Raw genomic sequence first — 922,746 nt, 5'->3', positions numbered from 1 at the left:
TGACCACCAGTAAACGGGATAGACCAGCACCAGCGCATTAGCACGGTTTAGCCGCTGCTGTTCGGCCAGCGCATCAGCAGGTAATGGCGAGCCATGTTTAAACTGCTCGTAGTCAGCCAGGCTGAAACACGGATCGAACTGCTCCGCAGCGAGGTTGACCTGCTCAAAAGTATGTGTGCCGCTGGCGGCAACGCCCTGGGCCACCTGTGAAGCTATCGCCTGGGTATGTGACTGACTATCGGGATGGGCAGAAACGATCAGTGCGTGCATATCAATGACCTCATTTTCAGGTTACCTACCAACAGTAAGTTACTAATGGTAGGTTAATGGCGCACGTCTGGCAAGTCCGTTTCTGGCTGGCTTTAGCTTTGCAGATAGAATAAGCGCCAGCGCGATCTTTGATGGACTTCAAACAATCATAATTCCCTATGACCGGGCGTAAAATTTTTGTTGCACGCCGTTATCACTTATTTCACGATGGTAGAACGTTCTAATAAAACGTTCTACTTACAATAACAGCGCGTTTTTAGCGCAGGTAACGGCCTTAACCCGGGGAAGAAAATGAGTGTGATATCAGGGTTTGTGAAGTCGCTGTCTAAGCTTTCTATGATTGGGCGCGCATTGATGCTGCCTATCTCTCTGTTGCCCGCCGCCGGGCTGCTGCTGGCGTTCGGGGATAAGTTTCACTTACCGCTAATGATGAATGCGGGCGGGGTGATTTTCGATAACCTGCCGCTGCTGTTTGCTATTGGCTCCGCCGTGGGGCTGGCTTCTGAATCAGGGATTGCTGCACTCTCGGCTGCCGTCTCGGTGTTTATTACCAATATGACGATCGGCACCGTATTGTCGATTACCCCGGAAATGGCTGCACAGGGCGGAAAGTATGCAATGGTGGTCGGCATTCCTACGCTGCAAATGGGTGTATTCGGCGGCCTGCTGTGCGGCATTCTGGCAGCCTGGTGCTACAACCGTTTTCACACCATCCAGTTGCCGGAGTTTCTCGGCTTTTTCTCAGGCAAACGCTTTGTCGCTATTGCCACCGCGTTTCTCTCTTTCCTGCTGGGTCTGCTGTTGCCTTATATCTGGCAATATATTCAGTCCGGTATTGATGCGCTGTCGCTAGTGGTCAACGGCGATAACCAGGCAGCGTCGACGTTTATTTTCGGGCTGGTGGAACGTGCGCTGATCCCGCTTGGGCTGCATCATATCTGGTATCCCTCTTTCTGGTATTCGTTCGGGGATTACACGACCCAGGCGGGGCAAGTTATTCATGGCGACCAGACCATCTGGTTTAAAATGCTGGAAGAGGGCACGAAATCTTTTAGCAGCGATACTTACCAGAATGCCGGTAAATTCATGCAGGGCGAATTCCCGTTAATGTTGTTTGCACTGCCGGCGGCCTGCCTGGCGATGTACCATGAGGCGCAAACCAAAAACAAAAAAATCGCTGCGGGGATCCTGTTCTCCGCTGCACTGACCTGCTTCCTGACCGGGATTACCGAACCGGTTGAATTTACCTTTATTTTTGTCGCGCCGATCCTCTATGTGTTTAACGCAGTGATGGCCGGGTTCTCCTATATGTGTATGTATCTGATGCATGCGCATATCGCCAAATCTTTCTCTGCCGGGCTGATTGACTATATTTCGTTTGGCATCCTGCCCTCGTTTAACGGGTATCAGACTAACTTCCTTAATGCCATCATCATCGGGGTGCCGATGGGGCTGATTTACTACGTTACTTTCCGCTTTGTGATCCGCCGTTTTGATATCAAAACCCCGGGTCGGGCAGATGTCACTGCCGATGCCAGTGATAAAACAGACGACGAACTGGCTACGGAGATCATTGCTCTGCTGGGCGGCGCGCGCAATATTGATTCCGTGGGCGCCTGCATTACTCGTCTGCGTCTTGAAGTTGCCCAGGGCGGGCAGGTGGATAAAGATGGGCTGAACGCACTGGGGGCGCGTGGCGTGGTATTTGTCGGTGAGAGAGGCATTCAGGTGATCTTTGGCTCACGGGCGCAGTTTATCGCCCAGAAAATGTCTCTGATGCTGGGCAAATAAGCGAGGCGGGCAGTAAAAAAAGCCTCCTGACTTTTCTCAGGAGGCTTTACTCTGGCGGATAAGCCGCACCTTCAGGGAGAAAATGTGAAAAGGGTTAGCATCGTTGAGGTCGCTAAACAGGCTGGCGTGTCGGTTTCAACCGTCTCGCTGGTGCTGCGTCAGAAAGGAAAAATTTCCGCTGCCACCATAGCGCGGGTGCATGAAGCGATGAGTGCGCTGGGCTATGTGCATAATGTGGCCGCCGCCAATCTGCGCGCCAATACTTCCAACCTGATTGGCCTGATTGTGCCTGATTTCAGCGACAGCTTTGCTGTTAAAGTGATGGCGAGTATCGTGCAGGAGCTGGAACGCCAGCACTATATGGTATTTCTGCGACAGCCACAGGATGAAGGCGACGCGCTTGAGCGTTGTCTGCTCTCCTTCAAACAGCAGGGCGTCGCGGGGGTGATCTATCTGGCATCAGATGTCACTGCCGCCTTGCTGCCGGAAAAGATCCGTTGCTGTGCGCTGCCGCTGGTGGTGGTTTCGCAATCCCTGCAACAGGATGGCTGTAATTTAGTGATGCGAGATAACCGGCAGGCAGCCTCCCTGGCTACCCGCTATCTGATTGAACGCGGACACCGTAATATCGCCTATATCGGCGGCACGGAGAACGATCGGATTCGCCAGCAGCGTCTGTTGGGTTTTAGCAGCGCCCTGGCACAGTACGGGATGGCGCTTCGGGAGACATTAACGCCCGCCTGCGCTGAAAGTACCCAGGCGGCAAGCCAGGTAACGCGTCATCTGCTGGAGAATAACAACACGATTACAGCGCTGCTCTGTCATTCACCCAATGCGATGATTGGCAGTATCAGCGCCATTTATCAAGTTGGTCGTACGCCTGGCAAAGATGTGTTTCTCACGCAACAGGTGGCGCTGCTCGGCTTCGAAGATATGCTGCATGTTAACCTTACCTCGCCATCCTTCACCTATGTCTCCTCTGCCAGCGAAGAGACAGGCCGACAGGCCGCTGCCCTGATCTTGCGCAAGCTGAGCGAGCCGGATCTCCCTCCGCAACGCATCACGCTTTCCGGCCAACTGGTGGTGCGGGAATCAGCATAAAGCCAAAACAGACGGAAGGTTTCCAGGGCGTTGGCGTCAGGCGTGTTATCTCACCGGTCAGCATCTCGATCTGCACGCTTTATAAGCAGTTTGGTTCGCATAAATCAGAAGCGTGGCGTTCTGACAGCACCAGAGAGAAAATGGTGTTTTTTCAGGGTGATAGTCTTTTGAACTTCACTTCAAAAGGAAGAGATCATGACCACGCTTCGTCTGCCTTATTTCAAACTCTCTAACGACGCTTATATGGGCCTTGTTTCCACTAAAAAAGCGTTAGAAAAAAGCTCTCTGGGAAAGGTGCTTATTGAGTTTATCTATCTGCGCGTTTCTCAAATGAACGGCTGTGCCTTCTGTCTTGAAATGCATGCGAAATCACTGCGGGAATCGGGAGTAGAGAACGCTAAGATTGATGCGCTTGCCGGATGGCGCGTCAGCCACCACTTCGATGATAAAGAAAAAGCCGCGTTGCAATGGGCAGAAGCGCTGGTCAGGGTTGATGAGACATTTGCCTCTGATAACGACTTTGAACCGCTCAATAAGTTTTTTACCGACGTTGAAATTTCCGATCTCACTTTCGCCGTTTCGCTTATGTCAGCCTTTAACCGGCTTGCCATAGGAATGAGACAGTAAACAAGCCTCAACGGATCAGCTTCACTTATGTGCGGCTGATCGGCACGCTATTTTTAGCGCTACACAAGGGTAAACAGGCAATAAACCGCTTTTATTCACCTGCTAAAAGCCATCCCCTCCGATGTTTTATTTCCCGCAATAGTAAGGAAAATCTGAATATTCCTGTTTTTTCTCTGCGTAATCTTTTGAAATTACTGGATATTATCTTCAAGTTTTCACCATGTGATCTGAGTAGGTTTACTTGATTTTGCTTATATTTCAATCTGTATCTTTAGATTGCGTGATGTTTTGACATGGCGGATGGCTGAAGCCTTTCAGAGGTTGCTATGACGATAAAGAAACGCTTTTTCGATATCCTTGTTGCCTCATTTTGTTTGCTCCTGCTCATGCCGTTTATGTTAATCACGGCGTTAATTCTGTGGCTAACAGGCATGAAACCCTTGTTTAGCCATCCCAGAATGGGGCAGGGCGGCAAAATCTTTTACTGCCTGAAATTTACCTCCATGCTGCCGATGGAGAAAGTTTCTGCTGCTGAACAGGCGCGTATCCGGCATGAGCTGCAGCTCTACAGCGTGGTAAAAAACGATCCGCGCGTCACCCGTTTCGGCGCCTACATCCGTAAAACCAGCATCGATGAACTTCCGCAGTTTATTAATGTACTTCGGGGCGATATGTCGGTTATCGGACCGCGTCCCATCGCGGCCTACGAAAAAGATAAATATGGGCGCAGTTACCGCTATTACTGTTCCGTAAAACCCGGCATTACCGGCCTGTGGCAGGTATCAGGGCGAGACGATCTGCCTTATCACCGTCGCGTGGCGATTGATCGCTATTACAGCCGCCGCCGTCGCGCCCGGATGGATATCTATATTTTTCTGAAGACGTTCGGCGTGGTGGCCGGTATGAAAGGGGTGAACTGATCATGGAACAGCTTTTTTCTTACCGACGCTGGCTGATCATCAGCCCGCACGCTGATGATGCAGAGTTGGGCTGCGGCGGCAGCATCGCCAGAGCTATCGACGCCGGTATTGAGGTGCATATTGCGGTGGTGATACTGAAAGGAGAAACCCATCTGCGTGGGCAGCGTTATGTTCCTGCTTCCCAGCGCCATCAGGAGCTGGCCGCCGCTATGAACAGCGCCGGAGCGCACTATTCCGTGCTGAATTTTGTTAACGAGGGGGAGTGCTTCGATCTGGCCTCTTCAAGCCAGTCAGCCTGTGTTCAGCAGCTGGATACGCTTATTGAAGACATTCAGCCTGAGCTGCTGCTGCTGCCGGTTCCCTCGTTTCATCAGGAGCATCAGTGGGTTTATAACTGCTGCATTGCCGCTACACGTCCTACCAAAAACCAACGCTCGCTGCGCCTGATCGCCGCGTATGAGTATCCGGCTGCCGGGTGGGGCAACTCCTCATCCTGGGACAGTTCGCGTGGCGCGCTCTATATCAATATCAGCGATTATTTAGCGGCGAAACTGGCGATGCTGGCAGAACATCAGTCGCAGATGTCTGCGACAAAAAATGCGCTCATCTCACTTGATGGCGTAAAGCGACTGGCATCATTTCGGGGCGTTGAAGCGGGATACGATTATGCAGAGATGCTTTATCTTATGCGCGGATGGATTGATTGATAAATCTTTCTGACCGCAGGCTGGAAAGCGCATCGCCGCTTAACGGCTGAGGAAAAGCGGCGCGCTGGTCACTGAACAATAGGGTTTACGCCTGCTCCAGCACGGAAAGTGCGCGAGCAACTTCGCTGCGATCGCGATCAGAAAGCGAAAGCAGCAGATGTGGCCGGCAGTCATGGTCGGCCAGGCGCAGGATGCTGACGGCGGGGGTTATCATAAAAGCCGGGTGATTCAGGCCGTTAATTGCGGCCTGAGCGCCAGACGGGCCTGCCGCCTATGGCTTAATGACCCGCCATCAGTTTTTCTACCTCTTCCGGTTTATCATGTATTCCGAAACGTTCAACGAGGGCACGGGTTGCCGCGTTCATTCCCTGAATCTGCACCTTCTTTCCTTCGCGATGGAACTTAATCACCACGCGGTCCAGCGCGCTTACTGAGGTAATGTCCCAAAAGTGGGCGTGCGTTACGTCAATCACCACACGTTCAATCGCCTCGTGGAAGTCGAAATGGTTGGTGAAGCGGTCAGATGAGGCAAAAAATACCTGCCCGCTGACGATATAGGTGCGGGTATCCTCCCTTAGCGATGAGTTAATCACCATAAAATGGGCCACTTTCGTGGCAAAGTTCAGCGCGGCAATCAGCACCCCGGCCAGAACGCCAAACGCCAGATTATGCGTAGCCACGACCACCGCTACGGTGGCCAGCATCACCACGTTGGTCGAGAGCGGATGTCGCCGCAGATCGGTAATTGAACGCCACGAAAACGTGCTGATGGAAACCATAATCATTACCGCGACCAGCGCCGCCATCGGTATCTGCGCCACCCAGTCACGTAAAAAGACAATCAGGCAGAGCAGCATCACGCCAGCGGTGAGTGTGGAAAGGCGTCCGCGCCCGCCGGATTTCACGTTGATAACGGATTGCCCAATCATTGCGCAACCCGCCATGCCGCCGATAAATGAGGTGCAGATATTGGCAATGCCCTGTGCCTTGCACTCGCGGTTCTTATCGCTTGGCGTGTCCGTCATGTCGTCCACGATAGTGGCCGTCATCATGGACTCCAGCAGTCCTACCACGGCGAGCCCCGCAGAGTAAGGCAGGATAATCAGCAGAGTATTGAGGTTAAAAGGTATATCCGGGATAAGGAATACCGGCAGGCTGTCGGGCAGTTTGCCCATGTCGCCTACGGTGCGGACATCCAGATGCAACCACAGGGAAATAGCGGTCAGCACCACGATACAAACCAGCGGCGAAGGGAGGGTTTTATTGAGACAGGGAAAGAGATAAATGATGCCAAGACCGGCGGCGGTCAGGGCATAAACGTGCCAGGTAACGTTGGTCAGTTCTGGCAACTGTGCCAGGAATATCAGAATCGCCAGCGCGTTGACAAAACCGGTCACCACCGAGCGCGACACGTAGCGCATCAGGCTACCAAGCCGCAGATAGCCGGCGGCAAGTTGCAGGACGCCGGTTAGCACCGAGGCAGCAAGTAAATATTGCAGGCCATGATCTTTCACCAGCGTCACCATCAGCAGCGCCATGGCTCCGGTTGATGATGAAATCATTGCCGGGCGACCGCCGAAGAAGGCCATAACAAGAGGAATACAGAACGCGGAGTAAAGTCCGACCTGTGGGTCTACACCCGCGATGACAGAAAAAGCGATCGCTTCAGGAATAAGCGCGAGCGCGACAACAATACCAGCCAGTACGTCGCCACGGACGTTACCCAGCCAGTCCTTACGCGTCGAGGACAGCAACATAGTCTTTTCTCAATTTTTGAATGCAGTCAGCCCGAGAGGGCAAAATTTTATGTACAAAAAAGCACATCCGCAGACGGGATGTTTTTGTGTGCGACTGAAGCTACTCAGTGCGACAGAGAGGGAGATAACTCAGGGTGGCGTAATACGCATAATGTTTTTTAAAACTCCTTTACGGCGGCGTGTGCACCTTCAGGAACCAAAATGCCTGCGGAATCGGTATGCAGGGCAGGCGATGAAAGTTAGCTGGCTGTCAAAAATCAGAAACGTCAAACCAGAACCGCGTTTAACTTTACACAAAATTTCCACAGGATCAATCAAATGATAACCCAAAATCGCTACGGGTATTCTTTTTCTCAGCGTGCTGACCCGTACAGCTATATTTATTAGCCATAATTTCAAACACAGCCAAGATAGGCTCTAAGCATTGATGGCATGAAGTACCACCAAACCGGGAAAACGAATAGCAGGTGGCCTACCTCAGACAACTCTGCCGATAAAGACATAGCAGACTGGCAATATGACCAGTCAACTTTTTCTGTCAGGAGGGGAGCAAGTGATATTTTATTTTCCCATAATGGAATACTCCTTAATTTATATGTCCAGGTTACATAATATTAAAGGGAAATACGCTTTTATAAAATATCACAATGATGTCGCTCTCCGTTCTCGCCAGGATGATAACCGGAGGGCGAGCATAATATAGTTAACAACGACTTCCCTGATTCCTAAGACATCTCCTCTTCAGATGCACGATATATATGGCGCGTCCATCCACCTAAAATTAAGCAGGTGGCAAGCAGAATGAAAATAGCTATGCTAAAAACCACAAAAAATGCCTTAAGAAAAGCCTCTTCTGCCAAATTACGTAATTTCTCACCCTGTGAGGAAGCCATCTCCTGAGCAAGCAGTAGGGCACCATCAATGCTGTCTTTTGCGCTAGCGGGTATAGAAGGGACCCCAGACATAAAATGCATATATACCGCAGACATAAAGCCCCCTAACAAAGCAATACCAATAGCACCACCTAATTCATAAGATACGCCCTCTACCGAAGCGGCGGTGCCAGCGCTGCTTTCCGGTGAGTTCAACATGATAGCCGTCGAGGCTGCAGTCATTGCACCTCCTAACCCTGCGCCCACGATGGAAAGCGATATGATTGACAACCACAGGCCAGCATCATAATAAAACAGATAAACTGCCGCGCCTGCTGCTGAAATGAGTAGTGTGCAAAGGATTGCTCTTATTGAGCCTGTATAAGGAATAATATAGCCAATTACGGGGCCTATGAAAAAGGATGCCAGAGGTAGCGGTAAAATATACAGCCCGGCCCGTAAAGGTGACATGTCCAGAATAAGCTGAAGACGCTGCGTTATTGCCAGCTCAATGCCTGTAAGAGATGCTGAAGCAATTAAAGCTGTAATAACCCCCGCACTGAATAGACGACTTTTAAATATTGCTATGTTTAACATAGGTGCAGGGGAGATTTTTTGGCTGTGAATAAACTTAGCGGTCATTACTGCCCCGACGGCACCTGCCACAAGAAAGTGGCTCAGTTGCGGGTCGGGTTTGCTGAATTCTTTCATCGCATACACCAATCCGGTCATCCCCAGCAGAATCTGGCCAGCCGCGATAAAATCAAAAACACGGGTTGGATTGGCCGTAACAGGCGGAATGAGCTTAACGGAGAAAAGCAGTGTAATAAGGACAACAGGAACATTTATGAGAAAGACGGATCCCCACCAAAAATATTCAAGCAGTATACCGCCCACAACCGGACCCAGAGCTGCACCGCCTGATGCTACAGCGGCCCATACGCCGATGGCAAAAGAGCGTTCGGCAGGATCGTTAAATGTCTTACGTACGATAGATAAGGTGGCAGGCATCATGGCCGATGCGCCAATGCCAAGTAATACTCTGGCTATAATCAATAGCTCCGGAGAGGGAGCAAAGGCCGCTATAACTGAAGCCAGGCCAAAAATGATCAATCCGGCATTAAAAAACAGATGTGCACCGTATCGGTCGCACAACGCGCCCATACTGATAAGTAGTCCAGCCATGGTCAACGGATAAGAATTTACTATCCAAAGCTTCTGGTTAGCCGAGGCCATTAGATCGTGGGTTAAACGTGGCAGTGCCGTATAAAGTACTGTCATGTCGATAACAACAAGCAACATCGCGCCAGAAATCACAGCCAGCACTAACCAACGAAACGATGAGATCATCTTGGTTCTCCCAAAACGCTTGTGTAAATGTTTGTTGTGCGTCATAGCCTTAATGAAGAAAGGATAATGACCGTAAAATTTTCCTCCCTTTAATCATTTGCTGGTAACCCGGGAGCAAATCAGGCATTTATCTCTGTTATAGACGGCGCACCGGAAAGGTGCGCCTCAAAACATTAAGCTGGCCTTTTTTTGGTAAATCTGGCGACAACGCTCATTACAGCAAAGTAAAAGAGCGGTACGAAGAAGATCGCGAGTAGAGTACCGCTGATCATGCCACCAAATACGCCGGTACCGATCGCATGCTGCGTTTCTGCGCTGGCTCCACTTGCAAGCATCAATGGCACAACGCCCAGCGTGAATGCCAATGATGTCATAAGTATCGGACGTAAACGCATTCTGGCAGCTTCCAGTGCCGCTTCGGTCAAACTTTTGCCCTCTTCATGAAGCTGTTTAGCAAATTCCACAATCAGAATGGCGTTTTTAGCTGAAAGTCCAATAATGGTAATCATACCCACTTTGAAAAAGACATCATTGGGCATGTCTCTTATCAGTACAGCCAGTACGGCACCCAGCAGACCAAGCGGTACAACCAGCATGACAGATAGTGGGACAGACCAGCTTTCATACAGTGCAGCTAGCACCAGAAATACCACCAGCATCGAAATAGCCATCAGCGCCGTGGCTTCTGACGCAGATTGTTGCTCCTGAAGCGACAATCCTGTCCATTCAATTGCGAAGCCCTCTGGCAATTGAGAGGCAAGCTGTTCCATTTCCTTAATCGCATCACCGCTTGAATATCCTTGTGCAGCATTGCCGGTGATTTTGACAGCCTGGTAGCCTTTGTAGCGCACCAGCTGCAGTGGTGAGGTTTCCCACTTGGCTTGAACAAACTCAGAAAGCGGAACCATCCCTCCACTACCATTACGGACATAGAGTTTTAAAATATCATTGAGTTGCATACGGTAAGGTGCATCAGCCTGCACAATGACCTGCTGCATCCTGTCAGCATTAGGGAAATCATTCACATAAAGTGAGCCAATCGCCCCTGATAAGGTCTGGCTGATTTCATCAAATGATACGCCTAGCGCAAAGGCCTTTTGTCGGTCAATTTGCAGATTGATTACCTGACCATCTGGCAGACCATCTACATAGACGCCCTCTACGATCTTACTTTTAGACGCCAACTCCAGCAGTTGATTTTGTGCTTCAGTTAGGGCGGCATAACCTTTCCCGGCTCTGTCTTCAAGACGGAGTGCAAAACCCGAAGAGTTGCCTAATTCATCAATAGCGGGTGGCATCAGGCTAAAGACATCGCCTTCAGGTACACCGCGCATCATATCCTGCACCCGAGCAGCCTCTGAGCCTGCTGTTGCACCGTTTCGTTGCCCCCAGTCTTTCAGGGTGGTGAACGCCATGGCGGAGTTCGGGCCCGAGCCTGCAAAGCTAAAACCCAGGATCGACAAATTCGCTTCTATTCCCGGACGTCCCAGTACACCATTTTCAAATGATTTCACTACTTCCAGAGTACGTTCGGTTGTAGCATCAGAAGGTAACTGAATAGAGGTCAGAAAATATCCCTGATCTTCCTCCGGCAGAAAAGCGGAAGGAACATTTTTCATCGTAAAGAACAGTACCAGGCATAACACCGCATAAACAGCCAGTGCACGACCGGTTCTTTTTAGCAGCCAGCCAACGCGAGACTCGTAACGATCGGTGAGCGCTGCGAATTTACGATTGAACCAGCCGAAAAAGCCTTTCTTCTCATGTGCTCCCTGCGCAACGGGCTTCAGCAGAGTGGCACATAATGCCGGGGTCAGGCTGAGCGCGAGGAAAGCAGAAAAAAGAATGGATACAGCCATGGACAGCGTGAACTGGCGATAAATTGCGCCGACAGAGCCGCTTGCCAAAGCCATCGGAATAAATACTGCGCTGAGCACCAGGGTAATACCGATCACGGCCCCGGTTATCTCTTTCATTGCTTTCTGAGTAGCTTCTTTAGGTGGCAGCCCCTCTTCGGCCATGATGCGCTCGACATTCTCAACCACAACGATAGCGTCATCGACGATGATACCAATAGCCAGCACCATGCCAAACATAGTCAGAACGTTGATGGAAAACCCTGCCATTAACATGACAGTAAAGGTTCCGAGCAATGCAATAGGGGCCACAATAGCAGGTATAAAAGTGTACCGGACATTCTGTAAAAACAGATACATCACAAGGAACACCAGTACCATCGCCTCTATAAAAGTATGCACAACTTTTTCAATGGAAATTTTAACAAAGGGCGCAGTATTAAACGGAATGGTGTAATGCATACCCGTCGGCATCGCTTTGCTCAGCTCTTCCAACCGTGCCGTGATTTGCCCGGCGGTCTGAACCGCATTAGCGCCAGGCGCTAGCTGCACGGCCGCGCCAGTAGAGACCCGACCATTCTCCCGGGTTGAATAGGCGTAGGTTTGTGGCCCCAGTTCAATCCTCGCTACGTCTGCGAGCCTCACCCTTGAGCCGTCACGGTTAGAACGCAGTGTAATATTGCCGAATTCCTCTGGCGAACCAAGCTGCCCTGTTACCGTCAAAGGGTAAGATACACGTTGACCAGGTAATGCCGGAGCATCCCCTGTACGACCAGGAGAGATCTGGGCGTTCTCAGCGCTAATAGCCTGACTGATATCGCTAATGGTGAGGTTATACTGCGTCAGCTTAAACGGATCGACCCAGATGCGCATTGCTTTCTCGGCACCGAAAAGTTGCACCCTGCCCACGCCGCTTACCCTCCGCAGCTCTTCAGTGATATTACGTGCAAAGTAGTCGCTCAGATCGCTTTCTGAAAATGAACCTTCATCAGAAGAGAGACCAACCACCATCAAAAAGCTGGATGAAGAAGCTTCAACGTTCAGCCCGTTCTGGCGTACCACCTGTGGCAGACGTGGTTCAACCACTTTGATGCGGTTCTGTACATCAACCTGCGCCAGTTCCGGGTCGGTACCTGGAGTAAACGTTACCGTAATGGTAGCCATACCCGAAGTATCACTTGAGGACTCAAAATAGAGCAGATTTTTGACTGAAGAAAGCTCACGTTCAATCAGTGCGACAACGTTATTATTCATTGTCTCCGGTGTTGAACCCGGGTAGGTTGCATAAATGTTAACAGAAGGCGGTGCAACCGAAGGGTAGCGCGCAACGGGAAGTTTTGGAATCGCAATGAGCCCAAAAAGTATTATAAAAACCGCGATCACCCAGGCGAATACGGGGCGGTTAATAAAAAACTGTGGCATGAGGTATCCTGTTTAAAATAAATTCCGGTTTTAAATATGTGTCGTCTTAGTGTCGGCCTGTATCGGAATACCTTCCTGCAACCTTTCGGCACCCTGCACCACTAATCGATCTCCGGCTTGCAGCCCTTTGCGAACAAAATAATTACCTTTCAGAACTTCTCCCAGCTCTACCTCAGTTGAGCGAGCTTTACCTGCATCATCAATCCATACGCGGGTCTTACCATTTATACGTAGCACGGCTTCCTGTGGGATTAACAGACCACCAGGGCTCAACTGCCGTGATAGTTTTGCCTGCACATACATTCCGGGCAGAAGAGTTTTGTCTGAATTATTCACGCGCAACCTCATGACCACATCGCCAGTTCCGGGATCGACACTCACGCCTGTAAACAGAAGGCTGGCACTGTTAGTCAATACATCTCCTGTTGCAGATATGACTTCTGCCTGAATCGGCAGTCCTTCTGTGGTGAGCTGGTTATGCTTAACAGGTAGCTGTGAAAGCTCCGCTGCGGGCTGGCGTACATCCACATATACGGAATCAATCTGTTGCAATGTCGCCATCGCCTGACTGTCACTGGCGCTGACCAGCGCTCCCTCGGTAACAAAGTTCTGATCGACGCGTCCATCAATAGGCGCCCTGACCGTCGCATAAGAAAGATCGAGCTTCTTACGCTCCAGAACAGCACGGGCCTCTGATACAGCCGCACTGGCCTGTGCTGTTACCGAGGCTGCATCCTCATAGTCTTGTTGACTGATAGCTCCGGTGCCACGTAGCTTTGCGAGGCGTGTGCTCCGTGACTTGAGCTGCTGGTGGCTGGCCTGCGCTTTCTCAAGTGCCGCCGCTGCACTGTTAACTTCAGCCTGGAAGGGGGCTGGGTCAATCTGGAAAAGCGGCTGGCCGGCTTTTATCTCACTTCCCTGGTTAAACAGCATGCTGGTAATAATCCCACTGACCTGAGGCCGGATTTGCGCCGTGCGCAACGCTGCGACCCGACCGGGATAAAGCTTTTCAAGAACAACAGGCTGCTCAGTTAGCACCTTTACGGCAACTACAGCCGGTGCTACTTCGGTCTCCACCTGGGATTCACTATCAGCATCACAGCCTGATAAACTGACAAGCATGAACAACAGTAATAACTTTGTAACGCTTCTGGTAAACATATCAACCCTGTTAACGTGTTTTTGATGGAGGAGAATGCTGTTAAATTCATTATAAAATCATTATATTGAGGTTTTATGGAGTTCGTGTGGAGATGGTGTGGAGCGTAAAAGAAAACAGGCCTGAAGCGAGGGAACATGAACACAATTAAATTGTTGTTGGCAGAAGATGAAGATGAGATAGCAGATATTCTTGGTGCTTATCTTCAAAAGGAAAATTTTGAAGTTATTCATGCGAAAGATGGACTTGAGGCCATTTCTTTTTTTAAAAAAGGGGACATCGCGTTCGTTATCCTGGATATCAAAATGCCCGCCATGGACGGATGGCAAGTATTGAATGAAATACGAAAAACGTCTGACGTGCCGGTCATGATGCTAACCGCGCTTGATGCCGATATTGACAAGATTCATGCTTTACGGAGCGGTGCCGATGATTATATTGTTAAGCCTTTCAACGCAGTGGAAGTGGTAGCCAGAGTTCACGTGATTCTACGCCGTATGGCTTTTTACGACATAAGTAAAAGCACAGGCCACTATAGTACCCGGAATATCATGTTAGACGTTACCAGTCATCAGGTAAAAATAAAAAAAACCAATGTTGATATCGGCGATAAACTGACTTTAACGGAATTCAAAATCCTGCAACATTTAATTCGTTATCCCAAGCGTGTTTTTTCACGCCAGGAATTAATAGAATATTGTCTTCCCGAGGGAGATGTTAGTGAGCGCACCGTTGACAGTCACATCAGTAAACTCCGAAAAAAAATTGAGCAGGCTGGTTTACAGGCTGTTCCTGAAAGTATACGTGGCTTTGGCTACCGGTTAGGGGACTAATATGGCTCAGGCAGGTATTCGCTACCAACTTTTTATTCTGACTACTAAAGTAGCTTTGAGCACTATCGTTTTATTATCCGCCGTTTATAGTATTTATATTTATTTTTTTTCCGACCTCGGGGACAGGTATAGCTGGATCCCATCAACACATGATTGGGCTTTAACAGTGATTGCGGGCTTGTTCTCTTCGGCAATAGCGCTATTTTTTGCATGGCGCTTTGCAAGAAAAATTATTTTGCCCCTTAATGCGCTTGCTTATAGCGCAAGGCGTATTGCTGAAGGCCGCCTGGACGAGCGCGCCGTTCATAATATGCATGAAATAAGAGAAGCGGGCTTAATGATCGATGACTTCAACCTTATGGCAGATAAGCTTGAGGTTATGTCTAATGATATGAAAAAGTGGAATGCGGCAATAGCGCATGAATTAAGAACGCCTGTTACTGTTCTCAAGGGAAGGATACAGGGGATGTCTGAAGGCATCTTTGATACAGAAAAAAAACAGTTTGATATATTACTTCGTCAGACAGAAGCTTTGTCAAGGCTCATAGACGATCTGCGTGTACTCAGTCTTTCCGACAGTGGTCAGCTTTATCTTTATAAAGAAACACTCCACCTTCAGGAAGTGATTATTTATTGTGTGGAGGCATTCAGAGATAAGCTCAGTGCACATGGGATTGAGCCGGTTATTGAAGCGGAAGAAGTTATCTGTTTTGCAGATGAAATCCGTATCCGGCAAATATTATCTGCGTTGCTCAGTAATGTCTGTAAATATGCTTCTCCTGGCGTAGTGATGGTGACTTGTCGCGCTGAGAATCATCAAATTGTTTTAACAGTTGAAGATGAAGGACCCGGTATAAGTGATAATGAGAGAGGCAGTGTTTTCGAAGCTTTTTTCCGGGCAGAGAAAGACCGAATACTTAAGCCTGATGGCACAGGTTTAGGCCTGGCGGTTGTGTACGCTATCGCCCGTGCGCATGGCGGAAAAGCGGCTTGTCGCCGAAGCAATCTGGGCGGAACCTGTATTGAAGTCGTTTTTACAGGAAACACTGAAAATTAAAGACACATATTGTAAACCAAATCCGCGATGAATTCGGAGCCGCTTTTTGAACCCGTTCCGCAAACATCTGAATAAAGATAATTGAAGCAGAACAACAAGGTTCGAGTCGGCAGCAGTGTTTCTCCGCTGAGATAACAATTAGCGTATTTGTTCAATAAAAGCATTAATATCAGTCACCGCTTCGCTGCGTTTTTCCGGTGTGAATTTGATGAGTAGATTATCAGAGTAACCATTGAGTAGGGCACTCAACTGGCGGGTGATACGAACAGTGTCAACGTCCCCAAAGGTGCCAGCGGCTTTTCCTTCATTGATTATTTTAGTGATAAATCTATCCCATTTTAGGGTGAGCGACTCTGCCAAATCAGCAAAGGCTGCATTATGCGCGGCCATTTGCCAGAGTGAGCTGTATAACTGCCAGACGGCATCAGGGGAATCGGGCAGATAGTTATCAATCAGGGCGTTGAGCTTTTCAGCAGGTGTCCTGTCTGTTATAGACGCAGAAAACGCTGCCAGGTCGCTTTCAAGATAATGGCTCAACGCCGCGATACAGAGCGCCTGCCAGTCACTGAAATAATAATAAATATGACTCCGGGAAAGGCCGAGAGCCTCGGTGACATCACGCGTCGAAACTTTTTCAACCCCTCGCTCAATGAACAGGGCAATCGCGCCATTCAGAATGCGTTGCTTTAACACTTCTTTTGATTCTTTCATCATTAGTTTCCATTGACACTATGGCGTTGCTCAAATAGACTGCCGTTAAATTTTGAGCAGTCGCTCAAGGTTAATCTTACCAGAATTGCAGGATATGAAAACCTCAAAAATAGCGCCGCCCGTTTCCCGTAGTGCCGCCCAGACGCTGAAGCTGCTTGGACGTCGTCACAGCAAGAAACTTATCCTAACATTACTGCTTGTGGTCGCAGAAAATGTTACCTATCTTCTTTATCCTCTGCTGGCAGGTTTCGCCATAAATGCCATCGTTGCCGGAAAAGCATGGCATGCAGTGTTTTATGCCATGATGGTTTTTACCATGTGGGTTATCAGCGCCGCCCGGCGTACGGTAGATACGCGTACTTTTGCCAGAATCTATGCAGAACTGGCGGTGCCGATTATTCTTGCTCAGCGCCGTGAAAATCATAACCCTTCGGTGATAGCGGCTCGTGTTGCTTTATCACGCGAATTTGTTGATTTTTTTGAGAAGCATTTACCGGTATTAATTACCTCTCTGGCCTCTATCGCTGGAGCAGCTATTATGCTACTGGCTATTGAGTTTTGGACCGGCATGGCATGCCTGGCAATTTTGTTATTTTTTGCTTTTTTTCTTCCGGGGTATACCCGCAAAAATGAAGCGTTATTCGTCAGGCTTAATAACCGACTTGAGAAAGAGGTGGATTTTGTCAACAGCGCCCCCACCATTTCGCTTATCCGACATTATGGTACACTGGCTCGCTTGCGTATTCGTCTGTCCGATCGTGAAGCGCTGGGTTATCTTTCAATCGGTGCCGTGTCAGCGCTACTGTTCGCTATGACAATCCTCGCGATGTCATTTCGCGGTGGTATTGACGCAGGACATATTTATTCCGTCATAACCTATATGTGGATGTTTGCAATGAGCCTGGATGATGGTCCTCAACTGCTGGAGAAATACTCCCAGCTCAAAGATATCGGGAAAAGGGTTAATACGGATTTGGTTTAAGATCCAGACTAACGCTGTCTGGAAAATACCCTGCAGTCGCCAGCTGCTTGTAGTGAGCTGTTTTCTGGCTTAAAAGCGCTGCGATATGAAGTTATGCTTTTCAGATATAAAAGGCTCCACATTATATATCGTTTAACCGTATATAGTGTGGAGTAAGAATTAAGCGTGCCAGGTAAGTTGTACCGTGAGCAGGGCGGTCAGATTAGACAGTAACTAAAAAATAAGGATGTACAGGCCAAGCCGTTTTTTACAGGAAATTAGTTTTTACTAAGAAAAATAGGGTTTAAGTGGGTAAACCTTCCAGCCTGTAAAATCAATTGCATTTTATGTGGTTTTTAAAGGGGTTATTTCAATGAGTACCCAGATGTTCTTAATCGCTACTTTCTAAATAAGCCTGATTAGGCGCTTTAATAACGTCGTTTTTGTCAGTAAATAGATCACTCTTTGACAGTTTCAGGCTACCACTGGAAATAAGACTGCCTTTATTGAACCAGCAGCAGCGGCATTTATCCAAATGTCAGATTAGGTTTTTTCCTGTTGGGACTGCAGGAAATGTTTTACTGCCCCCAGCATGCCGGAATCATTGCCGTAGGTGGCTGTATCCACCTGCACATCAAGATCAAACCACGCCAGATGATAGCGCAGCTCTTCCAGAAAGCTTTCCCGCTCGGTAATGCCACCGCCAAGGAAAATACATTCAGGGTTGAAAACGTGCGCAAGATTGTAGATGCCACCACAAAGATCCTGATAAAAATTCATCACTAATCGACTGCAAATCGGATCGTTATTATCGTAGCGGGCGAATATCTCTTCGCCGGTGATCTCTTCCTGCTTTTGACCCGTGTGCATACTGTAGTTTTGCGTCAGCACGCGCATCGTGCAGGTGGTGTTCATGGTATAGTGGCGAACATTCTCGCTGCCTGGTCGAGTGCTGAGCAGCGAACCGAATTCACCGGCGCGACACTGCTTGCCACGGACCAGCGCATTGTTGCAGAAGATCGCGCCGCCAACGCCGGTGCCGATGGTCATCATTAAAAAGTCAGACATCTCCTGCGCTTTACCCAGCCAGCGCTCCGCCAGTAACGCACAGTTGGCATCATTTTCTACGCTGACGGGCAGCGGCGTTTTTCCCTGCAACCACTCACCAAGATGGAAATCATCAAAATCGCGGATAGCGCCGCCCATCGCAATATAACCGCTGTCCGGATCCACATAGCCGGGCGTACTCACGGCTACGCCTTCACAGTCGGCATGTCGAGCCAGCCAGGTCAGCACACCATCCAGTATCTCTTTGCCGGAGTGGTTCATAATATCTTTTTTATCGCGCGCGACTATTTCGCCTTTATCGGTAACAATGCCCATTGTTAATGATGTGCCGCCGATATCAAACGCCGCTATTTTCACGTCATTTTCTCCTCTGGTTTTTAAAATATAAACATGAGTATAGGCCCGTCATGCGCAAGGCGATGTTCTGAGGTGTATGCGGCGGCGGATTCTTTTAAGATAGGCCACTATCGGTTGTTACTGGAGAAGGTTTGATGAGCGCATTTGAAACGCTGTTTAAGCAGGGGAAAAATACCGCAGAGTTTATTGCTAGCGGCACGCCGGAGCAGATCGCCGATCTGCAGCGCTGGCAGGCGATGCTGGAAAGCCAGAGTGAAGCGGTAGAAAAGGCGCTTGCGCCTGCACAACAGGCGGCAGGGCGCTTCCGGCTGCTGGTGGCGGCCGAGATGTGGTGTCCGGACTGTCATCGCAACATTCCGCCAATGGCGCTGCTGTGCCAGCGACTGCCTGACATCGAAATGGCGATTATCACTCGTGATGAGGCGCAGCCTTTTATTGAACTGCTGGGGGTGGATAAGGTGAAAATCCCGATGGCCGTGGTGCTGGATGAGGCTTTTACGCCGTTAGGCGTCTTTATCGAGCGGCCTGACTCGGTGGTGAATGGCGACGCGGAGCAGCTTGAGGCTTATCGTCGCGGCGAGCTGTTAGCAGAAACTATCAGTGATATCAGCGCTATTATCGCAGCGTAAAAACAGGACAGAGCCTCGATACATTTTCTGTGTACAGTACAGAGGCAGGCTACAATAAGCTAAGAATATAAGACAAAGCTGAACGGGGGAACACCGAGCCGGATTATCCCCCGTTTCAGTACTCGTAAATTTTGCCGTTAACGCTTTAATATCCTTTCTCCTGAAGGTGCAGATGATCAGCAGGAGATAAACAATTACTCACTGAAACTCTCTTGCTGGCAGAAATGCCTATTATTAGGTTTAATAAAAAACAATATAAAACAGTGAGTTATAACATTACAGAATTGTAATAACCTTCGTGTTTTAGCTGTGATAACTTCCAGGTAACAAAAATTAAACTTCCTGAACGGTAAGTATAACTTGTACTTGCGTTATGGAGAGACACCTTGTTTTGAGGTGACATGAATGTGCTGGAGTTGAGTCATGCAGCTTAAAAGTTCACGACGTAATTTCATTAAAGGCATTACTGCCGCCGGTATTGTCGGCGGCCTGGGGCTGCGATCCTTCGATGCGTTTTCGGCGGTAAGCCTGATGCCTTCCCGTACGCTTACCGGCAGCGATTTTGATCTTTTTATCGGTGAAACGATGCTCAATATCACCGGTAAAACCCGTTACGCAAAAACCATTAATGCCGGCCTGCCGGGGCCGCTGTTGCGCTGGAAGGAAGGCGATACTGTTACGTTACGGGTTAAAAACCACCTGTCCGAAACCACCTCTATTCACTGGCATGGCCTTATTTTGCCGGCAAATATGGATGGCGTGCCGGGGCTCAGTTTTCATGGCATTGAGCCGGACGAGACCTATGTTTACTCCTTTCAGGTAAAGCAGAACGGAACATACTGGTATCACAGCCATTCCGGCCTGCAGGAGCAGGAAGGCGTTTATGGTCCGATTATCATCGAAGCGGCTCAGCCTGAGCCCTTCGTCTGGGACAGCGAACATATTGTGATGCTGACCGACTGGTCTGATGAAAAAGCCTCAGACATTCTCGCAAAACTGAAAAAGCAGTCAGATTATTACAATTTCGCCAAACCCACCGTTAGCGACTTTTTCCGCGATGCCAGGGAAAAAGGTCTCGGCAACACGTTAGCCGATCGGAAGATGTGGGCAGAGATGAAAATGAACCCGACGGATCTGGCTGATGTCAGTGGTGCCACCTATACCTATCTTATGAATGGCCAGGGGCCGGGTAAAAACTGGACTGGTCTGTTCCGCAAAGGGGAAAAAGTACGTCTGCGTTTCATTAACGGTTCAGCCATGAGCTATTTTGACGTGCGCATTCCCGGCCTGAAAATGACGGTGGTGGCTGCTGATGGACAGTATGTCACGCCTGTCTCTGTTGATGAATTCCGCATCGCCGCTGCTGAAACCTACGATGTTATTGTGGAACCGGTTGACGATGCCTACACCATTTTTGCCCAGTCCATGGACCGGAGCGGCTACGCGCGTGGCACACTCGCGGTTCGTGAAGGGCTCTCTGCACCGGTTCCGGTACCCGATCCGCGTCCCTGGCTGACCATGGACGATATGGGTATGGGCGACATGGATCATGGCAGTATGGATCACAGCCAGATGCAGAGCATGGACCACGGCACGATGGATCACAGCCAGATGCAGAGCATGGATCACGGCGCAATGGATCATAGCCAGATGCAGAGCATGGACCACGGCAGCATGAACCCTGGCCAGATGCAGCAACATCCCGCGAGCGAAACAGATAATCCTCTGGTCGACATGCAGGCCATGATGCCGACGGCAAAATTAAGCGATCCGGGCATCGGGCTGCGTAATAACGGCAGAAAGGTACTGACGTATGCCGATCTGAAAAGCACCTTTGAGGATCCGGATGGCCGTGAACCGTCACGCACTATCGAACTGCATCTTACCGGGCATATGGAAAAATTTGCCTGGTCATTCAACGGCATTAAATTCTCAGATTCGGAACCGGTCACGCTCCGCTACGGCGAACGTGTGCGTATTGTGCTGGTTAACGACACCATGATGACGCACCCCATTCACCTGCACGGTATGTGGAGCGATCTGGAGGATGAGCAGGGCAATTTCCTGGTGCGTAAACATACCATTGATATGCCGCCGGGAAGCCGTCGCAGCTACCGTGTGACGGCGGATGCGCTCGGGCGCTGGGCTTATCACTGTCATCTTCTTTTCCATATGGAAACCGGCATGTTCCGTGAAGTCCGGGTAATTGAGTGAGGTGGTGATGATGCCAGTTTCAGGGTGGAGTGATATGACAAAGAATTTTTCACGTTCAGCGGCAGGGCTGGCGATTTGGTCGGTGATTGCCGGGACCCCCTCTGCGCCCGCTTACGCAGCCCAGACCGATCCGTCTCAGCCTATGCAGCACAACATGTCGGGAATGGACCACTCTGCGATGCAGGGCATGGACCATTCGGCGATGGAAGGAATGGCGTCGATGTCGGGTATGGAAGCGATGGAATCCATGCAGCCTGCTGCACCCACGCAAAGCCGCACCCCCATTCCGCCGATTACGGAAGCTGACCGGAAAGCGGCGTTCCCGGATGTTCATGGTCATGAAGTTCATGACAGGAGCGTAAATTACTTTCTGCTTGCCGATCGGCTGGAATGGCAGAAGAACAGTGATCCCGGCGGTTTCAACTGGAACCTGAGCGGTTGGGTAGGGGGAGATATTGATCGGCTTTGGATACGCAGCGAAGGCGAAACCAGCGACGGTAAAACGGAATCGGCAGAAGTTCAGGCTCTGTGGGGACATGCCGTTACGCCCTGGTGGGATGTGGTTGCCGGTGTCCGTCAGGATTTTAAGCCCGGAAAACCACAGACCTGGCTTGCAGCCGGTTTTCAGGGAATGGCGCTCTATAACTTTGAAACGGAGCTGACGGCTTTTGCCGGAGAGCAGGGGCGTACCGCGCTGAGGCTGGAGGCGGATTACGATGTTCTGCTGACTAATCGTCTTATTTTGCAGCCCTCTCTGGAAGCCAATATTTATGGCAAAGATGACGACGCGCGCGAAACCGGCAAGGGGCTGTCCAGTACCGAATTAGCATTGCGTCTTCGCTACGAAGTGAAACGTGAGTTCGCCCCTTACGTGGGGGGTTCCTGGAGCCAGCTCTACGGCAATACCGCCGATATGGCTGCCCGTGAGGGTGAAAAAGATAACGAAGTGCGTTTCCTTCTCGGGGCTCGCATGTGGTTCTGATGCCGTTAATTCAAACAAAGCAGGTATTTATTATGAAACGTACTTATGCTGGCTACTTTATCGCTGTTGCTGCTTCTGTGGTTGCTTTTGCTGCACAGGCTCATCCGGAACTGGCTTCTTCCGTACCTGCGGACAAAGCTGAGGTAACGGCACCTGCAAAAGTGGAACTCCATTTTACTGAGGATCTGGTCACTAAATTCTCCGGTGCGCGCCTTGTGATGACTGCCATGCCGGGCATGGCTTCCCATGCGCCTATGCCGGTTGCAACTAAAGTATCAGCAGGCAGCGATGCGAAAACAATGGTTATCACGCCGGTAAAACCCTTGCCTGCCGGAACCTATAAAGTGGAGTGGCGGGCGGTATCCTCTGATACCCATCCCCGTACCGGGAACTACAGCTTCACTGTGAAGTAATCTCATGAACGATCAGCTTTTGATTGCTATCCGGTTTCTGCTTTATCTTGATCTCATGGTTCTTTTTGGCCTGCCCTTATTTGAGATGTACGGGGTGAAAGGCGCTCTAAAGAAACCGGTGTCTTTGTTCAGCGGCTGGTCGTTCTGCTTTACGCTCATCTCTGCGGGTATTGTTCTCTCGCTGGCGAATATGCTGCTTGTTGCCCAGTCGATGAGCGGCGTCAGTCATCCCGGTGAGTTAACCCTGCATATTATGAAAATGGTTGTCGGGGAAACCGCAGTCGGTATGAGCTGGGTGATCCGGCTCGTTGCGCTGGTCATGGCCTTTATGGGCCTCAGCCTGCGGATAAAATATACCAGGCTTTCATGTTATATGCTGGTCCTGTCTGGCGGCACGGCGCTGGCGACCCTGGCATGGGGCGGACATGCGGCCATGAACGACGGTGTCCGCTATTACCTGCATCTGCTAAGCGATATTATCCACCTGTTCGCGGCGGGAGCCTGGGTAGGCGCGCTGGCGGCCTTTAGCCTGCTATTGTGTAACGAAAAAGCAGAAGAAGCTGACTATGCCCGGCAACTGGCCGATGCGCTAACGGGGTTCGCCCGCACGGGAACCCTCATTGTGCTGAGCATTGTGATTACCGCCGTGGTTAATGTCTTATTTATCGTTGAAAAACCCCTGACTACCTTACCAGGGAGCGACTATGGGCTGTTGTTGCTGATTAAAACCCTGCTGTTTTGCCTGCTGCTGCTGCTGGCTGCGCTTAATCGCTTTCGGCTTGCCCCGGCGCTGAAAAATGCGCTGCTTCAGGGCCACCATAAAGCAAGCATTATCCTGATGCGTAAAAGCATTATCACGGAATTTACCCTATCGATACTGATACTGGCCATCGTCGCCTGGCTCGGCACATTGTCGCCCGGTAGCGGTATGGCGTAACCCCCAAACGCAGCCCCAGGAAAACCGCATCATGACCACCATGCTGATTGTCGAGGATGAACTGAAAACCGGGACCTACCTGAAGCAGGGACTTCAGGAGGCAGGATATGAGGTGACGCTGGTGCATGACGGACGTCAGGGGCTGGAGCATATCCTGCAACAGCGTTACGATCTGATTATTCTGGATGTCATGCTGCCATCAATGGATGGCTGGGATATTCTGCGACAAATGCGAATGGCCTGCCACGAAGAACCGGTGCTGTTTCTGACCGCCAGAGATAATGTCAGCGAGAAGATTAAAGGTCTCGATCTGGGCGCGGATGACTATCTGCTTAAACCCTTCGATTTTGCCGAGCTGTTGGCCCGTGTCCGCATGCTGCTCAGGCGCAACCGCATGCAGGCTTCCGGGACACACCGCATTGCCGATCTGTTTATGGATGTTGCTCGCCGAAGCGTGAGCCGCTCCGGCAAAAAAATTCATCTCTCCTCAAAAGAGTTTGTGCTGCTTGAGCTGCTGTTACAGCGAACCGGAGAGGTATTGCCGAGAAGCCTGATTTCTTCCCTGGTCTGGAATATTAATTTTGACAGCGATACCAATGTGATTGATGTCGCAGTCAGGCGGCTTCGCAGCAAGGTGGATGATGACTTTACGCCAAAGCTTATTCATACCGTAAGGGGAATTGGTTATGTCCTGGAGATACGCGAAGATTGAAACGTAACGGCTCCCTGACCTCACGGCTGAGCATGATATTTGCGGGCGTGATGATGTCCGTCTGGCTGCTTTCCAGCGTCCTGCTGGTGGCCGCTCTGAGCAGCTATTTTCGCCATCAGGATGCCTCGTTATTAACCGGCAAGCTTGAACTGGTCACTGAACTGCTTGAAGGGGAAGTACATGCCGGAAGGCTCGACAGCGCGTCGCTTGCACGCAAGCTTGCGGATGCCATGGTCGGTCACAGCGGGCTCTATCTTTCCGTTAAAACCTCTGATAATCAGATACTGGCTGATTACGCCTCATCTGGTTTTCAGGTTCCGCAGCAACGCTTTGCCGACGAAGCCGCCCGTCCGGAGACGCTGCAAACCGTAGAGAAACAGGGGGGACGGTATCATGTGTTGGTCAGAAAAATCAGTGCCCGCGACGCTGGCAGACAAAGCGACGTGCTGATCACAGCCGCTTATGATACCGGTTTTCATGATGCGTTTATCGGTCAGCTTAAAAGGTGGCTGGTCTGGTTTAACCTCGCCCTGATTTTTATTTCGGTATTTCTGGGCTGGCTGGTTACCCGTATGGGGCTGAGACCCCTGAATGAAATAAACCGGCTGGCCTCGGCGATCACCATTAATAACCTCAGCGAACGCCTTCCCGCGCATGATCTGCCAGCGGAGCTGAAGGCGACGGTAGCTGAATTCAACAGCATGCTTGAGCGGCTGGAAAATTCATTTCGTCGCCTCTCTGAGTTGTCATCTGATATTGCCCATGAGCTGCGCACGCCCGTCAGTAACCTGATGATGCAGACCCAGGTCGCCCTGTCCCGGGAGCGCGATGCGGAAAGTTATCGGGAGGTGCTTTTTTCAAATCTGGAAGAGCTAAGTCGGCTTGCCAGAATGAGCAGTGATATGCTTTTTCTGGCGAAATCAGAGAACGGGCTGATGCCTCTGGAAAAGCAGCGCGTTTCCCTTAACGCAGAACTGGCAGAACTTATCGACTTTTTCGAACCGCTGGCTGGCGACAGCGATAAAACCCTGTTACTGCAGGGGGAAGCCGCCGTCAAAGGCGATCGTCTGATGCTGCGTCGTGCGTTGAGCAATCTGCTGGCCAACGCCATAAAATATTCTTTACCCGCTTCAGCCATTAGCGTGCTGGTGGAACAGAAAGCGGGAGCGGTATTGGTACAGTTTTCTAACCCTACAGAAAATCTCTCTCAGGAAAACCTGGGGCGGCTTTTTGACCGGTTTTATCGTGGCGACGCCTCACGGCAGCATAATACGGATGGTGCCGGGCTGGGGCTGTCCATCACGCGCGCGATTTTACTGGCGCATGATGGCGATCTGCAGGTTGCCATGAAGGATAACGTCATTACGTTCACGGCTATTATTCCGGCGTCAGTCACCGCTCAGCAGCCATCGGATTAACTTGCAGAAAAACTAACTGACTGAAAAATAACCGTGGCATAAAGTGGAAAGTCTTTTGCTACTGCGCTTTGCTACACTCTCAGCTGGATCCCTAACGCAATCTGAGGTGAATTAGTGAAAATCAAGAGCTATGCAGCGATGGAAGCCGGTCAGGCTTTAGAACTCTATGAATATGAAGCAGCATCGCTGAGCGCCGAAGATGTTGAAGTCGAAGTGGAATACTGTGGCGTTTGTCATTCTGATTTGTCAATGATCGATAACGAGTGGGGCGTTTCTCAATATCCCGTGATCGCCGGTCATGAGGTGATTGGGCGCGTTTCCGCACTGGGCGAGGCGGCTAAAAACAAAGGCCTTTCCGTTGGTCAGCGCGTGGGCATTGGCTGGACGGCGAAAAGCTGCGAACACTGCGACGCCTGCATCACCGGCGATCAGGTCAACTGCCTGAACGGCATCGTGCCGACCATCGCTAACAAAGGCGGCTTTGCCGAGAAGCTGCGCGCTAACTGGCAATGGGTGATTCCGCTGCCGGAGAAACTGGATCCGGCATCAGCCGGTCCGCTGCTGTGTGCCGGCATCACGGTTTTCAAACCGCTGCTGATGCATAACATCACCGCCACCAGCCGCGTCGGAGTAATCGGCATCGGCGGCCTGGGCCATATTGCGATTAAAATCCTGCATGCAATGGGCGCAGAAGTGACCGCATTCAGCTCAACGCCGGAGAAAAAACAGTCGATTCTTGATATGGGTGCGGATCATGTGGTCAACAGCCGCGATCCGGCAGCGCTGGAAAAACTGGCCGGTCAGTTTGATCTGATCCTCAGCACCGTGGCGGTGGATCTCGACTGGCAGCCGTACTTTGCAGCGCTGGCACCGCGCGGTAAATTCCATACCGTGGGCGCGGTGATGAAACCTTTCGACGTACCGTCGTTCAGCCTGATTCTGGGTGACCGCGCGGTAACCGGTTCTTCCACCGGTTCGCCGGGCCAGCTGCGTACACTGCTGAAGCTGGCGTCGCGCACCGATATCGCGCCGAAAGTGGAGTTTTTCCCGATGTCGAAAATCAATGAAGCGCTGGATCACGTGCGCGCCGGTAAGGCGAATTATCGCGTGGTGCTGAAAGCAGATTTTTAATCTGCCAGCGCGCATAAAGATAAGTCAGGCGGCGAGATCATCTCGCCGCCTTTTTTTCGATCAGGATTCAATGCTGGTTTGCCAGGACTGGCGCGCCCGCGCCTGACGACGACGCAGCGTCAGCCGCCAGAAAACGGCCAGCAGGATAAACCAGACAGGCATGGCGCAAAGCGCCGCACGCGTATCGGCATCGAAAACCATAATCACCAGTGAAAACAGGAAAAACAGTAGCGTCAACCAGCACATCGCCCGGCCGCCCGGCATTTTAAACGTTGACTGCTGATGTAACTCCGGCTGACGCCGACGGTAAACCAGATAGGCCACCAGAATCATTCCCCAGCTGTAGATCACCAGAATCGCCGCCAGCGTGGAAACAATGGTGAACAGCGTCATGACGTTGGGCGTCAGAAACAGCAGCAGCGTGCCGCTCAGCATACAGAAGCAGGAGAACAGCAGGCTGCGCACCGGTATCGCCGTAACGCGCGACAGGATGCGGAACTGGCGATGCGCATGTTTTTCCACCGACAAGCCATACAGCATGCGGGTACTGGAATAGACGCCACTGTTGGCAGAGGACATGGCGGACGTGAGCGCAACAAAGTTAATCAGCGCGGCGGCGGCGGGCAGGCCCGCTTTATCAAACAGCGTGACAAACGGGCTGGTTTCTGGCGAAACGTGCTGCCAGGAGGTGACGGCAATAATCACCACCATCGATAGCACATAAAAAATAATAATGCGTAGCGGAATGGCCCGGATGGCGCGTGGCAGGATCTTTTCCGGCGTTTTGGTTTCCGCCGTCATGGTGCCGAGCAGCTCAATGCCGGTATAGGAAAAAATAGCGATCTGAAAGCCGGCAAAGAAGCCGACCACGCCGTGCGGCATAAACACTGCCGGATCGGTCAGATTGCCCACCGAGGCTTGCACGCCGTCCGGCGATGTCCAGCCGGTGGCGATCATCCACATGCCGGTAAGGATCAGCGCAATAATGGCGATAACCTTGATGATGGCAAACCAGAACTCCGCTTCACCAAACATTTTGACCGACAGCAGGTTAAACGCAAACAGCAGCGCCAGCGCAAACAGCGCCGGGATCCAGGGCGACAGCGTCGGTAACCAGTACTGCACATAGCCGCCGCACACCACCACATCGGCGATGCAGGTCACCACCCAGCTTAGCCAGTATGACCAGCCGAGAAAGAAGCTTGCTTTCGGCCCCAGATAATCGGATACAAAATCTGCGAATGAACGGTAATCCAGCCGGGTAAGCAGCACTTCGCCCATGGCCCGCATCACCATATACATAAAAAAGCCGACCACGATATAGGTGATCAGAATGGAGGTGCCGGAAACGGCAATGGTTTTACCTGCGCCCATAAACAGGCCGGTGCCGATCGCGCCGCCGAGAGAGATCAGCTGGATATGTCGTTCGCTCAGGCCGCGTTGTAAGGTCTGCGGGGCACTCTGTTCATTGCCCGATGGTCTCGATCGCGGTGGTTGTTTTGCGGTCATGGCTTCTCCTCTTATAACGGCTGACCATGAAGTAAATTCCGATTGCAGACAAACGCACCCCCTCCCCGTAACGACGCAGGGATCAGGCGCTCAGCGCGCCAGGAACAGGGCAGGCTTGTCTGGATAATGAACGGTATTCAGCGGACTACAGGCAGCCTCATTTTCAACATTTTGAAAACGATAGCGATTTCTGATTCGCGAAAGAATCAGCCGGTACAACAGCAGCTGGCGGGTTAATGCTGGCTGGCAAATTTTACATTGTCAACTCTGTAAAATAACGAAAATTTAACTTTTTGATCGCTTTCAACTTTCTGAAAAGTCAGGAAAAATCTTTTTTATGCACAAATAGTGCATAATAAATGCATAAAGTCCGCATCCTTATGGCAACCAATAAAAGTAACTAATTATTCATCTCTGTTGCGATTGCTTTACGCAAAAACAATTTTTTCCATCGGACTGAAAAATCTATCGCCGATAATTAATGGTAAATTCATTAACGCATAGTGATATGCAGGTCATTTCCACGGTTAAACAATATAAATAACTTTGTTCAAAAAGGTTTGTTATGGAAAAGCTATCTTACGCGTCAGAAAGCGGTACATCGGCCTGGAACACCTACCTTCAGCAAATCGATCGCGTTGCCCCTTATCTGGGCGATTTGTCGCGCTGGATCGATACGCTGCGCCATCCGAAACGTGCCCTGATCGTTGATATTCCCCTGCAGATGGATGACGGAACCATCCGCCATTTTGAAGGCTTTCGTGTTCAGCACAATCTTTCCCGGGGTCCGGGTAAGGGCGGTATTCGCTACCATCCTGACGTGGATCTGAATGAAGTCATGGCCCTCTCCGCCTGGATGACTATTAAATGTGCCGCAGTGAACCTGCCTTACGGCGGGGCGAAAGGCGGCATTCGCGTCGATCCGTTCTCGCTGTCCGAGGGAGAACTGGAACGCCTGACTCGCCGCTATACCAGTGAAATCGGTCTGATTATCGGGCCGCAGCGCGACATTCCGGCACCGGATGTGGGCACCAACGGTAAAGTGATGGCATGGATGATGGATACCTATTCCATGAACCACGGCACCACCATTACCGGCGTGGTGACCGGCAAACCGATTCATCTCGGCGGCTCGTTGGGTCGTGAAAAAGCGACCGGACGCGGCGTATTTGTTACCGGTCGTGAAGTCGCAGGGCGCGCCGGTATTGAAATCGAAGGCGCAAAAATTGCCGTGCAGGGCTTTGGTAACGTCGGCAGCGAAGCGGCTCGTCTGTTTGCGGAAGCGGGCGCGCGCGTGGTGGTGATCCAGGATCATACCGCTACGCTGTTTAATGCGGACGGAATTGATCTGCACGCGCTCAGCGAGTGGCAGCTCAGCCACAAACAGATCGCCGGTTTCCCTGGCGCCCAGAAAATCAATAGCGAAGATTTCTGGACCACCAAAATGGATATTCTGATCCCGGCGGCGCTGGAAGGGCAGATCACGCGCGAACGTGCAGAGAAGCTTAGCTGCAAACTGGTGCTGGAAGGGGCGAATGGCCCAACCTATCCTGATGCGGATGATATTCTTAAGGCGCGCGGCATTACCGTGGTGCCGGATGTTATCTGTAACGCAGGCGGGGTAACGGTCAGCTACTTTGAATGGGTGCAGGATATGGCGAGCTTCTTCTGGAGCGAAGAAGAGATCAATGCGCGTATGGACAAGATCATGACCGAAGCGATGGTGCATGTCTGGGATAAAGCGATAGAGAAAGAATGTACGCTGCGTACCGCTGCCTATATCGTTGCCTGCGAACGTATCCTGATGGCGCGTAAAGATCGCGGTATCTATCCAGGCTAAGTCGCTGGTCACGGCGTGTTGCGCTGTGAACAGAGCAGGCCCGGCGCAATACAGAGGCTACGGGCCTGCGGTTAACCTCTCGCATCAGCTGGTCTGGCTGGTGCGTTTCCGATTCTGTGTGGTGTATTTGCGTCCTGCTCTGGCGCGGCTTAACGTATGCGTAAACAGCATGACATCTTCACGCAGCCAGACGCGAACGGAAAGTGGCGCATGATTCAGCGACTCAGGCAGCGATACGCCGTCAATGGTGCCGCGATTACAGATAGCGCGAATCAGTTCGGTCTCTTTGATACCCGCATACCGGGCAAACTCCGGGGCGGTAAAATGTTGGCGTGCCATACAGTCTCCTTAAGCCTGCTTTGAATAATGGTTAATAAAATTTAGCTTAAGGTTATTTTTTATCCTTTTTTCTGGCGGAATTATTGATCCATGTCAGAAAGTACGAAACTCTAAAGTAAAGTTTTCTTACCGTTTCGCTTGTTTAATCAGAGGGTTATTAGCGGCGTAACAGCACGCGGTAATAATGTTAGCCTCTAAGCCAGGCAAAGCCTGCTTCAGGTAATCTGCAAGATTGCACCAGGGGTTTTTAACATCTGAAACAGCTGCTGCTGGCTGGCGTCTGAAACCTCCTGCGTATCCCAGCCGTGCCGCCAGGTCAGGTGATGGATATGACCCAGCTGACGCCACAGCGCAATAGCAGAAGCGGCCAGTGAGCAGCTTTCATCGCTTTGCAGGCATTCAAACGTGGTATGGCTCTCTTCATCCAGGGCGTTAATAAACACATGCGTGGCCTCGGCGGGAATCACGACCCGCAGATCCTCCAGCATATCTGCGCTGACGGAAGCGGAAAGACGCAGGATAAATGACGCTGAATTCACGGTTACCTCTCTGATAAGCATCTGGTTACCAGAATGGTACGCCAGCAGCGTGAAGCGCGCGCGGTTTTCTTGCGGGTAAATGCAGCAGAAGGCGGTCCGGAAACAGGAAAATCATCAGCCCTGACAGAGCAGGGCTGAAAGGATTATTTGGCCGCGTAGGCTTCGGTAGAGATAGTCAGCGTAACGTCATCGCTAACGGCTGGAATATACTGCTTCAGATTAAAATCGGAACGTTTTACCGTTGCCGTGGCGTCAAAGCCAATCGCCTGCTTTTTCAGCATGGGATGTTCTCCCTGCTTGTTCAGCGTGGCGTGCAGCGTGACCGGACGGGTAACGCCTTTAAGCGTCAAATCGCCCTGTACCTCATAGCGGTTGTTGCCTTTGCTGATAACGCGCGTGCTGCGGAAGGTCGCTGTGGGATAAGTGCCGGTATTAAAATATTGATCGCCTTTGAATTCGGTGGTCAGCGCCTCAACATGGGTATCAATATTGGTCAGGGGCAGCGTCACGTCGACTTTTGATTTTTCCGGATTCGCGCTGTCGAAAACCAGCGTGCCGCTGGTGCCGGAAATATCAGCGGTCGGATGAGAAAAACCAAAATGCGACCAGCTCATTACCACGGAGGTATGCTCCGGGTTCAGCTGATAGGTCTGCGCCTCAGCATGGCTGAACTGCGCCCAAAGGCCCAGGCTTAACACCAGCGGCGTGGCAATTTTTTTCATGCTCAACATAACGACAATCCTGCAATCACTAAAAAGGAATTTAAGTGTGGTCGCTGACGACAAGAACCGAAAGCAAAGATAATTGTTTTTGTTTTTCAAATAATTTGAAGAAAATCAGCGAGGCAGGCGATGCGGCATAAGAAAGACCCACCAGCGGCGGGTCTTGCACAGGGTCGAAAGCCCCATGTCTCTTGTCAGCCCTTCGGTAATTCAGGGAAGGGCGAATTAACGGCCAGGGCCGCCTTGATGGAATCCACCGCCATGACCGCCGCCCGGGCCGCCCCAGCCAGGGCCCCACCAGACACAGCCGCTTAATGATGCGGTCAGCATGACCGCCGTTAATAACATAAACACTTTTTTCATGATTACCTCCAGCAAGTGCGCGCGATTCTAAGATAAAAAAATGTGCCTTAAACCAGGCGACCCGCTGATTTTCACTTTCCTGACATTTTGCTGCGTTTTTCCTGCGACACAGGCGAAAAGGCCTTTGCTGCCAGGTTTTGCTATATTTAAAAAAAGAGACAGGAGGCAAGAATGGACGTGAATATTGAAAAACATCAGATGGCTAACGGCGAGTATGAGTATCGTGCCAGCTGTGAACAGCCGGGCTACCGCTTTACGCTTATTGGTAAAGGAAAAAACGCGACAGAAGCGGACAATAACCTGCGACAGAATCTTGAAGAGATGAAAACGCGTCTTGATGAAATTATTGAGATCAGCAAGGTTTCCGCCTGACGGTTAACCTTCCGTTTATGCAGCAACATTCGCTAACCGCAGGCCGGGCCGTATAACGCTGCCCGGCCTGTTTTGGTAATGAGCGCAGCGGAAATATTTGAGGCCGCTTTAATAATCCTGGCGATAAAAATAACTCTTATTTCGCTGAGCTATTTCTCTGAGGGACACAATGAAATCCGGTTATAATAATGCGTCCACAATTAGCGCCGCACCGGCAAAAAAAGTTCTCTAATGTTGCGCCTGTTTTGCCGATATAGCTAAAGACGGTGCTAAGGTCGTTTTAATCCAGAACCTGCAGTAAATTCGAAATGATTCGTTATTCCCTGTCAGGATGAGCGGGTAATGCTGGCTTCTCGGAACCTATTTTTCCGGAGAAAAGCCCTTGTCCACAAAGAGCATACGCACTTCCTGGTTCGACCCCGATCTGCAGGCTGCGACCAGCGCAACCAGCAGCAGTTACTATTCCAGTGCGCCCACTGTGCATTACAGCTCCAGCCAGGCTGCGGTTCAGCTCACTCGCAGCGGGCTGAGCTGGAATGTATATCAGGTCTATAACAAGCCGTTGGAAATCAGTTTCGCTTTTCCCGATAACCTTACGAGCACGCCATACGGTGATAAAGGCATTGTTACCTTTAACAGCGAACAGCAAGCGGCGGCGCTGAAATCGCTGCAGTCCTGGGCCGATGTGGCGAACATAAAATTTACGCAGGTGAGCAGCGGCGCCCGGTTAACCTTTGCCAACTATACGCAGTATGCCAATGGTCAGCAGGCGGACGATCAGGCGTATGCTTATCTGCCGGGCGGCAGCCGGGCGGCGGGTACGATGTGGTTCAATTACAATATGGCCAATAACCGCTCACCGGAACATTATGAGTATGGACGCCTGACGCTGACCCATGAACTAGGACATGCTCTTGGCCTGAGCCATCCTGGTGACTATAACAGCGGCACCGGAGAGATCTCTTATAGCGCCAGCGCTCCTTATATAGAGGATTCGCGTCAGTACACCTTAATGAGTTACTGGAGTGAAACCAACACCGGCGCTAATTTTTACGGGCACTATGCGGCTTCGCCGCTGCTGCATGACATTGCTGCTATTCAGCGTCTGTATGGCGCTAACATGACCACGCTGACGGGCAATACCGTGTATGGCTTCGGTTCGAATACCGGACGAGACTATTACACTGCACTCAGCAGCAGCGATGTGCTGATCTTTTCTGTCTGGGATGCAGGCGGCAACGATACGCTGAACTTTTCCGGCTACCGGCAGAATCAGCGGATTAACCTTAATGCAGAGACGTTTTCCAACGTGGGCGGGCTGATTGGCAACGTCTCTGTCGCGCTCGGCGTGGTAATTGAAAACGCCATTGCCGGCACCGGTCACGATACGCTGATTGGCAACGCGGTCGCTAACGGCCTGCGCGGCAACGCTGGCAACGATACGCTGTACGGTAACGATGGCAACGACACGTTGTATGGCGACAGCGGCAGCGATCGACTCTACGGCGGCAACGGCAACGATGTGCTGTATGGCGGTCTCGATATCGACACGCTGTACGGCGATAGCGGACTCGATCGTTTATACGGCAATGACGGCAACGATCTGCTGTATGGCGCGCTCGGTAACGATACGTTGTACGGGGAAAACGGTAACGATCGTCTGTTTGGCGGCGAGGGTGATGACCTGCTGTATGGCGCAAACGGCATTGATACGCTGTACGGGGAAAACGGCCATGACCGGATGTACGGCGGTGAGGGCGACGATCTGCTGTACGGCAATAACGGCAACGACCGTCTGTATGGCGAAAACGGCCACGATCGTCTGTTTGGCGGCGAGGGTGATGACCTGCTGTACGGCAACAACGGCAACGATCGGCTGTACGGGGAAAATGGTCACGATCGTCTGTATGGCGGCGAAAGCAACGATCTGCTGTACGGCGGCAGCGGCAACGATACGCTATATGGTGAAAACGGCATCGACCGGCTGGAAGGCGGAGCAGGAGCCGATCATTTATATGGCGGTGGCGGGGCGGATAAGCTCTACGGCGGCGCAGGTAACGATCGGTTTATCTTCACCAGCGCGAAAGATTCCCTGTCTGGACTGCGTGATTTAATCGGTGACTTCACCAGCGGCAGTGACAAAATCGACCTGTCAGCGCTGGACAGCCACGCATATCCGCTGCGCTTCGCCTCAAAGTTCACCGGCAGGCTGGGCGAAATGCAGATGACATGGGATGTCACTAACCATCTGACGCATTTAAAGCTGAATCTGTCAGGAGATATGCAGCCGGATATGATCATTGATATTGCGGCGCGCCCTAATATGCATATTGATTTTATTGTTTAGAAAGCAGCCAGGCCTGCGCTGCCGTTCGGGCTGAATAGCATCCATCTGCTACGCTTAGAGGGAGATAAATTTTTTTAGCGTAAAAATGGAGGATGCATGGGACTGTTAAGCTTTGTGAAAGACGCAGGAGAAAAACTGTGGGATACGGTAACGCATAACTCACAGGAACAGGATGCAAAGCTCAAAGAGCATCTACAGAAAACCGGGGTGCCGGATGCCGATAAGGTGCAGGTCGCGGTAAAAGATGGTCAGGCAACGGTAACCGGCGAAGGTTTGAGCCAGGAAGCAAAAGAGAAAATTCTGGTGGCGATCGGTAACGTAGCCGGAATCAGCGGCGTTGATGACAAGGTAGCAGTGTCACAACCCGCCACGGAAAGCCGTTTTTATACCGTGAAGAAAGGCGATACCCTGAGCGCTATCTCGAAAGAGATGTATGGCAACCCCAACGAATACAATAAGATTTTTGAGGCCAACAAGCCGATGCTGAGCAGCCCCGATAAGATCTATCCGGGTCAAACGCTGCGTATTCCGCAATAACGGTTCAGTCCCGCCTTGCGGCGGGCTACTATTGACATTTACTTGTAGATAGCCCGGGTTTGAAACATAAACAACGGGGACCATTCGGTCCCCGTTGTTTATTCCTGGACGACTGGCCGGTCAGGGCGCAAATACCGCCCGCAGGCAGCCATCTTCCTTGTGTTTAAACATCTCATAGCCGCGTGGTGCCTCTTCCAGCGAGAAGCGGTGGGTCGCCATAAACGCGGGGTTCAGTTCACCTTTCGCCACATGATCAAGCAGCCGATGCATATAACGCTGACCATGCTGCTGTGCGGTGCGGATTGTCAGGCTTTTATTAATCATCAGTCCCAGCGGAAACTTATCCATCACGCCGTAAACGCCCAGAATCGAAATATTACCGCCTTTGCGGCAGGAGTAGAGCGCCTGGCGCAGCGCAGCGCCTACGTCCGTTTGCAAGTGCAGCAGCTGTTTAGTGCGATCGTAAACCTGCGTCAGGCCTTCACCGCGCGCCTCCATTCCTACAGCATCAATACAGCTATCCGGGCCGCGTCCGCCGGTCAGCTCCAGCAGCGCCTCATGGATATCCGCCTTGCTGTAATCCAGGGTAATGGCACCGGCATAATCGCGCGCCATCGCCAGTCGTTCCGGGAAACGGTCAATCGCGATCACCTGATGCGCGCCCATAAGCCAGGCGCTCTGCATCGCCATCAGCCCCACGCCGCCGCAGCCCCAAACCGCCACGGTATCGCCAGGATGAATATTACAGAAATCCGCGCCCATGTAGCCGGTAGGGGCGGCGTCCGATAAAAACAGCGCCTGTTCGTCGCTGACCGTCTCCGGTACCACAAAGCAGTCATTATCGGCGAAAGGAACGCGCACATATTCAGCATGAGAACCGGCATAGCCGCCGAAGGCGTGGCTGTAGGCGTAAATCCCGGCGGTTGCGTGTCCCAGTACCGGTTCGCCTTGTTCCCAGTGTGGATTAGTATTATCACAGCAGGAAGGCAGTTCATGCTGACAATACCAACAGGAGCCACAGGAGATAAAAGAGGGCACCACCACCCGATCGCCGCGCCTGATATTTTTAACCGCGCTGCCGACCTCCACCACTTCACCCATAAATTCATGACCAAGAATATCGCCTTCGCGCATGGTCGGGATCAGGCCATCAATAACGTGCAAGTCGGAACCACAGGTGGTGGTTAAGCCTACTTTGATAATCGCATCATGCGGATTCAGCAAAGCGGGATCTGCCACGCTTTCTACCCGTAAGTCATTGACGCCGTTCCAGCATAAAGCTCGCATTACGCCTCCTTATCTTTTCGTTCTGTATGACGGCCCGCTGGCTGCCCGTCAAGGCTGGGGATCTCTCCGGTTTCGGCCAGGCTCTTAAAGCGGTGCAGCGCCTTGCTGAGCTGCTCTTTGGGAAACAGATCGAGCAGCGTAGTCACTTTTTTACCCAGCGCGCCGCCCGGTGGGTTAAAGCGCAGCGTCAGCGTCAGCTCGGTGCCCCATTCGCCAGGTGCAGGGCGAAACTGCAGCATGCCTTCGTTCGGTACGTCGGCACCGTCCAGCGATTCCCAGGCGATAACCACGCCCGGCTGTTGTTCAACAATCCGGCTGCGCCAGCGAAAGCTTTTTTTCAGCGGCCCCTTAACTTCCCAGTCGGCGTCGGTATCATCGATCACCGTTATCTGGGCAAAGTGAGCCATAATTTGCGGCAGTGTGGCGGGATCGCGCCATAACGCATAGAGCTGATCGGCAGGTTTGCCGATGGTGATCCAGCGGCGCAGCTGGGTTTCGTGGGCGTCATGGGTGCCCTTAGCGTGAACTTTCTTACTCACAAAACCTCCGGTTGTTAACAGCGGTTGTGATGCAGTCAGGAAGGGGAAGGAACGGCGTCGCGTATCCCAAATAACTTGCCCCCGCGCCGAAAGCCAGCGCAGGGGCAGATATCAGAACAGATGGAAATGGTGGCGCAGGCTGAAAATGCTCCAGTAGATGGCGGAAGCAACCAGGTACGCCCAGCAGCCCCAGTAGGCTACCGGTTCGCGTTTACTTTTCTCTTTCGGCAAATTCACAAACAAATAGAACGCAGAGGCGATCAGCGCAATAAAGTAAAATATTTTCAATTTACTCTCCTTTTTCCTTGGCTACTCTGAGCATAGCGTTGTAAAAGCTATAGCACAGAAGCGCAAAGAAGGAGAAATAAACGGCAGAAATCACCCGGCAAAGATGAGGCGAAATAATGGTTTACTGTTGTAACCATCTCTCCAGCGCGGTGGCTTTCATCGGTGCCGAGCAGTAAAAACCCTGCACTTCATCACAGCCCAGCGACTGCAGCTGTTCATAGGTTTCTTTATCCTCAACGCCCTCAGCCAGTACCACGTAATCCAGATCCTTCAGCATACTTATCACGTTACGGACAATAATGCCGCTGGCGGTATCATGCTGGAGACGGCTAATCAGAGAGCGATCCAGTTTAATGACATCAATCGGAATGCGCCGCAGATAGCTGATATTGCTGTAGCCAGAGCCGAAGTCATCCAGCGAAATCTTAAAGCCGCGCAGCTTCAGCATATCGAAACCGTGCAGCGCGTTGGGGCTGGCGTGGATCTCTTCCGTTTCCAGGCATTCAATACCTAAATATTCTGGCGTCAAACCGCAGCGCAGCAGCCGCTCTTCCTGGCGATCGGCAAAGTCGGGACGGCAAATATCGGAGACGCTCACGTTAACCGACACCGGCAGATGAATGCCTTTTTGCGCCCAGCGCTGCAGCTGCCTGATGGCGCTATCCAGCACCCAGTCTGTCAGCTCCGCCATCAGGCTGGTGCCGGCCGCCAGTGGAATAAAGCGGCCGGGCGGGATCTCGCCTTCAACAGGATGATTCCAGCGCAGCAGCGCCTCCAGACCCACGGTTTTGCCGGTGTGCAGGCAAATTTTCGGTTGATAAACCAGGTAAAGGCCGTAGCGTCCGCGCACTGCCCGCGCCAGATCGTTTAGCCGCTGAAACTCCTGATTCCGTCTTTGATCGTTTTCGCTATCGAACAGCTGGAAGAGATTTTGTTGGGCGATCGCCTCATGTAACGCGCTGAGCGCACGGCGCATCGCCTCCAGCGGCGGCAGGGTTCGGGGAGAAAACTGCACTTCTCCCACACGAACCTGTAAATCGATGGTAATGGTATCGCCGAGACAGGCGTTAATGCCGCCCAGCTTTTCGCTGCAGAGTTTGCTGTCCATTCCCTCTTCGCTGTGAGTTAACAGCGCAAAGCGGCCATGATTAATCAGGTAGAGCATCGGCTCTTTGTCGTGAAGGCTCAGCCGCTGATACAGCACCCGGGTTAACTCATGCAGCAGCCCCTCAGACGCGGCAATCCCCAATGAGCGCGACACATCGAAAATGTGCTGCGGATCGATACAGTCAATCATTAACAGACGCCACTGCTGATCGGGCAGCATGTCGGCACTTAATTCCAGATCGCGCAGTAAACGCTGACGATTGGGCAGGCCGGTAACGGTATCGATATAACCATTGGCATACCAGGCGTCGAGAAAGGCGGCGGCGAGGCGCGCTAATGTCGCCAGCGTTATCTGCTGCTCTTCGCTGAACGTGCGCGGCTGCGTATCAGTGACGCACAGCGTGCCGATGATGTCATCTTCACCGGAGATCAGCGGCGCGCCAGCGTAAAAGCGGATAAAGGGTGCGCCGCGCGTGAGCGGATGCTGCTCAAATCGCGGGTCTTGCCAGGTGTCAGGGCAAATCAGTAGGCGTTCGCACTGTATGGTATGACGGCAGAACGCATGCTGTAGCGAGGTTTCCATTAATGGAAACATCTGCGGCGCTTTAATGTACTGGCGCTCTTCATCAAGAATCGAAACGTAGCAGCTGGGAATGCCTAACAGCTGGCTGGTGAGTAACGTGAACTGACTAAGAATTTCATCCCGGCAGCGGTCATTTTTTTTCAGCAGTTCCAGTGCTGCACGCCTTTTGCTATTTAATGGTTGTAATGGGCTAAGCATGATTGTTCGCCTGGCGTCGGAACGAAAAATTAAAAGGGAATGATTATACTTAGCGAAGTATCGGCGCGTGCGGCCTTTGCTTTAGTTTTACTTTTGGGCCAGGTTCAGAAAAGAGGAGCAAGTAATGAAACGTGATGCACTAAGCGAAGATGATTATGACGAGGTTTGTCGGGTGATTGGCGATGCGGCAATCGTGTTATCGGAAAACGGCCTGAATACCGAGCGCGAAACGCTCGCCAGTTTGCTCTGGCAAACGCGCCAGCGCCGCCAGGATAGCGACCGGGACGAACAGAAAGTACTGGAGCATGCGATCCGGCTGATTAAGCCCTGAATCGCATCCGGATTATCTCTGTCGCGGCGGCAACGAGGGAAATTCTGTCACCAGGAAGTGACGCAGATGATCCAGACACCATTCGGCATCCTCGCTGTGCTGACAGCAAAAGGCGAGGGTGATTTTCTTGCTGTGTACGCCGCCCATCTCCAGTTCAGACCAGCTCCACTTTAGCGCGGAACGCGCATAGCTCACCATCGCACCATCGTTAATGTGATGATCGATCTCCTGTTTCGCCAGATACGCCCAAAAATAGTCATCCAGACTCACGGCATCCACCGTTAACGAGGCGGGTAAACCCGGGCGAAAGGTAAAATCCACATAGCCGCCGATCCCGCTTTCCAGACGTCGATAATCACAACCCAGCGTCATAAACAGTCCATCCTGCAAATTCACCTCTTCCAGCAGGCGTCGCAGGTTAGGAGAGCGTTTGGCTTCCTCAATCTCATCAATGCGCTGTGTCTCCTGCGTTAAATCGATACCGCCATAATTAATGCTGCCGTCGCTGTAATTTTCATGCGGATAGGGAAAGCTAATGAAGCGGTCGTGCTGTGTATCCTGTTCCATGCTGATATCTCATTCAGTTGAGCTTAGCGTTAGCTGTGGCGGATGACTTCCCGCAGGTCCAGGTAATCATCTGATCCTGTTGCGGATCGATAAGGCGAAACTGTTTATCAGAAATACGCTGGGCCAGATAACCCTCTTTAGTGACCGCTGCCGGGATGTAGCGGGTGCGATCGGTAGAATGGAGCGGTCCGCTTTCCACTTTGACGTCATCAGTAGCCACGCTAAACGAACTCACCAGATCGAACACGGTGCCGTGGGTAACATGACCTTCCTGACCGTAAATCGAGGCGACTTTGCCGGGACACTCAACGCCCTGCGGGCCGGAAGAGCAGGCAGCCAGCAAAAAGGGAAGCGTGAACATCATCACTCGCAGCATATGCATTGCCTTTTTATCTTATCGCTTTTCCTGCCCAATAAAACAGGACCGGCGCAGCAGTGCGCTACGCTTTCAACAGCATAGCATTCACCCGAAGAAATGATGGAATTCAGCCTTGCTGTTTCAACTGGACCAGTGAAAAAAAATGACTTAACTTGGTTTGGCGCAATAAATTTGGCAAACTGTGCGCCCTATCACGAAAGGGAAAAGCGGAATGAAAGAAGAAGAAGCCAGTCTGATGCTGATTCGCCATGCTATCGATAACCTGCCGCAGCCGCAGAAGGAGCGGGTAGAGCGCTGTATTGGCAGAATAAAAGAGACGTTGCGCGAGTATGAGGAAGAGGATGCTGGGCTGGCGTTGATGCTGGTGGCAGCGGAAATTGCCGCAGAGTAAAAAAATTGTGGCACAAATTTTGAGCGGATCTGAAAGCTGCACCATGCGGCGTTATTCCCGCCGGTGAATTCAGCGATTCATCTCTTTCACCAGCCAGGCGTGGATCACCGTAACAATATAGCGCTGCTGTTCGGCGCTTAGCGGTTGATGTGCGGCGATTCGATGCCACTTTTCCAGACAGCCACGGCAGCAGGTTGCGGTGGCATGCTGCGCAATAAACACCGGGTGCCCACGCATGGGCGTCTGCTTGCCATCGTTACGCGGCTCGGCAGCGGCAAGACGCTGGGCAATAAAATCCGCCGCATGGCGGTCAATCACCTCGGGGCCTTTTTCCAGGCAATATTGCCGCTCCTTATTGCCCAGCCGAAAGCGACGACGAAAAGTCGACGCGTCCAGGCGTTGAAACAACCGATCAAGTTCAGACATACATCGCTCCTGTTCACCGCATCGATGTTAATGGCATGACCCGCGTTGTCAAATCAACAGCTAACAGGGCGTCTGACAGCATTTTCAGTACCGGCTTGCGCCAGATCATCTCTTCCGTTCGCATTTCTGGCGATGTCAGGCTATGCATATTAAGGCAATATTTTGTGTAATTACGCTGAGGATGCATGCGTTATGAGAAAATTATTACTGGCGGCAGGATTGCTTACGCTGTTTACATCGTCTGCCCGGAGCGAAACTGAATTTCAAATCACCTGTCCGGGCAGGGCGGTGATGACCATCTCACGTGCACAGCACGGCCTGACCACGCTGATGTGGCCGCAGCGCCATTTCCAGGTCGCCTCGGGTCAGGTGCGACATACGCTGGAAAATGGTGCGAAGGTCGCCATTACTCGTTTTCGCAATGGCGATCGGTTGATCATTAATCAGAGCAGCGGCAAGGTCTGGTTTGCCTATCGCAATACCAATAAGCTGCTGCCCTGTAGCCGTAGCGTTAAACGCGAAGTAGAAGCGATCACCCTGGAGCGGTTTGACGATCGCGGTCATATTGATTCTTAACGCTCTGCTTCCGACGCTGCGTGGGCAGATAATACCGGATGACCGCTGATGCGCAGGCTGGCCTGGCCGCTCGCCACGCTCAGCGTGCCCTGCGCGCCCAGCGGCAGCGTTACCGTCGCCTGGTCATGACCAAAATCGAGCCCGTCGACGATCGGCAGACCGCTAAGCTCGCGCATGCGCTGCCACACGGTTGGAAAGCCGAAGCCGTTATCATAGTCGGAAAGTTTACAGCCGGTGAAGCTGCCAATAATAATCGCCCGCTGGCGCGCCAGGATACCGCACTGATGCAGCTGCAGCAGCATGCGCTCGGTGCGAAACGGATGCTCATTTACATCCTCGATCACCAAAATGCCGTCATCAATATCCGGCATCCACGGCGTGCCGATCAGCGTCATGATCATGGCCAGGTTGCCACCCCATAGCGTGCCGCTCAGCGTCGGCAATGTCGGCGTACTGCTTGCCCAGGTCAGGGTAAACACAGGCGACGTTAACGCCTGCCAGAAGTGGTTCCAGCTAAATTCAGACAACTCCGGCGTGCCAAAATTGCCGCACAGCATCGGCCCGCTGAAAGTGATCAACCCAGACTGCGCCAGCAGCGCCAGCTGCAGCGCGGTAAAATCGCTATGACCGCACAACGCGACCGGCTTGCCCTGTAGCTGTTGTCGCAGGCCGGCGTAATCGATCTGGTCCATTAACCGCGTCACGCCATAACCGCCGCGCACCGCCAGAACAATATCAGGCAGCAGGCTGAGCCGGGCCAGCGCGTTGATATCCTGCAGGCGTTCGGCGTCGCTGCCAGCGAAGCGCTGAAAACGGCGACCGGTTACCGTCTGATTGGTTACCTGATGTCCCGCCTGTTGCAGTCGCTGGATACCCAGCGCGGCGGCAGGCTGATTATGGCAGTAACCGGACGGCGCGATCAGATGGATAGTACGAGGCGTATGCGGGTTCATTAACGGGACTCCTGTTGTTTATCGTCCTGCAGTCCAACTGCGTGATGATGACGAAAAGCGTGACTAAAGTCATCATTTGTCACACTTTATTCAGCAATTCAGATAAGCGGTAATTTTTAAAAGCGAACCGCTAAGTAAGATGGGCGCAGCAATTAGGCTTCGAGGAACCCTACAGCGTGAAAATCAGGATGCTGGTGCTATCGGCACTATTACTGGCAGGCTGTGCCAGTAAAACCACCAACCATACTGCCCAGGAGCGGCAAACGCCCTTAACCAAAGCCGCGCCAGCACACGTTTCGCAAACCTGGTCGATGTTTACGGAAAACGCCGCCAGCCATTATGGCGTTGACGAGCGCTTAATCAGCGCGATTATCAGCGTTGAATCGGGTGGCAATCCTGATGCGGTAAGCCGCTCGAATGCCGTTGGCCTGATGCAAATCAAAGCCTCGACCGCCGGACGTGAAGTCTATCGTGCACAGGGACGTCATGGACAACCTTCAACGCGCGAGCTGCGCGATCCGGCAAAAAACATTGATATCGGCACCGCCTATATCCGTCTGCTACAGCAGCGGGCATTGGCGGGCATTCGTGACCCGGAAACGCTGCGTTACGCCACGATTGTCTCTTATGCTAATGGCGCAGGTGCACTGTTGCGCACCTTTTCGCGTGACCGCGATCGGGCTATCGCCATGATTAATGAGATGTCGCCGGACGAGTTTCGACGCCATGTGCAGACCAGACATCCGGCTGCACAGGCGCCGCGTTACCTGTGGAAAGTGAATACCGTTTATCGCACCATCTGAGGCTGACGGTCAGCCTGCTGGTTATCCTCATCCTCGTTAGACGCCTTTTCCGCCATGTTGAGTTCCGGCAATGTCCCGCCGGTAAACTGAACGTGGCGGATCGGGAAGGCGAAATGCACATCCAGTTCGGCCAGACGCTCCATCAGCTGCAGGTTTATCTCCTGCTGAATATCCATATATTTGTTGTAGTCGGCATCGGTAACAAAATAGATCACTTCATAAGTCAGCTGGGAAACATCAAACGATAAGAAGTGCGCGCGGTCGAAACGGGTTTGTTCAACGCCCTCAATAATCTCTTTAACGATACCGCCAATTTTACGCGCTTTCTCTGCTGGCGTGTTATAGCTGATGCCAAAGCGAAACTGGATGCGGCGTTCCTGCATACGCTTATAGTTGTGAATGGTTTGCTGTAACAGCACCGCGTTAGCGCAAACGATCTGTTCACCGCTGAGGCTGCGAATGCGGGTCGTCTTCAGGCCGATATGCTCAATGGAGCCGGCAATATCGCCGAAAACAATAAAGTCGCCGATTTCAAACGGCTTATCCAGCCCGATAGCCAGCGAGGCGAAAACATCGCTCAGCACGGTTTGAATCGCCAGCGCGACCGCAATACCGCCTACCCCTAAGCTGGCGACCAGCGCAGTAATGTTGACGCCCATGTTTGACAGGATCGCCAGCATCATAATCGCCCAGATAAATATCCGCAGCATAATGCCCAGGATCACCATGGTGACCGGGTTACGCACATGTGTGGGATCGCGCAGCATATTTCTCAGCCACAGGCGGACGCCGCAGTCCAGCCACAGCGCGAACTGCAGCATCAGGGCGATAAACCAGCCGTGAGAAATGTTGCTTTGCCAGGTGGCAGGCAGCTCGATAAATTTAATCGCAATCAGCAGGGAAAAGATAAACAGCAGCAGGCGGCTGGTGGTGCGCAACATCTCAACGGCGATGTTATAAAAGCGCGAGCGGTGATCGTTTTCAAAACGTCCAAGACGGGAGCTGATAAAGCCAATCAGCGAGCGCAGCAACCAGTAAATAATAAATGTGCCGGCAACAACGATAACCGTATTGAACCAGAACGTTTGGTTAAACAGCAGTGACAGATTCCGGTCGGAAAATAGAGTTTCCATCAGGGGAGCTTCTCCTTACGGTTGATTGAGTGGCCTGAAATCAACACTAAGCCTGGCTCAGGCGGATGTCCTTTGCCAGGCGAGAGAAGAAGCACCCTTTAACGAAAGCGCATCGCTTTTTCACGCGCAACGCGTTCAAGAGAGAAAATAATTTGCTGTAGTTGACGCTCCTGCGCGGCGCTCAGCGAGGCAAAACTAAAGCTCAGACGCGGCGTTGAAACCGTCTCATTTTTACTGCTCACGGTAGTGCGGGTGCCCACGTGCAGCAGCTGAGCATCTACCTGAAGCTCGCCATATTCGCCCATATCCAACCGCATGCTGCGCCAGAGATCTCCGCAGACAAGGTTTTCCGGCATGTCGCCTTCCACCAGTACGCCAATGCCGCCCAGGGAAATATCCTGCAAGCGGAAACGCGCCTTGCCGCCTTCAGGCCAGCTGGCATGACAGTAAAAAAGCGGGTCCAGCGGGGCACTAATCCGAAAATATTCACGACGCTGGATCTGCAACAGTTCAGACGGCAGCGGGGTGCTGAAAGCGGGCAGGCCGCCAAAATGCGTCTCGTGCAATTGCTCCAGACTGAATTCGACTTTTGCCCCTTTCATTTCCGCAGTAATGGTCAGGCTGCGCATCTCCAGCGTGACCTGATTATCATAATCGTTACTGCCGTAATCGATTACCAGCAGCTCTTTATCAACGGACAGGATACGGCTAATAAACTGGCCGCGCGCATGGGAAACCATGATCGGCGTACCGTCACGTTCGATGTCGCGCAATACGCCTAACACCGCCAGCGTGCCACGTTTGTAATACTGCTCATTGTCAGGCTCTTTCACTTACTTTCCCGTCCCGGTCTGTTTCCAGATATTTCTGTAATACGCGTTATCTGCTGTTTATCGGCACTGCAACGTAGAAATTTATAGCAGTCGTTGCTTTTTTGGGTAAAAAAACTGCAAAAAGTTATCTCTGAAATCACATAGTTAGAAACCTGTCCTATACTTGTTGCCAGAAGTGTGATGAACAGGTCAGCCGCTCACCGATCTCAGGAGGACTGGGTATGTTTTCGAAAAAAGAAACGCGCGACAGTCTGGAATATGCGCAGGACCGTACACGCGAAGCAGGCAGTGAACTGTGTCGTGAAATGAACAACGTAACGCATCAGGCGTGTACGTATGTAAGAAGTAACCCCTGGGCAGGCGTCGGTGCCGGTGCCGTAGTGGGTCTCATTGTTGGTATGTTAATTAGCCGTAAATAAGAAGGAGTTACAGATGGGAATTCTGTCATGGATCATTTTTGGTTTAATCGCCGGTATTATCGCTAAATGGGTCATGCCGGGTAAAGATGGTGGTGGTATCATTATTACCATTATTCTGGGCATCATCGGTGCCGTAGTCGGCGGCTGGATCAGTACCTTCTTTGGCTTCGGCCGCGTTGATGGCTTCAATTTCGGCAGCTTTGTGGTCGCGGTGATCGGTGCCATCCTGGTGCTGTTTATTTATCGCAAGGTTCGTCATTAAGCTTTAAATACAAAAAGGAGGCTAACGCCTCCTTTTTTTATGTCTGCGATTCCACGTTTTTCATTGGTGTATGCTGTATCAGCGCAAAGGGCTTTCCAGCCAATTCGCCTGCGCCAGTACCCTTAGCAAGCCGACACAGCGTCGCGCCGTCAGAAATCGTAGCCGACGGTGGCGGTAACAGTCCGCTCCGCACCCCAGTAGCAGTTGCCGGTACCGTAACAGGCGGCAACATATTTACGATCGGTGAGGTTATTGGCAGCCACCTGTACCCATGCGCCTTTCAGCTGATGATTCCATACACCCAGATCCGCTTTTACCGAAGCATCAAACAGGGTAACGGAAGGTATGCGGCGGGTATTCGCATTATCCGCCCACTGTTTACCGATATAGCGTACGCCCGCGCCTGCGCTGATGCCGTAATCGAACTGATAATGGCCCCACAGCGATGCCATCTGGTTAGGCGTAATGTAAGGCGTATGCCCATCATTACCATCTACCGTTTCTTTATAACGGACATGGTTAAGCGTATAGCCTGCAATGGTACTCAGGCGAGGCGTAAGCTGATTACGCGCCTCCAGCTCAAGCCCTTGCGAATGGACTTTACCGGCGGGTTCATAATAGCCCAGGTTAACGTTACGGTTAGCCACATCGTTTTGCGTCAAATCATAGGCAGCAATACTATAAAGATCGCTGGTGCCTGGCGGCTGATACTTTAACCCGGCTTCGTACTGTTCTGATGTGGAGGGCTTCAGCAGTTGGCGCGTGTTCTGACCGCTAAATGCCGTTGGCGTAATCCCCTGGCTCCAGCTGATATAGGGCGAAAGGCCATTATCGAACGCATAGAGTAACGAGCTACGGGCGCTGATATAGTCGTCCTGGCGGCGATCCGTATCGCTGCCATTGGTAACAATACGATCATAACGACCAGACAGGTTCAGATGCCACTTATCCCATACCATTTCATCTTGCAGATAAGCGCCGGTTTGGTAATAGCGATGGATCAGCGTGTTATAATTCCGGTCAAACGCATTCAACGTGGTTGTATAGTTTTTTGCATCCAGGGATCCTATGATGCCGAGGTAAGGCAGTTCAGAAATGTTATTTTTATAACGATGATATTCCACACCCATCAGCAAGGTATGGGCAAGCGCGCCGGTAGTGAAATCTGCTTGTAGCTGATTATCAATGGCAAAGGCATCCAGCGAAGAGCGAGAGGAGGAGATACCTTGTTTAAGCGTATTAGTGTTGCCTATCCAGCCGGATTGATAAAGCTGATCGATCTCGACATTCGAATGGGTATAACTTGCATTTGAGCGAAATGCCCAGGTATCGTTAAAGCGATGCGAGAAAGCGTAGCTATAAATCTGTTCACGACGTTTATATTGGTTCGGTGCGCCAGGGCCATCATTAAAACCGGAGCTGAGTTTATAACCGTTGTGTTCATATAAAGAACCATCGGCCGGTACTGAGCCGTGGAAACCACCAGACGGATCTTTCTGCAGATAGGCTTTAAGTAATAATGAGGTATCGCTATCAGGCTGCCATAACAGGGATGGCGAAATAGCGTAGCGTTCTTCGCGCGCATGATCGTATTGCGTATCGCTTTTACGCGTCATACCGGTGAGACGCCAGGCCCACTGATTATTAATGGCATTGGTATAATCAAACGCGGCACCGTTTGTTTCCTGCGTGCCGGTGCTGAGGCGGAAATGACCTTCCTGATTAAATTGCGGAAGTTTGCTGGTCATATTCACTAACCCGCCGGGAATCGTCTGACCATAGGTAGCGGAAGAGGGGCCTTTAATAATATCGACGCGTTCAATAAACCAGGGATCGATTTGCAAAATGTTGTGACTGTTACTGTCACTCATTACGCGCAAACCATCGAGGAAGGTGTTATTGACGTCAGTACCGTGGAAACCGCGCAGGGAAATAGTATCGAAGCGGCTGGCACCACCGGCAAAGTTAGTAAACGCGCCTGGCGTGTAATTTAACGCCTGATTTATATTTATCGCGCCCTGATCTTCCATCTGCTGGCGCGTTACCACCGAAACAGACTGACCGGTAGTAATCAGCGGCTGATCGGTTTTAGTCGCGCCTTTACTGGTTTTAACGGTATAGCCTGAGGTCGGCGAATCGGCAGTTTCAGCAGGTTGCGCAGTGACCGTCAGCGTCTCTTCCGCGATAGATAAGCCCGGGACGGTGAGCGCCAGTGAACAAAGCAGCGCAGAACGTTTCAGGTTAAAAGGCATTCCCATGTGATATCCCTTAAACAGAGTCGAAAAGGCCGCCCGGTAACGGAACGCGGCCAGAGGCAATGTAAGATCATGTAACTGAAAAGACTAATGAGAATTATTATCTTTATCGGTTGACGATTCAAGATGTAATTTATCTGATTATTTCCAGATAATTTGTGAGGATTCAGGGGATTAAAAGGCGAGGACTGGCAGCCCGGCGGTTGCCGGGCTGCCAAAGTTTACTGTGATTTTTTCATATCGCTCACGTTATTACAGGTGACATCTTTCGGGCAGTACATATCCATCAGCTTAAGAGTAACGCCATTGGTCCAGCCAAAGCCGTCCTGCAACGGATATTCACCGCCGCCGCCGCCGCCAAGGTTACCTTCCACCACATATTTCTCCACCAGCTTGTGCTCGCGGTCATAGGTGGCCTGAACGTTATCAAGGAAGCGCATCCCAATCTCTTTCGCCAGCGTCTGTTTGCCGTAGTGATTCAGACCTTCCACCGCGACCCACTGCAGCGGTGCCCAGCCGTTTGGGGCGTCCCACTGCTGACCATTATGCACATTGGTGGTCACCAGACCGCCCGCCTTGACCAACTGTTTTTCAACGGCGGCGGCGGTTTTTGTCGCCTGCTCGTCGCTGGCAACCTGCATATAGAGCGGGAACAGCGCGGCGGCAGTCAGCTGCGTGCGCACGCTGCTGCGTTTCCAGTCATAGTCGGCATACCAGCCGCCTTCCGCATTCCATAAATAGCGATTAATTGCCGCCTGACGTTTTTCCGCCAGTTCCGCATAGCGTTGGCTGTCGCTCTGCTTGTCCGCAACTTTACTGGCGCGTTCCAACGTTTTTTCCAGATGGAACAGCAGGGCGTTCAGATCAACCGGAACAATTTCGGTGGTGCGGATAGTGGAAAGATCTTTCGGGTCGTCAAACCAGCGCGAGCTGAAATCCCAGCCAGACGCCGCGCCGGAGCGCAGATCGCGATAGAGTTCCGCTTTATTGCGCTGTTTGGCTTTTTCCGCCGTGGCGATGTCATCCATATAAGATTCGGTGCGCGGCACATCGCGTGCGTCCCAGTAACGGTTCAGAACGGTGCCATCTTTCAGCTTCACGACGCGCTTGCTGGCATTACCGGCCGCCACGCTTTGGGCGTCCGCCATCCAGTATTGATACTCTTTTTGCAACTGCGGCAGATATTTACTGTAAGTGTTTTCACCGGCGTGCTGCGCCAGCAAATCAACCATCAGGCTAAAAAACGGCGGCTGCGAGCGGCTCAGATAGTAGCTGCGGTTGCCGTTGGGAATGTGGCCATATTTATCCAGCTCATGAGCAAAGTTATCAACCATATTCTGAACGCGGTCCCAGTGGCCGCTTTCCGCCAGACCCAGCATGGTGAAATAGCTGTCCCAGTAGTAAATTTCGCGGAAACGACCGCCCGGCACCACATAAGGTTTTGGCAACGGCAGCAGGGAATCATATTGATTTACTTTATCCGTAGTGCGCGTCAGCACCGGCCACAGGCCGTCGATATGCTCGCGCAGGCTTTGTCCCGCTGGCGGCACATAGGCTTCGCCTTTGCCCGGCAGGGTGAAATTAGCATCGACAAAGCGGCGTAAATCAAAATTGCGCTGGTTTTTTTGCATTTGCCAGTCAGCCAGAATGGACGCCGGATCAAATTTCGGCACCGCATCGGCAAAGGTTTTCTGATCCGGGAAGAACTTCGCTGACTGAACTGCATGATAAAGCGGCCCCAGGCGCACATCCGGCGGCTGCGGTGCCTGAGTCAGCAGGCGTTGATCGTCCGCCGCCTGTGCATAAAAAGATCCCGTTGCCAGCGCGCCGGTAATCAGTAAAGGCAATAACAGTGCGCCTTTCCATTGAGAAGGTACGGCCTTTTTCATCAGTATTCTCCTTGTCCAGACCCGACATGGCCTGTAAGTGTTTGACCATTCAAAAAACTTTAGACGAAATTAAAGAGTTTGCCTGGCGTGAAGTCGGGAAATGTGAGTTGGATTAGGGTTTTAACTTGTACGCCAGGGGTGAGGCGTTACGGGTCTGTTCAGCGGCTGGCTAATCAATAAGCGGTTGATTTTACCCCTGTTAAAGGTTAAAAATTTTTAACTATTGTATCGTGCAGGTTGATTTTTACCTGATACTCGCCCTTGCGGAGAAAGAGATGTCCGTCACGGATTCACTGTTTGCCTTTTCATTTGCCGCATTGCTGTTAACGCTGACACCCGGGCTGGACACAGCACTTATTTTGCGTACTGCAACGGTTGAGGGCAGGAAAAAAGCATTCCAGGCGGCAACTGGCATCAATACCGGCTGTTTTATCTGGGGAGCACTGGTGGCATTGGGACTGGGGGCGTTGCTGGCGGCATCTGAAATAGCTTATAACTTGCTGAAATGGTGTGGCGCGGCCTGGTTATGCTGGTTAGGAATAGGACTCATATTTAAGCCGCGAAGAAAATTGGTCACCTCAGACACGACGAATCCGATTGCAACAAATTGGTTTGTAAAAGGGATGCTGGGTAATGTACTGAATCCCAAAATAGGCGTTTTTTACGTCTCATTTCTGCCGCAGTTTATACCTGCCGGACACTCCCCGGTGCTGTGGACATTCCTGCTGGTATCCATCCATATTGTTATCGGTACGCTGTGGTCAGCGGTATTGATAACGGGAACGCGTTTCGCGTCCGGAATATTAAGAAAACCACGGTTTGTCCAGTGGATGGATCGCGCTACCGGCACCCTTTTTATATTGTTTGCAGCAAAACTGGCGCTGAGTCACCGCTAGCTATTTTTTGGTGGTTTAACGCGGGAAAACGTTCTTCCCCTTACAACCTAAAAGGAGCAAAAAATGATCGTCAGAACCTGGTACGGATATGTCCCGCTCAAACATGCAGACGGTTTCGCCAGATATCTGCAAAAAACCGGCGTTGAGCATTCAACATCAGCACACCATTCACTCCGTTTCTGCCCTGTAGCATGTTCCCGGTCGCCAGCCTGTGGCGCTGACCTGCCTGCGCTATTTCTTATCCTGCTTCTTATGATACTCAATGTAGCCAGACTTCAACTTGCTCAAAGGCTCTATATTTAAAGCAGCCAGGAGAGCCTTGCGTAGGGGGCTCAGTTTTTTATCGGTAATAAATTAAAAACAAAGTGAGGTATCAATGTTAAGCGAGAGGCAAAACGAGCTGGTTAAAGCCACAGTACCGGTACTAAAAGAGAACGGAGAGGCGTTAACGGATTATTTCTATAAGCGCATGTTAAAAAATAATCCTCACCTGAAAGAAACCTTCAACATGGGACATCAACGCAGCGGCGCGCAGGCTAAAGCGCTGGCGGGAGCGGTGCTGGCTTATGCCGAAAATATTGACGATCCCTCGGTATTGATGCCGGTTGTTGAGCTGATTTGCCATAAACATGTCAGCCTGAATATACAGGCTCCCGATTATAATATTGTTGGTGAGAATCTACTGCATTCCATCAGCGAAGTGCTTAACATCCCGATGGATGATGAGCTTATCACCGCCTGGGGCGTGGCCTATCAACAGCTGGCTGACATCTTTATTGCAACTGAAAAGCAACTGTACGAAGAGCGTAAAAATACCATCGGAAGCTGGACCGGCTGGCGAAACTTTATCGTGGATAAAAAGATAAAGGAGAGCGAGGAAATTACTTCGTTTTATCTGGTTCCGCAGGATGGCGGGCCGCTACCTGCTTACAAGCCCGGCCAATATATTACCTTACGGGTAGAGGTTGCGGCGTTGGGTATTAAACAGCCTCGCCAGTACAGTTTGTCCAGCAGCCCCTCTGACCCTTATCTGCGTATCTCGGTTAAGCGCGAAGATCCCCGTACGGAAGGTCAGGATCCGGGTTACGTTTCTTCCACGCTGCATGACGCTGTTAACGAAGGCAGCGTGGTTGAGCTCAGCGCTCCGGCAGGCAACTTTTATTTGCTGAATCCGGATGCCGTTAATGTGCTGATCAGCGCGGGCGTTGGGCTGACGCCAATGATCTCTATGGTTAATCATCTGCTGGCTGAACACACCGATCCCAATGTTAATCCCGCGCTACATGAAGAAAACCAAGCCAGTAATACAGCGTATCGGACGCTGAAAAAAGATATCTATTTTATTCACGCCGCCCGTAGTTCTGAAGTGCATGCGTTGCGTAAAGAGCTGGAAAACCTGGCCAGCCAGAACGACAACCTGCATGTTTTTATTGCCTATGAGAATGTAAAAGAGAGCGAGGTGGCGGGCAAAGATTATCATATGCAGGGAAGGCTGGATTTAAAGGCACTTCCTGTTGGGTATCTGCCCAAAGAGGCGGATTACTATTTATGCGGGCCGATTCCGTTTATGCAGGAGCAGTATCGCGCTTTGATTGCGTTGGGGATCCCGCAGGATAAAATATATAGCGAGGCCTTTGGCACCGGCGGGCTGCATTTATAGCGCCTCGCTGCGTGCTTTATGCGCACAAAAAAAGCCTGAACGTTCACTCAGGCTTTATGCCAATAAAAAAGCCTGAACGTTCACTCAGGCTCTCTCATGAAATATGGCGGTGAGAGGGGGATTGACTCGCTTCGCTCGCCCTGCGGGCAGCCTGTGGCTGTCCAACCGGCTTTGCCGGTTGTCGAACCCGGCGGGGCTTCTCATCACCCCTCTCTGTGGTGCTCTATGCATACAAAAAAGCCTGAACTTTCGCTCAGGCTCTCTCATGAAATATGGCGGTGAGAGGGGGATTGACTCGCTTCGCTCGCCCTGCGGGCAGCCTGTGGCTGTCCAACCGGCTTTGCCGGTTGTCGAACCCGGCGGGGCTTCTCATCACCCCTCTCTGTGGTGCTCTATGCATACAAAAAAGCCTGAACTTTCGCTCAGGCTCTCTTATGAAATATGGCGGTGAGAGGGGGATTCGAACCCCCGATACGTTGCCGTATACACACTTTCCAGGCGTGCTCCTTCAGCCACTCGGACACCTCACCATATTGTCGTCAACAGGCACACTGCTGACCGGCGCTAATGTAGGGATTTTGCCGCGGCGCGTCAATCAACTTTCTGCGCTAAATGATGCGTTTAGTCAGTTTTAAACCACTTCGGCGCGAAAATAAGCGAAAAGCAGGGCAATGAACCCGAATAGCATAAATCATACTGCATAATCAGGGCTGGAGATGCATACTGATGCGCAATTTATGCTTAAAAATCACTGAGGTCAGCTTGAACAATCCAACCAAAGCGCAACCACAGGGGGTTCCGGCTGGAACCAGGGCGCTGTTCTTTATTCAAATTTTCGCAACGCTCGGCTTCGCCGTGCTTTACTCCACGCTGGTGCTCTATGCCACCAAACGCCTCGGCTTCAGCGAAGCGCAGGCCAATGCCACCATGGGCGTTTTCGGCGCATTCAACTACGGTTTGCACCTTTTCGGTGGCTACCTGGGCGGGCGTTTCCTCAGTAACCGTAATTTGTTCGTGCTGGGCATGGTATTACAGGTCATCGGGTGCTGGGTGCTGTCAGGTGAAAGCGCGCAGGGGCTTTACTGGGGGCTGGCGATGTTCCTTACCGGCAGCGGGCTGAATGTCACCTGTATCAATATGATGCTGACCCAGCGCTTTACGCCTGACGATCAACGCCGCGAAAGCGCGTTTTTATGGAACTACGCCGGGATGAACCTGGGGTTCTTTATCGGCTTCACCGGCGCAGGTTATTTTCAGCTTGGCGAGCATTATCAGGCGCTGTTCCTGTTTGCTACCGTGGGTAACGCGCTGGCTATTGTTATCAGCCTGCTGCGCTGGAAAATTCTGGCGGATATTGATACGCCGCTGCTGCATGCCAGCCCGCGTCAATACTGGTTGCGAATGGCAATCGGCCTGGCGGTACTGGTCGTGTTGGTGCCGGTTATTCGCATCATGCTGACGCACGCCGATTTTACCGGCTCTTTTGTTATTGCGCTGGGCGTGCTGATCTTCCTGCTGCTGTGTATTACTACGCTACGCCATCGACCGCGTCACGAGCAGCGCCGCATGTCAGCTTATCTGCTGCTGGCGTTAGGCTCGCTGGTTTTCTGGATGCTTTATCAGCTGGCGCCGATGGGGCTGATGCTGTTCGTAGAACACAACATTAACCTCAACCTCTGGGGAGTGCGTATTGCACCGCAGTGGGTGCAAAACATTAACACGCTGGTGATCGTCATCGGCGGGCCACTGTTGGCCATTGCCTTTAACCGTCTGCGTCAGCGCGGCTGGCGCATCGATATTCCGCTACAGTTTGCCTGCTCGCTGTTCTGTATCGGACTGGGCATGCTGGTTCTGCCGCTGGGCATTATGCTGGCGGGGGGCGACGGCATGGTGGCTTTCAAATGGATCTTCTTCAGCTACCTGCTGCAAAGCATCGGCGAGCTGCTGATTTCGCCAATCGGTTACGCGATGATCGGCAAACTGGCCCCGACGCGCTATCAGGGCATTATGATGGGCTGCTGGATGATGGTCACCGGTGTCGCATCGGTACTGGCGGGCTATGTTTCCGCACTGATGCCGGAAAACAGCGGCAGTAGCGCGCTGCTAACCAATCCTGGCTACAGCCATATCTTCAGCCTGCTGGGCTGGGGCGCAGCGGCGGTTGGTCTGGTGATGCTGTTGCTTATGCCGCTGCTGCGCAGATTGATTCAGTCAACCGCGCCGCAGGCGTAATCGTTTTCAGGCCCGCCCGCCGTGGCGGGCCATACTCTGCAATTTTTTCTTGCCAGCGCCTCCAATTTCCCCGAGCCTTGAGTGAAATAAAAACAAAGGAGGCTCTATGGACATCATTTTTTACCATCCCACCTTTAGCCCGGAAAAATGGCAGCAGGGCCTGCAACAGCAGCTTCCGCAGGCGCGGCTGCGGCTCTGGCAGCCGGGCGACAACGATCACGCCGACTATGCGCTGATGCGCTTCGCGCCAGTTGAAATGCTGCAGGGACGTCGCGGACTAAAGGCAATTTTTGCCATTGGCGCAGGCGTGGATGATATTCTTGGCCTGTTAAAACAGCATCCGGATATGATCGATCCGGCGGTACCGCTGTTCCGTCTGGAGGATACCGGCATGGGCCTGCAAATGCAGGAGTATGCGGTACACACCGTGCTGGGCTGGTTTCGCCGCTTCGACGACTACCGCTTACAGCAGCAGCAGGCGCTCTGGCAGCCGTTGCGCAATTACAAGCGCGAAAACTTTACCATCGGCATTATGGGCGCGGGCGTGCTGGGGCTGAGCGTGGCGGAAAGCCTGAAGCCCTGGGGTTTTCCGCTGCGCTGCTGGAGCCGCTCGCCAAAGCAGCTGACAGGAATTGAAAGCTTTCATGGCGCTGAGCAGATGGCAGACTTTCTTTCCGGCACTCAGGTATTGATTAACCTGTTGCCCAACACGCCGCAAACCCAGGGGATCATCAACCGTGCGCTGCTTGACCAGCTTAATGATGGCGCTTTTGTCATGAATCTGGCGCGCGGGGCGCATGTGGTGGAAGAAGATCTGCTGGCGGCGCTGAATGACAATAAAATCAAGGGCGCAGCGCTGGATGTTTTTGTTAATGAGCCGCTGTCGCCGGATCATCCGTTCTGGCTTCATCCGCGCGTCACGCTGACGCCGCATAATGCCGCGGTAACCCTGCAGGATGAAGCGATACGCTTTATCGCCAGCGCGATTGCGCAACTGGAAGCGGGGCAGCAGCCCGAAGGCCGTGTTGATCTGACGCGCGGTTATTAACTGTAACGATTACGATGGCAGGGCGCGGCCCTTGCCCAATCTCAAGGAGAAGGCCTTAAATGTATCCTGTTGATTTACATATGCACACTGTGGCCAGCACCCACGCATACAGTACGCTGCATGACTATATCGCTGCCGCAAAACAGAACGGCATCAAACTGTTCGCCATTACCGATCATGGCCCCGATATGGCCGATGCGCCGCACTACTGGCACTTTATCAATATGCATGTCTGGCCGCGCGTGGTGGATGGCGTGGGCATTTTGCGCGGCATCGAAGCGAATATTAAAAACACCGCCGGCGAGATCGACTGCACCGGACGCATGCTGGATGCGACGGATTTAGTGGTGGCCGGTTTTCATGAGCCGGTGTTTGCTCCGCAGGATAAAGCGACCCATACCGAAGCGATGATCGCCACTATGGCCAGCGGCAATGTGCATATTATCAGTCATCCCGGCAACCCGAAGTTTCCGGTCGATATTCCGGCGATTGCCGAAGCAGCGGCGAAATATCAGGTGGCGCTGGAGATTAACAACTCTTCCTTTACCCACTCGCGCCCCGGCAGCGAGCCGAACTGTCGCGCTATCGCCGCAGCGGTAAAAGAGGCGGGCGGATGGCTGGCGTTTGGTTCCGATTCCCATACCGCTTTTACCCTGGGAAATTTTGAACATTGCCTGCGTATTGCGCGCGAGGTGGATTTTCCGGAGGAACGCGTGTTAAATGTCACGCCGCGCCGCCTGCTTGATTTTCTGGAAATGCGGGGCGGGAAGCCTCTCGACGCGTTTGCTGACTTTTAACGGCGGCGTCTTAACCTCTGAACGGACTGAAAGTAATGAATGAGTTTTCCATCATCTGCCGCGTGCTTGGCTCGCTGTTTAATCGTCAGCCGCAGGATCCGCTGCTGGTGCCGCTGTTCACGCTGATCCGTGAAGGCAAACTGCAACAGAACTGGCCGCTGGAGCAGGATGAGCTGCTGACACGTCTGCAACAGCATGCCGAACCACAGGCGCTGGCCGCCGATTACAATGCGCTGTTTGTCGGCAGCGACTGCAGCGTGCCGCCTTATGGCTCGCAGTGGCAGGATGGTCCGGCAGAGGCAGAGGTACGTGCTTTTTTACAACAGCGCGGTATGCCGCTGAGCGATGCGCCAGCCGATCACTTTGGCGCGTTACTGCTGGCGGCCTCCTGGCTGGAAGATCAGGCGCAGGAAGATGAGATTCAGGCGCAGATCGCACTGTTTGATGAGTATCTGCTGCCCTGGTGCGGCGCGTTTCTCGGCAAGGTTGAAGCGCACGCCACCAGCGGCTTTTACCGTACGCTGGCAGCATTAAGCCGCGAAGCGCTGCAGGCAATGCGTGAAGAGCTGGCAGAAGCGGAAGAGGAAGCAGAACAAGAGGGCGAAGACGGAGCGTAATTACGCATCGTTGCTGTTTTCTGGTCAGGCCCTTTACCTGCGGTTAAAACGCAGTAGGTACCGGCACGGCAAAACCAAACCGCTACCGGTCTGGCAACCAGTTGGCGGAGGCTGAACCCAGCGGGCTGCCGCTGCGTGACCAGAGCAGCGGAGTGCCGGGCAGCCACAGCGGCGGTCGCAGCCGGTAACCTATGCCCAGCGGGGTGAGTTCCAGCGTATCGCTTTCATCGTGCGGCTGCGTCGGGCCTGGGCCAATCGCTGCTGTGTTGGCTGCGTAAGGATGTGAAGTCAGCAGATGCGCAGTGCGTGCCAGAGAGAGCCGGGCCGTTATGCCGGAGCGATGCGCGACGCGTCGGCGCATGCCTTCCAGCACGGCTGCCGCCATCAGATAACCCGTTGCATGATCCAGCGCCTGGACCGGCAGGGGAGATGGCGCATCGGCAGCCTGCCAGCGCTGGCCCGCATCGGCGATGCCGCAGGCCATCTGCACCAGACTGTCGTAACCGCGTCGATTGCGCCAGGGGCCGCTCCAGCCCCAGGCGTTCAGGCTGACATCCACCAGTCCGGGCGCTAACTGTTGCCGACGTGCATTGTCGTAACCCAGTTTTTCCAGCGCATCGGCGCGATAGCCATGCACCAGCACATCTGCCTGTGCCAGCAGCTGTTCAAACTGCTGTCGCCCCTGCGCGCTTTTTAAATCGAGCCGGGCGCAGCGTTTGCCCTGCATCATCTCCTCTTCCAGCGAAGGCTCCTCCCAGTCAGGGGGATCGAGACGCAGCACCTCAGCGCCCAGCCCGGCCAGAAAACGAGTGGCCACCGGCCCGGCGATGACGCGCGTTAAATCCAGCACTTTAACGCCCCGTAACGGGCGTGCGATCGGAAGAGGCCATGCGGGCGGCGCACCCTGCGTCTGCGTTTCCCAGGCGATTAGCGGCTCCTGCGCCACGCATTTCCCCTGTGGGTGCTGCTGCCATTCAGCCAAAGTGCGCATCTGTGCAGCACAGCCGCCGGCATCAATGATGGCCCGCTCAAGCGTCTGTTTTTGCCAGCCGGCAACCACTTTTGCCAGCGCCACACGGTCCGTCTGTTTTCCCAGCACGCGCTCCATCGCCTGACGGTGATGCGGCGCATTAGTATGCAAACGGATCCAGCCGTCAGCGGTGGCGTAGTCACCTGAGAAAACATCCCAGGCGGCAGGTAGCGGGCGATTTATCGGACGAAAAGTGCGCTGGAACCAGCGTGAGGCGAGACGGATATCAACCGTGACCTTTTCAGGATTGCCAACCAGGCCAGCGGCGGACTGCGCCGCCAGCGCCATGCTGGTGGCGGCAAGTTCACTGACCGGAAAAGCTGATGCAAAGGCTTCATATCCCTGCAGGATCATGGGTGGGGGCAAGGTTTCTCCCTTTAGAGCATGCCACAGCTGCTGCCAGAAAAGTGCCGCCAGGTTGCTATCCATATCCTTCTCCCTCAGTTCTTTCTCTCTTTCACCTTAGCAATGGATGGACTTTTTTTCCTGTTATGGCTGACGCTTACGTCGTAGCGGCAAACGGGGGAAGCGGGCATGCATACGTAAACGACGGATATTGATTACTGCGATAGCGGTGCCACAAATAACCAGCAGCGAGCCGATAATTTTAAACATATTCATGCTGTCGCCCAGCACCAGCACGCCCATAATCACGGCCAGCACCGGCGTCAGCAGCGAATAGGGCATCAGCAGGTTGACGTTATATTTTTTCAGCAGCGCATACCAGAGCGAATAGGCCACAACGGAAGAGGCGATAGCGCTATACAAAATGCCGAACCAGCCCCGCCATGAAGCGTGCAAGAGCGCGTCAATCTGATGCGCTTCGGTCAGCCATGAGGTTACGCCTACGATGGGGATTGCCATAAACGACAGCCAGCCGGTCATGGTTAACGGTTTGATTGGCGGCGCTTTTTTGACAATCAGGTTGCTGATAGCCCAGCCGCATGCGCTGGTCAGCAGCAGCGCCAGCACCCACCAGTTGGGGATCGTTGGGCTGCCGGTCAAGACCACCACGCCGCTAAGAGAGATAGCGATGCCAAATAATTGCATCAGCGTTAACTTCTCTTTCAGGATCACCCAGGCGAGCAACATGGCAATCGGCGTGCCCAGCTGTACCAGCACCGCGCCGGTACCGGCATCGGTGTAGCTGATACCGACAAACAGCAGGGAAAAATGCATAAAACCAAAGGTAAATGCCAGCGCCGCCAGCCAGGGCAACTGGGCACGGGTGATACGGGTAAAGGGGATCAGAACCAGCGCGACGACCACGAAGCGCATAAAGGTCATAAATAACGGCGGCAGATCCAGCAGGCCCCATTTAATGGCCACGTTATTAAATGCCCAAATGGAGACGACCATCAACACCAGAAAAAAATGACGCAGAGCCACAACACCATCCTTAATTGTCTGCAATAAATCATTAACTATCATGACAGGTATCGACACACAGACAAGCCTTAGCGCGGCGGTTTTCTTTGCCTGCTTATTATCAGCCCGCACTCAAGTCTCAGAAAAAGTTATGAGACAGCCCTCAACAGAGCTGCAATACTGTGCAACCGAAACGCTCCCGTAACAGGAAAAGGATTCGGTATGACCTGCACGCAGCACCCTCTTGCAATTATCCAGCTTGAACGGCCCCCCGCTTTTCGGTCTGGCTCTCCCATCGTCAGACGGTGCTGATGCCGCCGCCCGGCGCGCGCGTGCTGGCCCGCTCCGACGGCGATGATTGCCAGATCATTCGTACGGACCGCATGCGCTATCGGTGCAGTTTCATCCCGAATTTGACGCACACATTATGCAGGCCTGTTTGCCGGAGGGCGCGGATTTTAATCCTGCCGCTCAGCCGGATACCCATCAGCCACGCCTGATTTTACAGCGTTTCTGGCAAAGCCTGCGCCAGCGTGAGCAGCTTAGCGCCTGAGGCGCTGAATCTTTCCGCCGCGCTCACACTTTTCTCCTGTGGCAACTGACAAAGCTGTTGCACTCGGCCATGTTAATAAATGGTTACTTGTTTGTTAGCTGACACCACAGGAGAATCGGTATGCGCTATGCCTGGCCCGGATATAAAGATTCGCTGATAACGCTGCAGCAGCGCTATGGCAACTACATCAACGGTGAATTTGTTGCGCCGGTTAGCGGCGACTATTTCACAAATACATCGCCGGTCGACGGCTCGGTTATCGGCGAATTTCCGCGCTCCGGCCAGCAGGATATTGAAAATGCGCTGGACGCGGCGCATGCCGCTGCCGATCGCTGGGGTAAAACCTCGGTACAGATACGCTCTCAGCTGCTGCTGAAAATTGCTGACCGTCTGGAACAGAACCTGGAGCGCCTTGCGGTACATGAGACCTGGGACAATGGCAAACCGGTGCGTGAGACCCTGGCGGCCGATCTGCCGCTGGCGGTGGATCACTTTCGCTATTTTGCCGGTTGTATTCGTGCGCAGGAGGGCACGGCGGCGGAGATTGATGAGCATACCGCCGCCTACCATATTCACGAGCCGCTGGGCGTGGTTGGACAGATTATCCCGTGGAATTTCCCGCTACTGATGGCGGCCTGGAAACTGGCACCGGCACTGGCGGCCGGTAACTGCGTGGTGCTGAAGCCTGCCGAGCAGACGCCGCTGTCGATCACGCTTTTTGCTGAGCTGGTGGGCGATCTGTTGCCGCCGGGCGTGCTGAACGTGGTACACGGTTTTGGTCGCGAGGCGGGCGAAGCGCTGGCGGGCAATCCGCGTATCGCTAAAATCGCCTTTACCGGTTCTACTGCAACCGGCACCCATATTCTGGAGCTGGCGGCGAAAAACCTGATCCCGTCCACGGTGGAACTGGGCGGTAAATCGCCTAACATCTTCTTTGAAGATATTATGCAGGCGGAGCCTTCTTTTATTGAGAAAGCGGCAGAAGGTGTGGTACTGGGCTTTCTTAATCAGGGCGAAGTGTGTACCTGTCCATCGCGCGCGCTGATTCAGGAATCGATTTACGAGCCGTTTATCGCAGCGGTGATGGCGCGGATAAAAACCATTCGACGCGGCGATCCGCTCGATACCGAGACGATGATCGGCGCGCAGGCTTCGCAGCAGCAGTTTGATAAAATTCTCTCTTATCTGGATATCGCGCAGCAAGAGGGCGCAGAGATCCTGACGGGTGGCGGCATTGAGCCAACTGAAGGGCAACTGCAAAGCGGTTACTATATACAGCCAACGCTGTTGAAAGGCAGTAATAGTATGCGAGTGTTTCAGGAGGAGATCTTCGGACCGGTTGTGGGCATTACCACCTTCAAAGATGAGGCGGAAGCCATCGCTATTGCCAACGATTCCATTTACGGTCTCGGCGCAGGCGTCTGGACGCGCGATATTAACCGCGCCTGGCGCGTCGGACGCGCCATCAAAGCGGGTCGCGTCTGGACTAACTGCTATCATCTTTATCCGGCGCACGCGGCGTTCGGCGGTTATAAAAAATCGGGTATTGGTCGTGAAACCCACAAAATGATGCTCGATCATTATCAGCAGACCAAAAACCTGCTGGTGAGCTACAGCATTGAGCCGCTGGGCTTTTTCTGACTTTGCCTTCCCGCCTCAGGGGCGTTCCACGCCCCTTTTTATCCTTTGATGCCAATTTTTGCAGGCCTGGTTCCCGACGATCTATGCTTAGCTTTTATCGTAACGCAACGGGACGTCTATGACCGTAGGGATTTTGCTGCTGGCAGCTGGAGAAAGTACGCGCTATCGCGCCGCCTGCGGTCGCCATAAGCTGCTGGAGCCGATAGAGGGCGAACCAATGCTGGCGCGCAGCTACCGTATCGCCAGAGAAAGCGGCCTGCCGGTGGCGGTGGTGCTCAGACCAGAGCCGCTGGCGCTGCGGCGCTGCATTGGCGGCGCACGCCAGATTATCCTGCCGAGCACGGGCATCGCCAGCTCTGTCGCCGCCGGGGTAAAGGCAACGGCACATTGGCATGGCTGGCTGATTATGCTGGCGGATATGCCGTGGCTGAGTCCGGCAACGCTACAGCAGACGGCAGAGGCGCTGAAAGAACATCAGCGGGTGCGTGCCTGCTGGCAAGGTCAGCCAGGTCATCCGGTGGGCTTTAGCCAGGAGTGTTATGCGCAGCTGGTGACGTTAAGCGGCGAAACGGCAGCGCGTGAGCTGTTAGCGCAGCATGACGTTTATCTGCTGGCGACGCAGGACAGGGGCGCGGTACGTGATGTCGATCTGCCGTCAATGCTGTCGGGAGAGGGATAATGCAGTCACTTGATCAACAGGTTATTGACCGCGCGCTGCAGTGGCATCTGCAGGGAGAGTGCGTCTGGCTCTGTACCGTATTGCACAGCTGGGGATCGGCGCCGCGCGCGCCCGGTGCGCTGCTGGTGGCAAATCAGCAGGGACAATTTTGCGGGTCGCTCTCCGGTGGCTGTATTGAAGAGGATTTTCTTGCGCGCTTACAGCAGGGAACTTTTAACGCAGCCAGCCAGATAGTGCGCTACGGTGAAGGCGGGCTGGCAACATCCACCCGGCTGCCGTGCGGCGGGGTGCTGGATGTGCTGATTGAACGGCTGCTGCCGGACGCAGCCAGCCTGAACCATCTCCGCCGTCTGCAGCAGGCGCTGGCGGGCGGCGATCGGCTGCGCAAGCAGATTGTAATAGGGCAGAGCGCACAGCTGGAAACCGAGAGCGACCGCGTGCCGCGCGCATTGTGCTATGACCATGACAGCGTATCGTTATCAGTAGGCAGCGTGCCGACGCTGCTGCTGGCAGGCTATTCAGCGGTAGCCGGTGAATGCCTGCGCCTGGCGCTGATGCTGGGCATGCAGGTTATTGTGTGTGAACATCGTGATGCCTTCTGGCAACAGCTTCAGGAGCACCATTTACCGCAGCCGCATTTGCGCTGTATCAGTCAGCACCCGGCGCGCTATCTGGAGCTGCACGGCGCAAGCGATCAAACCGCGGTGATCTGCGCCACGCACGATCCGCGTGTGGATGATCTGGCGCTGCTGGAGGCGGTAAATACGCCCGCTTTTTATCTGGGAGCCATGGGATCCGCCAGCAACAGCCAACAGCGGCTGGCGCGTCTGCGTCGGATCGGTGAGCTGGATGAAAGCGCGTTACAACGTATTCATGCCCCCATTGGCCTGCCGATCGGCAGTAAAACACCCACGGAGATCGCGTTGGCGATTATGGCCGATATCGTACGTGTCAAAAATGGGCGTTGATTATTCGCAGCTTACTGTTAGTTACTTTCTGATGTTTCAGAAACGCATAGCGATCATAATAAGAACATACGGCCAGCACGGCGCTGTTTGAGTTAACGACGTCAGCATATAAACCACGCTCTCATGAAAACGATAAGAGAAATATCGGAAAAAAAGCCGCTTACCCTGTTGATTTGGCGTAATGGTCCGATATTACTATGCTTAAAAGGATGCATTTTCACTGGAGAGAACTGATGTCAGTAAGCCGTAGCCTGTTTGACGAGCGTGATGAAACGCTGGATGCTCTTGAGGAAAGCCTGATTGCAGTGAACTTGCCGGGACGACAGCCGCTTCATCTGAGCGACAAAGAACGTTTCCCTGCGCTGATGAGCGAACATTACAGCGCGCTGCGCGATCCGCTTTATGACAGCGATGAGCGGGTGTTCTGGCGTTAACATCCCGCTGCGGATGAATATATTCCGTTAACTTTTAGGCAGGAGAAGCGGCCTCGCGCTTCTCCTGCTGTTTCGTTATAGCGCGGTGGTTTTGAAAATCGCCACACTGCGGCTGAGCTGTGACGCCTGATCCTCCAGCGCCGCCGCAGCGGAAGCGGCCTGTTCCACCAGCGTAGCGTTCTGCTGCGTGACCTCATCCATCTGTGTAACTGCCAGACCGACATGTTCAATACCGTTTGCCTGCTCACTGGAAGCCTGGGAAATCTCAGTCATGATCTCAGAAACACGCTGGATGGAAGTCACGATATCTTTCATCGTAATGCCAGCATCGGCGACCAGCGAGGTGCCTTCGGTTACACGTTCTGAAGATTGATGGATTAGCTGCTTGATCTCTTTCGCTGCGGTTGCACTGCGCTGGGCCAGTGCGCGCACCTCGCTGGCAACTACCGCAAAGCCGCGCCCCTGTTCGCCTGCACGTGCGGCTTCCACAGCGGCATTCAGCGCCAGGATGTTGGTCTGGAAGGCGATGCCTTCAATGGTGCTGATAATATCCACGATATGCTGTGAACTTTCTGCAATCGCTGACATGGTGACGACGACCTGATCTACGACTTCGCCACCGCGTAGCGCCACCTGCGACGCATCGCTGGCCAGTGTGCTGGCATGCCGGGCATTAGAGGTATTCTGCCGCACCGTAGCGGTCAGCTGCTCCATACTGGCCGATGTCTCCTCCAGCGACGCTGCCTGCTGCTCGGTGCGGCTGGAGAGATCGATATTGCCTGTCGCCACCTCTTTCGCTGCGTTATCAATTGAGGCCGACGCATTTTGAATATCAGAGACCACGCGCATCAGTTGTGCCTGCATCGATGCCAGCGCGTTAATCAGTACGCCGGTTTCATCACGCGAGTTTGCAGAAAGCGGAGTCGTCAGATCGCCGGTGGCAATTGCCTGAGCGGCATCCACTGCGCGTTGTAATGGAAGGGTGATTGCGCGCGTCAGCACATAGCCCAGCGTTATGGCAATAGTTAAGCCGAACAGTGCACCAAAAATCAGCGTCAGCGTGGTTTGCGATGTGATTGAATCCACGGCGGCCTGGTGTTGCTTAACCAGTACCTGCTCTGCTCCAGCGAATTCATTGATAATGGCGCGCATGTTATCCATCTCCGCTTTACCGGTATTGGCTTCAAACGCCTCAATAAATGCCTGCCCGGTCAAGGTACCGGCATCGGCGGCGCGACGGTTTTCCAGTAGGCGTGCGGCAAAATCGCTTTTCCAGGTCTTCTCAAATTCCAACAGACGATCCAGACGTTGCTGCTGGACAGGGTTATCCGACGTTAACTGGCGGGCCTTTTCCAGATGCTGCAGGAATACCTTTTGCCCGTCCGCATACGGCTGCAACATATCTTCTTTGCCATTAAGGGCATAACCGCGCAGGCCGGTCTCCATATTAATCAGGCTCTCAACCAGCCCCCGGCTTTCATCAATAACCTGCCAGGTATGCACGTTCCAGCTATTTGCTGTGACGATACGCGAAAAGTTTAAGTAAAAAGTCGCGCAGATAACTAACATCACTGCGACAACCGCCCCGAAAGCCAGAATAAACTTTCGCTTGATAGTTAAATTTCTAAACATGTGTTATTACCTGCGAACAGAGGTCAGTCCAGTTGAAGTGTTATTGTTGCTTAAGCATCGGCGGGGAAAGCGAAACCTTTAGCAGGTATACATAAGAAAGGTGCATGTTTTTTTTGCGGCTGTATTCGGCTGATCATCGATGCTATCGCGCCGAGAAAAAATCACAACGCAGGCTGGATGAGAGGGCAGGGTGATAAAATCAAATCCATGCACAAGCGCATTAGGGGCGTCGCTATTTTTACTGTTGACGCTGCCGATCTTGGCGAAGTAAGCAGCGTGGGAATAGTGCTGTGCTGTAGACGCAGGCGTCAGAAATGTAAAATATTCAAAAGGATTTCTGATAAATTCATGGATGAAATGCTGGCTATTCTGCAGGTCATCAAAGAGAGATTCTCTGTTCTGTTATGCGCTGATAATTAAGCGCCAGAGCGACAAGGCGATTTGAAAATCCCCATTCGTTGTCATACCAGGCAAGGGTTTTGACCATATTGCCACCGATAACCAGCGTTGACAGCCCGTCAATAAGCGATGAACGCGGATCGCCCTGATGATTAACCATCAATGCTACGCTGCCCATGGCTTGCCTCCATGGCCGCCGGCAGCGTGCCCAGCATAGAGCAGGTGAGCCAGCGTTTTGCTGTCTGTCAGATTGTTTATCGCCACAATCTGCAGCGCCGGGTTGCCCAGTGCTGCGCGTAGTACGTTGCGCCCGATCCTGCCAAATCCATTAATACCGATTCTGACCATGATAACCCCTTGTCTGTTGTCCCGGGTGGCGCGCAGAGAAGAAGAAGCGGCAACCTGTTTTGGGTGTGTTTTTCTGAGAATGATGTTAAAAAAATAAATCTTTTAACAAAATATTATGAGTATGCTGGCGCGACTGCCCGGTCGCCTTGCAGCATTAAGTCTGTCTTTCACAGGAGCGTCGCGTGTCTGTTAACATCCCTCAGCATTTAATTCCCTCCGATCCGCGTTTTGGCTGTGGCCCTTCATTAATTCGCCTGGAAGATCTGGCCCGCCTGCAACAGCAAGGGCCGCATCTGTTAGGCACCAGTCATCGCAAAGAGCCGGTAAAAGCGTTATGTCGGGAAATTCAGGATAACCTGCGCAGCTATTTAAATGTTCCTCAGGACTACAGCATCGTGCTGGGGAACGGTGGCGCGACGCTATTGTTTGATATGGTTGGACTTGGGCTGGTGAAAAAGCGCATCGTTCATCATGTCTGTGGCGAGTTCTCTGATAAATGGTTTAACGCTTCCCGACGTATTCCCTGGATCGAGGCGGAAAAGCGCCAGGTAGAAAATGGGCAGGGCAATGTGATGACGCAAGGCGAAGGCGCAGACGTTGTTGCCGTTACGCTGAACGAAACCTCTACCGGCGTAATGAATACCCTTTTGCCGGACGTTGATGAGCACTGCCTGCTGGCGGTAGATGCCACCAGCGGCGCGGGACAGGTAGCCTGCGATATTTCCCGTACCGATCTCTTTTTCTTCTCTCCACAAAAGGTTTTCGCCAGCGAAGGAGGGCTGTTTGTGGCCTTGCTGTCGCCGAAAGCGAAAGCCCGTATCGCGGAGGTCGCCGCGGATCGTGAGCGCTATATTCCGGTTTTTGCCGACTGGCGGCTGGCGCTGAGTAACAGCGAGCAGGCGCAAACTTATAATACGCCAGCCGTGGTAACGCTATGGCTGTTTGCTGAGCAGGTTAAGCGGATGAATGCGCTGGGATTCGCGCAGGTAGAGCAGCAGGCAAAAGAGAAGGCCGAGTGGATCTATCAATGGGCGCAGACGCATAACAGCTTATCCTGCTATGTAGCGGATCCGCGGGCGCGTTCAACCACGGTGGCGACCATCGACGTTGCCGATTCGGTTGACGTAAGCAAGCTGACAGCCTGGCTGGAACAGCGGCAGCTGGTTTATGGTATTGATGGCTACCGGGCGCTGGGCCGTAACCAGCTACGCATTGCGCTATTTCATAATATTTCGCTGGAGGATTTGAAAAAGCTTACGGCGTTAATCGATTATCTGATCGACTGCGGGGGATTTGCCGCATAAAAAATGCGCCCGCAGGCGCATCATGCTTAGTGCAGGCAGCACTGCTTATATTTTTTACCACTGCCGCAGAAACAGGGATCGTTGCGGCCTGGCTTTTGCTCGGTGACGATTGGCTGCTGCGGCGCAGGCACCGCTTCCGGCTGGGCGATCCAGTAATCGTGCAGCGCCAGCGCAGCAGGGCGAATGGCGGCAAATCGCGCTTCCATCTCTTCCGGGGAAAGGTTTTCCAGCTGCGGGAAATTTTCCTCTTTACCGTGCAGGGCGATGGCTTCCAGCGCAGGTTGTAAATCTTCCGGCAGCGTTGACCAGTCGCTCAGCGCCACGCCGCGCATATAGCCAAAGCACCACTCTTCCACCACGGTGAAATCCTGGCCTTCGGTTTCACGTACGCCAAACAATGGATCGAACTGCTCGGGAAAATCCGCAAGACGATCGGCAATATCGTTCATATGCTGGAAGCAGAGCTCCATAAAGCGGTTCATTTCACGCTCGTTGCTCCATTTCGGAATGCGCTTCTCACCGCCCCAGAGCGCTACCAGCCATTGGGCTGGCTCAATGGTTTTCGGACCGGAAAGCACGGCGGTCAGCAGGCCATCCAGCTCGGCAACATCCACGATTGACTCCTCGCTGCCATATTTATCCAGCATTTCGTCAAGCCATTGCAGCTCTTTCTCGGTCAATGGGCCTTCTTTCATACTGTTGCCTCCTGGGCGCTTAGATTTAAAACCGCAGCAGTGTACACGCTTATCCGCTCAGCTTAGCTATAAATATGACAACTGGCCTGGCGAGGCGGCGAGGGAATCAGGCGTCGGGTTTATTTTTGCCATTATTTTACGACGGCACTAACCAGCATCTATGCCTGCTTTTTGCAACAAGAACGTTGAAAGTGATTTTGCGATCTGTTTCGGAAACCCCGGCAACTCGTGAGTGGCTTTTCCTTTATCCGACCCGTTCGTATTCTGATAAATTTTACTGAAATTAACAGGCTACTTTGCAGCACTGGCTATTATGATCCAGGATTATTACTTACCAGACAACAATCAGGGTAAGGGGGAAAATATATGTCAGAAAAATACCGCAGCTGTATTGAAGCCTGTTATATCTGCGCCGCAACGTGTGATTACTGTGCCACGTCATGTTTGAAGGAGGCGGATGTCGATATGATGCGTGAATGTATCCGCTCGGACATGCAGTGTGCCGCCATCTGTCGTCTGGCCGCGCAGTTTATGACGCTTGAAAGTGAATTCTCTGCTGAACTCTGCAACCTCTGCGCTGATATCTGTCAGAAATGCGGCGATGAATGCGCGAAACATGAGCACGACCATTGTAAAAAGTGTGCCGAAGCCTGTCACCGGTGTGCCGAAGAATGCAGAAAAATGGCCGCCTGATAATGCGGGGGCCAGAGAGCTGACTGGATACGCCTTTCTGATATTCAACGTAAAGCGTTTCTTTTGGGCAGAAGACACCCCGGCTCTGTGAGATACGCCAGACATTTGCGCCAACTGAGCAAGGTTGCTTACGCATAAAATCTGACTGATCTCTTTTCACTGTCCCGACAACAATCCTGTTCCGCACCGGAAAGAGAGACTGGTTTTATAAAGGTTGTTGAAATCCTGTATTTCAGGCCAGCTGCCATCTAAAAAATACTCCTTCTAATGGAGCGGCTTCTTGCTCTTCCGATGCTGCCGAACGGCAGGAGCGTGCTGATTTCGGTGCTCTTTTTTTAACTCAGGGACGGGCATATAACAGCGGTGGGTTTGACTCCACCCCGGTGGGCTTTACAGGCAGCGCTGCGATTTATACCCCTGGCCGCCATGTCGTGGCAAAACAGGGGCGGGCTGCTGCTTTGTTCATGAACGGGCTATCTGGCTGAAGAGGGACTCAAATGCTGAACATTGCAGCAATCTTTTTGTGTATTACTGCTCTACTGGCGTATCTCAACCGGCGTTATGTTGGGCTGCCGTCGGCTATCGGCGTTATGGCCATTGCGCTGGTCATTTCCCTGTTTAATATGCTCGCCGACACGTTGGGAATCCCTGTTTTACGGACGCTTGAGCAATCTCTGGTTGAATCCGTAGATTTTTCCGAGCTGCTGATGCAGGGGATGCTGTCACTGTTACTGTTTGCCGGCGCTTTACATGTGGATCTGCATAAGCTGCGTGCCTACCGGTGGCAGGTGGCTTCACTTGCCATTATCGGCACGGCATTCTCAACCGTCATCATTGGCGTGTGTTTATGGGGAATTCTTACGCTCACCAGCCTGCAACTGCCTTTCGCTTATTGCCTGATTTTTGGGGCATTAATTTCACCTACTGACCCGATTGCCGTGATTGGTATTTTGCGTTCTGCCGGGGCACCCAAAAATGTTGAGCTCGTTATGTCAGGCGAATCGCTCTTTAACGATGGGGTCAGCGTGGTTTTGTTTTCACTGATTCTCTCCATGATTACCAGCGCTGAAGCCCCCGGCATTACGGAAGCTATGACTCTTCTTATCAGGGAGGCGGGGGGTGGGGCCCTGTTGGGCGGGGGTGTTGGTTACATTATTTATTTAATGCTCAAAAGCATCGACAGCTATCAGGAGGAAGTGCTGCTTACCCTGGCTGCGGTACTGGGCGGCTATGCGCTGGCTACGTACCTCGAAGTATCAGGGCCGCTGGCTATGGTAGTCATGGGGCTTATCATTGGGAATCAGGGCCGCTCAAACGCAATGTCAGAAGAGACGGAACGCCATATTGATATGTTCTGGGAGCTTATTGACGAGATACTCAATGCCGTGCTGTTTGTGCTGATTGGTCTGGAGGTGATATTGATTCATTTTACCCATAAGCTTCTGGGCGTGGCATGCATAGTTATTCTTCTGACGCTTTTTACCCGGCTACTGACTGTGGGCCTACCTATCGGCCTGTTTAACCGTATTTTCAGGTTGCCGAAGGGGGCATGGGCGGTGCTGACCTGGGGTGGGTTACGTGGCGGTATCTCAGTGGCATTAGCGCTTTCCCTGCCGACAGGGGAGCATCGCGACACCGTCGTGTCGCTTACCTATCTTGTCGTAGTATTTTCAATACTTGTTCAGGGTATGTCCGTTGGGAAGCTTGCCCGTCGCATTATACGACCAGATTAAGTTTTATAATGGCAATGCTGCATCACCTGAAAAAATGAGTTGCAGTTAACCCTATATGGCTAAGCGCCCGTACCCACAGACCCGGGAATTTCCTTTAATTAATGTAACTACCGGAGAAATAATGGAAGGGATATTTTTCAGTAGCGGCTCTGCGCTTGTTCGCACGCTGATTATTGGCATTCTTGCTTACGTTAACCTCATCATATTGCTGCGCCTGTCAGGTCGGCGTACGCTGTCTAAAATGAACGCGTTCGATCTGGTGGTTACGGTGGCACTGGGGTCAACGTACGCTACGGTCTTGCTTAACCGCAACGTGTCTCTTGCCCAGGGGACGCTCGCGTTTGCCCTGCTGATTGTGTTGCAGTATGGAGTCACCTGGTCCAGCGTCAGAGCTGGTTGGTTCCGCAAGCTGGTAACCGGTGAGCCAGCCTTATTATTCTATCAGGGCCATTTTCTTACCCAGGCGATGCGGTCGTCCCGTGTAACAAAAGACGAAGTCCGTTCAGCTATCCGGGCAGGGGGCTTTGCTGCCCTGGAAGACATCGAAGCGGTGGTGCTGGAAACAGACGGGAGCTTTAGTATCGTCAGGTCTGGGGCGGAAGGCCGTTCCGCGCTTTCTGACGTCACCATACAGAACTCCGATGACTGAATTTTCAACCAGCGCCGTTTAGCACGAAGTGGCAAGGCTGAGGGAGCGTTCGATCTGCAAAAACGGACACCACACTCACGTTGTATCCGTTTCAAAATACCCTCAGCGGGAACTACTCATTGCCCCATTGATTCAGGAATGTGGCTATCTCATCAATACGCGCTTCATCGATACCGGCTTCATCAGCGATCTCTTTCTGCGCATCCTCACTGATCTCTTCGTTATTCATTAAGCGCGTAATCAGCAGTTGAAAATAGTGCGCCAGAGGATCGCGTTCTGCGTCGCTCACCGCCCTGGCCGTTTCCGTCGAATACTCATCCACGATGTCATAAAATTTAAGCGGTATTTCTTTGTTCATAAAAGATCCTCAGGGACTGTGTTCGGTGTCAGTTGCTGTTTGCATCGTCTGGCCTGAATAATATCATTCTTGTTGGGTTTTTTGGTCATCCAGTCGGGGCAGGGCGTTAAGGCGATCGGTTTTATGCCGGGAGCGGGCTGATGGCTGGCGAAGGTGATAAAAGAGTTGGCTATCACGGCGCACACAGGCCGATAGCCAGTGTTGAAATTCTGCTTAAGCATGGCGCAAAATTTCAACACCGGGTCAGTACGCGTTATTTCAAACCTTGAGCAGCTTCACTGTGGCATCTATGTCTATTTCATCTTCCGAGAAGATTAACGTGGTTCCCTGAAAGGTAGTGATTGCCAGTTTTTTCAGTGAACGCATCTCACCAGGCTGCGCCGCTGATTTCGGCCTGATGCTTCTCATCAGTACGCCCACAGACAGTACGGGGCTTTCTTTATCGATGCGGGTATCGGCAGGCACTTCTTCGCTGTAAACCAGGTAGGATTTGATTGAGGTAAGCTTAACGCGCTCGCCTGCAATATAGAGATATTTACTTTCCGGTAAGACTTTTACCGCATATGCTGACAAGCCCTTGCTGTTGGTGGTGGGCTCGAAAGTTACCGCCGCATCTTTCTTTATCAGTTCAGGGTTGGCGACCTTGATCACATGAAAATAACGATTCTCGCCGTTTTCATCTTTGATAAATCCAAAACCTTTATCCTGAAACCACGTTGTGATTGTTCCGTTCATCGCCATTACCGCCTGATTAATCGTTTATCTACTGACTTTTTGCAGCGCGCAGTGTAAAGCACATTGCCTGCGCAGACCATGTCTTTGGTTTAAGTCTGGATGATAAATTTCAGGTATGCGAGGGGATAGCCTGGTAAAAGAGTCAGCGACACAGAGTGGAATTATATGGAAGAAGCGGAGTACCTCTGCGGACGTATCTGCATCATGAATCAAGGGGAAATCCTGACGCAGGGCAGCATGACGCAGCTGTTGAAAAAACATTGCGATGGTGAAGTGGTTGAGTGCCGTACTGCGCAGCCTCAAAGGCTGGAAGCCATCAGGAAGCATGCTCAGGTACTGGAATACAACGTTAATGAGAAGGAAGGCAGAGTGAGTATGCTTATTGTAAATGCATCCAGCTTTATCAGTTATTTACTGGCCTTTACGCAGAAAGAGGGCGTGGAAATCGGTGAGCTGGTGGTGCGCAAAAAAACGCTTGATGATCTTTTTATGTCGCTGGCGGGGAGAGGCTTTCATGAATAATGCCCTGTTTAACCTGATGCTCACGCAGTTTCGGCAATATATACGCGAACCGCAAATCCTGTTCTGGTCGTTCGGGTTTCCGCTGTTGCTGGTGTGGTTGCTGGGGCTTTCTTTTTCTTCGCAAGACATTCCGGAACGGCGTATTGGCGTTGTGTTACCGCAGGATCGCGCCGCCGCCGCCGCCCAGGTTCGCCAGTGGAGCGAGCAGCTGTCTGCTAACCCGCATCAATTATCCGGCGTTATCAATTTGCCTGAGGTTAAACGTCAACATCTGATAAAGGTGACTTATCGCGTAAGCTATTATCAGAATCGTGATGAGGTGATACTGGCGCTTAAACGCGGCGACATTCAAATGTTTGTGGAAGCGACGCAACCAAAAGAGGGGGATAACGCCGAGCCAAAGCGGATTTACTATCTTGATCCGCAGGATAACGAAGCGATGCTGTCATATTATTTATTGAATGAGAAAGAAAAGGGCGCGCAACAGCCGCAGGATAATAATCTTTCGGTGCTGGAAACCGCAGGGCTACGATACGTTGACTTTTTGGTGCCTGGGCTGCTGGCGATGGCGATCATGGAAACCTGTCTGATTGCCGTCGGCTGGGCGCTGGTGGAAAAACGTATTACCCGCGTGACGCGGCAGATGTGTATTACGCCAATGCGTAAATCGACCTTTTTGCTGGCACATATCGGCGCCTGTTTCCTGATTAACTTTATCGAAATTTTGATTATCAACCTGTTTGCCCGCGTCTATTTTGATGTGGAAATTCAGGGATCTTTTAACGCGTTTCTGCTGCTGCTGTTTGCAGGCAATGTCTGTTTCTCTGGGATGGCTGTATTAGCTTCTTCAAGAGCGATGAAAGCGCAAACGGCCAACGGTCTGCTTGAAGTGACTATTCTGATTCAGGTTTTGCTCTCTGGCATCTTTTTCAGTTATAAAAATTTCCCGCACTGGATGGCTTCCATTATTGAATATCTGCCATTAACTGTTTTGGCGGATGCGATGAGGAAGGTGTTTATTGAAGGCGCGCATGTGCAGCTGGTGATGCCTGCTACGTTGATGCTGTTGGGTTTTGGCTTGATTACCTTTATTATCGGAATGAGAATTTTCCGTTGGTATTAAAAAGAGGCGGGGCTTTCCCGCCTTCTCTATTACTGGCAGTCACGGTGCTGCCAGGCAAACTGCTGCTGATCCTGTAAAAAACCAGGGTAAAAAATGGTTCGTGGAAAAAACAGCCCCTTGTACCCGCTTTTTACGAAAGACTCCTCGGTGCTTTTTTCCAGCATAGAGTGTGTGGCCTGAGGATAGCGTTTTATTTCCAGTTTATTCGCCCGGTTTAAATATTGACGGTATACTTGTTCAGTATTGTTAATATCGACATTGATATCTTTACCACCGAGCGCCAAAAATACCGGAGAGCGTATAGCGTTAAGATCCTGCGTGGCATCGGCACGATAATTTTTATGCACGAAATGCCAGCGCTCGGCAGTAAAGTCGGCGGCGTCACCCTGTGTTTTCTGATACTGCTCAAAAGAAGCATTATTATTAAGTAGCGATAACACCTGCCGGTCGCGCTTTAATTCCATATCGATTTCATGCTGCGAGCGGCCTTGTTGTTTCATGCTGGCGATAGTATTATAGCGACCCTGTTGCAGCCAATTAATTGCAGGGGAAACCGCGATCATAAAACAGAGATCAGGATATCTGACCGCAACTTTTGGCATAACCCAGCCTCCCTGGCTGGCGGCCCATAGCGCGATGCGCTGGCCATCCAACTGCGGCTGGCCTTTTATCCAGTGAATAGCTGCCACTACTTCATCGGCACGATCATCCATGCTTTGCTGCAACCAGTTACCGGGTGCGCCGCCAACGCCAGGCTTATTCCATGACAAGGAGGCGAAGCCTGAACGCGCCAGCGCTTCCCAGATCGGCCGGTAAAAGCCACCATGCGTTGCGTTGATGGGGCCATCGCCATGGATAAATATAACCACACCGGGTTTTCCATCCGCCAGCGGATGGCGTGGCATCGCCAGAATAGCATCAAGATTATTTGGCTGGTGAGAAATAGTGATGCTCTTTTCATTAAGCTGATAACTATTCTGATAGAGAATAATAGCCAGCACGGTTGAGCTTATGGCCAGAGTGCCTATCGTCTTCCTTTTTAATAAAAACCGCCTGATCAGTTTCATTGCTTTTATCTTAGGGGGAATGTAAAGGTACATTAATAAAAGCCATTAATCAGGTCAAGTACAAAGCGCCTTTGCACAGCAGTCAGAAATTAATTAATATTTAACGTTTTAATGCTTGCATTTAGCAATTTGCTGCGTACCCTGACTGGCGCAAGCCTTCCTGAACAGGTATACCGACCTGCCGAGAGGAAAGGTAACTTCTACTGAGCAGGATCATTATAAGCCAGGGGGGGGCGTCGCCCTATAAATGACGGTGCGCTTAACGCCTACCGGATAAAAGTTTTCTTAACGCGTACAGAACAACGGAAGTAAGGTATCCAGATGCATGCGTAAATCGTATGCGTAACGATTGGCATCACCTGGTTAGCGTTCATCGGGATATTCGGATATATATAAGAGGTCGCCAGCCGGTCAAGGATCATAATGGCGAGCCCAGCAGCTATTAATAAAATATAAGCCAGCGGTAATTCCTTTTTTTACGTGCAAACAGCGATAACGTGTAAATAACATAAAGCAGAAGAATAAAATTAATGCCTGTTGCAATAAATAAATAGCTCGGTTGAGCAATTGACAGTTGACCTAACGTTTCCAGTCCGGTTTTTAACGTAACGGACAGAGAGGTGAAATAACCGTAGGAGACTAAAATCATATTGAGCTATGGCAGATATAGTAGGCCGCCTATTTTCCGGTACTGCTTTTGTTCACATTCAGGGCTGGCTACCCTGAGCGCCCTGGAACATCACCCCGACGGGCTTACCGCGAGTTTCCAATGCCATTTCCAGCGCTTTCATGGTGAGTCTGCTGTCTGGCGAGAACGACATTGCCCGGCCCACTGGTTTTCTTGCGAACAGGTCGAGAACAACGGCGAGGTACGCCCAGCGCTTACCCGTCCAGATATAGGTCACATCACCGCACCACACCACACCTGGTTTGGCTCTGTTACGGCGAACTGCCGCTCAAGGTGATTAGGGATAGCAACATGTTCATGACCACCACGCTTGTACTGGTGAGTTGGCTGCTGGCAACTCACCAGCCCCAGCTCTTTCATTAGCCTGCCTGCGAGCCAGCGCCCCATCTGGCAGCCTCTCTGGGTTGCCATTGTGGCGATGCTTCTTGCTCCGGCCGAACCGTGACTGATGCCATGCAGCTCAAGTACCTGACTTCGTAACATAGCCGTCTGCCGTCTGGTTTTTCAGGACGGTTTTTTCCAGTATTTATAGCTGCTGCGATGAACCCCGAACACATGGCAGAGAGTGGCCACAGGATAGCGCGCCCTGAGTTTCCCGATTATCGAGAACGGTTCAGGGAGTCTGACATCAAGAGCGCGGTAGCCTTTTTTAATATTTCGTTTTCCATTTCAATACGTTGTAACTTTTTCTTCAGTTCACGTATTTCGATTTGTTCCGGTGTTATCGGAGAGGCTTTTGGTGTATTGCCCTGACGCTCTTCACGCAGTTGCATGACCCATTTTGTCATCGTGGAAAGACCGACATCCATAGCCTTAGCGGCATCAGAGACGGTGTGGTTTTGATCGACAACCAACTGTACTCATTTAGAATGAAGATGGAAGTCTAATGTACTCACCTATGTACTCAATTTTCACTGCGCTTCTACGATATCACCTGAGACGATATGAAATGAAAAATCCACACAAGTGCGTGGATTTAATGGTTTTCTTTTATTGTTATGAGATTTAATAAAACCTCATGAGACAACAGATTTTATTTAGACGTTGAACAGGAAGTTCATCACATCGCCATCTTTAACGATATACTCTTTGCCTTCTGAACGCATCTTGCCGGCTTCTTTCGCGCCCTGTTCACCTTTGTAGGTAATAAAATCTTCAAAAGCGATGGTCTGCGCGCGGATAAAGCCTTTTTCAAAGTCAGTATGGATCTTACCGGCCGCCTGCGGCGCGGTGGCCCCGACAGGAATCGTCCAGGCGCGTACTTCTTTTACGCCTGCGGTGAAATAGGTCTGCAGATTCAGCAGCGCATAGCCGGCACGAATAACACGGTTCAGGCCCGGCTCTTCCAGACCCAGCTCCGCCATAAACTCGGCGCGCTCGTCATCTTCCAGCTCGGCGATATCAGATTCAACGGCGGCGCAAACCGGCACGACCACAGAACCTTCCTGTTCAGCGATAGCGCGTACCTGATCCAGATAAGGGTTATTCTCGAAGCCATCTTCATTCACGTTAGCGATGTACATGGTTGGCTTCAGCGTCAGGAAGCTCAGATAGCGGATCGCCGCTTTCTCTTCTTCATCCAGCGACAGGGCGCGCAGCATACCAGCATTTTCCAGGTGCGGCAGACACTTCTCCAGCACCGCCTGCTCCAGTTTGGCGTCTTTATCGCCGCCTTTGGCTTTTTTCTGTATGCGCTGCAGGGCACGTTCACAGGTATCCAGGTCGGAAAGCGCCAGCTCAGTATTAATGACGTCAATATCTTCCGCCGGGTTTACTTTGCCGGAAACATGAATGATATTATCGTTTTCAAAGCAGCGGACTACGTGGCCAATCGCTTCGGTTTCACGAATATTTGTCAGGAACTGGTTACCCAGGCCTTCACCTTTGGATGCCCCTTTTACCAGACCAGCAATATCAACAAATTCCATTGTGGTCGGGATAATACGCTGCGGCTTAACAATTTCCGCCAGCTGGTCGAGACGTGAATCAGGCATTGGCACCACGCCGGTATTAGGCTCAATGGTACAGAACGGGAAATTTGCTGCTTCGATGCCCGCTTTGGTTAACGCATTGAACAGAGTGGATTTACCCACGTTAGGCAGGCCCACGATACCGCATTTGAATCCCATGTTTGAATCACCTTAATTGCTGAGATAACCGGACAATAACCGTTGCCGGTAATGACATGAAAAATTTGCCGCTATTATACACGTAATTATGGCCCGGATGCGGCTGATTTCATCCTGAGCCAGTGGGAAAACGCGTTTTAAAACTGCAATTGTGCTGATTGTTGCTGATAATAAGAACGAGGCGTAACGAGAAGCGAGAGGCGCAACCAGTTTTCTATGATCAAGCTGCAACAGCCGCTGGAAATAATGTGCGATGTGCTGCATACGCCTGCTGGTCGTATCGTTGCGCTTGATCTGCACTATGATGAGCCGCATTCGGCCGCCTATCGTAGCGTAGTTGGTCGCCTGAAGCTGGAATCCCTCTCTACGGCGCAGCGGGAAGAGATGCTCATCCACCAACTGCTGAGCCTGGAAAGCATGTCCGCCTTGCTGCGTCAGCGCCAGTGGCTTTGTTGTATTACGCTCGATTTTGCGCTGGCGCAGCGGGTTACCGAATCGGCTTTTATACGCCATGCCCTACAACATCTGCCTTTTTTACGGCTGTCGTTATCTGAAGCTTTTCCCAACCTGCATGATGGCATCGATAATCCGTTAATCAGAACGCTGTCTGAGCAGATGAATATCTTATGGCTGAGCGATCTTGGCGCTGGCTACGCTAATCTGAATGCGGTGCAAAGCCATATTTTCGAGGCGGTGAGGCTGGACCGACGTTTTTTCGCCGAAAATGTGCATAAATCGATATTTATCGTGCTGCTGCGACAGATAATGCAAATGACTAACCGGCTGATTGTGGATGGGGTAGAAGACGAGGCGCAGCGGGTCATGCTGGAGCAGCAGGGCGTTTGGGCTTTGCAGAACTACCTGTACGCGCCGCTGCCGCTCAGCAAAATCGGTGACCTGCCGGATTAACGCAGCAGGTGTAACCTTAACTCGCTTTATAGCTATGCAGCCGGTTCATCGCCTTCAGCAAGTCATCTTTTAACCAGACTTCTGTACAGCGAGCTGCCTCATCAACCGCATTATCGATCAGCGTTTGCTCAGAGGTGGGCGGTTTACCCAGCACAAAACCCACCACCTTATTGCGATCGCCCGGATGACCAATACCAATGCGCAGGCGATGAAAGTTGGGATTATTGCCCAGTTTGCTGATGATATCTTTCAGCCCGTTATGGCCGCCATGTCCGCCGCCCAGCTTGAACTTCGCTACGCCTGGCGGGAGATCCAACTCATCATGGGCCACCAGAATCTCTTCAGGGGCAATGCGATAAAAGGTCGCCATCGCCGCCACCGCTTTACCGCTCAGGTTCATAAAGGTGGTTGGCACCAGCAGGCGCACATCTTTCCCCGCCACGTTAAGTCGTGCGGTATAGCCAAAAAACTTACTCTCTTCTTTCAGGGACTGATTATGGCGCTCTGCGAGTAAATCCACATACCAGGCACCGGCATTGTGGCGCGTTGCGGCGTATTCGGCGCCAGGGTTGGCAAGGCCAACAATCAGCTTAATCTCACTCACGGGGGTCTTTCCTGCTAAAAACCGAAGGGCGATAGTGTAGCGGCCTGCTGACAAGAATACAAAGCGGGTGAGGCTTTTAGTTACGGTAGTAAATAATATGTTTTCTATATAAATACAGACGGTTATCAATAAATTTTATCGAACAGTAGTTAAAATGTGTGATCGTGCGCCCAACGGGCAGTTGGGTCATCTCCTAAGCTTAGGGTGGTTTAACAGTATGTGCTGTGCAGCCAAAAAAAGGAGGCAGGGGATGAAACGTAAAAACGCAATGATTGCAGGTAATGGTTTGATGGGGCTGGGGTTACTGACCATGATTGCAGGCATCGGCTATGCGGTACTAAACCAGCTGCCGCAGCTCCAGTTGCCTCCAATGCTAACGCCTTTCGCGATCCTGAGTATTTTTATTGGCGCACTGTTGTGGCTGGTGGGCGCACGTATTAGCGGACGTGAAAAAGTGGCCGATAAGTATTACTGGCTGCGTCACTGTGGCGATCAACGTTGCCGTCGTGCCTCTCATCAACGCCCCCATAGCCATTAAAGGTTAAGGTTCACCAGCGTCGCGCTCTGCGGCGCTGTGGTTTTTATCTCAATACGGTTGCGTCCACCCGCTTTAGCTTCATAAAGCGCTTTATCCGCCATCATCATCAATGACGAAAAGCTGTGGGTTTTGCCAGCCGCAATGCCGATACTTACCGTGTATTCAATATTATCCGGGCGAGAAACCATCGCCAGGAGCCGAATCTCTTCACATAAACTCCGCGCTTTCTCTACATCACCGACAAAAAGTGCGGCAAATTCCTCACCGCCCAGTCGGGAAAAGGTACATTCTGCGGGCAAAACTTTCTCTACGACGCGGCAAAAATCCAGCAGCACCCGATCGCCCTGATTATGGCCATACCGGTCGTTGATGCTTTTGAAATGATCCAGATCGAAGACCATGGCGACCAGAGGAAGCTGTTTCTGCATGCTTTTTTTCTCAGCAAGCCCCGCCTGGGCAAATAACGCACGGCGGTTCCAGACGCTGGTTAGGGGATCGCGTAACGAAGCCTGTTTATAGCGTATCTGCGTGCGCTCATTTACCATTGCCAGAATAGTGAATGTCAGGCCAATCACAAACAGCGTTGATTCCAGGATAACGTAGCTGGAAAACGGGCTATGTCCCATCGCATTGTGAGCGGAGGAGCCGCTGTCGAAACACATGCGCGAGAGATGAAACACCAGATGAAAGCAGAGCAGGAGCTGAGCTGGCCAGAAAGTGATCTGCAGGCAGGCGCGTGAACGGACCAGCATAATAATCAATGCAACGGTATAGCTGATGCACAGCAGGCAGCTCACCATAATGCGCTTTGGTATCGAGTAATAAAATGAAGGAAAACAGCAGAGCAGCGCCCAAAGCAGCGCACCAAACAGCCAGCTAATCCCGGGGCGAAACCCGGAAAACACGCGAAAGGCGTTCAGCCACATGCCATAGGCCAGCATCACTAACGTGTTGCCCACCGCCACCGGCAGGAACAGAAGACCATGATTACGCAGGCTGCCGAGCCATACCGAGATCATCATGGCGATAATTGCCACGGTGGTGAAGCCCAGCACGCGATCGTACTGCGCGCCGCTCCAGGCAAAAATCATAATTATGCTCAGAAAGCCCAGCACATAGAGTTCACAGATAAACAGTGTGTAGACATCAAGTGCCATAACGCGCTTCCCTATAAAAAAACCGCAGCAAAATATCATGACTCGCCGGTTGTAAAAAGCGCTTAACGCAGCGGTAAAAGAAATGCCATGAACTTTACGCGCTTTGCTGATTATCGATCGTGGAATTAGCTATAGGTGCCACAGGCTTATCAACAGATAGCGGCAGGACGGGAGAGTATAAAAAAAACCGGGCCTGAGCCCGGTTTTTATCATTTTAGCGATTAATGTTCAAACATCGCAGAGATAGACTCTTCATTGCTAATGCGGCGAATCGCTTCAGCCAGCATGCCTGAAAGGGTCAGGGTACGCACATTAGGCAGCGCCTTGATCTCGTCAGCCAGTGGGATGGTATCGCAAACCACGACTTCATCGATCACTGAGTGACGCAGGTTTTCCGCTGCGTTGCCCGAAAAGATCGGATGCGTTGCATAGGCGAAAACACGTTTAGCGCCGCGCTCTTTCAGCGCTTCAGCTGCTTTGCACAGCGTGCCGCCGGTATCGATCATATCGTCAACCAGTACGCAGTCGCGGCCTGCCACGTCACCAATAATATGCATAACCTGAGAAACGTTAGCGCGCGGACGACGTTTATCAATAATGGCCATATCGGTATCGTTAAGCAGCTTGGCGATAGCACGGGCGCGAACGACGCCGCCGATATCCGGGGAAACCACAATCGGATTCTCCAGACCAATCTGCAGCATATCTTCCAGTAAAATTGGGCTACCGAATACGTTATCAACCGGAACGTCGAAGAAGCCCTGGATCTGTTCTGCGTGCAGGTCCACTGTCAGCACACGGTCAACGCCGACGCTGGAAAGGAAGTCCGCAACCACTTTAGCGGTAATCGGCACGCGCGCTGAACGAACGCGACGGTCCTGACGAGCATAGCCAAAGTAGGGGATTACAGCGGTAATACGACCAGCAGAAGCGCGACGCAGCGCGTCTACCATTACAACCAGCTCCATCAGGTTGTCATTGGTAGGGGCACAGGTGGACTGGATGATGAAAATATCGCCACCGCGTACATTTTCGTTGATTTGTACGCTCACTTCACCATCACTGAAACGACCGACGGCGGCGTCGCCCAGGCTGGTGTAAAGGCGGTTGGCAATACGTTGTGCTAGTTCCGGGGTGGCGTTACCAGCAAAAAGCTTCATATCAGGCACGAGAAGAACCTCAGGCTTTGCGTCCAGAGAATGCACACAGGCGAACGGCAACGGGCGCGCTATATCCGTCGCATGCGTGCATACGGGTGTATTAAAGCGTTCTGTGCAGCGTCAGGAACAGGGTGACACTGTCACATTACGCCAGGTGCCCTGAAAGAATGCGGTGAAGAGGCGAAAGGTTTACGCCTTGCGCCACGAATCCCTGCATCCAGTTCGGGGCCAGCTCAAGCACCTGACGGGCTGCGGACTCGGTGTCGAATTCTGCAAACACACAAGCGCCGGTTCCTGTCAGGCGCGACGGCGCGTATTCTAGCAGCCAGGAAACAAGCGCATCAACCTCGCGAAAACGTTTTCTTACGACTGCCTCACAATCATTGCTGAAAGGAGCCTGTAACAGCGCATCAAATGAGCGTACCGGTGAATTACGCATCAGTTCAGGATCGTTAAACACCAGCGGCGTAGAAACGGCAACGCCAGGGTGCGCCACCAGATACCATTTCTCTGCCGGTGCGACAGGCTGTAACGCTTCGCCCACCCCTTCGGCAAAGGCGGCATGACCGCGCACAAAAACCGGAACATCGGCACCCAGCTGCAGACCCAGCGCGCAAAGCGTTTCATTTTCCAGCCCGGTATTCCACAGGTGATTAAGCGCCACCAGCACTGTTGCAGCATTGGAAGAACCGCCGCCCAGCCCGCCGCCCATTGGCAAACGCTTGTCGATAGCGATATCTGCACCAGCCTGCGCCGGCAGCGTGCCGCGATCGGCAGCGGCGCGCATCAACAGTCGGGCGGCGCGCACAATCAGGTTATCTTCATGCGCTACGCCGGGAACCGGTGTTAATAAACGGAGCTCGCCATGGGTCTGCGGTGTGATCCGCAGACTGTCGCCATAATCAAGAAACTGAAACAGCGTCTGCAGATTATGGTAGCCGTCAGGGCGACGGCCAGTGATATAGAGAAACAGGTTTAGCTTCGCCGGGGCGGGCCAGGTGGTAATCATTGTACAGTCCAGCTATCCATGCGCAGTTTAATACGTTTATCGCCTTGTTTTAGCTCAATGCTGGCAGGCAACGCCGGGTTAACCTTGTGGTCATAGCCCTGAATGGTAACGTCCCACTGCTGCCCGTTGCGGCTGTAGCTCAGCGTGCGCAGTTGATATTGATCGTCCAGGGTGAAATCGGTGGCATCGCCCGGCAGGCCGAGCATCCACTGACGCAGGTTCGCCAGCGGGATATCCATGCCGGTCAGCTGTGAGATCATTTTTTCAGCATCGTTGCTGACGTAGCGTTTGCCTTTATTATCCACTAACTGCACCGTTGCGCCCTGCGCATCCAGCTGCAGTTCGGTGCTGCCGAGCGGGTTGGTCAGCAACAGACGATAGCGGTCAGAGGCAGTTTGCTGCCAGTTAAAGCGCGCATAAACTTTTTGCTGGTCAGAAAGCCAGGCAAAAGCGCCGCGCGTTTGATACTGGGTGATTTTTTGTACTGCCTGCTGGTGTTGCTGCCACTGCAATGAGGTAGGACTTTGACCGGGGCCTTGAGGTTTATTGATGGTACAGGCCGCCAGCAATACGCTGGCAAGGGGAAGCAGCCGCAACGAGCGGCGGGTAAACAGATCAAACACCGGGTCATCTCCTCAAACACACTTTTTAGAGCTAAACGAGTAACGCTAATCATTCACTGGTTACCCGTCAACGTGGAATTATCGAAATTCAGTCTTATCAGCTATATCTTATTACAGTCATAGTCTTTGTATGGCTTTTCATGATCTCCCGCATCTTGTAGAATGCGCCTCATAAAACCCCAACAACATTGGGATAACCCGATCTGATTCACCATGACGCTGCTGGCCCTCGGAATAAATCATAAAACGGCACCTGTTGCCTTACGCGAAAGAGTTACCTTCTCGCCGGATACGCTGGATGAGGCTTTAAACAGCCTGCTGGCGCAGCCGATGGTGCAGGGGGGCGTTGTGCTGTCTACCTGTAACCGCACAGAACTCTATCTTAGCGTAGAGCAGCAGGAAAACCTGCATGAACGTCTGGTGCAATGGTTGTGTGAATATCATAACCTGCGCGAAGACGAAGTGCGCAAAAGCCTCTACTGGCATCATGACAATGAGGCGGTCAGCCATCTGATGCGCGTCGCCAGCGGACTGGATTCGCTGGTGCTTGGCGAACCCCAGATCCTCGGTCAGGTGAAAAAAGCCTTTGCCGATTCCCAGCGCGGCCATTCGCTCTCCAGCGAACTGGAGCGCATGTTTCAGAAAACATTCTCTGTTGCCAAACGGGTGCGCACCGAAACCGATATCGGCGCCAGCGCCGTCTCTGTTGCCTTTGCTGCCTGTACCCTGGCTCGCCAGATTTTTGAATCGCTCTCTACGGTTAACGTATTGTTGGTCGGCGCGGGAGAAACCATCGAGCTGGCGGCGCGTCACCTGCGCGAACACCATGTAAAAAAACTGATGATCGCCAACCGTACCCGTGAGCGCGCCCAGCTGCTGGCGAATGAGGTTGGCGCAGAAGTGATCGGCCTGGCGGATATCGATAGCCGTCTGGCGGAGGCGGATATTATTATCAGCTCCACCGCCAGCCCGCTGCCGATTATCGGACGCGGTATGGTGGAGCGGGCGCTGAAGGCGCGGCGCAATCAGCCGATGCTGCTGGTGGATATCGCCGTACCGCGCGATGTCGAGCCGGAAGTTGGCAAGCTCGCAAATGCTTATCTTTACAGCGTCGATGATCTGCAGGCGATTATTGAAAATAATATGGCCCAGCGGAAGGCGGCGGCCGTACAGGCCGAAACCATCGTTGCGCAGGAAAGCAGTGAATTTATGGCCTGGCTGCGCGCGCAAAGCGCGGTTGAGACCATTCGCGATTATCGTGAACAGGCGGCGCAGATACGCGCTGAGCTGGAAGCGAAAGCGCTGGCCGCGTTGCAGCAGGGCGCGGATGCGCAGGAAGTGCTGCATGATCTGGCCCACAAGCTAACCAACCGGTTGATTCACGCCCCTACTAAATCCCTGCAGCAGGCTGCACGCGACGGCGATGGCGAACGCCTGCAGATCCTGCGTGACAGCCTCGGGCTGGACTAGAACAATCCCACACCAATACAGGGTAAATCATACCAGATGAAGACTTCTATTGTTGCCAAACTGGAAGCCTTGCAGGAGCGCCACGAAGAAGTGGAAGCGATGCTTGGCGATGCCAGCGTCATCGCCGAGCAGGAGCGTTTCCGTGCGCTGTCGCGCGAATATGCCCAGCTTACCGACGTCAGCCAATGCTTCCGTCAGTGGCAGCAGGTGCAGGAAGATATCGCCACCGCCGAGCAGATGCTTAGCGACGCGGAAATGCGCGACATGGCAATGGACGAACTGAAAATCGCCCGCGCGCAGAGCGAAGAGCTGGAACAACAGCTGCAGGTGCTGCTGTTGCCGAAAGATCCCGACGACGAGCGCGATTGCTTTGTTGAAATACGCGCAGGCGCGGGCGGGGACGAAGCGGCTATTTTTGCCGGCGATCTGTTCCGCATGTATAGCCGCTTCGCGGAATCGCGGCGCTGGCGCGTTGAGGTGATCAGCGCAAACGAAGGCGAACATGGCGGTTATAAAGAGATGATCGCGCGCGTTAGCGGCGAAGGCGCTTATGGTCGGCTGAAGTTTGAGTCGGGCGGGCATCGCGTGCAGCGCGTACCGGAAACCGAATCTCAGGGCCGTATCCACACTTCCGCCTGTACCGTTGCGGTGATGCCGGAGCTGCCGGAAGCGGAGCTGCCCGATATTAATCCGTCCGATTTAAAAATTGATACTTTCCGCTCGTCGGGCGCGGGTGGTCAGCACGTTAACACCACCGATTCGGCTATCCGTATCACCCACTTGCCTACCGGCATCGTGGTGGAGTGTCAGGACGAACGTTCCCAACATAAAAACAAGGCCAAGGCGCTGTCGGTATTGGGCGCGCGTATCCATGCGGCGGAAATGGCCCGCCGTCACGAGCAGGAAGCCTCCACGCGTCGCAATTTGTTAGGCAGCGGCGACCGCTCCGATCGTATCCGGACCTATAACTTCCCGCAGGGACGTGTGACCGACCATCGTATCAACCTGACGATCTACCGCCTGGATGAGGTGATGGAAGGTAAGTTGGATAGCCTGATCGAACCGATTGTGCAGGAGCATCAGGCGGATCAGCTGGCTGCGCTTGCCGGGCAGGATTAATGGATATTCGCAGTTGGTTAAAAGCCGCCTGCGCCACGCTGTGCGGCGGCGAAAGTCCAAAGCGCGATGCCGAAGTGCTGCTCTGTTTTGTCACGGGAAAATCGCGCAGCTGGCTGATGGCCTTTGATGAGACACCGCTGGATGCGGCGCAGCTGGCGCAGCTCAATGCCCTGATCGCCCGGCGGGCCCGTGGCGAGCCGGTTGCGCATCTCACCGGCGAGCGCGAGTTCTGGTCGCTGCCGCTTACCGTTTCGCCGGTTACCTTAATTCCCCGTCCCGATACCGAAATTCTGGTGGAGCAGGCGCTGGCGCGTCTGCCTGATTGCGCCGTGGATATTCTCGATCTCGGCACCGGCACCGGCGCGGTGGCGCTGGCCATCGCCAGCGAGCGGCCCGATTGCCGGATTACTGGCGTGGATCGGGTGGCGGATGCGGTGGCGCTGGCGCAGCACAATGCGCAAAAGCTGCAGATCGCCAACGTCACCTTTTTGCTCAGCGACTGGTTTAGCGCGCTGAACGATCAAAAATTTGCGCTGATTGTCAGCAATCCCCCCTATATTGATGCCGCCGATGCGCACTTACAGCAGGGCGATGTACGCTTTGAGCCGCTCAGCGCACTGGTGGCACAGGAGCAGGGGCTGGCCGATATCCGACATATTGCCCATGCGGCACGGCATTATCTGCTGCCGGACGGGGCGATAATGCTGGAGCATGGCTGGCAACAGGGTGAGGCAGTGCGTACTATCCTCTCTGCTCAGGATTATCAGAACGTAAAAACCTGCCAGGACTATGCGGGTCACGATCGGGTGACGATCGCCAATTATTAAACAGGGAGATCATGATGGCTGCTTATTATGGCGTAATTAAACATTTCCATTTGCTCACCGTCGCCGTCACGGTGCTGCTGTTTATTCTGCGTTTTTTCTGGCTGCAACGCGGCTCAGCCATGATGTCGCAGCGCTGGGTGCGTATCGTGCCGCATATCAATGATACGCTGTTGTTTATTAGCGGGATAAGCCTGGTAATGATTACCCACTTCTATCCGTTTACGCCGCAGGGTTCCTGGCTGACGGAAAAGCTGTTTGGCGTTATTATCTATGTCGCCCTGGGCGTTGTGGCTTTTGGCCGTCGCCCGCGTGAGGCTAAAGTACGCTGGATTGCCTTTATCGTGGCGCTGGCAGTGCTGGGCATCATTATTAAGCTGGCCGTAACCAAACTGCCGCTTTTGGGGATTGTATGACATCAGTAACAAATATCGATTTTAGCGAAGCGCCGCTATGTGAAGCGGTAATCGCCACCTCGCGCGCTATCCGCCATGACTTTCCGGCAGATGCGGTTAACGCACAGCTGCAGGCGCTGGTAGAGGAAGCGCGGGACTACGTTTCAACGGTACAGGGGCCTGACTTTCAGCTGGAGAAGCTGCTGGAGCTGTTTTATAAAAAGTGGAAGTTTGGCGGTGCCAGCGGCGTCTACAAGCTTTCCGATGTGCTCTGGCTGGATAACGTATTGAATACGCGCCGGGGAACGGCGGTATCGCTCGGCGTGGTGCTGTTGCATATCGCGCATCAGCTGGAGCTGCCGCTGATGCCGGTAATTTTCCCGACGCAGCTGATTTTACGCGCCGACTGGATGGATGGCGAAATGTGGCTGATCAACCCTTTTAACGGTGACACGCTCAGCGAACATACGCTGGAAGTCTGGCTGAAAGGCAATATCAGCCCAACGGCAGAGCTGTACGACGAGGATCTGGATGAGGCGGAGTCATCAACCGTTATCCGCAAAATGCTGGATACGTTGAAAACCGCGCTGATGGAAGAGAAGCATATGGAGCTGGCGCTCAACGTCTGCAACCTGCTGCTGGAAATCGATCCGGACGACCCGTATGAAATTCGCGACCGTGGCCTGATCTACGCGCAGCTCGATTGTGAACACGTTGCCCTGACCGATCTGATCTATTTTGTTGAGCAGTGCCCGGAAGATCCGGTCAGCGAAATGATTAAAGTCCAGATCCATGCAATTGAACAGAAACAGGTGACGCTGCACTAAGCGGCGTAAGCCATTCAATGAAAAAAGGCGAAGGCATGAAAGAAAAAGTTGTCAGTATCGGTGATATTCAGGTCGCTAACGATCTGCCGTTTGTACTCTTTGGTGGAATGAACGTACTGGAGTCGCGCGATCTGGCGATGCGCATCTGCGAACACTACGTGACCGTGACCAATAAGTTGGGCATCCCTTACGTTTTCAAAGCCTCTTTCGATAAAGCTAACCGCTCATCCATTCACTCTTACCGTGGCCCAGGCCTGGAAGAGGGAATGAAGATTTTCCAGGAGCTGAAGCAAACGTTCGGCGTGAAAATCATTACCGACGTGCACGAAGCGTCACAGGCGCAGCCGGTTGCAGATGTGGTAGATGTGATTCAGCTGCCTGCATTCCTGGCGCGTCAGACCGATCTGGTTGAAGCGATGGCTAAAACCGGCGCGGTAATCAACGTGAAGAAGCCGCAGTTTGTCAGCCCGGGTCAGATGGGTAATATCGTCGAGAAGTTTGCCGAAGGCGGTAACGACAAGGTTATCCTGTGCGATCGCGGCGCCAACTTTGGTTATGACAACCTGGTTGTAGATATGCTGGGCTTCAATGTCATGAAGCGCGTCTCTAACAACAGCCCGGTGATCTTCGATGTAACCCATGCGCTGCAAACGCGCGATCCGTTTGGCGCTGCGTCCGGCGGTCGTCGTGCGCAGGTGGCAGAACTGGCGCGCGCCGGCATGGCGGTGGGCATCGCTGGTCTGTTTATCGAAGCGCATCCGGATCCGGCTAATGCGAAATGCGACGGTCCGTCCGCGCTGCCGCTGGACAAGCTGGAACCTTTCCTGGTGCAGATGAAAGCCATCGATGACCTGGTAAAAAGCTTCCCGGAGCTGGACACCAGCAAGTAATTGCCAGGCGTTCAGGATCAAAAAAGCAGCGGCCAAACCGCTGCTTTTTTATTGCTGCTGTTACGCGCTGGTGAGCGCCCGGACTACAGCATAATTGTCATCAGATAGCCGATAAATAACGCCAGATGCGCGCAGCCGTTCAATACATTGGTACGGCCGGTAGAGAACGAGATGTTACACAGGATCAGCACCGCGCCCATCATCACCATATGCGGCGGCTCCAGGCCAAAAATTAGCTCTTGTCCGGTCAGTGCGGCGATCAGCGTTACCGCAGGCACCGTGAGTGAGATGGTCGCCAGCACCGAACCAAAAAAGAGATTCATGGCGCGCTGCACCTGATTTGCCAGCACCGCTCTGATCGCGCCTAAACCTTCCGGCGATAAAATTAATAATGCGATCAGGAAACCGGTGAACTGTTTCGGCGCATCCAGCTCCGTCAGCAAATGTTCCAGCGGCCCGGCGTTCATTTTGGTTACGGTGATCACCGCTACAAGATGAATCACCAGCCAGACAGCGTGCCACAGGCTGCTGTGCGCGGAAGGTTTGCCATGATGCGGATCGTCATCATCGCCTTCATCCTCATGCTCATAAATAAACAGGCTCTGATGCGTTTTGGTCTGGATCAGCAGGAAAACGCCATACATGGCGGCAGAAATGGCGGAAATAATCAGTGCCTGAGTGGTGGTGAAATTGCCGTTCGGCAGGGCGTTAGGAAACACCAGCACCAGAATCGCCAGCGGGAAAATGGCAATCAGATACTGTTTCACACCGGCGAGGTTAACGTACTGCGTGGCAAATTTACGTCCGCCCAGCAGCAGTGCAAAACCCACCAGCCCGGCAGTGACAATCATAATGATCGAATAGAGCGTATCGCGCATCAGCGCAGGCGCTGCGTTGCCGGTTGCCATTAGGGCAGAAATTAAGCTGACCTCCAGAATCACCACTGACAGGCTCAGGATCAGTGAGCCGTAGGGTTCCCCCAGCCGGTGCGCCAGCACATCCGCGTGACGCACGACGCTAAATGCGCTACAGAGGATCCCCACCAGCGCTAACAGATTAATTGAAACAACCAGCGGCATCGTATCTGCGTTACCGTACAGCCACAACACGGCCAGCGCAGCCAGAGGAAAAAAGAGTGAGTATTCGGTATGGCGGGTTTTCTTGCTGTCATGCATACCCATAGGCAATATTATTCTCCTGTCTTAACGGTGCATCCCTTGTTACAGAAACCCAATGGTGAGCCTCTAAAGATTAAACGCTGTTATGTTTTTTACCAGCGCCCACAGTGTAATGACTCTGAATAAATGCGCATTGTTTTTTACTTTCTTTTACTTGTTCTCACAAATGGCATGATAAAGGGCGTTTTTAAATGATTTCCCTTTAAAGCACTTCTTTATCAGCTAGTTAAATTATTGTTAGGCAAAATAAATAAAACCTTTTCAGCGGGGAAGAGCCATGAAATCGGTATTTATGGCAGTTCTGCTGTGGAAAAAATCCGCGAGCGCTGGTCTGGACAGTTTGCGCAAAAAACAATGCCAGGCCACACTTAAACTCACTCATACAGGAGGAAATATGCCTTATAAAACCACAGCTTCACTGCCGGACAACGTAAAAAACGTTCTGCCTGCCCATGCTCAGGAAATTTATCAGGCAGCTTTCAACAGCGCCTGGGATGAATATAAGGATAAAAAGCAACGCCATGACGATGAATCACGGGAGGAAGTCGCGCATAAGGTGGCATGGGCAGCGGTAAAAAATAAATATGAAAAGGGCGATGACGATAAGTGGCATCCCAAAAAGTAGGCTAAGCGCCGGGTACGCCGCGCCGCGCGCCCGGCCCGCATCGGCTGCACTCTGCTTCCCGCCGTGAGTCGCATCAACTGCTGAAAAAATTCCCCTTAAATCCCTCAAGACTTGCGCTAAGCCGCCGATGCTTTTTATAACATCGTACTCTTATGTGATCGGCTTCACGCTTGCAAGCGCTGGCGGAAATGAATAAGGTCTTTTTAATCCTGACGAAACCACAGCGAAGCTATCGGCAACGAAATAAAAGCGGTTCGACAGAGGAAAGAAAGGTAAGGCTAAGGAGGTAAGGTTGTTAACACGCGAATTCTTATTAAAAGCAGACTGTAAAACCGCTTTTGGCGAAATTGAGGAGTCGCTGTTATGGACCTGTGAACAGCGCGCGGCATCGCTGGCAGCGACGCTGGCCTGTCGGCCTGATAACAGTCCGGTATGGATCTTTGGTTACGGCTCCCTGATGTGGAATCCGGTTTTTGAAGCGGAAGAGGTGGCGGCGGCGACGCTGCACGGCTGGCACCGCGCTTTTTGCCTGCGGCTAACGGTGGGACGCGGAACGGCACAGCAGCCCGGACGGATGCTGGCGTTAAAAGAGGGCGGCATTACCAGCGGGCTTGCTTTTCGGCTACCCAACGATCGCCTGCATGAAGAGCTGGAGCTGTTGTGGAAGCGGGAAATGGTGACCGGCTGCTATTTACCCAGCTGGCGCGAACTGACGTTGAAAGATGGCCGTCGCGTCACGGCGCTGGTATTTATTATGGATCCGCGGCATCCCCTGTATGAAGCGGACACCTGCTCAAAGACTATCGCGCCGCTGATTGCACATGCCAGCGGGCCGCTGGGCACCAATGCACAGTATCTGTTTTCCCTGGCGCAGGAGCTGCATCAGCGCGGTATGGAAGATACCGCGCTGTCCGATCTTGCCAGGCAGGTGCGCGAACTTCAGGTCTCGCATCACAGCTTACAGGGCTAGCCTGACAGATTATTTGCTGCGCGCCGGATTAATGAGCCAGGTGCCGGCGCGATTAATCTCCAGCTGCTGGCTGTGTACGCTATCCTCCTGATGCACTTCAATCAGATAACGGCCTGCGGCCAGGTTAAGCGCCGCATAGCCGTTATTGCTCGGCTTCACGTCCAGCGTTTCTCCGTTCAGGCTGACCGTTTCATTACTGCGCAAGCGGAGATAAACCGTGGCCATTGTCGGCCCGCTGCCCTGCGGCTGCTGTTGCGCCGCATCGGTTGTCGTGTTGCTCTCACGGGCGGTGCTGGTCTGCCTATTGCCGCCGCTGTTCACCAGAACGGCGATAGCGATCACCGCCAGCAACGCGCCGCCGCTCAACAAAATTAACGGCAGCGAAACACGACGCGGCGTGCGCGGCGTTAATGGCTCGGCGCTGGAGGCACCATGATTGACTGCCAGCACTACCGGCTCCGGCGTGGTGGCTGCTTCCGGCTCTTTCTCCTGAACCGCATTTACGGCGCTGACCAGCTGCTGTACATCGCTGACCGGCAGGGAAATAAGCGTCGCCAGCTCATCAACGGACTGCGGACGATCGGAGGGCTTCATCATCAGAGCGCGATCCACGGCATGCAGCAACGACAGGGAATAACCTGCGGGCTGACGCTGCGCCAGCGGCTGATAGTGGTCCTCGATACAGCGCACCACGCTGGCTGGCGGCGGGCTGCCGGTTATCAGCGTATGTAGCACCGCGCCCAACGCATAAATGTCGGTCCAGGGGCCCTGTTCGCTATCGGTCTCTTCGCTGTACTGCTCGATGGGCGCGAAGCCAGGCTTCAGCATGATCTCCGTTTCGTCAGAAAGGTTACCGATCTCTTTGCGCGCCGAGCCAAAATCAAGCAGTACCGGCAGCTGGTTATCCTGGATTTGAATATTATCCAGCGCAATATCACGATGCAGATAGCCCGCCTGATGAATGGTGCCAATTGCGCCAAACAGCGGAGGCAGCAGCTGACGTATCCACTCTTCATTAATGGTATCGGGATGCTGATGTTGCCACGCTTTTAACGACATGCCGCTATACCAGAGCGTGCCCATATAGGCGGTGCCGTTCTCTTCCCAGAAACGCAGCACATGCAGCAGTCCGGGATGGTTAAAGCGCGCCAGCAGACGCGCCTCCTGAATAAAACTGCTCAGCCCGGCGTTGTACAGCTTGCCGAATCGCTCGCTGCGCAGGCCAAGCGAAAGATCGTCATTGCGTATCGCCAGCGACGCCGGCATATACTCTTTAATGGCGATGGTGCGCTCCAGCAAATGATCCCACGCGCGGTAGACAATGCCGAAACCGCCGCCGCCAATCACATCCTTGATTTCAAATTCATTGAATCGATGACCCGCCGGGAGGGCGCCAGCCACCATATTCTGTTCTTCATTTGCCGACATAGTTACCACTCTCTGAGCGTTTACGGCCTGTTTACTGCAGGCACGCGCCTGCGTTTAATTTAAGGTGCGGTATGCGCCAATCGCCGGATCGGCGAGGTCGGGATGCAGCGCATCCACCAGCATAACGTTTATCTTTTGTTTGGCGGGCAGCATACCGGACCAAGTTTTGCGCACCGCGTTCACCCGCGCCCGGACCGCCGTAAGGTCCTGGGCCGTGCTTTTATCCATTTTTATCAGCAGCGTGCCGCTGAACTGCCACACATGAAGATGATTATCAAAAGGCAGGATCAGCCAGCTATCTTCCGCGCTGGTATTGGTCACCACCATGCGCTGGTTATTGATATTTACCATGCTTAGCGTGGCGTTGTCCGGCTTCAGACCGATCAGCGGATAACCCTGCCAGAAATTCACTGTGACCGGCTCGCTTTTGCCGTTGTTCACCAGCGTTAGCTCGCTGGCGCCCTCCAGCCAGCCCTCGGTCGAGCAGCTCAGGTTGCGATTATCGGGAATAAACATCGACTGACCGTTATCGTCCCACCAGGTGCGGAAATGGCAGCCGCCCGGCAGTTCGAAGTGCTGTAGCGGCTCCGTGTTGGCGGGGCGAGAGAGATCGAGCGGAGCAGCATTATTGGCGTTTGCCGTCGCGGTTGCATCAGCGGTAACGATGGGCCGCCAGTTTTGTGCTTTCACTGCGGTTCCGCTGGCCAGCGCCGCACCCTGGCTATCCATCATCTCCCACGGCAGCTCCTGCAATTTTCCACACTGATTAGCCAGCAGGGTACCGACGCGGGGCAAAAAGGAGGTTAACACCGTGGAATCTTTGCTTTCGCCGGAAACAATGCGCAGATGCAGCGTTTCCTTACACCAGTCCTGCGGCGCATTGCTGGCGACATTATCAATAAACACCTCCAGTGCCATGCTGGGGGAGTAAACCACGCGATAATTCTCGGCGTTGGCGGCGGAGGCCACGAAAAGCGCCATAACGCCATGCAGCCAAATAACTGCTTTATGGCCAGTCACCCCGGCGCGCAGGGCATGGTGGCAGAGGCGTAATGCGCCCCGCGTTACAGTTAACGCAGAACAATCTGTCAGGAACGACGTTGTGTGCGTGTTTACCATCGGGCCGGACACCCGGCGCAGGCACTTGGTCAGCAATTTCATAACGCTCCTTGAAATTAATCGCGAGGCGGCAACAGGCGTGCCGAATCAGCCAGCGACTGTAATAATGTCGTCTCCTGCGGCGACCCGACCCAAATGGCGATGGCGCTCAGGTTATCGTTTTTGCGGGCCCGGTCGATGGCCTGCTGCATCAGCGTTAACCACTCCTCGCAGCTGTTTACCATGCGCAGCGCCTGCTCCATTTCAGCGGTGGCCAGATGAAGCCAAAAGCCATCGCTGCACACTAAAAAGGCATCGCCATCCTCCAGCGTAATCACCTCGCTGTGGCTGACCTCGCGCATCGCTTCTGCCCCGAGCGCATTATAAAGTAAATTACTGTTAATGCCGGTATTTTCATAACCTGCATCCTTCATTCGCTGCGCCAGACTGTGGTCGTGCGTCACCTGTTTCAGGTAGCCACGGCGGAAATGATAAATGCGGCTATCCCCAGCGTGCGCCCACCATGCCAGCTGTTGAGTCCGGTCAATAAACAGCGCGGCGAGGGTAGTGCTCATGCGCTGTAATTTCGGATTTATCTGCTGTGCTTCGCGGATAGCGCGATCGCTTTTTTCAATTGCCTGATAGCTCGCCTGAACGGTGAATGCCGGAAGCGAACTCAGCGTATCCAGTAGCGTATCGCAGGCGATGCGCGCCGCCTGTTCGCCGCCGGGCAGACCGGCCACGCCATCGCACACCGCAAAGCAGGCGTTTTGTTCAGTCAGCAGATGGCCTACCCGATCCTGATTGTTCGTGCGCTCGCCCTGTTGCGAGGTAATGGCAAAGGCGATATTCATTCGTTCTCCGTTCGCGTCTGAGAGTCTTTGTACTGATTCACTTCCATGTCATAGGCGTGCAAAAAGGCTTCGCCGAACAGAGAGTGAAAATCATCCTCCAGCTCGCCGGCGGTGCGCTGGTAGCTGCGCATAAAATAGTCCCACAGCGCCGCTTTACGATGCGCGGTAAAAGGCATTTTTGGCAGTTGTCCATCCTGACGCGCATTCTCTTCCAGCCGCTGCGGATTAAATGACTGCAGCATGGCGGCGATAATCGCCCGGATCCCGGCGATCATACCGAGCTGATGCGCCTGTAAATCCACCAGCGCATCGCGAACCGCCTGTTCTGGCTGCATAAAGCCTGGCATCTGGCTCTGGTACATCTGCATCAGCACCGTTTTGCCCGACGGTAAAATTTTAAAGGGATTGTTGGCTTCATTCAGGATCATGGTCATTTCAGCCTTAACCCCGCGCTTAAGAATCGAGCGCGAAGAGAGCAGAGCAACAGTACCCTGAGAAAACAGGCTCAGCATGCGGCCCGTCATCCGCATCTGCTCTTCAGTCAATGCATCCTTGCCATGATTATCCAGCCCCATCCCATCCAACAGCGCCTGAATCAGCCGACCATCGCTGCATGGCTGCACGCCTTCAGCGCCTTCTGCCTGCTCGCTGCGGTCGCGCGGCAGCGGGTCGATATCCAGCCGTGCGCCGCTGTGCGCGTTTGTCCGGCTGGAAGCGCTGTCGCTCGCGGCAACGGGCTCCAGCGTGGAGGTCACCAGCGGAGAATAATCATAGTGCGCCATCCCCAGCGGATCGGAGCTCTGTGCGTTTTGCTGAAACAGCGAGAGCGGATCAAAGCTGCTGGCCAGATTCTCGCTGACGATATCATGGCGCGGATCGCGCACATCAATTTGATACTCGCCGATGGTCAGGGTATCGCCGTGCTGCAGCAGAACCTGACTGTCGCGATCCAGCGGGCGTCCATTTAACACCACGCTGGTGACGCTGCCGTGATTGGTTAATCGACATTCACCCTGCGCTGAAACATGAACCACCGCCTGCAGGCGGGAAATGGCACGCGCTTCATCCGGCAGGACTAAATCATTGTCCTGACTGCGGCCAATGGTCCCGCCGGGGGGTAAAAAGTCGACCGTCTGATAGGGCACGCCTGTCTGTTGCACAATGGTAAATCGCATGATGATTCCTGCATCAAAAGTCGGGACAAAAGGCACTACTCAAACATCGGTGGATAAAGACCGTTACGTCCCGGCTGCGCACCTGCGGCCGGGTTAAACAGCAGGGAAAAAAGCTGCGCGTTTAAAATGCCGCTGTGCTTGTGCGTGGCGTGAGGGAACCCGTCACAGCGGTTACTCCACCAGTAGCTGATAAAATGTTGTGGGTTAAAGCGATCGGCGACTTCGCGCCAGCTTAAGGTGCAGGGCAGATCCTGATAACCGATCACGTCCATAATAGCGGAGCGTTGTTTTTCTGGCACTGGCAGCGGGGGCAGCGCCAGCAGGTTTTGCTCCAGCGTATCGACCGGCTGCGATTCGCGTACCGCCTGCAGTAAACAGCCGCCCAGTTGACGATACCAGTCGCCGGCGATAATCAACTGCGCCGGATGCCACTGTTCAGGGGTAAAGGTTTTTACCGCCACCAGCGGCCAGCTGCGGCCTACGCGATCGCGGGAGGGCAGCAGGCAGCCCATCTGGATGCGCTGGAAACCGGGCGTGACTGGAATAATAAAGTTCCACACTGGTGCACGCTGAAAGGCTTCCGCCGTCACCTTTTGCTGGTGCCACTGGGTGATACCCTGCTGAAACCAGTTGGACCAGCCGGTGACCAGGCTATCCGACAGCCGACGCTGCAGGAAATCGCCGGTAACCGGTAGCTTGCCATACCAGCCCGGAGCTAATTTCTCCGCCATAACCGTTTCCTCACTGATGCCGATTGCCCGCTCGCTGCGTTGTTTCTGCGGACGCGATCACAAACTGACTGCCGTCCGGCGTTGAGTCCGCCAGACTGGCTGCCAGCTTGCGCATAATTAATGCGTTGTCGCGAGCGAAAGGCGACGACTGTATCTGCCGATCCAGCAGTTGGCTAAGATGCCAGTCAAGCTGCTGAAGATCGTGCGTGGTGACGTTCGCCGGCAGGGTACGCTGTAAGTTCTGCATCAACCAGCCGCGCAGGAATTCGCCGTCATAATTGCGCGGCTGATAAAGCATCTGATAGGCGCGCAGGGCATTACGGCTAAATTCGCTGTCATTACCTTTATCACTGCCTAAAATGCGCGTGATTTCCTGCGCCACGCGTGGCAGCAGCAACGATTTCAGGGCGTTCTGATAGAGTACCCCAGCGGCGTCGCTAACCTGATCGCCGCGATAGAGTCCGGCCCGCATACTGAGCGGCGGATTATCCAGGGAAAAACGCTCTACCTGCGGCAACTTCACCAGGCTATTCAAATAGGGTAGCAGATCGAAAATGGTGCCGGCGTTTTGCCGGGCAAGTTCCTCGCCCTGATGTGTCAACGGCGGGACGCGCTGTGCAATCTGCTGAAGATAGTGCTGGTTTTGCAGATAGCTGGTAAACCAGAGCCCGCAGGCCAGCAACAGCCCGGCGGCCATCGCGCCATAGGCGGTCCAGTGCAGCAGGCGATTACGGTCTTCCCAGCGGCTATCGCTGCCGGCCAGCCCGCTTTCTTCAAAGATCAGGTCGCTCAGCAAGTGGCGGATAAAATAACTTTGCCCTTTGTTACCGGGAATGGGCGCGGCACGGTTCACGCTGTCCCAGGCGGCAATAGAGTGTTCGCCGGTGCGCGGCAACTGTAGTTTACGCGTCAGCTGCCCCATAATGCGATCGAACGGCAGGCCTTCCTGCGTGCCGCTGGTAAAGAACAGGCCGCGCGGCGACCAGGCAACCGCGCCGCCGACCGGCGAAAAAACAATATCCAGGTACTCTGCCAGAAGCGGACGCAGCGAGGCGAACTCCTGCGGGAACAGGAAGCAATCGGCGCGCTGCATCAGCTCGTTCTGCTGTTCCATGCGGTGCGCCACGTCGCGCTGTAGCTGCTGCTGCAACAGGGTAAACTGCTGCTCGAAATGGCCACTAAGCGGCGTGCTGCCGTCGCGGTGCGCCTCCCAGGGGAAGGTAAAGCCCCAGATGCGGTCGCGCTGCTGCTTATCCAGCGTGGCGAAATAGCCCATAAAGCCTTTCAGCAGATCGGTTTTTGTCACCATGATATAGACCGGAAACGCAATGCCGGTCTGCTGATGCAGTTCATGCATGCGTTGCCGCAGGGCGGTGGCCTGGGCATAACGCGCTTCGGCAGCATCGCTGAGCAGATCGGCGACGCTTATCGTCATGATTACGCCGTTGATCGGCTGACGCGCCCGAAAGCGTTTCAGCAGGGCGATAAACGTTTGCCATTCGCTGGCGTCGCGGGCGCGCTGGCTCTCCTGCAGGGTATAACGTCCTGCGGTATCCAGCAGGACGGCGCGATCGGTAAACCACCAGTCGCAGTGGCGCGTGCCGCCGATGCCGCGCACGGCGCTTTTGCCGAGGCTATCAGTTAATGGAAACTCCAGACCAGAGTTCAGCAAGGCGGTGGTTTTACCGGCGCCAGGCGCGCCGACAATCATGTACCACGGCAGCTGATAGAGCCACGGCGCGCTGTAGCGCTGCCAGCGGCTGCCATGACGCTTACGGCCAAACTGCGTTTTTTTCAGCAGAGTAATGGCTTCGTTAAAGCGCTCGGTCAGCATGCTTTCCGTTGCCTGTTGCTCTGCCGGGTCAAGCATCGCCTGCTGCTGCAGGTTCGTCAGTAGACGATTATTGAACCAGGCGTTATACAGTCGGGGGATCAGCTGCATCAGGATCCAGAAAAAATAGGCGAGCCCAATCACCAGCTGGCGATTAAACACCGGCTCCAGCGGGCGCGCATCGTTAATGACCAACAGCGGGCCAACAATCCAGATCAGGCAGGCAAAGGCGCTAATGCCGATAAAGCCCCAGGCCAGACGACTGACAAGCAACGGGGGCCATGCTTTCTTCATTACGGCTTCTCCTTTTGCGCAGGGTTCACCGGCGCGGCGAACAGCGTAATTTCGATACGTCGATTACGGGCGCGATTTTCTTCACTGTCGTTCGGCAGGAGCGGATCGCTATCGCCGCGTCCCTCCGCCTTGATCTGATGTCCGGCGGTGAGTTGCTGATTCAGCAGGGCGGCGATGGTTTTCGCCCGTGCCAGAGAAAATTCATAGCTCGACGGAAAACGATTAGTGCGCGGCACGCGGTTATCGGTATAGGCGGAAACCAGCAGAGTGCCTTTAATATCCTGTACCGCGTCGGCGACACGCATCAGCAACGCGCGCCCTGAGCTATTCAGCGCGGTGGCACCCGGTTCGAAAAGTTTATCGGAGGAAAGAATAATTTTACTGCCAAAAGCACCATCACTGACTTCCAACTGACCTGCGGCCAGCACATCGCTTAAGCGCTGGCGTAAATTGAGTAGCGACTGCGGCGTCGCCGCGCCGCGTGACAGCGTCACTTCAGGCAACGGTGCCTGATAGATAGCGCGCAGCACCGGTTCAGCCTGGCTGCCCAGCCGCCAGTTAAGGCCGCTATAAATCAGCCCGGCAATTAAGGCGGTAATCAGCAAACAGCTCCAGATCGGCACCGGCGGTCGCCAGAACTGGCTGGAGAGCGGCCTGGCCTCAACCGTCACGCTGGTGGGGGTATTCTGATCCTGCCGGGTTTCGGCAATCAGTTGTCCAAGGCGAGTGCGCAGAGTATCGCGCTGTTGACGGCCATTTTCGATGCCGCGATAGCGGCCTTCATAGCCCAGCAGCAGACAATAGTGGATCACTTCCAGCAGCGCCAGATGCTGGGCCGGATTTTGCGACAGGCGGGAGAGCAGCTGAAAAAACTTCTCGCCGCCCCAGCTTTCGTTATGGAAGGTCACCAGCAGGCCGTTGCCCGACCAGACGCCACGAATGCCCCAGGGCGTCTGTGCTGCCGCTTCGTCCAGCGTGCTGCAAAGACAGTAGCGGGCGCCGATAATGGTTTCAAACGGCAACCCGGCCTGCTTGCAGCGGTTTTCAAACTGACGCACTTCTTCCACCAGTTGCAGGCGCAGCCCGGCCGGATCGTCATGCGTGGCAGCCATACGAATATGCACAATGGTATTCAACAGCGGGGAGGCCGCTGCCAGTAATATATTATCCGTGCTCGTGTTGTGTGCTTCACGGGCAGCATCTACAGGCGTCATTGAATCACATTATTCCAGACCGAAAATATCCCATTTTCAGCAGTAACCGGGAGTTCCTGCCGGGTTATGCACCGGCAGGCGTAGTTTAATCAAGGATCCAGGTAGCGGTATTGGCTTTGCGACAGGCTTTACTGGCGCCGCCGACATCTACACAGACTTGCTTAGTGGCGCGGCGTGGACGCGGACGATCGTTGCGCAGCGTCTGCTCATAACGATCGCTGGGCACGCCCGCTTTCATCGGCACATAGCCGATAAGCTGCGTATCATCAGGCTCGGCGATGGCCAGCCAGTTATTTTCCACCTTGCCCAGCACCTGGAAAGGCTTGCCGTTTTCCAGATAGCGCACCACTTTGCCGCCGTAGTCGGGCGTGGTCATCACCGAAGCGTTGTACAGCGCGCGATAGCTTTCATCAATCGGCGTAAACTCGCCGGGCGCACTGACCGCATGACGATGGACCAGCGTCATGCCGTTGACGGTGCTGCTAACCAGCGTGTCGTCATTGACGGGCGGTGCAGGTGGTTTACAGCCAGCAACGGTCATAACAGCGAGTAATGTCAGCGCGAAACGAATTTTCACTTTGATCCTCACGATCTCATCAGATTATCTGGACAAAAGCCAGAGCGTGTAGCGCAGAGACGCGACGGGCAAACCTGATGCTTGCCGAAATTTGACGCGGCTGGCTGGAAAAATTGCTCAGATTTACAGAAAGATAAAACCAGGCTCAGTCTACCTGACACTTTTGAGATTTCAAACCATTGCGCGAGTCTGTTTCTCATGTTACTTGCGCGCCGTGCGTCACCTTAGCGGCATCGCCCGACGGCAGCGTCAGAACATTATCTGGCAAGTATAGACAGCAAAGCAGGCGCGGCGCAGGCTTAATGCAACGCGCGAAAAAAGAAAGGGCAGAGGGAAAGGGATATCGCCCGACAGCGCGCATGCACCGCCAGGCGAACTCTTTCAGAATTTACAGACGGAAGTGGCCTGCAGTATCGGCCAGCTCGTTAGCCTGAAACTTCAGCGCGCCGGCAGCGGCGGTAGATTGCACCACCAGTTCGGCATTCTGTTGCACCATTTCATCCAGTTTGCCAATAGCCAGATGTACGCCCTGAATGCCGTGCAGCTGCGTTTCACTGGCCAGCGTAATACCTTCCATGATTTCAGAAACGCTGGCCACATTGCTGACGATATCATCCATGCTTTCGCCCGCCATGCGGACATAGTGTGAGCCGGTCGCCACGCTCTGCGTGGTGCTGTCGATCAGGGTTTTAATCTCTTTCGCCGCTTGCGCGCTGCGCTGCGCCAGATTACGCACTTCACCGGCGACCACGGCAAAACCACGTCCTTGTTCACCGGCGCGCGCGGCCTCGACCGCAGCGTTAAGCGCCAGAATATTGGTCTGGAAGGCGATGCCGTCGATCACGCTGATAATATCGCCAATTTTACCCGATGCCTGTTCAATGGTTTCCATGGTGGCGATCACGCTGGAGACCACTTCGCCGCCACGTCGCGCGGCTTCAGAAGCGGAGGCCGCCTGCTGATTCGCCTGCATTGCCGACTGGGTTGATTCGGTTACCGACTGGCTAATCGCATCCATCGCGCTGACCGTTTCGCGCAGGTTATTCGCTGCCTGCTCGGTACGCCCGGAGAGATCGGCGTTGCCGCTGGCGATCTCATTGGCGGCAACCTGCACTGAGGCGCTGGCGTCGCGCAACTGCGTCATCACCGTAGCCAGCTTATCGGTAAAGGCGTTAAAGGCGCTGGCGATTTGCGAGACTTCATCATTGCCGTTGACCGGCAGGCGCTGGGTCAGGTCGTTATCGCCAGAGCTGATCGCATGCATCGCATCACGAATCGACAGCAGGCGACGCATCAGCGCGCCAATCAGCAGACCGATTACCAGTGCGGCGACCAGCACCAGTAGGATCAGCGAAACCGCGGAGGCAGAAAGCAGCGAATGCATACCGGCGTACGCTTCCGCACGATCCAGCGCAACCACCAGATACCAGTCGGTGCCGCTAACCGGTTTCGCCAGCAGCAGCTTGTCCACGCCGCTCAGCTGTGCTGCCACCGGCGTGTCGCTGCGCAGCAGGGCGGGTACGTCAAGGTCGGGCAGCAGATTTTTCACCGGTTTCAGCGCCATATCCGCATCGCTGGTGGTCACAATCATGCCGTTTTTATCGATCAGCAGGCCGCTGCTGGCGGGCGTAGGGTGAATAGAGCCAACGTTTGCGACAACGCTATCCATGGCCACATCGCCGGAGAGCACCGCCTGCAGCGTACCGTTCTCTGTTACCGGAATGGCGAAAGCCACCACCAGCTTACCGCTGGTGACATCGACATAGGGCGGCGTCACGATCGGTTTTCCGGCTGCCTGCGCCTGCAAATACCACGGACGCCCCGTTGGATCAAAGTCAGGGGGAATGCCGGTCGCATCGGAAAATTTCGCTATTTTGCTGGCGTAGCCGGCATAAACGTTAGTAAAGCCGCCCGCAGCCGCCACCTGGCGGAACGCCGGGACCGGATCGGCCTCCAGCGCCACCGGCTGCAGCGAGGCGATCATGGTGGACTTGCTGTTAACCCATTCGGCAATCGCGGCATTATGGCTGTCGGCTACCGCTTCCAGCGTGCTGGTAATGGCCTGCTGATTATATTTTTCCGTTACCAGATAGTTCAGCGTGGCGTTGATTATCAACGCCACCACCACGCAGGCGGTAGTAATAGCAACAATACGGGCACGAATTGAAGAAAGCATGGTGGAGCCTCATGAAACCGAGATCAGTTCTTACGGTATCGGTTATCAGCCTCAACAACTTGAGACTGATGCGTGAAATATAAGCAAAACCTATCGCTTCCCTGATGCGATAAGCGGCACGTACTTTGCTTGATCCTGAGCGGGATAAGGTTAACGGGGCGGTTGATAATGCAAAACACCACCGATTATGCCTGGCGTTACTGGTCAGCGTCACGGGAAAGCGAGCGGTTAGCGTTACAGGAATTGTTAAATAGCGAGGCGCTACTCGATGCGATTAGCGCTTTAATTCACGCCCTCCAGCGCGAACGCGGCATCTCTACGCTCTGGCTCTGCCGCGACAGCGATTTAACGTTGCCGCAGCTGATCAGGCGGCAAGATGAAGTTGATAAGGCGCTGAGCGGCATGCTGACGCAGTTGCCGGAGCCGGAAAAGCGGGCCGCCGCCAGCGGTTTTTATGGGCGCGTGGCACTGACGCTACAGGCGTTAAGCGGGCTGACGGCGCTACGTAAAGAGGTGCTGCGCCATCAGCTGCCCTATAACGCGGCAATAGAGCAGTACAGCGAACTGATACGGCATCTGCTGCATTTGATATTCGAGGCGGCGGATAACGCCAGCCACAGCATGTCACGAGCGTTGCTGGCGCTGTTCAGCTTTATGCAGGGCAAAGAGCTGGCCGGGCAGGAGCGGGCAATCGGCGCGGCGGGCTTTGCCGCCGGCGCGTTCAGTAAAGCGGATCGTCAGCAGCTGGTGACGCTGCTGGAGAGTCAGGATCGCAGCTTCAGCACCTTTTGCCAGTTTGCCGACGAGCAGAGTCTGCAGGCCTGGCACGCCATCGCTGAAGCGGGACAGGAGACAGAAAAGCTGCGGCGCATCGCCTGTAGCGGGATGAGCACGCGCGGTGCTGATGCGCAGCGCTGGTTTCAGCTGCTCAGTGAGCGGCTGGATGGCATGAAGCAGACAGAACAGCTGCTCCGGCAGCAGGTCATGCGCACCTGTCGTGATGGCATTGCCCAGCTGGAAACGGCAAATGCCGCGCCGCTATGGGAAGCATGTCGGCAGCCGTCAGGCTACAGCCTGTATGTCACCAACACCCCCTGGCTGGAGGAGGGCGGCATGCTGGACGCAGCGGGGATTGCGCCGCAGCTGGGACGTTCGCTGCTGACGCTGATAGAGAATCAGGCTCAGCGCCTGCAGGCGCAAGACGATGAGCTGGCAGCGATGCACGCCACGCTGACGGAGCGTAAGCAGATCGACCGGGCCAAAGCGCTGTTGATGCAGCATTACCAGTGCGATGAGCAACAGGCATGGCATACGCTGCGCAAAATGGCCATGGATCAAAATAAGCGGGTCGGTGAAATTGCGCGGGCGTTGACAGAGGTTGCTGCCGTGTTCTCGCTACCTCATACCAGGTAGCTGCACAATCAGCGTGCGTAACATGTCACACCAGAGTGCGCCGCCTGGCGCTCACCCTCCTAAAGCCGCCTGCGGAGCGCATTTAAAAGCTGGCACGTCGCTTGCAGTAACCTAACACAATGGATGCATTTGTTTCGCCAACGGCGGTGAAACGAGTGCTTTGGATAAAGGCGTCCGCTCGCAGGCTTTCACTCCCTGCGATGGACGCCTTTTTTTATCTCTTTTATCAGGAAACACAAAATGAGCAACGCGCGTTTTATGTCGTCACGTCGCTGTTTTCTCGTTGGCAGCGCGCTGGCGGCGGGCAGTGTCCTGGTGCCGGGATTAGGCAGCGCGGTCTGGGCTGCAGGTTCTGACGCGCCGGAAAAGCCGCTGGTGCGCGTGGGCTTTATCCCGCTTACCGACTGCGCCCCGGTGATTATGGCGGCCCTGAAAGGGTTCGATAAAAAGCATGGCATCAACCTGCAGCCGTCGAAAGAGGCGAGCTGGGCGGCGGTGCGCGACAAACTCGCCTCCGGCGAACTGGATGCCGCACACGCGTTGTACAGCATGATCTATGGACTGCATCTCGGCATTGCCGGTAAGCAACAGGCGATGGCGAATTTAATGACGCTGAACAACAACGGCCAGGCGATCACGCTCTCCAGCCAGCTCAGGCAACAGGGCGTCCACGACGGCAACAGCCTGCAAAAGCGGGTAGCCGCCAGCGAACCGGGCACTTATCGCTTCGCGCATACCTTTCCCACCGGCACCCATGCCATGTGGCTTTACTACTGGCTGGCCAGCGTGGGTATCGACCCCTTCCGCGATCTGCGTCTGCTGGTGGTGCCGCCGCCACAGATGGTGATGAATATGAAAATCGGCAACATGAGCGGCTTCTGTGTGGGCGAGCCGTGGAACCAGCGCGCCATCAGCGAGCAGGTTGGCTATACCGCCGTCACCAGCCAGCAGGTCTGGCCGGATCATCCGGAAAAAATCCTCGCCACGCGCGCGCAGTGGGTACAGGACAACCCCAACACCGCCCGTGCCCTGACCGCTGCGGTGCTGGAGGCTGCCCGCTGGATCGATGCCTCAGAGGATAACCGGCGGGAAACCGCACGGGCGATAGCCGGGCGCGCCTGTCTCAATACCCGGGCGGAGAGCATTACCGGAAGAATGCTGGGCGAGTATCAGGATGGTCTGGGCCGTCGCTGGCAGGACGCGCACGGCATGCAATTTTTCCGCGACGGCGAAGTGAGTTTCCCCTGGCTGTCGGATGGCATGTGGTTTTTAACCCAGCTACAGCGCTGGGGCCTGCTGAAGCAGCAGCCCGATTACCAGGCGGTAGCGCGCGCCATCAACCGCACCGACATTTATCGTCAGGCTGCCAGCGCGGTGGGCAATATTTCGGTGCCGCAGAGTGAGATGCGCCGCAGCACGCTGATCGACGGCAACGTTTGGGATGGCAGCAATCCTGCCGCCTGGGCCAATGATTTCGCCATTAAACGCCGAGGAGAACCCGCATGAAGAACAAAGCTCAGATCGTACCGCGCGCAGAAACCGCGCCTGCGGTAGCGGAAGTGATCGTCTTGCCGCCCGCATTGCCGCGTCCCCGGCGGCGTCGCTGGTCGCTTAACGCGCTGCTGAAGCGGCTGATCCCGTTGTGCTGCGGCCTGCTGCTGCTGCTCGGCATCTGGCAGATTGCGGCGCTGAACAGCAACGGCTTTCCCACGCCGCTGGCTACCGGGCAGGCGGCGCTAACGCTGTTTGCCCATCCTTTTTATAACGGCGGCCCTAACGATCAGGGGATCGGCTGGAACATTATCGCCTCTCTGACGCGTGTTGCGGTGGGCTTTGGGCTGGCGGCGCTGGTGGGGATCCCGGCAGGTTTTCTGATTGGGCGCTTTCGCTTTCTGGCGCAGATGTTTAATCCGCTGATTGCGCTACTGCGCCCGGTCAGCCCGCTGGCCTGGCTGCCGATTGGTCTGCTGCTGTTTCAACGCGCCGAACCCGCCTCCAGCTGGACCATTTTTATCTGCTCCATCTGGCCGATGATCATCAATACCGCCGAAGGCGTGCAGCGTATCCCACAGGATTATCTCAACGTGGCGCGGGTACTGAAGCTCTCTGAATGGACCATCCTGCGCAAAATCCTGTTTCCGGCGGTGCTGCCTGCGGTACTGACCGGGGTGCGCCTCTCAATTGGCATCGCCTGGCTGGTGATCGTCGCGGCAGAAATGCTGACTGGCGGCCTGGGCATCGGCTTCTGGATCTGGAACGAATGGAACAACCTCAACGTAGAAAACATTCTGATCGCCATTTTTATTATCGGCGTGGTGGGTCTGCTGCTGGAGCAGGGACTCATGCTGCTGGCGCGTCGTTTTAGCTGGGAAAAATAGGGGAGTACGCCATGCAAAATATTATTCAGGTGCAGAGTGTCAGCCAGCGCTTTCATACTTCTGAGGGCGAATTTCTGGCGCTGGATAACGTCTCTTTTAACGTGCGCGCCGGAGAGACGCTGAGTCTGATCGGCCACTCTGGCTGCGGTAAATCAACTCTGCTTAACCTTATCGCCGGACTGACGCTGCCCAGCGATGGCGTACTGCTGTGTGATAACCGTGAGATTGCCGGTCCTGGCCCGGAGCGGGCGATGGTGTTTCAGAATCACTCGCTGCTGCCGTGGCTCACAGCGCAGGAGAATGTGGCGCTGGCGGTAGATCACCTCTTTCAACACAGCATGAACCGGGCGGAGCGACGGGAGTGGATTGAGCATAACCTGGCGCGGGTGCAGATGAGTCATGCAGCCCATAAACGACCGGCAGCACTGTCAGGCGGCATGAAACAGCGTATTGGCATTGCCCGCGCGCTGGCGATGAAACCGCGCGTCCTGCTGATGGATGAGCCCTTTGGCGCGCTGGACGCCCTGACGCGCGCCCATTTGCAGGATAGCGTGATGCGTATTCAGCAGGAGCTGAACACCACCATTGTGCTGATAACCCATGACGTTGACGAGGCGGTGCTGCTGTCGGATCGGGTACTGATGATGACTAACGGCCCGGCGGCGACGCTGGGCGAAATCCTGACCATCGATCTGCCACGTCCGCGTTCGCGCGTGGCGCTGGCGGACGAACCGCGCTATCACCAGCTGCGTCAGCAGATCCTGCATTTCCTGTATGAAAAACAGTGCCACGCGGCCTGAGGAGTCAGCAATGCCTGAACATCTGGTGGTTATCGGTAACGGCATGGCGGGAATGCGGATGGTGGAAACCCTGCTGCAGCTGGCGCCCGGACGCTATCGCATCACGGTGATCGGCAGCGAGGCGCAGGGCAATTACAACCGTATCCAGCTTTCGCCGGTGCTGGGCGGTGAAAAAAGCTTTCAGGAGACGCTTATCCACGCGCCGGAATGGTATCAGCAGCAGGGCATTCGCCTGCTGGCAGGAGAGAAAGTGCTGGCGGTAGATGTGCAACAGCACCAGCTAACCACGGAACAGCGCAGGCTGAACTGGGATCGTTTGGTATTTGCCACCGGTGCCGAGCCGCGCCTGCCCGCGATCCCCGGCATTGAACAACCCCATGTCGGCGGCTTTCGCACAGTGCGAGACGTGGAGCGGATGCTGGCGCTGGACGGGCCGGTGGTGGTGCTGGGCGGCGGCCTGTTAGGGATAGAGGCCGCCGCGGCGCTGCGTTTGCGCGGTCGCGACGTCACGCTGGTGCATCGTCATCGCTGGCTGCTGGATCGCCAGCTGGATGAAACCGCTGGCGGCCTGCTGGCACAGGCGCTGACGCAGCGTGGCATCCGCTGCCGTCCTGGCGCAGGCATTGAAGGTATTCATCGTGACACCGTCACCTTAACCAGCGGGGAAACGCTGCCTGCCGCCAATGTGGTTATCGCCATCGGTGTGCAGCCCGCTGTCGCCGTGGCACGTAAAGCCGGTATTCCCTGCGCTCAGGGCATTCTGGTGGATAGCCAGCTGCGCAGCGCGCTTCCGGGCATCTGGGCGCTGGGTGAATGTTGTGAAATTAACGGGGAAACGTTTGGCCTGCTGGCACCGTGCCTGGCACAGGCAGAAGTCCTGGCGCATCAGCTGGCCAATATGCCCATTGCTGATTTTCACCATCAGGCGCAGGGCACCCGATTAAAAGTCACCGGCATCGACATCTTTAGCGTTGGCGAGACCGGCAGCGCGCCCGGCAGCCGTTCGCTGACCGCCAGCGATCCGCTCAGCCAGCACTATCGTCGGCTGGTGCTGCGTGACGGCAAACTCACCGGCGCGATCCTTTATGGCGATACCTCAGCGGCAGCCTCGCTGCTGCAACATCTGCAACGCAGCGCTCCCGTTACTGAGGGCGCGCTGTTTGGCTTCACCTATCCCCACAGGCAGCCTGAGGCTGCGGAGAGTAAAGCGATGAACAAACCGGTTATGGTGGTAATAGGTCACGGCATGGTTGGCCACTATTTTCTTGAACAGTTGGTAAATAAGCAGCTGCATTTGCGCTATCAGCTGGTGGTTTATGGCGAAGAGCCGCACAGCGCCTACGATCGCGTACACCTTTCCGACTACTTCTCCGGGCGCGATGCGCAGGCGCTGTCGCTGGTAAGTGAAGATTTTTTTATCCGACATGATATTGAGTTACGTTGTCACGAAAAGGTCACCCATATTGACCGCCAGCGCCGCTGCGTACGCGACAGCAGCGGACGTGAGATGGCGTGGGATAGGCTGGTACTCGCCACCGGCTCTTACGCCTTCGTACCGCCGATTCCGGGCTTCGACGCAGACAACTGCTTTGTCTATCGTACCTTAACCGATCTGGATGCGATCAGGGCACGCGCTGCCAGTGCCCGCCGCGGCGTGGTGATCGGCGGCGGTCTGCTGGGGCTGGAAGCGGCCAATGCGCTGAAAACCCTGGGCCTGGAAACGCATGTGGTGGAGTTTGCCCCGCGTCTGATGGCGGTGCAGCTGGATGAGGGTGGCGCGCAGATGCTGCGGCGTAAAATCGAAGCGTTGGGCGTTACGGTGCATACCGCCACCGAAACGCGTGAAATTGAAACGCTGGCGGATGGCTCGCTACAGCTGCATTTTGCCGATGGCGGTACGCTGCAGAGCGATCTGGTGCTGTTTTCCGCCGGTATTCGCCCGCGTGATGAACTGGCACGCGAGGCGGGCCTCACGCTGGGGCCGCGCGGGGGCATCGTGATCGACGACGGCTGTCGCACCAGCGATCCGGACATTGCGGCGATTGGCGAATGTGCGCTGTGGCAGGGGCAGATATTTGGCCTGGTTGCGCCTGGCTATCAGATGGCGCGCGTGCTGGCCAGCACTCTGGCAGATGAACCGGCCGCCTTCACCGGCGCGGATATGAGCACCAAACTAAAGCTATTGGGCGTGGAAGTTGCCTCGCTGGGCGATGCGCATGGGCGCAGCGAAGGCAGTCAAAGCTACCACTGGATCAATGGCCCGCAGGAGATTTACAAGAAAATTGTGGTCTCCGCCGATGGCAAACGGCTGCTGGGGGCGGTGCTGGTAGGCGACAGCAGCGAATACAGCGAGCTGCAACAGATGATGCTGAATGCTATTCCGCTGCCGCCTCAGCCGGAAAGCCTGATCCTGCCGCGCACGTCTGGTGCGCCAACAAAAGCGTTGGGCGTAGCGGCGCTGCCGGAGAGTGCGCAAATTTGCTCCTGCCATAACGTCAGCAAAGGCGATATTTGCCATGCGGTCAGCAACGGCTGCGGGGACATGGCCTCATTGAAAAGCGGTACCAAAGCCGCCACCGGCTGCGGCGGCTGTAGCGCGCTGGTCAAACAGGTGATGGAACATCAGCTGGCGGCACAGGGCGTTGAGGTCAGGAAAGATGTCTGCGAACATTTCGCCTGGTCGCGTCAGCAGCTTTATCATCTGGTACGCGTGGGCCGGATCAAAACGTTCGAACAGCTGCTGGCACAGCATGGCCGTGGTCACGGCTGTGAAATCTGCAAGCCGCTGGCCGCCTCGATTTTCGCCTCATGCTGGAACGATTATCTGCTGAAACCGCAGCACTTGCCCCTTCAGGAGACCAACGATCGCTACTTCGCCAATATACAGAAAGATGGCAGCTACTCGGTGGTGCCGCGTATTCCCGGCGGCGAGATTACGCCGCAGGGGCTGATTGCCATCGGTCAGGTTGCTGAGCGCTTTAATCTCTACAGTAAAATCACCGGCGGTCAGCGCATCGATCTGTTTGGCGCGGCGCTGGATCAACTGCCCGCCATCTGGCAGGCGCTGCTTGATGCCGGATTTGAAACCGGCCACGCCTATGGAAAGTCGCTGCGAACGGTTAAATCGTGCGTCGGCAGCAGCTGGTGCCGCTATGGCGTGCAGGACTCTACCGGCTTCGCCATCCAGCTGGAGAATCGCTATAAGGGGCTGCGCGCGCCGCATAAAATTAAAATGGCGGTGTCCGGCTGTACCCGCGAATGCGCTGAGGCGCAGAGCAAGGATATTGGCGTCATTGCCACGGAAAACGGCTGGAATTTGTACGTTTGCGGCAACGGCGGCATGAAGCCGCGCCATGCCGATCTCTTTGCCAGCGATCTGGACGAGCAGACCTTAATCCGCTATGTGGATCGCCTGCTGATGTTCTATATCCGCACCGCCGATCGCCTGCAGCGCACCAGCGTCTGGATGGATAACCTGGAGGGCGGGCTGGAATACCTGCATGAAGTGGTTATCCACGATAGTCTGGGGATTGGGGCGGAGCTGGAGCAGGAGATGCAGCAGATTGTCGACAGCTGGCAGTGCGAATGGCGCACCACACTGGCGTCGCCGGATCGGCTGCGGCTGTTTCGCGCCACGCTGAACAGCGACGAGCCGGATGAAACGCTACAGTGGCAGCGGGAGCGCGGCCAAATCCGCCCGGCAACCGCGCCGCAGAGCGTGACGTTACCCCTGCCGCAAGAGCCCTGGAGCGATATCTGCACGCTGGAGGCGATTCCGCCGCAGGCGGGCATCGGCGCGCGGCTGGGCGGTCAGCGTATTGCGCTGTTCCGTTTTGGCGATGTGATTTATGTGCTGGATGATAATGAACCCGGCACCAACGCCAGCGTAATGTCGCGTGGTATTTTGGGCGATGTTGCCGGTGAGCCGATAGTGATCTCACCGCTTTATAAACAGCGTTTTCGCCTGCGTGACGGCATCGCGCTTGATGGCGCAGATTTGCAACTGCGCTGCTGGCCGGTGCGTATTGTAGCCGGACGGGTGCTGGTCGGCAGCGAGCCGCTGGCAGTGGGTAAGCTGAGCGTGGCGGAGGCATCATGAAAACCACCTGTCCTTACTGCGGCGTCGGCTGCGGCGTAGAGGTCAGGGCGGACGTGCAGGGCTGGCAGGTCAGCGGTGACCTGCAGCATCCGGCCAATGCGGGGCGTCTGTGCGTGAAGGGCGCGGCGCTGGCCGAAACGCTCATCCCGGCGGGCCGCCTGCTGTGGCCGCTGGTGGACGGGCGGCGCGTCTCCTGGCAGAGCGCGCTGGATAGCGTCGCCGAACGGTTACAGAAGATCATTCAGCAGCATGGTCCCAACGCCGTGGCGTTTTACGCTTCCGGCCAGCTGCTGACCGAGGATTACTACGTTGCCAATAAACTGATGAAAGGGTTTATCGGCAGCGGCAATATCGACACCAACTCGCGTCTCTGTATGGCTTCGGCGGTAACCGGCTACAAGCGTGCGCTGGGGGCCGATGCGGTTCCCTGCTGCTATGAGGATTTCGCCCGCGCGGAGGTTATCGTTCTGGTTGGCTCCAATGCGGCCTGGACACATCCCGTGGCGTATCAGCGGCTGGTGCAGGCGAAGCAGCAGAATCCGGCGCTGCGCGTGGTGGTTATCGATCCGCGCCGCAGCGCCAGCTGCGATCTGGCCGATCTCCACCTGCCGCTCGCGCCGGGCAGCGACAGCGCGCTGTTTAACGGGTTGCTACACTGGCTGGCGCAGGGCGGCTACGGTGACAGCGCTATGCAACCGCACCTGGATCAGGTGCCGGAAACCCTGGCGGCCGCAGCCGAGTGGACATCTGAACGTGTGGCCCAAACCTGTGAGCTGCCGCAGCAGGATATCCAGGCGTTTTATCGCCTGTTTGCAGCGCATCAACGGGTATTAACGCTGTGGTGCATGGGCATTAATCAGTCTTCCAGCGGCAGCGACAAGTGTAATGCGATTCTGAATGCGCATCTGTTTAGCGGCAAGATCGGGCAGCCTGGCAGCGGTCCTTTTTCTCTGACCGGCCAGCCCAACGCCATGGGCGGACGCGAAGTCGGCGGGCTGGCAAATCAGCTGGCGGCGCAAATGGACTTCACTCCGGAAAACAGCGATCGACTAAAACGCTTCTGGCAGAGCGAGCGGGTTGCGACGCAGCCAGGCCTGAAGGCGGTGGAGCTGTTTCAGGCGATTGGGCGTGGCGAGGTGAAAGCAGTCTGGATTATGGGTACCAACCCGGCGGTCTCGCTGTCGGACGGCAACGCCGTGGCGCAGGCGTTGCAGCGCTGCGAGCTGGTGATTGTCTCTGACGTTATGCGCGCCACCGATACCAACGCCTTTGCCGATATTCTGCTGCCGGCCCAGGCCTGGGGTGAGAAAAACGGCACGGTGACCAACTCTGAACGCCGCATTTCACGTCAGCGCGCCTTTATATCGCCGCAGGGCGAAGCGCGTCCTGACTGGTGGATGCTGGCGCAGGTCGCGCAGCGATTGGGATACGGCACCGCGTTCAGCTGGCAGCATCCGGCGGAAATATTTCGTGAGCATGCCGCACTTTCCGGCTTTGAAAATCAGGGACGGCGCGCCTTTGATATCAGCGGACTGGCGCAGCTCAGCAACAATGAATGGGACGATCTGCAGCCGCTGCAGTGGCCGGTCAACGGTGACTATCCGCAGGGGTGCGCCCGGCTGTTTGCTACACGCCGCTTTTATCATCCCGACGGCAAGGCGCGCCTGCTGCCGGTAACGCCTGCCGGACCGCGCGTTGTCGTGAGCCGCAGCTGGCCGTTAATGATGAACACCGGCCGTATCCGCGACCAGTGGCATACCATGACGCGTACCGGACTGGTGCCGCGTCTGCTGCAACATTATTCTGAACCCTTTGTGGCACTGCATCCTGATGATGCGCTGCGCTATGGCATCTGGCCCGATGCGCTGGTGCGTATTCAGTCGCGGCATGGCTGGATGCTGACGCGCGCTATCCTGACGGAAGATCAAACGCCGGGCACGCTGTTTGTACCGATGCACTGGAATCAACAGTATAGCGCCGAGGGCAATGTGGATCGGCTGGTGGCGCCCTGGCGCTGCGAACACTCCGGTCAGCCGGAGAGCAAACAGACCCCGGTACGCATTCAGCCCTGGCAGAGTGACTGGCAGGGCACACTGTTTCTACGTGACAACGTCACGCCAGCGGCCGTTAACTGGTGGTGCCGCATACCGGTAGCAGACGGCATTGCCCGCTTTTCACTGGCACACCAGGGCGACCCACGTCGCTGGCTGCAGACAATGTTAAAGCCGGAATGGACGCTACAGCAGGCGGGCGATGAACAGGCTTTTTATCACCTGATTGCCTGGCATCGGGGCGAGGTTCAGCTCGCCTTCTATGCCGCTGCGCGCCGTCCGGTAACGGATGATGCCCTGATTGCCACCGCTTTTCAGCAGCCGCCCGCTTCGTCAGCGTCACGCTTTGCGCTGTTGGCGGGGCGCGCCATGCTGGAAGAAGCGCGTGGCAAAACCCTCTGCAGCTGCTTTGGCATTGGCGAACAGCAGATTACCGCTGCGATCCGTCAGGGCGCGTTAAGCTGTGCGGCGCTGGGGCAGCAGCTGAAGTGTGGTACCAACTGTGGCTCCTGCCTGCCGGAGCTGAAAAAACTTATTGAACAACATGCCCCTCAGCAGGCTGAGGCGGTAAGCGGGAGGTCAGCATGACACAACGGTTACCTGCACTGAACAGGCTTTTAAGCGGCGGCATTAACCAGGCGCAGGGCAGCGTCTGGCTGGTGGGCGCGGGGCCGGGTGATGCCGAACTGCTGACGCTGAAGGCGCTGCGGTTGCTCGGCGAGGCGGACGTGGTGGTTTACGATCGGCTGGTCAGCGAAGAGGTGCTGGCACTGATCCCCACCGACACGCTGGCGCTTGACGTCGGTAAAACGCCGGGTTTTCACGGCATGAAACAGCATCAGATTAGCCAGCTGCTGGTGGATTTAGCCCGCAGCGGACGCAAGGTCGTGAGGCTGAAGGGGGGCGATCCCTTTATTTTTGGCCGTGGCGGAGAGGAGATGCAGCAGCTGCAGGCGGCGGGCATCGCCTGTGATGTTGTGCCGGGCATCACGGCTGCGACCGGCTGTGCCGCCGCCTGCGGTATCCCGCTGACGCACCGGGACATGGCGCAGTCGGTACGCTTTATTACCGGTCACGGCAAAGAGGGCAAGCCGCACCTTGCCTGGGAGAGCTTACAGGATGCCAGCCAGACGCTGGTGTTCTATATGGGACTGACCTGGGGCGCGGAACTCAGTAGTCAGCTGCGTCAGCACGGACGCGCTGCTGACACCCCGGTTGCGGTGATTGAGCGCGGCACGCGGCATGACCAGCGCGTATTGATCACGACGCTGGCCCAGCTGCCGATGACCATCACGCACTATCAGCCACTGTCGCCTTCGCTCATTATTGTGGGTGAGGTGGTAAGGCTCTATCGTGCCTCTCAGGCGGCAGAAGCAGCACCATGCACGACAGGGGCTTCAGGGTGAGATTCGCGCTCATAACAGCGCGCTTTTCAGACTAATGACGCGTCGGGAAAATCATGATCCAGCTCACAATTATGCTAAGCTAAAGGCTTATTCACGCTGATTACGGCCACCCATGATGACAGCTTAAGTTAACCCCGACGCCGCTATGTTATTAATACACCGAGTTACCTTATCCACATTTTTGCTGCTGTTGCCCGGCACGCTGTTACTGAGCCGCGATGCCCATGCTTTTCAGCCGGAAAGCAGGGTGCCCGACGCCCCCTTTAACGATCCTGCGCGCTTTAGCGCTGTACAGGAGAGCCTTCCCAGCCTTGGCGGCGATGTGTCGTCAGAAGATGCCTTCACCACGCGCCTGGCGCAGATCGCCAAAAGCATCGGCGAAGCCAGTAACAGCTCCAGCGACGCAAACTTTGGCCAACAGGCGGGAGTCTGGGCGTTTAATCATTTGCGCGATGAGGTTACCGGACGACTGGTGGATGAGGGGCAGTCGCTGCTTTCTCCTTATGGCACGGCGCAGCTTTCGCTGCAGGTAGATATGGAGGGTAATTTTAATGGCAGTGGCGGCCAGTTGCTCACTCCCTGGCAGGATAACTATCACTATTTAACCTTTTCGCAGCTGGGCGTCACGCAAACCAGCGATGGGCTGGTGGGCAGTGCCGGACTGGGGCAGCGCTGGGTAGCGGACAACTGGCTACTCGGCTATAACGCGCTGGTGGATCGCCAATTCGATTCAGGTTTACAGCGCGCCTCGCTCGGTACCGAGGCCTGGAGCGATTTTCTGCGCCTCTCGGCAAATTACTATGCGCCGCTTAGCGGCTGGCGTAACAGCAGTGTTCTTCAACAAAACCGCATGGCGCGCGGCTACGATATTACTACCCAGGGCTATCTGCCGTTTTATCGCCAGCTGGGCGTTTCGGTAACCTGGGAGCAATACCTGGGGGATCAGGTGGCGCTGTTTAATAACGGCAGCCTGGAGAAAAACCCGGTTGCGGTGAAAGTCGGGGTCAACTATACCCCGGTGCCGCTGTTGACCTTTACCGCCTCGCATAAAGAGGGTGAAAGCGGCCAGTCGCAGGATCAGCTGGGCATGCGTATCAACTATCGCCCCGGCGTGGCGCTGAGCAAGCAGCTCTCCGCCGATAACGTCGCCGAGGCACGATCGCTGCGCGGCAGCCGTTACGATTTGGTTGAGCGCAATACCACGCCGGTACTGGAGTTCCGCCAGCGTAAAACGCTATCGGTATTTTTGGCGACGCCGCCCTGGCAGCTGAGTTCAGGTGAAGCGCTGGCGCTGAAACTTCAGATTCGCGCTGCCAATGACATTACTGCTGTGAGCTGGCAGGGCGATACGCAGGCGCTGAGCCTGACGCCGCCGCCGGACAATCGCAGCCCACATGGATGGACAGTGATTATGCCCGCCTGGGATAACTCGCCCGGAGCCAGCAATCAGTATCGCTTGTCGGTAACGCTGGAAGACAGCAAGCAGCAGCGCGTAACCTCTAACTGGATCACGCTGCAGGTCACGCCACCGATGACGCTGCAGACGCCCGCCGCAGACCGCTTCGACGTAATGCAGGCCGCACCGTAGCGCAGGAAGCCTGTATGAACTTTAATGCAGGCTACGTCCAGCTTAAAGCGCAGGGGCAGGCAGTGCGTTAGTGCGTTAGCTTTACGCAGACCACTCCTAACGTAAAGCACAGGGCGTTCAGGCAGAAGAGTAAAGCGTCCCGCGCCATGAAGGGCGCGGGACGAGCTGTCAGGGATGACGTTTTTTGCGTCTTTACGATCGGCCTGAACGCCCTGTGCAGGCACTGCGCTAACAGGCGACACCCCGCACTAACAGGCTATCAATGCGTTTTCAAACCGGCAGCGGACATCAGCACGCGGAACAGACTGGCCACCACAAACAGCGCAAGCACGCTGCCGCCCCAGATAATCACCATCCACAGCAACCGGCGCCACAGCGGCTGCTTCGTGGTTTTCCCGGTCATGCGTTGAATTGCCATCGCATACTCCTGTTAATGGTAACCCTGATTCGGATCGATCTTGCCGCGGAATACATAATAGCTCCAGAAGGTATACACCAGAATCAGCGGGATAATAAACAGCGCGCCAACCAGCATAAAGCCCTGGCTCTCCGGCGGCGCAGAGGCCGCGCGGAACGTAATATCCGGCGGGATCAGATTTGGCCAAATACTGATCCCCAGCCCGCTAAAGCCCAGGAACACCAGCGCCAGCGTCAGAATAAAAGGCGCATAGTGCGCATCCGGCAGCCAGGCGTTACGCCACAGCGCCCATGACACCAGCAACACCAAAACCGGCACCGGCAGGAAGAAAAACAGATTCGGCGTGGTAAACCAGCGGTCAGCAATCGACTGATGCGTCAGCGGCGTCCAGATGCTGACAATCGCCATTACTACCAGCAGCGCCAGCAGCAGCGGACGCGCCAGTTTACGCATGGTTTGCAGCAGATGGCCTTCCGTCTTGATAATCAGCCAGCTGGCACCCAGCAGCGCATAGGACACCACCAGACCCAGCCCACAGAACAGACTGAATGGGGTAATCCAGTCGAACACGCTGCCGCTCCATTCTCGTCCCTGCACCGGGAAACCGTTCAGGAACGCCCCCAGCACCACGCCCTGCGCAAAGGTCGCGATAAAAGAACCGGCGATAAAGGACTTATCCCAGAAGCCGCGATGCGACACCGTGGCCTTAAAGCGGAACTCAAAGGCGACGCCACGAAAAATCAGCCCGATCAGCATAATCGTCAGCGGCACCGCCAGCGCATCCAGAATCACCGAGTAGGCCAGCGGGAAAGCGCCGAAGAGCCCTGCACCTCCCATCACCAGCCAGGTCTCGTTGCCGTCCCAGACTGGCGCAACGGTATTCATCATTACGTCGCGGTCTTTAGTCTCGCGCACCATCGGATAGAGCAAACCGATGCCAAGGTCAAAGCCATCCATCACCACGTACATCAGAATGCTAAACACAATGATGATGAACCAGATCAGCGGAAGATCGATACCCATTATTTAATTCCTCCCAGTTCATCTTTCTTGGGCTCATCCAGCGACTCATCGGCGGCAGAGAGCGGACGGGCTGGCGTACGAGGCGTGCCCGGACCACCGTGCATCGCATGATCCACAAATGGCTGCGGCCCGCGCGCGACCAGTTTCAGCAGATAAACCAGACCCACGCCAAACACCGAGGCGTAAACCAGAATAAAGGCCAGCAGGCTTATCGACATATGCAGCGTACCGTGACTGGAAACCGCATCGCGGGTACGCATCAGCCCGTACACCACCCACGGCTGACGGCCAATTTCAGTGGTAAACCAGCCGGCCAGGATCGCCAGCAGACCGGATGGCCCCATCAGTAGCACAAAACGGTGGAACAGGCGCTGATCGTACAGCCGCTTACGCAGGCGCAGCACCAGGCTCCAGACGCCTGCCAGAATCATCAACAGGCCCAGCGCCACCATAATGCGGAACGACCAGAAAATAATGGTGGAATTAGGACGATCTTCCGGCGGAAAGCTTTTCAGCGCCGGGATCTGTTTGGTCATACTGTGGGTCAGGATAATACTGCCCAGCACCGGTATCTCTACCGCATACTTTGTCTCTTCCGCCTCCATATCGGGCAGGCCAAACAGAATCAGCGGCGTCGGCTCGCCAGGGGTATTCTCCCAGTGACCTTCAATCGCCGCGATTTTAGCTGGCTGATGCTCCAGCGTATTCAGGCCGTGCGCATCGCCAATACCGGCCTGGATAGGTGCAACAATCAGCGCCATCCACATCGCCATCGAGAACATCCGTTTAACTGCCGGGCTCTTGTTACCGCGCAACAGATGCCACGCGCCCGATGCGCCGACAAAAAAGGCGGTGGAGAGGAAGGCGGCGGTTGTCATATGCAGCAGACGATAAGGGAAAGAGGGATTAAAAATCACTTTAAACCAGTCAGCCGGGATCAGCTGGCCGTTAAGCACCTCATAGCCCTGCGGCGTATGCATAAAACTGTTGGAGGCGAGGATCCAGAAGGTCGACATCAGCGTCCCCAGCGCCACCATGCAGGTAGAGAAGAAATGCAGTCCCGGCCCCACGCGATTCCAGCCAAACATCATTACGCCAAGGAAGCCCGCTTCCAGGAAGAAGGCGGTCAGCACTTCATAGGTCAACAGCGGGCCGGTAATGCTGCCCGCATAGGCGGAGAACCCGCTCCAGTTGGTCCCGAACTGGTAAGCCATGACCAGGCCGGAAACCACACCCATACCAAAATTCACTGCAAAAATTTTCAACCAGAAATGATACAGGTCGCGCCAGGTGTTATTGCGGGTTTTCAGCCATAACGCTTCCAGCACCATCAGAAAACTGGCAAGACCAATGGTAATTGCAGGAAAAATTATGTGAAAAGAGACCGTAAACGCAAATTGTATCCTTGCCAGTTCGAATGCGTCTAAACCGAACATAGCCACCTCGAGATGTTCATTATTAAGCGTCCAAAGAGAAAGTCCTTGCTGATAACACAACAAGTGTAGAAGAGGGTGCAGTGAACCACAGAAATGATAGCTATAACAGAAACAGAAAATAGAAAATAACCTATAACAGTCAGGGCGCGTTGTGCACTGTTTTGATGCGCTTCGCCTTTTTACTGTGCCTGTTATGCCCTGTTTTAACAGCAAATGTTATTCAGGATCACAAAAGCAATATTTTATTTCATCGCTGCATAATTCCGCTGTTTGATCTGTCGTTTATGCCGCAGCCTCAGATATTTATTCACTATTTATGCATTTAGTGTGAATAGCATCGAATCGTAAGTGATTGATTTGCGGTTGATGAACCTGTTTTATGCATTTTTAACGCTGGCTGGCACACAGCATGCAATCTAGAGTAGAGCTGCAATGAATCATTTCATTAACATAATTTAAACTTTTGATTCGCCCACGGGTGATGCTATGAGGCCGCTATGCAACAGTCAGTTTCTCGTCAGGATTTCGATCGCTGGATGGTTCCCGCTTATTCTCCTGCCAGCTTTGTGCCGGATCGTGCGGAAGGCTCAATGCTGTGGGATCAAAACGGTAAGGAATATGTCGATTTCGCCGGTGGTATTGCCGTTAATGCGCTGGGCCATGCGCATCCCGAACTTCAGCAGGCGCTGCAGCAGCAGGCGGCCAGACTCTGGCACACCGGCAACGGCTATACCAATGCGCCAATTTTGCGTCTGGCGAAACAGCTGATTGATGCCACTTTTGCCGAGCGGGTGTTTTTCTGTAACTCCGGTGCCGAGGCGAACGAAGCGGCGCTGAAGCTGGCGCGTAAGTATGCTCACGACCATTTCGGGCCGGAAAAAAGCAACATTATCGCTTTCAAAAATGCCTTTCATGGCCGCACGCTGTTTACCGTCTCGGCAGGCGGTCAGCCCGCCTATTCCAAAGATTTCGCGCCGCTGCCGGGCGGGATTGATCATGCGGTATTCAACGATCTTGATTCGGTAGCGAGCCTGATCAATGACCATACTGCAGCGGTCATCGTTGAGCCCATCCAGGGAGAAGGCGGTGTGCTGCCTGCTGAACCGGCTTTTCTGCGTGGGTTGCGCGAACTGTGCGATCGCCATAACGCGTTGCTGATTTTTGATGAAGTGCAGAGCGGCGTGGGCCGCACCGGCTCGCTTTACGCCTATATGCATTATGGCGTGACGCCGGATGTGCTGAGCACGGCCAAAGCGCTGGGCGGCGGTTTCCCGATTGGCGCAATGTTAACCACAGAGAAGCTGGGCGCGGCGCTGAACGTTGGCAGCCACGGCACCACCTATGGCGGTAACCCGCTGGCGGGCGCGGTTGGCGGCAAAGTCATGGAACTGGTTAATCGTCCGGAGGTGCTGGAGGGCGTACATCTGCGCCATCGCTGGTTTACCGATGGTTTGAATGCCATTAACCAGCGCCTGCATCTGTTTAAAGAGATCCGCGGGCTCGGCCTGCTGATTGGCTGTGTATTAAATGAAGACTTTAGCGGCAAGGCGAAACAGTTCAGCCTGGCGGCGGCGGACGAGGGCGTGATGGTGCTGATTGCAGGCGCTAACGTGGTGCGCTTTGCGCCGTCGCTGATTATCAGCGAGCAGGATGTTAAAGAGGGGCTGGCCCGCTTTGAACGCGCCTGCGAGTCGGTTATTAAAGGAGCGTCGTGATGATGTATATTCGCCCCGTAGAGCGTGACGATCTGCCGCAGCTGATGGCGCTGGCGGGTAAAACCGGCGGCGGTCTGACCTCGCTGCCCGCCGACAGCAAAACGCTGGCGGCGCGCATTGAGCGCTCGATCCAGACCTGGCAGGATACGCTGCCGCGCGCCCAGCAGGGCTACGTTTTTGTGCTGGCCGACAGTGATACCCACCAGGCCTGTGGTATTTGCGCCATTGAGGTGGCGGTAGGGCTGGAGGATCCCTGGTATAACTTCCGCGTCGGCACCCAGGTACACGCCTCGAAAGAGCTGGACGTGTATAACAGCCTTGCCACGCTGTCGCTGTGCAACGATCACACCGGCAGCAGCGAACTCTGTACGCTGTTTCTCGACCCTGAACGTCGTGACGGTAAAAACGGCTATCTGCTGTCAAAATCTCGCTTCTTGTTTATCGCCGCCTTCCGCGAACGCTTTATGGATAAAGTGGTGGCCGAAATGCGCGGCGTCAGCGATGAGCAGGGACGCTCGCCATTCTGGGACAGCGTTGGCAGCCACTTTTTCTCTATGGACTTTACCCAGGCCGATTTTCTGAGCGGCACCGGACAGAAAGCCTTTATCGCCGAGCTGATGCCCAAGCATCCTTTATATGTTCACTATCTGTCGGCAGAGGCGCAGGCGGTAATCGGGCAGGTTCATCCGCAAACCGCGCCAGCCCGCGCAGTGCTGGAGGCCGAGGGTTTCCGCTATCAAAATTACGTGGATATCTTTGACGGCGGCCCTACGCTGGAGTGCGACATTGAACATATCCGGGCGGTACGCAAGAGCCGTCTGGTGACCGTCAGGGCGATCGATCAGGAGGCGTCCGCTGCTGATACGCTGCCGCTCTGCCTGGTCAGCAACGATAACTACTATCATTATCGCGTTCTGCTGTTGCCTGCCGATCCCAACAGCGGACAGATACGCATCCCGGCCGCCGCCGCCGAAATTTTACGCTGTCAGCCCGGCGATACGTTGCGGGCCGTGCCACTTTGTAGCGAGGAGAAAAAAGCATGACGCACTGTATCAATGGAGAATGGCTGAGCGGCCAGGGTGAAAGCCTGAGTAAAAACGATCCGGTGGATGGCGCGCTGCTGTGGCAGGGCAACGCTGCTGATGAACAGCAGGTGGCCGCCGCCTGCGCTGCGGCACGCGCCGCGTTTCCCGCCTGGGCGCGCCAGCCGTTCGCTGCTCGTCAGGCAATTGCAGAAAATTTTGCGGCTCAGCTGGAACAGCATAAAAACGATCTGAGCGAAACCATCGCCCGTGAAACCGGCAAGCCGCGCTGGGAGGCGCTGACTGAAGTGCAGGCGATGATCAATAAAGTCGCCATCTCCGTTAAGGCTTACCATGAGCGTACCGGTACGCATCAGCAGGCGGAGAGCGCACTACGCCACCGTCCGCATGGCGTGCTGGCGGTGTTTGGCCCTTACAATTTCCCCGGTCATCTGCCGAATGGGCATATCGTTCCTGCCTTGCTGGCGGGCAACAGCGTGGTGTTTAAGCCCAGCGAGCTGACGCCGCTGACCGCAGAAAAGACCATGCGACTGTGGCTGGAAGCGGGCATGCCGCCGGGCGTGCTGAACCTGGTGCAGGGCGCCCGCAGCGTTGGTCAGGCGCTGGCGCAGCAGCCGCAGATTGACGGCGTGCTGTTTACCGGTAGCGCCAGCACTGGCTATCAGCTGCATCGGCAGTTTGCCGGTCAGCCGGAAAAAATGCTGGCGCTGGAGATGGGCGGGAATAACGCTCTGATCGTAGAGGATGTGGCCGACATTGACGCGGCCGTGCATATTGCCGTGCAGTCCGCCTTTATTACCGCCGGGCAGCGCTGTACCTGCGCGCGTCGGCTGCTGGTGAAGCGCGGCGCGGAAGGCGACGCGTTCCTGCAACGTCTGGTGGAAGTGACGCAGCAGCTGCGCATCGGGCGCTGGAATGATGAGCCGCAGCCGTTTATGGGCAGCGTGATTTCGCCGCAGGCCGCCGGACATATTTATCAGGAGTGGCAGAAGCGCATTGCAGCAGGCGGTAAGCCGCTGCTGAAAATGCGCTGGCCAGCGCGTGACAGCGCGCTGCTGACGCCGGGGATTATCGATCTCACCGGCGTCAGTAACGTGGCGGATGAAGAGGTGTTCGGGCCGCTGCTGGCGGTGGTGCGCTACGACAGCTTTGAGCAGGCGATAGCGCTGGCGAACGCAACCCGCTACGGTCTGTCGTGCGGGCTGATCTCGCCGCAGCGGGAGAAATTTGACCAGCTGCTGATTGAGGCGCGCGCGGGCATTGTTAACTGGAACAAGCCGCTGACCGGCGCGGCCAGCACCGCACCCTTTGGCGGTATTGGCGCTTCCGGCAACCATCGCGCCAGCGCCTGGTACGCCGCCGACTACTGTGCCTGGCCGTTGGCTTCGCTGGAAACGCCCGATCTTACCCTGCCTGCGACGCTGTCGCCAGGTCTTGACTTCAGCCAGCCGGAGACGCGCTCATGAAAGCCAGAGAAGTGAATTTTGATGGGCTGGTGGGGCTGACCCATCACTATGCGGGCCTGTCGTTTGGTAATGAAGCCTCGACGCGTCATCAGCATCAGCTCTCTAACCCCTGGCTGGCGGCAAAGCAGGGGCTGCTAAAAATGAAGGCGCTGGCGGATGCCGGTTTCGCGCAGGGTGTGATCCCGCCGCACGAACGGCCCCATCTGCCGATGCTGCGTCGGCTGGGCTTTAGCGGCAGCGATGCGCAGGTGCTGGCTAAAGCGGCACGGCAGGCGCCGCAGCTGCTCTCGGCGGTGAGTTCCGCCTCTGCCATGTGGGTGGCGAATGCCGCCACGGTTTCGCCTTCTGCCGACAGCGCCGACGGCAAAACGCATTTCACCGTGGCGAACCTGAACAATAAATTTCACCGGGCCATTGAGTCGCAGACCACCGGCGCGCTGCTGCGCGCGATTTTCCGCGACGAACGCTACTTCGCTCATCACTCTGCACTGCCGCAGGTGGCGCTGCTGGGAGATGAGGGTGCCGCTAACCATAATCGTTTTGGCGGCGACTACGGTGAGCCGGGCGTGCAGCTGTTTGTCTATGGTCGCGAAGAGAGTCATGGCGGCCTGGTACCGGCGCGCTATCCAGCGCGCCAGACGCGCGAGGCCAGCGAAGCGGTGGCCAGGCTGCATCAGCTCGATCCGGCCCGCACGCTGTTTGTGCAGCAGAACCCGGCGGTAATCGATCAGGGCGTTTTCCATAATGATGTTATTGCCGTCAGCAACCAGCGCGTGCTGTTTTGCCATCAGCTGGCGTTTCTGCATCAGGATAAGCTCCTGACGGATTTAAGCGAAAGAGTGCCCGGCTTTACGCCAGTTATTGTGCCGGACAATCGCGTGTCGGTGACGGACGCGGTCGCCACATATCTGTTTAATAGTCAGCTACTGAGCCGGGACGATGGTACTATGCTGCTGATACTGCCGCAGGAGGCACGTCAGCATAGCGGCGTCTGGCAATATCTCACGGAGCTGGTGGAGAGCGGCGGGCCGATTCGCGAACTAAAAGTGTTCGATCTGCGCGAAAGCATGAACAATGGCGGCGGTCCGGCCTGTCTGCGTTTGCGCGTGGCGCTTAACGCTACCGAACAGCAGGCGGTTAACCCGGCGGTGATGATGAACGATCAATTGTTCGCCACGCTTAACCAGTGGGTCGATCGTCACTACCGCGATCGGCTTACTCAGGCCGATTTGGCCGATCCGCAATTACTGATCGAAGGGCGCGAAGCACTGGATGAGCTGACGCGTTTGCTAGACTTAGGAAGTGTTTACCCATTCCAGCAGGAATAAAGGCCCGACGGCGCGATGGTTTCGCGTCGTCGGTTTCCCGCGTCACAGGAGATTTCATGCAGGATTTGTTACAGCAAACGCTTTCCGGCAACCCGCCGACAATAACCAGTGGGACATTGCCAAATCTACACTGGCGATGGCTGGATGAGGGGATCCTTGAGCTGACCCCGCTGGTACAGGCTCAACAGGCCGTGGTTATTTCAGCCGGTATTCATGGTAATGAGACCGCGCCGGTTGAGATTCTGAATGCAATAGTGACCCGGCTGTTACAGGGGGAATTACCGCTGACGGTGCGGCTGCTGGTCTTGCTCGGCAACCCGCCTGCGTTGCGCGCCGGAGAACGCTATCTGCGCTGTGATTTAAACCGGCTGTTCGGCGGACGCTGGCAGCAGTTTGAAAATTGTCCTGAAGCGCAGCGCGCTTTATGCCTGGAGCAGGCGCTGGAGACATTCTGGCAGGCCGGGGCGCATCAGGAGACGCGCTGGCATCTTGATCTGCATACCGCGATCCGCGGCTCTTATCATACGCGCTTCGGCGTGTTGCCGTTCAGTACGCAGCCCTGGCCTGAGGATTTTTTGCACTGGCTGGCGGCGGCGGGCATGGAGGCGCTGGTGTTTCATCGCGCGCCAGGCGGCACCTTCAGCCATTACAGCAGCGAGCATTTTCAGGCTGCCAGCTGTACGCTGGAGCTGGGCAAGGCATTGCCGTTCGGTCATAACGATCTGGCACAGTTTCAGGCAGCGCAGCAGGCGCTGACATCATTGATCGCTGGCGAACCGCTGCCGGAAGCTACCGTGACACCGCGTCGTTATCGGGTTACGCAGCAGATAACACGTAACAGCGAGTATTTTCAGTTGCACATGAGCCCGCAGACGCTGAACTTCACTGCTTTTCCGCAGGGCACGCTGCTGGCGGAAGATGGTAAAACACGTTATTTCGTGCAGCAGGCGCAAGAGTATGTTCTGTTTCCCAATCCCAACGTTGCCCCTGGCCTGCGTGCCGGTTTAATGCTGGTGGAAGATAATGCTCATAACGCGGCGCTGAGCGGTGACGCGGCGGCGCAGCAATAGCCAAAGCGGCCCAGACTGACCGGGCCGTAGATACCGCGCTACGCCAGCGCGCGTAGCCTGGTTACGCTCTGTTGACGTACAAACAGCGCCAGCATCGCAATTCCGGTGAGCGCCAGTGCGCTGGCCAGCAGGAAGGCGGAAGAGTAGCCCCCGCCAAACTGGATCAGAAAGCCGGTGATCGCCGGAGAGAGGATCCCCGCCAGGTTTGCCAGTAAATGAACAAAACCACCCGCCGTGCCGATGCGTTCCGCCGGAACAATATCCTGCAACAGAGACCAGCACGCCTGCGGCGTCATATAGGCAAACACGCTGGCGAGCGTGATCAACGCCACGGCGAAGATGATGTTGTCAGTCCAGGCGGTAAACATTACGCTGACTCCCGCAACCGCCAGCCCGGCGAAAATCACCAGCTTGCGTGACAACAAAAAATTCCCGGTACGCCGGTAGATAGCATCAGAGATCAACCCCCCGCCAATAAAGCCTGCCGTTGCGCCCAGCCACGGCAGAATGCCGATCAGACTCATGCTTTTAATATCCAGATGCTGGTAATCGGTCAGATAGCTCGGCAGCCAGGAGAGGAAAAAGAACTGAATATAGTTAAAGCAGAAAAAAGCGGCGGCCACGCCCAATACCGGCAGCGAGAACACGTAGCGCCAGATGCCTGCGGGACGGGTTCCTGCTTCAGCGATGCGGGTAGCGGGGCGGTGCGCTTTAATCAGATGACGTTCAGCGTCGCTAACGCGCGGATGATCTTCCGGCTTATCCCGGAACAGCCACAGCCAGAAGCCCAGCCAGACAAAACCCAGTAGCGCAATCGCCACAAAGGAGAGGCGCCAGCCGAAATGCAGCCCCACCAGACCCACTATCGGAGCCGCCACCGCAGCGCCCAAAGGCTGCCCGGCATTGGTAAAGCCCACCGCGCGACCAGTTTCCTTACGTGGAAACCAGTTGGAGATCGATTTATTGGTGGTGGTGCCCATCGGACCTTCGCCAATCCCGAATAGCACACGCATGATCAGCAAATGGGTGAAGTTGCCCGCCAGCGCGGTAGCGCCGCAAAACAGTGACCAGACTGCTGCCGCCCAGCCAAATACCCGTCGCGGTCCAAAGCGATCCGCAGCCCAGCCGCCTAAAAAGCAGAACAGACAGTAGCCAATAAAAAAGCAGCTAAACAGGATGCCCATCTGCGCATCGTCAATATGCAGATCTTTTTTTACCAGCGGAGCCATAACCGATAAGGCTGCCCGATCGAGATAGTTCAACATTCCGGCAAAAAACAGAAGCAGAGCAACAACGCTGCGGTAATTTTTAAACATGACGGGTTCCCTCCATATCGATTTGCAAATGGCTGACGGTATGCTGTTTCATTACCTGCACATCAGGCGTAAAGCCCAGCCCCGGTGCGTCCGGGAGCACAAGGGTCGGCGAAAAGGCGAGCTGAGGATAGAGTGGGGAGGCGAAACGGATAAACGGCACTTCCAGCTGAACCTCGTCGGGCAGCGCTGCCACAATATGCGCCGTCGCCAGCAGCCCGGCGCCGTAATAGAAGCAGTGGGGAACGACCTTTACCCGATGCTTGTTCGCCCGTTGAATTACGCGTAGCAGCGCGCTAATACCGCCTACTTTCGCTACGCTGGGCTGAGCCACATCGATGGCGGCGTTGTTAAACAGCTCGGCGAAACCCCACTCGCCGCAGGCATTCTCTCCTGCGGCGATCGGCATTCCCGCACTGCGCACCCTTGCCAGACCATGCGCATCCTCTGGTGGCCAGACCGGCTCTTCCAGCCAGCCCAGCTTCAGCTCCGTGAGTTGCACCGCACGCAGGCTGGCTTCTTCCACCGTCCAGGGGCAGTTTACATCGACCATCAGCGTCGCTTCTGGCGGCAGGGCGGCGCGGGCTGCGGCAATCGCCGCATACTCGGTTTCATGCAGCTTCAGAGTACGGAACCCCGCCTGCCAGGCGCGCATGACCTGACGGGCAACCTCTTCCGGCTGGTTGTTATAGCTGACCAGGCTGGCGTAGAGGCCAATTTGCTGACGGCGAGCCCCCAGCAGCTGCCACAGAGGTTGAGCAAGCTGCTGTCCCAGCAGATCCCATAGCGCGATATCGATGGCTGACAGGCCAAAGCGCACCGGCCCGCCGCGACCAAAACCATGCAGCGCCTTTTCCGCCTCTGCCATTAGCGCCTCCAGCGCGGCACGGCTCTGTGGAACTGGTTTGCCTAAAAAGCAGGGGATCACCAGCTGCTGTAGAGCCTGAAGCGTCACCGGGTTGGCGAGATGGCCAAAAGCCTCGCCCCAGCCGTGGATGCCGCTGCTGGTTTCTATGCGCACCAGCAGCGTTTCCATCTGTTTAAGAGCCGGCGAGGCGGCGTTCCATGCGGTTTCCTGATCTGTCGCCGTGGGACGATCGCTGTCAAAAGGGAGGCTGAGGCGTATTACCTCAATGCTTGTTATTTTCATGCCATACACCTTAAAAGTAGGGGAAATAAGAGAGAGAGAGGCGTTTTAAAATATTTTTCAGCATTAACTGGAATTAACCGACAACAGTATAAAAAACAGGCGGGGCGGGGGCACTGTACAGGCGCATGAAGTTAGGGCGAGGAAACAGCATATCTTTTGGCAAATGAATAAGCGCTCGCGCGGCAGCTCACAAAAACAGCGCAGGAAAAATCTTCCCACAGGCGTTAACTTTTTCTTTCCTCTATTCTGTGCTCAGGGTTACACTTCTCCACTATTCCCTCTTTTTTCCGCATAGTGTCATATTCTTTTGCAATTCTTCACCCTAATCTTCTTATTCTCTCCAGGATTGCTGCATCTTTATCTTCTATGCTTTCAGGGCTTTACTCAGACTCTGAGTACTTGACGTTTGGTGTCGTAGACTCATTTCCGTAGCAGCGACATCAGCTGTCGTCATAAAACTGATAAGTAAGGACAATACAATGCGTAAACTCACCTCTATTTTGGTAGCATCGGCTCTGGCTTTCGGTGCGGCGACCGTTGCTCACGCAGCAGATGAGATCACCCCGCCGCCGGCAGGCAGCGAGCAGGCGATGCATCATAAAGGTCCGATGGGACATGGCCCGATGGGGATGTTCAAAAATCTGAACCTGACAGATGCGCAGAAACAGCAGATGCGTGACATCATGAAAGATGCCCGCAAAGATATGAAACGTCCGTCACTGGAAGAGCGCCGCGCTAATCACGCGATTATCGCCGCCGATAGTTTCGACCGCAGCAAAGCGGAAGCGCAGGCTGAGAAAATGACCGCCAATGCGAAAGAAAACGCTCTGGCGATGATGGAAACGCAGAACAAACTGTATAACGTGCTGACGCCGGAGCAGAAAAAGCAGTACAACGCTAATTTTGAGAAACGTCTGACTGAAAAGCCGATGCGTGACGGTAAGATGGCTCCACCGCCAGCTGACGAATAATCGCCGCGCGGAGTAATTCCTGAGACCGCCGACGTTGTCCATGGCCTTGTGCCGTGGGCAGCGTCGGCGGTTTTTTTATCAGAAGGTGCCGGTGCCGCCGTCAGAGCACCAGACCTGACCTGAAGAAAAGCTGCTTTCCGCTGAGGCCAGCGTGACATAGAGCGGGGCGATCTCAACCGGCTGCCCCGGTCGACCAAACGGCGCTTCCTCGCCAAATTTCATCACTTTTTCCATCGGCTGACCGCCGCTGGATTGTAATGGCGTCCAGTAAGGACCCGGCGCAACGGCATTGACCCGAATCCCTTTTTCCGCCACCTGTTTTGCCAGTGCTTTGGTAAAGGCAATAATCGCTGCTTTGGTTTGCGCGTAGTCCAGCAGGATAGCGCTGGGTTTGCCTGCCTGCACCGAAGAGGTATTGACAATGGCTGAGCCCGGCTTCAGATGCGCCATTGCCGCTTTGGTGATCCAGAACATCGCGTAGACGTTGGTTTTGAAAGTTTTGTCGAACGACTCGGTGGTCAGATCGGTAATCGACTCCACATACTGCTGTCGGCCAGCATTGTTCACCAGGATGTCCAGCCCGCCAAGCTGCGTTGCCGCATCGTTAACCAGCTTCTGACAAAAAGCCTCATCGGTAATATCGCCAGGGATAGCAACCGCTTTACGGCCCGCCGCCTGAATCAGATCGATGACCTCTTTGGCATCCGACTCTTCTTCCGGCAGATAGTTAATTGCGACATCGGCACCTTCACGCGCGTAGGCAATCGCCACGGCACGGCCAATACCGGAATCGCCGCCGGTGATCAGCGCTTTGCGGCCGGTGAGACGTCCGCTGCCACGGTAGCTTTCTTCACCGTGATCGGGGCGCGGCACCATTTTACTGGCCAGGCCCGGCGGATCCTGCGGCTGGCGTTCAAAAGGGGGTTTGGGAAAAGCGTCGAGCGGATTTTTACCAGTTAGCGGCGGAACGTTGTTTGGGGCTGCACCGGCGCTGCCGCTTTCCGCTGCGCTGGCGCTGCCCGCCATAGCCATACCGGTAACCGCCATGCTGCCCATCAGGCCGCCAACCACCTGGCGACGAGAAAACTTACTGTGATCGTGTTGAGACATGTGTTCTCCTTTCCATCAGTAAAGTGTCTAACAAACGGCGACACAACTGATTAAAAGGTAGACGCAAATCACAGTTCATGCGAAGCGGTGCCGGGATCAGAGCGGGATAATCGGATATTTTCCGCTCAGCATCGGGCGGCAAAGATATTTGTAGCCGTCATTATCAAAGCCCTTCGGCGGACTGGTGAGACTTTTCGCCTCGTCGAGGTGGCTGACGGAGCCAAGGTAGAACCAGTTATGGATAATGTGCATCTGCGTTTCCTGCGGGCCTTCCTCCACCAGCGCGACGGCACCCGGCCACGGCCAGCACACTACGCGGACTTTCTCCAGCGCGGCCAGCAATCGCTGGTGATGATCGCTCACCGACTCTTTGCCACAGCAGGCGCCAGCACAGCGTTTCAGGCTGGCACGGAAACAGGCGCGATTTTTACTGTGGCTTTCCAGCCCCAGCAGGCCATAACAGAGCTGATGTTCATCGGCGACAGACTTGAGCGTCTCCTGCGCCGCACGGCGGCTGGAATAGAGCCCAAACAGGTTAGGCGAGGCGGAGAAATCGAGATCGCGCGCATAAACAATGGCGGGCTGAGAGAGGCCGTCCCATTGAAGCGAACAGAGCTGCCGGTTGCGCCGCAGCCGTTTGTTGAACAACGGCTGTTGATTTTTGATCATCTGTGCTTCCAGCAGCAGCGCCCCCAGCTCGCCGGCGGTGGTTATCCAGCTCAGACGGCGCGTCAGGCGCAGCATTTTTGCCTCATCCGGCGTGCGGAAATGTGACATTACCCGCGTACGCAAGTTAATGCTTTTGCCGATATAGAGCGGCATAACGTCGCTGTCGCCGTGAAACGTATAGACGCCGGGCAGCTTCGGAATGTCGGCCAGGAATGAGCGAAGATGATCGGGATATTCATAAATGGCCGCCGCTTCAAATTCAAGGCGGTGGCTGGCAGCACGTCTTACCACAGGTGACTCCGTTTACTGGTTGCATATCCAGTCTATCAGCCGGGGCGGAAATTGAACAGCGCAAAAAAACGGCGCATTGCAGGTTTTATCATCGCCCGTAGAAGGGAGTCAGATTGAGCCACCTGCGCATATTGCAAACATAATGGGTAGCCTGGCCGGGCAAACGGAAGTTACGAAAAGGCTGAGCGGGGCGGAAAGAGAGAGAGAGCCAAAAGCGAGCAGGCCGCATGCGGCAGTCTGCCCGCAGAGCGATTATTTTTTCCAGTAATCGTCAAAAACGGTGACCGGCAGGCGACGCTTATGCTCGGTTTTCAGATACCAGCCTTCTATCGTTTTGGCGGCAGATTCATCGATCTGCTGGCCTTCAAGATAGGCATCGATTTGACCATAGCTAACGCCCAGCGCCACTTCATCCAGCAGGCCCGGGCGATCGTCTTCCAGATCTGCCGTTGGGTGTTTGAGATAGAGGTGCTGCGGGCAGCCCAGCTCTTTTAGCAGCATTTTGCCCTGGCCTTTGGTCAGGCGATGCAGCGGGTTAATATCAGTGCCGCCGTCGCCATATTTGGTAAAGAAGCCGGTAACCGCTTCAGCCGCATGGTCGGTACCCACCACCAGGCCCTGGGTCATGCCGGCGATGCTGTATTGCGCCTTCATACGTTCGCGCGCTTTTTCATTGCCGCGTACAAAATCGCTAAGCTCAATACCTGCCTCTTTCAGCGCGCGCTCGCTGGCCTGCACTGCTTCTTTGATGTTTACCACCAGCGTACGATCGGGCTGAATAAAATCGAGCGCATCCTGACAATCTTTTTCATCCGCCTGCACGCCGTACGGCAGACGCACGGCAATAAACTGATAGGCGCTGTTACCGGTTTCTTCGCGCAGTTCGCTGATAGCCAGCTGGCTCAATTTGCCGCAGAGGGTAGAATCCTGACCGCCGCTGATGCCCAGCACCAGGGTTTTTAAAAAGGGATGGGCTTTCAGATAGGATTTCAAAAACTCAACGCTGGTACGAATTTCCTCTCTGGCATCGATCGTCGGCTTGACATCCAGCGCCTTAATTATTTCCTGCTGCAGTGACATAAACCACTCCTTAAATCAGTAGCCTGATGGCTCGTTGCGAATGCGTATCTGTTAAAGCTAACGTGCATCAGGCAAAACGACAAGCGGGTTTGCGCCTGAGAAATGTTCAGGCGCGGTTAATTCAGACAGTTTGCGGTTTTTTTGCCAGCAGGATAAAGGTTGTGATTGCCAACACATAACAGCCAAAGATGGTAAAGGTCATGGTTAATACCGAGGTGCCGCCCAGGCCGGTAACCGGCACGCTGATCGCCCCAAGGGTAAACATGGTGACGCCAATCACCGCCGAGGCGCTGCCTGCGCGTTTGCCCTGGCTTTGCATCGCCAGCGATGCGGCGGTAACGGAGATGACGCCATTGCTGGCCACGGTAAAGAACAATGCCACCAGCACCAGCGGCAGCGCTGCGCCGGTGAGACCGGTTAAAACCAGACTGGTGGAAGCCATAAACGCCAGCATCAGACCGCCTTTCAGCACGCGATATTCACCCCACAGCGGACAGAGGCGGGCGCTGGTTTGTGATGCGATAATCAGCCCCAGCCCGTTCAGCGCAAAGCAGAAGCTGAACGCCTGCGGCGACAGGCCGTAGATCTGCTGCAGCACAAAAGGCGATGCGCCGATATAAGCGAACATCCCGGACATCATAAACCCCTGCGTCAGGCAGAACCCCATAAAGGGACGATGGGTGACCACTTTGCCCAGAGCTCCCCAGGCAGAGAGCAGGGAGCCATGGCTACGCTGCTCAGGCGGCAGGGTTTCATGCAGCTTAACGCGCACCATAATCAGCAGCAGCAGCGGGATCAGCGCCAGCACCATAAATAGCCCGCGCCAGTCAAGGACAGCCATCAACGCGCCGCCCATCACCGGTGCGGCAATCGGGGCCAGACCATTCACCAGCATCAGCAAAGCAAAAAAGCGCGTTAAATCGTGTCCGCTATACATGTCGCGGGCAATAGCGCGTGACAGGACCGCGCCGCCAGCGCCAGCCAGCCCTTCAAACAGGCGCGCCAGTAATAGCTGGTCGATGTTTTGCGCCAGCGCGCAGCCTACCGAAGCAATAATCAACAGGATCAGCGACAGATTCAGCGGTCGCAGACGGCCCATTTTATCGCTGAGCGGGCCAAACAGTAACTGTCCTACGCCCAGCCCAAGCAGACCGGCAGTGAGGCTTAGCTGCGCGGTAGCAGTGGGCGTGTTCAGGTCTGCAGCCAGGTCAGGCAACGCCGGCAGATAAAGATCGATGCATAGCGGCCCTAACGCCGCCAGCAGGCCAAGGCTTATCGCATAGCCAATAGGGTTACGATGGGTTGATGTCATGTTGTTTTTATCTCCCTGTCTAAAACGGTGTGGCATGTTGTGCATTTATTGCGCAGACCTCTGCGGACTGCACTATCGCTGCGGGGGCAGGCGGCGCGATTATACGGTTTTACGCCTGGTTTCCCCACGGTTTCGCCGGGCAATGATTTCGCCGGGCAATGACCCTTGCGCAACGCTAAATCGGAGTCGGCTGAAAACCAACAAATCTGCGGCATAAATTTGATAAATCAGTAGTTGTGTTCCAGGATTACTTCACATGGACAATGAATGAGGAACATAAAGATGAAAAAACTCACAGGATTTATTGGTGCTGCAGTGGCTTTAGCGGTGTTATCTGGCTGTACCGCTTACGATCGTGCTGAAAGTTTCGTTACTCAGCCCGTCGTGAAGGATGTGAAAAAAGGCATGACGCGTGAACAGGTTCGTCAGGTAGCTGGCCCGGCGTCTACTGAAATCACCATGGTACACGCGCGCGGTACCTGTCAGACTTATGTACTGGGCGAGCGTGACGGCAAACCGCAGACCTATTTTGTCAGCTATAACGACACAGGTCGCGTGATGAACTACGGCTTCCAGAGCTGTAAAGAGTACGATACCGATCCGCAGGCCAATCAGTAAGGTCTGAACGAAATTAGCAGGGGCGGCCTAAGGCCGCCCCTGCTGTTTCTGCTTTCTGTTTATCTTGATGGTTGTTCCATCAGACAGGGCCGCTGCACAACAGACTTTCCTGCGTCCTATATTATCCCGGTCTATAGCCCCGGCGGACGCGGTACCTCAAGATATTCCCCGTCAATATTGCGTTCATAGTAGTGCCCATCCTGCACATAATAGCGTCGCCCGTTGTAGTCAAGCGCATGCATGCTGTTGTCGAGCGTAACGCGTTCTGCAGGCGGTTTTACTACCACGCAGTTTTCTCCCTGGCGTTGGTAATAGGTGCCGTTGAGTAAGTAGTAAGTGAGGCCGCCAATCAACACGGCGGTTGCCGCCTCTGGCAGGAAGCTAAAGGGGGCCGGACGTCCCCAGCCGGGACCGCCGCCGCCATGGTGCCAGCCCGGGTCCGGTTCGCCTGGATGGGCCAGGGCAATAACCGGTGTGGTTAGCGTCAGGGCAAGTAGCGATGCGATAACCTTTTTCATGATAATTCTCCTGCATTAACTCACAGCAGAATCGATCTAAACGTGGGAATAAACAAGCGGGAAAGGGGGGATTTAGCGCATGGTTACTATGCTTAACGCTTCCTTAACGTGGCGGGCTAAATAGCCCGCCAACGGCATCAGGCTGGTACGCTTAGCGCTTTCTGGCTGCGAGACCAGATACGGTGCGCGCCGAGAGAAGCGATAAACTCGCTCATCAGTACTCCTTCGGCTTTCACATCCTCAACCAGTCCTTCTTCAGGCTCATCGTCGCCCAGGCCAAACTGCGCTTTGAAACGGCGAGCATCGCCGCTCAGGCCGATAACCTTCAGATGTTTATAAGCCTCCAGCAGATAATAGCGCGCATCGCCGCTCAGCAGCAGCGCATCAATATTACCGTCCGGCACAATCACCGCATCCACCGTAACCGAAGGCAGGCCGCTGAAGGTGCCGTCAATCGGCAGGCTGGAGCCATCATCGGCACGCACCTGTCCCATATGCGAGGCCAGTAGCCTGGCGTGCACGCCGTGCGCTTTCAACTCCTGCAAAATCGCCAGCACGTCGGCCGCTTTCACGCCGTCGCTCACCAGCAGAGCAACCTGACGGCCTTTGATATTGCCGTTCGAGATGGCATACAGGCTCAGGCTGGCATCCTTTTTCAGGCCGTTAACATCTTTAGGCGGCGCGGTATGCAGTTTTTCATCCGACAGTGCAATGCCCAGATTCTGCGCCACGCCGTGCGCCAGCGACACATCAATATGCAGCAGATGATCCACGACGCGCTCGCGAATATAGGCACGCGCGACTTTACCCAGCTCGAAAGAGAAGGCTTCAATAATATGCTGCTGCTCAATTGGCGTCTGGCTTAGCCAGAACAGACGCGGCTGGGAATAGTATTCGCCGAACGATGGGCTGCGCTCACGTACCTTGTGGCCTTCGATGCGCTCCTGATAACTTTCAAAACCGCCACGGCGCGGCTGCGGCGGCGTTTCGCGCGGCCAGTTATCGTTGATAGAGTTCGGTTCATAGTTCGCAGGATTAGTATCAATATCCATGCGATGCATGCCCTGGCGCTGGAAGTTATGGTAAGGGCAGACCGGGCGGTTAATAGGAATTTCATGGAAATTCGGACCGCCAAGGCGACTGATTTGCGTATCGGTATAGGAAAAGAGGCGACCCTGCAGCAGCGGATCGTTAGTAAAGTCGAGTCCCGGCACAATATGGCCCGGATGGAAGGCAACCTGCTCGGTTTCGGCAAAGAAATTATCCGGGTTGCGGTTCAGCACCATTTTACCGATCAGCTCTACCGGTACCAGCTCTTCAGGGATCAGCTTGGTGGCATCCAGCAGATCAAAATCAAACTTAAATTCGTCCGCTTCCGGGATCAGCTGCACGCCGAGTTCATATTCCGGATAATCGCCTGCCTCAATCGCTTCCCACAGATCGCGGCGATGGAAATCAGGGTCGCGGCCGGTCAGCTTTTGCGCTTCGTCCCACAGCAGCGACGCTTTGCCTGCCACCGGCTTCCAGTGGAAACGGACAAAGGTTGCTTTACCTTCTGCGTTAATCATACGGAAAGTATGAATGCCAAACCCTTCCATGGTGCGATAGCTGCGCGGAATACCGCGATCGGACATTGCCCACATCACGTTATGCAGCGTTTCCGGCTGCAGCGAAACGTAATCCCAGAAGGTATCGTGCGCGCTTTGTCCCTGCGGGATTTCATTATGCGGTTCGGGTTTCACCGCATGGACAAAGTCAGGAAATTTATGCGCATCCTGAATAAAGAACACCGGCGTATTATTGCCCACCAGGTCAAACACGCCTTCCTGCGTATAAAATTTGGTGGCGAAGCCGCGAATATCCCGCACGGTATCGGCGGAACCGGCGCTGCCCTGAACCGTGGAGAAACGGACAAAGACCGGGGTGACCTGACTGGGATCGCGCAGGAAATCCGCTTTGGTGATGTCGCTCATGGAGCGATAGGGCTGGAAATAGCCGTGCGCCGCTGAACCGCGCGCATGCACGATACGCTCAGGAATACGTTCATGGTCAAAATGCGTGATTTTTTCACGCATGATGAAATCTTCCAGCAGCGTCGGTCCGCGCGTTCCCGCCTTCAGTGAGTTTTGATCGTTGGCGATGCGCGTCCCCTGATTGGTGGTCAGCGGAAAGTTCTCACCGCCTTTGCGGTGCGCGTCCAGCTGATCGAGTTTGGCGTTACGCGTGGTGGGCGACTTGAGGCTTCCCGGCGCCGTAGGCTGTTTGCCTGGCGGCGTCGGTTCGGAAGAGGGTTGATGCGATCCATCCGCTGGGGCTAAAGAATCCAGACCTGGCCTGGCGGATTCGGGGCCTGTAGCCGGTGCGCTGTGGCTCAGCTCCTTATTATCGGTTTCTTTCGACATTAGCATTGCTCCTGTTGATGTCGTTTAAGGCTCCATTAACTATAGAACAGCACATTAGGTACGCCTGGAATTTCCGGGATTTTGTGTTATAGCGCATTAAGGCGGTTGAAAAGAAAATGTCTTCAGGCGAGCCACAGAGAAAAAAATAAGGGCCGGAAAATCCGGCCCTTAAGAGGTTTGTCCGACCTGAACGCAGCAGGCTCAGGTTCACTGTCAGGGCACAGCGGCGTTAGCGATGTGCCAGTTCGCTATGATCCTCGCTATTAAGCAGCGCCTTGTCTGTCTGGCGCAGCCAGCGGCTGGTGAGGGAACCGGCCGTCATTGAACCATTAACGTTCAGTGCGGTGCGGCCCATATCGATCAGCGGCTCAATAGAGATAAGCAGGGCAGCCAGAGTAACCGGAAGCCCCATCGCCGGCAGTACCAGCAGCGCGGCAAAGGTCGCACCGCCGCCGACGCCCGCCACACCGGCTGAGCTCAGCGTCACGATACCAACCAGCGTGGCGATCCATACCGGATCCAGCGGGTTGATGCCCATGGTCGGCGCAACCATTACTGCCAGCATAGTAGGATAAAGACCGGCACAGCCGTTCTGTCCGATAGTGGCACCGAATGAGGCGGAGAAGCTGGCGATAGATTCCGGCACGCCGAGACGCTGGGTCTGTGCTTCCACGTTAAGCGGAATAGAAGCGGCGCTGGAGCGGCTGGTAAAGGCAAAGGTGATCACTGGCCAGACCTTACGGAAAAAGCGCAGCGGATTAATGCCGTTAACCGACAGCAGCAGGGCATGTACGCCAAACATAATCGCCAGGCCCAGATATGAGGCCACCACAAAGCCGCCGAGCTTGATGATATCCTGCAGGTTAGAGCTGGCCACCACCTTGGTCATCAGCGCCAGCACGCCATATGGCGTCAGCTTCATAATCAGGCGAACCAGCTTCATTACCCACAGCTGTAAAACCTCAATCGCTTTCAGGACGCGCTCACCTTTTTCCCGGTCATCCTTTAACAACTGCAAGGCGGCAACGCCAAGGAAAGCGGCAAAAATCACCACGCTGATAATGGAGGTGGGGTTAGCACCGGCCAGATCGGCAAAGGGATTTTTCGGGATAAAAGAGAGCAGCATTTGCGGCGCGCTGAGATCGGCAACTTTACCCGCATAGTTAGACTGAATGGCCGACAGACGAGCCGTTTCCTGCACGCCCTGCACCAGACCTTCGGCGGTCAGACCAAACAGGGTAGTGACAAATACCCCGACCAGCGCCGCGATAGCGGTGGTAAACAGCAGGACGCCAATGGTCAGCGCGCTGATTTTTCCCAATGCGGAGGCGTTATGCAAACGCGCCACGGCGCTGAGAATAGAGACAAATACCAGCGGCATCACGATCATCTGCAGCAGCTGAACGTAACCGTTGCCTACCACGTTAAACCAGCTAATCGACTCTTTCAGTACCGCTGCGTTGTCTCCGTAGATCAGATGCAGCGCCAGGCCAAACAGCACGCCAATGACCAGACCCACCAATACTTTTTTCGACAGGCTCCAGCCCTGGCGGCCAAGCCGGGATAACACCACCAGCAGGACGATAAACGTCAAAATATTCAAAATAAGCGGAACATTCATTTTTTTTCTCCATGAGATTACCCCACCGCCGCGTTAAAACGCAGCCTGTGGGGTCGGAAGAAGTGTTTTTATCGGCGCAGTGTGTTGCGCAATGGGCGAAATGGTATCAGGTCAGCACCTGACGCCATTAGATCCGAATGGAATGGGTTATAACTTTTTGTCTGATTTTGTATGCAAATGCAGCAGGCGCTTAGTTCAACAGACGATCGATGCCCGTCTGTACATTATTCATTACGCGGGCAGGCCAGCCGTCCGCACCGAACTGGGGCATGCCAGGCGGAAACCATAACGCCCCGGCAACCAGCGCCAGGCAGAACAGACGTTCCAGCTGGTTGCCTGATTTTGTGTTTAATAGCGGCAGTCGAAAGCGCCAGCGGCATGGCCACAACAGCGGCACGCCAGCGGGCGTGAGCATATCAGCCGCAATATGACTGAGATAGCCTAATACCATGCCGTGCATGGCATCGCCCGGCAACGGCGAACCGTGCGGCAGATTAAACTGTAGCAGCACGATGCCGCCCAGCACCGCCAGTAAACTATGGGTAAAGCCCCGATGCCCGAACGCCCGCGCAATGGGCTGGGAAATCCAGCGAAAACGCTGCCCAAGGGTTGAGCGGGGATGATCGATATCAGGCAGCAGGCAGGTCAGCAGAACCGCCGGAATAATATGCCACCAGTCGCCGTTAGCCAGCTCTGGCGTAAGCTCAGCGCGCTTGGCAAAAATAGCGCTGGCAATGGCGAAAATAACGTGGCCTTCGGCCGTCATGGAGATAACCTGGATACATAACTGTCAATGTATCCAGTATAGGGGATTTATACAGTAGAATGGAAGTTGTGACGCTGTAACCAAAAGTGAATACCGGACAGAGCCAGGCCCTGTCCGGTAACCATTAGCGTGCCAGCCAGCCGCCGTCAACCGCCAGCGTATAGCCGTTAACATAATCAGAAGCGGATGAAGCCAGGAATACGACCGGCCCCATCATATCGTCCGGTTTACCCCAGCGTCCGGCCGGAATACGGCCAAGAATTTCCTGACTGCGACCTTCATCGTTACGTAGCTGCTCGGTGTTGTTGGTTGCCATATAGCCCGGTGCGATGGCGTTAACATTAATGTTATGCGCCGCCCACTCATTGGCCATCAACCGCGTCAGGCCCATTACCGCGCTTTTAGACGCGGTATAAGATGGCACCCGAATTCCGCCCTGGAAAGAGAGCATGGAGGCGATATTGATGATTTTGCCGCCGTTGCCCTGACTGATAAACTGACGCGCCACCGCCTGCGAGAGGAAGAATACCGTTTTGCTGTTGATATTCATCACGTCATCCCAGTTCTGCTCGCTGAATTCAATCGCGTCCTGGCGGCGAATAATACCGGCGTTGTTAACTAAAATATCGATACGACCAAAGGCGGCAACCGCCTGTTGCACCACTTGCGGGATGCAGCTGCTGTCCATCAAATTGGCATTGATGTTGATAAAGCGGCGGCCGGTAGCTTCCACCAGCGCGGGCGTGTCATCCGCGCCAGAGTGGTTAACGCCGACGATATCACAGCCCGCCTGCGCCAGCCCTACAGCCATTCCCTGACCCAGACCCGTATTACAGCCGGTAATCAGCGCCACTTTTCCTTCGAGGTTAAATGCATTCAGTATCATTTTTTGCTTCCTGTAATCGTCGTTAACGCAGTTCACTGACTTTGACGTGATCCATATCGTCAAAGACCTGATTTTCACCCACCATGCCCCAGATAAAGGTATAGCGTTTGGTGCCGACGCCGGCATGAATCGACCAGCTCGGCGAAATTACCGCCTGCTCGTTATGCACCAGCAGATGACGCGTTTCCTGCGGCTGACCCATCATATGAAACACGGCGGTTTCCTCATCCATATCGAAGTAAAAGTAAACTTCCATACGGCGTTCGTGGGTATGGCAGGGCATGGTGTTCCACAGGCTGCCTTCTTCGAGTTTGGTCAGGCCCATGGTGAGCTGGCAGGTTGGTAACACATCCGGCACGATAAATTTATTAATGGTGCGGCGGTTGCTGGTGGCGGGATCGCCCAGCGTGGCAGTCGAGGCCTCTTCCAGGGTGATTTTTTTATCCGGGTAACGCGTATGGGCCGGGGCGCTGTTGTAATAAAATTTAGCGGGCTGGCTGGCATCTACGCTTTTAAACACCACCGACTGCGCGCCCATGCCCACATAGAGCGCCTGCTGGTTACCAATTTCCCAGGCTTTGCCATCAACTTCAATCAGGCCCGGCCCGCCAATATTGATCACGCCCAGTTCGCGGCGTTCCAGAAAATAACTCACACCCAGTTGCTTACCCACTTCGCTGCCGATAGTGACGCTTTCACGCACCGGCATTACGCCGCCGACGATAATGCGGTCGATATGGCTGTAGGTCATGGTGTAGTTGTCAGCCGTGAATATGTTCTCAATAAGAAATTCGCGGCGTAAGCCAGCCGTATCAAGCTGACGGGCATGGTCGCTATGGATGCTTTGACGAACTTGCATGTCGATGCCTCTCTGAGGTTAGAACCTATAAATCAGGAATACGCTTGTCGTTAACAGAATCATAGGCAGGTCGGCATGCGAATTCAATAAAAATGAAATGGTGTTTTATTTATTTTGCACGTCGGATCATATTTGCGGAAAAAACAGTGGGGCTAAAGCAGGGCGTGGCAGCGATCGGAGACCAGCAGCAGAGTCAAAGTGACAGGGCGCAAAGGAAATAGCCTGCCTGCAAAGCGCAGGCAGGGTAAAAGTCAGTAGCCCTTTAACTGCTGGGCAGTGAGCTGTAACAGCGAATCCAGCTTAACGTCCGCCAGCGCCCAACGCCCATCGCTGCGATATTCAGCTGCGGGAACCACGACCGAGCGCATACGCGCCGCTTTAGTGGCAATCATGCCGTTAAAGGAATCTTCCAGCGTGACGCAGTTTAACGGATCCACGCCGAGACGTGCCGCGGCATCCAGATAGACCTGCGGATGCGGTTTGCTGTAGGGTAGCGCCTCGGCGGAGACCAGCACCTCGAAATAGTCGCGCAGATTAAACAGTGCCAGTACTTTTTCCAGCATATGCAGCGGTGAGGCGGAAGCCAGACCGATTTTTAAACCCTCAGACCGGCAGAGCTGCAGCGCCTGCTCCACGCCCGGCAACAGCGGTTTCTTCTCTTCCACCAGATTGATGGCGCGGGTAATGATGCGGTCGGTAACCTCCTGCTGGCTGGGTCCATTCCACGGCAGCGTTTCGAACCACATGCGCACCACCTGATCGATACGCAGGCCCAGCGTATCCGGCAGTTCGCTACGGCGCGACAGATCAACATCCAGCGTGGCGAATACATCCATTTCCGCCTGATCCCATAAGGGTTCAGAATCAATCAGCAAACCGTCCATATCAAATATCGCGGCCAGTACAGGTCGGGTGTAGGTCATACAAGGCTCCATTTTCACATTTTGTCTTTAACATAGCATGAAGCTTTCCAGCAGGCATGGTGGGACTCACAGGATAAAATAGTTAGCAGCGCTTTTTTCCAGGCGCTTTTCCCTGACAGCGGGTAGACTTACTGCCAGACAACAGGTGCAAGGAGAAACCATGACTTATCAACAGGCTGGCCGTGTTGCCATTATCAAACGCGTGGCTGGCTGGATTATTTTTCTACCGGCGCTGGTTTCCACGTTGGTATCGCTAATGAATTTTATGTTCACGCACAGCGAAAAGCGGCCCGGCATTGATGCAGTGCTGCTCGATTTTATTCACGTGATGATCGATATGATCCGTTTCAATACGCCGTTTCTTGGTTTTTTCTGGCGTAATTCGCCGGTGCCCGACTTTAATGCGGGTGGCAATATCGGTTTCTGGCTTATCTATATCCTGATTTTTGTGGGTCTGGCGCTGCAGGCATCGGGCGCACGTATGTGGCGTCAGTCGCGCCATATAAAAGAAGGGCTCGAAGATATGCTGATCCTGGAACAGGTAAAAGGTGAGGAAGGGCGCAGCCGACAGCAGCTGGAGGAAAAAATCGTGGTGCCACGGCACACTATTTTCCTGCAAATCTTCCCGCTCTATGTGTTGCCGATCGTTATCGCCCTGGCAGGCTACTTTGTACTGTCAGTAACCGGTTTTATCTGAACAGCGTAACGGGCCTGAACAATGATCGCTTCAGGCCCGATTTTTCTGTTGCTCATCCCGTTCCAGCAGCAGGCCCACCGCGCGCTGCGCCTCACTTAGCCAGGCACCGCCAAACACATTGGCGCGGTTGAGCAGGTAATAAAGCTGATAAACTGGCTGACGCTGTGGATAATCCTCCGGCAGCGGCCATTCCGACTGATAACCTGCCAGAATGTTTTCCGGAAAAGCAGGATAGCGGGAAAGCATCGCCAGATCGCATTCACGATCGCCCCAGTAGCAGGCGGGATCGTAGATCCACGGTCCGCTTTCGCTGCCCGCGCAGTTAGTGGGCCATAAATCGCCGTGCAACAGCGAGGGCTGAGGATGATGAGTCGCCAGTGCGCGCTGAACGCAATCGATAATCAACTCGGTATTACCGTACAAAATGCCTTTCTCCGCCGCCAGCTGGAGCTGCCAGCCTATCCGCTGCTCGGAAAAGAAGCGCGACCAGCGACGCACCCAGACATTGGGCTGAGGCGTAGTGGTAATATTATTGTCGAAATCAAGACCGAAATGGGGCTGTTCGCTCCACTGATGCAGGCGGGCAAGCTGCTGCCCCAGCTGAAAGGCGCTGGCTTCATCCAGCGAACGCGGCTCAATATATTCCAGAAGCAGAAAACTGTAATCGCGATCGCTACCGATGCCATACACTTTCGGCACGCGTACCGTCTGGCTGCGTGCCAGCAGCGCCAGCTGATCCGCTTCGGCGGTAAAGGCGCTCAGCATCTCCTGCGTATTGCACTTCATAAAGAGTTGATGTTCGCCATAGCGAATTTGCCAGGCAGCATGAACTTCACCGGCAGGCAGCTCCGTGCGCTGGGTAATTTCCGCATGTCCTAATTGTTCATTCAACAGACGACTTATGGCTGACCACATGGGGTTATCCTCATTCTCGCTGTGTAATGACAGAGCATAAAATCGGCGCCAACGCGCGGCTCGCTCTTCAGGCGTTAAGGGCGGTTCTGCTGGATATAATCCACAAAGGTTTGTACCTCCACCTCCGGCTCACTCTCCAGCGCGACTTCGCCGAGGCTGATGGCTTGCTGACGGATCTCATCAGCGCTTTTAGCGCTGACGATGCCGTAACTGTTGGTACCCAGCTCGTGCGTATGGCCCTCATCATCCTGCAGAGTAGCGCTAAAACCGCTGTTAGTCATCGCGCTGTTGAGTTCAAGACCGGCAGCCAGCCCCTTGTCCTGGTAACGAAAGGTAACAACATACCGGGTCACACTTGATGGGCTCATATTCACCTCGTTGTTCCCGAAAGAATTTTCAGCTTAGACCATCACTGCCAAAGCGGCGAATCAGTAACAAAACAGGTTTGATAATGCGATTAATTATCATTATTATCATGGCGCTAACCTTTTGAATAATAGTTGAACAGGCACCGTCTGTGACAAGGAGAACGATGTGCATCGCGCAATAAAATTTTCTGCCTCGGTTGTTATGCTGGCAGCTTCCGCATCGGCCGTAGCAACCACTTATCCCGTTACCCTGACTGATTTCGATGGGCAGAAAATCACCCTGGCTAAGGAGCCGCAGCGAATCGTGGTTCAGGACGGACGCGATATTCTTGCGCTGGCGCTGCTCGATCGCGCGGATCCTTTTCAGCGCGTCGTGGCCTGGAATAACCTGTTAAAGAAAAGCGACGGGCAAACCTGGCAACTGATGCTGGGCAAATGGCCGCAGGCTGAGCATATTACCGATATGGGCTTCAGCGATAAGGGTGAGGTAAATCTTGAAAGCGTTATCGCCCAGCGGCCAGATTTAATGATTGCACAGCTGCGCTCAAAACCGTCGTTAACCCAGACCGGCGTGCTGGCAAAGCTTAAGCAGTTGAATATTCCGGTGCTGTTTATCGATACCTTTAAAAACCCGGTAAAGGATGCGCCAGCCAGCGTAACGCTGTTGGGTGAGGCGCTTAATCGCGAGCAGGAAGCGCAGCAGTACACCGATTTTTATCAGCAGCACTACCAGGCAATTCAGGATAAGGTGCGGACGGTTTCCCCGAAACCGCGCGTCTTTATTGAAGCCAAAGCCGGGCTGGCCGGGCTGGAATCGTGCTGCTTTACCCACGGCCATGTTGGCTGGGGTTCTATGGTGGAAGCGGTCGGCGCGACCAATATTGGCTCAGAGCTGCTGCCGGGTGCAACTGGCGAGGTATCGCTGGAGAAGGTGATCGCCATGAAACCGGACGCCTATATCGTGTCGGGTTCACAGTGGGCAAGCAAAAATAATGCGGCCGTGCCGTTCGGCTATGGCGTAACGCAGCAGCAGGTTGATGTGGCATTTAATAAAATGAAACAGCGCCCGGGCTTTGCACAGTTACAGCCAGTGAAAGAAGGGCATTTTTATGGCGTTTATCATAATTTCTATAATCACCCATGGAATATTGTGGGTATTGAATATCTGGCGAAATTTATTTATCCACAGGCATTCGCTCAGCTTGATCCTGCCAACAGCTGGCATGAAATCGTCACGCGTTTTACTACCATCCCGGAAGGCCAGGGCGTATTAGGCTCGGCGGCTCCACAAAAGTAACTGCGGTTTTAAGCACGCTTTTCGGCGTGCTTTTCTTTGATAACAAAGGGAAATAAATATTTTTCCAGCCGTGCTGCGTTTCGCCTGATTACCCTTTATAATGCGCGCCGTTAATAAGAAAATTCCAATTCATGACATCTTTTCCTTTGGATGCTTAGGTATTCACGCTGTTTAACGCCTGTTTACAATATTTACGGTAAGTGACGTTGATTGCAGCGTAAAACCCTTCAGACTCTCCCTTTTTTAAACTGTCGTACGGATCACAATAAATGAATTTGCTTAATAAGTTTTCTGCTGCGCTATTACTTTCTGCGGGCGCTTTCTGTCATCAGGCCATGGCTGATAACACCGTATTTACCGTTATGGATGACCCCTCTACCGCTAAAAAAACCTTTGAAGGCAATGCGGCGGCGGGTTATTTAGCACAGACGGGAAACACCAAAAGTTCTTCATTAACCGCACAGACCAATATGACTTGGTATCAGCCGAATACCGCGTACAGCCTGTGGGGCAACGCAGCCAACACGTCTTCTAACGATGAGCGTTCTTCCGAAACCTATCAGGTAGGTGGACGTACACGTTATAACATGACCGACCATGACTATCTGTTCGGTCAGGCCAGCTGGCTTAGCGATCGTTTTAACGGCTATGATTCGCGTGATGTGCTGGCTGCCGGTTACGGTCGTCAAATCCTGAACGGCCCGGTGCATTCGCTGCGTGTGGAATTCGGTCCGGGCGTACGCTATGACGATTTCCATGACGGCGGACATGAAACGCAGGGACTGGGCTACGGTGCGATGAGCTATCAGTGGCAGATGACCGATACCACTAAGTTTATTCAGGGTGCCTCGGTGTTGAGCAGCTTTAATGACAACACCACGGTTAACTCTGAGACCGGCCTGCAGGTAGCAATTAACGCGCACTTTGCACTGAAGGTGACCTATAACGTGACCTGGAATAACAATCCGCCAGAGTCTGCGCCGGATCATACCGATACCAAAACGCAGGTTCTGCTCTCCTACGCGATGTAAAACCGGTTTTACTGCGTGTGATAACAAAGGGCTGCCAGAGGCAGCCCTTAAATATTCTCAGGCATGGCTGTCTTTACCGGTAAAGGCGCTGATGGGTTTGTCCGGTACCGGTTGCTCCATCGCGGTAGCGAACGCCTTTAAGCCGGCGACCAGCGGCATCACCGCATGCCACAGGCTCTCATCGTGCAGCAACTTCCAGGTGCCGCTGACGCCGGGTGCAACCTCATGGTGCTGTTGGGTTTCAGCGTGCTGGTTCACTGCGTTTAAGGCTGATTTCACCGCGTAAACCGTTTTATGAAACTGCCCTGGCGGAATATCAGACAGCGCCATCAGCAATACTGAAAGGTTTTGCATCGCATTCTGCGAGCCCGGTTTGTTTAATCCCTCTACCAGAACTTTGGCAATCTGCGTGTTGGCTGAAACCATATCGTTGGCCAGACGCAAAAAACCGTGATGGTGCAGGCTGTGCAGTAGCTCATGCAACGCATCGTGTGCATCAGGTTCGGTTTTGGGTGGCGGGACATCATAATTTATCGGTTCAGCCATTAAAATTTCTCCGGATGTTGGGTGTGTTCAGGGGGAAGGGTATAACCCTCTTGCTGCCATTTGATTTCGATCGGCAGTCGGGTTTGCGGCGTGCGGCTGCCGTAGCGGAAGTTTTGATGCGGCAACGGCTCGGCCAGCGGTGGGTGCGCCAGCTTAACCATTTTTACCGCAATCTCTTTATAGGCCGGAGTGTTTACATCTGGATCGTGGTGGTCGCCGGTCAGACCATTAACGCCCGGCTTGCCATGGTGGATCGGCATAAACAGCACGTTGCCCGCGACACGATCGCTGACAATCACCGGCACCTCAATTGCGTTACGGCGCGATGCGATGCTCACCCAGTCGCCCTGCTGGAGTTGGCGCGCCTCGGCCAGCTGTGGACTGATCTCCACAAAGCCGTTTGGCGAAAGCGAAAACATACGGTCGCCGCGTCCGGTCTGGTTGGTGGACTGAAAATGCTCCAGCATCCGGCCATTGTTTAACCAGAGATCGTATTCGTCATCTGGCGCCTCCTGCGGCGGCTGCCAGTGAATGGGATAGAGTACCGCTTTGCCGTCGGGAAATTTAAAACCGTCGGTATAGAGCAGCGGGGTGCTGCTGCCGTCCGGCTTCACCGGCCACAGCTGAGACCGCCAGCCGCTGAGCTGCTGATAATCCACCCCAGCGAAGATATCGGCGATGCGTGCGGCTTCGGCCATGATCTCACCCGGATGGGTATAATTCCAGGGATAACCCAGCCGGGCGGCGAGATCGGTAAGAATACGCCAGTCGGGCAGGCTGTCGCCCAGCGGCGGCATCACCTCGTAAAAACGCTGGATGCGGCGCTCGGTATTAACATAGGTTCCCTCTTTTTCTACGCTGGGGCAGCCCGGCAGCACCACATCGGCAAAGGCCGCGGTGCGGCTCATAAAGATATCCTGCACCACCATAAACTCCAGCTTACTGAACGCCTCATGCACCCTGGTGGAGTTTGCATCGGAAAAGGCGGTTTCCTCACCAATGATATACATCGCTTTTAACGCGCCCTGATGCGCGTGTTCGATCATTAAATAATTATCCGCTCCCGCCTGGTCTGAGAGCGTTTCTGGCGTAACGCCCCAGGCATGAGCCCACTTCTCCCGCACCGCAGGGTCGGTAACCTTTTCGTAGCCCGGATAAATATTGCTCAGACAGCCGAAGTCGCTGGCACCCTGCACATTATTATGTCCGCGCATCGGATAGCCGCCGGTGCCTGGCCGACCATAATTGCCGGTAACCAGCAGCAGGTTCGAGAGAGCGGTGCTGGTATCCGCGCCGTGGCTGTGCTGGGTAATGCCCATGGCCCACAGGATAGAGACCCGTTCCGCCTGGCCGATCATTTCCGCCGCGCTAATCATCTCTTCAACGCTCAGGCCGGTCTGCTCGCTGACCTCGTTCAGGGTAAAAGGCGCCAGCGAGGCGCGGTACTCCTCCAGCTGGTTGACCTTTCCGGCAAGAAACGCCGCATCAGCATAGTTATGTTCAAACATATAACGGGACATGGCCGAGGCCCACAGGCTGTCGCTGCCGGGTTTGATGCGCAGGTACAGATCGGCACGCTCGGCCATTTCATGTTTGCGCGGATCCACCACCAGCAGTTTTTGTCTGTGATGTTTTTGCGCGGCCTTGATGCGCGAGGCGATAACCGGATGGTTTTCCGCCAGGTTGCTGCCGACAATCACGATTAAATCAGCTTTTTGCAGATCCTCTATCGTGCCTGCGTCGCCGCCATAACCCACGGTGCGGAACAGTCCTTCGGTCGCCGGGTTCTGGCAGTAACGCGAAGAGTTATCGACATTGTTGGTGCCAAAAATCAGGCGGGCAATTTTCTGCGTCAGGTAAGCTTCTTCATTACTGCCTTTGCTGGAACCGATAAACCCGATACTGTCGCCGCCGTGCTGCGTGGCGATGGTTTTGAGCCGTTGTGCGACGAGATCCAGCGCCTCATCCCAGCTGGCCGGACGAAAGCGCCCGTTTTCACGGATCAGCGGTGTGGTCAGTCGTTGCGGACTGTTCACGAAATCCCAGCCAAATTTGCCTTTCAGGCAGGTTGAAATGCCGTTTACCGGCGCATCCGCCACCGGCTGAACTTTCAGGATATGGCGATCGCGCGTCCACATTTCGAAGCTGCAGCCGACGCCGCAATAGGTGCAGACGGTTTTGGTTTTTTTGATCTCTTTCTGCCGCATCGCCATATCTATCAGCGAAACGCCGGTAACAGGCTGCGCGCCAATGGTGTTTTCCAGCGACTTCACTAACTCAATCATGGGGCGTTTGAGATCTTCCGGCATTGCGGTAAAAGGCCCGGCGTCAGGCTGCATGGTTTTTTCCAGCAGTGCGTTACAGGGACAAACGGTAACGCAGTGGCCGCAGCTGACGCAGCTGGATCCAGCAATTTCGGTGCCGCCATCCCACAATACGCGCGGATGTTCCGCACCGTAGTCAATAGAGAGCGTTTCATTGACCTCAACGTTCTGACACGCCTCTACACAGCGCCCACACAGAATGCACTGATCGGGATCATAGGTGTAGAAAGGGTTACTTTCATCTTTGAGATAAGGTTTACGTTGATAGGGATAGTACTGAATAGGGATACGCATATCGGCGACGGTATTATGCAGCGTGCAGTCGCCGGTATTGTGTTCGCACAGGGTACAGTAGAGTTCGTGACGCGCCAGCAGTCGATCCATGCCTTCTTCCTGCGCGGCTTTCGCTTCAGGCTGATGGCTGGAAATCTCCATGCCATCCCAGGTTCGCAACGTACAGCCGCGCACCAGCTCACCCTGATATTCAACCCAGCAGACATCGCACGATTGCAGCGGAGGCAGGGCAGGGTGATAACAGACGTGCGGCAAGATTTTTTCCTGGGCTTGTAAAAAATCAATCAGAGGCTGGTCAGCTTCACCGCTCAGGTATTCGCCGTTGTAAATAATGGTGCAGGTGTTCTGGCTCATCAGGCGCTCTCATAAGGCAATGCATCATGACCACTTCCTGTGTGCTTTCCCTGTTTTCGTAAAGTTATGTCATTGAAGGTAGACCCTGACGCTATTCCCGGCAAAAGGGCTGTGATAAAAAACCTGATTTCAAATGATAAAAATTATTTCAAACAGTGGCGCGCCTGCGGTTGCTGCCTACGCTTTAAAGTAAGGCTGGCTAAAGCGGGAGGGCCTTATCATGAGTGAAGTTATGTCATTACTGTCCGGGGGCTGGAGTTGGATACTGGGAGGGCTGGCGCTTATTGCCGGGCTTGCCGGCTCTTACTTTGGTGGAAAAAAAATTGGCAAGACGCAAGAGAAGGCTCGCGGGGATGTGGCAGCGGCAGAGCTGCAAACCCAACAGGCTGAGGCGATTGCAAAAAAACAGGCGGATAATATTAAGGTGGCTAAGCATGTGGAAACGTCTAACGCTACTGTCAGTGACGCTGCTGCTCGTGACAAGCTGCACCGGTCGAAGTACAACGTCGATGATTGACCGCGCCAGCGTCGATTCATCCTGTACGTTATTTCAGCCTATCTATACGCATGGCAAAGATGCCGAGGTGATGGACGTTCGCACGATACGCGCGATCAATACGCATAATGAGCTGTGGGACAGGCTCTGCAGTGAAGAAAAACAGTAAGGAGAACCTTTTCCTGAATGTGCTAACGGCCCGCTGATGCGGGCCGCTTTCTTTTGTAGGTCACGGCAAACACCTGTTTAACATCATCCCTTTAGCGTGTAAGATGTCCGCTCTTCAACTCTTACCCGGCCGGGCACTTCTGCATCTTGTCCCTGGCTGCGTACCAAATTAACAACTGTGGGTTAGTTTTGGCCGGTAATCCGTTGAAAATTAACTTCTAACCAATGTTTGCATGTAATCTTTCGTGTGGGTTACCACTGCAATTAAGGATATGAAATGCCTGTAATTACCCTTCCTGACGGCAGTCAGCGCAGCTTTGACCGACCTGTTAGCGTGATGGATATTGCGCAAGATATCGGTCCAGGGCTGGCAAAAGCCTGTATCGCCGGTCGCGTTAATGGCGAACTGGTGGATGCGGTTGATCCAATCGCCGAAGATGCCAGCGTTGCTATTATCACCGCTAAAGATGACGCAGGTCTGGAGATTATCCGCCACTCCTGCGCGCATCTGCTAGGTCACGCCATGAAACAGCTCTGGCCCAACGCGAAAATGGCTATCGGTCCGGTTATTGATAACGGTTTCTATTACGATGTCGACCTCGATCATACTCTGACGCAGGAAGATCTCGATCGGCTGGAAAAGCGCATGCATGAGCTGGCCGAAACGAACTATGACGTCGTTAAGAAAAAAGTCAGCTGGCAGGAAGCGCGTGACGTCTTTGCCGCACGCGGTGAAAACTATAAAACCACCATTCTTGATGAGAATATCAGCCATGACGATCGTCCTGGTCTGTATCACCATGAAGAATATGTCGATATGTGCCGTGGGCCGCACGTGCCTAATATGCGTTTCTGCCATCACTTTAAACTGCAGAAAATTGCGGGCGCTTACTGGCGTGGCGACAGCAGCAATAAAATGCTGCAGCGTATTTATGGCACCGCATGGGCGGATAAAAAGCAGCTGAACGCTTATCTGCAGCGTCTGGAAGAGGCGGCCAAGCGTGACCATCGTAAGATCGGTAAGCAGCTTGATCTCTATCATATGCAGGAAGAAGCGCCGGGTATGGTATTCTGGCACAACGATGGCTGGACTATTTTCCGTGAGCTTGAAACTTTTGTTCGCAGTAAGCTGAAAGAGTACCAGTACCAGGAAGTTAAAGGTCCGTTCATGATGGACCGCGTCCTGTGGGAAAAAACCGGCCACTGGGAAAACTATAAAGAAGCGATGTTTACCACCGCTTCTGAGAACCGTGAATACTGCATTAAGCCGATGAATTGTCCCGGCCACGTGCAGATTTTCAATCAGGGTCTAAAATCATACCGCGACCTGCCATTACGTATGGCGGAGTTCGGCAGCTGCCACCGTAACGAGCCTTCCGGCGCGTTGCATGGTCTGATGCGTGTGCGCGGCTTTACCCAGGACGACGCCCATATCTTCTGTACGGAAGAGCAGGTGCGTGCTGAGGTTAACAGCTGCATTAAGATGGTGTACGACATGTACAGCACCTTCGGTTTTGAAAAAATCGTGGTGAAGCTGTCTACCCGTCCGGAAAAACGCATCGGCAGCGATGAATTATGGGATCGTGCTGAAACGGATCTGGCTGCGGCGCTGGAAGAGAACGCGATTCCGTTCGAATACCAGCCGGGCGAGGGCGCATTCTACGGTCCTAAAATTGAATTCACCCTGCATGACTGCCTGGATCGTCCATGGCAGTGTGGTACCGTACAGCTCGATTTCTCATTGCCGAGCCGTCTGAGTGCCTCTTATGTAGGTGAAAATAACGAACGACAGGTGCCGGTGATGATTCACCGTGCTATTCTGGGTTCAATGGAACGCTTTATCGGTATTCTCACTGAAGAATACGCCGGTTTTTATCCAACCTGGCTGGCACCGGTACAAGCGGTGGTGATGAATATCACCGACGGGCAGTCTGATTATGTCAACGAATTAACGCGAAAATTACAGAATGCGGGCATTCGTGTAAAAGCAGACTTGAGAAACGAGAAGATTGGCTTTAAAATCCGCGAGCACACATTGCGTCGCGTCCCTTATATGTTGGTTTGCGGTGATAAAGAGGTAGAAGCCGGTAAAGTGGCTGTACGTACCCGCCGCGGTAAAGACCTTGGGTCCATGGACGTGGATGTGCTGATCGAGAAGCTGCAGCAAGAAATACGCAGCCGCAATCTTCATCAATTGGAGGAATAAGGTATTAAAGGCGGAAAACGAGTTCAACCGACGCGTCCCAATCGTATTAACGGTGAAATCCGTGCTACCGAGGTGCGTCTGACTGGCGTCGAAGGCGAGCAGCTTGGTATTGTTAGTTTACGCGAAGCTATTGAAAAAGCTGAAGAAGCAGGTGTTGATTTAGTTGAAATCAGCCCTAACGCCGAACCGCCGGTTTGTCGTATAATGGATTACGGCAAGTTCCTCTATGAAAAGAGTAAGTCTTCTAAGGAACAGAAGAAGAAGCAGAAAGTTATCCAGGTGAAGGAAATTAAATTCCGCCCTGGTACCGATGAAGGCGACTATCAGGTCAAACTACGCAACCTGATTCGTTTTCTGGAAGAAGGCGATAAAGCCAAAATCACCCTGCGTTTTCGCGGTCGTGAGATGGCGCACCAACAGATCGGTATGGAAGTGCTTAACCGCGTGAAAGAAGATCTGAGTGAACTGGCAGTAGTTGAATCTTTCCCTTCGAAGATTGAAGGCCGCCAGATGATCATGGTGCTCGCACCCAAGAAGAAACAGTAGGCTTTCAAGTAATAATGTCGCGCAGCGTTCGCGCTGTGCGATTTTATTCGCCTGTCTGGTTCATTTTATTAACAATGCGAAGTGGATATTTTATAAATGCCTAAGATTAAAACTGTCCGTGGCGCGGCTAAACGCTTTAAAAAAACCGGTAAAGGTGGCTTTAAGCACAAGCACGCGAACCTGCGTCATATCCTGACCAAAAAATCAACCAAGCGTAAACGTCACCTGCGCCCGAAAGCCATGGTGTCTAAAGGCGATCTGGGTCTGGTTATTGCCTGCCTGCCGTACGCATAAGTTAATTTTTTCAATCAGAATATAGAACAGGAGAGCTCAAATGGCTCGTGTAAAACGTGGTGTAATTGCTCGCGCACGTCACAAAAAAATCTTAAAACAAGCTAAAGGCTACTACGGTGCACGTTCACGTGTTTACCGCGTTGCCTTCCAGGCTGTTATCAAAGCTGGTCAGTATGCTTACCGCGACCGTCGTCAGCGTAAGCGTCAGTTCCGTCAGCTGTGGATTGCGCGTATCAACGCTGCAGCGCGTCAGAACGGTATCTCTTACAGCCGTTTCATCAATGGCCTGAAAAAAGCGTCCATTGAAATTGACCGTAAAATCCTGGCCGACATCGCCGTATTCGACAAAGTGGCTTTCACTGCACTGGTTGAAAAAGCGAAATCAGCTCTGGCGTAAGTCAGATGGAAGAGGGAGCGTGCTCCCTCTTTTATTTTATGTAACCGTAGCAAAAGATTGACTTTTCCGCCTGCTGGCATTTCAATAGAGCCGTCTAACGCAAGCGACAAGGTAAACCAAGCATGCACGCTATTTTTCGTTTCTTTTTTTACTTTAGCACCTGAATTTTGGGGGCTTGTGCGCGAAAAAAGAAACGAAAAATCGCACTGAAAGCCTCCCTCGTGGAGGCTTTTTTATTTTCCGCGAACTGATATGGACTTCTGGTCCCCACCTGAAACAGCCCGGCCTTAGGCTGGAAGAAGAGGAAACAATGTCCCATCTCGCAGAGCTGGTTGCCAACGCCAGGGCAGCCATTGAACATGCGCAGGATGTTGCGGCGTTAGATAACGTCCGCGTCGAATATCTGGGCAAAAAAGGGCATCTGACCCTGCAGATGACCACCCTGCGCGAACTGCCGGCCGAAGAGCGTCCTGCGGCAGGCGCGGTGATTAACGAAGCCAAACAGCAGGTGCAGGAAGCGCTTAACGTGCGTAAAGACGCGCTGGAATCCGCCGCGCTAAACGCGCGTCTGGCTGCAGAAACCATCGATGTTTCCCTGCCCGGACGTCGGGTAGAAAACGGTGGCCTGCATCCGGTAACCCGTACCATCAATCGCATTGAAGACTTTTTTGGCGAGCTGGGTTTTGCTGTAGTTACCGGACCGGAAATCGAAGATGATTATCATAACTTCGATGCGCTGAACATTCCGGGTCACCACCCGGCCCGCGCCGATCATGACACCTTCTGGTTTGACGCCACGCGCCTGCTGCGTACCCAGACTTCTGGCGTACAGATCCGCACCATGAAAAACCAGCAGCCGCCGATTCGCATTATCGCGCCGGGCCGCGTTTACCGTAACGACTACGACCAAACGCATACGCCGATGTTCCATCAGATGGAAGGCCTGATTGTCGATAAAGATATCAGCTTCACCAATCTGAAGGGCACGCTGCACGATTTCTTGCGTAACTTCTTTGAAGAAGATTTGCAGATCCGCTTCCGTCCTTCCTATTTCCCGTTCACCGAGCCATCTGCGGAAGTGGATGTCATGGGTAAAAACGGCAAATGGCTGGAAGTGCTGGGCTGCGGCATGGTGCATCCAAACGTGCTGCGCAATGTCGGCATCGATCCGGAAGTCTATTCTGGCTTCGCTTTCGGCATGGGTATGGAACGTCTGACCATGCTGCGTTATGGCGTGACCGATCTGCGCGCTTTCTTCGAAAACGATCTTCGTTTCCTCAAACAGTTTAAATAAGGGCAGGTTATCCAATGAAATTCAGTGAACTCTGGTTACGCGAATGGGTAAATCCGGCTCTTGACAGTGCGGCCCTGGCGGAACAAATCACCATGGCTGGTCTGGAAGTTGACGGCATTGAGCCGGTCGCCGGCGCTTTCCATGGCGTAGTGGTTGGCGAAGTGGTCGAATGCGGTCAGCATCCGAACGCCGATAAACTGCGCGTAACCAAGGTCAACGTCGGCGGCGATCGCCTGCTGGATATCGTCTGCGGTGCGCCAAACTGCCGTCAGGGGCTGAAAGTGGCCGTGGCCACCGTCGGGGCCGTGCTGCCGGGCGATTTTAAAATCAAAGCGGCGAAACTGCGCGGTGAGCCGTCGGAGGGCATGCTCTGTTCTTTCTCTGAGCTGGGCATCAGCGATGATCACAACGGCATTATCGAACTGCCTGCGGACGCGCCGATTGGCACCGATATCCGTGAATATCTGCAGCTGAACGATAACAGCATCGAAATCAGTATCACGCCAAACCGTGCCGACTGCTTTGGCATTATCGGTATCGCACGTGACGTCGCGGTGCTAAATAGCCTGCCGCTCAACGCGCCGGAAATGGTTGCGGTGCCAGCGACCATCAGCGATACGCTGCCGATTCGCGTAGACGCCACCGATGCCTGTCCGCGCTATCTGAGCCGGGTGGTCAAAAATATCAATGTGAAGGCGGCCACGCCGTTGTGGATGAAAGAGAAGCTGCGTCGCTGCGGCATCCGCTCTATCGATCCGGTGGTAGACGTGACCAACTATGTGCTGCTGGAGCTGGGTCAGCCGATGCACGCCTTCGATCTGGATTGCATTGATGGCGGCATTGTGGTGCGCATGGCGCAGCAGGATGAAGCGCTGACGCTGCTTGATGGCAATGAAGTGAAGCTGAACAGCGACACGCTGGTGATTGCTGACCATCATAAACCGCTGGCAATGGGTGGCATCTTTGGCGGCGAGCATTCAGGCGTGAATGAAGAGACCACAAACGTGCTGCTGGAATGCGCCTGGTTTGCGCCGCTGGCGATTGCCGGCCGCGCACGTCGCCACGGTTTGCATACCGATGCCTCCCATCGCTATGAGCGCGGCGTCGATCCGACCCTGCAGCAACAGGCAATGGAGCGCGCGACGCGCCTGCTGCTGGATATTTGCGGCGGTGAAGCGGGCCCGGTTGTGGATACCAGCGCGCAGGATAAGCTGCCGGTACGCGCCACCATCACGCTGCGTCGTGAGAAGCTGGATCGACTGATTGGTCATCCTATTGCCGATGCGCAGGTTACCGATATTCTGCAGCGTCTGGGCTGTGAAGTAAGCGTAAGCGAAGGCGAATGGCGCGCGATAGCACCGGGCTGGCGCTTTGATATGGCGATTGAAGAAGATCTGGTTGAAGAAGTCGCGCGCGTTTACGGCTATAACAACATCCCGGACGTGCCGGTTAAAGCCTCGCTGGTGATGACGCAGCATCGTGAAGCGTCGCTGTCGCTAAGGCGCGTAAAAAATCTGCTGGTGGATAAAGGTTACCAGGAAGCCATTACCTACAGCTTTGTCGATCCCAAAGTGCAGGCTCTGCTGCACCCTGGCGAAGAAGCGCTGCTCCTGCCCAGCCCCATCTCCAGTGATATGTCTGCGATGCGTCTCTCGTTGTGGACCGGTCTGCTCTCTGCCGTGGTCTATAACCAGAACCGCCAGCAGAGCCGTGTACGCCTGTTTGAAAGCGGATTACGCTTTGTGCCAGATACTCAAGCAGATTTAGGTATCCGCCAGGATGTTATGCTGGCTGGCGTACTGAGCGGTAACCGCTACGAAGAGCATTGGGACCTGGCGCGTCAGACCGTCGACTTCTATGATTTAAAAGGTGATTTGGAATCGGTACTGGAACTGACCGGTAAACTGGATGCCATTGAATTTCGTGCCGAAGCTAATCCGGCCCTGCATCCGGGGCAAAGCGCAGCGATCTATTTACAGGGTGAACGCATCGGATTTATCGGTGTGGTGCATCCGGAGCTGGAACGCAAGCTGGATCTCAATGGCCGCACCTTAGTGTTTGAACTGCTTTGGAATAAGGTTGCAGACCGCGTCCTGCCTGATGCGCGCGAGATTTCGCGCTTTCCGGCAAACCGTCGCGATATCGCCGTTGTGGTGGCTGAAACGGTTCCCGCAGCAGATATCATTGCGGAGTGTAAGAAAGTTGGCGCAAATCAGATAGTTGGCGTAAACTTGTTTGACGTGTACCGTGGTAAGGGTGTAAACGAAGGTTTTAAGAGCCTTGCGATAAGCCTGATTTTGCAAGATACCAGCCGGACACTCGAAGAAGACGAGATTGCCGCAACCGTCGCCAACTGCGTTGCGGCATTAAAAGAGCGATTCCAGGCAACCTTGAGGGATTGAACCTATGGCGCTTACAAAAGCTGATATGTCGGAATACCTGTTTGAAAAGCTGGGGCTGAGTAAACGGGATGCCAAAGAGCTGGTTGAACTGTTTTTTGAAGAGGTAAGAAGAGCTTTGGAAAACGGCGAGCAGGTCAAACTGTCTGGATTTGGCAATTTTGATCTTCGCGATAAAAATCAACGGCCGGGGCGTAACCCGAAAACCGGTGAAGATATCCCTATCACCGCGCGTCGTGTGGTGACATTTCGTCCTGGACAAAAGCTGAAAAGCCGCGTCGAGAACGCTTCCCCTAAAAACAGCTGATCTGTCAGCACCATAAAGGCCGCCTCGTGCGGCCTTTTTTATGGGTGTTTTACCGGCTGCTTCATCAGCACGGATTTTCCGCCTTTTCCATAAAGTCACCACAATGTAAGGAATGCGTAAGGCGCGGGAAAATAAGCCGAAAATCGGCTCAGGCTGATAGTGACAGCTACCTGATCACAGGTATAAACAGGGGATGAAACATGATGAGGTTACCCCGATGAACATAAAAAAATTACTTCCAGGTATCGTGCTGAGCATCGTGGCGGCGCTGCCCGTTGTCGCCAGCGCTGACGTTTCGTTTGATCTGACACCTGCTGGCGTAACGATCCATATTGGCGATCGCGATCATCGAGGCTACTACTGGGATGGTTATGACTGGCGAGCTCCAAAATGGTGGCAGGAGCATCATGGACGTCATATTGGCGAGAAGGGGCCGCGCGGCTACTGGAATGGCAACGGGTGGCAGCCACATCGACCTGAAGCGCATCAGCAGCAACCCGTGCGTAAAAAGCCGGTTACGCATCATCAGGAACCGGCACGCGATCGCCCGACGGCGCACCGTGACGCATCCGGTAGCGATCGACTGGCCGCAGATCAGCAGGCTCATGGCGCAGCAGGCCATCGTCCCGATTTCCAGCCGCACGGTTAAGCACATTATGCCGGACGACTGTGTCCGGCTTTTCTTATTCCTTTCTTTTTCTGCCTTAGCCACTACAATCAAATCTCTGTTTTCCTTATAAAACTATAGCTATGTCGCTGCTAACTGAACTCTCCCGTCAGGCGGATCGTCGCGCTTATCGCTGGCTGGTCTGGCTGAGCGCTATGCTGCTGGGCGTTACGCTGGTAAGCCTGTGCGCGGGAGAGACGTGGATTCTGCCTGACCGCTGGCTAAGCGAGGAGGGCAAGCTGTTTGTCTGGCAACTGCGTCTGCCGCGCACGCTGAGTGTGTTGCTGGTTGGCGCCTCGCTGGCAACGGCGGGGTGCGTAATGCAGGCGCTGTTTGAAAACCCGCTGGCGGAACCCGGCCTGCTTGGCGTATCAAACGGCGCGGGGCTCGGCCTTGTGCTGTGTGTGCTGCTGGGAAATGGCGATTTCTGGGCGTTCAGCCTGGCAGCCATTGCCGGTGCGCTGCTGGTCACGCTGATCCTGCTGCGTTTTGCCCGTCGTCATCTTTCTAACAGCCGACTGCTGTTAGCGGGCATTGCGCTGGGGATTATCTGTAGTGCGGCGATGACCTGGGTGGTTTATTTCAGCAGTAATCTCGATCTGCGACAGCTGATGTACTGGATGATGGGCGGCTTTAGCGGCATTGACTGGCGCTACCGCTGGCTGATGCTGGCGCTGCTGCCGGTGCTGATCTGGCTGAGTGGGCAGGCGAAAATTCTGAATCTACTGGCACTGGGCGAAACCAGCGCCCGTCAGCTTGGCCTGTCACTTTATCTCTGGCGCAACCTGCTGGTGGTGGCGATTGGCTGGTTGGTTGGTGTTAGCGTAGCGCTGGCCGGGGCAATTGGCTTTATTGGGCTGGTGGTGCCGCATTTGCTGCGGCTGAACGGGCTCACCGATCATCGTATGCTGCTGCCCGCCAGCGCACTGGCCGGGGCCGCCGTATTGCTTGCTGCCGATATCATTGCCAGACTGATACTTACCGCAGCGGAATTGCCCATTGGCGTTGTCACCGCTACGCTGGGGGCGCCGCTGTTTATTTGGTTATTACTCACTCAGCACCGTTAAGGGCTGTACCACACACCGAAACAGGAAACGCGCATGAGCATTTATGATACTGAACTGGTTATGCTGGATGGTAAACGCACCACGCTGGGACAATGGAAAGGCGATGTACTGCTGATAGTTAACGTCGCTTCTCAGTGTGGACTGACGCCACAGTATAAAGAGCTGGAGAACCTGCAGCGCGCCTGGAATAAGTCCGGCTTTAACGTGCTCGGTTTTCCGTGCAACGCCTTTCTTGGTCAGGAGCCAGGCAGTAATGAAGAGATCAGGGAGTTTTGCGACACCAACTACGGTATCAGCTTCCCGATGTTCAGCAAGATCGAAGTGAACGGTCCTGAGCGTCATCCGCTGTATCAGCAACTGATCGCCGCCTGCCCTGAAGCGGTCGAGCCAGAAAACAGCGGCTTCTATGAGCGTATGGCAAGTAAAGGACGTGCGCCGAAAGAAAAGGGCGATATTTTATGGAATTTTGAAAAGTTCCTCGTGGGGCGCAACGGTGAAGTGGTACAGCGTTTCGCGCCGGATATGACGCCGGAAGATCCTATTGTGATGGAAAGCATCAAGCTCGCGCTGGCAAAATAATGTTGTTGTCCATTGAGCAGGCGACCGTCCCGGGACGCCTGCAGGCTTTTAGTGCCCAGGTGAAAAGCGGCGATCTGGTTCATCTGCTTGGTCCCAATGGTGCCGGTAAAAGCTCCTTGTTAGCGCGTCTGGCCGGGCTGTTACCAGGCGCAGGCGTGGTGCGTCTTATCGGTAGGCCGCTGGAGGGGTGGCCGCGGGCGGCGCTGGCGAGACGGCGTGCCTGGCTACCACAGCAGCAGCAACAGTTGGGGCAGATGGCGGTTTTCCACTATTTACAGCAACATCTGATCGGGGCAAAACCCGGTCAGGATATGCTGCTGTCACGTCTGCTGGCTGCTTTTCAACTGCATGATAAGCTTACGCGTTCGTTAAGCCAGCTTTCCGGCGGTGAATGGCAGCGCGTCAGGCTTATGGCGGTATTGCTACAGGTTTGGCCGTGCGTCGCGCAGCCGGCAACGCTGCTGCTACTGGATGAGCCTTACGCCGGTCTGGACGTGGTGCAGCAGCAGGCGCTGGATCGCGAGTTAACCGCTTTTTGCGAGGCGGGCGGCGCGGTGATCACCAGCGGTCACGATGTTAACCATAGCCTGCGTCATGCGCGCGACGTATGGCTGATGCAACAGGGTAAAGTTATCCGCCAGGGACGGGCTGAGGCGGTCCTGCAGCCTGATACGCTGCGTATGCTGTATGGGCTGACGTTTCGTAAGCTACAGTCGGAAGGAGAAAGCTGGTTAGTGGCTGAAGAGGCGCGCTGAGAAGATTGCCAGCGTCAGGACTTACCGTTACAGTTAGCCCGGCTCCGCTCATACAGGATGGACTCAGGTTATGCGAATCGGTGTATTACTTTTGCTTAGTGTATTGCTTGTCGGCTGTAGTCATCATGCGCCACCGCCTAATGCGCGACTTTCTGATTCAGTTACCGTTATTGCCGAGCTGAACGATCAGCTAAGCCGCTGGCAGGGTACGCCCTATCGTTACGGTGGCCTGAGCCGCAGAGGTATCGACTGCTCTGGATTTGTTTATCTGACATTTCGCGATCGCTTTAATTTACAACTGCCGCGCAGTACACGCGACCAGAGCGATACCGGCACGCGCATCGATAAAGATCAGTTACTGCCGGGAGATTTGGTCTTTTTTAAGACTGGCCGTGGTGAGAATGGTCTGCACGTAGGCATTTATGACAGTGATAAAAGGTTTATCCATGCCTCTACCAGCAAAGGGGTAATCCGCTCTTCACTGGATAACAGTTACTGGCAAAAAGTATTTTGGCAGGCGCGAAGAATTTAAGATTAACCTGTTGAAAAAGCATCAATCGATTCAGAAAATGCTCATTTAATCAGCGCTTAAAATATGGAATGATATACCGGTAATGCAAATCGACAATGAATGAAATTTCAGCTTTACATAAGCAGTCTTTTTAATTGCTCAGTAAGTAAGATATTCCCGAAAACAACGAGAATGATCACTAAATCTTATTTATTTGGCTGATTCAGCGTAGAGAAACATAAGCGGTCATAAAGGTAAATTTGCGTTATATAGTTTAGTATCAGTAGTTTACTGCGTTAAAAGAAGCAGGGGCGGGCATTACTTATCATTAAATATACTATTGATTGTAATATTTCCTTGGTATAGGATGCGCGAATTGCCACTTTTTTATGGCTAAAAAAATGACAACAACAGTTTTTGCTGATTATTTTATTCATACAGCCTTCAACCCTGTTTATGCTTTAAATGGCCGATTACTTGCCGTAGATTTGCTATCCAGCTTTACACATACTTCTCTTAATGTTGTTGTGCCGCAGGATATTCTGTTACCTCAGTTCGACGGCGAACAGCGCTTGCAAACCTTACAAAAGCAGATCAGCGTTATTGAGCAGTATCACGACTTTTTCCTGCGGAATAATGTTGCAGTAATTTTGAACGTGGATGAAGAGATGGTTGAAACCCTTTTATCCAGCGAGTTTTTGCTACGTAAATTGCGACCGCTGCAGGCGCTGGAATTAGGGCTGAGTGAGAGTTTTCCTAACTTCAGGGCGGGAAAAGATAATCCGTTATTAAGCAGCCTGAACGATAATTTTAAATTAACCCTGACTAATTTTGGCTCAGGCAAAGCGCCTGCAAAAGCGGTTTACGATAATTTGTTTCATCGCATCCGGCTGGATAAATATTTTTTGCAGCAGACGCTGAAGCGCGCCTCATATCATTCCATGTTAAAGGCGATCGTTTATCAGGTAAGCGATCACTGCCAGCAATTTATCGTATCGGGCATTGACGATCTCACTACCCTGGAAAAAGTCGCCCCATTCGCCTTTACCGGTATGCAGGGCGCGCTGTTCCCCCCGGTTCCAGACAGCGAGCTGGCCGCTCTGATGGAGCCACCTCACGGCTTTTCTGACGGTCAATGCTGATAAACCCACGCGGTTTTCTGTTTACCACGGCATAACAGGGTTACACTTAAACTCTACTGCGGTAAACGGAGGCAGCATGGAGTTTAATAACACCTGGCATAACGAACTAAGCGGATTTTATACCGCGCTGAAGCCAACACCGCTGAAACAGGCCCGCCTGCTTTATCATAGCGAGGCGCTGGCGCGCGAGCTGGAACTGGATGAAAGCTGGTTCAACCAGGAAAATACCGGCGTCTGGAGCGGTGAAACGCTGTTACCTGGCATGCAACCGCTGGCGCAGGTCTATAGCGGCCATCAGTTTGGCGTCTGGGCCGGGCAGCTGGGCGATGGTCGCGGCATTCTGCTGGGCGAGCAGCAGCTGAGCGATGGCAGAAAATTTGACTGGCACCTAAAGGGAGCAGGCTTAACCCCATATTCACGTATGGGAGACGGGCGCGCTGTGTTACGTTCAACCGTGCGTGAGTTTCTCGCCTCTGAAGCCCTGCATCATTTAGGCATTCCCACCAGCCGGGCGCTGACCATTGTGACCAGCGATGATCCTGTTTACCGTGAAACCAAAGAGCGCGGGGCGATGCTGTTGCGCGTGGCAGAAAGCCATGCGCGCTTTGGTCATTTCGAACACTTCTTTTATCACGGCGAACCGGAAAAAGTACGCCAGCTGGCAGACTACCTCATCCATCATCACTGGCCGTCACTGGCGTCAGAGCCGGATCGCTATCTGCTGTGGTTTAGCGATGTGGTGGAGCGCACAGCACGCCTTATCGCCGCCTGGCAAAGCGTGGGCTTCGCTCATGGAGTGATGAATACCGATAATATGTCGATTCTGGGCCTGACGCTGGATTATGGGCCCTACGGTTTTCTGGATGACTATCAGCCTGGCTTTATTTGCAATCATTCGGATTATCAGGGACGTTACGCCTTTGATAATCAGCCGATGATCGGTTTATGGAATCTTAACCGGCTGGCGCATGCGCTGTCGGATCTGATGACTACCGAACAGCTTAAGCAGGCACTGAGTCTCTACGAGCCGGCATTAATGACGGCATGGGGCGAAAGAATGCGCGCGAAGCTGGGCTTTTTAATGCCGCAGGCGGAAGATAACGAGCTGTTGACCGGATTGCTGGCGTTAATGAGCCAGGAAGGGAGTGATTATACCCGCACCTTCCGTATGCTAAGCGAGACGCAGCAGCAGGAGAGCCGCTCACCGCTGCGTGACGAGTTTATCGATCGTGCCGCGTTTGACCAGTGGTATCAGCGCTATCAGCAGCGCTTATTAAAAGATGAGTGCAGCGATGCTGAACGCCAGCAGCGAATGAAAGCGGCGAACCCGGCGGTTGTTTTACGTAACTATCTGGCGCAGCAGGCGATTGAAGGCGCGGAACGCGATGACATCACCATGCTGCGACATCTGCATCAGGCGTTGTGTAATCCGTTCAGCGATGCGCCAGAATATGCTGATTTAACCCGACGTCCGCCGGATGAAGGTAAGAAAATCTCGGTAAGCTGTTCCAGCTAATCGCAGGGTGTCAGCGGATCTGGTACGGAGGTTCACTGCACTGAACTCAGGGCGCGGTGAGTGCAGGCAGAAAAGTAAAGCGGCCCGCGTCATAGAGGGCGCGGGCCGGAGAGCTGTTTTGCGTGTTTACGCTCGGCCTGTACTCCCGGGGCCGGTGCCGATTTTTTAACTAAAAGCGGCTGTCGACTGCATCGGCGAGCTGTGCCAGGACCGCTTCGCTATCTTCCCAGCTAAGACAGGGATCGGTAATGGACTGACCATAAGTGAGTGGCTGTCCGCTTACCACTGGCTGATTGCCTTCCTGCAAAAAGCTTTCAATCATCACCCCGGCAATGGCGCGCGATCCGTCACGGATCTGCTGCGCTACCGATGCAGCTACGTCACGCTGGCGGCGATGCTGCTTCAGACAGTTGCCGTGGCTGAAATCCACAACCAGATGCTCTGGCAGATCAAAGGCACGCAGGCTGGCGACCGCATCAGCAATATCCTGTGCATGGTAGTTTGGCACTTTTCCACCGCGCATAATGATATGGCCGGAAGGATTACCGCTGGTCTGATAAATGGTCATCTGGCCATGCTTGTCAGGCGAAAGGAACATATGGCTTACCCGTGCCGCCCGGATGGCATCGACGGCAATGCGCGTATTGCCATCGGTACCGTTTTTAAAACCAACCGGGCAGGAGAGGGCGGAGGCCATTTCACGATGGATCTGGCTTTCCGTGGTGCGCGCGCCAATTGCCCCCCAGCTTACTAAATCGGCGATAAACTGGCCGATCACCATATCAAGAAACTCTGTCGCGGTAGGCAGGTCCAGCGCATTGATATCCAGCAGAAGCTTACGCGCGATAGCAAGCCCTTCATTAACACGAAACGAGCCGTCAAGATCGGGGTCGGAAATCAGCCCTTTCCAGCCAACAACGGTACGGGGCTTTTCAAAATAGGTGCGCATCACGATTTCAAGGCGGGAATGATATTTATCATGCAGCGCCTTAAGTTTAGCGGCATATTCCAGCGCGGCGCGCGGGTCGTGTAGCGAGCAGGGGCCTATAATCACCAGCAGGCGCGCATCCTCGCCAGAAAGAATGCGCGCAATGCGCTGGCGCGCCGAGGTGACATTCGCAGCAATAGCTTCGCTTATCGGATATTGCTCTGCCAGCGCTGCGGGCGTCACCAGCGTATCGATGCGAGCAGTACGCAGTTCATCAGTTTTGTTCATTGAGATCTCAAAATAATGTCTTCACAGCGGCAGAAGTACCGGGAAGTGATGGCGATCACAATAAACCAACCAGCAGTAAATTCAACCGTCCGGAAGGGGTAAAAGCGTGTTTTGCAGCACAATACGCGCCGGATTCTGGCCTAATACATCCGGCGGCTCAGCCCCATAATATCGAGAATTTTGGTGGCGATTTCTTCAACCGAATAGTTAGTGCTGTTGAGATAGCGTATTTGATGCGAGCGAAACAGCGCCTCCACTTCCCCTACTTCCAGCCGACACTGACGCATCGAAGCGTAGCGTGTGTTCTCGGCGCGCTCCTGACGAATCGCCGCCAGCCGCTCCGGATCGATTGTTAAGCCGAACAGTTTGTGCTGGAAGGGCTTCAGGGCAGGCGGCAGCTTCAGATTATCCATATCATCGGCGATAAAGGGATAATTTGCGGCGCGCACGCCAAACTGCATGGCAAGATAGAGGCTGGTTGGCGTTTTACCGCAGCGGGAAACGCCCAGCAAAATCACCTGCGCCTCATCCAGACCGCGAAGTGAAATGCCATCATCATGCGCCAGGGTATAGTCGATAGCGGCGATACGCGCGTCATACTTGCCCAGATTACTGGCCGTCAGACCGTGGGTACGGTGCGCCACCGGCGCAGGCGCGATGCCCAATTCCTGCTGTAGCGGTGCAACCAGCGCCTGCACTATATCCTGACAAAAGCCGTCGCTCTGTAGAATAATGTCGCGCACTTCCGGCAGTACAATAGAAAAAAACACTAAAGGGCGTAAGCCGCTTTGCTGATAAATGGCGTTGATCTGTGCTTTCACCGCCTGGGCGCGCTGCACGTTTTCAACAAAAGGCAGGGTAAAACTATTGGCCATTACCGGAAACTGCGACATAACCGCATGTCCCAGCACCTCTGCGGTGATGGCGGTGCCGTCAGAGATATAAAAAACGCTGCGTTCTGCCGTCATACTTATTCTCTCTTATCCAGGGTTAACCGAGCCTGACAGATAATCGCAGCGAAAATCAAGCGGGAAGTTCGTATAATTATTGAAATTAATTTTTCAAAAATAGTTAATATGAATATTTTATTCTTTCTGGGTTTTATCCCGTACCGAAAGCATAAGAAAATGAAATGGCGTTCCTGTTTTCATTTATCGACAGGGCGGAACACAACAAACAAATGGATAAAAACAGGATTGTAGCGTTGCGCAACGGAATAAATAAGGTTAAGCGATTACATTAATTTATCCCGATGAAATGTTTGGGTTTTTTATAAAATAATATTGTTGCGCAAACGCACTATTATAGGCGGAGTTTTCTTAAAAATCTTTTTTTACTCTGCTTTAACGATTCAACACTTTCGCTTTTACATTCTGCTGTGCCAGGCTGAATAAGCGTTATCAGCGCTATTTTTCCGTGTGCCCCTCAAATTTATCATAAAAGGATTGTCCCAATGTCCAATCAAGGCGAAATGCCGCTAGTGCTCTGGTATAGCCAGTTAGGCATGAACGATGTTGATCGCGTGGGAGGAAAGAATGCCTCTCTCGGTGAAATGATTACTAACCTGTCGTCGCTTGGCGTATCCGTTCCAAACGGTTTTGCGACCACCTCGGAAGCCTTCAATCAATTTCTCGATCAGAGCGGCGTTAACCAGCGTATTTATGCCTTGCTGGATGAAACCGACATTGATGATGTGGATGAACTGGCGAAAGCGGGTAAACAGATCCGTCAGTGGATTGTGGAGACCCCTTTTCAGCCGGCGCTGGAAGAGGCCATACGCGAAGCCTATCAGCAACTCTCGGCAGATGATGACGAGGCCTCGTTCGCCGTGCGATCTTCAGCGACCGCTGAGGATATGCCGGATGCCTCATTCGCCGGTCAGCAGGAAACCTTCCTTAACGTCCAGGGTATTGATGCCGTCATGGTGGCGGTAAAACATGTTTACGCGTCGCTGTTTAATGACCGCGCCATCTCTTATCGTGTGCATCAGGGCTACGATCATCGTGGCGTGGCGCTCTCCGCTGGCGTACAGCGCATGGTGCGTTCCGATGAGGCCGCTTCCGGCGTAATGTTTACCATTGATACGGAATCGGGCTTTGATCAGGTGGTCTTTATTACCGCCGCCTGGGGGCTGGGCGAAATGGTGGTGCAGGGCGCAGTTAACCCGGATGAATTTTATGTGCATAAGCCGACGCTGCAGGCTAACCGTCCCGCCATTGTGCGCCGTAATATGGGCTCAAAAAAAATTCGCATGGTCTATGCCGATTCGCAGGAGCACGGTGAACAGGTAAAAATCGAAGACGTACCGCAACAGGATCGCGATCGTTTCTGCCTCAGTGATGACGAAGTACAGGCGCTGGCGCATCAGGCGCTGCAAATTGAGAAACATTATAAGCGTCCAATGGATATTGAGTGGGCGAAAGATGGCCATACCGGCAAGCTCTATATCGTTCAGGCGCGTCCGGAAACTGTGCGCTCTAACGGGCAGGTCATGGAACGTTATACGCTACAGGGCAAAGGCAAGATTGTGGTCGAGGGACGTGCAATTGGTCATCGCATTGGCGCCGGTGAAGTAAAAGTCATTCACGATATCAGCGAAATGAATCGCATTCAGAAGGGCGATGTGCTGGTCACCGATATGACCGACCCGGACTGGGAGCCGATTATGAAAAAAGCGGCAGCGATCGTCACGAACCGTGGCGGGCGCACCTGCCATGCGGCCATCATTGCCCGCGAACTGGGTATCCCGGCAGTAGTAGGCTGCGGCGACGCTACCGATCGACTGAAGGATGGTCATAAGGTTACCGTTTCCTGCGCCGAGGGCGATACCGGTTATGTTTACGACGACCTGCTCGACTTTGAAGTAAAAAGTTCGCAGGTGGATAAAATGCCTGATCTGCCGCTCAAAATCATGATGAACGTAGGTAACCCGGATCGGGCTTTTGATTTTGCCTGTCTGCCTAACGAAGGGGTGGGCCTGGCGCGTCTGGAATTTATTATTAACCGCATGATCGGCGTGCATCCAAAAGCGCTGCTGGAGTTCGACCAGCAGACGCCGGAGCTGCAGCAGAAAATCCGCGAACTCATGAAAGGTTTCGACGATCCGGTCGAGTTCTATGTCGGGCGTCTGACGGAAGGGATCGCCACGTTGGGTGCCGCTTTTGCGCCGAAGCGCGTGATTGTGCGGCTGTCGGACTTTAAATCTAACGAATATGCCAATCTGGTTGGCGGCGAACGCTATGAGCCGGAAGAGGAAAACCCGATGCTGGGCTTCCGAGGTGCCGGACGCTACGTGGCAGATCGCTTCCGCGACTGCTTTGCGCTGGAATGCCAGGCCGTTAAACGCGTGCGCAATGAGATGGGGCTGACCAACGTCGAAATTATGATCCCGTTTGTACGTACCGTTGCGCAGGCGGAAGCGGTTATTGAGGAACTGGCGCGTCAGGGACTCAAGCGCGGCGAAAACGGCCTGAAGATTATTATGATGTGCGAAATCCCCTCTAATGCGCTGCTGGCGGAGCAGTTCCTGGAGCATTTCGACGGCTTCTCTATTGGCTCAAATGATATGACGCAGCTGACGCTGGGGTTAGACCGCGATTCCGGCGTGGTTTCCGAACTGTTCGACGAACGTAACGAAGCGGTAAAAGCGCTGCTGTCGATGGCAATTCGCGCCGCCAAAAAGCAGGGGAAATATGTGGGTATTTGTGGTCAGGGGCCATCCGATCATCAGGACTTTGCCGCCTGGCTGATGGAGGAGGGTATCGACAGCCTGTCGCTTAACCCTGATACGGTGGTTCAGACCTGGCTAAGCCTTGCAGAAATAAAGTAAAAGATCCCTTAATAATGTTACTTAACGATAAAGGCCGGAATTTTCCGGCCTTTTTACTCGAAAAAAGCATAAAAAAAAGCCCATCACATGGGATGGGCAAAGACTACACACAGCAATTCTTCACTTTACTCAGGGGAAAAAGGTTGTTTAAAAATCATAGGTTTGATCCTAAACATGGCACTCATAGTATTCAGCTACAGCTTGCCAGTCTTTAAGAATCCTCTTATTAGTTAATCATGCGTTACATTAAATGCGCCACTTTACTCTTTTAAGGCCCGAAAACAGTGCCAGTGGTAATCAGTTTCACGCAGGCACTACCTCATAAGATATAAAGCAGGGTAAATATTAAGAAGATTTAATATTATTCCGGGGGATTTACACAGGGGGAAAAGCCGGGCAGCGCTAAATGCCCGGCGGGAGGGTTAATTTGTGGTTGTGGTGTTCTTTACATCTTCTTCATGTTCAGCCAGTTCCTCTACCACATCTTCAGGATCTTCTTGCGGCATTGGTGCTTCATGCACCCAAACAGTGACCAGACGATAGGAGACTGCCAGTACCACCGGCCCAATAAACAGACCAATCATGCCAAAAGCCACCAGGCCGCCGATAACGCCGGAAAGGATCAAAATCATGGGTAAATCTGCGCCCATGCGGATCAGCACCGGACGCAGCACATTATCTAGCGTACCGACCACGCAGCTCCAGACCAGCAGCACTGTGCCCCATGTGGTATCGCCGCTCCAGTAAAGCCAGATAATCGCCGGGATAAGTACTGGTAGTGGCCCCGCCTGCACCAGACAAAACAGAATCATCAGCACCGTCAGCAGTGTGGCATAAGGTATCCCGGCTACGGCCAGGCCGATGCCACCCAGCACGCCCTGCACCAGTGCCGTAACCACGACGCCCAGCGCGACCGCACGAATCGCCTGTCCGGCAAGCAGCACCGATGCATCGCCCCGGCGACCGGCCAGACGGAAAGCGAAGTGGCGAATGCCGTCGCCCACCTGCTCGCCGCGCCAGTAAAGCAGCACGCTGAACAGCAGCATCAGGCCGAGATGCAGCAAAAATCGGCCAAAATGGCCCGCCTGAGAGACAAAAAAGCCGGTGGTGCGTCCAATATAAGGCTGTACTTTTGTCATCACTGCGCCGCCGCCGCCGTCCAGCAGCAGGTGATAGCTGTGATAGAGTTTTTCACCAATCAGCGGCACCTCATTCAGCCAGGTCAGCTGAGGAGGATGAAGGTTTCCTGAGGTCGCCCAGGCGACCACTGGCCCGGTATTATCGATCAGGCTATTTACCAGCAGCGCGACGGGAATAATGAACAGCAGAAGCAGGATAAGCGTCATAGCGATAATCGCCAGCGTACGTCGTCCCCAAAGCAGAGCCTGTAGCTTGATCATTAACGGCCAGGTGGCAATAACCACCATCGCAGCCCAGGCAAATCCCAAAATAAATGGCTGCACTACCCAGAAGCAGGCAACGATCATCAGCAGGATGAACATCAAAGAGAAGAGAATCTGGGTTAAATCCATATCCTGTTGCAGTTTTCTCATACGAAAAAAGGATCCTTAATTTACGCCTTGCGATTATGAACAGCCCATTGCCGCTCAGCCCATAATAATGCGTGATTTCTTTACGTTGCGACAGAGTTAAGCGCCGGAAGTTTTTACGTTTCCTGAAAAAACAGCGGGGCATAAAAAAATGTGATACAACGAGATTTCGCAGATAAAACAGCAAGCGCAAACGATACACAACATTTGGTCACCCGATAATGATCCCACAGATTTCTCAGGCGCCAGGCCTCGTGCAACTGGTGCTTTCATTTTTGGACACGCTTAAGCAACAAGGCTTTACCGGCGATACGGCCACCAGCTATGCCGATCGTTTAACCATGTCGACCGATAACAGTATTTATCAGCTGTTACCGGATGCCGTGCTTTTTCCTCGCTCTACCGCTGATGTCGCTCTGTTAGCCAGAGTGGCGGCGATGCCGCAGTTTTCCCGCCTGATTTTTACTCCGCGTGGCGGCGGCACCGGCACGAATGGTCAGTCGCTAAATCAGGGCATCGTGGTTGATATGTCGCGCTATATGAACCGAATCCTGGAGATCAATCCAGAGCAGGGCTGGGTGCGGGTTGAGGCGGGCGTGATAAAAGATCAGCTCAATGCCTTTCTTAAGCCTTACGGCTACTTTTTCTCGCCGGAGCTGTCAACCAGCAACCGCGCCACGCTGGGCGGCATGATTAATACGGATGCTTCCGGTCAGGGCTCGCTGGTATACGGCAAAACCTCCGATCATGTGCTGGGGCTGCGGGCGGTGGTGCTGGGCGGTGATATTATCGATACGCGCGCCATGCCGGTTGCACTGGCAGAACAGCTGGCCGCTGAGCAGACAACGGAAGGGCGTATCTATCACACTGTGCTGTCACGCTGCCGCCAGCAGCGCGATCTGATTACGGAAAAATTCCCGCCGCTGAACCGTTTTCTCACTGGTTACGATTTACGTCATGTATTAAGCGACGATCTGCAGACGTTCGATTTGACCCGCATTCTGTGCGGGGCTGAAGGCACGCTGGCCTTTATCAGTGAAGCCCGTCTGAATATTACGCCGCTGCCTGCGGTGCGGCGTTTAGTGAATATCAAGTATGACTCGTTTGATTCGGCGTTACGTAATGCGCCTTTAATGGTAGAAGCCAAAGCGCTGTCGGTAGAGACCGTTGATTCAAAAGTGCTGAATCTGGCGCGTGAGGATATTGTCTGGCATTCGGTTCGCGAATTAATTACCGATGTGCCGGGCAAAGAGATGCTCGGCATTAATATTGTGGAATTCGCCGGAGACGATCCTCAGCTGATCGACACCCAGCTAACGGCCCTGTGCCAGCGTCTCGATGCGCTGATGGCGCAGCAGCAGGGCGGCGTGATCGGCTATCAGCTTTGTAACGATATCGATGCCATCGAGCGCATCTACAATATGCGTAAAAAAGCGGTAGGCCTGTTGGGCAATGCCAAAGGACGCGCCAAGCCCATTCCGTTTGTGGAAGATACCGCCGTGCCGCCAGAGCATCTGGCGGACTATATTACCGAGTTTCGCACCTTGCTGGATAATCACGGCCTGAATTACGGCATGTTTGGTCATGTGGATGCGGGCGTGCTGCATGTGCGGCCTGCGCTGGATATGTGCGATCCGCAGCAGGAGATGCTGATGAAGCAGATCTCCGATGAGGTCGTGGCGCTGACGGCGCGCTATGGCGGCCTGCTGTGGGGAGAACACGGCAAAGGGTTCCGTGCGCAATATAGCCCTGCCTTTTTTGGCGAAACGCTGTATGAAGAGCTGCGCCGGATCAAAGCGGCCTTCGATCCCGCCAACCGCCTTAACCCAGGCAAGATCTGTACGCCCACTGGCGTCGATGAGCCAATGATGCAGGTCGATGGTGTGAAACGCGGCTATTATGACCGTCAGATCCCGCTGGCGGTGCGTAACGAGTGGCGTGGCGCGATGGAGTGCAACGGCAACGGCCTGTGCTTTAATTTTGATGTGCGCAGCCCGATGTGTCCCTCGATGAAAATTACCCGCGACCGCATCCATTCGCCGAAAGGGCGCGCCACGTTGACGCGTGAATGGCTGCGTTTGCTGGCGGAGAAGGGTATCGATCCGCTGACGCTGGAGCAGCAGATCCCGGAATCGGCTATTAGCCTGCGGGGGTTAATCGCCCGCACCCGCAACAGCTGGTATGCGCGTAAAGGTGAATATGACTTTTCGCATGAGGTGAAAGAGGCGATGTCAGGCTGTCTCGCCTGTAAAGCCTGTTCAACGCAGTGCCCAATCAAAATCGATGTGCCGGCCTTCCGCTCGCGCTTTTTGCAGCTTTATCACACGCGTTACCTGCGCCCGCTCAGCGATCATCTGGTGGCGGCGGTAGAAAGCTATGCGCCGGTGATGGCGCGCGCGCCGCGCACCTTTAATTTCTTCCTGCGCCAGCCCTGGCTGAGGACTTTGAGCCAGCGTCATATCGGTATGGTTGATTTGCCGCTGCTTTCTTCACCAACGCTAAAACAACAGCTGGCGGGCCATAGGGCGGCGACCACCACGCTGGAACAGCTGGAGAGGCTCGACGCTGCACAGCGGGAAAAAACGGTGCTGGTGGTTCAGGATCCCTTTACCAGCTATTACGAAGCGCAGGTAGTGGCGGACTTTGTGCGCCTGATTGAAAAACTGGGTTATCAGCCGGTACTGCTGCCGTTTTCGCCTAACGGCAAAGCGCAGCATATAAAAGGCTTCCTGAAACGCTTCGCCCGCACCGCACAGAAAACGGCAGATTTCCTTAACCGGCTGGCGCGTTTGGGGATGCCGATGGTCGGCGTCGATCCTGCGCTGGTGCTGTGTTACCGCGATGAGTATCAGCAGACGCTGGGCGATAAACGCGGCGATTTCCACGTTCAGCTGGTGCATGAGTGGCTGCATCAGGCGCTGTCGTCGCGCGCCATACAGCCACCTGGTGGCGAAGCCTGGTATCTGTTTGCCCACTGTACCGAGGTCACTACGCTGCCCGCAACGCCGAATCAGTGGGCCGCTATATTTGCGCGCTTTGGTGCGCGCCTGGAAAATATCAACGTGGGCTGCTGCGGCATGGCGGGTACCTACGGGCATGAGGCGAAGAACCTGGATAACTCGCTGGGCATTTATGAGCTTTCCTGGCATCCACAGTTGCAAAAACTGCCGCGTCAACGCTGCCTGGCCACCGGCTATTCCTGTCGTAGCCAGGTTAAACGTATCGAAGGCAATGGGATGCGTCACCCGCTGCAGGCGCTGTTGGAGTTAATATAATGGCGATCTGGCAACGACAGGCCACCCTCGAGCAGATCAACGCACAGAGCGAAGGCTGTATGGTAGGGCATTTAGGCATCCGCTTTACGGCGCTGCATGATGACGGCCTGGAGGCGGTGATGCCGGTGGATGCGCGTACGCGTCAGCCGTTTGGGCTGCTGCACGGCGGTGCTTCCGCCGTACTGGCGGAAACGTTAGGCTCAATGGCGGGTTATCTCTGCACGCAGGAGGATGACATGCTGGTGGGCCTGGAAATCAATGCCAACCATCTGCATGCGGTACGTGAGGGCGAGGTGCGGGGCCGCTGTCGGCCACTGCATCTTGGCCGCATGCATCAGGTCTGGCAGATTGACATTTATGATGATGAAAACCGTCTTTGTTGCAGTTCCCGGCTCACCACGTCAGTAAGGCCTGACGCAGCCAGAAACTGAGATTTACCAGATCCAGCCAGCATGCCTGACGAAATCGCTTTGCAGAACGGTGGCCTTTTCCCAGTCACCGCTCATTGTCAGGTGCTGGCAGAGTTTAGTCAGCGTATGGCGTGCCAGCTGGCACGCCTGCATACGGAACAGCCGTTCCCGTTGGCTATTGTTCACCTCCTGCAGCAGCCGATGATGAAGTTTTCCCAGCGCATGAAGATAACTTTGCTCATCGCCATTGAGCTGGCAGAGTTCGGCCATATCTAAACAGGTATCATTGAAATTACGAAGCTGATCGAGGGAGCAATCGGGACGGTTCAGTTTGGCCTGCGCCAGATAAAAATCCACCGTCATATCACGCACGGCAAATTTATATTCATCGATTTTATGCTGTAGCCAGGCATTAACGGAGAGGTTCATGCTTTACCTGAGATGTGTTAATGATAATCATTATCATAATAAAATTGCTGCAGGTTGCAATGGCGCGGCGGAAGAATTTATCGATTAATGCTTCCTGTTGATAAAATCGGCAATAGCAATCCCAACCTTCTTATACAAGCGTAAAATAGCTGGTGGAGCAGGTTAACTCAGGTAGCACTTTTTAAATGAATGATTTTAAAATATTATTCCCCACCAACAGGCGCGTTATGATGGTCTGCGCAATCTGGTCTGGCAGGGACTATCCTTAGTTAATGGGCCTTAAAACGTCAATTTTGCGCTTATCCCTGCAAAACAAGAGGTTGAAGCAATTATCATTATCACTAACATAGTGGGATAAGCCTGTAAGGCATCGCATCGCGAGGTAATAAACAATGCAATCTGCAAATCCGGCCTCTTTCTCTCCAGATGATTTTATCTGGAAGGGTTTGACCCTTACTGACAGCGCAGCGCAGCAAATCAAGGCGCTTACCGCTAACGATCCGCAAGTGTTAGGACTCCGGCTGGGCGTAAAACAGTCCGGCTGTGCGGGGTTCGGCTATACCATGGACCTGGTGAAAGAGCCTGTAGCAGACGATCTGCTGTTTACTCATCAGGGCGCAACGCTGTACGTGCCGCTTCAGGCGATGCCCCTTATTGACGGTACGCAGGTAGATTTCGTTCGCGAAGGCCTGAATCAGGTATTTAAATTTAATAATCCTAAAGCTCAACACGCCTGCGGTTGTGGTGAGAGCTTTGGCGTTGAGTAATAGTGCTATGTCCCGAAACAGTGAAGCATCAGACGACGTACAAATCTGGGAAGGCGGCCGCAAAAATTATAAAGAAGGCTTCTTTACCCAACTGCAAACCGATGAGCTGGCGCACGGCATCAGCGAAGAGGTGGTGCGTGCCATTTCCGCGAAGCGCAACGAGCCGGAGTGGATGCTGGAGTTCCGCCTGAAAGCCTATGAAGCCTGGCTGCAAATGGAAGAGCCGCACTGGCTGAAAGCCCATTACGACAAGCTGGATTATCAGGATTACAGCTATTACTCGGCGCCTTCCTGCGGCAACTGCGATGACAGCTGTGCGTCAGAGCCGGGTGCGCAGCAAACCTCCGGCGGTCAGGCAAGCAGCAGCTACCTGACGCAGGAAGTCGAAAAAGCGTTCGAACAGCTCGGCGTACCGGTGCGTGAAGGGAAAGAGGTGGCGGTCGACGCCATTTTTGACTCGGTATCGGTAGCCACCACCTATCGCCATAAACTGGCGGAGCAGGGCATTATTTTCTGCTCATTTGGCGAAGCTATTCAGGAACATCCGGAACTGGTAAAGAAATATCTTGGTACCGTGGTGCCGCATAACGATAACTTCTTTGCCGCGCTGAACTCGGCTGTGGCCTCAGACGGCACCTTTGTTTATATCCCGAAAGGGGTGCGCTGCCCGATGGAGCTTTCCACCTATTTCCGCATCAACGCGGCGAAAACCGGACAATTCGAGCGCACAATTCTGATCGCTGATGAAGAGAGCTACGTCAGCTATATCGAGGGCTGCTCCGCGCCGGTACGTGACACCTATCAGCTGCATGCGGCGGTGGTGGAAGTGATCATTCATAAAAACGCCGAAGTGAAATACTCTACGGTACAGAACTGGTTCCCGGGCGGCGAAGGGGAAGGCGGTATTCTGAACTTTGTGACCAAGCGCGCGCTGTGCGAAGGCGAGGGCAGCAAAATGTCCTGGACGCAATCGGAAACCGGCTCTGCAATTACCTGGAAATATCCAAGCGTGATCCTGCGCGGCGATAACTCTATCGGTGAGTTCTATTCTGTCGCGCTGACCAGCGGTCGCCAGCAGGCGGATACCGGCACCAAGATGATCCATATTGGTAAAAACACCAAATCGACCATCATCTCCAAAGGGATCTCCGCCGGTAAGAGCCAGAACACCTATCGTGGACTGGTAAAGATTATGCCAACCGCCACCAACGCGCGTAACTTTACCCAGTGTGATTCCATGCTGATAGGCCCGGACTGCGGGGCGCATACCTTCCCGTATGTTGAGACGCGTAACAACACCGCGCAGCTGGAGCATGAAGCCACCACCTCACGTATTGGCGAAGATCAGCTTTTCTACTGCCTGCAGCGTGGGATCAGCGAAGAGGATGCGATCTCCATGATTGTTAATGGTTTCTGTAAAGATGTCTTCTCTGAACTGCCGCTGGAATTTGCCGTTGAGGCGCAAAAGCTGTTGGCCATTAGTCTGGAACACAGCGTTGGCTAATGCCAGCGCGATGCATCGTTGCCTGTGGGCAAGCGAAGGATAAAACATGTTAAGCATTAAAGATTTACAGGTAAACATCGAAGATAAGGCCATTCTGCGCGGACTCGATCTTGAAATAAAGCCGGGTGAAGTTCATGCGATCATGGGACCTAACGGCTCCGGTAAGAGCACGCTTTCCGCGACTCTGGCAGGTCGCGAAGAGTATGAAGTGGTTGGCGGCTCGGTGGATTTCAAAGGTAAAGATCTGCTGGAGCTGTCGCCGGAAGATCGCGCGGGCGAAGGCATCTTTATGGCTTTCCAGTATCCGGTGGAAATCCCCGGCGTCAGCAATCAGTTTTTCCTGCAAACCGCTGTTAATGCGGTACGTAAATATCGTCAACAGGAAGAGCTGGACCGTTTCGATTTTCAGGACTTTATCGAAGAAAAAATCGAACTGCTGAAAATGCCGGAAGATTTGTTGACCCGCTCGGTTAACGTTGGCTTTTCCGGCGGCGAAAAGAAACGTAACGATATTCTGCAGATGGCGGCGCTGGAGCCGGACCTGTGCATTCTGGATGAAACCGACTCCGGTCTGGACATCGATGCGTTGAAAATTGTCTCTAACGGCGTGAACTCGCTGCGAGATGGCAAACGCGCCTTTATTATTGTTACGCACTATCAGCGTATTCTGGACTATATCAAGCCGGACTATGTTCATGTGCTTTATCAGGGCAAAATTGTGAAATCTGGCGACTTTACGCTGGTTAAACAGCTGGAGGAGCAAGGCTATGGCTGGCTTACCGACCAGGAGTGAAAACGCGCTGCAGCAGTGGCACCATCTGTTTGAGTCGCGCGGCGACGTGCGCTCGCTACAGGCACAGCAGCACTGGCAGCAGCTGATGCGGCTGGGATTGCCGACCCGCAAGCATGAAAACTGGAAATATACGCCGCTGGACGAGCTGCTCAGCCAGCAGTTTGTATTGCCTGAAGCGTCCGCGCTCACGGCTGAAGATGTTACTCGCCTGGCGCTGCCGCTGGACGCAGTGCGCCTGGTGTTTGTTGACGGGCATTTTAATGCTGCGCTGAGCGATACTCAGTTCGATCATTTTGAGGTGCAGGTAGCCAGCGCGGCGGAAAGACGCAATTTCGCCACTCCCGTGCAGCCGGAGGTGTTTCTGCACCTGACCGAGAGCCTGGCCGAGCAGGCGACCATGCTGCGCCTGCCGCGTGGCAAAGCGGCTGCACGTCCGCTCTATTTGCTGCATATCAGCAGCGGTCGGGCAGAACAGCAGCTGAATACGGTGCATTACCGTCATCATTTGCAGATTGATGAGGGTGCTGAAGCGCAGGTAATTGAACATTACGTTAGCCTGGATGCGCAGCCGCATTTTACCGGCGCTCGTCTGACCATGACGGTTGGTGACAATGCACAGCTGACGCATACCAAACTTTCGTTTGAGAATGCCGCCAGCTTCCATTTTGCGCATAACGATATCGTGACCGGGCGCGATGCGCGCGTCAGCAGCCACAGCTTCCTGCTGGGCGCTGGCCTGAGTCGTCACAATACCAGCGCGCAGCTGAACGGCGAAAATAGCGACCTCTCTATCAACAGCCTGGTGCTGCCGGTAGACAAAGAGGTATGCGATACCCGCACTTACCTTGAGCACAACAAAGGCTACTGTCAGAGCCGTCAGCTGCATAAAACCATCGTGCGCGATCGCGCCCGTGCGGTATTTAACGGCATGATCAAGGTGGCTCAGCATGCGCTGAAAACGGATGGTCAGATGACCAACAACAACCTGCTGTTGGGGCGTCTGGCGGAAGTGGATACCAAGCCGCAGCTGGAAATCTATGCCGATGACGTTAAATGCAGCCATGGCGCTACCGTGGGACGCATTGACGAAGAACAGATGTTCTACCTGCGCGCGCGCGGCATTAGCGAAGAAGCGGCGCAACGTATGATCGTCTACGCCTTTGCTGCGGAACTTACAGAAGCGATTGACGATGAAACGCTGAAAGATTTTGTTCAGCAGCGCATCGCGCAACGTTTTCCCGGAGGCATTCAATGAGTTTTGATCTCGCACGCGTCAGGGCCGATTTCCCGATTCTGGCACGCGAGGTCAACGGACAGCCGTTGGCCTACCTTGACAGCGCGGCCAGCGCGCAAAAACCGCTGGCGGTGATTAACGCGGAAAGTCATTTCTACCAGCACGGCTATGCGGCGGTTCACCGAGGGATCCATACCCTCAGCGCTGCCGCCACGACGGATATGGAAAACGTGCGCGCCCAGGCGGCGCGTTTTCTTAATGCTGCCTCGCCGGAAGAGATTGTTTTCGTTAAAGGCACCACAGAAGGCATCAATCTGGTCGCCCACAGCTGGGGCGGCAGTCAGCTGCAGCCAGGCGACAATATTATTATCACTGCTATGGAGCATCACGCGAATATCGTGCCGTGGCAGATGGTGGCTGCCCGTACCGGCGCTACCATTCGTGTATTGCCGCTGACGGCGGATGGGGAGCTGGATAGCTCGCAGCTCGCTTCGCTGATTGACAGTAAAACGCGTTTGCTGGCGGTGACGCACGTTTCCAACGTGCTGGGCACCGTTAACCCGGTTAAAGAGCTGGTTGCGCAGGCGAAAGCGGCAGGGCTGGTGACGCTGGTGGATGGCGCGCAGGCCGTGATGCACCAGCGGGTAGATGTGCAGGACATTGACTGCGACTTCTATCTGTTCTCCGGGCATAAAATCTACGGGCCGACCGGCATTGGTATTCTGTATGGCCGCTATGCGCAGCTGTCAGCGCTGCCACCGTGGGAAGGCGGCGGCGCGATGATTGAGCACGTGGTGCTGCCGGAAGGCACAACCTACGCCAAAGCGCCCTGGAGCCTCGAGGCGGGCACGCCTAATACCGGCGGTATTATTGGACTGGGCGCTGCGCTCGCCTATGTGGAAGCGCTGGGGCTGGATAATATTCAGGCCCGTGAACAGGCGCTGATGCGTTATGCGCTGGATAAGCTGGCGTCGGTACCTGAGCTGACCATTTACGGGCCGCAGACGCGCGCCGGGGTGATCGCATTCAATCTTGGCAACCATCACGCCTATGATGTGGGCAGTTTCCTCGATCAGTACGGGATTGCTATTCGTACCGGTCACCACTGCGCAATGCCACTGATGAAGCACTATGGCGTTCCTGCTATGTGTCGCGCATCGTTCGCCATGTATAATAGCGAAGAAGAGGCCGATCGGCTTGCCGCTGGGCTGACACGTATTCATCGCTTGCTGGGAGGCTAAGCCATCCGGCGGGCAAGGGAGGAAGGAATGGCGATACTGCCAGAGAAAGAGAAGCTGGTGCGCAATTTTAATCGCTGCGCCAACTGGGAAGAGAAGTACCTGTATGTGATTGAACTGGGAGGGAAGCTGCCAGAATTGTCTGATTCCTTCCACCAGCCGGAATACAGCGTTTCCGGCTGTCAGAGCCAGGTCTGGATTGTCATGCAGCAGGGCACCGACGGTACCGTCGAACTGCTGGGCGATAGCGATGCGGCCATTGTTAAAGGCTTGATTGCGATTGTATTTAGTCTTTATCAGGGCATGACGCCGCAGCAGATTGTAGAATTTGATGTGCGTCCCTGGTTTGAACAACTGGCATTAACGCAGCACCTTACTCCGTCCCGTTCTCAGGGGCTGGAAGCCATGATCCGCACTATCCGCGCCCGCGCGCAGAGGCTCTGCTAAGCTACACTTCTCTCACACCCCGTTACGGTTAGCGGGGTGCGTTATTCATCACGAGAGAAGCCTACATGAACGCTCACCTTCCTTTTGCCGGCTGGTTGATATGCGCCGCGCTCTTTGTACCGCGCCTGGTCAGCGCCACTGAATATCCTTTGCCTGCCGAAAACAGCCGCCTGATTGGCGAAAACACCACGGCGCAGGTGCCGAACGATAAGCGGCCGCTGGAGTCGATTGCCGCGCGCTATCAGGTCGGTCTGTTAAATATGCTGGAAGCGAATCCCGGTACCGATCCCTGGCTGCCTGCCGCAGGCAGCGAGCTTACCATCCCTCATCAGATGCTGCTGCCCGATACCAAACGCGAGGGCATCGTGGTCAATCTGGCGGAGCTGCGTCTTTATTACTATCCGAAAGGGGAAAACAAGGTGATTGTCTATCCGATCGGCATCGGCCAGCAGGGGATTATGACCCCTTCGATGGTTACCCGCATTAGCCAAAAAATTCCTGGCCCAACCTGGACGCCAACCCCCAATATCCGCAAGCGCTACGCGCAGGAAGGGGTGAAACTGCCAGCCGTGTTTCCCGCCGGGCCTGATAATCCAATGGGACTGTTTGCGCTGCGTCTGGCCTGGGGTAGCGGTCACTATCTGATTCACGGCACTAACGCTGATTTCGGCATTGGCATGCGCGTCAGCTCAGGCTGTATTCGTCTGCGGCCTGATGATATCGAGACCCTGTTTAACAGCGTGTCGGAGAATACGCGGGTGCAGATTGTCAACCAACCGGTGAAGTACGCTATTGAACCCGACGGTAAGCGCTATATTGAAGTACATCAGCCGTTATCGCGTAATGAGCAGGATGACCCACAAACAATGCCGCTGCCGCTTAGCAAAGCGCTGAAGCGTTTTATCAACAGCAGCGAGAGCGATAAAGCGATCATCGAGGCGGCGTTAAAACGACGTTCAGGCATGCCGGTACTGGTTAACCTTGGCGAAGCGGTAAACCATGACCAGATAGCGCCGCAGAATGCACTGGAAAGCGCGCAGGAGCATGAGACGGGTCAAGAGAACGCTACGATGGGGAAAAGCTGAGAGGCACTTACAGCGGGCTGTTCAGAAAGCACAAAAAAAATGGTGCCCATTGGGCACCATTTTTATTACACCAGTACTCTTACTTACGGTAAGAATGAGCCTGGTTGTCCAGACGCTGGTTAGCACGAGCTGCGTCATCTTTAGCAGCCTGTACGTCAGAACGCATTGCGTTCACGTCGTTGCTCAGCTGGTCAACTTTCGCGTTCAGAGTCTGAACGTCGCTTGACAGCTGGTCGATTTTAGCATTGCTGGAGCAACCAGCCAGCAGAGTTGAACCCAGAATTACCGCGCCCAGTACCAGTTTAGTACGATTCATTATTTATACCCTCTAGATTGAGTTAATCTCCATGTAGCGTTACAAGTATTACACAAAGTTTTTTGGTATGAGAATAAATTTTTGATGAGAACATGCTTATTTTTACTCGTTCGCTCAAAGAAACATCTGTTAAGCCAATAATGCCAAAAAATAAGTTAAAACAGTCAGATTTAATTGATTTTATCTTGCCTGAAAGGCAGATTTTATTGTTATTTTCAATTGGAATTTTTGGAAATAACCGTTACGACAAAATAAAAAAGCGCCTTACGGCGCTTTTATCTGCAGGGCTGTGATTATTTACAGTACATGTACAGAAGCAGTATTTGTTGTTCCGCTTGGTACCAGGGCACCTGAGACCATTACCACCACATCACCTTTCTGGCCGTAACCGCTCTCCAGCGCGATTTCTTTACCAATACGGTAGAAATCATCGGTAGAGGCGATCTCATTCACCACGCGCGCTTCAATGCCTTTGCTCAGCAGCAGCTGGCGTGCAGTGATTTCATTGGTGGTTAACGCCAGAATGGTGGCATCAGGGAAGTACTTACGCACCGACTTCGCGGATTTACCGCCTTCGGTCGCAACCACAATCAACGGGGCTTCCAGTTTCTCAGCGGTCTCAACTGCGCCGCGACATACCGCTTCGGTGATACGCAGTTTGCGGTTGTCGTTCAGCGTATCAATGCGTGATTTCATTACGCGATCGGTACGTTCGCAGATGGTCGCCATAATGCGTACCGATTCCAGCGGGTATTTACCTTTAGCACTTTCACCAGAGAGCATGACCGCATCGGTACCGTCAAGAATGGCGTTCGCCACGTCGCCGGCTTCCGCACGGGTAGGGCGTGGGTTTTTGATCATGGAATCAAGCATCTGAGTGGCGGTGATAACCACTTTGCGTGCTTTATTACATTTCTTGATCATCATTTTCTGCGCGAAAATCACCTCTTCAACCGGGATTTCTACGCCAAGGTCGCCACGGGCAACCATGATGCCGTCAGAAGCATCCAGGATCTCATCAAAGTTATTGAGGCCTTCCTGGTTCTCAATTTTAGAGATGATCTGGATATGCTCGCCGCCGTGCTTTTTCAGATGCTCACGAATTTCCAGCACGTCTGAACGCTTACGAATAAAGGAGGCTGCAACGAAATCCACACCCTGTTCGCAACCGAAAATCAGATCGCGTTTATCTTTCTCAGCCAGCGCAGGCAGCTGAATGGAAACGCCCGGCAGGTTAACGCCTTTGTTTTCACCCAGATCGCCATTGTTCAGCACGGTACAAACCACGCTGTTTTCAGTGACTTCAGTGACTTCCATACCGATCAGGCCATCGTCGACCAGTACGGTATTACCGATTTTCAGATCGGCAGCAAAACCAGCGTAAGTCACGGCAACGCGCTCGCTGTTGCCAATCACGGACTGATCGGTGGTGAAGGTGAACGTCTGGCCCGCTTTCAGCGAAACATCGTTACCGCCTTCCAGTTTCATGGTGCGAATTTCCGGACCTTTGGTATCCAGCAGGATAGCTGCCTGATGACCCGTTTTTTGCATAACCGCGCGGATATTGGCGATACGACGACCATGCTCTTCGTAGTCACCGTGAGAGAAATTCAGACGCATAACATTCATGCCCGCTTCCAGCAGGTTGGTTAGCATCTCTTCTGATTCAGTTTTCGGGCCGATGGTACAAACGATCTTGGTCTTTTTCATGACAAGTTATCTGTAAGTTGTGATGGATGATTAAGGTTTGAGGTCGATGCCTGGTGCATCGGGGAAATATTCATGCTCAGTGAGCGGACTGCGATACAAACTAAGAATAGGTGACAGATATGAAGCGTGCAGAGGAAGTTGAGCGATGATGTTCCGTGGCCCCTGTGGGCGAGTTGCGCAACTGGTTGTGAGTGTAGGTAAGGGCACGTCAATTGGCTGAAACCATTCAAGTGAAACACCGAAGGATAGTATAGACGCTAAGTATACGAAAACCAATCAAAAAGGGTGGAAGCAGCTGGTGCAAGATCAAGGAAAGTGACGTTGCGGCAACTGTATTTTGCCTTTGCGCGGGGCGGAATTAGCGATAGCGATCGTCTCGGGCATCCAGACAGAATGCCGGTTGTATACCAGGAAAGTTCTGATATGGCGGATTTTTATTAAGGCAGAATTGGCTGATAAAAAACTTTTTTTAACGGGATAAATTATGAATAAAATTACACCTGCTGTAGGCCGTACAGATAAAAAACCGGCGTAAACAGAACAAGGCTGATGAGAGAAACAGAGAAAAGGGAGAATACAAGAGAGTGGTGCGTTCTAATGGACTCGAACCATCGACCCCCACCATGTCAAGGTGGTGCTCTAACCAACTGAGCTAAGAACGCAGCGTAATTTTTGGTGCGTCCGAGTGGACTCGAACCACCGACCCCCACCATGTCAAGGTGGTGCTCTAACCAACTGAGCTACGGACGCACTTTGGTGCGTTCTAATGGACTCGAACCATCGACCCCCACCATGTCAAGGTGGTGCTCTAACCAACTGAGCTAAGAACGCATCTGCCGTCTTGGGTGACGGCGGGGACGAATATTAGCGACACTGCTCACCGCTGGCAAGCAGAAACATGCAATTTTCTGCGCAACTGCCCATCAACTGTGCGACCCGCCGTTTTTTTAGACGCGGCGGGCGTTTAACTTAATGCGCCGCACGGCTCAGGATCAGTTCAGCCGGTAATTTTTGCAGTCGGCGAATGCGCCACAGCATCATTACTGCCGCTGAGGTTAACCCAAGAATAAAACCGCACCAGAAGCCTGCCGGGCCCATAGGCGGCACAATCCAGTCGGTCAGCGCCAGCAGATAGCCGCTGGGTAAGCCAACCACCCAGTAAGCCACCAGCGTAATAAAGAAGATCGAGCGCGTATCCTTATAACCACGCAAGATACCGCTGCCGATCACCTGAATGGAATCAGAGAACTGATAGAGGGCGGCCAGCATCATGAGCTGCGCGGCCAGCGCAACGACCTGCGGATTATCATTATAGAGCAGGGCAATCTGCTCTCTGAAGGTAACCGTAAACAATGCCGTCGCGGCAGCCATCATGATGCCCACGCCCTGACCGGCCCAGGCCGCGACTTTTGCCGCATCGACCGAACCCTGCCCAAGGCGGAAGCCGACGCGAATGGTTGTTGCTACCCCCAGCGAAAGCGGAAGGACGAACATCAATGAACTAAAGTTAAGCGCAATCTGATGACCGGCAACATTAACGATGCCCAGTGGAGAAACCAGTAGGGCGACCACGGCAAACAGGGTAACTTCAAAAAACAGCGCCAGCGCAACCGGCAGGCCGAGACGGGTTAGCCGCGACAGAATCGTCCAGTCTGGGGCGCTGAAGTAGCCGGGCAGGGTAATATCGCGCATGGAGCGCGCCCGACGCACCCACAACCGCATAATGATAAACATCACCCAGTAAACCGATGCCGTTGCAACACCACAGCCAACCCCGCCTAAGGCGGGCATGCCCAGATGGCCATAAATAAACACGTAGTTAACCGGAATATTGACCAGTAAACCGATAAAGCCCATCACCATGCCGGGTTTGGTTTTTGATAATCCTTCGCACTGGTTACGGGCGACCTGAAAAAACAGATAGCCCGGCGCGCCCCACAGCAGCGCACGCAGATAACCCACCGCCTTATCAGCTAAAGCGGGATCAATATCGTGCATTGCATGGATCATATAACCGGCATTCCACAGCACAATCATAATCAGCACCGAGACCATCGCCGCCAGCCAGTAAGCCTGACGCACCTGACTGGCGATGCGTTCACGATGTCCGGAACCGTTAAGCTGCGCCACCACCGGCGTTAAGGCTAAAATAAGTCCGTGACCAAACAGGATAGCGGGCAGCCAGATTGAGGTGCCGACTGCAACGGCGGCCATATCGGTCGCGCTAACCGATCCCGCCATAATGGTATCGACAAAACCCATAGCTGTTTGCGCAACCTGCGCCAGAATAACCGGAATGGCAAGAGCCAGTAATTGACGCGCTTCTGTCACATACTTCTGCACGTATACACCTTTTTATGTTTTAAGAAATGGATAGATAGTGTCCAGAGGAACAGGATAATTAAGAATAGATAATGATGCACAACGCTGGTGCAGGATCATAACCACATCAGACGGTGAAGGAAACCGCATTTTATGGTACCGGGGTGGCGCTTTTCACGCTTCTGCCGGCCTGCTCTGCGTTGGAGAGTATGTTAATATCAGCAAAAACTCACTGAGGCCGATCTATGTTTACCGGAATTGTGCAGGGCACCGCAGAGGTGGTTGCCATTGAAGAAAAAACTAACTTTCGCACTCATATTGTTAAAATGCCGCAGGCGTTATTACCGGGTTTGGAGCTGGGCGCGTCGGTAGCGCATAACGGTTGCTGTCTGACCGTAACGGAAATTAATGGCGATCGGGTCAGCTTCGATTTGGTAAAAGAGACGTTACGCATTACTAATCTTGGCGATTTGCAGCCGGGCGATACGGTAAATATTGAACGCGCGGCGAAGTTTAGCGACGAAATTGGCGGTCATTTGATGTCCGGTCATATTATGACCACGGCAGAAATCAGCAAAATCATTAATGCGGAAAATAACCGTGAGATCTGGTTTAAACCGCAGGACAGTACGCTACTGAAATATATCCTTCACAAAGGTTTTATCGGCATTGATGGTATCAGCCTGACCGTAGGCGATGTCACTAAAACTAAATTTTGCGTCCATCTTATTCCTGAGACGTTGATGCGTACCACGCTGGGCGCAAAAAGGCTGGGGCAGCGGGTCAATATTGAAATCGATCCGCATACGCAGGCGATTGTGGATACGGTGGAACGCGTACTGGCGCAACGTGATGCGGCGCTGGCGACCAGGCTGCAAAACAACGCGGAATAAGCTGGCACACCATAAAAAAACAGGCAACCGGGTTGCCTGTTTTTTTATTTGCCCGGCATACCGTTAATGGGGTACGCGTAATCCGCCTTCGATGCCGCGACTAAATAGCACCTGCCATAGCTGAATATCACGTGCACGAAACGCGCCAGCACAGGCGTTAAGGTAATAGGTGAACATGCGTTTAAAACGCTCGCCATATTTCTCCGCAAGCTGTGGCCACGCCGCGAGAAAACGCTCATACCATGCCATTAACGTAGTATCGTAATCAGCGCCAAAATTATGCCAGTCTTCCATAATAAAATGCGGTTCGCTGGCTTCGGCAATATGACGTACCGACGGCAAACAGCCATTGGGGAAAATATATTTATCAATCCAGGGATCAACATCCATATTGGTTTTAATCGCGCCAATGGTATGCAGCAGGAACAGACCATCCGGTTTGAGATTGCGATCGACCACGTTGAAATAGGTGGCATAGTTTTTAGGGCCAACATGCTCAAACATGCCGACCGAAACGATCCGATCGTACTGGTTATCTAAGTCGCGGTAATCCTGCAGCAAAATGTTCACGTCCAGCCCTTCGCAGCGCAGCTGGGCCATTTTCTGCTGTTCGGCAGAAATCGTGACGCCATCAACCGTGACGCCATAATGACGCGCGGCAAACTCAGCCAGCCCGCCCCAGCCGCAGCCAATATCCAGCAGCTTCATGCCCGGTTTCAGCGCAAGCTTTCCGCAGATCATTTTTAGCTTCGCCTGCTGCGCCTCTTCCAGCGTTTGGGCGGTTTTCCAGTAGCCGCAAGAGTATTGCATGAAGGGATCAAGCATCAGCGAAAAAAGATCGTTGCCTAAATCGTAGTGCTCCTTGCCTACCATCCAGGCGCGTTTTTTTGACTGTAGATTGGTCAGGCGCGCTGCTGCAATCCGCAAGGTATCTTTAAAATGATGAGGGAGTTGTTGATCCAATTTGTGTTTCAGCACGCGATGGAAAAACATATCAAGGCGTTCGCAATCCCACCAGGCGTCCATATAACTTTCGCCCAGGCCAAGGGATCCCTCCTGTAAAACCCGTTTAAAAAAGTCAGGATTCTTTACCTGAATATCCCAGGGGCGGTTACCGTTGATTTCAATATCAGCCATCTCCAGCATTTCATGGACGATACGATACCAATGGTTTTCCTCCAGGTTCACTTCTTCTATGCACGATGAACTCATAGCTTCTCCATCACCTGTGTGATACGAACCTGAGAAAGAGAATAGTCAATTTCTCAGGATTGTGAGAAATCTCACGGAAGACCGTGTGCCAGATATCCGACGTTAAACAGAGGATTGAAACTGAATGAAAGCCCGGCCAGGCACGACATTGTCGCCTGAAAAGCGCAGGATGACCGGGAAAAAACACGCTGATTATTATAAGTCACTGCCTTGCAAGGAGTATATGCTCCCGCAAGGCAATATACAACGGCTAATAGTTAGGTTGCTAACTATGCCTGAAGCCGCGAGGTTTAATCGCTAAGATCAGCGCTGGCGCTCTTTTTTGTGTCCGCAGCGCTGTGGCGCGCAACGTACTGTAAAGCGTAACCCACCACCACCAGCAGAATGGTCGACAGCATAACCGTGCTGGTGGTCAATAATGGATGAGTCAGCCAGGATGAGACGGCCAGGCTGGCGAAAAAACAGAGACCCAGCTGTAAACAGTTCTGCAGCGCTGCCGCTTTACCTGTGTCATCCGGAAAAGGCAGCAGGGCGTTAGCCACCACGATGGGATAAATCGCGCCATTTGCCAGCGCCATGCCGCAAAAAGGAATCAATAAACCCCAGAGCGTAACCTGACCGCTAATCGATACCATAAACAGCGCCGCAACGCTTAGCGCGTAAAAAACCAGCAGGAAGGGCAGGAGCGTACGACCGCTACGGCGCTGCAGCGCCGAACGGCAGCCAAAGCCGCCGGCCAGAAACGCGACGGTTTGCGGAAGATAGCTCAGGCCAATATCGGCAGGCGTGAGGCCAAGATCGTGCAGAATAAAGGGCGAACCGGTCAGCCAGGCGAAAAAGCTGGCGGAACAGGCAGCATAAATCAGCACGTTGCCGCTATAAATACGAGACGTCAGCAGGCGGAAAAAACCGCTGCGTTGCCGCGATGGATCGGAAGCGGGCGCGGTTTTTTTCAGGTTTGCCGTGGCGAACAGCAGCGGTAGCGTAACCAGAAACAGCGCCAGAAAAATCGCGCGCCATGAAAAATGGCTGAGGAGCCAGGCGCCCAGCAGCGGCGCCAGCGCCGGCGACAGGGCTACCAGTGGCATAATGGTGGCAAAAACCCGATTCGCCTGTGCGCCCCGATAGCGATCAACCACCAGCGCCTGCCAGCTTACCGCCGCCGCGCAGACACCCACCGCCTGAATAAAGCGCAGGGTCAACATCTGCCAGGTGGCATCCGCCCACAGCATGCCTGCGCAGCCCAGCGCAAACAGCGTAAGGCCCAACAGCAATATTGGCCGACGACCATAACGATCGGAGAGCGGCCCCCACAAAAGCTGAGCGCAGGCAAAGCCGCCTAAAAAAACGGTCAGGCTGGCACTAATCACGCCAGCGGAAGTGTGAAAACTCGCCTGCATGGCAGTAAATGCAGGCAGATACATATCGGTGGCCAGAAAACCCAGCGTGCTGAGTAGCGCCAGATAGAGCATAAATCCTTTTGAAGCAGACATCTCTTTCTCATTTATAAGCAGGTGAACAGACGGCGCGAGGGTAAAGGATGTTTTTCTGAATGTGAAACGCTAAAATTTGCCGATTGATATCAAAATTTTTGCAGGCAAAAAATGTGGTCTGAATATGCACTGGAAGTGGTGGATGCTGTCGCACGCAATGGCAGCTTTTCCGCCGCCGCCGAAGAGTTACATCGCGTACCCTCCGCTATCAGCTATACGGTTCGTCAGCTGGAATCCTGGCTGGCGGTGCCGCTTTTCGAACGGCGTCATCGGGACGTGGTATTAACAGAGGCGGGAGAGCTTTTTATTCGTGAAGGGCGGGCTGTTATCAAAAAAATGCTAGCCACGCGCCGCCAGTGCCAGCAGGTAGCGAACGGCTGGCGCGGGCAGTTAAGCATTGCTGTGGATCGCATCGTTAAGCCGCAGCGTACCCGCCAGCTGGTGCTGGATTTTTACCGACATTTTCCGGATATGGAGCTGCTGATCACGCCGGAGGTTTTCAACGGCGTCTGGGATGCGCTGGCGGATGAACGGGTTGATGTGGCGATCGGCGCAACACAGGCGATCCCGGTGGGAGGGCGCTTCGCCTTCCGCGATATGGGCGCGCTGAACTGGCGTTGTGTGGTTAGCGTTGATCATCCTTTAGCCAGCATCACCACCGCGCTACAGGAGGATGATATTCGCCCGTGGCCGTCGCTGGTGCTGGAAGATACTTCCCGCGCGTTGCCCCGGCGCACGACCTGGACGCTGGATAATCAGCGTCGGCTGGTGGTGCCGGACTGGGAAAGCGCGTTTGATTGCCTGCGTGCCGGCCTGTGCGTGGGCATGGTTCCCGGTCATTTTGCCGCGCCGCTGCTTAAAGCCCGGCAGCTAACGGAGCTGAGGCTGCCGGTGCCTTTCCCCGACAGCTTCTGTTGCGTCAGCTGGTCAGAGCAAAGCGCTTCACCTGCGCTGCGCTGGTTACTGGACTATCTTGGCGATACGGAAACAATCAACCGGGAATGGCTGCGTGAAGAGTAGTAGGCTCAGAAAAGGAGGTTTTCTGAGCCATCACATTAACGACGGTAGTCGCGGAAAGGGCCGTCGGCGACGGAGCGACGTTCAATCAGCGTGGGATGAACCTCTATGGTTTGCGGCTCTTCGCGTTTGCTGGTAATTCTGTCCAGCAGCATATCAAAGGCGGTTTCGCCCAGCTGCTCTTTGGGCTGGTGGACGGTGGTCAGCGCCGGGGTAAAATAGCGAGCGTTGCGCACATTATCGTAACCGATAACCGAAATATCCTGCGGCACGCGCAGCCCCATTTCATCTGCTGCGCAAATCGCGCCCATTGCCATAATATCCCCGCCGCAGAACACGGCGGTAGGGCGCTGCTTTTGCGCCAGAATTTGCTGCATGGCGCGATAGCCCGACTCAGGTTCAAAGTCACCCTGTACAATCCACTCTTCGCGTACCGGGATATTAGCCTCATTCAGCGCTTTTACAAAGCCGGCAAAACGTCCGCTACCGGTATTGCGCTCCATCTGGCCTGGGATCACGCCGATGTCGCGATGACCGCGCTCAATCAAATAGCGCCCGGCAAGATAGCCGCCTTCGAAAGCGTTATCCAGCACGGTATCGGTAAAATCGCCGCGGGATTCGCCCCAGTCCATGACCACCATGGGAATATTGCGGTTTTCCTCAAGCATTTTCAGCAGTGCTTCAGGATACTCTGAACACATCACCAGCAGGCCATCCACGCGCTTTTGCGCCATCATTGACAGATAAGCCTGCTGTTTTTGCAGATCGTTATGGGCGTTGCCCAAAATCAGGGTATAGCCACTGGCGAAACAGCGCGTTTCTACCGCTTCAATAATTTCAGCAAAATAGGGCGCTTCACTGGAGGTTGCCAGCAGACCGATCGATTTAGTGTGGTTAACCTTCAGGCTGCGTGCGACTGCACTGGGCGAATAGTGTAGTTCTTTGATGGCTGCCCACACGGCCTCACGGGTTTCTTCCGCGACAAAACGGGTTTTATTGATGACGTGCGATACCGTGGTGGTGGAAACGCCGGCACGCTTCGCGACATCTTTGATTGTTGCCATTAAAAAGATACTCCTGCGCCTATCCTAATAGTTTGATAAGGCTAATGTTAATCGTTTGCGTCCACATGGCGTTATTCAGCGCGCGTTGAGGTTGTCATTATGCGGGCTGAGGTACGTCTGACAGGCGGGACGTCTTTAAAAAAGGGTGCCAACGGTTGTTTTTTGTCGTTGCGCAACGCAAGGCGGGGATTCTACCAAGCTGGCGCAAAGAAAACGAGATTTTTACCAGGGAGTATGGGAAAATCTATACCGTTACATTTTATGTGGGTAAAGGAGAGACCAGATGAGCACCGATTTGAAACTATCAATAGGCACCACAGTCATGGCATTGCTGATGATTATGGCGTTTAGTTTCACTGCCGTTATGCACTGAGCGTTGCGCAATAAAAAAAGCCTGTCTCATGACAGGCTTTTTTTATTGCGCAACGCGTTAGCGAATGGTGCGCGGCGTCATAACGCGGCGCGCGCCGACATAGTGCCGCTGCCAGTAATCATCACTAAGCTGGCTAATCTGGATATCTTTACCGGTACGCGGCGACTGGATAAAACGACCATTGCCCAGATAGACGCCAACGTGATCGGCTGCGCCACGGTTATTGATGCGGAAAAACACCAGATCGCCTTTTTCCAGCGCTTCACGATTAATGGGCGCTGCATCTCGCAGATGATACATCTCATTCGCGGTGCGGGGGATCTTGAATTTTACCACATCTTTATAGGCATACCAGACCAGACCGCTGCAGTCGAAGCCGGTATGGGGTGAAGTGCCTCCCCATAAATAGGGCTTCCCTAACTGGCTCATCAGTTTGTTCATCGCGGTTTCACGCGCTTTTTGATAGCGTTCACGGTGCGCCTTGCTCATCTCCAGCGGCCCGCGCCTGGTCGCTGCCGTTTTCTTATCGCCACGCTGGCGACCATAGCGCTGCGTGCCTTTTTTGCTGCTGCTTTTCTTGAAGCTGCTTTTTTTCACGCTGGCGGTTTTCACCGATGCGCGGCTTTTCTTTACGCTGGCGGCGGCAACGGCGGCCGGCTTGCTTTTTTTCTTTACCTTGTTTTTTTCAACGCTGGCCGTACGGGTTTTTTTACTGGTTGTTTTTACCGTCCGACGCTTGCGGCGGTCATCGTCACGGGCGGCTTTTTTATCAACTTTATGCTGACTGGCCTTTACCGGGGCCTGCGGTGAGGCATGGGCAACGTTGAAAAACAGTTGAGCTATAGCCAGCATAAAAAGCGTAATCAATAAACGCATGGTGTGGTTACACTCAAAGCGCAGTGATAGCGCAAGGTTAATCTTATTTCTGCCACATAGGGCAGACTCCTGGTGGGCAATTCTAATCGAACTTTTTCCGAAAAGATAAAGCCTTTTTTAATCAAATAAACTTTAAATGCATACAGATGTAAAAATAAGCATAGTCAGGTGCTTATCTCAGCGAATTTATTGCCAGGTATTAATCGTCGCTGCGGAAAGCGCCCAGGCTGGTGTTATTTTGGCCTGATAAACCGGTACAATAACCTGCATTATTTAACCTTACAGAAAATGTCGTTTTCAGCAACCCGCTACAGTCGCTACAATCAATAGACACGAAGCATGCTATTTAAGGAAGGCAATTATGAGTACTGTTGAAAAAATTCAACGCCAGATCGCAGAAAATCCGATTCTGCTCTATATGAAAGGCTCGCCAAAGTTACCAAGCTGCGGCTTTTCTGCGCAAACGGTCCAGGCGCTTTCTGCCTGCGGTGAGCGCTTCGCCTATGTGGATATCCTGCAAAATCCTGACATTCGTGCTGAACTGCCGAAATATGCTAACTGGCCGACTTTCCCGCAGCTGTGGGTAGATGGCGAGCTGGTTGGCGGTTGCGATATCGTAATCGAAATGTTCCAGCGCGGCGAACTGCAGACGTTGATCAAAGAAACTGCCGAAAAATATAAAGAAGCGGAATAAGCTGTTATCCCGCATTAAATCACGAAGGGCGCCTCAGGCGCCCTTTTTTTATGGCTGCTTAACGCTTATTCGCTGTCGCTGATTTCTGCATCGACAGGTTGTTCATCCACGGGCTGCTCATCGGCCACCGGCAGCGGCGGCCAGCCGCCCAGACGTTTCCAGCGGTTGACCAGTTCGCAAAACAGTTCGGCAGTGCGCTCGGTATCATACAGCGCCGAGTGCGCCTGACTGGCGTCAAAAGCGACGCCCGCCGCCTTACAGGCTTTCGCCAGCACCGTCTGGCCGACCACCAGCCCGCTCAGGGCGGCGGTATCGAAGGTGGCGAAAGGATGAAAAGGATTACGCTTTAATGCAGTACGTTCGGCGGCAGCCATCATAAAGCTGTGATCGAAATTGGCGTTATGCGCCACGACGATAGCCCGATTGCAGCCCTGATCTTTCATGCCTTTACGCACCTGCTTAAAGATAGCGTGCAGCGCATCGTATTCGCTAACCGCGCCGCGCAGCGGATTATCAGGATCGATACCATTGAACGCCAGCGCCTCCGGATGCAGAATCGCGCCCTCAAAAGGCTCTACGTGAAAATGCAGCGTCTGGTCAAGCTGTAACCAACCCTCTTCATCCATTTTCAATGTAACGGCGGCAATTTCCAGCAGTGCATCGGTTTTGGCATTAAATCCGGCGCTTTCAATATCAATCACTACCGGATAAAACCCGCGGAAGCGGTCAGATAAAGCGTTCAGTTGTTTCGATTCAGACATCAGGATCTCATTGGCGAAAAAATGCAGCGCGCATTATGGCAAATTTCCACAGGGGTTGCAGCAGCGGGAAAAAGCAGGGCGCCACCAGGCGCCCTGAAAAACTTAGTTGCCGAGGCCATGCCCGGCGTGTTGATTTTCAATCAGTTCGATTTTATAACCGTCCGGATCTTCTACAAAGGCGATAATGGTGCTGCCGCCTTTCACCGGGCCAGCTTCTCGGGTCACCTTACCACCAGCCTGACGAATTCTTTCGCAGGTGGCGGCAACATCGTCTACCCCAAGCGCGATATGACCATAGGCGTTGCCGAGGTCATATTGATCAACGCCCCAGTTATAGGTCAGCTCAATCACTGCGCCTTCGCTTTCGTCGGTGTAGCCTACAAACGCCAGGTTGTATTTATATTCCTGGTTTTCGCTTTCACGCAGCAGACGCATGCCCAGCACACGGGTGTAAAAATCAAGTGAGCGCTGCATATCGCCAACGCGCAGCATAGTATGAAGTAAGCGCATAATAGTCTCCAAAAGGGTGTCATCATCCGATGACGGTCAAAAAAGCTTAGTATAGCCGTCTGTGGCCAACCGGGAGTGCCGGCCAATAATGAGTAGACCGGTCTTCTTGAAAACAGGTTTTTTTATTAACTTTCCGGCAAGAGCTGTAAAATTGCCTGGAACGCATGGGTTAACGCACTGCCATCGCGCCCTATTTTGCTCTGCAGACTGGCGCCCAGCCAGAGAGAATAGAGCGTTTGCGCCATAGCCTCAGGCGGGCAGGGAAGGTGAACTTCACCCTGCAAAACGGCGGTGCGCAGCGTCGTGGCCAGAATTGCTATCTGAGCTGCGGCACCCTGTTCCAGCGCCACTCTCATCTCTTCTGACAGGTCGCAAACCTCGGCGGATATTTTAACCGCCAGGCAGTTTTCAATATGACCGGTTTCATGAAAACGTTGTTCCGCCTGACGATAATAGTCAAGCAGACGCTGGCGCGGCAGCACAGGTGAATCGAACCAGGTCAGCATGCTACGTTGCACAGCGCTAAAATAGCGCTCAAGCATGGCGATGCCAAAAGCTTCCTTGGATCGAAAATAGTGATAAAACGATCCCTTCGGCACGCAGGCCTGACTGAGCAATTCATTCAGGCCCATGCCGGTAAAGCCACGTTGCAAACAGAGCTGCTCGCCAATAGCGAGCAGCTGTTCACGAGTATCATGTCGGATCGATTTACTCATAGGGCTCAGGGTAATAGACCAGTTGGTCTAATGCAACCCTAATGCGCCTGACAGACCTTAAGCAAGTCAAGACGGGGCTGATACAATGCAGTCTCAATGTTGACCATGCCGAGCAGCGTATGGAAAACATTATCCTGTGAAACCGCATCCTGCTGCGCATGCTGGCGCAGACAGGACTCATCAACGCCATAAGTTCGGGCATAATCGGAAGAGAGCCATAGCAGGAAAGGTATATGCGTCTGCTGGCTGGGAGCAAACAGATAAGGCGTGCCGTGCAGATACATACCGCGTTCGCCCAGTGATTCGCCATGATCCGAAAGATAGATCAGCGCCACATTAAAACGATCCTGATAAGACTTTAACAGATCGATGGTATCGCTCAGCATGGCGTCGGTGTAAAGCAGCGAATTATCATAGGTGTTTACTAACGCCTGATGATCGCAATCCTGGATTTGTTTACTGTCGCAGGTAGGAGTGAACTGCCGCATAGCCGACGGATAACGTAAATAGTAAGCGGGGCCGTGGCTGCCCATTTGATGCAGTACAATCACCGAGTCATCCTTCAGACTATCAATATAATGCGATAAACGGTGCAGCAGAACCTCATCCAGGCAGTAGTCGCTGCGGCAAATATCCGTGAGTTTCCATAAGGTCATATCGGTGTGTGGAATACGGTTGCAGGCGCCTTTACAGCCGCCATCGTTCTCGCGCCACATTACATTGACGCCAGCATGTGCCAGGACATCCATCAGCCCTTCCTGATGTCGCGCCAGGTTAGCGTTATATTGCGAACGCGGCATGCCTGAAAACATACAGGGCACGGAAATAGCGGTTTCTGTTCCGCATGAGCTGGCGTGCGGATAGTAAATGACCTGCTGCTGTTTCAGTTTGGGATTGGTCTCACGGCTGTAGCCACCGAGTGAAAAGTTCTCCGCACGCGCCGTTTCGCCCAGCACAAAAATAACCAGCGTCTTTTTCCCGGCTGCTTTGACCAGTGGGCCTTTATGAGCGTCCTGACCAATGCGCACCAGATCTTGATTACCCTGCAACCAGCGGTCGTCGGCATAGTGCATTACGCCGCTGACTACGTTCACTGGCGTTACCATTTTCACCAGCCCTTTGTTATTGCGAAACAAAGAGGCGTAGTCTTTATACATCAGCGCCGCTATCAGCAAAATCATCAGGATAGAGCCGACACACCATAACGCCCGTTTCGCCAGCGTAAACCACCACGGGCGCGTCCGCGTGATGCGGGTGGCACTTATCACTAATGCAGGTATCACGCCCAGTAACAGCAGCCAGAGCATGTAGCGCAGGCTAAGCAGGGCAGAGGCCTCCTGTAAATCTGTCTCAAAAACGTTTTGCACCATATTGGTGTCAATAACCGTACCGAAGCTATACATAAAGTAATTTGCCGCCGCGCCGCATAACAGCAAAATAATCAGCAGCGGCTTTTGGATCCAGGGCAACGCCAACAGATTAAAAATCAGCATAAAAGCGCAAAACAGCACCACTGGAATGGTGGCGAGGAACAGATAATCGTGCAGACGGAGAAGAGGCGTTTTTTCTGCCGCACGAATAATAAACTGCGCGTTAAGAATAAAAGTAAAAAACAGGGCGCAACCAATAAGAAACACAGAGTCATTACAGCGTATTTTTTTCAGCATCTGCATAATCAAAATAAAAGTGGAAGAGTTTCGCGCAGACTATTTTAAAAACCTTAGTAAAACCTTAACGTGGACTAACAAAGGCGCCGCTATCCCCCCGCAAGTCACAGATGCTGGCTTATTGGCAGATAACATGAATTTTCTGAACAGGCTTGCGCTCCAGCCAGAAGCTGTCTTGAATGAAAGAAGACAATGACTCAGGAGGCGATGTGGCAGAGCAGCTTGAATTTTTCCCGGTGCCAAGCCCGTGCCGCGGTATTTGTCAGTCCGATGAACGCGGATACTGTCGTGGCTGCCTGCGCAGCCGTGAAGAGCGTTTTAACTGGATGAAATACAGCGATGCGCGCAAGCGCGAAGTGTTGCGCCTTTGTCGGCAGCGCTGGTTACGGCTGCATCGCAGCGAAAAACCCTCTTCACCTGAAGAACCCCAACAACCGTCACTGTTTTGATATCTTTCCCTTTTTTTCTCTGACGCCAGCGTATACTGCGGCCTAAAAACGTTAGTCGCAAAGGTGAAAAAATGACAGAACGAGTGCGTATCGCGCCGCAGGGGCCAGAATTTTCCCGTTTGGTGATGGGCTACTGGCGGTTGATGGAGTGGCAAATGTCCGCGCAGCAGCTGACAGGCTTTATTGAGCAGCATCTGGCGTTGGGCATTACCACCGTGGATCATGCGGATATTTATGGTGATTATCAGTGTGAAGCCGCTTTTGGTGCGGCGCTGCGCCTGCAGCCTTCGCTACGTCACCAACTGGAACTGGTAACCAAGTGCGGCATCGCCACTACTGCCAGACCAGAAAATGCGCTGGGCCACTATATTACTGATAGCGACCACATTATCCGCAGCGCAGAAACCTCCTTACGCCATTTCTCTACCGATTATCTCGATCTGCTGCTGATTCATCGTCCCGATCCGTTAATGGATGCGGACGAAGTGGCGGAAGCTTTTAGCGCGCTGCATCAGAGCGGTAAAGTGCGCCATTTCGGCGTATCCAATTTCACGCCAGCGCAATTTGCACTGTTGCAGTCACGCTTACCCTTTACGCTGGCGACTAACCAGGTGGAAATTTCTCCGCTTTGTCAGGATACGCTATTGGACGGCACGCTCGATCAATGTCAGCAACTGCGCATTAAACCCATGGCCTGGTCCTGTCTCGGCGGGGGACGGCTGTTCAGCGAAGATAAGTTTGCGCCGCTGCGTGCTGAGCTACAGACCGTTGTCGAAGAAACGGGGGCCGAATCGCCGGATCAGGTGGTTTATGCCTGGATTATGCGTCTGCCCTCTGTGCCGCTGCCGGTTATTGGTTCGGGTAAAATAGAGCGGGTGCGCGCCGCACAAAAGGCCGCTTCATTGCAGCTTAGCCGCCAACAGTGGTTCCGTATTCGAAAAGCTGCGCTGGGTTATGATGTGCCGTAAAGAAACGCAAAAAAATGCTGCATTGTTCAGCTTATACGTGATTTTCAGCCAGGCTGGAAAGGTAAGCTGACATTAATCTGCAGGAGGTTAGATGAAATATTACGGCTTGGCAGCGTTAACGCTGCTGGTATGTGGCTACGCACAGGCAGCTAGCGAAGAGGTGACGCTGCATAGCGTAACCAAAGAGGGCGTCGGCGCGGTTGTCGGCACGGTAACGATTGACGAAACGGCCTATGGCTTAACCTTTACGCCTAATCTCAAACGGCTACCGCCGGGCATTCATGGTTTCCATGTTCATGCCAAAGGCAGCTGTGAACCTGCCACTACCGACGGCAAAACGGTGCCGGCGGGCGCGGCGGGCGGCCACTTTGATCCGCAGAACAGCGGTAGTCACCTGGGGCCATGGGGGGAAGGTCATCTGGGCGATCTCCCGGCGCTGTATGCTAACGCCGACGGTGATGCCACCTATCCCGTACTGGCACCGCGTCTGAAAAAAATCAGTGACATTTCCGGTAAGGCGCTGATGGTGCATGCGGGCGGCGATAACCACAGCGATCACCCACAGCCTCTGGGCGGCGGTGGCGCGCGTTACGCCTGCGGCATTATTAAGTAAGCTTTGGTTGATATTGCTATGCCTGATTTTGGGATCGGGCAGATTTTATGTCGAACCTGGGTTCTGTTGCGGTAAAACACGCCAGGTTTACCGCACGATAGCCTGAACAGCCTACTTTATCGACCCTTTGAGACGATACCCATTGATGTAACTGCCTGTCCCGGCATGATGACCGGGACGCACGCATCTGAATGCGCCGTGCGTGACGGTAAAATAACTCTTCATTTGGGCGTCTAACGCCCCGATCGGCTACAGCAAAGCCATCCTGGGCGATCAAGGCAAATGGATGAGCTGATACAGTACCGGCCAGTCACGCAGATCATTCTGACTTCCGCGTTGACGGTACTTAACTGAACCACAGCGTCTGGTCGGCCAGGTGAAAATCTGAAAAACATTGCTAAACAGCAGGATAGGCCAAACAAGCGATCCCTATTCACACAGAGATGCAAGGTGTTGAAATCAGAAACCAACGCCCGTTACACAGCGTGCTGAATTTGTATTTTGCCCGTTAAACTCGCAGAATAGACTAAAATCACGCTTGATTGCTAGCAAGCTAATTATAAGGAGATGAAATTGGATACGCCATTAGGAACGGATTTAGCACGCTTAGTGCGCATCTGGCGTGCGCTGATCGATCAACGTCTTAAACCGCTGGAACTGACGCAAACGCATTGGGTTACGTTGCATAATATCCATCAATTACCCCCGCATCAGTCACAAATTCAGCTGGCTAAAGCTATCGGCATTGAACAGCCTTCGCTGGTGCGTACCCTCGATCAGCTGGAAGAGAAGGGGTTGATTATGCGCTGTACCTGCGCTAACGACCGCCGGGCGAAACGCATCAAGCTAACGAAAGCGGCGGAGCCGGTTATCCAGCAGGTGGAACATGTTATTGACGCCACGCGTGATGATATTTTAGCGGGTATTTCGAAGCGCGAAGTTGAGCAGCTGATTACGCTTATTGCCCGTCTGGAAAAAAATATTGCCGAACTGCAAAAGAAAAGCGAGTGACAGGCGATAAAAAACCGACGCGACGCGTCGGTTTTTTGCGCAACAGGATTTAACGCGGAGAAACGGTCACCTGGCTGCCGTTTGAGGCAAGCACCACGCGCTGGCCCACAGAATAGCGGCTGGCAGCCTGTTTCTGTACCACCATAATGGTGTTGCCGTCATCCTTACGAATTTCCAGCTCGACGCCGTCCGCTTTATTCATCGCGCCCTGAACGCCCTGACCAGCCACGCCGCCCAGCACTGCGCCGCCTGCGGTCGCCAGACTACGGCCAGTGCCGCCGCCCACCGTATTACCCAGGAAGCCGCCCAGCACCGCGCCACCGATAGCGCCGATAACGTTACTGTCATCACCACCCTGAATTTTAACCGGGCGAACGGATACCAGCGTCCCGTAACTTACGCTTTGCACCTGTTTAGCTTCGTTAGCGCTGTACACGTCACCGGAAAGCGTATCCGTGTTAGCACAGCCTGCCAGCGTCATGCCTGCCAGCGCCACAACTAATAAACGCTTCATCATTATAAAGCTCCTTTCATGATTGTTGACTGCACTGTAAAGCAGCCACAGATGACCTAATTATACGGCAGAACCTACGCCTGTTTTAAAATAGTGAAAAAAAGACGAGGGCTGAGCATAGACCGTATCAGATAAACAAAGATTCAATTACGCCAGCAAAAAATCATGCCTGAATGTAAAAGCGTCGGGTCGTACATGAAAAACAACAATTAATCATAGAATTACCCAGCCTTTTTTGCCAGGCTGAGAGCTGTTTGAATTCTCTTCCAGAGCGGAAGTAAGGTCAGTTGATGAAATCGGGACGCTATATTGGCGTAATGTCCGGCACCAGCCTGGATGGCGTGGATGTGGTGTTAGCCGCGATTGATGAACGAATGGTGGCGCAACAGGCGAGCTATTGTCATCCGGTGCCGCAGGCGATACGCCAGCAGCTGTTGGCGATCAATCAGGGGCAAACCCTGACGTTGTCGCAGCTGGGGCAGCTGGATACCCGTCTTGGCCGCCTGTTTGCGGAGGCGGTATTAACGTTAATGAAACAGCAAAACCTGAGCGCCGATGATATCACCGCCATCGGCTGTCATGGCCAGACGGTATGGCATGAGCCCTATGGCGATGCGCCCAGTACGCTGCAAATTGGCGACAATAACCAGATTGCCGCTGCGACCGGCATTACCGTAGTCGGCGATTTCCGTCGGCGCGATATGGCGCTGGGCGGACAGGGTGCGCCGCTGGTGCCCGCTTTTCATCAGGCGCTGCTGATGCATCCGCAAGAGCGTCGCATGGTATTAAACATTGGCGGCATTGCGAATCTTTCGGTGCTGATCCCTGGCAGAGCGCCGGGCGGGTACGATACCGGCCCTGGCAATATGCTGATGGATGCCTGGATTTGGCGTCATCGTGGTCTGCCTTATGATAAGGATGGCGCATGGGCAGGCAGCGGAAAGGTCATTCTGCCGTTACTCAAGCAGATGCTGAGCGACGGCTGGTTTGCGCTGCCGGCACCGAAAAGCACCGGCAGAGAGTATTTCAATTTCGGCTGGATCGAAAAGCAACTAAGCCATTTCCCGGGCCTGGCTGCGCAGGATGTACAGGCTACGCTGCTGGAGCTGACGGCGATGACCATCAGCGAACAGGTGCAACTGAGCGGTGGCTGCGATCGCCTGTTGGTATGCGGCGGCGGGTGCCGTAATCCGACGCTGATGGCGCGTCTGGCGGCTTTATTAGCAGGTACGGAAGTCTCAACCACGGATAAAGTCGGCATCAATGGCGATGATATGGAAGGGCTGGCTTTCGCCTGGCTGGCTTTCCGCACGCTATCAGGATTGCCAGGTAATTTGCCGTCGGTTACCGGCGCTCGCGAAGCCAGCATACTGGGCGCTATCTATCCGGCCAATCGGCCACCGCTGTGAGGTATCGTAAGGAGATCGCATGCACAAGTATCTGATACTGATTCCGATCATGCTGCTTTCCGGCTGTGGCCTGTTTGGCAAACATCAGCCGCAAGAGCAGACGTTACACTATCTGTGTGGCACGCTGCCGCTGACGGTTAAAATCGCGCAACAGCAGGCGCATTTTATTATGGACGGCCAGCCGCTCACGCTGACTGAGCAGCAATCCGCTTCCGGCGTGATTTACAGCGACGGTACCTACCGTTTCTGGTCAAAGGGCAACAGTGCGTTTATCGAGCGTAATCAGCGCATTATTGTCAATGATTGCCAGCTGCAGCACGCGCCTGCGCGTTGAATATTATCAGGGTGAATAGCACAATAGCGGCACCCTATTGCTATGGTTGGATCCGGTTATGAGTGACAATGAGAGTTTGCAACAGATAGCCCATTTGCGCCGTGAATATACCCGCGGCGGTCTGCGTCGTAAGGATCTGCCTGAGCAGCCGCTGGCCTTATTTGAACAGTGGCTGCGTCAGGCGTGCGATGCCCGGCTGCCCGATCCCACCGCGATGTGCGTGGCGACGGTTGATGCGCAGGGTCAGCCTTATCAACGCATTGTGTTGCTTAAGCATTACGATGAGCGCGGCATGATTTTTTATACCAACCTGGGCAGCCGTAAGGCGCAGCAGCTGGCTGAAAATCCGCGCGTGAGTTTGCTGTTTCCCTGGCATTTTCTGGAGCGTCAGGTGATGGTGCTGGGCCAGGTAGAAAAGCTGTCGACGCTGGAGGTGGTGAAATATTTCCACAGCCGTCCGCGTGATAGCCAAATTGGTGCCTGGGTTTCGCAGCAGTCCAGCCGCATTTCAGCGCGCGGGGTACTGGAAAGTAAATTTCTTGAGCTGAAACAGAAATTCAGTCAGGGCGAGGTGCCGCTGCCCAGTTTCTGGGGCGGATTTCGCATAAAAATCGACGCAATGGAGTTCTGGCAGGGCGGCGAGAACCGGCTGCACGATCGCTTTTTCTATCAGCGCGACGGCGAGCGCTGGAAAATCGATCGGCTGGCGCCCTGATTCACTAAATATCCGCCTGAGGCGCTGGCGCTGGCGACAGCAGCGCTTTATTCTATAGGCCTTCATTTCTCCGCACGTCAGCGGAAAGCTGTGTACCAGCATAGGTGCAGTCGTTACAACATGGAGTCTTTAATGACCAGCAGTAACCTGATTAAACAATTGCAAGAGCGGGGCCTGATCGCCCAGGTAACGGACGAGGATGCGTTAGCAGAGAGACTGGCGCAAGGGCCAATCGCTCTCTATTGCGGCTTTGATCCCACTGCCGATAGCTTGCATTTGGGCCATCTGGTACCTTTGCTTTGTCTGAAACGCTTCCAGGATGCGGGACATAAACCGGTTGCGCTGGTGGGCGGAGCCACCGGTCTGATTGGCGATCCCAGCTTTAAAGCGGCAGAGCGCAAGCTGAACACGACTGAAACCGTAAATGAATGGGTAGATAAAATCCGCAAACAGGTCGCCCCGTTCCTGGATTTCGACTGTGGTGAAAACAGCGCTATTGCGGCCAACAACTACGACTGGTTCGGCAGCATGAACGTGCTGACTTTCCTGCGTGATATTGGCAAACACTTCTCTGTTAACCAGATGATTAACAAAGAGGCGGTGAAGCAGCGTCTGAATCGCGAAGATCAGGGCATCTCCTTTACCGAGTTCTCCTACAATCTGCTGCAGGGTTACGATTTTGCCTGCCTGAACGAACGCTACGGCGTGGCGCTGCAGATTGGCGGCTCCGATCAGTGGGGTAACATCACTTCCGGCATCGATTTGACGCGTCGTCTGCATCAAAATCAGGTGTTTGGCCTGACCGTACCGTTGATCACCAAGTCTGACGGCACGAAATTTGGCAAAACGGAAGGCGGCGCGGTATGGCTGGACGCCGCGAAAACCAGCCCGTACAAATTCTATCAGTTCTGGATCAACACCGCCGATGCGGACGTTTATCGCTTCCTGAAATTCTTCACCTTTATGAGCATTGAAGAGATCAATGCGCTGGAAGAAGAAGATAAAAACAGCGGCAAAGCGCCGCGCGCTCAGTATGTGCTGGCTGAACAGGTTACCCGTCTGGTGCATGGCGAAGAGGGGCTGACTGCGGCGCAGCGTATCACGCAAAGCCTCTTCTCCGGCAGCCTGAGCGAGATGACCGAAGCAGATTTCGCACAGCTGGCGCAGGACGGCATGCCGACCATTACGCTGGAGGCCGACGCCGATCTGCAGCAGGCGCTGGTTAATGCGGAACTGGTGCCGTCCCGCGGCCAGGCGCGCACCATGATCAATTCTAACGCGGTTACGGTTAACGGTGAAAAACAGTCTGATGCGGAATACCGCTTCAGCGACAGCGACAGGTTGTTTGGTCGTTATACCTTGCTGCGTCGCGGTAAGAAGCACTATTGTCTGGTGTGCTGGAAATAAAGATAAAAGGCCGGTTCGACCGGCCTTATTTTTTGGCAGGGCTGTGCAAGGTTTAACATGAAAAATATTCTCGCTATTCAGTCTCACGTAGTTTTTGGTCATGCCGGCAACAGCGCGGCGGAATTCCCGATGCGTCGTATGGGCGCGAACGTCTGGCCGTTAAATACCGTTCAGTTTTCCAACCATACGCAATACGGGCACTGGACCGGCACCGTTATGCCGGCTTCACATCTGACCGATATCGTGAAGGGCATTGCCAATATCGATCGCTTAAAAACCTGCGATGCGGTGCTGAGCGGCTATCTCGGGTCTGCCGAGCAGGGTGAACAGATTCTGGAGATTGTACGCCAGGTCAAACAGGCCAATCCCGACGCCTGGTACTTCTGCGATCCGGTGATGGGACATCCGGAAAAGGGCTGCATCGTGGCACCGGGCGTGGCGGAGTTTCACTGCAAAGCGTCGCTGCCTGCCAGCGATATCATTGCGCCGAACCTGCTGGAGCTGGAGATGCTCAGCGGCAGCAGCGTGACATCAGTCGATGAGGCGGTGACAGTGTCACGCAAGCTGATTGCGCAAGGGCCAAAAATTGTGCTGGTTAAACATCTGGCGCGCGCCGGACGTCGCAGCGATCGTTTTGAGATGCTGCTGGTTACGGCCCAGGAAGCCTGGCATATCAGCCGTCCCCTGATCGATTTTGGCGTCAGACAGCCGGTAGGCGTTGGCGATTTAACCAGCGGCTTACTGCTGGTGAATTTGTTAAAGGGCGAAACGCTGAAGCAGTCGCTGGAGCATATCACCGCAGCGGTGTATGAGGTGATGCTGAAAACCCATGAGATGGGCGAATATGAACTACAGCTGGTGGCGGCCCAGGATTTGATTGCGCAACCACAGCAGCATTTTGTCGCTGAGAAACTTTAAGCGGCCAACAGACGAAAAAGAAAAATAGCGGGACGCGACAGCGTCCCGTTCGATATCAGGCCAGGCCTTCCGCTTTCAATGCGGCAATCACGGCGGGTCGTTCAGCCACGCGCGCCTGCCAGGCCGACAACGCTTCCAGCGTGCTCAGGTCTAGCTGCACCGCGTTTGCCCAGCGCAAGACAACAAAGAGATAGGCATCCGCCACGCTAAAGCGCGAACCCACCAGCCACTGTTTATCCTGCAGCTCATCATTAACGTAGCGGAATTTGCGATCCAGCTGCTGACGCTGTTGCACCTTAACCTCTTCTGGCGTATCGGGGCGGAACAGCGGGGTAAAGCCTTTATGCAGCTCAGTGGCGATATAGTTCAGCCATTCCAGCGTATGGTAGCGTGTCAGGCTTCCGGCTGGCGCCAGCAACTGACGATCGGGCTTTAAATCGGCCAGATATTGTACAATAGCCGGGCCTTCAGTGAGCAGCGTGCCATCATCCAGTTCCAGGGCCGGAACCTGCCCCTTGGGATTGATCTGCCAATAGTCTTCGCCGCGCTCGGTTTTTTTGCTGGCTAAATCGACATTCACCTGGGTGAAATCAAGGCCGCACTCGCGCAGGATGATATGGGGAGAGAGGGAACAGGCACCGGCTTTACTGAACAGTTTCATACAATGCTCCTTGTTGCATGCGGGGGTGAGCCTCATCCTACTGCGGGCTTTGGCAAATGTCAGCGTAAAAAAACAATAAAAAAAGCCGTCACGAGGACGGCTTTTTTATGCATCACACCAGCCGCTTATGGCTGTTTAGGTGCATCATGATCGATAGTCATGCGGTTCAGGATCGGCGCGGTCAGCAGCATCAGCACGGCGATAACTGCGGTGGCGATACCGATCTTCTGGAACACATCGCTGTAGATTTGCAGCGACTGCAGCGGATCGTTGATGCCTTCCGGGACTGCCATCAGGTTAGCAACCTTACCGGCAATCATGGCGGCACCAGCGGTGGTCAGGAACCAGGAGCCCATAATAAAGCCCATCAGACGCTGCGGCACCAGTTGAGCAACCATTGCCAGACCCAGTCCGGAAATCATCAGTTCACCGATACTTTGCAGCCCATAGCTCAGGATCAGCCAGCTAACGGATACGATGCCTAACTGATTGGCGAAGCTTGCGCCCAGCGGCAGCACCAGGAAGGCACCAGAGCAAAGCACCATACCAATAGCAAACTTATGCGGCATCGGCAGGCGGTCGCCCATTTTGTTATAGACGGCGGCCAGGATTGGGCTGGCTACCATGATCCAGAACGGGTTCAGCGCCTGATACTGCTCAGGTTCAAAAGCAATGCCCAGAATACTGTGTTCTACGTTACGAATGGCGAAGAAGTTAAGCGAGGTCGGCATCTGCATATAGAGTACGAAAAACACAATCGCTTCGACCATCAGCAGGAAAGCAACAATCATGCGGCGACGCGCCGCGCCTTTCAAGGCGAATGCTTCTTTCGCGAAGACCAGCAGAATGCCCAGCGCAATCACGCCCAGGACGATGCGGGCAATAAACTGATTATGCAGCAGCCAGGTGGCGATAGAAATAAGCACCACTACGCCGACCAGCGTTACCAGCAGTTTACCGATATTCAGCGGCGCGAAATCGGGTTTAGAACCATAGTCTTTCACCATTTTCTGACACAGCAGGAAGTTAATAACCGTGATTGCCAGGCCGACCACGGAAAGGGCAAAGGCCACGCTCCAGCCGTAGCGCGCCGCCAGCCATGGCGTCAGCATCATTGAAACCAGCGAGCCCACGTTGATCGACATATAAAACATGGTGAAAGCGCCGTCGATACGCGGGTCATCTTTGTCATAGCAGGTGGAAAGCAGCGAAGATGGGTTAGCTTTAAACAGGCCGCTACCCATGGCGATGGTAGCCATGCCGATATAGACCATTGACACATCATGCCCTGACCAGGCAATCAGGCTGTAACCTACCGCCAGCACCAGCGCACCAAGCACGATCACACGTTTGGTGCCGAGCACTTTATCCCCCAGCCAGCCGCCGATAGCGGTCAGGCCGTAAACCAGCGCGCTGAACGATGAGAAAAGCGTGATGGAGTCAGATTCGGACATACCCAGCTGTTTAACCAGATAGACCGCCATAATGGCTTGCAGACCGTAGTAACCGAAACGTTCCCAAAGTTCGATAGAAAAGATCAGATAAAACGCTTTTGGTTGTTTGAACGCATTAAGGCTTGCCGCCTTGTCAGTGTGTTTGTTTGCTGTAGACACTGTTACCTCTGTTGTTTCAACCTGATTTTCATCAGGAAATAAGACTGCGTCGCTGGCGAAACCTGCGCGCGGTTCTGTAATAAAATCTGAAAAAACGGCGGTTAATTTCTCTTATCCCGCCACGAGTGGCAAGTGTTTTTTTATTTGCTATCCCAGCCTTAGCGCATAGGGTTAACAGCAAGAGTTAAGCGTGTTAAATAGTGTTAAGTACTATTTGGTAATTTATTGACGGAACAATATGTCATTTTAACCTGAGGGGCAGGGCTGAAGGGCGATTGTTTTCTGGTAACGCTATTAACCTTATGACACGCAAAAATTCACTAAAAACGCAGAATAAATCGCTAATAAAACGCTTTTAGTGAAAATTTTATCAATGTTTATAGAGGGTTGCACAACGGTGGAAATTAAGCAGCTTCAAGATGTGAACGGGATCACAATTTAACCGATTAATTCAGGATTCAAAATAAGTGGTGATGAATTAATAAACTATAAAAGCCGGGCATAACACTATTATGCCCGGCTAAAGATACAGATTAGCGAATTAAATGCAGGAACTGCAGATGTCGCTCATAGTGATCCAGAATATCGTTAATTATCTGCTCTTCGGTATAACCCACCAGGTCATATTCCTGGCTGCCCTCCCATAAATGGACTTCTGCACGATAATAGCGGCTGGCAGTAGGTAAATTACCGCCGCGACGCATAAAGGACGGGGTGCTGTAACCCTGCATCTGCACGCCGTATACAAAAGGCGCTTCCTCGCCGTGTTCGACGCGAATGCTCATTGAAAAATCCTGCGGCGACAGATCGCTTTCCACCTGTAAACCTTTCTCTTCCAGGACCTCAACGACCTTACTCAGCGCCGGACGCGCCGTCTCATCCATAAAACGATAAACCATATCGCGTCCCGGATAAGAGATAGCCCGGTTCAGGCGTCGACGCCAGCTGCTGGTATGGCCCGGACGATAACGCCCGTTAAGCAGCGGTGAGGCAATGGCCAACGAGCGGCTGCGATCGCGCTGTTTTTCATGATGCAGCGCACGATACATCGCCACCACAAACAGCACCAGTACCAGAGAAAAGGGCAAGGCGCTCAGCACCACTGCGGTTTGCAACGAGGTATAGTCGCCGGCAAACAGCAGAGAAAGCGTGAGCATACAGACCGCCGCTGCCCAGAAAATTCGCAGCCAGTTGGGCGCATCGCTGCTGCTGTCGCCGGTGCAGGAGAGATTAGCCACCACCAGCGCGCCGGAGTCGGCTGAGGTTACAAAAAAGATAAAGCAGATGGCTACCGCCAGCACAATAAGCGGCGTCGCCAGCGGATAGCTGGAGAGCATATGGTAAACCGCCATCGCCGGCTCGCTCAGAGCAATATCGCCCAGCTGTTTCATTCCATGCTGGAAGAAACTCAGCGCGCTGTTGCCGAATACCGACAGCCAGGCCAGCGTAAAGCCCATCGGGATCAGCAGCACGCCAATAACAAATTCGCGCAGAGTACGGCCACGGGAAATACGCGCGATAAACATGCCGACAAACGGCGACCATGCAATCCACCAGGCCCAGTAAAACACCGTCCAGCTGCCCAGCCAGCGCTCTTTACCACTATTGCCGTAGGCGTAGAGATCGAAAGTTTTACGCGGCAGGCTGGTAAAATAGTCGCCGAAGTTTTGCACCAGCGTGTTCAGCAGATGGCTTGTTGGTCCGGCAAACAGCACAAAAAAGAACATCAGCAGTGCCAGCAGCATATTCAGCTCCGACATCCGACGAATGCCTTTATCGACGCCGCTGACGGCGGAAAGGGTCGCAGCACCCATTACCACTACAATCAGAATCACCTGCATAGTATGACTCTGCGCGATGCCGGTTAAAAAGCTAATGCCGGAATTAATCTGCATTACGCCGATGCCCAGACTGGTTGCCAGGCCAAACATAGTGCCGACGATGCCGAATATGTCGACCGCATGGCCCACAGGGCCGTTGATACGATCGCCAATCAGCGGATAAAACGCGGATCGCAGCGCCAGCGGCAAATTATGACGATAGGCAAAATAGGCCAACGCCATCGCCACCAGCGTATAAATGCCCCAGCCGTGCAAACCCCAGTGCATCATGGTCAGCACCATGCCGTCGCGCGCCGCCTGGGCGGAGCCTGCAACCCCTTCCGGCGGCAGCAGCAGGTGATCCAGCGGCTCTGAAGCGCCAAAAAACAGCAACTCGGAACCGATGCCGGCGGAAAATAGCATCGCTGCCCAGCTGCCATAGCTGAAATCGGGCGTCGCGTGATCCGGGCCCAGTTTGATATCGCCATAGCGGGAAAGGGCGACAAACAGCACAAAGCCCAGATAAAAAGCCACCACCAGCATGTAATACCAGCCGAAGGTGGCGGAAGCCCAGGTTTGCGCCTTACCCAGTATCAGGCTCGCCTGTTCAGGAAAGGCGAGTACGCAAGAGGAAAAAAGCACAATGATCAGCGCAGCGCCATAAAACACTGCGCGGTTAAGCGTAACGGATTGAATGGTATCTCGGTCTTGTGACCCCGGCATGCAAGCTCCCCATCAAATTAAGTGAATCATCCCTGCCTGAAAGCCCCTGTAAAGTTCAAGGTTTTGTTATCCATTTGTTATAGATAGTAGGTTTTATTGATTGAACGTTCAATATAAAAAAGCTAGCCTATAGAGACTTTAGTGGTGAAAAGTGACAGCACGATGCCAAAAGTCGGAATGAAAGCCATACGCCAGGCGCAGCTAATCAAAGCGACCCTGACGGTAATCGATCGGGTAGGATTGGCGGAAGCCAGCATTGCGGTTATTGCCAAAGAGGCGGGTGTCTCGACCGGCATCGTCAGCCACTATTTTGGCGACAAAAATGGCCTGCTGGACGCCTGCATGCGGCAGATACTGGCCGATCTCTACCTGGCGGTAGAGCGACAAAGACGTCAGGTGCCGGATACGCCGGAGGCGCAGATACGCGCCATCATCGACGGCAACTTTGACCTTTCGCAGGTTGATGCTCCGGTATTAAAAACCTGGCTGGTGTTCTGGACGAACAGTTTGCATCAGCCCAGGCTACAGCGCCTGCAAAGCATCAACGATCGGCGGCTGTGGTCGAATCTGACCGCTCAGTTTGCCCGCGCCATGCCGCGCGAGCAGGCGCGAGCGGCGGGCAGCAGCATGGCGGCAATTATTGACGGATTGTGGCTGCGCATGACGTTATCGTCAGAGTCCATCGAAGATGGGCTCCGACGGGCCCGAACGCTCTGTTATCAGAATCTCGCGCTCTGGCTACGGTCGCCGGAGCAGAACCCGCATTAACAGGAGGAATCATGGCTGAACGCCGCGGAAACTATATTAACGGTTGCGAAGAGCAGGGTCAGGGCGCAATTTTTACCAGCGTCAACCCCGCTAACGGCAAGGTGCTGGCGGAAATCAGCGCCGCCAGCCGTGAGGATGTGGATCGCGCCGTGGCCAGCGCCCAGGCTGGACAGCGTATCTGGCGCAGCTATACGCCGGTTGAGCGTAGTCGCGTGTTGCTGAAGGCGGTTGCGCTGCTGCGGGAACGCAATCAGGCACTGGCTGAGCTGGAAACTGCCGACACCGGTAAGCCGATTAGCGAAACGGCCGCTGTGGATATTGTGACCGGCGCTGATGTGCTGGAGTATTACGCAGGCCTGGCGCCTGCGTTGCAGGGTGAGCAGATCCCGCTGCGCGACAGCGCGCTGGTGTACACCCGCCGCGAGCCGCTGGGCGTCTGCGCCGGGATTGGCGCATGGAACTATCCGATTCAGATCGCGCTCTGGAAAAGCGCGCCCGCGCTGGCTGCCGGTAATGCGATGGTGTTTAAACCCAGCGAGGTCACGCCCTTAAGCGCGCTGGAACTGGCCAAAATCTATAGCGAAGCGGGCCTGCCGGACGGCGTATTTAACGTGGTGCAGGGGGCTGCCGAGGTCGGTCAGGCGCTGAGCCAGCATCCCGACATCGAAAAAATCTCGTTTACCGGTGAAGTGAACACCGGCAAACGAGTGATGGCGGATGCGGCGCTGGCGAACCTGAAAGAGGTCACCATGGAGCTGGGCGGTAAGTCACCGCTGATTGTGTTTGATGACGCTGACCTGGAGCGCGCCGTTGATGGCGCCATGATGGCCAATTTTTATAGCAGCGGTCAGGTTTGTACCAACGGCACGCGCGTTTTCGTTCAGCGCTCACTGCTGTCGGCATTTGAACAGCGTCTGCTGGAGAAAATGGCCCGTATTAAAACCGGCGACCCGCGCGATCCGGCGGTGAATTTCGGTCCGCTGGTCAGCGCACAGCACTGTGAAAAAGTGGTCTCTTACCTGCAGCTGGGCAAAGAGGAGGGCGCGCGCCTGCTGGCGGGCGGGCAGCGCATTACGGAAGGCGAGTTGGCTGCGGGTTACTACGTAGAACCCACGGTATTCAGCGACTGTGATGATGAGATGCGCATCGTACAGGAAGAGATCTTCGGCCCGGTTATGAGCATTCTGGTCTTTGACCACGAAGACGAGGTGATTCAGCGTGCTAACGCCACCGGCTACGGTCTGGCGGGCGGCATTTTTACCCAGTCGCTGAACCGGGCACACCGCGTGATCCATCAGCTGGAAGCAGGCATCTGCTGGGTTAACAGCTGGGGAGAGTCCCCGGCCCCGATGCCGGTTGGCGGCTATAAGCAGTCTGGCGTAGGTCGTGAAAACGGCATCGATACGCTGCAGCACTATACCCGCACCAAATCCGTGCTGATTGAGCTGGGCGACTACCCGTCAGCGTTTTAATGCATACACCGGCGGCGCAGGCCGCCGGATTCTGGAGGTTTAATGCAGGAATTTGATTACATTATTATTGGTGCTGGTTCAGCGGGAAATGTGCTGGCGACGCGCCTTACCGAGGATGCTGACGTATCGGTACTGTTACTGGAAGCAGGCGGACGCGATCACCGCTGGGACTTCCGTACCCAAATGCCAGCCGCTTTGGCTTATCCGTTACAGGGTAAACGCTATAACTGGGCCTACGAAACCGATCCTGAACCCCATATGAACCATCGCCGGATGGAGTGTGGACGCGGCAAAGGGCTGGGCGGCTCCTCGTTAATCAACGGTATGTGTTACATTCGCGGCAACGCGCTGGATTACGATGGCTGGGCAAAAAAATCGGGGCTGGAGAGCTGGTCTTATCTGCACTGTTTGCCCTATTTCCGCCGGGCGGAAAAGCGTGATATCGGCGAAAACGACTATCATGGCGGCGAAGGCTATCTGAGCGTAACCACGCCGAAAACCGGCAATAATCCGCTTTATCGCGCCTTTATCGAGGCGGCAAAACAGGCAGGACACCCTGAAACCGACGATCTGAACGGCTATCGCCAGGAGGGTTTCGGGCCGATGGATCGCACCGTTACGCCACAGGGACGTCGCTCCAGCACCGCGCGCGGCTATCTTGACGTGGCAAAACAGCGTTCAAACCTGACGATTATTACCCATGCGCAAACCGATCGTATTCTGTTTGAGGGTAAAACCGCCAGCGGCGTAACCTGGCTGCGCAAGGGCGCGCGTCAGCAGGCCCGCGCACGGCGAGAAGTGTTGCTGTGCGCGGGCGCCATCGCCTCGCCGCAGATCCTGCAGCGCTCCGGCGTGGGGCCGGAAGAGTGGCTGCGCGAACTGGATATTGATGTAGTGCATGCGCTGCCGGGCGTAGGGCGTAATCTGCAGGATCATCTGGAAATCTATATGCAGTTTCGCTGTAAAGAGCCCATTTCTCTCTATCCCGCACTGAAATGGTGGAACCAGCCGGCAATCGGTGCCGAGTGGCTGCTGAAAGGAACCGGCATCGGCGCCAGCAATCAGTTTGAAGCGGGCGGTTTTATCCGCAGCGATAAACATCCGGAATGGCCGGATCTGCAATATCACTTCCTGCCAGTGGCAATTAACTATAACGGCAGCAGCCCGGTTAAAGAGCATGGTTTCCAGGCGCACGTCGGGCCGATGCGTTCCATGAGCCGCGGGCGTATTAAACTCAAGTCAAAAGATCCTTATGACGCGCCGTCAATCTTTTTCAACTATATGTCAGAAAAGCGCGACTGGGTGGAGTTTCGCGCGGCGGTGCGGCTGACGCGCGAGATCATGCGTCAGCCGGCGCTTGAGCCCTACTGTGGCGCGGAAATCCAGCCGGGCATCGCAGTGCAGAGCGACGATCAGATCGACGCCTTTATCCGCGAGCATGCGGAAACTGCTTACCACCCCTGCGGCAGCTGCGCGATGGGTTACGGTGAAATGGACGTGGTAGACAGTGAAGGACGGGTACATGGTCTGCAGCGGTTGCGCGTAGTGGATGCCTCGATCATGCCGCAAATCACCACCGGTAACCTGAACGCGCCAACGGTAATGATCGCTGAAAAAATCTCCGACTTGATCCGTGGCAAACAGCCGCTCACGCCATCGCAGGCGGACTATTACCGCCTGCAGCGCGAACAGGAAATAGCCGAGGCGGATGCGCAGGAAAGCGCGTAAGCAAAGCCGGCCAGCATCACCGGGCCAGTCAGTTCAGGCTGACTGGCCTTTTTTATAAAGAAGAAAGCGGTCAGGCATCCTGTACTCAGGAAGCCCGCTCTCCAGTAAACCCGATTGCAATGCCTGCCTGTCAGCAGGTGATTTGGCACAAAACACAACGTTTCAGAGCTCGACTTTCTCTTTATATTCGCACAGATCTTCAATCAGGCAGGAGCCGCAGCGCGGTTTACGGGCAATGCAGGTATAACGTCCGTGTAAAATCAGCCAGTGGTGGCAATCCACTTTAAATTCAGCGGGCACCACTTTTAGCAGCTTCTCTTCTACCTGCTCAACGTTCTTGCCAGGCGCAAAATTGGTACGGTTACAGACGCGGAAAATATGGGTATCCACGGCGATTGTCGGCCAGCCAAAGGCGGTGTTCAGCACCACGTTGGCGGTTTTACGCCCAACGCCGGGCAGGGCTTCCAGCGCGGCGCGATCTTCCGGCACTTCGCCATTATGCTGCTCCAGCAGTATGCGGCAGGTCTTGATCACGTTTTCCGCTTTGCTGTTAAACAGGCCGATGGTTTTAATGTACTGCTTTACGCCCTCGACGCCGAGCTCCAGCATCCCTGCGGGCGTATTGGCGACCGGATAGAGCTTCGCCGTTGCCTTATTGACGCTGACATCGGTGGCCTGCGCCGAGAGCAGCACCGCAATCAGCAGCTCAAAAGGGGAGTTAAACTGTAGCTCGGTTGTGGGATGAGGATTGTTATCCCGCAGTCGTGACAGAATCTGATAGCGTTTTTCTTTATTCACACCGCTTTCCCGGCTGGTTCCTGTGCAAGGCTCTGCTGCGCGGCGGCACGCGCCTTCAATTTCTGATCGATGATATATTTGGCCGCCAGCAGCATACCGAGGCCAATAAAGGCGCCCGGTGGCAGCATCGCCAGCAGCATTGGCGAATCGAAATGTACGACTTCGATGCGCAACACTTTCGCCCAACTGCCCAGCAGCTGATCGGCACCGTTAAAAATTGTACCGTTGCCAATAATTTCACGCAGGCAGCCCAGCACGAACATCGCGCAGGTGGCACCCATACCGATGGCAAAGCCATCCAGCGCCGACAGCGGCACAGAACTTTTTGAGGCGACCGCCTCCGCGCGTCCCACTACAATGCAGTTGGTAACAATCAGCGGGATAAAGATCCCCAGCGACTGATACAGGCCGTAAGCGTAAGCGTTAATCAGCATCTGCACACAGCTCACCACCGAGGCGATGATCATAACGTAAATAGGAATACGGATTTCCGACGGCACCCAGCGGCGCGAGGCGGAGATAGCGCTGTTGGTGATGGTCAGCACCAGCGTGGTCGCCAGCCCCAGCCCCAGCGCGTTGGTAGCAGTGGAGGTCACGGCCAGCAGCGGGCAGAGGCCCAGCAGCTGCACCAGCGAAGAGTTGTTCTTCCACAGGCCGCCGATTAATAAATTTTTAGCTTCACTCATTAGCGTCTCCACAAACGGGTAGCGCAGAAATTTTTTCTGGCAGAGTTTCTATAAGCAGCGTAGCGCGTTTAGCCGCGTTAACCACTGCACGTGGGGTAATGGTCGCGCCGGTAAACTGATCGAAATCACCGCCATCTTTCTTTACCGCGAAATGGGTATCCTGTGCGCCGTTCAGTTGCACGTCACTAAAAGCCGTGATCCAGTCGGAAATGCGCAGATCGATTTTATCGCCCAGGCCTGGCGTTTCATGATGTTCAACCACCCGTACGCCCAGTACTTTGCCATGGAAATCGGCGCCAACCAGCATCTGGATCGCGCCGGAATAGCCGTCTGGCGCGGTGGTTTCCAGCGCTGCTGCGACCGGGCGATCGTCTTTACGCGCCACGTATAAACGGTGGGGCTTGTCATTGCCTAACGCGCTATCGGTGACAACGTAACATTCATCCTGCATTACGTTATTATATTTTTCAGGCGGCACCACCTGATCCAGCAGGATTTTTTGCTGCACTGCGGTTTGGTGAGCAATAGTCGGCCTGGTAACCGTATTGATCACTGCGGTCAGGCCGGTGGTTACAGCGGCAAACAGCGCCAGCCTTACGCCATTTTTACGTATGGTATCCAGCATGCTTTACTCCTTGCGGTGGCCGTATACGCGCGGCTGGGTATAGTAATCAATCAGTGGCACGCAGATATTCGCCAGCAGCACCGCAAAGGCAACGCCATCCGGATAGCCGCCAAAACTACGGATTAGCCAGACCAACAGACCAATCAGTGCGCCATAAAGCAGGCGGCCTTTATTGGTCGTGGAGGCGGTAATCGGATCGGTTGCGATAAAAAACGCGCCCAGCATGGTTGCGCCGGAAAAGAGATGAATCATCGGCGACGCCAGCGTAGCGGGAGAAAACAGCCAGCCCAGCGTGGCGCAGAGCAGCAGCGCAAGCAGAAAGCTCAACGGAATATGCCAGCGGATAGTGCCTTTCGCCAGCAGAAACAGCCCGCCCAGCAGAAAAGCCGCATTTACCCATTGCCAGCCGAGGCCGGCAAGCACGCCGCTGTAGATCGGCTGGGCCAGCAGCTGATCGGCGCTGTGGCCGGCGCGCAGGCCGGTTTTAAAATTATCCAGTGGGGTTGCCTGGCTAATGCCGTCCACTCCCAGCTGCAGCTGTTGCATGGTATCGCCTGCCAGCGTGTGATGCGTAAAGATCATGCTCAGCGAGTCAGCCAGGCCGGGCGTGACGGATTGCAGCGCCTGTGGCGGTAGCCAGCTGGTCATCTGCACCGGGAAGGAGATTAACAGCACCACATAACCGATCATCGCCGGGTTAAACGGGTTTTGTCCCAGCCCGCCATATAGATGCTTGGCGATGATAATGGCAAAGGCAGTGCCAATAACGATCAGCCACCAGGGAGCCAGCGGCGGCAGGCTAATGCCCAGCAGCACCGCGGTCAGCAGGGCGGAGTGATCTTTCAGGTTTACCAATACCGGCTGTTTACGCAGATGTAAAATGGCCGCCTCGGTGCCCCAGGCCGTCAGCGCCGCCAGCGCTATCTGAATAAGGTTGCCATAGCCAAAGAAATAGCACTGGGCAATGATGCCCGGTACGGCGGCCAGCAGCACCAGCAGCATAATGCGGCTGGTGGCGCGATGGTTATGCGTATAAGGGGAGCTTGCAATACGAAACATTTAATCCTCAAGGCTCTGCTGCTGTGCTTTACGCGCTTTGGCGCGGGCAACGGCGGCGGCAACGGCAGCCTTACGGCGCGCATCCGCATCCGTATCCGTTTCCATGTTGTTGTCCGCCTGCTGTTGCTGCTGTTGCTGTGCTTTTTTCGCTTTGGCACGGGCAATGGCGGCTTCTACCGCTGCCTTGCGCGGATCGACCGGCGCTTCGTCAGCCGCCGGAAGACGTTGCGGCTGCCCGTCAACGCCTGGTGCATCAGCGCTGGCGGCCTGCGCCTGTGCCGCTTTTTTCGCTTTGGCACGGGCAATGGCAGCCTCCACCGCTGCCTTGCGCGGATCGACCGGCGCTTCGTCAGCCGCCGGGGGACGTTGCGGCTGCCCGTCAACGCCTGGCGCATCAGCGCTGGCGGCCTGCGCCTGTGCCGCTTTCTTCGCTTTGGCGCGGGCAATGGCAGCCTCCACCGCTGCCTTGCGCGGATCGACCGGCGCTTCGTCAGCCGCCGGGAGACGTTGCGGCTGCCCGTCAACGCCTGGCGCATCAGCGCTGGCGGCCTGTGCCTGTGCCGCTTTTTTCGCTTTGGCGCGGGCAATGGCGGCTTCTACCGCTGCCTTGCGCGGATCGACCGGCGTGGCGGCGTCGGCAACCGGAGAGGTCGCATCGGTCGCTGGCACGCTGTGACTTTCCGCATTCATGTCATTCTCAGCTTCTGACCGCGCGACGCCTGCCGCCTGCGCTTTTTTCGCTTTGGCGCGAGCGATAGCGGCTTCCACTGCCGCCTTGCGCGGATCGCCTGCCTGACGCGACAGCGGCTCGGTTTCCGCCTGTTTTTCCGCCTGACGGGCGCGGGCCATCGCCTTACGCGCTTCGCGTTGCGCAATAACCGCAGCGTTGTCAGGTTCCTGTCCGGCTTGCACTTCAACAGTTTCGGCTGCTTTCCTGGCCTTCACGCGCTCAAGCGCGGCGGCGATTTCATTCTGCTCGCTGGCGCTGACCCGGCGTTTCGCCTGGGTATGACGCGCTTCGCGCTCCAGCTTTTCACGCTCAAGACGCGCCTGGCGCGCTTCAAAACGCGCTTTGGCCTCAGCGGTACGCTTCGCCTCCAGATCGATAGCGCGCAGTTCTGCTTTTTCCTGACGGTAATACTGCACCAGCGGGATATTACTGGGACAAACCCAGGCGCAGGCGCCGCACTCAATGCAATCGTCAATATGATAAGCCCGCGCTTTGTCATGATCGCCCCCCTGGCTGTACCAGTAGAGCTGTTGCGGCAGCAGATTCGCCGGACAGGCATCAGCGCAGGCGCTGCAGCGAATACAGGAGAGTTCCTGTTGGGGCGCGCCCATCTCGCTGGCAGAGGGTGCCAGCAGACAGTTGGTGATTTTTACTACCGGCACATCCAGCGCGGGCAGGGTAAAGCCCATCAGCGGACCGCCCATAATCACCATCTGCTGCGGCTGCGGCTGGAAACCCGCCTGATGCAGCAAATGGCTGACGGGGGTACCAAGACGTCCCCAGACGTTACCGGGCTGCGTCACCGCTTCGCCAGTCAGGGTCACCACGCGTTCGGTTAGCGGCTCGCCGTCGATAATGGCGCGCTTAACCGCCCAGGCGGTGCCGACATTTTGCATCAGCACGCCAATATCAGAAGAGCGCCCGCCGTGTGGAACCTCTTTGCCGGTAAGAATTTTAGTTAACTGTTTTGCACCGCCGGAAGGGTACTTGGTAGGGATCACGCGGAGTTGCAGATCGGTGCTGTTGCCCAGCGCACGCTTCAGGGCGGCAATCGCTTCTGGCTTATTGTCCTCAATGCCGATCAGTACGCGTTCCGCCTGCAACACCCAGGCAAGAATACGGCTGCCTTCCAGCACCTCATCGGCACAATCCTGCATCAGCCGATCGTCGGCAGTGATATAGGGTTCACATTCGGCGGCGTTAATAATCAGCGTACGAGTGCTGTTAAGCCCGCCTTTTAACTTGGTTGCAGTAGGGAAGCCTGCACCGCCAAGACCTGCCACGCCTGCCTGATGAATACGTTTTATCAGCTCTTCACGCGGCAGCTGGCGATAATCGGTCAGCGGTTGGCGCTCAATCCAGCGATCTTCACCGTCAGGAATGATAAATACAGAGATCTCAGCCAGCCCGGAAGGATGCGCAGTCATATGCGGACCAATCGCCTCTACCGTGCCGGAAGTGGGCGCATGTACCGGCAGCATTCGACCATTGCCGAATGTCAGCGGCTGGCCGCGCAGCACCTTGTCGCCTGGCTTAATGCAGAGTTCGCCTTCATGGCCGATGTGTTGTTTCAGCGGGATAATAAAGCGGTCCGCCAGCGGCAGATGACGCAGCGGCGTGCCGTTTGACTGGGTTTTCATTTCAGGCGGATGAATGCCGCCGTCGAAATCCCAGATTTTATCTTTACGGAATAGATTCAGAAGGTTAAGCATGATGTTCCACAGGAATAACCCGAACAGGGATAGTGTGCAGATCCCATTTCCAGTTGGCTGTCGTGGTGGCAACCGGGCGCATTTCAATACAGTCGGTCGGGCAGGGGGCGACGCAAAGGTCGCAGCCGGTACACACATCGCTTAGCACGGTGTGCATGGCACGGGTGGCGCCGACAATAGCATCTACCGGACAGGCCTGAATGCACTTGGTACAGCCAATACAGTTGGCCTCGTCGATCCAGGCAACGGTGCGTACCGGCTCTTTGACGCTGGCAACGCCATCCAGCGGCTGCGGCTCAACATTCAGTAGCTCTGCCAGTTTCAGCATGGTTTGCTCACCGCCGGGGGCGCATTTATTGATCGCCTCGCCATTGTTGCCGACCGCTTCGGCATAAGGGCGGCAGCCGGCGTAACCGCACTGCCCGCACTGGCTCTGCGGCAGAGTTGCGTCGATTTGTTCCACGATGGGGTCCGCTTCTACTTTGAAGCGGCGCGAAGCGTAGCCCAGCAGCCCGCCAAAAATCAGGCCCAGGGCGCTAATTGCAATAACAGCTATCCAGATAGCGGACATCAGAATTTCACCAGACCAGAGAAGCCCATAAACGCCAGCGCCATCAGGCCAGCGGTAATCAGGGCAATAGAAGAACCTTTGAACGGCGCCGGCACGTTAGCCAACACCAGACGCTCGCGCATCCCGGCAAATAACACCATTACCAGCGAAAAGCCCAGCGAAGCGCTGAAGCCATAGAGCGCCGCCTGCAAAAAGGTATGGTTGAGGTTAACGCTCAGCAGAGGCACCGCCAGCACCGCACAGTTGGTGGTAATCAACGGCAAAAAAATACCCAGCAGACGATAAAGCGGCGGACTGGTTTTACGCACCACCATTTCGGTGAACTGTACGGTTACCGCAATCACCAGAATGTAGGAGAGCGTACGCAGGTAAACGAGATCCAGCGGCAACAGAATCAGATGGTTCACCAGCCAGGAGCAAATTGAGGCCAGCGTAATCACAAAGGTGGTCGCCAGCCCCATGCCTATCGCCGTTTCCAGCTTTTTGGAGACGCCCATAAACGGGCAAAGGCCGAGAAACTTCACCAGAACGAAGTTATTCACCAGCACGGTGCCAACAAAAAGAAGCAGGTAATCGGTCATCGTTTCGCCCGGAGTAATAAAAGCCGCTTATTATCAAATATTCCCGACGCTATCACAACGGCACCGCGCCGTTAAAAAAGCAGCAAAAGCACTCAGGATTAAATTTAAAGTAATTTTCATGGCGCTCAGGGCGCGATAAACGTCGCTTTTACCCGTCGGGAACGTCTGAAATAGGGCACCAGTACCGCCGCCGCCAGCAAAGCGATCAGCAAAGAGCGCACCGCCGCGCCATCGGTGACCGGCGAAAAGGCGAAGGTTTTCAAAGCCAGCACCACCGTTAACAGCAGCCAGATAACATAATGACGTGGCAGGCGCCGCGAGCGCAAACAGAAAATCCACGTTACCCAGGCGCTGTAACACCATACGGCCAGCGAAGTTGCCAGCGATAATCCCCACTGTAAAAGAAACGTATGGTCATGACTGAACAGCAGTTCGCGCCACGCGGGATTAAACAGGGCGCTAATATACATCACCACGACCAGCGCACTGGTTATCAGGGTCACAATCAGCCAGGCGAGCGGCAGCAGTAGCCAGCCGCCAGGACGCGGCGGGGAAGAGGTTAATGACATAATGCATTCCTTACAGCAGAAACGGAGGCGTGAGACAGGCGTTGTCCAAGCGAATCACGCCTGTTGGACCGGGCATTATAGGGGAAAGAAGCGGAAGGAAACAGGCAGGATTAAACCACGTAGCGCCAAACCGACTTAGGCACTTCGCCTAAATTAAATAACCGTCCGCCGGAAACCAGCTCTGCACGACGATGATCGGCAGCGCGGTACATATTCATTAATTCCCGATCGTCAGTCAGCGAGTAATTAAGATGATCAAATAATTTTTCCAGACTTTCAGAGGTATTCACTTTACGAAATTTTAACAGGTAATCTTGCGCTGTCATAATAACCATAATTATGGAAAGAAGAATGAGCGACTCAGTATAGAGAGGCCGCGCCATCTGTCCAGATCCTGCCGGATAAAAATTGGTTAAATTCAGAAAATAGCGCTGTTCAGAAAGAGTTAAGATTCAAACTTAACCTTTGATCGGCTTTTTTATTATCGCAAACGATTACGCAGCGACTTATTACCAGAAATGAAGCGAGGGCTAGGATTTTTCCTAATAAATAATATTTAACTACAGAGTTGTCATATAAGGAAAAAGTGACAGATCCTCTGTCACAATAAACCTCTATATTCTTACATTCTGGCCATTTGCGCCTTAATTGTTAACATTTTTGCTAAAAATCACGCACTCCTGCATTGTGCGAATCATCACAAAACCATTATTTAACTGCCCGAATCTGGCGTTAACGCTGACGACTGAAGTTTACACGACTTTGTAATCGGTTCCAAAGATGGGTGCGCTAAGCGCTTTTCTTTATTACATTTATTTAACAGTCTCGCCATTCAACTTCAGGTAAATTGTCCATATTGCCCACAGAAAATTATCAAACATGAAACAGTTAACTCATTTAATTAATTGAATTTTGTGAAGTATATCCAAATCTGACGTAGCCGAATCGGCCAGGCTGTAGGGGCTTTTGTACCTGAACATCTGAATCCCATCAGAGGAATAAATATTATGTGGAAGCGTTTACTTATCTCAGCCATGGTGAGCGCTGCGCTCGCCGCGCCGGTGCTGGCGGCAGATTTAACCGTTGGCTTTTCCCAGGTTGGCTCTGAATCAGGCTGGCGCGCCGCTGAAACCAGCGTAGCGAAAAGCGAGGCGGCAAAGCGTGGCATCACCCTGAAAATTGCCGATGGTCAGCAGAAACAGGAAAACCAGATCAAGGCGGTACGTTCGTTTATTGCGCAGGGCGTAGACGCCATCTTTATTGCGCCGGTGGTGCAAACAGGTTGGGAACCAGTACTGGAAGAAGCCAGGGATGCGGAGATCCCGGTGTTCCTGCTTGACCGCGCTATCGTAGTGAAAGATCCGTCACTCTATATGTCAGTGGTCACGGCGGACAATGTGTTGGAGGGTCGGCTAATCGGCGACTGGCTGGTAAAACAGATGAACGGCAAGCCTTGTAACGTTGTGGAGCTGCAGGGAACGGTAGGGGCCAGTGTGGCTATCGATCGCAAAAAAGGCTTCGCTGAAGCGATCGCCAATACGCCGGGGATCAAAATAATTCGTTCGCAGTCCGGCGACTTTACCCGTAGCAAAGGTAAAGAAGTGATGGAAAGCTTTATTAAGGCGGAAAATAACGGGAAAAATATCTGCATGGTTTATGCGCACAACGACGATATGGCGATCGGCGCGATTCAGGCTATTAAAGAAGCCGGATTAAAACCGGGCAAAGATATTCTCACCGGCTCGATTGATGGCGTACCCGATATTTATAAAGCGATGCTGGCAGGCGAAGCCAACGCCAACGTTGAGTTAACGCCGAATATGGCTGGCCCGGCATTTGACGCGCTGGAGAAATTCAAGCAGAACGGCACCGTACCGCCAAAAGTGATTAAAACCGTGACTACGCTCTGGCTGCCTGCTGATGCACAAAGCGAGCTCGATAAGAAAAAAGATATGGGCTATTAAGGCGAGCTTAACCCCTGCTGTCGGCCAGGCATCGCTGCCTGCGCCGACCTTCTTATCTACCGAGGCGCATTATGAACGAGCAAACCGATCGGCTGCTGGATATTCGTGGCGTCAGCAAATTCTTTCCCGGCGTAAAGGCGCTGGATAATGTCTCTTTTAGCCTGGGGCGTGGAGAGATCATGGCGCTGCTGGGCGAAAACGGAGCGGGAAAATCAACCCTGATTAAAGTACTGACCGGCGTTTATCAGCGTGACGCCGGTGAGATTATCCTGGATGGTCAGCCGATAGCGCCGCGCAATACCGCGCAGGCGCAGCAGGCAGGGATCGGTACCGTTTATCAGGAGGTCAATTTGCTGCCGAACATGTCGGTGGCGGATAATCTGTTTATCGGGCGCGAGCCGCGCCGCTTCGGGATGGTTGATCGAAAGAGAATGGTCAGGGAGGCCCGCAGCCTGCTTAATCGTTATGGTTTCGAGCTGGATGTTAACCGCCCGCTGGGGCACTACTCTGTGGCGATGCAGCAAATTATCGCTATCTGCCGTGCGGTAGATCTCTCTGCTCAGGTGCTGATCCTGGATGAGCCCACCGCCAGCCTTGATGCCAGCGAAGTTGAAATGCTGTTTACCTTGATGAATCAGCTCAGAGCCAAAGGCATGAGCCTGATCTTTGTCACGCACTTCCTTGACCAGGTTTATCGCGTCTGCGATCGCATTACCGTACTGCGTAACGGGCAATATATCGCTACCCGTGACACCCATACGCTATCCCAGCTGGAGCTGATTAAACTGATGCTGGGCCGCGACCTGCTGCAAACGGCGCTACAGCGTGCCGGACGCACGCTGCGCAGTGAAAAACCGGTAGTGGAATTTCATCATTACGGTAAGAAGGGCGTGGTTGAGCCGTTTGATCTGCAGGTGCGCCCCGGCGAAGCGGTGGGGCTGGCGGGGCTATTAGGATCGGGCCGTACTGAGACAGCTGAACTGCTGTTTGGCATTCGCCGTCCCGATAGCGGTACGGCCATTATCCGCGGTAAAAAGCAAAATATCCGTAGTCCGGCGCAGGCTTCGCGACTTGGCATGGGATTCTGTCCCGAAGATCGTAAAACCGACGGTATCATCGGTGCCGCTTCGGTCCGGGAAAATATCATTCTGGCGCTACAGGCGCAGCGGGGCTGGCTGCGTCCAATCAGCGATCGTGAACAGAGTGAGATCGCCCAGCGTTTTATTCGCCAGCTGGGTATTCGTACACCCAGCGACGATCAGCCTGTTGAGCTGCTCTCAGGCGGTAATCAGCAAAAGGTACTGCTTTCGCGCTGGCTGGTCACCCGACCCCAGTTTTTGATTCTTGATGAGCCAACGCGTGGCATTGACGTTGGCGCACATGCGGAAATTATTCGCCTGATCGAGACGCTTTGCGCTGACGGGCTGGCGCTACTGGTGATCTCTTCAGAGCTGGAAGAGCTGGTGGGTTACGCCGATCGCGTGGTGATCTTGCGCGATCGACAGCAGGTCGCGGAAATTCCGCTGGAGAAACTGTCGGTGGCGGCGATCGTCAGCGCAATTGCGGATGGAGGAACTCAACATGCCTGAAAGCCACCTGTTATCGGAGAAACCCGTGATGCAGAAGCGTAAATTCCCCCCTGGTATGCCACAGCTGGCGGCGTTGATTCTGGTGCTGCTGGTCGACAGTCTGGTAGCACAAAACTTTTTTGCGCTGCATTTGCAGGATGGGCGACTGTTTGGCAGCCCGGTTGACATACTTAACCGCGCAGTGCCGGTTGCACTGCTGGCCATCGGCATGACGCTGGTGATCGCCACCGGGGGCATCGATCTTTCCGTGGGCGCAATTATGGCGATTGCCGGTGCCACGGCAGCAACCTTAACGGTAGCGGGGCATAGTTTGCCGGTGATTATTCTGGCCACCTTGGCCAGCGGCGCGCTGTGTGGCCTGTGGAATGGCATTCTGGTGGCGCTACTGAAGATCCAACCGTTTGTTGCCACCCTGATCCTGATGGTGGCCGGGCGCGGGATTGCTCAGCTGATTACCCAGGGGCAAATCGTGACCTTTGACAGCGACGCGCTGGGCTGGATCGGTAATGGCGCGTTTGCGCTGTTGCCGGTGCCGGTGTGGATCGCTGCGATCGTCGCGCTGTTGGTTTGGCTGCTAACGCGTAAAACCGCGCTGGGGCTGTTTATCGAAGCCGTGGGCATTAATTTGCGCGCCGCACGTAACGCTGGCGTCAACGGCTGGCTGGTAGTGATGTCTGTCTATGTGATTAGCGGACTGTGCGCGGCGGTGGCCGGGTTAATTGTTGCAGCGGATATTCGCGGGGCCGATGCCAACAATGCCGGATTATGGCTGGAGCTGGATGCGATTCTGGCTGTGGTGATCGGCGGCGCTTCGTTGATGGGGGGGCGCTTTAATCTGTGGCTCTCGCTGCTGGGCGCGCTGATTATTCAGGCGATGAATACCGGCATTCTGCTTTCTGGCTTTCAGCCGGAGCTGAATCAAGTCGTCAAAGCGGTGGTGGTGATGGCGGTCCTGCTGCTGCAGTCACCGCGTTTTCTGCAATTACTGAAACGGCGAGGCAAAAATGCTTAAACGTCATTTACCCCTGATGATTACGCTGTTGGTGTTTGTCACGGGCTATCTGTTTTGTCTGACACAGTTTCCCGGCTTCGCCTCTACCCGCGTGATTGGCAATATTCTTACCGATAACGCGTTTCTTGGCATAGTCGCCGTCGGCATGACCTTTGTGATCCTCTCCGGCGGGATCGATCTCTCTGTGGGTGCGGTGATCGCCTTTACCGGCGTTTTTCTTGCCAGAGCGATTGGCGACCTCCATCTTTCCCCCTGGCTGGCTTTCAGCATTATTTTGCTGGCGGGTGCCGCTTTCGGCGCGCTGATGGGATGGCTGATCGATGCGCTGAAGATCCCGGCATTTATTATTACTCTGGCGGGGATGTTTTTCTTGCGCGGCTGTAGCTATCTGATCGCGGAAAGTTCGATACCGATTGATCATCCCCTTTACAGCACGCTTTCCAGTATGGCGTGGAAAATGCCGGGCGGAGGGCGGCTGAGCCTGATGGCGTTAATCATGCTGATGGTGGTGGCGCTGGGAATTATGCTGGCGCATCGTACGCGCTTTGGCAATCAGGTATATGCCATCGGCGGCAGTATGCATTCGGCGCAGCTAATGGGCGTTTCAACCCGCGCCACCACCGTGAAGGTTTACATGCTTTCCACTTTACTGGCAACGCTGGCGGGGATTGTTTTCTCGCTCTATACCTCGGCGGGCTATGCGCTGGCGGGCATGGGCGTGGAGCTGGATGCTATCGCATCGGTCGTTATTGGCGGCACGCTGCTTTCCGGCGGGGTAGGCACCGTGCTGGGCACGCTGTTTGGCGTGCTGATTCAGGGACTGATTCAGACCTGGATTAATTTTGACGGCACCCTGAGTTCATGGTGGACCAAAATCGCCATTGGCATTCTACTGTTTGCTTTTATCGCGCTCCAGCGTCTGCTGACAGTGATATGGGATCGGCAGCAGAATGCACCGGTGAGGCGTATTACGCTAAAACCCTAGCTATGGCGCACCATGTCTGACGGTATCCTTTGGCATGCCAGCCAGGGGTTACCGTTCATACGTGGTGTGCTTTTTAACAATATTAATTAGTTACAACATACTATGGAGTGGATTTCCGACCCGGTTTCAGCATGCACCGAACCCAAGTCATAAAAAAGCCGCATCATTGATGCGGCTTTTTGCTCAGCTAATGAAGTTAGCGGTTCAGGCGGTAATACACCTCATTCCAGCGCAGCGCATCCTTGAAAGCAGGCAGCGTAGTGTCATTATCAATCACCATCACCTCGATACCGTGCATCTCTGCATACAAACGCATATCATCCACATCCAGCGCCTGGCTGAAGACAGTATGATGCGCGCCGCCGCCGAGGATCCAGGCTTCAGACGCCGTGGCAAGCGAAGGCTGCGCTTTCCACAAGGCGTTGGCCACCGGTAGCTTCGGCAACGGCTGCGGCTGTTCAATCGCATCCACCACGTTGACCAGCAGGCGGAAGCGGTCGCCCATATCGATAACACTGGCGTTAACCGCCGGGCCGGCAGGCGTCGAGAAGATCAGGCGGGCCGGGTCGGCTTTGCCGCCAATGCCAAGGAACTGTACATCCAGCAAAGGTTTCTCTTCTTTAGCGATAGAGGGGCAAACCTCCAGCATATGCGAACCCAGTACCAGCTCATTGCCCGGCGAGAAGTGATAGGTGTAGTCTTCCATAAAGGAGGTGCCGCCAGGCCGATCTCCCGCCATCACCTTGAAAATATGCAGCAAAGCGGCGGTTTTCCAGTCACCTTCACCCGCGAAACCATAACCCTGCGCCATCAGGCGCTGAACCGCCAGGCCCGGCAACTGAGTCATGCCGTGCAGCGTCTGGAAGTTTGTTGTAAACGCGCGGCAGCCTTCATCGTCCAGAAAACGTTTCATACCCAGTTCGATACGTGCCGCATCCAGCACGTTCTGGCGTTTCTCGCCGTTAACGGCGGCGACGGCACTAAACCGGTACTGGCTTTCATATTCATCAATTAACGCGTTAACATCGCCATCGCTGACCTGATTAATCACCTCTACCAGATCGCCCACGCCCCAGCCGTTAACGGCATAACCAAACTGGATCTGCGCCGCAACTTTATCGCCCTCGGTTACCGCGACTTCACGCATATTGTCGCCAAAGCGCGCCACTTTCAGCTGCTGACTGGCGTGACGCGCCGCCGAAGCGCGCATCCACTTACCGATACGCTGATGGCTCTGGCTCTCCTGCCAGTGGCCGGTTATCACACTATGAGAAAGACCCATGCGCGCGCCGATAAAACCAAACTCACGGCCGCCGTGCGCCGTCTGATTCAGGTTCATAAAATCCATATCCATGGTTTCCCACGGGATCTCCGCGTTAAACTGGGTATGGAACTGCAGCAGCGGCTTATTCAGCACCGACAGACCGCCGATCCACATTTTGGCCGGCGAGAAGGTGTGCAGCCAGGTAATAATACCGATGCAGCTGTTGTCATAGTTAGCGTCGCGGCAGAGCGCCAGCGCTTCGTCCGGACTTTTCACCAGCGGCTTCAGGACCAGTTTTACCGGCAGGCCCGCTTCGCGATTCAGCCCATCGACCACCTGCTGCGCATGATCGGCGACCTGGCGCAGCGTCTCCGGTCCATACAGATGCTGGGTGCCAATCACAAACCACACGCTCAGCGAATCGAACTGTTGCATAAAAACTCCTTAAATAGCGGAAGAGGGACGTGCGGCATAATTCGGTTCAGCTGTCGCACACCACTGTTGATAACGTTCATAAAGTTGCTGATAGCGCGCCACGCGCGACGCATCGGGCTGCAGCGTTTTCTCTACCGGGCTGGCCATCTGTTGCTGGGCGCTGGGAACATCGTCATACACGCCCGCCGCTACGGCGGCAAAGATCGCCGCGCCCAGTGCACAGCACTCATCGGATGCCACAATATCCAGCGGTCGATTCATCACATCGCAGCAGACCTGCATAATTGCCGGAGATTTACGGGCGATGCCGCCCAGCGTCAGGATGTTCTCTACCGGGATCTGCTGCTGTTCGAAACACTCCATAATGGCGCGTGCACCAAAGGCGGTGGCGGCGATAAAGCCACCAAACAGGGTGGGCGCGTCGGTACCCAGATTGAGATCGGTGATCACGCCTTTCAGACGCTGGTTGGCAAACGGCGTACGGCGGCCGTTAAACCAGTCCAGTACCACGGGCAGATGATCCAGTTGCGGGTTAGCGACCCAGGCATCGGTTAACTGGCGCAGCAGGTCCTGCGACAACGCCTCAAGCTGCGGTTTTAACTCTGGCTGTTGACGGGCGGCCAGCTGCAGCGGCCAGTTCAGCAGACGACTGAACCAGGCATACATATCGCCAAAAGCGGACTGGCCCGCTTCCAGCCCCATCGCGCCTGGCGTGACGCTACCGTCAACCTGACCACAAATTCCTTCAATCGCACGGCTGCCGACGCGTTCGCTGTCAGCAATCAGAATGTCGCAGGTGGAGGTGCCAATCACTTTTACCAGGGTATAAGGCTGGGCACCGGCGCCCACCGCGCCCATATGGCAGTCAAACGCGCCGCCGGAGAGCACCACGGAGGTAGAAAGGCCGAGACGCTGCGCCCATTCCGGGGTGAGCGTGCCAACGGGTTTTTCCGCGGTAAACGTATCGGTAAACAGGGGATAATCCAGCTGTTGAGTCAGCATGGGATCGAGCGCGTTAAAGAATGCCGCTTGCGGCAGGCCGTCCCACTGCGGATGCCACAGGGATTTATGACCAGCGGCGCAGCGCCCACGACGAATGGCTGCCGGAGCGGTGGTGCCGCTCAATAATGCTGGCACCCAGTCGCACAGTTCAATCCAGGAAACGGCGGCGTCGCGCACGGCGGCGTCAGCGCGGGAGACGTGCAAAATTTTTGCCCAGAACCATTCAGAGGAGTACACGCCGCCAATATAGCGCGAGTAATCTTCAAACTGGCCGCTGCGACAGAGTTGATTAATCTCCTCCGCTTCTTCAATGGCGGTGTGATCTTTCCACAGCACAAACATCGCATTGGGGTTATCAGCAAATTCAGGGCGCAACGCCAGTACGTTACCGTCACGGTCGATCGGTGCCGGCGTTGAGCCGGTAGAATCCACACCGATGCCGACAACCGCAGCGCGCTGCTCTTCGCTCAGGCGCGCCACCACGCCACAAATTGCTTTTTCCAGCGCCTCAATATAATCCAGCGGATGATGACGGAACTGGCTGACCTGCGGCACGCTATACTGGCCGGCCATCCAGCGCGTATAGGGCGCCACCTCTTTTTGTAGTTCCTCGCCGCTTTGGCAGTCTACTGCCAGGGCGCGAACCGAATCGCTGCCAAAGTCCAGACCAATCGTTATGGCACCAGCACGCATTCGGGCTCTCCTGTTAATGAACAATCGCAGGCTCTAACACTAAAAAGCGTGGCGGTTTTCGGTTAGCCCTTGCCAGCTGCATATATGCATTTTTCTGTCATCGTCATGGGTTATGTGAAGCCGGTCAAAAGTTAATGCTCGGTTAAATCTGCTGAATTTATGGATTAAATTGCTATTGTTTTGCTATGTGATACCGCTCTACATTTCCTGGTGCATTTCCCGCTAAAACTAGCCCAGCGTTTGTTCAGGTAACGCGCAATATTAAAGCTAATTACCTGATTTGCCGTTTTCATAATCTTTTTAATCCGATTGGTATCGTTTACACCGTTTCGTTGCGCACAACGAAATAATTACACTGCGCCGGAGAACACCATGCACAAATTCACTAAAGCGTTAGCCGCCATTGGACTGGCTGCCGTTATGTCACAATCCGCTATCGCTGAGACGATGAAACTCGGCTTCCTGGTTAAACAGCCGGAAGAACCCTGGTTCCAGACGGAATGGAAATTCGCTGATAAAGCGGGCAAAGATTTGGGCTTTGATGTGATCAAGATTGCGGTGCCTGACGGCGAGAAGACGCTGAACGCCATTGACAGTCTGGCCGCCAGCGGCGCGAAAGGCTTTGTTATCTGTACTCCCGATCCCAAACTGGGATCGGCGATTATGGCAAAAGCCCGCAGCTACGATCTGAAAGTGATCGCGGTGGACGATCAGTTTGTTACCGCCAAAGGCAAACCGATGGATAGCGTGCCGCTGGTGATGATGGCGGCGACCAAAATCGGCGAGCGTCAGGGCCAGGAGCTGTATCAAGAGATGCAGAAACGCGGCTGGGATGTGAAAACCTCAGCGGTCATGGCGATCACTGCGAACGAACTGGACACCGCACGTCGCCGCACCTCTGGTTCCATCGAGGCGCTGAAGGCAGCCGGATTCCCGGAAAAGCAGATCTATCAGGTTCCTACCAAATCTAACGATATTCCCGGCGCTTTTGATGCCGCTAACTCGCTGCTGGTCCAGCATCCGGAAGTGAAAAACTGGCTGATTGTCGGCATGAACGATAACACCGTGCTGGGTGGCGTGCGCGCCACTGAAGGTCAGGGCTTTAAAGCGGCCAACGTTATTGGCATTGGCATCAACGGCGTGGATGCCATCAGTGAACTCTCTAAAGGTCAGGCGACCGGCTTCTACGGGTCGCTGCTGCCCAGCCCGGATGTACATGGCTACAAAAGTATCCAGATGCTGCACGACTGGGTGACCAACGATAATGAGCCACAAAAATTCACCGAAGTAACAGATGTGGTGCTGATTACCCGCGATAACTTCAAAGCTGAACTGGCGAAAAAAGGGTTGATGTAACGCGTGGTTTCATCGACGGGCGGCATGCGTCGCCCGGTAAGCAGGCCCGCACGGTTGATGCGGGCAGGTTGCGCTCATCTTACGCCGACTAACCGGCGTTCACAGTGAACAGGCAAAGCGGAGACACCATGAACACTGATTCAGCCTTTCTGTCGTTTCATGGCATCAGTAAAACTTTTCCCGGCGTAAAGGCGCTGCAGGATATCAGCTTCAGCTGCCGTGCAGGCGAGGTGCATGCGCTGATGGGAGAAAACGGCGCCGGTAAATCGACGCTGCTGAAAATCCTTAGCGGCAGCTACCAGCCCAGCGGCGGCACCATTCAGATTCAGGGCAGGCCGGTAAATTTCAGTCATACCACCGACGCGCTGAATGCTGGCGTGGCCATTATCTACCAGGAGCTGCACCTGGTGCCGGAAATGAGCATTGCGGAAAATATCTACCTTGGCCAGCTGCCACAGCGCGGCGGACTGGTTAACCGTAAGCTGCTGCGCTATGAGGCAGGGCTACAGCTGAAAAACCTCGGCATGGATATCGATCCCGATACGCCGCTGAAATATCTGTCGCTTGGGCAGTGGCAGATGGTGGAGATTGCCAAAGCGCTGGCGCGCAACGCCAAAATCATCGCCTTTGATGAACCCACCAGCTCACTGTCGGCGCGGGAAATCGAGCAGCTGTTCCGCGTTATTCGTCAGCTGCGTGCGGAAGGGCGCGTGGTGCTGTATGTGTCGCATCGTATGGAAGAGATCTTTGCGCTTAGCGACGCCATTACGGTGTTTAAAGATGGACGCTACGTGCGCACCTTTGACGATGTGCCCAATACCAGCCACGACATGTTGGTACAGGCGATGGTCGGGCGCGATCTGGGCGATGTCTATGGCTATGCGCCGCGTGAGCATGGCCCGGTGCGATTGCAACTGGAGGGCGTACATGCGGTCGGCGTGCGCCAGCCGGTCTCGTTCAACGTACACGCCGGTGAAATCGTCGGGCTGTTTGGTCTGGTTGGCGCCGGACGCAGCGAGCTAATGAAAGGGCTGTTTGGCGCGACATGCCTGAAGGCGGGACGTGTGCTGCTGGACGGCAAAGCCCTGGCTATCAGCGAGCCTTCAGATGCCATTCGCGCCGGGATTATGCTCTGTCCGGAAGATCGCAAAGCCGACGGCATTATTCCCGTCCATTCGGTGCGCGATAACATCAATATCTCTGCACGACGTAATAACCTGACGGCGGGGTGTTTGATCGATCGGCGCTGGGAATCGCAGAACGCCGATAAGCATATCCGGTCGCTGAATATCAAAACTCCGGGACCTGAACAACTGATTATGAACCTCTCCGGCGGCAACCAGCAGAAGGCGATCCTCGGCCGCTGGCTGTCAGAAGATATGAAGGTCATTCTGCTGGATGAGCCGACGCGTGGGATAGATGTCGGAGCAAAGCATGAAATCTATAACCTGATCTATGCGCTGGCGCAACAGGGCATTGCCGTGCTGTTCGCCTCCAGCGATCTGCCGGAAGTCATGGGTCTGGCCGATCGTATTCTGGTGATGCGCGAAGGTGAGATCGCCGGTGAATTGTTACATGATGAGGCAACGGAACAGCTTACGCTGAGCCTTGCCATGCCGAAAAATACGCAACAGACGGCCGCCGTGGCCTGATGCAGGAGTAATGCTATGTCTTCCACGACTTCAAATACGCCGCCGGTAGCGCGTTCCGGTTTACGTTTGGGCCGTATCTGGGATAACTTCGGGATGCTGGTGGTTTTTGCCGTGTTGTTTATCGCCTGCGTACTGTTTATCCCTAACTTTGGCTCCTTTATCAATATGAAAGGGCTGGGTCTGGCGATGTCGATGTCCGGTATGGTGGCGTGTGGCATGCTGTTCTGCCTCGCCTCCGGCGACTTTGACCTCTCCGTGGCGTCGGTGATTGCCTGCGCCGGGGTGACCACGGCGGTGGTGATCAATATGAGCGAAAGCCTGTGGCTGGGCATCGGCGCGGGTCTGCTGCTGGGGATGCTCTGCGGCTTCGTTAATGGCTTTGTCATCGCCAAACTGAAAATCAATGCGCTGATCACCACGCTGGCAACCATGCAAATTGTGCGCGGCCTGGCCTATATCTTTTCCGATGGTAAAGCTGTGGGTATTGAAGATGAACGTTTCTTCGAGCTGGGTTATGCCACCTGGTTCGGCTTGCCGGCACCTATCTGGCTGACCATCGGCACCATGATTATCTTTGGTTTTCTGCTGAATAAAACCACCTTTGGCCGCAATACGCTGGCGATCGGGGGTAACGAAGAGGCGGCACGGCTGGCCGGCGTGCCGGTGGTACGTACCCGCATCATTATCTTTATTCTTTCCGGACTGGTTTCAGCCGCTGCCGGGATTATCCTTGCTTCACGTATGACCAGCGGTCAGCCGATGACTTCGCTGGGCTATGAGCTGATCGTTATCTCCGCCTGCGTGCTGGGCGGCGTATCGCTGAAAGGCGGAATTGGTAAAATCTCCTACGTGGTGGCAGGCGTACTGATCCTCGGTACCGTTGAGAATGCGATGAATCTTCTGAATATCTCACCTTTCTCACAATATGTGGTGCGCGGTCTGATACTGTTGGCAGCGGTGATTTTCGACCGCTACAAACAGAGCCATAAAGCGGCCTGATCGTCGTGGGCAGCCGCACGGCTGCCCGCAATTTCGACGCTTCGTTACGAGGATTATTATGTACCATCGTCAACCGATTGAGTCACAGCCCAACCCTTTACTACCGGGCTATGCGTTTAATGCCTGGCTGGTGGCCGGGCTGACGCCGATTAGCGCTGGCGGCGCGCTTGATTTCTGTATCGACCGCCCGCACGGCATGAAAGGCTATATTATCAACCTGACGATAAAAGGACGGGGCCGGGTATTTGACGGCGATGCCTCTTTCGACTGCGAGCCGGGCGAAATGCTGCTGTTTCAGCCCAAGACGCCGCACTATTATGGCCGGGCGCCCGATAGCGACTGTTGGTATCACCGCTGGATCTATTTCCGTCCACGCGCCTACTGGCATGACTGGCTGCGCTGGCAGGATGAAACCAATGGCGTGGGACGCCTGCGGCTGCCAGAGTCGCTGCGCGGTGAGTTTGATCGTCTGTTTGCTAATATTGAACAGACGCATAATTCCGGCCGTCGCTTTGCCGAAGAGCTGGCGATGAATTTGCTGGAGCGGCTCCTGCTGCGGGCAGTAGAGGAAGATCCGCGCTCGCATCAGCAAATTCGCGATCCGCGTATTATTGAAGCCTGTCAGTATGTGACCAGTAATCTGGCTGGCGAGCTAAAAATTGAGGCGGTGGCGAAGCACGTTTGTCTGTCGCCGTCGCGGCTGGCGCACCTGTTTCGTGAGCAGATGGGGGTAAACCTGCTGCGCTGGCGTGAAGACCAGCGGGTCATTCGTGCCAAGCTGCTGCTGCAAACCACCCAGGAGCCAATCGCTTCTGTGGGCCGTGAGGTCGGTTATGACGATCAGCTCTATTTCTCGCGTGTGTTCCGCAAACGCGTCGGTGTCAGCCCTAGCGATTTCCGACGCCGTAGCCAGGACGCGCATGACGCGTTGGTAGCACAGGAAACCTGGCAATTGCCAAAGCGAGCAGGGGAGTAAAAGGTTTGTTGGCCCGCGTCAATCGCATCGCGGGCCTTGTATTGAAAAGAAACAGTAGCATCGCTCATCTTTTTATCTGAAATATTCTTCTTTCTCTTTAGGCGTTACCACTCTTGCGCCTTACATCGACTGGCTTAGCGCCGCCTGTTTGCCGGAACTCTATGTTCAGGATCACAGGATATATATTGCATGATATTAATCTTTTATTTTTCGCTCTACATTATACTGTGCAATAAGCAGGGATTTCAGGCGGCTTACCGTCGTTATCTTTCAGGCAATAACCATGCGAAGGAGAAGGTATGCTTACTCATAACCACTATGGCCAGGCTTTAGGCAGAGAAATTAAAGATTGGGTGAAGAGAGCCGCTCCTGAAAAAGTCACGCTGAAAGGCGATTACTGTATCGTTTTACCGCTATCATCCGATCATGCCGAAGATCTCTTTCCTGAATGGCACAGCATTGACGATGACCGGGACTGGACCTATCTTTCTGATGCCAAACCTGCCACTAAAGAACAATGCTATCAGTATTTTAGAAAACTCAGCGCAGATAAAGATAAACTCTACTTCGCCGTGAAAGATATTCATGATGGTCACATAAAAGGCATGCTTTGCGTCACCCATATTGACCCGAATAATGGGGTATTTGCGCTGGCGGAAATCAACTGGACGCCGCTGATGAAAAGAACACGGCTCAGTACGGAGTCGCTTTTTCTGATCATTAGCTATTTTATGGATAAGCTGCATTACCGGCGATGCGAGTGGCAAACCAACAGCCTGAACACTCAGTCCATAGACTCGGCCCAACGTATCGGGTTTATCAGAGAGGGAATACTGCGTGATAAAAGGATCAGTAAAGGTTATGCCGAAGATATCGCGTTTTTTTCCATCACCGCTTCTGACTGGGTTGATACGGCTGCCGCACTTAAAGCCTGGCTGAGAAAAGAAAATTTTGATGAGCGTGGCAGGCAGATCCATAAGCTTGAGAGCTTCCGCGTTGCAGTGAACAGTGGCGAGGCATAAGCCGGGTTTAGGTTGAGTGCGCTTTGCGGCCTCTGCGCTGGCAACGCTCAGACGGCCATTTAATCAGCAGTTGGTTTAACATCTTGCGCAATTATCTGGCATAGTTGCGCAACTTATTTTTATACTACTCTGCACTTTACCTTAAAGATTAAAAGTGAGTGCATATGATCGACGCCCGCCTTCCGCTTACCGATATTCATCGCCATCTTGATGGCAATATTCGTGCCGCCACCATCCTTGATTTAGGTCGTGAGTTCAACATTGCTTTGCCAGCCAACAGCCTGGAAGCACTGCGTCCTCATGTTCAGGTGGTCGAAAACCAGCCCGACCTGGTAAGTTTCCTGCAAAAGCTTGACTGGGGGGTAAAGGTGTTGGGATCGCTGGAGGCCTGCCGTCGCGTGGCGCTGGAAAACGTTGAGGATGCCGCCCGCGCCGGAATCCATTATGCCGAGCTGCGTTTTTCGCCAGGCTATATGGCGATGAACCATCAATTGCCCATTACCGGCGTAGTGGAAGCGGTAATTGATGGCGTACGTGCTGGCTGCCAGCAGCATAATATTGATGTACGCCTGATCGGCATTATGAGCCGTACCTTTGGTGAAGAAGCCTGCCTGAATGAGCTGGAAGGACTGCTGGCCCATCGCGATGGCATTACCGCTGTGGATCTGGCCGGTGACGAGCTGGGATTCCCTGGCAGTGAATTCCTCAGCCACTTCAATCGCGCGCGTGACGCAGGCTTTCGAATTACGGTACATGCCGGTGAGGCTGCCGGTGCGGAAAGTATCTGGCAGGCGATTCGTGAACTGGGCGCCGAACGTATTGGTCACGGGGTTAAGGCAGTAGAAGATCCGGCGCTAATGGATTTCCTTGCCGCGCAGGGGATTGGTATTGAGTCCTGCCTGACTTCAAATATCCAGACCAGCACCGTAGCGCATCTGAGCCATCATCCGCTGGTGAAATTTCTTGATCATGGCATTCTTGCTACGCTGAATACTGACGACCCGGCGGTGCAGGGGATCGAAATTGCTCATGAGTATCAGGTTGCCGCACCGCAGGCTGGGCTGACGGCTGAGCATATTCGTACCGCCCAGGAAAATGGCCTGAAGATCGCCTTCCTGAGCGAAGAAGAGAAGCAGCGTATCCGTCAGCGTGTAGCGGGCTAAGCGGAACTGAGCCAGGGCCAGCCCGCAGCGTAATACGCTACGGGCTGACTAGCGCGGACGGGCAACCACAATGCCTGGCCGCGTTTTAATGTAAGAGAGCAGCGGTGTATCGACAACCTTCATATTTTTCTTTAAAGAAGAGGCATTACGTAACCAAACCTGATTACCTTTTTTAATGATAATTCCGGTATGCGAAACATCCAGACCCGCCAGCGGCGAATAAATTCCCACATAGTCGCCCGTTTGCAACGCTTTTAAAGTTCCCTTATTAATATTATTAGCTGGAATATAATTAATTATTCGGGGCGTTATCGGCAAGCCAGGTAAATATTTTCCGCCGTCGGCTTTTAAATTAAGCTGTTTAGTAATTTTAACCGTCGGGGTATTCAGTTTATCGGTAATATCGCGCGCATTTAAGGGGGCCAGGCTAAACCAGTCGGAGAAAAAATGTTTACGATAGACGAAACTCACCTCTCCCTGGTGATAACGCGTGAGGCGCAACTGAGTAAAGAAGTCGTCTCGGCTGCTGGCGTGGCTGAGCGCGGCAACATAATCCAGCAGCGTAAAGCAGTCGACGCCGTTAAAATTGACAACCAGCTGCTCTGGAACGTTATCCGATCCCGTTAGCGTATCTGCCTGATAAGGCGTCCCGAGAAAAGCCGCAGAGATATCGGCAATGCGCTCTCCCAGTGGTTTATTATGTGCGGGAATAACCTGCTGTTGCAGGATCTCATCAAGTCGCTCAGAGGTTTGTTTATCTATTACCGGGCGAGATGTAGTGGTGCAGGCGGCAAGAGAAAATATTAATAATAACGATGCTATTAATTTCATTTTTAATTCCTTCTGTATTATTTCTGTCAGGCAAGAAATAACCTCAATCCTGAGGATGGAGTGGCATAATTATTAAATAATCATCTGAGCGCAAATTTTATTCTTACGAATGAGAGGGAACGCGCAAAAAAACGCTGATATAAAAAAGGGCGACATGATGTCGCCCTGAGCGTGAATAGCGCGTTAAAAGCGCAATAACCTTATTCCGGCAGGTTTTGTGCCGGCGCGCCCAGCATATAACGGGAGAGAAAGCCGTCGAGCGGCATATTTTCACCGTTCATCGTCACCTGAGTGCCGTTAAACTGCAGGCTGGTCACGATGTTATCATCCTGCTGCTGGGTCAGGCGGAACATTTGTCCCATCGCCGCCAGGCCTTTAACCTGCTGTTCAGCCAGCTTGCTGGCATCAGATTCCTGATAACCTTCCGCCATAGCAACCTGTTTCATCAGGGCGGTCGCCATCGGCATATTAATCACCAGTTTACCTTCCAGCGATTTTAGCATCCGGCTCAGCGCGTCAGCCGGCGTTTGCGCCACGCCCTGAGCAGTAGCGGGATCTTTAAAATGCGCGGCTAAGTTAAAGGTGCTTTCTCCTTTATCATTTTTCCAGCTTAGCGGAGCCACGGTCACCACCGGATCGCCTTTCAGCAGCAGCGGCAGGTTAGCGGCCATAATCTGACGTACGCCTTCCTGATAACGCTCGGGATCCTGTTCAATGCCGGGCTGATTGATTAATGCCTGCATCTGGCTGCGATAGTTATCCGAAGCCGTTTTCAATGCCTGTCCATCAAACTGTGACAGCTTCAGGGTCATCTTGCCGGAGCCAAAACTCTGTTTTTCCAGCATGAGGTTATCAATGGCGTAATCCATCTGGCCAGAGAGCGTATTGCCGCTGGAATCAAACTGCGTTTTGATATCCATGCCTTCCAGCGTTGCTGTTTCCTGGCCGTTAACCGCCGTGGTCAGCTTTTTCAGATTGAAGTGTTGATCGCCAATACGCACACCCTGCGGGCTAAGGTGGGTTTTACCGTTAAGGCTAATGCCATTCAGGGTGAACAGCACGGGCTGATTTGCTTCGTTTCTTATTGTCAGCGCCACGCTGTCAATATCGGAATCGAAATTAACCCGATCGCCTTCGGCATCGCTGTCAATGCCCAGCGTGCCGCCGTTCCAGGCGTAGCGCTCGCCGGTTTCACTGTTTTGATAATCCAGCGGCAACAGACGAATCGTTGAAGCGGTAGCGCCGCTGTAACCGATACGGGTATCCGCATCAATCACCGATTTACCTTTGGTCAGCTCAAACAGCTTTTTCAACGCGGGGGTATTTTCCAGCTCGCTGTGTACCGAGGCCATGCTGGGGATCAGATTAAAGTTTTTCAGCTGAGCGAAGGGGAAAGGGCCATGATCGATGGTCTCATTCAGCACCACGCTCTGGCCCGGCTTCAGCAGCGCATTATCTTCTGTCTGCGAACTGGCCTGTACTACCAGCTGAGTATGGCTGGTAAACAGGCCGCGCTGATAATTTTGGTAACTCACTTTCAGACGGCTGTCGGGCGCAAGCTTTGTCAGCTGCGCATTCGCATTTTGCACGATCTGATCCATGTGGCTTTCGATCTGCTTGCCTGTTAGCCAGGCCGCGCCCGTCCAGACCACTCCCAGCGCGACTACAACGCCAACCGCAATTTTCGTCTTGTTCATCGATTCGTCCTTTTTACGGCATCAATGCCTGATATTAATTTATTGAATAATCATAGCATTTGCAGAACTGGCCGTCAGCCTGGCAGGTTATAAACTCGGGCAAGTTGTCCCTGACCGCAAGCCGTTATCGGTGATTCGCTGGCGGCGACGAAACAGGATTCGCCTGCCCTGAGCGTCAGCGGCTGTTGGCCCGTCAGCCGGGCTTCGCCTTCAATACAGAACAGGATTGCCGCGCTCTGCTGGCAGAGCGTTATCGGTGTAGCGTTCAGCGCGTGAATTGCGAAAGCGAAATCATCCACCGGAACGGGAAATTCGCGCGTATTTCCCTGCTGCACCGGCTCGGTGAGCAGGGTATCCGCCGCGCGGGGCGTAAATTTTATGTTGACCATCAGTTCATCAACATCAATATGTTTCGGCGTCAGCCCGGCGCGTAACACGTTATCTGAGTTTGCCATCACCTCCAGCGCCACGCCGCGTAGATAGGCATGGGGCGTCTCAGCAAATAAAAACATCGCTTCGCCCGGCTGTAGTTCAATCAGGTTTAGCAGCAGCGGAGAAAAAAGCCCGCTGTCATCAGGATACTCTTCAGCGATGTTGCGAATAGTCCGCCAGGGTTCGCCGTGTTGCGTATGCAGCGTGGCTTTAAGAATATCAATCGCACGTTGTTTCTCTGCCTGCTGTAACGAGAGCAGCGAGGAAAACAGTATGGCCAGGCTCGCCTCATCCGGCTGCTGTAAGAAGTGGGCGATGGCCGGATGCGCACCGGCAACCGGCTGCAGCAAGGAAATGATCTCCGCAAAAGGGCGAAAACCGTTAATGGCTAAAAAAGGGGTCAGCGCATAAACCAGTTCAGGCTTATGGTTAGCATCTTTATAGTTGCGTTCCGGCGCGTTCAGCGGGATGCCCGCTGCGTTTTCACGTGCGAATCCAGCCTCGGCGGCGGATTTGCCAGGATGCACCTGAATCGATAGCGGCTGTTCGGCACACAGCACTTTAAACAAAAAGGGGAGCTCGCCAAAACGTGCCGCCACTTTTTCTCCCAGCAGGCCCGGCTTATCTGATTCGATCATCTCCCGCAGTGAGCGCAATTCGCCGTTCACTTCAATCCCCGAGCTGCTTTTAGGGTGTGCGCCCATCCATAGCTCAGCCATCGGCTGCTGCGTCGGATTCTCAATGCCATACATCTCAGTTAGTGCCGTTTTACTGCCCCATGCATAGTTTTGCAGCGAATTGTGAAGCTTAAACATGATCTCTCCTTTTACTGGCGGCTGACCGCAGGTATTAAAGCAGAACGTGTTTTCGAAACCTGGACACAAGTCAAATAAGGACGATTGGCTCGCAGAATGTTAAATTATTGTATGTCACACTATGGCCCATGCCCGCTGTGTCGGATAGTCACAGGTCAGGGCTTTTTAAATCATATGTTTGTGCTAAAGGAGAGAAGTAATGGCAGCCAACCGCATTGAAAAAGATTCAATGGGACCTATTGATGTACCGGCTGATAAACTGTGGGGCGCGCAGACGCAGCGCTCGCTGGAACACTTTCGCATCTCTACAGAAAAAATGCCTGCCGAGCTGGTGCATGCGCTGGCGTTAACCAAACGCGCCGCCGCAAAAGTTAACAGCGATCTCGGCCTGCTGCCGCAGGAGAGAGCGGAGGCGATTATTCAGGCTGCGGACGAAGTATTGGCGGAAAAGCATACCGCTGAATTCCCGCTGGCTATCTGGCAGACCGGCTCCGGCACACAAACCAATATGAATATGAACGAGGTGCTGGCCAACCGCGCCAGTGAGATCCTCGGCGGTGAGCGTGGCATGTCTCGCCTGGTGCATCCAAATGATGATGTCAATAAAAGCCAGAGCTCCAATGACGTTTTCCCTACCGCTATGCATGTGGCGGCGGTGATCGCTCTGCGTGAGAACCTGGTTCCGCAGCTCAATATACTGAAGCAAACGCTGCAGTCTAAAGCGGAAGCGTTTAAAGATATCGTTAAAATTGGCCGTACCCACCTGCAGGACGCCACGCCGCTGACGCTGGGCCAGGAGATTTCCGGCTGGGTAGCGATGCTGGAACATAACCTGAAGCATATCGAGCAGAGCGTGCCGCACATAACCGAGCTGGCGCTGGGCGGCACCGCCGTTGGCACTGGACTGAATACGCATCCTGAGTATGCAGTGCGCGTTGCTGAAGAGCTGGCCGCGCTGACGCGTCAGCCGTTTGTGACCGCGCCGAATAAGTTTGAAGCGCTGGCGACCTGTGATGCGCTGGTGCATGCACACGGCGCGCTTAAAGGTCTGGCGGCCTCGTTGATGAAAATCGCCAACGATGTGCGTTGGCTCTCATCTGGCCCGCGTTGCGGCATCGGTGAAATTGCCATTCCGGAAAATGAACCCGGCAGCTCTATCATGCCAGGCAAAGTTAACCCGACCCAGTGCGAAGCCATGACCATGCTTTGCTGTCAGGTGATGGGGAACGATGTGGCGATTAATATTGGCGGCGCGTCCGGCAACTTCGAACTGAACGTGTTCCGTCCGATGGTCATTCATAACTTCCTGCAGTCGATTCGTCTGCTGGCGGATGGTATGGATAGCTTTAATCATCACTGCGCCGTAGGCATCGAGCCAAACCGCGATCGTATTACGCAACTGTTGAACGAGTCGCTGATGCTGGTGACCGCACTGAATACGCATATCGGTTACGATAAAGCCGCTGAAATTGCTAAAAAGGCGCATAAAGAGGGGCTGACGTTGAAAGCGTCCGCGTTGAAGCTGGGCTATCTCACGGAAGAAGAGTTTGATGCCTGGGTTCGACCAGAAGAGATGGTTGGCAGCATGAAGCAGTAAATTATCTCCCGGGGCCAGCAGGCCCCGGCTTTTCTCTTTGCATCTGACCATTTAGCGCCGTTATGCCCTCTCTCTTTGCCTGTGATCTTTCCCTTAAACCGAGCTTACTGGCCTGTCGCAATAAAGATGCAGTCGCGGGATCAACAGCCACAGCGGATCCGCCTGCGGCTTATAGCGATGGGTAATATTTTCCGCATCATAATTTAACAGCTCACCTAATACCGGCACCTGTTGCCGATCCGGACAAAGCACCAGCAGCGGAGAAGGGCAGGCCAGCTGCGTCTGTTTTTGCTGCTCTTTATCCCAGATACGTGCAATCGGCTGCACTTTAACCGGCCGCTTGATTTTCAGCTTCGCGCCCGCAGGCAATGACTGCACCGCGATCAGCTCCTGCTGTACCTTCTCCGCCCATTGCTCACGGGTCCAGGGCGCCTGCGCGCGGCCCGCCTTCAGGCTCTTTTCCAGCTTTGCCACAATCTCCTGCGACGTTACATTTTTAATAATATGTTTGTTGGCCCAACCGAAGCGCACGCTGTCTGGCGCATCCAGCAAGGTAATGGCGCGGTAGGCGTTTAGCGTGAGCAGACCGTGCAGATGCGTATGCACAAATTCAAAACGTGCTTCACTCGGTAAGCCCGATTCCACGGTAATGATCTGCTCCAGCCGCGCCTTAAGCAGATTGATTTTATCAACCTGCTGATGGAGAAGGGCATGCTGGTGGCTGTCTGCTTCAAAGCAGAGTGCGCCGGGCAGGCGAACAGCGGCTTTGGTGCTGATATTTTCCGACTGACGTTGAATAAACAGACGACAATAATGCTGCAAAGCAAGCTGTCGCGCCTCATCCCCCAAATGCTGCGTTACGCTGATTTGCGCTATGGGATCGTGTTCAGCGCCTTTTGCCACTGGCGGTAACGAGAACACCCGGCCGACCAGCAGCGGCAGCGGCGTTAATTGTTGCTGGAGAACGCTAAGCTCCTCATCAAGCTGATTAGCGCACTGACGCAAATCTTCCACTAAGTCATAGCGAGGCATGGTAGCTCCTGCGGTGAAAAATATTATTAGTTACAACATACATTTTAATAACCAAAAATACCAGTCCAGCAATGGGGAAATCATCAGTCAAGCAGAAAAAAAGGCCGCGCCAGGGCGGCCAGAAGAAGACGAGGTGAGGCTAGAGTTTTTTACTGTGGAGTTGGCTGGCGACAAGCAACGCCAACAGCAGCATTATGGCAATAAATGTTGTAATGCCAGGCCAGCCCCAGGCGTGCCAGAATACGCCGCCCAGGGTGCCCGCAATGCTGGATCCCGCATAATAGCTGAACAGATACAGCGATGAAGCTTGCCCTTTGGCGCGACGCGTACGTGGTCCAATCCAGCCGCTGGCAACGGAGTGGGCGGCAAAGAATCCGGCGGTAAACAGCATCATTCCTGGGAAAATCAGCCACAGTGAATTGAAAAGCGTGATAAGCAGACCACACAGCATCAAAGCCGTAGAGAAAAACAGTACCGGGCCACGCCCATAGCGGGCTGTCATCGCCCCCGCTTTGGGTGAGCTCCATGAACCGGTGAGATAAACCACCGACAGCAGGCCAACAACCGCCTGGCTGAGAAACCAGGGCGCGCTCAGCAAACGATAGCCAATGTAATTAAATAGCGTAACGAAGGCGCCCATCAGCAAAAAACCTTCCGCAAACAGCAACGGTAAACCGCGATCGCGCCAGTGCAGGCGAAAGTTAATCGCCAGGCTACGGGGATTAAGTGAAGCTGGCCGAAAATGACGCGACGCAGGCAGAATTTTCCAGAACATCAGTGCCGAAGCCAGGGAAAAACAGCCGATCACGGCTACCGCCACGCGCCATGAGCTAAAATCAGTAATAACCCCGCTCAGCAGACGACCGCTCATCCCGCCAATAGAGTTGCCGCTGATATATAAACCCATGGAAAAGGCAACTACACTGGGATGAATCTCCTCACTCAAATAGGTCATACCGACCGCAGCCACGCCGCTTAGCGATAAACCAATCAGCGCCCGCATAATTAAAATACTGTGCCAGCTGTGCATGGTGGCGGAGATCAGGGTGCATATCGCTGCCAGTAACAGCGCGATCACCATTACCGGCTTGCGGCCCACGGCGTCGGAAAGCGGTCCGGTTACCAGCAGCCCCAGTGCCATAAGAGCGGTTGAAATTGACAACGAAATGCTGCTTGTTGCGGGTGACACGCCAAATTCATGGGAAAGCACCGGCAAAATAGGCTGAACGCAGTAGAGCTGGGCAAAGGTGGCAAGACCTGCGGAAAACAGCGCCAGCGTTACGCGCATAAACTGCGGCGTGCCGCGTTTGATATAGAGGTTTTTATTCACGACAGCGGGCGAGACACGCTGAACCTCGTCAGCGGGTAACGTCGCACCCTGAGATGAGCGTTCCACAATAGTTCCTTATTTAAACATCAACTATTTAATTGTGGGGCGACCTTATTATACTGTCTAATATATTAATTATCTGAATTGATACATGTAAAGTATGAATATCGAACTTCGTCATCTTCGTTACTTCATCGCCGTTGCGGAAGAGCTGCATTTTGGTCGAGCGGCGCTGCGATTGAATATTTCACAACCGCCGTTAAGCCAGCAAATCCAGCAGCTTGAACAGCAGGTAGGCGCTTGTTTGCTGGCGCGCACCAATCGTAGCGTTCAGCTTACCGCAGCTGGACGTCAGTTCCTGCAGGATGCGCGCGTGATCCTGTTGGATGTTGAGCAGGCGGCCAGCCGCGCCGCGCGTTTGCATCAGGGGGAGGAAGGGGAGATCCGTATCGGCTTTACCTCATCGGCACCTTTTATTACCGCCGTTTCCGATGCGCTGTTTACCTATCGTCAGCGTTTTCCGCAGGTGCATATTCAAATGCAGGAAATGAACACCCGCCAACAGCTGACGCCTTTAAGCGAAGGGCGACTGGATTTTGGCGTAATGCGTAACACGCCTCTGCCGGAAACGCTGGCATGGCAGCTGCTGCTGCGTGAGCCGCTTTGCTGCATAGTGCATCATGCGCACCCTTTGGCGAGTCAGCAAAGCGTCTCGGTTACTGCCCTGGCCAACGAACCTTTTGTTTTTTTCGATGCGCAAAGCGGCACCGCACTGTATGGCGAAACGATGGCGCTTCTGCAGCGCTACCAAATCCAGCCTTATATTACGCAGGAGGTTGGCGAGGCGATGACCATCCTTGGCCTGGTTGCCACCGGGCTGGGCATATCTATCTTGCCCGCCTCTTTTCGCCGTGCGCAACTGGCTGGCGTGGTCTGGTTGCCACTACAGGAGGCGGATGCCTGGTCGGAAATGTGGTTGGTCTGGTCAAAACAGCGTGAAATCAGTGCGCAGATGAAGCAAATGAAGTCCTTGTTGCTAAGCGAAAGCTGGCGGCGCTGAGTTTGCAGCCCATTTATTGCTTACAATGGCGGATAGCTCCCGATTTATTCACATGCGCCTTGCAATATTACTCGGCGGGCCGCAGGCCTAATCGATCACAGCCTCTCTGCCTGGTCCTGTTTTTGTGCAGTAAATCACATTCCGAATCAAATAGTTGACGCCTGTTAATATCTCATCCACCATAGCCTGAGCAGGTTTATTTTGAAGCGCGAAAATAAGTGGGAGCAGGGGTAGTGATAGCGGACAGTCAACCTGGTCATATCGACCAGATCAAGCAGACAAACGCTGGGGCTGTATATCGCCTGATCGACCAATTTGGCCCGATATCGCGTATTGAGCTTTCCCGGCGGGCTCAGCTGGCGCCAGCCAGTATCACCAAAATTGTCCGTGAAATGCTGGAAGCCCATCTGGTACAGGAAACGGAGTATCAGGAGCCGGGCAGTCGTGGTCGGCCTGCGGTTGGCCTGATTCTGGATACCGTAGCCTGGCACTATCTGGCCGTTCGTATTGGCAACGGCGAGATCACGCTGGCGCTACGCGACCTCAGCAGCGCGCTGGTTACCGAAGAGACCCGGTCGCTGCCGGTGCAGAGCGAGACGCCGCTGCTAAACCGCGTGATCCTTGAAATCGATCAGTTTTTTATCCGCCATCAGCACCAGCTGGAGCGGCTGACCGCCATCGCCATTACCTTGCCCGGTATTATTCATTCCGGCAAGGGAATGGTTCATCGCATGCCGTTTTATCAGGTCGCTGATATGCCGCTGGGGCCGGAACTGTCCGCCCATACCGGTCTGCCGGTTTATATTCAGCATGATGTTTGCGCCTGGACCATCGCTGAATCGCTGTTTGGCGCATCGCGCGGGGCCAGCGATGTTATCCAGATCGTCATCGATGACAACGTCGGCGCAGGCGTAATCACTGGCGGTCGCCTGCTGCATAACAGTCGCAGTTCGCTGGTTGAAATTGGGCACACGCAGGTGGATGCGTATGGCAAGCAGTGCTATTGCGGCAACCATGGTTGCCTGGAGACGGTCGCCAGTATCGGCAGCATTCTGGAACTGACGTCACAGCGCATGCAGACCGCGCTCAGTTCTATTCTGCATCATCAGCCGTTAACCGTGGAATCACTGTGCGATGCGGCACTGAATGGCGATCCGCTGGCGCGCGATATCATTACAGGGATTGGCAATAGCGTCGGGCGCATTCTGGCCATTATGGTCAATCTGTTTAATCCGGAAAAAATCCTGATTGGTTCTCCGCTTAACCGCGCCGCCGAGGTGCTGTATCCGGCAATCGGCGCCTCGATCCGCCAGCAGGCGCTGCCAGCTTACAGCGCCGATATTCATGTTGAACCCACCCAATTTCCCAACGTCGGCACGATGCCTGGCGCTGCGCTGGTCAAAAACGCCCTGTATAACGGTGAACTGCTTATCAAACTGTTGCAGGGCTAATCTAATTTCAGTTATCACTAAAAAATTGCGCTAACGCAAGCTGTGCAAAAGCGCGATTTCCTACACTGTGCGACATAAACCGATGATTAATGTTTAACTATTTCAGGCCGACAGCCTGCCGGAGTGTTGCTATGCTGAGTCGTCTTTTCATTACCGGTACGGATACCGCCGTCGGTAAAACAGTTGTTACACGTGCCCTGATGCAAAAACTGGCGGAAACGCACCCGGCGGTAGTGGGATATAAACCGGTAGCCAAAAGTAGCCAGATGACGGCAGACGGGATACGCAATAAAGATGCGTTGATATTACATCGTGCCTCCACGCTTGATGTGCCTTATGAAGCGATAAATCCCGTTACGCTGCTAGAAGATGAAATCAGCACCCATCGCGGCGAAGCCATTAACTATGCGTGTCTGAGCAGCGGCCTGCAGGCGCTGGAAGCGCAGGCCGATGTGGTGGTGGTGGAAGGGACCGGCGGCTGGCGCAGCCTGATGAACGATCTGCGGCCGTTATCCGACTGGGTTATTCAGGAGCAGCTGCCGGTGGTGTTAGTTGTCGGCATCAAGCTGGGTTGTATCAGTCATGCCTTACTGACGGCGCAGGCAATCATTAACGATGGTCTGCCGTTGATGGGCTGGGTCGCCAACCGCATCAATCCGGGGCTGGCGCACTATGCGGAAATTATCCAGGTACTGCAGGAGAAAATCCCGGCGCCGCTGTTAGGCGAGCTGCCTTATTTGCCACGGGCTGAAGAGCGCGAGCTGGCAGGTTATATCGATCTCTCCTCGCTTTTACTGCCGCAGGCTGTCGCCTGATTCACAGAGGGCATACGCACAGTTATCGAATAAAGCGCGGGGGCAGGAAGAAAACGCCCCACGCAAACAAGGTAATCATTTTTTGATGCGCCCTCAGGGCGCAATCGTATGTTTAGCGACTGAGTGCGCGACGCGTACGGCCTGAACTCAGATAATCAGCGATATAATCCTGCGAAATTTCGCCGCTGTAGCGGCCTTCTTCATCCACAATGGGCATCCATACCAGATTATGTTCATAGAGTTTTGACAGTACCACACGCAGGTTTTCTTCCGCTTTGCCGGTTACGGTAAAATTGTGCAGTTTCTCTTCGCAGTAGCCGCTGGCTCCGCGCGCTTCACGCCGTTTCACAAAGCCCAGCGGGCGATCGTCGCTATCAACCACGGTAATGGAGCGCATATCATTATCATCCATGATCACAAATGCTTCTGACAACGGCGTGGACCGCTTAACGGTAAGGGTTTGCTGTTGATCGGTCACGTCGCCAGCCTGGACCAGCAGCAATCGTTTCAGTGTGCGATCCTGACCGACAAAAGAGCCAACAAACTCGTTGGCCGGTTTCGCCAGGAGTTCGTCAGGCGTGGCGCACTGCACAATTTTTCCCTGACCGAATACAGCGATGCGATCGCCCAGCTTGAGCGCCTCATCGATATCGTGGCTAACCAGCATGACGGTTTTCTTTAACTGGCGCTGCATTTCCAGAAACTCGTTCTGAATCGCCTCTCGGTTAATCGGATCGACCGCACCGAAAGGCTCATCCATCAGCAGGACCGGCGGATCCGCCGCCAGCGCACGAATGACACCTATACGTTGTTGCTGTCCGCCGGACATCTCTTTCGGATAACGATGCAGAAACTTATGCGGATCGAGTGCCACCATATTCATCAGCTCGCTGGCGCGATCGCGGCAGCGTTTTTTATCCCAGCCGAGCATGCGCGGCACGACAGTGATGTTTTCTTCGATAGTCATGTTAGGGAACAGGCCAATCTGCTGAATCACGTAGCCGATATTGCGGCGCAGGGTAACGGTATCCTGAGTGCTGGTATCTTCACCGTTAATGGTAATTTTACCGCTGGTTGCCGGAATCAAACGGTTTATCATTTTCAGCGTAGTGGTTTTCCCGCAGCCGGACGGACCAAGCAGCACGCACATTTCTCCCGCTGGCACGTGCAGGTTGACATTATCCACCGCATTAAACGTCGTGCGATTTTTCTGAATGAAGGTTTTAGTCAGGTTTTCCAGCTTTATCATTATCGAATCCCCTTCGGTGTCAGCACCAGCTGCAAGCGATGCAACAGCCAGTCAAGAATAATTGCCAGGAAGCAAATCAGCACTGCGCCTGCGATCAGCATACGAATATCGCTGCCGCTAATGCCGTCCAGCAACAGCAGGCCCAAACCGCCAGCACCAATAATTGCCGCAATCGCCATAACGCCTACGTTCATCACCACTGCCGTACGAATACCGCCGAAAATAATCGGGAGGGCAAGCGGGATTTCCACCCAGCGCAGGCGCTGCCAGAAGGTCATGCCGATACCGCGCCCGGCTTCGCGCAGGCCAGGCGGCAGACTTTCCAGCGCGGTATGGGTATTGCGTACAATCGGCAGCAGGGAATAGAGGAATACCGCTGTAATCGCCGGCACCACGCCAATACCCTGACCAATAAGGGAAAAAAGTGGGATCATCAGACCAAACAACGCGATCGAAGGGATAGTAAGCACAATGGTGGCGATCCCCAGCACCGGGGTCGCCAGCCATTTAAAGCGCACAATTAAAATGCCCAGCGGCACGCCGGCCAGAATAGCGCAGCCAACCGCCACCAGAACCAGCCACAGATGTTGCCAGCTAAGGGCGACGAGGTGAGGCCAGTTGTCGATCATATAGTGAATCGTATCCATAGCATCTCCTTACAGCATGCCTTTAGACTGCAGAAAATCGCGGGCGACCTGCTGCGGTGACTGATGATCGATATCGACCCGTTTGTTGAGTTCGGTAATTACGTCATCTGTGATCAATGCAGAAAGCTGATTGAGCGCCTCCGCCAGTCCTGGATTCGCCTCCAGTACCTCTTTACGCACCAGCGGCGTCACGTTGTAGCTGGGAAAGAAATGCTTATCATCCTCCAGAATTTTCAGGTCGAAGCCTTTTACCCGTCCGTCGGTGGTATACACCAGTCCGGCCTCGACAAAACCGTCGCGAATGGCGTTATACACCAGCCCCGGATCCATCTGGCGGATTTGCGGACGATCCAGCGTTAATCCATACAGTTTTTGCAGCGGCTTCAGACCATCGGCGCGCCCGGCAAACTCCAGGTCCAGACCCAGCATCCAGTTATGGTCCGGATCCTGTTTGCGGATCTGCTCAATACGCGCCACCAGCTGTGAAACCGTGGTGATATGCTCTTTTTCGGCGCGTTGACGCTGCATGGCAAAAGCGTAGGTGTTATTCATGGGTGCCGGATTAAGCCAGATCAGACCTAATTTGCCATCCAGACGCTTTACCGTTTGGTAGGCCTGCTCAGAGGACATCCGGGTCGTAATATGATTAAAGACAATCAGTGAGGCGCCGGTATATTCCCAGGTCATGTCGATCTGTTTGTTCAGCATTGCGCTGCGCCCGATCGACACCGGGATATTCGTTTTAGGGATCACCTGAAAGCCTTTTTTATTCAGCCACAGCGTGGTCATTGCTGACAAAATATGTTGTTCGGTAAAGCCTTTGGTAGCCATGGTAATCGGTGCGGCCTGCACGGAGGAGAGGCATAGTAATAGCGTCGCCAGCAGCGTACCCAGCGCCCGAGTCAAAACAGAAATAGTCATAAGGCTCCTTTTTACAGCGCATGTGGACTTAACCAGCGACCCAGAGCCGCCAGCAGCATATCCAGAATCAGCGCAAACAGCGCCGTCGCCACCGCGCCTAAAATCAGGACGGGGAAGTCATTGAGGTAGATCCCAGGGAAGATCAGCTCGCCGTAGCTGCTGGCACCAATCAGGAACGCCAGCGGCGCGGTGCCAACGTTAATTGCCATCGCGATGCGAATACCGGAAAGGATCACCGGACAGGCGTTAGGCAGCTCTACCTGACGCAGACGCTGCATTTTTGTCATGCCGATGCCGTTGGCGGCTTCCCGCAACGATTCCGGTACGCCAATCAATCCTGCATAGGTGTTACGCACAATAGGTAATAGCGAAGCAAGAAACAGCGCGAAAATCGCCGGCCGATCGCCAATGCCGATCACTACCATCGCCAAAGCCAGCACCGCTAGCGGCGGCAGCGTATTGCCGACATTAAAGATCTGCATAATGTATTCCGCCCAGCGGCGCATATAAGGCCGACTGAGTAAAATACCGCTGGGAATGCCGACCAGTAGAGCGAACAGCATCGACCAACCCACCAGCCAGAGATGTTGCCTGCCAAGGTAAATTAAATCGACCTGACGCGCTTTAATCACCTCAGGGCCGACACCGTAAATCAACAGCGCAGCCACCAGCGCTATCACCAGCAACGCCAGAATGATTCGCTTAATCGCGGGGGAAAAATGCATGAACAGCGTTCTCCTGGGGATGACCTGAAGCGCACCCCTGCAGGATGGCTCAATTGTTATATTAATCCGTGTGCATAGCGCCGTGGAAAGCGGTACGCGTCAGCGACGCCGGACGATAAAGATAAACTGCTGATTTTTACGTCTTTATCAGCAAAAAAAACGTGGTGCCTTAAATCTATAGCAGCGCGCAGACGGGTTCGCCAGTTTTGCGGCAGGATCAGCAGGATAGTTTTTCCCGGCAAGGGGAGAAAACATGTTTTCAAACGCCAGCGGCAGACAGGAAACAACCAAAGCAAACTTAAGTGACAACGTCACTTAAGGGAGTGTACGCAATGCCCTGCGTTGGGCTACGCTTAGGAAATTAACAGGAAGGGAAAACATGGCAGAAACTCAACATCAGACGGTCGCACACCGTCACTGGATTTTAATTGCCTGTATGCTGGCGATGTTTATGGCGGCAATTGAAGTCACTATTGTCGCGACGGCGATGCCCACCATCGTTGCTCAACTGGGCGGCTTTTCGCAATTTGGCTGGGTTTTTTCCATTTACCTGCTAACCCAGGCGGTAAGCGTACCGATCTATGGGCGGCTCGCCGATCTGTGGGGACGTAAACGCATGTTCCTGATCGGCGCCTCGCTGTTTTTACTGGGTTCGGTGCTGTGCGGCATGGCGCACAGTATGACCTGGCTTATTCTGTTCCGTGCTTTTCAGGGGCTGGGTGCAGGAGCGATTATGCCGATCACCTCGACTATTGTGGCGGACATCTATTCGCCTCGCGAGCGGGCGGGCATTCAGGGCTGGCTTTCCAGCGTCTGGGGCGTTGCGGCGATTATCGGCCCGCTGACCGGCGCCTGGATTGTGCAACATTTCAGCTGGTCGCTGGTTTTCTGGGTTAACGTACCCTTGGGCATTATTTCAATGCTGATGCTGGCGCGCTGGCTGCCAGCGCATCAACAACCTTCAGAGCAGAGCCTTAACGTATCCGGCAGCGCCTGGCTGATGCTAAGCGTCAGCGCGCTGCTGGTTGCGCTGCTTCAGGCTGAGGCGCTGGGCTACTGGCTGTTGTTGTTTCTGGCCGTGGCGTTAATCGCCGGTTTTATTCTGCTGCGCCATGAAAAAAAAGCCGAGGCGCCGCTGTTTCCGCTGGCTATCTGGCGGAGCCGGGTCATTGTTGCCGGTAATGCCGGGAATTTGATTATTGGCGCGGCGATGATGGGCATCAGCGCCTTTTTGCCCACCTGGATTCAGGGCATCAATGGCGGTTCGCCGTTGCAGGCGGGCAGCGCGCTGGCCATGATGTCGATTGGCTGGCCGCTTGCCAGTACCTTTAGCGGCCGTCTGATGCTGCATACCTCTTATCGTTTTACCGCTCAGCTGGGCGCGCTGTTATTGATTGCGGGCACGGCGCTGCTGTTGACGCTGCATGCCGGGAGCAGCCTGTTGCAGGCTGGCTTTGCCGCTTTTGTGATCGGTACCGGAATGGGCATGACCAGCACCACCTTTTTGGTCTCGGTTCAGAACAGCGCCGATTTCGCTATTCGCGGTATCTGCACCGCCTCGATTATGTTTAGCCGCATGCTTGGCTCCGCATTGGGTACAGCCATTATGGGCGCGGTACTCAATTATAATTTGCTGCTGCGGTTGCCTGACGCGCAGGATCCGGTGCAGCAAATTATGTCGCCGGAGCGGCGGCAGGCGTTAGACGGGGGCACCCTGCATCAGATGACGCTGCATATCGCTGCTTCGCTGCACTGGGTATTTATTGTCTCGCTGGTGATTGCCGTTGGCAGCCTGTTTATCGCCTGGACCATGCCACGACGCAGACCGGAATAGGAACGCGTGAAACAAGAATCTTAACCCTATTCACTATTGAAAAGTACCGGTACAAATAACCGGTAACTATCAGCTTAAATGTGATTAATAATTCGCTTGAGAAAAAACAGGCGCCGTTCAGGCGCCTTGAGGATAAATCAGGAAGCGGGGGCATCCTGTGCGGTACCGGCATCGGCAGGCACGTTAGTTTCACCGTCGACGCCGGTACGTTTATAAACGATTTTCTGTGAGTCGTTGTCACAATGTCCAACCACCTGGCCACCGGCAGCCTCAGCCTGATCGTTAGGCACAATATCCAGCGTAAAGCCTGATTCAGGCACGCCGTTATTGATGATCTTCTGACTAATATCCGCTTTTACCGATTCGCAAGATGCCTGGGCTGCCAGCGGAGCAACAACCAACAGGGCGCTTAACATCCACTTCTTCGCTCTCATCACATCATCCTTTTGCAATAAAACCAGCGGTAACTATAGCAGTAAAGTAAGATCAGGGTGTTACGGGGCGTCCGGTGCGTCGATCCAGGCAGCGCAGGGTATTGGCTTCCCAGTATGCGTTGACGTTATAGCTTTTTTCACAGGCGTCACGGCTATCAAAGGCACGATCGGTTTTATCAAACTCTTTTTCGACGCGGCTGTTGAGCTTTTTACGCAGCATTCGCGTGTCATCCCACTGTTCTTTATTCTGACGCGCTTCTTCATTGCTTAACGCATTACTTCCGTTTTCAATGATCAAACGCTCGGTGCGCGCCTGGGCCGACGCAGATGACAGCGCCAAAGCGCTGAACAGCGTAAACGGAAGCAGGGCGACAGCCAGACGGGTAAATAATGTTTGCATCATCGGTTCCTTATCTTTATGGCAACCTGCCATGAGGTGATACCGCTTTTAGTATATCATCGTCGCTTGTTTACTCACCAGCGAGCCAGACGCTTCGTTTAGCTTTGAGAACGCTTTTTTATGATCAAAACCACGCTGCTTTTTTTTCTTACCGCACTGGCGGAAATTGTGGGCTGTTTTCTTCCCTGGCTGTGGCTAAAAAAGGGCGCGTCGGCGCTGCTGCTGGTTCCGGCGGCGCTGAGCCTGGCGGCTTTTGTCTGGCTGCTGACGCTGCATCCCGCCGCCAGCGGGCGCGTTTATGCGGCTTACGGCGGCGTTTATGTGGTCACGGCGTTGCTGTGGTTGCGCTGGGTGGATGGCGTACGCTTAAGCTACAGCGACTGGCTGGGCGCGGCGGTGGCTTTCTGCGGCATGCTGATTATTGTGGCGGGATGGGGCAAAGCGTAACCTTACGCCGGGCAACTAAACCTGAGGAAATCAATCAGGCTTAGTTGCCATACACCTCGCAGTGCCAGAGCCGGACGGATGTTCGTCCGCCTCTGGCGTCAGGATTCTTTCGCCACTTTTAGCCCGGCGGTGGTCTGGCTAACCGGCATCATTTCCAGCGTATTAATGTTCACATGCGCTGGCAACGTCGCCACCCAATATACCGCTTCGGTCACATCTTCTGGCGTCAGCGCGGTAGTACCGGCATACACACTTTCCGCCCGACTATCATCGCCTTTAAAGCGCACGTTGGAAAACTCGGTGCCGCCCACCAGGCCTGGCTCGATGTCAGTCACACGCAGCGCTGTGCCGTGCAGATCGGTGCGTAAATTCAGGCTGAACTGACGTACAAAGGCTTTAGTTGCGCCATATACGTTGCCGCCCATATAAGGCCAGTTACCGGCAACCGAGCCGAGATTAATAATATGCCCGGTATTACGCTCTACCATGCCAGGCAACAGCGCGCGGGTCATGTACACCAGCCCTTTATTATTGGTATCGATCATGGTTTCCCAATCGTCGATGCTGGCCTGATGGGCAGGTTCCACACCCAGCGCCAGTCCGGCGTTGTTAACCAGAATATCGACCTGTTGCCATTCAGCCGGCAGAGTAGCCAGCGCAGCATCGATTGCAGCACGATCGCGGACATCGAATTGCAGGGTATACAAATTTTCACCCAGTTCAGCCTTTAGCGCATCCAGACGATCCTGGCGACGTCCGTTAGCAATCACTTTATGTCCTGCTGCGATAAAACGACGGGCGATCGATTGACCAAAACCGGCAGTCGCACCGGTAACAAAGATTATCATCTCGCTGTTCCTTAACAGGTTTTTCAGGATAATTACCATAACACTTCGTTTTGCTGCTGCCCAGTACCGGTTAATGATGAACAAAAAGCACTGTACTGGTGCGCATTGCACCAAAAGTTTGCCGACATAACAGGTCGTTCAGACGTTCCGGCAGGGGCTATCTGAAAGGCCTGGGAAATATTAACGCTTTAAAGGCAGGCAAGCGTTTGCGCAATCGTTTGGGATAGACAGAATGAGTGTTATTTATGATAAATCATTGATTTTAAATATATTTAAACAAATAACCGGCTGGCATAACTCTTGCAGTTTGCTAAATACCCGCTCATTTGCCATAACGAAAATTTGGGTTAAGGAAGTTTTATGTCTGTGCCAGCCACTGAAACTTACGCCATTCGCAGTAGCTTTTTTGATATAACCGCTACGGTCAGCAATCCACAGGAGATCGAGCAACGGGCACGCTATATTGAAGACGGCCTGCTGCTGATCACAGCGGGAAAAATTGCCAGCCTGCGCCCGTGGCTGGAAGCGGAGGGCAGATTGCCTGCCAATTGCCCCATGCTCGATCGACGCGGAAGCCTGATCGTTCCCGGTTTTATCGACTGCCATATCCACTATCCGCAAACCGAAATGGTCGCTGCTTTTGGTGAACAGCTGCTGAGCTGGCTGGAAAACTACACCTTCCCGGTTGAAGGGCAATACCATTCAGCCGGGCACGCAGCAACAATGGCCGCCTTCTTTTTACAACAGCTGCTCAGCAACGGCACCACCAGCGCGCTGGTTTTTGGCACGGTGCATCCCGAGTCAGTCGAGGCGCTGTTCCAGGCGGCCGAACAGCGGGCGATGCGCATTATCGCCGGTAAGGTGATGATGGATCGCAACGCGCCAGATTATCTGCTGGAAACCCCGGAGCAGAGCTATCAGCAAACGCGCGCACTGATCCAGCGCTGGCACAAGCGTGGCCGCCTGGGATATGCGCTCACGCCACGTTTTGCGCCGACTTCATCACCAGAACTGCTGGAAAAAGTCACGCAACTTCATCAGGAGTTTCCTGATACCTGGATCCATACCCATCTGGCGGAAAACCTGCAGGAGGTGGAGTGGGTGAAAAAGCTGTTTCCACAGCAGGCAGGCTATCTTGATGTCTATCACCATTATCAGCTGACCGGCCCGCGCAGCATCTTTGCGCACTGTTTACACCTGGAGCCTGAAGAGTGGCGCTGCCTGCATCAGACCGATTCCGCCATCGCCTTTTGTCCAACCTCGAACCTGTTTCTTGGCAGCGGACTGTTTAATTTACAACGCAGCTGGCAGCAGCCGATCAAACTTGGTATCGGCACGGATATTGGCGCGGGCACCACCTTCAGCATGCTGCAGACGCTGGGCGAAGCCTATAAGGTCAGTCAGCTGCAGAACTATAAGCTGCATGCCAGCGAAGCTTTCTATCACGCCACGCTGGGCGGCGCACGGGCGCTAAGCCTGGATCATCTGATTGGTAACTTTATGCCCGGTAAGGAGGCAGACTTCGTGGTGCTGCAGCCTGAAGCTACGCCGCTGCAGAAAATGCGCTGGCAAAACAGCCGCGACATCTGGGAAAAACTGTTTGTGCTCATGACGCTTGGCGACGATCGTACTATCGCCGAAACCTGGGTAAACGGCCAGCTTGCCTGGCAACAACCCCATCAAGAGGCAGCGATATGATCCAGTTCCTGCTCAACCAGACGCTGGTAAGTGAGCATCAGATTGATGCAAATACCACGGTGCTGAACTATTTGCGCCAGCAAAAAGGGCGCTGCGGTACAAAAGAGGGCTGTGCCTCGGGCGACTGTGGCGCCTGTACCGTTACGCTGGGCAGCGTAGTGGATGGCAAAATGCGTTATGAGACAGTTAACAGCTGCCTGCTGCCGATTGGCGCGCTGGATGGCAAACAGCTGATCACCGTAGAGGATCTACGCCAGGGCGACCAACTGCACAGCGTACAACAGGCGATGGTTAACTGTCACGCCTCGCAGTGTGGTTTCTGTACGCCAGGCTTTGTTATGTCGCTGTTCACACTGCAAAAAAACAGCAACGGCTGGGATCGCCAACAGGCGGAAAGCGCGCTGGCGGGCAATCTCTGTCGCTGTACCGGCTATCGGCCTATTGTGGAAGCGGCGCGCCTCGCCTGCAACCAACCGGAAAAAGACAGCTTTAGCCAGCGCGAGCAGGAGACCATCATGCGTCTGCAGGCGCTGCATCAGCACGCCATGAGTGACGTTGTCACGGATTCTGGTCGCTATGTGATACCTGAATCCTGTGCGCAGTTGGCAAGCTTTTATCTGGAAAACCCACAGGCGGTGCTGCTGGCTGGCGGTACCGATCTGATGCTACGGATTACCCAGCAATATCAAAAGCTGCCGCTGATGATTGCGCTGGAAAAGGTAGAGGAACTTCGGCAGTGGCAGGAAACACCGGAAGCGATTGTGATTGGCGCAGCCGTGCCGCTCAGCGTTTGTCAGCAGCGCCTGCACACCACCATCCCGATCTTTAGTGAAATGCTGCACCGCTTTGCTTCATTACAAATTCGCAATCGCGGCACGCTGGGCGGCAACATCGCCAATGCTTCGCCGATCGGCGATTGCTCACCAATGCTGCTGGCGCTGGGCGCATCGCTGATTTTACAGCAGGGGGAACGCCTGCGTCAGCTGCCGCTTGATCAGTTTTTCCTCGGCTACCGGCGTACGGCACTGGAAAGCGGCGAGTTTATTCGCGCGATCCATATCCCCAGAGTGACACTGTCACCTGATTTCCGCGCCTGGAAAGTCTCAAAACGCCGTGAGGATGATATTTCTGCGGTATTTGCCGCTTTTAATCTCAAACGAGATGACAGTGTGATCACCGAAGCGCGGCTGGCGTATGGCGGCATGGCCGGGGTACCGCGACGCGCTTTCGCCTGCGAAGCCGCACTCATCGGACAGACAATGTCAGCGACCACGCTGGAAAACGCCTGCCGGGCGCTGGAACAGGATTTTCAGCCGCTAAGCGATGCGCGAGCCAGCGCCGCCTGGCGCATGCAGCTGGCAAAAAATCTACTGCGCCGCTATTTCCACCAGCTGAACGGCGAACTGGCCGTGAACGAGGTATCCCACTATGTCTCATAATCGTCCGCCGGTTAAGCAAGAGGTTCTTGAAGCACAGTATCTGGCTGGCATCCAGAACGGCGTTGGCCGCGATCGGCAGCATGAAAGCGCAGAAAAGCACGTTAGCGGCGAAGCGCAATATATTGATGACCGGTTAGCCTTTCCGGGTCTGTTGCACCTTTGCCCGCGTCTGAGCGCTCAGGCACATGCGCGTATCCTGCATATCGATACCGCAGCCTGTTATGCCATTCCCGGCGTGATTGAGGTTCTCACCTGGCGCGACGTGCCCGGCGAGCTGGATATTGGTGCGCTGGAGCCGGGCGATCCGCTGCTGGCGGGCGACACGGTCTGTTATGTGGGACAGATAGTGCTGGTTGTGGCGGCGGAAAGCGAAGAGGCAGCACGGCGGGGCGCGGCAGCTGCCCATATTGAATATGCACCTTTGCCGGCAATTCTTGATGTGGAAACGGCTCTGGCACAGCGCCATTTTGTGCAGGAGCCACATATCCATCAGCGTGGCGATGTCGATACCGCGCTGGCACGTGCGCCGCATCGCATTCAGGGGGCGTTTCATATCGGTGGGCAGGAGCACTTCTATCTGGAAACGCAGATCGCGCTGGTTGCACCGGGCGAGGATCGCTCTTTTCAGGTCTGGTCATCAACGCAGAATCCGACTGAAGTTCAGAAACTGGTTGCTTCAGTCATGGGCGTGGGGATGAATAACGTTACCATCGATATGCGACGCATGGGCGGCGGTTTTGGTGGCAAAGAGACCCAGGCGGCGGGTGTTGCTTGTTTATGCGCGCTGGCAGCGCATAAAACCGGGCGACCGGCAAAAATGCGTCTGGCGCGGCGCGACGATATGCATATCACCGGCAAACGTCATCCTTTCTTTGTGCGCTATGACGTGGGCTTTGATGATGACGGCCTGTTCTGTGGGGTAAACATCGAGCTGGCGGGCAACTGCGGCTATTCGCTCGATCTTTCCGGGTCAATTGTCGATCGTGCGATGTTCCATGCTGATAACGCCTATTATCTGGGCGATGCGCGCATTACCGGCTATCGCTGCCGCACCAATCTGGCTTCCAATACCGCCTATCGCGGCTTTGGCGGCCCGCAGGGCATGGTGGCGATTGAACAAATTATCGAAGCCATCGCACGCCACCGCCAGCTGGATCCGCTCACGGTACGTAAACGTAACTACTATGGACAGCAGACGCGTAATATTACCCATTATCATCAGCGGGTTGAGGATAACCTGCTGGAAGAAATTACCGCACAGCTTGAGCAGAGCGCTGATTATCAGACGCGTCGGGAAGCGGTACGGCGGTTTAACGCCGCCAGTGCGATCCTGAAACGTGGCCTGGCGCTGACGCCGGTGAAATTCGGTATCTCTTTTACCTCCAGCTTTCTAAACCAGGCCGGCGCGCTGATCCTGATTTATACCGACGGCACCGTTCAGCTGAACCACGGCGGCACCGAAATGGGCCAGGGGCTGCATACCAAGGTAGCGCAGATCGTAGCGGAAGTGTTGCAGATTGATGCAAGCGCCATTCGTATTACCGCGACCGATACCGGCAAAGTGCCCAATACCTCGCCGACGGCAGCCTCCAGCGGCACCGATCTTAATGGCAAGGCCGCTCAGCACGCGGCGGAGATTTTGCGCCAGCGACTGACGGAGATGCTGTGTCGCCTGCATCAGTGCCAGCCGCAGGAGGTAAGCTTCAGCAACGGCATCGTGCGGGTGAAGCAGCACTATTTTACCTTTAGTCAGGTCGCGCAGCTCGCCTGGCTGAATCAGGTGCCGCTGTCTGCCACTGGCTACTATCGTGTTCCCGGTATTCATTACGATCGTGAGGCGGGACGCGGTCAGCCCTTTTATTATTTCTCTTACGGCGCGGCCTGTAGCGAAGTACTTATTGATACCTTAACCGGTGAATATCGCCTGCTGCGTGCAGATATTCTGCACGACGTCGGTGCATCGCTGAACCCGGCTATTGATGTGGGGCAGGTCGAAGGAGGCTTTGTACAGGGCATGGGCTGGCTAACCTGCGAAGAGCTGGTCTGGGATAGCCAGGGACGCCTGATGACCGATGGACCGGCCAGCTACAAAATCCCTACCCTGGGCGATCTGCGCGTGACGCTGCTGGAAAACCGTAAAAATCCTCAGCAGACGGTATTTCATTCCAAAGCGGTGGGCGAACCGCCGTTTATGCTGGGTGTTTCCGTCTGGGTCGCACTACAGGATGCGATAGCCAGCGTGGCCGACTATCGTCAGCATCCGCATCTGGATGCGCCCGCCACGCCAGAAAAGGTTTTCTGGGCGGTAAACCGGCTGGCGGGAGAAAGTAATGCTTGCTCATGAGTGGATTGAAACGCTGCAGCGGCTACGAGCGCAGCGTCAGTCGTGCGTGCTGATTACCGTGCTTAACGAGCGCGGTTCAGTGCCGCGCGATCGCGGCAGCAAAATGATCGTGACGGCGGATGGGCAGTTTTTTACCATCGGCGGCGGACATCTGGAATTCCAGTGTATTGAGATAGCACGCAATGTGCTGATGCAGGGCCGCGAAAGTCTGCACAGCGAACAGTTCAGCCTGGGCGCGCGGCTGGGGCAGTGCTGCGGTGGTAGCACCACCATTTTGTTTGAGCCGCTGCTTTATGTACAGCCGCACATCGCTGTTTTTGGTGCGGGACACGTCGGCCAGGCGCTGGTCACGCTGCTGGCGACGTTACCCTGTCACATACAGTGGATCGATCAGCGTGCAGAGCTGTTCGCGCAGGTGCCAGCTGGCGTCAACGTCTGTCAGGTAGAAGAGCCGGTGGAGTATGTTTCGCAGCTGCCGCCAGAGAGCTATTTTGTGGTGATGACGCATCATCATCCGCTCGACCTGGCGCTGTGCGAGGCCATTCTGCGCCGCGATGACTATCGTTATGCCGGGGTCATTGGTTCAAATACCAAGCGTCAGCGCTTTGAGTATCGTCTGAGCGGCAAAGGATTCAGCCAGCAGCAGCTGGCGCGCCTGCGCTGTCCGGTAGGGCTGCCGCAGGTCAAGGGCAAACTGCCGGCGGAAATTGCCGTCGCCGTAGCGGCAGAAATTATCGCCGTTTATCAACAGACGCAGAATGCTGGCACCATCGGTTAACTGCGCTTATGATTCTGACTTTACAGGCAAGGAACAGGAGAGTAAGGATATGCGGTTATCGGTGTTATTTTTGGCCATTGGCCTGGCGCTGAGCGGCTCAGCTCAGGCAGCCGGTGCGACGGCGAATCACGATCAGGAGAAGACCATGTCCGGCGAACAGCACAATCCCTTCAGTCAGCCCAGCGCTCTGCCTTTTCAGGCACCGCCTTTCGACCGTATCAAGGACAGCGATTATCTTCCTGCGATTGAAGCGGGCATCCGCGATAAGCAGCAAGAAGTGGCGCGTATCGCCAACGATCCGCAGCCGCCTACCTTTGAAAATACCTATGTGGCGCTGGAGAAAAGCGGCCAGATGCTGAAGCGGGTGTTAAACGTGTTCGGCGCCATGACCTCTGCCAATACCAACGACGAATTACAAAAAATTGATGAAGAAACGGCCCCCAAACTGGCGGCGCTGGACGATGAAATCCACCTTAACAGCAAACTTTTTGCCCGCCTTGATGCGGTTTATCAGCAGCGCGACAAACTCCAGCTGGATGCGGAATCCCGTCGTCTGGTTGACGTTACCTGGCAGTCATTCCAGCTGGCTGGAGCCAGCCTGAGCGACCAGCAAAAAACCGAGCTCAAGGCGCTGAATCAGGAAGCGGCGACGCTGAGTACCCAGTTTACCAATCGTCTGCTTGCGGCTACCAAAGCAGGTGGTCTGCTGATTAAAGATAAGGCGGCGCTGGCTGGCCTGAGCGAAGGTGAAATCGCTGCCGCCGCCGAAGCGGCCGGGGCGCGCGGCCTGAAAAACCAGTGGCTGCTGGCGTTGCAAAACACCACCCAGCAACCGGAACTGCAAAGCCTGTCGGATCGTCAGACGCGTGAAGCGTTGTTCAATGCCTCCTGGCAGCGCGCGGAAAAAGGCGATGCCAACGATACACGTCAGCTGATTGCGCGTCTGGCTGCGGTACGGGCGCAGCAGGCGAAGCTGCTGGGCTTCGACAGCTATGCCGCATGGAAACTGCAGGATCAGATGGCGAAAACCCCGCAGGCGGCGCTGGACTTTATGCGCAATATCGTTCCGGCTGCCACAGCACGCGCGCAGCGCGAAGCGGCTGATATTCAGGCGGTGATTGATCAGCAGCAGGGCGGCTTTAAGCTGGCGCCCTGGGACTGGACCTTTTACGCAGAGCAGGTGCGTCGCGCTAAATACGATCTCGACGAATCACAAATTCGCCCTTATTTCGAACTGAACAACGTACTGGAAAACGGCGTATTTTATGCGGCCAACCAGCTTTACGGCCTGACCTTTAAGCAGCGTAACGATTTGCCGGTTTATCAGCCTGACGTACGCGTCTATGAAGTGTTTGATAAGGATGGCTCCTCGCTGGCGCTGTTCTATACCGATTTCTTCAAGCGTGATAACAAAGGCGGCGGGGCGTGGATGAGCAACTTCGTCGACCAGTCGAAGCTGCTGGGAACCAAACCGGTGATTTATAACGTCGCTAACTTCAGCAAACCGGCGGCGGGCCAGCCTGCGCTGCTGTCGTGGGACGATGTGATTACAATGTTCCATGAATTTGGTCATGCGCTGCACGGAATGTTTGCCGATCAGCAATATCCGAGCCTGTCCGGCACCGAAACCCCGCGTGATTTCGTGGAATTTCCGTCACAGTTTAACGAGCACTGGGCCAGCGATGATAAGGTGTTTAAACACTTTGCCCGCCACTATCAGAGCGGCGAACCCATGCCGCAGACGCTGCACGATAAGATCCTGAAAGCCAATAAGTTCAATAAAGGCTACGACATGACCGAGCTGCTGGCGGCGGCGCTGCTGGATATGCACTGGCACAGTCTTCGCGCCGGAGACGCGCAGCCAGATGTGGATGCTTTCGAGCAGAACGCACTGGCGCAGGATAAGGTCAACCTGCCGCAGGTGCCGCCGCGCTATCGCTCCAGTTATTTCCAGCATATCTGGGGCAACGGCTACGCGGCAGGCTATTATGCCTATCTGTGGACCGAGATGCTGGCGGATGACGGCTTTGCCTGGTTTAAAGAGCACGGCGGCCTGACGCGTGAAAACGGCCAGCGCTTCCGCGATATGATTTTGTCACGCGGCAACAGCAGCGATTTAAAGCAGCTCTATTATGACTGGCGCGGTCACGATCCTGACATCGAACCGATGCTGATCAACCGGGGGCTGAAGGAAGCACCTTAAACCGCCTCCTCATCATCAGGGGAAAAAGGGCAGCAATGCCCTTTTTTTCCATCTGAAAACAGTCGTTTGATGTACAATAACGTTCAGGCACCAGGCTAACCTAAAAGGACGTTCCACATGCAAAAAAACTGTTTCTGGCGCTATTCGCTGCTGGCCGGATTGTTTTCGTTATGGTCGCTCAGCGCGATGGCTGATGAAGCCACTCTGACGCAAAAGTTGGCCGGACTGGAGAAAGCCAGCGGCGGGCGGCTGGGGGTGGTATGGATTGATGGCGATCGACGCTACGGCTATCGCGCCAATGAACGTTTTCCTTTGACCAGCACTTTTAAAGCGTTGGCGGTATCGGCCATTCTGCATAAAAGCGTCAGCCAGCCCGGTTTGCTGGAGAAAAAGGTGATGATCAACAACGCGGACAATGTTCCCTGGACGCCCGTCACCGGTAACTATATCGGCAAGGCCATGAGCATTGGCGCGCTGTGCGCCGCCGCCATTGAATACAGCGATAATCTGGCGGCCAATTACCTGCTGCATGAGCTGGGCGGCCCGCAGGGCGTTACCGCATGGGCGCGTCAGCTGGGCGACCGGATAACCCGGCTCGATCGCTACGAGCCCGATTTAAACAGCGCGGTGCCGGGCAATCAACGCGATACCAGCACGCCAGCGGCAATGGCATCTAACCTGAATCAGCTGGCGCTGGGCGATATCCTGCCGGTAAAGCAGCGCCAGATGTTTAACCGCTGGTTAAAACAGAACACCACCGGCGATGAGAGTATTCGTGCTGGCGTACCCGAGGGCTGGGTGGTTGGCGATAAGACTGGCGCCGGTGATTATGGCACCACCAACGATCTGGCCGTGCTCTGGCCTGATAAAGCACAGCCGAAAATTTTAGCCATCTACTTTACCCAGCCGCAGCGAAAAGCTGCCAGTAATAAAGCGGTGCTGGCCGCCGCCACGCGTGCGGTTATCGCTGAACTTCACCCATAACGGGCCGGGCCTGAAGCCCGGCTTTTCACGCCAGCGGGCCGCCGACAATGGTCTCCTGCATACCGCTCAGGATCTGTTCGCCGGTTTCCCGCTTCAGTTCTTCATACCAGGCACGCGTTACCTCAGGCTGTTTACCGTGGGTCACATCGCAGCGTTTACGCGCCTTCAGCACCAGATCTTTGACCCGATCCGCGCGGCGAGCCTCATAGCGCCGCAGCGCATCCTCGATGCCCAGCGAGTGCGCCTGAAGCGTTAATGCCAGCACCACCGCATCTTCCATTGCGGCGCAGCCGCCCTGCCCAATATCCGGCGTAGTGCTGTGTCCGGCATCGCCCAGGAGCGCAACCCGACCTTTGACCAACTGCGGGAAAGGATCGATATCATGAATTTCAATACGGTTGGTGGTTTCCGGGTTAATCACGGCGATCAACGTCTGCACCGGTTCGGCCCAGCCGCTAAAATAGCGGGTTAAGTCCGCTTTTACAGTGCTGCGATCTTCCGCCAGCCCCTGCGGCAACGGCACATCAAAGAAAAAGTAAAAGCGGTTGCCGCTGACCGGCATCAAAGAGACGCGTTTGCCTTCACCGACAAAGGTGGTCCACTGATCGGCGGGAGCAATGGTTTCATCAATGCTCACCAGGCCGTTCCAGTTAACGTAGCCGGCATAACGCCGCTCAGCGTGCTGACCGGTTACCGAGGGGCGGATTACCGAATGCGTGCCGTCGGCAGCGATCAAAAAATCGCCGCGCGCTTCGCTACCATCCTCAAACCAGGCGGTAACGCCCGTGGCGTCCTGTTCAATATGGCTGACGCGTTTGCCGAAATTAACGCGCTGTGCGCCGTAGCGATCGAGCAGCATCGCCTGCAAATCAGCGCGCGCTACCGGATAGGGACGTTCACCAACGCTTTCCACCAGCGGCATCATGGAGAAGCGGGTAAGGGTTTGTCCGTGCCGGAAATCGTTATAGGCCATAAAAGCCATATTGCCGCCCAACGCCTGCAGCTGCGCTTTCAAACCCAGGAAGTTCAGGCATTTAACGCCGTTTGGCCAGATGGAAATCGCCGCGCCTACCGGGCGAATGGTTTTTACCGCTTCGTACACCTCGGTTTGATAACCGCTCTGTTCCAGCGCCAGCGCTGCGCACATCCCGCCAATACCGCCACCGATTACGATCGCTTTCATTGCTCTCTCCTTGCTGTTGATAGCAGGAAACTGCAACTTTTGTACCAGCTATGCAGGTGCCAAAAAGGGCGATGTTACCGTTGCGATTGCGCATTTACAGGGCAGGAGGCATGTTCAACGCTGCTTTAAGGTGCAACTTGCCTGTTGAACGCCCCTTAAAAGATTGAACAGCCGAGCCGCTCGGAAAGCAATTCCAGCACCGCAGTGCCTGCCAGGGAGTTGCCGGACGCGTCAAGGCCTGGCGACCAGACCGCGATCGTCATCTCCCCGGGTATAATGGCAATAATTCCTCCGCCCACGCCCGATTTCGCAGGCATTCCTACCCGCCAGGCAAATTCGCCTGCGCCGTCATACATTCCGCTGGTGATCAGCAGGGCGTTGATCTGGCGCGTCTGCCGTACCGTCAGTATTGGCGTTGTCTCGCCCAGCGGGCAGCCCTGGTTGGCGAGGTAGAAGAAGCAACGCGCCAGTTCCTTACAGCTCATCGCCAGCGAACAGTAATGAAAATAGGTTTGCAGCACGCCGGGTACATCATTATCAAAGTTTCCAAAGGACTTCATCAGCCAGGCGATAGCGGCGTTGCGCGCCGAGTGATCGAACTCGGAGCGGGCAACATAACGATCGTAGTTAATCGATGGCTCGTCACACAGCTGACGCACTACCTCCAGCATCCTTTGACGCGGGGCGGTCAGACGGGTTTCCAGCATGTCGCAAATCACCAGCGCGCCCGCATTGATAAAGGGATTGCGCGGCTTACCGCGTTCCATCTCCAGCTGCACCAGAGAATTAAACGGCTGGCCGGAAGGCTCTTTACCCACGCGCTGCCAGATCTCCTGTTCCTGATAACGCGTTTGTGCCAGCGTCAGCGACAACACTTTGGAGATCGACTGAATAGAGAAACGGACATCAGCATCGCCAGCCTGATACAGCGTGCCTTCGCGGGTGAGCACAGCGATACCCAGATAGTCAGGCGACACCTGCGCCAGCGCCGGGATATAGTCAGCCACTTTTCCCTGACGCGTTAAAGGGCGCACCTGCTGCAGGATCTCTTCCAGTAAAGCATTGCTGAGTTCAGCCACGACAATCTTCTCCGTTACGTTAGATGCGCAGCATAATGGGAGGTTGTCTTCACGGCGTCAATAAATTCAGAAAAAAGCGTCTGGCGCAGGAAAAGGTAGAAAGAAGGGATGGCCGGATCGCCTTGTAAACTGTCGCGTTCCGGCCTGTGTTTTGCGTGTGATCAGGATGGGATAATACGGTTAGCCTTCAGCTTATCAAACAGCGTAAAGAAGGCATCGCGCGTGGAGCGGTATCCGGTAAAGCCCGCCTTGCGACTTTTGCTGATGTCGGTAAAGACTTCCATCGGGCGACCGAGATCGGCATCGGTATGCCACCAGGAGGCGAGACGGGAAATCTCTTGCTCGCGCAGCTGGTACTTCTCAGCAATTTTTTCCCAGTCATGATCGGCGTTCAGCATGCGGCCTTCCAGCGGCTGCATCTCACCGGGGAACGGCGCTGCTTCAATTCCAAAGTAATCGGCAATCTGCTCCCACATCCATTTCCAGCGGAAGACGTCGCCGTTTACCACGTTATAATCCTGATTTTGTGCTGCGGGAGACGTCGCGGCCCATTCCAGCTGCTCCGCCAGCAGGCTGGCATCCGTCATATCAGTTACGCCATTCCACTGCGCTTCTGAACCCGGGAAAATAAAGGGCTTGCCGGTTTCTTTGCACAGGGTAGCGTAGACGGCCAGCGTCTGCCCCATATTCATCGCATTGCCCAGCGCATAGCCGATAATGGTATGTGGACGATGTACGCTCCAGGTGCAACCATATTTGTTGGCAGCGGCGAACAGCTCATCTTCCTGCGCATAGTAGAAGTTATCGACCGGCTGACGCCCCTGTTCTTCGCGGAACGGCGTCATTGGCACGCTGCCTTTACCATAGGCGTCAAACGGGCCAAGGTAGTGCTTCAGACCGGTAACCAGCGCGACATGGCTGCCTTTCAGGCGCTCGCCCATCGCTTCCAGAACGTTGCGCACCATCGCGCCGTTTACCCGGATATTCTCTTTCTCATTGGCCTGGCGCGACCAGACGCTAAAGAACAGGCTGTCAAAATGGAGATCTTTTAGCGTGGCGTTAACCGATTCCGCCGAGGTGAGATCGGCGGTCAGAGAGTGACAGCCCTGCGGCACCGGCGCGCGTCCCCGCGACAGACCGTAAACTTGCCAGCCATCCGCCTGTAGTTTTTCTGCCAGCGCGCTGCCAACTACGCCGCTTACGCCGATAATCAATGCTTTTTTGTTCATTACGCCTCCTGTAACAGATGCTGTTAAGCATAGTTCGGAATTAATTTCATATCTGAGGTATAAATTCACAAGATTTCGGAAAAGGATTCATGAATCATGATTGGCAACGATCTGCTTAAGGGCATTATGCCGTTTGTGGCAACGGTAGAAGCGGGCAGCTTCAGCGCGGCAGCGGAGCGGCTGAATCTGACCAGCTCAGCTGTCAGTAAAAGTATAGCCAGGCTGGAGCAGCGCCTGGGATCGCGGTTGTTTGAGCGCACCACGCGTACTCTGCGGCTGACCGACGCCGGAGAAGCCTATTATCAAACCTGTCAACGGGTGGTGAATGAACTGAGCGAGGCAGAAACGGTGCTGGCGGCACAGCGTACCCATGCGGTTGGACGCTTGCGCGTCGCAGTGCCGATGACCTTTGGCCGCACGCACGTCATGCCGTTAATCAATGACTTCTGCCGCGATTATCCCGACTTGCAAATCAACATGACCTTTGCCGATCGCTTTGTGGATCTGTTTGAGGAGAATATCGATATTGCGGTGCGCATTGGCGGCCCGGCAGATTATCCCGCCTCGCTGGGGATGCGCTATCTGGGCAACGAGCAGCTGGTATTTTGCGCCGCCCCGGACTATCTGCAGCGCTACGGTACGCCGCAGAGTTTCGATGAGCTGCAGCAGCATCGCGCTGTGGCCTATGAACGGGTGGACGGCACCACCACGCCCTGGCGCTTTATGGCAGCCGACGGCCGTGTCGCTAGCCGGACGGTAAACGCCAGGCTGGCCTTTGGCGATAGCGAAGCACAGCTAAGCGCAGTCAGCGCCGGTTTGGGTATCGCCCAGATGGCGACATGGCTGATACGGGAAGCAGAGCAGGCGGGCAGGGTAAAGATCATCCTGCCACAGCTAATGCTGGATGGCCTGCCGCTTTGGCTGGTTTGGCCGCGCAAGAAACAGCTGCTGCCAAAAGTGGATGCGCTACTGAAAACCTTTCATGATCTGGTGATTCGTTAGCAGCCCGCTGCAATAAAATCTCCGCTCGGGCTGACCGGCACTACGGTCAGAAACAGGATCAGAGCAAAAAGCAGCAGCAGTACGCCACCGGCAATGCGGACCAGCGCCATAATACTGGCGGCGGCAGGCGAATCGCGAAGCCAAACAGCGGTGACGGTATCGCGTAAACGGCTTACCGCCATAGCCAGTAATAACAGGGAAAGGCCGGTGCCCAGCGCCATGGTCATCACCGCCAGCATGCCCCATGTCACAATGCCAATTGCATTTGAGAACAATAAAACGGTAATCGCGCCGCTACAGGGACGTAAGCCGATGGCCATCATTACGCCAGGCAGCTCTTTCCAGTTTGCGGGCTGAGCCAGCGGCATATGATGACCGCAGCCGCATGGCTGATGGGTATTATGATGAGAGAAAGAAAAACTGCGCAATCCACGTAGCAACATCCAACCGCCAAAAGCGGCGATCAGCAGCGCGCTGACCTTTTCCATAACCCAACGGCTAAGGCTTAAGTCACCAGCTACCAGGTTAAAACCCACGGCCAGAATAAACACAAACAGAATGGCGCTGAGTCCCTGAACCAGGCTGCCAACCAGCGGCACCGCTCGCCGCGCGGCAGATGCATGCTGCGGTTGGGTACTCAGCCAGGTAGTGACAACGAACTTACCGTGTCCCGGTCCAACCGCATGCAAAACGCCATAGAGAAAGGTGAAGAACAGCAGCCACAGCCCACCGCTGTACTGACCGTTGTTGATTTGCAGCAGATGCAGTACCAGGTAACGATGCAGAGTAATCTGCGTCGCCAGACTCCAGGCGAGGAAATCATCCCAGTTCCACCAACAATACAGCGCCAGCAGCACCAGTGGCGTGACGACAACCATCAGAGCGTGCTTGCCAGAAGAGAGGGAGCGACCAAACATAAAGCATCCTGATTAAGAAAAATCCGCCTTCAGTATACGGAGTCTGGTGCTCAGTGGAACGAAAACTCACGTTAAGCTATAAACGTCAGCCCGGAGCAATGATGGCGACAGAAGAGCATTATGGCCGAGTGCCGGCAAATACATCACCGGTTCGCGTCTTAATCCCGATATAAGGTCTGTAGCTTAGATCGGGACGCCTGCCGGTACTGGTAGAGCCGATCTCTGGCAAGGTTCTTCATTTTCACCTCGCACATAATATCGAAATCAACAAACGATAATGCCCAGTCATTTAGCGTGTTGTTGAAATAATAGTCTGAATGGGAACGGAGTTTCATTTTTGATAAACCCAATGCAGCCTGATCGGGAAAACCCTCTTCAGGAATCAAGCCTTCCTGCGATATTGAATAATGCAAAACGGGTTGCACACCGCGCCATGATTCCTTTACCTGTTCAATACGCGGATCATCAGGCTTAATAAATTCATTTTCCTTTACCCAGTGATGATGAATATCTAAAACCACCGCGCAGAGCGCTTTGGCCTGTAATACATCGTCCAGCGAACAGGAAATTTCGTCATTTTCAACGGTCAGCATTAATCGCGCTTCCGGGCTCAGTTTACCGAACGCCTGTTGAAAACCGGTAAATCCTTTTCGTCCGTTCATATGGATGTTGATTTTAAAATCCTGAAATGTGCGGCCATAACCCATTAATTTTGCACAAAGCGCATGATATTCAACATCTTCAATGGCCCGGATTACCACTGACTCATCCTCTGAAGCCAGCACGGAATATTGTCCCGGATGGAAAGAGAGACGGATATTATTGCCTCTGGCAAAATCACCGCACTTAATAAATAACGGATAGAGGTCAGGTAAAAATTCCTGATATAAATCTGTTGCTTCGGGAACGGTATATAACGGCAACAGATCGCTGCCAATACGCATCATGCGTAAATCTTCGGGAAGCAAAGCCAATTGCTCCAGGGTTTGAAATAAATTAACCAGGTTGTTCTTAGCTAACTCATAAATAAGAAGGGTTCTTTGTTCATTATTCAGACTCAGAAAACGCTTCCTGGTGGTGGCTTTGAGCGGAAAAGGCTGTTTTAAATCAGCAGTAAGATATTTGCAAGCAAAGCCTAATTTCATAATTTCTCCTGTCTGTCGGGCATACTTAAGTGTAACAGCTAACAGAGAAATGAGATCATGCCGCAAGCAGTGTTACCGTACCGCTCGGGTCGGACAAGAAACAGATGAGCAAAAAAAAGCCGCGCAAGCGTGGTTTACGCGGCCTGTATCAGGGGAAATTACCAGCCTTTGATGATATCGCCTTTGTACAGTTCGTTGGCTTTGTCGAGCACTTGCTGCGAGCGGAAAGCCTCTTTCAGCTTCTGAACATTCGGGCTGTCTTTGTTGTCTTCACGCGCCACAATAGCATTCACATAAGGAGAGGCTTTGCCTTCCATAAACATACCATCGCGAGAGGCAGACAGATTCACCAGCGCGGCGAAGTTGTTATTGATAATGGAGATATAAACCTGCGGATCGTCCAGGGTACGGGCCAGCTGCGGCGTATCCACCTCAACAAACTTAAGTTTTTTCGGGTTAGAGGTAATATCCAGCGTGGTTGGTAACAGGCCAGCCTCTGGCTTAACGGTGATCAATCCCTGCGCCTGTAACAGCAGCAGGCTGCGGCCCAGCGTCGTAGCCTCATTGGAAATCGTAATGGTTGCGCCATCCGGCAACTCTTTTAATGTTTTGATTTTGTGTGAGTAACCCGCGATCGGGAAGACGAAAGTGTGGGTGATCACCGCAAAGCGATAGCCACGCTCTTTCGATTGTTTTTCCAGATAGGGCAGACTCTGGAAGGCGTTAGCGTCAACATCTTTGTTAAACAGCGCTTCGTTCGGCTGCACATAATCATTAAACGCCACCACATCCACATCCAGCTTATATTTATCATGAGCGACCTGTTTAACAGTTTCCCATAATTGCTGGTCGGGTCCGGTGTTAATCGCGACTTTGATTTTATTATCGCTGTCTTTATCACAGGCGCTGAGCAACGTTACTGATGCAGCAAGCAGGACCGTGAGCAGTGTTTTTTTCATTCTGTAGTTCCCTTATACGTGTTAGAAAAACACTATAATATACATCCAGACGTCTGTACATCCATAAGCGTTACGTTTGATGAAAATTCCGTCAGATTGCCAGGTTGAACTGACGGGGGGTTAACGCTGGCCGCTTTTCTTTTCCATCAGATCGATCATCGCTCCGGCATGGGCATCAACATTACGAATATAACGCATCAGCGTTTCCGGTTTTTTCCAGGTGCCTTCCTGCATAATCTGCGCTACGGCATAACCCTGTTTTGCCATATCCTGAGCGGCACCAACGCGAGCGCTGTGTCCGCTCCAGCCACGATAGCGATTCTTGTTGCCCTTTGGCCGACTCTGTCCGATCTCTCGCCAGGCATGAATAAAAATATCCTCCAGCGCCGGCGTGCTTAAAGGCCGGTGCGTGGTGATCAACGCTTTATTGGTGCGATGTACCGGACAGAAGAGGAAGGCATCCGGTTCGGCAGCAAGACCGGCAAGTTGTATCCATTCCGTGAGGCGCTGTGACGAGAGCGTGCTGAGTGCTTTGATCAAGCCGCCGGTTTGAACAATGGTTTTTGTCCAGGCGACGTCCAGAATAATGCGACCATCTTCGGCGCGCGTAATATCACTGACCCGCAGACGCGCCAGTTCGCTGACGCGTAATAGCGTACTGTATGCAACATGCAGAAATGCCAGATTACGCATCTCTTTTAATTGCGATGAATTTTGCCAGCGTACATCCAGGGCGTTTAAATCTGACAGGCAGAAAGGGACGGCCTGTCCGGTTCGTTCTCCTGACACCACAGCCATGCGGTTGATCTTCTTCATCGCCCGGAACACCGCAGGAGAGGTGTTAGGCGGCAGCAGCCCGGCATTACGATGAAGCATGGAAATCAATGATGCATGGGTGGCGATAGTGGAAGAGGCCCGTCCGTTCGCCTGTAAAAACGTCAGATAATCCCGCAAATCTTCCGGTGCCATTGGCAAAAAGCGGCGATCGTTTTCCGTGGCCCACTGATGGCAAATTCGCATAACGCTCAGTAACTGACGCCAGGTATTAGGCGAAAAGGCTTCCCGATCCTGCACAAAGGCACGCAATTGCCCGGCGATATCATCATCGGCGCTTAACGCCGGTAATTGCGCACTCTGTTGAATAATTTTTGTCATTTTTTGCCCGGTAAATAACCGCTTTAACGGCGATCGCGCTACGTGAAATCTGAGCCAGAAGCAGGGCAGTTACCCTGCAGAATTTACGTAGCGACGCCAAAACAAGGACCAGATATCATCCTCTTAAAAGAGCTGCCCATGATACCTGTCTGAAAAAACGCTGTCCTGACTTTATATAAGTCCCATTATATAAAGCTAATCAGTTCAGATCGCAAGGATCGGGATCGGGCTGGGGATCCAGGTTAGTCCCAGCCCGATTACGGTTACATGCTTATCGGTTATTTAATGTTTCCGACAGAGCCGGGATTTCACCAAGTCCGGCACCTTTGATTTTCATCGTCAACTGAACGTTGCGATGCGTCACAATGCTGATGGCGGCAAGCAGCGCGGGCAGGGCAAGGATAAAGAAGATGGCAGACTGGCCAGGAAACGCCCCCATTAACAGACCGCCCAGGGATGAGCTCAGGATAGCGCCAATGCGACCTTTGGGGGCTACTGGCAATTGGGTGGAGCCTAGAAAACTCTGGCGCACGTTTGATTCTGGCTCCGGACTGGCAGACGATCGTATGGACGGAGACCAAGCGTAAGAAAGGGCAATCATGGGGGCTCTTTCTAAATTGCTCTAACAACCTTGGTGCGCATAATGTGCCACACGTTATGTAGAAAAGCCGCCTGCGAAAATAGAATCCCGCAGGCGGCTCTTTTACATAATTTAGTATGTAACCCGTACTTTATCGCCTGCGTGTATCCTCAAAAGTTTCCTTTATCAGCGCAGGCAAGAGACAAGTAAGGTTGATGAGCCATTGCATTGCCACAAAATTTATCCAGCCTGTGTCGTCGCAGACGCTTTGCCATGTCTTAGCCGGTGCCGCAGCAACATGGACATCCACTCAGCATAATCGCTTACAAGCTGCATCTGCGATGATAGAGCAAAGCACCGGCGTTGTCGCATTAGGTCAGTGACGACCACAGAACCGTTAAATTCCGTCTATCTCTACATTTGTTATTGCAAGATTAAAAAGTCACCCGTTTTAGCCAGTTTAAAATGTCACCTGAAGTGACATGGACAGGGGCGGAAGTTTAGTTCTGATAGGGAAAGGGTGATAAGAGATAAAATATCTGGCCTGCGGTAGCAGACCAGATTTATTAGTTTGAGCGGGAGTCGTTACTCTACACAGTAATCAATTCTGCAATTTTTGTTGCGACAACTGCCAGCGTATCTTCTCCCGTGTCCAGACCGCTTCGGGATGCGAGCAAGGGACTGACATTGCGGAGAGCTTCATACGTTGTGTTATGAACGATCGGTACGAGTTGGTTCCCGGCCAGTAAAGCTGAAAGCTCTTTATCAGCAACGCCTTCTTTGGGCAGTCGGTTTAACAGCGCTGGAGTCACTAATACCAAACCGATTCGAGAATTTGCTAATCCTTTATCGATGGCACGCATCATAGGAACGCCAAGAGCAAGATCCTTTTCGCTAAACCATACTTTGACGCCTGCAGCCTCGAGCAAATCGTGTAGCTCTTTGGCTACGCCTTGTCGATCATCCCAAGCGTGGCAAAGAAATACATCACGCAAATCCGGCTTCTCTGCGACAAGCTTCTCTACCGTTTGGCGAATTGGTGTGAGAGATTGTACTTGGGCGGTTGTGTAGGAAACGGAAGAACCCGATTTTGACCAGCGGGGCTTTGTACCGCTGCTGGATCCACGACTTCCTCCAGCGCTGCCTGACGAGGAGTAGGACTCATAACTGTAGCTGCTGCGGCGATAACCACTGCGATTGCGACAGGCTGGACAGGCAGCAGCGGCTGCTGCTGAGCTATGTCCACGTACAGGAGCCGTACATCTGGCCATGTTCTTATTTCCCCTTAATATTCTGGAATATATCCGCTGTGATAGTAAAACCAGATAAGTAATGGGGATTATTGATTACAAACTCAACTGCGATGTTTTCAAAAGCTTGCACTTCATCACACTGCCACAGCTGAACTATCCAAAAAAACTAAAAGAGCAGGGGCTAGCGTTTCAGACTGGCCCTGAACTCGTTTGTTATCGACGATTTGCCCCTGGTCGAGACATTCCAGTTTGTCGAACACCTGATATTTGAGTGAACGGTAACCGTATTTGAATGCCAGCGTGCCGTCTGGATAGTCGTAGACTGTTATTTTCTCGCCAGCGATGCGTGTATTTTCTTCAGTAGGTTCGACCAGATATATCATTTTGTCATAGCGGAATTCTTCGTTGCTTTCAGCCACAGGTCGGTGCAGATCTTTGGGATATTTTGCTGGTCTTGCGAAGCGACGATTGAAGTCAGCGATGAAGGTATTCAGCCAGGCGTTGGCTGCTTCATCAGTGACTTAGGAAGCCTATGATTACCGGGTCGTCCACGCCGAAGGTTTGCCAGTCCTGCAGCGCCAGACTCGCGAAAGCAGTTCATTAAACGCTGTGTCTGACGTTCGGTAAGAGCAAGCTGATAGCAGCATCACGACGGCGCATGCGCTTTTCAACAACTGACTGAATGATGTTGATCCGACTGATTTCTTTATCTGACATGGTCACAAGCATCCTGATGTCTCCGTGGCCTGGGGATTGGTTCCTTTATGCCAGAAAAAGTGACATCACTAAATGGGTTAAAAGTGACATCAGAATATTGCAGTTACAACATTGGTGCGCATAATGTATATTATGTTAAATTTAATATCGTGATGCTTATGCAACCTCTACATCCAGCGTTATTGTGCCCTTGCTCTTCACTCACCCATCCAGATGGATATGCTTTTCACTATTTGATAAAGCAAATGGTCAGGAGCAGAAAAATTCCCACTCCTGACCAATCAATCACACAATGCGGGTATCCAGATATTAGAGGAATTAATTACTCGCCGAAAACAATGGGCTTTAGATCCGACTATAATCGGCAAAATCTTTAAATAAGCTGGAGAGACATTGCTTTTATTTATATCGAACTAAGACTGGAGTAGGAAAATTCTTACTGGTTTATTATTGGCTGGACTTGAAAAAAAGGCATTGCCCCGCCCGGCCAGAATATGATTTTGTGATAACGACTGCACTTCCTCTTACTCACTGGAGATAATAAGAACGTCGCGATAAAGCAGACTGCTCGCGCGGAGCTAACGAGCCCGGCCTGAAGCCGGTGCTCATATTAACGCAGAATACGTTTTGCTTTTGCTGTATCGATCCACTCTCTGAATTCAATCAACAGTTGATCGTAGAGCGTCTCATCGCTGACCTGTTCATAATCATCAACGGGGAAAAAATGAGTATTATCAACAAGTCTGTCGGAAAATTTATCCAGTGATTCAAGGATGCCATAATTTGAGCCACCCAGACCGAGGAATTTGTAAAACACCGGCAAGTTTGCCGATTCACGCAATTTGTCCTTGATCAGGCGCGTCTTACTGATTCCACCGTCAGTAATGAACACGACATACACAGGCAGCGTTGAGTCCTTAAATTCTTTATTAACAGCGTCCAGCACAGGCGGTTCATTGTTCGTACCGCCCAGCCCCGGCAGCACTTCCCACATGCTGCGCTTGCCCTCATTACGGATGCGATCGATATAGCCCTCAATATTATCCAGCGTCACATCGTCATAGCGCTTGAACTTTTCCCCAAAAGCCCAGACGGGCATCACGCCGTCATCATCAAACTGCACGGCCAGCGCCGTAACGCGTTCAAGAACCGCCTGCACATTACCCCGCCTGAATTGCCCCGACATTGAACCAGAAGCATCAAGAACAAAGGCCACCTGCGCCTTCACTTCTTTTAACCGGTGTTTTTCCAGACTAACGGTTATGGGTTTCGCCAGACTGACTAGCTTCGGTGCTTTAGAAAGCTTTTTCTCAAGGCTGACTGTGGGTACCGGGGCCGGTTCGGGATTTGATACATCCACGCCAAAATGCAACGCCAGCGGATGTAATCCGCCATTAAAGCCCTGACCAACAGCACGAAGTTTCCACATACCGTTATGTCTGTAAATATGTGCGACAATCAACGCCTTCTCTGTTCGTCCTGCAATTGGGATCGGAAACGTATGTCCGTCACACATAAGTTTCAGTTCCTGAAGGCCATCCAGCGTATCTTTCCCGTCAATAACAACCGTCACGGCAATTTTATTAACCGTAACAGGGACGCCTGCCAAATTAATTCTAAAGATGGCTTCACCTGGTTTGCTCTCCATCACCACGCTTTGATTTGCGTTTTGTGGCTGATTGAAGAAAATCATATCCAGATCGCCTGAAACCTTTTCATCGGCATCCAGCAAAAAGGCGGAAGCATCTATATCACTACAAAAATCATTTCGCTGGAGGTAGGTGAGTTTTACTTCGATATCGTTCACATGAATAGCTGTATTCTGACCGGGAGCCAGTTCCATATCCTTCCCCTTTGTTAACCCTGCTCACGCAGGCAAAAAAAAGCCCCTTCACAGGGAAGAGGCTTGAAATTTGCTCTCGCTTAAACAGAGACGCCATGCTGTGCAGCCAGCGCTGCCAGGCCACCCGCAAAACCCTGCCCAACGGCCTTGAATTTCCACTCACCGTTGTGACGATACAACTCACCGAAGATCATCGCCGTTTCAGTGCTGGCATCTTCAGACAGATCGTAGCGAGCGATTTCGGTATTATTGTCTTCGTTAACGATACGGATGTAGGCGTTAGATACCATACCGAAGTTTTGCTTACGGGTTTCCGCATCGTAAATGGTTACTGCGAAGACCGCTTTTTGCACGTCAGCCGGTACGGTAGAGAGCGAGATTTTAACCTGCTCATCATCGCCCGCACCTTCACCGGTACGGTTGTCGCCCTGATGGACAACTGAACCATCCGGGCTGGTGCTGTTATTAAAGAAAACAAAGTGCTGGTCGGAAAGCACTTTACCTTCCGCGCCTACCAGGAACACCGACGCATCCAGATCGAATGACTGTCCGTCAGTGACGCGCGCATCCCAGCCAAGACCTACAATCGCTTTGGTCATGGTAGGTGCTTCTTTGGACAGGTTTACGTTACCGCCTTTAGTCAGATTAACTGCCATTATGAAATCCTCTTTGCTTTGGTCTGTTGCCCCGATAATGTGGGCGTAAGTTACTGCGTAAATGCGAAACGCGTTTTATGACGCGTTGATACCATACTGGGCGCACACGGATGCCAGTCCACCAGCATAGCCCTGGCCTACGGCACGGAACTTCCACTCACCGGCATGACGATACAGCTCACCGAACAGCATCGCGGTTTCGGTGCTGGCATCTTCGGAGAGATCATAACGTGCGGCTTCAACGTTTGTATCGTTGTTTACCAGGCGAATAAAGGCGTTGGCGACCTGGCCGAACGACTGACGACGAGCTGCAGCATCGTGAATGGTGACCACAAAAACAATTTTGGTCACCTCCTGCGGAACACGATTCAGTTCGATCACCAGGGATTCATCATCACCTTCACCCTCGCCCGTACGGTTGTCCCCGGTATGGGTAACGGAACCGTCTGAAGATTTCAGATTGTTATAGAAAATGAAGTCGTTATCACCGCGAACCTTGCCTGCGTCGGTCAACAGAAAAGCGGATGCGTCCAGGTCGAAATCCTGACCGTCAGTAGAACGCGTATCCCAGCCCAGACCGATCTTCACGTTTTTCAGTGACGGATCCACTTTAGCCAGGGATACGTTACCGCCTTTAGAGAGAGTCACTGCCATGTTGTTTTCCTCAAATCGTCGTGATGCATACTCGGTATGCTTTGATTAACGACGCGGCTTAGCCGCGTTCTTCGTCATTCTGCTCTTCTTTACCCGGGAAAAGCAGGCTTGCAATAATGCCCAGTACCAGAACCCCCATTACCACATAAAGGCTGGCGGTCGCACTGATTGAATAACCGTGATGGAAGAAGTGATCTGTTGCGTTCAGGCCCAGTTTCACCGCGATGAAAAAGAGCAGGACAATAACCGCTTTTTCCAGATGAACGAGATATTGCTTAAGCCCTTCCAGTACGAAATACAGGGTACGCAGACCAAGAATAGCGAACATCATTGCGCTGTATACAATCAGTGGCTCACGGCTGACCGCGATAACGGCTGGCACAGAGTCGAACGCAAACATCACATCTGAAAGCTCAACGACAGCTAAACAAAGCAGCATTGGGGTGGCGTAACGTCCCGCTTTGGTCAGGCGGCCAACCTGAACGTCGGCGTTTTCGGGTTTAGCCAGCTCCGCATCAACCTCTTTCTGGCTCAGCACAAATGCGCTGCCTTTGAGTTTTGGCCAAATTGGATAGAAGCGTTTCACCATTCGGTAAGCAAAGTGCTGAGAGTAATCCTCGATCTCGTCACCGTCATCGCCGCTTTTCAGCATCATTACTGCTGTCCAGCCAACAATAAGGGCAAACACAACCTCAACCCAAGGGCCAAGCGCAAGCAGACTGGTGCCGATGGCGACAAAAATACCACGGAACACAATCGCCCCGATGATGCCCCAATACAGCACGCGGTGGCGGTAATTGTTCGGAATAGCAAACCACGAGAAAATAGCCATCATGACAAACAGGTTGTCTACTGAAAGCACTTTTTCAAGCGCGTAACCGGTAACGAACAGACTCGCGACTTCCGCACCATGATGAACGTACAGGAAGCCCGCAAAAGCAAGCGCCATCAGGATCCAGAAAACCGACCATGCAGCAGCGCTTTTCAGGGAGATAGGCTTGTCATGACGGTGCATAAACAAATCGATGAAAATGGCACCAACTGAAAGCAGTAAAAACACCGCGACCGTTTCTATCGGGAACCCAATGTGGGTGGATTGCATGTGATCAACTCCAGAGACTTAAAATTATTACCCGTTAAAGGCCAAATTCGCTTGTCTGGAAGCCCAGGGCTTCGATAATTTCGCGCGCATTCGCTTTTTCGGTTTCATCAAAATTGCCGTCGCTTTTGGCAACGGCGATACCTACGCGTACAGCCAGTTGTGCCTGTTCCGGCTTGTTTTTTAATGCCAGAATGTATTTCATGGTTTCGCCCTTCCCAACTTCCAGATCGAAAGAAAAGGATGTCACCAGTTTTTCGAAAAATGTAATCACTTCTGTTGTATCGAAAATGCTGAGTTCAGGCGAAGCACGAAGAAAGCCCATCATTTTTTGCTTTTCTTCTGTGCTCACGCCATCGCTCGAAACTGCAATGCGTGCGCAGACGGCAACCGTACCTTCCAGAAAGGCGCGATTTTTATATCGGCCTACCTGTTTAGTTAGCTCATCGCGACCCGCGTTAAATTTCTCTTTAAGCGTATTAAAAAAACTCATGTTTACCCCCAGGTTACTTTGAACCCGCTTTCCAGTTAAATCCCCAGCCAAAAGCCTGATCAAGCTCCTGGTGACCGCTGAAATAGCGATTGATACGTTCTACACGGATTGCGCCACCTTCGTTTATCAGACGTGCAATGGCGCACATATTTTGACGGTTGTTCCCTTCCGTCATAAAAGTTTCCACAGGGGGCTGATCCGGAACGTGGATAGTAACGGAACCGTCCGTGCTCTCCCAGCTCGGCACGCCCTCATAGATGAAAGCGAAGATCAGCACTTCACGAATGTGCTTCCATTCAGTACCGTTGATATATATCCATTCGCCGTTACTGACTGCACCGGTACGATCGTCCCCCTGAAGCTCTACATAGGGTTCATCACGCACGCTGCCAAATTTGTTGCCAAGCGCCTGAACAATAGTGCGATAGCCGTTTGACAGTTCAACATACGCGGCAAGGTCAAGATCGATGCCTTTATTGTTATTGAACATGCTTTTGAAAAAGCCACCGTTGTTATTGCCCACGCGCTGATTCCAGTTAAGGTTCACGCGGATCTGGCCGTAATCATCCTTCTTTTTAAGGCTAATAGACGGCTTTTCTTTGGTAAGGCTCACCTTGCTGAGATTCACCGTAGGGGAAGACGTTGGCGTTGGCGTTGGCGTTGGCGTCGAACGAGCTGATGGCGCATCGGCAACATCCACACCAAAATGCTCGGCCAGCGGTTTCAACCCGCCATTGAAGCCCTGTGACACAAAGCGGAACTTCCATTCCCCGTTACGACGATACAGCTCACCCAGAATAAGCGCGGCTTCAGTGCGACCAGCCAAGTCAACATCACAGAGAAGGATGGCATTGCCGTTCGCTTCTACCTGTATGGCAAGACGCTCGACCTGAGAGACGTTTTTGCCGGCGTCACACGTAGCCGTAAAAGCAATTTTCTGAACGTTAGATCGCAGCTGCGGCAGGCTGACGGTAAACATGGTTTCGTTACCGGATGAAGAGTAACGAACGGTGCTATCGTCATTTTCACGTTGACCGTAGAAAACCATATCCAGATCGCCGCGTACCTTACCGGTGTCGTACAAACGGAAAGAGGAAACATCAATGGGGGTGCCAGCGGAAATCCGCACCACCAGCGACTGGTTGGGAACGGGGGCATTGCCCCCCGGCATCAGGTTCATTAGCGTGCTACCGCTTTAATGTCGGACGCCATGTCCTGAATGGTACGACCACGCGATGCATTACCGTGGGCGGTAAAATTCCACTCACCGCCGTTGCGGTGCAGGGACGCAATGATGACCGCCGTGTGAGAGCCTTGTTCAGTCAGCGTGTACCTGGCAAGCTCTTTACCCTGCTGATCAACCACACGACAGAAAGCATTTTCTACATCATTGAAAGACTGGCCGGTAAAGCTGTTCACCGTCAGAACCAGATGCTCAACGTTAGCAGGCAGGCGGGACAGATCAGCTATAATGGTTTCATCATCGCCATCGCCCTCACCCGTGCGGTTATCACCGCTGTGCTTCACGGAGCCATCATTAGACTGCATCTGGCGGAACCAGACGGTATCCAGCACGTTACCGGCATTATCGAGCAGCACGCAGCTGGCATCGAGATCGATGCTGTCACCACCGCCGAGAAGTTTGCCAAACAGTCCCTTTTTTTTAGCAGGATCCCAGCCAAGGCCGAAACGAATTTGTGAAATCGCGCTGCTGGATTTAGCCAGCGAAATCGTCTGATTCTTACTGAGAGATACCATCATGTCCCCTTACTGATAGGTGTTTTGCCGTAGTAAAAATTGCCGATTAATTTCAAAGCTATGAAATCATAACATGACGTTTTTATAGTGCAAGAAAACAATCATCATATGACAACTTTCTATTTATATATGTATGAATAAAAGGGTAAAATAAGTTAAATTTGCGTTATGGAAGTTATTGCAATTCAAGAAAATCACACATTTGTTACAACGCTCAGTTAATAATCATATTATGATTGATAAAAGTTGTGCTTATGCCTACACTTGACCCTCTTGTGTTTTTAACGTGACGTAAGGACTTCGACAGAATGGTTAGACCTGCTGCTGTTTGGTTTATGGAAGGTGTTTCATCACAGAAAGATATACTTAAGCAGGTCAAACAGGCCCGCACTGAGGGAGACTATGTCTTCACCCTGATTGCTTCTCATCGTAATGAGCGGCCTGAAATCCTTTCTGAAGCTGACTTTTCATATATCGAACCCGCCGACAATGATGATCTGTTGTCTTTCATTACCAGCGTATGTGAGAAACACAATGTGGTTGCCATTCATGCAGGCAAGCGTGGCTGGCTGATGGAAAAAATGCGGGCGGATATTGAAACACTTGGCGTTAAGTTAACGACCGGCGCTTGTCACGTAGATACTTTTGAGCTGGCTGATAACAAAACGCTGTTCAGCGAACAGATGTTTTGCGCAGGGCTTGCTTCCGTTAAGTCAATTCAGGTTCAGACGCCTGAAGAAGTGTCCGATGCCATTTCCAGTCTGGAGTCCAAAGGGCTGCTTCCCTGTATTAAGCCCGTTCGTGGCATATATGGTATGGGTTTCTGGGTGCTGAAACGTAGCGTTAAGCAACTTGCGTTTTTTAATAATCCTGAGCATCGCCATATGCATCCCGACATCCTTCTTACTGCTTTGCGCAGCGCCGTAGCTGCGCAAGAAGAATTGCCGTTACAGATTGTGATGCCTTATCTGCCTGGCCCGGAGCGCTCAACAGATATGCTGGTTGAAAAAGGCCGTGTCATTGCCGCAGTGGCAAGACGCAAAGCCGGGTCAGTGCAGGCATTTGAAAATGAGGGTGCTGCATTTCAACTGGCACAGGCATGTGCACACAGACTGGGGGCTGACGGCCTGATCAATATACAGACGCGGGACAATGACCAGGGCGAACCGGTGCTGCTCGAAGCGAATCTTCGGCCTTCTGGTGGCATTGGATACACTGCCTTTAGCGGTATAAATCTGCCCGGCCTGTTTGCCTTGCGCCAGCTGGGCTTGTTAAACGACAGCGAAACGACCGAGAAGCTGGGGTTATTCAAATCTCTACAGGTCATTTCCACTCACAATGCCAAACCGCTGCCGGTCGTTGAGATCAGCACGCCAGACAATGTTTCATCTGAGGTTTAAGGCAGAGATATGTCACAGTCAAAACAGCAGATTTATCAACGAGAACTGGCAAGCGGTACGTTAACGGTTAAAACCACCAGCGACGTATGTCTGGACACCTTATTTGACATTGCTGAGCGCAGAAATCCCAGGCGGGCTTTTTTATTTGTCAGCAAGGTATTGGGACGTCATATCCCTGTTTCTCCCACCGTGATGAACAAAAGCTACGTTAATCTTGCCGCGGGTATGCCAGCCAATCTGCCTGAACCCGTGCTGTTTATCGGCATGGCCGAAACGGCCGTTGGCCTCGCAGCCGGTGTCTTCCGCGAGGCCAGTAAGTGCATTGCACAATCGGTTTTCCTTACCAGCACCCGACATCCTGTAGACGGTGATTTGCTGTGCGAATTTAAAGAAGATCACAGCCATGCCACCGATCATCTTATCTACCATCCTGAAGATACAACGCTGCGTGAGCGTGCGAAAAATGCCCGAACGCTGGTGTTGATTGATGATGAAGCCACAACGGGTAAAACGTTCCTTAACCTTCTCCAGGCATTACGTGATGCCGGCCTGGACACCCTGGCTCGCGTTGTCACCGTGACGCTTACCGACTGGAGTGGAGACGCTATCTCACAGAATTGCCCTCTGCCTGTTGATGTCGTGTCGCTGGTTAAAGGTAGCTGGAGCTGGACACCTTGCCCGGACGCGCCGGTACCGGTGATGCCCTCTGTAAACGTCACGGCACGCGGGTCTGCTTCGCTCGCTAAACGTCAGGACTGGGGACGACTTGGAATGCATGAAACATCGTGCAATCTGGGGGATGCATTACGCACCGAGAAAGGAGAAAGAATTCTGGTTATTGGTTCCGGAGAGTTCGTCTGGCAGCCTTTCCTGCTCGCTGAGCGTCTGGAGAACGACGGCGCTGAGGTTCGATTTGGTTCGCTTACCCGATCGCCTATAGCCATCGGTATGGCGATAAAATCTGTCATCGCGTTTACAGACAACTATGGGTTAGGCATCCCTAACTTCATTTATAACATTGCTCACCACACTTACGACCGAGTGATTGTGTGTGTGGAAACGCCGGTTGATACAGTTTGTCCGGAGCTGCTCGCCCAACTCAGAAAAATCTCCCCCCGCGTAGAGGTTATCAGTTATGAATAAGCCCGTTGCCCTGTGTGACCTTGACGACACCCTTTTTCAGACCAGACGCAAAATGCTCAATGAAATGCACCTGGAGCCTGTTCGTATTGGTGCATACGATCGTGAACGCCAGCCCAGAAGCTTTATGTCAACTGAGCAGGCGATGCTGGTTGACTGGCTTCTCTCTACCGCTGAGCTTATTCCTGTCACGGCGCGTGGGACGGAAGAAACCGCCCGCGTCGCCGTGCCCTTCACATCATGGAAAGTGATGACGCATGGTGCGGTAATCGCTAATCCGGACGGCACGGTTAACCGGGAATGGCAGGATATTATCATGTCCGGACTTGCCACCATGCATGACCGGCTGGTGAGCTACCGGCAGATGCTGAGCGACAAGCTGGCTGAAGCGGGTATTGATGCATGGTGCAGGATGAATGTTGAATATAACGGCACGCCGGTTTATTTCGTCATGAAACACAGGGACAGCACGAAAATTCAGACGCTTTATGATTTCAATAAGGTGATGATGCAACAGCTTGATACCGAAGGCTTTTACATTCATTCGAACGGGAATAACATCGCCTGGATCCCGGCTGGCGTGCAGAAGGGACTGGCCGTGGAATGGTTACTGAAAAAACTGCGGGATGAGCGAGGGGCGTTTCCGGTTTTGGGGCTGGGAGACAGTTTAAGCGATCACACGTTCATGAAGCACTGCCACTGGTTTGGGATGCCTTCCCGCAGTCAGTTTGCAGAGGCCATTAACGAAAGATTGTTTCGTGAGGATAAGACAATATGACGGGCAAGACACTTAAACCGTTTCATGGCACTTACCTTCCTTCTGATATTCAGTTTCTGCTGGAACCGGTAGAGATCGAAATGACTTCAGTGGAAGAAAAAGAGCGACTGATCCAGTCCGGCCAGAAGCATTATTCCGATATGTTGAGTCAGGAGCCGGCCCCGACCCCGGCCCATCTTGAGTTGTTTGGTAAGGCTCTGGACGTTGGCGCGGGCAGAATGGCGCGCGAAGTTATCGCATTGGCCAAAGGACTGACAGAACAGGTTCAGGCTCGCCCTGTTATTCTGGTGAGTCTGGTGCGCGCAGGCGTGCCGCTAGGCGTGATGCTTCAACGCGCCATCACGGATATGGGGCATCTCTCTTTTCATTACGGCATCAGTATTATCCGTGACCGCGGTATCGATACTGAGGCGCTCGCTGTGATCGAAGCCCGTCACGGTACTGATGGGATTGTCTTTGTGGACGGCTGGACGGGAAAAGGCACCATCACCGGTCAGTTGACGGAAAGTCTTAAAAACCGTCCCGGTTATCCTGAAATGCCGCGCCTGGCTGTCCTTGCCGATCCTGCTGGCTGCGCATGGATAGCGGCCTCAGATAATGACTGGCTCATCCCTTTTGGCATTATGGGCGCTCCCGTTTCCGGCATGGTATCCCGATCCATATGGACTGAAACCGGCTTCCACGGCTGCGTTTTTTGTGAGCACCTGCGTGAATATGAGTGCAGCACCCTGTTGGTGGACACCGTTGATCAGTTCCGAAAGCAGATTAATGTCGGTACCGTGCCCGCTGCCCTTCCCTTCTCAACCCAATGCCATAACCAGTCCGGCATCAGCCAGAAGGTCATACAAAAGCTGGCAGAGAAATTCCACATAGCGAACATCAACCGGATTAAGCCAGGTATTGCGGAAGCGACTCGGGCGGTTTTGCGCCGCGTTCCGGATCATGTCCTGGTGAGTAATAAAGCCGATCATGATGTCTCTCTGCTGCTTTATCTGGCTGAACAGAAAGGGATCACGGTTGAAGAAGTTGGCGATACTATTGGGTTTTACCGCGCCGTAACCATCATCAAAAAGGTGGCCTGATCATGAAAAAATGCATTTCCCCTTTCATGCTGGGTGCAACCCTCTATATGCCTGCCACGCGTAGCGACCTTGCTGAAATCATTCTGCACGGAAAAATACCCGAACTCCGCTCGCTGGTTGTCTGCCTGGAGGATGCGGTAAGCGAATCCGATCTTGAACCGGCCTTAATGAATCTCGACGCGCTGCTTCAGGAGCTGAGTGAAAACGTCGGCCCCGATGAGGCCGCTCAACGTCCTCTTGTTTTTATCCGTCCGCGTCAAGAAGAGATGGCAGCGATGCTCGTCAGCAAATATAAACTGACCGGTATTGATGGTTTTGTTTTGCCAAAGTTTACACACGCTAACTTATCCTGCTGGTGGCAAATTCTCGGGTCAACCCATCTCGCGATGATGCCAACGCTTGAAACGCGAGAGGTCTTTGACGTGAATGCGATGAACGCGCTTGCCATTGCGCTGGAGCAGCATCCCGCGCGGGAGAGAATCGTTGCTCTTCGTATCGGTGGGAACGATTTGATGAGTGTGATTTCAATGCGACGCCCGAAAAATCTGACGCTTTACGACGGGCCTATGGGATATGTAGTGAAAATGCTGGTTGCGGTTTTTGCGCCTCGCGGTTTTTCACTGACTGCGCCAGTTTGTGAACAGATCGACAATATCGAACTGCTGGAGCGGGAGCTGGCGCTGGATATCGCCCACGGCTTAGTGGGTAAGACAGCGATTCACCCTTCGCATCTTGAACTGATTCATCGTGGTCTGATGGTTGAAAAAGAGGAATATGAAGATGCGCTGCGCATTCTTAACTCAACCCAGGCTGTGTTTAAATCTCAGGGAGCAATGTGTGAACCGGCGACGCACTGGCGCTGGGCGACATCGGTCCTTGAGCGCTCGAAGCATTGTGGAATTGTGAAACAGTTTGACAATGTGTTTTTTGCCACGCGCCAGTAGGTGCGTGCTTATTATCACTATGGTGTGTTATGTCCCTGAGCGCTAAACAGTACAGACAATACAAACTGATCGTTTTATTAAGCACGGGAAAACCCGTGAGTAAGGATGCGCTGTTTCAGGAAATAGACTGTTCCGAACCTACATTTATTCGCGATTTAAGGGACATCAGAGAAGAATTTCATGCCGAAATAAAGTTTCACAAAGCCAGCGCTAAATACCAGATGATCGGGGCAGGTGCGATTACGCCCAAGCTTGTAAAATACATGCGCGAGGCGATGACCATGCGTGAGCAGTCCAGGTCATCAACAACCGGTCAGAGTGTTGTGCTGGACAAGGAAGGAAAAAAACCGGTCTCTCTGTCGCTGCGTTTTTCCGTGCTCCGCAAAATAGAGACGTATGGCTATCGCAACGGAATGAACCGCAGCCAGGTCGTTGAATGGCTCGTGGAAAACCACTTTGGCAGTAAGAAAAAATAGCTGAAGATCGGTAGTGCGTCGTATAAAGCGGGCAATAAAAAGGCGGGGTTTTAAACCCGCCTTTTTACTTGCCATACCAGGGAATGCAAAGCTTACTTATTGATGCACTCGCCTGTTAAGCTCGCCTTACAGAGCCATATTATACTGCGGCTCTGACGCTTTTGACGTCTCTGCTGCCGGTGCTTCAGCGGATTTACCTGCCATATTAATCACCGGCGGTTTAGTCAGTTGCAGAGTAGCTGCCGTGTCGTTCCACACCTGCTGTGCCAGCGCAGGATCGTCGTTCAGTTTCTTGCCGTAGCTCGGCACAACCTTACGAATTTTTTCCTGCCATTCCGCAGATTTGAACTGCTCCGGGAAGAGTTGCTTAACCACATCCAGCGCAATCGGAGCTGCAGTTGATGCGCCCGGGGAAGCACCTAACAATGCCGCTACCGTTTTCTGCTGATCGGTCACAATTTCGGTTCCCAGTTTCAGCACGCCGCCCTTCTCTTCATCTTTCTTGATGATCTGTACACGTTGACCTGCCTGGATCAGTTTCCAGTCTTCTTTCTTCGCGTTGGGATAATACTCTTTCAGCGCGGCGAAACGGTCTTCTTCACTCAGCATAACCTGACCGACCAGGTATTTAACCAGATCAAAGTTATCCATGCCCACGTTTGTCATCGGAATAACATTCTTGGTAGTGGTGGTGCTCAGCAGATCAAACAGTGAACCATTTTTCAGAAACTTGGTTGAGAACGTTGCGAACGGTCCAAACAGGACAACCTTTTTGCCATCCAGATAACGGGAATCCAGATGCGGCACAGACATTGGCGGTGCACCAACGGAAGCCTGGCCATACACTTTCTGGTTATGACGTTGCGCAATTTCCGGGTTTTCCGTTACCAGGAATGAGCCGCCGACCGGGAAGCCTGCATACTTATCTGCTTCAGGAATGCCGGTTTCTTGCAGCAGCTTCAGAGCCCCGCCACCAGCGCCGATAAAGACATATTTGGCGTCAACGCTACGCGTTTCACCATTTTTGGCGTCTTTGATGGTGACATGCCAGGAATTATCGCTGTTACGTTTGAAATCGGTAACTTCAGAAGAGGTTTCCAGCTTGAAGTTATCATTCTTCTTCAGGCTGCCAATCAACTGACGGGTAATTTCACCATAGTTAACATCGGTACCGACCGGCGTCCAGGTTGCGGCTATTTTCTGCTTCGGATCGCGGCCTTCCATAATCAGCGGAGACCATTGCGCAATCTGCTTAGGATCGGTAGAGAATTTCATGCCCTGGAACAAAACGGTTTTTTGCAGAGCCTGATAACGACGGCTCAGGTAATCAACGTTTTTATCGCCCCAGACAAAACTCATATGATCAGTGGAGTTAATAAATGAGTGCGGATTATTCAGCACGCCCTTTTTAACTTGTGCAGTCCAGAACTGACGGGAAATCATAAAAGCTTCGTTGATTTCTAAAGCTTTCTTAACTTCGATTGAACCATCCGGACGCTCTGGCGTATAGTTCAGCTCCATATTTGCTGAATGGCCGGTACCCGCGTTGTTCCAGCCATTGGATGATTCCAGCGCGACACCGTCAAGTTTTTCAACCATGATCTGTTTCCAGTCAGGCTGAAGTTCTTCAAGGAAAGTGCCTAATGAGGCGCTCATGATGCCGCCGCCGATCAGTAAAACATCGGTTTTCTCTGGTGCAGTTTCAGCATGCGCTGCAGAAGTTACTAGCAGAGCCAAAAGGGAAAGCGAAGGCAGTACTTTTGTTGATTTAATCATGCTTAGTCTTCAATATGTCGCAGTTATGGTTAAAAAAAGCTGATTAACTTTAAATTATTGTTACTTAATAGTTGATTTATTTTTAGTTATTTAATTAAAAAAACAGCACCGCCTGTTACTTTAGTTACTAAATGCGCTACGCTAAGAACCTTATTACCTTAATGAACCTGTCACCACAGCCAAAGCCCGCGCCTAAGCGTCCAATGAAACTCAGTACCCTGGCCATGTTAATGATGGGCGGGGTCATATTTACGGTGCTGTTAAGCGTTCATCTGCTCTACTTTATTCAAATTGACAACTTCACGCATGATCATGTGAAAGACAAGGCGCTTGCCGTAGCGCGAACGCTGGCCGAAGATCCACAAATTCAACACAGCCTTACCCTGCCCGCTAACGATGGCGTCATTCAGTCCATTGCTCAGGCGGCAAAAAAGCGCAATGACTTACTGTTTGTCACCGTTACCGATATGAACGGTATACGTTACTCACATCCCAACCGCGCCTTAATTAATAAACGTTTTATTGGCGAAGACCTGCAACCGGCGCTGGCCGGGCATGAAAACGTTGCGTTCAATCAGGGGACGCTGGTAAAAGCATTGCGCGTATTCACCCCGGTATTTAACACCCGGCATCAGCAAATCGGTGTCGTGGCGATTGGGATTTCACTCAGCGATGTTACGGCGCAAGTCAGTAAAAGCCGCTGGAACATTTTCTGGACCACCTTGTTAGGCGGCACAGTGGGATTATTGGGCGTCTTGATGCTGGTCAGGCGCCTGAAAACAATTCTGCTTGGTCTGGAGCCACATGAAATCTCCAGCCTGTTTGAACAGCGGCAGGCCATTCTTGACTCGGTAAAAGAGGGCGTGATTGCGGTTGATGCCCATGCGCGCGTGACGCTGATCAACCAGGCAGCGCAGCAGTTATTGCGCAAAACAGCCATCGAAGCACCGCTCAGTGGCGATCGGATCCCGGAAAACTCGCTGATGTTAAGCCACCTGCGGGAAGCCCTGCATGACGGTAAGGCGCGACATGATGAAGAACTTAACGTGCGCGGGCGCATTATGATTAGCAATACCGTGCCGGTTCGCAGCCGAAAGCGTATTATCGGCGCGGTGTGTACCTTCCGTGATAAAACGGAAATCAGTCAGCTGATGTTGCGCCTGGACGGCATGGTAAACTATGTCGATGCGTTACGTGAACGCTCCCATGAGTTCATGAATAAGCTGCACGTCATTCTCGGCCTGCTGCATATGAAAAATTATGCGCAGATGGAAGCCTATATTTTAAAAACGGCAAATAATTACCAGACGGAAATTGGGTCGCTGCAGCAACGCATTAAGTCACCGGTAATGACGGGATTTCTGTTAAGTAAAATCAACCGCGCCTCAGATAAAGGGCATCGCTTGATTCTCAACGATGCCAGTTATTTGCCGGATAGCGGCAGTGAGGAACAGGTTGCGGCGCTGATTATTATTCTGGGAAATTTGATTGAAAATGCGCTGGAAGCGTTAGATCAGCAGCAGGAAGGTGAAATTCATCTGTTGCTGCACTACCAGAATGGGTGGCTATCCTGCGAAGTCAGTGATGACGGTCCTGGCATTCCTGCCGCCCTGGAAAAATCTATTTTCGAAAAAGGCTTTTCTTCAAAAGGCGACGATCGGGGAATGGGTTTGTTCCTGGTTAAACAACAAACAGAAACGCTTGGCGGAAATATCAGCGTCGAATCTGAACCGGGTATCTATACCCAATTTTTTGTACAGCTCCCCTGGGGCAAAGGAAATCAGGCTTTATGATGAATGTGTTAGTGGTCGACGATGATGCTATGGTCGCTGAACTTAACCGTTGCTATATAGAACAGATCCCAGGGCTAACCTGTTGTGGTATCGCGTCAACCTTACAACAGGCAAAAGAGCGATTACTCCAGACCGAGCCGCCGGTTGATCTGATCCTGCTCGATATCTATATGCAGCAGGAAAACGGGCTCGATTTACTGTCAGAATTGCGCAATTCTCACTATCCCGTTGATGTCATCATTATCTCTTCCGCGGCAGATGCGGCAACGATTAAAACCTCGCTTAACTATGGCGTGGTTGATTACCTGATCAAGCCCTTCCAGTTCTCGCGTTTTGAAGAAGCGCTAACCCACTGGCGACAAAAAAGATCGCAGATGGATAATCAACAATATTATCAGCAGGCGGAACTCGACCGCATCATTCATGGCCGCTCACCAACCACCAGTGAGCAGCAACGCCTGCCTAAAGGGTTAACGCCGCAAACCTTACGCACTCTGTGTCAGTGGATTGATGCCCATCCGGACACGGAGTTCTCTACCGATGAATTAGCCGCAGAAGTCAATATCTCGCGTGTATCCTGCCGTAAATATCTGATCTGGCTGGCGGAAATTAAAATTCTTTTCACCACCATTCATTACGGCGCCACCGGCAGGCCGGTTTATCGTTATCGTTTGCAGGCGGAATATCACTCCCTGCTGAAACATTACTGTTAACAGACGTGGCCGGTAAGGGTTCCCCCTTACCGGCCTGCTTAGCGCCAGCCCAGTTCAGGCGCGACCTGAGTTAACACTGCTTCCAGCACGTGCGCGCAATAATCCACGCCCAGCTGATTAGGAATGGTTAGCAGCAGCGTATCCGCTTCGGCAATTGCTTCATCCTGCTTCAGCTGCGCGATTAGCGTCTCTGGCTCTGCGGCGTAACTGCGGCCAAAAATTGCCCGCGTTTTCTCATCCAGATAACCGACCTGATCGCCTTCCTGACGGCTGGCACCAAAATAAGCGCGATCCTTTTCATTCACCAGAGGAAAGATACTGCGGCTTACCGAAACCCGTGGCTTGCGCGCATGCCCCGCTTCCAGCCAGGCGGCGCGATAGGCGCGGATCTGCTTCGCCTGTTGAATATGAAACGCCTCACCGGTTTCATCATCTTTCAGCGTGGAGCTTTGCAAATGCATTCCCAGCCTGGCCGCCCAGATTGCCGTGGCGTTGGATCCCGATCCCCACCAGATACGCTCACGCAGGCCTTCAGAAAAAGGTTCTGGTCGTAACAGGCCTGGCGGATTGGCAAACATCGGCTGCGGATTGGGTTTAGCGAACCCTTCACCGCGCAGCACATCAAGCAGCACTTCGGTATGGCGTCTGCCCATGTCCGCGTCGCTTTCACCCTCCTGCGGCTGATAGCCGAAATAGCGCCAGCCATCAATTACCTGCTCTGGCGACCCCCTGCTGATGCCCAGCTGTAAACGTCCGCCGCTGATTAAATCGGCGACGCCCGCCTCTTCCGCCATATAGAACGGATTCTCATAGCGCATATCGATCACGCCGGTACCGATTTCAATACGCCGGGTACGGGCACCAACCGCTGCCAGCAAGGGAAACGGCGCGCTAAGCTGGCGGGCAAAATGATGTACGCGGAAATAAGCGCCGTCTGCGCCTAAATCTTCAGCCGCTTCGGCCAGCGCGATCGATTGCTGCAGGGCATCAGCGGCGGTACGCGTTGCCGACTGGAACGACGGCCCCCAATGACCAAATGAGAGAAACCCGATTTTTTTCATGCTGTTGCCTTTTATAAAAATGCAGGATACCCGGCACGATTAATACCGGCTTTTTATCTGTTAACTGTAGCGGCCCGGTAGCCGGAAAGCATCTCCCTGCACCAGCAATCAGCCATTTTTATCGGGTAAAAAATGCTGTACAGCGGCAAGAAGAATATCTGTAAGCAAGATTTGACGCTCTGTAAAGATTACCTTACTCTGCGCGCATCGTGATGTAAGCGGAACCGTACATTCAGGGGAAAGCGTGAAGAACCGTACTTTGGGCAGTATTTTTATCGTGGCCGGTACCACCATTGGTGCCGGTATGTTGGCCATGCCGCTGGCCGCTGCGGGTATCGGCCCCGGCGTGACTCTGCTGCTGTTGATAGGGCTTTGGGCGCTGATGTGTTATACCGCGCTGCTGCTGGTTGAAGTCTATCAACACGCATCGGCGGATACCGGACTGGGCACGCTAACGCGCCGTTATCTGGGTCGTCCCGGTCAGTGGCTGACCGGTTTTAGCATGCTGTTTTTGCTCTATGCGCTGACCGCCGCCTATATCAGCGGCGCGGGCGAACTGCTGGCAGCCAGCCTGAGCCAGTGGTTCTCTACGGAAATTTCCGCCAGCAGCGGCGTGCTGCTGTTTACGTTGATTGCCGGCGGCATCGTTTGTGTTGGCACGCAGATGGTGGATATGTTTAACCGTGTGCTGTTCAGCGCCAAGATAATTTTGCTGGTGGTCATGCTGGGCCTGATGATGCCGCATATTCATCAAACCAATCTGCTGACGCTTCCGCTGGAGAAAGGCCTGGTGCTGGCCGCTATCCCGGTTATCTTTACCTCTTTTGGTTTTCACGGCAGCGTGCCCAGCATTATCAGCTACCTGAACGGCGATCTGCGTAAGCTGCGCTGGGTGTTTATCATCGGCAGCGCCATTCCGCTGGTGGCCTATATCTTCTGGCAGCTGGCGACGCTGGGCGCCATCGACCAAAGCGCTTTCAGCGCCCTGCTCGCCAGCCATGCCGGGCTGAACGGTCTGCTGCAGGCGATTCGTCAAATTGTGGCTTCGCCGCACGTTGAGCTGGCGGTACATCTGTTTGCCGATCTGGCGCTGGCAACATCCTTTTTAGGCGTGTCGCTGGGCCTGTTTGATTATCTGGCGGATATCTGTAAGCGTAACGCCAGCGTTACAGGGCGTATGCAAAGCGGGCTAATGACCTTTCTGCCGCCGCTGCTGTTCGCCCTTTTCTATCCGCAGGGTTTTGTGCTGGCGCTTGGCTATGCAGGCGTGGCGTTGGCGGTGCTGGCGCTGATTATTCCCGCTCTGCTGGTATGGCGTAGCCGTCAGCAGCACAGCGCGGCGAGTTATCAGGTCGTGGGCGGCAGGCCATTGCTGCTACTGGTGTTTCTCTGCGGTATCGGCGTTATCGTTATTCAGCTATTGATTGCCCTGGGCTGGCTGCCGGAAGTGGGATGAGATCAACCGGACATTAACGTTATTCCGCTGTTCTGATCTATTGCAAGATTAACCCGGATATAACCTGCCTCAGAGGCAACCGTTAAAGGAATAACATGCTGACTAAAAAATTTAAACACCATTTTGCCTGGTGCCACACTGTAGAACAGTCGATCCGGCATGCCGATGTAAAAGCTCTGGATGCCACCCGGGAGCAGCTGATGGATAAGATGGGACAGCCGTTTGGCGTGCATACGCGCGGCGTGCCCTTGATCATTGCCACATTAACGCTGTTGCTGGGGTTTGCTATGGTGCAGATCCGTTTATGGGAGCTATTGTTCAGCGGATTTTCCGCCGGCCCACACAATCTGTTTTTTGGCATTTTACCCACGGCGCTGATCTTTGCTGTTGTGCTGAGCGCCACAGTTTACTTCATTGCCCAGGGATATATGGCGGCCGTCAGCCTGTTTTTAAGCATGGCGAAAACGATCCTGATTCTGGATCTGCTCTATTTTGTTTTGTCGCTGTATGACTTTATGCTAAACAAGCCTTATGCGGGAGCGCAACTTATCAGCGCACTACTCGGCATCCTATTTATTATTCTGGCTTTTCTCACTGTCAATGCCCCCTCTTTCAGGGTCATGCTGACCTTGATGTTACATAACCGTATCTGGCGCAGACAGCTACAGTTAAAACGTCAGGCGCTAACCCGGCGCTGAAACAAAACGGGCCAGACGGCCCGTTTTGTTTTCAAAAGGAATAACCTCAGCCCGGCGGGCTTATTTATCTTTGCCGAAGCCCTGCTTTAACAGTGCCGGCAGTACGTTCGGGAAGTAGATGTTTTTATAGTAGTTGGCTACGGTCTGGCTCCAGTTTTCGCCGCCGTCGCGCTTGATATCACGCCAGTGCTGCTCCAGTTCGTGGTTAAACTGACCAATCTTCTCCACCAGGCCTTCCGTCTGATATTTCTCTTCATGACGGAAAGTGGACATCGGCAGGCGCGGCTTGAGATCGGCAGGACGATCAACATAGCCCAGCGCCAGGCCCACCAGCGGGAAGGTCAGCGGCGGCAGCTCAAACAGTTCAATAAACTCTGCCGGGCTTCTTCTCATCCCACCAATCGGCACCACGCCCAGCCCCTGCGCACGCGCGGCGGCCATTGCCGATGCCAGGGCAATCCCGACGTCGGTGCTGCCGGAAACAATGCTTTCAATACTTTCATGCGCGATCTGCTGCTCATCGATCAGGCTCATCGCCTCGCGCGTCTTATGCATATCCAGAACAAAAGTGATAAACACCGGTGCCTGCGCGATCCACGGCTGACCGCCTGCCAGCTCGGCGATTTTAGCTTTGGTGGCTTTGTCACGCGTAACGATCACAGAGACCTGCTGTGAATGAACAGAGGTCGGCGCCCGATAAGCAGACAAAATAATATTATCCAGAACGGCATCCGAAACGGGTTTATCAAGATAGCTGCGATCGCTGCGGTGATTAATAAATGTGTCAATAACCGGATTCATTATATTTCCCTTGTTATAAATATCTGGCGCAGTGTAGAGGAGCGCAACATTAGCGGCTTCGCACTCTGTGCCGCCTGATATTTTCAATTTGCCTTCCCTGTCGCAGGATTTGCCGCTCTGATGCTCAGACATCGCGGCGGTTTTGTGGCCTATTTTTCTGCTAACTTCCCGTCACGCACCTGATACATTTTTTGATTATCGGGTCCGATAAAATCACTGGCCGGCTTGCCGATAATCAGCCGATCATAGGCGCTGGATTTTACGGGCTTATAGTTTTCCGCCTTATTCACCGCCCCTTTACCGGTATAGCGGGCAATATAAGGATAGGGCCAGACGGGGCGCGTCGATGTTACGGCAGCGGCCGGTGTTGCATAAGGCTGACTGGGTCTCTGTAAACCATGAAATTGTTTCTCTGCCGAAGCGCCTGGCTCAGGCGGCATTCCCTGGGGTTCTACCGATGCAGCCAGTTTGCCGGTAATGATTTTTTCCGGTGCCTGCCCTTGCTCAGTCCAGCTTATCAGCGGCGTCAGAAGATCGATCTGATCGTATCCTTCGCCATTGCCACAGTGCGCAACGCCCGGCAACAGGAAGAGACGCAGGAACTGATTAACCGCAGCTGCGCCAAGGGTTTTCTCAACGCCGCGATAATAGGCGATGGAAAATGCCGGACTAATGGAATCATCGGCCAGACCGTGCCAGATAATCAGTTTTCCGCCCCGCTGCTGGTAACGATGTAAATTGGTATTCGCTGCGTTGTACAGCGGTGCCAGCTCAGCGACCGCCGCAAAATTATGGCTGTTAAGCGGGAAATCCTTTATTGAGGTAAGAGTGCGTTTTCCGCCAGTCAGCAGCACCGACTGCAGCGCAGGCAGTACCATCATTTCGGACATAGAATGGCCCGATGCCGAGTCAGGAACGGGCCAGCGCAGCTCCGATCCCAACGGCAGACCGGCTGGAACAAACTGATTGCCAGCGCTGTCGTGCGCGCCACGATAGAGATTTTCTGCCACGGTAATCTCTTCGCGGGTCAGGCAGTCTGATTTATCCTGCTGTTTTTCATCACACTGTTTTACCCAGTTTGCTGAGAAGGTGCAGGCATAAGGATTTTGCAAGATACCATCGTCCACCCCTGACAGCGTAGGGCAATGTTGCAGAACCGCCCGATGCAGAACAGGCAAACGATCCTTTAACAGAATAGCGCTGCCGTCCGGACGTAAGTTCGCCGCCACATTCCAGCCATGATAAAAGGAGTTCTGGAACTGGAAAAATGCCGCAGGCGCGCCGGCAGAAATACCGTCGAAATCCTCCGGATACCGCTGGGCCTCCATTAGCGCTTCACGACCACCATCGGAACAGCCCATAAAATAGGCATACTTGGGCTGTTGACCATAATAGGCAGCAACGAGTGCTTTGCTCAGCCTGGCGGTCAGGTGATTGGCACGCCAGGCAAAATCGATACGTTTTTGCGGATCTTCGGCCCAGCTGGCGTCCATCATGCTGCCGCTGTGCCCCATATTGGTGGCGGCAACCGTAAACTCGCCGTTGGTGGCAGGCGTACAGCCGCTGGCATTAGAGAACGTAAGATTAATATTGCCGCACAGCCCGCCGCAGCCCACCTGCAGAAAGCGCTGCGTCCACTTCTCCGTCGGCAGCGCCACTTCTATGCCGATCGCTGGCGCAATGGTTGCGGCTACCTTACAGAAGCTTCCCTTTTCTGTTTGTATTACTGAGGCAGAAGTTATGGTCACCGGCGCGCCCACCTTTTCGCTCAGTGAAAGCGTGCTTAACTGCGCACAAGCCATTACTGGCTTAATAACCGGAAGATTTTCCGCCGCGCCTGCAGGCATCATTGCCAGCCATAGCCAACCACAAGCCAGCACCAGTGCCGCCTGATAGCCTTTCTTTACCCACTGTGCCATTTTCATATCCAGTTTATCTGTTTGTCTCGATTTCGCGATCTGACGGTTCTCTCTTTGCCCTGTCTGGCAAAAGCGATGGAGGAGATAAATAGCATTTTTTTCACGGCTACGTCGGACGGAAATGTGAAGAAAACGTCAGGATTGAGCCAGCAAAGCGGAAAAGCATAGTCAGGCAGAAAGAGACAACGAGGGAAAAGTAAGCATCAGGCCACTTTTCTTGATAAATTTTTGTTATCAACCACTTAATTACCACCCCGCATTCAGTACCAGTGATAACTGGACAAAAAATAACCATACAGGCGATGTGGACATTGATTTCCCGGTAATCTTGGCTAACTTTATTTACGAGTTCCTGTGTAACCCTTTGCTGTAGACGCCTTTCGTCGTCCGGCACCGCTCATTGCCACGGTGCCGGATTTTTTTATGCCCTAGCGACGAGCCCGTACCAGTTGATAGCGGCGAGTGAAGTATTCAAACGGCGCACTCCAGACATGTACCAGGCGGGTAAAGGGAAAGATCAGGAAAATCGTCATCCCCAGCACCAGATGGACGCGATAGATCCACTCGACGCCATCCAGCCAGGTTGAAGCGTTACCCTGGAATGTCACCACTGACTGTGCCCAGCCTACCAGTTTCATCATCCCTACACCGTCCAGATGGCGTAACGAGAACAGAATCGACGTCAGCCCAAGGATCAGCTGGATCATTAAAATACCCAAAATCACAATATCGGCCCGGCTTGAGGTCGCCCGTACGCGAGGATTAAACATGCGTCTCTTCAGCAGCATCAGGCCGCCAACCAACGCCATCAGACCAAATACCCCGCCCGCCGCCATCGCCAGTTTCTGCTTGGTGGCAATGGCCAAAAAAGGCTCATACACCCAGTGTGGCGTCAGCAACCCGAACAGATGACCAAAGAAAATGCCGATAATGCCGATGTGGAACAGGTTAGAGGCCAGGCGGAAATTCTTTTTATCCAGGATCTGGCTGGAACCTGCGCGCCAGGTGTACTGCCCATAGTCATAGCGTAACCAGCTGCCGATCAGAAACACCGTCCCGCACAGATAGGGATAAATCTCGAAAAAGAAGATGTTCAGATAGTGCATTATTTCGATCCTCCGGCTGACAAATCCAGATATTGCGGGATGGGCTGCTGTTGAAAACGCTGCTGATGCGCTTTCTCCAGCGAGGCGTCGCACGCCTGCGCCCGATCGTCGATAAACTTGATCTGCGCTTCTTCCCAGACGGCATCCAGAGCCTGACGGGTATCATCGCGAGGCTCCTTGCTCACCTGTCCGGCCACGCTGCTGCTGCGCAACGGGCTGCCTGCCCAGATTAATAAGGAATCAAACAGCTGGCTAAAGGCGCTGGCACGCTGTTGCAGCCGCCCGCCAATCAGCGCCAGGATTGGAGCCACATCTTGCACGCCCTGACGCGCCGCCGCCTCTGGCTGCTGGCTGAGATATTCAAGATAGAGCGGCAGATAGTCCGGCAGCTCACGACAGTCGAGCAGCAGCCCCGCCTGCTCATACTGCGCCAGCAGGTCAACCATCGCCTGACCGCGATCGCGTGATTCGCCATGTACATGTTCAAACAGCAACAGCGAGGTGGCGCAGCCGCGATCGAAAGTTTCACACCACTCCGACTGCCGATCCAGCAGCTCGCCGCTAAGCCAGCGGGTTGCAAATGGCTGCAGCATTGGCGTCTGCTGCGCCACCAGCGCGTTCAGTTCATCCTTCTCCTGCCACAGCGCCTTATCCGGATATTCCAGCAGCAGCGCCACTACTTTTAGCATCAGCATTATTCCCCCTCCGCCCGGTGCGTAATGTTAATGGCGTCGATACGACGGCTGTTGAACAGGTTGAATTTGCTGTCGCTGCCGTGGCAGCCGTCGCCAAAGGTAAAGCCGCAGCCGTTGCGCTCCGGGAAGGCATCAGCCGCCAATTCGCGGTGGCTGGTGGGGATCACAAACCGGTCTTCATAGTTGGCAATCGCCAGATAGCGGTACATCTCTTCCACCTGCGCCACGCTGAGTCCGACCTGTTCGATGGCGCGGGTATCGGTCTCACCCTCCACCGTTTGCGCGCGTTTATAGTGGCGCATCGCCATCATTCTTTTTAGCGCCCGCAGCACCGGTGCGGTATCGCCCGCGCTCAACAGGTTTGCCAGGTACTGCACCGGAATACGCAGGGTTTCTACCGCCGGCAGCGCGCCATCCATTGGCAGCGCGCCCGCATCAGCCACCGACTGAATCGGCGACAGCGGTGGTACATACCAGACCATCGGCAGCGTGCGATATTCAGGATGCAGCGGCAGCGCCAGCTTCCAGTCCATCGCCAGCTTCCAGACCGGCGATTTCTGCGCCGCATCCAGTACGTTCTCCGGAATGCCCTGCGCCAGCGCTTCGGCAATGACTTCCGGGTCATTGGGATCGAGAAACACATCAAGCTGACGCTCATAGAGATCGGTTTCATTTTCTGCGCTGGCGGCCTCAGCGATGCGGTCGGCATCATACAGCACCACGCCGAGATAGCGAATGCGTCCGACGCAGGTTTCTGAGCAGACGGTTGGCATGCCCGACTCGATACGTGGATAACAGAAGATGCACTTTTCTGATTTCCCGCTCTTCCAGTTAAAGTAGATTTTTTTATAGGGGCAGCCGCTGATGCATAAGCGCCAGCCACGACAGCGGTCCTGGTCAATCAGTACGATGCCATCTTCTTCGCGTTTATAGATTGCGCCGCTGGGACAGGTCGCCACACAGCTGGGGTTCAGACAGTGTTCGCACAGGCGCGGCAGGTACATCATAAAGGTGTTTTCAAACTGGCCGTACATCTCCTTTTGCATCGCCACAAAGTTGCTGTCCTGAGATCGCAGGCTGAACTCGCCGCCCAGGATCTCTTCCCAGTTTGGCCCCCACTCTATTTTCTTCATGCGTTTGCCGCTGATCAGCGAACGCGGGCGGGCAATCGGCTGATGTTTGCCTTCTTTGGCGTTATGCAGATGCTGATAATCAAAACTGAACGGCTCATAGTAGTCATCAATGCCCGGCACCTCCGGGTTAGCGAAAATCTTGGCCATTACGCCCGCTTTGCCGCCAAGCCGCGGCTCCAGCTTGCCGTTGATTTTACGGATCCAGCCGCCCTTCCATTTATCCTGATCTTCCCAGGCTTTTGGGTAGCCGATGCCCGGTTTGGTTTCAACGTTATTGAACCAGGCGTACTCCATGCCTTCACGTCCGGTCCAGACGTTTTTACAGGTAATGGAGCAGGTATGACAGCCGATGCATTTGTCGAGATTCATCACCATCCCGACCTGTGAACGTATTTTCATTGCGCTTCCCCCTGCACCTGGTCCTGGCCTTCGCCATCCAGCCAGTTAATGTTTTTCATTTTACGGATCATGATGAACTCGTCGCGATTAGAGCCGACGGTGCCGTAGTAGTTAAAGCTGTAGGCCAGATGCGCATAGCCGCCGATCATATGGGTCGGTTTCGGACAGATGCGGGTAACGGAGTTATGAAAACCGCCACGGATGCCGGTAACCTCCGAGCCGGGAATATTGGTGATGCGCTCCTGCGCGTGGTACATCATGGTAGATCCAGGCTTCACGCGCTGGCTGACCACCGCACGGCAGGTCAACGCGCCGTTGGCGTTAAACACCTCTACCCAGTCGTTGTCTTTGATCTGCAGCTCACGCGCATCCTCTTCGCTCATCCAGATAATCGGCCCGCCGCGCGACATGGTCAGCATCAGCAGGTTTTCGCTGTAGGTAGAGTGAATGCCCCATTTCTGGTGCGGCGTCAGGAAGTTCAGCGCTTTTTCCGGATAGCCGTTTGAAGGGATATGCTGTAGCTGAGTGACGCTGCGCGTATCAATGGGCGGACGGTAGGAAACCAGGCTTTCGCCAAAGGCGCGCATCCAGGGATGATCCTGATACAGCTGCTGTCGCCCGGAAAGCGTGCGCCACGGGATCAGCTCATGCACGTTGGTATAGCTGGAATTATAAGAAACATGCTCATCCTCCAGACCGGACCAGGTGGGACTGGAGATGATCTTACGCGGCTGTGCCTGAATATCGCGGAAGCGGATTTTTTCCTCTTCTTTGCGTCGCGCCAGATGGGTATGCTCGCGCCCGGTGATTTCGCCCAGCGCTTCCCAGGCTTTTACCGCCACCTGACCGTTGGTTTCCGGTGCCAGCGTCAGGATCATTTCCGCCGCATCGATGGCGCTGTTGATCATCGGCTGCCCTTTCGCCGGCCCCTCCGCCTTGACGTAATTCAGCTTGCGCAGCAGCTCAACCTCATTTGCCGTATGCCAGTTAATGCCTTTGCCACCGTTACCGATGGTTTCCAGCAGCGGACCCACGGAGGTAAAGCGCTCCCAGGTGGCCGGATAGTCGCGCTCAACCGTAATAATATTGGGTGCGGTTTTGCCGGGGATCAGATCGCACTCGCCTTTATGCCACTCCTGGATTTCATAGGGCTGTGCCAGCTCAGCGGGCGAGTCGTGCTGAATTGGCTGTAGCACCACATCGGTCTCCTGACCGAGATGGCCAACACAGAGGTCAGAAAACGTTTTGGCGATATCTTTGTAGATTTCCCAGTCGGAGCGCGACTCCCAGACCGGATCCACAGCGGCGGAGAGCGGATGAATAAACGGATGCATATCCGTGGTGTTCATATCATCCTTCTCATACCAGGACGCGGTCGGCAACACCACATCCGAATAGAGACAGGTGGTGGACATGCGAAAATCGAGCGTCACCAGCAGATCCAGCTTGCCTTCCAGCGCTTTGGTTTGCCACTCCACCTCTTCCGGGATCGCATCGCCTTTGCCGATGCACTCTTCGCCCTGAATGCCGCTGTCGGTGCCGAGCAGGTATTTCAGCAGATATTCATGCCCCTTACCGGAGGAGCCGAGCAGATTAGAGCGCCAGATAAACAGGTTGCGCGGGTGGTTATTACCGTCGTCGGGTTGTTCACAGGCGAAGCGCAGCTTGCCGCTTTTCAGCGCGTCAACGGTATAGTCAACCGGTGACTGGCCCGCCTCTTTTGCCAGTGCAGCGATGCGCAACGGGTTAGTATTTAGCTGCGGCGCTGAAGGTAGCCAGCCCATGCGTTCGGCGCGTACGTTGAAATCGATCAGCTGGCCGGTGAATTTTTGCTTTTGGGCAATAGGTGATAACAGCTCGCTGATGCTCAGTTTCTCAAAGCGCCACTGGCTGGCGTGCGCGTAAAACCAGGAGGTGCTGTTCATCTGACGCGGCGGCCGCGTCCAGTCCAGCGCAAACGCCAGCGGCATCCAGCCGGTTTGCGGCCGCAGCTTTTCCTGACCAACATAGTGTGCCCAGCCGCCGCCGGTTTGTCCCACGCAGCCGCAAAACACCAGCATATTGATCAGGCCACGGTAGTTCATATCCATGTGATACCAGTGGTTGAGACCGGCTCCCACAATGATCATCGACCGTCCTCGCGTTTTATGGGCGGTCCCGGCAAATTCGCGGGCGATATGCTCCAGGTTTTTGCGCGGCACGCCGCTGATCTGCTCAGCCCAGGCAGGCGTGTAGGCTTTGATCTCATCATAGCTTTGCGCGCAGTTGGCATCATCCAGACCGCGATCCAGCCCATAATTCGCCAGCATCAGATCGTATACCGTGACCACGCGTCCGATGGTGCCATCCGCCAGCGTAATTTGCTTAACCGGCAGCTGGTGCAGCAGGATGGGATCTTGCTTAACGTGGCGGAAGTTGGGGCTTTCATTACCGCCATAGTAGGGAAACGCCACCGGAACCACTTCATCACGATCGTCAATCAACGACAGGCGCAGCGCGACTTCGCTGCCTGCTGCCTGTGGCTCAAGGTTCCACTTCCCTTTTTCGCCCCAGCGGAAACCGATTGATCCATTAGGCACCACCATCTCACCGCTCTCACTCAGGGCGACGGTTTTCCAGTCGGGATTGTTGGCCTCGCCCAGCGCATCGGTGAGATCGGCGGCGCGCAGCAGGCGGCCAGAGGTGTAATAGCCGCTCTCTTCCGGCTCCAGCAGCACCAGCATCGGCATATCGGTATAGCGCCGCGCATAGTTGAGGAAATAGTCGCTGGGGTTTTCCAGATGGAACTCTTTCAGGATCACATGCCCCATCGCCATCGCCAGCGCGCTGTCGGTCCCCTGTTTTGGTGACAGCCACTGGTCACACAGCTTGGCGACCTCTGAATAGTCAGGGCTGATGGCGATGGTTTTGGTGCCTTTATAGCGCACCTCGGTAAAGAAGTGGGCATCTGGCGTGCGGGTCTGCGGTACGTTCGAACCCCAGGCGATGATATAGCTGGAGTTGTACCAGTCGGCGGATTCCGGCACGTCGGTCTGCTCGCCCCAGGTCATTGGCGACGCGGGCGGCAGATCGCAGTACCAGTCATAAAAACTCAGGCTGGTGCCGCCGATCAGCGAAAGATAGCGCGTTCCGGCTGCATAAGAGATCATCGACATGGCCGGGATCGGCGAAAAACCGGCCACGCGATCGGGGCCGCAGTGTTTGATGGTCCAGATATTGGCGGCGGCGATCAGCGTATTCAGCTCTTTCCAGTCGGAGCGGATAAAGCCGCCGTGCCCGCGCGCCTGTTTATAGCTGCGGCTTTTTTCGGGATCGGTGACGATAGCGTTCCAGGCCAGTACCGGATCGCCGTGCTGCGCCAGCGCCTCGCGCCACAACTCCACCAGCCGTCGGCGCACCAGCGGATACTTTAGCCGGTTGGCGCTGTAGATATACCAGGAGTAGCTGGCGCCGCGTGGGCAGCCGCGCGGTTCATGATTGGGCAAATCGGGGCGGGTGCGTGGATAGTCGGTCTGCTGCGTTTCCCAGGTGACCAGACCATTTTTGACATAAATCTTCCAGCTACAGGAGCCGGTACAGTTTACGCCGTGGGTGGAACGTACAATTTTGTCGTACTGCCAGCGCTGGCGATAGCTGTCCTCCCAGTCGCGGTTGCTGTTCATCAACTGCCCGTGTCCATCCGAGAAGGTGTCGCTTTTCTGGCGAAAATAGCGAAACTTGTCCACTAGCTTACTCATTACCCACTCCTGGCAGAGAGTTTCCCTGCGGTTACATGGCTCAAATTACATAACCTGAAAAACAGATCGAAGAAGATGCCGTGCTTAGTCTTTAGTAAAGCGGCGCCCGTAAACCAGCCAGGTCACCAATGTGCAGACAACGTAGAAGACCAGGAAAACTTTCATCGCTCCGACCGGCGAGCCGGTCATCGCCAGCGATGTGCCGAAGGCTTTTGGAATAAAAAAACCGCCGATAGCGCCGATGGCGGAGATAAAACCCAGCGCAGCGGCGGTCTCGGTCACCGCCACATGTTGCGCCTGCGCTTCAGTGCCGCCAGCCGCCAGCACGCGTTTGCGCGTCAGGGTGCGGAAAATCACGGCGATCATCTGAAAGGTTGAGCCGCTGCCCAGGCCAGCGGTGAGAAACAGACCCATAAACACGGCGTAAAAGGCAGTAAAACTGCCGGTGCCGTGTCCTGGCAGCGTCGAAAACAGCAGCAGCGTAAACAGAGCCATCAGCATAAAGTTCACCAGCGTGACGCGAATGCCGCCGAGCTTATCGGAGATAATGCCCCCAGCCGAACGCGCCAGCGCGCCTAAAAATGGCCCAAAAAAGGCCAGTTTCAGGATATCGACATCGGGAAACTGCGTTTTTGCCAGCATGCCAAAACCCGCTGAAAAGCCGATAAAAGAGCCAAAGGTTGCCAGATAGAGCAGGCTCAGCAGCCACATATGGCCGCGCTTCAGTACCGTAAGCTGCTCGCGTAGCGACGCCTGCGTGCCTGCCAGCGTATCCATACAGAACCAGGCGGCCAGTACCGCGATCATCAGCAGCGGCACCCACAGCCACGCGGCATTAGCCAGCCACAAACGGCTGCCGTCCGGCTGCTCTACGCCATGAACGCCCAGAAAGGTAAAAATCGGTAGCGAGATCACCACAGGCGTCAGCAGCTGCATCACGCTGACGCCCAAATTGCCCAGCCCGCCGTTAATGCCCAGCGCGCTGCCCTGACGTGCCCGGGGAAAGAAAAAACTGATATTGCCCATGCTGGAGGCGAAATTCGCCCCGGCAAAGCCGCACAGCAGCGAGATTACAATAAATACGCCGTAAGAGGTGTCAGGATTTTGTATGGCGAAACCCAGCCAGGCGCAGGGAATAATCAGAATGGCGGTGCTGATCACCGTCCACTGCCGACCACCAAACAGCGGCACTGCAAAGGAGTAAGGTACGCGCAGAATCGCTCCGGAAAGTGAAGGCAGCGCGGTAAGCAGAAACAGCTGATCGGTCGTGAAATGAAAGCCAACTTTATTAAGGTTTACCGCTACGGCGCTGAACAGCATCCAGACGCAGAAGGCTAACAGCAAAGCAAAAACAGATGTCCATAAATTACGTTGCGCGATTTTTTTGCCGGTTTTCTCCCAGTAGCGCGGATTTTCGGCATCCCAGCCGCGCAGCGCGGCATGCGTCGATTTCTCATGTGTGGCCATATTCACGTTCCATGGTAAGAATCAATGAAGGCGGACTGAAGCAAAGCGACAAATCCCCGTAAGCGTAGTCGGGTTATTTAGAGTGATCAATAATCAATCAGTAATTATGATTAGGGTAATAATCAGGCATGAAGGGAAAATTTACGTAGTTAAAACAAGAAACTAAAAATGAGACTCTTGTCTACCTCTAAAGAATTAATCGCCCCGCTTTGGGCATAAGGAAAAAGGAATGGTACGCAGCGGGCCGGTTTACCGCGCTGACCATTTCCTTGAAAAATGAAGGGATTTTATAGGGGGTAGCAATGGCTTATTTCTCACGAACGCACTGCATATAATTGTGGATTGACAGGGAACTGACTAACAACTTAGCGTGGCCCTGCCGCTGTTGTTTACTTGAACAATGTCACATTTTTAGCCTGTAACTTTCGCTCCAGAACAAAATACCGGACGGGATTTTAAACGCCGGTAGAGAAGCAGCGACAGCATGGCCGATAACGACAGCAGCGCGGCGGGCAGAGCCACATAGTTATAAGGAAAATGGGCGGTAAGCATGGCTCCGCCGCAGAAGGCGCCCAGGGCGCTACCAAGGTTAAACGCGATTTGCCCGCCCGCCGCGCCCAGCATCTCACCGCCTTTGGCATTTTGTAGCAGAAGAATTTGCAACGGCGCAGAGAGCGCAAACAGTCCGGCGCAGATAATAAACGCCAGGCTGAGCGAGGCGATATTCTGATAAGCGAAAAACAGAGTTAACGTTAACGCGACGGCAATCGTGAAGTTCGTTATCGCTGCAATGCGCAGCGGCGAAAATCGGCTGGATAACCTCCCGCTTACTATATTGCCCAGTACCATGCCCAGCCCTGCCAGCATCATAATCAGCGGCATCACCTGGTCGGAAAAGCCAGAGACGTAGATCATCACCGGCTTGATGTAGCTGAACCAGGCAAATACCCCGGCGTTGCTGCACAGGGTAGCCAGAAAAACCAGCCACGGCGCGGCTGATTTCAGGAAGTGGAACTGTTCGCTGAGTTTGGTTGGCGCGTTATCAGAAATATCAGGTATCCAAAAAACAATAGAAGTGATTACCGCGATATTAAAAACAGAGATCAGCAGGAAAGTTGATCGCCAGCTAAATTCATGGCTCAGCAATGTGCCCAGCGGAATGCCAATCAGGTTCGCCAGCGTCATTCCGGATACCATGCCTGCTACCGCTGCGGTCACTTTACCCGGCCTTATTACCCGGGTCAGGATAATCGCGCCGACGCCAAAGAATGCGCCGTGCGGAAAGCCGGAAATCAGGCGAGCAATAATCAGCATGGTATAGGAAGAGGAAAAGGTGAAGATAGCGTTGCCAGTAATGCACAGCGCCGCCAAAAATAGCAGAATCGTTTTCAACGAGAACTTATGGGAGATAACGGCAATCACCGGCGCGCCGATAACCACGCCGAGCGCATAAAATGAGATCATATGACCTGCGGAAGATACCGGGATGTCTATATCACGAGCCAGTTCGGTCAATATGCCCATAATTCCGAATTCGGCCATGCCGAGTCCGAATGTTCCCAGCGCCAGGGAAATAATCACTTTGTTCATACTGCTAACCCTCGAGCTTTTTTTTATGGTGTCACGAATGGAGTTAACAGAGCATTCACTATTCTCGTGATGTTATTAATAAACTTGCTAATAAAAAATCTTAAGGTAAAGGATGTCATATTTTCAGCCCGTAGCGCTTAACCATGCCAGCCGTCTGCTTAATCACGGCCCTACCGTTCTGATCACCAGCTTCGATGCTGCCTCCGGCAGACGTAATGTTATGGCCGCGGCCTGGTCAACGCCGGTTGAGTTTGTCCCGGCGCGTATTGCTATTGTGGTGGATAAAGGCACCTGGTCGCGAGAAATCATTGAGCAGAACCAGGCATTTGCTATCTGCGTACCTACCGCTGCCATTGCTGATTTAACCTGGGCGGTTGGCAGCGTTTCCGGACGCGATAAGAATAAGTTTGAACACTACAATATTGAGGCTAAGCGTGGACCCGAGCTCGGCCTGCCGGTGATCGAACAGGGCTGTGCCGCCTGGCTGGAATGCCGACTGCTGCCGGAAACCCAGGCGCAGCAGCAGTACGATACCTTATTTGGAGAAGTGGTCGCTGCCGCCGCCGATACGCGTATTTTTAACCAGGGCCGCTGGCAGTTCTCAGCCGAACATCCTGAGCATCATACGCTGCATCATTTAGGCGCCGGAAGCTTTGTTACCAGCGGGCCGCTGATACAGGCAAAGCCGCTCTGATCTTTCAGCTATAAAAAAAGCGCCCTTGCAGGCGCTTTTTACTTTTACTTCGCGTTAGTTATTTCAGGCGGAACGCCACTACGCTGTCTCCGGCTTTGGTACCCAGCGAACCGTGGCCGCCTGCGGCGATCACTACATACTGTTTGCCATCGCTGCCCTGCCAGGTCGACGGCGTAGCCTGCGCGCCAGCGCTCAGCTCGGTCTGCCACAGCAGTTCGCCAGTATTGATATCATAGGCGCGGAAGAAGTTATCCGCCGTCGCGCCGTGGAATACCACATCGCCTGCCGTCACCAGCGGACCACCATGCGCCACCATTCCCATCGGGAAACCGATCGGGAAACGCCCCGGCAGGAAGCTGGTGTTGAGGTTTTTCGTGGTGCCCACGCGGCGCAGCCATTCGGTTTTACCGGTTTTCAGATCCACGCCAACCATACGTCCCCACGGCGGGGCGATACAAGGAATGCCCAGATCGGAAGCCAGCTGCTGAATATGAATGGCATAGTCGCCGTGGAAGTTCTCATTCCAGTAAGGCTGTCCATCCTGAGTGAACATACGTTTCGTAGCCGTTTCCGGCGTACGCTTGATCAGCGTATATTTATAAGCCAGGCGCACCGGCGAAGCGATCAGGATCTGTCGCTCTGGATCAACCGCCACGGAACCCCAGTTAAACACGCCGATATTACCCGGGAATATGATAGAACCCTGCTCGGTAGAAGGCGTCCAGGGATTACCGTCATAGCGCAGCGATTTAAAATCGATACGGCAGGCCATCTGATCGAACGGCGTAATGCCCCACATCGATTTTTCAGTCAGCGGCTCCGGCAGGAAGTTCAGGCTGGAAACCGGCTGGGTCGCGGCAAATTTCTCACCGGCAACGCCATCGGTCGAAACCGGTACCTGCCTGACGGGATAAACCGGCTCGCCGGTCAGACGATTAAGAACAAAAAGGTTGCCGGTTTTGGTCGGCAGGATCACCACCGGCTGTTTGCTACCTTGATAATCGATATCAAGCAGTGACGGCTGCGACGGGTTATCGCGATCCCACAGATCGTGGTTAGAGCTCTGGAAACGCCATTTAAAGGTGCCTGTCTGCAGATCCAGCGCCACCAGCGCATCGCGGAACTTCTCGGTATTGCTGTTGGCATCGCGCTCGATACCCAGCTCATCCGGCGAGGCATTGCCAAACGGCACATAAACCAGGCCGTTATGCAGATCGGCGCTCAGAGTACCCCAGGCGATCGGCGTATCGTAAGGATAGTTTTGGTTAGCGGCAATCGGCTGGGTTTGCGTTGGGTTGGCAGGATCGAAATTCCATACCAGGCGACCACTCTGCACATCATAGGCACGAATCACGCCAGATGGGTTGCCCTTATCAAAACCGTTATCCATGACCGAGCCGCCAACAATCACCAGATTGCCCGCTACCAGCGGTGCGGCGGTCTGCATCAGCGCATGCGGACGGAGTTCGCCCATATTGGCGCGCAGATCCACAATGCCGTCCTGGCCGAAATCGGCGCATCGCTTGCCGGTATCCGCATCCAGCGCCACCAGTTTGGCATCGGTGGTAGCATTAAAGATACGCTTGCGGCAGATTGCCGGCGCATTACTCTGCGGCTGAGCGGCGCTGGCTTCATAGTAGCTAACGCCACGGCAGGTCTGGTGCTGCTGCAGATAAGAGCGATTCTTTTGCGGCACATATTTCCATTTCAGCTTGCCGGTTTCCGGCACCAGCGCATGGATTTCATTATGCGGCGTACAGAAATAGAGCGTGTTATTTGCCTTGAGCGGCGTCGCTTCAAAGGTATATTCGCTGGCATCATCGCTTTGACGCAGATCGCCGGTGTGATAAGTCCAGGCAACCTCCAGATTATTCACGTTTTGCTTATTAATCTGGTTCAGAGCTGAAAAGCGCAGGCCGTTGTTAGTGCCACCGTAAGCGACCCAGTCATCGTGTGCGACGGCGGCACTGCTGGGCTGGCGGGCATTGGTAATTTTACCTTCCTGCGGCAGCGGATCGTAGAACATCAGGCCAATTACCACCGCGATAATAACAATCAGGGTAGACCCCAGGAACGGATGAAACTTACGTCCGGTCAGCGGACGTACCACCCACGGCATCGCCAGCCAGACGCCGATCAGGCCGAGGATATCGCCACGCGGGATCCACTGCCATTTATCGAAGCCCACCTCATAAATAATCCAGAACAATGTAATCCACAATAAAACGGCACAGGCGGTTAAGGCGATTTTCTTATTCATCGCCAGGGTAATGGCGATAATCAATAGCCCGATGGCCATGACTGCGTAAAATGGGCTTCCCCCAAGCAGTAACAGCCTGCCGCCCATATAAAGCATAGCTATGCCGATCAGGGCGATAACTATCCCGGTAATTTTGTTAACCATGTTTCCCTCATAACAATTTACAAAAATTGAAAGTAAAACTAAAAAACATTACATCAAATCAACACAATTTTAACTTTGAAGCACGGGCATTAAAATCCCACAAAATCTTATCTGTTAAGAGCATTTGATGATTTTCCCGGTGAAAGATCGATCTCGCTTGCGCCTGCCGCTTCCAGCCATACATTGAAATTAATAAATTAGCGAAAATAATAAGACAGGCTGTAAAACATAGAAAAGAATTGCCACGTAATGCTAAAAAAGTTGGCTTTCAGCGGGCGGGCTCTCTGATAAGGAAGGTTTTTTTGCCTGATAAAACGGCTGCGGGAAAGCGAGAGATGCAGGCAATTAATCAATTGCCGCAATAGTGTGCGCATCCCTGCGAATGGCACCATCCCTCTTCTTACAATGAACAACCTCTATGATTTTACACATCCTCCCTGGTACGCCCCGGCTGTTTGGCGCTGGCGAGTAATCTGCGCCCTGACTGCGCCCCTTTTTGGCTGACCGCTTCTGCACTAAAAAGATCTGGATCGTGGCGGGGGGCCTCTGGTCGATACTGGAAATTACCATCGCCTGGGCAGGCGAGATGGGAATGGCGCTGGTGGGCGAATTAGTCATTTGCTGCTGCTGATTGGCAGCTGTTTTCTGGCGATCCCGTGGATGCCCTCCGCCAGTACAGTTATTTTGATGATGACGCTGGGCAATGCGCTGAATGCGTTGGTCAATAATGTCTACTGGTCAGTGGTGATTGACGTTACGCCGCATGCCAGCGTGGGCGCTTATAGCGGCATTACGCTGGCAATAGCAAACCTGGCAATAGCAAACCTGGCATCGATCATTTCGCCCATGCTAAGCGGTGGGCTGGCGCAATATCAGGGTTATAACGCGATCTTTACCGCTACCGCGCTGATTGTTTTCGCCAGTATGCTGGAAATGTCGCTGCTGCAACCAGAAAAAAGCTGGTTATGACTGTGCGGGAGCCAGTGCCCGTTAGCCGGGTAACCACCTCTTAATTAACCGCGCCGCACGGACCCGCGCGTCAGCACAGAAAAAGCAGGCACTCGTTCCACCATGGAGGGGAAGAATACCTGCTCTGTTTCTGTTTTATCGCACCGGGATATTATTTTTTCTGGTTAAGGTAATCGGTCAGGAAATGCTGTGCATTGCCATAGGATGAAAGTGATTCGCTGTAGTTAATGCGGTAAGGCTGCTTCTCATCGGGCAAATAAAGTTCGCCTGAATCCCTGCCAAAGACATTTAACACCACAAAACGATTACCATTAACCGTAAGTGAATAGCTGATCTTTTTATCACTCTTTTGCACATCCATTATCTGAATGCGTTGACTCCAGGGATGATCGATATTTGTGATCTGTACCAGTGCTTTATTATCCTGGCGCGGACCGTAGCGCAATATCCAGACCTGAACGCCCTCTTCGCCCTGCCAGGCCATCACTTTTTCAGCAACTTCCGGACGGGAAAATGATGCATTCTGAGAGGCTATTTTATCCTGCGCAATCACCTGGCTGGACAAGGGTATAAATGCCAGTACAGCCAGCATAAAAGCAATATTTATTTTTTTCACCGACAAACTCCTTTTTTGTTTCGGGGCGGGGAAAATAATAATCAATAAATATCTGTCGTCAATGGGGTTTATATAAATTAGCGACACTGGCCGTTAAAACGGCGCGCGAATTTATTTCGAATGTATATAATTGGCATGTTTTTATTAGTGGATTAATTAAATAAAACCGGCCAATGAAAGGCCGGCTTAAATTAATTATTTTTTTAATGTCAGAACGCTTCCCATCCCTCTGTCGTGGAATTCTCTTTCGGACGCGCAGGCACAGAATATGCAACCTTTACAACCGGTTTTTTTGCGGCTGCTTGTGACAACGTCACGCCTGTGGCAAGACGAAAGGTCGCTACCATCTGGTTCAGATGTCGGGCCTGATCTTCCAGCTGGCTGGCTGCCGAAGATGACTCTTCAACCAGCGAGGCGTTTTGCTGCGTGACCTGATCCAGCTCGACCACCGCAATGCCTACCTGGCTGATGCCACGGCTTTGCTCTTCAGAAGCAGAGGAAATTTCATCCATAATATCGCGCACCTGCTTAACCCCAACCACGATGGCTTCCATCGACTCTTCAGCGGCAACCGCCAGCTTTGTGCCTTTTTCCACACGTGAAGAGGACTCATCAATCAGCCCTTTAATATCTTTGGCCGCTGCCGCGCTGCGCTGGGCCAGATTGCGCACCTCTCCCGCTACCACTGCAAAGCCGCGCCCGTTTTCTCCGGCGCGTGCCGCCTCTACTGCAGCATTCAATGCCAGGATATTGGTCTGGAAGGCGATGCTTTCGATCACGCCGGTGATCTCAGCGATTTTCTTTGCGCTTTCTTCCAGGTCGTAAATGGTCTTGATTACCCCATCAACAATATCTCCGCCTTTCTCAGCGGTCTCTGACGCCGATAACGCCAGTTTGGATGCCTGCAGCGCATTATCCGCATTCTGTTTTACGGTAGCGGTGATCTGTTCCATGCTGGCTGCCGTCTGTTCCAGTGAAGCGGCCTGCTGTTCCGTACGCGATGAGAGATCGGCATTGCCTGCGGCAATCTCGCTAACGCCGGTAAGAATGGTTTCAGAGCCGCTGCGCACGTTGCTGACGGTATTGACCAGCGCCTGTTGCATACGCGCCAGGCCATTATGCAGTCGCCCCATTTCAGTACGCGCCAGCGGATCTATTTTTACCGGCTGCGTGAGATCGCCATGTTCAATCGCATTAATATGGTTAAGCGCGGCAGTGAGCGGCTGCAACAGCACGCGCTGCAGCACACGCCAGCTAAGCGCAACGCAGGCTAATACCAGTAGCATCACGCCTGTCAGCAACATTTTCATTCGCTGGAAATGTTGGCTGCTGTCCTCAGCGGCCTGGCTGGTCAGATAATTGACCGCGCTGCGCCAGCGCTCGTAATCTTCCAGCATCGCCTGCTGTTTCGGCGCGGCATTAATGGCAAACATTGCGGCCAGGCTGTGCGTATCCGCCGTGTCCATGAGTTGCTGCAACAGTGTCGAGTAAGCTTTATAGCTGGCGTTAAGTTCAGCAGTCAGATGCGGGTCAAGCTGTTTCAACGGCGCGCCAGACTGATATTCCTGATACCAGCGCTCCGCCTCCTGCAGCTGTTGGCGTCCATGCTGGATCATCCCCGGCACTTTTGCGCTGGCTGGGCCTTCCTGCTGGATCCAAATAACGATACGGTTAGCATCGGAGCGCACCGCATTCAACGCATACCAGGCGTTGGTCAGCGCAGTGACCTTGTCATTGGCCGTGGTGGCAGTAAGGAAATTTTCCTTGTCATTGCTGAGTGAATTAAGAAACAGTCCGCCGGAAGCGAATTGCAGCAGGCCAAACAGAGCGATACAGCAAATCAGAAAGGTGGATGTTTTAATACGGCTAAAAAAGGACATAGCTCCCTCAAATAAAGTGATAAACATCACATTTATCGGCAATTTTACCGGTAACATTAGCATCATTGCTTAATCATCAGGCAGTCGAAAAGGCGGATTATGCTGTAGCCTGTTGCTGTAAGAGATGATGGTTACGAGAGAGTACAAAACCCGGTTAGATTATCCGTTAATCTGACGATCACCACGGGCCATTGATCCCTGGTTTATTTATGCATTTTGATCGGGCTGGATTGTCTGGTCATGAACAACGTATGATGACGCCGGTCATGCAGTGTTGTTACCCTGCTGGCCCAAACAGGGAAACCCTGTATAAATCAAACGCAGCGTAATGGCTATCTGTCAGAGCCGCTAACCTGTTGCAGCGCCAGAGCTACCGAAGCATATAGGATTGAGGGCAGAATTTGTCCATAATAAGTAATGCCTTAGCTGTTGTTAGGTTTTACTTATTGATTCAATAATGGATACGCATTAGATCTCAATCACATTTTTCGGTAACTTTCACGCTAACCAATATGAAGGAGTAACTGATGTCTATCATTAACACCAAAATCAAACCGTTCAAAAACAGCGCGTTCAAAAACGGTGAGTTCATCGAAGTGACTGAGAAAGACGTTGAAGGTAAATGGAGCGTATTCTTCTTTTACCCGGCTGACTTCACCTTCGTTTGCCCGACTGAACTGGGTGACGTGGCTGACCACTACGCAGAATTCCAGAAAATGGGCGTAGACATTTACTCTGTTTCTACTGATACCCACTTCACGCACAAAGCCTGGCACGGCAGCTCTGAAACCATCGCGAAAATCCAGTACGCGATGATCGGCGACCCGACCGGCGCGCTGACCCGTAACTTCGACATCATGCGCGAAGATCAGGGTCTGGCTGACCGTGGTACCTTCATCGTTGACCCGGAAGGTATCATCCAGGCAGTAGAAATCACTGCTGAAGGCATCGGCCGTGACGCCTCTGACCTGCTGCGTAAAGTGAAGGCAGCTCAGTACGTTGCCAGCCACCCGGGCGAAGTGTGCCCTGCAAAATGGAAAGAAGGCGAAGCAACACTGGCTCCGTCTCTGGACCTGGTTGGCAAAATCTAAGTTAGCCTCGCTCTTTATATTTTCATCGGGTGCTGCGGCACCCGATTTTTTGCCTGGAGACCCTCATGCTCGACACCACGATGAAAAACCAACTCAAGGCCTATCTTGAGAAATTAACCAAGCCTGTTGAGTTAATCGCGACGCTGGATGACAGCGCCAAGTCCGCTGAAATCAAAGCGTTGCTGACTGAGATTGCTGAGCTGTCTGAAAAAGTCACGTTCCGTGAAGACAACACCCTGCCGGAGCGTAAACCCTCATTCCTGATTACTAACCCAGGCAACACTACCGGCCCGCGTTTTGCCGGTTCGCCGCTGGGTCACGAATTTACTTCGCTGGTGCTGGCACTGCTGCAGACCGGCGGACATCCGTCAAAAGAGACACAGGCGCTGCTGGATCAGATCCGCCAGCTGGATGACGACCTGCATTTTGAAACCTATTACTCGCTTTCCTGCCATAACTGCCCTGACGTGGTACAGGCGCTGAACCTGATGGCGATTCTGAATCCGCGCATCAGCCATACGGCGATCGACGGCGGCGTATTCCAGAGCGAAATCCAGGATCGCAATGTGATGGGCGTTCCTGCGGTGTTCCTGAACGGTAAAGAGTTTGGTCAGGGTCGCATGAGTCTGGCGGAGATCGTCAGCAAAGTGGACGTTAACGCAGATAAACGCGCGGCGGAAGAGCTGAATAAGCGTGACGCTTACGACGTGCTGATTGTCGGCAGCGGCCCGGCGGGCGCAGCGGCAGCGATTTACTCAGCGCGTAAAGGCATTCGTACTGCTCTGCTGGGCGAACGTTTTGGTGGACAGGTGCTGGATACGGTGGATATCGAAAACTATATCTCCGTACCGAAAACCGAAGGTTCTAAACTGGCCGGCGCGCTGAAAGCGCACGTAAGCGAATATGCTATCGATGTTATCGACAGCCAGAGCGCCAGCAAGCTGATCCCGGCCAGCGTTGAAGGCGGCTTGCATACCATTAAAACCGCCTCCGGCGCTGAGCTGAAATCACGCAGCATTATCGTGGCGACCGGCGCACGCTGGCGTAACATGAACGTGCCGGGCGAAGAGCAGTACCGCACCCGTGGCGTTACCTACTGTCCACACTGCGACGGCCCGCTGTACAAAGGCAAACGCGTTGCGGTTATTGGCGGCGGTAACTCCGGCGTTGAAGCGGCGATCGATCTGGCAGGCATCGTTGAACACGTTACCCTGCTGGAATTTGCCCCAGCGATGAAAGCGGATGCCGTGCTGCAGGAAAAAGTACGCAGCCTGCAGAACGTGGACATTATTCTTAATGCGCAAACGCTGGAAGTGAAAGGCGACGGCAGCAAGCTGACCAGCCTGGAATACAAAAACCGCGTAAACGACACGGTTCATCAGCTGGACGTTGCCGGTATTTTCGTACAGATTGGTTTGTTGCCGAACACCACCTGGCTGGATGGCACCATTGAGCGCAACCAGATGGGCGAAATTATGATCGACGCAAAATGCGAAACCAGCGTGAAAGGCATCTTTGCTGCCGGTGACTGCACCACTGTACCGTACAAGCAGATCATCATCGCCAGCGGCGAAGGCGCAAAAGCCTCACTGAGCGCGTTTGATTACCTGATCCGTACTCAGCCGGTCGGCTAAGGCCCACCCGCAAAAAAAAGCAGCGGCATCTTCGGATGCCGTTTTTTTTGCCCGGGGTTCAGCGGTCGAGAAAGCGTTGCGGATGATCCGCGATGAGAGACTGGACATTGTCGTAGCGCCCAAAGAGACGGTAGCGATTGCTGGCGATCAAATCATAGCAGCGGTTGCTGAGGGTCGCAGGCAGCAGACGCAACAGCGCCAGGATACGCCACGGCCAGGGCAGCCCGGCCATGACACGAAATATTGCTTCCGCGCGCAGATAAACTTTCCCCTGCCTAATCAGCACAATCGTACTGATGTTTTCTGTAGAGAGCCCTGCCCAGCGCAGTAGCGCTTTGCCCTGCTCGCTCTGCACCGCCGCCAGCCTCACCGTACGATATTTATCGTAGCGTAGCAGGAAATTCACCCACCCGTTACAGAGCCGGCAGGTGCCGTCATACAGCACTACCTGCTCGTCAGGTGAAATCAATGGCGGTGCGGCGCGATCACTCATTGCGGATGCCAGGATCCTCATCGCTAATCGACACAGGATCTTCATCTTCGGTGCCGCTATCCAGCTCATGCAGGCTAATCAGCTGTACCGGCGCATCTTCCAGCCTGTCCAGCCAGCGTTCGCTCACGTCCGGCAGGCTGGTAAACTGCCCGTCAAGAAACAAGAAATCGAGCTGCTCACCCAAATCTTCCAGTAATTCTTCTGGCGCGCTGTAGTTTTCGCCATGCAGATCGCTGCCATCAATTTGATACCCGATCAGCCCATCATGCACGTTCGCCTGGCCCAGTTCGATAACGTGGCCATCGATATTCTGCGCCAGTATGGTACCGTCGCAGTAGAAAAGGTTATAGGGCATTAAGTCCTGGTTACGATTATCGGGCATAATTCCTCCTGTATGGCATTCAGGTTGATAAGTATAGCCAGGCTCTGCAAGGACGCTTATTGTGTGTTGTCCAGCCGCGTCATCGCCTCGATAAACGCCTCTTCGCTCACGCCATACAGCGAATGCTTAACCCCAAGGCGGAACGCATCCTGCAACAGCTGATAAAGCGCGCGCAGATCATCCAGCGTGCGCCGCTCCGGCTGCGCGCCATAGCGGCTAAAACGTCGGTTCTCCAGCGACAGCTGACCGCCGTCCGGCAGATAACGTGCCGCCAGCAAATGATGCCGAAAGTGCGAGTGCGGCCAGGTCGAGACGAAATGATTGGCCATCAGGTAATCGGAAGGATACTGCGTCACCAGATCGAAGCGATAGAGCGGCAGCCACTCCTGGTTACGCCGCTGGCACAGCAGCCACTCTTCACCCAGCGACTGCAATTGATATTCGCCGTGCGGCGTGGTCTGCACCCGATCTGCCTGCAGGCGAATCGGCGCGCTCAGCGTCGGGCCGCCAAAGCCTACATCGGCAATCCAGAAATCCTCTTCCAGTTGCACCAGCAGCAACATATGGGTACGCGGCGGCACAGACGGCGGCTGGGCAATCACGACTCTGGCCGCCAGCCCGCGTGCATCGAACCCCATCTGCTGCAGCGCCAGCAGAAACAGCGCGTTCTGCTCATAGCAGTAACCACCACGCCGCGCTACGACCAGCTTCTCCTGAATTGCTTCGGTTTCAAGGTGAATCGGGCGATCAAGAAGCACATCCAGGTTTTCAAAGGGTATAGCGCATACGTGCGCCTGATGCAGCTGTGCCAGCGTCGTTAATGAAGGGCGCGTCGCGCCGGTAAAACCGATACGCGCCAGATAAGCGTGAAGATCAAACGGCATAATTTCTTCCTGGTGAAAACGATGCTTATCTTATAGCTGATTTCTGGCGCGGGGTTTGATGCCAGGTGCGCGAGGCATCCATTCATTTTATTTGACTAATCCCACGCTGTTTTTTAACAGCTGACGCGCTCGCCAACAACTTATAATCATTTCGTCGTCGTCCGCGTTGTCGGCCAGGCCGCCCAAACGCGAACAGAGCGCATCGTAACTCAATGCCCGCCTTTCCTGTGCTAACGCTACGACAGCCCGACCCACTAACGCCAAAAACTCGGAGTCATGCTCTACATCTTCAGATAACCAGGACAATTTTTTTTCCCTCCTTCGGTGAAAAAAGACCCCTTAACTATGAACGCTCAAAAAATTTGGGGATCCCTGTAATCGATTTCTGAGACTTATCTCACGTTGAAGATTGTCAAGGCGCAGCGGCGGCTGGGCAAAGCGCTTAGATAAATCTATAACATTTTAATAACCTACCTGCGGTTAATAAAAAAGAGGCAAAAATGAAATGGCGTTCTGGCGTCCAGCATGGATTGAATTTGTACAGAAGCTGTTCCGCCAGGCTTTCGCGGCAGCAGCCTGTCAGCGTCGCGAGCAGCGCCTCCGCTCCGTAAAAACATATCTCAGCTATGCTTAAGTAACGATTTAACAAGGCAAAAAGGAGCAAGAATGAAAAAGCGACTGGCGATACTGCTGTTGATGGCAAGCTGCGGCGTGGCACAGGCAGCAGACGAAGCAAGCAGCGAAGCGCAATCCTATATTGCGGGACTCTGCACCATCACCGGTGAACAGCAAGCGGCGGACGCATCACAGGAAGAGTATGTGCAGAAGCTTAAAAATATGGTGATGCGCGGTTCGGTTCCTTATGGCATGGACACGCCTGAATTTAATCAGGACGAAGCGGAAAAGGTAGCGGATGCTTATAGCAAACTGCCTGACGAGGTGAAAAAAAGTAATCTTAAAGATGTCGCCGCCTGTAAAAAAGCAACGCTGGCGCAGTATCAAAAAGCAGAGTAAATGGGTTAACAGAGCGGGCTACGGCCCGCTTCTGCCGGACAGGCTTTACTCTTTGCCAGTCAAAAACCGATAAATCACCGCAAGATCCTGCTCGCCATAGCCCGCTTCCACGGCCTGCTGCCAGAGCTGAGCAATATGCTGAAGTCCCGGCATCGACTGATCTTCCGCCGCGCTCAGCGCCAGCTGCGCATCTTTAAGCGCCCAGACCAGCTGCATTTGGGGCGTATAGTCGCCGCCCCTGATGGTCTCCAGCTTTACCTTTGCATAGGGCGCTGCTAACGGCCCGCCTTCCAGCACCGACCAGAGTTCGTCAGGAGTAAAACCAAACTGTAGCGCCAGACTGGTGCTTTCCGCCAGCCCCTGCATCATGCTAATCAGCCAGGCGTTTACCACCAGTTTCATTCGCGAACCGGCGCCCGCTTCACCCAACCAACGCGCGCCCTTGCTGATAGCGGCAAACACAGGCTCCAGGCGCGCCGCACGCTGCCGATCGCCGCTGGCCAGCACCAGAATCTGCGCATTTTCTGCAGGCGCTTTGGTGCCGGAAACCGGCGCATCGATATAGACCACATCCGGGCGCGCCGCGACCAGCTGAGAAATGAGTTTGTCGGTGGCTTCCACACCGATGGTGCCCATCTGGCAGAAGATAGCGTTGGGCTTTAACGCTGGCATTATTTCTTGCAGAACGCGTTCGGTGGTTGCGCCGTCTGACAGCATCGCCAACACAACTTCAGCCTGTTCTGCCGCCTGCTGCGGCTCATCACACAGCTGCATGCCCGCTGCCGCCAGATCCTCACCGCGTGCCCGGGTGCGGTTCCAGCCTGCTACCTGAAATTCTTTCTTTACCAGGTTAGCAGCGAAAGCATGCCCCATGGCGCCTAATCCCAATACCGCTACCGCGGGACGTTGATTCATGGTGTAAATCCTTCTGGTTAAATGTCGGTTAATACTGACCTGGGTCTTGATAATAGTCTCGTTTTATATCAGCCAGATTATTAGCTGTTTTCTGCGGCATTCCGGCGGTTTATGCGTGATTTGTCACCGCTGGCCTGAAATATTTTATTAGCGCTTTTTGCAAAATATGACCGGGCTGCCAGGCTTAAACGCAGATGTTACGGAACGTTATCAATTATTTCTGCCGCAGGACGCCTTTATGAAAATCATCCTTCCTCCCTCTTCTGCCCGCTTTATAGCAGCACCCACCCTGCTGGTTTTTAGCTGCATCTGCGCAGCGGCCAGCGATAAATCGACCCTGGTGGTGAGCGCCTCCCCTGGCGGCCTTTCCGAACTGGACACGCCAGCTGCCGTGAGCGTGATCAACGGCGACGATCTGCGTCTGGCCGCGCCGCGCGTTAATCTGTCGGAGAATCTCTCCGGCCTTCCTGGCGTACAAATCCAGAACAGACAGAACTATGCGCAGGATTTGCAGATTTCGATTCGCGGGTTTGGCTCGCGCTCTACCTATGGCGTGCGCGGTATGCGTATTTATGTGGATGGCATCCCGGCAACGATGCCGGACGGTCAGGGCCAAACGTCTAATATCGATCTCAATTCGGTGGATCGCGTGGAAGTGCTGCGTGGTCCCTTTTCCGCGCTCTACGGCAACGCCTCGGGCGGCGTAATCAACATTGAGACCCTGAAAGGCAGTCAGCCCGCCAGCATTGAGGCCAGTAGCTATTATGGCAGCTTCGGTAGCTGGCGCTACGGCCTGAAGGCACAGGGCGCAACCGGCGATGGCAGTCAGGTGGGTGATGTTGACTATGCGGTTTCCACAACCCGTTTTAGCACTCACGGTTACCGCGATCACAGCAGCGCGCAAAAGAATCTCGGCAACGCGCGGCTGGGGGTGCGTATTGATGATGTCAGTACCTTAACGCTGCTGTTTAACAGCGTGGATATCAAAGCCCAGGACGCTGGCGGCCTGACCAACACAGAATGGCACGATAACCCGCGCCAGTCTCCGCGCGCGGAAGAGTACAATACGCGCAAAACAACAAAGCAAACGCAGGCCGGGCTGCGCTATGAACGTCAGATAAGCGAAAAAGATGACTTCCGCCTGATGGCGTGGGCGGGCGAACGTGAAACGGTGCAGTATCAGTCGATCCCGCGCGCGCCGCAGCTAAAACCGACCCATGCCGGCGGCGTAATTGATTTAACCCGTCACTATCAGGGTATCGATGTGCGCTGGACGCATCGTGACGCCATCGGCGCGATCCCCGTAACGCTCACCGGCGGGATTGATTACGAAACCATGAGCGAACGTCGCAAAGGCTATGAAAACTTCATTATGCAAAACGGCACGCCAGCTTTTGGTCATAAGGGCGACCTGCGCCGCAACGAGCGCAACCTGATGTGGAACCTCGATCCCTATTTGCAGACCTCCTGGCAACTTACGCCTGAGCTGACGCTGGATGCGGGGGTGCGTTTCAGCACGGTGAATTTTGATGATAATGATCACTACATCACCGCTGACAACGGCGACGATAGCGGCGAAGCGCGCTATCACCGCTGGCTGCCTGCCGCCGCGCTGAAATATGCGCTGACGGATGCCTGGAATATCTACACCTCTGCCGGACGCGGTTTCGAGTCGCCGACCATTACCGAACTTTCCTATCGCAACGATGACCAGGGCGGTCTGAATAACCTCCTGCAACCCTCAACCAGCGATACGCTGGAGATTGGTAGCAAAACCCGTATTGGCAACGGTCTGTTCAGCGCCGCACTCTTCCAGACCGATACCAAAAATGAAATTGTTGTCGCCAACAGCGAAGGCGGACGCAGCAGCTATAAAAATGCCGGGCAGACGCGGCGACGCGGTCTGGAGCTGGCGCTCGATCAGCAGTTTGCCCTTGACTGGCGACTGCGGCTCTCCTGGACACTGCTGGATGCCACCTATCGCGACAGCAGCAGCAGCGCCAAAAATCCGGTGACGCGCGGCAATCGTCTGCCCGGCATTGCCCGCAATATGGCCTGGGCGGCGCTGGAATATGCGCCAGAAACCGGCTGGTACGGCGGTGCCGAGCTGCGCTATATGGGTGAGATTCAGGCCAACGATAGCAACAGTGAACAGGCTCCGGCTTATGCGGTGACCGCGCTGAACGGCGGCTATAAGTACCGCGCCGGGAACTGGGTACTGGATCTGTTTGGCCGCGTTGATAATCTGTTTGACCGCCGCTATGTGGGTTCGGTGATTGTTAATGAAGGCAATGGCCGCTACTTCGAACCGGCGCCAGGACGTAATTACGGCGTGGGCGCTTCACTGAGCTGGGAATTTAATTAATTCTGCGTTTAGCCTGCACGCGGATAATGTATCAGGTCGTGAATTAACGCTGGCTGGTCGCTGCTATTGCGGTAGGCGTGCGGCACGTCGGCGTTAAAACGCAGCACTTCGCCCTGTTTCAACAGATGCCATTGCTGCGCAACCCGCACCTCCAGCGTACCGGCAATCACCACCACATGTTCTGTTACCCCTGGCGCGTGGGGAGCCGACTCGCTAAACGCACCGGCGGAAAAAGTAATCCCCAGCAGATCGAACCCCAGCAACGGATCGAAATCAGCCAGCGGCCTGACCTGCATCTGTGCATTGCGTTGCAGAAACGGCGGCCGTTCACCGTCGCGATAGTGCGTTACCTCCGCTGGCGCTTCAGGCGGCGTGATAAACAGCGAAAACGGCACGGCAAAGCCGGTGGCGATTTTCCACAGCGTGGCAACCGTAGGGCTTGATTCGCCGCGTTCAATTTGCCCCAGCATCGCCTTACTGACGCCGCTGTGTTCTGCTGCCTGCGTCAGGCTCCACTGGCGCTGCACACGTAAGGCTTTTAGCGTTTGAGCGAGGTGTTGCGTGAGTGTCTGCATCCTTTTCCTCCCGAATGTTATCTTGTGCGCTATAACGCACAATGCTACTGTGTGCGTTATAGCGCACAGGAGAGAATACTATGTTATCGGTGCCGCATGCACGTCAGATTGCTTTCCCGGCTGCGATCGCCGGGTTTATCGCAACGCTTATTGGCTACGCCAGCTCAGCGGCGATTATTTATCAGGCTGCCGCCGCTGCCGGTGTCAGTGCGGATGAGATCGGTGGTTGGTTTACCGCGCTGGGCCTGGCGATGGGCATCAGCTCCCTTGGCTTTTCTCTCTGGTATCGCCAGCCGATCCTTACTGCCTGGTCAACCCCTGGCGCCGCCATGCTGGCAACCAGTCTTGATGGCGTTACGTTGTCACAAACTATTGGCGTTTTTATCTTTACCAATTTGTTAATTGTGCTGTGCGGCATTACCGGGCTGTTTGCCCGCTTAATGAAAGTGATCCCTCAGGCGATTACCGCCGCCATGCTGGCCGGGATTTTATTGCGCTTTGGTCTGCAGGCCTTCGGCGCGCTGCCTACCGATCTGCTGTTATGCGGAATAATGTGTGTTAGCTGGCTGCTGGCGCGTCGGCTGCTGCCGCGTTATGCGATTATTATCACTCTGCTGGCAGGCCTGTTGGTGACGCTGGCGCGCGGCGATCTGCATTTGGCCCAGCCATTGCTGACGCTGCGCTGGCCATCATTTACTATGCCGTCATTCTCCCTGTCAACGCTACTGGGCGTTGGGTTGCCTTTTTTCCTGGTGACCATGGCCTCGCAAAATGCGCCGGGCATCGCTACGCTGCAGGCGCATGGCTATAACGCGCCGGTTTCACCATTAATTGGCTGGAGCGGCATGATTGCCCTGCTGCTGTCGCCTTTCGGCGGCTTTTCCGTTTGTCTTGCCGCCATTACCGCCGCTATCTGTATGGGTGAGGAAGTGCATCCCGATCGCACTAAGCGCTGGCTGGCTGCAGCCTGCGCCGGCATTTTTTATCTGCTGGCGGGCCTGTTTGGCGGTGCCGTGGGCCTGCTGTTGACCGCCCTGCCGATGGCGCTGATTCATATCCTTGCCGGGCTGGCGCTATTGAACACGCTGACCAGCAGTATTCAGCGAGCGCTGCATCAGGAAGAGACACGCGATGCGGCTATGGTTACCTTTTTAGTGACCGCTTCCGGCATTTCGCTGGCAGGCACAGGCGCGCCATTCTGGGGTTTATTAACAGGAATGCTGGTATGGCTGATATTATCAGCTCATCGGCTTCGCTAATAAGAACAAGCGTTTATTTAACGTGCGCGTTCAGAGGTAATGGAAATAATTGTACAGGTTTGTTATTTTTTGTCCAGGTATGGGCGTTTGCCGCTTGATCATCACTTGCTTGCCGGATGAACAAACAATTAAATTACCTGTGGGTTATTACCCTGCGAAATATTCATCAGGGAAACAATAATTGAATAAGCTGATTAACCAGAAAGAGTGAGTTAATAGTAAAACAGCCGGGATAAAAAAACACTCCGACATAATTACAAAAATTATGTCGGAGTGAAGAGGCGTAAAAAATTGGAATTGCCGTGGGCGTTACTCTGCTGGTTTACGCCCTCCGCCATGGCTGTTCTGGCCGCCTTTGCGCCCAGCTTCTGAAGCTTTCTGCGGGTTATTCTTGAAGTTGCCCCCGCTACGCTGACCGCCTTTTTTGCCAGCCTCGGAGGCACGTTGCCGATCGTTTGCGAAATTACCTGCACCACCACGATACTGAGTCATAACAATTCCTCTTTTCTTAACATTAAAGGGGGCAACTCACTCTCCCAGTGGGAGATAAGTAAGCGTAACAACGTTATTAAATGTAGAAGCTCAGTAACGAAGTGCAACTATTTCACCTTCCCTTAAAAGCGCCTCCGTCTGATAAAACTGCTCAGCCTGCAATTGTTTTAATTAATAATTAATCCATAAATACATAATAAGAATTGCTGTTTAAGATTTTTCCTAAAATGAGCACAATTAAGCTTGCGTCTGATTTTTTTAGATAATTTCCACTTTGTTAACATTCATCTATAGTTACTCAGGGACAGGGAGAGAGCATGTTGATAAAAAGGTTGCGCTGCGAAAAGGCGTACCGCGAGAGAGAATTGTTTCTGGTGAGGATGGCGAATACGATCTCTTGCTCTTGTTGATCAACGCGCCCCGGCTGTTATGGTGATCAACTGGGCGTTTTTCAGGCAATGACAGTGCCTCCTGATGCCTTATTTTACAGCCACCTGTCGCATTTTCTGTGCTGCTTGCCTTTGCAAGGGGAATATCAATCAAATACGCGCTCTTTTCCGGCGTTTGATTTATCTCATGTAAAGATAAGATCATTCGAATAGCAGATACCATACGATTTTCTGCCTCTGGCAGCGTCAAATAAGGGCCCTTACAGGTGGCAAAAACATTTTTACGCAGTGGGAATTTGGATGCCGTACTTGCTTTAGGTGAGAATGGTCAGCCGGTTTACCTTTCTGCGCTTCAGTTGCGCGAAACTCTGCGCCTGCGCAAGCAGCAAAAACTTGCCGATTGTCTGGCGATCCCGCAGACCAACGAACGCGGCGACCGGCTGGACTGGTACGCCCCTTTTAATGGCCGGGTAAAATCCTGGCTTAACGCCAGCGAAAGCGAGCGTCGTCAGGCGCTGGCCGAGCTGGAAAGCTATCAACAAACGCTGACTGCCATGAGCCAACGCGCGCTCAGCGCGGACAAGCCAGCACTTAAACTCTTCGGCGCTCTGCTTAGCAAAGCCTTCCAGTTTCCCGATCGTCAATATGTTTATCTGGTAAATGGTCGCCCGGTGCTGACTTTCTGGGGCTTTGTCGATCTGGATAAGCGTTCACGCAGCGATGCGCTTGATTGCCTGCGCAGTTCGCTTCAGCCTGAGCCGATCTCCGATGCTCCTTTGATTAGCACACCTGTGGCTGAGATTTTACCGCTGCCGCCAAAAGCTGAACCCGAACCTGAACCGGCAGCGCAACCGGTAGCCCCCGCCGCCTCCATTAGCGCTTATCAGGCAATTAATGAACTGCATGAGGAAGAAGAACCCTCGGTCGAGCCGCAGCCGGTACCTACACCGAAGCGTTCGCGTCGTCTGCTGTGGGTCGCTGCGCCTCTGGGGTTGGCTATCGCCGCTGCGCTGGCGTTCACCTTCTGGCCTGCTCAACCGGAGCCTGTCACTGCCGAATCAGCCAAAACAGCAGAGACACTGCCAGCGATCAAACCGCGCGTGGTGATCCCGGCGGCCACCCAGGCACAAACTCTTGCGCTGCATAAAACCCTGCCGCTCAGCAACGCGGCGGTGGTGCCCGCGCAGCCGGAAACGCCTGTGTTACCGGATCCCGCGCCGGTTACCGCGCCGGCGGCCAAAGATGATCTGGTAATGCCGACCAACGCAGTACGAAACGGTTCGGTTGCATTCCTTGACGGTAACTGGCGCGTTTCGTTACAGCTTCGCAATATGCCTGGTTTCAAAGCACCTACCGTGCGTTATCAGTTCCGCGACGGTAAAGGCTCCGCAACCCTTGTTCAGGGCAATGGCACCCGCTGTAAGGCAGAAGCCACCGCTGGCCTGATGAGCTCAGGCAATCTGATTATCAACAGCCGCTATACCGCCCGGTGCGCGAACGGTACGCGTTATAAAATGCCGCAGCTGGTGTGTAAACAAGGGGATGGCGCCGCCGTGTGTGAAGCGCAGTTTGGCAGCGATGCCGCATTTCCAATGACGATCAAGCGTGAGAGTAAATAAGAATGCTGGCGCCCATCACCGATTTTAAACAAAAAATTACCCTGATTGCCGAAAGCGGTATTCAGTTTCTTGATTTTGCTATTGCCGTTCAGGAGAGCCAGTCGCGTAAATTTGTACGCCAGACGGCGAACGGCCCGCTGCTGCGCATTACGCATGATGCCGCCAGCGGCCGTTTTTTGCTGCCGCTGGAAGATGGCGCTGCGCCAGAGGTGGTGAAGCCAGAATGCAGCACCACTCAGGAGCAATCGCTGAACCTGCTTAACGGGATTTGGCTGCCTGTACCGGTTCTGCGCTGCGCTCCGCCGCGCCAGTTTATCGGCGGCCCGGAAAACTGGGCGCGCATGCAGATTGCCGCGCTGGATAAACCGGATGTGGAAGGCCATACCCATCGCGTGATCCTTGCATTTGATACCCAAACTGCGGCTGACGACAGCGATCAGGCGCAGCTGGCCCTGACCCCTTCTGACGCCAATAACGGCGTGGGCTTTGCCCTTGCCTGGCAAAACTATGAACTCGGCGACTTCCTCGACCTGACCTGGGTTGACGGCTGGCTACGTGAAGTTTTTACCCAGCGTGCCACTGAGCTGGAGTCGCGTCACGACAGCGACATTAAAATGGCGCTACGCGAATTTGAATATCAGGCGCACTACCTGAACCTGCTTGAACTGCTGGGCACCCAGCTGGCGCTGACCGATATTCGTGTTCTTACCGCCACGCTGCAGGAGCCGGTCGTGAATGTCGATCTGATCCTCGACGTTGGCAACTCCCATACCTGCGGCATTTTGGTGGAAGATCATCCCGACGAAGTCAACGGCCTGAAGCAGACCTACGAACTGCAGCTGCGCGACCTTTCGCAACCGCACCGGGTGTATAACGAAATGTTCGACAGCCGGGTTGAATTCGCGGAAGCGCATTTCGGCAAAAAGAACTTTTCCGTGGAGAGCGGGCGTGAAGAGGCATTTGTCTGGCCTTCATTAACCCGCGTGGGCCGCGAAGCGAGCCGTATGGCGCTGCAGCGTGCCGGAACCGAAGGCACCACCGGTATTTCCAGTCCGCGTCGTTATTTGTGGGATGAAGCCCGTTACGCCGCAGGCTGGCGCTTTAATCACGCCGATCGCGCGGGCGCAGAGCCGCAGGCGATCGCAGAACCGCTGATGACCCTGATTAACGATGAAGGCGAGCCGCTGTGGCAGATCGAGGAAGATGAGCGGCTGCCGGTGTTTTCAGCGCACTACAGCCGCAGCTCCCTGATGACCTTTATGCTGAGCGAACTGCTGGCTCAGGCGATGATGCAGATGAACAGCGCCGCTCAGCGGCAGAAAATGCCGCACAGCTATGCGCCGCGTCAGCTGCGTCACATTATTCTTACCCTGCCCTCAGCGATGCCGAAGCCAGAGCGGGAGATTTTCCGCAGCCGTATGCAGGATGCGATTGGTCTGGTATGGAAAGCGATGGGCTGGCATCCCGCCGATGCGCCGTTTGACAGCCTGAGCGATAAAGCACTCAGCAGCCGTCCGGTGCCCGATGTGCAGATGGAGTGGGATGAAGCCACCTGTGGACAGATGGTTTACCTGTTCAATGAAACCCAGGTTAACTTTGCTGGTCGCGCGGAAGCCTTTTTCGCCAGCATGGCGCGCCCCGATCGTCTGCGCGACGCCAATGAGCCTGCCGGTAAAACGCTGCGTATCGCCTCCATTGATATCGGCGGCGGCACCACAGACCTGGCGATTACCCATTACGCGCTGGACGACGGTCAGGGCAACAACGTAAAAATCAACCCGCGCCTGCTGTTCCGTGAAGGCTTTAAGGTGGCTGGCGATGATATTTTGTTGGATGTGATCCAGCTTTATGTCCTGCCTGCGCTGCATTCCTCCCTGAAACAGGCCGGACTGGGTAACCCTGATATTCTGCTGGATAAGCTGTTCGGCTATGACGGGCGCATGGATGGTTTTTCCACGCTGCGTCAACAGGCGACGCTGCAACTCTTTATCCCGCTGGCACAGGCGATTCTTGAACGCTATGAGAGCTATGATCCGCTGGATGTCAGCGCGGAGATCGAAGCGCTGTATGGCGAACTGCTGACGCAGCGTCCCGGCGCGGCGGTGCTTGATTATATTAATGGCGAGGTGCAGCGCGCGCTTGGCGGCCAGCTGGCGTTTGATATTTTGCAGGTGCCGCTGGTGGTAAGCCTCAGCAAGCTGCACGGCGAATTTTTGTCGCACCGGATGGCAATTGTGCCTGCGCTGCGCTCGATGGCAGAGGTGATTTCACTTTACAGCTGTGATGTACTGCTGTTGACCGGTCGCCCTTCCCGTTTCCCTGGCGTGCAGGCGCTGTTCCGTCATCTGCAGCCGCTACCGGGCAGCCGCATTCTGTCGCTGGAGGGCTATCACACCAGCGACTGGTATCCGTTTAACAAAATGGGCCGTATTGATAACCCGAAATCAACTGCGGCGGTGGGCGCAATGCTCTGCCTGCTGGCTCTGGATTTACGTTTGTCGAGCTTCTGGTTTAAGGCCGGTGATTTCCAGCCTTACTCCACTATTCGCTATCTCGGGATGCTGGATGATAACCATGCGTTGTCCAGTGAAAACGTCTGCTACAGCGAAATCGACCTGGATGACCCCAGCTGGACGCCCGATCGCAAAAGCAGTTTCCAGATCCGTGGCAATGTTTGCCTGGGCTTCCGTCAGCTGGATAATGACCGCTGGCTGGCGTCGCCGCTATACAGTCTGACTATTAATGATGCGCAGCTGGCGCGTAAGGTCGCTGGCGACAGCGTACTGCGTGTAAAGCTGGCGGTGGAGCCTGGCACCCAGTCAGGATCGCCGGAGCGCTTTGTGCTGGCTGATGCCCGGCTGGATGACGGTACGCGCGTACCGCTTTCCCAGCTCAGCCTGAAACTGAATACATTGTCCGCCAGTGGCAATGCCAATGCCCAATACTGGATCGACAGCGGGAGCGTATTTAAGAAATGACAGCCTTTACGCTGAAACAGCAGGTTTCTTCGTTCAGCCAGCAGTTAGTGGAAATGAACGAAGGCATCGACCTCGCCCTTTCATGGATCGATGCACAGCGCGTGCAGTCGCCGCGCCTGGATATAGAGGCAGATGGCCTGAAACTCGCTCTGCGCCGGGGTAAATATCGGCTGCGCCAGATGCAAAAGACGCAGCCTGACGAAAACACGCTCGGCTTTTATGGACTTTCACAGGCGGGAAAAGCCTCGCTGCTGCAGGCGCTGGTAGGCGATGTTCAGGGAAAGTTAACCGCCAGTTTTGGCGGTAAAGCCCTTAACTATCTCACGCATATCAATCCCGGCAATCAGGATTATGGCATGGCAACACGCTTCAGCCACTGCCGCGAGCCAGAAGATGCCAGCCGGCCCCTGTGCTTAACGCTGTTAAGCGAAGCGGAAATGACGCGCATGGTGCTGATGGCCGCCTTTCAGCAGCCGCAGGGCGAACCGGAAGCGAAACAGCTTGAGGCGCGGCTGGAACATTTGCAGCGTCTGCGTCAACCGCAGCCGGTTAAAGGCGCTGCCAGCGATGAGCTGGTTGCGCTGTGGGATTTTTGCCGACGTCATGATGCAGGTCGTGCCGCGCTACTCAACCGCCATTTCTGGCCGCAGGCCTGTGAACTGGCACCGCTGCTCAGCGTGGACGACCGCGCCCAACTGTTCGCGTTACTGTGGAATGATGATGAAACCCTGACCGCGCTGTGGCGACAGCTGGCGCATACTCTGCATGCGTTACAGCATGCGCCATACGTACTGGCGCCGCTTTCGCTGCTGGTTGATGACTCACTGCTACCGGCCGAGCTGCTGTTCAGTACCGCCGCCACGCCAAACCATGCCACGCGCCGTGCGGAAGTGGTGCCCTGGCTGGCTGGACGCGCCGCCAGCCCGGTCACGCTGTCACTGACGGAACTGCAGTTGCTGACGCTGGAAGTGCAGATCCCATTATCTACTCCGCCGCGTCAGGCCCTGTTCGATCAGGTGGATGTGGTAGATATTCCCGGCTACGGCGTTGCACTGGATGAAGATACGCGCCAGGAGCAGGCGCAGGCTGCTCAACGCGATCCGCTGCTGGCACGGCTGATGCAGGCCAGGCGCGCGCTGTTTCTTGAGTTTTATGGTGAACGTCATGGTCTGGATCTGTTGCTGGTATCTACTGCCGCCAGCCAGCGCCATGACGCCAGTTTCGTTGCACGCATGTTAACGCAGTGGCTGAAAACCATGCGTCTCGGTGAAGGCGAACAGCAAAGCGGTCATAAGCCAGTGCTGGTATGGTCGGTAACCCGTTTCGATGGCCGTTATGTGCAGTCAGCGAATATCGACGAAGCGGTACAGCGCCAAACGGGCACCGCTGGCAGCGACTGGGGATCGATGCTGGCGCAGGATGCGGGCGGCATTGAGCGTATGGCAAGCTGGCTGCAAAACGAGATCAAACCGGAAAAAAAACAACAGCGCATGCAGGAACAGACGCAGCGTCTGAGCCGCGAGCTTAGCGATCGCCTGTTGGCCAGTTGGGCGCAGCCGGTTGACGATGTACAGCAGAAACAGCAGATTGCCGATGATCTGTTAAAAGCGCTGCAAACCCGTACCGGCCTGCACGGCGAATTACTGGAGCGATTACAACCCTCGCGTGAGCAGCTGCGCACGCTCTATTTGTTGCCGCAGCAGCAGGCCGCCGCCGGAGCGCATGCCACGCCAGCCGCGCCCAATTTACCGGGCAGCCATTTTGGCATTGGCTTTGAATTCGACCTGTTCAGCAATCAGCCAGAACCGGCGCTGGATGGTGAAAGCGAAGAACCGGTATTGGATAACGACAGCCTGTTTGCTCATAACGTGCAGCGCTACTGGATCTACCATTTGCGCAGCCTGCCGGATAACGATGGTCTGCTCTCGTTGTTGGGCGTAAGCAAAACAACGTTGCAAATGTTAACAGAGGAGCTGATCACCGCCAGTTTCCGCCTGGATATCGCAGGCAGCCTGTTACGCACGTTAACCGAGCATGAAGCCACCAACGCGCCGCGCGAAGGCAAGGTGGATCGTCAGGTTTCACGAGCGTTGACGGTGCTGGGAGACTTTGTCGCCTGGCTCGGCTTCCTGAAGCGCGACGCGGCGGAACGGCCCGACAGCCGCGTGAATCGCGGCCAGAAGATTTTTGCCCAACCGCAAACGCCTGCTGTGACTTTTGGCAGCACGCAGCGTCTGACGCGCCTTTCCGCTGCGCCAGCCAATACTACCGCCTTTTATATTTATGACTGGCTGGTTGGCCTGAATACGCTGATTGTAGAGAACAACGGCTATGCGGGCGGCAGTGAGATTGCCGATAGCGCACGACTGCCGTTAAAGCAGGCGCTGAAACTCATCCGCGCCTAAAGATCCTGCAGGGCAACGCTGCCCTGCAGTTTTTATTACCCGCAAACCTGAACCCGCTGCACAATAAACTCCCCCTGTAATTCGCGCGCCGCCTCTTCCAGCAGCTCGATAATCGCCGCCAGATCTGCACGCTGCTGTACAGAAGGTAAATGATAAAGCCACGCGCGCGCCGGTAGCCGTAATTCGCCCGTCAGCATATCCCATAGCGCATCGATGCTGGCGCCTGGTTTTCCGGCGATGCCGCTCTGCTCAGTAAAGCAGCGGTAAAACTCTTCGCCGCTGCGGATTGCTAAAAAATCGAAGTGCATTTCCAGCACAGATGACTCCACGCAGTGAAATTGCGGTTATGGTCGGTTGTCAGATAGATTAGCCCATCGCACAGATAAAGTGCCCGCCTTCCGGCTGAAAACTTCTTCTTTTTTTATTCTAATCAAGCTCAACGATAAGCTGCGGATTCCAGCCTGGCGGCAGCGGATCTGGCCGATGAATGGCTATCTGACTGAGCGACAGCGCCGTGACGCCCTGGGCAAACAACCCTGGCATCCCGCCAGGCCAGGCCTCCACGCCCCAGGGGCGGTCCGTTGCGGGATTAATGGCATAGGCATTATCCAGCCCCATGCCGGTCGGGTTCGCCGGATTGCAGGGTGGCCGAATATCATACCAGCCCTGCTCCGGATGCTCGCTGGGAAGCTGGTCGATTAACACGTGATCGAAGCTGATATGATGCAGCGCGCCGGGCGTTTCACAGTGCAGATTAATCGCCCCCTGCGTGGTACCGGTAAGATGGCTGAACTGTACCCAGGCAATTTCCCCGGGCGTAACCTCAGGATGACGCGGACGAACCGAGATAAATACCGGATCGGCTTTGCCCCAGTGAACCGGCGGCGCATAGACGCAATTAAAGGTGATATGGCTAAAAGAGAGACGGCGAAAGCGCCCGCCGTCGCGACTCAGCAACCCGATGCCGCGGTTTGAATCGATGATAGTGCAGCCGGTCACCACGACATCTTCAATATCATCCCAGGTTTCCGTGCCGATCTTTAGCGCGCAGCTGTTGGAGCGCAGAATGGTGCCGGTAATGGTAATATGCGCCGCCGGACCGCGCAGCGGCGTCGGCTTGTGGGTGGTTTTGATGCAGATGCCATCGTCCGCCGCGCTAAAATAGCTGTCGCTGATGTGAACATAGCGGCAGCTATCGATATCCAGCGCATCGGTGTTCGCCATCGTCAGATCGTTATCAACGCAGAGGCGGCTAATCCTGACCTGCTCGCAGCTCACCAGATGGATTGTCCACACAGGTGCCTGCTCAATGGTAAAATCCTGTAGCGTGACCTGACGGCAGGCTTCCAGTACCAGTATGCGTGGCCGTTGCGCCAGCGGCAAACGGTAGCCCATCTCATCTGCATGCGCAGCAAACCAGGCGCTGGCATTGCCATCTATGCGCCCTTTTCCTTCAATGGTGATATTTTTCTGACCGTACGCATACAGCAACGCCCGCGAGGAGCATTCCGCCTGGCTCTGTGTCTGCGTGGTATAATCTTCTGCCCGACAGCTGGCGATTAACGTTGCCCCAGCGGCAAGATGCAGCGTGAAATTTGCGGGAAGCGTCAGAGAGCCGATCAGGTATGGTCCGGGAGGAACATACAGTGTGCCGCCGCCCTGGGCGGAAATGTCATTAATAGCGCGTTGAAAATGGGCGGTGTCGGCTGTTACGCCATCGGCTGCGGGATGATAATCATCCAGTGAAATAAGCATCGGTGCGTTTCCGGAAAAAACGATGCGTTAATCCCAACACAGATTATATTGAAATGCCATTTCAGCATTGGCTGAATAAAAAGGAAATGTGAGATGTTTCACAACGCGGGCCGGAACGATCCGGCCCTGGCGATCGCTCAGCTCTGTAGTGATTTACCGTGCTGCTGAACCACGCTGCGACGCCATGCGCCAGGTGCCTGGCCGAACTGACGTTTAAAGCTGCGGTTAAAAGATTGCTGAGAATCGAAACCCAAAGAGATCGCTACGTTAAGGATCGGTTCATTGCTGCGGGTAAGGCGATCGGCTGATTTTTTCAGCTTTTGCGAACGGATATACTCGCCCAGCGGATGGCCGGTATGCTCTTTGAACATCCGCTGCAGATGCCATTTTGAATAGCCTGCACGCTCGGAAACGGTATCCAGGTCCAGTCGGCCTTCGATATTGTTGTCAATCCAGTCAATCAGATCGTGAATAAACGCGTCACTTCTCATCTTCTCTCTCCCGTCGCCAGGGCTAATAGTATCAGTATCAGTTGCAGTTACACTTTAACGGTGACTGATTTCACGGAAAATTGCAAACTATATTGATACATTAAATTGACGCCGACGTGCTGAGTGTTTAACGAATAGTAACAAACTCCATATAACGCATTGAAATCATTGATATATAAATGCGCACCCCTGTTTAGCATGCTTCTGCCAATAGCATTGATAGGCATACTCTGGCAGGCGTCGAACAGGTGTGACGATTTAAGCAAGAGGAGTGAGACGATGCTTCCAACTGGTATAGACGTCAGCAAAGGCGCACTGACGCCCTACATGGTTTACAACGGTATCAAAGGCTGCATCAAGACACTAAATATCCGGAATGGCTGGTGCGTTGTACAAAACATATTTCATTGACTCAGGCTTCGCACTGCAGTCTGGAGGACGTACACGGGGTGACAGGTACACTCTTATGTTTATTAAAAACCAAAGAATTATTACAGGCGGCCCAGGTTCAGGTAAAAGCAAGTTACTGCGATCACTGAGTGCACAGGGTTTTCTCACTTCGGCTGAAGCAGAACGAGCAATAATTTGGGATCGGACAGCGACTGGAGGAATGCTCTATCGTGGGTAGATTGTGAAACTTGTGCAGAAAATATGCTGAACTGGGAACTCTGCTCATGGCATGCGGCCGAAGGCAGCATCTCTCCATAACATTTCGGCGGCGAACGCTGCATAAGCCATCTGGTGTATGCTGCGTAAGTCAAAAAGGATAAGAAAAATGGCTGACACGAAAGAGCCCTACTGGAACCGCATGGTTCCCGAGTTGACCGTAAAGGATTTTCCAGCCTCCCTGCACTTCTATACCGACGTGCTTGGCTTTAGTGTCATGATCAGGCGCACAGAGCCGGATTTTGCCTATATCAGCCTTGGTGAGGCGCAACTGATGCTTGAGCAATATCATCAGGGCGGATGGAACACGGCAGAACTCGCCAGACCGCTGGGGCGTGGCGTTAATTTCCAGATAGAAGTGGACGACATTAAACAGATATTCAACCATATAAGAGCGCATGGCGTAACGCTGTACCGGGATCTCCGAGATAACTACTACAACACCGGAGAAGCGACCGCCTGCCAGCGAGAGTTTCTCGTGCAGGATCCAGATGGATACCTTTTACGCTTCAGCCAGTACATTGAGTAGTGCTCCGATGGTTCTCCCGGGAATCTGCCGGTCACTCCTATTTAACATAAGAGATACGCAGACCAGTGTCCACTATGAGCGTAAGCGGACGTTTAGCGCATGGCGTTTGAGTATATCCATTACATCGAACAGCCGGCTGGGAGGGGCCTAAAAGTTAATACAATACAGAGAAAGCAGCATGAAACTGGCAGTAATATCAGATATCCATGGAAACCTTCCGGCGCTGGATGCTGTGCTGGCAGACATTCAGTCTCAGGGTGTCGATAAGATCGTGAATCTGGGAGACATCGTTTCGGGAGGGCTGTTCCCTGCGGAAACCGCTGACAGGCTGATACCTCTTAACATTCCGACTATAAGAGGTAATCACGAAAGGCAACTCCTTGAACAGGATGTTTCAGATATGAGCCTGTCCGACAGGCATGCGTTTGATCGTCTTCACGCTACACCGCTATGCAATTGTGGAACGACATAACGGGTTATGGAATGCAGAACTTAAAGCGATTGATTATGACTGGGAGTCAGCCGCTTCAGTTGCGAGCGCGAATAACCGTCCCGACTGGTTAAATGCACTCAGAACAGGACGGATGTAAGCTTTGTGCTGCTTTATTTCCTGTCATTTAATCGATCTAAGGTTTTTTAATGTCCCCTTCTGGCAAAAGCGGATGTTGTACGTTGAACTGCAATTCACAGCCTGATTTGGTGAGCAGGCTTTACGACATAAAGGACGTGATTTCGGCTTGCAGCTGAGGCTTAGGGGGTTAGCAACTACCTTCAGCGACATGTACAGAAATTAACGCAGTAGCTGCAAGGCAATGTAATCCTCGGTGCTAAGGTATCTTATTGGCATCTCTAATTAGTATGTTGTAACTAAAAACAGTGCGGGCTATGCGGCAGGCAGATTGGTTACACAGTAAGGATCAACAAAGATAAAAAAAGCCGCATTTAGCGGCTCTTTTTGCATGGTGTTTCAGCTTCTGGTTCAGGAACGGCCTCGCAGCCGCTGGTATCTCTGATTTTTAGCTCTTCCAGCGCATCGGCGACTGTGCGCTTTGCCAGCACCTTCAGCGAGGCTTCTTCCGCCTCCTGAGCAATGGCTTTGAAATACCAGCAGGCATTTGCGCTTACCACACAACGCGCGGGAACTTCAGGTCGCGATGCCCAAATTTTCTTGTCTTCAATTACTGAGACATAAATATCACGCAGCGTTATTTGATCGGCGGGCCGTCCGAGGTGAATCGAACCGGTACGGCCTAACGTGGACACGATAATGCCATCGCGCGTCAGCGGCACCATCAGCTTACGAATAAAGCTTGGGTTAGCTTCCAGACCATACGCCAGAATGGCGCTGGTGGAGCGTTTGCCTGACTGCTCCGCCATCGCTACGCTCAAAACCATCTGCAAAGCTGTCGGGAAGCGGTAATCTAACATTTCATCATCCTGAGTTGCGGCGAATCTTATTCTTTTTGGCACCGCGGCTGTGAAGAATCATACGAAATAATATAACAAACACAGTTGCTTTTATGAAGCCAACTAAGGGCGCAAGGCACATAATCACAATTCTTCGCTGCTTTTTCGCTGCGAAAAGCGGGCAACGCGGGTTGCGCCCTGCTGCCCTGCCGTTACGATTTCTCAGGCATTGCCCGCTGCTGCGGCAGCCGCATTTTTAACAGTACGGTTAGCAACACATTGATCAGCGCCAGCGCGCACAGCAGCAGCAAGGTAGCCTGCGCACCAAAGTGTTGAAAAACCCAGCCACCGATTAATGGGGTTAGCGCCTGCCCAATTAGCGCTGGCCGCGCCATCCGCCCGGCGACAATGGCATACTCTTCCGGTTTTACCAGCGCCAGCGGCAGCGTGCCGCGCACAATCGCCCGAAGACCGTTACCCGCCCCGTAAAGCAACATGCCGATTATCGCCAGATGGGGAAACAGCAACAGAATAAGCAGCCCCAGCGCGACCAGCCCCACTGAAAACAGCGTGGTCCAGAGCGGATGACCGCGCCGGAATGCCATATCCACCACGCGCGAAGCCACCTGGCACGGCCCCAGGATGGCGCTTAACGCCAGCGCGGCAGCCAGCGTATAGCCCTGACTCTGCAATAACGTAATCAGCTGTACCGAAATGGCGGTCATGATCACCGACGCCAGGGTAAAGATAGCGCACAGCAGCCAGAAGAGATCCTGCGCTATCGCCTCCTGTTTGCCTGATGCCGTGTTAGTGACCAGGCTGATTTTGCGACCGCCTCCGGCCGGTAAAGAAAACAAACAGGCCGGGAGGACGCTAACCACCAATAATGCAGCATAAGCAAAACAGGCATGCCGCCATCCCAGCCATTCAATAAGCAAAGCGCAAAACGGCCATACCAGCGTGGTACAAAAGCCGGAAATGAGCGTAATGCTGGTAATGGCGCGGCGTGCCATTCCACCATACAGCGTGCCTAGCGTGGCAAACAGCGCATCATACAGCCCCATTGCCATACCCACGCCGATAATGGTCCAGGCCAGCAGAAAAAGCCACAGCGAATGACTCAGTCCGACCAGTACCAGACCCGCAGCCAGTACGCCGCCGCTGGCAGCAAGCATAGTGCGTCCGCCGGTGCGGGCGATGATACGGCCGCATAAGGGTGCCAGCATGCCGGAGATCAGAATTGCCAGCGACAGCGCACCGTAAATCCATTGCTGCGACCAGCCTGTCTCCCGGCTTATTGGCGCGGCCAGCACCGCCATAATATAGAAAGATCCGCCCCATGCGATGATCTGTACCATGCCTAACATAACGATGCCGGCCAAACCGGGATAAGCGATCTTCTGTTGCAATCCGTTTTCTCTTAGTTAGCCGTGGTGATGATCTTCAGCGCAGCCGCGCTGGCCTCATCGTCAGGAATATAAACCAGCAGGCGATCGCCGTTACGCGGTGCCGACCACCAGTTATTCTGCCGCAGCGCCAGCCTGCCGGCCTGAGGATGAGAAAAATATTTCACCCGATTTTCAATGCTGCGTAGCTCATAGCGTTGCCAGGTATCGCGAAATTCGGCTGAGCTGGTGAGCAGCCGTTCCAGAAAATCTTCCCAGTGCGGATCGCCCAGGTGCTCGCCCATTTGCGCCCGAAACATTGCCACCATATGCGGCATCACCTCTTCCCAGTCGGCGACGGCGCTGCGCCAGCCAGCATGATTAAACGCCAGCCACATACAGTTGCGTTGCTCTTGTGGCAGGGTTTCCACATCAACATTCATCAGGCGCGCCCAGGCCTGATTGTGTCCCATAATATCAAAGCGCTGGTTTTGCACCACGGCGGGCAGCGGATTCAGGCTGTCCAGCATAATGCGCGTATGGGCCGACAGTTTGGCGCAGGCTTTAGCAGCCTGAGACGCCGGATACGCTTGCCCGGCAAGGCGAAACAGATGCTGCGTCTCCGCTTCGTTACACTGTAACGCCGTAGCGATAGCAGCAAGGGTTTTAGCTGACGCTTTAATCTCTCTGCCCTGCTCCAGCCAGGTGTACCAGGTTACGCCGACATCAGCCAACTGCGCCACCTCTTCCCGACGCAGGCCCGGCGTCCGACGATGGCGCATACGCGGCAGGCCAAGCCGCACCGGATCGAGACTCTCACGTCGGCTCCGCAAAAAGTCGCCTAACAGGCGGCTGCCCGATTTTTCCGGCGTTTCCGCACGGCTTGCGTTTGGCATTTTCTCTTCTCCCTGGTCAGGCTGGTAGCACTAATACCATGATAAGCAAAAACTGGTACCCGTTTAATCAATGGTTGATGCTAAGCCCCACCTGTAACAAAAACAAGAGAAGCGTTATGAACACGACAACGTTAAGAAAAGCCGGACTGATGGTTTTGCTCGCCGGTCAACTGCTGCCAATGATTGATTTCTCCATTGTTAACGTTGCGCTGGATGCGATGGCCGCCAGCCTGCACGCAACCGCCATTGAGCTGGCGTTGATCGTCGCGATTTATGGCATCACCTTTGCCGTCTGTCTGGCGATGGGTAGCCGCCTGGGCGATAACTTTGGCCGTCGTCGCCTGTTTATCAGCGGCGTTTGGTTATTTGCTCTGGCCTCGCTGCTGTGTGGCCTGGCAAACAATGTTATTACTCTGCTGCTGGCGCGCGCGCTCCAGGGCATTGGCGCAGCGCTGGTGGTGCCGCAAATTCTGGCCACGCTGCACGTTACGCTGCAGGGACGCGAACATGCGCGGGCGATTGGTCTGTATGGAGGCATTGGCGGGCTGGCCTTTATTATCGGTCAGGTGCTGGGTGGCTTTTTGATCGGCGCAAATATTGCCGGTTACGGCTGGCGCAGCGTATTTTTGATCAACCTGCCGGTTTGCCTGGTGATCTTATTGACCGCAAGGCGTTTTATCCCTGAAACCCGCAATGCTCAGCCGTTGCCGATCGATAAAGCCGGAACGTTGCTGCTCGCGGGCGCAACCGGCAGTTTGATGGTGGCGCTGGCACTCGGGCCGGTGCTGCACTGGTCATGGCCGTGCCTGTTGCTGTTGATGCTGTTCCCGCTGCTGCTGATACAGCTGTGGCGAACAGAAATCGCGCTGGAAAAGCGTGGCGGCGCGCCGTTGCTGCCTCCGGTACTGTTGCGCTTGCCCAGTATGCGTTTCGGCATCAGCCTGGCAGTGCTGTTTTTTAGCTGCTGGAGCGGTTTTATGTTTGCCGTCGCTCTCACGCTGCAGTCAGGCATTGGTATGAACGCTTTTTCATCCGGCAACGCTTTTATTGCTTTAGGCGCGACCTACTTTATCGTTTCCGTCAGTTCGACGCGGATTGTGGAAAAGCTGGGTAAACGCCATACCCTGCTGCTGGGCTGCGTTATACAGATGAGCGGCTTATTGTTATTGATGGCAACCTTTTACTACGGCTGGTTAACGGTAAATATCTTCACCCTGATACCCGCAACAGCGATTATCGGCGGTGGTCAGGCGCTTATTGTCAGCACGTTTTATCGTATTGGCATGGCTGACGTCCCTACCGATTATGCCGGGGCCGGTAGTGCTACCCTGTCTACGGTGCAACAGGCTGCATTTGGTATGGGCCCCATGGCGCTGGGCTCGCTGTTTACGCAAATGCTACAGCAGGGAGATTATCAACAGGCAGTGCTGGCTACGCTGGCAGCGGAATGGCTGCTGATGTTGGTTCTGGTGCTGCGTACCTTAGGCTCAAAACGCACCTTTGTCGCTTCCTGTCAGGCAGCCAGAACGTCCAGGTAGTACCAGGATGGATTATCCGGTCTTTTATTATTATTGACCGGATAGTCGCTGATGAAATATTAACAACAAGCAACCACTCATAAATATTGAAAAATATTAACAATTCTCATTCAATTAATTTGACGCTAATGTTCTTCACATAAAAATTACCGTCTCATTTTTCTTTTCAACATCCATTAAGTCATGATAAATAAACTTAACTATCTGTTTATTAGAGTATTTTATAAATGAAAAAACGTCTGTCATTATTTTTTTAGCGTCCTGAGAACGCTATTTTTGTTTTTACTGGGCTTTTTAAAAAAACGCACTATATTAAATAACCATGTTGCAAAATATTTCATCAACAGAGAACGCATCATGGGGAAATTTTATTACGTTAATATCAAGGCTGGCTCGTCAGGTGTTTATCGGGTTCATTCCGCCCACTGTGCTTCGCTCGCGCCTGAAAACGATCGCTTTTTCTTAGGCACTTTCTATGCGCCGCTTGATGCGATCAAGCAGGCAAAAAAGTATTACGCCCGTGCTGAAGGATGCAAAAACTGCTGCCCTCTGCCAAAAAAGAAAAAAGAATCCCATAAAAATCAGACATCTATTACTGCACTCTCTTCCTGCTAACGTTGCAGACTACACACACAGCTTCAGGCTCTGGCGCCGCTGAACCCCTTCAGACTGCCAGAGCCGGATATCCTACCGTCGCGCCCTTTCAGGTTAGACGGATGTTTGTAAGGATATTTTTTTATCGCACTGTTTCACTCTTGCTGTAAATCGACCACAATAGTCATTAAATGTGATGTAAATCACCTTTTGGTGATGAAATCATCAATTCTGTTAACACGTCTGGCATCCATTTATTCCTATGCAAACATCTGTTTCCCGTAAAACGGCCTGGCTACGCGTTGTTCTGCTGGCTGTCGCAGCTTTTATATTCAACACCACCGAATTTGTGCCGGTGGGTCTGCTTTCTGATATCGCCGCGTCATTTTCCATGGAAACGCCTGAAGTAGGCATTATGTTGACCATCTATGCCTGGGTAGTGGCATTAATGTCGCTCCCGCTCATGCTGGCAACACGCAATATAGAGCGCCGGCTGTTGCTGACGGTACTTTTCCTGCTGTTTACCCTGAGCCATATCCTGTCGCTGCTGGCCTGGAGTTTCCCGGTACTGGTGCTGTCACGCATTGGTATTGCGCTGGCACACGCTATCTTCTGGTCGATTACCGCCTCGCTGGCGATCCGCGTTGCCCCTGCCGGCAAGAAAACTCAGGCGCTCAGCATGCTGGCTACCGGCACCGCACTGGCGATGGTGTTGGGCGTGCCGATTGGACGCATTATCGGCCAGTATCTTGGCTGGCGTATGACCTTCGGTATGATCGGCGCGTCGGCGTTGGTACTGATGCTGATGTTGATTAAGCTGCTGCCGAAGCTGCCAAGTGAGCATACCGGCTCGCTCAGTAGCGTGCCGATGCTGTTCAGACGTCCGGCGCTGGTCGGCATGTATCTGCTGGTTACGCTGGTGGTCACCGCTCACTATACCGCCTACAGCTATATCGAACCCTTTATGCAGGTGATTGCCTCACAGGGGGAAAACTTTACTACTTTCCTGTTGTTGATTTTTGGCACAGCGGGCATTGTTGGCAGTATTATCTTTAGCCTGCTGGGCAACAGATTCCCTTCCGCGCTGCTGCTGAGCGCTATCGGACTGATTACATTGTGCATGGGGCTGTTGCTGTTCGCAGCGGTTCATCCGGTTGCGGTTTCCGTGCTCTGTGTGGTCTGGGGTATGGGCATGATGACCATTGGCCTGGCGATGCAGGTACGCGTGCTGTCGCTGGCCCCGGACGCTACCGATGTGGCGATGTCGCTTTTTTCCGGCATCTATAACATTGGCATAGGCGCAGGTGCGCTGTTAGGTAATCAGGTCAGCCTACATTTCAAAATGGCAGATGTCGGCAATGTCGGCGGTATCCTTGGCCTGCTGGCGCTGTTCTGGTGCATCTTTATTTTCCGGCGCTATCCTCAGCTACGCAGCAATGGTTAAATGAATGAAGGGGCCATTCGGCCCCTTCATTATTGCGTCCGTTTAACGTCGTGCGGGGTGATAATCTGCCCGCTACTCCAGATAAAATACGGGCTTCAGCGGCTGGCTTACCGGACTATTATCTGCATTTGAGGGCATAAGCTCACGCATTGATGCCCACCAGCGCTGGCAGATCTCAGTCTGCGCTATCGCTTCCCAGCGTTCTTCCGATTCAATTTCCACACAGGCAAACAACAGGCTGCGCTGCTCATCCAGAAAAATGCTGTAGTGATGCGCCCCATGCGCCTTTAGCGTCTGCTCCAGTTCAGGCCAGACAGGCGAGTGGCGCTGCTGATAGGTTTCATGGCAGTCTGGATAAACCTGCATCACAAAGGCTTTACGCAACATGGGCCGGTCCCGTATCCAGTGCGGCCTGCCAGGGATTAACGTTAAAGCGTTTACCCAGCGCCACCAGTTGTTCAGTGGTTATGCTCTGGCGCAGCCCCCCCATAGAGATGACCTTTACCAACACTTCCGACGATTTCTCAGCGGTATCGATCAGGCCGAAGGTTTCATCCAGCGTCGGCCCTGCGCCGAAAATACCGTGAAAAGGCCACATCACCAGGCTGTGCGACTGCATCTGTTTAGCGGTGGCATCGCCTATTTCATCGGTGCCCGGCACCATCCAGGGCACAATGCCAACGCCATCCGGGAAAACCACCAGACATTCAGTGCTGCCTTCCCACAGCAGGCGGGTAAAGCGTGCCGGATCCAGCTCCACAACATAGCTCAGCGCCATAAAGTTGGTGGCATGGCAGTGCATAATCACCCGATCGGCGCCGTTGGTAAGCTGCTTGCGCACGCTGTGAGACTGGAAATGGGAGGCCAGCTCGGAAGTTGGCACCCCACCGTTCACCAGCCCCCAGTGAATTTTACAGGAGAGGCCTTTATCATCCACCTGCAGCAGCGCCAGAGAGTCAGCGGGATCGAGCTGCACGTTGCGAAAAAACTTGCCGGAACCGGTCACGATAAACCAGTCATTGGCCAGCCCCGGTGCCGCCCGGCTCAGTTCAATGCAGCGCGGTTCAGCCACGAAGTCGTGCTGGAATGCGGCTACCTCTTCCGGCAGCAGGCGCAGGGTTATATTACCGCCGTTGCGCTCATCCCAGCCTTTTAGCCACATGTCGCTGGTGGCCTTAACCATTCCCTGGACAAACCAGGAAGAAAGAATCGATTGCATAAGTGTCATCCTTACCGTTGACTGAGGATCTGCTCTTCATAATCGCGCACGCTGCGCAGCCAGCCTGCATCCGCCGGCACATCGTGGCGCAAACAGTAACTTTCCCATACCGCCTGCCACGGCAGTGATTTTTGCTCTTCCAGCAGCGCCAGGCGTGCCGTGTAATCACCGGCAGCTTCAATGGCGTGTAGCTTCCCGGTTGGCTCCAGCAGCGCACGCAACAGCGCTTTTTTGGCATTACGCGTCCCGATAACCCAGGCGGCGATGCGGTTGATCGAGGCATCAAAGAAATCGAGGCCGATATGCACCTTATCGAACAGCTTCTGACGCACAATTTCATGCGCTATTGCCTGGGTTTCATCATCCAGCAGCACCACATGATCACTGTCCCAGCGCACCGGACGGCTGACGTGCAGCAACAGACGCGGCACATAGAGCATCACGGCAGAGATTTTGTCGGAGATCATTTCGGTAGGATGGAAATGGCCAGCGTCCAGCGTCAGCGCGGTCTGGCGACTGGTGGCATAGCCCAGGTAAAACTCATTAGAGCCCACGGTATAGCTCTCTGCCCCGATGCCGAACAGCTTGCTCTCGACAGCATCGATATGATGGGCCGGATTCAGCTTTTCGCTCAGCACCTCATCCAGCGCCTGCATCAGCCGCTGACGCGGAGCCAGACGATCCACGGTTACATCTTTCATGCCATCCGGCACCCAGATATTCATGACCGAGGGCGTACCCAGCTGTTCGCCGAACCAGGCGGAAACTTTGCGGCTTGCTTTGCAGTGATCGATCCAGAACTGACGAATGCGCTCATCCGCATGCGATAGCGTAAAGCCGTCGGCGCTCAGCGGATGGGAGAAACAGGTTGGGTTGAAGTCCAGTCCCAGCTGACGCTCTTTCGCCCAGCTCACCCAGTTAGCGAAGTGCTGCGGTTCGATCTCATTACGCTCCACCGGCCCGTCGCTTTCCAGATAAATCGCGTGCAGGTTAAAGCGTTTCGGGCCGGGGATCAGCTCCAGGGCCACATCAACATCTGCCCGTAGCTCAGAGGCGTTACGCGCGCGGCCCGGATAGTTACCGGTGGCCTGAATACCGCCGGTCAGCGCGCCCTGCGGATTTTCAAAACCGCGTACATCGTCCCCCTGCCAGCAATGCATAGATACCGGGATGGTATCCAGCTGCTCCATTGCGGCTTCGACATCGACGCCGTTATCAGCATAGCGCTGTTTCGCCAGTTCAAAAGCCTGTTCTGTAAGCCTGGTCATAAGCATAGTTCCTTACGCGGTTGTTTCAGCGCCTGAAAACGCAACCAGCCGTCGGTTAGCGCGCTGTCTGAGAGAGGTTGAATAAGATGAGAAGGAAAATTCCGGGCAACGCAGCGGCGGAAAGCGTTAACATCCGCCATTTCGCCGTGAGCAATCAGCTGGCTGCCGACATTGCCCAGCGTTGAGGCCTCAACAGGGCCAACGCTAATCGGCAACTGGCAGGCGTTGGCGCAGAGCTGATTCAGCAACGGATTCTGACTGCCGCCGCCCACAATATGCAGACGGGTAAAAGCGGTGCCGCGCAGCGCGGCCAGCTCCTCGCTGACCTGCCGATAGAGCAGCGCCAGACTATCGAAAATGCAGCGCGCCAGCGCTACCGGACTGTGGGGCACCGGCATCGCCTGCTCTACGCAGGCATCCTGAATTTCCCGCACCATACTGGCCGGATTGATAAAGCGCGCATCGTTGGCGTCGATAATCGACAAACAGGCGGGATAATGCGCAGCCTCATCAATCAGTGCGCAAAGATTGTCGATTTGCAGCTCATCGCAGATGCGCTGCAGCAGCCAGAGCCCCATAATGTTTTTCAGAACGCGATAGCGCCCCTCCGCTCCGCCCTCATTGGTGATATTGGCCTCCAGCGCGGCGTGGTCATTGAACGGCGTGCGGCTTTCAAAACCCAGCAGCGACCAGGTGCCTGAACAAAGATAGGCTTCATCGCTGCGGGCGAGCGGTGTCGCCAGCACGGCGCTGGCGGTATCGTGTGTGGCGACGGCGACCACCGGGATGCGTGCGCCGCTGCGGCTCTGCCATTCCCCTACCGGCATACCGGGCAGCTGCGGCTTGCCAAACCACCCGGCGTGCGCGCCAGCCCAGTTCAGCAGCGTGCTGTCCCACTCGCCGGTAGCCAGATTCAGCAGTTGCGTGGTGCTGGCGTTGGTATATTCCCAGTTCAGCTGACCGGTCAAACGGTACTGCAGATAATCGGGGATCATCAGGGCGTGCGCGACGCGATCCCGCTGTTCAGGATGTGCCTGGCTGAAGGCGCGTAGCTGATAAAGCGTATTAAAGGGCAGGAACTGGATGCCGGTATGCTGCCAAATAACATCACGACCAAGTTCGCGCTGCGCCTGCGCCATTAGGCCGTGAGTGCGTTTATCGCGATAGGAAACCGGCAGGCCGACGCGTTCGCCGGCCTGGTCGAGCATGATCATATCCACGCCCCAGGTATCGATGCCGATGCTGTCCGGCACCACGCCGCTCGCCAGCAGCTGCTCCAGTCCTGCACGAATCGACTGCTCCAGCGCGTCGATAGCCCAACAGTCATACCCGTCAATCTGACAACGTTGATTCGCAAAGCGGCTAACCTGCTCCAGCGTAAGCGCCTGCGTTTCCGGCTGGTAGCGCGCCAGCATAATACGGCCGCTGGAGGCGCCGAGGTCGATGGCAACAAAATTGCGGTGCGTCATAAGATTCGCTTCCTGATGAAACATGCTCACCAGTGTAAAAAGCTGTGAATTCTGCACCTTGCTGCCAGTGCCAATGTTTTAATCCGCCTGGCAGGGGCGTAAAGAAGAGCGTGAAGCAGCTCACAGATCTGTTGTTCCCTGTTGCCGCAACACGATGTGACCCTTGCCGCAATTCTGAAGATTTCCAGCTGTTTCTTGAAAAATTAACCGGTTAACCCTGTTTTGCGGTGCAAAATTCAAGGTAAGTTAAGCACGCGCTGGCTAGTATCGGTCACACAGAGGTCAACGAGGACGCACCATGACCGTATTACATAGTGCCGATTTTTTTCCAGATGGCGATCTGCCGGTCGCGATTGAACCCCGCGCCCCGCAAAGCGTGTTCCCTGAACATCATCATGATTTTCATGAAATCGTGCTGGTGGAACAGGGTGCCGGCATTCATATCTTTAACGGCCAGCCCCAGTCGCTGTGTGGCGGCTGCGTCTGTTTTGTTCGCGATCACGATCGTCATCTTTATGAGCAAACGGAAAATTTATTTCTGACCAATGTACTGTGGCGCGGTCCGCAGGCGTTTCGCTTTCTGACCGGGCTGGAGGATTTACTGCCGCAGGAGTGCGATGGTCGTTACCCTTCCCACTGGCGCATCAGTAATCGGGTGATGGCACAGGCGAAAACGCTGGTAGCGCAGCTGCAGGAGCCTGACGGCAGCGATGCCATAGAGCAGCGTGTGCAACAGGAACTCACCTTTATGCAACTGCTGGTTTTGCTGCGTCAGGGCTGCCGGGAACAGGGGAGCGATGCGCAGGAGGCTCGTCTGTTGCGCCTGCTTGACTGGCTAAACGAACACTACAGTGAAGATATTGACTGGGATGCGTTGGCCGATCGCTTTTCACTTTCGCTGCGCACGCTCCATCGCCAGCTTAAACAGCAAACCGGCAGTACACCGCAGCGCTACCTTAACCGGCTGCGCCTTTTGCAGGCGCGTCACCTGCTGCGCCACAGCGAAATGCGGATTACCGATATTGCATTTCAGTGCGGCTTTGGCGACAGCAATCATTTTTCGACCCTGTTTCGCCGTGAATTTGGCTGCGCCCCGCGCGCTGAGCGACAACAGATGTGGTAACAGGAGAACAGCATGGGGTTAATTCTGGCGAAGGCGGACTATTTTCCCTCTGAAGCGATGCCGGTGGCGGTAGCCGACCGGGCGCCGCAGCCCTCTTTTCCGCCTCATCGTCATGAATTCAGCGAAATTGTCATCGTCTGGCGCGGTAACGGTCTGCATGTGCTTAACGATCGTCCCTGGCTGGTGACCTGCGGCGATCTCTTCTATATCCAGCACAGCGACTGCCACAGCTATGAGTCGGTAAACGATCTGGTGCTGGATAATATTCTCTATTGCCCGGAACGCTTTCGGCTCGGGCTGGACTGGAGCCAGCTGCTGCCGCTGGATGACGCGGACTATCGCGCCCACTGGCGCTTAACCACGCGCGGCATGGCGCTGGCGCGCGGCGTGATTGTACAGCTGGAGCAGGAGAGCCGTAAAACCGATATGCTCTCAATGCAGCTGGCGGAGGCGCTGTTCCTGCAGCTGGCGCTTATTCTGCGGCGGCATCGCTACGTGGCCGAACGCGCCGGCGAACTGCCGGAAGGCGAGCAGCTCGATCTGCTGATGTCCGCCATTCAGGCCAGCACCGCCCGCCCCTTCGATCTTGCCGCTTTTTGTCAGCATAACCGGCTCAGCGAACGCGCTCTGAAGCAGCTGTTTCGCCAGCAAACCGGCATGACCATTGGTCATTATCTGCGTCAGCTGCAGCTCTGCCAGGCTAAATATCTGCTGCGCAATACCGATCTGCTGATTGGTGAGGTGGCGTTCCGCTGCGGCTTTGATGACAGCAACTACTTTTCCGCCGTTTTTACCCGCGAAACCGGGTTTACTCCCAGCGCCTGGCGTCAGCGTTTTGAGCGCACCAGCAAGCCACAGCCGCTGCCGGAACAGCAAAAATAGCCCGGTTTTGCTTTTAACGCCGCTGTGTGAAAGCCTTCGCCGCTCTCCCTGATGCCACCTCAAACCCTGCATTCGCTCAGAAGAGCCTGCCGTGCGGCCAGGCTCTTCTGCCCGTTAGCCTGCCATTCCCATCCCAACGACATTTGCCGCCAGAATAATGACCAGGCAACCTACAGAGAGTACACGAACCGGACGACGTCCTACCGCATGCCACTCTTTCATCAGCAACCCGACTATGCCGCCGCACAGCACATACAGGCTCATATGCAGCATCCAGCTGACAAAGTCATACTGCGCCGGAATGTTGGCGTGACCCCAGGCATAGAAAAAGAACTGCAAATACCACATCAGGCCGCCCAGCATAGCAAAGGCAATATTCGCCCCCAGCAGCGGCTTCGCCAGCGAGAAATCAGCTTTTAGCGACAGCGACGGCTTCACTGCCAGACGGACAAAGCACCAGGCCAGGTTTACCAGCGCTCCGCCCCCCATGATCACCACATAGCTTGGCAAAGCGACGTAGAGGGGATTGATGCCGGCAGCGGCGGCAGCCTCATGCATCGGTTTCGCCGCATCCATCGCGAATGACATACCGGCGGAAAAAATCCCGCACAGCACCGCCAGCACCAGCCCCTTTTTCAGATTGAACTCTTCCGCGTTGATACCCAGCGCACGCTCTTTCAGGAAACCGGCACGGGAAACAATAATCACGCCGATCAGCGCAATCAGGACGCCCAGCAGCGTCATCCGTCCGCCAGCGGAGCTGAACAGCACCATAAAACGCCCCTGCAAAAGCGGCGTCATCAACGTCCCGACCACCAGCGTAATGCCGATGGCAATACCAATCCCCATCGACATACCGAGATAGCGCATGGTTAGCCCGTAGTTAACGTTGCCTATTCCCCACATGGCGCCAAACAAAAATACCGGCAGCAGCTGCGCGGCGCTGAACTGTTGAAAATAGCCCCAGAAATCGGGCAACAGCACCGCGCTGACCGCCCAGGGCAGAATTAACCAGGACATCAGGCCGCCCACTGACCACATGGTTTCCCATGACCAGTGTCGGACGCGTTTAAAAGGGGCATAGAAGCAGGCGGCGCTGGCGGCACCGACCAGATGCCAGAGAATGCCGGCAAGGATTGCGTTGTTCATCGTTATTCCTTCGTAAGGTTGAGGCCAGCAGGAGAAGACTCTCCCGGTTACCGCGAGTCTAAAGAGTTCATTTCCTCACCAGCCTTTCGCTGGCTGCCCGCCTGTGTCCCCTTGTGGCAAAAATCAGCAGATGGCCGCGATAACGATCACAAATTCATTACAATCACCCTGTTGCGTCCATTGCAGCCGCCGCCGCGCTAACCCCTTGCTTCAAAAGATGAATTTCAGGTTATGCCAGCCTCGTCAGGTTAATCCCTGTATTTTTGCCAGTTCCTGAAGCGCAATGGCATTCAGCGGAAGGTCAAATCTCTGCGTCCAGGTCAAGGTGGCAAAATCAAACAATTCCATATCTTTTTATTAACCAGAAAAAGCAGAATTGATAACGGAGAGCGGATGAATGGCAATTATTCAAAAACAAATGTATATCGACGGCGAATTTCAGTCTCATCAGGGTGCCTGGATTGAGGTAATCAATCCGGCAACGGAAGCGGTGATTGCTCAGGTGCCGGAAGGTAGCCGCGAAGATGCGCAGCGCGCTATCGATGCGGCTGAGGCGGCACAGCCGCAGTGGGAAGCGTTGCCGGCGGTAGAGCGTGGCGTCTGGCTGCATAAAATCGCCGCCGCCATCCGTCAGCGTGAACCGGAGCTGACCGCAACGATTGTTGCCGAAGGGGGAAAAACCCGGGGCCTGGCGCAAACCGAAGTGCTGTTTACCGCTGACTATCTTGACTATATGGCGGAGTGGGCACGCCGTTACGAGGGCGAAATCGTGCAAAGCGATCGCCCTGATGAAAATATTTTCGTCTTTAAAAAGGCGATTGGCGTGACGACCGGCATTTTGCCGTGGAACTTTCCTTTCTTTCTGATTGCGCGTAAAGCAGCGCCAGCACTGATCACCGGCAATACCATTGTGCTCAAGCCCAGCGAAGTTACTCCCCTCAACGCGGTGATATTTGCTGAGATTGCGCAGCAGGTGGGGTTGCCTAAAGGGGTGCTTAATATTGTTTTCGGCTACGGTCCGGTGGTGGGCCAGGAGCTGGCCGCCAATCCAAAGGTAGGCATGGTCAGCCTTACCGGCAGCGTCAATGCCGGAATTCAGACCATGACGGCGGCGGCGCAAAATGTGACTAAAGTGTCGCTGGAGCTGGGCGGCAAAGCGCCAGCGATTGTGATGGACGATGCCGATCTCGATCTGGCAGTAAAAGCGATTGTGAGTTCACGCATCATCAACTCCGGCCAGGTCTGTAACTGCGCCGAGCGCGTTTACGTACAGGAAGGCATCTATGACGCCTTTATGTCGCGTCTGACCACGGCCTTCAGCAAGATAACCTGGGGTAATCCGGCGGAACAGCAAGATGTGGATATGGGGCCGTTGATCAGTGCCGCTGCCCTGCTGCGCGTGGAAGAAAAAGTGGCGCATGCGCTGCAACAGGGCGCTCAGCTGATTACCGGCGGGAAGCGCGCTGGCGAGACCGGCTATTTCTTCCAGCCCACGATCCTGAGCGGCGTTAAACAGGATATGGCGATTATGCAGGAGGAGATCTTCGGCCCGGTCCTGCCGGTTACCACTTTCCGCACGCTGGACGAGGCGATTGCGCTGGCTAACGACAGCGAATATGGCCTGACCTCCTCGCTCTATACGCAAAACCTTAATACCGCGATGATCGCCCTGCGCCAGCTGAAATTTGGTGAAACCTATATCAACCGGGAAAATTTTGAGGCAATGCAGGGTTTTCATGCGGGCTGGCGTAAGTCAGGTATCGGCGGTGCCGATGGCCGTCATGGACTGGAAGAGTATCTGCAAACCCACGTAGCCTATTTGCAGTTTAAATAAGTGGATAAGCGAGCGGCGTGGCGCTATCCACGCTACTCGCCTTATTCTGCCGGGGTCACGCACTCTATCAAGCCGGGCTGCCAGTAAGTGACATTGTCACACAGAGAAAGTGACAATGTCACAACCTCTGAGCTCATCTCTCAGGGCGCAATCAGGCTGCCACGCAACGGAGGAAAACAGGCCTGCTCTCCGCTGATCAACTGTAGCGCCCGCTGCGCCAGCATATCCAGCGGCCACGCCATTTGCGGCATATCTGGCGCGCCGACCACCGGCACCGCGCCGTCAAGGCTGAATACCATCACATCCTGCGGCACCTGACGCTGATAGCGACGCAGCAGCGCAATCGCCTCACGGCTTTTGATATAGTCGGTCACCAGTAAGGCATCAAATGCAGTATGACGATTGATAAGGGCTTGCAGCGCAACGCTGACCGATTCCTCCTGGCCGCAGATAAGCTGACGGTTATAAGGCAGCGCGACGCTCTCCAGCGCATCGCAATAGCCTGCCAGCACCTGCTCCGCCGCCTCACCGTGGCTAAAGTTAAACAGCACGATTTTGCGTCGCTGCTGGCTGAAAAGGTAATGACAGGCGGTCAGGCTGGCGAACTGGTAGTCAATGGCCAGCTGTGGCCCTTCACCGCCGTCGAGACAATCAATCAGCACCGCCTGCTTTGCTTCATCCGGCAGCGCAAAGCGCGCCCCCACCACCATCACCGCATCGCAGCGCCCGGATCCCAGCTCTTCCATCGCCTGCGCAACCGCCGGCGCGCTGTTGGCAAAGCGCAGCAGCAGATGTTTACTCTCCTGGCTCAGCGCCTTTTCCAGTGCCTGCAGATAGCCGGTAGCCTGCTGCACATGTTCAGTTGCGCAGATCACGCCGATACAGTGGGTTTTCTGATAGCTTAAGGATTGCGCAATGACGTTTGGTTTATAATTCAGCTTCTCAACGGCGCGCAGCACGGCGTCGCGGCTCTCTTCCTTAACGCCGCGACTGCCGCTGAGCACCCGGGAAACGGTGGCTTTTGATACTTTTGCCAGGCGCGAAACATCATTAATACTCGCCATAAGGGTGCTTATCTCTCCGCTCAATCGCTGTTTTGCGTAAACCCATGCTCGCTGGCTACGCGCGCAAACCACTCACCGCTTTTTTTCACGCGGCGCTGCTGACTGTCAAGATCGAGCTGCACAAAACCATACCGGTTTTTATAGGCGTTGCTCCATGACCAGTTATCGATAAAGGTCCATATATGATAACCCAGACAGTGCGATCCCTCCTGCAATGCCCGATGCAGCCAGATTAAATGTTCGCGCACAAAGTCGATGCGATAGTCATCCTGGATCTGTCCCTGCTGCTCAAAACGCTGCTCATCCTCAACGCCCATGCCGTTTTCAGAAATAAAACAGCGCGGGTTGCCGTAATGCTCACGCAGATTGCTGAGAATGTCATAAATACCCTTTTCGTAGATTTCCCAACCGCGATACGGATTCATCTTGCGCCCCGGCATCGCATAATGTTCGAAAAACCACTCCGGCATAAACGGACTCTGTGGGTTGACCAGCGAATCACGGCATTTCACCCGACGCGGCTGATAGTAGTTGATGCCCAGTAAATCGACCCGCCCTTCCGCCAGCAGCGCCTGATCGCCGGGCTGGCTGGCAGGTAATTGCTGATGCTCTTCCAACAGCACAACCAGCTCAGCCGGATAGCGGCCCAGCAGCGCCGGATCGAGAAAGCTGCGGTTAAAAAAGAGATCGGCGATATGCGCCGCCTGCTGGTCAGCCGGATGCGCTGAGCGTGGGTAAGAGGGCGTCAGGTTAAGGATAATGCCAATTTCACCCGGATATTGCCCTTGGCGGAACAATTGCACCGCGCGCGCGTGCGCCAGCATGGTGTGATAGGCCACCGTCGCCGCACGCCGAAAATCCACCACGTTAGGGTAATGGAAATCATACAGATAGCCGCCTTCCACCGGCACAATCGGCTCATTAAAGGTGAACCAGTGTTTCACCCGATCGCCAAACAGGCGGAAGCAGGTTTGTGCGTATTGCGCATAGGCCTCAACCACTTCGCGATTTTCCCAGCCGCCTAGCTGCTGCATCACCATCGGCATATCAAAATGGAACAGATTGATAAAGGGCGTGATGCCCTGGCTTAACATCTCGTCAATGATTTGATTATAAAAGCGCACCGCTTCGGGGTTAACCGCGCCGCGCCCGTCCGGGATCAGGCGCGACCAGGCAATCGAAGTACGAAAAGTGTTATGCCGCAACTGTTTCAACAAGGCGATATCTTCACGCCAGTGCTGATAAAAAGCTGAAGTCTGTGCTGGCCCCACCTGTTGATGAAAACGGGTCGGCGCTTCAGCAAACCAGCGATCCCAGATGGTTTCACTTTTGCCAAAGTTCAGGCTTTCGCCTTCAGATTGTGGCGCGCTGCTGGCGCTGCCCCACCAAAAGTCTGCGGGAAACTGATAGTGCATAATGGTGCTCCTTATGGGGTTTGCAATCCGGCGCCGGACGCCGCTGCGCTTTGACTGGCCTGTGCTTCCTGCTGTAACAGACTACGCTCCCACGCTTTAACAAACGGCAGATAGATCAGCGCGGAAAGTGCCATACAGAACAGACACATTATTACCGGACTAAATGCCCAGTTTGCCGCCCAGGAAGCGCCAATCGGCGCAGGCGTCGTCCAGGGCGCCATTGAAACCACCTGCGCCACCCAGCCCAATTTGGTGGCGGTCCAGGCAAACACGGCATTGATCATCGGCACCAGAATAAACGGCAGGAAAAAGAGCGGGTTCATGATAATCGGCATGCCGAACAGAATCGGTTCATTGATATTAAAGAAGCTTGGCACGATGCCCATTTTGCCAATGGTACGCAGGTGCGCTGCCCGGCTTCGCAGCAGCAGGAATGCCAGCGGCAGCGTGGAGCCGACGCCGCCAATCAACAGATAAAAATCCCAGAAGCCCATCAGGTAGGTGTGAGGCAGAGCCTGCCCCGCTTCCAGTGCCGCCTGGTTGGCGGCCAGGTTGGTAAGCCAAAAGGGATTCATTATGCCGGTGACAATCAGCGCGCCGTGGATGCCGGCAAACCAGAGGATCTGGCAAATCAGTACCGAAAGCAGCACCGCCGGCAGGGAATCGGAGGCGGAAACCAGCGGCTGCAACAGATGCATAATCGCCTGTGGAATGATCATGCCGGTCCAGGAGGCTACCAGCAAATTAAGCGGATGCAGCGTGGCGACAATCACGATCACCGGAATCAAAATTTCAAACGAGCGCGCAACCCCGGTAGGCACCTCTTTCGGCAGGCGGATGGTGATATTTTTCCGCTTCAGCAGCGCATAAATTTCGCTGGTATAGATAGCGGTAAGAATGGCGGTAAAGATCCCCTGGCCAGAGAAATAGTCGGTGGCGATTTTACCATCCTGATAAGGCGCGGCCACCAGCAGAAAACCCATAAAGGCCAGCAGGCCGGTCATTACCGGATCGAGCTTGTAGTGTCGCCCCAGGCTGGCGCCAATGCCAACCGAGATAAAAAAAGTCATTACGCCCATGCTGAGATAGTACGGCAGCATCAACTGGTCGCGATAGCGCAGCGAGAGATCGAGCCAGCCGCGCGCAAAGCTCCACTGACTGTCGGCGGCAAAGGGCGGAAAAATAAATACCAGCATAAAGGAGCCGATTATCATAAACGGCAGCGCAGAGACAAAGCCGTCACGGATAGCCACAACATGGCGCTGCTGACCGACAGCACCGGCCAGCGGCGTAATCTTGCGCTCAATGATATTAATTAAGCCCTGATAAAGTGATGCCATTATGCCACCCCTTTCTGCTCAATCAGCTGGATCGCATAATCCAGTACTTTATCACCGCGCATCGTGCCGTAATCCATCATGTTAATGGTGGCAACCGGAATGCCTTCGCTAACGGTTTTCGCCGCCAGGCTTTCCTGCATATATTTTACCTGCGGCCCCAGCAGCACCACGTCATAGTGGGCAAAGCGTTCATCAAACTCGGTGGCGCTGAAGGCGGCGATTTCCGCTTCCAGCCCACGATTTGCGGCTTCATCCTGCATTTTCTTTACCAGCATGCTGGTAGACATTCCGGCAGAACAGCAAAGCATAATTTTATACATGATCCTGGCCTTCTCACGGTTTCGACCTGCCTATAGGAAACAAAATGGAAACCGGTTTCCATAGCGGCCATATTATTTTGCGAGAGAGTTCATGTATTGGGTTTGGAAAAAAGAATGGGCTGTGAGTTTGTTCACGATTATTAATGTAATAACGGCCATTCCCTGGGTAATAAAACTGTTTCAGAAGCGATACAGTACAGCGCGGATCAATCCCCGCGCTTTACCTGAGTGAGTGTGCAACGGCCAGCGTTTAGTTTTTAAGATCGACCTGATAAAAGATATGTTTGCCAAAAGGATCGATTTGATAGCCGATGACTTCCTTACGTACCGGTTCAAACAGGGTGGAATGGGCGATCATCACCGCTGGTGCCTGATCATGCATCACCTGCTGCGCCTGCTGATAAAGCTGAATGCGCTTGTTGTGGTCCTGCTCGGTACGCGCCTGGTTAATCAGCTTTTCAAACGGTTGATAGCACCATTTAGCCGAGTTGGAGCCGCCATTGGCGGCGGTGCAACTAAACAACGGACTGAAGAAATTATCCGGATCGCCGGTGGCGGTGGTCCACCCCATCAGCGCCGCCTGATGTTCGCCGTTTTTTACCCGCTTGAGATATTCGCCCCACTCATAGCTGACAATGCGCGCCTTGATGCCCACTTTGGCCCAGTCGGACTGGATCATCTCCGCCATGCGCCGTGCGTTGGGATTGTAAGGACGCTGCACCGGCATCGCCCAGAGATCGATAACGGTGCCCGGCTTAATGCCCGCCTGCGCCAGCAGCTGCTGCGCCTGCTGAGGATCCCAGGCATAATCCTTCAGCGCACTGTCTGCGCTCCAGACATCAGGCGGCAGCAGATTTTTGGCAACGCTGCCGGTCCCATGAAAAATCGCCTCGATAATCGCCGGTTTATTGATCGCCATGGTTAATGCCTGACGCACTTTGACATTATCCAGCGGCGGTTTTTGCGTGTTAAACGCGAGGAAACCGGTATTCAGCCCTGACTTTTTCATCAGCACCAGATCCGGGTTTTCCTGCATGCGCGGCAGATCGGCTGGATTAGGAAACGGCATCACCTGACATTCATTCTTTTCCAGCTTGGCATAGCGCACTGAAGCATCCGGCGTAATGGTAAACACCAGCCGATCCAGCTTCGCTTTGCCCTGCCAGTATTCCGGGAAAGCCTTATAGAGAATGCGCGAATCCTTTTGATACTGCAGCAACTGGAAAGGGCCGGTGCCAACCGGATCTCTGTCGACGCGCTCCGGCGTGCCCGCCTTCAACATTTTATCCGCGTATTCGGCGGAATGGATTGAGGCGAAATACCATGCCAGATCGGCCAGAAACGGCGCTTCAGCATGTGCCAGGGTAAAGCGCACCGTATGGTCGTCTACTTTTTCAATCTTCTTGATCAGGGTGCCAAATTCCAGGCTTTCGAAATTGGCATAGGTCCCGCCAGAAACGTTGTGGTAAGGATTTTTACTATCCATCTGGCGCATAAAGGAAAAAATCACGTCGTCAGCATTGAATGTGCGCGTCGGCTTAAAATATTTATTGCTGTGAAAGTGAACATCCTGCCGCAGATGGAAGGTATAAACCGTGCCGTCAGGGCTGATATCCCAGCGTTGCGCCAGGCTCGGCTCCAGTTCAGTGGTGCCGGTTTTAAACTCTACCAGTCGGTTAAAGATGGGAACCGCGCTGGCGTCAACGCTGGTGCCGGAGGTGTAAAGCTGGGGGTTGAAGTTTTCTGGCGATCCCTCTGCACAATAAACCAGCGTTTTCGCCGCTGCCGCCGTGCTGAACAGCATCATGAGCGCTACGCCCGTTACCGTTTTTTTCATCTCGGTCCTCGCTTTTAGTTGACTTAATCCGCTGGCAATGTGTAAAACAATTTAACATCTGGTTAATAAATAACATGTTTCTCCCTTTCACAGAACACTTAATAACCATGGATAAGGAAGCGCTATGAATCACAGGCTGGCTCGTCAGTTAACCGATCGCTTTTACCGCTATCTTGCTGTCAGCAGCCAGAGCAATAGCGCCGCACACACGTTGCCCAGCACGCCGGAACAGCATCAGATGGCGCGTCTGCTGGCGGCAGAGCTGGCGTCGCTTGGCCTGCAGCAGGTCATCATTGATGAGCATGCAACGGTAACCGCCGTAAAGCCCGGAAACCGGACCGGTGCGCCACGCATCGGCTTTATCACCCATATTGATACCGTTGATGTCGGTCTGTCGCCGCATATTCATCCGCAGACGCTGCGCTTTACCGGTGAGGATCTCTGTTTGAATGCGCAGCAGGATATCTGGCTACGCGTCAGCGAACATCCGGAAATCCTGCCCTACCGCGACCAGGAGATTATTTTCAGCGACGGCACCAGCGTACTGGGCGCAGACAATAAAGCGGCGGTGAGTGTGGTGATGACGCTGATGGAAAACCTTAACGGCGATCATGGTGACATCGTGGTGGCCTTTGTGCCGGATGAAGAGATAGGCCTGCGCGGCGCAAAAGCGCTGGATCTGGAAACGCGCTTTAACGTTGATTTCGCCTGGACTATTGACTGCTGTGAGCTGGGCGAAGTGGTTTATGAGAATTTTAACGGTGCGGCGGCGGAGATCCTGTTTACCGGCGTTCCGGCTCATCCGATGTCGGCAAAAGGGGTGCTGGTGAATCCGTTACTGATGGCACACGACTTTATCGCCCGTTTCGATCGCCAGCAGACGCCGGAGCATACCGCCGGTCGCGAAGGCTATATCTGGTTTAACGAAATCAACGCCAACGCCAGCGAGGCACGGCTAAAAGCCTCGATTCGTGATTTCGATTTAGCCGGCTTTAATCAGCGCAAACAACAGATCCACGACGTAGCGCAGCAGATTGCCGCACGTTATCCCACCGGCAAGGTTGCGGTGACGATCAACGACATTTACAGCAATATCAGCAATGCCATTGGCGACGATCGTCGTGCTATCGATCTGATTTTTACCGCACTGGCGGAGCTGGAGATTGAGCCGAAAGTGGTGCCGATGCGCGGCGGTACCGACGGCGCAGCCCTGTCGGCAAAAGGTTTGCTAACGCCTAACTTTTTTACCGGCGCGCATAACTTCCACTCGCGGTTTGAGTTCCTGCCGGTTCCCTCGTTTGTAAAATCTTATCTGGTAGCGGAAAAGCTCTGCTATCTGGCGGCCCGATAAACAAACGGTCACCCCCGAGTGACCGTTTCTGAGTTAGCCAAAGCGGGCGTTTTTCATCAGTTCGCTATGGTTTACTGACGCTGACGTTGATGCCGGGAAAATATTTCGCCGCCAGCTTTTGCAAGGTGCCATCCTGCTGCACTTTAACGATCGCCGCGTCCAGCTCGCTTTTCAGCTGACTGTCATCCTTACGCAGACCAAAACCGATGCCGGAGCCAAGGATTTTGTCATCCTCCACCGCCTTGCCGATAAAGGCGTATCCCTTGCCCTGCGGCTTATTCAGAAAGCCAGACTGGCCGGCCGCCGACATCACCAGCGTACCGTCCAGCCGTCCGGCCAGCATATCGTTGTACACCTGATTTTGATCCTGATAGGAGGTTACCGTGACACCGTGCGGCTCCCAGTGCTGCTTAGCGTAGGTTTCCTGAATTGATCCCTGTAGCACACCGATATTTTTGCCTTTCAGCCCGCCGGCGTTGGGCTGTAGCCCGGCATCCGCCTTGCCGACCAGCATGCTGGGAATGCGGTAAATGGGCTGGGTAAAGGCGATGCTTTTCATCCGCGCCTCGGTGATATTCATCGCTGAATTAATCGCGTCGAACTTTTTTGCCGTCAGCCCAGGAATCAGCGCATCGAAACTGCTCTCTACCCAGCTGCAGGCGAAATTTCCCGCCAGGCAAATCGCATGGCCCAGTTCAATATCAAACCCTTCCAGCTCGCCTTGCGCGTTGCGGCTCTCGAACGGCGGATACTGTGATTCCACCCCGTAGCGCAGCGTTTGCTGTGCCGTGGCCTGCGTCGCTGCAAACAGGCCGAGCGCCAGCCAGAGAAAAGAGCGTTTTTTCATGATTTTTCCTCGCAGTGATTAGCGCGCCTTTAACAAACAGAGCGCCTGCGCGCCCGCCTGCAATGTTGCCTCGTCTTTGGCAAACGAGAGCCGAATTAACCGGTTATCCGTTCCGTCGGTATAAAACGCAGAGAGCGGAATGGTAGCCACGCCGTGCTCGATAATCAGCCGTTTCACCATCTCGCTGTCGCTTTCGTCGCTAAAGTGCCGATAGCTTGCCAGCATGAAAAACGAACCGGCGGTGGGCAGCAGCTCGAAAGGCGACTCCTGCAGCATCAACGCCAGCAGATCGCGTTTCTGCTGCCAGAATCCTGCCAGCGATTGATAGTGAGCTGGCTCACGCAGCCAGTCGGCGAAAGCAACCTGCATGGGCGTGTCCGCGGCATACATCAGAAACTGATGCACCTTCACCACTTCATTCATCAACTCAGCAGGTGCCAGGCAGTAGCCGACGCGCCAGCCGGTTACGTGAAAAGTTTTGCCAAACGAGGAAACGATAACGCTGCGCTGCGCCAGTTCAGGATGGGTAGCCATACCATGATGACGGCGTCCGTCGAACAGAATATGCTCATACACCTCATCAGAAAGCACAATGATGTCACTGTTGCGCGTCAGCGCAGCGAGCTGTGCCAGATCTTCGGCGCTCAGCACCTGCCCTGAGGGATTATGCGGCGTATTGATAATGATCATGCGGGTACGCGGCGTAATGGTCGCGCGCACTTCATTCCAGTCAATGGCAAACTGCGGCACCTTCAGTTTTATCGCAATCGGCGTGGCCCCCTGCAACCGGACCACCGGCGCATAGCTGTCAAAGGCGGGTTCAAAAAAGATCACCTCATCGCCGGCATGAACCAGCCCGGAAATCGCCGCATAGAGCCCTTCGCTGGCGCTGGCGGTGATCAGCACTTCGCTGGCAACATCATAGTGCTGGCCGTACAGCGTGCTTACCTTTTCCGCCAGTGCCTCTTTTAATGGGGGATAGCCGGTCATCGGCGCATATTGATTATGCCCGGCGCGCATCGCCCGATCGACGCTGGCGATCAGCGCCTCATCACAGGGAAAATTAGGTGCGCCCTGTGCCAGATTGATGGCGCCATACTGCGAGGAAAGCTGTCCGATGACGCTGAAAATAGTGGTGCCGACATCCGGCAATTTTGAGCGATGCGTTACGGTTGAAGATAAAGCCATCCTGCTCCCCAGTGGGTGAATAAATATACATAATAATTATATAAGCATTCAAACCGAGCCTGGTTGTGACGGCAAGCGAATTGTTGTCATAATAGCTATGCACAAAATTCATAGCTCAGGATCGCCCTATGGTTCATCAACCGCTGCCGCTGAATGCCGTTCATGCTTTTCTGATCACCGCGCGCCACCTTAATTTGACCCGCGCCGCCGATGAGCTCTGTCTGACGCAAGGGGCCGTAAGCCGTAAAATCGCGGCGCTGGAGAAGTGGCTGGGCTTTGCCCTGTTCGATCGTCACGCACGGGGTCTGCGTTTGACAACGCGTGGCGCGGCGCTGCTGCCGCAGCTTCAGCAGGGTTATGAGCTGATGCAGAGCGCAACTGAACAGGCCCGGCAGCAGCCTGATAATGCCCTGCGCCTGCGTGCGCCCAGCTGCGTAATGCGCTGGCTGCTGCCAAGACTGGTACAGCTGGAGCAGCAGCATCCCGATCTGCATGTGAAGCTGACCACCACCCTGGCGCATAAAGATCAACTGGAAAATTTTGATGCGGCGATTGTCTACGGCACCGCGCCGACGGGCAGCCATCTGCTGTTTGAGGAGCGGCTGACGCCGGTTATGGCCGCAGCGCTGCTGGACAACCGTCCACTGACCGTCGCCGATCTCGCTGGCTTTACTTTTTTACATCCCAACAATGACGAACGGGACTGGCAGCTGTGGCTGCAGGCGCAGGAAGTGAAGCTGCCGATGCGGCGCAATCAGCATTTCGCCACCATGGATTTGGCGATTGGGGCGGCAATGCAGGGATTTGGCGTTACCGTTGCGGATATTACGCTGGTGAAAAGCGATCTGGCGGCTCAGAGACTGATTGCCCCTTTTACCTCTGCGGTCAGAACCGGGGCGACCTACAGCTTAATCAGCCGGGAGGGAAAAGAAACGCCACCGCATCTTACAACGCTGGTGGCGTGGCTCTGTCAACCCACTGACCAAAGCGCGCCCTGAGTGCGGGCGCGCGCAGGATTAGAAGGAGACCCACTCATCCGCCGAGCTGGCGGCGGTTGGGGTTTTCTGGCGTGCGGAGGCCGTGGTCAAAACCGGCGTCTTTACCGACTCTGGCTGCTGCTGCCGATCGTCTGCTGACAAACGGAAGCGGGCTACCGAGCGCTGTAGATCTTCGGTTTGACGCTCCAGCGCAGTGGCGGCGGTGGACACCTCTTCCACCAGCGAGGCGTTTTGCTGCGTTACGCTGTCCATCTCTGCAACGGCGGTGCCAACCTGTTCAATGCCTTTGCTCTGCTCTTCTGACGCGGCGGCAATTTGCTTCATGATTTCAGTGACATCGCCAACCGATTTCACAATGGCGCTCATGGTGCTGCCCGCTTCGTTAACCAGTTTCGAGCCGCTATCTACCCGCGCCACGGAGTCGCTAATCAGCGACTCAATCTCTTTCGCTGCGCCGGCGCTGCGCTGTGCCAGATTACGTACTTCACTGGCCACAACCGCAAAGCCGCGGCCCTGCTCGCCCGCACGTGCGGCTTCCACCGCCGCGTTCAGCGCCAGGATATTGGTCTGGAAAGCGATACTGTTGATCACGCTGGTGATCTCTGCAATTTTTTTCGAGCTGTCAGAAATACCGGACATGGTCTGCACTACATCATTAACCAGTTTGCCGCCCTGTCCTGCCGTCAACGAGGCACTGTCCGCCAAATCGCTGGCCTGGCGCGCGTTATCCGCGTTCAGCTTCACGGTAGCGGTAAGCTGCTCCATGCTGGCTGCGGTCTGCTCCAGCGCTGCTGCCTGCTGTTCGGTGCGCGAAGAGAGATCATTATTTCCCATGGAAATTTCTGCCGCGCCACGATAGATATTTTCCGTACCGCTACGAATGGCGCTGACTGCTTCACGCAGACTATCCTGCATGGCGCGCAGCAGCGGTACCAGTTTCCCGACGCAGTTACGGCCTAAATCATGAATCGGCTGGCTTAAATCACCCTCAGCAATTTTACTGAAATGTCCACGCAGCAGTTCCAGCGGACGTACCAGCATCGTCACCAGATAGCGATCGGTAAACAGCAAAATCAGCAGACCGCAGATAACCGCCGCAATAATAGTGATCCGGGTAATAATGGTGATGCGGTCAACGGTAACGCGGGTTTGATCGAGCATCAGGCCCGCTGCGGCGTTATATTTTTCCGCAACTGCACCAAACTCGCGGCTGAAGGTCGGCGTTACGCTGTTCGCATGACGGCGATAATCTTCTACTGAGGCCTGCTGCGCCAGTTGCATCTGGGGTCTGACGCCCTGTTCCAGCAACTGCGTCCATTTTTCTTCTACCGCCGTTGAAATCGCGGCATCCATCGGTCCTGGGGCTGCGGCTTTAAACTGCGCCAGCTGCTCTTCCATACCGTCAAGCGCTTTCTGTACGTTGGCAAACGCTGCCGCATCCGGCGTACCGCCAGTGGCGCGCACTTCCATCACCCGCGATAAACGCGTAACAAAACGAAAATATTGATCGTTACCTTTGCTCAGGATAGTCATTTGCGACACCAGTTGCCGGTCGACGCTGTTGCCTTCGCTCAGGGCGTTTAACGAATGGACGCTGTACATGCCAACCGCAGACCAGAGCAAACAAAACAGGCCCAGGATTGAAAGCATAACGGCGCGTATGGTGAAGTTTTTTAATAGCTGCATAGCTGCCTCAGTTCGGTCATAACCGTAGAATATTCCGCCAACTCTGGCGGGCTTATCGAGGGTTATCGGCAGCAGCGGCGGAAATTATACTGTTTTATAACATCCGCCCTGCCTGATTTTTTGAGGCTGCACTAAAAAGAAACCGTTTAACTTTATGATATTTATAGAAAAAATCAGTTTTATGTTACCGGAAACGCACAAAATTTTGTCACTTAAAGTGACGATTTTGTTAAGTAATTAGCGCAGTTTGACCATCGCACGCATCAGCAAACGCAACAGGCGCAGGCGTACACGCATAAAACGGTGCTGCGGGATGACCGCCGCCTCGCCTTTAACGCCAAAACGCAAGGTAACGTCTTCGCCAGGGCGCCAGGCTGGCCAGCTGATTTCACCCGTAAGCTGATGCGAAAATTCCGTCGCGTCATGCGCAAAACGCAGCCAGTATTCGCTGATTCGCCGGGCAAACTGACGATCCCCTGCGGTAAAGGGACGATCCGCCATCTGTGGGTTCTCAGCACGCATTGTTTCCATCACGTAAGGGATTTCGTTTCCATGCCAGCTGCCATAGCGGCAGAGGTCACGCGCGTTTTCCGAAACATAGTCAAAATAATAGCGCCAGCCCGGCACGCCGCGTCGATGCTGTGCCTGCACTGCCAGCCAGGTAATGGTGCCAAAAGCCATATCACGCGCAACTTTACGTCCAAGACGATGATCGTCATGTTCGTCATAAAGCGATTTAATCAGCTTCAGCAACAGCGGACGTCGCTGACGTAAACGGGTAATAGTGCTGGTGGGATCCATACCGAAATACTCCAGCACGCTGGCCTCATCACTGTTGTAACCGATCATCAGGGGATAACGGTGCTGGCGAGCAGCGGCAAACACCTCTACCATCGGTTTCGGCAGTACCCGGTCGCCAGCGATCGCTACCGGCCCGTTGCCCAGATGCGGCGGCAGCGAACAAAAACTGTCGGCAGGCAAGGCGCGCAACGCTTCCGCGCTGGCGTTTTTCAGGCCGAGATGATGCGCCACCGCCACGCCATTGGTCAGCGCCTCATCACGCTTTTTATCTGGCAGACTGTAGGCGCTCTGCACAATACCTTTGTGAAATAGCCCTGCCGCCAGCGGTGAAGCAAACAGCGACAGTACGCTGCGTCCGCCTGAGGATTCGCCAAAAATGGTAACGTTGCGTCGATCGCCGCCAAAGGAGGCAATATTACGCTGTACCCACTGCAGCGCTGCAATTTGATCGAGCAGTGCGAAGTTATTGATCGCTTCGCCAGGCGGGAACTCAGCATCCAGCGCCGGATGAGCAAAAAAGCCCAGATGCCCAAGACGATAATTGAGCGTTACCACTACCACGCCACGCGCCGCTAATGCTTTACCGTTATAAGGTGCCAGGCTGCCCGCGCCGATAGTAAAGCCGCCGCCGTGGATCCAGACCATAACCGGCAGTGGACGCGACGGCTGGATCTCCGGCGACCAGACGTTGAGATAAAGGCAATCTTCGCTGAGGTTGCCGGGATCGCCGCCGCCCGCCAGCACGCAATATTCACGCTGCTGCCAGCTGGCATTGCCCCACTGTGTGGCGTCACGCACCTCTTTCCACGGGGTGACTGGCCTGGGGGCACGCCAGCGCAGTGCGCCTGTCGGCGGAGCCGCATAGGGAATGCCCTTGAAAACAAAAATGCCTTCATCAATTGCGCCGCGTAATGCACCTTCTGCCGTGTGTATCCTTAAAGATTCATTCTTCATTATTTTTTCCAATGTGAAGCTCCGGCTTATTATTCGCAGACACGGTTTTAATGTCTATGCTGATGGCAATTTTGCAGATTATGCCGAGGCGAAATCAGCCTGATGAACAGCATTTCGGATAAACAGCGGGTTTAAGTAGCACAAAGGAACAGACAGAAGCGATAAAAACAGGAAATGCTGAGGGGCGTATCCAGCCTGAAACGCGGGCTGAATACGCCTGAATGATAAGGATCGTGATACTGTTCGCGCTGGCTATCAATGCCCGCCTGCACGAAATATTAGCGATTCAGCTTAATCCGCAGCGTTGCAGGCTTGCTGTCTGTCGCGCCTCATACAGCGTCATCTCATCGATAACGGCACCGCCTAACGCCTCTTCAAAACTGGCGCGGCTGGCGGCGGCTGAAAAAGATTCCTGCGCCTGTTCGCCCAGATTGGACTGGAAGATACCGGCGGCGCTGACGGGCAAGAAATCTTCGTAAATCTGCGGATCGGCCACCAGCAGCCCCTGGTCAATCAGCGCTTCTTTATCCGCATCGGGCGGAAATCCCTGCTGTCGGCCCTTTTCCGTTAGCCTGTACTCAAACCAGGCGAGTTGTTGCTGACGCAACAGCCGTTCGTTATCGGGAAAATCCTGAAAGATGTCGGCAAGATGCTGCTGATGCTGCTGGTTATCGCTGCCGCTGCCCGCCTGCGACAACAGGCTATCGTAACGCTGCCGTCCTGCGGGCGTCAGCGCCACGCCACGCTGTTCGATCTCACCAAAGCGCGCCGTGTGGCTGCCCTCGCCGCCATCACAAAACGTTACCGGCTCTTCCAGCGCTTTGAAACTGGTCTGGCGCAATAAAATGGGTACCTGGCGGCGCGGCGGCCCTTCAATGATCGCCTTGGGTACTATCCCCCGCTCTGGCATCAAGGCCTGAGCCCGATCGATATCCAGCGTGCGCGGCGTAAGGTGATTGATATGACATCCCGGAAAACTGACCACGTCGGCTATCAGACGGTGCTGCTGATGCAGCGCGTAATAAGTCGCACGGTCAACGGTGGTTTGTCGATGCCAGCGGAAAGTTTCAAGCGCCTCGCGCACAAACTCAGCGGCTGTCTGCTCATCGAAACCGCCCTGCTGCTGATGCTGCTCTATCAACGCCAGGCAGCGCGGCGTAAAAATCTCACGGGCCGCAAGTATCGACTGCGCCTTTTGCCGTAACGCCGCGTCCTCAATCAGCTCCAGCCGCAGCAAAGAGGTGAACAGCCGAAACGGGTTGCGACGCAGCGCGTCCGCGTCTACCGGACGAAAGGCCGTTGAGTGAACCGGCACGCCCGCCGGAGCCAGATCGTAATAACCCACCGGATGCATGCCCATAATGGCAAACAGCTGGCGCAGCGTATTCAACTCTTGCGCACTGCCGACCCGAATCGCGCCGTGACGCTCCACGCTCAAACGCGACAGCTCATCCGCCGCGGTAAGCCGCTCCGCCAGAGCGCTGTCCTGCGCCAGTACCTGCTGATTGACCTCCGCCACCAGCGTTAATAAGGTGCCATACTGCGGAACCTCCTGCTGATACATGGCGGACATCGCCTGAGAAAAACGTTCCCGCAGCGCATCCGCGCTAACAAACTTTTGCATAACTCCGCCTTATTTTGCGTTTCTCTGTTGCCACTGTAGAGCAAGCAAAAAAGGGGCGGAAAAAAGTTGTTAAATTTGTGATCGCGACGGTGAAAGCGGCGCAACGCTGGCTGTCACGCCCTCTTTACAAGCGTGGCCGCGTTAGCCCCAGCGCTGTTTCGCCAGCAGCATCAGCGTAGTAAACACCGCAGGCAACGCCAGCAGCATGAAAATTTGGCTAAACGACCAGCCCAGCGCCAACATTTGTGCGCCGGCGAAGGCGCTCAGGATAGCGCCGATGCGCCCGATACCGTGCATCCAGCTGGAGCCGGTAGCGCGCGCCGCCGTGGGATAGTAGCTGGCGGCCAACGCATTCATCCCGGTATTAGCGCCGTTGAAACAGAAGCCGCAGCAAAAAGCGATCCCCGCCATTAACAGCGGCTGGGCGGGTACGCAACCCAGTAAAATCGTTGTCAGCGCGCCACCAAAATAGATAGCCGCCAGCGCCAGGTTGGCGTTAACCCGATCCATTAACCAGCCAGCGAACAGCGATCCCACGGTGCCTCCTGCCTGATACATTGCGGTAATCAGCGCGGCGGCGGTCACGCTTAAACCCAGATCGCCTATTAGCGCAGGCATCCAGCTACCAATCAGGTAAACCAGAAACAGGCCCATAAAGTAGCCGCCCCACAGCATCAGGCTACCGAAACGGTATTGCCCGGAAAGCACAGTACGGATACTGCCTGCGCCCGGGACCCGGGTGGGATACAGGAAAGTGCTGTATGGCGTGGTACTGCCCGGCCACATCTTTTCGACGATTGCGCGGATGCGCCAGTGCGGTGCCTGATGCGCCAGCAGGAAACGTACCGATTCAGGCAGGTAACGCAGCAGCAGCGGCAGCAGCAACAGGGGTAAAATCCCTCCCAGCAGCAGTACCGCTTGCCAGCCGAAAGCCGGGATAAGCCAGGAGGCGGCAAAACCGCCGCTGGCCGCGCCGAAAGTGAAACCGCAAAACACCACGGTAATTAAAAATGCCCGCTGTCGCTCAGGCGCATACTCAGATACCAGCGTGCCCACGTTGGGCATCGCAGCCCCCAGCCCTAATCCGGTCAGCAGACGGAATAACATCATCTGCTCGATGTTTTGCGCCAGCGCCGTCGCCAGCGTCCAGAGGCCAAAAAAGAAAACGCTGCAGATAATGATCCAGCGTCGCCCGTAACGATCGGCCAGCGGACCGGCAAACATCGCGCCCAGCGCCAGCCCAACCAGGGCGGCACCGATCGCCATACCGAGTTGGTGACTGGAAATGTGCCAGGCGCTGCGCAAAGCGGGCGCAATAAAGCCCATCAACGCAATGTCCATTCCATCCAGCGCAACGATAATAAAACAGAGGGCAATAATCCGTCGCTGAAATGCACTTAAGGCGTGCTGGTTAATTTGTTGACGAACATCAATGGCCTGTGTGCTGTCCAGAACTCTACTCCCTGTGGCTGGTTAACGGATAAAGCGCCCGCGCAAAATAAAACGCCTTATCATAGCGAAACGCTGCGCTCTGCGGCTATGACTTTGCGCCTGCCTGAAATTTTCTCAACCAGCTTGTTTTGCCCGTGGCCGCTGCGGTTAACCATGCAGAAAAGTTATGGTGGCGTGCGAAAAGATTACCTTCGGGGCATTAAAAGCAGACGTTTTTCTGAACAAAGCACGATAATGTTAAATATAATTTGCAATAAAGTTAACAGAATTACAGCTTATTGCTTGCGTTCATTCTGCAGGTCTCTCTACTCTTTCTCTATGGACAAAAACTATCTGTTTAATCAGCGCATTCGTCTGCGTCATTTACATACGTTCGTGGCGGTTGCACAGCAAGGTACGCTGGGCCGCGCGGCGGAAACGCTCAGCCTGAGCCAGCCCGCGCTTTCTAAAACCCTTAACGAACTGGAAGAGCTGACCGGAGTACGCCTGTTTGAGCGCGGGCGGCTTGGCGCGCAGCTTACTACCATCGGCGAACAGTTTTTAACGCACGCCATCAAGGTCCTTGATGCGCTTAACCATGCCGGACAGTCCTTCGCTAATCCCGTCAGCGACAGACCGGTAGTGATCCGCCTTGGGGCGCTGACTACGGCAGCGATGGGCATGCTGCCGCAAATTCTTGACCGTTTTCATCAGCAGCAGCCGCAGGCCACGGTGCAGGTTGCTACGCTGCACAACAATGTGCTGCTGGCGGGATTGAAAGCGGGTGAGTTTGATATCGGCATTGGCCGCATGGCGGATGCCGATATGATGGCCGGGCTCTCTTATGAACTGCTGTTTCTGGAGTCCTTACGGCTGGTGGTCAGGCCCGAACACCCGCTTTTAAGTGACAACGTCACGCTTTCCCGGGCGCTACAGTGGCCGGTGGTGATTTCACCGGAAGGAACTGCGCCGCGTCGTATTGCTCAGGCCATGATGGATGAACAGGGCTGCCAGCTGCCCGCCAGCTGTGTGGAAACCTCTTCTACCTCGCTGGCGCGCCAGCTTGCGCTGCGTTATGACTATGTATGGTTTGTGCCGTCGGGCGCGATAAAAGAAGATTTATCACACAGTTCGCTGGTGGCATTGCCTGTCGCCTCGCACGGCCCCGGGGAGCCGGTAGGCATTATCACCCGTTCCGGCAACCCGCTCTCTCTTAGCGCCGAGATCCTGCTGGCGACCATTCGTAAATGTCATTCAGGATAACAGCGGCAGCATGAGTGCAGGCGGACAAAGGTATTAACATCTGGTCAACGCCAGCCGCAGAGGTTATCGGCTGCGTTTTGCGTGCCGTTCGCGGTTATCCAGCCGCGCCTGTTCTGTTTTACGCATCCCAACATATATTGCGCCGCTGCCGCCATGCTGTGGCTGGGCGATACAGTACGCCTGTACATCGTCAAACTGCCGCAGCCAGCGCGCCAGATAGCTGCGCACAATATTAGCGTGAGATTCATCCTGCCTGCCTTTGCCGTGCACAATCAACAGATTGCGCAGGTTATCCTTTCGCGCTTCCATGATAAAGGCAAAGAGCGCCTGTCGGCAGGACTCTACGGGTTGACGCAACAGATTAAGGCTGGCGTCGGGCTTGTATTTACCCAAACGCAGCTTATCAAGCACGCCCTGCTGGATGCCTTCGGCTTTATATTCCAGTGGCTCGTTCAGCGGAACAATATCGAGGTAGCCTCGGGTAAGGAAGTTCTCTACTTCCTCATTAACCGGCTGACGCGGCGCTTTTGGCGTCGGCGCTTTTAGCCAGTGAATATTAGCGCAATCTTTCAGCGGAGTGACATCTTCCATGGCGTCACGAAACAGATCTCTATCGTCAAGGTTCATGGGGCTTACCTCACGCCTGATATGTCGTGGCAATGCACGAAGAAGGAAATGACCGTGCGTCCCGGCAAGTTTAACCGATTGGCGAGGCGTTGCCAAAAGCCAAAGCTGCGCTTGAGCAGCGCGTTAACCAGTGTTGATTTATTAACCTTCCTGCCGATTATTTTTTGACAGGTTAGTTAAGTGTTAACAACAGGTTTCTGTTCGGCAACATTAAAAAAGTTGTTTTCCCTCATCAATTAACAAAATAACGCCTGAAATTTACCCTTATTATTACATTCAGGATATTAATCGATAACGTCCCTGCTTTTTATGCGGTTAAATGTGCGCTTATGCATTCCATTTCGCTCATGAAGAATGTTAAAATTGACCTCAGTCAATTATTGTCGAGGATGTATCATGATCCCGGAAAAACGAAGCATTCGTCGCATCCAGTCTGGTGGATGCGCAATTCATTGCCAGGACTGTAGCATCAGTCAACTGTGTATTCCCTTCACGCTGAATGAGCACGAACTGGACCAGCTGGACAATATTATCGAACGTAAAAAGCCGATTCAGAAAGGCCAGGCATTGTTCAAGGCCGGTGATGAACTGCGTTCGTTATATGCTATTCGCTCCGGAACCATTAAAAGCTACACCATTACCGAACAGGGCGATGAACAAATCACCGGTTTTCACCTGGCGGGCGACCTGGTGGGCTTCGATGCTATCGGCTCCGGGCATCACCCCAGCTTTGCTCAGGCGCTGGAAACCTCAATGGTCTGCGAAATTCCTTTTGAAACGCTGGATGACCTCTCCGGCAAAATGCCTGCCCTGCGCCAGCAGATGATGCGTCTGATGAGCGGCGAGATCAAAGGCGATCAGGATATGATCCTGCTGCTGTCCAAGAAAAATGCCGAAGAGCGTCTGGCTGCCTTTATCTGGAATCTGGCGCGCCGTTTTGGTCAGCGTGGCTTCTCACAGCGCGAGTTCCGTCTTACCATGACGCGTGGCGATATTGGTAACTATCTGGGCCTGACGGTAGAAACCATCAGTCGTCTGCTGGGTCGCTTCCAGAAAAGCGGTATGCTGGCGGTGAAAGGCAAATATATCACCATCGAAGACCATCCAATGCTGGCCGAGCTGGCTGGTCAAAGTCGCGGCGCTGCCTGATAAGTTAGCCGGATCACTAATTGTTATTTTATTGATCCGGCTACAACTTTTCCTCTTTTGCCTGACCCGCTAATGGGCTATCTTTAGCTGACACGCTCTGGTGTTTGGAGAAGCCGTTATGGTTAAGTATCAAAATATTCTGGTGGCGATAGATCCTGAACAGGACGATCAGCCTGCATTGCGGCGGGCTGTTTATCTCAACCAGCGTATCGGCGGAAAAATTAAGGCTTTTTTGCCCATCTATGATTTTTCCTACGAGATGACCACCCTTCTTTCACCCGATGAACGCGTCACCATGCGTCAGGGGGTGATTAGCCAGCGGACAGAATGGATTCGCGAGCAGGCACACGCTTATCTCGAAGCGGGCGTAGATATCGATATCAAAGTTGTGTGGCATAATCGTCCTTTTGAAGCGATTATTGAGGAAGTCCTCACCGGCCAGCATGATCTGGTGTTGAAAATGGCCCACCAGCACGATCGGCTGGAGTCAGTGATTTTTACCCCTACCGACTGGCATTTGTTACGCAAATGTCCCTGCCCGGTCTGGATGGTGAAAGATCAGCCCTGGCCAGAACAGGGTAAGGCGGTGGTTGCCGTTAACCTCGCCAGTGAAGAACCTCATCATGACGGTCTTAATCAAAAGCTGATTCGTGAAACCACCGAACTGGCCGCTATGGTTAACCATACTGAGGTGCATCTGGTAGGTGCCTACCCGGTTACGCCAATCAATATTGCCATCGAACTGCCTGATTTTGATCCCAGCGTCTATAACGATGCCATTCGCGGCCAGCATCTGGTGGCAATGAAAGCGCTACGGCAAAAGTTCTCTATTGATGAAAAGTTTACTCACGTAGCTAAAGGTTTGCCGGAGGAAGTGATTCCCGATTTGGCAGATCACCTTAACGCCGGCGTTGTGGTGTTAGGCACTATTGGGCGTACCGGGCTGTCGGCGGCATTTTTAGGTAACACCGCTGAACAGGTTATCGATCATTTACGTTGCGATTTGCTGGTGATTAAACCAGACAATTTTACCTCGCCGTTTGAGCTGGATGATGACGAGGATGATTAAAGCGCGCCGGTAATTACAGCGCAAACAAAAGCCGCTGTTGGCCCGATGCCAACAGCGGCTTTTACTTTTTAGGGGAAGCTGGCGAATCAGGCTCGCGAGTAATGATCAGGTCCAGACATTAGTCTCAGAAATGTTTACTGTCGCTGTACAGAGAGGGGAAAGTATTAATATAAATTAATAATTTTTATCAGCTCGCTTCAGCTACTGGCCTTTTCACACAGATAAAAGAGGCCAGGGTAAATGTTATTGCTGCTTATAAACGTTGCAAAAAGGAAAGCAAAATGGCGCTGCCAGGATTCGCAAAAAGTACCCTCCCTGACTATAGCTTTACCCGTTTAACCCACAAAGGCATCTCTGATTTCGATTTTGCTGCTTTGGGCGCCGCTATGGATTGCACCCGCGATTTCAGCCTGGCAGGCATTATTTATGCGGAAGGCGAGCAACGTTATCTGGTGCGTCCTGGTAAACGTCACCCTAATGGACAAAGTGGGATAATAACGCATGTTATTGTAACCAAAATGCCTGAAAAAAGTACCACTCATAGCGTTGGCAAATCCCTGACCGCGGCGGTTTCCTCATCATCATTCTATATTAATGGCACCATTCAGTCGCTGGCGGTGCTGTAATGCAGTTGACACACTTTCTCTCGGGCCGATATTTCAGCGATTTGCTGCAGCATGGTCGTGAAGTGGACATAACGATCTCGCGTAAAGATGATAGCCTGCTACGGCACTCCACCATTGATATGGAACGCTGGTTCGCTAAGTCCAGCCATGAGATGCCAAAACAGAATGGCTTTCCTTTAGCTTTGGCGCTGCTGCTGTTTTTATTGGTTTTTGCGCTGGATATGTTAACTATGTTGGCAATGGTGCCATCGTTACCTTCTCCCCTGCACGCGCTGTTATTTTTCGCTCCCTCAATACTGTTTATATTGAGTAATCTCACCGCGACCTACCTTATCGCGCGTGGGAAAACAGCAGGCTTGCTCTGGTATAGCGGCGTTTATCATAGCCTTGCCCTGGTATCGTTACTGTTACTCTTCTGTGCTCTGGTTACTGGCGATATGCAGCATTGCCTGCTGATGGTAATTGCGCTGTGTTTATGGTTCGGATGCCGCTATTTGTTTAACAGCAGAGCATTTATTGCATTTGTTCTTTTTTGCCGGACTCAACGTATCGCTGCGCTGGCACGTGCTATGCGGCTGGCAAGAAATTGATGTTGAGTTAATTAGCCGAGCCTCCAGCGTCGATATACTGTGAGAGAAAATGTTCTCTGTGCAAGTTCGGGACTCGCAAACAAAAGCCGCTGTTGGCGTGACGTCAACAGCGGCTTTTTTGATTGCCTTACAGCGCTTTAAGGATCGCTTCTACGCTGACTTTGGCATCGCCAAACAGCATCTGCGTATTCTCTTTAAAGAACAGCGGATTCTGTACGCCCGCGTAGCCGGTGTTCATTGAGCGCTTAAACACCACTACGTTTTGCGCTTTCCAGACTTCCAGCACTGGCATACCGGCAATCGGACTGCGGGGATCTTCCTGTGCAGCCGGGTTCACGGTATCGTTCGCGCCAATCACCAGCACCGTATCGGTATTTGCGAAGTCATCATTGATTTCATCCATCTCCAGTACCACGTCATACGGCACTTTTGCTTCTGCCAGCAGAACGTTCATATGCCCCGGCAGACGACCAGCAACAGGATGAATACCAAACCGCACATTGATACCGCGCGCACGCAGTTTCTCCGTGATCTCAGCTACCGGATACTGCGCCTGCGCTACCGCCATGCCGTAGCCCGGCGTAATGATCACCATGGAAGAGTTTTTCAACAGCTCAGCCGTATCCTGCGCGCTGATCTCACGATACTCGCCGCTTTCTTCGCCCTCACCTGACGCCGCGCTACTGTCAGTGCCGAAGCCGCCGGCGATGACGCTGATAAACGAACGGTTCATCGCCTTACACATAATGTAAGAGAGAATTGCCCCTGAAGATCCTACCAGCGCGCCGGTGACAATCAGCAAATCGTTGCTCAGCATAAAACCTGCCGCCGCTGCCGCCCAGCCGGAATAGGAGTTCAGCATCGAAACCACCACCGGCATATCTGCGCCGCCGATCGAGGCGACCAGGTGCCAGCCAAAGGCCAGCGCAATTACCGTCATGATTAACAGCGCAAAGATTTGCAGCCCAACGCTGTCGGTGCGAACAAATATCCACAGCAGCAGGAAAGAAACCACCAGCGCCAGCAGATTAAGCTTGTGACGATGCGGCAGCATCAGCGGGCGCGACGAAATCTTTCCGCGCAGCTTGCCAAACGCCACCAGCGAACCGGTAAAGGTCACCGCGCCGATAAAGATGCCGAGGAAAATCTCCGTCAGGTGAATATTTTCCATCACCGGCTCCAGGCCGGGACCGTGATCGATATAGCTGTTCAACCCTACCAGCACCGCCGCCAGACCAACGAAGCTGTGCAGGATCGCCACCAGCTCCGGCATTTCGGTCATTTCGACCTTTTTCGCCAGATGAATACCGATAGCGCCCCCGATAACCATCGCCAATAAAATCCAGGCGATATTGCCGGTATCCGGGCCAAAGATAGTGGCAAAGAGCGCGATGCCCATGCCCGCCATGCCAAAAATGTTCCCCTGTTTCGAGGTTTCATGCTTCGAAAGCCCCGCCAGGCTACAAATAAACAGGATTGCGGCAACAATATATGCTGCAGTAACTAATCCGCCAGACATGTTGTTACCCCTTAATTTTTACGAAACATTTTCAGCATGCGCTGAGTTACGGTAAAACCGCCAAAGATGTTGATGCTGGCAATCAAAACGGCAATAAAGGACAGGAAAGTGACCCAGCCGCCGTGCCCCATTTGCAACAGCGCACCCACAACGATAATCCCGGAAATGGCGTTGGTTACTGACATTAAAGGGGTATGCAGCGAGTGGCTGACATTCCACACCACGTAATATCCCACCACACACGAGAGCGCAAAAACGGTAAAGTGTGAAAGGAAAGCCGCCGGAGCCACGTTAGCAAGACAGGCGAACAGCACAATCGCCAGCGCCAGCAGCAGATATTTACGCCACGGCGAGGCGGGTGTTGTCGGCACCGCCTGCGGCTCGGCTGCGGGTTGTGGCGCTTTCGGGGCGGCAGAAACCTGAATTGGCGGCGCAGGCCAGGTCACTTCGCCAGCGCGCACCGTGGTTACGCCACGGATCACCACATCGTCAAAGTTAATGTCGATTTCGCCGTTTTTCTCTTTGCACAGAAGCTTTAATAGATTGACCAGGTTAGTGCTGTAGAGCTGGGAAGACTGGGTGGGCAGACGGCTGGGCAAATCGGTATAGCCAATGATTTTTACGCCGTTGGCGGTGGTGGTAATGCTGTCCGCAACGGTGAGTTCACAGTTACCGCCGGTTTGCGCCGCCAGATCCACCACCACGCTGCCGGGCTTCATGGCGGCAACCATATCGCGAGTAATCAGGCGCGGTGCGGGTTTACCAGGAATAAGCGCCGTGGTGATAATGATATCCACCTCTTTGGCCTGGGCGGCGAACAGCGCCATTTCCGCCTCAATAAAGGCCTCTGACATCACTTTGGCATAGCCGTCGCCGCTGCCCGCTTCCTCTTTGAAATCAAGCTCAAGGAATTCGGCCCCCATGCTTTTGACCTGCTCTTTGACTTCAGGACGGGTATCAAAAGCACGTACAATAGCGCCCAGGCTACGAGCGGCACCAATAGCGGCCAGTCCCGCTACGCCTGCGCCGATGACCATAACTTTGGCTGGAGGCACCTTTCCTGCGGCAGTGATCTGGCCGGTAAAGAAGCGCCCAAACTCATGCGCCGCTTCCACCACTGCACGGTAACCGGCGATATTCGCCATGGAACTCAGCGCATCCAAAGATTGCGCACGGGAAATTCGCGGCACCGCATCCATCGCCATCACGTTGATGTTGCGCGCGGCCAGCTTTTCCATCAGCTGCGGATTCTGCGCGGGCCAGATAAAGCTTATCAGGGTGCTGCCCTCACGCAGCAGAGCGATCTCTTCGTCATCAGGTGCGTTAACTTTCAGCACAATATCGGCCTGCAAAGCCTGCTGGCGATCCACCAGCGTGGCACCTGCCTGCTGATAAGCGCTATCGGCAAAGCTTGCCGCAATGCCTGCCTGCTGTTCAATTGCCACGCTAAAACCCAGCTTCAATAGCTGTTCCACCGTTTTCGGCGTTGCAGCCACGCGGGCTTCATTTGGCAACCGCTCTTTGGGTACTCCAATTAACATAGTTTTCCCTTTCATCGGTTAGTGATGATATGGAAACGCAACGACAGCGCCGTTTTGCGTCCCGGACTTTGTATCAAAGTGTTTATAACCTACTGAATATATGTCGCGTAATCTACCCGCTACAGGCTGCGTTAAAAGTTTTCATGCAAAAATCCCTTGCCGCTGCGCTCATCCACTATATTTGCCATGTTACCTGCGCGTCATAAGCCATAATCTGCTGCAGAAGAGGCAATAAAAAAGCACATCGACCGCCACATTATTCTTATTTAACAACTAATTAACTAAATAAGTTGTATGATTAACCGCTTAAATCGATAACGGCGCCCTAATCCCGGGCAAATTGCGTTCATTGCAGGCGCACTTTTTAGTGATGAAATCTCAAAGCCTGAATGGCATAAATTGCCTGAGACAGCGACCATTATTACATGCAATAATCTCCAGCTAATCTGTTACACATCAAGAGTCCAGCACGTTTTCGTACTCAATTTTTGCGTAAGGCGAAGGATTATTTTTATGAAGCTGAAGAACACTCTTCTGTTGACTGCTCTGCTGTCATCAATGGCGCTGACCGCCCAGGCGGCGCAGGAGCTTTCACCAGAAAAAGCGGCCGCGTTGAAACCATTCGAACGTATTAATATTAGCGGTCGTTTTAATTCTATTGGTGATGCCAGCGAGGCGGTCTCCCGACGTGCGGATAGCAAGGGCGCAGCAGCCTTTTATATTCAGGGAATTAACGACGCAACGGGCAACGGCGGCAACTGGCGCGTTACGGCCGATCTCTATCACGCCGATGCCCCTGCCGCAGACAAAACACCAGACTATCGTTACTTTAGCGGCGTAAAAGAGCTGCCTAAAACGGAAGCTAATACGCTGGAGCCTTTCGATACCGTTTCCGTCAGCGGCTTCTATCATAGCCAGCCGGAAGTGAATGAAGCGATTGGCAAAGCAGCTAAAGAAAAAGGCGCCGCCTCTTTCTTTATTGTACGTCAGATTGACGCCAACAGCGGCGGCAACCAGTATGTCACCGCGTATGTCTATAAAGCCGATGCGCCAAAACGTCAGGTGCAAAGCCCGAATGCTATTCCACGTAACTCGGAAGCGGGTAAAGCGGCGCTGGCCGCTGGTGGCGCTGCGGCGAAACAGGTAGAGCTGCCCGGCGTAGCCTCGTCAGAAACGCCAAGCAACAAAGTTGGTCGTTTCTTCGAAACCCAGAGCTCTTCTGGTGAGCGTTATACTGTGCGCCTGCCGAACGGCACAGAGATTCAGGAAGTGAATGCGATTACTGCTGCGCAGATGCAGCCGTTTGATACTGTTACCTTTACTGGCCACTTCGGTACGCCAACGGAGATCTCTGAAGCGGTCGCCAAGCGTGCTGCAGAGAAAGGCGCCAGGTTCTATCACGTGACGCGTCAGTGGCAGAACCAGAGCGGCGGCAACCTGACCGTTACTGCCGATCTGTTTAAATAACCTTCTTCCCGGAGCGGCGCTTCTGCCGCTCCGTCATATTCTGAATAATCTGTAGCGCTTTTTGCATAGACACGCATTGCGTGACGCCTTCGCACTCCGTAAAATCCCCGCCTTATTTCAGCGGAAAAGAGGGATTTCATCTCTTTCTGCCTGATTAAAAGTCAACCGCTACGCGGTTCCCTGGTTATTTATTCTGTTTCAGGACGGTTTCTTGGACAAAAAATTAGGCCTTAGCGCGCTGACCGCGCTGGTACTCAGCTCCATGCTGGGCGCAGGGGTTTTTAGCCTGCCGCAAAATATGGCTGCGGTAGCCAGCCCCGCCGCGCTTCTTATCGGTTGGGCCATTACCGGCGCGGGTATTCTGTTTCTTTCGCTGGCGCTGTTGCTGTTGACGCGCCTGAAGCCGGAGCTGGACGGCGGAATCTTTACCTATGCCCGCGATGGATTCGGCGAACTGGTCGGCTTTAGCTCCGCCTGGGGTTACTGGCTGTGCGCCGTGATCGCCAATGTTTCCTACCTGGTTATCGTTTTCTCTGCGCTGAGCTTTTTTACCGACTCCCCGGGGCATGTGATTTTTGGCGATGGCAATACCTGGCAGGCGATGCTCGGCGCTTCGCTGCTGCTGTGGCTGGTACACTGGCTGGTTTTACGCGGCGTGCAGACGGCGGCCAGTATTAATATGCTCGCCACGTTGGGCAAACTGGTGCCGCTCGGCCTGTTCGTGGTGCTGGCGATAATCGCTTTTAACCTTGATCGGTTCCGCTTCGATTTTACCGGCGTTGAGCTGGGGCAGCCGGTTTGGGAGCAGGTCAAGCAAACCATGCTGATTACGTTGTGGGTATTTATCGGCGTAGAGGGTGCGGTGGTGGTTTCAGCCCGGGCGCGCAATAAGCGCGACGTCGGCAAAGCCACGCTGCTGGCGGTACTGGCGGCCCTTACCGTTTATCTGCTGGTTACCCTGCTCTCGCTGGGTATTGTGCCACGCGCTGAGCTGGCGGAGATGCGCAATCCTTCTATGGCCGGATTGATGACCAAACTGATTGGCTCATGGGGTAATGCAGTTATCGCGCTGGGGCTGGTGGTTTCCGTATGCGGCGCCTATCTGAGCTGGACGATTATGGCTGCCGAAGTGCCTTTAATCGCGGCGCAGCAGGGTGCGTTTCCGCGTAGTCTGAGCAGACAAAACCGTCATAACGCCCCTTCTGCCTCGCTGTGGTTAACCAACGGCAGCGTGCAGGTTTGCCTGATCTTAATCTGGTTAACCAATTCTGATTACAACACGCTGCTGACCATCGCGTCGGAAATGGTGCTGGTGCCCTATTTTCTGGTAGGCGCGTATTTGCTGAAGCTGGTGTGGAACAAAGGCGAGGCATGGATGACGGCGGTGGCGCTGGGCGCCTGCATATATGGCCTGTGGCTGCTTTATGCCTCCGGCCCGCTGCATCTGCTGCTGTCGGTGGTTCTCTACGCACCGGGTATGCTGCTGTTTCTGTTTGCCCGCCGTGGCGGTCGGGCATTCAGTGCGCTGAGCGTGGTTGAACGTGTCGCGATCGCTCTGCTGGTGGTGGGCGCCTTTCCGGCGACATGGATGTTAATAAAGTAACTAATGTGGAGCGGCTGGAAACTGAATGGTCAGCCGCTCCTCCTGCTGCGACAGCGACAATGGCTTGCGATATTCCTGATGAATAGCGTCAAGCTGTTCGCTGGAGAGCGGATAAGGCAATAATATATCAAACTGCGCGATATGCTGCTGTTCGGCTAAGGTGATCAGCCGGGCGATGTTGATTTCATCGCTTACCTGGGTCGAAATGATTTGCAGCGCTAATTCTTTTAAGCGCTCGGAAGGCGGCCGTTGCGAATCCGCCGGATTACGCGTCACCATGCCGAAAATAGGCATTACGCCATAAATTGCATCAACAAAGCTCCAGCGCTTTTTACAGGATGCAGCAAGAAAATCGGTATAATTGAAGCAGATGCGGTCGCTTAGCCCCGCAGACGCCAGCAGTTTATCTGACACCCTCACTCTCCTCCTGGCCAGAAAAAAGGGTTACAACCTACATTAACAACCCTGCAGATATAATGGCATAGTTTCCCCGGCTTGTAATAGACATCTTACGTCATTTAAGTGACGTTGATAGTTGTTATTAACTGAAAAGGTTATGCTGCTGTGATCTGCAGCCTGAATTCCCGTATCATGAATAAAATAGTTTTCGTAGAAGATGATCCCGAGGTAGGTGAGCTGATCGCCGCCTGGCTAATCCGTCACGGCCTTGAGGTGATTATTGAAAGCCGTGGCGATCGCGCTGAAGAGGTTATCGCCCGCGAACAGCCTGATCTGGTGATGCTGGACATTATGTTACCCGGCAAAGACGGCATGACATTGTGCCGTGATTTGCGTGCCAGCTGGCCTGGTCCGATTGTGCTATTGACCTCGCTGGACAGCGATATGAATCATATTCTGTCGCTGGAGATGGGCGCGAATGACTATATCCTGAAAACCACGCCGCCAGCGGTGCTGCTGGCGCGTCTGCGGCTGCATTTACGGCAGGCGAGCGTGGCACAGCATGATGAGTTTGCCCCGTTGGTTAACAGCCAAAAAGCGCTGCGCTTTGGCTCGCTCACCATCGATCCTCTTAATCGCCAGGTTACGCTGGGCGATGAGGTTATCGCGCTTTCCACTGCCGATTACGATCTGCTCTGGGAGCTGGCTATCCATGCCGGACAAATCCTGAACCGCGACGCCCTGCTGAAAACGCTGCGTGGCGTTAGCTATGACGGCATGGATCGCAGTATCGATGTGGCTATTTCGCGCCTGCGGAAAAAGCTTCAGGACAGCGCAACTGAACCTTATCGCATTAAAACCATTCGTAACAAAGGTTATCTGTTCGCGCCCCATGCCTGGGATATCCACGCGTAATGAGAAAACTTTTTATTCAGTTTTATCTGCTGCTGTTTGTCTGTTTTCTGGTGATGACCATGCTGGTGGGGCTGGTCTATAAGTTTACCGCTGAACGCGCCGGGCGGCAGTCGATGGATGACCTTATGAAAAGCTCGCTCTATTTGATGCGCAGCGAGCTACGGGAAATTCCGCCGCGCGACTGGAACAAAACCATCAACAATCTCGACCTTAACCTCTCCTTTAAGCTGCATATCGAGCCGATCACCAAATATCAGCTTGATGCTGGCAACATGCGCCGCCTGCGCGCCGGAGAGATTGTCGCGCTGGATGACGAGTACACTTTTTTACAGCATATTCCCCGCAGCCATTATGTGCTGGCGGTCGGGCCCATCCCCTATCTGTTCTTTCTGCATGAGATGCGGCTGCTGGATATTGCGCTCCTGGCCTTTATCGGTATGTCGCTGGCGCTACCGGTGTTTATCTGGATGCGTCCCTACTGGAAGGATATGCTGAAGCTGGAGTCGGCGGCGCAGCGCTTCGGTAAGGGCCATCTTGATGAACGTATCCATTTTGATAACGCCTCGAGCCTGCTACGCCTGGGAGTGGCTTTTAACCAGATGGCGGACAATATCAATACGCTGGTGGCCAGTAAAAAACAGCTGATTGATAACATTGCCCACGAGCTGCGTACGCCGCTGGTGCGGCTGCGCTACCGACTGGAGATGAGTGATAACCTTAGCGCGACAGAATCCACCGCGCTTAAGCGCGACATTGGACAGCTGGAGTCCCTGATCGAAGAGCTATTAACCTACGCGCGCCTCGATCGCCCGCAGGTAGATCTGTTTCTTCAGCCGGTCGATCTTGCCAGCTGGCTCAACGAGCGTATTGCTGACATTCGCTCTGTTCACCCTGACTATGACATCGCCCTGGATCTGCCGCAGCGCGACAATTTTGGCGTCTCCGATACGCGACTCATGGAGCGCGTGCTGGATAACCTGGTCAATAATGCGCTGCGCTATACACAGCAGCGATTGCGGGTTGGTCTGTGGTTCGACGGCAATCTGGCCTGTTTACAGGTGGAAGACGATGGTCCGGGGATCCCGGCAGAGGAGCGGCAGCGCGTTCTTGAGCCGTTTGTCCGGCTCGATCCCAGCCGTGACCGGGCCACTGGCGGTTGCGGTCTGGGTTTGGCGATTGTGCAGTCCGTGGCGCTGGCGCTTGACGGTCACGTTACCATCGACAGCAGCCCGCTGGGCGGTGCCAGCGTTCGCTTTTGCTGGCCGGTTGATTTACCCTTGCGAGATACGGCGAGCCGCCTTAACTGAGCAAGGAGATTTGCGTGACATCTGCTTATCAACAACTTACCCAAACCTTTCAGCGCCTGTCGCGCTTTGGACATCTTTCCGCCATTGCCGGCTGGGATATGCAAACCATGATGCCGCCCGCGGGTAGCCTGGCGCGCGGTGAAGCGCTGGCCGAGCTAAGCGTGTTGCAGCACCAGTTGCTCACCGACAGCCGGGTTAAAACCCTGCTGGAGGCGGCGCAACAAGAATCGTTGAATGATGTGGAGCAGGCCAACCTGCTGGAGATGCAACGTGCCTGGCAGCAGGCGGCGCTGCTTCCCGCTGCGCTGGTGGAAGCAAAATCGCTGGCGGGTTCACGCTGTGAACATGCCTGGCGGCAACAGCGGCCCGCGAATGACTGGCAGGGTTTCGCCGCCAATCTGAAAGAGGTGGTGCGTCTGAGCCGCGAAGAGGCAGAAATTCGCGCTCAGGCGGCGGGCTGTTCGCGCTATGACGCGCTGCTGGACCTTTATGAGCCGGGTATGACCAGCGCTCAGCTTGACGTAACCTTTGGCGATCTTATCCAGTGGCTGCCGGACCTGCTCGCGCGCGTAGTGGAAAAACAGGCTGCCGAGCCGGTTGATACGCCCGTCGGCCCTTTTCCAATTGAGGCGCAGCGTCAGTTGGGTTTGCAGTTGATGAAACTGCTTGGATTCGATTTTAACGCCGGTCGCCTGGACGTCAGCGCGCATCCTTTCTGCGGTGGCGTACCGGATGATGTGCGCATCACTACGCGCTATAACGAAAACGAATTCGTCAGCGCCATGATGGGCGTGATCCATGAAACCGGACACGCGCGCTATGAGCAAAATCTGCCGAAAACCTGGCGTGGTCAGCCGGTAGCGCTGGCACGATCCACTGCGGTTCATGAGTCGCAAAGTCTGTTCTTTGAAATGCAACTGGCGCGCAGCGCACCGTTTCTGCAGCACATACTGCCGCAGGTTATAGCGCAGATGGGCGAACAGCCCGCTTTGACGCCCGCTAATTTTGTGCGACTTAACCAGCGCGTGAAGCGCGGTTTTATTCGCGTTGATGCCGATGAAGTCAGCTATCCGCTGCATGTTATCCTGCGTTATGAAATCGAACGCGCCCTGATCGCCGGTGATATTGAGGTGGACGACATTCCGGCGCTGTGGGATGAGAAGATGCAGCGCTATCTGGGTCTGGATACCAAAGGCAACTACCGTGATGGCTGTATGCAGGATATTCACTGGACCGACGGCGCATTCGGCTATTTCCCAACCTATACGCTGGGCGCAATGTATGCGGCACAGCTGTTCCAGGCGCTGAAGCGCGCGCTGCCGCAGCTGGAAGCGCAGATCGCTGCCGGTGAACTGCAGCCGATTTTTAACTGGCTTTCGCAGAATATCTGGCAGCACGGCAGCCGCTTCCCTACCGCCCAGTTGATCACTCAGGCGAGCGGTGAAGATCTCAACCCGCTGCATTTCCGTCGCCATCTGGAACAGCGCTATCTGGCTTCTGCATAGCCTTCTGCCGTTAACTGGCCTGCTGACAGGCAGGCCAGACTTCTTCCGCGCTGTACATTCGGTTACACGCCGATACCAATCACTCACGGAAAGCCCAACCGCGTTTCTCTATAGTCTCTTCACCGGCCCCGCAGTGGGCTAATGATAAAGAAATAGAGGGTCTTGCAATGAAAAAATTATTTGCTCTGGTTGTAGCCGCTGCTATGGGTATCTCTTCCGTGGCTTTCGCAGCGGATACTGCCGCCGCTCCGGCTGCCACCGCGACTACGACCACTGCTGCTCCGGCGAAAGCCTCACACAAAGTGGTCCATCACAAACATAAGAAAGCCGCCGCGCAAAAAGCGCAGGCCGCGAAAAAGCATCACAAACATGCCGCTAAGCCGGTAGCGCAGAAAGCGCAGGCGGCGAAAAAGCATCATAAAAAAGTTGTTAAGCCTGCCGCAAAATAAACATCAAAGCTCCTCGCGATGACCGCCTGACGACGCCCGGGTTACCGGGCGTGATAAGCGGCGACGCTTAAAATCGCCTGAGGCGCAGCTGCCTGGTTATCCATCTCAGACACCCGGTTTGCCGGGTGTTTTATCCTGGAGTAGCAGAAGTGGTACGTCGCTATCGTTTCGAAATTATTCTCTTCGTCATGATCCTCTGCGGTGTCATTGCGGCCTGCTTCTACGTTTGATGCACGTAGCGTACTGATATTCCGAATTAAACTCCCTTTTTTGCTTCTCACCGTCTATAGTTACGCATGACGCGTGTTAATCCTTTTCTTCTTATAATTCTCCCCTTGTTTGAGTGAGATATGCGCATAACGGCTGTGTTAGTAGTGGGTTTACTCTGTTTTTCCTGCTTTTCTCATGCGGATGATGAGAGCGATGATGCCCCAGGTCCTGAAGAGCTCAAGACCCTGTTCTTTGGTCATGACGATCGTCAGCCCATTGCGCATCCCGCCAGCGTGCCCTGGGAAGCAATTGGGCAACTGGAAACCGCCAGCGGTAACCTCTGCAGCGCAACGCTTATTTCAACACATCTGGCACTGACCGCCGGGCACTGCCTGGTTACGCCACCGGGCAAGCTTGATAAGCCAGTTGCGCTGCGCTTTATTGCCAGCGATAACGGCTGGCGCTATGAGATCCATGATATCGAAGGACGCGTAGATCCAGGTCTGGGGGAAAAACTCAAGGCGGATGGCGATGGCTGGATTGTGCCTGCGGCAGCAGCTCCGTATGACTATGGTCTGATTGTGCTGCGCAACCCGCCTTCCGGTATTACGCCAGTGCCACTGTTTAGCGGCTCGCGCAGCGATCTGACCGCCGCGTTAAAAACCACTGGCCGGAAAGTCACTCAGGCGGGTTACCCGGAAGATCATCTTGATGCGCTCTGGTCACACAGCGACTGTTTGATTACTGGCTGGGCGCAGCGTTCGGTACTGTCACATCAGTGCGATACCCTGCCTGGCGACAGCGGATCGCCTTTACTGCTGCAAACGGCCGAAGGCTGGCGGCTTATTGCAGTACAAAGCTCGGCACCGGCGGCAGCAGATCGCTACCGCGCCGATAACCGGGCGATAGCCGTGACCGCGTTTCATGACGAGCTGGAAGCGCTGGCCGCTGAATAACCCAGCGGCCAGGGTGCCTCAGGCGGCAATCTGCTCCATTGCCTGCAGGATGCGTTTATCAGAGACAGGATAAGGCGTGCCAAGCTGCTGAGCGAAATAGCTGACACGTAGCTCTTCGATCATCCAGCGGATTTCCTGCACATCCTCATCATCGCGACGGGCAGGCGGCAGCTTATTCAGCCAACTCTGCCAGGCCTGCTGCACCTGCTCCACTTTCAACATACGCGCCCGATCGCTGTGCGGATCAACCGGCAGTTTCTCCAGCCGCCGCTCAATCGCCCGCAGGTAACGCAGCGTATCGGGCAGACGTTTCCAGCCGTTCTGGGTCACAAAACCACGGTAAACCAGGCCGCTCATCTGCGCTTTAATATCTGACAGCCCCAGCGCCATGGTCATATCCACGCGCCCTTTCAGCCGTTTGTTGATATTAAATACCGCGGTCAGGATTTGCTCGACCAGTTTGGCGATCTCCACCACCGTGTCGTTCAGCCCGGCACGTACCTTCTCATGCAGCTGTTGATACTCTTCATGTTTCCAGACCGGCCCGCCATTTTCCGCCATTAGTTTATCAATGCCGCAGGTAATGCAGTCATCAATCAGCTCCAGCACCTTGCCGTAGGGATTAAAGTAAAGCCCCAGCTTGGCTTTGTTTGGCAGCTTTTCATGCAGATATTTGATTGGCGAAGGAATATTCAACAGCAGCAGACGGCGCTGACCACGCCACATCATTTTTTGCTGCTCATGCTGACTGTCAAACAGACGAATCGCCACGCTATCTTTTTCATCCACCAGCGCCGGCCAGGCCTTCACGCTGTAGCTGCCGCGCTTCTGCTCAAACTGGCTGGGCAGATCGCCAAAGCTCCAGATATGCAGGTTGCTCTGCTCCAGCCCATCGTCGGCCACTTTCGACAGCGTCTCCTGCACCTTGCTTTTCAGCGCCGTCTTCAGCGCTGTCAGATCTTTGCCCTCTTTCAGCTTGCGGTTATGCTCATCCAGCACGCGGAAGGTGATTTTCAGGTGATCGGGTACCTGATCCCATTGCCAGGCGTCGCGGTCAATAGTCACGCCGGTCATGCGGCGGAACTCCCGCTCCAGCGCATCCATTAACGGCATTTCAGTACTGGTCACGCGCCCCAGGAATGCCTCGGCGTAGTTGGGCGCAGGCACGAAATTACGTCGAACCGGCTTCGGCAGCGATTTAATCAGCGCCACAATCAGCTCGCGGCGCAGACCGGGAATTTGCCATTCAAAGCCGCTCTCTTCGACCTGATTTAACAGCGGCAGCGGAATATGTACGGTTACGCCATCGGCATCAGCGCCGGGCTCAAACTGATAGCTCAGGCGTAGCTTGAGATTCCCCTGTTGCCAGAAATTGGGATAATCCAGTTTGCTGACCTTATCCGCGCCCTGCTTAATCAACATCTCTTTATCGAAGCTGAGCAGATCGGGCGTTTGCTGACTGGCCTTTTTCCACCAGCTGTCAAAGTGACGAGCGGAAACCACTTCATGCGCCACGCGGCTGTCATAAAAGGCAAACAGCGTTTCATCGTCCACCAGAATGTCGCGGCGGCGCGATTTATGCTCCAGATCTTCTACTTCGCTGCGCAGCTTCTGGTTGGCCTTAAAGAAGGCGTGGCGCGTTTGCCAGTCGCCCTCTACCAGCGCATGACGAATAAACAATTCACGCGACAGCTGCGGATCGATTTTGCCATAGTTGACCTTGCGCGCGTTCACGATCGGCAGGCCGTACAGCGTCACTTTCTCCATCGCCATCACCGCGCCCTGCGCTTTCTCCCAGTGCGGTTCGCTGTAGCTGCGTTTCAGCAGATGCTGGGCAATCGGCTCGATCCATTCGGGATCGAGCCGCGCGGCAATACGTCCCCAGAGTCGGCTGGTTTCCACCAGCTCCGCGACCATGGTCCATTTTGGCGGCTTTTTAAACAGCGACGAGCCGGGGAAGATGGAGAAACGAGCGTTACGCGCGCCGCTGAACTCCTGTTTCTCAGCATCCTTCATGCCGATATGCGACAGCAAACCGGTCAGCAGCGCGGTATGAATTTCACGGTACGGTGCCGGTTCGCTGTTTACCGGCATGCCCAGTTCACGTACAACCTGGCGCAGCTGGGTATAAATATCTTGCCATTCGCGCACGCGCAGATAGTTGAGATAGTCTGTTTCACACTGGCGACGAAAAGCGTTGCCGGACAGCGCTTTCTGCTGCTCCTGGAGATAGTTCCACAGGTTAACGAAGGCGATAAAGTCAGATTCTTTATCGGCGAAGCGGCGATGTTTCTCATCAGCGGCCTGCTGCTTTTCTACCGGTCGCTCACGCGGATCCTGAATTGAGAGCGCCGCGACGATAATCATCACTTCGCGCACGCAGCCATATTTCTGCGCTTCCAGCACCATCCGCGCCAGACGCGGATCCACCGGCAACTGCGCCAGCTGGCGGCCCGACGGCGTCAGGCGATAGCGGCCATTCTCCTCTTCGGTAATCGCGCCCAGCTCTTCCAGCAGGCGCACGCCATCCTGAATATTGCGCTTATCGGGCGCTTCAACAAACGGGAAGGCGCTGATATCGCCCAGCCCCAGCGCGGTCATCTGCAAAATAACCGATGCCAGGTTGGTACGCAGGATTTCCGGGTCGGTAAATTCCGGGCGGCTTAAAAAGTCCTCCTCGGAATAGAGACGGATACAGATCCCTTCAGAGACGCGGCCACAGCGTCCTTTACGCTGATTAGCCGATGCCTGCGACACCGGCTCGATCGGCAGACGTTGCACTTTGGTACGGTAGCTGTAGCGGCTGATACGTGCGGTGCCGGGATCGATAACATATTTAATGCCGGGCACCGTAAGCGAGGTTTCCGCGACGTTGGTGGCCAGCACGATGCGACGTCCGCTGTGTGACTGAAACACCCGGTTCTGCTCGGCGTTGGACAGGCGGGCGTAAAGCGGCAGGATTTCCGTATGCGGCAGGTCGCGCTTGCTTAGCGCATCGGCGGTATCACGGATTTCACGCTCGCCGCTCATAAAGATCAGGATATCGCCGCTGCTCTCCTGTGCCAGCTCATCGACCGCATCAAAAATTGCCTGCAGCTGATCGCGATCGCTGTCATCCACATCGTTAACCACCGGACGATAGCGCACCTCGACCGGATAGGTGCGCCCGGAAACTTCTACCACCGGCGCATTATTGAAATGGCGTGAAAAGCGCTGCGGATCGATGGTCGCCGAGGTAATAATCACTTTTAGATCGGGACGGCGCGGCAACAGCTCACGCAGATAGCCCAGCAGAAAATCGATATTCAGGCTACGTTCATGCGCTTCATCGATAATGATGGTGTCGTACTGCATTAACAGCCGGTCCTGCTGAATTTCCGCCAGCAAAATACCGTCCGTCATGAGTTTGATCTGCGTATTGTCGCTGACCTGATCGTTAAAGCGCACTTTATAGCCGACGCAGCCGCCCAGTGAGGTTTCCAGCTCATCGGCAATACGGTTGGCTACCGTGCGCGCCGCCAGACGACGCGGCTGCGTATGGCCGATCAATCCTTTGACGCCGCGCCCCAGCGTCAGACAAATTTTCGGCAGCTGGGTGGTTTTACCGGAGCCGGTTTCACCCGCCACGATAATCACCTGATGATCGCGAATGGCGTCAGCAATCTCCTGCTGTTTCTGGCTAACCGGCAGATTTTCCGGAAAGCGAATAACGGGTGTCGCCGCCTGGCGCTGCTGCAAACGCTGTTCGGCCAGCGCAAACTCTTTCTCCAGCTCCTCGGCGATACTCTGCCAGGCCGTTGGGTTTTTTACCTTTTTAGCACCGTGCAGGCGACGTTGCAGGCGCTGGCGATCCCGCAGCGTCACCTTATCCAGCCGCGCCCAGAAAGGGGCCAGCGGCGATGTGTTTGATTCGACAGACATAGTTATTACCTTATTAACACAACGGCTTCTGATTGCTGTTATGGCCGCCGCGTGGTCGGCACGGGCCGACATTGCGTTCATTTATTGCGGCGTATGGTAACACAGGCCGCGTGTTGACAAAGATTGCCTCTGGACTTGTTCAGGAATTTTGAATATAGGACTCGAAATATTGCGCTTTCACTGCTGAGTCAAACTCCCTACAGTGTAAACCATTGAGCAAACAGACTTCCCTAATCAGCAGACAGGAAAACAGCATGAGCAAAGTATTAGTTTTAAAATCCAGTATTCTTGCCGGTTACTCTCAGTCAGGCCAGCTGGCCGATTTTTATGTCGCCGAGGCCAGTGCGAACGGCGATCAGGTAACGGTGCGCGATCTGGCTGCAAACCCGATCCCGGTACTGGATGGCGAGCTGGTCGGCGCACTGCGTCCTTCCGATGCCGAACTGACACCGCGTCAGCAGGAAGCGCTGGCGCTCTCTGATGAGCTGATTGCTGAGCTGAACGCGCACGATGTGATTGTTATTGCGGCGCCGATGTACAATTTCAATATCCCTACTCAGCTGAAAAACTATTTCGATTTGATCGCCCGTGCTGGCGTCACTTTCCGCTATACCGAAGCGGGCCCGGAAGGTCTGGTTAAAGGGAAACGTGCGGTAGTGATTTCCAGCCGTGGCGGCATTCATAAAGATACGCCTACCGATCTGCTGACCCCTTATGTGCAGTTATTCCTCGGCTTTATTGGCATTACCGACGTGAGCTTCGTTTTTGCTGAAGGTATCGCTTACGGCCCGGAAGTGGCCACCAAAGCCACCGCTGAAGCAAAAGACGTTTTGCAGCAGCTGGCAACCGCCTGATGCTGGTGCTGGCCGCTGCTGCAGCGGCCAGCATGTTATTCTCACGCCTGTGCTTTATCCTGGGCTCTCCGCCGCGTTACTGTTTTCTTACCCACCTGCCGTTAATCCCCTGCACATACTCCCCGGCGGCGGCGCGCTGCACCAGCTTTTCTCCGGCAATACGCGCAACTTCGGCGGTAGAAAGTTGGTTACGCTGCGCAACTTCCCGATAACGCTGCTCACGTTGCTGATTGATGTGCGTGATTAGCGCCTCTGTCTCTGCGTCATGCTGACGTGCCGCCAGATAGCCGCTCAGGGTTTCGCCGACGCGCCCCTGCTGACGCGCCTCATCCAGCGTTAGCGCCTGCGCCGGCGTTGCCGTCAACATGCAAAGCAGAAAGAGTGCGATCCAGCCTTTCATCATGCTGCTCCTTAAAAAAGATTCTGATCTTTCAGCAGCGCTTCCACATCTTTATCTACCCGGATATGGATTTCATGCTCGATTTTCACATTCATATTGATGGTAATCGGTTCCTTTGGCGCCGCGACTTCAATACGCGGTACGCAGCCCCCTAACCCAAAACAACAGGCCAGCAGCAGCATCCGATTAATTCTCATGCTTTGAGTCCTTCTGTGAAGGCAGAGCCGCGTTTTGCTCTACCCAGGATTGCAAATTATCGCCAAAACGCAGGCTACGCCACAGCTGAAACAGGTTCTCCTGATGGCGATAGTTCAGATTTACATGCTGATCGCGATTGCTGAAACGACTGGTGCCGTTAACTTCCGCCTGCAGGGTGAGATCGCCGATGGTATTGAGATTCAGCCTGGCCCAGCTACGGGAGATTTCCATATAACGCAGCCAGTCCAGTGCGGCACCGGCGGCAATATTATTCTGCGTTATGGTGTCAGCCATCTGTTTATCCAGCCGCAGCGTCAGGTTGCCGCTGTTAGCGATCCAGCCATCCTTAACCAGCCAGGCGGAATTATCCAGCCACAGCGGCAGCTCGCCGTTGATGCGCCCGGACATGGCGATCTGCTTTGGCTTAAGGGCGGTGATCAGCTCGCTCAGGCTAATCTCGCGCAGACGAATAACTGCGGGCTGATGCTGCGGCAGACGCAACTGCTGCAGGCTTAGCGTGCCGCCCAGCAGCGCCAGACTGACGTTGCTCAGCGTAAGCGGTTCGCTCTCCTGCCACGGCCAGCTGCCCTGGAGCTGGGCGGTAACATCATGGATCAGAAACTGGTTATTGATTTTTTTGATGCGCAGCGATACGGGACCATGCGTGCCCAGTGACCAGCGGCTCTGATGCAGACGAAACGGCAGTGAGAAATCAACCCCTTCAATGCTGTTATCCGGCATCCATAACGCACCCTTTTGCACCACCCAGTGGCCACCTGCGGTAAAGCCCTGCTGTTCAGCAGCGGAAAAGGCCACCTGCGCCCATAGCGTGCCGCCGGTAATTTTCATTTTCAAATCGGGGCTAAGCAGAGGCTGGAAAACCGTCAGGGATTGCGCCGGCCACCAGGCCTGTCCGCGCAAACGCTCGCTGTCCCAGCGACCATGCACGCGAATCGGGCCGATCGACTCCGCCTGTAGGCTGCCGTTAAACAAAAAATGCGCCGGATCGCTGCCTTTTAGCGAGAGTTCCAGCCGCGACGGCGGCAGATAACCACCGCTTTCAAAGCGGGTCGCTGCAGCATCAAGCGTGATTTTACCGTGAAACGTGGCCTGCCCGGTATCGCGCTGCCAGACCAGCGGCTGCGCCAGCCGCAGTCGGGGCTGATTCACCCTGGTCATGTTGTAGCTGAGCCGGTCAAATCCGGTAGAGAGCGTCGTTAACGCAATTGCGCTATCCTGCCAGTTGCCGGTGCCCTGCACATCCCATTTGGCATCCAGCGGCGCCAGATAGCCGTTGCCCCAGTAGCGCCATGCCCAACGCCCACGATCGGGCCAGAATTCGCTGGCGCGACCATCCAGATGCAGCGTAAAGCGCCCTTTCTGGGTATCGTGTGCGCGCAAAATCGCCTGCAAACGACCATTAATGCCGGAGGCGGAAAGGCTTACCCCAGCCAGCGGCCAGCGCGCCTCGTCAACTTCCAGCGTGGAAAGCAGGCGTCCACGCATACGCAGCAGCGCGCCCGGCGCGACAGATAACTGCGGATCCAGCAGGGAACCTTGCAGCGTGCCGGGTAGCGAGGCATAAAACTGCAGCGCCGCCAGCTTGCTTTCTCCGGTAAGGCGCAGCGGTAACTGGCTGTCGGTAAGGGATAAATGCCCTGGCCCCAGCGTCAACACAATGTTGCCTTTGCCGCCACGGCCCTGCGTCAGCATATTCAGCCGTCCGCTAATTTCAGTGGCTTCCAGTCCCTGCTGCCAGTGAAAGAAGGCCAGCGCGACGCCACCCGCCAGCGGCTGCGCTGCCCACGGCCAGCGCCAGCGTCCGCTTTCAATGCGGATCTGCTCCGGCGTCACCTGCCAGGGAAGATCCACCAGCGGCTCGGCATCCTGCGGCGTTTGCAGTACCAGGCGACCCTGCTGCTGCTGCCATGTCAGCGTAAAACGCAACGGATGCGGTACTTGCGTCAGGGTAAAATTGCCGCCGAGCTCGCCGCTTTCCGGCACGCCGTTGGCAAATTCTGTCAGCATCAGCGAACCGTGCAGACTAACCGGTTCGCTAAGCGTGGGCGCCTGTAGCGTTAGCTGGCGCAGCGAGAGACGCTGCCCCTGCAAATCGGCCAGCAGACGCAGATTATCGCCCTGATAGTCGAGCCGTTGCGCATCCGCATCCAGCGTCAGCCGCAGCGCGCCAGACCAGCTCTGATAAGGATTAATGATGAGACGATCGATAGCAACATCGGCAGATGGCAGCATCGCCTGCCACTGCGCCAGCGAACGCGGCGCAATGGCAGCGTCACTGTCGGCGGGTAAACGGCTCAGGCAGGCGGTGTCCAGCACCAGGCGTTGCGCACGCGCCTGCCAGCGCGAGCCCAGATACCCCAGGGAGAGATGCTGTAGCTCAGCCAGCTGGCAATCAGCAACCAGATAGCGCACCGCCGGAAAATGCAGCGCCCCCTGTTGCCAGCGTGGTGAAGCATCCAGCGCAATACTTGTGCCCACAGGCAGCCAGATTCCCGCCAGGCGCGGCAGCCAGTGCGTCACGCTGCTCAATAGCGCCAGCACCAGCAGAACCAGCGCCAGCAGCGAGGCCAGAGCGAAAGATAAGCGCCATCGCATTGCCATAACGGTCCTGTTTGGTAAAAAATCCTGCGGCTATGATGGCATGTTCATTACCCAGGGTGAAGGTTTCGCTACGCTTTTCTGTATTGCGCAGCGCCGGATGCGCGGGCAGCAGATTAAAAGTTACGTCGCAGGCCTGCCAGTCTAGAATGGATCAAGAGACAATAATAAGGAGTCGACAATGAAGCTTGCGGTCTACAGCACCAAACAGTACGACAAAAAATATCTGGATAACGTTAACCAGCGCTTTGGTTTCGATATCGAATACTTTGATTTTTTGCTGACCGAACGTACTGCGATAAACGCCGTCAATTGTGAAGCCGTCTGTATTTTTGTTAATGATGACGCCAGCCGCCCGGTGCTGGAAATCCTTAGCGCCCAGGGTGTAAAAATCATCGCATTACGCTGCGCCGGTTTTAATAATGTTGATTTAGCGGCGGCCGCCGAGCTGGGCCTGAAAGTGGTACGCGTACCGGCCTATTCGCCGGAGGCGGTGGCGGAACATGCGGTAGGCATGATGATGACGCTTAACCGTCGTATTCATCGCGCCTATCAGCGCACCCGCGACGCCAACTTCTCTCTGGAGGGATTAATCGGTTTTAATATGCATGGACGTACCGCTGGCGTGGTGGGCACCGGTAAAATCGGTATCGCGACGCTGCGGATTTTAAAGGGTTTTGGCATGCGTCTGCTGGCGTTCGATCCTTACCCAAACCCACAGGCGTTGGATCTGGGCGCAGAATATGTCGATATCAAAAGCCTGTTTAAAGAATCCGATGTGATTACCCTGCACTGTCCGCTGACGGCGGATAACCATCATTTACTGGATGCCGCTGCATTCAGCCAGATGAAGGATGGAGTAATGATCATCAATACCAGCCGTGGCGGACTGGTGGATTCTCAGGCCGCGATCGAGGCATTGAAACAGCAGAAAATTGGTTCGCTTGGCATGGACGTCTATGAAAATGAACGCGATCTGTTCTTTGAAGACAAATCCAACGACGTGATTCAGGACGATGTGTTCCGTCGCCTTTCAGCCTGCCATAACGTTCTGTTTACCGGTCATCAGGCCTTCTTAACCGCTGAAGCGCTCACCGCCATTTCAGAAACCACGCTCTCTAACCTGCAACAGCTGGCAAAAGGCGAGGCCTGCCCGAATGAGGTCAGCGTTTAGTCACTCTTTCTGGTGCGCCCTGTGCGCACCAAAAGGTTAAAAGCGCGCGCAGCTTCCGCTTTCCAGCGCGCGCTCACTACAGCGACGCCCGTTGGCTAACTGACACATTCCCGTACTGCTGCCGTCCAGCTGACGAGAAAATGCCAGGGTTCCGCCCGCGAGGGCGCAGTTGCTTTCTGCCAGAGAGGACATACTGACTCTGGGCTGAACATGCGCGGCAGTAGCCTGCTGTGGCGGCTCATTGTCACTGCTGCTGCATGCGCTAAGCAGCAGCGCAGCGCCAGCAAGCAGAAAAGTGGCTGCTTTCATTGGTCGGGCTCCGGGAATGATGGGGGTCAAGGCTTTGCCAGCATAAGCGACGTTAATGCGGGCGTCGAGACAGGAAACATCTTTTTACGTTATTTTCCTGTTAGAAAGTCACCAGGAATATTCTCGTTTCGCTTATAGAATTCACTGAAAATATGATGCCATAGGCAGTCAGCCCCCATCGGGTAAACAAGATTTACCTGGAAAAATTGCATTTTTCTCTAAAAAATCCCTTTATCGGAGCAAAAAAACATAAATTTATTACATCCCGGGTTTAACTATTTCATACTGATTGTTACATTTAACGCAGTTTCAATCGCGTCAAAGGTAAACAATGAATCAAAATGAACCCGTACTTAAAGCTAAACGCAGCCAAATCAATCCGCCGGTTTTTTATACTTCCGCAGTTTTAATTTTCCTGCTGGTCGCCTTCTCGGCGATGTTTCCTGAACAGGCTGAACGCCAGTTAGGCGCGTTGCAAAGCGCCCTGTTTACCAATGCGAGCTGGTTTTACATTCTGGTTGTCGCCCTGATCTTACTGACCGTGACCTACCTGGGCATGTCGCGTTATGGCGATATCAAGCTGGGCCCCGATCATGCCGAACCCGATTTTAGCTATATCTCCTGGTTCGCGATGCTCTTTTCTGCCGGAATGGGTATCGGGCTGATGTTCTTTGGGGTGGCTGAGCCTGTGATGCACTATATGGCGCCGCCCACCGGCACACCGGAAACCATTCAGGCCGCGAAAGAAGCGCTACGTATCACCTTTTTCCACTGGGGGCTTCATGCCTGGGCAATTTATGCGATTGTCGCCCTGATACTGGCCTTTTTCAGCTACCGTCATGGTTTACCGCTGACGTTGCGCTCGGCGCTCTACCCGATTATTGGCGATCGTATTTATGGCTGGATGGGACACGCCGTCGATATTTTTGCCGTTATCGGTACGGTGTTAGGTGTCGCAACATCACTGGGTTATGGTGTTTTGCAGGTTAACGCCGGACTGAACCATCTTTTCGGCCTGCCGGTTAATGAAACCGTACAGGTTATTTTAATTGTGGTGATAACCGCGCTGGCAACGCTTTCAGTGGTATCGGGGCTCGATAAGGGGATCCGTATACTGTCTGAAATCAACCTGAGCCTGGCCGTATTACTGCTGATTATGGTGGGTATTCTTGGTCCAACCGTCCTGCTACTGAAATCTTTTGTAGAAAATACCGGCGGCTACCTTTCTGAGATCGTAACCAAGACATTCAACCTTTATGCCTATGAGCCTAAGTCCAGCAAATGGCTGGGTGGCTGGACGCTGTTTTACTGGGGCTGGTGGCTGGCATGGTCGCCGTTTGTCGGCATGTTTATCGCTCGTGTCTCACGTGGCCGAACCATTCGTGAGTTTGTTTCCGGCGTCCTTTTTGTTCCTGCGGGCTTCACCCTGCTGTGGATGACCTTTTTCGGCAACAGCGCTATCTGGCTAATTATGCAAAAAGGCGCGCGCGACCTGGCCGAAACCGTTCAGGCCGATCAAACGTTGGCGCTGTTTAATTTCCTGGAGCACTTCCCTTTTAGCTCGGTGCTCTCTTTTGTCGCGATGGCGATGGTCGTAGTCTTTTTCGTTACTTCGGCTGACTCGGGTGCGATGGTCGTAGATACGCTTGCTTCCGGTGGGACAGATAAAACACCGATCTGGCAGCGTATCTTTTGGGCTGGATTGATGGGTGTGGTTGCCATCACGCTACTGCTGGCCGGCGGCATGAAAGCTTTGCAAACCGTGACGATCGCCAGTGCACTGCCCTTCGCTATCATCCTGCTGATATCGATGTATGGACTTTTAAAAGCGTTGCGTCTGGATGCATGGAAACGCGACAGTAAACAGATAGCGACTATCGCGCCTACTGCGGCACGCAATCCTATTTCCTGGCAACGCAGGCTGCGTAATATCGCCTATTTCCCGAAACGTTCGCAGGTCAGACGCTTTATGAATGAAGTGATTACCCCAGCGATGAAGATGGTTGAAGCGGAGCTGGCCAAGCAGAATACGCCTTCGCGTACTGAGGATGGTGACGATCGCATTCATTTCGAAGTTGATCTGGGCAACGAGCTGAACTTTGTTTATGAGGTCCGGCTACGCTCCTATTTGCAGCCAACTTTTGCTCTGGCGGCAATAGGCGATAGCGAAAAGGACGATGAACAAAAGTATTATCGGGCGGAAGTTTACCTGAAAGAAGGTGGCCAGGATTATGATGTGATGGGCTGGACGCAGGAGCAGATCCTTCACGATATTCTGGATCAATATGAAAAACATCTGCACTTTTTACATGTGGTCCGTTAATCACGCGTTCTGATAACAGAGCAACTGCCGACAGAGGGATCTGTCGGCACGTTACCCGCTTTTGCTTACTTCGCTTTGCTACATCTTGTTCCCGCTTTTCAGCCATCCGTTAAACGATGAAAAATCGTTTTCATTCAGCTCAGAAATAAAGCGCATCGGCTAAGGCAATAAAACATACTGGAATTCGGCGGCGTAATCCGTACCATACGCGGCATACTTTCGCATGTTGGCTGTTATCTGCCGGCGCTAACCCGTTATTTATAGCTCACCAGATGGGGCTTAAGAACGCGCAGAGGATGCATGAAACCTATTCTACCTGGTTTGAAGAGATGAACGGGAAACAGGTAGAGAAGCTGAAAATCTGGCTGGTGCGGTAAGAAACTTTGCACTGTATGCCCCATGGTTATTGAGACACTATAAAATGCAACAAGATCAAACCGTTAATAAGAAAGAACAATACAATCTGAACAAACTGCAAAAGCGCCTGCGTCGTAACGTGGGCGAAGCGATTGCCGATTTTAATATGATCGAAGAAGGCGATCGTATTATGGTTTGCCTGTCCGGCGGTAAAGACAGTTACACCATGCTAGAGATCCTGCGTAACCTGCAGCAGAGCGCGCCGGTTAATTTCTCACTGATTGCGGTTAACCTCGATCAGAAACAGCCTGGCTTCCCGGAACATGTGCTGCCGCAATATCTGGAATCGATCGGCGTTGAATATAAAATCGTCGAAGAAAACACCTACGGCATCGTTAAAGATAAAATTCCGGAAGGCAAAACTACCTGCTCGCTCTGCTCTCGTCTGCGTCGCGGTATTCTTTACCGTACCGCTACAGAACTGGGCTGCACCAAAATCGCCCTGGGGCATCACCGTGACGATATTCTGCAAACGCTGTTTTTGAATATGTTCTACGGCGGGAAAATGAAAGGCATGCCGCCGAAGCTGATGAGCGATGACGGCAAGCATATTGTGATCCGCCCGCTGGCCTACTGCCGTGAAAAGGATATCGAACGCTTTGCCATTGCGCGTCAGTATCCGATTATTCCGTGCAACCTGTGCGGTTCGCAGCCGAACCTGCAACGTCAGGTGATTGCCGATATGCTGCGCGACTGGGATAAACGCTATCCGGGTCGCATTGAGACCATGTTCAGCGCCATGCAAAACGTGGTTCCGTCGCATCTGGCCGATACGACGCTGTTTGATTTTAAATCGATTAAACATGGCAGCGAAGTGGTGGATGGTGGCGATCTGGCTTTCGATCGTGAATCTTTACCGCTTCAGCCGGTTGGCTGGCAGCCGGATGAAGAAGAAGATGCGCCTGTGGGACAGCGCCTGGATATTCTGGAAATCAAATAAGCACGCTGGCGCCATACCGGTAACAGCCAGTATGGTGCCAGTATAGTGCCAGGATTGTGATAAATTATTTCATATGCGGCGGCGGATCGAGAATCGGCTCGGGATCCGGCATTGGGTCGGGAACGGGCTGCGGCTGCGGGATAGGCTCAGGAACAGGGACCGGATCGGTGGGTATCGGGTCGGAAGCGGAAATCGGGTTGGTCATCCACAAAATCGGCATAGGTTCTTCCTCAGGTTGCTCGGTTTCTTAAGCGTAGAAGAAATTGCGCAGGGATGGCGAAGCGGCAAAAAAAAGCCGGCTTTAAGGCCGGCGTCGTACGAATCAATTGTGCTATGCAGTAATTCAAAAAAAGGAAGTAAGACAATATGGAGCGCAACGCCCATCGCTTGACGTTGCATTCACCTGCGGAAGAGAGTTTGCCCCAGCCCTGCCTACAGTTTATTGACGTCGATCAGCTTTTCTCCCCTTTTCTGGTTACCCGTTTGCTTTTGCTATAGCCACTTACGTTTATGTAACCACAGGGCAACGCCAGCCACCAGCAGCACTAACATCAGGCAGAAAATCGCAAAGCCATAGCGGCTTTCCGCTCCCGGGATACCGCCCAGGTTGACGCCAAACAGACCGGTAAGGAAGGTTGTCGGCAGAAAAAGCATCGCCAGCAGCGACATGGTGTAGGTTCGCCGGTTCATCGCCTCCTGCATTATCGATGCGATCTCATCTGCCAGCACCGCCGTGCGCGCCACGCTGGCGGCTAAGTCATCCAGCCCACGGCCAAGCCGGTCAGCAATTTCCTGCATGCGACGACGTTCATTGTCATCCATCCAGCCCAGCTTTTCGCTGGCCAGACGCGCATAGACATCACGCTGTGGCGTCATATAACGGCGCATCACTATCAGCTGCTTACGCAGCAGCGCCAGTTCGCCACGAGCCGGTACGCGCTGATCCATTAACGCATCTTCCAGCTCAATAATTTTATCCTGCAGATCTTCGATAAATTCACTGGTGTGATCGGTCAGCACATCGCAAAGCTCTACCAGCCAGCTTCCGCCATCCACCGGACCATTGCCGTTTTGCAGCTCGGAGAGCACTTCATCGATAGCGTTCACCTTGCGCCGCCGCGTGGAAACAATCAGCTTATCGTTAATAAAAACGCGAATAGCCACCAGCTGTTCAGGTCGTGAATCGCTGTTGCGGTTCACGCTGCGTAGCGTAATCATAAAACCATCGCCCAGACGGCTAACGCGTGGGCGCAGACTGTCTCCGGCCAGCGCATCGCGTACCGCATCCGGGATGAGCGGCGTAGAAGAGAGCCACTCGGCGCTTTCGCGGTGGGTATAATTGAGATGAAGCCAGCAGGGGCGCTCGCAATGAATCACATCTTTATCTTCAATCGGGATCAGGCCGCCCTGCCCGTCAAGCTGGCAGGCGATAATCGCACCTGAAACCTGTAGCGCTTTTCCTTCAATGACGTTCACGTCATGCCTCATAATCAGCTGAATTCAAACGCTACAGTCTAGCCTGACGCCAGGCAGAATCAATCTTTCGGCGTCGCGGGCATGTTCAATAAATAGCGTCGCGGTCTGTGCGAAAAAAGAAAAGCAGCGGCGAGACGGTCATAGCGCATAAACCACGCGCTATGACCGCCCTGTACGCTTAGTGTTTGAGGATATAGAGCTGGCGACTGTAGGCAACGTCTTCAGGGTTATTAATGGGATAGCCTTTCACCCAGGGCTTGATTAAGCGCCCGTTGGTATATTGATAAATCGGCGCGATCGGCGCCTGCTCATCAAGGATCTGCTCTGCGCGATTGTAATCCTCGTTACGCGCCTGCGCGTTGTTTTCCCGGCTCGCCTTCGCCAACACCGCATCGTAATCCGCATTATGGAACTTAGCGATATTACCGCTGTGGCTGGAAGTCAGCAGGCTAAGAAAGGTGGAAGGCTCATTATAATCGCCAATCCAGGAGGCACGGATCACGTCGAAATTGCCGCTGTTGCGGCTGTCGATATAGGTTTTCCACTCCTGATTTTGCAGTTTCACCTCTACGCCGAGGTTTTTCTTCCACATTGAGGCCACCGCAATGGCAATCTTCTGATGGTTTTCTGATGTGTTATACAGCAGCGACAGCCGCAGCGGCCGGTTTGGCCCATAGCCAGCCGCAGCCAGCAGCGCCTTCGCCTGCATATTCAGTTCGGCCTGGGTGTGCTGCTGCAAAAAGGAGGGTTTGGGATTAAAACTGCTTACCACCTCCGGGGTGAGATGCCAGGCAGGTTTTTCGCCGGTGCCCAACACTTTTTCGGCGATAATGCGACGGTCAATGCTCCAGGAGAGCGCCCGACGCACGCGCGCATCGGCGGTCGGCCCGCGCTGCGTATTAAACGCATAGTAATAGGTTCCCAGCTGATCGGGCGTATAGACCTCATCCGGAATGTTTTTCTTTAGCATGCCGTAGAGGTTTTTCGGGAAGGATTCGGTAATATCGATATCCCCTGCGCGATAGCGTTTGGTGGCGCTGGACTCTTCGTTAATCGGCAAGAACGTAACCTGATTCAGTACCGAATGTGCGTTATCCCAATAATTCTGATTACGCACCAGCACAATTTTTTCATTTACTACCCGTTCCTTTAGCTGATACGCGCCGTTGCCGATCAGATTACCCGGTCTGGTCCAGGCATCGCCCCACGCCTCAATCGCCTTTTGCGGTACTGGATAGAGACTGACATGCGCGGTGAGACCGGGAAACCAGGCAACAGGTCGATCGAGCGTTACCTTAAGATGGGTTTTATCCAGCGCGGTGACGCCAAGGCTCTCGGGCGGCAGTTTACCCTGCGTTATCGCCCCGGCGTTATGAATAGCCGCCAGCCCGGCAAACCAGGCGAAAGGCGAGGCATTTTTACTGTCAACCAGACGCCGCCAGCTGTAGACAAAATCCTGGGCCGTTACCGGCTTGCCGTCTGACCAGCGAGCATCCTCTCGCAGCGTGAAGATCCAGCTCTGGTTATCATTGCTCTGCCAGCTTTGCGCCACGCCCGGCACAACGTTTCCCTGCGCATCCTGGTTGGTTAACCCTTCGAACAGATCGCGCATTACCTGGATTTCAGGGAGTCCCACAGCCTTTTGCGGATCGAGCGACGCCGGTTCATCTTTGATATGGCGCACGATATTCTGCCGTTCCGCCAGCTGGTCGCCAGGGGCCACCTGTGCAGCCTGCGCCGTGGTTAACAGCGAGGCGGTTAAAAAGGTACCCAGCGCAATGCGAAATGATTTCATCTTGTCCTACCCTTAAAGCTGCCGGTTTGGCAAAACATATTGGTGGCTTATGCTAACCGGCACTTTAGCGCAAATAATTGATCCTGAACCAGCTGTTTTGCTTATTGCAGTGGCCGCGCCGCCGGTTCTGCGACTTTTTTCACAGGAGCGAATGATGACAATGCAACAGCCGCGTTCACAACGCGGCGCACTGACGGCGGAGATGACGCGTTACGGCACCTCGGTATTGGGGGCGCCGCTGCTCTGGTTCCCGGCGCCGCTGGCGGCACGCGATAGCGGGCTGATTCTGGCCGGCACGCACGGTGACGAAGGCGCTGCCGTGGTAACCCTTTCCTGTGCATTGCGCACGTTGCCTGCCCGTCTGCGGCGGCATCATCTGGTACTGGCGGTTAATCCCGATGGCTGCCAGCTAGGCTTGCGCGCCAATGCCAACGGCGTCGATCTTAACCGTAACTTTCCGGCAGCGAACTGGCAGGCTGGTGAAACGGTATATCGCTGGAACAGTAGCGCTGAACAACGTGACGTAAAGCTTTCTACCGGTGCGCGTGCCGCCTCAGAGCCGGAAACCGCAGCGCTCTGTCAGCTGATTCATACGCTGCGGCCTGCCTGGGTAGTCTCCCTGCATGAACCGCTGGCCTGCATTGAGGATCCGCAGCATAGCCAGCTCGGCGGCTGGTTAGCTGAACAGACAGGGCTGCCGCTGGTCTCCAGCGTTGGCTACAGCACCCCCGGTTCGTTCGGAAGCTGGTGCGCTGATATTGGCCTCCCCTGCATTACCGCCGAGCTGCCGCCGGTTTCTGCCGATGAGGCGACGGAACGTTATCTGCCAGCCTTAACCGGACTGCTTTACTGGCAGCCTGAGACACAAAAGAGGCGTTAATCCGTAGAGGTAAGGTCAATTTCTCCGCTGCTAAAGCGCAGGCCAGGATCCACATCCACCGCCAGCCATGTCGGGCCATCAAGATCGATAAGGCGCGCGCGCGGCACCAGCGGCAGCGCGGCGCTGACGGCGCGTGAAGTGCAAAGCATACAGCCCAGCATAAGCGTAAAGCCCGCCTCTTCCGCTGCGCTGGCCAGCGCCAGCGCTTCGGTAAGGCCACCGGTTTTATCCAGCTTGATATTGATCATTTCATAGCGCTGGCGCAATGCCGGCAGACTGCTGCGCGTATGGCAGCTTTCGTCGGCGCAGACCGGTAACGGATGAATAAAATTTGCCAGCGCTTCATCCTCGCTTGCCGGTAGCGGCTGCTCCAGCATTTCAACCCCCAAATCGGCCAACAACTGGCAGCGCGCCGCCAGCCCTTCGCTATGCCAGGATTCATTGGCATCCACAATCAGCCGCGCCTGCGGGACCGCGCTGCGAATCGCCATTAGCCGCTCAGTAATCAGATGGTCATCCAGCTTGATTTTTAACAGCATGGCCCCATTTTCCCAGAGCGCCAGCGCGCTGCTTGCCATTGATTCCGGCGTATCCAGCGTAACGGTTTGCGCCATACTCACCCGGCCGGGCAGCGTAACACCAAGCAACTGACACAGCGTCTGCTGCTGCTGGCGACAGGCGAGATCCCACAGCGCAGAGTCAATGGCGTTGCGCGCCGCGCCAGCCGGCAGCGCCTCCTGCAGCGCTTCGCGTGTCATGCCCATTTCCAGCTGCGGCAGCAGCAAGCTAATTTGCGCCAGCACCGAAGCCTCGCTTTCGCCATAGCGCCGGTAAGGCGTGCATTCCCCTACGCCTTTGATGCCATTTTCTTCCAGCTCTACCACCACTACACCCGCCTGCTCACGGCTGCCGCGCGAAATAACAAACGGCTTATTAAGCGGCCAGTCCTCGGGATAAACTTTAACCGTCCTCATATTTTTTCTCTCGTTAGTCAGAAGAGGCGTTCAGCGCAGTTGCGCTATGTGCAGCAAACAGGAGATTGCCGACGCGTGCCATAACCGGCGTTGTCTGCTATATAATTTCACTGTCTCACCTTTGCTCGTTCCTTTACACTGTGAATCTTGTTAAGCAAAAGTAAAAGGATAGATTATGTCTCAGACCGTTCATTTTCAGGGTAATCCGGTTAGCGTAGCAGGCCAACTGCCGCAGGCTGGCGAAAAAGCGAAACCCTTTACGCTGGTTGCTAAAAACCTGGCTGACGTTTCCCTTTCTGAGTACGTCGGCAAACGTAAAGTGCTGAACATTTTCCCCAGTATCGATACCGGCGTTTGTGCCGCATCGGTGCGTAAGTTTAATCAGCTGGCGGGCGAAATGGATAATGCCGTTGTTCTCTGTATTTCTGCCGATCTGCCTTTTGCCCAGTCACGCTTCTGCGGCTCCGACGGCCTGTCAAACGTTGTCACGCTCTCTACTCTGCGCGGCGGCAGCTTTAAAGATGATTACGGCGTAGCGATCGCCGATGGTCCACTGCAGGGCCTGACGGCGCGTGCGGTTGTGGTGCTGGATGAAAACGATACGGTGATCTATAGCCAGCTGGTTAATGAAATCACCACCGAACCAGATTACGACGCGGCACTGGCTGCGTTGAAATAATTGATAAATAATTTTATCGCCTCCTTTTGGGGGCGATTTTTTAATAACGCCGATCGCCTTCCCTTTATCAGCCGGTCTTTATTCTTCGCGTCATTTAATTAACGCATCGCGTTACCATTGATTTTATTTAATAATAAATTATACGCCCGCTAGCGAAAACGGCAATTTACAACCCGCCGGCAGCCGATTATTATTCCAGCGCAACACGCAACATGGATGATAAAACAGGATGGAATCGCAATGGATGCACTAACCTTTCCCTGCAGTCTGTTTAAAACCCAAAAAAGAATGGATGACTATGGTGCCAGCAATATGCGCTGCGGTGATTTAACAGAAACACAATTAAAAAGAGAATTCCAGCTGGTGGATGTTTCTACCCAGGCGGATCCTTATACGCTGACAACGCTTAGCCCTTTCAGTCAGCCGCAGTCCATGTTTCATGGTTCTCACCGTCCAGGAAAAAAAATCACGCCGCAGGCGTGCGCCCGCATTCTGTTTGCTGAGTTTCGACATCTGGCACAGGCCTTTGCGCTTTTTGGCCCCTACAGACAGGTAATTGATGAGATGATTACGCATATGGAGGATAACAGCGGTTTTCCATTCGAAAGCCTGTATCTTAACAGCGCGTTAAAACAGCATATTATGAATGATAATAATATTGAGAACAGTACGATTCTAAAAATAAGCAATGCCCTGTCTAAAAATATTGACTGAGAAAACGGCTGTTTTTCATTGGAACTTAAATACAAACATGAAGAGAGCATTCAGGAAGGGCGCCTGCCTAAGTTTAACAGATTACAGGACAGCTTTAACGGGTTGGGCATCAGCGTTCACGATACCTGGGCAACTCATATTACGTTAAAATCCCTACATATTGAGAAAAATCATTACTGCGCGAGGGTGCATTATAAGGTGTAGGATCACTTCGGACTGGACTCTGAGGATATACATAATATCCTGTTTAGTAATTTCCGACTGTTCCGCATCTGGTTTGTGCTACAGCGCTATCATCGCTTTGGCTTTAAGCCTTTTATGACCAGTATGAGTGCCGATATTAAAATTACCGGAGGGTCCAATGCAGATAAGTAAAAAACACGCTGTTCTGCTGCTGGCCGCTGCCGCGCTGCTGATTTACCTGCTCTGGTTCTTTTTGCGGCCAGTAGAAATTGTTGCTGTTCACAAGAGAGGCAGAAGTTCAACAGCTGTTCTGGTTAAAAACTTCCCTTTTACCGATAAGGGGAAAATCAGCTGGTGGCTGGAAAATCGTGCTATGTTAAAAGAGAAGTATAACGCCCCCTATCTTGATGAGGATGGTACTTTTTGGGCCACCATTTTTCTTTTTGGTGATGGTTATCAAAAGGATATAATTGATGAGCGGCTCTGCTTTGATGAAATCAAGAGCGAGCTGCGCTGCATTAATAAGAATGCCGTAATGACCGTTTACAGCAACCGGGATAAACAGGTTTTTTTCAGTTTAGGCAAGGGGAAATATATATTAATAAATAACGGGAAAGTTGATAGATCCGAGTCATTTAAGGTCACGAACCCTTGATAAAATATGCATTTCCGATGTTTGAATTACCGGAGAGCGTAATGACAATAAATAATAAAAAGCGCGCAATTCTTTTGCTGGCTGGTACCGCGCTGCTGATTTACCTGCTCTGGCTCTTTTTGCGGCCAGTAGAAATTGTTGCTGTTCATCAAAGAAGCACTAATGACAGTGCTATCCTGGTAAGGAATTTCCCTCTAAGCGATAAAGGTAAAATAAACTGGTGGCTTAAAAACCGAGCCATGATAAAAGAAAAATACAACGTCCCTTATCCTGATGAAAATGGTTTTTTTTTCTGTAACCCTATGGCTGTTTGGCGAGGGATATAAAGAGGATAAGCAGGACGATGATCAATACTGCTTTAATGATATGAAAGTTAAAAAAAGATGTATCGAAAAAGATGCTGTTTTTATCATCGGTAGTAGCCCAGGGAACCAGGCATATTTTGGCGTTGACAACGGGAAATATAGATTAAGAAATAACGGCGAGGTTGATAAGGTCGAATAACCCCACTGTCTTCCTGCTTAGCACACTTCCATCCTCTGGAAGCATTATCAACTGGCGCCTGAAGCGCCCGTGAACCACCAGAGGAGACCGCGCTTAGCTTTCAGGCTCGCCCTTTTTCTGACTCAGCCCATATTCGCGCAGCTTATTAGCGATAGCGGTATGGGAAACGCCCAACCGTTTCGCCAACTTGCGCGTGCTGGGATAGGAGAGATAAAGGCGCGTCAGCACTGAGCGTTCGAAGCGGCTGGTGATCTCATCCAGCGAGCCTTCCATTGCTTGTTCATCCAGCGCCAGCTGTTCAGTGAACTCCGGCAGCATGATGTCCTGCGGACGCAGTTCATAACCTTCCAGCTGCGCCAGCGCGCGGTAAAGCGCATTTTTCAGCTGACGCACGTTGCCCGGCCAGTTATAACGCGCCAGAAAGGCGTTTAGCTGCGGTGACAGACGGGGACGCGCGACACCCTGCTCATCGGCAAAGCGCGCCACGAACAGTTCGGTTAACGGCAAAATATCCTGCGGTCGGTCGCGCAGCGGCGGCAGATTTAGCGTCAGCACGTTCAGGCGATAGAACAGATCTTCACGAAACTCGCCGCGCTGCACCAGCTCGGTGAGGTTACGCTGTGTGGCGCAGATCACCCGTACGTCTACATGCACCTCATGCTCTTCCCCGACGCGACGGAAAGTGCCATCGTTCAGGAAACGCAGCAGTTTTGTCTGCATGCGCGGCGACATTTCCCCAATTTCATCCAGCAGCACCGAACCGCCATTGGCCTGCTCAAAGAAGCCTTTTTTCCCCTCCAGCGCGTTGGGGTAAGCGCCTGGCGCATGGCCAAACAGCTCACTCTCCGCCACGTCATCCGGCAGCGAAGCGCAGTTCAACGCCAGAAACGGCTTTTTACCGCGCGCGCTGCGCAAATGGCAGGCGCGTGCCAGCATATCTTTTCCGGTTCCGGTATCGCCGACAATCAGCAGCGGCGCATCCAGCATCGCCAGCTTACGCGCCTGCTCGATAACCTGACGCATTTTCGGGCTGACCGCCACAATATGCTGGAATTCAGTGTCATCGTTGACCGCAAGCGTTTGCAACTGGCGTCCCATACGCGCGGTGGATTTCAGCATCACCATCGCCCCAACCGGCAGCGTAGCGCCCTCTTCTTCGGCAGTATAGACCGGGCGAGCCTCCAGCAGAAAATCACGCCCCTGGATCACCACGCGCTGCGTCTGAGCCTCTACCCGTTCGCTTTCCAGCCAACGGGTAAAGTTAAAACCGGTGACCAGAGAGGTAATCGTGTGATTGCGTATTTTATGTTCATCTATATCAAACAGGCTTTGCGCTGCCGGGTTTGCCAGCTCAACTTTGCCTTTCATATCAATGGAAAATACCGGTTCCGGCATGGCGGTCAGCAGCGCGCTCAGCGCCCGATGCTCACGCTCAGACGGCATATAGGAGATGGTGCGTACGTCCGTCACCCCCGGGATGCGGCGAATTTCCGCCATCAGCTGGCTGAACTGCTCAAAGGCGATAGCGGAAAAACTAAGATAAATGCGGCCAATCGGCGCAATTTCGATACCCCGTAAATCAATGCTGCGTTCAACCAGCAGATCGAGCAGTTCACGGGCGAGACCAATTCGGTCCTGACAAAAGACTTCCAAACGCATTCGGTGGCCTTATTGGGTTTGGTAACAGCGAATTATGAAATAATACGCCAACTTGCGATGAGCCAGAAGCACTCTGTCAGGATAAGTTGACAGAGTGCGGCGATGGCGAAAAGGAGTGTAGCGGAAGTGTTAGCGATAATCATGCGCTTACACCATTTTTTAGAGGTTTATAACAAATCTGCTACATCCTGCAGAACAGTGCCATATAAAATGTACTTTTTATCTCTATTTATGCCGCTGAAGGCTCAGCGGCAAAGCGCTCTGCGTTTTGTCGTTCCGCCCGGGATCAGGGCTTTTTAAACTGATTAAGCAGCTCACGGCGAAAATCGCCAAGTTTAGGACGGTCGTCGATCCACGGCAGTGGACGGCACAGCTCCATTGCCTTAATCCCCAGACGGGCGGTCAGCAGCCCGGCACCAATCCCCTGCGCGGCGCGGGCAGATAGCCTGGCGGCCAGATCCTGCGACAGCCAGTCCATACCTACTTCGCGCACCAGCTCAGAAGCACCGGCAAAAGCGATATTCAGCAGCACCAGACGAAACAAACGAATACGACTGAAATAGCCAAGATGGATACCGTAAACCGCTGCAATGCGGTTGATCATACGTAGGTTACGCCAGGCGATAAACGCCATATCCACCAGCGCCAGCGGGCTCACGGCAATCATTAGCGTTGCTTCTGCGGCATTACGACCAATTTCAGCACGCGCCTGGCGATCGAGAACCGGCTGCACCAGCTGAGCATAGAGCGCCACCACTTCGCGATCGTTATGCGTTTCATGCAGCGACGCCTGCCAGCGCTGCAACGCAGGATGCCCCTGATCCAGCCCGGCCTGCAGCGCCAGCTTTTCGCAGAACGCGCGCCCGCGCCCCATTCCATGACTGTGTAACAGCTCGCGCCCCACTTCGCGCTCTTCAGCGCGCTGGCGTAGCTGATAAAGATGCCGCCATTCCGTCACCAGCGCGCCCACGCCCGCCAGGATAATCAGTAAACCGGCCGCGCCCGCGCCCAGCGCAAACCAGGCCTGACTCTGCCAGGCATCCAGCATCCACTGCACGCTCTGGGCCACCGTGCTGGCGACAAACAGCCCGACGCCAGCCATAGCGATGCGCCGCCAGATGCTACGCTTTGGCCGTAACGCGGCCTCGACCACCTGCTCGCCGCTCTGCTCCTCCAGCAACGGATCCGCCTCTTGCTGGAGGGTAAAGTGTAAATTCTCCGCAGCGTCAAAATGCTGTGCAGGTTTCAGAACGCTTTCTTTTTCGCTTTCCAGCGGTTGCGCAAAATCGATGCGCGATTTCAACGGTGGTTGACTCATCGCAGCTTATCTCCCAGTAAAAATTCCAGCGCAGCATCCATGCGGATATGCGGCAGCGGTTGATCAACATTGAGCGGCTGCGGCCGGAACTGTTCAAAATGAAAACCCTGCTCCTGCCAGAAGCTGTGTTCTGGCAGACGTGACGGCACCTCGCCAGGAAATACCGTCAGCGGTGCGCCGTCGCTGAGACGATCTCCGCGCAACGCGGGAATTTTTTCGCCCTGATGATCCACTATGCCACTTTGCGTCGCCTGCACCGAAGCCAGACCTATACAGTCCATATTAATGCCTTCGAAAGCCGCATTTTGCCAGGCGTCCTGAACCAGTTGCTGTAGCAGTGAGACCAGCCCCGCATGCTGGTCGGCGGTTATATGGTCCGCTTTGGTGGCCGCAAACAGCAGCTTATCGATAACCGGCGAAAACAGGCGGCGAAACAGCGTGCGTTGCCCATAGTGAAAACTTTGCATCAGCTGCGTCAGCGCCAGCCGCATATCATTAAACGCCTGTGGCCCGCTGTTTAGCGGCTGCAGGCAATCCACCAGCACGATCTGGCGATCAAAGCGCAGAAAGTGATTCTTATAGAAGCCCTTTACCACATGCTGACAGTAATAATCATAACGGGCACGCAGCATGGCAAGGTTGCTGCCTTTACCCGCCTGCGCAAGCCGCGCCTCATCGATATCGTTCAGCTGCGGCCACGGGAAAAACTGCAGCGCAGGCGCGCCAGCCATCTCTCCCGGCAGGACAAAACGGCCCGGCTGAATAAAATGCAGTCCCTCTTGCTTGCAGCGCAGCAGATAAGCGGTCCAGGCAGCAGCAATAGCCGCCAGTTGATTTTCATCCGCCGGGGCCAGCGGATCGAGATTAGCGCACAGCCGTTTCCACTCTGCAGCCCACTTCGCCCGATCGCCCTGCAATAAACCGTTCATCTGACGTGACCAGCTTAAATAGTCCTGCGCCAGCATGGGCAGATCGAGCAGCCATTCGCCGGGATAGTCAACGATTTCCAGATAGAGGGTGGCGGTTTGTTTGAAGTGTCGCAGCAGAGAATCCTGCGATCGGAAGCGCAGCGCCAGCTGCATCTCACTGACGCCGCGCGTCGGCGTAGGCCAGGCAGGTGGGCTGCCGTAGAGCTGGGCCAGCCCTTCATCGTAGGTAAAACGCTGAATGCCCATATCGCGCTGCGGCACGCGTTTCACACCCAGCAGGCGATCTTCGCGCACCACGGAAAATAACGGCAGCCGTGCGCCGCCATGCGTATTCAGCAACTGATTAACCAGCGACGTAATAAAGGCCGTTTTCCCGCTGCGGCTCAAACCAGTTACCGCCAGTCGTAAATGCCGATCCACGCCGCGATTTACCCATGCCGCCAGTTCATTTTGAATTCGTTTCATCGGGCTCATCCCTGCTGCATCAAAAATAAGCCGGGACAGCGTCAGGCATCCCGGCGGGTTGACCATCAGTGTAATGCATTACTAAAAAGAACGGATAATGTGAGATGCGCTGGTCATCCAGCGCGCGCCGGATCAGCGCAGGCGAGAGGCAAGACGGTTAGCGACTTTTTTCAGCAGCGGCTCAAGCGCAAAGGCGATCAGCAAACGTAGCGGTCTGCGCGCTACGGCTTTTACCGCCCAGCCGCTGATGCCGACCGGAGCCAGCATCAGGCCATGAATCAGAAGCTGTTTGCCCGCACGTTTCAGCACAGGCGTGGCGCGTATTGCGCGCTGACGAAAATTCGACATACCTCTCCTTATATTGATAACAGGCTGGTCGGACAGTGGCCGACGCAGCCCGGAATTAAAGCTGACGAAAACGGCTGCGTACGCTAAACGTCTCTGATGTGACGTAACGTTCAAGCTGGCGCAGCTTATGTTCATTTTGCGCCATTTCATCGCTCAACGCGTCCAGCAGCTCATCGGCCCGCAGCGGCGCCGTCTGCTGTTCAGCATGCGCCGGCATCGGCTCCAGCACGTAGCTGAGAACCACATAAGCGATCAGCGTAAACATAAACAGCCCAAACACCATCGACAGCACCACAATTACCCTGACGAGGGTAACCGGGATATCCAGATAGTGGGCGATCCCGGCGCAAACGCCTTTGACCTTGCCCTGCTGCGGGATACGCCACAATTTTTTTCCACTGAATCGGCTTTTATTCATGGCTGTCTCCACTCCGGATGTTCTGCGTCGAGGATCTCCTCCAGCGTTTGAATGCGTTCACGCATGCGACGCGCATCCTGCGTCAGCTGTTGCAGACGCTGCATATCGCCTGATGAGAGGCTGGCACCGTTCTGACGATTGCTGTAATGCAGCCACAGCCAGACCGGTGCAACAAACAGCACAAAAATAGTCAGTGGTATGGCAAGAAATAGTGAGCTCATTCTCTCTCCTTGATGGTGTCGCCCCGGAGGGCAAAACGGCTAAAACAGTCAACAACGCCCTGCACTTTACAGGGCGGACCGCCCACCCTTATTCGCTGCGGTTCATTTTTGCCTTCAGCGCCGCCAGCTGTTCTCCGATGGCGTCGTCCGCTTTCAGCTCGGCAAATTCCTGATCCAGGGTTTTGCTTTTGCCAAAGCGATGGCTTTCCGCTTCCGCTTCCATATGATCGATACGACGCTCAAAGGATTCAAAGCGCGCCATGGCATCATCCAGTTTGCCGCTGTCCAGCTGACGACGAACATCGCGTGAGGAAGAAGCCGCCTGATGACGCAGCGTCAGCGCCTGCTGGCGTGCGCGGGTTTCACTCAGCTTTTTCTCCAGCTCAGCAACTTCGCCTTTCATTCGCGCCAGCGTTTCATCAATCTGAGTCACTTCCTGCTGCAGCGAGGCCACTAAATCGGTAAGCTTCTGCTTTTCAATCAGCGCGGAACGTGCTAAATCGTCTTTGTCTCTGCGCAGCGCCAGCTCTGCTTTTTCCTGCCATTCGTTCTGCTGAATTTGCGCCTGTTCAATACGACGCAGCAGCTGTTTACGTTCAGCCAGGCCGCGTGCAGAAGTGGAACGAACCTCAACCAGCGTGTCTTCCATCTCCTGAATCATCAGGCGCACCATTTTTTGTGGATCTTCCGCTTTATCCAGCAGCGTGTTGATGTTGGCGTTTACGATGTCGGCGAAACGAGAAAAAATACCCATAATTTACTCCTCCAGTTTTTAGCGCTTAATGACGCTTACCTGTTCTCTTTATCAAGTTCCGTGCCAACTTTTAATGCTTTGATATGTAATAATTTTTAATTTTGACCCAGGCAGAGATAGTTTTTATAGTGGTGAATAAAACCAACTTTCGGTGAAATTAACCATGAGCGAAACGAACGAAAACCTGCTGGGCGAAGCCAATAACTTTCTGGAGATGCTGGAACAGGTTTCGCGCCTGGCTCCGCTTAATAAACCGGTGCTGGTGATTGGCGAACGCGGCACCGGTAAAGAGCTGATTGCCAGCCGCCTGCATTATCTTTCCGAGCGCTGGCAGGGCCCGTTTATTTCGCTTAACTGCGCCGCGCTGAATGAGAACCTGCTCGATTCTGAACTGTTCGGCCATGAAGCGGGCGCCTTTACCGGCGCGCGGCAGCGCCATTTAGGGCGTTTTGAGCGCGCCGATGGCGGCACCCTGTTTCTGGATGAGCTGGCAACGGCGCCAATGCTGGTGCAGGAAAAGTTGCTGCGGGTGATTGAGTATGGCCAGCTGGAGCGCGTCGGCGGCAATCAGTCGCTGCAGGTGAATGTGCGGCTGGTGTGCGCAACGCACGCTAACCTGCCGGAGCTGGCGCAACAGGGCCAGTTTCGCGCCGACCTGCTGGATCGGCTGGCGTTTGATGTGGTACAGCTGCCGGCGCTGCGCCAGCGACGCAGCGATATCCTGCTGCTGGCCAGTCACTTTGCCATTCAGATGTGTCGTGAACTGGGGCTGCCGCTGTTTCCTGGATTTTCCCATCGCGCGCAGCAAACGCTGCTTGATTACCACTGGCCAGGCAACATTCGTGAGTTAAAAAACGTGGTTGAACGCTCTGTCTATCGTCACGCCTCCGTAGATGAAGAGCTGGATGAGATTATCATTAACCCCTTTGCGCCGCGCCAGCCTGTTCAGGCACAGGCTGATGAACCTGCCCCTGTTGCTTATCAGCCCACGGCGGAGCGCGCTTCGCAGCCGCTTTCTGCCCCACAGAGCGCAGAGGATCTCCCTGCGCTTCCGCTCAATCTCAGACAGTGGCAGCTACAGCAGGAGCTTGCGCTGATGGAGAAAAGTTTGCAGCAGGCCAAATTTAACCAGCGCCGGGCGGCAGAGCTGTTAGGCGTTACCTATCATCAGTGGCGCGCTATGGTGAAAAAACATGAAATGTCGCCGCGCCCGGCATGATCGCCACCTGCCTTAGCCAGTAAGTGGACTCGCCGCTGCGGTCATGTTTTTCTGTTTAAAAAAGGCGTTTACAGGCTGCTCGATAAAAAGCCACGCCGCAATGCCAGCCAGAACGGCGACGAAAAGCAGCAGCGACACAAACAGCGTCTGATTTTGCACCAGCTGAAGTTTGTGCAGGATCAGCGCAGACGGAGAAAGCGTAAAAGGATGGATCAGATAGAGTGAATAGGATGCATTCCCCAACAATATCGCGCTTTTCTTGCCAGGAAAGGCGATTTTGCTTATTACGGGTTCAAGTCCCACGATGCCGGTAAAAAGTAGCAGCATCGGCACGCCACCGCTTAATACCCTGCCAGCCGCAGAGGCATAGATCCCGTAGTGATTTTGCAGAAGCAACAACGCCATGCCCGCGGCCAGCAACAAAAAAGAAGTTGCTGATGACAGTGGCACACGCTGTAAAAATATATATGCCAGCATGCCTAAAATAAATTCTGCGAAAAGTTTATCTGTAAGGAACTTCAGCGTTGGCTGCTGCGGCTGGAAATAGAGTCCCACCAGCACCATTGCCATCAGCACGATGGAAGAGAAAATAATCTGTTTTTTCAACGAGCCAACCACCAAAAAGCCTGCAAAAATCAGGTAAAACAGAAATTCATAGCTAAGCGTCCAGCCGTTCTGTACTAACAATTTTTTCCCTGTTGGTATCAGCGTCCAGGAAGAAAAAATGCTGGTTTCGCCGCCAGAGCTGTTAACCATTGAAGGTGCAACGAGATATACCATCAGCGCAGCGGCGGTAACGATCCAGTAAAGAGGAATGATTCTTTTAATACGATTGGCGATAAAGCGCCTGACGCTCAGCCTCTTCTGGCTTGTGGCGTGACACATGATGTAGCCGGAAATGATAAAAAAGAGATCAACACCAAAATAGCCAATATGGTAATCACTAAGCGCACCGCTATGATACTGTTCCGCCTTGTCAGCGATATGCTGCATGACCACCATCAGCGCCGCCAGCGCCCGTAATATTTGTACCGAAATAATCATAATTTATCCCACGTAATCCACTATCCCTGGGCAGCCTCGTCTCAGAGCGCTGACGCGACGATGTCTTGTCAGTTCGCCAATAGCGACGCTGCCCTTACGTGCCAACATAAATTAAAAGAATTTATCTATTTTGATGATTATCAACAGAAACAGTCTATTAGGAAAAGCCTTACTGTGCTGTTAGTAAAGCAGAACATGTTTTGATGTAAGGATTTTTAGGAATTTTTCTGACGGGAAATATCAGCGGATCGAGGGTTACGCGCATCAGCGCCACCGCGAGTGGCGCTAAGACAGTGGTGTGTCAGCTGCCGCGATAGGTGGAAAAACCGTACTGGCTCAGCAGCAGTGGAATGTGGTAATGCTCCTGCGTATTGGTGACCTGAAAATTCACCGGCACCTCCGGGAAAAAGGTCGCCTGATGCTGCTGCTGGAAATAGTCGCCGATGTGAAAAGTTACGCGATACTCTCCGGCGCTAAAATTTTTACCTTCCGGATAAAAAGCGGCGATGCGGCCATCGGTATCGGTGGTTTTACTGGCCAGCGTGACCCATTTACCGCTCTGCTGCTGCTCCAGATCTACTTTTACTCCGGAGGAAGGTTTCCCGGTCTGGGTATTCAGCACATGAACGCTAATCGGGTTACGCGGCGCGTCAGCCAGCGCGTTGCCCATCATACCCAGCCCTGCCAGCAGTAAAACTGATTTAATTTTCATTTGTTGCTCCTTGGTAGTTTTCACCGCTGAGCCTACACGCTGTGGTCAGGAAGAGCGGAAAAAAGGGTTCAGATCAGAAATTTCCTGGAAGAGAGGCAAAAAAAAGCCCGCACTGGCGGGCAAGTAATACTGGAAGCAATGTGAGCAATGTCGTGCACTTCCCCGGTAGAGCCACCGCTGAAGCACAGATGAATAGTAATCATTCTCAATATCATTTGTAAAGCCATTTGTTGAGAATTTTTCTCATTACCACACAGATTCTGGGCTTACTTTGCGGCGTCTTGTGCAGAATGGCGGAAAAAACAGCGGCCGTCCCCGCAAACTTTGGGACAACTTGCAGAGTGCGATACACTCAGCATGTCACCCATTGAATGTTAACTTCCTATGTTGAAATTACTATCCAGGCTGTTGTCAGGGCTAATGCTGCTGAGCGCGGCCAGCCACGCCGCGACGCCGGAAGATATTCGTAACAGCGGTTTCGTCTACTGCGTTAATGGCATCATGAATACCTTTAATCCACAGCTGGCCAGCAGCGGGCTGGTGGTGGATACGCTTTCTGCGCAGCTTTATGACCGCCTGCTGGATGTCGATCCCTACACCTATCGTCTGATCCCTGAACTGGCAGAGCGCTGGGAAACCCTGGATAACGGTGCCACCTACCGCTTTCATTTACGTCGCCATGTCTCCTTTCAAAAAACCGCCTGGTTTACCCCTGGCCGCACCATGAATGCTGATGATGTGGTGTTCAGTTTTGCACGCATTTTCGATCGTCATCATCCCTGGCATAACATTAACGGCGGCGACTACCCCTACTTCGATAGTTTGCAATATGCTGATGCGGTGAAAAGCGTTAAAAAAATCGACAAGGATACGGTAGAGATCCGCCTGAAAAGCCCGGACGCCTCTTTTCTGTGGCATCTGGCTACCCACTACGCGCCGGTATTATCGGCAGAATATGCTCAGCAGTTGGCGGCGCGCGATCGCCAGGAAGAGATGGATCGCCAGCCGGTCGGCACCGGCCCCTTTATGCTGAATGAATACCGTGCCGGGCAGTATGTGCGCCTGGAGCGTAACCCGCATTACTGGAAAGGCCTGCCGCGTATGCCGCAGGTGGTGATTGATATGGGCGCGGGCGGCACCGGCAGGCTGTCGAAACTGCTTACCGGCGAATGCGACGTGCTGGCCTATCCTGCCGCCAGCCAGCTCACCATTTTGCGTGACGATCCGCGTCTGCGACTGACGTTGCGGCCAGGCATGAATATCGCCTATCTGGCGTTTAATACCCGTAAGCCGCCGCTGGATCGCGTTGAAGTACGTCATGCGTTGGCGCTGGCGATCAATAACGAACGTTTGATGGAATCGATCTATTACGGTACGGCGGAAACGGCGGCTTCCGTGCTGCCCCGAGCCTCGTGGGCCTATGATAGCGAAGCACGCATCACGGAATATAATCCTGATAAAGCGCGCGAGTTATTGAAAAAAATGGGGCTGGAAAACCTGGAATTGACGCTGTGGGTGCCTTCCGCTTCGCAGTCCTGGAATCCCAGCCCGCTGAAAACCGCTGAGCTGCTTCAGGCCGACCTGGCGCAGATTGGGGTAAGCGTAACCATTGTGGCGGTCGAGGGGCGTTTTCAGGAAGCGCGTCTGATGCAAATGAATCACGATTTAACCCTGACCGGCTGGGCGACCGACAGTAACGACCCGGACAGCTTTTTCCGTCCGCTGCTCAGCTGCGCGGCAATTAATTCTCAGACGAACTATGCCCACTGGTGCAATACTGAATTTGATGGCGAACTGCAGCAGGCGCTGCTCTCGCAACAGCTGGCGTCGCGCATTGAGCATTACGATCGGGCCCAGCAGGTGCTGGCGCGCGAGCTACCGGTGTTACCGCTTGCCTCTTCTTTACGCCTGCAAGCCTACCGACACAATATACAGGGACTGGTGCTAAGCCCGTTTGGCAATGCTTCTTTTGCGGGCGTCCACCGCGATAATGGCGAGGAGTCGAAACCGTGATTATCTATACGCTGCGCCGCCTGGTGCTGCTGGTGGTGACGCTGTTTATGCTGACGCTGGTGGCCTTCAGCCTGAGCTATTTTACGCCGCACGCGCCGCTACAGGGCGCTTCTCTGCTGGACGCCTGGTGGTTCTGGTTTACCGGCGTGTTGCAGCTCGATTTTGGCGTATCCAGCATTAACGGACAGGCGATCAATCTACAGCTGCGTGAGGTCTTTCCCGCTACGCTGGAGCTCTGTCTGCTCGCTTTTAGCGTGGCGCTGCTGCTGGGTATCCCGCTGGGCATTATTGCTGGCGTGATGCGCAATAAATGGCAGGATCGGGTGATAAGCGCGTTTTCCCTGCTCGGTTTTTCCATGCCGGTATTTTGGCTGGCGCTGCTGCTGACGCTGTTTTTCTCATTGAACCTCGGCTGGCTGCCGGTGAGCGGCCGTATCGATCTGCTGTATCAAATGAAAACGGTCACTGGCTTTGCCCTGGTTGATGCTTTTATCAGCGACTCGCCGTGGCGTCATGAAATGCTGACCAACGTGGCCCTGCATATGGTGCTGCCGGTTACCACGCTGGCAATTGCCCCTACTACAGAAGTCATCCGCCTGCTGCGCAACAGCACCAGCGAGGTTATTGACGCCAACTATATTAAAGCGGCGTCCACCCGTGGGCTGTCACGCTTTACGGTTATCCGGCGTCATGTGCTGCATAATGCGCTGCCGCCGGTGATCCCACGTCTGGGCTTACAGTTTGCCACCATGCTGACGCTGGCCATGATCACCGAAATGGTTTTCAGCTGGCCTGGCCTGGGCCGCTGGCTGATTAATGCGATTCGTCAGCAGGATTATGCCGCTATTTCTGCTGGCGTAATGGTGGTTGGCAGCCTGGTGATTCTGGTGAATGTGTTATCTGATATCCTGGGCGCGATGACGACCCCGCTGAAGCATAAGGAATGGTATGCCCGTTGATAATATTTACGCCGAGAAACGCCCTCCCAGCCCGTTTCGCTATACGTGGCGGCTTTTCTACCACGATACCAGCGCGATGGTGGGGTTTTACGGCTTTATCGCCCTGCTGCTGCTTTGCCTGTTTGGCGGCTGGCTGGCGCCGTATGGCCTTGCTCAACAGTTTCTTGGCTATCAGCTGCTGCCGCCCTCCTGGTCACGCTATGGCGATGTCTCGTTTTTCCTCGGCACCGATGATTTAGGCCGCGATGTGCTGAGCCGTCTGCTGAGCGGTGCGGCGCCGACCGTTGGCTCAGCGCTGCTGGTAACGCTGGCGGCGGCGCTCTGTGCGGTGGTGCTGGGCGTGCTGGCAGGAATAACACACGGGTTGCGTTCGGCGGTGATGAATCACATTCTGGATACCCTGCTGTCGATCCCTTCCCTGCTGCTGGCGATTGTTGTGGTTGCCTTTATCGGGCCGGGGCTGGGACATGTGATGCTGGCGGTCTGGCTGGCGCTGTTGCCGCGACTGGTGCGGGCAATTTATACCGCCGTACATGATGAACTGGAAAAAGATTATATCGTGGCTGCGCGTCTGGACGGGGCCAGCAACAAGAATATTCTCTGGCATGCCATTCTGCCCAATATTCTGCCGTTGCTGGTGAGTGAGCTCACCCGCGCGCTCTCTATGGCTATTCTGGATATTGCGGCGCTCGGCTTTCTCGATCTCGGCGCGCAACTGCCTTCGCCGGAATGGGGCTCAATGCTGGGTGACGCGCTGGAGCTGATCTACGTTGCGCCCTGGACAGTCATGCTGCCTGGCGCCGCGATTATGCTGAGCGTATTGATCATCAATCTGTTGGGCGACGGGATTCGCCGCGCCATTGTGGCGGGAGTGGAATAATGCCGTTACTTGATATCCGTAACCTGACCATTGAGTTTATGACTGCCGACGGGCCGGTCAAAGCGGTCGATCGCGTTAATTTAACCCTGAACGAAGGGGAGATACGTGGACTGGTGGGGGAATCGGGCTCCGGAAAAAGCCTGATTGCGAAAGCCATTTGCGGCGTGACCAAAGATAACTGGCGCATCAGTGCCGACCGCATGCGCTTTGATGATATCGACCTGCTGCGCCTGTCGCCGCGCGAGCGTCGCCGCATTGTCGGTCATAACGTCTCGATGATTTTTCAGGAGCCTCAGTCCTGCCTTGATCCCTCTGCCCGCGTGGGCCGCCAGCTGATGCAGGCGATCCCCGGCTGGACCTGGAAAGGCCGCTGGTATCAGCGCTTTCGCTGGCGTCACGCGCGCGCGATTGAGCTGCTGCATCGCGTCGGCATCAAAGATCATAAAGATATCATGCGCAGCTATCCCTATGAGATAACCGAAGGGGAATGCCAGAAGGTGATGATCGCCATTGCGCTGGCAAACCAGCCGCGGTTGCTGATCGCCGACGAGCCGACCAACGCTATGGAGCCCACCACCCAGGCGCAAATTTTCCGTTTGCTCAGCCGCCTTAACCAGAACAACAACACCACCATTTTGCTGATCAGTCACGATTTGCGCACCATGAGCCAGTGGGCGAACCGGATTAATGTTCTTTACTGCGGTCAAACGGTAGAAACCGCCGCCAGCCAGGATCTGATCGCCACGCCGCATCATCCCTATACGCAGGCGCTGATCCGCGCGATGCCCGACTTTGGCAGCGCGCTGCCGCATAAAAGCCGACTGAATACCCTGCCGGGGGCGATTCCATCGCTGGAGCATTTGCCCATTGGCTGCCGACTTGGCCCGCGCTGCCCCTACGCACAGAAAAAATGTATCGAAACGCCGCGCCTGGCAGGAGCAAAAAACCATCTGTTCGCCTGCCACTTTCCGCTGAATATGGAGAAACCCTGATGGTTGAAACGCTGCTGGAAGTGCGAAACCTCAGCAAAACCTACCGCTATCGCACCGGCCTGTTTCGTCGTCAGCACGTTGAGGCAGTGAAAGATGTCAGCTTTACCCTGCGCGAACGGCAGACGCTGGCGATTATTGGTGAAAACGGCTCGGGAAAATCGACGCTGGCAAAAATGCTGAGCGGCATGGTCGAGCCCAGCGCCGGAGAGATGGTCATCAACGATCATCCACTGCGCTACGGCGATTATGGTTTTCGCAGTCGACTGATCCGCATGATATTTCAGGATCCCTCTACCGCCCTTAATCCCCGCCAGCGCATCGGTCATATTCTTGATTTTCCGCTGCGTCTGAACAGCGATCTTGATCTCTCCGCCCGGGAAAAGCGCATCAACCTTACGCTGCGTCAGGTAGGTCTGCTGCCCGATCACGCCGCCTACTACCCGCATATGCTGGCGCCGGGGCAAAAACAGCGCGTCGGCCTGGCGCGCGCGCTGATCCTGCAACCCAAAGTGATTATCGCTGATGAGGCGATGGCTTCGCTGGATATGTCGATGCGCTCACAGCTGGTTAACCTGCTGCTGGAGCTGCAGGAAAAACATGGGCTTTCTTATATTTTCGTTACCCAGCATATCGGCATGATGAAACATATCAGCGATCAGGTGCTGGTGATGCATCAGGGTGAAGTGGTCGAGCGCGGCGGCACCGCTGACGTGCTGGCCGCGCCGCTACATGATTTAACACGTCGTATGATCGCCAGCCACTTTGGCGAGGCGCTGACGGCAGATGCATGGCGGCGCGATCCGCCCGTTTAGGCACTGCTATCCCTGTCAGCTGCGGTGCTTTTCGCCAACTGACAGGTCGGATTAACGCTATCCACAGACTCGTGCTAGAATCGCCGGGTCGATCAACGCGGTTGCGCATTTTTTGAGCTAAGCAGCCGCCAACAACAATGACCATAAGGATTACAGCTATGGGTTTTCTTTCCGGTAAGCGCATTCTGATTACTGGCGTTGCCAGTAAACTCTCCATCGCCTACGGTATTGCACAGGCGATGCACAAGCAGGGCGCAGAACTGGCTTTCACCTATCAGAACGATAAACTGAAAGGCCGTGTTGAAGAGTTCGCTAAAGATCTCGGCTCCGAAATCGTTCTGCCCTGTGACGTTGCTGAAGATGAGAGCATCACAGCGCTGTTTACTGAACTGGCAAAAACCTGGCCTAAATTTGACGGTTTCGTTCACTCTATCGGCTTCGCCCCGGGCGATCAGCTGGATGGCGACTATGTGAACGCCGTTACCCGTGAAGGTTTCAAAATTGCACACGACATCAGCGCTTACAGCTTTGTTGCGATGGCGAAAGAGTGCCGTGCGATGCTGAACCCAAACTCAGCTTTGCTGACGCTTTCTTACCTGGGCGCAGAGCGCGCTATCCCGAACTATAACGTTATGGGTCTGGCGAAAGCTTCTCTGGAAGCAAACGTACGCTACATGGCTAACGCTATGGGGCCGGAAGGCGTGCGCGTTAATGCCGTTTCTGCGGGTCCGATTCGTACGCTGGCCGCGTCCGGCATTAAAGATTTCCGTAAAATGCTGGCTCACTGCGAAGCGGTTACGCCGATTCGCCGTACCGTGACCATTGAAGATGTGGGTAATTCTGCAGCCTTCCTTTGCTCCGATCTGGCGGGCGGTATCACCGGTGAAATCGTTCACGTTGACGGCGGCTTCAGCATCGCTGCCATGAACGAGCTGGAACTGAAATAAGTATCTTCGGGCGAGGCGTCTGTCTCGCCCTTCTCTTTTCGTACTTCCTTTCTGATTAACCTTATAGCTTTCCGCTATTTGTTATCACCGAACATTCTTTGCCGCTGCGCAGCCCTTGTTGCAGGATAGCCATGCCGTTCCGACCCGGTTTTACAGTATTTTATGCCGCCGGGTTGGCTAACTTGTGAAAGGAATGATCATGGAACCACGCCGTTATTCCGGCAACAGCCACTGGTATCATGAAACGCAGGCCAGCGCGCGCGCTGAGCAGACGCCCCCGCTTTATCCTGAAGCCGCAGATATTGAGGATCGTTTCCTGCTGGGACTCCAGCAACATGCATCGATCCTGACGCCGCTCTTTCATACTTTTCGTCCGGTGCTGCAAGCGGGACAGGCGCTCAGCCACCAGCTGTTTCCGGACGACCTCACGCCGACGCTCACGCATACGCTCACACTGTACGACCGACTGGCGATTGCGTTGACCGCAGCCCAGGTTACCGGCATTCAGCGCTTGTGCAATCATTATGCGGCGCGACTCAATCCGCTGCCCGGTCCCGACTCTTCACGGGAAAGCAACAATCGTCTGACCCAGCTGACACAGTATGCGCGCCAGCTGGCCAGCCAGCCGGCAGTTATCGACACCACTGCGCTACAACGGCTGGATGATGTTGGTTTAAGCACGCCGGATATTATCAGCCTGAGCCAGACTGTGGGGTTTGTCAGCTATCAGGCACGCGTAGTAGCAGGATTACAGGCGCTACTCGGCATGCCGGTGTGCTGGCTGCCCGGCCTGAATGAATGCATTGATGCCTCATGGCACGGCTTTTCATCGCCAAAGGAATACCGTCTTCGCCTGCCGCCGCTGGAGCGGCGCTATGCCAGCGAGCAGCAGCTGGCGGCGATTGAGGCAGCCCAGGCATTGCCTGAACTAACCCACATGGTTTGGCTGGCGGCACATGATGCCGGTACTCTGCACGCCTGGAGCAGACTGCAAAGCTCACTGCCTTCGGCAACGCAGGAAGAAGCGCTGGCGCAGGCGGTTGCTGCACGTATTAACGGCAGTGCCTTATGCTTTGAAAGGTATCAGGGGCGCTTTTTGTCTGAACTGCAACGCGGGATTGATGATGCGCTGACCGCCAGCCGCCGCGAGCCGTTACCTCATGCCGTGATCCAGCTGGCCGCACAGCTGACGCGCGCGCCGGATCGCCTTAGCGCCGCGCATTTGCAGCCGCTGCTGGCCCAGGGAATCACGCATCAGCAACTGTTTTGTCTGATGCAGCGGGTTGCGCTGGCAAACTGGAATAACCGGCTACTGCAGGCGCTGGGCGGATATTAGCCTGCGCTCAGGATACGCCGCACTTCATCGAAAAAGTGCTGCGCCAGCGGTGTGGCGCGCCCGGGCTCTGCAACCACCACCGCAGCATGGCGCGCCATAGGCGCAATGGCCAGCGGACGGCTATGCAGATCCGGATTCATATCAGGCAGCAAATGTCCCACCGGTGAAATCAGGCAGCCTAACCCCACCTGCACACCCTGCAGCAGCTGAAAAATTGAGGTGCTTTCCAGGATCACGCGTTGGGTTAAGCCAGCCTCGCGAAAGCTGGCGTCCAGGTAGCGCCGGAAATAGCGCGTAGGCTCTGCCAGGCAGAGCGGCAGCGCGGCAATATCTTCCAGGCGCAGACTGTGATAATTGTCCAGCTGCGGAAAATGCGCCGGATGATACACCAGCTCTACGCCGTTATCCGTTAAGGATTCCGCCTGGAAGTGCAGTTCACGCAGCGTTGCCAGCTCAAAAAAACCGATACCCACATCCACGGTATGGCTGTTCAGCGCCTCAAGCAGCTGATCGGCGCTGAGCACCGCGACGCGATAATCAAGTTGCGGATAGCGATCGCTGACCATTTTCAACAGCAGCGGCAGCGATACGCTGCACTGAGGCACCACGCCGATGCGCAATGTGCCATTTACGCCATGCTTGAGCGACTCTACTTCGAGTTTAAGCCCCTGATAAACCGACACGATTTCCCGCGCCCAGGCCAGTACCCTTTCACCTTCTGCGGTAAACCCATCGAAGTTATTGCTGCGGTTGATCAACGACAAGCCTAGCTCACGCTCCAGGTTTTTTAGCCGCATCGACAGCGTTGGCTGGCTAACAAAGCTGGCCTCCGCCGCACGCCCAAAATGGCGCTCACGCTCCAGATTGCAAAGATAAATTAATTGTTTTATATCCATAATTATTATAATTCAATGAGTTAGGATTGGTAAAATCTTGGCGTTTGAAAGTTATGTACTAACAGGTGTACTAATTTAAATTTTACCATGCCTCACTGACGGGTTATCACTCGAGCAGAGGTGACGATGGTGCCTTTATGGAGGGATTATCTTAGCATACTAACCATTCGCTTCTGAGAGAGGTGTCGTAGCGCGAGGCGGAGAGCGCTCTTTGTGCTAAAAGAGGATGGGTAAGTCAGAAGCATGCATGGCTGTATGGCGGCATAATCCCCAAAGACAGGTGCTGGTTCACTCGGACCAGGGCAGTCAGTATACAAGCCATGAGTGGCAATCGTTCCTGAAATCACACGGTCTGGAAGGTAGCATGAGTCGCCGCGGTAACTGTCACGATAACGCGGTTGCAGAAAGCTTTTTCCAGCTACTGAAACGCGAACGGATAAAGAAAAAGATCTACGGAACGCGGAAAGAAGCCCGCAGCGATATTTTTGATTACATCGAAATGTTTTATAACAGTAAGCGTCGGCATGGTTCGAGCGATCAGATGTCGCCGACAGAATATGAAAACGAATATTATCAACGGCTCGGAAGTGTCTGGATTATCCGTGGCGATTCATTCATCAGGCCTTCATGCGTTTCGCCTGATTTAATGGTTACTGTAATGCGGTAGGTGTCAGCCATGTTAGCTCCAATAAAAAACCGCCCGAAGGCGGTTCATTTCAAATCAATTTTTTTCAAGTGCTTCTGCTATGCGGCGAAGGTATTCATTATTCTTGAATGAAACCATAATGCATTCAAAAAATATTCTCGCAAAAACCGCCATAATCAAAAGGATAAGTCCCGCAGCGCTGAAACCGCTAGTGAAGAAGGTTAACACAGCCGAAATCGCTAACAGCGCCACAGTGATGATGTAAAGCGTGCTTATGATTCTTGGGGTAATTAATTTATCAAAACCAAACATTGAGCAATCTTCCTGATTGAAAAGAGGAACAATCTTAATTCATTAGAATTATTTCATCAAGTGGGTGCACTTAACCCCAAGCAATCGCAAGACCACCGTCCGATGAGTGATTGTGTTTATGATGAAAATTTAACTCAGTGAATGTAACTTTCAGTACAAAAAATGATAAGACGTCTATTGCATCAGTTTAATTTGCACCTCATTTTAAAGTTCTTTTTCTTCCTGCCGTTACTTTAAGTAACAGAGGAGGGAAAGGTCTTGATGGATTACTATTTGCTCGCTTTATGGACAGGTGCGCTTCTGGCTGTAGCTCGCCTTGCTTGGGTTAAATTTCACATTTCGCGCCAAGGGATGTTTGTTGTAAGAAAAAATCGGCAATAAAAGCACTCTTCACATGAGGCCATCGCAGTGCCCAGTCGGTAATATGGTAGCTTCTCGGATTTTTATTTGTTTGCGCAAGCTTTTGAGGCAACTTCTTGCCGAGGGTTGCGACTGCATTTTTTTTTGAAACACCTATGGTGCGTAAAGATAACTGTGAGCAATTTCTAAATTTTTCGAAGTCAGAGGGCATGATGTGTGAGTACATAAAGTACAGGAAAACGCTATTAGTTCACTCAGCCCATCTAAAGCTTTCAATGCTTATTCGCCATCAAAAAAAGATTAAAATTCACCCTGAATCGGCGAGGATTTGTATACGACTTCAATAAAAAACCGACCGGAGGCGGTTTTATGTGGTCATTTAAGTAGTTCACTTACTCGTTTTTTTAATTCATCTGCATCAAACTCTGAGTAATGCCGGTCTTGTTCAGGATTGTACTGATCGGCAAGGCAGAATAACGCAGATAGTTTCTCATTGAGTTCTGCAGGGTCTTTTGCTAACAAGCTGTTATCACGCTCGGATTTCCACTTTTCTTGATAAGGGTCCGCGAAAGCATCGGCAGTCATCTTCCCATTAACAAACTCTTTAGCAAACTGTAAAAGTTCCTGACTCATCTTAAAATCCCCGTTTTGATATAATTTTCATATTGTTTAGTTGCTTCAGGGTTTAATGCCCAGCCTGATACAAACATCCTGTCTTTATCAAGAACTATTACGCGTAAAGTCTTTTCATTAAAATACACCTTAGAACCATCTACCAAAGTATAAGTGCCTTTTTCATAAATATCTGGATCATCAAGGTGTAAATCGCCACGGATTTAACAGAAACCTCAGAGTCATTTAAGAAGACTTAAAAGAGAGGTGCCCATGAGTGGCAATCGTTCCTGAAATCACACGGTCTGGAAGGTAGCATGAGTCGCCGCGGTAACTGCCACGACAACGCAGTTGCGGAAAGCTTTTTCCAGCGACTGAAACGCGAACGGATAAAGAAAAAGATCTACGGAACGCGGGAAGAAGCTTGCAGCGATGTTTTTGATTACATCGAAATGTTTTATAACAGTAAGCGTCGGCATGGTACGAGCAATCAGATGCCACCAGCTGAATACGAAAACCAATGTTATCAACGGCTCGGAAGTGTCTGGATTATCCGTGGCGATTCAATTTTATCTTAACGGGCTGTTATATTGACCTTTAGTGCAAAACTCCGGGAGGGTTAAGGGCTGCCGGGTAGAGTGAACGACACGACAGCCAGGTTATCTTAGCCAGCTACTTTTTCCAGCGCCGCCTGAATCGCCTCGGAAAGCTCGTTGATTTCAAATTTAGCCACATAGCCATCGGCTCCGACTTTACGCACATGTTCTTCATTGGCGCTGCCAGAAAGTGAAGAGTGAATCACTACCGGAATTTTTTTCAGGGTCTCGTCGCGTTTGATATTACGCGTCAAAGTAAAACCATCCATCTCCGGCATCTCCAGATCGGTCAGCACCATCGCGATGCGCTCGCTGATATGCTGCCCTGCCGCCTGCGCTTCACGCGCAATCGCCTTGATTTTCTCCCAGGCTTCCAGACCGGTGTTGTGCATAATCGCCGGGATGCCCATGGTTTGCAGCCCGTGTTCCAGCATGGTACGCGCTACTTTTGAATCTTCCGCCACGATAACTACCGCGCCCGGCTTGAATTTGAAGGTACGCTGTGTGATTTCTTTCGGCGCGGCGTCGCGTACTGAAGGCACGATGTCATAAAGGATCTGTTCAACGTCCAGCACCATGGCGAGGCTGGTAGTCTGATCATCATTATCCAGACAGGCGATACTGGTGATATTGCGGCTGCTCACGCCAGATTCAGCGGTATGCACCTGGCTCCAGTCGAGACGCACGATATTATCAACCGACTCGACGGCAAAAGCCTGCGTACTGCGGGCATATTCCGTTACCAGCAGCAGATTAAGTCCGGTCGCCGGTTTACAGCCAGCAACGGCCGCCAGATCGATGACGGGAATGATTTGCTCGCGGATGTTGGCCATGCCCAGCAGAGGAGATTGCATGCCTGCCGCTTTGGTAATGGTAGGCATCGGGACAATTTCACGCAGCTTAAATACGTTAATGCCAAACAGCTCAGCTTTTTCGCCTTCCAGAGAAGACCCCAGCCGAAATAATAACAGTTCAAATTTATTAGATAAGGCGAGATTCGCTCTCTCATCAATATCTTTCTGGAAGTTATCCATTTTTACCTCTGGTTATTATTGTGGCTGGCGTAAGCTCACAATGCGATATTTATCAGGCGTCACGAGGGCACGGCTACACCCGGCAACGTTAACGCTTATGCGTTTGCTCTAATGAGTTATCGGCAGATAAAAATAAAAATACAGAGTGAATCGCTTTTCTGTGGCGTGACTAACGGTTTAAGCTATTAAAAAACCTGTCAGCAGGGGAAAATGGCTGGGCGGGACAAAAAAGAAAACCCTGACACGCAGGGTGCCAGGGTTAGGATGCGTTACTCAGACAGCGTTAATGTTTGCCGTCGGTATCGTAAGGGTCTTCTTTATCATCGGTACTGTCATCGCGTTTACGCGGGAGCTCACCCTGCTCGTCCGGCGCGCCGTTAGCGCCAAGATCGTCTTCTTCATAGGGGTTAGGCGCATGAGGAGCATCTTCAGGTAAGCCATGATGTTCGTGCTCGTCCGGGTAAGGCTTGTTATGATCGGGGCGTTCTGACATTGGTTCCTCCATTAACATTCACGCGGATACGTTAACTGAGTATAGGCGAGGATATGGCTCACTGCCTTGCTGTGCCGGACTTGCCTTCTGCTGACCGTGACGCGACAAAAATAAAAGGCCGCCCACAGGCAGCCTTTCGCTTACGATTAATTTTATTTATATAATTACTGAAGCGCTTAAGGCTTGCAGTGGGGTGTTTCCCTGGTGTGACAGTATTGCTATGGCTGCCTACCCGCTTACGGACGCATATTTAGAGCTGCAAGCAGTATTTGGTTGGTTTTAAAAAAACCGGGCGAACCGTTCTCGAGTAGACGCTGCCATTATTTATAAAATTACCTTATGATTCTACTCCCCTAAAGTACAGGTTATGCCTGACAGTGTCCTGAAATCGCTGTTTTAGGCTACGCCTAATGCGGTTTTCACTTCGTTAGCAATTTTTTCTACCTGCGGGCCGTAAATCACCTGTACGTCATGATCGCTGACCCGATTGACGCCGTTGGCACCGGTGGTCATCAGGGTTTGATCGACCACCTCTTTCATATCTTTCACCCGCACGCGCAGACGGGTAAAACAGCAGTCAACCTCTTCAATATTCCCTTCGCCGCCCAGCCCGCTGATGATCGTTTTGGTCCGCTCGTTGGCGCTAACGACCTGTGCCGGTGCTTCCTGCTCTTCTGATTCACGCCCAGGGGTTTCCACATTCATGCGTTTGATGACAAATTTGAAACCATAGTAATAAAGCGGCGCATAAATTGCCCCCAGTACCAGCGCCCACCACCAATGGGTTTTTCCACCACCGAGAATGCCAAATACCACCAGATCGATAGCCCCGCCCTGCACGTTGCCAATCATCAGATGCAGCATCGACATCAACATAAACGAGAGGCCGGTTAACAGCGCATGCATGATATAGAGCACCGGCGAAACAAAGATAAAACAGAACTCCAGCGGTTCGGTAATGCCGGTAGTAAAGGAGGTCAATGCCCCGGCCAGCACCAGCGCTTTAACGCGCTGTTTATGCTCCGGGCGTGCGGTATGGTATATCGCCAGCGCCGCCGCCGGCAGGCCAAACATCATTACCGGGATCTTGCCCTGCGCCAGGAACTGCGTCGCCTCACGCACGGTCTCGTCAGAAATGGTGCCCGGATGAGTTAGCGAAGTGTTGAAAATGTTCAGTGCGCCAACAATGGTCTGATTATCTACGGTAGCGATACCGCCAATCGGCGTAAAGCGCACGGTTTCGTTGAGGATATGATGCAGGCCGGTTGGGATCAGCAGCCGTTCACAGGTGCCCAGCAGAAACGCGCCATACTGACCGCTCTTGCCAATAAATTCACCCACCCAGGCGATGCCTGCGCCAATGCCAGGCCAAATCATCGCCAGCAGCACGCCCACCAGCGGCAATACCACTACGGTTACAATCGGAACAAAGCGTCGTCCGCCAAAAAAGCTGATCGCCGTCGGCAGCTGCTGGGTATAAAAACGATTATGCAGCATAACCGTCAGCAGACCGGCAATTACGCCGCCCAGCACGCTCATGTTAAAGGTAAATATGCCCAGCATTTCGATATATTCCGCTGAGGTCATCATGGCTGTGGTTTGATCCATTCCGGCCTGCTGCAGTGCTTCCGGCGTGGTGGTTTGTGCCGTCAGCCCTCTGGCCGCCAGCGTGGCGCTGATCCCCACATGCATAGCGATGAATCCAATCACCGATGCGAAGGCCGCCGTGGGCTTTTCTGCTTTTGCCAGGCCAATGGCGCTGGCGACGGCGAAAAATATCGGCAGGTTGGCAAACAGCGCGCCCGCGACTTTGCGAATAAAACCGATAATAAGCTGAGGCGTGTGCATATTGGCGAAAGCATCGCCGGTGATCGCGGGGTTTTGCATTGCCGCCGCAACGCCAAGAAAAATACCGGCTGCGGCTATTACTGAAATAGGCATCATCAATGCTTTGCCGAACGCATGAACCTTACTGGTAAAATCTTTCATAAACCGCCTCTGTTGCAGGTCAGAAAGTTTCAGTATTAGTCAGTCAGGCGATAAGCACCGCACCGGCGGCGGCAGGTGGCGGATAAATTTTGAGCAAACTCACATTTCTGCCCGGCACGATAAATGAAAACTATCACACCATTAAGTCAATCAATTAGACAAAATATTTAACCCGCAGCAGACTTCCCGGCAAAAGAAGCAATAAATGCTTAACAATTCATAAACACAATAAGCCTGCATGAATCATGAAATTCAAATCACAAATTAAGCCATATCAGGCCGCAGCGGGCGGCTGGGGCTCACTTGAAGCCACCACCCGTTTCGTTATTGACAGCAAACAAGCACTGAAAAACATGCGCAACCTGATGCGTATGAACAAAGCCAAAGGTTTTGACTGCCCGGGCTGTGCCTGGGGCGACGATAACAAAAGCACCTTTAGTTTCTGTGAGAACGGCGCGAAAGCGGTGACGTGGGAAGCTACGCGCCGCTTTGTCGACGCTGAATTTTTTGCCACGCACAGCGTCAGCACGCTTTACCAGCAGAGTGACTATTTTCTGGAGTATCAGGGGCGTCTGACCGAGCCGCTGCGCTATAACCGCCTGACCGATCGCTATGAACCGATCAGTTGGGAAAATGCGTTCTCGCTGATTGCTCAGCATATTCACGCCATGGACAATCCCAATCAGATGGAGCTTTACACCTCAGGCCGCGCCAGCAATGAAGCCTCCTGGCTTTATCAGCTGTTTGGCCGCATGGTGGGCACCAATAACTTCCCTGATTGCTCCAATATGTGTCATGAAGCGAGCGGCAGCGGCCTGAAGCGTAGCATCGGCGTGGGTAAAGGCACAATTCGCCTGGATGATTTCGATCATGCGGACGCCATTTTTGTCTTTGGCCAGAACCCGGGCACCAACCATCCGCGTATGCTGCACAGCCTGCGCCATGCCGCCGATCGCGGTGCCAAAATCGTAACCTTTAATACCCTACGCGAGCGCGGTCTTGAGCGCTTTGCCGATCCGCAAAAGCCGCTGGAAGTGGTGACATCAAAAGCGGGCACCATCAGCTCCACCTATTATCAGCCAAATCTTGGCGGTGATATGGCTGCGGTACGCGGTATGGTTAAAGCGCTGGCGGAAACTCACCGTGCCCGTATCGCCGCAGGTGAAAAAGGCCTGTTTGACGAAGCCTTTATCAATGCGGCTACGCAGGGCGTGGAAGATTACCTGGCAGCGGTAGATGCCACCAGTTGGGAAAAGATTGAACAGCAGTCTGGCCTGAGCGAGCAGCAGCTGCGTGAAGCAGCAGCGATTTACCAGAGCGCCGACCGCGTTATCTGTACCTGGGCGATGGGCATCACCCAACATAAGCACTCTGTGGATACGGTACGTGAAATCGTTAACCTGCAGCTGCTGTTTGGCCAGCTGGGCAAAAAAGGTGCTGGTCTCTGTCCGGTGCGCGGTCACAGCAATGTGCAGGGCAACCGCACCATGGGCATTGATGAGAAACCAACTCAGGCCTTCCTGGATGCAATGGCGCAGCATTTTGGCTTTGAGCCGCCGCGCGAGCCTGGTCATAACACAGTACAGGCGCTGGAAGCGATGCTGCGCGATGAGATCAAAGTGCTGATCGCGCTGGGCGGCAACCTTGCCGCTGCCGCACCGGATAGCCCGCGCACGGAAGAAGCGATGCAGCGCTGCGGTCTGACGGTACATATCAGTACCAAACTGAACCGTAGCCATCTGGTGCCGGGTCAGGAGAGCCTGATTCTGCCAACGCTGGGTCGTACTGAACAAGATATGCAGGCCACCGGCTCACAGTTTATTACCGTGGAAGATTCATTCAGTATGGTGCACGCGTCTGAAGGCGTGGGCAAACCGCTGGCTGAGACGCAGCGTTCAGAAACCGCTATCGTCGCGGGCATTGCAAATGCAGTGCTTGGCAACGCCAGGGTTGACTGGCTGGCGCTGGCGGCAGATTACAATAAAATCCGCGATCATATTGCTGCCACTATTCCCGGTTTTGCCGACTTTAATCAGAAGTGCGAGCAGCCTGGCGGCTTCTATTTAGGCAACGCCGCAGCCGAGCTGCGCTTTAATACGCCTGGCGGTAAAGCGCACTTTAGCGCGGCAGCCCTGCCCACCTCGCTGTTCCCACAGCTGGGCGATGTGAAAGTGCCGTTTACGCTGCAGTCGCTGCGCTCACACGATCAGTACAACACCACCATTTATGGTCTTGATGACCGTTATCGTGGCGTTTATGGTCAGCGTGAAGTGCTGTTCATTAACCCGGAAGATATGCGCGAACTGGGTTATGAAGCCGGGCAAAACGTGGATATTGAAACGCTGTGGAACGACGGTATTACCCGTCGGGTCAACGGCTTTAAGCTGGTGCCTTACAATATTCCACGTGGAAACCTTGCCGCCTATTATCCGGAAACCAACCCGCTGGTGCCCCTCTCCAGTTTTGGTGACGGCAGCGGCACGCCGACGTCAAAATCGGTGCCGGTAAAAATTTCTTTGTCAGCCGACGTGGTCACGCAGCGTATTGCCTGATAGCCTGTAAGCCTGTGTAAAAAGCCGGATCCTTCCGGCTTTTTACGTTTATTACACCTTGCCGGGCGCCAGCGAATCGCGTAAAACTGTCTGCCGCTCTTAGGCCACGAAACTGAATTCAACTATGTTCCAGGATAATCCGCTGCTTGCGCAGCTTAAAGAGAAGCTCCACGCCCAGACACCGCGTGTGGAAGGGGTGGTAAAAGGCACCGAGAAAGGTTTCGGTTTCTTAGAAGTAGACGCGCAGAAAAGCTACTTTATTCCGCCGCCGCAGATGAAAAAAGTGATGGCCGGCGACCGCGTCATCGCTGCGGTACAAACCGATAAAGATCGTGAAATTGCCGAACCGGAAACGCTGGTTGAGCCGTTCCTGACGCGCTTTGTTGGCCGGGTGCAGAAAAAAGATGACCGCCTTTCTATTGTTCCCGATCATCCTCTGATTAAAGATGCCATTCCCTGCCGCCCGGTACGCAGCCTGCAACATGACTTTCAGGCCGGTGACTGGGCCGTGGCGGAAATGCGCCGCCATCCGCTGAAAGGCGACCGTGGCTTTTATGCTGAACTCACTGAATTTATTACCACCGGCGACGACCATCTGGCGCCGTGGTGGGTGACACTGTCACGCCATAATCTTGAGCGTGAAGCCCCGGCAGAAACGTTCAGCGACATGCTGGATGAAAAGCTGGAGCGTGAAGATTTAACTGCGCTGAATTTCGTGACGATTGACAGCGCCAGCACCGAAGATATGGATGATGCGTTGTATGTTGAAGAGCTGGCGGATAATGCGCTGCGCCTGACCATCGCCATCGCCGATCCCACTGCTTATGTGCCTGCTGGCAGCAAGCTGGATGCTATCGCCGCCGAGCGTGCTTTTACTAATTATCTGCCGGGCTTCAATATCCCGATGCTGCCGCGCGAGCTCTCTGATAATGTCTGCTCGCTGCGCCCGAATGAGCGTCGTCCGGCGCTGGCCTGCCGCGTTACCGTTGGTCAGGACGGCTCGCTCTCTGACATCGTATTCTTTGCCGCCTGGGTCGAATCTAAAGCCAAGCTGGTGTATGACGAGGTCTCTGACTGGCTGGAAAACAAAGGCGAATGGCAGCCAGGCAACGAAGCGATCGCTCAGCAGATTCGTTTACTGCATCGTGTTTGCCTCTCCCGTGTAGAATGGCGTCAGCAACATGCGCTGGTGTTTAAGGATCGCCCGGATTACCGCTTCCTGCTGGGCGAGAAAGGCGAAGTGCTGGACATTATTGCCGAGCCGCGCCGTATCGCTAACCGCATTGTTGAAGAGGCGATGATCGCCGCCAATATCTGTGCGGCCATGGTGCTGCGCGATAAGCTTGGCTTCGGCATCTATAACGTGCATCTGGGCTTTGATGTCACGAATGCCGAGCAGGCCGCTGCCGTACTGGCTAATCACGGCGTGACCGCTGATGCCGCTGCAATGGCGACGCTGGAAGGATTTATTCAGCTGCGGCGCGAGCTGGATGCGCAGCCGACTCAGTTCCTTGATAGTCGTATCCGTCGTTTCCAGTCCTTTGCTGAAATCAGCACCGAGCCAGGCCCACACTTTGGTCTTGGCCTGGAAGCGTATGCCACCTGGACCTCCCCGATTCGTAAGTATGGCGATATGGTTAACCATCGTCTGCTAAAAGCGATCGTGCGTGGTGAAAGCGCGTCACGCCCGAATGATGACGTGACGCTGAAAATGGGCGAGCGTCGTCGTTTGAACCGTATGGCGGAACGCGACGTGGGCGACTGGCTGTATGCCCGCTTCCTGAACAAAGCGGCCGGTACCGATACCCGCTTCAGCGCAGAAATCATTGATGTTTCTCGTGGCGGTATGCGCGTACGCCTGCTGGATAACGGTGCAGTGGCCTTTATCCCGGCACCTTTTATCCATGCGGTGCGTGATGAACTGGTGTGCAGCCAGGAAAACGGCACGGTACAGATCAAAGGCGAAGTGATCTATCGCGTTACCGATGTGATTGAAGTCACCATTGCTGAAGTTCGCATGGAAACACGTAATATCGTGGCGCGTCCTGCTGCCTGATAGTGCCATTAACGGGGCGGTATCACGCCGCCCCGTTTTATTAACTGCCTCTGATATTAATAATCTGTCCGCTTGTCTTTCACAACTAAAACGCCTGCCGCCTCACACTTCTCTTAAATTTTCCTTTCTCTAACAAAACTTTAAATTATTTTTACCTTGCTTACCCATTTTCCTTCCCTCTGGATTCAGCAAGGAGTTAGTCATGAGAAACGTCAAAACCGGTTTGATCTGGTTAGCCGTGGCGTTGATTGGCGCATTTGCCTTCGCCATGCTGGCGATTAACCGTGGCGAGCCGGTTAACGCCGTCTGGCTGGTGGTGGCAGCCGTCGCCTGCTACAGCATTGCCTATCGCTTTTACAGCCTGTTTATCGCCAGGAATATCTTTGAACTTAACGATAGCCGCATCACGCCCGCCGAACGCTACAACGACGGTCTCGACTATGTGCCCACCAATAAATGGGTGCTGTTCGGTCACCACTTTGCTGCTATCGCCGGCGCTGGCCCGTTGGTTGGCCCGATCCTGGCGGCGCAAATGGGTTTCCTGCCCGGCACCATCTGGATCCTGGTGGGCGTGATGCTGGCGGGCGCGGTGCAGGATTTCCTGGTGCTATTTATCTCTACGCGACGCGATGGTCGTTCGCTGGGTGAGATGGCACGTCAGGAACTGGGTGCGTTTGCCGGCGTGATTACCATGCTCGGCGCGCTGGGCGTGATGATTATTATCCTGTCGGCGCTGGCGCTGGTGGTGGTAAAAGCGCTGGCTGACAGCCCGTGGGGCCTGTTTACCATCGCCGCGACCATTCCTATCGCCCTGCTGATGGGGATCTGGATGCGCTTTCTGCGCCCTGGCAAAATCGCCGAAGTGTCGCTTATCGGTTTTGTACTGATGATGGCAGCGATTATTTACGGGGGCGATATTGCGCAACATCCTTACTGGGGCCCCTTCTTTACCCTGAAAGGCACCACGCTAACCTGGGTGCTGGTGGGCTATGGTTTTATCGCCTCGGTGCTGCCGGTGTGGCTGCTGCTGGCTCCGCGTGACTATCTCTCAACCTTCCTGAAAATTGGCGTTATTGTCGGCCTGGCCGTGGGAATTTTATTCGCCATGCCTGAAATGAAAATGCCGGCTATTTCGCGCTTTATTGACGGCAGCGGCCCGGTGTTCTCCGGCGCGTTGTTTCCTTTCCTGTTTATTACTATCGCCTGTGGCGCAATTTCCGGCTTCCATGCGCTGGTCTCCAGCGGTACTACGCCGAAGCTGGTCGAGCGTGAAAGTCATATCCGCTTTATCGGCTACGGCGCGATGCTGATGGAATCATTCGTGGCGATCATGGCGCTGATCTGCGCCTCGGTGATTGATCCGGGTGTCTATTTCGCGATGAACTCTCCGGCGGCGCTGATCGGTACCACGGTAGAGAGTGCCTCGCAGGTCATTAACGGTTGGGGGTTTGTGGTAACGCCAGAAATGCTGACCGCCATCGCCCGTGACGTAGGCGAGACTTCGGTGCTGTCGCGGGCTGGCGGCGCGCCAACCTTTGCTGTCGGCATGGCACATATTATTACCGACGTCTTTAACAGTCGCGCCATGATGGCGTTCTGGTATCACTTTGCCATTCTGTTCGAAGCGCTGTTTATCCTTACTGCGGTAGATGCCGGGACGCGCGCCTGTCGCTTTATGGTACAGGACCTGGCGGGTACGCTGATCCCGGGCTTAGCCAATAACCGCTCCTGGCTGGGCAATATGGCGGGCACCACGGTCGCGGTCGCGGGCTGGGGCTTTTTTGTGTATCAGGGTGTGGTGGATCCGTTAGGCGGTATCAACACCCTGTGGCCGCTGTTTGGCATCGGCAACCAGATGCTGGCCTCAATGGCGCTGATCCTCGGCACCGTGGTGCTGTTTAAAATGAAAAAGCAGCGCTATGCCTGGGTAACAATTTTGCCGACCATCTGGTTATTTATCACCTCAATGACGGCGGGCTGGCAGAAAATTTTTCATGAAAAACCTGCTATCGGCTTTCTTGCACAGGCGAAAAAATTCAGTACGGCTATTGATAACGGCACCGTTATCGCCCCGGCAAAAAGCGTTGCGGATATGCAAACCATTGTGCTCAGCAATCAGATCAACGCCGCCCTGTGCGCTTTCTTTATGCTGGTCGCGGTAACCATGCTGATTTCCGCCTTTTTCGTGATCCGCCGCGCGTTGAAAAGCGAGCGTCCTACCACGCATGAAACTGAGCCGATGCTGCGTAAGGAGGTTCGTCATGTCTGAGTTGCTTCGCGCTGCCCCCGCGCGACGTCAAATGGCGAAAATTCAACGCTGCCGTCCGCTGGCTTCCTCAGATACACCGCCGCCTCAGGGTTGGCGGCTGTTCTGGCTGCGGCTGTCGCAAAGTTTTCGTCTGATGGTTGGCGTGCAGGATTATCAGAATTATTTGCGCCATATGCGACAGCGGCATCCTGCCGCCGTGCCGATGACGGAAAAAGAATTTCATCGGTATTGCCTGGAGGCGCGTTTCCCGGCAAAAGGTGGAAAAATGGGAAAATGTCCTTGTTAAACTGTCAGCAGCTATTACGGCTTCCCGTTGACTGATAGTATCAACATACAAAGCAAACGTTCAGGCGCCCATACCCGGGCGCCTGTTTAACGATCATTCGCGGAAGATGTTAATTTTTACGGAAAAAAGTCGCTTTTGGCATGCATAATGCTTATGTATTCAGTCATAAAGTATTACTAAACTTATGATAGTCACGCGATCTGCTTAACAGGATGGTTTGTATGCTTGAAGATCAGGGTCAAACATTACTCTATACGTTGTTTGGCACCCGCAGCCCTTACTGGCAGCTTACCTCCGACAGTGATGCCCTAAAACTTTCCCGGGAAGAACTGGCGGAAACGAGCCTGGCTGTTCCGCTTACGGCGTCTCAGGCGCAGCTGCTGCGCGCCATGACGGTAGTGACAACCAGCGTAAACATGGTAGTAAATTTGCGTGGCGAAGAATTGCCGATGCATTTTGTCGGACGCAAAGTCAATCAGGGAGAATGGGCTGGCACCGCATCGGCATGGGGCGATACCTCCTCCGTGGCGCGTGATTTGACCCAGGGGCTTTCTTTTGCCGAGCAGGTAGTCTCAGAAGCCAACTCGGTAATTGTCATCCTTGATCAAAACGGCAATATTCAGCGCTTTAACCGCCTCAGTGAAGAATACACCGGCCTGAAAGAGCAGGAAGTCATTGGCCGTAATGTCTTTCAGTTGTTTATGACTCGCCAGGAGGCGGTGGCCTCTCGCCGCAATATTACTGGCTTTTTCCGCGACGGCAGCTCTTATGAAGTAGAGCGCTGGGTGAAAACACGTAAGGGCCAGCGCCTGTTTCTGTTTCGCAATAAATTTGTTCACAGCGGCAGCGGTAAAAACGAAATATTCCTGATCTGTTCCGGCACCGATATCACCGAAGAACGTCGGGCGCAGGAGCGTTTGCGTATCCTGGCGAACACCGATACCGTTACCGGCCTGCCTAATCGTAACGCCATCCATCAACGCATCAGCGAAGTGCTGGAAAAACGCGAACAGCAGCAGATTGGCGTGGTTTATCTGGACCTGGATAATTTTAAAAAGGTTAATGACGCCTACGGCCATATGTTTGGCGATCAGCTGCTACAGGCGGTAGCGCTGGCGGTGCTCACCTGCCTGGAGCCACAGCAAACGCTGGGGCGTCTCGGCGGCGATGAGTTTATTGTGCTGGCGGAAAACAGCTCCCAGACCGCGCTGGAAGCGATGGCGTTACGCATTCTTACGCGCCTGCGTCAGCCTTTCCGCATCGGCCTGATCGAAGTGTATACCAGCTGTTCGCTGGGCATCGCGCTTTCGCCGCAGCATGGTGAAGATCGCGAAAGCCTGATACGCAATGCCGATACGGCGATGTATCACGCCAAAGAGAGCGGACGCGGGCAGGCATGCGTTTTTTCCGCTGAGATGAATCAGCGCGTCTTTGAATATGTCTGGCTGGATACCAATCTGCGTAAGGCGCTGGAGCAGCAGCAGCTGATTGTTCACTATCAGCCCAAAATCAGCGCAGGTAATGCGGTAACGAGCGCCGAAGCGCTGGTGCGCTGGCTTTCACCAGAGCGCGGCCTGATCCCGCCCAATGAGTTTATTTCTTATGCCGAGGAGTCTGGCCTGATTGTGCCACTTGGCCGTTGGGTGATGCTGACGGTGCTACAGCAAATTGTGACCTGGCGTCGTCAGGGGATTTATCTGCGCGTGGCGGTCAACGTCTCCGCGCGTCAGCTGATCGACCAGAGCATTTACAACGACCTGAAACAGGCTCTGCAGCTTAACGGCATGAACTCCAGCCCGATCGATATTGAGCTGACGGAAAGCTGTCTGATTGAAAATGAACAGCAGACGCTGGCCCTGATGCATAAGTTCCGCGAGCTGGGCGCAGAGGTGCATCTGGACGATTTCGGCACCGGTTATTCATCACTGTCTCAGCTGGCGCGCGTGCCAATCGATGCCATTAAACTGGATCAAAGCTTCGTTCGTGATGTTCATAAACAGCCCATTGCCCAATCACTGGTGCGGGCGATCGTTGCCGTGGCTAAGGCGCTGAATCTGCGAGTAATCGCAGAAGGCATTGAAAATCAGCAGGAAGAAGAGTTTCTGTTGAATAACGAAGTGGAAGAACGTCAGGGCTACTATTATGCGAAGCCAATGCCCGCAGATAAACTGGAGCATTGGCTTGCTCAGCGTCCTGCCAAGCCCTGAATCCTGTTAGCTTACTTTACGCAGCTGCGAACTGAGGCGGTTTTGCAGCTGAACCAGGCGCTCCATATAAGCCAGATCTTTTTCCTCAATGGTAAAGGCATAATCCACCCAATCCTCTGTGATATCCATCAGCTCGCCGCGTGAGAGCTGAAGCACGCGCTGACGCGCTTTGAGCATCGCTTTGACGCCGTTGAGTTTGGGCCGCAGCGTATCGATAAAGGTACGCGTAGCTCGATAGCCCTCCCCCTGCTGAAACAGGCGATCAACCAGACCGCGCGTTTCAAACCACTCGGCAGTATGACTCTCGCCTTCACAAATCAGCTCCTCAGCCAGTTTCATACCGGCGCGGCGCGCCACCAGTGAATAGCCGCCCATGCCGGGAAACAGGTTAAAAGCAATTTCCGGGAAGCCCATACGCGCATTATTTTGCGCCAGCAAAAAGTGATGGGATAACGCCGCCTCGAAACCGCCGCCCAGAGCGCTGCCTTCAACCATGGCGATAGTCACCGCACCGACATCGAATCCCTGCGCTGCGGCATGAATGCAATCCACACAGGCGCGCGCATAAGCACGCAGCGCCTCGCGTCTGTTATTTTTTATGCACTCCACAAAAAACTGCAGGTCGCCGCCAGCGTTAAACATCGCCGGAACCAGCGACCCTGTTACCCAAAAATCAATGGGTAAACCAGAGCGCTGAGCGGCATAACGGAGATTCATGATCTCTTCAATAAGCGCATGATTAAAGGAAGGCCGCGGTTCCGCACGTAGCATCATCCACATCGTGCGCCGCTCTTCTTCATACCAGGCATCCAGCTGAGTGGTCTGTCCAGATTCAGTAAACAGTCGGCAGGTAGGTTGGTTTAGTAATGACATAGTCTCATCCTCGGTATAGTTGATGCGTTAAACGCAACACCAGCCTAATGCAGAGTGAGACAACACTGAATGAGCGACTGATTTTTAAGATAAAATACAAAAAAACCCCGCCGTGGCGGGGTTGATTTTTAGCCAATAAATTACTTAACTGCTGCGCGCTGGCCTGCGGCTGCGCGATGCCGTTTTATCTGTTTTGAATAAATTGCAGTAATGATTGGCACTAACAGAGAGGTCACAATAACCGAGGTGGCGACCAGCGCCGTCGCTGCGGGCGCTACCGGTTTAAACTGCGGCACCATCTCAGCAATCAATACCGGCGTGGCTACTGCCGCGCCTGCCGAACTGGAGGCAGCCACCCCGGCCGTACCGTCTCCGCCGCCGATCAGACGATCGGCAATAATCAATGGGATGCCGGTAACGATAATAACCGCGACGCCCAGCATGATGCCCAGCAGGCCGGTCTGCGCGATAACCGCCAGATTGATGGTGTTGCCCAGTGCAAAGGCAAAGAAAGGAATCAGCGTCTGTACCGCCTTGCCGAAAAATTCACGCAGCTCAGGATCCAGGTTCCCTAAGGTAAAACCAACCAGGAATGGCAGCACCGCACCGACAAAAACATGTGGCTCAAACGAGGCGATCCCGGCGGTGCCTAAAATCACCATCGTCATTAACGGGCCCGATTCCAGTGACATCAGTACGAAGGCGCCCGCCTCTTCTTTAGTACCATACTGCTGCATTAAAGAAGCGTAGAGACCGCCGTTGGTCATATCCATTGCTGCTACCAGTGCCAGCGTTGACAATCCGGCCAGCATTCCCACTTCAAATCCATTTTCTGGTATCAGGCGGGAGGCGATAGCCGCCACAACCCAGGCCACAGCAATTTTTGTTACCACCAGCGTGCCCGACTTACGCAGCACGGTGCCGGTAGCGCTTAATTTTATTGATGCGCCCATACAGAAGAACCAGACGGCCAGAATCGGCACGGTTCCGCTCATCAATCCATTAGTAAACGATCCAAAGTACTTACCTGAATCAGGCGCAAATGTATGGCAAAGCGCCCCTAAGAACAGGGGCACCAGCATCATCCCGCCCGGTATTTTATCGATAGCTCTTTTGATATGCATGTTGCGTTCCACCCTTGTTGAGCAAGATGTCAGAACCATCCTGCAACGCCCATCGGGGCAATGGATAGCAACATACCGTGATTATTCAGCGGAAAAAGTGATCCTCTCGATATTTTTGAAACTACGTTTCAATTTTATAGAAAGCTTATTTTGCATTTGCGTGAGGCATCAACCTTTTTGCCCGTAATAGGCATTGGCGCCATGCTTGCGCAGCCAGTGTTTATCCAGCAAAGCCTGCTGCATTGCCGGTAAGTCTGGGGTAAGTTGTTGACTGAACAATGCCATGTAGGCCACTTCCTCCAGCACCACCGCACTGTGAACCGCATCTTTGGCACTTTTGCCCCAGGCGAAAGGCCCGTGGGAATGTACCAGCGCAGCAGGAACGGCCAGTGGGGCGATATCCCGCTCACGCAGCGTTTCGATAATCACCTGCCCGGTTTCCCATTCGTAGCGGTGCGCAATTTCTTCATCGGTCATCATACGCGTACAGGGAATCGGGCCATAAAAGTCGTCGGCGTGCGTGGTGCCCCAGGCAGGGATATCGCGTCCAGCCTGCGCCCAGATGGTGGCGTGACGCGAGTGCGTATGCACGATGCCGCCAACATCTGGCCAGGCCAGGTAGAGTGCCCGATGTGTATCGGTATCGGATGAGGGACGCTTATCGCCTTCGACAACTTCTCCGGTTTTCAGCGCCACAACCACCATATCGTCGCGCTTCATGGCGTCGTAACTCACGCCGGAGGGTTTGATAACCAGCAAACCGCGCTCGCGATCGATAGCACTGACGTTACCCCAGGTAAAGGTCACCAGATTGTGTTCAGGCAGCGCCAGATTGGCTTCAAGTACCTGCTCTTTGAGTTCTTCCAGCATAATCTTTCCATCCACCCTTTTGTAAATGCACTATTGTTATTGGGCTGGCGCGGTAAAGGTATGGAAGCGCTGGCTGATTAGATAGCGCGATCTGGCTGATAAGCTGGTTTTGGGTAGTGAATTAGGAGTTTTTAACCTGTTGTAACTTTTGGTAGTGCCTATAATTAATCAAGGCAATTGAACCCTGGGTGATTATTAGCGCCCTTATTTTTAATAAGTACAATTGCTGTTCCTGACGTAGACAGACGATCGGAAATCAACCAGATTCTGCCGCAACAACGGCAAAACAGGGATGTGTTCCGATCTAAAATAAACGGTCAGCGAACCTGAGACGCGGAGCAACCCGACTATACTTAAAAGGGTTCCTCTGTGAGCAACAATTAAGGAGAAGTAATTATGACTAACAATGCAAAACGCATTTCCGCTACCGTGCTGGCTGTTGTCGTTGCCCTGTCTTTAACCGGCTGCAGCAACTGGTCTAAACGCGACCGTAACACAGCAATCGGTGCTGGCGCTGGCGCTATTGGTGGCTCGGTTCTGACTAACGGCAGTGGCCTGGGTACTATCGGCGGCGCAGCTGTCGGCGGGATTATTGGTCACCAGATCGACTAAACTTTAATATAATTATAATTCAAGGCTACGCAGCGCATCTACCCATACGACAAGGCCGTTCATTGAACGGCCTTGTTTTTTTCATCCGCCAGCCAGTTTCACCTTGAATCCTTTCGCTTCCAGCAGGCTTTTTAATTCATCGCGTTTGTCGCCCTGAATCTCAATAAGGCCCTCTTTCGCTGCTCCGCCGCAGCCGCACTTTTTCTTTAGCTCAGCCGCCAGCTTATTAAGCCCGGCATCATCCAGATCCAGTCCGGTGATAATGCACACCCCTTTGCCTTTACGTCCGCTGGTTTGGCGCTGAATACGGACAATACCGTCGCCTTTAGGGCGTGGGGCTTTGATTTCCGGCTGAGTAATGCGGCCGCTGTCAGTGGAATAAACCAGCGGATTATCTTTACTCATGCTCCCTCCTGCAGTGAAGTCAGAATAGCCTGTAGCGTGGCTGCCGGATCGGCTGACTGAGTAATCGGGCGTCCAATAACCATATAGTCAACGCCCGCCTGCTGTGCCTGAAGCGGCGTCATAATACGACGTTGATCGCCCGCCTCGCTGCCGGCAGGACGTATGCCTGGCGTAACCAGTTTAAACGCCTGGCCGAACTGCTGCTTAAAGACAGCGGCCTCATGTGCCGAACAGACCACGCCATCCAGCCCGCACTGTTGCGTCAGACGCGCCAGGCGTGCGGCATATTCTGCCGGCGTTGCCGTGATGCCCAGATCCTGCAGATCGGCGGCTTCCATACTGGTCAGCACCGTTACCGCAATCAGCAGAGGCGCATCCTTACCAAAAGCGGTCAATGCTTCACGGGCGGCCTTCATCATACGCGCCCCGCCGCTGGCGTGTACGTTAACCATCCACACCCCCAGATCGGCAGCAGCGGCCACCGCATGCGCAACGGTATTGGGAATATCATGGAATTTCAGATCGAGGAAAACCTCAAAACCACGCTGATGCAAATCACGGACAAACTGAGGTCCGAAAAGCGTGAACATCTCTTTGCCCACTTTTAAACGGCAGCTGGCAGGATCGATACCATCCACGAAGGCCAGCGCACGGTTACGGTCAGCGTAATCAAGCGCAACCAGAACAGGCGAGTCATTACGGTTTTGAGGTTGAGACATGTCTATTCCTTCAACAATGGGGCACCGCACGGCGCAGGAGAAAACGGCAAGCATTCTACCTGCCACTGGCGGCGGAAAACAGCTTTAAGCTGCAGCAAACGGGGCCAGAATCGACCTGCCAGGCAAATTATCCGTGCTGCAAAGGGAGTCTACTGCTATTAACTTTAAGTATGTTGTAACTAATGACAGCACGATAACCCGCTGTAAAACAGGTTACCGCAATGGTGGTTTGATTATTGGCCATCCAGCCCGCGTATGGGTTTAACCGTTGACCAGGCACGACAAGAAGGACAATGCCAGTAGAGCGCGTGCGCCGTAAAGCCACATTTTTGACAGCGATAGCGTGGCTTGGTGCGGATCTGCTCGCCTACCATATCACGCAGCACCATCAGGCTCTCTTTGGCTCGGCCATCTTCCGCCTCATGCAGATGGAAATCCATCAGGCGATGGAAAACGCGCATGGTAGGATGCCGCTGTAGCTGTCGGTTGATATAAACCTGCGCCACATCCGCGCCCTCTTCGCGCTCCAGAATATCTGCCAGATGAAGTTCGGCCAGCGCGCCGGTGTTTTCTTCCACACAGCGGCGCAGATAATCAGCCCAGACGTGCGGCTGCCCCAACTGTTGATAACAGCTCTCCAGCATATCAAGCGTTTCGCTGACCAGCTCTTTATCCTGCTCAATCACGCGTTGCAGATGACCCGCGGCTCGGGCGTAATCACCCTTCGCCATAAAAATACGTCCCATCATGATGGAAACGCGCGCGCTCTGACGGTCGGCCGCCTCTCCTTTTTTCAGCAGGCTAAGCGCCCGGTCAAGGTCGTCGCTGCCCATCGCCAGCAAAGCCAGCTCGCAGTAGAAGTGCGCAATTTCTATCTGATGATGACTTTTACCGAGCTTAACCAGCCTTTCAGCAACGTCTATCGCTTTTTGCCATTCGCTGGTGGCCTGATAGATAACCAGCAGCTGCTGGAGCGCGCTGAGACGAAAATCGGTTTCGTCAGTGAGCTGTTCGAACATCTCTTCAGCCCGGTCATACAGCCCTGCCGCCATATAGTCGCGGCCCAGCTGCTGTACCGCCAGCAGACGTTGTTCGTAGCTCAGGGAGGCACTCTCCATCAGGGATTGATGGATGCGTATCGCACGATCCACTTCACCGCGCGAGCGGAAAAGATTGCCCAGCGTCAGGTGCGCTTCCACCGTGCCGCTGTCCTCTTTCAGCATATCGAGGAAAAGATCGACCGCTTTATCCTGCTGGTTTGACAGCAGAAAGTTTACGCCGGTCACATAATCGCGTGACAGACGATTCGCCTCTTGCTGCTTATCCTGCTGCGCACTTCTGCGCCCCATGTACCAGCCATAGGCAGCGGCCACGGGCAGTAACAGAAACAGCAGTTCCAACATCGGGAGTTATTCCTTGACGACAGGCGGATGTGACGGAGTCACGTTGTCGGTCTGAACGGTTTGCTGCTGCAGACGCTTGAGTTTACGCTGTGCATTAGCCAGTGACACGCGCACTCGCAGCCAGAAAAGACCACAGATTGCCCAGCCCAGTACAAACCCTGCGCCGAACAGCGAGGCCAGTAAAGTAGAGATACGGTACTCGCCCTGCGCAATCAAAAAGTTAAATGAGACAACCTGGTCATTATGCGCGCCAAGCGTCACAGAGATGATGAATATCACCAGAACCAGTAAAAAGATCAGTAAATATTTCACATTTCGTCCTGTAATTCGGTGTAAGCCAAAGGATTATGCCAAAAATGTCATAAGGATGCTTGCTGAGATAGTGGCTTTACTCGTTATCTCAGCAAAAATCTGTTTTCTCACTTAGGTTATGGGGCCGAAAAGGCGCATTGCAATCATGATTCTTTATCCTGTTCGCGCTGGGCAATCTCCTGATGCTCATCGGGCGGAATGGTCAACGGGCCACACAGGCGCTGCGCCAGCCAGCAAGCCAGCGTCACCAGCAGCCAGCTAATCCAGGTAGCGACCAGCAGATCGCGCGGCCAGTGCATTCCCAACAGCACCCGACTTCCCATAACGGCAACGGCCCAAATCATCAGGATTGTCACGGTTTTTCGGTGGCGGCGCGGCCAAAGTAGCCCCACGCCCAGCAGTGCCCAGCTGGCAGCAAACATGGTATGCCCCGACGGAAAGGCAAAGCCTGTTTCAAATGCCCAGTGACGCTTCAGCCACTGTGGAATATGGTTATCATTCGCCACTAAACGCGTCACTATCTGGCCGCGCGCCTGCCGATCCAGCTGATAAAACTCATCGCCGGGAATGCCATGCGTTTTTTCCAGCCATACCACATAGGGACGTGGCTCCTGCACCCGCGCCTTGATAAAAGATTTGGTATATTGCCCGGCGAGAATCGCGGCGATCATAATCACCAGCAGAAACAGCGCGGGTTTTAAACGAAAGCGCAGACACCATAAAAACCAGGCGCACAGGATTGCGCTGGTGAGGATCCCCCATGGCCGCGTCACGGTTTCCGTCATCCAGAACAGCAAACGTAAACCCAATCCGCTGGCGCCTGGCTGCCACTGCCAGTGGGAAAGCCACATCAACAGCGGCATTATCGACAGTAACAGAGCGCCAAAGGCGGTGCGTTTTGCTATTTCCAGCATGCTGCTTCCTTGTCATTAATAAGTATTCAAGCGAATAGCTTTTAATAATAGCTTACAAATGAACAACATAACCATGAATACTTAGATAATCGTGCGTTATCACATTAATCGTCGTGACGTATTACCCGTACGCAGACGGGTTATGGCAAAATAGACGCCATGTTTTCGGTCAGCCTGACCAACAGGCGCTACCTTGATGATAGCGCAACCTAATATGGTTCTGGAGAGTCACATGCAGCTTAAACGGGTGGCAGAAGCTAAACTGCCCACGCCCTGGGGCGATTTCCTCATGGTGGGATTCGAAGAATTGGCTACCGGCCACGACCACGTCGCGCTGGTATTTGGTGATGTTAATAACAATGAAGCCGTACTGGCGCGTGTGCATTCTGAATGCCTGACCGGCGATGCGCTGTTCAGCCTGCGCTGCGACTGTGGTTTCCAGCTGGAAGCTGCCCTGAACGCCATTGCTGAAGAAGGCCGTGGCGTTCTGCTTTATCATCGTCAGGAAGGCCGTAATATTGGCCTGTTGAATAAGATCCGCGCTTATGCGCTGCAGGATAAAGGCTACGATACCGTTGAAGCGAATCACCAGCTGGGATTTGCCGCCGATGAGCGTGATTTTACCCTGTGTGCCGATATGTTTAAGCTACTGGGCGTTGATGAAGTGCGGTTATTAACCAACAATCCACGCAAGGTGGAGATTCTGAGCGAAGCCGGGATCAATATCGTTGAGCGGGTGCCGCTGATTGTGGGGCGTAACCCCAAAAATGCGCACTATCTGGACACTAAAGCAGAGAAAATGGGCCATCTGCTGCCCAAATCCTGATAAGTCTGCCGGGCATTCCGTCGCATCATGCGTGTGTAGATGAATGCCCGGCGTCTGGTTAATTCAGCATATTACGAATCACATAATGCAATATGCCGTCGTTCTGGTAATAGGTTAGTTCATTGCCGGTATCGATACGGCAGCGCGTGTCCAGCTCTTCCCGGCTGCCGTCCGGGCGCGTAATAGTCACTTTCACCGTACCGCCGGGCTGCAAGTCACGCAGATTTTCAATATCAATCAGCTCTTCGCCACTCAGGTTTAACGTTTTTCGTGTTACGCCCTGCGGAAACTCCAGCGGTAAAATGCCCATACCGATCAGGTTGGAACGGTGAATACGTTCAAAGGATTCACAGATAACCACCCGAACGCCAAGCAGACGCGGCCCTTTCGCTGCCCAGTCGCGGCTGGAGCCAGAGCCATACTCTTTACCTGCAATCACCGCCAGCGGTACGCCCTGCTGCTGATAAACCATCGCAGCGTCATAAATCGACATCTGCTCGCCATTTGGCACTACACGCGTGATGCCGCCTTCCACTCCCGGCACCATTTCGTTGCGAATACGAATATTGGCGAATGTACCGCGCATCATAACCTCATGGTTACCACGCCTTGAGCCATACGAGTTAAAGTCACCGCGCTCCACGCCTCGCTCAAGCAAATAGCGACCCGCGGGGCTTTCCGCCTTGATGCTGCCTGCCGGAGAGATATGGTCGGTTGTCACCGAGTCGCCCAGCATTGCCAGAATGCGCGCGCCTTTGATGTCCTGCACCGGCTTGGGCGTTTTTTCCATATCATCAAAGAAAGGCGACAGGCGGATGTAGGTTGAGCCTTCATCCCAGTCGTAAGTGGCTGCCTCACTGACTTTGATCTGCTGCCATTCCGGCGTGCCATCAAAAACTTCTGAATACTCTTTCAGGAACATATCGCTGGAAACCTGCTGTACCGCCGCGGTGATTTCATCAGGCGTTGGCCAGATATCACGCAAATATACCGGCTTGCCGGTTTTATCCTCTCCCAGCGGCTCGCTCTGCAGGTTGATATTCATATTACCCGCCAGCGCGTAGGCAACAACCAGCGGCGGTGAAGCCAGCCAGTTGGTTTTGATCAGCGGATGAATACGGCCTTCAAAGTTACGATTGCCCGAAAGCACGGCACCGACCGTCAGATCGCCCTCTTTGATTGCGCTTTCAATATTTTCCGGCAGCGGTCCCGAGTTACCAATACAGGTAGCGCAGCCGTAGCCCACCAGATTAAAGCCGAGCTTATCGAGATAAGGGGTCAAACGCGCGGTAGCCAGATAATCGGATACCACTTTGGAACCGGGCGCCAGAGAAGCTTTCACCCAGGGCTTACGCTGCAAACCAAGCGAGACCGCTTTTTTCGCCAGCAGGCCGGCGGCCATCAGCACGCTTGGGTTGGAGGTGTTGGTACAGGAGGTAATGGCAGCGATAGCCACTGCGCCGTCGGTTAATTCATGTTCCTGCTCACCGTCACGGTAAGTGACCCCATGATGGGCTTTTTGCGCACGATTCACTTCCAGCTCGTTACTTTGCTGGAAAGCCTGCGGCACGTCGCCCAGGGAAACGCGATCCTGCGGACGCTTTGGACCAGCAAGGCTGGCTTCCACTTCATTCATGTCCAGGGCCAGGGTGCTGGTAAAAATCGGCTCTTCACCCGGCTCGCGCCATAATCCCTGCGCCTTAGCATAGGCTTCTACCAAAGCAGCCTGTTCGCTGCTGCGGCCGGTCAGTTTCATATAGCCGATGGTGACATGATCGATAGGGAAAAAACCACAGGTAGCGCCATACTCGGGTGCCATATTAGCGATGGTGGCGCGATCCGCCAGCGGCAAATCATCCAGCCCGTCGCCATAAAACTCTACAAACTTGCCGACAACACCCTGTTTACGCAGCATTTGCGTTACGGTCAGCACCAGGTCAGTGGCGGTAATGCCTGCACGTAATTTTCCCGTGAGCTTAAATCCCACTACGTCCGGGATTAGCATCGATACCGGTTGACCCAACATCGCCGCTTCCGCCTCAATACCGCCAACGCCCCACCCTAATACGCCAAGGCCGTTGATCATGGTGGTATGGGAATCGGTGCCGACTAAGGTATCGGGATAAGCGACACGCTTGCCATCCTGCTCTTCATGCCACACAGCCTGGCCTAAATATTCCAGGTTAACCTGATGGCAAATGCCGGTGCCGGGCGGCACGACGCGGAATTTATCGAAAGCCTTTTGCCCCCAGCGCAGAAAAACGTAGCGCTCGTGGTTGCGCTCCATTTCCAGCCGGACATTTTCTTCAAAGGCATTATCATCCCCGAAGCGGTCAACGGTCACGGAGTGGTCGATAACCAGATCAACTGGTGAAAGCGGATTTACTTTCGCTACATCGCCACCCAGACGCTTAACCGCTTCGCGCATGGCCGCCAAATCAACCACAGCGGGGACGCCGGTAAAATCCTGCATCAGTACACGTGCAGGGCGATAAGCGATTTCACGATCGGCATGGGCGCTTTTTTGCCAGTCGGCAAGCGCCTGAATATCATCAGCGGTAACAGAACTCTCATCCTGCCAGCGTAGCAGGTTTTCCAGTAACACTTTCAGTGACTTGGGTAAACGGGAGAGATCGCCCAGCTGCTGAGCGGCACGTGGAAGACTATAAAAATGGTAGCGTTGCCCATCTACATCCAGCGTGTCCTGACTTTTATCGCGCAGGGATAACGACATAGCTCCTCCTTTTTATAATGCGCTTAATAACCCGATGCTTAACAAGGTCTGTGTTAAACATAGTACAAACTGTGGTTAACGTTTTTATAACAACACGAATCGACACATTCACAGGAAAAAACAGGAAACAGCAAGGCGGAAAATGGAAACGTACGAGGGAAAAAGAAAAGCAAAACGCCCCGCAGTAAACAGACGGGGCGTTTGGACGGAGAACCAGAGAGAGAAATAACTTATTGCATTAAAAGCCAGGCAGCGGCCATCCAGACTAATAAGGAATAGGCGGAAGCGCTAAACAACGGAAAAAAAGTAATATTCATTAGGCACCCTCTCAGGTCGATTTCCGACCAATAAGTCACTGAACATTGAATCTATTAAAAAACATTAATAGATTCTACCGAATGCTGTAATTGGTTAATTTTATCGGGCGAAGTACAGTGCCCCGATCGGTTTGCCGATCAACAGAAAGGTCGAAATGAATAATTATTTTATTATTTTAGATAAATACGAATAGTTATAGTTTATTTATTGTTGTTATCTAGCATCAATTCAATAAAACTGCGCTGCGCGTCATTAAGATTCCATGATTCCGGAATCGTCGCTTTATCCTGTACTTTGGGTTTACAGCTGGCCGTTTTTAATTTGCGAACCGGCTGCGTTTTAAGCGGCAATGCTTGTTCCCACATAATTAACTCCAGATTTGCCAAACCATTAAGGCAACAACAGTCCAGAACAGGCCACACGCTGCAAATACTGCCAACCAGGCTTTGCGACGGATGCTGCTGCCACTTTTTGCCACCTTAGTGGCATTACCCTGTACGCCAGGTTGTATTGAAATTCTCATAGCCATAGTTTTTGATAATCACTCTCATTAAAACGATTGGTAACTTCAATCAGCTTTTAGGAGAAATCCTAAACATTTTAAGACCAAAAATCCAGCTATTTTTGTTGAGTTAAACGATAAGTACAATTTATCGTTCGCTAAAGATCGTATTAGTGATGCTTAACTTCATTCCCCTTTTTTAATCTTCCTTTAACTCAAATTACAGTAAGAAAATAACTTATAGATCCAGTTAATACTTGAGAAAAATTTTCTGAATCCCTTACTGGCTGCTGTTACGGGTTCGATTTAACTTGAGTATGAGAATTGTCCTGGCAGTGCGCAAAATTCCCCGCATGAAAATGTGTACTGTTTCTCATTTAATTAATAACAATTGAAAAACATGTGATGAATGTTTCATTTACAGAAAAATGATCCTAAAGATTCCAAAATTTGTGCAATTAGCTGGTATTAAAGACAAAAGGCCGCAGCAGCGGCCTTAATTCCACTCAATAAATAAGGTTATTCTATTTAAAAGGCAGACGGATATCTTTAAACATGGCTTCAATATCTTCATTTGAGCGTAGCGCCACCGCTGTATCAACCACGTCTCGCGTTAAATGCGGTGCAAAACGTTGAATGAAATCATACATATAGCTACGCAGGAAGGTACTGCGACGAAACCCGATTTTGGTGGTGCTGTTTGTGAAAATATCTGCGGCTTCAATACGAACCAGATCGGGATCGGCTACCGGGTCAACCGCCATACTGGCGATAACACCCACGCCCAGCCCAAGCCGCACATAGGTTTTAATCACATCTGCATCGGTAGCCGTAAAGACAATACGCGGCGTCAGGCCGGCACGATTGAACGCTGTATCCAGTTCTGAGCGACCGGTAAAGCCAAAGGTGTAGGTTACCAGCGGATATTCCGCCAGTTCCTCAATAGTGACATCGCTTTTTCCTGCCAGCGGATGATCGGGCGTGACCACAATGGCGCGATTCCAGTGGTAGCAAGGCAGCATGATAAGGTCGTCGTAGAGATGCAATGCTTCAGTGGCAATAGCGAAATCCGCGTTCCCTTTGGATACCGCTTCGGCAATCTGAGTTGGCGACCCCTGATGCATATGCAGCGAAACGCGCGGGTAACGCTCAATAAAGCCTTTGATTACGCCAGGAAGCGCATAACGCGCCTGGGTGTGCGTGGTGGCGACATACAGCGAGCCTTTATCGGGCCAGGTGTGTTCACCGGCCACTGATTTGATGGCATCGACCTTAGAGAGCACTTCACGCGCAATGCGGATAATCTCTTCGCCTGCAGGCGTCACCTGGGTCAGATGTTTACCGCTGCGCGCAAATATCTGAATGCCCAGCTCATCCTCCAGCATACGCACCTGCTTACTGATACCAGGCTGCGAGGTATAAAGCCCTTCCGCAGTCGATGAGACATTCAGATTATGATTAACTACTTCCACGATGTAACGCAGCTGTTGCAATTTCATAGTTGTTTATCCCGGATAAAGTACGCACTAAACCCGCGCGCGACCCGGGAAAACTCTCAGGAAAAGGCGCCTGGCGGGCGAGTTATAGCGACAGGAAATATCAGAATTACTGCTATAACAACTATAACATTTTTGTGTTTGATGTATAGCTTTTAGCTATAAGCAAAATAAAAAGAAAAGGCCAGTCAGAGACTGGCCTTGAGGCGGTAGCACAAATTTAACTGTAGTTTTGCGTTTCTTTTCTATTAGCGCTGAGTAACAGTAGAAAAAATGCGGCTTATTTTTCTGTTACGCGCCATGCGCCGTCAACGTAAAAAGCTGACCAGCCGGTGGCTTTGCCCTCTTTTTCGGAGCTGACATATTGCTGTTTGGTTTTACGGCTAAAGCGTACCAGCGTTTTGTTGCCTTTATCATCCGTGGCGGGCGCATCGGCAAGATAACGCAGCTTTTCCGGTAACCGATCGCGGAAGCGTTGCAGTTCTTCCACCAGCGGCGCACGGGTTTCACGCGATTTCGGGAAAGTATTGGCTGCCAGGAACACGCCTGCCGCACCGTCACGCAGCACAAAATAGGCGTCCGATTTCTCACAGGGCAGTTCCGGTAGCGGCACCGGATCTTCTTTCGGCGGCGCAACTTCGCCATTACGCAGAATTTTACGGGTGTTCTTACACTCGTCATTGGTGCAGGCCATGTATTTGCCAAAGCGCCCCATTTTCAGGTGCATTTCGGAACCACACTTTTCGCACTCAACAATCGGCCCGTCATAGCCCTTGATACGGAACTCGCCCTGTTCAATCTCATAACCATCACAGCTGGGGTTATTACCACACACGTGCAGCTTGCGATGATTATCAATCAGGTAGCTATCCATCGCGGTGCCGCACTTCTGACAGCGACGACGCGCACGCAGCGCGTTGGTTTCCGCATCATCCCCTTCCAGAATATTCAGAACTTCATTTTCCGGAATCAGATTGATGGTTTGCTTACAGCGCTCTTTCGGCGGTAAGGCATAGCCGGAACAGCCAAGGAAGACGCCGGTGCTGGCGGTACGAATGCCCATTTCACGACCACAGGTCGGACAGTCGATGGACGTCAACACCATCGGGTTGGGCTGCATGCCGCCCTCTTCCGGATCTTTTTCCGCCTGGTCCAGCTGTTTGCTGAAATCGGCGAAGAAATTATCCAGTACCGCTTTCCATTCAGCCTGATCGTTGGCGACCTGATCAAGGTTATCTTCCATATGCGCGGTAAAATCATAGCTCATCAGATCGCGGAAGTTCTCTTCCAGCCGATCGGTAACAATTTCACCCATTTTTTCCGCATAGAAACGGCGGCTTTCCACGCGTACGTAGCCACGATCCTGAATGGTCGAAATAATCGATGCATAGGTAGAAGGACGACCGATACCGCGTTTTTCCAGCTCCCGCACCAGCGAGGCTTCGCTGAAGCGCGCCGGCGGCTTGGTAAAGTGCTGGCTTGGATTCAGCTGCTGCAGGCTCAGCTCATCGCCAATCTCAATGGCTGGCAGAATACGATCTTCATCGCCTTTACGCAGCGCAGGCATCACTTTTGTCCAGCCGTCAAAGCGCAGGATGCGCCCTTTGGCTTTCAGTTTGAAATCGCCAGCGGCTACCGTCAGCGTGGTGGAATCATACTGCGCCGGCATCATCTGGCAGGCAACAAACTGACGCCAGATAAGCTGATAAAGCTTCTGGGCATCCGCTTCCATATCCTTCAGCTGTTCGGCCTGGATGGTCACGTCAGAGGGGCGTATCGCTTCGTGCGCTTCCTGAGAGTTCTCTTTGCTGGCGTAGGCGTTAGCTGTTTTCGGCAGATACTTATCGCCGAAATTTGATTCGATATAGCCGCGTGCCATCGCGACGGCATCCTGGCTCAGGTTAGTAGAGTCGGTACGCATATAGGTAATATGGCCCGCTTCGTACAACCGCTGCGCCAGCGCCATGGTTCTTTTAACGCCAAAGCCCAGGCGGGTACTGGCCGCCTGCTGCAGCGTAGAGGTAATAAAAGGCGCGCCCGGCTTGCTGCTGGTTGGCCGGTCCTCACGATCTTCTACGCGAAAACGCGCTTTTTCCAGCAGGCTAACCGCCGCCTGCGTCTGTTCTTTATTAACCGGTCGGAATGGTTTCTCACCCTGGTGAGTCACCTGCATCGGCAAGTCACTGCCCTTCGGTGTGGTGAGATCAGCGCTTAACTCCCAATACTCTTCCGGTACGAAGGCTTTGATTTCACGCTCGCGCTCTACCACCAGCCGTACGGCAACGGACTGAACGCGTCCGGCGGATAACCCACGGGCGATCTTTTTCCACAGCAGCGGGGAAACCATGTAACCCACCACGCGATCCATAAAGCGACGGGCCTGTTGAGCATTCACGCGCTCAATATTGAGCTCGCCTGGCTTATCAAAAGCCTGACGAATTGCATTTTTGGTGATTTCGTTAAACACCACGCGACTGAAGCGTTTGTCGTCGCCGCCGATCACTTCCCGCAGGTGCCAGGCGATGGCTTCCCCTTCGCGGTCAAGGTCGGTTGCGAGATAGATATGATCGGCTTCCTGCGCCAGCGCTTTCAGCTCAGCAACAACTTTTTCTTTACCGGGCAAAATTTGATAGTCAGCTTTCCAGCCGTGCCACGGATCGACGCCCATACGGTTAACCAGCGCCGTCTTTTCGTCTTTCTTCGCTTTTTTGGCAGGCCGAGCGTCAGCGCTCTTTTTCACCGTCGAGCCACTTGTCGGCAAATCACGTATATGACCCACGCTGGACTTAACCACGTAGTCTTTACCGAGATATTTATTAATCGTTTTGGCCTTTGCCGGGGACTCGACTATTACGAGAGCTTTACCCATATTTACCTTTACCTGATGAATACGTCCGAATGTAATGATGGCGTTTTCCAGCGTTGCCAGTCAGCGTGTCAACCTATATGAGCGAATCAAAAAGAATTCAACCTGGCCTGATTTGAAGCAAGCAACCTAATATACGACAGCTTATGGTACTGATTAGCAGACGATTTTAGCCGGAACCCGACGCTCATTGCTACTTGCGTAAAGTCATTTTTACGCCCGGACACTGAAACGCCCACACTGTACCTGATAAAATCGGATACGCAACTTAATTAGCATCTCGCCTGGTTTTACGCCACTTTTGGCGATTTTTCCCGCCGCCAGAATATCCATACTCTATTTGCGGTTAGCGACGTCAGGCCAGTAATATAGAAGAGAATTATAATCTGTCAAAATGGGGTTAAATAATGAACGCAAAAACGGTCGCGCTATCTCGCGGAGAAATACTCGAAAAAGCCAATGCGCTAATCCGTGAACATGACGATTATTTTGCCGGTATCGAAGCCAGCGAAGTGGAACAAAATGGTCAGTTGCTGATTTTTCGCGGCGACTATTTTTTGGATGAAAACGGGCTGCCTACCGCTAAAAGCACGGCGGTATTTAACATTTTTAAAGCGCTGACGGTGGGGCTTTCAGAGAAATATCATCTGGCCGATTAACGCCCGGACCAGCCGGGCGTGAGGGAGTTACAGCAGCGGCTTGTCGCCACGCTGCCACAGTTTCAGCAACTGACGAGCGGCACTGTCGGCGGCGCTTTGCGTAAAGCGATCCATCAGCTTTTTACGGCGCATATAACGCACGCTGACCACGCTGAAATGCTCCATGCGTTCGATAATTAGATCGTCGCTGGTTCCCAGCCCATCAATCAGCTGTTTTTCCAGCGCCTGGCTGCCATACCAATGTTCACCGGTCGCCACCCGATCGATATCTAATACCGGGCGCATTTGCTGAACAAACTGTTTAAACAGCAGATGCGTTTCATTGAGATCTTCGCGAAACTTATTACGACCCTGCTCGGTATTTTCGCCAAATAAGGTCAGCGTACGCTTATATTCTCCGGCGGTGTGCAGTTCCACATCAATATTGTTGCGCTTCAGCAAACGATTGAAGTTTGGCACCTGTGCAACCACACCAATCGATCCAATAATGGCAAAAGGCGCGGCGATAATGCGATCGGCCACGCAGGCCATCATATAGCCGCCGCTGGCAGCGACTTTATCCACCGCGACCGTTAAGCGAATATTTTTTTCCCGCAGACGCTGCAGCTGCGAAGCCGCCAGCCCGTAGCCGTGCACCACACCACCCGGACTTTCCAGCCGCAGCAGCACTTCATCCTGCTCACGCGCCACCGCCAGTACTGCAGAAATTTCTTCCCGCAAAGAGGTGACCTCACCGGCATCCATGCTGCCTTTGAAATCCAGAACATACAGCACAGGTTTATGTTCTGCGCCGGGCAGGCCCTGCTTCGCCTGCTGCTTAGCCGTTTTCGCTTCCTGCTTCTGCTTTTTCTTTTCCGCTTTCTGACGCAGCTTTTGCTCCTGCGGCGGCAGTAACGCCAGCAGCATCGCTTTTTTCATTTCACGGTAGCGCTCGTTAAGCTGGGTGACCTGCAGCTGCCCGCTTTGCCCGCGCTTACGTTGCGTAGCGTTAACCAGTATCAGGGCTATCGCTGCCACAGCAACCACAACGGTAACGATTTTTGCTAAAAATAGTGCATAGGAGAACAGTAAATCCATTCGATCCGCCTTTGTTGATGTCCTTTTGAAACCAAAGCGTAGTGTAGCCGAGTCGGTCTGCTTCGTCGCCTGTAAAGCGGCTCGCCGCGGGGAAATGGGCGCTGCGACATTGAACTGGCGATATTTTTCAGGCATAACTCCTGCTTAGATCTTCTCAGCCCCGCGCTGAACCCTTACTCGCCGAGGAAGACGTTTTGCATTATCAACCGAAAAGCGATCTGCTTGATCAACGAATTATCCTTGTTACCGGCGCCAGCGATGGTATTGGACGTGAAGCGGCGCTCACCTACGCGCGCTATGGCGCGCAGGTTATCCTGCTGGGGCGCAATGCAGAAAAATTGCAGCGCGTCTGTGATGAAATCAGCGCACTGGGCAAAGCGACGCCGCTGATGCGTGTTCTCGATCTGGCTACGGTGACGCCGGAGAGCTGCCATCAGTTCGCCAGTGAACTGGCGCAGCAGGTCCCGCGCCTGGATGGCGTGCTTCATAATGCCGGTCTGCTGGGCGAAATCGTGCCGCTTGCCGATCTTGCGCCAGAGATATGGCAACAAGTGATGCGCGTCAATGTCGATGCCACCTTTTTCCTGACCCAGGCGCTGCTGCCGCTGTTGCTGAACGCAGAGTCGGGGTCGCTGGTTTTCACCAGTTCCAGCGTTGGCCGTGTGGGTCGCTCTGGCTGGGGCGCTTACGCTGTATCAAAGTTTGCTACCGAAGGCATGATGCAGGTGCTGGCGGAAGAGTATAAGAATCGTAATCTGCGGGTTAACTGCATTAATCCTGGCGGTACCCGCACCAAAATGCGCGCCAGCGCCTTCCCGGAAGAAGATGCGGACAAGCTGAAAACACCAGCGGAAATCATGCCTATCTATCTTTATCTGATGGGCGACGACAGCCGCCGCAAAACCGGCATCAGCTTTGATGCACAGCCGGGACGCAAGCCAGGACCAGCAGAATAATGGCCGCGCAGGATCGTCACCAGCAGCGGCAGCAGCGCCTGAAAGAACAGGTTGACGCCCGCATCGCCGCCGCCAGCGAAACCCGCGGCATTCTGATGGTGTTTACCGGCAACGGCAAAGGGAAAACCACCGCCGCATTCGGTACCGCAACGCGGGCGGCAGGACATCAGAAAAAGGTTGGCGTGATTCAGTTTATCAAAGGCGAGTGGCCCAACGGCGAGCGTAACCTGCTGGAAGCACACGGCGTTGAGTTCCAGGTTATGGCAACCGGGTTTACCTGGGAAACGCAGGATCGCGCGGCGGATACCGAGGCCTGCCTTGCCGTCTGGCAGCATGCGCGGCGTATGCTGCAGGATCCCATGCTCGATTTGGTCATTCTGGATGAAATAACCTATATGCTCAGCTTCGATTACCTTCCGCTGGCAGAGGTTATCGCTGCGCTCCAGCAGCGCCCCGCTCATCAAAGCGTGATTATTACCGGGCGCGGCTGCCACCGCGATATTCTGGCGCTGGCGGATACGGTCAGCGAAATGCGGCCGGTTAAACATGCCTTTGACGCCGGTATCCAGGCGCAACAGGGCATCGACTGGTAGAAAAAGAAAAGGCATCCCGAAGGATGCCTTTTCATACGCTTTCCGCGTTAACGCTTAACCGCGTTTAGGGCTTTCGCCGCGCTTTGCCGGACGACGATTGCCGCTTACCTGCGTATGGCGCTTCACTGCGCGACGGATCTGGTTCGCCTTGGTACGACGACGATCTTTTTCTACCGGCACCTTGCTGATGGTTTCCGGCGGCAATTCTACCAGCTCACGCAGATAGTTAACCGGCTGCAGATCCAGCTCGGTCCAGCCGCCACGCGGTAATCCCTTGGGTAACATGATATCGCCGTAACGTACGCGAATCAGACGGCTTACCTGAACGCCAACGGCTTCCCACAGACGACGAACCTCACGGTTGCGCCCTTCGGTCAGGGTAACGTTGTACCACTGGTTGATCCCTTCACCGCCGGTGAACTTAATGGTGCGGAACGAGGCCGGACCATCTTCCAGCTGTACGCCCAGGCTCAGCTGACGAATTTTCGCATCATCAACCTGCCCGAATACGCGTACCGCATATTCACGCTCTACTTCACGGCTGGGGTGCATCAAACGGTTAGCCAGTTCGCCATCGGTGGTAAACAGCAACAGACCGCAGGTGTTGACATCCAGACGCCCTACGGCAATCCAGCGCGCACCGCGCAGGCGTGGCAGACGATCGAACACCGTCGGACGCCCTTCAGGATCGTTGCGGGTACAGAGCTCGCCTTCCGGCTTGTAGTAAGCCAGTACGCGGCAAACCTGCTGGTTGGATTCACTAACGGAGACGACATGACCATCAATACGGATTTTTACCGTGGCGTTGGGTTCAATACGATCGCCTAACGTCGCCAGTTTGCCGTCTACGCTAATGCGCCCGGCAGAAATCATGGTTTCTATTTCACGACGAGAGCCATGCCCGGCCCGCGCCAATACTTTTTGTAACTTTTCGCTCATTGAGCTGCCTCACTGTCGCCTTCACAGGCGTCGTTTATTGCTTCTGTCACGGCGTGGCGAGCCATGACCTGAAAGGAGGGATTGCGCTGAGTCCGCCTTTTTATGGCGACCCGGTGCAATGTGGCCGCACAGTATACATGAAGTTTACCGACTTGCCTGTGTTTCCTGCACGCGCGCTTTCAGAGCGGATTGATAGTGCTGCTGATGGCTTTCCATCCGCCGCCCTTTTCTCCAGCTGCATTGACCGGCGCTTAACGCCGGTCAGGGTTTAGCGGAAAGGACGGATGTCGCCGACGCCTTCCCGAATGACTTCTGGCGTATCGCTGGTTAAGTCAACCACCGTGGTCGGCTGCTGTCCCAGCGTGCCGCCGTCAATAATCAGGTCCACCAGCTTGCCGATACGATCTTCAATCTCTTCCGGGTCGGACTCGGTAAAGTCATTGCCGGGCAGCATCAATGAGGTTGACATCATGGGCTCATTGAGCGCCTCCAGCAGCGCCAGCGCCACCGGATTAGAAGGCACACGCAGGCCAATGGTTTTACGCTTGTCATTCATCAAACGACGCGGTACCTCCTTGGTCCCTTTCAGAATAAAGGTGTAGTTACCCGGCGTGTTGTTTTTAATCAGCCGAAACGCGCTGTTATCCACATGCGCATAGGTTGACAGCTCAGAAAGATCGCGGCAAACCAGAGTAAAATTATGATTGCCATCCAGCTGACGAATACGGCAGATACGCTCCATGGCGTTTTTATCTTCCAGCCGACAGCCCAGCGCATAGCCTGAATCGGTAGGATAAACGATCACGCCGCCTTTATTCAGCGCATCAACGGCCTGGCCAATCAGGCGCGGCTGGGGATTGTCGGGATGAATATGAAACATCTGACTCATAGCTAACCTCTTATCACCTTTCCGTGGAGGGCATTAATGTGGGAAAGCGGGACCATACGGCTTCCACGCCGCCCGGCAGCCACAGCTTTTTACCCAGCTCTATCCACGGACAGGGTTGATGAAAATCAGAGCCCTGCGACGCCGCCAGCTGATATTCCTGTGCATAGCGTCCCAGTTGGCTGCGTTCGTTTGGCGGTTGCTGGCACTGCGCCACTTCCATAGCGTCGCCCCCAATTTCGGCGAAATGGGCGATCAGGCGTTTCAGCCATTTGGCTGATAAACCATAACGCCCCGGGTGCGCCAATACCGCATAACCACCGGAATGATGAATAGCATCAACGGCTTGTTTAATTGTACACCATTGTGGCGGCACGTAGCCGGTTTTGCCGCGCGCCAGATAATGTTTGAATACCTGGGCCATATTGTCGGCTTTACCCTGGGCGATTAGCCAGCGGGCAAAATGGCCGCGCGTGATCGCCCCGCCTGCGGCTAACGCCAGCGCGCCTTCAAGCGCGCCTGGGATCTGCGCCTTTTCCAGCCGCTCGGCCATAAGCCTGGCGCGCGCCATGCGACATTCATTCTGCCCGGCCAAAAATTCGGTGATGACCGGGTGCGCGGGATCGATGCCTAATCCCACAATATGAATTTCATGATTTTCCCACAGCGTAGAAGCCTCTACGCCATCAATCAAATGCAGCGGCAGCGCCTGCTGTGTAATCGCTTCTCTGGCGGCGGCTAAGCCGGCCACGCTATCGTGATCGGTAATCGCCAGTACGCCAACGCGCATTTCAACGGCGCGCAGCACCAGTTCCTGAGGGGATAACAGACCATCCGATGCGCGGGTATGGCTGTGTAAATCGTAAATGGGAAAGGCGCTTATTGGCGTGGTTGCGGTCAAAATAACTCCTGAAAAACATAAAACGTCGACGCATCATAACGGATTAACCGCTATATAAAAAAGTATTGACAATTACCCCCTGAACCCGTTAACTAGTACACAAGTTCACGCGGGGGTATCCATGATGATGTTTAAGCATAAATTGATGATGGGATGGTGGCGCACTTCTGCTGAAGGGCGACGATGTCACGCATCTGTATTGATCACATGCTGATACCTGAGCCCGCCGATGCGGGCTTTTTTTTGAGCGATTTTAGAGAACCGATTATGTTGAATGCAAAACCTGGATTGAAAGTGATTACCGGCTCGGCCCCCTATCGTGAAGATCCCGCTGCGGTTTTCCATCAGCTGTGCGGCGCCCGCCCGGCTACGCTGCTGCTGGAATCGGCGGATATTGACAGTAAACGTAACCTGAAAAGCCTGCTGATTGTTGACAGCGCGCTGCGCATTACCGCCCTCGGCAACCGTGTTACCGTGCAGGCGCTCTCGGAAAATGGCCGTCAATTGCTGCCGCTGCTGGATGCTGCGTTGCCCGCTGAGGTGAGTAATCAGCACCGTCCCGATGGTCGCGAGCTGCTATTTCCTGAAACAGGCGGCACCCAGGACGAGGACTCACGGCTGAAATCCCTGTCGGTTTTTGATGCGCTGCGCCTGATTGTCCAGCTGGTGGACGCGCCGCAGGATGAGCGCGAGTCGATGCTGCTCGGCGGACTGTTCGCCTACGATTTAGTGGCCGGCTTCGAGCCGCTGCCCGCCTTACGAAATGAGCAGCGCTGTCCGGATTATTGCTTCTATCTGGCCGAGACGCTGCTGGTGCTGGATCATCAGCACCAGAGCGCACGCCTGCAGGCCAGCCTGTTTGCTCCCTCTACCGATGAATTCCAGCGCCTGCAGCGCCGCATTCATCAACTGCATGAACAGATGTTACAGCCTCCCCAGCCGCTGCCGGTACAGCGCGTTGAGCAGATGACGCTGAGCTGTAGCCAGAGCGATGAAGAGTATTGCGAGGTGGTACGCAATATGCAGCAGGCGATCCGTGTGGGCGAAATTTTTCAGGTGGTGCCCTCACGCCGCTTCTCTCTGCCCTGCCCGTCGCCGCTGGCGGCTTACGAAACGCTGAAAAACAATAATCCCAGCCCCTATATGTTTTTTATGCAGGATCGCGACTTCACACTGTTCGGCGCTTCTCCGGAAAGCTCGCTGAAATATGACGCCGCCTCGCGCCAGATTGAAATCTATCCAATTGCCGGTTCGCGTCCGCGTGGTCGCCATGCCGATGGCTCGCTGGATCGCGATTTAGACAGCCGCATTGAGCTGGAGATGCGGACCGACCATAAAGAGCTGGCAGAACATCTGATGCTGGTTGATTTAGCGCGTAACGACCTGGCGCGCATCTGCGAGCCCGGCAGCCGCTACGTTGCCGATCTCACCAAGGTGGATCGCTATACCTTTATTATGCATTTGGTTTCACGCGTAGTGGGCACGCTGCGCCAGGATCTGGATGTGCTGCATGCCTATCGTGCCTGTATGAATATGGGCACCCTGAGCGGCGCGCCGAAAGTACGCGCCATGCAATTGATTGCCGGTGCGGAAGGCACGCGGCGCGGCGTATACGGTGGCGCGGTCGGCTATTTCACCGCCAGCGGCGACCTGGATACCTGCATTGTGATCCGTTCGGCTTATGTTGAAGATGGCATCGCTACCGTTCAGGCGGGGGCTGGCGTGGTGCTGGATTCACAGCCGCAGGCCGAAGCGGATGAAAGCCGCAACAAAGCGCGCGCCGTTTTGCGCGCCATCGCCACCGCTCATCATTGCCAGGAGACGTTCTAATGGCTGATATTCTGCTGCTCGATAATATCGACTCTTTCACCTACAACCTGGTCGATCAGCTCCGTACCTTTGGTCATCGCGTGGTGATTTACCGCAACACTGTGCCGGCCGATACCCTGATTGCGCGCCTGCAACAGATGGAAAACCCGGTGCTGATGCTATCGCCTGGCCCTGGCGCACCGGCTGAGGCGGGATGTATGCCTGAGCTGTTACAGCGTCTGCGCGGTCGCCTGCCGATTATCGGTATCTGCCTGGGTCATCAGGCGATTATTGAAGCTTACGGCGGTCACGTTGGTCAGGCCGGTGAAATTCTGCACGGTAAAGCCTCCGCTGTTACCCATGATAACCAGGCGATGTTTGCCGGGCTGAGTAATCCGCTGCCGGTCGCGCGTTATCACTCGCTGGTAGGCAGCAATACGCCTGACGAACTGACTATCAACGCCACATTTAACGAGATGGTGATGGCCGTGCGCCACGATGCTGACCGGGTATGCGGCTTTCAGTTTCATCCGGAATCAATTCTGACCACGCAGGGCGCGCGCCTGCTGGAACAAACTCTGGCCTGGGCGCTGGCATAAGCTAAGGAGAAAAGGATGCAACATATTCTGGAGAAACTTTATCAGGGGCTGATGCTAACCCGGGCAGAAAGCCACCAGCTGTTTAGCGCTATTATCACCGGCCAACTGGAACCAACGCAGCTGGCGGCAGCGCTGATAGCGATGAAAGTACGCGGCGAACGTCCGGAGGAGCTCGCCGGTGCCGCATCGGCTCTGCTGGCGGACGCACGTCCCTTTCCGCGCCCCGACTACGCCTTTGCGGATATTGTCGGCACCGGCGGCGATGGCAGCAACAGCATTAATATCTCCACCGCCAGCGCTTTTGTCGCAGCAACCTGCGGTTTAAAGGTGGCCAAGCACGGTAACCGTAGCGTCTCCAGCAAGTCCGGCTCGTCCGATCTGCTGGCGGCGTTCGGTATCAGCCTGGATTTACCGGCTGAACAGGCGCGTCAGGCGCTGGATGATCTTAACGTCTGTTTTCTGTTCGCTCCGCAGTATCACACCGGTTTTCGCCATGCGATGCCGGTACGCCAGCAGTTAAAAAGCCGGACGTTGTTTAACGTGCTGGGACCGCTAATTAATCCGGCGCGTCCGCCGCTGGCGGTGATTGGCGTTTACAGTCCGGAACTGGTGTTGCCGATTGCGGAAACGCTGCGTGTGCTGGGCTATCAGCGTGCGGCGGTGGTTCACGGTGGGGGTATGGACGAGGTGGCTATTCACAGCGCCACGCAGGTTGCGGAACTGCGCGACGGCGATATCACCAGCTATCAGCTGACCCCAGATGATTTCGGCCTGCCGTATCATACTAAAGAGTCGCTGGCAGGCGGGTCGCCGGAAGAAAACCGTGACATTCTGACGCAATTGCTCCAGGGTAAAGGCGAGCAGGCGCACCAGCACGCCGTGGCGGTTAACGTTGCTATGTTATTGAAAATTTTCGGCAATGAGGATTTACGTGATAATGCTCAGCGCGCGCTGAAAGCGATTGCGAGCGGTCAGGCTTACGAGCGCGTTGTCGCGCTGGCAGCAAGAGGCTAGAGATGCAAACCGTACTGAATGAGATCATCCGGGATAAAAGGCTGTGGGTGGAAAATCGCAAGACGCTCCAGCCGCTGACCTCTTTTCAGCAGCAACTGGTGCCCTCAACCCGCAGTTTTTATCATGCGCTACAGGGCGCCCGCACCGCTTTTATTCTTGAGTGTAAAAAAGCATCGCCCTCCAAAGGGGTGATCCGTGCCGATTTCGATCCGGTAGCCATAGCTGAAGTTTATAAAGATTATGCGTCAGCCATTTCCGTGCTCACCGACGAGGCGTGGTTTCAGGGCAGTTTTGACTACCTGCCGCTGGTGAGCGCAGCGGTTAGCCAGCCGGTGCTGTGCAAAGATTTTATTATCGATCCCTGGCAGATTTACCTGGCGCGCTTTTATCAGGCCGATGCGGTATTGCTGATGCTTTCCGTGCTGGATGATGAACAGTATCGACAGCTGGCTGCGGTGGCGCACAGCCTGGAAATGGGAATTCTGACCGAAGTCAGTAACGAAGCTGAACTGGAGCGCGCGCTGGCGCTGAACGCCAGAGTTGTAGGTATCAATAACCGCGACCTGCGTGACCTGTCGGTTAATCTGGATCGTACCCGCCAGCTGGCGCCACGATGTGGTCACGGCGTCACGGTAATCAGTGAATCTGGCATCAAGAGCTATGCGCAGGTTCGTGAACTGAGCCGTTTTGCCAGCGGTTTTTTAATCGGCTCCGCCCTGATGAGCGAAGCGGATCTTCATCTGGCGGTACGACGCGTGCTGCTGGGAGATAACAAAGTTTGCGGCCTGACCCGACCAAAAGATGCCTTTGCGGCCTGGCAGGCAGGCGCCATTTATGGCGGCTTGATTTTCGCTGAGGGATCGCCGCGTAAAGTTGATATTGCCCAGGCGCGACAGGTGATTGCAGCGGCCCCTTTGGGCTACGTGGGCGTGTTCCGCAATGCGACTATCGGTGACGTTGTCACAACCAGCCGTGCGCTGTCCCTGAGCGCCGTTCAGCTGCACGGCAGTGAAGATCAGGCCTATATTGATACGCTGCGCGATGAACTGCCGCCAGAAATCGCGATATGGAAAGCGCTTAGCGTGAGCAATCGACTTCCGACGCGCAATCTCGCCCATGTCGATCGCTATGTCTTTGATAATGGCGCTGGCGGCAGCGGCCAGCGTTTCGACTGGTCATTACTCACCGGTCAGCAGCTGGATAATGTGCTGCTGGCGGGCGGTCTCGGTGCAGATAATTGCGTATCGGCAGCGCAGCTGGGCTGCGCCGGGCTCGATTTTAATTCCGGTGTTGAAAGCGCGCCGGGCATCAAGGATGCCGAAAAGATCGCCGCAGTTTTTCAAACGCTGCGCGCCTACTGACAGCATACGTCCGCACCGCGGGCGGTGATAAGGAAAATAACGCACATGACATTACTGAACCCCTACTTTGGCGAATTTGGCGGCATGTATGTTCCACAAATTCTGATGCCTGCGCTGCGCCAGCTGGAAGAGGCCTTTGTTAGCGCCCAACGCGACGCCGATTTTCAGGCGGAGTTTAACGGTCTGCTGAAGAATTATGCCGGGCGTCCTACTGCGCTGACGCGTTGCCAGAACCTGACCAAAGGCACTAAAACGCGTCTCTATCTAAAGCGTGAAGATTTGCTGCACGGCGGCGCGCATAAAACCAATCAGGTTCTGGGCCAGGCGCTACTGGCGAAACGGATGGGCAAAACGGAAATCATTGCCGAAACCGGCGCGGGTCAGCATGGCGTCGCCTCGGCTCTCGCCAGTGCCCTGCTGGGCCTGAAATGCCGTATCTATATGGGCGCAAAAGATGTTGAACGTCAGTCGCCCAATGTTTTCCGCATGCGTTTGATGGGCGCCGAAGTGATCCCGGTTCACAGTGGCTCCGCGACGCTGAAGGATGCCTGTAATGAGGCGCTGCGTGACTGGTCCGGCAGCTATGAAACCGCGCACTATATGCTCGGCACCGCCGCAGGACCGCATCCTTATCCTACTATTGTGCGTGAGTTTCAGCGGATGATTGGCGAAGAGACCAAAGCGCAGATCATGCAGGCTGAAGGACGTCTGCCGGATGCGGTGATCGCCTGCGTGGGCGGCGGCTCAAACGCTATCGGTATGTTTGCCGACTTTATTGATGAGAAAGATGTCGGCCTGATTGGCGTTGAGCCTGCCGGGCACGGTATTGAAACCGGCGAGCATGGCGCACCGCTGAAGCATGGACGGGTTGGCATCTATTTCGGCATGAAGGCACCGATGATGCAGACTGAGGATGGTCAGATTGAAGAGTCCTATTCCATTTCCGCCGGGCTGGATTTCCCGTCGGTGGGACCGCAGCATGCACATCTGAACAGCATTGGCCGCGCGGAATATGTATCCATTACCGATAACGAAGCGCTGGCGGCTTTTAAACAGCTTTGCCGGGCGGAAGGTATTATCCCGGCTCTGGAATCAGCGCATGCGCTGGCCTGGGCCCTGAAGATGATTCAGCAAGATCCAGAAAAAGAGCAGCTGCTGGTGGTTAATCTTTCCGGCCGCGGCGACAAAGATATTTTTACCGTTCACGATATTCTGAAAGCGCAGGGAGAGATCTAATGGAACGTTATGAACAGCTGTTTAAACGTCTGCAGGCCAGCAAAGAAGGCGCTTTTGTTCCTTTTGTCACGCTGGGCGATCCCTCGCCGGAACTCTCTTTGCAGATTATCGATACGCTGGTGGCCGCTGGCGCCGACGCCCTTGAGTTAGGTATTCCTTTCTCCGATCCGCTGGCGGATGGGCCGACTATTCAGAACGCCACGCTGCGCGCCTTTGCTGCCGGAACCACGCCGGCGCAATGTTTTGAGATGCTAACGACCATACGTCAGAAATATCCCGATTTACCGATTGGGCTGCTGATGTACGCAAACCTGGTGTTTACTAACGGCGTCGATGAATTTTATGCCCGCTGCGAACAGGCTGGCGTCGATTCGGTGCTGGTTGCCGACGTGCCGGTTGAAGAGTCAGGCCCTTTCCGTCAGGCAGCGATGCGTCACAATATCGCGCCGATATTTATTTGCCCGCCTAACGCCGATGACGATTTGCTGCGCGCGGTCGCTTCTTACGGACGTGGCTATATCTATCTTTTGTCGCGTGCCGGCGTTACCGGAGCGGAGAAGCGCGCCAGCCTGCCGTTAAAGCATTTAATCGACAAGCTGCGTGAGTACCATGCCGCGCCGACGCTGCAAGGTTTCGGCATTTCGGAACCCTCGCAGGTAAAAGAGGCGATTGCGGCTGGTGCAGACGGCGCAATTTCCGGCTCGGCCATTGTAAAAATTATTGAGAAGCACCACGCTGAACCGGAAGTGATGCTTGCCGAGCTGAAACGTTTTGTCAGCGAACTGAAAGCGGCTACCCGCTAAATCCTCTGTGCCTTGCCTCTGGTAAGGCACTCTTTATCCGCGCCTTTTCTCCTGCCCGTTTGTATTTCCCACTATTGTCTACCACACTTAATGAGCCGCTAATCGAAGCGGCAACGCCTTTTTTATGACAGGGAGTAGCGATATGAAAGCTGTTAAATTGTTTACCGGAACAGTGGCTGCTGCGGCGGTAGCCATGATGCTGAGCGCCTGCGCCCCGACTTCCACCCAGGAAGGAACCGGGGGATATATTGATGACACGGTGATCACCACCAAGGTGAAATCTCAGTTCCTGGGCGACGAATCACTGAAAGCACGTGAAATAAATGTGGAAACCTTTAAAGGTCGGGTACAGCTCAGCGGCTTTGTTTCTTCGCCGCAGATGGCTAACCATGCGGTAGAAGTGACGCGCCGCGTGCCGGGCGTGAAATCGGTGGTCAATAATATGCAGATTAAATAATTTTCCGCTCAGGCCGCTATGCCAGCGGCCTTATGCGTTTTAGCAGCACAATCAGAAGCGGTAACCCACGCCAAAGAAGAACACCCAGGGATCAATACGCGTATCGATATTCTGCTGCTGACCGCCCGCTTTGAATTTGACCTCGGTATCAATATCCATATACCAGACCGACATATTCAGCATCCAGTCTTGATCGATTTCATAATCCAGCCCCACCTGACCGGCCATGCCCCATGAATTTTTTACACTGAGATCGCTCAGGCCCGCGTCGCGCCCGGTCTGGTTAAAATCAGTATCGTAAAAGGTGGTGTAGTTAATCCCGGCCCCGACATAAGGACGCAGCTTACTGTTGCTGTCAAAAAAGTAATATTGCGCCATTAGCGTTGGCGGTAGCTGACGTACGGTTGCCAGCGTACCCGTCGCGGCGAGGCTGACTTTATGGCGAAACGGTGTCGCCGCCAGCAGCTCTACGCCAATATTATCAGTGGCCATCCAGGTGAACGTCAGACCAAGCTGCGTATTGTTATCCACATCAAAAGAGCCCATTCCCAGCACGTTATCCGATCCTTCAGAGGGACGAACCGTCGCGCTACCCGCACGTACAAAAAAGTCGCCCGCCTGATGGGCGCTGGCAATAACCGGAAATGCCGAGAGGAACGCCAATGCTAATGCAGCCCGTTTCATAACTACTCCTTGTGTAATTAAAAGGGATTAACCCCTACCCACTCATAAGTAATAAAAAAGTGTCAGAAGCACCTTTTACAACGAAACGGCTGAAAAATCATGTAGATCAAATTTTTCACAGCGCTTAAAAAAGGCAACATTGATTTAGATCAATAAACAAAGCGGTAACAGCTGTGAAATTCCCGTTGCAGGACGTTACATGAAAGATTATTTTTCTGATCTTCCCGTGTGATTTTGGTTCGATGCCTCGGAGGGGCGGGCGATCAAATGAGCGATAATTTTAATCCTTGTGTTTCCTGTGGCGCCTGCTGCGCCCATTTCCGTGTTTCCTTCTACTGGGCTGAGGCAGATGATGCCGGTGGAGGCGTTCCCGCCGATCTCACCGAGCCGCTTAATTTGCTGATGCGCAACATGCGTGGCACAAATGCCCGTACGCCGCGCTGTGTTGCTTTGCAGGGCGAAGTGGGTCAGTGCGTCTCCTGTGGTATTTACGAACAGCGTCCGTCGCCCTGCCGTGAATTTGCCATGTCCGGTGAAAATGGTGTCTGGAATGAAGCCTGTGATCTTGCCCGGGCAAAATATGGTCTGCCGCCGCTGTTTTTTTCATCAAACCCGCCACTTACTGAAAGTTATGTAAGTCTGGGTGCCAGTCCCGCGTCAGACCATGTACAATCGCCGGATCTGTAAACCGGTAATTACCAAAGGAGTGTACATGTCCATCACGGCGGGCTCGCTATACCGTGACACGGGGAATTTTTTGCGTCATCAGCTGGTCACGATTGTGCTGATAGCATTACTGACATCACTGATTACAGTGATGATTGGTCATGTGTTAACACCGGACGCAGAACAGCTCTCGATACTGAGCGAAGGCGATAACGGCGGCGCCACTTCGTTAATTGAGGTGATCCAAAACCTGTCGCCGGAACAGCAGCAGGTTCTGCTACGCGCTTCAGCAGCCGGTACGTTTGCCTCTCTGGTCGGTAATACGTTGCTGCTCGGTGCCATGCTTTGCCTGATCCCGCTGGTGTCGGCGGGTCAACGAACCAGCGCGCTGCGGGCGATTGGCGCTTCTGCTCCTTTGCTGCCGCGTCTGCTGCTGTTGACCTTTCTGATTACGCTGGTGGTGCAGTTGGGCTTTATGGTGCTGGTTATTCCGGGCGTGATTCTGGGTATCCTGCTTTCTCTGGCGCCGGTAATTCTGGCGATTGAGAAAACCGGTATTCTTGCCGCGCTGCGCACCAGTTCCCGTCTCGCCTGGGCGCATATGCGTCTGATCGCACCGGCGGTCATCGTCTGGTTGCTGGCTAAAATGGCCTTGCTGCTGCTGGCCTCTTCCTTTACCGTCCTGCCGGCTAATGTCGCTTCTGTGTTGCTTAATGCGTTAAGCAATCTGGTTTCGGCAATATTAGTTATTTATCTGTTCCGTCTTTATATGCTGCTGCGTTAAGTCCTGACGGCATACTTTGTATGCCGTTATTCTTTTCTGCCGGGCACGATCTGGAATTCATTATGAAGCAACTACTCGATTTTCTTCCGCTGGTGGTCTTTTTCGTCTTTTATAAGCTGTACGATATTTATGTCGCCTCCGGCGCGCTGATAGCCGCAACCGGCCTGGCGCTGGTCGCCAGTTGGATCCTCTATCGTAAGCTGGAAAAGATGACCATCTTTACCTTTGTGCTGGTCGCGGTATTCGGCACGCTGACGCTGGTTTTCCATAACGATGAGTTTATCAAATGGAAGGTCACGGTTATTTATACGCTGTTCGCTCTGGCATTATTGTTCAGCCAGCTTTTCATGGAAAAACCGTTGATTCAGAGCATGCTGGGCAAAGAGCTACAGCTGCCGCAATATGCCTGGCGTAAACTGAATATTGCCTGGGCACTGTTCTTTCAGGCGTGTGGTCTGGCGAATATCTATGTTGCCTTTTGGATGCCGCAGGCATTTTGGGTTAATTTTAAAGTCTTCGGCCTCACGGGCCTGACGCTGCTGTTTACCTTGCTCAGCGGCGTTTATATTTACCGTCTGATGCCGCAGCAGGAAAAATAGTTCTGTTCTGCCCGGCCCCAAAGCGCCGGGCTTTTATTTTGCTAACCAAAGAATTGAGTAATGGATAATAATCGTAAGCCGCAAGGCGAAATGGTGTTACGTACGCTGGCGATGCCAGCGGATACCAACGCTAACGGCGATATTTTCGGCGGCTGGCTGATGTCGCAGATGGATATTGGCGGCGCTATTCTGGCCAAGGAGCTGGCCGAGGGACGCGTTGTGACGGTACGCGTTGATGGAATGACGTTCCTTAAGCCGGTGGCGGTAGGAGACGTTGTCAGCTGCTATGCCCGCTGTATTCGCACCGGCAGCAGTTCGATGACCATCAATGTGGAAGTCTGGATCAAGAAAGTCTCTTCGGAACCGCTGGGCCAGTTCTACTGTACTACCGAAGCGATTTTTATCTATGTCGCGGTAGATGAACAGGGAAAATCTCGTCCGCTACCAGCCGGGAAGAGTCATTATCTCGCACAGCAGAGTGCGGAATAAGCGCCGCGTCTGTAATTCATGAAAAGGTGCCGCGCAGGCGCGGCACCTTTTTCAGGCGATAGCCGCGCTATTCAATGCTGGTGCCGCCGTTAATGCGAAACACGATAGTCATCGTCAGGTTATTGCCTGGCTTGCCGCTCTCATAGCGCCACTTCCTCATAGCCTGCTTCACATCACGCTCAAACATATTACGCGGCTGCGCTGACAGAATACGGATGTTATCAACACGCCCGCTGCTGTCTACGTCATACTGCACGCGCACGCGCCCTTCAATACGCAGGGCAAAAGCGCGCGCGGGATAAACCGGCTTGCCGACGCTTAACGCTCGCGGCCCGTCAGAAACGGTGCGCGATGGCGCTGGCGAAGTTTTCGGCGCGCTGGAGGGTTTCGCCGCCGTGGTTTTGGCGCTATTTTCCTGGAAAGGCGATGCCTGCCGCGGCTGCGTCTGTGGTTTGATCTCTTTAGGCGGCTTCACCACCTCTTTTTTAACCGGTTTCGGTTTGGGCTTCGGTCTGGGTTTCGGCTCAGGTTTGGGGATCGGTACCGGCTCCGCCTTCGGCGGCTCAGGCGTCGGCTCCGGCTGGGGTTCCGGTTCTGGTTCCGGCATGGGCGCAGGCTCCGGTGTAGGCTGTGCCTGCGGCTGAACCTCCGGAGCCACCAGCGAGACGCTAATGGGCTGCGACATCTTAGGCGCTTCAACGCTCCGATTAAACGAAGCATACAACAAAGCGGCAATCACGCTGCCGTGCAGCGCCACTGAAAGCAACATGGATACTGATAAGCGGCGAGGTAAAGGAGTCGTCAGCGTTGTCATAACTATTCGCATGGTCAAGTGAGGTCGCAATTTTAAATGCAAATAGCAATCAGTTTCAACAACTCACCCACTACAGCAGCCAGAAAAAAGCATAAAACCCGCCTTCATTGCTACAGGTCAACAAGGCGTTATCTTTTCATTTGCACAAAACTTTACGATAAATTAACGTAGCTGCCAAACTGACCCGCCCCAACAGGAGTAATTATCGTGCTGTATGTTATTTATGCTGAAGACCATGCCGATTCGCTGGAAAAGCGCGGCGCCGTTCGCCCGGCCCACCTTGCTCGTCTACAGCTACTGCGGGACGAAGGTCGTTTAATTGTGGCCGGCCCGATGCCTGCCGTTGACAGTAACGAACCGGGAGCGGCGGGTTTTACCGGCTCAACGGTAATCGCTGAGTTCCCCTCGCTGGAAGCAGCGCAGTCCTGGGCTGAGGACGATCCCTATATCGCCGCTGGCGTCTATAAACAGGTCGCTGTGAAGCCGTTTAAGCGGGTATTTTGAGCGTAAACATCTTGCTGGCGGGTAAATAAGCGGGGCGAAAAGCCTCAGAGAAACATTAAGGGAGCCACAATGCTCCCTTTTTTCTTACCAGAAATAGTTGATAAACAGCACTGAACGGCGTTGCTGCTGCGCCAGCTGATGGCGAATGACATGGATACGTCGATAACGCCGCGACTGCCCTTCCAGCCAGCGCGCCTTTTTACGCTGGGCCTGACGCAACATACGCCAGCGAGCGACTTCATTCCTGCTTCGCTTCATAATATTTATCCGATTGCCAAACAACGCGGCGCATTATAGATCTTTTCCTCCGCTGGCAACATCCTTCTCTGTTGCTGATTAACGGCAAAGGGTTTCGCAGGTAGCTATCTCCACGTACACTCCCTGCATCAAAGCGCGAACCGGACTTCCACTTTATGACCACGTTCTACACTCTGATTAGTTGGCTCTTATTTTTCGGCTACTGGTTACTGATCGCTGGCGTGACGCTACGTATTCTGATGAAACGCCGGGCGGTAACGTCAGCGATGGCCTGGCTGTTGATTATCTATATTCTGCCGCTGGTGGGCATCATCGCTTATCTTTCCTTTGGCGAGCTCTATCTGGGCAAACGGCGTGCTGAGCGCGCACGCACCATGTGGCCCTCTACTGCCCGCTGGCTGCATGACTTAAAAAGCTGTCACTCTATTTTCGCCACAGAACACAGCGATGTGGCACGCTCGCTGTTTCAGCTGTGTGAAAATCGTCAGGGCATTGCCGGTGTGAAAGGCAACCAGCTGCAGCTGCTGACCAGTACTGACGATACAATGAAAGCCCTGATCCGTGATATTCAGCTGGCGCGCCATAATATCGAGATGGTGTTTTATATCTGGCATCCCGGTGGCCTGGCAGACGACGTTGCCGAGTCGCTGATGGCGGCGGCGCGACGCGGCGTGCACTGTCGCCTGATGCTGGATTCAGCCGGCAGCGTTACCTTTTTCCGCAGCCAGTGGCCCGCGATGATGCGCAATGCCGGGGTTGACGTTGTCGAGGCGCTGCACGTCAGCCTGCTGCGCGTTTTTCTGCGCCGTATGGATTTACGTCAGCACCGTAAAGTGGTGCTGATCGATAACTATATTGCCTATACCGGCAGCATGAATATGGTTGATCCGCGCTATTTCAAACAGGATGCGGGCGTAGGTCAGTGGATCGATTTAATGGCGCGTATGGTGGGCCCGGTAGCAACCACCATGGGCATTATTTACTCCTGTGACTGGGAGATTGAAACGGGCAAACGCATTTTGCCGCCGCCGCCGGATACTAACGTAATGCCCTTCGAACAGGAGAGTGGGCATACTATTCAGGTGATCGCCTCTGGTCCCGGTTTCCCGGAAGATATGATCCACCAGGCGCTGCTGACGGCGGTCTATTCGGCGCGCGAACAGCTGATTATGACCACGCCCTACTTTGTTCCCAGCGACGATTTATTACATGCTATCTGTACGGCGGCGCTGCGCGGCGTTGATGTCAGCATCATTGTGCCGCGTCATAATGACTCGCTGCTGGTTGGCTGGGCCAGTCGCGCTTTCTTTACTGAACTGCTGGAAGCCGGGGTAAAAATTTACCAGTTCGAAGGTGGCCTGCTGCATACCAAAAGCGTGCTGGTGGATGGGCAGCTTAGTCTGATTGGCACCGTTAACCTGGATATGCGCAGCCTGTGGCTAAATTTTGAAATTACGCTGGTGATTGACGACGACGGTTTTGGCAGCGATTTGGCGCACGTGCAGGATGATTATATTGCCCGCTCCCGTCTGGTGGATGCCAAACGCTGGGTGCGTCGTCCCTGGTGGCAGCGGATCGTTGAACGACTGTTTTACTTCTTTAGTCCGTTGCTGTAAAAGAGGCGGAAAATGCTATTACGCCTGCGGGCATACGGGATCAATCATGGACTTAAATAACCGTCTTACTGAAGATGAAACGCTGGAACAGGCTTACGATATTTTTCTTGAGCTGGCGGGCGATAACCTCGATCCGGCGGATATCATCCTGTTTAATTTGCAGTTTGAAGAGCGCGGCGGCGCGGAGCTGTTTGATCCCTCGGAAGACTGGCGCGAGCATGTCGATTACGATTTGAATCCCGACTTTTTCGCCGAAGTGGTGATTGGTCTTGGCGAAGCGGAAGGCGAACCGGTAACCGACGTTTTCGCCCGCGTTCTGCTGTGCCGTGAGAAAGATCATAAGCTGTGCCATATTTTGTGGCGGGAATAACGCGCGCCCCATGACGAAAAAAGGCTGCCTCCGGCAGCCTTTTTGGTATCAGCACGCTAGAGCGGATCCACCTTCAGGCAGGAAACCGCATGGCGGAAACTTCCCTCCAGCAGCGGGCGCGTTTTCGCGCATTCGGGTCCGGCAATCGGGCAACGGGTACGAAACACGCAGCCCGATGGCGGATTAATCGGCGATGGCAGCTCACCCTCCAGCAGCTGAATAGTTTTATTTCTCTCCCGATCGGGATCGGGGATCGGTACGGCAGACATCAGCGCCCGGGTATAAGGATGCTGCGGATTGTTATAAACCTCGCTGTAGGTTCCCAGCTCTACCGCATGTCCCAGATACATCACCAGCACGCGATCGGAAATGTGCTTCACTACCGCCAGGTCATGAGCAATAAAAATCAGTGAAAGCCCCATTTCACGCTGTAACTGCTGCAGCAGATTCACTACCTGCGCCTGAATTGAAACATCCAGCGCCGATACCGGCTCATCGCAAATGATCAGCTTTGGCTCCAGAATCAGCGCGCGGGCAATACCGATACGCTGACACTGACCGCCGGAAAACTCATGCGGATAACGGTTAATCAGGTTCGGTAGCAGCCCAACTTTCATCATCATCGCCTTAACGCAATCTTTTATTTCCTGACGCGGCATATTGGGATGATAGGTTCGCAGCGGCTCGGCAATAATATCGCCGATATTCATGCGCGGGTTCAGCGAGGCCAGCGGATCCTGAAAAATCATCTGAATATCGCTGCGCGCCTTGCGCCACTCCTCGTCGCTTTGGCCAAGCAGGTCGCGACCCAGCCAGGCAACGCGGCCATCGGTGGCCTTGACCAGACCGATAATGGCGCGCGCCAGCGTTGATTTGCCGCAGCCCGATTCGCCAACCACGCCCAGCGTCTCTCCCTCATACAGACGCAGGCTGACGCCATCTACCGCCTTCAATGTTTTTGACGGCTGCCAGAACCACTGTTTGCCGTCTTTAATATCGAAATGCACCTTGAGATCGGCGATTTCGAGCAGTACTTTTTTCTCAGCTACGGCGTTCATACCAATTCCTCCACCGGCTTAAAGCAGGCACGCAAACGCCCTTCGCCAAAGGCCTCCAGCGGCGGCGCGGCGGCGCAAATTTCCATCGCATAAGGGCAACGGGGCTGAAACGGACATCCTTTTGGCAGACGCAGCAGATTCGGCGGGTTGCCCGGTATGGTCAGCAGCGATTCCCCTTCCGTATCCAGACGCGGCACCGCGTTCAACAGCCCCAGCGCGTAAGGATGCGCCGGATGATAAAAGACGTCGCGCGCGTTGCCGTACTCCATGGTGCGTCCGGCATACATCACCAGGACCTTATTACAGATACCCGCCACGACTCCCAGGTCATGAGTAATCATGATAATGGCGGTATTAAACTCGCGTTTCAGCTCATTCAACAGCGTCATGATTTGCGCCTGCACCGTTACGTCAAGCGCGGTGGTCGGCTCATCGGCAATCAGCAGTTTGGGCCGGCAAAGCAGCGCCATTGCAATCATTACGCGCTGGCGCATGCCGCCAGAAAACTCATGCGGGTACATTTTCATGCGCTTGCGCGCTTCCGGCATTTTTACCGCATCCAGCATCCGTACCGACTCTTCAAACGCCTGCGCTTTGCTCATTCCTTTATGCAGTTGTAATACTTCCATCAACTGATCGCCGACGCGCAGATAAGGATTCAGCGAAGTCATCGGATCCTGGAAAATCATCGCCACCTGCTCTGCCCGCAGCGCGTTAAGCTGCTTCTCCGGCAGGTTAAGGATTTCACGACCGTTAAATCGCGCGGAGCCTTCGATGCGTCCGTTACTGGCCAGCAGGCCCATCAGGGCAAAAGCGGTTTGTGATTTACCAGAGCCGGATTCGCCGACAATCCCTAACGTTTCACCGGCCCGCAGGCTGAAGTTAAGGTCATTAACCGCGGTGACATCGCCGTCTGGCGTAGAAAAGGTGACGCGTAAATCCTTTACGTCGAGCAGTAAGTCGCTTCCCGCGCTTTTCGCCATTGCAGGCTGAACTTCAATCGTACTCATCGGGAAACTCCTTAACGATCTTTCGGGTCGAGGGCATCACGCAGGCCATCACCGATAAAGTTAAAACAAAACAGCGTGATAACCAGAAAACCTGCCGGATAAAGCAACAGCCAGGGCGACACTTCCATTGAGTTGGCACCGTCGCTCAGCAAGGCACCCCAGCTACTGAGCGGCTCCTGCGTTCCCAGGCCCAGAAAGCTAAGGAATGACTCAAACAGGATCATGCCCGGCACCAGTAAAGAGGCGTAGACCACGACCACGCCCAGCACGTTCGGCACGATATGGCGCAGTACAATCTTGATTGTCGAGACGCCGCCGACCTGGGCTGCTTCAATATATTCCTTTCGCTTCAGGCTTAACGTCTGGCCGCGCACAATACGCGCCATATCCAGCCAGGAGACCATGCCGATGGCGACAAAGATCAGCAGAATGTTCTGCCCGAAAAAGGTCACCAGCAGGATCACAAAGAACATAAAGGGAAAAGAGTTAAGGATTTCCAACAAACGCATCATAACGGAATCCGTTTTCCCGCCCAGATAGCCTGCCAGCGTGCCGTACAGGGTGCCAACCACTACCGCTACCAGCGCGGCTGCAATGCCAACCATCAGTGAGATACGCCCGCCGATCGCCACGCGCACTAACAGATCGCGCCCGGAGGAGTCGGTGCCAAAATAGTGGCCTGATTCCATATCCGGCGCGGCAGACATCATCGCCCAGTCGGTATCATCATAGGTAAAGGGCGAGACCCAGGGAGCAATAATCACAAAAAGCGCGATCAGCAGTAAAATAAACAGGCTGGCCAACGCCGCACGGTTATGTATAAAACGACGACGCGCGTCCTGCCACAAACTGCGCCCTTCCACTTCCAGCTTTTCACTGAACGTATCAAGAGCGTCGCTATTTTTCTTACTTAAAATCATGGCGAGCCCCGGTATTAATAACGAATTTTCGGATCGATGACGGCATACAGCACGTCAACGATAGCGTTAAACACAATGGTCAGCGTGCCGACTAAAATCGTCAGGCTCAGTACCAGTGAATAGTCACGGTTCAGCGCGCCATTAACAAACAGCTGCCCAATTCCCGGTAGCCCGTAAATCGTTTCAATAACCATCGAACCGGTAATAATCCCAACAAAAGCGGGGCCAAGATAAGAAAGCACCGGCAACAGCGCAGGCTTTAAAGCGTGACGTAACACAATACGCCGCGTCGGTAATCCTTTGGCGCGCGCGGTACGAATAAAGTTAGAGTGCATGACCTCAATCATCGAGCCACGGGTAATACGCGCAATGCTGGCGATATAGGCCAGTGACAGCGCCACCATCGGCAGGATCATAAATTTCAGCGCCCCGCCGTTCCAGCCACCGCCGGGCAACCATTTCAGAGTAATAGAAAAGATTAATACCAGCAGCGGCGCGACAACAAAACTGGGAATAACTATGCCGGTCATCGCCACCCCCATGACGACATAATCCCATTTACTGTTTTGATTTAACGCAGCGATAACGCCTGCCGTTACCCCCAGCAGCACGGCAAAAATAAAGGCCGCCGCGCCGAGCTTCGCGGAAACCGGGAACGAGCCGGCCACTAAATCGTTAACGGTATAATCCTTATATTTAAACGAAGGACCGAAATCGCCGTGCGCCAGTTGGTTAAGATAATCGACGTACTGCTTCCACATCGGATCGTTTAAATGATATTTCGCTTCGATATTCGCCATCACTTCCGGCGTTAAGGCACGTTCGCCGGTAAATGGACTACCGGGCGCCAGGCGCATCATAAAGAAAGAGATCGTAACCAGAATAAATAGCGTCGGAATTGCTTCAAGGCAGCGACGCAGGATGAACTTTAACATTGCCCGTACCTGATAAATCTGGCTTCAGCCGGATAGCCGAAACCATATTGCCCGAAATGGGCGGCCTTCGACCGCCCGGAAGCCTGCATTAATGTTTGATGATATAGAGATCTTTATCGTGCGAATTATCCAGCGGATCTTTGCCGGTATAGCCGCCGACATAAGGTTTCACCAGACGCAGGTTTTTGTAGTAGTAGATCGGCACAATAACGGAATCTTTATCCAGCACCTTCTCCGCTTCGGCGTAAATCTGGCTCCGCGTTGCCTCATCTTTTGCGCTCAACGCCTGCGCCAGCAGTTTATCGAACTCAGCGCTTTTATAGTGCGAGGTATTATTGCTGCTGTCTGAAAGCATGGTATTCAGGAAGCTGGTGGGTTCATTGTAATCGGCACACCAGGCGGCGCGCGCGACATCAAAGTTGCCCTGATGACGCGTATCAAGGAAGGTCTTCCATTCCTGGTTCTGTAGCTTGACCTCCACACCCAGATTTTTCTTCCAGATCGAGGCGGCGGCAATGGCCAGCTTTTTATGCAGATCGGAAGTGTTATACAGCAGGCTGAACGACAGCGGCTTATCGGCGGTATAGCCCGCTTCGGCCAGCAGCTTTTTCGCTTCTTCATTGCGTTTCTGCTGGGTCCAGCTCATCCATTCCGGTTTGGTCAGAGTGATGCCGTCAGTAAATGGCGGCGTATAGCTCCAGGCGGGGTCTTCGCCCTGCGCTTTTACCTTATTCACAATGATGTCGCGATCGATACCCAGCTTCAGCGCGGTACGTACGCGTGGATCGTTAAACGGCGGTTTCTGGTTATTAATTTCGTAATAATAGGTGCAGAGATACGGGTCGGCATGGATCTCCTGCGGGATCTCTTTTTTCAGCTTCTGATACAGCTCAATCGGCAGATAGTTATAGGTCATATCGCTGCCGCCGCTGCGATAGCGGTTTGTATCGGTCACTTCTGAAGAAATGGGCAGAAAGGTGACTTTATTCAGTACGGTATGGGCGTTATCCCAGTATTGCGGGTTACGCTCTACAACCAGGCGTTCGTTAATCACCCACTCTTTAACCTTAAACGCGCCGTTACCAACAAAGTTTTCCGGCTGCGTCCATTTATCGCCAAATTTTTCGATAACGGGTTTATACACCGGCGACATAGAGTGGTGAATAATCAGCTTATAAAAATAAGGCACCGCTTCGCTCAGCGTAACCTCCAGCGTATGGTCATCAACGGCTTTAATACCGAGGGTATCCGGCGCTTTTTTGCCAGCAATAATATCATCCACATTCAGCAGATGGCCGTACTGCAGATAACTGGCGTAGGGCGATGCCGTTTTCGGATCGGCCAGGCGACGCCAGCTATAGACAAAATCATTGGCGGTTAGCGGCTCGCCATTGGACCATTTCACATTTTTACGCAGATGGAAGATCCAGACCTTACCGCCCTCCTTGCTTTCCCAGCTTTCCGCCACGCCAGGCTGAATTTTTCCCTCGGCGTCGTTAATCGCCAACCCTTCATACAGATCGCGGCTCACATAGGCTTCCGGCACGCCTTCGACTTTGTGGGGATCGAGCGACTGCAGCTCGGCGCCGTTGCCTCTGATCAGCTCCTGTTTTTCCGCCAGCTGCACCCCTGCCGGCACATTGGCTGCCAGCGCGCTGTTCACGTTTAATGCGCCCAGCGCTGCCATAACGCCCAGTGCCGCCAGGCTTTTATTTGTGATGTTGGTCATGTTTACTCCAGTTTTTTTATAATTACCGCGGTATTTACCTACGGCTTTCCCCCGCTGTACGGGTTACCTGTCACGCGCTCCGGAACCTGAAGCCGGACAGGGTTTGCTTCCTGTTTTCTTACGGCTGCCATCATCTACCGCCCGTTATCGATTACCCGGGCAGCGAATTAATGTTTGGTAATGTAGTAATTCTTAATATTCTGTCGGTCCTGCGCATCTTTGCCGGTAAAGCCGCCTACCCAGGGCTTCACCAGCCGCACGCTGACCCGGTAATAGACCGGCACCAGCGCTGAATCTTTATCCAGCTGCGCTTCCACCTGTTGATATAACACGGCGCGCTGCGCATCGTCGGCCACCAGCGATTTCGCCATTAATGCATCAAACGCCGGGCTACGATAAAAACCGGTATTGGTTGAGGAGTCGCTCAGCAGCATATTCAGGAAAGAGGAAGGTTCGTTATAGTCGGAACACCAGGTTGCGCGCGCTACATCATAATTTCCCTCATGACGGGTATTCAGCATGGTTTTCCATTCCTGATTTTGCAGCGTGACGTTAGCACCAAGATTTTTTTTCCACATTGAGGCGGCGGCAATTGCCTGCTTTTTATTTTGATCGGAGGTGTTATAGAGCAGCGTAAAGGTCAGCGGCTTTTGCACGCCGTAGCCCGCCGCGGCCAGCAACTGTTTTGCTGTGGCGTTGCGTTCTGCCTGCGTCTGAGTAAACCAGGCCGGCGCGGTAAATTTAGCCCCGTTAATATAGGGCGGCGTAAAGCCAAAGGCGGGAATTTGCCCTTGCCCCATGATTTTTTCAGCGATGATTTGGCGATCCAGGGTTAATTTTACCGCCGCACGCACCCGCGCATCATTAAACGGCGGACGCTGGTTATTCAATTCATAATAAAAGGTGCAGAGATAAGGGCTGACATGCACCTGAGCGCCCAGTTCTTTCTTGAGCATAGGGAAGAGTTCGGGAGGGATCGCGCTGTTGGTAATATCGATACCGCCGCTACGATAGCGGTTGACGTCGCTGGTTTCCGAGCTGATCGGCAAGAAGGTCGCTGTTTCAATAATCGTATGCGCATTATCCCAATAATGTGGGTTGCGCTTCAGCGTAATTTTCTCATTAACCACCCAGCTGTTCAGCGTATAGGCGCCGTTGCCGACATAATGCTCCGGGCGCGTCCATTTGTCCCCCCACTGCTCGAGGGTCTGGCGATGAACCGGCTTTAGCGGGGTATGTTCCAGCATCGCCGTAAAGTAAGGCACCGGCTGACTTAGCGTAACCTGCAGGTGATGATCATCCAGCGCTTTTACGCCCAGCGCCGAGGGAGGTTGCCTGCCTGCGATAATTTCATCGACGTTCAGAATATGTGCGTACTGCAAAAAACTGGCGTAGGGAGAAGCCGTTTTTGGATCCGCCAGCCGTTGCCAGCTATAGACAAAATCGGCGGCCGTTACCGGATCGCCATTGCTCCAGCGGGCATCCGGCCTCAGGGTGAAGGTCCAGACATTATTTTGCTGCTGCCATTGCTGCGCAACACCCGGTACCAGACGACCGGCGTTATCAGTTGCAAGCAATCCTTCCAGCAAATTAGTTATGACATCGCTTTCCGGGACCCCTTCGGTTTTATGTGGGTCCAGCGAGGCGACTTCGATACCGTTATTAATAACAATGGTTTGATCCTGAGCTAACTCTACAGTAGGCGGCACGCTGGCTGCCCGCGCATTAACAGACAAAGTCAGGAGAACAATGAGTGCCGCTTTGCCAAAATAATCAGGATTTGCTGGATTCATAAAACCTTTTGCTCTTAGAAGTCACCTACAGGCTGTAAAGCAAAATCCGTTCTCACTTTGCCCGGATCAAAAAAACTTTAATCGGAAGTTAACAGATGAATTTTTTTGTGCCAAAAACAAATAGTAAAAATGTTATCTATTTCTCTTTTATCATGATCGCTCTAAACACGGAAGTGTTATTTTTACTGATGAATTATGATTTATTCGATTGATATTAAAAGAAAAAACAGCCAGAAGTCTGCTTCAGAGGGCCGCTCAATATGGCAATCGCCTGAAAAAGCGGCAAAAAATCATAACAAATGCTTCACATGGAATGATCATCTATCGATAATGCAAAAGGGCTGATAAAAATCTGACATATGAAAAATATTACGCAGTAACTGATGTGAAAATAATCACATTTCTGGACAGGTAAACCAAAGTCACAGAAAAATCAGCAATTAAACTAATAATTAGCATCCGCTATTAAGGAATATGAATAGAGGCACCAAAATAGTGCAGAAAAGTGCGCAATTGCACTTTTTTAGGGCAAAAAATGATTTAAAGGGAAAATTAAGTTGCCTGGCGCGGAAGAATAAAGCTCATAACCAATGTAACGCATACATCGGTTATGAAAAGGTTAATTAAGCAGGCCAGGGAAGCTTGCTCTGAGGCCAGTAACAATAAATTCTATGCCCAACGCCATAAGTAATAACCCCATGATACGGGTAATAACGTTGATGCCGGTTTGCCCCAGCACACGCACCATAACCGGCGCGGCGCGAAACAAAAGCCAACAGCAAAAGGCAAATAGCGCAATGGCGATGCTAAAGGCCAGCAGGTTTATCCAGCTGTGATAACGCGTGCTCCAGACAATAGTTGAACTAATGGCACCCGGGCCCGCCATTAATGGCAATGCCAGCGGCACAACGCCAATGCTTTCGCGTACTGCCGTTTCTGATTTCTCCTGTTTATTCTGCTTATCTTCGCCCAGCTTACCGCTAATCATCGACATGGCAATGGTCACCACCAGGATGCCGCCTGCGATACGGAAAGAGTCGATAGAGATACCAAAAATATGCAGAATGGCATCACCCAGAAACAGCGATGTCCAGAGAATAATCGCCACAGCAAGGTTCGCCGTCAGGTTGGTTCTGTTTCTTTCAGCCACCGGCTGGTAGCTGGTCATGCTAATAAAAACAGGAATAATCCCGATGGGATTCACCAGCGCAAACAGGCCAACAAAAAATTTAATATAGCCGGACAGATCCAGTGCAAGGGTATTCACAAACTACTCCGCAAATGCGCCAATAATAACCGCCTTAATTTAAAGTAAATATCATCCGCTTGCCAGCGGACAACCCCAGTCTAAAAAGCTGTAATTACCTTTCAGCGCAGGTAAAAAACCCATTGTTAAAAGGTTGTTTAGCTAATGATGCGAAAAACAATTGCTTTTACAGCAGATTAGTCAAAACCTGATGCTGGTCAAAAAATAATCATGCTGAAAGGTGTCAGCTTCAAGGAATATTGATCTAAATCAACAAGCATCTACCCCGATCCAGGTAAGCTGGCCTCATCAAAAGGAATTGATAATGAGGCGCGCTGTCATTTACCAACGCCTTCGCCATAGAAACTCTTTCAGTAAACAGTACGGAGTAAGTAAAGCGCAAAATGGGTTATTTGCCTGCTCCAAAGTGTAATGCCGCATTTAGCCAGGCCTGTTTACTAAAAGAGTTTAACTTCCATCAGGAGAGCATTATGGCCGTTACCAATGTCGCTGAACTTAACGCACTTGTTGAACGTGTAAAACAAGCGCAGCGCGAATACGCCAATTTCACTCAAGAGCAGGTTGATAAAATTTTCCGCGCCGCCGCGCTGGCTGCTGCCGACGCGCGTATTCCGCTGGCAAAAATGGCGGTAGCGGAATCTGGAATGGGTATTGTGGAAGATAAAGTGATTAAAAACCACTTCGCTTCAGAATATATTTACAATGCCTATAAAGATGAAAAAACCTGCGGCATTCTGGAAACTGACGAGACTTTCGGCACCATCACCATTGCTGAACCCACCGGCCTGATTTGCGGTATCGTCCCTACTACTAACCCAACCTCCACCGCTATCTTTAAGGCGCTGATCAGCCTTAAAACCCGTAACGGTATTATCTTCTCTCCACATCCGCGAGCGAAAGACGCTACCAATAAAGCAGCGGATATCGTGCTGCAGGCTGCCATCGCCGCTGGTGCGCCGAAAGATATTATCGGCTGGATTGACCAGCCTTCCGTCGAGCTTTCTAACCAGCTGATGCATCATCCGGATATTAACCTGATTCTGGCAACCGGTGGCCCGGGCATGGTGAAAGCAGCTTACAGCTCGGGTAAACCCGCTATCGGCGTCGGCGCGGGGAATACCCCGGTCGTTATTGACGAAACCGCAGATATCAAGCGTGCCGTGGCCTCTATTCTGATGTCCAAGACCTTCGACAACGGCGTCATTTGCGCTTCAGAGCAGTCCGTTATCGTGGTAGACGCCGTTTATGATGCGGTACGTGAACGTTTCGCCAGCCATGGCGGCTACCTGTTACAGGGCGCAGAGCTGAAAGCCGTGCAGGATATCATCCTGAAAAACGGCGGGCTGAATGCAGCCATCGTGGGTCAGCCAGCAGTGAAAATTGCCGAAATGGCAGGCATCCATGTACCGGCAAGCACCAAAATCCTGATTGGCGAAGTGCAGCTGGTGGACGAATCTGAACCTTTCGCCCATGAAAAACTTTCGCCTACGCTGGCAATGTACCGCGCAGAAAACTTTGAGCAGGCTGTGGCTAAAGCAGAGAAACTGGTGGCGATGGGCGGTATCGGGCATACCTCTTGTCTGTATACCGACCAGGACAACCAGCATGAACGCGTAAATTATTTTGGCGACAAAATGAAAACCGCGCGCATCCTGATCAATACGCCAGCTTCGCAGGGCGGTATCGGCGACCTGTATAACTTTAAACTGGCACCTTCTCTGACGCTGGGCTGTGGTTCATGGGGCGGCAACTCAATTTCTGAAAACGTCGGTCCTAAACATCTTATCAATAAGAAAACCGTGGCCAAGCGAGCTGAGAATATGTTGTGGCACAAACTTCCAAAATCTATCTATTTCCGTCGTGGCTCTCTGCCTATCGCCCTGGAAGAGGTGGCTTCTGACGGAGCAAAACGCGCCTTTATCGTGACCGACCGCTTCCTGTTTAATAACGGTTATGCCGATCAGATTACCTCTGTACTGAAATCTCACGGCGTCGAAACCGAAATTTTCTTTGAAGTGGAAGCCGATCCGACGCTGAGCATCGTGCGCAAAGGCGCAGAACAGATGAACTCCTTTAAACCGGATGTGATCATTGCGCTTGGCGGCGGCTCTCCGATGGACGCAGCCAAAATCATGTGGGTCATGTACGAGCATCCTGAAACCCATTTCGAAGAGCTGGCTCTGCGCTTTATGGATATCCGTAAACGTATCTATAAGTTCCCGAAAATGGGCGTGAAGGCGAAAATGATTGCGGTGACCACCACTTCAGGCACCGGTTCAGAAGTTACGCCGTTTGCGGTGGTGACCGATGATGCTACCGGCCAGAAATATCCGCTGGCTGATTATGCGCTAACGCCGGATATGGCTATCGTAGATGCCAACCTCGTGATGAATATGCCGAAATCGCTGGCCGCTTTTGGTGGTCTTGATGCGGTAACCCACGCGCTGGAAGCCTATGTTTCCGTGTTGGCCAATGAGTACTCTGATGGTCAGGCGCTGCAGGCCCTTAAACTGCTGAAAGACAATCTGGCAGACAGCTATCGCGATGGTGCGAAAAATCCAGTGGCGCGTGAACGCGTTCATAACGCCGCAACCATTGCCGGTATCGCTTTTGCAAATGCTTTCCTTGGGGTGTGTCACTCAATGGCGCATAAACTGGGATCTGAATTCCATATCCCGCACGGCCTGGCTAATGCCCTGCTAATCTCGAATGTTATTCGCTACAACGCTAATGACAATCCGACCAAACAGACAGCGTTCAGCCAGTACGATCGTCCGCAGGCACGCCGCCGTTATGCCGAAATCGCCGACCACCTTGGTCTGAGCGCTGCCGGTGACCGCACGGCGCAGAAAATCGAGAAACTGCTGGCGTGGCTGGAAGATATGAAAGCCCAGTTGGGTATTCCGAAATCGATTCGTGAGGCAGGCGTACAGGAAGCTGATTTCCTGGCGAAAGTCGATAAGCTGGCTGATGACGCGTTTGATGACCAGTGTACCGGCGCTAACCCGCGTTACCCGCTGATTGCTGAGCTGAAACAGATCATGCTTGATACCTTCTACGGTCGCGAATATGCAGAACCCTTTGAATCTGTCTCTGAAGCGATCATTGCTCAGCCGGTCAAAGAAGCTAAAGTAGAGAAGAAAGCTAAAAAAGTTTGATTCTCAGACCATAAAAAACCCGCTTCGGCGGGTTTTTTTTATCTCTGACGTCTGGACGCATTCCCGGTGTTCTGTGCTGTTTTCCCACCGCTTCACTTCCTCTATAAACGCTCTGTAAGCCTCTGTAACGCATCTGGCGCTGTAGCTTACGCTTCCCCTTTCAGGAAGGCTCTACGGGCTGTAAAACGCCTTTAGACAGCGCATCCTTATAATGCTTGCGACACACAGAAACATAGCGCTCGTTACCGCCGATAACTACCTGCTCGCCTTCGGCATAGGGTTTACCCTCACTGTCAAGACGCAGCACCATCCCGGCTTTACGGCCACAATGGCAAATGGTTTTTAATTCGATAAGTTTATCAGCCCAGGCTAATAAATACTGGCTTCCGCTAAATAATTCACCACGGAAATCAGTGCGCAAGCCATAACACAATACCGGTATATCCAGATAATCGACAACATCAGAAAGTTCTCGAACTTGTTCGCGCGTCAAAAATTGGCATTCATCAACAAGTATGCAATGTATCGGCTTTTTTTCATGTTCTTCAGTAATTTCATGCATCAGTAAAGTCTGATTGTTAAACAATTTAGCCGGTGACGAAAGGCCAATGCGTGAGCTGACTTTACCGCTACCGAAGCGATCATCTATCTCCGCAGTCCAGACCAAAGTCCGCATGCCCCTTTCCTGATAATTATAAGAAGATTGCAACAATGCGGTGGATTTCCCGGCATTCATTGCCGAGTAATAGAAATAAAGCTGAGCCATAGGGCTGAACTCCGCCAAAAGGGTTAAACAAAAACGGCGACGATTGTATCATAGCCTCAGTAGCACCGGCTGGATAACCTGCAATATGATTATGTTGTTTAACCGCGGCGCTTGTTTAACATCATCCGCAGTAACGCATAATCCCTGTCCATGGCATTAAATGATAAAACCTCAACCCCTGTTCTTATTATGGCCTTTTTTTAGTCGCTCTGAACCTTTGCACTTTAAGCTTAATGAGGCTAACGCTTTAGGTTATACGACGATTTTAAGCGCCGGGCTGAACAGATAATCCCCTGTAAGCCTAAGGCCGTTTAATGATAGCTTTTAATGGGACTGGCTTATTTTCGCCTGAGACAACTATAACTTTCCCCCAATTGCGTTATGCAAATCTCACTTTAATAAGACTTTGTGAATTTCTTACAAAATTAACTATTGCAGTTCCTTTTTTCCACCTCTATTATTATCAAGCAGAACATTTCTCCCACCCAATATATTTTGAGATTAGGACAATGAGCGAAGCACTTAAAATTCTGAACAACATCCGTACACTGCGCGCCCAGGCCAGAGAATGTACTCTGGAAACTCTGGAAGAAATGCTGGAAAAACTGGAAGTGGTCGTTAATGAGCGCCGCGAAGAAGAAAGTCAGGCGCAGGCTGAAATTGAAGAGCGTACGCGTAAACTTCAGCAGTACCGCGAAATGCTGATTGCCGACGGCATTGATCCGAATGAACTGCTGCAAACTATGGCAGCAACTAAAACAAGTGGCAAAGCCAAGCGTGCTGCACGTCCGGCTAAATATAAATACGTTGATGAAAATGGCGAAAGCAAAACCTGGACAGGCCAGGGCCGTACTCCTGCGGTAATCAAGAAAGCCATTGAAGAGGAAGGCAAGCAGCTGGATGATTTTCTGCTGTAATTCCTGTTCAGGGTGCTTCTCTTAACCCCATTTTGTTATGGGGTTTTTTATTGGTCTTTTTGTCGTATTTGTCATGCCAGGCCACACCCAAAAAAAGGAAGCCCCAGGCTTCCTTTTTTTAATTACTTAACTCAGACCTTATAAAAAGCCCGGTACCACTCCACAAAGCGTTTGATGCCCTCTTCCACGCCCGTTTGCGGTTTAAATCCGATCACATCGTACAGTGCCTGCGTATCCGCGCTGGTTTCCAGCACATCGCCTGGCTGCATCGGCAGCATATTTTTCTGCGCCTCTGTACCCAGCGCTTTCTCCAGGGCTTCTATATAAGCCATTAACGTTATCGGCTGACTGTTACCAATATTATAGACACGGTAAGGCGCAGAGCTGGTGGCAGGCGAGCCTGTTTCAACTGTCCAGTCAGGATCTTTTTGTGGTATCACATCCTGCAGGCGGAAAATCGACTCGGTGATATCGTCAATATAAGTGAAATCCCGGCGCATTTGACCCTTGTTATAAACGTCAATACTTTCGCCCGCGATAATAGCTCGGGTGAATTTAAACAGGGCCATATCCGGGCGTCCCCACGGTCCGTAGACGGTAAAGAAGCGCAAACCGGTCGTTGGGATACCGTAAAGATGTGAATAAGTATGCGACATCAGTTCATTGGCTTTTTTCGTGGCCGCATAAAGCGAAACCGGATGGTCTACGCTGTCGTCGGTGGAAAATGGCATTTTACGGTTCAGACCGTAAACAGAACTGGAAGAGGCGTACAGCAAATGCTCGATTTTATGATGACGACAGCCTTCAAGAATATTAAGGTGCCCCGTCAGATTAGCGTCTGCATATGCATGTGGATTATCAATAGAATAACGAACCCCTGCCTGCGCCCCCAGATGAATAACACGCTGGAAACGGTGCTGTGCAAACAGCGAGGCTATTGCGTCCCTGTCAGATAAATCGCCTTCGATAAAAGTAAAGTCTGAAGAAGTGATTTGATTAAGGCGGGCACGTTTGAGATTTACATCATAATAATCATTCAGGTTGTCGAGACCGACAACCTGGTGACCGGCCGACAGAAGGCGTTGGGTAACGTGAAAACCAATAAACCCTGCCGCGCCGGTAACCAGATAGTTCATCTTTACCTCATTAATTATGCAATTTGAATAGACGCTCCGCGGCCAATTGCATAATAAACAAAACCGCGTTTGCTAATTCTTTCTGGATCATACAGGTTACGACCATCAAAAATCACGGGTTGTTTTAAGGCATTTTTAATAACGTCGAAGTCTGGCGCACGGAAGTTCTGCCATTCGGTACAAATAACCAGCGCATCTGCACCCTGCAGAGCGGCTTCTTTTGTTCCCATCAGCTTCAGGTCCGTACGATGACCATAGATACGCTGAGCTTCATCCATCGCTTCTGGATCGAACGCCTGTACCGTTGCGCCTGCAGCCCACAGCGTTTCCATCAGCACGCGGCTGGACGCTTCACGCATATCGTCGGTATTGGGTTTAAATGAGAGTCCCCACAGCGCAAAGGTTTTACCCTTAAGATCGTCACCGAAATGGCGTTTGATAAAGGTCGGCAGCTTGAGTTTCTGATCGTCATTGACAGCTTCCACCGCCTGCAGCAGACGAGGTTTATAGCCAATGGTTTCCGCCGTACGGATCAGCGCCTGTACATCTTTCGGGAAGCAGGAACCGCCGTAGCCGCAGCCCGGGTAAATGAAGTGATAGCCGATACGGGAATCTGAACCAATACCCTGACGCACTTTCTCAATATCCGCGCCCAGGCGTTCCGCCAGGTTGGAGATTTCATTCATGAAGCTGATTTTGGTCGCCAGCATGCAGTTTGCCGCATACTTGGTTAACTCAGCGCTACGGATATCCATCAGAATCAGACGATCGTGATTGCGGTTAAACGGCTCATACAGCTCACGCAGCAGCTCAACGACTTCATCGTTATCCGTTCCGACTACGATACGCTCAGGACGCATGCAGTCGCTTACTGCGGCACCTTCTTTCAGGAACTCTGGGTTAGAGACCACATCAAAGGTCAAATCCAGCCCACGCGCCTTAAGGGTTTCCTGCATGACGTTACGCACGCGGTCAGCGGTTCCGACCGGTACAGTAGACTTGTCCAGCACCACTTTATGCTCATCCATATATTGAGCAATGGTACGCGCTACCGCAGTAACATATTTCAGATCGGCAGAGCCATCTTCATCCGGCGGCGTACCCACGGCGATAAACTGCATAACGCCATGTTTAACGCCTTCTTCGGCATTGGTAGTAAAATTCAGTCGACCCGCTTCATAGTTTTGCTTAACCAGCGGCGTCAGACCCGGCTCATAAATGGGAATGATCCCTTTCTTCAGATTTTCGACTTTGTTTTCGTCGACATCAATACAAAGAACGTCATGTCCGACTTCGGCCAATACCGCAGCCTGAACCAGACCCACATAGCCGATACCAAATACGGTGACTTTCATTGCGTTATCCTGTTGCTGTGTGAATTACTTTTTATTTTCAACTGTATCGTTCAGCCACTGTTTGAAATCGCTGCCCAGTGACGGATGACGCAGACCATACTCAACGAAAGCCTGCATATAACCCAGCTTGTTGCCGCAGTCATGGCTAACGCCTTTCAGGTGATAAGCTTCTACGGTCTCTTTTTCCATCAACATGGCAATAGAGTCGGTCAGCTGAACTTCACCGCCTGCGCCCGGAGGCGTTTTAGCCAGCAGCGGCCAAATATCTGCAGAAAGGACATAACGACCAACAACGGCCAGATTAGACGGTGCTTCGTTGGCTTTGGGTTTTTCTACCACGCCAACCATCGGCGCGCTGTCGCCCGGCTGCAGTTCAGCACCCTGGCAATCAACCACGCCGTAAGCCGTAACGTCTGCTACCGGCTCTACCATGATCTGGCTACGGCCGCTTTCGTCGAAACGGTTCAGCATTTCAGCCAGGTTATCTTTGGTCGGGTTAGACTCATACTCATCAATAATGACGTCTGGCAGAATCACCGCAACTGGCTCATCGCCAACCAGCGGATGCGCGCACATTACTGCGTGACCCAGACCTTTTGCGATGCCCTGACGCACCTGCATGATGGTAACGTGTGGCGGACAAATAGACTGAATTTCATCCAGCAGCTGACGCTTAACGCGTTTTTCCAGCATCGCCTCCAGTTCAAAACTGGTATCAAAATGGTTCTCAATGGAGTTCTTTGACGAGTGCGTAACCAGCACAATCTCATTGATTCCGGCAGCAATGCATTCGTTAACGACATACTGAATTAACGGCTTATCAACCAGCGGCAACATTTCCTTTGGAATGGCTTTGGTTGCGGGCAGCATGCGCGTCCCTAAACCGGCAACGGGGATTACCGCTTTTTTTACTTTTGACTTATAGGCAGACATTAAGATACCTCTCTTATAGGCCGTTCAAGTTAATACTTGATATGTCGATTTAAAAAACGAAACGAGTATATCAGTTAAGGGGCGCCGGATTTATCCTGGATAACTTCTTCCCGGCTAAATTAAGATTATTACCCAAGTGTAAAAGTTATACTAAGGTCTGTCTGAGCGGCGCAAAAATAAAAAGCATTCGCTTGTTATTCAGGCGACAACATCAGACGCAGCCGCCCTCCATTTCCCCAAACCTGACATTGCCATGTATCGCCCTGCTGGTTAATTTGATTGAGATATGTACTGCCCATTGTGCCCAAAGGCACACCATTTCTGAGTTGTATTTCTTGCCCGCTAATGTTCAGCGTTGCGTTTAAGCCAGCAGAGACCAAAATCAGGTTTTTATAGGTTTGATGATAATACCCGACTAATAATGGAAACTGCCCCTTAAGATTTGCCTGGCGCAATAACAAATTAACCTGTTTAAGCACGCTGCTTAATTCAGGTAAACGCTGTTTCTGCCCGGAAAGCTGCTCCTGCAGTAGCCCGTTGAATAACGCGCGTAACAGCAGCGCAGCCAGCACGCCATTATCACCGGCACGCGTCACGTCCAGACAGTAAAAGGCCAGATCTTTATCCGATAAAGCCGCGATATCCAGGACCAGTCCAGGCTGTTCCGCCATCGTAAGCTGGCGATAGTTCATCCGGCAGTTAGCGATAACCTGCTGAACCGGCGGCTGCAGCTGTTTAAGTAGCTTGGCGGCCGCAGTGGGATCGCTGACTAATGCATCCCAGTCCTGAAACAGCTGCTCTTCTTCTTCAACCTGAGAAGTAAACATTGATGGATAGAGGCACTCGTAGACCGCCTCACGCAGGCGCTCCATATCTTTGATCGGTTTGAGCAGCACATCCTGTACGCCAAGGCGCAGAACGTGTGCTATATCGGACATCTGCTCGGTAGCAGAAATGACCAAAATGGGAACCTGGTTGCCGTTGGTGCGTAAGTGTTCCACTAACTTGATGCCATTCATACGAGGCATTTCTAAGTCGCAAATCAGCATATCGGGCTGATGGAAGCGCAACGTTTCGATAGCATCAAGACCATCGCTGGCTACCAATAGCGTAGCGCCAAGCGAGTACAAGAAATTTTCCAGCAGGGAGCGAAAAACAGCCTCATCTTCCACGATCAAGATCTGTTTTCCATTTAATGGTTTTTCCATTGTTTTCCCCCGTAAGCCAGATAACTCAATAGTGGTTCAAAAAACGCACTTGTGCCTGTCAGAATTGCCTGAAGTAACATGTGTGATTGACCCATTTTCATTACCGGCTCTGTACTAACGGTAATAATTCATCCATTTTTTTCTCAACTGCGGCTCTTCCGGCTGCAATCGCTTCCTCTGCACGATGAAAATCAAGCGTACTAATCTGGGGACAATAAGGCTGTATTAATACATCCGGCGGGTCCCCCGCCATGCGGTGACGCTTCAGGCGATTTTCAAGTACCTGAATTGAGGTTGTCATGATCTCCATCGCACCCGGCGAAAGAGATGTTCGTCGCTGTGTTAAATGTTGTGCCAAACGTTGGCGCAGCCTGCCGCGCCAGGATACAGATTCCTCCGGCATGTTTTGCATGGGTGTGGCAGAGAAAAGATCCTGCTGTATGAGATGCGCATCGTGCTGTAAATCAACAGCAATAACAATATCTGCCCCTAACGCTCTGGTCAGAGAGATCGGAACGGGATTCACCACCGCGCCATCCACCAGCCAATAGCCGTTATGTCTCACCGGCGGCAACAGTCCTGGCATACTGCAAGAGGCGCGTACCGCCTGATGCAAATCACCTTCGGTTAGCCATAGCTCTCGCCCGGTGCTCAGGTTGGTGGCTACCGCGCCAAAACGAATATGACACTGTTCGATAGACTCATCAGGCATTAAACGACGAATATGGTTAAATACGCGATTACCTCGCAGTAAACCGCCCCGCTGCCAAGAAAAATCCATCAACCGAATCACATCCCAGTAACCAAAGGATCTTACCCACTTTTCTAACAACGGCAATCGTTCGGTCGCGCAGGCTGCGCCAACCAATGCGCCAACAGAGCAGCCAGCAATAACATCAATACGGATCCCCGCACTCAACAACGCATCAATTACGCCGATATGCGCCCATCCTTTGGCAGCGCCTGAGCCCAGCGCCAGTCCTATTTTTACCTGTCTCATTGCATTCCTGTTTTCACCCCTTTTCATTGAATAGCGTTATATGTTCGGGTCAGATAACATAACGTAAAATAACGTCTTTCGCCCTGTTGTTGCAAAATCTGGAGTTCACGTGTCTGAAAATTGCCCATGCTGCAGCGGATTGCAGTATAGCCTATGTTGCGGTCCCTATCTAAGTGGCGAGCATATCCCTCCCAGCCCGGAAGCGCTAATGCGTTCCCGCTATACGGCCTATGCCCGACATGACGTTGATTATTTACTGGCGACCTGGCACAGCACGCATCGTACTTCACAACTGCGCCAGGCCTTATCTGAAAGTTTTCCACAAACCGTCTGGCAAGGGCTGACCATCGTCGCCCGCGAGGCGGGAAGTCATGATAATGAAGCTTATGTGACATTTTTTGCGCGTTATAGCGAAAATGGCCGCACAGGGGCGGTTTATGAACGCTCGCGCTTTGTCCGTGAGGATCAACGCTGGTACTATATTGATGGAACCGCACCCCAGGTGGGTCGTAATGACCGCTGTCCCTGTGGCTCCGAAAAAAAATACAAAAAGTGTTGCGGCCAGTAATGCTGGTGCCGTTCAGATCCACTGCTATCCCGCTTCGACAGGATTGATAACTCATGCAAGCGCAGAACTTACAACGTAAAGTACTTCGAACTATTTGCCCTGACGCCAAGGGCCTTATCGCCAAGATCACTAACATTTGCTACAAGCACGAGCTCAACATCGTGCAAAACAATGAGTTTGTCGATCATCGCACCGGGCGCTTTTTTATGCGCACTGAACTGGAAGGCATTTTTAACGATACGACGCTGTTGGCGGATCTGGACAGCGCGCTCCCGCAGGGTTCGGTTCGTGAGCTGCAATGTGCCGGACGTCGTCGCGTGGTAATTCTGGTTACCAAAGAGGCGCACTGCCTGGGCGACCTACTGATGAAAAGCGCTTTCGGCGGGCTGGATATGGAAATCGCCGCCGTTATCGGCAACCACGATACGCTGCGTTCGCTGGTAGAGCGCTTCGATATTCCTTTTGTTCTGGTGAGCCACGAAGGGCTGACGCGAGAAGAGCACGATAACCAGATGGCAGAGCAGATCGATCGCTATCAGCCTGATTACGTGGTACTGGCAAAATATATGCGCGTTCTGACGCCCGCTTTTGTGCAACGTTACCCGAACCAGATCATCAATATTCACCACTCGTTCCTGCCGGCGTTTATCGGCGCGCGCCCTTATCACCAGGCGTACGAACGCGGGGTAAAAATTATCGGCGCCACCGCGCACTACGTAAATGACAACCTGGATGAAGGCCCAATCATCATGCAGGACGTGATTAACGTTGACCACAGCTATACGGCAGAAGAGATGATGCGTGCGGGACGCGACGTAGAAAAAAATGTGTTAAGCCGTGCGCTATATAAGGTGCTGGGACAGCGTGTTTTTGTCTACGGCAACCGCACGATTATTCTTTAAGTTAAGCTTTACCGACGCCGGTTGTTCAACAAAGCGGCGCCGTGGGTAAAAAAACGGCGAACAGACCGCTTTTTTTCGTGGGGCGCTTTACAGCATCGTTTCATTTGTTATGATGCGCCCCGCTTTCAGGCAATATTGTCCTGACCCGTGGTGGGATTCCCGAGCGGCCAAAGGGAGCAGACTGTAAATCTGCCGTCACAGACTTCGAAGGTTCGAATCCTTCTCCCACCACCACTCTTCTGTTTCAGCGCAGAGGAATAAAACCCGCCGGGCATGTTGGCGAGTTTTACGGGCAAATCTGGCATCCATCATTTTGATGACGGATGAAGCTGAAAGCGACAATAAGAGCAAACCTGTTTTATCTGGTGGGATTCCCGAGCGGCCAAAGGGAGCAGACTGTAAATCTGCCGTCACAGACTTCGAAGGTTCGAATCCTTCTCCCACCACCATCTTTGTATACTCCCCCTGTTTTCAAAATCAGCGCTAATGCAGCACCTTCCCCCAGGGAGAAGGTGAGAAGCTTCGATAAGGTTCGCGTCGAGCAACGCGAGACAACGTGCGCAGCACGGCCCGCAGGGTGAGGAGCGCAGCGACGAGTCATCCTTCTCCCACCACCATCTTTGTATACTCCCCCTGTTTTCAAACTCAGCGCTAATGCAGCACCTTCCCCCAGGGAGAAGGTGAGAAGCTTCGACAAGGTTCGCGTCGAGCAACGCGAGACAACGTGCGCAATCCGGTTTACATACTGTCATCAGCAAAACATCTCTGTTAACATCCTGCCATCTTTTTACTGTGCAGTTATCGCAATATGAAATTCATCTCTTTCAATATCAACGGGCTACGCGCTCGCCCCCATCAGCTGGAAGCGCTGATTCAGCAGCATAATCCTGACGTTATCGGCCTGCAGGAAACCAAGGTTCATGATGATATGTTCCCGCTGGAGGATGTCAGCAAGCTGGGTTATCACGTCTTTTATCATGGTCAGAAAAGCCATTATGGCGTAGCCCTGTTGACCCGCGAAATGCCGCTTATGGTACAGCGCGGTTTTCCTGAGGATGATGAAGAGGCGCAGCGCCGTTTGATTATTGCGCAAATCCCCGCCCCATCCGGGAATATTACCGTGATTAACGGCTATTTTCCGCAGGGCGAAAGCCGTGACCATCCGACAAAATTTCCGGCAAAGGAAAAATTTTACCGCGATCTGCAAAACTATCTGGAAACCCACCTGACGGCGGACGATCGGGTTTTAGTGATGGGCGATATGAATATCAGCAGCAGCGATCTGGACATTGGTATCGGTGAAGATAGCCGTAAGCGCTGGCTGCGTACCGGTAAATGTTCTTTCCTGCCGGAAGAACGGGAGTGGATGGATCGCTTGCTTAACTGGGGTCTGGTCGATACCTGGCGAGCCGCGAACCCCGCGTGCGCCGATCGCTTTTCCTGGTTTGATTATCGTTCAAGAGGTTTTGATGATAACCGTGGCCTGCGTATCGATCTGCTGCTGGCCACGCGTGCGCTGGCAGAGCGCTGTATCGATACCGGCATCGACTATCAGATCCGCGCTATGGAAAAACCGTCCGACCATGCGCCGATTTGGGCTGAGTTCCAGCTTTAAACAGCAGGCGTTGCGAGGCTTGTCGCAACGCCCTTGGTTATTTCACGATACGCCAGATCAGATTATTGGTGCCCAACGATTTTTCATCGCGTACGCACTGCAGTAGCACCCCTTCCGCTTTAACCACCGCGCCTTCGGTATAGCTACGATTTTCATAGATACAGCAACGCAAACAGGGCGGATTCTGCGAACGATTTTGCCCCTGCGTCCAGACTTCCGGCGGCATATCCACTATCACATCGCTGTTTATATCGCTCTGCTGATTACCGCCGCTATGATAATCATGGCGTTGCGCCTGCGCTGCCGTGCTTAACAGCAGTGCCAGCATAATTCCCCATGCCAGTTTCATTATTCCGTCTCCTTTGCTTTCGCCTTTTTACTACGACGTTTCTGGTTCCCGGCGGGTGCCGCTACGCCCCGAAAGGCGCGCGCCGAGCTTTGCTGACGCGCCAGCGCAATAAGGTCATGCAGCGTTGCGACCAAAGGCTGCATAAAATCCTGATAGCGACAGGCCTTTTCACTGATTTTCGTCAGCGTTGATTCCCACTGAGCCGTCATATCGGGACGCGCAGCCATTTCCGGCAGAGAGTGGATTAACGCTCTGCCCGCTTCGGTCGCATGGATATAACGGCCCTTTTTGGTCAGGAAGGCGCGCCGGAACAGCAGTTCGATAATGCCGGCCCGGGTTGCTTCCGTTCCTAAACCATCGGTCGCACGCAGGATTTTCTTTAGATCTTTATCCTGCACAAAGCGGGCAATGCCGGTCATGGCAGATAACAGCGTCGCATCGGTAAAGGGCCGTGGCGGCTGCGTTTGCTTTGCGGCGATCTCCCCTTTTTCACACAACAGCTCATCGCCCTTCGCTACCACCGGCAATGGCGTACCGTCATTCTCCTCATCCCGCTCTTTACTGCCCAGCAATGCTCGCCAGCCCGCCTCGGCAAGAAAACGCGCTTTGGCGATAAATTTACCACCAGCAATATCCAGCTCAATAATACATTTACGGTAAACCGCATCCGGGCAAAACTGCATCAGATACTGACGCGCAATCAACCCATAGATATTGGCTTCATTATCGCTCAGACGCACGGCGCTGCTGCGCGCGGTAGGAATAATGGCGTGGTGAGCGTCCACCTTTTTATCATCCCAGCAGCGGTTTTTACGGTTGGTATCGAAATCGGCCGGGGTTTTCATATCAGGCCGATGCGCACTAATGGCGTTTAATACTGCATGACGCCCGGCAAAATGCTCATCCGGCAAGTAACGACTGTCGGAGCGCGGGTAGGTAATCAGCTTATGGGTTTCATACAGCCGCTGGCAGGTATCCAGTACCGTCTGGGCACTCAGGCCAAAGCGTCTGGCCGCTTCAATCTGCAGACTGGAAAGTGAGAAAGGCAGCGGCGCAGTATCGTTTTCCCGCTTGTCCTGATAACCGGTGACATGCGCAGGCTGACCGCCAATGCGCGCCAGCACATGTTCCGCCAGCGGGCGATGCAATAACCTTCCCTCTTCATCCTGCCAGGGTTCACAGGCGTCGCTGGGCTGCCAGAGCGCCACAAATCGCTCCTCTTTAGGCGTGACGATATGCGCTTTTACTTCAAAATAATCTTTTGGTATAAAGTTTTCGATCTCTTCATCGCGCCGCACCACCAGCCCCAATACCGGCGTCTGCACGCGCCCCACCGACAGCACGCCGTCGTAACCAGCATTGCGCCCCAACAGGGTCCATGCGCGGGTCATATTTATGCCATACAGCCAGTCAGCACGGGCGCGAGCCAGCGCCGATACACATAGCGGAATAAACTCTTTGTTTTGTCGCAGACGGTTAATGGCGCGCTCCACAGCCTGCGGATTGAGATCGTTAATCAGGCAGCGTTGGACGTTATCACGTTTAGCAGCGGGCAGCGCCAGATAGTCCAGCACCTCATCCACCAGCAGTTGTCCTTCGCGATCGGGGTCGCCGGCGTGGATCACTTCATCCGCCTGCTCCAGCAGTTTTTTGATCACATTCAACTGTTTCGCTACGGAAGGACGCGGCTGTAAACGCCACTTTTCCGGCACGATAGGTAAATCCGCTAATGACCAGCGCGCATAGCGGCTGTCATAGCTGTCGGGCTGGGCCTGTTCTAACAGGTGCCCCACGCACCAGGTAACCATCTGATCGTTTCCACAGGCAATGTAACCATCGCCACGACGATGCGGTTTCGGCAGCACATCGGCAATGGCGCGGGCCAGGCTTGGCTTTTCAGCAATAAACAGGCGCATGAATGGGGCAAAGCTCTCTTAAGACAAGATAATAAGGAACACCGGCTTTAATCGGCATCAGACCGCTCGCAATAAGAGCGGTCATCTATGTTAACGCGTTCGCTCTGGCGTGATAAGCCATCCCTGCGGCGGAGTGGATAAAAAGCAGGATAATCAACTTATCCTGCCAAAACGGCGGCGCGCGAGCTGTCAGAAATAACTGACAAAGGGGGCGGTATCAGGAGGTAAAACGGTGGTGGATGATTTTAACTGCGGCGTGCCCAGGTAAAGGAAGCCGACAATCGCATCCTGTTCGCGACAGTTAAATGCCGCTCTTACCGCGTCGTTATCAGTCCAGGCGCCGCTGCGCCAGATACCGTTAAAGCCCTGTGCGGCGGCAGCCATTTGCATTGCCATAACCGCACAGCCTGCTGATAACAGCTGCTCCCAACGCGGCACTTTATGATGCTCGACGCAGTGCGCAACCACGGTGATAATCATCGGCGCCCGGAACGGGGACTGCTTCGCCTTTTCAATGGCTTTATCATCCATGTTTCCGTCACGCGCAGCCTGCTCCAGCAGCGCGCTAAAGCGCTCTAATCCCTGCTTTTCAATAATATGAAAGCGCCATGGCTGTAGCGTGCCGTGATCCGGTGCGCGCATACCAGCGCGTATAATATTGTCCAGCGCTTCGCCCTGTGGCGCAGGCTCGGCTAAGCGCGATGCGGAACGACGGTTAACCAGTAAATCCAGTGCATCCATTTATGCCTCCTGATAATGATTAGCATTCACTGCAAACTAGCACAGGCTGACCTTTTGTTACAGCCGCGTGCGATTTCCTGCTGACATTTGCCCCACTGCTCTTTAGGATGTGGATGAAATTCTGGCAGAAAAGCTGCTTTTCTGTGCTCTGTCTGGTGATTATGGAGAAAACATGCGCACGTTGTGGCGAATCATAACCGGCTTATTTAAATGGACATGGCGGGTGCTGAACTTTGTTCGTGAATGCATCCTCAACTTATTTTTTATCTTTTTGCTGTTGATTGGCGTAGGGATCTGGCTACAGATTAAAAGCGTCAGCACACCGGCAGAGGTGCCGCGTGGCGCGCTAAAAGTCGATCTCTCCGGCGTGGTGGTCGATAAACCTTCGGTCAGCAACAAGCTCAGCAAAATTGGTCGTCAGCTGTTGGGTGCCAGCAGCGATCGTTTGAAAGAGAATTCGCTCTTTGATGTGGTGGCAGCGATCCGTCAGGCCAAAGAGGATGAGAAAATCACCGGAATCGTGCTGGACCTGCGTAACTTTGCCGGGGCCGACCAGCCTTCTCTGCAGTATATCGGCAAGGCGCTGCGTGAGTTCCGCGACAGCGGCAAGCCGGTTTACGCCAGCGGCGACAGCTATAGTCAGGCGCAATATTACCTCGCCAGCTATGCCAATAAAATTTACCTTTCGCCGCAGGGCACCGTCGATTTGCACGGCTTCGCCACCAACACGCTTTACTACAAAAGCCTGCTCGACAAGCTGAAAGTGACCTCACACGTTTTCCGCGTCGGCACCTATAAATCTGCGGTAGAGCCTTTCCTGCGTGATGATATGTCGCCGGCAGCGCGCGAGGCCGACAGCCGTTGGGTAGGCGAACTGTGGCAAAACTATCTGCATACCGTTGCCGCTAACCGTCAGATTAGCCCACAACAGCTTTTCCCTGGCGCGCAGGGGCTACTGAGCGGTTTGCAAAAAACCGGCGGCGATACGGCACTCTATGCGAAAGAAAACAAGCTGGTGGATCAGCTGGCGACCCGTGCCGAAACCGAGCAGCTGTTTACCAAACAGTTTGGCTGGGACAAACAGGATCAGGATTACAACGCTATCAGCATCTATGACTATCCGGTGAAGGATACCAGTTCGCAGAATGGCAATATCGCCGTGATCCTTGCGAATGGTGCCATTATGGATGGCGAAGAGACGCCGGGCTCCGTCGGCGGCGATACCACCGCAGCGCAGATCCGCGAAGCGCGGCTCGACCCGGCAATCAAGGCAATTGTACTGCGTGTAAACAGCCCTGGCGGCAGCGTAACCGCATCGGAAGTGGTGCGTCAGGAGCTGGCGGCAGCACGTACAGCAGGCAAGCCGGTGGTGGTTTCCATGGGCGGCATGGCAGCCTCTGGCGGCTACTGGATTTCAACGCCTGCTAACTACATTATTGCCAGCCCGGCGACACTAACCGGTTCCATCGGCATTTTCGGCGTAATTAATACGGTGGAAAATTCGCTGGATGCTATCGGCGTGCATACTGATGGCGTAGCGACCTCGCCGCTGGCGGACGTTGCCACCACCAAGGCGCTGCCGCCTGAAGTACAGCAAATGATGCAGCTCAGCATTGAAAACGGCTATCGCAACTTTATCGGCCTGGTGGCGAAAGCACGGCAGAAAACGCCTGAGCAGATCGATCAGATCGCCCAGGGTCATGTCTGGACCGGTGAAGATGCCAAAGCAAATGGCCTGGTCGATGCACTGGGTGATTTTGATGATGCCATTACTAAGGCGGCAGAACTGGCGAAGGTGAAGAATGTACAACTCAACTGGTTTGCCGATGAGCCTGCCTTTATTGACATGGTACTGGGCCAGATGGATGCTTCAGTACAGGCACTGCTGCCCGCTACGTTAAAAGCCTGGCTACCGGCCCCGATGGTGGATGTGGTAAGCGCCATGAAACAGCAGCCCGGGCTTCTGGGAACCCTGAACGATCCGCAAAACCGTTACGCTCTCTGCCTGACCTGCGGCGACGTGCGATAACTTTCAGCCCGGCCGGTATTGCCGCTGGTCGGGCTGCTCTTCCTGAGACTTTACCTTATACTGCGGTTTTACCGCCAAGCTGAGTCGCTTTTCATGCAAAAAAAATCCATTTACGTTGCCTATACCGGCGGAACCATCGGTATGCAGCGCTCAGAACAAGGTTATATTCCGGTTTCCGGCCACCTTCAGCAGCAATTGTCAGCCATGCCGGAGTTTCATCGTCCGGAGATGCCTGACTTTACCATTCATGAATATCAGCCGCTGATCGACTCCTCTGATATGACGCCACAAGACTGGCAGGCGATTGCAGACGATATTCAGCAAAATTATGCGTTGTACGATGGTTTTGTGATTTTGCACGGCACCGATACCATGGCGTTTACCGCCTCGGCGCTCTCTTTTATGCTGGAGAATCTGGCCAAGCCGGTAATAGTGACAGGGTCACAGATCCCGCTGGCGGAACTGCGATCTGACGGCCAGCAAAACTTACTGAACGCACTCTTCGTTGCGGCTAACTACCCGATCAAAGAAGTCTCGTTATTTTTTAACAACACCCTTTACCGGGGTAATCGCACCACCAAGGCCCATGCAGATGGCTTTAATGCCTTTGCCTCGCCCAATTTGCCGCCGCTGCTGGAAGCGGGTATTCATATCCGACGACTGAATACGCCCGCCTCCCCACAAGGCGAAGGCGAACTGATCGTTCATCCTATTACGCCTCAGCCAATCGGGGTGGTGACCATCTATCCGGGAATTTCTGCTGAAGTGGTACGCAACTTTCTGCGCCAGCCGGTAAAAGCACTGATTCTGCGCTCCTATGGCGTGGGTAACGCGCCGCAAAACGCCGAATTCCTGACTGAGCTGCGGGCAGCCTCCGAACGCGGTATTGTGGTGGTTAACCTTACGCAGTGTATGTCGGGCAAGGTGAATATGGGGGGCTACGCTACCGGCAACGCCCTCGCCCATGCAGGCGTGATCGGCGGCTTCGATATGACGGTAGAGGCTACTCTGACCAAACTGCACTATTTACTCAGTCAGCCGTTAAGCTGCGATGAAGTGCGGCAGCTAATGCAGGTCAATCTGCGTGGCGAGCTAACCTCTGATAACTAATAGCGGAGTCTGTTATGACCCAGGCGTTGATCCTTATCGATTTGCAGAATGATTTTTGTCCGGGCGGCGCACTGGCGGTGGCCGACGGCGACGCGACTATTGCCGTAGCTAATCAGCTGGCCGAAGCATTTCACCGGCGTGGCGAACCGGTGATTGCCACGCAGGACTGGCATCCGGCAAACCATGGCAGTTTTGCTTCGGTTTCCGGTAAGGCCGTGAATACGCTGGGCGAGCTGAATGGCCTGCCGCAGATTTGGTGGCCCGATCATGCTGTTCAACATACGCAGGGTGCAGAATTTCATCCGGCGCTCAGGCGCACGTTAATCGATAAAATATTTCATAAGGGTGAGCAGCCTGATATTGACAGCTACAGCGCCTTTTTTGATAACGGTCATCGCCGTCAGACCGGGCTTGATGCCTGGTTACGTCAGCAGGGCATCAGGCGTCTGGTCATGATGGGTCTGGCCACAGACTATTGCGTGAAATTTAGCGTGCTGGATGCGCTGCGGTTAGGATATGAGGTAGAAGTGATTGCTGAAGGTTGCCGCGGCGTTAACTTACAGCCGCAGGACAGCCAGCAGGCCTTAGCGGATATGGCGGCAAACGGCGCGCTAATCCGCCAGTAAGGCCATTATCCCGCCGTGCTGGCGGGATAATTATTGCAACGTGATACGCGTGACGCTGTCACTGATACCGAACTCTTCTTTTAGTTCGCGTTTCGAACGGGTGACCAGCTCTCCGCCCGCGCCGATGCTCATATGCTGCGGCTGATGATTGTGCTGCGCCTGCCACAGCATAACCAGCTGCATACAGTGCTCTTTTTGCTCTTCCGTAAGCGCCACGCCATCTGGCCATTTTCCGATTTCTACCGCCGTTGCCAGACGCTGATAAATTTCGGGGGTCATTGCCTCGACTATCGCCTTGAGTTCAGATTTCATCGTATTAACCTTTAATCTGATTACCGTCATTATCGCTGAAGCTCAGCGAGGCCGAATTTACGCAGTAGCGTTCGCCGCTCGGCTGAGGGCCATCGGGAAAGACGTGGCCAAGGTGAGCGTCGCAGCTGCCACAACGAATCTCAATTCGCTGCATGCCATGTGAATTATCTTCCAGATAGTGAATCGCATCATCGCTGTAAGGCTGATAAAAGCTGGGCCAGCCGCAACCAGAATCGTATTTGGTTTCCGATAAAAACAACGGCGCGTTACATACCAGACAGTGATAAATACCTTCCGATTTGTTATGCAACAGCGCGCCGCTGAACGGCGGCTCAGTGCCCCGCTGCTGGGTAACATAACGTTGCATTTCACTAAGCTGGTTATCAGGCGTACGATCGTTCAATTCTTTAGCCATTTTCATCATCTCTGGCAGTGTTATTCTGGAAAAATCGGCTAGTATTCTAACAAACAGTTAACAAGAACAGCTTAATATTTTGTGCCTGGCGAATTTTCACCGCCGCTTAACTGTCAAATTGTGATGAAGATCACTTTCCAGTCAGAGCAGGCCTTTATATTCGGTAATCGAGGCGTAAAACTCCTGCGGGAGAATAGGCGCGGAAGCGGATTTTTACCTGCAAATTCACCATCACAGGTTTGATTTGTCGCAATAATTGACACGATTCCGCTTGACGCCTGGTAAGGATTTTGTAATTTTACAGGCAACCTTTTATTCACTAACAAATAGCTGGTGGAATATATGACTATCAAAGTAGGTATTAACGGTTTTGGTCGTATCGGTCGCATCGTTTTCCGTGCTGCGCAGCAACGTTCTGACGTTGAAATCGTTGCAATCAACGATCTGCTGGACGCGGAATACATGGCGTACATGCTGAAATATGACTCAACGCACGGCCGCTTCGAAGGCACCGTTGAAGTACAGGACGGCGCGCTGATCGTAAACGGCAAAAAAATCCGTGTTACCTCTGAAAAAGACCCGGCTAACCTGAAGTGGGACGAAGTCGGTGTTGACGTAGTAGCGGAAGCAACCGGTATCTTCCTGACCGACGAAACTGCACGCAAACACATCGCTGCTGGCGCTAAAAAAGTGGTTATGACCGGCCCGTCTAAAGATGACACCCCGATGTTTGTTCGTGGCGCTAACTTTGACAAATATGCTGGCCAGGACATCGTTTCTAACGCATCCTGCACCACCAACTGCCTGGCACCGCTGGCTAAAGTTATCAACGACAAATTCGGTATCGTTGAAGGCCTGATGACCACCGTTCATGCAACTACCGCAACGCAGAAAACCGTTGATGGCCCGTCTCACAAAGACTGGCGCGGCGGCCGTGGCGCAGCTCAAAACATCATCCCATCTTCTACCGGTGCGGCTAAAGCCGTAGGTAAAGTTCTGCCGGAACTGAACGGTAAACTGACGGGTATGGCGTTCCGCGTTCCGACTCCGAACGTTTCCGTTGTTGACCTGACCGTACGTCTGGCTAAGCCTGCTTCTTACAAAGAAATTTGTGAAGCCATCAAAGCCGCTTCTGAAGGCGACATGAAAGGCGTTCTGGGCTACACCGAAGATGCCGTGGTTTCTACCGATTTCAACGGCGAAACCCTGACTTCTGTGTTCGATGCCGCTGCCGGTATCGCACTGAACGACAACTTCGTGAAACTGGTTTCCTGGTATGACAACGAAACCGGCTACTCTCACAAAGTTCTGGATCTGGTCGCGCTGGTTGCTTCTAAATAAGTAACGGTGACAGACTAAGCTTAGAGGGCGACTACGGTCGCCCTTTTTTATCGTCTGAATTCCAGCAAGGTAACATCATGACCGAAAAAATCTTTTCGCTTCCCGTGGAAAACCAGATCTCCCCTTACCTGAGCCAACGACAGATTGGCGAATTGCCCGTTATTGTGGTTAATCATCCGAAAGTGCGTGCTGCGGTTACGCTGCAGGGCGCACAGCTGATTGCCTGGCAGCCAAACGGTGAGAAGCCGGTTATCTGGCTTAGTGACAAAACGGCGTTTACCCCAGGCAAGGCGATTCGCGGCGGCGTACCGATTTGCTGGCCGTGGTTTGGCCCGGCAGGCCAACCGGCACACGGCTTTGCCCGTAATCAACCCTGGACGCTCTCTGCTCACGATGAAAATAACGACAATGTTCTGCTGACGCTGGTGCTGGAAAGTAATGAGCAGACCAAAGCGCTCTGGCCGCATGATTTCACATTAATTGCGCGCTTTCGCCTGGGTGAACATTGTGAAATTGAGCTGGAAGCGCATGGTGAATACCAGGCAACCTGCGCCCTGCACAGCTATTTCAACGTGGCGGATATTGCGGAGGTGGAAGTCAGCGGTCTGGGCACGCACTTTATCGATAAGGTGAAAGGCGGCGAACAGGCAACCTCTGAGGATGGCAAACAGCGCTATGCCGGTCAGGTCGATCGTATTTATACCCGGCCAGAAGATTGCAGCCTGATCCACGATAAATCCGGGCAGCGGGTGATTGAGGTTTACCACCATCATCATAGCGATGTGGTTACCTGGAATCCGGGCGTGGAGTTATCCTGCAGCATGGCCGATATGGCGAACGATGGCTTTCAGACCATGGTTTGCGTAGAAACAGCACGTATCAATACGCCAATGAAGAGTGCGCCCGAGCAGCCGGCACGCCTGGCCACGACCTTCCGCCTGCGTAAAAAGCGCTAATTTATCTTGCTGTCTGAAAAGTATGCCAGCTGTTGCAGGTCGGGCAAATGCCCGGCCTGCATGACGTTATTTTCAGACCACATCCAGCGGCTGCTTGCTTTGCGGCGGCGGAAACAGCAGATCGATTTGCTTCACATGCGTTTCATCTAACGTCACGTTTAACGCGGCGGCGTTTTCCTGCACGTGGCTGATACTGCTGGCTTTGGGAATCGCCATGATGTTCGGGTGGCGGATCACCCACGCCAGCAGCAGTTGCGCTACGCTAATCCCCAACCGATCGGCCATGTCGTTTAGTTCGGGCGAGGTCATCAGGCCATGGCGCAAACGCCCAGCCTGAGCCAGCGGGCAATAGGCCATAACGGGCAGCTGGCGCTCAACACAGGCGGGCAGGAGATCGAACTCAATGCCGCGTGAGGCAAGATGATACAGCACCTGGTTAGCGGCACAGGCACTGCCGCCTGGCTCTTGCCAAAGCGACTGCATGTCCTCGTAGTCAAAATTAGACACGCCCCAGCGGCGGATTTTTCCCTGCAGCTGAAGTTTCTCCATTGCGCGGATCGTCTCCTCCAGCGGGATATTGCCGCGCCAGTGCAACAGATAGAGATCAAGATAGTCCGTCTTCAGGCGCTTCAGGCTGCGTTCACAGGCTTCCCTTGCATCATCAACGCCGGCATTCCACGGGTAAAACTTTGAAACCAGCCAGGCACGATCGCGCCTTCCCTGCAGTGCCTCACCAACAACCTGCTCCGCCCCGCCGTCTGCATACATTTCAGCGGTATCGATTACCGTTAAACCGCACTCCAGGCCAGCCTGTAAGGCGGCAATTTCCTGCTGACGTAGCTCAGCTTTTTCACCCATATACCAGGTACCCTGACCAATGGCTGGCAACGTCAAATCCGCAGCAAACGCTATATTTTTGCCCATCCTCCCTCCTTTGCACAGCGGGCATGCACCAAACAGGCGCAACGGAGCGCCCGCTGCCCTGTTTTAGCCTGCTTAATCAGAAGCTATAGCTAATTCCAGCCCAGGTGGTGAGTTGAGAATCTGTGTCGACCATCGGGCTATCTTTAATCTCATCAGCCAGACGCGTATAGCGTGCATAGACGCTGGTATTCCAGCGCTCGGTCAGGCGATAGTTAGCGCTTAGCTCAAGGTAAGGACTCCAGCTGTCATCCGGCTGATAGCGACGAATGCCGGTGCGCGCTGACTCGTGGCTGGACACGCCATAATAATAACGATTCTGATTGGCGCTGGTCCAGGTTGCGCCGATGCCAGGCGCCACGCTGAAGTCACCGAACTCAAAGCGATAAAGGTAGGTCAGATCCCAGACAATACCGTCGCTTTTGCCCAGTACATCGCCAAGCAGATTGGTCCGCACAATCCCCCACTCAGCAATATGACGGTATTCCAGGCCGCCCATCAGCGTCATGTGACGTTCATCAAGCCCTTTCATCGCGCCCAGATCGTTATCATCCGGATCGTAGCGCTGCGCCGAGCCTGCCAGGGTAACAGAAAGCTGATCCTGTTGATCTTTCCACAGATAATAACCACCCTGCAGCGTGCGCAGCCAGAAGCTGTCGCTTTCATAGTTGATCACCGGAAGCGGTAAATAGCGATCCTGTCCCCCTTTATAGGGACTCTGCACATACGCCACTGACGCACCCAGCGTGAGCGGAGACGTCTGTTCCGCCTGGGTGACACCACAAAGAGGCAGCAGCAAAGCAAGCGCGCTAATTTTGAATCGGTTCACAATATGTTTCTTCCATAAATAGAACAATTAGAGAGGCAGTTTAACGTCATTACGTGACAGGCTTAAATCTTAATACATTTTGTCATATTCGAAGGAAAGAAGGGTTCAGTTTGCTGAGCCTTTTTCCGCTTATTTACAAAGCCGTCACAGGCCGCGCCCCGCAAGGGCAATGCTTATTACCGGTCACACTTTCCTGGTGCAATTCAATAGCATTAAAGAAAATTCCTGAAATGCCATCTACAGTTAAAAGTAACCTATGTGATTCGTTCGAGCAGAGTAACCATCAAATCTGTGTACCCCGATAAAAATACGTCAGGTTGGCATAAGGGTTGCTGTACTCCCAAGAGAATATCTTCCGGAAGCTGATACACCTTTTATAACGCTTCCATTACCTGTGCTAAAAACGAAAGGACGGGCATCGCTATGAATATATTCGATCACTATCGTCAGCGTTATGAAGCTGCCAAGGACGAAGAGTTCACACTGCAGGAATTTCTTGCTACCTGTAAGCAGGATCGCAGTGCATACGCCAACGCGGCAGAAAGACTCTTGATGGCTATTGGTGAGCCAGTCATGGTCGATACTGCCCAGGAGCCTCGCCTTTCCCGACTGTTCTCAAATCGTGTGATTGCACGTTATCCGGCTTTTGAAGAGTTCTATGGGATGGAAGAAGCGATTGAACAAATCGTCTCTTACCTGAAACATGCGGCTCAGGGCCTGGAAGAGAAAAAACAGATCCTCTATCTGTTGGGCCCGGTTGGTGGGGGTAAATCCTCACTCGCCGAACGCTTAAAATCGCTGATGCAGCGCGTACCTATTTATGTTTTGAGCGCCGACGGCGAACGCAGTCCGGTCAATGACCATCCGCTCTGCCTGTTTAATCCACAGGAAGATGCCAATATTCTTGAAAAAGAGTATGGCGTGCCGCGTCGTTATCTGGGCACCATTATGTCGCCGTGGGCGGCAAAACGGCTGCATGAGTTCGGCGGTGACATCACCCGTTTTAAAGTGGTTAAAGTCTGGCCGTCGATTCTGGAGCAGCTGGCTATCGCAAAAACCGAGCCGGGCGATGAGAACAACCAGGATATTTCCGCGCTGGTCGGTAAGGTGGATATCCGTAAGCTGGAAAACCATGCGCAAAACGACCCTGATGCCTACGGCTATTCAGGGGCGTTGTGCCGCGCCAACCAGGGCATCATGGAGTTTGTAGAGATGTTTAAAGCGCCGATTAAGGTGCTGCATCCGCTGCTGACCGCAACGCAGGAAGGTAACTACAACGGTACGGAAGGGATTTCCGCCCTGCCGTTTAACGGGATTATTCTGGCGCACTCCAACGAATCTGAGTGGGTGCAGTTCCGTAACAACAAAAACAATGAGGCGTTTCTTGACCGTGTTTACATCGTTAAGGTGCCTTATTGCCTGCGCGTCTCGGAAGAGATCAAGATTTATGAAAAACTGCTTAATCACAGTGAGTTGACCCATTCACCTTGCGCGCCCGGTACGCTAGAAACACTGGCCCGCTTCTCGATCCTTTCCCGCCTGAAGGAGCCGGAAAATTCCAGCATCTATTCAAAAATGCGGGTTTATGACGGGGAGAGCCTGAAGGATACCGATCCGAAAGCCAAATCGTACCAGGAGTATCGCGATTATGCTGGTGTGGATGAAGGCATGAACGGGCTCTCCACACGTTTCGCATTTAAAATTCTGTCGCGGGTATTTAACTTCGATCATACGGAAGTGGCGGCAAACCCGGTCCATCTGTTCTACGTTCTGGAGCAGCAGATTGAACGCGAGCAGTTCCCACAGGAACTTGCCGAGAAATATCTGGAGTTTCTGAAAGGTTATCTGATCCCTAAATATGCCGAATTCATTGGCAAAGAGATCCAGACCGCCTATCTGGAATCCTATTCAGAATATGGTCAGAATATTTTTGATCGCTACGTGACCTATGCGGATTTCTGGATTCAGGATCAGGAGTATCGCGATCCCGATACTGGTCAGCTTTTCGATCGCGAGGCGTTGAATGCTGAGCTGGAGAAAATTGAAAAACCAGCTGGCATCAGCAATCCCAAAGATTTCCGTAATGAAATCGTCAATTTTGTCCTGCGCGCCCGCGCACAGAACAGCGGACGTAATCCAAACTGGACCAGCTATGAGAAGCTTCGCACGGTTATTGAGAAAAAAATGTTCTCTAATACCGAGGAGCTGCTGCCGGTTATCTCCTTTAACGCAAAAACGTCAACCGATGAGCAGAAAAAGCATGATGATTTTGTCGACCGTATGATGGAAAAAGGCTACACCCGCAAGCAGGTTCGTCTGCTGTGCGAATGGTACCTGCGCGTACGCAAATCATCGTAAGTGAGGCGTACCAGCCTATAAACGTAACGGAAGCGACAGTAAAGAGGTCGGACATTATGTCCGACCTTGCTTGCAACGTGGTTTGGGGGAGCTATGGCCTATTTTATCGATCGGCGGCTGAACGGCAAAAATAAAAGCGCGGTAAATCGCCAGCGTTTTTTACGCCGCTACAAGTCGCAAATTAAACAGTCGATCTCCGAGGCCATCAATAAACGTTCGGTTACCGACGTTGAGAGTGGTGAATCTGTTTCTATACCGGTAGATGACATTCATGAACCTGTTTTCCATCAGGGACGCGGCGGCACCCGACATCGCGTTCATCCCGGCAACGATCATTTTGTACAGAATGACCGTGTAGAACGTCCTCAGGGCGGCGGCGGCGGCGGAAGCGGCCAGGGCAACGCCAGCCAGGATGGTGAAGGTCAGGATGAGTTTGTTTTCCAAATTTCCAAGGATGAATATCTCGATCTGCTGTTTGAAGATCTGGCTCTGCCCAACCTGCGTAAAACGCAGCAGCGGCAGATGAATGAATATAAGACGCATCGCGCCGGCTTTACCTCTAACGGCGTGCCCGCCAATATCAGCGTGGTACGCTCGCTGCAGAATTCACTGGCGCGGCGTACCGCGATGACGGCAGGTAAACGCCGTATGCTGCATGAGCTGGAGGATGCGCTGCAGACTGTGGAAAAAACCGAGCCGGTGCAGCTTCTGGAAGAAGAGCGGCTGCGTAAAGAGATTGCTGAACTGCGGGCACGCATCGAGCGCGTTCCCTTTATCGATACTTTTGACCTGCGTTACAAAAACTTTGAAAAACGACCGGAGCCGTCCAGTCAGGCAGTAATGTTTTGTTTGATGGACGTATCAGGCTCAATGGATCAGGCAACAAAAGATATGGCAAAACGCTTCTATATTTTGCTCTATCTGTTCCTGAGCCGTACCTATAAAAACGTGGAAGTGGTTTATATTCGCCATCATACTCAGGCTAAGGAAGTGGATGAACAGGAGTTTTTCTACTCGCAGGAAACCGGCGGCACTATTGTTTCCAGCGCCTTAAAGCTGATGGATGAGGTGGTGAAAGATCGCTACGATCCCACGCAATGGAATATCTACGCCGCGCAGGCTTCCGATGGCGATAACTGGGCTGACGATTCACCGCTGTGCCATGAGATACTGGCAAAGAACATTTTGCCGGTGGTGCGTTATTACAGTTATATCGAGATTACCCGCCGTGCTCATCAAACGCTGTGGCGTGAATATGAGCATCTTCAGGCCGCGTTTGATAACTTTGCGATTCAGCATATTCGTGAACCAGAGGATATCTATCCGGTATTCCGCGAGCTGTTTCATAAACAGGCCAGCGAGATGAGCTAGTCTGTATAAGCTGGTGCCTTGAAAGCAGCCGCTGAAGGCTGCTTTTTTATCGGCATCATGCGCTCGTTGTCCAGCCCGTCAGAATTTTAACTGCAGACTAAGAACCAAAATTCCCGGCAGCAGAACGCCCGATCTGAAATTAACATGAGGGTTCATTTCATACTTAACGCCATGATAAATATAAGGAGCGAAGCCAACGCCAGTCATCTTCTTTATATCCTGGTACATACCCTTATCGCCACAGTTTGAAAACGACTTAAACCAAAACTCACCGGCATAGAGGTAAATGCCCTCAATGGTCAGGTTGTTGTAGTTTCCCCAATCCTTCTCAAAACCCAGTAGCGCGCATCGATTCCCTTCACTGTTAATCATGGTACCCGCATACAGACTGTAATCTGAGTTCTCGTTAACCCGCCTTTCCACAGCAATCAAATTATTTTTGAAGTACTGGTTATAATCTTTGGTCGGAGAATAAAGATGGTATGCAAATGAAGCGGTATGAAGGGAATAGAGATCCAGCTCATCCGCCAGACAGAGGTTGGAAAAAGCTGCCACTCCAGTAAAAGCTATGCAAGCGACGCCTGTAAGTTTACCAGCCAAAGTGCTTCCTTTATGAGTTTGAATAGCAGAAGGCTTTCTGCGAACTAATATCATTTTCTGATTAAGACTACACACTCAATCTATAAAGTTAACGGATTTGTGTTGATAAAGTTCCCGTCCCTCTTCTCAAGGGAGAGTACCTTTAGTCAGCAATAAAAAATAAAGCAGAAAACCCGTAAAAACTAACAGAATGATTCAATATTTAAATTATTATTATTAAAACTGTGATCTACTTTTGATATAAATTTATTTCAGTAAAACACCAGTTGCGCATCGACGCTGATTAAATCTCAGCTTTAAGCGAAAAGGTAGTAACAGGCGGTAGTAAAACAGCGCGAAGCCGCGCGAAGGATGAAAAACTCCGAACCGGTATAGCGCAGGCGATGTTACCCATGAGGCGAGCCAGGCGGATTTGAGAAACAAAAAAGCCGGTCCATGACCGGCTTTTAACTTGCATCGCATCCATTCATCGACGTTCTCCTTCCCGGCTTGTTATCAGGCCGCAGCGCCTTTCGGCTGCGATGCAATATGCCCTGCCCACAGGCTGGCAACCCACTTCACGCCCTTAGCCGTGAAGCGCGCCTGCGAAAACGCATGCTGGTTTTCGCCTACTCCGGAACGCAGAGTAAAGCGCCCTGCGTTGATATGCTGCTGATGCGGCGTAAGCGTGCCGTTCATGCGGTACATAATATGACGCTCCAGCAGGAACTGGCGAAAGTCAGGCTCTTTAACCTTCAGCATTTTGCACAGCTGACGGAAACCAAGCGACTCCTCTTCAACCGTGACATAACGATCAAAGAATTCAGCCTTGGGGGCGAAAAGCGCCAGCTGCTGCTCTGCTTTCTGACGCTGTTCAAACTGTTCGGCCCAGGCGCGCGCCGCTTCCGCTGGATTAGTAAAATCGGGCAGATGCGCCATTTTTTCCCGCTCCTGCCAGCGATCAAGCGCTTCAGCAGTAAAGGCTGGCGATAAACGCGCCACGGCCAGCACCGAGTCACGCTTGTTAAGACGATATTCCTGGCGTGTCGTGCCGTCAGCTTCGTAATCCCATGCGATTAACGGCTGTGACAGACGCTGGGCCGTTTCCAGACTTTTAATCAGACGTTTCACTTCACCATGGGTATTACCGGTCATCTCGGCGATTTCACGGCTACTCATTGTGACGGATTGATGAAGAGCGTTCAGGCTCTCAGTAGAAATCATCATAGCTTCACCATTGACTTGCAAGTAGCATCAGCCCGTTAGGGAGTACAAATAGTATACGTATTACTGGTTTAATATCCAGTATTTTTTTTAAGCAATTTTACTTTGTGCCATGCTGCGAAAAGTACCCATTTTTTATCCTGCGTGCTGTGACAAGCTATTGATAAAGCATTATCTTTTGAAAACGGTTATAGTGTAACCACGTTTAAAATCGCTTTTGCCATCTGTTTTACGAGGAGAAAATGCCTTGGATGCCAGCACAATTTACAGTCTTTTCATTATTGGTTCCGTGCTGGTAGCATCAAGCATCCTACTCAGCGCCTTCTCTTCCCGTTTAGGGATCCCTATCCTGGTGATCTTTCTGGCGCTGGGTATGCTGACCGGCGAGGACGGTATCGGGGGTTTCGCGTTTGATAATTATCCGCTCGCGTATATGGTTTCTAACCTGGCGCTGGCGGTGATCCTGTTGGATGGCGGCATGCGCACCCGCGCCACTTCGCTGCGCGTCGCATTAGGCCCGGCGCTGTCGCTGGCTACGGTAGGTGTGATGATCACCGCCGGCCTTACCGGGCTCGCTGCCGCCTGGCTGTTCCGGCTGGATATGATGCAGGGCTTTTTGATTGGCGCGATTATCGGCTCTACGGATGCCGCAGCGGTGTTCTCGCTGTTGGGGGATAAGGGGTTGAACGAGCGCGTCAGCTCTACGCTGGAAATTGAATCCGGCAGCAACGATCCCATGGCAGTGTTCCTTACCATTACCCTGATTGAGATGATTCAGCAGGGAGAAAGCGGTTTAAGCTGGATGTTTGTGGTTCAATTAATCCAGCAGTTTGGTTTAGGCATTGTGTTGGGGCTGGGCGGCGGCTGGGCGATACAACAGTTGATTAACCGTATCTCTTTAGCCAATGGGCTTTATCCGCTGCTGGCCGTCAGCGGCGGGATTTTGGTTTTCGCGCTGACTACGGTGCTGGAAGGCAGCGGCATTCTGGCGGTCTATCTCTGCGGCTTCCTGCTAGGGAATCGTCCCATCCGCAACCGGCACGGCATTTTGCAAACCTTTGACGGGATGGCCTGGCTGAGCCAAATCGGCATGTTTTTGGTGCTGGGCCTGCTGGTGACGCCTTCCGATCTCTGGCATATCGCCGTACCGGCGATGATCCTTTCGCTCTGGCTGATTCTGTTTGCCCGCCCGGTTTCTGTTTTTATTGGCCTGCTGCCCTTCCGCAGTTTTACCCTGCGCGAACGCGTTTTTATCAGCTGGGTCGGTTTACGCGGCGCAGTACCCATTATTCTGGCGGTGTTCCCGATGATGGCTGGGCTGGAAAACGCCTCGCTATTCTTCAATATCGCTTTTTTCGTGGTGCTGGTATCGCTGATGCTACAGGGCACTTCACTGGGTTTTGCCGCGCGTAAAGCGAAAGTTATCGTGCCGCCTACCGCTTCGCCGATTAGTCGCGTTGGGCTTGATATCCATCCGGAAAACCCCTGGGAGCAGTTTGTTTATCAGTTAAGCGCTGATAAATGGTGCGTCGGCGCAGCGCTGCGCGATCTGCAAATGCCGCGTGAAACGCGTATCGCCGCCCTGTTCCGTCATAATGTGCTGATGCATCCCACCGGCAATACCCGCCTGCGGGAAGGCGATGTGCTCTGTGTGATTGGTCGTGAGCGCGACCTGCCCGCACTCGGCAGGCTGTTCAGTCAGTCTCCTCCGGTAGCGCTTGACCAGCGCTTTTTCGGCGACTTTATTCTGGATGCGGATGCAAGACTGCGCGACGTGGCGCAAATCTATGGTCTGGATCTGAATGAAGAGACCAACGATCAGCAATCGCTGGGGCAGCTGATTCTGGGCATGCTCGGCGGCGCACCGGTGGTGGGCGATCAGGTGGAATGGAATCATCTGATCTGGACCGTGGCGGAAAAAGAGGATAACCAGGTGATCAAAATCGGCGTGCGGGTGCCGGAAGAGAAGGAATAATCCTGACCTGACGGCCTCGAATTTCCCGCCAGAGCGACTAAGCTTATAGTTCACGTCTTTCCTGGAGGGAAATAACCCATGGGTCATGTAGTCAAAATTGGTCGCTACGAGATTATTGATGCAGATATGGATGCTGAACTGGCTGATACCATCAGTATCCCCTGTCAAACCAATCCCGGTCTCAGCTACCAGCTTGACGGCTGGGATGAAGAAACCAGCGTTCCCGCGTGGATTGACGGACAGCCGGTGGATCTGGAGATCGGTCACTATGATAAACAGCAGGATCGCTGGGTTTTAAAAAAACCTGCCTGATAAGTTAGAGGAGCAGCAGCCCGGCTGCTCCTGATTTCGTTACTTTTCCCTTTTCTTTTTCGTCACATCTCTCTACGCTGTGCAGCTCAAAAATATCGGATAATAACTTCCCTGATGCAAAAATTTACCTTGTTGTTGCTTAGCCTGGTGCTGTTAGCGCCCCTTGGCATCGATCTCTATTTGCCTACGCTACCGGATATCGCTCTGGGTTTGTCAACACCGGTCTCAACGGTGCAAACCACTATCCCCATTTTTCTGCTGGTTATGGGGCTGGGGCAAATTATCGCCGGACCGCTGGTAGATAACTTTGGCCGTAAGCCTGTCGCCATGATAGGTCTGCTGCTCTATATCTGCGGCAGCGCGCTCGCGGCCTGCGCAGTAAACTGGCCTATGTTTCTGCTGGCGCGTCTGATTCAGGGCTGCGCCGTTTGTTGTACCGCCGTGGTTGCTTTTAGCGGCGTACGCGATCGGTTGTCGGGTGATGAAGCGGCGCGCGCCTATGGCTTTCTTAACGGCGCGCTTAATATCGTGCCGGCGCTGGCCCCCATGCTGGGCGGTTTTCTGGCCGAAGCCTTTGGCTGGCGAGCGCCTTTCTGGTTCCTGGTCTGCTATGCGCTGGCAATCGGCGTGCTGATTGCGTTTCTGTTACCAGAAACGCGCCCTGCCGATACGCGTAAAGTGAAAGGTCTGCCGCTGCGTCAATATGGCGCTATTTTGCGCCAGCCGCGCTTTCTCGCTTTTGCCTTTGCCAACGCAGGCGCGCTGGGGATGGTGTTAACTTACGTTTCGCTGGCACCGCATGTGCTGATGACGGTAGGCGGTCTTAGCGCGCTTGAATTCTCTATCGCCTTCGGCGCAAACGGCTTCTGGATTATGCTGGTGAGCATACTGGTCAATAAAATGATCCGCAAAGTTGGACGTCCGGTTTGTCTGGCGCTGGGAACGCTGGCGATGCTGCTGGGCGCGCTGATGTTGTTTGCAGGTGAGCAGCTGTTTCCAGCCGCGATGCAAACCCACTGGGCGCTCTATATGCTACCTGTCGCCATCTCTGTAGCGGGCCTGGCCTTTACCGTAGGTCCGGCCACCAGCTATGCGCTGGAGCCTTATCAGCAGCAGGCAGGTGTCGCTTCCGCGCTGGCAGGATTTATCCAGATGGCGGGCGGTTCTTCGGCTGGACTGCTGATGATGGCGTTACCGCTGACGGAGAAAGATGCGCTGGCGCTGATGATGCTGGTAGGCGCAGCGCTCACGTTTCTGGCATGGCGCTGCAGTAAAAAAATGCGCGGCTCGCTGACCGCGCTGTAAACTATAAGACTTCAACCGGTACCCGCGGTGCGACGGCGCACATTAGCTCATAGCCAACGGTACCGGCACTGCTTGCCACCTCGTCGATTTTCACCTGTTCGCCCCACAACTCTACTTTGGAGCCAATTCCAGCCTGCGGACAAGGCGTTAAGTCCACAGTGAGCATATCCATCGATATCGCGCCGATGGTGGTGGTGCGCACGCCGTCAATGACTACCGGCGTACCGTTTGGCGCATGACGAGGATAGCCATCCGCGTAGCCGCAGGCCACAACCCCAATGCGCTGCTCCGCAACTGCATGATAGCGATAGCCGTAACCTACGCCAGCGCCGGGGCGCAGATGCTGGATGCCGATAATTTCGCTTTTTAGTGACATTGCGGGCTTGAGGCCTGTTCCGGCAATATCCTGCCATTGACCGCTTGGTGAAGCGCCATAAAGAATAATCCCGGGCCGCACCCAGTCAAAATGTGCTTCCGGATGCCAGAGCGTCGCCGCTGAGTTTGCCAGCGAACGCGGGCAGTTCAGCCCCTCCGCCGCCAGCTCAACCTGCTTCATGGGTTCAAGGATACCCTCTTCTTTTTCCGCCTCGGCGAAATGGGTCATCAGGGTCATCTCTCCGACATTCTCCAGCGCCCGCAGTTTTTGCCATACCTTATGCACCTGTTCAGGCATAAAGCCCAGCCGGTTCATGCCGCTATTCACTTTGACATAAATGTCGATCGGCGCGCTAAGCTGCGCTTTCGCCAGCGCCTGGATCTGCCAGTTGCTGTGAACGCTGGTCGTCAAACGATAGCGGTCCAGCAATTCAAGCTCATCGCTATGGAAAAAGCCCTCCAGCAGCAGAATCGGTTTTTTCCAGCCCTGTTCGCGCAGCAGAATCGCCTCTTGCAGATTTAACAGCGCAAAGCCATCCGTATCGCTCAGGTGCTGCCAGATGCGGCTGATGCCATGACCATAGCCGTTCGCTTTGACCACAGACCAGACACGGGATCCCGGCGCAGCGCGGCGCACGATCTCCAGATTTTGTCGCAGCGCAGCGCTATGAATGGTTGCGACAATCGGACGTGACATAACCTCTCCTTGTAACTCGTTAACGTGCAACGTTTGCTTTATGCAGTTGCGGGGGCGTTACCGGTGAATAACCAGGCAGATAACGCATTACAGAAAGATCATCTGCAGCAATCGCCGGTTTTTTTCCGGAAATAATATCAGAAAGCAGCTGTCCTGAACCGCATGCCATAGTCCATCCGAGCGTGCCGTGTCCGGTATTAAGGTAAAGATTTTTCAACGGCGTAGGCCCAACAATCGGCGTGCCGTCCGGCGTCATTGGACGCAGACCGGTCCAGAAGCTGGCCTGTTCAATGTTGCCGCCGTTGGGATAAAGGTCACGTACCACCATTTCCAGCGTCTCACGCCGTGCGGGCAGCAGCTGCGTATTAAAGCCGACAATTTCCGCCATTCCGCCAACGCGAATGCGCTGGTCAAAACGGGTAATAGCCACTTTATAGGTTTCGTCCAGAACGGTGGAAACTGGCGCTCCGGCCTCATCGCGAATTGGAATGGTTAATGAATAGCCTTTTAAAGGATAAACCGGAATAGAAACGATATCCGCCAGCAGCGCGGTGGACCAGGATCCGAAGGCAACAACATAGCTGTCTGCGGTAATAATCTCTGCGCCGCATTTCACGCCGACAATGCGATTATCCTCACGCAGCAGGCCATCCACTGGCGTATTAAAGCGAAAGGTTACGCCCGCCTCTGCCGCCATCTGCGCCAGCCGCTGGGTAAAAAGCTGGCAGTCGCCGGTTTCATCATTGGGCAAGCGCAGCCCGCCGGTCAGTTTATGATGGGTGGAGGCAAGTGCCGGTTCCACACGCGCCAGCTGGTGCGCCTCCAGCAGTTCATAAGGCACGCCGGCCTCTTTCAGAACGGCAATATCTTTACTGGCGCTTTCATACTGTTGTGCGGTACGAAATAGCTGCAGCGTACCGCCCTGACGGCCTTCATAGTTGATCCCGGTATGTTCCCGCAGTGCTTTCATACAGTCACGGCTGTATTCCGCAATGCGCACCATCCGGCTTTTATTCTCCTGATAGTGGCGCATATCGCAGTTACGCAGCATCTGCCACATCCATTGCAGCTGGAAGCGGCTGCCATCAAGACGGATCGCCAGAGGAGCATGCCGCTGGAACATCCATTTTATCGCTTTTAACGGTACGCCCGGCGCAGCCCAGGGGGCCGCATAGCCAGGAGAAATCTGCCCGGCATTGGCGGCGCTGGTCTCCTGCGCCGGACCCGGCTGACGATCGATAACCGTAACGTCATGACCCGCCTGCGCCAGATACCAGGCACTGGCGACGCCGACAACTCCACTTCCCAGAATGACAACTCGCATAATTCCCCCAGCACCCCCGATAGAACAATCCACTAATTCTTAGCCAACCCTATGGATGATAATTTTGCCGCATTCCCATCAACATAGCGGTGACATATTTCACATCTTTTTTACCTTAGCGCTGAGTAAAAACAAGATGCTGACTAAATTTCAGTGGAAAATATTATTTTTAAAGTTATCGCAGCAGCAAGTGAGGATTAAGCCGGTAAATTAGCCTGACGCCAGCAGATTTAGCATGGGTCATACAAAAACAGAATAAACAGGATTTTATACTGATGAACAGGCGTTTATTCGCATTATTCGTTATTTAAAATTTCGTTTTTAATTGCCGCTTTATTTTGTATTGCAGTTTCAGGTTGCATTCCGGTTTCAGATGGAAAACAGTGAACTATCATTAGAGTGTTCGCTCAGTTCTTTGGGCCTTCTTATTCAGGATGAGCCTTAAACAACAGGAATCCTTGCGGCAACGCTTTGCCCAATGGGATTCACCAACGAGGGGTGCGCTATGGCGACATTATTTGACGATCCGGTTAAGGACAGCAAACGACTCAGTGACGGACCCGACTGGACCTTTGAGCTACTTGATACCTACCTGGCGGAAATCGATCGCGTCGCGAAACAGTACCGCCTGGATACCTATCCGCATCAAATTGAAGTCATTACCTCTGAACAGATGATGGATGCCTACTCCAGCGTCGGCATGCCCATCAACTATGCGCACTGGTCTTTTGGTAAAAAGTTTATTGAAACCGAGCAGCGCTATAAACATGGTCAGCAGGGACTGGCTTATGAAATTGTGATCAATTCTAACCCCTGCATCGCCTACCTGATGGAAGAGAACACCATCACCATGCAGGCGCTGGTTATCGCTCACGCCTGCTATGGTCATAACTCATTCTTTAAAAATAACTACCTGTTCCGCAGCTGGACCGATGCCGGCTCAATCATTGATTACCTGCTGTTTGCGAAAAATTACATCGCCGAGTGCGAAGAGCGGTATGGCGTAGAGGAAGTAGAACGTCTGCTCGACTCCTGCCATGCGCTGATGAATTACGGTGTCGATCGCTATAAGCGTCCGCAAAAAATCTCATTACAGGAAGAGAAAGCGCGGCAGAAAAGCCGCGAAGAGTACCTGCAAAGCCAGGTCAATACGCTGTGGCGTACCCTGCCGCGTCGCGAAAAAGAAGAAGTGCATGCTGAGAAAGTGCGTTTCCCTTCTGAACCGCAGGAAAACCTGCTCTATTTTATGGAAAAAAATGCACCGCTGCTGGAGCCCTGGCAGCGTGAAATTCTACGCATTGTACGTAAGGTAAGTCAGTATTTTTATCCGCAAAAACAGACGCAGGTCATGAACGAAGGCTGGGCGACCTTCTGGCACTATACCATCCTGAATCATCTGTACGATGAGGGTAAGGTAACAGAGCGCTTTATGCTGGAGTTCCTCCACAGCCATACTAATGTGGTATTCCAGCCCGCCTATAACAGCCCCTGGTATAACGGAATTAACCCTTATGCGCTGGGCTTTGCTATGTTCCAGGATATTAAACGCATCTGTCAGTCGCCTACTGAAGAGGATCGCTACTGGTTCCCGGATATGGCCGGTTCGGACTGGCTGGAAACGCTGCATTTCGCCATGCGGGAATTTAAAGATGAAAGCTTTATCAGTCAGTTCCTCTCGCCGAAAGTGATGCGTGATTTCCGTCTGTTCACCGTACTGGATGACGATCGGAACAATTATCTGGAAATTGCCGCAATTCATGATGAAGCGGGCTATCGCGCGATCCGTCAGCAGCTTTCCGCGCAGTATAACCTGAGCAACCTGGAACCTAATATTCAGGTTTATAACGTTGATTTACGCGGCGATCGCTCTCTGACGCTGCGCTATGTGCCACATCAGCGCTCTCCGCTGGATAAGAGCCGGCGCGAAGTGTTAAAGCATGTGCATCGTCTGTGGGGATTTGAGGTTCATCTGGAACAGCAGAATGAAGATGGCAGCGTTGAAATACTGGATCGCTGCCCGCCGCGTCCTAACACTTTATAAAACCATCAGGGCCGGAGGCGAATCCGGCCCTGTTATTACTCAAACGGGTCAATCATACTCAGCGGCGATGAAGCTCATCATCCGGCATCGATTTTTGCATGCTGTGCCAGATTTCCCCACTCCGACGACCATATTCACGTACTGCGGTAACGATGTTTTCCGGCTCGGTGCCGTCGCAAAAAGAGAGCAGCTGCTGATAAAAACGCTGCGCTAAGGTACGCGCTTCGGGATTGGAAAAGTAGTGACGCCCCACGCGGGTATAAAGCCCTTTCAGCCCGTTAAGAATCAAGCCGTAGATCGGGTTGCCGGAGGCAAAAGCCAGCCCGCGAAAAATGCGATAATCCAGCTCGGTATAGGCATCCGCCTGATCCTCGACGCCTTCAGCCGCTTTCAGCACCTCACGCGCCTGTTCGGGAAAGTGACGGATAGCGCGACGGATAAAGATGGAGGAGACGTTAGTGCGCACGGAGAGCACGTTATCCATCAGTTGCGGTACGCTGTCGTGATCGAGACGCGCCAGCGTTTCAAGAATATTCAGACCGGAAGTTTCCCAGAAATCATTGACCCGCGTCGGCTTGCCGTGCTGAATGGTCAGCCAGCCATCGCGTGCCAGACGCTGAAGCACTTCTCGCAGCGTGGTACGCGTTACGCCAATCAGCTCAGAAAGCTCGCGTTCGGCAGGGAGGATAGATCCAGGGGGAAAGCGACTGTTCCAGATACTTTCAATGATGTACTCTTCCGCGAACCCGGCCGGGCTCTGCGCCTTTATAACCATAGCATTTCTCGTTGCTTTTTCATTAGGCAATATGCCACTCATCATACCAGAGGGCCCAGGCATCACCTAGCCTCGCTTCGTTTAAAACCTGAATCCAGCGCAAAAAATGATGAATTGAGTGGCTTTAATCGAATGCGCATTGCCTCGCTCGCTGGCGACGTTTACCCTTTGAATCTGAAAATTTTCTTAATCCTGTATGAGGATAACGTTACATATGGATATTTCCACCGGACGCGCCTTTACGCGTAATTTTCTTGGGCAATCTCCCAACTGGTATAAGCTGACGCTGCTGGGATTTTTGATTGTGAATCCCCTGCTGTTTTTCTTCGTTAGCCCGTTTCTTGCCGGCTGGTTGCTGGTGGCTGAGTTTATTTTTACCCTCGCGATGGCGTTAAAATGCTATCCCCTGCTGCCCGGCGGCCTGCTGGCGCTGGAAGCGATTATCATCGGCATGGCCAGCGCGGAACAGGTAAAAGAGGAGCTGGCGAATAACCTTGAGGTGCTGCTGCTGCTGATCTTTATGGTGGCCGGCATCCATTTTATGCGGCAGCTTTTGCTGTTTGTGTTTACCCGCCTGCTGCTGACCATCCGCTCGAAGATGGTACTCGGCCTGGCATTTTGCCTGGCCGCCGCGTTCCTTTCCGCGTTTCTTGATGCGCTAACGGTTGTCGCCGTGGTGCTGAGCGTAGCCGCCGGCTTTTATGATATCTATCACCGCGTATTATCGGAAGGTGATGAACATGCCGAGTCTGAGGATATCAATCACAATGCGCGTCGCGAAACGCTGGAGAAGTTCCGCTCGTTTCTGCGCAGCCTGATGATGCAGGCTGGCGTCGGTACCGCCTTAGGCGGCGTCATGACCATGGTAGGTGAGCCACAGAACCTGATTATTGCAAAAGCCGCCGACTGGGACTTTATTGAATTCTTTTTGCGCATGGCGCCGGTGACGGTACCAGTACTGATTTGTGGTCTGATCACCTGCATGCTGCTGGAGCGCTTCCGCCTGTTTGGCTATGGCGAACCGCTACCGGAAAAAGTGCGCGAGATCCTGATGAATTACGATCTTCAGTCCCGGAAAAAGCGTACCCGTCAGGATCGCCTTAATTTGTGGATCCAGGGTGCCATCGCCGTTTGGTTGATCGTTGCGCTAGCGCTGCACCTGGCAGAAGTGGGCCTGATTGGTTTGTCGGTGATCATTCTCGCCACCTCGCTGTGTGGGGTGACCGATGAGCACGTTATTGGTCGGGCGTTTTCAGAAGCGCTGCCCTTTACCGCGCTGCTGACGGTATTTTTCGCCATCGTGGCAGTTATTGTGCAACAGGATCTCTTTAGCCCGCTGATCCATTTTGTTTTGCAGGCAGAAGCCAATATGCAACTGACCTGGTTTTATGTCTTTAATGGGGTGCTGTCCTCTATATCAGATAATGTATTTGTCGGCACGGTGTACATTAACGAAGCGAAAAACGCCCTTACCCGTGGCGAGATTAGCCTGCAGCAGTTTGAACTGCTGGCGGTCGCAACCAATACCGGCACCAATCTGCCCTCTGTCGCCACGCCTAACGGTCAGGCTGCGTTTCTGTTTATGCTGACCTCCGCACTGGCGCCGCTGATTCGCCTCTCTTACGGACGCATGGTATGGATGGCGCTGCCCTATACCTTTGTGCTGTCGCTGGTGGGGCTGTTCTGCATTATGTATGCGCTGGAGCCGATGACATTGTGGATGATGGCGCATGGCTGGCTGCCGCCACATGCGCTATAGCGCCCGGTAAAAATCGGGAACAAAATGATCTTACGTCATTTTTAATTCTGTTTTTTCGCTGCCCTGGCTGGCAGCGATGTGTATTTGCTTTACACTGCCGGTTCAACGCTAATGACAGGGAATGATTTATGTTGCGATACCTGAACCAATGCTCAAAAGGACGTGGCGCCTGGCTGCTGCTGGCGCTGACTGCTTTTGCGCTGGAAATGGTCGCGCTGTGGTTTCAACACGTTATGATGCTGAAACCCTGCGTAATGTGTATTTATGAGCGCTGCGCGCTGTTTGGCGTGATGGGTGCCGGGCTGGTTGGCGCGATCGCGCCAAAAACGCCGCTGCGCTATGCGGCGCTGCTGATCTGGCTCTACAGCGCCTGGGAGGGATTGCGTCTCTCCTATCAGCATACGATGCTGCAACTGCATCCCAATCCATTTACAACCTGTGATTTCGCCGCCCGTTTTCCCGGCTGGCTACCGCTGGATAAATGGCTGCCGTCAGTGTTTGTTGCCACGGGCGACTGCTCAGAACGCGTCTGGTCTTTTCTTACGCTGAGTATGCCGCAGTGGCTAATGATTATTTTCGCTGCTTATCTGCTGGTAGCGCTGCTGGTATTGATCGCGCAGCCGTTCAAACCCCGGCGTCGCGATCTCTTTTCCCGTTAAGCATTAACCGGCTGGATCAGCCTTTCCATTCCGGCCGGTTAATAATGTGATCTTCCCAGTCCCTGACTTCGCTCTCACGCACCGCGATATGACGCACCGAAATCCGTGCGGCATGCATTGCGGCACTTGAGCCACTGCGTAAAGGGTGCCAGACCGGCAGCGTTTTCCCTTCCGCCAGCAGACGGTAGGCGCAGCTGGCTGGCAACCAGGAGAAGGTAGGCAGATTATCACGCGTCAGCTTGATACAGTCTTCTTCATATTCGAAGCGACGCTCATAGTTACGGCACTGACAGGTTTTGATATTAAGCTGGTTGCAGGCCACGTTGGTGAAATAGATTTCATCCGTATCGGCGTCCTGCAATTTATTAAGGCAGCACTGGCCACAACCATCGCACAAGGATTCCCATTCCTCATCAGTCATTTGTTCCAGGCTCTTTTCCTGCCAGAAAGGGGTCTCAGTCATTGTGATGTCCGGTTAAGCAAAAGCGCACCTTATAAACAGTTCAGCGGTCAGATGCAAGCATCACAGCACGCGCGTGCTCACGCCGTGGCCTGCCAGCGAGACTTCCAGCTGGTCCCCTGCATGCAGTGGACCCACGCCTTCCGGGGTGCCGGTCAAAATCACATCGCCCGCGCGCAGGGTAAAATATTTGCTCATATAGGCAATCAGCGGCAGGATGGGCGTGATCATATCGGCGGTGCTGCCCTGCTGGCGCACTTCACCATTAACCACCAGCTTAAGTTCGCACTGCTGCGGATCGCCGGTGAATTGATTAACAGGAATAAAGCCGGAAAGCGGACAGGAATTATCGAATCCCTTGGCCTTTTCCCACGGCTGCCCGGTTTTTTTCAGGCCAGCCTGAATATCGCGCAGCGTCAAATCAAGGGCGACGCCGTAGCCCGCGATAGCCTGACCGACATGCGCTTCGCTGGCCTGTTTCAGGGTGGAGCCGATCAGAATCGCCATTTCCACCTCATGATGCACCGCGCCCATGTCGCGTGGAATCGAGAGCGGCTGTCGCAGATCGCACAGCGCCGTCTCAGGCTTGATAAAAATCACCGGCTCCTGCGGCGTCGCGCTGCCCATCTCTTTAATGTGCTTAGCGTAATTGCTGCCGACACAAACCACTTTGCTGACTGGAAAATCTAACAGCGCGCCCTGCCAGTTACGATGTTGATACATGCTTTTCCCCTTGCTGAGAGTGACAGCGCCAGGCCGGCGCCGCTAACCTACTGTGCTTGTGCTACCGCATCCGCCATTTTGCCGATGCTGATAGCGAAATAATATGAGCGATTCCAGCGCATTATGGTGCGGAAGTTGTCATACACCAGGAAGGCGCGTCCGCCCACGTTGTCCGGCAGTATAATCCAGCCGCGCTGCCCGGTATCCGGCAAGTTATCGCTGCTGCTCAGCCGCACGCCCAGTTTTTCCCATTCACCCACCGTTTTGGCCTGTGGTGTCTTCAGACCCGCCAGTTGGGGGGCAAAATCCACCGGCAGGATCACTTCGCGTCCCCAGCTTTCGCCAGAATTCCAGCCCTCTTTAGCCAGATAGTTAGCCGTGGAGGCAAACACATCGCGCTGGTTACGCCAGATATCAATTTTTCCATCGCCGTCGCCGTCCGCACCATAGTTCAGATAAGAGCTGGGCATAAACTGATTCTGCCCCATCGCACCCGCCCAGGAGCCTTTCATTTCCGGCGCGCTGATATGACCCTGCTGGATCATCTTCAGCGCAGCGATCAACTCCTTAGTGAAGAAGGCTTCGCGCCGCCCTTCAAAAGCCAGCGTGGCGAGCGCAGAGATAATATCTTCGCGGCCCTGAAGCCGCCCATAGTTACTCTCCATTCCCCACAGCGCCACAATATATTGCGGTGCTACGCCATATTGCTGGCTTACGCTTGTCAGCTCGTTCTGATATTGCTGATAAAGGCTGCGGCCCTGCTCAATCTTTTTAGGGGTAATGACCCGCGCCAGATAATCATCCAGCGTGATTTTCTGCTCGGGTTGATTACGGTCAGATTTAATCACCCGGTCAACAAAATGCACGTTAGCGAAAGCGCTATTTATGGTTTGCTCACTGATGCCCTGCTGACGCGCCTGCGCTTTCAGCTGCTCAACGTAAGCGGGGAACTCCGCAGGATCGCGCCCCTGCTGGGCCAGAGTGATTTTACCCGTCGGCGGCGTCAGAAAGCCGCCGCTTTTGGCGGCAGGTGTCGGCGCGACAGCCCCCGTGGTTTCAGGCGCTGAAGAGACGCTATTTTTACTGGCGCATCCCGCTAACATTATTGTCAGTAACGTTGCGCTCAGGGCATTTAGCTTCATATCAGTTCCTTATTAATCAATTGAAAATCGCCGGAAATAAATTGGGGAATTATTCGCCAATTTATTATTTACAGATGAATCTGAATTAAACCGGATCGTTTTTTCCTAAATGTATTTTCAGCAGATCTTCTACCGGTGGCGGCAGCTGCAAATAATAACCCTGCTCGCGCAGTGCCAGCTTTACTTTTTCAATATCCGCATTCGCCAGTTTCTTAGTGCGTTCAAGGGGTAACACCATTGCCAGCTGCGGTTTGCCAAAACCCCGCAGCAACTCCTCGGGCACGCGGGAAAAGTCGTCTTTTTTTTCAACGTAGAGATAAGTCTGATCGCGTTGGGGACTTCTGTAGATCACACAAAACATATTTTTTACTCGAATTAAGCGGGGTGGTGACTTGCCTGAATATAACAGTAACTATAACATGCTTGCAGTAGTTAGGAATAATGTCCCGCCTTGATTACGCGCTGGCTAAATCAGGCATAATTTAGTCGGGTTTAGACATAACAGGACTGAGCCAGGACAGATGTCGCAAACGCCAATCGAGTTTAAAGGCAGTAGTTTTACTCTGTCTGTTGTTCATTTACACCACACGCATCCCGATGTGGTTCGTCAGGCGCTTCAGGACAAAATTGACCAGGCACCTGCCTTTCTCAAAAATGCGCCCGTGGTTTTGAATGTAGCCTCTCTGGACGGTGACGTTAACTGGAAACAGATGCAGCAGGCTATCGCTTCGACGGGGTTACGCATTGTAGGCGTCAGCGGCTGTAAAGATGAGTCGCTTAAGCGCATGATCGCACGCGCCGGCCTGCCCATCCTGTCCGAAGGCAAAGAACAGAAAAAAAATCCTGAACCGGTAGAATCGGTTGCGGTAGCGGCGCCGGAAAGCACTCTGGTTAAAACGCGCGTGGTCACCACGCCGGTTCGCTCCGGGCAACAAATTTATGCGCGTAATACCGATCTGATCGTGACGAATAGCGTAAGCGCCGGTGCTGAACTGGTTGCCGACGGCAATATTCATATTTATGGCATGATGCGCGGACGCGCGTTGGCGGGCGCCGGTGGCGATCGTGAATGCCAGATATTTTGTACCAGTTTATCTGCGGAGCTGGTTTCCATAGCGGGCGAGTACTGGATTATGGATCAAATCCCGGCGGAATATTTTGCAAAAGCAGCGCGCCTTAGCCTAAAAGATGGCGCGCTGACAATACAGACATTGAATTAGGCCCCTTTTTATTTATAAGGAATTCTTATATATGGCACGCATTATTGTAGTTACATCCGGCAAAGGGGGCGTTGGCAAGACCACGTCAAGCGCGGCCATTGCTACCGGTCTGGCACAGAAAGGGAAGAAAACCGTGGTGATCGATTTTGATATCGGTCTGCGTAATCTCGATCTGATTATGGGCTGTGAAAGGCGCGTGGTTTATGATTTCGTCAATGTTATCCAGGGCGATGCCACGCTGAATCAGGCACTGATTAAAGACAAACGTACAGAAAACCTCTATATCCTGCCTGCTTCCCAAACGCGAGATAAAGATGCACTGACGCGCGAAGGCGTTGAAAAAGTGCTGAACGAACTGGATAAGATGGAGTTTGACTTTGTGCTGTGTGATTCGCCGGCAGGTATTGAGACCGGCGCGCTGATGGCGCTCTATTTTGCCGATGAAGCTATTATCACCACCAACCCGGAAGTCTCTTCGGTGCGTGACTCCGATCGTATTCTGGGCATTATCGCCTCCAAATCACGCCGCGCTGAAAACGGCCAGGAGCCGGTAAAAGAGCACCTGCTGCTGACGCGTTATAATCCAGGCCGTGTTAGCCGCGGCGATATGTTGAGTATGGAAGATGTGCTGGAGATTCTGCGTATTCCGCTGGTTGGCGTAATCCCGGAAGATCAGTCGGTACTGCGCGCTTCCAACCAGGGCGAACCCGTGATTCTGGATACTGAATCCGATGCGGGCAAAGCCTATGCCGATACCGTTGAGCGGTTACTCGGTGAAGAACGCCCCTTCCGCTTCATTGAAGAAGAGAAGAAGGGATTCCTGAAACGCCTGTTCGGGGGATAAACCATGGCCTTACTTGACTTCTTTTTATCCCGTAAAAAGAACACTGCTAACATAGCCAAGGAAAGGCTGCAGATTATCGTAGCTGAACGCAGGAGGGGCGATAGTGAGCCCCATTATCTTCCCCAGCTGAAGCGCGACATTCTGGAAGTGATTTGCAAGTATGTGAAGATTGATCCGGAGATGGTAACTGTACAGCTGGATCAGCGCGGTGATGATATTTCGATACTGGAATTGAACGTGACGCTGCCAGAAATGGAAGAAACCGCGAAATGATTCGTCTTCATTCCTGACCTTCCCCTGCCTTACGCAGGGGAACGTTTATGCAGGCTACTGCGGATAGTCCGCCAGTACCTGTTTGATTTCCTGTTCCATCAATTCGCCGCGCCATCCGCTTACCAGCTCGGGCAGCGTTTCTCGCGGTTTGATTTGCCAGTGCCAGCTCAGCAGCTGGTTGATTTGACGGCGTGACGCCAGCAGTTCGGTACTCAGCCCGCTGCGCTCGCTGACTTCCTGCACCACTGCTTTCAGCGCTTTAAACGCTTTTTTATAGTGCGGATGATCGTTAATATTGAGCAGCATCTCCGGCAGGCTCTCTTCCGGCAGCGCGTTGGCCTCATTAACCATATCCAGCAACGTTTTGCCGTGGAAACGGATTTCGTGACCGCTCAGTCCTAAGTGATCCAGCTCGCCGAGCGAACCCGGCAGATAGCGCGCTACCTTCCAGAGATTTTCCTCGCGTACGACAAAATTAACCGCCATATCCTTTTCGCGCGCCAGTTTCAGACGCCAGGCCGCCAGGTGCTGTAATGCCGCCAGCTGACGCGGACGCAGCAGCGAAGCGTTACTGATTTCCCGATACGCCTCTTCCGGCTGCAGCGTTTCAGTACGGCGCTGGCAAAGCAGCAGACATTCGCTGCGCGCCGCATCCAGCTGCCCTGCCGCTGCGGTTTCATCCATCAGCGTGTGGGCAATCGGCAACAGCCAGAACACATCGGCGGCCGCATATTCACACTGACGGGCAGAAAGCGGACGCGCCAGCCAGTCAGTGCGTGATTCACTTTTATCCAGCACTTCACCGGTAAAGTTTTCGACCATCGCGGCAAAGCCCATTGATAGCGGACGCCCGCTAAAAGCAGCGAGGATTTGCGTGTCAATCAGCGGCGTTGGCATGACCCCAAAGCTGTGCTGAAACACTTCAAGATCTTCACTACCGGCATGCAGGAATTTCGTGATGCTGGCGTCGCTTAGCAGATCGATCAGCGGCTGCCACTGGGTAATGGTCAGAGGATCAACCAGCGTGATCTGTTCGCCATCATAAATTTGCAGCAGGCCAGGTTGCGGATAATAGGTGCGGGTGCGGACAAACTCGGTATCGAGCGCAATAGCACGGTGTTGACGCGCAGCGTCACAGCAGGCCTGGAGCGCCTCATTGGTGGTGATATAGGTGTAATTCAAATGCTTGCTCTCTTGCCAGCGGTACGTTTGCGTTGCTAATGCTGATGAATACAATGAAAACGCCGGATTAACCGGCGCTTACATCCATAGCTTAACATACTCGCGGCATCAGACGGCAGGCGCTTTATTTATCTCGTCACGCAACGCGCGTCGCAGAATTTTACCCACATTGGTTTTAGGTAGCTCTTCGCGAAACTCAACGATTTTCGGCACCTTATAACCGGTGAGATGACGTCGACAGTGGGCAATCAGCTCATCTTTGGTCAAAGAGGGATCCTTTTTCACGATACAGATTTTCACCGCTTCGCCAGAAAGTTCACTTGGTACGCCAATGGCCGCCGCTTCGCGCACTTTCGGATGTTGCATGACCACATCTTCAATCTCGTTCGGATAGACATTGAAGCCGGAAACCAGAATCATATCTTTTTTACGATCCACGATACGCAAAAAGCCCTCTTCATCGACGGTAACGATATCGCCGCTATAGAGCCAGCCCTCTTTTAGCACTTCATCGGTGGCATCCGGACGCTGCCAGTAGCCGGTCATAACCTGCGGCCCTTTGATACAGAGCTCGCCCGGCTCTCCTGTTCCCACTTCCACGCCGTTGTCATTCACCAGCTTGATCTCGGTAGAGGGCACCGGCAGACCGATGCTGCCGTTATGACAGGTAATATCATAGGGGTTAACCGAAACCAGCGGCGAACATTCGGTCAGCCCATACCCTTCCAGCAGATAGTGCCCGGTCAGCTTTTCCCAGCGCTCCGCCACCGCTTTCTGTACCGACATCCCCCCGCCCGCCGACAGACGCAGCGTGGAAAAATCGAGCTGCTGGAAATTTTTATCATTCAGCAGGGCGTTAAATAACGTATTCACTCCGGTGATGGCGGTAAAAGGATATTTGCTCAGCTCTTTTATAAAGCCGGGAATATCACGCGGGTTGGTAATCAACAAATTTTGCCCGCCGAGCTCAATAAATAACAGGCAATTTACGGTCAGCGCAAAGATGTGGTAGAGCGGCAGCGCCGTGACCACCAGCTCTTTGCCGTCGCGCAGCAGTGAGCCATAGGTGGCTTTGGTTTGCTCAAGATTAGCCTGCATATTGCGGTGGGTAAGCATGGCGCCTTTGGCAACACCGGTGGTGCCGCCGGTATATTGCAAAAAAGCCAGATCGTCATTCTGTAGTTCCGGTCGGAAATAATCCAGCTGTGCACCCTGCTGCAGTACGCTGCGAAATGAAACCGCATCCGGCAGGTTATATTTCGGTACCAGCCGCTTGATATATTTCACAACAAAATTGACCAGCGTGGCTTTCGCGGGCGAAAGCTGATCGCCCAGACGGGTCAGAATAACGTGCCTGACCGAGGTTTTCGCCACAACTTTTTCCAGCGTATGGGCAAAGTTAGAAACAATAACGATCGCTTTCGCGCCGCTGTCATTCAGCTGATGTTCCAGCTCGCGCGGGGTATAGAGCGGGTTTACATTCACCACTACCATACCGGCCCGCAGTATGCCAAACAGCGCAATCGGATATTGCAGCAGATTAGGCATCATAATGGCCACCCTATCGCCTTTGCTTAGCCCCAGCGTTTGCTGCAAATAGGCGGCAAACGCCCGGCTACGCTGCTCCAGCTTACGGAAGCTCATCGCCTGACCCATATTAATAAAAGCAGGACGATCGGCGTAACGCTGGGAAGCCTGCTCAAAAAGATCGATAAGCGACGTATAACGATCGGCATTGATCTCCGCCGGTACATCGGCGGGGTAACGGTTCAGCCAGACCTTATTCAAGGATTCACCTCGGAAATCATATTTATTCGCCATCGCAGCCTCGGCCCGCTGTTGTTAACAATATTTTAACTCATTGTACCAGTATGACTAACACCTGCCGTTCAGGCTGCGAAGCCCATCACTAAATTTTTTTGTTTTTTAACAATAAAATGGCCCGGTCACATAATAGGCGACCGGGCCGCTAATCATTACTACCAGGATGTTTATTCCGTCAGGATAGTTTGCACCTGTACCGGACCGGAATTGTAATAGTTGCCCCAGGGGCCTGGCCCCCAGAAACCAGCATGATGACGTCCCGGACCATACCAGATCCAGGGATCGATCGGCTGCATTGGCATAACAACCTGCTGCTGCAAACGCCAGCGTTGATAGCCAGCGACATCGACCACCACAAAGTTGTAGCTGGCCTTACCGATCTCGCCTTTTTCACTGCCCCTGATGGTGCCGACCACCGTTACCATTTGGTTATTTACATCAACTGGATCGACAAAGCCGTTGATATCGGCCCAGATACGGCCAACCGAGGCGGCATTCAACCGGGGCCGCGCGGTGTCATCCAGCGGCTGAGTGGCGATTTCCAGTCGCGTGCGGCCGTTAAGGTTAGTGACTTTTACCACCTTACCGCCGAAGCGCGCCTCCTGTCCGACATAAAGCTGAGGGGCGTTCATAACCCGCAGCAAATCCTGCTGCGGCACAGGCGAACGACCTTTAACGGTATCCGGGACGGTCACGCAGCCGGCCAACAGCAGCGTAGCTACCAGCAGAGCTGTTTTGTTATTAAGATATTTACGCATAGCTTTCTCCAGAAACCTGCCTGATTAGACTATTGCGTAATAAATAAGTTGCCGCCAGTCTATTCGCGTCCCGGTAGTTTTTTCCATGCCACTTCATTGCGTAAATAGGCGGGTTCCACCTGCTCCGGCGGTAAGGCAGCGCCCTGCTGCCAGAGCTGCTGTGCCAACGGCAACATCGCCTCCGCCGCAGGCAGGGTAATATCGCTGGCGTGCAGCGTCAGTGGGCTTTCCGTCACCAGATGTGGCCAGGCGGCCCAGCCGGTGCCAACCGTCATCCATTCGCCAGAAAGCTGCTGCATCCGCGCCAGCGCCGCTTCCGGCTTCAGCACCGCCTCACTCGCTGCGCCCTGCCACTGACCATCATCAGCACGCTGATATTCCGCCCAGTAGACTTCTCCCATGCGCGCATCAATCGCCGCCAGCACGCGGCGAGCGCCATGACGCTGCCAGGCAGCTTCCGCCATGGTCATCAGCGTGGAAACACCCAGCAGCGGCAGGCCTGCGCCAAACGCCAGTCCCTGCGCAATGCCGATGCCGATGCGTACGCCGGTAAAACTGCCCGGCCCACGACCGAATGCCAGCGCGTCCAGCTGCGACAGCGTCATCTGATGGCGCGTCAGCATCTCTTCTACCATTGGCAGAATACGCTGCGTATGCTCGCGTGCGCAAAGTTCAAAATGGGCGTCAACGACACCGTCCAGCAACAGCGCTACCGAACAGGCTTCAGTAGCAGTATCAAGAGCTAAAATTCGCGCGGACATAACAACCTCAGGCGAGAAATTTTTTTCGGCGCGCATCTTAGCACAGCCACCAGGGAATTACTTCTCATCGGGACGATGCAGGAAGCTGACCGCCTGCTGCAGATCGCGGGTACGCGGCGTTGGCGGCAGGCTATTAAGAAATACCGCGCCATAAGGCCGCATTACCAGGCGGTTATCGCAAATAACCAGCACGCCACGATCTTCCACATCGCGGATCAGGCGTCCAACGCCCTGCTTCAGGGTGATCACCGCATCGGGCAACTGCACCTCATCAAAAGGATCGCCTCCGCGCAGACGACAATCCTCCATACGCGCCTTCAGCAGGGGATCGTCTGGCGAGGTAAAGGGCAGTTTATCGATAATCACCAGCGACAGCGCATCGCCGGGAACATCCACCCCTTCCCAGAAGCTGCTGGTTGCCACCAGCAGCGCGTTGCCCGCCTCAATAAACTGTTTCAGCAGCTGCGCTTTGCCCGTTTCGCCCTGCAGCAGCACCGGCAGCGTCAGACTGGCGCGGAACTCCTCCGCCAGCGCACGCATCATCTGATGTGAAGTACAGAGGAAAAAGCAGCGGCCATTATTCGCTTCGATCAGTGGCAGCAGGCGGCGCGCCAACTGTTTAGCTCCGCCCGGTTGGTTAGGCGACGGCAGATCGCGCGGTACACAGAGCAAAGCCTGACGCGCATAGTCAAACGGACTGTTCAGGATCATGCTTTGCGCCTGATGCACGCCAAGCCGATCCATAAAGTGGGTCATTTTTTCGTTTACCGCCAGCGTGGCAGAGGTAAAGATCCAGGCAGCCGGGCGTTCGCTGATCACTTCACGAAAGCGCTCGGCAACCGAAAGCGGCGTCAGCGCCAGCACAAAATGTCGTGAGCTACATTCATACCAGTAGCTGAAGCCAGGCTCGCTAATATTTTTTAACCGCTTCAGGCGATTACGATACTGTGAAGCACGCTCGAAGGCGGCGTCCAGCAGCGCCGAGCGTCCCAGCGACATTTTCGCCACGTCATAACACAGCTCCAGCGCATCATCCAGCAATGTCAGGGCGCGCTGTACATCACGGTCATTGAGGATCTCGCGCAGATTGCCGCGAAAACCGGGATCGCCTAACGCCAGACGGAAATCCTGAGCGCTTTGCGCCAGCCGGTCGGCCGCTTTTTGCAGCTGCTGGACGTCGCGCACTTCGGTGCGATAGGCGATGGTAATATCTTTCGCCAGATCCAGCAGCTGCCGGCTGGTGAGCTGTTGACCAAAATATTGGCTGGCGATATCGGGCACCTGATGCGCTTCGTCGAAGATCATCACATCCGCTTCGGGGATCAGCTCAGCAAATCCGCTCTCTTTAACCACCATATCTGCCAGGAATAGATGGTGATTGACCACTACTACGTCGGCATCCATCGCCCGACGACGCGCCTTGACCACAAAGCAATCTTTATAGAGCGGACAATCATTACCGAGGCAGTTATCGTTGGTGCTGGTCACCAGCGGCCAGATTGCACTGTCTTCCGCCACGCCGCTATAGCCGCTGATGTCGCCATCCGACGTTTCGCTGGCCCAGCGGCGCAGATAAACCAGATCGCTGAGGGTCTGGACGGTCAGCTCGCCGCCGGTCATGCTCTGCTGTTCCAGCCGCTCCAGGCAGAGATAGTTAGAGCGCCCTTTCAGCAACGCCGTTTTACCTTTATACGCCAGCGCCTTCGCCACTTTTGGCAGATCGCGGCTGTAAAGCTGATCCTGTAACGCTTTTGATCCGGTGGAGATAATCGCTTTCTTGCCGGCACGTAATACCGGCACCAGGTAGGCGTAGGTTTTTCCCGTGCCGGTTCCCGCTTCTACTACCAGCTCGCCACGTTGATCAATCGCCTGCGTGACCGCTACGGCCATCTGCTGCTGCGCCTCGCGCGGCCGGAAACCGGGTATTGCCTGCGCTAAAGCGCCATCGGCTGCAAAATCGTCTGCCACATATCCTCTCTGGTTGCGTTAAAACGGCCTGATTATACCTGAAATCATTCGAACGGCTGGCGGCAAAAGCATCACCCCGCCCTCATTTTGATGACAGCGCGGGCTTAACTGTGCCAGGCTAACGGCGAAAAAACGGAATAAGGAAATAAGCTATGTCAGTTACCCGTATTGATCCTGAACATCGTATGTCGGAAGCGGTGATCCACAACGATACCGTCTATTACACCAGCGTGCCGGAGAATCTGGATGAAGATGCTGAAGCGCAAACGGCGAATGCGCTGGCGGTTATCGACCGGTTGCTGACTCGCGTGGGTTCAGATAAAAGCCGCATTCTGGACGCCACTATTTTTCTGGTTGATAAGGCGGATTTTGCCGCGATGAACCGGGCCTGGGATGCCTGGGTTTCACCAGACAACGCCCCGGTGCGCTGCACCGTTCAGGCCGGTTTAATGAACCCAAAATATAAAGTAGAAATTAAAATTATTGCCGCGCTCAATCCCGCCTGATCAGGCCTCATCATCCTCATCTTCTTCAAAGAGTGCTGCGACATGTCCGCCAGTATGCGTCTGGCGGATCTCCTGAGCCACACGGGTAATGGCCTCTCCGCTACTCATTCCTTCGGCCATCAGTTTGTGGATACGCTCCACCGCCTGTTGCTGCTGTTCATGGCTTAACGCCGGTAAACCTGTAGACATAATGGCTCCTGTTATTAATTGAAACGGACAACAACGTGCCTGAATTTCGCGCGCGTTGTTGGTCAGCCGCATGAATATTTTACGGTAAACAAATAGATGCCAGCAGCGAAAAAATATGCCAGGCTTGCCGTTTGACCACCACTAACGCTGCTAAAAGTGATGCCTGTAGTCTACCACGCTTTACCCTATACGCCTGATGCGCTTTCTGAACTCTTTGATCGCGTTGCCCATTTGCCCTGGGCAATGCTGCTTAGCTCCGGTTCTGCCGATCATCCTGACAGCCGTTTCGATATTATGGTGGCTGATCCTGTTGCGACGCTGGAGACGCGCGGAGAGGTAACCCGCATCCGTAAAGGTGACGTTGTCACGGAATCAGCAGCAGATCCGCTGAGCTTGCTGCAGGCAGAACAGGCCAGCCTGCTCTCTGCGGTTGCGCCGCGTGACGATTTGCCGTTTCAGGGCGGCGCGCTTGGCCTGTTTGGTTATGATTTAGGCCGCCGGTTTGAGCGCCTGCCGCAGCAGGCCATTGCGGATATCGCCACGCCAGATATGGCGACAGGCATCTATAACTGGGCATTGATTGCTGACCATCAGCAACAAACGCTTACGCTGGTCGATCATCAGCCCGCAGATGCGCGGCTACGCTGGCTGAATAGCCTGCCGCCACCGATCGCTGCGCCGTTTCGTCTGACCTGCCGCTGGCAGTCAAACATGACGCCGGAAGGCTACCGTGAGCGTTTCGAGCGTATTCAGGCCTGGCTGCAGGCTGGCGACTGCTATCAGGTCAATCTGGCGCAACGCTTTCAGGCAAGCTATGAAGGCAATGAATGGCAGGCGTTCCAGCGGCTTAATGAGAGTAACCGTGCGCCCTTTAGCGCCTTTTTACGTTTGCCGGATAGCGCTATTCTTAGCCTGTCGCCGGAGCGTTTCCTTTCGTTAAAGCACGATGTTATCGAAACCCGGCCCATTAAGGGGACGCTACCGCGTCTGGCGGATGAGCAGGCCGATCGGCTGCAGGCGCGCAAACTGGCGGAATCGGAAAAGGATCGCGCCGAGAACCTGATGATTGTCGACCTGCTGCGTAATGATATTGGCCGCGTCGCGGTGCCCGGCAGCGTGCGGGTACCGGAGCTGTTTGTGGTTGAGCCTTTTCCTGCCGTTCATCATCTGGTCAGCACTATCCGCGCCCGCCTGAAGCCGGAGCTGAGCGCCTGCGATCTGCTGCGCGCCTGCTTTCCGGGCGGATCGATTACCGGTGCCCCCAAGGTACGAGCCATGGAGATTATTGAAGCGTTAGAGCCGCAGCGCCGTAACGCCTGGTGTGGCAGCATCGGTTATCTGAGCTGCTGCGGCAGAATGGACAGCAGCATTACCATTCGCACGCTGATTGCGGAACGCGGTCAGCTTTACTGTGCGGCAGGCGGCGGTATCGTTGCCGACAGCGAGGCGGAACTGGAATATCAGGAGACGCTGCATAAGCTGGGCCGCATTTTACCGTTGCTGGAGGATGGCGCGCCTGATGACCCTGCCGCTGACGCTTGATAGTTTTCTGACCCGCTTCCAGCTCCAGCCCCCGCCGCCGTCGCCCGGTTTTTTACTCGCCCGTCGCCAGGCGGCGGTACTGGTGCCGATTGTTGCCCGTCCCGAACCGGGGCTGCTGCTTACGCGCCGCGCGCCCTGGCTGCGCAAGCATGCAGGTCAGGTGGCTTTTCCCGGCGGCATGCGTGATGCCAGCGATCCCTCCCTGTACTTTACCGCATTGCGTGAGGCACAGGAAGAGATCGCGCTGCAGGCGCAGGATGTGCGTCTTATTGGCACCTTACCCGTGGTAGGCAGCAGCAGCGGCTTTCAGGTAACGCCGGTAGTGGGGATTATTCCGCCCGATCTGCCGCTCCAGCCCAGCGCTGATGAAGTGGATGCCATTTTTGAAATGCCATTGCAGGAGGCGCTGCGTCTTTCGCGCTATACGTCGCTGGAGATTCACCGTGAAGGCATGACGCATCAGGTCTGGCTATCCTGGTATCAGGACTATTTTGTCTGGGGCATGACGGCCGGCATTATCCGCCAGCTTAGCTTACAGATAATGCCGGAACTGGCGACGTGATAACCAAATAAATGTTGGGCAAAAAGCACCCTTTCCGTGATTTTTCACTAAATTTTCCTGGGTTAGCGATCCAAATCACTTCCCTATTCCCACAAAATAGTTATATTTGGCGCGCTGACTCATCAGGAAGTTTCTGAGGTGTTTCGCATTAATCAGGTTCAGGCAGCCAGCAAGCACAACGGGTTTTCGTTCGGCTTTAACGTGAAGCATGACAGGTATACAGGCAGTGCATTGTGCTGCGAGATTAATAGTTAAGGAGCGTATAGCGTGATTAGCGTTTTCGACATGTTTAAGATCGGCATTGGCCCGTCGAGTTCCCATACCCTGGGCCCAATGAAAGCCGGCAAACAGTTTGTCGATGATTTGAGCCGGGATAACCGGCTATTGGACGTTACGCGCATCGCCGTGGAGGTTTACGGCTCGCTTTCGCTCACCGGTAAAGGACACCATACCGATATCGCCATTATTATGGGGCTTTCCGGCGCCTCGCCTGAAAGCGTGGATATTGATGCGATCCCTGCCTTTATTCGTGATGTTGAACAGCGCGAGCGTCTGCTGCTGGCAAACGGTCAGCATGAGGTCGATTTTCCGCGCGAAGGCGGCATGAATTTCCGCAGTGAAAACCTTTCTCGCCATGAAAACGCTATGCGCATCCATGCGTTCGCTGGCGAAACCTGCATCTACAGTAAAACCTATTACTCCATTGGCGGCGGTTTTATCGTGGATGACGAGCATTTTGGCGAACCGGTGCTGGATGAAGTTTCGGTGCCTTATGCGTTTAACTCAGCGAAAGAGCTGCTGGCGCACTGCCGCGAGACCGGGCTTTCTGTATCCGGCCTGGTGATGAAGAATGAGCTGGCGTTGCATAGCCGCCAGGAGATCGAGAGCTATTTTGCTGCCGTCTGGCAGACGATGCGCGACTGTATCGATCGTGGACTGAATACCGAAGGCGTACTGCCTGGCCCGCTACGGGTTCCGCGCCGTGCGGCTGCGCTGCGCCGGATGCTGGTCTCTTCCGGCAAGCACTCTAACGATCCGATGATCGTTATCGACTGGGTGAATATGTTTGCACTGGCGGTGAATGAAGAGAACGCTGCCGGTGGACGCGTTGTGACTGCGCCGACTAACGGTGCCTGCGGCATCGTGCCTGCGGTACTGGCCTATTACGATCATTTTATCGAATCGGTAAGCCCCGATATTTTCATTCGCTATTTTCTGGCATCGGGTGCTGTCGGCACGCTGTATAAAATGAATGCTTCCATCTCCGGCGCGGAAGTCGGCTGTCAGGGCGAAGTGGGCGTGGCCTGCTCCATGGCGGCGGCAGGCCTGGCAGAGCTGTTGGGCGCCAGCCCGGAACAGGTATGCGTTGCTGCAGAGATCGGTATGGAGCATAACCTTGGTCTGACCTGCGATCCGGTTGCCGGTCAGGTGCAGGTTCCCTGCATCGAGCGTAACGCTATCGCTTCGGTAAAAGCGATCAACTCGGCGCGCATGGCGCTGCGCCGTACCAGCGAGCCGCGTGTGTCGCTGGATAAAGTGATCGAGACGATGTACGAGACCGGCAAAGATATGAACGCCAAATACCGCGAAACCTCACGCGGCGGACTGGCAATCAAGGTGCAGTGCGATTAAATATCGCTCGTCTGAGCCGCGTTTGGAGCGCGGCTCTGGCTTATGATAAGGTGCCTGGCTGTCCGCGCATGGATATCAGGTGCCGCCCTGCCTGCACAGCCTCCTTGTATTAATTCCCCTTTCAGGTCGCTTCATCACGCCCGCAACATGATTCAGCCGGGACGGCTTGCTGTTGCTCTCTGAGGCTCAACGCTTACTCCTACAGACGCGTCTTTTTCTCCAACGTCGCTAAACTTAATGCTGCTGATGCCGATATGGAAATGTCGGAATTTTATTTGGGTGTAAAGGGTGGCTACGGATGCAAATATCCCAGCAGATTATTGGACAACTTCGCCGTAAAAGGCTGTTTATCGCGTCGATAGTCGCTGCACTGGTGCTTATCCTTACACTAACCTTTCGCTACTTAGAAGAAAAAAAGCGGATAGAGCAGCAGTCGCAACAGTTTGCCAGTAACGCTATTCAGCGTTTCGATCGCCTTTTCTCACCGCTGGACGTAGCAGCAAATAACACCGTCGGCCTGGTTGGACTTAAATGCAACGATATTCGCTTTTTGCTGCATGAAAAAATCTCCGCCATGCAAACCGTACGCGCCATCCTGTTAGTGGATAAGAATCGTGTTTACTGCTCCAGCGTGTTTGGCGAACAATCGCTCATCTTCAATGAAGCTTACCCCGAGCTGGCAGTAGATAATCAGCGCATGACGCTGGGCGTGGACAACGTTCTGATCAAAGGATCGCCGATTTTACTGCTCTGGACCGCCAGTTCGCTGGATAATCGCAGCGGCATTTTGCAGGTCATCAATATCGAATTGATGAGCCGTTATCTGCTGGAGCCAACGCAGCCCTGGGTAGAGCGCGCGGTGTTTAATATCGGTGGCAAAAGCCTGGAGTACGGTAATCCGCTAATTGAAAATACCCGCCCGGCAGAAGGTGAAGTCGGCTATCAACAGAGTTCGTTGCGCTACCCTTTTACCATTATCCTGTACGGGCCAGCACCCACCCAGTTGGCTCTGCTGTCACTGCCTTCACAGCTGCCGCTCGCCCTGCTGCTTAGCCTGCTAACCGGCTATATTGTCTGGCTGGCGACAGCTAACCGCATGAGCTTCTCCTGGCAAATCGGCTATGGTCTCTCTGCGCATGAATTTATGGTTTACTGCCAGCCGCTTATCGATAGCCGCACCGGTAACTGCGACGGCATTGAGCTTTTGTTACGCTGGCATAACTCGCGTCAGGGCTGGATACCGCCGGATCTGTTTATTCCGCTGGCCGAGCGTCACAATCTTATTGCCCCACTGACCCGCTTTGTCCTTAACGAAACCGTGCGCCATTTGCCGCAGCTGCCGCAGACCGCTGATTTTCATATTGCTATTAACGTTGCCGCCAGCCATTTCCATAACCAGGCCATCATTGATGACTTGCAAAAAATCTGGTGGCCAGCTAATCCGCTACCACGATTAGTGGTGGAGTTAACGGAGCGTGATGCGTTGCCGTTGATGGATCAGAGTGTGGTGGCGCAGCTGCAACAGTCAGGCATCAGGGTCGCGATTGACGATTTTGGCACCGGCCACAGCTCGCTTTCCTATCTGAGAACCTTAAGCCCGGATGTGTTGAAGCTGGATAAGATTTTTACCGCTGCCATTGGCACCGATGCGATTAACGCAACGGTAACTGATATGGTGATTTCTCTGGCGCAGCGCCTGCATATCAGGCTGGTGGCGGAAGGCGTGGAAACCGCCGAGCAGGCCAGCTATTTGCGCCAGCGCGGTGTGGATACCTTACAGGGCTACTACTATGCTCGTCCGATGCCGCTGGAGGCGTTTCCGGCATGGCTGGCCCAGCATCAGGCCAGCCTGCCAGAGTAACTGCCGGGACCCGCTGTCCCGGCTATCGCATTAACTTTCTTCTTCGTCCTGCGGCCGATCCTTGATGATACGCACCAGATCGATACGATAATCGGTCGCTTCGACAATCATGAAATGCAACGGCGGCATATCGATCGTCTCTCCCGGCAGCGGCAGTTGACCTTTCTGTGCAATCAGCAGGCCGGCCAGCGAAGCGTAATCATCGCCCGGCTTAACCAGATCGAAGTAGTCCAGCCGCTGCTGTAGCGAATGCAAATCGGTGCCGCCTTTTGCCAGCCAGCTATCGCCATCAACAACAATATCTGGCGTTTCATCTTCATCCGGGAACTCACCGGCGATCGCTTCCAGCACATCCAGCGGCGTCACCAGCCCCTGTACCACACCAAATTCATTGGTCACCAGCACAAAGCTGCCTTTTGCCCGTCGCAGCACGCCCAGTAAGTTAATGGGGTCCAGCGTTTCCGGCACGATCAGCGGCGGCGATGAGGCAGCGAAAGTATGAATATTCATGCCCTGCTCCAGCGCCACCAGCAGATCTTTGGCACGCACGATGCCGATAACCTCATCCAGCTCGCCACGGCAAACCGGGAACAGGCTGTGCGGCGTATCCAGCAACTGCATGCGGATCTCATCCAGCGGCTTAGTGGCATCCACCCAGGAAATTTCTCCGCGTGGCGTCATGATGCTGCGAATCGAGCGTGAGGCCAGCGTTAATACGCCGTTGATCATATAACGTTCTTCATCCTTGAAGGTTTCCTGCGGCAGCTTCGGGTTTTCTACGGTACTCTGCCCCGCTTCCACGTTTGCTGCCCCGCCACGACGTCCGCCCATCAGACGTAAGATCGCCTCTGCGGTACGTTCACGCATGGGGCGATGCGACTGATGACGGATAAAATTACGCCGGGCGATCTGGTTGAACAACTCAATCAGAATCGAGAAGCCAATCGCCGCATAGAGATACCCTTTAGGAATATGGAAACCAAACCCTTCTGCGACCAGGCTCAGACCAATCATCAGCAGGAAGCTCAGACAGAGCACCACCACGGTTGGATGCGCATTCACGAAATTTGTTAGCGGTTTGGAGGCCAGCAGCATAACGCCCATCGCGATCACCACGGCGGTCATCATCACCGGCAGATGATTCACCATACCCACGGCGGTAATGACCGCATCCAGCGAGAAAACAGCGTCCAGCACCACAATCTGAGCCACCACCGCCCAGAAGCTGGCGTAGCTTTTATTACCGTTGCTGTTGTGCGGATGGTTTTCCAGCCGCTCATGCAGCTCCATCGTGGCCTTGAACAGCAAAAAGAAACCGCCCGCCAGCAGAATAAGATCGCGTCCGGCAAAGCTAAACTGCCCAATGCTAAACAGTGGTCGCGTCAGGGTTACCATCCAGGAGATTAACGACAGCAGGCCCAGACGCATCAGCAGCGCCAGCGACAGGCCAATCAGACGCGCTTTGTCACGCTCCTTTGGCGGCAGCTTATCGGCGAGGATAGCGATAAAAACCAGGTTATCAATCCCCAGCACGATCTCCAGAACAATAAGCGTCAGCAGACCGGCCCAAATCGAAGGGTCTAAAAGAAATTCCATTACAGACTCCGAAAAATGCAGCAGGAAAACCGAACGCCGGGTTCAATAACCGTAGCGCGGCAGAACAGGAAAGCAGAACCAAGAGTGACGCCAGAAGGCGTTAACAAAGAAGCCGGATGACCCGGTGGTGTGAATAAAAGACGTCGGTGACAGTCCATAGGGAGGGCTGAGGCCCGTTACTCCTGTATTGAAAAAGAGGCAATGATATTAGCAGTTGCCCCAGGGTCGTCAAAATAATTTCTCATAGTTAATAAAAATTTACGCATCTTGATTACTTCTATTAATTATTCGTATCGAAATGATAAGCCTGTAAATAACTGAGGCGGGTCACAAAATTTATTTTTTCACTCACTAAAATAAATCCCGAAGTTATCTTTAGGTTGTCAGTTATATAAAAAGAAGCGCTCCGCTGACGGTAAGGCCTGCATGTTCATTACCGTTGAAACAGCAACGCCCGGATAACAACGTTGGCGAATCGGTTTTGGACTGAATCGCTCAATAATGAAAACGGAGGTAGCAAGTGACTATTGCTATTGTAATCGGCACACACGGTTGGGCGGCGGAGCAGCTGCTCAAAACCGCCGAAATGCTATTAGGTGAGCAGCAAAACATTGGCTGGATCGATTTCGTGCCCGGTGAAAATGCTGAAACCCTGATTGAAAAATACCACGCGCGTCTCGCTGAGCTCGATACCAGCAAAGGCGTGCTTTTTCTGGTCGACACCTGGGGAGGGAGTCCGTTCAACGCGGCGAGCCGTATCGTCGTGGATAAAGAGCAACATGAGGTTATCGCGGGCGTCAATATTCCTATGCTGGTGGAAACCCTGATGGCTCGGGATGACGATCCTGCGTTTGACGAGCTGGTCGCCATTGCGGTGGAAACCGGCCGTGAAGGCGTGAAAGCGCTGAAAGCCAAAGCGCCTGAACCGGTTGCGGCGCCAGCGGCCCCTGCGCGTTCAGCCGCGCCGCAGCCGGTGCTGGGCCCGGAAGATCATATGAAAATCGGCCTGGTGCGTATTGATGACCGTCTGATCCATGGTCAGGTAGCGACGCGCTGGACCAAGGAGACCAACGTCAACCGCATCATCGTCGTTAGTGATGAAGTGGCAGCCGATAAGGTGCGTAAAACACTGCTCACCCAGGTGGCGCCGCCAGGCGTCAGCGCACACGTGGTGGATGTCGATAAAATGGTACGCGTCTGGAATAACCCGAAGTATGCCCACGATCGCGTCATGCTGCTGTTCACCAATCCGACCGATGTAGTGCGGGTCGTTGAGCAAGGCGTTGAGGTGAAATCAGTCAACATTGGCGGCATGGCCTTCCGCCAGGGGAAAACGCAGGTCAACAACGCTGTTTCTGTGGATGACAACGATATCGAAGCGTTTAAAAAACTCAACGCTCGCAGTATCGAACTGGAAGTCAGAAAAGTCTCCAACGATCCACGACTGAAAATGATGGACCTGATCGCCAAAATGAACCACTGATCGCCATCCCACGCGCCTGATATTTCAGGTTTCATGCAGTTTTACTCTGTCACAGGAGAAGTGCAATGGAAGTCACCACTCTACAAATTGCGCTGGTGTTTATTGTCGCCTGTATTGCCGGTGTGGAATCCATTCTGGATGAGTTCCAGTTTCACCGGCCGCTGGTCGCCTGTACCTTAATCGGCGCCGTGCTGGGCGATATGAAAACCGGCATCATTATCGGCGGTACGCTGGAGATGATCGCGCTGGGCTGGATGAATATCGGCGCAGCCGTCGCACCAGACGCCGCGCTGGCCTCGATCATTTCCACCATCCTGGTGATTGCCGGCGGTCAGAGCATCGGTGCCGGTATCGCCCTGGCGATCCCTCTGGCCGCTGCAGGTCAGGTTTTAACCATTATCGTGCGTACCATCACCGTTGCTTTCCAGCACGCGGCAGATAAAGCGGCCGATAAAGGTAACCTCACCGCCATTTCATGGATCCACGTCACCGCGCTGATTCTGCAGGCAATGCGTATCGCTATCCCCGCAGTGATTGTGGCGGTATCGGTAGGTACCGACGCGGTCCAGAATATGCTGAACGCCATCCCGGAAGTGGTTACCAACGGTCTGAATATTGCGGGCGGCATGATTGTGGTCGTGGGCTACGCGATGGTAATTAATATGATGCGCGCTGGCTATCTGATGCCGTTTTTCTACCTGGGCTTTGTTACCGCCGCCTTTACCGATTTCAACCTGGTTGCGCTGGGCGTGATTGGCGCGGTAATGGCTGCGCTCTATATTCAGCTCAGTCCCAAATATAACCGTGCCGCTGGTGGCGCTGCGCCTGCCTCAGGCCCGGCCCGGAACGACCTGGATAACGAATTAGATTAAGGGGTATGCAAATGGTAGATACAACTACAGCAACGGCAAAAAAACTGACGCGCGGCGATGTGCGTAGCGTCTTTCTGCGCTCCAATCTTTTTCAGGGCTCATGGAATTTCGAACGTATGCAGGCGCTGGGCTTCTGCTTCTCGATGGTCCCCGCTATCCGTCGGCTCTACCCGGAAAATAACGAAGAGCGTCGTCAGGCCATCAGGCGTCACCTGGAGTTTTTTAATACTCATCCCTATCCGGCCGCGCCTATTCTGGGCGTCACGCTGGCGATGGAAGAGCAGCGGGCCAATGGCGCGCCCATTGACGATGCCGCGATCAACGGCATCAAAGTGGGCCTGATGGGACCGTTGGCGGGTGTCGGCGATCCCATATTCTGGGGCACCATGCGTCCGGTCTTCGCTGCGCTGGGTGCCGGTATCGCCATGACCGGCAGTTTGCTTGGCCCGCTACTGTTCTTTGTGCTGTTTAACGCGGTACGTCTGCTGTTTCGTTACTACGGCGTGGCGTATGGCTACAAAAAAGGGGTAGATATCGTTAATGATATGGGTGGCGGCTTCCTGCAAAAGCTTACGGAGGGGGCGTCAATTCTCGGCCTGTTTGTTATGGGGGCGCTGGTTAACAAGTGGACTCATGTTAACATCCCGCTGGTGGTTTCACGTATTACCGACCAAACCGGTCAAACCACCGTTACCACGGTACAAACAATTCTGGATCAGCTGATGCCGGGGCTGGTACCGCTGCTGCTCACTTTTGGCTGTATGTGGCTGTTACGTCGCAAAGTGAATGCGCTGTGGATCATCATTGGCTTCTTTGCTATCGGGATTTTCGGTTACTGGATTGGCCTGCTGGGCCTGTAACCCGCGCTTCAGAAGGTCAGTCGCTTGCCACGGCTGGCCGTTTTTTTATTCAGCTCCCTCTGCCGGCGTTATCTGAGGAGTCTTTATGTCATTAACTGACATTGTTCTGGTGCTGTTTATCGCTCTGCTGCTGCTGTACGCCGTTTACGATCAGTGGATGATGCCACGTCGTCACGGCCCAACGCTGCTGCAGGTTCCCCTACAGCGCCGCAGCAAAGTCGATAATATTATTTTTATCGCCCTGATAATGATTCTTATTTATAATAACGTAGCCCAACAGGGACCGGTAATAACCACGACATTATTGATGGCACTCATTGTCGTTTCGGTTTATCTCTCATGGATCCGCACCCCGCAGTTATTACTAAAAAAGCAGGGGCTTTTCTTCGAGAATGCCTGGGTTAATTATGACCGTATAAAAGGTATGAATTTATCAGAGGATGGCATTCTGGTTATTCAACTGGAACAACGAAACCTGTTAATCAGGGTCAGGGAACTGGACGATCTGGAAAAAATCCACCATGTAATGATTGAAAATCAATAAGATAAAATATAGCAAAAGGCATATTCAACAGGCTATAACATTGCACATAAAGTGTGTGCCTTTTTTATTTCATCATCATTCCCTTAACATTATCAGGATTATTTTTACCTGCTGTTATCAGCGCAACATATAATATCCATACAAGCTGTCGTGACACTATTTTTATTTTGAAGACAAAAGATAATGTGGTAAGGTGAGCGCCGTTCTTGGGGAGTAGCCGATTTCTGTTATTAATACAGAAATGCACCTGTCAACATACTCGTTGTTACAGCAACGTGGCGCGTGCGACCTTTTACGGTAGGCGAGACCATTGACCGATGTGCCTGTCTGGTTGGGAAGGCGCGTCAGGTTATGGTATTCCCAGCCGAGGTTACGACTTCGATGACTTTTTCCGCTCTGCTTATTCTTGCCTTTGGCATGTCAATGGATGCGTTTGCCGTCGCCATCGGTAAAGGCGCCGCCCTGCAACGTCCACAATTACGCGAAGCGCTGCGCACCGGGCTCATTTTTGGGGTTATTGAAACCCTGACGCCGCTGGTGGGCTGGTCGCTTGGCCAGTTCGCTACCCACTTCGTTGCCCGCTGGGATCACTGGATCGCTTTTACCCTGCTCTGCTTTTTAGGCGGACGTATGCTGATTGAAGGCTGCCGCCAGCAGCCCGTCACGGCAGCGCCTTGTGAACCGGTAAAACAGCATGGACTGGGCCTGTTGGTCACCACCGCTATCGCCACCAGCCTGGATGCGATGGCCATTGGCGTGAGTCTGGCGTTTATGCAGGTCAATATTGTTCTGACCGCGCTGCTGATTGGCCTCTCTACCTTTACCATGACCACTATTGGTATGCTAATCGGGCGCCTGATCGGCCCGCTGCTGGGCAAGCGTGCTGAACTGCTCGGCGGCGCAGTGCTGATTGCCATTGGCGCGCAGATCCTCTGGACGCATTTTGCCTGACATTTTCAATTAACTACGGCGCCAAAGACGCACAATAAAATCCGCCTCGCTGCTGAATTGCGCACTGTCGCGTAGCGCTTGCCATACGTCCGCGCTGGCGCGCCAGGCAAACGGCGTCATTTGCAGCAGCGTTACCGCATCCGCACCGCTTAACGTTAACGGATACGCCAGCTGCTGTTCCAGTTCCAGCGTAAATCCTGGCAGCACTTCCTGCTGCGTATCATGCAATCTCACCTGCGAATAGATCAGCGCTTTGAACTGCAGCAGATGGCGTGGACCAGGCGTTACGGTTAACAAACAGCCCCCGCTGCGGATCACGCGCGCCAGCTCTTCCGCCTTACAGGGCGCGTAAATGCGTAAAACACCGTCCAGGGAAGCATCGGCAAAAGGCAGACGATGACTGGACGCAACGCAAAAATCGATATGCCGATAGCGTTTTGCCGCAGCCCGAATTGCTACCTTAGCCACATCCAGCCCGCAAACGCTGGCCTGCTCTCCCGACGCATCGGCCACCGCTGCAGTGTAATAACCTTCGCCACAGCCAATATCCAGTATGCTGGCTTGCGCAGATAACTGTTGCGTTAATAAAGAAGCCACTCTCTGCTGTAGCGGCTGATAGTAACCGGCATCCAGAAATTGCCGACGCGCCTGCATCATTTCTGCGCTGTCGCCGGGCTCTTTGGAGCGCTTATGCTGCACCGGCAACAGATTAACGTAGCCCTCTTTTGCCCGATCAAACTGATGTTGTTGCGCGCAGCGCCAGCTGTGATGAACCAGCGTTAATGGCTGCTGACAGAGGGGACAAAGATAATCCATGGTCTCTTTCTCTGGCTGAATCAGGCGCGCAGTTTACACGCTGCAGGCAATAGCGTCATCCGCCAAAAGCTGCCAAAAAAGAAAGGCCCCGGTCATTGACCAGGGCCTTTGCCTTATCTTTACGCAGTAAATAAAGCACCGCGTGAAAAGAAAAACAGGCTATCAGATAGCGACAACGTTAACCGCAGCCGGACCTTTCTGACCATCCTGAATTTCGAACTCGACGTTCTGGCCTTCGGCCAGGGTTTTGAAGCCATTACCCTGGATAGCAGAAAAGTGAACGAACACATCTTTACTGCCGTCTGCCGGAGTAATGAAGCCAAAACCTTTGGATTCGTTGAACCACTTAACCTGACCTTTAATTTTTGCCATCTTTGTAATTCCTTAGAATGTTTATTTGCCCGAAGGCGACTGACAGAAAACCAGAGACATTACTGAATGAGGCACTAATATAAGGTTCGGCAAGGAAGCGGTATTCAACGTCAACGTCTTTACTCATTACTTCTTTACTGAATATGCCATACATAAACAGAGCTGTACCTCGTTTTGCTTAATAGCGTTATCACATATCCGATAATTTATGGCAAGTAATTTTTAAACGGTGATCGACCTGCCGCACACTTATTGTGAATTCATTACAAAGTTTGCATTTTTATGCATTAAGAAACGTTAAACGCCGCCCCTTCGCCCGGGCATGCTACATTACTGTCCGGCAGTGAAATCCAGCAGCCTGTGGGCCTGAAGAGATGTGCGTCTCAGTTTTTACCTTCGCCGCTTCTCACTGTAACGGAAGAATATTGCATAATTATGGCAACTTTACTTCACCTTTTTTCAACGTCTTCGCCTGCTTTCAGGGCCATGCAATATCAGAAATAGCATCTCTGTAATCTGCCTGGCGGGAGCAAATTTGCCAGGCTGCACCAAAAAAAGGAATATATAAATTCACCTGCCCCAAATAAACGCAGCATTATTATTTAAAAGTCATTGCGATCTTTTGAATAAGGCGAGGGCGTTTTAAAGCGTAACCGTTACACTATTAAATCATCCCTCGCTGTTATCAGATTATTCCTGGTTTATATTATTTAAATTGGCCCTTTCCCCTATTTTCCAGGGGCGGAAACGCATTTTATTCTGCTTAGCCGCCTCAAGCGCCCGTGCCAGCTCCTGTGGCGGCTCATCCAGTGTCTCATCAGCCAGCTCAAATACTCCCTAGTGGATAGGAATGGTTACCGGAGCGCCGATAGCCTGATGTAATGATACTGACTGTTGCGGGTCCATGTGCTGTGCCTGCATGAACCATCTTGGTGCATAGGCGCCTATGGGCAATGCCGCGAGATTGAAGGGTCCCAGACGACGCGCTATGTCCAGCAGACTGGGTGAATAGCCGCTGTCGCCAGAAAACCAGAAGTTAAGATGTTCTGTTTTAATGGTCCAGCCACACCAAAGCGAACGATTACGATCGTACAGGGTGCGCATACTCCAGTGGCGCGCCGGTACGGCATGAAACGTTATCCCGTGACGCTGCGTCTGCTGCCACCAGTCAAGCTGCACCACATGGCGCGCGCCTGCCCGGCGGAACCAGGGCTCAAGCCCCAGCGGCACAATAAACTGGACCTGTGGGAAGCGTCGCAGAATAGCGTTAAGGGTCGGCCTGTCGAGATGGTCGTAATGATTATGCGAGATCAATACCCAGTCGAGAGAAGGTAGATCTTTAATAGCCAACGGTGCAGGCGTTTTACGCTGCGGCCCATAAAAGCGCAGCGGCGAAGCTCTTTGCGATAATACCGGATCGATTAAACCGTAGCGCCCATCCAGCCGCAGCATTATCGCTGCGTGGCCCAGCCACCATATGCAGTCCTGTTCACCGCTCAGATCGGCCTGCTGCTGCCACTGCTGCGTAAAAGCGTCATAACCCTGGCGTGGAGGAAACGGGACTCCCTGCGCTTTACGCTCTTTACGCCAGCGCTGAAGATCGCCCGCCTGGCGCAGGTCAGGCTCTGGATTGCAAAATCCTTCCGGCGTATGGTGTGATTTTTCCGCGTCGTACCAGGGATTTTTCCATTTCATCCTTCTGCTCCTTAGCCGTAATGACTGTTTATCGCTCCGGGATCAGGCGGGTGAAATCTGGGTCCTGTTCATCATCCCTCTGCTGTTGCTCGCCGTCGGCAGCCTGCTGCGTCAGCTGATACAGGATAGCATTCTGTTTTTTCTGCTCTTCCAGCAGCGCTTCCAGTAGACGAATCTGTTCACTGGCACGCACGCTGGCACGATTCACAAAAAACCAGGCAATCAGCCCCACCACTGCAAAAGCAATACTGCTGATAAGCGGCATCAGAGTGCCACCGCCATTTAATTCGTTCATAACAACCTCTGCTTGTCTTACGTTACGCCGACGATTTTACCTGGATTCACTGTAATGAATAGCCGCTGCGTCAGAACATCGCTTTAAGCTTCCTCCGATCGCTTTCATCCTGCAATCAGGCTATGCTGCTCCCCTTTCGGCAACGAAGCGGGAAGCTTGCCATTTTTACAGGGAGATAAAATGAAAATATTGCTTCGAATTGTGAGTTTACTGGCGCTCATCTGGCTGGGACTGTTGCTAACCGGCTATGGCATCCTGACCGGCAGCCACAAAAATGTCGCCGGTATCGGTTTACAGTGTCAGTATCTGACGGCTCGCGGGATGATCAAAGCGCAATATCTGCACAGCGACAGCGGCATTATTGGCGTGGCGGATTGTCCTGTGCTCAGAAAAAGCTCTGAGGTTGTGGACAATAACGGCTAGATTGCCCTTCAGCAACAGCGGCACCCTGAAGGTGCCGCTTTGTGTTCTTTAAAAAGGATAGTCGTGATAGCCCAGCTGCGATGAGAGCGTGCGTCCTGCGCGATGCAGCATCGCGACATATTCATGCTTGCGCTCTTCTGAAAAGCGAATAGTCGGGAAAGAGATACTCATACCGGCAATCACCACGCCGAAACGGTCAAAAACCGGTACGGCAATACAGCGCAGCCCCTCTTCCTGTTCTTCATTATCTTCGCCAAAGCCCTGAACTTTTACCACATCCAGCACTTTCAGCAGCTCTTCTTCACTGCCCAGCGTGTGCGGCGTGCTGCGGCGGAACTCCACCTCACGCAGAATATCATGCACTTCGGCACGATCGCGCCAGGCCAGCAACACCTTGCCAATCGCAGTGCTGTGCAAAGGATTGCGGCGTCCGATACGCGAATACATGCGCAGGTTATAGAGCGAATCGATTTTGTGAATATAGACAATGCTATCGTCTTCCAGCGCCCCAAGATGAATGGTCTCTTTGGTCAGCCGCGACAGCTCGCGCATTTGAATATCTGCGCTGCGAATCAGATCGACATTCTGCAACGCTCTGGCACCCAGCTCAAACAGCTTCAGCGTTAGCGCATACTTTTCTGATTCGCCTTCCTGAGAAACATAGCCCAGCGACTTCATGGTTTGCAGAAAACGATAAACGGTACTTTTGGACATCATCACGCGCTGCGATAGCTCGGTAATGCCGTTTTCACGCTCTTCGCCCAGAGCCTGTAAAATGCCAAACACCTTCAGTACAGAAGAGACCGAATCGGGCTGTTTATCGCCATCTACATTCGCCATAATCAAAGCCTTTTTAAAATTGTTTTATTAAAAATGGAACGCCATTTCCAGTATACGTGGCTCTTCCTGCCGCAGGCAATATTTGTGCGTGACAAGTGATGCATCTGTAAGACTTTTCGATGCAATTAAGATGCATCACGTTAAAAAAATCATTAGCATGGTGATATTCACCCTCTTTAATTTTAAGCATGCCTGTGACTACATCCTCTGACGGTTTACCGCTGCCGCGTCGTTATGGCGCGATAGCCGCTATTGCTTTAGGAATAACCGTTGCCGTGCTTGATGGCACCATTGCCAACGTCGCCCTCCCGACTATCGCTCGCGAGCTCCAGGCCAGCCCGGCGGAATCGATCTGGATCATTAATGCCTATCAGCTGGCGATTATCATTTCCCTGCTGTCGTTTTCTTTTCTTGGCGATCTGCTGGGTTACCGGCGTATCTATCAGGGCGGGCTGCTGCTGTTTAGCGCTACTTCGCTGCTGTGCGCCTTTTCTGACTCGCTCGGCATGTTAACTTTCGCCCGTGTTCTGCAGGGCTTTGGCGGCGCGGCGCTAATGAGCGTGAATACGGCTCTGATACGGATTATTTATCCGCAGCGCTATCTGGGACGCGGCATGGCGATTAACACGCTGATTGTCGCCGTCTCCAGCGCGGCGGGGCCAACGGTTGCTGCTGCGATCCTGGCAGTGGCGTCCTGGAAATGGCTGTTTCTGATTAACGTGCCTGCGGGCATGCTGGCGCTGGCGCTGGCCTGGCGCTTTTTACCGGACAACACCCAGAAGTCATCGCCAACGCAGCGTTTCGATATTACCAGCGCGGTAATGAATGCGCTGACTTTCGGCCTGCTGCTGTCAGCGCTAAGCGGCGCGGCGCAGGGCCAGGACTACCGGCTTATTGTGGCCGAACTGCTGGCGTTGCTGCTGGTCGGCACGCTGTTTATCCGGCGTCAACTGAGAATGCCCTTTCCGCTGCTGCCGGTGGATTTGCTGCGTATCCCCATCTTTTCGCTTTCAATCTGCACCTCGATCTGTTCCTTTCTGGCGCAGATGCTGGCGATGGTTTCCCTGCCCTTCTTTTTGCAGAGCGTGCTGGGCAGAAGCGAGGTGGAAACCGGTCTGCTGTTGACGCCCTGGCCGCTGGCCACGATGGTGATGTCGCCGATTGCCGGACGCCTGCTGGAACGCTTTCATGCCGGGTTGTTGGGTGGGATCGGGCTGGCCGTTTTTGCCTTTGGTCTGTTTGCGCTGGCCTGGTTGCCCGTTGCGCCGACGGATAGCGATATTATCTGGCGCATGATTTTATGCGGCGCGGGCTTTGGCCTGTTTCAGTCGCCAAATAATCACACCATCATTTCTGCCGCACCACGCCATCGCAGCGGCGGTGCCAGCGGTATGCTGGGCACGGCTCGCCTGCTGGGACAAACCAGCGGCGCGGCGCTGGTAGCGCTTATGTTTAATCTGTTTGATACGCAGGGTACGCACGCCTCACTGCTGCTGGCGGGGCTGTTTTCTACCCTCGCCGCGCTGTTCAGCCTGTCGCGCCTGCGCCAGCCGCTAGAAAAGCACAGTTAACGCCGGGGTTGGCCGTTATCCCTGAACCGCAGGCAATAAAAAACCACCTCCTGAGAGGTGGTTTTTTCATTATTCCAGCCAGGCTGGCAGAGACTTTTATTTCAGATACTGGCCGCTGCGCAGCGCTTCAATACGTTTATCCAACGGCGGATGCGACATAAAGAATTCGCTTAATGATTTGCCTTTACCGTTGATACAAAACGCCATCATGCTGCCCGGCTCCTGCGGTTCGTAGCTGGTTTTTAACCGCTGCAGCGCCGCAATCATTTTTTCACGGCCTACCAGACGCGCTGAGCCTGCGTCAGCATGAAACTCACGATGACGTGAGAACCACATGGTGATCATGCTGGCAAGAATACCAAACACCAACTCCAGTACCATGGACACGGCGAAATAGACCATCGGGTTGCCGTTGCTGCTCTCTTCATCTTCCCGGTTCCCGGACAAAAAGCCTGCAGCGATTTGTGCGAGGATACGGGAAATAAAGATCACAAAGGTGTTCACAATGCCCTGGATCAGCGTCATGGTGACCATGTCGCCGTTAGCAATGTGGCTTATCTCATGCGCCAGCACGGCTTCCGCTTCGTCACGGCTCATGTTTTGCAACAGGCCGGTAGAGACGGCGACCAGCGAAGCATCGCGACGTGCGCCGGTAGCAAACGCGTTGATATCAGGCGCATGGTAAATCGCTACCTGCGGCATAGCGATCCCCGCCTGCTGCGCCTGACGCCCTACCGTTTCCATCAGCCAGCGTTCCGTCTCATTACGCGGCTGTTCAATAACTTCACCGCCAACGGAACGCAATGCCATCCATTTCGACATCAGCAGTGAAACAAACGCACCGCCAAAGCCAAACAGACCCGCCATTATCATCAGGCCCTGCACACTGCTTGACTGAATTCCTGTCAGGCTCAGAATTAGCCCGAATACCAACATCACGGCAAGGTTGGTCAGCAGGAAAAGAGCAATACGCATCATAAACTTTAATCTTCCTCAGTTAACTAAGCGCCCATGCGCGGATATACATCGTAGGGGCATCGCGTAGCTTTTCAAGCATACTTAACGTTTAAGTGCTTAAAAAGACATAACTTTACATTTTGTCGCAATCTTTTTTTAACCTCACTTTATGCGATTAAACAGCCGGGCTAAACAATGGCGCGCAATAAAAAAGGCACCGCCAACGCGGTGCCTTTTAAAGGGAGGTTATATCGACGATTTATTTTGCCGTTGCCGCTTTTTTACCCGGCTGTTCCGGCGACTGATGCGCCAGATCGTTAGCAATATTTACCGTTTCGTCCAGATAAGGATCGGGCTCTTTATAATCCTTCGGCAGGTCGTCAAGCTTAGCCAGCGGCTTTTTCCCTTCCGCTTTATAGCGTGCGTTAATCCGCTCCAGACGCAGCGCATCATCTTCACGGTTCTCTTTCTCACGCTGGGCAAGATTGAGCGACACAATATTGCGCTTGTCCTTCATGGCGTTATAGCGCTGAATATCTTTGATGATGTACTGGAACTCGGCATCTTTAGCGATACGCTGCTGATGCGCTTTGGTCAACAGAGGCACCAGATCGCTTAAATCGCCCGATTTGGTATAGCTTGCCGCATTGATGCTGTCCCACGGCAGAGCGTTATCCTCGAACTTCTCGCCGGTTTCTGCCGCCTCGACACCGGTAGGCATCAGCAGATCGGGCGTAACACCTTTACGCTGCGTACTGCCGCCGTTGATGCGGTAGAATTTTTGAATCGTGTACTGTACCGACCCCAGCGCAGGCCACTCAGGGCGCAGCATCTGATCGTAAATACGGTTCAGAGAACGATACTGCTGCACGGTGCCTTTACCGAAGGTTGGCTCGCCGACAATCAGCGCACGGCCATAATCCTGCATAGCCGCAGCAAAAATTTCTGACGCCGAGGCGCTAAAGCGATCGACCAATACTACCAGCGGGCCTTTGTAATAAACCACGCCGTCATTATCGCTGTCTTCACGGACTTTGCCGTTATTATCGCGCACCTGCACTACCGGGCCGCTGGGAATAAACAGACCGGAAAGCGACACCGCTTCGGTAAGCGCTCCGCCGCCGTTAGTGCGCAGATCGATAACCACGCTATCAACGTGTTGTTTTTCCAGTTTCTGCAGCTGTACTTTCACATCATCGGTCAGGCCGACATAGAAACCCGGAATATCCAGCACGCCAACTTTATCTTTACCGACGTTATGCACGCTCATTTTGACCGCGCGATCTTCAAGGCGTATTTTCTCGCGCGTCAGCGTAACGGTACGGGTTTTGGTGCCTTTACCGGCAGGCAGGATCTCCAGGCGCACTTTACTGCCCTTCGGCCCCTTGATTTTTGCCACTACATCATCCAGCCGCAGCCCGATGACATCTTCAATCGGTTTGCCCGGTTGACCCACGCCCACAATCCGATCGCCAACGCTCAGCGCTTTGCTTTTTGCCGCCGGGCCGCCCGCTACCATTGAATTGATGACCGTGTAGTCCTCATCCATTTGCAGCACCGCGCCGATACCTTCCAGAGAAAGGCTCATCTCAGTATTAAACTGCTCGGTATTGCGTGGCGAGAGATAGTTGGTATGAGGATCGATTTCATGCGCAAACGCATTCATCGCCAGCTGGAAAACATCTTCGCTGTTGCTCTGTGCCAGACGACGAATAGCGGAATTGTAGCGCTTGGTGAGAATATCTTTGATTTCAGTGTCTTGCTTGCCGGTCAGCTTTAGGCTGAGCCAGTCATACTTAACTTTCGCGTCCCACAGGGCATTCAGCTCAGAGGCATTTTTCGGCCACGGCGCCTTGCTGCGATCGGTATCAATGGTATCGTTGCCGGTAAAGCTCATCGGCCTGTTCAGCACTGTCAACGCATACTGATAACGCTCAAAACGACGCTTTTGCGCCAGATTGAATAAGTCGTAAAACACCGTGAGTTTACCGCTGCGCAGCTCATCGCCCAGCGTGTTTTTTTTATCAGCGAACTGCGCCACATCGGTTGCCAGCAGCACATTGTGGCTGTAATCCAGCATGTTCAAATAGCGGTCGAAGATTTTCGCTGAGAAGGCGTTATCGAGATCAAACTGACGGTAGTGAGAGCGGGTAAAACGGGAGGTAACGCGTTCGCTAACGGTAGCGTGCTGCGGCTCTTCCTGCAGCTGCGGGATTTGATCCGCGCGAGTAATGCTATCAGCGCCAATGGCGTGACCTGCCAGTAGCAGGCCCGCCATCACGCTCATCTTAAAAAACTTGTTCATGCCCAGGGTGGCCTCCGTTTCAGAACTGTAAATGTTCTGCGCGTACGATCATTGCCAGGCCGGATGCCAGCTGTACCCGGACGCCATCCTTGGAGATCTCAAGAACGGTGGCGTCCATTGCGCTTTTGCCAGCTTTAACTTTAATATTTTGACCAGGCTGCAGCGCTGACGTGTCGGTAACGGGTTGCGGACGCGGCTGACGCGGTGCGGCAGGCGCACGATCCTGAGCCGGGCGCGCCTCACTGGTGCGGGCTTTGCGCGCAGGCTGACCACCTTCGGCAGGTTTACGGCTGGCGGCTTTACGCGGACGACGCGCAGGCGCATCTTCACCGGCACCGGCACCCGCTTCACGCTTTTTCGCCTGCTGCTGCTGACGCTGCTGTTGAATACGGGCTTTAGCCTCTTCAAGCTGCTTACGCGCATGTTCAACATGCTGCTCTTCCAGCTCACCGCAGGCATTGCCATCCAGATCAACACGGGTTGCGCCCGCTTTAACGCCGTACAGATAGCGCCAGCTGGAGGTATAAAGACGCAGAGCGGAACGTAGCTGCGTTTTGCTCAGGTTCATTTCACCCTGAACACGTTCGACGAGGTCTTGAAAGATACCGATTTTAAGCGGACGCGCTTCACCTTCGGCACTAAAGCAGTGCGGGAAACGCTCCGCAAGCCAGGCGATGACTTCTTTACTGCTATTCAACTTAGGTTGATTTTCCATGAAATTTCCTGATTACAACGGGTTTGCCAACCAGCGCGGGCATGAACAGGCGACATTATAATGACCCCATCAGCAATTGCCACGAAATCCAGCGCTTTAGCCACGATTCAGATGAATATATTTTTTAACATCGCTTTGGGCTAACACGTTGCAAAGCTCACTGGTAAAGGTTTGCAGGCCAGTTTCATCTTCACTGTCGAAGCGATTAAAGCGCGTACTGTCGATATCCAGTACCCCGATCACCTCGCCATCGACGATCAGCGGCAGCACGATTTCAGCGTTACTGGCGGCATCACAAGCGATATGACCCGGGAATGCATGCACGTCATCCACACGCTGCACGTTTTTCTCTGCAACTGCCGTGCCACACACGCCACGGCCAACCGGAATGCGTACGCAGGCGATTTTGCCCTGGAACGGCCCCAGCACCAGCGTCTTCTCTTCGGTTAACAGGTAGAAACCTGCCCAGTTAACCTCTTCCAGACGCTCAAACAGTAGCGCGCTGCTGTTGCTTAACGCGGCGAGAAAACTGGTTTCACCAGCGATAAGCGCACGCAGATCGCGGTTAAGATCGTGATAAAATTCTTGTTTGTTCATTTTCTGACCATCTTAAAAGCAAGCGGACGGCTACAATTGAGCCGTCCGGTAAAATAAGCATTAAATATCCATTGCCACAAGGTGAAGGATTCCGGCAGTTAATATAACCTTAGTATCTTGCGGATCGGATTATCAAAACGGGCTATGCCCCTCAGCGTCCGTTTTGCATCATTCAAGGACCGTGCTTATCTGCACGATGAGGGTCACTGCTTCACTATATGAAAATACATACTATCAGTCACGTTCTGCCCCATGAACGTTATCAGCGTTGCCCGCAATGCGATACCCTTTTTTCCTTACCGGATGTTAAATCGTGCCAGTCTGCTCATTGTCCGCGCTGCAACGCTAAAATCATGACCGGCCGGGACTGGTCGATGACCCGTTTGATGGCCATGGCGGTGACCATGCTGCTGTTAATGCCTTTTGCATTTATCGAGCCGCTTATCCAGATCCGCCTGTTGGGCACGCCCATTCGCGCCAACGTTCTGACGGGCATTATGCAGATGACCATGCAGGGTGACGTGCTGACCGCTGCGATGGTCACTTTTTGCACCATTGGCGCGCCGGTTACGCTGGTCGGCGCTATCGGCTTTCTGTTTTTCGGCAACCGACTGGGCATGAATTTGCGCCCGGTACTGCTGATGCTGGAGCGCCTGAAAGAGTGGGTCATGCTGGATATCTACCTGATGGGCGTTGCGGTCGCCTCTATTAAGGTAAAAGATTATGCCGATATCGACATTGGCTATGGGCTGGTGGCGTTTATCGCACTGATGATCCTTAGCCTGTTAACCATGATCCATTTGAATATGGAGCAGCTGTGGCATCGCTTCTATCCGCAGCCGCAGGCGGAAGTTGCGCAGGAGAAGCTACAGGTTTGCCTGAACTGTCATCATACCGGCTTGCCGGACGATCGTGGACGCTGTCCGCGCTGCCATACGCGTCTTGCTTATCGTCGCCCCCTGAGCCTGCAAAAATCGTGGGCGGCGCTCATTGCAGCCATCGTGTTTCTGATACCGGCCAACCTGCTGCCAATTTCTATCATTTATCTCAACGGCGCGCGTCAGGAAGATACCATCTTCTCCGGCATTCTGTCGCTGGCCTCCGGCAATATCCCGGTGGCGGCGGTTGTGTTTATCGCCAGTATTCTGGTGCCTTTTACCAAGGTGCTGGTGCTGCTGGTGCTGTTGCTCAGTATTCATTTTCGCTGTCAGCAAGGGCTAAAAACCCGTATCCGGCTGCTGCGCCTGGTGACCTGGGTGGGGCGTTGGTCAATGCTGGATCTGTTTGTGATTTCGTTAACCATGTCGCTGGTGAATCGTGACCAGCTGCTGGCTTTTACTATGGGACCGGCCGCCTTCTATTTTGGCGCCGCGGTAATTTTAACTATCCTTGCCGTACAGTGGCTGGATAGCCGTCTTATTTGGGATGCTCATGCAACAAACGCCGACTACACCGACTAGAGCGCGGATAACCAACAAGCGTAAAATTTCGCCGTTCTGGCTGCTGCCTTTTATCGCTCTGATGATTGCCGGTTGGCTGCTGTGGACCAACTATCAGGAGCGCGGCACCACGGTAACCATCGACTTTGCCCAGGCGGACGGCATCGTGCCGGGTCGCACGCCGGTACGCTATCAGGGCGTTGAGGTTGGCACCGTGCAGGGTATCAGCCTCAGCGACGATCTGCGTAAAATCAAGGTACGCGTCAGTATTAAAAGCGACATGCGCGACGCGTTGCGTGAAGATGCGCAATTCTGGCTGGTGACGCCCAAAGCTTCGCTGGCGGGCGTTTCCGGGCTGGATGCGTTAGTCGGCGGTAACTACATCGGTATGATGCCCGGCAAGAGCGGGCCGCGCCGCGAAAACTTCGTCGCGCTGGATACGCAGCCCAGATACCGTGTTAATACCGGTGAGATGATGGTGCATTTAAACGCGCCGGATTTGGGTTCGCTAAATACCGGCTCGCCCGTCTACTACCGCAAAATCCCGGTCGGCCGCGTCTATGATTACACGATTAATCCCGATAATAACGGCGTAACTATTGATGCGCTGATCGAGCGCCGCTTCACTAATCTGGTGAAAAAGGATAGTCGCTTCTGGAACGTTTCCGGTGTTAAGGCGGATGTGAACCTTAGCGGGGCGAAAGTAGAGCTGGAAAGCCTTGCGGCGCTGGTGAACGGCGCTATCGCCTTTGACTCTCCGCCCGCGTCACAGCAGGCCGCCAGCGAAAGCAGCTATCAGCTTTATCCCGATCTGGCACATAGCCAGCGTGGCGTCATCGTTACGCTCGATCTGCCCAATGGCAAGGGTTTGCAGGAAGGCAGCACGCCGCTGATTTATCAGGGACTGGAAGTGGGTACCCTGACCAAAATGACGCTACAGCCCGGCGGCACCGTGATTGGCGAGCTGACGCTGGATCCTTCCGTGGTGGGTCTGATGCGCAGCGGTACGCGTATTGAGATGCGTAGTCCGAAAGTTACCCTGAATAATCCTAACCTGAGTTCGCTGCTCACCGGCACCACGCTGGAACTGATTCCTGGCGAGGGCGACCCGCAAAATCGTTTTCAGGTCCGCCAAAGCAACGAGGCGCTGCTACAGCAGCCTGATGTGCTGACCGTGCGCCTGAGCGCGCCGGAAAGCTACGGCATTGATGCGGGCCAGCCGGTTGTGCTGCGCGGCATTCAGATTGGTCAGGTGATCCGTCGCCACCTCACCGAAAAAGGGGTGGAGTTCGAAGCGGCAATTGCCCCGGAACATCGCCAGCTGGTACATGCCGACAGCAAATTTATTATCAATAGCCGACTGGACGTTAAATTTGGTCTTGATGGCATGAAAGTATTGGGTGCCAGCGCCAGTGAATGGGTAGATGGCGGTATTCGCCTGGAGCCCGGTAGCAAAGGCGCGCCGCGCGATCGGTATCCGCTCTACGCCAATGCGGAGAAGGCGGAGGAAGGCATTACCGGCGACCGTCCGCCGACCACCCTGACGCTGACGGCTAACAGCCTGCCAGATATTCAGCCCGGTTCAGTGGTGCTCTATCGCAAGTTCCAGGTAGGTGAAATCGTTGATGTGACGCCGAAGGCCAACGAGTTTGTGGTGGCGGTGCATATTAAGCCGGAATATCGCAAGCTGCTGACCCCCGACAGTGTTTTCTGGGCGGAAGGCGGAGCCAAAGTGCAGCTCAACGGCAGCGGGCTGACGGTTCAGGCCTCACCGCTGAACCGGGCGCTGCGCGGTGCCATCAGTTTTGATAACCTTGAAGGAGCCAGCAGCAGCAAAAATGAAACGCGCGTGCTCTACAGTTCTGAAACTGCCGCTCGCGCCGTCGGCAGCCAGATTCTGCTGCACACCTATGATGGCAGCAAGCTCTCTGCCAACATGCCGATTCGCTACCTGGGTATTGATATTGGTCAGGTGGAGTCGCTGGCGCTCAGCCAGGATCATAATCAGGTGATCGCCAAAGCGGTGCTGTATCCGGAATATGTGCAAAGCTTCGCCCGCAACGGCAGCCGTTTCTCGGTAGTGTCGCCGGAAATATCCGCTACCGGGGTCAATCACCTGGAAACGCTGTTGCAGCCTTATATCAACGTTGATCCGGGTAAAGGCAGCCTGACGCGCCGTTTTGAGCTGCAGGAAACCACCATTACTGACTCACGCTATCTGGACGGGTTGAATATTGTGGTTGATGCGCCGGAAGCGGGATCGCTGGGCATCGGCACGCCGGTACTGTTCCGGGGCGTTGAGGTTGGTACGGTAACCGGCACCTCGCTCGGCAGCATGGCGGATCGCGTGCAGGTTCAGCTGCGCATCAGCAAAAAGTATCAGCATCTGGTGCGCAACAACTCGGTGTTCTGGCTGGCCTCTGGCTATAACCTGGAGTTTGGCCTGATTGGCGGCGTTGTGAAAACCGGCACCTTCCAGCAGTTTATTCGCGGCGGCATTCAGTTTGCCACGCCGCCAACGGTGCCGCTGGCGCCACGGGCCTCTTCCGGCAAACATTTCCTGCTGCAGGATGGCGAGCCGAAAGAGTGGCGTAAATGGGGGACGGCAATCCCCTCCTCCTGATCGCCTGAGGGGAGTCTGGCTGTCAGGCTCCCCTCTTCATCAGCTTTTGCCCTGGCTGTGGTACACTTCCCGCCTGATTTTTTTGCAACTACCGGAACTCTGTCGTGCCCCAACAATCCCGAGCCCCTTTCCCTGAGGCCTTTCTTGACCTGATGCGGCAAACGCTGCCCGATGAAGCCAGTCTGCAGGACTTTCTGGCTATCAGCCAGCAGCCGCTGCGCCGCAGCCTGCGTGTGAATACGCTGAAAATCAGCGTGGCGGATTTTTTAAGCCAGACGGCTGACTATGGCTGGCAGCTCACGCCGATCCCCTGGTGTGCTGAAGGTTTCTGGATAACGCGCAGCGAAGAAGATGAGGCCTTGCCGCTGGGCAGCGTCGCTGAACATCTCAGCGGACTCTTTTATATCCAGGAGGCCAGCTCGATGTTGCCGGTTAGCGCGCTATTTGCTGTACAGCCGCAACCTGAGCGCGTGATGGATGTGGCGGCTGCGCCCGGCTCGAAAACGACCCAGATGGCGGCGCTGATGAATAACCAGGGTGTGATTGTCGCTAATGAGTATGCGGCCAGCCGGGTAAAAGTGTTGCACGCAAATATCAGCCGCTGCGGTATCAGCAATACGGCAATCACCCATTTTGACGGGCGCGTCTTTGGCCCGGCGCTGCCGGAAACGTTTGATGCCATTCTGCTTGATGCTCCCTGCTCTGGCGAAGGTGTGATTCGTAAAGACCCCGACGCCCTGCGCAACTGGACGCTGGAAAGTACTCACGCTATCGCCGCCACCCAGCGCGATCTGATCGACAGCGCTTTTCATGCGCTCAGGCCCGGCGGCACGCTGATTTATTCCACCTGTACTCTGAACAGGCTGGAAAATCAGCAGGTCGTGACGTGGCTTTGCCAGCGTTATCCTGATGCCGTAGAGATCGATACACTAAAGGATCTTTTTCCCGGCGCGGATAAAGCCGTTACGCAGGAAGGCTTTTTACACGTTTTCCCGCAGCTTTTCGATAGTGAAGGCTTTTTTGTGGCGCGGCTGCGCAAAACGCACAGCGTGGAACCGCTGCCTGCGCCGGGTTATAAGGTTGGCAAGTTTCCTTTTAGCCCGCTGTCACGTAAAGATGCGCAGACGGTGATTCAGGCTGCTGCAAAATCTGGCCTGCACTGCCCCTCTTCGCACTCGCTATGGCAGCGTGATAAAGAGATCTGGCTGTTTCCCGGCACAGCAGAGCCGCTTTTTGGGCGGGTGCGTTTTTCGCGCATTGGGCTGAAGCTGGCGGAAACTTTCAACAAAGGCTATCGCTGGCAGCATGAAGCGGTGATCGCCCTCGCCTGTCCCGATGCCACCAATAGCGTTGAGCTAAGCGAAGATGAAGCGGAAGAGTGGTATCGCGGGCGTGATATCTGGCCACAGGCACCGCTGCCACGCGATGAAGTGCTGGTGACCTGGCAACAACAGCCGCTTGGCCTGGCGAAAAAGGTGGGTCAGCGTTTGAAAAACAGCTATCCACGTGAGCTGGTGCGCGACGGTAAACTGTTTCGGCGCTAACCGGACGCTGGCATCCGCTTACTGAATTTTAATGAGCGTGAGTTGATTGCCGAACACCGCGCCGGTATCAATAAAGTGTTGGTTCCAGCCGCTTAGCGGCTGGTCCAGCGGTGTATGACCAAAATAGAAATCATCCGCTCCGGTAATAATTTCTCCCTGACCGCGCTGTAAACGATGGATGCGTTCGCGTCCCCAGGCCACGTCATATTCATTAACAGGCTGTTCATAAGCGTAATGCGCTGCCGGATAGTCAGCATGCGCCACAACCACAGTACGCTCTTCCAGACTAATATGCAGGATCAAAGGCAGCGTCTGACACTGTATTAGCGCGCGCTGCGCCTCATCGCGCTGCTCAGTATTCAGCCGCCAGAACCAATCTCCACCGTTCATTTTCCACAGCAGAGTTTCGTTCTGCTGCAGCGCGTTCAGCGCCATCTCTTCATGATTGCCGCGCACGCTGCGAAACCAGGGCTCTGCCAGCAGACGCAAGCAACCCAGACTATCCGGCCCGCGATCGATCAGATCGCCCACTGAGATCAGCAAATCTTCCTGCGGATCAAAGCGCGCTGCCAGCAGTTGGCGATCCAGTAAGGCACGGCAGCCATGCAAATCACCGACGATATAAATATGCCGCCAGTTAGCACCATCAAGGTATTGATACAACATGTTGGTTTTCCTTACAGCTGTAAGGGAGATGTTGATATGCGGTTAAGGCTGTTGCCTTTAAAGTGTAGCAGCGGAATCAATTCACAGTTGCGGAACAGAATGAATAGCCAAAAGAAATTTATTTTTATACTAATCTGCCTTTTTAGCGGCAACTTGCTGCTACTGGAGATTATGGCCCGCCTGGCACATAAACTCATTGTTGGCTAAGCGAGATGGTCGCCGCACCTTTATACATCAAGTGCGGGATGTTTTATCATCAAGAAAGTGCAGCACCGCATCGGTGAACTCTTTCGGCGCCTGCAGAAAGGCAAAATGGCTGACGGTAGGCAGGATCAGCAGGCCGGCATCAGGAATGGTTGCGGCAATATGCTCCAGATGATGGCGATCGCTCGCCTCATCATGATCGCCATCAGCAATCATTACCGGTGCTGTAATCTTGCCTAAATCTTCGTCGCGCCACCCAGGCTGTGACTGCCACATCTGGCTAATCTGCCGCCTGAAATGCACATAATCATTGGGCGTGGCCGACAGCTTTTTATACTCCTCTTCTGCACGGGAAATATAAGCCGCAAACAGCGGATTCTTTTCGGTGCCTGTTTTTACGCCCTGCGTCGTAGTGTTTGGCGCAAAAGCAAACACTTTACTTACCCGCTGCGGATAACGCATCGCCATATCCAGCCCGATAATTGCTCCGTCGCTCCAGCCAACAATGGCGGCTGTCGGCAGATGCAGGCGATCCATCAAAGCAATAACATCGTCGGTCATCAAATCATAACCGTAAGGCTGCGCATTGCGCGTACTGCGACCATGTCCACGGCTATCGACCAGGATCACCTGATGGTGCTTCGCCAGCTCCGTAACCTGTAGCCCCCAGTAATCACTGTTAGCCAGCCCGCCATGCAGCAGGATAAGCGGCGCGCCTTTGCCTGTTGTGGCGTAATAAAGCTGGATACCGTTTACATCGGCATAGCCTGTTTGCATGCCAGCCACCGGAACGGGCGTAGCTGGCAGTCGCTGCCAACGTGTTCCCCAATGGCTGTGCTGCGTTTCCGCCTGCGCTAATGCAGGAGCGAGCGCCAGAACGCCTGCCAGTAAAATTGCTGGTTTGGTATGCATTAAACGGATTCCCGTGACGGTTATAAAGAAGATGAGTTGGCCGGACGGCGGGCTATCGCACAGGGACTGGTCCACCGGACCGTTGCGATAACTTCTTTTACTACGCTTAAATCTGTGCTCTTTATCGCATAAATTAACCAAAACCGCTATAAAAGGAGCAGAATTTGACGCATCTCCTTTTTTTCACTGCACAGGAAACTAAAGATGACCGCTGCTGTTCGTCTTGCCTTAGTCGGCGATTATCGCCCGTCCGCCGTTGCACATCAGGCTATTCCACTGGCCATTCCTCTGGCGCTAAGTGAGTTAAATATTACTGCCAGCTGGGACTGGCTGCCGACCACCTCGATTCATAACGCAGATGATCTGACAAGCTATGATGGCATCTGGCTGGTGCCCGGCAGCCCTTATCAACACGATCGCGGTGCCTTTACCGCTATTCGCTGGGCGCGTGAGCAGCAGGTTCCGTTTCTGGGCTCTTGCGGCGGGTTTCAATATGCGCTGGTAGAATATGCGCGCAACGTGATGGGCTGGCACGATGCCGGACATGCGGAAACAGACCAGACGGGACGCTTAGTGATTACACCGCTGGCATGCTCACTGGTTGAGAAAACCGGTGATGTGCAGCTGGTGCCAGGCAGCCTCATTGCTGACGCTTACGGCAGTCTGCAGACGCATGAAGGCTATCGCTGTAATTTCGGTGTTAACCCCGACTTTATTCGTGAACTGGAGGCGTTTCCATTACGCATGAGCGCCCATGATATGGCTGGCGATGTACGCGCTATCGAGTTGCCCGACCACCGCTTTTTTGTCGCCACGCTGTTTCAGTCTGAACGCGCAGCGCTACGCCAGGAAATTTCGCCGCTGGTGCTGGCATGGATTAAAGCAGCCGCAGCGCGTAACTGATCTAAAACAGGGGAAATGCTTTCCCTTTTTTCACTTCTCTGCAATGCATCAGCATCAGCATCGGCAAAAATTTTTATCCGTTAATAGGATTCACCTGGCAAGAAGTTCGCGCTGGCTTATTAACCACACTAAAAAAACAACTCATCGGTTAAATTATTTCCTTTCTATTGAGGCTTTATTTAACTACGCTGTGCTTCACAACAATACAGGCTTATTTACACAGATCGTAATTATTTTTCATCTGTTTAAATATTTCCTGACGCTACTGCCTGCACAGATTAATCTTAATTTATCTTTTTTTTATTAGACTTATCTTCCTGATGATTAACAAATCACAACAGACAAAAAAACCATATTATTCAGTTAATAAGCTGCATGCCTGACCGCATGTCCTCACTGGATAATGCCTGCGTTATTTATTTACCATGCCGTTGTGGGTAAAACTTCTGCCAATAAATTGCGGTAAACAGGCCAAGCCGATGTGAATCCGCTCTGTTTTTTCCCATTGCGCGGCAGCTAATTTTATTTCTGCTAGACTTCATTTACTCAACGCTTTCAAAGGAGAAAAATATGTTAGGTAAAGTTGAAGATAAAGTACGTGAAGGCGCAGGTAAGGCTCAGGAAGCTTACGGTCGCGCAACGGATAGCTATACTGATGAAGCTCAGGGCAGCGCACGTAAATATGCCAGCCAGGCGAGCTACGCAGTACGGGATGCCGCTGATACCGTGCGCAGCCAGGTCTCTTCCAATCCGATGGGTGGCTTAGCTATTGCTGCCGCTGTCGGGGTAGTATTTGGTTATTTGCTGGGTCGTAAATAACGTCTCGCAGACTGGCAGGCTTCCTGCCAGTCTGATCCTCTCTAACCTATTAATAAGCTGTGACCTCTCTGCTAATAAGCTGTGACCTCTCTGCGCCCTGCCGCAACCAACCCGCCTTGCTTCCTGTCAAACAAGCCACTCAGCTTTTCTTTTCAACAGATAACATTAAAACCTCCGGAACGCCGCTTTAAGCCACTTTTCTAAACACGCATTGATCAGGAAAGATGTTGATGCTTTTTTAATAGATCTGGACAACAACGTAAAGGCTTCTGTTAAGGTGTGCAACATAAACACAAACACCACGGAATACGCTATGTTATCTACCCTTATCTATCGCAGCCACCTTGTCGATGACGTCCCGGTTAAAGAGCTGGAGCAAATGGTCATTAAGGCCAATAGTCACAATGAATTATATGGCGTTACCGGTATTTTACTGTTTAATGGCACCCACTTTTTCCAGCTGCTGGAAGGCCCTGAAGAAGCGGTGCTTTCCATCTATGCGGCGATTTGCCGCGATCCACGACATCATAACCTGGTGGAACTGTTACGGGATTACGCACCTGCGCGTCGCTTTGGTAATACAGGAATGGAACTGTTCGATCTCCGGAAATATGACAAGGAGAGCGTTCTTCAGGCCGTACTGGACAGAGGCACCTCAAAATACCAGCTGACTTATAGTGACAGAGCGCTACAGTTCCTGCGCACCTTTGTTGAAGCCCGGGAAAAAGAGAACTATTTTGAAATCCCGCCGGCAGATTACTGGGATTTCATTAGCGATGACGCCTCCCTTTCTCAGCCGGAAGCGCCGACCACCGAAGCCGAAACCTTTAGCGTGGCCATGCAGCCCATTATCGATCCCTTTTCCTGTCAAACAGACTCGCTTGAAGCTCTGATAAAGCCTGTGTGTGAAGGCTCGCCTTTGGACGATTTATCAGCGCTTTCGCGCGATAAAATCTACCGGAACGATCTGCAATCCAAGAAGGCTGCCTTTGCGCTGGCTAAAAAGTTAGGGATTAAAGGACAAACGCTTTCTGTAAACCTGCTGCCGATGTCGCTGGTTATGGTCCCGAATGCCGTTAATTTTTTGTTGAGTGAGATTGAAGCAAATGGGCTGGTACCTGAGCAGATCGTCGTTGAAATCACTGAGAACGAAGTTATTTCACGGATTGAGGAAGTCGAAACGGCCATTAAGCAGCTCAAGGCTGCAGGCATCAGCCTTGCTATAGATAATTTTGGCGCAGGATATGCCGGACTTTCACTACTGGTGAAATTTCAACCTGATCGGGTGAAAATCGACCACACCATTATTTGTGATGTCCATAAAAGCGGTCCGAAACAGGCGATTGTTCAGGCAATTATCAAATGCTGTTCTTCCCTGGAGATTTGCGTTATCGCCACGGGCGTAGAAAAACCGGAAGAATGGATGTGGCTGGAAGCCGCAGGTATCTGTAATTTCCAGGGCGATCTCTTTGCCAGGCCTAAACTGAACGGCATTCCTGCCGTGGCGTGGCCTGAAAAAAACTAATTAAAATCAATCGCTTTTTACTTGTTCCCTCTTTTTATCCCTGCCGGGGCTCTTTTCGAGATACGGGCGCGCTGACCAATGCGCGTGCCCGTACCCACCGCACGCTATTCTCTTCTGTGTGCTAAGCACCCTTTTTCGCACTGGCTAACCACAGATTAAATCGCGGTTTAAAACCGCCGGTTAGTTATCCACAGAAAATGGGGGTAGCCTGTGCATAAATGCGTATAAACTGCGTTAAGCCCCACAAAATGTTGCCTTCAGTCAGCAAAAGTGCACATCCAATCATGTCAACACTGCTGTGCGTATGAATTTTGATCGACATCAGCTCAAGGTCAGTCACAACTTAGGCACAATATGCCTCCGGTTGCGTTGTTATCCAGCGCGCAGAAAGATGATAAAAGCAGTAGCTGTCATCATTAACGATCACTTGCCATGAAAATGGTTAAAGTTTTAGCAAAATTCGCCGATTAAATAATCACGGGGAGATACCCGACTTATCACCAGGGGAGGCAAAGAATGAGTTCAGTTAAGAAAAGTTGGTTCGTAAAGTTCATCATTAAAAAAGGCGAAAAAGCCGTTGAAATGTCTTTGCCAATTCATGGCGAAAACGCTGCTCGTGCTTTAAACGACTTCTTTGATGAGCAATCTGCCAGACATGGCATTCTACGATCTGACATCAACGTAACAGCTATGAATGCTGTTTGATATCATAAAGACAGATGATGGGGTCGCTATGGCGACCCTTTTTATTGCTGGCAAAAAAGCATGCTGAAGTATGAAAATCACGGGTCTGCCATCGCAATATCTTTTACCCGGATCATTACCCAAACATAAGTAATGCTGATAAAAGCGCATTAATTACCCCCGTTATTTTCCCATAGATAATCGTCAGGCTCGTTACACTGAGCAAAACGATTAAAGGGGGATTGAACGTTGGCACAGGAACTGGTTTTTCTTAAAGAAATTAAGAGCTTATCTAAAAACATTGAAAGTAATGCAGAGCAAGCGGTTAATCAACTGGTGAAATGCCTGTCTGACCATCCCGCCTTTATCATGGATAATGAACCTACCATCAATCTGCTGAATAGCGTGGCAGCCGTGCTGGAAAGCGGGCTGGCGCAGACTGAAATAGGTTGCCTGAAAGAAGCGCTTTGGCATTACTGGTTAAATATTTTTCATCACCAAAAATTAGACATATTTTTCTTTGGTAATGAAGAACATGCCGGATATTTTTATCAATATCTGGATAAAAGCGCGCTGGGGAATTTTTACTTTATCAAATGCACCTTAACCGAACCGGTTTCTGCGGCAGCATTTCACCAGCAGCTTACTGAAAGCCAGCGGCCAATCATCATCTACGATCATGATGCGGCTAATATCCTCACGCTCCCTGAAGTTAATGCGGCCCTGCTCATTGCGGACTTTCAGGAAGTGATGTTCAACAAGGCGGCTCCCTTTTCATATAATGAAGATACTTTCATTGCTTATCTGCAGGAAAAGCATCTTCGTTTAATCAATAAAGATCCGGCGACCTTAATTGTTGGCAACTCTTATTGCTATCATGCATTCCCTCAAAAAAACCTTCGTTCCGCTGTTAATCTGGCAATGCACAGTATGGATATGAAACAGGCTCAGGCGATGATTGCGCATTACACTGTGAGAGGGAATGTTAAAGAGATCGTTATCATGTTTGGTATGTTTGATCTCTTTTATGAACTGGCCAAAACCAGAGCGGAAGAGAATATCCGTGTTGTAAATATTCTTAGTCATTACAATCAGTTAAACAATATTATCCCTCACCATAAAACTAGACAGCCGTTTGTTGATCGCACGGCTTGCGAATGGGCTGCGGAAATCATTCCTTTCCAAATGAATGTTCCCGCTCTCAACAATATTCATCAAAAACTGGACTGTGCTGAAACCCTGGCAAAATGCCATGATTTTTGGGAGCAGAGAAAAGAAGATGCCGCTTTTCTGGATGAAAGCGAGGCTCCAGTCAGCAGCGCAGCACGAGCAAAATTACACAGTAAAAATTATAAATATAAGCTTAGCCAGCAAGCGAACATGCGCTTACTGCTGGAGATAGCGGAACAAACTAAAAAAAGTGGCATAACCGTTCACTACGTCATCCCGCCTTTTCCTGCTGCCTACCGTGAACATATGCATCAGGGAATGTTGCAGGAAAACCGGACGTTTTTGGACAGCCTGTGTGGTGATGGTTTTGTTCTGCACGATCTTTCCGCGCATCAGGATTTTGATCGCATTGATTTCCTTGATGGCGATCATATTAATTATACCGGTGCCCTTAAAATTATTAAGGTGCTGGAGAATGCAGGCGTTGCACTATAGGTTAACGCATTGATAACTATTACATATTTCTATAGCGTAAATCAGGCTGCCATCTATACGCAATCTCTGTTTCAGGGAATTCTCCCCTACGGCTTCAGCGTGTAAACGGATTTTTCGCTCAGGACGCACCGGCCTGAAAAGTTATAGCCCCAACCTGTACCGTTGGGGCTGGCAGTTAAAAGAACACGGGTATCCTTTCGTCCACCGCCGTGGCTATGTTCCCCACCTTTTTTACCTGCCTCTGAAGCTTTTTCGCGGTTATTTGCAAAGTGACCGCAACCTCCACAATGTTTCCTCCTGAACATTTTGTCATTGGATTTATAGCCGCAGGCAGGTAATAAGCAGACAGTCAGTCGGTACGCGACGAAAAATAAGGATGTAATTCACCACGTCGCATCGATAGCAAGAGGCGTCTTATACGTCTGTTGCTACGCTAAATGCTTGCCCCAAACAACCCTTTAATCAGGCTATTCCGGCATTTGATAAGCGTTGCGCTACAATTTCTTCAAGACTCGTACAAATCTATCAGCAAGAGGAAGGGGTATGCGTATTCAACATCTGTTGCTTTCCAGTGACGGTTATAACCGAATTATTGAAGCGGAAAAACTTGAAGACGAACTGGTTGTTCCGACCACATTGTCCTCTCCATCAGCGGGTCAGGGGGACAACGCTGCTGGCCACCGGGTTGTGGTAAAAAAGCATTACTGTAAAGGAAAGTACTATGCCGTTGCCCTTGACAGACATGCCGCCAGTAATGAGATCGATGATGTTATCGACCTGCTACAACCTGCCCCAATCGATTAACGAATTTAAAATTCGCAGCGTTCAGAGCATTGCTTTGAGCGCTGCTAAAAACCAGAAACCACTTGCCTCTTTCCTGCCGCTCTCGCTGTTTACTTCCGTGATTATCGCCACGCTAACAAGGATTATTAAAAGCGGTTTGTAAAGAAACAGCTAACTATCTGGCTTATTGATTTGTTCTGTCAGGTTTATGACAAAATTGCTTTAGATCAAAATATAAGATTCTAATTATTTAATAATGCTTCTGTAACGACAGGTGCCTTGCATCCCCTCCAGAGATAATGGATTTCCCTTAATGGAGGGTTATTTTTTCGTCTGATATTTTATAATTTCACTGACTTAACTCTCTTGCTCCCTGCTTAACAATCCCATCCCAGCTGCTCACGGACAAGCTTACGATAAGGCGTATTGATGCTAGCTGGAACTTTTTTCAGATAGTTTTGAGCATGCTGAAGCTTTTCTCCCTCAAGTAAGCCGAGATATTCCAGGATATCTTCAGCGCAAGGGATACGGCCTTCAAGACCAGAAAATCTTGGCGGCAGAGCCGTCCATATTACCGCATCCAGCTTTTGCGCTACGGCCCAGTTAGCCAGAACCCCGGTTGGCATGCTTTTCAGTAAAAATTTTCCTACGCCATCCTCACGAGAGTCAGGGATTTTTTCTCGTTCGCGCAGGGAGGAGACAGCATGCTGGAGGGTATTGGTATCCAGCAAAGCCCAGTAAACCTGTATAGGTGGAGCATTCATGCAGATGGCAGTAGCCAGTTCGCCCTGATCCCCTACACGGGAAAACTCAATTGGCATAACAGGACCGTCCGGGTTCCAGTCAAAAGCTAAAGGTAAATTTTCCGGCTTCCAAATAAGCGAACCCCAGGCAAGGCAGGCAATTTTCATTTTTTATTCCCCGTTTTTATTGTAATTAATATTTTGCCCGGTCAGGCTGAAAGGATGTTAAAAGGCTGGCACAACCACCGCGTCCCGGGTAAAAAACATTTTGTTTTTCTTTGATTTTATAAATATTTTTATACTTCAGATGAGTTTACTGGCGGCTCCTTTTTTGTTTATATTTTAAGCATAGGGTATGCTTAACAAAAAGCCAGCGCTAAAAATTTATATTGTAGAAATGAAATAATCACGTGAGCGATATTAGCTTAATGCATGATGTTGTAGCTGTTTTCACAGGCGTTAAGCTTGAGACCTTTTTCATATCATTGAAAAGAAAAACTATAAGATAATAAATGCTATGCATCAGACGCACCCACCGCAAGCGCCATACATTGCACCTCATGCCAGTTTGCTCATTTGCTACGCGTAACCACAGTTGAAACAGACGTGGCGTGGATGCAGAAAAGGCCCGTCAAAGCGAGCCTTACAGGATTTTGCCGTTATCTGTTCTCGTTACCAAGGCGCTTTTTAATTACCTGATGCAGTAGAATCATCATCGCGCGGAAACTTTTCGCATAAAGCAGTACTCATTTCTATAACCGCATCTACGAAGTTACCTGGTAACTCAATTTCCGGATGTTGACGCAGTACCTCAACCAGTACCGCTCCTACAAGTAAATCCTTTTTCAATGCCAAAGCCATAACCGTTTCCCGGTTTTCTGTAAAGGAGATGTGATCTATAGCACAGGATTTATAACCATGAATGAACGTCTCTGTATCTATTGTATACAGATGTAAAATCCCCAGCGAAGCAAGGAGCCTGTAACACAGAGTGCACGAGATGAATGAGAATCTGCCCTCTTCATTGCCAGAACATTTTATGATGTCGTGGGAGGCCTACAAAGCGAGGCCAGGCCATTCTGTAATCGCCACAGGTTTAACAGACACCTCAGAGTCATTTAAAATGACTTGAAGAGAGGTGCCCATGAGCGGTAAGCGTTCTCCCGAAGAGTTTAAAATTGAAGCAGTCAAACAGGTTGTTGATCGCGGTCATTCTGTTTCCAGCATTGCAACACGTCTCGATATCTAAGCTGGCTTATTATTTCTGGCCATGAACGTTCCTGCATTGCCATCACCAGGATCAACGAACGTAATATCTTCAGGGCTACGACGCGGGCTATCTAACGACAGGAAAATAACTGGTTCTTCCAGTAGAGTTGGCAGCGCGTGTACAACGTTACGCTCGAAAAACAGTAGGTGACCGGGAGCAAATTCAGCCTCATCACTGGGATCTTCCATCCAGAATGTGCCCCGTCCGGAAAGCACATAAAGGTACTCATCGCATTGCTGGTGAAAGTGCGGCTTTACGCCATGATAGGCACGAAAAACACGGCAGCTCGCTTCAGGTCTGTCAGTGAGATACTCGTCAGCCAGCATGCTGTCTGAATATTCCGGCAGCCGCCTGGCGATTTCAGCCAGTATGAAACGTGCGGAACGCGTCTGTTCTGGCATTTCATTTTCCTTCTATAACGCCTGGTTAAACAGCAAAGGAATCCCCGTCCGGGATTCCAGCCTGACAGCGTAGTCCCGAACAGCGGGGGGAAAAGAAAGTGCTTTTACGATGGACAAGCAGCGCAGCAGTGGCCACAGAACGATATCGTTGATATCAGGTTGCTGACGAAGCTGTAACAGCGGTACCAGAGCATGCAGTTTAGGCAGCATTTCATCAATGAGAGCAGACGTGCGGACTGTTAAAGCGGCCAGGTCACCAAAGGCTTTTTCTTCGCGCTGACGATAAGCCTCACGGGATTCCGGCGTGGACAGCTCGGGAAAATCACCCTGTGTGAAACGCGGAATGAACAGCTTAAGGGCAACAGGCCAAGCATCATTTATCCATGCCTCTGTTTCGGGCGTGACCTGACCCGAAAACGCCGTTGTGCCGGTTCCGTCAATATAACGCACAATATCCAGACTTTCTGTCATATGCGACCCGTCCTCTTTTTCCAGAATAGGTACCACCTTTTTGCCTACCAGACGAACAGGCGTATCCGCATCTTCCTCCATAATGATGGAAAGCGTCACAGGCTCATTATTCAGGGCGAACGCCATACGTGCCCGCGTGCAGAAGGGGCAATGATCGTAAACATAGAGCTTCATGCTGCGCCCCCGGCCAGCGGTTTCAGCGCGATAATTTCTGACGACTCAATATATTGTGGAAGCTCAGAAAACAGAGCCTGAATATGCGGCGCATTCAGATGGCGATCGAGCAATGCCTGACTTTGCCACTCTTCCGTCCAGATAAAACGACCCGCATCCTTCGTATCAAGATTGAGCTGGTAACTGATGCAACCTTCTTCAGCAAGCGTGGTATCAATAACCGAACGAAACAGTTTTTCAACCGTGGTTTCGGTGCCGGGCTTTACGCGAAAAATAGCAATTACGGGAACAGTCATGATCTACCTTCTTAGGTTACTGGCTAATAACTTACTTAAAAGTAACCATTAAGCTGACAGGACGCAACAATTTTGTTATCTTCCAGCAGCAGAGGAAAAATGATGGTTAATATGTCGAAAAGGGCTGAGCGCGCCGCTCATACACAGGCGAAACTCCGCAAAGCGGCTATAAAGGTCTTTGCGCGGAAAGGTTTTCACGAAACAAAAATCAGCGACATCGTGGCTGAAGCAGGCGTAAGCCAGCCGGCTTTTTATCTGTACCATGACAGTAAGGAAGCGCTTTTTGAAACGCTGGTCAGCGAGTTTCGCAGTGAACTGCGCGAAGCAACCCGTCAGTGCCTGATTTCTCCCGGACTTAACCCGGATCTTCTGTATGAAGATTTACGTCAGAGCTTTATGCGCTTTCTGACCGTACTGTGCAGAGACCGTGATTTAACAGAGATGAGTTTTTTTCAGACTTTCAGTGGTGAGGCTACAAAGGTACAGATGCTCGAATGGATTGCTCTGAACATGGAGCGGGAGCAGCAGGCAGGTATTCTGCGTGGCGATATCTCCGTCCGTTATCAGGCAAGACTGGTTCTGGGAATACTCGACCAGATGTCCCGCATTGCCGAGCGTGACCAGGACGTTGAGGAACTGGCGGGAGTTTGTGCCAGGCTTTTTTGTGACGCTCTTGCATCGAAACACTAATAGGGGTCCGCCTGGAAAAGGGAAATCATCCCATGCCAAGACTGTTTTTTGTACAATGCGGTATCGACTGTGCGTAATGCGCGGTATTTTCCGGACCCTAACTTAATATTATTACGCCAGACGTAATCGCCACTCAGATTGATATGTTCCCAGCCCAGGTGAGAAAGATGAGATACCAGTTGATCATTAATCGGAATACCTTTTCGTTTCAGTGACTCAATGGCTCTTTCTATATATACCGTGTTCCATAATGTGATTGCCGCAGTCAGTAACGTCAGTCCACTGGCGCGGTAGCTCTGATTCTCCAGCCCACGATCCCTGATTTCACCCAGCCGGTGCATAAACACCGCTCGCGCAAGGGCATTACGGGCCTCCCCCTTATTCAGCCCTGCCTGTACGCGTCGGCGCAGACCGGAATCACGAAACCAGTCCAGCATAAACAGTGTCCGCTCGATGCGGCCAATCTCTCTCAGCGCTTTGGCAAGTCCATTCTGTTTTGGGTAACTGGCTAACTTTTTAATCATCAGCGATGTGGTGACAGTCCCTTGTTTAATCGAGGTTGCCAGGCGTAATACCTCATCCCAGTGCGCCTCAATGTCTTTGATATTCAGGCTGGTTGTTGATATGACGGACTGAAGCCCCGGATAGCGCTCGGCCTTTCCATGAATAAACAGCCGCTTGTCATGAAGATCCCGGATCCTCGGCGCAAAAGCGAATCCCAGCAGATGCATCAAAGCGAAAACATGTTCAGTGAAACCTGCGGTATCGGTGTAATGCTCGGTAATTTCCAGATCGCTTTCATCATACAGCAGACCATCAAGCACATGGGTTGAGTCGCGCACCCGGCTGATCACTTTGGCGTAGAACGGGCTATATTGGTCTGTGATATGCGTATAAATATGCACGCCCGGCTCGTGACCATACCCAAGGTTGACCTGACCCGCATAACGCCCGTGACTGCCTACCCGAAAGTTTTGCCCATCTGACGACGATGTTGTACCGTCGCCCCAGAATGCAGCCAGAGGTCGCGCTTTCTGAGCGTTGACCAGCTCGGCCAGTGCCGCTGAATAGGTTTCATCCCAGATGTACCATGCCTGAATACCTTCGAGTGACGATTTTGTTGCCCCCGGGCAGGGCTCCGCCATTTTTGTCAGCCCCAGATTGATGCCGTCGGCCAGAATAGTGGTCAGCAACAGTCTTCCGTCTTTTGGTCTGACGTTATTATTTTTGAGGTGTGAGAAGTGACGCGTAAACCCCGTCCAGTTGTCCACTTCTTCCAGTCTCTCCGTAATTTTCGGATGAGGAAGCATGCCATAAACCAAATCGGCAAAGGGGGAAGCACCCGAAGGAACACTGTTCTCCAGCGGAGTGATTTTTACGCCTTTATCTGAGATATCAACATCGGGCAAATCACCGGCAAGAGCCATCGCGTTAACTTCTTCCAGACGCGATGCAAGAAGCGTCATACGGGCCTGAAGGTATGCCCGGCAATCGGTCTGAACGGTCAGTTGTAACTGGTCATTATGTCGGGATGTGTAGTGGTCAACTAAAACTGGCGTAGCCTTTTTTAGTATGTCGTTTTCCATTTCAACACGTTGTAGCTTTTTCTTCAGCTCGCGTATTTCGATTTGTTCCGGGGTTATGGGGGAGGCTTTTGGCGTTTTACCCTGACGTTCATCACACAACTGCTTTACCCATCGAGTCATGGTTGAAAGACCCACATCCATAGCACTGGCTGCATCTGCCACCGTGTAGTTCTGGTCAAGAACCAGTTGAGCGGATTCGCGTTTAAATTCTGCGCTGAAGCAACGTCAGAAACAAACCATACCCACCTGGCCTGAGAAATTGAGCAGCTTATTTGCCAGCATACAGCCAATATCCTGCTTCAGCAGAAGCTATCAACATACTGACCGTTAGCAGCTCCGGCTGATGATGGTCATTTTTTAAACAGGCCGGTAATATTGCATTAGGAAGAAAACGGATCCCGGCATTAGGAAAATAGCAGCGGAAATTAAAGCCCGTCATATCAACCTGACACTGTTCTACGTAATCCTCAAAAAAATCAAGCGCGTCCTCCGGTAACACCGTTTTTTTACCAGTGCTTAAAGATGCCTCATCAGGCATATCCCAGAAATGCTTTTTTAGAAGCGCCCGCACGCGTTCTGCTTTATCCATTTTGAATTTTCCTATCCTACGATCAGCCTGTAACGGTGTATGACATTCCGGGTTATCATTGCCAAATCATACGCGGTCAGAACCGCCCCTATCCAGGGCAACCAGCGGCCAATACAAGTTCCAACACTTGTGGGGTAGGCCCATTCTCCCCTGAGCATTTTTGCCCAGGTGATAGTCCTTCTTCCCTTCTTGAATCTCTGCCGGATCAACGTTCTGCTTGCCAGCGAAAGTGGACTTGTCCCTCTTGTCGCCATGCCAGCACCCAGTTTACTGCTTACAGGAATAACAAGGAGGCTGACCAGCATAGAGGCAATAGTCAGTATATCGATCGCATCACTGAACTGTTTTCTAAAATCATTCCTGTTTTTGCAAAGAAATTCATCCTGCCGCTGCTGTATTCCGCTGTCCAGATTTAGCCTGGCGATAAAATTTACCGGATTGATTGCATCCATCTCATCTGCCTGGTCAGCGACCAGCGAACCGTAACAGGATGCGCCCCCTGCCCTGAGCTGCCACTCTGAACGCACCCATAACATGGAGTGCATCAGATGTCTGATTATCATCATGGTGTCCGCGTCGTCGAGATCAACGACGGCACGCGCACCATTTCCACCGTCTCCAGGGCCATTGTCGGCATGGTCTGCACTGCAGAAGATGCCGATGCCACCGCCTTCCCGCTCAATGAACCGGAGCTGCTGACTAACGTCCTGTCGGCCATCGGCAAGGCGGGTAAAAAAGCACGCTGGCCGCCGAGCTGCAGGCCAGGCCAAACCCGTCTGCGGAATGTAACAAGCTGACGCCTGCCGTTGCGGCTGAATTCACGGGTATTGCGGTGCGCCATATCGACCAGACGCAGGAGACGGGCGCTAAATTTCTGACACGGCTTGCTTCGCTGCATGGCACGGTGGCGGCCATCAAGGCGGGGCGCCTGCTGTTTATCCGCCCCGGCGCGGGCGTGACCGTCAGCGGTAAACCGATCCCGCAGCTGCCCCTGACGCGCCAGGACGGCGACCGGCACAGCTTCAGCATTGCCGATCGTGGTACCTATACCGGCGTGACGTCCAGCAGGCTGCACACCAGAGACCCGAAGCTGAAAAGTTCAAGCTGCAGCGCAAGCCCAAAGAGCAGCACCTGCGTGCGCTGGAGCATCCCGCTGCAAAGAAAAAGAAAACTACGGCCACAAAGGAGCCGGAGGCCCGTGAGGGGGAATACCTGGCGGGCAGTGAAGATAATATCTTTGCGCTGACCACAGTTTACCTCACGAAGGCGGCTGCCATGCGCGCGGCAAAAGCGAAGTGGGAAAAACTGCAGCGCGGCGTCGCGGAGTTTTCGCTGACGCTGGCGATGGGCCGGGCTGACCTTTTCCCGGAGACGCCGGTCAGGGTGAGCGGCTTTAAATCCGTGATCGATGCGCAGCCCTGGCACATCAGTAAGGTAACGCACAGCCTGAGCGGCAACGTGTACACCACCACGCTGGATTTTGAGGTGCTGTTGTCCGATATAGGATATGAAGTAACAACAGGCAAGTAGAAAAATGAAGAGGATTAAGTAGTTCAGATAAGATTTAAATGGGATTTAGTAAGCGGCATCATACTTTATCTGATGCCGTCATACATGTGCGGCGCTTTTACATGCTGCCAAGTAAAATTACTCAGAGATCATACTCAGCAAGGAGTTCTTCTACTTGCTTGTTACCTGGATATTTTTTCTTAAGCTGTTCTTGCTGCCGGCGAGCCACCGTGCAATATTTATCTGCGCCTGCTTCAATTTCCTTTTGTCGGCTTTTGGGCAAAGAACTATCCCATTCACCTGCAAAATGCTGACACTCTTCAGCATTATCCTGAAAAGCTTTCACATCAGCCTGAAGTGACTCAGCCTGCACAGCGGAACAACTAACTGTCAGCAATAAGGTCGTTACCGCCATAATAATTTTTTTCATCTTATCTCCCATCCGATGACCAGCGGGGCTTGTCTCGGGCACCACCGTGGTATTTGATGATGAGCCACGTATTATCCTATACTTTCGCCAGCCACTTTATGATGGGCGGCGGTAATATTCGGGTGCTTCAGCGTATTCCCGGCCACTCAGATATCAGAGTCACTATGCGTTATGCGCATTTCACGCCAGGCCATCTGGAAGACGCCATTTATTTAAACCCGCTGCAAAGAATAAAAACCGCGTCCACAAACTGACTATAACGGGTCAACAGAGGGGGGATATAGAGTAGAACAGGATGCTGAGTGAGTCATTGATTTTTACATAAGTTAATGTTTTTGAATATTGGATGAAAAAAGACCGAATACTAATCACATTCAATATAATCAATCAGTTAGGGTGTGTTGTGGCGACATTTTGACTACATCGCCACAATTACTTATAATTTTTTGAAAGAAAAAATCAAATAAGTCTCATGAAAAATATTTTTCCCTATGCCATCTAAGGTAGGAGCAATTTTTAGGACTAATGGGGAACCTTCTTTTAATATCAATCCCTAACTTTTCCAAAACATCGCTGCCTTGTAATTGCTCCGAAACAATAATGCGGCCATTATCTTCAAAGCTTATTAAACCTCTATCAAAAAGTACGTCAATACTAGAGGATAATAGTAGACCATTTGCAGGATCTAATCTTTCCTGATTAGTAGAGTATTTCCAAGGTTTAATATGGCTTGCCCTTAATAAAACCTTGAGATCGATTCCAGTAACAATACATTTTTTATGCAGTGAAATGACATCTTTTCTAAACTTCCCTTGACCAATTCTCGCATCAACCAATTGCTGACGTTCAGTTATAGTAAGATCTTGATCTTGCTCAATAGCGGAAACATCCTCATCGATTTCATTTATTTCTTTTTCTATAACATTTGAATCATAAGAAGTTTTCTCAACAATTTCAAAACCCAACCCCTTCAAAATGTCAAAGCAGGGCGTCCCATTACCGCCAGAAAACTCATCAGAAAATAAAGGTCTACCTAATACTTTAGCTGCAGAAAAACCAAAAATCACTTTGGGAGCAAAAAAATTAAGACTATATTTTAGGTCATAAGTTGATGATTGTTGGTAATTATAAAGTGATTTCTTCAATGCTTTATAGTTATTTATAACATCAATAACATCATTTCTTTTCAGCTTACCAAGTAACTCATGGATGTCTTTTATTCTGTTATTAGAACCTTTTTCCAACTCAATTACTTTCCCATTAGATAGATAGACACCAGCTCTAGACAACAGAAAATTGGCTACGTAATCTGGAATCTCAGAACAGTAACCCTCTTGAGACTTGCCTTCATTAGTTATCGGGGAGTATTTAACCTTTTTATTATCGATTAAGTATTTTTTGTGTTCTAAAATTGATATATGTCTTCCTAAAGTAAAATGATTAAACTTCACCCTCCACATGTCGCCTTTTTCATCAGATTCATATATGACTGAACTATCTGCGAATCCTATATGATTAATAACCCCTCTGGAGCAGAAAAATAGCACATCCCCTTTTTTGATATCTTTAACTGACTCTCTAAAATAATTATATTTATCTAATGGCCGAGACTTGATATAACCATCTGCTAACTCTTCTTGCTGAGATTTTGGTTTTTGTGTAATCCAGAAATAGTTCATATACGTACCAGTTTGAAATGTAGTTGAAATGACATCGGTTAATTGAATTGCATCGCCTTGAAATTATCATCAATTAATATGAGCGAGATTAAGATTTTTCCATATCATTTTTCTTTTAGAAATTATATTCCATAGTTAGCACAACATTACCAGCTGCACTGACCTCTTCAATACCACAAATAAAGTTAGAAAATTTATTAGAAACGCTAATTTTCCGCCCCGGCAACATCGCAACATCATAAATGTCATACTTATCATCCACGCCAAGCAACCAGCGTCCATTACTAATGCTGGAAACACTCGCATCAATAATCCATGCTCCTGAGTTGCTTGAAATAAAGATTGGTTCAACAAGATCATGCGGGACGAAGCTTAAATCTCCTGCCCAACTACCTGCTTCTTGCAATACACCTGACATCAGATTTTTACGCGGAATCGCTGTGGCAGTATTTTCTTTGGCACTTTCACCCGGCTGCGTCCCCTTCCCCATAGCCAGCCACTGCAAAGGCACACCGGTATCGAGCGCGCAAGTCACCACCACATCCCCAGGAAAGTAATTTCTGCGCACCCAGGTGCTGACCGTACCAGATGAAATACCCAGCAGCTCGCAGAGCTGTTTTTGCAGAGTGAAGCCGTAAGCGTCCATTATGCGGCGCAGAACTGGCTTGCCGCCGTTTGAGGTAATCTCGGCATAGAGAGCTTCCCCTTTAGGGGTGTCAGGTACGCTATCTAAACTTGTTTTTGCAAGCTCACCAGTGACTAGCCACTGTAAGTCAGCACCTGTATCTAATGCGCATTTAATGATGGCATTACCAGGTACGCTATCACGCTGCGTCCAACCACTTATGTTATTGGCTGGGATGTTAAGCGCTGCTGCAAGGTCTTTCTGGGTATTTACGCCGTAAGAAGACATCAGTCTCTCTAGAATTTCGACGCTACCGCCCTTCCCTGAATTCATAGGAACACCATAAAATGACAAATAATCATTTACCAAATCGCTTTTACGATCTAAAGTGTCCTCACACCACATGAAACACCATAGAACAAAACGAACCAAAGGAGATACTGCGTTATGCATACTGAAAATGCAAACAGTGGAAATGCTTTTGACTTACTCCAGTCACCAGAGTTGATCGCTAACCTTGCTGCTGCGTTAATGCCTGCGCTTAGTGCAGCGGTCAACACTGCTGTTGAAAAGGCACTGGCACTCAATACCTCCGCCACCATGTCCAAAGAAGATTTCGCCGCAGCCAACGGCATTAGCAAGTCCGTGTTAGAGAAATGGATTGCTAATGGCGTCGTGCTTCTCGCCCCTACTCCAACCAGTACCGTTAAACGCACCGTGGAATGCAAAAAGACCGGCCAGACGCGTACTGACGTAATGGAAAAGCACGGCAATGCGCTGGTAAACGTCGCTGCATGGCGTGAAAAAAATCTGCAGCACGCTATCAACTGTCGCTACATCAAACGCTAACTTGATTTTGCAAGTTTCTAGGATTCGAATCATGTTTGATTATCAGGTCTCTAAACACCCTCACCTCGATAACGCCTGTCGGCAGTTTGCACAGAACCACAACCTGAGCCAGCTGGCTGGCAAAGTTGAGATGAAGCCACAGGTATTGCGTAACAAGCTGAATCCCGATCAGCCGCACCAGTTAACGTTAGCTGAGGTATTGCAGCTTACCGATATTACTGAAGACTCAACACTTGTTGATGGCCTGCTGGCACAGCTTCATTGTTTACCTTCTGTACCAGTGAACGAACTGGCAGCGGAAAAGCTGACGTCTTATGTGATGAATGCAACAGCTGCTGTTGGTCAGGTTGCCGCTGGCGCGGTATCAACCGAGCGTATGACCCAGTCACGCAAAAATGCTTTCGTCGATAGCGTTAATTCAGGTATTCGCTGCCTGACACTGGCGGCAATGGCCGTTCATGCTCGTATCCATACTAACCCGACGATGGCTTCTACGCTCGATGCTGTAAGCGGTCTCGGCGCTTCTATCGGTCTGAGCTGAGGTAACTATGGCCTTTTCAGTCGCACCACTTTTGAAGCGTCAGAGCCAATTGCCAGCGCACGGGCATGGCTGGATTACAGGTAAGAACGGTAAACGCTGGCATCCATGTCACGGTCAACAGCAACTACTGAATGAACTGACAACCCGGCCTCAAAACGTTATCGAACGCATGAAAGTTTTTATCGGAGGTTTCTGTGAGTAATGCAGCCCTCGCTGTACCACAAAAACACGCAACGGCACCTTTTACCGAAATTCGTCTGGTGCATGCGCGCGTGGATAAAGTCGAAAGAATGACATTTGACGAGTTTCGGAAAACGTGGCGACAGTTACTAAAAAACAACAGCAATCCGGCGCTGAACTATTTCAACCGTCAGAACGAAGAATTCAAGTTTTGTGTAATGACCCTGGCGAACCGTGATACGCCTGGCTCATTCAAGGTAGATGAAGTCGGCAAACCGTTTGAATATTTCGACGAAAGCCGCCGCGAACTTATCATCGTAGCAATGAACAAAATGGCGCGCTGGGGCCGAATCCTGCCACGTCAGTTTTCTATAGCAGACAGCTTTTTAGCTGAATAAATAACCCATTCGAAATTAATGGCGTAAACCCGCCGGGCATTCTTTTGCCTGAAATCTGGAGATAGATAAATGCGAAATATTGAAACCTATAAATATAACGAAGATGTGGAAAACATAACGGCGTTTTTAAACAACGCACGTATGGATGAGCGTAAAGGCCGCGCGCAGGTTGTTTCTGAACGCCTGGCTGAACTGGCTGCGCATATCAACCAACAGGGACTGAATGGTGTTGAAGCCGCTGAGCTGATCCGCCGCGAAGCCGAGCGTTACGACAACGAATCACGGGAGCTGCACTAATGGCTGACACTATGGATTTGGTACAGCAGCGCACTGAAGAAATGCTGGCGCGCAATATCGCAGCTGTTATCCGTCGACCGATACAGGTCAGTGCGTTTTTTTGTGATGACTGTGACACAGAAATCCCGGTAGCACGACGCCAGGCCATAACGGGTGTTACCCGTTGTGTTGCATGTCAGGAAGTGGCTGAACTTAAAAGCCGCCATTATCACGGCGGCCTCTGATGCATCAGGAATACGCCTACCCGTGGAACGCGCCACGGGAGGCCATCGCCAGTCCATACCCCACCTATGAAGAAATCCGCCGCCGCGATCAGCTGATCGCGGCGCTGCTGCACGCGCAGGAGTTACTGGAAAAACAGCCCGTGCTGGTACAGCTTGATGTTAAGCGACGCGTCAGTGAACTGGAGAAAACTTACGGTACAGCCCGTGCCAATGCGTACTTAGCAAAAACCTTTGTTGATCGCACATTGCCACGCGTTGAAAAAGTTAACGCGCAATACCGTCTCGGCGATATGAACACAGGAACCTTTGCCCTGCTAACCGGCAATGCCGGGGAGCATAAAGGCGCGGCGAGTGCTGCCGGCACGCTATGGGAGCTGATGCGCCGTTTTAACCGGCTGCCTGATATGGCCCGTGCCGATGTTGACCTGTTGGCTAGTGATATCGCCAATTTTATCCTAGCGGAAATGGCGCAGGCGCACGGTCAGGCCAGTGGCGAATCAGATTACAAATATACTCACCGTATTTATATGACCGCGGCGGCTATCACCCGCGAGTTGAGCCAGACGCCGCCGTTGTGGGATAAAGTTACCTCCCGCCTGTTTTGTCCGGAAGACGTTGCACCGGCCATCATGCGTATGCAAAACGAAAAGTGGTGGAAAGGACGTCTGCGCCGTGTTGCTGCCTCATGGCGTGAACATCTGCAGATCGCCCTGGCGAACGTCAGCAAAAAGCACACCCCTTATGCCAGTTCAATGACCGTTATTGAGTGGCGCGAACAGAAGCGCCGCACCCGTGAGTTTCTCAAGGGCATGGAGCTGGAAGACGAGGAAGGAAACCGTATCAGCCTGATTGAAAAATACGACGGCAGCGTTGCCAATCCGGCAATCCGCCGCTGTGAGCTGATGACCCGTATTCGCGGCTTTGAAAATATCTGCAACGAAATGGGCTTTGTCGGCGAATTCTATACGCTGACCGCGCCGGCCCGCTATCACGCAACGATTAAAACCGGACATCGCAACCGCAAATGGAACGGCGCCAGTCCGGCCGATACACAGCGTTATCTCTGCAGCGTGTGGCAAAAGATCCGCGCCAAACTTCATCGTGAAGATATTCGTATTTTTGGCATCCGTGTGGCTGAGCCGCATCATGATGCTACGCCGCACTGGCACATGCTGATGTTTATGCGCCCGGAAGATGTGGATCAGGTGCGTCGGGTAATACGCGATTACGCATACCAGCAGGACGCCGACGAGCTGACCACGGAAAAGGCCCGTAAAGCCCGCTTCCATGCTGAAGCGATCGATCCGGAGAAAGGCAGCGCGACAGGGTACGTCGCGAAATACATTTCTAAAAACATCGACGGGTACGCGCTGGACGGTGAGCTGGATGATGAAAGCGGTAAAGAACTTAAAGAAACCGCCGCCGCCGTTTCTGCCTGGGCGGCCCGCTGGCACATTCGTCAATTCCAGTTTGTAGGCGGTGCGCCGGTGACGGTTTATCGCGAGCTGCGCCGCATGGCCGACAGCGAAACCGCGCACGGCCTGAGCGTGGAGTTCGCCGCCGCACATGATGCCGCTGACGCCGGCGACTGGGCTGCCTATGTTAACGCTCAGGGCGGCCCGTTTGTACGCCGTGACGAGCTGGCCGTGCGCACCTGGTATCAGGCCAGCAATGAATGGAATGAATATGGCGAGGAGACAGTACGTATTAAAGGCGTTTACGCCGCATCTGTCGGTGAAGATACGCCAATCCTGACACGTCTGGCGCAGTGGAAGATCGTGCCGAAGCGCGCCGTTGATTTGGGTTTTGAATTTAGGGACGCGTCTGCGTCCCCTTGGAGTTCTGTCAATAACTGTACGGAGCCAAAACCTCATTCTGCCAACGGTGAAGCAGTTATTGATTTCTCAACTCCACCCAGCCGGGCAGAACGCCGCCGGTTATTGAACAGATTACGTGAAAATGCCCCATCTTCTGTTCGCAGAATGGCATCACCGCCAGGTAACCACGTCAAAGCACGAGAAGAACTTAAGGAAATAGTATTCGACGTTAATCGTGTATGGCTTACGGAGGGAGAAGTTACGCGAATGATGGCCGGTCATGCGATCAGAATCGGTAGCCGTGCTTACTGGAGCGATGCGACAGGCCGTCTGCGCTACGAGCGTAGCGTTAAATCTTCACCGCTTGAGCGCTTTAATTTGCTGGCTGTGAAGCATCGCAACAGCCTCAATGTATAAGAAATCGCCAGTCGGAATACTCTGAGCCATACGATTCTTTACGACCCGCGCTCATCATGATACTGTTTATACATACAGTACTCATTACAGGTAAGGAGCTAACAGGCTGATGGACATAGATAAAATTAGCGAGACAGTCGCACGTATTCAATTTATAGCCGATGTGTCATTGGTAGCGCACTGTGAAGAAAACGAATTGAAAATGGCTCTTTCAATGGTCAGTGACATGGCAAGAACGATTGATACATCCAGCCTGGAAGACCTGATTTTCTATCCTGCAAAACAATAATAAGTATTACTTCCCTCCCTTTTAGCCACCTTTCGCCGGTGGCTTTTTTTGGTTGCAATAAAACGCATGCAGCTGCGTGAATTCGCATGATCCACAGAGGATCGCTAAGCCCCTGCCCCGCCAGTACTGGCGCGCTTTGGCCGGCAACATGCAGCTGCATGAAAAACGATGCATAAAGCGGGCAGGCGTGGCGGGGATAGCATTGCGCGCGAGGGTAGTAACATGTATGAGCAGGCTACACAGGCAGCGTTGAGTTGGGCTATACAGGCAGCTTTGGGCTACATGCTGCAAGCCTGTGATTACAAGCGAAACGAAGAATAGACAGCAAAACGCAACTGAGCGTTTCTATTAGCGCCCGTTAAAATTTAGAAACGGATATTAGTTATTGTATGTCTTGCCATGAAACCCAGCAAACTTTTGACAAAAAAGATTAGTTTTTCCATAGTGAATGGGAATCACGGTAGTTAAATTTTTTATAAAAAACAATTAATTAGTATATATCAATAAGAAAAGTGCTGGTTTTTTTATTCATTTTGTGTGAATTTATTTATGATAGCATCAGTTTGATAAATCATAGATAAAGGGGAACTTTTTTATGGCTGAAACTAAAAATATCGATGCGGTTGCCGGATTAATTTCCAATAAAATTTTTAGGGAACTGAAATGGGAAATGAACCAAAATACCGATCTTAATTGGCCTTGCTGTACAGACTCACATCTTAAACATAATCAAAAAGAAAAAACGCACCCTACGGATGTCGTTTTTTTCTATAAGGATCCATATAGTGACATATATCAATACATTCAAACAGATCTTAAGTCTTATTCAAATAAAACCATAACAGACTCTCAATATGGGAAGTTACAGTCTACAATAAAAAGCTTAGCCCAACAGGTAGATTGTAGCGTTAGAAACCCTGCCTGGAAAAAGTTTTTCTTAAATGAGATCACGGAAAAATTTCAAGTGCATGGAATGCTTTTTGTATATAACCATGATAATGAATATGATAAAGAATTACTCAATAAGATTTCAAGTATTCTTAATTCCGAACTTAAATTCCCAAGCGATTCTTATATATTCATTTTAGATCCAATCACTATCAGATTTTTATTAAGCGTGACTGAAGATATAGCAAAGAGAAGAAATTATGAGGAATATCACGGTCAGTTGCCTGAAATTCTATGGGAAAAAATCCCTGAGTGGAATACTTGTGGTTTCTTTTATCCTGATAAACATAACAAAATAGCATCTAAAGACAGGCTATTGCCTGCAAGCCTAGAAATGATTACATCAGGAATGCTTTTTTTTCATTACAGCCATGATTTTCTCCGCGATAAAAATGGTAATAAAGCCACTAAAAAAATATTAAATATTTATTGGAAAGAAGAAATAATTAAAGAGGAACAGTTTGTTTTTTTAATTGAGTATATATTCAACTATCAATTACTAAACCAGTTCGATAAAATATTCATTGTCACCCCGTTTAGCTCAGCTTCTTCTATGTTTTTGAGAGACGCCATTATAACTTACTCTAATCTTTATTCATTTACACTTGATAAATTGAATAGATTAAGAGAGCAATTGCATAACATATCAATTGATATTACAACCTCCAACATTTTTCCTTTTAGAGTTATCAGCAAAGATGTAAAAAAGATTTGTGATTTTTCCGGAGAATCTAAATGAATAAATATCAGGCAACGCTATTTTCAACTGAAAGCGACATATATACTGCTCTGCAGTCAAATAAAGTTAAGCTATCAGATAATTCCATAAGAGAAATCGCATTTAATAGAGGGATTTTGTTTTCATCAAATCTTGAAAGAGATTCCTTGATTGAAAAAGTGTCTGAACTCCCATTTTCTTATTCCCATGTCACGTCAATACAGGACCGTCTCGCTACAAATACGAATCATGAAATATACTCTATTTTACGTATTTATGAAGGTTTTGATGTTAATAACCTTTATGATGTAGTAGAAAATGTCAAATCAGAAAGAAAAGATAAATTCAAAGAGGAGAGTATCACTCACAGTGGTGGCTTGGGAACATATATACTCGAAATAACCTATACAGAATATGACTTTAGAAGAGGTAAATTTCAACAAAAAAAATTGAATGGGGGAAAAATAATTTTTATTAAGTCTAAGCATTTCACATCTGTAAGGTTTACTCAAACAAAAAAAATAAAAAGTATCTTAGAGGACATTCTCAATTACTATAAGGCCAAAGTTTTAGATACAATTAACATACAGCATATCGATCTAGCCCATATTTCAGACCAAAATTTGAGAAACATGTTCGCTAAGCATCTCTATGATTTCGACAATAGATTCTCAGCCGACGGTTTTAATTACTTTGGCCTTGAAAAAGTTAGATTAAGCAGGATTAAAACTATTTTTGATGATGAAACAGATGAATTAAACAACAACTCTTCTGATTTTAACACAGATTCTGAGTGTGACGAAGAAGATGAAAGCTCGCAAGCAATGCTTACTAAAAGCGAGGAAAATAGAAAGGATGAACACAACAGAGTATTTAAACTGAATAATGCATCTTATGACGGGCATTCCTTAGTTGATGCTAAGCAGATCGAGGAGTTATGTAATGAGGGCTTCTACAGAAGCTTTATAAGATGGAAGTCTCGAGTAACCTTACTGAGTAATAATCCAATTGTTACGTTTGAAATAGGTTTTGAGGACAAGCATTTTTGTCGTGAGGTTAAGATAAAAATACTTCATAAACAGCACTCATATTCAGGGGATGATAAAGAAAAAATTGAACCTCATGAGTTTGATTTGATTATAAAATCATTAGAAGATAGAATATTTTATGCAAACGACTTGATTATTGAAGAGTTAGCACGACTCACATCAGCACCAATCAAAAGTATAAACAAAGAACCGGAGGCTGAGGAATGATAAAAGTTAAAGTGTTCCATACCGATGAACACCTGCTAAGAGACTCATCTCTTAGCAAAATTAACTCACAAGGTTATAATGATGAGGACGGATTTGGATTTTTAATCCAAGATAATCTTTCTGATTATTGCAAAGTTCAGTATATTGAAAAAAACACAATAGAAAGACAAATTGAAACACCACAAGGACAGTTAAGCATAATTCAAGAAGTAACATATTATAAATTCCTTTTCATCCTTAGATATAACTCTAACAATTCAATAATATTTTTAAATCCTCCAAGGAATATGAAATATGCTTCAGATATTGTTCGCGGTCTTATTCCCGAAGATTGTCATGTTAGCCAACTAAAATTGGATTTAAAGAATACCATTGAAAATATCAAAAAAATACACAAAGGAAAGTTAAAAAGCGCTACGCTAAGTAACATTCTCTATAATAATCAAACCCAAGCCAAAACCAAAATAAGCTCAACAGATGACTTATATGTTTTTTATTCTGAAAATTTCATGAGAACAATTGCTAAGGTTGATAGCGCTATTTTTGATATTAATGGTAAACTTTATGAGTTGACCGACTCAGGCCGAATTACATTTCAAGGTGATAGTATTGAGTCTATATTTGATCTCATCTAAAAAAAAGCCCTGAGGGATCAGGGTTTCTTCATTCCTAAAAAAACCAAAGCGCATCTCACTTCAGGTTACTTTTTAGCCGCATGGTAATCATTACTATCCATTTCGCAAAGCACTTATGGATAAAAACCCATCCGATAAGGCTTAATTATGCAGACATTTGCATTAATTAGCTGCCCATATGCTTTATTACCTTCATCCTATATGAAGATGTCCGATGTTGCGTTAGTTTTTACCTTTTATGTCTATTAAATTGTTCCTGATTAAAATGATATTTTCTTCCACTATACATAATTTTGAGTAGAAGTTATCTTAATGCGCTACGCAGGTGACATTCATAATACCAACGGCAAATTTTGCTGCTTGATTGTCCGCTATTAGCATAAAGCAGGCTTACACGTAACATTACGTCAGGCCAGTAAAAACAATAGTTCTACTATGAGCAATACTTCTCAATTTGTAGTAACTGTTTCCAGCGAGTAGTACCGAAACTTAATTACTTCTTCCCCAACCCACTCATTTATCTCCTTCATCCTTTCCTGCAGCGGCGTCAGCTCGTTCCTGACAAAAACCTGCGACGCCTTTACCGCATCCCCGAAGCCGCCAGAGTTATCCGGGATAATCCCCATCATCTGCGGCGGCACGCGGTGTGCGCTGAGCAGGTCGTCACGGCTGGCCTTTTTGATGTTAAAGAAATCATCTTTCGTCGCCACCTCACTGAGCGGCAGGATTTTAATCCCGTCCGGCTTGCCGTTCGGCGCGTACATGAACAGGTTGCGGAAGTTACCCAGGCCTTTCGTGTCGCGCATTGCCTGGCGCATCCGGTCAATATCGCTGCTGCTCTGCGCCGCGTCGGTCATATACAGGATGTAGCCCGCGTGCGCCCCGTTCTGGTAATACTTGCGGCGAAACAGCGTGGCCGCTTCATTCAGCCAGGCGGAGTTTAACGCGCTGAGGTATTCCGGCAGGCCGTACAGCTCCTGATTAATATCCGGCTCGATAAGGTGAAACACGCTGCCAGCGGCGAACGGATGCGGCTCCTTCCAGTCATTCACAAACCAGTAAACACCCTCTTCCACGCCGCGGCGGGTAAACTTGGCCGGAGTGGTTTCCAGTCGCCACGGCTCGCCTAGGCCATTACAGCGCAGCTCGGCAAACGCATTCCCGAACACCAGATAATCCAGCGCGAATTTGCTGAACTCCTGCTGGCTCATCATCGGGTGCGGCACGAACGTAGACGCCAGAATATTGCGCTTCACGTAAATCGGCGAGCTGTGATGCACCGCCGATCGCAGGCTTTTCGCCAGCCCGTGAAAGCTGACCGGCGGTTCATACCAGCGCCCGTTACCGATGCACTCGGCATAATCCAGAATATCGCGCTTGTCCATCACCGGCGTCGGCTCGCCAAAGGTAAACGCCTCGGCCTGCTGCTGCGGCGCGGCAACCTGAACGGGCTGCGTTTTTGCGTTGAAAGCCTTACGGCTCCTGCGTTTGCTCATCAGTAAAATTCCAGAATTGAAGGGTTGGCGCCGCCGCTGGCGGCGGTCAGCGGTTCGTTAAGCAGCGCATGCATAATCGCCCAGGCGACGTCCGCGTGGCTGGCGTCCTCGCTGCGGCTCGCCTCATAGGTGGAGCGGTTGCCGCTGGCGGTCATGGTTTTGCGGATTGCCATAAACGACTGCGTAATGTCGGTGTGGCCGGCGTCGTATTCCAGGCGTCCGCTGCTGATGGTGTCTTTTGCCTTCAGCACCATCGCGGTTTTCACTTCCGGCGAGTAGCGGATCTCGCGCGCGGCCGGGTAAAACTGGCGTACCAGCTGAAAAACGCCCTGGCCGATGCCGGTCGCATCCACGCCGATATACTCGACGGTGTATTTTTTCGTCAGCTCTTCAATGGATTTCGCCTGCGCGGCAAAGTCCATGCCCCGCCACTGGTGACGCTCGAGCACGCGAAACTTACCGCCGGCAACGAGCGGCGGCGCGATAACGGCACAGCCTGCGCTGTCACCGGTGTGCGACGGGTCGTAGCCAATCCACACAGGGCGATAATCAAACGGGCGCGGCCGGTAGGGGTTAAAGTCGTTCCACTCTTCCAGACTGTCGATCATGCAGCTCTGCAGCTCGGCGAACGGAAACACGCTCGCCTCGTCGTCCACAAACTCACACATCAGCAGGTTCTGATATTCCGACGGGCTGTATTCCAGCTGCAGCTGGTCGAGGTCAAACAGGTTACAGCCGCCGGTCAGCGCGTCCTCAACCGTCACAATCTGCCGCCACTGGCCGTCGCCGCAAAGCGCGCCTTTTGCCAGATGCGTATGCGACAGGTCGATTTCGATGCGATCGGATTTGCTGCGCCGTCCCTTGTTGAACAGCTCGCCCGACCAGAACGGATAGGCGGAGTGCGACAGGCTCGACGGCGTGGAAAAGTAAGTGGTGCGCCACTTTTTATGCAGCGACATGCCGCTGGCGACCTTTCGCAGCTCCTGGAATTTCGGTATCCAGAAATATTCATCGAGATACAGGTTGCCGGTGTAGCTCTGCGCGGTGCGCACGTTGGTGCCGAGAAAAATCAGGCGGGCGCCGTTCGGCAGCACAATCGGATCGCCTTTCAGGTCAACATCCACCTGGCGCGCAAAGTCGATAATGTAGTTTTTAAAAACGTGCGCCTGCGCCTTGCTGGCCGACAGGAATATCTGATTGCGCCCGGTGGTCAGTGCGTCAATCAGCGCCTCGCGGGCAAAGTAGAACGTGGCGCCAATCTGGCGCGACTTCAGGATGTTGCGGATACGGTGCGCCAGTCCGGCTTTGTGCCAGTGCAGCTGATACTCAAAGCAGCCATTCATAAACAGGCTGGTCAGCTTTTCCGCCTGCTCCTCGCTGAAGACATTCTTCACGGCCGGCTGGCGCTCGCCTTTGTTACGGTTGCGCACGTTCGGATTCAGATCAGCCTCGTTTCCGGAGCTGCGGTAGCGCTCCACGCGGGCGAGGCGTTCAATCTGACGACCGAGCGCGTCTATCTCCTTGTAGTCACCATTTCCTTTTACCTCCTTCAGGATGAGCTGGATTAACCGCGCCTCCATGCTGGCTTCCACGCGACTGATGGGCGCAATGTCGTCCCACGCGTCGCGCAGCTTCCAGCTCTGCACGGTCGGCGTTTTGATGCTGAGCGTTTCCGCTATCTGGCGCACAGAGTAGCCCTGCCAGTAAAGCAGGGCCGCCTGGCGGCGCGGATCACTGATGGTGGTTGTCGGTGTCATGTTCATGGCGTCAAGGCTACCGGCGCCAGAACGCCCGCGCCCGCTGTCCCTGTCCGCTCACAAATGAGCAAACCGGCTTTCGTTGAGGGAAATCCGTGCGGCGGGGAAACTGACCCCGAACCGAACCACACCCCTGACCGGAGCCTGATACATGGCAATCAAAGCAAAGCGTTTTCGCATCGCAGTCGAAGGCGCCACTACCGACGGGCGCAAAATTTCCCGTGAATGGATCTCGCAGATGGCGGCGAGCTATAACCCGTCCGTCTACGGCGCGCGCATCAACATGGAACACATCAAGGGCTATGCGCCTGACAGCACCTTCCGCCGCTTTGGCGACGTCACCGCCGTAGAGGCTGAGGAAATCGCCGAGGGCCCGCTGAAAGGCAAGCTGGCGCTGTATGGATGGATTGACCCGACGCCGGAGCTGGTTGAGCTGACGCGGGCGCGCCAGAAAATTTACACCTCAATCGAGGTTAACCCGGCGTTTGCCGACACCGGCGAGGCGTATCTGGTCGGCCTGGCCGTGACCGACGACCCGGCGAGTCTCGGCACTGAAATCCTGAGCTTCAGCGCCACCGCTGCGGCGAATCCGCTGGCCTCCCGCAAGCTGCACGCGGACAACCTCTTTACCGCTGCGGAGGAAACGCTGATCGAGTTTGAGGAGGTTGCCGACCCGGCGCCGTCCGTCCTGAGCTACGTCACCGGCCTGTTTTCCCGCAAAAAGAAAACCGACAACGAGCTGCTTGCCGACATGGGCGCGGCCGTCACCGCCGTGGCGGAAAAGGTGCAGCAGAACGAGGACGAACTGACGCAAAAGCTGTCGGCGCTGGAAGCGGGCTTAGCCGGACGCCTTGAGGTGCTGGAGCAGCAGCTTGCCGACGACCGCAGCGCCTTCGGCGCGCTGAAAACACAGCTATCGCAGAACGACGGCGCCAGCTTTGCCCGCCGCCCGGCCGCGACCGGCAGCGATCCGAAGTCCGGCGTGCAGACCGACTGCTGACAGGCGCCACCTGAACCACAACCCGAGAACTGAACTGAACAGGAGCGCAGATGCGCCAGAACACCCGCTTTAAATTTAATGCCTTTATGTCCCGCCTGGCCGAGCTGAACGGCGTGGACACCGGCGACATGAACAAAAAATTCACCGTGGAGCCGTCGGTCACGCAGACCCTGATGAACCGCGTGCAGGAGTCCTCGGATTTTCTGACACGTATCAACATCGTGCCGGTTGCCGAAATGAAGGGCGAGAAAATCGGTATCGGCGTGACCGGCTCGATTGCCAGCACCACCGACACGGCAAATGGTGACGAGCGTGAAACCGCTGATTTTGCCGCGCTGGACAGCGACGTTTATGAATGTGCGCAGGTGAACTACGACTTTCATATCCGCTACAACACGCTGGATTTATGGGCGCGCTATGAAGACTTTCAGGCCCGTCTGCGTGACGCCATCGTGAAGCGCCAGTCGCTTGACCGCATCATGATCGGCTTTAACGGCACTCATCGCGCCAAAACCTCTAACCGCGCCGCTAACCCGATGCTGCAGGACGTGGCCGTGGGCTGGCTGCAGAAGTACCGCGAAAAAGCCCCCGACCGCGTGATGAGCAAAACCACCAATGACGACGGCAGCGTGACCGAAAAGGTGCTGGTCGGTAAGGGCCGCACCTATGCCAACCTTGACGCGCTGGTAATGGACGCCACCAACAACCTGATCGCGCCGTGGTATCAGGAAGACCCGGAGCTGGTTGTGATCTGCGGCCGTCAGCTGCTGGCCGACAAGTATTTCCCCATCGTGAACCAGAGCCAGGCCAACACCGAGCAGCTGGCCGCCGACCTGATTGTCAGCCAGAAACGCATCGGCAACCTGCCCGCCGTACGCGTGCCGTACTTCCCGGCCAATGCCCTGATGATCACGCGCCTCGATAACCTGTCAATTTACTGGCAGGAAGGCACGCACCGCCGCCTGATCGACGAGGTGCCGAAGCGCGACCGCATCGAAAACTACGAGTCCATCAACGAAGACTACGTGGTGGAAGACTACGCGGCAGGCTGCCTGGTGGAAAACATCGAGCTGTCCGATGCGCCGGTTGAGGCGAAAGCGGAAACCCCGGCGGAAACCCCGGAGGCGTAACCCATGTTAAGCCCTGCCCGACGTCACATGATGCGCCAGCAGGCCATTGAGGCCGCACAGCAGCAGAGCAACCCGCTGCGCCACGCAACCGGCTATGAGCAGATGCTGGTAAAGCTCAACGACGACAAGCGACGCCTGAAAAAAGTGCGCTCCACCGAGCGCAAGGCGGAGCTGAAGCGCCAGATGCTGCCGGACTATCAGCCGTGGGTGGCGGGCGTGCTGAGCCAGGAGAAAGCCGTGCAGGATGCCGTCCTGATGACCGTCATGATCTGGCGGCTCGATACGGGCGACATTCCCGGCGCGCTGGACATTGCGCGCCATGCCCTGCTGCACCGGCTTGTCCCGCCTGACGGCTTTAAGCGCGACAGCACGGCCTACCTGCTGGCCGAGGAAGTTGCCAGCGCGGCGACACGCGCCTGGACGATTAAGGCGCCGGTGGATATCAACCCGCTGCTGGCGACCATCAGGCTGACGGAATCCGAAGACATGCCCGACCAGGTGCGCGCCAAGCTGCACAAAATCACCGGGTATGTGCTGCGCGATGCGGGCAGGGCTGACGAGGCGTTAGCCCATCTCACACGGGCGCTGCAGCTGCATGAAGGCTGCGGCGTCAAAAAAGACATAGAGCGGCTGGCAACGGCCATGAAAAAGCAGACTGCGGCCCGCCGCTGACAGAACGCGCCCCGCGCCGGGCGGCAGGACGGTAATGCGCTTTTTAAGTGTCTGCGCCGTCCTCCACCGCCCACCTATTCAGAGGCCATGAAATGACTTCAGTAGTAATAAACGGACAGCGACTGGCGCCCGACGCCGAGCCGCCGGTGAAAAACACCTTTTTCTGGCCTGACATTGACCTGCAGCAGCTGCGCAACGCGCTGCGCCTGGAAGGCACCGTGACCGCCGACCGCCTGCGCCTGGCGGTGAAAACCGCCATTTCCGAAGTGAACGCCGAGCTGTACGACTGGCGGGCGGAAAAGATAGCGGCGGGCTTTCCCCTGCTGGCGGCGGTGCCGGCCGAGACCTTCGACGGTGAAAGCGAAAAGGTCACGCACTATTTTGCCGCCGTGGCGGCGCTGACGGCTGCCACCATTGCTGAACGCTATCGCGGCTACGACGCCGCCGGAAAAAAAGGCGACGTGGTGGAAGGCACCGCCGACGAATACTGGCGAGACGCCCGTTTCAGTATCAGCCGCATCGCTGAAAAGCCCGGCTGCATTGTGAGTCTGCTGTGATGAGAATTTACGCGCAGCAGGGCGATACCGTTGATGAAATTTGCTTTCGCTATTACGGGCGTACGCAGCAGGTGGTTGAGCAGGTCTATGTCGCCAATCCCGGCCTTGCGGAAAGCGGGCCGGTGCTGCCGCACGGCTGCGAGGTGACGCTGCCGCCGCTGTCGGCATCCTCAGCGGATGAAACCGTTAACCTGTGGGACTAACAAGCATGGAGAAAATCAGCTCGCTGATTAACTACCTGATCGGCCTGATCCTGATGTGGTTCGCCCGTCACACGCCGCAGGAGATTGCCTTTATGGTTGGCTCGGGCGTGGCCGTGGTGACGCTGGTGATTAACGTGGCGACGTTTTTTATTAACTGGCACTACCGCCGCAAAACCTATGAGCTGCAGCGCCAGCGTGCGCAGGGGGTGAGCCTTGAGCCAGACCGCTAAACGCTGCGCCGTTGCGGCTGTACTCGCCATTGCCGCGCTGCTGCCGCAGTTTAAAACCCTGAAAACGTCCGAGGGCGGACTGCAGCTGATTGCAAATGCAGAAGGCTGCCGCACCTCGCCGTACCAGTGCAGTGCCGGCGTCTGGACGAACGGCATCGGCCATACCGCTGGCGTGACGCCGCAGAGCGTGGTCAGCGAGCGTCAGGCGGCGGTGAATCTGGTGTATGACGTGATGCGTGTCGAGCGCGTGATTGATGCCTGCATGCGCCATGACATGCCGCAGCCGGTTTATGACGCCGTGGTGTCCTGGGCGTTCAACGTCGGCACCTATGCCGCCTGCCGTTCCACGCTCGGCGCTTATATCAACCGGGGCGAGTGGCGCAGCGCCTGCCAGCAGCTGCCGCGCTGGGTGTTTGTGAAAGGCATCTTCAGCCAGGGCTTACAGAACCGCCGCGACCGGGAACTGGCCTGGTGCCTGAAGGGGGCCGCATGATGCGCCTGATTGCCGTGGGGCTGGCCGTGGCGCTGGCCTTTACTTGCTGGCGGCTCTCGTCAACCGAAAGCGAGCTGGCACAGGCGCAGCGCGTGATCGGCACACTGTCGGCCGGGATTGAAAGCCGGGACAAGGCAATCAGCCGCCTGAACGATGAGGCCCGTGAAGGGGCAAAGCGCGAGGCCGCGCTGCGACTGCTGCAGGGCCGCGCCTCGACCGTCGCCCTTACCCGTGAACTGCAGATACAGAGGGAAACCGATGCAAACCCGACACTACGCAGCTGGTCTGCTGCTGCTTTGCCTGACGCTATTATCCGGCTGCACAGCCGTCCCGCCTTCAGCAACGCCCGCGATTATCTGGACTGGCTGTCCGCGCGTGACCAGCTGCCCGGTGCCGGGCAACCGGCTGCAGACGCTGGGCGATCTGGCCGCCGATAACCGCCAGCTGGAGGCTGCGCTCGTTTCCTGCGGGCTGCAGGTTGAAATCATTAAAGAATGCCAGGAGCAACACGATGCTGAAACCGAAACAGCTGCGCGAGGCGCTGACCAACAGCGTCCCGTTGCTGGCGCGAAACCCAGACTGCCTGAATATGTTTATTGATTCGGGACGGATCGTCTCGACGCTCGCCAGCTCGCTGTCGTTTGAATACCAGTACCAGCTGAACCTGGTCATTACCGACTACGCCGACGATATCGATCTGGTGATGGTGCCGGTGCTGGCCTGGCTGCGCGAGTACCAGCCCGACATTATGGCGACTGAAGAAAAGCGCCGCACCGGCTTCACCTTTAAGGCCGATGTGTTGAGCGACACGCTTTGCGATATCAGCATTGACCTGCAGCTCACTGAGCGCGTGATCGTGAAGCAGGACGGCGACGCGCTGCACGTTAACCATATCGGCGAGCCGCCGCTGCCGGAAAACGTGAACAGGCCGCTGCAGCTCTACGTTAACGGTGAACTTATCAGCGAGCTGGCGCCATGAACGGGCTGGACGCTTTCGACGACAGGCTGGCCGCGCTGATTGCGAACCTTTCGCCGGCGGCGCGCAAAGAGATGGCCCGCAACATTGCGAAGCGCCTGCGCGCCAGTCAGCAGCAGAATATCAAACGCCAGCAGGCGCCGGATGGCACGCCATTTGCGCCGCGCAAGGCGCAGCCGGTTAGGAAAAAGAAAGGCCGGGTAAAGCGTGAGATGTTCAAAAAGCTGCGCACCGCAAAGTACATGAAAACGAAGGCGAGCGCCGACGACGCCGTGGTGGAATTTACCGGCAACGTGCAGCGCATGGCCCGCGTGCATCATTACGGGCTGCGCGATCGGCCAGCCCGTGGGGGTAAAGAGGTGCAGTATGAGGCGCGTCCGTTATTGGGAATTAACGAGACAAACTTAGATATTATTGAACAAGTTCTAATTAATAAACTAACCCTTTAACAAATTTTCTTTTGCATTTCATAAACATATAAAATATAAGGGTTGACCAATGATCCAAGTTGTATACTTGATTTGTCAGCGAGCATCTGCGCATTAATAGCTTGAGATACAAATCTTATCAAAAAATCCTTAAATCCCTGCTCGCTAATTAAATTTTTTATATTTGTTAGTGATAGGGAAGATATTAATAAGTTTTTAAGCGGCTTAAGATATTCATAAAGCGGATCATCTTCACTCAAGTTAAATTTCTTGTAAATAGCCATTACTCTATTGAGATTGGTTATGCTTTCATACGCAAGAGGGAAGGAAGCATCTTTCATTTTAGCTCTTATTAAATTTAATCCATAGTCATTTAGGCTTAACATCAATTTCGCATGATTGATATGCGAAGTCATTTCCACAACAGCATTTACCTCGCAAAAATAACCTAGAGCATTTATTGTTTTCTCGTAGAATTCAATTAAAGAATAAACATCAACTACATTCAGTATGACATATTTATCATATTGAACCACATCACCTTTCTTCACAGATCGGATTAATCTCAGCATAAGCAAGTTTTGAATTGCAGTTAAGTCATTTATTAAAACCCCTGCATCTTTATAATAAAGACCTTTTTCAAAATTCTCAGCAATAATATTGGCAAGATTAAATATATCTTTTAAGTTTCCAGGTGTTGATTCTTTAAAGTCAGCCTTGGTTAGGCAGTTACAAAAAGAATTTTCTGGGAATATATTTTTATAAAAAATACTTCGTGAATAGAACTGAAATTCTTTTTCCGAATCACGCTCCAGTCTATCGAGAGTTTCGTTAAACATTGATTGATGTAAATGGAATTTTTCAAAAGTCATTCTTTCTTTTTGGAATTTCATGAACTCATCATTCTTAATTGCATTTTGTTCATCCTGGGCAGAGCGTTTTTTCGCTTCAATAGATAACTTCTTATTTTGATTGATAGCGAAAACCAAAGCTGCAAGAGTACCAACAGCCCCGCTTAAAGTAAAAATCCCAGAAACCAACGAACCAAATGCCGCCCAGTCATCAGATTTATGAGAAACATCATCCATTCCAAACGCAAAAACCAATCCTGTAAGGCTAAATTTGTAGAGAAGAAGTATCGAAACAGGTATTACAACTGTGATTAGAAAAACAATAGAAAATATAGTCTTTTCGTAGCGCATTTTTTATCCCGATTAATGAATGTTTGCTGATGAGCTACCGTACAGGGCTCATTTGCAGAAATCAGTTGGCAATTGCACTCTATCTAATATGAATCCTTATGAAAACATTTCCGAAATCCTGCGCCTGCTGCGCAACCTGATCCGCATCGGCACCGTTGCCGCCGTCAATCTGGACGACGGTCTTTGCCGTGTAGATACGGGTAATAACACCACCGACTGGCTGCACTGGCTCACCGCTCGCGCCGGGCGCTCACGCTCATGGAGTGCACCGTCAGTGGGCGAGCAGGTGCTTGTGCTTTGCCTGGGCGGCGAGCTGGATACCGGCTTTGTGCTGCCCGGCGTATTTTCTGATGCTCACCCTGCCCCGTCGGCCTCCGCTGATGCCCTGCACTGGTCATTCCCGGACGGCGCCGTGATTGAGTACGAGCCGGATACCGGCGCGCTGACCGCAACCGGCATCCAGACCGCGCTGATTAAGGCAGCGGTAAGCATTACCCTGGACAGCCCGCTGGTTGAATGCACTCATGCGCTGAAAACTGCCACTTTCGAGCTGACCGGCGGCGGCACGATGAAAGGCAACGTGCAGCACAGTGGCGGCGCGCTCAGCTCTAACGGCAAAGTTTTGCATACGCATCAACATAAAGGCGACAGCGGCGGAACAACGGGAGCACCACTATGATCACTGCGCAATATACCGGCATGAGCCGCAACACCGGCGAGGCGCTGGCAGACCTTGAGCATATCCGCCAGTCGGTGCGCGACATTCTTACCACGCCGATCGGCTCCCGGATTATGCGCCGCAGTTATGGCTCGCTGTTGTCGGCGCTGATTGATCAGCCGCAGAACGCGGCGCTTCGCCTGCAGATTATGTCTGCCTGCTACATGGCCATTTTGCAGTGGGAGCCGCGCATAAAACTGACGTCCATCAGTTACGAGCCTGCGTTTGACGGCGGCATGGCGGTGGAAATCACCGGCAGCCGCACCGACACCGCGCAGGATTTTTCACTAACCGTTCCCGTGAGCTGAAACTATGGCAACCATTGACCTGAGCCAGCTGCCTGCGCCCGATGTGGTTGAGGTGCTGGATTATGAAACGCTGCTGGCCGAGCGCAAGGCTACGCTGATTTCGCTTTACCCTGTTGAGCAGCAGGCGGCCATCGCCCGCACGCTGGCGCTGGAGTCTGAGCCAATCGTGAAGCTGCTGCAGGAAAATGCCTACCGCGAGGTCATTCTGCGCCAGCGCGTAAATGAAGCCGCACAGGCAAACATGGTGGCCTATGCCAATGACGGCGATCTTGACCAGCTCGGCGCGAACAACGGCGTTACCCGCCTGACGCTTGTACCGGCCGACGATACCACGATCCCGCCGACGCCCGCCGTAATGGAAAGCAACGACGATTTCCGGTTGCGCGTGGCGTCTGCCTTTGAGGGGCTGAGCGTGGCCGGGCCGACCGGTGCCTATGAATATCATGCGAAAAGCGCCGACGGCCGCGTGGCGGATGCGTCAGCCATCAGCCCGTCGCCGGCCTGCGTCACTGTCACCGTGCTGTCGCGCGAGAGCAACGGCGAGGCGCCGGCCGACCTGCTGGCCGTCGTTGATGCCGCGCTGAACGATGAGGACGTGCGCCCGGTCGCCGATCGCGTCACGGTGCAGTCAGCGTCGATTGTGAATTACGCCGTTGAGGCGGTGCTGTACCTCTATCCGGGGCCGGAGGCTGAACCTGTCCGCGCCGCTGCAGAGAAAAAACTCGCCGCTTTCGTCAGCGCGCAGGCCCGTCTCGGCCGTGACATTCGCAAGTCAGCGCTCTATGCCGCGCTGCATGTTGAGGGCGTGCAGCGCGTGGAGCTGGCACAGCCGGCGGCCGACGTGGTGCTGGACAAGACGCAGGCCGCGTACTGCACCGGATACAGCATAAAGGTCGGAGGCTCTGATGAGTGATCGCCTGCTGCCGGCCGGCTCGTCGGTGCTGGAGGTGGCCGCCGCTGAAGCCTGCGCAAAGATAGAAACCATTCCGGTGCCGCTGCGCCGGCTGTGGAACGCGCAGAACTGCCCAGTTGAATTGCTGCCGTATCTCGCCTGGGCGTGGTCGGTTGACCGCTGGGACGCCGGCTGGCCGGAAGCCACAAAGCGCAGCGTGGTCGCCGCATCGGAATACGTTCACCGGCATAAAGGCACCATCGGCTCGCTGCGTCGCGTGGTGGAGCCGCTCGGCTATCTGATCCGCATCATTGAGTGGTGGAAAACCGGTGAGGCACCCGGCACGTTTCGCCTCGATGTGGGCGTGCTGGATACCGGCATTACGCAGGAAATGTATAACGAGCTGGAGCGCCTGATTGCGGATGCAAAACCCTGTAGCCGCCACCTTATCGGGCTGTCGATTAACCTGGACTCAACCGGCGCGCTGCCGGTAGCGGCAGCGGCCTACAGTGGCGATGAGCTGACCGTTTATCCCTACACACCCGAAACCATTATCGTGAGCGGGCCGGGCTATACCGGCGCGGCGGTGCATATTACTGACCTGACGGACGTACACGCATGACAACAAAATTTTATGCCCTGCTGACAAATCAGGGCGCAGCCAAGCTTGCCAACGCAGCAGCGCTCGGCACCAAAATCCAGATCACCGAAATGGCCGTGGGCGACGGCGGCGGCACGTTACCCACGCCTGACGCTTCACAGACCAGGCTCGTTAATGAAAAGCGCCGCGCTGCGCTGAATTCGCTGAGCGTGGACGCGGTGAACAGCAGCCAGATTATTGCCGAGCAGGTCATTCCTGAAAATGAGGGCGGCTTCTGGATACGTGAAATCGGCCTGTTTGATGCCGACGGCGATATGGTGGCCGTGGCGAACTGTGCCGAAACCTACAAGCCGCAGCTGCAGGAAGGCAGTGGCCGCACGCAGACCATCCGCATGATTTTAATCGTGAACAGCACGGCAGCCGTGACGCTGAAAATTGACCCGTCGGTGGTGCTGGCAACGCGTAAATACGTGGATGATAACGTGATTGAGGTACGCCAGTACGCGGACAGCCTGATGGCGAAACATCTGGCCGCCGCCGATCCGCATTCGCAGTATGCGCCGAAAGCCAGCCCGACCTTTACCGGCACGCCAAAAGCCCCGACGCCTGCAGCGGGCAACAACTCCACGCAGCTGGCAACCACGGCATTTGTAACCGCTGCGCTTTCGGCGCTGGCCGGAGCGGCACCTGCCACGCTTGATACGCTGAAAGAGCTGGCCGACGCGCTGGGCAATGACCCGAATTTCTCGACCACGGTGCTGAACAAGCTGGCCGGAAAAATGGATATTGCGAAGAACGGCAGCGATATTGCCGACGTGGCGGCGTTTCTTAAAAACCTTGGTTTAAGCGAAGCGGCAAAAAGAGAGGTTGGAACAGGCAGCAATCAGATTCCTGATATGTCTGCATTCGCTTTCACGAAAGGCAATCCGCTTAGCTACCAGTTGCCGGGAGGTCTGATTCTGAAGGCGGGTAACAGCACGATTGCCGCAACCGAATACACAAAATCCGTCACCTTTCCTGTGGCGTTTCCTAATGCCTGTATCGCTGCCGGGCCGATTGGTGTGGAAGAAGCGACAAGCGTGTACGCCTTTGGTCAGTGCGTTTCACGCAGCGCTGGCGGGCTGCTTATTGCGGTATATGGTGGCAACGCAGGTTATGCCCCAAATACCAATACAGTACCCGTTACTTTTTCATGGTTTGCAGTGGGGTATTAATGGCTATTTATTTCAGTGCCACATCTTTATGGTTTTATAACGATACGGATAAAGAAAAATATATTGCCGGGATTGGCTGGCCCGCTGACGCGGTGGAAATCAGCAATGATGACTGGGGAAAATACACACAACCGGCACCGGCAGGCTTAATGCTGGGTGCCGATGAGTCAGGCAAGCCAGCCTGGATTAATATCCCACCGCCTACGGCCGCAGAACTGCAGCAGCAGGCTGAAAGGCGAAAAGCCACGCTTCTGGGTGAGGCGAACAGCATCACCCAGGCATGGCAGACGCAGTTGCTGCTTGGCATCATTACCGATGAGGACAGGGCAACCCTGACTGACTGGATGCGCTATGTGCAGCAGTTGCAGGCTGTTGACCTGTCGGACGCGCCAGATATTAACTGGCCTGCTCCGCCTGAATAATATCAATCAGAACAGGCTCGCCGTTATTATCCACGGTGAGCTGTTTTCCTTCTGGTATTTCCCTGTTAGTAAAAAACCAGTGGCTGTCCGGTAGCTTTATGGCACCAGTTACATCATGGAAGCCGGGCAGGGCTTCGGTCATAGTCACAGGATTAAATAGGCGCATAGTAAACTCTCCATACAAAAGTGCTTGAGGACGGTGCCCCGCTGTAGTTCTGACAGCGGGCTTTAAACCCGGATTTTGTAACCGAAGTATCAATGACAGAAGAAACATGCACGGTATTGCCGCTACCATTGTTATCCATAGATATTCGCTCAGCCGTGGTGATATAAGGCGATGAAGCGGGCAAAGTGATCGGATAGGTCACAGTTGACAGTCCATCAACAATCGTAGGACTGACGCCGAAAAGTTCTATCGCCCCATCTGACCAGATAGCCCATGAGCCATTCGCGTTAGCGCCCCGACTCACCACATACTTTGCTTCGCCTAAACCAACGTTAGAGAGACAAATAGCAATGTCTTGGCGTCCTCAGTCCGCTATGTGCCAGAAGCTGACGTTGGCAACCCTCTCTCTGTTACTAGAGGCGGGCGTGGAATTTGCCCGTCAGGTTTTCATTGCCAACGGAATGATGAAAAAAACAGCATTAGATTGATCCTTCTTTTTCAATAACAAGGACGCGAGCTACGCCTTGTGGATGAGCGACATGCTCTGTTCCTTCACTTGCATGAAAAATATCGCCGGTACGCATTATCTTACTTTTAACTTCACCCTCTTCTTTGTACTGCATTTCAACACAGCCATCCATCACAGCAAAAACTTCTTGCCCGTCATTGATATGCCACTTGTAAGGTTGATCGGTCCAGTGAAGTTTTACGCTGACGCCCTGGAAGTTAGCAATGTGTTGAGACTCCCAAGCTTTTGAGCCTGTAAATTCCTTGCTGCAATAAAAATTCATGTTTTCTCCTAAAAAATCATTAATCAAACATTATTAAAAGCTTAGATTATGGTCTTTTGCAATAAGTTCGCTTTGTGCCAGAAGCAGACGTTCAAGCAGCAATCCAACTGTATCCATCGTTGCGTAATGAAACAGATGACGAATAGTGTTTTGTTTACGTAAGGTAAATGCTGATTCCGAAGCCAGGTAAAGGGAGTAAGCATGGGAAGATTTAAGGGTAAACGTATACTGATCACGGGCGGTACCAGTGGCATGGGGCTGGCAGGCGCTCAGCGCATTGTCACTGAAGGCGGCCATGTAGCCATTACGGGGCTTAATGAAGAAAGGCTGAAACATGCACGTAGCCTGCTTCCTGTGGCATCGCTTATTGTGAAAAGCGATGCTGCAAGCGAAGCTGACATAAATGCGCTGGAAGAAGCTATTAGCGGCTGGGGATCACTTGATGGATTATGGCTTAATGCCGGCTTCGCAGAGGTAGGCTCCCCGGAATCTGTAACGGCAGATTCTTTTAATCGCATGATGAACGCTAATGTGCGCGGTCCGATGCTACAGCTGGCAGCTCTCTCTAAATCACTTAACTCAGGCGCTTCCGTTCTGGTTACTTCTTCCTCCTCTGTATATGAAGGTGCGGCGATGACAAGCCTGTATGCAGCGACGAAAGGCGCCGTTATCGCTATGGTTAAAAGCTGGGCATCTGCGCTGGCTGAACGCGGTATCCGCGCCAACACTTTGGTGCCAGGTCCGATTGAAACCAACTTCAGGCACTTTATGCCAGAGGAGTCGCGTCAGCAGTTTGAAGATTTTGTGGTAAGCCAGGTTCCTTTGGGTCGCGCAGGAACAGCAGAAGAGGCTGCTGCAGTTGCACTTTTCCTTCTTTCCGATGATGCATCCTATGTTACCGGCAGCCAGTATGCTGTAGACGGCGGGCTGGTACATTACTGATCGTTTACCAAGGTCCACGAAAGTAACTGAAATTAATCCAGTAACGTCCGCTTTTCGCTCAAAGCGGACACATTTTAGTAGCAAGATCTCTATCATTCTCACGGCTGGAGCCTGCTGGATTTGGCTCCTTTCGGCGTACCAACCCAAAACAAAAAGAAACTCCTGGCCCCGAAAAGTGCATGGCTGGCAAACTCCACGTCTTTTACGCGGGGTTTACCATGCTCATTGGCTACATCAGGGTGTCAACAAATGAACAGAACACCGATTTGCAGCGTAACGCGCTGCAAAGTGCAAATTGTGAACTGATTTTTGAAGACAGAATAAGCGGAAAAAAGGCAGAAAGGCCGGGACTGAAAAAGGCACTGCGCTGTCTGCAGGAAGGCGACACATTGGTGGTGTGGAAGTTGGATCGTCTTGGCCGCAGCATGCGCCATCTGGTTATGCTGACTGAGGAACTGCGCGAAAAAGGCATAAACTTCCGCAGCCTGACCGACAGCATTGATACCAGTACGCCAATGGGCCGCTTCTTTTTTCATGTCATGGGGGCGCTGGCGGAAATGGAGCGCGAGCTGATTGTTGAGCGTACCCGTGCAGGACTGGCAGCGGCACGGGAAAAAGGCCGCATCGGTGGCAGGCGGCGGATAATGACGCCTGAAGTGGTCAGCCGGGCTGAAAGGATGCTGACGAACGGCGCCACGCTGCATCAGATTGCCCTGGTGCTGGAGGTATCTGTAAAGACGCTTTATCGCTATATCCCTGCCGTAAAACAGCAGCGCCTGCGTGATTCTGTCCGGTCACCGGCCAGCAAACCATGAAAGCATGCACCTGCCAGCCTGAGCTGACAATCTGAGCGCACCCATAACACGGAGTGCATCAGATGTCTGATTATCATCACGGTGTCCGCGTCGTCGAAATCAACGACGGCACGCGCACCATTTCCACCGTATCCACGGCAATCGTGGGGATGGTCTGCACGGCAGAAGATGCCGATGCCGCGGCCTTCCCGCTCAATGAGCCGGTGCTGATCACCAATGTCCTGTCGGCCATCGGCAAGGCCGGTAAAAAAGGCACCCTGTCGGCCGCACTGCAGGCCATTGCCGACCAGGCAAAACCCGTCACCGTCGTGGTGCGCGTGGCAGAAGGTGCCACCCCGGCGGAAACCACCTCGAACATTATCGGCACCACCGATGAGAACGGCCGCTATACCGGCATGAAAGCGCTGCTGAGCGCGCAGACGCAGCTCGGCGTCAAGCCGCGCATTCTCGGCGTGCCGGGTCTCGATGCGCTGGAAGTCTCGACCGCGCTGGCCGGCATCGCGCAGCAGCTGCGCGCCTTTGCCTATGTGTCGGCGTGGGGCTGCAAAACCATTTCCGAGGCGATGGCGTACCGAGAAAACTTCAGCCAGCGCGAGCTGATGGTTATCTGGCCGGACTTTATCGCCTGGAACACCACCGCCAACCAGTCCGAAACCGCGTATGCCACCGCCCGTGCGCTGGGCCTGCGGGCCAAAATCGACACCGAAACCGGCTGGCACAAAACCCTGTCCAACGTCGGCGTCAACGGCGTGACCGGCATTTCCGCCTCGGTCTTCTGGGATTTGCAGCAGACCGGCACCGATGCCGATCTGCTCAACGAGGCATGTGTCACCACGCTTATCCGCAAGGACGGCTTCCGCTTCTGGGGTAACCGCACCTGTAGCGACGATCCGCTGTTCGCCTTTGAAAACTACACCCGCACCGCCCAGGTGATTGCCGACACGATGGCCGAGGCGCATATGTGGGCCAACGACAAGCCGCTGACGCCGGTACTGGTGCGCGACATTATCGCGGGCATCAACGCCAAATTCCGCGAGCTGGTCAGCGCCGGTTACCTGCTGGGCGCGTCGTGCTGGTATGACGACACGGCCAACGATAAAGACACCCTGAAGGCGGGCAAGCTCTTTATTGATTACGACTACACGCCGGTGCCACCGCTGGAAGATTTAACCCTGCGCCAGCGCATCACCGACAGCTACCTGGCGAACTTCGCCGCATCCGTTAACAGCTGAGGAGCTGGATAAATGGCATTACCCCGCAAATTAAAAGGGCTGAACCTTTTCAACGATTCAAACAGCTATCAGGGCGTGGTGACCGCCGTCACCCTGCCGAAGCTGTCACGCAAGCTGGACGCCTACCGTGGCGGCGGCATGAACGGCGCCGCGTTCGTGGACAACGGGCTGGACGACGATGCGCTGGATATGGAGTGGACGATTGGCGGCATAGACGATCTGGTACTGAAACAGTGGGGCGCCAGCGCGGCCGTCCCGCTGCGTTTTACCGGCTCCTACCAGCGCGACGACACCGGCGAGGAAATCGCGGTGGAGATTGAGGTACGCGGCAGGCATCAGGCGTTTGATTTTGGCGAGGCCAAACAGGGCGAAGATACCGAAACCAAAATCACCACCAAAAACACCTATTTCCACCTGACGTGGGACGGCAAAGAGCTGATGGAAATCGACACCATCAACATGATTGAAAAGGTGAACGGCACCGACCTGCTGGAGCAGCGCCGCAAAAACCTCGGCCTGATGTAACCCTGACGCCAGCGCCCGGCGCTGGCACTCAATAAACCTGACTATTGCGAGTAACGAAAATGGAACAGAACGAAAACATGATCATCCTGGAAACTCCGCTGAAGCGTGGCGAAACCGAAATCAGCCAGGTGGAGCTGTTTAAACCCAACGCGGGCGCGCTGCGCGGCGTGCGCCTGGCTGACCTGTGCGGCTCGGACGTTGACGCCCTGCTGACCGTGCTGCCGCGCATCACCGTGCCGGCACTGACGAAAGCGGAATGCCTGAACCTCGATCCGGTTGACCTGATTGCGCTGGGCGGGAAAGTGATCGGTTTTTTGTTGCCGAAGTCGGCCGACCCGACTGGCCCCGAAGCCTGACCGTGAATGACCTGATGGCCGACGTTGCGGTCATCTTTCACTGGCCCCCGTCTGAAATGTACGACATGCCGCTGGCCGAGTTACTGGACTGGCGGCACAAAGCCCTGATGCGCAGTGGAGTATCCCCGGATGAGTAACAACCTCAAACTGCAGGTGCTGCTGAAAGCGGTAGACCAGGCGACGCGTCCCTTTAAAGCGGTGCAGGCCGCCAGCAAAACGCTGGCGGGCGATATCCGTGGCTCACAGGATGAGCTGAAGGCGCTGAACGCGCAGGCGCACCGCATTGAAAGCTTTCGTAATGTCAGCGCGCAACTGGCCGTGACCGGCGAGGCGCTGAAAAAAGCCAAAGCGGAAGCCGCCGCGCTGGGTGTGCAGATGCGCAGCTCCGCCAGCCCGACGGCGGCGCAGGTCAAAGCCTTTGAAAATGCCAGGCGCAGCGCGGCGGCAATGCAGGAAAAATATAACTCCCTGCGCCAGTCCGTCCAGCGCCAGCGCGCCGAGCTGCAACAGTCCGGTATCGATACGCGGAATTTATCCGCTGCCGGGCGCACGCTGCGCAACAGCATTGCGGAAACGACCGCAACCATTAACCGCCAGCGCGAAGCGTTAGCCCGTGTGAGCCAGCAACAGGAGCGGCTGAACGCGATAAGCCAGCGGTACGAGCGGGGCAAAAGCGCGGCGGCGGGCGTGCGTAATGTCAGCGCCGCTTCGCTCGGAGCGGGAACCGCTGCACTGTATGCCGGTAGCCGGTTAATGGCACCCGAAATTCAGTCACAGCAAAGCGGTGCGATGATTGCGGCCCGTCAGGGGGAGGATGCCGAGAAAGGCAGGCAGTACACCGCAGCCATTCAGCGCATTAATGCATCTGGGGTGAGCGGGGATATTGCTGAAATCACCGAGGCAGTGTCAGCGGTACGCAGCACACTCGGCACGCTGGGCGACGTGGGCGAGGCTGAGTTAGACCGCATCACCCGTAAGGCGCTGGATATGAAGACCACCTTTGGCACCGATACGGCGGAAAGCATCCAGATTGCCGCAATCATGATGAAAAACAACCTCGCGGGCAGCAGCGACGAGGCAATGGATTTGATCGTCTCAGGTATGCAACGCGTATCCACCGAAATGCGCGGCGAACTGCCTGAAATTCTTCACGAGTATTCGACCCACTTCCGCAACATGGGATTCACCGGCGCGGAGGCGATGTCACTGCTGGTTGATATGTCGAAACAGGGCAAATTTGCCCTTGATAAGACCGGCGATGCCATCAAGGAATTCAGCATTCGCGGCTCGGATATGTCGAAAAACAGCGTCGCCGCGTATAAGCAGATTGGCCTTAATGCCGAAAAAATGTCCCGCGATATTGCCACCGGCGGCGATAAAGCCCGGGGGGCGATGCAGAAGACGGCTAAGGGGCTGCTTGCCATCAAAGACCCGGCGGAACGGGCAAATGCGGCGATAGCCCTGTTTGGCACGCCGGTTGAGGATTTATCGGTTGACCAGATACCGGCCTTTCTCGGCGCGCTGGCGGGGGTTAAAAACCAGCTCGGCGACGTCAGCGGCGCAGCCGGTAACATGGGTAAAACCCTGCGCGATAATTTATCGGGTGACGTAGCGAAACTTCAGGGCGCGTTTTCGGGGCTGCGGTTTAACGTCTTTACCCGAATGGATGGTCACCTGCGCACCCTGACGCAGAGCGCAACGGGCTGGCTCACACAATTAAACGCCTGGATAAAGACCAATCCTGCGCTGACCTCCAATCTGGTGCTGGCAGCCGGGGCGGTCGCCGGGCTGGCGGCGGTGCTGGGCGGCGTGGGGCTGGTTGTCTGGCCGGTGATGGCGGGTATTAATGCCCTGATAGCAGGTGCCGGGCTGCTCAGTGCGGGCTTCACGATTGCAGGCGGTGCGATTACCGCAGCGCTGGGTGCTATCACGCTGCCTGTCGTGGCTGTGGTGGCCGCCATCGTGGCCGGTGCGCTGATGATCCGTAAATACTGGGAGCCGATAAGCGCCTTTATATCCGGCGTGGCCGAAGGCTTTACGGCGGCAATGGGGCCGATAAGCGCGGCGTTCGCGCCGCTGAAGCCGGTGTTTGACTGGTTCACCGGCAAGGTAAAAGAGCTGTGGAACTGGTTCGGCCGGTTGCTGGAGCCGGTGAAGTCCACACAGGCAGAGCTGGCGTCTGCCGGGGATATGGGTAAAAAGTTTGGCACCATGCTGGCCGATGCCCTGAAATTTCCGTCCGATATGCTGAATCAGCTGAAAGGCGGTATTGACTGGGTGCTGGAAAAACTGGGCGTTATCGACAAGAAATCCTCCGGGCTGAAAGACAAGATGCCGGAGCATGATGCGGTGGCTACGGGCGGCGCGGGTATCAGTACCGGCGATTGGCAGTACAACCTCGCAACCGGAGGTGCGCCGTATAAGCCAGTAACGGCACCCGCTGCAAAGGGGGCAACGCAGCAGAATACCTACAACAGCAATTATGTGCTGAACATGCACGAAGGCATGACTAAAGACGATGCGCTGGCCCTGATGGCGCAGAACAGCGCCCGCGAGCAGAACAGAGCGAAAGCGCAACAGCGCAGCAGAATGGGCTGGGAGGATTAACCATGATGATGATTTACGGCATGCTGCCGTTCATGCGCCAGACGCTGCCTTACAGCGAACTGCAACACAGCACTGATTACCGCTGGCCGACAAACAGCCGCGTCGGGCAACGGGCTGCTGCGCAGTTTATCGGGCCGGGTGATGAAAAAATTACGCTGAGCGGCGAGCTGCGCCCGGAAATCACCGGCGGCGCGGTGTCGCTGCTGACGCTGAAAGCGATGGCCGACGAGGGCCGGGCGTGGCCGCTGATAGGCGGTAACGGTAAAATTTACGGCATGTACGTGACGGAAAGCGTTGCCACCACGCACAGCGAGTTTTACAGCGACGGCAGCGCCCGAAAAATTACCTTTACCCTGAGCCTGTTGCGCGTTGATGAGTCCTTAACGGCGATGTTCGGCGATCTGAAAAAACAGGCGGAGGGGCTGATAAGCGGCGCGGGTAACCTGCCGGGGCAGCTTTCATCGTTCGCGGACAGCTTTAAGTCAGTGGCCGGCAGCGTGATTTCTTCCGCCGGAGGGCTTTTATCATGACAGGTATCAGCAGCCTGCCGGTGCAGGCAGGCGCACGCCTTTCCCCTGACTTCAGGCTGACGGTGAACGCAAAGGACGTGACCGCGAACCTGCGCGACAGGCTGCTGTCGCTGACGCTCACCGATAACCGGGGCTTTGAGGCCGACCAGCTGGACATTGAGCTGGACGACGCCGACGGCCAGCTGGCACTGCCGGTACGCGGTGCAGTGGTAAAGCTGTTTCTCGGCTGGCAGGGTCAGCCGCTGACGGACAAGGGAGAGTTTACCGTGGATGAGGTGGAGCATCACGGCGCACCGGATACGCTGACCATTCGGGCCCGCAGCGCCGACTTTCGCGGCACGCTGAACTCACGCCGTGAAACATCCTGGCATGACACCACGCTGGGCGCTGTGCTGAAAGAAATAGCCGGGCGCAACAAGCTGGCCCCTGCTGTGGCGGCTGAATTTACAGGTGTTGCGGTGCGCCATATCGACCAGACGCAGGAGACAGACGCCAAATTTCTGACGCGGCTGGCCTCGCTGCATGGCGCGGTGGCGGCCATCAAGGCAGGACGCCTGCTGTTTATCCGGCCCGGTGCCGGGGTTACCGTCAGCGGCAAACCGATCCCGCAGCTGACCCTGACCCGCCAGGACGGCGACCGGCACAGCTTCAGCATTGCCGATCGCGGTGCCTATACCGGCGTGGTGGCCAGCTGGCTGCACACGAAAGACCCGAAGCCGAAAAAGGTAAAGCTGAAGCGCAAACCCAAAGAAGAAAAGCCGCACACGCCGGAGCATCCGTCTGCGGAGAAAACGAAAGCCGCGACCGCCAAGGAGCCGGAGGCGCGCAAGGGGGAATATCTGGCGGGCAGTGAGGATAATGTTTTTACGCTGACCACCGTCTACGCCACTAAAAAGGCCGCGATGGGTGCAGCGAAAGCCAAATGGGAGAAGCTGCAACGCGGTGTTGCCGAGTTCTCGCTGACACTGGCAACGGGCCGGGCGGATGTGTTCCCGGAGACGCCGGTCAGGGTGAGCGGCTTTAAATCGGTGATTGATGCGCAGCCGTGGCTTATCAGCAAGGTCACGCACAGCCTGAACGGAAGCGGCTACACCACCACGCTGGATTTTGAGGTAATGCTGTCTGATGTGGAATATGAAGCGGAAAGCGACGACAACAGCGAAAGTCAGTTTAAACAAAGCAAACTTTAGTTTGCAAAAGCAAGTTTAATTATTAAAATGCAAACAGCCCTCTTGCTTCGCTTGTTTAAGGTAGGTTCCTCATGATGCATTGCCCGCTCTGCCAGACCGCTGCTCATGCCAAAAGCAGCCGATACATATCACGTGAAACGAAAGAACGTTATCACCAATGCCAGAATATTAATTGCAGCTGTACGTTCAAGACGCATGAAACCGTCGCAAGCGTGATCGTTTCGCCAGGCGTGGTTAATAAAGTGAATTTACACAGCCAATTCCATAACCAGCCTTCCCTACTGCACTGATACTGCTCTCCCCTCACCCGGCCTACCGATTCAATACTAACCTGCTCCGGCAGGTTTTTTTATGTTTGATAGCCTGCAAACAAACATTGATAACTGTTTATATATACAGTACTTTTATGCAAAAAGCTGTATGTATGAGAGTTATGGGACCAAAGAAATTACCGAACGGCAAATGGCAGTGCGACTTCTATCTTAATGGTCGTGGTAGCAAACGCGTACGTAAAACCTTCACTACACGCGGTGAAGCGATAGCCTATGAAAAGTTCACGCTGTCTGAGATAGAAGATAAACCCTGGATGGGCGGCAAAGAAGATAACCGGCGGCTTAGTGAGTTAATTGACCTCTGGTATAAGCTGCACGGCTGCTCATTAAATGACAAAAAAGGCCGTCTGGGAAAGCTGAGCATTATCTGCCGGGGGCTTGGTGATCCGGTTGCAAAAACGCTAACCGCAAAAGACTGGGCGCATTACCGTGACCGCCGCTTACGTGGTGAAATCGAGAATGGCTATAAGACCAGCGCCAAGTCGCTAAAGGTATCTATCGGTACAGTTAACTGTGAGCATGCTTTTTTGCGTGCGGTATTCAACGAGCTGGAAAGACTGGGTGAGATTAACTACCCTAACCCGCTTAAAAACATCCGTGAGTTTGAAGTACCAGAAAAGGAAATGGCCTGGCTTACCGATGAGCAAATCACACGAGTGATGCGCGCCTGTCGTGGTCATGCTAATCACGATCTCACCCTTATCGTTAAAATCTGTCTTAGCACCGGTTGCCGCTGGAATGAGGCGGCCAGCCTGCGCGCTTCACAACTCTCACCTTATAAAATTACTTTTGTAAAAACTAAAGGGAAAAAGAACCGCACAGTTCCCATTAGTAAAGAGTTATATGAAGAACTACTGGCGCGTGAAGGTGAGCCTTTTGATGAATGCTACCGGCAGTTTTACCGGGTGCTAAAGATCGCAAAAATAGAATTACCGGAAGGTCAGATGAGCCATGTATTACGTCACACTTTCGCCAGTCACTTTATGATGGGGGGCGGTAATATTCTGGTGTTGCAGCGTATTCTCGGCCATTCAGATATTAGAGTTACTATGCGTTATGCGCATTTCGCACCAGACCATCTGGAAGATGCCATTTATTTAAATCCGCTGCAGAAAATAAAAACTGCGTCCACAAACTGACTACAAGGGGTCAACAGAGGGGGTATTGGGTAGAACAGGGGATATGTTAAGTTGATGATTTTTATATAAACCACTGTTTTTAAATAGAAAACAAAAAAAGACCGAATACGATTCCTATATTCGGTCCAGGGAAATGGCTCTTGTAAGAGCCGTGCGCTAAAAGTTGGCATTAATGCAGGCGATGTCGCCTTGCCTTATAAAGCGTAGAACAGTCGTGAGTAATGTCCAGTCAGATGCAAACAGGCTGCAAAGAAGAGTTTAAGTCTGTGAGAACAACGGCAAAAAGCAGCCCGGGCGCTGTCTTTTAGCACCAAAATTAGCTACAGGAAATTAGCGCGGCGATACCGCGCCTGAGGGTTTATCTACACAGCTTCTCTGCACGCTCAATAATAGGCTGCAGGCTGGCTTTTTGCCCTGGGTGCTGCGGATCGTCGGCCTGAATCACCGAAATAGGCTGAGCCGTGGCTTTGCCTGAGGTCACGTTCTTTGCCGCTTCATCATTGAGCGGATACTGCATCAGGGTGCTGGGGTTGATAGCAAACAGCGCATGCCCTTTCGTACAGGTGAGCATCACTTCTTCACGCGTAAAAGGCCATTTGTCCTTGCCAATTTCAAAACGACTTACGGTGATAATTTCTGACGCTGCCAGCGCACTGGTGCAGCATCCCATCGCCAGTATTAATCCGAGGATTTTTTTCATGGGGTTACCTTATTGTCTTACTTAACTTATTCATTACGGTTGTAGCGTGGCAAAGATGCTGACTGATATTACCACCAGTCCCGCTGTTGCTATTTCCAGCTGCGTTGCGCGCACAAACCATAACTGTGCCCTGCTGCCCGGCATGGAAAAACGCGGGACCAGCCAGTAGCGATTAAACAGCGCGGTGCATAACATCAGCGCCACCAGCCCAATTTTAATGGTCAGCCATAGCCGGTAATCATTATTTGCAGGCCAGGGCCAGCCAACGATAAAAGCCGTGTTAACGATGCCGCTTAGCAAAGTCAGCGCCACCGCCAAATGCCCATAGCGCGAAAAGCGCATCATGGTCTGGATTGCAGCGCTACGCTGCTGCGGCAATTGTGCATCACGCATCAACCCTAATAACGGCAGCAGGCCACCAGCCCAGAAGGCTGCGCCGGTAAGATGAATTGCCTGATTAACACGCTGTAACGCGCCGGGCCAGCCATCCAGCATAGCCGCATGTCCAACCAGCGCCAGGCCGCAGAGCTGTAGCAAACCACACAGCAGCAGTAAACGCTGGCGCGTGCTGCCGCCGGTTGCCAGAGCAAGGCCAGCCAGCAACGCCCCCAGCAGCTGTACGCACCAGGCATGACCAAAACCCGTCTGCATGACCGCCCACCAGATATTCGCCCGGGCAATATTGCGCCAGTCTCCACTCATCAGACCGGTTTGGGCCGCCAGGATCGCCAGCGCGCTCAATAGCGTCAGGATAACGCAGAGAGTCAACAGCGGCATCAAACGCTGGCTTAGCACAGGCTGATAGCGACGCGGTGCCAGTAGCGCACTATAAAAGGCGCTGCCGGTTAACAGCAGCAAGGCGCTGAAGTGAACCCAGCGGCAAAATATATACAGCATATCCAGCGTCATCACTATTTCACGCTGAAAGTGTAACTTCCTTTGGTTCGGTGACCATCTACCGACAGTACATGCCAGTTTACCTGATAGCTCCCACTGGACAGCGGTTTCTCCAGTGGCACAATCAGCTGATTATGTTGTTTAGGCGCACGCTCCACTTCAGCTACCGGCATCGTCTGCTGGTCAGCGGCAACAATATCAACGCCGCTGAAAGCGGGCTCAATATCTTCAGAGAATGTCAGGGTCAGCGCCTGCGGCGAGGCTTCTACATTGGCATTCGCGGCGGGATATTGCGATTTCAGATGGGCATGGGCCAGCGCAGCCGGAGAAAAGGCAACTGTCAGTACCAGGGCGGCTGCACCAGGTAAAGCAGAGAAGCGGGTTTTCAACATGATTTCATCCTGTAAACTATCGTGGTTGTCACCAACGAGGCCGCAGCATACCTCCCGTACTTAAGCCTGTCGAGGCATTAACGGCGATTCAATATAAGCCCTGCGGCGCTTATACACAGGAGCAAAAAATGTCTAACAACCTGGCAACATTAACGCAGGAAGAAAAAGATAAAGTGAATGTCGACCTGGCTGCCGCTGGCGTCGCCTTCAAAGAGCGTTACAATATGCCGGTGGTAGCGGAAATCGTTGAGCGTGAGCAGCCAGAAGCGCTACGCGACTGGTTCCGCCAGCGTCTGATGCATCATCGACAAACCTCGATTAACCTTTCCCGCCTGCCATGGGAACCGAAGAAATAACAGTGCGCGTCAGCGCTAAGAGGCTTTATGCTCCGCGTGATTGATACTGAAACCTGTGGTTTACAGGGCGGTATCGTTGAAATTGCTTCCGTCGATGTGATTGACGGCCAGATCGTTAATCCCATGAGCGATCTGGTGCGTCCGGACCGGCCTATTAGCCGTCAGGCGATGGCCGTACATCGCATCAGTGAAGCCATGGTAGCGGATAAGCCGCCAATTGAAGCCTTAATCAGCCGCTATCGGGGTAGCGCCTATTATGTGGCGCACAATGCCAGCTTTGATCGGCGCATGCTGCCGGAAATGCATGGCGAATGGATCTGTACCATGAAGCTGGCTCGCCAGCTGTGGCCCGGTTTAACCTATGGCAATCAGGCGTTGCGTCAGCATCTGCGGCTGGATGTTACGCCGCCAGCAGACCTGCACGCACACCGGGCGCTCTATGACTGTTATGTCACCGCCGCGCTGCTGATACGCATTATGGAAACCTCCGGCTGGGATGCGGCGCATATGGCTACGCGCATGCAGCAAACCGCAGCGGAAGTGGACGTGATGCCGTTCGGTAAATATCGCGGGCGTCCTGTTGCTGACGTAGCTAAACGCGATCCGGGCTATCTGCGCTGGATGTTGGAGGCCATCCCGGATCTTAAACCTGCCCTGCGCAATGCATTGCAGAAGCAGGTTAATCAGGATGATTAATAGCCGCTGCTGCCGTGCAGCGTGCCCTGCGCCAGGCCAATAATGAAAGCAAATTCCAGCGAGACACCTTCATAAGATTTAAAACGTCCCGATTTCCCGCCGTGGCCGGAATCCATATCGGTACAGAGCAGCAGCAGATTTTTATCGGTCTTCTGCTCGCGCAGCTTAGCAACCCATTTGGCCGGCTCCCAGTACTGTACCTGAGAATCATGCAGGCCGGTGGTTACCAGCATATGCGGATAGTGCTGAGCGGTGACGTTATCGTATGGGCTGTATTGTTTCATGTAGTGATAATACTCTGGATCGTCAGGGTTGCCCCATTCGTCATACTCGCCGGTGGTAAGCGGAATCGACTCATCCAGCATGGTGGTGACCACATCCACAAACGGCACCTGCGCCACGACGCCATGAAAACGCTCAGGTTGTAGATTTATCACCGTTCCCATCAGCAGACCGCCCGCGCTGCCACCCATTGCATAGAGCCGCTGTGGATCGCCATAGCCCTGTTGAACCAGCGCATCGGTTACGTCGAGAAAGTCATGAAAGGTGTTCATCTTGTTGAGTAAACGCCCGTCGTCATACCACTGCTGCCCCAGTTCGCCGCCGCCGCGCACATGAACTAATGCATAGATAAAGCCGCGATCCAGCAGGCTAAGGCGGCTGGAGCTGAAATCGGCATCCATAATGGTGCCGTAAGAGCCATATCCATACACCAGCATCGGATTTTTCCCCGGCTGATAATGCTGGCGGTGATAGACCAGCGAAACCGGCACTTCCACGCCGTCCCGCGCTTTGATCCATAAGTGCTCACTCTTATAGTTAGCGGAGTCAAAGCCGTTAATCTGCGTCTGTTTTAATACGCGCCGTTCGCCGGTATCCATATCCAGTTCAAACAGCGTGCTCGGGGTAGTCATGGATGAATAGCCGTAGCGCAGCTTGCTGGTCTCCGGCGAAGCGTTATAGGCCAGCCAGGTCACATAGGCGGGATCGTCAAAGGCGATCCCAAAGGTTTCGCCGGTACGCCAGCAGATCTGACGCAGGCTGGACAGCCCACGCTGGCGCTCCTCAACCACCAGCCAGTCACGAAACAGCTGAAAATCCTGCATCACCACATGATCGCGCGGCGCGATAATGGTTTCCCATCGTGATTCATCCAGATAGCTGGTGCGATACAGGCCGAAGTTCTTGCCTTCACGATTCGAGCGCAGCCAGAAATGATGATCGTAATGATCGAGCGTGTATTCATGACCTTTGCGGCGCGGCACAAAAACACGGGGGCGCGCATCGGCATATTCAGCATCCAGCAGATGGATTTCGGTTGTAGTGGTGCTGTGCAGCGCAATAAGAACAAAATGTTCCGAAGTGGTTTTATGCACGCTGAGGTAAAAGGTGTCGTCACTCTCCTCATAGACCAGCTCATCATCCTGCTGCGGCGTGCCGACATTATGACGCCACACCTGATACGGCAGCAGCGTCTGCTTATCTTTGCGCACATAATAGAGCGTTTTTGAATCGTTAACCCAGGCAAAACTGGAAGAGACATTTTCCAGCACTTCGGGATACCAGTTGCCGGTTTCCAGATTACGGAAACGGATACCGAACTGACGGCGCGACAGGAAGTCTTCTGCCAGCGCCATAATGCGGTTATCAGGACTGATATCAAGCGAGCCCATGGTATAAAATTCGCTGTGAGCGGCGCGCCGGTTGGCATCCAGCAGCACTTCCCACTCCTCCGGCGTTTCGGTCTCCGCTGGCTGGCGATAATAGATAGCGTATTCGTTACCGGCCTCATAACGGCTTTGATAACGATAGCCGTTTTTCACGTAAGGAACCGAGTAATCCTGCGGCGAAATACGTCCGACCATCTCTTTCAGCAGGCGATCCTGCAACGCCTTTTGGGTCTGCATCACTTTATGACCATAGCTGTTTTCAGCGTGCAGATAATCCAGTACCTCTGGATCTTCACGCTGATCGTCGCGTAGCCAGTAGTAATTATCGACGCGCATATCATCATGCAGCGTCATTTCGTGAGGAACTCTTTTCGCTTTCGGTGGCATCATAACGGTTACTGTTTTCAGACAGACATACACTAAGGTTGGCAGTTAAGACCATGATTGCCAAGCGGCAGCGGTAAAAAGCAGGTCAGAGAGAAGTGGCAGCCCGTCGCCAGGCTGCGACAGGCCTTAACTGCGGCGATCAGGAAGGCAGTTTTTCTTTTTCGGCGCGAATATCTTTTTCAATATCTTCGCGCACGTCCACAGGGATCTTCAGCGCATCGCCCAGCTCTTTCAGGTAGCTGCGCTCCATAAAGTGATCGACATCAATAGCCGCACAGCTCAGGAAATAGAGTTCCAGCGCCTCTTCCTCGTTTTTTATTCCCTGCGCCAGCCAGTGCGGGTCCAGTGGACGGTTGATCGCTTGCTGAATCAGCGCCTCCGCCTGCTCGCCGTACCCTGCCTGATGGATATTTTGTTCAATGGCTTTACGTTCCTCGCCATCAATATGTCCGTCGCTTTTTGCAGCAAACACCAGCGCGGTGATTAATCGTTCTGCACGCTGATCCACTGGCGTCACCTGCTGACCAAACTCTGGCTCACCCTGATGGGCTTCACGCACTCGCTGCTTGTATTTGTTCCACAGCAGGACGCCTGCCGCCGCGCTGCCGCCGATCACCAGCGCGTTTTTGCCATATTTGCTTAACAGATTACGGGAAGATTTATTGGAAATGAGCATTCCGGCCAGGCCACCGAGCGCGCCAGGCGCCAGCATTTTACTTAACCCTTCGCTGCCGCCCTGCGCTTTTGCGCCCGCGTTGCCAATTGCCGTATTGCTTAACATTTTTTGCACCTGCTGCAGCCAGTTACTCATAATCTCTCCTTTTTTGATGTGTGCCTTAGTGTGAAGCACCGGACGTCAAGAAGCGTAAGCGAGAGCAAATAGCAGAAAACGCCGCGCCGGATATTTCCGCAGCAGCGTCAGGTGATTAGCAGCGGGCCTGCTTGCGCCAAAGATCGCCCGTGGTAGAGCGAAAACGCGCCATCGAAGCTGTGGGGCTACATCGCTACCTCACCCTGCCTGTCCTGTATAAAACAGCACGGGATGAGACGGGAGCGCTCACCCCACTCTGCTTAAGATCGTTATCAGGAAAGTGTGGCTGATATTCAACAGGCTGCAATGTTAATCAGGCCGGTCAATCAGGCGGCCTTCACCGCGCGTACTTTTTTTGCCGTTTCGTCCTGCGCCTTACCGGCATCCGTTTCCGCTGCGGTAGCTTTCGCGGCTTTTAGCGCTGGCTGCGCTTCCGGCAGCTTGCTGGTACGCAAAATGTGCTGAACGGCATCTTTTTGTTCTGCCAGGAACAGCCCCAGGTTTTCCAGTTGCGCTTCCTCCAGCGGCAGCTCACTTTGTATCAGCCAGTCAGTAAAAGCTTCTGCCATATCGAGCATTTTGTCGTATGCGTCTGCTTCTTTTTTACTGGCAAATGTCATTTTTTCTTCACCTTTTCTGACCACAACAAATTTGGTTTCAACAGCCATGACTCACCTCGGGTTATACTGTATTTTTATACAGTATAACAGGCCAAACAGTGAGATCAAGTTTTCCATGCAGCTGCCAACGCAAACGTTTTCGTATATACTGCGCGCGTTTTTAACTCTTCACTTTTCAGGTAAGTACTATGACGATTCTTGGAACTGCGCTGCGTCCGGGTGCGACGCGCGTGATGCTGTTGGGTTCAGGTGAACTGGGCAAGGAAGTGGCAATCGAATGTCAGCGCCTGGGCGTTGAGGTGATCGCTGTTGATCGTTATGCCGATGCGCCGGCCATGCATGTGGCCCACCGCAGCCATGTCATTAATATGCTGGATGGCGAAGCGCTGAAAGCGCTGATTAACCAAGAGCGCCCCGACTTTGTGGTACCGGAAATTGAAGCTATCGCCACCGATATGCTGATTGAGCTGGAGCAGCAGGGACAGCGCGTAGTGCCAGCCGCTCAGGCGGCGCGTCTGACCATGAATCGTGAAGGTATTCGCCGTCTGGCAGCTGAAACGCTGGGCCTGCCTACCTCCAGCTATCGCTTTGCCGACAGTAAAACCGCCTTTATCGCCGCAGCAGAAGAGATGGGTTTTCCCTGCATCATTAAACCGGTCATGAGCTCTTCCGGCAAAGGCCAACGTTTTATTCGCGATGCGTCACAGCTGGAAAAAGCGTGGGACTACGCGCAACAGGGCGGTCGCGCCGGAGCGGGAAAAGTCATTATTGAAGGCGTGGTAACATTTGATTTTGAAATTACCCTGCTTACCGTAAGCGCCGTGGATGGCATCCACTTCTGCGCGCCTGTCGGCCATCGTCAGGAAGATGGCGATTATCGTGAATCCTGGCAGCCGCAGCAGATGAGCCCGCTGGCATTAGCACGCGCTCAGCAGATCGCTGAAAAAGTGGTTAAGGCGCTGGGTGGCTTTGGGCTATTTGGCGTTGAGCTCTTTGTCTGCGGCGATGAGGTGATCTTTAGCGAAGTTTCGCCGCGCCCGCATGATACCGGCATGGTAACGCTGATTTCACAGGATCTCTCCGAGTTTGCCCTGCATGTACGTGCCTTTTTAGGCCTGCCGATTGGGGCGATTCGTCAGTACGGCCCCGCCGCGTCAGCGGTTATTTTACCGGAGCTGCAGAGCAACAATGTCAGCTATAGCAACGTGGAAAAAGCATTAGGTGCCGGTCAACAGCTGCGGCTGTTTGCTAAACCGGACATCGACGGCAAACGGCGGATGGGCGTAGCGCTGGCCACTGCGGAAAGCGTTGAGGAAGCGGTTAGTCGTGCGGTTGCGGCAGCGGCGACGGTCAGGGTAAGCGGTTGAGGAAACGGCTCTCCCGCAGTGGGAGAGCCATTGTGTTTAGCGAGCGCCAGCTACTGCTTCACGCGCCAGCTCGGTAATACGCTGATAGTCACCCGCTTCCAGCGCATCGTTCGGCACCAGCCAGGAGCCGCCGATACAGAGTACGCTTTTCAGCGCCAGGTAATTACGATAGTTGGCTGGCGAGATACCGCCGGTTGGGCAGAAACGCACCTGTGGGAAAGGCCCGCCGATCGCCTGTAAGGCTTTTACGCCGCCGTTGGCTTCTGCCGGGAAAAATTTAAATTCGCGCAGCCCATACTGCATCCCGGTCATCAATTCAGAAACAGTGCTGATACCTGGAATTAACGGAACGGTGCCTTCTGTGGCTGCCTGCAGCAGCGGTTCGGTAATGCCCGGGCTGATAACAAACTGGACGCCTGCCGCTGTGACTTCCGCCAGCTGCTGGGGATTAATCACCGTTCCGGCGCCCACGATAGCGTCCGGCACTTCCTGAATAATGGCTTTAATGGCATCCATCGCCACTGGCGTGCGCAACGTGACTTCCAGTACGCGAACGCCACCCGCCACCAGCGCTTTCGCCATCGGCACCGCATGTTCCAGTTTGTTCACTACGATAACCGGCACCACCGGTCCCGTGGTCAGGATCGCTTCGGCACTCGTTTTCCAGTTTTTCATCGCACTTTCTCCTGTGAGGCCAGCGAACTCTCCGACCACTGGCAATAATGGCGCGTATCCGCGCAGCAAAGGAAACGGCAACTACCATACCTGATTTTTACCGCTGACGTCCACGCGCTTAATCAATTTTTGAAACTGCGGTTCATTTTTACCTGACAATTCTTAAGGCAAAAAAAAGCCCGCATTACGCGGGCTTAGCAGGAAGCGGCTTATTCGAATTCGTTCCACGAACGACCATCGCGCGTAATCATTGCGACAGAAGCAACCGGCCCCCAGGTGCCAGCCTGATAAGGCTTAGGCGCATCGTTATCCGCTGCCCAGGCATCAATAATGGAATCGACCCATTTCCACGCGGCCTCTACCTCATCACGGCGCACAAACAGCGCCTGAATGCCACGCATGGTTTCCAGCAGCAAACGTTCATAGGCATCCGCCAGATGGGACTGGTTAAAGGTTTCTGAATAGCTCAGATCCAGTTTGGTGGTTTGCAGGTTATGTTTATGATCGAGACCTGGAACCTTATTCAGGATTTCGATATCCACCCCTTCATCCGGCTGCAGGCGAATTGTCAGTTTGTTCTGCGGCAGCTCTTGCCAGGAATCCTTGAACAGGTTCATTTCCGGATTTTTGAAATAGACCACCACTTCCGAACATTTGGTTGGCAGACGTTTACCGGTGCGCAGATAGAACGGCACGCCAGCCCAGCGCCAGTTGTCGATATCAACGCGAATCGATACGAAGGTTTCCGTATTGCTGGTTTTATTAGCGCCCTCTTCTTCCAGATAGCCCGGCACTTTTTTGCCCTGCACAAACCCGGCGGTGTACTGACCACGTACCGTTTTGTCGCGCACGTTGCTGTGATCAATACGGCGCAGCGAGCGCAGCACTTTGACTTTTTCGTCACGGATGCTGTCAGCGCTGAGATCGGATGGTGGCGACATGGCAATCATGGTGAGGATCTGCAGCAGATGGTTTTGGATCATATCGCGCATCTGACCCGCTTTATCAAAATAGCCCCAGCGGCCTTCAATCCCCACCTCTTCCGCTACAGTGATCTGTACATGATCAATGGTGCGGTTATCCCAGTTATTGGCAAACAGGGAGTTGGCGAAGCGCAGCGCCAGCAGGTTAAGCACCGTTTCTTTACCCAGATAGTGGTCGATACGGAATACCTGGCACTCTTCAAAATACTCACCAACCTGATCGTTGATTTCCTGCGAGGTTTCCAGCGAGGTGCCGAGCGGTTTTTCCATGACAACGCGTGCGGGTTTGGCATTTAGCTTCGCCATCCCCAGCCCTTTACAGATAGCGCCGAAGGTGCTGGGCGGCATGGCAAAGTAGTTAATGGTTACGCGGTTCTGTTGATCCAACATTTTGCCCAGGCGCGGGAAATGCGAGGTATCGTTAACATCCAGATTACAGAAATCGAGGCGGCTGCTGAGGCGATCCCACAGCGCTTCGTCGATTTTTTCTTTCATGAACGTTTCCAGCGCTTCGCGTACAACTTTGGTGTATTCCGCTTTATCCCATTCCGCGCGTCCAACGCCGATAATACGGCTCTGCTCATGAATCTGACCTGCCTTTTCCAGCTGGTACAGGGAAGGCAGCAGTTTACGGCGCGCCAGGTCGCCTTTAGCACCGAAAATAACCAGATCGCATGCCTGGGCTGTTTGTGTTACCGCCATTTTTATCTCCTCGTTGCAGGATGAGTCGGGCCCGGATAATCCTCAGTGACCCAGCTCTTATTGTAATTTTATTCCAGCACAATGTACTGTGTTTGCGCGATGCGGGTAAACCAGCACCCGCTTCTTTTGCCATAAACGCTTATTTTAACAACGCCTGACGGCTTTTACGCGGCGTGTTTCCCTGTAAATACTATGGCTTTTGTGCAATGAAATCAGACACAGCTCATATTCTGGCAAAAAACATCAGGTCAGGTTTTACCTGCGCTGCCATGCTGCGGCTATAGCGCGGTATATTCGCAATAAACAGCCATCGGATGCACCTGTATATGAAATTGACAAAAGTGATGAGCGGTACCGCATGAACAATATGTTGGAGAGAATACAGTCGCAGCTTCCCTTTCTCAGTAAATCCGAACGCAAAGTTGCGGCAGTGGTGCTCGCCGCGCCTGAAATGGCTATCCACTCCAGTATCGCGCTGCTGGCCGCCGCCGCCGAAGTCAGCGATCCTACGGTAAACCGTTTTTGCCATCGCCTGCAAACCAAAGGCTTTCCCGATTTTAAACTGCAGCTGGCGCAAAGCCTGGCGACCGGCACGCCGTGGGTCAGCCGTAACATTGATGAGCATGATGCGGTAGAAATCTACAGCGACAAGATTTTTCAGTCAGCGCTGGCGGGTCTGGAGCAGGTGCGTCAACGCCTGGATATGCGGGCGATCCAGCGCGCCGTCGAGGTGCTGACCACGGCGAAAAAGATCGGCTTTTTCGGGCTGGGCGCGTCAGCCGTGGTAGCGCACGACGCCATGAATAAGTTTTTCCGCTTTAACGTACCGGTGTTCTATTCAGACGATGTGGTTATGCAGCGTATGAGCTGTATTAACAGTGGCGTGGGCGATGTGGTGGTGCTGATTTCCCACACCGGGCGCACGAAATCGCTGCCGGAGCTGGCTCAGCTGGCGCGCGAAAACGGCGCGGTGGTACTGGCCATTACCGCTTCCGGTTCCCCGCTGGCGCAGGAGGCCTCGCTGCTGCTGGCGCTGGATGTGGCAGAAGATACCGATATTTATATGCCGATGGTGTCGCGTATGGCCCAGCTCATGCTGATTGACGTGCTGGCGACCGGCTTTACGCTACATCATGGTGCCAGCTTCCGCGATAATCTCAAACGCGTGAAAGAAGCGTTAAAGCCGTCACGGCTGGATAAAGAGATCGACCCTTTCCCCATTCAACGTTAAGCAGGCGCTGTTACGCTGACCGATGCGTTTTTTTACCGCCGTCGGCGTCTGCTTTCCATGTCCTTGTCTGCTGCCACGAAGCGATAAATCTTGTCTGTTATCAACGAACTTTTCCTTCACTGCGCGTGAAGAGTGACTTTAGCATCCGGTGTCAGTATTGTATTTGACGAGAAAGTAAAAGCTCTTTAGCACAGCGCCTGCAATGCACTCGGGCGTAACAGGAAGGAATATGAATTCGCCGTTATATCAATAATCATAAAAAGAACACGCATACTTACTCTACGCATCACTCAGGTTTTTACACCTTAAGGAAAACCCATGACTCGACGTCTCAGAAGAACCAAGATCGTTACTACTTTAGGCCCCGCTACTGACCGCGATAATAATCTGGAGAAGATCATTGCCGCCGGCGCTAACGTAGTCCGCTTGAACTTCTCCCACGGCACACCAGAGGATCATCAGCTGCGCGCAGATAAAGTGCGTGAAATTGCTGCCAAACTGGGACGCCACGTCGCCATTCTCGGCGATCTGCAGGGGCCGAAAATTCGCGTTTCGACTTTTAAAGAAGGGAAAATTTTTCTCAGCGTAGGCGACCGGTTTCTGCTTGACGCCAGTTTGGGAAAAGGTGAAGGCGACAAGGAAAAAGTCGGCATTGATTATAAAGGCTTGCCGGAAGATGTGGTGCCGGGTGATGTGCTGCTGCTGGATGATGGCCGCGTACAGCTGAAAGTGCTGGAAGTGCGCGAGAACAAAGTCTTTACCGAAGTTACCGTCGGCGGCCCGCTCTCCAATAATAAAGGGATTAACAAACTGGGCGGCGGTCTCTCTGCTGAGGCACTTACTGAAAAAGATAAAGCGGACATTCTTACCGCCGCGAAGATCGGCGTTGATTATCTGGCGGTCTCTTTCCCGCGCTGCGGTGAAGATCTTAATATTGCACGTCGTCTGGCGCAGGACGCGGGCAGCGATGCAAAAATTGTCGCCAAGGTTGAACGCGCCGAAGCCGTTTCCAGCCAGGAAGCGATGGACGATATCATTCTTGCCTCCGACGTGGTGATGGTGGCCCGTGGCGACCTGGGCGTGGAAATTGGCGATCCGGAACTGGTCGGTATTCAGAAAGCGCTTATCCGGCGCGCCCGTCAGCTGAATCGGGCGGTGATTACCGCCACGCAAATGATGGAGTCAATGATCACCAATCCAATGCCGACGCGTGCCGAAGTAATGGATGTCGCCAATGCGGTGCTGGACGGGACGGATGCGGTAATGCTCTCGGCTGAAACCGCGGCGGGTCAGTATCCGGCTGAAACCGTGAGCGCGATGGCGAAAGTCTGCCTGGGCGCGGAAAAAGTTCCCAGCATCAACGTGTCGAAACATCGTCTGGAAGTGCAGTTCGATAACGTGGAGGAAGCGATCGCTATGTCGGCGATGTACGCTGCCAACCATCTGCAGGGCGTAACGGCGATTATCACCATGACGGAATCGGGCCGCACCGCCCTGATGACCTCGCGCATCACCTCCGGCCTGCCTATTTTCGCTATGTCGCGTCATGAACGCACGCTCAACCTGACGGCGCTCTATCGCGGCGTCACGCCTGTCTACTTTGACAGTAATAATGATGGCGTGGCGGCAGCGCATGATGCGATTAATCTGCTGCGCGACAAAGGGTTCCTGGTTTCTGGCGACCTGGTTATCGTGACCCAGGGCGACGTAATGGCCACCACCGGCACCACCAATACCAGCCGTATCCTGCGCGTCGAGTAATTCCGTAAGCTGCCGCAGAAGCGGCAGCTTTTCCCTCAGCTCCCTGTTCTTACCGACCACGACAGCACCTGCTACGCAGCGCCCCGCTCACCATCTCCCTGATTTGTATGCTCCTGTTTTCCTGCTCACCGCGCCGTGGATATCCGTGAGTTTCGCCCGGTTATCTGAATATCCTCGCACGTACCCAGCACGTTAAACCCGAATAAACGTGATCTACATCACACTTTAAACATTAATGCTACTTATAGCTTCACTGTCATCAAAATTATATTGAATGATAATGATTGCTATTTATAATCACATTTTCATTCTCATGCGCAGCATTATGTTAACAAAATAGCGCGATAACCGCATAAAAAGGAGGTTTATCTGCTTCAGATGGTAGCTCCTCTGTTTTTATTTTATTGCGGGTAAATTATCCCCACCCGCAAAACATTAAAAAATTTTAACTGATGTCGTAAAACATCAGGCGTACAGGGCCGTCAGTTTTTTTACTGGCGGTACGGGTTCCTACGTCCAGAAAAAGGGTCAGGAAATGGCTTTAGTTTCCGCAATAACACAACAGACCGCCGCAGACAATTGCGACTATTCAGGCATTAGCGGTAGCGAATTTTTCTTTAACGAGGCTCAGCTGGAGCAATATGCGCAGCAGACTTTAAGCGCGCTGACTTTAATTCGGCATCAGATCCAGCAGACTGAGAAGCCGTTCAGCGGCATCCTGCCGCACGAGCTGGCACCAGCCTTACGTAATATCGATTTGGAGCAGCCGCTGGGCGATTCACAGGCGGCGCTTGCCGAACTGGCGGAAGTCTATCTACGTGATGCGGTTTGGTTTCATCATCCTAAATATGTAGCACACCTGAACTGCCCAATCGTTCTGCCTTCTCTGTTGGCCGAACAGGTTATGAGCGCGGTTAACAGCTCGGTAGATACCTGGGATCAAAGCGCTGGCGGTACGCTGATTGAGCAGAAGGTTATTGACTGGACGCTGCAGCGCATCGGTCTGCCAGCCGGTTCGGACGGTATTTTCACCAGCGGCGGTACGCAGTCTAACCTGATGGCCATGCTACTGGCGCGCGACAGCTGGTGCGTGCGTCAACGCCCGGAACATCTGATCAAACAGCGCGGTTTGCCGCCTGAGGCAGGTAAATGGCGTATTTTTACCTCGAAAATGAGCCATTTCAGTATTCAGAAATCAACTGCCATTCTGGGCCTTGGCTATGATGCGGTGATCGCCATTGACCACGATGAGCATTACCGTATGGATGCCGTCAAACTTGAACAGGCTATCCAGCAATGTCGGCAGGATAGGCTGATCCCGATTGCCGTGGTGGCCACAGCAGGCACCACCGATTTCGGCAGCATCGATCCGCTACAGGCGATTAGCGATATCTGCCGTCACTACCAGCTCTGGATGCATGTGGATGCCGCCTACGGCTGTGGCCTGCTGGTGTCGTCACAGCATCGCTCGCGCCTGGCTGGCATTGAGCACGCTGATTCGGTTACCGTGGATTATCATAAATCTTTCTTCCAGACGGTGAGCTGCGGCGCTTTCTTTGTCCGTGAAAGCCAACACCTCAGCCACGTTACGGTACATGCCGACTATCTCAATCCGCTGAGCGCGCAGCAGGAAGGTACGCCCAACCTGGTAAATAAAAGTATTCAGACCACGCGCCGCTTTGATGCGCTAAAGATGTGGATGACGCTGCGTATTATGGGCGCGCAGCAGTTGGGTGCTGCCTTTGACAGCATACTGGCCCTCGCACAGCAAACGCATTGCCTGCTGCAGGCGCATCCCGCCATCGAAGTGCTGCATGCGCCGGAGTTGACCACTCAAGTATTCCGCTATATTCCCCGTCCCGGCCTGAGCGATGAAACAACAGATGAGATCAACGCGCAGATCCGCAAAGCGCTGTTCCGCTCCGGCAACGCGGTGGTGGCCGGCACTAAAGTCAACGGACGCCAGTACCTGAAATTTACCCTGCTTAACCCCACTACCCGCGTCGCCGATATGGAAGACGTTATTGCGTTAATTAGCCATTACGGACGCGAACTGTCACGCAACACGCCGTTAAACGCTGCAAATCAGTAAGGACATAATGATGAACGACACCGTTTATGACTTTATCGGCATTGGCATCGGTCCGTTTAATCTGAGCCTCGCCTGTCTGACATCGCCGCTGGAGGAGATTAACGGTCTGTTTCTCGACCAGAATCCCGGCTTTGACTGGCACACCGGCATGATGCTGGAAAGCGCCCACCTGCAAACCCCGTTTATGGCCGATCTGGTGACGCTGGCCGATCCCACCAGCCCGTTTAGCCTGCTGAACTATATGAAGCAAAAGGGCAAGCTTTACAGCTTCTATATCCGGGAAAGCTTCTTTCTGATGCGTAAGGAGTACAACCAGTACTGTCAGTGGGCCTGCTCACAGCTGAATAACCTGCGCTGGAATACGCGCGTTGACTATGTCAGCTACGATGAGGGCCGCGAATGCTATCAGCTTCAGACCCTTGATACCCGCAGCGGCGAACGTCATAGCTGGCTCACGCGTAAACTGGTGTTGGGTACCGGCCCGGTCGCCTGGCTGCCGGAATGCAGCCGTCCGCTGCGCGATCGGATTGTGCACTCCAGCGACTATCTGGTGAATAAGCAGCAGCTGCAGGCGCAGCGCTCAATAACCGTGCTCGGCAGCGGTCAGAGCGCGGCAGAGATTTTTTACGATCTGTTAAGCGATATCGACAGCCACGACTATCAGCTCAACTGGATAACGCGCGCGCCGCGCTTCTATCCGCTGGAATATACCAAACTGACGCTGGAAATGACCTCGCCAGAATGGATCGACTATTTTCACGCCCTGCCCCCGGCTAAACGTGACCAGCTGAATGCCGGTCATAAAAACCTGTTCAAAGGTATCAACAGCAGCCTGATAAATGACATTTACGATCTGATGTATATCAAGCAGTTGGATGGCGACCTGAAGGTGCGGCTGTTTACCAATTCAGCGCTGACCGGACTGCGTCGCCTGCCGGATAACCAGCTGGAGCTGTCGCTGCATCAGCGCGAGCAGGATGAGCACTATACGCGCCGTACCGAGGGTCTGGTGATGGCAACCGGCTATCACTACCGGCCGCCGCAGTTTATTGAAGGCATCTCTCACCGGCTGCGCTGGGATGAGCAGGGCCGTTACGACGTACAGCGCAACTACAGCATCGATCGCCATAACGCGGTGTTTGTACAAAATGCCGAGTTGCATACCCATGGATTTGTCACGCCCGACCTCGGCATGGCCTGCTATCGCAACTCGGTGCTGATCCGTGAAATCGCCGGACGGGAGATCTACCCGGTTGAAAAACGGATCGCCTTCCAGACCTTTCCGGCAGAGACGGAGCGTTAAGATGAGTTTTTTATATCGCTGCAAACGACCCGCTGGTGAATTTGCCCTGCGCCCAATGAACGCAGAGGACGCGCCGCTTATCCATCGCTGGGTGACGCAAAGCTACGCGCGCTTCTGGGGTATGCAAAACCACACGCTGGAACAGGTCGCTAACTTTTACCAGCAGCTGACCGCCCACGATCCGCAGGCGGCAATGATCGGCCTTTGCAATGACCGGCCAGTTTTCCTGATGGAGTTTTACCGCGCCGAACAGGATGAGGTGGGCAAATATTATCCGGCTCGCCCTGACGATTATGGGATGCATATTCTGATTGCACCTGCGGAAAAACCGCTGCCGCAGTTTAGCTGGCAGGTATTCAGCACGGTAATGGATTACCTCTTCAGCCTGCCGCAGGTGCGGCGGGTGGTGGTCGAGCCAGACGTGCGTAACGAGAAAATCCATCGTCTGAACAAACGGGCCGGCTTCCGCTATCAGCACACCATCGAAATGGGCCATAAAACCGCCTGGCTCGCCTTTTGCCAGCGCGAAGATTATCAGCAAGCGCAACTGCAGGAACAATTACAGATGACAACACACCCAACCTTGATCAACGGACACCACCTGAGCGGCGACAACTGGGCGCTGGCTAACCGCCTGCTGCTGCGCAAGGCGATTGCTGAGTTTGCCCATGAAAAACTGATTTCACCCCAGCCTGACGCCAACGGTAGCTATCAGCTGGCGGTGCCGGGCGGCGAAGCGGTATACACTTTCCACGCCCGCCGTCTGGCGCTCGATCACTGGCAAATTGATGCAGACTCACTGGAAAAGCGTGAAAATGGCGAGCCGCGGCCGCTGGATGCGCTGCAGTTTATTATTGAGTTTAAGCAGCAGATTGCTATCCCTGCCGCCATGCTGGCGATCTATATGGAAGAGATCACCAGTACGCTGTGTAGCAGCGTCTATAAGTTACAAAAGGGCAACCCGGACAGCGCGGCGCTGGTAAAAGCAGATTTCCAGACGGTGGAAGCGTCAATGACTGAAGGCCACCCCTGCTTTGTTGCCAATAATGGCCGCATCGGTTTTGATGCGCGTGACTATCTCGCCTACGCGCCGGAAGCGGCCACGCCAGTGCGCCTGGTCTGGGTTGCGGTGCATACCCGCAATGCGCACTTCTCCAGCCTGGATTCGCTGAGCTATCAGCAGTTAATGCAGGAGGAGCTCGGAGAAACCACCATCGCCGGGTTTAATACTCGTCTGCGAGCGCTGGGCGTGGATGCGCAGGATTATCTGTTTATGCCGGTCCATCCCTGGCAGTGGCAGAATAAGCTGCTGACGGTTTTTGCACCCGATATCGCCGCACGCGATATTATCTGGCTGGGAGAAAGCGAAGATCACTATCAGGCGCAGCAGTCGATCCGCACTTTCTTCAACCGCAGCCAGCCCAACAAACGTTATGTCAAAACCGCGCTCTCAGTATTAAATATGGGCTTTATGCGCGGACTGTCGCCTTACTATATGGCCACCACGCCAGCGGTAAATCAGTGGCTGGAAAGCGTAGTGAGCCAGGATCGCTGGCTACAGCAGTGCGACTTCCGTCTGCTGCGCGAGGTAGCGGCGATTGGCTATCATAACCGTTACTATGAGCGCGCCATTCAGGGCGACTCCGCCTGGAAAAAGATGTTTGCCGCGCTGTGGCGCGATAATCCGGTGGCGAACCTGAAGCCTGACCAGCGTCTGATGACCATGGCTTCACTGCTGCATATCGATCAGCATCAGCAGCCGTTGCTGCCTGCATTGATTGCTGATTCCGGCCTGGCGGCGGAAGCCTGGATCGATCGCTATCTGACCTGCTACCTAAGCCCGCTGCTGCACTGTTTCTACCAACATGACATCGTCTTTATGCCGCACGGCGAAAACCTGATCCTGCTGCTGGAAGATAATGTGCCGATCGCCGCCTATATGAAGGATATTGGCGAGGAGATCGCGGTGCTGAACCCGGATGCGGTGCTGCCGGAGAAGGCACAACGCCTGGCGGTGGAGATACCGGAAAACCTGAAAATACTTTCGATCTTTACCGATGTGTTTGACTGCATTTTCCGCTTCGTCTCTGCTATTCTGGATGACAGCGGGACGCTGCCCGAAGCACGTTTCTGGCAGCGCGTGGCGCAGTGCGTTCATGATTATCAGCAGGCGCATCCGCAGCTGGCACCTAAATTTGCCCGCTATAATCTGTTTGCGCCCACCTTCGCGCTTTCCTGTCTGAATCGCCTGCAGCTGGCGAATAATCAGCAGATGATTAATCTGGCCGATCCGGCAGAGAACCTGAAGTTTGCCGGGGAGCTGATTAACCCGATTGCCGCGTTCGCGCATCAGGAATAATTCATTTTTAATATAATTTTGATCGTTATACTGACGCGGCCGCATTTGCGGTCGCGTTTTTATCTTTCTGGAGCATACCTGCATGGCCGCATACACCCCGGTTTTCAACCTGACCTTCAGGCATTTACTTTTTCCGCTTTCGCTGGTGCTGTTTGAGTTTGCTACCTATATTGCGCACGACATGATCCAGCCCGGCATGCTGCTGGTCACCAACGAATTCAATGTTGGAGCCGAATGGGTTTCCGCTTCCCTGACGGCTTATCTGATCGGCGGCATTGTTCTGCAATGGCTGCTTGGCCCGTTATCAGATAAATATGGCCGGCGTCCGGTGATGCTGGCTGGCGTACTGTTTTTTATTATCTGCTGCGCGCTGATGCACTGGATTTCATCCATTGAGCAATTTATCGTGCTGCGTTTCTTGCAGGGCATCAGCCTCTGCTTTATCGGCGCGGTAGGCTATGCGGCGATTCAGGAAGCGTTTGACGAGGCGCGCAGCGTGCGGATTATGGCGCTGATGGCCAATGTCGCGCTGCTGGCGCCGCTGGCTGGTCCGCTGGCGGGTGCAGCCTTTTTAACCGTAGGTGACTGGCGCACCATGTTCTGGCTGTTTGCTGTTATCGCGGCGCTGGCGCTGATTGGCCTTTGGCGCGCCATGCCGGAAACCGCAGGCGATCGTACCGTTTCCATTAGCCTGAAAAATCTGGCGCGCAGCTATCTGGCGCTGGCACGCGATCGACAAATCATGAGCGGCTCGCTGGCGATCGGGCTGGTGTTTATTCCTATCCTCGCCTGGGTAGCGCTGTCGCCGGTCATTCTGATTCAGGATGAGGGGCTGTCGCGCATGGATTACGCCCTGCTGCAGCTGCCGGTTTTTCTGGCGATGATCGCCGGTAACCTGACCTTGAGCCGCCTTTCCAGCCGCCTGCCAATTGAGAGCCCGTTACGCTTTGGCGCATGGCCGATTCTGGCCGGACTGACTATCGCCGCGTTAGCCAGCCTGATCGATAACCACAGCTATCTGTGGCTGACCGCCGGACTGAGCCTGTACGCCTACGGCGCAGGCATGGTAAACGCCGGGCTGTATCGTTTAACGCTTTTTTCCAGCACTGCAGGCAAAGGCAGCGTGGCCGCCATGTTAGGGATGGTAAGTATTATTGCTTTTGCGTTGGGTATTGAGCTGACAAAATTCGGCTATTTTCATGGCGGGAGCGCCTGGTTTAGTCTGATCAATCTGGCGAGCGGCCTGCTGTGGCTGGTGCTGGTGACCGCTTTTCTGCGCGAGCGCAAGCGACGCAGTACGGTAAATCCGCTCTGAGCAGAGGTATGCATCTCCATGCGCTTCAGACGGCTCTTACCGGCTGCCTGAACGCAAATCCCGCGCCATGAAGGCGCGGGACGGTGGTCACTTCTGCCCTGCCTTTGCTTTATGCAACCGGCGGGTGCTTATCGTTTTGCTATTTACGCGGAAACAGCTCTTTGCGCTTATAGGGTTCGATCTCCCCTTCACGCCGCGTTTTAAGCAGTTTTAATATCCAGGTGTACTGCTCCGGATGCGGACGCACAAAATACTCAACTTCTTCATTCATGCGGCGCGCCAGCGTTGGGTTGTCTGCATCAAGCAGATCGTCCATTGGCGCGCGGATATAGATATCCAGCTGATGATTTTTGGCATTATAGACCGGGAACAGCGGCACCACGCGCGCGCGGCATACTTTCATCAGCCGCCCCACCGCAGGCAACGTCGCTTTATAAGTGGCAAAGAAATCAACGAATTCACTTTGCTCTGCGCCATGATCCTGATCGGGCAGATAATATCCCCAATACCCCTGACGCACCGAGTTAATAAAGGGCTTTATACCATCGTTCCTGGCGTGCATACGGCCGCCAAAACGACGCCGCACCCGGTTCCAGATATAGTCGTTCAGCGGATTGCTTTGATTGTGAAACATCGCCGCTATCATCTGACCTTCTGAAGCCAGCAGCATGGCAGGAATATCAATTGCCCAGCCGTGCGGCACCAGAAAAATAACATTTTGCTTCTCTGCCAGCATCTCATCGATAATTTCCCGGCCGTGCCAGTGAACACGCTGACGGACGCGATCCGGATTACGCAGCGCCAGTTCGGCCATCATCGCCATTGACTGCGGAGCGGTGGCAAACATGTCATCAATGATCGCTTCACGCTCTGCTTCCGACAGCTCTGGCATGCAATACAGCAGGTTGATTTGCGCACGACGACGCGCGCTTTTTGCAAAACGTCCAGCAAGGCGGCCCGCCGCGCCAAGGATAGGATCGCGTAGCGCTGCAGGCAGCATTGCCATTACGCCAAACGCACCGATACCTAACCAGGCTCCCCAGTATTTGGGTAACAGGAAGGATTTATCGAAGACGGGAATAAATTCTGTATTTTTTTTCTTGCTGGTTTCCATGCACTCGCCTCTATCAATAACCGGCTAATGATAGTGTCGGCAGGTAAATTTGCAACGCTTACCGCAAGTTGTCGTTAAACCAACCCTAAATAATACGAAACCAACGCACCCGTGGGGGAAAAGAGAGCAAGCGGAAACGCACGTTTTACCGTGCGCTCCGCTGATAAGAGAGTGCTGACGCTTAATTGAGTTTGAGCTGCGGCAGTACTTCTCTTGCCTGCGCCAGAAATGCGGAACGATCCTTGCCGGTAAGCCCTTCGGTGCGCGGCAGCTTCGCCGTCAGCGGGTTTACGGCCTGGTTATTGATCCAGATTTCATAGTGCAGGTGCGGACCGGTTGAACGACCCGTGTTGCCGGAGAGACCGATGCGATCGCCACGTTTGACCTTATCGCCTGGCTTCACCAGCAGCTTTTTCATATGCATATAGCGCGTCATATACTGACGGCCGTGGCGGATAGCAACATAGTTGCCCGCGCCGGAACTGCGTTTCGCCTGTACCACTTCACCGTCACCCACGGCCAGTACCGGCGTGCCGACCGGCACGGCAAAATCCACCCCTTTATGCGGTGCGACACGGCCTGTCACCGGATTCAGACGGCGCGGGTTAAAGTTAGAGGAGACACGGTACTGTTTTACCGTTGGGAAACGCATAAAGCCGCGCGCCAGGCCAGAGCCGCTGCGGTCATAGAATTTGCCATCTTCGGCACGGATGGCGTAGTAATCCTTGCCGCCGGTGCGTAAACGCACGCCCAGCAGCTGGCTCTGTTCATTTTTGCCATCCATTACTTCGCGCGACATCAGTACGCTGAATTTATCGCCCGCGCGCAGTTTGCGGAAATCCATTTGCCATTGCAGCGCTTTGATCACGCCGCTGATCTCCGCGCTGGTCAGCCCGGCGCGCTGAGCGCTGCTGACAAAGCTGCCTTTGACTTCGCCGGTCAGCACGCTGTTTTTCCATTCGCCTTTTTGCAGCTCGCTGGACATCTTAAAACCGTTACCGATGCGATCGTAGGTGCGGGTTTCGCGCCGCGACATCTCCCACGTCAGGCGTTGCAGCTGGCCTTCATCGGTTAGCGTCCAGGAGATTTGCTGCCCCACCTGAAGATTACGCAGATCGCTATCGGTTTTAACCAGCTGATTGATTTCACCCATATCGATACCGTACTGGTTCAGCACGCTGCTCAGGGTGTCGCCGCTGGAAACCACATAGTCATGAGTGCCGCTTTCCGCCGTTACGTCCTGATCGATCTCATCCTGCGGCAGGTCATCTTCCGGCGCAGGCTGATCGAGCGGCTCGCTGGCTTCAGGCAGCAGCGTACGCAGCTGGTTTTTGTCAATTTCAATGGTTTTTACGATGGGCGATGTTTCACCCGGGTGATAAACAAAAGGCCGCCAGACAGCGACGGCCAGAGTAACAACGGTCAGCGACCCAAGCATAACGCGGTGGGGACGCGGCAGATTATTAAATGCCAGAGCGACAGAGCGGGCTATCTGTTGCACTTTTAGGGATTCCTCATGCTCCTTTCAGGCAGCTTTCATACTGGCTCGACAGCTGTGAGAGGAATTTCACATAACTGTCTTTTGCTAAGCTGATGCCCATTCCCAGCGGATCGAGCGTACCTTTACGCACCTGAGTTCCTCTGGCAACGGCATCGATTACGGCCGGCCTGAATTGTGGCTCAGCAAAAACGCAGGTCGCTTTTTGCTCAACCAACTGTGTTCGAATTTGATGTAAACGCTGCGCGCCCGGCTGGATTTCAGGATTAACGGTAAAATGGCCAAGTGGCGTGAGACCGTAGTGCTTTTCAAAGTAGCTATAAGCATCATGAAAAACGAAATATCCTTTTCCTTTAAGCGGCGCCAGCTGATGCGCAATTTGCGTATCGCTTTTCGCTAAATCTGCCTCAAATTGCTGCAGGTTAGCGTCAAGTTTGTCTTTGCGCTGCGGCATAAGTTCCAATAATTTTTCATGGATTGCAACCGCAGATTGGCGCGCTATTTCCGGCGACATCCACAGATGCATATTATATTGTCCATGATCATGATGTTCATGCGCTGCGTCATGATGTGCTTCATCATGTTCATGATGCTCATCATCCTCTTCCGCGCCGGTAATCAGCAACGGTTTTACTGTGGGCAACTGGGCAATTTCCAGATTCTTTTCCGCAGGAAATGCGCTGGCGGTTTTACTGATAAAGGCTTCCATATCAGGACCAATCCACACCACCAGATCCGCGCTCTGCAAGCGTTTAACGTCAGAAGGACGCAAAGCGTAATCATGTTCGGAAGCGCCATCGGGCAGTAAAACTTTTACCGGGGTTACGCCATCGGCGATTGCGGAGGCGATAAAGCCCAGCGGTTTAATCGAAGCGATAACCGCTGCGCTGGCAGGTGCGCTAAACGCAGCGGCAAAACCAAGGGAAAATAGCAGAGGAAAAAGGGGTTTTTTATTCTGTAACATAATGCGTCAATCCATCGTGACTGGGTGATGGATTGTGATATTATAACATCCGATAACTTCTGCAAGCATTAATAACTATGACCTCACTGATTAGTCTGGAAAATATCTCAGTCAGTTTTGGCCAGCGTCAGGTATTGTCCAATATCTCTTTAGCGCTGGAACCAGGACGGATCCTGACGCTCCTTGGCCCTAACGGCGCCGGTAAGTCCACCTTAGTTCGCGTCGTGCTTGGATTGATCGCGCCGGATAGCGGCACGCTGAAACGCAATAATCCGCTACGTATCGGCTATGTTCCGCAAAAATTGCATCTTGACCCAACGCTGCCGCTGACCGTAGAGCGTTTTCTGCGGCTGCGTCCGGGCACGCGCAAAGCGGATATTCTGCCTGCGCTCAAGCGCGTGCAGGCCGGTCACCTGCAGCATGCCGCGCTGCAAAAGCTGTCGGGTGGTGAAACCCAGCGCGTACTGCTGGCGCGCGCCCTGCTTAATCAACCACATCTGCTGGTGCTGGACGAACCCACCCAGGGCGTTGACGTTAACGGTCAGGTTGCGCTGTACGATCTTATTAACCAGCTGCGCCTTGAACTGAACTGCGCCGTGCTGATGGTCTCGCACGATCTGCATCTGGTTATGGCAAAAACAGATGAAGTGCTCTGCCTGAATCACCATATTTGCTGTTCCGGCACGCCGGAAGTGGTGTCGCGCCATCCTGAATTTATCGCTATGTTTGGCCCACGCGGCGCAGAGCAGCTGGCGATCTACCGGCATCATCATAATCATCGTCACGATTTACAGGGACGGATAGTTTTGCGTAAAGGACAGGAAAAATAATGCTTGAACTGTTACTTCCCGGCTGGTTGGGCGGCGTAATGCTGGCGCTGGCGGCCGGTCCACTGGGGTCATTTGTGGTCTGGCGTCGAATGTCCTATTTTGGCGATACGCTGGCGCACGCCTCGTTACTGGGCGTGGCCTTTGGCCTGTTGCTGAACGTTAATCCTTTTTACGCGGTAATTGCGGTCACGCTATTGCTGGCGCTGGGTCTGGTCTGGCTGGAGCGTCGTCCCCATCTGGCTATTGATACACTGCTGGGCATTATGGCGCACAGCGCTCTGTCGCTGGGGCTGGTGGTGGTGAGCCTGATGTCGAATGTACGCGTGGATCTGATGGCTTATCTGTTTGGCGATCTGCTGGCAGTGACGCCGGAGGATTTATGGATAATCGGCGGCGGCGTGGCGCTGGTGCTGGCGGCGCTCGCCTGGCAATGGCGACCTTTGCTCTCCATGACTATTAGCCCGGAGCTGGCGCAGGTGGATGGTGTCAATATCGCGCGCACGCGCATGCTGCTGATGCTGGTTACCGCTTTAACCATCGGCGTGGCGATGAAATTTGTCGGGGCGCTGATTATCACTTCGCTGCTGGTGATCCCCGCCGCCACCGCTCGCCGCTTTGCCCGCTCGCCGGAGCAGATGGCATTTATTGCTATCGGTACAGGCATTGTTGCCGTGACCGGCGGCCTTACCTTCTCGGCCTTTTACGATACGCCCGCCGGCCCTTCGGTGGTGCTTTGTGCCGCAGTGCTGTTTATTATCAGCCAGATGAAAAAAGTGCCGGCCTGATAGCGATTAACCAGACGAAAACGCCAGCTTAGCGCTGGCGTTTTTTATACTTCGCGGGTCATGCCGAAATGCTTAAAGGCGTGCTGTGTGGCGATGCGTCCACGCGGCGTACGCTGAATAAAGCCCTGCTGAATCAGGTAAGGCTCCAGCACATCCTCAATGGTTTCACGCTCCTCGCCAATGGCCGCCGCCAGGTTATCCAGCCCTACCGGCCCGCCGGTAAACTTATCGATAATGGCTAATAACAGCTTGCGGTCCATATAGTCGAAGCCTTCGTGGTCGACATTCAACATATCCAGCGCCTTCGCCGCGACATCGCCATCCATCACGCCTTCGGCGCGCACTTCGGCAAAATCGCGTACGCGGCGCAGCAACCGGTTAGCGATACGCGGCGTGCCGCGTGCACGTCGCGCCACTTCCAGCGCGCCTTCCGGGCTCAGATCCAGCCCCAGACAGGCGGCGCTGCGAGCCACGATGTGCTGCAAATCTTTTACCTGATAGAACTCCAGGCGCTGCACAATGCCGAAACGATCGCGCAGCGGCGAGGTTAACGAACCTGCGCGCGTGGTGGCGCCGATCAGGGTGAACGGCGGCAGATCAAGCTTGATTGAGCGCGCCGCCGGGCCTTCCCCGATCATAATATCCAGCTGATAATCTTCCATCGCCGGATAAAGCACCTCTTCCACCACCGGCGACAGACGATGAATTTCATCGATGAAAAGCACATCGTGCGGTTCAAGGTTGGTCAGCATCGCCGCCAGGTCGCCCGCTTTTTCCAGTACCGGACCAGAGGTGGTGCGCAGGTTCACGCCCATCTCATTGGCAACAATGTTCGCCAGCGTGGTTTTACCCAGGCCTGGCGGGCCAAAAATCAGCAGGTGATCCAGCGCGTCGCCGCGCATTTTGGCCGCCTTGATAAAGATCTCCATCTGTTCGCGCACCTGCGGCTGACCCACATATTCATCCAGCAGGCGCGGACGGATCGCGCGATCGATAATTTCTTCTTCGCTCACATTGCCAGGTGAGACCAGGCGATCGGCTTCAATCATGGTTTACCTCAGAGCGCAGCACGCAGCGCTTCACGAATCAGGGTTTCACAGTCAGCGTCCGGGCGGCCCACTTTGCTAACCATCCGGCTGGCTTCCTGCGGTTTATACCCCAACGCCACCAGCGCGGCAACCGCTTCGGCCTCGGCATCGTTGCTGTCGATGGCGGCATTCTCGCTGGTAAGCGTAAAGGTTGCGTCGCCGCCAAACAGATCGCCGTGCATGCCTTTAAAGCGATCTTTCATTTCCACTACCAGCCGCTCGGCGGTTTTCTTACCGACGCCGGGCAGCTTAACCAGCGTCGCGACTTCTTCACGCTCTACTGCGGTCACAAACTGCTGTGCCGACATCCCGGAAAGGATCGCCAGCGCCAGCTTCGGCCCTACACCATTGACTTTAATCAGCTCACGAAACAGCGCGCGCTCCTGCTTGCTGGTAAAGCCATACAGCAGCTGGGCATCTTCACGCACAATAAACTGCGTAAAAATAGTGGCTTCCTGATTCAGCTCCGGTAGCTCATAGAAGCAGGTCATTGGCATGTGGACCTCATATCCCACTCCGTTCGCTTCAATTAATACCAGCGGCGGTTGTTTTTCCAGAATGATGCCTCGCAGACGACCTATCACAGTAGCTTCCTTTGATTCAGGGAGAGAGAAAGTGTCAGAGTTATAACATAAAAAAGGCTGGATGAATATCCAGCCTGATAATGGGTTACGAACGCAATCTGCCGCGCGTCAGGGTCAGACGCGTATCGCTTAGCCTGTTGGCATTCTGACTAACGTGACAGTGAGTGATCGCAATCGCCAACGCATCGGCGGCATCCGCCTGCGGGTTAGCCGCCAGCTTCAGCAAGGTGCGCACCATATGCTGCACCTGGCTTTTTTCTGCGCTGCCGATGCCGACCACCGTTTGTTTCACCTGACGCGCCGCGTATTCAAATACCGGCAGATCCTGATTGACCGCCGCCACGATAGCCGCGCCGCGCGCCTGACCCAGCTTAAGGGCTGAATCAGCGTTTTTCGCCATAAACACCTGTTCAATGGCAAAAAAGTCAGGTTGAAACTGCGTGATGATCTCCGTCACGCCCGCGTAAATCAGCTTCAAACGGGAGGGCAGATCGTCAACGCCGGTGCGAATACAGCCGCTGCCAAGGTAGGTCAACTGTCGCCCAACCTGCCGGATCACGCCGTAGCCGGTAATACGTGAACCCGGGTCAATGCCCAGAATAATCGCCATCAGGCTGCTCCGTCAGGTTGGTGAAGGGCAACAACCATTACAGGGTTGCCGCCACCTCGTCGGTCATTTCGCCGTTGTGATAAACTTCCTGCACGTCGTCACAGTCTTCCAGCATATCGATCAGACGCATCAGTTTCGGAGCCGTTTCAATATCCATATCCGCTTTGGTAGAAGGGATCATCGTCACTTCTGCGTTTTCCGCTTTCAGACCCGCCGCATCCAGCGCATCCTTCACTTCTCCGAAGGTTTCCCACGGCGTGAAGACGTCAATCGCGCCATCTTCATAGGTCACTACGTCATCCGCACCCGCTTCCAGCGCCGCATCCATTACCGTATCTTCATCCAGGCCCGGCGCATAAGAGATCACGCCTTTTTTGGTGAACAGATAGGCAACGGAACCATCGGTACCGAGGTTGCCGCCGCATTTGGTAAAGGCGTGACGCACTTCAGATACGGTACGGTTACGGTTATCGCTCAGGCATTCAACCATAACCGCCGTGCCGCCCGGGCCATAGCCTTCATAAATAATGGTTTCCATGTTGCTGTTATCGTCGCCGCCTACGCCGCGAGCGATAGCGCGATCCATGGTGTCGCGCGTCATATTATTAGACAGCGCTTTATCCATGGCCGCACGCAGGCGCGGGTTAGAAGCGGGATCGCCGCCGCCCAGCTTCGCTGCCGTCACCAGCTCGCGAATAATTTTGGTAAAAATTTTACCGCGCTTGGCATCCTGTGCCGCTTTGCGGTGTTTGGTGTTGGCCCATTTACTATGACCTGCCATAACTCTGCTCTCTCCAGTTTGACACCGGTCAGACGCCTCAAGGCCGGTTCCCTCTGCAGGGAAACAACGCACCTTATGTCTGACGCTGTTGATTTTGCATCAGTCCAGACTGACTGACAGCTTCAGCGCGCTATTGCTGATAAACAGCACGCACATTGCGGTGCGCTGCGCGGCTGTCGGCAGCGGTTAGCCGACGAATTCTTCTATCGCCTGGCGATTACTCCAGGACTTGGTTAGACGGGCGGCAGTGGCTGTATCCAGCCACTGCAAGGCCAGATGTTCGCTTAACATAATGCTGCGTTCGCCCGGCAAGGCCAGCCGAAACCAGTGCTCAATATTATGCGTAACGTGCGGCGCATAGCGATGACGAAAGTGCGGAAAGATTTCGAATTCAATTTGCCGCTGGCAATCTTCAAGCGTCAGCCCTTCAGCCGCCACGTCAATGCCCAGCTCTTCCCACACCTCGCGCCGCGCCGCCTCGACAGGCGCTTCTCCCGCCTCCAGGCTGCCGGTGACCGACTGCCAGAACGCAGGATCGTCGCGCCGCTGTAGCATCAGCACCCGCCCGGTATCCTGCGCGAAAATCACCACCAGTACCGAGACAGGATGCTTAAACGTCATCTTACAGGCTCTCTGGCTTTTCCTTTTTCACCACCTGAATGCTCAGCTCCTCCAGCGACGCTGGGTTAGCGAAGCTTGGCGCCTCGGTCATCAGACAGGCTGCAGCGGTGGTTTTCGGGAAGGCGATAACGTCACGAATATTATCGGTGCCGGTCAGCAGCATCACCAGGCGGTCAAGACCAAATGCCAGGCCTGCGTGCGGCGGCGTACCGAACTTCAGCGCATCCAGCAGGAAGCCGAACTTCTCGCGCTGCTCGGTTTCGGTAATACCCAGAATGCCAAATACGGTTTGCTGCATCTGACCGTTGTGGATACGTACCGATCCGCCGCCCACTTCGTAACCGTTAATCACCATATCGTAAGCGTTGGCGATGGCGGTTTCCGGTGCGGCTTTCAGCTGCTCCGGCGTCATATCGCGCGGCGCGGTGAACGGGTGATGCATTGCCGTCAGGCCGCCTTCGCCGTTGTCTTCAAACATCGGGAAGTCAATAACCCACAACGGTTTCCAGGCGCTGAGGTCGGTGATGTTCAGATCGCGACCCAGTTTCAGGCGCAGCGCACCCATCGCATCAGCCACCACGCCCGCTTTATCAGCACCAAAGAACACCATATCGCCATCCTGCGCGCCGGTACGTTCCAGGATCGCTTCCACGATTTCAGCGTTAAGGAATTTCGCTACCGGGCTTTGAATGCCTTCCAGGCCCTGCGCGCGCTGGTTAACTTTGATATAAGCCAGCCCTTTCGCGCCGTAAATTTCAATAAACTTGCCGTACTCATCAATCTGCTTACGGCTAAGCTGCGCACCGCCCGGTACACGCAGCGCCGCTACGCGGCCTTTGGCGTCGTTGGCCGGACCAGAGAAGACCTTGAACTCAACCTCTTTAACCAGATCGGCGACATCCACCAGCTCCATCGGGTTACGCAGGTCCGGCTTGTCGGAACCGTAACGACGCATCGCTTCAGCAAAAGTCATCTGCGGGAACTCGCCCAGATCGACGCCCTTCACTTCCAGCCATAGCTGGCGCGCCAGACGCTCCATCACTTCACGCACCTGCGGCGCGGTCATAAAGGAAGTTTCCACATCGATTTGCGTAAATTCAGGCTGACGGTCAGCACGCAGATCTTCGTCACGGAAGCATTTAACAATCTGATAGTAACGATCGAAGCCGGACATCATCAGCAGCTGTTTGAACAGCTGGGGAGACTGCGGCAGCGCGTAGAATTTGCCTTTATGTACGCGGCTCGGCACCAGATAGTCACGCGCGCCTTCCGGCGTGGCCTTGGTCAGCATCGGCGTTTCAATATCAAGGAAGCCGTTATCGTCCATAAAGCGACGCACCAGGCTGGTGATTTTGGCACGCGCCTTCAGGCGCTGCGCCATTTCAGGGCGACGCAGGTCGAGATAGCGATATTTCAGACGCGCTTCTTCTGTATTGACCTGGTTAAAATCCAGCGGCAGCGGCTCGGCGCGGTTGATGATGGTGAGGTCGGTGGCGAAAACTTCTACTTCGCCGGTGGCCATATCGGGGTTTTTATTGCGTTCGTCACGGGCGCGGACCACGCCGGTCACCTGAATGCAGAACTCGTTACGCAGCTCAGACGCCAGATTGAACGCCTCCTGACGATCCGGGTCGAAAAAGACCTGGACGATGCCTTCACGGTCGCGCATATCAATAAAGATCAGGCTCCCGAGATCGCGGCGACGGTTAACCCAACCGCAGAGAGTCACTTGCTGGCCAACATGAGACGGATTGATCTGTCCGCAATATTCTGTACGCATAACGCTATCCTTTTAACTTCGCCGCTGCAGCATGGGCAGCGCTGATGTATCGTTCTGGAGTTGGTTATCCGGCGGATAACCCTCAGGCAGACGCTGCCGCAAAAAGGCAGGCATTATAATGTAAAAAGCGAGGCACGATAAGGGGGAACGGCGCGCAGCGCTGAATGTGTGCGCATTTGTTATTCCCTGCCGGCTCATGTTAGCGCCGCGCACACAGAAATTCACAAAATTCATGAATTAACGACATTTTTCTGCTCGCCCGCACGCCAGCAAGTCACGTAGGCTTACGCTTTTGTCTGTTCGCGGAGAACATTATGAAACTCAATCCTGAATCAACCGCGCTGGTTTTAATCGATTTGCAGGAAGGTATCCTGCCTTTTGCCGGCGGCCCGCACAGCGCGCAGCAGGTGGTGGCAGGTGCGGCCAGGCTGGCGGAAAAATTCCGCGCCGTAAACGCGCCGGTGGTGCTGGTGCGTGTTGGCTGGTCGCCTGATTTTGCCGATGCGCCGAAGCAGGAAGTCGATTCTGCGCTGATGCACGGCGCGCTGCCGGAAAACTGGTGGAACTACCCTACGGCGCTGGGCGTTACGTCTGGCGATATTGAAGTGGTCAAGCGCCAGTGGGGCGCCTTTTACGGCACCGATCTGGAGTTGCAGCTGCGTCGGCGCGGCATCGATACTATCGTCCTGGGCGGCATTTCCACCAATATTGGCGTAGAATCTACCGCGCGCAACGCCTGGGAGCTGGGCTTTAACCTGGTCATTGCCGAGAATATTTGCAGCGCTGGCAGCGTAGAGCAGCATAACAGCAGTCTGGAATGGATTTTCCCGCGTATCGCAAAAATACGTCGTAGCGATGAGATTATCGCCGCGCTGTAACCTGTGGTGGACACTCCCCTGTCCGCCCGTGAAGCCCCGGCGGGTGATCCGCTTTTTGCGTTTGCAGAGCGAGTCAGTTTGCCGGGGACACTTTGATACGGGAGCATTATGACACTTCGTCTGGGTTTGCCGCAGTGGCAACATCCGCACTGGAAACGCTATGGGCTGGAAACGCTGGCTGACTATGCCCGCTATTTTAACTGCGTTGAAGGCAATACCACGCTCTATGCGCTGCCAAAAGCAGAGGTGGTGTTGCGCTGGCATGATATGACCAGCGATGATTTTCGTTTCTGTTTTAAATTTCCCGCCACTATCAGCCATCAGGCTGCCCTGCGCGACTGCGACGATCTGCTGGATACTTTTTTCCGCACGCTGGATCCGCTTAGCGCCCGCATTGGTCAGTACTGGCTGCAGCTGCCTGCCACCTTTGGTCCCGATTCGCTGGCGGCGCTGTGGGCATTTCTTGATGGTTTGCCTGCCGGGTTCCGCTATGGCGTTGAAGTGCGCCACCCGGCTTTTTTCGCCAAAGGCGAAGCGGAGCGTGCACTGAATCGCGGCCTGCATCAGCGCGGCGTGAATCGCGTGATCCTTGACAGCCGCCCGGTTCACGCTTCTGATGCCGTTACGCCCGCCACGCTGGATGCCAAAGCGAAAAAACCAAAGGTGCCGCCACACGCTATCATGACCGCCAGCGACCCGATGGTGCGCTTTATCGGCAGCGAATCCCCGCAGGAAAATCAGATATGGTTCGAGGACTGGCTAAACAAGCTGCCTGGCTGGCAGGAAAAGGGAACGCCGTGGCTGTTTATTCATACGCCCGATATCGGCGAGGTGCTGGATCTGGTGCAAACGCTGTGGCCGCGCCTGCAGCAGGCGTTACCGCAGGTGGGTGAATCCCCGGACTGGCCGCAGCAGGCGGCGCTGTTCTGATTTTATATCCGGGTCGCCATCAGTTTGCCATCGACGCGGTAGAGTGTGAAAGTGGCGATAAACTTTCTACCGTCCATTTTTGCTACGGGTTTAATAAAGGTAGCGATCGAAACGCCGTAAGCCAGACCCTCTTTAAAGGGATAATCAAACAAGGGAACGCACTGGTTACGAGAAAGCGGTATCGCTTTATCATCCATTGAATAAAATTTTCTGAAAGTATTTTGCGCGCTATCAGAAGAATTGATTTCAATGAGGTTTAAATTCTCATTATCTTTCGCATCAATTAACACACAAACTTTATCATTTATTGTTGTTACCTTTGCCCGATAAAGGTAAAGCGTTTTTCCTTCGCAAGCAGTTAACATCGTGACTGCTGTAATGATTAATAATGCTTTTATAGCGCGCATAGTTAGCCTTTTTTCACAGCTGAATAAATGGTTTTTTGATATTGCGAAAGTAACCTTAAGCGATCAATACTGCCTTGATGAGTAACAACGGGATAAGTTTGTTGCCTGAACATATTCCATACCCTATAACCAAAAGTATAAAGTACAAAATAATCGGCAACGATTTGAGCCTGCTGCTCAAGTGAATATTGTAACAGTGGTTTACCATCAAGCTGATACGTATAGTCAGCAGCCCAGCTAAATAATCCTCTTGCCCGAACCCACATTCTCTGTTGGTATTGCCAAACATGCATCATTTCATGAATAAAAAGATGCTTTGATGATGCAGGCGTATAGATTGAGCCAAAGTTGGGTTCATAGAGTTCTTCTCTGAACCAAATTTCCCCATTAGGCGACATTGCTGTATCCCTTCTCTGCAAACCAAAAGGCAAATAGCTGTCGCAATGAATCCATACGCGTGCGTAATCTATCGATCCGCCAAAAATGGAATGTGCCAGCGCGATCTCTTCCAGCGTTAATAAACGCAGCGTTCCTTCTTTAACCCTGTCCATCGTTGCCGTTTCCTTTAGCCTGAAATATCCGTTCTGGCCGTTATGCGTTTCCTTAAGCTACCCGCCATACGTCAGGGTATAAGCAGAAGGTGTAAACGCGCCAGCAGCGACAGAACATAACAGCGAACAAAAAACAATCTGTGCCCAACGCCATATTCACCGTTTTTTGAGACCGTTCTTGCTAAGCGTGCGGCGCCTTCACGACTCAACGGTTGTCGCAGCCGCTGCGGTTCGCGCGACAAAAGATGCAGCGCGCCGCGCTTTCTGCCAAAATAACGCCCTTTCCGTAGTTGACCGGATTTACCCCTATGTCTAATCGAGATACGCTGTTCTCCGCGCCTATTGATAAACTGGGCGACTGGACGTTTGATGAGCGCGTAGCTGAAGTTTTCCCGGATATGATCCAGCGCTCGGTGCCGGGTTATTCCAATATCATCTCTATGATCGGCATGCTGGCCGAACGCTTCGTTAAGCCCCATACCCGGGTTTACGATTTGGGCTGTTCGCTTGGCGCCGCCACGCTTTCCGTGCGCCGTTCGGTACAGACGGAAGGCTGCAAAATTATTGCGGTTGATAACTCTCCGGCAATGGTTGAACGCTGCCGTCGTCATATCGATGCCTTCCGCGCCAGCACCCCGGTTGAGGTTATCGAAGCTGACATTCGCGGTATCAATATTGAAAATGCCTCAATGGTGGTGCTGAACTTCACCCTGCAGTTCCTGGCACCTGACGATCGTCTGGCGCTGCTGGCACGCATCTTCCAGGGTCTGAATCCTGGCGGCGCGCTGGTGCTGTCAGAAAAATTCAGCTTTGAAAATGCGGAAGTGGGCGAACTGTTATTTAACATGCATCACGACTTCAAGCGTGCCAATGGCTACAGTGAACTGGAAATCAGCCAGAAGCGCAGCATGCTGGAAAACGTGATGCTGACCGACTCGGTGGAAACACATAAGGCGCGCCTGCGCCAGGCCGGTTTTCAACACAGCGAACTCTGGTTCCAGTGCTTTAACTTTGGCTCTCTGGTGGCGTTAAAAGCAGGTACGGCATGATCGACTTCGGCAACTTTTATCAGCGCATCGCGCAGGGTCCGCTGGCCAGCTGGCTTGAAGTGCTGCCGGCGCAGCTGGCAGCCTGGCAGCGTGAAAATCTGCACGGCCATTTCCGCAACTGGACCAAAGCGGTAGATAACCTGCCGCAGCTCACGCCGCAGCATCTCGATTTACAGCACAGCGTTACCGCCGACAGCGATGCGCTTAGCGATCGCCAGCGTCAGGGCATCGAAAAACTGCTGCGCACCCTGATGCCGTGGCGCAAAGGTCCTTATTCACTTTACGGCACCCATATTGATACCGAGTGGCGCTCCGACTGGAAATGGGATCGCGTGCTACCGCACATCTCCCCGCTCACCGATCGCACCGTGCTGGATGTCGGCTGCGGCAGCGGTTATCACATGTGGCGCATGATTGGCGCGGGCGCAAATCTGGTGGTGGGCATCGATCCCACTCAGCTGTTTCTCTGCCAGTTTGAAGCGGTACGTAAGCTGCTTGGCAACGATCAGCGCGCGCATCTGCTGCCGGTCGGTATTGAACAGCTGCCGGAACTGAAGGCTTTTGATACCGTTTTTTCCATGGGAGTGCTCTATCATCGGCGCTCCCCGCTGGATCATCTCTACCAGTTGAAAAATCAGCTGGTAAGCGGCGGCGAACTGGTGCTGGAAACCCTGGTAATTGAAGGCGACGAGCATGATGTGCTGGTGCCGGGCGAACGCTATGCGCAAATGCGCAACGTCTGGTTTATTCCGTCGGCGGAGGCACTGGCGCGCTGGCTGGAAAAATGCGGTTTTGTTGATGTGCGCATCGTGGACTATTCCCGCACCACCACCGACGAACAGCGACGCACCGACTGGATGATTACCGAATCGCTGACGGACTTTCTCGATCCCCAGGACAGCAGCAAAACCGTGGAAGGTTATCCCGCGCCTTTGCGTGCCGTGCTGGTAGCACGCAAGCCGTAACAGGAAAGTCAGGGGCATCCCGGGATGCCCTTTTTTAACGCCCCAGCGCCCTTCCCAATGCTTTATTCACTCCCCTCCTACCCAACGGCTCCGCCGCAGAAAAGCAGATTTGCGCGTTAAACACTAAACTTAACGCAGCGATTACAGGAGGGCCAATGAGAGAGTTTGATTATCAGCAGGATTTTAAAACCATCGATTTTCGCCAGCACCCGGAACTGTATCAGGTAGGCCGGGGCGAACAGGGCGTACTGCTTGTCGAGCCTTACAAATCGGAAATTTTACCGCACTGGCGCTTTCGTACCCCAGCCATTGCGCGTGAGTCAGCGGAAAAAATTATGGCGCTGTTTGAAGCCTATCGACAGCAGGATGATTTTGTTGGTATGGATATGGCGCGTAAATTTATTCAGATGGGTTTTACCCGCGCGCGACGCTATGCCAATCATCCCGGCGGTAAAAAATATGATGCGCAGCGGCAGGTGCTGCCGCAACAGCTGGACGCAGAGAAAGTCGAATCGGCCACCATTTTCAAAGGATACTGGGATAAAATTCGTGCGGATGAAGATTACCTGCGACGCAAAAAAGCCCACCAGCAGCGCTATGGATAATTTCCCTTTTCCCACTCTTTAACAAACCCATGCCCGGAAACCTGCCAGGCTTTAGCTAACACGTTAAATCAATAGCTAAAAGGAGAATGGGAATGAGTAAGTTTGTTTTTTCCTCCCCACGCAAATATGTTCAGGGCGCTGGCGTACTGACTGAACTGGGAACCTGGCTGAAAGAATTAGGTGACAGCGCATTTCTGATCGCTGACGATATTGTCTGGGGACTGGTTGGCGAACAGGTGCAAAATACGCTGAAACAGAGCGATATCCAGCAGCACTATGAAAAATTCAATGGTGAGGCTTCCGGCAGTGAGATTACCCGCCTGGCAAATGCCGCACGCCAACAGGGCTCTGTGGTCGTGGTTGGTCTGGGCGGCGGCAAAACCCTGGATACGGCCAAAGCGGTGGCGGATGAGCTGCAATCGCCGGTGGCGATCGTGCCGACCGCCGCCTCGACCGATGCGCCCTGTAGCGCGCTCTCCGTTATCTATTCCGATAGCGGCGTCTTCGAAAGTTATCGCTTTTACAGTAAAAACCCCGACCTGGTGCTGGTGGATACCTGGGTCTGCGCTCAGGCGCCGGTGCGGCTGTTTGCTTCCGGCATTGCTGATGGCCTGGCGACCTACGTTGAAGCGCAGGCGGTGCTGCGCTCACACGGTAAATCGATGGTGAATGGCGATCCCACCATTGCCGGAATGGCGATCGCCCGCGCCTGTGAAGAGACGCTGCTGACCTGGGGCTACAGCGCCTGGACCGCCGTGGCGCAAAAGCGCGTAACGCCTGCGGTTGAAGCAGTGGTGGAAGCCAATACGCTGCTTTCGGGGCTGGGCTTTGAAAATGCCGGACTGGCGGGCGCGCATGCGATTCATAACGGCTTTACCGCTATCGAAGGCGATATTCATCATCTGACGCATGGTGAAAAAGTGGCGTATGGCACGCTCACGCAGATGGTACTGGAACAGCGGCCCGATGAGGAGATCGCCCGCTATATCCGCTTTTACCGCGCCATAAACATGCCGACTACGCTGGCAGAGATGCACCTGGAAAATGAAAGCTGGGAAAATATGGTTAGAATTGGCGCGCAGGCAAACAGCGAAGGCGACACGTTGAAAAACCTTAATCCGGCACTGACGCCGGAAGCGGTCGCCAATGCTATTCTGGCGGTAGATGCGTTCAGTCAAAGCGTGAAATAGTGACGTTACGGCGTTAAATAGCAGAGGCGTCAACGGACGCCTCTGTTCAGGCCCTCACCGTGCGAAAAAGCGTTTAGCGATTTTCCTCTCCACTCTTCTCTGCCTCACTATCCCAGTACTCAAAGCGATACGCCGTCCCCAGCTGACGCTGCAGGGTTTCCTGCCCGGCAATTTCGGTTTCATGGGAATAGCTCAGCGTGCAGTTACCGGTTTTATCCCAGCTCTGGCACTCATCCAGCGTGGTAATGGTGCCGTTGCTGGTGGTATTAATCATCCGCATTCCCAGTTCACGCTGTTGCGCATCGTAAGTGTAACTCTCCTGGCTTTGCGCCGATCTGCTGCCCAGCAGCAATCCCGCTTTGTTCCAGCGATAGCGATATTCACCGTTGGTGAGCCTATCCGAGCCACGTGATGTGCTGGTGCTTAAACGCATTTGAGGATCATAGCTGTACGTTGTCTCGGTGAAACCTTTCTTCCCCATCAGCATAAAACTATCGCTGGCGCTGATGATATTGCCTTTGGTTCCCACCATATAGCTGATATTGCCCTGCTTGTTATTTACCTCAACCAGGGCATTCTCTTTTTGCACTTTCACTGAGATTTGGTATTCCGCCAGCCAGCCGTGATTAACGCGAAAAATATGCTGCTCCATAGCCAGAACAATATTTTGATCGTTTTTATCGTAGCTGATATCCGCGACGACAAGCTGACCGCAACGGTCGAACTGGCCCAATACGCGCTTTTGCGAATTGACATTTTTGCCGAACTCGCCCATCACCACCTGTTTAACCGGCCCTTTTGCCGTGCCGCCCAGCAGAATGACGCTGTTGCTCTGTTTTATCGCTTCAGGAATGGCGCGGCAGGTTTCTGCCGCCAGGCTCAGGGTGCAAAAGCTCAGGCTGCAAATGCCGGTAGTCAGTGCCAGGTATCCAGACTTCATTATTAATTCCTGTGGTAATGCCATGGGGATACCAGCATCAAGGCCTCCGCCGTAGACGGCGGTAGCATCAGGTCAGGCAGGCGTAACTGAACGCGTGCTTTCCTGCATGGCCCATGGCGCTTTTGCCTCTTCACCCGTGGCATAGTAGTAACGTAGCTGCTTACTTACATCATAGCTCAGTACAATCTTGCCTGAGGATTTACCAATAGCATTTACGGCGGAGGCGGAGGACGCAAGCTGTGCCTGCGAATAGACAAAGCAAAATCCCCGTAGCGGTACCGTTACCCCAGCCGACAATCGGTCAGAAATATACTATTAAAAGGCGCAATACCCGCTTTATTATAAATTATTTTATTTTTAGTCGTGTTAACTAAATCAGTATTTTAATGACTGTGATAGCGCCTTCTCTTTCGATATAAAAACGGTAAAAAACAACCGAAGAAAAATAAGTTGACCGAATTTAACATGTTGAAAGGAAAAAAGTGGGAATTCTCCCAGTAGAAGCCGCATTAATAATTGGCCGCTAATATGCGTGGGAGTATATTCATACTAAAGGAGTAAGCTAAGGAACGGCCTTGTTAAGCTTACTTAACAAAAATGGCCTTCCGCACTGCACGGAAGGCCCGGTAAATTAAGCCGGCGTCACAGTTTCATTATAATCAAACGTTACCCAGGGCGCATTAGCACTCTGCCCTGTTGCATAGTAGTAACGTAGTTTCTTATCAGCGGTGTAACCCAGTACGATTTTACCCATTGCTTTGCCGAAAGTATTAACTGTAGAAGTCAACGATTTAAGCTGCGCCTGAGAATAGACGAATCCACAGGTAATGCCATCATTCTGATTAAACAGCCATTCAATTTCCGGTACATCACCTTCTGACGTAACAATCGGCGCTCCGCCTGTAGTACTGGTTCTGGTATAACGCAGGCTGAGCGGTACATCAGAATTAAGGTTATAACAGTTACTCATAACGAATTTTTCACCGATGTTTTGCAGACCAAGGGCGAATTTTGCTGCGGCATAACCGGTACTGGTAATATGAATTTTCGCCAAATTGAACAGGTTCATAGCAAAATTATTACTGCCTACGTCTATAATGCTATGGTTAATTGACAGTGTGCCGCCTGAACCGCCCTGAATTAATACACCGGTAGCGGTACCGTTGGTTCTTAAACGGCAACCCGTTAACAGGACGGTATTATAATCACTAGTGGTTCCTTTAATAACACTGGCGAAACCTGCGGCATAACAGTTATTCAAATGCAGATCTTCTGCCGGCACTAAATTAAAGGCGTTATTTCTTTCGTCTCCTTTATTCAGCATGGAGAGTTGCAGCGTCAAACGATGTTCAGCTTTCACCGTTGATGAGCGATCAAGAATAAAACCGTCGCCGACGGAGCCTTCGTCCATGACCACATTTGAACGGATACTTACGTTATATGACCAGTTCTGTACGCAAATCGCCCCGCGTTTCGGCGCCCAGTTGGCACCCTGCGTATCGGCAGATGTACGGGTATATTTAATCGTATTTTCCGCCAGCACATTGGTACACATAATATAAGCTTCGCCCCACCAGGTCGCGCCGCCGAGAGAGATGTTACCGATCGCCGTCCCGTTGGTAATCCCTTCCATCACAAAGTGACGGCGGAACGGGCCGTAGGCCAGGTTATTCGCCATAATAGTATGCTGAGCATCAAAATGGGCGCGTCCGCTGTTGGAAGTAACCGGCGCTTCGGCATGAAACGCAATGCGTCCATCGGTGCCTTCTTTACAGGAGGCGTAGTTATGAGCAATCACCGTACCGGAACCCCAGATACTGACGGCATCACCACGCTCTTCCAGACCAACGCCCAGGCAGTCCAGGAAGTTATTATTGATAATACGTGAACCATGCGCACGAAAGATTGAACCGGCAATAACGGCGTTAACCTGGTTAATCATGGTACAACCTTCAATCACGCAGAAGTCCGCCTGAATATCTACCGTCCCCTGACGACCTCCGCCTTGATCGCCGGGAACGTTACTTTGCAGCAATAATGGATTGGTCGATTTCAGACTACGCAGCTGACAACGCTTATGTTTCAACGCAATCATCGAACGGATACTCATAGCGGTGCCTATCGGCCTGATTTCACCCGTCTCCTTTCCTTCGATAATCTGCCCTTCAAAGGCAGTTTTAACCTGTGCAGAAAGATTAATAATGGTATCGACGATGACATGTCTTTCCTTATTAAGCAGCGCCTGAAAAGCGACGGTATTATCGGTTGTATAATCAGTTGCACTTGTTGCAGCAATTTTTTGAGAAGATGTAGTTAAAGCCATGATGAACCTCCAGAATGAAAAATAAGGGTTTTTATCCTTGTTAAAACTGTTCAGCGCACGAATTAAGGTTGCGGAAATCCCTTTCCGCTTCTATTACGGAATTATTTTTTACCGTTTTCATTATTAAGCCCTGGTGCGTAATATTTAATTCAAGGCGTATTATTTGTGCCTTCTCTATCAGCTGGCGTATTGGTATCAGGCGGTGCTTTTTGCCTGGTAATACGTGAAAACATTCCCACCAGCATGACAATGAATGAAGTAATTTGTAGCCAGTGAGACGGAATCAATGCTTTCCACTCAGCAGGCATTTCAAGCCAAATCGTAGGTAGCAGACCGAGTGCAACCAGCGCTTTCGTAGAATGCCAGCGCCACCAGTTTGGCCAATCCTTAACCAGCCGTAATTTCATATGATTACCCCTCTGTAACCCTCGTAACTGCCGCTACGCATCACATCCGCATGGCGCTTCGCCCGGTTAGGCGTTTGCCGTGCCCACTTACTCATCAACATGCTGCTGGCCGCCGCGGTAAAATTCTCCTGAGAAATTAGGGCCAGCATATTCTTGAATCCGGCTAACCCCTCAACCCCCATTTGCCATGCCATGCTGTACAAAATATCGCTCCGCGGCTCGTTGCAATGTCGCAGCGCATCGACAATTCCCGGCATGGCATTCATTTGTAACCTGTTATTGCTCAACAGGGTTTCCAGCCATACGCTCCCCACCACCTCCGGCACCGTGAAGGTATAATTACTTATTGGGCATCCGCGTGGCCCAAGTTTGATGCCATAAGCCACGGTCGGATATCCTTCTGTATCGATATAAGGCTTTGCCCGATAACCTTCTTCAAATTTAAGAATTTTTATTATCTCGCTCATCGCACTCTCTCCTTCTCCAGCTTACCCGTGACCTTGTTAAAAATTGGCTCTGCCACATTGGTGGTTTTCATTCTGTTATGTATAATGCTTGAACCCATAACAAAACGTATCGAATCAGGCCATAGCAAAGCGTGTTTGACGAACAATACGGCGCGCTATAAATTTTCGTTTATGAAAACAGATTCTCTTGCTACGCGGCTCAATATAGCGATGAACATGGCCGGAATGACTCAGGGTGCTTTAGCTAAAGCATCCGGCGTTTCCCAGCCTACTATCTGGCGTCTGACCAAAGGTCAGGCCGCTGGATCACGCAAACTGGTCGACATCGCGGCCGCACTCAACGTCAATGTCGAATGGCTGGCCAAAGGTCAGGGAGAGATGCAGGGACCTTCTAACAAAGAAGGTTTTTCACATACTCCCGCGGCCAGTGACGTCCCTGTCTGGACGCTCGCAGGCAAAACCAGCGAGACCGTAACCACGCCTAACGGCGTCCGCGCCAAAAAAACCTGGCGAGCCTACTTGATAGATCGAAACAGCGGTTGTGCTGAAGCTACTGCGGGCAGTATCGTCATTATTGATACTGCTATTCCGCCAGAGTCAGGTGACCTGGTCATCGCTCGTGTTAATGAGCGCATCAGCGTCTATCGCTATCTCGAAGGTCCATCTAACGGCTTTTTAACCGTGGATGATCCACGTTTACCGGCTGTCGAACTCTCCTCCTCCGCCGAACTTATCGGCGTCGCTATCTTTTTAATCCGTGATTTGCGCCGGTAAGCCGCCACATCATCATCCGGTAAGGTGAACTCGCGATACTGCCCACCGGCGACACGATATAAGACATAAATCATGGCGAACCTCTTCAGCTACTCAGCCCGTCAGTTATCTAACTTCCCATCGGCGCCTGGGCGCCGCTCCGGGTTCAACTATGCTTCAACACGTCTATGAAGCATGAATGCGGCTTAATAGTTCGCTGACGAGGCGGTTAACACATTCACCACACTTCATAACCTTTGTTATTAAAAATACTATTAGCTATTAAAAAACTGTCAAGTTTGTTTGCTGGAAAAATGGGCTTGTTCACAGGCGATTTCGATAGCAAAACGTAGCACTGGCAGGCGTTTCAGCAGAGTTATAGATGAGCTAACTTACTGTCAGCTAATCATTTTTCGATTTCTAATGATTAAACAGGCTTAACGGTAACAAGAGATGAAAATTTGCGTAAAAAAATTTCTGATAAGGTGAAAAACTTTCTTCCCCTCCAGTGATAACTTTCCCTCCTGTATAATTTATGCTTTAAATACAGTCGATTAGTGTAAAACCAATCAATAACTCGCTCTTTTAGGGTATTTTGCGAAAAATTCTTATTCGCATCAGAAAAAAGACACGAAAGAAAATAGTTATATCTTTCAATAAATTACAAAGAGTGGGTTTATTTTGCGGCGTGACGGAAGATCGGCACCAGATTCAGCAATGTGTTTAGCACTGGTAACCAATGTGAAAAATGTGACCTGGCTCATTTAGTTAAATTTGCTGCAGATTTAACTTTTCGCCCTCGTACCAAAGCGTATTAAAGTTAATAACATCCTTTTCAGACCTTAAAAAGTTTCCAGAGCGATGGCTACCAGAGGCAGGCAATAGGTTTTGTCGATATCTATCGTTAAAAAAGCTCAGGAGAGGCAACGAGGGAAGAATAAGAGTGCCGCCGGATTAGGCTCCGGCAGCATGGGGCAACCGCTGATATCACAAGTAGTGATACAGAATGACAGGCTTACCTGTTAACGCACAGGCTTGAAAAGAGATCTGCTCCCTCTTTTATGTTCCTGACTGGGCTTCGAAATCTTGTTTTAAACGTTCAGGATTAAGCGCGATATTTTGCGTATCGGTAGTGATAATCTGACGCAGCATCAGGTTTTGATGCGTATAACGTTTCGCCAGATCGTTAATCGCAACCACTACAGAACTCATTTTCGAGGTTTTATCCTGCTGAATGGAATAGAGCATAAACGATGATTCGTCTTCTTCTGGTTTGCATCCCACAAACCACTGCTCATCGCGATAAAGGAGTTTACAGGTCGCGCTAAAAAGACTCATCGCCAAACCGCTCTGAATGTCACTACGTGCAATAGCGGCCCAGTCAGGAGGCGTGATTGATTCACCTGCCTTATCTGGATTTTTAACAAACGTTACACCTTCTTTCTCATTACACGCTGTTAAAGCCAGTACCATAACGGTGAGAAGCAATGTTAACTTCCTGTTTTTCATAGGCCTTTATCCTGACAATTTATCTAAAGTAATCTTGCTTTGTTTACAAAGCATCAATACCAGTTAAAAATTATATAAGAATTTAACCAGGATAATCGAGAATATTCTTATCGAAATTTAATAACAGTCAAAATCAGGCAAGAGAAAGCAGGATTAAATCTACTGCAGGAAGTGTTACGCTGATGTCAACATCCTGGATTGACAGGAAAATGAAGCGTGTGAAATCCACTAAAAATGATGCGGCAGGCAGGTTATGATTTCAAAGTCGCACTTTTTATCAGGCTCTTTTTGGCATAAAAAAAACCCCAACAAAGTGCTGGGGTTTGGTACTTGCAAACATCACGTCTGAGGAACGGCGTGCTGCGCGGCAAAAACTGTTTATGGTTCAGGCAACCCGAACAACATTCATCTGCATAATGCTCTTCATCGCCTCAACCATCTCACCATCAACACATTGACGGCTGAATTCATCGGTCTCGACATCGGAACTCATGGAAACGCCCGCTTTCCGGTAGCGCATCGGGGAAGAAACCAGATGACTGGCGGAGCTGTGCAGCTCACGGATCCCGACATCCAGAAATTTTTGCAGGTTGCTTAACCTGACGCCCGCACCCGCCATAATAATTGGACCTTTACTTAACTCAGTAAGTTCCTTTAACAATGCAATTCCGTTCTCCGCATTTTGTTGCTGGCCTGATGTAAGAATGCGCGCAACGCCCAGACCGGTCAATGTCTCCAGGGTACGTTTCGGACTATGGCAGAGATCAAAAGCGCGATGGAAAGTCACCTGCATATCGCCACACAGCGACATTATTTCCTCCATCCTGTTGATGTCTATATAGGCATCTTCATCAAGCATCCCCAGCACCACGCCAGGAAAACCCAGCTCCCGAATTAACGCTATATCTGATTTCATCGTGGCGAACTCACGGGCGCTGTAGCAAAAATCGCCGCCGCGTGGACGAACAATAGGGTGGACCGGAATATCAAGATGTTCGCGTGCCGCCTGTAACATGCCTGCGGACGGTGTCAAACCGCCCTCTTTCGGTGCGGCGCAAAGCTCAATCCGGTCAGCGCCCGCCTGCTGGGCGTTAACCGCGCAGTCGATTCCGTAGCAGCAGACTTCCAGTTTAACCATTTCATCCTCCTGTTAATGACTGCTGGCTGGTTTCCTGATTCTCAGTTAGGCTCAGTTTGCAGGTAGTGTAAAGAGAGACGTAATCATGGCATTCAATTTCGACCAATGGATAGACCGGTATCACAGCGATAGCCTTAAATGGCGAAAATATGGCGATCGCGATGTTTTGCCGCTGTGGGTAGCGGATACTGACTTTCTTTCGCCGCCTGCGGTTATCGAGGCGCTGCACGCGCGCGTGGAACATGGCGTATTCGGTTACGGCAGCGAGCCCGACGAGCTTATCGATATCGTTATTGAACGTATGGCCACCCGCTATCAATGGCAGATTGAGCCGGACTGGTTAGTGTTTTTGCCCGGCGTGGTTGCCGGTCTCAATTTATGCGTGCGCGCCTTTACTTCCCCTGGCGAAGGCACCCTTGCCCCGACGCCCATTTATCCTCCTTTCAGACTGGCCGCCGCCTGGGCAGAGCGCAGCCAAATCAGTTTGCAAATGCGGCTGGAAAATCAGCGCTGGATAATGGATCTGGCAGCGGCGGAGATGCAGCTAAAGGGAAATGAGAAATTGCTGATGCTGTGTAATCCGCATAATCCCGGCGGCACGGTCTACCGGCGCGAAGAATTAGCGGAGCAGCTGCGGTTTGCTCAGCGCCACGATTTGATTGTCTGTTCTGATGAGATCCACTGCGATCTGATCCTGGAGCCGGGCTTAACGCATACGCCTTTCGCTACGCTTAGCGAGGATGCCGCGCAGCGTTCAGTGACGCTTATTTCACCTTCGAAAACCTTTAATATCGCTGGCCTGGGCGCATCGCTGGCGATTATTCCCAATAAAGCGTTGCGCCAGCGTTTCAAAGTGGCACGTCGCGGCCTGGTACCCTCGGTAGATATCCTGGCGCTGACCGCTGCTACCGCAGCCTGGCGCGATGGTCAGCCCTGGCTTGAGGCTCAGATCGATTATCTGCGCCATAATCGTGACTGGCTGTGTGAACGTGTTAATGCGCTGCCGGGTTTGTGCGTCGCGCCGCCGGAAGCCACCTATCTGGCCTGGATTTCAGCACGCTTACCCAATGTTGACAGCCCGACGCTCTGGTTTGAACAGCACGGGCTGGGTTTTTCACCGGGGCGGGAGTTTGGCGACGATGGCTTCGTGCGTTTTAACTTCGGCTGTACGCGGGCCACGCTGGAAGAGGCGGTGACACGCCTGGAACGCGCGGTCGCTGCGGCAAAGGCTTAATCCTGCTCGCTGGCAACAATCTCCTGCAAACTCCAGGGATGGAATTTAATGGTGATCTCTCCGTCGGTCACGGCAAGCGTGGGATTAGGCAGACGTTCGCCTTCGCCCTGCGGCGCACTGGTTTTGAATGAAATGCCCGGCTGCAGCAGGCCGCTGTCAGATAATAATGCCATTGCCCTGGCACCCAGCGTGGCCGGATCGCCGCGCAGGACAATTTCAACATGCTCCCATCCTTCATGGCGATAGAGTTTATTGCCCGGCCAGGGCAGCTCAACCACCTCGATCCGCCACGGCCCTACGCTTAGCGGCTCGTGCAGTTGAAACAGACAAATCGGCCTGCCGTTAATCATTTTTTCTGAGAACAACTTGCCAACCTGCATCAAGCCTTGTTTCCAGCGCTCCGCTGTCGCAATTTGATGGCAGCGCAGCGAAATATGGTCGGCCTCGAGGTTTTCCAGTACTAAACCCAACTTTTCCGCCAGATTCACCAGTGATTTTTCAAAACGCGGCAGATCGTTTGTCAGGTCAGATAGCGCTTCCAGATTATTCCTGAATGGCACAATTACTCTCCACTTTTAGACAATTTTCTTAAACATTGATTGCTTTATAAGCAATTTTGCAAGACCAGTTATAGTTGTAAAAATAGCGTTAATGACAGGTTTTTTTAGATAAGCTGGCGTAATTTACCTTATTTATGTCCAGTTTAGCACGGCACAGGTCCAGGAAATATTTTATAAAACCCCGGTTAACCTAATGTTTTTAATTATGTTTGCAGGGGCTTTAAGGTAATTCCTAATTGGTTAAGTGCGCAATTGCGACTACCAAGTCTTTCTTATAGATTTACCCGAACCATCACACAAGGAATGGCTTTATGCTTAAACTTATTATTATTGCAGTTCTTATCGCGCTGATGGGGTATGCTCTCACCCGCCACTGGAAGGTGCGCAATGAAAAAACGGTAAATAACCCATATCGGCATTCTCGACGTCGTTAACCTTTTTTCGTCGGTGGCGGAAACATCAACAGCAATGTTTCCGCCTGCTACGGCTGCTGACGCACCCCCGCAAATAACGTATACTTCCCCCCTTCTTTTTTCCGCGACGCTATTGTACAGCACCCTGTCAGGCGTCGCGATGATTATGCCTGCCGCCCCTGGCGCGGTGGGCAGTGCAGACGGATGAAGGTAACTCGGTGAATATTCAGGCTCTCCTTTCGGAAAAAGTTAGTCAGGCGATGATCGCCGTTGGCGCGCCGGCAGATTGCGAACCTATGGTTCGTCAGTCGGCCAGAGTTCAGTTTGGCGATTACCAGGCCAACGGCATTATGGCGGTAGCGAAAAAACTGGGTCAGCAGCCACGTCAGCTGGCTGAGCAGGTCGTTCAGCATCTTGATCTTAATGGCATCGCCAGTAAGGTTGAAATCGCGGGTCCGGGCTTTATTAATATTTTCCTCGCCCCTGAATGGCTGGCGCAGCAGGCGGAAGCCGCGCTGGCATCGCCGCGTCTGGGCGTTGCGCCGGTGGATGCGCAAACTATCGTGATTGACTACTCAGCGCCAAACGTGGCGAAACAGATGCACGTAGGCCATGTGCGCTCAACCATTATCGGTGATGCGGCGGCACGTACGCTGGAATTCCTTGGTCATCACGTGATCCGCGCCAACCATGTCGGCGACTGGGGCACACAGTTCGGTATGCTGATCGCCTATCTGGAAAAGCAGCAGCGTGAGCATCATGAAGAGATCGCGCTGGCCGATCTGGAAGCATTCTACCGTGAAGCGAAAAAGACCTATGACGAAGATGAGGCTTTCGCCGAGCGCGCGCGCAGCTACGTGGTGAAATTACAGGGCGGCGATGAATATTGTCGCGCCATGTGGAAGCGGCTGGTTGATATCACCATGACCCAGAACCAGACGATCTACAATCGTCTGAACGTGACGCTCACGCGTGACGATGTTATGGGTGAAAGCCTGTATAACGATATGCTGCCGGGCATCGTTGCCGACTTGAAAGCGAAAGGGCTGGCGGTGGAAAGCGAAGGCGCAACCGTTGTCTTCCTTGACGAGTTTAAAAATAAAGACGGCGAGCCGATGGGCGTGATCGTCCAGAAAAAGGACGGCGGCTACCTCTACACCACCACTGACATTGCCTGCGCGAAATATCGCTATGAGCAGCTGCATGCCGATCGCGTGTTGTACTATATCGATTCGCGCCAGCACCAGCACCTGATGCAGGCCTGGACCATCGTACGTAAAGCGGGCTATGTGCCGGAATCGGTACCGCTTGAGCACCATATGTTCGGTATGATGCTGGGCAAAGATGGGCGTCCGTTTAAGACCCGCAGCGGCGGCACCATTAAGCTCTCCGATCTGTTGGATGAAGCGGTTGAGCGCGCTACCGCGCTGGTATCGGAAAAGAATCCGGAGATGGATGCCGATGAGCTGCGCAAACTGGCAAATATTGTTGGTATTGGCGCGGTAAAATATGCCGACCTGTCGAAAAGCCGCACCACCGATTACATTTTCGACTGGGATAACATGCTGGCATTTGAGGGCAATACCGCACCTTATATGCAGTATGCTTATACGCGCGTGCTGTCAGTGTTCCGTAAAGCCGGTATTGATGAGAATGCGCTGCTGGAAGGTACCATTCAGCTGAACGACGAGCGCGAAGCACAGCTGGCGGCGCGTCTGCTGCAGTTTGAAGAGACCATTACGCTGGTAGCACGTGACGGTACGCCGCACGTGATGTGTGCTTATCTGTACGATCTGGCCGGTCTGTTCTCTGGTTTTTACGAACACTGTCCGATTCTGTCAGCAGAAGACGCCGCAGTACGCCAGAGCCGCCTGAAGCTGGCGCTGCTGACGGCACGCACGCTGAAGCAGGGTCTGGATACGCTGGGTATTGAAACCGTCGAGCGTATGTAAGCCACAGGCTGCCCTTGTTTCTGGCGAAGCCCTGATAACAGCAAAAAATCCACGCTCCGGCGTGGATTTTTTTATCTGCTATCTGGCACCGGAAAGGTTGTTGTCAGAAAAGGCCACACGTGGAGTGGTTTGCGTCGCAGTGCTTACCCAGAGGAGCAGGCAGATCGGTGCGATAAGACGCGGTACTAGTTGTAATTTACCATTACCTGATTGCTGCGCACCCGCGTGACAGGAAACAGCCTTCCCTTCCCCTGTACGCTATACACAAAACGCAGCGTATCACTGGCGGGCACATTGGTCAGGCCGCGCGTCGAGCCGCTGGCCCCTTCGATCGGCGTGCAGCGGGTGCTGGAACAGAGTTTTACCATCAGGCCAGCTGGCTGCGGGCCGGTCAGTTCAAAACGCCAGTAAATCACACTCATCAGGCCGGAAATCGGACCCGGCGGCGCAATCGGCGGCGATGATGCCTCCACGCCGCGATTGCTTAACGTCACGCCGGTGGCGCTCCCCTGCCAGGCACCGTCCGCCGCCTGCGTTGCCAGCGGCAACAGCAACATCAACGCACAGAGTGAAAGTCGCATTACTGACCTCCAATGGTTGCGGTCATACGGATATGGCGATTATCGCTCAGCTCCATATTCGAGAGCACCGCCAGCTGCGGCAGATTACGGCGCAGGAAGCGCGCCAGCAACGCACGCAGCGGATGATTAACCAACAGCACCGGCGGCGCGCCTAACATCTCCTGATTTTGCAGCGCGCGCTGCGCCTGCTCCAGCAAACGATCTGCCAGACCCGGCTCCAGTCCGCCACCGCCCTGCAGCGCCTGCAACAGCAGACGTTCCAGCGTCGCGTCAAGACCAATCACCTGCACTTCGCCATTGCCCGGGAACCACTGCTGGGTAATGGCGCGGCCCAGCGCCACGCGTACCACCGTCGTGAGCTCATACGGGTCATTCTGTACCGGCGCATGTTCCGCCAGCGTCTCAATAATGGTGCGCATATCGCGGATCGACACGCGCTCGGCCAGCAGATTCTGCAGCACCTTATGCAGCGTCGTCAGCGACACAATGCCCGGCACCAGATCTTCAGTCAGCTTCGGCATTTCCTGACTCACGCGATCCATCAGCTGCTGCGCTTCCTGACGACCAAACAGCTCGCTGGCATATTGACCAATCAGATGATTAAGGTGCGTAGCCACGACGGTACTGGCTTCCACTACGGTAAAGCCCTGAATCTGCGCCTGCTCTTTCAGCGCGCTGTCAATCCAGATCGCCGCCAGACCAAAGGCCGGGTCAACCGTCGCTTCACCCGGCAGCGTACCGGCGGCCGTACCAGGGTTAATCGCCATCCAGCGTCCCGGATAAGCGTCGCCGCTGCCGATCTCAACCCCTTTCATCAGAATACGATAGCGGGCAGCGGGCAGATCCATATTGTCGCGGATATGCACCACCGGCGGCAGAAAGCCCATCTCCTGCGCAAACTTCTTACGAATACTGCGGATACGTCCCAGCAGCTCACCATCCTGCTGCTGATCCACCATAGGGATCAGGCGGTAGCCCACTTCCATCCCCAGTGAGTCTTCCAGTTGTACATCGCCCCATGTCGCTTCAACCGTTGCGGCCGTCTCCTGCGCACGCGGCAACGGCTGCGCTACCGGCTTCGGCTGCATCTCGCGGCCACGTTGCCACCAGGCTAAGCCTAACAGCGCGGCGGTAAACAGCAGGAACACCAGGTTCGGCATGCCCGGCACCAGCCCCAACAGGCCTAATACGCCGGCGCTCAGCATCATTACGCGTGGATTGTTGAACAGCTGGGTCACCATCTGCTCGCCCACATCCTCATCGGTACCGACGCGGGTAACAATCACACCGGCGGCGGTCGAGATCACCAGAGCGGGGATCTGCGCAACCAGGCCGTCACCGATGGTCAGCAGCGTATAGGTTTCCCCTGCGGTGCCCAGCGACATTCCGTGCTGGAGCACGCCCACCATCAGGCCGCCCACCACGTTGATAATCATGATCATGATGCCCGCGATAGCGTCACCACGAACGAACTTACTGGCACCGTCCATTGAGCCGTAGAAATCGGCTTCCTGGGTGACTTCTGTACGGCGCTTTTTCGCTTCTTCTTCGCCAATCAAACCGGCATTCAAATCGGCATCGATCGCCATCTGCTTGCCAGGCATCCCGTCAAGTACAAAGCGCGCGCCCACTTCGGCGATACGTCCGGCACCCTTGGTGATAACCATAAAGTTAATGATGATAAGAATGACAAACAGCACAATACCGATGGCGAAGTTGCCGCCGACCAGGAAGTGGCCAAACGCTTCCACCACCTGACCTGCCGCCGCGGCGCCGGTATGCCCTTCCAGTAAAATAACGCGCGTGGAGGCAACGTTCAGCGCCAGGCGAAGCAGCGTTGAAAACAGCAGAATGGTCGGGAACGCGGCAAACTCCAGCGTCCGCTGGGTAAACATCGCTACCAGCAGCACCATAATTGACAGCGCGATATTAAAGGTAAACAGCAGATCGAGGATAAAGGGCGGCAGCGGCAGCACCATCATCGACAGGATCATCAAAATCAGCAGCGGGCCAGCCAGCACCTTCCACTGCGTATCTTTCATGTTACCCGGTAAGCGAAGTAAAGCGGCCAGATTAGCCATCAGTTCTCGTTTCTCCTGCAAAGTCCAGTTCAGCCGGCACCGGCAAACGTTGAGGTTTCTGCGGTATCAGGCCGCCCTCGCGCTTCCAGCGACGCAGCTGCCATACCCAGGCCAGCACTTCCGCTACCGCGCCATACAGCGCGCCAGGAATGTGCTGTCCAATTTCACTGTGACGATAAAGGGCGCGCGCCAGCGGCGGCGCTTCCAGTATCGGCACGCGATGTTCTTTCCCCAACTCACGAATCTTCAATGCCACGTCGCCCGCCCCCTTTGCCACCACTTTCGGCGCGCTCATTCTCTTCTCGTCATACTGCAGCGCGACGGAATAGTGCGTGGGGTTGGTAACGATCACGTCCGCTTTCGGCACGTCAGCCATCATGCGGCGACGAGCGGCTGCGCGCATCGCCTGACGGATACGGCCCTTAACGTGCGGGTCGCCTTCCATCTCTTTATATTCATCGCGGATATCCTGCTGCGACATGCGTAGTTGCTTGAAATGACTGTAGAGCTGCCAGAAGACGTCGAAGCCCACCATCGGCACCAGCCCCAACACCACCAGAAAACAGCATACGGCGACCATGCGCATGCCGTGCTCCAGCGCAACAAACGGAGATTCGCTGACCAGGTGCAGCATCTCTGGCCAGCTTACCCAGATATACCAACCAGCCACCGAGCTCACCAGCACCGCTTTCATCACCGCTTTTAACAGCTCGGCCCAGGTCTGCGCTGACACCATGCGCTTCAGGCCACTCAGCGGATTCAGCTTGCTAAACTTGAATGAAATGGATTTACCGCTCAGGACAATCCCGCCCAGCAGCATCGGCGCGGCGATCGCTACCAGCACCAGGCCCGCCATCATCGGCACCAGCGCCCATACCGCCAGCCCCAGCAGACGACTGATGTGACGTACAATCTGACCAGGGTCGTTAATCAAATGATGATCAAAGCTAAAGCCGGAGGCGACCATCTCAGCCAGCTGACGCGCCATCGTCCCGCCGCCCATCCACAAAATCAGCAACCCCGCCACCAGCATCAGCAGAGAAGTCAGTTCGCGGGATCGCGGGACCTGCCCTTCTTTGCGTGCTTTCTCTAGTCGGTGGGGTGTGGGCGATTCTGTTTTTTCCTCGTCGCTACCTTCAGCCACGTTGATCACCTGCTCTGGAATAGGAATTAGGCATAGCTTGCCAAACCCAGGCAAATTTAATGGGTGGAGTAACAGGGTTAAACAGGGGTTATTTCAGGGAATGGAAAAAGCAGGCCGACGATCGGGCGATCGTCGGCCTGTGCACAAGCAAAAGGGCTGCCGCTCCGGTTTACCGAACGGCAGCGTTTAACTCAGAAGCCCAGACTATCGAGCAGGTCATCAACCTGATCCTGGTTCGCAACCACGCCAGGCGCGGCGGCATTGATCTGCGGGCCGTTCAGCAGGCTGTTCTCTTCCCGCTTCTGACGCGCATTCGCTTCCGGCATATTTTCCAGCAGCACCATCAGCAGCTGGCGCTCAATTTCCTGGATCACATCCATCATACGCTTGATAACCTGACCGGTAAGGTCCTGGAAATCCTGCGCCATCATGATGTCAAGCAGCTGTGCGTTGGTAAAGGACGTGTGTTCCGGCACGGTAGCCAGATATTCGCGCGTATCCGAAACCAGCACGCGCGCATCCGACAGCTCGATGGGGTCCTCAAACCAGGCATCCCAGCGTGTCTTAAGATCTTTGGCGCCGCGCTCCAGCGCATCCTGGCGCGGCTGTGATGCTTCTACGCAGTTCAGCGCGCGCTCAGCAGCCTGAGCAGTCATCTGAACAACATAATCAAGGCGGTCGCGGGCGTCGGGAATCGCTTCCGCCGCCTCTGCTATGGCCTGATCCAGCCCCAGCTCACGCAGACTGTCACGCAGCATGCGCGTTAACGAGCCAATGCGTGTGATGATGTCCTGCGCCGATGCCGCGTCGGTCGCTGGTTTCGTAAGTTCGCTCATCACGTCTCCTTACATACCTAATTTTTCGAAGATCTTACCTAACTTCTCTTCCAGGGTCGCCGCAGTAAAAGGTTTCACCACATAGCCACTGGCTCCCGCCTGCGCCGCAGCGATGATGTTCTCTTTCTTCGCTTCCGCGGTGACCATCAGCACTGGCAGCTTGCCCAGCGTGGCGTCGGCACGAATGGTTTGCAGCAGTTGCAGACCATCCATGTTCGGCATGTTCCAGTCGGAAATGACGAAATCGAAACCGCCAGCACGCAGCTTGGTCAGCGCGTCTGCCCCATCTTCGGCTTCTTCAACGTTGTTGAAGCCCAGCTCTTTTAGCAGGTTACGCACAATACGACGCATCGTATTGAAATCGTCCACCACTAAAAAGCGCATATTTTTGTCAACCATATCTACTCCTGTGTTATCTCAACCCGCTGGACGGGCCTGGTTAAATACGCAATGCCTGTCCGGCGCTAATTTTGGCCAACATATGCTGGCTGATTTGGTGCAGATCCACCACTTCACTGGCTCCCCCGTAAGCAATTGCTTCACGAGGCATACCGAAAACCACACAGCTTGCTTCATTCTGCGCGATGGTCCAGGCGCCGGCGCGCTGCATCTCCAGCAGCCCGGCCGCGCCATCATTGCCCATCCCGGTAAGGATGACGCCGACGGCGTTACGTCCGGCATGCTGCGCCACCGATTTAAACAGCACATCCACCGAAGGCTTGTGACGATTAACCGGCGGACCATCGTTCAGTTTCACCTGATAGTTAGCGCCGCTGCGCGCCAGCTCCAGGTGCATAGCGCCGGGCGCAATATAAGCATGGCCCGGCAGAATACGTTCGCCATCTTCCGCTTCTTTCACGGTGATCTGGCACAGCTTGTTCAAACGCTCGGCAAACGAGCGGGTAAAACCTGGCGGCATATGCTGCGTAATTAACAGCGCCGGGCTGGTCATCGGCAACGGCTGCAGCACATGACGGATCGCTTCGGTGCCGCCAGTTGATGCGCCGATGGCGATCAGCTTTTCACTACTGAGCAGCGGGCCCGCTTTCAGCATCACCGGCGCCGCCTGATTAAGGCGCGGCACCATACGCGCGCGCGCTGCGGCACGAATTTTGTCGGCAATCATCTGGCTGTAAGCCATCATGCCTTCGCGAATGCCCAACTGCGGCTTGGTAACGAAATCAATCGCACCCAGCTCCAGTGCGCGCAGGGTCACTTCCGATCCCTTCGCCGTCAGCGATGAAACCATCACTACCGGCATCGGGCGCAGACGCATCAACTTTTCCAGAAAATCGAGGCCATCCATACGCGGCATCTCGACATCCAGCGTCAGCACCTGCGGATTGAACTGTTTTATCAAATCGCGCGCCACCAACGGATCGGGCGCCGTCGCCACCATTTCCATATCGGGATGACTGTTGATGATTTCTGTCATCAGTTGTCGCATTAGCGCTGAATCATCAACGCACATTACGGTGATTTTGCTCATGATCTTTCCTTAGTCAGCCCGTAAACCGTTTGTCCGCGCAGATAAAACTCTTTGCTTATCTGGCTGAAGTTTTCCGAGTGACCCGCAAACAGCAGGCCACCGGGCTTCAGCAGCGGAACAAAGCGCCGCAGGATCTTTTCCTGAGTTTCTTTGTCGAAATAGATCATTACGTTGCGGCAAAAAATCGCATCAAACGGTCCGGGCAGCGACCATTCGTGCGCCAGCAGGTTAAGCTGGGTAAAGCTCACCATGCCTGCCAGTTCAGAACGCACCCGCACCATGCCGGAGTGTGGGCCGGTACCGCGCAAAAAGAAGCGCTGCATCTGCTGCTGCGATAGCGTGCGCAGCTCTTCCTGGCGGTAGATCCCCGATGAGGCCTTTTCCAGTACCTGGGTATCGATATCGCTGGCATGAACCGTAAATTTGCCCGGTCCGGTGCCCAACGTTTCCGCCAGCGTCATGGCGATGGAGTACGGTTCTTCGCCGGTAGAGGCCGCGGTACTCCAGACGTTGTAGTTTCCCCCGCGCCGTTTGGCATGCTCGGCCAGAATCGGAAAATGGTGCGCCTCACGGAAAAACGCCGTCAGGTTGGTGGTCAGCGCGTTAATAAACGCCTGCCACTCGGCGCTGTTCTGATCGTTTTCCAGCAGGGCGAGATAACGTCCGAAGTCATCAATGTTCAATGTGCGCAGACGACGCACCAGCCGGTTGTAAACCATCTCGCGCTTATGATCGGCAAGCACAATGCCGGCACGCTGATAAATGAGCTGACTGATACGGCGAAAGTGCGTATCAGAGAGAGGCAAGCGCTGGACCATCTGAGATAGCAGCGTTGCGTTCTCGGGTGGTGCCAGTAATGTTGATTTCTTCATCCAGGTTCACCCAACAAAAAGCAGATAAAAGGTTAAAGGGCGCCGCTTCAGGGCGATAGCTTATGTGCATCCCGCCTGAATGCGCTGGTCTGGCAACCAGCAGCGCAAACCGCGCCGCTGTTACTCAGACGAATTAGCCAGGCTACAAGCTAATCCGTGGCCGTTGCCGCTTCCTCTCTCAGCGCGGCATTCTGCTGTGTGACCCAATCTGGCTGGCGGCCGTTCGTGTGGCTCGCCATTATTCGAAACTGGACAAGGACTTCCTGCTGTCAACACATCGCTTATTGCCACTGCGCACTTAATCAGAAGGTTTCCCAGTTCTCATCCGTGCCGGTGGATTTGCGCGCTGCCGTTGTCGGCGTAGCGCTCTGCAACTTTTTCGCTGCCGTATTAACGTTAACGGCGGCGGCAGCAAATTCTTTACGAATTCTGAACACGGCGACAGCCTGGCTGAGGCGGCTGGCCTGTTCTTCCAGCGTGGCAGCGGCAGTAGCAGACTCCTGCACCAGCGCGGCGTTCTGCTGGGTTACGCGATCCATTTCGGTCACCGCCAGGCCCACCTGGTCAATCCCACGGCTCTGCTCGTCCGACGCCGAGGCAATTTCGCCCATGATGTCGGTCACGCGCGTTACTGCACTGACGATATCGCTCATGGTTTCCCCAGCGCTTTCCACCAGTACTGAACCGGTATCGACGCGGGCAACCGAGTCTTCAATCAGCGTTTTGATCTCTTTCGCCGCCTGGGCGCTGCGCTGCGCCAGGTTACGCACTTCACCGGCAACCACCGCAAAGCCACGGCCCTGCTCGCCGGCGCGCGCCGCTTCCACCGCCGCGTTCAGCGCCAGAATGTTGGTCTGGAAGGCGATGCCGTCGATCACGCTGATGATGTCGGCGATCTTCTTCGAGCTGCCGGCGATGTCGTTCATGGTTTTCACCACGCCGTCCACCACCTTGCCACCCTTCTGTGCGGTTTCCGACGCGCTCAGCGCCAGCTGCGACGCCTGACGGGCGTTTTCCGCGTTCTGTTTCACCGTGGCGGTCAGTTCTTCCATGCTGGCAGCGGTCTGCTCCAGCGAGGCGGCCTGCTGCTCGGTACGGGAAGAGAGGTCGTTGCTGCCGGCGGTAATTTCACTTGCGCCGGTGTAGATGGCGTCTGAACCGTCGCGCACGTCGCTGACGGTGCGCACCAGCTCCTGCTGCATATGCTTCAGGCTGGCGGCCAGCTGGCTCATCTCATTGCGCCCTTCCACTTCAATCGGCTGCGTCAGATCGCCTGCGGCGATATAACGGATATGATCCATAGTGGTTTTCAACGGACGCAGCAGAATTTGGTGCATACCGGTCCAGACCAGCGCAACGATACTTGCCAGCACCAACAGAACGATGCCAATGATCCACAGTGCACGCTGATAGGCGCTCTCATTTTGTTCGGCACCGGCGGCCATAAAGGTGCTGGTGGTTTGTGCCCAGGTGTTATAAGCACTTTCAAAATCGTTCTGATAGCCCTGCGTCGGCTGGTCAACAAACCCTTTCAGGTTGCCTGCGCCCAGCATTTGCACCAGCTCGGTTAACGCGTCATGCAGCACCTTATATTTTTCATTTATCGCCACCAGGTAAGCCAGGTTTTTGACATCATCCGGCACTTCCTGTTGATAGGCGGCAAAGCTTTTATCCGCTGCTTCCAGCTGCTGATTGGCCAGCGCTACCAGCTCGGCAACGGTGCTGCCGCTGCCCGCATTATTGGCATCCAGCATATAGCGGATACCGGCGCGGTTAAGGGTGTTACGCGCCTGAATCAACGCTACCCAGGCGGCGTTGAGATTGATCTGCTCACGCTGGATCTTCTGCGTCAGCATAAAATTTTGCCGATCCCCTTTCAGGGCATTGAAAAACAGCCCGCTTGAAGCAAGCTGCAGTCCAGCGAATATCGTCAGCACCAGGATCAGTGCCGTCACAACTTTAATATGTTTAAACATAGTGAACCTTAAAGCGTGGTTGAATGAATGGATTTATCGGCACGCTTATCAGGATCTTTATCCTTATCTGAAATTAACCGCCGCCCGAACCTGTATTGCTCTGTAAATGTAGGTTTAGTGCGCTTTACATTTCCGCACAGGGATGCCGTCACAGAACGGCATCCCTGGTTATGGTTGTTTCGCGGATGCAGGGGTAAAAGAATTAAAAGGTTTCCCAGTTGCTGTCAGTAGCAGGGGCCGCTGCCAGCTTTGTTCCGGCAGGCTTGCTCAGTACCGGCGTTTTCAGCGGCATTGAACGACCAGCCTGCTCCTGACGCACTTTAAACACTGATACGGCCTGGCTAAGGCGACTGGCCTGTTCTTCCAGCGCGGCAGCAGCAGAGGCGGACTCTTCTACCAGTGCGGCGTTCTGCTGGGTTACGCGATCCATTTCGGTCACCGCCAGGCCCACCTGGTCAATCCCACGGCTCTGCTCGTCCGACGCCGAGGCGATTTCGCCCATGATGTCGGTTACGCGCGTTACCGCACTGACGATATCGCTCATGGTTTCGCCAGCGGTACCTACCAGCGCGGAGCCGGTGTCAACGCGGGAAACCGAGTCTTCGATCAGTGATTTAATCTCTTTCGCCGCCTGGGCGCTGCGCTGCGCCAGGTTACGCACTTCACCGGCAACCACCGCAAAGCCACGGCCCTGCTCGCCAGCACGCGCCGCTTCCACCGCCGCGTTCAGCGCCAGAATGTTGGTCTGGAAGGCGATGCCATCGATCACGCTGATGATGTCGGCGATCTTCTTCGAACTGCCGGCAATTTCGCTCATGGTTTTCACCACGCCGTCCACTACCTTGCCACCCTTCTGTGCGGTTTCCGACGCGCTCAGCGCCAGCTGCGACGCCTGACGGGCGTTCTCCGCGTTCTGTTTCACCGTGGCGGTCAGCTCTTCCATGCTGGCAGCGGTCTGCTCCAGCGAGGCGGCCTGCTGTTCAGTACGGGAAGAGAGGTCGTTGCTGCCGGCGGTGATTTCGCTTGCGCCGGTGTAGATGGCGTCTGAACCGTCGCGCACGTCGCTGACGGTGCGCACCAGCTCCTGCTGCATATGCTTCAGGCTGGCGGCCAGCTGGCTCATCTCATTGCGCCCTTCCACTTCGATCGGCTGCGTCAGATCGCCTGCGGCGATCGCTTTGATGTGCTGCATGGTTTTATGCAGCGGCGCGAGCAGAATGTTCTGCAGGCCAAACCAGCAAAGTACAATCACAGTCACGACCAGCACCATAATGATGCCCAGGATCCACAGCATGATATTAAAGGCGGTTTCGTTTTCAGCGATGCCTTTGGCTGACAGCTCCGCCTGCGCGTTGCGCCATTCGGTATAGACCGCCTGGGTCTCATCCTGTTTCTGCTCAATATTGAGCTTAAACATCCCTTCCAGCTGCTTCGCTTCCAGCAGGTCGGTCATCTCAGATAACGTCTTGGCCAACGTGGTATATTTTTCTTCCATGCGCAGTGAAAGATTATTGTATTGCTCATCCAGCCCTGGCGTGTTTGGCAGCGCCTTATATTCGCGGTAATGTTTTTCCGCTTCTGCCAGCTGCGCCCGGCTTTGCTTCACCAGTCCATCCAGTTTGCCGCCATTAATCTCGCTGGCCAGAGAGCTTTGCAAACGCAGCATGCCACGGTTAAGCGTGATACGCGTCTGGTTAAGCGCAATCCAGGCATCGGTCAACGCGGCGATGTTCTGACTGGACGTTTGTGAAACGTTAAAATTGGTTTTATCTTTATTTAGCGCATGGAAAAACAGCCCACCCGCCAGTAGCTGCATTACGCCAAAAATGACCAGCACTGTAATCAGGCTGGTCACCACTTTAATTCGCTTTAACATATTTACCCCTGGTATTGAGAAAATGACTACCAGTCTGTTATCGGCAAGGAAGGGGTAAGTTTTATTTATTGAACTAAAAAAAGCGGACGGATTAGTAAAACTGATGCCGCCGGGTGACGGCATCAGAAAAGCAGATACAGCGGTTAAAATGTGATCCAATTGTCTTCAGCAGCTTGCGCTTTGTTTTCCAGCCTGGCGTGAGTTTGCGTCAACATCAGCGATGTCTTCTGCGCCTCTATGCTGTTACTGCCACCCGGCAGCGTAAACACCGCTACCGCTTTACTCAGGCGGCTGGCCTGTTCTTCCAGCGCGGCGGCGGCGGCGGCAGATGCCTCTACCAGCGCGGCATTTTGCTGGGTTACGCTATCCATTTCCGTCACCGCCTGGCTTACCTGTTCAATTCCACGACTCTGTTCATCCGAAGCGGCGGCAATCTCAGCCATAATATCGGTCACGCGTTTTACCGCGCTGACAATTTCATGCATGGTTTCACCTGCGCTGCTCACCAGCACGGAGCCGGTATCCACACAGCTGACCGATTCGTCAATCAGGTGTTTGATCTCTTTTGCCGCCTGCGCACTACGGCTTGCCAGGCTGCGTACCTCACCGGCGACGACTGCAAAGCCACGTCCCTGCTCACCGGCACGTGCCGCTTCCACCGCCGCATTCAGCGCCAGAATGTTGGTCTGGAAGGCGATGCCATCAATCACGCTGATAATGTCGGCCATCTTTTTCGAACTGTGGGATATTTCGCTCATGGTGGTCACGACATTGTTTACCACCTTGCCGCCCTTCTGCGCCGTTTCCGATGCGCTCAGGGCCAGCTGCGATGCCTGGCGGGCATTATCAGCGTTCTGTTTTACCGTGGCGGTCAGCTCTTCCATGCTGGCAGCCGTCTGCTCCAGGGAAGCCGCCTGCTGTTCGGTTCTGGATGCCAGGTCGCCGCTGTCGTGAGAAATGGTGGTGGCGCTATGATAAATAGTGTTCGCCCCACCGCGCACATCACTGACGGTGCACCGCAAAGAGTGTTGCATCTCACTCAGGCTGAGCGCCAGTTGGCTCATTTCGTTATCACCTTCAGCAGCGATGTCTTCCGTGAGATTACCGCGCGTAATACGCTTGATATGTTCCATTGTGGACATCAGCGGCTTTAGCAAGATGCGTCGCAGCATGATCCACATTAAAACGGTACTGATAACCGACAGACATGAAATAAAAATGGATAGCCCGATTGAATACTCATGATCCCGTTCGTTTATCGCGTTGGCTTCTTTAATCAGCGCCTGATTTTTCCTCAGCCAGTTTTCATAAGCCAGAATAAAGCACTCCTGATATTGTTCCGTGGGCTGCGCCAGAGCGCCTGCCATATCACCTTTATTTAACATCTGTCGCAGCTCGCTCAACGCCTGATGCAGCTGGTGGTAAGCCGCGATAACCTCATCATTATCCTTCTCTTGCGACTGTTTTAGCGATTGCTGAAATGCATGGAATATCGTTTCAGCCTCCTCCAGATTTTTTTTGGAGCTAACCCACAACTCCTGCGAGGAAGCAGCAAGGCTTTTATCTTTTTCATGTAGCGTTAAATAAAGTGCGTAGCGAGCCAGGGTATTACGTGCTTTTAACAACGTCGTGCCAAGATCATATAAGTGCTCTTGCTGCACGCGAATAACATGGTCAATTTCAATATTATGCTGATTTTTTTGCAGAGAGTAATAGAACAAACCGTTAGTTGTTAATTGCATTAGGCTAAATAATGCCAGCACGGCATACAACACCGTTACAATCTTTATATTTTTAAACATATAGTTCCCTTATTTCAAACACAAAAATAACAGTTTGTGTAAAGAATACGCTGTCATGGATGGGTTTACTTCAGATACTCCGTTATTACTGCGGCCTTACCTGCAGCCGTGATTCGCTGTTTTCTTTCCCCGTGCGACGCGTTATTTTAAGTGATCGGTAATTGCAGATGTTTCCGACACGGGCTAATCTGCAACAGCATTAATATGCAACTATTGATGAATAAGAAATTTCCCAAAGACATAAAAAAAGGGCGTCATTATGACGCCCTTTTTTTATTGTGTCACCCCGCTACAATTTATCAGGTTTATTACCTGTCGGGGTTAACGGTATATTTTACGCGCTACGCAAAGTATCCATTAATGCCATTTCTTCGCTGCTTAACAGCTTCTCAATATCTACCAAAATAAGCATCCGCTCACCCAGCGCACCAAGCCCTGTCAGGTATTCGGTAGACATGGTCACCGCAAATTCCGGCGAAGGACGAATCTGATCGGTCGTCAGCGACAGCACATCAGAAACACCATCCACTACGATGCCCACTACGCGATGCTCCAGATTAAGCACAATTACTACGGTGTTATCGTTGTATTGAACGCCCGGCTGCGCGAACTTCACGCGCAGATCGATGATGGGTACAATCACGCCGCGCAGATTAGTTACCCCTTTGATAAACGCGGGGGTATTGGCGATACGGGTCACCTGATCGTAACCACGGATCTCCTGCACTTTCAGAATATCGATGCCGTATTCTTCGTCACCGAGCGTAAAAACCAGAAACTCTTGTCCGACGGTTTCACCGGCCAGTTTCGTTACATTTGCCATTCCAGTCATAGGTTTGCCCCTAATTGGTTACGTTTACGCGGCGCCGGCCACGCGCTTTTCGCGGTTCAATGATTGCAGTGCAGAGACATCAACGATCAGCGCGACGCTGCCATCACCAAGGATGGTGGCGGCGGAGATGCCCGGTACTTTGCGATAGTTGCTCTCAAGGTTTTTCACCACAACCTGATGCTGGCCAATCAGCTGGTCAACCAACAAGGCGTAGCGTTTGCCCGCGCTTTGCAATATCACCACGATGCCCTGAGTCGCCTCGGTTTTCGCGCCCTGCACATCAAAAACGTTCCACAGCTCTACCAGCGGCAGATATTCACCACGTACTTCAAGCACGCATTCGCCACCCGCCAGCGGCTTCAGATCTTCTGCGCTTGGCTGAAGTGATTCCATCACCGCATTCAGCGGCAGGATAAACACTTCATCCGCGACGCGTACTGACATGCCGTCAAGGATCGCCAGCGTCAGCGGCAGCAGAATACGGATAGTGGTGCCTTTGCCCTGCTTCGAGGCGATCTCAACGTGGCCGCCCATCTCCTGGATGTTTCGTTTCACCACATCCATTCCAACGCCACGGCCCGATACGTCGGTAACCTGCTCGGCGGTAGAGAAACCAGGGGCGAAGATCAGCATGCCGACTTCTTCATCGCTCATCGCATCGCTGACCGGCAGGCCAGATGAGAGCGCTTTCGCCAGAATACGCTCACGGTTCAAACCGGCGCCGTCGTCAATCACTTCGATGCAGATATTGCCGCCCTGATGTTCTGCTGACAGGGTCAGATTGCCCACTGCGGTTTTACCATTGGCAACACGCTTCTCGGGCGATTCAATCCCGTGGTCAAGGCTGTTACGCACCAGGTGCGTTAACGGATCGATAATGCGTTCGATCAGGCTCTTATCCAGTTCCGTTGAGCTGCCCAGCAGCGTCAGTTCGACTTCTTTGCCCAGCTTGCTGGCCAGATCGCGCACCAGACGCGGGAAGCGACTGAAGACATACTCCATCGGCATCATACGGATAGACATCACCGATTCCTGCAGATCGCGCGCGTTACGCTCCAGCTGGCCCATGCTGTTCAACAGATCGCCGTGAGCAACCGGGTCAAGCGCGCCAGAGCGCTGCGCCAGCATTGACTGAGTAATCACCAGTTCACCAACCAGGTTAATCAGCTGGTCAACCTTCTCAACTGCCACACGAATACTGCTCGATTCGCTGGTTTTCGCCGGCGCGGCCTTTTTTGTTTCACGTTTTACTGCTGGCACCAGTTCGGTGACCGTGGCTGGCGTCGCAGCGATCTCCGCTTCGGCCATAGTGGTCGGCGCAGCCGGTTCCGGTTCCGCTACCACAGGTGCAGGCGCAGAGGCCGCATCCAGGAAACTGATCTGAGATTCTTCAATAACAAAACAGAGCACCGCCACCAAATCATCTTTATCGATGGTGGTGTCGAGCGTGGCTTCCAGGCTGGTTTCCCCCTTCTGCACATTGCTAACGGTGCCGAGGTTGCTCAGCTCCTCCAGCAACAGGGCCACTTCGTTCGGCTTGAGAGCGCTCAGCTTCAGGCGCAGACCAGATGCAGCAGCAGGCGCAGCGGTAACCGGTTCGGCTTCAGCGGTTTTCGCTGGCGCGATCGTTTCGCCTTTTGCTTCCAGCGCCAGCTGGCGCAGGGCTTCGCAAATGTATTTAAAGCTTTCGGCGTCAGGCTCCTGACCCGCCTTATAGGCATCGAGCTGTTCCTGCATAATATCTTTGGTTTCCAAAAACAGGTTGATGATGTCAGTGCTGAGCTGCATTTCGCCCCGGCGCGCACCGTCCAGAATATTTTCCAGGATATGCGTGGTTTCCTGCAAAACCACGAAGCCAAAGGTGCCGGCCCCCCCTTTGATCGAATGGGCTGCACGGAAAATGGCGTTAAGCTGTTCCGAATCAGGCTCCTGCGGGTCTAACCCCAGCAGGTGTTGCTCCATGTCCGCCAATAGCTCGTCAGCTTCATCGAAGAACGTCTGATAAAAATCGCTGATATCCATGCTCACGGTTATCACCTCTGCTGTGAGTCGCGATCAGGCTGCGGCGTGCTGGCAGGAGCTGGCGGTAAATCGGTTACCGGCTTCTCCTGACTGACCGGCGCGGCCTGTGAAGGTTGAAGATCTGGGTTTATGACCGCAGCAGACGGCTGAGCCGGCGCGGTAATTTGTTTAATACTCTGTGGATCGCTTAGCTCTACAACGTCACTTTCGGCATTCTCTTTTTCGATTTGCGCCTGAGTGTCGCGATTTAGCACCAGCAGGCTGATGCGACGATTTATCGCCTCATTGCCGCCGCGGTTTTTCAGCCGCATGGTGTCGGACATGCCCACCACACGCAGCATTTTGCTGCCATCCAGGCCACCCGCCACCAGCTCACGACGTGAGGCGTTGGCGCGATCGGCCGACAGTTCCCAGTTGCTGTAGCCGCGATCGCCCGTGGCGTACTGAAAATCATCGGTATGGCCTGCAAGACTGATCTTGTTTGGCAAATCGTTTAAAATCGGCGCAATAGCCTGCAAAATATCGCGCATATAAGGCTCAACCTGCGCGCTGCCGGTTTTAAACATTGGCCGGTTCTGGCTATCGATAATCTGGATGCGTAATCCTTCATCAACCAGATTAATAATCAAGTGCGGTCGCAGCGTTTTCAGGCGCGGATCGGACGCGATCAGCTGGTCGAGGCGTTCGCGCAGGCGGTTAAGACGGAGCTTATCCAGCTTGCGTTTTTCCGCGTCCAGATCGATATGTTTCTGTACTTCCCCTTCTTTTCTGCTTGGATCGTCGCCGCCGCCGGGAATCGGGCTTTCACTGTCGCTACTGCGCTGACCGCCAGACAACGCCACTTTTAGCGGCGTCTGAAAATATTCTGCAATCTGCGTCAGCTGCTTGGGGTTTGCGACCGAGATCAGCCACATCACCATGAAAAACGCCATCATCGCGGTCATAAAATCGGCGTAGGCGATTTTCCATGAACCGTGACCACCCTCATGTTTTTTATGCTTGCGCTTTTTTACCACTACGATGGGGTGATTGTGGTTGTTCATGCGTCTTGGCCCGAATTCTGTTTACCGGCTGATTTCGCGTTGCGTACGTGCTCTTCCAGTTCGGTGAACGACGGACGCTCGGTGGAATAAAGCGTTTTACGACCAAACTCAACGGCAATCTGCGGCGCATAGCCGTTCAGGCTGGAAAGCAACGTCACCTTGATGCACTGCATCATCTTGGTGTTTTCCGCACATTTCTGACGCAGCACTGATGCCAGCGGCGAAATAAAGCCGTAGGCCAGCAGGATACCGAGGAACGTACCGACCATCGCATGGGCAATCAGCTCGCCCAGCTCTGCCGCCGGACGATCCGCTGAAGCCAGCGTGTGCACCACGCCCATCACCGCCGCCACGATACCGAAAGCCGGAAGCGAATCGCCCATCGCGCCGATACTTTGCGCTGGCACGTCGCATTCATGCTCGTAGGTTTCGATCTCTTCATCCATCAACGCTTCAATTTCAAACGCGTTCATGTTGCCGCTGATCATCAACCGCATATAGTCGGTAATAAAGTCCACTAACCTGTTATCGGTCAAGATGCGCGGGTAATTAGCGAAAATTTCACTTTCTTTGGGGTTTTCAATATCGCGTTCCAGCGACATCATGCCCTGCTGGCGTGATTTGGCCATCAGACGATATAACAGCGCCATCAGGTCCATATACACGGCTTTATTATATTTAGAGCCGCGGAACAGCATTGGTAACGCTTTTAACGTTGCCTTAATCGCTTTGCCGTTATTGCCGACAATAAAAGCGCCAATACCGGACCCGCCGATAATAACCAGTTCGGAAGGTTGATAAAGCGCGCCCAGGTGACCGCCGACCATCATATAGCCGCCTAACACCGAGCCAACAACGAGGATATAACCCAAGATAACCAGCACAATAAATCCTTACGTCAGTAACGTGTTGGTGGAAGTTAAGCCAGAGAGCCGCAGGCGTTATTCGTCAAAGTGAGGACAAAAAAAAGCAGCGGTTAAAAACCGCTGCTGGATGCCTTTCACAGTGCGAACAAACTTAAACGGCGTGTTTAACCTGTTCATCCAGCAGTTGTGAATTGTTATCGGCAGTCTCTACCGAAAGTTTACGTCTTTTTACCGCACGTGACGGCGGCTGGCACAGGCTACAGGCAAAGCTGCCTACTGGCTGATGCGCATGGTTGATAAAGCTTCCACCGCAGCATTTGCAGTCGGACAGTTCGAGCATGCCACTCTCAACAAAGCGCACCAGAGTCCAGGCGCGGGTCAGCCCCAGCAGCGGGCCATTATCCGACTGCGGACACTGCTCAAGATACAGACGATAAGCTTTGATAACTGCATCCACGCCGCTGGTGAGTTTGCTTTTCAGCAGAAACTTCCAGGCGTTACAGAACATTGAAGCATGAATATTCTGTTCCCAGGTCATAAACCAGTCGGTAGAAAACGGCAGCATGCCTTTTGGCGGCGGACTGCCACGTAGCTCTTTATATAATTTGATTAAACGGCCACGGCTAAGCTGCGTTTCACTTTCCAACATTTGCAGGCGCGCACCCAGCGTAATTAATTCCATCGCCAGTTGAATATCACGTGCTTCCTGTACAATACTTTTTTCGCTCATTATACCGCCCTCTTCTTCGGCGCTTCATCTTTTGCAGCATCGCGTAATAAACGGCTGGATAATAGAATACCTGTGTGAATTTGCTGCAAATCATCCACACGCGATTCCTGCGTCAAGCGGTTAATAAGATTATGGTCGTTAAACCGAAACTGACATACTAACTGGTTAGTTTCCGCTAATTTAACCATTTCCGGCAGCGTTAACTGCGACAAAGTATCAGCCATTGACTCATCGATACCCAAACGGAACATTGCAGAAGCTTTTTCCTGGTTAATTAAACGTTGAGCAAGCAGCAAATATGACAAGTTGATATCGTAAATATGTTTTAATAATTCGGATGTACCCATTTTTTTCCCATCCTGACTAACACTACTTTTAACTGTGCGGAATGGTTACCGCATTCTTGGTTGCTGGCTGGTAAATCTAAAGATGGCAAAAAATCAGCGGCAGAAGCCAAACATTTTCTGAACGTTTTCACATCCCACCGGGATACTGAGTCAGTAATAGTCATAACACCAGGCCATGCATTACTTGAGTTGTTGCTGTCTTCCGTGACGTTCGCTTACAGTTTTTTAAGATAATTCCGAAAGCAGTGCAAATGTATCCCCTCTGATTTCGACATACAACGAGCGATCGGTAAAATTTTAGATAAAGTGTGATCCACGTCACACTTTTAACGCAAATTCTCAAAAAAAATCCATCAGTAACGCTTGTGAATAGTTCATTACACCAGCAAAAAAGCCACTTTTTGCTAAGTTTTTAGCTTTCTGTTAACAAATTCGCATCAAAAGGTTGCTTTTTGCCCAGATTTTATCTGGAAAAGGAAAAATGTGCTGTTACGCAAAATTAACATCCATATATTTTCGTAACCGCCATATTTAATACTGGATCGGGCACAATGAACCCGTTGTGAAATTAATCACTTAGGGTAATTGTTTCGTACGAAGTGGATTGAATTAGCAGGAGTCAAGAGGTCGGATCACCGCTTTATGGCAACGGTTCGTTAACAGTGAAGCGTCATTGTATAGAGCATAGCAGAAGGTGTAACAAGCTGTTACATAAGGAATATGAATGATTTTATGCGAAGACGGAGGGTAGTGATCTACTATCGGCACGGATAAGCGGTTCTTTATCAATAAACGCGTTATTTTTCGCAAATAGTTCGCAACTGCACAAAAAATAGCCTAAGCACACTGCTTTGCGCGTTTTTTCGTTTAGTCTATTAATAAGCGGGAATGCATTATTTTATGCGGGATTCAGGCGTTTTTACTGGTAGCTTATTTCAGCCTCTTCAGGCGTAACGGCTGAGTAAACGGCGGCAAAAAAGAGAAAACGCATCAACCTCCCTGTCGATGCGTTAGCTTAATCAGGCAAGACGTTGAAAGGTTGCGACCTTGTTGTCCGTCTTACCATCTTCAGAGCGCGGCGTAATCGCGCGCAAATCCTGCAGGAAGTTTTCACGCCATGCGCTAATATCGTTTTTGCGCAAGATAGTCATCATGTCGTTATAGCGAGAAATACGCTCGGTACGCGACATGGTTAATGCCTTATCCAGCGCCGCCGCCACTTCATCGCGATCGTAGGGGTTGACGATCAGCGCCGAGGTCAGCTCGTTTGCCGCACCTGCAAAGCGTGACAACACCAGTACACCCGGATCTTCCGGGTCCTGTGCGGCAACGTACTCTTTAGCCACCAGGTTCATGCCGTCACGCAGCGGCGTAATCAGCGCAACGTCGGTCAGGCGGAAAATTTTCATCAGCAGACGGCGATCGAAATGCTGGTTCAGATAGTAGAGCGGCGTCCAGCCCAGAGTGCCGTATTTACCGTTGATGCGCCCTGCTTCCGTCTCCAGCTGGTGACGAATGTCCTGATACGCCTGCACATCGCCGCGTGAAGTCGGCGCGATCTGTGAATAGCGAATTTTGCCGCGATGCTGTGGATAGTTCTCCAGCAGCGCTTCGTAAGCCAGAAAACGCTCCGGCAGACCTTTGGAATAGTCCAGGCGCTCACAGGCGATAATGTTCTTCGCATCGCCCAGCTCACGTTTCATTGCCACCATCTTCGGCGGCAGCGGGCCTTCTGCCATCTCTTTGATGCTGTCTGGCTCGATACCGATTGGATAGACTTCGGTAGCAAAAGTATTGCCAAAGGCGCGATGCAGTTTCGGCCCTTTATGCTGAACCTGGGTCAGCATCGCCATGCACTCCAGGAAAGCCTGGCGATCGTTTTCCGTCTGGAAGCCCAGCAGATCGTAATCGCTCAGCATTTCCAGCAGCTCTTTATGCGGCGGCAGCGCGTTGAAGATTTCTGGCGTTGGGAAAGGGATATGCAGGAAGAAACCAATCCGGTTATTTACCCCGCGCTTACGCAGTTCGGCAGCAAACGGCAGCAGATGGTAATCATGAATCCACAGAATATCGTCTGGTTCAATCAGCGGCAGCAGGCGTTCTGCCAGTAGCTCATTCACATGACTATAGCCGTCCCATGCTTCACGCTGGAACTGCACTAAATCGAGACGGTAATGGAAAGCGGGCCAAATAACGGTATTGGAGAACTGGCAATAGTAGAGATCGTAATCGTTTTGATTCAACGGGAAAGAGGCGTAGGTAATGCCTTCCTGTTTAACAATATCGATTTCTTCACTATCTTCTTCACCAATGGCGCTGATCTCTCCATTCCAGCCGAACCATAATCCACCGGTCGTTTTCAGTGCATCCAGGATACCCACCGCCAAACCGCCAGCGCTGGCTTTTGATCCATCTGGTACAGCGATACGGTTAGATACGACTACTAAGCGACTCATAACCTTGACTCCTTACCGACGTTGTCTTGTCTTGATCTAATTGTAATTTGATTTGCTCCAGCCAGGCATAGACCTCACTTACCCCTTTCAGGCGAAAGTGCGCCTCGCTTGAACCTTCACCGACTTTTACGGATATGCCCTGCAGCGCGTTAACCGCGCGAAATCCTTTTTCATCCGTTAAATCATCACCAATAAATACCGGAATACGTCCGGCAAACGGCGCTTCTCCCATAAATGCTTTGATCGCTTCGCCTTTATCCACACCCTGTGGCTTGATTTCCACTACACATTTACCCGGCTGCAGCGACAGCGTCGGATAATGTTCAACCAGCTTTTGAGCCAGCTGCATGACTTCATCTTCATACTGCACGGCGCGACGATAGTGCAATGCAAACGCCATGCCCTTGGTTTCCAGCTGTGTACCCGGCCACTGCGCCATGGCATTGTGCAGGGTATCGCTCAGCTCCTGGCCCATCGAGGCTGGCAGAGAAATACGATGCAGTTCGCCGCTGGCGTCGCGTCGTTCCGCGCCATGTACGCCAGCTGCCGGCACCCGTAACGGCGCGGCCAGCATATCCAGCTCATGAATGGGACGTCCTGAGACCAGCGCCAGTGCGCCCTCGCTTAATCGTGAAAGCGTCAGCAGCGTTTCTCGTACCGGCTCAGGAATAAAAGCTTCGTCGGGACGCGACTGGATCGCAGCCAGCGTACCGTCAACATCAAAGAAGAATGCATAGAGGCCGCCGCTCAGGGAAGGTAATACGTGGTTTTCTACTGCTACGGTTGTCACACTCTTCCTCCTGCTCGGATTAACACGTTTAACCAGCCGAATAAGGGCTTTGGGTTAACGCGCTTAGAAATTTTTGATGCAGCAAAAGGATGACGAAACTGGGCAGGTTTACAGCGTGGCTGGATGAGACAAGTGGCACAATGCTGGATAGCTAATGATGGCGACTCTTCCGGGTTGACCTGTTACCTGGCCGGCCCTGAGCCGACTGCCCATCTCGCATCACTTTATGCGGACATCGTACCAAACCAGTATAGTCACCAATTCCGGCTTCGCCAGGAATGTACTAATTTTCAGAACATACTGAATTTTGCAAAAAAAGGTGGACTTACTGGTTTAACAGAGCGGGTCCTCGATGGGATCCACCAGTTCCGGCTGTTGATGATGTGGATTGCCTACTGCGCGGCTAACGGGGTGCCAGCTAAACTGCTGCGCATCCAGTGCTGCCTGCCCGGCCAGCTCGCCAGCGCGCTGAGCGGAGGTATCAGGATGTAGCCATTCGCTTACCGCCTGCGCTTCCAGCACCAACGGACGCCTGTCGTGCAGATCGACCATGCCGCGATCGCTGGCTGCGGTGATAATCACAAACCCTTCTTTTTCCTGCGGACGTGCATAAGGCGCATGACCTATCGCCGCGAAAAACAGCGGCTGGCGTTGGCGATGATAGATGTAGTAAGGCTGTTTCTTTTCGCCCTCACGTTTCCATTCGTACCAGCCATCGGCCATCACCACGGCGCGCCCGTGCTGCCACAGCGGACGAAACATTTTGCTTTCTGCCGCCGTTTCTACGCGAGCGTTGATCAAAGGCGCTTTATGCCACCAGGGCGGCGCATAGCCCCAAAATATGGGATCGAGATGCAGCGCATCGTCGCGGTGATTCAACAGCAGCACATGACTACCGGGCGCAACGTTGTAGCGCCCGATCGGCTGCTCATCCCAGGCGATATTGCGTTCTGCCTGGCCTTCAAGCGCTGACAGCCAGGCTTCACGTGATTGAATTTGAGTAAAACGTCCGCACATAGCGCCTCCTTTATAAAGCAGTATAGAAGGCGCGCAGAAATCAGGCGGCGGTACGCCATGCCTGTACGATCTCAGCGGTGCTGATCACCTGCACACCATTACCCGGCAGGATAAGATTGGCCCAGACTTCGTTATGCTGCTCAATCAGCTGCTCTGCCGTGGCCCAGCGGCGGCTGGAGGTGGTATGCGCGTCGGCTGCCACGCGGATAGCGTATCCCTTGCTGCTGCCGACTTTAATGGTAGTATCCACGCAATAGTCGGTGGCGCAGCCGCAGATCACAAAGGAGGAGGCATCCAGCCGTTGTAACAGCTGATCAAGTTCGGTGTTCCAGAAGCTATCGCATGCCTGTTTATTAATGTAGAGCGAGCCCGGCGGCTGATGCAGCTCCGGTAATATTTGCCAGGCTTCGGTTCCTGGCTGCATATCCGTATCCAGATGTTGAATAAAAATGGTGTGTTCAGCGGCGTCAATCAGTTGATTAATACAGGCGACGCGCCCTGCCCGATCGAAACGCGGCGTATTAAAAACGCCGTTTTGCATATCAACCACAATCACTATACGTGCGGACATAGAGTTTTCTCAGTGAGAAAGGGAAGATTCCATCCTGGCTGATGCCTGACGCCGGGGTCAATCCCTGCAGTAGGCGTGGATCACAGTTTAGCATGCAAATGCTGAGGCGGCTGAGTGTCAATAACAGGTGGCATCACTTCGCGCATTAGCGCCATAAACTGGCACAGGCGGGCCGGAGCGGTGTGATAGCTCTGGCGACGCTGGCAGCGGCGGACGACCTGATTGTTCGTCTGCGTAGCCGTTAATGCGGGCCTTCGCTGGTGCCGCGCGCGTCACCCGCTACACTCAGAGAAGAGTCTCTTTCACCAGTGGAGGCATTATGACTGATTACAATAAGCAAAACTTTCCTGTGGAAAAAGTGCGCAAATATCTGGAACCTGGCCCGGTGGTTCTGGTGACATCGAGCTGGGAAAACCAAAGCGCTATTATGACGCTGGGCTGGCATACCATTCTGGAATTTTCACCGTCGCTGGTGGGCTGTATGATCGCCAGCATGAATGTCAGCCACGATTTCATCCGTAACAGCGGCGAATGTGTGATAAATGTCCCTACCCACGAGTTAATCGATCAGGTGGTGGCCATTGGCAACAGTCACGGCGATGAGGTGGATAAGTTCGCAGCTAACCGCCTGAGCATTGAACCGGGCAGCGTGGTTAAAGCGCCGCTGATTGCCGAGTGTTTCGCCAGTTTTGAATGTCGGCTTTACGACGGCGCGCTGGTCGATAATTACAACTTTTTCATCTTTGAAGTGGTAAAGGCGCACGTCGATCCCCAGGTAGCCTTCCCTGCTACGCTGCACTATACCGGCGAAGGTCTGTTTCGGGTTATGGGCGAACAAACCAGCGATCAGCATAAGAAATTCAAGCCGGAGATGCTGATTTAACATGAAAAATTTTCCAGTTAGCCGGTTAGCTGAACAGAAAGAGCGGCGTTAATTGCCGGTGAATAGCAGATTATGCGAGGATGGCTCCCTTAGCGTCACGACCCAATCTGGAGAAGTAAAACAATGGCAATTGAATATGCGGTAATTGCAGGTGGATGTTTCTGGTGTACCGAAGCGGTATTCAAGGACATCATTGGCGTTGAATCTGTAGAGAGCGGCTATACCGGCGGAACGCGCCCTAACCCAACCTATGAGCAGGTATGCAGCGGCGCAACCGGACATGCCGAAGCCATCCGCATCGGTTTTGATCCGGAGAAAGTGAGCTATGGCGATCTGCTGGATATCAGTTTTGTTACGCACGATCCGACCCAACTGAACCGTCAGGGCAATGATATCGGTACTCAGTACCGTTCCGCGATTTTCCCGGCGAACGCTGAACAAGAAGCGGAAGCCAAAGCAGCGATCGCGCGTGCGCAGCAGGATCACAGCGATCCGATCGTGACCACTATCGAGCCGCTGAAAGAGTTTTACCCGGCAGAAGATTACCATCAGAACTATTGGGAAGGCGAAGGCCAGCGCAACGGTTTTTGCATGGCGGTCATTCCACCCAAGCTGCAGAAGCTGCGTAAAAGTTTTGCTAACCGCGTGAAGTCATCTTCTTAAGCTATTGCAGGCGAGGCGAATTGTATAAGGCTTAACCGGCGCTAATAAAAGGGAAAAATAGTGCTTGACCCTTTTATAACAACTCCCTATAGTAGCGCCCCGTTGCCACCCAGCGCGGTGTCAGCAGACAATACGGTGAGGTGTCCGAGTGGCTGAAGGAGCACGCCTGGAAAGTGTGTATACGGCAACGTATCGGGGGTTCGAATCCCCCTCTCACCGCCATATTTAATGAGAAAGCCTGAGCGAAAGTTCAGGCTTTTTTATTTGCATAAAGCACCACAGAGAGGGGTGATGAGAAGCCCCGCCGGGGTTCGACAACCGGCAAAGCCGGTTGGACAGCCACAGGCTGCCCGCAGGGCGAGCGAAGCGAGTCAATCCCCCTCTCACCGCCATATTTAATGAGAAAGCCTGAGCGAAAGTTCAGGCTTTTTTGTATGTATAAAAAAGCCCGGACTGACGTCCGGGCTTGGGCTACAGCTACTCACTCAATCAACTATAAGCGTGCAGCGCGCGCTGACAGAGCGCGGAACGCACACAATCCTCTTTCCCGAACCGCACTACGCTTACCATTTCATCTTCTACAAAACGGTCAAGCGCATCGGCCAGGCCCGATGTCACCCCCGCCGGCAGATCGCACTGGGTAATGTCGCCGTTGACAATAACCGTGACGTTCTCGCCCAGGCGGGTCAAAAACATTTTCATTTGGGCAGCGGTGACGTTTTGCGCCTCATCAAGGATGACCACCGCGTTTTCAAACGTACGTCCGCGCATATAGGCAAAGGGAGCGATCTCCACCTTACCAATTTCCGGACGCAGACAGTATTGCATAAAGGAAGAGCCGAGACGTTTAACCAGAACGTCATAGACCGGGCGAAAATAGGGAGCAAACTTCTCAGAGATATCACCAGGCAAAAAGCCCAGATCCTCGTCGGCCTGCAGCACCGGTCGGGTCACGATAATCCTGTCGACATCCTTGTTAATCAGGGCTTCTGCTGCTTTTGCAGCGCTGATCCAGGTTTTACCGCAACCTGCTTCGCCGGTTGCAAAGATCAGCTGCTTCGTCTCTATGGCGTTAAGATAGTGCGCCTGAGCCTCATTACGCGCTTCGATAGGTGAACGATCGCGTGAATCACACGCCATACCGATGGCGTCCAGGCCGCCCATGTGCACCAGCGAGGTGACCGATTCTTCTTCACGCTGCCGGTGGCTGCGTGAATCGCTACGAAGCACTCTGCGTGCTTCACGACGCGCTTTGATCACTGCTTTCTGTCTTCCCATAGTGGCACCTTACAGTTGGTTTCATTTCCCGCACCGGAGCTGGTCTGGTGCGATTACGTGAACGCTTTAGAGGGTGGCTTCCTTCAGAGCCTTACGAGCCATTGAATGAGCGCATGCCGCAGACATACGCCGGAAATCATAAAAGGGACGAGTTAAGCCGAGAGGATTGATAAAAGAAGCAAATAGTCTGGAGAAAGAAAAACTCTCGCGAAAAGTCTTGCGATGTTTTTTATTTAAAACGGGCTGTCCATTACAGGACTTTTCCATTCGCATTCTCCATCGAGGAAGCTGAGCATTACAGACTACCGACCTGTATAAAGTGCAACAGATTCTTATAATTTTGCAATAGCAATTTTAACCAAATGAATAAAAAATAACCGTCCGGCATCCATAGAAAAGTGACTCTGTTAATTTATATTTATAAATCAGGGAGTTAAAAAACAAAAATAGTGGTGAGATAATTCAGAAATTTCATAACAGGAAAGAAAGCGGAATAGCAAAGAGAAAGATCGAGCAAAAAACCGTCTCCCGCCATTTATAACCTGGCGGGAAATCGTAAGTTAATCAGGCCTCCAGTAATGACTGAGCCAGATAATGTTGATTATTTATCACGCCCGGCAGCACAAAGAAATAGCCGCCCCCTGTGGGTTTAATATATTCCTCCAGCGCCTCGCCATTGAGCCGTTGTTGCACGGTTAAAAATCCTTTTTCTAAATCGTGCTGGTAGCACACAAACAGCAGCCCCATATCCAGCTGACCCGCAGACGTAATGCCGGCGGAATAGCTGTAGCCACGACGCAGCATCAGGCTGCTTTGTGTTTCCGGCGTACGTGGGTTGGCCAGACGAATATGTGCATCCAGCGGAATCATCTCCCCCTGCGGATCCTGCGCGTAATCCGGTTCGTCGTGCTCATGTTTCATCCCCAGCGGCGCGCCGCTGAGCTTTTCACGGCCAAAGATGGTCTGCTGTTCACCCAACGGCGTACGGTCCCAGAACTCGACGCGAAACTGAATAATGCGTACCGCCTGATAACTGCCGCCCACGGCCCAGGCGGGCTCCTGCTGATCCTGCGTCACCCACAGTATCGAATCCATTAAAGCCCGGTTTGTGGCGTCGGGATTGGCCGTACCATCTTTGAAGCCCAGCAGGTTAATGGGCGTTTCCTTGCCTTTACTGCGCGCCGCATGGTCCGGGATAAAGCCTTCGCGCCGCCAGCGTACCGCCAGCAAATCAGGCGTATGTTTAATGATATCGCGCAGCGCATGGATCACGGTATCGTTGGTGTTGGCGCAAATCTGCAGCAGCAGGTCACCATGACAGCTTTCCGCGTCCAGCGCGTCGTTGGGAAAACGCGTCATGGTTTGCAGCTTTGCAGGCTTCAGCGCCGTAAGACCGTAACGATCGTCAAACAGCGCCTCGCCTACCGAAACGGTGATCGTCAGATTATCGGGCCAGATACGTTCGCCAAGGATGCCGGAATCAAGCGGCGGCAACTGGGGATTGGTGACCAGCGGTGCCATGCCGCCCATGGTCAGAAAAGCGATGCGTTCAGTGAGCAGTTTAAACAGCCGCACAAGGTCGTTTTTATCGCCTGCCAGCACATCAAAAGCCACCAGCATTATCGCAGCCTGCTGCGGCGTGGTGATCCCGGCCTGGTGCGGCCCGTAAAACGGCTGGCGCTCTTCCCGGGCATTGGGAGAAAGCGCCCCTGGCGAGAAGCTTTCCGCCGCCGCAGCGCTTACCGGGCAACCGCTGCCAACCACAGCGGCCCCGCTCAACAGACCAAGTCCTTTTAACAGGCGACGCCGTGAAAGCATCGCCGCGTCGGTCACTTTTTCCATCCGGCTTAATCCAGTCCCAGCGTGCCACGCAACAGAGCCAAATCTTCCGCCAGGACGGTAATCGGCCCTTTTAAGCGGTTGCGATCGGTTATGGTCAATTTTTCATATGAGGCGAAGCCATCCTGCGTACGGTATTTGGTCAGGATGACATCGACTTTTTTGAAGTTGTTATCCACCTTGCTTAGCAACTGCGGATTGGCTTTTTCCAGCTGCGGACGCAGCAGATTGACGATTTTCTGCGCGCCATCAACGTTGGCCTGGAAATCCCACAGATCGGTACGGCTGTAGCGATCTTCTTCACCGGAAATTTTGCTGGCGGCGACTTCTTCAATCAGGCCAGCTGCGCCGCCCACCACTTTGCCCGGCGGAAAAGCCAGCGCATTGATGCGTTTTTGCAGTTCCAGCGTGTCCTGATACAGACGATCGGCATAATCGTTCATGCCTTCGGTGCTGCGATCGCCAAACAGTGCTTTTTCCAGACGATGGAAACCGGTGAATTTAGGATCCGCCGCTTTTTGTTCATAGTCATCTTCACGCGCGTCAATGCTGCCGTCCAGGTCCGAGAAGAGTTCAGCGATCGGTTCGATACGCTCATAGTGCTGCCGGGTTGGCGCATAGAGCGACTGCGCTTTTTTCACATCACCCGCTTTAACCGCGTCGGTGAAAGCTTTAGTGCCGCTGACCAGCTGCGCCACTTCGCCAACAACCCAGCTTTTATATTTGGTAATCGCCCCGCTTAGCTGCATCAGCTCAGCCTGTTTGCCGCTGCTCTGCTCAGTGCCGGTCGCCTTAACGATCAGTTTGCCTTTCGGGTTGCTGAGCAGGCCGCAGGTCATCTCATATTCGCCAGGCTCAAGATTGGCGGTGAGCTTTTGCGTAAAGCCCGGCGCGATATTTTCACGCTCTTCTACGACCATAACGCCTTTGAGGATCTCCCACTCCAGTCCTTTCTGGCTGTTGTTACGAATAATAAACTGGGTTTTACCGGCATTAACGGTAAGCGCCATCGGTTCACACTGTTTATCGTTAACGCTGACATTTACCTGCGGCACGTCAGCCGCGCCGGACACAGCGGAATACGCCAGAAGAGAAGCCAGTAAGGCTTTGCGGCGAGAAATCATGGTCATCAATGTAGTCCCTGTTAAAGTCACAAACAGGCGCGACAAACGCGCCATTGGTTTTAGCTTGTTGAACGTGCCGCTGCGGCACCCGGCCGGGCAGGCATAAAAAAGAACAGTAGCGCCGGAATCAGATAGATAAACCAGACTGCGACTTCGCTAACGGTAGGCGTCTCCTGGTAACCCAGCAGGCTTTCCAGTAGCGTCCCGAACAGGGTGTGCGTGGAGAGTGCGTTACTGAGATCAAAGGCGATGGTTTGGTAGTGATTCCACAGTCCCGCTTCATGGAAGGCGCGGATCGCCCCGGCAGCCAGGCCGGCGGCAACAAAAATGATAAACAGGCTGCTCCATTTGAAAAATTTTGCCAGGTTGAGTTTGACGCCGCCCCAGTAGATTAGCGCGCCGATAGCCGCAGCCATGATCAGTCCGAGCACAGCGCCAACGGGCGGCGCCATCCCCACATCCTGGGTAAAGGCGGCCAGCAGGAAGAAGACCGATTCCAGCCCTTCGCGTGCCACGGCAAGAAACACCATCAGTACCAGCGCCCAGCCATTGTGACTGCCTTTTTGCAGCGCCTGGTCGACGGCATCTTCCAGTTGCGCTTTGACGTTGCGCGAAACGTTACGCATCCAGAAAACCATCCAGGTAAGGATCGCTACTGCTATCACCGCCACGATACCTTCAAACAGCTCCTGTTCCTTTTGCGGGAACTCACCGGTTGTGGTGTTGATAAACACGCCAAGCGCCAGACAGAGCGCGGCAGCAGTAAAGACGCCAGCCCACATGGCACCGAACCAGCGGGTGCGTTGGGTACGCTTCAGGTAGCTGGCAATCAGGCTGACAATAAGTGCTGCTTCCAGCCCTTCGCGTAGCATAATTAGAAAGGGTACAAACATGCCTGATCCTCAGTAGTTTTAGTTCGCGTAAAGTGACGTAAAGATGCGTAAACACAAACGATACTGATTATCATTATCGGCACAAAAAAAACAAGACGCCGCAGTGATTATTTATCAGGGCGCAGGAAATTTAAGCCAGCGACGTTTTTCTGCGTCAGGGCTGCTTCAGCGGCAAGTAGGACTACTTCAGCTCCCCTCCCCGATCTTTTTAATCGGCAAAGTCACCAGCGGTTTAATCTCTTTCAGCACAAACATACTTTGCATCTCTTTAATTCCGGGAAGACGCCGCACTACCGACATGGCGAAATCGGCATAGGAATCCAGATCCGAAGCCACTACCTGCAGTAAAAAATCAGCATCGCCGCCAATGCTGTAGCAGGCCACCACATCTTCCAGCGCGGTCACTTCCTCTTCAAACTTCCTTGCTTCCGCTTCGCTGTGGCTGTCGATCGCTACTCGCACAAACACCATAACGCCCAGGCCTATTTTTTTGCGATTCAGGACTGCGCGGTAGCCCTGAATCACTTCATCCTCTTCCAGCTTGCGTACTTTGCGCCAGCATGGCGAAGCGGACATGCCGATTTTTTCGGCCAGTACCTGGTTTGTGACACGCGCATCATCCTGTAACAGCTTCAGGATTTTCATTTCTGTCGGGCTAAGCGCCATAAAAGAAAGTTCCTTTCGTTTTCACCGTGATAAAAGATGATTTTTTCCTGACACAAGCAAAGAAGCAAGCGATATAGGTAACAATTTCCCTTCCGGCTACGGCATAATACATTCGCAACTTTAATGATTAATTGAAGTGAATGCCGAAAGGAACCGACTCGTATGTTAATGCATATCGTCTTGTTTACGTTTAAAACCCCATGGAGCTGGGCATCCATTGAAGCTATCGATGCGGAAAGAACGACGCGTGTGCACCCTAATTACATTGATGAAATTAAAGGATGGGCCTGTGGTCGCAACATCACCCGCCGTCATATCGCGGCTGATTTTGTGGTTATCGGCATGTTTGAAGGCCGTGCTTGCTGAAAAACCAGGAATCGAATATGAAATTTGATGCCAGCCAACATCGTTGCACGATTATCATCGATAAAGATTTGCCCGCCGGTCTTGCCATCAACGCCGCGAGCGTGATCGGCATTAGCTTTGGCCGCACCGTTGAAAACCTGGTAGGCCCGGACAGGCAAAGTCTGGACAACATCAATTACCCGGGCGTGATTTACGCGCCGCTCCCGGTACTGCTGGCGCCAGGCGAGGTTATCCATGAACTGCAAAACACGGCTGAAAATGATGAAGAGATCTATGTTATGCCATTCAGCGCTCTGGCTCAGTCCTGTAAAACCTATGATGAATATGGCGAACGCATTTCTTCAGTCAACAGCAGTAATATCGAACTGGTCGCCATTGGGCTTATCGGCCCGAAAAAGAAAATCACCAAAATCACAGGCAACCTGCCGCTCTATAAATAACAAGTCATAACATGCCGAACGCCATCAAACAGGCAGCTTAATCGCAGAGGCTGGCTATTTTGTGCAGCAGCGTACAGGCATGCCCACATGATGATGGTGACATGGCCGTTCCGCTCTCTCACCGTTTGGGGAGCGCAGGGAGAAGGCGCTACCGTGTTTGCCAACCGGTGTCGTGAACATCTGGACCTTAAGCCCTGCTGGCGCAATCTTTCTTTTATTGAACAGGAATCACTATGCTGGGAACCGCACAAATCCTCTCTTATATCGCCGCGCTTGGATTAGCTGCGGCTATACCAGGTCCGGGGATGACCGCCCTGGTCGCCCGCAGCGTTAGCGGCGGTGCCGTGACGGGCTTCACCATGTTGACCGGTTTGATTCTGGGCGACCTGATTTACCTCTCTGTGGCGGTGTTTGGTCTGGCGGTTATCGCCCATAACTACACTTCGCTGTTTACCCTGATTAACTGGGCGGCCTCGTTCTATTTATGCTGTCTCGCCTGGCAGTTCTGGCGCTATCAGCCGCAGGCGGTGAATATCGATCAGCGGGCGACGCGCAAACAGCTGGCCTCCGCCTGGTTCTCCGGGCTGACCATTACGCTGGGCAACCCGAAGACTATCGCCTTTTATCTGGCGATCCTGCCGCTGGTGATTTCGCTGGACAACGTCTCGTTGCAGATCTGGGGCATGATGCTGGTGCCGCTGACCATTTTCGTGCTGTTGGCTGTCGGTGCCGTATTTATCCTCGCGGCGCTTAAGATACGCCATTTCCTTACCAGCGCTGAAGCGCAGCGCCTGCTGTTCCGCTCTGCGGGCGCGATTATGTTGCTGGCGGCCATCGGCATGGTGGCAAAAACGCTGTAGCTGTATTCAGTTATCCACGACCCCGGGGGCGAGGACTTCCCTGGGGGTGTCAACACGCTCAGCTACCGCGTAGCGGATTGCGCTCGCAGGCTTTGCAACGAGCACCGCTGACGGCCTGCGGCATCAAAGTTCTCCGGCGCAAGCCAGCTGCGTAGCGCCATATCCACTTCCGGCCACTCTTTATCGATAACAGAAAACCAGTCGGTGTCGCGGTTACGGCCTTTTGTCACCAGCGCCTGGCGAAAACGCCCTTCATACTGAAAACCCAACCGTAACGCAGCACGACGAGAAGCTTCATTCAGACTGTTGCATTTCCATTCATAGCGGCGATAGCCCAGCGTCTCGAAGGCATAACGCATCAGCAGCCACTGTGCCTCGGTTCCCATTGCCGTGCGGGTTAACAGCGGTGAAAAATGTACGTGCCCCACTTCCGTCACGCCATTCACAGGATCGATACGCATCAGCGCCAGTGACCCGACAGGCATCATGTTCTGTTTATCGATTACCGCAAAGTGAAGCGGATCGTTGAGATTTTCCACGCTCTTTACCCAGGCGGCAAAACTGGCGTTGCTGTTGTCAGGCTCCCGCAGCAGCCATGTCCAGTCGCGGGCATCGGGTGCCTGCTGAAACGCGGCGTACAATGCCTGCGCATGGGTCATGTTTAGCGGTTCCAGGCGGCAGAGGCGGCCCTCAAGCTGCGTGCGTTGCGGATGTGGGTGCGGCTGCCAGTCAGATAACGGCTCGCCAACTGGCTGACCAAATTCATTATAGTGATGCATTATGCCTCCTTAGCTGTTAGAGAGGCAGAGCATATAAAGGTACTGGTTCCTTAAAAAGCGCCACAGTGGTACGTTTTTATGGTACCACCAGGAGATGTGATGAATATTCCCGACGACGCTTTTTATACGCTGCTTGAAAATGCGCTGGCACAGCGAGGCGGCGTAACCCGCCAGCGTGCGCTGTACCAGGCTTTACGTGATGCCATCCTTGCAGGAAAGCTACAGGCCCGAAGCCGCCTGCCAGGATCGCGTACCATCGCGCAACGACTAACGCTATCGCGCAATACGGTTAACGGCACGCTGGAACAGCTGGCGCTGGAGGGCTATCTGCTACGCGACCGCAAGGGTTCGCAGGTTGCGACGCTGGCGGCGCAAAATACTTTTTCGGTGAATACCAACAGCGTTTCCTTGCCAGCGCATCTGATGCAGCTTCCGTCTGGCAGCCAGCGCGATTCGCCGCCTTTGCTTTTTACGCCCGGTACGCCCGCTCTCAACTACTTTCCAATGCCGCTCTGGCGTCGTTTACTCACTCGCGTTCTGCATGAAGAAAGTTGCACGCTGTTGGGCTATGGCGATGCAGCAGGCGAATGGTCGCTGCGGGTGGCAATTGCACGACATCTGGCGCTGGCGCGCGGCATTCACTGCGACGCTTCGCAGATTATCATTACTGAAGGCGCGCTGGAGGGGCTAAGCCTGTGCGCACGTTTGCTGACGCAGCCGGGCGAAAGCGCCTGGATTGAAGATCCCGGTTATCTGGGGGTGAAAAGCGCGTTTACTGCGGCAGGACTGGTCCCTGAAGCGATCCCTGTAGATAATGAAGGGCTATGCTTTGCTAATTTCACTGCCTTACCGCCCCGAATAATTTTTACTTCGCCATCGAATCAGTATCCCACCGGAGCAGTGCTCAGCGCCGCCCGCCGCCTGGCGCTGCTGACGTTTGCCCGGCAACATCACGCCTGGATTGTTGAAGATGATTATGACAGTGAGTTTCGCTACGACAACGCGCCCATACCGGCCATGGCAGGCATGCAGCCTGATGCGCCGGTAATCTATCTTGGTACATTTAGCAAAACCCTGTTTCCGGCACTGCGCACCGGATTTATCGTGTTGCCGCCCGCTCTGGCGGTGGCGGCGCGGCCAGTGGTAGGCGCGCTGCTGCGCGGCGGGCATCGGGCGGAACAGCGCGCGCTGGCGCGATTCATCGAAGAAGGACACTATGCGCGTCATCTTGCGGCGATGCGCCGTCTCTATCGCAAACGACAGCAACAGCTACGCGCAGCGCTGGCGAATCATCTAACCGAGCCGTTCACCATTACTGGCGGAAACGGCGGCCTGCATCTTACCATCACGCTTAATGCTATTGATGATGTCAGGCTGGCCCAACAGGCGCGTCAGTATCAGCTGGCGCCCGCCCCGTTAAGTCAGTTTTATCTTGATAAGAACCCTGCCCGATACGGGCTGGTGCTGGGCTACGGCAATACCTCCGCCTCGCAGTTTGTTCCGGCGATAGAGCGGTTACAGCAATTGATGACACGTCTGCGCCATCAGGCGAGCGGAAAGTAGCCTCTACCCTGCGCTGAGCAAAAGGGGGGAATGTAGCAGAAACAGTGCGGCCTGCCATAAGCAGGCAGGCCGCGATCAGAGGAAATATTCCTGTAAGGTCATCGGGCCTGTCGGCCCGGGAAAATTAATGCGTTTTATATTCTGCGTCGGCCGCATCGAAGCGCGCCTGCGCTTCAGCAGAGGGCGCACGCCCCATCAGGCTCACAACGTAGATCGCGATGCTAGCAAACAGGAAGCCAGGGATGATTTCGTACAGACCCAGCCAGCCATAATGTTTCCATACCAGCACCGTCAGCGCGCCAATTACCATGCCCACCAGCGCGCCGTTGCGCGTGGTGCGTTTCCAGCAGACCGAGAACAGTACTACCGGACCAAACGCGGCGCCGAAACCGGCCCAGGCATAACTCACCAGCCCCAGAACACGGTTCTCAGGATTAGAGGCCAGCGCAATAGCAATCAGAGCCACCACCAGTACCATCATACGGCCAAACCAGACCAGCTCTTTCTGACTGGCGTTTTGACGCAGCAGACCTTTATAAAGATCTTCCGTTAGCGCGCTGGAGCAGACCAGCAGCTGGCAGCTTAGGGTAGACATAACCGCCGCCAGGATAGCCGAAAGCAGAATGCCAGCGATCCACGGGTTAAACAGCAGACGCGCCAGCTCGATAAAGACGCGCTCGCCGTTTTCACTTACGCCAGCCGCCTCTTCCGGATGGTTCTGGAACCAGGCGATGCCAAAGAAGCCCACCGCAACCGCGCCGCCCAGACAGAGGATCATCCACGCCATACCGATACGTCGTGCGGTACGGATCGAGCGATGCGAGTCGGCCGCCATGAAGCGCGCCAGAATATGCGGCTGACCAAAATAGCCCAGGCCCCAGCCCAGCAGCGAAATTACCGCAACAAAATTCAGCCCTTTCAGCATATCGATGTTTTCCAGGCTTTTCGCTTCAATCACCCGCAGGGAATCCTCAAAGCCGCCCACGGAGATAATCACCATAATCGGCGTTAACAGCAGGGCGAAAAACATCAAACTGGCCTGGACGGTATCGGTCCAGCTTACCGCGAGGAAACCACCCACAAAGGTATAAAGAATAGTGGCGGCCGCTCCGGCCCACAGCGCTGTTTCGTAGCTCATACCAAAGGTGCTTTCAAACAGGCGCGCCCCGGCCACAATGCCGGATGCACAGTAGATGGTGAAGAAAACCAGAATAACGATGGCGGAGATAATCCGCAGCAGCTTGCTGCGATCCTCGAAGCGGCTGGTAAAGAAATCAGGCAGCGTCAGGGCGTTATTGTGATGTTCAGTTTGTACGCGCAGGCGACCAGCTACGATTTTCCAGTTCAGCCAGGCACCGATAATTAGCCCGATGGCAATCCAGCTTTCTGAAATTCCTGACAGAAAGATAGCGCCGGGCAACCCCATCAGCAGCCAGCCACTCATATCCGATGCGCCCGCTGAAAGTGCGGTAACCAGGCTGCCCAGACTACGCCCCCCAAGAATGTAGTCATCGAAATTTTTGGTTGAGCGCCAGGCTATAAAGCCAATCAACACCATGCCAAGAATATAGATGATGAATGTCACCAACATCGGTGTGCTTAATGTCATCAGGTTCTCCATTTATTATCGGTATTAAGCAGAGGGTTGTTTGCCCTGTGTTCACCGCCGGAACGCAGCGGTTTTTATTAAAAACTTATCTTTGGCGCGCTATCCTGCCGGAAAGGTTTATAACGCACAACATTTAACACAGCTGTTACACTGAATTCACTCCCTCTCGTTATCAGAATTTCAGAAGGTTGCACCAGGTCACGTTTCAGTCAGTAACACCCTGGTCGCAACCGCGCCAATCTCAGAAAATTCGGGCTTTCGCAAAAGTGGCGAGGAATTTGCAGCAATATCTATGCCGCTTTCGCAGATTTAACAATTTGGCATTTGCGCGGAGTGTTAACAGGCTCACAATTAACACGGTTGCACAAAGTTGCAACATAGGTGATATTGCGCCATACAACGGTGATATAAGGTTTTGAGGAGCGTTAAAGGCATGGCAACGACGACCATGGGTGTCAAACTGGATGAAGCCACCCGCGAAAGAATCAAACAGGCTGCACAACATATCGATCGCACCCCGCACTGGCTGATCAAACAAGCGATTTTTAACTATCTTGAGCAGCTGGAGCAGGGTACGCAGCCCGCTGAATATCCGCTGCAGGCAGCAGCCAATGAATCAGAAGAGGCATTGCTGGAAGAGCCACATCAGCCGTTTCTTGATTTCGCGGAACAGATCCTGCCGCAAACGGTTACCCGTGCAGCCATTACGTCTGCCTGGCGTCGCCCGGAACCTGAAGCCGTCTCAATGATGCTGGAGCAGGCGCGTTTACCTGCCCCGCTGGCAGAAAAAGCCCATCAGCTTGCCTGGTCGCTGGCGGATAAGCTGAGGCACCAAAAAGGGGCAACCGGACGCGCCGGAATGGTGCAAAGCCTGCTACAGGAGTTTTCGTTATCCTCTCAGGAAGGCGTGGCGCTGATGTGTCTGGCGGAAGCGCTGCTGCGCATCCCTGATAAACCGACGCGCGATGCGCTGATCCGCGATAAAATCAGCAACGGCAACTGGCAGGCGCATCTGGGCCGCAGTCCTTCGCTGTTTGTGAATGCCGCCACATGGGGTCTACTGTTTACCGGCCGTCTGGTCGCAACGCATAACGAAGCCAACCTGTCGCGCTCCCTTAACCGTATTATCGGTAAAAGCGGCGAGCCGCTGATCCGCAAAGGCGTGGATATGGCGATGCGTTTGATGGGCGAGCAGTTTGTTACCGGCGAAACCATCGCAGAAGCGCTGGCCAATGCCCGTAAACTGGAAGAAAAAGGCTTCCGCTACTCTTACGATATGCTGGGCGAAGCGGCGCTGACCGCCAGCGATGCGAAAGCGTATCTGCTCTCTTATCAGCAGGCGATCCATGCCATTGGCAAAGCCTCTAACGGGCGTGGTATTTACGAAGGCCCGGGGATCTCGATCAAGCTTTCTGCGCTGCATCCACGCTACAGCCGCGCGCAATACTCGCGCGTTATGGAAGAGCTCTACCCTATTCTTAAATCGCTGACGCTGCTGGCGCGCTCTTACGATATCGGGATTAATATCGATGCCGAAGAGGCGGATCGTCTGGAGCTGTCGCTCGATCTGCTGGAAAAACTCTGCTTCGAGCCGGAACTGGAAGGCTGGAACGGTATCGGCTTCGTTATTCAGGCTTATCAGAAGCGTTGTCCGTTTGTGATTGACGCGCTGATCGATCTGGCGCAGCGCAGCCGTCGTCGTCTGATGATTCGTCTGGTAAAAGGCGCTTACTGGGACAGCGAAATCAAACGCGCGCAGGTCGAAGGGCTGGAAGGCTATCCGGTCTATACCCGCAAGGTCTACACCGATATCTCTTACCTGGCCTGCGCCCGCAAGCTGCTGGCTGTGCCTAACCTGATTTATCCGCAGTTCGCCACCCATAACGCCCACAGTCTGGCGGCGATCTATCATCTGGCGGGCAATAACTATTATCCCGGTCAGTATGAGTTCCAGTGCCTGCACGGCATGGGCGAGCCGCTGTATGAGCAGGTGGTCGGCAAAACCGCTGATGGCAAGCTGAACCGCCCGTGCCGTATCTATGCGCCGGTCGGCACCCATGAAACCCTGCTGGCTTACCTGGTGCGTCGTCTGCTGGAAAATGGCGCTAACACCTCGTTTGTTAACCGTATCGCGGATAAAACCCTGCCGCTGGATGAGCTGGTGGCCGATCCGGTTCAGCAAGTTGAGCGGCTGGCCGCAACGGAAGGCGCCATTGGTTTGCCGCATCCGAAAATTCCGCTGCCACGCGATCTGTACGGTAATAAACGCCCCAACTCCGCCGGACTGGATTTAGCTAACGAACACCGCCTGGCGTCCCTCTCCAGCGCCCTGTTAAGCAGCGCCGCGCATTTATGGCGCGCCGAACCGATGATTGAAGGCGAGCTCGGCCAGGGGGAATACCGCCCGGTGCTAAACCCGGCCGATCCCTCCGACCTGGTGGGCGAAGTGCGTGAAGCCAGCGAGCAGGAAGTAGCACAGGCACTGGAAGCGTCGGTAAATGCCGGTCCAATCTGGTTTGCCACTCCAGCGCAGGAACGCGCCGCTATTCTGGAACGCGCCGCTGAACTGATGGAAGGTCAGATGCAGACGCTTATCGGCATCCTGGTGCGCGAAGCGGGTAAAACGTTCAATAACGCCATTGCTGAAGTGCGCGAAGCGGTCGATTTCCTCTATTACTACGCCGGCCTGGTAAGCAGTGACTTTGATAATGAAACCCATCGTCCATTAGGGCCGGTGGTCTGTATCAGCCCGTGGAACTTCCCGCTGGCGATCTTTACCGGGCAGATTGCTGCCGCCCTGGCGGCGGGCAACAGCGTGCTGGCGAAACCCGCAGAGCAAACGCCGCTGATTGCCGCTCAGGCGGTACGCATTCTACTTGAAGCGGGCGTGCCGGCTGGCGTCATTCAGCTGCTGCCTGGCCTCGGCGAGACTGTAGGTGCCCAGTTGACCGGCGACGATCGGGTGCGTGGCGTTATGTTTACCGGCTCGACTGCCGTAGCGAGTTTGTTACAGCGTAACCTGGCCGGACGCCTCGATCCGCAGGGCCGCCCAACGCCGCTGATTGCCGAAACCGGCGGAATGAATGCGATGATCGTTGACTCCTCCGCGCTGACAGAGCAGGTGGTGCTGGATATCGTTTCCTCTGCCTATGACAGTGCGGGCCAGCGCTGTTCGGCGCTGCGTCTGCTCTGTATTCAGGAGGACGCTGCCGAGCATACGTTGAAGATGTTGCGCGGTGCGATGGCGGAGTGCCGTATGGGCAATCCGGAGCGTCTTTCCACTGATATTGGTCCGGTAATTGATGCCGAGGCGAAAGAGAATATTGAGCGTCATATTCAGGCGATGCGCGCCAAAGGGCTGACGGTGTTCCAGGCGGTACAGGAGCATCAGCAGGACAGTAAAGAGTGGACGCAGGGCACCTTTATTAAGCCGACGCTGATTGAACTGAACAGTATTGATGAACTGGATAAAGAGATCTTTGGCCCGGTACTGCATGTGGTGCGTTATACGCGTAGTTCACTACCGCAGCTGATTGAACAGATCAATGCATCGGGTTATGGCTTAACGCTGGGCGTGCATACCCGTATTGATGAAACTATCGGTCAGGTAACCCAGCGTGCGAAAGTTGGCAACCTGTACGTTAACCGTAATATGGTTGGCGCAGTGGTTGGCGTACAGCCGTTCGGCGGCGAAGGCTTATCAGGTACCGGTCCGAAAGCGGGTGGCCCGCTTTACCTCTATCGTCTGTTATCGCATCGTCCGGATAACGCGCTGCAGGTCACGCTCGATCGTCACGATGCCGAACAGACGCTTGATGCGACGCTGCGCCCTGCCCTTATCGAAGCGCACAAGGCGCTGAGCGACTGGGCCAACGCGCAGCCGCAGCTGGCGGAAGTCTGCGCCCGCTATGAAAAACTGGCGCAGGGCGGCACGGTACGCTTGCTGCCGGGCCCAACCGGCGAGCGCAATACCTATATTCTGCTGCCGCGCGAGCGCGTGCTCTGTCTGGCGGATAACGAGCAGGATGCGCTGGTACAGCTGGCGGCGGTGACCAGCGTCGGCAGTCGCGCTTTGTGGCAGGATGATGAGCTGCATCGTAAGCTGGCACAGTCGCTGCCGGAGAAAGTACGCGCACGTATCGATTTTGCCCAGGATCCGCTGGCTCAGGAACAGCACTATGATGCGGTGATCTATCACGGCGACGCCGATCAGCTGCGTTTGCTGTGCGAGAAGATTGCCGCACGCGGCGGCGCGATCGTTTCAGTGCAGGGCTTTGCCCGTGGCGAAACCAATCTGCTGCTGGAGCGTCTGTTAATTGAACGCTCGCTGAGCGTCAATACCGCTGCGGCGGGAGGAAATGCCAGCCTGATGACGATTGGCTAACGCCACCGGTTACCACAAGCCGCCTTAATACAGGGCGGCTTTTTTTTACCCTGGTGCCTGGACAATCATTACCTTATCGAAGGTGGATACCACAAGGCCACGAGTACGCCATGACTGACAGGCAAGAACAAACCAGAGAAAAACAGCCCCCAACGCCTCACGATGCGGCATTCAAACAGTTTCTTACGCATCCCGATACCGCCAGATATTTTATAAGCTTTTGTTTTCATTTATAAACCACATTGTGCAGGCAGGCGAACAGCCAGACGCAGAGGCCTTTGTACGCAAACTGGCACAAAGGGTGCCACAACACGAGGATGCACTGATGACCATCGCACAGCAGCTAGAACAGAAAGGCCTTGAACAAAGTATCAGACCTGGTGAACAGCGTGGCATTGACCGCTCCATCGTGATGAAGACCGGCCTTTCTGAACACGAGCTGGCACAGATCCATCACTGATACGCAGCTTCTGTTTAAAAGAGGCTACTGTTAACCCGATGCGGTCAAACAAACGCGTTAACAAACTTCTCACCCTTCGTCAAAACCTGATGCCCTGGTTATGGATTACGCGGCCCTGGTTTAGACATCAAACTTCATGCGCAGCAGACGCGGATAGATAAACAGCGATTTTCCCAGGCCTTTATTCAATAGCTTCCATACCGCTATCGAACACAGTGAACAGAGCGCCACCATGCCAACCGGAAAGCCGACCGCCCAGAGTATCGAGAACAGCGCGGAATCAAACAGGTGATGATCCAGCGCGAACAGGATGGCCGTCATACCGAAATATTCAATAAAGATGCGGTGCAACACATAAATTTGCAGCGTATTTTTACCGACCCAGTTCATCCACGTCATGCGGAAGTGGTTGTTCAGGGTGCGGCAGAGCGCGATGCAGAACAGGATAGCTAACGTGCACAGGAACAGATTTTTCTGTAGGCCCAGCAGTAGATGCCCCACGGACAGTAACGCTAATCCCAGCCACGGCAGCAGGTTATTTTTGTGCCATTCGCTAAGATGGATAACCTGCGCGCTCCAGAATGAACCCATAATGAAATAGATAAAATATTGTGAGAGGCTTTCCGGTCCCCATCCAGGGATGATTTTTTCCACTGCCAGATAATTCAACAGCACCGCGACAATAACCAGTGGCAGGCGCTGTTTGCGGAACAGTTTCGCAAACAGAAAGAACAATCCCAGCGCATAGAGATACCAGGAACTGCTCATTGCCAGCAGCATCAGTGATATAAATTCCTGCGGTGATTCAGCATACGAGGAATTAATATTACTGGAAATACGATGATGAGTGATCTCTGAAGAGATACCGTAAATAGAAAGCCACTGAATAACACCCCAAAGAATATAAAGATAAAAAAGATTAGTTACGCGACTGGTAAATACTTTTTTCCACGGTTTGTCATTAATTGCCCGCGCGGCCAGCATGCCGGATACAAAAAAGAAAGCTGGCATACGCAACGGCGACAGAACGGTATTAAACGCCACCCACAGGTGGGCCGGTAGGCCGCCTGCCGTGAGATGTTTCAGCGTGCCTTCAAATCCAGGTAACACCACATGATAGAGCACCACCAGTAGAATGCAGCCGCCTTTTAGGGTATTGATCCATTGAATTTCCTGACTTTTTTTATCGTTCATTGCTGTGATTCCCGCTAAGTTGACGGAAGTAAAAAGGCAGAATAGCCAGCCTGCATTATTAACGGGACGTGAATGAAATCGCTGTAGCTTTTATCTTAAAAAGAATAATCGGCCCTGACGCAAAGTAATCAGAGGGTCATTGAAACAATAAAAAAACGGGCAGCCCGCGAATGTGGCTGCCCGTTGGATAAATAGATTTAGGAGTAACCTGGCGTCGGTAAGGCCAGTTATTGGCTAAGGAATTTCTCCAGGAACTGACGCGTACGCGCCTGTTGAGGATGCGCAAACAGCTCTTTTGCCGGCCCCTGCTCCACAATGCGTCCCTGATCCATAAAAATAGCGCGATCGGCTACGTCACGCGCAAAGCTCATCTCATGCGTAACAATTACCATAGTGCGTTTCTCTTCCGCCAGCGAACGAATGGTACTGAGCACCTCGCCGACCAGTTCAGGATCCAGCGCCGAAGTAGGCTCATCAAACAGGATCACTTCAGGACGCATCGCCAGCGCACGGGCAATGGCTACGCGCTGCTGCTGTCCGCCAGAAAGGCGGCGCGGATAACTTTCCTCTTTACCGTGCAGCCCTACCTTCTCCAGCAGCGCCCGGGCGCGCGCTATCGCCTCGGCTTTGGGTTCACCCTTAACGATGACCGGACCTTCAATAATATTTTCCAGTACCGAGCGATGCGGAAACAGGTTAAAGCTCTGGAATACAAAGCCCACCTGCTGGCGCAGCTGGCGTACGCGCTCTTTCTGTTTACTGACAGGCAGAGCGGCATTGATTTCAATATCGCCCACTTTAATGGCGCCGCCGTCGGGTATCTCCAGCAGATTAATGCTGCGCAACAGCGTGGTTTTTCCCGAGCCGCTGGGGCCGATGATTGCCACGACTTCACCGGAAGCGACCTCAAGATCGATACCATGCAGCACCGTCTGACCGTTAAACCGTTTTACCAGTTTGCTGACTTCAATGGCGCTCATTTGGCCTCCCGATCCTGACGGTTAACATAATCTTCCAGGCGGTTTTGCAGCGCCGACAGCACGGTCGCCATCACCCAGTAGATCAGCGATGCCGCCAGATACATGGTGAAAACCTCCAGCGTGCGTGAAGTGATCAGCTGCGCCTGGCGGAACAGCTCCGGCACCTGAATGGTGGCAGCCAGCGAGGTATCTTTCACCAGGCTGATAAAGCTGTTGCCCAACGGCGGTAACGCGGTACGTGCCGCCTGCGGCAGCACCACGCGACGCAGTGTTTGCCAGCGCGTCATGCCGATACTGGCCGCCGCTTCCCACTGACCGCGCTCAATGGCGGCAATCGCGCCACGCAGCGACTCAGAGGCGTAGGCTGCGGTATTTAACGACAGGCCAATCATCGCCGACGGGATAGGATCAAGCTCGATGCCAAACTGCGGCAGACCGTAATAGATCATAAACAGCTGAGCAATCAGCGGGGTGCCGCGAAAAATGGAAACATAAATGCGCGCCAGCCAGTTGATTGGCCAGAAGGATGAGAGCCGCATCAGCGCCAGGATAAAACCCAGCACCAGGCCAAAAAACATGCCGCCAATGCTGAGCTGCAGCGTGAACAGCGCGCCCTTTAATAAAAAAGGTGCTGAATCCAGCACCAGTTGGATACTCTCTTGCATTATTTAGTAACGTCCGCGCCGAACCATTTTTGTGAAATCTTATTCAGCGTGCCGTCTGTCTGCATGGTGGCAATCGCCTGGTTAATAGCGTTCAGCATATCTTCATTGCCTTTACGCAGCGCCACACCCGCTTCCTGACGTGAGAATGCAGGACCTGCTACCGCCATGGTATTACCGGTTTTCTTCACCAGGTCGAGCGCGGCCAGGCGGTCAACCAGAATGGCATCCACACGACCAGAGCGCAGATCCTGATATTTAGTCGGGTCATCATCGTAGGTGCGAATATCAACATTTTTCACATTCTCACGCAGCCACTGCTCATAGTTGGTGCCAAGGCCGACGCCAACTTTTTTGTTCGCCAGATCCTGCGGGCTTTTAATGGTGCCTTCTTTATCTTTACGGGTCAGCGCCTGAATGCCGGAGACGGTATAAGGCGTGGAGAAATCATATTTTTTCTTACGTTCGTCGGAAATCGTGACCTGGTTAATCACCACATCGATGCGTTTGGAATCCAGCGATGCCAGCATGCCATCCCATTTGGTCGGCTTCAGGCTTGCCTTAACGCCAAGATGCTCAGCCAGCGCTTCGGCAAACTCCACTTCGAAGCCGGTCAACTTGCCGTTTTCATCCTGAAAGCTAAACGGCGGATAGGTGCCTTCCAGACCCACCAGCAGGCTGCCGCGCTCTTTAACCTTGTTGAGCAGGTTTTCCGCCGCGAATGTTTTTACGTTAACACCCGCGACCAACGCCACGGCCATCACGCCCAGAACCAGTTGACGACGTACCTGAGAAAAAATCATATTTACCCCGTTTATTGTTGGATTGTGTGTAAAACGCTTTCGTTAAAAAGCAAAGCCGAATAGTTCGGCTTTGTTACGAAAAAGCAAAGATCATTAAACAGAATGATTGTATACCCTAAATAATTCAAGCTGCATCGCCACGGCAATCGCCTGGATCCCGATGCAGTTACACCAGTAAGGGATTTTCGTTTTCGCCATCAGACCAAAGGGTGATAAGCAAATAATGCCGGTGCGCCACCGGTATGCACAAACAGCAATGGTCCTTCACGCTGGAAGCGCTGCTGACTGATACCATCGATTAATCCTGCCATCGCTTTGCCGGTATAGACCGGATCAAGGAAGATGCCTTCCAGGCGTGCCAACAGCTTCACTGCTTCCATGCCCTCTTCGCTGGGCATGCCGTAGCGCGGACCAAAATAGTCATCCCAAAGCGTGATTGCCGCGCTGCTGTGCGTCTCCAGCAGGCTGGCAACCTGCTGCTGGAGGCCGGTAACCAGCGGCAGCTGATCGACAACTTTGCGTGACACCGTCACGCCAACCAGCTCCGTTTCCGGCAGCAGATGTTCTAATCCCAGCGCCAGACCCGCATGCGTGCCCGCACTGCCGGAGGCCACAACCACCGCAGCGAAATCCACAACATCTTCGCTTTGATGAGCGATCTCCTGCGCGCACTCCACATAACCCAGTGCGCCCAGCGCGTTAGAACCGCCAACCGGCACCACATAAGGACGAAAGCCCTGCGCTTCCAGACGAATGCGCAGCTCCTCCAGCTGTTGCGCGGGCGCATGCAGCGTATCCACCAGCTCTACTTCGCAGTCCATGAGATCAAGTAGCAGGCGGTTGCCGTTGCTGAGATAGTTTTCCGCCTGAGTTTGGATCGGGTTCTCCAGCAGGGCAAAACACTTCAGACCCAGCTTTGCCGCCACTGCGGCAGTTTGGCGTACGTGGTTTGACTGGATAGCCCCGGCGGTAATCAACACATCGGCCCCTTCGCGCAACGCATCCGCCGCCAGAAACTCCAGCTTGCGTAGCTTGTTTCCACCCAGCGCCAACGGCGTAATATCATCACGCTTGATAAAAATATCGCGGCCAAGGTAGTCGGAAAGACGTGGCAAATGCTCCAGCGGCGTTGGGGCGCCAACCAGTTCTAGACGGGGGAATTGGATCAGATTAGACAGGGACAAAGCAGCCTCCACGCACACAGAATAATGGCTACAGTGTTGCAGAAGATCTGTCGGGGATCTATGGTCAGTTCGTGTGATGAGGCGCAGACGCGCCTGGCTGCTGAAAAAGTCAGCGCGGCACGGATGAAAACCCATCCGTGCCGAACACTTAATTACGCTGCCATCCTAAAAACTGGTCATATTTTCGCAGGGCAATGCGGTAGTTATTGTTTCCGGCATCCGGTAAATCTTTTTCCAGACATTCGTGCCAGCTTCCGCCGCGTAATTTTTCTGCCGGGTAATTTTTCGCCGACAGCATGTCATCCAGACGACGCAGACGAACCACATACTCACGTATTGTGCTGTGGCTCATTTCCGTCTGTTCAAACAGGTATTGTTTAAACGCCATAATGTCAAAATAATTGGGGTGCGTATTGCAGTAAATATCGCTGCAAAACCGGCACAGAGCGGTCAGTTCGTTTTGTAATTTAAGCCAGACCTGATCGTCGATCGGCTGGTCCATCCGGGATATGGCTTCTTTATTGATGATCTGACCGCGAAAAACTAACGCCATCCTGTCGAGTACTTTTCCGCAGTGTGAACAATTACTTTGGCTGTGTTTAAAGTCTTTAAGATAACGGCTTAATGGCCTCGTTTTTAGTTTGGTTCCCATTGAGGAGACCCCCGGTTATATGTCTCGAAAGCGAGAGCTGACGCTGTCAGCGCGCTCCCGTTAACCGGGCGCGCAGGCGTTTGATCGCCTGACTGTGCAGCTGGCTGACGCGGGACTCTCCCACCTCCAATACCGCGCCAATCTCTTTCAGATTCAACTCTTCCTGGTAATACAGTGTCAGCACCATTTTTTCACGCTCGGGCAATGCCTCGATCGCTTCAATGACGCGTTCACGCAGATTCCCTTCCATCAGCTGGTGAAGCGGATTGGCATCTTCATGTCCTTCCGTCACCAGTTCCGCACTATCGCCATGCTCTTCGCGATATTCGTCATAGGAAAAAAGCTGGCTGTTGTTGGTATCCAGCAGAATCTGTCGATACTCTTCCAGCGAAACATTTAACTGCCTGGCAACTTCCTGCTCGGATGCGGCACGCCCCAGTGTCTGTTCACACTGATGCATCGCAGACGCGACTTCGCGCGCGTTGCGTCTCACGCTGCGCGGCGCCCAGTCACGGCTACGTAGCTCATCCAACATGGCCCCACGTATGCGTTGTACGGCATAGGTGGTAAAGGCGGTACCCTGTAGCGCGTCATAGCGCTCCACGGCATTCAGCAGCCCGATACCTCCAGCCTGCAGCAAATCATCCAGCTCAACACTTGCGGGCAGCCGTACCTGCAGACGTAGCGCCTCATGGCGCACCAGCGGTACGTATCGCTGCCACAGCGAGTGTTTGTCCATCACGCCATCAGCGGTATAGAGATCGTTCACTTTGACTACCCTGCGTTAGTTACGTTATCGGCATGATTATCCGATTCTGTAGGGCGATCGATTGGGGGAATAGGGATAAAAAAGGCGGGTTATTTAGAAAATGTGTGTGACCACTACCGGTGCGATGCCGATGGGATCACACTTTTGTTAAAACAGGCGTACCGTTTTCTTTAGCCGTTCGCGGGTTGCCGGCGGCACACCTTGCCAAAGCGCGCAGACTTTGCCATCGATGTCATGATAAATGTCATGCAGGTTATCTTCACTTTGCAGTGCCGGACGAATATGCACCGTTCCCTGTTCACCATCGATAAATAATCGTCCGCTGATAAACAGACGCCGCAGGTCGCTGCGTAAAAACAGACCGTTATCAACGCTGCTATCGGCCAGCAGACCTTCGCTGTTTTCGCTGGCGTCTATATAACAGGCCTCAACCCATGGAGCAGAAGCGCTCTCTGAAAGCGTAGTGCCGGTAATCACGCAACCGCCGTAGCGCGCGTTGACCGCCGCGCTGAATTCCGCCTGGCTGGCGCGCTGCAGCACTTTAACTCTGACGCGGCGTCCGACCTGCTGGCCGGCAATCACCGCGGCAGGCGCAGGCAGCATCGGCGTTTCCAGCACCACGATAAATTGCAGCGTGCGCGCCTCATTAAAGCAAGGCTGCGCTTTGGGATCATAAAGCTGCCAATAGTCGTCATCGCCCTGCTGACGCATCAGCGTTAGCCGATAGCCGCGGCTGGCCAGCAGATTTTGCGCCGTTGCCCCGTTGGGATCGAGCATCGCATAGACCCGGCTCTCCCCCATGACTTTCCATAACGTCCCGGCGGCATCATTGCGCCTGAGATACAGAAAGGATTGCCCCTGATGCATATAGTGCTCAAAGCGGCGCAGATAATTTTTTCGATCGTTATCATCAGAAACAAACAGCAGATCTTCCAGCGGACTGTTTTCGGCCTGATGGGCAAATACCGCCCGAATAACCAGCTGACGCGGACTGGTGGATGGGCTTAATAAGCCACGAAAGGTCAGTGCCTTTTCCGTTGGATATTTTTGCCCGTAGCGCTGGCTGATCTCTTCAAAGGTCAGCTGTTCCCCAGGTAACAAGTCATAATTAAAGCGCATAACCACTCCCGAAAAAGAGTCACGGGTTAATCAGCGAAGAGACGCTGCTTTGCCGTTATTATCGGCAGCGGGTTACTTTTCTGTAACGCAGAGTTAAAATCTTTCCCGCCCGCAGGTTATCCGCAATAAAGCCCCTGCTTTCCCCTCTTATTTGCGCCATTACTCATCGGATCTCAGGCGTAATCTTTATCACATCCCCGGGGAAGGCTCCCTGCATCCTGTTATATCGAGACTCTGTATGAAAGGTATCGTACTCGCTGGCGGTACAGGCTCACGCCTGCATCCGGTCACCTGCGGCGTATCCAAGCAGTTGCTGCCTGTGTATGACAAGCCGATGATCTATTATCCGCTTTCCGTGCTGATGCTGGCGGGCATTCAGGAGATTCTGGTGATCACGACGCCAGAAGATCTCCCGGCTTTCCAGCGGCTGCTGGGCGACGGCAGCCGTTTCGGTATTCAGTTGCAGTTTGCCGTTCAGCCGAAACCTGAAGGGCTGGCACAGGCGTTTATTATCGGCGAGGACTTCCTTGCCGGTGAAGGTTGTGCGCTGGTACTGGGCGACAACATCTTCTTTGGGCAAAGCTTCGCCAAAAAGCTGGAGGAAGTGAGCGCACGTGACAGCGGCGCAACGGTTTTCGGCTATCAGGTGATGGATCCGGAGCGCTTTGGCGTGGTGGAATTTAATAAACAGTTTCAGGCGATCTCGCTGGAAGAGAAGCCGAGCCAGCCGAAGTCCAACTATGCGGTGACCGGCCTCTATTTTTATGACCGGCAGGTTTGCTCGATGGCGAAGCAGGTAAAACCATCCGCGCGCGGCGAACTGGAGATTACCACGCTTAACCAGATGTATCTGGAAGATGGCCTGCTGTCGGTAGAAGTGCTGGGGCGCGGTTTCGCCTGGCTTGATACTGGCACCCATGACAGCCTGCTGGAAGCATCGCATTTTATTCACACCATTGAAAAACGTCAGGGTTTCAAAGTCGCCTGCCTGGAAGAGATAGCCTGGCGTAAAGGCTGGCTAAGCGCCGGTCAGCTGCGCGAGCGGGCAAACTATCTCAACAAAACCCAGTACGGATCCTATCTGCATCAGTTGCTGGTGGAAGCATGAAGGTAATCAATACGCGTATTTGTGATGTAAAAATTATTCAGCCCGCCGTCTATGGCGATGCGCGCGGCTTCTTTCTGGAGACCTTCGAAAAAAAACGCTATCAGCAGTTGCTGGATATAAAGCTGGAGTTTGTGCAGGACAACTATTCCCGCTCTGGTAAAAACGTTTTGCGCGGCCTGCATTTTCAAAAAACGCAGCCGCAGGGCAAGCTGGTGCGCGTGGTACGTGGCGAAGTGTTTGACGTCGCCGTGGATATTCGCCCGGATTCACCCACCTTTGGCCAGTGGGAAGGCGTCATTCTTTCCGAAGAGAATAAGACGCAGCTCTGGATCCCACCCGGCCTGGCGCACGGTTTCCTGGTGCTCTCTGATATTGCGGATTTTGAATATAAATGTACCGATTACTACAACCCACAAGATGAAGCCTGTCTGCTGTGGAATGACCCCTGCATAAATATCGACTGGCCGGTGAAAGATCCGTTGCTGTCGGAAAAAGATAAAAAAGGTTTACCTCTTACGGAGTTGTTGCCATGCGCGTATTGTTAACCGGCGCTTACGGCCAGCTGGGCCGGAGCCTGCTGGATCGCTTTCCTGCCGACTGGATTTTACTGGCCTGCGGTTCAGCCGAGCTGGATATTACCAACCAGGCGGCAGTAGACCGCATTGTTCGTCGTTTTCAGCCCCAGGTGATTATGAATGCTGCTGCTTACACGGCGGTGGATAAGGCGGAGACCGATCGCATCCGCGCAATGAAAATCAATGCGATTGGCCCGGAAAATCTGGCACGCGCTGCGCGTGATAATGGCGCTCAGCTGATCCATATTTCTACCGATTACGTTTTTGACGGCACCAAAACCACGCCCTATGTTGAAAGCGACGTTCCCTGCCCGGTTAACTTTTACGGCTTAAGCAAATGGGAAGGCGAAAAGCGCGTGCAGGCGATACTGCCCCGCGCCATTATCGTTCGCACCTCATGGGTGTTTAGCGAACATGGCAACAACTTTGTTAAAACCATGCTGCGTCTGGCGCAAACTCAGCAAACGCTACGTGTCGTGAACGATCAGCGCGGCTGCCCAACCTACGCGGGCGATCTGGCGCAGGCGATGATCACGCTGGCTACCGATGCGAATGCAGCGGGAATTTATCACTACTGCGGCGATAAGGCGGTCAGCTGGTATGAGTTCGCACTGACTATATTCAACCTCTTCGGCCAGGAGTATCCTGCGCTGCGCTCGATTGAAGTCTGCCCGATATCCACGGCGGCCTTTAAACAACAGGCGTGCCGTCCGATCAACTCTGTGATGCAAAGCGAAAGAGCCGCGTCTCAGGCCTCCTGTTGGGATAAGGCGCTGGGCATGGTGATGTCAGCCTGAGCGGTAGAGTAACCGGAGGACTACACCGGGATCCCAGATTTGCTGGTTGGAGTTAAACCCAGCCGGCAGCTTTATTCCGTCAGGCCGCAGTTGACCCTCAGGAGATATATTCTGTGCAGCATTTGCCGGGCTGGGCAGGCTCATTGAACGTGATGATACCTTTTCCCGGCTCGCTGTACTCAGACAGAATGCCTGTGAGTTTGGCGGGCGTCAGAGGCTTCATGCACAGGAAAACGGATGATAACGGAAGCTGCACCGGGTGACCTGTGATGTTTACCGGCGCTGAATATTTCGTCACGAAAACGTACACCAATCTGATAAAGGCCCGGCATTCGCGTAAATCTTTCGGCTGCGGTAATGGCGTGGTTGCCGGTATACAGGAACTGCGTTGCGCCAAAAGCCATGGGTAGTACACAAAAAGCATGTCCCCACCCAGATCAATAATGAAACCATTGACCTGAGTACACTGGCTGTCGTCCTGAAACAGGAGTCACGAAAATATTGATGGTTCTGGCATAAAACCCTGCGGACACTTTCAGTGGGAAACCATGCCCCACAGGTAAAACAGGAGGTTATTCGTCTCTGCTGCCAACGCGCCTTGCTCAAATGACGTGTAAAAAACCATGGCAGAAGATCCGGGATAACCTCGCTTTTTTATCTATTAATTGTCTCTTTTATCCAGGTAGAGGAAGCGCAGGCTCTTTATGCAAAGAGAGTGTGTTCGTGCCCGGTTTTACAAATCCGAGGCAAAGCGGATAACCGCTATGTTCCTTATCCTCCTGAAAGGTTACCTGGCTAATGGCATCAAGCGATAGCTGCGGCCATTGCATCAGCGCCCGGGTAAACGAAGCGTGAGTACAGTTTTTATCAGACCGGCCAATCAGTAACGCACCTGAATGCCTGATATCGGCAAACTTGATATCTGCGTTATAAATATTAGGCTTAGCGCTGCTGCTCCAGGGGGTAATTGTCTTGGGTCTCGATGGCGCATAAAAAGTAAGCCAGTCGGCCAGATACTCTCCACCGACCAGGCGCAGAGGCGTACCATAACGTTCTTGCCATAGCTGTTCTACTTTTTGGCTGAATGGAATAATACCGCTCATTTTTCTTCCGGCATTACTCACATTAGTTGCCATGACAGTAACATACCCAAGCAGAACCAGTGCCGCTGTCCCCATTAGAATGGGACCCGCTCTTCTTACTGGTTGGGCATTGGGATTAACCGCGCACCCGACCACCAGTGCAGGTGCCAGAATGAAAAACGGCTGTAGCCACTCTGTCAGTCGCCCCCCATGATGAAACAGGAACCACAAACAAATCGGCACCAGCGGTAATAACGCAACTAATAATAGAACTTTTTTATTGCTGTCAGCAGGCCAGCGGAGTTGAATTTGGCTTCGATGCAATATCCACCATAAGAACAGCAGCGGATAATAGACACTCAGCAGTTTTATGAATAACCCTGGGTTAAACTGACGCTTGATCTGTGAGTCCACCCAGTGGAAAGCCACAAAGTTATGCTCCCACAGCCAGAAAAGGTTTGGCACAATAATGGCAAGGCCAACAAGTAGCGCCAGATAAAATACAGGCTGGCGATAGCAGGCTCGAATTCCTGGCACAACCAACGTGGCAATAAAAACCGCGCCGACAAAAGCCAGAGTCGAATATTTAGCCATTGATGCCAAACCTGCAGCTACGGCAAATGCCAGCCACCACGCTGGATGGCGGGCGATAGCCAGAAAAAAGAACAGCAACATCCACGGCCAAAGCATAACCAGCAAATAATTATCGTTATAGCTAATAATGTCGAAGTTAATAATCCCGGACAGATTAAGCGTGAGTAAGGCAAGCCAGGCCAGACGTTCGCTGCCGCTCAGGTATTTTGCGAGAGACCAGCAACCTGTCATTCCGACAGCAATCGCCAAAAAATGCGTGATATACCAGTAAGCGCTCAGCGGAGTACCAGCAAACCACAGCGCCGGACGCCAAACCATACCAATCAGCCATGGATTTTTTGGCGATCCCCATTCTGCATTTTGTGCCCAATTCAGCGCTTCAACAGCGTCGTAAGGAACCGTGGGATCCAGAAAGATCGTTGCCAGACTCCACAAGAGAGCATATACACCCACCCACACTATTAAGAGCACGCGACTCATCTACTTTCCTTAAACACAACTTGATAAAGAGTGAAAAATCTTATCCTGAAGAATCCACGCTAAATTGCAGGTAAACAGAAAGTGATTTAATAGTTAAACAAAAGGCCAACATGTCGCTCCGTTACCCCAGCCCTTCAACTCTCGCTGCATAGTCTATGATTGTTTTGTGTATGCAGCCTGAGGCCAGGTTAACCGGACACCGTTTTATCTCCTCACTAAGCGGAACAGCCCTCTGATCGTTATCAGAAACGGGCCGCTCCGCTACGGCATCCTGATCGCGCTACAGGCTTAAGCGAATAGCTTGCATCACCGAACAAAATTACATGATGTCGTCCATGGGTCATTTCTGAGTGAAGCGAGGAAAATGAATGGAGTCCAAATCATTTCGTAAGAGTTGGGGCGCCGAATATGAGGCTGCCGATACAGTGCGTTTTCGTCTTTGGGCACCCGGCCAGCAGACGATAACCCTGAGAATCGACGGCCATGACCGCGAGATGAATGCAAGCGGCGACGGCTGGTTTGAACTGCAGGCTAATAATATTGCGCCCGGCACGGAATATAATTTTGTTCTTGCCGATGGCATGGTGGTGCCGGATCCGGCATCCCGCGCTCAGAAAGAGGATGTTAACGGTCCTTCTCTGGTTATTGATCCCACGCGTTATGTCTGGCAAAACAGCACCTGGCAGGGGCGTCCGTGGGAAGAGTCCGTGGTGTATGAGATGCATATCGGCACCTTTACGCCACAGGGTACATTCCAGGCTGCCATTGAGAAGCTGCCCCGGCTGGCTGAACTGGGTATTACCATGATTGAGGTGCTGCCCGTTTCGCAGTTTGGCGGCAACCGTGGCTGGGGCTATGACGGGGTGCTGCTTTACGCGCCGCATTCGGCATACGGCACGCCGGATGACTTCAAGGCCTTTATCGATGCCGCTCATGGTCATGGACTTTCAGTGGTGCTGGATATCGTTCTGAACCACTTTGGTCCCGAAGGCAACTATCTGCCGTTGCTGGCACCAGCATTCTTTCATAAAGAGCGGATGACGCCCTGGGGCGCGGGTATTGCGTATGACGTTGATGCCGCTCGTCGTTATATCGTTGAAGCGCCGCTCTACTGGCTGAAAGAGTTTAACCTTGACGGCCTGCGCTTCGATGCTATCGATCAAATTGAAGATAATTCTGAAAAGCATGCGCTGATTGAAATTGCCGAGCGTATTCGCACCGAAATCACCGACCGCCCTATCCATCTCACGACCGAGGACAGCCGCAACGTTATTTTCCTGCATCCGCGCGAACAGGATGGCTCCGTGCCGCTGTTTACCGGCGAATGGAATGATGACTTCCATAATGCGGTTCATGTTATGGCGACCGGTGAGACGCATGCCTACTACAAAGATTTCGCCAGCGAGCCGGAAAAACGGGTGGCACGTATCCTCACGGAAGGTTTCGCTTATCAGGGCGAAGTCTCTGCGCAGTCGGGCCAGCCGCGCGGCGTTAGCAGCAGCAGCCAGCCGCCGGTTGCCTTTGTGGACTTTATTCAAAACCACGATCAGGTCGGCAACCGCGCTCAGGGCGAAAGGCTGATTGAGCTGGCTGGCGTTGAGCGCACTAAAGTGATGTTCGCCACGCTGCTGCTCTCGCCACATATTCCGCTGCTGTTTATGGGCGAAGAGTATGGCGAGACCAATCCATTCCTGTTTTTCACCGATTTCCATGGCGATCTTGCAAAAGCGGTGCGCGAAGGTCGCGCCAGAGAGTTTGAGGGCCACGCGGGCCATGAAGGTGAAAGCGTGCCCGATCCCAACGCCGAAGCCACGTTTGCAGCCTCGAAGCTGGACTGGCAGAAGCCGCAAAGCGAGCAAGGTAAAGCCTGGCTGGCGCTTACCCGTGAGCTGTTAGCGCTGCGCCAGCAGCATATCGTGCCGCTTTTGGCCAACGCGGGCGGCAATGCAGGCAAAGTGGTTAAAACAGCAGAGGGCATGGTTGCCGTAAGCTGGGCTTTCCCCGCAGGCACGTTGTCGCTGGCGTTTAATATTGGCGCAACCACGCAACCGCTGCCCGACCTGCCCGGCGAAACCCTGTTTGCCTGGCCGCAGGCGTCAGCAGAGCTGCCGCAGAATTCGATTATTGTCCGCCTTGCTCCAGGAGATACAGAGTGAAGATCCCGACCGCTACCTATCGTATTCAGTTTCGCAACGGCATGACGTTCGATCGTGCCGCTGGTCTGGTGCCCTATCTCAAGCGACTCGGCATCAGCCATCTGTATGCCTCGCCGATTTTTACCGCAACATCTGACTCCACTCACGGCTACGACGTGACTAACGCTAATGAGATCGATCCAGTACTGGGCGGGCGCGCAGGCTTTGACCGCATGGTTAAGGCGCTGCAGGAGGCCGGGCTGGGCCTGATCCTGGATATCGTGCCGAACCATATGGCCGCCTCGCTGGAAAATGCCTGGTGGCGCGATGTGATTGAGCACGGTAAAAACAGCCGCTACGCCCGCTATTTCGACATTGACTGGTCGCGTCGCCTGACGCTGCCTTTCCTGGGTGATAGTTTTGAAGCGGTACTGGAAAATGGCGAAATCAGCGTCAAAGCCGATCCGAAAACCGGTAAGCCGGCGCTGGCCTATTATGAAAGCTTTTACCCGCTGACGCCGGAAAGCTGGCAGGGCCGTGAAGAAGAGGTGCTGCGGCTTACCGATAAGGCGGAGATCGCTAAGCTGCATGAGCGTCAGCCCTGGCGGTTGATGTCGTGGCGCGATGCGCCGCGCGATCTCTCTTATCGACGCTTCTTCGAGATTACCGGGCTGGCAGGCGTTCGTGTTGAGGACCCGCTGGTGTTTGATGATTCGCACCGGCTGATCCTGGAGCTGGTGCATTGCGGCGCGGTTGATGGGCTGCGAGTGGATCATGTGGACGGGCTGGCCGATCCCAAAGCCTATCTTGAACGTCTGCGCCAGCAGGCCGGGCCGGAATGCTATATCACCGTGGAAAAAATCCTTGGCAAAGATGAGCAGATCCCAGCGGACTGGCCCATCTCCGGCACCACTGGCTATGAATTTATCGAGTCGCTTTCCGATGTGCTGGTGGATGGTGAAAATATCCGTCTGCTGCGTAAAGCCTATGATGAGGTAACAGGCAAGCCGGTGAACATGGCCGCCGAGCTGCGCTCAGCCAAGCTGTTGATGACGGATCGCAATTTTGCCGGTGAATTTTCAACGCTGCTGCGTCTCTCCATGGAGATCGCCGGCATCGATAACGTGGCGCAGGAAGAACAGGCCATGCGCGCCGCCCTGCGTGAGCTGCTGATCGCTTTCCCGGTTTACCGCACCTACGGCACCGCTGAAGGATTGCCGGCAGAAAGCAACGAGATGCTGCAACGGGTGGCGGAAAAGGTAAGGACCAGCGCCAGTGCGCCCGCGCCTGAAGCGCTCGATTTCCTGGTGCGCATTTTATGCGGCGAAGTGTCACAGCAAGCCAACGAGGTCGCAGCCCAGTTTCGTACCCGCTTCCAGCAGCTCACGGGCCCGCTGATGGCAAAATCGGTAGAGGATACGCTGTTTTTCCGTCAGAACATGGAGCTGGCGCTGAACGAAGTGGGCGCTGAGCCAATCCCGCGCGCTTTCTCGCTCGATCGCTTCCACAGCGAAATGCAAACGCGGCTTGAACGGCAGCCCGATGCGCTTTCTGGCACCTCAACCCATGACACCAAACGCGGCGAAGATGCCCGCGCCCGGCTCTATACGCTGACTGAAGCGCCAGAGCGCTGGGCCGAATGCGTTGCCCGCTGGCGGCAGATGAACCGTTCAAAAATCAGCGTGCTGGAAGATGGCCCGGCCCCGAAACCCGCCGTGGAATGGATGCTTTATCAGGCGCTGGCTGGCGTCTGGCCACCAACGCTGCATCCGCAAGATGAGGCAGGTCTGCAGGCGCTGGAAACGCGTTTCCTGGTTTTTGTTGAAAAGGCGCTGCGGGAAGCGAAGCTGCGCACCGACTGGGCCGACAGCAATGATGCCTATGAGAAAGCGGTGCTGGACTATGTTCGTCATCTGCTTTCACCGGCTAATCAGGCCTTCCTGCAGGACTTTACCGAGGCGCTACAGCCTTTTATTCAGGCTGGCCTGGTCAACAGTGTTACTCAAACCATTATCAAACTGACCGCACCGGGCGTGCCAGATATTTATCAGGGCAGCGAAGCGCTGAACTTCAGCCTGGTGGATCCCGATAACCGCCGCGAACCTGACTTTGCGGCACTTGACGCCATGCTGAACGGCCATGAAACGCCGGAGTCTGCGTCGGAAGAGAGCTGGTTAAGCGGTCGCTTAAAGCAGCATATCACTGCACGCCTGCTGCATCTTCGTCAACAGACCCCTGTGCTGTTTCGCCAGGGTGACTATCTGCCGCTTTCCGCCAGCAGTCTGCGGGCAGAGAACGTTATCGCCTTCGCCCGGATGGAAAACGATGATGCGTTGATTGTTATCGCACCGCGTCTGGTTTTCAGCAGCCTTGATGGCGGCCTGGCTCAGCCGCAACCGCAGCGCTGGCTGGAAACGGAAATTGCCCTACCCGAGCGCCTCGCTAACCGTCGTTATCGGGACATCCTGAGCGGAGAATTTGTCTCGCCAACCGACCGCTTAAGCCTGGAGACGGTGGCCTGCAGTTCGTCTCTCATACTGGTAAGCGCATGATTTTAAGTAAATAAAAACGTTATAAATTGCTGTTGTGCTTAAAAATTATCTTTCAATGGAGAGAGATGTATGTCAAACGATCAGCCTTTTGAAATCACGACGGGGCATAGCCACCAGCTTGGGGCTAATTTTGATGGCGAGGGCGTTAATTTCGCTATTTTCTCTGCGCATGCCGAACGCGTTGAGCTGTGCCTGTACGATCAAGATGGCAAAACAGAGATTGCCCGGCTGGAGCTGCCGGAGTATACCCATGAGATTTGGCATGGTTATGTCCCGGGCCTGAAGCCTGGCGCGCTGTATGGTTATCGGGTGTATGGCCCTTACGATCCCGAAAACGGTCACCGCTTTAATCCCAACAAGTTATTGATCGATCCCTACGCGCGCGAGCTGGTGGGCGATATCGAGTGGAATGAAGCGCATTTTGCTTACGATCTGCTGCACGAAGACAAGGATTTAACCTTTGACACGCGCGACAGCGGTCCTTTTACGCCGAAGTGCCGGGTCATCGATCCCAGTGAATTTGACTGGCAGGACACCAATCGCCCGACCATTGCCTGGCCCAATACGATAGTGTATGAAGCCCATGTAAAAGGTTTTACCCAGCTGAATCCCGCCCTGCCGCCTGAACTGCGCGGCAACTTTGAAGGGATGGGGCACAAAGTTTCAGTGGATTACATTAAAAGCCTGGGGATTACTTCCGTTGAGCTGCTGCCGATCCACTGGTTCCCGGACGATCAGCACTTGCTTGAGAAAGGCCTGAAAAATTTCTGGGGCTATAACTCCCTCGCCTTCTTTGCGCCTGCCTCACGCTATTACGGTCCAAAGGGCATTCAGGGGTTCCGCGATATGGTGCGAGCGTTCCACGATGCCGGTATCGAAGTGATCCTTGACGTGGTTTATAACCACACGGCGGAAGGGAATGAGCTCGGCCCTACGCTCTCTTTCAAAGGCATCGATAACTTTTCTTATTACCGCACCCTGCCCGACCAGCATCGCTATTACATCAACGACACCGGTACCGGTAATACGGTAAATACTTCGCATCCGCGCGTGCTGCAAATGGTAATGGATTCGCTGCGCTACTGGGCGGAAACCATGCATATTGACGGTTTCCGCTTCGATCTGGGTACCATTCTGGGACGCGAGCCGGAAGGCTTCGATCAGCGCGGCGGCTATTTCGATGCGGTTATGCAGGATCCGGTACTCTCGAAGCTGAAGCTGATCGGCGAACCCTGGGATATCGGCCCCGGCGGCTATCAGGTTGGTGGTTTCCCGCCCGGCTGGGCAGAGTGGAATGACAAATATCGCGATACGGTGCGCGAATACTGGAAAGGCGATAACGTCTCAACCGATTTCGCCGCCCGACTGCTTGGCTCCGGCGATCTTTACGATTTGCGAGGCCGCCGTCCCTGGGCCAGCGTCAACTTTATTACCGCCCATGACGGCTTTACGCTGAACGATTTGGTTTCTTATAACGAAAAGCACAACGACGATAACGGCGAGGATAACAACGACGGCCATAACGATAACCGCTCTTATAATTACGGTGTCGAAGGGCCAACGGATGATGAGGGCATCAATGCGGTGCGCGAACGCCAGAAGCGTAACTTCCTTGCTACCCTGTTCTTTTCTCACGGCACGCCGATGCTGCTGGCAGGCGATGAGTTTGGCCGCAGCCAGATGGGTAACAATAACGGCTACTGTCAGGACAGCGAGATCTCCTGGGTTCACTGGGAAAATCTGCCGCCGAGCGCCGAAGCGCTACGTGAGTTTACCCGTCAGATTATTGCGTTGCGTAGCAAACAGCCGCTACTGCGTCGCGAAAGCTGGCGCGACGGTATGGAAATTAAATGGTTTAACGCCGGCGGCGGCTTCCAGCAGCCTGAGCAGTGGGACGAAGGATCGACGCTGGGCGTCTATCTGGGGCGCTCCGATCTGCAGCAGGAAGAAGGCATTTGGCACGATGTCCTGATTTTGCTCAACCCGTTTGAAGGTAATGTACCGTTCCGTATTCCCCAGTTTGGCGAAGGCGGTTGGGTGCTTGAACTCTCCACCTCCGATACCGATCGGCGCGGTCTGGTGATCACGCGCGAGAAGGACTTTGAGCTGGAAGGCCGTAGTATCGTGTTGTTCAGAAGGCCGTAAACCACCGCACCCTAAGCCGTTGGCATTTAACGCTTAGGGTGCGGTTTTTCTGTATACGCATATAAACCTTTTTCCTCTTCCGGCACGCCCTTTCTGGTCTGTCTCTGCCCTGATAACGTCCCCACGCAACTTTTTTCAACGCCCGGGCGCATTTCCTGCGAACCAGGGCGCTGTTGCGCACCTTTCCAGCGTCTCTAATTAAGGCATAAAAGCAGCTCTGTTTAGCGAATCAGAAACTGGCCTGTTGCTTACAATTTGCAATATGCCTTAAGTACCGCCGCTACGCCGCAGTGATAGCGACGCGTTAACCGGCTTTAATATAATTCGCTGCATATTCTTCAGGCCATGCATGATGACAACCAAAAAAAAGGCATTACTGCTTGATGCCGGGTTCGCGGCCCTGCCTGTTCTGGCCGCACTGACTGAACAGGGTTACCAAACCGCCGTTTGCGGCAGTAAGCCGCAGGATCCCGGACATCAGTTCGCCGATCTCTCTTTCGATATCAACTACGCAGATCAGCAGCAGGTGCTGGAACTGGCAACGTCGCTCAAGATTGATGCGCTGTTGCCTGGCGTTACTGACGTCTCTTATTTAACCGGCTGCCAGGTTGCTCATCAGCTTGGGCTGCCAGGTTTTGATCATCCTGATACGGCTGAAATCATTTTTAAAAAAGGGGCGTTCCGCCACTGGGCGAATCAGCACGGTTATCCGGTGCCGCAGGCGGTAAGCCATCCCAACGCGGCCGATGCGCTGCCGCTGCCGCTGATGATTAAACCGGTTGATGCCTATAGCGGCCTTGGGATTACGTTGGTCGATAACCGGGACGCTATTCTGCCAGCCTGGGAACAGGCTTGCGCCGCTTCGTCCGATGGCGAGGCGGTCATAGAAACCTGGATTGAAGGCAGCCTGCACAGCCACTCCGCCTTTATACGTAACGGCAAGATCGCCGCCGAATATTTCGTTGATGAGTTCTGTACCGTCTATCCCTGGCAGGTAAACAGCAGCTCGCTAAGCACTGCGTTGGATGAATCACTAAAAAACCAGGTGAGTGACTGTTTACAGGCCCTGGTCAACGACCTGCAACTGTGCGATGGCCTGCTGCATACGCAGTTTATTCGTGGCAGAAACGGGTTCTGGCTGATTGAGCTTACCCGTCGTTGTCCGGGCGATCTTTACAGCCGTCTGATTGAGCTTTCTACCGCGACGCCCTATGCACTCTGGTTCGCTCAGCCGTTTATCGGCCAGCAGTCAGATATTCATGATAAACGTCCGGCACATCAACGTTTAATCGCGCGTCATACCCTGTCAGTCAGCCGCCGTACTCCTTTTTCCTGTTTTAGCTTTGGGGCATTGCCGGCACGTATTGTCGCTACCGTTCCGTTGAAAAAACCGGGTGAAATGCTGGAATGCGCGCCCCGCGATCGGGCAGGCATTATTTTTGCGGAATTTGATCAGCTTACTGAACTGGCGGCCTGTACCCCTCAGTTAAAAACGTATTTCACCCTGGGTCAGGGTTAAGGCTGTAGAAGATGAAAAAAGCATTGAAGATTGGTTTTATCGGCGGCGGACTTAACTCTGCTATTGGCCTGACCCACAGTATTGCCTGTCAGATGGATGGCCATTTTAAACTGGCCGCTGGTTGTTTCAGCCGTGATGAGGCACAGAACCGTCAGACCGGACTCGCATGGGGGGTGGAACCGGCACGAATTTATGCCCAGCCGACCGATTTTCTGGCACAGGAAAAAGATCGGCTTGATGCGGTGGTGATCCTGACGCCCACGCCGGGACATCGCGATTTAATTAATGCCTGCCTGCAGGCGAAGCTGCCGGTTATCAGCGAAAAAGCCATGGTGGATAATTATCAGAGCGCGTTAGTGGTGCTGGCCTGCCAGCAGCATCAACAGGGCAAACTGTTTGTCACCTATAACTACAGCGGTTATCCCATGGTACGCGAGCTGCAAAAGCGCGTACAACGTGGCGATTTTGGGGTTATCCAGCAGGTCATGGTAGAGATGCCGCAGGAAGGCTTTGCCCGCCAGAATCGTGAAGGTCAGGTAGCGCAGCCGCAATCATGGCGACAGCACGATGGCGAGCTGCCGACGGTTTCGCTGGACCTGGGCGTTCACGTTCATCAACTGGTGGATTTTATTACCGGTGATAGCGCAGCCGATGTTTATGCGGTTCACAGCACCTTTGCCAGCATTCCGGACGTTGTTGATACGGTTCATATTATTTCTCGCTACCGCAGCGGCATGATTTGTAACTACTGGTATGGCAAAGCGGCGCTTGGCTATCGCAACGGCCTGCGTATTCGCATCATGGGCAGTAAAGGCAGCGCGGAATGGCTACAGATGGATCCGGAGTTTTTGCATTTAAGCGATATCAAAGGCAACCGGATGATTATCGATCGCACCGCAGCCGATAATATCGTCGCTGGTCAGGCACGCTATTGCCGTTTTAAAGCAGGTCATCCTGCCGGATTTATTGAAGCTTTCGCCAATTACTATGCGGATATTGCTGCCGCGCTGCGCGAAGAAGAGTGTGAATATGCTATTGATGCACAGGTAGCCACTGCCGGGCTGAAGTTCCTTGAAGCGGCCAGTTTAAGCGCCCGTACTCAGCAAAAAATCGCCTGTTGAATCTAACTTTACCCTGACGTTTTAAGGAACTATCCGATGCGCTTCCTGGATTTAATCGTTGAGCAGCAAAACCATTTTCTTACCACCACTGCACGCATGCAGACCAATGGGCATCCCATCGTATTAATCGGCGCGGGGTGCCTGGCGCAAATGACCTGTAGCTTTATGCAGCGCGAGGCGCTGCGCATTGACCACGTTGCGGTTAACCAACAATACTTAACCGCAGGCGCAACCTTTAATGAGTTTGAGCTGGAAGCCCTGGAGCACTTCATTCAGTCGGGCCAGCCCTGTAACTATATTATTGCGCTGCAGTTTGTCAGCGATGAATTTATTGCGCAGCTTTCTTCTCATGCAGCGGAAATATTGATCTACGATCCGTCGTTTATCGGCGTTAATACGGATAGCTTTATTACCAGAGAATATTGTCAACAGCATGAAAGCGAATTTGATGCGCTTTATCAGCAGCTGGCAGATGACAAGTCTCGTCAAACGCTGGTCGCTTTTCTTAATCAACGTATTTGCGCCGAGCCAAAATATTATCAAACGGTCTTCGATCCTGACCATTATTTCCCAACGGATATTATTTCCCTGGGGAGTGATGAAGTGTTTGTGGACTGTGGCGCCTATAACGGCGACAGCATTGCCGCTTTCCTCGCGGCCATTGAGAAGCGTTCCCTGCCGCAGCCGCATAAAATCTATGGTTTTGAACCTGACAGCGGTAACTTCGCCAAACTCAGCGCAGCCACAGCGTCGCTGGGCTATTGCCACTGCTATAACAAGGGCGTCTGGAGCAGCACCACGACGCTGCATTTTGATTCAGGCAGAGCGCTGAGTTCAAAAATTTCTGATGATGAAAGCATGGCGAGTATCGATCTCATCACGATAGATGAAGTGACGGCTGGCGAAAAAGTCACTTTTATCAAGATGGATATTGAAGGCGCAGAGCTGGAAGCGTTGAAAGGCGCCAGCAGCAGCATCCAAAGCCACCGCCCTGTGCTGGCGATCAGCGCTTACCATAAGCCGGAAGATCTGCTGACGCTTCCGCATTACATCCAGAGCCTGGTGCCTGAATACCGCTTTTATTTACGCGCCCATCATTCGCTGCACGCCTTTGAACTGGTGCTGTACGCTATTACTGATTGAGTGGTTCCCCCGTTATGGGGGAGCTTTCCATAAAAAAGGCGGCCACAGGCCGCCTTTTTTATCACTGTCGCCGTACCGTCAGGCAGCATTAACCTGACTGGCGCGTATGATAATGTCGATGATGGTGTTCTGCTCCGCAGCAGTAAGATTAGGATGCACCGGCAGGCAGAGAACCTGCTGCGCAATCTGGCTGGCAACCGGCAGATTCTCAGGCGCTGAGGAATCATAACCCTTATACATAGGAAAATCGGAAATCAGCGGATAGAAATAGCGACGCACATAAATCCCCTGCTCTTTAAACAGGTTGTACAGGCCATCACGGGTTAGCGGAAAATGTCCTGGCTTAACAAATATCGGGCAGTAAGCGTAATTCCAGTCGGTGTTTTCCGGCAGCGGTAGCAGGTTCAGCCCGTGTACATGTGCCAGCGCCTGCTGATAGTTTTCATAAATCTCTTTACGAATGGCAAACGCGCGATCGACATGTTTCAGCTGTAGCAGACCAAAGGCTGCCTGGATCTCATTCATTTTGCCATTAATACCCGGCGCCACTACCGTAGTCTCATCAGCAAAACCAAAATTTTTCAGATAATCGATGCGGCGTTTGATTTTTTCATTGGGGCAGATAATTGCACCGCCCTCAAAGGTATTAAACACCTTGGTGGCATGGAAACTGACGATCGACAAATCTCCCTGATTCAGGATGCTGACGCCGCCCTGTTTCACGGCAAAGCAGTGCGCCGCGTCATAAATGACTTTTAAGCCATAGTTATCCGCAATGCGCTGGATCTTATCGGTTTCACAAGGGATGCCATAGCAGTGCACCGGCAAAATAGCGGTAGTCGCAGGGGTGATCGCCGCTTCGATTTTAGCCGGATCGAGATTGCAGGAGATCGGATCGATATCCACAAACACCGGCTTGAGCCCGTTCCACAACAGGGAATGAGAGGTGGCGACGAAAGAGTATGGTGTGGTTATCACCTCACCGGTAATACGCAGCGCCTGCAGCGCGGTAACCAGCGCCAGCGTACCGTTAGCAAACAGACTAATATGCTGCACGCCCAGGTAATCAGCCAGCGCCTTTTCCAGCTCCTGATGATAGGGGCCGCCGTTAGTTAACTGTTTGCTCTGCCAAATGCTTTCAAGGTAAGGCAAAAATTCCTCAAGCGGCGGCATCAACGGACTGGTGACCAGTACATTGGGTAAAGGATTCTTTTCAGGGCTTTTCATTTATACACCTGCTTAATTCCGCTTCCAGTATCACGGCTACTGCCGCCCGTTGGCTGGCTGTTGCCAGCCCCGCACGTTGTCCGCCTTCGGACGCATGAGGCTCAGACTGAGCGTTAATCTATTGACCGTTATTATTCTTTTCCTGTTAGCGTTAGCGCCTGCAGAAAAAGCGTTTCCATGGCTTCTGCGCTGCTATACCGACGGGCAAACCACGCCGGGAAAGCCGCCGCCATTTGCCCGCTTTCCGCTGGCGCATCGCGACGCTGATCCAGCGCCAGGCGCCAGGCTTCCACACTGTTCTTTACCCGCCATGTGGGTAGCTCACTCGCCAGCGACGGGACATCACTACAGAGCGCCGGAATGCCCAGAGAGGCTAACTGCAACAAAATGAAGCTATCCTTAAAGCGGTTTTCATCACCGTTGCTGCGCGGCAGAACGGCAAACTCCACCGATAAACCGGCAAGCTGCGCCATCATGCGTGCCCCATCGCTACAGCGGTGCGTTTCACGTACGAAGGGCAGCCAGTCAGTGGGACAATCGCCCAAAATGATCCAGTCAAATACCGCTGCGCTCTGTGCTATCGCTGGTGCGATAAGCTGGCGCTCTTTTTCTGTCAGCAAACAGGTGGCGCAAAGCACGCGTCGTGTTGCACCGTTTGCTTTCCCCGATGATTTATCTTGCCACTGCGCCGTCAGAACATTGGGCAGAATAACGGCCTTTTTATGTCGCTTATTGAACCAATCAGCCTGCGCGCGGCTGTAAACCAGCCAGCTATCGATAAATTCCTGCTGTAGCAGCGGCTTCAGGCTGCGGGCCATCATTCTGCTGTCGGCAAGGTAAGCCACCCGAACACCGTGACTGGCTTTCACCTGCGCGATTGTACGGCGGGTTGCTTCATTCACTTCGCCGCTCAGTACGATACAGTCAGCCTGCAGACGCAGCAGTTCCGGCGCGGAAGGCGCGGTGGTGAGCAGCGTGAAATAGAATCGGCCACGCTGTGACAGCGTATGCAGCGTTTCCACCAGCCGCTGCGCATAGCTATCCATCGCGCCATCTTGTATGACCACGATGTAAGGGATGCCGTAATGCCGGAGTGGACGCCAGCGGGCGGTAAGCTGCGTATCCGGCGCGAAAAGCCGTTCGGTCAGGCTGTAGGCGCAGTGATAAGTCGCATCCTGAGCCAGAGCCGGCAGCCAGCGTTGATAAAAACCATCCAGCTCCAATGAAGGCTGCGGTAAAAAACGAGCGGGATAGCCGCTAATGGTCGCCTCGCTGGCGATCAGGCTGTAAGGGGTGCAGACCAGCAGCAGGCCCGCCTGCGCCACTTGCAAACAGAAATCGATTTCCGCCAGTAGCGGCAATGTGAACTGAGGATCGAAACCGCCAATATGCTGCCAGACGCTGCGGCGGATAAGCAGGCAGTGCGATGAAAGCGCCGCGCAGTGAGTCGAACTGTGCAGACGTGACAGATGTCCGCCGCTACCCCACCGCTCGCCATAACCCACGGGAAAGGCCAGGCCATTAACGCCAAGAATATAGCCCGCGGAAAGCAGCTGTTGCTCAAAGTTGATTATCTGCGGTGCCACGCAGCCTACCTCCGGGCGCAACGCATCGCTGGCCAGCGCGTTCAGCCAGTTCGACATCACAAAAACCGAGTTTGCATCGAGCAGCAGCAGGTACTCGCCCTGCGCTTCAGCGGCAGCAGCATTGATGCAAAGCGTGGATCGATCCTCCGTCACATTAATCAGGCGTACCGGAAGATTACCGCCTGCCAACTGCTGTAGCCAAAGGGTGATATCCTGCGGCGTCTGCGGCTGCGTCACGATCAGTAATTCATAATTTGCCCACCGCGTCTGCTCAAAAAAGGTAGTCAGGCAGCGCTGTAGCTGCGCCAGGTTATCGCCGGCCAGCAGAATCGCTGACAGAGAAAATGCAGGCTGTAAATCATACTGCAAACGCCAGGGTTTCCCCGGCTGGCCCTCTACTGCGCCTTGCAGATAGCCGCGCTGATGCAGGTAACCGCGTAACAGCGCCTGCTGCTCCGGCGATGCGTCAAACTCACAGGCGGCGGCCGGCACCAGCGTCACCGTCTCGGTCAAATGACCAATCGCGCCGATATCATATTGCGCGATCATTTTAAGCACCGCGTCCAGTTCAAAGCTGTGCGGGAAACCGGTATCAAAACCGCCGGTCGAGATCAATGCGTCGCGCTGGAAGAAAGCACGTTGCAGATAAAGCCGTGGTGCGCTTAAGAAGAGATCGAGGTTAAAGTCCGGCTTGAAATGGGGAGACATCTCGCCATCCGCCAGCAGCAGCATCTCATCAGCGTAAACGATCGCCAGATTGTCCAGGCTGCCAAGCGCATCGCTTGCCAGCAGCAGCCCCTGCGCGCTGTATTGCGTCCCGGCTGGCACAGATTGTAGCCAGTCAAACGCCTGCTGCTGTGACAGCTCCGCCACCATCGCCATCCAGGCGGAAGCTGTACTCTGTTGAACCAGCGGATCGTCGCTAAGCGGAAGCGCGCTGTCGCTAACCAGCAACACCCGACTGCCGGTTAGCTGACGCAGCTGCGGCAGTAATGTCTCCAGCGTTTTGCTTACGGCATCAACCGTTTCATTATCCTGATGGATAACAATCAATAACCGGCGACCCGCGACTGGCTGAAGCTCAAGTCGCTCGCGCTCACCAGGCGTTAGCGTGCGCTGCATCAGCCAGACGGGTAGTGAACGCTGCTGCCGTTCATCAGCTACCTTTTGCGCCTGCCGTTGAGTTTGGTGAAGAAAATGCTGTAGCTGCCGATCGCTTTCGGCCCGCTGAGACAAAAAATAGTCACGCACCTTGTACAGATCACGGCGCACCCCGGCAATGGCTTCGGGAGAGGGATCCCAGCTAAAACCGGCACCGCCGTTATCCTTTAAGGTATCCGGGGTAATCGCGTACTGTTCATATCCGGGTGCCGTCAGCGCCACCACCGGGCTTCCACACAGAATCGCCAGCGCACAGGTGCCGGAGGATTCATACGAATAGAGTACGCGCGTGCGCTTCAACACTGCCGCCAGTTCCTGTAGCGACAGCGGGTTACGCATAGAAAGGATCTGGATACCCGGCGGCAGCAGCGAAAAATCTACCGCTGATTCAGGCACGCGGTTGAGATAGAGCAGATCGCGATCCTTATCGGGGTTATCGTCGCAGAACAGATCCAGGTCAAAGCTTTCAATACGCAGAATGTCTGGATTAACCGCTTTCTCAGCAAACTCTTTGCGATACCAAAAGAAGAGATCGTCCGGCCCCTCTTCAAGACGATTTTTCATAATCACGCCTTCGCGATTAAGCATATAGCGCACACATACCGGCGCGGAAAGCGGATTCCCCGAGGTAACTTCTGGATATACGGCGATATAGGGCTGACCGCTGTGGATGATTGCATGCCAGCTCTCTTCATCCAGGCGCGGCGTATTCCATTGCGGATTAACCGTGCAGCCCACCATCCAGGCCTTCCCGCCCTGCTGGTTAATCATATGACCAAGCTGATGCATGACCTGAATCCCCTGGGAAGATTCACGATAGTCCGGTGCCATAATCAAATAAGGGAAGGTGAGCGATTGCATAATATTCTCAGCAGGTTGTGGTAACCGACGTTCAAAGACGTCGGTCTTTCGTTCAAAAAACTCAGCGGGAAGAAACCATTGCGCCCGCTAAAAAGAAAAAACCGACACGGTTAATCCGGCGCAGCACTGTGCAGTATTGACGGGCGCCGGTTATGGCACCCGCAGGTAAATTACTGCGGCGTGAGCCACGCCTGCTGCCAGTCATCCAGACCGCTGCCGCGCAAATACCATTGCTGGTGGATCGCTTCGCGTAGCGCATCGCCCTGACGGCGGGTTGCTGCCATATCGTTTAGATGCGCGCGTATCGCCGCCATCCAGTCTTTGAAACGGTTCTCAACCAGCGTTACCGGCAGACCGCAACGATAAGGTTCAATGTTGGTGGCGATGATTGGCACCCCACAGGTGCCGATCTCCAGCAGCCGCAGGTTACTTTTACATTCGTTGAACTGATTAATTTCCAGCGGCACTAACGCCAAATCCAGATTCAGGCTGGCCAGTTTTTCCGGGTACATCTCAAAAGGTACGCCCGGATGGAACTCACACTGGATGCCGCGCGGCTTCATGCCCATAAACACCCACTCCACCTCGCCTTCCAGCGCTTTGATGATCGGTAATAATATTTCCAGGTCGCCCGCGTGCGAGCTGCCGCCAGCCCAGCCGATACGCACTTTGCGCCCCGTACCGCGCTCGCTAAGCAGATGTCCCCATTGCCCTTCGGCAAGACGGTTCTGCGCAATGCGAATATCGTGATGGAAACGGCTATAGGCTTCAGCCAGCGGCGCAGTCGAGACGACAATCCAGTCAGCGCTTTCCATCACCTTGCGCAGGTTTTTCACCATATTTTGGGGGAAGTGTTTGCGGCTGCCGTTTTTCAACGGCACATTCAGCAGATAATCATCATATTCCACCACGATTTTGGCATCGCACACCTCGCGATACTGCGCCATGATGGCCGGGAAGCGGCTGCCGCTCAGCAGTTCCAGCAGGATCACATCGGGCTGCAGCTGTGCGGCTTCCATCACGCCGGGAATACCGTGGATCAGACCGCCTTCTGCCAGCAAATTGCTTTCCAGCGCTTTAAACGGCTGAACGACGCGATGATGGCCGCAGCCCTGCCAGTTCACATGGTTTGCCAGGATCACCGGCAGCGGTCGCCCCGGTAACGGCGGCTGAAAGCGTGCCGTACCCGGCCCTACGCTAAAAGCTTTGCCCATGCGCTGCATACGCGGATGATAGCTGGCATCATTCAGCAGCGCGCCTTTCCATTGAGCGCGCAGCGTGGCGTAGTCCGGCAGTAATGGACGTTCCTGCACCTGAAATTTTTCCGCCAGCAGCCGCGTTGCGCCGCCCATATGCCTGACGCGCGCCCAGGGCGTCCAGACATTAAGATAACCCTGCTGAACGGCCCGCAGCCCTAAATCCACATCGGCAAAATAGAGCGGATAGCGTTCTGCGTCGAAGCCGCCAAGGCTGAAAAAGACCTCCCTGCGTACCATCATGCAGGCGGCGCTAACGGCGGTCAGGTTATGCGCGGTTTTCAGATAGCCGTGATAGCCCTGACTCTCATTCGCCGCCCCTTCCCATGGGCTATCCACACCGTTGCGGACGCCCAGCAGATAGCCGCCGTGCTGTACGCGACCATCCTGAAACTCCAGACGTCCTCCCACCAGCGCGATTTCCGGCCTTAACGCCTGTTCCAGCAGCGCATCAAGCCATTCGCCCTCGATGATTTGACAGTCATTATTTAAAAACAGCAGCAGGTCGCCGCGTGCCTGTTCTGCGGCAGCGTTATTGATCGCCGCATAGTTAAACGGCGCGTCGTAGCGCAGCACGCGGATCTGTTCTACGCCCAGCGCCTGCAGGTCATTCAGAAAGCGGCAAGCCTGCTGGTCAGTTGACTGATTATCAACAATTAATAATTCATAACGTTGATAGCGCGTACTCTCCATCAGGCTTTCAATACAGGCTTTTAACAACGCAAAATGATCGCGCGTGGGAATGATGATTGAAACCAGCGGCTGGCTTTCCCAACGGTAGCGCACCCGTTGCGTTGTCGGCGTCAGCCCCGGCTCCAGCGTGGCCGCAATGCCCAGCCGTTGCAGATGCGCGGCTACCATCCGTTGATATTCATCCCGCACCTCTTCCCGCTCCGCCCACTCCCTGATGCGATCGTTGCTTTTTACCAGCACTTCCGGCAGATGACCCAGCGCGCCAGCGCCCTGCTGTTCCACGGCTCGCCACAGCAGATCGAACAGGCCGAGATGCGGATAATCCGCAGATAAGGCACCCAGCGCCTGCGCCGTTGGGCGACTGAACAGCAGTGTGCGCCCGATATAAGGTGTACTGCGTAACAGATCGATATTCACATCGGGTCGCAGCACCACGTCGGGCTCGCTGATACCGTCGCTATACATTTCATCCATATACCAGAATGGCGTTGCGGGCTGACGTAAGCGCTGCTCCGCCAGCAATAGCAGCGCATCCGGCAACAGCTCGTCGCCTGCCGACAATACCAGCAATGCTTCAGCGGATGAGTGATTTATTAATCGGTTGAGCTCAGCTGGCCAGCCCAGTGCGCAGCGGGCGACCTCGCCTTCTGCCAGGGTTAAATCAGCCACGCTGAAAATATCGATACTCACCGGCGGCCATGACTGCTGCATCACCGAAGCAAGCGAACGTTGAGATCGGGCACTGTCGCCCTGCTCATCGATAATAGCCACGCCAATGCTGCCGCTTTCCGGCAGTGACTGTACAAACGCCTGCAGTGCCTGACGACGCGTATCGCTGATGCGGCGATCTTCCAGCCAGCGCTCCATGGAGTAGTTTTTGTTATCCGCCGCAGCCAGTACCGTCTGGCTATGAAAACGCAGCGCATAAAGGGATTTTTCATCCGCCTTCCAGCTCTTAGCGACCAGCGGCGCGCTGATCAGCGCCTCAAGCAGAGAGGAGATGCTCCATTTCTGCTGGTGCGCCGCCTGCTGTTGGCGTGACCATTTTGCTGCCGCCGTAAATCCTTGCATCAGCAGCTCAAGCCACTCATCAGCATCCGGACAGGATCGCAGGTTGACCGCCGTAAAGTGCTCACCTTCCCAGCGGGCAATATTCTCTGCGCCAAGGTAGCCTTCCACATAGCCGCCAGCGGCGAGAAACAGCGGGATCCCCAGCGCCAGCGCTTTAGGCGCAATCTCTTCGCTGCCGATAACCACATCATACTTCTCCAGCCAGTCAGGCTGAATGCGGCTGACCGGCTGGCTGTTATCAAACCATTCCAGCTGAATACCTGCCGCGCTGAGCCGCTGCTGAACTTCATACATTTCCGCTGACATTTCTGGCGCTACGTAAAGCACCCGCTGCAGCGTAGATAAAATACGGGTAGGTTGATAAGCGGCAAAAACGGGTGCGACGGTATAAGGCAGTGGGTGTAACTGCTGCGGCGCAACGCCGGTGGCTAACAGGCGTTCAGTGACCAGCGGCGACAGCGATAACGTGCGTGAAGCGAGCTGATTTTCCAGCGTCACGCCGTAGGGAATATAGAGATCGTTGTAGTCGCTGAAGTGGCGGAAAATAACCGGCGCGCTGGCGGATAGCTCGCTGATCGCCTCCAGCAATTTACCGCTGAAAAATCCTTTATAGATCCAGATGAGCGTATAACTGTCGGCCAGCGCGCCCTGCTTATCCGTAATCAGGCGGAAAGCGCCGCTTTGCGTCAACCGCATCAGTTCGCCAGCCAGCGCCTTGCCTGCGCTGTGGGCAACGATATCGATCTGCCATCCCTGCGACAGCAACGCATCAATAATGTCGAGTATTTCGTTGTTATGCAGCGAATACGCTTCAAAACGATCGATGCTGATTAATAGCCTGCTCATCTGACATCCTCTTAATTAACGACGGTTTTCCTGTGTGCCAGGGCAGCACAGGTTACCGGTGACGATCTATTGTCAAGCAGCAGAGGGCAAGATGAGGGGCAGATTAACCCCCTTAAAAGCGCTTAGTTTTGCCGATTAGGCAAAAAAAAACGCCCTCGTATGAGGGCGTTGTCGGATGCGTAATTGATAACAATTAACGCAGCAGGGACAGCATGGTCTGCGGAACCTGGTTGGCCTGAGCCAGTACGGAGCTGCCAGCCTGCTGCAGGATCTGCGCGCGGGACATGTTAGACACTTCCGTTGCGTAATCAGAATCCTGAATACGGCTGCGGGCTGCTGACAGGTTGTTTACCGTGTTGTTCAGGTTAGTGATGGTGGACTCAAAACGGTTCTGAGACGCACCCAGCAGGCTGCGCTGGTTGTCAACCGCTTTGATGGCCTTATCGATGTCTGCCAGCGGAGCGCCGTCGGTGGTGCCGCCAGAAGTCACAGTACCGCTCAGAACGTCAAAGCCTTTCGCTTCAGTAACACGAGCGTTACCGTTGATGGTCTGGCCAGAAGTCTGAGACGTTGTACCAGAAGCGTTGTTCAGGTTGTAGTCGTTGCTTGAGCTCAGGCTGATAGCGATGGTTTCGCCATCTTTAGCGCCAACCTGGAAGCTGTAGCTGCTTGAACCAGAACCGGTGTTCAGTACTTTGATGCCGTTAAAGTCAGTCTGCTCGGTTACGCGGTTGATCTCTTCCATACGCTGGTTAACTTCAGCCTGGATGGAGTCGATGTCAGAAGCAGAGTTGGAGCTGTTCTGCGCCTGAACGGTCAGGTCACGTACGCGCTGCAGGTTGTTGTTGATTTCGCTCAGCGCGCCTTCAGCGGTCTGCGCCAGAGAGATACCGTCGTTAGCGTTACGTGCTGCCACGCCAAGACCGTTGATGTTGGAGGTGAAGCGGTTAGCGATCGCCTGACCAGCAGCGTCATCTTTTGCACTGTTGATACGCAGGCCAGAAGACAGGCGCTCGATCGCGGTGCCCAGAGAAGACTGAGATTTGCTCAGGTTGTTCTGAGTCATCAGCGACAGAGTGTTAGTATTAATAACTGCCATGATAAGTATCCTTTAAGTTAAATTAGGGTTCGGCATTTGGCCTGCGGCTTCATCACCGTCATAAATGTTATCGACAACGTTAAGCAGGACTTTAGGTTTTTTTTGCAACTTCGCTAAATTAATTAATGCAGGTAAACGATAATCAACCGCTAAAAAAAACGCCCTCGTAATGAGGGCGTTGTCGGATGCGTAATTGATAACAATTAACGCAGCAGGGACAGCATGGTCTGCGGAACCTGGTTGGCCTGAGCCAGTACGGAACTGCCAGCCTGCTGCAGGATCTGCGCGCGGGACATGTTAGACACTTCCGTTGCGTAGTCAGAATCCTGAATACGGCTGCGGGCTGCTGACAGGTTGTTTACCGTGTTGTTCAGGTTAGTGATGGTGGACTCAAAACGGTTCTGAGACGCACCCAGCAGGCTGCGCTGGTTGTCAACCGCTTTGATGGCCTTATCGATGTCTGCCAGCGGGTTACCGTCGGTGCCGCCGCCAGAAGTCACGGTGCCGCTCAGAACGTCAAAGCCTTCAGCATTGGTGGTACGTGCGTTGCCGTTGATGGTCTGAGAAGAAACATCACCCGTCGCGCTGGAGGTGTTGAACAGGTTGTAGTCGTTGCTTGAGCTCAGGCTGATAGAGATAGTTTCATCATCTTTAGAACCTACCTGGAAGCTGTAGCTGCTTGAGCCAGAACCGGTGTTCAGCACTTTGATGCCGTTAAAGTCAGTCTGCTTGGTTACGCGATCGATTTCTTCCATACGCTGGTTAACTTCAGCCTGGATAGAGTCGATGTCAGAAGCAGAGTTAGAGCTGTTCTGCGCCTGAACGGTCAGGTCACGTACGCGCTGCAGGTTGTTGTTGATTTCGCTCAGCGCGCCTTCAGCGGTCTGCGCCAGAGAGATACCGTCGTTAGCGTTACGTGCTGCCACGCCAAGACCGTTGATGTTAGAGGTGAAGCGGTTAGCGATCGCCTGACCTGCTGCGTCATCTTTTGCGCTATTGATACGCAGGCCAGAAGACAGGCGCTCGATCGCGGTGCCCAGAGAAGACTGAGATTTGCTCAGGTTGTTCTGAGTCATCAGCGACAGGGTGTTAGTGTTAATTACTGCCATGATGTTTTTCCTTTAAAAAATGGTTCAGATTCAGGCATCTGTTCTACGGCTTCATCACCGTCAACCTCATTATCGTCAGCGCTAAAACAACCTTTAGAAAAATTTTCAAAAAATTCGCAAACGGGTAAAAGCCGGAAGTGCAATAAAGAAGGGCTTTTTATCTGCCCATTGATTTTTTTATCCAGGGCTAAGCTTTTACCAGACGCTGCCGATACCCTCTCCAGTGATAGTCAACCAACGAAGGATTACAACATGGCAAGTGTTAGCTCTCTCGGTGCGGGAACCAGCCTCGATCTGCAATCATTGTATGACAGCCTGGAGACATCAGAAAAAACACGCCTGACCCCGATCACCACCCAGCAGAGTTCCTATAAAGCGAAGCTGACGGCCTGGGGCATCGTGCAAACATCGCTGTCAAAATTGCAGACCGCTGCTGATAAGCTGAAGGATACCTCCAGCATCGCGTCAACCAAGGTCAGCAGCACTAACACCGCTTTTAGCGCAACGCTGGCTAACAGCGCGACGGCAGGCAACTATTCGGTGGAAGTCACAGCGTTGGCTAAAGCACAGTCGCTGCTCTCTAAATCTGCCACCAGCAAAGATACGGATCTCGGTGACAGCGCGATGGCTTCGCGCACGATTACTATTGCGCAAAGCGGTCAGGAAAAGCCGATGACCGTGACGCTGACGCAGGATAAAACCAGCCTGGCGGATATTCGCGACGCGATTAACCAGCAACAGGGCAGTGTTACCGCCAGCATTATCAAGTCTGACGACAATACCTATTATCTGTCGCTGACTTCACGCGATACCGGCACCGCTAATGAGATGACGATCACCACCGACGACAGCTCGCTGGCACAGTACATTGGCTATGACAAAGCTGCGACGACCAATGGGATGACTCAACAGGTCGCTGCCGCCGACGCTCAGCTGACGATCAACGGCGTGGCGATCACGCGCAGCAGCAATACTATTACCGATGCGCCAGAAGGGGTCACCCTGACGCTGACGAAAACCAACGCCGGTAGCCCGGAAACGCTGACGGTGGAAAAAGATAACCAGCCGATGGTTGATGCGGTGCAGGCTTACGTTGATGCCTACAACTCACTGCAAACCACCATCTCTAACCAGACTAAATACACTGCGGTTGATCAGGGTAACGGCGCTCAAAATACCAGCAATGGCGATCTATTGGGCGACGGCACGCTGCGTAATATCCAGACGCGCCTGCGTTCAACGCTCTCCACCTCGCAGGCCGGCGGCGATTTTACGCTGCTGTCGCAAATTGGCGTGACGCAGGATATTAACGGCAAACTGACGGTAGATAGCGATAAGCTGAACAAGGCGCTGGATGAAAAAGCGACCAGCGTAGCGACGTTCCTGTCAGGCGACGGTAGCACTACCGGTTTCGCAACACAAGTTAGCGCCCAGTTAAAGTCTATCCTGGCGTCTGACGGCTCAATCCAGCGTGCGGAAGACGGCATTAATACTACGCTGAAACGCCTGTCCGAACAGTATGATCGCGTCACCAAGCAGATTGAGGCGACGATGGCACGCTATAAAACACAATTTACCAGTTTAAGCACCTTAGTCTCATCGATGACGCAGACCGGGAACTATCTGACCCAACAGTTCAGTGCGATGAATAAATAACCAGAGGATTAAAATGTACGCAAAATCGGGAATCCAGGCCTACGCCCAGGTTGGCGTTGAAAGTGCCGTGATGAGCGCCACTCCGCATCAGCTGGTGGTATTGCTATTTGATGGCGCGTTAAGCGCCATGAAAAAAGCGGCCATTTTGATGGATCAGGGCGACATTCCCGGTAAAGGTCAGGCGCTCTCTAAAGCCATCAACATTATCACCAATGGTTTGCGTGCCGGCCTGAATCATGAGGCTGGTGGCGAAATTGCAGCGAATCTCGACGGTTTGTATGACTATATGACCCGCCGTTTGCTGCACGCCAACCTGCATAATGATCCGGAGGCTATTAGCGAAGTGGAAAGGCTACTAACCAATATTGCCGATGCCTGGAAAGAGATCGGTCCGAATGCGCAAGCTACCCAGGAAGCCTGATGATGTCAGCTAATGTTGATTTGCTTCGTCGTTATCAGCAGTTGCTGATGCTCAGTAATACCATGTTGACGCTGGCGAAGCAGAGTCAATGGGATGAGCTGATCGGTCATGAAGTAGGTTATATCCAGGCGGTGGAAAGCGTGACGCAGGCAGCAGCAGGTACTCCCCTGCCCGCTGCGATGCAGACGCAAATTCGTCCATTGCTGAAACAGCTGCTGGATAATGAAAAGCTGATTAAAGATTTGCTGATTATTCGGATGGATGAGCTACGCTCACTGGTTAATCAGGGTAATCAGCAGAAAAACGTCACCTCCGCCTATAGCCGTTTTTCCGGTAATGTCCTGCACCCTTCCGACCTGTAAATGAGGGTGACGGATCGAAGCCTGGGCGAAAAAAGTTAACAGATGACACGCGCTTGCGTGTCATCGCCTTTTTTACGGCTGCCGTTTAGCAGGCTGCGTGGCAAAAACAGCACGCATATTCTGCGGCTCAATGTTCTGGATAACCGCCGCATTTGGCTGAAGCGCAACCTGCTCCAGCGCCTGTTGGCATTCAATCGTGGGCTGCTGGACTTTCTTCAGCGTCAGTTTGTCGTAATGTAACTCACTGCCCTCAAGCTCCAGCGGCATAACGCGCAGCTGCCTGTTAACGTTTACGTATTTTCCATTCAGCAGCGTTAGCTTGCCTGGTTTTGCGATGACCCGCTGCCACTGACGACAATCCAGCGTATCTCCCTCGGCAGTAATAATCAGGCTTCCCATAGCGCGATCGCTAATCAACCCGCTCTGCGGCCCGATAGTTTGCCAGTAACCTTGCAGATTGGCCGGAGCAGGTGTTTTTACCGCCTGCTGGTATTGATTGATCTGTGCACAGCCCGTCAGCGCCAGCGCGCCCAACAGCATCCACTTTTTCATTCTGGCTCCCTAACCTTCATTTGATGGCGGCTACGTTATAATTTTTCCCCCTGCCAGCGCAAGAAACTTGCGCATCAGTCAGGTTAATGCAGGTGATTAAGGACATTTTTCCCCACCCCGCCCGGGCAGTGAGTAACTTTGCGGCGGTTAAATGGCGATCGCCTGACAGCTGCATCACCTCAGGTTACACTTAACACCATCTTTATTTACAGGTTACGCCCATGAAAACGCCTCAAGAGTATTATGCTATCGCCCGTTCAATGTTTTTGTCAGCCCATCCTGACTTTCAGGCTGCCCTTGATGGCCTGACGCAGGAAGAAGCAGACGGGTTTAATATGTCGCTGGCACAGTATCGCAGTATGCAGGCGGATCGGTTTTATGCCGCGTTTCTGCGGGCTAAAAATCAGGATGCCATTCTGTTTTCTATTCAGCTGGCGGAACCTGATAAAGAAGTAGCGATTCAGGCAATCGAAGGCTATCTGCAAGAGCACGCGGCAGCACTGGGGATGACGTGGGAAGAGTTTTGCCAGAAAAATGATTTATAAGGGCTAAATAATTTATCGTAAAATGCGTCAATAACGATGCCGCACCGTCGGATTAGCAGCAGATAAGATTGTAGAGAAGGATTTTTATCTGACCTTTCCGGTAACAGAATCACGCCAAACTTTGCAAGCGTGCATCGTACTGCCTCTGAAGATGTCGCTGGTTCAACACCTTCAGAGGTTGTTTTAACTTCGCTCTACCACGTCTTCATTAATATAGCGCGTTACCGCCAGCAAACGGTTAATGTGCGTTAAAAGCAAATCGATATCAGACTGGATCACATCGGGCGATGCCCGCGAAGCAGCCAGTATGGCGTTGCTAATGTTCTTTTCGATGCTGTCAGATCCTTCTTTCCCGGCAGTTAACAACAGCGCGGCAACCAGCAGTGATTGTGCCTCCACCTGCGCTGTAAGTTCTTTGGCTTCCACATCCATTTTTGCCAGTTTCATCAAAATATCGATGACAAGGTGTTTCATGGTGATCCCCTTTTAGTTTTGCGAACGAAACTACCACGCAAATGGTGCAAGTTGTATAAGACAATACGTAAAGCAACCAGAATAATGATTTCTGATGCGCGCGTTAAAAAATGCATTTGATACTGTTTGCATATCCAGTATGATAACGGATGCTTCGAGCGGTGCCGAATCAAGAGGATTGCTACCCATGTTTGTTGAACTGATTTATGACAAGCGCAACGTTGCCGGGCTACCTGGCGCGCATGAACTTATTCTGGAAGAGCTGCAAAAAAGAATTCATCGCACTTTCCCGGATGCAGAGGTAAAAGCTAAGGCTATGCAGCGTAACGCCATTGAAAGCGACGCCAGCAAAAGTGATAAATCGATTATTATCCGCATTGTTGAAGAGATGTTTGATGAAGCGGATATGTGGCTGGTAGCGGAATAACCTGTCTGTCAGATAAAGAAACCGCCCTTTGGGGCGGTTTTTTTTGGCTAGATTACCGTACTGGGATCCTGGCCTTCATCGTCATCATCTTCCAGCGGATCGGCATCGTCATCGTCGTCAGCGATTTCGTCCGGCGTTTGCGGTACGGGCTCATCATCTTCTAACGGATCATTTACATCAGGACGCTCTGACATTTTAACCTCCAGTAACCCGACAGGGGCTTAATAAGTGTAGGCGGTGGCCGTAGATAATCGGGCAAGAAATTTATCTCTTGTCGATGCGGTCACAGTTAATGCGTCTGGCCTGTCGTTTGTCCCGAACTGCCTTTAAACCGGGCTTTTGCTGACCGCCTTTTATGTGCTTTAACGTGGCCCGGTTGATAACACTTTGCGTGCACATCTGATTTTCAGGCATAAAAAAAGCCCACCGAAGTGAGCCTTTTATTCAAAATACGTGCTGATAAATCAGCCGCTTTTGAAAGATTGCCCCGGTCAGCAGACCGAAGCTTTTGCCTTTATCATGCCCTTTGCTGCTCAGGTTAAAACCCTCATCGCTATCGCAAGGCTTGATACAGGCTAAAACGCCTTACAGCGCAACAACGTTAGTTGCTGACGGACCTTTAGCACCGTTCTCGATAGAGAACTCTACTTTCTGGCCTTCATCAAGGGTTTTGAAATCGTTGCTCTGGATTGCAGAGAAGTGTACGAATACATCTTTGCTGCCATCTTCCGGAGAAATGAAGCCGAAACCTTTCTCGGCGTTAAACCATTTTACTAAACCAGTCATTTTGTTAGACATAGTAACTTCCTTCTTAATTGGTGAGCCAGCTAGCGTGGCATACAAGGTCTGTATTGCAGAGAATACTTACTGGGCACTTAGAAGAGGCTCAAGAAGAAGGGTATCTAAGATAACGCTTTAAATGAGGACTGCTTTACTAAAACTGCTTTCATAAGGTCTGACTTCCAAACCGATGCGTCATTTACTCATGGAACCTAATTGAGCGCAAGCGTTATTTTGAATTGTTTTACTGTGCGGTATGAAATAATAAGCGCAGCGCTTGTGGGTGCTAAGCGCAGCGATATGTAAAGAAACGTATAGAAAAAAATAATGCTGCCGCGCTTTGTTTTATTAATATTCTCTGCTACGTCGTACAAAAAGCAACCTGAATGGCAGAGGCGTTCTATTCCCGCTTCGCTTTAATACTAAACCAGGCGGAAGCTGCCGCAAGGATTAAAAACATGACTCCAAAAGCCATGCCGCTGGCCATAAAACGAAGAATAGCACCAGCTAAAAACGCAACCGCTAAAATGGCAAAAAGTATACGTTTGTTCATGTATTTGCTCCCCTCATCTCTTTCCCTTAAAGATTAGCAGAGCCCCGGCGGCCCAAGATAAAAACTACGCGAAAACCTGCTGAAAACAGTAACGATCACTATTCAGCAATTGCCTGACATTCCGTAGTGGTATCCTTCATCAGGTCGCTAAAAATACCGCTTCGGCCTTTGCTCCACCACTGCCAGATATTACCGTTATATTTCGCCCCACTGCCTGATATTACATTAGCCATCACTATTTCAGGACCATCGCCCTTCTTTATTACTGCAAGTGCGTTGGGCTGGTTATTATAATAGGTGACCTCAAGCCGTTGCCCATCATCACACCGGTAAACCGCCTGAGTGGTGTCGGTAACGCCCTTTCCCGGCAGTGAATAGGGTGTGCTGCATCCGCAGAGCAATATAGCGATAACGACCAGACCTGCTTGATTTTTATGCATAACTTCTCCTTAAAATAAGCGCATATGGAGGCGGATTTGGTACTTTCTGAAAGCCCCGAATTTATCCCGCCATCGTGATTAACACCCATTATTAGCGTTAATTATTCCGCCATTCAGCAAATAATAGTGACACAAAATTGGGACATCGCAGAGCTGATACCGCCTGGCTCTGCGAGCGAATGCATAACGGGAATGACTCAAGAGTGGATTTTAAGCCCTGTACGTTATTAAGGCTACATCTTCACCCGTCCAGATTTTAACGCTTGATCCGCATAGCTGTGTATCGTTGCGATAGCAACAGCCAGGCGTTTCGCCTTCGCTGGCGACTGGCTAATCTGTTCTATTTTTCGCGCCTGTGCGGCAATGGTTTTCTTGAGCTTTTCATTCTCCAGCAGCAGCGTGCTGCTATCATGACTGTGCAGCTGTTCGCAATAAAGCATTAAAGAGGAAAAATCATTAGCATTAAGCGTTACCGTTTCAGGCGTTCTTTTTTCAATCCAGCTAAGTAATGACCTGATACGCTCTGGCGACCAATCTGAAATCATTCTACTCATAAATAACCCTGGTATTTTGCTGTGCAAATAAAAATCAACAATAAAAAAAACTGTCATGCTTATTAAAGAGCGCTATTATTAGCCATTGCCTGATGTTGATAAAATGATCGAAATCAAGAATAAAAACGCAGTTTTATCCCTAATTCACTTATTCAATATAATAGTGCTTAAAATCAGATTTCCCCTGGCATCACAGATAGCGGGAAATGATGAAATTTCAGACAGATTATTATTTTCATCAAGTAGATTACCTTATAAAAAATCCCCCTGAGAATTGACGATGGCTAAAAACCTCCACCCAATTATTATTCAGCGTTCGTAATTTTCTTATTAATGTAATAAAAAATAGCGCTCACGATAAAAGATTGCTAATTATTCTTACTTATTTCATTTAATTATTGCTATCAATTATAAAACCCTATGATTGTTTATCCCATGTCCAAAACGCGCCCCCCCGTGGCTTGCGGCAACAAAAAACCGCCCGCAGGCGGCCTGATAAACATAACAGCATGCTAAGAGACGTTACCCACAATGTGGCCATCTATCTCTTCGATTTTTAGCCGTAGCAGGGCATTGTGCATTTCATCAAACTCGCCGTTACCTGATTTAATTCTCAGATCTTTCATATGGATAAAGTTTGCCGGGATAGATTCGCTTTCAGAAACGGGGGTGTATACATCATCCGCGACCCGCGCAAAATGTTCCGCCAGGTTTTCACCGATATCTCCCACCTGTGCTAAGTTTTCAGCCAGCGTTGAGTAGTACTCTTTACCAGAAATCATTAAGCCGCTGATCACCGTGCCTTTCAGGAAAAGGGTTATCCCAAAAGATCCGCCGACCGCATTTACTATATTAGTGAGATAAACCAAATCCATATCGCGCATCTTGCTTGCCACGACGTTTTTAACTTCTCTATCTTCAGACATCACATCCCCCTTGCCATAATGAAGGTGATACAGCTGATAAGAATATCTTTAGCTTAGTAGAAACCTGATGATGTGCCCGCTCTTGTTGGGTGCCCTCGCTGCCTGCCAAAAACATAACGCATTTTTAATTACCGGCTATGTATTGATCGCTTTTGCTGCTGTCATGTTGTAACAGGTAACAGCTTCCCTTGATATGACGCAATTTTTACCTCATATGTTGTGGTAGGATACTTCCCGCCTGGGTCGTTAGCTCAGCTGGTAGAGCAGTTGACTCTTAATCAATTGGTCGCAGGTTCGAACCCTGCACGACCCACCAGGCGGCCATCGTATAATGGCATTACCTCAGCTTCCCAAGCTGATGACGCGGGTTCGATTCCCGCTGGCCGCTCCACGCTTCCCTCTTTTTTACATGCGATATGCCGCAGCCGGCAGATTTTAGTGAATACTTCAGGACGGTATCGAACATTACAGGCAGATCGCCGCGCCGTCGCCACACAGCATCGACGCGCAATCAGAAGGAGGAGAAACAGTGAAGAAAACAATTTACCTGCCCCAGTTTGATAAAAAGGCGGAGGCTGAGGTTTTTGGGGGCAAAATCACCGTACGATACGACGGTAATGAAGGCTTCCCACGCAACCTTAAAGTTAAAGATCAGTTCTACGTCGTTATAGATGAGCAGGAAAAGGTGATGATCCTGACCCGAAAAGCCATTGGCTCATGGCACTTCTCATTGCTGTAACAATCCACTGAACTCAACAAGCCTCGCTCCTGCGGGGTTTTTTATTATCAGGCAGATCTTTTCCAGGCGAGATTTAACCAACAGGCCTGAACCTGGCCCACTACACTTGCATATTCATGAAACCACCTCATAGTGCCGCTATGCTGTGTTGATGCTGGGTGATGTGTGTTTTTGCAATGCATTACCGCAAACCGATTCCTTGCCTGCCGTGGCTTTGAGTTGCTTTGCGGTAATTTTTTGCCCTACATATGCCCTAACCCATCCAATGCACGTTTTGTGAGCAGCAAAGCTTTGGCAAAGGTCACAAAGCCCTGCATGTCCCAAATCTGTCTCACCTAAATTCAGACCAGAGTGAAATCGTCATCAAAGTCATTCCCTCGCTGATGCATGTGGTTCAGCTCGGTCAGGTACTTGATACCTTTGAACAGCGATGTTGGTCTTTCGAACTCCAGCCAGAAACAATGCGACAGTGTGCGCCCAAAACAGTACCCGCCGTCATACTCCTTCCGTCGCTGGAAGAACACCCACTTGCCGTTTTTAAATCGATCAAGTGATTCACCCCGATAAACAATCTGGTAGTTAGCGTCTTTCCCGCCCATGGTTCCTGTCCCTTTTAAAATGACTGTATATAAACACAGTAAAGATAAGGTGGTAGTTGAGCAAGCTGGAGAAAAGTAGAGGCAGTTCTGTCGCGATCAATTTTTCTTAACTTAACGCTTTCGCTCTGCTGATGATTCCTTATAATTCTTTGCACTAAACATAAGGTATGGACACATGTCACAGATTAAATACAGGCCAGATATAGATGGGTTGCGGGCATTAGCTGTACTGCTCGTTGTGCTTTACCATGCAAAATTCCCTATCCCTGGGGGATTTGTAGGAGTAGATGTTTTTTTTGTTATATCTGGCTTTTTGATAACAAGAATTATCGACAAAGAAATACGTGAATCTCAATTCACATACACTAGTTTTTATGTCAGACGCGTTAAAAGGCTTATTCCGGCCTTGTTTTTTATGTTGATGATAGTGTCTGTTTACTGCAGTTACTATCTGATGCCAGACGATCTGATGTCATATGGCAAGACTGCGCTTCTCTCCTTGCTTGGCGTTAGTAACTTTTATTTTTACTGGCACACTAATTATTTTGAATCTTCCTCTTTCGAGCCATTGCTTCATACATGGTCACTGGCAGTTGAGGAACAATATTATATATTTTGGCCTGTTATTTTAATGGCAGCAAACAAAGTTAAGAAGCGAGGAGTAAAGGCCGTCGTTTTTTGCATTCTTTTCTTTGCATCAGTTTTTTTGTCATGGTATTACGTCAATCAGGACAAAAATCTCGCATATATGATGTTGCCTTTTCGATTTTTTGAACTGATGTCCGGAGCGTTACTGGCCATCAATTTAACAAAAATTGAAATGCACTCTAAATTGAATGATATAACCTCCGTTTTGGGGCTTTCGCTCATTATTGGTAGTGCATTTTTACTTAATGATAACAGTTCCTTTCCCGGAATTTCAGCTCTTCCGGTAACACTTGGCTCAACTTTACTGATAGCCTCATCTGGTGGCATAGTTAATCGTATGCTTTCGTTTTCCCCTGTTGTTTATATTGGCAGGGTATCGTATTCATTCTATCTATGGCACTGGCCATTCATTATACTTGCAGTTTATCGCGGCATTGAACTTGACACATTTAACGCGTCATTGCTTGTTTTGGCCGCATTTTTAATGTCATGTATCAGTTACCATTTTATTGAAAATCCATTCAGAAGGCTTAGTAAAGCAGTTATTGTCTTCCCGGCAGTCTATGTACTTCCCCTTTGCTGCGCCTATTTGTTCATGGTATACCTGAATAATACGTCAGGCATGAAATGGCGTATTGACGGAATGTTTAACGAACTCGATGATAAAAACTCGGCGCATATAGTTCGCTCCGCCTGCACTGAGAAAATGAAGATAGGTAACATTAATGAATGTTGGCTTGGGGTCAAAAAGGACACGCCCGATGCATTAATGATTGGTGATTCATTTGGGAATGCTGCAACACCGTTTATTGACGTCCTGGCAAAAAATGCTGGAATAATGGTGACTGACACAATGCGCAGCACTACCCCATCTCTGCCGGGAGTGTATGTTAGCCGTATTGATAAAAAGATGCCTGACGATGAGATAACTCGCGTCCTGAAGTATACTCGCGATAGAATTGAATACGCCAGAAATGTTAAGATGGTTATCATCTCTGACTATTTTGACCAATATAATGAAAAGAACCCAACGTTCAGAATTTACAACGCCAATGGAGAGGTTGTTAACGACAAAGTTTTTGCAATGCGTGAGCAGGTTATCCGTGATCTATTGAGTAAGGGTGTTAAGGTATTCATCGTTGCTCGCCCCTTCAAGGCCATTGGCAGGAACGAGATAGCGAGGCTCAGGGCGTTAAAAATGCGCCACGTTCTCTTGTCTTCAGTTCTTATAAAGCCCAAGGAACCAAGAAATGAAAGGGTGGAGTATCGCCTGAAACGTAAATTTCCAGAAATTACGATTATCGACTTTAATGACGTTCTATGTAATGCAGAAGGATGCTCTCCTTTTGTTAATGGAGATATTATTTTCAGGAAAGATGGAGGGCATCTTAATTACACGTCTGCTGCAAAGATAGGTGCTTTATATTTAGAGGAATTCAAAAACCCTCTGGCAATTAAATAATTATTTAGAGCCTCTCATAAGTAGAGGCTTGAATCGCCACAGGTTTAACAGACACTTCAGAGTCATTGAGAAATGTGCAAACCGTCAGGTTGCCAACTTATGGAGCCTGGCTGTATTAACCGGATTGCGTCATGGCGAGTTATGCGCACTTGCATGGGAAGATATCGATTTGAAGGCCGGTTATCTGAAGGTGTGCCGCAACCTGACCAATGAAGGCCGGTTTACTCCACCGAAAACCAGAACCAGTACCAACCGCATCGTTTGTCTTATCGATAGTGCGATAGAAGTCCTTAAAGACCAGATGGAACTGACCCGCATGAACAAGCCCGTCGATATAGAAGTTCACATGCGTGAGTTCCAGAAAAAGGAGCAGGAGCAATGCACCTTTGTCTTTAATCCAGGCATCTACGCAATAAACAGTCTGGCCGGGGACTATTACGCAGTGTCCTCTTTAGGGCAGACATGGAAATCAGCGCTCAGACGTGCCGGGGTGAGGCACCGGAAGGCATATCAGTCTCGTCACACCTATGCATGCTGGTTATTGTCTGCCGGAGCCAACCCAAACTTTGTGGCAAACCAAATGGGGCATGCGAATTCCCAAATGGTTTACCAGGTATACGGGGCGTGGATGCCGGAGAATAACAACGAGCAAGTTAGTCTTCTGAACTCAAAGCTGAATGAATTTGTCCTACATATGCCCTACAGGAGAACAGCAAGCCAAGGTATTTGATATATTTCAGTAGGTTACCCCACTACACCTGCATATTCATGATTTCCTGATAAGCTGATACCAGCTTATTACGCACCTGAATGCCCATCTGCATGGAAACCGATGATTTCTGCAGATCGATCATTACGTCGTTCAGCGCGATACCCGGTTTACCCATCGTAAAGTCCTGTGCCTGCGCACGCGCGTGGTTTTGCGTTTCGCTGATCTTGTCCAGCGCCGCTTTCATCTGCGCAGAAAAATCAGCCTGCGCCACGCTGTCAGTGTTTCTGTTACTGGCCTGCAGCGAACCAAGCTGCAGCTGCTGAATCACGCTTTCTATCCCCTGGATTGCCATGTTAACCCTCGTTGTTATTGGCGGTTCGTTTAGTTTGTGCAAATAAACTTAACACAAAGTCAATAGGACAAAGGGTGTAAATGACAGCAAAAAACATGGCTTTTTGACCCATCGAAATTTGCGAATAGGAAAATAATGGCATCCATTGAAGTGGAACTTTTCTAAGCCGTATCAGGGAGTCAGTTTTGTCACCACTTAACACACAGTCCGGTCAACTGTCAGGCAGGAAATGGTCATGAATGCAACCGCAACTCAGGAAACAACAAATAAGAAAGGCTTAAATGACCTTGTTGCTCGCCTGCGCGCCAATCCGCGGATCCCGCTGATAATCGCAGCCGCCGCCGCTACTGCCATCATTGTTGCGATGGTACTGTGGGCAAAAGCACCGGCTTATAGCGTCCTTTATAATAACCTTTCAAATGAGGATGGCGGCGCAATCGTGACGCAGCTGACTCAGATGAATATCCCTTACCGCTTTGAAGATAAAGGCGGCGCCTTAATGGTGCCGGCAGAAAAGGTACATGAGCTGCGCCTGCGTCTTGCTCAGCAGGGGCTGCCAAAAGGCGGCGCCGTGGGCTTTGAACTGCTGGATAAAGAGAAGTTCGGTATCAGCCAGTTCAGCGAGCAGGTGAACTACCAGCGTGCGCTGGAAGGTGAGCTGTCACGCACCATCGAATCACTCGGTCCGGTAAAACGCGCCCGTGTACACCTGGCGATGCCGAAACCAACGCTGTTCGTTCGCGAACAGAAATCCCCTTCCGCCTCCGTCACGCTGAACCTGCAGCCGGGTCGTGCGATGGATGAAGGTCAAATCAACGCTATCGTTCATATGGTTTCCAGCAGCGTAGCCGGTCTCCCGCCGGGCAACGTCACGGTTGTCGATCAAAGTGGTCGCCTGCTGACGCGTTCCGACGCGGCCGGACGTGACCTGAACGATGCCCAGCTGAAATATGCAACCGAAGTAGAAAGCCGTTATCAGCAGCGCATTGAAGCGATCCTTGCGCCGATCGTCGGCAGCGGCAATGTGCACGCACAGGTCACCGCCCAAATCGATTTCGATACGCGTGAACAAACAGAAGAGCAATACAAACCAAATACCGATCCGGTGAATGCCGCTGTTCGCTCACGTCAGAGCAGTAGCAATGAGCAGATTGGCGGCCAGTATCCTGGCGGCGTACCGGGTGCGCTGTCTAATCAGCCTGCGCCTGCGAACAGCGCGCCGATCGAAACGCCAAAAGCAGATGCTAATGCGGCGAATCCGGCTGCGGCTAACACAACCACCACCGCTGCGCGTCCGGTGCCGTCTAATACGCATCACGATGAAACCACCAACTATGAGCTGGATCGCACCATTCGTCATACCAAGATGAATGTGGGCGGCGTGAAACGCCTGTCGGTTGCTGTAGTAGTGAACTACCGTGCCGATGATAAAGGCAAGGCGGTAGCGCTGAACGAGAAGCAGCTAAAACAGATTGAAGATCTCACGCGCGAAGCAATGGGCTTCTCCAGCGATCGTGGCGACAGCATCAACGTGGTCAACTCACAGTTTACCCAGACTGAGGATACCGTCAGCGAACTTCCGTTCTGGCAGCAGCAGTCCTTCTTCGAACAGATGATGAACGCGGGACGCTGGTTACTGGTCGCTCTGGTTGCCTTCATCCTCTACCGCAAACTGATTCGTCCGCACCTGCTGCGTAAGCAGGAACTGACCAAACAGGCGGCTGAACAAGCGGCAGCGCTGGAGCAGCAACGTAAGGAACAAGAAGCCTTCTCTGTTTCGCTCAGCACAGACGATCAGGAGCAGGAACGTAAATCTAAACATCGCGTCAGCGCCGAAGTCATGAGCCAGCGCATCCGCGATATGTCTGAAAACGATCCACGCGTTGTGGCGCTGGTGATCCGCCAATGGATGAGTAACGAACTATGAGTCTGACCGGTACTGAAAAAAGCGCCGTCCTGCTGATGACGATCGGTGAAGACCGTGCCGCTGAGGTGTTCAAGCATCTCAGCACGCGGGAAGTGCAGCACCTTAGCGCAGCCATGGCCAATATGAATCAGGTTTCTCACCAGCAGCTGGCCGAAGTGCTACGTGAGTTCGAGACGGATGCCGAGCAGTTCGCGGCGCTGAGCCTGAACTCCAACGAATATCTGCGTTCGGTTCTGATCAAAGCGCTGGGCGAAGAGCGTGCTTCGACGCTGCTGGAAGATATTCTGGAAACGCGCGAAACCACCACCGGTATGGAAACGCTCAACTTTATGGAGCCGCAGGCGGCTGCCGATTTGATCCGCGACGAACACCCGCAGATCATCGCCACCATACTGGTCCATCTCAAGCGTTCACAGGCGGCGGATATCCTGGCTCAGTTCGACGATCGTCTGCGTCACGACGTGATGCTGCGTATCGCCACCTTCGGCGGCGTGCAGCCAGCGGCGCTGGCGGAGCTGACCGAAGTGCTCAACTCGCTGCTGGATGGTCAAAACCTCAAGCGTGCGAAGATGGGCGGCGTAAGAACCGCAGCGGAAATCATCAACCTGATGAAAACGCAGCAGGAAGAAGCTGTTATGGAAGCGGTACGCGAGTTCGATGGCGAACTGGCGCAGAAAATTGTCGACGAAATGTTCCTGTTCGAAAACCTGGTGGATGTGGACGACCGCAGCATCCAGCGCCTGCTGCAGGAAGTGGAATCCGAATCGCTGCTGGTTGCACTGAAGGGCGCCGATCAGCCGCTGCGCGAGAAGTTCCTCAAGAATATGTCGCAGCGTGCTGCCGATATTCTGCGCGACGACCTCGCCAACCGTGGCCCGGTACGTATGTCGATGGTAGAAAACGAACAGAAAGCGATCCTGCTTATCGTGCGTCGTCTGGCGGAAAGCGGCGAAATGGTAATTGGCGGCGGCGAGGAAACCTATGTCTGATGCCTTTTCTTCCCGTCCGTGGCAGCGCTGGCAGCCTGACGATCTAACGCGCTTTGATCAGCCCGACGCTGAGCCGCAGGCCGAGCCCGATTTCGCCTTCGACACCAGCGAAGAAAGCGAAGACTTTTCGCCGCAGTCGCAGCTGGAGCAGATGCAGACCCAGGCACGCCTTGACGCCCATGCGCAAGGCTATGCCGAAGGCCAGCAGAAAGGCTTTAATGAAGGCAGGCAGGCGGGTTTTGATGCCGGTTTTCAGCAGGGGCTGGCGGAAGCTCAGCAGCAGCAGGCGCCGGTTCAGGCGCGCATGCAGCAGCTGGTAACCGAATTTCAGCATACGCTGGAAGCGCTGGACAGCGTCATCGCCTCACGTCTGCTGCAGCTGGCGCTGGAAGCGGCGCGGCAGGTTATCGGCCAGGCCACGGCGGTCGACGGCTCTGCCCTGCTGCGTCAGATTCAGCAGATGATCCAGCAGGAACCCATGTTCAGCGGCAAGCCGCAGCTGCGAGTTCATCCTGACGATCTGCAGCGCGTGGAACAAACGCTTGGCCCAACGCTCGATCTGCATGGCTGGCGTCTGCTGGCTGACAGCTCGCTGCATCCGGGCGGCTGCAAACTGAGCGCGGAAGATGGCGATCTGGACGCCAGCGTGGCGACACGCTGGCATGAACTGTGTCGCCTGGCGGCACCAGGAGAGCTGTAATGACGACTCGTCTTTCACGCTGGCTGGGTTCACTGGATGCGTTTGAAAAACGCATGGCAGAAGTGCCTGAGGTACGCCGCTATGGTCGCCTGACGCGCGCCACCGGTCTGGTACTGGAGGCGACCGGCCTGCAGTTGCCGCTGGGGGCGACCTGCGTTATTGAACGCCATGATGGTAAACAGGTTTCTGAAGTTGAGAGCGAAGTGGTTGGCTTCAACGGTCAGAAACTCTTTTTGATGCCGCTGGAAGAAGTGGAAGGCATTTTGCCCGGCGCGCGCGTATTCGCCCGCGTCAGTGGTGATAACGCGCAGAGCGGAAAACAGCTAATGCTGGGTCCTCAGCTGCTCGGTCGCGTGCTGGACGGCAGCGGTCGTCCGTTGGACGGCTTGCCCGCGCCGGAAACCGGCTACCGCGCCCCATTGATTACCCCACCTTTTAACCCGCTGCAGCGCACACCGATTACCGACGTGCTGGATACCGGCGTACGCGCGATCAATGCGCTGCTGACGGTAGGCCGCGGTCAGCGTATGGGCCTGTTTGCCGGTTCCGGCGTGGGTAAATCGGTGCTGCTCGGCATGATGGCGCGCTATACCAAAGCCGATGTGATTGTGGTCGGCCTGATTGGCGAGCGTGGCCGTGAAGTTAAAGATTTTATTGAAAATATTCTTGGCACCGAAGGGCGTGCGCGCTCGGTGGTGATTGCCGCTCCGGCGGATGTATCTCCGCTGCTGCGTATGCAGGGCGCGGCTTATGCCACGCGCATCGCTGAAGATTTCCGCGATCGCGGTCAGCACGTGTTGCTGATTATGGATTCATTAACGCGCTATGCCATGGCGCAGCGTGAAATTGCGCTGGCAATCGGCGAGCCGCCGGCGACCAAAGGCTATCCGCCTTCGGTTTTCGCCAAGCTGCCTGCGCTGGTGGAACGCGCCGGGAACGGCATCGACGGCGGCGGTTCGATCACTGCTTTCTATACCGTATTAACCGAAGGCGATGACCAGCAGGATCCGATCGCTGACTCCGCGCGCGCCATTCTTGACGGCCACGTGGTGCTGTCGCGGCGGCTGGCGGAGGCAGGCCACTATCCGGCTATCGATATCGAAGCCTCAATCAGTCGTGCGATGACCTCGCTGATCGATGAAGCGCACTATGCGCGCGTGCGCCAGTTTAAACAGTTGCTCTCCAGCTATCAGCGCAACCGCGATCTGATTAGCGTCGGTGCCTATGCAGCCGGGAGCGATCCGATGCTGGATAAGGCAATCAAACTGTGGCCAATGCTGGAATCCTTTTTGCAACAGGGCATCTTCGAGCAGAGCCGCTATGACGATGCCTGCCTGCATCTCCAGGCAATTTTTGGTTGATGTCGTCGGGCCACGGCCCGGCGCGAGGAATGAGGTCACCTGACGATGGCTAAACCCAACAGTGCGATGGAAACCCTGCGCGACCTGGCGCAGAAAGAGGTGGAAGACGCGGCTATCCGGCTGGGCACGATGCGTCGCGCCCAACAGCAGGCGGATGAGCAGCTGAATATGCTGCTCAACTATCAGGATGAATATCGTCATAAGCTGAACAACAACATGTCGACCGGCATCGCCAGTTCGCGCTGGACTAACTATCACCAGTTTATTCAGACGCTGGAAAAAGCCATCGAACAGCATCGTCATCAACTGACACAGTGTACGCAGAAAGTCGAGCAGGCGCTTGACGTCTGGCGCAACAAACAGCAGCGGCTGCACGCCTGGGAAACGCTTCAGGCTCGTTCGCAGGCCAATGAACTATTACAGGAAAACCGTCTCGATCAGAAACGGATGGATGAGTATGCCCAACGGGCATCTTTGAGGAAGGCTAATGATTAAGTTGCCAACATCAGTGAATACCGTCAGCGCCGATAGTGGTGTCGACCTTACCAACGGCACCGGCCTTGTCAGCGGCGATGGCGCGGCCTCCGGCCAGCTGTCGGAGGCGTTCCTGACGCTGCTCGGCAATCGTCTGCTGACGCTGGCGAAACAGGGCGATGGAAAAGCCACGCTGCCCGCTGATGCGCAAAAAGCGCTGGCAGAAAAAAAACCGGTAAGCGAACTGAGCCAACTGCTGGCTGCAGTGCAAAATCCTGAAGCAATTGATGCGCTGCTGACGCCGGAAAAGGCTAAAGAGAACCTTAAACTCGCCGATGATAAAGAGGAGCTGAAACGAGACAGTTTAAGCGCTGCCGATCAGCAATCTTTACAGGCGCTGTTTGCCATGCTGCCGCAAACGCCGCTGGTACAGCAGGCCGCAAAAAGTAATGACGTGAAACTGGAAGGTAGTGGCCTCGGCGCACTCAATAGCCAAAGCGGCAACCTGAAAGCGGCGCTGCTCGCGCAACAGCCTGTTACCACGGATGCTGATGCGGAGAAAACCAGCCTGAGCAGCGGTATGCCGTTGGCTGCTGCTGCGACGACCGCTGCCGGTAGCGAGGAGGAATCTCCGCTTTCCAGCTTCCAGAATCTGATGAATGAAACGCGTCAGAATGAAGGCACAGAGAATAAAGAAAATCTGCCGACGCATACGCTAAGCGCGCTGTCAGCAGCAATGAATAGCGCAACCGCCGCAACCGCCGCCCCTGCTGCTTCGGCAACGGCCATGACGCCGGTAACCTCGCAGATTAATGCGCAGCTGGGCAGTCCGGAGTGGCAACAGGCGGTAAGCCAGCAGGTGCTGATGTTCAGTCGCAACGGGCAACAGAACGCCGAGCTGCGTCTGCATCCGGACGATTTGGGTGCGATCCAGATCAGCCTGAAGCTGGATAACGATCAGGCGCAGTTGAGTATGGTGTCAAACCATAGTCATGTACGCGCTGCGCTGGAAGCCGCCCTGCCTCATCTGCGCACCGCGCTGGCAGAAAGCGGTATCAACCTGACGCAAAGCAATGTCAGCAGCGACGCTTTCCCGCAGAGCCAGAGTTTCGGCAGCCAGCAGGAACCGCGTCGCGACCAGCCTCAAGGCGCATTTCCGCTGGCATCAGGTAGCGAAGATGACGTAACGCCGCTGGCGGTCCCCGCCGCATTACAGGCGCGGGCGGCGGGCAGTAGCGCAGTAGATACATTCGCCTGACGGCGACAAACGCCAAAGGTAAAAGCAAAAGGCGCGTCTTTTCCCCCCATTGATCGGCGAGAGACGCGCGATAATCACTTCCGGCTAGCCACTATGGCCTGCCCCAGATAATTCACAGGGTATATCTGCAAAATGTCTGATAACGCGAAAGCTAAAGGCCGCAAACGTTCCATCCTGATTCCGGTGTTACTGGTTGTAACGCTGGCCGCTTGCAGCGTGGCAGGCTATGTAGTGTGGCGAACAATGAATAAAACCGACGGACATCAGGCTGCCGCGAAAGTGGAACCGCCTGCCGCCCCGGTCTTTTATGCTCTTGATACATTTACGGTTAACCTGGTCAATGCGGATAACGATCCCGATCGCGTGCTGTACGTAGGCTTTACCCTGCGTCTGCCGAATGAGGAAACGCGTCTTCGCATGAACGACTATCTGCCTGAGGTTCGTAGCCGGTTGCTGCTGCTGCTCTCACGCCAGGATTCATTGAAGCTGGCATCGGAACAGGGTAAGCAAGAACTGGTAGAACAGATCAAGCAGTCGCTGGCACCGCCGCTGGTTAAAGGTCAACCTCCGCAGGTCGTAAACGATGTACTGTTTACCGCCTTCATATTGAGGTGAGTTAATGGGCGATAGCATTCTTTCACAGGCTGAGATTGACGCGCTTCTCAATGGCGACAGTGAAAGCGCGGAAGATGATAAGAATAAGAGTATCGGCGATGACAATATTCGCCCGTACGATCCTAATACCCAGCGTCGCGTGGTGCGCGAGCGCATGCAGGCGCTGGAGATTATCAACGAGCGTTTTGCGCGTCAGTTCCGTATGGGACTGTTTAACCTGTTGCGTCGTAGTCCGGATATCAGCGTTGGGGCGATTAAAATTCAGCCGTACCATGAATTTGCCCGTAACCTGCCGGTGCCGACCAACCTGAACTTGATCCACCTGAAGCCGCTGCGCGGCACAGCGCTGTTCGTTTTCTCGCCCAGCCTGGTATTCATTGCGGTGGATAACCTTTTTGGTGGCGATGGGCGCTTCCCGACTAAAGTTGAAGGACGCGAATTTACCCATACGGAACAGCGTGTGATCCGCCGCATGCTGAAGCTGGCGCTGGAAGGCTACAGTGATGCATGGAAAGCGATCTATCCGCTGGATGTTGAATATGTACGTTCGGAGATGCAGGTAAAATTTACCAACATCACCACGTCGCCGAACGACATTGTTGTTACCACGCCGTTTCAGGTGGAGATCGGCAACCTGGTAGGGGAATTTAATATCTGTATCCCCTTCAGCATGATCGAGCCGCTGCGTGAATTGCTGGTTAACCCGCCGCTGGAAAACTCGCGGCAGGAAGACAGAAACTGGCGCGATACGCTGGTGAAGCAGGTACAACATTCCGAGCTGGAGCTGATTGCAAATTTTGCCGACGTCTCTCTGCGTTTGTCGCGCATCCTGCAGCTGAAGCCCGGCGATGTACTACCGATTGAGAAACCGGATCGCATTATCGCGCATGTTGATGGCGTGCCGGTGCTAACCAGCCAGTATGGCACCCTGAATGGACAATACGCGCTGCGTGTAGAACACTTGATTAATCCGATATTGAATTCGCTGAATGAGGAACAGCCCGATGAGTGACAGCAAAAACACGTCCGATGACAGCATTTCTGCGGACGATCTGTGGGCAGAGGCAATGAGTGAACAAGCCTCGACCGACAGCGCGTCGTCATCCACCGAGAGCGTGTTCAAATCACTGGACAGCAAAGATGTCGGCGGTTCGCTGCAGGATATCGATCTGATCATGGATATTCCGGTCAAACTTACCGTTGAACTGGGCCGCACCAAAATGACGATCAAAGAACTGCTGCGCCTGGCGCAGGGTTCAGTGGTCGCGCTGGAAGGTCTTGCCGGTGAGCCGCTGGATATTCTGATTAACGGTTACCTGATTGCACAGGGTGAAGTTGTGGTCGTGAACGATAAGTATGGCGTCCGTATCACTGACATTATCACCCCGTCTGAACGCATGCGCCGTTTGAGCCGCTAATAATGAGCAACAGCACCCAGCAGGCAACGACTCAGCAAGCACCACAGCCCGCCTTTTCGACCGGCTCGGCATTAACGCAGGTCAGCAGCGTACTGGCAGGGATCGTCTTACTGATCCTCGCCTTCGCCTGGCTGGCCCGGCGTCTTGGCTTTACGCCGAAACGCCTTGGCGGCCCGCAGGCGCTGAAAATCAGCGCCAGTGTACAGGTTGGCCAGCGCGAGCGCGTGGTGATTGTCGAAGTAGAAGATGCCCGCCTGGTGCTGGGCGTGACGGCGCAGCAGATTACTCATCTGCATACGCTACCGCCTAAAGATCCCGAACAACAGGATGCGCCGCCCGCCCAGGCGGCACCTGACTTCCGTCAGATTTTACAGACGTTAGTGAAACGTCCCGGAAAACCACAATGATTCGTCGTCTGCTTCCCCTCCTGCCGCTGCTGTTGTTAACGCCGGAGGTGCATGCTCAATTGCCTGGTCTGGTTACTCAGCCGCTGCCGAATGGCGGTCAGAGCTGGTCTTTGCCAGTGCAGACGCTGGTTTTTATTACCTCGCTGACTTTTTTGCCAGCCATTTTGCTGATGATGACCAGCTTTACGCGCATCATTATCGTGTTCGGCCTGCTGCGTAACGCGCTGGGTACGCCTTCTGCGCCACCGAATCAGGTGCTACTGGGCCTGTCGCTGTTCCTGACCTTTTTTATCATGGCGCCGGTGTTCGATAAGATTTATCAGGATGCCTACCTGCCGTTCAGTCAGAACAAAATCTCGATGGAAGTAGCGATAGACAAAGGCGCACAGCCGCTGCGTGAGTTTATGCTGCGTCAGACGCGTGAAGCGGATCTCGCACTGTTTGCCCGTCTGGCAAACACCGCGCCGATCGTCGGGCCAGAAGCGGTGCCAATGCGTATTCTGCTGCCAGCTTATGTTACCAGCGAGCTAAAAACCGCCTTCCAGATTGGCTTTACGGTGTTTATTCCTTTTTTGATTATCGATTTGGTCATTGCCAGCGTATTAATGGCGCTGGGGATGATGATGGTACCGCCGGCAACGATTGCCCTGCCATTTAAGCTGATGTTATTTGTGTTGGTTGACGGCTGGCAGTTGCTGGTTGGGTCGCTGGCGCAGAGCTTTTATTCCTGATACCCGGAGCAATCATGTCCCCAGAATCGGTAATGGTCCTTGGCCACGACGCAATGAAAATCGCCCTGATGGTGGCGGCCCCGCTGCTGCTGGCTGCCCTGATCAGCGGTCTGATTATTAGCCTGTTGCAGGCGGCGACCCAGGTCAACGAGCAGACGCTCTCTTTTATCCCCAAAATTTTATCCGTAGCCGCTACCGTAGTAGTGGCGGGCCCGTGGATGCTAAACCTGTTGTTGGACTATATCCGCACGCTGTTCAGCAACCTGCCCTATATGATCGGCTAACCGACCCGCTCTTCTCCGCCCGACCTTTAAGAGATCACACCTATGTTAACGCTGGACAGCAACCAACTGATGCTCTGGGTCGGCCAGTTTTTCTGGCCGCTGGTGCGTTTGCTGGCCCTGTTCAGTACGGCGCCCATTTTCAGTGAACGCGCCGTGAGTAAAAAGGTCAAAATTGGTCTGGCGGTCATGATTACCTGGATTCTGGCACCGCAGTTGCCGCCAACTAATGTAACGCTGTTTTCGGTAGACGGTTTTTGGCTATTAATTCAGCAAATTTTGATTGGCATCGCTTTGGGTTTCACCATGCAGTTCGCTTTTGCCGCAGTTCGCATGGCGGGTGAACTCATCGGATTACAGATGGGGCTCTCATTCGCCACCTTCTTTGATCCGGGCAGTCGACTGAATATGCCAGTGCTGGCACGTTTCCTGGATATGCTGGCAATGCTGCTGTTTCTCACCTTCAACGGGCATCTGTGGTTAATCTCGCTGTTAGCGGACAGTTTTCATACATTGCCGATTGGTGGAGATCCACTTAATGCCAATGCATTCCTGGCGCTTGCTAAAGCGGGCGGGTTAATCTTTCTCAACGGTATGCGACTGGCACTACCGCTTATCATTCTGTTGCTCACGATTAACCTGGCCCTGGGTTTGTTAAATCGTGTTGCACCTCAGCTATCCGTTTTCGCTATTGGCTTTCCTATAACCTTATCGATCGGAATTTTAACAATTGGCATACTTATGCCGCTCCTCGCCCCCTTTTGTGAGCATCTGTTTAGTGAAGTGTTTGATTTACTTTCTGACATACTTTCTGAAATGCCGCAAAACTAATCTCCAACAACTCTTAAGTTGACGCTTATGAATACTTAAGCACACACAATGTTTCTGCGTACTTTTCGAACCATTTTTACCAGAATTTCACTAAGGAAAATCTGATAAATACTTTAAAGCGATGAAAATTATTCGCATTAAATTACGCATCGCGTATTTTAAAACGGACTTCGCAACGGGTTTTATGTCAGGTCAGCCTTGGGCGGAATACGCAAATGGATGTTTTCGAAAGGAAAAATTTTTCTGCGTTTTTTTCTTGTCTAAAATGGATTTTTACGGCATTGTCTCGGCTCCCGAGTTTGCTACACATTCGCGAAACAAATCATTTTAAGATTTGTCCTATCAGGATTATCTTAGTTGTGCGCGATAGTGTAAGCGTTCTCAAAAGTTGCATCAGACGCCAACCGGGGCAGTTTGTCATTTTGACAAGATGCTGTTTGCGTTCTGCTGCGCTTAGAGGCAGTCATTTATGCTGCCCTGCGCAAAATCTGCTGTAGATACAAGGACGAAAGATGACCTCGGCACTGCTCCGTTTCGGATTCAGCACAGCTGAGTAAAATTACAAGATTGTTAATAGAAATCTTTCCCGTACCGCAAACGCGTATTCATCGTTGATTTAACGGATAACAAATTGGTGAGGGTCGCTATCATGCCAACGATTATTATGGATTCATGCAGCTACACACGTCTGGGATTAATGGATTACATGGCTACAAAAGGGATTAAAAAGAAAAATATCTCATCCGTTAACGATATTGAGCAGCTACAAATTAAATGCCAACAGCTAAAACCTGGCGTTGTCTTTATTAACGAGGAATGCTTCATTCATGAAGCCGATTCTAGCGAGCGTATTCGCAATATTATTCTGCAGCATCCTGATACGTTGTTTTTAATCTTTATGGCGATTGCCAATATCCATTTTGAGGAATACCTCTACGTTCGTAAGAACCTGATTATTACATCAAAATCGGTAAAGTCCGCCACGCTGGATAAGTTATTAAGCAGCTATTTACAGAAAAAGGTTAGCGCCAACACGCGCGCCTCTGCTGGCATTGATGCGAATCCATTGACGCTCAGCCAGACCGAATCAAATATGCTTAAAATGTGGATGTCCGGGCACGATACCATTCAAATCTCTGACAAGATGCAAATTAAAGCCAAGACGGTTTCATCCCACAAAGGTAACATTAAGCGTAAAATCAAAACGCATAATAAACAGGTTATTTATCATGTAGTGCGTCTGACGGACAACGTGACGTCCGGTATCTATGTGAATGTAAGATAAGCATGATGGCCGGCTTTTGCCGGCCATCATGCTTTTGCATTTTGCGACACGCCTCTCATTTATCCCGCTAAGCCTTTTGCCCGGGTTGCCGATGCTTATGACAGCTTCGACATCGCCAACCTTACCTACAGAGAGCAAAAGGATATGAAGAACACCTCCCCTGATGAGGCCCAAGAACGGGTCAGCTTTTGGCAACATCTACGTTTGGTTCCCCTGTTTACAGCAATTTTTAGCGGTATTTTACTGCTGTTTGCCCTGTGCATTGCGCTTTCCGGCTGGTTTTTGCTGCAAAGCAATCGTTCGCTGGACGAAGCAACACAGGAAATTCAGGTTCGTATGGCTTTATCTAACAGCTCTAACCATCTCCGTACTGCCAGGCTGCTGGTGATTCACGCGGGCGCTGCGGCGCGTATTGGGGAAATGGATGAATTCCGATCTATTCTGACGGCGGTAGAAAAACGTCTTACTCAGGCACAGCAAAACTTTGATACCTATCTGGCCCGCCCGCTCAAAAGCGAAGCCGACAGCGCGCTTGATGCGCCGCTAAAAACGGAATTTAACGCCTACCTTAATAAGGGGCTACTCCCGATGGTGAATTCAGCCAAACAGGGAAGCTTTGAAGGCGTGATAGCTCAGGAAACCGACGTAACCCGCAAGCTCGACGATCAATATAATCAGGTATTACTCAAAGCTATCAATATTCGTACCGCGCGCGCCGAGGCGATTAATCAGCAGGCAGATACGCAATCACACCTTGGCTTTGTGATTATGGGCGTGGCGTTTGCCGCAGCGCTGGTGCTGACGCTGATGACCTTTATCTTTTTGCGCCGCATAGTAATTAACCCGCTACAGCAGGCGGGTGAGCGTATCGCACGCATCGCCGCAGGCGATCTTACTGCCCCGGCCCGCAGTTGGGGCCGCAGCGAAATCGGCATGCTGGGCGCGAACCTCCAGGCGATGCAGCAGGCGCTGGTGCAAACCGTGGGTGTGGTACGTGAAGGTGCCGTAGCCATTTATCAGGGTTCCGGGGAGATCTCTGCGGGTAATACCGATCTCTCCTCGCGTACCGAACAACAGGCTTCAGCTCTGGAACAGACGGCAGCCAGCATGGAACAGCTAACGGCCACGGTAAAACAGAACGCCGATAACGCCCATCATGCCAGTCAGCTCGCTGCCGATGCCTCCGGCAAAGCGCGCGAAGGTGGTGATATTGTCAGCGGCGTAATCAATACCATGAACAATATCTCCGGCAGCTCGAAGAAAATTGCTGAAATCACCAATGTTATTAACAGTATCGCTTTCCAGACTAATATTCTGGCGCTGAATGCGGCGGTTGAGGCGGCACGGGCCGGTGAGCAGGGGCGTGGATTTGCGGTGGTTGCCAGCGAAGTGCGTAATCTTGCGCAGCGCAGCGCGCAGGCCGCTAAAGAGATTGATGGCCTGATCGCCGAATCGGTGCAATTGATTGGTCAGGGCTCTACGCAGGTCAGCCATGCTGGCTCTACCATGACCGATATCGTGGAAGCGGTACGTCGCGTTACCGATATTATGGCGGAAATTGCCGCCGCGTCCGATGAGCAGAGTCGCGGTATCCAGCAAGTTAGCCAGGCCGTTACCGAGATGGATAATGTTACCCAGCAGAACGCCGCACTGGTCGAAGAGGCTTCTTCGGCTGCTGTTTCGCTGGAAGAACAGGCCGCTCGTCTGACAAAAGCCGTCGCCACCTTCCGTCTGTCACAGCAGGAAAGCAGCGCTCCGGTTAGCGTTACGCCGGCTGCGCCAACCGCCGTCAAGCTGCGTCCGGCAGTGGCTGTGGCCTCTGACGATAACTGGGAAAAGTTTTAATCGCAGCGGCGGTACTTAAGAGGGTCGCCTAAACGTAAAAAACCCACCTCTGCAGGTGGGTTTTTATCTATTCACTGTCCGCCAGAGGCTCAACGAACACGCCTTCGTCATGGTCAGTTTCATTAAAAAACCAGATACCCAGCGGATAATCTTCCAGCGCCACCAGATACATGGTGCCCTCATTAAAATCCTCCGCTGCCAGAATGGTGCCTGGACGACGCGGGCCGCCATCGGTTTTTACCGTGACGCGATCGTTTACCTTCATCTTCATGCTCTCTTGCCTGGGCTTTTACATTAATAGCGGAGCATAAACGGCGAATTAACGACGTGCAATGACCCAGACCGCATGAATAATACCCGGAATATAACCCAACAGCGTCAGTATGATGTTTAGCCAGAACGCGCCGCCAAAACCTACCTGTAAAAATACGCCCAGCGGCGGTAACAAAATAGCAATAATAATGCGCAATAAGTCCATAACGTCTCCTGTTTTCTTCATTTTTCCCGCGGTTAAGTGTAGCAGGATTGTTATTTGTTGCCTGTAAGGCTGCGTAAATGCACGCAACAGAAAATAACCCCTCAAAATTTTCGCTTTCTTAACGTTTCACCGCGAGACTTCTGACAGAGGTTCTATCTACACTGTTTTTACTGCACCAACCCCATAGGCGCAGTCAACCTAAAAGTAACAAGGATTTTGCCCGCGCAGCGCGGGCTTTTTTTTAAGTTATTTCCTGGTTATACCAACCTGCGAGCGTTCTCTCATTTCCTGCCTGCTCTTTGCCTATACTTATCTGGCCATATGTTTGCCGGAGACCACCATGAACAACCATGAACCGCGTAGCGTCAGGGGAATGACTTACCCCGCATCCTCTTCCGTGCAGGAGAGTGGCTGGCTTTGCGATAAAATGGATATCCACAGCGAATGGGATCTGGCGCAACAGCAAAATATGTCTGCAGGTTATGGCTTTGGCCCACAGATCTTGCAATCGTTTGAATTTGATATTCATGACTGCTCGGTTAGCGAAGTTAATCGTTAAGCGGCAAAAAAAATCCCGACCTCTATGAGGCCGGGATGACAGAACCGTCAATGAAATTCGTTACACCAGGTAATTCCTTAACGGCTACAGATTACGATATTTTTTCCTTAAGACAAATCTTATTTAGCCGTTAAAGGGGGTGTCAGTGGTTTATTGTCGACAAGTTAGCGCTTAGATATCGCCAGCTTATCTCTGTTTTACTCCCTTTTTTGCTACAGTCGGATGTGCCACAATTCCTTTTTTTTACAGAATTATCCGAGCAGAGAGTTCACCCGCCTTTTACGCTAATCACCCATCATAATTAACATCTGTCGTTATACTTAGGCATCAGCATTTATCGGAGCTGGCCTCCGTTATCATGAGGATTTAAGCATGCCGCATCTGCACGACCCGTTAATGATCATCACTGACCTGGATGGTTCTCTGTTAGATCATCACACCTACAGCTGGGAGCCAGCAGAACGTTGGCTAACTCTGCTAAAACAGCAGCATATTCCGCTGGTGATATGTACCAGTAAAACGGCTGCAGAGGTTATTCCGCTACAGCAAGAACTGGGTTTTCCCGGTGCGCCTTTTATTGCTGAAAACGGCGCGCTGGTACAGATCGATAATGCGCAGGGCGAAATGGTGCGCCATCACGCTGGTAAAAACTATGACGAAATCTGTGAGTGTCTGCGTCGTCTGCAACAGCAGCACCAGTTTCGTTTCACCGGCTTTAGTGAATTTACCGAAAAAGAGCTGGTAAATATTACCGGCTTGTCCGTGGCAAACGTCGCTCTGGCGCGCATGCGTGAGGCATCGGAAGCGCTGGTGTGGCGCGATACGGATGAACAGTTTGCGCTTTTTCGGCAGCAGCTGGAGCAGGAGTCGCTGATGCTGGTTCAGGGGGGACGTTTCTGGCATGTGATGCCAAAAGGCAGCGGCAAGGGCGAAGCGCTGCGCTGGCTGCTGCAAAATATGACCACGGCGGGCGGTAAACGCTTTATTACCGTCGGCCTTGGCGACGGCCCTAACGATGCGCCAATGCTGGACAGCGTTGACTATGCGGTCGTGATCAAAGGTTATAGCAAATTTCCGGTTGAACTAACGCGCCAGGATGAGCGTCACGTCTACCAAACCACGGAATATGGCCCGACTGGCTGGAGTGAAGGTCTGGACTATTTTATCGCGCAGGAATAACCCAATCGTGGCATTTTCGCCTGATTGCTTTATGGGGACTCGATATGAGTGATTTTTTCCAGAATGGCGTTATTACAAATTTTCATAATCTGACCGGTCGCTCTACTGAGTCACTGGAAAAAGAGATGGTGCAGTTTGCGCGTAAACGCAAAATGGGCTTGATTTTACCCTCCCTGTTTTCTGAACTGGAAGGACCGGCCCTTAACCATATTGTTGATGAACTGGCGAAGGTGCCCTATCTGGAGGAGATTGTTATTGGGCTTGATCGCGCCGATCGCGATCAGTTTCTGTTTGCGCGTGAATTTTTTTCCCGCCTGCCCCAGCGCCACCGTATTTTATGGAACGACGGCCCGCGTCTGAAAGCGCTGGATGCCGAGCTGGACAAAGAGGGATTGTCTCCCACCGAGCCGGGTAAAGGACGCAACGTCTGGTTCTGTACCGGCTATACGCTCGCCTCCGATCGCAGCAGCTGCGTAGCGCTGCATGATTGCGATATTGTGACCTATGAGCGCGGCATGCTGGCTCGTTTGCTCTATCCGCTGGCTAATCCGGCGTTTCAGTATGAGTTCTGCAAAGGCTTTTACGCGCGCGTGGCCAACAATAAGCTGAACGGGCGCGTGGGCCGGCTGCTGGTAGGACCGCTGCTGCGCTCGTTGCAGCAGGTTTATGGTCATTCTGAGTATCTGGAATATCTCAGCAGCTTCCGTTATCCGCTCTCCGGCGAATTCGCGATGCGTACCCATGTACTGAATAATATAAAAATTCCCGGCGACTGGGGGCTGGAGATAGGGGTGCTGTCAGAGATCTATCGTAACTATACCACCCGCCAAAGCTGTCAGGCGGAAATCGCACATAATTACGATCACAAGCATCAGCCGCTTTCAGAAGAAGATGGCACCGGCGGCCTGCGTCGTATGAGCAATGATATTGTGCAGTCGCTGCTGCGCAAGCTGGCCACAATGGGCGTAAGCCTGACCAGCGACTCTTTCCGGGTGCTGAAAGCAACCTACTATCGTAATGCGCTGGACATGATGGAAATCTACAGCCATGAAGCGACCATGAACGGATTGCATTTCGATCAGCACAGCGAAGAGGCAGCGGTGGAGATGTTTACTCAGGCGATTCTGGAGGCAGGTCAGGCCTTTATGGAGCGCCCTAACGATAAGCCTTTTATTCCCAGCTGGAGCCGTGTGCAGTCTGCCTTCCCTGATATTTTGCAGCGTATTTATCAGGCGGTCGAAGAAGATAACGAAGGTCACGTTTAACCTCAGCAGCAGAAGCGGTATAAACCGCCCTGCTCTGCCCGTTGACGCCTGCTATCGCATAGCAGGCGCTTACTCTTTAGGCGTTTCTGACGGCGGTCGGCTCTCCAGGTGCCGCAATTTTTTCCAGGCCTGACGCACGCCTTGTTGCGCCAGTTGGCTGACATAGCGTTCAAAAATTTCAGTACGTCGCCGCTGCTCGTTACGGTTGTCACGCCAGATCATGATGCCACGCAACATAGTAAAAACGATGCCAACCAGATAGCCCCATTCCTGAAGCGTTAGCTTACTGATAGAGCCTTTAACCACGCCCAACAGCAACAAGATGCCATTCATTATCAAATCCATTCCTCTTCTCCCGACGATAAAGGATAGTGAGATAATGAACCAAAAGTACAATTTCTACAAGAACAACTAGTTCACTTTGTTAACTGAATCGCTTAAGCTAAATTTTCCCATTTTGCTTCGACAACCACGCCGATAATGCGGCAATCATCATGAATTTCCTGCATTTTATACTCTGGATTTAGCGGCTTAAGATACTTACGCCCGCCATCTTCGATATAGCGTTTAAAGGTAGCTTCATTAGCATTGATTAAGCGCGCCACCACCAGTTTCCCGGAGGTGGCGGGAATATCAGGATCGACCAGAATCATCATGCCTTCCGGAATACTCAGCCCCACCGGCGAGGTCATTGAATCGCCTTTAACTTCCAGCCAGAAGCTGTTTTCGCTGACGTGACGCGTAGTGGCTGGCCAGCGATCGATTTCCGCCCGTGACCAGGGTTCTACCGCCTCGCTCCAGAGCCCGGCGCTGACCCAGCTTATCAGTGGATAGCTGTTATAGGCGGGCACCTGCGCAACCGCACGCACGTTATTATCAAGCGCCGTGGTGCCCAAGTGCAGCCACTCGCGGCTTACGTCCAGATAGTCCGCCAGCGCCTGCATTTTACCATCGCGCGGCATCGCCTCGCCGTTCAGCCATTTCCCAACGGCACGCGGCGTTACCGACAGGACACGCGCCAGAGTGACGCCGCGCCCGTGCGCTTCCAGTCCTTTACGATTACAGGCTTCAATAAGCCTTGCGGAAAAAGCGTGACGAAGAGTTTCTTCTGACATAGTTCACCTGGTTCATCAAAACGCAATATTGCGCTAAAAAAGATACATAATGAACCAAATGTACAAAAGCTCATCCCGCCAGTCAAGGCTGGCGGGAGAAGAGGAAGGATTTAGCTGGCAAGCTGGCGGGCAGAATTAACCGGGAACAGTTCTTCTTCATGAAATGCTTCGCGTCTTACGCTGTAACCGTCATACCAGCGACATTCCACCATTCCGCTGGCAATGCCGGTGACGATCATGGTTTGACCATCCTCTTTATGCTTCACTTCATCACTGACGCTGATAAACATAATGCGGCCTCCTTAGTTTGGTGAAAAAGCACCCATTATGTATAGCAGCCCCACTGAAAATTTCCTGCCGCGCCGTCCTAAAAAGCATCATGACGTACGGAAGTTGGCGAAATATCAGCAAAAAATAAAACAGGCAAGTTAACCCTGGTTTCATCTGCACCGAAGACAAAAAAAACGGACAGCTGTCCGTTTTTAACATATTGCCGAGAAGCATTGATGATTAGATTTTGCAGCCTTCGCAATCAGCTTCATCATTCAGCTCAGTCGGCACTTCGCTGGCTTTCTTTTCAGCGTTAGCCTGCGCCTCTTCCAGCTGAGTATCAATATCAAATTCAAACATATCGTCGTTCATGGCCTGCTCCCGTTAATCAATTTCGCGCTCTTTATACCTTAAGCGCGCAGCTTCGCAATCAGATTTACCGCTAACAGCACAATCGAACCAATAATAAAGCCGATCACCAGGTTAGCGCCGTTTTCCAGCAGTACGGTAATCACACCATGAAAACCTTCGCTGAAGTGAGTGATCATATGGTGCAGCACCGGAATACCATGCACGACAATACCGCCGCCCACCAGGAACATCGCCAGGGTGCCAACCACAGAAAGCACCTTCATCAACCAGGGTGCCAGCACCAGCAGCGTTTTCCCCGCCGCCTGCGCTACCGCTGAAGATTTATCGCGTAGCCAGAAGCCAAGATCGTCCAGCTTCACGATAGCGGCCACAAGACCATACACGCCGACGGTAACCAAAATGGCGATACCGGATAAGACCAGAATCTGATTCAGCAGCGGTGCGGCGGAAACAATGCCCAGGGTGATGGCTACAATCTCTGCGGAGAGAATAAAATCAGTGCGCACCGCGCCTTTGATCTTCTTTTTCTCATAACCGGCAGGATCCTGCTCTATCAGTTTCTGCAGCCGCAGCTGTCGCGCCTCGGGCGTTTCAGCATTTTTATCATGCTGCAGGGTGTGCATCACTTTTTCCACACCTTCGTAACAGAGGTAAGCTCCGCCGATCATTAACAGCGGCGTGATTGCCCAGGGCGCAAAGGCACTGATAACCAGCGCCAACGGCACCAGGATCAGCTTATTAAGGAACGAGCCTTTCGCCACGCCCCACACCACCGGTAGTTCCCGGTTTGCATTTATCCCGGTAACCTGCTGCGCGTTAAGGGATAAGTCGTCACCCAATACGCCAGCCGTTTTTTTCATCGCGACTTTTCCCATGATGGAAATGTCATCAAGTAAAGTAGCGATGTCATCAAGCAGTGTCAGTAAGCTAGTTCCAGCCAAGTTAGTTTCCTTTTTTACAGTTCATTATGCTGACAACAGGGACAAGCCTGTATCTCGCTGACCGCCATATCGGCAATGCCTTCACAGTCCCACTCAACGCGTAACGGTCCATTACCGGCCTGGTGGTGCAAATATTTGCTGACCGAACTTTCCGTCATGCCAGTAATCTCTTCCGTGGCGACCAGGGTTTCCCCAACATAAACGCGCGCCGTTGCGCGCGTATTAACCATGCGCTCTCCTTGCAGCTTATAGAGTCGCCGTACCGTAAGTTTAATGCTGGACATACTGTCCTCCCGGACCGGTTAGGCTAAAACAACGATCTAACCAATTATGGCCTGTTTTGGCAAACTTTGCGCCAGATCACTTTAGGCCCTGATAATGATTGCTTAAAAAATAGCGCCCGATCTAAGGCGCTGCCACTGACTGCGGAGCCTCTTAGAACGGGGTTAGCCCTTAGCGGCAATGATCACTGAAATGAGCATAATCTCTATTTGACAGGTTTGCTTACGGAACCTGATTATCAACCAGGTGCTTTCTGGCCGCTGGCTAAATAATTCAACATGACAGCACTTTATATTTTTTTAGTTTTTTTGTTTATACCGATTCTATTAATAACAAAATAAAATGGACAAGGAATTTTATGCGCAACATCAGGATTGTGACCGCCGCGAACAGTTTAATAATGCTTACTTTTATTGTTATTACTTTTTTTATCGCTTACGTCATTAATATCGGATTAAGTTCCGAATATAACTTTGAACAGTCGAAAGTCTCCAGCCAAAAATATCTGATTCTGAATGAAATCAGATATAAAATTGCCATGACGCGTGCTGATATAAATGCGCTGGATGCGGATATATGGCGTAAAGATCCATTGACGCAGCGCTACGTTGACTCCTCTAAACGCCGGATTAAAGATATCAAAACTGCGGTGAAAAAATTGGAAGCGTTCAGGCAGGATCAGGATGTGGAAGAGATTATCAAATTTACTCACGAACTGGTGAGGATCTATAGTTCCTTGTTGCAGCAGCTTCTTGATGGCAGCAGCGCCACGACCTCTACCTCCAGTATACTGGCCGATTTAAGCGAACATGTGAATAATGTCCTACTGCAAGAGGAGGAAGAAAACAAACTGTACGCCAGCCTGGCGCGTGAATATAAAAATAAAATTGTGATTTTTTCAAGCGCCGTGTTTATTGTCATCATTATTATCTCTGTGACAACGTGGCGCTGGGTAAGAAATAACCTTCTCTATAAACTGCATCAGTCATCGCTCATATTTGCTGAGATCGGCAAGGGTAACTTGCTGATGCCTGTTCCCTGTGAAGACAAAAATGAGTTCGGGTTGCTTTTCGCCGAAATGAATAAGATGAAAAATGCTTTGATCGCTATGATCTCATCGGTGCAACGTTCTGCTGCCCATATCGAGCAAAACACAAATAATATCGCGGTCGGAAATGATGATTTGACCTCGCGCACCGAGTCACAAGCCGCCTCTTTGCAGCAAACTGCCGCCAGTATGGAAGAAATTAAGATTACCGTCTCCCAGAACGCTCAGTAAACCTCTGGCTTTAGCTTGCCCCCGGCGCTGGAAAGCCAGGCGCAGCACGATCCGGCCCAGCTGCCAGCATCAGCGGATGCATTCCCTGATGATCGATCGCGGCATTGCTGTCGCTGGCCAGGATCCACTCTTCAAGGCGACTCACCATCGCCTCATCATCCAGTTTTAGCTTTCCGCGCAGCGCGCATTCCCATACCACTAACACCTTCCACTGCTGCTGCGTTAATTGCGCAATATGGCGTCGGTCACGCTCGACATTACTGCCGATTTTCCCCATCCAGAAAGCGGTGCGGGTAGAGGGCACCTTGAAAAGATAACAGTGATGATGGTGCCAGAAGCAGCCATGCACAAAAATTATCGCTCGCGCCTCATCCAGCACAAAATCGGGCCGCCCGGCCAGATTTTTATCCTGTACACGAAACTGAAAACCGCGATCCGTCAGCAATGCGCCCAGACGTTGTTCAATAGCAGTATCACGCGTGCGGATTGCGCGCATATTCTTGCTGCGCACAGCAGCCGAATGCACATCAGCCATAATGTTCTCCTTTTTGCTTTATAAACAGTGTATGCGCCGATGGCAAAAACCAGCAAACCGCCTGCGTACTGCAATAATTTACAAGCCAGCATACATGCGAAATGGCAAGATATATTCTTCATAGCTGATTATCGGGAGCTTTCATGACTGACCTGCTTTATCGTACCGAACCTGCAGCCACACGTTGCGAAGCGCAGCTTATCGCCTGGGGAACAGATGAAAAAGGTACCTGGCTCGCGACCGACCGCACGCCATTTTATCCGCAGGGCGGCGGACAAATGTCCGATCGCGGCACGCTGACATTGGGCGGGCAATCGTATGATTCACCGTTGGCGCTGATGCGTGACGGCAGCGTGCGTCATTATATTGCGGCACTACCTGGCGCGCCGAGAGCGGGTGAATCGGTAACGCTGGCTATTGATGCTGAATTTCGCCTACTGGCTTCGCGTTCGCACAGCGCAGGTCATCTCATTTCCCACGTGGTTGAAACAATGCAGCCCGATTTAATTCCCGATAAAGGCCATCACTTTTTACCCGGCGCTTACGTTGAATTTCAGGGAGAACTGCATCAGGATGCGCAAACTTTTTTACAGCAGGCGCAGCAACAGATAAACGCAGCGCTGGCCGCCGCTTTGCCGATCGCTGTTACTGAAAGCAGCTTTAACGATATCGCCACCCTGCGTCCGGAACTGGCGGAAAAAATCCCCCAGCAGCCGCAGATCCGCATCGTAACCATTGGCAACTATCGTCCTTTTGCCTGTGGCGGCACGCACGTTCCCCATAGCGGAGCGATTGGTGAGCTGACGCTGCGTAAAATCAAGGTAAAAAACGGCGTGCGTATCAGCTATGAGCTGTTACCGGGCTAAGCCAGCAGCCGCCCGCCTGCTCCAGCGGCAGGCGCTTTAGCAGGCATCCGCGGCTTGCGTCAGCGTTTACTGACCGCTTCCGCTATCCACGGCTGCAGCAGTTTTGCTACCGCTGCGAACACCGGCACGATAACTGAATTACCAAACTGACGATAGGCTTGAGTATCCGATACCGGAATACGGAATTTCTTGCCGCCGGGCGTTTCAAAACCCATGAGGCGTGCGCACTCGCGCGGCGTCAGACGCCGTGGACGACGCTGCTGGTTCTCCGGGTTATCAAACTCTTTTTCGCCAAGCGCGCGATCCCAGCCGCGATCGATAAGAATTTCCGAGCCATCTTTGTAATAGCGTGCCGAAAGCGTACGCACCACACCCTGCGTACTGGCGGGATCGAACAGGCCAAAGCCGAAACCGTTGCCCTTCGCCTGATGTTTGCGCGCGTAGTTATAGAGATATTTCCACAGCGTCGGCGTCAGAATATATTTCTCATCTACCTGCGGCTCCAGCAGCTCTGCCAGCGTACTCCGCTGCTGCGGCCAAAAACGGGAAATATCGCGCAGGGTGAAGCCCGGCTTTAATCCCAGCTCACGGCGAAAGCCCACCAGCACGATACGTTCACGGTGCTGCGGCAGAAAATGCTGACCATCGATAATTTTCGGGTCCGGCCCCGGCGGCGCGTCGGCATCCGCTACCTCATAACCCAGCTCATCCAGCGTCTGCATAATGATGCGGAAAGTTTTGCCCTGGTCATGGCTTTTCAGGTTTTTCACATTTTCCAGCACGAAAATCGCCGGCTTTTTGGCGGCGATAATGCGCGCAACGTCGAAAAACAGCGTGCCCTGAGCCTCACAGGCAAAGCCGTGCGCACGTCCCAGAGCATTTTTCTTTGATACGCCCGCCAGCGAAAACGGCTGACAGGGAAAACCCGCCAGCAGCACGTCATGATCGGGGATCTGCTGATTGATATGCTCCCACGCCGTTTGCTCATCAACATCGGCGTGCTGGCTTAGCGTGACATCCCGAATATCCTGATTAAAGCGATGCTGCTGTTCATCGCAATACCAGTTGGCTTTATAGGTGCGCACCGCATGTTTATTCCACTCGCTGGTAAATACGCACTGCCCGCCAATGGCTTCAAAGCCGCTGCGAATACCGCCGATACCGGCAAACAGATCAATAAAACGAAACGCGTAGTTGGGATGATGCGCTGGCGGCGCTGGCAGCATCTGCTGCAACAGAGCCACTTCTGCCGCAGTAAGCGCACGCTGGCTGCTCTTACCAGCCAGCCAGCGGCTGAGCGATTCGCGCGTCCATTCATGTTGATTTAGCTGACGCAGACAGGTCGCTACGGTTTTTCGATCGTAAACCTCCAGCACCTGCAGCAGCAACTGACTATCTTCCATCCGTTTCTGCTGTTCGTCGGCCTGCGCCTGCTGAGCCAGCTGAAGCGCTACCTGGTCAAATTCGCTCATAACTCTGCTGTTTTGGGAAAAAGTGCCGCAAGTGTATCACCTGTTTGACCCAGCGCTCCATTGATTAGCATTATTGCTTTTTAAACCCCTTCGGGGTGACAACACAGCGCCCGGCCCCTAAACTGGCCGCAATAAAACATCAGGAGAGCTGAAATGAGCGAAACTGAACGACCGCAGCTGTCATTACCCAACGGCGCTAACAAGCTTTTATTACACTCCTGCTGCGCGCCCTGCTCCGGCGAAGTGATGGAAGCGCTACACGCTTCCGGCATCGATTACACCATTTTCTTTTACAATCCCAATATTCATCCGCAGAAAGAGTATCTGCTGCGCAAAGAGGAAAATATCCGCTTTGCGGAAAAACATGGCGTGCCTTTTGTCGATGCCGATTACGACACCGATAACTGGTTTGAGCGTGCCAAAGGCATGGAATGGGAGCCGGAACGTGGTGTGCGCTGCACCATGTGCTTTGATATGCGTTTTGAACGCACCGCGCTGTATGCCTGGGAGCATGGCTTCCCGGTCATTTCCAGCTCATTGGGCATTTCCCGCTGGAAGAATATGCAGCAAATCAACGACTGCGGAGAGCGTGCGGCGGCCCCTTATCAGGGTATGACTTACTGGGATTACAACTGGCGTAAAAAAGGCGGCTCGGCGCGAATGATAGAAATCAGCAAGCGCGAACGTTTTTATCAGCAGGAATATTGCGGCTGCGTTTACTCGCTGCGCGACAGCAATTTGCATCGTAAATCGCAGGGCCGTCCATTAATCAAGCTGGGCGTGGTCTATTACGGTGATGATGAAAGCTAACGCCGCGCTATTCTCCTCAGATTTGTCTTAATACCAGCAGAACTACTAAAACTACTCCTGGCGCTGCCGCTGTCACAAAATTGACATCAGTCGCGCCAATACTCCTTTTTATTTTTATGGAAAGGATTATGTCGCTACTTTCAGTGCTTCCGCTGCGCCTGGTGCGCCCTTTACGTTTTCGTTTGCCTGAGTTTTTATTCAGCCTTAGCGCGGCATTCTGGCTTTTCTTGGGTCTGTTCTGCCTGCTTCAGTGCGCCAGCGTACTGATCCTGACCCGCTCTGTCAGCCATACCCATACTTCAGTAGAAATCGCGCAGCAGCTGCATCAACGCCAGGCGCTGCTGGAAAATGCCCGCGTTGCGCTGCTGACGGCCAGCGATAACAGCCATCGCGCTGGCATCTGGTTTATGCAGGACAAGGAGACCGGATCGGTGGATAGCTGGAAACCACTGGCAGCCAGCGCAGCAGAGGCCCTTACCCAGGCGCAGCAAGCCTTTACCCGTTACGGCGCACCGCCTGATAGCCCGCTGGCGCAAAGTTTTCATCAGCTGGCAAGCGGTCTGCAGGAGCAGTTAAAAAGCCTGAGCGATAACAGTATCGACGGTTTTTTTATGGTGCCGATGGAGGCTTTTCAGCAGCAGTTTAGCGAGGCGTGGCGCGCCACCCTGGCCCAGGCCGATCGGCAGGCCAGCGCCACCAATCAGACCACGCTGCGTTCGCTGACCGACAGCCGCAATCTGCTCTTGTTCTTTTCTCTGCTTTTGTTAGCGATGCTGGTGGTGGCGGGAGGGCTGCTGCTGCGCGGCGTTCTGCAACCGCTGACCCAGGCTACCATCGAGCTGAAGCATATTGCCACCGGTAATCTGACGCAGCCCTTATCGGAGTCGGGGCGACAATCGCATGAGATGCAACGTTTGTGGCAGGCCATGCGGCAAATGCAGCAGGGTTTGCAGCATATTGTCAGCGAGATAAACGGCATTGCCGATGCGGTTATGCAGAGCGCCGAAGGGATCGTACAGCACAGCGATACGCTAAATAACAGTAATCAGCAACAGAGCAGCGCCTTTGCCCATATCTCTGCGCGTCTGACACGTATGGCGGAGGAAGTAGAAAGCAGCAGCCGCTTTACCCAACACGCTACCCGACAGGTGCAACACACCGATACGCTGACCCAGCGCTGCGGCGAAATGGTGAGTCAGGTGGATACGCACATGCGCGATATCGTGCTGGCTTCAGGTGAAATTTCAGGCATTGTCAGTCTGCTGGAAGGGTTATCGCTCCAGACGCGGATGCTGGCGCTGAACGCCGCCATTGAATCGGCCCATGCCGGCGCGTATGGTCGCGGTTTTTCCATCGTCGCGAAAGAGATTGGCTTGCTCTCGAATCAGAGCAGTCATTCCACGCGTGAAATCGATCGGCGGATCCAACATACGCATCAGCATATCTCAACCGGCTCTGAACGCGTGCAGGCGCTGGAAGCGCTCTACGATCAGATTCGTAAGGAAGTATCCGGGGTTGTGGTACTGCTGGCGGAGCTGGAACAGAATGCGACGGCACAAAGCGAGCGCGTTGGTAAGATTGCGGCGGAGATTTCAAGAATGGCGCAACAGGTAGAACAAAATGAAGCGCTGTCGCAACAAAGCGCCAGCGCCTCTCAAATTTTGATCGAACAGGCGCAGCGTCTTTCTGCCAGCGTGCGCCAGTTCAGTCTGTAGTTATTTCTTCTTTTTGCTTTTTTTCAGCAGCGTGCGAATTTGTTTCAGCTCGCTGCTGGTTAGCTGTGGCGCGTCCTCTTCTTCCTGCCCTGCCGTTTCCTGAGCATCAATTTCCTGGGTATGCTGGTTATCAATTGCCGGATGCGGCTGGGTCAATAAGCTGGCCTGTAAGCGCTGGCTCACTTCCTGGCTCAGCGACAGCTGGTTTTCCAGCGCCAGCGTTTTCAAGGTTTCTTTTAGGTTCGGATCAATTTTAATAGTTAAGCTAACCGTGTCAGTCATACCATTTCTCCTGGTTGTTTGGGTCAACGTAGCTGAACAGCCGGGAATTTAACAGACTGTCACAAAAATTTAATATTCGCCCAACGCCGGAGTGAAGTCACGCAACACGGATTCATCCAGCGAAACCAGGTCTCCCTGTAGCTCTGCGCACAGCTTGGCCATATAGGTCACCAGAAAGGCAACGTTGTGTCGGGCCAGCCGCTTGCCCTCTGCGGTTTGCATGGTATCGGGCAGCCGCAGCAGTTTCTTTTGGAAATGATCCAGAGTCCAGCTGGTGTCGTCCAGTTGACGATCGCGCCCCAGAGGATCTTCGCTGTCAAACAGCGCCCGGCCTAATGCGCCGGAGGTATAAAATACCCGCGCCAGGCCAATCGCGCCTAATGACTCCAGCCGATCCGCATCCTGAACGATGCGCGCTTCCAGCGTTTCCGGTTTGATACCGGCGCTGAAACTGTGCGCCTGCACCGCATGTGCAACAGGGTTATGCAGCTCAACGGGGAAATCAGGAAAATCTTCATTCAGGATACGGCGGGTTTCTACTGCCGCCTTGCTGGATGCCAGATGCCGCTGCGGATGATTTTTCGGCAAATTCACCACATCGTGAAAATAACAGGCGGTCATTACCACCAGCGGATCGGCGTCAGTGCCCTGCATAATGCGCTGTGCGCTTTGCCAGACACGCCGCAGATGCGCAATATCATGAGCTTTATCGTCCTGCGGCCAGCTGGCATGCAGCCAGTTTTCAAAGCGGGATTGCCAGAGAGTCAAAGACATCATCTTCTCCTTTTTATTATAAGCAGAGGTGCAAATGGCAGGACAGTATGCGGGAACAGGAGCAGCCTGCTCCTTCTGCGGATATACCGTTCTTATATGACAGCCTGATGATGCAGGCCAGCATTGCAATTCATGTAAAGCCACTTTTTAAAATGCGATCTACATCAAGTTATAGTGCTCCCATTACAAAATAACAACACAATTGCAACAGCCATCACGTTTCATCTGGCAAAAATAAATCTTTAAATATTATAAACGTTAATGATTGAGCAATAAATCAGACAACAAGCCTACTGCATGTCCGACCAGCTTGTGCCATATTGAAGCGGTCATCGCTTAAGCCAAACTCATTCCATGAAAGAATGGCTAATTGCTTTACTGGCGGTTAAGACACTGTAAAAATATACAATAAATCAATGAGACGCGAATATCTTTCAACACACTCGGTAATGTTTCCAGACGCTATCCGGGCAAACAGACCTTTTGCAGTAAAGCGGCCCATTTCATAAGATGTTCTCATGAATAAATATTGAAATGAACGCCCCTTTTATCATCAGTAATGTTAGGATTTATCCTATTGTCTGTTCCAAACAGCATTACCGGGAAGTTAAGAAAAGAAGAACAACGAGGTAGACATGAAAGAAAGGCCAATTCTGTTCTCTGAACAACGTGTACGCGCTCTGTTGGCTGGCCAGCAAACTCAAACCCGGCGAATTATGAAGTCTCAGCCTTTCGGCCCGGGACAAGATAATCATGAAGGTTGCTACGTTGTTGATGTAACAGGTAACTACTTGCACGGCAAAAAAATGATGAGTATGGCTAACCTGAGTTATCAGTGCCCTTACGGCCAGCCGGGCGATCGGCTCTGGGTACGTGAAACCTGGCGTGGCCCGATAGTGCCAGCAGAACAGCTACAGGCGTATGAACGGTCGCCGGGCAGTTTTCGTCAGGCAAAATATTGTCAGTATCGCGCCGACAGCAGGGAACTGGGCCTGCAGCACGATCAGGAAAGCGAAACCTTTGGCTGGCAGACCGGGATCCATATGCCCCGTTGGGCCAGCCGTATCGATTTGTTGATTACCAACGTGCGTGCTGAGCGCATCCAGGATATCAGCGATGACGACGTGATGGCGGAAGGCGTGCAAACCGACTCACACTTTTTAAACCACTTTTTTACGATGAACAGCGAATCTATCGCACCGAAAGAGGCTTATCGTAAAGCGTGGGAAAAACAGTACGGCGGCACCAGCTGGGAGGTCAACCCGTGGGTTTGGGTGATTGAGTTTCGCCGTGCCTGAGCAGTCAGGCTGTGACGTTGCGCCGCTTTAGCGCGTTCAGCGGTTGCGTGAAACGTCATGCTGCGGCATGGTACGCCGTGAATAACGTTGCGCAGAGTGAATATTGCGATGATCAAATGGCCATGGAAAGAAAAGGTCTTACCGACGCCTCTTCCCTGGGAACAGGCGCTGGCGGTGCCGATCTTTGCTTCATTACATCCTGATGAAGAGCAAGCGCTGATTCAGCTGGCGCAACGCTTTTTGCATCAAAAGCGGCTCGTTCCGTTGGCCGAGCTGCAGCTGGATGCATTGCACAGCGCGCGTATCGCCCTGCTATTTTGCCTGCCAGTATTAAAGCTGGGGCTGGAGTGGCTGGATGGATTTCATGAAGTGTTAATCTATCCCGCTCCTTTTGTGTCAGAAGAGAGCTGGCAGGATGAGGATGGGCTGGTTCACAACGATCGCAGCGTACAGTCGGGACAGAGCTGGCAACAGGGACCGATTATTCTGAACTGGCTCGATATTCAGGATTCGTTCGATCTGAGCGGATTCAACCTGATTATTCATGAGGTCGCGCATAAGCTGGATGCGCGCGGCAGCGGCTTTACCAACGGCGTACCACCTATTCCGCTACGCGAAGTGGCCCCCTGGGAGCAGGATCTGCATGCGGCGATGGAATCGATTCAGGAAGAGATCGATCTGGTTGGTGAAAGCGCCGCCAGCATTGATGCCTATGCTGCTTCCGATCCCGCAGAGTGCTTTGCCGTGCTGTCGGAATATTTCTTCAGCGCGCCTGAGCTTTTGGCGCAGCGTTTTCCTGCCTTTTATCAGCGTATGACCCATTTTTACCGCCAGGACCCGCAGGCTCGTCTGCAGCCTGTAGTGGTAACCGGATAAAGCGAGGTACCGGCAAGAATTGCTTTAAAGCTAGCCAACTGAATAGTAATAGTTTTTTTGCTGTTGACAGTGCGGTAAGCTAACGGTAATATTCGCGCCACTTAACCGATTCCTCTGTAGTTCAGTCGGTAGAACGGCGGACTGTTAATCCGTATGTCACTGGTTCGAGTCCAGTCAGAGGAGCCATATTTTTGCTCAATGAGCGCTTTATCTGCTTTAACACAGAAGGCATTCGTTGAACGTTAAAAAAGCCTGACCGCATACTCTCGCCGTCAGGTTTTTTTATATCTGTGGTTTACGCTGTGGTTCGCTAAGCAGCCTCTGTGCCCCTTGATCGATGCACGCTTCTTTCCTGCCCTCTTTTCCCAAAAGCGATAGCTGCTTTCTTTTCTTAACGTGGGTTTGCTCACGCAGCATGCCGCAGACCAACGTGCCGCTCACTACGGTTAGCAACGGGGCGCAACGGGTCTGTGTTAAGATAAGGCTTTACTCTGCCGGTTTTTACTATGCAACAGCCCGATTTCCTTGTTGGTGAATGGCATGTTTCGCCATCAATAAATCAAATAAATCGTCCGGGACACAGCTTAACGCTCGAGCCACGACTGGTTGATCTGCTGCTTTACTTTGCCCAGCATCCAGATGAAGTGTTAAGCCGCGATGAGTTGATCGATAATGTCTGGAAACGTAACATCGTAACTAACCATGTGGTGACCCAAAGCATTTCTGAGCTACGTAAATGTCTCAGGCATGAAGAAGAAGAGGAAAGCCCGGAGTATATTGTCACCGTGCCCAAGCGCGGCTACCGTTTGGCCGCCTCAGTCAGCTGGTTAAGCGCTGAAAGCGAGATCGCCTCACTCAACGAGGGTGAACCCCTTCAGCCGCAAAGCGTTGCATACGCCAGCGCCTCTCCTCCCGCCGTTTCGCAGCCCGAACAGCGATCTGCGCCAGCGCTTGCCTCCGGAAGCCAGGCGCGCTCACCGTATCGCATCTGGGTATGGCTGGCATTTATCCTCTCTCTGGCTTGCGGAGTCGCGTTGCTGGTGGTGGGCCCGTTCTCTTCGCCAACCTCGTCGCCAACCTCTGTCAGCAAAGGGATCATTAACCCGCGTGATATCGATATTCAGTTTAGCGGTCGCCCTACCTGTACCAGCTGGACGCGCCAGAGCACCTATATGATGGGCATCGCCGATCAGATTACCAATCTCTTTAATACCTACTCGACCTATATGGTGCATAACCAGACGGACTACCGCTACCGGGGCCCCACCAGCGCAGGCAAAATCTTAACCATCGAATTCGTCAACCAGCGCCATTATCGTGAACAGCAGTGCTTTATGGCGGTACGGCTGGTAGATAATGCCGATAGCTCGGTTATGCTCGATCGCCGTTATTTTATTACCCACGATAACCAACTGGCGATCCAGCACGATTTACTGAAAAGCCTTTCGCAAGCTTTACAACAGCCCTGGTCAGAAAAAACGCAGCGGAGCCTGAATATCATGCTGCCAAAACAGAGTGAGGCGCTGCAGCAATATTATGAGGCGCATAGCTTATTATTGAAAGGCGATCCTGATTCCCTGACCCGGGCCAGTGATATTCTGGACGAGCTGATTAACAGCAATCCAGATTATTTCTTTGCGCAGGCCGAAAAAGCGCTGGTGGATATTTTACGACATACCGGGCAGCCGTTTGACGATCCGCAATTAGCCCTATTACAGCAAAAAATTTCTCAGCTGGAAAAGCTGCCAGAGATTGAAGATGAAGCTATTTACTTTCAGATTAATACCATCGCGCTACTGAATCGCGGAAAAATAGATCTCGCGGCACAGCAAATTAACAAAAGCATTGATCTGGAGATGTCCTGGCTTAATTATGTTTTGTTGGGCAAGGTCTATGAGATGCAAGGGCAAAAGAGACTGGCCGCAGATGCTTATATTACTGCCTTCAATCTCCGTCCCGGCGATAACATTTTATACTGGATCAGGAACACTATTTTCCAGACTTCACTGGCGGAAGTTGCCCCTTACCTGAACAATTTCACCCAGGAAAAGTAAATTTCATTCAGCCGATGGATAAAATTATTCATCGGCTCCTCTCGCCATCATAAAAACCCCTTCTCAATTTAACCTAAATATAGCATTTTTTAACATCACTTAACTCAAGAAAAACAAAGTAACGCGTTGAAAAATAATGATGTTTACATTTCCATGACCCTGCTATGACTTTTCATGTTAAAAGTAAAATTTCCGTCCGTTCATATTTATATTTAATTCACTTCTTTCGTATGTATTTACCTCGGCCTGCCCTTAATCTCCTGTCAACAGTTCAGGTAAGGCAGCAACACTTATTCACCTGAGCTATTTAAAATTAATTCAGGAGACAAATAATGGCCTCTGCAAAAAAAATTGGCCTTCTGGCCTGCACCGGTGTTGTAGCCGGTAATATGATGGGGAGTGGTGTTGCTTTACTTCCCTCAACCCTCGCCTCTATTGGCGGCATCGCTATCTGGGGGTGGGTAATATCACTTCTGGGTGCTATGTCGCTTGCCTATGTGTATGCACGTCTGGCAACAAAAAACCCGCAACAGGGCGGCCCTATTGCCTACGCCGGAGAATTATCTCCAGCCTTTGGTTTCCAGACTGGCGTTCTTTATTACCATGCCAACTGGATAGGTAATTTAGCCATTGGCATTACCGCTATCTCTTATTTATCAACTTTCTTTCCGGTATTGCATAATCCGGTTCCGGCAGGCATTGCCTGTATTGCCGCCGTCTGGCTATTTACTTTTGTTAATATGCTGGGCGGAAGCTGGGTAAGCCGTTTAACCACCATTGGTTTGTTTATGGTGTTGATTCCCGTGGTGCTCACGGCGGTAGTGGGATGGCACTGGTTTGATATCGCCACTTATCATGCCAACTGGAATACCTCAAATACCACAGATACACATGCCGTTATTAACAGTATTCTTCTGTGCCTGTGGGCCTTTGTCGGCGTCGAATCCGCTGCCGTTAGCTCCGGTATGGTGAAAAACCCGCAGCGTACCGTGCCGCTGGCAACCATTTTGGGAACCGGTATTGCCGGCATCATCTATATCGCCGCAACCCAGGTGATTTCCGGGATGTATCCGGCCAGTGAAATCGCTGCATCAGGCGCACCTTTTGCCGTCAGCGCTTCAACCATTTTAGGTAGCTGGGCGACGCCGGTGGTATCTGCCTTTACTGCCCTCGCTTGTCTGACCTCGCTCGGTTCCTGGATGATGCTGGTAGGCCAGGCCGGGGTACGCGCCGCCAACGATGGTAACTTCCCGGCGGTGTATGGCGAACTGGATAAAAACGGCGTACCGAAAAAAGGCCTGCTGCTGGCCAGCTGTAAAATGACCGCCCTGATGGTGCTTATTACCCTGTTAAGTTCCGGCGGCAGCAGCGCTGCAGACCTGTTCGCTCAGCTCACCGGCATCGCCGTACTGTTGACCATGCTGCCTTACTTCTACTCCTGCGTTGACTTAATCCGTTTTGAAGGGGTGACGCTGCGTAATCTTCTCAGCCTGATCGCCTCAGTGATGGGTTGCCTGTTCTGCTTTATCGCGCTAATGGGCGCTGGCTCATTCGAACTGAGCGGAACCTTTATCGTCAGCCTGATCATTCTGATGTTTTACGCCGGTAAGTTGCACCGCCGCCAGCATGCGCATGACGACGACGCACACGACCATCTGATCCCGCATTCCTGATATTCAAAATTTGCCCTTCCATTCCTGCTAACCGGCTCGGGAAGGGCATCTTACATCTGGAGATAACTTTATGAACGTTATTGCAATCATGAATCACATGGGTGCCTTCTTTAAAGAAGAACCTATCCGTGAACTCCATCGCGCTCTGGAAGTCATTAATTTTAAACTGGTCTACCCTAACGACCGCGAAGATTTGCTGAAACTGATCGAAAACAATGCCCGCCTGTGTGGCGTCATTTTTGACTGGGATAAATACAGTCTGGATCTGTGCAAAGAGATTAATAAACTCAACGAGCATCTTCCGATTTACGCTTTTGCTAATACCCATTCATCGCTGGATGTCAGCCTTAGCGATCTGCGTATGCAGGTACGTTTCTTTGAATATACGCTTGGTGCTGCGGAAGATATCGCTAACAAAATCAAACAGAGCACCGATGAGTATGTTAATACCATCCTGCCACCGCTGACCCGCGCCCTGTTCAACTATGTGCGCGAAGGAAAATATACCTTCTGTACGCCTGGTCATATGGGCGGTACCGCTTTCCAGAAAAGCCCGGTAGGTAGCCTGTTTTATGATTTCTATGGCGCGAACACCATGAAATCAGATATCTCAATTTCTGTCTCGGAGCTGGGTTCGCTGCTTGACCACACCGGCCCGCATAAAGAAGCTGAAGAGTATATTGCCCGCGTGTTCAACGCTGAGCGCAGCTACATGGTGACCAACGGCACTTCAACCGCGAATAAAATTGTTGGTATGTACTCCGCCCCGGCGGGCAGCACCATTCTGATTGATCGCAACTGCCATAAATCACTGACTCACTTGATGATGATGAGCGATGTAACGCCCATCTATTTCCGCCCAACCCGCAACGCTTACGGTATTCTCGGCGGCATCCCGCAAAGTGAGTTCCAGCATGAGACTATCGCCAAACGTGTTAAAGCGACGCCGAACGCCAGCTGGCCGACACATGCGGTTATTACCAATTCCACATACGATGGATTGCTGTATAACACCGACTACATCAAGAAAACGCTGGATGTAAAATCGATTCATTTTGACTCCGCCTGGGTGCCTTATACCAATTTCCACCCTATTTATACTGGCAAAAGCGGTATGAGCGGCGGTCGGGTAGAAGGGAAAGTGATTTATGAAACGCAGTCTACCCATAAACTGCTGGCAGCATTTTCTCAGGCCTCAATGATTCATGTAAAAGGCGATGTTAATGAGGAGACCTTTAACGAAGCCTATATGATGCATACCACCACTTCGCCGCACTACGGCATCGTGGCCTCTACGGAAACCGCCGCCGCGATGATGCGCGGTAACGCCGGTAAACGTCTGATTGGCGAATCCATTGAGCGCGCACTGCGTTTCCGTAAAGAGATCAAACGCCTGAATGCGGAATCTGAAGGCTGGTTCTATGATGTGTGGCAGCCGGAACATATTGCCGAGGCGGAATGCTGGCCGCTGCGCTCAGACAGCGCATGGCATGGCTTTAAAGATATCGATAACGACCACATGTACCTTGACCCGATCAAAGTTACCATCCTGACGCCGGGTATGGATAAAAATGGTCAGATGAGCGACTTTGGTATTCCAGCCAGCCTTGTAGCGAAATACCTGGACCAGCAGGGGATCGTGGTAGAGAAAACCGGCCCGTATAACCTGCTGTTCCTGTTCAGCATCGGTATCGATAAAACCAAAGCGCTCAGCCTGCTGCGCGCCTTAACCGACTTCAAACGCGCCTTTGACCTCAACCTGCGGGTGAAAAATATCCTGCCTTCCCTGTGGCGGGAAGCGCCAGACTTCTATAAAGATATGCGTATTCAGGAGCTGGCCGCGAATATTCACCAGCTAATCCAGCGCCATAATCTGCCGGATCTGATGTATCGCGCCTTTGAAAATTTGCCGGCGATGGTATTAACGCCTTACCAGGCTTTCCAGAAAGAGCTGCACGGTGAAGTCGAGGAAGTGTATCTGGAAGAGATGGTGGGTCGGGTCAGCGCCAATATGATCCTTCCGTATCCTCCGGGCGTACCGCTGATTATGCCGGGTGAAATGATCACTGATGAAACACTGCCGGTGCTGGAATTCCTGCAGCTGCTGTGTGAAATCGGTTCTCACTATCCCGGCTTTGAAACGGACATTCACGGCGCTTACCGACAGGAAGATGGCCGTTATACGGTAAAAGTATTAAAAGATTAAAATAGAGGACAGAGGGTAACCTCCTTTGGGGAAGCAGCTGCTTCCCCTTTTTTCATCGGTCATGCGTAATTACCCGCCTGACGCCCTTTTTAACAGTGCCCGCAATTGTCCAGGCCCGCTTTGACGCTTAGCAATCCGCAAATCGCAGGATGCGCTCGGCCAGTGCCTGCGGCGTCTGCATCGGCATCAGGTGTCCTGCCCCTTCGATAACTTCCAGCTTTCCCTGCGGCAGATGCGTTTGCATCATTTCCCGCTGCGCATCAATGCCAGGTACGTTTCTGTCCTCGCTTCCCAGCACCAGCAGCGCCGGAATATCGATACGACCAATGCGTTCACGCCACTCTTCCCGGCTGCCGGATAGCGGCCAGGCGTGCCAGGCCGCCAGGCTGGCGCTCTGCGCATCGGCAATCGCCACTTCGCGTAGCGGGTCGGGCAGACGCGCGGAACAGGAGCCGTCGACAAATTTCTCCGCTTCCTGACGTGTGCCCTGATAGCTGGCCTGCGCCTCCCGGTCCTCGTCGCTCATCGGCTGCGGTCCCGGCGGCGACGGCGCAACCAGCACCAGTTTCTGCAGATAAGCGGGCCGCCGCGCGGCTAAAGCCAGCGCAACTTTCCCGGTCATGGAATGACCTGCCAGGATCACCTTGTTTAATCCCAGACCACGCAGGGTTTCATCTACCTGGCGCACCATGGAATCCACGTCATAGCCCTTCACCTCCGCCGCATCGCCAAAGCCTGGCGTGTTCAATGCCACACAGCGGTAATGACGATCCAGATAAGGCAGAGTGGGAAACCAGGTTCGGTGCGAGCCGCCCAGATAATGCATCAGCACCAGTGTGGTCTCGCCCTGCCCCTGACTACTGTAAGGAAGCATCATTCCTCCTGACACATTGCCTGATGAATGTCGCCTAAAGCCGCGATCGCTTGTTCGCTGTAACCCGCCTGCCGCAGCGGCTGTAGCACTTCAGAAACGAGATCCGGCACGTAACCGATCAGAACTTCACCGGCAGTATGTAAGGTCACTTTATCCAGCGCAGCAGGCAGCAGCAGCGATTCGGCACGCCCGATGCTAACGCTGATGCCGTTTGCCTCAACCGTTAAAGGGTCGCCCAGATTGGAAAGAATACGCGCACTGTTAAAGCTGAAGCTTTGCGACTGGCTGAACCGCCAGCGCTCCAGCGCAAAATAGGGACCGGCACAGCAGAAAAGCCGCGTCAGATGCTGCGTTTGCAACGCCAGCCCGGCCTGCGGCTGACAACGCAGCTCTGGACGCAGCTCCTGCAGCAGCGCATCGATATTTTTCTCCCACTCCTGCTGACTCAGGCGTGAGCCATCTTCCATCCGCCACGGCATAGCGTGCTGCTGGATATCCGATGTCTGTTCGATTTCATAGATCAATGTGTCAGGGCCAAAACTGTGTAACATGCCGCCAGGCACGTAAAAGGTATCGCCCGTTTTTACCGGCACCCGATACATTACCGCATCGTAATCTTCCGCCAGCAAAGCGGCCTTTAGACGCGCATTGTCAATGCCTTCGCGCACGCCCAACAGACAGGTGGCATCCGGTGCCGCCCAGAGGATATGCCAGGCTTCGGTTTTGCCGTTTGGCTGCTGTTCCAGGCGCTGCGCCAGTTCGTCATTGGCGTGTAAGTGAACCGGCAGCATGCCGGTTCCGTCAATAAACTTGCTCAGCAGCGGGAAATGCGGGCCACGCCAGCCCGGAGCAACCATCTCATCAGGATAACGCAGGGTCAGTTCGCGCAGGCTGCTGCCTGCCAGCTCGCCATTGGTTACCGAGGCGATCATGCCGTCTACGTCACTGATTTCCCAGGTTTCGGCAATCCGCGTATCGGGCAGACCCGCTTTTCCCAACTGTTGCCTGATGCGCTGACCGCCGAAGATATGCGTGGCTAACGGCGTCGTCAGCTTTAAAGGATAAGCCTTCATTGCTCCCCCTTGCGCAAAGTTAGATAACCGCGACGCCGCCGGTAACGGCGATGGTTGCGCCGGAGATGTAGCTTGCTTCATCGCTGGCCAGCATCACGTAAGTCGAAGCCAGTTCAGCAGGCTGTCCCATACGCTGCAACGGCACTTCTCCACCGAAGCTTTCTACCTGTTCAGGCGGCATGGTGGCAGGGATCAGCGGCGTCCAGACAGGGCCAGGCGCAACAGCATTGGCACGAATGCCTTTATCAGCCAGCAGCGCCGCCAGGCTGCCGGAGAAGTTAACGATTGCCGCTTTGGTGGCAGAATAGGCAAGCAGTTTCGGCTTCGGCTGATCGGCGTTCACTGACGCCGTATTGATAATCGACCCGCCGGACGGCATATGCGGTACTGCCGCCTTGCAGATGTAGAACATCGCATAGAGATTGGTTTTCATGGTGCGGTCGAATTCTTCGTCGTCGATCTCATCCAGCGCATTGCGCGTCATCTGATAAGCCGCATTATTCACCACGATATCAATTTTGCCGAACGCTTGCGCCGTCTGCGCCACAATGCTGCGGCAGTGATCGGCTTGGGTGATATCGCCTGCAATCAGCAGTGCTTTCTGTCCCGCTTCCTCAACCAGTTTCGCCGTATCTTTGGCATCTTCGTGTTCATCCAGATAGGAGATCACCACATCTGCCCCTTCGCGGGCATAGGCGATGGCAACAGCGCGACCGATGCCGGAATCACCGCCGGTAATAAGCGCAGTTTTACCTTTCAGACGGCCAGAACCCTGATAGCGGGTTTCACCATGGTCCGGCTTTGGCTGCATCTCCAGAAAGCTGCCAGGCCAGTTTTGCTGTTGTGCCTGTTGCGGATGTTGTGGACGGTTTGTCATACGTTTTTTCCTCTTATAAAAAGCAAAGTCGCCTGATAAAAACAGGCCTTTTGCCTGTGGAAAAGGGCGCTGAATCGTTACCGGTAACCAGCACTAAGTGTAGCAGCCGTCACAAAAACGCAAGGGCGGTTACGTAACGTAACAGTTTGAAGAGAAAACTATTTTTAAACGCAATAAGAGGCTACGCGGCAAGATAAGCCAGGGAAAAACATAGCGGAGAACAGCAAAAAGCCCGCTGAGCCGCACTGCGCGCCTCTACCGCAACCGTCTATACTGTGGGTTACGTTGCAAAACCCTTATGGAGGCATCATGGAAAGTGAAAGCGAGGTTTACACCCGTCCCGAACCAATTGTGGAATTACCCGAAGCAGTGTTTAACCGGCTGCGCGGCGAAATCAAGCCGCAGGCGGTGAACGAGGCTGTTCGTCTCTCTACCGTTGATGCCGATGGCTGGCCGCATGCCGCTCAGCTTAGCCTGGGCGAAGTGTTCGCCATTGATCGTCAGACATTACGTGTTGCCCTGTGGCCCGATTCTCACACCACCGAAAATCTGCGGCGCGATGGACGTCTTTCGGTGGCGCTTGCCTATGACAAAGGCATTATTGAGATGCGTGGGCGCGCGATTCAGATTGCCGAAAACGAGACCGATCTAAACCTGGCGGTATTTGAGATCGATATCGGCAATATTATGGTGCATCGCTCTGACTACGCTGAAGTCGCGACCGGCGTTACCTTTAAAATTCATGATGCGGAAAAAACGGCAGCACGCTGGCAGGCGCAACGCCATATGCTGTCATCGCTGGAGTAAACGGCACGCTTTCTTCGCCTATAAAAAAGCCCTGCAACGCAGGGCTTTTTTATAGGCATCAATAGCCCGACTTAAGCGGGCATTTAAACGCATTATCGCTGCACGCGCGCTCTGGCCGTCGCCTTGCTGCGCTATCTCTTACTCAATATCCGTTTTGAGTCAGCCACCGGTCGATATTTTTGCAGCCATTTGCCGCTGATCAAGCGTCGCCAGAAGAAGATGCCGCGCACCAGCCAGTCAAGGAACATCCCCAGCCAGACGCCCACAACCCCCATTCCCAACACAATCCCCAACAGATAACCGGCGACCACGCGCGCGCCCCACATGCTGAGCATAGAGACATACATGGTGTAACGCGCATCGCGTGCGCCTTTCAGCCCGGCCGGTAATACCCATGAAGCGGCCCAAATCGGCATACAGGCGGCATTCAGCCAGACCAGATGTTTCACAACTTCAATAACATCCGCATCGCTGGTATAAAAACGCGCCAGCAGTCCGGCAAAAGGCACGGAAAGGAAGGCCAGCACGCACAAGCCAAAGGTCGCCAGCCAGAAAATATATTTTAGCTGGCGCGTGGCCTGACCAATCTGATTTTTGCCCAGCCGCGTTCCCACAATAATGGTCGATGCGGACCCGAGCGCGTTGCCCGGCAGGTTAATCAACGAAGCAATAGAAAAGGCGATAAAGTTACCGGCAATTTCGCTGGTGCCCATTCCGGCCACAAACACCTGCGTCAACAGCTTACCGCCGTTAAACAGCACGGATTCAATACTGGCGGGGACGCCAATGCCTAATACTTCCATCAGGATCTTGCTGTTCCAGCGGCTAAAATAGCTGCGCAGCGGAATGCGTAACGCCGGGGTAAAGCCCACCATCAGCACCACAATGATACCAATTGCGCCGATATAGCGGGTGATGGTCAGCCCCAGTCCCGCGCCGATAAAACCCAGCCCTTCCCATGAGAAGCAGCCATAAATCAGCACGCCACTGATAACGATATTGAGGATATTCATCCCGCCGTTGATCAACATCGGGATTTTGGTATTGCCCGCTCCGCGCAGCGCGCCGCTGCCGATGAGCGTGATGGCCGCAGCCGGGTAGCTCCATGCCGACATTTGCAGATAGCTCAGCGCCAGCGCTTTTACCTCCGGCGAGGCGCGGCCTGCGATGCCATCAATAATCACGTGACCATAGAATTCGATCACGCCTACCAGCAGCAGAGACAACACCGTCATCAGCGCCAGCGACTGCCGGGTCGCCGCCCGGGCACGCTCCCCGTCACGCTTGCCGAGGCTGAACGCCACCACTACCGTTGTCCCTAAATCCACTGCCGCAAAAAAGGAGATCACCACCATATTGAAGCTGTCGGCCAGCCCAACGCCCGCCATCGCCTCTTTGCCCAGCCAGCTGACAAGGAAGGTGCTCAGCACGCCCATCAGCAGTACGCAGAGATTTTCGATAAAAATGGGCACCGCCAGCGGCGTGATTTCACGCCAGAACAGCACCCGATAAGAACGCCGTTTGGGATACCACGCCGTGCCTTCAATGGCGCGTCGCAGTTTGACGAGTAAAGTTTGCAAGATCGACCCGATGACTTTAATGGAGGTGAGAATAATGATGATGGGCAATGGTTAGCAATTATGCAAAATCTTTCCGTTACGGTTTAACGCTTTATTACAACTTCAGTTTTCACCGCTGCCCCGCTCAGCGCGCTTTCATCCTGCCGGGATCATACGCCAAATTTTGCCAGCAGCCAGCGCCCTGATCGCCGGAAAAAGCATCAACTACGGCCATTTTTGCTGGTTATTACAGCAAACTGATTATGCTTTCCGCAAACAGTACCGCAGGGTGAAAAAAGGGTTTTGACATCATGGGGAAAATCAGTAATATGCGCCCCGTTCACACGATTCCTCTGTAGTTCAGTCGGTAGAACGGCGGACTGTTAATCCGTATGTCACTGGTTCGAGTCCAGTCAGAGGAGCCAAATTCAGAAAAGCCTGCTTTCGAGCGGGCTTTTTGCTTTTCAGTCTCTTGTCACACCTCTGCAACACTGCTTCTGACCGCCGATCGTTATCAAAGATAAAAACGTTAAAACCGGCTTCGCAGGTAAAAAGCTAACCTGAAGTTGCTTATCGGCATGTATTTGAAGCGCAACAGCCAACGGCAGCAAACAGATATTTCCCCAAATTGATAATAAACCTCAGGTATAAAAAGTTCTCGCTTTAGTAATAATTTTCATTATCATTTCACTTTAGCTTTAATAACTGAAAATACAGCAATAATTTTTATGAAGGGTAGCGTGAAATGAAGAGAGTCATCTGCGCAGCAGGATTAATGTTTGCCTCGGTCAGTTCTGTATTTGCAACCACTTACCCTCTGACAATTGAAAATTGCGGTTATAAAGAAACCTTTAACGCCGCGCCTGAACGCGTTGTGGCATTAGGGCAAAACACCGCTGAGATTTTACTGCTGCTGGGCCTGCAAGACAGGATGGTGGCAAGTGCCTTCTGGCCTTCGAAAGTCCTGCCGGAATTAGCAGAAAAAAACAGCAACGTTAAAACGTTAACCGTTGAAATCCCTACTCTGGAATCTGTTCTGGCGCAAAACCCTGACTTTGTCGCGGCGCAGCTTCCCCTGTTAATGGGACCAGAAAGCAAAGTAGCCAGGCGCGAGGATCTCGCCACTATCGGCGTAAACAGCTATATGTCGCCGGGCATGTGCGCCACGAAAAAAGCCATCGGTGATATGTACGGCAGCCGCCAGCAGCTGTGGGATATGAGCTATCTCTATCAGGAGATAGAAGATTTTGCGAAAATTTTTAACGTTGAGGCGCGTGGTCAGGCCCTAATTGCCGATTTCAAAAAACGTGAAATAGATTTACGTCAGGAATTCAGTAAAAGTAAAAAAGACCTCTCGTTTGTGTTCTGGTTTTCCAGTTCATCCCCTTCAGCTGACGCTTACGTGGGCGGTAAAAACAGCGCCTCAGGATTTATCGCTAATGTGTTGGGCGGTCATAATGCGATCAACGCTGAAGCAGAGTGGCCCACCGTTGGCTGGGAAAGCATCATTGCCGCTAACCCGGATGTGATTGTGGTTTCTACTCTCGATCGCAACCGCTGGGCGCTCGATAACGCAGAAGAAAAAATTAAATTCCTGAAAAGCGATCCCACCGTCAGCCAGCTTGAGGCCGTGAAAAAAGGTCATATCGTCATTATGGATGGTCAGGCGATGAATCCCACCATCCGCACGCTGTATGGCGCTGAACAAATTGGCGAACAGCTCAGAAAGATGGATATTCAGTAATGGCCGATGTTGTGCAACAAGCTCGGCGGGGGATGTTTCTCTCCCTGTCGTGTCTACTCTCCGTGGTGCTGTTGATTGTGGTGATTGCGCTGGGTGTTAGCGTTGGCGAACTGGCCATTCCGCTTGAGGGCGTATTATATGCGCTGGGTAATAAAGCCGGATTAACCCATGTGCCGCTGAATCGTATCCACGAAAGCGTTATTTGGGACTTTCGCCTGAGCCGGGCGCTGGTTGCCGCCTGCTGCGGCGCGGGACTGGCTATCTGTGGCGCTGTACTGCAAAGCCTGCTGAAAAATGCTCTTGCCGAGCCTTATGTACTGGGCGTTTCAGCGGGCGCATCAACCGGTGCGGTCTCCGTCGTGGTGTTGGGTATCGGCTCCGGTGCCGTCACGCTTTCAGCTGGCGCGTTTGCTGGCGCATTCGCCGCCTTTGCTTTTGTCGCCTTTTTGACCAACGGCGCACGCGGCGGTAACGAACGAACCATTCTCGCAGGCGTAGCCGCGTCGCAGCTTTTTAACGCCATTACCGCCTATACCATCAGCACCTCCGCCAGCGCTCAGCAGGCGCGCGACGTGATGTTCTGGCTGCTCGGCAGTTTCAGCGGTGTAAGGTGGCCTGAGTTCCAGCTGGCGCTGTGTGTAGTTCTGGTAGGCCTGGCTATCTGTCTCTACTACTCGCGCGCGCTCGATGCCTTTACCTTTGGTGACGATGCTGCGCTTTCGCTTGGCATTCCTGTTGCCTGGGTACGGCTCACTCTGTTTACCACCACCGCGCTGATCACCGCCACCATAGTCAGCATGGCCGGATCTATTGGTTTTGTCGGGCTGGTGGTTCCGCATGTTATGCGTTTCTTTTTTGGCCCGTTACATCGAACCCTGTTGATCGCCAGCGCGCTGGCGGGCGCCATCCTAATGGTGCTGGCGGATATCGCCTCGCGAATGCTGATCGCGCCGCAAAGTCTGCCTGTGGGAGTGGTGACAGCACTGGTCGGCGTGCCGTTCTTTGCCATTATTATTTATCGTTCAAGGAACAAGTAATGAGCATCTCTGCTGAAAATGTCACCTGGAAGGTGGGCAAGAAGGTTATCGTAGACGATGTTTCGCTCACGGTCTCTTCAGGCGCAACCGTAGGGCTGCTTGGTCCCAATGGCTCAGGTAAGTCTTCCCTGTTGCGCCTTCTTGCCGGCATTCGTCGCCCGCATTCCGGCACGGTGATGCTGGATGGTAAAAACATCCGTCATATCGCTAAAAAACAGCTGGCTCGCCGTATCGCCTTTGTTGAACAGCATGGCGCCACAGAAGCAAACATGCGCGTGCGGGACGTGATTAAACTGGGACGCATTCCGCATCACTCCCCTTTTTCCAGCTGGAACCCGCGCGATGATGAGATCGTGACTGAAGCGCTGCAAAAAGTGGATATGCTGAAATATAGCGATCGGGGATGGCAGAGTCTGTCCGGCGGCGAACGCCAGAGAGTGCATATCGCCAGAGCGCTGGCGCAAACGCCTGGCGAAATCCTGTTGGACGAGCCGACCAACCATCTGGATATTCATCACCAGATACAGTTAATGAAGCTTATCACCGAGCTGGGAGTAACAAGCATCGTGGCTATTCACGATCTTAACCATGCGGCGATGTTTTGCGATGCGCTGATCGTTATGCAAAAAGGCAAGGTGGTCGCCAGAGGGACGCCGCAGCAGGTGCTGACCGAGTCACTGCTGTGGGAGGTATTTCAGGTGGAAACCAGGATTGAAATCTCTCCCTATCACGGCAAAAAACATATCCACTACATCTCGTAACGTCAGGCTATTTTCATGTTTTTGCCTTTTCAGAGACCGGTAACGCAGGTCTGGCCGCCGGTTTTATTAGGTAGCCAGTTTGTTTTCAATATTGGCTTCTACGCCGTGGTGCCTTTTCTGGCGCTGTTTTTACGTGACGATATGCTGCTCTCCGGCGGCGCGATTGGGCTGGTGCTTGGACTACGCACTTTCTCCCAGCAGGGCATGTTTATCGTAGGCGGTGCGCTGTCAGATCGGTTTGGCGCGCGCGTTGTTATTCTTTGGGGCTGCTTTATCCGCATCGCGGGATATCTGTTACTGGCGTTTGGTCACACCCTGTGGCCGATCGTTCTTGGTGCCTGTCTCACCGGCATTGGCGGGGCGTTATTCTCGCCCTCTATTGAGGCGCTCCTCGCTAAAGCAGGCCAGCAAAGCGAGGCCAGCGGTAAACGCAGCCGCGCCGAATGGTTTGCTCTTTTTGCCGTCTGCGGCGAGCTGGGCGCCGTGCTTGGCCCGGTATTGGGGGCACTGTTTACCGGGCTGGGTTTCCGTTTGGTTGCGTTTGCCGGGGCCGCTATTTTTTTGCTGGCGTTAATCGTTCTTTCTGTTTGTCTGCCGCGCAGCGAGACAAAGCCACCCTCTCAGCAGCGGACGGCCTGGTGGGGCGTACTCCGTCAGCCACGGTTTGTGGTGTTCATTATTGCATACAGCTCCTGGTTGTTGAGTTACAACCAACTCTATCTGGCGCTGCCGGTGGAAATTCAGCGCGCCGGGGGCAATGAGAAAGATTTGGGGCCGCTGTTTATGCTGGCTTCATTGTTGGTCATCACCTTACAGCTTCCTCTGGCGCGTTTTGCACGGGTTATCGGGCCTGCATGGAGCCTGCCGACAGGCTTTGTTCTGGTGTCAGCCTCTTTTCTGAGCGTGGCGCTTTTTGCGGCGCATGAGCCGTCTGCAGGCTGGTTGCGTTTGTTGCCTGCGGCCTGCTTCGTCACGCTGCTGACCTTTGGGCAGATGTTACTGGTGCCCGCCGCGAAAGATTTTATCCCCCGTTTTGCTGAGGAGACGACGCTCGGTGCCCACTACGGCGCGCTTGCCAGCGCGGGCGGTTGCGCGGTGCTGGCTGGCAACTTTCTTTTTGGCGGCCTGCTGGACCGCGCGCTGACGCCCTCAACAGAAGCGATTACGCCCTGGCTGCTGCTGGCGCTGTTTCCGTTCTGTAGCGCGGGCATATTAATCCTGCTCTGCCGCCAGATGCGCAGGCGTTAACCGCGCGCCCGGCTGCGGCCAACCGCCTCAGCTCGCCAGAAAAAAGCCCGCTCAGGTTCCCCCTGGCGGGCTTGTGGCATTCAGCACCTTACGGCATCAGGCCAACACTTTCAGTTTCGTTATCTGCAGTTCAGCACGACCTTCGATAGTTTCCATCAAACGCAGGAACGGCGCGGCTTCGCTGTGCTGTTGCAGATGCGCTTCAGATTCCCAGCGCTCCAGCAGCACAAAGTGCTGCGGATTATCCAGATCCTGGTGCAGCTGATATTGCTGGCAGCCCGGCTCGCCCTGCACGTCGCGCTCCACGGTGCGCAGCGCCTGCTCAACCACTTCCGCTTCGCCTGCTTTTGGGATCACGGTGGCGACAATAGCGATAACTTCACTCATTTTGTTTCTCCCTGGATCGGTTTGATACATAGCGTCAGGTCAGAATAGTCGATATTGCGCCGCGAACGCATAGCGGTTTCTGTCAGAAGGCACGCAGCGCTTAAATTTGGCGAATAACTGCTGCGTTTTTAAGCTTGAAATTCCTGAATCGGCCAATATATAGCGTTCAGGATTGTCTGAAACTTGATTATCGGGAGCCTGGCGAATGAAACCGTGCGATGAAACCCTCTCTCAGCAGCCGCAAAAAATGGTGGCGGCGGCTAATCAGGACTCCGTTCAGGAGTTGCTCGCGCTGCTACAGCAGCAAAATTTGCCGCCGGAAACCGCGCTGGCAAACCTGGCGGTGGCAATGTCTCAACTCATGGCTAACACCGGCTGCCATCAGTTTATTCTTAGTAACCCGCTCTCACAGCTGTTGGTGCTGCTGCAAACCGGCGCGCCTACCCATAGCCATATGATCCATTAAGGCACGTCCGTTGTTGGCGGCAGCGCTGCCTGCCGCTTCCCCTGCTTAGCCTGCCACGCCTCGTTACCTGCTTATAACGTCTACACTTACCCGGTTACCTGATTAAGGGCCGTCATCGTAGCGGTCCGTGCTGCATTTTTTGATAAACGCAATGTGGGCAGTGCTGCCAGGCGCTGCCATCCCCTTATCCTGTTACGGGAGACCGCTATGGCTCAGCAACGAGTAATGCGCCTGCGCATCAACGGAAATGAACACCCTCTGGCGCTTGACGCGCGTGTAACCCTTCTCGATGCTCTGCGTGAACACGCCGATCTGCCGGGAGCAAAAAAAGGCTGCGATCACGGCCAGTGTGGCGCCTGTACCGTACATATCGACGGCGAACGGGTATTAAGCTGTCTGACGCTGGCGGCGCAGGCGGAAGGCCATGAGATCACCACCATCGAAGGGCTGGCTGGAGCGGATGAAACGCTGCATGCGGTGCAGGCAGCCTTTTTACGTCACGATGCCTTCCAGTGCGGCTACTGCACGCCGGGACAGATTATGTCCGCCGTGGCCTGTATTAATGAAGGCCATGCCAACAGCGACGATGAAATCCGCGAATATATGAGCGGCAATATCTGCCGCTGTGGCGCTTATCCCTTTATTGTCGCGGCGGTGCGCGAAGCGGCGCAGCAGCTACAACAGGAGCAAACGGCATGAGAGAGTTTGATTATCTACGCGCCGAAGATATTGCCAGCGCGACGGCCGCCACCAGCGTGCCGGGCAGCCGTCTCCTGGCGGGCGGCACCACCCTGATCGATCTGATGAAATGCGATGTCGAGCAGCCCGATCGCCTGATCGATATTACCTCCCTGGCGGGGATGTCAGCGATTGAGCTGGAAGAAAACGTTATTCGCATCGGCAGCCTGTGCAAAATGAGTCAGGTCGCGCAACACGAAGCATTGCAAAACATTGCGCCCGCCGTGATCCAAAGCCTCACCAGCGCCGCCTCCGCCCAACTGCGCAATATGGCGACCATCGGTGGCAACATCATGCAACGTACGCGCTGCAGCTATTTTCGCGATGCGCACGGCTACCAAAACTGCAATAAACGTCATCCCGGCTCTGGCTGCGCCGCCCGTACCGGTATGAATCGTAATCATGCCGTGTTGGGCAACAGCGAACATTGTGTTGCCGTCTATCCCGGCGATCTGGCGGTGGCGCTAACCGCGTTCGATGCCACACTGCAGCTTCAGGCGGTGGATGGCAGCGAACGCCGCGTCACCGTTGAAGAGTTTTTACTGCTGCCAGGCGATCGTCCCGACCAGGAGCAGGATTTACACGCCGGTGAAATAATTACCGCCGTTGAGATTCCGGTAACCGCCGCGCTGCAGCGTTCACACTATCTGAAAGTACGCGACCGCAGCTCTTATGAGTTCGCTGCCGCCAGCGCCGCCGTCGGGCTGGAGCTGGAAGAGGATGGCGTTACGCTGCGCGAGGTACGCATTGCGCTGGGCGGCGTCGCAACCAGGCCCTGGCGGCTTCGCGCGCTGGAACAGGCGTTGCGTGGCAAACCTTTTAACGAGCAGCAATTGCGTGACCTGGCGCCGCTGGCGATGCAGGAGGCCAGCGCGCTGGCGCACAACGGTTATAAAATTACGCTGGCGCCGCGCGTTATCGTACGGGCGTTGCTGAATGCGGGAGGCATAGCATGAGCGAGACCATCAAACGGCATAATCCCGACAGCGCGGCTCACGCACTTCAGGGGCTGGGCGCTCGCCGCGATCGCGCTGACGGCAAGCTGAAAATTCAGGGGCTGGCGCGCTACGCTGTTGATCACCCGGTAGATAATCTGTGTCATGCGGTGGTGGTACAGTCTTCCATTGCCGAAGGGGAAATCAGCCATATCGATAGCGTAAAAGCACGGCAAATGCCGGGCGTGCTGGCGGTTTACACCCATGAAAGCGGGTTGACCATTCATCCTGCTGCCACCTTCGCCAGCGGCGGCGCGGCGGCGCAATCTTTTGTCCCGCTGCAAAGCCCGCGCGTACGCTGGAACGGGCAGCATGTGGCGCTGGTGGTTGCTGAAACGCTGGAACAGGCGAAAGCCGCAGCGGCCAGCATTCACATTGATTACGTTACGCAACCAGCGATTATTCATCCGGATGACCCACTTGCTCAGCCAAAACCGGTGGAGGATTTAAACGTTGACTGGGGCGACGCCCGGCAGGCAATTCAGCAGGCGAGCGTCTCGATTAGCGGCACCTATACCACGCCGCGCGAATATAATCTGCCGATAGAGCTGCACGGCTGCATCGCTGACTGGCGCGATGGTGAACTGACCTTATGGGAGCCAAGCCAGTGGGTCGGCGGTGCGCGTAGCGTGGTGTCGCAGTGGATGGGGATCGATATTGATAAAGTCCGCGTGCTTTCGCCCTTTACCGGCGGCGGTTTCGGTTCGAAAGGTGGCATTCAGCCTCACTCAGCGCTGGCCTGCGCCGCCTCGCGCGCGCTGGGCCGGCCGGTCAAGCTGGTGCTGACGCGCGGGCAAACCTTCACCGGCTTCGGCGGACGCCCCCGCACTCATCAGCAGTTGACGCTGGCGGCCAACAGTGACGGCAAGCTACAGGCGATTGTACATAAAAGCTGGAATGAAACCGCCCGTGAAGATACGCATCTTGAACCCTGTAACTCAGTTACTGCCCTGATGTACGCGGTGCCAAATTTTTATTCACGTCATAGCCTGATACCGGTCAATACCGTGAATCCCGGCTGGATGCGTGCTCCGGGCGAAAACCCCAGCAGCTGGGCGCTGGAAGTGGCAATGGATGAACTGGCGTATGCGCTGAAACTTGACCCGCTGGAATTACGTCTGCGTAACTATGCGGAAGAAGATCCGCAGGCTAACCTGCCGTGGAGCTCACGTCGGCTGCGTGAAGCCTATTCCGCCGGCGCGCAGGCGTTTGGCTGGTCGCAGCGCCCGCCGGAGCCAGGCACCCTGCGTGAAGGTCGACAGCGTATTGGCTGGGGTATGGCTTCCGGCAGCTATCCGGTGCGGCGTACACCGGGCGAAGCAGGGATCACGCTGCGTCAGGATGGCACGCTGGAAGTGCGCAGCAGCGGTGCCGATATTGGCACCGGCACCTATACCATTCTGGCGCAAACCGCCGCCGACGTGCTGAGCGTGCCGTCAGAACAGATCAGCGTGCTTTTAGGCGACACCAGCCTGCCGCGCGCGCCGGTGGCTGGCGGCTCGCAGTTAGCGAATCTCCTGACCGCCGCAGTATACAAAACCGCGCTTAAGCTGCGTGAAGAGCTGATTACGCTGGCGCTCGGCAGCGCTGAATCGCCGCTGTTCGGGGCCAGACGCGAGGATGTGATGCTGGCGGAAGGTCAGCTACGCCTGTTCAGCCAGCCGGGCAGCAGCCTGAGCTTTACCGAGCTGCTGCGCGTCGCCGGAAAGGAAACGCTGGAGGTGCAGGCGGATACCTTTCCTTCTGACGCCACACAACAAGATCGCGATGCCGCTGACCGCACCTCGTCAAAGATGATCCCGCCCACTTCCGGCGGCTTTTCTGCCCATAGCTGGAGCGCTATTTTTGTCGAAGTGGCGGTTGATGAGGATTTCGGCACTATCCGGGTTCGCCGCATCGTGGGCGCTTTCGACAGTGGTCGCCTGTATAACCCGAAACTGGCGGAAAGCCAGTGGATCGGCGCGATGGTGATGGGGATTGGTCAGGCGCTGCTGGAGGAAGGCTTGATCGATGACGATAATGGCCGCGTGCTTAACGCCAGCCTGGCGGACTATCTGGTAGCGGTGAACGCCGATATTCCGGATATGGAAGTGATCAACGTCGGCGAACCTGACTATCAGGCCAGCGCGTTGGGCGGCAAAGCGGTCGGCGAACTGGGCATTGTCGGCGTGGCGGCCGCCATCAGCAATGCGGTGTTTCACGCCACCGGCAAACGCATCCGCGATCTGCCGATTACGCTGGAGAAAATGTTAGCGGACTAACGACTCGGGCGGAATGGTTCTAAGCTATAGTGCAATGCAAAGCTGAAAACCTGAGGAGAAAAAATGGCTAACGACCATTTCGCTAATGGACTGAATACGGCGCAGGCGCTGGAGCAACTGGATGCGCTCTATTACCAGGCGGTGAGCGCCCTGCGTGACGCCATTAAAGCCTTTGTTGAAGAGGGCACGCTGCCGGATCCGCAGGCGCGTGCCAACGGGCTGTTTGTTTATCCGGAGCTGCGTATCAGTTGGGACGGCACCTCGCCGCAGAAAAACCGCAGCCGGGCCTGGGGACGCTTCAGCCACGCCGGAAGCTATGCCACCACGATCACTCGCCCGCAGCTGCTGCGTCACTATCTGCGCGAACAGCTGGCGGTTATCGAACGTGATTATGAGGTCACGATAGAAGTTGGCCCGTCGCGCCAGGAGATCCCCTTCCCTTACGTGATTGACGGCTCCGACTTTGGGCTGGACCGCACGATGAGCAGCGCGCTGGCGAAACATTTCCCTACCACCGATCTGGCGAATATTGGCGATGAAACGGCAGACGGCATTTTCAACACCACCAGCATTTTCCCCCTGAGCCACTTTGACGCGCTGCGTACCGATTTCTCGCTGGCGCGTCTGCGGCACTACACCGGCACGCCGCCGGAACATTTTCAACCTTTTGTCCTGTTTACCAACTACACGCGCTATGTGGATGAATTTGTACGTTGGGCCTGCGAGCAGATTAAAGATGAGAACAGTCCTTATACGGCACTCTCCTGCGCTGGCGGCGCGCTGATTACTCAGGAAACGGAGAATGCTGAAGCCGCCCTCTCCGACCTGGCGTGGAAAAAGCATCAAATGCCCGCCTGGCACCTGATCTCGCCAAACCAGCGTGGTATTACGCTGGTAAATATTGGCGTGGGGCCATCAAATGCGAAAACCATTTGCGATCATCTTGCGGTATTGCGTCCGCACGCCTGGCTGATGATTGGCCACTGTGGCGGCCTGCGGGAAAGTCAGCAAATTGGCGATTATGTCTTGGCGCATGCCTATCTGCGCGACGATCACGTACTGGATGCGGTGTTGCCGCCGGATATTCCTATTCCCAGCATTGCCGAGGTGCAGCGCGCCCTGTATGACGCTACCAAAGAGATCAGTGGAATGCCGGGCGAAGAGGTAAAAATGCGGCTGCGTACCGGTACAGTGGTTACCACCGACGATCGTAACTGGGAGCTGCGCTATTCAGCCTCGGCGCTGCGCTTTAATCTCAGCCGTGCCGTGGCGGTGGATATGGAAAGCGCCACCATCGCTGCGCAGGGCTATCGGTTCCGCGTGCCCTACGGCACCATGCTGTGCGTTTCCGATAAACCGCTGCATGGCGAGATTAAACTGCCCGGTCAGGCTAACCGCTTTTATGAGGGCGCCATTTCCGAGCATCTGCAAATTGGCATCCGGGCGGTGGAGCTGCTGCGCGCCGAGGGCGATAAGCTGCACTCACGCAAGCTACGTACCTTTAACGAGCCGCCTTTCCGCTAAATATGCATAAAAAAGACGCCTGCGGGCGTCTTTTTTAGTATGCCGAAATTATGCCAGCTTGATCATCACCATGCCCACCAGCAGCAGCAACAGACCAACCCAGCCGCGCGGACGCAAACGCTGTTTAAACAGGATCCATCCTGCCGCCAGCGTTGCGATGACGCCAAAGCCGCCCCACAGCGCATAGGCGACCGCCAGATCGATGCCCTTCACCGCCTGCGCCAGAGCGCTGAAAGCGCCCATTACCATCAGCAGTGACAGGAGCCCTGGCAGTGGTTTGCGAAAACCATCCGAGTATTTAAGGAAAATATTCGCAGTGATTTCCAGTACCACCGCCAGCATTAAAAAGGCGATATGCCATCCATTAAGCGGCTGCATGCAACTCTCCTTTTTCATCTTTACGTTTGCCAGCTTTGTCGGTACCACCGTGCAATAACAGGATACCGGCAATCAATACCATCAGGCCAAGCCCCTTTATCAGCGGCAGCGATTCAGCGAACAGGGTGACGCTACAGAGCGTAATCAGCAATACACCAACGCCTTCCCACAGCGCATAGGCCACGCCAAGCGCAATACGTTTTATCGCCAGTGATAACGCAATATAGGAAAGTGTGATCATGACATACATCATCAGATGTCCCAGCATGCCGCCGTACAGACTGGCATACTTCATAGAGAGCGTACCCGATACTTCTGCAACAATAGAAACTGCCAAAAAAAACCAATATTTCATCTTTAAACCCTCAAGATGGTAAAAACATAACTACTTACTGCTAAAGCGGCCAAAAATGCGCCCTACAGTAAAAATCTGCATAAAAAAACTTTTTATGAAAGTGTTAACCATTCTTCCGGTAAGCAGCCTGAGCCAGAATACCGGCACGCGGAATACGCGTATGGTCACAGAAGAGTAAACGGGGCTACAGCTCGCTACACCAGTGGGTTTCGCAAGTGACTATCGGCGAGATAAAACCAGTGACGAAGAAGTGTGATGAGAATGTCTTACTACCTTTCAGCATAATTTTTCACTGTGTCAGTAAGTAAAATGACCTGCTTCAGTGCCTCATTAAGTTAATAAATTACAGCTTAGAGTGAAATATAGCACGAAAACGCTATTTTCTGAAATCTCTCATTTATCAGCACGGATTTTCCTGATTTAAATCAAATTCTTTTGGGATTTGCAGGTGGAGTAAAGCGATAAAAATCGCTAATGCGTGGCATACAGGATCATGTCAGAAAGCGGGCGCAGCAAAGCAAGGGCCGCCACCGTAGACGGCCCGGAGAATCAGGCGCTCAGCCAGCCCAGCTTAATCACGAACAGCAGCGAAAGTACAATCAGCGCTGCGTTCAACTCATGACGGCGGCCGCTTAACAGCTTCACCAGCGTCCAGGTTATAAAACCAAAGGCGATGCCATTAGCGATGGAATAGGTCAAAGGCATGGTCAGGGCGGTTACGGTGACCGGCGCAGCGGTAGTGATATCTTTCCAGTCGATTTCAGCCAGTCCGGCCGTCATTAATACTGCGATAAAAAGCAACGCAGGCGCGGTCGCGTATGCTGGCACGCTGGAGGCGAGCGGCGAAAAGAACAGGCTGAGAACAAACAGGAAGGCCACAACAATCGCCGTGAGTCCGGTTCGGCCGCCCGCGCTGACGCCTGCGGCGGATTCGATGTAGCTGGTGGTGGTAGAGGTACCCAATAGCGAACCAAACAGCGCGGCGGCGCTGTCGGCAACCAGCGCTTTGCCCATTTTCGGGATATTGCCCTGCTCATCCGCCAGGCCGGCGCGTTTGGTAACGCCAATCAGCGTGCCGGAGTTATCAAATACATCCACAAACAAGAAGGCAAAAATCACGCTGACCAGAGAAATATCCAGCGCGCCTTTGATATCCAGCTGCAAAAAGGTGGGCGCGATAGAGGGCGGTGCGGAGAAGACTCCGGCAAAAGGCGACAGACCAAGCCCTATTGAGATAAAAGTGACCACCAGAATGCCGATCAGCACCGCGCCGGTTACGCGCCGCGCCTCCAGCACCACAATAATAATAAAACCCAGCATCGCCAGCAGCGGGCCAGGTTTGGTTAAATCTCCCAGCCCCACCAGCGTCGCTGGATTGGCAATCACTATGCCCGCACTTTGCAGCGCAATAATGGCCAAAAACAGTCCGATTCCTGCCGCGATACCGGAACGTAGCGGCAGCGGAATGCTGGTAATAATCCATTCACGAATTTTAAAAATTGATAAGGCGAAGAAAATCAGCGCCGACAGAAACACCGCACCCAGCGCGATTTGCCAGGTGTAGCCCATATGCAGTACCACGGTATAGGTGAAAAAAGCGTTCAGCCCCATCCCCGGCGCCAGTGCGATAGGATAGTTAGCAATCAGCCCCATCAGCAGCGAGCCAATTGCTGCCGCCAGACAGGTGGCAACGAAAACCGCGCCCTTATCCATCCCGGCGGCGCTAAGGATCGTAGGGTTAACAAACAAAATGTAGGCCATTGCCAGGAAGGTGGTGATACCGGCCAGCACTTCGGTACGCACCGTGGTGTGGTGTGCTTTTAGTTGAAATAGTTTTTCCAGCATGCTGCTTCTCTCGTAGCGTTAACGTCGTCACTTGCGTGAAGTTTCTCTTGCCAAAATAAAAGGAATAAGAGCATTCCTGATTAGCAAGAGCTATGCCACAGCAGCTACCTCGTGTTTTCAACCACGGCGCTATTCCGGGTTGCTTTTTATGCGCCTCCGCCCTGCAATAGGGCACCATAAAACCGCACCGCACCAGTATGGTGCTAACCGTAACGGCCTGCGCATCAGTGCAGATACCGAATCATCAGTTATTAACAGACAGCAACCTGCGCGCTGCGCGGCAGCACCATGACCATATCGCCACAGGTCAGCATCAAATTAATGCCCTGCCCGTTTAGCGGCCACTCACGCAAAAATGCGATCACCTGTGGCGGCAGCTGCGGCGCGACGGCGCGGCGCTCCTGAATCCCTGGCCCACGCAGGCGCAGCGTCAGGCCGCCGTTAAGTGCCGGAACCTCCAGGATCACCGTGGCACCCGCCGCTGCAATGGCATGCAGGTCAGGGTTGCTGTCGCTGTGCAGCAACGCCAGGGCAGCAGACTGGGTATGGCTCAGCGGCGCGCTTCCGGCCTGGTACAGAGCATCGCGCAACTCAGGTGTATCCAGATATTCATCCAGCCACAGCGGAGTATCCGCTTCGCTCAGGGTCATCAACAGCGCCGTTGCCGCAGGTGAGAGGCCTGCCCAACGCTGAGCGCAGGGCAGCGTGACGGCTACGCCAGCTTCGTTCATGGCTTTTAAAATTCTGCGCAGCACAGGCTGCGTGGCTACTACAGGGCGGTTTAAGCTCGCCAGTAAACTCATATTCTTCTCCGTTAGGTACAGCATGATGGCTACTTTGCCGCAGCTAAATGACAGCTGGGTTACGCGGCGGTGGCAGCATGATGAATTTGTGTTAAGTCTGGCTACCCACCCTGCCACTGGTTAGCATCATTAATAAAAATATCATTCACTCCTAATGTTAGATCAAAACGTTAGATTTGCCGCTTCGCCAGTATCCATATGGAGCAAAATCTATTTTATCTGTCACAATTAACTATCAGAGAGCAGTGGCATGAGTGGAAAAATGTTTAATAAAGATCAACTACCAGACACTTTTCGACGCGAGTTTATTCGTGAAGTGGTTTTGCCATTAGCAGCGGTCTTGTTCATTACCTGGTGCGCAGCCAGCTTCAGCCTGGTATGGACGGCAAAACACAACAACCACGAGGCGCTGGTACAACAGGAAAATATCGTTAAAACCGCGTTTTCTCAGAGCATGACCGAACATGTACGCCAGTTACACAGCCTGAGCAACTGGCTGCCTCTGGCCCAGTATCTGCAGCAGCCCGGTAAGGATACGCGCTGGCTGGACGATAATATCGGCAGCTGGCTATATGAGATGTTTGGTCATCAGGACATCTTTATCCTTGATGCGCAGGGCCAGGCGTTGTATGGCTGGCAAAACGGAAAGCGCAGTGAGGGCCCTTACTGGAGCAAATTTGAACCTGCGCTGTCACCCTGGCTGGTACGCCAGAATGAGCTGGGCATTCAGGATTTGGTTGATTATGTGAAAATTGGGGAGCGTGCGGCACTGGTAGCCATCAGTAATATTAGTACGGAAGGCAATAACAGTGGCTTCAGGATTATTGGCATTAAATATCTCGACGATGGTTTTCTCAATGCGCTGGCCCAGCGCAGCCTGATCGATGGTTTGCACTATATTGGCGATCGCCCCACGCCTGCCGATCAGGCACGCTTTCAGCTTACCTCGCGTCTCGGCTTTTCCGCTGGCTATTTTGCCTGGCGACCAGAACAACCTGGCAGTGACATAGTAAAAATGTTGATGCCGTTGATCGGCGCGTTACTGCTGGTTACCACTGTGGTTTGTATGGTAATGATGTATCGCCTTTGGCGCATGCAGCTGGGTCTGGCTCAGTCGATATTACGTCTGGGCGCCAGCGAAGCCCAGGCGCAGCATCTGGCTTTTCATGATGTGCTTACCGGCCTCCCTAACCGCGCGCTGATTGACGATCGGCTGACGCAGGCGCTGGCGCGTGCGACGCGTAACCGCAGTCAGGCGGCGCTGCTGCTGCTGGATCTCGACCGCTTTAAAAATATCAACGACACCTATGGCCACCATGCCGGTGACGATTTAATCATTGAGGTTTCACATCGCCTTGCTGCGCTATTGCGCGACAATGATACCGTTGGACGCATAGGCGGCGATGAGTTCGTTATTGTGATGGAGGATATTCAGGATCTCAGCGCAATTGATGTGCTGTGTCAGGAAATTCTCGATGCGCTGGCGAAGCCTTATAAACTGCTGGGCAGTGAAGCCTGGATTGGCGTCAGTATCGGCATCACGGTCGCACCGCAGGACGGGCTGGATCGTCAGGAGCTGATGCGCAAAGCAGATATTGCGCTGTACGAGGCGAAAAACGAGGGGCGTGCGCAGTATCGCCATTTCGCGCGTGCCATGGACGAATCGGTACAAACACGTCAGCAGATTGCAGCCGATCTGCGTCATGCGCTGCAGCAGAAACAGGGGCTGGAGGTCTGGTACCAGCCCTTAATGGACGTGAAGGGCGAACGAATTTTAGGATTTGAAGCCTTGCTGCGCTGGAAGCACGCGCAACGCGGGTTTATCGCGCCGTCAGAGTTTATTCCTATTGCCGAAGAAACCGGATTAATTTTACAAATCGGCGAATGGGTGCTGCGCGAAGCGTGCCGGGTTTCTCTACGCTGGCCAACGCTGACAATCGCCGTTAATGTCTCGCCGCTGCAGTTTCGCGCCGCCGGGTTTGTACAGCGTGTTAAAGATATCGTGCAGATGGAAGGCGCTAATCCCCGCGCTCTTGAGCTGGAGATTACCGAGGGCGTACTGATTGATAATGAGCCAGAGGCTCGCGCCATTATCATTGCCCTGCGTGAGGCCGGCTTCCGCATCGCGCTGGATGATTTCGGCACCGGCTACTCCAGCCTGAACTACTTAAGCAATTTCCCGGTGGATAAAATCAAAATTGACCGCTCCTTTACCCAGTCGCTGGGCGTGGCGGAGAACTCAACGGCGATTATTGAATCTGTCGTCCGGCTTGGTCATGCCATGGGCCTGACGGTTACGGCAGAAGGCGTAGAAACAAACGGGCAGATGCTGGCACTGGCTGAGGCGGGCTGCAACCAGCTACAGGGCTATCTGTTTAGCCAGGCAGTGCCGTCTGAACAAATTGCTCTGATGCTGGAAAAGCGTAAAGCAGGATAAATGCCTCACCCTTAAACCGCTGACAATAGTTTCAGGGCGAGGCGGCTTGTTCCGCTATGCTGTGGCTGAGCTGGGCTTTACGCCGGGAAGTCGGTGCCAAGTGAGGTTTCTCGCCACGCTTCAATCTGCGCCAGCCGCTCACGGAGTTTATTGGTGACCGCTTCAAAGCCAAACGCTCCCATCACCAGATGGCGCGGCGGATGGGCATTTTCAGTAATCGCAATCATTGCGGCGGCGGCGCGCGCCGGATCGCCCGGCTGTTGGCCACTGTAGCCTGCGGTATTTTTCATGCGCACACCAGCGGTTTCGGCATAATCATCGATACGGTTTTCTGTCTGATGCAATGAGCGCCCCGCCCAGTCGGTGCGGAATGGCCCCGGCTCAACGCAGGTAACCTTGATGCCCAGCGGCTCACCCTCAACCGCCAGCGCATCGGACCAGCCTTCTACCGCATGCTTGCTGGCGGCATAGTAGCCGGAGCCAGGAAAACCAATCAGGCCCGCCACCGAGGTAATATTAATAATATGCCCGCGCCGCGCCTTGCGCATAGCCGGGAGCACCGCACGCGTCATGGCGAACAGACCAAAAACGTTAGCATCAAACTGCGCGCGGATCTCTTCTTCAACGCCCTCTTCAACCGATGACTGATAGCCATAACCTGCATTATTTACCAGCACATCAATGGTGCCAAACTTCTCCAGCGTTGCCTTAACCGCACCATCAATATTGGCGCTGTCGGTGACATCAAGCGCCAGCGCCAACGTCTGCTGTTCTTTACCCGGCACCAGGTCCGCAACTTTTTGCACATTGCGGGCGGTAACCACCACGTTAAATCCACGTTCAATCGCCTGCTTCGCCAGCTCACGGCCAAAACCGGTAGAGCAGCCGGTAATAAACCACACCGGGCGCGTTTCAGTTGTCATGCTGTTTTCCTTATGTGCGATCGGGCGAAGCAGGAAACTCCGTTAACTCACGGATATGTTCCTGACAGCCTCGCCCGTTGAAGAGAGGTTAATCTTTGATTTTTCGTAAACATAAGCCAGGAGCGGCGGTTTTACAAACGCCTTGCCACGCCGCTCAGGTTATCTCTTTTTAGTGGGCAACACTTCGTTCAGCAACTGGCTGGCGGTATCGCCAATCACCTGCGCAGCGCCGCGATCGCCCTTTAACATTGAGGTCATAAAGGCTTTCGCCTGTTTAAAGGTAATATGCGGTGGCAGCGGCGCTACTTCCGGATCGGTCTTCACTTCCAGCACTACCGGTCGGTCGCTGCTTAGCGCTTCCTGCCAGGCGGCACTGAGCTTTTCCGGGTCGTCGACAAAAATGCCCTTCAGGCCGAGCATCTCAGCAAAGGCAGCGTAGTGCACATTGGGAATATCCTGGCTGGCCTCAAAGCGTGGATTGCCTTCCATCACCCGCTGCTCCCAGGTCACCTGATTAAGATCCTGGTTATTAAACACGCAGACAATCAGCCGTGCATCGCCCCAGCCCTGCCAGTATTTCTGGATAGTGATAAGCTCCGCCATATTGTTCATTTGCATCGCGCCGTCGCCCACCAGCGCCACCACCGGCTGATGCGGAAAAGCAAACTTGGCGGCAATCGCATACGGCACCGCCGCGCCCATGCAGGCCAGGCCGCCGGAAAGCGTGGCGCGCTGTCCCTGTTTGACCCGATAATCGCGAGCGAACCAGTTGGCACAGGAGCCGGAATCTGAGGTAACAATGGCATCTTCAGGCAGCAGAGGCGACATTTCCCATACCACGCGCTGCGGGTTAACGGGTTTCGCGGGTGCCATTGCCCTCTCTTCCATCACCTGCCACCACTCCTGTACCTGACGGGCAATGATCTCCTGCCAGCTGCGGTCTGCTTTATGTTGCAGCAGCGGCAGCAGCGCACGTAACGTTTCCGCCGCATCGCCATGCAGATTCACCTCGCAGGGATAGCGCAGGCCAAGCATTGAAGGATCGATATCAATCTGTACCGCTCGCGCTTTGCCCTCTTCTGGCAAAAATTCTGTCCACGGAAAACCGCTGCCGATCATTAATAGCGTGTCGCAGTTTTTCATCATCTCTGAAGAGGGTTTGGTGCCCAACAGGCCGATAGAGCCGGTCACAAACGGCGCGTCATCCGGCAACACATCTTTGCCCAGCAGCGCTTTCGCCACGCCCGCACCCAGCACATTCGCCGCCTGCACCACCTCTACGGCCGCGCCGCGTGCGCCGGAACCAATCAGAATCGCAACTTTTTTACCGGCGTTGAGGATTTCTGCAGCACGTTGCAAATCATCCTCATAAGGCACCACTTTTGGTCGTTGATAGCCTGGGCCGGAATGGGTAAAGCCGTGCGCATGCTGCGGCTCCTGCCACGGCTCGTCCTGTAGGTCTTTCGGCAAAATCAGCACCGCCACGCCGTTTTGCGCTTTCGCAATACGCACGCCACGATCGACCAGATGGCGCACCTGCGCCGGGGCCGCCGCCTCCTGCACAAAATTAGCAACGTCAGAAAACACGCGATCGAGATTCAGCTCCTGTTGATAGTTGGAGCCGCGAGAGGTGGTTTCCGCCTGGCCGGAAATCGCCAGCACCGGCGCGTGGTCCATTTTTGCATCATACAGACCGGTCAGCAGATGCGTGGCGCCCGGGCCGCCGGTAGAGAGGCAAACGCCCAGTTCGCCGGTAAATTTGGCATGGCCTGCAGCCATAAATGCTGCCATCTCTTCATGGCGTACCTGAATAAACTCAATGCCGGCGCCCGCTTTATTTGCTCGCTGAATCGCGCCCAGCACCCCATTAATGCCATCGCCGGGGTAACCGTAAATTCGCGTAACGCCCCATGCCTTCAGGCGCGCTACAAAAAAATCGCTGGTCTTCATTGCCATTGTCTGTTTCTCCCTCTCAGATTACACAGACTTTAAGCATAGCTGACCTGCTCAAAACACAACCGCCGCGTTTAGCCCATCGCCTGACTCATCAAACTCCAGGCCGTCATCCCCTGCGGCTGCCACTCGCTGCCGCGCACCATGCGCAACGGATTATCTACCGGTTGTAAACCAAGGGTTTGTAGCCAGGAGCCCAGTCCTGCCTCGCGACGGCTGTCAATACGCACAAAAGCGCCAGCCAGCGGCTGCATCGCTTCAATAATCAGCTGTTGCGCCATTTGCCTGTCAGGTGCGATGACCGGGCCGATCACATAGCCATGCCCGAAACGGCGGGTAACAGCAAAGCCCAGCGGCACCGTTTGCTGACGCAGCAGCGTGATGCTGGCACCGCTCTGGAATAGCTGCTGTAGCAACGGTAGCCGCTGAAAGCCGTTTGCCTGCCAGTCAAGCTGCGCCAGCGCCGGAAGATCGCTCTGCCGCGCCATCTGTACCAGCCCGCTGGCGGGCGGCGGCGTCAACGCTGACGTTTGATACTGAATCACGTCGCCCGAGGCGACAAATCCCATCTGACGATAGAGAGGCGCGCCGGCGGCGGTAGCGTGCAGATGCAGCTGCCAGCCCTCCAGCTGCTGCAACGTATAGTGTAACAGCGCCTTACCGATGCCCTGACCGCGCAGCTGACCTGCGACAATGATCACGCCCAACGAGGCGCGCTCCGCGCCCCAGCGCCAGAACAGCGTGCTGCCGACCACACGCCCCTGCTGTTCCGCTATTACGCCTTCGCCCAGTTGCAGCATTAGTTGCCAGTCGGCAAGACGATGTGGCCACTTAACTTCCTGCGTGAGCGCCACACAGTCGTCCAGATCGTGCGGCGTCATTGCCCGTAACTTAATCATCCTCGCCCCTGCAAAAATAGCGACATTAGCCGCTGCTTTTACGATCTGCAATACACGGGACAAAGAGATTAAATCTGAAAGTCGATCGCTGGCTCCTCTTCCTGAACGCTAAGCGCCTGACGTTTCATCTCCTCCAGCGACAGGTTGGCGCTGCATAACTCAAGAAACTGCCAGACATAATTGCGCTGCAGTTGCCCGCGCTTTAGCGCCAGCCACACGGTGCTGGCCTCGAAGAGATGGCGCGCATCAAGCCGCGTCAGCGCTGATTGCGTATCCAGCTGGCATGCCTGATCGGCAAGGATCCCCACGCCAAGCCCCAGATCAACATAAGTTTTCACGACGTCGGAGTCTTGCGCGCTGAGGATAATGTCCGGTTTCAGCCCCGCAGCCTGAAAGGCGCGATCGACACGCGAGCGTCCGGTAATCCCCTGCCGATAGGTAATCAGGGGATAGCGGCTGAGCGCCGCCAGAGTAAGCTCCTGCTCCTGCTCCAGCTCATGTCCTTTTGGCACCAGCAGCGCATGATGCCAGCTAAACCACGGAAAGGCCGCCAGCGCCGACTGATTAACCAGCTGCTCGCTGGCGATACCGATGTCCGCTTCGCCAGCAGCAACCATCGCTACTATTTCCTGCGGCGATCCCTGATTCAGCTCCAGCCGCACCTGCGGCCAGAGCGCGCGAAAAGCTTTGATCACTTTTGGCAGGCTGTAGCGCGCCTGTGTATGGGTAGTGGCTATGGTCAGGACACCGCTGGTTTCGTTGGTAAAGAGATCCGCCAGCCGTCGTACCCGACTCGCTTCATCGAGAATGCGCTCAGCGATAGCCAGCAGCGCTTTGCCCGGCTCGGTCATGCCCAGCAGCCGTTTGCCGCGACGGATAAAGATATCTACACCCAATTCATCTTCTAAATCGCGTATATGGCGGCTGACGCCAGACTGTGAGGTAAAAAGCGTATTCGCCACCTCCGTCAGGTTAAACTCACAGCGTGCGGCTTCACGGATAATTTTAAGCTGTTGAAAGTTCAAACCGTTTCTCCTTATCTGGCGTTCAATGCTGCCTTAATGTTAAGCAGGCTTATTGATAGCTACAAATAATAAAAAACGGTTTCTTATGCATTTATGAGATAAAGGCGGACGACCAGTAATGATTAACCAGCCTGTCCGTGATCAAAGATGATCTAACCCACCAGCATCAGCTCACGCTCTTCCGCAACGGGCTTGTTCAGCAGCGTCAGCAGGATATTTTTCACCGCCTGAGCGGAAGGCGATAGCGGCAGACGCGAAGAGATATTGAGCGATAGCGGTAGATTAAGCGAAGGTGAATTAATACGCGCCATCCAGCCGTTAGTCGCGCTAACCAGCGCCCGTGCCGCCGACTCCGGCAGCACCGTTGCGCCCATACCGCTGGAAACGGCGGCGCTCAGGGTGGCAAGCGATTCAATTTCACCAATGATACGCGCGCTGAGGCGTCGTAATGAAAAAGCTTCATCGACCCGTTTACGCACCGCGCTGTAATCACGCGGCAAAAAGAGGTTCATCTGCGCTACCTGAGCCAGATCCACCATGCTGCCAGGCGCATTGCAGACCCCTACCAAATAAAGCTCTTCTTTCATCAGCGGCGTGCTGGTAATGCCCGCCAGCGGCGTGCGGTCATATAACACCGCCATATCGAGCTGTCCGTTTATCACTTTTTCATGAAGCGAAGAGCCGCTGTTTTCATGCAGGTAAACCAGGATTTCCGGATACTCTTCACGCACCGTTTGCAGCAGCGGCATGGTTAGCGAAGAAGCAGCGGTGCCCGGCGCAAGACCGATAGAGACCTGACCGTTCAGCGTCTGTCCGGCATTGATCACTGCCATTTGCGCCTGTTCACACTGACGTAAAATGGTTCGCGCATGGGCATACAGAATTTTTCCGGCCTCGGTGGGCGTTACGCCACGTTTGGTACGGATCAACAGCTGTTGGTCCAGTTCATTTTCCAGCGTGGCCACCTGCTGACTCAATGCAGGCTGCGCAATATGCAGCACTTCCGCCGCCTGAGTCAGACTGCCAATATCGACAATTTTTACGAAGTATTTAAGCCGTCTTAAGTTCATGTTGCCTCCGTCGGAGTTACCGAATGTTGTTACCAGCTCAGGCGCGCATCGCGGCTGTAAGCCATGCATTGCAATATGCAGGCCAGTTTTCATCGCGGTCAAAATGCGGCATCGCTAACCCACGATAAAATAAGAGAATCTGATTACCCCAAACGAGTTAAACGGCTAAATTTATGTCGCCAGCCCGACAGGTTAATGGTCTGTCGCACCAGAAGCGTGCAGCGGCTGCGTTTGTACTGTGCAGACGATAAGAGAAACTTTTTATAAGCGCTGCGCCGCTACTCTTTCGATCTTCATCACAAAAACCTGCTTTCATACCGGTCGAAACATGAACTCTGTCACTGTTCCCCTTTTCACTTATGGCAAATGTAAAATTTTTGTTATTACCTTAATTCACAAAAAAATCGTAAAAACAGCAGGTTATCCCAAATGAAATTATCACTTCATTAACTTTTATGTGCCCTTTGTAAAAGATAGATAACGTGACGTCATACTATAACCCCTCACCACCAGAGATAAGCGGTAGTACGCCTGCTGTCTCCTTAATTTTTAGAAGGAAAGTATTTTGCTGACTGTGCTGGGTTTTTCGATGGTGATCTGCTTCATGTATCTGATCATGACCAGACGAATGTCGGCGCTGATTGCGCTGATTATTGTTCCTACTTTTTTTGCGCTGGTAGGCGGTTTCTGGCACGGACTGGGCGAAATGATGCTTAACGGCGTCAAAACGCTGGCCCCCACCGGCGTGATGCTAACTTTTTCCATCCTCTATTTTGGTTTGATGATTGATGCCGGACTATTTGATCCGCTGGTGCGGCTGATTTTAAAAATTGTACGCGGCGATCCATTAAAGGTGCTGGTTGGCACGGCTGTGCTGACGCTGCTGGTTTCGCTGGATGGTGACAGCTCCACAACCTATATGATTGCCGTCGCGGCATTCCTGCCGCTGTATCATCGGTTGGGGATGAATGTGCTGCCGATGCTCTGTTTAATTAATCTGGCCAGCGGCATTATGAACCTGTCGCCCTGGGGCGGTCCAACCGCTCGCGCGGCAGCAGCGCTGCGTATTGATGCGCTGGATATTTTTATTCCCATGATCCCGGCGATGCTGCTGGGCTGTTTTACCCTGGTGGGAATGGCGGTGCTGTTCGGTCTGCGCGAACGTCGGCGGCTGGGCATCATGACGATGGAAAGTCATCATCTGGAAAATATCAGCCTGGGGCTGGGCGATGCAGAGGAATGTGAGGCTAACCGACGCCCTAAAATGTTCTGGCCCAATTTTATCCTTACCACCACGCTGCTGGTGCTGCTGGTCGTGGGACTGATGCCCATTCATATTCTGTTTATGCTGGCATTCGCCATCGGGGTGATGCTTAATTATCCCTCGCTGGAGCAGCAAAAAGAGCGCATCGGTGCGCACGCCGCTAATGTGCTGGCGGTGACCGCGTTGATTTTCGCTGCCGGGGTGTTTACCGGAATTTTATCCGGTACTGGCATGGTGGACGCTATGGCGAAGAGCCTGCTGGCGGTGATCCCTCACAGCTTTGGCCCTTATCTGGCGGTGTTTACCGCAGTAATCAGCCTGCCGTTTACTTTCTTTATGTCTAACGATGCGTTCTATTTTGGCATCCTGCCGGTGATCGCCCAGACCGCCGCAGGCTACGGTATCAGTGCCGAGGAGATCGCACGCGCTTCGATTATCGGTCAACCTTTCCATCTGCTCAGCCCGCTGGTGCCATCAATTTATCTGCTGGTTGGGCTGGCGAAGGTGGATATTGGCGACCATCAGCGCTTTTCAATTAAGTGGGGGATTGTGGTAAGTATGGCGCTGTTGGTAGGCGGAGTGGTGTTTGGCGCCTTTCCGCTCTGGCACCGCTGAGCAGGTCTGTAAACCTGCAGCTGGCGCATCGCGCCAGCTATGCCGATAGTCAGAGAAGGATTTAATCGCTATAGCGGAATAAGTCTGAACGGAATATTGCATGGCCGGTGCTTATTTAGTGAAGGCCCGGCCAGGCGATAAAACAGTAGGAAAGCAATTAATGGTGAAGCTGGGCCAGGTCATCCTCGGTTAAACCGGTCGCCTCCCGCACTGACTCACGAGGCATTCCCATTTTTAGCAGGCTGCGGGCAACTTCTAATTTGCCTTCATTTCGGCCCTGCTGTCGACCGAGCTGGATACCCTTCTCAATACCTTTCTTAATACCTTGCTGTTCAAGCTGTTGGGCGATGGTCATAAGTGCGTCCCCGTGTTGCGGCACACGCAGTGCCAGTTCGCGAACAAAAGCTTCGGAGTCGGCAGACTCACCTGCCTGTATTAAATATTGTATCAGCACCATTACCTGCGGTGAAGAAAGATAATCGGCCATCAGTAGCGTGACCAGACGATCTGTCAGGGTGGCAATATCACGCTGATGAATATGCTTCTGCAATAATGTGAGTGCTGCCATGCTGCGATGTTTCATGATTTCATCGTCAGGGATCACAGTGACATCCACCAGCGGAAAAGCACCGCTGTAAAGCTTGCCAGCCAGGTCAGGGTTATCAAATTCATTCAGCCAGCGTGTTGAATAGGGATAAGGGCTGCGTTTGCCAACATAAAAAAGCACCGGTATCACCAGCGGTAGCTTTTTATGACCCGCTTCGATATGGCGCTGCATCGCCGCTACGGCGTAACGCAACAGGCGAAACGCCATATGTTTATCCGGCGACGACTGGTGCTCGATCAATACATGAATGTAGCCATCACCTGCGGAGGTTTGCAGGCTATAAAGTACGTCACTGAAATACTGGCGCAGGTCACTTTCTACAAAGGATCCTGACTCCAGCTTCAACGTGCTGAGGTTGCAAATGGCGCGCAACGCAGGCGGAAGATGCAGCTCCATAAAATCACGCGCAATTTCAGGCTGTGACAAAAACTGACGGAAGGTAGCATCATGGGGCGTTGGTGTTCTGTTGTTGTTTTTCATTGACCAATCGTTTTTGTATATTGCTTCTCTTTTATTAATGCAACGCTATTATTTCCTCACCACCATTATCGCTATTCAGGCAGGAAAATAATGAAACGACGCTCATTATTCACCTGCCTGACTTGTGCAACGAAAATAATAGCAGCGCAAACTTAATAGGCTTATTGACAATCCACTATAAACGCGATCAATCATCAGTTTATGCGTCATGAAAATCAACTTCATTAAGTCAAAAACTCAAATCAGCTCGCACTATTATTTCGCACAATTACGATGAGCATTACCCTGTTAATAGATTATCTGTAATAAAGCGTCTTACCGCTTTTTGCGATTACGGTGCATATCGATAGAGACCGCAGCAACAATAATGATGCCTTTAATAATATCCTGTATATAGGCATCCACGCCTACAAAAGTAAATCCGCTTTTAATCAGCCCGAGAATGACCGCGCCGATCAGCGTGCCGGTAATGCGACCCACACCGCCCATCAGGCTGCTGCCGCCAATTACCGCCGCCGCGATAGCATCCAGTTCATAAGACATGCCCATGCTCGACTGCCCGGTACTGACGCGTGCCGCCAGCACAACGCCCGCCAGTCCGGCCAGCCCGCCGGCAATGGTATACACGATCACCAGATACTTATTAACGTTAATTCCGGAAACGCGCGCCGAGGTCATATTGCCGCCGATAGCGTAAACATATTTGCCGTAGCGCGTATGTTTCAGCGCAATGTGAAATATCACCGCCACCACCAGAAAGATCACGACCGGCATCGCGCCCTGACCGATGGCGGTAAAACCATCAGACAGAAAGCTGATAGGGTTGCCCTGCGTGTAATACTGCGCCAGCCCACGGGCGGATACCATCATGCCCAGCGTGGCGATAAAAGGCGGAATACCGGTGCGGGTTATCAGTACACCGTTAATCAAACCGCACAGGATACCCACCCCAATCCCGGCAACAATCGGCACCACGGCAGGCAGGTCAACCAGCGAAGGAAACATCGGCGACAGACTGTGCGAGGTTTGCGCCAGGCTGGCCGCCACCACCGCCGTTAACGCTATCAGCGAACCGGAAGAGAGATCGATGCCGGTGGTGATGATCACCTGCGTTACGCCAACGGCAATAATGCCGATAATCGCCACCTGCAGTACAATCAGCACCAGACGATTGGTGTTCAACAAAAAAGATTGATCGCGCACATACCAGCCTGCCACTTCAAAAATCAATGCGATGCCGAGCATCACAATAAAAATGCCGGTATCTTTTGGCAGCTTGCCCTGTAGCTGGCTGAACAGCGGCTGACGCGATGCGCGCGGTTGTTGAGTACTCATTTTCACGTTGCTCATAATCTTCCTCTCGCTTCACTCGGATGCCAGCGACATAATGGTTTCCTGATCGGCCTCTTCTTTATCGAGGATGCCGGTTATCCGCCCTTCGTGCATCACCATCACCCGGTCGCTCATGCCCAGGATCTCCGGCAGCTCTGACGACACCATAATCACCGCCACGCCACGGTTGGCCAGCTCACTGATCAATCGATAGATCTCTGCTTTCGCGCCGACATCAATGCCGCGCGTCGGCTCATCCAGAATCAGGATTTTTGGCTGCGCCAGCAGCCAGCGTGCAATCAACACTTTCTGCTGATTGCCGCCGCTGAGGTTATTGATGATCTGATCCATGGTGGGAGTTTTAATATTGAGCCGCCGGATCTGCTCCATACAATCCTGCGCCATTTGCACATGGCTGACGAAGCCGCCTTTGCTGCTGTATTCCGGCATATTTACAATGCTCATATTCTCCAGCACCGACAACACCAGAAACAGACCGGATTTTTTACGATCCTCGGTCAGAAACGCCATGCCCTTCTCGATCGCCGTTGAGGGCGAGTCAATGGAGACCGGCACGCCGTCAATCAATACTTCCCCGCTGTCGGCAGATGCCATGCCAAACAGGGTTTCCATTACTTCGCTGCGTCCGGCCCCCACCAGCCCGGCAACGCCAAGGATTTCACCACGCCGTACGCTAAAGCTGACATCTTCAAACGCATCCTGGCGCGACAGATGGCGCACCGTTAGCATCTCTTCGCCGATGGCGTTGTTGAATTTAGGGAACAACTGGGTCAGTTCGCGGCCCACCATCTGGGTGATCAATGACTGGCGGGTATAGCTGTCGGTCCGGTCGCTGCCTACCCAGCTGCCGTCGCGAAATACGCTGACCTCATCGGTGATGGCAAAGATTTCATCCATTTTATGGCTGATATAAACAATTGCTTTTCCCTGCGCCCGCAGATCGCGAATGATTGTAAACAGATGCGCGACTTCACCTTCAGTCAATGCCGAGGTTGGTTCATCCATAATCACAATATCGGCGTTCCACGAGACCGCTTTGGCAATTTCCACCATCTGCTGACTGGCAATGCTTAACTCTCCCACCATGCGATCCGCCGGCAGACGAATATTAAGCTTGCTTAGTAGCTCCGCAGTTTGCTGATTCAGCTGGCGATGATTCACCAGGCCAAACTTTACCGGCTCACGTCCCAGCCAGATATTTTCGGCTACCGTCATCCATGGCACCAAATTAAGTTCCTGATGAATCATTGAGATACCGAAACGTAGCGCATCCAGCGTATCCTGAAACTGCACCGGCTCGCCTTTGATACGGATAACACCCTGGTCGGGACGATAGATCCCAATCAGGCATTTCATCAGCGTGGATTTCCCCGCGCCGTTTTCTCCCATCAGCGCATGTACCGTGCCGGGCCTGACGCGCAGCGAGACGTTATCCAGCGCTTTCACCCCTGGAAAAAATTTACTGATGCCTTCAGCTTCCAGCGCATAAGCCGTCATGTTTTACCTCCGTACGACAGGTCGCCTGCCAGCGGCCCGCATAACGGGCGGCGGGCGAACGGAAAGAGTTATTTTTGGTTACGGCTGACAAACTGTTGATAATTCTCTTTGGTAATCAGCTGGTAGGGAATCATCACGCTTTTCTGAACTTTTTCGCCATTCACCAGCTTGATAGCTGTCTGAACGGCACCTTCGCCCTGCCCTTTGGCATCCTGGAAAACGGTGGCAACCATTCTGCCGTTTTTGATCTGCTGCAGCGCATCCGGCGTGCCGTCCACACCAGCAATCAGCACTTTGCTACTTTTACCCAACGCCATCAGCGCGCCGATAGCCATTTCGTCATTATTGGATGCGATAGCGTCAATTTGATCGCCTGCGGTCATCCAGTTGCTGACCACATCCACCGCCTCATTACGCATAAATTTGGCAGTTTGCTTCTGAACGATTTTGATCTGCGGATATTTAGCCACAACCGCCTCAACGCCTTTGGTACGGTCGCGGGTGGCTTCGTTGGCCAGATCGCCCATTAAAATAGCGACGTTGCCTTTTTGATTCATCGCTTTCGCTAGTGCTTCCATTTGCAGGCGGCCCGCCAGTTCAGAATCCGATCCCACATAGGCCATTTTGTCAGTCAGCGCCGCCTGAGGACGCCGGTTAACAAAGATCAGCGGAATGCCTGCTTTACTGGCCTGATCCATAATCGGTTTTACTGCGTTGGTATCGACCGGATTCACGATAATTGCGTCAACGCCCTGACCAATAAAGTTCTGCACCTGTTGCAGCTGCTGCGCCACGTCGCCTTTGGCATCTTCCATCTGGCCTTGCACCTGATTTTTATCCATCTCTTTCTGCATGGCGGTACGCAAAATGGTCAGAAAATTGTCATCAAACAGCGCCATTGATATGCCCAGCTGAATATCTTTCGCCAGCACTGCCGCAGGCAGCAGGCAGGCAATAACAGAAGCAACAATCGCTTTTTTCATCTTCATAGTTCACCCTTTGAATCGTTAAGTTGCGCTGGCGGGCCGTTACCTCGAATGAAAAATATTTTTTACATTCACACAACATCACCAGGGTTTCCAGCTTCGAAAAGAGATAAAACCTTATAACTGTCGCGCTTTTTCTGTTTACACCTCTCCTTTTCAACTTGTTGATTTTTATCTTAATTCATGTAAAGAAACCGTTTATAGAGCCCTGGTAACAACCCTCACGCATTGAAACAGTTCGTTTGTTTCATAGTCAATTTTATTGAAATTTTCATAATGAAAGCATCGAAACGCCCGTTTTAAAATTACCAGATAACAAAAATTTGACATGCCTCTAACAACAGCCGGGAAAAGCGTTTAAATTGAGATCTACCCGGCAGATTAGAAAAGCAGCAAATGGCAGCTTATTGCTGGTTTTGCCAGCAAACGCACGGGGAAAGGCGGGAGAGGCTTTGACATTCAGATGGGTGCCAGGTAATATTCGCCTCGTTCACACGATTCCTCTGTAGTTCAGTCGGTAGAACGGCGGACTGTTAATCCGTATGTCACTGGTTCGAGTCCAGTCAGAGGAGCCATATTTAGAGAAGCCCGCTCAGGGAAACCTGAGCGGGCTTTTTGCATTCTGCGCTTGCTTGCTGAAGCGGATACTTGATATCCCTGTTTAGCCGCCATCATTCACCAACTTTTCGCCATCGGCAGATGGGTTCTCTGTTTATTTATTCATCGCAACCTCGTCAGTGCTACTTTGCCAATAGCCGGTTAACTTTAATAATAGAACGGGTCAGCGTGCTGCCATGATGCGGATCGCCAAAATGAAACAGCGCTGTCGCGCGTCGAAAGGCAGGATCGCACGGACCATTAGCATGAAAGGTGCGATAACCGTGAAAGAAGTAGATATTGCCCGGCTTTAAGTAGAGCGTCATGGGTTTGACCAGCCGGTGCTTGATCGCTTTCATTAACAGATAACGCGATAATCTGTTTTGCATCAGGCTTTTTTCCAGTACGTTGAATACTACGCTGGAGCGAAAAGGCCGCAGGTTAGGAAACAAAAGCAAATCTCCGCGCGCCTCCCCTTCCTGGGGGATTTCAATCGGCAGCAGTGCGGTAATGACGCTGGCATCATAATGAAAAGAGTTGGATTTCTTTCTGCCGCTTTCTCCCTGCACGCAGCGCAGTACGGCCAGAACATTTTGATCGGCTAACCGGCGCGCCAGCGACTTTTCCGCCATCCGCTGCATAAGTTGTCGAAAGTCAGCGTCTTCACTAAGCCGGGCCAGCGGCGTGTGATCAATTTTTTCCACATCGCCGAAAATCGCATGATATCCTTTTCCCGCCTCTGCGCTTACCTCGTCAATCCAGGCACGAAATTTTGCAAGCCCTTCATCGGTGACCACATTTTCCAGTACGGCATAACCCTGATTTTCAATGTTTTCTAATAAGCGTGGAACGTTATTCGGATCGATATTGGTAACAAAAGACATAGCACCCTACCTGTTATACTATTTTTGGTATAGAGCGTTCAGCGCTCTTTTTTAATACCCTGGTTTAACCGGCTTAATCATAGGAGCTCTGCTAAATAAAGAAATAGACTCGCGTCCAAAATAAGAATTATTAACATTAGGGGGTCTGATTTTAACTGGCATCTTGTGGTTCATATGCTTTGCAAAAAGCTGATTTAAGCCATTGAATAAAAAAACAGGCTGCTGCTTTAAAAGTTTTACTGGCTTTTTATTGAGACCAATAATAAGTGAGTCACATCTGGCATGAGTTAAATAATCAGCGCTGCATCGGCGACGGTTTCAGGCAGATAAAAATGGCTTTCGTGGCGGATGTTTTCCAGCCTGGGCGCTGGCGTTGTGTTTAACGGATCAACACGTTACCCTGCCAACGGCTTAATTAACGGGAATTGCCCCAATATGGTTGAACAGGCAAAACGCAAAAACGATCCTGAAGGACTGAAAAAACGTATTCTTGAAGGCGCGCTAAAAGCCTTTGCCGAATATGGCATGCAGGGCGCGCGCCTGGAGCAGATTGCAGATAACGCGCAAACCACCAAACGTATGGTGGTCTACCATTTCAACAATAAAGAAAACCTCTATCTTGCAGTGCTGGAGCAGGTTTATCAGCAGATCCGCGAACATGAAACCGGCCTGAATTTACGCGAACTGCCGCCGGAAGAGGCGATTATCCGGTTAGTAGAGGAAAGCTTTGATTATCACGCTACGCATGCTGATTTCATGCGTCTGGTCTGTAGTGAAAACCTGCTGCGAGGCCGTTATATCAGCCAGTCGCCGCGCATCAAAGCGCTTAACCGTAGCGCGCTGGATTTGCTGGAGGATATTTTGACGCGTGGACAGCAGGCAGGCCTGTTTCATCGTGACGTGAATACCATTGATGTACACCGGCTGATCAGCAGCATATGCGTTCATCATGTTTCAAACCGCTATACCTTTAATGCGCTGTTCACTCCCGATAACAGTGAAGCGGAAAGTATTAAACGCAATCGACAACTGGCCGTCACCGCCACGCTGCGCTATTTACGCCGCTGTGATGCGCCGGCTTAATGCCGCTTTTCTGAGAAAACAGCAGGCTGGTCTCTGTCGCCAGCCTGCTTAACAAGTTAAATAGTCAGCGTTATATCAGAGCAGATCGCGCCATGACATTATCAGCGCCGCCGGTAATGGATCGGCGCGCACCCCTGGCGATGGCTGCCAGCTATCCCAGGCGCGAAAAGCCGAGAAATCCAGCCCGGTCAGGCTTTCCAGCCCACTCACCGTAATCCGAAACTCATCAACCTGTGGCACCTTATCCTGCTGCGCGGTGGCAATGACTCGCCGTGGCTCATCCAGCAGATTCGCCTGGCTAACCAGTAACGCCGTGGCCTGCGGCTCTCCTTCATTACCGATGCGTAATACCACTTTCCAGTACATCAGCGGCACCTTCGCCTCACCATATTGTCGCCACTGATCGTCAAGGACCGGGCCAGTGAGCACTGTAATCTGCTTTTTACTCTGCAGTACGCCATATTCCAGAATATAACGCTCTATGCCCTGCCAGTACTGCAGGCTCTGATTAAAACGAAAATGCTGCGGTGAACAGTTAGTAAAATGAAAGGTATCTTTATTGGCGCGGATCGCCTCCTGCGGCGTTCCCCAGGTTGGATCGCTGCGACGGGTCAGATGGCCGCGATCGAACCAGCGGCTGAATTCGCGATAAAAAGACTGAACCAGATAATAGCGGCTGTCGATGCGGCTATCCTCATACCAGCTGTCGCCTTCTGCCAGCAGCGAAGGCTGACCACTGTCGCGATTGATGTTGATATAGCGCGCGCCATCAATATTGGTGGCGGTAAGAAAAGCGATGCGTCGCTCGGCACAGAGGGCCAGCGAAAAGTTCTGGTAATCCAGAATCGCCTCGGTGCCGGTCGCGCCGGATCGCAGCGGGGCGATTTCCGCCGCTCTGGGCGTCAGGATCTGTGCCAGCGGCACCGCGTGATCGGTTAAAAAATCTGCCTGATAGCCGTTACGGTTAGCATAATTCGCATCTGGCGCGGCGCGTGCCAGTTCTGTGAGCGTCAGCGCGCGTTCGCCGCGTAGTGCTGCAATCAACCGCTGACGCGCTAAGGGTTCCAGCTTTACCGCCTCTGCTTTTAACCAGTCCACCAGGGCGCTGACACGAATGCCCTCATTAATCAGGGTGCCGCTTTCGTCCTGTGCCGCACCGTGATGAAGCGCCACCAACTCCCAGCTATCGTTAAAAACCGGCGCGCCGGAAGAGCCTTCTTCAGTATCCGCCGTGTAATGCAGGACATTTGCCGCCGCGCTGCCCTCTTCCCCACGCGCCAGCAAATAGTTATCACGTAGCGCCACCTGCTGCGCCGCGCCTGCAGGATGCTGAAGGATATTTACCGCCATGCCCAGCCGGTGTTTATCGGGTCGATCGCTAAGCATTATCTGGCCAGGCAGCGCCGCATCGGCATCGCCCGTGCGCTGTTCACCCAGCGCAACCAGCGTACAATCGAGCTCATCCTCCGGGCTGGTTAGCCAGAAACTATCGGCATCCAGCGAGTAAATAGCGGTTGCAGCGCTGTTATCCTGCTCATTCAGCCAGTAGCCGAACTCCACGCTATAGCCAGCGGCGCGCTGGCGATCCGGTAATACGTGAAAGCAGGTAACAAACAGTCCGGCCCCCGTGAGAAAACCGGTACCTTTCGGGACGCCATCTTCCCGTACCAGCGCCACTGCTTTGGCCCGTTCAGCACCCTGCAGTAAAAAGCCGGTGGGTAAAAAATCCGCTTCCGGGCCGATGATTGCCGTCCTCTCCAGCATGCGCTGGAAAGCATAACGCTGCGCGCGTCGGCTATCCGGCTCAGCCAGCTCAAGTTTGCCTTCGGCTATGGCCTTCACGCTCTGTTTGCGCTGGGCCGTGGTCAATGTCAGCCGCTGCCGTACCAGATATTCTGTCTGCCTCATGGTTTCTCCTTTCGCCTTGCTGTTAAACCGCCTCCATAACCATAGTCACCTTTACGCACATCGGCACGGCGCTTAACAGAGCAGGATAACCTCGCATTGCTGTTTTCTTCAGCATTCAATCGCTTTTTGCGAATCAGGCTTTGACAAGCGCTAACGCCCTCGATATTATGCGCCCCGTTCACACGATTCCTCTGTAGTTCAGTCGGTAGAACGGCGGACTGTTAATCCGTATGTCACTGGTTCGAGTCCAGTCAGAGGAGCCAAATTCAGAAAAAGCAGACGCCAGGCGTCTGCTTTTTTGCTTTCCAGCTCCGAATACTTTTCACTCCCTTTCCTGCCTCGAAACAACTTACATCGTTCTGTACATTTTCCACTTATCTCAATACATCCCTGTACCTACGCCATAAAGCTATGCCGCCATAAAGTGACTGTTATAAGGCTTTTTTCGTGCCAGAGGTGAATTTTTGGTCATACATGCTGACCGGAAGCCACAAAATGATCTATTAGCAAAATTTCTGATGTTTAATTTTAGTTAAGTCAAAAAAACCGCCGCAAAAGGAAAATGCAATTATAAATTTAAAAACTTGATTTATCTTCATGGCGGGATTTAAATCTTAAAAAAGTATCTCAAGTGCTGAAAGGCAGCATAAAATAGCGCTCAGGCGTTAAGTGTGTGCTAAAAGGCTCATTCGTTATAAAGCACTTGTCGTTAAATCCTTTCATAGACGGGTCAAGAACTTCCCATTGCGGCCGTTTTTTTTAATAATAATCTATAACCAATATTAATAATTTTTCCGCACTCCAACAAAAAATCTATTTTTATTATAAAAAACAGATTTAATATTCCTTTTTTACTTATTAGAGCCGTAGATGTAAGGCAGGTTATATTACTTTGTAAATAAAATAACCATCCTCTGTAATGAGGATTTACTTTTATCATCAATTTGACATGGCACTGTAAAAATAATTAATCTACGGCTCCTTGAAAGACCTATCAGATAATTCTTAGCGTTATAGCAACGTTATATTTATTGGTAAAAAAGCATGAACCTTAACGCAATGTTAAAGGGATTCAGATTATGGCGTGCAGGCAACGTCATATGCCAGGGAAGCGTTTCACTATTGTTAATGATGCTTGTTAGCGGCCAGGCACAGGCATCGTTAATACTTGATCAGAATCGAGTAGTGCTGAGCGCTAATGAAGGCGGAATGGGGGTAGTAAAAGTAGATAACCCTACAGACCGTGATTATCTCATACAAAGCTGGATTACCACTGATAATAACGGTGTGCAGGAAGCGCTATTTGTACAGCCGCCGCTGGTAAAAATCAAAGCACATCAGAAAGTTGCCTTGCATATAGAGGCTATCGATTCTTCTCTTGCTGAACAACCACAGGAGCAACTTTATCGGCTCAATGTTAAAGAGATCCCTAAAGTTGAAGAGAAAAGCGGCTCGCAGCTGATATTAGTGATGCTGACAAAGGTTAAAATATTATATCGCCCTGCTGCGGTATCGCCTGAGATGGGCAATCAATATAAAAAGTTGACGTGGAAAAAAGCCGCAGGAAAATTACAGGTTTATAATCCAACGCCCTATTATGTAACCTTTAGCAAAGTCTGGGAAGGAAACGACACGGCGCATGCGCTGGATGCCGACATGGTTTCGCCCCACTCAACAATGTTAATAAAAGGCTATCACGGCGCTTCTGATATTAATTACCGTATTATTAATGATTATGGTGATATCAGTAAGCCGGTACATGTCAAATTATAATTTCTCCTGACATCCAGATATTTAACGTTTTCGATTGGTGTCGAAGATGTTGTTTACTACTTGTTGGTTAATATTAAAAAAGGAAAGAAAAGTGAATAAATTAAAAACAGTTTCTTTGGGCTTATTAATGGTGACCTCTTCTGCCGCTTTTGCGGAAGGTGAAGGCAGCGTGGTACATTTTAACGGTCATGTTAATGAACCAACCTGTGCCATTGTTCCTGCCGACCAGAATATTACGCTGGAAACTGTTGGTGCCAGTGCCTTTGACAAGGTAGCCATTGGCGATAGCATTGAAAATGGCTCCCGTGATTTTGAAATTCATGTTAATTGTGAAGATCAAAATTTAGGTAACCATATAAAACTGGTTATGAAGGCATCTGCTGATGAAAATCAACCCAAGGCATTAAGAAATGCCAGCAATAATACCAGCGGTGTTGGCCTGGAAGTTTTTTACAATAATGAAGTCCTGGCGCCTAATCAAGAACTGGATGGCAGCCGCATTAATAACCTTAATAAAGGCGATGACAATATTAATATGAAAGTGCGCTATGCGCGCCTTAGCAACAATATCACCGGCGGTGACGTAAGTGCCGACGTTACTTTCGTAACGGAATATCGTTAATTCTCGTTATCATCCTGCTAAAAATCAGCCATGGCTCAGGCCATGGCTGTTCTCTCTGGCTTAAAGTTATGAGCGCCGTAAATAAACCTGCTACAACGCTACTATTTGTTGTTTGTCTGGGCTGCATGGGCGCAGCATCATTGAAGGCCGAAGAGAAGTTCGATTTATCACTGCTGGAGAATCAAACACAGGTCAATCGACAAGATGCGGAAATATTTAACGGCGACAGCGATATCCTGCCCGGGAAGTACTCTTTTAAAATTTTAATTAACGATCAGGAAGTGGCAGAGCAGGATGTTGTGTTTCGTCTCTATCATGGTCGTAGCGAGCCGCTGTTCGCCTGTCGTGATTTACAGGAATGGGGCGTTCACATTGACCGCTGCCCTCAGGCAGAAAACTTTCTTTCCGCCTGGGTACATGATGCCAAATTTGATATTGATCTGAGCGAAAACAGGCTGATGTTAACGCTGCCTCAACAGGCCTGGAGCAAACCGAACCTGTATGATATCGCGCCTGGCTGGCGGTGGGATAACGGTATAAACGCCGCTTTTGTCAATTACGACCTTTCCGCACAGCGTTATCAAAGCAGCAGCGTCAGCAACGATTTTTACGGCAACCTGAGCAGCGGCGTTAATCTTTTTGGCTTTCACCTGCGCAATGATGGCTATTTTTCTGCGCCTGAGATGGCGCATGCACGTTATCAAAGCAGCAGTAGCTGGCTGGCTTATGATATTGACCGTCTGCGTAGTACGCTAACCGTTGGCGACTTTTATACCAGTGGCAGCCTGTTTCAGGGAACCACGCTGCGTGGCGTCTCGCTGATGACCAATATGGCGATGTTTTCAAACACCGAACGCAGCTATGTACCTGCCATCATAGGTTCCGTTAGTTCGAACGCCACGGTTATTGTTAAACAGAACGGCTATGTGATCGCCACCCGGCAAATTCCCCCCGGCGCCTTTAATATCAATGATGTCCCCGTTTCTTCCTCGGCGGGTGATATTGACGTGACGATTATCGAAGCCAGCGGGAAACGGCAGCACTTTACCCAGCCGTTCAATACCAACAGCTTTCAGCTACCGTCACATAGCCTGCGCTATACCTTAAACCTTGGCGAAAGCCGACAGCATAACGCACAGCGCCTGCTGGAAGGCACGTTGTTATATGGGCTGAACAATACCTTTACGCTGTTGAACGGCGTGCAGTATGCCGCTGATTACCGCAATGTTGCTATCGGGATGGGCGCTAACGTACGCTGGCTGGGCGGCGTCAATGTGCTGTTTAATCAAAGTCAAACCACACGCTATCAGCAACAGCGTACCGGTAGACAATTACAGCTGGGCCTGAGCCGTTTTCTGCCGCTGACCGACAGCTATCTTTATGCTTCCGCCACGCACCGCTTTAATCCTTACTATCAGGAGTTTGGCTACTCTCCGCGCGCGGTGAGTACCGGGCTGGCGAGCGGCTATCGCAATAAATATAGCGTGCAGCTCAGCCAGAACATTAAAGGGATGAATCTGGCACTGAATTACAATCAGGAAATTGACTGGCTCGGCAGGCGTTATCGTAACTGGCAGACCAACCTTAATTTCAATATCAGGCATGCTACGCTGCTTACTTCCTGGTCACGCCGCTATTCAGCGGGACATGCTGCTGAAAATTATCTCTCAGTGAGTATCAGCCTTCCTCTGGGAAGAGAGCGAAACCACTATCTTGATATGAGTCATAGCAGCGGCAACAGCCATAGCAGCCATCTCTCTTTGACGGGACAGATGGGCGAAGAGAGAAATCTCGCTTACAGCCTGGGCGCGGCTAAAAGCGGATCTGAATATCATTATGATGCCTCGGCCAACTACACTTCCAGCCAGGGGGTAGCCCGTGCCGCATGGTCGCGTGGCCGTTCAACGGAGCAATGGCAGGCGGGCGCACGCGGCTCAGTAGTGCTGCATTCGCATGGCATAACGCTGGGTCAGTACCTGAGTGAAAGTGCTGCGATCGTTCATACACCACATATTGCCGACGTCAGGATAGAAAACGCACAGCATGTCGCGACCGACCGCTGGGGAAATGCAGTGGTGCCGAGCCTGGTGCCCTATTACTACAATGAATTAGCGCCCACGCTGGATAGGCGACACATTCGTACCATTAAGCTTGATGAAGTGGTGCATCGTCTGGTGCCGCGTGAAGGGGCGATTGTGGCGGTGGAACTTAGCGCCTCGCTCAGCAGCAACACTATGCGCGTATTACCCAAACCAGCGGACAGCCACTGCCGTTTGGTGCCATTCTGTATGATGCGGACAATCGTAACCGGGGCGTACTCTCCGCAGGCGGCGTCATCTCAATGGATATTTATCAACTAAAGTGGCCGCTGCATATCAGCCTGGCTGACAAACAGCGCTGCACTATTGACCAACCGGCACAAAAAAGCACAGAGAAGAGAATCTGGCATCTGATCTGCCATCGTTGAAGCTGGCGGCAAAATAAGGCTGGCAGGAGAAAAAATAAAAACGGGCCGCAACGCGGCCCGATAAACATGGGTCAGCACAACCGCTGACCGCAGAGATTACTGATTCTGTCCCGGTACTTTATGAACGCCCATGGACTTGAGTTTTTTAGAGAGCTCACGACGCTCTTTTGACAGATCGGCATTTTTGATGATGTATTCATCCACGCGATCTTCATAGTCGCTGCGCATGCTGGCGATGATCTCCTGAATCGCTTCAACGCTCATGCCCGGTTTAATGTATTCGCTCAGGTTATCCAGCAGCAGCACACGTTTCTGGTTGTCACGAATTTTCTTTTCCACATCGTGAATTTCGCGCTGTAGTTTGTTCTTGCGACGGTTCATGCGCACGAACTCAAGCACGTCCTGAAATGATTGCTTTGCATTTTCCATGTTGACACCTTTCATTAGGCCTGCCTGAACAGGCGGTATTGTCGTAGCCTTCAGCTTAGCGGCTCGCCTGGGCCGATGGCAATTTTCACATTTAAATTCGGACTGTGGGACATTTTAGCGCGAAATCTTGCGCAGCCACAGCTTCGATTGTCGAAACGATTATTTACGCATGGCCAGCCGAATCAAATCCGACAGCCGTTCCAGCTGTTTCGCCAGCTCCAGGCTCAGCCAGACATAGCCATGAATCGGCGTTTCCACCAGCCGATCGCGGTCATTTTCCGCAATCAGCTGCCGCAATTCGCGCACAATCTCCGCCAGCTCATGATGATTGGCCGCGACCCGATCGGCGTTGCCTTTAATCAACATTTCCGCCAATGCGTTAAAGGTATTTTCCGTCATCTGCTGCGTACGACGTAAGGTGGATGCATTCAGCAAAATCAGATGGCTGGCACGGGAAGACCACCAGGCATTGATTTGCAGCTCGAGGGTACAGAGAATATTGCGGTTAGTGGTTTGGATCCCTTCCAGCACCGATTTCGGAATACGCGTCTCTTTGCTGGCAGGTTCCAGCAACGAACGCATACGCACCACATCGCTTAATACCCGCTGTAAAGGTTTATCGAGACGCGGCTTATCCACCAGGTTCGGTGAAAAGCCGGCATGATAAATTTTCGCCATTGCTGACAGCGAATCAGAGAGCTTAATGCGCCAGTGAATATAGGCTTTTTGTGGCCAGATACTGGTAAACAGCAGCGCCAGCAGCGAGCCGAGAATCACGTCGCCGCTGCGCCACAGAGCCGTGGTCATGTCACCCGCTGGCGCGCCGCAGACCACCGCCAGCGTAATGCCAATCAACAGTGCCATATAAGGCCGCCTGCCCAGCGTCAGGTAGCCGCAGATAAACATCACTACTGTACACCACGCCAGCATTACCGGCAGTGAAATCAGCTCCAGCTTCAGGGCAATCAGCCCCGATATCGAGCCAAAAAAGGTGCCGCCAATCCGCTGAAGCGCGCGCGGAAAAACGTTCCCCCACGCGGAGACCGGCCCCATCACTACCACCAGCGTAATCAGCGGCCAGCTTCCCTCCGGAATTTCGCTCAGGCGCACCAGCAAGAACGTCAAAACAAAGCCCAGCGCAATGCGAACGCCATGGACGATACGGTAATGTCGGTAAACGCTGAATTCAACGGTTGAAAGCGGCTTATCGGGGCGCAAGCATAGTCTCCAGGGTAATGAAAAACGGAAGGTTATCATAACCTGGCGACACCATCAGGATGAGACTTTCGTCTATATTTTGCTGATGTTTAACTTCATTTTACATTAAGGAAAAGAGTGATTAACGCAGCAGATGACATATTGATACACCCGACGCGGTAGATCGCGTCAGGTGCGTACCGTTATTACCGCTCTGTGCCCGGTGCCATATGAGCCGTTACTGCCGCCTGCAAATATTGCAGCAGATCGGGCGTAAGCCAGGTCCCTTCCATCAGCTGCGGCTCCTGCTGCATCGCCTGACGGATTTTATTTTGCGTCTGTGGGTTATCGCTGGCATAAGAGCGAAACAGCGCCAGCCAGTGCGCACCGAGCGCCCGCGCCTCCTCTGCTTCCGGCGCGACGCCGCGCATCATCGCTTCGCGCAGTCGGCTAATCAACGCTGGCCACTCCTGCATGCGATCAAAGTAGTGCGCCCGTACAAAAGCGTACTCCTGTTCATCAAGATAGCGCTGGAAAATAGCCAGCTTGCTTTCCGCGAAGGCGCGCGTAACGTAATCCAGCATCGCAGGGGTGATCCCGGTTTGCTGCTGCATCGCTGGTTCATTGAGATGCATGGTGGTCAGACGCTGCAGGAAAGCGGGATTATGTGCGGTATCGCGCTCCAGCATCTGCATCCAGCGACGAGCCAGCGCCTGAGCCTCCGGCTCCTGCGGCGCAATGCCGTTGTCCTGTAGCTCCAGCAGCTTTTGTACCAGCTGCTGCCACTCCGCCTCTCGCTGCGCATCCGCCTGGTAAAAAGGCAGCTGCGTTAACTCTTCCGCCGTAAAATAGTTATCGTACATGGTCATCATCTCTAACGTTGTTAGCCAGTCCGTCAGCTCGGGTTCGCCGCCCCGGGAGAGCTGCTGATATAGCTGCCCCAGCCGCTGCCGCAGCTGTTGCATCTGTGTCAGCTGGCGATCGAGCGCCTCTATCTGTTGAGTCAGCACCTGCGGTAAAGAGAGTGCGCCATCGCTCAGCAGCGGATCGATTTCCGCCAGCGGCACGCCAAGGCGTTTCAACGCCTGAATCTGATGCAGACGACGAATATCGTCACGGTTGTACAGTCGATAGCCCGCCTCGCTGCGCGCCGACGGCACCAGCAGCCCGATGCTGTGGTAATAGTGCAGCGTACGTACCGTTACGCCCGTGCGTCGGGCCAGTTCACCTGCCTGCAATAACATGACTCTCTCCTTGCTCAACGTTAACCAAGGATAAAGGCTGACGTGGCGTCAGGGTCAAGAGGAATGACAAAGGAAAAACGTGAAAAGGAAAACAGGCGGATTTAGCATTAACAAAACACGGCAGAGGCGAGAGCTCGCCTCTGCCTGCCGGTTAAAATTTCTGCTTGAGATAATCACTGATTTTGGTCACGATACCGCCCTCTTCCACCTTATTCAATGTCATTAGCGGATAGCTGGCCAGCACCTGATCTTTGTCGATCACCTGAATCATGCCGACCTTCTCGCCCTGTTTTAGCGGCGCATCAAGATCTTTGCGATCGATAACATATTTCGCTTTGATGCTCTCTATCGCGCTACGCGGTACCGACAGATAAATATCCTCGGCGGCGCCTACTTCTACCTGATGCGGGTTGCCATACCACACGGTCTCTTTGCCCAGTGCTTTGCCAGCATGAAACAGCTGCACGGTATCAAAATTACTGTTGCCCCAAATCAGCAGTTTCCGCGCCTGCTCTTCACGGCCTTTAGCGCTTTTACCGCCCATGATGACGGCGATCAGCCGGTGACGGCCCTCCAGGCTGGAGGCGATCAGGTTAAAACCGGCGCTTTCGGTATGACCGGTTTTCAGGCCATCGACATGCAGGTTTTTATCCCACAGCAGCCCGTTACGGTTCTGCTGAGTGATGCCGTTCCAGGTAAGCGATTTCTCGCTGTACATCTGATAGAAATCGGGCTCGCCGTTGATGATGGCGCGCGAAAGCACGGCCAGATCGCGGGCGGTGGTATGCTGGCCTGGCGCATCCAGTCCGTGAACGGTTTCAAAATGGGTGTGCGTCAGCCCCAGCTTCGCCGCATAGTCATTCATCATTTTGACAAAGGCGTCCTGGCTACCGGCAACATGATCGGCCAGCGCGACGCAGGCATCGTTGCCGGAATCGATGATCACGCCACGACTCAGATCGCGTACCGTAACCTGTTCGCCCGGCTTGAGGAACATCAGCGAAGATCCTTTAAATACCGGATTTCCGGCGCCCCACGCATCCTGACCAATAGTCACCTTATCGTCCCGGCTGATGCGGTGCTGATCGATAGCGCGATCGACCACATAGCCGGTCATCAGCTTGGTCAGACTGGCAGGATTGCGCTGTTGATCGGCATTGCCTTCGGTCAGTATCTGCCCGGTGGTAGCGTCCATTAACACCCAGGATGCAGCATCCACCGACGGCGGCGTAAGCGGAAAAGAGATGGAAGCCGCATGGGCCTGAAATGCTAAAAACAGAAAACCGGTAAGAGTTGCAAACTGACGCCTTTTCAACGGAACACCCTCAATCAAAACATGAATTTAACCAGGGCGTTGTTGTACGGGATTAAGCGGTGATTTTTCTGAATAAATTGCAAATAATTATGTATTTAGCATCGGCCCATTTGCGGGTTATTGCGCCGTTTTTCTGCGGCATATTATTCGTCCCCATTAGCCCCTGACCTTCAATAATAAAAAAGCCACCTGACGGTGGCTCACCTGATTCACATTTGCTGAGGAAATTAGTGCGGGATTTCGGTCATTGATTTAACGTCAGAACGGTTGATCTGCTGCTCATTTCCGTTGGCGTCTTTATACTTAATCAAGCCGGTAGCATTGTCCTCTTTGGGTTTGCCATCACTGACAATTGTCCGTCCATCGTTAGTATGGATGGTGTAGTTGCTGCTGGAACATCCCGCTAATGGCAGGGCTGCGGCAAATGCAAATGCTAATAATGCTGTCTTTTTCATCATAACCTCCTGTTCAGATATTTACTCTTAATGTTTAGCACACTTTAATCATTACGCAATTTATCGCCTCTTTCTTTCCTGTGGCCTTTGTAATATTTCGAAAGCAATTAGCGCCCGGTTTTTCAGCTGCTTTGGCGACGTGTTCTATTCTTTAGTCACCGTTCCACAACAGAACACAGAGAATGATGAAACATAAAAATCGCACTATTGGTATTGCTCCCTACGGTGGATCGGCTGGCGGCTGGGGCGCGCTTAAGGCCGTTGCCGATGCATTGCGCGGACAGATGTCAGTGAAGCAGGATGTTATCGCGCTGTTTAAAGTCAACCAACCGCAAGGCTTCGACTGCCCCGGCTGCGCCTGGCCCGATCCACGTCACGCCTCATCTTTTGAGTTTTGTGAAAATGGCGCTAAAGCCGTCTCCTGGGAAGCCACCAGTAAACGCACTACGCCGGAATTTTTTGCCGCGCATACGGTAAGTGAACTGTGGCAGCGCAACGCATTTGAACTGGAGGGCGAAGGCCGCCTGACGCATCCCATGAAATATGATGCCGCCAGCGATACCTATCAGCCCATTGAGTGGGAAACTGCGTTTCGTGAAATAGGTGAGAGATTGCAAAGCTATAGCGATCCGGACAGCGTCGAATTTTACACTTCCGGGCGTGCTTCCAACGAGGCGGCTTTTCTCTATCAGCTATTTGCGCGGGAATATGGCACCAATAACTTCCCGGACTGCTCGAACATGTGTCATGAGCCCACCAGCGTTGGCCTGCCGCAGTCGATTGGCGTCGGCAAAGGCACGGTTGAGCTGGAAGATTTCGATCATTGCGATCTGGTGCTCTGCATCGGCCATAATCCCGGTACCAATCATCCGCGTATGCTGGGAACGCTGCGCGAAGTCTCTAAACGCGGCGCGACTATTGTGGCGATTAACCCGCTGCGCGAGCGTGGGCTGGAGCGCTTTACGTCGCCGCAAAGCCCAATTGAGATGCTGTCGCTCGGCTCAACCGCGCTGGCCTCCACCTACTATAAAGTCCGTGTCGGCGGCGATGCAGCAATGTTAAAAGGCGTGATGAAAGCGCTGCTGGCGATGCATGAGCGGGCGCTAAAACAGGGCCAGCCAGGCGTTATTGATGAGGAATTTATCCGCGAACACACGGAAGGCTTTGAAGCGCTGAAGCAGGATCTGGAAGCGACCGAATGGCCGCATATCCTGAAGGTTTCCGGTATGGATTATAAGGAGATCCTGAACATTGCCCGCCTGTATGCCACATCAGAAAAAACCATTATTTGTTACGGCATGGGCATCACTCAGCATCAGTACGGCACCCAGAACGTACAGCAAATTGCTAATCTGCTGCTGATGCGCGGCAATATCGGCAAGCGTGGTGCCGGCATCTGTCCGCTGCGCGGTCATTCCAATGTACAGGGTGACCGCACCGTAGGCATTACTGAAATTCCCTCGCAGGAACTGCTCGACAGTATTGAGAAAGTGTTCGGTTTCAAGCCGCCGCAGCATCATGGTCATGGCGCAGTCGCTGCCATACAGGCAATGCGCGATGGCAAAGCAAAAGCGCTGCTCTGCCTCGGCGGTAACCTGGCGGAGGCGATGTCCGATCCCAACGTGACTTTTGACGCGATGCGTAAGTTGGATCTGGTGGTGCATATGGCCACTAAATTAAACCGTTCACATCTGCTGTTAGGCAAGCATAATTACATTTTGCCGGTACTGGGCCGTACCGAGCTGGATGTGCAGGCGTCCGGGGAACAAAGCATTACCGTAGAAGATTCCATGTCGATGGTTCATGCCTCGCGCGGTATGTTAAAGCCCGCTTCGCCCTGGCTAAAATCAGAGCCGGCAATTGTCGCGGGGCTGGCTAAGGCGACATTGCCTGATACCAAAGTCAACTGGGATCAGATGATCGGGGATTACAGCTTTATCCGCGCGGCAATTGAAGCCGTTTTCCCCGCTTTCAAAGATTACAACCGTCGTATTCTGCAGCCAGGCGGCTTCCGTCTGCGCAATGCAGCCTCCGAACGGGAATGGGACACGCCCTCAGGCCGGGCGCAGTTTAAGGTTATGGAAGGAATTAATGAGGATCCGCGCTCGCTGAAATGTCACGACCTGGTGCTGACGACGTTGCGCAGCCACGATCAGTACAACACCACGCTGTATGGCCTGAACGATCGCTATCGCGGCGTGACCGGACGGCGCGATGTGCTGTTTATCAATGCGGACGAGGCGGAAAAACGTCAGCTGCGGGTGGGCGACAGGGTAAATATCATTGCGCTGGATCCCGATGGCAAACGCACCGAGCGCCGTATGGATAATCTGACTATCGTGGTGCTGGATATGGCAGGCGGCTCAGCGGGCGCCTACTATCCGGAAGCCAACGTGATGGTCCCACTTGACAGCCACGATACCGCCAGCGGCATCCCGGCATATAAAAGCATTCCCATTGAGATGGAACCCTGCGCGGTGCCGGTAGAAACATCCGGCGCTCTGCGCTGATTAAACGACTAAGTGATAAAAAGCCTCCGCTATTATCGGGGGCTTTAATATTTCAGAAGGCATCAACATATTATGTCGCCAGCGATCGTCTTGCGAATAGCTTGTATTTAATGTCGATAAGCATAAAGCGCGTCTCGGCCAGGATGCTGGAATATACCCTGCATGCAGCAAAATAATTTATATCTGGTTGTTAACGATATGAGTAACCTTTTCAACTAAAAACAGATTAAAAAAACCATTATCAGGTTATTATCTCTTTTCGTGGCGTGTGAAATTATTTACCTATGAGGCTCGGCGGGTTTTCTGTGACAAAAGGCGCGCTGTTTTATATTAATGAGCACGGCGAACTGATTTGCCGCGACCCACTGGCGTTTAAGTTTGACGGGGCGCAGGATATTATCCGTGAATATAACCGATCGGTTGCTCGCCGCGACTACAGCAAACGGGGCGGTAAACCGCACCCTACTGCGTTACCTGCCCGGCGAACGAAAAAACAGCCCGCGCCGTTCAGCACTATCAACAGCAAAGCCGCCGGAAGACTGCTGGCGACAGGCGGGATTTATCATCAGAACCCAGAAATGTTTGCTGATACCGTACGTAAGCCAGGCGGAGATGCCACGAAAGGATTTGACCAGGTGCTAAATGAGCAGACTGCAGGATCGCTAATTGCATTAAGTGCTTTGTTTACTGCTGCCCGGACTGGAGTACACCCGGGCTCTATTATCGAATTAAAAAACTGGAAAGCTATCTGGGACGCTATAAAGGAAACCGAATGTTACTGCAAATCATTGATGTGGTAAAAATCAATTATGTCAAAAGAAGCAGCGCGGTTCAGAGAACGTTAAGGAATTCATTTAATAATAGTGTCAGACGAGAATTTGCAAAAAACATTGCCGAGCATCCAGATATTATTAACCGTTTGGATGCACCACAACGAAAGATCCTACGGACTGGACAGATACCAAATGGGTTTAGTGTCCATCATAAGCTTCCTCTGGACGATAACGGAACAAACGATTTTTCGAACCTGATATTAATCAGAAATAAAATATAACATTCTATTTTTACAACTACTCAAAATGCCATCAGCCGTGGCCTGGCACCAGGCGACCGTAAAACAGTTTTATGGCCAGTTCCTAAGGGAGTAATTTATCCATGAAGGAAAAATTGAGCGGGTTAGCATTAGCTGGACATGAGTTTACTTTTTTGAGTAAAAACATGGGTTATGAGATTAGTCCTCCTTATACGGGTAAGATCCCCTCACACGATTTTGGTCGAGGAATTGCAGCGCAGCAGGCCAAATTTTGGCAGCAATATGGCGTATTATTATGCATTAGTAATGGATTATTCGCTGATGGTCATATTTTCTACGGCCTGACGACCGATGGCGATGAACCCGGATTACTCAAATTTAATGATGTGTTGAATACACAAGGTTTCGAATGCGAGGGCATGCAGGGGCGCATTGTTATTGGCAGTAATAATACCGATACGCTTTATTACGACACCGCCACTGAGCGATGGGGATCCTGTGATCGCATCGGTACTGAAAAAGTATGGGAAACCTGCGAAACTCTGGCAAAATCAATAGAAACTCAACGCGCTATGTTGAGAGAGAACCACCCAAACTTATAGGTAAAAAGAGCGCCAAACTACGCGCCTCCACAGCATCGCTATCTGGCGGTTCTGATGAACCGGAATATGGTTTACCATGTAACGAACATTACCACTCAGCAGTCAATGGATAACATTTTGGCCAACGAACGCGCGCAACCGACCTTTCTCTTTCATGACTATGAAACCTTTGGTAAAAGCCCGGCGCTGGATCGACCAGCGCAGTTTGCCGGCATCCGCACCGATATGGATTTCAATATTATTGGCGAGCCGGAAGCGTTTTATTGCCAGCCCGCCGATGATTACCTGCCGCAGCCGGAAGCGGTAATGATCACCGGGATTACGCCGCAGCTGGCACGGGCGCGCGGCGTTAAGGAAGCGGAATTCGCCCGGCGTATTCATGAGATTTTCACCGTCGAAAATACCTGTGTGGTGGGCTATAACAACGTGCGCTTCGATGATGAAGTCACGCGCAATCTCTTCTATCGCAATTTCTACGATCCCTATGCCTGGAGCTGGCAGAACGGTAATTCGCGCTGGGATCTGCTGGATGTGATGCGCGCCTGCTATGCGCTGCGTCCGGAAGGTATTGTCTGGCCAGAAAATGAGGATGGATTACCGAGCTTTAAACTGGAGCAGCTAACGCAGGCCAACGGCGTGGAACACACTCAGGCGCACGATGCGATGTCAGATGTTTATGCCACCATTGCTATGGCGAAGCTGGTGAAAACCAAACAGCCGAAGCTGTTTGATTTCCTCTTCAGCCATCGCACAAAGCAGAAAATCAATACGCTGATTGATATTCCACAGATGAAACCGCTGATGCATATCTCTGGCATGTTCGGCGCACTGCGCGGGAATACCAGCTGGATTGCGCCGCTGGCCTGGCACCCGGAAAATCGCAATGCCCTGATCGTTTGCGATCTGGCGGGTGATATCACGCCGCTGCTGGAGCTGGATGCCGACGCACTACGCGAACGCCTCTACACTCCGCGTCAGCAGCTGGGTGATGCTGCTGCGGTGCCGATTAAACTGGTGCATATCAATAAATGTCCGGTGCTGGCACCTGCTAACACGCTGCGCCCGGAAGATGCCAGTCGGCTTGGCATCGATCGCCAGCACTGCCTGAATAATCTGGCGGTGCTGCGCCAGCATGCAGAGATCCGTGAAAAAGTGGTTGCCCTGTATGCCGAGGCGGAGCCTTTTACCCCTTCGCCGGATGTTGATGCCCAGCTCTATAACGGCTTTTTCAGCGATGCCGACAAAGCGGCAATGAACATTATTCAGCAAACGGCACCCGCTAACCTGCCGGCGCTCGATCTGACCTTTAACGATGCACGCATCGCCCCGCTGCTGTTTCGCTATCGTGCACGTAATTTCCCGGGCACGCTCGATGACAGCGAGCAGCAGCGCTGGCTGCAGCACCGCCGCGAAGCCTTAAACAGCGAACGCATTGAATCTTTCCTGCTGGAGCTGGAGTTGCTGGCTAACCTACACGACGGCGATAATGAGAAGTTAACGCAACTGAAAGCGCTGTATGACTACGCGCGTGAACTGGTCTCATAAAAAAGCCGTCCTGCGGGACGGCTTTTTGTCTTGCGCAAGGCATCAGAAGCGCAGTGAAGCGCCAATATATGGGCCGTCAGCCAGCACGTTATCTTTGCGATCGCCTTTGTTGTTCATTTCGGCATATTTATAGCCAACCCGCACGTTCAGCAGCGAAATCGGTGTAAAGCTGATGCCGCCAGAGGCTTCCTGATAGCTGTCGAGATGATCGGTAAAGGATTCCGGTGAATAGTAATATTCGCCGTACAGGCCGATCATCTTCGTGACCGGCAGGCTGATACCAGCGCCTACGGCGGCGGCAAAGCCACTTTTACCATCTTCCGGATCGATCCACATGGCTTTGATGCCAGGCGTCAGGAAAACAGAACCAATTTCCACGTTATAACCCAGACGCAGGCCCGAAACGTTGCCGTCATGATCGCTGCGCATCCAGTTGCCGGACAGGCTCAGGCCAGGGGAAGTGGTTCCCAGTCCAACGTTCAGGTTGGTGTAATGTTCACCCACATCAACGCTGCCTTCGATAGCCTGCGCTGCTCCCGTTGCCAGCATCAGCGCAAGACCGCTGCTTACCACTACTTTTTTAAACATTGCCAACTCCATTGATTCAGGCAGATATTGCTGGCGCAGGGTAACCAGGCACGCGACCGGTTACAAGGGATTTTGTCTGAGTCCCTCCGCCCTGAAAACCGCCCCGCATCGCGCTTGCGCCTGACTATCGCGCAACGCTGCTCGATAGTCAGCCACAAAAAAGGCCAGACAGTGGTCTGGCCTTAACATTTTGATGCCGGTAGCGATTAATCGCGGCGAATCAAAGTGATTCTTCGCTGTACTGCGGTACCGGATTACGGAAGCTGCGGGTGACGACGGCGAGATAAATAATCCCGACCGCAGCCCAAATCAGCCCCAGCACCATTGAACTCTCTTCGAGGTTCACCCAAAGCGCGCCTACTGTCAGCGCACCGCACAGCGGCAGCAGCAGGAAGTTGATATTGTCCTTCAGCGTATAACGGCGCTTTTCACGGAGCCAGAACTGCGCGATGACCGACAGGTTTACGAAGGTAAAGGCAACCAGCGCACCAAAGTTAATCAGCGCCGTGGCCGTTACCAGGTCAAAGCGGATCGCCAGTAGCGCGATAGCGCCAACCAGCAGCACGTTCAGCGCCGGGGTACGCCACCTGGGATGTACGTAGCCGAAGAAACGCTCCGGGAACACGCCGTCGCGCCCCATCACGTACATTAGACGGCTTACGCCCGCGTGCGCCGCCATACCGGAAGCCAGCACCGTAATGCAGGAGAAAATCAGGATGCCGAACTGGAAGGTTTTACCCGCCACGTAAAGCATGATCTCCGGCTGCGAGGCGTCAGGATCTTTAAAGCGCGAAATGTCCGGGAAATAGAGCTGCAAGAAGTAAGAGACCACGATAAAGATGATGCCGCCTACCAGCGCCGTCAGGAAAATTGCTTTCGGGATCACGCGCTCTGCATCTTTGGTCTCTTCTGAAAGCGAGCTGATACCGTCAAAGCCCAGGAACGAGAAGCAAAGAATAGTCGCACCGGTGATCATCGGCACCACATGAGCATTCTCCGACCAGAACGGACGGCTGCTCACCAGCGTGCCCGCGCCTTCACCGTGCGCAACGCCGTAAATCACCATCGCCATCAGCGCGATTATTACCGCGACCTGCAGCACCACAATCAGGCTGTTGAAGTTTGCTACGGTTTTGATGCCGCGCAGGTTCGTCAACGTCATAAAGCCCACCAGCAGCACGACGAAAATCCATGAAGGCAGATCCGGCACCAGCGCTTCAAAATAAATTTTCGCCAGCAGGATGTTGATCATCGGCATAAACAGATAATCAAGCAGCGATGACCAGCCAACCATAAAGCCAACGTGCGGGCTAATGGTTTTCTGCGCATAGGTGTATGCGGAACCCGCCGATGGGAAGCGGCGTACCAGCTTACCGTAGCTCAGCGCAGTAAACAGAATGGCAATCAACGCAAAAGCGTAAGCGGTGGCAACGTGACCCTCAGTCAGACCGGATACGATACCGAACGTATCGAACAGCGTCATCGGCTGCATATAGGCCAGACCAATCATCACCACCGGTAATAAGGTCAGTGTTTTTTTCAGCTGCGTGCGCGGCTGAGCGGTATGCGTATTATGCGTCATGGTTTAGTCCCCCCATAGCGGCGGCCTGATTGAGGCGGACCACAGGGAAACTTCGCGCTATGCGAGAAAGAGTCTTCAGAGGCGTGAGGGAAGAAGCGTTGGCAAGGCTGCCGGTTGCGCCATAATCATCACGGAGTCGAACACCAGCGAAAGCCAGTGAGAAGTTAACGAGTTGCCCCATCTTGTTTTCCTTTAAACCACACGGTGAACGTGTTACGTGTATCTATCCGGCACGTAGGCCGGCCTCTTTTATGAATGAGCCTGATTAAATGCAAAAAAATAACCGACGCCTGAAGCGCCGGTTATCTGTCTATTTTGCAGGGCGCATATTCTGCACTACCCGGAGGGAGGATGACAAGATGTTGAGACCTTCAGATACAATTTCTTTTTCAGCCGTTAGGGGAATAAGAAAACGAATTACATTGGCGCGCACGCCACACGCCAGCAGCACCAGCCCCTGACGTCCCGCTTCCTGCACCAGCGCCTGGGTCAGCGCCTTCGCCGGACGCTGCGCATCGCCCTCTTCCACCAGTTCCATGGCGATCATCGCCCCCAGATGACGGATATCGCCGATACAGTCATACTGCGCCGCCAGCTGCTGCAGAAAGGCTACTACCTGCTCGCCCTGCTGCTGCGCACGCAGGTTAAGCTGCTCGCGTTCAATGATCTCCACCACCGCCAGCGCCGCAGCAACCCCCATTGGCGAACCGGCATAGGTGCCACCCAGCCCGCCCGCCTGCGCTTTTTGCATCAGTGAAGCACGACCCACCACCGCCGACAGCGGGAAACCGCCAGCCAGGCTTTTCGCCATGGTGATTAAGTCAGGCTCCACGCCACTGTGTTCGATGGCAAAGGTTTTGCCGGTACGACAGAAGCCGCTCTGGATCTCGTCAGCGATCAGCACAATGCCATGCTCATCGCAAAGATGACGCAGCTGGCGCATAAAGTTGGCCGATGCGGCATAAAAACCGCCCTCGCCCTGTACGGGTTCAATAATAATGGCCGCCACATCATCCGGAGAAACGTCGGCCGCAAAAATCCCCTGCAGCGCGCCCAGCGCCTGGCTTTCACTGATGCCTAAATAGCTGATGGGATAAGGCGCATGGAAGATACCGCCCGGAAAAGGACCGTAGCCTTTTTTATAGGGCTGCACTTTACCGGTCAGCGCCATGCCCAATAGCGTGCGCCCATGAAAACCGCCGCGAAAAGCGATTATCCCGGCGCGACCGGTGGCGATACGCGCTACCTTGATGGCGTTTTCCACGGCTTCCGCGCCGGTTGACATTAGCAGCGTTTGCGTGGGTTCGGCAATCGGCACCAGCGCATTCAGCTTCTCCGCCAGCTCGACATAGCTGCCGTAAGGCGTAACCTGAAAGCAGGGATGGGTAAAGCATTCCAGCTGCGCCTGTACCGCGCGCATAACGTCTGGATGATTATGACCGGTGTTTAATACCGCAATGCCCGAGGCAAAATCGATATAGCGCCGCCCTTCCACATCCCACAGCTCCGCGTTGCGCGCTTTAGCGATATAGACCTGAAGAGAGTTCCCCACGCCGGGCGTAACCGCTGCCTCGCGCCGCGCCTGCCACTGTTGATTGGTTTGCATCACCACCACCTCAGGCGTTTTTTAACATCCAGTCAATTTCAGTTGCGGTAATCAGCCGTTCAAACTGCATCAGCTCATGATGTTTGCAGCAGTGCCAGACAAAGCTAAAGCGTTCGCCCAACAGATCCTGCAGCGTGCGGCTACGGGCAAACAGATCCAGTGCTTCGCTCTGCCGCACCGGGAGCGGCGTGCCCACTGCTTCATGACCGTTGCCGGTCACCGCTGCCGGAAGCGGCAGTGCATTATCCAGCCCGTGCAGAATGCCAGCGAAAATCGCTGACATCACCAGCCAGGGATTGGCATCAGCGCCGGCAACGCGATATTCAACGCGGCGGTTTTCAATGTCGCCACAGGGAATGCGCAGCGCGACGGTGCGGTTGTTATGTCCCCATGACGCCTGCAGCGGTACCCAGGATTCCGGGCAGAAGCGGCGGTAAGCATTCACGTTGGGTGCCAGCAGCGCCATCGAGGCAGGCATCAGATCGATCATCCCGGCCAGCGCCCGCTTCAGCAGTGGCGAATCGCTGCCGTCATCGCAGGCAAAGGCGTTATGGTCGGCAGCGTCCAGCATGCTGACATGCACATGCATACCGCTGCCCGCATACTCTTCATAAGGTTTCGCCATAAAGGTGGCGGTCATGCCGTGGTTTTCCGCCACCTGGCGAATCAGGCGTTTGAGCTGAAGCGCATGATCGCAGGCGCTCAGCACGTTGCGCGTATGCCGCAGATTGATTTCAAACTGGCCCGGCGAGGCTTCCGCCAGCGCGCCATCGCCAGGAATGCCCTGCAGCTGCGCCAGCCGGTCAATATCCCCCAGAACCTGGGCGAAATGGTCAAGATTATCCACGGAATAGACCTGGCTTTGCATGCTGCGCTCATCGCTGCCGGGCGTACAGGGCGGTTGAATAAAACCGTCGTGGTCGCGTTGTTTATCGACCAGATAGAACTCCAGCTCTACCGCTACCACCGGAAACAGTCCCCGGTTGCGCAAGCGCTGCCAGAGATTGTTTAAAACATTACGGGGTTCAACGTCAAAGGGAGTGCCATCTTGATTACGCATGGTCAGCAGCAGTTGTGCTATGCGGTCGGGATCGGAAGCGGAAGGAACCAGCGTGCCCTCAACAGGCGTACAGATATTATCCGGCTCGCCCAGCGCCTGGCCTAAACCAGCCTGCTCGACGGTATTGCCCAGAATATCCATCGCAAACACGGAGGCCGGGAAGTAACAGCCCTTTTCCAGTTTCGCCAGGCTGCCTATCGGGATACGTTTACCGCGAAAAATACCGTTCAAATCATTGAGGAGAATGTCGACATATTGCGTTTCAGGATGGCGTTCCAGATAGGTTTTTACCTCATTCTGGAACGCGCTGGTTCGCATCTCTTCACTATGTCTTGTGAAGTCTTCTACTTCTACCAGGTTTGTCATGATCCCACCCGCCATTTACCGTTTTAGAAGGGTTGTGCGTACTGCTCAAAATAACGGCCATATTTAGAACATAGTCATAAGACAAAAAGTGTGCAAATGTTACAGAGTGGTTTGAATATTGAACAAAGCCTGTCTAGATTGTAAACAGACAGGCAGGTCATAAAAAGCCTGTACGCGCTTAACCCGCCCGCCAGCGCCCCGCAAGGAGGTCAGGAAACAGCATAGGCTCTAAGCGGTTTTGTCAGAAATAATTGCCAGCCGGAGACCAACGATGTGGAAAGAATAATAGACAATCCGCTTATCGGCGTAGTGATGTGCCACACAGTAAAGGATGGGCATCCAGGCTGGGTTCTCTATCAAAAATATCTCGATGCGATTATGGATGCCGGCGGTGTGGTTATCGCGCTGCCCCACCGGCCAGGGCTGGGCGAGATAATCTCTCAGCGTACGCTGCCGTTGTTTGACGGCCTGCTATTGCCGGGCAGTCCCAGCAATATTGAACCCTGGCGCTATGGCGCGGCAGGTGAAGAAGAAGAGAGCGATCCGGGGCGTGACGAACTGGCGATGCAGCTGATCCCACAGGCGCTGGCGCTGCGGCTGCCGTTGTTGGCCATTTGCCGCGGCATGCAGGAGCTGGCTGTAGCCGCAGGCGGCACGCTCAACCGTCAGTTGCCGGATGAAAAGGTGCTGCATTATGCCGACACTGACGCACCGCTGGCCGAGCAGTATGCGCCAGCGCATCATATTGCGCTAACGCCAGACGGCCAGCTGGCACGTCTGCTGGGCAGCGCCGCACCGCTACAGGTTAATTCGCTGCATAAACAGGGCATCAAAGATCCGGGCCCACGGTTATGGCCGGAGGCGATCGCAGAGGATGGCGTGATTGAAGCGGTCTCTGTTCCCGAACACCCGTTTGCCATTGGCGTACAGTGGCATCCGGAGTGGCAACACCAGCATTCCTGCGCCTCATCCCGGCTGTTTGAGGCATTTATCAGCGCCTGTCATCAATATCGCAAGGAAAAACGGCTATGAACGAAGCCACTCTCGCCCCCGGACGACGTCTGTCTCAAATCCGGCAAGAGTTAGGTTTGTCGCAGCGGCGCGTTGCTGAGCTCGCCGGGCTGACCCACAGTGCCATCAGCACCATTGAACAGGATAAAGTCAGCCCTGCTGTCAGTACGCTGCAAAAGCTGCTGACGGTTTACGGGCTGTCGCTGTCAGAATTTTTTTCAGAGGCGGTAAAAAATAGCCCGCCGAAAATGGTGATTGAGCAGGATGAGCTGATCGATATTGGCAGCCAGGGCGTCTCCCTGAAGCTTATCCATAACGGCAGCCTCCGCCATAATCTGGCAATGCTGCTGGAAACCTACCAGCCAGGTGCCACGACCGGTGAAAAAATTCGTCATCCCGGCGAGGAAACCGGCACGCTGCTGGAGGGTGAAATCACGCTGACTATTAACGGGCAGCGCTACCAGCTGCATGCCGGGCAAAGTTATATTATTGATACCGGTCAGCCGCACAGTTTTAGTAATACCTCGAATCGGGTCTGTCGTATTGTCAGCGCCCATACGCCCGCTAACTTCTGAGAGCCAGAGGAGACCGCCGTGAATCATGTGGATAGCTATTACGCCGCAACGGCTAATTCGCATCAGCCCTGGCCGCAGCTGGATGGCTCGGTACAGTGCGATGTGTGTATTATCGGTGCCGGATTTACCGGTCTCTCTTCGGCGCTGTTTTTAACCGAGGCGGGCTATGAGGTGGTAGTGCTGGAGGCGGAGAGCGTCGGCTACGGCGCCAGCGGGCGCAACGGCGGACAAGTGGTGAACTCTTACAGCCGCGATATTGATGTGATTGAGCAGCGCTACGGCACCGACGCGGCGCGCATGCTGGGCAGTATGATGTTCGAGGGTGCCGATATTATTCGCGATCGCATCGACCGCTACGCCATTGACTGCGATTACCGACCCGGCGGCATTTTCGCCGCGCTGAATGCGCGTCAGATGCAGCATCTGCGCACGCAGCAGCAGCTCTGGGAGCGCTACGGTAACCATCAGCTTGAGCTACTGGATGAGCGCGGCATCCGACGCGCCATTGGCACCGAGCGTTATGTCGGCGGGCTGCTGGATCGGCGCGGCGGCCATCTGCATCCGTTAAACCTGGCGCTGGGCGAAGCAGAAGCGATACGTCGTCACGGCGGCCGGATTTATGAACAGTCGGCGGTGGAAAAAGTAACCTACGGCACGCCCAATATCGTTAAAACCGCACGTGGCGACGTCAGCGCTAAATTTGTGATTTTTGCCGGTAACGCCTATCTGGCACCGGAGCTGGAGCCGCGTTTGAGCCGTAAAAGCATGCCCTGCGGCTCACAGATTGTCACCACCGAACCGCTCAGCGTGGATCAGGCGCTGGCGCTGCTGCCGGACAATTACTGCGTTGAGGATTGTAATTATCTGCTGGACTATTTCCGCTTAACCGCCGACAACCGCCTGCTGTACGGCGGCGGCGTAATTTATGGCGCACGTGAACCGCAGGATATCGCCGCGCTGATCCGTCCGAAGCTGCTGAAAACCTTTCCTCAGTTGCAAAACGTTAAGCTAAGCCATTGCTGGAGCGGCAACTTTTTACTGACGCTGTCGCGGATGCCGCAGCTGGGACGGCTGGATAAGCAGGTTTATTACATTCAGGGCGACAGTGGACACGGTGTTACCTTTACCCATCTGGCGGGCAAGCTGGTGGCGGAAACGCTACGCGGCGACGCCGAACGCTTTGACGCATTCGCCCGCCTGCCGCATCTGCCCTTCCCCGGCGGTCGACGTTTTAAAGTGCCGCTGACCGCCGTCGGTGCCGCCTGGTATGCACTGCGCGATCGGCTTGGTGTCTAATTGCCGCTGCGTTAACCCAACGGCATGGTGGCCGGATCGGGGTAACGATACTCAAATCCCAGTTCGTCGCAAATTTTACTGCCATCGACAATTTTGCCTTGTTTATTACCGGCAGCGGCAAAGGTTGGCGGCGTTAATCCCAGCTGCTGGGCGGCTGCGCTATAGAATTGCTCACGGGCCGGATGCGCCGGAGCGCTAAGGTTATAGATATGGCCGCCTTTTGGCGTTTGCAGCAGCAGCGTAATTGCCGCTACCACATCATCCACATGCACCAGATTCACGCCAAGTTCACCATCCGGCACATCAGTTTTACCAGCAAGAAAGCGTCCCGGATGACGCTGCGGCCCGACCAGACCGGCCAGCCGCAAAATATCGACCGAGGTACCCGGCAGATCGTGCAGCCAGTTTTCCAGCTCCGCCAGTGTCTTTCCGGCAACGGTAACCGGCTGCAACGGGCTATGCTCTTTCATCACGCCCGCGCCGTTGCCGTAAACTGAGGTGGAACTGGTAAAGATAATGCGCGGCACGTTAAACGCCAGCGCGCTGTCGACCAGGTTTTGCACCGCACGCTGATAATTTTCGCCGCCCTCTGCCGTACGGCTGGCTGGCAAGGTCACCACCAGCGCATCTACCGACAGCAGCGCCTCCAGCTCATCGGCATCGCACGCCAGTTCCGGGGTCAGCCGCAGCTCACAGCAGGCGATCCCGCACATGCGCGCCGCCTCGACGCCATCCGGCGTGGTTTTGCTGCCGCTCACCTGCCAGCCGCGCGCCGTTAACGCCGTTGCCAGCGGCATACCCAGCCATCCCAGACCTACAATCGCGACCTTTTTCATTTCTGCTCCTGCCCCTTCAGCTTGATTAACAATAAGGCTACGTCACGCCTTCGCGCGTGACAATCTTCGCACAAAAAGAGATTTCTCTGCCTGGCGAAAAAACGGTTGCCAATGCGCGCTATCTCCGCTAGGTTAATCAGCAGGCAAATGAATATACATGCAGAGAAATTATGACACGCGTTCAGTTCAACCATCATCACCACCATCATCCTGACTAGTCTTTCAGGCGATGTGTGCTGGAAGACGTTTAGGATCTTCCAGTGGTGCAGAACGCAAATGGCCCCCGGAAGATCCTCTTCCGGGGGCTTTTTTTTGGCGGACTGCAACAGACAGGATAAATGAGAAGAGGACTGGAGAGATGTTAGATAACACCCGTTTACGCATAGCTATGCAAAAATCTGGCCGTTTAAGCGATGAGTCACGCGAGCTTCTGGCGCGCTGCGGCATTAAAATTAACCTGCAGCAACAGCGTCTGATCGCCTTCGCTGAAAACATGCCAATCGATATTTTGCGCGTGCGTGATGATGATATCCCCGGCCTGGTGATGGATGGCGTAGTGGATCTCGGCATCATTGGCGAAAATGTGCTGGAAGAAGAACTGCTGACCCGCCGTGCGCAAGGTGAAGACCCGCGCTACTTTACTCTGCGTCGCCTTGATTTTGGCGGCTGCCGTCTGTCGCTGGCGATGCCGGTAGATGAGGAGTATACCGGCGTCCAGTGTCTGCAAAATACGCGTATTGCCACCTCCTATCCTCATCTGCTGAAGCAGTATCTTGATAAACAAGGCGTCGCTTTTAAATCCTGCCTGCTAAATGGCTCCGTTGAAGTCGCGCCGCGCGCGGGTCTGGCCGATGCGATCTGCGATCTGGTTTCTACCGGCGCCACGCTGGAGGCCAATGGCCTGCGTGAAGTGGAAGTGATTTATCGCTCGAAAGCGGTGCTGATCCAGCGCGACGGCGAGCTGTCAGCGGCGAAACAGGAGCTGGTGGATAAGCTGATGACGCGTATCCAGGGCGTGATCAAAGCGCGTGAATCAAAATACATTATGCTGCATGCGCCAAGCGACCGGCTGGAAGAGGTGATTGCGCTGCTGCCAGGTGCTGAACGTCCAACGGTGCTGCCGCTGGCAGGCGACCAAAGCCGCCTGGCGATGCACATGGTCAGCAGTGAGACGCTGTTCTGGGAAACCATGGAAAAATTAAAGGCGCTGGGCGCCAGTTCCATTCTGGTGTTGCCAATTGAGAAGATGATGGAGTAATGCCATGAGCCGCTTTGACACGCTTACAGACTGGCAGCAGTGCGACGAGGCGCAGCAGCAGGCGCTGCTGATGCGCCCTGCGATTTCTGCTTCCGATAACATTACGCAAACGGTGCGCTCGATCCTTGCCCGCGTCAGCGAAGCGGGCGATGCCGCGCTGCGTGAATATAGCGCCGCCTTTGATAAAACTCAGGTTGATGAACTGCGCGTTAGCGCGGCTCAGATTGCCGAAGCGGCTGCACGGCTTGACGATAACGTAAAGCAGGCGATGGCGGTGGCGGTAGCGAACATCGAAACCTTTCACCGCGCCCAGCAGCTGCCTGCGGTAGATATTGAAACCCAGCCGGGCGTGCGCTGTCAGCAGGTAACGCGCCCGATCCGCTCAGTGGGTCTCTATATTCCTGGCGGTTCAGCGCCGCTGTTCTCTACGGTACTGATGCTGGCAACGCCGGCACGCATTGCTGGCTGCGCACGCGTGGTGCTCTGCTCGCCGCCGCCGATTGCCGATGAGATCCTGTATGCCGCGCAGCTGTGTGGCGTAGAAGAAGTTTTTCAGGTCGGCGGCGCGCAGGCGATTGCCGCCCTCGCCTTCGGCACCGAATCGGTTCCGAAAGTAGATAAAATTTTTGGCCCCGGCAATGCCTGGGTGACCGAAGCCAAGCGCCAGGTCAGTCAGCGTCTGGATGGCGCTGCGATCGATATGCCTGCAGGCCCCTCTGAGGTGCTGGTGATTGCCGATGATGATGCCACGCCCGCTTTTGTTGCTTCTGATTTGCTGTCGCAGGCGGAACATGGTCCCGATTCACAGGTGATCCTGCTGACGCCGTCGCGCCGCCTGGCACAGGCGGTAGCAGAAGCGGTGGAAGCACAGCTGGAACAGCTGCCGCGCGCGGCCACCGCGCGTCAGGCATTAGCCAGCAGCCGACTGATCGTTGCCCGCGATCTGCAACAGTGCGTGGAGATTTCCAACCGCTACGGGCCAGAGCACTTGATTATCCAGACGCGCCAGCCGCGCGAGCTGGTGGATCAGATCACCAGCGCCGGTTCGGTGTTTCTCGGCGACTGGTCACCGGAATCGGCAGGTGATTACGCTTCCGGCACCAACCACGTATTGCCCACCTACGGCTATACCGCCACCTGCTCCAGCCTCGGTCTCGCTGATTTTCAAAAGCGCATGACGGTACAGGAGCTGACGCCGCAGGGTTTCCTGAATCTGGCCCCAACCATTGAGACACTGGCTGCCGCCGAGCAGCTTATCGCCCATAAAAATGCTGTCACGCTGCGGGTCGCCGCGCTAAAGGAGCAAGCATGAGCCTGAATATTGCTGAATTAGCGCGCGCTAACGTGCGGGCGCTGACGCCCTATCAGTCGGCGCGTCGTCTCGGCGGCAACGGTGACGTCTGGCTGAACGCCAACGAATATCCGCTGCCGGTCCCGTTTGAAATGTCGCAAAACACGCTGAATCGCTATCCGGAGTGTCAGCCAGAGCAGGTGATCCGGCGTTACGCCGCCTACGCCGGCGTGACGCCGGATCAGGTGCTGGTGAGCCGTGGCGCGGATGAAGGCATTGAACTGCTGATCCGGGCTTTCTGCGAGCCAGGCCAGGACGCTATTCTGTTCTGCCCGCCCACTTACGGCATGTACAGCGTTAGTGCCGAAACTATCGGCGTAGAGTACCGCACCGTGCCGGCGCTGGATAACTGGCAGCTGAACCTGCCTGCGATCGCCGCTGCGCTGGATGGCGTAAAGCTGGTCTATATGTGCAGCCCGAATAATCCCACCGGCAACCTGATTGACCCGGAGGCAATTCGTCAGCTGCTGGAGATGACGCGCGGCAAAGCGCTGGTGGTGGCAGACGAGGCCTACATCGAATTTTGCCCCCAGGCGACGCTGGCAGGCTGGATTGCAGAGTACCCGCATCTTGTGGTATTGCGCACCCTGTCGAAAGCCTTTGCGCTGGCGGGACTGCGCTGCGGCTTTACGCTGGCCAACGCGGCGGTTATCGAGCTGCTACTGAAGGTGATTGCGCCCTACCCGCTCTCAACGCCGGTAGCCGATATCGCCGCGCAGGCGTTGAGCGACGACGGCATTACGCTGATGCGCCAGCATGTGGTTGAGCTAAATACTAACCGCGCCTGGCTGGCGACCGCTCTGACCAGGCTTTCCTGTGTGGAACAGGTGTTCCCCAGCGAAACCAACTATATTCTGGTGCGCTTTACTGACTCTCCGACGATATTTAAATCGCTGTGGGATCAGGGCATTATTCTGCGGGACCAGAACAAAAACCCGGGGCTCGCCGGATGCCTGCGCATTTCCATCGGTACCCGAAATGAGTGCGAGCGCCTGATCGCCGCACTGCAAGCCTTACCCGGCGCCGCCGGCATTGTGGAGCAAGCATGAGTCAGAAAACCCTTTTTATCGATCGCGACGGCACCCTTATCAGCGAACCCCCGCAGGATTTTCAGGTGGATCGCATGGAGAAGCTGGCCTTTGAACCTGATGTGATCCCGGCGCTGCTGGCGTTGCAGAAAGCCGGTTACCAGTTGGTGATGATCACCAACCAGGATGGCCTTGGCACTGCCAGTTTCCCGCAGGCTGACTTTGACGGTCCGCACAACCTGATGATGCAGGTTTTTAACTCGCAGGGCGTGCGCTTTACCGATGTACTGATCTGTCCGCATCTGCCAGCGGATAACTGCGACTGCCGTAAGCCAAAAACCCAAATGGTGGAAGCCTGGCTGGCAGAGGGCGCGCTGGACAAGGCGCACAGCTATGTGATCGGCGACCGCGTCACCGATATCGAACTGGCGCAGAACATGGGTATTCAGGGATTACGCTACAGCCAGGACGGTCTGAACTGGAACGCCATCAGTCAGAAGCTGACGCAGCGCGATCGCTACGCGAAGGTGAACCGCAATACCAAAGAGACGCAGATTGAAATCGAAGTCTGGCTGGATCGCGAAGGCGGCAGCAAAATCAACACCGGCGTTGGCTTCTTTGATCATATGCTGGATCAGATCGCTACGCATGGCGGCCTGCGTATGAACGTTGAGGTAAAAGGCGACCTGTATATCGACGATCACCACACGGTAGAGGATACCGGCCTGGCGCTGGGCGAGGCGCTGCTGAAAGCGCTGGGTGACAAGCGCGGCATCGGGCGCTTTGGCTTCGTGCTGCCGATGGATGAGTGCCTGGCGCGCTGCGCGCTGGATATTTCCGGCCGTCCGCATCTGGAGTTCAAGGCGGAGTTTAACTATCAGCGCGTCGGCGATCTCAGCACTGAGATGGTTGAGCACTTTTTCCGCTCCCTCTCCTATTCTATGGCCAGCACGCTGCATCTGAAAACCAAAGGCAAAAACGATCATCATCGTGTAGAAAGCCTGTTTAAAGCTTTTGGCCGCACGCTGCGCCAGGCGATTCGTGTAGAAGGCAACACCCTGCCGAGTTCGAAAGGAGTGCTGTAATGAACGTGGTGATCCTGGATACCGGCTGCGCCAACCTCTCGTCGGTAAAAGCAGCCATTCAACGCCTGGGCTATCAGCCGCAGGTTAGCCGCGAGGCGGATATTGTTCTGCAGGCAGACAAGCTTTTCCTGCCCGGCGTCGGCACGGCCCGGGCGGCTATGGATCAGCTACACGAACGTGATCTGGTGGATCTGATTAAAGCCTGCACGCAGCCTACTTTAGGTATCTGTCTGGGAATGCAGCTGCTCGGCAGCGGCAGCGATGAAAACGGCGGTGTAAAAACCTTAGGGATTATTGACCAGCCGGTAGATCTGATGAAAGACCAGGGTCTGCCGCTACCGCATATGGGCTGGAACCGCGTCACGCCGAAAGCGGGCGAGCATCTGTTCCGTGGCATTGAAGATAACAGCTGGTTTTATTTCGTCCACAGTTATGCGATGCCGGTTAACCATTATACCATCGCCCAGTGTGACTATGGTCAGCCTTTTACCGCTGCGGTACAGAAAGATAATTTCTACGGCGTCCAGTTCCATCCTGAGCGTTCCGGCAAAGCGGGCGCGCAGCTGCTGAAAAACTTCCTGGAGATGTAAGGATGATTATCCCGGCGTTAGATTTGATTGATGGCAAAGTGGTGCGTCTGCATCAGGGAGATTACGGCCAGCAGCGCGATTACGGAAGCGATCCGTTGCCGCGTTTGCAGGATTATCAGCACCAGGGCGCGCAGCTGCTGCACCTGGTCGATTTAACCGGCGCGAAGGATCCGGCGGCGCGCCAGCTTACGCTGTTAAAACAGTTGCTGGCGGGCGTTGAGGTACCGGTACAGGTCGGCGGCGGCATTCGCAGCCGTGATGATGTCGCTGCGCTGCTGGAGGCGGGTGCCTCGCGCGTCGTGGTGGGTTCGACGGCGGTGAAACAGCCGGAAGACGTGCAGCGCTGGTTCAGCGAATTTGGCCCGCAGGCCATTGTGCTGGCGCTGGATGTGCGTATTGACGCCGCTAACCGCAAAGAGGTGGCGATCAGCGGCTGGCAGGAAGCGGCTGGCGTCACCCTGGAACAGGTTATTGAGCAGTTTCTGCCTTTTGGGCTGCAACATGTGTTATGCACCGATATTTCACGCGACGGCACGCTGAGCGGCTCGAACGTCTCGCTCTATCAGGAAGTGTCCGCACGTTTCCCGCAGGTGGCTTTTCAGTCTTCCGGCGGCATCGGCTCGCTGGCTGATATCACTGCCCTGCGCGGCAGCGGCGCGCAGGGCGTGATCGTTGGACGTGCTTTGCTGGAAGATAAATTCACGGTTTCGGAGGCCATTACATGCTGGCAAAACGGATAATTCCCTGTCTTGATGTGCGCGATGGCCAGGTGGTTAAAGGCGTGCAGTTTCGCAATCACGAAATCATCGGCGACATTGTGCCGCTGGCGCAGCGCTATGCTGAGGAAGGCGCTGATGAACTGGTTTTTTACGATATCACCGCTTCCAGCGATGGCCGCGTGGTGGATAAAAGCTGGGTGGCGCGCGTAGCGGAAGTGATCGATATTCCGTTCTGCGTTGCCGGTGGCATTAAAAGCGCCGAAGACGCCGCACAAATTCTCTCATTTGGTGCCGACAAGATCTCAATTAACTCTCCGGCACTGGCCGATCCTGAACTGATTACACGGCTGGCGGACCGCTTTGGCGTGCAGTGCATGGTAGTGGGCATCGATACCTGGTATGACGAACAGAGCGGCAAATATCACGTTAATCAATATACCGGCGATGAAAAGCGCACCCGGGTGACCGGGTGGGAGACGCTGGAGTGGGTAGAGGAAGTACAAAAGCGCGGCGCTGGTGAAATCGTCCTGAACATGATGAACCAGGACGGCGTGCGTAACGGCTATGATATGGTTCAGCTACAAAAAGTGCGTGAGGTATGCAAAGTGCCGCTTATCGCCTCTGGCGGCGCAGGCACCATGGCGCATTTTCTGGAAGCCTTTCGTGATGCTAACGTCGATGGTGCGCTGGCCGCTTCGGTATTTCATAAGCAGATTATCAATATCGGCGACCTGAAACGGTTTCTGATTGAACAAGGTGTGGAGATTCGCCCGTGTTAACAGAACAGCAGCTTTCCCAACTGGACTGGGAAAAAACCGGCGGCATGATGCCGGTGATAGTCCAACATCAGGTTTCCGGCGAAGTATTAATGCACGGCTATATGAACCCGGAAGCGCTGGATAAAACCCTGCGCGAGCAGAAAGTCACCCTCTGGTCGCGCACCAAACAGCGCCTGTGGACCAAAGGCGAGACCTCTGGTCATTTCCTGAATGTGGTCAGCATCACGCCCGACTGCGATAACGATACGCTGCTGGTGCTGGCGAATCCCATTGGCCCCACCTGCCACCTTGGCACCACCAGCTGCTTCTCCCCTGCCGCCCCGGACTGGACATTTCTCTATCAGCTGGAACAGCTGCTGGCGGAACGCAAGCAGGCCGATCCCGACAGCTCTTACACCGCTAAGCTATACGCCAGCGGCACCAAGCGCATCGCACAAAAAGTGGGAGAAGAAGGCGTCGAGACCGCGCTGGCCGCTACGGTTAACGATCGTCATGAGCTAACCAACGAAGCCTCTGACCTGCTCTATCACCTGCTGGTGCTGTTACAGGATCAGAACCTCGACCTGAGCGCGATTATTAATAACCTGCGCGCACGTCATAAGGCGTAAAACAAAAAACCGGCCTGCAGGCCGGTTTTTTTATCAGAAAGACTATTTACGCTGTCGGTAAGTTGACGCCATATTGCGCCCCAATACTATCCCAGAACCAACTATCCCGCCTAACAGCACCGCCAGCACCAGTGTCAGGCCCTTTTTCGGGCTGTCGCGACGGACAGGCATATTCGGTTCCATGATATAACGGAACGACTGCAGATTATCGACCTGAATTTTCAGGTCCTTGATTAAACGCAACGCACGCTGGGTAGCATAATAACTATCATCCAGCGGCAACGGCTTAGTCGCTTCGTTGGCAATCGATGAGGTAAGTGCCTTCGAGCCCAGCAGATAGAGCGTATCATCCGATAAGAACTCCGCCTGGGTCAGCTGCGATGAGGTAATACCGGCACCTTCGGCTACTTTCATCGCCTGTTTTAATGCTTCGATACGCTGCTGTTTTTTATCTTCCGCCACCTTCAGCTGCGAAGTCAGCGAGTCAGTTAACTCACGGGTTTTAACGGCCATATTACGCTTGATATCGTTGCCGTAATCATCCACCACTTCGTTATTCACCAGCTTTATAAAATGCGTTACCTGCGCCTGAGCCTCTTCCGCAGTCTGCGCGGTAAACTTCACGCTTAACGGGTCACTCTGGCCTGCGTTAACCGGGCCGACTTTTAAATCCAGCGGTTCGTCCAGGTTCTGTAACGCGCCGGAAAGCGCAGTGATAGAGGCGTTAAAGCGGTTAAACAGCTGACGCTGCAGTTCTGCTACACCGGGCTTATCCTGAGGATATTGGGAATAGAGCACGTTAAGCGCAGCATTATAGTTTGCCACCTGGCCCGGGCTTGGCTGGGTAACAATTGCTTCTGAGGTCCATTCTTCTTTTGCAAAAAAGAGATACGCGATCGCCAGTAACAGAAACAGAATCACGGTGGCGATAATGATCTTTTTACCATTCCATAGCTGAGCAACAACATCCAGCAGGTCAAGCTCATCATCGTTGTTGTAAAAGGTCTGACGAAGTAAAGACTGATCCGTAGTTGTCTTATTTTCTTGGTTCATGTTTCTGGTATGCCCAACTTATTAAATGAAAAGCGGAATGATAAACGCCAGGAAGAAAACAATAGCAAAAGGAACGGTAAAGAGTTATCTGAAATCAATAAAAAACCTCCCAATGGGAGGTTTTTTAGGCAAAACGGAATTAGTCCAGCCATTCAGTATGGAACACGCCGTCTTTATCGATACGTTTGTAGGTATGTGCACCAAAGTAGTCACGCTGCGCCTGGATCAGGTTCGCCGGCAATACTGCAGAGCGATAGCTGTCATAGTAGGCAATAGCGGCTGAGAAGGTTGGCGTTGGGATACCGTTCTGCACCGCGTAAGCGACTACGTCGCGCAGTGCCTGCTGATATTCATCAGCGATATTTTTGAAGTAAGGCGCCAGCAGCAGGTTCGCGATGTCCGGAGTATCTTTATAGGCATCGGTAATCTTCTGCAGGAACTGCGCACGGATGATGCAGCCAGCACGGAAGATTTTCGCGATTTCGCCGTAGTTCAGATCCCAGTTGTTTTCATCAGACGCGGCTTTCAGCTGAGAGAAGCCTTGCGCATAAGAGACGATTTTGCCCAGATAAAGCGCACGACGCACCTTCTCAACGAACTCAGCTTTATCGCCGCTGAACGCCTGGGCAGTCGGGCCGCTCAGAACTTTAGAGGCAGCAACGCGTTGGGTTTTCAGCGAGGAGAGGTAACGTGCGAATACAGACTCGGTGATCAGAGAGAGCGGCTCGCCCAGATCCAGCGAGCTCTGGCTGGTCCATTTACCGGTGCCTTTGTTCGCGGCTTCATCCAGGATCACATCAACCAGGTAGTTACCCTCTTCATCTTTTTTGGTGAAGATATCTTTGGTGATGTCGATCAGGTAGCTGCTCAGCTCGCCTTCGTTCCATTCGCTGAAGGTTTTCGCCAGGTCTTCGTTGCTCAGGCCCAGCGCATTTTTCAGCAGGGAGTAAGCTTCGGCAATAAGCTGCATATCGCCATATTCGATACCGTTATGCACCATTTTCACATAGTGACCTGCACCGTCCGGACCGATATAGGTTACGCAAGGCTCGCCTTCGGCACGTGCAGCGATTTTATTCAGAATCGGCGCAACCAGTTCGTAAGCTTCTTTCTGACCGCCAGGCATAATGGAAGGCCCTTTCAGCGCGCCCTCTTCGCCACCGGACACGCCGGTACCGATAAAGTTAAAGCCTTGCTCAGAAAGTTCTTTGTTACGACGAATGGTGTCTTTATAGAAGGTGTTACCGCCATCGATCAGGATATCGCCTTTATCCAGATGCGGGGTCAGTGAAGCAATCGTTTTGTCGGTCGCTTCGCCCGCCTGCACCATCAGCAGGATACGGCGTGGTTTTTCCAGCGAGTCAACGAAATCTTCAATGCTGTAGTAAGGCGCGAGTTTTTTGCCCGGGTTTTCGGCAATAACTTCATCTGTTTTTTCACGAGAACGGTTAAAGATGGATACAGTGTAGCCGCGGCTCTCAATGTTGAGTGCCAGGTTACGGCCCATCACCGCCATACCTACAACGCCGATCTGTTGCTTGGACATTATTTACTCCTGTCTGGTGGATACTTACTATGAGACAAAAAACGTTATGAATGCACTTGATATTACAATATATGCAATAGAGGTTTGAAGCTATCAGTGTAAGAAGTAAGTCGCTCTGTTAGTAGAAAAGTCAGGCAGTTGAAAAAATTTGTTCGTTTACCATTGCTATATCTATGTTACATCTAGAATAAAGCACGGTATTGCTCATTAATAATTCGCCAGACATAACGTCGCTGTGCTATCTCTCTCATAAGCAGACCGCTTGTATTATTAAAATCAAAATCATTAATTAAATTTAGTAGAACTTCAGCGTCATGAAAATAAACCGCCTTATCTTCAGTTGTTGCCCGATTATAAGAACAATCATAGCAAAAAATAGGCTTACCAAAATGCATCATCTCGACAAGTGAGGGGTTGGTACCACCAGCAGAGTGGCCATGTATATACACTGAGCAGCCTTGCCGAATACTTTTTAATATACTTAAATCATAAATTGGCTCGATAATTTCGATATTTTTAAAGGCAGAATAAACCTTCTTCAGGTACATGCCATAATGGCTGGAGGACCAATTACCGATAAATTTTAATGGCATAGCAGTCTGACTGAAAGCTTTCAATATGGTTTCGACATTATTCTCGGGCTCGATTCGACATAGTGCTAACGCATAATTTTCTTTTTTCATCAATAAAGATTCTTGCTCATTACTTATCACGCTCACCGCGTGATCGCCACCATAAGCAATTGTCTCACTATTAACATTATATTCACTCTTAACATAATCAGCTATCGCCTGATTATCTGAGATAATAATATCTGAATATTTAACTGCCATCTTTTCCGAAAAATTTAAAAATCTTTTGGCCACGTAATTCCATTTATCACGCCGCCACTCTAGACCATCAATATTAGTAACGATTTTTGCAGAAGTTATTTTTCTTATTATCGGTAAAGCAATACAACCAGAAACACCCAAAATAAGTATTGTATCAGCTTTTATTTTAATACAATGAAGTAGCGAAAAAACATCATAAAATATACTTGAGATGCCATTAGCTTTAAAAGGCATATAGACTAAATCAGCACCATTATGGTAAGCTTTCTTTTGGTGATAGCTTTTACTTGAGCAGTAAACAGTATATTTTATTCCACTTTCTGCATCATTATAATTAGTTAGGTTTTCAATTAATGACTCAAAACCACCATAACAAGCAGGCAGTCCAACGGTCCCAACAACTGCAACATGTTTCATAAAATCTCACTGAGTTAACTTATATTTAATGCGGTTAATATTCTTATAGTATTTTGCAATCAGGTTTAGCATTAAATTATCTATAATTACCCTAATTGACCAAGCTGAGGCTGCTCCATAAAGCCCCCATCGGTTAATCATGAAATACAATAAGATTAAATAAGGGATAACCTCGCACATATGTAATATTGCAATAGCTCTGGTAATGCCTATCGACTGTAAATAAAGGACCGGCAACTGCGAGAGAGAATTAAATAAATAACCTGATAACATAATAATTAAAATATTTGCCGAGATAGCAACAAACTTTTCTCCCAGCCAGTAATAAATAATGAGGTGACTACAGAGCATCATCAATGGGACAACGGTAAAAGTGAACAGATAAAGGTAACGTTTAACTCTACTAAGCGCCTCCTGATAATTTTCTGAATGACTATCATTAATGCGGCTTAGATGAGGGAAAGCGGCCCTGGTCAGCGCAGATGGAAATAGATTAATACGTGTTACTAACTCCGAAGGCAAAGTATAATACGCAACTTTTTCTGCCCCCAACAATGCGGAAAGGATAAACCGGTCAAAATAAACCATGATTGGACTGATAATATTACTTATAGATATCCAACCACCAAACTCAAACAATTTCTTTAGCGCTAAGTGGGTAAAACGGAATTTAAAAAAAAGATTTAGCTCGCCGATACAGATGATTGAAACAATTAAAGAGAGTACTCTTCCAACCACAATACCTGTAATTGCACCAATAAAACTATCCATAAACCATGGAAAAATAATTATTGGTAACACAGATATTATTGCGCTGAGAATTTTTATAGTATTAAAAAGATTAAACCTTTCGCTAGATTCTAAACGGGCGACGATAACTAAGTTGATGAGCATAAAAGGAATGGCAAGTGCAAGTATTTTGAAAGCGTTAACTGAAACTTCCTTTAGATCTTTACTAATATTTAAAATAAAAACCAAGCTTCCGGCATTCATATATATAGTGCAGAGCAAGATAATCCCGATCAGTGTCACAACTGTTACAGCCGTTCCTAAAATTTCACCGTCAGTAAGATTCAGCTTATCTTTTATGGTAAGTAGCCTAACAACAGAACGTGATAAGCCAGCATCGAAAAGGCTTGAGTAACCCAAAATACTAAAAGAGATGCTGAAGATACCAAATTCTTCCGTTGTCAAATGCCGTGAAAAATAACCAAAAACCGGCATTATAATCAAAGCTGGTATAATAACACCTAAAAGGTTAATTAAACTATTTTTTAGTATTTTCATCTCTACACTTTATGAAATTAAATTAAATTCAAATTTAGATACCGTATTGGTAGAATAGGTAATAAATAACATCCCAATAAAAAAAGCATACCAAAGCATGCGTTTATTTTGCACCTTAGAACTTAAATAATAGCAAATAATAACAATAAAAAAGAAGTACCCAATATAGCTAAAACGATAGGATGAAGGTGCAGAAAATATAAAGGCGTATGGAGTCATCACCACATAGTAGAGGCTGATAGCCATTTCTGGTATAACTTTATTTTTATCTCGATAAAAGCAGTAGGCAGGTATTAGTGACAATATAAAAAAGTAGTATTTGATAAAGCCGCTAAACATATCTGATTGCTGATACTTAAAAGCAAGTATTCTATTGATTATATGGCTACCTGAGTAATGCGCCAAAACATTAAACAAAGCATTAAATAAGCCTACCTGCTCCAACAGGAACACTACCATATAAATAAGTAATAAAAGATATGGTTTTGCCAGCCGGTTGATAAACGGCATAAGATAGATAACAAGAAAGATGATTGATGAGCTATGCACTCCAGTCGAAACTGCAATCAAAAAGAGTGAGTATGCTTTTCTTTTTTCTTTCAAATACAAAACACATCCATAAGATGCAATTGCAAGTGCTAATCCATTCCTGATACCGTTGACAAACAGATCTAACCCTGGCATAAAAACAATAAAAAGCACGCAAGCCAAGGCCGATAGCTTTATACCGAAACATTTTCTAAAGGATAAAAAAAGAAAAATTGCAGTAAGGAGAAATATTATATAAAGAAACAATGCAGGCTGAGAAAAGTAATTAACTATAATATATCCTAATTTGCTAAATATCCACTCAAAGTTTCTAGTATCACCGTAGTCTTTTAAAAATGAAAACCAGTTTACATAAGTAGCAGTATCTGTTCCTGTAGTAACATCACGCAGGCCGAACAGTACAGATGTGACAAACCAAGTCACTAACAAACTATAATAGGATAATGCATTAGACTTTACTTCTTGAGCACATAAAGCTAATACAAGAACAAGAAATAAACTGACACCATAAATTGAAAAATAAAAGTTATTTAACAGATGCATTATTAAAATCAGTCCTTCACCATTATCATGGTATGGAAAAAACTCTTAATTTTCATCCCTAAATATGCGTGCTCTGGCAAAAGACTACTTATCCTTTCATCTCCTGAACAATAAATGAAATCATCGACTATTTTATTAGTAAATATTTTATCGTTATAATTATAAACATAATTGCTTGCATATTCATAGTCAATGGAAGTCAAACATGGCTTATTAAATTTGAGATACTCATACATTTTTAATGGTGAGCCATCATGACTTTTTTCAGCTAAATAGGGAAGTAGTCCAACTTTAAATGTTTTTAATATGTTTGGAAGATCAACATATCTGAATTTGCCCTTTAATGTAATACCAGCCTGAGTTAGTTTTTTAGCCGTTAGCTCATTATAGACTTCCCCATATATAACGATGCTATAACTTTGGGCTAGTTTGCTAACAAAGTTGACATCGAACTTATCTGTAACAAAGCCAGTAAATCCTAAGTCATAAGTCCGTGAGTCTTGATTTTCATCCTTAGCAAAATTGTCAGGCTTAAATCGAGTATTAAATACGCCATTAGTGATTACGTAATTTTCGACGCCTTTAGCACTTTTTATCTCTTTGGCAGCAGCATCGCTTACAGCTGTGATAAAATCATAGTTATTAGCTACATGCTGGTATTTCTCTTTCACTAACGCTATTTCATCCAGAGAATAACAGTTATGCTTAGCAAAATTATCAATCATATCATACCAGTAAAATAAGCGACTATTAGTCACCACTGGGATTTTAGCAATCGGAGTAAAATCAATTATTAGTAATTTTTTTTCTTGTCTAGAGGGATCCTTGATAAAATCTTCAATAAATTTAATAACATATTTTTGATAGCAGTACTCAGTCCATTTTCTTTTTTTCAAGGGACCAAAAATATCATACTTAGTGTAATCTAAAACATCATTTCCAGGATATCTATTGGCGGGTTTGTTTTTATTATACAACCTTTCATAAAGACTTACTGGCCGATTTAGTATAGTAATTTTATCAATTTCACCTATCTCATTTAATATTTCCAGAAATTGCAAATCTCTTACGGCAGAGCCAAAATCGTTCCAGAAATATACATCTCGATAAGGTATATAAAGCACGTCAAACATTTTTCTAACCTTACAGATAAGGGCGAAAACCGCCCTTTTATCTAAAGAGTAACGACTGAACCGAAATTTTCGTTCGCCAAACGCGACTTCATATCATAGATAAAGCCGTTTTCTTTTAATGAGATAGTCCAGTCCTTATTTAGGAAGCATTCATGAGGAACAACTAACGCAATAACATCATACTTTTCATCTGGTTGTTTGTTATAAATTTTTACCCCATACTCTTTGAAGAAATGTTCAGAATCTGCATGGGGATCGAAAATATCAATATTAATGTTGTATTTACTCAAAGCCATGCAAAGATCTATGACCTTAGTGTTTCTGATATCGGGGCAGTTTTCTTTAAACGTTGCCCCCAAAATGAGCAGTCTTGATCCAGGCACAATACATGATCTCATCACCATTGAATCAATTATATGTCTGCTAATAAATCCTGCCATGCGGTTATTTATTTCTCTTGCTGAGCGGATCATGTCTGGCGTATAGTTAAATTCATTTGCCTTTTGCAACAAATAGTAAGGATCAACGCCTATGCAGTGTCCTCCTACTAATCCTGGTTGAAGTTTAATAAAGTTCCATTTGGTAGAAGCAGCTTTCAATACATCGAATGTATTGATTCCCATTTTATTAAACATCATTGCAAATTCATTCATCAGCGCAATATTTACATCCCGCTGGGTGTTCTCTATTACTTTCGCTGCTTCAGCAACTTTGATTGTTGGCGCCTTATGAGTACCAGCAATAATAATTTCACTATAGAGATCATCGACAAAACTCGCAATTTCAGGCGTTGAACCTGAAGTGATTTTTTTAATAGTGGTTAGTCTGTTCTCTTTATCTCCTGGGTTGATTCTTTCCGGACTATAACCCGCATAGAAATCACGGTTATATTTTAATCCAGATAATTCTTCAAGCACTGGGACACAATCATCTTCAGTAGCGCCAGGATAAACCGTTGACTCATAGATTACTAGATCACCTTTCTTCAATACTTTGCTAAGCATTCTACTAGCGCTTATCAAAGGCGTGAGATCGGGTTTGAAATGCTTATCAACGGGAGTAGGAACGGTTACAATATAGACTGTTGACGCTTTAATATCATCAATACTATCAGAAAAAGTGAGCTTTTCTGCTGAAGCGATTTCTTCCGCAGAGCATTCTAATGTAGTATCATTATTTTTTTTAAGTTCCTCGATACGATTTTTATTTATATCGAAACCGACAGTAGTAAATTTTTTACCAAACTCAACAGCTAACGGCAGGCCTACATAACCTAAACCAATGATTGCAATTTTTATATTTTCACTAAAGATATTCATTTTACACCATGATTAATATTTTACTAGTTAGGTTTAAACTTACCAACTTAATTAAATGAATTTCCTTTGATATTGTTAAACCCATGTATTACAGCTTTATTAAATGCAGCACAAAGATTAAACTTAGCTGCCAATAAAAAAGAAACGTTCATATAAAATATTGTTAATAAAGCATTAACGTAAAAAATATGCTTCCTGTTAATTCTCTTTTTTGCAAATAAAATTTGATTCCTTACAGAATAATAGACCTGTATCCTACTTGCATTAAGGTAGCGATTATTTAATATTCTTTTTTTGTGATTTAGGTGAAAACTTTTTTCAAGATCAACTATTTTATCTCCATCAATAAAGTTAATCTTGCATCCATTTTCCATCACCAAGCGATACGTAAAGTCATAGTCATCAACGTATAAATAATAATTTTTATCAGGTAGCCAGCCAGGATTTAATGTATTTTTGCTAATTACCAGTCCGCTGTAGGGGGCACAGATAATATCACCTGAAGTTTTCTCGAAGTCTTGATAATTTTTTTTGAAAAAATCGCGTCCAAGAAAAGCGTTTTTGGTAGATATGTTAATGCATGGGTTGCCAGTTTCACGCGCAAAGAAAAGATCTTTTCGATCTTCTCTTAACACCAGACCAATCTCTTTATCACTTAACGTCTTCTCTGTCAGCTTTGCCAATAAACCATCAGGTATTAAATTGTCATCGTCGAGCATGAGTAGTTTATCCTCGATTAGTCGGTTCTTGATTATATAATCCAGGCCTCTATAGAACCCACCAGCCGATCCCTCATTCTTTTCCAAAATGACTGGGTATATTTTTATACCATAAACACTTTCTAACGCCTGGGTTTTCTCTATTACCGATTCAGGACAACCATTATAAACAATGACTACTCCTGTTGCCTGCTGCTTTGCTAGTTCCTGTAAGCTTTTAGAAAGATAATTGAAACGATCATTGTAGGTCACGGTTAGAACTAGCACACCCATACTCCCCCCGATTTAATCAAAGTTACAACTATGCAATTGAGGTTGAACTTTATCTTTTTCCGACAGAATATAGTTATAACCTTCAGGCCAACTTATGTTAATAGTTTTATCACTCCAAATTATTCCTTTATCGCTATCAGGATGGTAATAATTAGTAGTTTTATAAAAAAATTCAGCCGTTTCAGAAAGTGTCAAAAAACCGTGGGCAAATCCTTCAGGTATCCAGAGCTGCCGTTTATTATCGGCAGATAGCAAAACACCAACCCATTGACCAAAAGTTTCTGATCCTTTTCTCACATCTACGGCTACATCAAATACTTCACCAACAACGCAGCGCACTAATTTACCCTGCGCATAGGGTGCGGCTTGAAAATGTAGCCCCCGTAGTACACCTTTAATGGATTTAGAGTGATTATCCTGAACAAAATTAACTTTGCGACCAATTGACTCTTCAAAAACTCTCTGATTAAAGCTTTCCATAAAAAAACCGCGCTCATCGCCAAATACTTTAGGTTCAAATATAAGCACGTCAGGAATATCAGTTTTTATTACTTTCATCGATTAATAACCTTTGATCATTTTAATCAGATACTTGCCATATTGATTTTTTGCCAACGGCTGAGCAAGCTTGCGGACCTGATCTGCATCAATAAACCCTTTTCTAAATGCAATCTCTTCCGGGCATGAAACTTTCAAGCCCTGACGCTCTTCAATAGTCTGAATAAAATTACTTGCTTCTATCAGGCTCTGGTGAGTTCCCGTATCAAGCCAGGCATAACCGCGCCCCATCATAGCTACAGACAGTTTTCCCTGAGCCATATAAAGATTATTGATATCTGTAATTTCCAGCTCGCCACGTGGGGATGGCTTCAACTGTTTTGCCATTTCAACGACGCGATTGTCATAGAAGTAAAGCCCAGTGACAGCATAATTACTTTTTGGCTGAACTGGCTTCTCTTCCAGTGAGATAGCTTTACCGCTGGTATCAAACTCGACTACGCCATAACGCTCAGGATCGTTGACATGATAGGCGAACACCGTTGCTCCGCTTTCCTGACTTACTGCTGCTTCCAGTTCTTTCGGCAAATCGTGGCCATAAAAAATATTATCACCTAGTACTAATGCGACATTATCCCTGCCAATAAACTCTTCGCCAATAATGAAGGCCTGGGCCAGACCGTCCGGACTTGGCTGGACTTTATACTGCAGATTAAGTCCCCACTGACTACCATCACCCAGCAATTGTTCAAAACGTGGCGTATCCTGCGGTGTACTGATAATCAAAATGTCTTTGATCCCTGCCAGCATTAACGTACTGATAGGGTAATAGATCATTGGTTTATCGTAGATGGGCAGCAGTTGCTTGCTTACAGCCATGGTTACAGGATAAAGGCGCGTCCCAGAGCCGCCAGCCAGAATAATTCCTTTACGTTTCATATTACTGTCTCAAATTTGTTTTAATGACGTTTCAGAGGCTCTGCCCCATCACAGCGTAAAGCTAAATAATTCATCAAGCATACGGCCAACACCCTGCGTCCAGTGCGGCAAAGTTAGCTCAAAAGTCCGCTGAAACTTGTCGCAGTTCATGCGAGAGTTATTGGGCCGCCGCGCCGGCGTGGGATACGCTGTAGTTGGAACAGCGTTAACTGTCCTTACGGCAAGCTCGGTGTGCTTTTCAACACTATTCAATACATATTGCGCATACTCATGCCAGGTTGTTTCGCCAGCAGCAGCCAGGTGATAAATCCCCGCAACGTCTGGTTTTTGTCGTGCCTGCATAAGCGCATAAGCGGTGCAATCGGCTAACAGTTCAGCACTGGTCGGGGCACCGTACTGATCGTTAATGACAGCCAATATCTCTTTCTGTTTGCCCAATCGGATCATCGTCTTGGCAAAGTTATTGCCGCGCGAGGCGTAAACCCAACTGGTACGGAAGATAAGGTATTTATTACAGACCCTGGCAATGCGATGTTCACCTTCAAGCTTAGTCTGCCCGTACACATTAAGTGGAGCTGCATTATCCGTTTCCTGCCAAGGCGTATTACCCCCTCCCGGAAAAACATAATCTGTTGAGTAATGAACCAGCCAGGCACCACATGCAGCAGCGGCTTCAGCCATAACGCCTGGCGTAACGCTGTTAACTACATGCGCTGTTTCGGCGTCGCTCTCTGCTTTATCAACAGCAGTATAGGCCGCAGCATTAACAATAATATCAGGCTGGATCGATAAGATGGTTTGCCGAATGCCCTCGGGATTCAGTAAATCGCCACAGTAGTCGGTTGAGCGTGAATCCAGAGCAATAAGTTCACCCAACGGCGCTAAAGCGCGCTGTAATTCCCATCCTACCTGACCATTTTTACCAAACAGCACGAGCTTCATTATTTTCTATCCTTGTAATTATTTTCCATCCAGCTCTGATAAGCGCCGCTTTTGACATTGGTAATCCACGTTTCATTGTTCAAATACCACTGGACCGTTTTACGAATGCCGCTTTCAAAGGTTTCCTGAGGCTTCCAACCCAGCTCACGCTGAATTTTGCTGGCGTCAATGGCATAACGGCGGTCGTGTCCGGGACGATCGGCAACGAAGGTAATTTGTTCACGATAGCGTCCCTGCGCTTTAGGGCGCAACTCGTCCAGCAGGTCGCAAATCGTTTCAACAACTTCAATATTTTTCTTCTCGTTGTGTCCACCGATATTGTAGGTTTCACCAATTTCCCCACGAGTCACCACCGTGTAAAGCGCACGCGCGTGATCTTCGACATATAACCAGTCGCGAATTTGATCGCCTTTGCCATAAACCGGCAACGGCTTACCTTCAAGGGCATTCAGAATGATCAGCGGGATCAGTTTTTCCGGGAAATGATATGGCCCGTAGTTGTTTGAGCAGTTCGTTACGATCGCAGGCAAGCCGTAAGTCCGCTGCCACGCGCGTACCAGATGATCGCTGGAGGCTTTTGAGGCTGAATAAGGACTGCTCGGGGCATAGGCGGTAATTTCGGTAAAGAGTGGAAGCATTGCTTGCTGCTCCTTGACCTCATCTGGATGCGGCAAATCGCCGTATACTTCATCTGTTGAAATGTGGTGAAAGCGGAATGCAGCTTTACGCTCCGCTTCCAGCGTCGACCAGTATTGGCGAGCCGCTTCGAGTAAAGTATAAGTGCCGACAATGTTGGTTTGAATAAACTCAGCCGGTCCGGTAATAGAGCGATCGACATGGCTTTCCGCTGCAAGGTGCATGACTGCATCTGGCTGGTGTTCGGTAAACACACGATCCATAGCAGCCCGGTCACAAATATCTGCCTGAACGAAACAGTAACGCGGGCTATCTGCAACTTCGTCTAAAGAGGAAAGGTTGCCCGCGTATGTTAATTTATCAATATTGATTGCTTCGTCTTGCGTATTTTTAATAATGTGACGAACCACAGTAGAACCAATAAAGCCTGCCCCACCGGTAATTAAAATTTTCACTATGCTTTACCCGTTAATATCTGTTTATTTTAAAGTTGAATAACGCACGATTGTTAATTTCGATCTGTCCATAGTGCGTAAGGTGATGCCAAATGCGCTAAAGGTTATTAAAAATAATATCAGGCTCCAGAACACTGGAATGAGCATCGCATCCAAAGAAATACCAATAGCACTTAGCAGCAGCGCCATAACGCTCATTATCATTAACGCCTGCCGCCCGCTAAACCCCACCCGCAGTAACACATGGTGCAAATGCTCCCGGTCCGGCTTGAACGGGCTGTCCCCTCTTCTGATACGCGCGATCATCACGCGCAGCATATCCATCAGGGGAACGGCGATCAGCCACAGCGCAGTGACCGGGCGCATCACCGCATCTTCACCCTGGGTGGCAATGATCAGTAACCAGATCACGGTAAAGCCAATCAGCGTACTGCCGGCATCACCCATAAAGACTTTAAACTTGCCGCCCCACGGGATGCCGAGGTTCAGCAGAATATAAGGCAAACAGGCGACCATCAGACACAGGCACCACAGCGCCATATTATCCCGCTCGCCCATCCAGAACACCACAGCCAGCGCGCCAAAGGTTACCGAGGAAAGTGCCCCGAGCAGGCCATCAATGCCGTCAACCATATTAAAAGCATTAATTGCACCCACTACCGCCAGCAGCGTGACCGCATAGCCGATGATGCCTAAAACCAGCTCGTAGCCAAACAGGATGTTCCCTAAAGAATAGAGGTAGAGACCGTTGTACATCATGATGCTGGCTACCAGCGCCTGTAATGCCATGCGCGGCATTACGGGAAGGTCAAGTTTGTCATCCAGCACGCCGACAACAATAAGCAGCGTGGCGCAAACCATATAAATGCTGAAGTCAGGCAGCCAGTCAGGCTGCATAACGTAAATAATCCATAGGGAAAGATAAACTGATACCCCGCCGACCAGCGGAATATGGCCGTTATGATGTTTCCGCGCGTTAGGTTTATCTACTAACCCTACTTTTTTGGCAATCTTGCGAGAGATAAAAAGTAGCGCCAGCGCTCCCAGAAAAACGAGCACGATTTCTTGCATGTTTGCACCAGTATTGAAATTGACCACAGTGACCTGAAAATGCCCACGCTACCGCCCCTGGCTTTAAGCAACCAGACGCTTCGCGGCTCAGGGCTCAAACAAGCATAGCCTGTGTGAGCAATAGGGTAATTTTTTCTCGCAACGCCATCAGAATGCACTGTAACCCTGCGCTAATAGTTTACGATTCTCGTACTATCGTCGCGTACAGACAAGCACAAAATGTCCTGTTTACCTGTTGAGTTATTGGCTTTCAACTAAAGAATGCATTGATTGTTTGCTTTGCAAACAAAGCGCTCAAAATATCAGCTTGCCGCACATCCCCTGATAAGGCTCAGGCTATTACCGCTGTGACACGCTTTGTGATGCTATTTTATCCATTAACCTTCTCTACTAATACTCATGCCGTTTAGCAACGGTTTAACTCACACCTGAAACAGAAATGGCCTCTGTTTCCAGAAGCCATCGATATTCATTAATACGTTTTGCTCTGCGCCACGCTTTTAACTGAATCGTAAAAGCGTAACAGCCGACAATAAATCATAAGAGCAACTTACCCTTAACGGTAGCCGTTAGGATTTTTTGACTGCCAGTTCCAGGTATCGCGCATCATCTCATCGATACCGCGCGTTACACGCCAGTTCAACTCTTTATCAGCCAGCGTAGCGTCAGCCCAGAAGGCGGCTAAGTCGCCATCGCGGCGCGGTTTAATGTCAAAAGGAACCGGCTTGCCGGAGGCTTTTTCGAACGCCTTCACCATCTCCATCACCGAGTAACCTTTGCCAGCACCCAGGTTATAAGCTTTATAGCCCTGCAACTGTTCCAGGTGATCCAGCGCTTTTAAATGGCCTTCCGCCAGATCGACCACGTGAATGTAGTCACGCACGCCGGTACCATCTTCCGTGGGATAGTCAGCACCGAAAATGCCGAGCTTATCAAGACGGCCGATCGCTACCTGGGCAATGTAGGGCAGCAGGTTGTTAGGAATACCGTTAGGATCTTCACCGATTTCGCCAGACTCATGAGCACCTACCGGATTGAAGTAGCGCAGCGCGATCGCCTTAAACTGGCTGTCCGCTTTGGCGTAATCCTGCATGATCTGTTCAACCATCAGTTTTGAGGTGCCGTAAGGGCTGGTCGTGCCGCCAATAGGGGTCGTCTCAACGTAAGGCACCGGCGCGTTAGCGCCATAAACCGTGGCGGAAGAACTGAAGATGAAGTTATAAATGTTGGCGTTACGCATCTCTTCCAGCAGCACTACCGTACCCGAAACGTTATTTTCATAATATTCCAGCGGTTTGCGGGTCGATTCGCCTACGGCTTTCAGTCCGGCGAAATGGATAACGGCACTAATGCTATTGCTGGCAAAAATGTCGCGCAGGCAGGCGCGATCCAGAATATCACCCTCAACAAAAGTGGCTTTCTTTCCGGCCAGTTTTTCTACGCGATTGATCGATTCCCGCGAAGCATTACTGAGGTTGTCCATTACCACAACGTCGTCACCGCGCTGCAACAGCGCCAGCACCGTATGAGAGCCGATGTATCCCGCTCCGCCCGTTACCAAAATAGCCATGTGCACTCCTTTAATGCCGCGCAAAGGCACGGCGTGTCATTGTGAGGAATTATTTTGCCAACAATTGTTTAATGGTTTCGCGGAAGGCCGCGCCCTGCTGCTTGCTGCGCAGGCCATAGCTGACAAACGCCTGCATGTAGCCCATTTTACGACCGCAGTCGAAGCTGTCGCCTGTCATCAGGCAGGCATCAACCGGCTGTTTCTGGCTCAGGCTGGCGATGGCGTCCGTTAACTGAATACGGCCCCAAGCACCCGGCTCGGTTTTCTCAAGCTCAGCCCAGATATCCGCAGACAGAACGTAACGGCCCACTGCGGCCAGGTCAGAATGCAGCGTTTCCGGATGCTCAGGCTTTTCAACAAAACCGGTAATGGTGCTGACGCTGCCTTCATTTTCCAGCGGTTCTTGCGTCGAAATCACTGAATATTCTGACAGGTCGGCGCCCGGCATATGCTTCGCCAGCACCTGGCTGTGGCCGGTATCTTCAAAGCGCGCAACCATTGCGGCGAGATTATAGCGCAGGTGGTCAGCGGTAGACTCATCCATAATGACATCGGGCAGCACAACAACAAAAGGATTATCGCCGATCATAGGACGCGCACAAAGTACCGAGTGGCCAAGGCCCAGCGGTTGCGCCTGACGAACGTTCATGATGGTCACGCCCGGCGGACAAATGGATTGTACTTCACTCAGCAGTTGACGCTTCACTCGCTGTTCCAGCAGCGCTTCAAGCTCATAAGTGGTATCAAAATGGTTTTCTACCGCGTTCTTTGACGCATGCGTGACCAGAACGATTTCCTTGATGCCGGACCTGACGATTTCATCAACAATGTATTGAATCATCGGCTTATCTACGATAGGCAGCATCTCTTTAGGAATGGCTTTTGTAGCAGGGAGCATATGCATACCGAGACCCGCAACGGGGATAACTGCTTTAAGCTTGGTCATATTTTTTCCATATAATGATGTGAAGACGTTCAGCGATTATGCAATAAACAAGCAATCGTTAAGTATAATCTTATTCTGAAAATTTTCGTCAGCAATAGTGTTAAAGAAACAAAGAATTAAAAGATCTGGTGCATCTCTGTCGAATAAATCAAATGCAGCCGGAAAAACCCTGAACAACAATAAATCTCTCCTGCCCTAATCAACTTATTTTATTACAGCAAGCATTATTCGCTGAGATTAATCTGATAAAATTACCAGCGCTTAACGCAAGTGTAAAAAAGCGTTTTCTTTTATCTGATTTTAAATATTACATCTTCCAATTATCTGGCTTAAATGAATAATGAAACCTGGCGTTGTCATTCTTAAAAGGGTCAGAGATGAGCATTAATGAAAAAGCCAGTGAAGAACGTATCCACTCGCGACGTAAGGCGTTAACAAAAATTCTGGCTTCGGCCGCTGCCATCGGCACGCTCGGTAGCCTGACGCGCGCCAATGCGGCCCCCGCCTCCACGCCGTCGGCACCAGCGCCGGATAGCGTTGCCGGTAAAATCAATGGCGCGCCGGGCATTATCCTCGATCACGCGTCCACCTCATGGGCTAAAATTCGTAATGATATTCATCGCAGCAACGGCCCGGTCGATAATTACGCTGCTTTGCAACAGCTGGTTGAGGATAAGAAATACCTTACTATTGATACACCAGTCAGTATAAATAAATCCATTACGCTCACGGTAAAAAACCAAATAATTGAAGGGCGTGGCAATGGTATTATTACGCCACTGGCAAATATGGGTAATGAATTTTTGCTGGTGTTGAAAGCTGACGCGACGCAAATTCATGGCATAGTATTAGATAATCCTATGCTATTAAAAAGCGAAACCGGCGGTCGCCAGGGCGGAATTATGATTTCCGCGAACTATTGTGAAGTCTCTAACTGCTATTTTTATCGTATGCTGCAGTCGGTTATCGCCCCGGCCAGCTTTGGCGCTTACGGCACCAAAATCACTAACAACTGGTTTTTAGAGTGCCTGGGCGCCGGAACAGGTATGCGCGATCTGCATTCTAAACTGGGTGAGGATCGTGGCGATGCGGTAACCATCTGGGGCTCCGGCACGATCATGACCGGCAACCATGCCTACTGTAAGGCTGGCGAGGATGCTCGCCTGGCATTCCATGCTGAGGGGCTGCCGGGCGCACGCAAGCATGTGCGCGATTTCGATCACAAAGACATTATCATGGCGAACAATATGGCGAAGGGCAGCTTCCGTCGTCATTTCGCAATGGAAAACATCAATGGCGGCATCTCGATCGGGAATATCTCCATGGGCGGCGCTACCTGGTGGGGCGAAGCCTATATTCAGTGCAAAAATATCAATGTTAAGAACACCATTCGTTACAGCAACAGCCCGGATATACTGAACGGCAACGCCTGGCGGCCTATCAAAGCGGCGATCGCCGTGGTCAATTTCAACGAAGGCGTAAATATCGACAGCACCGTACTGATTGCCAAAGGTACCAAAGCCTACGGCTTCGCCATTGCAACCCAAACCGGCGATCATGACGTAACGCTGTCAGGCAGCATGATTAACGAAGGCGCTCGTACCAATACTGCGCTTTACCTGAATCAGCCGAAGCGCTTCCGCATTAATAATCTGGATACGCGCGGATTTGCCAGAGCTGCGCTGATTACTTCGAATCCTGACGTATTTATTTCCAGCAACAACAACTATCACGAGCTGAACGGTCAGGGTATTGGATTAGAGATGGCGCGTGGTAAAGGCGGCACTATCAACGTTAACGGCGACACTTACCTTAATGTCAGCACGGCATTTAAGCTGCCGAACCTGGATAATCTGAGTATTAAAAATACGCAGGTTAGCGGCGAAGGACGCTTCGCTAACCTGAGCGGCATTAGCCGGTCACTGACGATTAGCGACAATAGCGTCATTTCCGGCAACGAGATGCCCGTCGCGTATAGTAACGGCAGCTCGCCCGATATTGCCTGGACGGTACAAAACAATATTGGCATCAGAAGCAACTTTACCTACAGCAGCGATCAGCTCACATCAGCAAAATCACAGCTGAACCAGCGTAATAAATATGCCGGGAAAAATGTCTCGGTTAATAATAATTCGGTGTGGGTGGCGCTGGGTAATAATCCTGAAGCACCGTGGCTGAACCTGGCAACGCAGAAACAGGTGAAGCCGGCGTAAAAATCCGCCTTCTATGAAGGCGGCATTGATTACGCCCTGGAAGGGCGTACTAAAACCCTTAAAAAGAAGTCTCTGCCCGTCCTGTGAGATTTAAGTCCAAAGACAATAAGGCAGAGCCAAAACCCGTTGATGACCACGCCCATAGAACGTGGTGTTCAGATGCGGATAAAAAAAAGCCTCAGCGCTGGCGCTGAGGCTTTTTTCTTAAGGTCAGGCCGGTTTTTTACGATTCTTAATCATCGCTATGGCATGAGAAAATATCGCTAGCTTATGGCGAGGAATAAACATCATCACGTACAGGCCATAAATAACGGCGCCCGCAATAATATCCAGCACCAGTTTTTCCCAGCCGGTTTGCAAATGCAGCAGACGATCCATTGCAAACAGGCCCAGACACATCACCAGCGAACCGATGATCGGGCTAACAATCTGCGCCAGATACTCTTTCCAGGTTACATTCAGCAACGTGAGCGCGCACCAGGCCGAAACCGGATAGAGCAGCAGTGTGCGCAACGAGTAGGAAAGCGCCATCGCTACCAGCCCGTAACGGACAAAGATAAAGAAAATGGTGATATTGGTCACTGCGTAGAGCAGCGTCAGGCGCGACTGCCAGTCCGGGCGATCGCGGGCAAACATCACCGTATGGTTATAGTAGCCAATAGAGACGATAAAGCCGGTCGCGCTGACAATCTGCATAACCGGCACCGACTCCATCCACTTCTGCCCTAACAGCAGCCAGGTGACATCATGCGACAGGTAGCACAGGCCGATAAAGGCTGGCGCAGTAAGCAAAATGGTAAAAAAGGTGGCGTTCAGATAGTGAGATTTAAACTCATCCAGCTGATTTTTCACCCGCGAAAACGCCGGTAGCGAAACGCGCATCAGCGCGGTAGCCATTACCGTATTCAGCGTGTTCACGATACGTTTGCCTGCGGAATAGACCCCAGCTGCTGCGCTGCCCAGATAGTAAGTAATAAAGAAAATATCACTGTTCTGGTTAGCGAAGTTGGTCACGCCGCTGAGCGCTACGTGGCGGGAAAAGCGCATCGACTCTTTAAACGACGCAACGGAGAATTTCAGGCGCGGTTTCCACGGCGTGGCCAGCCACAACGTAATGGTCGCCACAACCGAGGTCACCACCTGCTGCATGACCAGACTGGTGATCCCCATGCCTTTCCATGCCAGATAAACGCCGACAATGCCGCCTAGCCCAATGGAGGTAATGGAACGAATCGCCAGCGAACGGAACAGCAGTCGATGCGTCAACCAGGCCTCATGTGTTTTACTCAGGCCGCTGACCAGAATAATCACGCTGGTGCCGCGAATCACATCGGCCAGCCCTGGAACATCCATCATATTTTCCAGCATGTTGGCCGAGAAGAAGACAATGAGAAACGCCGGAACCGCAAACATACAGCAGCTTAAAAAGGCGGTATTAAAGTCTTCGTCGGTCGGTTCATGCTTACGAATGATCGATGTCGCGATACTTTCAAATATGACCGTCCTGAACAGCTGGGTAATCAAAATGGACACGCTGAGCATGCCATAGAGATGCGGATCGAGTAAGCGCGCCAGCACCAGGAAGATAACAAAAGTGATGCCCTGCGCCGCCACGTTATCGAGGATTGACCAAACGGCGCCGGAAGCGACGCTGCCTTTTGGCGTGGGTTTATCTGACTGTTTTCTCACTGTAATGTCCTGATTAGTGGAAGGTTTCAGCGTTACGCGCGGGCAATGACTTCAACCTGGCGCAAACGCTCCTGCAATTTTTCCACGTTCTCATAAAACACTTTGTCGTCGCTGCGCTGGCCGCTAAGCTGGGCCGCCTGACGCAGTTTCGCCGCCGCCTGGTCGATATAGCGATCGTTCCATTTCATATTGAAGCGCGTCTCTGCGCCGGTAAACAGGCGATCCGGCACCTCATGGGAGAAGTAGCGCGTATATTTCAGGTAGCGCGGCCACCAGGCGGTACTTTTCTGCTTGCGTACGCGAATAAATTCTTTAATGGCGTAATCAACGTCGGCATTTTTCAGGTGATAGTTCTCACCGTACAGCGCCAGCGTTCTGTCACGCATAGATTCACGGAAGGAGCTGCTGCCCAGCACCAGCGGCTGATAATGCTGATTAATCGTCTGCGTCCAGTCGAGCCATTTAAAGGTGTTGATCTGGCTGGAGCTAACCAGCGGCACCCACGGCACACGCATCGCATCGGCAATAATCGCGGCGTGCATAGCGTCAGCCAGGATCAGCCTGGCGTGACGAATACGGTTAATAATGGTTTTAGCATCACCCTGTGGGCTGATGTATTCGACGCCCGCGCGGCGACAGGCTTCTTCCCACTGACCTGTTTTTAACGCGTCATGATGAGGAATAAAAATAACGCCTTTGCGCTCGGCTTCCGGTACCGGCTGGAATTCCGCCAGCGTACTTAATAACGCCGCGCCATCAGTAATCGCTTTTTCTTTTGGCAGACCCAGCACGTGTGCAGTCAGCGGGCCGCGTACACTCAGAATATTCCAGCTTTCGTCGCCAAAGTTGGCTGGTGGGACGCCATAGCCGACGCCGCTGCTGAAAACGATCCATTTTTTAGCGGGGGGCAACGCAGAGCTGATAATAGTCCCAATACCGGCAAAGCGGCATTCTTCATTCTCATCAAATACCCCTGGTAATAAATCGTGCCACAGCCATTCGTTTAAATCGTCACCAAAGTTACCTGCGGCAGTTTTATAATAATGAACTTTCACTCTTCTCTCCTAAATAACCACCAATGATTAAAAACGTTAAAAGGTTAATCGAACGCCATTAATGGCGATCTTTCCCTTTTTTAAAGCGGGGAAATTTATCCTTTTTTCAGAATATGCTTACCCATGCGCCCCAACAGAACCAGCGTATACGGTGATGCAAACAGCATGACATTAAGGATATTTATTTTTTTATTTAACGTAGGGGATACAGAGTAAAACTCACGAAATGAGAGATGCGAACGGCATTTTTTAATCGCCTGTACCGCAGCGGAAAAGCTTACGGCACGTGAAACGGCCATAAATGCGACGCGCGCAATAACAGAATATTTATGACGCAGGAAAATTTTATGTTCTTCCTTATTTTTCCATACGCTGCCCGTCAGCTGGTCAGTCAGAGGCAGGTAATCTAAACGCATGGTTGCTTTATCCCAGGACTTTTTGGTCAGCGATTGAGGCCGTTGGATGTAATGGTAAAGGGGCTCTGCGGTGAAGGACATAGTCATATTCTTATTAAAGATAAGAATCAACACTTCGTAATCTTCGAAAATGATCTTCTTTTCATCGAAGGTGATACCATCAAACAGCTCGCGTTTAAAGAGCTTATTCCAGAGAAAGCCGGGGATCTCCCCTTCCAGCATAGCAATTAATGCCTGCTTGCCGGTCAGCGTACCGGCAGGCGCAAAGCGGTTAGTGACTTTTTTACTGCTGCCGTCTTCGCTTTCATAAAAATAGAGACACTGAGAAACATCTGCCTGCTTTTTTTCCAGCGTATTGACCAGTAAAGCGATCATATTGCTTTCCAGATAATCATCGGAATCCAGGAAGGCAATATAGTCGCCGCTGGCGGCGGCAACCAGCCGATTACGGGTTGCAGAAACGCCAAGATTAGGCTGATTCTGCTGAAGAACAAAGCGCACGTCTGGATGATTATCGCGTACCGCCTCTACCAGCGCGAACGTATTATCCGTTGAGCAATCATCGATAATAACGATTTCGAGATTTTTATAACTCTGGTTAATAATCGAAAGCAGCGTTTTCTCGATAAACTTTTCGCAGTTATAGACTGGGATCAGTACACTTACTAAAGCTTCAGTAGACATCGCACGATCTCTCTTACTCAATTTTTTATCTGACATCAGCGCCACACTCATGCAGGCTGTTGCCCGCTAATTAATGCGATTAGGCTGTCATAAGATTTTTTCTTATCGAACTCTTGCTCAACCTTGTAACGTGCCGCCTTAAGCATCGGCATCAAATCAGGTTTTTCATCCGCGATTTTAGCGATGACATCAGCCAACGCAGCGGCATCCTTTTCTTTAATCAGCCAGCCATTCTTGCCATCTTCAACCAATTCAGGAATGCCGCTGTGCCAGGTAGAAACTACTGGAATTCCACGCGCCATCGCTTCCATCAATGCCACCGGCACCCCTTCCATATCACCGTCTTCCGCCGTTTGCGAAGGCAGCATAAAAACATCTGATTCACGCAGAAACTGGTTAATCACCTGCGGCGACTGGAAACCGTGCAGAATGACATGGTCCTGCAGACCGTAACGGGCGATGGTCTGCTCAACCTCATCGCGCTGCGGGCCGTTGCCCAGCACATTGTAGATAAAGGAATAACCGCCTTCTTTCAGGATGCGGCATGCTTCCAGGGAGGTGAAAATGCCCTTTTTATCGGTCAAACGGGCAATCGTCAGCAGGCGGATCGGCTCGCCAATCTGGGTCAGTGGTGAAAAGTCGAAATCTTCAGTATCAATACCGACGCGCATAATATGCGTTTTGGCCGCATCGCCGCCCAATGAGCGAATGCGTTCCGCCCATAGTCGGCTAATAGGCAGAATAAATTTACTGTCCTGAAACAGCTCTCTGTAATCCTCTGCGTAGGTTTCCAGAATACGGTGAGTGGAAATATCGTAGCCGTGAAAGATTGTTGCCAGCTCGCCTTTCAGGACGCCAAATTTACGTAGCTTATTTGCCAGTACGCCAGCGGTGCCGAAATGTGCGATAAACAGATCGGCATGATAACTCTGTTTATTAGCGGCAATAATCGCCGGCAGAGAGAGATTTTTGGAGCTGTAGCCATACTTTTTGTAGTTAAGGGCTGGCAGCACGTTGAATTTTGCCTGCACCAATCCTTTCACAATGGTTTTCAAACGACTCATGGCGCGAGCGCTGGTTTTATTTTCTTCAGCAGATAATAAATAGTGCGTTTTTTGCAACAGCGCATAGCGATCTTTCTTTGCAAATTCTTCAATTGCCGGTCCAGGCAGCACCGCAATTATTTCGACATCAAATCCTCTTTCTATAAAATAGGTTATCTGGTTTATTACAAATGTTTCTGAAGGCACCGGAAAAGTATAAACAAAAAAAGAGATTTTCATTGCCACCTCTGTCTACGATAGCTAAATACCTAAAAAAAAGGAGATAACCCATCTTCGTTAAAGATGGCACCTCCTTATTTTTTAAGCAAATATAATCGTAAAGCTCATTCAGCGTCGCCAAAAATGACGAGCGGCACATTCCTTGCCTTAACGCTGTTTCGCTAAATATAGATTAAAATCCTGCTATCCTGTCAGAAAATCAATGTATCGCTTTGCTGGCTTACCTGCAAGAGTAAACCAGCCTGCTTTTATTTACTGTTGAAAATTAAACAAGTATTTTTTAATAAGCTGTTTTACTGATAAAGCCTTTAAAGAGAGTCAGAAAAATAATGCGCATATCAAGCCACAGGCTCCAGTCACGGATGTACTGCAGATCGAACTCAACACGTTTTTCCATTTTTTCCAGCGTATCGGTCTCACCACGCCAGCCATTAATTTGTGCCCAGCCGGTAATGCCTGGTTTCACCTTATGGCGCAGCATATAGCCCTGAATAATCGAGCGATATTGTTCATTATGAGCAACGGCATGCGGACGCGGCCCAACAATAGACATATCGCCTTTTAATACATTGATGAACTGCGGCAGCTCATCCAGCGAGGTAGAGCGTAAAATACGACCAATAGGTGTAATACGCGCATCGCCTTTCGTGGCCTGGGTAACCGTATCGCCATTCTCCATCACCGACATTGAGCGGAACTTCCACACTTTAATCGGCTTACCGTCCATGCCATAACGCACCTGACGGAAAATCACCGGGCCCGGCGAGGTGAATTTAACCAGCGCGGCAATGGTCAACAGCGCAGGAGAGATAAACAACAGAATACAGGATGAAACCACGATATCTTCGATACGCTTCAACACCATATTGATGCCATTCATTGGCGTTTCAAACAGCGGCACCACCGGCACGCCATTAATTTCTTCGGTGCGCGACTGAAGAATATTAAAGGTGAAAATATCCGGGATAAGCATTACCGAACAGGTGGTGTCAGAAAGTTTGTTCACCAGCTCGCGGATCGCCATTTCTTCTGACATCGCCATGGCGATATAAATTTTATCCAGTTTCCCTTCCCGGGCATCAACCAACAGCTGCTCAAGATTGCCGCAGTAGTTGATATTGCCAGCATCACTACGAGATTCATTAGCAACGTCAGAATAAAGCCCGACAACGTTCATACCCATCCAGGGTGCGTTAATGAAACTATTAGCAAGTGAAACGCCAATGGGCATATTTCCGACGATGGCGACATTGCGCGTATTGTATCCCAGCTTGCGAATAATACGGGCAAAATAGCGAATTGCCAGACGGCAGGCGATAAAACCGATCGCCACAATCCCAAACCACAACAAATAAGCTTTAAAATTAAGATCCAGATCGCTGACGAACGACATCACGCCTGCAGTAATCAAAATACTTAATGCCCAGTTTTGCAAAATAAGCTGTAGCTCGTGGGCGAAACTCACACCGCGCCAGGAGCGATAAAAATCAGTAATACCGCCAATCATCTGGAATAATGCCAGAGCGGTAAGTGAAAGTAGCCACCAGGATGATGAAAAAGACTGGGATTCAATGCGTGCTAAAATATACAGCCCGGTAAACATCACAAAAATGTCAGAAAAACGCTGTATTATGGAAATAATCGACGCGTTAGTACGGGTACGAAATCCACTCGCCGTCATCATTTTATTATCATCCCTGCCTAATTCATGCATGATTGAAGACATGTCTTAGACCTCGCTAGTTAATTGGTGTTCAACGTTTCAGTATGTCGGCATATAAACCATGCGTTTTGGCTATCATAGCCTGCGAAGTAAAGTTATTGGTAAATAATTGATTTCCTTTTCGCCCCTTTTCCCTCAAATCAGATTTATCCAGGCGGTTTAGTACAGAAAGTAAGGAGTCAGAGTCACCGTTTTTAAACAGATAACCCGTTTCATTATTAATTACCACTTCCGGCAGTGAAGTTGCGTCACTGGCAATAATTGGCACTGAATAGCTCATTGCCTCCAGCGGCACCATCGCGAACCCTTCCCAACGGCTGGGAATGACCAGCACATCCGCCGCGATAAAATAAGGTTCCATCTGGCTGGCTTTAAGCCAGCCGGTATACTCCGCCCCCGGCAGCTTTTCAATTTTCTCGGCGCTGTGTACGCTGTCGCCAATCAACGTCAGGTGAATATTGGGATTTTGATTACGCTTCATGGCATTCAGTAAAATATCGTAGCCTTTCTGGTAATCAAAACGCCCAACAAACAGCACGTTAATACGCGGATCGGCTAGCGTATCCGCCTTGACGATCTGCCGTTCAGCCACGCCGTTATGAATCACTACCAGCTTATCAGCGCTAATGCCGTGCGCCTTTGCCTGGTCAGCTTCATACTGACTGACGCAAATAATGGCGTCCGTCATTGGCAGCAACGCTTTTTCGATAAAGGAATAGATCTTTTTCTTACCGTTACTGGTCTGCATCAGGAAGCTAAATGCATGCGGGCAGTAAACCACTTTCGGACGAACAACAGGCCACAGCAACAGCAAACAGGCACGGCCAATAACGCCGGCAAAGGAACTGTGAAGATGCACCACGTCGGGCTTGAATTTGATTACCGTGCGGCAAAACGCAGCGGCAAATGAAAACAGCGCGCCGACCGACCGGCCCTTACGTTGCCATTTCACGACGTTTTCTGCATGTGCCGTATCCAGTTCTCCGGCCTGATCCGCCGGGATCAGGCACTGGATTTGATAACTGTTCTTCTCATCCTGTTGTGCCGCAACGAGTTGTTTTAAAACTGTGGCAACGCCACCTTTTATTGTCTCTGCAGCATGGAGGATTTTCATTTACTCTTCCTTTTTGAATTTCCCAAAACTTAAATAGACGTAAAACATTAATGGATAGAATGGCGACAGGTGACGCAGGTAGCTGCCATAATCTGGTTCAAACAGGCTCTGAATAACCGTGTAGGAAATAATCGCCAGCGCAAACACCACAACCAGCGGATAGGTTCTGTCCTGCAGGGCGGCATGAAGCGTTTGCCAGATTCTTCTGAACATCAAAATAATAAAGGTAGAAATAACCACATAATAAGGTGACAACATTAAAATCAGTGGGAACGGGAAAAAGAATGTTATCCACGTCAGACTAACGTTTAACCAGCCAAATAACGGATTACCGGCCGGGAACCAGGGACGAATCAGGGTATTGCTACCGTCACCTTCTCTCTCCAGTCGGTGTTCATTCACTTCATTACGGAAATTATCTACGTCAATGCCTAAACCATACTGGAAGCCAAGCGCCAGTACCAGCAGCGAAAGCAGACATAAAATAAATATCCACTTTCCTTTATGGACATAACGCGACATTAACAGCAGGGCATAAAACTCTATTAAAAACAGGAACCAGTATGTCCTGAAATAATAGGCGTAGAACAGAGCAAAGCAGGTCCATATTAATAGCCCGGCAGTACGATTCGCAAAGGTGATGAGCAACGGCATCATCATCAAAAATACGATAAAGTCTTTACTCTGCCACGTCAGGTTAATCATTGAAGAAAAGCAAAAAAACAAGAACACGCCGATATCAAATATATTCATCGAACCACCGCGCACCTTGATGAAAATAAACACAAAGGTGCTGATGATGAGAATGGCTGAAATCAGCGCAAATACAATCGAGCTTTGTTCAAATCCCAACAGTTTATAAAAGTAAGCTGTGCTGCCGTAGGAGTTTCCGGGGCCGAAGCTATAGGTAAACTTCATAAAGCTAAAGATGGTGATTTGGTCTGAAAAGAAGTACGGTTTCATCACCGACTCTTTTACTAACGCCACTCCCACCATCATCAACATCATAAATAAGAACAGCATAAAGGTCATATGTGGATCGAAATAGAGATAGCGATTCTTTCTTATACCTATCTTCATCGATAAAAATTTCATTTTATTTTCGCCATTCCAATTGCTGTTTTAAATCACTTCCCCGGAACAAAACGTTTCGCGGTAATAGTGGCTAACTTTTTAAATCTTTCATTCATCATCGCCATAAAATGGCTGAATTTAATTTTTCTCGACAGCAGCAGCTTTAAATAGATAGCCACGCCTTTCGATTTTTCATTAGAGAGCAAATAACTGTCGGCAATAATCTTTGCGTAGAAGCCGAACCAGATATAGCTGGGTACGCGCTTTTTAATGCTCTCCAGCCAGATTAACGATTTATCGCGTTTACCGTCGGAAGAGATACGCGCGGTAGAGTCCGAATCGTCATAAATGGTCAGCGGCAGGTCGAGATAAAAAAAGCTGGCTCCCCTCTCCTGCAGACGCAGGGCGAAATCCCAGTCCTGATGTTTACGCAGCGTAGGATCAAACTGCGTTTGTTTGGCTATCGCGGCGTCCAGCAGTAGCGTACTGGTTTGAAAATCGTTGCCCAGCAGCAGGAACTCCATGATCGAGGAATATTTTTTCAGGTCTTTATTCCGTCGCAGGTGCATGCCCTCAGGACGCTTATTATATTTAGCCGTCATGCAAACGCGGTTTTTACCCGGCTGCTGGCGTAAATAGGCCAGTTGTTTTTCCAGCTTCTCTGGCACCCACTCATCGTCGGAATCGAGCAAGGCGATAAACTCACCGCTGCTGCGCTCAATTCCTTCATTGCGCGGACGCGTGCCGCTGCTGTTTTGCGCCAGCTGAATAAAATGTACGCGCTCATCTTTAACGCCCGCCATGACCTCAGCGGTATTATCCGTGGAAGCATCATCCACCACGAACACTTCGATGTTACGCCAGGTTTGATTTAAAACGCTGTTTAGGGTTTTTAAAATGATGTCGGCACGATTATAGGTGGGAATAACAACGCTGATTAAAGGCGTAGACTCAGTCATAACATCAGTCTCAATGTGATTCGTTTTAAAAACCTTAAAAGGCCAGCCGCGAACGGCTGGCACTCTCGTTTTACGGCTTGGTTGATTCGTAGCTATAGTGGTAATAGCCATAACCGTAGGCGCTGGCAGCTTTTTTCACCACCAGGTTCAGAATGGCGCCTTTAATCTCAATACCGTTCTGCTCAAAGCGACGAACGCTGACTTCAATCTCTTTCACCGTGGATTTCTCAAATCCTGCCACCACCATACTGGTGCCGGCCTGCATACCGATAATGGCCGCATCGGTCACCGCCAGAATCGGCGGGGTATCGATAATCACGATATCGTACTGCTTCTGCACGTTGGCCATCAGGTCGATAAACTTCTGACTCATCAGCAGTTCAGACGGGTTAGGCGGCAGCTGACCGCGCGGAATAAAGTCCAGCCCGCTGACGTTAGTGGGTCGAATCGCCTGCTGCAGCGTTGCCTGATTTGACAGCAGGTCAGACAGACCGTGACGGTTATCGGTATTAAACAGCTCGTGCGAATAGCCTTTACGCATATCGCCATCAATAAACAGTACGCGCTGGCCTGACTGTGCAACCACGGCGGCCAGGTTAGTGCTGATAAAGGTTTTACCGATATCCGGGCTGCTACCGGAGATCATGACGATATTGTTAGGCGCATCCAGCATAGCGAAGTGCATGGTAGTACGCAGACTACGTACCGCTTCAACCGCCAGATCCGTTGGGTTTGCCAGCGCCAGCAACTCACCGCCGCGTATCGCTTTTTTGCCCTTATCTTTGCCCAGCATCGCCAGCTTACGATCGCGTTGCTGCTGCCATTCAGAGATAGGAATACTGGCGTATACGTTGATGCCGCTGTTTTCCAGCTGCTCCGGGCTCTCGATGCCACGAATCAGAATGGTTTTCATCAGCACGTAGATGGTGGAAGCCAGCAGGCCCAGCACCAGAGAAACGGCGATGATAATGGCAGAGCGCGGAGCGATCGGCTTGTTCAGCACCAGTGCCGGGTCAACGATACGTACGTTACCCACGGTGCTGGCTTTGTTGATGCTCAGCTCTTGCTGCTTGTTCAGCAGCTGCATGAACACCGCCTGGCCTGCATCGACATCACGCGTCAGACGAATAATTTCTTGCTGAGTGCGCGGCAGGGCTGAAACTTTACCCTCCAGCGATTTTTTCTCATCCCGCAGCGTCTTACGCTTTTCCAACAGCGTGCGATAGGCCGGGTGCTCTTTGGTATAGAGCTTGGAGATTTCCGCCTCACGGAAAGTCAGTTCGTTCAGCTGGTTATCCACATTAACCATGGTATCCAGCATCGACTTGGCTTCCAGCGTCAGATCCACTGAATCGTTTTGCTGACGGAACGCGTTCAGTTTGTTCTCAGCATCATCCAGCTTCTGACGCACCTGCGGCAGCTGACGTTGAATAAAATCGAGGCTCTTTTGCGCTTCCTCAGATTTACGTTCAACGTTTTGCAGCAGATAGTTTTCCGTAATGGCGCGCAGCGTATCCTGCGTCAACTGCGGATCGGAACCGTTCAGGGTTAATGCCAGCACGCCGGTATCTTTGCCCTGATCCACCACGCTCAGACGGCCTACCAAATCATTGTAGGTCGGCAGATAGCCATTTTTCTGCACAACAAAGGCGTCGCCCGGCCCGGCATTGGTGTCAGAGACGAGGATTTTTACTTTGCCCTGCCCTACATACTGGCCTACTTTGCCTTTTACCAGTTCACCGTCTTCGCCAGAGAGGGTAAAGGTGTGGTTCTCACCGATAACCAGCTCAAGCTTCTGACCGATCAGTTCCGGCGGTAATTCCAGACGAGAAACGGCGAGTTTTTTATCGTCGTTGCCCATCAGGCGCGCCCAGCCAGCACCCACAACCGGCAGATATTTCGGCGCGACGGTGGTTTGCAGGTTAAGATCTTCGATGGTTTTACCCAGCACCATCCGGGACATGATCAGACCAATCTGCGCATCTGAAGCCGGTTTGGTATCCGGCATCAGATTGGAGAGTTGAGTCATCACCAGGCTGCCCTGGTTTTGTTCAACCTGTACCAGCGCATCGGCCCGATAAACCGGGGTGGCGAGGATGGAGTAGATAATACCTATTACTGCGAATAGTGCGGTTACGCCAATAATGAGCCAGCGATGATCGATAATTGAACCGTATAAACGGGCTACATCGATTTCATCTTTGGCATCTGCAATTTTCTGCGAGCTATCTGATTTTTTGTTGACCATTATTATGCCTGATTATCGATTTAATGCGTGGGCCCATTTCTGAGCGGCGTCATCCAATAAAAGGTATACAGATTCAAAAGCCTCTATACTTTTTCGATATGGATCCGGGATTTCACGACCTGCGCACCAATGACCAAACAGCATGGTTTTGCCGCGAACTTCCGGGGCGATATTACTGATGTCATTGATATGCTGTTTTTCCATCACCAGGATCAGATCGTTTTCTCTGCACATGGCTGAAGTGATTTTGCGGGCGCGGTGCCCTTCCAGCGAGAGATCGTGTTGCTCTGCCACCTTGATGGCGTTTTCATCTGCTGGATAGTTCACCAGCGCGCCTAATCCTGCTGATTCAACTTTCACATCCGGGCAGTAGCGTTTTAGTAATCGTTCGCCAGTTGGCGAACGGCAGATATTGCCCACGCAGACAATGAGAATTGAATTAAACATATTCATCACCAGTTTTTGATATCTCTCGCTGAGTTGATGCTGTAGCGAACACTGTTGATGGTAGGCAGCAACTGATTGATGACGCGGTTCCAGCGGGTAAGCGGTGTTGCGGTCACGTAGACGATGTCATACGGCTGCAGCTGGAATTCCGTGCCCAGTACCATCGCGGTCGCATCAGCAGTATTAAGCTGATAGATATTCGCAACCTTGCCGCCCTGTTCGCGGTTCGGACGAATAACAAACACGCCGGTGGCGTTAGAGACATCCTGGTTCAGCCCTTCCGCATTGCCCAGTGCTTCCGTCAGCGTCATGCCGCTGCGATCCATTTTCAACGTCTGCTGGCGGTTCACTTCGCCCATGACAAAGATTTTCAGTTCGTCATTGCGCGGCACGTACAGAATATCGCCCGGATAGAGCAGGCGGTTTTGCGTCAAATCGCCGTTCTGCATCAGCGCCTGCAGAGAAATACGTTGTTCACGGCCATTGTGGGTCAGCACCACGTTACGCCAGTCGGCGTCTGCGGAGAGACCGCCTGCGGTGTTAATCGCATCCAGGACGGTCAACGGGATATTGGTGATTTCCTGTTTACCAGAGGTACCGACTTCGCCGGTGACGTAGACCTTTTGCGAACGGAAAGCCGCGATATTTACATCAACCTGCGGGCTTTCAATATAGCTGGCCAGACGACTCTGCAGCTCGCTGCGCACTTGCTGGATGGTTTTACCGGCGACCTTTACCTTACCGATGTAAGGATAATAGATGGTGCCATCTGAATGGACCCAGTTACCGGTGTCGCTGGCGCTGCGGTACTGGCCGGCTGGAGTCGTCAGCTCCGGGTGATCCCAAACGGTAACGCTCAACACATCGCCTACGCCGATACGATACTCATAGTTAGCCAGCTCACGATCGAGCTGCGGGTTCGGCTGGGCAACAATAGGTTTTCTGCGCAGCTGCTCGACCAACATCGGGGTAAGAGGAAAGACGTTAACCATTTTGTTGATGTCATAATCAGCGTCCTGCTGCTTGATAACATCTTTACCGCTGGTAGAAACATTTTGCCCTGGGACTACGGTACAGCCACTGATAAGTGAGATTGACACCAGTAACGGAGCCAACTTTAGTTTCGTTTTCATCATTGAATTATCATCACTATTGCTGATTTATTGTCTAAAGCGGTGTGTGTCGCCGCAAAAAAAGTTCATGAATAAACGTCAATTCACGACCAATCTGCTCTAACTATTGCTGTTCCGTCATGAGATGTTTGCCCCTCGTTTTATGCATAAATGTCCCTGCTGCGAAAGCCACTCTGTCAACGCCCGGTAAAAACAGAGGCGGCCCGCTGTCCTGCAGTTCGACCATTAATGGTCAGCTTACTGACCGTATCGGTATTAATTTGTCCTGTAATGCCGACATTAAGGCCTGAATCAGGTTTTATGATGGCATCAGTTATTCTGTCGTATTTATTTAGCATTAGTCTTAAAACAACAGAAATTTATACATTACTCTTGACGGGCATATTTGAACCCAACAGCCAGAGTTTAAGCACGCTACCGCCCCTGGCTTTCAGCTACCAATGCTGTTAAATCAGAAACAGTGCTATTTGAGGCGCAGGGATCGGTTAGCTCTTATAAGCTACATTAAGCCAAAGGGATTACTCATTTATCTGAGCGCAGCAAAAGAGCCGCATCAATTATCTCGGTCCGATCACATAAGTTATGGCTAGATTTTTATACTATTGACTGGTTGTGACAAGCACAGGAAAGCAGATCCATAGCACTTTCAGAATAAGACTAAAGAATATAAAAAATAATGGTTAATTTTCAGTAAGTTACCCCGACAGCGCCTTTCTTTTTTTTCCAGATAATTCCGGCTTGATAATAACTTTTATTACATAATGCAACCAGATGGCGTTTATTTCTGCAGCAGATGTTAATAATTACCTCTCTCTGCCCCCGTAAAATCCCAATAAGCTTGAGTGCTAATATATGCCTATCAGGCGCACATTAAGGCTTGCGCTTTTTTTGTTTAGGATTTATCTCAGGTAATATTGCGTTTTCATTATTCAGATTCCACTATCGCTCAGCAAAATAAACAATAAAAGGTGAAACAGGGTATGGAATGGATCGCAGATCCATCAATCTGGGCCGGACTGGTTACATTAATTGTGCTTGAACTGGTGCTGGGTATCGATAATTTGATCTTTATTGCCATCCTGGCGGAAAAGCTGCCTGCCGCGCAGCGCGATCGCGCCCGCATTACCGGGCTGCTGTTGGCGTTGCTTATGCGCATGGCGCTACTGACCTCGATCGCATGGTTAACCGGGCTTACGCGTCCGCTGTTGACGCTATTCAGTCACACTTTTAGCACCCGCGATGTGATTATGCTGATCGGCGGATTATTCCTGCTGTTTAAGGCCACTATGGAGCTCAATGAGCGGCTGGAGGGACGCGACAGTGATGAGAATCCACAGAAGCATGGCGCGCGCTTCTGGCCGGTGGTGGCGCAGATTGTCGTGCTGGATGCCGTTTTCTCACTGGATGCGGTTATCACTGCCGTTGGGATGGTGGATCACCTGCCAGTGATGATGGCTGCGGTGGCTATCGCCATCAGCCTGATGATCCTTGCCAGCAAACCGTTAACCCGCTTTGTTAACGGCCACCCAACCATTGTGATTCTTTGCCTGAGCTTCTTGCTGATGATTGGCTTTAGCCTGATTGCTGAAGGGTTTGGCTTCCATATTCCCAAGGGCTATCTCTATGCCGCTATTGGCTTCTCTATCTTAATTGAATGTCTTAATCAGCTGTCGCAATTCAATCGCCGTCGCTTTCTTTCATCGACCATACCGCTGCGCAAACGCACCGCCGAAGCGGTACTGCATCTGCTGCGCGGTCAGCACGCCGAAGCGGAGCTGGATGCGGAGACCGCTTCGCTGGTGGGAGAGGCCGATGAGCACGCGGTCTTTAATAAACAGGAACGCCAGATGGTCGTGCGGGTTATGAGCATGGCGCAACGCAGCGTCAGCAGTATTATGACCTCGCGTCACGATATCGAACATATTGACCTGAGTAATAGCCCGCAAAAGATAATGGCGCAGCTGGACCGTAATCAGCATACCAGGATCTTAATTACCGAAAACGGCAGCGAGCCGCTGGGAGTGGTGCATATTATCGATCTTCTGCATCAGTCGCTGCATCATAACTCTCTCGACCTGCGCGCTTTGATTCGTCAGCCGCTAATTTTCCCGGAACAGCTTACGCTGCTGCTGGCGCTGGAGCAGTTCCGTAGCGCGCGCACCCATTTCGCCTTTGTGGTGGATGAGTTTGGTTCGGTGGAGGGCGTGGTGACCCTGAGCGACATCATGGAAACCATTGCCGGTAATTTACCAAATGAAAGCGACGAGCTGGACGCGCGCTATGATATTCGTCAGAAAGAGGATGGCAGCTGGATAGCCAATGGCCATATGCCGCTGGAAGATCTGGAGATGTATATCGACCTGCCGCTAAACGAAAAGCGCGATTATCACACCATTGCCGGTCTGCTGATGGATCAGCTGCAGCATATTCCTCAGGCGGGCGAAGAGCTGCAGATCGGCGACTGGCTTATTCGCACTTTAGAAGTGGAAAGCCATCGCGTGCATAAGGTGCAGATTATTCCGTTTGCTCAGCGCGAGTCGGATACCGAGGCGTAAACAGCCATAACGCGTTACCGCTGAGGAGAGCGCCAGGCGCAGGATATCAGGCGATTCCTGCGCCAGAGCGACTATTGCGGCGCTTTTTCCGGCGTCACATTTTTCTGATTACGCTGTGACCACTCATCCAGGCGCGATTTGATTTGACTCTCAAGCTTCTGACGCAGCAGCTGATCCACTTTCAGGTTGTATTGCAGATTATCCCAGCCGCCGTAGATATGCAGCGGAACCGCCGTCTGTTGCAGTGTGGCGATAAGGTCATTATCCCCTTTCCAGCCACTGGTAACCTGCACGCCAAAATGAATATCGCACTGACGACGCAGCATATCTATCTCACCCGCGCCGCCCAGACGGAAGCCGGAAGCCCCGCCCTGTAGGTTTTTAAGCGTAATAAGGCCATCTTTTAAGGTTGCCTGTGCCTGCAGCTTATCAAGGCGGGTTTCGTTACTGTTGCCCGTTTCATCTCCGCTGCTGACCCGATCGCTGTTACGGGCCACGGCCCGCTGGACCAGTTGCTGAAAATTCATGCCGATAATGCGAGCTGAATCCAGTGCTACTTCGGCTTCGCCGCGCCAGCGCCGATGAAAATCAACAACGCTCAGTCCCTCTCCACTCATGTTACCGGTTAATGTCAGCTGGCCATCCAGCGTTGGCGGCAGAGCAAACGCCTGCAGCAACGGCGCTAATGCAATATTCTGCAGCGCCGGACGCAGCGCCACCGCAACCGACTGCTGATGCAGATTTAAGGTGCCCGGTAACGAGAAAGTGCCCTCGCCTACCCGTCCGCTCAGCGTATTAAGCGCTATGTTACCCTGATGATTTTGCGCATCCAGCGCTACCTGCTGCATATCCATGCCATGCCAGCGCAACGTATCGACCTGAAGCTTCAGCGCTGCATTCAGACTGTTCAGGGGATGATCGTAACGGGTGGGTTCGGCGATCACCGGCGCGCGGCTAAAGGCGGTGGCGACAGACATGCCAGGCGAAGCGCTGGTTGGCGAATTCAGGCCGGAAAGCGCATCCAGATCGAGATGCGGCGAGCGCATATCAATCGTGACCGCCGGCGCGTTGCCAAGCTTGCCGCTGATAGCGCCGTTCAGCTGGCTGTCACCCAATGTCAGCGCCACGTTTTGCAATGAAAAACGCTGGCTGTCATTCAGCCACTCCGCCTGCAGGCTGCCTTTGCCCTGCAATCCCGTTGCAGGCAGACCCGGTCCCTGTAGCTGCCAGCTCAGCGACTTCACCGTACCACTTACGCGCTGCGGATAATTGGCCACATTCATCTCGCCATCCAGCGACAGCTGCAGCTCACGCTGATCGCGGCTAACCCGCGTCGCCAGTGACAGCCTCGCCTCACGGCGGCTGTCCTGCGTCAGGGAGAGATTAAGATCGCGAAAGTTAATCTCTTCTCCCTGCGGCTGACGCCAGATTAACAGGCTGTCAGCCACTTCGAGATGACTGATATCGAAAGTCCAGCCTTTTACCGGTTCCGGCGGCGTTGAGTTCGTCGGCCCTACCGGCGCATCGGCTGGCTGTTGAGCTTCGCTCTCCGGCGTCAGGCGGATCACTGCGTTCTTCAGCATGACCTGCTTAACGCTGAGCTGATGCGACAGTAAAGGAAAGAGATGGACATCAAGCCGCATGTTTTCAGCCATCACCATCGGCTGCTGTGCGCCAGGGGCGGTAACGGACATACGTCCGGCAAGGATGCTAAGCTGCGGCCAGACATGCCAGCGCAAATCGCCCTCCAGGCGCAGTTGATAGCCGCTACGCTGTTCAACCTGCTGCACCATATAGTTGCGAAAATCGTTGGGGTTAACCAACAGTACCAGCGCTGTCATGCCCGCTACAATCACGACGAATAAAATAGCCAGCGTGGTAATTAATCGTCTCATCCCATCCCCTGTTCAGGCAGTTAGTCTTTATCGATCCGACTGGCGTCCGCGCCCTGCTGCCCTTTGTATTTAGCATCTTCACGACGGTTATATGGGCGGGCGGCGGGACCAGACAAAGGTTCAAAGCTTAGCGCACCGATCAGCATACCGGGACGCAAGGCCAACGGCAGCTTACCTGAATTATAGAACTCCAGTACGATACGGCCCTGCCAGCCGGGATCGATGCGGTGCGCGGTCACATGCACCATTAAACCCAGACGCGCCAGCGATGAACGACCATCAAGCCAGCCGACCAAATCGTCAGGCAGCGTGACCGATTCCAGGGTCACGGCCAGCGCCAGCTCGCCCGGATGCAGATAAAACGCCTCACCCTCCGGCAGCACAATCTCATCGCTCATCACGCGATCCAGTGCCGCGCTGACCTCGTGTTTAGGGCCGCTTAAGTCGATATAGGCTGCAGTATGCCCACGAAAAGTACGAAACTGATTGCCCAACCGCACGTCCACGGTTGCGCCGTTGATGCGCTCTACTGGCGGGCGCGGCGTAATCGCCAGCTTGCCGTTATCAAGCCAGGCTTCAATATCGCGATCGCATAATCTCATCGCCGTTTACTCCTTTTTCTTCGGGCTGACGCGCTTACTCAAAGAATTGATTGATTTTCGCTTTCAGAATATCGATGGCAATGCGGTTTTTACCCCCGCGCGGCACGATGATATCGGCGTACTGCTTGGAGGGTTCAATAAACTGCAGGAACATCGGACGCACGGTTTTTTGATACTGCGCCATTACCGAATCCATTGAGCGGCCGCGTTCGTTCACGTCGCGCTTCATACGACGCATCAGGCAGATATCCAGCGGGGTATCGACAAAAATGGAGAAGTTCATCTCTTCGCGCAGGCGGGCATCGGTTAACAGCAGGATCCCTTCGAGAATAATGACCTTTTTCGGTTTGAGATGAATGGTTTCCTGCGTGCGGGTATGTTCAACGTAGCTGTAAACCGGCAATTCAATATGCTGGCCCGCTTTCAGGGCCTGAAGATGATGCAGCAGCAAATCATGATCCATCGCGCTGGGATGGTCATAGTTCGTTTTAATCCGCTCTTCCATAGTGAGGTGGCTTTGGTCTTTGTAATAACTGTCTTCAGGAATCACGCCGATATGCTCATCGCCGACCTGTTCGCGGATTTCACGATACAGCGTGCTGGCAATTAAACTTTTTCCTGATGCGGATGCGCCTGCGATACCTACAATGACGCATTGATGGGACTTGTCAGTCATAAAATTAAAGACCTGATAACTGTGTGACGTGGCACCAGGCGATGTCGAAACATCATCCTTAGCGTTCAGTCAGATATTGAGAGGATTAACTGGCGGCAATTATAGGGAGATCGCCGGTTTGATGCCAGAAAAAAGCAGCTTGCCCGTCGCCGGGCGATGAAGCGCTGCACGGAATGCCCGCTTTTCAGACTTTCTCCTTTGGCGCGCCCCCATTTCACCGATAAACTGCTACGCGCGATCCAGCTCTCACTTTTCGTGGCAGCGTAGCGACGCCCCTTCTCGCCAGTTGGCGAGAGGCATACTCATAACAGAAAGGTTGGCTATGTCCTGGAGAACGATTACCTATTTTGGCGACAGCATGTTGCTGATCCCCACAGCAATTCTTATCGCGCTGATCCTGCCCTGGAAAAGCAGCGATCGGCGCACGGTCTGGTTTTGGCTGTTGGCCTTTGGGCTAGCGGGACTGATCGTCAGCGTGTCGAAAATCCTGTTTATGGGGTTCGGCATCGGTAGCGCCCGCTTTAACTTCACCGGCTTTAGCGGACACAGCGCGATGTCAGCCACTCTCTGGCCGGTTATGCTCTGGCTGCTATCAGGTCGGCTGCCCGCATTCTGGCGCGGCGTGGCGGTGACAATTGGCTATATGGTACCGCTATTGGTGGGCGCTTCACGCCTGGTGCTGCTCGCGCATTCGAAAAGCGAAGTCGCCAGCGGTTTGCTGATCGGCTTTACGCTCAGCACGCTATTTCTGATCAATCAGCGCAATACGCAGCTGAAAGGCTTCTCCCTGCCGCAGGTCAGCGCCGCGCTGCTGCTGCCGCTGGTGCTTATTGGTCACGGACGCATCGCCCCTACGCAAAACTTTCTTGCACACCTCTCTGCTGATCTTGCCGGGCTGGAAAAGCCCTGGACACGCGCGGATCTGCTAAAACAGCGGCAGCCAGGCTATCAATCGTTTGAATAAACTGGCTATTTCAGCGGTTGCCATCGGGTTGGTTTTAACATCCTGTGCTAGCATCACCAAAGTGATATAACGCCTGCTCGCGCTTTTGCGGGCAGGCTCGCCGGACCCGTGAATGACAACCCATACTATTTCGCCCGCGCACAGCACGTTATCTTCTTTCAGGCCCGCTCTGCTGCTGGGCCTGATCTGCTTTATCGCCTCGCTGTTTTGCCTGACGCTGAGGGTGCTCGATAATGCTATTTCGCCCATCTGGTATGCTTCGGCGCTGATGACGGCGGTGGTTTTTCGCAGCCGTGGCCGCCAGCAGGCACTGCTGTTGCTGGCCTGCCTGGCCGGTACGCTGGGCGCGCATATTATGGTTTTGGGGCCGCACTGGCCGCTGTTCTCTTTTGCCTTTATCAATCTGCTGCAAAGCCTGCTGGGCGGCTACCTGCTGCGCCTGTTGATCAAGCCTGAATCCGCGCTCGATTCGCTGATGAGCTGGTTGAAGATAGTGGTTACGGCGGGGATGCTGGTGCCGTTAGCCAGCGGGCTTGTCGCGCTCTGGTGGTCCCACTTTTCTGGCGGCACGCCTACCCTGCGCTTTTTTACTGTCTGGGTATTATCAGAAGTTATCGGCATGCTGGCGCTCGGCCCAATCTGTCTGCTGTGGCAGCCGCGCTACCTGCGTCTGCAGGTGCAGCAGGACGTACTGTTGGCAACGCTGATCGCCCTGGCCGCTTCATTGCTTATGAGCTTTCTGGCGCTGCGCTTTTTACCCTGGCCCTTTACTTTTGTCATGGTGATTCTGTTTTGGGTTGCGGTACGTCTGCCGCGCCTCGCCGCATTTTTAGTTTTTTTCGCCAACGTCTCGCTGATATCGCTGATGCTGGTGCTGGGTTTGGTCAGCATGCCGGCGTTCAATTCTTCATTTATGATCACCGCGCCCTGGCTGCCGCTTCTGCTGATTTTGATCCCCAGTCACATGATGACGATGGTGATGCACGCCTTTCGCGAAGAGAAAAAACATATCCGCGCCAGCGAAGAGACGAACCGACGGCTAATGGAGCGCATTACGCTGGCTAATGAAGCGGGCGGCATCGGCGTCTGGGAATGGGATGTCATGCGCAATGAAATGAGCTGGGACCGACGCATGTATACTATTTATGAGCTGGAGCCAACCTTGCGTCCTACCTATGCGTTTTGGCTCAGCCGCCTGCTACCGGAAGATCGTCCCCTCGCGCAAGAGGCGGTACGGCGCGCGCTGGAGGATGACATCCCTTTCAGCATGGAGTGCCGGATTACTACCCGCAACGGCCTGCGCTTTATCCGCACGCAGGCGGAGAGCCAGCGCAACGCCGAGGGAAAAATTGCGCGGCTGCTGGGCATTAACCAGGACATTACCGAACTGCGCCTGCTGACCGAAGCGCTGTACCGTGAAAAAGAGCAGATGTTGATTACGCTGGACGCCATCGGCGAAGCGGTAATCAGCACCGATGAAGAGATGCGCGTGACGTTTATGAACCCGGTCGCCGAACAGATGAGCGGCTGGACGCAGGAGCAGGCGGCAGGAAAATCGCTGGGTGATATTTTGCGCATTACCCACGGCGCGCGCGGCCCGGAAGTAGAGGATATTCTGTGCTGTAACCTTCCCGGCACCATGAACGATCCCGATCGCGATCTGGTGTTGCATAACGCTTCCGGCGAACATTTCGCTATTCAGTACAGCCTGACGCCGCTGAAAACAGTGACGGGAAAAAACATCGGCAGCGTTATGGTGATGCAGGATGTAAGCGAATCGCGTGAAATGCTGAAACGTCTGCATTACAGCGCTTCACACGATACGCTAACGCGGCTACCTAATCGGGCCAGTTTTGACCACCAGCTTAAACGGCTGCTGCTCTCCGCCAGCGAAAGGCAACAACAGCACGTTCTGGTGTTTATCGATCTCGATCGTTTTAAAGCGGTCAATGACAGCGCCGGGCATGCGGCAGGTGACGCGCTGCTCACTGAGCTGGCCGAATTAATGACGCACCGGCTGCGTAGCAACGATTTTCTGGCTCGTCTTGGCGGCGATGAGTTCGGCCTGTTGATAGCCGACTGTGGAATAAGCGCGGCCCGTCAGGTGGCGCAGGATATTGTCAACGCCATTAATGACTACCGCTTTTTATGGGAAAGCAAGCTCTACCGCATTGGTGCCAGCGCCGGACTAACGTTGATTAATGGGGATAACTGTCAGAGCAGCGAGGTGCTGGCGCAGGCGGATTTGGCCTGTTACAACGCCAAGCACAACGGACGCGGTCAACTGACCGTGTATGAAACCCGGCCCCAGCCAGCGACGCCGGTTACGCTTACATTTAAAGAGCAGGCCACACCTCCTGATAAGCCGCTACGCTGGCAGGCCTGGTCGGTATCGGCCCCTGGCAAGACACAAACCGCCAGTTTTCATCTTTTGCAACCCCGACTCACCAACGCACAGGGGCATGAAGCCGCTATCGCTGACTATCGCGCCGCGTTACCAAATGACACGCGGCGTCTGGCGTTGGATCACGCGCTGATTGAGAGTTTTTTCTCTCTTTACGCGCCGGGCATCGCCCGGAAAGGGTTACAAATCGTGTTGCCGCTGACAGTCGAAGGCTTGATGAACGTGGCATGGCAGAAGACGCTTTTCAGCCACCTTGACGCCAGTCCGCTGCATGGTGATGCGTTAATTATGAGTCTGGAAACCTGCGCGCTGTTACAGCATAGCGAGGCGTTGCGTCCTGTCCTGCAGCATCTGCGTCAGCAGGGTTGCCGTATCCTGCTGCGTGATTTTGGCCGCAACCTGGATCTCTTTAAGCAGATCGCTCATGAACAGATCGATTTTATACAGCTGTCTCCCGACCTTACTGCCAACGTACATTTTAATCTGATGGACGAGATGCTGGTTTCTATTATTCACGGACAGGCGCAGCGGTTGAACATCGCTACCGTTGCCGGGCCAGTGGACCTGGCGATGGCGTTGTCAACGTTGAATAGTATCGGCATTAATGGCGTTTGGGGCGATGCGCTCAGCAGCTGCGTGCCGTTAAACACGCTGCTGGAAAACAGCTTTTTCGCCATTAAATAGCCAGCCGATGAGCACAGGGCAATTTGCAACGTGTGAAACATTTGCCAGTGCCGATCGGCTCGGGTAAAGTCACCCCCTTTTTTCTTAAGGGGGATCTTTATGTTTATCGGTTTTGATTACGGAACGGCTAACTGTTCCGTGGCCGTGGTAGAAAATGGCGCGCCGCGGCTGCTTAAACTGGAAAAGGATTCTCCTTATCTGCCCTCAATGCTGTGCGGGCCGACGCGTGAAGCGATCAGCGAATGGCTCTTTCGCCATCATCAGGTGCCGACGCCGGAAGCGGAAAATCAGGCGCTGCTGCGGCGCGCCATCGCCTTTAACCGCGATGAAGATATTGAAGTAACCCCCGGCAGCATCCACTTTGGTCTTGATGCGCTGTCGCAGTATATGACCGACTCTGAAGAGGTCTGGTTTGTTAAATCGCCCAAATCCTTTCTCGGTGCCAACGGCTTGAAGCCGCAGCAGATCGCCCTGTTTGAAGATCTGGTGTGCGCCATGATGCTGCATATTCGCCAAACCGCAGAACAGCAGCTGAGCGGATCCATCGATCAGGCGGTGATTGGTCGACCGGTTAACTTTCAGGGATTAGGCGGCGACGAGGCGAACCGTCAGGCTCAGGGCATTCTGGCGCGAGCTGCCAGCCGCGCCGGTTTCCGTGATGTGATCTTTCAGTTTGAACCGGTGGCGGCGGGGCTCGATTTTGAAGCCACGCTGCAGGAAGAAAAGCGGGTGCTGGTGGTGGATATCGGCGGGGGCACCACCGACTGCAGTATGCTGCTGATGGGTCCGCAATGGCACAATCGCGCCGATCGCACCAGCAGCCTGTTAGGGCACAGCGGCTGCCGCGTTGGTGGTAACGATCTGGATATTGCGCTGGCTTATAAAGAGCTGATGCCGCTGCTGGGGCTGGGCGGAGAAACGCAAAAAGGCACCGCCCTGCCCGCCCTGCCCTGGTGGAACGCGGTGGCGATCAACGACGTTCCGGCGCAAAGCGACTTTTATTCAGCCGCCTGCCGCAAACTGTTACAGGATCTGATACGCGATGCGCGTCAGCCGGAAAAGGTGCAGCGCCTGCTGAAAGTCTGGCAGCAGCGCCTTAGCTATCGCCTGGTGCGGGCGGCGGAAGAGAGCAAAATCGCCCTTTCCGACCGGGCTGAAACCAGCGCAGCGCTGGCGTTTATCGAAGCCGGATTACGCACGGATATCGCCAGCAAAGGGCTGGAAGCGGCCATCGCCGCGCCGCTGGATCGTATCCAGGAGCAGGTCAGGCTGGCGCTGGAAACCAGCGGCACCACGCCAGATATGATCTACCTGACCGGCGGCAGCGCCCGCTCGCCGCTGTTGCGTCAGGCGCTGCAGCAGCAGCTGCCTGCCATTCCGCTGGCCTCCGGCGATGATTTCGGCTCGGTCACCGCCGGGCTGGCTCGCTGGGCGCAAATTATGTTTGCCTGACGATGCTTTAAAACAATTAACGCGGTTTCCTGGCGCGCGCATGTTAGCATTTCAGCCCCGTATTAAAGTATGGATACATTTATCGTGAGCCTGTGGAATCTCAGTTTTCAACAGTATCTCGCTTTTGCTCTGCTGCTGATGCTGCTTTATCGCTATACCGGAGCGATGGTTTGTCTGGCAGTGATGGTTACAGGCGCTTCGCTCTGGCGCGTCTGTTACGGCGAAGCCTTACCGGCGTTACTGCTGCTGTTGCTTATCGGTAGCGCATTGGGCGTGCTGATTTTTTACGCGGAGCGATATCGCTCAATGCGCAAAGCCAACCGCTTTTTTGTTCAGTAATAGGCTAATGGCCAGGCAGCCGCATAAAAAAAGCGCCCGCAGGCGCATTTTTATCAGGCTGGCTTAATAGCGGCTGGCCTGCGTGATCTTTTCCACTTCATCCAGATTCAGCCGTAGCTGGGCTGCTTTCACCAGCTCATTTAACTGCTCCAGCGACGTGGCGCTAACGATGGGAGCAGTGATCCCCGGACGGACAATCTGCCACGCCAGCGCTACCTGCGTTGGGGTAATGCCGCGCGCCTGAGATACCTCGTCCAGCGCCTGCAAAATACGCAGCCCACGCTCGTTAAGGTATTTCTCTACCACGCCCTGCCCGCGCTTGCTCTTGCTGGCATCCTCCGGACGACGATATTTGCCGCTCAGAAAGCCGCTGGCCAGCGAATAGTAGTTGATCACACCGATGTCATTTTCAGTGGCAACCTGCTCCAGACCGCTTTCATATTCCTGGCGATCGTAGAGGTTATACTCCGGTTGCAGGGTCTCATAACGCGCCAGTCCATTTTCTTCGCTGATCTTCAGCGCCTGTGTGAGACGATCCGCTGAATAGTTAGAGGCGCCGATCGCACGCACTTTACCTTCCCGGATCAGATCGTCGAACGCTTTTAACGTCTCCTCCAGTGGGGTTTGATCGTCATCGCGATGCGCCTGATAAAGATCGATATAGTCGGTTTGCAGACGACGCAGCGAATCTTCCACCGCCTGCCGAATATAGTTGGCTGACAGTCCGGTTTTCTCCGGCGACAGCTCCATGCCCACTTTGGTAGCCAGCACAATTTTGTCGCGTTTGCCGCTTTTTTTCAGCCAGTTGCCAATGATGGTTTCCGATTCTCCCCCCTGGTTGCCCGGTGCCCAGCGTGAATAAACATCAGCGGTATCAATGAACCACAGCCCTTTTTCCACCAGCGCATCCAGCAGTGAGAAAGAGGTATCCTGGTCCACGGTCCAGCCAAAAACGTTGCCGCCAAAGGTAAGCGTAGGAACTTCAATGCCACTGCGCCCAAGCTGACGGGTTTCAATTTGGTTCATCATTGTTCTCCTGAATTAATGTATTGCCAACCTGTTGATGAGCGTAGCAAACATCTGTGCTTCTGTATCAGTTTCTGATGCCCTGCTCTGATTTGTCTCATCTGATGAGATTGCGGATACTTACGTCAGCCTTACGGCTGCCTTACAGATATTCTTATTTCCTTCATTTTTTTATCCTGTTTGGTAACTACACTGGTTAACTTTGCGGGAATAGCCTGACTGTCCCGCCTGGAACTATTGATTACACTGCCGGAGAGCAATAAACAGCAATGAATGCCTCACGCTCTATATCTAAAAAAATTCTGTTATTGATCCTTGTCGCGCTGGTCGCCGTTGCCGGTTATTTTTTATGGCCTAAAGGTGATGGCGGCAGCACCACAAACGCCTCCCAACAGCAGCCGCGCGGCAAAAACGGCAGGCGTAACATGCCGCTGGCGCCGGTACAGGCCGCCACCGCGCAGACGCAAAGCGTACCGCAATACTTTTCTGGTCTGGGCACCGTCACCGCCGCCAATACGGTGACGGTGCGCAGCCGCGTTGACGGCCAGCTGATGGCGATTCATTTTCAGGAAGGGCAACAGGTCGAGGCGGGTCAGCTGCTGGCGGAGATCGATCCACGTCCTTATCAGGTGGCGCTGGCACAGGCGCAGGGACAGCTGGCGCGTGATAAGGCAACGCTGGCTAACGCCCAGCGCGATCTGGTGCGCTATCAAAAACTGGCGAAGAGCAGCCTGGTCTCTCAGCAGGAGCTGGATACCCAGCGGTCGCTGGTCAGTGAAACCCAGGGTACTATCAAGGCGGACGAAGGCAGCGTCGCCAGCGCCGAGCTTAATCTCACCTACAGCCGCATTACCGCGCCGATTGCCGGTCGCGTCGGCCTGAAGCAGGTCGATGTCGGCAACTATATCACCAGCGGTGACAGCACCGGGCTGGTGGTGCTGACGCAAACGCACCCGATCGATGTGCTGTTCAGCCTGCCGGAAAATAACATTCAGCCAATTTTACAGGCGCAGAAAGCGGGCCAGCCGCTGATTGTAGAGGCCTGGGATCGCAGTAACAGCACCATGCTGACGCAGGGCGAGCTGCTTAGTCTGGATAACCAGATTGACACCACCACCGGTACCATCAAGCTGAAGGCCCGTTTCAGCAACGAGGATGACCGTCTGTTTCCCAATCAGTTTGTGAATGCGCGCCTGAAGGTCAATACGCTGCATGACGCAGTGGTAATTCCCGTTGCCGCGTTGCAGATGGGCAGCGAAGGCAATTTCGTCTGGGTCATCAACAGCGAGAACCAGGTGAGTAAGAAAAGCGTCAAGCCAGGGCTACAGGATAGCGAAAAAGTGGTTATCAGCGCCGGGCTGGATGCTGGCGAACGGGTGGTCACCGACGGGCTGGATCGCCTGACGGAAGGGGCAAAAGTAGAGGTGGTAGCGCCGCAAACAACGCCGCTGGCCAGCGATAAAGCCACTCAGCCCGCGCGCGCAAAAGGAGATCGCGCCTGATGCAGGTTTTACCTCCTAATGCCACCGGCGGCCCATCGCGCCACTTTATTCTGCGACCGGTCGCCACCACGCTGTTAATGGTCGCTATTCTGCTGGCCGGTATTCTGGGCTATCGCTTTTTGCCGGTTTCCGCGCTCCCGGAAGTGGATTACCCCACCATTCAGGTGGTCACGCTTTATCCTGGCGCCAGCCCCGATGTGGTCACCTCCGCCATTACCGCGCCGCTGGAGCGTCAGTTCGGACAGATGTCCGGGCTGCAGCAGATGTCGTCGCAGAGTTCCGGTGGTGCTTCGGTTGTGACTTTACAGTTTCAGCTTACGCTGCCGCTGGATGTCGCTGAGCAGGAAGTGCAGGCGGCAATTAACTCCGCCACCAACCTGCTGCCGGATGATTTACCCAATCCGCCGGTTTACAGCAAGGTCAACCCCGCCGATCCGCCGATTATGACACTGGCGGTGACCACCACCAGCATGCCGATGACGCAGGTGCAGGATATGGTGGAAACCCGTATCGCCCAGAAAATTTCCCAGGTTAGCGGCGTGGGGCTGGTTACGCTGTCGGGCGGGCAGCGTCCGGCAGTGCGTGTAAAAATGAATGCGCAGGCGCTGGCGGCACTCGGTCTTGACAGCGAAACGGTACGTACCGCTATCGCCAACGCCAACGTTAACTCAGCGAAAGGCAGCCTTGACGGACCGGAGCGCTCAATTACCCTGTCGGCCAACGACCAGATGCAGTCGGCGGAAGATTATCGTCAGCTGATTATCACCTACAGCAATAACGCGCCGGTGCGGCTGGGCGATGTCGCTACCGTTGAACAGGGTGCAGAAAATAGCTGGCTCGGCGCATGGGCCAACCGGCAGCAGGCGATTGTGCTTAACGTTCAGCGCCAGCCGGGAGCGAATATCATCGCGACCGCCGACAATATTCGTAGCCTGCTGCCTGAACTGACCGCCTCGCTGCCGAAATCGGTCGAAGTAAAATTACTTTCCGACCGTACCACCAATATTCGTGCCTCGGTGCATGATGTGCAGCTGGAGCTGCTGCTGGCGCTGGCGCTGGTGGTGATGATTATTTACCTGTTTCTGCGCAACGTCCCCGCCACCATTATTCCTGCGGTAGCGGTGCCGCTATCATTGATCGGCACCTTTGCGGTGCTCTGGCTGCTCGGCTTCTCAGTGAATAATCTGACGCTGATGGCGCTCACTATCGCCACTGGTTTTGTGGTGGACGATGCGATAGTGGTGATCGAGAACATATCCCGCTATATCGAGCAGGGGGAAAAGCCACTGGCCGCCACGCTGAAAGGGGCTGGTGAGATTGGCTTTACCATTATCTCCCTCACCTTCTCACTGATTGCTGTGCTGATCCCGCTGCTGTTTATGGGCGATATCGTCGGACGTCTGTTCCGCGAGTTTGCCGTTACGCTGGCGGTGGCAATATTGATTTCCGCTATTGTCTCGCTGACGCTCACGCCGATGATGTGTGCACGTATGCTAAATGCGGAATCGCTGCGCCGTCAGAACCGCTTCTCCCGCGCCAGCGAAGCGATGTTCGAGCGTATTATCGCCGTTTATGGTCGCTTGCTGACCCGCGTGTTAAACCATCCGTGGCTCACGCTGGGCGTGGCGTTGGGTACGCTGGTCCTGACGCTGCTGCTGTGGATGTTCATACCCAAAGGCTTCTTCCCGCTACAGGATAACGGCATTATTCAGGGTACGCTGCAGGCACCGCAAAGCGTCTCTTACAGCAGCATGGCGCAGCGCACGCGCGATGTCGCCTCGATTATTGAGCGCGATCCGGCGGTGCAGAGTGTCACCTCATTCGTCGGCGTTGATGGCACCAATCCGGCACTGAACAGCGCACGCGTCCAGATTAACCTGAAGCCGCTGGATGAGCGTGACGATCGTATTCCGGCGGTGATTGAGCGTCTGCAAAGCGCGGTAGCGCGCGTGCCGGGCGTCACGCTGTGGCTGCAGCCGGTGCAGGATTTAACTATCGATACCCAGCTGAGCCGCACGCAGTATCAGTTTACGCTGCAAACCGGCTCGCTGGCGTCGTTAAGCCAGTGGGTGCCGCAGCTGTTGGCGCGCCTGCGTACGCTGCCGCAGCTGAAGGATGTCAGCAGCGACTGGCAGGATCAGGGACTGGAGGCGTATGTTAAAGTCGACCGCGACAGCGCCAGCCGCCTCGGCATCAGCATGAGCGATATTGATAACGCGCTGTATAACGCGTTCGGCCAGCGGCTGATTTCCACCATTTACACCCAGGCCAATCAGTATCGTGTGGTGCTGGAGCAGGATACGCAAAACGCGCCTGGCCTGCAGGCGCTGGAGGCTATCCGCATCGCTACCAGCGACGGCGGCACGGTGCCGCTCAGCACCATTGCCCGGGTTGAGCAGCAGCATGGCGCGCTGACGATTAACCACCTCGATCAGTTCCCGTCAACCACCTTCTCGTTCAACCTCAACAGCGGTTATTCGCTGGGCGAAGCGGTGCAGGCGATTAGCGCGGCGGAAAAAGATCTGGCGATGCCGTCGGAAATCATGACCCGCTTTCAGGGCAGCACGCTGGCGTTTCAGGCGGCGCTGGGCAGCACGGTATGGCTGATTGTGGCCGCCATTGTGGCGATGTATATCGTGCTTGGCGTACTGTATGAGAGCTTTATCCATCCTATCACCATCCTCTCTACCCTGCCCACCGCCGGTGTAGGCGCGCTGCTGGCGCTGCTGTTGAGCGGTCACGAGCTGGATATTATTGCCATCATCGGCATTATTCTGCTGATTGGTATCGTGAAGAAAAACGCCATCATGATGATCGATTTCGCCCTTGCCGCCGAGCGCGAACAGGGTAAAACGCCCTATGACGCCATCTATCAGGCCTGTTTGTTGCGCTTTCGTCCCATCCTGATGACCACGCTGGCGGCGCTGCTGGGCGCGTTGCCGCTGATGCTGAGCACCGGCGTCGGCGCTGAACTGCGTCGTCCGCTCGGCATTGCCATGGTCGGCGGGCTGATCCTCAGCCAGGTGTTGACGCTGTTTACCACGCCGGTGATTTACCTGCTGTTCGATCGCCTGGCGCACTACACGCGTCGCCGTTTGCAGCGCGGGGAGGCGCAGTCGTGAAGTTTTTTGCGCTGTTTATCTACCGCCCGGTCGCCACCACGCTGTTAACGCTGGCGATTGCACTGGTCGGCATACTTGGCTTTCGCCTGCTGCCGGTGTCGCCGCTGCCGCAGGTCGATTTCCCGGTGATTATGATTAGCGCTTCGCTGCCGGGCGCGTCGCCGGAAACCATGGCGTCATCGGTAGCGACGCCGCTGGAGCGTTCGCTGGGGCGTATCGCCGGCGTCAGTGAAATGACCTCCACCAGTTCGCTGGGCAGTACGCGCATCATTATGGTGTTTGACTACGATCGCGATATTAACGGCGCGGCGCGTGATGTGCAGGCGGCGATCAACGCCGCGCAAAGCCTGTTGCCCAGCGGGATGCCCGCCCGTCCCAGCTGGCGCAAGGCGAACCCGTCCGATGCGCCGATCATGATTATGACGCTGACCTCCGATGACTGGACGCCTGGTCAGATGTATGACTACGCCTCGACGCAGCTGGCGCAAAAGCTGGCGCAGATTGAAGGGGTTGGCGACGTGGCCGTTGGCGGCAGCTCGCTGCCAGCGGTGCGGGTGCAGCTGAATCCACAGGCGTTGTTTAATCAGGGCGTTTCGCTGGATGCGGTGCGTCAGGCGATCGCCAACGCCAACGTGCGCCGTCCGCAGGGGGCAGTGGAAAACCCTGGAGAGCGCTGGCAGCTCAGAACCAATGATGAGCTGAAAACCGCAGCGGAATATCAGCCGCTGGTGGTGCATTACAACAATGGCGCAGCGGTGCGCCTGGCGGATGTCGCCACGGTTACCGACTCGGTGCAGGATGTGCGCAACGCCGGGATGACCAACGCTAAACCGGCGGTGCTGTTGGTGATCCGCAAAACCGCTGACGCCAACGTGATCCAGACCGTTGACCGCATTCGCGCCGAGCTGCCGGAGCTGCATGAAATTATTCCCGCCGCCATTAATCTGGCGGTGGCACAGGATCGCTCACCGACCATTCGCGCCTCGCTGGAAGAGGTAGAACAATCGCTGGTGATTGCCGTGGCGCTGGTGATTCTGGTGGTGTTTCTGTTCCTGCGCTCAGGTCGCGCGACCCTGATTCCGGCAGTGGCGGTGCCGGTCTCGCTGATTGGCACCTTTGCCGCTATGTACCTGTGCGGATTCAGTCTCAACAACCTGTCGCTGATGGCGCTCACCATTGCCACCGGTTTTGTAGTGGATGACGCTATCGTGGTGCTGGAGAATATTTCCCGCCATATCGAAGCGGGGATGAAACCCTTGCAGGCGGCGCTGCAGGGCGTACGCGAAGTGGGCTTTACCGTGCTGTCGATGAGCATCTCGTTGGTGGCGGTATTTATTCCGCTACTGCTGATGGGCGGGCTGGTGGGACGGCTGTTCCGCGAATTTGCCGTCACCCTGTCGGTAGCGATTATGATCTCGCTGGTGATTTCTATCACCCTGACGCCGATGATGTGCGCCTGGCTGTTGAAGGCGAAACGGGCTGGCAGCCAGCCACGCACCCGAGGTTTTAACCGCCTGCTGCTGGGCCTGCAACGCGGCTATGGCCGCTCACTGCACTGGGTGCTGGAGCGGGCGCGCTGGACGTTGCTGCTGCTGCTGGCCACCATCGGTCTGACGGTATATCTCTATATCACCATTCCAAAAACCTTTTTCCCTGAACAGGACACTGGCCGCCTGATGGGCTTTATCTCTGCCGATCAGAGTATCTCTTTCCAGGCAATGCGCGGCAAGCTGGCGGACTTTATGCAGATCATTCGTCAGGATCCGGCGGTGGATAACGTAACCGGTTTTACCGGCGGTTCGCGCACCAACAGCGGCTCGATGTTTATCTCACTGAAGCCGCTCTCCGAGCGTACTGAAAGCGCCCAACAGGTGATTGCCCGGCTACGCGTCAAGCTGGCGAAGGAGCCGGGTGCCAGCCTGTTTCTGATGCCGGTGCAGGATATTCGCGTTGGCGGACGAGAGGCCAACGCCAGCTATCAATACACGCTGCTGTCAGATAATTTAAGCGACCTGCGCAACTGGGAGCCGAAAATTCGTGCGGCGTTCAGCAAGCTGCCGGAGCTGGCGGACGTGAGTTCCGACCAGCAGGACAAAGGCGGAGAAATGGCGCTGACTTACGATCGGCAAAGCATGGCGCGGCTGGGCATTGATGTTTCCGACGCTAACGCCCTGCTGAACAACGCTTTTGGGCAGCGCCAGATCTCCACCATTTATAAGCCGCTTAATCAGTACAAAGTGGTCATGGAAGTGGATCCGCGCTATACCCAGGATATCAGTGCGCTGGATCAGATGTTTTTGATCAACAGCGACGGCAAGCCCATTCCGCTGTCGTGGTTTGCCCGCTGGCAGCCCGCCAATGCGCCGCTCTCGGTGAATCATCAGGGACTGTCGGCAGCGTCTACCATCGCCTTTAACCTGCCGGAAGGCGTTTCGCTGTCGCAGGCGTCAGAGGCGATTGAGCGCACCATTACCGCGCTGGGCGTGCCTTCCAGCGTGCGCGGCAGCTTTGCCGGTACCGCACAGGTGTTTAAAGAGACGCAGAACAGCCAGCTGTGGCTGATCCTTGCGGCGATCGCTACCGTCTATATTGTGCTGGGCATCCTGTATGAGAGCTATGTGCATCCGCTGACCATTCTCTCTACGCTGCCCTCGGCGGGCGTTGGCGCGCTGCTGGCGCTGGAGCTTTTCGGCGCGCCCTTTAGCCTGATTGCGCTGATCGGCATTATGCTGCTGATTGGCATCGTAAAGAAGAATGCCATCATGATGGTGGACTTTGCGCTGGAGGCGCAGCGCAACAGCAGCATGAGCGCACGCGAAGCAATCTTCCAGGCGTCACTGCTGCGCTTTCGTCCGATAGTGATGACCACGCTGGCCGCCCTGCTGGGCGCGCTGCCGCTGGTACTGACCAGCGGCGACGGCGCGGAGCTGCGTCAGCCGCTCGGCATTACCATTGTTGGCGGGCTGGTAATGAGCCAGCTGTTAACGCTCTATACCACGCCGGTGGTTTATCTCTATATGGACAAGCTGCGGCGACAGAAAAAACCGCTGGCGGTCGCCGGTTAACCGGCCGCCAGGCTTAAGACATAACCGGGGCGAACTATGAAGAATGCACAATCTGCATCGGTACGCTGGCAGCTGTGGATCGTTGCCATTGGCTTTTTTATGCAGACGCTGGATACCACCATTGTGAATACCGCCCTGCCCACAATGGCGCGCGATTTAGGGGTCGATCCGCTCCAGATGCATTCGGTGGTGGTTTCCTATGTGCTGACGGTGGCGGTAACGCTGCCGCTCAGCGGCTGGCTGGCGGACCGCTTTGGCGTGCGCAACATCTTTTTTGCTGCCATCGTGCTGTTTAGCCTCGGTTCGCTGTTTTGTGCGCTGGCGGGAACCCTGAATCAGCTGGTACTGGCCCGCGTGCTACAGGGCTTCGGCGGCGCGATGCTGGTGCCGGTGGGCCGCCTGACGGTAATGAAAATCGTGCCGCGTGAGCAATATATGGCGGCCATGACCTTTGTCACGCTGCCGGGGCAGATTGGCCCGCTGGTTGGCCCGGCGCTGGGCGGCGTGCTGGTGGAGTATGCCAGCTGGCACTGGATTTTCCTGATTAACCTGCCGGTGGGGATTCTGGGGGCGCTGGCGACCATTATGCTGATGCCTAACTATTCTATGCAGACGCGCCGCTTCGACTTTTCCGGTTTTCTGCTGCTGGCGGCGGGCATGGCGACATTGACGCTGGCGCTGGACGGGCAACACGGATCCGGCAATTCGCCGCTGGCGCTGGGGCTGTTGATTCTGGCGGGCGTCTTCTCGCTGCTGTTCTATCTGATGCATGCGCGGGCCAATGATAACGCACTGTTCAGCCTGAAGCTGTTCAACAACCGCACCTACTCAATCGGCCTGCTGGGCAGCCTGACCGGACGTATCGGCAGTGGGATGTTGCCATTTCTTACCCCGCTGTTTTTACAGCTTGGCATGGGCTACAGTCCGTTTCATGCAGGTCTGATGATGATCCCGATGGTGCTGGGCAATATGGGCATGAAGCGCATCGTGGTGCAGATCGTTAACCGCTTTGGCTACCGTAATGTACTGGTAGGCTCCACCCTGGCGCTGGCGGGCGTGGTATTGCTGTTTCCGCTGGTGGCGCTGATGGGCTGGGTCTGGGCGCTGCCGATCGTGCTGTTTTTCCAGGGGATGGTAAACGCTATTCGCTTCTCCTCAATGAATACGCTGACGTTAAAAGAGCTGCCGGATAATCTCGCCTCCAGCGGCAACAGCCTGCTGTCGATGATTATGCAGCTGGCGATGAGTATTGGCGTCACCATTGCTGGCCTGCTGTTGGGCGCTTTTGGTCATCACGCCGCTATCGACAGCGAAATGGCCCATGAAACCTTTATCTATACCTGGATTTGCGTGGCGCTGGTGATCGCGCTGCCAGCGCTGGTTTTCTGGCGCGTACCAAAAGCATCAAGTAAGAATGCGGCGCTGGGCCGCGGGAGATCGTCGCGCTAATGGGTAAATTGCGTTTTGGCATCAGCGCGAAGCTGTTTTGCGCTATTTTTTCTACCTGCATGCTGGTGCTGATCACCATGCACTGGGGCGTCCGCCTGAGTTTTGAGCACGGCTTTATCGATTACATCAAGCGCGGCAATGAACAGCGGCTGACGCTGCTGAGCGAGGCGCTGGCAGATCAGTATCAGCAGCACGGCAACTGGGATTTTTTGCGCAACAATAACCGGCTGGTGTTTTCTATTCTGCGCTCGCTGGAGCAGAATCCAGATACCAGTAATCATCTGCCGCCGCATGGCTGGCGCACCCAGTTCTGGATTATCGACCAGCGCTATCATGTGCTGATCGGCCCGCGCTCACCGGTGCCGCAGGAGGGGATCCGCCGCGCCATTAATACCGACAGCGGGCATGTTGTCGGCTGGGTAATCGGATCGCCGCCGGAGCGCCTGACGCGCAGCGCCGATATTAATTTCGATCAGCAGCAGCGGCGAACCAGCTGGCTGATTGTCGGACTGTCAACGCTGCTGGCGGCGGCGGTGACCTGGCTGATGTCGCGTGGGCTGCTGGCTCCGGTCAGGCGGCTGGTTGCTGGCACCCACCAGCTGGCAGCAGGTCA

841 protein-coding genes, 13 tRNA genes, 2 other RNA genes, 26 pseudogenes and 3 other annotated features (2 of these 885 running past the window's edge) are annotated in these 922,746 nt (G+C 53.2%); of the genes and pseudogenes, 438 read left to right on the top strand and 444 right to left on the bottom strand.

What is annotated here, in order from left to right:
• Nucleotides 1-270 carry the start of an NAD(P)H-dependent oxidoreductase gene (locus ACQE3Z_RS07030; protein ID WP_426972919.1) on the bottom strand. The gene continues 327 nt to the left of window position 1, outside the view, so the window shows 270 of its 597 coding nt (coding positions 1-270); the start codon lies at nt 268-270; its stop codon lies off the left edge, out of view.
• Between the two features lie 291 nt (nt 271-561).
• Between ACQE3Z_RS07030 and ACQE3Z_RS07025 the strand changes: the two genes are divergently transcribed.
• The 5 genes from ACQE3Z_RS07025 to ACQE3Z_RS07005 all read left to right on the top strand — a co-directional run bounded on the left by ACQE3Z_RS07025 (nt 562) and on the right by ACQE3Z_RS07005 (nt 5,416).
• A complete protein-coding gene (locus ACQE3Z_RS07025; protein ID WP_426972917.1) occupies nt 562-2,061 on the top strand; it encodes a PTS transporter subunit EIIC in 1,500 nt (499 codons plus the stop codon).
• An 84-nt stretch (nt 2,062-2,145) separates the two neighbouring features.
• Nucleotides 2,146-3,162, top strand: coding sequence for a substrate-binding domain-containing protein (locus ACQE3Z_RS07020; protein WP_426972915.1), 1,017 nt, complete (start codon nt 2,146-2,148; stop codon nt 3,160-3,162).
• Between the two features lie 195 nt (nt 3,163-3,357).
• On the top strand, nt 3,358-3,789 hold the full coding sequence (locus ACQE3Z_RS07015; protein WP_426972914.1) for a carboxymuconolactone decarboxylase family protein: 432 nt from the start codon (nt 3,358-3,360) through the stop codon (nt 3,787-3,789).
• 326 nt (nt 3,790-4,115) lie between these two features.
• Nucleotides 4,116-4,709 carry a sugar transferase gene (locus ACQE3Z_RS07010; RefSeq protein WP_426972913.1) on the top strand — a complete coding sequence of 198 codons (594 nt, stop codon included), beginning with the start codon at nt 4,116-4,118 and terminating at the stop codon, nt 4,707-4,709.
• 2 nt (nt 4,710-4,711) lie between these two features.
• Nucleotides 4,712-5,416, top strand: a complete 705-nt coding sequence (locus ACQE3Z_RS07005) for a PIG-L deacetylase family protein (RefSeq protein ID WP_426972912.1) — start codon at nt 4,712-4,714, stop codon at nt 5,414-5,416.
• 85 nt (nt 5,417-5,501) lie between these two features.
• Here the strand turns inward: ACQE3Z_RS07005 and ACQE3Z_RS07000 are convergent, their stop codons facing one another.
• From ACQE3Z_RS07000 to ACQE3Z_RS06975, 6 genes are all read right to left on the bottom strand, one after another.
• A complete protein-coding gene (locus ACQE3Z_RS07000) occupies nt 5,502-5,630 on the bottom strand; it encodes a hypothetical protein (RefSeq protein WP_426972911.1) in 129 nt (42 codons plus the stop codon).
• 64 nt (nt 5,631-5,694) lie between these two features.
• The gene (locus tag ACQE3Z_RS06995) at nt 5,695-7,173 is read right to left on the bottom strand and encodes a SulP family inorganic anion transporter (protein ID WP_426972909.1); all 1,479 of its coding nucleotides are present in this window, start codon (nt 7,171-7,173) and stop codon (nt 5,695-5,697) included.
• A gap of 395 nt (nt 7,174-7,568) precedes the next feature.
• Nucleotides 7,569-7,676, bottom strand: coding sequence for an NAD(P)H-dependent oxidoreductase (locus ACQE3Z_RS06990; RefSeq protein WP_426972907.1), 108 nt, complete (start codon nt 7,674-7,676; stop codon nt 7,569-7,571).
• A gap of 222 nt (nt 7,677-7,898) precedes the next feature.
• Nucleotides 7,899-9,395 carry an MFS transporter gene (locus ACQE3Z_RS06985; RefSeq protein WP_426972905.1) on the bottom strand — a complete coding sequence of 499 codons (1,497 nt, stop codon included), beginning with the start codon at nt 9,393-9,395 and terminating at the stop codon, nt 7,899-7,901.
• Nucleotides 9,396-9,568: 173 nt separating this feature from the next.
• Complete coding sequence (locus tag ACQE3Z_RS06980) at nt 9,569-12,673, bottom strand: multidrug efflux RND transporter permease subunit (RefSeq protein WP_426972904.1); 3,105 nt, start codon at nt 12,671-12,673, stop codon at nt 9,569-9,571.
• Nucleotides 12,674-12,703: 30 nt separating this feature from the next.
• Nucleotides 12,704-13,834, bottom strand: coding sequence for an efflux RND transporter periplasmic adaptor subunit (locus ACQE3Z_RS06975; protein ID WP_426972902.1), 1,131 nt, complete (start codon nt 13,832-13,834; stop codon nt 12,704-12,706).
• A 135-nt stretch (nt 13,835-13,969) separates the two neighbouring features.
• Here ACQE3Z_RS06975 and ACQE3Z_RS06970 point away from each other — a divergent pair, with 135 nt between their 5' ends.
• Both ACQE3Z_RS06970 and ACQE3Z_RS06965 read left to right on the top strand, forming a co-directional pair.
• Entirely contained in the window at nt 13,970-14,665 is a 696-nt protein-coding gene (locus tag ACQE3Z_RS06970; protein WP_426972900.1) for a response regulator, read from the top strand.
• Between the two features lies 1 nt (nt 14,666).
• Nucleotides 14,667-15,722: an ATP-binding protein gene (locus ACQE3Z_RS06965; RefSeq protein WP_426972898.1), complete on the top strand. Its 1,056-nt coding sequence runs from the start codon at nt 14,667-14,669 to the stop codon at nt 15,720-15,722.
• Between the two features lie 138 nt (nt 15,723-15,860).
• On the opposite strand, the gene ACQE3Z_RS06960 is transcribed toward ACQE3Z_RS06965, so the two are convergent.
• A complete protein-coding gene (locus tag ACQE3Z_RS06960; RefSeq protein ID WP_426972897.1) occupies nt 15,861-16,436 on the bottom strand; it encodes a TetR/AcrR family transcriptional regulator in 576 nt (191 codons plus the stop codon).
• 91 nt (nt 16,437-16,527) lie between these two features.
• On the opposite strand from ACQE3Z_RS06960, the gene ACQE3Z_RS06955 reads away from it, so the two are divergent.
• Complete coding sequence (locus ACQE3Z_RS06955) at nt 16,528-17,415, top strand: ABC transporter six-transmembrane domain-containing protein (protein WP_426972895.1); 888 nt, start codon at nt 16,528-16,530, stop codon at nt 17,413-17,415.
• Between the two features lie 522 nt (nt 17,416-17,937).
• Here ACQE3Z_RS06955 and ACQE3Z_RS06950 read toward each other — a convergent pair.
• Nucleotides 17,938-18,819 carry an ROK family protein gene (locus ACQE3Z_RS06950; protein ID WP_426972893.1) on the bottom strand — a complete coding sequence of 294 codons (882 nt, stop codon included), beginning with the start codon at nt 18,817-18,819 and terminating at the stop codon, nt 17,938-17,940.
• Nucleotides 18,820-18,953: 134 nt separating this feature from the next.
• Here ACQE3Z_RS06950 and ACQE3Z_RS06945 point away from each other — a divergent pair, with 134 nt between their 5' ends.
• The 8 genes from ACQE3Z_RS06945 (at nt 18,954) to ahr (ending at nt 27,255) form a co-directional block, all read left to right on the top strand.
• Nucleotides 18,954-19,448: a thioredoxin family protein gene (locus ACQE3Z_RS06945; RefSeq protein ID WP_426972891.1), complete on the top strand. Its 495-nt coding sequence runs from the start codon at nt 18,954-18,956 to the stop codon at nt 19,446-19,448.
• Nucleotides 19,449-19,871: 423 nt separating this feature from the next.
• Nucleotides 19,872-21,662, top strand: a complete 1,791-nt coding sequence (locus ACQE3Z_RS06940; protein WP_426972889.1) for a copper resistance system multicopper oxidase — start codon at nt 19,872-19,874, stop codon at nt 21,660-21,662.
• A 142-nt stretch (nt 21,663-21,804) separates the two neighbouring features.
• Nucleotides 21,805-22,644 carry a copper resistance protein B gene (locus tag ACQE3Z_RS06935; RefSeq protein WP_426973079.1) on the top strand — a complete coding sequence of 280 codons (840 nt, stop codon included), beginning with the start codon at nt 21,805-21,807 and terminating at the stop codon, nt 22,642-22,644.
• Nucleotides 22,645-22,676: 32 nt separating this feature from the next.
• Nucleotides 22,677-23,057 (top strand): copper homeostasis periplasmic binding protein CopC, encoded by a 381-nt coding sequence (copC, locus tag ACQE3Z_RS06930; RefSeq protein ID WP_250652474.1) that lies wholly within the window; start codon nt 22,677-22,679, stop codon nt 23,055-23,057.
• A 4-nt stretch (nt 23,058-23,061) separates the two neighbouring features.
• Nucleotides 23,062-23,994, top strand: coding sequence for a copper homeostasis membrane protein CopD (gene copD, locus ACQE3Z_RS06925; RefSeq protein WP_426972887.1), 933 nt, complete (start codon nt 23,062-23,064; stop codon nt 23,992-23,994).
• 31 nt (nt 23,995-24,025) lie between these two features.
• Nucleotides 24,026-24,706, top strand: coding sequence for a heavy metal response regulator transcription factor (locus ACQE3Z_RS06920; protein WP_426972885.1), 681 nt, complete (start codon nt 24,026-24,028; stop codon nt 24,704-24,706).
• Complete coding sequence (locus ACQE3Z_RS06915; RefSeq protein ID WP_426972883.1) at nt 24,703-26,124, top strand: heavy metal sensor histidine kinase; 1,422 nt, start codon at nt 24,703-24,705, stop codon at nt 26,122-26,124. The genes ACQE3Z_RS06920 and ACQE3Z_RS06915 overlap by 4 nt, the downstream gene beginning before the upstream one ends.
• A gap of 114 nt (nt 26,125-26,238) precedes the next feature.
• The gene (ahr, locus tag ACQE3Z_RS06910) at nt 26,239-27,255 is read left to right on the top strand and encodes an NADPH-dependent aldehyde reductase Ahr (RefSeq protein WP_426972882.1); all 1,017 of its coding nucleotides are present in this window, start codon (nt 26,239-26,241) and stop codon (nt 27,253-27,255) included.
• 60 nt (nt 27,256-27,315) lie between these two features.
• Here ahr and ACQE3Z_RS06905 read toward each other — a convergent pair whose 3' ends face one another.
• Nucleotides 27,316-28,764, bottom strand: coding sequence for an amino acid permease (locus tag ACQE3Z_RS06905; RefSeq protein WP_426972880.1), 1,449 nt, complete (start codon nt 28,762-28,764; stop codon nt 27,316-27,318).
• 565 nt (nt 28,765-29,329) lie between these two features.
• On the opposite strand from ACQE3Z_RS06905, the gene ACQE3Z_RS06900 reads away from it, so the two are divergent.
• The gene (locus ACQE3Z_RS06900; RefSeq protein ID WP_426972878.1) at nt 29,330-30,604 is read left to right on the top strand and encodes a Glu/Leu/Phe/Val family dehydrogenase; all 1,275 of its coding nucleotides are present in this window, start codon (nt 29,330-29,332) and stop codon (nt 30,602-30,604) included.
• Nucleotides 30,605-30,688: 84 nt separating this feature from the next.
• Here ACQE3Z_RS06900 and ACQE3Z_RS06895 read toward each other — a convergent pair whose 3' ends face one another.
• From ACQE3Z_RS06895 to ACQE3Z_RS06875, 5 genes are all read right to left on the bottom strand, one after another.
• On the bottom strand, nt 30,689-30,943 hold the full coding sequence (locus ACQE3Z_RS06895; protein WP_250652478.1) for a hypothetical protein: 255 nt from the start codon (nt 30,941-30,943) through the stop codon (nt 30,689-30,691).
• 215 nt (nt 30,944-31,158) lie between these two features.
• The gene (locus ACQE3Z_RS06890; RefSeq protein WP_426973078.1) at nt 31,159-31,431 is read right to left on the bottom strand and encodes a hypothetical protein; all 273 of its coding nucleotides are present in this window, start codon (nt 31,429-31,431) and stop codon (nt 31,159-31,161) included.
• Between the two features lie 194 nt (nt 31,432-31,625).
• Nucleotides 31,626-32,213: a YceI family protein gene (locus ACQE3Z_RS06885; RefSeq protein ID WP_426972876.1), complete on the bottom strand. Its 588-nt coding sequence runs from the start codon at nt 32,211-32,213 to the stop codon at nt 31,626-31,628.
• A 31-nt stretch (nt 32,214-32,244) separates the two neighbouring features.
• A complete protein-coding gene (locus tag ACQE3Z_RS06880; RefSeq protein WP_426972875.1) occupies nt 32,245-32,373 on the bottom strand; it encodes a hypothetical protein in 129 nt (42 codons plus the stop codon).
• A 56-nt stretch (nt 32,374-32,429) separates the two neighbouring features.
• On the bottom strand, nt 32,430-32,567 hold the full coding sequence (locus ACQE3Z_RS06875; RefSeq protein WP_426972873.1) for a hypothetical protein: 138 nt from the start codon (nt 32,565-32,567) through the stop codon (nt 32,430-32,432).
• A 171-nt stretch (nt 32,568-32,738) separates the two neighbouring features.
• Between ACQE3Z_RS06875 and ACQE3Z_RS06870 the strand changes: the two genes are divergently transcribed.
• The 3 genes from ACQE3Z_RS06870 to lysM all read left to right on the top strand — a co-directional run bounded on the left by ACQE3Z_RS06870 (nt 32,739) and on the right by lysM (nt 35,823).
• A complete protein-coding gene (locus tag ACQE3Z_RS06870) occupies nt 32,739-32,939 on the top strand; it encodes a hypothetical protein (RefSeq protein WP_426972871.1) in 201 nt (66 codons plus the stop codon).
• Nucleotides 32,940-33,321: 382 nt separating this feature from the next.
• On the top strand, nt 33,322-35,286 hold the full coding sequence (locus tag ACQE3Z_RS06865; protein ID WP_426972869.1) for a M10 family metallopeptidase C-terminal domain-containing protein: 1,965 nt from the start codon (nt 33,322-33,324) through the stop codon (nt 35,284-35,286).
• 96 nt (nt 35,287-35,382) lie between these two features.
• Entirely contained in the window at nt 35,383-35,823 is a 441-nt protein-coding gene (gene lysM, locus ACQE3Z_RS06860) for a peptidoglycan-binding protein LysM (RefSeq protein ID WP_426972867.1), read from the top strand.
• 120 nt (nt 35,824-35,943) lie between these two features.
• Here the strand turns inward: lysM and ACQE3Z_RS06855 are convergent, their stop codons facing one another.
• The 4 genes from ACQE3Z_RS06855 to ACQE3Z_RS06840 form a co-directional block, all read right to left on the bottom strand.
• The gene (locus ACQE3Z_RS06855) at nt 35,944-37,110 is read right to left on the bottom strand and encodes a zinc-dependent alcohol dehydrogenase (protein ID WP_426972865.1); all 1,167 of its coding nucleotides are present in this window, start codon (nt 37,108-37,110) and stop codon (nt 35,944-35,946) included.
• Nucleotides 37,110-37,649: an SRPBCC family protein gene (locus tag ACQE3Z_RS06850; RefSeq protein ID WP_426972864.1), complete on the bottom strand. Its 540-nt coding sequence runs from the start codon at nt 37,647-37,649 to the stop codon at nt 37,110-37,112. Before ACQE3Z_RS06850 ends, ACQE3Z_RS06855 begins: the two co-directional genes overlap by 1 nt.
• Nucleotides 37,650-37,760: 111 nt before the next feature.
• On the bottom strand, nt 37,761-37,937 hold the full coding sequence (locus ACQE3Z_RS06845) for a hypothetical protein (RefSeq protein WP_167373299.1): 177 nt from the start codon (nt 37,935-37,937) through the stop codon (nt 37,761-37,763).
• Between the two features lie 121 nt (nt 37,938-38,058).
• The gene (locus tag ACQE3Z_RS06840; RefSeq protein WP_426972861.1) at nt 38,059-39,825 is read right to left on the bottom strand and encodes a sensor domain-containing phosphodiesterase; all 1,767 of its coding nucleotides are present in this window, start codon (nt 39,823-39,825) and stop codon (nt 38,059-38,061) included.
• A 124-nt stretch (nt 39,826-39,949) separates the two neighbouring features.
• Between ACQE3Z_RS06840 and ACQE3Z_RS06835 the strand changes: the two genes are divergently transcribed.
• A complete protein-coding gene (locus ACQE3Z_RS06835) occupies nt 39,950-40,156 on the top strand; it encodes a DUF2767 family protein (protein ID WP_426972859.1) in 207 nt (68 codons plus the stop codon).
• 12 nt (nt 40,157-40,168) lie between these two features.
• Here ACQE3Z_RS06835 and ACQE3Z_RS06830 read toward each other — a convergent pair whose 3' ends face one another.
• Together ACQE3Z_RS06830 and ACQE3Z_RS06825 are read right to left on the bottom strand one after the other, a co-directional pair.
• Entirely contained in the window at nt 40,169-40,723 is a 555-nt protein-coding gene (locus ACQE3Z_RS06830; RefSeq protein ID WP_426972858.1) for a hypothetical protein, read from the bottom strand.
• Nucleotides 40,724-40,736: 13 nt separating this feature from the next.
• A complete protein-coding gene (locus tag ACQE3Z_RS06825) occupies nt 40,737-41,099 on the bottom strand; it encodes a hypothetical protein (RefSeq protein WP_426972856.1) in 363 nt (120 codons plus the stop codon).
• Nucleotides 41,100-41,313: 214 nt separating this feature from the next.
• Here ACQE3Z_RS06825 and ACQE3Z_RS06820 point away from each other — a divergent pair, with 214 nt between their 5' ends.
• Entirely contained in the window at nt 41,314-41,493 is a 180-nt protein-coding gene (locus tag ACQE3Z_RS06820; protein ID WP_085071945.1) for a hypothetical protein, read from the top strand.
• Nucleotides 41,494-41,562: 69 nt separating this feature from the next.
• On the opposite strand, the gene ACQE3Z_RS06815 is transcribed toward ACQE3Z_RS06820, so the two are convergent.
• On the bottom strand, nt 41,563-41,919 hold the full coding sequence (locus ACQE3Z_RS06815) for a DUF4186 domain-containing protein (RefSeq protein WP_426972854.1): 357 nt from the start codon (nt 41,917-41,919) through the stop codon (nt 41,563-41,565).
• A 192-nt stretch (nt 41,920-42,111) separates the two neighbouring features.
• Between ACQE3Z_RS06815 and ACQE3Z_RS06810 the strand changes: the two genes are divergently transcribed.
• On the top strand, nt 42,112-42,495 hold the full coding sequence (locus tag ACQE3Z_RS06810) for a hypothetical protein (RefSeq protein WP_426972852.1): 384 nt from the start codon (nt 42,112-42,114) through the stop codon (nt 42,493-42,495).
• Here ACQE3Z_RS06810 and ldcA read toward each other — a convergent pair.
• The gene (gene ldcA / locus ACQE3Z_RS06805) at nt 42,492-43,448 is read right to left on the bottom strand and encodes a muramoyltetrapeptide carboxypeptidase (RefSeq protein WP_426972850.1); all 957 of its coding nucleotides are present in this window, start codon (nt 43,446-43,448) and stop codon (nt 42,492-42,494) included. The two genes, ACQE3Z_RS06810 and ldcA, sit on opposite strands and share 4 nt — an antisense overlap.
• A gap of 188 nt (nt 43,449-43,636) precedes the next feature.
• Between ldcA and emtA the strand changes: the two genes are divergently transcribed.
• Nucleotides 43,637-44,251 (top strand): membrane-bound lytic murein transglycosylase EmtA, encoded by a 615-nt coding sequence (gene emtA, locus ACQE3Z_RS06800; RefSeq protein ID WP_250652714.1) that lies wholly within the window; start codon nt 43,637-43,639, stop codon nt 44,249-44,251.
• Here emtA and ACQE3Z_RS06795 read toward each other — a convergent pair.
• Both ACQE3Z_RS06795 and ACQE3Z_RS06790 read right to left on the bottom strand, forming a co-directional pair.
• On the bottom strand, nt 44,236-45,384 hold the full coding sequence (locus ACQE3Z_RS06795) for a mechanosensitive ion channel family protein (RefSeq protein WP_426972849.1): 1,149 nt from the start codon (nt 45,382-45,384) through the stop codon (nt 44,236-44,238). The genes emtA and ACQE3Z_RS06795 overlap by 16 nt on opposite strands.
• Nucleotides 45,385-45,482: 98 nt before the next feature.
• Nucleotides 45,483-46,217, bottom strand: a complete 735-nt coding sequence (locus ACQE3Z_RS06790) for a flagellar brake protein (RefSeq protein WP_426972847.1) — start codon at nt 46,215-46,217, stop codon at nt 45,483-45,485.
• Nucleotides 46,218-46,438: 221 nt separating this feature from the next.
• Between ACQE3Z_RS06790 and ACQE3Z_RS06785 the strand changes: the two genes are divergently transcribed.
• Both ACQE3Z_RS06785 and ACQE3Z_RS06780 read left to right on the top strand, forming a co-directional pair.
• Complete coding sequence (locus ACQE3Z_RS06785) at nt 46,439-46,636, top strand: glycine zipper domain-containing protein (RefSeq protein ID WP_250652492.1); 198 nt, start codon at nt 46,439-46,441, stop codon at nt 46,634-46,636.
• Nucleotides 46,637-46,649: 13 nt separating this feature from the next.
• A complete protein-coding gene (locus ACQE3Z_RS06780; RefSeq protein ID WP_085071937.1) occupies nt 46,650-46,898 on the top strand; it encodes a GlsB/YeaQ/YmgE family stress response membrane protein in 249 nt (82 codons plus the stop codon).
• 149 nt (nt 46,899-47,047) lie between these two features.
• Here ACQE3Z_RS06780 and ACQE3Z_RS06775 read toward each other — a convergent pair whose 3' ends face one another.
• Nucleotides 47,048-49,156, bottom strand: coding sequence for a TonB-dependent siderophore receptor (locus ACQE3Z_RS06775; protein ID WP_426972845.1), 2,109 nt, complete (start codon nt 49,154-49,156; stop codon nt 47,048-47,050).
• A gap of 218 nt (nt 49,157-49,374) precedes the next feature.
• The gene (treA, locus tag ACQE3Z_RS06770) at nt 49,375-51,042 is read right to left on the bottom strand and encodes an alpha,alpha-trehalase TreA (RefSeq protein ID WP_426972844.1); all 1,668 of its coding nucleotides are present in this window, start codon (nt 51,040-51,042) and stop codon (nt 49,375-49,377) included.
• Between the two features lie 275 nt (nt 51,043-51,317).
• On the opposite strand from treA, the gene ACQE3Z_RS06765 reads away from it, so the two are divergent.
• From ACQE3Z_RS06765 to ACQE3Z_RS06755, 3 genes and pseudogenes are all read left to right on the top strand, one after another.
• On the top strand, nt 51,318-51,938 hold the full coding sequence (locus ACQE3Z_RS06765; RefSeq protein ID WP_426972843.1) for a LysE family translocator: 621 nt from the start codon (nt 51,318-51,320) through the stop codon (nt 51,936-51,938).
• Nucleotides 51,939-52,001: 63 nt separating this feature from the next.
• Nucleotides 52,002-52,091: pseudogene (locus tag ACQE3Z_RS06760) on the top strand (hypothetical protein); the annotation flags it as partial.
• A gap of 223 nt (nt 52,092-52,314) precedes the next feature.
• Nucleotides 52,315-53,598: a globin domain-containing protein gene (locus ACQE3Z_RS06755; RefSeq protein WP_426972842.1), complete on the top strand. Its 1,284-nt coding sequence runs from the start codon at nt 52,315-52,317 to the stop codon at nt 53,596-53,598.
• A 442-nt stretch (nt 53,599-54,040) separates the two neighbouring features.
• Here the strand turns inward: ACQE3Z_RS06755 and ACQE3Z_RS06750 are convergent.
• A tRNA-Ser gene (locus ACQE3Z_RS06750) sits at nt 54,041-54,128 on the bottom strand.
• 232 nt (nt 54,129-54,360) lie between these two features.
• On the opposite strand from ACQE3Z_RS06750, the gene ACQE3Z_RS06745 reads away from it, so the two are divergent.
• The 4 genes from ACQE3Z_RS06745 (at nt 54,361) to ACQE3Z_RS06730 (ending at nt 58,292) form a co-directional block, all read left to right on the top strand.
• A complete protein-coding gene (locus ACQE3Z_RS06745) occupies nt 54,361-55,830 on the top strand; it encodes a peptide MFS transporter (protein ID WP_426972840.1) in 1,470 nt (489 codons plus the stop codon).
• Between the two features lie 106 nt (nt 55,831-55,936).
• Nucleotides 55,937-56,878, top strand: coding sequence for a glyoxylate/hydroxypyruvate reductase GhrA (gene ghrA, locus ACQE3Z_RS06740; RefSeq protein ID WP_426972838.1), 942 nt, complete (start codon nt 55,937-55,939; stop codon nt 56,876-56,878).
• A gap of 59 nt (nt 56,879-56,937) precedes the next feature.
• The gene (locus tag ACQE3Z_RS06735; RefSeq protein WP_426972836.1) at nt 56,938-57,675 is read left to right on the top strand and encodes a phosphatase; all 738 of its coding nucleotides are present in this window, start codon (nt 56,938-56,940) and stop codon (nt 57,673-57,675) included.
• A 35-nt stretch (nt 57,676-57,710) separates the two neighbouring features.
• Nucleotides 57,711-58,292, top strand: a complete 582-nt coding sequence (locus ACQE3Z_RS06730) for a TorD/DmsD family molecular chaperone (protein WP_426972835.1) — start codon at nt 57,711-57,713, stop codon at nt 58,290-58,292.
• Between the two features lie 82 nt (nt 58,293-58,374).
• On the opposite strand, the gene ACQE3Z_RS06725 is transcribed toward ACQE3Z_RS06730, so the two are convergent.
• On the bottom strand, nt 58,375-59,751 hold the full coding sequence (locus ACQE3Z_RS06725; protein ID WP_426972834.1) for a CoA transferase: 1,377 nt from the start codon (nt 59,749-59,751) through the stop codon (nt 58,375-58,377).
• 60 nt (nt 59,752-59,811) lie between these two features.
• A complete protein-coding gene (locus tag ACQE3Z_RS06720) occupies nt 59,812-60,711 on the bottom strand; it encodes a DMT family transporter (RefSeq protein ID WP_250652504.1) in 900 nt (299 codons plus the stop codon).
• A 337-nt stretch (nt 60,712-61,048) separates the two neighbouring features.
• Here ACQE3Z_RS06720 and ACQE3Z_RS06715 point away from each other — a divergent pair, with 337 nt between their 5' ends.
• From ACQE3Z_RS06715 to ACQE3Z_RS06695, 5 genes are all read left to right on the top strand, one after another.
• Nucleotides 61,049-61,243 carry a hypothetical protein gene (locus ACQE3Z_RS06715; RefSeq protein WP_426972833.1) on the top strand — a complete coding sequence of 65 codons (195 nt, stop codon included), beginning with the start codon at nt 61,049-61,051 and terminating at the stop codon, nt 61,241-61,243.
• Between the two features lie 120 nt (nt 61,244-61,363).
• On the top strand, nt 61,364-62,884 hold the full coding sequence (gene exaC, locus ACQE3Z_RS06710) for an acetaldehyde dehydrogenase ExaC (protein WP_250652506.1): 1,521 nt from the start codon (nt 61,364-61,366) through the stop codon (nt 62,882-62,884).
• A gap of 118 nt (nt 62,885-63,002) precedes the next feature.
• Nucleotides 63,003-63,563 (top strand): nucleotidyltransferase family protein, encoded by a 561-nt coding sequence (locus tag ACQE3Z_RS06705; RefSeq protein ID WP_426972831.1) that lies wholly within the window; start codon nt 63,003-63,005, stop codon nt 63,561-63,563.
• A complete protein-coding gene (locus ACQE3Z_RS06700) occupies nt 63,563-64,531 on the top strand; it encodes an XdhC family protein (protein ID WP_426972828.1) in 969 nt (322 codons plus the stop codon). Before ACQE3Z_RS06705 ends, ACQE3Z_RS06700 begins: the two co-directional genes overlap by 1 nt.
• A gap of 233 nt (nt 64,532-64,764) precedes the next feature.
• Nucleotides 64,765-64,965, top strand: a complete 201-nt coding sequence (locus ACQE3Z_RS06695; RefSeq protein WP_426972827.1) for a hypothetical protein — start codon at nt 64,765-64,767, stop codon at nt 64,963-64,965.
• A 75-nt stretch (nt 64,966-65,040) separates the two neighbouring features.
• Here ACQE3Z_RS06695 and ACQE3Z_RS06690 read toward each other — a convergent pair whose 3' ends face one another.
• The 3 genes and pseudogenes from ACQE3Z_RS06690 to ACQE3Z_RS06680 form a co-directional block, all read right to left on the bottom strand.
• A complete protein-coding gene (locus ACQE3Z_RS06690) occupies nt 65,041-66,597 on the bottom strand; it encodes a methyl-accepting chemotaxis protein (RefSeq protein WP_426972826.1) in 1,557 nt (518 codons plus the stop codon).
• Between the two features lie 379 nt (nt 66,598-66,976).
• The gene (locus ACQE3Z_RS06685) at nt 66,977-67,174 is read right to left on the bottom strand and encodes a hypothetical protein (protein WP_426972825.1); all 198 of its coding nucleotides are present in this window, start codon (nt 67,172-67,174) and stop codon (nt 66,977-66,979) included.
• 38 nt (nt 67,175-67,212) lie between these two features.
• Nucleotides 67,213-67,344: pseudogene (locus tag ACQE3Z_RS06680) on the bottom strand (glyceraldehyde 3-phosphate dehydrogenase NAD-binding domain-containing protein); the annotation flags it as partial.
• Nucleotides 67,345-67,526: 182 nt separating this feature from the next.
• Here ACQE3Z_RS06680 and ACQE3Z_RS06675 point away from each other — a divergent pair.
• Entirely contained in the window at nt 67,527-68,648 is a 1,122-nt protein-coding gene (locus tag ACQE3Z_RS06675) for an aminotransferase class V-fold PLP-dependent enzyme (RefSeq protein WP_426972824.1), read from the top strand.
• Nucleotides 68,649-68,674: 26 nt separating this feature from the next.
• Here ACQE3Z_RS06675 and ACQE3Z_RS06670 read toward each other — a convergent pair whose 3' ends face one another.
• Nucleotides 68,675-69,343, bottom strand: a complete 669-nt coding sequence (locus tag ACQE3Z_RS06670; RefSeq protein WP_250652514.1) for a YecA family protein — start codon at nt 69,341-69,343, stop codon at nt 68,675-68,677.
• Nucleotides 69,344-69,709: 366 nt separating this feature from the next.
• Between ACQE3Z_RS06670 and ACQE3Z_RS06665 the strand changes: the two genes are divergently transcribed.
• The 3 genes from ACQE3Z_RS06665 (at nt 69,710) to ACQE3Z_RS06655 (ending at nt 72,418) form a co-directional block, all read left to right on the top strand.
• Nucleotides 69,710-70,036: a four-helix bundle copper-binding protein gene (locus ACQE3Z_RS06665; RefSeq protein ID WP_426972823.1), complete on the top strand. Its 327-nt coding sequence runs from the start codon at nt 69,710-69,712 to the stop codon at nt 70,034-70,036.
• A gap of 497 nt (nt 70,037-70,533) precedes the next feature.
• Nucleotides 70,534-71,769 carry a cation:proton antiporter gene (locus ACQE3Z_RS06660; RefSeq protein ID WP_426972822.1) on the top strand — a complete coding sequence of 412 codons (1,236 nt, stop codon included), beginning with the start codon at nt 70,534-70,536 and terminating at the stop codon, nt 71,767-71,769.
• Between the two features lie 121 nt (nt 71,770-71,890).
• Nucleotides 71,891-72,418: a DUF421 domain-containing protein gene (locus ACQE3Z_RS06655; protein WP_426972820.1), complete on the top strand. Its 528-nt coding sequence runs from the start codon at nt 71,891-71,893 to the stop codon at nt 72,416-72,418.
• Nucleotides 72,419-72,530: 112 nt separating this feature from the next.
• On the opposite strand, the gene ACQE3Z_RS06650 is transcribed toward ACQE3Z_RS06655, so the two are convergent.
• Together ACQE3Z_RS06650 and ACQE3Z_RS06645 are read right to left on the bottom strand one after the other, a co-directional pair.
• Entirely contained in the window at nt 72,531-72,776 is a 246-nt protein-coding gene (locus ACQE3Z_RS06650) for a DUF2543 family protein (RefSeq protein WP_250652515.1), read from the bottom strand.
• 258 nt (nt 72,777-73,034) lie between these two features.
• Nucleotides 73,035-73,517 (bottom strand): cold-shock protein, encoded by a 483-nt coding sequence (locus ACQE3Z_RS06645; protein ID WP_426972819.1) that lies wholly within the window; start codon nt 73,515-73,517, stop codon nt 73,035-73,037.
• A gap of 159 nt (nt 73,518-73,676) precedes the next feature.
• Here ACQE3Z_RS06645 and ACQE3Z_RS06640 point away from each other — a divergent pair, with 159 nt between their 5' ends.
• A complete protein-coding gene (locus ACQE3Z_RS06640; RefSeq protein ID WP_426972818.1) occupies nt 73,677-74,033 on the top strand; it encodes a hypothetical protein in 357 nt (118 codons plus the stop codon).
• On the top strand, nt 74,026-75,156 hold the full coding sequence (locus ACQE3Z_RS06635) for an ABC transporter permease (RefSeq protein WP_426972816.1): 1,131 nt from the start codon (nt 74,026-74,028) through the stop codon (nt 75,154-75,156). Before ACQE3Z_RS06640 ends, ACQE3Z_RS06635 begins: the two co-directional genes overlap by 8 nt.
• 29 nt (nt 75,157-75,185) lie before the next feature.
• Here ACQE3Z_RS06635 and ACQE3Z_RS06630 read toward each other — a convergent pair whose 3' ends face one another.
• The 4 genes and pseudogenes from ACQE3Z_RS06630 to ychF all read right to left on the bottom strand — a co-directional run bounded on the left by ACQE3Z_RS06630 (nt 75,186) and on the right by ychF (nt 79,040).
• Entirely contained in the window at nt 75,186-76,157 is a 972-nt protein-coding gene (locus ACQE3Z_RS06630; protein ID WP_426972814.1) for an alpha/beta hydrolase family protein, read from the bottom strand.
• Nucleotides 76,158-76,489: 332 nt separating this feature from the next.
• Nucleotides 76,490-76,687: pseudogene (locus ACQE3Z_RS06625) on the bottom strand (DUF2569 family protein); the annotation flags it as partial.
• Between the two features lie 252 nt (nt 76,688-76,939).
• Nucleotides 76,940-77,765: pseudogene (locus ACQE3Z_RS06620) on the bottom strand (IS3 family transposase); the annotation flags it as partial.
• Nucleotides 77,766-77,948: 183 nt separating this feature from the next.
• Nucleotides 77,949-79,040: a redox-regulated ATPase YchF gene (gene ychF, locus ACQE3Z_RS06615; protein WP_426972812.1), complete on the bottom strand. Its 1,092-nt coding sequence runs from the start codon at nt 79,038-79,040 to the stop codon at nt 77,949-77,951.
• A 216-nt stretch (nt 79,041-79,256) separates the two neighbouring features.
• Between ychF and ACQE3Z_RS06610 the strand changes: the two genes are divergently transcribed.
• The gene (locus ACQE3Z_RS06610; protein ID WP_426972810.1) at nt 79,257-79,949 is read left to right on the top strand and encodes an EAL domain-containing protein; all 693 of its coding nucleotides are present in this window, start codon (nt 79,257-79,259) and stop codon (nt 79,947-79,949) included.
• Nucleotides 79,950-79,965: 16 nt separating this feature from the next.
• Here ACQE3Z_RS06610 and pth read toward each other — a convergent pair whose 3' ends face one another.
• Nucleotides 79,966-80,553, bottom strand: coding sequence for an aminoacyl-tRNA hydrolase (pth, locus tag ACQE3Z_RS06605; protein ID WP_426972808.1), 588 nt, complete (start codon nt 80,551-80,553; stop codon nt 79,966-79,968).
• Nucleotides 80,554-80,803: 250 nt separating this feature from the next.
• On the opposite strand from pth, the gene ychH reads away from it, so the two are divergent.
• Nucleotides 80,804-81,091: a stress-induced protein YchH gene (gene ychH / locus ACQE3Z_RS06600; protein WP_426972806.1), complete on the top strand. Its 288-nt coding sequence runs from the start codon at nt 80,804-80,806 to the stop codon at nt 81,089-81,091.
• Here the strand turns inward: ychH and ACQE3Z_RS06595 are convergent.
• The 4 genes from ACQE3Z_RS06595 to lolB all read right to left on the bottom strand — a co-directional run bounded on the left by ACQE3Z_RS06595 (nt 81,088) and on the right by lolB (nt 85,031).
• Nucleotides 81,088-82,248, bottom strand: a complete 1,161-nt coding sequence (locus ACQE3Z_RS06595; RefSeq protein ID WP_426972804.1) for a diguanylate cyclase — start codon at nt 82,246-82,248, stop codon at nt 81,088-81,090. The genes ychH and ACQE3Z_RS06595 overlap by 4 nt on opposite strands.
• Nucleotides 82,249-82,469: 221 nt before the next feature.
• On the bottom strand, nt 82,470-83,417 hold the full coding sequence (prs, locus tag ACQE3Z_RS06590; RefSeq protein ID WP_038626473.1) for a ribose-phosphate diphosphokinase: 948 nt from the start codon (nt 83,415-83,417) through the stop codon (nt 82,470-82,472).
• Between the two features lie 136 nt (nt 83,418-83,553).
• Nucleotides 83,554-84,417, bottom strand: a complete 864-nt coding sequence (ispE, locus tag ACQE3Z_RS06585) for a 4-(cytidine 5'-diphospho)-2-C-methyl-D-erythritol kinase (RefSeq protein ID WP_426972803.1) — start codon at nt 84,415-84,417, stop codon at nt 83,554-83,556.
• Nucleotides 84,414-85,031 (bottom strand): lipoprotein insertase outer membrane protein LolB, encoded by a 618-nt coding sequence (gene lolB, locus ACQE3Z_RS06580; RefSeq protein WP_250652715.1) that lies wholly within the window; start codon nt 85,029-85,031, stop codon nt 84,414-84,416. The genes ispE and lolB overlap by 4 nt, the downstream gene beginning before the upstream one ends.
• Before the next feature lie 222 nt (nt 85,032-85,253).
• Between lolB and hemA the strand changes: the two genes are divergently transcribed.
• The 6 genes from hemA to kdsA are packed head-to-tail and all read left to right on the top strand — an operon-like array spanning nt 85,254 to nt 90,565.
• A complete protein-coding gene (hemA, locus tag ACQE3Z_RS06575; protein WP_426972801.1) occupies nt 85,254-86,510 on the top strand; it encodes a glutamyl-tRNA reductase in 1,257 nt (418 codons plus the stop codon).
• A gap of 36 nt (nt 86,511-86,546) precedes the next feature.
• Nucleotides 86,547-87,629, top strand: coding sequence for a peptide chain release factor 1 (prfA, locus tag ACQE3Z_RS06570; protein WP_085071902.1), 1,083 nt, complete (start codon nt 86,547-86,549; stop codon nt 87,627-87,629).
• Entirely contained in the window at nt 87,629-88,456 is an 828-nt protein-coding gene (gene prmC / locus ACQE3Z_RS06565; protein ID WP_426972800.1) for a peptide chain release factor N(5)-glutamine methyltransferase, read from the top strand. The genes prfA and prmC overlap by 1 nt, the downstream gene beginning before the upstream one ends.
• 14 nt (nt 88,457-88,470) lie before the next feature.
• Nucleotides 88,471-88,869, top strand: a complete 399-nt coding sequence (locus tag ACQE3Z_RS06560; RefSeq protein ID WP_250652716.1) for a SirB2 family protein — start codon at nt 88,471-88,473, stop codon at nt 88,867-88,869.
• The gene (gene sirB1 / locus ACQE3Z_RS06555; protein ID WP_426972798.1) at nt 88,866-89,675 is read left to right on the top strand and encodes an invasion regulator SirB1; all 810 of its coding nucleotides are present in this window, start codon (nt 88,866-88,868) and stop codon (nt 89,673-89,675) included. Before ACQE3Z_RS06560 ends, sirB1 begins: the two co-directional genes overlap by 4 nt.
• A gap of 35 nt (nt 89,676-89,710) precedes the next feature.
• Complete coding sequence (kdsA, locus tag ACQE3Z_RS06550) at nt 89,711-90,565, top strand: 3-deoxy-8-phosphooctulonate synthase (RefSeq protein ID WP_085072369.1); 855 nt, start codon at nt 89,711-89,713, stop codon at nt 90,563-90,565.
• An 83-nt stretch (nt 90,566-90,648) separates the two neighbouring features.
• Here kdsA and chaA read toward each other — a convergent pair whose 3' ends face one another.
• Nucleotides 90,649-91,740 (bottom strand): sodium-potassium/proton antiporter ChaA, encoded by a 1,092-nt coding sequence (chaA, locus tag ACQE3Z_RS06545; RefSeq protein ID WP_426973077.1) that lies wholly within the window; start codon nt 91,738-91,740, stop codon nt 90,649-90,651.
• A 397-nt stretch (nt 91,741-92,137) separates the two neighbouring features.
• Between chaA and chaB the strand changes: the two genes are divergently transcribed.
• Nucleotides 92,138-92,368: a putative cation transport regulator ChaB gene (chaB, locus tag ACQE3Z_RS06540; RefSeq protein ID WP_426973076.1), complete on the top strand. Its 231-nt coding sequence runs from the start codon at nt 92,138-92,140 to the stop codon at nt 92,366-92,368.
• Between the two features lie 292 nt (nt 92,369-92,660).
• The gene (locus ACQE3Z_RS06535; protein WP_426972797.1) at nt 92,661-93,338 is read left to right on the top strand and encodes a gamma-glutamylcyclotransferase; all 678 of its coding nucleotides are present in this window, start codon (nt 92,661-92,663) and stop codon (nt 93,336-93,338) included.
• Nucleotides 93,339-93,347: 9 nt separating this feature from the next.
• Here ACQE3Z_RS06535 and ACQE3Z_RS06530 read toward each other — a convergent pair whose 3' ends face one another.
• The 9 genes from ACQE3Z_RS06530 to ACQE3Z_RS06490 all read right to left on the bottom strand — a co-directional run bounded on the left by ACQE3Z_RS06530 (nt 93,348) and on the right by ACQE3Z_RS06490 (nt 104,716).
• Nucleotides 93,348-94,766: a serine/threonine protein kinase gene (locus ACQE3Z_RS06530; RefSeq protein WP_426972796.1), complete on the bottom strand. Its 1,419-nt coding sequence runs from the start codon at nt 94,764-94,766 to the stop codon at nt 93,348-93,350.
• A gap of 54 nt (nt 94,767-94,820) precedes the next feature.
• Nucleotides 94,821-95,747 carry a hypothetical protein gene (locus tag ACQE3Z_RS06525; RefSeq protein ID WP_426973075.1) on the bottom strand — a complete coding sequence of 309 codons (927 nt, stop codon included), beginning with the start codon at nt 95,745-95,747 and terminating at the stop codon, nt 94,821-94,823.
• Nucleotides 95,748-95,941: 194 nt separating this feature from the next.
• On the bottom strand, nt 95,942-96,718 hold the full coding sequence (locus ACQE3Z_RS06520) for a PP2C family protein-serine/threonine phosphatase (protein WP_426972795.1): 777 nt from the start codon (nt 96,716-96,718) through the stop codon (nt 95,942-95,944).
• Nucleotides 96,715-97,893, bottom strand: coding sequence for a type VI secretion system-associated FHA domain protein TagH (tagH, locus tag ACQE3Z_RS06515; RefSeq protein ID WP_426972794.1), 1,179 nt, complete (start codon nt 97,891-97,893; stop codon nt 96,715-96,717). The genes ACQE3Z_RS06520 and tagH overlap by 4 nt, the downstream gene beginning before the upstream one ends.
• A gap of 35 nt (nt 97,894-97,928) precedes the next feature.
• Nucleotides 97,929-98,624 carry a type VI secretion system-associated protein TagF gene (gene tagF / locus ACQE3Z_RS06510; protein ID WP_426972793.1) on the bottom strand — a complete coding sequence of 232 codons (696 nt, stop codon included), beginning with the start codon at nt 98,622-98,624 and terminating at the stop codon, nt 97,929-97,931.
• A 10-nt stretch (nt 98,625-98,634) separates the two neighbouring features.
• The gene (gene tssM, locus ACQE3Z_RS06505) at nt 98,635-100,749 is read right to left on the bottom strand and encodes a type VI secretion system membrane subunit TssM (protein ID WP_426972792.1); all 2,115 of its coding nucleotides are present in this window, start codon (nt 100,747-100,749) and stop codon (nt 98,635-98,637) included.
• Nucleotides 100,749-101,963: a type IVB secretion system protein IcmH/DotU gene (gene icmH, locus ACQE3Z_RS06500; protein ID WP_426972791.1), complete on the bottom strand. Its 1,215-nt coding sequence runs from the start codon at nt 101,961-101,963 to the stop codon at nt 100,749-100,751. Before icmH ends, tssM begins: the two co-directional genes overlap by 1 nt.
• An 85-nt stretch (nt 101,964-102,048) precedes the next feature.
• A complete protein-coding gene (locus ACQE3Z_RS06495; protein WP_426973073.1) occupies nt 102,049-102,504 on the bottom strand; it encodes an SH3 domain-containing protein in 456 nt (151 codons plus the stop codon).
• A gap of 424 nt (nt 102,505-102,928) precedes the next feature.
• A complete protein-coding gene (locus ACQE3Z_RS06490; RefSeq protein WP_426972790.1) occupies nt 102,929-104,716 on the bottom strand; it encodes a methyl-accepting chemotaxis protein in 1,788 nt (595 codons plus the stop codon).
• 168 nt (nt 104,717-104,884) lie between these two features.
• On the opposite strand from ACQE3Z_RS06490, the gene ACQE3Z_RS06485 reads away from it, so the two are divergent.
• The 8 genes from ACQE3Z_RS06485 (at nt 104,885) to ACQE3Z_RS06450 (ending at nt 118,451) form a co-directional block, all read left to right on the top strand.
• Nucleotides 104,885-106,129: a nitrate- and nitrite sensing domain-containing protein gene (locus ACQE3Z_RS06485; protein ID WP_426972789.1), complete on the top strand. Its 1,245-nt coding sequence runs from the start codon at nt 104,885-104,887 to the stop codon at nt 106,127-106,129.
• A gap of 240 nt (nt 106,130-106,369) precedes the next feature.
• Complete coding sequence (locus ACQE3Z_RS06480; protein WP_426972788.1) at nt 106,370-107,635, top strand: CmpA/NrtA family ABC transporter substrate-binding protein; 1,266 nt, start codon at nt 106,370-106,372, stop codon at nt 107,633-107,635.
• Nucleotides 107,632-108,507 carry a nitrate ABC transporter permease gene (gene ntrB / locus ACQE3Z_RS06475; protein ID WP_426972787.1) on the top strand — a complete coding sequence of 292 codons (876 nt, stop codon included), beginning with the start codon at nt 107,632-107,634 and terminating at the stop codon, nt 108,505-108,507. Before ACQE3Z_RS06480 ends, ntrB begins: the two co-directional genes overlap by 4 nt.
• A gap of 11 nt (nt 108,508-108,518) precedes the next feature.
• Nucleotides 108,519-109,307 carry an ABC transporter ATP-binding protein gene (locus ACQE3Z_RS06470; protein ID WP_426972785.1) on the top strand — a complete coding sequence of 263 codons (789 nt, stop codon included), beginning with the start codon at nt 108,519-108,521 and terminating at the stop codon, nt 109,305-109,307.
• 10 nt (nt 109,308-109,317) lie between these two features.
• Nucleotides 109,318-113,406 carry a nitrite reductase large subunit NirB gene (gene nirB / locus ACQE3Z_RS06465; RefSeq protein ID WP_426972783.1) on the top strand — a complete coding sequence of 1,363 codons (4,089 nt, stop codon included), beginning with the start codon at nt 109,318-109,320 and terminating at the stop codon, nt 113,404-113,406.
• A complete protein-coding gene (locus tag ACQE3Z_RS06460; protein ID WP_426972782.1) occupies nt 113,403-116,045 on the top strand; it encodes a molybdopterin-dependent oxidoreductase in 2,643 nt (880 codons plus the stop codon). Before nirB ends, ACQE3Z_RS06460 begins: the two co-directional genes overlap by 4 nt.
• Nucleotides 116,042-116,863, top strand: coding sequence for a uroporphyrinogen-III C-methyltransferase (gene cobA, locus ACQE3Z_RS06455; protein ID WP_426972781.1), 822 nt, complete (start codon nt 116,042-116,044; stop codon nt 116,861-116,863). The genes ACQE3Z_RS06460 and cobA overlap by 4 nt, the downstream gene beginning before the upstream one ends.
• 145 nt (nt 116,864-117,008) lie before the next feature.
• Complete coding sequence (locus ACQE3Z_RS06450; protein ID WP_426972780.1) at nt 117,009-118,451, top strand: YchO/YchP family invasin; 1,443 nt, start codon at nt 117,009-117,011, stop codon at nt 118,449-118,451.
• 259 nt (nt 118,452-118,710) lie between these two features.
• On the opposite strand, the gene ACQE3Z_RS06445 is transcribed toward ACQE3Z_RS06450, so the two are convergent.
• Genes ACQE3Z_RS06445 through ACQE3Z_RS06435 form a run of 3 tightly spaced genes read right to left on the bottom strand, consistent with a single transcriptional unit; the run spans nt 118,711 to nt 121,328 of the window.
• Nucleotides 118,711-118,869, bottom strand: a complete 159-nt coding sequence (locus ACQE3Z_RS06445) for a DUF2474 domain-containing protein (protein WP_420851634.1) — start codon at nt 118,867-118,869, stop codon at nt 118,711-118,713.
• A gap of 12 nt (nt 118,870-118,881) precedes the next feature.
• Entirely contained in the window at nt 118,882-119,892 is a 1,011-nt protein-coding gene (cydB, locus tag ACQE3Z_RS06440; protein ID WP_426972779.1) for a cytochrome d ubiquinol oxidase subunit II, read from the bottom strand.
• Nucleotides 119,892-121,328 carry a cytochrome ubiquinol oxidase subunit I gene (locus ACQE3Z_RS06435; protein WP_426972777.1) on the bottom strand — a complete coding sequence of 479 codons (1,437 nt, stop codon included), beginning with the start codon at nt 121,326-121,328 and terminating at the stop codon, nt 119,892-119,894. The genes cydB and ACQE3Z_RS06435 overlap by 1 nt, the downstream gene beginning before the upstream one ends.
• 497 nt (nt 121,329-121,825) lie before the next feature.
• Here ACQE3Z_RS06435 and ACQE3Z_RS06430 point away from each other — a divergent pair, with 497 nt between their 5' ends.
• The 5 genes from ACQE3Z_RS06430 to astE are packed head-to-tail and all read left to right on the top strand — an operon-like array spanning nt 121,826 to nt 127,950.
• Nucleotides 121,826-123,043, top strand: a complete 1,218-nt coding sequence (locus tag ACQE3Z_RS06430) for a bifunctional succinylornithine transaminase/acetylornithine transaminase (RefSeq protein WP_426972775.1) — start codon at nt 121,826-121,828, stop codon at nt 123,041-123,043.
• A complete protein-coding gene (gene astA / locus ACQE3Z_RS06425) occupies nt 123,043-124,086 on the top strand; it encodes an arginine N-succinyltransferase (RefSeq protein WP_426972773.1) in 1,044 nt (347 codons plus the stop codon). Before ACQE3Z_RS06430 ends, astA begins: the two co-directional genes overlap by 1 nt.
• On the top strand, nt 124,083-125,552 hold the full coding sequence (gene astD, locus ACQE3Z_RS06420) for a succinylglutamate-semialdehyde dehydrogenase (protein WP_085071875.1): 1,470 nt from the start codon (nt 124,083-124,085) through the stop codon (nt 125,550-125,552). Before astA ends, astD begins: the two co-directional genes overlap by 4 nt.
• The gene (gene astB / locus ACQE3Z_RS06415; protein ID WP_426972771.1) at nt 125,549-126,880 is read left to right on the top strand and encodes an N-succinylarginine dihydrolase; all 1,332 of its coding nucleotides are present in this window, start codon (nt 125,549-125,551) and stop codon (nt 126,878-126,880) included. Before astD ends, astB begins: the two co-directional genes overlap by 4 nt.
• A gap of 56 nt (nt 126,881-126,936) precedes the next feature.
• Nucleotides 126,937-127,950, top strand: a complete 1,014-nt coding sequence (astE, locus tag ACQE3Z_RS06410) for a succinylglutamate desuccinylase (protein WP_426972770.1) — start codon at nt 126,937-126,939, stop codon at nt 127,948-127,950.
• A 38-nt stretch (nt 127,951-127,988) separates the two neighbouring features.
• On the opposite strand, the gene ACQE3Z_RS06405 is transcribed toward astE, so the two are convergent.
• Together ACQE3Z_RS06405 and ACQE3Z_RS06400 are read right to left on the bottom strand one after the other, a co-directional pair.
• Nucleotides 127,989-129,266: an MFS transporter gene (locus tag ACQE3Z_RS06405; protein WP_250652545.1), complete on the bottom strand. Its 1,278-nt coding sequence runs from the start codon at nt 129,264-129,266 to the stop codon at nt 127,989-127,991.
• Nucleotides 129,259-130,413 carry a mandelate racemase/muconate lactonizing enzyme family protein gene (locus ACQE3Z_RS06400; protein WP_426972768.1) on the bottom strand — a complete coding sequence of 385 codons (1,155 nt, stop codon included), beginning with the start codon at nt 130,411-130,413 and terminating at the stop codon, nt 129,259-129,261. Before ACQE3Z_RS06400 ends, ACQE3Z_RS06405 begins: the two co-directional genes overlap by 8 nt.
• Before the next feature lie 479 nt (nt 130,414-130,892).
• Between ACQE3Z_RS06400 and spy the strand changes: the two genes are divergently transcribed.
• Complete coding sequence (spy, locus tag ACQE3Z_RS06395) at nt 130,893-131,384, top strand: ATP-independent periplasmic protein-refolding chaperone Spy (protein WP_426972767.1); 492 nt, start codon at nt 130,893-130,895, stop codon at nt 131,382-131,384.
• A 78-nt stretch (nt 131,385-131,462) separates the two neighbouring features.
• Here spy and ACQE3Z_RS06390 read toward each other — a convergent pair whose 3' ends face one another.
• The 4 genes from ACQE3Z_RS06390 to ACQE3Z_RS06375 all read right to left on the bottom strand — a co-directional run bounded on the left by ACQE3Z_RS06390 (nt 131,463) and on the right by ACQE3Z_RS06375 (nt 135,846).
• Complete coding sequence (locus ACQE3Z_RS06390; protein ID WP_426972765.1) at nt 131,463-132,494, bottom strand: SDR family oxidoreductase; 1,032 nt, start codon at nt 132,492-132,494, stop codon at nt 131,463-131,465.
• 96 nt (nt 132,495-132,590) lie between these two features.
• The gene (gene cho / locus ACQE3Z_RS06385) at nt 132,591-133,454 is read right to left on the bottom strand and encodes an excinuclease Cho (protein WP_426972764.1); all 864 of its coding nucleotides are present in this window, start codon (nt 133,452-133,454) and stop codon (nt 132,591-132,593) included.
• 252 nt (nt 133,455-133,706) lie between these two features.
• On the bottom strand, nt 133,707-134,534 hold the full coding sequence (gene nadE / locus ACQE3Z_RS06380; protein WP_426972763.1) for an ammonia-dependent NAD(+) synthetase: 828 nt from the start codon (nt 134,532-134,534) through the stop codon (nt 133,707-133,709).
• Nucleotides 134,535-134,655: 121 nt separating this feature from the next.
• Complete coding sequence (locus ACQE3Z_RS06375; RefSeq protein ID WP_426972762.1) at nt 134,656-135,846, bottom strand: multidrug effflux MFS transporter; 1,191 nt, start codon at nt 135,844-135,846, stop codon at nt 134,656-134,658.
• A 282-nt stretch (nt 135,847-136,128) separates the two neighbouring features.
• Between ACQE3Z_RS06375 and osmE the strand changes: the two genes are divergently transcribed.
• Nucleotides 136,129-136,464: an osmotically-inducible lipoprotein OsmE gene (gene osmE / locus ACQE3Z_RS06370; RefSeq protein WP_085071865.1), complete on the top strand. Its 336-nt coding sequence runs from the start codon at nt 136,129-136,131 to the stop codon at nt 136,462-136,464.
• 131 nt (nt 136,465-136,595) lie between these two features.
• Here the strand turns inward: osmE and ACQE3Z_RS06365 are convergent, their stop codons facing one another.
• The 7 genes from ACQE3Z_RS06365 to hxpB all read right to left on the bottom strand — a co-directional run bounded on the left by ACQE3Z_RS06365 (nt 136,596) and on the right by hxpB (nt 144,439).
• Nucleotides 136,596-136,982, bottom strand: coding sequence for a DUF6515 family protein (locus tag ACQE3Z_RS06365; protein WP_426972759.1), 387 nt, complete (start codon nt 136,980-136,982; stop codon nt 136,596-136,598).
• 137 nt (nt 136,983-137,119) lie between these two features.
• Nucleotides 137,120-139,384 (bottom strand): catalase HPII, encoded by a 2,265-nt coding sequence (katE, locus tag ACQE3Z_RS06360; RefSeq protein ID WP_426972758.1) that lies wholly within the window; start codon nt 139,382-139,384, stop codon nt 137,120-137,122.
• Between the two features lie 229 nt (nt 139,385-139,613).
• Nucleotides 139,614-141,005, bottom strand: coding sequence for an L-cystine transporter (locus ACQE3Z_RS06355; protein ID WP_426972756.1), 1,392 nt, complete (start codon nt 141,003-141,005; stop codon nt 139,614-139,616).
• Nucleotides 141,006-141,195: 190 nt separating this feature from the next.
• Nucleotides 141,196-141,771: a metal-dependent hydrolase gene (locus ACQE3Z_RS06350; RefSeq protein ID WP_085071861.1), complete on the bottom strand. Its 576-nt coding sequence runs from the start codon at nt 141,769-141,771 to the stop codon at nt 141,196-141,198.
• Nucleotides 141,772-141,895: 124 nt separating this feature from the next.
• Nucleotides 141,896-142,657: a 2-dehydro-3-deoxy-D-gluconate 5-dehydrogenase KduD gene (kduD, locus tag ACQE3Z_RS06345; RefSeq protein WP_426972755.1), complete on the bottom strand. Its 762-nt coding sequence runs from the start codon at nt 142,655-142,657 to the stop codon at nt 141,896-141,898.
• Nucleotides 142,658-142,679: 22 nt separating this feature from the next.
• Complete coding sequence (gene kduI, locus ACQE3Z_RS06340) at nt 142,680-143,516, bottom strand: 5-dehydro-4-deoxy-D-glucuronate isomerase (protein WP_426972754.1); 837 nt, start codon at nt 143,514-143,516, stop codon at nt 142,680-142,682.
• 251 nt (nt 143,517-143,767) lie between these two features.
• Nucleotides 143,768-144,439, bottom strand: coding sequence for a hexitol phosphatase HxpB (gene hxpB / locus ACQE3Z_RS06335; RefSeq protein ID WP_426972752.1), 672 nt, complete (start codon nt 144,437-144,439; stop codon nt 143,768-143,770).
• A gap of 160 nt (nt 144,440-144,599) precedes the next feature.
• Here hxpB and ACQE3Z_RS06330 point away from each other — a divergent pair, with 160 nt between their 5' ends.
• The gene (locus ACQE3Z_RS06330) at nt 144,600-145,136 is read left to right on the top strand and encodes a YniB family protein (RefSeq protein WP_426972751.1); all 537 of its coding nucleotides are present in this window, start codon (nt 144,600-144,602) and stop codon (nt 145,134-145,136) included.
• 30 nt (nt 145,137-145,166) lie between these two features.
• On the opposite strand, the gene ACQE3Z_RS06325 is transcribed toward ACQE3Z_RS06330, so the two are convergent.
• Nucleotides 145,167-146,051, bottom strand: a complete 885-nt coding sequence (locus ACQE3Z_RS06325; protein WP_426972749.1) for a fructosamine kinase family protein — start codon at nt 146,049-146,051, stop codon at nt 145,167-145,169.
• A gap of 74 nt (nt 146,052-146,125) precedes the next feature.
• The gene (ghoS, locus tag ACQE3Z_RS06320) at nt 146,126-146,419 is read right to left on the bottom strand and encodes a type V toxin-antitoxin system endoribonuclease antitoxin GhoS (protein ID WP_426972747.1); all 294 of its coding nucleotides are present in this window, start codon (nt 146,417-146,419) and stop codon (nt 146,126-146,128) included.
• A 202-nt stretch (nt 146,420-146,621) separates the two neighbouring features.
• On the opposite strand from ghoS, the gene ACQE3Z_RS06315 reads away from it, so the two are divergent.
• Both ACQE3Z_RS06315 and ACQE3Z_RS06310 read left to right on the top strand, forming a co-directional pair.
• On the top strand, nt 146,622-147,716 hold the full coding sequence (locus ACQE3Z_RS06315) for an ABC transporter substrate-binding protein (protein ID WP_426973071.1): 1,095 nt from the start codon (nt 146,622-146,624) through the stop codon (nt 147,714-147,716).
• Nucleotides 147,717-147,985: 269 nt separating this feature from the next.
• Nucleotides 147,986-148,747, top strand: coding sequence for a DUF481 domain-containing protein (locus ACQE3Z_RS06310; RefSeq protein WP_426972746.1), 762 nt, complete (start codon nt 147,986-147,988; stop codon nt 148,745-148,747).
• 57 nt (nt 148,748-148,804) lie between these two features.
• Here the strand turns inward: ACQE3Z_RS06310 and ACQE3Z_RS06305 are convergent, their stop codons facing one another.
• Together ACQE3Z_RS06305 and fdhF are read right to left on the bottom strand one after the other, a co-directional pair.
• Nucleotides 148,805-149,293, bottom strand: coding sequence for a DUF1641 domain-containing protein (locus ACQE3Z_RS06305; protein WP_426972744.1), 489 nt, complete (start codon nt 149,291-149,293; stop codon nt 148,805-148,807).
• On the bottom strand, nt 149,293-152,265 hold the full coding sequence (gene fdhF / locus ACQE3Z_RS06300) for a formate dehydrogenase subunit alpha (protein ID WP_426972743.1): 2,973 nt from the start codon (nt 152,263-152,265) through the stop codon (nt 149,293-149,295). The genes ACQE3Z_RS06305 and fdhF overlap by 1 nt, the downstream gene beginning before the upstream one ends.
• 220 nt (nt 152,266-152,485) lie before the next feature.
• Between fdhF and ACQE3Z_RS06295 the strand changes: the two genes are divergently transcribed.
• The 16 genes and pseudogenes from ACQE3Z_RS06295 to ACQE3Z_RS06220 all read left to right on the top strand — a co-directional run bounded on the left by ACQE3Z_RS06295 (nt 152,486) and on the right by ACQE3Z_RS06220 (nt 166,609).
• On the top strand, nt 152,486-152,782 hold the full coding sequence (locus ACQE3Z_RS06295) for a hypothetical protein (RefSeq protein WP_426972741.1): 297 nt from the start codon (nt 152,486-152,488) through the stop codon (nt 152,780-152,782).
• Between the two features lie 424 nt (nt 152,783-153,206).
• Entirely contained in the window at nt 153,207-155,135 is a 1,929-nt protein-coding gene (thrS, locus tag ACQE3Z_RS06290; protein WP_426972739.1) for a threonine--tRNA ligase, read from the top strand.
• Nucleotides 155,136-155,138: 3 nt separating this feature from the next.
• Complete coding sequence (gene infC, locus ACQE3Z_RS06285) at nt 155,139-155,681, top strand: translation initiation factor IF-3 (protein WP_038626364.1); 543 nt, start codon at nt 155,139-155,141, stop codon at nt 155,679-155,681.
• Nucleotides 155,682-155,777: 96 nt separating this feature from the next.
• The gene (rpmI, locus tag ACQE3Z_RS06280; protein ID WP_038626362.1) at nt 155,778-155,975 is read left to right on the top strand and encodes a 50S ribosomal protein L35; all 198 of its coding nucleotides are present in this window, start codon (nt 155,778-155,780) and stop codon (nt 155,973-155,975) included.
• A gap of 40 nt (nt 155,976-156,015) precedes the next feature.
• Nucleotides 156,016-156,372 (top strand): 50S ribosomal protein L20, encoded by a 357-nt coding sequence (gene rplT, locus ACQE3Z_RS06275; RefSeq protein WP_010616241.1) that lies wholly within the window; start codon nt 156,016-156,018, stop codon nt 156,370-156,372.
• A 113-nt stretch (nt 156,373-156,485) separates the two neighbouring features.
• Nucleotides 156,486-156,610: a sequence feature (Phe leader region), on the top strand.
• Nucleotides 156,495-156,536 (top strand): annotated as a pseudogene (pheM, locus tag ACQE3Z_RS06270) (pheST operon leader peptide PheM). (Overlaps the previous feature by 42 nt.)
• Before the next feature lie 72 nt (nt 156,611-156,682).
• Nucleotides 156,683-157,666: a phenylalanine--tRNA ligase subunit alpha gene (gene pheS, locus ACQE3Z_RS06265; RefSeq protein ID WP_085071847.1), complete on the top strand. Its 984-nt coding sequence runs from the start codon at nt 156,683-156,685 to the stop codon at nt 157,664-157,666.
• Between the two features lie 14 nt (nt 157,667-157,680).
• Entirely contained in the window at nt 157,681-160,068 is a 2,388-nt protein-coding gene (pheT, locus tag ACQE3Z_RS06260; RefSeq protein WP_426972737.1) for a phenylalanine--tRNA ligase subunit beta, read from the top strand.
• 4 nt (nt 160,069-160,072) lie between these two features.
• Nucleotides 160,073-160,372, top strand: coding sequence for an integration host factor subunit alpha (ihfA, locus tag ACQE3Z_RS06255; RefSeq protein ID WP_038626354.1), 300 nt, complete (start codon nt 160,073-160,075; stop codon nt 160,370-160,372).
• A 217-nt stretch (nt 160,373-160,589) separates the two neighbouring features.
• The gene (locus ACQE3Z_RS06250) at nt 160,590-161,021 is read left to right on the top strand and encodes a DUF2502 domain-containing protein (RefSeq protein ID WP_426972735.1); all 432 of its coding nucleotides are present in this window, start codon (nt 160,590-160,592) and stop codon (nt 161,019-161,021) included.
• Between the two features lie 101 nt (nt 161,022-161,122).
• Nucleotides 161,123-162,106: a vitamin B12 ABC transporter permease BtuC gene (btuC, locus tag ACQE3Z_RS06245; protein ID WP_250652562.1), complete on the top strand. Its 984-nt coding sequence runs from the start codon at nt 161,123-161,125 to the stop codon at nt 162,104-162,106.
• Nucleotides 162,107-162,139: 33 nt separating this feature from the next.
• Nucleotides 162,140-162,685 (top strand): glutathione peroxidase, encoded by a 546-nt coding sequence (locus ACQE3Z_RS06240; protein WP_426972734.1) that lies wholly within the window; start codon nt 162,140-162,142, stop codon nt 162,683-162,685.
• Nucleotides 162,685-163,440, top strand: coding sequence for a vitamin B12 ABC transporter ATP-binding protein BtuD (gene btuD, locus ACQE3Z_RS06235; RefSeq protein ID WP_426972733.1), 756 nt, complete (start codon nt 162,685-162,687; stop codon nt 163,438-163,440). Before ACQE3Z_RS06240 ends, btuD begins: the two co-directional genes overlap by 1 nt.
• A 70-nt stretch (nt 163,441-163,510) precedes the next feature.
• Nucleotides 163,511-163,972 carry a C40 family peptidase gene (locus ACQE3Z_RS06230; protein WP_426972732.1) on the top strand — a complete coding sequence of 154 codons (462 nt, stop codon included), beginning with the start codon at nt 163,511-163,513 and terminating at the stop codon, nt 163,970-163,972.
• A 380-nt stretch (nt 163,973-164,352) separates the two neighbouring features.
• Nucleotides 164,353-165,093 (top strand): EAL domain-containing protein, encoded by a 741-nt coding sequence (locus ACQE3Z_RS06225; protein ID WP_426972730.1) that lies wholly within the window; start codon nt 164,353-164,355, stop codon nt 165,091-165,093.
• A gap of 76 nt (nt 165,094-165,169) precedes the next feature.
• Entirely contained in the window at nt 165,170-166,609 is a 1,440-nt protein-coding gene (locus ACQE3Z_RS06220) for a protein adenylyltransferase SelO (RefSeq protein WP_426972729.1), read from the top strand.
• A gap of 169 nt (nt 166,610-166,778) precedes the next feature.
• Here ACQE3Z_RS06220 and ACQE3Z_RS06215 read toward each other — a convergent pair whose 3' ends face one another.
• Nucleotides 166,779-167,825, bottom strand: coding sequence for a 3-deoxy-7-phosphoheptulonate synthase (locus tag ACQE3Z_RS06215; protein ID WP_426972727.1), 1,047 nt, complete (start codon nt 167,823-167,825; stop codon nt 166,779-166,781).
• A 140-nt stretch (nt 167,826-167,965) separates the two neighbouring features.
• On the bottom strand, nt 167,966-168,793 hold the full coding sequence (ppsR, locus tag ACQE3Z_RS06210) for a posphoenolpyruvate synthetase regulatory kinase/phosphorylase PpsR (RefSeq protein ID WP_157130210.1): 828 nt from the start codon (nt 168,791-168,793) through the stop codon (nt 167,966-167,968).
• A 485-nt stretch (nt 168,794-169,278) separates the two neighbouring features.
• On the opposite strand from ppsR, the gene ppsA reads away from it, so the two are divergent.
• The gene (gene ppsA, locus ACQE3Z_RS06205) at nt 169,279-171,654 is read left to right on the top strand and encodes a phosphoenolpyruvate synthase (RefSeq protein ID WP_426972726.1); all 2,376 of its coding nucleotides are present in this window, start codon (nt 169,279-169,281) and stop codon (nt 171,652-171,654) included.
• Between the two features lie 68 nt (nt 171,655-171,722).
• Here the strand turns inward: ppsA and rprA are convergent.
• Nucleotides 171,723-171,832, bottom strand: an RNA gene (rprA, locus tag ACQE3Z_RS06200) — antisense sRNA RprA.
• Between the two features lie 244 nt (nt 171,833-172,076).
• A complete protein-coding gene (ydiK, locus tag ACQE3Z_RS06195; protein WP_426972724.1) occupies nt 172,077-173,207 on the bottom strand; it encodes an AI-2E family transporter YdiK in 1,131 nt (376 codons plus the stop codon).
• A gap of 218 nt (nt 173,208-173,425) precedes the next feature.
• On the opposite strand from ydiK, the gene ydiJ reads away from it, so the two are divergent.
• Together ydiJ and ACQE3Z_RS06185 are read left to right on the top strand one after the other, a co-directional pair.
• Nucleotides 173,426-176,479: a D-2-hydroxyglutarate dehydrogenase YdiJ gene (gene ydiJ / locus ACQE3Z_RS06190; protein WP_426972723.1), complete on the top strand. Its 3,054-nt coding sequence runs from the start codon at nt 173,426-173,428 to the stop codon at nt 176,477-176,479.
• Complete coding sequence (locus ACQE3Z_RS06185; protein WP_426972722.1) at nt 176,479-176,910, top strand: hotdog fold thioesterase; 432 nt, start codon at nt 176,479-176,481, stop codon at nt 176,908-176,910. Before ydiJ ends, ACQE3Z_RS06185 begins: the two co-directional genes overlap by 1 nt.
• Before the next feature lie 3 nt (nt 176,911-176,913).
• On the opposite strand, the gene ACQE3Z_RS06180 is transcribed toward ACQE3Z_RS06185, so the two are convergent.
• Nucleotides 176,914-177,318, bottom strand: coding sequence for a hypothetical protein (locus ACQE3Z_RS06180; RefSeq protein ID WP_426972721.1), 405 nt, complete (start codon nt 177,316-177,318; stop codon nt 176,914-176,916).
• Between the two features lie 392 nt (nt 177,319-177,710).
• Between ACQE3Z_RS06180 and sufA the strand changes: the two genes are divergently transcribed.
• The 7 genes from sufA (at nt 177,711) to ACQE3Z_RS06145 (ending at nt 184,386) form a co-directional block, all read left to right on the top strand.
• Nucleotides 177,711-178,085, top strand: coding sequence for a Fe-S cluster assembly scaffold SufA (gene sufA, locus ACQE3Z_RS06175; RefSeq protein WP_426972720.1), 375 nt, complete (start codon nt 177,711-177,713; stop codon nt 178,083-178,085).
• A gap of 7 nt (nt 178,086-178,092) precedes the next feature.
• Nucleotides 178,093-179,589, top strand: coding sequence for a Fe-S cluster assembly protein SufB (gene sufB, locus ACQE3Z_RS06170; RefSeq protein ID WP_426972719.1), 1,497 nt, complete (start codon nt 178,093-178,095; stop codon nt 179,587-179,589).
• A 46-nt stretch (nt 179,590-179,635) separates the two neighbouring features.
• Entirely contained in the window at nt 179,636-180,382 is a 747-nt protein-coding gene (gene sufC, locus ACQE3Z_RS06165; RefSeq protein ID WP_085071831.1) for a Fe-S cluster assembly ATPase SufC, read from the top strand.
• Nucleotides 180,357-181,637 carry a Fe-S cluster assembly protein SufD gene (gene sufD / locus ACQE3Z_RS06160; RefSeq protein ID WP_426972718.1) on the top strand — a complete coding sequence of 427 codons (1,281 nt, stop codon included), beginning with the start codon at nt 180,357-180,359 and terminating at the stop codon, nt 181,635-181,637. Before sufC ends, sufD begins: the two co-directional genes overlap by 26 nt.
• A complete protein-coding gene (sufS, locus tag ACQE3Z_RS06155; protein WP_426972717.1) occupies nt 181,634-182,857 on the top strand; it encodes a cysteine desulfurase SufS in 1,224 nt (407 codons plus the stop codon). The genes sufD and sufS overlap by 4 nt, the downstream gene beginning before the upstream one ends.
• 27 nt (nt 182,858-182,884) lie before the next feature.
• Nucleotides 182,885-183,301, top strand: a complete 417-nt coding sequence (sufE, locus tag ACQE3Z_RS06150; protein ID WP_426972715.1) for a cysteine desulfuration protein SufE — start codon at nt 182,885-182,887, stop codon at nt 183,299-183,301.
• Between the two features lie 65 nt (nt 183,302-183,366).
• Nucleotides 183,367-184,386 (top strand): L,D-transpeptidase family protein, encoded by a 1,020-nt coding sequence (locus tag ACQE3Z_RS06145; protein WP_426972714.1) that lies wholly within the window; start codon nt 183,367-183,369, stop codon nt 184,384-184,386.
• A gap of 79 nt (nt 184,387-184,465) precedes the next feature.
• Here ACQE3Z_RS06145 and ACQE3Z_RS06140 read toward each other — a convergent pair whose 3' ends face one another.
• Complete coding sequence (locus tag ACQE3Z_RS06140; RefSeq protein ID WP_002908860.1) at nt 184,466-184,702, bottom strand: major outer membrane lipoprotein; 237 nt, start codon at nt 184,700-184,702, stop codon at nt 184,466-184,468.
• 92 nt (nt 184,703-184,794) lie between these two features.
• Between ACQE3Z_RS06140 and ACQE3Z_RS06135 the strand changes: the two genes are divergently transcribed.
• Nucleotides 184,795-184,995, top strand: coding sequence for a hypothetical protein (locus ACQE3Z_RS06135; protein WP_426972712.1), 201 nt, complete (start codon nt 184,795-184,797; stop codon nt 184,993-184,995).
• 4 nt (nt 184,996-184,999) lie between these two features.
• On the opposite strand, the gene pykF is transcribed toward ACQE3Z_RS06135, so the two are convergent.
• The 5 genes from pykF to ACQE3Z_RS06110 form a co-directional block, all read right to left on the bottom strand.
• On the bottom strand, nt 185,000-186,412 hold the full coding sequence (pykF, locus tag ACQE3Z_RS06130) for a pyruvate kinase PykF (RefSeq protein ID WP_250652579.1): 1,413 nt from the start codon (nt 186,410-186,412) through the stop codon (nt 185,000-185,002).
• A 585-nt stretch (nt 186,413-186,997) separates the two neighbouring features.
• Nucleotides 186,998-187,074: transfer RNA gene (locus tag ACQE3Z_RS06125), tRNA-Val, on the bottom strand.
• A gap of 11 nt (nt 187,075-187,085) precedes the next feature.
• Nucleotides 187,086-187,162 (bottom strand) — tRNA-Val (locus tag ACQE3Z_RS06120).
• 4 nt (nt 187,163-187,166) lie between these two features.
• Nucleotides 187,167-187,243, bottom strand: a tRNA-Val gene (locus tag ACQE3Z_RS06115).
• A 138-nt stretch (nt 187,244-187,381) separates the two neighbouring features.
• The gene (locus tag ACQE3Z_RS06110) at nt 187,382-188,755 is read right to left on the bottom strand and encodes an MATE family efflux transporter (RefSeq protein ID WP_426972711.1); all 1,374 of its coding nucleotides are present in this window, start codon (nt 188,753-188,755) and stop codon (nt 187,382-187,384) included.
• Between the two features lie 224 nt (nt 188,756-188,979).
• On the opposite strand from ACQE3Z_RS06110, the gene ACQE3Z_RS06105 reads away from it, so the two are divergent.
• Nucleotides 188,980-189,627 (top strand): riboflavin synthase subunit alpha, encoded by a 648-nt coding sequence (locus ACQE3Z_RS06105; protein WP_426972709.1) that lies wholly within the window; start codon nt 188,980-188,982, stop codon nt 189,625-189,627.
• 63 nt (nt 189,628-189,690) lie between these two features.
• Here ACQE3Z_RS06105 and cfa read toward each other — a convergent pair whose 3' ends face one another.
• Together cfa and punC are read right to left on the bottom strand one after the other, a co-directional pair.
• The gene (gene cfa / locus ACQE3Z_RS06100) at nt 189,691-190,839 is read right to left on the bottom strand and encodes a cyclopropane fatty acyl phospholipid synthase (RefSeq protein ID WP_426972708.1); all 1,149 of its coding nucleotides are present in this window, start codon (nt 190,837-190,839) and stop codon (nt 189,691-189,693) included.
• Nucleotides 190,840-191,129: 290 nt separating this feature from the next.
• On the bottom strand, nt 191,130-192,332 hold the full coding sequence (gene punC, locus ACQE3Z_RS06095) for a purine nucleoside transporter PunC (protein WP_426972706.1): 1,203 nt from the start codon (nt 192,330-192,332) through the stop codon (nt 191,130-191,132).
• A 111-nt stretch (nt 192,333-192,443) separates the two neighbouring features.
• Between punC and punR the strand changes: the two genes are divergently transcribed.
• Nucleotides 192,444-193,352, top strand: coding sequence for a DNA-binding transcriptional activator PunR (punR, locus tag ACQE3Z_RS06090; protein WP_426972705.1), 909 nt, complete (start codon nt 192,444-192,446; stop codon nt 193,350-193,352).
• 35 nt (nt 193,353-193,387) lie between these two features.
• Here the strand turns inward: punR and purR are convergent, their stop codons facing one another.
• Entirely contained in the window at nt 193,388-194,413 is a 1,026-nt protein-coding gene (gene purR, locus ACQE3Z_RS06085) for an HTH-type transcriptional repressor PurR (protein WP_085071820.1), read from the bottom strand.
• Nucleotides 194,414-194,696: 283 nt separating this feature from the next.
• On the opposite strand from purR, the gene ACQE3Z_RS06080 reads away from it, so the two are divergent.
• Nucleotides 194,697-194,786: a YnhF family membrane protein gene (locus ACQE3Z_RS06080; protein WP_426972703.1), complete on the top strand. Its 90-nt coding sequence runs from the start codon at nt 194,697-194,699 to the stop codon at nt 194,784-194,786.
• Between the two features lie 57 nt (nt 194,787-194,843).
• On the opposite strand, the gene ACQE3Z_RS06075 is transcribed toward ACQE3Z_RS06080, so the two are convergent.
• Nucleotides 194,844-195,662 carry a C40 family peptidase gene (locus tag ACQE3Z_RS06075; protein ID WP_426972702.1) on the bottom strand — a complete coding sequence of 273 codons (819 nt, stop codon included), beginning with the start codon at nt 195,660-195,662 and terminating at the stop codon, nt 194,844-194,846.
• Nucleotides 195,663-196,020: 358 nt separating this feature from the next.
• Between ACQE3Z_RS06075 and ACQE3Z_RS06070 the strand changes: the two genes are divergently transcribed.
• Entirely contained in the window at nt 196,021-196,356 is a 336-nt protein-coding gene (locus tag ACQE3Z_RS06070; protein WP_208615362.1) for a Grx4 family monothiol glutaredoxin, read from the top strand.
• Between the two features lie 65 nt (nt 196,357-196,421).
• On the opposite strand, the gene rnt is transcribed toward ACQE3Z_RS06070, so the two are convergent.
• The 4 genes from rnt to eptA all read right to left on the bottom strand — a co-directional run bounded on the left by rnt (nt 196,422) and on the right by eptA (nt 200,016).
• Nucleotides 196,422-197,117 (bottom strand): ribonuclease T, encoded by a 696-nt coding sequence (gene rnt, locus ACQE3Z_RS06065; protein ID WP_250652586.1) that lies wholly within the window; start codon nt 197,115-197,117, stop codon nt 196,422-196,424.
• Nucleotides 197,118-197,219: 102 nt separating this feature from the next.
• A complete protein-coding gene (gene gloA / locus ACQE3Z_RS06060) occupies nt 197,220-197,627 on the bottom strand; it encodes a lactoylglutathione lyase (protein WP_085071815.1) in 408 nt (135 codons plus the stop codon).
• Between the two features lie 125 nt (nt 197,628-197,752).
• Entirely contained in the window at nt 197,753-198,343 is a 591-nt protein-coding gene (locus tag ACQE3Z_RS06055; RefSeq protein WP_426972700.1) for a TetR/AcrR family transcriptional regulator, read from the bottom strand.
• A 38-nt stretch (nt 198,344-198,381) separates the two neighbouring features.
• Entirely contained in the window at nt 198,382-200,016 is a 1,635-nt protein-coding gene (gene eptA, locus ACQE3Z_RS06050) for a phosphoethanolamine transferase EptA (protein WP_426972698.1), read from the bottom strand.
• A gap of 203 nt (nt 200,017-200,219) precedes the next feature.
• Here eptA and ACQE3Z_RS06045 point away from each other — a divergent pair, with 203 nt between their 5' ends.
• The 4 genes from ACQE3Z_RS06045 to slyA all read left to right on the top strand — a co-directional run bounded on the left by ACQE3Z_RS06045 (nt 200,220) and on the right by slyA (nt 203,051).
• Entirely contained in the window at nt 200,220-200,459 is a 240-nt protein-coding gene (locus ACQE3Z_RS06045) for a DUF1289 domain-containing protein (RefSeq protein ID WP_250652721.1), read from the top strand.
• Nucleotides 200,460-200,530: 71 nt separating this feature from the next.
• Nucleotides 200,531-201,427 carry an aldo/keto reductase gene (locus tag ACQE3Z_RS06040; RefSeq protein WP_426972697.1) on the top strand — a complete coding sequence of 299 codons (897 nt, stop codon included), beginning with the start codon at nt 200,531-200,533 and terminating at the stop codon, nt 201,425-201,427.
• Nucleotides 201,428-201,518: 91 nt separating this feature from the next.
• Nucleotides 201,519-202,040 carry a superoxide dismutase [Cu-Zn] SodC gene (sodC, locus tag ACQE3Z_RS06035; protein ID WP_426972696.1) on the top strand — a complete coding sequence of 174 codons (522 nt, stop codon included), beginning with the start codon at nt 201,519-201,521 and terminating at the stop codon, nt 202,038-202,040.
• Nucleotides 202,041-202,607: 567 nt separating this feature from the next.
• On the top strand, nt 202,608-203,051 hold the full coding sequence (gene slyA / locus ACQE3Z_RS06030; protein ID WP_167373298.1) for a transcriptional regulator SlyA: 444 nt from the start codon (nt 202,608-202,610) through the stop codon (nt 203,049-203,051).
• 49 nt (nt 203,052-203,100) lie between these two features.
• On the opposite strand, the gene slyB is transcribed toward slyA, so the two are convergent.
• Nucleotides 203,101-203,568, bottom strand: a complete 468-nt coding sequence (slyB, locus tag ACQE3Z_RS06025) for an outer membrane lipoprotein SlyB (protein ID WP_426972695.1) — start codon at nt 203,566-203,568, stop codon at nt 203,101-203,103.
• Nucleotides 203,569-203,855: 287 nt separating this feature from the next.
• Between slyB and anmK the strand changes: the two genes are divergently transcribed.
• The 5 genes from anmK (at nt 203,856) to pdxY (ending at nt 208,348) form a co-directional block, all read left to right on the top strand.
• Nucleotides 203,856-204,974, top strand: coding sequence for an anhydro-N-acetylmuramic acid kinase (gene anmK, locus ACQE3Z_RS06020; protein WP_426972694.1), 1,119 nt, complete (start codon nt 203,856-203,858; stop codon nt 204,972-204,974).
• Between the two features lie 19 nt (nt 204,975-204,993).
• Entirely contained in the window at nt 204,994-205,308 is a 315-nt protein-coding gene (locus ACQE3Z_RS06015; RefSeq protein ID WP_426972693.1) for an MliC family protein, read from the top strand.
• 58 nt (nt 205,309-205,366) lie between these two features.
• Nucleotides 205,367-206,023, top strand: a complete 657-nt coding sequence (pdxH, locus tag ACQE3Z_RS06010) for a pyridoxamine 5'-phosphate oxidase (RefSeq protein ID WP_426972691.1) — start codon at nt 205,367-205,369, stop codon at nt 206,021-206,023.
• 132 nt (nt 206,024-206,155) lie between these two features.
• Nucleotides 206,156-207,430 (top strand): tyrosine--tRNA ligase, encoded by a 1,275-nt coding sequence (tyrS, locus tag ACQE3Z_RS06005; RefSeq protein WP_426972689.1) that lies wholly within the window; start codon nt 206,156-206,158, stop codon nt 207,428-207,430.
• 57 nt (nt 207,431-207,487) lie between these two features.
• Nucleotides 207,488-208,348, top strand: coding sequence for a pyridoxal kinase PdxY (gene pdxY, locus ACQE3Z_RS06000; protein WP_085071804.1), 861 nt, complete (start codon nt 207,488-207,490; stop codon nt 208,346-208,348).
• A 55-nt stretch (nt 208,349-208,403) separates the two neighbouring features.
• On the opposite strand, the gene gstA is transcribed toward pdxY, so the two are convergent.
• From gstA to betT, 3 genes are all read right to left on the bottom strand, one after another.
• Nucleotides 208,404-209,009: a glutathione transferase GstA gene (gstA, locus tag ACQE3Z_RS05995; RefSeq protein ID WP_426972686.1), complete on the bottom strand. Its 606-nt coding sequence runs from the start codon at nt 209,007-209,009 to the stop codon at nt 208,404-208,406.
• Nucleotides 209,010-209,134: 125 nt separating this feature from the next.
• Complete coding sequence (dtpA, locus tag ACQE3Z_RS05990) at nt 209,135-210,622, bottom strand: dipeptide/tripeptide permease DtpA (protein WP_426972685.1); 1,488 nt, start codon at nt 210,620-210,622, stop codon at nt 209,135-209,137.
• A gap of 533 nt (nt 210,623-211,155) precedes the next feature.
• Nucleotides 211,156-213,165 carry a choline BCCT transporter BetT gene (betT, locus tag ACQE3Z_RS05985; protein ID WP_426972684.1) on the bottom strand — a complete coding sequence of 670 codons (2,010 nt, stop codon included), beginning with the start codon at nt 213,163-213,165 and terminating at the stop codon, nt 211,156-211,158.
• A gap of 162 nt (nt 213,166-213,327) precedes the next feature.
• On the opposite strand from betT, the gene betI reads away from it, so the two are divergent.
• From betI to betA, 3 genes are read left to right on the top strand one after another with little or no spacing between them, the layout of a single operon-like run.
• Nucleotides 213,328-213,933 carry a transcriptional regulator BetI gene (gene betI / locus ACQE3Z_RS05980; protein WP_426972683.1) on the top strand — a complete coding sequence of 202 codons (606 nt, stop codon included), beginning with the start codon at nt 213,328-213,330 and terminating at the stop codon, nt 213,931-213,933.
• Nucleotides 213,934-213,944: 11 nt separating this feature from the next.
• Complete coding sequence (betB, locus tag ACQE3Z_RS05975) at nt 213,945-215,405, top strand: betaine-aldehyde dehydrogenase (RefSeq protein WP_426972682.1); 1,461 nt, start codon at nt 213,945-213,947, stop codon at nt 215,403-215,405.
• A 42-nt stretch (nt 215,406-215,447) separates the two neighbouring features.
• Complete coding sequence (gene betA / locus ACQE3Z_RS05970) at nt 215,448-217,133, top strand: choline dehydrogenase (protein WP_426972680.1); 1,686 nt, start codon at nt 215,448-215,450, stop codon at nt 217,131-217,133.
• A 162-nt stretch (nt 217,134-217,295) separates the two neighbouring features.
• On the opposite strand, the gene nth is transcribed toward betA, so the two are convergent.
• The 9 genes from nth to ydgT form a co-directional block, all read right to left on the bottom strand.
• Nucleotides 217,296-217,931 (bottom strand): endonuclease III, encoded by a 636-nt coding sequence (gene nth / locus ACQE3Z_RS05965; protein ID WP_426972679.1) that lies wholly within the window; start codon nt 217,929-217,931, stop codon nt 217,296-217,298.
• Entirely contained in the window at nt 217,928-218,617 is a 690-nt protein-coding gene (locus tag ACQE3Z_RS05960; RefSeq protein WP_250652599.1) for an electron transport complex subunit E, read from the bottom strand. The genes nth and ACQE3Z_RS05960 overlap by 4 nt, the downstream gene beginning before the upstream one ends.
• The gene (gene rsxG, locus ACQE3Z_RS05955; RefSeq protein WP_426972677.1) at nt 218,610-219,242 is read right to left on the bottom strand and encodes an electron transport complex subunit RsxG; all 633 of its coding nucleotides are present in this window, start codon (nt 219,240-219,242) and stop codon (nt 218,610-218,612) included. The genes ACQE3Z_RS05960 and rsxG overlap by 8 nt, the downstream gene beginning before the upstream one ends.
• A gap of 3 nt (nt 219,243-219,245) precedes the next feature.
• Nucleotides 219,246-220,301, bottom strand: coding sequence for an electron transport complex subunit RsxD (gene rsxD, locus ACQE3Z_RS05950; RefSeq protein WP_426972676.1), 1,056 nt, complete (start codon nt 220,299-220,301; stop codon nt 219,246-219,248).
• Nucleotides 220,302-222,743: an electron transport complex subunit RsxC gene (gene rsxC / locus ACQE3Z_RS05945; RefSeq protein WP_426972675.1), complete on the bottom strand. Its 2,442-nt coding sequence runs from the start codon at nt 222,741-222,743 to the stop codon at nt 220,302-220,304.
• Nucleotides 222,736-223,314, bottom strand: a complete 579-nt coding sequence (gene rsxB, locus ACQE3Z_RS05940) for an electron transport complex subunit RsxB (RefSeq protein WP_426972673.1) — start codon at nt 223,312-223,314, stop codon at nt 222,736-222,738. The genes rsxC and rsxB overlap by 8 nt, the downstream gene beginning before the upstream one ends.
• A complete protein-coding gene (rsxA, locus tag ACQE3Z_RS05935; protein ID WP_085071791.1) occupies nt 223,314-223,895 on the bottom strand; it encodes an electron transport complex subunit RsxA in 582 nt (193 codons plus the stop codon). Before rsxA ends, rsxB begins: the two co-directional genes overlap by 1 nt.
• Before the next feature lie 125 nt (nt 223,896-224,020).
• Nucleotides 224,021-224,464: a DUF2569 domain-containing protein gene (locus ACQE3Z_RS05930; RefSeq protein ID WP_426972672.1), complete on the bottom strand. Its 444-nt coding sequence runs from the start codon at nt 224,462-224,464 to the stop codon at nt 224,021-224,023.
• Between the two features lie 110 nt (nt 224,465-224,574).
• Nucleotides 224,575-224,790, bottom strand: a complete 216-nt coding sequence (gene ydgT, locus ACQE3Z_RS05925; RefSeq protein WP_157130207.1) for a transcription modulator YdgT — start codon at nt 224,788-224,790, stop codon at nt 224,575-224,577.
• Between the two features lie 681 nt (nt 224,791-225,471).
• On the opposite strand from ydgT, the gene ytfQ reads away from it, so the two are divergent.
• The 4 genes from ytfQ (at nt 225,472) to yjfF (ending at nt 230,014) form a co-directional block, all read left to right on the top strand.
• Nucleotides 225,472-226,428, top strand: coding sequence for a galactofuranose ABC transporter, galactofuranose-binding protein YtfQ (ytfQ, locus tag ACQE3Z_RS05920; protein ID WP_426972670.1), 957 nt, complete (start codon nt 225,472-225,474; stop codon nt 226,426-226,428).
• 71 nt (nt 226,429-226,499) lie between these two features.
• The gene (gene ytfR / locus ACQE3Z_RS05915; protein WP_426972668.1) at nt 226,500-228,017 is read left to right on the top strand and encodes a galactofuranose ABC transporter, ATP-binding protein YtfR; all 1,518 of its coding nucleotides are present in this window, start codon (nt 226,500-226,502) and stop codon (nt 228,015-228,017) included.
• On the top strand, nt 228,010-229,029 hold the full coding sequence (ytfT, locus tag ACQE3Z_RS05910) for a galactofuranose ABC transporter, ATP-binding protein YtfT (protein WP_426972667.1): 1,020 nt from the start codon (nt 228,010-228,012) through the stop codon (nt 229,027-229,029). Before ytfR ends, ytfT begins: the two co-directional genes overlap by 8 nt.
• Nucleotides 229,022-230,014, top strand: coding sequence for a galactofuranose ABC transporter, permease protein YjfF (gene yjfF, locus ACQE3Z_RS05905; protein WP_426972666.1), 993 nt, complete (start codon nt 229,022-229,024; stop codon nt 230,012-230,014). Before ytfT ends, yjfF begins: the two co-directional genes overlap by 8 nt.
• 196 nt (nt 230,015-230,210) lie before the next feature.
• On the opposite strand, the gene araA is transcribed toward yjfF, so the two are convergent.
• On the bottom strand, nt 230,211-231,713 hold the full coding sequence (gene araA / locus ACQE3Z_RS05900) for an L-arabinose isomerase (protein WP_426972665.1): 1,503 nt from the start codon (nt 231,711-231,713) through the stop codon (nt 230,211-230,213).
• Between the two features lie 9 nt (nt 231,714-231,722).
• On the bottom strand, nt 231,723-233,408 hold the full coding sequence (locus ACQE3Z_RS05895) for a ribulokinase (RefSeq protein ID WP_426972663.1): 1,686 nt from the start codon (nt 233,406-233,408) through the stop codon (nt 231,723-231,725).
• A gap of 372 nt (nt 233,409-233,780) precedes the next feature.
• Between ACQE3Z_RS05895 and ACQE3Z_RS05890 the strand changes: the two genes are divergently transcribed.
• The 6 genes from ACQE3Z_RS05890 to add all read left to right on the top strand — a co-directional run bounded on the left by ACQE3Z_RS05890 (nt 233,781) and on the right by add (nt 240,576).
• A complete protein-coding gene (locus ACQE3Z_RS05890; RefSeq protein ID WP_426972661.1) occupies nt 233,781-234,764 on the top strand; it encodes an arabinose ABC transporter substrate-binding protein in 984 nt (327 codons plus the stop codon).
• A 128-nt stretch (nt 234,765-234,892) separates the two neighbouring features.
• Nucleotides 234,893-236,416: an L-arabinose ABC transporter ATP-binding protein AraG gene (gene araG, locus ACQE3Z_RS05885; protein ID WP_426972660.1), complete on the top strand. Its 1,524-nt coding sequence runs from the start codon at nt 234,893-234,895 to the stop codon at nt 236,414-236,416.
• 15 nt (nt 236,417-236,431) lie between these two features.
• A complete protein-coding gene (gene araH, locus ACQE3Z_RS05880) occupies nt 236,432-237,415 on the top strand; it encodes an L-arabinose ABC transporter permease AraH (protein ID WP_249894527.1) in 984 nt (327 codons plus the stop codon).
• 58 nt (nt 237,416-237,473) lie between these two features.
• Nucleotides 237,474-238,391: an arabinose operon transcriptional regulator AraC gene (gene araC / locus ACQE3Z_RS05875; RefSeq protein ID WP_085071780.1), complete on the top strand. Its 918-nt coding sequence runs from the start codon at nt 237,474-237,476 to the stop codon at nt 238,389-238,391.
• A gap of 299 nt (nt 238,392-238,690) precedes the next feature.
• The gene (locus ACQE3Z_RS05870; protein ID WP_426972658.1) at nt 238,691-239,413 is read left to right on the top strand and encodes a GNAT family N-acetyltransferase; all 723 of its coding nucleotides are present in this window, start codon (nt 238,691-238,693) and stop codon (nt 239,411-239,413) included.
• 164 nt (nt 239,414-239,577) lie between these two features.
• Complete coding sequence (add, locus tag ACQE3Z_RS05865; protein ID WP_426972657.1) at nt 239,578-240,576, top strand: adenosine deaminase; 999 nt, start codon at nt 239,578-239,580, stop codon at nt 240,574-240,576.
• Between the two features lie 48 nt (nt 240,577-240,624).
• On the opposite strand, the gene ACQE3Z_RS05860 is transcribed toward add, so the two are convergent.
• The 3 genes from ACQE3Z_RS05860 to manA all read right to left on the bottom strand — a co-directional run bounded on the left by ACQE3Z_RS05860 (nt 240,625) and on the right by manA (nt 244,351).
• On the bottom strand, nt 240,625-241,407 hold the full coding sequence (locus ACQE3Z_RS05860; RefSeq protein WP_426972655.1) for a DUF1460 domain-containing protein: 783 nt from the start codon (nt 241,405-241,407) through the stop codon (nt 240,625-240,627).
• Between the two features lie 200 nt (nt 241,408-241,607).
• Entirely contained in the window at nt 241,608-243,104 is a 1,497-nt protein-coding gene (locus tag ACQE3Z_RS05855) for a YdgA family protein (protein WP_426972653.1), read from the bottom strand.
• 74 nt (nt 243,105-243,178) lie between these two features.
• On the bottom strand, nt 243,179-244,351 hold the full coding sequence (gene manA / locus ACQE3Z_RS05850; RefSeq protein WP_426972651.1) for a mannose-6-phosphate isomerase: 1,173 nt from the start codon (nt 244,349-244,351) through the stop codon (nt 243,179-243,181).
• A 199-nt stretch (nt 244,352-244,550) separates the two neighbouring features.
• Between manA and fumC the strand changes: the two genes are divergently transcribed.
• Nucleotides 244,551-245,948 carry a class II fumarate hydratase gene (gene fumC, locus ACQE3Z_RS05845; protein ID WP_426972650.1) on the top strand — a complete coding sequence of 466 codons (1,398 nt, stop codon included), beginning with the start codon at nt 244,551-244,553 and terminating at the stop codon, nt 245,946-245,948.
• Nucleotides 245,949-246,041: 93 nt separating this feature from the next.
• Here fumC and tus read toward each other — a convergent pair whose 3' ends face one another.
• A complete protein-coding gene (gene tus / locus ACQE3Z_RS05840) occupies nt 246,042-246,980 on the bottom strand; it encodes a DNA replication terminus site-binding protein (RefSeq protein ID WP_426972649.1) in 939 nt (312 codons plus the stop codon).
• Nucleotides 246,981-247,119: 139 nt separating this feature from the next.
• Complete coding sequence (locus ACQE3Z_RS05835; protein ID WP_426972648.1) at nt 247,120-248,376, bottom strand: MFS transporter; 1,257 nt, start codon at nt 248,374-248,376, stop codon at nt 247,120-247,122.
• A gap of 94 nt (nt 248,377-248,470) precedes the next feature.
• Here ACQE3Z_RS05835 and ACQE3Z_RS05830 point away from each other — a divergent pair, with 94 nt between their 5' ends.
• From ACQE3Z_RS05830 to bioD, 3 genes are all read left to right on the top strand, one after another.
• Nucleotides 248,471-249,370, top strand: coding sequence for a LysR substrate-binding domain-containing protein (locus tag ACQE3Z_RS05830; RefSeq protein ID WP_426972646.1), 900 nt, complete (start codon nt 248,471-248,473; stop codon nt 249,368-249,370).
• A 233-nt stretch (nt 249,371-249,603) separates the two neighbouring features.
• The gene (gene mlc / locus ACQE3Z_RS05825) at nt 249,604-250,821 is read left to right on the top strand and encodes a sugar metabolism global transcriptional regulator Mlc (protein WP_426972645.1); all 1,218 of its coding nucleotides are present in this window, start codon (nt 249,604-249,606) and stop codon (nt 250,819-250,821) included.
• A 131-nt stretch (nt 250,822-250,952) separates the two neighbouring features.
• On the top strand, nt 250,953-251,636 hold the full coding sequence (gene bioD, locus ACQE3Z_RS05820) for a dethiobiotin synthase (protein ID WP_426972643.1): 684 nt from the start codon (nt 250,953-250,955) through the stop codon (nt 251,634-251,636).
• A gap of 112 nt (nt 251,637-251,748) precedes the next feature.
• Here the strand turns inward: bioD and osmV are convergent, their stop codons facing one another.
• Genes osmV through ACQE3Z_RS05800 form a run of 4 tightly spaced genes read right to left on the bottom strand, consistent with a single transcriptional unit; the run spans nt 251,749 to nt 255,178 of the window.
• Nucleotides 251,749-252,885 (bottom strand): osmoprotectant ABC transporter ATP-binding protein OsmV, encoded by a 1,137-nt coding sequence (osmV, locus tag ACQE3Z_RS05815; RefSeq protein WP_426972642.1) that lies wholly within the window; start codon nt 252,883-252,885, stop codon nt 251,749-251,751.
• Complete coding sequence (gene osmW, locus ACQE3Z_RS05810) at nt 252,885-253,532, bottom strand: osmoprotectant ABC transporter permease OsmW (RefSeq protein WP_426972641.1); 648 nt, start codon at nt 253,530-253,532, stop codon at nt 252,885-252,887. Before osmW ends, osmV begins: the two co-directional genes overlap by 1 nt.
• Nucleotides 253,533-253,541: 9 nt before the next feature.
• The gene (locus ACQE3Z_RS05805) at nt 253,542-254,453 is read right to left on the bottom strand and encodes a glycine betaine ABC transporter substrate-binding protein (RefSeq protein WP_426972639.1); all 912 of its coding nucleotides are present in this window, start codon (nt 254,451-254,453) and stop codon (nt 253,542-253,544) included.
• 11 nt (nt 254,454-254,464) lie between these two features.
• Nucleotides 254,465-255,178 carry an ABC transporter permease gene (locus ACQE3Z_RS05800; RefSeq protein WP_426972638.1) on the bottom strand — a complete coding sequence of 238 codons (714 nt, stop codon included), beginning with the start codon at nt 255,176-255,178 and terminating at the stop codon, nt 254,465-254,467.
• A 379-nt stretch (nt 255,179-255,557) separates the two neighbouring features.
• Here ACQE3Z_RS05800 and ACQE3Z_RS05795 point away from each other — a divergent pair, with 379 nt between their 5' ends.
• Nucleotides 255,558-257,012 carry an MDR family MFS transporter gene (locus ACQE3Z_RS05795; protein ID WP_426972637.1) on the top strand — a complete coding sequence of 485 codons (1,455 nt, stop codon included), beginning with the start codon at nt 255,558-255,560 and terminating at the stop codon, nt 257,010-257,012.
• 137 nt (nt 257,013-257,149) lie between these two features.
• On the opposite strand, the gene ACQE3Z_RS05790 is transcribed toward ACQE3Z_RS05795, so the two are convergent.
• Nucleotides 257,150-257,446: a DUF1161 domain-containing protein gene (locus ACQE3Z_RS05790; protein WP_250652626.1), complete on the bottom strand. Its 297-nt coding sequence runs from the start codon at nt 257,444-257,446 to the stop codon at nt 257,150-257,152.
• Nucleotides 257,447-257,498: 52 nt separating this feature from the next.
• Nucleotides 257,499-257,846 (bottom strand): DUF1283 family protein, encoded by a 348-nt coding sequence (locus ACQE3Z_RS05785; RefSeq protein ID WP_250652722.1) that lies wholly within the window; start codon nt 257,844-257,846, stop codon nt 257,499-257,501.
• A gap of 120 nt (nt 257,847-257,966) precedes the next feature.
• Between ACQE3Z_RS05785 and ACQE3Z_RS05780 the strand changes: the two genes are divergently transcribed.
• On the top strand, nt 257,967-258,293 hold the full coding sequence (locus tag ACQE3Z_RS05780) for a YnfA family protein (RefSeq protein ID WP_085071761.1): 327 nt from the start codon (nt 257,967-257,969) through the stop codon (nt 258,291-258,293).
• 98 nt (nt 258,294-258,391) lie between these two features.
• On the opposite strand, the gene ydfG is transcribed toward ACQE3Z_RS05780, so the two are convergent.
• Nucleotides 258,392-259,141 carry a bifunctional NADP-dependent 3-hydroxy acid dehydrogenase/3-hydroxypropionate dehydrogenase YdfG gene (gene ydfG / locus ACQE3Z_RS05775; RefSeq protein ID WP_426972636.1) on the bottom strand — a complete coding sequence of 250 codons (750 nt, stop codon included), beginning with the start codon at nt 259,139-259,141 and terminating at the stop codon, nt 258,392-258,394.
• A 360-nt stretch (nt 259,142-259,501) separates the two neighbouring features.
• Here ydfG and guaD point away from each other — a divergent pair, with 360 nt between their 5' ends.
• The 6 genes from guaD to bla all read left to right on the top strand — a co-directional run bounded on the left by guaD (nt 259,502) and on the right by bla (nt 268,587).
• Entirely contained in the window at nt 259,502-260,839 is a 1,338-nt protein-coding gene (gene guaD, locus ACQE3Z_RS05770; protein WP_426972635.1) for a guanine deaminase, read from the top strand.
• A complete protein-coding gene (gene xdhA / locus ACQE3Z_RS05765) occupies nt 260,836-262,278 on the top strand; it encodes a xanthine dehydrogenase small subunit (protein WP_426972634.1) in 1,443 nt (480 codons plus the stop codon). Before guaD ends, xdhA begins: the two co-directional genes overlap by 4 nt.
• On the top strand, nt 262,268-264,622 hold the full coding sequence (xdhB, locus tag ACQE3Z_RS05760) for a xanthine dehydrogenase molybdopterin binding subunit (protein ID WP_426972632.1): 2,355 nt from the start codon (nt 262,268-262,270) through the stop codon (nt 264,620-264,622). The genes xdhA and xdhB overlap by 11 nt, the downstream gene beginning before the upstream one ends.
• Complete coding sequence (gene xdhC / locus ACQE3Z_RS05755; RefSeq protein WP_426972631.1) at nt 264,609-265,400, top strand: xanthine dehydrogenase accessory protein XdhC; 792 nt, start codon at nt 264,609-264,611, stop codon at nt 265,398-265,400. The genes xdhB and xdhC overlap by 14 nt, the downstream gene beginning before the upstream one ends.
• A 49-nt stretch (nt 265,401-265,449) precedes the next feature.
• Nucleotides 265,450-267,603, top strand: a complete 2,154-nt coding sequence (gene dcp / locus ACQE3Z_RS05750; protein WP_426972629.1) for a peptidyl-dipeptidase Dcp — start codon at nt 265,450-265,452, stop codon at nt 267,601-267,603.
• Nucleotides 267,604-267,720: 117 nt separating this feature from the next.
• Nucleotides 267,721-268,587 carry a class A beta-lactamase gene (gene bla / locus ACQE3Z_RS05745; protein WP_426972627.1) on the top strand — a complete coding sequence of 289 codons (867 nt, stop codon included), beginning with the start codon at nt 267,721-267,723 and terminating at the stop codon, nt 268,585-268,587.
• Nucleotides 268,588-268,612: 25 nt separating this feature from the next.
• Here bla and hpxO read toward each other — a convergent pair whose 3' ends face one another.
• The 3 genes from hpxO to ACQE3Z_RS05730 all read right to left on the bottom strand — a co-directional run bounded on the left by hpxO (nt 268,613) and on the right by ACQE3Z_RS05730 (nt 272,078).
• Complete coding sequence (gene hpxO, locus ACQE3Z_RS05740; RefSeq protein ID WP_426972626.1) at nt 268,613-269,770, bottom strand: FAD-dependent urate hydroxylase HpxO; 1,158 nt, start codon at nt 269,768-269,770, stop codon at nt 268,613-268,615.
• 155 nt (nt 269,771-269,925) lie between these two features.
• Nucleotides 269,926-270,849: a glutaminase B gene (gene glsB, locus ACQE3Z_RS05735; RefSeq protein WP_426972625.1), complete on the bottom strand. Its 924-nt coding sequence runs from the start codon at nt 270,847-270,849 to the stop codon at nt 269,926-269,928.
• A gap of 161 nt (nt 270,850-271,010) precedes the next feature.
• Nucleotides 271,011-272,078 carry an SDR family oxidoreductase gene (locus ACQE3Z_RS05730; RefSeq protein ID WP_426972623.1) on the bottom strand — a complete coding sequence of 356 codons (1,068 nt, stop codon included), beginning with the start codon at nt 272,076-272,078 and terminating at the stop codon, nt 271,011-271,013.
• Nucleotides 272,079-272,174: 96 nt separating this feature from the next.
• Between ACQE3Z_RS05730 and ACQE3Z_RS05725 the strand changes: the two genes are divergently transcribed.
• Complete coding sequence (locus ACQE3Z_RS05725) at nt 272,175-273,080, top strand: LysR family transcriptional regulator (RefSeq protein ID WP_426972621.1); 906 nt, start codon at nt 272,175-272,177, stop codon at nt 273,078-273,080.
• On the opposite strand, the gene ACQE3Z_RS05720 is transcribed toward ACQE3Z_RS05725, so the two are convergent.
• From ACQE3Z_RS05720 to ACQE3Z_RS05655, 14 genes and pseudogenes are all read right to left on the bottom strand, one after another.
• Nucleotides 273,077-273,958 carry a nickel/cobalt transporter gene (locus tag ACQE3Z_RS05720; RefSeq protein ID WP_426973070.1) on the bottom strand — a complete coding sequence of 294 codons (882 nt, stop codon included), beginning with the start codon at nt 273,956-273,958 and terminating at the stop codon, nt 273,077-273,079. The two genes, ACQE3Z_RS05725 and ACQE3Z_RS05720, sit on opposite strands and share 4 nt — an antisense overlap.
• Before the next feature lie 197 nt (nt 273,959-274,155).
• The gene (locus tag ACQE3Z_RS05715; RefSeq protein WP_426972620.1) at nt 274,156-275,142 is read right to left on the bottom strand and encodes a UV damage endonuclease UvsE; all 987 of its coding nucleotides are present in this window, start codon (nt 275,140-275,142) and stop codon (nt 274,156-274,158) included.
• Between the two features lie 158 nt (nt 275,143-275,300).
• Nucleotides 275,301-276,101 (bottom strand): MetQ/NlpA family ABC transporter substrate-binding protein, encoded by an 801-nt coding sequence (locus ACQE3Z_RS05710; protein ID WP_426972619.1) that lies wholly within the window; start codon nt 276,099-276,101, stop codon nt 275,301-275,303.
• 120 nt (nt 276,102-276,221) lie between these two features.
• Nucleotides 276,222-277,256, bottom strand: a complete 1,035-nt coding sequence (locus ACQE3Z_RS05705) for a tyrosine-type recombinase/integrase (protein ID WP_426972618.1) — start codon at nt 277,254-277,256, stop codon at nt 276,222-276,224.
• A 271-nt stretch (nt 277,257-277,527) separates the two neighbouring features.
• Nucleotides 277,528-277,788, bottom strand: coding sequence for a hypothetical protein (locus ACQE3Z_RS05700; protein WP_426972616.1), 261 nt, complete (start codon nt 277,786-277,788; stop codon nt 277,528-277,530).
• A gap of 638 nt (nt 277,789-278,426) precedes the next feature.
• The gene (locus tag ACQE3Z_RS05695) at nt 278,427-279,107 is read right to left on the bottom strand and encodes a toll/interleukin-1 receptor domain-containing protein (RefSeq protein ID WP_426972615.1); all 681 of its coding nucleotides are present in this window, start codon (nt 279,105-279,107) and stop codon (nt 278,427-278,429) included.
• Nucleotides 279,108-279,292: 185 nt separating this feature from the next.
• Nucleotides 279,293-279,601 (bottom strand): annotated as a pseudogene (locus ACQE3Z_RS05690) (ISNCY family transposase); the annotation flags it as partial.
• An 815-nt stretch (nt 279,602-280,416) separates the two neighbouring features.
• Nucleotides 280,417-281,658 (bottom strand): annotated as a pseudogene (locus ACQE3Z_RS05685) (VWA domain-containing protein); the annotation flags it as partial.
• A gap of 71 nt (nt 281,659-281,729) precedes the next feature.
• Entirely contained in the window at nt 281,730-282,305 is a 576-nt protein-coding gene (locus ACQE3Z_RS05680) for a TerD family protein (protein WP_426972614.1), read from the bottom strand.
• A gap of 75 nt (nt 282,306-282,380) precedes the next feature.
• Nucleotides 282,381-282,959 carry a TerD family protein gene (locus ACQE3Z_RS05675; RefSeq protein WP_426972612.1) on the bottom strand — a complete coding sequence of 193 codons (579 nt, stop codon included), beginning with the start codon at nt 282,957-282,959 and terminating at the stop codon, nt 282,381-282,383.
• A gap of 58 nt (nt 282,960-283,017) precedes the next feature.
• A complete protein-coding gene (locus ACQE3Z_RS05670) occupies nt 283,018-284,061 on the bottom strand; it encodes a TerC/Alx family metal homeostasis membrane protein (RefSeq protein ID WP_426972610.1) in 1,044 nt (347 codons plus the stop codon).
• A gap of 34 nt (nt 284,062-284,095) precedes the next feature.
• On the bottom strand, nt 284,096-284,551 hold the full coding sequence (locus tag ACQE3Z_RS05665) for a tellurite resistance TerB family protein (protein ID WP_426973069.1): 456 nt from the start codon (nt 284,549-284,551) through the stop codon (nt 284,096-284,098).
• A gap of 13 nt (nt 284,552-284,564) precedes the next feature.
• Nucleotides 284,565-285,731, bottom strand: coding sequence for a TerD family protein (locus ACQE3Z_RS05660; protein ID WP_426972608.1), 1,167 nt, complete (start codon nt 285,729-285,731; stop codon nt 284,565-284,567).
• Nucleotides 285,731-286,309, bottom strand: a complete 579-nt coding sequence (locus tag ACQE3Z_RS05655) for a TerD family protein (protein WP_426973067.1) — start codon at nt 286,307-286,309, stop codon at nt 285,731-285,733. Before ACQE3Z_RS05655 ends, ACQE3Z_RS05660 begins: the two co-directional genes overlap by 1 nt.
• 308 nt (nt 286,310-286,617) lie before the next feature.
• On the opposite strand from ACQE3Z_RS05655, the gene ACQE3Z_RS05650 reads away from it, so the two are divergent.
• The 6 genes from ACQE3Z_RS05650 to ACQE3Z_RS05625 all read left to right on the top strand — a co-directional run bounded on the left by ACQE3Z_RS05650 (nt 286,618) and on the right by ACQE3Z_RS05625 (nt 292,129).
• A complete protein-coding gene (locus tag ACQE3Z_RS05650) occupies nt 286,618-287,709 on the top strand; it encodes an ATP-grasp domain-containing protein (protein ID WP_426972607.1) in 1,092 nt (363 codons plus the stop codon).
• A gap of 9 nt (nt 287,710-287,718) precedes the next feature.
• Nucleotides 287,719-288,852, top strand: a complete 1,134-nt coding sequence (locus ACQE3Z_RS05645; protein WP_426972606.1) for a phosphoribosyltransferase domain-containing protein — start codon at nt 287,719-287,721, stop codon at nt 288,850-288,852.
• Nucleotides 288,845-289,627, top strand: coding sequence for a hypothetical protein (locus ACQE3Z_RS05640; RefSeq protein ID WP_426972604.1), 783 nt, complete (start codon nt 288,845-288,847; stop codon nt 289,625-289,627). Before ACQE3Z_RS05645 ends, ACQE3Z_RS05640 begins: the two co-directional genes overlap by 8 nt.
• Nucleotides 289,624-290,709: a cysteine protease StiP family protein gene (locus tag ACQE3Z_RS05635; protein WP_426972603.1), complete on the top strand. Its 1,086-nt coding sequence runs from the start codon at nt 289,624-289,626 to the stop codon at nt 290,707-290,709. Before ACQE3Z_RS05640 ends, ACQE3Z_RS05635 begins: the two co-directional genes overlap by 4 nt.
• A gap of 2 nt (nt 290,710-290,711) precedes the next feature.
• A complete protein-coding gene (locus ACQE3Z_RS05630; protein ID WP_426972601.1) occupies nt 290,712-291,653 on the top strand; it encodes an HpcH/HpaI aldolase/citrate lyase family protein in 942 nt (313 codons plus the stop codon).
• A 95-nt stretch (nt 291,654-291,748) separates the two neighbouring features.
• Nucleotides 291,749-292,129 (top strand): tellurium resistance protein TerW, encoded by a 381-nt coding sequence (locus ACQE3Z_RS05625; protein ID WP_426972599.1) that lies wholly within the window; start codon nt 291,749-291,751, stop codon nt 292,127-292,129.
• Nucleotides 292,130-292,255: 126 nt separating this feature from the next.
• Here the strand turns inward: ACQE3Z_RS05625 and mqo are convergent, their stop codons facing one another.
• The gene (gene mqo, locus ACQE3Z_RS05620; protein ID WP_426972597.1) at nt 292,256-293,905 is read right to left on the bottom strand and encodes a malate dehydrogenase (quinone); all 1,650 of its coding nucleotides are present in this window, start codon (nt 293,903-293,905) and stop codon (nt 292,256-292,258) included.
• 161 nt (nt 293,906-294,066) lie between these two features.
• Here mqo and ACQE3Z_RS05615 point away from each other — a divergent pair, with 161 nt between their 5' ends.
• Both ACQE3Z_RS05615 and dcuR read left to right on the top strand, forming a co-directional pair.
• On the top strand, nt 294,067-295,698 hold the full coding sequence (locus ACQE3Z_RS05615) for a sensor histidine kinase (RefSeq protein ID WP_426972595.1): 1,632 nt from the start codon (nt 294,067-294,069) through the stop codon (nt 295,696-295,698).
• On the top strand, nt 295,695-296,411 hold the full coding sequence (gene dcuR, locus ACQE3Z_RS05610) for a two-component system response regulator DcuR (protein ID WP_426972593.1): 717 nt from the start codon (nt 295,695-295,697) through the stop codon (nt 296,409-296,411). The genes ACQE3Z_RS05615 and dcuR overlap by 4 nt, the downstream gene beginning before the upstream one ends.
• Nucleotides 296,412-296,449: 38 nt before the next feature.
• Here dcuR and ACQE3Z_RS05605 read toward each other — a convergent pair whose 3' ends face one another.
• Nucleotides 296,450-297,472 carry an LLM class flavin-dependent oxidoreductase gene (locus ACQE3Z_RS05605; protein ID WP_426972591.1) on the bottom strand — a complete coding sequence of 341 codons (1,023 nt, stop codon included), beginning with the start codon at nt 297,470-297,472 and terminating at the stop codon, nt 296,450-296,452.
• A 244-nt stretch (nt 297,473-297,716) separates the two neighbouring features.
• Here ACQE3Z_RS05605 and tyrP point away from each other — a divergent pair, with 244 nt between their 5' ends.
• The gene (gene tyrP, locus ACQE3Z_RS05600) at nt 297,717-298,928 is read left to right on the top strand and encodes a tyrosine transporter TyrP (protein WP_426972589.1); all 1,212 of its coding nucleotides are present in this window, start codon (nt 297,717-297,719) and stop codon (nt 298,926-298,928) included.
• Nucleotides 298,929-299,023: 95 nt separating this feature from the next.
• Complete coding sequence (locus tag ACQE3Z_RS05595) at nt 299,024-299,626, top strand: hypothetical protein (RefSeq protein ID WP_426972588.1); 603 nt, start codon at nt 299,024-299,026, stop codon at nt 299,624-299,626.
• A gap of 60 nt (nt 299,627-299,686) precedes the next feature.
• Here ACQE3Z_RS05595 and ACQE3Z_RS05590 read toward each other — a convergent pair whose 3' ends face one another.
• From ACQE3Z_RS05590 to araJ, 8 genes are all read right to left on the bottom strand, one after another.
• The gene (locus tag ACQE3Z_RS05590; RefSeq protein ID WP_426972586.1) at nt 299,687-300,427 is read right to left on the bottom strand and encodes a nitroreductase family protein; all 741 of its coding nucleotides are present in this window, start codon (nt 300,425-300,427) and stop codon (nt 299,687-299,689) included.
• A 149-nt stretch (nt 300,428-300,576) separates the two neighbouring features.
• A complete protein-coding gene (locus tag ACQE3Z_RS05585; protein ID WP_426973066.1) occupies nt 300,577-302,277 on the bottom strand; it encodes a tannase/feruloyl esterase family alpha/beta hydrolase in 1,701 nt (566 codons plus the stop codon).
• Nucleotides 302,278-302,774: 497 nt separating this feature from the next.
• Nucleotides 302,775-303,452, bottom strand: a complete 678-nt coding sequence (gene narI, locus ACQE3Z_RS05580; RefSeq protein WP_426972584.1) for a respiratory nitrate reductase subunit gamma — start codon at nt 303,450-303,452, stop codon at nt 302,775-302,777.
• A complete protein-coding gene (gene narJ / locus ACQE3Z_RS05575; RefSeq protein WP_426972582.1) occupies nt 303,452-304,147 on the bottom strand; it encodes a nitrate reductase molybdenum cofactor assembly chaperone in 696 nt (231 codons plus the stop codon). The genes narI and narJ overlap by 1 nt, the downstream gene beginning before the upstream one ends.
• A complete protein-coding gene (gene narH, locus ACQE3Z_RS05570) occupies nt 304,147-305,679 on the bottom strand; it encodes a nitrate reductase subunit beta (RefSeq protein WP_426972580.1) in 1,533 nt (510 codons plus the stop codon). Before narH ends, narJ begins: the two co-directional genes overlap by 1 nt.
• A complete protein-coding gene (locus ACQE3Z_RS05565) occupies nt 305,676-309,416 on the bottom strand; it encodes a nitrate reductase subunit alpha (protein WP_426972578.1) in 3,741 nt (1,246 codons plus the stop codon). The genes narH and ACQE3Z_RS05565 overlap by 4 nt, the downstream gene beginning before the upstream one ends.
• A gap of 84 nt (nt 309,417-309,500) precedes the next feature.
• The gene (gene narU, locus ACQE3Z_RS05560; protein ID WP_426972576.1) at nt 309,501-310,883 is read right to left on the bottom strand and encodes a nitrate/nitrite transporter NarU; all 1,383 of its coding nucleotides are present in this window, start codon (nt 310,881-310,883) and stop codon (nt 309,501-309,503) included.
• A gap of 411 nt (nt 310,884-311,294) precedes the next feature.
• Nucleotides 311,295-312,473: an MFS transporter AraJ gene (araJ, locus tag ACQE3Z_RS05555; RefSeq protein ID WP_426972574.1), complete on the bottom strand. Its 1,179-nt coding sequence runs from the start codon at nt 312,471-312,473 to the stop codon at nt 311,295-311,297.
• Between the two features lie 112 nt (nt 312,474-312,585).
• Here araJ and ACQE3Z_RS05550 point away from each other — a divergent pair, with 112 nt between their 5' ends.
• On the top strand, nt 312,586-313,167 hold the full coding sequence (locus tag ACQE3Z_RS05550; protein ID WP_426972573.1) for a flavin reductase family protein: 582 nt from the start codon (nt 312,586-312,588) through the stop codon (nt 313,165-313,167).
• 58 nt (nt 313,168-313,225) lie between these two features.
• Here the strand turns inward: ACQE3Z_RS05550 and ACQE3Z_RS05545 are convergent, their stop codons facing one another.
• On the bottom strand, nt 313,226-315,571 hold the full coding sequence (locus ACQE3Z_RS05545) for a membrane-bound PQQ-dependent dehydrogenase, glucose/quinate/shikimate family (RefSeq protein ID WP_426972572.1): 2,346 nt from the start codon (nt 315,569-315,571) through the stop codon (nt 313,226-313,228).
• Nucleotides 315,572-316,192: 621 nt separating this feature from the next.
• Between ACQE3Z_RS05545 and ACQE3Z_RS05540 the strand changes: the two are divergent.
• Nucleotides 316,193-316,540: pseudogene (locus ACQE3Z_RS05540) on the top strand (MFS transporter); the annotation flags it as partial.
• Between the two features lie 151 nt (nt 316,541-316,691).
• Here the strand turns inward: ACQE3Z_RS05540 and ACQE3Z_RS05535 are convergent.
• Complete coding sequence (locus tag ACQE3Z_RS05535; protein ID WP_426972571.1) at nt 316,692-317,156, bottom strand: hypothetical protein; 465 nt, start codon at nt 317,154-317,156, stop codon at nt 316,692-316,694.
• A 209-nt stretch (nt 317,157-317,365) separates the two neighbouring features.
• The gene (locus ACQE3Z_RS05530) at nt 317,366-319,036 is read right to left on the bottom strand and encodes a methyl-accepting chemotaxis protein (protein ID WP_426972570.1); all 1,671 of its coding nucleotides are present in this window, start codon (nt 319,034-319,036) and stop codon (nt 317,366-317,368) included.
• A gap of 527 nt (nt 319,037-319,563) precedes the next feature.
• Between ACQE3Z_RS05530 and ahpC the strand changes: the two genes are divergently transcribed.
• Nucleotides 319,564-320,127: an alkyl hydroperoxide reductase subunit C gene (ahpC, locus tag ACQE3Z_RS05525; protein ID WP_085071716.1), complete on the top strand. Its 564-nt coding sequence runs from the start codon at nt 319,564-319,566 to the stop codon at nt 320,125-320,127.
• A 65-nt stretch (nt 320,128-320,192) separates the two neighbouring features.
• Entirely contained in the window at nt 320,193-321,761 is a 1,569-nt protein-coding gene (gene ahpF, locus ACQE3Z_RS05520) for an alkyl hydroperoxide reductase subunit F (protein WP_426972569.1), read from the top strand.
• Nucleotides 321,762-321,819: 58 nt separating this feature from the next.
• Here the strand turns inward: ahpF and ACQE3Z_RS05515 are convergent, their stop codons facing one another.
• From ACQE3Z_RS05515 to ACQE3Z_RS05505, 3 genes are read right to left on the bottom strand one after another with little or no spacing between them, the layout of a single operon-like run.
• Nucleotides 321,820-322,254 (bottom strand): thiol-disulfide oxidoreductase DCC family protein, encoded by a 435-nt coding sequence (locus tag ACQE3Z_RS05515; RefSeq protein WP_426972567.1) that lies wholly within the window; start codon nt 322,252-322,254, stop codon nt 321,820-321,822.
• Nucleotides 322,247-322,636 carry a hypothetical protein gene (locus ACQE3Z_RS05510; protein WP_250649968.1) on the bottom strand — a complete coding sequence of 130 codons (390 nt, stop codon included), beginning with the start codon at nt 322,634-322,636 and terminating at the stop codon, nt 322,247-322,249. Before ACQE3Z_RS05510 ends, ACQE3Z_RS05515 begins: the two co-directional genes overlap by 8 nt.
• A gap of 56 nt (nt 322,637-322,692) precedes the next feature.
• Nucleotides 322,693-323,520, bottom strand: a complete 828-nt coding sequence (locus tag ACQE3Z_RS05505; protein WP_426972566.1) for an arylamine N-acetyltransferase family protein — start codon at nt 323,518-323,520, stop codon at nt 322,693-322,695.
• A 666-nt stretch (nt 323,521-324,186) separates the two neighbouring features.
• Here ACQE3Z_RS05505 and ACQE3Z_RS05500 point away from each other — a divergent pair.
• Nucleotides 324,187-324,534, top strand: a complete 348-nt coding sequence (locus ACQE3Z_RS05500) for a hypothetical protein (RefSeq protein ID WP_426972565.1) — start codon at nt 324,187-324,189, stop codon at nt 324,532-324,534.
• 45 nt (nt 324,535-324,579) lie between these two features.
• Here the strand turns inward: ACQE3Z_RS05500 and ACQE3Z_RS05495 are convergent, their stop codons facing one another.
• A complete protein-coding gene (locus ACQE3Z_RS05495; RefSeq protein WP_426972563.1) occupies nt 324,580-325,449 on the bottom strand; it encodes an NAD(P)-dependent oxidoreductase in 870 nt (289 codons plus the stop codon).
• Between the two features lie 238 nt (nt 325,450-325,687).
• On the opposite strand from ACQE3Z_RS05495, the gene pqqU reads away from it, so the two are divergent.
• A complete protein-coding gene (pqqU, locus tag ACQE3Z_RS05490) occupies nt 325,688-327,814 on the top strand; it encodes a TonB-dependent receptor PqqU (protein WP_426972561.1) in 2,127 nt (708 codons plus the stop codon).
• A gap of 8 nt (nt 327,815-327,822) precedes the next feature.
• Here the strand turns inward: pqqU and ACQE3Z_RS05485 are convergent, their stop codons facing one another.
• Complete coding sequence (locus ACQE3Z_RS05485) at nt 327,823-328,389, bottom strand: helix-turn-helix domain-containing protein (RefSeq protein ID WP_426972559.1); 567 nt, start codon at nt 328,387-328,389, stop codon at nt 327,823-327,825.
• Nucleotides 328,390-328,469: 80 nt separating this feature from the next.
• Between ACQE3Z_RS05485 and ACQE3Z_RS05480 the strand changes: the two genes are divergently transcribed.
• Nucleotides 328,470-329,648, top strand: coding sequence for a benzoate/H(+) symporter BenE family transporter (locus ACQE3Z_RS05480; protein ID WP_426972557.1), 1,179 nt, complete (start codon nt 328,470-328,472; stop codon nt 329,646-329,648).
• A gap of 309 nt (nt 329,649-329,957) precedes the next feature.
• Here ACQE3Z_RS05480 and ACQE3Z_RS05475 read toward each other — a convergent pair whose 3' ends face one another.
• The gene (locus ACQE3Z_RS05475; RefSeq protein WP_038626107.1) at nt 329,958-330,140 is read right to left on the bottom strand and encodes a general stress protein; all 183 of its coding nucleotides are present in this window, start codon (nt 330,138-330,140) and stop codon (nt 329,958-329,960) included.
• A gap of 294 nt (nt 330,141-330,434) precedes the next feature.
• Nucleotides 330,435-330,752, bottom strand: a complete 318-nt coding sequence (locus ACQE3Z_RS05470) for a hypothetical protein (RefSeq protein WP_426972555.1) — start codon at nt 330,750-330,752, stop codon at nt 330,435-330,437.
• Between the two features lie 43 nt (nt 330,753-330,795).
• On the opposite strand from ACQE3Z_RS05470, the gene ACQE3Z_RS05465 reads away from it, so the two are divergent.
• From ACQE3Z_RS05465 to ACQE3Z_RS05455, 3 genes are read left to right on the top strand one after another with little or no spacing between them, the layout of a single operon-like run.
• The gene (locus tag ACQE3Z_RS05465) at nt 330,796-332,148 is read left to right on the top strand and encodes an SrfA family protein (protein ID WP_426972553.1); all 1,353 of its coding nucleotides are present in this window, start codon (nt 330,796-330,798) and stop codon (nt 332,146-332,148) included.
• Between the two features lie 2 nt (nt 332,149-332,150).
• Nucleotides 332,151-335,126 carry a virulence factor SrfB gene (locus ACQE3Z_RS05460; protein ID WP_426972551.1) on the top strand — a complete coding sequence of 992 codons (2,976 nt, stop codon included), beginning with the start codon at nt 332,151-332,153 and terminating at the stop codon, nt 335,124-335,126.
• Nucleotides 335,123-337,531, top strand: coding sequence for a virulence factor SrfC family protein (locus tag ACQE3Z_RS05455; protein WP_426972550.1), 2,409 nt, complete (start codon nt 335,123-335,125; stop codon nt 337,529-337,531). Before ACQE3Z_RS05460 ends, ACQE3Z_RS05455 begins: the two co-directional genes overlap by 4 nt.
• 35 nt (nt 337,532-337,566) lie before the next feature.
• On the opposite strand, the gene ACQE3Z_RS05450 is transcribed toward ACQE3Z_RS05455, so the two are convergent.
• The 3 genes from ACQE3Z_RS05450 to ACQE3Z_RS05440 form a co-directional block, all read right to left on the bottom strand.
• Complete coding sequence (locus ACQE3Z_RS05450; RefSeq protein ID WP_157130247.1) at nt 337,567-337,839, bottom strand: barstar family protein; 273 nt, start codon at nt 337,837-337,839, stop codon at nt 337,567-337,569.
• 118 nt (nt 337,840-337,957) lie between these two features.
• Entirely contained in the window at nt 337,958-339,286 is a 1,329-nt protein-coding gene (locus ACQE3Z_RS05445; RefSeq protein ID WP_426972549.1) for a glycoside hydrolase family 28 protein, read from the bottom strand.
• Nucleotides 339,287-339,423: 137 nt separating this feature from the next.
• Nucleotides 339,424-339,777 carry a helix-turn-helix domain-containing protein gene (locus ACQE3Z_RS05440; RefSeq protein ID WP_085071702.1) on the bottom strand — a complete coding sequence of 118 codons (354 nt, stop codon included), beginning with the start codon at nt 339,775-339,777 and terminating at the stop codon, nt 339,424-339,426.
• Between the two features lie 376 nt (nt 339,778-340,153).
• Between ACQE3Z_RS05440 and ACQE3Z_RS05435 the strand changes: the two genes are divergently transcribed.
• The 3 genes from ACQE3Z_RS05435 (at nt 340,154) to ACQE3Z_RS05425 (ending at nt 341,444) form a co-directional block, all read left to right on the top strand.
• Nucleotides 340,154-340,405, top strand: a complete 252-nt coding sequence (locus tag ACQE3Z_RS05435) for an AAA family ATPase (RefSeq protein ID WP_426972547.1) — start codon at nt 340,154-340,156, stop codon at nt 340,403-340,405.
• Nucleotides 340,406-340,552: 147 nt separating this feature from the next.
• On the top strand, nt 340,553-340,972 hold the full coding sequence (locus ACQE3Z_RS05430; RefSeq protein WP_426972546.1) for a bleomycin resistance protein: 420 nt from the start codon (nt 340,553-340,555) through the stop codon (nt 340,970-340,972).
• A gap of 178 nt (nt 340,973-341,150) precedes the next feature.
• Nucleotides 341,151-341,444: a metallophosphoesterase family protein gene (locus tag ACQE3Z_RS05425; protein WP_426972545.1), complete on the top strand. Its 294-nt coding sequence runs from the start codon at nt 341,151-341,153 to the stop codon at nt 341,442-341,444.
• A gap of 470 nt (nt 341,445-341,914) precedes the next feature.
• Here ACQE3Z_RS05425 and ACQE3Z_RS05420 read toward each other — a convergent pair whose 3' ends face one another.
• The 3 genes from ACQE3Z_RS05420 to ACQE3Z_RS05410 all read right to left on the bottom strand — a co-directional run bounded on the left by ACQE3Z_RS05420 (nt 341,915) and on the right by ACQE3Z_RS05410 (nt 344,660).
• Nucleotides 341,915-342,400 (bottom strand): RrF2 family transcriptional regulator, encoded by a 486-nt coding sequence (locus ACQE3Z_RS05420; protein ID WP_426972544.1) that lies wholly within the window; start codon nt 342,398-342,400, stop codon nt 341,915-341,917.
• A 191-nt stretch (nt 342,401-342,591) separates the two neighbouring features.
• A complete protein-coding gene (locus ACQE3Z_RS05415) occupies nt 342,592-343,746 on the bottom strand; it encodes an MFS transporter (protein ID WP_426973064.1) in 1,155 nt (384 codons plus the stop codon).
• 53 nt (nt 343,747-343,799) lie between these two features.
• Nucleotides 343,800-344,660: a helix-turn-helix transcriptional regulator gene (locus ACQE3Z_RS05410; protein WP_426972543.1), complete on the bottom strand. Its 861-nt coding sequence runs from the start codon at nt 344,658-344,660 to the stop codon at nt 343,800-343,802.
• A 116-nt stretch (nt 344,661-344,776) separates the two neighbouring features.
• Between ACQE3Z_RS05410 and ACQE3Z_RS05405 the strand changes: the two genes are divergently transcribed.
• The 3 genes from ACQE3Z_RS05405 (at nt 344,777) to ACQE3Z_RS05395 (ending at nt 348,236) form a co-directional block, all read left to right on the top strand.
• Nucleotides 344,777-346,198, top strand: coding sequence for an MFS transporter (locus ACQE3Z_RS05405; protein ID WP_426972542.1), 1,422 nt, complete (start codon nt 344,777-344,779; stop codon nt 346,196-346,198).
• Between the two features lie 276 nt (nt 346,199-346,474).
• The gene (locus tag ACQE3Z_RS05400; protein WP_426972541.1) at nt 346,475-346,813 is read left to right on the top strand and encodes a hypothetical protein; all 339 of its coding nucleotides are present in this window, start codon (nt 346,475-346,477) and stop codon (nt 346,811-346,813) included.
• Nucleotides 346,814-347,054: 241 nt separating this feature from the next.
• The gene (locus ACQE3Z_RS05395) at nt 347,055-348,236 is read left to right on the top strand and encodes a sugar transporter (RefSeq protein WP_426972540.1); all 1,182 of its coding nucleotides are present in this window, start codon (nt 347,055-347,057) and stop codon (nt 348,234-348,236) included.
• Nucleotides 348,237-348,308: 72 nt separating this feature from the next.
• Here ACQE3Z_RS05395 and rhaM read toward each other — a convergent pair whose 3' ends face one another.
• From rhaM to rhaB, 4 genes are read right to left on the bottom strand one after another with little or no spacing between them, the layout of a single operon-like run.
• A complete protein-coding gene (gene rhaM, locus ACQE3Z_RS05390; protein ID WP_426972539.1) occupies nt 348,309-348,623 on the bottom strand; it encodes an L-rhamnose mutarotase in 315 nt (104 codons plus the stop codon).
• Nucleotides 348,613-349,455: a rhamnulose-1-phosphate aldolase gene (rhaD, locus tag ACQE3Z_RS05385; RefSeq protein WP_085071694.1), complete on the bottom strand. Its 843-nt coding sequence runs from the start codon at nt 349,453-349,455 to the stop codon at nt 348,613-348,615. Before rhaD ends, rhaM begins: the two co-directional genes overlap by 11 nt.
• An 11-nt stretch (nt 349,456-349,466) precedes the next feature.
• Entirely contained in the window at nt 349,467-350,723 is a 1,257-nt protein-coding gene (locus tag ACQE3Z_RS05380; protein WP_426972538.1) for an L-rhamnose isomerase, read from the bottom strand.
• Entirely contained in the window at nt 350,720-352,192 is a 1,473-nt protein-coding gene (gene rhaB / locus ACQE3Z_RS05375; protein ID WP_426972536.1) for a rhamnulokinase, read from the bottom strand. Before rhaB ends, ACQE3Z_RS05380 begins: the two co-directional genes overlap by 4 nt.
• A 298-nt stretch (nt 352,193-352,490) precedes the next feature.
• Here rhaB and rhaS point away from each other — a divergent pair, with 298 nt between their 5' ends.
• Together rhaS and rhaR are read left to right on the top strand one after the other, a co-directional pair.
• On the top strand, nt 352,491-353,315 hold the full coding sequence (gene rhaS, locus ACQE3Z_RS05370; RefSeq protein WP_426972535.1) for an HTH-type transcriptional activator RhaS: 825 nt from the start codon (nt 352,491-352,493) through the stop codon (nt 353,313-353,315).
• A gap of 12 nt (nt 353,316-353,327) precedes the next feature.
• Nucleotides 353,328-354,197 carry an HTH-type transcriptional activator RhaR gene (gene rhaR, locus ACQE3Z_RS05365; RefSeq protein ID WP_426972533.1) on the top strand — a complete coding sequence of 290 codons (870 nt, stop codon included), beginning with the start codon at nt 353,328-353,330 and terminating at the stop codon, nt 354,195-354,197.
• Nucleotides 354,198-354,311: 114 nt separating this feature from the next.
• Here the strand turns inward: rhaR and rhaT are convergent, their stop codons facing one another.
• Nucleotides 354,312-355,346: an L-rhamnose/proton symporter RhaT gene (gene rhaT, locus ACQE3Z_RS05360; RefSeq protein WP_250649991.1), complete on the bottom strand. Its 1,035-nt coding sequence runs from the start codon at nt 355,344-355,346 to the stop codon at nt 354,312-354,314.
• Between the two features lie 397 nt (nt 355,347-355,743).
• On the opposite strand from rhaT, the gene aldA reads away from it, so the two are divergent.
• Nucleotides 355,744-357,180: an aldehyde dehydrogenase gene (aldA, locus tag ACQE3Z_RS05355; RefSeq protein WP_426972531.1), complete on the top strand. Its 1,437-nt coding sequence runs from the start codon at nt 355,744-355,746 to the stop codon at nt 357,178-357,180.
• 140 nt (nt 357,181-357,320) lie between these two features.
• Here aldA and ACQE3Z_RS05350 read toward each other — a convergent pair whose 3' ends face one another.
• The 5 genes from ACQE3Z_RS05350 to ACQE3Z_RS05330 all read right to left on the bottom strand — a co-directional run bounded on the left by ACQE3Z_RS05350 (nt 357,321) and on the right by ACQE3Z_RS05330 (nt 363,156).
• Complete coding sequence (locus tag ACQE3Z_RS05350; protein ID WP_426972530.1) at nt 357,321-358,244, bottom strand: LacI family DNA-binding transcriptional regulator; 924 nt, start codon at nt 358,242-358,244, stop codon at nt 357,321-357,323.
• A 20-nt stretch (nt 358,245-358,264) separates the two neighbouring features.
• Entirely contained in the window at nt 358,265-359,659 is a 1,395-nt protein-coding gene (locus ACQE3Z_RS05345; RefSeq protein ID WP_426972528.1) for a glycoside hydrolase family 1 protein, read from the bottom strand.
• Between the two features lie 11 nt (nt 359,660-359,670).
• A complete protein-coding gene (locus tag ACQE3Z_RS05340; RefSeq protein ID WP_426972527.1) occupies nt 359,671-360,999 on the bottom strand; it encodes a PTS sugar transporter subunit IIC in 1,329 nt (442 codons plus the stop codon).
• Nucleotides 360,999-361,319, bottom strand: a complete 321-nt coding sequence (locus ACQE3Z_RS05335) for a PTS sugar transporter subunit IIB (RefSeq protein ID WP_426972526.1) — start codon at nt 361,317-361,319, stop codon at nt 360,999-361,001. The genes ACQE3Z_RS05340 and ACQE3Z_RS05335 overlap by 1 nt, the downstream gene beginning before the upstream one ends.
• Before the next feature lie 250 nt (nt 361,320-361,569).
• Nucleotides 361,570-363,156 carry an ABC transporter substrate-binding protein gene (locus tag ACQE3Z_RS05330; RefSeq protein ID WP_426972525.1) on the bottom strand — a complete coding sequence of 529 codons (1,587 nt, stop codon included), beginning with the start codon at nt 363,154-363,156 and terminating at the stop codon, nt 361,570-361,572.
• Nucleotides 363,157-363,280: 124 nt separating this feature from the next.
• Between ACQE3Z_RS05330 and pepT the strand changes: the two genes are divergently transcribed.
• Complete coding sequence (pepT, locus tag ACQE3Z_RS05325; RefSeq protein ID WP_426972524.1) at nt 363,281-364,507, top strand: peptidase T; 1,227 nt, start codon at nt 363,281-363,283, stop codon at nt 364,505-364,507.
• 64 nt (nt 364,508-364,571) lie between these two features.
• On the opposite strand, the gene ACQE3Z_RS05320 is transcribed toward pepT, so the two are convergent.
• Both ACQE3Z_RS05320 and ACQE3Z_RS05315 read right to left on the bottom strand, forming a co-directional pair.
• Nucleotides 364,572-365,354: a transporter substrate-binding domain-containing protein gene (locus ACQE3Z_RS05320; RefSeq protein ID WP_426972523.1), complete on the bottom strand. Its 783-nt coding sequence runs from the start codon at nt 365,352-365,354 to the stop codon at nt 364,572-364,574.
• A gap of 18 nt (nt 365,355-365,372) precedes the next feature.
• The gene (locus ACQE3Z_RS05315; protein ID WP_426972522.1) at nt 365,373-366,542 is read right to left on the bottom strand and encodes a methionine aminotransferase; all 1,170 of its coding nucleotides are present in this window, start codon (nt 366,540-366,542) and stop codon (nt 365,373-365,375) included.
• Between the two features lie 128 nt (nt 366,543-366,670).
• On the opposite strand from ACQE3Z_RS05315, the gene ACQE3Z_RS05310 reads away from it, so the two are divergent.
• Nucleotides 366,671-367,540 carry a LysR substrate-binding domain-containing protein gene (locus ACQE3Z_RS05310; RefSeq protein ID WP_426972521.1) on the top strand — a complete coding sequence of 290 codons (870 nt, stop codon included), beginning with the start codon at nt 366,671-366,673 and terminating at the stop codon, nt 367,538-367,540.
• A gap of 18 nt (nt 367,541-367,558) precedes the next feature.
• Here ACQE3Z_RS05310 and ACQE3Z_RS05305 read toward each other — a convergent pair whose 3' ends face one another.
• The 4 genes from ACQE3Z_RS05305 to ACQE3Z_RS05290 form a co-directional block, all read right to left on the bottom strand.
• Nucleotides 367,559-369,226, bottom strand: coding sequence for a methyl-accepting chemotaxis protein (locus tag ACQE3Z_RS05305; RefSeq protein WP_426972519.1), 1,668 nt, complete (start codon nt 369,224-369,226; stop codon nt 367,559-367,561).
• Between the two features lie 237 nt (nt 369,227-369,463).
• Nucleotides 369,464-370,981: a carboxylesterase/lipase family protein gene (locus tag ACQE3Z_RS05300; protein ID WP_426972518.1), complete on the bottom strand. Its 1,518-nt coding sequence runs from the start codon at nt 370,979-370,981 to the stop codon at nt 369,464-369,466.
• 286 nt (nt 370,982-371,267) lie between these two features.
• On the bottom strand, nt 371,268-372,605 hold the full coding sequence (hglS, locus tag ACQE3Z_RS05295; RefSeq protein WP_426972516.1) for a 2-oxoadipate dioxygenase/decarboxylase HglS: 1,338 nt from the start codon (nt 372,603-372,605) through the stop codon (nt 371,268-371,270).
• A gap of 141 nt (nt 372,606-372,746) precedes the next feature.
• A complete protein-coding gene (locus ACQE3Z_RS05290; protein WP_426973062.1) occupies nt 372,747-374,057 on the bottom strand; it encodes an MFS transporter in 1,311 nt (436 codons plus the stop codon).
• 318 nt (nt 374,058-374,375) lie between these two features.
• On the opposite strand from ACQE3Z_RS05290, the gene ACQE3Z_RS05285 reads away from it, so the two are divergent.
• Nucleotides 374,376-375,299: a LysR substrate-binding domain-containing protein gene (locus tag ACQE3Z_RS05285; protein ID WP_426972514.1), complete on the top strand. Its 924-nt coding sequence runs from the start codon at nt 374,376-374,378 to the stop codon at nt 375,297-375,299.
• Nucleotides 375,300-375,362: 63 nt separating this feature from the next.
• Here ACQE3Z_RS05285 and smrA read toward each other — a convergent pair whose 3' ends face one another.
• The gene (gene smrA, locus ACQE3Z_RS05280; protein WP_426972513.1) at nt 375,363-375,926 is read right to left on the bottom strand and encodes a DNA endonuclease SmrA; all 564 of its coding nucleotides are present in this window, start codon (nt 375,924-375,926) and stop codon (nt 375,363-375,365) included.
• Between the two features lie 396 nt (nt 375,927-376,322).
• Between smrA and ACQE3Z_RS05275 the strand changes: the two genes are divergently transcribed.
• The 4 genes from ACQE3Z_RS05275 to ACQE3Z_RS05260 all read left to right on the top strand — a co-directional run bounded on the left by ACQE3Z_RS05275 (nt 376,323) and on the right by ACQE3Z_RS05260 (nt 379,360).
• The gene (locus ACQE3Z_RS05275; protein ID WP_085071672.1) at nt 376,323-377,075 is read left to right on the top strand and encodes an FNR family transcription factor; all 753 of its coding nucleotides are present in this window, start codon (nt 376,323-376,325) and stop codon (nt 377,073-377,075) included.
• Nucleotides 377,076-377,193: 118 nt separating this feature from the next.
• Nucleotides 377,194-378,144, top strand: a complete 951-nt coding sequence (gene uspE / locus ACQE3Z_RS05270; RefSeq protein WP_426972512.1) for a universal stress protein UspE — start codon at nt 377,194-377,196, stop codon at nt 378,142-378,144.
• Between the two features lie 281 nt (nt 378,145-378,425).
• Nucleotides 378,426-378,770 carry a hypothetical protein gene (locus tag ACQE3Z_RS05265; protein ID WP_426972511.1) on the top strand — a complete coding sequence of 115 codons (345 nt, stop codon included), beginning with the start codon at nt 378,426-378,428 and terminating at the stop codon, nt 378,768-378,770.
• Nucleotides 378,770-379,360: a hypothetical protein gene (locus ACQE3Z_RS05260; RefSeq protein WP_426972509.1), complete on the top strand. Its 591-nt coding sequence runs from the start codon at nt 378,770-378,772 to the stop codon at nt 379,358-379,360. The genes ACQE3Z_RS05265 and ACQE3Z_RS05260 overlap by 1 nt, the downstream gene beginning before the upstream one ends.
• A 127-nt stretch (nt 379,361-379,487) precedes the next feature.
• Here ACQE3Z_RS05260 and pntB read toward each other — a convergent pair whose 3' ends face one another.
• Both pntB and pntA read right to left on the bottom strand, forming a co-directional pair.
• The gene (pntB, locus tag ACQE3Z_RS05255) at nt 379,488-380,879 is read right to left on the bottom strand and encodes a Re/Si-specific NAD(P)(+) transhydrogenase subunit beta (protein ID WP_426972507.1); all 1,392 of its coding nucleotides are present in this window, start codon (nt 380,877-380,879) and stop codon (nt 379,488-379,490) included.
• A gap of 11 nt (nt 380,880-380,890) precedes the next feature.
• Nucleotides 380,891-382,420 (bottom strand): Re/Si-specific NAD(P)(+) transhydrogenase subunit alpha, encoded by a 1,530-nt coding sequence (pntA, locus tag ACQE3Z_RS05250; protein ID WP_426972505.1) that lies wholly within the window; start codon nt 382,418-382,420, stop codon nt 380,891-380,893.
• 513 nt (nt 382,421-382,933) lie between these two features.
• Here pntA and ydgH point away from each other — a divergent pair.
• Together ydgH and ACQE3Z_RS05240 are read left to right on the top strand one after the other, a co-directional pair.
• The gene (gene ydgH, locus ACQE3Z_RS05245; RefSeq protein ID WP_426972504.1) at nt 382,934-383,887 is read left to right on the top strand and encodes a DUF1471 family protein YdgH; all 954 of its coding nucleotides are present in this window, start codon (nt 382,934-382,936) and stop codon (nt 383,885-383,887) included.
• 211 nt (nt 383,888-384,098) lie between these two features.
• On the top strand, nt 384,099-385,490 hold the full coding sequence (locus tag ACQE3Z_RS05240; protein ID WP_426972502.1) for a basic amino acid/polyamine antiporter: 1,392 nt from the start codon (nt 384,099-384,101) through the stop codon (nt 385,488-385,490).
• Here the strand turns inward: ACQE3Z_RS05240 and ACQE3Z_RS05235 are convergent, their stop codons facing one another.
• Nucleotides 385,491-385,904: a hypothetical protein gene (locus ACQE3Z_RS05235; RefSeq protein ID WP_426972500.1), complete on the bottom strand. Its 414-nt coding sequence runs from the start codon at nt 385,902-385,904 to the stop codon at nt 385,491-385,493.
• A 177-nt stretch (nt 385,905-386,081) separates the two neighbouring features.
• Between ACQE3Z_RS05235 and rstA the strand changes: the two genes are divergently transcribed.
• From rstA to ACQE3Z_RS05210, 5 genes and pseudogenes are all read left to right on the top strand, one after another.
• The gene (gene rstA, locus ACQE3Z_RS05230) at nt 386,082-386,804 is read left to right on the top strand and encodes a two-component system response regulator RstA (RefSeq protein WP_426972499.1); all 723 of its coding nucleotides are present in this window, start codon (nt 386,082-386,084) and stop codon (nt 386,802-386,804) included.
• Nucleotides 386,804-388,111 carry a two-component system sensor histidine kinase RstB gene (rstB, locus tag ACQE3Z_RS05225; RefSeq protein ID WP_426972498.1) on the top strand — a complete coding sequence of 436 codons (1,308 nt, stop codon included), beginning with the start codon at nt 386,804-386,806 and terminating at the stop codon, nt 388,109-388,111. The genes rstA and rstB overlap by 1 nt, the downstream gene beginning before the upstream one ends.
• 14 nt (nt 388,112-388,125) lie before the next feature.
• Nucleotides 388,126-389,616, top strand: coding sequence for a carboxypeptidase M32 (locus ACQE3Z_RS05220; RefSeq protein WP_426972496.1), 1,491 nt, complete (start codon nt 388,126-388,128; stop codon nt 389,614-389,616).
• 167 nt (nt 389,617-389,783) lie between these two features.
• Nucleotides 389,784-390,062, top strand: a pseudogene (asr, locus tag ACQE3Z_RS05215) (acid resistance repetitive basic protein Asr); the annotation flags it as partial.
• A gap of 353 nt (nt 390,063-390,415) precedes the next feature.
• A complete protein-coding gene (locus ACQE3Z_RS05210) occupies nt 390,416-391,231 on the top strand; it encodes a trypsin-like serine peptidase (RefSeq protein WP_426972495.1) in 816 nt (271 codons plus the stop codon).
• Nucleotides 391,232-391,249: 18 nt separating this feature from the next.
• Here ACQE3Z_RS05210 and hrpA read toward each other — a convergent pair whose 3' ends face one another.
• Nucleotides 391,250-395,152 carry an ATP-dependent RNA helicase HrpA gene (hrpA, locus tag ACQE3Z_RS05205; RefSeq protein WP_426972494.1) on the bottom strand — a complete coding sequence of 1,301 codons (3,903 nt, stop codon included), beginning with the start codon at nt 395,150-395,152 and terminating at the stop codon, nt 391,250-391,252.
• A gap of 254 nt (nt 395,153-395,406) precedes the next feature.
• Between hrpA and ACQE3Z_RS05200 the strand changes: the two genes are divergently transcribed.
• Complete coding sequence (locus tag ACQE3Z_RS05200; RefSeq protein ID WP_426972492.1) at nt 395,407-396,006, top strand: FMN-dependent NADH-azoreductase; 600 nt, start codon at nt 395,407-395,409, stop codon at nt 396,004-396,006.
• 76 nt (nt 396,007-396,082) lie between these two features.
• Here ACQE3Z_RS05200 and ACQE3Z_RS05195 read toward each other — a convergent pair whose 3' ends face one another.
• From ACQE3Z_RS05195 to ACQE3Z_RS05185, 3 genes are read right to left on the bottom strand one after another with little or no spacing between them, the layout of a single operon-like run.
• Nucleotides 396,083-396,406, bottom strand: coding sequence for a YdbL family protein (locus tag ACQE3Z_RS05195; RefSeq protein WP_426973061.1), 324 nt, complete (start codon nt 396,404-396,406; stop codon nt 396,083-396,085).
• Between the two features lie 11 nt (nt 396,407-396,417).
• Nucleotides 396,418-396,603, bottom strand: coding sequence for a YnbE family lipoprotein (locus ACQE3Z_RS05190; protein ID WP_085071656.1), 186 nt, complete (start codon nt 396,601-396,603; stop codon nt 396,418-396,420).
• A complete protein-coding gene (locus ACQE3Z_RS05185) occupies nt 396,593-399,220 on the bottom strand; it encodes a YdbH family protein (protein ID WP_426973060.1) in 2,628 nt (875 codons plus the stop codon). The genes ACQE3Z_RS05190 and ACQE3Z_RS05185 overlap by 11 nt, the downstream gene beginning before the upstream one ends.
• A gap of 184 nt (nt 399,221-399,404) precedes the next feature.
• On the opposite strand from ACQE3Z_RS05185, the gene ACQE3Z_RS05180 reads away from it, so the two are divergent.
• The gene (locus ACQE3Z_RS05180) at nt 399,405-400,397 is read left to right on the top strand and encodes a 2-hydroxyacid dehydrogenase (protein WP_085071654.1); all 993 of its coding nucleotides are present in this window, start codon (nt 399,405-399,407) and stop codon (nt 400,395-400,397) included.
• A 36-nt stretch (nt 400,398-400,433) separates the two neighbouring features.
• On the opposite strand, the gene ACQE3Z_RS05175 is transcribed toward ACQE3Z_RS05180, so the two are convergent.
• On the bottom strand, nt 400,434-400,706 hold the full coding sequence (locus ACQE3Z_RS05175; RefSeq protein WP_426972491.1) for a putative hemolysin: 273 nt from the start codon (nt 400,704-400,706) through the stop codon (nt 400,434-400,436).
• A 331-nt stretch (nt 400,707-401,037) separates the two neighbouring features.
• On the opposite strand from ACQE3Z_RS05175, the gene ACQE3Z_RS05170 reads away from it, so the two are divergent.
• The 3 genes and pseudogenes from ACQE3Z_RS05170 to ttcA all read left to right on the top strand — a co-directional run bounded on the left by ACQE3Z_RS05170 (nt 401,038) and on the right by ttcA (nt 404,386).
• Nucleotides 401,038-403,029: a BCCT family transporter gene (locus ACQE3Z_RS05170; RefSeq protein ID WP_426972490.1), complete on the top strand. Its 1,992-nt coding sequence runs from the start codon at nt 401,038-401,040 to the stop codon at nt 403,027-403,029.
• A gap of 164 nt (nt 403,030-403,193) precedes the next feature.
• Nucleotides 403,194-403,406: pseudogene (locus ACQE3Z_RS05165) on the top strand (site-specific integrase); the annotation flags it as partial.
• A gap of 44 nt (nt 403,407-403,450) precedes the next feature.
• A complete protein-coding gene (gene ttcA, locus ACQE3Z_RS05160) occupies nt 403,451-404,386 on the top strand; it encodes a tRNA 2-thiocytidine(32) synthetase TtcA (protein ID WP_426972488.1) in 936 nt (311 codons plus the stop codon).
• Between the two features lie 64 nt (nt 404,387-404,450).
• On the opposite strand, the gene ACQE3Z_RS05155 is transcribed toward ttcA, so the two are convergent.
• The 3 genes from ACQE3Z_RS05155 to ACQE3Z_RS05145 all read right to left on the bottom strand — a co-directional run bounded on the left by ACQE3Z_RS05155 (nt 404,451) and on the right by ACQE3Z_RS05145 (nt 407,657).
• The gene (locus ACQE3Z_RS05155; RefSeq protein ID WP_250650019.1) at nt 404,451-404,606 is read right to left on the bottom strand and encodes a hypothetical protein; all 156 of its coding nucleotides are present in this window, start codon (nt 404,604-404,606) and stop codon (nt 404,451-404,453) included.
• 272 nt (nt 404,607-404,878) lie between these two features.
• On the bottom strand, nt 404,879-405,862 hold the full coding sequence (zntB, locus tag ACQE3Z_RS05150) for a zinc transporter ZntB (RefSeq protein ID WP_085072352.1): 984 nt from the start codon (nt 405,860-405,862) through the stop codon (nt 404,879-404,881).
• 178 nt (nt 405,863-406,040) lie between these two features.
• Nucleotides 406,041-407,657, bottom strand: a complete 1,617-nt coding sequence (locus ACQE3Z_RS05145) for a peptide ABC transporter substrate-binding protein (protein ID WP_426972487.1) — start codon at nt 407,655-407,657, stop codon at nt 406,041-406,043.
• A 154-nt stretch (nt 407,658-407,811) separates the two neighbouring features.
• Between ACQE3Z_RS05145 and mpaA the strand changes: the two genes are divergently transcribed.
• A complete protein-coding gene (gene mpaA, locus ACQE3Z_RS05140) occupies nt 407,812-408,537 on the top strand; it encodes a murein tripeptide amidase MpaA (RefSeq protein WP_085072351.1) in 726 nt (241 codons plus the stop codon).
• Here the strand turns inward: mpaA and ycjG are convergent.
• Entirely contained in the window at nt 408,534-409,511 is a 978-nt protein-coding gene (gene ycjG, locus ACQE3Z_RS05135) for an L-Ala-D/L-Glu epimerase (RefSeq protein ID WP_426972485.1), read from the bottom strand. The genes mpaA and ycjG overlap by 4 nt on opposite strands.
• Nucleotides 409,512-409,686: 175 nt before the next feature.
• On the opposite strand from ycjG, the gene tpx reads away from it, so the two are divergent.
• From tpx to ACQE3Z_RS05115, 4 genes and pseudogenes are all read left to right on the top strand, one after another.
• Nucleotides 409,687-410,190: a thiol peroxidase gene (gene tpx / locus ACQE3Z_RS05130; RefSeq protein ID WP_426972484.1), complete on the top strand. Its 504-nt coding sequence runs from the start codon at nt 409,687-409,689 to the stop codon at nt 410,188-410,190.
• 216 nt (nt 410,191-410,406) lie between these two features.
• Nucleotides 410,407-411,279 (top strand): annotated as a pseudogene (locus ACQE3Z_RS05125) (DUF3289 family protein).
• Nucleotides 411,266-411,742 (top strand): DUF943 family protein, encoded by a 477-nt coding sequence (locus ACQE3Z_RS05120; RefSeq protein ID WP_426972482.1) that lies wholly within the window; start codon nt 411,266-411,268, stop codon nt 411,740-411,742. The pseudogene ACQE3Z_RS05125 and the gene ACQE3Z_RS05120 overlap by 14 nt, the downstream one beginning before the upstream one ends.
• A gap of 41 nt (nt 411,743-411,783) precedes the next feature.
• Nucleotides 411,784-412,246 (top strand): annotated as a pseudogene (locus ACQE3Z_RS05115) (DUF943 family protein).
• Nucleotides 412,247-412,339: 93 nt separating this feature from the next.
• On the opposite strand, the gene tyrR reads toward ACQE3Z_RS05115, so the two are convergent.
• The 7 genes from tyrR to pspA form a co-directional block, all read right to left on the bottom strand.
• Nucleotides 412,340-413,905, bottom strand: a complete 1,566-nt coding sequence (tyrR, locus tag ACQE3Z_RS05110; RefSeq protein WP_426972481.1) for a transcriptional regulator TyrR — start codon at nt 413,903-413,905, stop codon at nt 412,340-412,342.
• Nucleotides 413,906-414,191: 286 nt separating this feature from the next.
• Nucleotides 414,192-415,223, bottom strand: coding sequence for a TIGR01620 family protein (locus ACQE3Z_RS05105; RefSeq protein WP_426972480.1), 1,032 nt, complete (start codon nt 415,221-415,223; stop codon nt 414,192-414,194).
• Nucleotides 415,220-416,617 carry a YcjX family protein gene (locus tag ACQE3Z_RS05100; RefSeq protein ID WP_426972479.1) on the bottom strand — a complete coding sequence of 466 codons (1,398 nt, stop codon included), beginning with the start codon at nt 416,615-416,617 and terminating at the stop codon, nt 415,220-415,222. The genes ACQE3Z_RS05105 and ACQE3Z_RS05100 overlap by 4 nt, the downstream gene beginning before the upstream one ends.
• Before the next feature lie 132 nt (nt 416,618-416,749).
• Nucleotides 416,750-416,965, bottom strand: a complete 216-nt coding sequence (pspD, locus tag ACQE3Z_RS05095; protein ID WP_250650026.1) for a phage shock protein PspD — start codon at nt 416,963-416,965, stop codon at nt 416,750-416,752.
• Nucleotides 416,966-417,020: 55 nt separating this feature from the next.
• Entirely contained in the window at nt 417,021-417,383 is a 363-nt protein-coding gene (gene pspC, locus ACQE3Z_RS05090; RefSeq protein WP_250650027.1) for an envelope stress response membrane protein PspC, read from the bottom strand.
• Entirely contained in the window at nt 417,380-417,604 is a 225-nt protein-coding gene (gene pspB, locus ACQE3Z_RS05085; RefSeq protein ID WP_250650028.1) for an envelope stress response membrane protein PspB, read from the bottom strand. The genes pspC and pspB overlap by 4 nt, the downstream gene beginning before the upstream one ends.
• Before the next feature lie 88 nt (nt 417,605-417,692).
• Nucleotides 417,693-418,358, bottom strand: a complete 666-nt coding sequence (pspA, locus tag ACQE3Z_RS05080) for a phage shock protein PspA (RefSeq protein ID WP_085071637.1) — start codon at nt 418,356-418,358, stop codon at nt 417,693-417,695.
• 163 nt (nt 418,359-418,521) lie between these two features.
• Here pspA and pspF point away from each other — a divergent pair, with 163 nt between their 5' ends.
• Nucleotides 418,522-419,577: a phage shock protein operon transcriptional activator gene (gene pspF / locus ACQE3Z_RS05075; protein ID WP_426972477.1), complete on the top strand. Its 1,056-nt coding sequence runs from the start codon at nt 418,522-418,524 to the stop codon at nt 419,575-419,577.
• A 12-nt stretch (nt 419,578-419,589) separates the two neighbouring features.
• On the opposite strand, the gene ACQE3Z_RS05070 is transcribed toward pspF, so the two are convergent.
• Entirely contained in the window at nt 419,590-420,621 is a 1,032-nt protein-coding gene (locus ACQE3Z_RS05070; RefSeq protein WP_426972475.1) for an acyltransferase family protein, read from the bottom strand.
• A 301-nt stretch (nt 420,622-420,922) separates the two neighbouring features.
• Entirely contained in the window at nt 420,923-421,333 is a 411-nt protein-coding gene (gene uraH / locus ACQE3Z_RS05065; protein WP_426972473.1) for a hydroxyisourate hydrolase, read from the bottom strand.
• A 384-nt stretch (nt 421,334-421,717) separates the two neighbouring features.
• On the opposite strand from uraH, the gene sapA reads away from it, so the two are divergent.
• The 7 genes from sapA (at nt 421,718) to ACQE3Z_RS05030 (ending at nt 429,272) form a co-directional block, all read left to right on the top strand.
• A complete protein-coding gene (gene sapA / locus ACQE3Z_RS05060) occupies nt 421,718-423,346 on the top strand; it encodes an ABC transporter substrate-binding protein SapA (protein WP_426972472.1) in 1,629 nt (542 codons plus the stop codon).
• Nucleotides 423,343-424,305 carry a putrescine export ABC transporter permease SapB gene (gene sapB / locus ACQE3Z_RS05055; RefSeq protein WP_426972471.1) on the top strand — a complete coding sequence of 321 codons (963 nt, stop codon included), beginning with the start codon at nt 423,343-423,345 and terminating at the stop codon, nt 424,303-424,305. The genes sapA and sapB overlap by 4 nt, the downstream gene beginning before the upstream one ends.
• The gene (sapC, locus tag ACQE3Z_RS05050) at nt 424,295-425,185 is read left to right on the top strand and encodes a putrescine export ABC transporter permease SapC (protein ID WP_426972469.1); all 891 of its coding nucleotides are present in this window, start codon (nt 424,295-424,297) and stop codon (nt 425,183-425,185) included. Before sapB ends, sapC begins: the two co-directional genes overlap by 11 nt.
• Nucleotides 425,185-426,177: a putrescine export ABC transporter ATP-binding protein SapD gene (sapD, locus tag ACQE3Z_RS05045; RefSeq protein ID WP_426972468.1), complete on the top strand. Its 993-nt coding sequence runs from the start codon at nt 425,185-425,187 to the stop codon at nt 426,175-426,177. Before sapC ends, sapD begins: the two co-directional genes overlap by 1 nt.
• Entirely contained in the window at nt 426,177-426,989 is an 813-nt protein-coding gene (gene sapF, locus ACQE3Z_RS05040; protein ID WP_426972467.1) for a putrescine export ABC transporter ATP-binding protein SapF, read from the top strand. The genes sapD and sapF overlap by 1 nt, the downstream gene beginning before the upstream one ends.
• Before the next feature lie 158 nt (nt 426,990-427,147).
• Nucleotides 427,148-427,936 (top strand): enoyl-ACP reductase FabI, encoded by a 789-nt coding sequence (gene fabI / locus ACQE3Z_RS05035; RefSeq protein WP_085071628.1) that lies wholly within the window; start codon nt 427,148-427,150, stop codon nt 427,934-427,936.
• Between the two features lie 199 nt (nt 427,937-428,135).
• A complete protein-coding gene (locus tag ACQE3Z_RS05030; RefSeq protein ID WP_426972466.1) occupies nt 428,136-429,272 on the top strand; it encodes a CMD domain-containing protein in 1,137 nt (378 codons plus the stop codon).
• On the opposite strand, the gene ACQE3Z_RS05025 is transcribed toward ACQE3Z_RS05030, so the two are convergent.
• Nucleotides 429,269-430,168 carry a LysR family transcriptional regulator gene (locus tag ACQE3Z_RS05025; protein ID WP_085071626.1) on the bottom strand — a complete coding sequence of 300 codons (900 nt, stop codon included), beginning with the start codon at nt 430,166-430,168 and terminating at the stop codon, nt 429,269-429,271. The two genes, ACQE3Z_RS05030 and ACQE3Z_RS05025, sit on opposite strands and share 4 nt — an antisense overlap.
• 247 nt (nt 430,169-430,415) lie before the next feature.
• Here ACQE3Z_RS05025 and ACQE3Z_RS05020 point away from each other — a divergent pair.
• Nucleotides 430,416-430,760: pseudogene (locus ACQE3Z_RS05020) on the top strand (IS3 family transposase); the annotation flags it as partial.
• 129 nt (nt 430,761-430,889) lie between these two features.
• Here ACQE3Z_RS05020 and ACQE3Z_RS05015 read toward each other — a convergent pair.
• The gene (locus tag ACQE3Z_RS05015) at nt 430,890-431,126 is read right to left on the bottom strand and encodes a DUF4282 domain-containing protein (RefSeq protein ID WP_426972465.1); all 237 of its coding nucleotides are present in this window, start codon (nt 431,124-431,126) and stop codon (nt 430,890-430,892) included.
• Between the two features lie 735 nt (nt 431,127-431,861).
• Complete coding sequence (locus tag ACQE3Z_RS05010; protein WP_426972464.1) at nt 431,862-432,119, bottom strand: colicin immunity domain-containing protein; 258 nt, start codon at nt 432,117-432,119, stop codon at nt 431,862-431,864.
• A 254-nt stretch (nt 432,120-432,373) separates the two neighbouring features.
• On the opposite strand from ACQE3Z_RS05010, the pseudogene ACQE3Z_RS05005 reads away from it, so the two are divergent.
• Nucleotides 432,374-432,676: pseudogene (locus ACQE3Z_RS05005) on the top strand (IS3 family transposase); the annotation flags it as partial.
• A gap of 86 nt (nt 432,677-432,762) precedes the next feature.
• Here the strand turns inward: ACQE3Z_RS05005 and ACQE3Z_RS05000 are convergent.
• The 3 genes from ACQE3Z_RS05000 to ACQE3Z_RS04990 form a co-directional block, all read right to left on the bottom strand.
• Nucleotides 432,763-433,728, bottom strand: a complete 966-nt coding sequence (locus ACQE3Z_RS05000) for a chemotaxis protein (RefSeq protein WP_426972462.1) — start codon at nt 433,726-433,728, stop codon at nt 432,763-432,765.
• A 283-nt stretch (nt 433,729-434,011) separates the two neighbouring features.
• Nucleotides 434,012-434,221, bottom strand: coding sequence for a hypothetical protein (locus ACQE3Z_RS04995; protein ID WP_426972461.1), 210 nt, complete (start codon nt 434,219-434,221; stop codon nt 434,012-434,014).
• Nucleotides 434,222-434,617: 396 nt separating this feature from the next.
• On the bottom strand, nt 434,618-436,210 hold the full coding sequence (locus tag ACQE3Z_RS04990; RefSeq protein ID WP_426972459.1) for a PTS transporter subunit EIIC: 1,593 nt from the start codon (nt 436,208-436,210) through the stop codon (nt 434,618-434,620).
• Nucleotides 436,211-436,455: 245 nt separating this feature from the next.
• Here ACQE3Z_RS04990 and ACQE3Z_RS04985 point away from each other — a divergent pair, with 245 nt between their 5' ends.
• From ACQE3Z_RS04985 to pdeR, 5 genes are all read left to right on the top strand, one after another.
• Nucleotides 436,456-438,762, top strand: coding sequence for an FdhF/YdeP family oxidoreductase (locus ACQE3Z_RS04985; protein ID WP_250650037.1), 2,307 nt, complete (start codon nt 436,456-436,458; stop codon nt 438,760-438,762).
• 124 nt (nt 438,763-438,886) lie between these two features.
• A complete protein-coding gene (locus tag ACQE3Z_RS04980) occupies nt 438,887-440,818 on the top strand; it encodes an exoribonuclease II (RefSeq protein WP_426972457.1) in 1,932 nt (643 codons plus the stop codon).
• A gap of 202 nt (nt 440,819-441,020) precedes the next feature.
• On the top strand, nt 441,021-443,087 hold the full coding sequence (locus ACQE3Z_RS04975) for a carbon starvation CstA family protein (protein ID WP_426972455.1): 2,067 nt from the start codon (nt 441,021-441,023) through the stop codon (nt 443,085-443,087).
• Nucleotides 443,080-443,373 carry a YbdD/YjiX family protein gene (locus ACQE3Z_RS04970; RefSeq protein WP_426972453.1) on the top strand — a complete coding sequence of 98 codons (294 nt, stop codon included), beginning with the start codon at nt 443,080-443,082 and terminating at the stop codon, nt 443,371-443,373. Before ACQE3Z_RS04975 ends, ACQE3Z_RS04970 begins: the two co-directional genes overlap by 8 nt.
• Nucleotides 443,374-443,594: 221 nt before the next feature.
• Entirely contained in the window at nt 443,595-445,580 is a 1,986-nt protein-coding gene (pdeR, locus tag ACQE3Z_RS04965; RefSeq protein WP_250650040.1) for a cyclic di-GMP phosphodiesterase, read from the top strand.
• 6 nt (nt 445,581-445,586) lie between these two features.
• On the opposite strand, the gene ACQE3Z_RS04960 is transcribed toward pdeR, so the two are convergent.
• The 3 genes from ACQE3Z_RS04960 to araD all read right to left on the bottom strand — a co-directional run bounded on the left by ACQE3Z_RS04960 (nt 445,587) and on the right by araD (nt 448,447).
• The gene (locus tag ACQE3Z_RS04960; RefSeq protein ID WP_426972452.1) at nt 445,587-446,453 is read right to left on the bottom strand and encodes a crotonase/enoyl-CoA hydratase family protein; all 867 of its coding nucleotides are present in this window, start codon (nt 446,451-446,453) and stop codon (nt 445,587-445,589) included.
• A gap of 140 nt (nt 446,454-446,593) precedes the next feature.
• On the bottom strand, nt 446,594-447,577 hold the full coding sequence (kdgT, locus tag ACQE3Z_RS04955) for a 2-keto-3-deoxygluconate transporter (RefSeq protein ID WP_426972450.1): 984 nt from the start codon (nt 447,575-447,577) through the stop codon (nt 446,594-446,596).
• A 168-nt stretch (nt 447,578-447,745) separates the two neighbouring features.
• Nucleotides 447,746-448,447: an L-ribulose-5-phosphate 4-epimerase gene (gene araD / locus ACQE3Z_RS04950; protein ID WP_426972448.1), complete on the bottom strand. Its 702-nt coding sequence runs from the start codon at nt 448,445-448,447 to the stop codon at nt 447,746-447,748.
• A gap of 396 nt (nt 448,448-448,843) precedes the next feature.
• On the opposite strand from araD, the gene osmB reads away from it, so the two are divergent.
• Nucleotides 448,844-449,059 (top strand): osmotically-inducible lipoprotein OsmB, encoded by a 216-nt coding sequence (gene osmB / locus ACQE3Z_RS04945; protein ID WP_103058444.1) that lies wholly within the window; start codon nt 448,844-448,846, stop codon nt 449,057-449,059.
• An 81-nt stretch (nt 449,060-449,140) separates the two neighbouring features.
• On the opposite strand, the gene yciH is transcribed toward osmB, so the two are convergent.
• From yciH to pgpB, 5 genes are all read right to left on the bottom strand, one after another.
• Nucleotides 449,141-449,464, bottom strand: a complete 324-nt coding sequence (gene yciH, locus ACQE3Z_RS04940) for a stress response translation initiation inhibitor YciH (protein ID WP_250650043.1) — start codon at nt 449,462-449,464, stop codon at nt 449,141-449,143.
• A complete protein-coding gene (gene pyrF / locus ACQE3Z_RS04935; protein WP_426972446.1) occupies nt 449,461-450,183 on the bottom strand; it encodes an orotidine-5'-phosphate decarboxylase in 723 nt (240 codons plus the stop codon). Before pyrF ends, yciH begins: the two co-directional genes overlap by 4 nt.
• A 233-nt stretch (nt 450,184-450,416) precedes the next feature.
• The gene (lapB, locus tag ACQE3Z_RS04930; protein ID WP_426972444.1) at nt 450,417-451,586 is read right to left on the bottom strand and encodes a lipopolysaccharide assembly protein LapB; all 1,170 of its coding nucleotides are present in this window, start codon (nt 451,584-451,586) and stop codon (nt 450,417-450,419) included.
• Between the two features lie 6 nt (nt 451,587-451,592).
• Nucleotides 451,593-451,898, bottom strand: coding sequence for a LapA family protein (locus ACQE3Z_RS04925; protein WP_085071610.1), 306 nt, complete (start codon nt 451,896-451,898; stop codon nt 451,593-451,595).
• 143 nt (nt 451,899-452,041) lie between these two features.
• On the bottom strand, nt 452,042-452,812 hold the full coding sequence (gene pgpB / locus ACQE3Z_RS04920; protein WP_426972442.1) for a phosphatidylglycerophosphatase B: 771 nt from the start codon (nt 452,810-452,812) through the stop codon (nt 452,042-452,044).
• 232 nt (nt 452,813-453,044) lie between these two features.
• On the opposite strand from pgpB, the gene ribA reads away from it, so the two are divergent.
• Nucleotides 453,045-453,638 (top strand): GTP cyclohydrolase II, encoded by a 594-nt coding sequence (gene ribA / locus ACQE3Z_RS04915; RefSeq protein WP_426972441.1) that lies wholly within the window; start codon nt 453,045-453,047, stop codon nt 453,636-453,638.
• A 58-nt stretch (nt 453,639-453,696) separates the two neighbouring features.
• On the opposite strand, the gene acnA is transcribed toward ribA, so the two are convergent.
• The 5 genes from acnA to topA form a co-directional block, all read right to left on the bottom strand.
• A complete protein-coding gene (gene acnA / locus ACQE3Z_RS04910; RefSeq protein ID WP_426972440.1) occupies nt 453,697-456,372 on the bottom strand; it encodes an aconitate hydratase AcnA in 2,676 nt (891 codons plus the stop codon).
• A gap of 518 nt (nt 456,373-456,890) precedes the next feature.
• A complete protein-coding gene (locus ACQE3Z_RS04905; RefSeq protein WP_250650048.1) occupies nt 456,891-457,055 on the bottom strand; it encodes a hypothetical protein in 165 nt (54 codons plus the stop codon).
• A gap of 2 nt (nt 457,056-457,057) precedes the next feature.
• The gene (locus tag ACQE3Z_RS04900) at nt 457,058-457,213 is read right to left on the bottom strand and encodes a YmiA family putative membrane protein (protein ID WP_418304129.1); all 156 of its coding nucleotides are present in this window, start codon (nt 457,211-457,213) and stop codon (nt 457,058-457,060) included.
• Nucleotides 457,214-457,716: 503 nt separating this feature from the next.
• Complete coding sequence (cysB, locus tag ACQE3Z_RS04895) at nt 457,717-458,691, bottom strand: HTH-type transcriptional regulator CysB (protein WP_085071605.1); 975 nt, start codon at nt 458,689-458,691, stop codon at nt 457,717-457,719.
• A gap of 277 nt (nt 458,692-458,968) precedes the next feature.
• The gene (gene topA / locus ACQE3Z_RS04890; RefSeq protein ID WP_426972439.1) at nt 458,969-461,557 is read right to left on the bottom strand and encodes a type I DNA topoisomerase; all 2,589 of its coding nucleotides are present in this window, start codon (nt 461,555-461,557) and stop codon (nt 458,969-458,971) included.
• Nucleotides 461,558-461,961: 404 nt separating this feature from the next.
• Between topA and ACQE3Z_RS04885 the strand changes: the two genes are divergently transcribed.
• Complete coding sequence (locus ACQE3Z_RS04885; protein ID WP_426972438.1) at nt 461,962-462,213, top strand: DUF2498 family protein; 252 nt, start codon at nt 461,962-461,964, stop codon at nt 462,211-462,213.
• A 27-nt stretch (nt 462,214-462,240) separates the two neighbouring features.
• On the opposite strand, the gene sohB is transcribed toward ACQE3Z_RS04885, so the two are convergent.
• Nucleotides 462,241-463,290, bottom strand: a complete 1,050-nt coding sequence (sohB, locus tag ACQE3Z_RS04880; RefSeq protein ID WP_426972437.1) for a protease SohB — start codon at nt 463,288-463,290, stop codon at nt 462,241-462,243.
• Nucleotides 463,291-463,484: 194 nt separating this feature from the next.
• Between sohB and ACQE3Z_RS04875 the strand changes: the two genes are divergently transcribed.
• Nucleotides 463,485-464,246, top strand: a complete 762-nt coding sequence (locus ACQE3Z_RS04875; protein WP_426972436.1) for a YciK family oxidoreductase — start codon at nt 463,485-463,487, stop codon at nt 464,244-464,246.
• A complete protein-coding gene (cobO, locus tag ACQE3Z_RS04870) occupies nt 464,246-464,839 on the top strand; it encodes a cob(I)yrinic acid a,c-diamide adenosyltransferase (protein ID WP_250650053.1) in 594 nt (197 codons plus the stop codon). Before ACQE3Z_RS04875 ends, cobO begins: the two co-directional genes overlap by 1 nt.
• Before the next feature lie 54 nt (nt 464,840-464,893).
• On the opposite strand, the gene rluB is transcribed toward cobO, so the two are convergent.
• From rluB to rnm, 3 genes are all read right to left on the bottom strand, one after another.
• Nucleotides 464,894-465,778 carry a 23S rRNA pseudouridine(2605) synthase RluB gene (rluB, locus tag ACQE3Z_RS04865; protein WP_426972435.1) on the bottom strand — a complete coding sequence of 295 codons (885 nt, stop codon included), beginning with the start codon at nt 465,776-465,778 and terminating at the stop codon, nt 464,894-464,896.
• Between the two features lie 268 nt (nt 465,779-466,046).
• The gene (locus tag ACQE3Z_RS04860; protein WP_250650054.1) at nt 466,047-466,667 is read right to left on the bottom strand and encodes an L-threonylcarbamoyladenylate synthase; all 621 of its coding nucleotides are present in this window, start codon (nt 466,665-466,667) and stop codon (nt 466,047-466,049) included.
• 13 nt (nt 466,668-466,680) lie between these two features.
• The gene (gene rnm, locus ACQE3Z_RS04855; protein ID WP_250650055.1) at nt 466,681-467,565 is read right to left on the bottom strand and encodes an RNase RNM; all 885 of its coding nucleotides are present in this window, start codon (nt 467,563-467,565) and stop codon (nt 466,681-466,683) included.
• Between the two features lie 148 nt (nt 467,566-467,713).
• Nucleotides 467,714-467,810, top strand: a sequence feature (Trp leader region).
• Nucleotides 467,811-467,832: 22 nt separating this feature from the next.
• Here rnm and ACQE3Z_RS04850 point away from each other — a divergent pair.
• The 7 genes from ACQE3Z_RS04850 to ACQE3Z_RS04820 all read left to right on the top strand — a co-directional run bounded on the left by ACQE3Z_RS04850 (nt 467,833) and on the right by ACQE3Z_RS04820 (nt 474,844).
• Nucleotides 467,833-469,395: an anthranilate synthase component 1 gene (locus tag ACQE3Z_RS04850; RefSeq protein WP_426972434.1), complete on the top strand. Its 1,563-nt coding sequence runs from the start codon at nt 467,833-467,835 to the stop codon at nt 469,393-469,395.
• Complete coding sequence (locus tag ACQE3Z_RS04845) at nt 469,395-469,973, top strand: glutamine amidotransferase-related protein (protein ID WP_250650057.1); 579 nt, start codon at nt 469,395-469,397, stop codon at nt 469,971-469,973. The genes ACQE3Z_RS04850 and ACQE3Z_RS04845 overlap by 1 nt, the downstream gene beginning before the upstream one ends.
• A gap of 15 nt (nt 469,974-469,988) precedes the next feature.
• Nucleotides 469,989-470,987: an anthranilate phosphoribosyltransferase gene (gene trpD / locus ACQE3Z_RS04840; RefSeq protein ID WP_426972433.1), complete on the top strand. Its 999-nt coding sequence runs from the start codon at nt 469,989-469,991 to the stop codon at nt 470,985-470,987.
• Between the two features lie 2 nt (nt 470,988-470,989).
• Nucleotides 470,990-472,348, top strand: coding sequence for a bifunctional indole-3-glycerol-phosphate synthase TrpC/phosphoribosylanthranilate isomerase TrpF (gene trpCF, locus ACQE3Z_RS04835; protein WP_426972432.1), 1,359 nt, complete (start codon nt 470,990-470,992; stop codon nt 472,346-472,348).
• A gap of 45 nt (nt 472,349-472,393) precedes the next feature.
• The gene (gene trpB / locus ACQE3Z_RS04830) at nt 472,394-473,584 is read left to right on the top strand and encodes a tryptophan synthase subunit beta (protein WP_426972431.1); all 1,191 of its coding nucleotides are present in this window, start codon (nt 472,394-472,396) and stop codon (nt 473,582-473,584) included.
• On the top strand, nt 473,584-474,387 hold the full coding sequence (gene trpA, locus ACQE3Z_RS04825; protein WP_426972430.1) for a tryptophan synthase subunit alpha: 804 nt from the start codon (nt 473,584-473,586) through the stop codon (nt 474,385-474,387). The genes trpB and trpA overlap by 1 nt, the downstream gene beginning before the upstream one ends.
• A gap of 142 nt (nt 474,388-474,529) precedes the next feature.
• A complete protein-coding gene (locus tag ACQE3Z_RS04820; protein ID WP_250650062.1) occupies nt 474,530-474,844 on the top strand; it encodes a BON domain-containing protein in 315 nt (104 codons plus the stop codon).
• Nucleotides 474,845-474,895: 51 nt separating this feature from the next.
• Here ACQE3Z_RS04820 and ompW read toward each other — a convergent pair whose 3' ends face one another.
• The gene (gene ompW / locus ACQE3Z_RS04815) at nt 474,896-475,528 is read right to left on the bottom strand and encodes an outer membrane protein OmpW (RefSeq protein WP_426972428.1); all 633 of its coding nucleotides are present in this window, start codon (nt 475,526-475,528) and stop codon (nt 474,896-474,898) included.
• Between the two features lie 267 nt (nt 475,529-475,795).
• On the opposite strand from ompW, the gene ACQE3Z_RS04810 reads away from it, so the two are divergent.
• The 4 genes from ACQE3Z_RS04810 to yciA all read left to right on the top strand — a co-directional run bounded on the left by ACQE3Z_RS04810 (nt 475,796) and on the right by yciA (nt 478,066).
• Nucleotides 475,796-476,215, top strand: a complete 420-nt coding sequence (locus ACQE3Z_RS04810) for a YkgJ family cysteine cluster protein (RefSeq protein WP_426972427.1) — start codon at nt 475,796-475,798, stop codon at nt 476,213-476,215.
• Nucleotides 476,216-476,240: 25 nt separating this feature from the next.
• Nucleotides 476,241-476,978: a YciC family protein gene (locus tag ACQE3Z_RS04805; RefSeq protein WP_426972425.1), complete on the top strand. Its 738-nt coding sequence runs from the start codon at nt 476,241-476,243 to the stop codon at nt 476,976-476,978.
• 62 nt (nt 476,979-477,040) lie between these two features.
• Complete coding sequence (locus ACQE3Z_RS04800) at nt 477,041-477,577, top strand: septation protein A (RefSeq protein ID WP_426972423.1); 537 nt, start codon at nt 477,041-477,043, stop codon at nt 477,575-477,577.
• A 60-nt stretch (nt 477,578-477,637) separates the two neighbouring features.
• The gene (gene yciA / locus ACQE3Z_RS04795) at nt 477,638-478,066 is read left to right on the top strand and encodes an acyl-CoA thioester hydrolase YciA (RefSeq protein ID WP_426972421.1); all 429 of its coding nucleotides are present in this window, start codon (nt 477,638-477,640) and stop codon (nt 478,064-478,066) included.
• 67 nt (nt 478,067-478,133) lie between these two features.
• On the opposite strand, the gene tonB is transcribed toward yciA, so the two are convergent.
• Entirely contained in the window at nt 478,134-478,880 is a 747-nt protein-coding gene (tonB, locus tag ACQE3Z_RS04790) for a TonB system transport protein TonB (RefSeq protein ID WP_426972420.1), read from the bottom strand.
• Nucleotides 478,881-479,087: 207 nt separating this feature from the next.
• Between tonB and ACQE3Z_RS04785 the strand changes: the two genes are divergently transcribed.
• Entirely contained in the window at nt 479,088-479,384 is a 297-nt protein-coding gene (locus ACQE3Z_RS04785; RefSeq protein ID WP_426972418.1) for a YciI family protein, read from the top strand.
• An 84-nt stretch (nt 479,385-479,468) separates the two neighbouring features.
• Here the strand turns inward: ACQE3Z_RS04785 and ACQE3Z_RS04780 are convergent, their stop codons facing one another.
• Entirely contained in the window at nt 479,469-479,642 is a 174-nt protein-coding gene (locus ACQE3Z_RS04780; RefSeq protein ID WP_250650067.1) for a YciY family protein, read from the bottom strand.
• Between the two features lie 155 nt (nt 479,643-479,797).
• Between ACQE3Z_RS04780 and cls the strand changes: the two genes are divergently transcribed.
• Both cls and ACQE3Z_RS04770 read left to right on the top strand, forming a co-directional pair.
• Complete coding sequence (gene cls, locus ACQE3Z_RS04775) at nt 479,798-481,258, top strand: cardiolipin synthase (protein ID WP_426972417.1); 1,461 nt, start codon at nt 479,798-479,800, stop codon at nt 481,256-481,258.
• Between the two features lie 46 nt (nt 481,259-481,304).
• On the top strand, nt 481,305-481,628 hold the full coding sequence (locus tag ACQE3Z_RS04770; RefSeq protein ID WP_085071582.1) for an HI1450 family dsDNA-mimic protein: 324 nt from the start codon (nt 481,305-481,307) through the stop codon (nt 481,626-481,628).
• A gap of 56 nt (nt 481,629-481,684) precedes the next feature.
• On the opposite strand, the gene oppF is transcribed toward ACQE3Z_RS04770, so the two are convergent.
• From oppF to ACQE3Z_RS04735, 7 genes are all read right to left on the bottom strand, one after another.
• Nucleotides 481,685-482,686, bottom strand: a complete 1,002-nt coding sequence (gene oppF, locus ACQE3Z_RS04765) for a murein tripeptide/oligopeptide ABC transporter ATP binding protein OppF (protein ID WP_426972416.1) — start codon at nt 482,684-482,686, stop codon at nt 481,685-481,687.
• Nucleotides 482,683-483,696 carry an ABC transporter ATP-binding protein gene (locus ACQE3Z_RS04760; RefSeq protein WP_250650070.1) on the bottom strand — a complete coding sequence of 338 codons (1,014 nt, stop codon included), beginning with the start codon at nt 483,694-483,696 and terminating at the stop codon, nt 482,683-482,685. Before ACQE3Z_RS04760 ends, oppF begins: the two co-directional genes overlap by 4 nt.
• 11 nt (nt 483,697-483,707) lie before the next feature.
• A complete protein-coding gene (gene oppC, locus ACQE3Z_RS04755; RefSeq protein ID WP_250650071.1) occupies nt 483,708-484,616 on the bottom strand; it encodes an oligopeptide ABC transporter permease OppC in 909 nt (302 codons plus the stop codon).
• 14 nt (nt 484,617-484,630) lie between these two features.
• Nucleotides 484,631-485,551, bottom strand: a complete 921-nt coding sequence (oppB, locus tag ACQE3Z_RS04750; protein WP_085071578.1) for an oligopeptide ABC transporter permease OppB — start codon at nt 485,549-485,551, stop codon at nt 484,631-484,633.
• Between the two features lie 88 nt (nt 485,552-485,639).
• Nucleotides 485,640-487,280, bottom strand: coding sequence for an oligopeptide ABC transporter substrate-binding protein OppA (gene oppA / locus ACQE3Z_RS04745; RefSeq protein ID WP_426972415.1), 1,641 nt, complete (start codon nt 487,278-487,280; stop codon nt 485,640-485,642).
• 167 nt (nt 487,281-487,447) lie between these two features.
• Nucleotides 487,448-489,073, bottom strand: coding sequence for an ABC transporter substrate-binding protein (locus ACQE3Z_RS04740; protein ID WP_426972414.1), 1,626 nt, complete (start codon nt 489,071-489,073; stop codon nt 487,448-487,450).
• A 619-nt stretch (nt 489,074-489,692) separates the two neighbouring features.
• Nucleotides 489,693-490,340, bottom strand: a complete 648-nt coding sequence (locus ACQE3Z_RS04735; protein WP_426972413.1) for a YchE family NAAT transporter — start codon at nt 490,338-490,340, stop codon at nt 489,693-489,695.
• 470 nt (nt 490,341-490,810) lie between these two features.
• Between ACQE3Z_RS04735 and adhE the strand changes: the two genes are divergently transcribed.
• Nucleotides 490,811-493,498 carry a bifunctional acetaldehyde-CoA/alcohol dehydrogenase gene (adhE, locus tag ACQE3Z_RS04730; RefSeq protein WP_426972412.1) on the top strand — a complete coding sequence of 896 codons (2,688 nt, stop codon included), beginning with the start codon at nt 490,811-490,813 and terminating at the stop codon, nt 493,496-493,498.
• A gap of 160 nt (nt 493,499-493,658) precedes the next feature.
• Here the strand turns inward: adhE and tdk are convergent, their stop codons facing one another.
• Complete coding sequence (tdk, locus tag ACQE3Z_RS04725; RefSeq protein WP_250650073.1) at nt 493,659-494,264, bottom strand: thymidine kinase; 606 nt, start codon at nt 494,262-494,264, stop codon at nt 493,659-493,661.
• Between the two features lie 509 nt (nt 494,265-494,773).
• On the opposite strand from tdk, the gene hns reads away from it, so the two are divergent.
• On the top strand, nt 494,774-495,181 hold the full coding sequence (gene hns, locus ACQE3Z_RS04720; protein WP_085071573.1) for a histone-like nucleoid-structuring protein H-NS: 408 nt from the start codon (nt 494,774-494,776) through the stop codon (nt 495,179-495,181).
• 131 nt (nt 495,182-495,312) lie between these two features.
• Here the strand turns inward: hns and ACQE3Z_RS04715 are convergent, their stop codons facing one another.
• From ACQE3Z_RS04715 to rssA, 5 genes are all read right to left on the bottom strand, one after another.
• On the bottom strand, nt 495,313-496,317 hold the full coding sequence (locus ACQE3Z_RS04715) for an NAD-dependent epimerase (protein ID WP_426972411.1): 1,005 nt from the start codon (nt 496,315-496,317) through the stop codon (nt 495,313-495,315).
• Nucleotides 496,318-496,331: 14 nt separating this feature from the next.
• Nucleotides 496,332-497,672, bottom strand: coding sequence for a UDP-glucose dehydrogenase family protein (locus ACQE3Z_RS04710; protein ID WP_426972410.1), 1,341 nt, complete (start codon nt 497,670-497,672; stop codon nt 496,332-496,334).
• Between the two features lie 24 nt (nt 497,673-497,696).
• Nucleotides 497,697-498,605: a UTP--glucose-1-phosphate uridylyltransferase GalU gene (gene galU / locus ACQE3Z_RS04705; protein ID WP_250650074.1), complete on the bottom strand. Its 909-nt coding sequence runs from the start codon at nt 498,603-498,605 to the stop codon at nt 497,697-497,699.
• A gap of 194 nt (nt 498,606-498,799) precedes the next feature.
• On the bottom strand, nt 498,800-499,813 hold the full coding sequence (rssB, locus tag ACQE3Z_RS04700; protein WP_426972409.1) for a two-component system response regulator RssB: 1,014 nt from the start codon (nt 499,811-499,813) through the stop codon (nt 498,800-498,802).
• Nucleotides 499,814-499,913: 100 nt separating this feature from the next.
• Nucleotides 499,914-500,813 (bottom strand): patatin-like phospholipase RssA, encoded by a 900-nt coding sequence (rssA, locus tag ACQE3Z_RS04695; RefSeq protein ID WP_426972408.1) that lies wholly within the window; start codon nt 500,811-500,813, stop codon nt 499,914-499,916.
• A gap of 109 nt (nt 500,814-500,922) precedes the next feature.
• Between rssA and ACQE3Z_RS04690 the strand changes: the two genes are divergently transcribed.
• From ACQE3Z_RS04690 to xthA, 6 genes are all read left to right on the top strand, one after another.
• The gene (locus tag ACQE3Z_RS04690; protein WP_085071567.1) at nt 500,923-501,381 is read left to right on the top strand and encodes a YchJ family protein; all 459 of its coding nucleotides are present in this window, start codon (nt 500,923-500,925) and stop codon (nt 501,379-501,381) included.
• A 53-nt stretch (nt 501,382-501,434) separates the two neighbouring features.
• Complete coding sequence (gene purU, locus ACQE3Z_RS04685) at nt 501,435-502,283, top strand: formyltetrahydrofolate deformylase (protein WP_085071566.1); 849 nt, start codon at nt 501,435-501,437, stop codon at nt 502,281-502,283.
• A gap of 149 nt (nt 502,284-502,432) precedes the next feature.
• Nucleotides 502,433-502,517: transfer RNA gene (locus tag ACQE3Z_RS04680), tRNA-Tyr, on the top strand.
• Between the two features lie 130 nt (nt 502,518-502,647).
• A tRNA-Tyr gene (locus tag ACQE3Z_RS04675) sits at nt 502,648-502,732 on the top strand.
• A 43-nt stretch (nt 502,733-502,775) separates the two neighbouring features.
• Nucleotides 502,776-502,900: non-coding RNA, RtT sRNA (locus ACQE3Z_RS04670), on the top strand.
• 191 nt (nt 502,901-503,091) lie between these two features.
• On the top strand, nt 503,092-503,898 hold the full coding sequence (xthA, locus tag ACQE3Z_RS04665; RefSeq protein WP_085071565.1) for an exodeoxyribonuclease III: 807 nt from the start codon (nt 503,092-503,094) through the stop codon (nt 503,896-503,898).
• Nucleotides 503,899-503,935: 37 nt separating this feature from the next.
• On the opposite strand, the gene ACQE3Z_RS04660 is transcribed toward xthA, so the two are convergent.
• The 3 genes from ACQE3Z_RS04660 to ACQE3Z_RS04650 all read right to left on the bottom strand — a co-directional run bounded on the left by ACQE3Z_RS04660 (nt 503,936) and on the right by ACQE3Z_RS04650 (nt 506,904).
• Nucleotides 503,936-504,247, bottom strand: coding sequence for a YnjH family protein (locus tag ACQE3Z_RS04660; RefSeq protein ID WP_085071564.1), 312 nt, complete (start codon nt 504,245-504,247; stop codon nt 503,936-503,938).
• A complete protein-coding gene (locus ACQE3Z_RS04655) occupies nt 504,247-506,163 on the bottom strand; it encodes a DNA topoisomerase III (RefSeq protein WP_426972407.1) in 1,917 nt (638 codons plus the stop codon). Before ACQE3Z_RS04655 ends, ACQE3Z_RS04660 begins: the two co-directional genes overlap by 1 nt.
• A gap of 189 nt (nt 506,164-506,352) precedes the next feature.
• Nucleotides 506,353-506,904 (bottom strand): NAD(P)H nitroreductase, encoded by a 552-nt coding sequence (locus ACQE3Z_RS04650; RefSeq protein WP_085071562.1) that lies wholly within the window; start codon nt 506,902-506,904, stop codon nt 506,353-506,355.
• A gap of 172 nt (nt 506,905-507,076) precedes the next feature.
• On the opposite strand from ACQE3Z_RS04650, the gene sppA reads away from it, so the two are divergent.
• The 3 genes from sppA to pncA all read left to right on the top strand — a co-directional run bounded on the left by sppA (nt 507,077) and on the right by pncA (nt 510,669).
• Nucleotides 507,077-508,933 (top strand): signal peptide peptidase SppA, encoded by a 1,857-nt coding sequence (gene sppA, locus ACQE3Z_RS04645; RefSeq protein ID WP_426972406.1) that lies wholly within the window; start codon nt 507,077-507,079, stop codon nt 508,931-508,933.
• A 93-nt stretch (nt 508,934-509,026) separates the two neighbouring features.
• Nucleotides 509,027-510,043 carry an asparaginase gene (ansA, locus tag ACQE3Z_RS04640; RefSeq protein WP_250650079.1) on the top strand — a complete coding sequence of 339 codons (1,017 nt, stop codon included), beginning with the start codon at nt 509,027-509,029 and terminating at the stop codon, nt 510,041-510,043.
• 14 nt (nt 510,044-510,057) lie between these two features.
• Nucleotides 510,058-510,669: a bifunctional nicotinamidase/pyrazinamidase gene (pncA, locus tag ACQE3Z_RS04635; RefSeq protein ID WP_426972405.1), complete on the top strand. Its 612-nt coding sequence runs from the start codon at nt 510,058-510,060 to the stop codon at nt 510,667-510,669.
• 30 nt (nt 510,670-510,699) lie between these two features.
• Here the strand turns inward: pncA and ACQE3Z_RS04630 are convergent, their stop codons facing one another.
• Together ACQE3Z_RS04630 and msrB are read right to left on the bottom strand one after the other, a co-directional pair.
• Complete coding sequence (locus ACQE3Z_RS04630) at nt 510,700-510,981, bottom strand: YeaC family protein (RefSeq protein ID WP_426972403.1); 282 nt, start codon at nt 510,979-510,981, stop codon at nt 510,700-510,702.
• Nucleotides 510,982-510,985: 4 nt separating this feature from the next.
• Nucleotides 510,986-511,396 (bottom strand): peptide-methionine (R)-S-oxide reductase MsrB, encoded by a 411-nt coding sequence (gene msrB, locus ACQE3Z_RS04625; RefSeq protein ID WP_085072347.1) that lies wholly within the window; start codon nt 511,394-511,396, stop codon nt 510,986-510,988.
• 342 nt (nt 511,397-511,738) lie between these two features.
• On the opposite strand from msrB, the gene gapA reads away from it, so the two are divergent.
• Nucleotides 511,739-512,737 carry a glyceraldehyde-3-phosphate dehydrogenase gene (gene gapA / locus ACQE3Z_RS04620; RefSeq protein WP_250650083.1) on the top strand — a complete coding sequence of 333 codons (999 nt, stop codon included), beginning with the start codon at nt 511,739-511,741 and terminating at the stop codon, nt 512,735-512,737.
• A gap of 77 nt (nt 512,738-512,814) precedes the next feature.
• A complete protein-coding gene (locus tag ACQE3Z_RS04615) occupies nt 512,815-513,693 on the top strand; it encodes a D-hexose-6-phosphate mutarotase (protein ID WP_426972402.1) in 879 nt (292 codons plus the stop codon).
• Nucleotides 513,694-513,765: 72 nt separating this feature from the next.
• Here ACQE3Z_RS04615 and ACQE3Z_RS04610 read toward each other — a convergent pair whose 3' ends face one another.
• Together ACQE3Z_RS04610 and ACQE3Z_RS04605 are read right to left on the bottom strand one after the other, a co-directional pair.
• Nucleotides 513,766-514,617, bottom strand: coding sequence for an aldo/keto reductase (locus ACQE3Z_RS04610; RefSeq protein WP_426972401.1), 852 nt, complete (start codon nt 514,615-514,617; stop codon nt 513,766-513,768).
• Between the two features lie 76 nt (nt 514,618-514,693).
• Nucleotides 514,694-515,443: a MipA/OmpV family protein gene (locus ACQE3Z_RS04605; protein ID WP_426972400.1), complete on the bottom strand. Its 750-nt coding sequence runs from the start codon at nt 515,441-515,443 to the stop codon at nt 514,694-514,696.
• Nucleotides 515,444-515,866: 423 nt separating this feature from the next.
• Between ACQE3Z_RS04605 and yeaG the strand changes: the two genes are divergently transcribed.
• Together yeaG and ACQE3Z_RS04595 are read left to right on the top strand one after the other, a co-directional pair.
• Nucleotides 515,867-517,801 (top strand): protein kinase YeaG, encoded by a 1,935-nt coding sequence (yeaG, locus tag ACQE3Z_RS04600; RefSeq protein ID WP_085071542.1) that lies wholly within the window; start codon nt 515,867-515,869, stop codon nt 517,799-517,801.
• A gap of 93 nt (nt 517,802-517,894) precedes the next feature.
• The gene (locus ACQE3Z_RS04595) at nt 517,895-519,172 is read left to right on the top strand and encodes a YeaH/YhbH family protein (RefSeq protein WP_426972398.1); all 1,278 of its coding nucleotides are present in this window, start codon (nt 517,895-517,897) and stop codon (nt 519,170-519,172) included.
• 78 nt (nt 519,173-519,250) lie between these two features.
• Here the strand turns inward: ACQE3Z_RS04595 and ACQE3Z_RS04590 are convergent, their stop codons facing one another.
• Together ACQE3Z_RS04590 and ACQE3Z_RS04585 are read right to left on the bottom strand one after the other, a co-directional pair.
• Entirely contained in the window at nt 519,251-519,772 is a 522-nt protein-coding gene (locus ACQE3Z_RS04590; protein ID WP_426972397.1) for a hypothetical protein, read from the bottom strand.
• A 495-nt stretch (nt 519,773-520,267) separates the two neighbouring features.
• A complete protein-coding gene (locus ACQE3Z_RS04585; RefSeq protein WP_250650089.1) occupies nt 520,268-520,978 on the bottom strand; it encodes a phage antirepressor KilAC domain-containing protein in 711 nt (236 codons plus the stop codon).
• A 244-nt stretch (nt 520,979-521,222) separates the two neighbouring features.
• Here ACQE3Z_RS04585 and ACQE3Z_RS04580 point away from each other — a divergent pair, with 244 nt between their 5' ends.
• The 3 genes from ACQE3Z_RS04580 (at nt 521,223) to ACQE3Z_RS04570 (ending at nt 524,567) form a co-directional block, all read left to right on the top strand.
• Nucleotides 521,223-522,950, top strand: coding sequence for a potassium/proton antiporter (locus ACQE3Z_RS04580; RefSeq protein ID WP_426972395.1), 1,728 nt, complete (start codon nt 521,223-521,225; stop codon nt 522,948-522,950).
• 78 nt (nt 522,951-523,028) lie between these two features.
• Entirely contained in the window at nt 523,029-523,262 is a 234-nt protein-coding gene (locus tag ACQE3Z_RS04575) for a DUF1480 family protein (RefSeq protein WP_085071537.1), read from the top strand.
• A 114-nt stretch (nt 523,263-523,376) separates the two neighbouring features.
• The gene (locus tag ACQE3Z_RS04570; protein ID WP_426972394.1) at nt 523,377-524,567 is read left to right on the top strand and encodes a multidrug effflux MFS transporter; all 1,191 of its coding nucleotides are present in this window, start codon (nt 523,377-523,379) and stop codon (nt 524,565-524,567) included.
• 1 nt (nt 524,568) lies between these two features.
• Here the strand turns inward: ACQE3Z_RS04570 and dadX are convergent, their stop codons facing one another.
• Together dadX and ACQE3Z_RS04560 are read right to left on the bottom strand one after the other, a co-directional pair.
• Nucleotides 524,569-525,639 (bottom strand): catabolic alanine racemase DadX, encoded by a 1,071-nt coding sequence (gene dadX / locus ACQE3Z_RS04565; protein WP_426972393.1) that lies wholly within the window; start codon nt 525,637-525,639, stop codon nt 524,569-524,571.
• A 19-nt stretch (nt 525,640-525,658) separates the two neighbouring features.
• Nucleotides 525,659-526,963, bottom strand: coding sequence for a D-amino acid dehydrogenase (locus tag ACQE3Z_RS04560; RefSeq protein WP_426972392.1), 1,305 nt, complete (start codon nt 526,961-526,963; stop codon nt 525,659-525,661).
• A gap of 505 nt (nt 526,964-527,468) precedes the next feature.
• Between ACQE3Z_RS04560 and ACQE3Z_RS04555 the strand changes: the two genes are divergently transcribed.
• Nucleotides 527,469-529,004, top strand: a complete 1,536-nt coding sequence (locus ACQE3Z_RS04555; RefSeq protein ID WP_426972390.1) for a SpoVR family protein — start codon at nt 527,469-527,471, stop codon at nt 529,002-529,004.
• A 58-nt stretch (nt 529,005-529,062) separates the two neighbouring features.
• Here the strand turns inward: ACQE3Z_RS04555 and fadR are convergent, their stop codons facing one another.
• Complete coding sequence (gene fadR, locus ACQE3Z_RS04550) at nt 529,063-529,779, bottom strand: fatty acid metabolism transcriptional regulator FadR (RefSeq protein WP_085071531.1); 717 nt, start codon at nt 529,777-529,779, stop codon at nt 529,063-529,065.
• A 214-nt stretch (nt 529,780-529,993) separates the two neighbouring features.
• Between fadR and nhaB the strand changes: the two genes are divergently transcribed.
• A complete protein-coding gene (nhaB, locus tag ACQE3Z_RS04545; protein WP_426972389.1) occupies nt 529,994-531,538 on the top strand; it encodes a sodium/proton antiporter NhaB in 1,545 nt (514 codons plus the stop codon).
• A 128-nt stretch (nt 531,539-531,666) separates the two neighbouring features.
• Nucleotides 531,667-532,197, top strand: a complete 531-nt coding sequence (gene dsbB / locus ACQE3Z_RS04540; protein WP_085071529.1) for a disulfide bond formation protein DsbB — start codon at nt 531,667-531,669, stop codon at nt 532,195-532,197.
• A 16-nt stretch (nt 532,198-532,213) separates the two neighbouring features.
• Here the strand turns inward: dsbB and ACQE3Z_RS04535 are convergent, their stop codons facing one another.
• From ACQE3Z_RS04535 to ACQE3Z_RS04520, 4 genes are all read right to left on the bottom strand, one after another.
• Entirely contained in the window at nt 532,214-532,660 is a 447-nt protein-coding gene (locus ACQE3Z_RS04535) for a YcgN family cysteine cluster protein (RefSeq protein WP_085071528.1), read from the bottom strand.
• 60 nt (nt 532,661-532,720) lie between these two features.
• Nucleotides 532,721-533,380 carry a fumarylacetoacetate hydrolase family protein gene (locus ACQE3Z_RS04530; protein WP_426972388.1) on the bottom strand — a complete coding sequence of 220 codons (660 nt, stop codon included), beginning with the start codon at nt 533,378-533,380 and terminating at the stop codon, nt 532,721-532,723.
• 47 nt (nt 533,381-533,427) lie between these two features.
• Nucleotides 533,428-534,522, bottom strand: a complete 1,095-nt coding sequence (locus tag ACQE3Z_RS04525; protein WP_426972387.1) for a lytic murein transglycosylase — start codon at nt 534,520-534,522, stop codon at nt 533,428-533,430.
• A gap of 85 nt (nt 534,523-534,607) precedes the next feature.
• On the bottom strand, nt 534,608-534,883 hold the full coding sequence (locus ACQE3Z_RS04520) for a YcgL domain-containing protein (protein WP_250650097.1): 276 nt from the start codon (nt 534,881-534,883) through the stop codon (nt 534,608-534,610).
• Between the two features lie 160 nt (nt 534,884-535,043).
• On the opposite strand from ACQE3Z_RS04520, the gene minC reads away from it, so the two are divergent.
• From minC to minE, 3 genes are read left to right on the top strand one after another with little or no spacing between them, the layout of a single operon-like run.
• A complete protein-coding gene (gene minC, locus ACQE3Z_RS04515; RefSeq protein ID WP_250650098.1) occupies nt 535,044-535,742 on the top strand; it encodes a septum site-determining protein MinC in 699 nt (232 codons plus the stop codon).
• Nucleotides 535,743-535,773: 31 nt separating this feature from the next.
• Nucleotides 535,774-536,586: a septum site-determining protein MinD gene (gene minD, locus ACQE3Z_RS04510; protein ID WP_085071523.1), complete on the top strand. Its 813-nt coding sequence runs from the start codon at nt 535,774-535,776 to the stop codon at nt 536,584-536,586.
• A 3-nt stretch (nt 536,587-536,589) separates the two neighbouring features.
• Complete coding sequence (gene minE / locus ACQE3Z_RS04505; protein ID WP_085071522.1) at nt 536,590-536,859, top strand: cell division topological specificity factor MinE; 270 nt, start codon at nt 536,590-536,592, stop codon at nt 536,857-536,859.
• A 54-nt stretch (nt 536,860-536,913) separates the two neighbouring features.
• On the opposite strand, the gene rnd is transcribed toward minE, so the two are convergent.
• The 5 genes from rnd to ACQE3Z_RS04480 all read right to left on the bottom strand — a co-directional run bounded on the left by rnd (nt 536,914) and on the right by ACQE3Z_RS04480 (nt 543,352).
• A complete protein-coding gene (rnd, locus tag ACQE3Z_RS04500) occupies nt 536,914-538,041 on the bottom strand; it encodes a ribonuclease D (RefSeq protein WP_426972385.1) in 1,128 nt (375 codons plus the stop codon).
• 108 nt (nt 538,042-538,149) lie between these two features.
• A complete protein-coding gene (gene fadD / locus ACQE3Z_RS04495; protein ID WP_426972383.1) occupies nt 538,150-539,829 on the bottom strand; it encodes a long-chain-fatty-acid--CoA ligase FadD in 1,680 nt (559 codons plus the stop codon).
• Nucleotides 539,830-540,032: 203 nt separating this feature from the next.
• On the bottom strand, nt 540,033-540,623 hold the full coding sequence (locus ACQE3Z_RS04490) for a Slp family lipoprotein (RefSeq protein WP_426972382.1): 591 nt from the start codon (nt 540,621-540,623) through the stop codon (nt 540,033-540,035).
• Nucleotides 540,624-540,682: 59 nt separating this feature from the next.
• Nucleotides 540,683-541,384, bottom strand: a complete 702-nt coding sequence (gene tsaB, locus ACQE3Z_RS04485; RefSeq protein ID WP_426972380.1) for a tRNA (adenosine(37)-N6)-threonylcarbamoyltransferase complex dimerization subunit type 1 TsaB — start codon at nt 541,382-541,384, stop codon at nt 540,683-540,685.
• Nucleotides 541,385-541,441: 57 nt separating this feature from the next.
• Entirely contained in the window at nt 541,442-543,352 is a 1,911-nt protein-coding gene (locus ACQE3Z_RS04480; RefSeq protein WP_426972378.1) for an ATP-dependent DNA helicase, read from the bottom strand.
• Between the two features lie 152 nt (nt 543,353-543,504).
• Here ACQE3Z_RS04480 and ACQE3Z_RS04475 point away from each other — a divergent pair, with 152 nt between their 5' ends.
• A complete protein-coding gene (locus ACQE3Z_RS04475) occupies nt 543,505-543,858 on the top strand; it encodes a RidA family protein (protein ID WP_085071517.1) in 354 nt (117 codons plus the stop codon).
• Here ACQE3Z_RS04475 and ACQE3Z_RS04470 read toward each other — a convergent pair whose 3' ends face one another.
• Nucleotides 543,859-544,047, bottom strand: coding sequence for a YoaH family protein (locus tag ACQE3Z_RS04470; protein ID WP_085071516.1), 189 nt, complete (start codon nt 544,045-544,047; stop codon nt 543,859-543,861).
• Between the two features lie 159 nt (nt 544,048-544,206).
• Between ACQE3Z_RS04470 and pabB the strand changes: the two genes are divergently transcribed.
• The 4 genes from pabB (at nt 544,207) to ACQE3Z_RS04450 (ending at nt 549,644) form a co-directional block, all read left to right on the top strand.
• A complete protein-coding gene (pabB, locus tag ACQE3Z_RS04465) occupies nt 544,207-545,589 on the top strand; it encodes an aminodeoxychorismate synthase component 1 (protein WP_426973059.1) in 1,383 nt (460 codons plus the stop codon).
• Nucleotides 545,564-546,151 carry a CoA pyrophosphatase gene (locus ACQE3Z_RS04460; protein WP_426973058.1) on the top strand — a complete coding sequence of 196 codons (588 nt, stop codon included), beginning with the start codon at nt 545,564-545,566 and terminating at the stop codon, nt 546,149-546,151. The genes pabB and ACQE3Z_RS04460 overlap by 26 nt, the downstream gene beginning before the upstream one ends.
• Nucleotides 546,152-546,418: 267 nt before the next feature.
• Nucleotides 546,419-547,783, top strand: coding sequence for an L-serine ammonia-lyase (locus ACQE3Z_RS04455; RefSeq protein WP_085071514.1), 1,365 nt, complete (start codon nt 546,419-546,421; stop codon nt 547,781-547,783).
• Nucleotides 547,784-548,081: 298 nt separating this feature from the next.
• Nucleotides 548,082-549,644 (top strand): EAL domain-containing protein, encoded by a 1,563-nt coding sequence (locus ACQE3Z_RS04450; RefSeq protein WP_426972377.1) that lies wholly within the window; start codon nt 548,082-548,084, stop codon nt 549,642-549,644.
• Nucleotides 549,645-549,674: 30 nt separating this feature from the next.
• On the opposite strand, the gene ACQE3Z_RS04445 is transcribed toward ACQE3Z_RS04450, so the two are convergent.
• A complete protein-coding gene (locus ACQE3Z_RS04445) occupies nt 549,675-551,240 on the bottom strand; it encodes a TerC family protein (protein ID WP_426972375.1) in 1,566 nt (521 codons plus the stop codon).
• Nucleotides 551,241-551,760: 520 nt separating this feature from the next.
• Between ACQE3Z_RS04445 and manX the strand changes: the two genes are divergently transcribed.
• The 5 genes from manX (at nt 551,761) to mntP (ending at nt 555,950) form a co-directional block, all read left to right on the top strand.
• A complete protein-coding gene (gene manX, locus ACQE3Z_RS04440; RefSeq protein ID WP_426972373.1) occupies nt 551,761-552,723 on the top strand; it encodes a PTS mannose transporter subunit IIAB in 963 nt (320 codons plus the stop codon).
• 65 nt (nt 552,724-552,788) lie between these two features.
• The gene (locus ACQE3Z_RS04435) at nt 552,789-553,595 is read left to right on the top strand and encodes a PTS mannose/fructose/sorbose transporter subunit IIC (RefSeq protein ID WP_085071510.1); all 807 of its coding nucleotides are present in this window, start codon (nt 552,789-552,791) and stop codon (nt 553,593-553,595) included.
• A gap of 11 nt (nt 553,596-553,606) precedes the next feature.
• Nucleotides 553,607-554,455 carry a PTS mannose transporter subunit IID gene (locus ACQE3Z_RS04430; protein WP_426972372.1) on the top strand — a complete coding sequence of 283 codons (849 nt, stop codon included), beginning with the start codon at nt 553,607-553,609 and terminating at the stop codon, nt 554,453-554,455.
• A gap of 85 nt (nt 554,456-554,540) precedes the next feature.
• Complete coding sequence (locus ACQE3Z_RS04425; RefSeq protein ID WP_426972370.1) at nt 554,541-554,999, top strand: DUF986 family protein; 459 nt, start codon at nt 554,541-554,543, stop codon at nt 554,997-554,999.
• 381 nt (nt 555,000-555,380) lie between these two features.
• Entirely contained in the window at nt 555,381-555,950 is a 570-nt protein-coding gene (gene mntP / locus ACQE3Z_RS04420; RefSeq protein ID WP_085072344.1) for a manganese efflux pump MntP, read from the top strand.
• A 9-nt stretch (nt 555,951-555,959) separates the two neighbouring features.
• Here the strand turns inward: mntP and rlmA are convergent, their stop codons facing one another.
• The 5 genes and pseudogenes from rlmA to ACQE3Z_RS04395 form a co-directional block, all read right to left on the bottom strand.
• On the bottom strand, nt 555,960-556,766 hold the full coding sequence (rlmA, locus tag ACQE3Z_RS04415) for a 23S rRNA (guanine(745)-N(1))-methyltransferase (RefSeq protein WP_426972369.1): 807 nt from the start codon (nt 556,764-556,766) through the stop codon (nt 555,960-555,962).
• Nucleotides 556,767-556,928: 162 nt separating this feature from the next.
• Nucleotides 556,929-557,138 carry a transcription antiterminator/RNA stability regulator CspE gene (gene cspE, locus ACQE3Z_RS04410; protein ID WP_004386688.1) on the bottom strand — a complete coding sequence of 70 codons (210 nt, stop codon included), beginning with the start codon at nt 557,136-557,138 and terminating at the stop codon, nt 556,929-556,931.
• Nucleotides 557,125-557,292: a DUF2627 domain-containing protein gene (locus tag ACQE3Z_RS04405; RefSeq protein WP_103058347.1), complete on the bottom strand. Its 168-nt coding sequence runs from the start codon at nt 557,290-557,292 to the stop codon at nt 557,125-557,127. The genes cspE (ACQE3Z_RS04410) and ACQE3Z_RS04405 overlap by 14 nt, the downstream gene beginning before the upstream one ends.
• 536 nt (nt 557,293-557,828) lie before the next feature.
• Nucleotides 557,829-558,833: pseudogene (locus tag ACQE3Z_RS04400) on the bottom strand (MBL fold metallo-hydrolase).
• Between the two features lie 28 nt (nt 558,834-558,861).
• Entirely contained in the window at nt 558,862-559,128 is a 267-nt protein-coding gene (locus ACQE3Z_RS04395; RefSeq protein ID WP_426972367.1) for a YebO family protein, read from the bottom strand.
• 180 nt (nt 559,129-559,308) lie between these two features.
• On the opposite strand from ACQE3Z_RS04395, the gene ACQE3Z_RS04390 reads away from it, so the two are divergent.
• Nucleotides 559,309-559,551 (top strand): YobH family protein, encoded by a 243-nt coding sequence (locus ACQE3Z_RS04390; RefSeq protein WP_085071504.1) that lies wholly within the window; start codon nt 559,309-559,311, stop codon nt 559,549-559,551.
• A 48-nt stretch (nt 559,552-559,599) separates the two neighbouring features.
• On the opposite strand, the gene kdgR is transcribed toward ACQE3Z_RS04390, so the two are convergent.
• The gene (gene kdgR, locus ACQE3Z_RS04385; RefSeq protein WP_085071503.1) at nt 559,600-560,391 is read right to left on the bottom strand and encodes a DNA-binding transcriptional regulator KdgR; all 792 of its coding nucleotides are present in this window, start codon (nt 560,389-560,391) and stop codon (nt 559,600-559,602) included.
• A gap of 188 nt (nt 560,392-560,579) precedes the next feature.
• On the opposite strand from kdgR, the gene ACQE3Z_RS04380 reads away from it, so the two are divergent.
• Nucleotides 560,580-561,962 (top strand): MFS transporter, encoded by a 1,383-nt coding sequence (locus ACQE3Z_RS04380; RefSeq protein ID WP_426972366.1) that lies wholly within the window; start codon nt 560,580-560,582, stop codon nt 561,960-561,962.
• A 96-nt stretch (nt 561,963-562,058) separates the two neighbouring features.
• Here the strand turns inward: ACQE3Z_RS04380 and htpX are convergent, their stop codons facing one another.
• From htpX to ACQE3Z_RS04360, 4 genes are all read right to left on the bottom strand, one after another.
• Entirely contained in the window at nt 562,059-562,940 is an 882-nt protein-coding gene (gene htpX, locus ACQE3Z_RS04375) for a protease HtpX (protein WP_085071501.1), read from the bottom strand.
• Nucleotides 562,941-563,178: 238 nt separating this feature from the next.
• A complete protein-coding gene (prc, locus tag ACQE3Z_RS04370; protein ID WP_426972364.1) occupies nt 563,179-565,224 on the bottom strand; it encodes a carboxy terminal-processing peptidase in 2,046 nt (681 codons plus the stop codon).
• A gap of 19 nt (nt 565,225-565,243) precedes the next feature.
• The gene (gene proQ / locus ACQE3Z_RS04365; protein WP_426972362.1) at nt 565,244-565,939 is read right to left on the bottom strand and encodes an RNA chaperone ProQ; all 696 of its coding nucleotides are present in this window, start codon (nt 565,937-565,939) and stop codon (nt 565,244-565,246) included.
• A 96-nt stretch (nt 565,940-566,035) separates the two neighbouring features.
• Nucleotides 566,036-566,536: a GAF domain-containing protein gene (locus ACQE3Z_RS04360; protein ID WP_085071498.1), complete on the bottom strand. Its 501-nt coding sequence runs from the start codon at nt 566,534-566,536 to the stop codon at nt 566,036-566,038.
• Nucleotides 566,537-566,754: 218 nt separating this feature from the next.
• Here ACQE3Z_RS04360 and yebS point away from each other — a divergent pair, with 218 nt between their 5' ends.
• The 3 genes from yebS (at nt 566,755) to rsmF (ending at nt 572,142) form a co-directional block, all read left to right on the top strand.
• The gene (gene yebS / locus ACQE3Z_RS04355) at nt 566,755-567,996 is read left to right on the top strand and encodes a membrane integrity lipid transport subunit YebS (RefSeq protein WP_426972360.1); all 1,242 of its coding nucleotides are present in this window, start codon (nt 566,755-566,757) and stop codon (nt 567,994-567,996) included.
• Nucleotides 567,962-570,598, top strand: a complete 2,637-nt coding sequence (locus tag ACQE3Z_RS04350) for an MlaD family protein (protein ID WP_426972358.1) — start codon at nt 567,962-567,964, stop codon at nt 570,596-570,598. The genes yebS and ACQE3Z_RS04350 overlap by 35 nt, the downstream gene beginning before the upstream one ends.
• 104 nt (nt 570,599-570,702) lie before the next feature.
• Nucleotides 570,703-572,142, top strand: a complete 1,440-nt coding sequence (gene rsmF, locus ACQE3Z_RS04345) for a 16S rRNA (cytosine(1407)-C(5))-methyltransferase RsmF (RefSeq protein WP_426972356.1) — start codon at nt 570,703-570,705, stop codon at nt 572,140-572,142.
• 18 nt (nt 572,143-572,160) lie between these two features.
• Here rsmF and ACQE3Z_RS04340 read toward each other — a convergent pair whose 3' ends face one another.
• Nucleotides 572,161-572,808: a metallophosphoesterase gene (locus ACQE3Z_RS04340; protein WP_426972354.1), complete on the bottom strand. Its 648-nt coding sequence runs from the start codon at nt 572,806-572,808 to the stop codon at nt 572,161-572,163.
• Between the two features lie 234 nt (nt 572,809-573,042).
• On the bottom strand, nt 573,043-573,924 hold the full coding sequence (locus ACQE3Z_RS04335; protein ID WP_426972353.1) for an alpha/beta fold hydrolase: 882 nt from the start codon (nt 573,922-573,924) through the stop codon (nt 573,043-573,045).
• 204 nt (nt 573,925-574,128) lie between these two features.
• Between ACQE3Z_RS04335 and ACQE3Z_RS04330 the strand changes: the two genes are divergently transcribed.
• The 5 genes from ACQE3Z_RS04330 to ACQE3Z_RS04310 all read left to right on the top strand — a co-directional run bounded on the left by ACQE3Z_RS04330 (nt 574,129) and on the right by ACQE3Z_RS04310 (nt 579,520).
• Nucleotides 574,129-574,827 (top strand): CTP synthase C-terminal region-related (seleno)protein, encoded by a 699-nt coding sequence (locus tag ACQE3Z_RS04330; protein ID WP_426972352.1) that lies wholly within the window; start codon nt 574,129-574,131, stop codon nt 574,825-574,827.
• A gap of 570 nt (nt 574,828-575,397) precedes the next feature.
• Nucleotides 575,398-575,646, top strand: coding sequence for a CsbD family protein (locus ACQE3Z_RS04325; RefSeq protein WP_250650120.1), 249 nt, complete (start codon nt 575,398-575,400; stop codon nt 575,644-575,646).
• A gap of 313 nt (nt 575,647-575,959) precedes the next feature.
• Nucleotides 575,960-577,171: a diguanylate phosphodiesterase gene (locus ACQE3Z_RS04320; protein WP_426972351.1), complete on the top strand. Its 1,212-nt coding sequence runs from the start codon at nt 575,960-575,962 to the stop codon at nt 577,169-577,171.
• Nucleotides 577,172-577,687: 516 nt separating this feature from the next.
• Complete coding sequence (locus tag ACQE3Z_RS04315) at nt 577,688-577,876, top strand: hypothetical protein (protein WP_426972350.1); 189 nt, start codon at nt 577,688-577,690, stop codon at nt 577,874-577,876.
• Nucleotides 577,877-578,104: 228 nt separating this feature from the next.
• Nucleotides 578,105-579,520 (top strand): hypothetical protein, encoded by a 1,416-nt coding sequence (locus ACQE3Z_RS04310; protein ID WP_426972349.1) that lies wholly within the window; start codon nt 578,105-578,107, stop codon nt 579,518-579,520.
• Between the two features lie 194 nt (nt 579,521-579,714).
• On the opposite strand, the pseudogene ACQE3Z_RS04305 reads toward ACQE3Z_RS04310, so the two are convergent.
• Nucleotides 579,715-579,813, bottom strand: a pseudogene (locus ACQE3Z_RS04305) (general stress protein); the annotation flags it as partial.
• Nucleotides 579,814-580,063: 250 nt separating this feature from the next.
• Here ACQE3Z_RS04305 and ACQE3Z_RS04300 point away from each other — a divergent pair.
• Complete coding sequence (locus ACQE3Z_RS04300; RefSeq protein WP_085071486.1) at nt 580,064-580,324, top strand: hypothetical protein; 261 nt, start codon at nt 580,064-580,066, stop codon at nt 580,322-580,324.
• Between the two features lie 356 nt (nt 580,325-580,680).
• On the opposite strand, the gene ACQE3Z_RS04295 is transcribed toward ACQE3Z_RS04300, so the two are convergent.
• Entirely contained in the window at nt 580,681-581,214 is a 534-nt protein-coding gene (locus tag ACQE3Z_RS04295) for a hypothetical protein (protein ID WP_426972348.1), read from the bottom strand.
• 519 nt (nt 581,215-581,733) lie between these two features.
• The gene (locus ACQE3Z_RS04290; protein WP_250650125.1) at nt 581,734-581,907 is read right to left on the bottom strand and encodes a hypothetical protein; all 174 of its coding nucleotides are present in this window, start codon (nt 581,905-581,907) and stop codon (nt 581,734-581,736) included.
• Nucleotides 581,908-582,190: 283 nt separating this feature from the next.
• Here ACQE3Z_RS04290 and ACQE3Z_RS04285 point away from each other — a divergent pair.
• A pseudogene (locus ACQE3Z_RS04285) lies at nt 582,191-582,292 on the top strand (transposase); the annotation flags it as partial.
• Here the strand turns inward: ACQE3Z_RS04285 and ACQE3Z_RS04280 are convergent.
• Genes ACQE3Z_RS04280 through ACQE3Z_RS04270 form a run of 3 tightly spaced genes read right to left on the bottom strand, consistent with a single transcriptional unit; the run spans nt 582,292 to nt 583,658 of the window.
• Nucleotides 582,292-582,717 carry a cupin domain-containing protein gene (locus ACQE3Z_RS04280; RefSeq protein ID WP_426972346.1) on the bottom strand — a complete coding sequence of 142 codons (426 nt, stop codon included), beginning with the start codon at nt 582,715-582,717 and terminating at the stop codon, nt 582,292-582,294. The pseudogene ACQE3Z_RS04285 and the gene ACQE3Z_RS04280 sit on opposite strands and share 1 nt — an antisense overlap.
• Nucleotides 582,718-582,729: 12 nt before the next feature.
• Nucleotides 582,730-583,362, bottom strand: a complete 633-nt coding sequence (gene grxB, locus ACQE3Z_RS04275; protein ID WP_426972344.1) for a glutaredoxin 2 — start codon at nt 583,360-583,362, stop codon at nt 582,730-582,732.
• Nucleotides 583,359-583,658, bottom strand: a complete 300-nt coding sequence (locus ACQE3Z_RS04270) for a putative quinol monooxygenase (protein ID WP_426972342.1) — start codon at nt 583,656-583,658, stop codon at nt 583,359-583,361. The genes grxB and ACQE3Z_RS04270 overlap by 4 nt, the downstream gene beginning before the upstream one ends.
• A 99-nt stretch (nt 583,659-583,757) precedes the next feature.
• On the opposite strand from ACQE3Z_RS04270, the gene ACQE3Z_RS04265 reads away from it, so the two are divergent.
• On the top strand, nt 583,758-584,348 hold the full coding sequence (locus ACQE3Z_RS04265; protein WP_426972341.1) for a TetR/AcrR family transcriptional regulator: 591 nt from the start codon (nt 583,758-583,760) through the stop codon (nt 584,346-584,348).
• Here ACQE3Z_RS04265 and ACQE3Z_RS04260 read toward each other — a convergent pair.
• The 4 genes and pseudogenes from ACQE3Z_RS04260 to ACQE3Z_RS04245 form a co-directional block, all read right to left on the bottom strand.
• Nucleotides 584,345-585,877: pseudogene (locus tag ACQE3Z_RS04260) on the bottom strand (Tn3 family transposase); the annotation flags it as partial. The gene ACQE3Z_RS04265 and the pseudogene ACQE3Z_RS04260 overlap by 4 nt on opposite strands.
• Nucleotides 585,878-585,910: 33 nt before the next feature.
• Nucleotides 585,911-586,159: pseudogene (locus tag ACQE3Z_RS04255) on the bottom strand (transposase); the annotation flags it as partial.
• Nucleotides 586,160-586,202: 43 nt separating this feature from the next.
• Nucleotides 586,203-586,523 carry a DUF1493 family protein gene (locus ACQE3Z_RS04250; RefSeq protein ID WP_426972339.1) on the bottom strand — a complete coding sequence of 107 codons (321 nt, stop codon included), beginning with the start codon at nt 586,521-586,523 and terminating at the stop codon, nt 586,203-586,205.
• An 11-nt stretch (nt 586,524-586,534) separates the two neighbouring features.
• Complete coding sequence (locus ACQE3Z_RS04245) at nt 586,535-586,975, bottom strand: STM2901 family protein (RefSeq protein WP_426972337.1); 441 nt, start codon at nt 586,973-586,975, stop codon at nt 586,535-586,537.
• A gap of 96 nt (nt 586,976-587,071) precedes the next feature.
• Between ACQE3Z_RS04245 and ACQE3Z_RS04240 the strand changes: the two are divergent.
• Nucleotides 587,072-587,260, top strand: a pseudogene (locus ACQE3Z_RS04240) (phage tail protein); the annotation flags it as partial.
• 41 nt (nt 587,261-587,301) lie between these two features.
• Nucleotides 587,302-588,053 (top strand): annotated as a pseudogene (locus tag ACQE3Z_RS04235) (contractile injection system protein, VgrG/Pvc8 family); the annotation flags it as partial.
• 121 nt (nt 588,054-588,174) lie between these two features.
• On the opposite strand, the gene ACQE3Z_RS04230 reads toward ACQE3Z_RS04235, so the two are convergent.
• Nucleotides 588,175-588,462 carry a hypothetical protein gene (locus tag ACQE3Z_RS04230; RefSeq protein ID WP_426972335.1) on the bottom strand — a complete coding sequence of 96 codons (288 nt, stop codon included), beginning with the start codon at nt 588,460-588,462 and terminating at the stop codon, nt 588,175-588,177.
• Nucleotides 588,463-588,521: 59 nt separating this feature from the next.
• Here ACQE3Z_RS04230 and ACQE3Z_RS04225 point away from each other — a divergent pair.
• Nucleotides 588,522-588,716 (top strand): annotated as a pseudogene (locus tag ACQE3Z_RS04225) (tyrosine-type recombinase/integrase); the annotation flags it as partial.
• A 216-nt stretch (nt 588,717-588,932) separates the two neighbouring features.
• Here the strand turns inward: ACQE3Z_RS04225 and ACQE3Z_RS04220 are convergent.
• Nucleotides 588,933-590,141: an HNH endonuclease gene (locus ACQE3Z_RS04220; RefSeq protein ID WP_426972333.1), complete on the bottom strand. Its 1,209-nt coding sequence runs from the start codon at nt 590,139-590,141 to the stop codon at nt 588,933-588,935.
• Between the two features lie 115 nt (nt 590,142-590,256).
• Nucleotides 590,257-591,099: a phage repressor protein CI gene (locus ACQE3Z_RS04215; protein ID WP_426973057.1), complete on the bottom strand. Its 843-nt coding sequence runs from the start codon at nt 591,097-591,099 to the stop codon at nt 590,257-590,259.
• A 114-nt stretch (nt 591,100-591,213) separates the two neighbouring features.
• Between ACQE3Z_RS04215 and ACQE3Z_RS04210 the strand changes: the two genes are divergently transcribed.
• From ACQE3Z_RS04210 to ACQE3Z_RS04160, 11 genes are all read left to right on the top strand, one after another.
• Nucleotides 591,214-591,615 (top strand): hypothetical protein, encoded by a 402-nt coding sequence (locus ACQE3Z_RS04210; protein WP_426972332.1) that lies wholly within the window; start codon nt 591,214-591,216, stop codon nt 591,613-591,615.
• A gap of 31 nt (nt 591,616-591,646) precedes the next feature.
• Nucleotides 591,647-592,156, top strand: coding sequence for a phage regulatory CII family protein (locus ACQE3Z_RS04205; RefSeq protein WP_426972330.1), 510 nt, complete (start codon nt 591,647-591,649; stop codon nt 592,154-592,156).
• A 7-nt stretch (nt 592,157-592,163) separates the two neighbouring features.
• Nucleotides 592,164-592,358, top strand: coding sequence for a phage filamentation protein Fil family protein (locus ACQE3Z_RS04200; protein ID WP_426972329.1), 195 nt, complete (start codon nt 592,164-592,166; stop codon nt 592,356-592,358).
• Nucleotides 592,359-592,407: 49 nt separating this feature from the next.
• Nucleotides 592,408-592,734, top strand: a complete 327-nt coding sequence (locus ACQE3Z_RS04195; protein WP_426973055.1) for a hypothetical protein — start codon at nt 592,408-592,410, stop codon at nt 592,732-592,734.
• A 69-nt stretch (nt 592,735-592,803) separates the two neighbouring features.
• Nucleotides 592,804-593,031 (top strand): DUF2732 family protein, encoded by a 228-nt coding sequence (locus tag ACQE3Z_RS04190; RefSeq protein WP_426972327.1) that lies wholly within the window; start codon nt 592,804-592,806, stop codon nt 593,029-593,031.
• Complete coding sequence (locus ACQE3Z_RS04185) at nt 593,031-593,255, top strand: TraR/DksA family transcriptional regulator (RefSeq protein ID WP_426972325.1); 225 nt, start codon at nt 593,031-593,033, stop codon at nt 593,253-593,255. Before ACQE3Z_RS04190 ends, ACQE3Z_RS04185 begins: the two co-directional genes overlap by 1 nt.
• Nucleotides 593,255-595,489, top strand: a complete 2,235-nt coding sequence (locus ACQE3Z_RS04180; protein WP_426972323.1) for a replication endonuclease — start codon at nt 593,255-593,257, stop codon at nt 595,487-595,489. Before ACQE3Z_RS04185 ends, ACQE3Z_RS04180 begins: the two co-directional genes overlap by 1 nt.
• A 109-nt stretch (nt 595,490-595,598) precedes the next feature.
• Nucleotides 595,599-595,778, top strand: a complete 180-nt coding sequence (locus tag ACQE3Z_RS04175) for a hypothetical protein (RefSeq protein ID WP_084970531.1) — start codon at nt 595,599-595,601, stop codon at nt 595,776-595,778.
• Nucleotides 595,779-596,373: 595 nt separating this feature from the next.
• Nucleotides 596,374-597,465, top strand: a complete 1,092-nt coding sequence (locus ACQE3Z_RS04170) for a hypothetical protein (protein WP_426972321.1) — start codon at nt 596,374-596,376, stop codon at nt 597,463-597,465.
• Complete coding sequence (locus ACQE3Z_RS04165) at nt 597,462-598,700, top strand: hypothetical protein (protein WP_426972320.1); 1,239 nt, start codon at nt 597,462-597,464, stop codon at nt 598,698-598,700. Before ACQE3Z_RS04170 ends, ACQE3Z_RS04165 begins: the two co-directional genes overlap by 4 nt.
• Complete coding sequence (locus ACQE3Z_RS04160; RefSeq protein ID WP_426972318.1) at nt 598,697-599,335, top strand: hypothetical protein; 639 nt, start codon at nt 598,697-598,699, stop codon at nt 599,333-599,335. Before ACQE3Z_RS04165 ends, ACQE3Z_RS04160 begins: the two co-directional genes overlap by 4 nt.
• Nucleotides 599,336-599,784: 449 nt before the next feature.
• On the opposite strand, the gene ACQE3Z_RS04155 is transcribed toward ACQE3Z_RS04160, so the two are convergent.
• Together ACQE3Z_RS04155 and ACQE3Z_RS04150 are read right to left on the bottom strand one after the other, a co-directional pair.
• A complete protein-coding gene (locus tag ACQE3Z_RS04155) occupies nt 599,785-600,831 on the bottom strand; it encodes a phage portal protein (RefSeq protein ID WP_426972316.1) in 1,047 nt (348 codons plus the stop codon).
• Nucleotides 600,831-602,594 carry a terminase ATPase subunit family protein gene (locus tag ACQE3Z_RS04150; protein ID WP_426972315.1) on the bottom strand — a complete coding sequence of 588 codons (1,764 nt, stop codon included), beginning with the start codon at nt 602,592-602,594 and terminating at the stop codon, nt 600,831-600,833. Before ACQE3Z_RS04150 ends, ACQE3Z_RS04155 begins: the two co-directional genes overlap by 1 nt.
• A 145-nt stretch (nt 602,595-602,739) precedes the next feature.
• Between ACQE3Z_RS04150 and ACQE3Z_RS04145 the strand changes: the two genes are divergently transcribed.
• The 11 genes and pseudogenes from ACQE3Z_RS04145 (at nt 602,740) to ACQE3Z_RS04095 (ending at nt 608,298) form a co-directional block, all read left to right on the top strand.
• Nucleotides 602,740-603,588, top strand: a complete 849-nt coding sequence (locus ACQE3Z_RS04145) for a GPO family capsid scaffolding protein (protein ID WP_426972314.1) — start codon at nt 602,740-602,742, stop codon at nt 603,586-603,588.
• Between the two features lie 50 nt (nt 603,589-603,638).
• On the top strand, nt 603,639-604,718 hold the full coding sequence (locus ACQE3Z_RS04140; protein ID WP_426972312.1) for a phage major capsid protein, P2 family: 1,080 nt from the start codon (nt 603,639-603,641) through the stop codon (nt 604,716-604,718).
• A gap of 3 nt (nt 604,719-604,721) precedes the next feature.
• Entirely contained in the window at nt 604,722-605,390 is a 669-nt protein-coding gene (gene gpM / locus ACQE3Z_RS04135; protein ID WP_426972311.1) for a phage terminase small subunit, read from the top strand.
• A 92-nt stretch (nt 605,391-605,482) separates the two neighbouring features.
• Nucleotides 605,483-605,947 (top strand): head completion/stabilization protein, encoded by a 465-nt coding sequence (locus ACQE3Z_RS04130; RefSeq protein ID WP_426972310.1) that lies wholly within the window; start codon nt 605,483-605,485, stop codon nt 605,945-605,947.
• Nucleotides 605,947-606,150: a tail protein X gene (locus ACQE3Z_RS04125; RefSeq protein WP_426973054.1), complete on the top strand. Its 204-nt coding sequence runs from the start codon at nt 605,947-605,949 to the stop codon at nt 606,148-606,150. The genes ACQE3Z_RS04130 and ACQE3Z_RS04125 overlap by 1 nt, the downstream gene beginning before the upstream one ends.
• A 5-nt stretch (nt 606,151-606,155) precedes the next feature.
• Nucleotides 606,156-606,380: an HP1 family phage holin gene (locus ACQE3Z_RS04120; RefSeq protein ID WP_426972309.1), complete on the top strand. Its 225-nt coding sequence runs from the start codon at nt 606,156-606,158 to the stop codon at nt 606,378-606,380.
• Nucleotides 606,364-606,873: a lysozyme gene (locus ACQE3Z_RS04115; RefSeq protein ID WP_426972308.1), complete on the top strand. Its 510-nt coding sequence runs from the start codon at nt 606,364-606,366 to the stop codon at nt 606,871-606,873. The genes ACQE3Z_RS04120 and ACQE3Z_RS04115 overlap by 17 nt, the downstream gene beginning before the upstream one ends.
• Nucleotides 606,870-607,211 (top strand): annotated as a pseudogene (locus ACQE3Z_RS04110) (Rz-like lysis system protein LysB); the annotation flags it as partial. The gene ACQE3Z_RS04115 and the pseudogene ACQE3Z_RS04110, both read left to right, overlap by 4 nt.
• Nucleotides 607,132-607,473 (top strand): Rz1-like lysis system protein LysC, encoded by a 342-nt coding sequence (gene lysC, locus ACQE3Z_RS04105; protein ID WP_426972306.1) that lies wholly within the window; start codon nt 607,132-607,134, stop codon nt 607,471-607,473. The pseudogene ACQE3Z_RS04110 and the gene lysC, both read left to right, overlap by 80 nt.
• Complete coding sequence (locus ACQE3Z_RS04100; protein WP_426972305.1) at nt 607,385-607,852, top strand: phage tail protein; 468 nt, start codon at nt 607,385-607,387, stop codon at nt 607,850-607,852. The genes lysC and ACQE3Z_RS04100 overlap by 89 nt, the downstream gene beginning before the upstream one ends.
• On the top strand, nt 607,849-608,298 hold the full coding sequence (locus tag ACQE3Z_RS04095; RefSeq protein WP_426972304.1) for a phage virion morphogenesis protein: 450 nt from the start codon (nt 607,849-607,851) through the stop codon (nt 608,296-608,298). Before ACQE3Z_RS04100 ends, ACQE3Z_RS04095 begins: the two co-directional genes overlap by 4 nt.
• On the opposite strand, the gene ACQE3Z_RS04090 is transcribed toward ACQE3Z_RS04095, so the two are convergent.
• The gene (locus ACQE3Z_RS04090) at nt 608,295-609,479 is read right to left on the bottom strand and encodes a hypothetical protein (protein ID WP_426972302.1); all 1,185 of its coding nucleotides are present in this window, start codon (nt 609,477-609,479) and stop codon (nt 608,295-608,297) included. The genes ACQE3Z_RS04095 and ACQE3Z_RS04090 overlap by 4 nt on opposite strands.
• Before the next feature lie 88 nt (nt 609,480-609,567).
• On the opposite strand from ACQE3Z_RS04090, the gene ACQE3Z_RS04085 reads away from it, so the two are divergent.
• The 6 genes from ACQE3Z_RS04085 to ACQE3Z_RS04060 are packed head-to-tail and all read left to right on the top strand — an operon-like array spanning nt 609,568 to nt 613,634.
• Entirely contained in the window at nt 609,568-610,158 is a 591-nt protein-coding gene (locus ACQE3Z_RS04085) for a phage baseplate assembly protein V (RefSeq protein WP_426972301.1), read from the top strand.
• Nucleotides 610,155-610,505, top strand: coding sequence for a GPW/gp25 family protein (locus ACQE3Z_RS04080; RefSeq protein ID WP_426972299.1), 351 nt, complete (start codon nt 610,155-610,157; stop codon nt 610,503-610,505). Before ACQE3Z_RS04085 ends, ACQE3Z_RS04080 begins: the two co-directional genes overlap by 4 nt.
• A gap of 4 nt (nt 610,506-610,509) precedes the next feature.
• On the top strand, nt 610,510-611,418 hold the full coding sequence (locus tag ACQE3Z_RS04075; RefSeq protein ID WP_426972297.1) for a baseplate assembly protein: 909 nt from the start codon (nt 610,510-610,512) through the stop codon (nt 611,416-611,418).
• Nucleotides 611,411-612,019: a phage tail protein I gene (locus ACQE3Z_RS04070; protein WP_426972295.1), complete on the top strand. Its 609-nt coding sequence runs from the start codon at nt 611,411-611,413 to the stop codon at nt 612,017-612,019. Before ACQE3Z_RS04075 ends, ACQE3Z_RS04070 begins: the two co-directional genes overlap by 8 nt.
• On the top strand, nt 612,016-613,212 hold the full coding sequence (locus ACQE3Z_RS04065; protein ID WP_426972294.1) for a phage tail protein: 1,197 nt from the start codon (nt 612,016-612,018) through the stop codon (nt 613,210-613,212). Before ACQE3Z_RS04070 ends, ACQE3Z_RS04065 begins: the two co-directional genes overlap by 4 nt.
• A complete protein-coding gene (locus tag ACQE3Z_RS04060) occupies nt 613,212-613,634 on the top strand; it encodes a tail fiber assembly protein (protein ID WP_426972293.1) in 423 nt (140 codons plus the stop codon). The genes ACQE3Z_RS04065 and ACQE3Z_RS04060 overlap by 1 nt, the downstream gene beginning before the upstream one ends.
• On the opposite strand, the gene ACQE3Z_RS04055 is transcribed toward ACQE3Z_RS04060, so the two are convergent.
• Nucleotides 613,609-613,800 (bottom strand): hypothetical protein, encoded by a 192-nt coding sequence (locus ACQE3Z_RS04055; RefSeq protein ID WP_426972292.1) that lies wholly within the window; start codon nt 613,798-613,800, stop codon nt 613,609-613,611. The two genes, ACQE3Z_RS04060 and ACQE3Z_RS04055, sit on opposite strands and share 26 nt — an antisense overlap.
• 479 nt (nt 613,801-614,279) lie before the next feature.
• Nucleotides 614,280-614,591, bottom strand: coding sequence for a cupin (locus tag ACQE3Z_RS04050; RefSeq protein WP_426972290.1), 312 nt, complete (start codon nt 614,589-614,591; stop codon nt 614,280-614,282).
• A gap of 201 nt (nt 614,592-614,792) precedes the next feature.
• Between ACQE3Z_RS04050 and ACQE3Z_RS04045 the strand changes: the two genes are divergently transcribed.
• From ACQE3Z_RS04045 to ACQE3Z_RS03995, 11 genes are all read left to right on the top strand, one after another.
• Nucleotides 614,793-615,533: an SDR family oxidoreductase gene (locus ACQE3Z_RS04045; RefSeq protein WP_426972288.1), complete on the top strand. Its 741-nt coding sequence runs from the start codon at nt 614,793-614,795 to the stop codon at nt 615,531-615,533.
• A 218-nt stretch (nt 615,534-615,751) separates the two neighbouring features.
• Nucleotides 615,752-616,348, top strand: coding sequence for a recombinase family protein (locus tag ACQE3Z_RS04040; RefSeq protein ID WP_426973052.1), 597 nt, complete (start codon nt 615,752-615,754; stop codon nt 616,346-616,348).
• Between the two features lie 62 nt (nt 616,349-616,410).
• On the top strand, nt 616,411-617,580 hold the full coding sequence (locus tag ACQE3Z_RS04035) for a phage tail sheath protein (RefSeq protein WP_426972287.1): 1,170 nt from the start codon (nt 616,411-616,413) through the stop codon (nt 617,578-617,580).
• 12 nt (nt 617,581-617,592) lie between these two features.
• A complete protein-coding gene (locus tag ACQE3Z_RS04030) occupies nt 617,593-618,105 on the top strand; it encodes a phage major tail tube protein (protein WP_426972286.1) in 513 nt (170 codons plus the stop codon).
• A gap of 59 nt (nt 618,106-618,164) precedes the next feature.
• Complete coding sequence (locus ACQE3Z_RS04025; protein WP_426972284.1) at nt 618,165-618,461, top strand: phage tail assembly protein; 297 nt, start codon at nt 618,165-618,167, stop codon at nt 618,459-618,461.
• 14 nt (nt 618,462-618,475) lie between these two features.
• Nucleotides 618,476-618,598 (top strand): GpE family phage tail protein, encoded by a 123-nt coding sequence (locus tag ACQE3Z_RS04020; RefSeq protein ID WP_052134003.1) that lies wholly within the window; start codon nt 618,476-618,478, stop codon nt 618,596-618,598.
• Nucleotides 618,591-621,068: a phage tail tape measure protein gene (locus ACQE3Z_RS04015; protein WP_426972283.1), complete on the top strand. Its 2,478-nt coding sequence runs from the start codon at nt 618,591-618,593 to the stop codon at nt 621,066-621,068. The genes ACQE3Z_RS04020 and ACQE3Z_RS04015 overlap by 8 nt, the downstream gene beginning before the upstream one ends.
• A 2-nt stretch (nt 621,069-621,070) precedes the next feature.
• A complete protein-coding gene (locus tag ACQE3Z_RS04010; protein WP_426972281.1) occupies nt 621,071-621,598 on the top strand; it encodes a phage tail protein in 528 nt (175 codons plus the stop codon).
• Entirely contained in the window at nt 621,595-622,788 is a 1,194-nt protein-coding gene (locus ACQE3Z_RS04005; RefSeq protein WP_426972279.1) for a phage late control D family protein, read from the top strand. Before ACQE3Z_RS04010 ends, ACQE3Z_RS04005 begins: the two co-directional genes overlap by 4 nt.
• Nucleotides 622,789-622,859: 71 nt before the next feature.
• On the top strand, nt 622,860-623,078 hold the full coding sequence (locus ACQE3Z_RS04000; RefSeq protein WP_426972277.1) for an ogr/Delta-like zinc finger family protein: 219 nt from the start codon (nt 622,860-622,862) through the stop codon (nt 623,076-623,078).
• A gap of 143 nt (nt 623,079-623,221) precedes the next feature.
• Complete coding sequence (locus ACQE3Z_RS03995) at nt 623,222-624,259, top strand: phage integrase (protein WP_426973050.1); 1,038 nt, start codon at nt 623,222-623,224, stop codon at nt 624,257-624,259.
• A 358-nt stretch (nt 624,260-624,617) separates the two neighbouring features.
• Here ACQE3Z_RS03995 and ACQE3Z_RS03990 read toward each other — a convergent pair whose 3' ends face one another.
• The 3 genes from ACQE3Z_RS03990 to yobA are packed head-to-tail and all read right to left on the bottom strand — an operon-like array spanning nt 624,618 to nt 626,248.
• Nucleotides 624,618-624,959, bottom strand: coding sequence for a YebY family protein (locus tag ACQE3Z_RS03990; protein WP_250650134.1), 342 nt, complete (start codon nt 624,957-624,959; stop codon nt 624,618-624,620).
• Between the two features lie 33 nt (nt 624,960-624,992).
• On the bottom strand, nt 624,993-625,868 hold the full coding sequence (copD, locus tag ACQE3Z_RS03985) for a copper homeostasis membrane protein CopD (protein WP_426972275.1): 876 nt from the start codon (nt 625,866-625,868) through the stop codon (nt 624,993-624,995).
• Nucleotides 625,869-625,870: 2 nt separating this feature from the next.
• Complete coding sequence (gene yobA, locus ACQE3Z_RS03980; RefSeq protein ID WP_426972273.1) at nt 625,871-626,248, bottom strand: CopC domain-containing protein YobA; 378 nt, start codon at nt 626,246-626,248, stop codon at nt 625,871-625,873.
• Between the two features lie 128 nt (nt 626,249-626,376).
• On the opposite strand from yobA, the gene ACQE3Z_RS03975 reads away from it, so the two are divergent.
• Complete coding sequence (locus ACQE3Z_RS03975; RefSeq protein ID WP_085071474.1) at nt 626,377-626,604, top strand: DNA polymerase III subunit theta; 228 nt, start codon at nt 626,377-626,379, stop codon at nt 626,602-626,604.
• A 27-nt stretch (nt 626,605-626,631) separates the two neighbouring features.
• Nucleotides 626,632-627,300, top strand: coding sequence for an exodeoxyribonuclease X (gene exoX / locus ACQE3Z_RS03970; protein ID WP_426972272.1), 669 nt, complete (start codon nt 626,632-626,634; stop codon nt 627,298-627,300).
• Here the strand turns inward: exoX and ACQE3Z_RS03965 are convergent.
• The 3 genes from ACQE3Z_RS03965 to ACQE3Z_RS03955 all read right to left on the bottom strand — a co-directional run bounded on the left by ACQE3Z_RS03965 (nt 627,297) and on the right by ACQE3Z_RS03955 (nt 630,836).
• Entirely contained in the window at nt 627,297-629,360 is a 2,064-nt protein-coding gene (locus tag ACQE3Z_RS03965) for a prolyl oligopeptidase family serine peptidase (RefSeq protein WP_426972270.1), read from the bottom strand. The two genes, exoX and ACQE3Z_RS03965, sit on opposite strands and share 4 nt — an antisense overlap.
• 136 nt (nt 629,361-629,496) lie before the next feature.
• Nucleotides 629,497-630,168, bottom strand: a complete 672-nt coding sequence (locus ACQE3Z_RS03960) for a tellurite resistance TerB family protein (protein WP_426972269.1) — start codon at nt 630,166-630,168, stop codon at nt 629,497-629,499.
• A gap of 326 nt (nt 630,169-630,494) precedes the next feature.
• Entirely contained in the window at nt 630,495-630,836 is a 342-nt protein-coding gene (locus ACQE3Z_RS03955) for a YebG family protein (RefSeq protein WP_426972268.1), read from the bottom strand.
• A 140-nt stretch (nt 630,837-630,976) separates the two neighbouring features.
• Between ACQE3Z_RS03955 and purT the strand changes: the two genes are divergently transcribed.
• Entirely contained in the window at nt 630,977-632,155 is a 1,179-nt protein-coding gene (gene purT / locus ACQE3Z_RS03950) for a formate-dependent phosphoribosylglycinamide formyltransferase (RefSeq protein ID WP_426972266.1), read from the top strand.
• 36 nt (nt 632,156-632,191) lie between these two features.
• Here the strand turns inward: purT and ACQE3Z_RS03945 are convergent, their stop codons facing one another.
• Both ACQE3Z_RS03945 and zwf read right to left on the bottom strand, forming a co-directional pair.
• Entirely contained in the window at nt 632,192-632,830 is a 639-nt protein-coding gene (locus tag ACQE3Z_RS03945; protein WP_426972264.1) for a bifunctional 4-hydroxy-2-oxoglutarate aldolase/2-dehydro-3-deoxy-phosphogluconate aldolase, read from the bottom strand.
• Nucleotides 632,831-633,039: 209 nt separating this feature from the next.
• The gene (gene zwf / locus ACQE3Z_RS03940; RefSeq protein WP_085071467.1) at nt 633,040-634,515 is read right to left on the bottom strand and encodes a glucose-6-phosphate dehydrogenase; all 1,476 of its coding nucleotides are present in this window, start codon (nt 634,513-634,515) and stop codon (nt 633,040-633,042) included.
• Nucleotides 634,516-634,873: 358 nt separating this feature from the next.
• On the opposite strand from zwf, the gene ACQE3Z_RS03935 reads away from it, so the two are divergent.
• The 6 genes from ACQE3Z_RS03935 to ACQE3Z_RS03910 all read left to right on the top strand — a co-directional run bounded on the left by ACQE3Z_RS03935 (nt 634,874) and on the right by ACQE3Z_RS03910 (nt 644,576).
• A complete protein-coding gene (locus tag ACQE3Z_RS03935; RefSeq protein ID WP_426972262.1) occupies nt 634,874-635,746 on the top strand; it encodes a MurR/RpiR family transcriptional regulator in 873 nt (290 codons plus the stop codon).
• A gap of 318 nt (nt 635,747-636,064) precedes the next feature.
• The gene (pyk, locus tag ACQE3Z_RS03930) at nt 636,065-637,507 is read left to right on the top strand and encodes a pyruvate kinase (protein ID WP_085071466.1); all 1,443 of its coding nucleotides are present in this window, start codon (nt 636,065-636,067) and stop codon (nt 637,505-637,507) included.
• 535 nt (nt 637,508-638,042) lie between these two features.
• A complete protein-coding gene (locus ACQE3Z_RS03925; protein ID WP_426972260.1) occupies nt 638,043-639,599 on the top strand; it encodes a pyridoxal phosphate-dependent decarboxylase family protein in 1,557 nt (518 codons plus the stop codon).
• Nucleotides 639,600-639,609: 10 nt separating this feature from the next.
• Entirely contained in the window at nt 639,610-640,902 is a 1,293-nt protein-coding gene (locus ACQE3Z_RS03920) for a lysine N(6)-hydroxylase/L-ornithine N(5)-oxygenase family protein (protein WP_426972259.1), read from the top strand.
• 1 nt (nt 640,903) lies between these two features.
• Nucleotides 640,904-643,261 carry a GNAT family N-acetyltransferase gene (locus ACQE3Z_RS03915; RefSeq protein ID WP_426972258.1) on the top strand — a complete coding sequence of 786 codons (2,358 nt, stop codon included), beginning with the start codon at nt 640,904-640,906 and terminating at the stop codon, nt 643,259-643,261.
• A gap of 82 nt (nt 643,262-643,343) precedes the next feature.
• Nucleotides 643,344-644,576: an MFS transporter gene (locus ACQE3Z_RS03910; protein WP_426972257.1), complete on the top strand. Its 1,233-nt coding sequence runs from the start codon at nt 643,344-643,346 to the stop codon at nt 644,574-644,576.
• A gap of 139 nt (nt 644,577-644,715) precedes the next feature.
• Here ACQE3Z_RS03910 and lpxM read toward each other — a convergent pair whose 3' ends face one another.
• The 3 genes from lpxM to znuA all read right to left on the bottom strand — a co-directional run bounded on the left by lpxM (nt 644,716) and on the right by znuA (nt 648,152).
• Nucleotides 644,716-645,690: a lauroyl-Kdo(2)-lipid IV(A) myristoyltransferase gene (gene lpxM / locus ACQE3Z_RS03905; RefSeq protein WP_426972256.1), complete on the bottom strand. Its 975-nt coding sequence runs from the start codon at nt 645,688-645,690 to the stop codon at nt 644,716-644,718.
• 181 nt (nt 645,691-645,871) lie between these two features.
• The gene (mepM, locus tag ACQE3Z_RS03900) at nt 645,872-647,191 is read right to left on the bottom strand and encodes a murein DD-endopeptidase MepM (protein ID WP_426972254.1); all 1,320 of its coding nucleotides are present in this window, start codon (nt 647,189-647,191) and stop codon (nt 645,872-645,874) included.
• Between the two features lie 13 nt (nt 647,192-647,204).
• Nucleotides 647,205-648,152 carry a zinc ABC transporter substrate-binding protein ZnuA gene (znuA, locus tag ACQE3Z_RS03895; RefSeq protein ID WP_426972252.1) on the bottom strand — a complete coding sequence of 316 codons (948 nt, stop codon included), beginning with the start codon at nt 648,150-648,152 and terminating at the stop codon, nt 647,205-647,207.
• A gap of 77 nt (nt 648,153-648,229) precedes the next feature.
• Here znuA and znuC point away from each other — a divergent pair, with 77 nt between their 5' ends.
• Nucleotides 648,230-648,982, top strand: a complete 753-nt coding sequence (znuC, locus tag ACQE3Z_RS03890) for a zinc ABC transporter ATP-binding protein ZnuC (RefSeq protein WP_426972250.1) — start codon at nt 648,230-648,232, stop codon at nt 648,980-648,982.
• A complete protein-coding gene (gene znuB / locus ACQE3Z_RS03885; RefSeq protein WP_426972248.1) occupies nt 648,982-649,767 on the top strand; it encodes a zinc ABC transporter permease subunit ZnuB in 786 nt (261 codons plus the stop codon). The genes znuC and znuB overlap by 1 nt, the downstream gene beginning before the upstream one ends.
• Before the next feature lie 44 nt (nt 649,768-649,811).
• Here the strand turns inward: znuB and ruvB are convergent, their stop codons facing one another.
• From ruvB to aspS, 6 genes are all read right to left on the bottom strand, one after another.
• Entirely contained in the window at nt 649,812-650,816 is a 1,005-nt protein-coding gene (gene ruvB / locus ACQE3Z_RS03880) for a Holliday junction branch migration DNA helicase RuvB (protein ID WP_085071456.1), read from the bottom strand.
• Nucleotides 650,817-650,824: 8 nt separating this feature from the next.
• Nucleotides 650,825-651,439: a Holliday junction branch migration protein RuvA gene (gene ruvA / locus ACQE3Z_RS03875; protein ID WP_250650150.1), complete on the bottom strand. Its 615-nt coding sequence runs from the start codon at nt 651,437-651,439 to the stop codon at nt 650,825-650,827.
• Nucleotides 651,440-651,524: 85 nt separating this feature from the next.
• The gene (gene ruvC, locus ACQE3Z_RS03870) at nt 651,525-652,049 is read right to left on the bottom strand and encodes a crossover junction endodeoxyribonuclease RuvC (protein WP_085071454.1); all 525 of its coding nucleotides are present in this window, start codon (nt 652,047-652,049) and stop codon (nt 651,525-651,527) included.
• A 37-nt stretch (nt 652,050-652,086) separates the two neighbouring features.
• Entirely contained in the window at nt 652,087-652,830 is a 744-nt protein-coding gene (locus ACQE3Z_RS03865) for a YebC/PmpR family DNA-binding transcriptional regulator (protein WP_426972246.1), read from the bottom strand.
• A 186-nt stretch (nt 652,831-653,016) separates the two neighbouring features.
• Nucleotides 653,017-653,451, bottom strand: a complete 435-nt coding sequence (gene nudB / locus ACQE3Z_RS03860) for a dihydroneopterin triphosphate diphosphatase (RefSeq protein ID WP_426972244.1) — start codon at nt 653,449-653,451, stop codon at nt 653,017-653,019.
• Between the two features lies 1 nt (nt 653,452).
• Nucleotides 653,453-655,231, bottom strand: coding sequence for an aspartate--tRNA ligase (gene aspS, locus ACQE3Z_RS03855; protein ID WP_426972243.1), 1,779 nt, complete (start codon nt 655,229-655,231; stop codon nt 653,453-653,455).
• Between the two features lie 311 nt (nt 655,232-655,542).
• Here aspS and ACQE3Z_RS03850 point away from each other — a divergent pair, with 311 nt between their 5' ends.
• Nucleotides 655,543-656,109, top strand: a complete 567-nt coding sequence (locus tag ACQE3Z_RS03850) for a hydrolase (protein ID WP_426973049.1) — start codon at nt 655,543-655,545, stop codon at nt 656,107-656,109.
• Nucleotides 656,110-656,217: 108 nt separating this feature from the next.
• Nucleotides 656,218-657,039: a DUF72 domain-containing protein gene (locus ACQE3Z_RS03845; protein WP_426972242.1), complete on the top strand. Its 822-nt coding sequence runs from the start codon at nt 656,218-656,220 to the stop codon at nt 657,037-657,039.
• 2 nt (nt 657,040-657,041) lie between these two features.
• Here ACQE3Z_RS03845 and ACQE3Z_RS03840 read toward each other — a convergent pair whose 3' ends face one another.
• The gene (locus tag ACQE3Z_RS03840) at nt 657,042-657,446 is read right to left on the bottom strand and encodes a putative T6SS immunity periplasmic lipoprotein (RefSeq protein WP_426972240.1); all 405 of its coding nucleotides are present in this window, start codon (nt 657,444-657,446) and stop codon (nt 657,042-657,044) included.
• Between the two features lie 2 nt (nt 657,447-657,448).
• Nucleotides 657,449-657,997 carry a type IV secretion protein Rhs gene (locus tag ACQE3Z_RS03835; protein ID WP_426972239.1) on the bottom strand — a complete coding sequence of 183 codons (549 nt, stop codon included), beginning with the start codon at nt 657,995-657,997 and terminating at the stop codon, nt 657,449-657,451.
• A 308-nt stretch (nt 657,998-658,305) separates the two neighbouring features.
• Between ACQE3Z_RS03835 and cmoA the strand changes: the two genes are divergently transcribed.
• The 4 genes from cmoA (at nt 658,306) to ACQE3Z_RS03815 (ending at nt 661,806) form a co-directional block, all read left to right on the top strand.
• Nucleotides 658,306-659,046 carry a carboxy-S-adenosyl-L-methionine synthase CmoA gene (gene cmoA / locus ACQE3Z_RS03830; protein ID WP_426972237.1) on the top strand — a complete coding sequence of 247 codons (741 nt, stop codon included), beginning with the start codon at nt 658,306-658,308 and terminating at the stop codon, nt 659,044-659,046.
• On the top strand, nt 659,043-660,011 hold the full coding sequence (cmoB, locus tag ACQE3Z_RS03825; RefSeq protein ID WP_426972235.1) for a tRNA 5-methoxyuridine(34)/uridine 5-oxyacetic acid(34) synthase CmoB: 969 nt from the start codon (nt 659,043-659,045) through the stop codon (nt 660,009-660,011). Before cmoA ends, cmoB begins: the two co-directional genes overlap by 4 nt.
• Nucleotides 660,012-660,166: 155 nt before the next feature.
• On the top strand, nt 660,167-660,616 hold the full coding sequence (locus ACQE3Z_RS03820) for a DUF4385 domain-containing protein (protein WP_085071446.1): 450 nt from the start codon (nt 660,167-660,169) through the stop codon (nt 660,614-660,616).
• A gap of 92 nt (nt 660,617-660,708) precedes the next feature.
• Entirely contained in the window at nt 660,709-661,806 is a 1,098-nt protein-coding gene (locus tag ACQE3Z_RS03815) for a glycerol dehydrogenase (protein WP_426972234.1), read from the top strand.
• Nucleotides 661,807-661,879: 73 nt separating this feature from the next.
• Here ACQE3Z_RS03815 and ACQE3Z_RS03810 read toward each other — a convergent pair whose 3' ends face one another.
• The 4 genes from ACQE3Z_RS03810 to ACQE3Z_RS03795 all read right to left on the bottom strand — a co-directional run bounded on the left by ACQE3Z_RS03810 (nt 661,880) and on the right by ACQE3Z_RS03795 (nt 665,943).
• Complete coding sequence (locus ACQE3Z_RS03810) at nt 661,880-662,746, bottom strand: hypothetical protein (RefSeq protein ID WP_426972232.1); 867 nt, start codon at nt 662,744-662,746, stop codon at nt 661,880-661,882.
• A 631-nt stretch (nt 662,747-663,377) separates the two neighbouring features.
• A complete protein-coding gene (locus tag ACQE3Z_RS03805; RefSeq protein ID WP_426972231.1) occupies nt 663,378-665,069 on the bottom strand; it encodes a hypothetical protein in 1,692 nt (563 codons plus the stop codon).
• Nucleotides 665,070-665,218: 149 nt separating this feature from the next.
• Nucleotides 665,219-665,476: a hypothetical protein gene (locus ACQE3Z_RS03800; RefSeq protein WP_426972230.1), complete on the bottom strand. Its 258-nt coding sequence runs from the start codon at nt 665,474-665,476 to the stop codon at nt 665,219-665,221.
• On the bottom strand, nt 665,473-665,943 hold the full coding sequence (locus ACQE3Z_RS03795) for a glycoside hydrolase family protein (protein WP_426972229.1): 471 nt from the start codon (nt 665,941-665,943) through the stop codon (nt 665,473-665,475). Before ACQE3Z_RS03795 ends, ACQE3Z_RS03800 begins: the two co-directional genes overlap by 4 nt.
• 135 nt (nt 665,944-666,078) lie before the next feature.
• Here ACQE3Z_RS03795 and ACQE3Z_RS03790 point away from each other — a divergent pair, with 135 nt between their 5' ends.
• Complete coding sequence (locus ACQE3Z_RS03790) at nt 666,079-666,717, top strand: helix-turn-helix domain-containing protein (RefSeq protein ID WP_426972227.1); 639 nt, start codon at nt 666,079-666,081, stop codon at nt 666,715-666,717.
• A gap of 1,038 nt (nt 666,718-667,755) precedes the next feature.
• On the opposite strand, the gene ACQE3Z_RS03785 is transcribed toward ACQE3Z_RS03790, so the two are convergent.
• The gene (locus ACQE3Z_RS03785; protein ID WP_426972226.1) at nt 667,756-668,205 is read right to left on the bottom strand and encodes a hypothetical protein; all 450 of its coding nucleotides are present in this window, start codon (nt 668,203-668,205) and stop codon (nt 667,756-667,758) included.
• 385 nt (nt 668,206-668,590) lie between these two features.
• A complete protein-coding gene (cutC, locus tag ACQE3Z_RS03780; protein ID WP_426972224.1) occupies nt 668,591-669,343 on the bottom strand; it encodes a copper homeostasis protein CutC in 753 nt (250 codons plus the stop codon).
• Between the two features lie 85 nt (nt 669,344-669,428).
• On the opposite strand from cutC, the gene ACQE3Z_RS03775 reads away from it, so the two are divergent.
• Entirely contained in the window at nt 669,429-670,577 is a 1,149-nt protein-coding gene (locus ACQE3Z_RS03775; RefSeq protein ID WP_426972222.1) for a MalY/PatB family protein, read from the top strand.
• Here the strand turns inward: ACQE3Z_RS03775 and ACQE3Z_RS03770 are convergent.
• On the bottom strand, nt 670,574-671,137 hold the full coding sequence (locus ACQE3Z_RS03770; RefSeq protein WP_250650167.1) for a VOC family protein: 564 nt from the start codon (nt 671,135-671,137) through the stop codon (nt 670,574-670,576). The two genes, ACQE3Z_RS03775 and ACQE3Z_RS03770, sit on opposite strands and share 4 nt — an antisense overlap.
• A gap of 311 nt (nt 671,138-671,448) precedes the next feature.
• Between ACQE3Z_RS03770 and ACQE3Z_RS03765 the strand changes: the two genes are divergently transcribed.
• Complete coding sequence (locus ACQE3Z_RS03765) at nt 671,449-671,571, top strand: hypothetical protein (RefSeq protein WP_257788816.1); 123 nt, start codon at nt 671,449-671,451, stop codon at nt 671,569-671,571.
• Between the two features lie 197 nt (nt 671,572-671,768).
• On the top strand, nt 671,769-673,502 hold the full coding sequence (gene argS, locus ACQE3Z_RS03760) for an arginine--tRNA ligase (protein WP_426973048.1): 1,734 nt from the start codon (nt 671,769-671,771) through the stop codon (nt 673,500-673,502).
• A gap of 185 nt (nt 673,503-673,687) precedes the next feature.
• Here the strand turns inward: argS and flhE are convergent, their stop codons facing one another.
• The 20 genes and pseudogenes from flhE to ACQE3Z_RS03660 all read right to left on the bottom strand — a co-directional run bounded on the left by flhE (nt 673,688) and on the right by ACQE3Z_RS03660 (nt 696,833).
• Nucleotides 673,688-674,083 carry a flagellar protein FlhE gene (flhE, locus tag ACQE3Z_RS03755; protein ID WP_426972221.1) on the bottom strand — a complete coding sequence of 132 codons (396 nt, stop codon included), beginning with the start codon at nt 674,081-674,083 and terminating at the stop codon, nt 673,688-673,690.
• Nucleotides 674,083-676,164, bottom strand: a complete 2,082-nt coding sequence (gene flhA, locus ACQE3Z_RS03750) for a flagellar biosynthesis protein FlhA (protein ID WP_426972220.1) — start codon at nt 676,162-676,164, stop codon at nt 674,083-674,085. Before flhA ends, flhE begins: the two co-directional genes overlap by 1 nt.
• Nucleotides 676,157-677,308: a flagellar biosynthesis protein FlhB gene (flhB, locus tag ACQE3Z_RS03745; protein ID WP_426972219.1), complete on the bottom strand. Its 1,152-nt coding sequence runs from the start codon at nt 677,306-677,308 to the stop codon at nt 676,157-676,159. The genes flhA and flhB overlap by 8 nt, the downstream gene beginning before the upstream one ends.
• Before the next feature lie 191 nt (nt 677,309-677,499).
• Entirely contained in the window at nt 677,500-678,144 is a 645-nt protein-coding gene (gene cheZ / locus ACQE3Z_RS03740; RefSeq protein WP_085071433.1) for a protein phosphatase CheZ, read from the bottom strand.
• Nucleotides 678,145-678,153: 9 nt separating this feature from the next.
• Nucleotides 678,154-678,543 (bottom strand): chemotaxis response regulator CheY, encoded by a 390-nt coding sequence (gene cheY / locus ACQE3Z_RS03735; protein WP_085071432.1) that lies wholly within the window; start codon nt 678,541-678,543, stop codon nt 678,154-678,156.
• 40 nt (nt 678,544-678,583) lie between these two features.
• Nucleotides 678,584-679,633, bottom strand: a complete 1,050-nt coding sequence (locus ACQE3Z_RS03730; RefSeq protein ID WP_250650172.1) for a protein-glutamate methylesterase/protein-glutamine glutaminase — start codon at nt 679,631-679,633, stop codon at nt 678,584-678,586.
• A complete protein-coding gene (gene cheR / locus ACQE3Z_RS03725) occupies nt 679,630-680,505 on the bottom strand; it encodes a protein-glutamate O-methyltransferase CheR (protein ID WP_085071430.1) in 876 nt (291 codons plus the stop codon). Before cheR ends, ACQE3Z_RS03730 begins: the two co-directional genes overlap by 4 nt.
• A gap of 302 nt (nt 680,506-680,807) precedes the next feature.
• Nucleotides 680,808-682,481 (bottom strand): methyl-accepting chemotaxis protein, encoded by a 1,674-nt coding sequence (locus ACQE3Z_RS03720; protein ID WP_426972216.1) that lies wholly within the window; start codon nt 682,479-682,481, stop codon nt 680,808-680,810.
• 202 nt (nt 682,482-682,683) lie between these two features.
• Nucleotides 682,684-684,357, bottom strand: a complete 1,674-nt coding sequence (locus ACQE3Z_RS03715; RefSeq protein ID WP_426972214.1) for a methyl-accepting chemotaxis protein — start codon at nt 684,355-684,357, stop codon at nt 682,684-682,686.
• A 143-nt stretch (nt 684,358-684,500) separates the two neighbouring features.
• Entirely contained in the window at nt 684,501-686,159 is a 1,659-nt protein-coding gene (locus tag ACQE3Z_RS03710) for a methyl-accepting chemotaxis protein (protein WP_426972213.1), read from the bottom strand.
• Nucleotides 686,160-686,493: 334 nt separating this feature from the next.
• On the bottom strand, nt 686,494-686,991 hold the full coding sequence (cheW, locus tag ACQE3Z_RS03705; RefSeq protein WP_085071426.1) for a chemotaxis protein CheW: 498 nt from the start codon (nt 686,989-686,991) through the stop codon (nt 686,494-686,496).
• A 24-nt stretch (nt 686,992-687,015) separates the two neighbouring features.
• A complete protein-coding gene (gene cheA, locus ACQE3Z_RS03700; protein WP_426973047.1) occupies nt 687,016-689,013 on the bottom strand; it encodes a chemotaxis protein CheA in 1,998 nt (665 codons plus the stop codon).
• Nucleotides 689,014-689,024: 11 nt separating this feature from the next.
• Nucleotides 689,025-690,056, bottom strand: coding sequence for a flagellar motor protein MotB (motB, locus tag ACQE3Z_RS03695; protein WP_426972211.1), 1,032 nt, complete (start codon nt 690,054-690,056; stop codon nt 689,025-689,027).
• Nucleotides 690,053-690,940: a flagellar motor stator protein MotA gene (gene motA / locus ACQE3Z_RS03690; protein WP_426972209.1), complete on the bottom strand. Its 888-nt coding sequence runs from the start codon at nt 690,938-690,940 to the stop codon at nt 690,053-690,055. The genes motB and motA overlap by 4 nt, the downstream gene beginning before the upstream one ends.
• Nucleotides 690,941-691,073: 133 nt before the next feature.
• A complete protein-coding gene (gene flhC / locus ACQE3Z_RS03685) occupies nt 691,074-691,652 on the bottom strand; it encodes a flagellar transcriptional regulator FlhC (RefSeq protein ID WP_426972208.1) in 579 nt (192 codons plus the stop codon).
• Nucleotides 691,652-691,999, bottom strand: coding sequence for a flagellar transcriptional regulator FlhD (flhD, locus tag ACQE3Z_RS03680; protein WP_085071421.1), 348 nt, complete (start codon nt 691,997-691,999; stop codon nt 691,652-691,654). The genes flhC and flhD overlap by 1 nt, the downstream gene beginning before the upstream one ends.
• A gap of 1,019 nt (nt 692,000-693,018) precedes the next feature.
• Nucleotides 693,019-694,455: an alpha,alpha-trehalose-phosphate synthase gene (gene otsA / locus ACQE3Z_RS03675; protein ID WP_426972207.1), complete on the bottom strand. Its 1,437-nt coding sequence runs from the start codon at nt 694,453-694,455 to the stop codon at nt 693,019-693,021.
• Nucleotides 694,452-695,245 (bottom strand): annotated as a pseudogene (gene otsB / locus ACQE3Z_RS03670) (trehalose-phosphatase). Before otsB ends, otsA begins: the two are co-directional and overlap by 4 nt.
• Before the next feature lie 333 nt (nt 695,246-695,578).
• On the bottom strand, nt 695,579-696,262 hold the full coding sequence (locus ACQE3Z_RS03665; protein ID WP_426972205.1) for an SOS response-associated peptidase family protein: 684 nt from the start codon (nt 696,260-696,262) through the stop codon (nt 695,579-695,581).
• 40 nt (nt 696,263-696,302) lie between these two features.
• Complete coding sequence (locus tag ACQE3Z_RS03660; RefSeq protein ID WP_085071418.1) at nt 696,303-696,833, bottom strand: isochorismatase family protein; 531 nt, start codon at nt 696,831-696,833, stop codon at nt 696,303-696,305.
• Nucleotides 696,834-697,152: 319 nt separating this feature from the next.
• Between ACQE3Z_RS03660 and ACQE3Z_RS03655 the strand changes: the two genes are divergently transcribed.
• From ACQE3Z_RS03655 to ACQE3Z_RS03645, 3 genes are all read left to right on the top strand, one after another.
• The gene (locus tag ACQE3Z_RS03655; RefSeq protein WP_426972203.1) at nt 697,153-697,716 is read left to right on the top strand and encodes a flavin reductase family protein; all 564 of its coding nucleotides are present in this window, start codon (nt 697,153-697,155) and stop codon (nt 697,714-697,716) included.
• A gap of 123 nt (nt 697,717-697,839) precedes the next feature.
• Nucleotides 697,840-698,379, top strand: coding sequence for a peptide-methionine (S)-S-oxide reductase MsrA (gene msrA, locus ACQE3Z_RS03650; protein ID WP_085071416.1), 540 nt, complete (start codon nt 697,840-697,842; stop codon nt 698,377-698,379).
• 134 nt (nt 698,380-698,513) lie between these two features.
• Nucleotides 698,514-698,601 (top strand) — tRNA-Ser (locus tag ACQE3Z_RS03645).
• A 267-nt stretch (nt 698,602-698,868) separates the two neighbouring features.
• Here the strand turns inward: ACQE3Z_RS03645 and phoH are convergent.
• The 6 genes from phoH to ACQE3Z_RS03615 form a co-directional block, all read right to left on the bottom strand.
• On the bottom strand, nt 698,869-699,657 hold the full coding sequence (phoH, locus tag ACQE3Z_RS03640) for a phosphate starvation-inducible protein PhoH (protein WP_085071414.1): 789 nt from the start codon (nt 699,655-699,657) through the stop codon (nt 698,869-698,871).
• A 66-nt stretch (nt 699,658-699,723) separates the two neighbouring features.
• Nucleotides 699,724-699,924: a hypothetical protein gene (locus ACQE3Z_RS03635; protein WP_426972202.1), complete on the bottom strand. Its 201-nt coding sequence runs from the start codon at nt 699,922-699,924 to the stop codon at nt 699,724-699,726.
• A 297-nt stretch (nt 699,925-700,221) separates the two neighbouring features.
• On the bottom strand, nt 700,222-701,499 hold the full coding sequence (efeB, locus tag ACQE3Z_RS03630) for an iron uptake transporter deferrochelatase/peroxidase subunit (RefSeq protein WP_426972201.1): 1,278 nt from the start codon (nt 701,497-701,499) through the stop codon (nt 700,222-700,224).
• A gap of 5 nt (nt 701,500-701,504) precedes the next feature.
• Nucleotides 701,505-702,626, bottom strand: a complete 1,122-nt coding sequence (gene efeO / locus ACQE3Z_RS03625; RefSeq protein WP_426972199.1) for an iron uptake system protein EfeO — start codon at nt 702,624-702,626, stop codon at nt 701,505-701,507.
• A gap of 53 nt (nt 702,627-702,679) precedes the next feature.
• Nucleotides 702,680-703,513 carry an iron uptake transporter permease EfeU gene (efeU, locus tag ACQE3Z_RS03620; protein WP_426972198.1) on the bottom strand — a complete coding sequence of 278 codons (834 nt, stop codon included), beginning with the start codon at nt 703,511-703,513 and terminating at the stop codon, nt 702,680-702,682.
• Nucleotides 703,514-703,699: 186 nt separating this feature from the next.
• Nucleotides 703,700-704,179 carry an Lrp/AsnC family transcriptional regulator gene (locus ACQE3Z_RS03615; RefSeq protein ID WP_085071410.1) on the bottom strand — a complete coding sequence of 160 codons (480 nt, stop codon included), beginning with the start codon at nt 704,177-704,179 and terminating at the stop codon, nt 703,700-703,702.
• Nucleotides 704,180-704,341: 162 nt separating this feature from the next.
• Between ACQE3Z_RS03615 and ACQE3Z_RS03610 the strand changes: the two are divergent.
• From ACQE3Z_RS03610 to ACQE3Z_RS03600, 3 genes and pseudogenes are all read left to right on the top strand, one after another.
• Nucleotides 704,342-704,536: pseudogene (locus ACQE3Z_RS03610) on the top strand (Dabb family protein); the annotation flags it as partial.
• A 26-nt stretch (nt 704,537-704,562) separates the two neighbouring features.
• Nucleotides 704,563-704,985, top strand: a complete 423-nt coding sequence (locus ACQE3Z_RS03605; RefSeq protein ID WP_250650187.1) for a DUF2000 domain-containing protein — start codon at nt 704,563-704,565, stop codon at nt 704,983-704,985.
• A gap of 233 nt (nt 704,986-705,218) precedes the next feature.
• Nucleotides 705,219-705,845, top strand: coding sequence for a LysE family translocator (locus ACQE3Z_RS03600; RefSeq protein WP_426972197.1), 627 nt, complete (start codon nt 705,219-705,221; stop codon nt 705,843-705,845).
• A 62-nt stretch (nt 705,846-705,907) separates the two neighbouring features.
• Here the strand turns inward: ACQE3Z_RS03600 and ACQE3Z_RS03595 are convergent, their stop codons facing one another.
• The gene (locus ACQE3Z_RS03595) at nt 705,908-706,624 is read right to left on the bottom strand and encodes a GNAT family N-acetyltransferase (RefSeq protein WP_426972196.1); all 717 of its coding nucleotides are present in this window, start codon (nt 706,622-706,624) and stop codon (nt 705,908-705,910) included.
• Between the two features lie 99 nt (nt 706,625-706,723).
• Between ACQE3Z_RS03595 and ACQE3Z_RS03590 the strand changes: the two genes are divergently transcribed.
• Nucleotides 706,724-708,187 carry a PLP-dependent aminotransferase family protein gene (locus tag ACQE3Z_RS03590; RefSeq protein ID WP_426972195.1) on the top strand — a complete coding sequence of 488 codons (1,464 nt, stop codon included), beginning with the start codon at nt 706,724-706,726 and terminating at the stop codon, nt 708,185-708,187.
• A gap of 124 nt (nt 708,188-708,311) precedes the next feature.
• Here ACQE3Z_RS03590 and putP read toward each other — a convergent pair whose 3' ends face one another.
• Complete coding sequence (putP, locus tag ACQE3Z_RS03585; protein ID WP_426972194.1) at nt 708,312-709,796, bottom strand: sodium/proline symporter PutP; 1,485 nt, start codon at nt 709,794-709,796, stop codon at nt 708,312-708,314.
• 433 nt (nt 709,797-710,229) lie between these two features.
• Here putP and putA point away from each other — a divergent pair, with 433 nt between their 5' ends.
• On the top strand, nt 710,230-714,180 hold the full coding sequence (putA, locus tag ACQE3Z_RS03580) for a trifunctional transcriptional regulator/proline dehydrogenase/L-glutamate gamma-semialdehyde dehydrogenase (protein ID WP_426972192.1): 3,951 nt from the start codon (nt 710,230-710,232) through the stop codon (nt 714,178-714,180).
• Between the two features lie 220 nt (nt 714,181-714,400).
• Nucleotides 714,401-714,640 (top strand): annotated as a pseudogene (locus ACQE3Z_RS03575) (ISNCY family transposase); the annotation flags it as partial.
• Between the two features lie 120 nt (nt 714,641-714,760).
• On the opposite strand, the gene ACQE3Z_RS03570 reads toward ACQE3Z_RS03575, so the two are convergent.
• The 8 genes from ACQE3Z_RS03570 to ACQE3Z_RS03535 all read right to left on the bottom strand — a co-directional run bounded on the left by ACQE3Z_RS03570 (nt 714,761) and on the right by ACQE3Z_RS03535 (nt 722,003).
• The gene (locus tag ACQE3Z_RS03570; RefSeq protein ID WP_426972190.1) at nt 714,761-715,834 is read right to left on the bottom strand and encodes an acyltransferase family protein; all 1,074 of its coding nucleotides are present in this window, start codon (nt 715,832-715,834) and stop codon (nt 714,761-714,763) included.
• Between the two features lie 227 nt (nt 715,835-716,061).
• Complete coding sequence (gene tcyN, locus ACQE3Z_RS03565) at nt 716,062-716,814, bottom strand: L-cystine ABC transporter ATP-binding protein TcyN (protein ID WP_426972189.1); 753 nt, start codon at nt 716,812-716,814, stop codon at nt 716,062-716,064.
• Nucleotides 716,811-717,479 carry a cystine ABC transporter permease gene (tcyL, locus tag ACQE3Z_RS03560; protein WP_426972188.1) on the bottom strand — a complete coding sequence of 223 codons (669 nt, stop codon included), beginning with the start codon at nt 717,477-717,479 and terminating at the stop codon, nt 716,811-716,813. Before tcyL ends, tcyN begins: the two co-directional genes overlap by 4 nt.
• On the bottom strand, nt 717,479-718,279 hold the full coding sequence (gene tcyJ / locus ACQE3Z_RS03555; protein ID WP_250650195.1) for a cystine ABC transporter substrate-binding protein: 801 nt from the start codon (nt 718,277-718,279) through the stop codon (nt 717,479-717,481). Before tcyJ ends, tcyL begins: the two co-directional genes overlap by 1 nt.
• A gap of 197 nt (nt 718,280-718,476) precedes the next feature.
• Entirely contained in the window at nt 718,477-719,463 is a 987-nt protein-coding gene (locus tag ACQE3Z_RS03550; RefSeq protein WP_426972187.1) for a D-cysteine desulfhydrase, read from the bottom strand.
• Between the two features lie 148 nt (nt 719,464-719,611).
• Nucleotides 719,612-720,115 (bottom strand): flagella biosynthesis regulatory protein FliZ, encoded by a 504-nt coding sequence (gene fliZ, locus ACQE3Z_RS03545; RefSeq protein ID WP_085071397.1) that lies wholly within the window; start codon nt 720,113-720,115, stop codon nt 719,612-719,614.
• Between the two features lie 46 nt (nt 720,116-720,161).
• Nucleotides 720,162-720,884 (bottom strand): RNA polymerase sigma factor FliA, encoded by a 723-nt coding sequence (locus tag ACQE3Z_RS03540; protein ID WP_085071396.1) that lies wholly within the window; start codon nt 720,882-720,884, stop codon nt 720,162-720,164.
• A gap of 147 nt (nt 720,885-721,031) precedes the next feature.
• Nucleotides 721,032-722,003, bottom strand: a complete 972-nt coding sequence (locus tag ACQE3Z_RS03535) for an HNH endonuclease signature motif containing protein (protein WP_426972185.1) — start codon at nt 722,001-722,003, stop codon at nt 721,032-721,034.
• Between the two features lie 238 nt (nt 722,004-722,241).
• Here ACQE3Z_RS03535 and rfbA (ACQE3Z_RS03530) point away from each other — a divergent pair, with 238 nt between their 5' ends.
• From rfbA (ACQE3Z_RS03530) to rfbD (ACQE3Z_RS03520), 3 genes are read left to right on the top strand one after another with little or no spacing between them, the layout of a single operon-like run.
• Nucleotides 722,242-723,111, top strand: a complete 870-nt coding sequence (gene rfbA / locus ACQE3Z_RS03530) for a glucose-1-phosphate thymidylyltransferase RfbA (protein WP_426972184.1) — start codon at nt 722,242-722,244, stop codon at nt 723,109-723,111.
• Complete coding sequence (gene rfbC / locus ACQE3Z_RS03525; protein ID WP_085071393.1) at nt 723,108-723,656, top strand: dTDP-4-dehydrorhamnose 3,5-epimerase; 549 nt, start codon at nt 723,108-723,110, stop codon at nt 723,654-723,656. The genes rfbA (ACQE3Z_RS03530) and rfbC (ACQE3Z_RS03525) overlap by 4 nt, the downstream gene beginning before the upstream one ends.
• Nucleotides 723,641-724,483, top strand: a complete 843-nt coding sequence (gene rfbD, locus ACQE3Z_RS03520; RefSeq protein WP_426972183.1) for a dTDP-4-dehydrorhamnose reductase — start codon at nt 723,641-723,643, stop codon at nt 724,481-724,483. The genes rfbC (ACQE3Z_RS03525) and rfbD (ACQE3Z_RS03520) overlap by 16 nt, the downstream gene beginning before the upstream one ends.
• A gap of 674 nt (nt 724,484-725,157) precedes the next feature.
• Here the strand turns inward: rfbD (ACQE3Z_RS03520) and ACQE3Z_RS03515 are convergent.
• Nucleotides 725,158-726,639 (bottom strand): glycosyltransferase family 39 protein, encoded by a 1,482-nt coding sequence (locus tag ACQE3Z_RS03515; RefSeq protein ID WP_426972181.1) that lies wholly within the window; start codon nt 726,637-726,639, stop codon nt 725,158-725,160.
• 368 nt (nt 726,640-727,007) lie between these two features.
• Here ACQE3Z_RS03515 and treZ point away from each other — a divergent pair, with 368 nt between their 5' ends.
• From treZ to ACQE3Z_RS03485, 6 genes are all read left to right on the top strand, one after another.
• The gene (treZ, locus tag ACQE3Z_RS03510) at nt 727,008-728,795 is read left to right on the top strand and encodes a malto-oligosyltrehalose trehalohydrolase (RefSeq protein ID WP_426972179.1); all 1,788 of its coding nucleotides are present in this window, start codon (nt 727,008-727,010) and stop codon (nt 728,793-728,795) included.
• The gene (gene treY, locus ACQE3Z_RS03505) at nt 728,792-731,326 is read left to right on the top strand and encodes a malto-oligosyltrehalose synthase (RefSeq protein WP_426972178.1); all 2,535 of its coding nucleotides are present in this window, start codon (nt 728,792-728,794) and stop codon (nt 731,324-731,326) included. The genes treZ and treY overlap by 4 nt, the downstream gene beginning before the upstream one ends.
• A gap of 69 nt (nt 731,327-731,395) precedes the next feature.
• Complete coding sequence (glgX, locus tag ACQE3Z_RS03500; protein ID WP_426972176.1) at nt 731,396-733,471, top strand: glycogen debranching protein GlgX; 2,076 nt, start codon at nt 731,396-731,398, stop codon at nt 733,469-733,471.
• 349 nt (nt 733,472-733,820) lie between these two features.
• Complete coding sequence (locus ACQE3Z_RS03495) at nt 733,821-734,990, top strand: ATP-grasp domain-containing protein (RefSeq protein WP_426972174.1); 1,170 nt, start codon at nt 733,821-733,823, stop codon at nt 734,988-734,990.
• Between the two features lie 11 nt (nt 734,991-735,001).
• Nucleotides 735,002-736,111 (top strand): Gfo/Idh/MocA family protein, encoded by a 1,110-nt coding sequence (locus ACQE3Z_RS03490; protein WP_426972172.1) that lies wholly within the window; start codon nt 735,002-735,004, stop codon nt 736,109-736,111.
• Between the two features lie 36 nt (nt 736,112-736,147).
• A complete protein-coding gene (locus ACQE3Z_RS03485; RefSeq protein WP_426972170.1) occupies nt 736,148-737,254 on the top strand; it encodes an FkbM family methyltransferase in 1,107 nt (368 codons plus the stop codon).
• Nucleotides 737,255-737,332: 78 nt separating this feature from the next.
• On the opposite strand, the gene ACQE3Z_RS03480 is transcribed toward ACQE3Z_RS03485, so the two are convergent.
• The 5 genes from ACQE3Z_RS03480 to ACQE3Z_RS03460 form a co-directional block, all read right to left on the bottom strand.
• Nucleotides 737,333-738,481 carry a DegT/DnrJ/EryC1/StrS family aminotransferase gene (locus tag ACQE3Z_RS03480; protein WP_426972169.1) on the bottom strand — a complete coding sequence of 383 codons (1,149 nt, stop codon included), beginning with the start codon at nt 738,479-738,481 and terminating at the stop codon, nt 737,333-737,335.
• A 131-nt stretch (nt 738,482-738,612) separates the two neighbouring features.
• Nucleotides 738,613-742,089, bottom strand: coding sequence for a glycosyltransferase family 2 protein (locus tag ACQE3Z_RS03475; protein WP_426972168.1), 3,477 nt, complete (start codon nt 742,087-742,089; stop codon nt 738,613-738,615).
• A gap of 170 nt (nt 742,090-742,259) precedes the next feature.
• Nucleotides 742,260-745,955 (bottom strand): glycosyltransferase, encoded by a 3,696-nt coding sequence (locus ACQE3Z_RS03470; RefSeq protein WP_426972166.1) that lies wholly within the window; start codon nt 745,953-745,955, stop codon nt 742,260-742,262.
• Nucleotides 745,956-746,148: 193 nt separating this feature from the next.
• Nucleotides 746,149-747,054: a flagellin gene (locus ACQE3Z_RS03465; protein ID WP_426972164.1), complete on the bottom strand. Its 906-nt coding sequence runs from the start codon at nt 747,052-747,054 to the stop codon at nt 746,149-746,151.
• A 203-nt stretch (nt 747,055-747,257) separates the two neighbouring features.
• The gene (locus ACQE3Z_RS03460; RefSeq protein WP_426972162.1) at nt 747,258-748,163 is read right to left on the bottom strand and encodes a flagellin; all 906 of its coding nucleotides are present in this window, start codon (nt 748,161-748,163) and stop codon (nt 747,258-747,260) included.
• 252 nt (nt 748,164-748,415) lie between these two features.
• Here ACQE3Z_RS03460 and fliD point away from each other — a divergent pair, with 252 nt between their 5' ends.
• From fliD to fliT, 3 genes are read left to right on the top strand one after another with little or no spacing between them, the layout of a single operon-like run.
• On the top strand, nt 748,416-749,819 hold the full coding sequence (gene fliD, locus ACQE3Z_RS03455) for a flagellar filament capping protein FliD (RefSeq protein ID WP_426972160.1): 1,404 nt from the start codon (nt 748,416-748,418) through the stop codon (nt 749,817-749,819).
• A gap of 13 nt (nt 749,820-749,832) precedes the next feature.
• A complete protein-coding gene (gene fliS / locus ACQE3Z_RS03450) occupies nt 749,833-750,240 on the top strand; it encodes a flagellar export chaperone FliS (protein WP_250650212.1) in 408 nt (135 codons plus the stop codon).
• Nucleotides 750,240-750,602: a flagella biosynthesis regulatory protein FliT gene (gene fliT / locus ACQE3Z_RS03445; RefSeq protein ID WP_426972158.1), complete on the top strand. Its 363-nt coding sequence runs from the start codon at nt 750,240-750,242 to the stop codon at nt 750,600-750,602. Before fliS ends, fliT begins: the two co-directional genes overlap by 1 nt.
• Before the next feature lie 72 nt (nt 750,603-750,674).
• Here fliT and yedD read toward each other — a convergent pair whose 3' ends face one another.
• Complete coding sequence (yedD, locus tag ACQE3Z_RS03440) at nt 750,675-751,154, bottom strand: lipoprotein YedD (RefSeq protein WP_426972157.1); 480 nt, start codon at nt 751,152-751,154, stop codon at nt 750,675-750,677.
• Nucleotides 751,155-751,375: 221 nt separating this feature from the next.
• Between yedD and ACQE3Z_RS03435 the strand changes: the two genes are divergently transcribed.
• Nucleotides 751,376-751,699, top strand: coding sequence for a DUF6388 family protein (locus ACQE3Z_RS03435; RefSeq protein WP_426972156.1), 324 nt, complete (start codon nt 751,376-751,378; stop codon nt 751,697-751,699).
• Between the two features lie 183 nt (nt 751,700-751,882).
• On the opposite strand, the gene iraP is transcribed toward ACQE3Z_RS03435, so the two are convergent.
• Nucleotides 751,883-752,173, bottom strand: a complete 291-nt coding sequence (gene iraP / locus ACQE3Z_RS03430; RefSeq protein ID WP_426972154.1) for an anti-adapter protein IraP — start codon at nt 752,171-752,173, stop codon at nt 751,883-751,885.
• A gap of 187 nt (nt 752,174-752,360) precedes the next feature.
• On the opposite strand from iraP, the gene ACQE3Z_RS03425 reads away from it, so the two are divergent.
• Nucleotides 752,361-752,600 carry a DinI-like family protein gene (locus tag ACQE3Z_RS03425; protein ID WP_038625468.1) on the top strand — a complete coding sequence of 80 codons (240 nt, stop codon included), beginning with the start codon at nt 752,361-752,363 and terminating at the stop codon, nt 752,598-752,600.
• A gap of 47 nt (nt 752,601-752,647) precedes the next feature.
• Here the strand turns inward: ACQE3Z_RS03425 and ACQE3Z_RS03420 are convergent, their stop codons facing one another.
• The 6 genes from ACQE3Z_RS03420 to ACQE3Z_RS03395 all read right to left on the bottom strand — a co-directional run bounded on the left by ACQE3Z_RS03420 (nt 752,648) and on the right by ACQE3Z_RS03395 (nt 755,853).
• A complete protein-coding gene (locus tag ACQE3Z_RS03420) occupies nt 752,648-752,794 on the bottom strand; it encodes a hypothetical protein (RefSeq protein WP_167373296.1) in 147 nt (48 codons plus the stop codon).
• 391 nt (nt 752,795-753,185) lie between these two features.
• Entirely contained in the window at nt 753,186-753,398 is a 213-nt protein-coding gene (gene cspE / locus ACQE3Z_RS03415) for a transcription antiterminator/RNA stability regulator CspE (RefSeq protein ID WP_085071379.1), read from the bottom strand.
• A gap of 382 nt (nt 753,399-753,780) precedes the next feature.
• Nucleotides 753,781-753,933, bottom strand: a complete 153-nt coding sequence (locus ACQE3Z_RS03410; protein ID WP_426972153.1) for a hypothetical protein — start codon at nt 753,931-753,933, stop codon at nt 753,781-753,783.
• A gap of 98 nt (nt 753,934-754,031) precedes the next feature.
• A complete protein-coding gene (locus ACQE3Z_RS03405; protein ID WP_426972152.1) occupies nt 754,032-754,373 on the bottom strand; it encodes an MliC family protein in 342 nt (113 codons plus the stop codon).
• Nucleotides 754,374-754,606: 233 nt separating this feature from the next.
• Complete coding sequence (locus ACQE3Z_RS03400; protein ID WP_426972151.1) at nt 754,607-754,984, bottom strand: hypothetical protein; 378 nt, start codon at nt 754,982-754,984, stop codon at nt 754,607-754,609.
• A 455-nt stretch (nt 754,985-755,439) separates the two neighbouring features.
• Nucleotides 755,440-755,853 carry a gas vesicle protein gene (locus ACQE3Z_RS03395; RefSeq protein WP_426972150.1) on the bottom strand — a complete coding sequence of 138 codons (414 nt, stop codon included), beginning with the start codon at nt 755,851-755,853 and terminating at the stop codon, nt 755,440-755,442.
• A 240-nt stretch (nt 755,854-756,093) separates the two neighbouring features.
• Here ACQE3Z_RS03395 and ACQE3Z_RS03390 point away from each other — a divergent pair.
• From ACQE3Z_RS03390 to ACQE3Z_RS03380, 3 genes are all read left to right on the top strand, one after another.
• A tRNA-Lys gene (locus tag ACQE3Z_RS03390) sits at nt 756,094-756,169 on the top strand.
• Between the two features lies 1 nt (nt 756,170).
• A tRNA-Gly gene (locus ACQE3Z_RS03385) sits at nt 756,171-756,244 on the top strand.
• A 138-nt stretch (nt 756,245-756,382) separates the two neighbouring features.
• Nucleotides 756,383-756,592, top strand: a complete 210-nt coding sequence (locus tag ACQE3Z_RS03380; protein ID WP_085071375.1) for a hypothetical protein — start codon at nt 756,383-756,385, stop codon at nt 756,590-756,592.
• A 341-nt stretch (nt 756,593-756,933) separates the two neighbouring features.
• Here the strand turns inward: ACQE3Z_RS03380 and ACQE3Z_RS03375 are convergent, their stop codons facing one another.
• Nucleotides 756,934-757,191 (bottom strand): hypothetical protein, encoded by a 258-nt coding sequence (locus ACQE3Z_RS03375; RefSeq protein ID WP_426972149.1) that lies wholly within the window; start codon nt 757,189-757,191, stop codon nt 756,934-756,936.
• Nucleotides 757,192-757,366: 175 nt separating this feature from the next.
• Between ACQE3Z_RS03375 and ACQE3Z_RS03370 the strand changes: the two genes are divergently transcribed.
• A complete protein-coding gene (locus ACQE3Z_RS03370; RefSeq protein WP_426972148.1) occupies nt 757,367-759,301 on the top strand; it encodes an acyltransferase family protein in 1,935 nt (644 codons plus the stop codon).
• Between the two features lie 28 nt (nt 759,302-759,329).
• On the top strand, nt 759,330-760,031 hold the full coding sequence (locus ACQE3Z_RS03365; RefSeq protein ID WP_426972147.1) for a site-specific integrase: 702 nt from the start codon (nt 759,330-759,332) through the stop codon (nt 760,029-760,031).
• 22 nt (nt 760,032-760,053) lie between these two features.
• Here ACQE3Z_RS03365 and fliE read toward each other — a convergent pair whose 3' ends face one another.
• Entirely contained in the window at nt 760,054-760,365 is a 312-nt protein-coding gene (gene fliE / locus ACQE3Z_RS03360) for a flagellar hook-basal body complex protein FliE (protein WP_085071304.1), read from the bottom strand.
• 235 nt (nt 760,366-760,600) lie between these two features.
• Here fliE and fliF point away from each other — a divergent pair, with 235 nt between their 5' ends.
• The 15 genes from fliF (at nt 760,601) to ACQE3Z_RS03285 (ending at nt 774,487) form a co-directional block, all read left to right on the top strand.
• Entirely contained in the window at nt 760,601-762,292 is a 1,692-nt protein-coding gene (fliF, locus tag ACQE3Z_RS03355; protein ID WP_426972145.1) for a flagellar basal-body MS-ring/collar protein FliF, read from the top strand.
• Entirely contained in the window at nt 762,289-763,281 is a 993-nt protein-coding gene (fliG, locus tag ACQE3Z_RS03350; RefSeq protein WP_426972144.1) for a flagellar motor switch protein FliG, read from the top strand. Before fliF ends, fliG begins: the two co-directional genes overlap by 4 nt.
• Entirely contained in the window at nt 763,274-763,981 is a 708-nt protein-coding gene (fliH, locus tag ACQE3Z_RS03345) for a flagellar assembly protein FliH (protein ID WP_426972143.1), read from the top strand. The genes fliG and fliH overlap by 8 nt, the downstream gene beginning before the upstream one ends.
• Nucleotides 763,981-765,342: a flagellar protein export ATPase FliI gene (fliI, locus tag ACQE3Z_RS03340; RefSeq protein ID WP_426972141.1), complete on the top strand. Its 1,362-nt coding sequence runs from the start codon at nt 763,981-763,983 to the stop codon at nt 765,340-765,342. Before fliH ends, fliI begins: the two co-directional genes overlap by 1 nt.
• Nucleotides 765,343-765,387: 45 nt before the next feature.
• Nucleotides 765,388-765,837 (top strand): flagellar export protein FliJ, encoded by a 450-nt coding sequence (gene fliJ, locus ACQE3Z_RS03335; protein ID WP_085071299.1) that lies wholly within the window; start codon nt 765,388-765,390, stop codon nt 765,835-765,837.
• Nucleotides 765,830-767,074, top strand: a complete 1,245-nt coding sequence (locus ACQE3Z_RS03330; RefSeq protein WP_426972139.1) for a flagellar hook-length control protein FliK — start codon at nt 765,830-765,832, stop codon at nt 767,072-767,074. Before fliJ ends, ACQE3Z_RS03330 begins: the two co-directional genes overlap by 8 nt.
• A gap of 132 nt (nt 767,075-767,206) precedes the next feature.
• Nucleotides 767,207-767,689 carry a flagellar basal body-associated protein FliL gene (fliL, locus tag ACQE3Z_RS03325; RefSeq protein ID WP_426972138.1) on the top strand — a complete coding sequence of 161 codons (483 nt, stop codon included), beginning with the start codon at nt 767,207-767,209 and terminating at the stop codon, nt 767,687-767,689.
• Nucleotides 767,690-767,693: 4 nt separating this feature from the next.
• The gene (gene fliM / locus ACQE3Z_RS03320) at nt 767,694-768,701 is read left to right on the top strand and encodes a flagellar motor switch protein FliM (protein ID WP_085071296.1); all 1,008 of its coding nucleotides are present in this window, start codon (nt 767,694-767,696) and stop codon (nt 768,699-768,701) included.
• A complete protein-coding gene (fliN, locus tag ACQE3Z_RS03315; protein WP_085071295.1) occupies nt 768,694-769,107 on the top strand; it encodes a flagellar motor switch protein FliN in 414 nt (137 codons plus the stop codon). The genes fliM and fliN overlap by 8 nt, the downstream gene beginning before the upstream one ends.
• A 2-nt stretch (nt 769,108-769,109) precedes the next feature.
• Complete coding sequence (gene fliO / locus ACQE3Z_RS03310; RefSeq protein WP_250650225.1) at nt 769,110-769,514, top strand: flagellar biosynthetic protein FliO; 405 nt, start codon at nt 769,110-769,112, stop codon at nt 769,512-769,514.
• Nucleotides 769,514-770,245 (top strand): flagellar type III secretion system pore protein FliP, encoded by a 732-nt coding sequence (fliP, locus tag ACQE3Z_RS03305; protein WP_250652739.1) that lies wholly within the window; start codon nt 769,514-769,516, stop codon nt 770,243-770,245. The genes fliO and fliP overlap by 1 nt, the downstream gene beginning before the upstream one ends.
• A gap of 14 nt (nt 770,246-770,259) precedes the next feature.
• A complete protein-coding gene (gene fliQ, locus ACQE3Z_RS03300) occupies nt 770,260-770,529 on the top strand; it encodes a flagellar biosynthesis protein FliQ (RefSeq protein ID WP_085071293.1) in 270 nt (89 codons plus the stop codon).
• A gap of 42 nt (nt 770,530-770,571) precedes the next feature.
• On the top strand, nt 770,572-771,357 hold the full coding sequence (gene fliR / locus ACQE3Z_RS03295; RefSeq protein ID WP_426972136.1) for a flagellar biosynthetic protein FliR: 786 nt from the start codon (nt 770,572-770,574) through the stop codon (nt 771,355-771,357).
• A 649-nt stretch (nt 771,358-772,006) separates the two neighbouring features.
• On the top strand, nt 772,007-772,642 hold the full coding sequence (gene rcsA, locus ACQE3Z_RS03290; protein ID WP_085071290.1) for a transcriptional regulator RcsA: 636 nt from the start codon (nt 772,007-772,009) through the stop codon (nt 772,640-772,642).
• A gap of 144 nt (nt 772,643-772,786) precedes the next feature.
• Nucleotides 772,787-774,487, top strand: coding sequence for a methyl-accepting chemotaxis protein (locus ACQE3Z_RS03285; RefSeq protein WP_426972134.1), 1,701 nt, complete (start codon nt 772,787-772,789; stop codon nt 774,485-774,487).
• A 67-nt stretch (nt 774,488-774,554) separates the two neighbouring features.
• Here the strand turns inward: ACQE3Z_RS03285 and dsrB are convergent, their stop codons facing one another.
• Both dsrB and ACQE3Z_RS03275 read right to left on the bottom strand, forming a co-directional pair.
• Nucleotides 774,555-774,752, bottom strand: a complete 198-nt coding sequence (gene dsrB / locus ACQE3Z_RS03280; RefSeq protein WP_085071288.1) for a protein DsrB — start codon at nt 774,750-774,752, stop codon at nt 774,555-774,557.
• A gap of 54 nt (nt 774,753-774,806) precedes the next feature.
• Nucleotides 774,807-774,965, bottom strand: a complete 159-nt coding sequence (locus tag ACQE3Z_RS03275) for a YqaE/Pmp3 family membrane protein (protein WP_085071287.1) — start codon at nt 774,963-774,965, stop codon at nt 774,807-774,809.
• A gap of 340 nt (nt 774,966-775,305) precedes the next feature.
• Here ACQE3Z_RS03275 and ACQE3Z_RS03270 point away from each other — a divergent pair, with 340 nt between their 5' ends.
• The 3 genes from ACQE3Z_RS03270 (at nt 775,306) to ACQE3Z_RS03260 (ending at nt 777,968) form a co-directional block, all read left to right on the top strand.
• Complete coding sequence (locus ACQE3Z_RS03270) at nt 775,306-775,524, top strand: hypothetical protein (RefSeq protein ID WP_426972132.1); 219 nt, start codon at nt 775,306-775,308, stop codon at nt 775,522-775,524.
• A gap of 372 nt (nt 775,525-775,896) precedes the next feature.
• The gene (locus ACQE3Z_RS03265) at nt 775,897-776,703 is read left to right on the top strand and encodes a mannosyl-3-phosphoglycerate phosphatase-related protein (protein WP_085071285.1); all 807 of its coding nucleotides are present in this window, start codon (nt 775,897-775,899) and stop codon (nt 776,701-776,703) included.
• A 44-nt stretch (nt 776,704-776,747) separates the two neighbouring features.
• On the top strand, nt 776,748-777,968 hold the full coding sequence (locus ACQE3Z_RS03260; RefSeq protein WP_085071284.1) for a glycosyl transferase: 1,221 nt from the start codon (nt 776,748-776,750) through the stop codon (nt 777,966-777,968).
• 69 nt (nt 777,969-778,037) lie between these two features.
• Here ACQE3Z_RS03260 and ACQE3Z_RS03255 read toward each other — a convergent pair whose 3' ends face one another.
• The 6 genes from ACQE3Z_RS03255 to ACQE3Z_RS03230 form a co-directional block, all read right to left on the bottom strand.
• Nucleotides 778,038-778,313 (bottom strand): hypothetical protein, encoded by a 276-nt coding sequence (locus tag ACQE3Z_RS03255; protein WP_250650228.1) that lies wholly within the window; start codon nt 778,311-778,313, stop codon nt 778,038-778,040.
• 92 nt (nt 778,314-778,405) lie between these two features.
• Nucleotides 778,406-779,083 carry a LexA family protein gene (locus ACQE3Z_RS03250; RefSeq protein ID WP_426972129.1) on the bottom strand — a complete coding sequence of 226 codons (678 nt, stop codon included), beginning with the start codon at nt 779,081-779,083 and terminating at the stop codon, nt 778,406-778,408.
• A gap of 110 nt (nt 779,084-779,193) precedes the next feature.
• On the bottom strand, nt 779,194-779,373 hold the full coding sequence (locus tag ACQE3Z_RS03245; protein ID WP_250650230.1) for a YodC family protein: 180 nt from the start codon (nt 779,371-779,373) through the stop codon (nt 779,194-779,196).
• 220 nt (nt 779,374-779,593) lie between these two features.
• Nucleotides 779,594-779,725, bottom strand: a complete 132-nt coding sequence (locus ACQE3Z_RS03240; RefSeq protein WP_426972128.1) for a hypothetical protein — start codon at nt 779,723-779,725, stop codon at nt 779,594-779,596.
• 38 nt (nt 779,726-779,763) lie between these two features.
• Nucleotides 779,764-780,666, bottom strand: coding sequence for a DUF808 family protein (locus ACQE3Z_RS03235; RefSeq protein ID WP_426972127.1), 903 nt, complete (start codon nt 780,664-780,666; stop codon nt 779,764-779,766).
• 14 nt (nt 780,667-780,680) lie between these two features.
• Nucleotides 780,681-780,950, bottom strand: coding sequence for a hypothetical protein (locus tag ACQE3Z_RS03230; protein WP_085071279.1), 270 nt, complete (start codon nt 780,948-780,950; stop codon nt 780,681-780,683).
• 356 nt (nt 780,951-781,306) lie between these two features.
• On the opposite strand from ACQE3Z_RS03230, the gene ACQE3Z_RS03225 reads away from it, so the two are divergent.
• On the top strand, nt 781,307-782,227 hold the full coding sequence (locus ACQE3Z_RS03225) for a hypothetical protein (protein ID WP_426972126.1): 921 nt from the start codon (nt 781,307-781,309) through the stop codon (nt 782,225-782,227).
• A gap of 10 nt (nt 782,228-782,237) precedes the next feature.
• Here ACQE3Z_RS03225 and ACQE3Z_RS03220 read toward each other — a convergent pair whose 3' ends face one another.
• On the bottom strand, nt 782,238-782,762 hold the full coding sequence (locus tag ACQE3Z_RS03220; RefSeq protein WP_426972125.1) for a very short patch repair endonuclease: 525 nt from the start codon (nt 782,760-782,762) through the stop codon (nt 782,238-782,240).
• 143 nt (nt 782,763-782,905) lie between these two features.
• Here ACQE3Z_RS03220 and ACQE3Z_RS03215 point away from each other — a divergent pair, with 143 nt between their 5' ends.
• Nucleotides 782,906-783,628, top strand: a complete 723-nt coding sequence (locus tag ACQE3Z_RS03215; protein ID WP_426972124.1) for a hypothetical protein — start codon at nt 782,906-782,908, stop codon at nt 783,626-783,628.
• 59 nt (nt 783,629-783,687) lie between these two features.
• Here the strand turns inward: ACQE3Z_RS03215 and ACQE3Z_RS03210 are convergent, their stop codons facing one another.
• Nucleotides 783,688-785,100, bottom strand: a complete 1,413-nt coding sequence (locus ACQE3Z_RS03210; RefSeq protein WP_426972123.1) for a DNA cytosine methyltransferase — start codon at nt 785,098-785,100, stop codon at nt 783,688-783,690.
• 153 nt (nt 785,101-785,253) lie between these two features.
• On the opposite strand from ACQE3Z_RS03210, the gene ACQE3Z_RS03205 reads away from it, so the two are divergent.
• Nucleotides 785,254-785,910 (top strand): epoxyqueuosine reductase QueH, encoded by a 657-nt coding sequence (locus tag ACQE3Z_RS03205; RefSeq protein WP_426972122.1) that lies wholly within the window; start codon nt 785,254-785,256, stop codon nt 785,908-785,910.
• A gap of 128 nt (nt 785,911-786,038) precedes the next feature.
• Complete coding sequence (locus ACQE3Z_RS03200) at nt 786,039-787,625, top strand: methyl-accepting chemotaxis protein (protein ID WP_426972121.1); 1,587 nt, start codon at nt 786,039-786,041, stop codon at nt 787,623-787,625.
• Here ACQE3Z_RS03200 and ACQE3Z_RS03195 read toward each other — a convergent pair whose 3' ends face one another.
• Nucleotides 787,626-787,907, bottom strand: coding sequence for a hypothetical protein (locus ACQE3Z_RS03195; RefSeq protein WP_426972120.1), 282 nt, complete (start codon nt 787,905-787,907; stop codon nt 787,626-787,628). It lies immediately after the preceding gene.
• A 69-nt stretch (nt 787,908-787,976) separates the two neighbouring features.
• Nucleotides 787,977-788,681, bottom strand: a complete 705-nt coding sequence (locus ACQE3Z_RS03190; RefSeq protein WP_426972119.1) for a phosphohydrolase — start codon at nt 788,679-788,681, stop codon at nt 787,977-787,979.
• A gap of 635 nt (nt 788,682-789,316) precedes the next feature.
• On the opposite strand from ACQE3Z_RS03190, the gene ACQE3Z_RS03185 reads away from it, so the two are divergent.
• From ACQE3Z_RS03185 to ACQE3Z_RS03160, 6 genes are all read left to right on the top strand, one after another.
• A complete protein-coding gene (locus ACQE3Z_RS03185) occupies nt 789,317-789,979 on the top strand; it encodes a hypothetical protein (protein ID WP_250650238.1) in 663 nt (220 codons plus the stop codon).
• A 108-nt stretch (nt 789,980-790,087) separates the two neighbouring features.
• Entirely contained in the window at nt 790,088-790,855 is a 768-nt protein-coding gene (gene mtfA / locus ACQE3Z_RS03180) for a DgsA anti-repressor MtfA (RefSeq protein ID WP_426972118.1), read from the top strand.
• A 110-nt stretch (nt 790,856-790,965) separates the two neighbouring features.
• A tRNA-Asn gene (locus ACQE3Z_RS03175) sits at nt 790,966-791,041 on the top strand.
• A gap of 320 nt (nt 791,042-791,361) precedes the next feature.
• The gene (gene cadC, locus ACQE3Z_RS03170; RefSeq protein WP_426972117.1) at nt 791,362-792,909 is read left to right on the top strand and encodes a lysine decarboxylation/transport transcriptional activator CadC; all 1,548 of its coding nucleotides are present in this window, start codon (nt 791,362-791,364) and stop codon (nt 792,907-792,909) included.
• Nucleotides 792,910-793,241: 332 nt separating this feature from the next.
• A complete protein-coding gene (gene cadB / locus ACQE3Z_RS03165) occupies nt 793,242-794,582 on the top strand; it encodes a cadaverine/lysine antiporter (protein WP_426972116.1) in 1,341 nt (446 codons plus the stop codon).
• Nucleotides 794,583-794,652: 70 nt separating this feature from the next.
• Nucleotides 794,653-796,788, top strand: coding sequence for a lysine decarboxylase CadA (locus tag ACQE3Z_RS03160; RefSeq protein WP_426972115.1), 2,136 nt, complete (start codon nt 794,653-794,655; stop codon nt 796,786-796,788).
• A 127-nt stretch (nt 796,789-796,915) separates the two neighbouring features.
• Here the strand turns inward: ACQE3Z_RS03160 and ACQE3Z_RS03155 are convergent, their stop codons facing one another.
• The 3 genes from ACQE3Z_RS03155 to ACQE3Z_RS03145 are packed head-to-tail and all read right to left on the bottom strand — an operon-like array spanning nt 796,916 to nt 799,612.
• A complete protein-coding gene (locus ACQE3Z_RS03155) occupies nt 796,916-797,662 on the bottom strand; it encodes an alpha/beta fold hydrolase (protein WP_426972114.1) in 747 nt (248 codons plus the stop codon).
• Nucleotides 797,662-798,735: a class I mannose-6-phosphate isomerase gene (locus ACQE3Z_RS03150; protein WP_426972113.1), complete on the bottom strand. Its 1,074-nt coding sequence runs from the start codon at nt 798,733-798,735 to the stop codon at nt 797,662-797,664. The genes ACQE3Z_RS03155 and ACQE3Z_RS03150 overlap by 1 nt, the downstream gene beginning before the upstream one ends.
• 19 nt (nt 798,736-798,754) lie before the next feature.
• Nucleotides 798,755-799,612 (bottom strand): SDR family oxidoreductase, encoded by an 858-nt coding sequence (locus ACQE3Z_RS03145; protein ID WP_426972112.1) that lies wholly within the window; start codon nt 799,610-799,612, stop codon nt 798,755-798,757.
• A gap of 309 nt (nt 799,613-799,921) precedes the next feature.
• Between ACQE3Z_RS03145 and ACQE3Z_RS03140 the strand changes: the two genes are divergently transcribed.
• Nucleotides 799,922-800,419, top strand: a complete 498-nt coding sequence (locus tag ACQE3Z_RS03140) for a pyridoxamine 5'-phosphate oxidase family protein (RefSeq protein WP_085071259.1) — start codon at nt 799,922-799,924, stop codon at nt 800,417-800,419.
• A gap of 131 nt (nt 800,420-800,550) precedes the next feature.
• Here the strand turns inward: ACQE3Z_RS03140 and ACQE3Z_RS03135 are convergent, their stop codons facing one another.
• Nucleotides 800,551-801,999 (bottom strand): EmmdR/YeeO family multidrug/toxin efflux MATE transporter, encoded by a 1,449-nt coding sequence (locus tag ACQE3Z_RS03135; protein ID WP_250650245.1) that lies wholly within the window; start codon nt 801,997-801,999, stop codon nt 800,551-800,553.
• A 328-nt stretch (nt 802,000-802,327) separates the two neighbouring features.
• On the opposite strand from ACQE3Z_RS03135, the gene ACQE3Z_RS03130 reads away from it, so the two are divergent.
• The 5 genes from ACQE3Z_RS03130 to ACQE3Z_RS03110 all read left to right on the top strand — a co-directional run bounded on the left by ACQE3Z_RS03130 (nt 802,328) and on the right by ACQE3Z_RS03110 (nt 806,768).
• A tRNA-Asn gene (locus tag ACQE3Z_RS03130) sits at nt 802,328-802,403 on the top strand.
• Between the two features lie 320 nt (nt 802,404-802,723).
• Complete coding sequence (locus ACQE3Z_RS03125) at nt 802,724-803,722, top strand: ABC transporter substrate-binding protein (RefSeq protein ID WP_426972110.1); 999 nt, start codon at nt 802,724-802,726, stop codon at nt 803,720-803,722.
• A gap of 32 nt (nt 803,723-803,754) precedes the next feature.
• Complete coding sequence (locus ACQE3Z_RS03120; RefSeq protein WP_426973045.1) at nt 803,755-804,759, top strand: FecCD family ABC transporter permease; 1,005 nt, start codon at nt 803,755-803,757, stop codon at nt 804,757-804,759.
• Nucleotides 804,759-805,520, top strand: coding sequence for an ABC transporter ATP-binding protein (locus tag ACQE3Z_RS03115; protein ID WP_426972109.1), 762 nt, complete (start codon nt 804,759-804,761; stop codon nt 805,518-805,520). The genes ACQE3Z_RS03120 and ACQE3Z_RS03115 overlap by 1 nt, the downstream gene beginning before the upstream one ends.
• A gap of 15 nt (nt 805,521-805,535) precedes the next feature.
• Nucleotides 805,536-806,768: an MDR family MFS transporter gene (locus tag ACQE3Z_RS03110; RefSeq protein WP_426972108.1), complete on the top strand. Its 1,233-nt coding sequence runs from the start codon at nt 805,536-805,538 to the stop codon at nt 806,766-806,768.
• Nucleotides 806,769-806,864: 96 nt separating this feature from the next.
• Here ACQE3Z_RS03110 and ACQE3Z_RS03105 read toward each other — a convergent pair whose 3' ends face one another.
• A complete protein-coding gene (locus ACQE3Z_RS03105) occupies nt 806,865-807,155 on the bottom strand; it encodes a putative quinol monooxygenase (protein ID WP_250650258.1) in 291 nt (96 codons plus the stop codon).
• 205 nt (nt 807,156-807,360) lie between these two features.
• Between ACQE3Z_RS03105 and ACQE3Z_RS03100 the strand changes: the two genes are divergently transcribed.
• The 5 genes from ACQE3Z_RS03100 (at nt 807,361) to ACQE3Z_RS03080 (ending at nt 813,139) form a co-directional block, all read left to right on the top strand.
• Nucleotides 807,361-807,621, top strand: a complete 261-nt coding sequence (locus tag ACQE3Z_RS03100; protein ID WP_085071250.1) for a hypothetical protein — start codon at nt 807,361-807,363, stop codon at nt 807,619-807,621.
• A gap of 207 nt (nt 807,622-807,828) precedes the next feature.
• Nucleotides 807,829-808,320 (top strand): (2Fe-2S)-binding protein, encoded by a 492-nt coding sequence (locus tag ACQE3Z_RS03095; RefSeq protein ID WP_426972106.1) that lies wholly within the window; start codon nt 807,829-807,831, stop codon nt 808,318-808,320.
• Nucleotides 808,317-809,315, top strand: coding sequence for an FAD binding domain-containing protein (locus ACQE3Z_RS03090; protein WP_426972105.1), 999 nt, complete (start codon nt 808,317-808,319; stop codon nt 809,313-809,315). The genes ACQE3Z_RS03095 and ACQE3Z_RS03090 overlap by 4 nt, the downstream gene beginning before the upstream one ends.
• The gene (locus ACQE3Z_RS03085; protein WP_426972104.1) at nt 809,312-811,615 is read left to right on the top strand and encodes a xanthine dehydrogenase family protein molybdopterin-binding subunit; all 2,304 of its coding nucleotides are present in this window, start codon (nt 809,312-809,314) and stop codon (nt 811,613-811,615) included. Before ACQE3Z_RS03090 ends, ACQE3Z_RS03085 begins: the two co-directional genes overlap by 4 nt.
• A 63-nt stretch (nt 811,616-811,678) precedes the next feature.
• Nucleotides 811,679-813,139 (top strand): AMP nucleosidase, encoded by a 1,461-nt coding sequence (locus tag ACQE3Z_RS03080; RefSeq protein WP_250650262.1) that lies wholly within the window; start codon nt 811,679-811,681, stop codon nt 813,137-813,139.
• 48 nt (nt 813,140-813,187) lie between these two features.
• Here the strand turns inward: ACQE3Z_RS03080 and mdtI are convergent, their stop codons facing one another.
• The 4 genes from mdtI to phnH form a co-directional block, all read right to left on the bottom strand.
• Nucleotides 813,188-813,517, bottom strand: coding sequence for a multidrug/spermidine efflux SMR transporter subunit MdtI (mdtI, locus tag ACQE3Z_RS03075; RefSeq protein ID WP_426972102.1), 330 nt, complete (start codon nt 813,515-813,517; stop codon nt 813,188-813,190).
• Nucleotides 813,504-813,872, bottom strand: coding sequence for a multidrug/spermidine efflux SMR transporter subunit MdtJ (mdtJ, locus tag ACQE3Z_RS03070; protein ID WP_426972101.1), 369 nt, complete (start codon nt 813,870-813,872; stop codon nt 813,504-813,506). The genes mdtI and mdtJ overlap by 14 nt, the downstream gene beginning before the upstream one ends.
• A 549-nt stretch (nt 813,873-814,421) precedes the next feature.
• Nucleotides 814,422-815,717 (bottom strand): NCS2 family permease, encoded by a 1,296-nt coding sequence (locus tag ACQE3Z_RS03065; RefSeq protein ID WP_426972100.1) that lies wholly within the window; start codon nt 815,715-815,717, stop codon nt 814,422-814,424.
• Between the two features lie 251 nt (nt 815,718-815,968).
• Entirely contained in the window at nt 815,969-816,520 is a 552-nt protein-coding gene (gene phnH / locus ACQE3Z_RS03060) for a phosphonate C-P lyase system protein PhnH (RefSeq protein WP_426972099.1), read from the bottom strand.
• A 262-nt stretch (nt 816,521-816,782) separates the two neighbouring features.
• Here phnH and ACQE3Z_RS03055 point away from each other — a divergent pair, with 262 nt between their 5' ends.
• Nucleotides 816,783-818,957 (top strand): bifunctional diguanylate cyclase/phosphodiesterase, encoded by a 2,175-nt coding sequence (locus tag ACQE3Z_RS03055; protein WP_426972098.1) that lies wholly within the window; start codon nt 816,783-816,785, stop codon nt 818,955-818,957.
• Nucleotides 818,958-819,034: 77 nt separating this feature from the next.
• Here ACQE3Z_RS03055 and ACQE3Z_RS03050 read toward each other — a convergent pair whose 3' ends face one another.
• From ACQE3Z_RS03050 to nac, 5 genes are all read right to left on the bottom strand, one after another.
• On the bottom strand, nt 819,035-819,880 hold the full coding sequence (locus tag ACQE3Z_RS03050; RefSeq protein WP_426972097.1) for an oxidoreductase: 846 nt from the start codon (nt 819,878-819,880) through the stop codon (nt 819,035-819,037).
• Nucleotides 819,881-820,039: 159 nt separating this feature from the next.
• Nucleotides 820,040-821,836, bottom strand: a complete 1,797-nt coding sequence (locus tag ACQE3Z_RS03045) for a thiamine pyrophosphate-requiring protein (protein ID WP_426972095.1) — start codon at nt 821,834-821,836, stop codon at nt 820,040-820,042.
• 71 nt (nt 821,837-821,907) lie between these two features.
• The gene (locus ACQE3Z_RS03040; RefSeq protein WP_426972094.1) at nt 821,908-822,732 is read right to left on the bottom strand and encodes a GNAT family N-acetyltransferase; all 825 of its coding nucleotides are present in this window, start codon (nt 822,730-822,732) and stop codon (nt 821,908-821,910) included.
• Nucleotides 822,733-822,800: 68 nt separating this feature from the next.
• The gene (gene cbl, locus ACQE3Z_RS03035; RefSeq protein ID WP_426972093.1) at nt 822,801-823,757 is read right to left on the bottom strand and encodes an HTH-type transcriptional regulator Cbl; all 957 of its coding nucleotides are present in this window, start codon (nt 823,755-823,757) and stop codon (nt 822,801-822,803) included.
• Nucleotides 823,758-823,909: 152 nt separating this feature from the next.
• Nucleotides 823,910-824,827, bottom strand: a complete 918-nt coding sequence (gene nac / locus ACQE3Z_RS03030) for a nitrogen assimilation transcriptional regulator NAC (RefSeq protein ID WP_426972092.1) — start codon at nt 824,825-824,827, stop codon at nt 823,910-823,912.
• Between the two features lie 565 nt (nt 824,828-825,392).
• Here nac and ACQE3Z_RS03025 point away from each other — a divergent pair.
• The gene (locus ACQE3Z_RS03025; RefSeq protein ID WP_426972091.1) at nt 825,393-826,706 is read left to right on the top strand and encodes a CitMHS family transporter; all 1,314 of its coding nucleotides are present in this window, start codon (nt 825,393-825,395) and stop codon (nt 826,704-826,706) included.
• A gap of 157 nt (nt 826,707-826,863) precedes the next feature.
• On the opposite strand, the gene ACQE3Z_RS03020 is transcribed toward ACQE3Z_RS03025, so the two are convergent.
• The 4 genes from ACQE3Z_RS03020 to ACQE3Z_RS03005 all read right to left on the bottom strand — a co-directional run bounded on the left by ACQE3Z_RS03020 (nt 826,864) and on the right by ACQE3Z_RS03005 (nt 831,632).
• Nucleotides 826,864-827,793 (bottom strand): Rpn family recombination-promoting nuclease/putative transposase, encoded by a 930-nt coding sequence (locus ACQE3Z_RS03020; protein WP_426972090.1) that lies wholly within the window; start codon nt 827,791-827,793, stop codon nt 826,864-826,866.
• A 315-nt stretch (nt 827,794-828,108) separates the two neighbouring features.
• The gene (locus ACQE3Z_RS03015; protein WP_426973043.1) at nt 828,109-829,128 is read right to left on the bottom strand and encodes an ABC transporter permease; all 1,020 of its coding nucleotides are present in this window, start codon (nt 829,126-829,128) and stop codon (nt 828,109-828,111) included.
• 30 nt (nt 829,129-829,158) lie between these two features.
• Complete coding sequence (locus tag ACQE3Z_RS03010) at nt 829,159-830,643, bottom strand: sugar ABC transporter ATP-binding protein (protein WP_426972088.1); 1,485 nt, start codon at nt 830,641-830,643, stop codon at nt 829,159-829,161.
• Between the two features lie 68 nt (nt 830,644-830,711).
• Nucleotides 830,712-831,632: a sugar ABC transporter substrate-binding protein gene (locus ACQE3Z_RS03005; protein WP_426972087.1), complete on the bottom strand. Its 921-nt coding sequence runs from the start codon at nt 831,630-831,632 to the stop codon at nt 830,712-830,714.
• 496 nt (nt 831,633-832,128) lie between these two features.
• On the opposite strand from ACQE3Z_RS03005, the gene ACQE3Z_RS03000 reads away from it, so the two are divergent.
• Nucleotides 832,129-832,204, top strand: a tRNA-Asn gene (locus ACQE3Z_RS03000).
• Nucleotides 832,205-832,369: 165 nt separating this feature from the next.
• Here ACQE3Z_RS03000 and ACQE3Z_RS02995 read toward each other — a convergent pair.
• Nucleotides 832,370-833,110, bottom strand: a complete 741-nt coding sequence (locus tag ACQE3Z_RS02995) for a hypothetical protein (RefSeq protein ID WP_426972086.1) — start codon at nt 833,108-833,110, stop codon at nt 832,370-832,372.
• 435 nt (nt 833,111-833,545) lie between these two features.
• Here ACQE3Z_RS02995 and ACQE3Z_RS02990 point away from each other — a divergent pair, with 435 nt between their 5' ends.
• Nucleotides 833,546-834,193 carry a TetR family transcriptional regulator gene (locus tag ACQE3Z_RS02990; protein ID WP_426972085.1) on the top strand — a complete coding sequence of 216 codons (648 nt, stop codon included), beginning with the start codon at nt 833,546-833,548 and terminating at the stop codon, nt 834,191-834,193.
• Nucleotides 834,194-834,268: 75 nt separating this feature from the next.
• On the opposite strand, the gene ACQE3Z_RS02985 is transcribed toward ACQE3Z_RS02990, so the two are convergent.
• Nucleotides 834,269-836,101: a DNA/RNA non-specific endonuclease gene (locus tag ACQE3Z_RS02985; protein WP_426972084.1), complete on the bottom strand. Its 1,833-nt coding sequence runs from the start codon at nt 836,099-836,101 to the stop codon at nt 834,269-834,271.
• Nucleotides 836,102-836,288: 187 nt separating this feature from the next.
• On the opposite strand from ACQE3Z_RS02985, the gene ACQE3Z_RS02980 reads away from it, so the two are divergent.
• The 5 genes from ACQE3Z_RS02980 to ACQE3Z_RS02960 all read left to right on the top strand — a co-directional run bounded on the left by ACQE3Z_RS02980 (nt 836,289) and on the right by ACQE3Z_RS02960 (nt 840,963).
• Nucleotides 836,289-836,364: transfer RNA gene (locus ACQE3Z_RS02980), tRNA-Asn, on the top strand.
• 781 nt (nt 836,365-837,145) lie between these two features.
• Nucleotides 837,146-837,874: a fimbrial biogenesis chaperone gene (locus ACQE3Z_RS02975; RefSeq protein WP_426972083.1), complete on the top strand. Its 729-nt coding sequence runs from the start codon at nt 837,146-837,148 to the stop codon at nt 837,872-837,874.
• A 91-nt stretch (nt 837,875-837,965) separates the two neighbouring features.
• Complete coding sequence (locus ACQE3Z_RS02970) at nt 837,966-838,496, top strand: fimbrial protein (protein ID WP_426972081.1); 531 nt, start codon at nt 837,966-837,968, stop codon at nt 838,494-838,496.
• Nucleotides 838,497-838,564: 68 nt separating this feature from the next.
• Entirely contained in the window at nt 838,565-840,856 is a 2,292-nt protein-coding gene (locus ACQE3Z_RS02965) for a fimbria/pilus outer membrane usher protein (protein WP_426972079.1), read from the top strand.
• A complete protein-coding gene (locus ACQE3Z_RS02960; RefSeq protein WP_426973041.1) occupies nt 840,763-840,963 on the top strand; it encodes a hypothetical protein in 201 nt (66 codons plus the stop codon). The genes ACQE3Z_RS02965 and ACQE3Z_RS02960 overlap by 94 nt, the downstream gene beginning before the upstream one ends.
• Before the next feature lie 96 nt (nt 840,964-841,059).
• Here the strand turns inward: ACQE3Z_RS02960 and ACQE3Z_RS02955 are convergent, their stop codons facing one another.
• The 5 genes from ACQE3Z_RS02955 to ACQE3Z_RS02935 form a co-directional block, all read right to left on the bottom strand.
• Complete coding sequence (locus tag ACQE3Z_RS02955; protein WP_085072333.1) at nt 841,060-841,392, bottom strand: DUF496 family protein; 333 nt, start codon at nt 841,390-841,392, stop codon at nt 841,060-841,062.
• 159 nt (nt 841,393-841,551) lie between these two features.
• Nucleotides 841,552-842,610: an FUSC family protein gene (locus tag ACQE3Z_RS02950; protein ID WP_426972077.1), complete on the bottom strand. Its 1,059-nt coding sequence runs from the start codon at nt 842,608-842,610 to the stop codon at nt 841,552-841,554.
• Between the two features lie 185 nt (nt 842,611-842,795).
• The gene (locus tag ACQE3Z_RS02945) at nt 842,796-843,833 is read right to left on the bottom strand and encodes a MerR family transcriptional regulator (protein WP_426972075.1); all 1,038 of its coding nucleotides are present in this window, start codon (nt 843,831-843,833) and stop codon (nt 842,796-842,798) included.
• A 151-nt stretch (nt 843,834-843,984) separates the two neighbouring features.
• Nucleotides 843,985-845,148, bottom strand: a complete 1,164-nt coding sequence (gene dacD / locus ACQE3Z_RS02940) for a serine-type D-Ala-D-Ala carboxypeptidase DacD (protein WP_426972074.1) — start codon at nt 845,146-845,148, stop codon at nt 843,985-843,987.
• Nucleotides 845,149-845,375: 227 nt separating this feature from the next.
• Nucleotides 845,376-845,603 (bottom strand): YgdI/YgdR family lipoprotein, encoded by a 228-nt coding sequence (locus tag ACQE3Z_RS02935; RefSeq protein ID WP_085071223.1) that lies wholly within the window; start codon nt 845,601-845,603, stop codon nt 845,376-845,378.
• Between the two features lie 185 nt (nt 845,604-845,788).
• Here ACQE3Z_RS02935 and ACQE3Z_RS02930 point away from each other — a divergent pair, with 185 nt between their 5' ends.
• From ACQE3Z_RS02930 to sbcB, 4 genes are all read left to right on the top strand, one after another.
• A complete protein-coding gene (locus ACQE3Z_RS02930) occupies nt 845,789-848,113 on the top strand; it encodes an FdhF/YdeP family oxidoreductase (RefSeq protein ID WP_426973039.1) in 2,325 nt (774 codons plus the stop codon).
• Nucleotides 848,114-848,418: 305 nt separating this feature from the next.
• Nucleotides 848,419-848,913, top strand: coding sequence for a hypothetical protein (locus ACQE3Z_RS02925; RefSeq protein WP_426972073.1), 495 nt, complete (start codon nt 848,419-848,421; stop codon nt 848,911-848,913).
• Nucleotides 848,914-849,268: 355 nt separating this feature from the next.
• Nucleotides 849,269-849,748, top strand: coding sequence for a YrhA family protein (locus tag ACQE3Z_RS02920; protein WP_426972072.1), 480 nt, complete (start codon nt 849,269-849,271; stop codon nt 849,746-849,748).
• 105 nt (nt 849,749-849,853) lie between these two features.
• Nucleotides 849,854-851,293 carry an exodeoxyribonuclease I gene (gene sbcB, locus ACQE3Z_RS02915; RefSeq protein WP_426973038.1) on the top strand — a complete coding sequence of 480 codons (1,440 nt, stop codon included), beginning with the start codon at nt 849,854-849,856 and terminating at the stop codon, nt 851,291-851,293.
• A gap of 42 nt (nt 851,294-851,335) precedes the next feature.
• Here the strand turns inward: sbcB and ACQE3Z_RS02910 are convergent, their stop codons facing one another.
• The 4 genes from ACQE3Z_RS02910 to ACQE3Z_RS02895 form a co-directional block, all read right to left on the bottom strand.
• The gene (locus tag ACQE3Z_RS02910; RefSeq protein WP_426972071.1) at nt 851,336-851,881 is read right to left on the bottom strand and encodes a YfaZ family outer membrane protein; all 546 of its coding nucleotides are present in this window, start codon (nt 851,879-851,881) and stop codon (nt 851,336-851,338) included.
• A 220-nt stretch (nt 851,882-852,101) separates the two neighbouring features.
• A complete protein-coding gene (locus ACQE3Z_RS02905) occupies nt 852,102-853,463 on the bottom strand; it encodes an APC family permease (RefSeq protein ID WP_426972070.1) in 1,362 nt (453 codons plus the stop codon).
• Between the two features lie 310 nt (nt 853,464-853,773).
• Nucleotides 853,774-855,069: a 4-aminobutyrate--2-oxoglutarate transaminase gene (gene gabT / locus ACQE3Z_RS02900; RefSeq protein ID WP_426972068.1), complete on the bottom strand. Its 1,296-nt coding sequence runs from the start codon at nt 855,067-855,069 to the stop codon at nt 853,774-853,776.
• Nucleotides 855,070-855,079: 10 nt separating this feature from the next.
• Nucleotides 855,080-856,495 carry a glutamine synthetase family protein gene (locus ACQE3Z_RS02895; protein ID WP_426972067.1) on the bottom strand — a complete coding sequence of 472 codons (1,416 nt, stop codon included), beginning with the start codon at nt 856,493-856,495 and terminating at the stop codon, nt 855,080-855,082.
• Nucleotides 856,496-856,768: 273 nt separating this feature from the next.
• Between ACQE3Z_RS02895 and puuD the strand changes: the two genes are divergently transcribed.
• The 3 genes from puuD to ACQE3Z_RS02880 are packed head-to-tail and all read left to right on the top strand — an operon-like array spanning nt 856,769 to nt 859,377.
• Nucleotides 856,769-857,527, top strand: a complete 759-nt coding sequence (gene puuD / locus ACQE3Z_RS02890; RefSeq protein ID WP_426972066.1) for a gamma-glutamyl-gamma-aminobutyrate hydrolase — start codon at nt 856,769-856,771, stop codon at nt 857,525-857,527.
• A complete protein-coding gene (gene puuR / locus ACQE3Z_RS02885; protein ID WP_426972065.1) occupies nt 857,524-858,081 on the top strand; it encodes an HTH-type transcriptional regulator PuuR in 558 nt (185 codons plus the stop codon). Before puuD ends, puuR begins: the two co-directional genes overlap by 4 nt.
• Nucleotides 858,082-858,099: 18 nt before the next feature.
• Entirely contained in the window at nt 858,100-859,377 is a 1,278-nt protein-coding gene (locus tag ACQE3Z_RS02880; RefSeq protein ID WP_426972064.1) for an NAD(P)/FAD-dependent oxidoreductase, read from the top strand.
• Nucleotides 859,378-859,388: 11 nt separating this feature from the next.
• Here the strand turns inward: ACQE3Z_RS02880 and ACQE3Z_RS02875 are convergent, their stop codons facing one another.
• Nucleotides 859,389-860,213, bottom strand: coding sequence for an SDR family oxidoreductase (locus tag ACQE3Z_RS02875; RefSeq protein ID WP_426972063.1), 825 nt, complete (start codon nt 860,211-860,213; stop codon nt 859,389-859,391).
• 170 nt (nt 860,214-860,383) lie between these two features.
• On the opposite strand from ACQE3Z_RS02875, the gene hisL reads away from it, so the two are divergent.
• The 9 genes from hisL (at nt 860,384) to hisIE (ending at nt 867,631) form a co-directional block, all read left to right on the top strand.
• On the top strand, nt 860,384-860,431 hold the full coding sequence (gene hisL / locus ACQE3Z_RS02870; RefSeq protein WP_100396937.1) for a his operon leader peptide: 48 nt from the start codon (nt 860,384-860,386) through the stop codon (nt 860,429-860,431).
• Nucleotides 860,407-860,527 (top strand) — a sequence feature (His leader region). It overlaps the preceding gene by 25 nt.
• Nucleotides 860,528-860,571: 44 nt before the next feature.
• Nucleotides 860,572-861,471 carry an ATP phosphoribosyltransferase gene (hisG, locus tag ACQE3Z_RS02865; protein ID WP_426972062.1) on the top strand — a complete coding sequence of 300 codons (900 nt, stop codon included), beginning with the start codon at nt 860,572-860,574 and terminating at the stop codon, nt 861,469-861,471.
• A gap of 4 nt (nt 861,472-861,475) precedes the next feature.
• Nucleotides 861,476-862,783 (top strand): histidinol dehydrogenase, encoded by a 1,308-nt coding sequence (hisD, locus tag ACQE3Z_RS02860; RefSeq protein WP_426972061.1) that lies wholly within the window; start codon nt 861,476-861,478, stop codon nt 862,781-862,783.
• A complete protein-coding gene (gene hisC, locus ACQE3Z_RS02855; protein WP_426972060.1) occupies nt 862,780-863,871 on the top strand; it encodes a histidinol-phosphate transaminase in 1,092 nt (363 codons plus the stop codon). Before hisD ends, hisC begins: the two co-directional genes overlap by 4 nt.
• Complete coding sequence (gene hisB, locus ACQE3Z_RS02850; RefSeq protein WP_426972059.1) at nt 863,868-864,935, top strand: bifunctional histidinol-phosphatase/imidazoleglycerol-phosphate dehydratase HisB; 1,068 nt, start codon at nt 863,868-863,870, stop codon at nt 864,933-864,935. The genes hisC and hisB overlap by 4 nt, the downstream gene beginning before the upstream one ends.
• Entirely contained in the window at nt 864,935-865,525 is a 591-nt protein-coding gene (hisH, locus tag ACQE3Z_RS02845; RefSeq protein WP_426972058.1) for an imidazole glycerol phosphate synthase subunit HisH, read from the top strand. The genes hisB and hisH overlap by 1 nt, the downstream gene beginning before the upstream one ends.
• 2 nt (nt 865,526-865,527) lie before the next feature.
• Nucleotides 865,528-866,265, top strand: coding sequence for a 1-(5-phosphoribosyl)-5-[(5-phosphoribosylamino)methylideneamino]imidazole-4-carboxamide isomerase (hisA, locus tag ACQE3Z_RS02840; RefSeq protein WP_426972057.1), 738 nt, complete (start codon nt 865,528-865,530; stop codon nt 866,263-866,265).
• Nucleotides 866,247-867,023, top strand: a complete 777-nt coding sequence (gene hisF, locus ACQE3Z_RS02835) for an imidazole glycerol phosphate synthase subunit HisF (protein ID WP_426972056.1) — start codon at nt 866,247-866,249, stop codon at nt 867,021-867,023. Before hisA ends, hisF begins: the two co-directional genes overlap by 19 nt.
• Complete coding sequence (gene hisIE, locus ACQE3Z_RS02830) at nt 867,017-867,631, top strand: bifunctional phosphoribosyl-AMP cyclohydrolase/phosphoribosyl-ATP diphosphatase HisIE (protein ID WP_426972055.1); 615 nt, start codon at nt 867,017-867,019, stop codon at nt 867,629-867,631. Before hisF ends, hisIE begins: the two co-directional genes overlap by 7 nt.
• A 42-nt stretch (nt 867,632-867,673) precedes the next feature.
• Here hisIE and wzzB read toward each other — a convergent pair whose 3' ends face one another.
• The 15 genes from wzzB to galF all read right to left on the bottom strand — a co-directional run bounded on the left by wzzB (nt 867,674) and on the right by galF (nt 884,360).
• Complete coding sequence (wzzB, locus tag ACQE3Z_RS02825; protein WP_426972054.1) at nt 867,674-868,684, bottom strand: LPS O-antigen chain length determinant protein WzzB; 1,011 nt, start codon at nt 868,682-868,684, stop codon at nt 867,674-867,676.
• 139 nt (nt 868,685-868,823) lie between these two features.
• Nucleotides 868,824-870,230: an NADP-dependent phosphogluconate dehydrogenase gene (gndA, locus tag ACQE3Z_RS02820; protein WP_426972053.1), complete on the bottom strand. Its 1,407-nt coding sequence runs from the start codon at nt 870,228-870,230 to the stop codon at nt 868,824-868,826.
• A 182-nt stretch (nt 870,231-870,412) separates the two neighbouring features.
• Nucleotides 870,413-871,480 carry a DUF1972 domain-containing protein gene (locus ACQE3Z_RS02815; RefSeq protein ID WP_426972052.1) on the bottom strand — a complete coding sequence of 356 codons (1,068 nt, stop codon included), beginning with the start codon at nt 871,478-871,480 and terminating at the stop codon, nt 870,413-870,415.
• 6 nt (nt 871,481-871,486) lie between these two features.
• A complete protein-coding gene (locus ACQE3Z_RS02810) occupies nt 871,487-872,767 on the bottom strand; it encodes a flippase (protein ID WP_426972051.1) in 1,281 nt (426 codons plus the stop codon).
• A 9-nt stretch (nt 872,768-872,776) separates the two neighbouring features.
• On the bottom strand, nt 872,777-873,859 hold the full coding sequence (locus ACQE3Z_RS02805; RefSeq protein ID WP_426972050.1) for an EpsG family protein: 1,083 nt from the start codon (nt 873,857-873,859) through the stop codon (nt 872,777-872,779).
• An 8-nt stretch (nt 873,860-873,867) separates the two neighbouring features.
• On the bottom strand, nt 873,868-874,992 hold the full coding sequence (locus ACQE3Z_RS02800) for a glycosyl transferase (RefSeq protein ID WP_426972049.1): 1,125 nt from the start codon (nt 874,990-874,992) through the stop codon (nt 873,868-873,870).
• A gap of 41 nt (nt 874,993-875,033) precedes the next feature.
• Complete coding sequence (locus tag ACQE3Z_RS02795) at nt 875,034-876,311, bottom strand: nucleotide sugar dehydrogenase (protein WP_426972047.1); 1,278 nt, start codon at nt 876,309-876,311, stop codon at nt 875,034-875,036.
• 47 nt (nt 876,312-876,358) lie between these two features.
• The gene (locus ACQE3Z_RS02790) at nt 876,359-877,303 is read right to left on the bottom strand and encodes a hypothetical protein (protein ID WP_426972046.1); all 945 of its coding nucleotides are present in this window, start codon (nt 877,301-877,303) and stop codon (nt 876,359-876,361) included.
• Between the two features lie 12 nt (nt 877,304-877,315).
• Entirely contained in the window at nt 877,316-877,861 is a 546-nt protein-coding gene (gene rfbC / locus ACQE3Z_RS02785; protein ID WP_426972045.1) for a dTDP-4-dehydrorhamnose 3,5-epimerase, read from the bottom strand.
• A 3-nt stretch (nt 877,862-877,864) separates the two neighbouring features.
• A complete protein-coding gene (gene rfbA, locus ACQE3Z_RS02780; RefSeq protein WP_426972043.1) occupies nt 877,865-878,740 on the bottom strand; it encodes a glucose-1-phosphate thymidylyltransferase RfbA in 876 nt (291 codons plus the stop codon).
• Between the two features lie 48 nt (nt 878,741-878,788).
• The gene (gene rfbD, locus ACQE3Z_RS02775; RefSeq protein WP_426972042.1) at nt 878,789-879,682 is read right to left on the bottom strand and encodes a dTDP-4-dehydrorhamnose reductase; all 894 of its coding nucleotides are present in this window, start codon (nt 879,680-879,682) and stop codon (nt 878,789-878,791) included.
• A complete protein-coding gene (rfbB, locus tag ACQE3Z_RS02770; RefSeq protein WP_426972040.1) occupies nt 879,682-880,773 on the bottom strand; it encodes a dTDP-glucose 4,6-dehydratase in 1,092 nt (363 codons plus the stop codon). Before rfbB ends, rfbD (ACQE3Z_RS02775) begins: the two co-directional genes overlap by 1 nt.
• Nucleotides 880,774-880,797: 24 nt before the next feature.
• The gene (wecA, locus tag ACQE3Z_RS02765) at nt 880,798-881,844 is read right to left on the bottom strand and encodes a UDP-N-acetylglucosamine--undecaprenyl-phosphate N-acetylglucosaminephosphotransferase (protein ID WP_426972039.1); all 1,047 of its coding nucleotides are present in this window, start codon (nt 881,842-881,844) and stop codon (nt 880,798-880,800) included.
• 556 nt (nt 881,845-882,400) lie between these two features.
• Complete coding sequence (gene galE, locus ACQE3Z_RS02760; RefSeq protein WP_426972037.1) at nt 882,401-883,414, bottom strand: UDP-glucose 4-epimerase GalE; 1,014 nt, start codon at nt 883,412-883,414, stop codon at nt 882,401-882,403.
• A 49-nt stretch (nt 883,415-883,463) separates the two neighbouring features.
• Nucleotides 883,464-884,360: a UTP--glucose-1-phosphate uridylyltransferase GalF gene (galF, locus tag ACQE3Z_RS02755; protein WP_426972036.1), complete on the bottom strand. Its 897-nt coding sequence runs from the start codon at nt 884,358-884,360 to the stop codon at nt 883,464-883,466.
• Nucleotides 884,361-884,737: 377 nt separating this feature from the next.
• Between galF and ACQE3Z_RS02750 the strand changes: the two genes are divergently transcribed.
• Nucleotides 884,738-886,573: a hypothetical protein gene (locus tag ACQE3Z_RS02750; protein WP_426972034.1), complete on the top strand. Its 1,836-nt coding sequence runs from the start codon at nt 884,738-884,740 to the stop codon at nt 886,571-886,573.
• Between the two features lie 210 nt (nt 886,574-886,783).
• Here the strand turns inward: ACQE3Z_RS02750 and ACQE3Z_RS02745 are convergent, their stop codons facing one another.
• The 11 genes from ACQE3Z_RS02745 to ACQE3Z_RS02695 all read right to left on the bottom strand — a co-directional run bounded on the left by ACQE3Z_RS02745 (nt 886,784) and on the right by ACQE3Z_RS02695 (nt 900,401).
• Complete coding sequence (locus ACQE3Z_RS02745; protein WP_426972033.1) at nt 886,784-888,262, bottom strand: lipopolysaccharide biosynthesis protein; 1,479 nt, start codon at nt 888,260-888,262, stop codon at nt 886,784-886,786.
• 32 nt (nt 888,263-888,294) lie between these two features.
• Complete coding sequence (locus ACQE3Z_RS02740; protein WP_426972032.1) at nt 888,295-889,317, bottom strand: polysaccharide pyruvyl transferase family protein; 1,023 nt, start codon at nt 889,315-889,317, stop codon at nt 888,295-888,297.
• A 95-nt stretch (nt 889,318-889,412) separates the two neighbouring features.
• Nucleotides 889,413-890,417, bottom strand: coding sequence for a glycosyltransferase family 2 protein (locus tag ACQE3Z_RS02735; RefSeq protein ID WP_426972031.1), 1,005 nt, complete (start codon nt 890,415-890,417; stop codon nt 889,413-889,415).
• Between the two features lie 47 nt (nt 890,418-890,464).
• Nucleotides 890,465-891,700: a glycosyltransferase gene (locus ACQE3Z_RS02730; protein WP_426972030.1), complete on the bottom strand. Its 1,236-nt coding sequence runs from the start codon at nt 891,698-891,700 to the stop codon at nt 890,465-890,467.
• A gap of 280 nt (nt 891,701-891,980) precedes the next feature.
• On the bottom strand, nt 891,981-893,381 hold the full coding sequence (wcaJ, locus tag ACQE3Z_RS02725) for an undecaprenyl-phosphate glucose phosphotransferase (protein ID WP_085072328.1): 1,401 nt from the start codon (nt 893,379-893,381) through the stop codon (nt 891,981-891,983).
• Nucleotides 893,382-893,454: 73 nt separating this feature from the next.
• Nucleotides 893,455-894,537, bottom strand: coding sequence for a glycosyltransferase (locus ACQE3Z_RS02720; protein WP_426972029.1), 1,083 nt, complete (start codon nt 894,535-894,537; stop codon nt 893,455-893,457).
• Nucleotides 894,538-895,617 (bottom strand): hypothetical protein, encoded by a 1,080-nt coding sequence (locus tag ACQE3Z_RS02715; protein ID WP_426972028.1) that lies wholly within the window; start codon nt 895,615-895,617, stop codon nt 894,538-894,540.
• Nucleotides 895,618-895,664: 47 nt separating this feature from the next.
• On the bottom strand, nt 895,665-896,570 hold the full coding sequence (locus ACQE3Z_RS02710) for a glycosyltransferase family 2 protein (protein WP_250650323.1): 906 nt from the start codon (nt 896,568-896,570) through the stop codon (nt 895,665-895,667).
• A 70-nt stretch (nt 896,571-896,640) separates the two neighbouring features.
• Nucleotides 896,641-898,818, bottom strand: coding sequence for a tyrosine-protein kinase Wzc (wzc, locus tag ACQE3Z_RS02705; RefSeq protein WP_426972026.1), 2,178 nt, complete (start codon nt 898,816-898,818; stop codon nt 896,641-896,643).
• Nucleotides 898,819-898,830: 12 nt separating this feature from the next.
• Complete coding sequence (locus ACQE3Z_RS02700; RefSeq protein ID WP_250650325.1) at nt 898,831-899,265, bottom strand: protein tyrosine phosphatase; 435 nt, start codon at nt 899,263-899,265, stop codon at nt 898,831-898,833.
• Between the two features lie 5 nt (nt 899,266-899,270).
• Nucleotides 899,271-900,401, bottom strand: coding sequence for a polysaccharide export protein (locus ACQE3Z_RS02695; protein ID WP_426972024.1), 1,131 nt, complete (start codon nt 900,399-900,401; stop codon nt 899,271-899,273).
• A 977-nt stretch (nt 900,402-901,378) separates the two neighbouring features.
• Here ACQE3Z_RS02695 and ACQE3Z_RS02690 point away from each other — a divergent pair.
• Nucleotides 901,379-902,953, top strand: coding sequence for a TerC family protein (locus ACQE3Z_RS02690; protein WP_426972023.1), 1,575 nt, complete (start codon nt 901,379-901,381; stop codon nt 902,951-902,953).
• A 71-nt stretch (nt 902,954-903,024) separates the two neighbouring features.
• Here the strand turns inward: ACQE3Z_RS02690 and asmA are convergent, their stop codons facing one another.
• Genes asmA through udk form a run of 3 tightly spaced genes read right to left on the bottom strand, consistent with a single transcriptional unit; the run spans nt 903,025 to nt 906,126 of the window.
• Nucleotides 903,025-904,848 (bottom strand): outer membrane assembly protein AsmA, encoded by a 1,824-nt coding sequence (asmA, locus tag ACQE3Z_RS02685; RefSeq protein ID WP_426972022.1) that lies wholly within the window; start codon nt 904,846-904,848, stop codon nt 903,025-903,027.
• A 20-nt stretch (nt 904,849-904,868) separates the two neighbouring features.
• Nucleotides 904,869-905,450 carry a dCTP deaminase gene (dcd, locus tag ACQE3Z_RS02680; protein ID WP_426972021.1) on the bottom strand — a complete coding sequence of 194 codons (582 nt, stop codon included), beginning with the start codon at nt 905,448-905,450 and terminating at the stop codon, nt 904,869-904,871.
• Nucleotides 905,451-905,484: 34 nt separating this feature from the next.
• Nucleotides 905,485-906,126 carry a uridine kinase gene (udk, locus tag ACQE3Z_RS02675; protein WP_249891531.1) on the bottom strand — a complete coding sequence of 214 codons (642 nt, stop codon included), beginning with the start codon at nt 906,124-906,126 and terminating at the stop codon, nt 905,485-905,487.
• Nucleotides 906,127-906,448: 322 nt separating this feature from the next.
• Here udk and ACQE3Z_RS02670 point away from each other — a divergent pair, with 322 nt between their 5' ends.
• The 4 genes from ACQE3Z_RS02670 (at nt 906,449) to ACQE3Z_RS02655 (ending at nt 911,969) form a co-directional block, all read left to right on the top strand.
• Entirely contained in the window at nt 906,449-907,090 is a 642-nt protein-coding gene (locus tag ACQE3Z_RS02670; protein ID WP_085071169.1) for a phosphatase PAP2 family protein, read from the top strand.
• A 112-nt stretch (nt 907,091-907,202) separates the two neighbouring features.
• Nucleotides 907,203-910,178, top strand: coding sequence for a diguanylate cyclase domain-containing protein (locus ACQE3Z_RS02665; RefSeq protein WP_426972020.1), 2,976 nt, complete (start codon nt 907,203-907,205; stop codon nt 910,176-910,178).
• Between the two features lie 99 nt (nt 910,179-910,277).
• Nucleotides 910,278-911,630 (top strand): molecular chaperone, encoded by a 1,353-nt coding sequence (gene yegD / locus ACQE3Z_RS02660; RefSeq protein ID WP_426972019.1) that lies wholly within the window; start codon nt 910,278-910,280, stop codon nt 911,628-911,630.
• A 69-nt stretch (nt 911,631-911,699) separates the two neighbouring features.
• A complete protein-coding gene (locus ACQE3Z_RS02655) occupies nt 911,700-911,969 on the top strand; it encodes a hypothetical protein (RefSeq protein WP_426972018.1) in 270 nt (89 codons plus the stop codon).
• A gap of 63 nt (nt 911,970-912,032) precedes the next feature.
• On the opposite strand, the gene ACQE3Z_RS02650 is transcribed toward ACQE3Z_RS02655, so the two are convergent.
• Nucleotides 912,033-912,995, bottom strand: a complete 963-nt coding sequence (locus tag ACQE3Z_RS02650) for an aldo/keto reductase (RefSeq protein WP_250652745.1) — start codon at nt 912,993-912,995, stop codon at nt 912,033-912,035.
• 269 nt (nt 912,996-913,264) lie between these two features.
• On the opposite strand from ACQE3Z_RS02650, the gene ACQE3Z_RS02645 reads away from it, so the two are divergent.
• The 5 genes in view from ACQE3Z_RS02645 to baeS are tightly spaced (at most 36 nt apart) and all read left to right on the top strand, a layout consistent with a single transcriptional unit that may run on beyond the window.
• Nucleotides 913,265-914,497 carry an MdtA/MuxA family multidrug efflux RND transporter periplasmic adaptor subunit gene (locus tag ACQE3Z_RS02645; RefSeq protein WP_426972017.1) on the top strand — a complete coding sequence of 411 codons (1,233 nt, stop codon included), beginning with the start codon at nt 913,265-913,267 and terminating at the stop codon, nt 914,495-914,497.
• A complete protein-coding gene (locus tag ACQE3Z_RS02640) occupies nt 914,497-917,619 on the top strand; it encodes an MdtB/MuxB family multidrug efflux RND transporter permease subunit (protein WP_426972015.1) in 3,123 nt (1,040 codons plus the stop codon). Before ACQE3Z_RS02645 ends, ACQE3Z_RS02640 begins: the two co-directional genes overlap by 1 nt.
• Entirely contained in the window at nt 917,616-920,684 is a 3,069-nt protein-coding gene (gene mdtC / locus ACQE3Z_RS02635; protein WP_426972014.1) for a multidrug efflux RND transporter permease subunit MdtC, read from the top strand. Before ACQE3Z_RS02640 ends, mdtC begins: the two co-directional genes overlap by 4 nt.
• 36 nt (nt 920,685-920,720) lie before the next feature.
• Entirely contained in the window at nt 920,721-922,133 is a 1,413-nt protein-coding gene (mdtD, locus tag ACQE3Z_RS02630; RefSeq protein ID WP_426972013.1) for a multidrug transporter subunit MdtD, read from the top strand.
• A protein-coding gene (gene baeS, locus ACQE3Z_RS02625; RefSeq protein WP_426972011.1) for a two-component system sensor histidine kinase BaeS crosses the window boundary here: on the top strand, nt 922,133-922,746 show its beginning. Its footprint extends 769 nt past the window's final position; 614 of the gene's 1,383 nt are visible here — the first part of the coding sequence; it begins with the start codon at nt 922,133-922,135; its stop codon lies off the right edge, out of view. The genes mdtD and baeS overlap by 1 nt, the downstream gene beginning before the upstream one ends.

It is taken from the genome of Pantoea sp. FN0307 (genome assembly GCF_050113815.1).
Taxonomy (GTDB): domain Bacteria; phylum Pseudomonadota; class Gammaproteobacteria; order Enterobacterales; family Enterobacteriaceae; genus Mixta; species Mixta alhagi.
Note: the sequence above shows the minus strand (reverse complement) of the source record. Positions and strands in the feature narration are given on the sequence as shown.

Bases quoted from the DNA above. Each gene is read 5' to 3' on its own strand.
- rhaS (WP_426972535.1), top strand. From the start codon at position 352,491: ATGACCGTATTACATAGTGCCGATTTTTTTCCAGATGGCGATCTGCCG.
- ACQE3Z_RS04270 (WP_426972342.1), bottom strand. From the start codon at position 583,658: ATGACTGTTCCCGTAATTGCTATTTTTCGCGTAAAGCCCGGCACCGAA.
- ACQE3Z_RS04325 (WP_250650120.1), top strand. From the start codon at position 575,398: ATGTTAGGTAAAGTTGAAGATAAAGTACGTGAAGGCGCAGGTAAGGCT.
- pdxH (WP_426972691.1), top strand. From the start codon at position 205,367: ATGAGTGACAATGAGAGTTTGCAACAGATAGCCCATTTGCGCCGTGAA.
- ychH (WP_426972806.1), top strand. From the start codon at position 80,804: ATGAAACGTAAAAACGCAATGATTGCAGGTAATGGTTTGATGGGGCTG.
- ACQE3Z_RS04045 (WP_426972288.1), top strand. From the start codon at position 614,793: ATGGGAAGATTTAAGGGTAAACGTATACTGATCACGGGCGGTACCAGT.
- narJ (WP_426972582.1), bottom strand. From the start codon at position 304,147: ATGCTGATGCTAAAAGTAGTGGCGCTGCTGCTGGAATATCCGGATAAG.
- ACQE3Z_RS02695 (WP_426972024.1), bottom strand. From the start codon at position 900,401: ATGATGAAAACGAAACTAAAGTTGGCTCCGTTACTGGTGTCAATCTCA.
- rsxD (WP_426972676.1), bottom strand. From the start codon at position 220,301: ATGTTTCGTATTGCAAGCTCCCCTTATACGCATAACCATCGCGCCACC.
- putA (WP_426972192.1), top strand. From the start codon at position 710,230: ATGGCAACGACGACCATGGGTGTCAAACTGGATGAAGCCACCCGCGAA.
- ACQE3Z_RS06695 (WP_426972827.1), top strand. From the start codon at position 64,765: ATGTCAGTAAGCCGTAGCCTGTTTGACGAGCGTGATGAAACGCTGGAT.
- ACQE3Z_RS03615 (WP_085071410.1), bottom strand. From the start codon at position 704,179: ATGGCGCTTAGCCCGACAGAAATGAAAATCCTGAAGCTGTTACAGGAT.
- rluB (WP_426972435.1), bottom strand. From the start codon at position 465,778: ATGAGCGAAAAGTTACAAAAAGTATTGGCGCGGGCCGGGCATGGCTCT.
- ACQE3Z_RS02645 (WP_426972017.1), top strand. From the start codon at position 913,265: ATGAATGCCTCACGCTCTATATCTAAAAAAATTCTGTTATTGATCCTT.
- gstA (WP_426972686.1), bottom strand. From the start codon at position 209,009: ATGAAACTGTTCAGTAAAGCCGGTGCCTGTTCCCTCTCTCCCCATATC.
- ACQE3Z_RS04120 (WP_426972309.1), top strand. From the start codon at position 606,156: ATGGAGAAAATCAGCTCGCTGATTAACTACCTGATCGGCCTGATCCTG.
- ACQE3Z_RS05595 (WP_426972588.1), top strand. From the start codon at position 299,024: ATGCTGACTAAAAAATTTAAACACCATTTTGCCTGGTGCCACACTGTA.
- ACQE3Z_RS03915 (WP_426972258.1), top strand. From the start codon at position 640,904: ATGAGTTTTTTATATCGCTGCAAACGACCCGCTGGTGAATTTGCCCTG.
- asmA (WP_426972022.1), bottom strand. From the start codon at position 904,848: ATGAGACGATTAATTACCACGCTGGCTATTTTATTCGTCGTGATTGTA.
- ACQE3Z_RS04860 (WP_250650054.1), bottom strand. From the start codon at position 466,667: ATGAGTCAGATGTTTCATATTCATCCCGACAATCCCCAGCCGCGCCTG.
- mqo (WP_426972597.1), bottom strand. From the start codon at position 293,905: ATGATTAAATCAACAAAAGTACTGCCTTCGCTTTCCCTTTTGGCTCTG.
- rcsA (WP_085071290.1), top strand. From the start codon at position 772,007: ATGCCAACGATTATTATGGATTCATGCAGCTACACACGTCTGGGATTA.
- betT (WP_426972684.1), bottom strand. From the start codon at position 213,165: ATGCCGGGGTCACAAGACCGAGATACCATTCAATCCGTTACGCTTAAC.
- ACQE3Z_RS06330 (WP_426972751.1), top strand. From the start codon at position 144,600: ATGACTTATCAACAGGCTGGCCGTGTTGCCATTATCAAACGCGTGGCT.
- ACQE3Z_RS03200 (WP_426972121.1), top strand. From the start codon at position 786,039: ATGTCGCTACTTTCAGTGCTTCCGCTGCGCCTGGTGCGCCCTTTACGT.
- ACQE3Z_RS04595 (WP_426972398.1), top strand. From the start codon at position 517,895: ATGGCCTATTTTATCGATCGGCGGCTGAACGGCAAAAATAAAAGCGCG.
- tagH (WP_426972794.1), bottom strand. From the start codon at position 97,893: ATGCGATTTACCATTGTGCAACAGACAGGCGTGCCCTATCAGACGGTC.
- tonB (WP_426972420.1), bottom strand. From the start codon at position 478,880: ATGACAACGCTGACGACTCCTTTACCTCGCCGCTTATCAGTATCCATG.
- hglS (WP_426972516.1), bottom strand. From the start codon at position 372,605: ATGCAAAAGTTTGTTAGCGCGGATGCGCTGCGGGAACGTTTTTCTCAG.
- ACQE3Z_RS06495 (WP_426973073.1), bottom strand. From the start codon at position 102,504: ATGACCGTTGCTGGCTGTAAACCACCTGCACCGCCCGTCAATGACGAC.
- fliI (WP_426972141.1), top strand. From the start codon at position 763,981: ATGACGACTCGTCTTTCACGCTGGCTGGGTTCACTGGATGCGTTTGAA.
- ACQE3Z_RS03920 (WP_426972259.1), top strand. From the start codon at position 639,610: ATGAACGACACCGTTTATGACTTTATCGGCATTGGCATCGGTCCGTTT.
- ACQE3Z_RS06315 (WP_426973071.1), top strand. From the start codon at position 146,622: ATGCTGGCAGCTTCCGCATCGGCCGTAGCAACCACTTATCCCGTTACC.
- topA (WP_426972439.1), bottom strand. From the start codon at position 461,557: ATGGGTAAAGCTCTCGTAATAGTCGAGTCCCCGGCAAAGGCCAAAACG.
- mdtJ (WP_426972101.1), bottom strand. From the start codon at position 813,872: ATGAAATATTGGTTTTTTTTGGCAGTTTCTATTGTTGCAGAAGTATCG.
- ACQE3Z_RS04610 (WP_426972401.1), bottom strand. From the start codon at position 514,617: ATGGGCAAAAATATAGCGTTTGCTGCGGATTTGACGTTGCCAGCCATT.
- ACQE3Z_RS05200 (WP_426972492.1), top strand. From the start codon at position 395,407: ATGAGCAAAGTATTAGTTTTAAAATCCAGTATTCTTGCCGGTTACTCT.
- ACQE3Z_RS03480 (WP_426972169.1), bottom strand. From the start codon at position 738,481: ATGAAAAGCCCTGAAAAGAATCCTTTACCCAATGTACTGGTCACCAGT.
- ACQE3Z_RS06890 (WP_426973078.1), bottom strand. From the start codon at position 31,431: ATGCTGGAGGATCTGCGGGTCGTGATTCCCGCCGAGGCCACGCATGTG.
- fliT (WP_426972158.1), top strand. From the start codon at position 750,240: ATGATGTCAGCTAATGTTGATTTGCTTCGTCGTTATCAGCAGTTGCTG.
- ACQE3Z_RS06040 (WP_426972697.1), top strand. From the start codon at position 200,531: ATGACAGAACGAGTGCGTATCGCGCCGCAGGGGCCAGAATTTTCCCGT.
- ACQE3Z_RS04215 (WP_426973057.1), bottom strand. From the start codon at position 591,099: ATGAATTCAGGGAAGGGCGGTAGCGTCGAAATTCTAGAGAGACTGATG.
- efeB (WP_426972201.1), bottom strand. From the start codon at position 701,499: ATGGAAAAAGTGACCGACGCGGCGATGCTTTCACGGCGTCGCCTGTTA.
- ACQE3Z_RS03605 (WP_250650187.1), top strand. From the start codon at position 704,563: ATGAAATTTGATGCCAGCCAACATCGTTGCACGATTATCATCGATAAA.
- ACQE3Z_RS03125 (WP_426972110.1), top strand. From the start codon at position 802,724: ATGAAGAGAGTCATCTGCGCAGCAGGATTAATGTTTGCCTCGGTCAGT.
- ACQE3Z_RS06080 (WP_426972703.1), top strand. From the start codon at position 194,697: ATGAGCACCGATTTGAAACTATCAATAGGCACCACAGTCATGGCATTG.
- ACQE3Z_RS03005 (WP_426972087.1), bottom strand. From the start codon at position 831,632: ATGAAGATGAAAAAAGCGATTGTTGCTTCTGTTATTGCCTGCCTGCTG.
- ACQE3Z_RS03730 (WP_250650172.1), bottom strand. From the start codon at position 679,633: ATGAGCAAAATCACCGTAATGTGCGTTGATGATTCAGCGCTAATGCGA.
- ACQE3Z_RS05450 (WP_157130247.1), bottom strand. From the start codon at position 337,839: ATGCACTTCGATTTTTTAGCAATCCGCAGCGGCGAAGAGTTTTACCGC.
- flhD (WP_085071421.1), bottom strand. From the start codon at position 691,999: ATGGGTACATCCGAATTATTAAAACATATTTACGATATCAACTTGTCA.
- ACQE3Z_RS05380 (WP_426972538.1), bottom strand. From the start codon at position 350,723: ATGACCAGGCTTACAGAACAGGCTTTTGAACTGGCGAAACAGCGCTAT.
- ACQE3Z_RS04185 (WP_426972325.1), top strand. From the start codon at position 593,031: ATGGCTGACACTATGGATTTGGTACAGCAGCGCACTGAAGAAATGCTG.
- pspB (WP_250650028.1), bottom strand. From the start codon at position 417,604: ATGAGCTCACTATTTCTTGCCATACCACTGACTATTTTTGTGCTGTTT.
- ACQE3Z_RS04060 (WP_426972293.1), top strand. From the start codon at position 613,212: ATGGCTATTTATTTCAGTGCCACATCTTTATGGTTTTATAACGATACG.
- ACQE3Z_RS04090 (WP_426972302.1), bottom strand. From the start codon at position 609,479: ATGCGCTACGAAAAGACTATATTTTCTATTGTTTTTCTAATCACAGTT.
- ACQE3Z_RS03945 (WP_426972264.1), bottom strand. From the start codon at position 632,830: ATGAAAAACTGGAAAACGAGTGCCGAAGCGATCCTGACCACGGGACCG.
- ACQE3Z_RS02650 (WP_250652745.1), bottom strand. From the start codon at position 912,995: ATGAACCAAATTGAAACCCGTCAGCTTGGGCGCAGTGGCATTGAAGTT.
- ACQE3Z_RS06705 (WP_426972831.1), top strand. From the start codon at position 63,003: ATGACCGTAGGGATTTTGCTGCTGGCAGCTGGAGAAAGTACGCGCTAT.
- ACQE3Z_RS06635 (WP_426972816.1), top strand. From the start codon at position 74,026: ATGAATAATGCCCTGTTTAACCTGATGCTCACGCAGTTTCGGCAATAT.
- ACQE3Z_RS04975 (WP_426972455.1), top strand. From the start codon at position 441,021: ATGAGAAACGTCAAAACCGGTTTGATCTGGTTAGCCGTGGCGTTGATT.
- ACQE3Z_RS04095 (WP_426972304.1), top strand. From the start codon at position 607,849: ATGAACGGGCTGGACGCTTTCGACGACAGGCTGGCCGCGCTGATTGCG.
- ACQE3Z_RS03425 (WP_038625468.1), top strand. From the start codon at position 752,361: ATGTTTGTTGAACTGATTTATGACAAGCGCAACGTTGCCGGGCTACCT.
- ACQE3Z_RS02945 (WP_426972075.1), bottom strand. From the start codon at position 843,833: ATGTTATTGCAGGCAGGTGAACTGGCCCGACGCACGGGCGTAACGGTA.
- ACQE3Z_RS05265 (WP_426972511.1), top strand. From the start codon at position 378,426: ATGGCGCTGCCAGGATTCGCAAAAAGTACCCTCCCTGACTATAGCTTT.
- ldcA (WP_426972850.1), bottom strand. From the start codon at position 43,448: ATGAACCCGCATACGCCTCGTACTATCCATCTGATCGCGCCGTCCGGT.
- rssA (WP_426972408.1), bottom strand. From the start codon at position 500,813: ATGAGACAGGTAAAAATAGGACTGGCGCTGGGCTCAGGCGCTGCCAAA.
- pdeR (WP_250650040.1), top strand. From the start codon at position 443,595: ATGCTTGAAGATCAGGGTCAAACATTACTCTATACGTTGTTTGGCACC.
- ACQE3Z_RS06460 (WP_426972782.1), top strand. From the start codon at position 113,403: ATGAAAACCACCTGTCCTTACTGCGGCGTCGGCTGCGGCGTAGAGGTC.
- ACQE3Z_RS03515 (WP_426972181.1), bottom strand. From the start codon at position 726,639: ATGAGTCGCGTGCTCTTAATAGTGTGGGTGGGTGTATATGCTCTCTTG.
- ACQE3Z_RS02975 (WP_426972083.1), top strand. From the start codon at position 837,146: ATGAACCTTAACGCAATGTTAAAGGGATTCAGATTATGGCGTGCAGGC.
- ACQE3Z_RS03110 (WP_426972108.1), top strand. From the start codon at position 805,536: ATGTTTTTGCCTTTTCAGAGACCGGTAACGCAGGTCTGGCCGCCGGTT.
- tyrR (WP_426972481.1), bottom strand. From the start codon at position 413,905: ATGCGTTTGGAAGTCTTTTGTCAGGACCGAATTGGTCTCGCCCGTGAA.
- ACQE3Z_RS05445 (WP_426972549.1), bottom strand. From the start codon at position 339,286: ATGCTTATTTCACTGGATGATTATCATCCCGCAGCCGATGGCGTAACA.
- ACQE3Z_RS06835 (WP_426972859.1), top strand. From the start codon at position 39,950: ATGAAACGTGATGCACTAAGCGAAGATGATTATGACGAGGTTTGTCGG.
- ACQE3Z_RS05695 (WP_426972615.1), bottom strand. From the start codon at position 279,107: ATGGCCAGATGTACGGCTCCTGTACGTGGACATAGCTCAGCAGCAGCC.
- cheR (WP_085071430.1), bottom strand. From the start codon at position 680,505: ATGAAGAAATCAACATTACTGGCACCACCCGAGAACGCAACGCTGCTA.
- ACQE3Z_RS04065 (WP_426972294.1), top strand. From the start codon at position 612,016: ATGACAACAAAATTTTATGCCCTGCTGACAAATCAGGGCGCAGCCAAG.
- exoX (WP_426972272.1), top strand. From the start codon at position 626,632: ATGCTCCGCGTGATTGATACTGAAACCTGTGGTTTACAGGGCGGTATC.
- ACQE3Z_RS02815 (WP_426972052.1), bottom strand. From the start codon at position 871,480: ATGAAACATGTTGCAGTTGTTGGGACCGTTGGACTGCCTGCTTGTTAT.
- flhC (WP_426972208.1), bottom strand. From the start codon at position 691,652: ATGAGCGAAAAAAGTATTGTACAGGAAGCACGTGATATTCAACTGGCG.
- ACQE3Z_RS05180 (WP_085071654.1), top strand. From the start codon at position 399,405: ATGAAGCTTGCGGTCTACAGCACCAAACAGTACGACAAAAAATATCTG.
- treA (WP_426972844.1), bottom strand. From the start codon at position 51,042: ATGAAAAAGGCCGTACCTTCTCAATGGAAAGGCGCACTGTTATTGCCT.
- ACQE3Z_RS05350 (WP_426972530.1), bottom strand. From the start codon at position 358,244: ATGGCGAGTATTAATGATGTTTCGCGCCTGGCAAAAGTATCAAAAGCC.
- dadX (WP_426972393.1), bottom strand. From the start codon at position 525,639: ATGTCACGTCCGATTGTCGCAACCATTCATAGCGCTGCGCTGCGACAA.
- ACQE3Z_RS06955 (WP_426972895.1), top strand. From the start codon at position 16,528: ATGAAAACCTCAAAAATAGCGCCGCCCGTTTCCCGTAGTGCCGCCCAG.
- ACQE3Z_RS06310 (WP_426972746.1), top strand. From the start codon at position 147,986: ATGAATTTGCTTAATAAGTTTTCTGCTGCGCTATTACTTTCTGCGGGC.
- ACQE3Z_RS04025 (WP_426972284.1), top strand. From the start codon at position 618,165: ATGGAACAGAACGAAAACATGATCATCCTGGAAACTCCGCTGAAGCGT.
- ansA (WP_250650079.1), top strand. From the start codon at position 509,027: ATGCAAAAAAAATCCATTTACGTTGCCTATACCGGCGGAACCATCGGT.
- ACQE3Z_RS03120 (WP_426973045.1), top strand. From the start codon at position 803,755: ATGTTTCTCTCCCTGTCGTGTCTACTCTCCGTGGTGCTGTTGATTGTG.
- ACQE3Z_RS06595 (WP_426972804.1), bottom strand. From the start codon at position 82,248: ATGGCACTTGATGTCTACACACTGTTTATCTGTGAACTCTATGTGCTG.
- ACQE3Z_RS07015 (WP_426972914.1), top strand. From the start codon at position 3,358: ATGACCACGCTTCGTCTGCCTTATTTCAAACTCTCTAACGACGCTTAT.
- ACQE3Z_RS06015 (WP_426972693.1), top strand. From the start codon at position 204,994: ATGCACAAGTATCTGATACTGATTCCGATCATGCTGCTTTCCGGCTGT.
- ACQE3Z_RS06610 (WP_426972810.1), top strand. From the start codon at position 79,257: ATGATCAAGCTGCAACAGCCGCTGGAAATAATGTGCGATGTGCTGCAT.
- fliM (WP_085071296.1), top strand. From the start codon at position 767,694: ATGGGCGATAGCATTCTTTCACAGGCTGAGATTGACGCGCTTCTCAAT.
- fliG (WP_426972144.1), top strand. From the start codon at position 762,289: ATGAGTCTGACCGGTACTGAAAAAAGCGCCGTCCTGCTGATGACGATC.
- ACQE3Z_RS03260 (WP_085071284.1), top strand. From the start codon at position 776,748: ATGAGTGATTTTTTCCAGAATGGCGTTATTACAAATTTTCATAATCTG.
- ACQE3Z_RS06840 (WP_426972861.1), bottom strand. From the start codon at position 39,825: ATGCTTAGCCCATTACAACCATTAAATAGCAAAAGGCGTGCAGCACTG.
- ACQE3Z_RS04295 (WP_426972348.1), bottom strand. From the start codon at position 581,214: ATGAAAATTGCCTGCCTTGCCTGGGGTTCGCTTATTTGGAAGCCGGAA.
- ACQE3Z_RS05190 (WP_085071656.1), bottom strand. From the start codon at position 396,603: ATGAGAATTAATCGGATGCTGCTGCTGGCCTGTTGTTTTGGGTTAGGG.
- ACQE3Z_RS03810 (WP_426972232.1), bottom strand. From the start codon at position 662,746: ATGAAGTCTGGATACCTGGCACTGACTACCGGCATTTGCAGCCTGAGC.
- ACQE3Z_RS06180 (WP_426972721.1), bottom strand. From the start codon at position 177,318: ATGAACCTCTCCGTTAATGCCTGGCTACAGCATAAAATCGATGAATAT.
- ydgH (WP_426972504.1), top strand. From the start codon at position 382,934: ATGAAGCTGAAGAACACTCTTCTGTTGACTGCTCTGCTGTCATCAATG.
- galU (WP_250650074.1), bottom strand. From the start codon at position 498,605: ATGTCTGCCTATAAGTCAAAAGTAAAAAAAGCGGTAATCCCCGTTGCC.
- ACQE3Z_RS05455 (WP_426972550.1), top strand. From the start codon at position 335,123: ATGACAGCCTTTACGCTGAAACAGCAGGTTTCTTCGTTCAGCCAGCAG.
- ispE (WP_426972803.1), bottom strand. From the start codon at position 84,417: ATGATTACCACCTGGCCCGCCCCGGCGAAGCTAAACCTGTTTCTCTAT.
- ACQE3Z_RS06670 (WP_250652514.1), bottom strand. From the start codon at position 69,343: ATGAAAGAAGGCCCATTGACCGAGAAAGAGCTGCAATGGCTTGACGAA.
- puuR (WP_426972065.1), top strand. From the start codon at position 857,524: ATGAACGAAGCCACTCTCGCCCCCGGACGACGTCTGTCTCAAATCCGG.
- ACQE3Z_RS06900 (WP_426972878.1), top strand. From the start codon at position 29,330: ATGGAAAAGCTATCTTACGCGTCAGAAAGCGGTACATCGGCCTGGAAC.
- purR (WP_085071820.1), bottom strand. From the start codon at position 194,413: ATGGCAACAATCAAAGATGTCGCGAAGCGTGCCGGCGTTTCCACCACC.
- fliQ (WP_085071293.1), top strand. From the start codon at position 770,260: ATGTCCCCAGAATCGGTAATGGTCCTTGGCCACGACGCAATGAAAATC.
- ACQE3Z_RS06765 (WP_426972843.1), top strand. From the start codon at position 51,318: ATGTCCGTCACGGATTCACTGTTTGCCTTTTCATTTGCCGCATTGCTG.
- fliD (WP_426972160.1), top strand. From the start codon at position 748,416: ATGGCAAGTGTTAGCTCTCTCGGTGCGGGAACCAGCCTCGATCTGCAA.
- yeaG (WP_085071542.1), top strand. From the start codon at position 515,867: ATGAATATATTCGATCACTATCGTCAGCGTTATGAAGCTGCCAAGGAC.
- cobA (WP_426972781.1), top strand. From the start codon at position 116,042: ATGACACAACGGTTACCTGCACTGAACAGGCTTTTAAGCGGCGGCATT.
- ACQE3Z_RS06665 (WP_426972823.1), top strand. From the start codon at position 69,710: ATGTCAGAAAAATACCGCAGCTGTATTGAAGCCTGTTATATCTGCGCC.
- cls (WP_426972417.1), top strand. From the start codon at position 479,798: ATGACCACGTTCTACACTCTGATTAGTTGGCTCTTATTTTTCGGCTAC.
- ACQE3Z_RS06400 (WP_426972768.1), bottom strand. From the start codon at position 130,413: ATGAAAATAACAAGCATTGAGGTAATACGCCTCAGCCTCCCTTTTGAC.
- osmB (WP_103058444.1), top strand. From the start codon at position 448,844: ATGACTAACAATGCAAAACGCATTTCCGCTACCGTGCTGGCTGTTGTC.
- ACQE3Z_RS06920 (WP_426972885.1), top strand. From the start codon at position 24,026: ATGACCACCATGCTGATTGTCGAGGATGAACTGAAAACCGGGACCTAC.
- ACQE3Z_RS04560 (WP_426972392.1), bottom strand. From the start codon at position 526,963: ATGCGAGTTGTCATTCTGGGAAGTGGAGTTGTCGGCGTCGCCAGTGCC.
- ACQE3Z_RS05675 (WP_426972612.1), bottom strand. From the start codon at position 282,959: ATGGCAGTGACTCTCTCTAAAGGCGGTAACGTATCCCTGGCTAAAGTG.
- ppsA (WP_426972726.1), top strand. From the start codon at position 169,279: ATGTCCAATCAAGGCGAAATGCCGCTAGTGCTCTGGTATAGCCAGTTA.
- ACQE3Z_RS05515 (WP_426972567.1), bottom strand. From the start codon at position 322,254: ATGAGTGATCGCGCCGCACCGCCATTGATTTCACCTGACGAGCAGGTA.
- udk (WP_249891531.1), bottom strand. From the start codon at position 906,126: ATGACTGACAAGTCCCATCAATGCGTCATTGTAGGTATCGCAGGCGCA.
- ACQE3Z_RS03270 (WP_426972132.1), top strand. From the start codon at position 775,306: ATGAACAACCATGAACCGCGTAGCGTCAGGGGAATGACTTACCCCGCA.
- ACQE3Z_RS04450 (WP_426972377.1), top strand. From the start codon at position 548,082: ATGCAAATATCCCAGCAGATTATTGGACAACTTCGCCGTAAAAGGCTG.
- ACQE3Z_RS03765 (WP_257788816.1), top strand. From the start codon at position 671,449: ATGCTTAAACTTATTATTATTGCAGTTCTTATCGCGCTGATGGGGTAT.
- cydB (WP_426972779.1), bottom strand. From the start codon at position 119,892: ATGGGTATCGATCTTCCGCTGATCTGGTTCATCATCATTGTGTTTAGC.
- ACQE3Z_RS05635 (WP_426972603.1), top strand. From the start codon at position 289,624: ATGACGGGCAAGACACTTAAACCGTTTCATGGCACTTACCTTCCTTCT.
- ACQE3Z_RS04165 (WP_426972320.1), top strand. From the start codon at position 597,462: ATGAATAAATATCAGGCAACGCTATTTTCAACTGAAAGCGACATATAT.
- oppC (WP_250650071.1), bottom strand. From the start codon at position 484,616: ATGATTTTAAGTAAGAAAAATAGCGACGCTCTTGATACGTTCAGTGAA.
- ACQE3Z_RS04220 (WP_426972333.1), bottom strand. From the start codon at position 590,141: ATGAACTATTTCTGGATTACACAAAAACCAAAATCTCAGCAAGAAGAG.
- ahpF (WP_426972569.1), top strand. From the start codon at position 320,193: ATGCTCGACACCACGATGAAAAACCAACTCAAGGCCTATCTTGAGAAA.
- minE (WP_085071522.1), top strand. From the start codon at position 536,590: ATGGCCTTACTTGACTTCTTTTTATCCCGTAAAAAGAACACTGCTAAC.
- hemA (WP_426972801.1), top strand. From the start codon at position 85,254: ATGACGCTGCTGGCCCTCGGAATAAATCATAAAACGGCACCTGTTGCC.
- ACQE3Z_RS04030 (WP_426972286.1), top strand. From the start codon at position 617,593: ATGGCATTACCCCGCAAATTAAAAGGGCTGAACCTTTTCAACGATTCA.
- ACQE3Z_RS06530 (WP_426972796.1), bottom strand. From the start codon at position 94,766: ATGTCGGCAAATGAAGAACAGAATATGGTGGCTGGCGCCCTCCCGGCG.
- ACQE3Z_RS05890 (WP_426972661.1), top strand. From the start codon at position 233,781: ATGCACAAATTCACTAAAGCGTTAGCCGCCATTGGACTGGCTGCCGTT.
- ACQE3Z_RS05780 (WP_085071761.1), top strand. From the start codon at position 257,967: ATGATCAAAACCACGCTGCTTTTTTTTCTTACCGCACTGGCGGAAATT.
- lysC (WP_426972306.1), top strand. From the start codon at position 607,132: ATGCAAACCCGACACTACGCAGCTGGTCTGCTGCTGCTTTGCCTGACG.
- ACQE3Z_RS06830 (WP_426972858.1), bottom strand. From the start codon at position 40,723: ATGGAACAGGATACACAGCACGACCGCTTCATTAGCTTTCCCTATCCG.
- ACQE3Z_RS05310 (WP_426972521.1), top strand. From the start codon at position 366,671: ATGGTTCATCAACCGCTGCCGCTGAATGCCGTTCATGCTTTTCTGATC.
- ACQE3Z_RS03195 (WP_426972120.1), bottom strand. From the start codon at position 787,907: ATGACTGACACGGTTAGCTTAACTATTAAAATTGATCCGAACCTAAAA.
- gabT (WP_426972068.1), bottom strand. From the start codon at position 855,069: ATGCAAACCAATCAACAGTGGCAGGCGCGGCGCGAGGCAGCGGTTACG.
- ACQE3Z_RS05710 (WP_426972619.1), bottom strand. From the start codon at position 276,101: ATGAAAAAAACACTGCTCACGGTCCTGCTTGCTGCATCAGTAACGTTG.
- cutC (WP_426972224.1), bottom strand. From the start codon at position 669,343: ATGGTTAAACTGGAAGTCTGCTGCTACGGAATCGACTGCGCGGTTAAC.
- ACQE3Z_RS06225 (WP_426972730.1), top strand. From the start codon at position 164,353: ATGACAACAACAGTTTTTGCTGATTATTTTATTCATACAGCCTTCAAC.
- ACQE3Z_RS03090 (WP_426972105.1), top strand. From the start codon at position 808,317: ATGAGAGAGTTTGATTATCTACGCGCCGAAGATATTGCCAGCGCGACG.
- ACQE3Z_RS06485 (WP_426972789.1), top strand. From the start codon at position 104,885: ATGCAAAACACCACCGATTATGCCTGGCGTTACTGGTCAGCGTCACGG.
- cadB (WP_426972116.1), top strand. From the start codon at position 793,242: ATGGCCTCTGCAAAAAAAATTGGCCTTCTGGCCTGCACCGGTGTTGTA.
- pntA (WP_426972505.1), bottom strand. From the start codon at position 382,420: ATGTTAATTGGAGTACCCAAAGAGCGGTTGCCAAATGAAGCCCGCGTG.
- astD (WP_085071875.1), top strand. From the start codon at position 124,083: ATGACGCACTGTATCAATGGAGAATGGCTGAGCGGCCAGGGTGAAAGC.
- ACQE3Z_RS05930 (WP_426972672.1), bottom strand. From the start codon at position 224,464: ATGTCATTAACCTCTTCCCCGCCGCGTCCTGGCGGCTGGCTACTGCTG.
- ytfR (WP_426972668.1), top strand. From the start codon at position 226,500: ATGAACGAGCAAACCGATCGGCTGCTGGATATTCGTGGCGTCAGCAAA.
- ACQE3Z_RS06650 (WP_250652515.1), bottom strand. From the start codon at position 72,776: ATGAACAAAGAAATACCGCTTAAATTTTATGACATCGTGGATGAGTAT.
- prfA (WP_085071902.1), top strand. From the start codon at position 86,547: ATGAAGACTTCTATTGTTGCCAAACTGGAAGCCTTGCAGGAGCGCCAC.
- ACQE3Z_RS07005 (WP_426972912.1), top strand. From the start codon at position 4,712: ATGGAACAGCTTTTTTCTTACCGACGCTGGCTGATCATCAGCCCGCAC.
- ACQE3Z_RS05410 (WP_426972543.1), bottom strand. From the start codon at position 344,660: ATGCCAAACGCAAGCCGTGCGGAAACGCCGGAAAAATCGGGCAGCCGC.
- flhE (WP_426972221.1), bottom strand. From the start codon at position 674,083: ATGCGACTTTCACTCTGTGCGTTGATGTTGCTGTTGCCGCTGGCAACG.
- ytfQ (WP_426972670.1), top strand. From the start codon at position 225,472: ATGTGGAAGCGTTTACTTATCTCAGCCATGGTGAGCGCTGCGCTCGCC.
- xdhA (WP_426972634.1), top strand. From the start codon at position 260,836: ATGATCCAGTTCCTGCTCAACCAGACGCTGGTAAGTGAGCATCAGATT.
- ACQE3Z_RS06640 (WP_426972818.1), top strand. From the start codon at position 73,677: ATGGAAGAAGCGGAGTACCTCTGCGGACGTATCTGCATCATGAATCAA.
- ACQE3Z_RS06390 (WP_426972765.1), bottom strand. From the start codon at position 132,494: ATGTCTCAACACGATCACAGTAAGTTTTCTCGTCGCCAGGTGGTTGGC.
- oppB (WP_085071578.1), bottom strand. From the start codon at position 485,551: ATGTTAAAGTTCATCCTGCGTCGCTGCCTTGAAGCAATTCCGACGCTA.
- ACQE3Z_RS06755 (WP_426972842.1), top strand. From the start codon at position 52,315: ATGTTAAGCGAGAGGCAAAACGAGCTGGTTAAAGCCACAGTACCGGTA.
- rhaD (WP_085071694.1), bottom strand. From the start codon at position 349,455: ATGCAATCGATTCTTTCTTCCTGGTTTGTCCAGGGAATGGTTAAGGCC.
- hisH (WP_426972058.1), top strand. From the start codon at position 864,935: ATGAACGTGGTGATCCTGGATACCGGCTGCGCCAACCTCTCGTCGGTA.
- tpx (WP_426972484.1), top strand. From the start codon at position 409,687: ATGTCTCAGACCGTTCATTTTCAGGGTAATCCGGTTAGCGTAGCAGGC.
- cmoA (WP_426972237.1), top strand. From the start codon at position 658,306: ATGTCTAATCGAGATACGCTGTTCTCCGCGCCTATTGATAAACTGGGC.
- znuC (WP_426972250.1), top strand. From the start codon at position 648,230: ATGACCTCACTGATTAGTCTGGAAAATATCTCAGTCAGTTTTGGCCAG.
- wecA (WP_426972039.1), bottom strand. From the start codon at position 881,844: ATGCAAGAAATCGTGCTCGTTTTTCTGGGAGCGCTGGCGCTACTTTTT.
- ACQE3Z_RS03995 (WP_426973050.1), top strand. From the start codon at position 623,222: ATGGGACCAAAGAAATTACCGAACGGCAAATGGCAGTGCGACTTCTAT.
- ACQE3Z_RS04760 (WP_250650070.1), bottom strand. From the start codon at position 483,696: ATGAGTACGATTGAAGTTCAGCCTGCAATGGCGAAAAGCGCGGGAAGC.
- ACQE3Z_RS05855 (WP_426972653.1), bottom strand. From the start codon at position 243,104: ATGAACAAGACGAAAATTGCGGTTGGCGTTGTAGTCGCGCTGGGAGTG.
- oppF (WP_426972416.1), bottom strand. From the start codon at position 482,686: ATGAACGCCGTAGCTGAGAAAAAAGTACTGCTCGAAATCGCCGATCTC.
- hisC (WP_426972060.1), top strand. From the start codon at position 862,780: ATGAGCCTGAATATTGCTGAATTAGCGCGCGCTAACGTGCGGGCGCTG.
- ACQE3Z_RS06405 (WP_250652545.1), bottom strand. From the start codon at position 129,266: ATGTTTAAAAATTACCGCAGCGTTGTTGCTCTGCTTCTGTTTTTTGCC.
- fliL (WP_426972138.1), top strand. From the start codon at position 767,207: ATGTCTGATAACGCGAAAGCTAAAGGCCGCAAACGTTCCATCCTGATT.
- ACQE3Z_RS06350 (WP_085071861.1), bottom strand. From the start codon at position 141,771: ATGACGGCCGAAGGCCACGTTATTTTCGCCATTGCCAGCGCTATTTTT.
- ompW (WP_426972428.1), bottom strand. From the start codon at position 475,528: ATGAAACGGGCTGCATTAGCATTGGCGTTCCTCTCGGCATTTCCGGTT.
- ACQE3Z_RS07025 (WP_426972917.1), top strand. From the start codon at position 562: ATGAGTGTGATATCAGGGTTTGTGAAGTCGCTGTCTAAGCTTTCTATG.
- nadE (WP_426972763.1), bottom strand. From the start codon at position 134,534: ATGTCACTGCAGCAGGAAATAATTAAGGCGCTGGATGTCAAGCCGACG.
- ACQE3Z_RS03255 (WP_250650228.1), bottom strand. From the start codon at position 778,313: ATGGATTTGATAATGAATGGCATCTTGTTGCTGTTGGGCGTGGTTAAA.
- ACQE3Z_RS05615 (WP_426972595.1), top strand. From the start codon at position 294,067: ATGAACCTGTCACCACAGCCAAAGCCCGCGCCTAAGCGTCCAATGAAA.
- icmH (WP_426972791.1), bottom strand. From the start codon at position 101,963: ATGACGCCTGTAGATGCTGCCCGTGAAGCACACAACACGAGCACGGAT.
- ACQE3Z_RS04575 (WP_085071537.1), top strand. From the start codon at position 523,029: ATGGGTCATGTAGTCAAAATTGGTCGCTACGAGATTATTGATGCAGAT.
- ruvC (WP_085071454.1), bottom strand. From the start codon at position 652,049: ATGGCGATTATTCTGGGCATTGACCCGGGTTCACGTATTACCGGCTAC.
- ACQE3Z_RS04990 (WP_426972459.1), bottom strand. From the start codon at position 436,210: ATGAAAGATTTTACCAGTAAGGTTCATGCGTTCGGCAAAGCATTGATG.
- rsxA (WP_085071791.1), bottom strand. From the start codon at position 223,895: ATGACCGATTACCTGCTTCTTTTTGTTGGCACCGTGCTGGTGAATAAC.
- rstA (WP_426972499.1), top strand. From the start codon at position 386,082: ATGAATAAAATAGTTTTCGTAGAAGATGATCCCGAGGTAGGTGAGCTG.
- sufB (WP_426972719.1), top strand. From the start codon at position 178,093: ATGTCCCGAAACAGTGAAGCATCAGACGACGTACAAATCTGGGAAGGC.
- ACQE3Z_RS05545 (WP_426972572.1), bottom strand. From the start codon at position 315,571: ATGGTTAACAAAATTACCGGGATAGTTATCGCCCTGATCGGCATAGCT.
- ACQE3Z_RS05275 (WP_085071672.1), top strand. From the start codon at position 376,323: ATGATCCCGGAAAAACGAAGCATTCGTCGCATCCAGTCTGGTGGATGC.
- sppA (WP_426972406.1), top strand. From the start codon at position 507,077: ATGCGCACGTTGTGGCGAATCATAACCGGCTTATTTAAATGGACATGG.
- ACQE3Z_RS04650 (WP_085071562.1), bottom strand. From the start codon at position 506,904: ATGGATGCACTGGATTTACTGGTTAACCGTCGTTCCGCATCGCGCTTA.
- ACQE3Z_RS03050 (WP_426972097.1), bottom strand. From the start codon at position 819,880: ATGACAACTGAAACGCGCCCGGTGTGGTTTATTACCGGCTGCTCTACC.
- dsrB (WP_085071288.1), bottom strand. From the start codon at position 774,752: ATGAAGGTAAACGATCGCGTCACGGTAAAAACCGATGGCGGCCCGCGT.
- ACQE3Z_RS06295 (WP_426972741.1), top strand. From the start codon at position 152,486: ATGAGTGAAGTTATGTCATTACTGTCCGGGGGCTGGAGTTGGATACTG.
- ACQE3Z_RS03495 (WP_426972174.1), top strand. From the start codon at position 733,821: ATGATGACAACCAAAAAAAAGGCATTACTGCTTGATGCCGGGTTCGCG.
- smrA (WP_426972513.1), bottom strand. From the start codon at position 375,926: ATGAACCTTGACGATAGAGATCTGTTTCGTGACGCCATGGAAGATGTC.
- ACQE3Z_RS07010 (WP_426972913.1), top strand. From the start codon at position 4,116: ATGACGATAAAGAAACGCTTTTTCGATATCCTTGTTGCCTCATTTTGT.
- ACQE3Z_RS03420 (WP_167373296.1), bottom strand. From the start codon at position 752,794: ATGTCAGAGCGTCCTGATGTAAATGATCCGTTAGAAGATGATGAGCCC.
- ACQE3Z_RS04710 (WP_426972410.1), bottom strand. From the start codon at position 497,672: ATGAAAGTCACCGTATTTGGTATCGGCTATGTGGGTCTGGTTCAGGCT.
- ydiJ (WP_426972723.1), top strand. From the start codon at position 173,426: ATGATCCCACAGATTTCTCAGGCGCCAGGCCTCGTGCAACTGGTGCTT.
- hisD (WP_426972061.1), top strand. From the start codon at position 861,476: ATGAGCCGCTTTGACACGCTTACAGACTGGCAGCAGTGCGACGAGGCG.
- ACQE3Z_RS05565 (WP_426972578.1), bottom strand. From the start codon at position 309,416: ATGAGTAAGCTAGTGGACAAGTTTCGCTATTTTCGCCAGAAAAGCGAC.
- ACQE3Z_RS04905 (WP_250650048.1), bottom strand. From the start codon at position 457,055: ATGTGGGAACAAGCATTGCCGCTTAAAACGCAGCCGGTTCGCAAATTA.
- ACQE3Z_RS06735 (WP_426972836.1), top strand. From the start codon at position 56,938: ATGTATCCTGTTGATTTACATATGCACACTGTGGCCAGCACCCACGCA.
- ACQE3Z_RS06885 (WP_426972876.1), bottom strand. From the start codon at position 32,213: ATGTTGAGCATGAAAAAAATTGCCACGCCGCTGGTGTTAAGCCTGGGC.
- adhE (WP_426972412.1), top strand. From the start codon at position 490,811: ATGGCCGTTACCAATGTCGCTGAACTTAACGCACTTGTTGAACGTGTA.
- pyrF (WP_426972446.1), bottom strand. From the start codon at position 450,183: ATGTCTCAACCTCAAAACCGTAATGACTCGCCTGTTCTGGTTGCGCTT.
- ACQE3Z_RS02905 (WP_426972070.1), bottom strand. From the start codon at position 853,463: ATGACGCATAATACGCATACCGCTCAGCCGCGCACGCAGCTGAAAAAA.
- ACQE3Z_RS06220 (WP_426972729.1), top strand. From the start codon at position 165,170: ATGGAGTTTAATAACACCTGGCATAACGAACTAAGCGGATTTTATACC.
- ACQE3Z_RS04780 (WP_250650067.1), bottom strand. From the start codon at position 479,642: ATGAAGCGAAGCAGGAATGAAGTCGCTCGCTGGCGTATGTTGCGTCAG.
- ACQE3Z_RS04085 (WP_426972301.1), top strand. From the start codon at position 609,568: ATGAATCCTTATGAAAACATTTCCGAAATCCTGCGCCTGCTGCGCAAC.
- nhaB (WP_426972389.1), top strand. From the start codon at position 529,994: ATGGATATTTCCACCGGACGCGCCTTTACGCGTAATTTTCTTGGGCAA.
- ACQE3Z_RS04070 (WP_426972295.1), top strand. From the start codon at position 611,411: ATGAGTGATCGCCTGCTGCCGGCCGGCTCGTCGGTGCTGGAGGTGGCC.
- fabI (WP_085071628.1), top strand. From the start codon at position 427,148: ATGGGTTTTCTTTCCGGTAAGCGCATTCTGATTACTGGCGTTGCCAGT.
- ACQE3Z_RS05680 (WP_426972614.1), bottom strand. From the start codon at position 282,305: ATGGCAGTTAATCTGACTAAAGGCGGTAACGTAAACCTGTCCAAAGAA.
- dcuR (WP_426972593.1), top strand. From the start codon at position 295,695: ATGATGAATGTGTTAGTGGTCGACGATGATGCTATGGTCGCTGAACTT.
- ychF (WP_426972812.1), bottom strand. From the start codon at position 79,040: ATGGGATTCAAATGCGGTATCGTGGGCCTGCCTAACGTGGGTAAATCC.
- cspE (WP_004386688.1), bottom strand. From the start codon at position 557,138: ATGGCAAAAATTAAAGGTCAGGTTAAGTGGTTCAACGAATCCAAAGGT.
- ACQE3Z_RS03835 (WP_426972239.1), bottom strand. From the start codon at position 657,997: ATGGACAGGGTTAAAGAAGGAACGCTGCGTTTATTAACGCTGGAAGAG.
- ACQE3Z_RS03935 (WP_426972262.1), top strand. From the start codon at position 634,874: ATGAACAATATGTTGGAGAGAATACAGTCGCAGCTTCCCTTTCTCAGT.
- ACQE3Z_RS03655 (WP_426972203.1), top strand. From the start codon at position 697,153: ATGACTGATTACAATAAGCAAAACTTTCCTGTGGAAAAAGTGCGCAAA.
- ACQE3Z_RS03710 (WP_426972213.1), bottom strand. From the start codon at position 686,159: ATGTTTAAAAATATAAAGATTGTAACGGTGTTGTATGCCGTGCTGGCA.
- osmW (WP_426972641.1), bottom strand. From the start codon at position 253,532: ATGGATACGATTCACTATATGATCGACAACTGGCCTCACCTCGTCGCC.
- ACQE3Z_RS03590 (WP_426972195.1), top strand. From the start codon at position 706,724: ATGAATATTCCCGACGACGCTTTTTATACGCTGCTTGAAAATGCGCTG.
- rhaR (WP_426972533.1), top strand. From the start codon at position 353,328: ATGGGGTTAATTCTGGCGAAGGCGGACTATTTTCCCTCTGAAGCGATG.
- ribA (WP_426972441.1), top strand. From the start codon at position 453,045: ATGCAGCTTAAACGGGTGGCAGAAGCTAAACTGCCCACGCCCTGGGGC.
- rnt (WP_250652586.1), bottom strand. From the start codon at position 197,117: ATGTCTGAATCGAAACAACTGAACGCTTTATCTGACCGCTTCCGCGGG.
- aldA (WP_426972531.1), top strand. From the start codon at position 355,744: ATGGCAATTATTCAAAAACAAATGTATATCGACGGCGAATTTCAGTCT.
- ACQE3Z_RS06730 (WP_426972835.1), top strand. From the start codon at position 57,711: ATGAATGAGTTTTCCATCATCTGCCGCGTGCTTGGCTCGCTGTTTAAT.
- cmoB (WP_426972235.1), top strand. From the start codon at position 659,043: ATGATCGACTTCGGCAACTTTTATCAGCGCATCGCGCAGGGTCCGCTG.
- ACQE3Z_RS06855 (WP_426972865.1), bottom strand. From the start codon at position 37,110: ATGCGAGCTTTATGCTGGAACGGCGTCAATGACTTACGGGTAGAAAGC.
- ACQE3Z_RS04800 (WP_426972423.1), top strand. From the start codon at position 477,041: ATGAAGCAACTACTCGATTTTCTTCCGCTGGTGGTCTTTTTCGTCTTT.
- ACQE3Z_RS03595 (WP_426972196.1), bottom strand. From the start codon at position 706,624: ATGCATCACTATAATGAATTTGGTCAGCCAGTTGGCGAGCCGTTATCT.
- ACQE3Z_RS04995 (WP_426972461.1), bottom strand. From the start codon at position 434,221: ATGTCAGAACGCCCCGATCATAACAAGCCTTACCCGGACGAGCACGAA.
- wcaJ (WP_085072328.1), bottom strand. From the start codon at position 893,381: ATGACGGCGAGTGGATTTCGTACCCGTACTAACGCGTCGATTATTTCC.
- tcyL (WP_426972188.1), bottom strand. From the start codon at position 717,479: ATGCAAGAGAGTATCCAACTGGTGCTGGATTCAGCACCTTTTTTATTA.
- mntP (WP_085072344.1), top strand. From the start codon at position 555,381: ATGACTTTTTCCGCTCTGCTTATTCTTGCCTTTGGCATGTCAATGGAT.
- pykF (WP_250652579.1), bottom strand. From the start codon at position 186,412: ATGAAAAAGACCAAGATCGTTTGTACCATCGGCCCGAAAACTGAATCA.
- ACQE3Z_RS05185 (WP_426973060.1), bottom strand. From the start codon at position 399,220: ATGCGATGGCGCTTATCTTTCGCTCTGGCCTCGCTGCTGGCGCTGGTT.
- ACQE3Z_RS06685 (WP_426972825.1), bottom strand. From the start codon at position 67,174: ATGGGCAGCGTAGCATTGATGGTTAATCATCAGGGCGATCCGCGTTCA.
- araH (WP_249894527.1), top strand. From the start codon at position 236,432: ATGTCTTCCACGACTTCAAATACGCCGCCGGTAGCGCGTTCCGGTTTA.
- ACQE3Z_RS05170 (WP_426972490.1), top strand. From the start codon at position 401,038: ATGAATCAAAATGAACCCGTACTTAAAGCTAAACGCAGCCAAATCAAT.
- grxB (WP_426972344.1), bottom strand. From the start codon at position 583,362: ATGAAGCTCTATGTTTACGATCATTGCCCCTTCTGCACGCGGGCACGT.
- chaA (WP_426973077.1), bottom strand. From the start codon at position 91,740: ATGCATGACAGCAAGAAAACCCGCCATACCGAATACTCACTCTTTTTT.
- ACQE3Z_RS03225 (WP_426972126.1), top strand. From the start codon at position 781,307: ATGCGCAACATCAGGATTGTGACCGCCGCGAACAGTTTAATAATGCTT.
- ACQE3Z_RS02730 (WP_426972030.1), bottom strand. From the start codon at position 891,700: ATGAAAATCTCTTTTTTTGTTTATACTTTTCCGGTGCCTTCAGAAACA.
- tsaB (WP_426972380.1), bottom strand. From the start codon at position 541,384: ATGTCCGCGCGAATTTTAGCTCTTGATACTGCTACTGAAGCCTGTTCG.
- araD (WP_426972448.1), bottom strand. From the start codon at position 448,447: ATGCTGGAAGAACTCAAAGAGCAGGTACTTGAAGCCAATCTGGCGCTG.
- cadC (WP_426972117.1), top strand. From the start codon at position 791,362: ATGCAACAGCCCGATTTCCTTGTTGGTGAATGGCATGTTTCGCCATCA.
- ACQE3Z_RS06995 (WP_426972909.1), bottom strand. From the start codon at position 7,173: ATGTTGCTGTCCTCGACGCGTAAGGACTGGCTGGGTAACGTCCGTGGC.
- ACQE3Z_RS04530 (WP_426972388.1), bottom strand. From the start codon at position 533,380: ATGTATCAACATCGTAACTGGCAGGGCGCGCTGTTAGATTTTCCAGTC.
- rpmI (WP_038626362.1), top strand. From the start codon at position 155,778: ATGCCTAAGATTAAAACTGTCCGTGGCGCGGCTAAACGCTTTAAAAAA.
- ACQE3Z_RS04315 (WP_426972350.1), top strand. From the start codon at position 577,688: ATGAGTTCAGTTAAGAAAAGTTGGTTCGTAAAGTTCATCATTAAAAAA.
- ACQE3Z_RS06135 (WP_426972712.1), top strand. From the start codon at position 184,795: ATGCTTATTTTTACTCGTTCGCTCAAAGAAACATCTGTTAAGCCAATA.
- xdhB (WP_426972632.1), top strand. From the start codon at position 262,268: ATGTCTCATAATCGTCCGCCGGTTAAGCAAGAGGTTCTTGAAGCACAG.
- ACQE3Z_RS03245 (WP_250650230.1), bottom strand. From the start codon at position 779,373: ATGTTTATCAGCGTCAGTGATGAAGTGAAGCATAAAGAGGATGGTCAA.
- rsxC (WP_426972675.1), bottom strand. From the start codon at position 222,743: ATGCTTAACCTTCTGAATCTATTCCGTAAAGATAAAATCTGGGATTTC.
- ACQE3Z_RS04820 (WP_250650062.1), top strand. From the start codon at position 474,530: ATGAAAGCTGTTAAATTGTTTACCGGAACAGTGGCTGCTGCGGCGGTA.
- ACQE3Z_RS04125 (WP_426973054.1), top strand. From the start codon at position 605,947: ATGAGAATTTACGCGCAGCAGGGCGATACCGTTGATGAAATTTGCTTT.
- ACQE3Z_RS06655 (WP_426972820.1), top strand. From the start codon at position 71,891: ATGGAAGGGATATTTTTCAGTAGCGGCTCTGCGCTTGTTCGCACGCTG.
- mtfA (WP_426972118.1), top strand. From the start codon at position 790,088: ATGATCAAATGGCCATGGAAAGAAAAGGTCTTACCGACGCCTCTTCCC.
- spy (WP_426972767.1), top strand. From the start codon at position 130,893: ATGCGTAAACTCACCTCTATTTTGGTAGCATCGGCTCTGGCTTTCGGT.
- ACQE3Z_RS05495 (WP_426972563.1), bottom strand. From the start codon at position 325,449: ATGAATCAACGTCCCGCGGTAGCGGTATTGGGATTAGGCGCCATGGGG.
- znuB (WP_426972248.1), top strand. From the start codon at position 648,982: ATGCTTGAACTGTTACTTCCCGGCTGGTTGGGCGGCGTAATGCTGGCG.
- ACQE3Z_RS04205 (WP_426972330.1), top strand. From the start codon at position 591,647: ATGTTTGATTATCAGGTCTCTAAACACCCTCACCTCGATAACGCCTGT.
- osmV (WP_426972642.1), bottom strand. From the start codon at position 252,885: ATGATAAAGCTGGAAAACCTGACTAAAACCTTCATTCAGAAAAATCGC.
- ACQE3Z_RS06490 (WP_426972790.1), bottom strand. From the start codon at position 104,716: ATGCTTTCTTCAATTCGTGCCCGTATTGTTGCTATTACTACCGCCTGC.
- ACQE3Z_RS03080 (WP_250650262.1), top strand. From the start codon at position 811,679: ATGGCTAACGACCATTTCGCTAATGGACTGAATACGGCGCAGGCGCTG.
- ACQE3Z_RS02805 (WP_426972050.1), bottom strand. From the start codon at position 873,859: ATGCATCTGTTAAATAACTTTTATTTTTCAATTTATGGTGTCAGTTTA.
- ACQE3Z_RS05960 (WP_250652599.1), bottom strand. From the start codon at position 218,617: ATGAGTGAAGCTAAAAATTTATTAATCGGCGGCCTGTGGAAGAACAAC.
- ACQE3Z_RS03230 (WP_085071279.1), bottom strand. From the start codon at position 780,950: ATGTCCAGCATTAAACTTACGGTACGGCGACTCTATAAGCTGCAAGGA.
- ACQE3Z_RS03105 (WP_250650258.1), bottom strand. From the start codon at position 807,155: ATGAGTGAAGTTATCGCTATTGTCGCCACCGTGATCCCAAAAGCAGGC.
- ACQE3Z_RS02710 (WP_250650323.1), bottom strand. From the start codon at position 896,570: ATGACTGAGTCTACGCCTTTAATCAGCGTTGTTATTCCCACCTATAAT.
- slyB (WP_426972695.1), bottom strand. From the start codon at position 203,568: ATGATGAAGCGTTTATTAGTTGTGGCGCTGGCAGGCATGACGCTGGCA.
- ACQE3Z_RS06305 (WP_426972744.1), bottom strand. From the start codon at position 149,293: ATGGCTGAACCGATAAATTATGATGTCCCGCCACCCAAAACCGAACCT.
- yciH (WP_250650043.1), bottom strand. From the start codon at position 449,464: ATGAGTAAAGATAATCCGCTGGTTTATTCCACTGACAGCGGCCGCATT.
- ACQE3Z_RS03040 (WP_426972094.1), bottom strand. From the start codon at position 822,732: ATGATTAAGTTACGGGCAATGACGCCGCACGATCTGGACGACTGTGTG.
- ACQE3Z_RS05430 (WP_426972546.1), top strand. From the start codon at position 340,553: ATGGCTGACACGAAAGAGCCCTACTGGAACCGCATGGTTCCCGAGTTG.
- ACQE3Z_RS03475 (WP_426972168.1), bottom strand. From the start codon at position 742,089: ATGCAATCGCTCACCTTCCCTTATTTGATTATGGCACCGGACTATCGT.
- ACQE3Z_RS04050 (WP_426972290.1), bottom strand. From the start codon at position 614,591: ATGAATTTTTATTGCAGCAAGGAATTTACAGGCTCAAAAGCTTGGGAG.
- yciA (WP_426972421.1), top strand. From the start codon at position 477,638: ATGGATAATAATCGTAAGCCGCAAGGCGAAATGGTGTTACGTACGCTG.
- ACQE3Z_RS04655 (WP_426972407.1), bottom strand. From the start codon at position 506,163: ATGCGCCTGTTTATTGCTGAAAAGCCAAGCCTGGCCCGCGCCATTGCC.
- ACQE3Z_RS03535 (WP_426972185.1), bottom strand. From the start codon at position 722,003: ATGCGCTTTAATTATGACTTGTTACCTGGGGAACAGCTGACCTTTGAA.
- ACQE3Z_RS06965 (WP_426972898.1), top strand. From the start codon at position 14,667: ATGGCTCAGGCAGGTATTCGCTACCAACTTTTTATTCTGACTACTAAA.
- btuC (WP_250652562.1), top strand. From the start codon at position 161,123: ATGTCGCTGCTAACTGAACTCTCCCGTCAGGCGGATCGTCGCGCTTAT.
- manA (WP_426972651.1), bottom strand. From the start codon at position 244,351: ATGTTTAAGCTTCACAATTCGCTGCAAAACTATGCATGGGGCAGTAAA.
- ACQE3Z_RS03215 (WP_426972124.1), top strand. From the start codon at position 782,906: ATGACTGACCTGCTTTATCGTACCGAACCTGCAGCCACACGTTGCGAA.
- oppA (WP_426972415.1), bottom strand. From the start codon at position 487,280: ATGACCAACATCACAAATAAAAGCCTGGCGGCACTGGGCGTTATGGCA.
- tus (WP_426972649.1), bottom strand. From the start codon at position 246,980: ATGCCTCGCTATGACTTAGTGGAAGATTTGCGTCAGTGCGCTAATCAG.
- fliH (WP_426972143.1), top strand. From the start codon at position 763,274: ATGTCTGATGCCTTTTCTTCCCGTCCGTGGCAGCGCTGGCAGCCTGAC.
- ACQE3Z_RS05425 (WP_426972545.1), top strand. From the start codon at position 341,151: ATGAAACTGGCAGTAATATCAGATATCCATGGAAACCTTCCGGCGCTG.
- ntrB (WP_426972787.1), top strand. From the start codon at position 107,632: ATGAAGAACAAAGCTCAGATCGTACCGCGCGCAGAAACCGCGCCTGCG.
- gapA (WP_250650083.1), top strand. From the start codon at position 511,739: ATGACTATCAAAGTAGGTATTAACGGTTTTGGTCGTATCGGTCGCATC.
- ACQE3Z_RS06990 (WP_426972907.1), bottom strand. From the start codon at position 7,676: ATGTCTTTATCGGCAGAGTTGTCTGAGGTAGGCCACCTGCTATTCGTT.
- ACQE3Z_RS05660 (WP_426972608.1), bottom strand. From the start codon at position 285,731: ATGAACCTGATGCCGGGGGGCAATGCCCCCGTTCCCAACCAGTCGCTG.
- ACQE3Z_RS05630 (WP_426972601.1), top strand. From the start codon at position 290,712: ATGAAAAAATGCATTTCCCCTTTCATGCTGGGTGCAACCCTCTATATG.
- betI (WP_426972683.1), top strand. From the start codon at position 213,328: ATGCCAAAAGTCGGAATGAAAGCCATACGCCAGGCGCAGCTAATCAAA.
- chaB (WP_426973076.1), top strand. From the start codon at position 92,138: ATGCCTTATAAAACCACAGCTTCACTGCCGGACAACGTAAAAAACGTT.
- ACQE3Z_RS04290 (WP_250650125.1), bottom strand. From the start codon at position 581,907: ATGGCTTTGGCATTGAAAAAGGATTTACTTGTAGGAGCGGTACTGGTT.
- ACQE3Z_RS03020 (WP_426972090.1), bottom strand. From the start codon at position 827,793: ATGAAAAACAACAACAGAACACCAACGCCCCATGATGCTACCTTCCGT.
- rhaT (WP_250649991.1), bottom strand. From the start codon at position 355,346: ATGAACAACGCAATCCTTGCCGGCATTCTCTGGCATCTGGTCGGTGCC.
- kduI (WP_426972754.1), bottom strand. From the start codon at position 143,516: ATGCAAGTTCGTCAAAGCATCCATAGCGACCATGCCCGTCAGCTTGAT.
- cfa (WP_426972708.1), bottom strand. From the start codon at position 190,839: ATGAGTTCATCGTGCATAGAAGAAGTGAACCTGGAGGAAAACCATTGG.
- ACQE3Z_RS03965 (WP_426972270.1), bottom strand. From the start codon at position 629,360: ATGATGCCACCGAAAGCGAAAAGAGTTCCTCACGAAATGACGCTGCAT.
- minC (WP_250650098.1), top strand. From the start codon at position 535,044: ATGTCGCAAACGCCAATCGAGTTTAAAGGCAGTAGTTTTACTCTGTCT.
- hxpB (WP_426972752.1), bottom strand. From the start codon at position 144,439: ATGACCTACACCCGACCTGTACTGGCCGCGATATTTGATATGGACGGT.
- ACQE3Z_RS03285 (WP_426972134.1), top strand. From the start codon at position 772,787: ATGAAGAACACCTCCCCTGATGAGGCCCAAGAACGGGTCAGCTTTTGG.
- ACQE3Z_RS06055 (WP_426972700.1), bottom strand. From the start codon at position 198,343: ATGAGTAAATCGATCCGACATGATACTCGTGAACAGCTGCTCGCTATT.
- ACQE3Z_RS03840 (WP_426972240.1), bottom strand. From the start codon at position 657,446: ATGCGCGCTATAAAAGCATTATTAATCATTACAGCAGTCACGATGTTA.
- cheZ (WP_085071433.1), bottom strand. From the start codon at position 678,144: ATGAGCGAACTTACGAAACCAGCGACCGACGCGGCATCGGCGCAGGAC.
- ACQE3Z_RS06470 (WP_426972785.1), top strand. From the start codon at position 108,519: ATGCAAAATATTATTCAGGTGCAGAGTGTCAGCCAGCGCTTTCATACT.
- ACQE3Z_RS06905 (WP_426972880.1), bottom strand. From the start codon at position 28,764: ATGACCGCAAAACAACCACCGCGATCGAGACCATCGGGCAATGAACAG.
- ACQE3Z_RS05530 (WP_426972570.1), bottom strand. From the start codon at position 319,036: ATGTCCTTTTTTAGCCGTATTAAAACATCCACCTTTCTGATTTGCTGT.
- acnA (WP_426972440.1), bottom strand. From the start codon at position 456,372: ATGTCGTTATCCCTGCGCGATAAAAGTCAGGACACGCTGGATGTAGAT.
- sohB (WP_426972437.1), bottom strand. From the start codon at position 463,290: ATGGATTTACTGTTCTCCTATGCACTATTTTTAGCAAAAATCGTTACC.
- araA (WP_426972665.1), bottom strand. From the start codon at position 231,713: ATGCAACAGTTCGATTCGCTGAGCGTGTGGTTTGTGATTGGCACCCAG.
- prmC (WP_426972800.1), top strand. From the start codon at position 87,629: ATGGATATTCGCAGTTGGTTAAAAGCCGCCTGCGCCACGCTGTGCGGC.
- sufC (WP_085071831.1), top strand. From the start codon at position 179,636: ATGTTAAGCATTAAAGATTTACAGGTAAACATCGAAGATAAGGCCATT.
- emtA (WP_250652714.1), top strand. From the start codon at position 43,637: ATGCTGGTGCTATCGGCACTATTACTGGCAGGCTGTGCCAGTAAAACC.
- ACQE3Z_RS04300 (WP_085071486.1), top strand. From the start codon at position 580,064: ATGCGTATTCAACATCTGTTGCTTTCCAGTGACGGTTATAACCGAATT.
- ACQE3Z_RS03435 (WP_426972156.1), top strand. From the start codon at position 751,376: ATGAAAACGCCTCAAGAGTATTATGCTATCGCCCGTTCAATGTTTTTG.
- ACQE3Z_RS06940 (WP_426972889.1), top strand. From the start codon at position 19,872: ATGCAGCTTAAAAGTTCACGACGTAATTTCATTAAAGGCATTACTGCC.
- ACQE3Z_RS05300 (WP_426972518.1), bottom strand. From the start codon at position 370,981: ATGAAGAATGAATCTTTAAGGATACACACGGCAGAAGGTGCATTACGC.
- ACQE3Z_RS04230 (WP_426972335.1), bottom strand. From the start codon at position 588,462: ATGAAAAAAATTATTATGGCGGTAACGACCTTATTGCTGACAGTTAGT.
- ACQE3Z_RS03775 (WP_426972222.1), top strand. From the start codon at position 669,429: ATGGCATTCAATTTCGACCAATGGATAGACCGGTATCACAGCGATAGC.
- ACQE3Z_RS03190 (WP_426972119.1), bottom strand. From the start codon at position 788,681: ATGTCTTTGACTCTCTGGCAATCCCGCTTTGAAAACTGGCTGCATGCC.
- ACQE3Z_RS05725 (WP_426972621.1), top strand. From the start codon at position 272,175: ATGATTGGCAACGATCTGCTTAAGGGCATTATGCCGTTTGTGGCAACG.
- ACQE3Z_RS05000 (WP_426972462.1), bottom strand. From the start codon at position 433,728: ATGGATAACTTCCAGAAAGATATTGATGAGAGAGCGAATCTCGCCTTA.
- phoH (WP_085071414.1), bottom strand. From the start codon at position 699,657: ATGGGAAGACAGAAAGCAGTGATCAAAGCGCGTCGTGAAGCACGCAGA.
- copC (WP_250652474.1), top strand. From the start codon at position 22,677: ATGAAACGTACTTATGCTGGCTACTTTATCGCTGTTGCTGCTTCTGTG.
- ACQE3Z_RS05435 (WP_426972547.1), top strand. From the start codon at position 340,154: ATGGCTGGTGCGTTGTACAAAACATATTTCATTGACTCAGGCTTCGCA.
- ACQE3Z_RS05440 (WP_085071702.1), bottom strand. From the start codon at position 339,777: ATGAGAAGTGACGCGTTTATTCACGATCTGATTGACTGGATTGACAAC.
- minD (WP_085071523.1), top strand. From the start codon at position 535,774: ATGGCACGCATTATTGTAGTTACATCCGGCAAAGGGGGCGTTGGCAAG.
- dcd (WP_426972021.1), bottom strand. From the start codon at position 905,450: ATGAGATTATGCGATCGCGATATTGAAGCCTGGCTTGATAACGGCAAG.
- ACQE3Z_RS05640 (WP_426972604.1), top strand. From the start codon at position 288,845: ATGAATAAGCCCGTTGCCCTGTGTGACCTTGACGACACCCTTTTTCAG.
- ppsR (WP_157130210.1), bottom strand. From the start codon at position 168,793: ATGACGGCAGAACGCAGCGTTTTTTATATCTCTGACGGCACCGCCATC.
- ACQE3Z_RS03990 (WP_250650134.1), bottom strand. From the start codon at position 624,959: ATGAAAAAAATCCTCGGATTAATACTGGCGATGGGATGCTGCACCAGT.
- kdgR (WP_085071503.1), bottom strand. From the start codon at position 560,391: ATGGCGAATGTAGATGGCGATAAACAGCCCGATTCGGTCTCTTCTGTA.
- ACQE3Z_RS04200 (WP_426972329.1), top strand. From the start codon at position 592,164: ATGGCCTTTTCAGTCGCACCACTTTTGAAGCGTCAGAGCCAATTGCCA.
- btuD (WP_426972733.1), top strand. From the start codon at position 162,685: ATGTTGTTGTCCATTGAGCAGGCGACCGTCCCGGGACGCCTGCAGGCT.
- ACQE3Z_RS04520 (WP_250650097.1), bottom strand. From the start codon at position 534,883: ATGTTTTGTGTGATCTACAGAAGTCCCCAACGCGATCAGACTTATCTC.
- trpD (WP_426972433.1), top strand. From the start codon at position 469,989: ATGCAACATATTCTGGAGAAACTTTATCAGGGGCTGATGCTAACCCGG.
- ACQE3Z_RS04525 (WP_426972387.1), bottom strand. From the start codon at position 534,522: ATGAAGCTAAATGCCCTGAGCGCAACGTTACTGACAATAATGTTAGCG.
- ACQE3Z_RS04615 (WP_426972402.1), top strand. From the start codon at position 512,815: ATGACCGAAAAAATCTTTTCGCTTCCCGTGGAAAACCAGATCTCCCCT.
- ACQE3Z_RS02670 (WP_085071169.1), top strand. From the start codon at position 906,449: ATGTCCTGGAGAACGATTACCTATTTTGGCGACAGCATGTTGCTGATC.
- ACQE3Z_RS06960 (WP_426972897.1), bottom strand. From the start codon at position 16,436: ATGATGAAAGAATCAAAAGAAGTGTTAAAGCAACGCATTCTGAATGGC.
- ACQE3Z_RS04715 (WP_426972411.1), bottom strand. From the start codon at position 496,317: ATGAACTATCTGGTTACCGGCGCGGCAGGGTTTATTGGTTTTCACGTT.
- ACQE3Z_RS02985 (WP_426972084.1), bottom strand. From the start codon at position 836,101: ATGAGGCAGACAGAATATCTGGTACGGCAGCGGCTGACATTGACCACG.
- rfbC (WP_085071393.1), top strand. From the start codon at position 723,108: ATGAAGGTAATCAATACGCGTATTTGTGATGTAAAAATTATTCAGCCC.
- ACQE3Z_RS04360 (WP_085071498.1), bottom strand. From the start codon at position 566,536: ATGAACAAACAAGAATTTTATCACGATCTTAACCGCGATCTGCGTGCG.
- ACQE3Z_RS05340 (WP_426972527.1), bottom strand. From the start codon at position 360,999: ATGGCATCACTTTATCAGGGCTTAATTAATATCATTGAGCGCAAGATT.
- narH (WP_426972580.1), bottom strand. From the start codon at position 305,679: ATGAAAATACGTTCACAGGTCGGGATGGTGATGAATCTCGACAAATGC.
- araC (WP_085071780.1), top strand. From the start codon at position 237,474: ATGTACCATCGTCAACCGATTGAGTCACAGCCCAACCCTTTACTACCG.
- ACQE3Z_RS06820 (WP_085071945.1), top strand. From the start codon at position 41,314: ATGAAAGAAGAAGAAGCCAGTCTGATGCTGATTCGCCATGCTATCGAT.
- phnH (WP_426972099.1), bottom strand. From the start codon at position 816,520: ATGAGTTTACTGGCGAGCTTAAACCGCCCTGTAGTAGCCACGCAGCCT.
- ACQE3Z_RS06365 (WP_426972759.1), bottom strand. From the start codon at position 136,982: ATGAAAAAGGTTATCGCATCGCTACTTGCCCTGACGCTAACCACACCG.
- katE (WP_426972758.1), bottom strand. From the start codon at position 139,384: ATGTCGAAAGAAACCGATAATAAGGAGCTGAGCCACAGCGCACCGGCT.
- osmE (WP_085071865.1), top strand. From the start codon at position 136,129: ATGAAAAAACTCACAGGATTTATTGGTGCTGCAGTGGCTTTAGCGGTG.
- ACQE3Z_RS04020 (WP_052134003.1), top strand. From the start codon at position 618,476: ATGGCCGACGTTGCGGTCATCTTTCACTGGCCCCCGTCTGAAATGTAC.
- nac (WP_426972092.1), bottom strand. From the start codon at position 824,827: ATGAACTTAAGACGGCTTAAATACTTCGTAAAAATTGTCGATATTGGC.
- ACQE3Z_RS05030 (WP_426972466.1), top strand. From the start codon at position 428,136: ATGGAACCACGCCGTTATTCCGGCAACAGCCACTGGTATCATGAAACG.
- ACQE3Z_RS05870 (WP_426972658.1), top strand. From the start codon at position 238,691: ATGCTTACTCATAACCACTATGGCCAGGCTTTAGGCAGAGAAATTAAA.
- ACQE3Z_RS03115 (WP_426972109.1), top strand. From the start codon at position 804,759: ATGAGCATCTCTGCTGAAAATGTCACCTGGAAGGTGGGCAAGAAGGTT.
- copD (WP_426972275.1), bottom strand. From the start codon at position 625,868: ATGACGCTGGATATGCTGTATATATTTTGCCGCTGGGTTCACTTCAGC.
- ACQE3Z_RS03910 (WP_426972257.1), top strand. From the start codon at position 643,344: ATGGCCGCATACACCCCGGTTTTCAACCTGACCTTCAGGCATTTACTT.
- ACQE3Z_RS04175 (WP_084970531.1), top strand. From the start codon at position 595,599: ATGGACATAGATAAAATTAGCGAGACAGTCGCACGTATTCAATTTATA.
- lysM (WP_426972867.1), top strand. From the start codon at position 35,383: ATGGGACTGTTAAGCTTTGTGAAAGACGCAGGAGAAAAACTGTGGGAT.
- ACQE3Z_RS03140 (WP_085071259.1), top strand. From the start codon at position 799,922: ATGGAAAGTGAAAGCGAGGTTTACACCCGTCCCGAACCAATTGTGGAA.
- ACQE3Z_RS05670 (WP_426972610.1), bottom strand. From the start codon at position 284,061: ATGCAATCCACCCACATTGGGTTCCCGATAGAAACGGTCGCGGTGTTT.
- glgX (WP_426972176.1), top strand. From the start codon at position 731,396: ATGTCAAACGATCAGCCTTTTGAAATCACGACGGGGCATAGCCACCAG.
- ACQE3Z_RS04075 (WP_426972297.1), top strand. From the start codon at position 610,510: ATGGCAACCATTGACCTGAGCCAGCTGCCTGCGCCCGATGTGGTTGAG.
- copD (WP_426972887.1), top strand. From the start codon at position 23,062: ATGAACGATCAGCTTTTGATTGCTATCCGGTTTCTGCTTTATCTTGAT.
- fliO (WP_250650225.1), top strand. From the start codon at position 769,110: ATGAGCAACAGCACCCAGCAGGCAACGACTCAGCAAGCACCACAGCCC.
- ACQE3Z_RS03660 (WP_085071418.1), bottom strand. From the start codon at position 696,833: ATGTCCGCACGTATAGTGATTGTGGTTGATATGCAAAACGGCGTTTTT.
- mdtI (WP_426972102.1), bottom strand. From the start codon at position 813,517: ATGCAGCCGCTTAATGGATGGCATATCGCCTTTTTAATGCTGGCGGTG.
- ACQE3Z_RS06430 (WP_426972775.1), top strand. From the start codon at position 121,826: ATGCAACAGTCAGTTTCTCGTCAGGATTTCGATCGCTGGATGGTTCCC.
- ACQE3Z_RS03065 (WP_426972100.1), bottom strand. From the start codon at position 815,717: ATGCTGGAAAAACTATTTCAACTAAAAGCACACCACACCACGGTGCGT.
- ACQE3Z_RS04145 (WP_426972314.1), top strand. From the start codon at position 602,740: ATGGCAATCAAAGCAAAGCGTTTTCGCATCGCAGTCGAAGGCGCCACT.
- ACQE3Z_RS03095 (WP_426972106.1), top strand. From the start codon at position 807,829: ATGGCTCAGCAACGAGTAATGCGCCTGCGCATCAACGGAAATGAACAC.
- ACQE3Z_RS03845 (WP_426972242.1), top strand. From the start codon at position 656,218: ATGACACTTCGTCTGGGTTTGCCGCAGTGGCAACATCCGCACTGGAAA.
- ACQE3Z_RS02800 (WP_426972049.1), bottom strand. From the start codon at position 874,992: ATGTTTGACGTGCTTTATATACCTTATCGAGATGTATATTTCTGGAAC.
- ACQE3Z_RS03015 (WP_426973043.1), bottom strand. From the start codon at position 829,128: ATGAGTACTCAACAACCGCGCGCATCGCGTCAGCCGCTGTTCAGCCAG.
- hns (WP_085071573.1), top strand. From the start codon at position 494,774: ATGAGCGAAGCACTTAAAATTCTGAACAACATCCGTACACTGCGCGCC.
- ACQE3Z_RS06240 (WP_426972734.1), top strand. From the start codon at position 162,140: ATGAGCATTTATGATACTGAACTGGTTATGCTGGATGGTAAACGCACC.
- ACQE3Z_RS03815 (WP_426972234.1), top strand. From the start codon at position 660,709: ATGAGTAAGTTTGTTTTTTCCTCCCCACGCAAATATGTTCAGGGCGCT.
- ACQE3Z_RS03955 (WP_426972268.1), bottom strand. From the start codon at position 630,836: ATGGCTGTTGAAACCAAATTTGTTGTGGTCAGAAAAGGTGAAGAAAAA.
- ACQE3Z_RS02930 (WP_426973039.1), top strand. From the start codon at position 845,789: ATGAAACATAAAAATCGCACTATTGGTATTGCTCCCTACGGTGGATCG.
- dcp (WP_426972629.1), top strand. From the start codon at position 265,450: ATGCGGTTATCGGTGTTATTTTTGGCCATTGGCCTGGCGCTGAGCGGC.
- purT (WP_426972266.1), top strand. From the start codon at position 630,977: ATGACGATTCTTGGAACTGCGCTGCGTCCGGGTGCGACGCGCGTGATG.
- slyA (WP_167373298.1), top strand. From the start codon at position 202,608: ATGAAATTGGATACGCCATTAGGAACGGATTTAGCACGCTTAGTGCGC.
- ghoS (WP_426972747.1), bottom strand. From the start codon at position 146,419: ATGAGCCCATCAAGTGTGACCCGGTATGTTGTTACCTTTCGTTACCAG.
- ACQE3Z_RS03785 (WP_426972226.1), bottom strand. From the start codon at position 668,205: ATGAAAAACAGGAAGTTAACATTGCTTCTCACCGTTATGGTACTGGCT.
- ACQE3Z_RS05105 (WP_426972480.1), bottom strand. From the start codon at position 415,223: ATGAGTCAACCACCGTTGAAATCGCGCATCGATTTTGCGCAACCGCTG.
- ACQE3Z_RS05730 (WP_426972623.1), bottom strand. From the start codon at position 272,078: ATGAACAAAAAAGCATTGATTATCGGCGTAAGCGGCGTAGTTGGCAGC.
- ACQE3Z_RS05665 (WP_426973069.1), bottom strand. From the start codon at position 284,551: ATGAGTTTTTTTAATACGCTTAAAGAGAAATTTAACGCGGGTCGCGAT.
- ACQE3Z_RS02735 (WP_426972031.1), bottom strand. From the start codon at position 890,417: ATGTCTACTGAAGCTTTAGTAAGTGTACTGATCCCAGTCTATAACTGC.
- ACQE3Z_RS04985 (WP_250650037.1), top strand. From the start codon at position 436,456: ATGAAATTCAAATCACAAATTAAGCCATATCAGGCCGCAGCGGGCGGC.
- kdgT (WP_426972450.1), bottom strand. From the start codon at position 447,577: ATGCATATCAAAAGAGCTATCGATAAAATACCGGGCGGGATGATGCTG.
- ACQE3Z_RS06435 (WP_426972777.1), bottom strand. From the start codon at position 121,328: ATGTTCGGTTTAGACGCATTCGAACTGGCAAGGATACAATTTGCGTTT.
- ACQE3Z_RS03465 (WP_426972164.1), bottom strand. From the start codon at position 747,054: ATGGCAGTTATTAATACTAACACTCTGTCGCTGATGACTCAGAACAAC.
- ACQE3Z_RS03925 (WP_426972260.1), top strand. From the start codon at position 638,043: ATGGCTTTAGTTTCCGCAATAACACAACAGACCGCCGCAGACAATTGC.
- pqqU (WP_426972561.1), top strand. From the start codon at position 325,688: ATGAAAATCATCCTTCCTCCCTCTTCTGCCCGCTTTATAGCAGCACCC.
- ACQE3Z_RS05480 (WP_426972557.1), top strand. From the start codon at position 328,470: ATGTTATCGGTGCCGCATGCACGTCAGATTGCTTTCCCGGCTGCGATC.
- aspS (WP_426972243.1), bottom strand. From the start codon at position 655,231: ATGCGTACAGAATATTGCGGACAGATCAATCCGTCTCATGTTGGCCAG.
- ACQE3Z_RS04150 (WP_426972315.1), bottom strand. From the start codon at position 602,594: ATGAACATGACACCGACAACCACCATCAGTGATCCGCGCCGCCAGGCG.
- gndA (WP_426972053.1), bottom strand. From the start codon at position 870,230: ATGTCCAAGCAACAGATCGGCGTTGTAGGTATGGCGGTGATGGGCCGT.
- ycjG (WP_426972485.1), bottom strand. From the start codon at position 409,511: ATGAGGACGGTTAAAGTTTATCCCGAGGACTGGCCGCTTAATAAGCCG.
- ydfG (WP_426972636.1), bottom strand. From the start codon at position 259,141: ATGATAATCTTTGTTACCGGTGCGACTGCCGGTTTTGGTCAATCGATC.
- ACQE3Z_RS06250 (WP_426972735.1), top strand. From the start codon at position 160,590: ATGAACATAAAAAAATTACTTCCAGGTATCGTGCTGAGCATCGTGGCG.
- purU (WP_085071566.1), top strand. From the start codon at position 501,435: ATGCAAGCGCAGAACTTACAACGTAAAGTACTTCGAACTATTTGCCCT.
- yjfF (WP_426972666.1), top strand. From the start codon at position 229,022: ATGCTTAAACGTCATTTACCCCTGATGATTACGCTGTTGGTGTTTGTC.
- ACQE3Z_RS05500 (WP_426972565.1), top strand. From the start codon at position 324,187: ATGAAAAAGCGACTGGCGATACTGCTGTTGATGGCAAGCTGCGGCGTG.
- pntB (WP_426972507.1), bottom strand. From the start codon at position 380,879: ATGTCTGGCGGATTAGTTACTGCAGCATATATTGTTGCCGCAATCCTG.
- znuA (WP_426972252.1), bottom strand. From the start codon at position 648,152: ATGTTACAGAATAAAAAACCCCTTTTTCCTCTGCTATTTTCCCTTGGT.
- ACQE3Z_RS06935 (WP_426973079.1), top strand. From the start codon at position 21,805: ATGCAGCACAACATGTCGGGAATGGACCACTCTGCGATGCAGGGCATG.
- ACQE3Z_RS06795 (WP_426972849.1), bottom strand. From the start codon at position 45,384: ATGGAAACTCTATTTTCCGACCGGAATCTGTCACTGCTGTTTAACCAA.
- xthA (WP_085071565.1), top strand. From the start codon at position 503,092: ATGAAATTCATCTCTTTCAATATCAACGGGCTACGCGCTCGCCCCCAT.
- ACQE3Z_RS06215 (WP_426972727.1), bottom strand. From the start codon at position 167,825: ATGAACAAAACTGATGAACTGCGTACTGCTCGCATCGATACGCTGGTG.
- ACQE3Z_RS02750 (WP_426972034.1), top strand. From the start codon at position 884,738: ATGAGCATTAATGAAAAAGCCAGTGAAGAACGTATCCACTCGCGACGT.
- ACQE3Z_RS03370 (WP_426972148.1), top strand. From the start codon at position 757,367: ATGTCACAGATTAAATACAGGCCAGATATAGATGGGTTGCGGGCATTA.
- betB (WP_426972682.1), top strand. From the start codon at position 213,945: ATGGCTGAACGCCGCGGAAACTATATTAACGGTTGCGAAGAGCAGGGT.
- ACQE3Z_RS03570 (WP_426972190.1), bottom strand. From the start codon at position 715,834: ATGAACGATAAAAAAAGTCAGGAAATTCAATGGATCAATACCCTAAAA.
- ACQE3Z_RS06140 (WP_002908860.1), bottom strand. From the start codon at position 184,702: ATGAATCGTACTAAACTGGTACTGGGCGCGGTAATTCTGGGTTCAACT.
- ACQE3Z_RS03330 (WP_426972139.1), top strand. From the start codon at position 765,830: ATGATTAAGTTGCCAACATCAGTGAATACCGTCAGCGCCGATAGTGGT.
- tssM (WP_426972792.1), bottom strand. From the start codon at position 100,749: ATGAAGAAAGCATGGCCCCCGTTGCTTGTCAGTCGTCTGGCCTGGGGC.
- ACQE3Z_RS04425 (WP_426972370.1), top strand. From the start codon at position 554,541: ATGTCATTAACTGACATTGTTCTGGTGCTGTTTATCGCTCTGCTGCTG.
- rstB (WP_426972498.1), top strand. From the start codon at position 386,804: ATGAGAAAACTTTTTATTCAGTTTTATCTGCTGCTGTTTGTCTGTTTT.
- rfbD (WP_426972042.1), bottom strand. From the start codon at position 879,682: ATGAAGCTCGTGCTGTTTGGTAAAAATGGTCAGGTAGGATGGGAATTA.
- fliJ (WP_085071299.1), top strand. From the start codon at position 765,388: ATGGCTAAACCCAACAGTGCGATGGAAACCCTGCGCGACCTGGCGCAG.
- rhaB (WP_426972536.1), bottom strand. From the start codon at position 352,192: ATGACGCACCGCAATTTTGTTGCCATCGACCTCGGCGCCTCCAGCGGC.
- ACQE3Z_RS05285 (WP_426972514.1), top strand. From the start codon at position 374,376: ATGGACAAAAACTATCTGTTTAATCAGCGCATTCGTCTGCGTCATTTA.
- ytfT (WP_426972667.1), top strand. From the start codon at position 228,010: ATGCCTGAAAGCCACCTGTTATCGGAGAAACCCGTGATGCAGAAGCGT.
- ACQE3Z_RS03635 (WP_426972202.1), bottom strand. From the start codon at position 699,924: ATGGAAAAGTCCTGTAATGGACAGCCCGTTTTAAATAAAAAACATCGC.
- pncA (WP_426972405.1), top strand. From the start codon at position 510,058: ATGACCCAGGCGTTGATCCTTATCGATTTGCAGAATGATTTTTGTCCG.
- punC (WP_426972706.1), bottom strand. From the start codon at position 192,332: ATGTCTGCTTCAAAAGGATTTATGCTCTATCTGGCGCTACTCAGCACG.
- exaC (WP_250652506.1), top strand. From the start codon at position 61,364: ATGCGCTATGCCTGGCCCGGATATAAAGATTCGCTGATAACGCTGCAG.
- ACQE3Z_RS06980 (WP_426972904.1), bottom strand. From the start codon at position 12,673: ATGCCACAGTTTTTTATTAACCGCCCCGTATTCGCCTGGGTGATCGCG.
- cspE (WP_085071379.1), bottom strand. From the start codon at position 753,398: ATGTCTAACAAAATGACTGGTTTAGTAAAATGGTTTAACGCCGAGAAA.
- ACQE3Z_RS05720 (WP_426973070.1), bottom strand. From the start codon at position 273,958: ATGGTTGTCGTCACGCCACTGGTGCTGCTGGCGCTGTATTGTTGGTGG.
- ACQE3Z_RS04035 (WP_426972287.1), top strand. From the start codon at position 616,411: ATGTCTGATTATCATCACGGTGTCCGCGTCGTCGAAATCAACGACGGC.
- ACQE3Z_RS06945 (WP_426972891.1), top strand. From the start codon at position 18,954: ATGAGCGCATTTGAAACGCTGTTTAAGCAGGGGAAAAATACCGCAGAG.
- ACQE3Z_RS06450 (WP_426972780.1), top strand. From the start codon at position 117,009: ATGTTATTAATACACCGAGTTACCTTATCCACATTTTTGCTGCTGTTG.
- msrB (WP_085072347.1), bottom strand. From the start codon at position 511,396: ATGGCTAAAGAATTGAACGATCGTACGCCTGATAACCAGCTTAGTGAA.
- ACQE3Z_RS04210 (WP_426972332.1), top strand. From the start codon at position 591,214: ATGCATACTGAAAATGCAAACAGTGGAAATGCTTTTGACTTACTCCAG.
- ruvB (WP_085071456.1), bottom strand. From the start codon at position 650,816: ATGATTGAAGCCGATCGCCTGGTCTCACCTGGCAATGTGAGCGAAGAA.
- bla (WP_426972627.1), top strand. From the start codon at position 267,721: ATGCAAAAAAACTGTTTCTGGCGCTATTCGCTGCTGGCCGGATTGTTT.
- dsbB (WP_085071529.1), top strand. From the start codon at position 531,667: ATGTTGCGATACCTGAACCAATGCTCAAAAGGACGTGGCGCCTGGCTG.
- ACQE3Z_RS05145 (WP_426972487.1), bottom strand. From the start codon at position 407,657: ATGAAATCATTTCGCATTGCGCTGGGTACCTTTTTAACCGCCTCGCTG.
- betA (WP_426972680.1), top strand. From the start codon at position 215,448: ATGCAGGAATTTGATTACATTATTATTGGTGCTGGTTCAGCGGGAAAT.
- astB (WP_426972771.1), top strand. From the start codon at position 125,549: ATGAAAGCCAGAGAAGTGAATTTTGATGGGCTGGTGGGGCTGACCCAT.
- ACQE3Z_RS06725 (WP_426972834.1), bottom strand. From the start codon at position 59,751: ATGGATAGCAACCTGGCGGCACTTTTCTGGCAGCAGCTGTGGCATGCT.
- pspF (WP_426972477.1), top strand. From the start codon at position 418,522: ATGAGCGAAACGAACGAAAACCTGCTGGGCGAAGCCAATAACTTTCTG.
- ACQE3Z_RS04245 (WP_426972337.1), bottom strand. From the start codon at position 586,975: ATGGATGCAATCAATCCGGTAAATTTTATCGCCAGGCTAAATCTGGAC.
- xdhC (WP_426972631.1), top strand. From the start codon at position 264,609: ATGCTTGCTCATGAGTGGATTGAAACGCTGCAGCGGCTACGAGCGCAG.
- ACQE3Z_RS06970 (WP_426972900.1), top strand. From the start codon at position 13,970: ATGAACACAATTAAATTGTTGTTGGCAGAAGATGAAGATGAGATAGCA.
- pabB (WP_426973059.1), top strand. From the start codon at position 544,207: ATGCCTGTAGTCTACCACGCTTTACCCTATACGCCTGATGCGCTTTCT.
- ACQE3Z_RS03410 (WP_426972153.1), bottom strand. From the start codon at position 753,933: ATGAACAAACGTATACTTTTTGCCATTTTAGCGGTTGCGTTTTTAGCT.
- hpxO (WP_426972626.1), bottom strand. From the start codon at position 269,770: ATGAAAGCGATCGTAATCGGTGGCGGTATTGGCGGGATGTGCGCAGCG.
- fliF (WP_426972145.1), top strand. From the start codon at position 760,601: ATGAATGCAACCGCAACTCAGGAAACAACAAATAAGAAAGGCTTAAAT.
- ACQE3Z_RS03470 (WP_426972166.1), bottom strand. From the start codon at position 745,955: ATGAGCAGGCTATTAATCAGCATCGATCGTTTTGAAGCGTATTCGCTG.
- ACQE3Z_RS05860 (WP_426972655.1), bottom strand. From the start codon at position 241,407: ATGAAATTAATAGCATCGTTATTATTAATATTTTCTCTTGCCGCCTGC.
- hisF (WP_426972056.1), top strand. From the start codon at position 866,247: ATGCTGGCAAAACGGATAATTCCCTGTCTTGATGTGCGCGATGGCCAG.
- pspD (WP_250650026.1), bottom strand. From the start codon at position 416,965: ATGTCGAATTTTCGTCAGCGCGCAATACGCGCCACGCCTGTGCTGAAA.
- ACQE3Z_RS05485 (WP_426972559.1), bottom strand. From the start codon at position 328,389: ATGCAGACACTCACGCAACACCTCGCTCAAACGCTAAAAGCCTTACGT.
- fdhF (WP_426972743.1), bottom strand. From the start codon at position 152,265: ATGAGCCAGAACACCTGCACCATTATTTACAACGGCGAATACCTGAGC.
- ACQE3Z_RS03460 (WP_426972162.1), bottom strand. From the start codon at position 748,163: ATGGCAGTAATTAACACTAACACCCTGTCGCTGATGACTCAGAACAAC.
- ACQE3Z_RS04190 (WP_426972327.1), top strand. From the start codon at position 592,804: ATGCGAAATATTGAAACCTATAAATATAACGAAGATGTGGAAAACATA.
- sufA (WP_426972720.1), top strand. From the start codon at position 177,711: ATGCAATCTGCAAATCCGGCCTCTTTCTCTCCAGATGATTTTATCTGG.
- pheT (WP_426972737.1), top strand. From the start codon at position 157,681: ATGAAATTCAGTGAACTCTGGTTACGCGAATGGGTAAATCCGGCTCTT.
- ACQE3Z_RS05320 (WP_426972523.1), bottom strand. From the start codon at position 365,354: ATGAAAAAACGCTCTTTTCTCTGGCTGGCGCTCGGCCTGTTTGCAGCG.
- ACQE3Z_RS03155 (WP_426972114.1), bottom strand. From the start codon at position 797,662: ATGCTTCCTTACAGTAGTCAGGGGCAGGGCGAGACCACACTGGTGCTG.
- ACQE3Z_RS03210 (WP_426972123.1), bottom strand. From the start codon at position 785,100: ATGAGCGAATTTGACCAGGTAGCGCTTCAGCTGGCTCAGCAGGCGCAG.
- araJ (WP_426972574.1), bottom strand. From the start codon at position 312,473: ATGAACAAAGTGATTATTTCCCTGGCGCTGGGAACATTCGGACTCGGC.
- ACQE3Z_RS04630 (WP_426972403.1), bottom strand. From the start codon at position 510,981: ATGAAATCTGAACTCAAGGCGATAGTCGAGGCAATGACCCCCGAAATT.
- tcyN (WP_426972189.1), bottom strand. From the start codon at position 716,814: ATGAGCGCCATTGAAGTCAGCAAACTGGTAAAACGGTTTAACGGTCAG.
- ACQE3Z_RS02990 (WP_426972085.1), top strand. From the start codon at position 833,546: ATGGTTGAACAGGCAAAACGCAAAAACGATCCTGAAGGACTGAAAAAA.
- ACQE3Z_RS04015 (WP_426972283.1), top strand. From the start codon at position 618,591: ATGAGTAACAACCTCAAACTGCAGGTGCTGCTGAAAGCGGTAGACCAG.
- ACQE3Z_RS05210 (WP_426972495.1), top strand. From the start codon at position 390,416: ATGCGCATAACGGCTGTGTTAGTAGTGGGTTTACTCTGTTTTTCCTGC.
- ACQE3Z_RS06825 (WP_426972856.1), bottom strand. From the start codon at position 41,099: ATGCTGCGAGTGATGATGTTCACGCTTCCCTTTTTGCTGGCTGCCTGC.
- uraH (WP_426972473.1), bottom strand. From the start codon at position 421,333: ATGAAAATTAAATCAGTTTTACTGCTGGCAGGGCTGGGTATGATGGGC.
- fliR (WP_426972136.1), top strand. From the start codon at position 770,572: ATGTTAACGCTGGACAGCAACCAACTGATGCTCTGGGTCGGCCAGTTT.
- ACQE3Z_RS04395 (WP_426972367.1), bottom strand. From the start codon at position 559,128: ATGAACGAATTAAATGGCGGTGGCACTCTGATGCCGCTTATCAGCAGT.
- ACQE3Z_RS03665 (WP_426972205.1), bottom strand. From the start codon at position 696,262: ATGTGCGGACGTTTTACTCAAATTCAATCACGTGAAGCCTGGCTGTCA.
- iraP (WP_426972154.1), bottom strand. From the start codon at position 752,173: ATGAAACACCTTGTCATCGATATTTTGATGAAACTGGCAAAAATGGAT.
- gloA (WP_085071815.1), bottom strand. From the start codon at position 197,627: ATGCGCTTACTTCATACTATGCTGCGCGTTGGCGATATGCAGCGCTCA.
- sapC (WP_426972469.1), top strand. From the start codon at position 424,295: ATGCCCGTTGATAATATTTACGCCGAGAAACGCCCTCCCAGCCCGTTT.
- narU (WP_426972576.1), bottom strand. From the start codon at position 310,883: ATGGCCACACATGAGAAATCGACGCATGCCGCGCTGCGCGGCTGGGAT.
- tcyJ (WP_250650195.1), bottom strand. From the start codon at position 718,279: ATGATTTTTTCTCAGGTACGTCGTCAACTGGTTCTGGGCGTGATGGCC.
- ACQE3Z_RS05705 (WP_426972618.1), bottom strand. From the start codon at position 277,256: ATGACAAAAATTATTCAACAGAGTGCGCAATTACCGGCGTTAAGCGCC.
- rhaM (WP_426972539.1), bottom strand. From the start codon at position 348,623: ATGTTGCGTAAAGCCTTTGTGATGCAGGTTTATCCAGACTGCCATGAA.
- ACQE3Z_RS06975 (WP_426972902.1), bottom strand. From the start codon at position 13,834: ATGTTTACCAGAAGCGTTACAAAGTTATTACTGTTGTTCATGCTTGTC.
- ACQE3Z_RS03715 (WP_426972214.1), bottom strand. From the start codon at position 684,357: ATGTTAAAGCGAATTAAAGTGGTGACCAGCCTGATTACAGTGCTGGTC.
- ACQE3Z_RS03375 (WP_426972149.1), bottom strand. From the start codon at position 757,191: ATGGGCGGGAAAGACGCTAACTACCAGATTGTTTATCGGGGTGAATCA.
- ACQE3Z_RS04140 (WP_426972312.1), top strand. From the start codon at position 603,639: ATGCGCCAGAACACCCGCTTTAAATTTAATGCCTTTATGTCCCGCCTG.
- ACQE3Z_RS03400 (WP_426972151.1), bottom strand. From the start codon at position 754,984: ATGACAGTTTTTTTTATTGTTGATTTTTATTTGCACAGCAAAATACCA.
- treZ (WP_426972179.1), top strand. From the start codon at position 727,008: ATGGAGTCCAAATCATTTCGTAAGAGTTGGGGCGCCGAATATGAGGCT.
- htpX (WP_085071501.1), bottom strand. From the start codon at position 562,940: ATGATGCGTATTGCTCTTTTCCTGCTGACCAACCTTGCCGTGATGTTG.
- ydgT (WP_157130207.1), bottom strand. From the start codon at position 224,790: ATGACAGCGCAAGATTACCTGTTAAAATTTCGTAAAGTGAATACCTCT.
- ACQE3Z_RS04055 (WP_426972292.1), bottom strand. From the start codon at position 613,800: ATGCGCCTATTTAATCCTGTGACTATGACCGAAGCCCTGCCCGGCTTC.
- ACQE3Z_RS04390 (WP_085071504.1), top strand. From the start codon at position 559,309: ATGAAAATATTGCTTCGAATTGTGAGTTTACTGGCGCTCATCTGGCTG.
- ACQE3Z_RS03490 (WP_426972172.1), top strand. From the start codon at position 735,002: ATGAAAAAAGCATTGAAGATTGGTTTTATCGGCGGCGGACTTAACTCT.
- ACQE3Z_RS05330 (WP_426972525.1), bottom strand. From the start codon at position 363,156: ATGAAAAAAACGGTAACGGGCGTAGCGCTCATGATGCTGTTCAGCACG.
- ACQE3Z_RS04810 (WP_426972427.1), top strand. From the start codon at position 475,796: ATGAGCGATAATTTTAATCCTTGTGTTTCCTGTGGCGCCTGCTGCGCC.
- ghrA (WP_426972838.1), top strand. From the start codon at position 55,937: ATGGACATCATTTTTTACCATCCCACCTTTAGCCCGGAAAAATGGCAG.
- ACQE3Z_RS02935 (WP_085071223.1), bottom strand. From the start codon at position 845,603: ATGAAAAAGACAGCATTATTAGCATTTGCATTTGCCGCAGCCCTGCCA.
- lpxM (WP_426972256.1), bottom strand. From the start codon at position 645,690: ATGGAAACCAGCAAGAAAAAAAATACAGAATTTATTCCCGTCTTCGAT.
- ACQE3Z_RS03205 (WP_426972122.1), top strand. From the start codon at position 785,254: ATGAGCGAAACTGAACGACCGCAGCTGTCATTACCCAACGGCGCTAAC.
- ACQE3Z_RS04770 (WP_085071582.1), top strand. From the start codon at position 481,305: ATGGACTTAAATAACCGTCTTACTGAAGATGAAACGCTGGAACAGGCT.
- mpaA (WP_085072351.1), top strand. From the start codon at position 407,812: ATGACAATGCAACAGCCGCGTTCACAACGCGGCGCACTGACGGCGGAG.
- hisG (WP_426972062.1), top strand. From the start codon at position 860,572: ATGTTAGATAACACCCGTTTACGCATAGCTATGCAAAAATCTGGCCGT.
- ACQE3Z_RS05470 (WP_426972555.1), bottom strand. From the start codon at position 330,752: ATGGTATCTGCTATTCGAATGATCTTATCTTTACATGAGATAAATCAA.
- ACQE3Z_RS04490 (WP_426972382.1), bottom strand. From the start codon at position 540,623: ATGCGTAAATATCTTAATAACAAAACAGCTCTGCTGGTAGCTACGCTG.
- ACQE3Z_RS03960 (WP_426972269.1), bottom strand. From the start codon at position 630,168: ATGAGTAACTGGCTGCAGCAGGTGCAAAAAATGTTAAGCAATACGGCA.
- ACQE3Z_RS05025 (WP_085071626.1), bottom strand. From the start codon at position 430,168: ATGGATATAAAACAATTAATTTATCTTTGCAATCTGGAGCGTGAGCGC.
- ACQE3Z_RS04335 (WP_426972353.1), bottom strand. From the start codon at position 573,924: ATGCATACCAAACCAGCAATTTTACTGGCAGGCGTTCTGGCGCTCGCT.
- prc (WP_426972364.1), bottom strand. From the start codon at position 565,224: ATGAACAAGTTTTTTAAGATGAGCGTGATGGCGGGCCTGCTACTGGCA.
- ACQE3Z_RS05645 (WP_426972606.1), top strand. From the start codon at position 287,719: ATGTCACAGTCAAAACAGCAGATTTATCAACGAGAACTGGCAAGCGGT.
- ACQE3Z_RS03275 (WP_085071287.1), bottom strand. From the start codon at position 774,965: ATGGACTTATTGCGCATTATTATTGCTATTTTGTTACCGCCGCTGGGC.
- hrpA (WP_426972494.1), bottom strand. From the start codon at position 395,152: ATGTCTGTCGAATCAAACACATCGCCGCTGGCCCCTTTCTGGGCGCGG.
- ACQE3Z_RS05460 (WP_426972551.1), top strand. From the start codon at position 332,151: ATGCTGGCGCCCATCACCGATTTTAAACAAAAAATTACCCTGATTGCC.
- ACQE3Z_RS04040 (WP_426973052.1), top strand. From the start codon at position 615,752: ATGCTCATTGGCTACATCAGGGTGTCAACAAATGAACAGAACACCGAT.
- ACQE3Z_RS06185 (WP_426972722.1), top strand. From the start codon at position 176,479: ATGGCGATCTGGCAACGACAGGCCACCCTCGAGCAGATCAACGCACAG.
- ACQE3Z_RS06660 (WP_426972822.1), top strand. From the start codon at position 70,534: ATGCTGAACATTGCAGCAATCTTTTTGTGTATTACTGCTCTACTGGCG.
- ACQE3Z_RS04405 (WP_103058347.1), bottom strand. From the start codon at position 557,292: ATGTATGGCATATTCAGTAAAGAAGTAATGAGTAAAGACGTTGACGTT.
- ACQE3Z_RS03145 (WP_426972112.1), bottom strand. From the start codon at position 799,612: ATGACAAACCGTCCACAACATCCGCAACAGGCACAACAGCAAAACTGG.
- cobO (WP_250650053.1), top strand. From the start codon at position 464,246: ATGGCCGCGCAGGATCGTCACCAGCAGCGGCAGCAGCGCCTGAAAGAA.
- narI (WP_426972584.1), bottom strand. From the start codon at position 303,452: ATGCACTATCTGAACATCTTCTTTTTCGAGATTTATCCCTATCTGTGC.
- rplT (WP_010616241.1), top strand. From the start codon at position 156,016: ATGGCTCGTGTAAAACGTGGTGTAATTGCTCGCGCACGTCACAAAAAA.
- ACQE3Z_RS05345 (WP_426972528.1), bottom strand. From the start codon at position 359,659: ATGCACTATCAGTTTCCCGCAGACTTTTGGTGGGGCAGCGCCAGCAGC.
- ACQE3Z_RS04380 (WP_426972366.1), top strand. From the start codon at position 560,580: ATGCCTGTGACTACATCCTCTGACGGTTTACCGCTGCCGCGTCGTTAT.
- ACQE3Z_RS04350 (WP_426972358.1), top strand. From the start codon at position 567,962: ATGCTCATGCAACAAACGCCGACTACACCGACTAGAGCGCGGATAACC.
- ACQE3Z_RS05070 (WP_426972475.1), bottom strand. From the start codon at position 420,621: ATGATTATTTCGGTACAAATATTACGGGCGCTGGCGGCGCTGATGGTG.
- motB (WP_426972211.1), bottom strand. From the start codon at position 690,056: ATGAACAACCACAATCACCCCATCGTAGTGGTAAAAAAGCGCAAGCAT.
- ACQE3Z_RS05155 (WP_250650019.1), bottom strand. From the start codon at position 404,606: ATGCCGATTTTGTGGATGACCAACCCGATTTCCGCTTCCGACCCGATA.
- ACQE3Z_RS06145 (WP_426972714.1), top strand. From the start codon at position 183,367: ATGAACGCTCACCTTCCTTTTGCCGGCTGGTTGATATGCGCCGCGCTC.
- trpB (WP_426972431.1), top strand. From the start codon at position 472,394: ATGACATTACTGAACCCCTACTTTGGCGAATTTGGCGGCATGTATGTT.
- ACQE3Z_RS04280 (WP_426972346.1), bottom strand. From the start codon at position 582,717: ATGCCAGAACAGACGCGTTCCGCACGTTTCATACTGGCTGAAATCGCC.
- eptA (WP_426972698.1), bottom strand. From the start codon at position 200,016: ATGCAGATGCTGAAAAAAATACGCTGTAATGACTCTGTGTTTCTTATT.
- ACQE3Z_RS06810 (WP_426972852.1), top strand. From the start codon at position 42,112: ATGAGAAAATTATTACTGGCGGCAGGATTGCTTACGCTGTTTACATCG.
- putP (WP_426972194.1), bottom strand. From the start codon at position 709,796: ATGACATTAAGCACACCGATGTTGGTGACATTCATCATCTATATTCTT.
- efeO (WP_426972199.1), bottom strand. From the start codon at position 702,626: ATGACCATGATTTCTCGCCGCAAAGCCTTACTGGCTTCTCTTCTGGCG.
- ACQE3Z_RS05175 (WP_426972491.1), bottom strand. From the start codon at position 400,706: ATGAAAGCAGCCACTTTTCTGCTTGCTGGCGCTGCGCTGCTGCTTAGC.
- nudB (WP_426972244.1), bottom strand. From the start codon at position 653,451: ATGACGTTTAAGCATCCTGTCTCGGTACTGGTGGTGATTTTCGCGCAG.
- ACQE3Z_RS04470 (WP_085071516.1), bottom strand. From the start codon at position 544,047: ATGTCTACAGGTTTACCGGCGTTAAGCCATGAACAGCAGCAACAGGCG.
- mdtD (WP_426972013.1), top strand. From the start codon at position 920,721: ATGAAGAATGCACAATCTGCATCGGTACGCTGGCAGCTGTGGATCGTT.
- ahpC (WP_085071716.1), top strand. From the start codon at position 319,564: ATGTCTATCATTAACACCAAAATCAAACCGTTCAAAAACAGCGCGTTC.
- ACQE3Z_RS06775 (WP_426972845.1), bottom strand. From the start codon at position 49,156: ATGGGAATGCCTTTTAACCTGAAACGTTCTGCGCTGCTTTGTTCACTG.
- pgpB (WP_426972442.1), bottom strand. From the start codon at position 452,812: ATGCTGGAAATAGCAAAACGCACCGCCTTTGGCGCTCTGTTACTGTCG.
- ACQE3Z_RS04555 (WP_426972390.1), top strand. From the start codon at position 527,469: ATGGCGACATTATTTGACGATCCGGTTAAGGACAGCAAACGACTCAGT.
- sufD (WP_426972718.1), top strand. From the start codon at position 180,357: ATGGCTGGCTTACCGACCAGGAGTGAAAACGCGCTGCAGCAGTGGCAC.
- ydiK (WP_426972724.1), bottom strand. From the start codon at position 173,207: ATGAGAAAACTGCAACAGGATATGGATTTAACCCAGATTCTCTTCTCT.
- hisB (WP_426972059.1), top strand. From the start codon at position 863,868: ATGAGTCAGAAAACCCTTTTTATCGATCGCGACGGCACCCTTATCAGC.
- ACQE3Z_RS05800 (WP_426972638.1), bottom strand. From the start codon at position 255,178: ATGCATTTTTCCCCCGCGATTAAGCGAATCATTCTGGCGTTGCTGGTG.
- ttcA (WP_426972488.1), top strand. From the start codon at position 403,451: ATGCAACAAGATCAAACCGTTAATAAGAAAGAACAATACAATCTGAAC.
- yedD (WP_426972157.1), bottom strand. From the start codon at position 751,154: ATGAAAAAGTGGATGCTGTTGGGCGCGCTGGCGCTGACGGGCTGTGCA.
- pepT (WP_426972524.1), top strand. From the start codon at position 363,281: ATGAATCACAGGCTGGCTCGTCAGTTAACCGATCGCTTTTACCGCTAT.
- ACQE3Z_RS06355 (WP_426972756.1), bottom strand. From the start codon at position 141,005: ATGAATGTTCCGCTTATTTTGAATATTTTGACGTTTATCGTCCTGCTG.
- ACQE3Z_RS04900 (WP_418304129.1), bottom strand. From the start codon at position 457,213: ATGAGAATTTCAATACAACCTGGCGTACAGGGTAATGCCACTAAGGTG.
- fliZ (WP_085071397.1), bottom strand. From the start codon at position 720,115: ATGGGAACCAAACTAAAAACGAGGCCATTAAGCCGTTATCTTAAAGAC.
- ACQE3Z_RS05650 (WP_426972607.1), top strand. From the start codon at position 286,618: ATGGTTAGACCTGCTGCTGTTTGGTTTATGGAAGGTGTTTCATCACAG.
- ACQE3Z_RS04080 (WP_426972299.1), top strand. From the start codon at position 610,155: ATGATCACTGCGCAATATACCGGCATGAGCCGCAACACCGGCGAGGCG.
- nirB (WP_426972783.1), top strand. From the start codon at position 109,318: ATGCCTGAACATCTGGTGGTTATCGGTAACGGCATGGCGGGAATGCGG.
- rlmA (WP_426972369.1), bottom strand. From the start codon at position 556,766: ATGGATTATCTTTGTCCCCTCTGTCAGCAGCCATTAACGCTGGTTCAT.
- ACQE3Z_RS05505 (WP_426972566.1), bottom strand. From the start codon at position 323,520: ATGCCGTTTGATCTTCACGCTTATCTGGCGCGTATCGGTTTTACCGGC.
- ACQE3Z_RS02720 (WP_426972029.1), bottom strand. From the start codon at position 894,537: ATGAAAATCCTCCATGCTGCAGAGACAATAAAAGGTGGCGTTGCCACA.
- galF (WP_426972036.1), bottom strand. From the start codon at position 884,360: ATGACCAAGCTTAAAGCAGTTATCCCCGTTGCGGGTCTCGGTATGCAT.
- ACQE3Z_RS03820 (WP_085071446.1), top strand. From the start codon at position 660,167: ATGAGAGAGTTTGATTATCAGCAGGATTTTAAAACCATCGATTTTCGC.
- msrA (WP_085071416.1), top strand. From the start codon at position 697,840: ATGGCAATTGAATATGCGGTAATTGCAGGTGGATGTTTCTGGTGTACC.
- ACQE3Z_RS05405 (WP_426972542.1), top strand. From the start codon at position 344,777: ATGAACACGACAACGTTAAGAAAAGCCGGACTGATGGTTTTGCTCGCC.
- kduD (WP_426972755.1), bottom strand. From the start codon at position 142,657: ATGATACTGAATGCATTTAACCTCGAAGGAAAAGTGGCGCTGATTACC.
- astA (WP_426972773.1), top strand. From the start codon at position 123,043: ATGATGTATATTCGCCCCGTAGAGCGTGACGATCTGCCGCAGCTGATG.
- ACQE3Z_RS02910 (WP_426972071.1), bottom strand. From the start codon at position 851,881: ATGTTTAAAAAAGTAGTGGTAAGCAGCGGTCTTGCGCTGATGCTGGCA.
- ACQE3Z_RS02665 (WP_426972020.1), top strand. From the start codon at position 907,203: ATGACAACCCATACTATTTCGCCCGCGCACAGCACGTTATCTTCTTTC.
- yebS (WP_426972360.1), top strand. From the start codon at position 566,755: ATGAAAATACATACTATCAGTCACGTTCTGCCCCATGAACGTTATCAG.
- ACQE3Z_RS04570 (WP_426972394.1), top strand. From the start codon at position 523,377: ATGCAAAAATTTACCTTGTTGTTGCTTAGCCTGGTGCTGTTAGCGCCC.
- trpA (WP_426972430.1), top strand. From the start codon at position 473,584: ATGGAACGTTATGAACAGCTGTTTAAACGTCTGCAGGCCAGCAAAGAA.
- araG (WP_426972660.1), top strand. From the start codon at position 234,893: ATGAACACTGATTCAGCCTTTCTGTCGTTTCATGGCATCAGTAAAACT.
- pspC (WP_250650027.1), bottom strand. From the start codon at position 417,383: ATGAATAAAAGCCGATTCAGTGGAAAAAAATTGTGGCGTATCCCGCAG.
- ACQE3Z_RS06690 (WP_426972826.1), bottom strand. From the start codon at position 66,597: ATGTTTAGAAATTTAACTATCAAGCGAAAGTTTATTCTGGCTTTCGGG.
- ACQE3Z_RS02965 (WP_426972079.1), top strand. From the start codon at position 838,565: ATGAGCGCCGTAAATAAACCTGCTACAACGCTACTATTTGTTGTTTGT.
- ACQE3Z_RS05895 (WP_426972663.1), bottom strand. From the start codon at position 233,408: ATGCGTGCTGGTGCCATAACGATTGGTCTGGACTTTGGCAGCGATTCG.
- yegD (WP_426972019.1), top strand. From the start codon at position 910,278: ATGTTTATCGGTTTTGATTACGGAACGGCTAACTGTTCCGTGGCCGTG.
- guaD (WP_426972635.1), top strand. From the start codon at position 259,502: ATGTCTGTGCCAGCCACTGAAACTTACGCCATTCGCAGTAGCTTTTTT.
- ACQE3Z_RS04475 (WP_085071517.1), top strand. From the start codon at position 543,505: ATGTCAGTTACCCGTATTGATCCTGAACATCGTATGTCGGAAGCGGTG.
- ACQE3Z_RS03795 (WP_426972229.1), bottom strand. From the start codon at position 665,943: ATGAGCGAGATAATAAAAATTCTTAAATTTGAAGAAGGTTATCGGGCA.
- ACQE3Z_RS03240 (WP_426972128.1), bottom strand. From the start codon at position 779,725: ATGAACGACGATATGTTTGAATTTGATATTGATACTCAGCTGGAAGAG.
- ACQE3Z_RS03010 (WP_426972088.1), bottom strand. From the start codon at position 830,643: ATGACGGCTTATGCGCTGGAAGCTGAAGGCATCAGTAAATTTTTTCCA.
- ACQE3Z_RS05315 (WP_426972522.1), bottom strand. From the start codon at position 366,542: ATGGCTTTATCTTCAACCGTAACGCATCGCTCAAAATTGCCGGATGTC.
- sirB1 (WP_426972798.1), top strand. From the start codon at position 88,866: ATGACATCAGTAACAAATATCGATTTTAGCGAAGCGCCGCTATGTGAA.
- ACQE3Z_RS04330 (WP_426972352.1), top strand. From the start codon at position 574,129: ATGACCGCTGCTGTTCGTCTTGCCTTAGTCGGCGATTATCGCCCGTCC.
- ACQE3Z_RS02715 (WP_426972028.1), bottom strand. From the start codon at position 895,617: ATGAAGATAGGTATAAGAAAGAATCGCTATCTCTATTTCGATCCACAT.
- ACQE3Z_RS03805 (WP_426972231.1), bottom strand. From the start codon at position 665,069: ATGGCTTTAACTACATCTTCTCAAAAAATTGCTGCAACAAGTGCAACT.
- ACQE3Z_RS06325 (WP_426972749.1), bottom strand. From the start codon at position 146,051: ATGTGGTCAGCCATAAGTCGTCTGTTGAATGAACAATTAGGACATGCG.
- ACQE3Z_RS06645 (WP_426972819.1), bottom strand. From the start codon at position 73,517: ATGGCGATGAACGGAACAATCACAACGTGGTTTCAGGATAAAGGTTTT.
- rfbA (WP_426972043.1), bottom strand. From the start codon at position 878,740: ATGAAACGTAAAGGAATTATTCTGGCTGGCGGCTCTGGGACGCGCCTT.
- tagF (WP_426972793.1), bottom strand. From the start codon at position 98,624: ATGGCGGAGAAATTAGCTCCGGGCTGGTATGGCAAGCTACCGGTTACC.
- ACQE3Z_RS03055 (WP_426972098.1), top strand. From the start codon at position 816,783: ATGTTTAATAAAGATCAACTACCAGACACTTTTCGACGCGAGTTTATT.
- ACQE3Z_RS05790 (WP_250652626.1), bottom strand. From the start codon at position 257,446: ATGAGAGCGAAGAAGTGGATGTTAAGCGCCCTGTTGGTTGTTGCTCCG.
- pyk (WP_085071466.1), top strand. From the start codon at position 636,065: ATGACTCGACGTCTCAGAAGAACCAAGATCGTTACTACTTTAGGCCCC.
- ACQE3Z_RS04435 (WP_085071510.1), top strand. From the start codon at position 552,789: ATGGAAGTCACCACTCTACAAATTGCGCTGGTGTTTATTGTCGCCTGT.
- sufE (WP_426972715.1), top strand. From the start codon at position 182,885: ATGGCGATACTGCCAGAGAAAGAGAAGCTGGTGCGCAATTTTAATCGC.
- ACQE3Z_RS06525 (WP_426973075.1), bottom strand. From the start codon at position 95,747: ATGGCGCTTTTCGTGGCCTCCGCCGCCAACGCCGAGAATTATCGCGTG.
- ACQE3Z_RS03150 (WP_426972113.1), bottom strand. From the start codon at position 798,735: ATGAAGGCTTATCCTTTAAAGCTGACGACGCCGTTAGCCACGCATATC.
- proQ (WP_426972362.1), bottom strand. From the start codon at position 565,939: ATGGAAAATCAACCTAAGTTGAATAGCAGTAAAGAAGTCATCGCCTGG.
- ACQE3Z_RS06895 (WP_250652478.1), bottom strand. From the start codon at position 30,943: ATGGCACGCCAACATTTTACCGCCCCGGAGTTTGCCCGGTATGCGGGT.
- anmK (WP_426972694.1), top strand. From the start codon at position 203,856: ATGAAATCGGGACGCTATATTGGCGTAATGTCCGGCACCAGCCTGGAT.
- ACQE3Z_RS06230 (WP_426972732.1), top strand. From the start codon at position 163,511: ATGCGAATCGGTGTATTACTTTTGCTTAGTGTATTGCTTGTCGGCTGT.
- yobA (WP_426972273.1), bottom strand. From the start codon at position 626,248: ATGTTGAAAACCCGCTTCTCTGCTTTACCTGGTGCAGCCGCCCTGGTA.
- sapA (WP_426972472.1), top strand. From the start codon at position 421,718: ATGTTGAAATTACTATCCAGGCTGTTGTCAGGGCTAATGCTGCTGAGC.
- ACQE3Z_RS02690 (WP_426972023.1), top strand. From the start codon at position 901,379: ATGGAATGGATCGCAGATCCATCAATCTGGGCCGGACTGGTTACATTA.
- ACQE3Z_RS03265 (WP_085071285.1), top strand. From the start codon at position 775,897: ATGCCGCATCTGCACGACCCGTTAATGATCATCACTGACCTGGATGGT.
- ACQE3Z_RS02995 (WP_426972086.1), bottom strand. From the start codon at position 833,110: ATGTCTTTTGTTACCAATATCGATCCGAATAACGTTCCACGCTTATTA.
- cheA (WP_426973047.1), bottom strand. From the start codon at position 689,013: ATGGATATCAGCGATTTTTATCAGACGTTCTTCGATGAAGCTGACGAG.
- cysB (WP_085071605.1), bottom strand. From the start codon at position 458,691: ATGAAATTGCAACAGCTGCGTTACATCGTGGAAGTAGTTAATCATAAT.
- ACQE3Z_RS04100 (WP_426972305.1), top strand. From the start codon at position 607,385: ATGCTGAAACCGAAACAGCTGCGCGAGGCGCTGACCAACAGCGTCCCG.
- lapB (WP_426972444.1), bottom strand. From the start codon at position 451,586: ATGTTGGAACTGCTGTTTCTGTTACTGCCCGTGGCCGCTGCCTATGGC.
- kdsA (WP_085072369.1), top strand. From the start codon at position 89,711: ATGAAAGAAAAAGTTGTCAGTATCGGTGATATTCAGGTCGCTAACGAT.
- ACQE3Z_RS06780 (WP_085071937.1), top strand. From the start codon at position 46,650: ATGGGAATTCTGTCATGGATCATTTTTGGTTTAATCGCCGGTATTATC.
- ACQE3Z_RS03100 (WP_085071250.1), top strand. From the start codon at position 807,361: ATGAAACCGTGCGATGAAACCCTCTCTCAGCAGCCGCAAAAAATGGTG.
- ACQE3Z_RS05335 (WP_426972526.1), bottom strand. From the start codon at position 361,319: ATGTATAAAATTATGCTTTGCTGTTCTGCCGGAATGTCTACCAGCATG.
- sufS (WP_426972717.1), top strand. From the start codon at position 181,634: ATGAGTTTTGATCTCGCACGCGTCAGGGCCGATTTCCCGATTCTGGCA.
- flhA (WP_426972220.1), bottom strand. From the start codon at position 676,164: ATGGCTAATCTGGCCGCTTTACTTCGCTTACCGGGTAACATGAAAGAT.
- fliE (WP_085071304.1), bottom strand. From the start codon at position 760,365: ATGGCAATCCAGGGGATAGAAAGCGTGATTCAGCAGCTGCAGCTTGGT.
- ACQE3Z_RS04320 (WP_426972351.1), top strand. From the start codon at position 575,960: ATGTTATCTACCCTTATCTATCGCAGCCACCTTGTCGATGACGTCCCG.
- wzc (WP_426972026.1), bottom strand. From the start codon at position 898,818: ATGGTCAACAAAAAATCAGATAGCTCGCAGAAAATTGCAGATGCCAAA.
- wzzB (WP_426972054.1), bottom strand. From the start codon at position 868,684: ATGAACCAAGAAAATAAGACAACTACGGATCAGTCTTTACTTCGTCAG.
- ACQE3Z_RS04535 (WP_085071528.1), bottom strand. From the start codon at position 532,660: ATGACTGAGACCCCTTTCTGGCAGGAAAAGAGCCTGGAACAAATGACT.
- pspA (WP_085071637.1), bottom strand. From the start codon at position 418,358: ATGGGTATTTTTTCTCGTTTCGCCGACATCGTAAACGCCAACATCAAC.
- galE (WP_426972037.1), bottom strand. From the start codon at position 883,414: ATGGCTATTTTGGTAACGGGCGGAGCGGGATACATCGGCTCTCATACG.
- ACQE3Z_RS05550 (WP_426972573.1), top strand. From the start codon at position 312,586: ATGTCATATTTTCAGCCCGTAGCGCTTAACCATGCCAGCCGTCTGCTT.
- astE (WP_426972770.1), top strand. From the start codon at position 126,937: ATGCAGGATTTGTTACAGCAAACGCTTTCCGGCAACCCGCCGACAATA.
- rfbD (WP_426972183.1), top strand. From the start codon at position 723,641: ATGCGCGTATTGTTAACCGGCGCTTACGGCCAGCTGGGCCGGAGCCTG.
- sapD (WP_426972468.1), top strand. From the start codon at position 425,185: ATGCCGTTACTTGATATCCGTAACCTGACCATTGAGTTTATGACTGCC.
- uspE (WP_426972512.1), top strand. From the start codon at position 377,194: ATGGTTAAGTATCAAAATATTCTGGTGGCGATAGATCCTGAACAGGAC.
- ACQE3Z_RS02920 (WP_426972072.1), top strand. From the start codon at position 849,269: ATGAAGGAAAAATTGAGCGGGTTAGCATTAGCTGGACATGAGTTTACT.
- ACQE3Z_RS04010 (WP_426972281.1), top strand. From the start codon at position 621,071: ATGATGATGATTTACGGCATGCTGCCGTTCATGCGCCAGACGCTGCCT.
- add (WP_426972657.1), top strand. From the start codon at position 239,578: ATGATCGACGCCCGCCTTCCGCTTACCGATATTCATCGCCATCTTGAT.
- fadR (WP_085071531.1), bottom strand. From the start codon at position 529,779: ATGGTTATAAAGGCGCAGAGCCCGGCCGGGTTCGCGGAAGAGTACATC.
- ACQE3Z_RS06870 (WP_426972871.1), top strand. From the start codon at position 32,739: ATGGACGTGAATATTGAAAAACATCAGATGGCTAACGGCGAGTATGAG.
- ACQE3Z_RS05795 (WP_426972637.1), top strand. From the start codon at position 255,558: ATGGCAGAAACTCAACATCAGACGGTCGCACACCGTCACTGGATTTTA.
- ACQE3Z_RS05830 (WP_426972646.1), top strand. From the start codon at position 248,471: ATGAATATCGAACTTCGTCATCTTCGTTACTTCATCGCCGTTGCGGAA.
- ACQE3Z_RS05805 (WP_426972639.1), bottom strand. From the start codon at position 254,453: ATGACTATTTCTGTTTTGACTCGGGCGCTGGGTACGCTGCTGGCGACG.
- ACQE3Z_RS03220 (WP_426972125.1), bottom strand. From the start codon at position 782,762: ATGGCTGATGTGCATTCGGCTGCTGTGCGCAGCAAGAATATGCGCGCA.
- ACQE3Z_RS05010 (WP_426972464.1), bottom strand. From the start codon at position 432,119: ATGAGTCAGGAACTTTTACAGTTTGCTAAAGAGTTTGTTAATGGGAAG.
- ACQE3Z_RS04585 (WP_250650089.1), bottom strand. From the start codon at position 520,978: ATGATGATTTCTACTGAGAGCCTGAACGCTCTTCATCAATCCGTCACA.
- tdk (WP_250650073.1), bottom strand. From the start codon at position 494,264: ATGGCTCAGCTTTATTTCTATTACTCGGCAATGAATGCCGGGAAATCC.
- ACQE3Z_RS06700 (WP_426972828.1), top strand. From the start codon at position 63,563: ATGCAGTCACTTGATCAACAGGTTATTGACCGCGCGCTGCAGTGGCAT.
- ACQE3Z_RS06445 (WP_420851634.1), bottom strand. From the start codon at position 118,869: ATGGCAATTCAACGCATGACCGGGAAAACCACGAAGCAGCCGCTGTGG.
- ACQE3Z_RS02640 (WP_426972015.1), top strand. From the start codon at position 914,497: ATGCAGGTTTTACCTCCTAATGCCACCGGCGGCCCATCGCGCCACTTT.
- ACQE3Z_RS06480 (WP_426972788.1), top strand. From the start codon at position 106,370: ATGAGCAACGCGCGTTTTATGTCGTCACGTCGCTGTTTTCTCGTTGGC.
- ACQE3Z_RS02700 (WP_250650325.1), bottom strand. From the start codon at position 899,265: ATGTTTAATTCAATTCTCATTGTCTGCGTGGGCAATATCTGCCGTTCG.
- ACQE3Z_RS05015 (WP_426972465.1), bottom strand. From the start codon at position 431,126: ATGTTTGGTTTTGATAAATTAATTACCCCAAGAATCATAAGCACGCTT.
- ACQE3Z_RS05785 (WP_250652722.1), bottom strand. From the start codon at position 257,846: ATGCAAACATTATTTACCCGTCTGGCTGTCGCCCTGCTTCCGTTTACG.
- ACQE3Z_RS05305 (WP_426972519.1), bottom strand. From the start codon at position 369,226: ATGCAGCTATTAAAAAACTTCACCATACGCGCCGTTATGCTTTCAATC.
- ACQE3Z_RS06875 (WP_426972873.1), bottom strand. From the start codon at position 32,567: ATGAAAAAAGTGTTTATGTTATTAACGGCGGTCATGCTGACCGCATCA.
- ACQE3Z_RS05585 (WP_426973066.1), bottom strand. From the start codon at position 302,277: ATGATGCCTGCAGGCGCGGCGGAAAATCTTCCGGTTATTAAGCCAGTA.
- ACQE3Z_RS03085 (WP_426972104.1), top strand. From the start codon at position 809,312: ATGAGCGAGACCATCAAACGGCATAATCCCGACAGCGCGGCTCACGCA.
- ACQE3Z_RS05605 (WP_426972591.1), bottom strand. From the start codon at position 297,472: ATGAAAAAAATCGGGTTTCTCTCATTTGGTCATTGGGGGCCGTCGTTC.
- ACQE3Z_RS05715 (WP_426972620.1), bottom strand. From the start codon at position 275,142: ATGAAATTAGGCTTTGCTTGCAAATATCTTACTGCTGATTTAAAACAG.
- ACQE3Z_RS06075 (WP_426972702.1), bottom strand. From the start codon at position 195,662: ATGCGTTTATTGATTACGCTTTTTATGCTGGCTATAGCTCAACTGTTT.
- ACQE3Z_RS04430 (WP_426972372.1), top strand. From the start codon at position 553,607: ATGGTAGATACAACTACAGCAACGGCAAAAAAACTGACGCGCGGCGAT.
- ACQE3Z_RS02875 (WP_426972063.1), bottom strand. From the start codon at position 860,213: ATGAAAAAGGTCGCGATTGTAGGTCTGGGATGGCTGGGTATGCCGCTG.
- ACQE3Z_RS03405 (WP_426972152.1), bottom strand. From the start codon at position 754,373: ATGCATAAAAATCAAGCAGGTCTGGTCGTTATCGCTATATTGCTCTGC.
- rssB (WP_426972409.1), bottom strand. From the start codon at position 499,813: ATGGAAAAACCATTAAATGGAAAACAGATCTTGATCGTGGAAGATGAG.
- zwf (WP_085071467.1), bottom strand. From the start codon at position 634,515: ATGGCGGTAACACAAACAGCCCAGGCATGCGATCTGGTTATTTTCGGT.
- ACQE3Z_RS05420 (WP_426972544.1), bottom strand. From the start codon at position 342,400: ATGTTAGATTACCGCTTCCCGACAGCTTTGCAGATGGTTTTGAGCGTA.
- ACQE3Z_RS02955 (WP_085072333.1), bottom strand. From the start codon at position 841,392: ATGGAAAATGCAAAGCAATCATTTCAGGACGTGCTTGAGTTCGTGCGC.
- ACQE3Z_RS05590 (WP_426972586.1), bottom strand. From the start codon at position 300,427: ATGAATCCGGTTATTGACACATTTATTAATCACCGCAGCGATCGCAGC.
- ACQE3Z_RS04980 (WP_426972457.1), top strand. From the start codon at position 438,887: ATGTTCCAGGATAATCCGCTGCTTGCGCAGCTTAAAGAGAAGCTCCAC.
- rsxG (WP_426972677.1), bottom strand. From the start codon at position 219,242: ATGCTGGATACCATACGTAAAAATGGCGTAAGGCTGGCGCTGTTTGCC.
- ACQE3Z_RS06105 (WP_426972709.1), top strand. From the start codon at position 188,980: ATGTTTACCGGAATTGTGCAGGGCACCGCAGAGGTGGTTGCCATTGAA.
- ACQE3Z_RS03250 (WP_426972129.1), bottom strand. From the start codon at position 779,083: ATGTCAGAAGAAACTCTTCGTCACGCTTTTTCCGCAAGGCTTATTGAA.
- ACQE3Z_RS05260 (WP_426972509.1), top strand. From the start codon at position 378,770: ATGCAGTTGACACACTTTCTCTCGGGCCGATATTTCAGCGATTTGCTG.
- ACQE3Z_RS04970 (WP_426972453.1), top strand. From the start codon at position 443,080: ATGTCTGAGTTGCTTCGCGCTGCCCCCGCGCGACGTCAAATGGCGAAA.
- ACQE3Z_RS04340 (WP_426972354.1), bottom strand. From the start codon at position 572,808: ATGTTGTATCAATACCTTGATGGTGCTAACTGGCGGCATATTTATATC.
- hisA (WP_426972057.1), top strand. From the start codon at position 865,528: ATGATTATCCCGGCGTTAGATTTGATTGATGGCAAAGTGGTGCGTCTG.
- gpM (WP_426972311.1), top strand. From the start codon at position 604,722: ATGTTAAGCCCTGCCCGACGTCACATGATGCGCCAGCAGGCCATTGAG.
- fliN (WP_085071295.1), top strand. From the start codon at position 768,694: ATGAGTGACAGCAAAAACACGTCCGATGACAGCATTTCTGCGGACGAT.
- ACQE3Z_RS05195 (WP_426973061.1), bottom strand. From the start codon at position 396,406: ATGAAAGGCTGGATCGCACTCTTTCTGCTTTGCATGTTGACGGCAACG.
- ACQE3Z_RS03720 (WP_426972216.1), bottom strand. From the start codon at position 682,481: ATGTTTAAACATATTAAAGTTGTGACGGCACTGATCCTGGTGCTGACG.
- tyrS (WP_426972689.1), top strand. From the start codon at position 206,156: ATGACCAGCAGTAACCTGATTAAACAATTGCAAGAGCGGGGCCTGATC.
- sapF (WP_426972467.1), top strand. From the start codon at position 426,177: ATGGTTGAAACGCTGCTGGAAGTGCGAAACCTCAGCAAAACCTACCGC.
- ACQE3Z_RS04250 (WP_426972339.1), bottom strand. From the start codon at position 586,523: ATGGATAAAGCAGAACGCGTGCGGGCGCTTCTAAAAAAGCATTTCTGG.
- ACQE3Z_RS03160 (WP_426972115.1), top strand. From the start codon at position 794,653: ATGAACGTTATTGCAATCATGAATCACATGGGTGCCTTCTTTAAAGAA.
- cheW (WP_085071426.1), bottom strand. From the start codon at position 686,991: ATGACTGGAATGGCAAATGTAACGAAACTGGCCGGTGAAACCGTCGGA.
- ACQE3Z_RS02790 (WP_426972046.1), bottom strand. From the start codon at position 877,303: ATGGGTGTGCTAGTTCTAACCGTGACCTACAATGATCGTTTCAATTAT.
- otsA (WP_426972207.1), bottom strand. From the start codon at position 694,455: ATGAGTCGCTTAGTAGTCGTATCTAACCGTATCGCTGTACCAGATGGA.
- sbcB (WP_426973038.1), top strand. From the start codon at position 849,854: ATGGATAACATTTTGGCCAACGAACGCGCGCAACCGACCTTTCTCTTT.
- ACQE3Z_RS04960 (WP_426972452.1), bottom strand. From the start codon at position 446,453: ATGTCATTACTAAACCAACCTACCTGCCGACTGTTTACTGAATCTGGA.
- fumC (WP_426972650.1), top strand. From the start codon at position 244,551: ATGGCAGCCAACCGCATTGAAAAAGATTCAATGGGACCTATTGATGTA.
- ACQE3Z_RS04170 (WP_426972321.1), top strand. From the start codon at position 596,374: ATGGCTGAAACTAAAAATATCGATGCGGTTGCCGGATTAATTTCCAAT.
- ACQE3Z_RS06520 (WP_426972795.1), bottom strand. From the start codon at position 96,718: ATGAATATCGCCTTTGCCATTACCTCGCAACAGGGCGAGCGCACGAAC.
- ACQE3Z_RS03865 (WP_426972246.1), bottom strand. From the start codon at position 652,830: ATGGCAGGTCATAGTAAATGGGCCAACACCAAACACCGCAAAGCGGCA.
- ACQE3Z_RS04005 (WP_426972279.1), top strand. From the start codon at position 621,595: ATGACAGGTATCAGCAGCCTGCCGGTGCAGGCAGGCGCACGCCTTTCC.
- rsxB (WP_426972673.1), bottom strand. From the start codon at position 223,314: ATGTCCGCTATCTGGATAGCTGTTATTGCAATTAGCGCCCTGGGCCTG.
- ACQE3Z_RS03800 (WP_426972230.1), bottom strand. From the start codon at position 665,476: ATGAAATTACGGCTGGTTAAGGATTGGCCAAACTGGTGGCGCTGGCAT.
- efeU (WP_426972198.1), bottom strand. From the start codon at position 703,513: ATGTTTGTACCCTTTCTAATTATGCTACGCGAAGGGCTGGAAGCAGCA.
- ACQE3Z_RS06375 (WP_426972762.1), bottom strand. From the start codon at position 135,846: ATGACATCAACCCATCGTAACCCTATTGGCTATGCGATAAGCCTTGGC.
- thrS (WP_426972739.1), top strand. From the start codon at position 153,207: ATGCCTGTAATTACCCTTCCTGACGGCAGTCAGCGCAGCTTTGACCGA.
- ACQE3Z_RS04160 (WP_426972318.1), top strand. From the start codon at position 598,697: ATGATAAAAGTTAAAGTGTTCCATACCGATGAACACCTGCTAAGAGAC.
- cheY (WP_085071432.1), bottom strand. From the start codon at position 678,543: ATGGTTGACAAAAATATGCGCTTTTTAGTGGTGGACGATTTCAATACG.
- pdxY (WP_085071804.1), top strand. From the start codon at position 207,488: ATGAAAAATATTCTCGCTATTCAGTCTCACGTAGTTTTTGGTCATGCC.
- ACQE3Z_RS02895 (WP_426972067.1), bottom strand. From the start codon at position 856,495: ATGACAAACCTGGTAGAAGTAGAAGACTTCACAAGACATAGTGAAGAG.
- ACQE3Z_RS03395 (WP_426972150.1), bottom strand. From the start codon at position 755,853: ATGTCTGAAGATAGAGAAGTTAAAAACGTCGTGGCAAGCAAGATGCGC.
- ACQE3Z_RS03975 (WP_085071474.1), top strand. From the start codon at position 626,377: ATGTCTAACAACCTGGCAACATTAACGCAGGAAGAAAAAGATAAAGTG.
- rfbC (WP_426972045.1), bottom strand. From the start codon at position 877,861: ATGAAAGTAATAAAAACTGATATTCCTGACGTGCTTATATTTGAACCT.
- ACQE3Z_RS03600 (WP_426972197.1), top strand. From the start codon at position 705,219: ATGCTGGGAACCGCACAAATCCTCTCTTATATCGCCGCGCTTGGATTA.
- ACQE3Z_RS06815 (WP_426972854.1), bottom strand. From the start codon at position 41,919: ATGTCTGAACTTGATCGGTTGTTTCAACGCCTGGACGCGTCGACTTTT.
- pheS (WP_085071847.1), top strand. From the start codon at position 156,683: ATGTCCCATCTCGCAGAGCTGGTTGCCAACGCCAGGGCAGCCATTGAA.
- ACQE3Z_RS05100 (WP_426972479.1), bottom strand. From the start codon at position 416,617: ATGAAACGAATTCAAAATGAACTGGCGGCATGGGTAAATCGCGGCGTG.
- trpCF (WP_426972432.1), top strand. From the start codon at position 470,990: ATGCAAACCGTACTGAATGAGATCATCCGGGATAAAAGGCTGTGGGTG.
- ACQE3Z_RS04845 (WP_250650057.1), top strand. From the start codon at position 469,395: ATGGCTGATATTCTGCTGCTCGATAATATCGACTCTTTCACCTACAAC.
- ACQE3Z_RS02655 (WP_426972018.1), top strand. From the start codon at position 911,700: ATGGATACATTTATCGTGAGCCTGTGGAATCTCAGTTTTCAACAGTAT.
- ACQE3Z_RS04180 (WP_426972323.1), top strand. From the start codon at position 593,255: ATGCATCAGGAATACGCCTACCCGTGGAACGCGCCACGGGAGGCCATC.
- ACQE3Z_RS05655 (WP_426973067.1), bottom strand. From the start codon at position 286,309: ATGGTATCTCTCAGTAAGAATCAGACGATTTCGCTGGCTAAATCCAGC.
- ACQE3Z_RS03045 (WP_426972095.1), bottom strand. From the start codon at position 821,836: ATGGCAATGAAGACCAGCGATTTTTTTGTAGCGCGCCTGAAGGCATGG.
- ACQE3Z_RS05510 (WP_250649968.1), bottom strand. From the start codon at position 322,636: ATGCCCGATAATCGTAACCAGGACTTAATGCCCTATAACCTTTTCTAC.
- ACQE3Z_RS07000 (WP_426972911.1), bottom strand. From the start codon at position 5,630: ATGATAACCCCCGCCGTCAGCATCCTGCGCCTGGCCGACCATGACTGC.
- ACQE3Z_RS02810 (WP_426972051.1), bottom strand. From the start codon at position 872,767: ATGAAAATACTAAAAAATAGTTTAATTAACCTTTTAGGTGTTATTATA.
- fliS (WP_250650212.1), top strand. From the start codon at position 749,833: ATGTACGCAAAATCGGGAATCCAGGCCTACGCCCAGGTTGGCGTTGAA.
- ACQE3Z_RS03185 (WP_250650238.1), top strand. From the start codon at position 789,317: ATGAAAGAAAGGCCAATTCTGTTCTCTGAACAACGTGTACGCGCTCTG.
- ihfA (WP_038626354.1), top strand. From the start codon at position 160,073: ATGGCGCTTACAAAAGCTGATATGTCGGAATACCTGTTTGAAAAGCTG.
- ACQE3Z_RS05120 (WP_426972482.1), top strand. From the start codon at position 411,266: ATGCAGATAAGTAAAAAACACGCTGTTCTGCTGCTGGCCGCTGCCGCG.
- ACQE3Z_RS02795 (WP_426972047.1), bottom strand. From the start codon at position 876,311: ATGAATATCTTTAGTGAAAATATAAAAATTGCAATCATTGGTTTAGGT.
- punR (WP_426972705.1), top strand. From the start codon at position 192,444: ATGTGGTCTGAATATGCACTGGAAGTGGTGGATGCTGTCGCACGCAAT.
- ACQE3Z_RS05415 (WP_426973064.1), bottom strand. From the start codon at position 343,746: ATGTTAGGCATGGTACAGATCATCGCATGGGGCGGATCTTTCTATATT.
- ACQE3Z_RS05395 (WP_426972540.1), top strand. From the start codon at position 347,055: ATGCAAACATCTGTTTCCCGTAAAACGGCCTGGCTACGCGTTGTTCTG.
- ACQE3Z_RS04850 (WP_426972434.1), top strand. From the start codon at position 467,833: ATGTTGAATGCAAAACCTGGATTGAAAGTGATTACCGGCTCGGCCCCC.
- bioD (WP_426972643.1), top strand. From the start codon at position 250,953: ATGCTGAGTCGTCTTTTCATTACCGGTACGGATACCGCCGTCGGTAAA.
- ACQE3Z_RS05475 (WP_038626107.1), bottom strand. From the start codon at position 330,140: ATGACTCAGTATCGTGGTGGTGCAGGTAATTTCGCAAACGATCGGCAA.
- ACQE3Z_RS04265 (WP_426972341.1), top strand. From the start codon at position 583,758: ATGATGGTTAATATGTCGAAAAGGGCTGAGCGCGCCGCTCATACACAG.
- ACQE3Z_RS04445 (WP_426972375.1), bottom strand. From the start codon at position 551,240: ATGGAATTTCTTTTAGACCCTTCGATTTGGGCCGGTCTGCTGACGCTT.
- ACQE3Z_RS06785 (WP_250652492.1), top strand. From the start codon at position 46,439: ATGTTTTCGAAAAAAGAAACGCGCGACAGTCTGGAATATGCGCAGGAC.
- ACQE3Z_RS04805 (WP_426972425.1), top strand. From the start codon at position 476,241: ATGTCCATCACGGCGGGCTCGCTATACCGTGACACGGGGAATTTTTTG.
- sodC (WP_426972696.1), top strand. From the start codon at position 201,519: ATGAAATATTACGGCTTGGCAGCGTTAACGCTGCTGGTATGTGGCTAC.
- ACQE3Z_RS04130 (WP_426972310.1), top strand. From the start codon at position 605,483: ATGACTTCAGTAGTAATAAACGGACAGCGACTGGCGCCCGACGCCGAG.
- ACQE3Z_RS06560 (WP_250652716.1), top strand. From the start codon at position 88,471: ATGGCTGCTTATTATGGCGTAATTAAACATTTCCATTTGCTCACCGTC.
- ACQE3Z_RS04660 (WP_085071564.1), bottom strand. From the start codon at position 504,247: ATGAAACTGGCATGGGGAATTATGCTGGCACTGCTGTTAAGCACGGCA.
- ACQE3Z_RS06985 (WP_426972905.1), bottom strand. From the start codon at position 9,395: ATGATCTCATCGTTTCGTTGGTTAGTGCTGGCTGTGATTTCTGGCGCG.
- rfbA (WP_426972184.1), top strand. From the start codon at position 722,242: ATGAAAGGTATCGTACTCGCTGGCGGTACAGGCTCACGCCTGCATCCG.
- ACQE3Z_RS04740 (WP_426972414.1), bottom strand. From the start codon at position 489,073: ATGAATCCAGCAAATCCTGATTATTTTGGCAAAGCGGCACTCATTGTT.
- ACQE3Z_RS04155 (WP_426972316.1), bottom strand. From the start codon at position 600,831: ATGAGCAAACGCAGGAGCCGTAAGGCTTTCAACGCAAAAACGCAGCCC.
- ACQE3Z_RS04000 (WP_426972277.1), top strand. From the start codon at position 622,860: ATGATGCATTGCCCGCTCTGCCAGACCGCTGCTCATGCCAAAAGCAGC.
- ACQE3Z_RS03485 (WP_426972170.1), top strand. From the start codon at position 736,148: ATGCGCTTCCTGGATTTAATCGTTGAGCAGCAAAACCATTTTCTTACC.
- ACQE3Z_RS04885 (WP_426972438.1), top strand. From the start codon at position 461,962: ATGAACGCAAAAACGGTCGCGCTATCTCGCGGAGAAATACTCGAAAAA.